Origin of the sequence: Achromobacter aegrifaciens (assembly GCF_902859965.1) — a bacterium.
In the GTDB taxonomy this organism is placed as follows: Bacteria; Pseudomonadota; Gammaproteobacteria; order Burkholderiales; family Burkholderiaceae_B; genus Achromobacter; species Achromobacter aegrifaciens.
In genome coordinates this window covers 114,881-1,019,227 of record NZ_CADIKO010000002.1, presented here as the reverse complement: position 1 = coordinate 1,019,227, position 904,347 = coordinate 114,881, and the positions used below count along the sequence as shown (strand labels likewise).

824 protein-coding genes and 7 pseudogenes (2 of these 831 only partly in view) are annotated in these 904,347 nt (G+C 66.6%); 406 read left to right on the top strand and 425 right to left on the bottom strand.

What is annotated here, in order from left to right; translation table 11 throughout:
• Positions 1–643, bottom strand: partial view of a GntR family transcriptional regulator gene (locus HV793_RS15910; protein WP_175213494.1) — the 5' portion only. Its footprint begins 71 nt before the window's first position; only the first 643 of its 714 coding nucleotides appear in the window; the start codon lies at positions 641–643; the stop codon falls past the left edge of the window.
• Between the two features lie 140 nt (positions 644–783).
• On the opposite strand from HV793_RS15910, the gene HV793_RS15905 reads away from it, so the two are divergent.
• Together HV793_RS15905 and HV793_RS15900 are read left to right on the top strand one after the other, a co-directional pair.
• A complete protein-coding gene (locus HV793_RS15905; RefSeq protein WP_244958653.1) occupies positions 784–1,842 on the top strand; it encodes a Bug family tripartite tricarboxylate transporter substrate binding protein in 1,059 nt (352 codons plus the stop codon).
• A gap of 57 nt (positions 1,843–1,899) precedes the next feature.
• Positions 1,900–3,090 carry a M20 aminoacylase family protein gene (locus HV793_RS15900; protein WP_175213493.1) on the top strand — a complete coding sequence of 397 codons (1,191 nt, stop codon included), beginning with the start codon at positions 1,900–1,902 and terminating at the stop codon, positions 3,088–3,090.
• 63 nt (positions 3,091–3,153) lie between these two features.
• Here HV793_RS15900 and HV793_RS15895 read toward each other — a convergent pair whose 3' ends face one another.
• Both HV793_RS15895 and HV793_RS15890 read right to left on the bottom strand, forming a co-directional pair.
• Positions 3,154–4,593 carry an MFS transporter gene (locus tag HV793_RS15895; protein ID WP_175213492.1) on the bottom strand — a complete coding sequence of 480 codons (1,440 nt, stop codon included), beginning with the start codon at positions 4,591–4,593 and terminating at the stop codon, positions 3,154–3,156.
• Between the two features lie 46 nt (positions 4,594–4,639).
• Positions 4,640–5,068, bottom strand: coding sequence for a VOC family protein (locus tag HV793_RS15890; protein ID WP_054453774.1), 429 nt, complete (start codon positions 5,066–5,068; stop codon positions 4,640–4,642).
• An 89-nt stretch (positions 5,069–5,157) separates the two neighbouring features.
• Here HV793_RS15890 and HV793_RS15885 point away from each other — a divergent pair, with 89 nt between their 5' ends.
• From HV793_RS15885 to HV793_RS15865, 5 genes are all read left to right on the top strand, one after another.
• Entirely contained in the window at positions 5,158–5,502 is a 345-nt protein-coding gene (locus HV793_RS15885; protein WP_175213491.1) for a GFA family protein, read from the top strand.
• A 106-nt stretch (positions 5,503–5,608) separates the two neighbouring features.
• Positions 5,609–6,016: a carboxymuconolactone decarboxylase family protein gene (locus tag HV793_RS15880; protein ID WP_054453779.1), complete on the top strand. Its 408-nt coding sequence runs from the start codon at positions 5,609–5,611 to the stop codon at positions 6,014–6,016.
• 9 nt (positions 6,017–6,025) lie between these two features.
• Positions 6,026–6,637 carry an LON peptidase substrate-binding domain-containing protein gene (locus HV793_RS15875; RefSeq protein ID WP_119451942.1) on the top strand — a complete coding sequence of 204 codons (612 nt, stop codon included), beginning with the start codon at positions 6,026–6,028 and terminating at the stop codon, positions 6,635–6,637.
• Positions 6,638–6,694: 57 nt separating this feature from the next.
• Positions 6,695–7,534: a hypothetical protein gene (locus HV793_RS15870; protein ID WP_054453784.1), complete on the top strand. Its 840-nt coding sequence runs from the start codon at positions 6,695–6,697 to the stop codon at positions 7,532–7,534.
• A gap of 420 nt (positions 7,535–7,954) precedes the next feature.
• A complete protein-coding gene (locus tag HV793_RS15865; protein WP_175213490.1) occupies positions 7,955–8,596 on the top strand; it encodes an MlaC/ttg2D family ABC transporter substrate-binding protein in 642 nt (213 codons plus the stop codon).
• Between the two features lie 33 nt (positions 8,597–8,629).
• Here the strand turns inward: HV793_RS15865 and HV793_RS15860 are convergent, their stop codons facing one another.
• The 5 genes from HV793_RS15860 to HV793_RS15840 all read right to left on the bottom strand — a co-directional run bounded on the left by HV793_RS15860 (position 8,630) and on the right by HV793_RS15840 (position 15,392).
• Complete coding sequence (locus tag HV793_RS15860; protein WP_244958652.1) at positions 8,630–9,859, bottom strand: PepSY-associated TM helix domain-containing protein; 1,230 nt, start codon at positions 9,857–9,859, stop codon at positions 8,630–8,632.
• Positions 9,859–12,390 (bottom strand): TonB-dependent siderophore receptor, encoded by a 2,532-nt coding sequence (locus tag HV793_RS15855; protein WP_175213489.1) that lies wholly within the window; start codon positions 12,388–12,390, stop codon positions 9,859–9,861. The genes HV793_RS15860 and HV793_RS15855 overlap by 1 nt, the downstream gene beginning before the upstream one ends.
• A gap of 101 nt (positions 12,391–12,491) precedes the next feature.
• The gene (locus HV793_RS15850; RefSeq protein ID WP_175213488.1) at positions 12,492–13,502 is read right to left on the bottom strand and encodes a FecR domain-containing protein; all 1,011 of its coding nucleotides are present in this window, start codon (positions 13,500–13,502) and stop codon (positions 12,492–12,494) included.
• Between the two features lie 4 nt (positions 13,503–13,506).
• The gene (locus HV793_RS15845) at positions 13,507–14,019 is read right to left on the bottom strand and encodes a sigma-70 family RNA polymerase sigma factor (protein WP_054453792.1); all 513 of its coding nucleotides are present in this window, start codon (positions 14,017–14,019) and stop codon (positions 13,507–13,509) included.
• Between the two features lie 317 nt (positions 14,020–14,336).
• Positions 14,337–15,392 (bottom strand): RNA methyltransferase, encoded by a 1,056-nt coding sequence (locus tag HV793_RS15840; RefSeq protein ID WP_175213487.1) that lies wholly within the window; start codon positions 15,390–15,392, stop codon positions 14,337–14,339.
• Between the two features lie 770 nt (positions 15,393–16,162).
• Here HV793_RS15840 and HV793_RS15835 point away from each other — a divergent pair.
• On the top strand, positions 16,163–16,909 hold the full coding sequence (locus tag HV793_RS15835; RefSeq protein ID WP_225588739.1) for a lysozyme inhibitor LprI family protein: 747 nt from the start codon (positions 16,163–16,165) through the stop codon (positions 16,907–16,909).
• A gap of 525 nt (positions 16,910–17,434) precedes the next feature.
• On the opposite strand, the gene HV793_RS15830 is transcribed toward HV793_RS15835, so the two are convergent.
• The gene (locus HV793_RS15830) at positions 17,435–17,725 is read right to left on the bottom strand and encodes a hypothetical protein (protein WP_054453796.1); all 291 of its coding nucleotides are present in this window, start codon (positions 17,723–17,725) and stop codon (positions 17,435–17,437) included.
• 61 nt (positions 17,726–17,786) lie between these two features.
• Between HV793_RS15830 and HV793_RS15825 the strand changes: the two genes are divergently transcribed.
• On the top strand, positions 17,787–18,575 hold the full coding sequence (locus tag HV793_RS15825; protein ID WP_244958651.1) for a phytanoyl-CoA dioxygenase family protein: 789 nt from the start codon (positions 17,787–17,789) through the stop codon (positions 18,573–18,575).
• Between the two features lie 63 nt (positions 18,576–18,638).
• Here HV793_RS15825 and HV793_RS15820 read toward each other — a convergent pair whose 3' ends face one another.
• On the bottom strand, positions 18,639–19,022 hold the full coding sequence (locus HV793_RS15820; protein ID WP_054453798.1) for an I78 family peptidase inhibitor: 384 nt from the start codon (positions 19,020–19,022) through the stop codon (positions 18,639–18,641).
• 188 nt (positions 19,023–19,210) lie between these two features.
• On the opposite strand from HV793_RS15820, the gene HV793_RS15815 reads away from it, so the two are divergent.
• The 6 genes from HV793_RS15815 to HV793_RS15790 all read left to right on the top strand — a co-directional run bounded on the left by HV793_RS15815 (position 19,211) and on the right by HV793_RS15790 (position 26,239).
• Positions 19,211–20,059 carry a MurR/RpiR family transcriptional regulator gene (locus HV793_RS15815; protein ID WP_082400960.1) on the top strand — a complete coding sequence of 283 codons (849 nt, stop codon included), beginning with the start codon at positions 19,211–19,213 and terminating at the stop codon, positions 20,057–20,059.
• Positions 20,060–20,078: 19 nt separating this feature from the next.
• Complete coding sequence (locus tag HV793_RS15810; RefSeq protein WP_175213486.1) at positions 20,079–21,326, top strand: diaminopropionate ammonia-lyase; 1,248 nt, start codon at positions 20,079–20,081, stop codon at positions 21,324–21,326.
• Positions 21,323–22,579 (top strand): M20 family metallo-hydrolase, encoded by a 1,257-nt coding sequence (locus tag HV793_RS15805; RefSeq protein WP_175213485.1) that lies wholly within the window; start codon positions 21,323–21,325, stop codon positions 22,577–22,579. The genes HV793_RS15810 and HV793_RS15805 overlap by 4 nt, the downstream gene beginning before the upstream one ends.
• 18 nt (positions 22,580–22,597) lie before the next feature.
• Positions 22,598–23,551 carry an N-carbamoyl-D-amino-acid hydrolase gene (locus HV793_RS15800; protein WP_125473186.1) on the top strand — a complete coding sequence of 318 codons (954 nt, stop codon included), beginning with the start codon at positions 22,598–22,600 and terminating at the stop codon, positions 23,549–23,551.
• 147 nt (positions 23,552–23,698) lie between these two features.
• Positions 23,699–25,030, top strand: a complete 1,332-nt coding sequence (locus tag HV793_RS15795) for an MFS transporter (RefSeq protein WP_054453806.1) — start codon at positions 23,699–23,701, stop codon at positions 25,028–25,030.
• Between the two features lie 66 nt (positions 25,031–25,096).
• Positions 25,097–26,239 (top strand): YgeY family selenium metabolism-linked hydrolase, encoded by a 1,143-nt coding sequence (locus tag HV793_RS15790; RefSeq protein ID WP_175213484.1) that lies wholly within the window; start codon positions 25,097–25,099, stop codon positions 26,237–26,239.
• Here HV793_RS15790 and HV793_RS15785 read toward each other — a convergent pair.
• Positions 26,236–27,141 carry a LysR family transcriptional regulator gene (locus HV793_RS15785; protein ID WP_175213483.1) on the bottom strand — a complete coding sequence of 302 codons (906 nt, stop codon included), beginning with the start codon at positions 27,139–27,141 and terminating at the stop codon, positions 26,236–26,238. The two genes, HV793_RS15790 and HV793_RS15785, sit on opposite strands and share 4 nt — an antisense overlap.
• Before the next feature lie 101 nt (positions 27,142–27,242).
• Here HV793_RS15785 and HV793_RS15780 point away from each other — a divergent pair, with 101 nt between their 5' ends.
• Entirely contained in the window at positions 27,243–28,529 is a 1,287-nt protein-coding gene (locus HV793_RS15780) for an SGNH/GDSL hydrolase family protein (RefSeq protein ID WP_175213482.1), read from the top strand.
• Between the two features lie 16 nt (positions 28,530–28,545).
• On the opposite strand, the gene HV793_RS15775 is transcribed toward HV793_RS15780, so the two are convergent.
• From HV793_RS15775 to HV793_RS15760, 4 genes are all read right to left on the bottom strand, one after another.
• Positions 28,546–31,770, bottom strand: coding sequence for an error-prone DNA polymerase (locus tag HV793_RS15775; RefSeq protein WP_175213481.1), 3,225 nt, complete (start codon positions 31,768–31,770; stop codon positions 28,546–28,548).
• Positions 31,771–31,776: 6 nt separating this feature from the next.
• The gene (locus tag HV793_RS15770) at positions 31,777–33,246 is read right to left on the bottom strand and encodes a Y-family DNA polymerase (RefSeq protein WP_175213480.1); all 1,470 of its coding nucleotides are present in this window, start codon (positions 33,244–33,246) and stop codon (positions 31,777–31,779) included.
• Entirely contained in the window at positions 33,176–33,880 is a 705-nt protein-coding gene (gene imuA, locus HV793_RS15765; protein ID WP_054453813.1) for a translesion DNA synthesis-associated protein ImuA, read from the bottom strand. The genes HV793_RS15770 and imuA overlap by 71 nt, the downstream gene beginning before the upstream one ends.
• Before the next feature lie 193 nt (positions 33,881–34,073).
• A complete protein-coding gene (locus tag HV793_RS15760) occupies positions 34,074–35,609 on the bottom strand; it encodes an amino acid permease (protein WP_119448973.1) in 1,536 nt (511 codons plus the stop codon).
• Between the two features lie 185 nt (positions 35,610–35,794).
• On the opposite strand from HV793_RS15760, the gene ypfH reads away from it, so the two are divergent.
• A complete protein-coding gene (gene ypfH / locus HV793_RS15755) occupies positions 35,795–36,499 on the top strand; it encodes an esterase (protein WP_054453817.1) in 705 nt (234 codons plus the stop codon).
• Here the strand turns inward: ypfH and HV793_RS15750 are convergent, their stop codons facing one another.
• The 7 genes from HV793_RS15750 to queE form a co-directional block, all read right to left on the bottom strand.
• Positions 36,500–37,921 (bottom strand): efflux transporter outer membrane subunit, encoded by a 1,422-nt coding sequence (locus HV793_RS15750; protein ID WP_119448975.1) that lies wholly within the window; start codon positions 37,919–37,921, stop codon positions 36,500–36,502.
• A 51-nt stretch (positions 37,922–37,972) separates the two neighbouring features.
• Positions 37,973–38,887, bottom strand: coding sequence for an efflux RND transporter periplasmic adaptor subunit (locus HV793_RS15745; protein WP_175213479.1), 915 nt, complete (start codon positions 38,885–38,887; stop codon positions 37,973–37,975).
• Between the two features lie 2 nt (positions 38,888–38,889).
• Positions 38,890–39,102, bottom strand: coding sequence for a DUF1656 domain-containing protein (locus HV793_RS15740; RefSeq protein ID WP_013394149.1), 213 nt, complete (start codon positions 39,100–39,102; stop codon positions 38,890–38,892).
• Positions 39,099–41,150, bottom strand: a complete 2,052-nt coding sequence (locus tag HV793_RS15735) for an FUSC family protein (RefSeq protein WP_119448977.1) — start codon at positions 41,148–41,150, stop codon at positions 39,099–39,101. Before HV793_RS15735 ends, HV793_RS15740 begins: the two co-directional genes overlap by 4 nt.
• Positions 41,147–41,623 carry a MarR family winged helix-turn-helix transcriptional regulator gene (locus HV793_RS15730; protein ID WP_054453825.1) on the bottom strand — a complete coding sequence of 159 codons (477 nt, stop codon included), beginning with the start codon at positions 41,621–41,623 and terminating at the stop codon, positions 41,147–41,149. Before HV793_RS15730 ends, HV793_RS15735 begins: the two co-directional genes overlap by 4 nt.
• 174 nt (positions 41,624–41,797) lie before the next feature.
• Positions 41,798–42,241 (bottom strand): 6-carboxytetrahydropterin synthase QueD, encoded by a 444-nt coding sequence (queD, locus tag HV793_RS15725; protein WP_013394146.1) that lies wholly within the window; start codon positions 42,239–42,241, stop codon positions 41,798–41,800.
• 28 nt (positions 42,242–42,269) lie between these two features.
• Entirely contained in the window at positions 42,270–42,902 is a 633-nt protein-coding gene (queE, locus tag HV793_RS15720; RefSeq protein ID WP_054453827.1) for a 7-carboxy-7-deazaguanine synthase, read from the bottom strand.
• 93 nt (positions 42,903–42,995) lie between these two features.
• On the opposite strand from queE, the gene arfB reads away from it, so the two are divergent.
• Together arfB and HV793_RS15710 are read left to right on the top strand one after the other, a co-directional pair.
• Positions 42,996–43,412, top strand: a complete 417-nt coding sequence (arfB, locus tag HV793_RS15715) for an alternative ribosome rescue aminoacyl-tRNA hydrolase ArfB (protein ID WP_054453829.1) — start codon at positions 42,996–42,998, stop codon at positions 43,410–43,412.
• A gap of 2 nt (positions 43,413–43,414) precedes the next feature.
• Positions 43,415–44,098, top strand: coding sequence for a DUF2238 domain-containing protein (locus HV793_RS15710; protein ID WP_175213478.1), 684 nt, complete (start codon positions 43,415–43,417; stop codon positions 44,096–44,098).
• On the opposite strand, the gene HV793_RS15705 is transcribed toward HV793_RS15710, so the two are convergent.
• Positions 44,070–45,011: a LysR substrate-binding domain-containing protein gene (locus tag HV793_RS15705; protein WP_054453832.1), complete on the bottom strand. Its 942-nt coding sequence runs from the start codon at positions 45,009–45,011 to the stop codon at positions 44,070–44,072. The genes HV793_RS15710 and HV793_RS15705 overlap by 29 nt on opposite strands.
• 125 nt (positions 45,012–45,136) lie before the next feature.
• Here HV793_RS15705 and HV793_RS15700 point away from each other — a divergent pair, with 125 nt between their 5' ends.
• The 4 genes from HV793_RS15700 to HV793_RS15685 all read left to right on the top strand — a co-directional run bounded on the left by HV793_RS15700 (position 45,137) and on the right by HV793_RS15685 (position 49,163).
• Positions 45,137–46,123: a Bug family tripartite tricarboxylate transporter substrate binding protein gene (locus tag HV793_RS15700; protein WP_054453834.1), complete on the top strand. Its 987-nt coding sequence runs from the start codon at positions 45,137–45,139 to the stop codon at positions 46,121–46,123.
• A gap of 27 nt (positions 46,124–46,150) precedes the next feature.
• Positions 46,151–47,560: an amidase family protein gene (locus HV793_RS15695; RefSeq protein ID WP_175213477.1), complete on the top strand. Its 1,410-nt coding sequence runs from the start codon at positions 46,151–46,153 to the stop codon at positions 47,558–47,560.
• A gap of 154 nt (positions 47,561–47,714) precedes the next feature.
• Positions 47,715–48,062 carry an ArsR/SmtB family transcription factor gene (locus HV793_RS15690; protein ID WP_054453838.1) on the top strand — a complete coding sequence of 116 codons (348 nt, stop codon included), beginning with the start codon at positions 47,715–47,717 and terminating at the stop codon, positions 48,060–48,062.
• Between the two features lie 48 nt (positions 48,063–48,110).
• Entirely contained in the window at positions 48,111–49,163 is a 1,053-nt protein-coding gene (locus HV793_RS15685) for an alkene reductase (protein ID WP_175213476.1), read from the top strand.
• A 16-nt stretch (positions 49,164–49,179) separates the two neighbouring features.
• On the opposite strand, the gene HV793_RS15680 is transcribed toward HV793_RS15685, so the two are convergent.
• Entirely contained in the window at positions 49,180–50,028 is an 849-nt protein-coding gene (locus HV793_RS15680; RefSeq protein WP_370540087.1) for a CPBP family intramembrane glutamic endopeptidase, read from the bottom strand.
• A gap of 150 nt (positions 50,029–50,178) precedes the next feature.
• Between HV793_RS15680 and HV793_RS15675 the strand changes: the two genes are divergently transcribed.
• Entirely contained in the window at positions 50,179–50,553 is a 375-nt protein-coding gene (locus tag HV793_RS15675) for an MAPEG family protein (protein ID WP_175213475.1), read from the top strand.
• A gap of 11 nt (positions 50,554–50,564) precedes the next feature.
• Complete coding sequence (locus tag HV793_RS15670; RefSeq protein ID WP_175213474.1) at positions 50,565–51,542, top strand: glycerophosphodiester phosphodiesterase family protein; 978 nt, start codon at positions 50,565–50,567, stop codon at positions 51,540–51,542.
• A gap of 6 nt (positions 51,543–51,548) precedes the next feature.
• Here HV793_RS15670 and HV793_RS15665 read toward each other — a convergent pair whose 3' ends face one another.
• From HV793_RS15665 to HV793_RS15620, 10 genes are all read right to left on the bottom strand, one after another.
• Positions 51,549–51,983 carry a carboxypeptidase-like regulatory domain-containing protein gene (locus HV793_RS15665; RefSeq protein WP_054453848.1) on the bottom strand — a complete coding sequence of 145 codons (435 nt, stop codon included), beginning with the start codon at positions 51,981–51,983 and terminating at the stop codon, positions 51,549–51,551.
• A 119-nt stretch (positions 51,984–52,102) separates the two neighbouring features.
• Positions 52,103–52,891 carry an NRDE family protein gene (locus HV793_RS15660; protein ID WP_054453850.1) on the bottom strand — a complete coding sequence of 263 codons (789 nt, stop codon included), beginning with the start codon at positions 52,889–52,891 and terminating at the stop codon, positions 52,103–52,105.
• 3 nt (positions 52,892–52,894) lie between these two features.
• The gene (locus HV793_RS15655; RefSeq protein ID WP_054453852.1) at positions 52,895–54,874 is read right to left on the bottom strand and encodes an FUSC family protein; all 1,980 of its coding nucleotides are present in this window, start codon (positions 54,872–54,874) and stop codon (positions 52,895–52,897) included.
• Between the two features lie 26 nt (positions 54,875–54,900).
• Positions 54,901–55,383 (bottom strand): YbaK/prolyl-tRNA synthetase associated domain-containing protein, encoded by a 483-nt coding sequence (locus HV793_RS15650; protein ID WP_054453853.1) that lies wholly within the window; start codon positions 55,381–55,383, stop codon positions 54,901–54,903.
• A 119-nt stretch (positions 55,384–55,502) separates the two neighbouring features.
• The gene (locus tag HV793_RS15645) at positions 55,503–56,222 is read right to left on the bottom strand and encodes a response regulator transcription factor (RefSeq protein ID WP_054454806.1); all 720 of its coding nucleotides are present in this window, start codon (positions 56,220–56,222) and stop codon (positions 55,503–55,505) included.
• 131 nt (positions 56,223–56,353) lie between these two features.
• Positions 56,354–57,838 carry an efflux transporter outer membrane subunit gene (locus HV793_RS15640; RefSeq protein ID WP_175213473.1) on the bottom strand — a complete coding sequence of 495 codons (1,485 nt, stop codon included), beginning with the start codon at positions 57,836–57,838 and terminating at the stop codon, positions 56,354–56,356.
• 6 nt (positions 57,839–57,844) lie between these two features.
• Positions 57,845–58,990 carry an ABC transporter permease gene (locus HV793_RS15635; RefSeq protein ID WP_175213472.1) on the bottom strand — a complete coding sequence of 382 codons (1,146 nt, stop codon included), beginning with the start codon at positions 58,988–58,990 and terminating at the stop codon, positions 57,845–57,847.
• Entirely contained in the window at positions 58,987–59,952 is a 966-nt protein-coding gene (locus HV793_RS15630) for an ABC transporter ATP-binding protein (RefSeq protein WP_054453859.1), read from the bottom strand. The genes HV793_RS15635 and HV793_RS15630 overlap by 4 nt, the downstream gene beginning before the upstream one ends.
• Entirely contained in the window at positions 59,949–60,917 is a 969-nt protein-coding gene (locus HV793_RS15625; protein ID WP_175213471.1) for an HlyD family secretion protein, read from the bottom strand. Before HV793_RS15625 ends, HV793_RS15630 begins: the two co-directional genes overlap by 4 nt.
• 2 nt (positions 60,918–60,919) lie before the next feature.
• Entirely contained in the window at positions 60,920–61,636 is a 717-nt protein-coding gene (locus HV793_RS15620) for a TetR/AcrR family transcriptional regulator (RefSeq protein ID WP_054453865.1), read from the bottom strand.
• A 165-nt stretch (positions 61,637–61,801) separates the two neighbouring features.
• Between HV793_RS15620 and HV793_RS15615 the strand changes: the two genes are divergently transcribed.
• The 3 genes from HV793_RS15615 to HV793_RS15605 all read left to right on the top strand — a co-directional run bounded on the left by HV793_RS15615 (position 61,802) and on the right by HV793_RS15605 (position 64,293).
• Positions 61,802–62,851 carry an NADPH-dependent curcumin/dihydrocurcumin reductase gene (locus HV793_RS15615; RefSeq protein ID WP_054453869.1) on the top strand — a complete coding sequence of 350 codons (1,050 nt, stop codon included), beginning with the start codon at positions 61,802–61,804 and terminating at the stop codon, positions 62,849–62,851.
• On the top strand, positions 62,848–63,528 hold the full coding sequence (locus HV793_RS15610; RefSeq protein ID WP_119449637.1) for a type 1 glutamine amidotransferase domain-containing protein: 681 nt from the start codon (positions 62,848–62,850) through the stop codon (positions 63,526–63,528). The genes HV793_RS15615 and HV793_RS15610 overlap by 4 nt, the downstream gene beginning before the upstream one ends.
• Before the next feature lie 165 nt (positions 63,529–63,693).
• Positions 63,694–64,293 carry an HD-GYP domain-containing protein gene (locus HV793_RS15605; RefSeq protein WP_175213470.1) on the top strand — a complete coding sequence of 200 codons (600 nt, stop codon included), beginning with the start codon at positions 63,694–63,696 and terminating at the stop codon, positions 64,291–64,293.
• 49 nt (positions 64,294–64,342) lie between these two features.
• On the opposite strand, the gene HV793_RS15600 is transcribed toward HV793_RS15605, so the two are convergent.
• Together HV793_RS15600 and HV793_RS15595 are read right to left on the bottom strand one after the other, a co-directional pair.
• On the bottom strand, positions 64,343–65,941 hold the full coding sequence (locus tag HV793_RS15600; RefSeq protein ID WP_119449638.1) for a glycerol-3-phosphate dehydrogenase/oxidase: 1,599 nt from the start codon (positions 65,939–65,941) through the stop codon (positions 64,343–64,345).
• Positions 65,942–65,946: 5 nt separating this feature from the next.
• Positions 65,947–66,738 carry a DeoR/GlpR family DNA-binding transcription regulator gene (locus HV793_RS15595; RefSeq protein WP_013394120.1) on the bottom strand — a complete coding sequence of 264 codons (792 nt, stop codon included), beginning with the start codon at positions 66,736–66,738 and terminating at the stop codon, positions 65,947–65,949.
• A 210-nt stretch (positions 66,739–66,948) separates the two neighbouring features.
• On the opposite strand from HV793_RS15595, the gene HV793_RS15590 reads away from it, so the two are divergent.
• The 6 genes from HV793_RS15590 (at position 66,949) to HV793_RS15565 (ending at position 72,989) form a co-directional block, all read left to right on the top strand.
• Positions 66,949–68,034, top strand: a complete 1,086-nt coding sequence (locus HV793_RS15590; RefSeq protein WP_175213469.1) for an ABC transporter ATP-binding protein — start codon at positions 66,949–66,951, stop codon at positions 68,032–68,034.
• A complete protein-coding gene (locus HV793_RS15585) occupies positions 68,034–69,122 on the top strand; it encodes an ABC transporter ATP-binding protein (protein ID WP_054453877.1) in 1,089 nt (362 codons plus the stop codon). Before HV793_RS15590 ends, HV793_RS15585 begins: the two co-directional genes overlap by 1 nt.
• A complete protein-coding gene (locus tag HV793_RS15580; protein WP_054453879.1) occupies positions 69,119–70,009 on the top strand; it encodes a carbohydrate ABC transporter permease in 891 nt (296 codons plus the stop codon). Before HV793_RS15585 ends, HV793_RS15580 begins: the two co-directional genes overlap by 4 nt.
• Positions 70,002–70,814 carry a carbohydrate ABC transporter permease gene (locus HV793_RS15575; RefSeq protein ID WP_054453881.1) on the top strand — a complete coding sequence of 271 codons (813 nt, stop codon included), beginning with the start codon at positions 70,002–70,004 and terminating at the stop codon, positions 70,812–70,814. The genes HV793_RS15580 and HV793_RS15575 overlap by 8 nt, the downstream gene beginning before the upstream one ends.
• A 19-nt stretch (positions 70,815–70,833) precedes the next feature.
• Entirely contained in the window at positions 70,834–71,142 is a 309-nt protein-coding gene (locus HV793_RS15570) for a DUF2160 domain-containing protein (RefSeq protein ID WP_054453883.1), read from the top strand.
• A 116-nt stretch (positions 71,143–71,258) separates the two neighbouring features.
• Complete coding sequence (locus HV793_RS15565) at positions 71,259–72,989, top strand: ABC transporter substrate-binding protein (RefSeq protein WP_054453885.1); 1,731 nt, start codon at positions 71,259–71,261, stop codon at positions 72,987–72,989.
• A 60-nt stretch (positions 72,990–73,049) separates the two neighbouring features.
• Here the strand turns inward: HV793_RS15565 and HV793_RS15560 are convergent, their stop codons facing one another.
• Positions 73,050–74,144 carry a sensor domain-containing diguanylate cyclase gene (locus tag HV793_RS15560; protein WP_175213468.1) on the bottom strand — a complete coding sequence of 365 codons (1,095 nt, stop codon included), beginning with the start codon at positions 74,142–74,144 and terminating at the stop codon, positions 73,050–73,052.
• Between the two features lie 161 nt (positions 74,145–74,305).
• Here HV793_RS15560 and HV793_RS15555 point away from each other — a divergent pair, with 161 nt between their 5' ends.
• From HV793_RS15555 to HV793_RS15545, 3 genes are all read left to right on the top strand, one after another.
• Positions 74,306–75,127 (top strand): glucose 1-dehydrogenase, encoded by an 822-nt coding sequence (locus tag HV793_RS15555; RefSeq protein WP_125473590.1) that lies wholly within the window; start codon positions 74,306–74,308, stop codon positions 75,125–75,127.
• A gap of 3 nt (positions 75,128–75,130) precedes the next feature.
• Positions 75,131–76,948: a glycoside hydrolase family 15 protein gene (locus HV793_RS15550; RefSeq protein ID WP_175213467.1), complete on the top strand. Its 1,818-nt coding sequence runs from the start codon at positions 75,131–75,133 to the stop codon at positions 76,946–76,948.
• 132 nt (positions 76,949–77,080) lie between these two features.
• The gene (locus HV793_RS15545; RefSeq protein WP_175213466.1) at positions 77,081–78,208 is read left to right on the top strand and encodes an acyl-CoA dehydrogenase family protein; all 1,128 of its coding nucleotides are present in this window, start codon (positions 77,081–77,083) and stop codon (positions 78,206–78,208) included.
• Positions 78,209–78,216: 8 nt separating this feature from the next.
• Here HV793_RS15545 and HV793_RS15540 read toward each other — a convergent pair whose 3' ends face one another.
• The 5 genes from HV793_RS15540 to HV793_RS15520 form a co-directional block, all read right to left on the bottom strand.
• Complete coding sequence (locus HV793_RS15540; RefSeq protein ID WP_054453896.1) at positions 78,217–78,588, bottom strand: DUF2784 domain-containing protein; 372 nt, start codon at positions 78,586–78,588, stop codon at positions 78,217–78,219.
• A 13-nt stretch (positions 78,589–78,601) separates the two neighbouring features.
• Positions 78,602–79,177 carry a restriction endonuclease gene (locus HV793_RS15535; RefSeq protein WP_054453899.1) on the bottom strand — a complete coding sequence of 192 codons (576 nt, stop codon included), beginning with the start codon at positions 79,175–79,177 and terminating at the stop codon, positions 78,602–78,604.
• A 33-nt stretch (positions 79,178–79,210) separates the two neighbouring features.
• On the bottom strand, positions 79,211–79,456 hold the full coding sequence (locus HV793_RS15530) for an RNA-binding S4 domain-containing protein (protein ID WP_125473305.1): 246 nt from the start codon (positions 79,454–79,456) through the stop codon (positions 79,211–79,213).
• 33 nt (positions 79,457–79,489) lie between these two features.
• Positions 79,490–80,149 (bottom strand): DUF502 domain-containing protein, encoded by a 660-nt coding sequence (locus HV793_RS15525; RefSeq protein WP_119449644.1) that lies wholly within the window; start codon positions 80,147–80,149, stop codon positions 79,490–79,492.
• Positions 80,150–80,276: 127 nt separating this feature from the next.
• The gene (locus HV793_RS15520; RefSeq protein ID WP_013394098.1) at positions 80,277–80,744 is read right to left on the bottom strand and encodes an Lrp/AsnC ligand binding domain-containing protein; all 468 of its coding nucleotides are present in this window, start codon (positions 80,742–80,744) and stop codon (positions 80,277–80,279) included.
• Between the two features lie 135 nt (positions 80,745–80,879).
• On the opposite strand from HV793_RS15520, the gene HV793_RS15515 reads away from it, so the two are divergent.
• The 9 genes from HV793_RS15515 to HV793_RS15475 all read left to right on the top strand — a co-directional run bounded on the left by HV793_RS15515 (position 80,880) and on the right by HV793_RS15475 (position 92,509).
• Entirely contained in the window at positions 80,880–82,181 is a 1,302-nt protein-coding gene (locus HV793_RS15515; RefSeq protein ID WP_054453905.1) for a D-amino acid dehydrogenase, read from the top strand.
• Positions 82,182–82,260: 79 nt separating this feature from the next.
• Entirely contained in the window at positions 82,261–83,388 is a 1,128-nt protein-coding gene (locus HV793_RS15510) for a metallophosphoesterase family protein (protein ID WP_119449677.1), read from the top strand.
• A complete protein-coding gene (locus tag HV793_RS15505) occupies positions 83,385–86,012 on the top strand; it encodes an AAA family ATPase (RefSeq protein WP_175213465.1) in 2,628 nt (875 codons plus the stop codon). Before HV793_RS15510 ends, HV793_RS15505 begins: the two co-directional genes overlap by 4 nt.
• A 373-nt stretch (positions 86,013–86,385) precedes the next feature.
• Positions 86,386–87,267, top strand: coding sequence for a DMT family transporter (locus tag HV793_RS15500; protein ID WP_175213464.1), 882 nt, complete (start codon positions 86,386–86,388; stop codon positions 87,265–87,267).
• 159 nt (positions 87,268–87,426) lie between these two features.
• A complete protein-coding gene (locus tag HV793_RS15495) occupies positions 87,427–88,608 on the top strand; it encodes an acyl-CoA dehydrogenase family protein (protein WP_119449647.1) in 1,182 nt (393 codons plus the stop codon).
• Positions 88,605–89,288 carry a TetR/AcrR family transcriptional regulator gene (locus tag HV793_RS15490; RefSeq protein ID WP_054453914.1) on the top strand — a complete coding sequence of 228 codons (684 nt, stop codon included), beginning with the start codon at positions 88,605–88,607 and terminating at the stop codon, positions 89,286–89,288. Before HV793_RS15495 ends, HV793_RS15490 begins: the two co-directional genes overlap by 4 nt.
• Positions 89,281–90,336 carry a hypothetical protein gene (locus tag HV793_RS15485; RefSeq protein WP_425321804.1) on the top strand — a complete coding sequence of 352 codons (1,056 nt, stop codon included), beginning with the start codon at positions 89,281–89,283 and terminating at the stop codon, positions 90,334–90,336. Before HV793_RS15490 ends, HV793_RS15485 begins: the two co-directional genes overlap by 8 nt.
• Before the next feature lie 24 nt (positions 90,337–90,360).
• Positions 90,361–91,503 carry a CaiB/BaiF CoA transferase family protein gene (locus tag HV793_RS15480; RefSeq protein ID WP_175213462.1) on the top strand — a complete coding sequence of 381 codons (1,143 nt, stop codon included), beginning with the start codon at positions 90,361–90,363 and terminating at the stop codon, positions 91,501–91,503.
• A 40-nt stretch (positions 91,504–91,543) separates the two neighbouring features.
• Positions 91,544–92,509, top strand: a complete 966-nt coding sequence (locus HV793_RS15475) for a Bug family tripartite tricarboxylate transporter substrate binding protein (protein ID WP_054453920.1) — start codon at positions 91,544–91,546, stop codon at positions 92,507–92,509.
• Between the two features lie 34 nt (positions 92,510–92,543).
• Here the strand turns inward: HV793_RS15475 and HV793_RS15470 are convergent, their stop codons facing one another.
• Entirely contained in the window at positions 92,544–93,425 is an 882-nt protein-coding gene (locus tag HV793_RS15470; RefSeq protein WP_119449651.1) for a hypothetical protein, read from the bottom strand.
• 463 nt (positions 93,426–93,888) lie between these two features.
• Positions 93,889–94,869 carry a Bug family tripartite tricarboxylate transporter substrate binding protein gene (locus HV793_RS15465; protein WP_175163865.1) on the bottom strand — a complete coding sequence of 327 codons (981 nt, stop codon included), beginning with the start codon at positions 94,867–94,869 and terminating at the stop codon, positions 93,889–93,891.
• A 560-nt stretch (positions 94,870–95,429) separates the two neighbouring features.
• On the opposite strand from HV793_RS15465, the gene HV793_RS15460 reads away from it, so the two are divergent.
• From HV793_RS15460 to HV793_RS15415, 10 genes are all read left to right on the top strand, one after another.
• Positions 95,430–98,345 (top strand): monovalent cation/H+ antiporter subunit A, encoded by a 2,916-nt coding sequence (locus HV793_RS15460; protein WP_054453925.1) that lies wholly within the window; start codon positions 95,430–95,432, stop codon positions 98,343–98,345.
• Entirely contained in the window at positions 98,345–98,689 is a 345-nt protein-coding gene (locus HV793_RS15455; RefSeq protein WP_054453926.1) for a Na+/H+ antiporter subunit C, read from the top strand. Before HV793_RS15460 ends, HV793_RS15455 begins: the two co-directional genes overlap by 1 nt.
• Positions 98,686–100,317, top strand: a complete 1,632-nt coding sequence (locus HV793_RS15450) for a monovalent cation/H+ antiporter subunit D (RefSeq protein WP_054453928.1) — start codon at positions 98,686–98,688, stop codon at positions 100,315–100,317. Before HV793_RS15455 ends, HV793_RS15450 begins: the two co-directional genes overlap by 4 nt.
• Positions 100,317–100,799, top strand: a complete 483-nt coding sequence (locus HV793_RS15445; RefSeq protein ID WP_054453929.1) for a Na+/H+ antiporter subunit E — start codon at positions 100,317–100,319, stop codon at positions 100,797–100,799. The genes HV793_RS15450 and HV793_RS15445 overlap by 1 nt, the downstream gene beginning before the upstream one ends.
• Positions 100,796–101,077, top strand: a complete 282-nt coding sequence (locus tag HV793_RS15440) for a K+/H+ antiporter subunit F (protein ID WP_013394078.1) — start codon at positions 100,796–100,798, stop codon at positions 101,075–101,077. The genes HV793_RS15445 and HV793_RS15440 overlap by 4 nt, the downstream gene beginning before the upstream one ends.
• On the top strand, positions 101,074–101,415 hold the full coding sequence (gene mnhG, locus HV793_RS15435; protein ID WP_054453932.1) for a monovalent cation/H(+) antiporter subunit G: 342 nt from the start codon (positions 101,074–101,076) through the stop codon (positions 101,413–101,415). Before HV793_RS15440 ends, mnhG begins: the two co-directional genes overlap by 4 nt.
• Positions 101,416–101,545: 130 nt before the next feature.
• Positions 101,546–102,028, top strand: a complete 483-nt coding sequence (locus tag HV793_RS15430; RefSeq protein WP_225590252.1) for a hypothetical protein — start codon at positions 101,546–101,548, stop codon at positions 102,026–102,028.
• A gap of 110 nt (positions 102,029–102,138) precedes the next feature.
• Complete coding sequence (locus HV793_RS15425; protein WP_059380070.1) at positions 102,139–102,987, top strand: HAD family hydrolase; 849 nt, start codon at positions 102,139–102,141, stop codon at positions 102,985–102,987.
• A gap of 10 nt (positions 102,988–102,997) precedes the next feature.
• Positions 102,998–103,489 carry a tRNA adenosine(34) deaminase TadA gene (tadA, locus tag HV793_RS15420; protein ID WP_054453937.1) on the top strand — a complete coding sequence of 164 codons (492 nt, stop codon included), beginning with the start codon at positions 102,998–103,000 and terminating at the stop codon, positions 103,487–103,489.
• Positions 103,486–104,523 (top strand): LD-carboxypeptidase, encoded by a 1,038-nt coding sequence (locus tag HV793_RS15415; RefSeq protein WP_175213461.1) that lies wholly within the window; start codon positions 103,486–103,488, stop codon positions 104,521–104,523. The genes tadA and HV793_RS15415 overlap by 4 nt, the downstream gene beginning before the upstream one ends.
• Before the next feature lie 36 nt (positions 104,524–104,559).
• On the opposite strand, the gene HV793_RS15410 is transcribed toward HV793_RS15415, so the two are convergent.
• Genes HV793_RS15410 through HV793_RS15400 form a run of 3 tightly spaced genes read right to left on the bottom strand, consistent with a single transcriptional unit; the run spans position 104,560 to position 108,076 of the window.
• Entirely contained in the window at positions 104,560–106,128 is a 1,569-nt protein-coding gene (locus tag HV793_RS15410) for a M48 family metalloprotease (protein WP_175181025.1), read from the bottom strand.
• Positions 106,129–106,135: 7 nt separating this feature from the next.
• Complete coding sequence (locus HV793_RS15405; RefSeq protein ID WP_054453943.1) at positions 106,136–106,492, bottom strand: hypothetical protein; 357 nt, start codon at positions 106,490–106,492, stop codon at positions 106,136–106,138.
• A 6-nt stretch (positions 106,493–106,498) separates the two neighbouring features.
• A complete protein-coding gene (locus HV793_RS15400; protein WP_054453945.1) occupies positions 106,499–108,076 on the bottom strand; it encodes a CHASE2 domain-containing protein in 1,578 nt (525 codons plus the stop codon).
• A gap of 235 nt (positions 108,077–108,311) precedes the next feature.
• On the opposite strand from HV793_RS15400, the gene HV793_RS15395 reads away from it, so the two are divergent.
• Positions 108,312–109,916 (top strand): ABC-F family ATPase, encoded by a 1,605-nt coding sequence (locus tag HV793_RS15395; protein WP_119449656.1) that lies wholly within the window; start codon positions 108,312–108,314, stop codon positions 109,914–109,916.
• A 51-nt stretch (positions 109,917–109,967) separates the two neighbouring features.
• On the opposite strand, the gene HV793_RS15390 is transcribed toward HV793_RS15395, so the two are convergent.
• Genes HV793_RS15390 through HV793_RS15360 form a run of 7 tightly spaced genes read right to left on the bottom strand, consistent with a single transcriptional unit; the run spans position 109,968 to position 115,844 of the window.
• Positions 109,968–110,744 carry an SDR family NAD(P)-dependent oxidoreductase gene (locus HV793_RS15390; protein ID WP_119449657.1) on the bottom strand — a complete coding sequence of 259 codons (777 nt, stop codon included), beginning with the start codon at positions 110,742–110,744 and terminating at the stop codon, positions 109,968–109,970.
• A gap of 17 nt (positions 110,745–110,761) precedes the next feature.
• Positions 110,762–111,919, bottom strand: coding sequence for a thiolase family protein (locus HV793_RS15385; protein WP_054453947.1), 1,158 nt, complete (start codon positions 111,917–111,919; stop codon positions 110,762–110,764).
• On the bottom strand, positions 111,916–112,311 hold the full coding sequence (locus HV793_RS15380; protein WP_054454816.1) for a Zn-ribbon domain-containing OB-fold protein: 396 nt from the start codon (positions 112,309–112,311) through the stop codon (positions 111,916–111,918). Before HV793_RS15380 ends, HV793_RS15385 begins: the two co-directional genes overlap by 4 nt.
• A 5-nt stretch (positions 112,312–112,316) precedes the next feature.
• On the bottom strand, positions 112,317–113,099 hold the full coding sequence (locus HV793_RS15375) for an enoyl-CoA hydratase/isomerase family protein (protein ID WP_175213460.1): 783 nt from the start codon (positions 113,097–113,099) through the stop codon (positions 112,317–112,319).
• Positions 113,096–113,575, bottom strand: coding sequence for a MaoC family dehydratase (locus tag HV793_RS15370; RefSeq protein ID WP_054453951.1), 480 nt, complete (start codon positions 113,573–113,575; stop codon positions 113,096–113,098). Before HV793_RS15370 ends, HV793_RS15375 begins: the two co-directional genes overlap by 4 nt.
• Positions 113,576–113,587: 12 nt before the next feature.
• A complete protein-coding gene (locus HV793_RS15365; RefSeq protein ID WP_054453953.1) occupies positions 113,588–114,553 on the bottom strand; it encodes a Bug family tripartite tricarboxylate transporter substrate binding protein in 966 nt (321 codons plus the stop codon).
• Positions 114,554–114,602: 49 nt separating this feature from the next.
• Complete coding sequence (locus HV793_RS15360; protein WP_054453956.1) at positions 114,603–115,844, bottom strand: CaiB/BaiF CoA transferase family protein; 1,242 nt, start codon at positions 115,842–115,844, stop codon at positions 114,603–114,605.
• A 274-nt stretch (positions 115,845–116,118) separates the two neighbouring features.
• Between HV793_RS15360 and HV793_RS15355 the strand changes: the two genes are divergently transcribed.
• The 5 genes from HV793_RS15355 to HV793_RS15335 all read left to right on the top strand — a co-directional run bounded on the left by HV793_RS15355 (position 116,119) and on the right by HV793_RS15335 (position 120,168).
• Positions 116,119–116,889 carry an ABC transporter ATP-binding protein gene (locus HV793_RS15355; RefSeq protein WP_054453958.1) on the top strand — a complete coding sequence of 257 codons (771 nt, stop codon included), beginning with the start codon at positions 116,119–116,121 and terminating at the stop codon, positions 116,887–116,889.
• 70 nt (positions 116,890–116,959) lie between these two features.
• Positions 116,960–117,958 (top strand): ABC transporter substrate-binding protein, encoded by a 999-nt coding sequence (locus HV793_RS15350; protein WP_054453961.1) that lies wholly within the window; start codon positions 116,960–116,962, stop codon positions 117,956–117,958.
• The gene (locus HV793_RS15345; protein WP_054453964.1) at positions 117,955–118,728 is read left to right on the top strand and encodes an ABC transporter permease; all 774 of its coding nucleotides are present in this window, start codon (positions 117,955–117,957) and stop codon (positions 118,726–118,728) included. The genes HV793_RS15350 and HV793_RS15345 overlap by 4 nt, the downstream gene beginning before the upstream one ends.
• Before the next feature lie 18 nt (positions 118,729–118,746).
• Positions 118,747–119,553: a transporter substrate-binding domain-containing protein gene (locus HV793_RS15340; RefSeq protein WP_119449662.1), complete on the top strand. Its 807-nt coding sequence runs from the start codon at positions 118,747–118,749 to the stop codon at positions 119,551–119,553.
• Positions 119,554–119,580: 27 nt separating this feature from the next.
• Complete coding sequence (locus HV793_RS15335; protein ID WP_054454822.1) at positions 119,581–120,168, top strand: IMPACT family protein; 588 nt, start codon at positions 119,581–119,583, stop codon at positions 120,166–120,168.
• Between the two features lie 28 nt (positions 120,169–120,196).
• Here the strand turns inward: HV793_RS15335 and HV793_RS15330 are convergent, their stop codons facing one another.
• The 3 genes from HV793_RS15330 to HV793_RS15320 form a co-directional block, all read right to left on the bottom strand.
• A complete protein-coding gene (locus HV793_RS15330; RefSeq protein ID WP_013394055.1) occupies positions 120,197–120,571 on the bottom strand; it encodes a thioredoxin family protein in 375 nt (124 codons plus the stop codon).
• A 168-nt stretch (positions 120,572–120,739) separates the two neighbouring features.
• The gene (locus HV793_RS15325; protein ID WP_054453967.1) at positions 120,740–121,756 is read right to left on the bottom strand and encodes an LLM class flavin-dependent oxidoreductase; all 1,017 of its coding nucleotides are present in this window, start codon (positions 121,754–121,756) and stop codon (positions 120,740–120,742) included.
• A gap of 208 nt (positions 121,757–121,964) precedes the next feature.
• A complete protein-coding gene (locus tag HV793_RS15320) occupies positions 121,965–123,257 on the bottom strand; it encodes an NCS2 family permease (RefSeq protein WP_119449664.1) in 1,293 nt (430 codons plus the stop codon).
• A 110-nt stretch (positions 123,258–123,367) separates the two neighbouring features.
• Here HV793_RS15320 and tsaD point away from each other — a divergent pair, with 110 nt between their 5' ends.
• Positions 123,368–124,399 (top strand): tRNA (adenosine(37)-N6)-threonylcarbamoyltransferase complex transferase subunit TsaD, encoded by a 1,032-nt coding sequence (gene tsaD, locus HV793_RS15315; protein WP_054453971.1) that lies wholly within the window; start codon positions 123,368–123,370, stop codon positions 124,397–124,399.
• A 51-nt stretch (positions 124,400–124,450) separates the two neighbouring features.
• Here the strand turns inward: tsaD and plsY are convergent, their stop codons facing one another.
• Positions 124,451–125,092, bottom strand: a complete 642-nt coding sequence (plsY, locus tag HV793_RS15310; RefSeq protein WP_054453973.1) for a glycerol-3-phosphate 1-O-acyltransferase PlsY — start codon at positions 125,090–125,092, stop codon at positions 124,451–124,453.
• A gap of 188 nt (positions 125,093–125,280) precedes the next feature.
• Here plsY and surE point away from each other — a divergent pair, with 188 nt between their 5' ends.
• The 7 genes from surE (at position 125,281) to rlmD (ending at position 132,065) form a co-directional block, all read left to right on the top strand.
• On the top strand, positions 125,281–126,039 hold the full coding sequence (gene surE, locus HV793_RS15305; protein ID WP_054453975.1) for a 5'/3'-nucleotidase SurE: 759 nt from the start codon (positions 125,281–125,283) through the stop codon (positions 126,037–126,039).
• The gene (locus HV793_RS15300) at positions 126,024–126,848 is read left to right on the top strand and encodes a protein-L-isoaspartate(D-aspartate) O-methyltransferase (RefSeq protein WP_054453977.1); all 825 of its coding nucleotides are present in this window, start codon (positions 126,024–126,026) and stop codon (positions 126,846–126,848) included. The genes surE and HV793_RS15300 overlap by 16 nt, the downstream gene beginning before the upstream one ends.
• 17 nt (positions 126,849–126,865) lie before the next feature.
• Complete coding sequence (locus HV793_RS15295; protein ID WP_054453979.1) at positions 126,866–127,720, top strand: peptidoglycan DD-metalloendopeptidase family protein; 855 nt, start codon at positions 126,866–126,868, stop codon at positions 127,718–127,720.
• Positions 127,717–128,496 carry a 3'-5' exonuclease gene (locus tag HV793_RS15290; RefSeq protein ID WP_054453981.1) on the top strand — a complete coding sequence of 260 codons (780 nt, stop codon included), beginning with the start codon at positions 127,717–127,719 and terminating at the stop codon, positions 128,494–128,496. Before HV793_RS15295 ends, HV793_RS15290 begins: the two co-directional genes overlap by 4 nt.
• 180 nt (positions 128,497–128,676) lie before the next feature.
• Positions 128,677–129,282: a hypothetical protein gene (locus tag HV793_RS15285; RefSeq protein WP_119449666.1), complete on the top strand. Its 606-nt coding sequence runs from the start codon at positions 128,677–128,679 to the stop codon at positions 129,280–129,282.
• A 357-nt stretch (positions 129,283–129,639) separates the two neighbouring features.
• Entirely contained in the window at positions 129,640–130,392 is a 753-nt protein-coding gene (locus HV793_RS15280; protein ID WP_059375682.1) for a TorF family putative porin, read from the top strand.
• 185 nt (positions 130,393–130,577) lie between these two features.
• The gene (gene rlmD / locus HV793_RS15275; RefSeq protein WP_175213459.1) at positions 130,578–132,065 is read left to right on the top strand and encodes a 23S rRNA (uracil(1939)-C(5))-methyltransferase RlmD; all 1,488 of its coding nucleotides are present in this window, start codon (positions 130,578–130,580) and stop codon (positions 132,063–132,065) included.
• A 25-nt stretch (positions 132,066–132,090) separates the two neighbouring features.
• Here the strand turns inward: rlmD and cueR are convergent, their stop codons facing one another.
• Positions 132,091–132,483 (bottom strand): Cu(I)-responsive transcriptional regulator, encoded by a 393-nt coding sequence (gene cueR, locus HV793_RS15270; RefSeq protein ID WP_054453989.1) that lies wholly within the window; start codon positions 132,481–132,483, stop codon positions 132,091–132,093.
• A 124-nt stretch (positions 132,484–132,607) separates the two neighbouring features.
• On the opposite strand from cueR, the gene HV793_RS15265 reads away from it, so the two are divergent.
• The 3 genes from HV793_RS15265 to HV793_RS15255 all read left to right on the top strand — a co-directional run bounded on the left by HV793_RS15265 (position 132,608) and on the right by HV793_RS15255 (position 135,363).
• Positions 132,608–132,808, top strand: a complete 201-nt coding sequence (locus HV793_RS15265) for a heavy-metal-associated domain-containing protein (protein ID WP_054453991.1) — start codon at positions 132,608–132,610, stop codon at positions 132,806–132,808.
• Between the two features lie 176 nt (positions 132,809–132,984).
• Positions 132,985–133,713 carry a glutathione peroxidase gene (locus tag HV793_RS15260; protein WP_054453993.1) on the top strand — a complete coding sequence of 243 codons (729 nt, stop codon included), beginning with the start codon at positions 132,985–132,987 and terminating at the stop codon, positions 133,711–133,713.
• Between the two features lie 213 nt (positions 133,714–133,926).
• Positions 133,927–135,363, top strand: coding sequence for a dihydrolipoyl dehydrogenase (locus HV793_RS15255; RefSeq protein ID WP_175213458.1), 1,437 nt, complete (start codon positions 133,927–133,929; stop codon positions 135,361–135,363).
• Positions 135,364–135,434: 71 nt separating this feature from the next.
• Here HV793_RS15255 and HV793_RS15250 read toward each other — a convergent pair whose 3' ends face one another.
• The 3 genes from HV793_RS15250 to HV793_RS15240 form a co-directional block, all read right to left on the bottom strand.
• Positions 135,435–136,325: a 23S rRNA (adenine(2030)-N(6))-methyltransferase RlmJ gene (locus HV793_RS15250; RefSeq protein ID WP_054453997.1), complete on the bottom strand. Its 891-nt coding sequence runs from the start codon at positions 136,323–136,325 to the stop codon at positions 135,435–135,437.
• A 12-nt stretch (positions 136,326–136,337) separates the two neighbouring features.
• Positions 136,338–137,087 (bottom strand): glycerophosphodiester phosphodiesterase, encoded by a 750-nt coding sequence (gene ugpQ, locus HV793_RS15245; RefSeq protein ID WP_054453999.1) that lies wholly within the window; start codon positions 137,085–137,087, stop codon positions 136,338–136,340.
• A 109-nt stretch (positions 137,088–137,196) separates the two neighbouring features.
• Positions 137,197–138,489 carry a M20/M25/M40 family metallo-hydrolase gene (locus HV793_RS15240; RefSeq protein WP_054454001.1) on the bottom strand — a complete coding sequence of 431 codons (1,293 nt, stop codon included), beginning with the start codon at positions 138,487–138,489 and terminating at the stop codon, positions 137,197–137,199.
• Positions 138,490–138,832: 343 nt separating this feature from the next.
• Between HV793_RS15240 and HV793_RS15235 the strand changes: the two genes are divergently transcribed.
• Complete coding sequence (locus HV793_RS15235) at positions 138,833–140,794, top strand: SurA N-terminal domain-containing protein (RefSeq protein WP_175213457.1); 1,962 nt, start codon at positions 138,833–138,835, stop codon at positions 140,792–140,794.
• Between the two features lie 11 nt (positions 140,795–140,805).
• Here HV793_RS15235 and HV793_RS15230 read toward each other — a convergent pair whose 3' ends face one another.
• Positions 140,806–141,453 (bottom strand): arylesterase, encoded by a 648-nt coding sequence (locus HV793_RS15230; RefSeq protein WP_054454005.1) that lies wholly within the window; start codon positions 141,451–141,453, stop codon positions 140,806–140,808.
• Between HV793_RS15230 and HV793_RS15225 the strand changes: the two genes are divergently transcribed.
• Positions 141,452–142,129, top strand: a complete 678-nt coding sequence (locus HV793_RS15225) for an ABC transporter ATP-binding protein (RefSeq protein ID WP_054454006.1) — start codon at positions 141,452–141,454, stop codon at positions 142,127–142,129. The genes HV793_RS15230 and HV793_RS15225 overlap by 2 nt on opposite strands.
• 93 nt (positions 142,130–142,222) lie before the next feature.
• Here the strand turns inward: HV793_RS15225 and HV793_RS15220 are convergent, their stop codons facing one another.
• The 3 genes from HV793_RS15220 to HV793_RS15210 are packed head-to-tail and all read right to left on the bottom strand — an operon-like array spanning position 142,223 to position 145,965.
• Positions 142,223–143,206: an ABC transporter substrate-binding protein gene (locus HV793_RS15220; protein WP_054454008.1), complete on the bottom strand. Its 984-nt coding sequence runs from the start codon at positions 143,204–143,206 to the stop codon at positions 142,223–142,225.
• 22 nt (positions 143,207–143,228) lie between these two features.
• The gene (locus HV793_RS15215) at positions 143,229–144,875 is read right to left on the bottom strand and encodes an ABC transporter permease (RefSeq protein WP_054454010.1); all 1,647 of its coding nucleotides are present in this window, start codon (positions 144,873–144,875) and stop codon (positions 143,229–143,231) included.
• Between the two features lie 13 nt (positions 144,876–144,888).
• The gene (locus HV793_RS15210) at positions 144,889–145,965 is read right to left on the bottom strand and encodes an ABC transporter ATP-binding protein (RefSeq protein ID WP_054454012.1); all 1,077 of its coding nucleotides are present in this window, start codon (positions 145,963–145,965) and stop codon (positions 144,889–144,891) included.
• A 243-nt stretch (positions 145,966–146,208) separates the two neighbouring features.
• On the opposite strand from HV793_RS15210, the gene HV793_RS15205 reads away from it, so the two are divergent.
• Both HV793_RS15205 and serB read left to right on the top strand, forming a co-directional pair.
• Positions 146,209–147,117 carry a LysR substrate-binding domain-containing protein gene (locus HV793_RS15205; RefSeq protein WP_054454014.1) on the top strand — a complete coding sequence of 303 codons (909 nt, stop codon included), beginning with the start codon at positions 146,209–146,211 and terminating at the stop codon, positions 147,115–147,117.
• A 14-nt stretch (positions 147,118–147,131) separates the two neighbouring features.
• Positions 147,132–147,845: a phosphoserine phosphatase SerB gene (gene serB / locus HV793_RS15200; protein ID WP_175213456.1), complete on the top strand. Its 714-nt coding sequence runs from the start codon at positions 147,132–147,134 to the stop codon at positions 147,843–147,845.
• A gap of 9 nt (positions 147,846–147,854) precedes the next feature.
• On the opposite strand, the gene fabV is transcribed toward serB, so the two are convergent.
• Positions 147,855–149,045, bottom strand: coding sequence for an enoyl-ACP reductase FabV (fabV, locus tag HV793_RS15195; RefSeq protein WP_119449673.1), 1,191 nt, complete (start codon positions 149,043–149,045; stop codon positions 147,855–147,857).
• A gap of 97 nt (positions 149,046–149,142) precedes the next feature.
• Positions 149,143–150,102, bottom strand: a complete 960-nt coding sequence (locus tag HV793_RS15190; protein ID WP_054454020.1) for a DMT family transporter — start codon at positions 150,100–150,102, stop codon at positions 149,143–149,145.
• Positions 150,103–150,189: 87 nt separating this feature from the next.
• Here HV793_RS15190 and HV793_RS15185 point away from each other — a divergent pair, with 87 nt between their 5' ends.
• The 13 genes from HV793_RS15185 to HV793_RS15125 all read left to right on the top strand — a co-directional run bounded on the left by HV793_RS15185 (position 150,190) and on the right by HV793_RS15125 (position 163,532).
• Positions 150,190–151,095, top strand: a complete 906-nt coding sequence (locus HV793_RS15185) for a LysR family transcriptional regulator (protein ID WP_175213455.1) — start codon at positions 150,190–150,192, stop codon at positions 151,093–151,095.
• A 421-nt stretch (positions 151,096–151,516) separates the two neighbouring features.
• Entirely contained in the window at positions 151,517–152,563 is a 1,047-nt protein-coding gene (locus HV793_RS15180; RefSeq protein ID WP_054454026.1) for a TRAP transporter substrate-binding protein, read from the top strand.
• A gap of 196 nt (positions 152,564–152,759) precedes the next feature.
• Complete coding sequence (locus HV793_RS15175; RefSeq protein ID WP_119449674.1) at positions 152,760–153,380, top strand: TRAP transporter small permease subunit; 621 nt, start codon at positions 152,760–152,762, stop codon at positions 153,378–153,380.
• On the top strand, positions 153,377–154,660 hold the full coding sequence (locus HV793_RS15170) for a TRAP transporter large permease (protein WP_119449675.1): 1,284 nt from the start codon (positions 153,377–153,379) through the stop codon (positions 154,658–154,660). Before HV793_RS15175 ends, HV793_RS15170 begins: the two co-directional genes overlap by 4 nt.
• A gap of 74 nt (positions 154,661–154,734) precedes the next feature.
• Positions 154,735–155,418 (top strand): DUF2848 domain-containing protein, encoded by a 684-nt coding sequence (locus tag HV793_RS15165; RefSeq protein ID WP_054454032.1) that lies wholly within the window; start codon positions 154,735–154,737, stop codon positions 155,416–155,418.
• Between the two features lie 83 nt (positions 155,419–155,501).
• On the top strand, positions 155,502–156,851 hold the full coding sequence (locus HV793_RS15160) for an amidase (RefSeq protein WP_119449676.1): 1,350 nt from the start codon (positions 155,502–155,504) through the stop codon (positions 156,849–156,851).
• A 79-nt stretch (positions 156,852–156,930) separates the two neighbouring features.
• Positions 156,931–157,836: a LysR family transcriptional regulator gene (locus HV793_RS15155; RefSeq protein ID WP_088140712.1), complete on the top strand. Its 906-nt coding sequence runs from the start codon at positions 156,931–156,933 to the stop codon at positions 157,834–157,836.
• A gap of 107 nt (positions 157,837–157,943) precedes the next feature.
• Positions 157,944–158,750 carry a putative hydro-lyase gene (locus tag HV793_RS15150; protein ID WP_054454824.1) on the top strand — a complete coding sequence of 269 codons (807 nt, stop codon included), beginning with the start codon at positions 157,944–157,946 and terminating at the stop codon, positions 158,748–158,750.
• A gap of 228 nt (positions 158,751–158,978) precedes the next feature.
• On the top strand, positions 158,979–160,226 hold the full coding sequence (locus HV793_RS15145) for an ABC transporter substrate-binding protein (protein ID WP_054454039.1): 1,248 nt from the start codon (positions 158,979–158,981) through the stop codon (positions 160,224–160,226).
• A gap of 48 nt (positions 160,227–160,274) precedes the next feature.
• Complete coding sequence (locus HV793_RS15140; protein WP_175213454.1) at positions 160,275–161,126, top strand: branched-chain amino acid ABC transporter permease; 852 nt, start codon at positions 160,275–160,277, stop codon at positions 161,124–161,126.
• A gap of 1 nt (position 161,127) precedes the next feature.
• Entirely contained in the window at positions 161,128–162,117 is a 990-nt protein-coding gene (locus tag HV793_RS15135) for a branched-chain amino acid ABC transporter permease (protein WP_175213453.1), read from the top strand.
• Positions 162,098–162,820 carry an ABC transporter ATP-binding protein gene (locus tag HV793_RS15130; protein WP_054454046.1) on the top strand — a complete coding sequence of 241 codons (723 nt, stop codon included), beginning with the start codon at positions 162,098–162,100 and terminating at the stop codon, positions 162,818–162,820. Before HV793_RS15135 ends, HV793_RS15130 begins: the two co-directional genes overlap by 20 nt.
• A gap of 4 nt (positions 162,821–162,824) precedes the next feature.
• Entirely contained in the window at positions 162,825–163,532 is a 708-nt protein-coding gene (locus HV793_RS15125; RefSeq protein ID WP_119451598.1) for an ABC transporter ATP-binding protein, read from the top strand.
• Positions 163,533–163,589: 57 nt separating this feature from the next.
• On the opposite strand, the gene HV793_RS15120 is transcribed toward HV793_RS15125, so the two are convergent.
• From HV793_RS15120 to HV793_RS15105, 4 genes are all read right to left on the bottom strand, one after another.
• Positions 163,590–164,660 (bottom strand): porin, encoded by a 1,071-nt coding sequence (locus tag HV793_RS15120; RefSeq protein WP_054454050.1) that lies wholly within the window; start codon positions 164,658–164,660, stop codon positions 163,590–163,592.
• A 334-nt stretch (positions 164,661–164,994) separates the two neighbouring features.
• Positions 164,995–166,296: a TRAP transporter large permease gene (locus HV793_RS15115; RefSeq protein ID WP_119451596.1), complete on the bottom strand. Its 1,302-nt coding sequence runs from the start codon at positions 166,294–166,296 to the stop codon at positions 164,995–164,997.
• Positions 166,289–166,789, bottom strand: a complete 501-nt coding sequence (locus HV793_RS15110) for a TRAP transporter small permease (RefSeq protein ID WP_042793698.1) — start codon at positions 166,787–166,789, stop codon at positions 166,289–166,291. The genes HV793_RS15115 and HV793_RS15110 overlap by 8 nt, the downstream gene beginning before the upstream one ends.
• A gap of 7 nt (positions 166,790–166,796) precedes the next feature.
• On the bottom strand, positions 166,797–167,771 hold the full coding sequence (locus tag HV793_RS15105; RefSeq protein ID WP_054454053.1) for a TRAP transporter substrate-binding protein: 975 nt from the start codon (positions 167,769–167,771) through the stop codon (positions 166,797–166,799).
• Positions 167,772–168,042: 271 nt separating this feature from the next.
• On the opposite strand from HV793_RS15105, the gene nudC reads away from it, so the two are divergent.
• The 3 genes from nudC (at position 168,043) to HV793_RS15090 (ending at position 173,146) form a co-directional block, all read left to right on the top strand.
• Entirely contained in the window at positions 168,043–168,813 is a 771-nt protein-coding gene (gene nudC, locus HV793_RS15100) for an NAD(+) diphosphatase (RefSeq protein WP_119451595.1), read from the top strand.
• A gap of 139 nt (positions 168,814–168,952) precedes the next feature.
• Positions 168,953–169,462 (top strand): winged helix DNA-binding protein, encoded by a 510-nt coding sequence (locus tag HV793_RS15095; protein WP_119451594.1) that lies wholly within the window; start codon positions 168,953–168,955, stop codon positions 169,460–169,462.
• A 60-nt stretch (positions 169,463–169,522) separates the two neighbouring features.
• Positions 169,523–173,146, top strand: a complete 3,624-nt coding sequence (locus HV793_RS15090; protein WP_175213452.1) for a hydantoinase B/oxoprolinase family protein — start codon at positions 169,523–169,525, stop codon at positions 173,144–173,146.
• 73 nt (positions 173,147–173,219) lie between these two features.
• Here the strand turns inward: HV793_RS15090 and HV793_RS15085 are convergent, their stop codons facing one another.
• Positions 173,220–174,254, bottom strand: a complete 1,035-nt coding sequence (locus HV793_RS15085; RefSeq protein WP_175213451.1) for a C45 family autoproteolytic acyltransferase/hydrolase — start codon at positions 174,252–174,254, stop codon at positions 173,220–173,222.
• A 167-nt stretch (positions 174,255–174,421) separates the two neighbouring features.
• Here HV793_RS15085 and glnH point away from each other — a divergent pair, with 167 nt between their 5' ends.
• From glnH to glnQ, 3 genes are all read left to right on the top strand, one after another.
• The gene (gene glnH / locus HV793_RS15080) at positions 174,422–175,174 is read left to right on the top strand and encodes a glutamine ABC transporter substrate-binding protein GlnH (protein ID WP_054454063.1); all 753 of its coding nucleotides are present in this window, start codon (positions 174,422–174,424) and stop codon (positions 175,172–175,174) included.
• Positions 175,175–175,317: 143 nt separating this feature from the next.
• The gene (glnP, locus tag HV793_RS15075) at positions 175,318–175,974 is read left to right on the top strand and encodes a glutamine ABC transporter permease GlnP (protein ID WP_054454065.1); all 657 of its coding nucleotides are present in this window, start codon (positions 175,318–175,320) and stop codon (positions 175,972–175,974) included.
• Positions 175,971–176,699, top strand: coding sequence for a glutamine ABC transporter ATP-binding protein GlnQ (glnQ, locus tag HV793_RS15070; RefSeq protein ID WP_054454067.1), 729 nt, complete (start codon positions 175,971–175,973; stop codon positions 176,697–176,699). The genes glnP and glnQ overlap by 4 nt, the downstream gene beginning before the upstream one ends.
• Before the next feature lie 47 nt (positions 176,700–176,746).
• Here glnQ and HV793_RS15065 read toward each other — a convergent pair whose 3' ends face one another.
• From HV793_RS15065 to HV793_RS15045, 5 genes are all read right to left on the bottom strand, one after another.
• Entirely contained in the window at positions 176,747–179,044 is a 2,298-nt protein-coding gene (locus tag HV793_RS15065) for a RelA/SpoT family protein (protein ID WP_054454071.1), read from the bottom strand.
• 21 nt (positions 179,045–179,065) lie between these two features.
• Positions 179,066–179,269: a DNA-directed RNA polymerase subunit omega gene (rpoZ, locus tag HV793_RS15060; protein WP_006219679.1), complete on the bottom strand. Its 204-nt coding sequence runs from the start codon at positions 179,267–179,269 to the stop codon at positions 179,066–179,068.
• Between the two features lie 44 nt (positions 179,270–179,313).
• The gene (gmk, locus tag HV793_RS15055) at positions 179,314–179,946 is read right to left on the bottom strand and encodes a guanylate kinase (RefSeq protein ID WP_175213450.1); all 633 of its coding nucleotides are present in this window, start codon (positions 179,944–179,946) and stop codon (positions 179,314–179,316) included.
• Positions 179,947–180,048: 102 nt separating this feature from the next.
• A complete protein-coding gene (locus HV793_RS15050) occupies positions 180,049–180,966 on the bottom strand; it encodes a c-type cytochrome (RefSeq protein WP_175160442.1) in 918 nt (305 codons plus the stop codon).
• Complete coding sequence (locus HV793_RS15045) at positions 180,963–181,667, bottom strand: c-type cytochrome (protein WP_054454075.1); 705 nt, start codon at positions 181,665–181,667, stop codon at positions 180,963–180,965. The genes HV793_RS15050 and HV793_RS15045 overlap by 4 nt, the downstream gene beginning before the upstream one ends.
• 333 nt (positions 181,668–182,000) lie before the next feature.
• Here HV793_RS15045 and HV793_RS15040 point away from each other — a divergent pair, with 333 nt between their 5' ends.
• Complete coding sequence (locus HV793_RS15040; RefSeq protein WP_054454077.1) at positions 182,001–182,771, top strand: SDR family oxidoreductase; 771 nt, start codon at positions 182,001–182,003, stop codon at positions 182,769–182,771.
• A 101-nt stretch (positions 182,772–182,872) separates the two neighbouring features.
• Here the strand turns inward: HV793_RS15040 and HV793_RS15035 are convergent, their stop codons facing one another.
• Positions 182,873–183,472, bottom strand: a complete 600-nt coding sequence (locus HV793_RS15035; protein ID WP_054454079.1) for a C40 family peptidase — start codon at positions 183,470–183,472, stop codon at positions 182,873–182,875.
• Positions 183,473–183,783: 311 nt separating this feature from the next.
• Here HV793_RS15035 and HV793_RS15030 point away from each other — a divergent pair, with 311 nt between their 5' ends.
• Complete coding sequence (locus tag HV793_RS15030; RefSeq protein WP_425321803.1) at positions 183,784–185,283, top strand: AMP nucleosidase; 1,500 nt, start codon at positions 183,784–183,786, stop codon at positions 185,281–185,283.
• A 134-nt stretch (positions 185,284–185,417) separates the two neighbouring features.
• A complete protein-coding gene (locus HV793_RS15025; protein WP_054454080.1) occupies positions 185,418–186,977 on the top strand; it encodes an amino acid permease in 1,560 nt (519 codons plus the stop codon).
• A 7-nt stretch (positions 186,978–186,984) separates the two neighbouring features.
• Here HV793_RS15025 and HV793_RS15020 read toward each other — a convergent pair whose 3' ends face one another.
• The 3 genes from HV793_RS15020 to HV793_RS15010 all read right to left on the bottom strand — a co-directional run bounded on the left by HV793_RS15020 (position 186,985) and on the right by HV793_RS15010 (position 188,780).
• Positions 186,985–187,269 carry a helix-turn-helix domain-containing protein gene (locus tag HV793_RS15020; RefSeq protein WP_082400972.1) on the bottom strand — a complete coding sequence of 95 codons (285 nt, stop codon included), beginning with the start codon at positions 187,267–187,269 and terminating at the stop codon, positions 186,985–186,987.
• Positions 187,266–187,610, bottom strand: a complete 345-nt coding sequence (locus HV793_RS15015; protein ID WP_119451589.1) for a type II toxin-antitoxin system RelE/ParE family toxin — start codon at positions 187,608–187,610, stop codon at positions 187,266–187,268. The genes HV793_RS15020 and HV793_RS15015 overlap by 4 nt, the downstream gene beginning before the upstream one ends.
• 237 nt (positions 187,611–187,847) lie before the next feature.
• On the bottom strand, positions 187,848–188,780 hold the full coding sequence (locus HV793_RS15010) for a YicC/YloC family endoribonuclease (RefSeq protein ID WP_119451588.1): 933 nt from the start codon (positions 188,778–188,780) through the stop codon (positions 187,848–187,850).
• 181 nt (positions 188,781–188,961) lie between these two features.
• On the opposite strand from HV793_RS15010, the gene rph reads away from it, so the two are divergent.
• Positions 188,962–189,696: a ribonuclease PH gene (gene rph / locus HV793_RS15005; RefSeq protein ID WP_054454085.1), complete on the top strand. Its 735-nt coding sequence runs from the start codon at positions 188,962–188,964 to the stop codon at positions 189,694–189,696.
• A 65-nt stretch (positions 189,697–189,761) separates the two neighbouring features.
• On the opposite strand, the gene HV793_RS15000 is transcribed toward rph, so the two are convergent.
• Together HV793_RS15000 and HV793_RS14995 are read right to left on the bottom strand one after the other, a co-directional pair.
• The gene (locus HV793_RS15000; protein ID WP_175213449.1) at positions 189,762–191,138 is read right to left on the bottom strand and encodes an MmgE/PrpD family protein; all 1,377 of its coding nucleotides are present in this window, start codon (positions 191,136–191,138) and stop codon (positions 189,762–189,764) included.
• Positions 191,139–191,154: 16 nt separating this feature from the next.
• Positions 191,155–192,315 (bottom strand): acyl-CoA dehydrogenase family protein, encoded by a 1,161-nt coding sequence (locus HV793_RS14995; RefSeq protein WP_054454089.1) that lies wholly within the window; start codon positions 192,313–192,315, stop codon positions 191,155–191,157.
• Between the two features lie 170 nt (positions 192,316–192,485).
• Here HV793_RS14995 and HV793_RS14990 point away from each other — a divergent pair.
• Positions 192,486–193,961 (top strand): annotated as a pseudogene (locus tag HV793_RS14990) (methyl-accepting chemotaxis protein); the annotation flags it as partial.
• Positions 193,962–194,111: 150 nt separating this feature from the next.
• On the opposite strand, the gene HV793_RS14985 reads toward HV793_RS14990, so the two are convergent.
• Complete coding sequence (locus HV793_RS14985; RefSeq protein ID WP_054454091.1) at positions 194,112–195,965, bottom strand: EAL domain-containing protein; 1,854 nt, start codon at positions 195,963–195,965, stop codon at positions 194,112–194,114.
• Positions 195,966–196,174: 209 nt separating this feature from the next.
• Between HV793_RS14985 and rdgB the strand changes: the two genes are divergently transcribed.
• The 5 genes from rdgB to ntrC all read left to right on the top strand — a co-directional run bounded on the left by rdgB (position 196,175) and on the right by ntrC (position 202,394).
• Positions 196,175–196,798, top strand: coding sequence for an RdgB/HAM1 family non-canonical purine NTP pyrophosphatase (rdgB, locus tag HV793_RS14980; RefSeq protein WP_054454093.1), 624 nt, complete (start codon positions 196,175–196,177; stop codon positions 196,796–196,798).
• A 37-nt stretch (positions 196,799–196,835) separates the two neighbouring features.
• Positions 196,836–198,056, top strand: a complete 1,221-nt coding sequence (gene hemW, locus HV793_RS14975) for a radical SAM family heme chaperone HemW (RefSeq protein ID WP_175213448.1) — start codon at positions 196,836–196,838, stop codon at positions 198,054–198,056.
• Positions 198,057–198,240: 184 nt separating this feature from the next.
• Positions 198,241–199,653 carry a type I glutamate--ammonia ligase gene (glnA, locus tag HV793_RS14970; protein WP_054454097.1) on the top strand — a complete coding sequence of 471 codons (1,413 nt, stop codon included), beginning with the start codon at positions 198,241–198,243 and terminating at the stop codon, positions 199,651–199,653.
• Positions 199,654–199,836: 183 nt separating this feature from the next.
• Entirely contained in the window at positions 199,837–200,901 is a 1,065-nt protein-coding gene (gene glnL / locus HV793_RS14965) for a nitrogen regulation protein NR(II) (RefSeq protein WP_054454100.1), read from the top strand.
• Positions 200,901–202,394, top strand: coding sequence for a nitrogen regulation protein NR(I) (gene ntrC / locus HV793_RS14960; protein WP_054454102.1), 1,494 nt, complete (start codon positions 200,901–200,903; stop codon positions 202,392–202,394). Before glnL ends, ntrC begins: the two co-directional genes overlap by 1 nt.
• Positions 202,395–202,412: 18 nt before the next feature.
• On the opposite strand, the gene HV793_RS14955 is transcribed toward ntrC, so the two are convergent.
• Positions 202,413–203,327, bottom strand: a complete 915-nt coding sequence (locus HV793_RS14955; protein WP_119451584.1) for a LysR family transcriptional regulator — start codon at positions 203,325–203,327, stop codon at positions 202,413–202,415.
• Between the two features lie 172 nt (positions 203,328–203,499).
• On the opposite strand from HV793_RS14955, the gene HV793_RS14950 reads away from it, so the two are divergent.
• The 3 genes from HV793_RS14950 to HV793_RS14940 all read left to right on the top strand — a co-directional run bounded on the left by HV793_RS14950 (position 203,500) and on the right by HV793_RS14940 (position 206,276).
• The gene (locus HV793_RS14950; RefSeq protein ID WP_175213447.1) at positions 203,500–204,198 is read left to right on the top strand and encodes a pirin family protein; all 699 of its coding nucleotides are present in this window, start codon (positions 203,500–203,502) and stop codon (positions 204,196–204,198) included.
• A 104-nt stretch (positions 204,199–204,302) separates the two neighbouring features.
• Entirely contained in the window at positions 204,303–205,208 is a 906-nt protein-coding gene (locus HV793_RS14945) for a pirin family protein (protein WP_054454108.1), read from the top strand.
• Between the two features lie 90 nt (positions 205,209–205,298).
• Positions 205,299–206,276 (top strand): Bug family tripartite tricarboxylate transporter substrate binding protein, encoded by a 978-nt coding sequence (locus HV793_RS14940; protein ID WP_119451583.1) that lies wholly within the window; start codon positions 205,299–205,301, stop codon positions 206,274–206,276.
• 15 nt (positions 206,277–206,291) lie between these two features.
• On the opposite strand, the gene HV793_RS14935 is transcribed toward HV793_RS14940, so the two are convergent.
• From HV793_RS14935 to HV793_RS14925, 3 genes are all read right to left on the bottom strand, one after another.
• Positions 206,292–207,068: an ABC transporter ATP-binding protein gene (locus HV793_RS14935; protein WP_054454830.1), complete on the bottom strand. Its 777-nt coding sequence runs from the start codon at positions 207,066–207,068 to the stop codon at positions 206,292–206,294.
• 5 nt (positions 207,069–207,073) lie between these two features.
• On the bottom strand, positions 207,074–208,744 hold the full coding sequence (locus tag HV793_RS14930; RefSeq protein WP_054454113.1) for an ABC transporter permease: 1,671 nt from the start codon (positions 208,742–208,744) through the stop codon (positions 207,074–207,076).
• 146 nt (positions 208,745–208,890) lie between these two features.
• Positions 208,891–209,934 (bottom strand): Fe(3+) ABC transporter substrate-binding protein, encoded by a 1,044-nt coding sequence (locus HV793_RS14925; protein ID WP_054454115.1) that lies wholly within the window; start codon positions 209,932–209,934, stop codon positions 208,891–208,893.
• A 337-nt stretch (positions 209,935–210,271) separates the two neighbouring features.
• Here HV793_RS14925 and HV793_RS14920 point away from each other — a divergent pair, with 337 nt between their 5' ends.
• The 6 genes from HV793_RS14920 to HV793_RS14895 all read left to right on the top strand — a co-directional run bounded on the left by HV793_RS14920 (position 210,272) and on the right by HV793_RS14895 (position 215,264).
• Positions 210,272–211,048: a ferredoxin--NADP reductase gene (locus tag HV793_RS14920; protein WP_054454116.1), complete on the top strand. Its 777-nt coding sequence runs from the start codon at positions 210,272–210,274 to the stop codon at positions 211,046–211,048.
• Positions 211,049–211,234: 186 nt separating this feature from the next.
• The gene (locus tag HV793_RS14915; RefSeq protein ID WP_175213446.1) at positions 211,235–211,762 is read left to right on the top strand and encodes a 2,4'-dihydroxyacetophenone dioxygenase family protein; all 528 of its coding nucleotides are present in this window, start codon (positions 211,235–211,237) and stop codon (positions 211,760–211,762) included.
• 49 nt (positions 211,763–211,811) lie between these two features.
• Positions 211,812–212,783, top strand: coding sequence for a tripartite tricarboxylate transporter substrate binding protein (locus HV793_RS14910; RefSeq protein WP_054454119.1), 972 nt, complete (start codon positions 211,812–211,814; stop codon positions 212,781–212,783).
• A 27-nt stretch (positions 212,784–212,810) separates the two neighbouring features.
• A complete protein-coding gene (locus HV793_RS14905) occupies positions 212,811–213,602 on the top strand; it encodes an SDR family oxidoreductase (RefSeq protein ID WP_119451582.1) in 792 nt (263 codons plus the stop codon).
• Positions 213,603–213,612: 10 nt separating this feature from the next.
• A complete protein-coding gene (locus tag HV793_RS14900; protein WP_175213445.1) occupies positions 213,613–214,332 on the top strand; it encodes an SDR family NAD(P)-dependent oxidoreductase in 720 nt (239 codons plus the stop codon).
• Between the two features lie 101 nt (positions 214,333–214,433).
• Positions 214,434–215,264 carry an IclR family transcriptional regulator gene (locus HV793_RS14895; RefSeq protein WP_054454832.1) on the top strand — a complete coding sequence of 277 codons (831 nt, stop codon included), beginning with the start codon at positions 214,434–214,436 and terminating at the stop codon, positions 215,262–215,264.
• A 29-nt stretch (positions 215,265–215,293) separates the two neighbouring features.
• Here the strand turns inward: HV793_RS14895 and HV793_RS14890 are convergent, their stop codons facing one another.
• Genes HV793_RS14890 through HV793_RS14880 form a run of 3 tightly spaced genes read right to left on the bottom strand, consistent with a single transcriptional unit; the run spans position 215,294 to position 218,029 of the window.
• Positions 215,294–216,256 carry a Bug family tripartite tricarboxylate transporter substrate binding protein gene (locus tag HV793_RS14890; protein ID WP_054454126.1) on the bottom strand — a complete coding sequence of 321 codons (963 nt, stop codon included), beginning with the start codon at positions 216,254–216,256 and terminating at the stop codon, positions 215,294–215,296.
• A 34-nt stretch (positions 216,257–216,290) separates the two neighbouring features.
• Complete coding sequence (locus tag HV793_RS14885; protein WP_054454127.1) at positions 216,291–216,674, bottom strand: AtuA-related protein; 384 nt, start codon at positions 216,672–216,674, stop codon at positions 216,291–216,293.
• A complete protein-coding gene (locus HV793_RS14880) occupies positions 216,671–218,029 on the bottom strand; it encodes an acyclic terpene utilization AtuA family protein (RefSeq protein WP_175213444.1) in 1,359 nt (452 codons plus the stop codon). The genes HV793_RS14885 and HV793_RS14880 overlap by 4 nt, the downstream gene beginning before the upstream one ends.
• A 99-nt stretch (positions 218,030–218,128) precedes the next feature.
• Between HV793_RS14880 and HV793_RS14875 the strand changes: the two genes are divergently transcribed.
• The gene (locus HV793_RS14875) at positions 218,129–219,043 is read left to right on the top strand and encodes a LysR family transcriptional regulator (RefSeq protein WP_175213443.1); all 915 of its coding nucleotides are present in this window, start codon (positions 218,129–218,131) and stop codon (positions 219,041–219,043) included.
• Here the strand turns inward: HV793_RS14875 and HV793_RS14870 are convergent.
• Both HV793_RS14870 and HV793_RS14865 read right to left on the bottom strand, forming a co-directional pair.
• A complete protein-coding gene (locus HV793_RS14870) occupies positions 219,040–219,489 on the bottom strand; it encodes a Fic/DOC family protein (protein ID WP_280528343.1) in 450 nt (149 codons plus the stop codon). The two genes, HV793_RS14875 and HV793_RS14870, sit on opposite strands and share 4 nt — an antisense overlap.
• A gap of 149 nt (positions 219,490–219,638) precedes the next feature.
• Complete coding sequence (locus HV793_RS14865) at positions 219,639–219,806, bottom strand: YhfG family protein (protein WP_125471830.1); 168 nt, start codon at positions 219,804–219,806, stop codon at positions 219,639–219,641.
• Between the two features lie 195 nt (positions 219,807–220,001).
• Between HV793_RS14865 and HV793_RS14860 the strand changes: the two genes are divergently transcribed.
• The 4 genes from HV793_RS14860 (at position 220,002) to HV793_RS14845 (ending at position 224,201) form a co-directional block, all read left to right on the top strand.
• Positions 220,002–220,388, top strand: a complete 387-nt coding sequence (locus HV793_RS14860; RefSeq protein WP_013393965.1) for a Rid family detoxifying hydrolase — start codon at positions 220,002–220,004, stop codon at positions 220,386–220,388.
• A 39-nt stretch (positions 220,389–220,427) separates the two neighbouring features.
• Complete coding sequence (gene recG, locus HV793_RS14855) at positions 220,428–222,518, top strand: ATP-dependent DNA helicase RecG (RefSeq protein WP_054454134.1); 2,091 nt, start codon at positions 220,428–220,430, stop codon at positions 222,516–222,518.
• Positions 222,519–222,598: 80 nt separating this feature from the next.
• Positions 222,599–223,549, top strand: coding sequence for a LysR substrate-binding domain-containing protein (locus tag HV793_RS14850; RefSeq protein WP_054454135.1), 951 nt, complete (start codon positions 222,599–222,601; stop codon positions 223,547–223,549).
• Positions 223,550–223,700: 151 nt separating this feature from the next.
• The gene (locus HV793_RS14845) at positions 223,701–224,201 is read left to right on the top strand and encodes a Dps family protein (RefSeq protein WP_054454138.1); all 501 of its coding nucleotides are present in this window, start codon (positions 223,701–223,703) and stop codon (positions 224,199–224,201) included.
• A 65-nt stretch (positions 224,202–224,266) separates the two neighbouring features.
• On the opposite strand, the gene HV793_RS14840 is transcribed toward HV793_RS14845, so the two are convergent.
• Complete coding sequence (locus HV793_RS14840; RefSeq protein WP_054454834.1) at positions 224,267–224,872, bottom strand: RBBP9/YdeN family alpha/beta hydrolase; 606 nt, start codon at positions 224,870–224,872, stop codon at positions 224,267–224,269.
• Between the two features lie 316 nt (positions 224,873–225,188).
• Here HV793_RS14840 and HV793_RS14835 point away from each other — a divergent pair, with 316 nt between their 5' ends.
• From HV793_RS14835 to HV793_RS14815, 5 genes are all read left to right on the top strand, one after another.
• Positions 225,189–226,316 carry a branched-chain amino acid ABC transporter substrate-binding protein gene (locus tag HV793_RS14835; RefSeq protein WP_054454141.1) on the top strand — a complete coding sequence of 376 codons (1,128 nt, stop codon included), beginning with the start codon at positions 225,189–225,191 and terminating at the stop codon, positions 226,314–226,316.
• Between the two features lie 207 nt (positions 226,317–226,523).
• A complete protein-coding gene (locus HV793_RS14830) occupies positions 226,524–227,225 on the top strand; it encodes a response regulator (protein ID WP_082400978.1) in 702 nt (233 codons plus the stop codon).
• Positions 227,218–228,510: an ATP-binding protein gene (locus HV793_RS14825; RefSeq protein ID WP_175213442.1), complete on the top strand. Its 1,293-nt coding sequence runs from the start codon at positions 227,218–227,220 to the stop codon at positions 228,508–228,510. Before HV793_RS14830 ends, HV793_RS14825 begins: the two co-directional genes overlap by 8 nt.
• Positions 228,511–228,659: 149 nt before the next feature.
• Positions 228,660–229,754, top strand: a complete 1,095-nt coding sequence (locus tag HV793_RS14820; RefSeq protein ID WP_175180998.1) for a serine hydrolase domain-containing protein — start codon at positions 228,660–228,662, stop codon at positions 229,752–229,754.
• A gap of 60 nt (positions 229,755–229,814) precedes the next feature.
• Complete coding sequence (locus tag HV793_RS14815; protein WP_175213441.1) at positions 229,815–230,702, top strand: MipA/OmpV family protein; 888 nt, start codon at positions 229,815–229,817, stop codon at positions 230,700–230,702.
• An 82-nt stretch (positions 230,703–230,784) separates the two neighbouring features.
• Here HV793_RS14815 and HV793_RS14810 read toward each other — a convergent pair whose 3' ends face one another.
• From HV793_RS14810 to ugpB, 4 genes are all read right to left on the bottom strand, one after another.
• Complete coding sequence (locus tag HV793_RS14810) at positions 230,785–231,873, bottom strand: sn-glycerol-3-phosphate import ATP-binding protein UgpC (protein ID WP_054454148.1); 1,089 nt, start codon at positions 231,871–231,873, stop codon at positions 230,785–230,787.
• Between the two features lie 50 nt (positions 231,874–231,923).
• Complete coding sequence (ugpE, locus tag HV793_RS14805; RefSeq protein WP_013393954.1) at positions 231,924–232,775, bottom strand: sn-glycerol-3-phosphate ABC transporter permease UgpE; 852 nt, start codon at positions 232,773–232,775, stop codon at positions 231,924–231,926.
• A 21-nt stretch (positions 232,776–232,796) separates the two neighbouring features.
• Positions 232,797–233,678 carry a sn-glycerol-3-phosphate ABC transporter permease UgpA gene (gene ugpA, locus HV793_RS14800; RefSeq protein WP_054454150.1) on the bottom strand — a complete coding sequence of 294 codons (882 nt, stop codon included), beginning with the start codon at positions 233,676–233,678 and terminating at the stop codon, positions 232,797–232,799.
• A 198-nt stretch (positions 233,679–233,876) separates the two neighbouring features.
• On the bottom strand, positions 233,877–235,190 hold the full coding sequence (ugpB, locus tag HV793_RS14795; protein ID WP_054454152.1) for a sn-glycerol-3-phosphate ABC transporter substrate-binding protein UgpB: 1,314 nt from the start codon (positions 235,188–235,190) through the stop codon (positions 233,877–233,879).
• 193 nt (positions 235,191–235,383) lie between these two features.
• On the opposite strand from ugpB, the gene proC reads away from it, so the two are divergent.
• From proC to HV793_RS14760, 7 genes are all read left to right on the top strand, one after another.
• A complete protein-coding gene (gene proC, locus HV793_RS14790; protein WP_054454155.1) occupies positions 235,384–236,217 on the top strand; it encodes a pyrroline-5-carboxylate reductase in 834 nt (277 codons plus the stop codon).
• On the top strand, positions 236,214–236,783 hold the full coding sequence (locus tag HV793_RS14785; RefSeq protein WP_054454157.1) for a queuosine precursor transporter: 570 nt from the start codon (positions 236,214–236,216) through the stop codon (positions 236,781–236,783). Before proC ends, HV793_RS14785 begins: the two co-directional genes overlap by 4 nt.
• Before the next feature lie 431 nt (positions 236,784–237,214).
• A complete protein-coding gene (locus HV793_RS14780) occupies positions 237,215–238,330 on the top strand; it encodes a high-affinity branched-chain amino acid ABC transporter substrate-binding protein (protein ID WP_054454159.1) in 1,116 nt (371 codons plus the stop codon).
• A 189-nt stretch (positions 238,331–238,519) separates the two neighbouring features.
• On the top strand, positions 238,520–239,446 hold the full coding sequence (gene livH, locus HV793_RS14775) for a high-affinity branched-chain amino acid ABC transporter permease LivH (protein WP_054454161.1): 927 nt from the start codon (positions 238,520–238,522) through the stop codon (positions 239,444–239,446).
• Positions 239,446–240,681 (top strand): high-affinity branched-chain amino acid ABC transporter permease LivM, encoded by a 1,236-nt coding sequence (locus tag HV793_RS14770; RefSeq protein ID WP_054454162.1) that lies wholly within the window; start codon positions 239,446–239,448, stop codon positions 240,679–240,681. Before livH ends, HV793_RS14770 begins: the two co-directional genes overlap by 1 nt.
• A complete protein-coding gene (gene livG / locus HV793_RS14765) occupies positions 240,678–241,445 on the top strand; it encodes a high-affinity branched-chain amino acid ABC transporter ATP-binding protein LivG (protein WP_013393946.1) in 768 nt (255 codons plus the stop codon). The genes HV793_RS14770 and livG overlap by 4 nt, the downstream gene beginning before the upstream one ends.
• The gene (locus HV793_RS14760) at positions 241,445–242,146 is read left to right on the top strand and encodes an ABC transporter ATP-binding protein (protein ID WP_054454165.1); all 702 of its coding nucleotides are present in this window, start codon (positions 241,445–241,447) and stop codon (positions 242,144–242,146) included. The genes livG and HV793_RS14760 overlap by 1 nt, the downstream gene beginning before the upstream one ends.
• An 88-nt stretch (positions 242,147–242,234) precedes the next feature.
• Here the strand turns inward: HV793_RS14760 and cuyB are convergent, their stop codons facing one another.
• Genes cuyB through HV793_RS14745 form a run of 3 tightly spaced genes read right to left on the bottom strand, consistent with a single transcriptional unit; the run spans position 242,235 to position 245,414 of the window.
• Complete coding sequence (gene cuyB / locus HV793_RS14755) at positions 242,235–242,969, bottom strand: cysteate racemase (protein WP_119451571.1); 735 nt, start codon at positions 242,967–242,969, stop codon at positions 242,235–242,237.
• Position 242,970: 1 nt separating this feature from the next.
• Positions 242,971–244,437: an N-acyl-D-amino-acid deacylase family protein gene (locus HV793_RS14750; protein ID WP_175213440.1), complete on the bottom strand. Its 1,467-nt coding sequence runs from the start codon at positions 244,435–244,437 to the stop codon at positions 242,971–242,973.
• Positions 244,437–245,414 carry a Bug family tripartite tricarboxylate transporter substrate binding protein gene (locus HV793_RS14745; protein WP_054454171.1) on the bottom strand — a complete coding sequence of 326 codons (978 nt, stop codon included), beginning with the start codon at positions 245,412–245,414 and terminating at the stop codon, positions 244,437–244,439. The genes HV793_RS14750 and HV793_RS14745 overlap by 1 nt, the downstream gene beginning before the upstream one ends.
• Positions 245,415–245,547: 133 nt before the next feature.
• On the opposite strand from HV793_RS14745, the gene HV793_RS14740 reads away from it, so the two are divergent.
• Positions 245,548–246,513 (top strand): LysR family transcriptional regulator, encoded by a 966-nt coding sequence (locus tag HV793_RS14740; RefSeq protein WP_119451568.1) that lies wholly within the window; start codon positions 245,548–245,550, stop codon positions 246,511–246,513.
• A 34-nt stretch (positions 246,514–246,547) separates the two neighbouring features.
• Here the strand turns inward: HV793_RS14740 and HV793_RS14735 are convergent, their stop codons facing one another.
• Entirely contained in the window at positions 246,548–247,159 is a 612-nt protein-coding gene (locus tag HV793_RS14735; RefSeq protein ID WP_054454174.1) for a glutathione S-transferase family protein, read from the bottom strand.
• Positions 247,160–247,239: 80 nt separating this feature from the next.
• Between HV793_RS14735 and HV793_RS14730 the strand changes: the two genes are divergently transcribed.
• Positions 247,240–248,394: a PQQ-dependent sugar dehydrogenase gene (locus HV793_RS14730; RefSeq protein ID WP_175213439.1), complete on the top strand. Its 1,155-nt coding sequence runs from the start codon at positions 247,240–247,242 to the stop codon at positions 248,392–248,394.
• A 5-nt stretch (positions 248,395–248,399) separates the two neighbouring features.
• On the top strand, positions 248,400–249,038 hold the full coding sequence (locus HV793_RS14725; protein WP_054454840.1) for a glutathione S-transferase family protein: 639 nt from the start codon (positions 248,400–248,402) through the stop codon (positions 249,036–249,038).
• A 7-nt stretch (positions 249,039–249,045) separates the two neighbouring features.
• Here the strand turns inward: HV793_RS14725 and HV793_RS14720 are convergent, their stop codons facing one another.
• Together HV793_RS14720 and HV793_RS14715 are read right to left on the bottom strand one after the other, a co-directional pair.
• Positions 249,046–249,960 carry a DMT family transporter gene (locus HV793_RS14720; protein ID WP_119451566.1) on the bottom strand — a complete coding sequence of 305 codons (915 nt, stop codon included), beginning with the start codon at positions 249,958–249,960 and terminating at the stop codon, positions 249,046–249,048.
• A gap of 58 nt (positions 249,961–250,018) precedes the next feature.
• A complete protein-coding gene (locus tag HV793_RS14715; RefSeq protein ID WP_054454180.1) occupies positions 250,019–250,396 on the bottom strand; it encodes a DUF423 domain-containing protein in 378 nt (125 codons plus the stop codon).
• Between the two features lie 194 nt (positions 250,397–250,590).
• Between HV793_RS14715 and parS the strand changes: the two genes are divergently transcribed.
• Positions 250,591–251,058: a type II RES/Xre toxin-antitoxin system antitoxin gene (gene parS, locus HV793_RS14710; protein ID WP_054454182.1), complete on the top strand. Its 468-nt coding sequence runs from the start codon at positions 250,591–250,593 to the stop codon at positions 251,056–251,058.
• Positions 251,055–251,570, top strand: coding sequence for an RES family NAD+ phosphorylase (locus tag HV793_RS14705; RefSeq protein ID WP_054454184.1), 516 nt, complete (start codon positions 251,055–251,057; stop codon positions 251,568–251,570). Before parS ends, HV793_RS14705 begins: the two co-directional genes overlap by 4 nt.
• Position 251,571: 1 nt before the next feature.
• Here HV793_RS14705 and HV793_RS14700 read toward each other — a convergent pair whose 3' ends face one another.
• Together HV793_RS14700 and HV793_RS14695 are read right to left on the bottom strand one after the other, a co-directional pair.
• Positions 251,572–252,630 (bottom strand): alcohol dehydrogenase, encoded by a 1,059-nt coding sequence (locus HV793_RS14700; RefSeq protein ID WP_054454185.1) that lies wholly within the window; start codon positions 252,628–252,630, stop codon positions 251,572–251,574.
• Between the two features lie 61 nt (positions 252,631–252,691).
• On the bottom strand, positions 252,692–253,900 hold the full coding sequence (locus HV793_RS14695) for an ABC transporter substrate-binding protein (RefSeq protein WP_175160468.1): 1,209 nt from the start codon (positions 253,898–253,900) through the stop codon (positions 252,692–252,694).
• A gap of 231 nt (positions 253,901–254,131) precedes the next feature.
• On the opposite strand from HV793_RS14695, the gene HV793_RS14690 reads away from it, so the two are divergent.
• Positions 254,132–254,872, top strand: coding sequence for an IclR family transcriptional regulator (locus HV793_RS14690; protein WP_054454190.1), 741 nt, complete (start codon positions 254,132–254,134; stop codon positions 254,870–254,872).
• Between the two features lie 16 nt (positions 254,873–254,888).
• Here the strand turns inward: HV793_RS14690 and rocF are convergent, their stop codons facing one another.
• Positions 254,889–255,851: an arginase gene (gene rocF, locus HV793_RS14685; RefSeq protein ID WP_054454192.1), complete on the bottom strand. Its 963-nt coding sequence runs from the start codon at positions 255,849–255,851 to the stop codon at positions 254,889–254,891.
• Positions 255,851–257,086, bottom strand: a complete 1,236-nt coding sequence (rocD, locus tag HV793_RS14680; protein ID WP_175213438.1) for an ornithine--oxo-acid transaminase — start codon at positions 257,084–257,086, stop codon at positions 255,851–255,853. The genes rocF and rocD overlap by 1 nt, the downstream gene beginning before the upstream one ends.
• Positions 257,087–257,245: 159 nt before the next feature.
• Between rocD and HV793_RS14675 the strand changes: the two genes are divergently transcribed.
• Positions 257,246–258,067 (top strand): MetQ/NlpA family ABC transporter substrate-binding protein, encoded by an 822-nt coding sequence (locus HV793_RS14675; protein ID WP_119451563.1) that lies wholly within the window; start codon positions 257,246–257,248, stop codon positions 258,065–258,067.
• 148 nt (positions 258,068–258,215) lie between these two features.
• The gene (locus tag HV793_RS31105; RefSeq protein WP_244958650.1) at positions 258,216–259,619 is read left to right on the top strand and encodes a sensor domain-containing diguanylate cyclase; all 1,404 of its coding nucleotides are present in this window, start codon (positions 258,216–258,218) and stop codon (positions 259,617–259,619) included.
• 29 nt (positions 259,620–259,648) lie between these two features.
• On the opposite strand, the gene HV793_RS14665 is transcribed toward HV793_RS31105, so the two are convergent.
• The gene (locus HV793_RS14665) at positions 259,649–260,845 is read right to left on the bottom strand and encodes an MFS transporter (protein ID WP_119451562.1); all 1,197 of its coding nucleotides are present in this window, start codon (positions 260,843–260,845) and stop codon (positions 259,649–259,651) included.
• 91 nt (positions 260,846–260,936) lie between these two features.
• Here HV793_RS14665 and HV793_RS14660 point away from each other — a divergent pair, with 91 nt between their 5' ends.
• On the top strand, positions 260,937–261,392 hold the full coding sequence (locus HV793_RS14660) for an Lrp/AsnC family transcriptional regulator (protein ID WP_054454198.1): 456 nt from the start codon (positions 260,937–260,939) through the stop codon (positions 261,390–261,392).
• A gap of 10 nt (positions 261,393–261,402) precedes the next feature.
• Here the strand turns inward: HV793_RS14660 and HV793_RS14655 are convergent, their stop codons facing one another.
• The 4 genes from HV793_RS14655 to HV793_RS14640 all read right to left on the bottom strand — a co-directional run bounded on the left by HV793_RS14655 (position 261,403) and on the right by HV793_RS14640 (position 267,405).
• Positions 261,403–262,563 carry a metallophosphoesterase gene (locus tag HV793_RS14655; RefSeq protein ID WP_175213437.1) on the bottom strand — a complete coding sequence of 387 codons (1,161 nt, stop codon included), beginning with the start codon at positions 262,561–262,563 and terminating at the stop codon, positions 261,403–261,405.
• Positions 262,564–262,623: 60 nt separating this feature from the next.
• Complete coding sequence (locus HV793_RS14650; protein WP_175213436.1) at positions 262,624–263,850, bottom strand: alpha-hydroxy acid oxidase; 1,227 nt, start codon at positions 263,848–263,850, stop codon at positions 262,624–262,626.
• A gap of 103 nt (positions 263,851–263,953) precedes the next feature.
• Positions 263,954–264,817, bottom strand: a complete 864-nt coding sequence (gene asd, locus HV793_RS14645) for an archaetidylserine decarboxylase (protein WP_175160481.1) — start codon at positions 264,815–264,817, stop codon at positions 263,954–263,956.
• Between the two features lie 233 nt (positions 264,818–265,050).
• Positions 265,051–267,405, bottom strand: a complete 2,355-nt coding sequence (locus tag HV793_RS14640; protein ID WP_175213435.1) for a cytochrome P450/oxidoreductase — start codon at positions 267,403–267,405, stop codon at positions 265,051–265,053.
• Between the two features lie 112 nt (positions 267,406–267,517).
• On the opposite strand from HV793_RS14640, the gene HV793_RS14635 reads away from it, so the two are divergent.
• On the top strand, positions 267,518–268,369 hold the full coding sequence (locus tag HV793_RS14635; RefSeq protein ID WP_175213434.1) for an IclR family transcriptional regulator: 852 nt from the start codon (positions 267,518–267,520) through the stop codon (positions 268,367–268,369).
• Here HV793_RS14635 and HV793_RS14630 read toward each other — a convergent pair.
• Positions 268,342–269,292 (bottom strand): LysR substrate-binding domain-containing protein, encoded by a 951-nt coding sequence (locus tag HV793_RS14630; protein ID WP_175213433.1) that lies wholly within the window; start codon positions 269,290–269,292, stop codon positions 268,342–268,344. The genes HV793_RS14635 and HV793_RS14630 overlap by 28 nt on opposite strands.
• Before the next feature lie 143 nt (positions 269,293–269,435).
• On the opposite strand from HV793_RS14630, the gene HV793_RS14625 reads away from it, so the two are divergent.
• Together HV793_RS14625 and HV793_RS14620 are read left to right on the top strand one after the other, a co-directional pair.
• Complete coding sequence (locus HV793_RS14625; protein WP_175213432.1) at positions 269,436–270,398, top strand: Bug family tripartite tricarboxylate transporter substrate binding protein; 963 nt, start codon at positions 269,436–269,438, stop codon at positions 270,396–270,398.
• Complete coding sequence (locus tag HV793_RS14620) at positions 270,395–271,987, top strand: sulfatase family protein (RefSeq protein ID WP_175213431.1); 1,593 nt, start codon at positions 270,395–270,397, stop codon at positions 271,985–271,987. The genes HV793_RS14625 and HV793_RS14620 overlap by 4 nt, the downstream gene beginning before the upstream one ends.
• Before the next feature lie 31 nt (positions 271,988–272,018).
• On the opposite strand, the gene HV793_RS14615 is transcribed toward HV793_RS14620, so the two are convergent.
• From HV793_RS14615 to HV793_RS14590, 6 genes are all read right to left on the bottom strand, one after another.
• A complete protein-coding gene (locus tag HV793_RS14615; protein WP_119451554.1) occupies positions 272,019–273,650 on the bottom strand; it encodes an ATP-binding cassette domain-containing protein in 1,632 nt (543 codons plus the stop codon).
• 162 nt (positions 273,651–273,812) lie between these two features.
• Positions 273,813–274,808, bottom strand: a complete 996-nt coding sequence (locus HV793_RS14610) for a serine hydrolase (protein WP_082400980.1) — start codon at positions 274,806–274,808, stop codon at positions 273,813–273,815.
• A gap of 91 nt (positions 274,809–274,899) precedes the next feature.
• The gene (locus HV793_RS14605; RefSeq protein WP_175213430.1) at positions 274,900–275,772 is read right to left on the bottom strand and encodes an HpcH/HpaI aldolase/citrate lyase family protein; all 873 of its coding nucleotides are present in this window, start codon (positions 275,770–275,772) and stop codon (positions 274,900–274,902) included.
• A gap of 9 nt (positions 275,773–275,781) precedes the next feature.
• Entirely contained in the window at positions 275,782–276,501 is a 720-nt protein-coding gene (locus HV793_RS14600; RefSeq protein ID WP_054454219.1) for a response regulator transcription factor, read from the bottom strand.
• Between the two features lie 320 nt (positions 276,502–276,821).
• Positions 276,822–277,292, bottom strand: coding sequence for a hypothetical protein (locus HV793_RS14595; RefSeq protein WP_054454221.1), 471 nt, complete (start codon positions 277,290–277,292; stop codon positions 276,822–276,824).
• 69 nt (positions 277,293–277,361) lie between these two features.
• On the bottom strand, positions 277,362–277,961 hold the full coding sequence (locus HV793_RS14590) for a GNAT family N-acetyltransferase (RefSeq protein WP_054454224.1): 600 nt from the start codon (positions 277,959–277,961) through the stop codon (positions 277,362–277,364).
• A 108-nt stretch (positions 277,962–278,069) separates the two neighbouring features.
• On the opposite strand from HV793_RS14590, the gene HV793_RS14585 reads away from it, so the two are divergent.
• Positions 278,070–279,302 carry an NAD(P)/FAD-dependent oxidoreductase gene (locus HV793_RS14585; RefSeq protein ID WP_175213429.1) on the top strand — a complete coding sequence of 411 codons (1,233 nt, stop codon included), beginning with the start codon at positions 278,070–278,072 and terminating at the stop codon, positions 279,300–279,302.
• Positions 279,303–279,338: 36 nt separating this feature from the next.
• Here the strand turns inward: HV793_RS14585 and HV793_RS14580 are convergent, their stop codons facing one another.
• Complete coding sequence (locus tag HV793_RS14580; protein ID WP_054454226.1) at positions 279,339–280,472, bottom strand: 3-deoxy-7-phosphoheptulonate synthase; 1,134 nt, start codon at positions 280,470–280,472, stop codon at positions 279,339–279,341.
• Between the two features lie 242 nt (positions 280,473–280,714).
• Here HV793_RS14580 and HV793_RS14575 point away from each other — a divergent pair, with 242 nt between their 5' ends.
• Both HV793_RS14575 and HV793_RS14570 read left to right on the top strand, forming a co-directional pair.
• Positions 280,715–281,941, top strand: coding sequence for an EAL domain-containing response regulator (locus tag HV793_RS14575; protein ID WP_119451551.1), 1,227 nt, complete (start codon positions 280,715–280,717; stop codon positions 281,939–281,941).
• 189 nt (positions 281,942–282,130) lie between these two features.
• A complete protein-coding gene (locus tag HV793_RS14570; RefSeq protein ID WP_175180984.1) occupies positions 282,131–283,441 on the top strand; it encodes a ferredoxin reductase family protein in 1,311 nt (436 codons plus the stop codon).
• 5 nt (positions 283,442–283,446) lie between these two features.
• On the opposite strand, the gene HV793_RS14565 is transcribed toward HV793_RS14570, so the two are convergent.
• Both HV793_RS14565 and HV793_RS14560 read right to left on the bottom strand, forming a co-directional pair.
• Positions 283,447–285,102 carry a mucoidy inhibitor MuiA family protein gene (locus HV793_RS14565; protein WP_244958649.1) on the bottom strand — a complete coding sequence of 552 codons (1,656 nt, stop codon included), beginning with the start codon at positions 285,100–285,102 and terminating at the stop codon, positions 283,447–283,449.
• Positions 285,103–285,247: 145 nt separating this feature from the next.
• Positions 285,248–286,138 carry a LysR family transcriptional regulator gene (locus tag HV793_RS14560; protein WP_175213428.1) on the bottom strand — a complete coding sequence of 297 codons (891 nt, stop codon included), beginning with the start codon at positions 286,136–286,138 and terminating at the stop codon, positions 285,248–285,250.
• Between the two features lie 103 nt (positions 286,139–286,241).
• On the opposite strand from HV793_RS14560, the gene HV793_RS14555 reads away from it, so the two are divergent.
• From HV793_RS14555 to HV793_RS14545, 3 genes are all read left to right on the top strand, one after another.
• Positions 286,242–287,549: an MFS transporter gene (locus HV793_RS14555; protein WP_054454235.1), complete on the top strand. Its 1,308-nt coding sequence runs from the start codon at positions 286,242–286,244 to the stop codon at positions 287,547–287,549.
• Between the two features lie 82 nt (positions 287,550–287,631).
• On the top strand, positions 287,632–288,342 hold the full coding sequence (locus HV793_RS14550; protein WP_175213427.1) for a DUF2325 domain-containing protein: 711 nt from the start codon (positions 287,632–287,634) through the stop codon (positions 288,340–288,342).
• 96 nt (positions 288,343–288,438) lie between these two features.
• Positions 288,439–291,447 (top strand): GAF domain-containing protein, encoded by a 3,009-nt coding sequence (locus HV793_RS14545; RefSeq protein ID WP_175213426.1) that lies wholly within the window; start codon positions 288,439–288,441, stop codon positions 291,445–291,447.
• Positions 291,448–291,474: 27 nt separating this feature from the next.
• Here the strand turns inward: HV793_RS14545 and HV793_RS14540 are convergent, their stop codons facing one another.
• Both HV793_RS14540 and HV793_RS14535 read right to left on the bottom strand, forming a co-directional pair.
• A complete protein-coding gene (locus HV793_RS14540) occupies positions 291,475–292,911 on the bottom strand; it encodes an RNA polymerase factor sigma-54 (RefSeq protein WP_175213425.1) in 1,437 nt (478 codons plus the stop codon).
• A gap of 187 nt (positions 292,912–293,098) precedes the next feature.
• The gene (locus HV793_RS14535; protein ID WP_175213763.1) at positions 293,099–294,022 is read right to left on the bottom strand and encodes a sigma-54 interaction domain-containing protein; all 924 of its coding nucleotides are present in this window, start codon (positions 294,020–294,022) and stop codon (positions 293,099–293,101) included.
• A gap of 276 nt (positions 294,023–294,298) precedes the next feature.
• Between HV793_RS14535 and HV793_RS14530 the strand changes: the two genes are divergently transcribed.
• Positions 294,299–295,675 carry a sigma-54-dependent transcriptional regulator gene (locus tag HV793_RS14530; protein ID WP_054454244.1) on the top strand — a complete coding sequence of 459 codons (1,377 nt, stop codon included), beginning with the start codon at positions 294,299–294,301 and terminating at the stop codon, positions 295,673–295,675.
• Positions 295,676–295,677: 2 nt separating this feature from the next.
• On the opposite strand, the gene HV793_RS14525 is transcribed toward HV793_RS14530, so the two are convergent.
• Entirely contained in the window at positions 295,678–296,061 is a 384-nt protein-coding gene (locus HV793_RS14525; protein WP_054454246.1) for a hypothetical protein, read from the bottom strand.
• 166 nt (positions 296,062–296,227) lie between these two features.
• Here HV793_RS14525 and HV793_RS14520 point away from each other — a divergent pair, with 166 nt between their 5' ends.
• Positions 296,228–296,461, top strand: a complete 234-nt coding sequence (locus HV793_RS14520; protein WP_054454248.1) for a hypothetical protein — start codon at positions 296,228–296,230, stop codon at positions 296,459–296,461.
• 15 nt (positions 296,462–296,476) lie between these two features.
• Here the strand turns inward: HV793_RS14520 and HV793_RS14515 are convergent, their stop codons facing one another.
• Positions 296,477–296,710, bottom strand: a complete 234-nt coding sequence (locus HV793_RS14515) for a DUF378 domain-containing protein (protein WP_244958648.1) — start codon at positions 296,708–296,710, stop codon at positions 296,477–296,479.
• Between the two features lie 250 nt (positions 296,711–296,960).
• On the opposite strand from HV793_RS14515, the gene HV793_RS14510 reads away from it, so the two are divergent.
• Positions 296,961–297,551 carry a hypothetical protein gene (locus tag HV793_RS14510; protein WP_125472095.1) on the top strand — a complete coding sequence of 197 codons (591 nt, stop codon included), beginning with the start codon at positions 296,961–296,963 and terminating at the stop codon, positions 297,549–297,551.
• An 18-nt stretch (positions 297,552–297,569) separates the two neighbouring features.
• Complete coding sequence (locus HV793_RS14505; RefSeq protein WP_119449614.1) at positions 297,570–298,190, top strand: DUF4142 domain-containing protein; 621 nt, start codon at positions 297,570–297,572, stop codon at positions 298,188–298,190.
• Between the two features lie 15 nt (positions 298,191–298,205).
• Here the strand turns inward: HV793_RS14505 and HV793_RS14500 are convergent, their stop codons facing one another.
• The 3 genes from HV793_RS14500 to HV793_RS14490 all read right to left on the bottom strand — a co-directional run bounded on the left by HV793_RS14500 (position 298,206) and on the right by HV793_RS14490 (position 299,926).
• Positions 298,206–299,093: an SDR family oxidoreductase gene (locus HV793_RS14500; protein ID WP_175213423.1), complete on the bottom strand. Its 888-nt coding sequence runs from the start codon at positions 299,091–299,093 to the stop codon at positions 298,206–298,208.
• Between the two features lie 84 nt (positions 299,094–299,177).
• Positions 299,178–299,519 carry an ElaB/YgaM/YqjD family protein gene (locus tag HV793_RS14495; RefSeq protein WP_054454257.1) on the bottom strand — a complete coding sequence of 114 codons (342 nt, stop codon included), beginning with the start codon at positions 299,517–299,519 and terminating at the stop codon, positions 299,178–299,180.
• 77 nt (positions 299,520–299,596) lie between these two features.
• Positions 299,597–299,926, bottom strand: a complete 330-nt coding sequence (locus HV793_RS14490) for a four-helix bundle copper-binding protein (RefSeq protein WP_175213422.1) — start codon at positions 299,924–299,926, stop codon at positions 299,597–299,599.
• Between the two features lie 161 nt (positions 299,927–300,087).
• On the opposite strand from HV793_RS14490, the gene HV793_RS14485 reads away from it, so the two are divergent.
• Positions 300,088–300,339 (top strand): hypothetical protein, encoded by a 252-nt coding sequence (locus HV793_RS14485; protein ID WP_082401045.1) that lies wholly within the window; start codon positions 300,088–300,090, stop codon positions 300,337–300,339.
• On the opposite strand, the gene HV793_RS14480 is transcribed toward HV793_RS14485, so the two are convergent.
• Entirely contained in the window at positions 300,325–301,395 is a 1,071-nt protein-coding gene (locus HV793_RS14480; protein ID WP_175213421.1) for a DNA topoisomerase IB, read from the bottom strand. The genes HV793_RS14485 and HV793_RS14480 overlap by 15 nt on opposite strands.
• Positions 301,396–301,516: 121 nt before the next feature.
• Between HV793_RS14480 and HV793_RS14475 the strand changes: the two genes are divergently transcribed.
• From HV793_RS14475 to HV793_RS14465, 3 genes are all read left to right on the top strand, one after another.
• On the top strand, positions 301,517–301,684 hold the full coding sequence (locus tag HV793_RS14475; protein ID WP_013393888.1) for a hypothetical protein: 168 nt from the start codon (positions 301,517–301,519) through the stop codon (positions 301,682–301,684).
• Between the two features lie 49 nt (positions 301,685–301,733).
• The gene (locus HV793_RS14470; RefSeq protein WP_082400986.1) at positions 301,734–301,886 is read left to right on the top strand and encodes a DUF3309 family protein; all 153 of its coding nucleotides are present in this window, start codon (positions 301,734–301,736) and stop codon (positions 301,884–301,886) included.
• A 163-nt stretch (positions 301,887–302,049) separates the two neighbouring features.
• Positions 302,050–302,991: a 2-hydroxyacid dehydrogenase gene (locus HV793_RS14465; protein ID WP_175213420.1), complete on the top strand. Its 942-nt coding sequence runs from the start codon at positions 302,050–302,052 to the stop codon at positions 302,989–302,991.
• A 10-nt stretch (positions 302,992–303,001) separates the two neighbouring features.
• Here HV793_RS14465 and HV793_RS14460 read toward each other — a convergent pair whose 3' ends face one another.
• Both HV793_RS14460 and HV793_RS14455 read right to left on the bottom strand, forming a co-directional pair.
• Complete coding sequence (locus HV793_RS14460) at positions 303,002–303,835, bottom strand: universal stress protein (RefSeq protein WP_175213419.1); 834 nt, start codon at positions 303,833–303,835, stop codon at positions 303,002–303,004.
• A 113-nt stretch (positions 303,836–303,948) separates the two neighbouring features.
• A complete protein-coding gene (locus HV793_RS14455) occupies positions 303,949–306,075 on the bottom strand; it encodes an FUSC family protein (protein WP_175213418.1) in 2,127 nt (708 codons plus the stop codon).
• Between the two features lie 307 nt (positions 306,076–306,382).
• Here HV793_RS14455 and HV793_RS14450 point away from each other — a divergent pair, with 307 nt between their 5' ends.
• Together HV793_RS14450 and HV793_RS14445 are read left to right on the top strand one after the other, a co-directional pair.
• Positions 306,383–307,297 (top strand): EAL domain-containing protein, encoded by a 915-nt coding sequence (locus HV793_RS14450; protein ID WP_054454265.1) that lies wholly within the window; start codon positions 306,383–306,385, stop codon positions 307,295–307,297.
• Positions 307,298–307,460: 163 nt separating this feature from the next.
• Positions 307,461–307,637 carry a hypothetical protein gene (locus tag HV793_RS14445; protein ID WP_166738370.1) on the top strand — a complete coding sequence of 59 codons (177 nt, stop codon included), beginning with the start codon at positions 307,461–307,463 and terminating at the stop codon, positions 307,635–307,637.
• 117 nt (positions 307,638–307,754) lie between these two features.
• Here HV793_RS14445 and treY read toward each other — a convergent pair whose 3' ends face one another.
• From treY to glgA, 8 genes are all read right to left on the bottom strand, one after another.
• Positions 307,755–310,427 (bottom strand): malto-oligosyltrehalose synthase, encoded by a 2,673-nt coding sequence (gene treY / locus HV793_RS14440; protein WP_175213762.1) that lies wholly within the window; start codon positions 310,425–310,427, stop codon positions 307,755–307,757.
• A gap of 2 nt (positions 310,428–310,429) precedes the next feature.
• Positions 310,430–312,517: a 4-alpha-glucanotransferase gene (gene malQ, locus HV793_RS14435; protein ID WP_175213417.1), complete on the bottom strand. Its 2,088-nt coding sequence runs from the start codon at positions 312,515–312,517 to the stop codon at positions 310,430–310,432.
• A complete protein-coding gene (treZ, locus tag HV793_RS14430) occupies positions 312,514–314,292 on the bottom strand; it encodes a malto-oligosyltrehalose trehalohydrolase (RefSeq protein ID WP_175213416.1) in 1,779 nt (592 codons plus the stop codon). The genes malQ and treZ overlap by 4 nt, the downstream gene beginning before the upstream one ends.
• Complete coding sequence (gene glgX / locus HV793_RS14425) at positions 314,289–316,397, bottom strand: glycogen debranching protein GlgX (protein WP_175213415.1); 2,109 nt, start codon at positions 316,395–316,397, stop codon at positions 314,289–314,291. The genes treZ and glgX overlap by 4 nt, the downstream gene beginning before the upstream one ends.
• 6 nt (positions 316,398–316,403) lie before the next feature.
• On the bottom strand, positions 316,404–318,602 hold the full coding sequence (gene glgB / locus HV793_RS14420) for a 1,4-alpha-glucan branching protein GlgB (RefSeq protein ID WP_054454272.1): 2,199 nt from the start codon (positions 318,600–318,602) through the stop codon (positions 316,404–316,406).
• On the bottom strand, positions 318,599–321,952 hold the full coding sequence (treS, locus tag HV793_RS14415; RefSeq protein ID WP_175213414.1) for a maltose alpha-D-glucosyltransferase: 3,354 nt from the start codon (positions 321,950–321,952) through the stop codon (positions 318,599–318,601). The genes glgB and treS overlap by 4 nt, the downstream gene beginning before the upstream one ends.
• Before the next feature lie 18 nt (positions 321,953–321,970).
• Positions 321,971–325,003, bottom strand: coding sequence for an alpha-1,4-glucan--maltose-1-phosphate maltosyltransferase (locus HV793_RS14410; RefSeq protein ID WP_244958675.1), 3,033 nt, complete (start codon positions 325,001–325,003; stop codon positions 321,971–321,973).
• A 174-nt stretch (positions 325,004–325,177) separates the two neighbouring features.
• Positions 325,178–326,734 carry a glycogen synthase GlgA gene (glgA, locus tag HV793_RS14405; RefSeq protein ID WP_175213412.1) on the bottom strand — a complete coding sequence of 519 codons (1,557 nt, stop codon included), beginning with the start codon at positions 326,732–326,734 and terminating at the stop codon, positions 325,178–325,180.
• A gap of 161 nt (positions 326,735–326,895) precedes the next feature.
• On the opposite strand from glgA, the gene HV793_RS14400 reads away from it, so the two are divergent.
• From HV793_RS14400 to HV793_RS14385, 4 genes are all read left to right on the top strand, one after another.
• Complete coding sequence (locus tag HV793_RS14400) at positions 326,896–328,668, top strand: thiamine pyrophosphate-requiring protein (protein ID WP_175213411.1); 1,773 nt, start codon at positions 326,896–326,898, stop codon at positions 328,666–328,668.
• A 44-nt stretch (positions 328,669–328,712) separates the two neighbouring features.
• Positions 328,713–328,913, top strand: a complete 201-nt coding sequence (locus tag HV793_RS14395) for a hypothetical protein (protein ID WP_054454284.1) — start codon at positions 328,713–328,715, stop codon at positions 328,911–328,913.
• 45 nt (positions 328,914–328,958) lie between these two features.
• The gene (locus HV793_RS14390; RefSeq protein ID WP_054454286.1) at positions 328,959–329,297 is read left to right on the top strand and encodes an ElaB/YgaM/YqjD family protein; all 339 of its coding nucleotides are present in this window, start codon (positions 328,959–328,961) and stop codon (positions 329,295–329,297) included.
• A gap of 82 nt (positions 329,298–329,379) precedes the next feature.
• Positions 329,380–330,489: a DUF748 domain-containing protein gene (locus HV793_RS14385; protein WP_175213410.1), complete on the top strand. Its 1,110-nt coding sequence runs from the start codon at positions 329,380–329,382 to the stop codon at positions 330,487–330,489.
• Here the strand turns inward: HV793_RS14385 and HV793_RS14380 are convergent.
• From HV793_RS14380 to HV793_RS14370, 3 genes are read right to left on the bottom strand one after another with little or no spacing between them, the layout of a single operon-like run.
• Entirely contained in the window at positions 330,479–331,510 is a 1,032-nt protein-coding gene (locus HV793_RS14380) for a lysylphosphatidylglycerol synthase domain-containing protein (RefSeq protein WP_175213409.1), read from the bottom strand. The genes HV793_RS14385 and HV793_RS14380 overlap by 11 nt on opposite strands.
• Positions 331,507–332,700 carry a cardiolipin synthase ClsB gene (gene clsB, locus HV793_RS14375; RefSeq protein ID WP_119449204.1) on the bottom strand — a complete coding sequence of 398 codons (1,194 nt, stop codon included), beginning with the start codon at positions 332,698–332,700 and terminating at the stop codon, positions 331,507–331,509. Before clsB ends, HV793_RS14380 begins: the two co-directional genes overlap by 4 nt.
• On the bottom strand, positions 332,697–333,464 hold the full coding sequence (locus HV793_RS14370) for an endonuclease/exonuclease/phosphatase family protein (RefSeq protein WP_054454294.1): 768 nt from the start codon (positions 333,462–333,464) through the stop codon (positions 332,697–332,699). Before HV793_RS14370 ends, clsB begins: the two co-directional genes overlap by 4 nt.
• 185 nt (positions 333,465–333,649) lie before the next feature.
• Here HV793_RS14370 and HV793_RS14365 point away from each other — a divergent pair, with 185 nt between their 5' ends.
• Positions 333,650–335,287, top strand: coding sequence for an ABC transporter ATP-binding protein (locus HV793_RS14365; protein ID WP_175213408.1), 1,638 nt, complete (start codon positions 333,650–333,652; stop codon positions 335,285–335,287).
• 11 nt (positions 335,288–335,298) lie between these two features.
• Here HV793_RS14365 and HV793_RS14360 read toward each other — a convergent pair whose 3' ends face one another.
• Positions 335,299–336,012, bottom strand: a complete 714-nt coding sequence (locus tag HV793_RS14360; RefSeq protein ID WP_119449206.1) for an MgtC/SapB family protein — start codon at positions 336,010–336,012, stop codon at positions 335,299–335,301.
• A gap of 181 nt (positions 336,013–336,193) precedes the next feature.
• Positions 336,194–336,556, bottom strand: coding sequence for a hypothetical protein (locus HV793_RS14355; RefSeq protein WP_175213407.1), 363 nt, complete (start codon positions 336,554–336,556; stop codon positions 336,194–336,196).
• Between the two features lie 736 nt (positions 336,557–337,292).
• On the opposite strand from HV793_RS14355, the gene HV793_RS14350 reads away from it, so the two are divergent.
• The 13 genes from HV793_RS14350 to HV793_RS14290 all read left to right on the top strand — a co-directional run bounded on the left by HV793_RS14350 (position 337,293) and on the right by HV793_RS14290 (position 353,982).
• On the top strand, positions 337,293–338,870 hold the full coding sequence (locus HV793_RS14350) for a TerC family protein (RefSeq protein ID WP_175213406.1): 1,578 nt from the start codon (positions 337,293–337,295) through the stop codon (positions 338,868–338,870).
• A 256-nt stretch (positions 338,871–339,126) separates the two neighbouring features.
• Positions 339,127–339,954 (top strand): hypothetical protein, encoded by an 828-nt coding sequence (locus HV793_RS14345; RefSeq protein ID WP_225588733.1) that lies wholly within the window; start codon positions 339,127–339,129, stop codon positions 339,952–339,954.
• Between the two features lie 37 nt (positions 339,955–339,991).
• Positions 339,992–340,957: a SphA family protein gene (locus HV793_RS14340; RefSeq protein ID WP_119449209.1), complete on the top strand. Its 966-nt coding sequence runs from the start codon at positions 339,992–339,994 to the stop codon at positions 340,955–340,957.
• Between the two features lie 80 nt (positions 340,958–341,037).
• Positions 341,038–342,201, top strand: a complete 1,164-nt coding sequence (locus HV793_RS14335) for a formylglycine-generating enzyme family protein (protein WP_175213405.1) — start codon at positions 341,038–341,040, stop codon at positions 342,199–342,201.
• Positions 342,202–342,229: 28 nt separating this feature from the next.
• A complete protein-coding gene (locus tag HV793_RS14330) occupies positions 342,230–343,201 on the top strand; it encodes an AAA family ATPase (protein WP_054454308.1) in 972 nt (323 codons plus the stop codon).
• A gap of 7 nt (positions 343,202–343,208) precedes the next feature.
• Positions 343,209–344,168, top strand: coding sequence for a DUF58 domain-containing protein (locus tag HV793_RS14325; protein WP_175213404.1), 960 nt, complete (start codon positions 343,209–343,211; stop codon positions 344,166–344,168).
• Positions 344,165–344,665, top strand: a complete 501-nt coding sequence (locus HV793_RS14320; protein ID WP_175213403.1) for a DUF4381 domain-containing protein — start codon at positions 344,165–344,167, stop codon at positions 344,663–344,665. Before HV793_RS14325 ends, HV793_RS14320 begins: the two co-directional genes overlap by 4 nt.
• A complete protein-coding gene (locus HV793_RS14315) occupies positions 344,652–345,674 on the top strand; it encodes a VWA domain-containing protein (RefSeq protein ID WP_054454314.1) in 1,023 nt (340 codons plus the stop codon). Before HV793_RS14320 ends, HV793_RS14315 begins: the two co-directional genes overlap by 14 nt.
• The gene (locus HV793_RS14310) at positions 345,659–347,254 is read left to right on the top strand and encodes a VWA domain-containing protein (RefSeq protein WP_175213402.1); all 1,596 of its coding nucleotides are present in this window, start codon (positions 345,659–345,661) and stop codon (positions 347,252–347,254) included. Before HV793_RS14315 ends, HV793_RS14310 begins: the two co-directional genes overlap by 16 nt.
• Entirely contained in the window at positions 347,251–348,672 is a 1,422-nt protein-coding gene (locus HV793_RS14305) for a BatD family protein (RefSeq protein ID WP_175213401.1), read from the top strand. The genes HV793_RS14310 and HV793_RS14305 overlap by 4 nt, the downstream gene beginning before the upstream one ends.
• Entirely contained in the window at positions 348,669–349,667 is a 999-nt protein-coding gene (locus HV793_RS14300) for an HAD family hydrolase (RefSeq protein ID WP_175213400.1), read from the top strand. The genes HV793_RS14305 and HV793_RS14300 overlap by 4 nt, the downstream gene beginning before the upstream one ends.
• Before the next feature lie 46 nt (positions 349,668–349,713).
• Positions 349,714–351,351 (top strand): arylsulfatase, encoded by a 1,638-nt coding sequence (locus HV793_RS14295; protein ID WP_175180961.1) that lies wholly within the window; start codon positions 349,714–349,716, stop codon positions 351,349–351,351.
• A 75-nt stretch (positions 351,352–351,426) separates the two neighbouring features.
• Positions 351,427–353,982, top strand: coding sequence for a fused MFS/spermidine synthase (locus tag HV793_RS14290; protein ID WP_175213761.1), 2,556 nt, complete (start codon positions 351,427–351,429; stop codon positions 353,980–353,982).
• A gap of 2 nt (positions 353,983–353,984) precedes the next feature.
• Here the strand turns inward: HV793_RS14290 and HV793_RS14285 are convergent, their stop codons facing one another.
• The 3 genes from HV793_RS14285 to HV793_RS14275 form a co-directional block, all read right to left on the bottom strand.
• Positions 353,985–354,419 (bottom strand): hypothetical protein, encoded by a 435-nt coding sequence (locus HV793_RS14285; RefSeq protein WP_119449217.1) that lies wholly within the window; start codon positions 354,417–354,419, stop codon positions 353,985–353,987.
• Between the two features lie 219 nt (positions 354,420–354,638).
• Positions 354,639–355,277: an FMN-dependent NADH-azoreductase gene (locus HV793_RS14280; RefSeq protein WP_175213399.1), complete on the bottom strand. Its 639-nt coding sequence runs from the start codon at positions 355,275–355,277 to the stop codon at positions 354,639–354,641.
• On the bottom strand, positions 355,274–355,720 hold the full coding sequence (locus HV793_RS14275) for a GNAT family N-acetyltransferase (protein ID WP_054454331.1): 447 nt from the start codon (positions 355,718–355,720) through the stop codon (positions 355,274–355,276). The genes HV793_RS14280 and HV793_RS14275 overlap by 4 nt, the downstream gene beginning before the upstream one ends.
• Positions 355,721–355,813: 93 nt before the next feature.
• Between HV793_RS14275 and pdxR (HV793_RS14270) the strand changes: the two genes are divergently transcribed.
• Positions 355,814–357,244, top strand: coding sequence for a MocR-like pyridoxine biosynthesis transcription factor PdxR (pdxR, locus tag HV793_RS14270; protein ID WP_175213398.1), 1,431 nt, complete (start codon positions 355,814–355,816; stop codon positions 357,242–357,244).
• Here pdxR (HV793_RS14270) and HV793_RS14265 read toward each other — a convergent pair.
• Positions 357,241–357,720 (bottom strand): carboxymuconolactone decarboxylase family protein, encoded by a 480-nt coding sequence (locus HV793_RS14265; protein WP_119449220.1) that lies wholly within the window; start codon positions 357,718–357,720, stop codon positions 357,241–357,243. The genes pdxR (HV793_RS14270) and HV793_RS14265 overlap by 4 nt on opposite strands.
• A gap of 109 nt (positions 357,721–357,829) precedes the next feature.
• On the bottom strand, positions 357,830–359,125 hold the full coding sequence (locus HV793_RS14260; RefSeq protein WP_119449221.1) for an ATP-binding protein: 1,296 nt from the start codon (positions 359,123–359,125) through the stop codon (positions 357,830–357,832).
• 226 nt (positions 359,126–359,351) lie between these two features.
• Between HV793_RS14260 and chrA the strand changes: the two genes are divergently transcribed.
• A complete protein-coding gene (chrA, locus tag HV793_RS14255; RefSeq protein WP_175213760.1) occupies positions 359,352–360,602 on the top strand; it encodes a chromate efflux transporter in 1,251 nt (416 codons plus the stop codon).
• 35 nt (positions 360,603–360,637) lie between these two features.
• On the opposite strand, the gene HV793_RS14250 is transcribed toward chrA, so the two are convergent.
• Both HV793_RS14250 and HV793_RS14245 read right to left on the bottom strand, forming a co-directional pair.
• Entirely contained in the window at positions 360,638–361,432 is a 795-nt protein-coding gene (locus HV793_RS14250; RefSeq protein ID WP_054454340.1) for an enoyl-CoA hydratase, read from the bottom strand.
• A gap of 53 nt (positions 361,433–361,485) precedes the next feature.
• A complete protein-coding gene (locus tag HV793_RS14245) occupies positions 361,486–362,685 on the bottom strand; it encodes a multidrug effflux MFS transporter (protein WP_054454857.1) in 1,200 nt (399 codons plus the stop codon).
• 73 nt (positions 362,686–362,758) lie between these two features.
• Here HV793_RS14245 and HV793_RS14240 point away from each other — a divergent pair, with 73 nt between their 5' ends.
• Positions 362,759–363,079, top strand: coding sequence for an Rdx family protein (locus HV793_RS14240; protein ID WP_054454343.1), 321 nt, complete (start codon positions 362,759–362,761; stop codon positions 363,077–363,079).
• A gap of 55 nt (positions 363,080–363,134) precedes the next feature.
• Here HV793_RS14240 and HV793_RS14235 read toward each other — a convergent pair whose 3' ends face one another.
• From HV793_RS14235 to HV793_RS14225, 3 genes are all read right to left on the bottom strand, one after another.
• Entirely contained in the window at positions 363,135–364,661 is a 1,527-nt protein-coding gene (locus HV793_RS14235; protein ID WP_054454346.1) for a tripartite tricarboxylate transporter permease, read from the bottom strand.
• Positions 364,662–364,664: 3 nt separating this feature from the next.
• Positions 364,665–365,135 carry a tripartite tricarboxylate transporter TctB family protein gene (locus tag HV793_RS14230; protein WP_054454349.1) on the bottom strand — a complete coding sequence of 157 codons (471 nt, stop codon included), beginning with the start codon at positions 365,133–365,135 and terminating at the stop codon, positions 364,665–364,667.
• Between the two features lie 251 nt (positions 365,136–365,386).
• The gene (locus HV793_RS14225; RefSeq protein WP_054454352.1) at positions 365,387–365,899 is read right to left on the bottom strand and encodes a GFA family protein; all 513 of its coding nucleotides are present in this window, start codon (positions 365,897–365,899) and stop codon (positions 365,387–365,389) included.
• A 403-nt stretch (positions 365,900–366,302) separates the two neighbouring features.
• On the opposite strand from HV793_RS14225, the gene HV793_RS14220 reads away from it, so the two are divergent.
• Entirely contained in the window at positions 366,303–366,440 is a 138-nt protein-coding gene (locus HV793_RS14220) for a hypothetical protein (protein ID WP_166738303.1), read from the top strand.
• Between the two features lie 47 nt (positions 366,441–366,487).
• On the opposite strand, the gene HV793_RS14215 is transcribed toward HV793_RS14220, so the two are convergent.
• Positions 366,488–368,038, bottom strand: a complete 1,551-nt coding sequence (locus tag HV793_RS14215) for a sensor domain-containing diguanylate cyclase (RefSeq protein WP_054454355.1) — start codon at positions 368,036–368,038, stop codon at positions 366,488–366,490.
• A gap of 47 nt (positions 368,039–368,085) precedes the next feature.
• Positions 368,086–369,168, bottom strand: a complete 1,083-nt coding sequence (locus HV793_RS14210) for a site-specific integrase (protein ID WP_054454358.1) — start codon at positions 369,166–369,168, stop codon at positions 368,086–368,088.
• A gap of 147 nt (positions 369,169–369,315) precedes the next feature.
• On the opposite strand from HV793_RS14210, the gene HV793_RS14205 reads away from it, so the two are divergent.
• From HV793_RS14205 to HV793_RS14175, 7 genes are all read left to right on the top strand, one after another.
• Complete coding sequence (locus tag HV793_RS14205) at positions 369,316–370,350, top strand: DNA-binding protein (protein WP_175213397.1); 1,035 nt, start codon at positions 369,316–369,318, stop codon at positions 370,348–370,350.
• 160 nt (positions 370,351–370,510) lie between these two features.
• The gene (locus HV793_RS14200; RefSeq protein WP_054454364.1) at positions 370,511–371,959 is read left to right on the top strand and encodes an MltF family protein; all 1,449 of its coding nucleotides are present in this window, start codon (positions 370,511–370,513) and stop codon (positions 371,957–371,959) included.
• Between the two features lie 156 nt (positions 371,960–372,115).
• Positions 372,116–373,246, top strand: coding sequence for an AI-2E family transporter YdiK (ydiK, locus tag HV793_RS14195; RefSeq protein ID WP_054454367.1), 1,131 nt, complete (start codon positions 372,116–372,118; stop codon positions 373,244–373,246).
• A gap of 267 nt (positions 373,247–373,513) precedes the next feature.
• Positions 373,514–374,239 carry an RNA pseudouridine synthase gene (locus HV793_RS14190; protein ID WP_175213396.1) on the top strand — a complete coding sequence of 242 codons (726 nt, stop codon included), beginning with the start codon at positions 373,514–373,516 and terminating at the stop codon, positions 374,237–374,239.
• Between the two features lie 212 nt (positions 374,240–374,451).
• Entirely contained in the window at positions 374,452–375,393 is a 942-nt protein-coding gene (locus HV793_RS14185) for a S66 peptidase family protein (RefSeq protein ID WP_175213759.1), read from the top strand.
• A gap of 120 nt (positions 375,394–375,513) precedes the next feature.
• Complete coding sequence (locus HV793_RS14180; RefSeq protein ID WP_125470976.1) at positions 375,514–375,858, top strand: helix-turn-helix transcriptional regulator; 345 nt, start codon at positions 375,514–375,516, stop codon at positions 375,856–375,858.
• Between the two features lie 13 nt (positions 375,859–375,871).
• Positions 375,872–377,176, top strand: a complete 1,305-nt coding sequence (locus HV793_RS14175) for a type II toxin-antitoxin system HipA family toxin (RefSeq protein ID WP_244958647.1) — start codon at positions 375,872–375,874, stop codon at positions 377,174–377,176.
• 18 nt (positions 377,177–377,194) lie between these two features.
• Here HV793_RS14175 and HV793_RS14170 read toward each other — a convergent pair whose 3' ends face one another.
• Positions 377,195–378,058 (bottom strand): SAM-dependent methyltransferase, encoded by an 864-nt coding sequence (locus HV793_RS14170; RefSeq protein WP_244958646.1) that lies wholly within the window; start codon positions 378,056–378,058, stop codon positions 377,195–377,197.
• A 60-nt stretch (positions 378,059–378,118) separates the two neighbouring features.
• Complete coding sequence (locus HV793_RS14165) at positions 378,119–379,417, bottom strand: APC family permease (RefSeq protein ID WP_054454863.1); 1,299 nt, start codon at positions 379,415–379,417, stop codon at positions 378,119–378,121.
• 450 nt (positions 379,418–379,867) lie between these two features.
• Here HV793_RS14165 and HV793_RS14160 point away from each other — a divergent pair, with 450 nt between their 5' ends.
• Positions 379,868–380,254, top strand: a complete 387-nt coding sequence (locus tag HV793_RS14160) for a DUF6152 family protein (RefSeq protein ID WP_054454374.1) — start codon at positions 379,868–379,870, stop codon at positions 380,252–380,254.
• An 11-nt stretch (positions 380,255–380,265) separates the two neighbouring features.
• Positions 380,266–380,754: a DUF6644 family protein gene (locus HV793_RS14155; RefSeq protein ID WP_175164377.1), complete on the top strand. Its 489-nt coding sequence runs from the start codon at positions 380,266–380,268 to the stop codon at positions 380,752–380,754.
• A gap of 43 nt (positions 380,755–380,797) precedes the next feature.
• Here the strand turns inward: HV793_RS14155 and HV793_RS14150 are convergent, their stop codons facing one another.
• Together HV793_RS14150 and HV793_RS14145 are read right to left on the bottom strand one after the other, a co-directional pair.
• Positions 380,798–381,388: a YceI family protein gene (locus HV793_RS14150; RefSeq protein WP_175213395.1), complete on the bottom strand. Its 591-nt coding sequence runs from the start codon at positions 381,386–381,388 to the stop codon at positions 380,798–380,800.
• A 226-nt stretch (positions 381,389–381,614) separates the two neighbouring features.
• Entirely contained in the window at positions 381,615–382,241 is a 627-nt protein-coding gene (locus tag HV793_RS14145; RefSeq protein ID WP_054454865.1) for a glutathione S-transferase family protein, read from the bottom strand.
• A gap of 228 nt (positions 382,242–382,469) precedes the next feature.
• Here HV793_RS14145 and HV793_RS14140 point away from each other — a divergent pair, with 228 nt between their 5' ends.
• Together HV793_RS14140 and HV793_RS14135 are read left to right on the top strand one after the other, a co-directional pair.
• Positions 382,470–382,874, top strand: coding sequence for a DUF2946 family protein (locus tag HV793_RS14140; protein ID WP_175213394.1), 405 nt, complete (start codon positions 382,470–382,472; stop codon positions 382,872–382,874).
• A gap of 243 nt (positions 382,875–383,117) precedes the next feature.
• Complete coding sequence (locus HV793_RS14135; RefSeq protein WP_175213393.1) at positions 383,118–385,181, top strand: TonB-dependent copper receptor; 2,064 nt, start codon at positions 383,118–383,120, stop codon at positions 385,179–385,181.
• 29 nt (positions 385,182–385,210) lie between these two features.
• Here the strand turns inward: HV793_RS14135 and HV793_RS14130 are convergent, their stop codons facing one another.
• The 6 genes from HV793_RS14130 to HV793_RS14105 are packed head-to-tail and all read right to left on the bottom strand — an operon-like array spanning position 385,211 to position 391,017.
• The gene (locus HV793_RS14130; RefSeq protein WP_175213392.1) at positions 385,211–386,578 is read right to left on the bottom strand and encodes an MmgE/PrpD family protein; all 1,368 of its coding nucleotides are present in this window, start codon (positions 386,576–386,578) and stop codon (positions 385,211–385,213) included.
• Entirely contained in the window at positions 386,575–387,477 is a 903-nt protein-coding gene (locus tag HV793_RS14125) for a polysaccharide deacetylase family protein (RefSeq protein WP_054454388.1), read from the bottom strand. Before HV793_RS14125 ends, HV793_RS14130 begins: the two co-directional genes overlap by 4 nt.
• A 28-nt stretch (positions 387,478–387,505) precedes the next feature.
• Positions 387,506–388,291 (bottom strand): enoyl-CoA hydratase, encoded by a 786-nt coding sequence (locus HV793_RS14120; protein ID WP_119452026.1) that lies wholly within the window; start codon positions 388,289–388,291, stop codon positions 387,506–387,508.
• Positions 388,288–389,484: a CaiB/BaiF CoA transferase family protein gene (locus tag HV793_RS14115; RefSeq protein ID WP_175213391.1), complete on the bottom strand. Its 1,197-nt coding sequence runs from the start codon at positions 389,482–389,484 to the stop codon at positions 388,288–388,290. The genes HV793_RS14120 and HV793_RS14115 overlap by 4 nt, the downstream gene beginning before the upstream one ends.
• A 14-nt stretch (positions 389,485–389,498) precedes the next feature.
• Positions 389,499–390,854 (bottom strand): amidase, encoded by a 1,356-nt coding sequence (locus HV793_RS14110; protein WP_175213390.1) that lies wholly within the window; start codon positions 390,852–390,854, stop codon positions 389,499–389,501.
• Positions 390,847–391,017, bottom strand: a complete 171-nt coding sequence (locus tag HV793_RS14105) for a hypothetical protein (RefSeq protein ID WP_156337376.1) — start codon at positions 391,015–391,017, stop codon at positions 390,847–390,849. Before HV793_RS14105 ends, HV793_RS14110 begins: the two co-directional genes overlap by 8 nt.
• Before the next feature lie 119 nt (positions 391,018–391,136).
• Here HV793_RS14105 and HV793_RS14100 point away from each other — a divergent pair, with 119 nt between their 5' ends.
• The 9 genes from HV793_RS14100 to HV793_RS14060 all read left to right on the top strand — a co-directional run bounded on the left by HV793_RS14100 (position 391,137) and on the right by HV793_RS14060 (position 407,098).
• Positions 391,137–391,796: a GntR family transcriptional regulator gene (locus HV793_RS14100; protein ID WP_054454398.1), complete on the top strand. Its 660-nt coding sequence runs from the start codon at positions 391,137–391,139 to the stop codon at positions 391,794–391,796.
• A gap of 175 nt (positions 391,797–391,971) precedes the next feature.
• A complete protein-coding gene (locus HV793_RS14095) occupies positions 391,972–393,294 on the top strand; it encodes an MFS transporter (RefSeq protein ID WP_175213389.1) in 1,323 nt (440 codons plus the stop codon).
• Positions 393,295–393,580: 286 nt separating this feature from the next.
• Complete coding sequence (locus HV793_RS14090) at positions 393,581–394,657, top strand: BamA/TamA family outer membrane protein (protein ID WP_119452040.1); 1,077 nt, start codon at positions 393,581–393,583, stop codon at positions 394,655–394,657.
• The gene (locus HV793_RS14085) at positions 394,654–394,941 is read left to right on the top strand and encodes a hypothetical protein (protein WP_225588731.1); all 288 of its coding nucleotides are present in this window, start codon (positions 394,654–394,656) and stop codon (positions 394,939–394,941) included. Before HV793_RS14090 ends, HV793_RS14085 begins: the two co-directional genes overlap by 4 nt.
• 239 nt (positions 394,942–395,180) lie before the next feature.
• Positions 395,181–401,909, top strand: coding sequence for an autotransporter outer membrane beta-barrel domain-containing protein (locus HV793_RS14080; protein WP_175213388.1), 6,729 nt, complete (start codon positions 395,181–395,183; stop codon positions 401,907–401,909).
• Positions 401,910–402,042: 133 nt separating this feature from the next.
• A complete protein-coding gene (locus tag HV793_RS14075; protein WP_119452097.1) occupies positions 402,043–402,543 on the top strand; it encodes a sigma-70 family RNA polymerase sigma factor in 501 nt (166 codons plus the stop codon).
• A 3-nt stretch (positions 402,544–402,546) separates the two neighbouring features.
• The gene (locus HV793_RS14070) at positions 402,547–403,512 is read left to right on the top strand and encodes a FecR domain-containing protein (protein WP_175213387.1); all 966 of its coding nucleotides are present in this window, start codon (positions 402,547–402,549) and stop codon (positions 403,510–403,512) included.
• Between the two features lie 146 nt (positions 403,513–403,658).
• A complete protein-coding gene (locus HV793_RS14065; protein WP_244958645.1) occupies positions 403,659–405,989 on the top strand; it encodes a TonB-dependent siderophore receptor in 2,331 nt (776 codons plus the stop codon).
• The gene (locus HV793_RS14060; RefSeq protein ID WP_175213385.1) at positions 405,989–407,098 is read left to right on the top strand and encodes a PepSY-associated TM helix domain-containing protein; all 1,110 of its coding nucleotides are present in this window, start codon (positions 405,989–405,991) and stop codon (positions 407,096–407,098) included. Before HV793_RS14065 ends, HV793_RS14060 begins: the two co-directional genes overlap by 1 nt.
• Here HV793_RS14060 and arsH read toward each other — a convergent pair.
• The 6 genes from arsH to HV793_RS14030 form a co-directional block, all read right to left on the bottom strand.
• Positions 407,095–407,817 carry an arsenical resistance protein ArsH gene (gene arsH / locus HV793_RS14055; RefSeq protein WP_175213384.1) on the bottom strand — a complete coding sequence of 241 codons (723 nt, stop codon included), beginning with the start codon at positions 407,815–407,817 and terminating at the stop codon, positions 407,095–407,097. The two genes, HV793_RS14060 and arsH, sit on opposite strands and share 4 nt — an antisense overlap.
• A gap of 83 nt (positions 407,818–407,900) precedes the next feature.
• Positions 407,901–409,082, bottom strand: coding sequence for an MFS transporter (locus tag HV793_RS14050; RefSeq protein WP_175213383.1), 1,182 nt, complete (start codon positions 409,080–409,082; stop codon positions 407,901–407,903).
• A gap of 3 nt (positions 409,083–409,085) precedes the next feature.
• On the bottom strand, positions 409,086–409,442 hold the full coding sequence (locus HV793_RS14045) for an ArsR/SmtB family transcription factor (RefSeq protein ID WP_054454415.1): 357 nt from the start codon (positions 409,440–409,442) through the stop codon (positions 409,086–409,088).
• A gap of 71 nt (positions 409,443–409,513) precedes the next feature.
• Positions 409,514–410,164 (bottom strand): imm11 family protein, encoded by a 651-nt coding sequence (locus tag HV793_RS14040; RefSeq protein WP_244958644.1) that lies wholly within the window; start codon positions 410,162–410,164, stop codon positions 409,514–409,516.
• Between the two features lie 30 nt (positions 410,165–410,194).
• Positions 410,195–411,526 (bottom strand): ATP-binding protein, encoded by a 1,332-nt coding sequence (locus HV793_RS14035; RefSeq protein ID WP_175213381.1) that lies wholly within the window; start codon positions 411,524–411,526, stop codon positions 410,195–410,197.
• Positions 411,523–412,191, bottom strand: coding sequence for a response regulator (locus tag HV793_RS14030; RefSeq protein ID WP_175213380.1), 669 nt, complete (start codon positions 412,189–412,191; stop codon positions 411,523–411,525). The genes HV793_RS14035 and HV793_RS14030 overlap by 4 nt, the downstream gene beginning before the upstream one ends.
• A gap of 208 nt (positions 412,192–412,399) precedes the next feature.
• Here HV793_RS14030 and dsbD point away from each other — a divergent pair, with 208 nt between their 5' ends.
• Genes dsbD through dsbG form a run of 3 tightly spaced genes read left to right on the top strand, consistent with a single transcriptional unit; the run spans position 412,400 to position 415,848 of the window.
• The gene (dsbD, locus tag HV793_RS14025; protein ID WP_175213379.1) at positions 412,400–414,232 is read left to right on the top strand and encodes a protein-disulfide reductase DsbD; all 1,833 of its coding nucleotides are present in this window, start codon (positions 412,400–412,402) and stop codon (positions 414,230–414,232) included.
• A complete protein-coding gene (locus tag HV793_RS14020) occupies positions 414,229–415,065 on the top strand; it encodes a TlpA disulfide reductase family protein (RefSeq protein ID WP_175213378.1) in 837 nt (278 codons plus the stop codon). The genes dsbD and HV793_RS14020 overlap by 4 nt, the downstream gene beginning before the upstream one ends.
• Positions 415,066–415,074: 9 nt before the next feature.
• Positions 415,075–415,848 carry a thiol:disulfide interchange protein DsbG gene (gene dsbG, locus HV793_RS14015; protein WP_175213377.1) on the top strand — a complete coding sequence of 258 codons (774 nt, stop codon included), beginning with the start codon at positions 415,075–415,077 and terminating at the stop codon, positions 415,846–415,848.
• Positions 415,849–415,910: 62 nt separating this feature from the next.
• Here the strand turns inward: dsbG and HV793_RS14010 are convergent, their stop codons facing one another.
• The 3 genes from HV793_RS14010 to HV793_RS14000 are packed head-to-tail and all read right to left on the bottom strand — an operon-like array spanning position 415,911 to position 418,895.
• Positions 415,911–417,002: a DMT family transporter gene (locus HV793_RS14010; protein WP_175213376.1), complete on the bottom strand. Its 1,092-nt coding sequence runs from the start codon at positions 417,000–417,002 to the stop codon at positions 415,911–415,913.
• Between the two features lie 50 nt (positions 417,003–417,052).
• Complete coding sequence (locus HV793_RS14005; RefSeq protein ID WP_175213375.1) at positions 417,053–417,667, bottom strand: class I SAM-dependent methyltransferase; 615 nt, start codon at positions 417,665–417,667, stop codon at positions 417,053–417,055.
• Between the two features lie 13 nt (positions 417,668–417,680).
• Entirely contained in the window at positions 417,681–418,895 is a 1,215-nt protein-coding gene (locus HV793_RS14000) for an MFS transporter (protein WP_175180938.1), read from the bottom strand.
• 134 nt (positions 418,896–419,029) lie between these two features.
• On the opposite strand from HV793_RS14000, the gene HV793_RS13995 reads away from it, so the two are divergent.
• The gene (locus tag HV793_RS13995; protein WP_175213374.1) at positions 419,030–419,953 is read left to right on the top strand and encodes a LysR family transcriptional regulator; all 924 of its coding nucleotides are present in this window, start codon (positions 419,030–419,032) and stop codon (positions 419,951–419,953) included.
• A gap of 326 nt (positions 419,954–420,279) precedes the next feature.
• Here HV793_RS13995 and HV793_RS31100 read toward each other — a convergent pair.
• The 3 genes and pseudogenes from HV793_RS31100 to HV793_RS13980 all read right to left on the bottom strand — a co-directional run.
• Positions 420,280–420,579, bottom strand: a pseudogene (locus tag HV793_RS31100) (transposase); the annotation flags it as partial.
• 280 nt (positions 420,580–420,859) lie between these two features.
• On the bottom strand, positions 420,860–422,347 hold the full coding sequence (locus HV793_RS31055) for an HNH endonuclease (RefSeq protein ID WP_217481783.1): 1,488 nt from the start codon (positions 422,345–422,347) through the stop codon (positions 420,860–420,862).
• A 201-nt stretch (positions 422,348–422,548) separates the two neighbouring features.
• Positions 422,549–423,193: a hypothetical protein gene (locus HV793_RS13980; protein WP_217481782.1), complete on the bottom strand. Its 645-nt coding sequence runs from the start codon at positions 423,191–423,193 to the stop codon at positions 422,549–422,551.
• Positions 423,194–423,671: 478 nt separating this feature from the next.
• On the opposite strand from HV793_RS13980, the gene HV793_RS31095 reads away from it, so the two are divergent.
• From HV793_RS31095 to HV793_RS13965, 3 genes are all read left to right on the top strand, one after another.
• Entirely contained in the window at positions 423,672–424,100 is a 429-nt protein-coding gene (locus HV793_RS31095) for a hypothetical protein (protein ID WP_244958643.1), read from the top strand.
• Between the two features lie 162 nt (positions 424,101–424,262).
• Positions 424,263–425,027, top strand: coding sequence for a nucleotidyltransferase domain-containing protein (locus HV793_RS13970; RefSeq protein ID WP_175213373.1), 765 nt, complete (start codon positions 424,263–424,265; stop codon positions 425,025–425,027).
• Positions 425,024–425,752, top strand: a complete 729-nt coding sequence (locus HV793_RS13965; RefSeq protein WP_175213372.1) for a DUF6602 domain-containing protein — start codon at positions 425,024–425,026, stop codon at positions 425,750–425,752. The genes HV793_RS13970 and HV793_RS13965 overlap by 4 nt, the downstream gene beginning before the upstream one ends.
• A gap of 270 nt (positions 425,753–426,022) precedes the next feature.
• Here the strand turns inward: HV793_RS13965 and HV793_RS13960 are convergent, their stop codons facing one another.
• The 6 genes from HV793_RS13960 to HV793_RS13935 form a co-directional block, all read right to left on the bottom strand.
• Positions 426,023–426,769 carry a hypothetical protein gene (locus tag HV793_RS13960; RefSeq protein WP_175213371.1) on the bottom strand — a complete coding sequence of 249 codons (747 nt, stop codon included), beginning with the start codon at positions 426,767–426,769 and terminating at the stop codon, positions 426,023–426,025.
• A gap of 68 nt (positions 426,770–426,837) precedes the next feature.
• A complete protein-coding gene (locus HV793_RS13955) occupies positions 426,838–427,593 on the bottom strand; it encodes a hypothetical protein (protein WP_175213370.1) in 756 nt (251 codons plus the stop codon).
• Positions 427,594–427,810: 217 nt separating this feature from the next.
• Positions 427,811–428,155: a SorU family sulfite dehydrogenase c-type cytochrome subunit gene (gene sorU, locus HV793_RS13950; RefSeq protein ID WP_175213369.1), complete on the bottom strand. Its 345-nt coding sequence runs from the start codon at positions 428,153–428,155 to the stop codon at positions 427,811–427,813.
• Entirely contained in the window at positions 428,152–429,399 is a 1,248-nt protein-coding gene (sorT, locus tag HV793_RS13945) for a SorT family sulfite dehydrogenase catalytic subunit (RefSeq protein WP_175213368.1), read from the bottom strand. The genes sorU and sorT overlap by 4 nt, the downstream gene beginning before the upstream one ends.
• Positions 429,400–429,611: 212 nt before the next feature.
• Positions 429,612–430,244 carry a class I SAM-dependent methyltransferase gene (locus tag HV793_RS13940; protein ID WP_175162756.1) on the bottom strand — a complete coding sequence of 211 codons (633 nt, stop codon included), beginning with the start codon at positions 430,242–430,244 and terminating at the stop codon, positions 429,612–429,614.
• A gap of 251 nt (positions 430,245–430,495) precedes the next feature.
• The gene (locus HV793_RS13935) at positions 430,496–432,958 is read right to left on the bottom strand and encodes a penicillin acylase family protein (RefSeq protein WP_175213367.1); all 2,463 of its coding nucleotides are present in this window, start codon (positions 432,956–432,958) and stop codon (positions 430,496–430,498) included.
• A gap of 320 nt (positions 432,959–433,278) precedes the next feature.
• Between HV793_RS13935 and HV793_RS13930 the strand changes: the two genes are divergently transcribed.
• Together HV793_RS13930 and HV793_RS13925 are read left to right on the top strand one after the other, a co-directional pair.
• On the top strand, positions 433,279–433,686 hold the full coding sequence (locus HV793_RS13930) for a hypothetical protein (RefSeq protein WP_082401051.1): 408 nt from the start codon (positions 433,279–433,281) through the stop codon (positions 433,684–433,686).
• A 9-nt stretch (positions 433,687–433,695) separates the two neighbouring features.
• The gene (locus tag HV793_RS13925; protein ID WP_013393765.1) at positions 433,696–433,917 is read left to right on the top strand and encodes a YMGG-like glycine zipper-containing protein; all 222 of its coding nucleotides are present in this window, start codon (positions 433,696–433,698) and stop codon (positions 433,915–433,917) included.
• A 51-nt stretch (positions 433,918–433,968) separates the two neighbouring features.
• On the opposite strand, the gene HV793_RS13920 is transcribed toward HV793_RS13925, so the two are convergent.
• The 4 genes from HV793_RS13920 to HV793_RS13905 are packed head-to-tail and all read right to left on the bottom strand — an operon-like array spanning position 433,969 to position 437,845.
• Entirely contained in the window at positions 433,969–434,799 is an 831-nt protein-coding gene (locus HV793_RS13920) for an SDR family NAD(P)-dependent oxidoreductase (RefSeq protein WP_225591363.1), read from the bottom strand.
• A complete protein-coding gene (locus tag HV793_RS13915; protein ID WP_225588726.1) occupies positions 434,796–435,536 on the bottom strand; it encodes an SDR family NAD(P)-dependent oxidoreductase in 741 nt (246 codons plus the stop codon). The genes HV793_RS13920 and HV793_RS13915 overlap by 4 nt, the downstream gene beginning before the upstream one ends.
• Positions 435,537–435,558: 22 nt before the next feature.
• Complete coding sequence (locus HV793_RS13910; RefSeq protein ID WP_054454873.1) at positions 435,559–436,890, bottom strand: MFS transporter; 1,332 nt, start codon at positions 436,888–436,890, stop codon at positions 435,559–435,561.
• A gap of 22 nt (positions 436,891–436,912) precedes the next feature.
• Entirely contained in the window at positions 436,913–437,845 is a 933-nt protein-coding gene (locus tag HV793_RS13905) for an alpha/beta hydrolase (protein WP_370539811.1), read from the bottom strand.
• A 173-nt stretch (positions 437,846–438,018) separates the two neighbouring features.
• On the opposite strand from HV793_RS13905, the gene HV793_RS13900 reads away from it, so the two are divergent.
• Positions 438,019–438,921, top strand: coding sequence for a LysR family transcriptional regulator (locus tag HV793_RS13900; protein ID WP_054454448.1), 903 nt, complete (start codon positions 438,019–438,021; stop codon positions 438,919–438,921).
• Between the two features lie 42 nt (positions 438,922–438,963).
• Here the strand turns inward: HV793_RS13900 and HV793_RS13895 are convergent, their stop codons facing one another.
• The gene (locus HV793_RS13895) at positions 438,964–439,641 is read right to left on the bottom strand and encodes a hydrolase (RefSeq protein ID WP_054454449.1); all 678 of its coding nucleotides are present in this window, start codon (positions 439,639–439,641) and stop codon (positions 438,964–438,966) included.
• 143 nt (positions 439,642–439,784) lie between these two features.
• On the opposite strand from HV793_RS13895, the gene HV793_RS13890 reads away from it, so the two are divergent.
• From HV793_RS13890 to HV793_RS13880, 3 genes are all read left to right on the top strand, one after another.
• Positions 439,785–440,690, top strand: a complete 906-nt coding sequence (locus HV793_RS13890; RefSeq protein ID WP_054454875.1) for a LysR family transcriptional regulator — start codon at positions 439,785–439,787, stop codon at positions 440,688–440,690.
• A 133-nt stretch (positions 440,691–440,823) separates the two neighbouring features.
• Entirely contained in the window at positions 440,824–442,215 is a 1,392-nt protein-coding gene (locus HV793_RS13885; protein ID WP_175213366.1) for an alginate export family protein, read from the top strand.
• 26 nt (positions 442,216–442,241) lie between these two features.
• Positions 442,242–443,930: an amidohydrolase gene (locus HV793_RS13880; protein ID WP_175213365.1), complete on the top strand. Its 1,689-nt coding sequence runs from the start codon at positions 442,242–442,244 to the stop codon at positions 443,928–443,930.
• Between the two features lie 43 nt (positions 443,931–443,973).
• Here HV793_RS13880 and HV793_RS13875 read toward each other — a convergent pair whose 3' ends face one another.
• The 6 genes from HV793_RS13875 to HV793_RS13850 form a co-directional block, all read right to left on the bottom strand.
• Positions 443,974–444,996: a porin gene (locus HV793_RS13875; protein WP_175213364.1), complete on the bottom strand. Its 1,023-nt coding sequence runs from the start codon at positions 444,994–444,996 to the stop codon at positions 443,974–443,976.
• A 21-nt stretch (positions 444,997–445,017) separates the two neighbouring features.
• Positions 445,018–446,004, bottom strand: coding sequence for a Bug family tripartite tricarboxylate transporter substrate binding protein (locus HV793_RS13870; protein ID WP_175213363.1), 987 nt, complete (start codon positions 446,002–446,004; stop codon positions 445,018–445,020).
• A gap of 90 nt (positions 446,005–446,094) precedes the next feature.
• Positions 446,095–447,084, bottom strand: a complete 990-nt coding sequence (locus HV793_RS13865; protein WP_175213362.1) for a quinone oxidoreductase family protein — start codon at positions 447,082–447,084, stop codon at positions 446,095–446,097.
• 91 nt (positions 447,085–447,175) lie between these two features.
• Positions 447,176–448,090 (bottom strand): dioxygenase family protein, encoded by a 915-nt coding sequence (locus HV793_RS13860; RefSeq protein ID WP_175213361.1) that lies wholly within the window; start codon positions 448,088–448,090, stop codon positions 447,176–447,178.
• A 47-nt stretch (positions 448,091–448,137) separates the two neighbouring features.
• Positions 448,138–449,166, bottom strand: a complete 1,029-nt coding sequence (locus HV793_RS13855; RefSeq protein ID WP_175213360.1) for a tripartite tricarboxylate transporter substrate-binding protein — start codon at positions 449,164–449,166, stop codon at positions 448,138–448,140.
• Positions 449,167–449,238: 72 nt separating this feature from the next.
• The gene (locus HV793_RS13850; protein ID WP_054454462.1) at positions 449,239–449,769 is read right to left on the bottom strand and encodes a cupin domain-containing protein; all 531 of its coding nucleotides are present in this window, start codon (positions 449,767–449,769) and stop codon (positions 449,239–449,241) included.
• A gap of 162 nt (positions 449,770–449,931) precedes the next feature.
• On the opposite strand from HV793_RS13850, the gene HV793_RS13845 reads away from it, so the two are divergent.
• Both HV793_RS13845 and HV793_RS13840 read left to right on the top strand, forming a co-directional pair.
• Positions 449,932–450,858, top strand: a complete 927-nt coding sequence (locus HV793_RS13845) for a LysR family transcriptional regulator (protein ID WP_175213359.1) — start codon at positions 449,932–449,934, stop codon at positions 450,856–450,858.
• Positions 450,859–451,046: 188 nt separating this feature from the next.
• The gene (locus tag HV793_RS13840) at positions 451,047–452,519 is read left to right on the top strand and encodes a hypothetical protein (protein ID WP_175213358.1); all 1,473 of its coding nucleotides are present in this window, start codon (positions 451,047–451,049) and stop codon (positions 452,517–452,519) included.
• 42 nt (positions 452,520–452,561) lie between these two features.
• On the opposite strand, the gene HV793_RS13835 is transcribed toward HV793_RS13840, so the two are convergent.
• Entirely contained in the window at positions 452,562–453,800 is a 1,239-nt protein-coding gene (locus HV793_RS13835) for an EAL domain-containing response regulator (protein ID WP_175213357.1), read from the bottom strand.
• A gap of 194 nt (positions 453,801–453,994) precedes the next feature.
• On the opposite strand from HV793_RS13835, the gene HV793_RS13830 reads away from it, so the two are divergent.
• Positions 453,995–457,036 carry a hybrid sensor histidine kinase/response regulator gene (locus HV793_RS13830; RefSeq protein WP_244958642.1) on the top strand — a complete coding sequence of 1,014 codons (3,042 nt, stop codon included), beginning with the start codon at positions 453,995–453,997 and terminating at the stop codon, positions 457,034–457,036.
• A 134-nt stretch (positions 457,037–457,170) separates the two neighbouring features.
• Entirely contained in the window at positions 457,171–457,869 is a 699-nt protein-coding gene (locus tag HV793_RS13825; protein ID WP_175213356.1) for a response regulator, read from the top strand.
• 20 nt (positions 457,870–457,889) lie between these two features.
• Here HV793_RS13825 and HV793_RS13820 read toward each other — a convergent pair whose 3' ends face one another.
• Complete coding sequence (locus tag HV793_RS13820) at positions 457,890–458,600, bottom strand: response regulator (RefSeq protein WP_175180924.1); 711 nt, start codon at positions 458,598–458,600, stop codon at positions 457,890–457,892.
• Positions 458,601–458,717: 117 nt separating this feature from the next.
• A complete protein-coding gene (locus HV793_RS13815) occupies positions 458,718–459,074 on the bottom strand; it encodes a hypothetical protein (RefSeq protein ID WP_175213355.1) in 357 nt (118 codons plus the stop codon).
• Between the two features lie 525 nt (positions 459,075–459,599).
• On the opposite strand from HV793_RS13815, the gene HV793_RS13810 reads away from it, so the two are divergent.
• From HV793_RS13810 to HV793_RS13725, 18 genes are all read left to right on the top strand, one after another.
• Positions 459,600–462,626, top strand: a complete 3,027-nt coding sequence (locus tag HV793_RS13810) for a sensor histidine kinase (RefSeq protein WP_175213354.1) — start codon at positions 459,600–459,602, stop codon at positions 462,624–462,626.
• 120 nt (positions 462,627–462,746) lie between these two features.
• Positions 462,747–463,766, top strand: a complete 1,020-nt coding sequence (locus tag HV793_RS13805; RefSeq protein WP_175213353.1) for a histone deacetylase family protein — start codon at positions 462,747–462,749, stop codon at positions 463,764–463,766.
• 261 nt (positions 463,767–464,027) lie between these two features.
• Positions 464,028–464,762, top strand: a complete 735-nt coding sequence (locus HV793_RS13800) for a FadR/GntR family transcriptional regulator (RefSeq protein ID WP_054454472.1) — start codon at positions 464,028–464,030, stop codon at positions 464,760–464,762.
• 178 nt (positions 464,763–464,940) lie between these two features.
• Positions 464,941–466,446 (top strand): ABC transporter substrate-binding protein, encoded by a 1,506-nt coding sequence (locus HV793_RS13795; RefSeq protein WP_054454475.1) that lies wholly within the window; start codon positions 464,941–464,943, stop codon positions 466,444–466,446.
• An 85-nt stretch (positions 466,447–466,531) separates the two neighbouring features.
• Positions 466,532–467,449, top strand: coding sequence for an ABC transporter permease (locus HV793_RS13790; protein WP_175213352.1), 918 nt, complete (start codon positions 466,532–466,534; stop codon positions 467,447–467,449).
• A complete protein-coding gene (locus HV793_RS13785; RefSeq protein WP_054454479.1) occupies positions 467,446–468,315 on the top strand; it encodes an ABC transporter permease in 870 nt (289 codons plus the stop codon). The genes HV793_RS13790 and HV793_RS13785 overlap by 4 nt, the downstream gene beginning before the upstream one ends.
• A gap of 4 nt (positions 468,316–468,319) precedes the next feature.
• Positions 468,320–469,318 carry an ABC transporter ATP-binding protein gene (locus HV793_RS13780; RefSeq protein WP_175180920.1) on the top strand — a complete coding sequence of 333 codons (999 nt, stop codon included), beginning with the start codon at positions 468,320–468,322 and terminating at the stop codon, positions 469,316–469,318.
• Positions 469,315–470,127: an ATP-binding cassette domain-containing protein gene (locus HV793_RS13775; RefSeq protein ID WP_175213351.1), complete on the top strand. Its 813-nt coding sequence runs from the start codon at positions 469,315–469,317 to the stop codon at positions 470,125–470,127. Before HV793_RS13780 ends, HV793_RS13775 begins: the two co-directional genes overlap by 4 nt.
• Positions 470,124–471,260: a YncE family protein gene (locus HV793_RS13770; protein ID WP_175213350.1), complete on the top strand. Its 1,137-nt coding sequence runs from the start codon at positions 470,124–470,126 to the stop codon at positions 471,258–471,260. Before HV793_RS13775 ends, HV793_RS13770 begins: the two co-directional genes overlap by 4 nt.
• Positions 471,261–471,294: 34 nt before the next feature.
• On the top strand, positions 471,295–472,290 hold the full coding sequence (locus tag HV793_RS13765) for a TRAP transporter substrate-binding protein (RefSeq protein ID WP_054454487.1): 996 nt from the start codon (positions 471,295–471,297) through the stop codon (positions 472,288–472,290).
• The gene (locus HV793_RS13760; RefSeq protein WP_054454489.1) at positions 472,290–472,769 is read left to right on the top strand and encodes a TRAP transporter small permease; all 480 of its coding nucleotides are present in this window, start codon (positions 472,290–472,292) and stop codon (positions 472,767–472,769) included. Before HV793_RS13765 ends, HV793_RS13760 begins: the two co-directional genes overlap by 1 nt.
• A gap of 4 nt (positions 472,770–472,773) precedes the next feature.
• Complete coding sequence (locus HV793_RS13755; protein WP_054454491.1) at positions 472,774–474,057, top strand: TRAP transporter large permease; 1,284 nt, start codon at positions 472,774–472,776, stop codon at positions 474,055–474,057.
• Positions 474,054–474,983 (top strand): HpcH/HpaI aldolase/citrate lyase family protein, encoded by a 930-nt coding sequence (locus tag HV793_RS13750; protein WP_054454493.1) that lies wholly within the window; start codon positions 474,054–474,056, stop codon positions 474,981–474,983. Before HV793_RS13755 ends, HV793_RS13750 begins: the two co-directional genes overlap by 4 nt.
• Positions 474,980–476,692 carry a thiamine pyrophosphate-binding protein gene (locus HV793_RS13745; RefSeq protein WP_175213349.1) on the top strand — a complete coding sequence of 571 codons (1,713 nt, stop codon included), beginning with the start codon at positions 474,980–474,982 and terminating at the stop codon, positions 476,690–476,692. Before HV793_RS13750 ends, HV793_RS13745 begins: the two co-directional genes overlap by 4 nt.
• 17 nt (positions 476,693–476,709) lie before the next feature.
• Positions 476,710–477,957 carry a Zn-dependent hydrolase gene (locus HV793_RS13740; RefSeq protein WP_175213348.1) on the top strand — a complete coding sequence of 416 codons (1,248 nt, stop codon included), beginning with the start codon at positions 476,710–476,712 and terminating at the stop codon, positions 477,955–477,957.
• The gene (locus tag HV793_RS13735) at positions 477,954–479,450 is read left to right on the top strand and encodes an aldehyde dehydrogenase (protein ID WP_175213347.1); all 1,497 of its coding nucleotides are present in this window, start codon (positions 477,954–477,956) and stop codon (positions 479,448–479,450) included. The genes HV793_RS13740 and HV793_RS13735 overlap by 4 nt, the downstream gene beginning before the upstream one ends.
• 187 nt (positions 479,451–479,637) lie before the next feature.
• Positions 479,638–480,630 carry a Bug family tripartite tricarboxylate transporter substrate binding protein gene (locus tag HV793_RS13730; protein WP_119451503.1) on the top strand — a complete coding sequence of 331 codons (993 nt, stop codon included), beginning with the start codon at positions 479,638–479,640 and terminating at the stop codon, positions 480,628–480,630.
• Between the two features lie 16 nt (positions 480,631–480,646).
• Entirely contained in the window at positions 480,647–481,390 is a 744-nt protein-coding gene (locus HV793_RS13725) for a class II aldolase/adducin family protein (RefSeq protein ID WP_054454502.1), read from the top strand.
• Here the strand turns inward: HV793_RS13725 and HV793_RS13720 are convergent.
• On the bottom strand, positions 481,378–483,084 hold the full coding sequence (locus tag HV793_RS13720) for a thiamine pyrophosphate-dependent enzyme (protein ID WP_175213346.1): 1,707 nt from the start codon (positions 483,082–483,084) through the stop codon (positions 481,378–481,380). The two genes, HV793_RS13725 and HV793_RS13720, sit on opposite strands and share 13 nt — an antisense overlap.
• A 161-nt stretch (positions 483,085–483,245) precedes the next feature.
• On the opposite strand from HV793_RS13720, the gene HV793_RS13715 reads away from it, so the two are divergent.
• Positions 483,246–484,205 carry a LysR family transcriptional regulator gene (locus HV793_RS13715; protein WP_054454505.1) on the top strand — a complete coding sequence of 320 codons (960 nt, stop codon included), beginning with the start codon at positions 483,246–483,248 and terminating at the stop codon, positions 484,203–484,205.
• A 27-nt stretch (positions 484,206–484,232) separates the two neighbouring features.
• Here HV793_RS13715 and HV793_RS13710 read toward each other — a convergent pair whose 3' ends face one another.
• Both HV793_RS13710 and HV793_RS13705 read right to left on the bottom strand, forming a co-directional pair.
• The gene (locus HV793_RS13710; protein WP_082401004.1) at positions 484,233–484,589 is read right to left on the bottom strand and encodes a hypothetical protein; all 357 of its coding nucleotides are present in this window, start codon (positions 484,587–484,589) and stop codon (positions 484,233–484,235) included.
• 144 nt (positions 484,590–484,733) lie between these two features.
• Positions 484,734–485,711, bottom strand: coding sequence for a Bug family tripartite tricarboxylate transporter substrate binding protein (locus HV793_RS13705; RefSeq protein ID WP_175213345.1), 978 nt, complete (start codon positions 485,709–485,711; stop codon positions 484,734–484,736).
• 303 nt (positions 485,712–486,014) lie between these two features.
• On the opposite strand from HV793_RS13705, the gene kdgD reads away from it, so the two are divergent.
• Both kdgD and HV793_RS13695 read left to right on the top strand, forming a co-directional pair.
• The gene (gene kdgD, locus HV793_RS13700) at positions 486,015–486,929 is read left to right on the top strand and encodes a 5-dehydro-4-deoxyglucarate dehydratase (RefSeq protein WP_054454508.1); all 915 of its coding nucleotides are present in this window, start codon (positions 486,015–486,017) and stop codon (positions 486,927–486,929) included.
• Between the two features lie 59 nt (positions 486,930–486,988).
• The gene (locus tag HV793_RS13695) at positions 486,989–487,924 is read left to right on the top strand and encodes a hypothetical protein (RefSeq protein WP_175180912.1); all 936 of its coding nucleotides are present in this window, start codon (positions 486,989–486,991) and stop codon (positions 487,922–487,924) included.
• A 10-nt stretch (positions 487,925–487,934) separates the two neighbouring features.
• On the opposite strand, the gene ilvA is transcribed toward HV793_RS13695, so the two are convergent.
• A complete protein-coding gene (gene ilvA, locus HV793_RS13690) occupies positions 487,935–489,521 on the bottom strand; it encodes a threonine ammonia-lyase, biosynthetic (RefSeq protein ID WP_119451545.1) in 1,587 nt (528 codons plus the stop codon).
• Positions 489,522–490,037: 516 nt separating this feature from the next.
• On the opposite strand from ilvA, the gene HV793_RS13685 reads away from it, so the two are divergent.
• Complete coding sequence (locus tag HV793_RS13685) at positions 490,038–492,266, top strand: NADP-dependent isocitrate dehydrogenase (RefSeq protein WP_175213344.1); 2,229 nt, start codon at positions 490,038–490,040, stop codon at positions 492,264–492,266.
• Positions 492,267–492,340: 74 nt separating this feature from the next.
• Here the strand turns inward: HV793_RS13685 and HV793_RS13680 are convergent, their stop codons facing one another.
• From HV793_RS13680 to HV793_RS31090, 4 genes are all read right to left on the bottom strand, one after another.
• Positions 492,341–493,951, bottom strand: a complete 1,611-nt coding sequence (locus tag HV793_RS13680) for an ArnT family glycosyltransferase (RefSeq protein WP_175213343.1) — start codon at positions 493,949–493,951, stop codon at positions 492,341–492,343.
• A gap of 189 nt (positions 493,952–494,140) precedes the next feature.
• The gene (locus HV793_RS13675) at positions 494,141–494,938 is read right to left on the bottom strand and encodes an ABC transporter permease (RefSeq protein ID WP_054454515.1); all 798 of its coding nucleotides are present in this window, start codon (positions 494,936–494,938) and stop codon (positions 494,141–494,143) included.
• Positions 494,929–495,555: an ABC transporter ATP-binding protein gene (locus tag HV793_RS13670; protein WP_054454517.1), complete on the bottom strand. Its 627-nt coding sequence runs from the start codon at positions 495,553–495,555 to the stop codon at positions 494,929–494,931. Before HV793_RS13670 ends, HV793_RS13675 begins: the two co-directional genes overlap by 10 nt.
• Positions 495,556–495,649: 94 nt before the next feature.
• Complete coding sequence (locus tag HV793_RS31090) at positions 495,650–495,877, bottom strand: hypothetical protein (RefSeq protein WP_244958641.1); 228 nt, start codon at positions 495,875–495,877, stop codon at positions 495,650–495,652.
• A gap of 394 nt (positions 495,878–496,271) precedes the next feature.
• Here HV793_RS31090 and HV793_RS13660 point away from each other — a divergent pair, with 394 nt between their 5' ends.
• The 13 genes from HV793_RS13660 (at position 496,272) to HV793_RS13600 (ending at position 511,151) form a co-directional block, all read left to right on the top strand.
• The gene (locus HV793_RS13660; protein ID WP_175213342.1) at positions 496,272–497,639 is read left to right on the top strand and encodes a lysine N(6)-hydroxylase/L-ornithine N(5)-oxygenase family protein; all 1,368 of its coding nucleotides are present in this window, start codon (positions 496,272–496,274) and stop codon (positions 497,637–497,639) included.
• A gap of 17 nt (positions 497,640–497,656) precedes the next feature.
• Positions 497,657–498,262: a GNAT family N-acetyltransferase gene (locus tag HV793_RS13655; protein ID WP_054454520.1), complete on the top strand. Its 606-nt coding sequence runs from the start codon at positions 497,657–497,659 to the stop codon at positions 498,260–498,262.
• Positions 498,259–500,115 carry an IucA/IucC family protein gene (locus HV793_RS13650; RefSeq protein ID WP_175213341.1) on the top strand — a complete coding sequence of 619 codons (1,857 nt, stop codon included), beginning with the start codon at positions 498,259–498,261 and terminating at the stop codon, positions 500,113–500,115. The genes HV793_RS13655 and HV793_RS13650 overlap by 4 nt, the downstream gene beginning before the upstream one ends.
• The gene (locus tag HV793_RS13645) at positions 500,073–500,858 is read left to right on the top strand and encodes a siderophore ferric iron reductase (protein ID WP_310535592.1); all 786 of its coding nucleotides are present in this window, start codon (positions 500,073–500,075) and stop codon (positions 500,856–500,858) included. The genes HV793_RS13650 and HV793_RS13645 overlap by 43 nt, the downstream gene beginning before the upstream one ends.
• A gap of 37 nt (positions 500,859–500,895) precedes the next feature.
• Entirely contained in the window at positions 500,896–502,062 is a 1,167-nt protein-coding gene (locus HV793_RS13640) for an aromatic ring-hydroxylating oxygenase subunit alpha (protein WP_175213339.1), read from the top strand.
• A gap of 103 nt (positions 502,063–502,165) precedes the next feature.
• The gene (locus HV793_RS13635) at positions 502,166–503,137 is read left to right on the top strand and encodes a helix-turn-helix transcriptional regulator (protein WP_175213338.1); all 972 of its coding nucleotides are present in this window, start codon (positions 502,166–502,168) and stop codon (positions 503,135–503,137) included.
• Between the two features lie 177 nt (positions 503,138–503,314).
• Complete coding sequence (locus HV793_RS13630) at positions 503,315–504,505, top strand: multidrug effflux MFS transporter (protein ID WP_175213753.1); 1,191 nt, start codon at positions 503,315–503,317, stop codon at positions 504,503–504,505.
• A 104-nt stretch (positions 504,506–504,609) separates the two neighbouring features.
• The gene (fauA, locus tag HV793_RS13625) at positions 504,610–506,826 is read left to right on the top strand and encodes a TonB-dependent alcaligin siderophore receptor FauA (RefSeq protein ID WP_082401008.1); all 2,217 of its coding nucleotides are present in this window, start codon (positions 504,610–504,612) and stop codon (positions 506,824–506,826) included.
• Positions 506,827–506,846: 20 nt separating this feature from the next.
• Positions 506,847–507,917 carry an ABC transporter substrate-binding protein gene (locus HV793_RS13620; RefSeq protein WP_175213337.1) on the top strand — a complete coding sequence of 357 codons (1,071 nt, stop codon included), beginning with the start codon at positions 506,847–506,849 and terminating at the stop codon, positions 507,915–507,917.
• Positions 507,910–508,899, top strand: coding sequence for a FecCD family ABC transporter permease (locus HV793_RS13615; RefSeq protein ID WP_175213336.1), 990 nt, complete (start codon positions 507,910–507,912; stop codon positions 508,897–508,899). Before HV793_RS13620 ends, HV793_RS13615 begins: the two co-directional genes overlap by 8 nt.
• Entirely contained in the window at positions 508,896–509,930 is a 1,035-nt protein-coding gene (locus tag HV793_RS13610) for an iron chelate uptake ABC transporter family permease subunit (protein WP_175213335.1), read from the top strand. The genes HV793_RS13615 and HV793_RS13610 overlap by 4 nt, the downstream gene beginning before the upstream one ends.
• Positions 509,931–509,938: 8 nt before the next feature.
• A complete protein-coding gene (locus HV793_RS13605) occupies positions 509,939–510,724 on the top strand; it encodes an ABC transporter ATP-binding protein (protein ID WP_244958640.1) in 786 nt (261 codons plus the stop codon).
• Positions 510,725–510,740: 16 nt separating this feature from the next.
• On the top strand, positions 510,741–511,151 hold the full coding sequence (locus HV793_RS13600; protein ID WP_175213333.1) for a hypothetical protein: 411 nt from the start codon (positions 510,741–510,743) through the stop codon (positions 511,149–511,151).
• A 61-nt stretch (positions 511,152–511,212) separates the two neighbouring features.
• Here the strand turns inward: HV793_RS13600 and HV793_RS13595 are convergent, their stop codons facing one another.
• The 4 genes from HV793_RS13595 to HV793_RS13580 all read right to left on the bottom strand — a co-directional run bounded on the left by HV793_RS13595 (position 511,213) and on the right by HV793_RS13580 (position 514,565).
• Complete coding sequence (locus HV793_RS13595; RefSeq protein ID WP_054454542.1) at positions 511,213–511,965, bottom strand: amino acid ABC transporter ATP-binding protein; 753 nt, start codon at positions 511,963–511,965, stop codon at positions 511,213–511,215.
• Between the two features lie 22 nt (positions 511,966–511,987).
• Positions 511,988–512,641 carry an amino acid ABC transporter permease gene (locus HV793_RS13590; protein ID WP_054454544.1) on the bottom strand — a complete coding sequence of 218 codons (654 nt, stop codon included), beginning with the start codon at positions 512,639–512,641 and terminating at the stop codon, positions 511,988–511,990.
• 143 nt (positions 512,642–512,784) lie between these two features.
• Positions 512,785–513,576, bottom strand: a complete 792-nt coding sequence (locus HV793_RS13585) for an amino acid ABC transporter substrate-binding protein (protein ID WP_054454547.1) — start codon at positions 513,574–513,576, stop codon at positions 512,785–512,787.
• 116 nt (positions 513,577–513,692) lie between these two features.
• Positions 513,693–514,565, bottom strand: coding sequence for a LysR family transcriptional regulator (locus HV793_RS13580; protein WP_054454549.1), 873 nt, complete (start codon positions 514,563–514,565; stop codon positions 513,693–513,695).
• Positions 514,566–514,750: 185 nt separating this feature from the next.
• Here HV793_RS13580 and HV793_RS13575 point away from each other — a divergent pair, with 185 nt between their 5' ends.
• From HV793_RS13575 to argE, 7 genes are read left to right on the top strand one after another with little or no spacing between them, the layout of a single operon-like run.
• Complete coding sequence (locus tag HV793_RS13575; RefSeq protein WP_119451510.1) at positions 514,751–515,602, top strand: transporter substrate-binding domain-containing protein; 852 nt, start codon at positions 514,751–514,753, stop codon at positions 515,600–515,602.
• Positions 515,603–515,613: 11 nt separating this feature from the next.
• Entirely contained in the window at positions 515,614–516,294 is a 681-nt protein-coding gene (locus HV793_RS13570) for an amino acid ABC transporter permease (protein WP_054454554.1), read from the top strand.
• Positions 516,284–516,946: an amino acid ABC transporter permease gene (locus tag HV793_RS13565; RefSeq protein ID WP_175213332.1), complete on the top strand. Its 663-nt coding sequence runs from the start codon at positions 516,284–516,286 to the stop codon at positions 516,944–516,946. The genes HV793_RS13570 and HV793_RS13565 overlap by 11 nt, the downstream gene beginning before the upstream one ends.
• Before the next feature lie 27 nt (positions 516,947–516,973).
• Positions 516,974–517,933 (top strand): agmatinase, encoded by a 960-nt coding sequence (locus HV793_RS13560; protein WP_054454560.1) that lies wholly within the window; start codon positions 516,974–516,976, stop codon positions 517,931–517,933.
• Between the two features lie 14 nt (positions 517,934–517,947).
• Entirely contained in the window at positions 517,948–518,673 is a 726-nt protein-coding gene (locus HV793_RS13555) for an amino acid ABC transporter ATP-binding protein (protein WP_054454887.1), read from the top strand.
• 45 nt (positions 518,674–518,718) lie between these two features.
• Positions 518,719–519,129 carry a RidA family protein gene (locus HV793_RS13550; RefSeq protein WP_119451512.1) on the top strand — a complete coding sequence of 137 codons (411 nt, stop codon included), beginning with the start codon at positions 518,719–518,721 and terminating at the stop codon, positions 519,127–519,129.
• A gap of 12 nt (positions 519,130–519,141) precedes the next feature.
• Entirely contained in the window at positions 519,142–520,293 is a 1,152-nt protein-coding gene (gene argE, locus HV793_RS13545; protein WP_175213331.1) for an acetylornithine deacetylase, read from the top strand.
• A gap of 60 nt (positions 520,294–520,353) precedes the next feature.
• Here argE and HV793_RS13540 read toward each other — a convergent pair whose 3' ends face one another.
• The 9 genes from HV793_RS13540 to HV793_RS13500 form a co-directional block, all read right to left on the bottom strand.
• Complete coding sequence (locus HV793_RS13540; RefSeq protein ID WP_225590244.1) at positions 520,354–521,316, bottom strand: Bug family tripartite tricarboxylate transporter substrate binding protein; 963 nt, start codon at positions 521,314–521,316, stop codon at positions 520,354–520,356.
• 134 nt (positions 521,317–521,450) lie between these two features.
• Positions 521,451–523,046 carry a sulfatase-like hydrolase/transferase gene (locus HV793_RS13535; RefSeq protein WP_175213329.1) on the bottom strand — a complete coding sequence of 532 codons (1,596 nt, stop codon included), beginning with the start codon at positions 523,044–523,046 and terminating at the stop codon, positions 521,451–521,453.
• Complete coding sequence (locus tag HV793_RS13530) at positions 523,043–524,728, bottom strand: bifunctional 3-(3-hydroxy-phenyl)propionate/3-hydroxycinnamic acid hydroxylase (protein WP_175213328.1); 1,686 nt, start codon at positions 524,726–524,728, stop codon at positions 523,043–523,045. The genes HV793_RS13535 and HV793_RS13530 overlap by 4 nt, the downstream gene beginning before the upstream one ends.
• A gap of 54 nt (positions 524,729–524,782) precedes the next feature.
• Positions 524,783–525,625: an alpha/beta fold hydrolase gene (locus HV793_RS13525; protein WP_175213327.1), complete on the bottom strand. Its 843-nt coding sequence runs from the start codon at positions 525,623–525,625 to the stop codon at positions 524,783–524,785.
• A gap of 12 nt (positions 525,626–525,637) precedes the next feature.
• On the bottom strand, positions 525,638–526,240 hold the full coding sequence (locus HV793_RS13520; RefSeq protein WP_175213326.1) for an amino acid synthesis family protein: 603 nt from the start codon (positions 526,238–526,240) through the stop codon (positions 525,638–525,640).
• Between the two features lie 49 nt (positions 526,241–526,289).
• A complete protein-coding gene (locus HV793_RS13515) occupies positions 526,290–526,775 on the bottom strand; it encodes a VOC family protein (protein WP_054454578.1) in 486 nt (161 codons plus the stop codon).
• Positions 526,776–526,794: 19 nt separating this feature from the next.
• Positions 526,795–527,838 (bottom strand): WD40/YVTN/BNR-like repeat-containing protein, encoded by a 1,044-nt coding sequence (locus tag HV793_RS13510; RefSeq protein WP_054454580.1) that lies wholly within the window; start codon positions 527,836–527,838, stop codon positions 526,795–526,797.
• Between the two features lie 30 nt (positions 527,839–527,868).
• Positions 527,869–528,663, bottom strand: coding sequence for an SDR family NAD(P)-dependent oxidoreductase (locus HV793_RS13505; RefSeq protein ID WP_054454582.1), 795 nt, complete (start codon positions 528,661–528,663; stop codon positions 527,869–527,871).
• Positions 528,664–528,696: 33 nt separating this feature from the next.
• Positions 528,697–530,241 carry an acetolactate synthase large subunit gene (locus HV793_RS13500; protein ID WP_175213325.1) on the bottom strand — a complete coding sequence of 515 codons (1,545 nt, stop codon included), beginning with the start codon at positions 530,239–530,241 and terminating at the stop codon, positions 528,697–528,699.
• 220 nt (positions 530,242–530,461) lie between these two features.
• Here HV793_RS13500 and HV793_RS13495 point away from each other — a divergent pair, with 220 nt between their 5' ends.
• Together HV793_RS13495 and HV793_RS13490 are read left to right on the top strand one after the other, a co-directional pair.
• Entirely contained in the window at positions 530,462–531,226 is a 765-nt protein-coding gene (locus tag HV793_RS13495; RefSeq protein ID WP_054454586.1) for an IclR family transcriptional regulator, read from the top strand.
• A gap of 29 nt (positions 531,227–531,255) precedes the next feature.
• Positions 531,256–532,086, top strand: coding sequence for a TlpA disulfide reductase family protein (locus tag HV793_RS13490; RefSeq protein WP_175213324.1), 831 nt, complete (start codon positions 531,256–531,258; stop codon positions 532,084–532,086).
• Positions 532,087–532,098: 12 nt separating this feature from the next.
• Here the strand turns inward: HV793_RS13490 and HV793_RS13485 are convergent, their stop codons facing one another.
• The 4 genes and pseudogenes from HV793_RS13485 to HV793_RS13470 form a co-directional block, all read right to left on the bottom strand.
• Entirely contained in the window at positions 532,099–532,422 is a 324-nt protein-coding gene (locus tag HV793_RS13485) for a PhlB family protein (RefSeq protein ID WP_175213323.1), read from the bottom strand.
• Positions 532,419–533,567 carry a thiolase family protein gene (locus HV793_RS13480; protein WP_175213322.1) on the bottom strand — a complete coding sequence of 383 codons (1,149 nt, stop codon included), beginning with the start codon at positions 533,565–533,567 and terminating at the stop codon, positions 532,419–532,421. Before HV793_RS13480 ends, HV793_RS13485 begins: the two co-directional genes overlap by 4 nt.
• A complete protein-coding gene (locus HV793_RS13475; RefSeq protein ID WP_054454595.1) occupies positions 533,564–534,877 on the bottom strand; it encodes an MFS transporter in 1,314 nt (437 codons plus the stop codon). Before HV793_RS13475 ends, HV793_RS13480 begins: the two co-directional genes overlap by 4 nt.
• A gap of 36 nt (positions 534,878–534,913) precedes the next feature.
• A pseudogene (locus HV793_RS13470) lies at positions 534,914–536,494 on the bottom strand (ATP-dependent acyl-CoA ligase); the annotation flags it as partial.
• Between the two features lie 122 nt (positions 536,495–536,616).
• On the opposite strand from HV793_RS13470, the gene HV793_RS13465 reads away from it, so the two are divergent.
• The gene (locus tag HV793_RS13465) at positions 536,617–537,516 is read left to right on the top strand and encodes a LysR family transcriptional regulator (protein ID WP_233564613.1); all 900 of its coding nucleotides are present in this window, start codon (positions 536,617–536,619) and stop codon (positions 537,514–537,516) included.
• 19 nt (positions 537,517–537,535) lie between these two features.
• On the opposite strand, the gene argC is transcribed toward HV793_RS13465, so the two are convergent.
• Positions 537,536–538,468, bottom strand: coding sequence for an N-acetyl-gamma-glutamyl-phosphate reductase (argC, locus tag HV793_RS13460; protein WP_175213320.1), 933 nt, complete (start codon positions 538,466–538,468; stop codon positions 537,536–537,538).
• 132 nt (positions 538,469–538,600) lie between these two features.
• Between argC and HV793_RS13455 the strand changes: the two genes are divergently transcribed.
• Complete coding sequence (locus HV793_RS13455; protein WP_119451524.1) at positions 538,601–539,494, top strand: LysR family transcriptional regulator; 894 nt, start codon at positions 538,601–538,603, stop codon at positions 539,492–539,494.
• On the opposite strand, the gene HV793_RS13450 is transcribed toward HV793_RS13455, so the two are convergent.
• Positions 539,480–541,267, bottom strand: coding sequence for a chloride channel protein (locus HV793_RS13450; protein ID WP_175180890.1), 1,788 nt, complete (start codon positions 541,265–541,267; stop codon positions 539,480–539,482). The genes HV793_RS13455 and HV793_RS13450 overlap by 15 nt on opposite strands.
• An 80-nt stretch (positions 541,268–541,347) precedes the next feature.
• Here HV793_RS13450 and HV793_RS13445 point away from each other — a divergent pair, with 80 nt between their 5' ends.
• The 6 genes from HV793_RS13445 to HV793_RS13420 all read left to right on the top strand — a co-directional run bounded on the left by HV793_RS13445 (position 541,348) and on the right by HV793_RS13420 (position 547,261).
• Entirely contained in the window at positions 541,348–541,800 is a 453-nt protein-coding gene (locus tag HV793_RS13445) for a MarR family winged helix-turn-helix transcriptional regulator (RefSeq protein WP_054454602.1), read from the top strand.
• A 92-nt stretch (positions 541,801–541,892) separates the two neighbouring features.
• Positions 541,893–543,053: an HPP family protein gene (locus HV793_RS13440; protein WP_370127593.1), complete on the top strand. Its 1,161-nt coding sequence runs from the start codon at positions 541,893–541,895 to the stop codon at positions 543,051–543,053.
• Positions 543,054–543,117: 64 nt separating this feature from the next.
• A complete protein-coding gene (locus HV793_RS13435) occupies positions 543,118–544,566 on the top strand; it encodes a sensor histidine kinase (RefSeq protein ID WP_175213319.1) in 1,449 nt (482 codons plus the stop codon).
• Positions 544,567–544,583: 17 nt separating this feature from the next.
• Complete coding sequence (locus HV793_RS13430) at positions 544,584–545,192, top strand: response regulator transcription factor (RefSeq protein ID WP_119451527.1); 609 nt, start codon at positions 544,584–544,586, stop codon at positions 545,190–545,192.
• Between the two features lie 141 nt (positions 545,193–545,333).
• The gene (locus tag HV793_RS13425; RefSeq protein ID WP_054454605.1) at positions 545,334–545,819 is read left to right on the top strand and encodes a GlcG/HbpS family heme-binding protein; all 486 of its coding nucleotides are present in this window, start codon (positions 545,334–545,336) and stop codon (positions 545,817–545,819) included.
• Between the two features lie 68 nt (positions 545,820–545,887).
• Positions 545,888–547,261, top strand: a complete 1,374-nt coding sequence (locus HV793_RS13420) for a 3-deoxy-D-arabino-heptulosonate 7-phosphate synthase (RefSeq protein WP_175213318.1) — start codon at positions 545,888–545,890, stop codon at positions 547,259–547,261.
• 25 nt (positions 547,262–547,286) lie between these two features.
• Here the strand turns inward: HV793_RS13420 and HV793_RS13415 are convergent, their stop codons facing one another.
• The 8 genes from HV793_RS13415 to HV793_RS13380 form a co-directional block, all read right to left on the bottom strand.
• Complete coding sequence (locus tag HV793_RS13415; protein ID WP_175213317.1) at positions 547,287–549,491, bottom strand: rhodanese-like domain-containing protein; 2,205 nt, start codon at positions 549,489–549,491, stop codon at positions 547,287–547,289.
• A 118-nt stretch (positions 549,492–549,609) separates the two neighbouring features.
• Complete coding sequence (locus HV793_RS13410; RefSeq protein WP_054454609.1) at positions 549,610–550,539, bottom strand: CysB family HTH-type transcriptional regulator; 930 nt, start codon at positions 550,537–550,539, stop codon at positions 549,610–549,612.
• 8 nt (positions 550,540–550,547) lie between these two features.
• Positions 550,548–550,898 carry a VOC family protein gene (locus HV793_RS13405; protein WP_175213316.1) on the bottom strand — a complete coding sequence of 117 codons (351 nt, stop codon included), beginning with the start codon at positions 550,896–550,898 and terminating at the stop codon, positions 550,548–550,550.
• Between the two features lie 122 nt (positions 550,899–551,020).
• On the bottom strand, positions 551,021–552,235 hold the full coding sequence (gene metC / locus HV793_RS13400) for a cystathionine beta-lyase (RefSeq protein ID WP_175213315.1): 1,215 nt from the start codon (positions 552,233–552,235) through the stop codon (positions 551,021–551,023).
• A gap of 62 nt (positions 552,236–552,297) precedes the next feature.
• Entirely contained in the window at positions 552,298–553,164 is an 867-nt protein-coding gene (locus HV793_RS13395; RefSeq protein WP_175213314.1) for an amino acid ABC transporter ATP-binding protein, read from the bottom strand.
• Positions 553,151–553,960 carry an amino acid ABC transporter permease gene (locus HV793_RS13390; RefSeq protein ID WP_175160722.1) on the bottom strand — a complete coding sequence of 270 codons (810 nt, stop codon included), beginning with the start codon at positions 553,958–553,960 and terminating at the stop codon, positions 553,151–553,153. The genes HV793_RS13395 and HV793_RS13390 overlap by 14 nt, the downstream gene beginning before the upstream one ends.
• Positions 553,950–554,687, bottom strand: coding sequence for an amino acid ABC transporter permease (locus HV793_RS13385; RefSeq protein WP_175213313.1), 738 nt, complete (start codon positions 554,685–554,687; stop codon positions 553,950–553,952). The genes HV793_RS13390 and HV793_RS13385 overlap by 11 nt, the downstream gene beginning before the upstream one ends.
• Positions 554,688–554,700: 13 nt before the next feature.
• The gene (locus HV793_RS13380) at positions 554,701–555,537 is read right to left on the bottom strand and encodes a transporter substrate-binding domain-containing protein (RefSeq protein ID WP_054454619.1); all 837 of its coding nucleotides are present in this window, start codon (positions 555,535–555,537) and stop codon (positions 554,701–554,703) included.
• A 210-nt stretch (positions 555,538–555,747) separates the two neighbouring features.
• Here HV793_RS13380 and HV793_RS13375 point away from each other — a divergent pair, with 210 nt between their 5' ends.
• The 11 genes from HV793_RS13375 to HV793_RS13325 all read left to right on the top strand — a co-directional run bounded on the left by HV793_RS13375 (position 555,748) and on the right by HV793_RS13325 (position 567,430).
• Positions 555,748–556,617 carry a VOC family protein gene (locus HV793_RS13375; RefSeq protein WP_175213312.1) on the top strand — a complete coding sequence of 290 codons (870 nt, stop codon included), beginning with the start codon at positions 555,748–555,750 and terminating at the stop codon, positions 556,615–556,617.
• A complete protein-coding gene (locus HV793_RS13370) occupies positions 556,617–557,726 on the top strand; it encodes a DUF2817 domain-containing protein (protein ID WP_054454623.1) in 1,110 nt (369 codons plus the stop codon). Before HV793_RS13375 ends, HV793_RS13370 begins: the two co-directional genes overlap by 1 nt.
• Before the next feature lie 30 nt (positions 557,727–557,756).
• Positions 557,757–558,770, top strand: coding sequence for a quinone oxidoreductase family protein (locus HV793_RS13365; RefSeq protein WP_119451534.1), 1,014 nt, complete (start codon positions 557,757–557,759; stop codon positions 558,768–558,770).
• On the top strand, positions 558,767–559,216 hold the full coding sequence (locus HV793_RS13360) for a PaaI family thioesterase (RefSeq protein WP_175213311.1): 450 nt from the start codon (positions 558,767–558,769) through the stop codon (positions 559,214–559,216). Before HV793_RS13365 ends, HV793_RS13360 begins: the two co-directional genes overlap by 4 nt.
• Before the next feature lie 28 nt (positions 559,217–559,244).
• The gene (locus HV793_RS13355; RefSeq protein WP_175213310.1) at positions 559,245–560,888 is read left to right on the top strand and encodes an ABC transporter substrate-binding protein; all 1,644 of its coding nucleotides are present in this window, start codon (positions 559,245–559,247) and stop codon (positions 560,886–560,888) included.
• Between the two features lie 9 nt (positions 560,889–560,897).
• On the top strand, positions 560,898–561,869 hold the full coding sequence (locus tag HV793_RS13350) for an ABC transporter permease (RefSeq protein ID WP_175213309.1): 972 nt from the start codon (positions 560,898–560,900) through the stop codon (positions 561,867–561,869).
• A gap of 1 nt (position 561,870) precedes the next feature.
• A complete protein-coding gene (locus HV793_RS13345; RefSeq protein WP_175213308.1) occupies positions 561,871–562,758 on the top strand; it encodes an ABC transporter permease in 888 nt (295 codons plus the stop codon).
• A gap of 24 nt (positions 562,759–562,782) precedes the next feature.
• The gene (locus HV793_RS13340; RefSeq protein ID WP_175213307.1) at positions 562,783–564,327 is read left to right on the top strand and encodes a class I adenylate-forming enzyme family protein; all 1,545 of its coding nucleotides are present in this window, start codon (positions 562,783–562,785) and stop codon (positions 564,325–564,327) included.
• Entirely contained in the window at positions 564,324–565,103 is a 780-nt protein-coding gene (locus HV793_RS13335; protein WP_175160704.1) for an SDR family oxidoreductase, read from the top strand. The genes HV793_RS13340 and HV793_RS13335 overlap by 4 nt, the downstream gene beginning before the upstream one ends.
• A gap of 605 nt (positions 565,104–565,708) precedes the next feature.
• Complete coding sequence (locus tag HV793_RS13330) at positions 565,709–565,963, top strand: hypothetical protein (RefSeq protein ID WP_175213306.1); 255 nt, start codon at positions 565,709–565,711, stop codon at positions 565,961–565,963.
• A gap of 180 nt (positions 565,964–566,143) precedes the next feature.
• Positions 566,144–567,430 (top strand): hypothetical protein, encoded by a 1,287-nt coding sequence (locus tag HV793_RS13325; protein WP_054454632.1) that lies wholly within the window; start codon positions 566,144–566,146, stop codon positions 567,428–567,430.
• A gap of 44 nt (positions 567,431–567,474) precedes the next feature.
• On the opposite strand, the gene HV793_RS13320 is transcribed toward HV793_RS13325, so the two are convergent.
• Positions 567,475–567,993, bottom strand: coding sequence for an O-acetyl-ADP-ribose deacetylase (locus tag HV793_RS13320; RefSeq protein ID WP_054454641.1), 519 nt, complete (start codon positions 567,991–567,993; stop codon positions 567,475–567,477).
• 179 nt (positions 567,994–568,172) lie between these two features.
• On the opposite strand from HV793_RS13320, the gene HV793_RS13315 reads away from it, so the two are divergent.
• Positions 568,173–569,099, top strand: coding sequence for an alpha/beta hydrolase (locus HV793_RS13315; protein ID WP_175213305.1), 927 nt, complete (start codon positions 568,173–568,175; stop codon positions 569,097–569,099).
• Between the two features lie 30 nt (positions 569,100–569,129).
• On the opposite strand, the gene HV793_RS13310 is transcribed toward HV793_RS13315, so the two are convergent.
• Positions 569,130–569,540: a VOC family protein gene (locus HV793_RS13310; RefSeq protein ID WP_175213304.1), complete on the bottom strand. Its 411-nt coding sequence runs from the start codon at positions 569,538–569,540 to the stop codon at positions 569,130–569,132.
• A gap of 110 nt (positions 569,541–569,650) precedes the next feature.
• The gene (locus HV793_RS13305) at positions 569,651–570,544 is read right to left on the bottom strand and encodes a LysR family transcriptional regulator (protein WP_175213303.1); all 894 of its coding nucleotides are present in this window, start codon (positions 570,542–570,544) and stop codon (positions 569,651–569,653) included.
• 109 nt (positions 570,545–570,653) lie between these two features.
• On the opposite strand from HV793_RS13305, the gene HV793_RS13300 reads away from it, so the two are divergent.
• Both HV793_RS13300 and HV793_RS13295 read left to right on the top strand, forming a co-directional pair.
• Positions 570,654–571,550, top strand: a complete 897-nt coding sequence (locus tag HV793_RS13300) for an NmrA/HSCARG family protein (RefSeq protein WP_175213302.1) — start codon at positions 570,654–570,656, stop codon at positions 571,548–571,550.
• Position 571,551: 1 nt separating this feature from the next.
• Complete coding sequence (locus HV793_RS13295; protein WP_054454647.1) at positions 571,552–571,812, top strand: DUF2798 domain-containing protein; 261 nt, start codon at positions 571,552–571,554, stop codon at positions 571,810–571,812.
• 39 nt (positions 571,813–571,851) lie between these two features.
• Here HV793_RS13295 and HV793_RS13290 read toward each other — a convergent pair whose 3' ends face one another.
• From HV793_RS13290 to HV793_RS13255, 8 genes are all read right to left on the bottom strand, one after another.
• Positions 571,852–572,481: a TetR/AcrR family transcriptional regulator gene (locus HV793_RS13290; protein WP_054454649.1), complete on the bottom strand. Its 630-nt coding sequence runs from the start codon at positions 572,479–572,481 to the stop codon at positions 571,852–571,854.
• Positions 572,478–572,795 carry a DMT family transporter gene (locus tag HV793_RS13285; RefSeq protein WP_054454653.1) on the bottom strand — a complete coding sequence of 106 codons (318 nt, stop codon included), beginning with the start codon at positions 572,793–572,795 and terminating at the stop codon, positions 572,478–572,480. The genes HV793_RS13290 and HV793_RS13285 overlap by 4 nt, the downstream gene beginning before the upstream one ends.
• 34 nt (positions 572,796–572,829) lie before the next feature.
• Positions 572,830–573,567, bottom strand: coding sequence for an SDR family oxidoreductase (locus HV793_RS13280; RefSeq protein WP_175213301.1), 738 nt, complete (start codon positions 573,565–573,567; stop codon positions 572,830–572,832).
• Between the two features lie 66 nt (positions 573,568–573,633).
• Positions 573,634–574,839: a 3-sulfinopropanoyl-CoA desulfinase gene (gene acdA / locus HV793_RS13275; RefSeq protein WP_054454655.1), complete on the bottom strand. Its 1,206-nt coding sequence runs from the start codon at positions 574,837–574,839 to the stop codon at positions 573,634–573,636.
• Positions 574,840–574,892: 53 nt separating this feature from the next.
• On the bottom strand, positions 574,893–575,852 hold the full coding sequence (locus tag HV793_RS13270; RefSeq protein ID WP_175180872.1) for a Bug family tripartite tricarboxylate transporter substrate binding protein: 960 nt from the start codon (positions 575,850–575,852) through the stop codon (positions 574,893–574,895).
• 57 nt (positions 575,853–575,909) lie between these two features.
• Positions 575,910–577,097 carry a CaiB/BaiF CoA transferase family protein gene (locus tag HV793_RS13265; protein ID WP_175213300.1) on the bottom strand — a complete coding sequence of 396 codons (1,188 nt, stop codon included), beginning with the start codon at positions 577,095–577,097 and terminating at the stop codon, positions 575,910–575,912.
• A 120-nt stretch (positions 577,098–577,217) separates the two neighbouring features.
• Positions 577,218–578,129 carry a LysR family transcriptional regulator gene (locus HV793_RS13260; RefSeq protein ID WP_175160773.1) on the bottom strand — a complete coding sequence of 304 codons (912 nt, stop codon included), beginning with the start codon at positions 578,127–578,129 and terminating at the stop codon, positions 577,218–577,220.
• 19 nt (positions 578,130–578,148) lie between these two features.
• Positions 578,149–579,030, bottom strand: coding sequence for a LysR family transcriptional regulator (locus tag HV793_RS13255; RefSeq protein WP_175213299.1), 882 nt, complete (start codon positions 579,028–579,030; stop codon positions 578,149–578,151).
• Positions 579,031–579,224: 194 nt separating this feature from the next.
• Here HV793_RS13255 and HV793_RS13250 point away from each other — a divergent pair, with 194 nt between their 5' ends.
• The gene (locus tag HV793_RS13250; protein WP_175213298.1) at positions 579,225–580,211 is read left to right on the top strand and encodes a Bug family tripartite tricarboxylate transporter substrate binding protein; all 987 of its coding nucleotides are present in this window, start codon (positions 579,225–579,227) and stop codon (positions 580,209–580,211) included.
• Positions 580,212–580,226: 15 nt separating this feature from the next.
• On the opposite strand, the gene HV793_RS13245 is transcribed toward HV793_RS13250, so the two are convergent.
• The gene (locus HV793_RS13245) at positions 580,227–581,171 is read right to left on the bottom strand and encodes a LysR family transcriptional regulator (protein WP_225591355.1); all 945 of its coding nucleotides are present in this window, start codon (positions 581,169–581,171) and stop codon (positions 580,227–580,229) included.
• A 107-nt stretch (positions 581,172–581,278) separates the two neighbouring features.
• Here HV793_RS13245 and HV793_RS13240 point away from each other — a divergent pair, with 107 nt between their 5' ends.
• From HV793_RS13240 to HV793_RS13230, 3 genes are read left to right on the top strand one after another with little or no spacing between them, the layout of a single operon-like run.
• Entirely contained in the window at positions 581,279–582,436 is a 1,158-nt protein-coding gene (locus HV793_RS13240) for an ABC transporter substrate-binding protein (RefSeq protein ID WP_244958639.1), read from the top strand.
• Between the two features lie 16 nt (positions 582,437–582,452).
• Positions 582,453–583,517 (top strand): aromatic ring-hydroxylating dioxygenase subunit alpha, encoded by a 1,065-nt coding sequence (locus HV793_RS13235; RefSeq protein WP_125470383.1) that lies wholly within the window; start codon positions 582,453–582,455, stop codon positions 583,515–583,517.
• A gap of 1 nt (position 583,518) precedes the next feature.
• Positions 583,519–584,469 carry a PDR/VanB family oxidoreductase gene (locus HV793_RS13230; protein WP_175213297.1) on the top strand — a complete coding sequence of 317 codons (951 nt, stop codon included), beginning with the start codon at positions 583,519–583,521 and terminating at the stop codon, positions 584,467–584,469.
• Here the strand turns inward: HV793_RS13230 and HV793_RS13225 are convergent.
• Positions 584,466–585,194, bottom strand: coding sequence for a GntR family transcriptional regulator (locus HV793_RS13225; protein WP_244958638.1), 729 nt, complete (start codon positions 585,192–585,194; stop codon positions 584,466–584,468). The genes HV793_RS13230 and HV793_RS13225 overlap by 4 nt on opposite strands.
• Positions 585,195–585,473: 279 nt before the next feature.
• On the opposite strand from HV793_RS13225, the gene HV793_RS13220 reads away from it, so the two are divergent.
• Together HV793_RS13220 and HV793_RS13215 are read left to right on the top strand one after the other, a co-directional pair.
• Positions 585,474–586,376 (top strand): dihydrodipicolinate synthase family protein, encoded by a 903-nt coding sequence (locus HV793_RS13220; protein WP_175213296.1) that lies wholly within the window; start codon positions 585,474–585,476, stop codon positions 586,374–586,376.
• Positions 586,377–586,392: 16 nt separating this feature from the next.
• Entirely contained in the window at positions 586,393–587,358 is a 966-nt protein-coding gene (locus tag HV793_RS13215; RefSeq protein WP_054454686.1) for a Bug family tripartite tricarboxylate transporter substrate binding protein, read from the top strand.
• Positions 587,359–587,421: 63 nt separating this feature from the next.
• Here HV793_RS13215 and HV793_RS13210 read toward each other — a convergent pair whose 3' ends face one another.
• From HV793_RS13210 to araD, 3 genes are read right to left on the bottom strand one after another with little or no spacing between them, the layout of a single operon-like run.
• The gene (locus tag HV793_RS13210) at positions 587,422–588,411 is read right to left on the bottom strand and encodes a Bug family tripartite tricarboxylate transporter substrate binding protein (RefSeq protein ID WP_054454691.1); all 990 of its coding nucleotides are present in this window, start codon (positions 588,409–588,411) and stop codon (positions 587,422–587,424) included.
• A 58-nt stretch (positions 588,412–588,469) separates the two neighbouring features.
• The gene (locus tag HV793_RS13205) at positions 588,470–589,180 is read right to left on the bottom strand and encodes a ribonuclease activity regulator RraA (protein ID WP_054454693.1); all 711 of its coding nucleotides are present in this window, start codon (positions 589,178–589,180) and stop codon (positions 588,470–588,472) included.
• 55 nt (positions 589,181–589,235) lie between these two features.
• Positions 589,236–590,966 (bottom strand): L-arabinonate dehydratase, encoded by a 1,731-nt coding sequence (araD, locus tag HV793_RS13200; RefSeq protein ID WP_175160679.1) that lies wholly within the window; start codon positions 590,964–590,966, stop codon positions 589,236–589,238.
• A 123-nt stretch (positions 590,967–591,089) separates the two neighbouring features.
• Between araD and HV793_RS13195 the strand changes: the two genes are divergently transcribed.
• Positions 591,090–591,779: a GntR family transcriptional regulator gene (locus HV793_RS13195; protein WP_054454703.1), complete on the top strand. Its 690-nt coding sequence runs from the start codon at positions 591,090–591,092 to the stop codon at positions 591,777–591,779.
• A gap of 119 nt (positions 591,780–591,898) precedes the next feature.
• Positions 591,899–592,363: a surface-adhesin E family protein gene (locus HV793_RS13190; protein WP_054454705.1), complete on the top strand. Its 465-nt coding sequence runs from the start codon at positions 591,899–591,901 to the stop codon at positions 592,361–592,363.
• Positions 592,364–592,392: 29 nt separating this feature from the next.
• On the opposite strand, the gene HV793_RS13185 is transcribed toward HV793_RS13190, so the two are convergent.
• The 4 genes from HV793_RS13185 to HV793_RS13170 form a co-directional block, all read right to left on the bottom strand.
• Positions 592,393–593,505 carry an acyl-CoA dehydrogenase family protein gene (locus HV793_RS13185; protein ID WP_175213295.1) on the bottom strand — a complete coding sequence of 371 codons (1,113 nt, stop codon included), beginning with the start codon at positions 593,503–593,505 and terminating at the stop codon, positions 592,393–592,395.
• A gap of 123 nt (positions 593,506–593,628) precedes the next feature.
• Positions 593,629–594,456 (bottom strand): alpha/beta fold hydrolase, encoded by an 828-nt coding sequence (locus HV793_RS13180; protein ID WP_225588721.1) that lies wholly within the window; start codon positions 594,454–594,456, stop codon positions 593,629–593,631.
• 3 nt (positions 594,457–594,459) lie between these two features.
• On the bottom strand, positions 594,460–595,755 hold the full coding sequence (locus HV793_RS13175) for an O-acetylhomoserine aminocarboxypropyltransferase/cysteine synthase family protein (protein ID WP_054454711.1): 1,296 nt from the start codon (positions 595,753–595,755) through the stop codon (positions 594,460–594,462).
• Positions 595,756–595,792: 37 nt separating this feature from the next.
• Positions 595,793–596,932, bottom strand: a complete 1,140-nt coding sequence (locus tag HV793_RS13170; RefSeq protein ID WP_054454713.1) for an aminotransferase class V-fold PLP-dependent enzyme — start codon at positions 596,930–596,932, stop codon at positions 595,793–595,795.
• Between the two features lie 168 nt (positions 596,933–597,100).
• Here HV793_RS13170 and HV793_RS13165 point away from each other — a divergent pair, with 168 nt between their 5' ends.
• Together HV793_RS13165 and HV793_RS13160 are read left to right on the top strand one after the other, a co-directional pair.
• The gene (locus HV793_RS13165; RefSeq protein ID WP_082401032.1) at positions 597,101–598,123 is read left to right on the top strand and encodes an amino acid ABC transporter substrate-binding protein; all 1,023 of its coding nucleotides are present in this window, start codon (positions 597,101–597,103) and stop codon (positions 598,121–598,123) included.
• A gap of 25 nt (positions 598,124–598,148) precedes the next feature.
• Entirely contained in the window at positions 598,149–600,311 is a 2,163-nt protein-coding gene (locus HV793_RS13160) for an ABC transporter permease subunit (RefSeq protein WP_175213294.1), read from the top strand.
• A 35-nt stretch (positions 600,312–600,346) separates the two neighbouring features.
• Here HV793_RS13160 and HV793_RS13155 read toward each other — a convergent pair whose 3' ends face one another.
• The 16 genes from HV793_RS13155 to HV793_RS13080 form a co-directional block, all read right to left on the bottom strand.
• The gene (locus tag HV793_RS13155) at positions 600,347–601,063 is read right to left on the bottom strand and encodes an SDR family oxidoreductase (protein WP_175160673.1); all 717 of its coding nucleotides are present in this window, start codon (positions 601,061–601,063) and stop codon (positions 600,347–600,349) included.
• 122 nt (positions 601,064–601,185) lie between these two features.
• A complete protein-coding gene (gene ubiT, locus HV793_RS13150) occupies positions 601,186–601,608 on the bottom strand; it encodes a ubiquinone anaerobic biosynthesis accessory factor UbiT (protein ID WP_175213293.1) in 423 nt (140 codons plus the stop codon).
• Positions 601,605–602,498 carry a U32 family peptidase gene (locus HV793_RS13145; protein WP_175181062.1) on the bottom strand — a complete coding sequence of 298 codons (894 nt, stop codon included), beginning with the start codon at positions 602,496–602,498 and terminating at the stop codon, positions 601,605–601,607. The genes ubiT and HV793_RS13145 overlap by 4 nt, the downstream gene beginning before the upstream one ends.
• The gene (gene ubiU, locus HV793_RS13140; RefSeq protein WP_175160669.1) at positions 602,495–603,511 is read right to left on the bottom strand and encodes a ubiquinone anaerobic biosynthesis protein UbiU; all 1,017 of its coding nucleotides are present in this window, start codon (positions 603,509–603,511) and stop codon (positions 602,495–602,497) included. The genes HV793_RS13145 and ubiU overlap by 4 nt, the downstream gene beginning before the upstream one ends.
• A 78-nt stretch (positions 603,512–603,589) precedes the next feature.
• On the bottom strand, positions 603,590–604,261 hold the full coding sequence (locus HV793_RS13135; protein WP_054454724.1) for a response regulator: 672 nt from the start codon (positions 604,259–604,261) through the stop codon (positions 603,590–603,592).
• Between the two features lie 11 nt (positions 604,262–604,272).
• Entirely contained in the window at positions 604,273–606,210 is a 1,938-nt protein-coding gene (locus HV793_RS13130) for a type IV pili methyl-accepting chemotaxis transducer N-terminal domain-containing protein (RefSeq protein WP_175213292.1), read from the bottom strand.
• A gap of 79 nt (positions 606,211–606,289) precedes the next feature.
• A complete protein-coding gene (gene mobB / locus HV793_RS13125) occupies positions 606,290–606,787 on the bottom strand; it encodes a molybdopterin-guanine dinucleotide biosynthesis protein B (RefSeq protein WP_082401034.1) in 498 nt (165 codons plus the stop codon).
• Complete coding sequence (locus tag HV793_RS13120) at positions 606,784–607,443, bottom strand: carbonic anhydrase (RefSeq protein WP_054454736.1); 660 nt, start codon at positions 607,441–607,443, stop codon at positions 606,784–606,786. Before HV793_RS13120 ends, mobB begins: the two co-directional genes overlap by 4 nt.
• Before the next feature lies 1 nt (position 607,444).
• Positions 607,445–608,443, bottom strand: coding sequence for a GTP 3',8-cyclase MoaA (moaA, locus tag HV793_RS13115; RefSeq protein WP_175213291.1), 999 nt, complete (start codon positions 608,441–608,443; stop codon positions 607,445–607,447).
• Positions 608,440–609,201 carry a peptidylprolyl isomerase gene (locus HV793_RS13110; protein WP_054454740.1) on the bottom strand — a complete coding sequence of 254 codons (762 nt, stop codon included), beginning with the start codon at positions 609,199–609,201 and terminating at the stop codon, positions 608,440–608,442. The genes moaA and HV793_RS13110 overlap by 4 nt, the downstream gene beginning before the upstream one ends.
• 22 nt (positions 609,202–609,223) lie before the next feature.
• Entirely contained in the window at positions 609,224–609,907 is a 684-nt protein-coding gene (gene narI / locus HV793_RS13105) for a respiratory nitrate reductase subunit gamma (protein ID WP_054454742.1), read from the bottom strand.
• A gap of 19 nt (positions 609,908–609,926) precedes the next feature.
• Positions 609,927–610,574, bottom strand: a complete 648-nt coding sequence (narJ, locus tag HV793_RS13100) for a nitrate reductase molybdenum cofactor assembly chaperone (RefSeq protein WP_175213290.1) — start codon at positions 610,572–610,574, stop codon at positions 609,927–609,929.
• A gap of 14 nt (positions 610,575–610,588) precedes the next feature.
• A complete protein-coding gene (gene narH, locus HV793_RS13095) occupies positions 610,589–612,154 on the bottom strand; it encodes a nitrate reductase subunit beta (RefSeq protein ID WP_175160663.1) in 1,566 nt (521 codons plus the stop codon).
• Positions 612,151–615,891 (bottom strand): nitrate reductase subunit alpha, encoded by a 3,741-nt coding sequence (locus HV793_RS13090; protein WP_175213289.1) that lies wholly within the window; start codon positions 615,889–615,891, stop codon positions 612,151–612,153. The genes narH and HV793_RS13090 overlap by 4 nt, the downstream gene beginning before the upstream one ends.
• A gap of 154 nt (positions 615,892–616,045) precedes the next feature.
• Positions 616,046–617,434, bottom strand: a complete 1,389-nt coding sequence (locus HV793_RS13085; RefSeq protein ID WP_054454746.1) for a NarK family nitrate/nitrite MFS transporter — start codon at positions 617,432–617,434, stop codon at positions 616,046–616,048.
• 10 nt (positions 617,435–617,444) lie between these two features.
• Positions 617,445–618,722, bottom strand: a complete 1,278-nt coding sequence (locus HV793_RS13080) for an MFS transporter (RefSeq protein ID WP_054454748.1) — start codon at positions 618,720–618,722, stop codon at positions 617,445–617,447.
• A 234-nt stretch (positions 618,723–618,956) separates the two neighbouring features.
• Here HV793_RS13080 and HV793_RS13075 point away from each other — a divergent pair, with 234 nt between their 5' ends.
• Positions 618,957–620,207: an NnrS family protein gene (locus tag HV793_RS13075; protein WP_175213288.1), complete on the top strand. Its 1,251-nt coding sequence runs from the start codon at positions 618,957–618,959 to the stop codon at positions 620,205–620,207.
• A 3-nt stretch (positions 620,208–620,210) separates the two neighbouring features.
• Here the strand turns inward: HV793_RS13075 and HV793_RS13070 are convergent, their stop codons facing one another.
• The 5 genes from HV793_RS13070 to HV793_RS13050 all read right to left on the bottom strand — a co-directional run bounded on the left by HV793_RS13070 (position 620,211) and on the right by HV793_RS13050 (position 623,250).
• Positions 620,211–620,972: a hypothetical protein gene (locus HV793_RS13070; RefSeq protein WP_244958637.1), complete on the bottom strand. Its 762-nt coding sequence runs from the start codon at positions 620,970–620,972 to the stop codon at positions 620,211–620,213.
• A 130-nt stretch (positions 620,973–621,102) separates the two neighbouring features.
• Positions 621,103–621,309, bottom strand: a complete 207-nt coding sequence (locus HV793_RS13065; protein ID WP_125470364.1) for a hypothetical protein — start codon at positions 621,307–621,309, stop codon at positions 621,103–621,105.
• Between the two features lie 84 nt (positions 621,310–621,393).
• On the bottom strand, positions 621,394–621,660 hold the full coding sequence (locus HV793_RS13060) for a hypothetical protein (protein WP_119451151.1): 267 nt from the start codon (positions 621,658–621,660) through the stop codon (positions 621,394–621,396).
• 40 nt (positions 621,661–621,700) lie between these two features.
• Positions 621,701–622,783 carry a flavodoxin family protein gene (locus HV793_RS13055; protein WP_054454755.1) on the bottom strand — a complete coding sequence of 361 codons (1,083 nt, stop codon included), beginning with the start codon at positions 622,781–622,783 and terminating at the stop codon, positions 621,701–621,703.
• Positions 622,780–623,250: a low affinity iron permease family protein gene (locus tag HV793_RS13050; RefSeq protein ID WP_175213286.1), complete on the bottom strand. Its 471-nt coding sequence runs from the start codon at positions 623,248–623,250 to the stop codon at positions 622,780–622,782. The genes HV793_RS13055 and HV793_RS13050 overlap by 4 nt, the downstream gene beginning before the upstream one ends.
• Positions 623,251–623,366: 116 nt before the next feature.
• Between HV793_RS13050 and HV793_RS13045 the strand changes: the two genes are divergently transcribed.
• Entirely contained in the window at positions 623,367–624,452 is a 1,086-nt protein-coding gene (locus HV793_RS13045; RefSeq protein ID WP_054454757.1) for a calcium:cation antiporter, read from the top strand.
• 22 nt (positions 624,453–624,474) lie between these two features.
• Here the strand turns inward: HV793_RS13045 and HV793_RS13040 are convergent.
• The 6 genes and pseudogenes from HV793_RS13040 to HV793_RS13015 form a co-directional block, all read right to left on the bottom strand.
• A pseudogene (locus HV793_RS13040) lies at positions 624,475–625,248 on the bottom strand (FAD-dependent monooxygenase); the annotation flags it as partial.
• Between the two features lie 106 nt (positions 625,249–625,354).
• The gene (locus tag HV793_RS13035) at positions 625,355–627,226 is read right to left on the bottom strand and encodes a PepSY-associated TM helix domain-containing protein (RefSeq protein ID WP_175213285.1); all 1,872 of its coding nucleotides are present in this window, start codon (positions 627,224–627,226) and stop codon (positions 625,355–625,357) included.
• A gap of 70 nt (positions 627,227–627,296) precedes the next feature.
• On the bottom strand, positions 627,297–629,771 hold the full coding sequence (locus tag HV793_RS13030) for a TonB-dependent siderophore receptor (RefSeq protein WP_175213284.1): 2,475 nt from the start codon (positions 629,769–629,771) through the stop codon (positions 627,297–627,299).
• Positions 629,772–629,891: 120 nt separating this feature from the next.
• Positions 629,892–630,944, bottom strand: coding sequence for a FecR family protein (locus tag HV793_RS13025; protein ID WP_054454763.1), 1,053 nt, complete (start codon positions 630,942–630,944; stop codon positions 629,892–629,894).
• Positions 630,941–631,609, bottom strand: a complete 669-nt coding sequence (locus HV793_RS13020) for an RNA polymerase sigma factor (RefSeq protein ID WP_054454765.1) — start codon at positions 631,607–631,609, stop codon at positions 630,941–630,943. Before HV793_RS13020 ends, HV793_RS13025 begins: the two co-directional genes overlap by 4 nt.
• Positions 631,610–631,708: 99 nt before the next feature.
• Positions 631,709–632,176 carry a YMGG-like glycine zipper-containing protein gene (locus HV793_RS13015; protein ID WP_054454766.1) on the bottom strand — a complete coding sequence of 156 codons (468 nt, stop codon included), beginning with the start codon at positions 632,174–632,176 and terminating at the stop codon, positions 631,709–631,711.
• 301 nt (positions 632,177–632,477) lie between these two features.
• Between HV793_RS13015 and HV793_RS13010 the strand changes: the two genes are divergently transcribed.
• Positions 632,478–633,143 carry a hypothetical protein gene (locus tag HV793_RS13010; protein ID WP_175213283.1) on the top strand — a complete coding sequence of 222 codons (666 nt, stop codon included), beginning with the start codon at positions 632,478–632,480 and terminating at the stop codon, positions 633,141–633,143.
• Positions 633,144–633,200: 57 nt separating this feature from the next.
• Here HV793_RS13010 and HV793_RS13005 read toward each other — a convergent pair whose 3' ends face one another.
• A complete protein-coding gene (locus tag HV793_RS13005; protein WP_175213282.1) occupies positions 633,201–634,046 on the bottom strand; it encodes a DUF4189 domain-containing protein in 846 nt (281 codons plus the stop codon).
• 369 nt (positions 634,047–634,415) lie between these two features.
• On the opposite strand from HV793_RS13005, the gene HV793_RS13000 reads away from it, so the two are divergent.
• The 6 genes from HV793_RS13000 (at position 634,416) to HV793_RS12975 (ending at position 644,100) form a co-directional block, all read left to right on the top strand.
• Positions 634,416–634,979 carry a hypothetical protein gene (locus tag HV793_RS13000; RefSeq protein ID WP_054454773.1) on the top strand — a complete coding sequence of 188 codons (564 nt, stop codon included), beginning with the start codon at positions 634,416–634,418 and terminating at the stop codon, positions 634,977–634,979.
• 14 nt (positions 634,980–634,993) lie between these two features.
• Positions 634,994–635,767, top strand: a complete 774-nt coding sequence (locus HV793_RS12995) for a hypothetical protein (protein WP_175213281.1) — start codon at positions 634,994–634,996, stop codon at positions 635,765–635,767.
• A 221-nt stretch (positions 635,768–635,988) separates the two neighbouring features.
• Positions 635,989–636,666, top strand: coding sequence for an N-acetylmuramoyl-L-alanine amidase (locus tag HV793_RS12990; RefSeq protein ID WP_054454776.1), 678 nt, complete (start codon positions 635,989–635,991; stop codon positions 636,664–636,666).
• Positions 636,667–636,770: 104 nt separating this feature from the next.
• Positions 636,771–637,937 carry an efflux RND transporter periplasmic adaptor subunit gene (locus HV793_RS12985; RefSeq protein WP_175213280.1) on the top strand — a complete coding sequence of 389 codons (1,167 nt, stop codon included), beginning with the start codon at positions 636,771–636,773 and terminating at the stop codon, positions 637,935–637,937.
• Positions 637,934–641,014, top strand: a complete 3,081-nt coding sequence (locus HV793_RS12980; protein WP_175213279.1) for a multidrug efflux RND transporter permease subunit — start codon at positions 637,934–637,936, stop codon at positions 641,012–641,014. Before HV793_RS12985 ends, HV793_RS12980 begins: the two co-directional genes overlap by 4 nt.
• Positions 641,011–644,100, top strand: coding sequence for an efflux RND transporter permease subunit (locus HV793_RS12975; RefSeq protein WP_175213278.1), 3,090 nt, complete (start codon positions 641,011–641,013; stop codon positions 644,098–644,100). The genes HV793_RS12980 and HV793_RS12975 overlap by 4 nt, the downstream gene beginning before the upstream one ends.
• 21 nt (positions 644,101–644,121) lie before the next feature.
• Here the strand turns inward: HV793_RS12975 and HV793_RS12970 are convergent, their stop codons facing one another.
• The 4 genes from HV793_RS12970 to HV793_RS12955 all read right to left on the bottom strand — a co-directional run bounded on the left by HV793_RS12970 (position 644,122) and on the right by HV793_RS12955 (position 648,349).
• Positions 644,122–645,102 (bottom strand): Bug family tripartite tricarboxylate transporter substrate binding protein, encoded by a 981-nt coding sequence (locus HV793_RS12970; protein WP_233564587.1) that lies wholly within the window; start codon positions 645,100–645,102, stop codon positions 644,122–644,124.
• Positions 645,103–645,135: 33 nt separating this feature from the next.
• Positions 645,136–646,122, bottom strand: a complete 987-nt coding sequence (locus tag HV793_RS12965; RefSeq protein WP_054454785.1) for a Bug family tripartite tricarboxylate transporter substrate binding protein — start codon at positions 646,120–646,122, stop codon at positions 645,136–645,138.
• Between the two features lie 2 nt (positions 646,123–646,124).
• On the bottom strand, positions 646,125–647,321 hold the full coding sequence (locus tag HV793_RS12960) for a CaiB/BaiF CoA transferase family protein (protein WP_175213277.1): 1,197 nt from the start codon (positions 647,319–647,321) through the stop codon (positions 646,125–646,127).
• Between the two features lie 89 nt (positions 647,322–647,410).
• On the bottom strand, positions 647,411–648,349 hold the full coding sequence (locus HV793_RS12955) for a hydroxymethylglutaryl-CoA lyase (RefSeq protein ID WP_175213276.1): 939 nt from the start codon (positions 648,347–648,349) through the stop codon (positions 647,411–647,413).
• Positions 648,350–648,548: 199 nt separating this feature from the next.
• Here HV793_RS12955 and HV793_RS12950 point away from each other — a divergent pair, with 199 nt between their 5' ends.
• Positions 648,549–649,277, top strand: coding sequence for an IclR family transcriptional regulator (locus HV793_RS12950; protein ID WP_119451136.1), 729 nt, complete (start codon positions 648,549–648,551; stop codon positions 649,275–649,277).
• Positions 649,278–650,155: 878 nt separating this feature from the next.
• Here HV793_RS12950 and HV793_RS12945 read toward each other — a convergent pair.
• A complete protein-coding gene (locus tag HV793_RS12945) occupies positions 650,156–650,866 on the bottom strand; it encodes a TetR/AcrR family transcriptional regulator (protein WP_175180844.1) in 711 nt (236 codons plus the stop codon).
• A gap of 219 nt (positions 650,867–651,085) precedes the next feature.
• On the opposite strand from HV793_RS12945, the gene HV793_RS12940 reads away from it, so the two are divergent.
• The 6 genes from HV793_RS12940 to HV793_RS12915 all read left to right on the top strand — a co-directional run bounded on the left by HV793_RS12940 (position 651,086) and on the right by HV793_RS12915 (position 657,678).
• A complete protein-coding gene (locus tag HV793_RS12940) occupies positions 651,086–652,345 on the top strand; it encodes an alpha/beta fold hydrolase (RefSeq protein WP_175213275.1) in 1,260 nt (419 codons plus the stop codon).
• 23 nt (positions 652,346–652,368) lie between these two features.
• Positions 652,369–653,268: a VOC family protein gene (locus HV793_RS12935; protein ID WP_125470346.1), complete on the top strand. Its 900-nt coding sequence runs from the start codon at positions 652,369–652,371 to the stop codon at positions 653,266–653,268.
• Positions 653,269–653,292: 24 nt separating this feature from the next.
• Positions 653,293–654,981 carry an AMP-binding protein gene (locus HV793_RS12930; protein WP_054456831.1) on the top strand — a complete coding sequence of 563 codons (1,689 nt, stop codon included), beginning with the start codon at positions 653,293–653,295 and terminating at the stop codon, positions 654,979–654,981.
• On the top strand, positions 654,968–655,444 hold the full coding sequence (locus HV793_RS12925; RefSeq protein WP_054456830.1) for an acyl-CoA thioesterase: 477 nt from the start codon (positions 654,968–654,970) through the stop codon (positions 655,442–655,444). Before HV793_RS12930 ends, HV793_RS12925 begins: the two co-directional genes overlap by 14 nt.
• Positions 655,441–656,589: an FAD-dependent monooxygenase gene (locus HV793_RS12920; protein ID WP_175160630.1), complete on the top strand. Its 1,149-nt coding sequence runs from the start codon at positions 655,441–655,443 to the stop codon at positions 656,587–656,589. Before HV793_RS12925 ends, HV793_RS12920 begins: the two co-directional genes overlap by 4 nt.
• A gap of 114 nt (positions 656,590–656,703) precedes the next feature.
• Positions 656,704–657,678: a Bug family tripartite tricarboxylate transporter substrate binding protein gene (locus tag HV793_RS12915; protein ID WP_054456828.1), complete on the top strand. Its 975-nt coding sequence runs from the start codon at positions 656,704–656,706 to the stop codon at positions 657,676–657,678.
• A 33-nt stretch (positions 657,679–657,711) separates the two neighbouring features.
• On the opposite strand, the gene HV793_RS12910 is transcribed toward HV793_RS12915, so the two are convergent.
• Entirely contained in the window at positions 657,712–658,623 is a 912-nt protein-coding gene (locus HV793_RS12910; protein ID WP_054456827.1) for a LysR family transcriptional regulator, read from the bottom strand.
• Positions 658,624–658,741: 118 nt separating this feature from the next.
• Here HV793_RS12910 and HV793_RS12905 point away from each other — a divergent pair, with 118 nt between their 5' ends.
• Complete coding sequence (locus tag HV793_RS12905; RefSeq protein ID WP_175213274.1) at positions 658,742–660,163, top strand: M20 family metallopeptidase; 1,422 nt, start codon at positions 658,742–658,744, stop codon at positions 660,161–660,163.
• A 14-nt stretch (positions 660,164–660,177) separates the two neighbouring features.
• Positions 660,178–661,158 (top strand): Bug family tripartite tricarboxylate transporter substrate binding protein, encoded by a 981-nt coding sequence (locus tag HV793_RS12900; RefSeq protein ID WP_175213273.1) that lies wholly within the window; start codon positions 660,178–660,180, stop codon positions 661,156–661,158.
• Between the two features lie 23 nt (positions 661,159–661,181).
• Here the strand turns inward: HV793_RS12900 and HV793_RS12895 are convergent, their stop codons facing one another.
• The 3 genes from HV793_RS12895 to HV793_RS12885 all read right to left on the bottom strand — a co-directional run bounded on the left by HV793_RS12895 (position 661,182) and on the right by HV793_RS12885 (position 664,906).
• Entirely contained in the window at positions 661,182–661,736 is a 555-nt protein-coding gene (locus HV793_RS12895) for a lipid-binding SYLF domain-containing protein (RefSeq protein ID WP_225588717.1), read from the bottom strand.
• Positions 661,737–661,888: 152 nt separating this feature from the next.
• Entirely contained in the window at positions 661,889–664,282 is a 2,394-nt protein-coding gene (locus tag HV793_RS12890; RefSeq protein ID WP_175213272.1) for a catalase, read from the bottom strand.
• Between the two features lie 9 nt (positions 664,283–664,291).
• A complete protein-coding gene (locus tag HV793_RS12885) occupies positions 664,292–664,906 on the bottom strand; it encodes a hypothetical protein (protein WP_054456822.1) in 615 nt (204 codons plus the stop codon).
• 288 nt (positions 664,907–665,194) lie between these two features.
• Between HV793_RS12885 and HV793_RS12880 the strand changes: the two genes are divergently transcribed.
• The 5 genes from HV793_RS12880 (at position 665,195) to HV793_RS12860 (ending at position 670,287) form a co-directional block, all read left to right on the top strand.
• Positions 665,195–666,802, top strand: a complete 1,608-nt coding sequence (locus HV793_RS12880) for a PepSY-associated TM helix domain-containing protein (RefSeq protein ID WP_175213271.1) — start codon at positions 665,195–665,197, stop codon at positions 666,800–666,802.
• Complete coding sequence (locus HV793_RS12875) at positions 666,799–667,149, top strand: DUF3325 domain-containing protein (RefSeq protein ID WP_042793406.1); 351 nt, start codon at positions 666,799–666,801, stop codon at positions 667,147–667,149. Before HV793_RS12880 ends, HV793_RS12875 begins: the two co-directional genes overlap by 4 nt.
• A gap of 111 nt (positions 667,150–667,260) precedes the next feature.
• Positions 667,261–669,255, top strand: a complete 1,995-nt coding sequence (locus HV793_RS12870; RefSeq protein WP_054456883.1) for a ribonucleoside triphosphate reductase — start codon at positions 667,261–667,263, stop codon at positions 669,253–669,255.
• A gap of 71 nt (positions 669,256–669,326) precedes the next feature.
• On the top strand, positions 669,327–669,509 hold the full coding sequence (gene nrdD, locus HV793_RS12865) for an anaerobic ribonucleoside-triphosphate reductase (protein ID WP_054456820.1): 183 nt from the start codon (positions 669,327–669,329) through the stop codon (positions 669,507–669,509).
• Entirely contained in the window at positions 669,475–670,287 is an 813-nt protein-coding gene (locus HV793_RS12860; RefSeq protein ID WP_175160615.1) for an anaerobic ribonucleoside-triphosphate reductase activating protein, read from the top strand. Before nrdD ends, HV793_RS12860 begins: the two co-directional genes overlap by 35 nt.
• Here HV793_RS12860 and HV793_RS12855 read toward each other — a convergent pair.
• Positions 670,278–671,696: an aminotransferase-like domain-containing protein gene (locus HV793_RS12855; protein WP_054456819.1), complete on the bottom strand. Its 1,419-nt coding sequence runs from the start codon at positions 671,694–671,696 to the stop codon at positions 670,278–670,280. The two genes, HV793_RS12860 and HV793_RS12855, sit on opposite strands and share 10 nt — an antisense overlap.
• A 131-nt stretch (positions 671,697–671,827) precedes the next feature.
• Here HV793_RS12855 and HV793_RS12850 point away from each other — a divergent pair, with 131 nt between their 5' ends.
• From HV793_RS12850 to HV793_RS12825, 6 genes are all read left to right on the top strand, one after another.
• Positions 671,828–673,117 (top strand): hydroxymethylglutaryl-CoA reductase, degradative, encoded by a 1,290-nt coding sequence (locus HV793_RS12850; RefSeq protein ID WP_175213748.1) that lies wholly within the window; start codon positions 671,828–671,830, stop codon positions 673,115–673,117.
• A gap of 121 nt (positions 673,118–673,238) precedes the next feature.
• Positions 673,239–673,724 (top strand): hypothetical protein, encoded by a 486-nt coding sequence (locus HV793_RS12845; protein WP_054456818.1) that lies wholly within the window; start codon positions 673,239–673,241, stop codon positions 673,722–673,724.
• On the top strand, positions 673,721–675,109 hold the full coding sequence (locus HV793_RS12840) for a tripartite tricarboxylate transporter permease (RefSeq protein WP_119451124.1): 1,389 nt from the start codon (positions 673,721–673,723) through the stop codon (positions 675,107–675,109). The genes HV793_RS12845 and HV793_RS12840 overlap by 4 nt, the downstream gene beginning before the upstream one ends.
• Before the next feature lie 276 nt (positions 675,110–675,385).
• Entirely contained in the window at positions 675,386–676,543 is a 1,158-nt protein-coding gene (locus HV793_RS12835) for an NAD(P)H-dependent flavin oxidoreductase (protein ID WP_054456816.1), read from the top strand.
• 81 nt (positions 676,544–676,624) lie between these two features.
• A complete protein-coding gene (locus HV793_RS12830) occupies positions 676,625–677,290 on the top strand; it encodes a TetR/AcrR family transcriptional regulator (protein ID WP_119451123.1) in 666 nt (221 codons plus the stop codon).
• Positions 677,287–679,860 carry a PEP/pyruvate-binding domain-containing protein gene (locus HV793_RS12825; RefSeq protein WP_175213270.1) on the top strand — a complete coding sequence of 858 codons (2,574 nt, stop codon included), beginning with the start codon at positions 677,287–677,289 and terminating at the stop codon, positions 679,858–679,860. Before HV793_RS12830 ends, HV793_RS12825 begins: the two co-directional genes overlap by 4 nt.
• A 7-nt stretch (positions 679,861–679,867) precedes the next feature.
• Here the strand turns inward: HV793_RS12825 and HV793_RS12820 are convergent, their stop codons facing one another.
• Positions 679,868–681,340 carry a sensor histidine kinase gene (locus HV793_RS12820; RefSeq protein ID WP_119451121.1) on the bottom strand — a complete coding sequence of 491 codons (1,473 nt, stop codon included), beginning with the start codon at positions 681,338–681,340 and terminating at the stop codon, positions 679,868–679,870.
• Entirely contained in the window at positions 681,337–682,065 is a 729-nt protein-coding gene (locus HV793_RS12815) for a response regulator transcription factor (RefSeq protein WP_054456812.1), read from the bottom strand. Before HV793_RS12815 ends, HV793_RS12820 begins: the two co-directional genes overlap by 4 nt.
• A gap of 150 nt (positions 682,066–682,215) precedes the next feature.
• Here HV793_RS12815 and HV793_RS12810 point away from each other — a divergent pair, with 150 nt between their 5' ends.
• From HV793_RS12810 to msrA, 5 genes are read left to right on the top strand one after another with little or no spacing between them, the layout of a single operon-like run.
• The gene (locus tag HV793_RS12810; protein ID WP_175213269.1) at positions 682,216–682,845 is read left to right on the top strand and encodes a cytochrome b/b6 domain-containing protein; all 630 of its coding nucleotides are present in this window, start codon (positions 682,216–682,218) and stop codon (positions 682,843–682,845) included.
• A gap of 10 nt (positions 682,846–682,855) precedes the next feature.
• Complete coding sequence (locus tag HV793_RS12805) at positions 682,856–683,647, top strand: molybdopterin-binding protein (RefSeq protein ID WP_119451119.1); 792 nt, start codon at positions 682,856–682,858, stop codon at positions 683,645–683,647.
• Between the two features lie 42 nt (positions 683,648–683,689).
• The gene (locus tag HV793_RS12800) at positions 683,690–684,019 is read left to right on the top strand and encodes a pentapeptide MXKDX repeat protein (RefSeq protein WP_119451118.1); all 330 of its coding nucleotides are present in this window, start codon (positions 683,690–683,692) and stop codon (positions 684,017–684,019) included.
• A gap of 35 nt (positions 684,020–684,054) precedes the next feature.
• On the top strand, positions 684,055–684,555 hold the full coding sequence (gene msrB, locus HV793_RS12795) for a peptide-methionine (R)-S-oxide reductase MsrB (RefSeq protein ID WP_119451117.1): 501 nt from the start codon (positions 684,055–684,057) through the stop codon (positions 684,553–684,555).
• A 31-nt stretch (positions 684,556–684,586) separates the two neighbouring features.
• Positions 684,587–685,279 (top strand): peptide-methionine (S)-S-oxide reductase MsrA, encoded by a 693-nt coding sequence (gene msrA, locus HV793_RS12790; RefSeq protein WP_175163738.1) that lies wholly within the window; start codon positions 684,587–684,589, stop codon positions 685,277–685,279.
• Positions 685,280–685,354: 75 nt separating this feature from the next.
• On the opposite strand, the gene HV793_RS12785 is transcribed toward msrA, so the two are convergent.
• Together HV793_RS12785 and HV793_RS12780 are read right to left on the bottom strand one after the other, a co-directional pair.
• The gene (locus HV793_RS12785; RefSeq protein WP_166738482.1) at positions 685,355–685,525 is read right to left on the bottom strand and encodes a hypothetical protein; all 171 of its coding nucleotides are present in this window, start codon (positions 685,523–685,525) and stop codon (positions 685,355–685,357) included.
• Between the two features lie 274 nt (positions 685,526–685,799).
• A pseudogene (locus HV793_RS12780) lies at positions 685,800–685,955 on the bottom strand (nitrilase-related carbon-nitrogen hydrolase); the annotation flags it as partial.
• A gap of 184 nt (positions 685,956–686,139) precedes the next feature.
• Here HV793_RS12780 and HV793_RS12775 point away from each other — a divergent pair.
• Positions 686,140–687,147 carry a LysR family transcriptional regulator gene (locus HV793_RS12775; protein WP_175213268.1) on the top strand — a complete coding sequence of 336 codons (1,008 nt, stop codon included), beginning with the start codon at positions 686,140–686,142 and terminating at the stop codon, positions 687,145–687,147.
• Here the strand turns inward: HV793_RS12775 and HV793_RS12770 are convergent.
• The gene (locus tag HV793_RS12770) at positions 687,028–687,762 is read right to left on the bottom strand and encodes an SDR family oxidoreductase (protein ID WP_175213267.1); all 735 of its coding nucleotides are present in this window, start codon (positions 687,760–687,762) and stop codon (positions 687,028–687,030) included. The genes HV793_RS12775 and HV793_RS12770 overlap by 120 nt on opposite strands.
• Positions 687,763–687,962: 200 nt before the next feature.
• Between HV793_RS12770 and HV793_RS12765 the strand changes: the two genes are divergently transcribed.
• Both HV793_RS12765 and HV793_RS12760 read left to right on the top strand, forming a co-directional pair.
• Entirely contained in the window at positions 687,963–688,130 is a 168-nt protein-coding gene (locus HV793_RS12765; protein ID WP_156337416.1) for a hypothetical protein, read from the top strand.
• Entirely contained in the window at positions 688,127–688,627 is a 501-nt protein-coding gene (locus HV793_RS12760; RefSeq protein ID WP_054456804.1) for a hypothetical protein, read from the top strand. The genes HV793_RS12765 and HV793_RS12760 overlap by 4 nt, the downstream gene beginning before the upstream one ends.
• Before the next feature lie 120 nt (positions 688,628–688,747).
• Here the strand turns inward: HV793_RS12760 and HV793_RS12755 are convergent, their stop codons facing one another.
• The gene (locus HV793_RS12755) at positions 688,748–689,299 is read right to left on the bottom strand and encodes a Dps family protein (protein ID WP_013393536.1); all 552 of its coding nucleotides are present in this window, start codon (positions 689,297–689,299) and stop codon (positions 688,748–688,750) included.
• Positions 689,300–689,491: 192 nt separating this feature from the next.
• Between HV793_RS12755 and HV793_RS12750 the strand changes: the two genes are divergently transcribed.
• On the top strand, positions 689,492–690,667 hold the full coding sequence (locus HV793_RS12750; RefSeq protein ID WP_175213266.1) for an MFS transporter: 1,176 nt from the start codon (positions 689,492–689,494) through the stop codon (positions 690,665–690,667).
• 55 nt (positions 690,668–690,722) lie between these two features.
• Here HV793_RS12750 and HV793_RS12745 read toward each other — a convergent pair whose 3' ends face one another.
• The gene (locus HV793_RS12745) at positions 690,723–690,935 is read right to left on the bottom strand and encodes a YbdD/YjiX family protein (protein ID WP_013393534.1); all 213 of its coding nucleotides are present in this window, start codon (positions 690,933–690,935) and stop codon (positions 690,723–690,725) included.
• 20 nt (positions 690,936–690,955) lie between these two features.
• Positions 690,956–693,037 carry a carbon starvation CstA family protein gene (locus HV793_RS12740; RefSeq protein WP_054456802.1) on the bottom strand — a complete coding sequence of 694 codons (2,082 nt, stop codon included), beginning with the start codon at positions 693,035–693,037 and terminating at the stop codon, positions 690,956–690,958.
• Positions 693,038–693,352: 315 nt separating this feature from the next.
• Here HV793_RS12740 and HV793_RS12735 point away from each other — a divergent pair, with 315 nt between their 5' ends.
• From HV793_RS12735 to pdxR (HV793_RS12705), 7 genes are all read left to right on the top strand, one after another.
• A complete protein-coding gene (locus HV793_RS12735; protein ID WP_054456801.1) occupies positions 693,353–694,771 on the top strand; it encodes a cache domain-containing protein in 1,419 nt (472 codons plus the stop codon).
• Complete coding sequence (locus tag HV793_RS12730) at positions 694,768–695,424, top strand: response regulator (protein ID WP_054456800.1); 657 nt, start codon at positions 694,768–694,770, stop codon at positions 695,422–695,424. The genes HV793_RS12735 and HV793_RS12730 overlap by 4 nt, the downstream gene beginning before the upstream one ends.
• Before the next feature lie 111 nt (positions 695,425–695,535).
• The gene (folE, locus tag HV793_RS12725) at positions 695,536–696,081 is read left to right on the top strand and encodes a GTP cyclohydrolase I FolE (protein WP_119451110.1); all 546 of its coding nucleotides are present in this window, start codon (positions 695,536–695,538) and stop codon (positions 696,079–696,081) included.
• A gap of 229 nt (positions 696,082–696,310) precedes the next feature.
• Complete coding sequence (gene tauA, locus HV793_RS12720) at positions 696,311–697,339, top strand: taurine ABC transporter substrate-binding protein (RefSeq protein ID WP_119451109.1); 1,029 nt, start codon at positions 696,311–696,313, stop codon at positions 697,337–697,339.
• 91 nt (positions 697,340–697,430) lie between these two features.
• The gene (locus tag HV793_RS12715; protein ID WP_054456797.1) at positions 697,431–698,264 is read left to right on the top strand and encodes a taurine ABC transporter ATP-binding protein; all 834 of its coding nucleotides are present in this window, start codon (positions 697,431–697,433) and stop codon (positions 698,262–698,264) included.
• Positions 698,257–699,084 carry an ABC transporter permease subunit gene (locus HV793_RS12710; protein WP_054456796.1) on the top strand — a complete coding sequence of 276 codons (828 nt, stop codon included), beginning with the start codon at positions 698,257–698,259 and terminating at the stop codon, positions 699,082–699,084. Before HV793_RS12715 ends, HV793_RS12710 begins: the two co-directional genes overlap by 8 nt.
• A 107-nt stretch (positions 699,085–699,191) precedes the next feature.
• Positions 699,192–700,769, top strand: a complete 1,578-nt coding sequence (gene pdxR / locus HV793_RS12705; protein ID WP_054456795.1) for a MocR-like pyridoxine biosynthesis transcription factor PdxR — start codon at positions 699,192–699,194, stop codon at positions 700,767–700,769.
• Here the strand turns inward: pdxR (HV793_RS12705) and HV793_RS12700 are convergent.
• From HV793_RS12700 to xsc, 12 genes are all read right to left on the bottom strand, one after another.
• Positions 700,749–702,152 (bottom strand): NAD(P)/FAD-dependent oxidoreductase, encoded by a 1,404-nt coding sequence (locus tag HV793_RS12700; protein ID WP_217481781.1) that lies wholly within the window; start codon positions 702,150–702,152, stop codon positions 700,749–700,751. The genes pdxR (HV793_RS12705) and HV793_RS12700 overlap by 21 nt on opposite strands.
• A 45-nt stretch (positions 702,153–702,197) precedes the next feature.
• Complete coding sequence (locus HV793_RS12695; protein WP_119451107.1) at positions 702,198–702,590, bottom strand: nuclear transport factor 2 family protein; 393 nt, start codon at positions 702,588–702,590, stop codon at positions 702,198–702,200.
• A gap of 189 nt (positions 702,591–702,779) precedes the next feature.
• A complete protein-coding gene (locus HV793_RS12690; RefSeq protein ID WP_175213264.1) occupies positions 702,780–703,520 on the bottom strand; it encodes an SDR family oxidoreductase in 741 nt (246 codons plus the stop codon).
• A gap of 150 nt (positions 703,521–703,670) precedes the next feature.
• The gene (locus tag HV793_RS12685) at positions 703,671–704,642 is read right to left on the bottom strand and encodes a CobW family GTP-binding protein (protein ID WP_175213263.1); all 972 of its coding nucleotides are present in this window, start codon (positions 704,640–704,642) and stop codon (positions 703,671–703,673) included.
• Between the two features lies 1 nt (position 704,643).
• Entirely contained in the window at positions 704,644–706,299 is a 1,656-nt protein-coding gene (locus HV793_RS12680) for an amidohydrolase (RefSeq protein WP_054456791.1), read from the bottom strand.
• A gap of 28 nt (positions 706,300–706,327) precedes the next feature.
• Positions 706,328–707,350 carry an ABC transporter ATP-binding protein gene (locus tag HV793_RS12675; RefSeq protein ID WP_054456790.1) on the bottom strand — a complete coding sequence of 341 codons (1,023 nt, stop codon included), beginning with the start codon at positions 707,348–707,350 and terminating at the stop codon, positions 706,328–706,330.
• The gene (locus HV793_RS12670; protein WP_175213262.1) at positions 707,347–708,348 is read right to left on the bottom strand and encodes an ABC transporter ATP-binding protein; all 1,002 of its coding nucleotides are present in this window, start codon (positions 708,346–708,348) and stop codon (positions 707,347–707,349) included. The genes HV793_RS12675 and HV793_RS12670 overlap by 4 nt, the downstream gene beginning before the upstream one ends.
• Positions 708,345–709,247, bottom strand: a complete 903-nt coding sequence (locus tag HV793_RS12665; protein ID WP_119451104.1) for an ABC transporter permease — start codon at positions 709,245–709,247, stop codon at positions 708,345–708,347. The genes HV793_RS12670 and HV793_RS12665 overlap by 4 nt, the downstream gene beginning before the upstream one ends.
• Positions 709,244–710,212, bottom strand: coding sequence for an ABC transporter permease (locus HV793_RS12660; RefSeq protein WP_054456787.1), 969 nt, complete (start codon positions 710,210–710,212; stop codon positions 709,244–709,246). The genes HV793_RS12665 and HV793_RS12660 overlap by 4 nt, the downstream gene beginning before the upstream one ends.
• Positions 710,213–710,224: 12 nt before the next feature.
• Positions 710,225–711,802 carry an ABC transporter substrate-binding protein gene (locus HV793_RS12655; RefSeq protein ID WP_054456786.1) on the bottom strand — a complete coding sequence of 526 codons (1,578 nt, stop codon included), beginning with the start codon at positions 711,800–711,802 and terminating at the stop codon, positions 710,225–710,227.
• Between the two features lie 133 nt (positions 711,803–711,935).
• On the bottom strand, positions 711,936–712,856 hold the full coding sequence (locus HV793_RS12650) for a bifunctional enoyl-CoA hydratase/phosphate acetyltransferase (RefSeq protein WP_175213261.1): 921 nt from the start codon (positions 712,854–712,856) through the stop codon (positions 711,936–711,938).
• Positions 712,857–712,943: 87 nt separating this feature from the next.
• Positions 712,944–714,755: a sulfoacetaldehyde acetyltransferase gene (gene xsc / locus HV793_RS12645; RefSeq protein ID WP_054456784.1), complete on the bottom strand. Its 1,812-nt coding sequence runs from the start codon at positions 714,753–714,755 to the stop codon at positions 712,944–712,946.
• Positions 714,756–714,915: 160 nt separating this feature from the next.
• On the opposite strand from xsc, the gene HV793_RS12640 reads away from it, so the two are divergent.
• From HV793_RS12640 to HV793_RS12615, 6 genes are all read left to right on the top strand, one after another.
• The gene (locus tag HV793_RS12640) at positions 714,916–715,674 is read left to right on the top strand and encodes an IclR family transcriptional regulator (protein ID WP_054456783.1); all 759 of its coding nucleotides are present in this window, start codon (positions 714,916–714,918) and stop codon (positions 715,672–715,674) included.
• 179 nt (positions 715,675–715,853) lie between these two features.
• On the top strand, positions 715,854–717,242 hold the full coding sequence (gene dbpA, locus HV793_RS12635) for an ATP-dependent RNA helicase DbpA (protein ID WP_175213260.1): 1,389 nt from the start codon (positions 715,854–715,856) through the stop codon (positions 717,240–717,242).
• A gap of 167 nt (positions 717,243–717,409) precedes the next feature.
• The gene (locus tag HV793_RS12630; RefSeq protein WP_054456781.1) at positions 717,410–717,817 is read left to right on the top strand and encodes a DoxX family protein; all 408 of its coding nucleotides are present in this window, start codon (positions 717,410–717,412) and stop codon (positions 717,815–717,817) included.
• Positions 717,818–718,048: 231 nt separating this feature from the next.
• The gene (locus HV793_RS12625; protein WP_175180823.1) at positions 718,049–718,213 is read left to right on the top strand and encodes a hypothetical protein; all 165 of its coding nucleotides are present in this window, start codon (positions 718,049–718,051) and stop codon (positions 718,211–718,213) included.
• A gap of 30 nt (positions 718,214–718,243) precedes the next feature.
• Positions 718,244–719,725 (top strand): adenylate cyclase, encoded by a 1,482-nt coding sequence (locus tag HV793_RS12620; protein ID WP_175213259.1) that lies wholly within the window; start codon positions 718,244–718,246, stop codon positions 719,723–719,725.
• A gap of 98 nt (positions 719,726–719,823) precedes the next feature.
• The gene (locus HV793_RS12615) at positions 719,824–720,360 is read left to right on the top strand and encodes a peroxiredoxin (RefSeq protein WP_119451100.1); all 537 of its coding nucleotides are present in this window, start codon (positions 719,824–719,826) and stop codon (positions 720,358–720,360) included.
• A gap of 86 nt (positions 720,361–720,446) precedes the next feature.
• On the opposite strand, the gene HV793_RS12610 is transcribed toward HV793_RS12615, so the two are convergent.
• Positions 720,447–725,168 (bottom strand): Ig-like domain-containing protein, encoded by a 4,722-nt coding sequence (locus HV793_RS12610; RefSeq protein ID WP_175213258.1) that lies wholly within the window; start codon positions 725,166–725,168, stop codon positions 720,447–720,449.
• Between the two features lie 548 nt (positions 725,169–725,716).
• Complete coding sequence (locus HV793_RS12605; protein WP_175163773.1) at positions 725,717–727,165, bottom strand: CoA transferase; 1,449 nt, start codon at positions 727,163–727,165, stop codon at positions 725,717–725,719.
• Positions 727,166–727,446: 281 nt separating this feature from the next.
• On the opposite strand from HV793_RS12605, the gene phrB reads away from it, so the two are divergent.
• Both phrB and HV793_RS12595 read left to right on the top strand, forming a co-directional pair.
• Positions 727,447–728,865, top strand: coding sequence for a deoxyribodipyrimidine photo-lyase (phrB, locus tag HV793_RS12600; protein ID WP_054456777.1), 1,419 nt, complete (start codon positions 727,447–727,449; stop codon positions 728,863–728,865).
• Between the two features lie 123 nt (positions 728,866–728,988).
• Positions 728,989–729,948, top strand: coding sequence for a methyl-accepting chemotaxis protein (locus HV793_RS12595; protein WP_119451096.1), 960 nt, complete (start codon positions 728,989–728,991; stop codon positions 729,946–729,948).
• Here the strand turns inward: HV793_RS12595 and HV793_RS12590 are convergent.
• The gene (locus tag HV793_RS12590; protein ID WP_082401201.1) at positions 729,908–730,243 is read right to left on the bottom strand and encodes a tetratricopeptide repeat protein; all 336 of its coding nucleotides are present in this window, start codon (positions 730,241–730,243) and stop codon (positions 729,908–729,910) included. The two genes, HV793_RS12595 and HV793_RS12590, sit on opposite strands and share 41 nt — an antisense overlap.
• Positions 730,244–730,507: 264 nt before the next feature.
• On the opposite strand from HV793_RS12590, the gene HV793_RS12585 reads away from it, so the two are divergent.
• Entirely contained in the window at positions 730,508–731,713 is a 1,206-nt protein-coding gene (locus HV793_RS12585; protein WP_054456775.1) for an MFS transporter, read from the top strand.
• A 9-nt stretch (positions 731,714–731,722) separates the two neighbouring features.
• The gene (locus HV793_RS12580; protein WP_059380299.1) at positions 731,723–732,214 is read left to right on the top strand and encodes a glutathione peroxidase; all 492 of its coding nucleotides are present in this window, start codon (positions 731,723–731,725) and stop codon (positions 732,212–732,214) included.
• 8 nt (positions 732,215–732,222) lie between these two features.
• Here the strand turns inward: HV793_RS12580 and HV793_RS12575 are convergent, their stop codons facing one another.
• Positions 732,223–732,690, bottom strand: a complete 468-nt coding sequence (locus tag HV793_RS12575; RefSeq protein WP_054456773.1) for an Lrp/AsnC family transcriptional regulator — start codon at positions 732,688–732,690, stop codon at positions 732,223–732,225.
• 122 nt (positions 732,691–732,812) lie between these two features.
• Between HV793_RS12575 and HV793_RS12570 the strand changes: the two genes are divergently transcribed.
• From HV793_RS12570 to HV793_RS12545, 6 genes are all read left to right on the top strand, one after another.
• Positions 732,813–733,718, top strand: coding sequence for a DMT family transporter (locus tag HV793_RS12570; RefSeq protein ID WP_175213257.1), 906 nt, complete (start codon positions 732,813–732,815; stop codon positions 733,716–733,718).
• Positions 733,719–733,856: 138 nt separating this feature from the next.
• Positions 733,857–734,558 (top strand): glutathione S-transferase N-terminal domain-containing protein, encoded by a 702-nt coding sequence (locus HV793_RS12565; RefSeq protein ID WP_119451095.1) that lies wholly within the window; start codon positions 733,857–733,859, stop codon positions 734,556–734,558.
• 10 nt (positions 734,559–734,568) lie between these two features.
• Entirely contained in the window at positions 734,569–735,033 is a 465-nt protein-coding gene (locus HV793_RS12560; protein ID WP_175213256.1) for a GNAT family N-acetyltransferase, read from the top strand.
• Between the two features lie 30 nt (positions 735,034–735,063).
• Positions 735,064–735,339, top strand: coding sequence for a lipoate-protein ligase small subunit (gene lplB, locus HV793_RS12555; RefSeq protein WP_013393496.1), 276 nt, complete (start codon positions 735,064–735,066; stop codon positions 735,337–735,339).
• Positions 735,336–736,112 carry a lipoate--protein ligase family protein gene (locus tag HV793_RS12550; RefSeq protein WP_054456769.1) on the top strand — a complete coding sequence of 259 codons (777 nt, stop codon included), beginning with the start codon at positions 735,336–735,338 and terminating at the stop codon, positions 736,110–736,112. Before lplB ends, HV793_RS12550 begins: the two co-directional genes overlap by 4 nt.
• Positions 736,113–736,146: 34 nt before the next feature.
• A complete protein-coding gene (locus tag HV793_RS12545) occupies positions 736,147–736,965 on the top strand; it encodes an RsiV family protein (RefSeq protein WP_054456768.1) in 819 nt (272 codons plus the stop codon).
• Between the two features lie 197 nt (positions 736,966–737,162).
• Here HV793_RS12545 and HV793_RS12540 read toward each other — a convergent pair whose 3' ends face one another.
• The 17 genes from HV793_RS12540 to gabT form a co-directional block, all read right to left on the bottom strand.
• Positions 737,163–738,272, bottom strand: a complete 1,110-nt coding sequence (locus HV793_RS12540; RefSeq protein WP_054456767.1) for a porin — start codon at positions 738,270–738,272, stop codon at positions 737,163–737,165.
• Positions 738,273–738,623: 351 nt separating this feature from the next.
• Positions 738,624–739,913: a Glu/Leu/Phe/Val family dehydrogenase gene (locus tag HV793_RS12535; protein ID WP_054456766.1), complete on the bottom strand. Its 1,290-nt coding sequence runs from the start codon at positions 739,911–739,913 to the stop codon at positions 738,624–738,626.
• Positions 739,914–740,210: 297 nt separating this feature from the next.
• Positions 740,211–741,158 (bottom strand): formimidoylglutamase, encoded by a 948-nt coding sequence (hutG, locus tag HV793_RS12530; RefSeq protein ID WP_054456765.1) that lies wholly within the window; start codon positions 741,156–741,158, stop codon positions 740,211–740,213.
• Positions 741,155–741,913: an amino acid ABC transporter ATP-binding protein gene (locus HV793_RS12525; protein WP_175162966.1), complete on the bottom strand. Its 759-nt coding sequence runs from the start codon at positions 741,911–741,913 to the stop codon at positions 741,155–741,157. The genes hutG and HV793_RS12525 overlap by 4 nt, the downstream gene beginning before the upstream one ends.
• 47 nt (positions 741,914–741,960) lie before the next feature.
• Entirely contained in the window at positions 741,961–742,629 is a 669-nt protein-coding gene (locus HV793_RS12520) for an amino acid ABC transporter permease (RefSeq protein ID WP_013393489.1), read from the bottom strand.
• Positions 742,626–743,369 (bottom strand): transporter substrate-binding domain-containing protein, encoded by a 744-nt coding sequence (locus HV793_RS12515; RefSeq protein ID WP_119451092.1) that lies wholly within the window; start codon positions 743,367–743,369, stop codon positions 742,626–742,628. The genes HV793_RS12520 and HV793_RS12515 overlap by 4 nt, the downstream gene beginning before the upstream one ends.
• 74 nt (positions 743,370–743,443) lie before the next feature.
• Positions 743,444–744,190, bottom strand: coding sequence for an IclR family transcriptional regulator (locus HV793_RS12510; protein ID WP_054456762.1), 747 nt, complete (start codon positions 744,188–744,190; stop codon positions 743,444–743,446).
• Positions 744,191–744,374: 184 nt separating this feature from the next.
• Positions 744,375–745,727, bottom strand: coding sequence for an amidase (locus tag HV793_RS12505; protein WP_175213255.1), 1,353 nt, complete (start codon positions 745,725–745,727; stop codon positions 744,375–744,377).
• A gap of 81 nt (positions 745,728–745,808) precedes the next feature.
• The gene (locus tag HV793_RS12500) at positions 745,809–746,555 is read right to left on the bottom strand and encodes an ABC transporter ATP-binding protein (protein ID WP_175213254.1); all 747 of its coding nucleotides are present in this window, start codon (positions 746,553–746,555) and stop codon (positions 745,809–745,811) included.
• Complete coding sequence (locus HV793_RS12495; RefSeq protein ID WP_054456759.1) at positions 746,552–747,313, bottom strand: ABC transporter ATP-binding protein; 762 nt, start codon at positions 747,311–747,313, stop codon at positions 746,552–746,554. Before HV793_RS12495 ends, HV793_RS12500 begins: the two co-directional genes overlap by 4 nt.
• Positions 747,310–748,212 carry a branched-chain amino acid ABC transporter permease gene (locus HV793_RS12490; RefSeq protein ID WP_088140207.1) on the bottom strand — a complete coding sequence of 301 codons (903 nt, stop codon included), beginning with the start codon at positions 748,210–748,212 and terminating at the stop codon, positions 747,310–747,312. Before HV793_RS12490 ends, HV793_RS12495 begins: the two co-directional genes overlap by 4 nt.
• A gap of 4 nt (positions 748,213–748,216) precedes the next feature.
• The gene (locus HV793_RS12485; protein WP_054456757.1) at positions 748,217–749,092 is read right to left on the bottom strand and encodes a branched-chain amino acid ABC transporter permease; all 876 of its coding nucleotides are present in this window, start codon (positions 749,090–749,092) and stop codon (positions 748,217–748,219) included.
• 27 nt (positions 749,093–749,119) lie between these two features.
• Positions 749,120–750,355: an ABC transporter substrate-binding protein gene (locus HV793_RS12480; RefSeq protein ID WP_225588714.1), complete on the bottom strand. Its 1,236-nt coding sequence runs from the start codon at positions 750,353–750,355 to the stop codon at positions 749,120–749,122.
• Positions 750,356–750,474: 119 nt separating this feature from the next.
• A complete protein-coding gene (locus HV793_RS12475) occupies positions 750,475–751,674 on the bottom strand; it encodes a CaiB/BaiF CoA transferase family protein (RefSeq protein WP_175162942.1) in 1,200 nt (399 codons plus the stop codon).
• Positions 751,675–751,703: 29 nt separating this feature from the next.
• Complete coding sequence (locus tag HV793_RS12470) at positions 751,704–752,477, bottom strand: enoyl-CoA hydratase/isomerase family protein (RefSeq protein ID WP_175213253.1); 774 nt, start codon at positions 752,475–752,477, stop codon at positions 751,704–751,706.
• Positions 752,474–753,454 (bottom strand): aminopeptidase, encoded by a 981-nt coding sequence (locus HV793_RS12465; RefSeq protein WP_175180816.1) that lies wholly within the window; start codon positions 753,452–753,454, stop codon positions 752,474–752,476. Before HV793_RS12465 ends, HV793_RS12470 begins: the two co-directional genes overlap by 4 nt.
• 10 nt (positions 753,455–753,464) lie before the next feature.
• Positions 753,465–754,823 (bottom strand): 4-aminobutyrate--2-oxoglutarate transaminase, encoded by a 1,359-nt coding sequence (gabT, locus tag HV793_RS12460; RefSeq protein ID WP_175213252.1) that lies wholly within the window; start codon positions 754,821–754,823, stop codon positions 753,465–753,467.
• 164 nt (positions 754,824–754,987) lie between these two features.
• Here gabT and HV793_RS12455 point away from each other — a divergent pair, with 164 nt between their 5' ends.
• On the top strand, positions 754,988–755,686 hold the full coding sequence (locus HV793_RS12455) for a GntR family transcriptional regulator (RefSeq protein ID WP_054456751.1): 699 nt from the start codon (positions 754,988–754,990) through the stop codon (positions 755,684–755,686).
• A gap of 44 nt (positions 755,687–755,730) precedes the next feature.
• Here the strand turns inward: HV793_RS12455 and HV793_RS12450 are convergent, their stop codons facing one another.
• The 5 genes from HV793_RS12450 to mltG form a co-directional block, all read right to left on the bottom strand.
• On the bottom strand, positions 755,731–756,633 hold the full coding sequence (locus tag HV793_RS12450; RefSeq protein ID WP_175213251.1) for an ankyrin repeat domain-containing protein: 903 nt from the start codon (positions 756,631–756,633) through the stop codon (positions 755,731–755,733).
• A 38-nt stretch (positions 756,634–756,671) separates the two neighbouring features.
• The gene (locus HV793_RS12445; protein ID WP_054456749.1) at positions 756,672–757,442 is read right to left on the bottom strand and encodes a TatD family hydrolase; all 771 of its coding nucleotides are present in this window, start codon (positions 757,440–757,442) and stop codon (positions 756,672–756,674) included.
• 68 nt (positions 757,443–757,510) lie between these two features.
• Positions 757,511–758,602 (bottom strand): DNA polymerase III subunit delta', encoded by a 1,092-nt coding sequence (gene holB / locus HV793_RS12440; protein ID WP_175213250.1) that lies wholly within the window; start codon positions 758,600–758,602, stop codon positions 757,511–757,513.
• On the bottom strand, positions 758,599–759,222 hold the full coding sequence (tmk, locus tag HV793_RS12435) for a dTMP kinase (protein WP_054456747.1): 624 nt from the start codon (positions 759,220–759,222) through the stop codon (positions 758,599–758,601). The genes holB and tmk overlap by 4 nt, the downstream gene beginning before the upstream one ends.
• On the bottom strand, positions 759,219–760,388 hold the full coding sequence (gene mltG, locus HV793_RS12430; protein ID WP_054456746.1) for an endolytic transglycosylase MltG: 1,170 nt from the start codon (positions 760,386–760,388) through the stop codon (positions 759,219–759,221). Before mltG ends, tmk begins: the two co-directional genes overlap by 4 nt.
• Positions 760,389–760,540: 152 nt before the next feature.
• On the opposite strand from mltG, the gene ygfZ reads away from it, so the two are divergent.
• Positions 760,541–761,539: a CAF17-like 4Fe-4S cluster assembly/insertion protein YgfZ gene (gene ygfZ, locus HV793_RS12425; RefSeq protein ID WP_175213249.1), complete on the top strand. Its 999-nt coding sequence runs from the start codon at positions 760,541–760,543 to the stop codon at positions 761,537–761,539.
• A 63-nt stretch (positions 761,540–761,602) separates the two neighbouring features.
• Here ygfZ and HV793_RS12420 read toward each other — a convergent pair whose 3' ends face one another.
• The 7 genes from HV793_RS12420 to HV793_RS12390 form a co-directional block, all read right to left on the bottom strand.
• Complete coding sequence (locus tag HV793_RS12420) at positions 761,603–762,292, bottom strand: VIT1/CCC1 transporter family protein (protein WP_175213248.1); 690 nt, start codon at positions 762,290–762,292, stop codon at positions 761,603–761,605.
• Between the two features lie 73 nt (positions 762,293–762,365).
• On the bottom strand, positions 762,366–762,803 hold the full coding sequence (locus HV793_RS12415) for a PaaI family thioesterase (RefSeq protein ID WP_175213247.1): 438 nt from the start codon (positions 762,801–762,803) through the stop codon (positions 762,366–762,368).
• 1 nt (position 762,804) lies between these two features.
• Complete coding sequence (gene mmsB / locus HV793_RS12410; RefSeq protein ID WP_054456742.1) at positions 762,805–763,695, bottom strand: 3-hydroxyisobutyrate dehydrogenase; 891 nt, start codon at positions 763,693–763,695, stop codon at positions 762,805–762,807.
• Positions 763,696–763,795: 100 nt separating this feature from the next.
• On the bottom strand, positions 763,796–764,971 hold the full coding sequence (locus HV793_RS12405; RefSeq protein ID WP_054456741.1) for an enoyl-CoA hydratase/isomerase family protein: 1,176 nt from the start codon (positions 764,969–764,971) through the stop codon (positions 763,796–763,798).
• Positions 764,968–766,122, bottom strand: coding sequence for an acyl-CoA dehydrogenase family protein (locus HV793_RS12400; RefSeq protein ID WP_054456740.1), 1,155 nt, complete (start codon positions 766,120–766,122; stop codon positions 764,968–764,970). The genes HV793_RS12405 and HV793_RS12400 overlap by 4 nt, the downstream gene beginning before the upstream one ends.
• Positions 766,123–766,317: 195 nt before the next feature.
• Complete coding sequence (locus HV793_RS12395; RefSeq protein WP_175213246.1) at positions 766,318–766,662, bottom strand: RnfH family protein; 345 nt, start codon at positions 766,660–766,662, stop codon at positions 766,318–766,320.
• Complete coding sequence (locus tag HV793_RS12390) at positions 766,652–767,086, bottom strand: type II toxin-antitoxin system RatA family toxin (protein ID WP_042793335.1); 435 nt, start codon at positions 767,084–767,086, stop codon at positions 766,652–766,654. The genes HV793_RS12395 and HV793_RS12390 overlap by 11 nt, the downstream gene beginning before the upstream one ends.
• A gap of 104 nt (positions 767,087–767,190) precedes the next feature.
• Here HV793_RS12390 and smpB point away from each other — a divergent pair, with 104 nt between their 5' ends.
• A complete protein-coding gene (gene smpB, locus HV793_RS12385) occupies positions 767,191–767,664 on the top strand; it encodes an SsrA-binding protein SmpB (RefSeq protein ID WP_054456738.1) in 474 nt (157 codons plus the stop codon).
• Here the strand turns inward: smpB and HV793_RS12380 are convergent, their stop codons facing one another.
• The 3 genes from HV793_RS12380 to HV793_RS12370 form a co-directional block, all read right to left on the bottom strand.
• The gene (locus HV793_RS12380; protein ID WP_054456737.1) at positions 767,665–768,852 is read right to left on the bottom strand and encodes a GGDEF domain-containing protein; all 1,188 of its coding nucleotides are present in this window, start codon (positions 768,850–768,852) and stop codon (positions 767,665–767,667) included.
• Between the two features lie 25 nt (positions 768,853–768,877).
• A complete protein-coding gene (locus HV793_RS12375) occupies positions 768,878–769,804 on the bottom strand; it encodes an SPFH domain-containing protein (protein ID WP_054456873.1) in 927 nt (308 codons plus the stop codon).
• A gap of 100 nt (positions 769,805–769,904) precedes the next feature.
• Positions 769,905–770,339: an NfeD family protein gene (locus tag HV793_RS12370; RefSeq protein ID WP_054456736.1), complete on the bottom strand. Its 435-nt coding sequence runs from the start codon at positions 770,337–770,339 to the stop codon at positions 769,905–769,907.
• A gap of 169 nt (positions 770,340–770,508) precedes the next feature.
• Between HV793_RS12370 and HV793_RS12365 the strand changes: the two genes are divergently transcribed.
• Both HV793_RS12365 and HV793_RS12360 read left to right on the top strand, forming a co-directional pair.
• Positions 770,509–771,246 (top strand): glutamine amidotransferase, encoded by a 738-nt coding sequence (locus HV793_RS12365; protein WP_054456735.1) that lies wholly within the window; start codon positions 770,509–770,511, stop codon positions 771,244–771,246.
• 101 nt (positions 771,247–771,347) lie between these two features.
• Positions 771,348–772,190 carry a bifunctional transcriptional activator/DNA repair enzyme AdaA gene (locus tag HV793_RS12360; protein WP_054456734.1) on the top strand — a complete coding sequence of 281 codons (843 nt, stop codon included), beginning with the start codon at positions 771,348–771,350 and terminating at the stop codon, positions 772,188–772,190.
• Between the two features lie 72 nt (positions 772,191–772,262).
• Here the strand turns inward: HV793_RS12360 and ppsA are convergent, their stop codons facing one another.
• Entirely contained in the window at positions 772,263–774,629 is a 2,367-nt protein-coding gene (ppsA, locus tag HV793_RS12355) for a phosphoenolpyruvate synthase (protein ID WP_054456733.1), read from the bottom strand.
• Between the two features lie 181 nt (positions 774,630–774,810).
• On the opposite strand from ppsA, the gene ppsR reads away from it, so the two are divergent.
• Entirely contained in the window at positions 774,811–775,638 is an 828-nt protein-coding gene (gene ppsR / locus HV793_RS12350) for a posphoenolpyruvate synthetase regulatory kinase/phosphorylase PpsR (RefSeq protein WP_042793329.1), read from the top strand.
• Positions 775,639–775,689: 51 nt separating this feature from the next.
• Here ppsR and HV793_RS12345 read toward each other — a convergent pair whose 3' ends face one another.
• The 18 genes from HV793_RS12345 to rpsB form a co-directional block, all read right to left on the bottom strand.
• Positions 775,690–776,169 (bottom strand): DUF2846 domain-containing protein, encoded by a 480-nt coding sequence (locus tag HV793_RS12345; protein WP_054456732.1) that lies wholly within the window; start codon positions 776,167–776,169, stop codon positions 775,690–775,692.
• A gap of 97 nt (positions 776,170–776,266) precedes the next feature.
• A complete protein-coding gene (locus HV793_RS12340) occupies positions 776,267–776,737 on the bottom strand; it encodes a DUF2846 domain-containing protein (RefSeq protein ID WP_054456731.1) in 471 nt (156 codons plus the stop codon).
• A gap of 134 nt (positions 776,738–776,871) precedes the next feature.
• On the bottom strand, positions 776,872–777,660 hold the full coding sequence (locus HV793_RS12335; RefSeq protein ID WP_175213245.1) for a TrmH family RNA methyltransferase: 789 nt from the start codon (positions 777,658–777,660) through the stop codon (positions 776,872–776,874).
• Positions 777,657–778,265 (bottom strand): ribonuclease HII, encoded by a 609-nt coding sequence (gene rnhB / locus HV793_RS12330; RefSeq protein WP_370127902.1) that lies wholly within the window; start codon positions 778,263–778,265, stop codon positions 777,657–777,659. The genes HV793_RS12335 and rnhB overlap by 4 nt, the downstream gene beginning before the upstream one ends.
• Positions 778,252–779,448: a lipid-A-disaccharide synthase gene (lpxB, locus tag HV793_RS12325; protein WP_175213244.1), complete on the bottom strand. Its 1,197-nt coding sequence runs from the start codon at positions 779,446–779,448 to the stop codon at positions 778,252–778,254. The genes rnhB and lpxB overlap by 14 nt, the downstream gene beginning before the upstream one ends.
• Entirely contained in the window at positions 779,445–780,239 is a 795-nt protein-coding gene (gene lpxA / locus HV793_RS12320) for an acyl-ACP--UDP-N-acetylglucosamine O-acyltransferase (protein ID WP_125470835.1), read from the bottom strand. The genes lpxB and lpxA overlap by 4 nt, the downstream gene beginning before the upstream one ends.
• Entirely contained in the window at positions 780,240–780,695 is a 456-nt protein-coding gene (fabZ, locus tag HV793_RS12315; protein ID WP_008167730.1) for a 3-hydroxyacyl-ACP dehydratase FabZ, read from the bottom strand. It abuts the gene before it with no gap.
• 70 nt (positions 780,696–780,765) lie between these two features.
• Positions 780,766–781,863: a UDP-3-O-(3-hydroxymyristoyl)glucosamine N-acyltransferase gene (gene lpxD, locus HV793_RS12310; RefSeq protein ID WP_118933669.1), complete on the bottom strand. Its 1,098-nt coding sequence runs from the start codon at positions 781,861–781,863 to the stop codon at positions 780,766–780,768.
• A gap of 17 nt (positions 781,864–781,880) precedes the next feature.
• Positions 781,881–782,441 carry an OmpH/Skp family outer membrane protein gene (locus HV793_RS12305; protein ID WP_054456725.1) on the bottom strand — a complete coding sequence of 187 codons (561 nt, stop codon included), beginning with the start codon at positions 782,439–782,441 and terminating at the stop codon, positions 781,881–781,883.
• 109 nt (positions 782,442–782,550) lie between these two features.
• The gene (bamA, locus tag HV793_RS12300) at positions 782,551–784,884 is read right to left on the bottom strand and encodes an outer membrane protein assembly factor BamA (protein ID WP_175213243.1); all 2,334 of its coding nucleotides are present in this window, start codon (positions 784,882–784,884) and stop codon (positions 782,551–782,553) included.
• 53 nt (positions 784,885–784,937) lie between these two features.
• Entirely contained in the window at positions 784,938–786,269 is a 1,332-nt protein-coding gene (rseP, locus tag HV793_RS12295) for an RIP metalloprotease RseP (RefSeq protein WP_175213242.1), read from the bottom strand.
• A gap of 56 nt (positions 786,270–786,325) precedes the next feature.
• Complete coding sequence (locus HV793_RS12290; RefSeq protein ID WP_175162960.1) at positions 786,326–787,525, bottom strand: 1-deoxy-D-xylulose-5-phosphate reductoisomerase; 1,200 nt, start codon at positions 787,523–787,525, stop codon at positions 786,326–786,328.
• Positions 787,522–788,379 carry a phosphatidate cytidylyltransferase gene (locus tag HV793_RS12285; protein WP_175213241.1) on the bottom strand — a complete coding sequence of 286 codons (858 nt, stop codon included), beginning with the start codon at positions 788,377–788,379 and terminating at the stop codon, positions 787,522–787,524. Before HV793_RS12285 ends, HV793_RS12290 begins: the two co-directional genes overlap by 4 nt.
• Positions 788,380–788,432: 53 nt before the next feature.
• Positions 788,433–789,197: a polyprenyl diphosphate synthase gene (gene uppS / locus HV793_RS12280; RefSeq protein ID WP_054456720.1), complete on the bottom strand. Its 765-nt coding sequence runs from the start codon at positions 789,195–789,197 to the stop codon at positions 788,433–788,435.
• A 179-nt stretch (positions 789,198–789,376) separates the two neighbouring features.
• Positions 789,377–789,937 (bottom strand): ribosome recycling factor, encoded by a 561-nt coding sequence (frr, locus tag HV793_RS12275; RefSeq protein ID WP_054456719.1) that lies wholly within the window; start codon positions 789,935–789,937, stop codon positions 789,377–789,379.
• A gap of 15 nt (positions 789,938–789,952) precedes the next feature.
• The gene (gene pyrH / locus HV793_RS12270; protein ID WP_013393440.1) at positions 789,953–790,669 is read right to left on the bottom strand and encodes a UMP kinase; all 717 of its coding nucleotides are present in this window, start codon (positions 790,667–790,669) and stop codon (positions 789,953–789,955) included.
• Positions 790,670–790,766: 97 nt separating this feature from the next.
• Entirely contained in the window at positions 790,767–791,645 is an 879-nt protein-coding gene (tsf, locus tag HV793_RS12265) for a translation elongation factor Ts (protein WP_119451963.1), read from the bottom strand.
• A 178-nt stretch (positions 791,646–791,823) separates the two neighbouring features.
• On the bottom strand, positions 791,824–792,573 hold the full coding sequence (gene rpsB, locus HV793_RS12260; RefSeq protein WP_054456717.1) for a 30S ribosomal protein S2: 750 nt from the start codon (positions 792,571–792,573) through the stop codon (positions 791,824–791,826).
• An 846-nt stretch (positions 792,574–793,419) separates the two neighbouring features.
• On the opposite strand from rpsB, the gene map reads away from it, so the two are divergent.
• From map to HV793_RS12235, 5 genes are all read left to right on the top strand, one after another.
• A complete protein-coding gene (map, locus tag HV793_RS12255; protein ID WP_119451964.1) occupies positions 793,420–794,241 on the top strand; it encodes a type I methionyl aminopeptidase in 822 nt (273 codons plus the stop codon).
• A gap of 18 nt (positions 794,242–794,259) precedes the next feature.
• The gene (locus HV793_RS12250; RefSeq protein ID WP_054456715.1) at positions 794,260–796,866 is read left to right on the top strand and encodes a [protein-PII] uridylyltransferase; all 2,607 of its coding nucleotides are present in this window, start codon (positions 794,260–794,262) and stop codon (positions 796,864–796,866) included.
• Between the two features lie 75 nt (positions 796,867–796,941).
• Positions 796,942–797,655, top strand: a complete 714-nt coding sequence (locus HV793_RS12245) for a MarC family protein (protein WP_013393435.1) — start codon at positions 796,942–796,944, stop codon at positions 797,653–797,655.
• Between the two features lie 51 nt (positions 797,656–797,706).
• Positions 797,707–798,192 carry a disulfide bond formation protein B gene (locus HV793_RS12240; RefSeq protein ID WP_054456714.1) on the top strand — a complete coding sequence of 162 codons (486 nt, stop codon included), beginning with the start codon at positions 797,707–797,709 and terminating at the stop codon, positions 798,190–798,192.
• Between the two features lie 90 nt (positions 798,193–798,282).
• Positions 798,283–798,804: a M48 metallopeptidase family protein gene (locus HV793_RS12235; protein ID WP_119451976.1), complete on the top strand. Its 522-nt coding sequence runs from the start codon at positions 798,283–798,285 to the stop codon at positions 798,802–798,804.
• A gap of 82 nt (positions 798,805–798,886) precedes the next feature.
• On the opposite strand, the gene purF is transcribed toward HV793_RS12235, so the two are convergent.
• The 4 genes from purF to folC form a co-directional block, all read right to left on the bottom strand.
• Positions 798,887–800,407 carry an amidophosphoribosyltransferase gene (gene purF / locus HV793_RS12230; protein ID WP_054456711.1) on the bottom strand — a complete coding sequence of 507 codons (1,521 nt, stop codon included), beginning with the start codon at positions 800,405–800,407 and terminating at the stop codon, positions 798,887–798,889.
• Between the two features lie 30 nt (positions 800,408–800,437).
• Entirely contained in the window at positions 800,438–800,926 is a 489-nt protein-coding gene (locus HV793_RS12225; protein ID WP_054456710.1) for a CvpA family protein, read from the bottom strand.
• On the bottom strand, positions 800,926–801,741 hold the full coding sequence (locus HV793_RS12220; protein WP_175213240.1) for an SPOR domain-containing protein: 816 nt from the start codon (positions 801,739–801,741) through the stop codon (positions 800,926–800,928). The genes HV793_RS12225 and HV793_RS12220 overlap by 1 nt, the downstream gene beginning before the upstream one ends.
• Before the next feature lie 63 nt (positions 801,742–801,804).
• Complete coding sequence (gene folC, locus HV793_RS12215; RefSeq protein WP_054456708.1) at positions 801,805–803,115, bottom strand: bifunctional tetrahydrofolate synthase/dihydrofolate synthase; 1,311 nt, start codon at positions 803,113–803,115, stop codon at positions 801,805–801,807.
• 164 nt (positions 803,116–803,279) lie between these two features.
• On the opposite strand from folC, the gene HV793_RS12210 reads away from it, so the two are divergent.
• From HV793_RS12210 to HV793_RS12195, 4 genes are all read left to right on the top strand, one after another.
• On the top strand, positions 803,280–803,696 hold the full coding sequence (locus HV793_RS12210; protein WP_054456707.1) for a cupin domain-containing protein: 417 nt from the start codon (positions 803,280–803,282) through the stop codon (positions 803,694–803,696).
• A gap of 67 nt (positions 803,697–803,763) precedes the next feature.
• The gene (locus HV793_RS12205; protein WP_175164531.1) at positions 803,764–804,735 is read left to right on the top strand and encodes a Bug family tripartite tricarboxylate transporter substrate binding protein; all 972 of its coding nucleotides are present in this window, start codon (positions 803,764–803,766) and stop codon (positions 804,733–804,735) included.
• A complete protein-coding gene (locus HV793_RS12200) occupies positions 804,732–805,961 on the top strand; it encodes a CaiB/BaiF CoA transferase family protein (RefSeq protein WP_175213239.1) in 1,230 nt (409 codons plus the stop codon). Before HV793_RS12205 ends, HV793_RS12200 begins: the two co-directional genes overlap by 4 nt.
• Positions 805,961–807,127, top strand: a complete 1,167-nt coding sequence (locus HV793_RS12195; protein ID WP_054456705.1) for an acyl-CoA dehydrogenase family protein — start codon at positions 805,961–805,963, stop codon at positions 807,125–807,127. Before HV793_RS12200 ends, HV793_RS12195 begins: the two co-directional genes overlap by 1 nt.
• Before the next feature lie 34 nt (positions 807,128–807,161).
• On the opposite strand, the gene HV793_RS12190 is transcribed toward HV793_RS12195, so the two are convergent.
• Positions 807,162–807,899 carry an IclR family transcriptional regulator gene (locus HV793_RS12190; RefSeq protein WP_054456704.1) on the bottom strand — a complete coding sequence of 246 codons (738 nt, stop codon included), beginning with the start codon at positions 807,897–807,899 and terminating at the stop codon, positions 807,162–807,164.
• A 142-nt stretch (positions 807,900–808,041) separates the two neighbouring features.
• Here HV793_RS12190 and HV793_RS12185 point away from each other — a divergent pair, with 142 nt between their 5' ends.
• The 7 genes from HV793_RS12185 (at position 808,042) to HV793_RS12155 (ending at position 813,310) form a co-directional block, all read left to right on the top strand.
• Positions 808,042–808,419: a flagellar protein FlaG gene (locus HV793_RS12185; protein ID WP_125470849.1), complete on the top strand. Its 378-nt coding sequence runs from the start codon at positions 808,042–808,044 to the stop codon at positions 808,417–808,419.
• 143 nt (positions 808,420–808,562) lie between these two features.
• Positions 808,563–809,936, top strand: a complete 1,374-nt coding sequence (gene fliD, locus HV793_RS12180; protein WP_175164527.1) for a flagellar filament capping protein FliD — start codon at positions 808,563–808,565, stop codon at positions 809,934–809,936.
• Between the two features lie 18 nt (positions 809,937–809,954).
• The gene (gene fliS, locus HV793_RS12175) at positions 809,955–810,383 is read left to right on the top strand and encodes a flagellar export chaperone FliS (RefSeq protein WP_175164525.1); all 429 of its coding nucleotides are present in this window, start codon (positions 809,955–809,957) and stop codon (positions 810,381–810,383) included.
• A 46-nt stretch (positions 810,384–810,429) separates the two neighbouring features.
• A complete protein-coding gene (locus HV793_RS12170) occupies positions 810,430–810,786 on the top strand; it encodes a flagellar protein FliT (protein ID WP_054456700.1) in 357 nt (118 codons plus the stop codon).
• Positions 810,783–812,165 (top strand): flagellar hook-length control protein FliK, encoded by a 1,383-nt coding sequence (gene fliK / locus HV793_RS12165; RefSeq protein ID WP_175213238.1) that lies wholly within the window; start codon positions 810,783–810,785, stop codon positions 812,163–812,165. The genes HV793_RS12170 and fliK overlap by 4 nt, the downstream gene beginning before the upstream one ends.
• Positions 812,165–812,482, top strand: a complete 318-nt coding sequence (locus tag HV793_RS12160; protein WP_054456698.1) for an EscU/YscU/HrcU family type III secretion system export apparatus switch protein — start codon at positions 812,165–812,167, stop codon at positions 812,480–812,482. Before fliK ends, HV793_RS12160 begins: the two co-directional genes overlap by 1 nt.
• Before the next feature lie 24 nt (positions 812,483–812,506).
• Positions 812,507–813,310 carry a flagellar brake protein gene (locus HV793_RS12155; RefSeq protein WP_054456697.1) on the top strand — a complete coding sequence of 268 codons (804 nt, stop codon included), beginning with the start codon at positions 812,507–812,509 and terminating at the stop codon, positions 813,308–813,310.
• Between the two features lie 91 nt (positions 813,311–813,401).
• Here the strand turns inward: HV793_RS12155 and fliE are convergent, their stop codons facing one another.
• A complete protein-coding gene (gene fliE, locus HV793_RS12150) occupies positions 813,402–813,734 on the bottom strand; it encodes a flagellar hook-basal body complex protein FliE (RefSeq protein ID WP_054456696.1) in 333 nt (110 codons plus the stop codon).
• A 331-nt stretch (positions 813,735–814,065) separates the two neighbouring features.
• Here fliE and fliF point away from each other — a divergent pair, with 331 nt between their 5' ends.
• The 13 genes from fliF to fliR all read left to right on the top strand — a co-directional run bounded on the left by fliF (position 814,066) and on the right by fliR (position 825,417).
• On the top strand, positions 814,066–815,727 hold the full coding sequence (gene fliF / locus HV793_RS12145) for a flagellar basal-body MS-ring/collar protein FliF (RefSeq protein WP_054456695.1): 1,662 nt from the start codon (positions 814,066–814,068) through the stop codon (positions 815,725–815,727).
• Entirely contained in the window at positions 815,717–816,727 is a 1,011-nt protein-coding gene (gene fliG / locus HV793_RS12140) for a flagellar motor switch protein FliG (protein ID WP_054456694.1), read from the top strand. The genes fliF and fliG overlap by 11 nt, the downstream gene beginning before the upstream one ends.
• The gene (gene fliH, locus HV793_RS12135; protein ID WP_054456693.1) at positions 816,720–817,463 is read left to right on the top strand and encodes a flagellar assembly protein FliH; all 744 of its coding nucleotides are present in this window, start codon (positions 816,720–816,722) and stop codon (positions 817,461–817,463) included. The genes fliG and fliH overlap by 8 nt, the downstream gene beginning before the upstream one ends.
• Positions 817,460–818,950: a flagellar protein export ATPase FliI gene (gene fliI / locus HV793_RS12130; protein ID WP_175180796.1), complete on the top strand. Its 1,491-nt coding sequence runs from the start codon at positions 817,460–817,462 to the stop codon at positions 818,948–818,950. Before fliH ends, fliI begins: the two co-directional genes overlap by 4 nt.
• Positions 818,943–819,392 (top strand): flagellar export protein FliJ, encoded by a 450-nt coding sequence (fliJ, locus tag HV793_RS12125; protein WP_054456691.1) that lies wholly within the window; start codon positions 818,943–818,945, stop codon positions 819,390–819,392. The genes fliI and fliJ overlap by 8 nt, the downstream gene beginning before the upstream one ends.
• Before the next feature lie 24 nt (positions 819,393–819,416).
• Complete coding sequence (locus tag HV793_RS12120; protein WP_175213237.1) at positions 819,417–820,811, top strand: flagellar hook-length control protein FliK; 1,395 nt, start codon at positions 819,417–819,419, stop codon at positions 820,809–820,811.
• Between the two features lie 170 nt (positions 820,812–820,981).
• A complete protein-coding gene (fliL, locus tag HV793_RS12115) occupies positions 820,982–821,608 on the top strand; it encodes a flagellar basal body-associated protein FliL (RefSeq protein ID WP_054456689.1) in 627 nt (208 codons plus the stop codon).
• A 2-nt stretch (positions 821,609–821,610) separates the two neighbouring features.
• Positions 821,611–822,618: a flagellar motor switch protein FliM gene (gene fliM, locus HV793_RS12110; RefSeq protein WP_119452079.1), complete on the top strand. Its 1,008-nt coding sequence runs from the start codon at positions 821,611–821,613 to the stop codon at positions 822,616–822,618.
• Complete coding sequence (gene fliN, locus HV793_RS12105; protein WP_175180793.1) at positions 822,611–823,153, top strand: flagellar motor switch protein FliN; 543 nt, start codon at positions 822,611–822,613, stop codon at positions 823,151–823,153. Before fliM ends, fliN begins: the two co-directional genes overlap by 8 nt.
• Positions 823,154–823,163: 10 nt before the next feature.
• Positions 823,164–823,487: a flagellar biosynthetic protein FliO gene (gene fliO, locus HV793_RS12100; protein WP_054456686.1), complete on the top strand. Its 324-nt coding sequence runs from the start codon at positions 823,164–823,166 to the stop codon at positions 823,485–823,487.
• A gap of 27 nt (positions 823,488–823,514) precedes the next feature.
• Positions 823,515–824,306, top strand: a complete 792-nt coding sequence (gene fliP, locus HV793_RS12095; RefSeq protein WP_166738293.1) for a flagellar type III secretion system pore protein FliP — start codon at positions 823,515–823,517, stop codon at positions 824,304–824,306.
• A gap of 19 nt (positions 824,307–824,325) precedes the next feature.
• The gene (gene fliQ / locus HV793_RS12090) at positions 824,326–824,595 is read left to right on the top strand and encodes a flagellar biosynthesis protein FliQ (RefSeq protein WP_008163193.1); all 270 of its coding nucleotides are present in this window, start codon (positions 824,326–824,328) and stop codon (positions 824,593–824,595) included.
• A 33-nt stretch (positions 824,596–824,628) separates the two neighbouring features.
• Entirely contained in the window at positions 824,629–825,417 is a 789-nt protein-coding gene (gene fliR / locus HV793_RS12085) for a flagellar biosynthetic protein FliR (RefSeq protein WP_054456684.1), read from the top strand.
• 54 nt (positions 825,418–825,471) lie between these two features.
• Here the strand turns inward: fliR and HV793_RS12080 are convergent, their stop codons facing one another.
• The 16 genes from HV793_RS12080 to flgB all read right to left on the bottom strand — a co-directional run bounded on the left by HV793_RS12080 (position 825,472) and on the right by flgB (position 844,349).
• Positions 825,472–827,067, bottom strand: coding sequence for a methyl-accepting chemotaxis protein (locus HV793_RS12080; protein WP_054456683.1), 1,596 nt, complete (start codon positions 827,065–827,067; stop codon positions 825,472–825,474).
• Between the two features lie 293 nt (positions 827,068–827,360).
• Entirely contained in the window at positions 827,361–829,094 is a 1,734-nt protein-coding gene (locus HV793_RS12075) for a methyl-accepting chemotaxis protein (protein ID WP_054456682.1), read from the bottom strand.
• Between the two features lie 139 nt (positions 829,095–829,233).
• Complete coding sequence (locus HV793_RS12070) at positions 829,234–829,701, bottom strand: hypothetical protein (RefSeq protein WP_054456681.1); 468 nt, start codon at positions 829,699–829,701, stop codon at positions 829,234–829,236.
• A gap of 29 nt (positions 829,702–829,730) precedes the next feature.
• Positions 829,731–831,581, bottom strand: a complete 1,851-nt coding sequence (locus HV793_RS12065; protein WP_175213236.1) for a methyl-accepting chemotaxis protein — start codon at positions 831,579–831,581, stop codon at positions 829,731–829,733.
• Between the two features lie 99 nt (positions 831,582–831,680).
• Positions 831,681–833,570: a methyl-accepting chemotaxis protein gene (locus HV793_RS12060; RefSeq protein WP_175213235.1), complete on the bottom strand. Its 1,890-nt coding sequence runs from the start codon at positions 833,568–833,570 to the stop codon at positions 831,681–831,683.
• A gap of 141 nt (positions 833,571–833,711) precedes the next feature.
• Entirely contained in the window at positions 833,712–834,959 is a 1,248-nt protein-coding gene (gene flgL / locus HV793_RS12055) for a flagellar hook-associated protein FlgL (protein WP_175163434.1), read from the bottom strand.
• 47 nt (positions 834,960–835,006) lie between these two features.
• Positions 835,007–836,674: a flagellar hook-associated protein FlgK gene (gene flgK / locus HV793_RS12050; protein ID WP_054456677.1), complete on the bottom strand. Its 1,668-nt coding sequence runs from the start codon at positions 836,672–836,674 to the stop codon at positions 835,007–835,009.
• Positions 836,675–836,744: 70 nt separating this feature from the next.
• Positions 836,745–837,722, bottom strand: a complete 978-nt coding sequence (gene flgJ / locus HV793_RS12045) for a flagellar assembly peptidoglycan hydrolase FlgJ (protein ID WP_054456676.1) — start codon at positions 837,720–837,722, stop codon at positions 836,745–836,747.
• 5 nt (positions 837,723–837,727) lie between these two features.
• Complete coding sequence (locus tag HV793_RS12040; RefSeq protein ID WP_119452088.1) at positions 837,728–838,864, bottom strand: flagellar basal body P-ring protein FlgI; 1,137 nt, start codon at positions 838,862–838,864, stop codon at positions 837,728–837,730.
• A gap of 2 nt (positions 838,865–838,866) precedes the next feature.
• Complete coding sequence (locus HV793_RS12035; protein WP_119452089.1) at positions 838,867–839,556, bottom strand: flagellar basal body L-ring protein FlgH; 690 nt, start codon at positions 839,554–839,556, stop codon at positions 838,867–838,869.
• Entirely contained in the window at positions 839,556–840,341 is a 786-nt protein-coding gene (flgG, locus tag HV793_RS12030; protein WP_054456673.1) for a flagellar basal-body rod protein FlgG, read from the bottom strand. Before flgG ends, HV793_RS12035 begins: the two co-directional genes overlap by 1 nt.
• Before the next feature lie 65 nt (positions 840,342–840,406).
• A complete protein-coding gene (locus tag HV793_RS12025) occupies positions 840,407–841,171 on the bottom strand; it encodes a flagellar basal body rod protein FlgF (RefSeq protein ID WP_054456672.1) in 765 nt (254 codons plus the stop codon).
• Positions 841,172–841,208: 37 nt separating this feature from the next.
• A complete protein-coding gene (locus HV793_RS12020) occupies positions 841,209–842,708 on the bottom strand; it encodes a flagellar hook-basal body complex protein (protein WP_054456671.1) in 1,500 nt (499 codons plus the stop codon).
• Between the two features lie 71 nt (positions 842,709–842,779).
• On the bottom strand, positions 842,780–843,478 hold the full coding sequence (locus HV793_RS12015) for a flagellar hook capping FlgD N-terminal domain-containing protein (RefSeq protein ID WP_054456670.1): 699 nt from the start codon (positions 843,476–843,478) through the stop codon (positions 842,780–842,782).
• A gap of 20 nt (positions 843,479–843,498) precedes the next feature.
• Positions 843,499–843,918, bottom strand: a complete 420-nt coding sequence (flgC, locus tag HV793_RS12010) for a flagellar basal body rod protein FlgC (protein ID WP_054456669.1) — start codon at positions 843,916–843,918, stop codon at positions 843,499–843,501.
• A 23-nt stretch (positions 843,919–843,941) separates the two neighbouring features.
• Complete coding sequence (flgB, locus tag HV793_RS12005) at positions 843,942–844,349, bottom strand: flagellar basal body rod protein FlgB (RefSeq protein WP_054456668.1); 408 nt, start codon at positions 844,347–844,349, stop codon at positions 843,942–843,944.
• A 177-nt stretch (positions 844,350–844,526) separates the two neighbouring features.
• On the opposite strand from flgB, the gene flgA reads away from it, so the two are divergent.
• From flgA to HV793_RS11990, 3 genes are all read left to right on the top strand, one after another.
• Complete coding sequence (flgA, locus tag HV793_RS12000; protein ID WP_175213747.1) at positions 844,527–845,240, top strand: flagellar basal body P-ring formation chaperone FlgA; 714 nt, start codon at positions 844,527–844,529, stop codon at positions 845,238–845,240.
• Positions 845,241–845,369: 129 nt separating this feature from the next.
• Positions 845,370–845,663, top strand: coding sequence for a flagellar biosynthesis anti-sigma factor FlgM (flgM, locus tag HV793_RS11995; RefSeq protein ID WP_054456667.1), 294 nt, complete (start codon positions 845,370–845,372; stop codon positions 845,661–845,663).
• A 31-nt stretch (positions 845,664–845,694) separates the two neighbouring features.
• Positions 845,695–846,174, top strand: coding sequence for a flagella synthesis protein FlgN (locus HV793_RS11990; RefSeq protein WP_054456868.1), 480 nt, complete (start codon positions 845,695–845,697; stop codon positions 846,172–846,174).
• Between the two features lie 107 nt (positions 846,175–846,281).
• Here HV793_RS11990 and flhF read toward each other — a convergent pair whose 3' ends face one another.
• The 16 genes from flhF to flhD all read right to left on the bottom strand — a co-directional run bounded on the left by flhF (position 846,282) and on the right by flhD (position 865,119).
• On the bottom strand, positions 846,282–849,089 hold the full coding sequence (gene flhF / locus HV793_RS11985) for a flagellar biosynthesis GTPase FlhF (protein ID WP_175213234.1): 2,808 nt from the start codon (positions 849,087–849,089) through the stop codon (positions 846,282–846,284).
• Positions 849,086–851,206, bottom strand: coding sequence for a flagellar biosynthesis protein FlhA (gene flhA, locus HV793_RS11980; protein WP_119452092.1), 2,121 nt, complete (start codon positions 851,204–851,206; stop codon positions 849,086–849,088). Before flhA ends, flhF begins: the two co-directional genes overlap by 4 nt.
• A 3-nt stretch (positions 851,207–851,209) precedes the next feature.
• Positions 851,210–852,364, bottom strand: coding sequence for a flagellar biosynthesis protein FlhB (flhB, locus tag HV793_RS11975; RefSeq protein WP_054456664.1), 1,155 nt, complete (start codon positions 852,362–852,364; stop codon positions 851,210–851,212).
• Between the two features lie 185 nt (positions 852,365–852,549).
• On the bottom strand, positions 852,550–854,097 hold the full coding sequence (locus HV793_RS11970) for a methyl-accepting chemotaxis protein (RefSeq protein WP_244958636.1): 1,548 nt from the start codon (positions 854,095–854,097) through the stop codon (positions 852,550–852,552).
• Between the two features lie 220 nt (positions 854,098–854,317).
• On the bottom strand, positions 854,318–854,950 hold the full coding sequence (gene cheZ / locus HV793_RS11965; protein ID WP_054456663.1) for a protein phosphatase CheZ: 633 nt from the start codon (positions 854,948–854,950) through the stop codon (positions 854,318–854,320).
• A gap of 8 nt (positions 854,951–854,958) precedes the next feature.
• On the bottom strand, positions 854,959–855,348 hold the full coding sequence (gene cheY / locus HV793_RS11960; protein ID WP_175213233.1) for a chemotaxis response regulator CheY: 390 nt from the start codon (positions 855,346–855,348) through the stop codon (positions 854,959–854,961).
• Between the two features lie 50 nt (positions 855,349–855,398).
• Positions 855,399–856,457 carry a protein-glutamate methylesterase/protein-glutamine glutaminase gene (locus tag HV793_RS11955; RefSeq protein WP_013393378.1) on the bottom strand — a complete coding sequence of 353 codons (1,059 nt, stop codon included), beginning with the start codon at positions 856,455–856,457 and terminating at the stop codon, positions 855,399–855,401.
• 19 nt (positions 856,458–856,476) lie between these two features.
• Entirely contained in the window at positions 856,477–857,334 is an 858-nt protein-coding gene (locus HV793_RS11950; protein WP_054456662.1) for a CheR family methyltransferase, read from the bottom strand.
• 8 nt (positions 857,335–857,342) lie between these two features.
• Positions 857,343–859,046 carry a methyl-accepting chemotaxis protein gene (locus HV793_RS11945; protein WP_119451937.1) on the bottom strand — a complete coding sequence of 568 codons (1,704 nt, stop codon included), beginning with the start codon at positions 859,044–859,046 and terminating at the stop codon, positions 857,343–857,345.
• A gap of 90 nt (positions 859,047–859,136) precedes the next feature.
• Positions 859,137–859,637 (bottom strand): chemotaxis protein CheW, encoded by a 501-nt coding sequence (gene cheW, locus HV793_RS11940; RefSeq protein WP_054456661.1) that lies wholly within the window; start codon positions 859,635–859,637, stop codon positions 859,137–859,139.
• 16 nt (positions 859,638–859,653) lie between these two features.
• The gene (gene cheA, locus HV793_RS11935) at positions 859,654–861,774 is read right to left on the bottom strand and encodes a chemotaxis protein CheA (protein ID WP_119451935.1); all 2,121 of its coding nucleotides are present in this window, start codon (positions 861,772–861,774) and stop codon (positions 859,654–859,656) included.
• A 29-nt stretch (positions 861,775–861,803) separates the two neighbouring features.
• Complete coding sequence (locus HV793_RS11930; RefSeq protein WP_054456659.1) at positions 861,804–862,184, bottom strand: response regulator; 381 nt, start codon at positions 862,182–862,184, stop codon at positions 861,804–861,806.
• Positions 862,185–862,186: 2 nt separating this feature from the next.
• A complete protein-coding gene (gene motB / locus HV793_RS11925; protein WP_054456658.1) occupies positions 862,187–863,176 on the bottom strand; it encodes a flagellar motor protein MotB in 990 nt (329 codons plus the stop codon).
• Between the two features lie 11 nt (positions 863,177–863,187).
• On the bottom strand, positions 863,188–864,063 hold the full coding sequence (motA, locus tag HV793_RS11920) for a flagellar motor stator protein MotA (protein WP_054456657.1): 876 nt from the start codon (positions 864,061–864,063) through the stop codon (positions 863,188–863,190).
• A gap of 118 nt (positions 864,064–864,181) precedes the next feature.
• On the bottom strand, positions 864,182–864,763 hold the full coding sequence (flhC, locus tag HV793_RS11915) for a flagellar transcriptional regulator FlhC (RefSeq protein WP_118934083.1): 582 nt from the start codon (positions 864,761–864,763) through the stop codon (positions 864,182–864,184).
• 32 nt (positions 864,764–864,795) lie between these two features.
• Positions 864,796–865,119 (bottom strand): flagellar transcriptional regulator FlhD, encoded by a 324-nt coding sequence (flhD, locus tag HV793_RS11910; RefSeq protein WP_013393369.1) that lies wholly within the window; start codon positions 865,117–865,119, stop codon positions 864,796–864,798.
• A 431-nt stretch (positions 865,120–865,550) separates the two neighbouring features.
• Here flhD and HV793_RS11905 point away from each other — a divergent pair, with 431 nt between their 5' ends.
• Positions 865,551–866,306: an RNA polymerase sigma factor FliA gene (locus tag HV793_RS11905; RefSeq protein WP_054456655.1), complete on the top strand. Its 756-nt coding sequence runs from the start codon at positions 865,551–865,553 to the stop codon at positions 866,304–866,306.
• Between the two features lie 411 nt (positions 866,307–866,717).
• Positions 866,718–868,244, top strand: coding sequence for a flagellin N-terminal helical domain-containing protein (locus tag HV793_RS11900; protein ID WP_175213232.1), 1,527 nt, complete (start codon positions 866,718–866,720; stop codon positions 868,242–868,244).
• A 143-nt stretch (positions 868,245–868,387) separates the two neighbouring features.
• On the opposite strand, the pseudogene HV793_RS31085 reads toward HV793_RS11900, so the two are convergent.
• Together HV793_RS31085 and HV793_RS11880 are read right to left on the bottom strand one after the other, a co-directional pair.
• Positions 868,388–869,535, bottom strand: a pseudogene (locus HV793_RS31085) (IS3 family transposase); the annotation flags it as partial.
• A gap of 313 nt (positions 869,536–869,848) precedes the next feature.
• Complete coding sequence (locus tag HV793_RS11880; RefSeq protein ID WP_175213228.1) at positions 869,849–871,468, bottom strand: class I SAM-dependent methyltransferase; 1,620 nt, start codon at positions 871,466–871,468, stop codon at positions 869,849–869,851.
• Positions 871,469–871,838: 370 nt separating this feature from the next.
• Here HV793_RS11880 and HV793_RS11875 point away from each other — a divergent pair, with 370 nt between their 5' ends.
• The 3 genes and pseudogenes from HV793_RS11875 to HV793_RS11865 all read left to right on the top strand — a co-directional run bounded on the left by HV793_RS11875 (position 871,839) and on the right by HV793_RS11865 (position 873,329).
• On the top strand, positions 871,839–872,636 hold the full coding sequence (locus HV793_RS11875) for a hypothetical protein (protein ID WP_244958635.1): 798 nt from the start codon (positions 871,839–871,841) through the stop codon (positions 872,634–872,636).
• Positions 872,637–872,710: 74 nt separating this feature from the next.
• Positions 872,711–873,031, top strand: a pseudogene (locus tag HV793_RS11870) (helix-turn-helix domain-containing protein).
• A gap of 103 nt (positions 873,032–873,134) precedes the next feature.
• A complete protein-coding gene (locus HV793_RS11865; protein ID WP_175213226.1) occupies positions 873,135–873,329 on the top strand; it encodes a YjfB family protein in 195 nt (64 codons plus the stop codon).
• A 187-nt stretch (positions 873,330–873,516) separates the two neighbouring features.
• Here HV793_RS11865 and lpdA read toward each other — a convergent pair whose 3' ends face one another.
• Genes lpdA through aceE form a run of 3 tightly spaced genes read right to left on the bottom strand, consistent with a single transcriptional unit; the run spans position 873,517 to position 879,690 of the window.
• On the bottom strand, positions 873,517–875,298 hold the full coding sequence (lpdA, locus tag HV793_RS11860) for a dihydrolipoyl dehydrogenase (protein ID WP_175213225.1): 1,782 nt from the start codon (positions 875,296–875,298) through the stop codon (positions 873,517–873,519).
• Between the two features lie 12 nt (positions 875,299–875,310).
• Complete coding sequence (gene aceF, locus HV793_RS11855; RefSeq protein WP_175213224.1) at positions 875,311–876,969, bottom strand: dihydrolipoyllysine-residue acetyltransferase; 1,659 nt, start codon at positions 876,967–876,969, stop codon at positions 875,311–875,313.
• A gap of 12 nt (positions 876,970–876,981) precedes the next feature.
• Positions 876,982–879,690, bottom strand: coding sequence for a pyruvate dehydrogenase (acetyl-transferring), homodimeric type (gene aceE, locus HV793_RS11850; protein WP_059374398.1), 2,709 nt, complete (start codon positions 879,688–879,690; stop codon positions 876,982–876,984).
• Between the two features lie 352 nt (positions 879,691–880,042).
• Here aceE and HV793_RS11845 point away from each other — a divergent pair, with 352 nt between their 5' ends.
• From HV793_RS11845 to HV793_RS11830, 4 genes are all read left to right on the top strand, one after another.
• A complete protein-coding gene (locus tag HV793_RS11845) occupies positions 880,043–881,797 on the top strand; it encodes a PAS domain-containing sensor histidine kinase (RefSeq protein WP_013393358.1) in 1,755 nt (584 codons plus the stop codon).
• The gene (locus HV793_RS11840) at positions 881,794–882,420 is read left to right on the top strand and encodes a response regulator transcription factor (protein WP_054456641.1); all 627 of its coding nucleotides are present in this window, start codon (positions 881,794–881,796) and stop codon (positions 882,418–882,420) included. The genes HV793_RS11845 and HV793_RS11840 overlap by 4 nt, the downstream gene beginning before the upstream one ends.
• Complete coding sequence (gene folD, locus HV793_RS11835) at positions 882,417–883,268, top strand: bifunctional methylenetetrahydrofolate dehydrogenase/methenyltetrahydrofolate cyclohydrolase FolD (protein WP_175213223.1); 852 nt, start codon at positions 882,417–882,419, stop codon at positions 883,266–883,268. Before HV793_RS11840 ends, folD begins: the two co-directional genes overlap by 4 nt.
• A gap of 142 nt (positions 883,269–883,410) precedes the next feature.
• Positions 883,411–885,477 carry a M3 family metallopeptidase gene (locus HV793_RS11830; RefSeq protein ID WP_175213222.1) on the top strand — a complete coding sequence of 689 codons (2,067 nt, stop codon included), beginning with the start codon at positions 883,411–883,413 and terminating at the stop codon, positions 885,475–885,477.
• A 50-nt stretch (positions 885,478–885,527) separates the two neighbouring features.
• On the opposite strand, the gene HV793_RS11825 is transcribed toward HV793_RS11830, so the two are convergent.
• Entirely contained in the window at positions 885,528–886,280 is a 753-nt protein-coding gene (locus HV793_RS11825) for a class I SAM-dependent methyltransferase (protein ID WP_175213221.1), read from the bottom strand.
• Positions 886,281–886,527: 247 nt separating this feature from the next.
• Between HV793_RS11825 and HV793_RS11820 the strand changes: the two genes are divergently transcribed.
• Together HV793_RS11820 and HV793_RS11815 are read left to right on the top strand one after the other, a co-directional pair.
• Entirely contained in the window at positions 886,528–887,142 is a 615-nt protein-coding gene (locus HV793_RS11820; RefSeq protein ID WP_054456639.1) for an SCO family protein, read from the top strand.
• A gap of 121 nt (positions 887,143–887,263) precedes the next feature.
• On the top strand, positions 887,264–887,515 hold the full coding sequence (locus HV793_RS11815) for a GlsB/YeaQ/YmgE family stress response membrane protein (RefSeq protein ID WP_013393352.1): 252 nt from the start codon (positions 887,264–887,266) through the stop codon (positions 887,513–887,515).
• Positions 887,516–887,582: 67 nt separating this feature from the next.
• Here HV793_RS11815 and adeC read toward each other — a convergent pair whose 3' ends face one another.
• The 3 genes from adeC to HV793_RS11800 are packed head-to-tail and all read right to left on the bottom strand — an operon-like array spanning position 887,583 to position 893,444.
• Positions 887,583–889,052, bottom strand: a complete 1,470-nt coding sequence (adeC, locus tag HV793_RS11810) for an AdeC/AdeK/OprM family multidrug efflux complex outer membrane factor (RefSeq protein WP_054456638.1) — start codon at positions 889,050–889,052, stop codon at positions 887,583–887,585.
• Positions 889,049–892,231: an efflux RND transporter permease subunit gene (locus tag HV793_RS11805; protein ID WP_054456637.1), complete on the bottom strand. Its 3,183-nt coding sequence runs from the start codon at positions 892,229–892,231 to the stop codon at positions 889,049–889,051. The genes adeC and HV793_RS11805 overlap by 4 nt, the downstream gene beginning before the upstream one ends.
• 16 nt (positions 892,232–892,247) lie before the next feature.
• Positions 892,248–893,444: an efflux RND transporter periplasmic adaptor subunit gene (locus tag HV793_RS11800; RefSeq protein WP_054456636.1), complete on the bottom strand. Its 1,197-nt coding sequence runs from the start codon at positions 893,442–893,444 to the stop codon at positions 892,248–892,250.
• A gap of 255 nt (positions 893,445–893,699) precedes the next feature.
• Between HV793_RS11800 and HV793_RS11795 the strand changes: the two genes are divergently transcribed.
• The gene (locus HV793_RS11795) at positions 893,700–894,605 is read left to right on the top strand and encodes a LysR family transcriptional regulator (RefSeq protein WP_054456859.1); all 906 of its coding nucleotides are present in this window, start codon (positions 893,700–893,702) and stop codon (positions 894,603–894,605) included.
• A 67-nt stretch (positions 894,606–894,672) separates the two neighbouring features.
• Here the strand turns inward: HV793_RS11795 and HV793_RS11790 are convergent, their stop codons facing one another.
• The 9 genes from HV793_RS11790 to HV793_RS11750 all read right to left on the bottom strand — a co-directional run.
• Positions 894,673–895,404, bottom strand: a complete 732-nt coding sequence (locus HV793_RS11790; RefSeq protein WP_054456635.1) for a pseudouridine synthase — start codon at positions 895,402–895,404, stop codon at positions 894,673–894,675.
• Between the two features lie 37 nt (positions 895,405–895,441).
• Positions 895,442–896,941: a M81 family metallopeptidase gene (locus HV793_RS11785; RefSeq protein WP_175213220.1), complete on the bottom strand. Its 1,500-nt coding sequence runs from the start codon at positions 896,939–896,941 to the stop codon at positions 895,442–895,444.
• Between the two features lie 33 nt (positions 896,942–896,974).
• Positions 896,975–897,610 carry an ANTAR domain-containing response regulator gene (locus HV793_RS11780; protein WP_054456633.1) on the bottom strand — a complete coding sequence of 212 codons (636 nt, stop codon included), beginning with the start codon at positions 897,608–897,610 and terminating at the stop codon, positions 896,975–896,977.
• Between the two features lie 2 nt (positions 897,611–897,612).
• Positions 897,613–898,776, bottom strand: coding sequence for a transporter substrate-binding domain-containing protein (locus HV793_RS11775; RefSeq protein ID WP_054456632.1), 1,164 nt, complete (start codon positions 898,774–898,776; stop codon positions 897,613–897,615).
• Positions 898,777–898,837: 61 nt separating this feature from the next.
• Positions 898,838–899,554: an ABC transporter ATP-binding protein gene (locus HV793_RS11770; RefSeq protein ID WP_175213219.1), complete on the bottom strand. Its 717-nt coding sequence runs from the start codon at positions 899,552–899,554 to the stop codon at positions 898,838–898,840.
• The gene (locus HV793_RS11765) at positions 899,551–901,380 is read right to left on the bottom strand and encodes a branched-chain amino acid ABC transporter ATP-binding protein/permease (protein ID WP_175213218.1); all 1,830 of its coding nucleotides are present in this window, start codon (positions 901,378–901,380) and stop codon (positions 899,551–899,553) included. The genes HV793_RS11770 and HV793_RS11765 overlap by 4 nt, the downstream gene beginning before the upstream one ends.
• Entirely contained in the window at positions 901,373–902,206 is an 834-nt protein-coding gene (locus HV793_RS11760) for a branched-chain amino acid ABC transporter permease (protein WP_054456630.1), read from the bottom strand. Before HV793_RS11760 ends, HV793_RS11765 begins: the two co-directional genes overlap by 8 nt.
• 53 nt (positions 902,207–902,259) lie before the next feature.
• A complete protein-coding gene (locus HV793_RS11755; protein WP_054456629.1) occupies positions 902,260–903,426 on the bottom strand; it encodes a substrate-binding protein in 1,167 nt (388 codons plus the stop codon).
• 39 nt (positions 903,427–903,465) lie between these two features.
• On the bottom strand, positions 903,466–904,347 hold the 3' portion of the coding sequence (locus tag HV793_RS11750; protein ID WP_054456628.1) for a nitrilase family protein. Its footprint extends 9 nt past the window's final position; 882 of the gene's 891 nt are visible here — the last part of the coding sequence; its start codon lies beyond the right edge, outside the window; the stop codon is at positions 903,466–903,468.

The window sequence follows — 904,347 nt, the reverse complement described above, 5'->3', positions numbered from 1 at the left end:
GCAGTTCACAGGCGCGGTCCGCATCGCGCGCCAGCGTGGCGTCCAGGATGCCTTTGTGTTCGTCGTCCAGGTCGCGCGCGATGGGCTTGCGCGTGACGGTCAGGCGGCGGTAGCGCTCGGCCTGCTGGTACAGGATGCCCAGGAAATGATGCAGCCAGCGCGACGGACAGGCGCGGATCAGTTCGCGGTGGAACTCGCGATTGCGCTGTTCCCACTCTTCAAAGCGGGTATCGGGGTCGGCTGCAAGGCGCTGTTCGGCCTTGCTCAGACGGTGGAAGGCGGCCAGCACGGCGCTTTCCCAGTCGTCGTCGCCCAGGGCGATGGACTGGCGCAGGGCCTGGGTTTCCAGCAGCACGCGGTTCTCGGTGATGTCGCGGAAGTCTTCCAGCGAAATCGGCGTGACGTGAAAGCCGCGCTGTCCTTGCGCGATGACCAGCGCGTCGGACACCAGCAGCGCCAGCGCTTCGCGCAACGTGCCCGCGCCCACGCCGTAATCGTCCTTCAGGTGTTCGACCCGCAGGCGCGAGCCCGGCGGATGCACGCCCTGGATGATGTCGCGGCGCAGGTTGACATAGGCCGCGCCGACCAGGGTGTTGGCCGAGGCGGAATGGGCAAGCGGGGGGAGGGTGGCGCCGTCTGACATGGGAGCTACTTTATCACTGGCCTTAAAAAATCTCGATAAAAATTATTGACGCCGAGATTTATGCTGCTTATCGTAGAAAAAAGCGTCGAGACCACGACCGGTAATCAGCCGGCGGCTGGCGCGCCCAGGAGACAAGCACAGTGATACGGCTACACGACGTCCGGCGCACCGGCCCGCGCACCCGCAACCTGCCCGAAACATCCGCCCGGCGGCCCTTGTTGCGCCCGGTTCTGCGTCATGTTGCGGCCTGCGTGGCGGCGGTGGCCGCACTGGTTGCCGGCCCTGCAGCCAGCGCGGAAACCTGGCCGTCGCGGCCGGTGACCCTGCTGGTCAATGGCGGTCCTGGCAGCCTGCCGGACCTGTTCGCGCGGCCCTTGGCCGAACGCCTGCACCGCGCCCTGGGCCAGCCCGTCGTGGTCGAAAACAAACCCGGCGCCGGCGGCATGCTGGCCATGCAGCAGCTCAAGTCCGCGCCGGCCGACGGCCACACGCTGGCCCTGGTCACCAACGCGCACCTGGTGTGGAACCCCTACATTTTTCCGGCCCTGACCTACGATCCGGCGCGCGACCTGCAGCCGGTCAGCCCGCTGGCGGTCATCCCCATGGCATTGACCGTCAACGACAAATTGGAGGCCAAATCCCTGGATCAACTGCTGGCGCTGGCGCGCCAGAAGCCTGGCCGCCTGAACTACGCGTCCTCGGGCAACGGCAGCCCGCCCCACGTGCTGTTCGAAATGCTGCGTGAACAGGCAGGCGTGGACATCCTGCACGTCCCATTCAAAACCGGCACTGCCGCGCTGAATTCGGTGCTGGCGGGCGATACCGAAATCTATTTCGCCGGCACCGCGCTGGTCGAGCCCATGGTCAAGGACGGCCGCCTGCGCGCGCTGGCAATGAGCGAGACCGTGCCCGACGCTGCCTTCGGCAAGACGCCCACGCTGGCCGCCAGCAACTTCCGCGGCTTCGAGGGCGCGGTGTGGCTGGGCGTGGCCGCGCGCGCCGGCACGCCGGACGCCATCGTGCAGCGGCTCAACGAAGAAATCGGCCGCGCGCAGCAGGACGGCGCGCTCAAGCAGATGTACGCCAGCCACGGCTCCTTGCCGTACCATCTGGCGGCGGCGGCCTTCGCCCAGCGCGTTGCAACCGAGCGGGACACTTCCGGTCCCGTGCTGCGCAAGCTGGGCATCAAGCCCGATTGAACTTCCTACTTCCAACCCTGGTATTCGGGGCTCCGCTTGCGGGGCCCGCAGCAGCTTATGAACCTGATCGAAGAGATTGTTGAAAACTCCCCGTCCATCCGCGACATCCGCAGGGACATCCATGCGCATCCGGAACTGGCGTTCGAAGAGAACCGCACCTCCGACCTGGTGGCCCAGCTGCTGGAAAGCTGGGGCATCTCGGTGCATCGCGGCTTCGGCAAGACCGGCCTGGTGGGCGTGATCCGCAATGGCGACTCCGGGCGTACGCTGGGCCTGCGCGCCGACATGGACGCGTTGCCCATGCACGAGGTCAACCAGTTCAGCCACGCCAGCAAGCATCCCGGCGTGATGCACGCCTGCGGCCATGACGGCCATACCGCCATGCTGCTGGGCGCGGCCCAGCATCTGGCGCGTCATCGCAACTTCGACGGCACCGTGTACCTGATCTTCCAGCCCGCCGAAGAGCGCGGCGGCGGCGCGCGCGAGATGATGCGCGACGGCCTGTTCGAGAAATTCCCCATGGAAGCGGTCTTCGGCATGCACAACATGCCCGGCATTCCGGTGGGCTGCTTCGCCTCGTCCGCGGGGCCGGTGCTGGCGTCCAACAGCGAATTCCACGTGACCGTGCGCGGCAAGGGCGGCCACGCGGCCATGCCGCACCTGTCCATCGATCCCATACCCGCGGCAGCGCAGATGATCGAGGCCTTCCAGACCATCATCAGCCGCAACAAGAAGCCACTGGAGACAGCGGTCATCTCGGTGACGACGGTGCAGGCGGGCGGCGTAGTCAACGTCATCCCCGACACCTGCGAACTGCGCGGCACGGTGCGCGCCTATACCCGCGAAACCCTGGACCTGATCGAGCGCCGCATGGGCGAGATCGCGCAGCACGTGGCCGGCATGTTCGGCGCGCAATGCGAATTCGTCTTCACGCGGCACTATCCGTCGACCATCAACCACGAGGCCGAGACCGCCTTCATGCGCAACGCGCTGACCCAGGTGGTAGGGCAGGAGCGCGTGCTGGTGCAGGCGCCCATCATGGCGGCCGAGGACTTTTCCTTCATGCTGGAAGAGGTGCCCGGCAGCTATTGCTTCATCGGCAACGGCGAAGGCGACCACCGTGAACCCGGCCACGGCGAAGGCCCGTGCCTGGTCCACAACACCAGCTATGACTTCAACGACGCATTGCTGCCGATCGGCGCGAGCGCCTTCGTGAAGCTGGCTGAGAACTGGATGCCGCGCAAGTAGCGGCAATGGCGGCGCGGGCGGACAGGACAGCGCCTGCCGCCCGCGCGCCGCGACTATCCCGTGTCAGTGCGACGAACCGGCCTGGACCGACAGTTCGTGGTTACGTGTGCGCACCAGCAGCGCGCTGAGCGCAGCGGCCAGCCCTGCAATCAGGGCGCCCGCCAGGAAGGTCAGCTGATAGCCGCCATTCAGCGCCAGGGTCGGCGCCGCGCCAGCCGCTGCCAACCCCGCGGTACGCGCTGCGGCCAGGCTGGCCAGCACCGCCAGACCTAGCGCGCCGCCCATCATGAAAGCCGTGTTCACCACCCCAGAAGCCAGGCCGGACTGGCTGGGCTCCACATCGCTCATCGCGGCCAGCAGCATCGGGTTGAAGGCCACGCCCGCGCCCAGGCCCAGCAGCAGCATGGCTGGCAGGACATCGACGGCGAAGCTGCCGTCCGCCGGCGCGCGCGCGAACAAGGCCAGCCCCAGCGCGGCAATGAACAAACCCGTGGCCAACGGCCCGCGGATACCAAAGCGCATCACCAGCTTGGCCGACAGCCCCAGCGAGAACGCCGCCATGATGAGATTGGCCGGCAGAAAGGCCAGGCCGACCTCCATGGGGCTGTAGCCCAGCACCAGCTGCATGTACAGCGCCGACACGAAGAACCACGCGAACATGGCCGCGGCCCACAGCACGCCGACGACGTTGGCCGTGGCCACGTTGCGCAGGCGGAACAGCCCCAGCGGCATCAGCGGGGATTCCACCCGCGCTTCGATCGTCAGGAACAGCGCCATCAGCGCGGCTGCCGCGCCCAACAGGGTCAACGACTGCGTCGAGGTCCAGCCGGCCTCGTTGCCGTTGACCACCGCATACACCGCCAGCATCAGCGAGGCGGTGACGCTCAGCGCGCCGGCCACGTCCAGCCGGGCGCCGGCGGCGGCAGGCGGTGCGGCCGGAATCAGCCGCAGGCACAGCGCATAGACCACCACGCCGATGGGCAGGTTCACCAGGAAGATCCAGTGCCAGGACAGCGCGCTGGTCAGCAGCCCGCCCAGCAGCACTCCGATGCTGCCTCCGCCCGCGCAGACAAAGCCATACACGCCCATGGCGCGCGCCCGTTCCCCGGTTTCGGTGAACAGATTCATGATGAGCGACAGCGACACCGCCGACACCACCGCGCCGCCCAGCCCCTGCGCCGCGCGCGCGCCGATCAGCAGGGCCTGGTTCTGCGCCAGGCCACAGGCCAGCGAGGCAATCGTGAAGACCACCAGGCCCACCAGGAACATGCGGCGGTGCCCCAGCAGGTCGCCCAACCGCCCGCCCAGCAGCAGGAAGCCGCCGAAGGTCAGCATGTAGGCGTTCACCACCCACACCAGCGAGGTCTCGGTGAAATGCAGGTCTTCGCGGATGGAGGGCAGGGCGACGTTCACGATGGTGGTGTCCAGAACGATCATCAACACGCCCAGGCAAAGCACCATCAGCGCCCACCAGCGTTGCTTGCCATGTATTCCATGCGTCATCAGTTGTTGCTCCGTGGATGGCGGTTCGATCCGCCGCGTTGCTTTTCTAGTGGGAAACGCGCCCGCCACTGACCATCCAGCGCGTGCCGTAACGGTCTATCAGCGAGCCATGGGCCTCGGCCCAGAAGGTCTTCTGCAAGGGCATGGTGATGCTGCCGCCGTCGGCCAGCAGGTCGAAGACGCGTTGCGCGTCCGAAACCGTGGGATAGGCCAGCGCCAGCGCCACGCCTTGCTTGCCGGGATAGGGATGCCCGGCGGTCGCGTCGCTGCCCATCAGGGTCTGCTCGTCCAGGCCCAGGCGGGCGTGCATGATACGGCCGGCGTCTTCGTCCGACAAGACCGGCATGGCGGCGTCGGGCGGGGCGTCCGCATAGCGGATCATGGCCTCCATCCGCCCGCCCAGCACGCGCTCGTAGAAGTGCATGGCCTCGGCGCAATTGCCGTCAAAGCTGAGGTAGGCGGATAGTTGGGGCATGATGTCTCCAGGGTGACGAACGGACGGTGCCAGGAGGGCGGCGCCGCTCTATGATGGAAGCCTGACCCCACGTACAAAGGAGCCCGGCCATGCTGAAAGGAAGCTGCCATTGCGGACAGATCGCGTTCGAAGTCGATGGCGAACCGTCCCAGGTACTGGAATGCAATTGCTCGCACTGCAGCCGCAAAGGCTATCTGCTGTGGTTCGTGCCCCGCGCCAGCGTGCGCCTTGCCACGCCCGCCAGCGCCATGTCGACCTACCGGTTCCACAAGCACGTGATTTCACACCACTTCTGCGCCAATTGCGGCTGCGCGCCATTCGGCTTCGGCGTGGGTGCCAAGGGCGAAGAGACAGCAGCGATAAACGTGCGCTGCCTGGAAAACGTGGATCTGAACGCCTGGCCCCGCATCCCGTACGACGGCCGCAGCGTCTGAGCGCCGCGAACCGCGCTACATCATAGGGCAAGCGCGCGCCGCGCGATATGGCGAGCGCGTGACATGTCTTTTCATCGAATTGAACGAGTTTTCAGGGAAGCGCCGCATGAGCACCGTAAAACTGCTGTCCGACGACGACGTCCGCAAAAACCCGCAGGCCTGGGCCGTGTTCGAAGACATCCGCGCCACGCGCAAGTCGGATTTCGTCAACAACTTCTGGCGCGCCCTGGCCAACGATCCGCCGCAGCTGGAGCGGGTCTGGGGCCAGCTCAAGCAAGTCATGATGGCGGACGGCGAACTCTCTCCCCTGATGCGCGAAATGATCTACATCGCCGTGTCCACCGCCAACGGCTGCACCTACTGCATCCATTCCCACACCGCCGCCGCCCGCGCCAAGGGCATGACCGACGGCCAGCATGCCGAACTGCTGGGCGTAATAGGCATGGCCGCGCAGACCAATGCCCTGGTCACCGCCATGCAGGTGCCCGTCGACGAGGCATTCATCGTGAAATAGGAGGCCGCCATGTCTCTGATCCCGCTGTTTCCGCTATCCAACGCGCTGTTCCCCGCAGGCGTGCTGCACCTGCGCATCTTCGAGGTGCGCTACCTGGACATGATCCGCCGCTGCATCGCGGACGGCAGCGAATTCGGCGTGGTCGGCCTCTTGTCGGGCCAGGAGGTCCGCACGCCGGAAGGCACGGAGACCCTGGCCCCCGTCGGCACCATGGCGCGCATCGACGCCTGGGACGCGCCCATGCCGGCCCTGCTGGAACTGCGCTGCGTCGGCACCAGCCGCTTCCGGCTGCTTTCCAGCGAGGTGGCAAAATACGGCCTTTGGATGGGCCAGGCCGAGCCCATCCCCGATGACCCGCCCGCACCGGTGCCGGCAGCCATGCAGCCCAGCGCCGACGCGCTAGGACGCCTGGTGGCCCAATGGCAGCAAGATGGCGTGTCCCCCGAAAGAATGCCCCTGGGCCCGCCGTTCCGGCTGGATGACAGCGGCTGGGTCGCCGACCGTTGGTGCGAACTGCTGCCCCTGCCGCCCGACGACAAGGCCGCCTTGCTCGCCATGACCGACCCGGTGGCGCGCCTGGCGGCGATCCAGGACGTGCTGCGGGGGCAGGGGCTGGCTTAGGAAAGATGCCAGGGCCTCGTATAGATACCAGGCTGGGCGTAACCGTATTTGGACACCATGGAAATCAGGATAGACGAGGGCCTGCGCGCCTACATAGACCCCTTGACCGACGACGAGCGCGAGGCGCTGGAACGCAGCCTGCTCGCCGAAGGCTGCCGCGACGCCCTGGTGCTATGGGGCGACCTGCTGGTCGACGGCCACAACCGCCATGCCCTGTGCATGAAGCACGGCATCCCCTTCGAAACCCGCCAGAACACCTCCTTCAAATCCATCGAGGACGTGCACCTCTGGATGATCGAAAACCACCTGGGCCGGCGTAGCGTGTCGGATTTCCAGCGTGGGGTGCTGGCGCTGCGCAAGAAGGAAATCCTGCAGGCGCGCACCGCGGCTGCGCCCGCGCCCGACGATCCGCCCTGGGACGAAGACTCCGGCGAACCGCCGCCGTTGCCTGCCGCAGTCGTGTCGCAGGCGCTGAGCCGGCAGGCTTTGGCTCGGGCTGCGCGGATCAGCAGCAATACCCTGGGGCAGATCGAGAAGATACAGAAGGCCGCGGCGCCGGAACTGGTGCGGGCGGTGAAGGATGGGGCTATCTCCATCAATGCCGCGGCGGCTGTGGCGACGTTGCCGCCTGAGCGGCAGGCTGCTGCTGTGGCTGGCGGCAGGAAGGAATTGCAGCAGGCGGCTCGTGAGGTCCGCCAGGCTAAAGCGCCGCCACCGCGTGAGGCTGTGCCGGATATTCCTATTGAGAACATTGCGGATTTGCCGGCGGAGGTGGCGCGGTTACGGGAGTTGCTGACTCGGCTGACGGATGAAAGGGATCAGTTGAAGAAGAAGGTGATGCATTTGACGGTGGCGTTGGCGGAGGCGAGGAATGCGTCGGGGGGAGGGGATGACTAAAGGCCTGGTTGGGAAAGGCTGAACGGCTTGCCAAGCGTGGGCTTTGCGTTGCTCAGCCTAAAGCCAGCTTCCGTCGTCGCTGTGATTAGTCGCGCCAGCCGCTAAGTCGGTTCGGCTTACGGTTGCGCCGCTGTATCGCCCGGAAGGATTGGATTGCTCCTTCCGGGCTAGTTACTTGCACAGCGATCACGAATAACCTATTCGTTAAAAAATGAATGAAGGGCGATCACGAGAAAGTGACGCTGGCACTTGACTACATCGCGGAGCGCGCGAAGTTGAAGGCTGACAGCGACGCTGCAAAACCCTGCCGGGATGCCGCAAACGCCAAACAGTCGCGTCCCACGACCCGCAGTTTTTTCATCGAGTACGGGCGTCTCGCGTAGGACGCTTGCATTCTCCACGGCTGATGGATGAAAAAAGATGCAAAACATGCTTCCGAAACTTCTGCTGCTGAGCTTTCTCTTGATGGGATTCTCTGGAAGTGCAACCGCGCAGCCCTCTCAGAAAACGGATGCCGATGCCAAGAAGGTTGCAGCGGCACTTCTAGCTACAGCGAGCCCGCAGAAGGAGACCAGGCAAGCGTTCGCTCAGCGTGCTGGCCCTACCTTCAAGCGCCTGGTAGCAACCGAGACCATGACGCGAGTTGTATTGGGACCAGCGTGGGGATCAATGTCAGCGTCAAGGCAGGCAGAAGCCGTCGATCTTTATAGCCGGTTCCTGATGAGGACCCTCCAAGGCGCCTTCGAAAACCCGTTGCCCTCGCAGTTTGAGTTGGAGGATGGGGAGAGGTTCCGAAGTAAGCCCGGCTCGGCTACTGTGTATCAGATCACCTGCCTCACGCTGAAAACAGCAGACTGCATTTACTATTCGGCGAAATCGAAGGCCAACGAGTTCACCATGGCGTTTCAACTTCTTTATATTGATGGTAGGTGGCAGGTGGTCGACATGCATGTGAGCGGGATGTCCGTTCAGCAGGTCTATCATTCGAATTTCAGTTCCATTATCAAGTCTGATTCGATCGAAAAGTTGCTGGAAGAGCTTCGCGCGCGAGTCGATAGCTGATCTGGCTGGTATTTCGCCGCTGACCATGGGCGCTCATGGTGAGGGGAGGGAATTTCCTTTGCGGAATTGCAGTCTGGCACCTTTTCCCCGCCGTTTGCGCACCCAGATCACCAATCCAGTCACGCTCAGCGTCGCAACAAAAATCCCCATGAACGAAATCAACACGCGCCCCGGCATGCCCAGTAGCCGGCCGGAGTGCAGCGGCAATTGCGCCTGCATGAACACATCGCCCCAGGTGCCTTGGCCCGGCACTCTTTCGCCGACGATCGTACCGGTGTCGCCGTCCAGATAAAGCACGTTGTTCCCCATGCCGTTCTCATCCCGGTCGTCTTCCGGCGTGTAGAACGTCACGCCATAAATGCCGAAGCGCTGCGCATAGAAAAGAGACCCGGCGGGGGCAGTCCAGCCTCGACGGCTGCCTTCGGCCTCGGCTACGGCGATAGCCTGCTCTCGACGCAGCAGCGGGTCGGTCAGTTCCCGCTCGCGACTGCCCTGGCGTGACTGAAATGGCGAGGGCGTGATCGGCGAGAAAACCGACACGAGCGGCTGCATCACTTGCGTTCCCAGGTTCAGCGACACCGAGGTCACGGCCAGCATCAGCAGCAGACCCCATACCCATACGCCACCCGAGCGATGCACGTCGAAATTGAGTTTGACGCCGCCCTGGCGCAGCCGGAAGCTCAGCGACTTGCGCCAACTGCGCACATTGGGAAATGAGATACAGAGTGCCAGGAAACTGTCGATGATCCAGACCGCCGACACCACCCCCATCAGCCACACCCCGAATTCGATTCCCCAGCCTTTGGGGATGTGCAGGGTGTAGTGCAGCTTGTAAAGAAAGGGCAGCAAGTTCTCGCGCGACAGCGATATCTGGCCCCACTGCCGCTGCCCCTGGACCTGGCCGGTGGCAGGATCCACGGCCAGTTGATTGAAGCCGAGGACGTAGGGCGCTGCGGTAGCGGGATCGATGCGCGCGGCGACACCCAGCATCGCAGTGTGGCCAGGCTCCAGCGTCAGCGGGACAAAGCTGACTCGCAGGCGCGGGTCAGCCGCCTCGACCCGGCGCGCCAACTCCAAGGGAGCTAGTGCGTTAGCTGTCGCACCGGAGGCGGCCACGTACAGTTTGGGGTTAGCCCACTCGTCGAGTTCGTGATTCCATGCGATCAGCGCGCCGGTCAAGCCGGCGACGAACAGGAAACCCGCGATGAACAGGCCGCACCAGCGATGCAGCACCACCATCGCGCCACGCATGCCGCCGCGCATCAGAATTGGTAGCGTGCCGACAGCGTCACACTGCGCGGCTCGCCATAGACATTGCTCGGAAAGCCCACATTGCCGGACAGCGCGTTGTAGTACTTCTTGTCAAAGACATTATTGATGTTGAGCTGTACATCCAGTTTCGGCGTCGCCTGCCAGCCCAATACCAGGTCGGCCAGGGTGTAGGCGTCCTGGCTGATACGGAAGGGAACGCCGCTCGTGGTGCCCTGGTTGTAAATGGAGCCCTGGCGGTAGACCGAGCCGCCGATGCGCCAGCCTTGCAAAGCGCCAGACAGCCGGTACATCGTCGACAGCTTGAACAGGTGTCGCGGCGTGTCGGTGTCGAACAGCTCGCCCACATTGTCGGGGTTCGCATCCTTGCGATAACGCGCAATGGCTACCGTGTAGCCCAGACTCACTTGCCAGTTGGGGGTGATGGCGCCCTGCAATTCGAATTCCACGCCCTGGCTGCGTACTTCGCCGGCGGCCGAATAGCAGGCGACAGTCGGGTAACCGGCGCATTGGGTCTGATCGGTGCTGCGGAAGGCGCGGTTTTTCTGGTCCATGCGGAACAATGCTGCCGAGGCATTCAGCGCGCCATTGAAGTATTCGCCTTTGATACCGATTTCATAGTTTTGACCGATCACCGGATCCAGCAGATTGTTGCTGGCGTCCATGTAATTCTGAGGCTTGAAGATGTCCGTGTAGCTGGCGTAGACGGAGTGCTGGTCGTTCAAGTCGTAGACGATGCCGGCGTACTTTGTCAGTTGGTTATTGATGCGGTATCGGTTATGCGCGCTGACGGATGGCGTATTGGCGGTAAAGCTGGGATACGTGTTGACGGTGTCGTTGTAGTCGAACCAGTCCAACCGTCCGCCCAGTATCAGTTTCAGCCGATCGGCCAGGTTCAGGCGGGTCGTGGCGTATAAGCTTTGCTGGGTGATGTCGGCGTCCATCCAGTCGCGCAGCGGGATGTTGGGATTGGCGACGGCACTCGGATCGAAGTCGTAGAGATCGAGGTTGTCGTAGAGAACCACGCCTTGACGGCTGTTGCCGTCGAAATCGATGTTGCGGTAGCTGGCGCCCAGTACCAGTTCATGCGTGCGGCCAAGCAATTGAAAGGGACCGTTGGCATACAGGTCCACGCTGCTCTGCTTTTCCGTATGGGCGTTGCGCGCGCCTAGTTGGCGGTATTTTGCGGTGGTGAAGTTGTAATTGAGGTAATGGCCCAGCATGTCGACCTCGGCCTGCGCGTAGTAGGCCGAGAGATGCGTACGCCAGCCATTTTCGAATCGGTGGTCGAGTCCCACGAATGCCGAAGTGGTGTTCTTGTTCCAATGTTCCCAGTCATTGGCATATGAGGTGGATCGAGGCAGATCCAGATCGCTACCGTCGCGGGCCACGGGCAAGCCGGTAAAGCCATTGCCATGCAACCTGTTCTCTTGGTGCAACGCGCTGAGCGTGAGCGTGGTGGACGCAGTCAAGTCCTTTTCCAGGATCCCGTAAAACGTCTGGCCGCTGCTGTTTTCGCCACGCTTGTAGCTTCCGTAGTCCTGAGTGGCGATCACGGCGCGGCCGCGTAGACTGCCGTCCTCCGATAGCGGACCAGAGGCGTCCAGCTGGGCTCTATAGTGGTCCCAACTGCCGGCGCTCACGTCGGCGGATACCTGCGGCACATCGGTCGGCCGCTTGCGCACCAGATTGATCGCAGCCGACGGATTCCCTGCACCCTGCACCAGCCCGGTGGCGCCACGCACGATCTCCACGCGGTCATAAATAGCCATGTCGGTGGACAGCAGGTCCTGCGACAGGTTGGAGCTGTCCAGGCTCACGGGCAGACCGTCGAACATGATGTTGTCCACATACATGCCGCGCGCATAAAAGGAGGCGCGCTCCGGGCCGAAGCGCCGGTACGTCAGACCGGGGGCAGCCTGCACCACATCGTTGATCGTCTGCAGGTTCTGATCCTTGATGCGTTCGTTGGTAATGACGGTGACCGACTGCGGTGTCTCGCGCATGGACAGGTTGAGCCGGGTGGCCGTGGCCATGCTGCTGGTGGTGTACGAGTCCGTGCCCTCGGTAGTGCCGTCCGCTACCGATGTTCCGGTTACTGTAACCATGGGCAGCGTGGCGGCGTCGGACGCAGCGGACGAGAGCGTCTCGTCGACTTGCAGCACGTACGCGCCATTGTCCAGTTGCACGGCCCGCAGGCCGCTGCCGGCAAGCAGAAGGCTCAGCGCGCCCGCGGCGGGATGGCGGCCGCTCACGCCGGCCGTGCGCTTGCCCTGGGTTTGCTCGGCGGTAAAGGTCAACATGATGTTGGCCGTGCTGGCCAACTGACGCAAAGCGGGCGCCAGCGGCCCGGCGGCAATCCTGAATTCGACCGCGGCGGTCCCTGCCGCGGGAGGCGCGGCGCCTTGCGCCAGCACGGCGGCCGGAACGCCGGCCGCGAGGGCGGCGGTCAGCGTCAGGGCGGCAAGCGCAGTAGACGATGGGTAAGGGCGCTCCGAATCGTGGGCGCGGTGCAGGTTCGGCATGTTCTTCCTCTGGATTGGACCTCCGAAAATCCCGGTCCTTCCTAGGTAGGTGCCGCGAACATGCCAATCGGGCAGTCAATTCGAAAAATTTTTTTCGGGCCTCAATCGGCCGGTACGATCGTCGCCCAGTAACGGGTGCGCCATTGCACGCGTACCGGCAGCACGCTGGGCAGCGTAGCCAGGATCCTGTCCGTGTCCGCCAATGGAAAGACACCCGAAAGCCGCAGATTCGCGATTTGCGGATCGACGCGCAGTACGCCCCGCCGATAGCGATCCAGTTCGGCAGCGAAGTCGCCCAGCCGCTGCTCGTCAGCCACCAACTGACCCCGCGCCCATGCATCCGTCTGCTCATTGATCGCGCGCGGCGCCCCAACAGCATCGCGGCTGAACTGTGTCTGCTGGCCGGCGTGCAGCACACTCGCGCCGGAGCCGGCGCGGGGAGAGACTTCCACAGCGCTTTCCAGAACCGCCACACTGGTCTGTCCAGCGCGCTGCCGTACAGTGAATCGTGTGCCCAGCGAACGGATGCTGCCCTCGGCGGTCACTACCGAAAGTGGCCGCGGATCGGCCATCCCCGGCCCGTGGCGAGTTGCAACCATGATCTCGCCCGCCATCAGCAAGATTCGGCGCTGGTCCGCATCAAAGCGCACATTTGCCGCGCTATCCGTGTTCAGCGTCAGCCGGGTGCCGTCGTCCAGCGTGACTTCGCGTTGCTCACCCGTGTTGCTGCGGTAGTCGGCCGTGCGGGCCTGCCAGGTGTCAGTGCGCGAAGCGAGCAACCCGGCGCTGGTGGCCATTCCCCCCCACAGGAGCATTCGGGTGACCCGCCGGCGGGCGGCGGAGGAGGGCTGATCGGTGGTGGCGTACGACGACAGGGCGGCGTAAGCCGGAGCACGCTCCAGTGATTTCATCCGGCCCGTGACAGATTCGACATGTTGCCAAGCGGCCTCATGATCGACATGTGCCTGGCGCCATTGGCGCCATTGGCGTTGCTGTTCATCGCCAGCCTCCCCGGACATCAGCAGCGTGAGCCAGTCCGCCGCAGCGTTCGCAGTGGCCCGGCTGATGACGCGGCCGCCAGGCAGGGTTAGCGTGTCTCTATGAGAGGCCATGAATTCAGGTCGCCAGCGCGAACATGCATTCGCGGTTGGCCCTGGTCAGATACTGCTTGACTGAACTGGTCGAAGTCCCCAACCGTTCGGCGATTTCGGCGTAGCTCAGTTCGACCAGGTGCGCCAACAGAAAGGCTTCTCGAACCTTGGGAGGCAGGCCATCGAGCACGCGGTCGATCTGCTGCAGGCTCTCGACGGCCATCAACTGTGCTTCCGGCGAGGGAGCGACTTCTTCCGGCAGGCAGGCGAGAGCCTCGAGATAAGCGGTTTCAAGCAACTGCCGGCGGTGGCGGTGTGCGAGGAGCCGCCGGGCAACCGTCGCCAGAAACGGACGCGGCTCCCGGATCTCGATAGCCGCGGTCTTGCGGTCCAGCAGGCTTAGAAAAGTGTCCTGCGCCAGGTCGGCTGCCGCGAAAGTGTCGCCGACGCGCTTGCGCAGCCATCCCTGAAGCCACTTGCCGTGCTCGACATACAGTCCCGCCAAATCATCGGTTATAGGTAGATCCTGGGCTGGCATGAGGACGGAATGTGGAAGCAAACGAATCAAATGAGAATTGATCGCATTATACATAGACAGCTAATCAATTCGGCAACCCGGCCATCGGACGGGTGCGGGGGCTCGTTCCAAGCCGGCGGCTTCGCCACCCGGGGCTCGCGCGCGAACGCACGCAAATGGAGCGTCGCAAGGACCACGTTCTCTATTTTTTTGTCGCTATGGGGGGCCTGGCTGCACATTGCCGCTTTCGCGGCAAACGCGACAACGTAGAAGTCCGAGGCGGGCCGAGATCAACTTTCTCGAAAAGGTTGCCCACGCCAGCGGCGGATAGTCCTGAGCTAGGCTATTTCTGCCTTTGCACTGCGCTTTCTGCGCAATTCGACCACCTGCGCCGCGCCAACGGCCCGAGCGCGCAACTGCCCACAGCCCCCATCCACATCCTGCCCGGCGCTATTCCTGACCTTGGTCAGCACGCCACGGCTTTGCAGATTACGGACGATCTCGCGGATGCGCTCGGTATCGGGGCGCTGGTAATCATCCCCTTCGAGACTATTGAAGGGAATGACGTTGAGCACCCCATACTTGCCCTTCAGCAGACGCACGACCGCATCGAGTTCGTCGTCGCCGTCGTTGATGCCCTTGAGCAGCGTCCACTGATACTGGATTGGATAATCGGTGTCGCGAGCGTATTTCTCGCCCAGTTCGATCAGTTCTTCAGGCGCAATTTTCGGTGCGCGTGGCAGCAGGTGCACGCGCAGATCGGCCTTGGTCGTGTGCAGCGACAGCGCCAGCGCGGGCTTGACGCGTTGCTGCGGCAGGGCCTCGAATACGCGCAAGTCGCCCACGGTGGAGAACACCAGATTCTTGTGGCCGATATTGCCTTCGGTGCCGAGCAGGTCGATGGCTTCGAGCACGTTGTCGAGGTTATGCGCCGGTTCACCCATGCCCATGAAGACGACTTTCTTCACCGCGCGCTGACGCCGCGCCAGCACGACCTGGGCGAGGATTTCCATGCTCGTGACCTGGCGGATCAGGCCGCTCTTGCCGGTCATACAGAAGCGGCAGCCGACCGCGCAGCCGACCTGGGTGGAGACGCAGAGCCCGTCGCGCGGCAGCAGTACGCTTTCCACCATTTGCCCGTCGGCGAGTTCGACCAGCAAGCGCGAGCCGTCGTTACCTGCGTGTTCGGAGCGAACGCGGGCGAGCGCGTCCAGTTCCGCCGTCAAGGCGGGGACGGCGTTGCGTAGCGCGAGAGGCAGGAAGTGTTCGGCGCTCCGACGTCGCGTGCCGGTGTCGAGCGCTTGCCCTTGCAGCCAGACGCGCAGGAGCCGGCCGCGATGGACGGGCAGGGCGCCGAGAGCGGCGAGGCGTTGGTCGAAGTCGGAATAGCGCATGGGGGGGGCGGATTTTACCTTGCGCCCGGAAAATGGAGAAAGGGCGCTTACCTTGAGCTTGGACAGTTATGGCTGTGTCTCACCCTAGGCGATAAAAGAGCTGAAGCAGTGCCGTGAGTATCCCTATGCTGGCATGGAGATATTTGACTGACAGCAATGGGCCGAGAAAGGTCATTCGGATCCGGCGGCTCTCGGCCAGAAGCCCACAGTCATCAGGGTCTCCGAGCAGCACCGTGCCGCAACGCGAGATGAGCGCGGGGCAAGCCTATACACATTTGTTACCTTTCAAGTCCATTGAGCAAACTTGCATCTTCAATGAACTCCTACAGCCCGGGTTCTTTAGCCGCCGAGGCTGCCCTGCGTCATTCCGATGCTCGCCCCGGCGGGGCTGCGCTTCGGATGACTCCGGGGTCCTCGGCTGGCAGTCGCCTAATGCATTGGCTTTGGATACCGTTCATGGGCAGATGCCGTGAGCCGGTGTCCGGGCGGAGGGATCCGAAGCGCAGCCCCACCGGGGCGAGCATCGGAATCCCGCAGTCCGGGCGCCGGCGACTCAAGAACCCTACCTTGAATAAAGGAATAAAGGTGTCAGACTACAAATACGCTAGCCAGATGCTGCAAAATTGTAGTCTGACACCTTTTTTTCAGCGACAAGATTGCAAGACCAGAGATGTGCATTAGCTCGGTTAAGCTGATTTGGCGTGTCACGAGGGAGATGTGTTGTGCTGTACGCAAGACATCATCGACATACAACTTGAGAAGAAAGGATCATGACCCAGCCGCATTCAACACGCCCACCCGCTTACGCACTGAAGATGCTGTATGCACCTGCGATAAAGCTTCTCTTTACGTTGGGCCTTGCAACTTTATGGACTGGCTCCCAAGCTGCAAGTTTTGATTGCAACAAGGCCGTGAGCGCTACGGAAAGGTTGATCTGTAGCGATGCCGAGACATCCGCGCTGGATGGAAAATTGCATGGGGCCTATGAAACAGCACTAGCCGCAACCGATGCCTATGGCAAGAAAGAGTTGGCGAAAGAACAGCGCAACTGGATTAAATACGCTCGTGATATTTGTCAAGACAGCGCGTGCCTGCAGCAAACATACATAACCCGCATCGCCATGCTGGCTCGTAATGAGGAACATATTGCCAATGGCGAGGTGTACTCGGACTGCAAGCTGCCGGGCAACCAAACCGTTAGTGGCGAGTGCGTTAATGTAGTGTCGATTCGTGATCCCAACTCCCGTGTTGAATCGTTCAACCAATCGTTGTCGTATCAGAAGCAAAACGGCCGAATCATCGGTTGTAGCCGGCTGATTGACCTACCGGTTGGCGTCGCCGGGAGTAATCACAGTTTTGGCGGCTCCTGCGTATTGCAGGAAGGTACGCAGCGCAAGAACGTGAGGATCTGCAACGACGATATGTTCGGGCATTTCCAAGTAGAGCCGTCCACGCCACAGGATGCGTCAGACAAGCGCCTGGTCGACTTTACATACGCGCAATGCTATGGCGGTTGATGGTAAGCGCCCGGGCCTATCCGTGATTTAGTGTGCGAGGCATATCATGAGGACTAAAGATCATGGATATGCCGATGAAGAAGAGGCGCACAGCGGCGGATCCGGCGGCTCTCGGCCAGAAGCCTCCTACAGCCAGGGTTCTTTAGCCGCCGAGGCTGCCCTGCGTCATTCCGATGCTCGCCCCGGCGGGGCTGCGCTTCGGATGACTCCGGGGTCCTCGGCTGGCAGTCGCCTAATGCATTGGCTTTGGATACCGTTCATGGGCAGATGCCGTGAGCCGGTGTCCGGGCGGAGGGATCCGAAGCGCAGCCCCACCGGGGCGAGCATCGGAATCCCGCAGGCCGGGCGCCGGCGACTCAAGAACCCTACCTCACAAAACTGAAGCGTTAGGGCTTCGAGAAAAGGTGTCAGCCTACAGTTCGCTACCTAAGAGCTGATCAAGAAAGACCACGGGAACGCAAGAGGTCGCGGGGGCGATCATCCGATAATCGGAGTGGAATCCGATCACCCCCCCGTCGCAAGTGTTCAGGCGCTCAGAAAGCGCAAGACTTCGGCCCAATCGTTGGTCGACAGGGCGACGTCCTCGTAGTCGCCAGCTTCCTCGTCGTAGCGCGAAACGCAGAAGCGCTGGCTTCTGCCGGATTCGCGGTCGGCGTAGTTGGCGTAGTCGACATACACTTTCAGGCTGCGCTCCTCGTTCTCGAATGAGGGAGCGGCATCGATGTAGCTCGACGTATCGAAATACCCTTCGGGCAGGGGCGGCAGGGTGGCTATGTCGAAGTCGGGAAATTCGCGGCGTAGTCGTTCAAGGTTCATAAGGAAAGCAAGTAGAGGCTGGAGACCTGACATTTTACGTTGCTCAGTGTCAGTCGCCACGATGGCTCCCGAAATCGAGTTTGGAAATGACGTTTACGACCGTCTGGACAGAAGCCGTTCCACGAAAGTCTCGAACATGACAGGCAGAACTCTCAATCAATCAGAGCTCGACTTCTTCCATAGCGAAGGGTACTTGCGATTGAGCGGCGCACATTCCAAGCGCTGTCTTACGCCGCTTCGGGAGCGCATTCTGCGAGAGCTATCGCGGCTCAAGGTCTGGGCCGGCGGAAAAAGTCTGGGCAGTTCGCTGAACAATTTGGCGCCGTTTCAGCAGATCGCAAAGCTATCCTCGATGGTGAAGATTGCGGATCTGGATGAAACGCTGAACACGGCGGAAATTCGCAACGCAATCGCTGGCCTGACCGGCAGAGCCCCGCAACCCGGCCAAGGCACGCAGCCCTTGCTGTCTTTGCCTCATCAGGGGCCATGGTCTCTGCGCAGCCTGAGCTGGCACGTTGACCTGGCTGCGAAGTCCGGCGCCGAGGTCCCCGGCATCCAGGTGTTCTATCTGATCGACGACGTTATTGAGCACGGGGGCGCGACTTTGGCGCTGGCCCGTTCTCATCGCGTGGCGGGTGTAGCGGCTGGGAGGCTTCGTGGATCGTTGAAAACGCCGGGTGATCTCGAAGCTGTTCTCTGCGCATCCGACACCAAGATCATCGAGATGTCGGGACGGGCTGGCGATGTGTTTTTGATGGATATGCGTGTGCTGCACACCCCATCCGTCAATTCGTCCAGCCGTATCAGGATGATGGCCACGACTCGTTTCAGTCTGCGCGCAAGCGGATAGGAGCGGGGTCTGCCGGGGCTTGCGGACTCCACCGCTAGTCTTTCGCGCCAGCCAGACTTGCGATCAACCGCAGCGAATCGCAGTCATGACGTCCTTGTCATCCACGATCAAATTCAAGCGCGTGGCGTTGTACTCCATCGTGACCAGTTGGCCCGGGCGCAGCATGCGTGCGGTGGCGCTTCCGCTGCGGGTACGCAGGTCTTCCATGACGGAAGCAGTCGCTTTCTGGCCGATCTGGGATTGCAGGGCTGCGGCGTCGCAGGTCTTGCCGCCGCCCATGGACGACCCGCCGTATGAAGACCCGCCATAGCTGGTCCCCGCATCAGCGGAAGACGAGGTGCCGGAGGAGCTGGAGGCCGCCGGCGAGCTGGATGAGCGCGGGGCGCCGGTGTTGGCGCACGCGGTCAGGCTGGCGACCAGCAGGAAAGGGATCAGCTTTCGGATCATGTAACGCTCCTTACAACAACACGTCTGAAAAAAGCCATGATAGACCAGCGCGGGCGCGCTGTGACCTGGGCCGGGCAGGGCCGCTAGCGGCATTCGTGAGCGCGGCTTCGATGATCCAAATTTTGCATTGACACTATAGTTTCATGAGAATATATTTCTGAAACTATAGTTTCATAGGCGGGATCATCATGACTTCGGTGTTGCAGGAGCGCATCCTCGCGCTGCAGGACAGCTTCACGGACAGCGAGCAGCGGTTGGCTAGCGTGACCCTGGAGTGCCTGGGCAATATCGCGGCCTATTCGGGCGCCGAGCTGGCGCAGAAGGCGGGCGTGTCCAAGGCGACGGCGGGGCGGTTTTTCCGGCGTCTGGGGTACGAGAACTTCAACGAAGTGCGGGCGCAGGCGCGCGATGAGGCCGACCGTGGGTCGCCGCTGTACGAGATGGCGGGCGTGCGTCCGCCGGACGCGACGGGGGATGCGCTGGCGGAGCATCTGGCCACCGATTTGCAGAACCTGGCGCAGACCTTCGAGCGCCTGGACAGCCGCGATGTGGAGCGGGCCATCGAACTGTTTGCCGGCGCTCGCCGTATCTGCATTGCGGGCTTTCGCAATGGACGGGTGCTGGCGCAGTACGCCTGGGCCTTGCTGACGCAGCTGCGCGACGGCGTTGCGCTGGTGCCGGGCGCGGGTTTGAACCTGGCCGAGGATCTGGCTGACCTGGGGCCTGACGACGTGTTGCTGGTGATGGATTTCCGGCGTCGCGTCACGCTGCTCAAGCCGATTGTCGAACATGCGAACCGGGTGGGCGCGAAGGTCGTGGTGCTGACCGATCCCACCGCCACCGAATTGCCCGCGCGCTCGGACCTGGTGTTGCGATGCGTGAACAGCGGCGCGGCCGTGTTCGATTCCTACGTCGCGGCCACCAGCGTCATCAATCATTTGTGCTCGGCCCTGGCCCGCAAGCTTGGGGCGGCCGCGCGCGAACGTCTGCAGAACATAGAACGCCTGCACGAACACTACGGCGACTTGCATCGCTGATTTCCAAGAGGAGACTGACTTGAACCATCCCATTCCGAACGTTCGGCTGCAGTACGCGCCCAATCCGGCCTTCGAACCCGCCGCGCCTTACGGCCAACGGCAGCTGGACGTGCTGGGCGGCCAGGCCTATGCGCAGGCCGAGGCGCAGATCCGGCGCTGGCCCGGCTATCAGCCTACGCCGTTGCGCGATCTGTCGGGTCTGGCCCATGCCGTAGGCGTGGCGGGCATCCGGTACAAGGACGAGGGCGGCCGCTTTGGGCTGGGCAGCTTCAAGGCCCTGGGCGGCGCCTATGCCGTCAGCCGCCAATTGCTGCGGGAATTGGCGGTCAAGCTGGGGCGCGACGATCTGTCGGTGGACGACTTGCTGTCCGGCCGCTACCGGGAGCTGACGCAGGCCATGACGGTGACCTGCGCGACGGACGGTAACCACGGCCGGTCGGTGGCCTGGGGCGCGCAACGCTTCGGTTGCCAGTGCGTGATCTACATCCACGCGACGGTCAGCGAAGGGCGCAAGCGGGCGATCGAGCAATATGGCGCGCAGGTGGTGCGCACGCCGGGGAACTACGACGACTCGGTGCGCCAGGCGGCGCAAGACGCGGCGCGGCTTGGGCGCTATGTGGTCTCGGATACTTCTTATCCCGGCTATATGGAGGTGCCCAAGGACGTGATGCAGGGATACGCCGTGATGGCCGACGAGGCACTGCGCCAGCTGCGCGAGGCGGGCGATGGCGAGTTGCCGACGCACGTGTTCCTGCAAGGCGGTGTGGGCGGGCTGGCGGCCGCGGTGTGCGCGCATTTCTGGGAGCAGCTGGGCGAGCGCCGTCCGCGTTTCATCGTGGTGGAGCCGGACAAGGCGGCCTGCCTGTACGAGAGCGCCCGCGCCGGCAAGCCGGTGGCGGTGCACGGCGATCTGGATACCGTGATGGCCGGGCTGGCCTGCGGTGAAGTATCGCTGCTGGCGTGGGAGGTGCTGCATCCCGGCGCGCAGGCTTTCCTGACGGTTGACGACGAGGCGGCGCTGGAGACGGTGCGTCTGTTGGCGAGCGGCAAGTATGGCGATGCGCCCATCGTCGCCGGCGAGTCGGCGGTGGCGGGACTGACCGGCTGCCTGGCGGCGCTGGCCGATCCGGCGGTACGCGATGCGCTGGGCCTGGACGCTGGCAGCCGTGTGCTGGTGTTCGGCAGCGAAGGGGCGACCGACCCGGAACTGTATCAACGCATCGTCGGCAAGAGCGCTGCCGAGGTCGAAGCCGAGGCCGTGGCATGACTGGCGCCGCGCTTGAGGCAGGCCGGCAGGCCGTGCGGGTCGACGGCGCCCGGCTGTTGCGCCGCATTGCGGACCTGGCGCAGGTCGGCGCCATCGAGGGCGGCGGCGTTTGCCGCCTGGCGCTGACGGACGCTGACCGGCAGGGACGCGATCTGGTGGTGCGGTGGATGCGCGAACTGGGCCTGGCCGTGACGGTGGACGGCATCGGCAATGTGGTTGGCCTGCGGGCCGGGCGCAAGGCCGGTCCGCCCGTGATGACGGGGTCGCACATCGACACGGTGCGCACCGGCGGCCGCTATGACGGCAACCTGGGGGTGCTGGCCGGGCTGGAAGTGGTCGCGGCCTTGAACGACGCAGGCGTGGTCACTGAAAGACCGATAGCGGTGGCGTTCTTCACCAACGAGGAAGGCGCGCGCTTTGCGCCCGACATGATGGGCAGCCTGGTGTTCCAGGGTGACCTGGCGCTGGAGGACGCGCTGGCCACGGTCGGCATAGACGGCACCACGGTGGGCGAGAACCTGGCCCGCATCGGCTATGCCGGGACGGCCCCGGTAGGCAATAACCAGGTGCACGCCTTTGTCGAACTGCACGTGGAACAGGGACCGGTGCTGGAGCACGAGGGCTACACCATCGGTGCGGTGACGGGCGTGCAGGGCATCCACTGGATCGAGTTCACCGTGCGCGGCGTGTCCAACCATGCCGGCACCACGCCGATGGAGTTGCGCCATGACGCCGGCATCGTGGCGGCGCGCATCGCGTGCTTTGCCCGGGATCTGACCGTCGAGTTGGGGGCGGGCCAGTTGGCGACCGTGGGGCAGGTGAATCTGTTTCCCAACCTGATCAATGTCATTCCCAACCGCGCGACCTTCACGCTGGACCTGCGCAACACCGACGGTGCGGCCTTGCAGGAGGCGATTGCGCGCTGCATGACGTACGCGGCGCAGGCTGCGGCGGCTGAGGGGGTTGAACTGAGCCATCGGGTGCTGGCCGATTTCGCGCCGGTGGCGTTCGACGAGGCCATCGTCGGCCGGGTCGAGGACATCGCGCGCAGCCGCGGGCACCGCGTGCGGCGGCTGCCCAGCGGCGCCGGACACGATGCCCAGATGCTGGCGCGCATGTGCCCCACGGGCATGGTGTTCGTTCCCAGCGTGGGCGGGCTGTCGCACAACGTCGCTGAATTCACGCAGGACCAGGATATCGAGGCGGGCGCCGGCGTGTTGCTGGAACTGATGCTCGAACTCGCAGAACAATGAAACCGTAGGAGACTGAACATGTCACGCATCATCAATGTCGCGGCCGCGCAGCTGGGGCCGATCCAGCGCAGCGACTCGCGTCGCGACGTCGTCGAGCGCCTGCTCGCGCATCTGCGCCAGGCCCATGCCATGGGTTGCCAACTGGTGGTTTTTCCGGAGCTGGCGCTGACGACTTTCTTCCCGCGCTGGTACATGGAAGATCCGGCCGAGATCGACGCGTTCTATGAAAGCGAGATGCCGGGTCCGCAGACCCGGGTACTGTTCGAGACCGCGCGCAAGCTGGGCATAGGCTTTTACCTGGGCTATGCGGAGCTGGCGGTGGAGCAGGGCGTCAAGCGCCGCTTCAACACGTCGATCCTGGTGAACCAGAACGGCGAAATCATCGGCAAGTACCGCAAGGTGCATTTGCCCGGGCATGCCGAACACGAGCCATGGCGCGCTTTCCAGCATCTGGAGAAGCACTATTTCGAGCCGGGTGCATCGTTCGATGTCTGGCGCGGCTTTGGCGGCGTGATGGGCATGGCCTTGTGCAACGACCGTCGCTGGTCCGAGACCTATCGGGTCATGGGCTTGCAAGGCGCGGAAATGATCCTGCTCGGCTACAACACGCCGGTGCACAACCCGCCGGCGCCCGAGCATGACGACCTGTCCATGTTCCACAACCATCTGGTGATGCAGGCGGGCGCCTATCAGAACGGCACCTGGGTGGTGGGCGTGGCCAAGGCCGGCAAGGAAGAGGGCTGCGAGATGATCGGCGGCAGCTGCATCATCGCGCCGTCGGGCGAGATCGTTGCCGCCTGCTCGACCAAGGGCGATGAGCTGGCGATCGCGCGCTGCGACCTGGACCTGTGCCTGTCCTACAAGAGCACGACTTTCAATTTCGACCGCCACCGGCGTCCCGAGGCTTACGGCCTGATCACGGAACGCAGAGGCGCGGTGGAACCTGCGCCGGAGGTGGCGGTAACCGCCTGACCTGCGGCGCGGCTAGCGCGGACTGTCGATAGACCGTCCGCATAACCGGCCCGGACGTTCCCTTCCCATAAAAAACAGCATGCGGGCGCCCCGAGCGCCTGCAGGGGAGCGTTCGGCCTAAAAAAATACAGACCCCAAGGTGAAAATATGGACCAGTCAGTCGAGAGCATTGCGGCGCCTCCGGTTGCCGCAGACAAGGATCCCCTGGCGGCGCGGGATGATGCGCTGTATCGGAAGGTGGCGTGGCGGCTGCTGCCGTTCTTGATGGTGTGCTACATCGCGGCGTTCCTGGACCGGGTGAACGTCGGCTTTGCCAAGTTGCAGATGCTGGATGACCTGAAGTTCAGCGAAACGGTGTATGGCCTGGGCGCGGGCATTTTCTTCATCGGCTATTTCCTGTTCGAGGTGCCGAGCAATGTGCTGATGCACCGCATCGGCGCGAAGAAGACCCTGGCGCGCATCATGATCCTGTGGGGCATCATCTCGGCCGCCATGGCCCTGACGCAGACGCCGACGCAGTTCTACATCCTGCGCTTCCTGCTGGGGGCGGCCGAGGCCGGGTTCTATCCCGGGATCATCCTGTACCTGACCTATTGGTTTCCGTCGAACCGGCGCGGCCAGATCGTGGCGGTGTTCATGACGGCGGTGCCGTTCGCGGGCATCCTGGGCGGGCCGCTGTCGGGCTGGGTGATGGAGGCTTTCCATGACACGCACGGCATGGCCGGCTGGCAGTGGATGTTCATCATCGAGGCCATCCCTTCGGTGCTGCTGGGCCTGGCGGTGTTCTGGTACCTGGATGACCGCATCGACGACGCGCGCTGGCTGTCGCCTTCGGAGAAGTCGCGGCTGGGCCATAACCTGCAGAGCGAGAAGACCGCCAAGACCGAACACGTATCGATGCTGACCTTGCTCAAGGACCGGCGCGTCGTGCATATGGCGCTGATCTGCTATTGCACGGTATCCAGCCTGTCGGGCCTGGCGTTCTGGATTCCGTCGGTGATCCGTTCGACCGGCGTGGTGTCGCTGCTGGACATCGGCCTGCTGACGGCGGTGCCGAACGTCTGCGCGGTGATCTCGATGGTGCTGGTGTGCCGCCATTCGGACGCTGTGCGGGAGCGCCGCTGGCACATGATCGTGCCGTTTCTGGTGGGCGGGACGGGCTTGGCGCTGAGCACGCTGTTCAGCCATAACCCGATGCTGGCCGTGGCCATGCTGTCGGTGGCGGCCGCCGGCTGCATGGTGTGCTCGCCCTTGTTTTGGAGCCTGCCGACGGCGTTCCTGGAAGGCAAGAGCGCCGCGGCGGGCATCGCCGGGATCAATTCCTTCGCCGGCTTGGCGGCCTTTGTCAGCCCCTATGCGATCGGCTGGATCAAGGATCTGACCGGTTCGACGGATTGGGGCATGTACTTCCTGGCCAGCTTCACGCTGATCGGGGCGGTGCTGGTGTACCGCGTGCCGAAGAGCCTGGTCAACCGGTAGGCCCGGTAGGCGGCTTCTCTACATCGGCGGGCGCGCCGCGCCCGCCACTTTCAGACAGGAATGATGATGACTCTGGACGTAGTTGCGTTGACCCAGGCGATGGTGCGCATTCCCAGCCTTTCCGGCAAGGAAGGCGAGATGGCGGCGCTGATGGCCGCGACGATGCGCGAGGCGGGGTTCAGTTCGGTGACGACCGATGGCAATGGCTCGGTGCTGGGGCTGATCGGCCCCGAGGATGCGGACGTGGCCTTGTTGTTCGACGGGCACATGGACGTGGTGCCGGTGGCGGGCGACTGGCGCTTCGATCCGTTCGGCGCCGAAATCCGGGATGGGCGGCTGTATGGGCGCGGCAGCACCGACATGAAGGGCGGCATTGCTGCGGCGATTTGCGGCGTGGCGGAGGCGGCGCGGGATGGCTTGAAGCACCGCGTGGCGGTGTCGGCCAGCGTGCTGGAGGAAGTCATCGAAGGGCATGCGCTGGCTTCGGTGCTGGACCTCTGCACGCCGCAGGCGGTGGTCATCTGCGAGCCGTCAAAATTGCAGATCAAGGCAGGCCAGAAGGGGCGGGTGGAACTGCTGCTGACCTTCCACGGCAAGCCGGCGCACGCTGCGACGCCGCATATCGGTGTCAATCCCCTGCATGCGGCGGCCCGGGCGCTGGCCGCGCTGGAGAGCCTGCCGCTGCCGCACGACGAGGTGCTGGGCCAGGCGCTGCTGGTGCCGACGGACATCGTGTCGCATCCCTATCCGTCGATCTCCATGATTCCGATCTCGACGACGATACGCTTTGACCGGCGCACCGTCTCGGGCGAACGCCTGGAGGACGTGCTGGCGCAGATCCGCGGGCATCTGGCGGCCCACGGCCTGTCCGACTTCACCCTGCAGGTCAGCGAGGATCAAGTAGCGACCTATACCGGCCAGCACGCCACGCCGCCGCGGTGGTTGCCAGGTTGGCGCTGCGATGCGCAAGCCGGCTTGTTGCAGGCTGCGCGCGCGGCGGTCAGCGCCAGCGGCCGGGATCCGGTAGTGGGCAGTTGGGCGTTCTGCACCAACGGCTCGGAATCGGCCGGACGTCGCGGCATTCCGACGATAGGGCTGGGGCCGGGCAACGAAGAGGACGCCCACACGATCGACGAATCCATCGCGCTGGAGCAGCTGGAAGGCGCGCGCGATATCTACCGGAATCTGGTGCGCGCCGTCTGCGGCTAAGGCGTTTGCATGCCGGGCAGGCGGGCCAGCCGGTCATTCAGGAAGTCGATCAGCAGCCGCGCCCGCAACGACTGGTAGCGGCGCGACGGATAGATGAGGAAGGCCTCTTGCGGCGTGGCGCTCCATTTGGGCAGCACGCGCAGCAGTTCGCCGCTGGCGATCAGGTCCTGCACCAGCCACGCGGGGCATAGTCCGATGCCGGCGCCCATGGCCAGGCTCTCGCGGATGGCCAGGGCGTTGTTGACGCGAAAGCGCCCCTGGGTCTGGACGGTGGCTAGGGTCGCGCCCTGGTGCAGTTCCAGGGTGTCGCCGGCAGCCAGCCAGGCAAAGCGCACGTATTCGTGCGCGGCCAGATCGCGGGGCGCGCGGGGCTTGCCGCGCTGCGCCAGGTAGGAGGGGGCGGCCACCAGGTAGCGCGGCGATAAGGCTGTCTTGCGGGCGATGGCGTTGGGCGGCAGATTGCCGCCCAGCCGCAGCGCCACGTCCACGCCTTCTTCCACCAGGTCCACGAACCGGTCGTTCAGGATCAGTTCGACCTGGATGTCGGGGTATTCGTCCAGGAATTCGCGCACCAGCGCGTTCAGGCGGAACTGGCCCAGCGCCACGGGCGCGTTGATGCGCAGGAAGCCGGCGGGCTTTTCGGTCTGGCCGCGGGCGTCGGCGACGGCTTCGGAGTATTCCTCCAGCACCCGCGTGGCGCGTTCGTAGAAGCGCTTGCCTTGTTCGGTGGGCACGACGCGGGTGGTGCTGCGTTCCAGCAGCCGCACGTTCAGGTCCTTTTCCAGCGCGGCGACGATCTTGCTCAGGGCGGGCTGGCTTAGGGCCTGTTCGCGGGCGACGGCGGACAAGGTGCCCAGCTCCACGGCGCGGACGAAGGCCCGCATTGCGCGCAGGGTGTCCAAGGTCATTCCTTTTTGGAAGAAGAGGTATGCAGTTTAGGGTTCTACCGGTGGAATTGGGAAGAACCTATCGTGACGTCACTTTCTCTTTTTCTGGAGTCGTCATGAACCGCTTCAATCCTTTTTCCCTGGTTTCTGCCGCTACCCTGGCCGCGGGCCTTGCGGTCCTGGGACCGTCCGTGGCCGCCGCCGCGCAGCCGCCTGTTCAGTCGGATGTCGCGCGTTCCAGCTGGGTCAGCTCCTGGTTCGCCAGTCCGCAACCGCTGTGGGAGGATTCCTTCGTGCTGCCCACGGAAATGCCGGCCGAATTGCGCGGCCAGACTCTGCGCCAGACCCTGATGCTCAGCGTGGGCGGACCGCGCTTGCGGGTGGTGTTGTCCAACCGCTATGGGACTCAGCCCCTGGAGATTGGGGCGGCCAGCGTGGCGCTGGCCTCGGGCCAGTCCAGGATCCGTCCGGCGTCCAGTCGCGGGCTGGCCTTTGGCGGTCGGCCAAGCGTGACGGTGGCGCCGGGGGCGCAGGTGGTCAGCGATCCGGTGGACCTGCCGGTATCCGCGCTGGCCGAACTGGCCGTCAGCCTTTACTTCCCGCAGGCAACGCCGGTGACGACCTTCCATTGGGGCGCGCAGCAGACCGGCGCCCTGGTCCGGGGCAATGCCACGGCGGCGGCGGAGCTGCCTGAGGCGCAGGCGCTGCAAGGCCGGGCGTTCCTGGCGGGGATCTGGGTGGAAAGCCCGAAGCGCGTGCCGGTGGTGGTGGCCTTTGGGGATTCCCTGACCGATGGCAATGGCTCGACGCCAGGCGCCAACCGCCGCTGGCCGGACTTCCTGGCGCGCCGCCTGGCGCCGCAGGGCGTGGGCGTGGCGAACGCGGGCATTTCGGGCGCGCGGGTCTGGGGCGACAAGATGGGGGTGAACGCGATGGCCCGGTTTGACGCCGACGTGCTGTCGCAGCCGGGCGTGCGCACGGTGGTGATGATGCTGGGCATCAATGACATCGGCTGGCCGGACAGCGGCTTCGCGCCGGACGACGCGCCCATGACGGCGGCCAGATTGACCGAGGGCTACCGGCAATTGGCGGAGGCGGCCCGCCTGCGCGGCGTGCGCATCGTCGGCGGCACCATTGCGCCGTATGAAGGCTCTTTGCACGGCACGCCGCTGTCGGGCCACTACAACCCGGCCAAGGACGCGGTGCGGCGGGAGGTGAACCGCTGGATCCGCGAAAGCGGCGTGTTCGACGCGGTGGTGGATTTTGACGCGGTGCTGCGCGATCCGGCGCATCCGGCGCGGCTGCTGCCCGCGTATGACTCGGGCGATAGCTTGCATCCCAACGATGCCGGCTACCAGGCCATGGCGCAGGCATTGGACATGGCCACGCTGTTCGGCGATTGAACGGCGGCCGCAGCGGTCAGTGGAAATTCCGGCTCTGGGTGTTCAACCCGCCCAGCAGGTCGGACAGATCCACCAGCCGCTGCGCGATCAGGTGGCGCACGCCGTCCACGCTTTGCCAGGATCCGTAGACGCCCAGCAACGAGGACCCCAGCAATTCGCGGCGTTGGCGTTCTATGAGTTCCGGGCGCACGACCACGTTGACGGGGCCGGTCTCGTCTTCCAGCGTGACGAAGATCACGCCCTTGGAGGTTTGGGGACGTTGGCGCACGGTGACGATGCCGCAGGCGCGGGCCACGCGCTTGTCGGGGTAGCTGTTCAGCACCGAGGCGGGCTGGAAGTTGCGCGCCGCGAGCTGGGGGCGCAGCAAGGCCACCGGGTGGCTGCGCAGCGTCAGGCCCACGCTGCGGTAGTCGGCCGCCACGGCCTGGCCCTCGGACGGGGCGGCCAGCTGTGGCGCCTGGGTTTCCTGGATGGCGGCGTCGCGCAGCAGGTCGCGGCTCTGCACGCTGGCGGCGGCTTCCCAGCTGGCCTGGCGGCGATGGCCGGCCAGCGTGCGCAGGGCGTCGCCAGCGGCCAGCGCGTTGAGGTCATGGCGGGTGAGCGCGGCGCGGCGGGCCAGGTCGCCGGTGTCGGCAAAGGGCGCGACGGCGCGCGCGTCCTCGATGCGCCGGGCGGCGTCTTCGCGCATGCCCTGGATCAGGCTCAGTCCCAGCCTGACGGCGGGACGGGTGCCGTCGGCGGCGGGCGCGTGCGGATGGGGGGGCCGGCGGGCGCCAGGATGACCGTCGGGCAGGGTCTCCAGGGCCGAATCCCAGCCGCTGACCGTGACGTCCGCCGGCAGCACGCAGACGCCGTGGCGGCGGGCGTCCTGCACCAGTTGCGCGGGGGCGTAGAAGCCCATGGGCTGGGAGTTGAGCAGGGCGGCCAGGAAGGCTTCGGGCTCGTGCCGCTTGAGCCAAGAACTGGCATAGGCCAGCAGGGCGAAGCTGGCGGCGTGGCTTTCGGGGAAGCCGTATTCGCCGAAGCCTTCGATCTGGCGGAACAAGGCCTCGGCGAAATCCAGTTTGTAGCCATGGGCCAGCAGGCCGCCGACCAGTTTGCTGCGGTACTTGTCCACGCCGCCCTTGCGCTTCCAGGCCGCCATGGAGCGGCGCAACTGGTCGGATTCGCCCGGCGTGAAGCCGGCGGCCACCACGGCGATCTGCATGACCTGTTCCTGGAAGATGGGCACGCCCATGGTGCGGCTGAGCACGCCGCGCACTTTTTCGCTGGGATAGGTTTCGGGTTCCTTGCCCTGGCGGCGGCGCAGGTAGGGATGGACCATGCCGCCCTGGATCGGGCCTGGGCGCACGATGGCCACCTGCACCACCAGGTCGTAGTATTCGCGCGGACGCAGCCGCGGCAACATGGTCATCTGGGCGCGGGATTCGATCTGGAACACGCCTATGGTGTCGGCGTCGCAGATCATGTCGTAGGTGGGCGTGTCGCTGGCGGGTATGTCCTGCAGCCGCAAGGGTTGGCCGCGGCGCTGGCCGGCCAGCTCCAGCGTGCGGCGCAGGGCCGACAGCATGCCCAGCGCCAGCACGTCCACTTTCAGCAGGCCCAGCGCATCCAGGTCGTCCTTGTCCCATTGCACGACGCTGCGGTCTGCCATGGCGGCGTTTTCGATGGGCACCAGGCGCGACAGCTTGCCGCGTGAAATCACGAAGCCGCCGGGGTGCTGCGACAGGTGACGCGGAAAGCCCATCAGGGTCTGCGCCAGCGCCGCCCACTGGCGCGCCACCTGCGATTCCGGGTCCAGGCCGCAGGCGCCCAGGGTGCGCAGCATTTCCTTCTTGCCGTCCCACCATTGGTGGGCGCGCGCCACGGCGTCGATGACGCCTGCGTCCACGCCCAGCGCGCAACCGGTATCGCGCAGCACGCTGCGCGGCCGGTAGGAAATGACCACGGCGGTGAGCGCGGCGCGTTCGCGGCCGTACTTGCGGTAGATGTACTGGATGACCTCTTCGCGGCGCTGGTGCTCGAAGTCCACGTCGATGTCGGGCGGCTCGTTGCGTTCCTTGCTGATGAAGCGTTCGAACAGGTTGTTGCCGCGCACCGGATCCACTTCGGTGATGCCCAGGCAGTAGCAGACCGCGGAGTTGGCGGCGGACCCGCGGCCCTGGCACAGGATGCCCTCGCCGCGGGCGTACTGGACGATGTCGTAGACCGTGAGGAAATAGGCTTCGTAGTGCAGGTCCGTGATCAGGGCCAGCTCTTTTTCGATCTGCGCGGTGACGCTGTCCGGCGTGCCTGAAGGAAAGCGGCGGGCGGCCCCGGCCAGGGTTTCCTGGCGCAGATAGGTGGCCGGCGTGTGGCCGCGCGGAATGATTTCGTCCGGGTATTCGTAGCGCAGCTCGTCCAATGAGAAGGCGCAGCGGCGGGCCACGGCCAGCGTCTGGGCCAGCGCTTGCGGCGGGTACAGGTTGGCCAGGCGCATGCGAGTACGCAGGTGCTGTTCGGCGTTGCCGGACAGTTCATAGCCGCATTGCGATACCGGTTGGCGAGTGCGGATGCCGGTCAGCGTGTCGTGCAGCGGCTTGCGCGAACGCAGATGCATCTGCACCTGGCCCAGCGCCACGATGGGCAGGTCCGCGGCCTGCCCGGCGTGCTCGACCGCGGCGCGGTGCAGGTCGTCGCGCGAGCGGTGCAGCAAGGTCAGCCCCACCCAGGCGCGGTGGGGGAAGACGCGTGCCAGCCAGCGCGCCTGCTCGGCCATGCGGTCGGCGTCGGTGCCGTAGGCGGGGCTCAGGATGGCCAGGCATTCGGGCAGGTGGCGCAGGTGGGCGTGGCCGCTGGGAGGATGGGTAAGGTCTTCGGGCGCCAGCTGGTATTCGCCCTTGGGCGCGCGGGTGCGGGCCAGGGTGATCAGTTCGGACAGGTTGCCGTAGCCCTCGCGCGTCTGCGCCAGCAGGGTCAGGCCCAGTGGCGCGGCGTCGGGCGCGGCGCGCAGCTGGAAGGTGGCGCCGATGATGAGCGGCAGCTTGCGGGCCTTGGCCTCCACGTGGGCGCGGACCACGCCCGCCAGCGAACATTCATCGGTGATGGCGAGCGCGGCGTAGCCCAGTTCGGCGGCGCGTTCGACCAGTTCCTCGGGGTGCGAAGCGCCCTGCAGGAAAGAGAAGTTGGACTGGCATTGCAGCTCGGCGTAGCCGGGCAACTGCGCCAGGATGCCGGGGGTGTCGTCGTCGTCCATGCGCATGGCGTTTCAGGCGTAGAGCCCATGCAGGAACCAGCGGGCGTGCTCGTCGTCGCGCTCGCGGTAGATCCAGTAGCGCGCGGCGGCGGCGTCCTCGGCGACGAAGTAGTCGCGCACGGTCAAGGCCGGATCCCACCAGCCGCTTTCGATGCGTTCGGGGCCGCGCATCAGGCGCAGCGCCTGGCCGCCGTATTGCGGCCGGTGGCCGGACAGCTTCAAGGGCAGCGGCGGGTCCAGCAGCCAGAAGGGGCGGTCCAGCAGGGCGGGCAGGGGCGCGGGGCGTTGGGGCGGTGACAGCGCGTCGCCCCAGGCGTTGGCGGCCTCGGGGCGGTGGTCGGGTACCGGGTGGGCGTGGCGCACCTGGTCGCGGCCCAGCCGCGCCACCAGCAGGTCCAGCAGCCGGGCATGGTCGGCAGGCGTGCCGCCGGGCTCGGGGAACAGGGTGGTGCTGGCGGCGGGCTGCTCGACCGTGTCGGGCGCCAGCAGCGCCACGGCGATGACGGGCGCTTCCAGCGTGAAGCGCGCCAGCTTTTCCCGCAGCAGGTGGAGGATCTGCGGCGCCTGCCAGACCGGCTGGGCCAGGGCCAGTTCCAGTTCGGTGGGCGGCCGGGCGTGGCGGCCGCGTTCGTGTTCCATGCTGAGCACCACGCGGCGTACCGCCAGTTGCCGGGCGCTGAGCCAGCCGCCCAGCTGTTCGGCCAGGCGGCGCGCCACCGCGAGCACCGCGTCGGTGTGCTCGACGTAGTCGGTGAGTTCGATGCGGCGCGAGAACTGGTGTGGCGGTTCGACCCAGCGGTGGAGCTCGGGCGCCAGGCCGTAGGCGGCGTCCAGGGCCTGCAGCAGTTCGGGGGCGCTGCGCCGCTGCAGCCCCGCGCGCGGCAGGGCGCGCAGGTCCGCCAGGGTATGGCAGCCGATGTCGTCGAGCCAGTCGCGGCGGGCCTGCGCCTGCGGCAGCAGGGCTAGCGGCAGGGCGTCCAGCCGCCGGGTCAGCGTGGGCAGCGTGAGGGTACGGCGGGGCGCGCGCCGGCCGGGGCTGCGCGCCAGCAGCCAGGCGCCGGCGGCGGTCGGCGCCATGCCTAGCGACACGCGCAGGTCCAGGGCGCGCAAGGTGGCGGCGACCCGCCGGTGCAGCGCCTTGGGGCCGCGGAAGAGCATCAGGCTGGCGCTCACGTTCAGGAGCAGCGTGTCGCCGTCGGCCAGGGCGATTTCGGGCGTGTATTGCAGCAGCGCCAGCGCCGCGCCCTGCAAGGCTTCGGACTCGGCCTGGGCATCGCGGGGCAGCAGCTCGACCTCGGGAGCGATGGCGGCCGCGCCCGCGCGGCGCATGCCCGGCTTGACGCCAGCGCGGCGGGCGGCGGGCGTCAGGGCGGCGACGCGTTCCTGTTCCAGGACCGCGAACGCCTGCCCCTCAAGCGGCCAGTGCGGGCGCAGTGCGTCCAGCGGCAGGCAGCGCAGGAAGGCGGCGATCCAGAGGCGCATGGCGGGGAGAAACAGGAATGGTGGCGCCGGTGTCCAGGCCCACGTACAGCGGCGTGTCGCAGGCGGGTCCGCGGCGCTTCAGGATATGGACGGACAGGCCGCCCGCGGCCGGCGCCAGGGCCAGCCGCAAGGGCGCGGGCGTGGCGTTCTGCGCCGCGCTGCTGGGGCGCACCGCGATGAACAGCAGGTCGCTGGCCTGGGCGGCCAGGTGCAGGCGGCGCAGGGATTCGGGGCGCACATGAGGCAGCCAGCAGATCAGGGCGCCGCAACTGCCGTTCTTCAGGATCTGTTCGGCGGCCCAGAGCGCGTCCACGGGTTTTTCCGGCGCCACCCAGAGCAATTGACGGGGATCCAGCCGCCAGCTCATCCAGCTGGCGATGTGGGGCGCGTGCGGCGGCTGCACCAGCGCAATGGCGCGGCGCGTTTCCAGTTGGGCCAGCGCCGGACGCAGCAGGCGGATTTCGCCGATGCCGGGGTGCGGGACCAGCAATTCGTTCAGGGAACCCAGCGGCCAGCCGCCGTCTGGCAGCTCGGCCGAAAGCGCGGCATGCCCGGTGGGCAGGGTGCGGGCGGCGCCTTGAGCCAACTGGGTGGCGCGCCACAACGCGGGATGGATACGTTCTGGGGACTGCATGGCAAATCGGTTGCCGGGAGATAGGAACCCGGTGGAAGTGGCCGATGAGCCATTATAACTGTATATATGTACAGTATTTAAAGGGGGCGGAGCATGCCGCGAACTAAAAGAAAACCCACCCGTACACCTTTCGATGCAGAGGGGTGGGCCGTGTTGGATACGATTTTAGTTGCTTCAGGCAGGCGGATCGCAACTAAGCGCGGGCGTTCTCACTAGTAGCTGCCGAGGCCGCCACACCCGCCGCGCGATCCAGGTCCAAGCCATAAAACCGCATATCCTCGTACCGGATCCAGTGCGATTTGCGCACCAGCCGGTGGCCGATCCACAAGGCCAGGAACAGCGGGATCGCCAGGTAGGTGGAGATCACGCCGATCCAGTCGATGCGGTCTTGCAGGAAGGCCTGGTAGTTCTGGCCCAGCGTGACCACCAGGCACAGGACGAAGGCCAGTAGCGGACCGAAGGGGAACAGGCCGGCCTTGTAGGGCAGGTCAGCGGTGTCGTAGCCATGCTTCACATAGCCCTGGCGGAAGCGGTAATGGCTGACGGCGATGCTCAGCCAGACGATGAATTCGGTCATGCCGGCGAAGTTCAGCAGCCAGATGTAGACGGCCTTGGGGCTGTACACCAGGCTGAACAGGCACAGGCAGGCCAGCAGCGCGGTGGCCATCAGCGCATACAGCGGCACGCCGCTGCGCGTCACGCGCCGGAACAGGGCGGGCGCCTGGCCTTCCACCGCCATGTTGAACAGCATCCGCGTCGCCGCGTACATGCCGGAATTGCCGGCCGACAGCACCGAGGTCAGGATCACGGCGTTCATCACGGTGGCCGCCGACAGCAGCCCGGCGTGCTGGAACACCAGCGTGAAGGGGCTGACCGCGATGTCTTCCACTTCGTTGCGCAGCAGTTGCGGGTCGGTATAGGGCAGCAGCAGGCCGATGATCAGGATGGCCAGCACGTAGAACAGCAGGATGCGCCAGAACACATGGTTGATCGCGCGCGGCACGTTGCGGCGGGGATTTTCGGATTCGCCGGCGGCCACGGCCACCAGTTCGGTGCCCTGGAACGAATAGGCCACCACCATCGCCACGCCGACCCAGGTGGCCACATTGCCCACGAAGGGCGCGTCGCCGACCGACCAGTTGGCCAGTCCCACGGGCGTGCCGCTGTGGATGATGCCCACCAGCATCGCCAGCCCGACGCCGATGAAGCACAGCACGGCCACGACCTTGATGATGGCGAACCAGTATTCGGCTTCGCCGAAGCTGCGCGCCGAAAAGGCGTTCAGGCCGAAGGTCAGGGCCAGGAAGGCCACGCTCCATATCCAGCCGGGCGTATCGGGGAACCAGTAGGCCATGACCAGCTGCGCGGCCACCACGTCCACCGCCACCACCGTGGCCCAGCTGATCCAGAAGTTCCAGCCCAGCGCGAAACCGAAGCCGCCGTCCACGTAGCGCGAGGCATAGGTGCAGAAGGAACCCGATACCGGCATGAAGGTGGCCAGTTCGCCCAGGCTGGTCATGATGAAGTAGACCATCAGGCCGATGGCCAGGTAGACCAGCAGCGCGCCGCCCGGGCCGGCCTGGGCGATGGCGGCGCCGGAAGCCACGAACAGGCCGGTGCCGATGGCTCCGCCCAACGCTATCATCGTGAGGTGGCGCGCCTTGAGCACGCGATGCAGCTGGTTCTGGCCGGCAGGCGTGGCGCCGGATTCTGTCGTCGGAGTTTGCATTACTGGGGTAGGAGGTTGCTGCGGCGGCGGACCATCAGGCACGGGCGCGCGGGCCTGCCCGCCAGGCAATGCCGCGCAAGCCAGCCGGTCCGTGGCGGTGCGGCAAAGGTTGCTTCAAGGCGCGCATTTTACAATGCGGCTATTCCGGGGCCGTTCGGCGGCCCCAGCCAGCACGGAGCAGTTTCATGGCGTCTTCCACTTCTATCGAATTTCTTCCCAACGCCGGCGTCGACGTGCGCCAGCTGTTCATCTTGCTGCACGGCGTGGGCGGCAGCCCCGACGACATGGAACCGCTGGCAAAAGCCGTGCGCGCGGCGTTCCCGAGCGCGGCGGTGCTGGCGCCCCAGGGGTTCGAGCCCTACGACGGCGGCGGCGACGGCCGGCAGTGGTTCTCGGTACGCGGCGTGACCGAGGAAAACCGCCCGGAACGCGTGGCGCAGGCCTTGCCGCCCCTGGAGACCTATGTGCGCGAGGCGCAGGCCCGTTTCGGCCTGCTGCAGTCGGACACGGCGCTGGCGGGCTTTTCGCAGGGCGCGATCATGGCGCTGGAACTGGTGCAGGCGCACGACGGCATCGCCGGTCGCGTCATCGCGTTCTCGGGCCGCTATGCCCAGATGCCCAAGATCGCGCCGCAGTTCACCACGTTGCACCTGCTGCACGGCGCCGCCGATCCGATCATGAACGTGGAGCTCATCCAGGCCGCCCAGGCGCGCCTGACCGAGCTGCACGGCGACTCGACCATCGACATCGCCACCCAGGTGGGGCACGCGTTGCATCCGGCGCTGATCGAGCGCGCCATCGTGCGCTTGAAGACCTGCGTGCCGCTGCGCAGCTGGGAGGCCGCGCTGGGTCTTAACCAGACGCCGCCCGACGGCACCCCGGTGCATTGATCATTTTTCCCAGCCGCCGCCCAGCGCCAGGAACAGCGCGATCTGGTCGCTGCTGAGGTCGGCCTGCGAGGCGGCCAGCGCGCTTTCATTGCTGGCCAGCGTGCGCTCGGCGTCCAGCACGGTCAGGTAGTCGGTCTTGCCGTACTGGAACAGGCGGCTGGCCTGCGAGGCGGCCTCGGCGCTCTGGTCGCGCGCGGCGCGCAGGGCGGCGTCGCGGTCCAGCTGACGCGCGTAGACCACCAGCGCGCTTTCCGTTTCCCGCAGGGCGTTCAGCACGGTGGCGTCAAAGCGCGCCGCCGCGGCCTTGGTGCTGGCCTGGGCCTCGGCGATGCGGGCCTGCGCGGCGCCAGTGTTGGGGATGGTCCAGGAGATCAGCGGACCGACGCTCCAGCTGAAGGTGCCGCGGTCGCCGAACATGGCGGCCGGACCGCCCGAGGCCGCCGACAAGCCCAGAGAGATCTTCGGATACAGGTCCGCGGTAGCCACGCCGATGCGCGCGGTGGCCGCGGCCAGCGTGCGTTCGGCCTGGCGGATGTCCGGACGGCGGCGCAGCAGTTCGGCGCCGTCGCCCACGGGGATGGTCTCGGTCAGGCGCGGGGCCTGGGCGCATTGCAGCAGCGCGGGCGGGATCTGGCCCGGCGTCTGGCCGGTCAGCGCCGCCAGGCGGTACAGCGCGGTGCGCTGCTGGGCCTGGAATGGCGGCAGGTTGGCCTGCAGCTGTTCAAGCTGGCTGCGGGCGCGGGTCACGTCCAGCGTGGTGCCGCGGCCGGCGCGTTGCAGCCGGTCCACCGCGTCCAGCGATTGCTTCTGCACCTGTACCGAATGCTGGGCGGAGGCCAGCTGCATGCCGGCCGCGCACATATTGGCGTAGGCCCGGGCGGTCTCGGCGGCGACGGTGACGCGGGTGGCGTCATAGGCGGCCTGCGCGGCCTGCTCGTCGCCGCTGGCCGCTTCCACGGCGCGGCGGATCTGGCCGAACAGGTCCAGCTGGTACGACACGCTGGCGCCCATGGAATAGGACCAGCGGTTGGGCGGATCGATGCCGGGCTGCAGTTCCTGCAGGCCGGACACGTGGCCGAAAGTGGGCGAGGCATTGACACCGATGGACGGCTGCTGCTGCGCCTGCGCTTCACGCACGGCGGCCTGGGCCCGTTCCAGGTTGGCGCTGGCCACGCGCAGGTCGGTGTTGGCGGCCAGGGCTTTCTCCACCAGGCCATCCAGCACGGGGTCGTCGTACAGGCGCCACCAGTGGCCAGGCACCGCATCCTGCCGGAACGCCGCCTCGCGCGCCTGCGTGAAGGGCGCCTGCGCGCTCTGCCGCTCGGCCACCGATCCGGGGGGCACCTGGTAGTCCGGGCCCACGGCGGCGCATCCGGCCAGCGCAAGGGCCAGCGTAAGAGGCAGGAGGTATCTGGTGTTCATGGCGGTTACGGCTGTGCGTCGATTAGGGGTAAGGGGTTGAAAAAGTGGTGATCAGGACGGCTGGTGCGCCTCGGTCTGCGAATGGGCAGGGCCGGAATCCACCGATACGGTGGCGGTCTGGCCGGCCACCAGGCGCACGCCTTCAGGCACGTCGTCGATCTTCACGCGCACCGGGATGCGCTGCGCCAGGCGGACCCAGTTGAACGTGGGATTGACGTTGGGCAGCAGGTTGGCGCCGGTGCTGCGGTCGCGGTCGGCAATGCCCATGGCAATGCTTTCGACGTGGCCGCGGATATGGTGCGGGTCGCCCATCAGCGTCACGGTGACGGGATCGCCTTCATGGATGCCGGGCAGCTTGGTTTCCTCGAAGTAGCCTTCGACGTAGAACGAGCCGGAATCCACCAGCGCCATCACGCCGCGGCCCGCGGTGGCGTAGGAGCCGGCGCGCAGGTCCAGGTTGGTGATGCGGCCGTCGTTCACCGCCAGCACCCGGCTGCGTTCCAGGTTCAGGCGCGCGGTGTTGAGCTGCACTTCCGCCTGGGCCAGCGCGGCTTCGGTCTGCTGCAGCTTGGTCTGGCTTTGTTCCAGCGCCTCGGCGGCCACCAGTTGGCCCAGCGAGCGGTTGCGCTTGGCGTCTCGCACCGCCTGGTCGCGCGCCACTTGCGCGGAACGCACCGAGGCCTGGGCCTGGTCGTAGGCCAGCTGGAAGCGTGCGCGGTCGATCTCGAACAGCACGTCGCCGGCCTTCACGTCCTGGTTGTCGTGCACCGGCACGCTGGTCACCAGGCCGGAGACATCCGGCGCGACCTGCACCACGTAGGCCTTGACGCGGCCGTCGCGGGTCCAGGGTTCGACTTCATAGTGCACCCAGAGCTGCCAGCCGGCGTAGGCGGCCGCGGCGACGACGACGGCGGTCACCGCGAACTTGCCGATGGCTGCGGGGCGCAGGGCATTGGGGAGTTTCATGCTTATCTCTGGAGTAAATAGGGGGAAATGAGGGATACGCCGTACAGCAGCACCACGAACAGCGCCAGGTCGAACAGCGCGGGGTGCCACACCAGGCGGTACAGCCCGGCGCGGGCCAGCACGCGGCGCACCGCCCAGGCAACGCCCAGGGTCACCACGCCCAGCACCAGCAGCCAGGGAAAATAGACGCCATAAAGATTGAATTCGCCGATCATGATGCTTGGCCCTCCAGGGTGGGATGGGCGGGTTGGTAGTCGGGCGCGTCGGGGAAGAAGGCGCGGCGCAGGCCCACCAGCGCGACGACTGCCCGGTCGCGGGCCGCGGCGCCCGGGGGCGTGGCCGTCACGCTGGCCAACGCGCGATCGATCTGCGCCAGGAATTCGGGCGTTTTCTCGCCGACCTGCCAGGCCGAGCGCGCGTGGAAGAACTTCGCCAGCCCGTCCAGCACCGGCTGGATGGCCGGTTCGGCCATGGGCAGGTGACGCCGGGCGCGCTGCAGTTCGGTGATGTCGCGGCCCACGCGCAGATCCTTCAGCGCATCGGCGGCGACCAGGTCGTCCGGACGCTGGGCCAGCGCCAGGCGCGGCTGCAGGAGGCCGATGCGGTCCAGCATGCGGGCGGCGTAGGTGTGGCGCGAAGGCGCGCGCGGCGAGCTTGCCAGGGTTTCCAGTTCCTTCCAGTTGGCGGCCTGGATGCGGCGCGCGCTCCAGTCGGCGCTGACGGTGCGGAAGATGGCGGCGATGATGGCCGCGGTGGCCACGCCCATGCACTGCGCGACCTGCGTGTCGATGAAGGACACGATGTCGGCGGTGTTGGTATCCTGCAGCGCCATCGTGCCCAGGAAGCCGAACAGCATCGCCATGGCCTTGCCCGCGGTGGCGGGCCGGGCAATGAAGATGCCCAGCACGAAGGCCGTGGGCAGCATGGCCAGGGCCAGCATCTCGAACGAATGGATGGCGGGCATGATGCCCAGCAGGTACAGCGCCGATAGCGGAATCGAATACACCGTGTAGGTCAGGAACTGCATGATGCCGGGCACTGGATTGTCCTGCGACGCGAAGAAGCAGCTGAAGATGGCGGCCATGAGCGCGGCGGTGGCGCCGTTGCTCCAGGCGGTGCCGATCCAGAAGGCGCAGCAGACCGAAATGGCCACGCCCGCGGCCAGGGCCGACAGCAGCGCCATGCCGCGGTCGCGGTGCAGCGCGGCGTTGGGCGCGGGTTTGGAGCGCGGGGCGCGCAGCGGCGCGCCGGCCAGGCCCGCGCGGATCTCGCGGCGCAGCGCCAGGCATTCGTCATAGGTGTCGACCAGCTCGCGCAGCCGCGTCATCAGGCTGGCCAGCAGCACGTCGCGCCAGTTGGAGCGGCTGTCGATTTCAGGCGTGAGGCGTGTGGCGGCGGCGCGCAGCTGCACCGCGGTCTCGTGGGTGGCCTGCGCGCCGGCGTTGATCCATTCGGAGATGTCGGCGAGCAGGGCCGTGACGGGCTCCGGCAGCGGCTGGCCGCCGGCCTGCAGGGCGCGCATGCGGTCTTCCACGGCGGACACGGTGGGCGTCAGTGCTGCGATCTGGTCCTGCATGGCGCGCACCGCGCCCGAGGTCCAGCGCAGGTTGCTGGTGTCGAACGGCACGTGGGTGGACATCAGGCGCAGCTGCGTGATGTCGTTGGCCAGTACGCGGCGGTCGCGGTCCTTCTGCTCGGTGGCCTGGCCGCTGAGCGTGTCGTGCATCCAGTTGCGGGCGTCGCGCACGGCCTTGTCCAGCATCAGCGTCAGGGCAGGGGCCAGGCCGCGCGGCAGCACGATGCTGTGGATCAGCGTGGCGCAGACGATGCCCAGGCTGATTTCCTCGACGCGGGCGAGCGCGGTGTCGAACACCTGGGCGGGGGCCGTCACGCTGGGAAAGCCGATCATCGCGGCGGTATAGCCCGCCAGCATGAAGAGGTACGAACGCGGGGTGCGGTCCAGCACCGACAGGTACAGGCAGGCGCCCACCCACAGCACCATGGCGGCAGTCATGACCACCGGGGAATTCGACAGCCGCGGCACCAGGTAGACGGTGGCCGCCGAACCGAAGAAGGTGCCGGCCAGGCGGTACAGCGCCTTGGAGCGCACCGCGCCCGACCAGGGTTGGGCCACGACATAGGCCGTGGTCATGGCCCAGAACGGACGCGGCAATCCCATGCTGTAGGCCAGGTAGAGCGCCATGATGGCGCTCAGGTAGCTCTTGAGCGAGAAGATGGCTTCGCGGACGTTGGGGAGTTTCACGCTTGTTCGTCCTGTGGCTGGGTGCCGGCGCCGCCGCGGCCCAGGGTGACTTTCAGGCTGTCGAAGACCCGCAGGCAGGCTTGCAGGTCGGCTTCGCTTACGTCCCGGAACAGGTGGCGGCGCAGGTCGACCAGGACGTCCTCGACCTTGGCGCGCAGCGCCTGCCCGGCGTCGGTCAGGTGCAGGGTCCTGGCGCGGCGGTCGTGCGGGTCTTCGCGGCGTTCCATCAGGCCGGCGGCGACCAGGTGATCCAGCACGCGCACCAGCGAGGGGCCTTCCACGCCCAGCGCCTCGGCCAGCGCGCCCTGGCGTACGCCGTCTCCCAGGCGGCCGGCCAGGATCACGGGCCAGGCGGTGGCCTGGGAGAGGCCGTAATCGGCCAGGGCCTTGTCGGCGGCGCCGCGATAGGCGCGCGACAGGACCATCAGGGCGGAGGTGGTGGCCATGAGCTGGGAGTCGGTGGGCGTGTTCATGGAATAGATTGTATCCTATCTATTAGCTTACTAATAATTGAAAATGGCGATTATCTCCATGGATTTTCTCAATCGGGAAAATAGGGGGCGGGTTTTCCGTCTATCGAAAACCGGCAGCCAGGGGGACGTGTCGCGGCAAGGACGGGCGCGGCAGCGGCGGCCGCGCCCCGGCGTTCAGCCGTTGCAGTCCGCCCAGCAGTTGGGCGTTTCGTACAGGCGCACGCGGGTCAGGCGCAGTTCGGCGCCATAGTGGCCGTGATAGTGCGGCGCCAGGGTCTGGAAGACGATGGCGGCCAGGTTTTCGGCCGTGGGGATGCGGTCCAGCACCACGGTCTTGTGGCCGGGCAGGCTGTCCAGGAAGCCGCGCACGGCGGCGTCGCCTTCATAGACCAGAAAGGCATGGTCCCAGACGTCCACGATGTGGGTCTTGGCGATGTGCTTGATCTCGGAGAAATCCATCAGCATGCCGTTGTCGGACTCGCCGGGCGCCTGCACCACGTCGCCGGTCAGGGTGATTTCCAGCACATAGCGGTGGCCATGCAGGTTGCGGCACTGGCTGCGGTGGTCGGGAATGCGGTGGCCGGCGTCGAATTCCAGCCTGCGGGTCACGGAAATCATGGCGCGCTCCGCAGGGGGCTAGGGTGAATCATGGAATGCCTATGTATTTGTGGGTCTGCAGGCTGAGCCGCCATTGCGGATGCTGCATACAGTACTGGACGGCCTGTTCGGTATTGGCCGCGCGCGCGGGGCCGTCCATGGGTTGCAGGAAGAAGTGCTCGAAGTCCAGGTGCGCGAAGGCTTCGGGCTGCGCATTGGCCTGCGGATAGACCAGCTTGAGCTCGTCGCCGCGTTCCAGCACCACGGGCGCCGTGCCCTTGGGGCTGACGCAGATCCAGTCGATGCCGGCGGGCGGCTTGATGGTGCCGTTGGTTTCGATGGCCACCGTGAAGCCGCGCGCGTGCACCGCGGTCAAGAGCGGCGCGTCCAGCTGCAGCAGCGGTTCGCCGCCAGTGAAGACCACGTAGCGGTCATTGGCGCCCGGGCCCCAGGCCGCGGCGATGGCGTCGGCCAGCAGTTCGGGCGTGGCGAACTTGCCGCCGCCGTCGCCGTCGGTGCCGATGAAGTCGGTGTCGCAGAAGGTGCAGGCGGCGCTGGCGCGGTCGCTTTCGCGGCCGGTCCAGAGGTTGCAGCCGGCAAAGCGGCAGAAGACCGCCGCGCGGCCTGCGTGGGCGCCTTCGCCCTGCAGCGTCTTGAAGATTTCTTTGGCGGAGTAAGTCATGGTGGTGCCGGCGGCCGGATAAGGCCGGACCCCGGATAAATCAGGCAAAAGCGCATTATTTTACTTTGCGCGGCGCATCTATACTTGCGGGCTATGTTTCACGTCCAAGATTCCATCTATCTGGATGAACGCGACCTGGCGTTCACCATGATCCGCGCCCAGGGCGCGGGCGGCCAGAACGTCAACAAGGTGTCCAGCGCCGTGCACCTGCGTTTCGACGTGCGCGCCTCCAGCCTGCCCGAAGAAATCAAGGAAGCGCTGTGCGCGCTGAGCGACCACCGCGTCTCCAAGGACGGGGTCATCGTCATCAAGTCGCAGGCGTTCCGCAGCCAGGAAAAGAACCGCGCCGAAGCCATCGAACGCCTGATCGCCATGGTGCGCGCAGCGGCGCGCACCGACAAACCGCGCCGTCCGACCAAGCCCACCCGCGCCTCGCAACGCCGCCGTGTGCAACGCAAGGTGCTGCATGGCGAAGTCAAACGCCTGCGCGGCCGGGTCCAGGGAGACTGACCATGGCCGACGCGCGCCGGCGCTACCTGTACACGCTGGGCGCGCTGTTCGCCGTGATATGGACGGCGCTGGCAATTGCGCCGCATGACCGCGCCGACTGGGCGCTGGAGAACGCGCTGGTGCTGGCCTTCGGCGCGGCGCTGCTCTTTACGCGGCGCTGGTTCGTGTTTTCGCGCACCTCGTACACGCTGATCTTTCTTTACCTGTGCCTGCATGCCGTCGGCGCGCACTACACCTATTCGCTGGTGCCTTACGACGACTGGTGGCGGGCGCTGACGGGACACAGTTTCAACAGCATGGTCGGCTGGGAGCGCAACAATTTCGACCGCATGGTGCATTTTTCCTACGGCCTGCTGCTGGCGTATCCCATCCGCGAGATCTTCCTGCGCGTGGTCGAGGTGCGCGGCTTCTGGGCGTACTTCCTGCCCATGGACGTCACGCTGTCGACCTCGGCGCTCTACGAACTGCTGGAGTGGGGCGCTGCCGCCACCGTGGGCGGCGACCTGGGCGCGGCCTATCTGGGCACGCAGGGCGATATCTGGGACGCACAGAAGGACATGGCGCTGGCGGCCGGGGGCGCCGTCATCGCGATGGCCATCACCGCCCTGGTCAACCGCCGCGCCCGCCGCGACCTGGCGCGCGACTGGGCCGACAGCCTCAAGCCGCGCCGCCAGCCTGGCGTGTAGCCACGGCACCCGCCTGGGCTAGCCGCTGGATGCGTCGGCGGAACAGGTCCGCCATGGTGGACGCCGCCAGCGACAGGGGCGTTCCCCGCAGCGTCATGATGCCTATGCTGGCGACCGGCATGGGCGCTTCGGTGCGGATCTGGCTGGCTTCGGCGCCGTAAGGCGGGATCTCTAGCATGCCCGCCGGGCAGACGATCAACGCGTCGCTGCGGACCATCAGGTTCCACATCACGCCGAACGTATCGCAGTCGATGACGCGTTCGGGCGGCTGCAGGCCGTTTGCGCGCAGGCCTTGCAGAAAGGCGTCGGTGTGGCTGCCACCCGAGGTGTTGAGCAGCCATTCGCAGCCCGCGATGTCTTGCCACCGCGTGGCGCCCGCCAGCGGATGTCCGCGGCGGCAGGCGACCATGAATTCCAGCGGCCGCAGTTCCTCGAAATCGAACTCCTGCCCGCCATGGTTGTCCGCCATGCCGGACGCCAACGCGAAATCCAGCGAGCCGTTGCGCAAAGCCGGCAGGACGGCGGCCAGCAGGCCTTCCGAAACCTTGAGCTTGGCCGCGGGCATGCTCTGCCTGAAATCGTTCAGCACGTCAGGCAGCACGCTCAGCATCACCATGGGCGTCACGCCCACTGCCACCCGCGCCTGCGCACCGCTGAGCAGTTGGCGGATGTCCTGGCGCGCCAGGGACAACTGGGCCTGGGCAAGCTGCGCCCGCACCGTCAGGTGTTCGCCGCATTCGGTGACCTCTATGCCCTGGGGGCTGCGCGTGAGCAGCGGCGCTTCGAGCTCCGTTTCCAGTTCCTTGATGGCCTTGGTCACCGCCGCCTGGCTCAAGTGCAGGCTGCGCGCCGCGGCGCGGATGCTGCGTAACTCGGCGACCTTCAGCCAGGCCCGGAGATGGTGGTCTTTCATGTGCCTCTCGATAGCGACAACCTGTAGTTGTCACCTTAACAAAGAAATAGCCTTATGCGCAGCGCGGGCGATCTCTAAGCTTCACGACGACAAGACCATGCAGTCCCGTACTTCAGGAGCAAGCCATGCAGATCTTTCCCCGTCGTGTAGGTCAGGCCATTTCATTGTGTTTTGCCTTGCTGGGAGCGGCAGGCGCCGGCGCGGCGCAGGCTGATTGGCCCCAACGGCCAGTCAAGCTCATCGTGCCGTATGTGGCGGGGTCCGGTCCCGACGTGGTGCTACGCCCGATCGCGGACGCCCTGGGGCGCGAACTCGGCCAACCGGTGATCGTCGACAACCGGGGAGGGGCGGGCGGTATTGTCGGCACGCAGGCGCTGGCCGCGGCGGCGCCGGACGGCTACACGATAGGCTTCGGCAACCTGGTCACGCTGGCAATCAACAAGAGCATGTACTCGAAGCTGCCTTACGACCCGCAACGCAGCCTTGCGCCCATCAGCCTGGCCATCAGCAATGCCCTGGTGCTGATCGCCCGCAACGACTTCCCGGCAAGCGATGTGCAGGGCCTGGTCAGCTATGCCAGGCAGCATCCGGGCAAGGTCAGCGTCGGCTCGTTGGGGGTGGGATCGAGCGCCCATCTGGCCGGGGAAATGCTCAAGAGCGAGACGGGCACGACCATGCTGCACGTCCCATACAAGAGCGGCCAGCAGGCGGTGGGCGACATCGTGGGCGGGCAGCTCGACGTGATGATCGACAACGTCGCGGGCGTGCTGCCCTTCATCCGCTCCGGACAGGTAAAGGTGCTGGGGGCGACCAGCCTCACGCGCGTGCCTGTCCTCTCGGACGTGCCCACCCTCGACGAATCCGGCTTGAAGGGATTTGAGGTGGTGTCCTGGGGCGGCATCGTCGCGCCCGCCGGTACGCCCAAGCCCATCATCGACAAGCTCAATCGCGCCATCGCCAAGGCGCTGCAGGACCCCGCGGTGCTCAAGCTCAACGAAACGCTGTCCGTCGATGCGACGCCGTCCACGCCCGAACAGTTCGCCAGCCTCATCGCCAGCGAGATCCCGCGGTGGGGCGAGATGGTCAAGCGCTCCGGCGCGTCGGCCGACTGACTGCGTTCAACCCCACAGGGAGCCATCATGACGAACGAACTCTGGCGCTGGAGCGCCGTCGATCTGGCCCAGGCCATCCGCCAGCGGGAAGTTTCCAGCCGGGAGGCCGTGCAGAGCTGCCTGCAGCGGGCGGAACAGCTAAATCCGGTCTTCAATCCGCTTACCGAGATCTGCGCCGACCAGGCACTGAAGGCGGCCGATGCCGCCGACGCCGCGGTGCGCGGGGGCGCGCCGCTGGGCCTCCTGCACGGCGTGCCGGTCACCATCAAGGCCAACGCCGATCTGGCAGGGTCGGCCACGACCAATGGCGTCGTCGCGTACCGGGACCTCATTGCCAGCGAGAACAATCCCGCCGTCGACAACTGGCTCAAGGCCGGCGCGGTCGTGATCGGCCGCAGCAACGTTCCGGCATTCTCCTGGCGCTGGTTTTCGGACAACGACCTGCATGGCCGCACCGTCAACCCGTTCGACGCCGCGCGCACGCCGGGCGGCTCCAGCGGCGGCGCGTCCGTCGCCGCCGCCCTGGGCATGGGGCCGCTGGCGCACGGCAGCGACCAGGGTGGATCGATCCGGTATCCGGCCTATGCCTGCGGCGTGGCGGGGCTGCGGCCCTCGCAAGGCCGGGTGCCGGCCTACAACGCCAGCCAGAAATCGGAGCGTCCGGTGGCTTCCCAACTGGCCGCGACCCAGGGCCCCTTGGCGCGGAACATTGCCGACCTGAGACTGGGGCTGGAGGCCATGTCGGCGGGCGATTCCCGCGATCCGTGGTGGGTGCCCGCGCCGCTGGACCTGCGCCGGCCTGGAGATAGCCGGCGGGTGGCGCTGTTCTGCGGCACCTCGGCCCTGAAATCCGATCCCGCTGTGCTGGATGCCTTGCTGCGCGCCGCAAAGTACCTGGAAGACGCGGGCTACATCGTCGAAACAGCAACGCCGCCCAGGTTCGAGGAAGCGGCCGAGCTATGGCGCAGCGTGCTGATGAACGAAGCGTCCGGCTCCATGGGCCGCGAAATCGAGCGTGCAGGCGACGCGGCGATACAGCGCGCCTACCGCAGCATGCTTGCGCACACCTCGCCGCTGGACAAGGACGGCTTTATCCAGGCGCTGGCGCTGCGCACCACGATACTGCGGGAGTGGGGCGCATTCTTCGACCGCTATCCCGTCCTGCTCATGCCGGTGTCGTTCGAGCGTCCATTCCCGATCGACCAGGACCAGCAAGGCGACGCGGCCATGGGCGACATACTGCGCGCGCAGAGCCCGCTGGTCTCGACCGCGATACTGGGCTTGCCTGGCCTGTCGGTCCCTGTCGGCCTGGCGGACGGTGTGCCGATGGGTGTCCATCTGGTGGCGGGGCGGTTCCGCGAAGACCTGTGCCTGGCCGCGGGCGAAGCCATCGAGGCGCGGGCGGGGTGGTCGGTGCTGGATAGGCTCGTGGCCTGAGCGGCGCGGAAGGAAGGGGAAGGGCGGCTATGGAGGCATCCGTGGCGGATGGCCGGGCGCGGATGCCGGGGCCATAAAGCCCTGTCCGCCGCAGGGGCATGACTATATATCGAATACTTCCGATATAAGATTCGATAAATTGCGATACTTCAATATGACGGTCTCCACTTCCAGCTCCGACCCAGCCGCCTCGTTACCGGCCATTGACGCCGACGCCATCCTCAAGGCGTTGGCCAATCCGGTGCGGCGCGACATCCTTGCCTGGCTGAAGACGCCGCACGCGTACTTCGAGGAACGCCCGGGCCATACTTTCGAGCATGGCGTATGCGCGGGCCACATCGACGAACGCTGCGGACTGTCCCAGTCCACCGTGTCCTCGCACCTGGCCGTTCTGCAGCGCGCGGGCCTGATCTCGGCGACCAAGGTGGGGCAGTGGATTTTCTACCGTCGCAACGAAGCCGCCATTGCCGCGTTCCTGCGGCAATTGAACCAGGATATGTAGCCCTGCTACGCCGCCAGCGGCCCCTGATCCGGGGCCAAGGATTTACGCATGAGCCAACTTTTCGAACCCCTGCGCGCAGGCGATCTGACGCTGCGCAACCGTATCGTCATGGCGCCTTTGACGCGCATGCACGCCAGTCCGGGCCGCGTGCCCAACGACCTGATGGTCGAGTACTACACCCAGCGCGCCGGCGCCGGCATGATCCTGACAGAAGCCACGGCCGTCACCCCGCAAGGCGTGGGCTATGCCGATACGCCGGGCCTGTGGACCCCAGAACAGGTCCAGGGCTGGCACAAGGTCACGTCCGCGGTGCACCGGGCCGGCGGCCTGATCGTGGCGCAGCTCTGGCACGTGGGCCGGATCTCCGACCCCATGTTCCTGGATGGCGAACTGCCGGTGGCGCCCAGCGCCATTGCCGCCCGCGGCCACGTCAGCCACGTGCGTCCGGAGCGCGCCTACGTCACGCCACGCGCGCTGGAAACGGCCGAGATTCCGGGCGTGGTCGAGGCCTACCGCCACGGCGCGAAGATGGCCATGGAGGCCGGTTTCGACGGCGTGGAAGTGCATGCCGCCAACGGCTATCTGCTGGACCAGTTCCTGCAGGACAGCACCAACCATCGCACTGACGCCTATGGCGGCTCGCTGGAGAACCGCGCGCGGCTGCTGCTGGAAGCTGTGGATGCCTGTATATCGGTGTGGGGCGCGGGCCGCGTGGGCGTGCATCTGTCGCCGCGCGGGGAAATCCACACCATGGGCGATTCCAACCCGGCCGCCACCTTCGGCTATGTGGCGCGTGAACTGGGCAAGCGCGGCATCGCCTTCCTGTGCGTGCGCGAATACGAAGCCGCCGACAGCCTGGGCCCGATGCTCAAGGCCGAATTCGGCGGCACGTACATCGCCAACGAAGGATTCGGCCGCGAGTCCGCCGAGGCCGCCATTGCCGCGGGCCGCGCCGATGCCGTGGCTTTTGGCGTGCAGTACATCGCCAATCCGGACCTGGCGCGCCGCTTCGAACTCAAGGCGCCGCTGAACCGGCCCAACCCGGCCACGTTCTATGCGCCGGGCCCGGGCGGCTACACCGACTATCCGGCCCTGGCCTGACCGGCGGGTCCGGCATTCAGAACACGGCGCGCATCGGATAGGTGAACAAGCCGAAGTGCGCCGCGTTCAGGCCCAGGTGCGCCAGCACCGCAGCGGCCAAGCCGCCGTATTTGTAGGCCAGCCCGTAGGCCGCGCCCGCCAGGCTGGCCAGCAGCATCCATTGCCAGCCGCCTGCGTAATGCGCCAGGCCGAACAGCACGGCCGCGATGATCAACGCCGCCCACGACCCCCAGGCGCGGCCGCGCCACAAGTCCGTCAGCCGCTGTTGCAGATAACCGCGGAACAGCGCCTCCTCGGCCAAGGTCACCAGCAAGGCGTTGTTGATCAGCCAGATCCAGCCCGATTGCGGCCACTTGGGCGCCCAGCCGACCACGCCCAGCGCCAGCGCGCAGCCCAGGCAGATGGCGACGGCGCCCGCGCAAGCCAGGAACGCGGACGACAGCGTGGCGCGCGGAGTCAGTCCCGCCATCGGCGGCGTCAGCGCCAGCACGACCCAGAACGCCACCAGCGGCTTGTCCAGGTTCAGGTACATGCCGAAAGGCACGGCGTCCGGACTCAGTGGCGCTGGCGCGATGACCTGCGGGTTGTGAAAGCCCGGCAGCAGGTGCAGGAACAGCAGCGCGGCCAGCGCGATGAAGAGCGCATGGCCGGCGGTGCGCGCCAGCGCGCCCGATGCGGGCCGGACCAGCACGGCGGCCAGGATCAGCAACGCAGGCGAGGCCAGCGCCACGGCGTCTATCGTGCCATCGCTCCAGGCCCAGGCGTAGGCGGCGGCGAGCGGCGCCAGCGCCCAGCGGCGGGTGGCGGGTGGCCACAACATGGCGGCGGCGATGAACAGTGCGGACCAGGGGCTTAGCGCGGACACGGGCGTGGACGGGCGTTGAAAGGGCTGAGTGTAAACGCGCGGCTCTTTGCGGGCCGCACGGCATGCGCGCCGGACCGCTGAGCGCGTGTGCTGACGCCGCGCCGCGAACCCAGGTATCCTGGCGCCTGCCGGATACCTGGGAGCCAGACTATGAAGATGATCGCGTGGTTGATGTTGGCGGCGGCAGTGCTGCCTTTCGTGTCGGCCATCGTCGCCAAGGCGGGCGGAAAGAAGTTCGACAACAATGATCCGCGCGCCTGGCTGGCACGCCAGGAAGGTTGGCGCGCGCGTGCCAATTCGGCGCAGACCAATACCTTTGAATCGCTGCCGTTCTTCTACGCGGCGGTGCTGTTCGCGCTGTATACCCAGGCGCCGCCCGCGCACGTGGCCACGCTGATGGCCTGCTGGCTGGGCGTGCGGCTGGGCTATCTGGCCATGTACCTGGCGGGCTGGGGCGCGCTGCGTTCGCTGGTGTGGGCCATCAGCGTGGGCTTCATCATCGCGATCCTGTTCGCGGGTGTCTGACGGACGGCGCCATGCGCAAGCGGCGTGTCGCGGCACTGGCGGCCATCGCGCTGCTAGGCTTCATCTACATCAACAACGCTGACTGGGCGGCGCCCGATCCCGGTGCGCGGGTGACGCTGCTCGCGCATCGCGGCATCGCGCAACGCTACGACGCGGCGGGCCTGGAGCGGGACACCTGCACCGCGACCCGCATCGTCGAACCCACCCACGGCTATCTGGAAAACACCATCGCGTCCATGCGCGCGAGCTTCGAGGCCGGCGCGGACATCGTCGAGATCGACGTCCATCCCACTACCGATGGCCAGTTCGCCGTGTTCCACGACTGGACGGTCGATTGCCGCACCGAGGGCCGCGGCGCGACGCGCGAACACACGATGGCCGAACTCAAGGCGCTGGACATCGGCTACGGCTATACCGCCGATGGCGGCAAGACCTTTCCGTTCCGCGGGCGCGGCGTGGGCCTGATGCCGACGCTGTCCGAAGTGCTGGGGGCGTTTCCGCGCCAGCGCTTTCTCATCAACGTCAAGAGCCGCGATGCGGAGGAGGGCGCGGCGTTGGCGGCGGTGCTCAACGGCATGCCGCCGGCCAGGCGGGCAGACTTCATGGTGTATGGGGGCGAGGAGCCGGTAGGCCGGTTGCGCCAGTTGGCGCCGGGCGTGCGCACGCTGACGCGCTCGGACCTGAAGTCCTGCCTGTTGCGCTATGCGGCCGCGGGCTGGACCGGCCACGTTCCGCAGGTCTGCCGCGGCATGGCGCTGACGGTGCCGGTGAACGTCGCGCCCTGGTTGTGGGGCTGGCCCGGCCGCTTCCTGGACCGCATGGAGACGGCGGGCAGCAGCGTGTTCCTGCTCGGTCCTTACGCCGGCGAGGGCCATTCCACGGGCATCGACACCCCCGAGGACATACGCCGCGTGCCGGCGGGATACGCGGGCGGGATCTGGACCAACGAAATCGAAGCCGTGGCGCGCGCTTTCAAGCGCGGGCCATGAAAGCCGCTACTTCCATTCGAACACGGCGCGCGCGGTGCCAGAGTTCTGCACCGAGACTTCGCGCTGTTGGGCCTGGCCGTTGTAGGTCGCTGAAATCCTGTAGTTGCCGGCCGGCAGCTTGACCAGCATGTACGGGCCTTCGGCAGTGGTTTGCAGCACGGACTTGCCCTGCGCATCGCTGATGGTGACGGCGACATTGGCGACGTAGTCTGCCTGGCCGCCGCGTTGCGCCGCGAACGTCAGTGCCAGCGGATAGTCCTTGGCTGCGGCCTTCATGGCTTCGGATTCGTCCAGGCCGATGCCGCCGCTGACGTATTGCACCGAACCCTGCTGCTGCACTGCCGGCATGCCTGCCTGGGCGGTGGACAGGACGCCGGCAAAGGCCATGCTGCCCAGCGCCATCGCGGCGGCCATGGTGCAGCGTTCTAAACGCTTGTTCATGAGACTCTCCTGGATAGGACGATCTGCGCGGTGTCGTGCGCGCATGAACATTTCGACCCGCATGCCGGCGCGGAGTTCGCACCCGCGGGTCTCCGATATCAACCGATTGTTTCCGCAGTCTAGGTAAGCGTACCGCGTGCCGCGCTCCAGGAAAATGTCAGCCGGCTTTCGCCGCTGACCGAGCCGTCCGGGGCGAAGCGCCTTTCATCCAGCTGTCCGGCGCCATCATCGCGCAGCGTCAGTACGCTGGAACTGCGCGTGCCATAGTTCGGACTGACGATGAACGGGCTGCTCAATAGCCTTTCGCGATCCAGCGGCAGGCCGGTGGCGGGCAGGTCGGCGTCGTCGGCGGGCTGGCGATCGGCCAGGGCGGCCATCAGCGCGGGCAGGTCGGGCTGCGGCCCGCTGCGCAGCACGGCCTCGAAAGCCGCCTTGGTGCGCGCCAGCTTGGGCCAGGGCGTGTCCAGCAGATGGTTGGACAGGGCATAGACGCCCGGAGCCAGGCGCCGCGGGCCGCCGTCGCGATTGCTGAGATACCAGGCTTCGCGCGCATCGCCCACGATCAGGTTGAAGCCGTTGTAGGCCTGGCCGGCGGCATGCACTTGCGCCAGGTAGTCGGCCGGGGAGACCGTGCCGCGCAGATAGTCTTCGACCAGCGCGCCGCGCGAAGGCGCGTTCTCGATCATCCTGCCCGGCTCGCGAAAGTTGGTCACTAGCGCATGGCGTCCGCCGGTCGTCGCGCCCATCCAGCTGCCGCCGGCCAGGCCGTCGCGGCCGGCGTAGACCTCGGGGGCGTCAGGCCATTGCGCGGCGGGCAAGGTGGGGCGTTGGTGGAATTCGTCGCGGTTGGCGGCGATCAGGACGGGGATGCCCGGCAGGGCATGCAGGGCCAGTACGGCAAGACACATGGTTCAGACCTGGTTGGCGGGTTTGTCGGGGATGGCTTTGCCTGGCGCGGCCGCGAAATCCGGGCCGGCCAGCGCGGCGCGCAAGGCTTCGATCTGGGCGGCCACGTCGCGCAGCGCGGGGGCGGGCGAGGCGATGGCGGCGGCCGGCATGGCCGCGCCTTGCGCAACGGCGGCGCTCATCTGGTGCAGGCTGGCCGCCAGTTGCGCCAGCTCCGTGGCGCTAGGCGCGGCCTGGTCGGCGGGCAGCGACCAGGCCGTGTCGGAAATGGCGTTGGCCACGCGTTCCAGCGCGACCTCCACCGGCCACCAGGCCAGTGCGCGGCGGCTGACCAGGCGCGGCTCGGACAGCCCGCGCTGCAAGGCGATGCGCAGATCGGACAGGCGTGCGTAGGCGCTGGCGCGCAGGTCGTGGCGGCTGGTGGGATCGGCCTGGAACACCGTGTTCAGGTAGGCGGCCAGCGTGTCCATGGCGGCGGCGACCGCGTTGTCCAGGTTGCCGCGTTCTATCCGTATCCATGGCAGGTAGCCCACCAGCAGCACGATGCCGGCGGCCACGGCCACATCGATCAGGCGCGCCAGCGCGATGGGCCAGCTGCCTGGTTGCAGCGCGCCGATCAGCAGCATCAGGATGGGCAGCAGGATGGCGGAAAACAAGCCGTAGTTGCGCCGCACCGACCAAGGCAGCAGGGACGCCAGCCCCGCCACCGTGAGCAGGCTGACGATGCCGTTGCGGTCCAGCGCCAGCACGGTCGCGCTGATCGCCACGCCCACCACGCTGCCCGCGCAGCTTTGCAGCGCCCGCGCGAACACCGAGCCGAAGTTGGGCTTGAACACCACCACCACGATCAGCGGCACCCAGTAGGAACGCGGCAGCGAGGCCGCCAGCGCCACGGCCTCGGCGGCGATCAGGCACAGGCCCAGCCGCACCAGGTAGCGCAAGGTGGTCGGCCCCGGCCGGTAAGTGCGCGCCAGCACGCGCCAGGGCGTGCGCGGCCGCGCCGGCGGCAGGCCGGCAAAGGCGTCGGCTTCGGAAAGCGCGCCGCCGTCCAGCAGAGGCTGCACTTGGGCCAGCGCGTCGGCCAAGGGGGCCATGTCCACGTGGCGCAAGGCCGCGATGTCCTCGCGCGGGTCCGGCGTTGCGTCGTTTTCCACGCGGTCTGCGAGCCGGTTCATGACCCGCGCGCAGTCGCGCGGCAGCACGCGTCCGGCGCGGGCCAGCTCCAGGGCGGTGTTGGTGAGAGGCGTACAGGCTTGCAACTGGGCCGCCAGCCGGGCCAGTCGCGGGGAGGGGCCGGCCGCGCTGCGGCGCGCGGCCAGCACGGTGTCGTAGGCGGTCGTCATGGCCGCTTCCATGTCGCGCCGCGCGCTCATGGTGTGCGAGGTGCCGATGGCGGCGAACATGGCCGCCAGCTTGCGGTAGGCCATGGCGACGGCGGCGCGCTCGGGCGCCGTCGGATGGACCACCCAGCCCGTCAGGGTCAGCGCCAGGCCGAACAGGCCGCCGGCTCCCACCAGCACCGAAGGCAGCCAGGGCGGCAGGGTGGACGTCAGGCTGGCGCCGACGATGACATAGGCGGCGAATTGCAGCGTGGAGACGGCGGCGATGTTGTTGAAGGTGCCGACCAGGCTGGCTGCCAGCACCAGCAGCGTCATGGCGGCGGACGTCCACAGTCCGTGCCCTGCAATCAGGGTGCCGAGGAAATATCCCAGCGCGCCGCCGAACACGGTGGCGCCGATGGACAGGGCGCGGTTGCGGTATGGGCCGCCGTTGTCGCCGGTGATGGCGGGCAGCGCGCCTAGCGCAACCAGGGCCGCCGCCGCGCTTTGGTCCAGCGCGAGTCCGACCGCCGAAGGCAGGCCGATGGCCAGCGCGGCGCGCAGCGCCACCCAGCGGCTGACGGGCGAAGGCTCCATGTGCGCCAGGCTCATCAGCCAACGCATGTTGGCGTTGCGCGCGGCATGTTTCAGCGAGGAACGGAACACGGCGGCCTCGTGGCGCGGCCTGGGGATCAGGCCTTGATCAGCGGCGCCTCGTCGGGCGCGGCCAGCCGGAAGTAGTCTTCCGTATTCAGGAGGATGGAGGCGTCCAGGCGGCCGGCGTTGAATACGATTTCACCGTGGCGCTCGCGCAGGCTTGGGTCCACCAGCAGGTGCAGGTCCGGATTGAAAGTGAAGGGCGGAATGGCGCCGATCTCGCAGCCGGTGAGTTCTCGCGCCAGGTCCTGCGACGCCAGCGAGGCCTTCTTGCCGCCGGCCGCGCGGGCGATGGCGTCCAGGTCGGCCTGCTTGTCGGCCGGGAACACCGCCAGCACGTTGCGGCGCTGGTTGGAGGATATCTTGACGCGGCAGACCAGCGCCTTGGCGCCCTGGCTGACCTCGGTGCCGCGGATCGCGGCGACTTCGACGGAGCGGCCGGCCGCGGCGTGTTCAATCAGGCGGTAGCGGGCCTGGTTCTGGGCAAGCAAGGCTTGCAGGCGTTCGTAGACTTCCATGTCGGGGCGCGTAGATCGGGATGTGGCGGGGCGCAGGCCGGGAGTCGGCCTCGTACGCCGCATGATACGCCCGCCGCGCGGCGCCGCGGCGGCGCGTACGCTGATCCGGGCCAGCCTCCTCAGATTTCTCCGGTAAAGGCGTAACCCCAGCCCCAGACGGTGCGGATCGGCAATTCCAGGTTCAGGTCCTGGGCCTTGCGGCGCAGGCGGCTGACCAGCACGTCGGTGCGGCGCATCGATTCGTGGCCGCCATGCGAATCGGTGATGGCTGCGTCGGCGCGCGGCAGGCGCTTGTCGGCGGAAGCCGTCAGCTTGAGCAGAAACTCGCGCTCGGCCAGCGTCAGGGCCAGGCGCTTGCCTTGCGGGCTGACCAGCGTCCAGGCCGCATCATGGAATTGCCATTTGCCTGCCGCGTCGCCTGGCGCCGGCTGCGCCGGACGCGGCTCGGCGTCGACGGCGCGCCGGCCAGGCGCGGGGATGCGCCGCACCAGCGCCTGCAACGCGGCCGCGATTTCCGTTGCGCCCGCGTCAGAGGGCAGGCAGACGTCTGCGCCGCAGTGCAGGCCGAGTATGCGATTTTCGGGCGAGTCGAAGGTGGAGATGGCGACGATGCCCGCAGTGGTGTCCAGGGCGCGCAGGCCAGCCACGGCCATGCAGAGATCGGACAGCTCGGCTTCCATCACCAGCAATGGGGTGCGGCGGGCCTGAAACAGGCGGAACAAGTTATTGGAGTCTTCGCACAACCGGGGCGAGAAGCCCATTTCCGCCAGCGCCGCGCCGCGGTGCGCGCGCACTCCGGGATCGGGAGAGAAGACGATCAGGTCTAGTAGGTCATTCATGAATCGTAGTGATCTGTGCAGCATGAGCGCATGCATGATGCATCGGATACAGCGATTTCCTAAACCCCGCACAACGCCACTTTATTACCCGAATTCTCGGGCAAGGTTACGCAAGGCGCGTCGCGGCACCGTTATGGTGCGTCGGCGGACGTTTCATTCCACCAACCGCCGCCCAACGCCTGCAGCAGGGCGGCGGTGTCGGCGTGGCGCGCCGCGTCCGCGGCGGTGCGCGCAATGCGTGTCTGAAGCAGTTGGCGCTGGCTGTCCAGCAGGCTCAGGTGGCTGATGCCGCCGGCCTGGTAGCGCCCTTGCGCGATGCGCTCGGCCTGGTCGGCGCGGCGCCAGGCCTCGTCGCTGGCCAGGTAGGCGTCGCCGTCGGTCTGCACCGCGCGCAAGGCGTCGGCGACCTGCCGGAAGCCCTCTAACACTGTTTGACGGTAACCGGCCGCGGCCGCGTCGTAGGCGGCCTCGGCCGAGCGCGTGCGCGCGCGCAGCTCGCCACCATGGAACAGCGGCTGGACCAGGCCCAGGCCCAGGCTCCAGACGTTCAGGCCATCGGACAGGTCGCCCGCGCGGGTGCGTTGCGAGCCGAAGTTGGCTGTCAGGGTGAATTGCGGATACTGGTTGGCGACGGCCACGCCGACATTGGCCGAGGCCTGATGCCAGAGCGCTTCGGCGGCCAGGATGTCGGGCCGCTGGCGCGTCAGGGCCGAGGGCACGCCGGTGGGCACGTCGGCGGGCAGCGTCAGGTCGGCCAGCCGCAAGGGCGCGGACCGCAGCTCGGCCGGCGCCAGCCCCAGGTAGGCGGCCAGCTGGTGCGTGGCCTGCGCCAACTGGTATTCCAGCGGCGGCAGCGTGGCCCGGGTCTGCGCGACCAGCAGCTCCTGGTTGCGCAGATCGGCCTCGGACACGCCGCCCGCCTGCTGGCGCTGGCGCATGATGTCCTGCTGCCGCTCCTGCGCCGCAAGCAATGCCCGCGTGTCGGCCAGGCGTTCGTTCAGGTCGGCCTGGCGGATGGCGGCAGTGACCACGTTGGCGGCCAGCGACATGCGCGCAGCCTGCAGCTCATGCGCCTGGTAGTTCACCTGCGCGCCCAGGCCTTCCAGCGCGCGGCGATTGCCGCCGAACACGTCCAGCGTGTAGGACACGTCGATGGACGCGTTGTAGAGCGTGAAGGGCGGGGGCTGCTCGGCCACCGGCACGCCGAAGGCTGCAGGGTCCACCTTCTGCCGCGTCACCGACAGGTTGCCGTCGACCTGGGGCAGCATGCGGCCGCCGGTTTCGGCGTTCAGGTCTTCATTGGCCTGGCGCAAGCGGGCGCGCGCCTGCTCCAGCGTGGGGCTGGCCTGCAAGGCCTGCCGGACCAGCTGGTCGAGCGCTTCGGAGCGGAACAGCTGCCACCATTGCGCGGGGATGTCGACGCCCTCCTGCAGGCGTTGCGCGCCGCTGGCGGCTGAGGCATCGCGAGGCGCGGTGTAGGCGTCGACCCGCGGCGGCGCCGGGCGCTCGAAGTCCGGCCCCACGGCGCAGCCCGCGAGCAGCGCGCACAGGACCGGCGCAGCCAGGCGCAAGGGCGCGGCGGCGGACGGGAAGGGCAAGGGCGTGGAGCGGGACATGGCGGTTCAATCCAGGGTGCGGCGGTAGAACTTCACGGCGGCGGTCATGACGACCACGGTAAACACCAGCAGCGGCCAGATGCTGGGCCACAAGTCCCACCAGCCGTTGCCTTTGAGCAGAATGCCGCGGATCAGGCGGTTGAAGTGGGTCAGCGGCAGCAGGTTGCCAAGGTATTGCGCCCACATCGGCATGCCCTGGAACGGGAACATGAAGCCGGACAGCAGCATGTTGGGCAGGAAATAGAACATGGTCAGCTGCATGGCCTGCAACTGGTTCTGCGCCAGCGACGACAGGGTGATGCCCACGGTCAGGTTGGCGGCCACGAACACCAGCGCAGACAGGTACACGGCCAACAGCGAACCCTGGAACGGCACGTGGAAGACGAAGTGCGCGGCCAGCAGGATGATGCTGGACTGGATCAGGCCTATCGCGATGTACGGCACGATCTTGCCCGTCATCACTTCGATGGGCAGCACCGGCATCGCCAGCAGGTTTTCCATCGTGCCGCGTTCGCGCTCGCGCGTCATGGCCAGGCCGGTCATCATCACCAGCGTCATGGTCAGGATCACGCCCATCAGGCCCGGCACGGTGTTGTATTGCGAGATCTGCTCTTCGTTGTAGAGCTGGTGCACCAGCACGTCGAAGGGCGGCTGGTCGCCGGCCAGGCTGGCCAGCGGTCCGGTCAGGTCCTTGGTCGCCACGGCCTGCGACAACTGCGTGGCCGCGCCGATGGCCAGTCCGGTCGCCATGGGGTCGGTGGCGTCGGCCTCGATCAGCAGCGCGGGGCGCTCGCCGCGCAGCAGCTTGCGGCTGAAGTCCGGCGGAATGGTCAGGACGAACAGGACGCGCCCTTGCGCCAAGGCCGCGCGGCCCGCTTCTTCATTGTCCAGTTCTTCGATGATGTGGAAGTAGTCGGACGATTTCATCGCCGCGACGAAGCTGCGCGTGAACGGGCTGTGGTCGGCGGCGATGACCGCTGTAGGCATCTGCTTGGGATCCGTGTTGATGGCGTAGCCGAACAGCGCCAGCTGCATGATGGGCAGGCCCACGATCATGCCGAAGGTGATACGGTCGCGGCGCAGCTGCAGGAACTCCTTGAGCACCATGCTCCACCAGCGCGACCAGGAAAAGCCTTGCAGATGGCGCATCATGGCGGGCTCGCGAAGTTGTCGGTGGAGCGTTTCATCAGGTAGATGAAGACATCCTCCAGGCTGGTGGCTATGGGTTCCAGGGTCAGGTCCTGGCCGGCGATGGCGTCCCTGAGCGTGCGTTCCAGCAGGGCGGCGTCGCGGCCGCTGATGTGCAGCGCCGAACCGAAGGCCACGGTCTGGTCCACGCCCGGCGCGTTGCGCAGGCGCTGCGCCAGAGGCACCAGGTTGTGGCCGTGGATGGCCCAGGTGGTCAGGCCTTGCTCGGCGATGACGTCCTCGGCCGTGCCTTGCGTCAGCAGCCGGCCATAGGAGATATAGGCCAGCTTGTGACAGCGTTCGGCCTCGTCCATGTAGTGCGTGCTGACCAGCACCGAGATGCCGCGCGCCGCCAGTTCATGCAGCTGCTCCCAGAAGTCGCGCCGCGCGGTCGGGTCCACGCCCGCGGTGGGTTCGTCCAGCAGCAGCAGCTTCGGCTGATGCAGCAGGCAGGCCGCCAGCGCCAGGCGCTGCTTCCAGCCGCCGGACAAGGAACCCGTCAACTGGCCGGCGCGGCTTTGCAGGCCCAGGTCTTCCAGCGCGCGGTCCACCGCCGCGCGCCGTTCGGGCATGCCGTACATGCGCGCCACGAAATCCAGGTTCTCGCGGATGGTCAGGTCGTCCCAGTAGGAGAACTTCTGCGTCATGTAGCCGACGTGCCGCTTGATCTGCGCGCTGTCGCGCAGAATGTCGTAGCCCAAGCAGGTCCCGCTGCCCGAATCCGGCGTCAACAAACCGCACATCAGCCGGATGCTGGTCGTCTTGCCGCTGCCGTTGGGGCCCAGGAAGCCGAAGATCTCGCCTTCCCGCACTTGGAGCGACACGTCGTTGACGACGTGCTTGCTGCCGAAGCGCTTGTTCAGGCCGTGCACGTCGATGACGTATTGCCCGGCGGACGCTTCCTGCGTGGCGGCGGGTGCGCTCATTGCAGCACCGCTTCCACCGGCTGGCCCGGATGCAGCCGCGTGGCGGCTTCGGGCGCTGGCCGCGCCTGCACCATGTAGACCAGCTTGCTGCGGCTTTCGCGGCTGTAGATCACGGGCGGCGTGTACTCGGCCTGGGTCGATATGTAGTCGATGCGCACGGGGATGGGATCGCCGCAGCCATCGCAGCGCACCGTCGCCTGTTGCCCCACCTTCAGCGCGCCCAACGCCGTTTCCGGAACGAAGAAGCGCACCTTGATGTTGCCCGGCGGCAGCAGGCTGACGACCGGACTGCCGGCAGGCACCCATTCGCCCACGCGGTAGAGCGTGTCGAATACAAGCCCCGCGGCCGGCGCCGCCAGGCGCTTTTGCGCCAGCGTCCACTCCGCCTGGGCCAGCGCGGCGCGGGCCGCATCGACTTGGGCGGCCTGGGCGCGGCGCTGGTCGTCGCGGCCGGGCAGGCGGGCCACTTCCAGCTGGGCCTGCAACTCGCGCACGCGCGCCGCGTCCGATTGCGCCTGTTCGCGGCTGTCGTCCAGCTGCGCGCGCGCGATGCCGCCGATGCGGAACTGGTCGGTATCGCGCCGCAGTTGCGCCGCCGAGCGGCGGCTGGCCGCCTCGGCCTGCGCCAGCTGGGCGCGGCTGACGTCCACTTCGGGCGGACGCTTGCCGGTGGCGATGTCTTCTTCCTGGGCCACGGCGGCGGCCAATTGCGCGCTGGCCTGGTCGCGCGCCGCGGTTTCGCGCGTGGCTTCCAGCGCGAAGAGCGGCGCGTCGGCTTGCACCTGCTGGCCGCGCCGCACCGGCAGCTCGGCCAGCCGGCCGGCCTCGGACGACGCCACGTAGACATATTCGCCTTCGGCGTAGCCCTGGAAAAAGGCGCCGTTGTCCTTGCCGCAACCGCCCAGGGCAAGCAAGGCCAGCGCAGAGGCGGGCAGGGGGCGGCGCAAGGCGGGAGGGATGCGCATGGTCAGCGTCCTGGAGTGGCGGGAGTCGGGGCGGACGGCGAGAACAGGCCGCCGGTGAGCATGGCGATGGCGTGGGCCGCGATCGCGCGGGTGTCTATGGCCTGCGGTTGCGCAGCGTCCAGCAGGACGCGCCGCCACAGGCCGGAGGTGGCCAGCGGGAGCAGGGTCAGGCCCAGGACGGACAGAAAGACCAGCCGCGGTTCCACGTCCGGGGTGATGGCGCCCGCGCGCTGGCATTCGGCGATGAGGCCGATGAAGGCCTGCAGGCGCTCGACGGGCAGATGGCGCAGCACGCGTTCGCGCAGCTGGCCGCCTTCATTCACGACCTCGTGCAGCCACAGGGCCGGCAGCCAGGGCCGTTCGACCGCGCTTTGCACCAGCCGGCCCACGACCTCGGCGATGAAGGCGCGCGCGGCAGCGGCGGGGTCCGCTGCGGGAATCTGAGGTTGTGGCAACGGCGACCAGACGTATCCGATGACCGGCACGATCCGCTCCTGCACGACCGCGTCGATCAACTGGTCGCGGCTCTTGAAGTAGTAATGCACCATCGCCGTGGTGACGCCGGCGCGTTGCGCAATGTGCGTGAGCGTGGTGGCCGCCACGCCCTGGGCCGCGAACAGGCCGGTGGCGGTGTCCAGCAGGTTGGCGCGGGCGGCGGCATTGTCGGGTCGCGGCGGGCGGCCCGGCCGGCGGGAGGGGGTAGAGGGAGCGGAACGCATGCCGCGTATGTTAATTAAGTTATTAATTAATTAAAAGAGGGGCGCGCTTCAGGGTTACACACCGGATGCGCGGGCTTAGATGGTGTAATGGGCCGGTACCCCATCCCGCCATCCGGGTTGTGTGCGCCAGGCCCGGGCGGCTTTCTTGCAGGAGGCTGGACCGTCATGCCCCAATCGTCTTCCATCAACCGCCGCATCGTGCTTGCCGCGCGCCCGCAAGGCGAGCCGGCGGACCGCGATTTCCGCCTGGAAACCGGCGAGGTGCCGCAGCCCGGCCCCGGCCAGGTGCTGCTGCGCACCGTGTACCTGTCGCTCGATCCCTATATGCGCGGCCGCATGAGCGACGCGCCGTCCTATGCCGAACCGGTGCAGGTCGGCGGCGTCATGGTCGGCGGCACGGTGACGCGGGTCGAAGCCTCCAACCATCCCGACTACCGCCCAGGGGAGTGGGTGCTGGCGCAATCCGGCTGGCAGGACTACGCCCTGTCCGATGGCGCCGGCCTGCTGCGGCTGGGTCCCAATCCTGAACACCCGTCCTATTCGCTGGGCGTGCTGGGCATGCCCGGCTTCACCGGCTACATGGGCTTGCTGGACATCGGCCAGCCCAAGGCGGGCGAGACCGTGGTGGTGGCCGCGGCCAGCGGCGCGGTGGGGGCGGTGGTCGGCCAGATCGCCAAGATCCATGGCTGCAAGGTGGTTGGCATCGCGGGCGGCGCGGACAAGTGCCGCTACGCAGTCCAGGAGCTGGGCTTTGACGACTGCCTGGACCACAAGGCGCCCGACCTGCCGGGCCGCCTGGCGCGCGCCGTGCCGCAGGGCATCGACGTGTATTTCGAGAACGTCGGCGGCGCGGTCTTCGACGCGGTGCTGCCGCTCTTGAACCCGCGCGCGCGGATACCGGTCTGCGGCCTGATTTCGGCCTACAACGCCACCAGCCAGCCGCAAGGGCCGGACCGCCTGGGCCTGCTGATGCGCACCATCCTCACCAAGCGCCTCAAGATGCAGGGCTTCATCATCTTCAACGAATACGCGCACCGCTACGGCGAATTCCGCGAGGCGATGGAAGGCTTGATCAAGCAAGGCCGCATCAAGTATCGCGAGGACGTGGTCGATGGGCTGGAGAACGCGCCGCGCGGCCTGATCGGGCTGCTCAGGGGTGAAAACGCCGGCAAGCGCATTGTGCGCGTCGGCCCGGACGAAAGGAGCGCCACATGAACATCCTGATCGTGCTGACTTCCCACGACACGCTGGGCAACACCGGCCGCAAGACCGGATTCTGGCTGGAAGAATTCGCTGCGCCGTACTACGCCTTCGTCGACGCGGGCGCCAAGGTCACGCTGGCTTCGCCCGCAGGCGGCCAGCCGCCGCTGGACCCCAAGAGCGACGACCCCGACGCCCAGACCGACGACACGCGGCGCTTTCGCCAGGACAAGGACGCGCAGCGGCAACTGGCCGCCACCTTGCGGCTGGCGCAGGTGCAGGCGGCCGACTACGACGCCGTGTTCTACCCGGGCGGCCACGGCCCCTTGTGGGATCTGGCGGAAGATCCCAATTCGGTCTCGCTGATCGAGACCATGCTGGCGGCGGGCAAGCCCGTTGCGGCCGTATGCCATGCGCCCGGCGTGCTGCGCCACGCCAAGACGGCCGACGGCAAGCCGCTGGTGCAGGGCAGGCAGGTCACCGGCTTTTCCAATGCCGAAGAGGCGGCCGTGCAGTTGAGCGACGTGGTGCCTTTCCTGGTCGAGGACGAGCTGAAGCAGTTGGGCGGGCAGTACAGCAGCGGCCCGGACTGGCAGCCGCACGTGGTCGGCGATGGCTTGCTGGTCACGGGCCAGAATCCTGCATCTTCCGTCGGCGTGGCGCAGGCGCTGCTGGACAGGTTGAAGGATTGAGCGCTGGCGGGCCGGACCCGGTTCCCGCGGGATGCGGGGGCGGGTCCGGCTCTGCTTTGCCCTGGCGCGCGGCATCTGATCGGCAAGGATTGCTGCGCAATGTGTCAGAATCGCGACCTTTTGCTACAGCGCAAAGCGGCAAGAGCCCATTGCGCGCGATGACCGATGCCTCCAGACGTACCCGAATATCCCGCTGGCTCCTGCGTGGCGGCCTTGTTTGCCGCCATGCGGGCGCGCGACCCGGCCACCGGCCGCCATTCCGAAAGAGTTGTTGCGCTGAGCGTGGCGCTGGCCCGGGCCTGCGGCCTGCCGGAATCCGAACAGGAGGCGGTCGCGGTCGCTGCCCGCCTGCATGACATCGGCAAGATCGGCACGCCGGATCGTGTGCTGTATTCGCCGAAGCGGCTGGACAAGGACGATTGGGAAATCATGAAGGCGCACGCCGCAGTGGGCGCCGACATCATCATGCACAGCGACATTCCGCAACGCGAGCTGATCGCGCGGGCGGTGCGCCATCATCACGAACACTTCGACGGTTCGGGCTATCCCGCAGGACTGGCGGGCGAGGACATTCCGCCGCATTCGCGCATCATTTCGCTGGCAGATTCCTACGACGCCCTGGGCGATGCGCGTCCCTACCATCCTGCGCGCACGCATGCGGAGATCATGCGCATCCTGAACCAGGAAGCCGGCGCCAAATGCGACCCGGCCCTCTTGCGCACGTTCGAAGCGATGATCGCGAAGAGCCCCCTAAGGGTTCCGTAGCGCAGATCCCGTCAGCATCGCCGACGGGTCGGGCACTCCGGATGGGCGGTCACTTCAAGCGGTAATTCGCTGCCACCACCGCCAATTCCTGCAGCGTGCGCTGCTGCCACGCGGCATCATGCCCCAGCTCTTCGGCCAGGATGCGAGCCACTTCGGGCGCCGCCAGCATCGCGGCCTCGCTGTCCAGGAACAAGGCGCGGTTGCGCCGCGCCAGCACGTCCTCGGCGCTGCGCGCGAGTTCGTACCGTGCGGCGAAACGCACGTGCGCCTCCGACAAGCCGCTGCTCCTGACCAGCATGCGGTCCGCGCCGGGCAGCGCCTTCAGGGCCGGCAGGTCGCTGCCGTAGTAGCTGTCCGGCGTGCCGGCATGCTCCTGCGACGGCGCCAGGCCCGCCGCGCCATGCAGCGGCAGCGATTCCGTGCGGCAGGTGGCCTGCGTCAGCAGCTGGTGCTGGATGGCCGTGTCGACCACGTCCTGCGCCATGCGGCGGTAGGTGGTCCACTTGCCGCCGGTGACGGTCACCAGCCCGGCCTTGGACACCAGGATGGTGTGCTCGCGCGACAAGGACTTGGTGGAGGCTTCGCCCGTGGCCTTGACCAGCGGACGCAGCCCGGCCCAGACGCTGGTGACGTCGTCGCGCGTGGGCTTGCGGCTGAGATAGCGCGCCGCGGTGCTGAGGATGAAATCCACATCCTGCGCGCCCGCCTGCGGATCCAGCGGCAGATCGTCGCGCGGCGTATCGGTGGTGCCGACGATGGTGTGGCCGTTCCATGGCACCACGAACAGCACGCGGCCGTCGTCGGTCTTGGGGATCAGGATGGCGCGCTTGCCCGGCAGGAAATCCTGCGGCAAGGTCAGGTGCACACCCTGGCTGGGCGCCACCATGGTCTGCGCGTTCTTGTCTTCCATGCGCCGTACCGCGTCCACCCACACGCCGGTGGCATTGACCACGCAGCGCGCGCGCAACGTGAAGCTGGCGCCGCCGATCGCGTCCTGCACCGTTACGCCGTCGACCTTGCCGCCCGTCATGGTCAGGCCGGTGGCGCGCATGTAGTTCACCGCGGTGCCGCCCAGGTCGAACAGCGTGCGCATCAGGCTTACGGCCAGGCGGGCGTCGTCGAACTGGCCGTCGTAGTACAGCACGCCGCCCTTGAGATTCTTGCCCTGCACGTTCTCGGCCAGCGTCGGCGCATTGGCCAGCGTGTCGCGGCGCGACAGCCAGCGGCTGGGCGACAGGTTCAGCTTGCCGGCCAGCATGTCGTACATCTTCAGGCCGATGCCGTAGAAGGGCTGGTCGAACAGGTTGTAGGCTGGCACCACGAAGCCCAGCGGCCACACCAGGTGCGGCGCGTTGCGGTTGAGCAGGCCGCGTTCATGCAGCGCTTCGCGCACCAGGCTGACGTTGCCCTGCGCCAGATAGCGCACGCCGCCGTGCACCAGCTTGGTGGCCTTGCTGGACGTGCCCTTGGCGAAGTCCGCGCCTTCGATCAGCAGGGTGCGATAGCCGCGCGAAGCGGCATCGACCGCCGTGCCCAGGCCGGTGGCGCCGCCGCCGATGACGATCACGTCCCAGGAGTGCGTGTTGTCCAGCGTGTTCAGGAGGCGGTTGCGGTCGGGCGGGGCGACGGAGGCTAGGGGTTGGTTCATGGGATTCAAGGTGTTTGCTTCAAGGTATTCGGGGCGGCCGCCACGTCGCAGCGCACGCCGGCGTCCAGCAGGACTTGCGCCAGCGGCTCTTGCGGATGCGCGTCGGTGAAGAAGCGGTCGATTTGCGAGATGTGCGCCAGTTCCACCATGGCCTGGCGCTTGAATTTGCTGCTGTCGGCGGCGAGCCAGACTTCGCGCGACTGTTCGATGATGGTCCGCGCCACGCGCACTTCGCGGAAGTCGTAATCGCGCAGCGTGCCGTCGGCCTCGATGCCGGAGATGCCGATCAGGCCGATGTCGACCTTGAACTGGCGGATGAAGTCCATGGTGGCTTCGCCGACGATGCCGCGGTCGCGCGAACGCACCACGCCGCCGGCCACGATGACTTCGCAGTCCGGGTTGTCCGAGAGAATGTCGGCCACGTGCAGGTTGTTGGTGATGACGCGCAGGCCGCGATGGCGCAGCAGGGCGCGCGCAATGGCTTCGGTGGTGGTGCCGATGTTCAGGATCAGCGAACAGCCGTCGGGCACGGCGCGGGCCACGGCCTCGGCGATGCGCTGCTTGCCGGCGGCGTGCAGGCCCTGGCGCTTGCGGTAGGCGATGTTCTCGATGGTGGACGCTTCGATGCGCACGCCGCCATGGAAGCGCGACAGCAGGCCCGCTTCGGAAAGAATATTGACGTCGCGCCGCACGGTCTGCAGCGTGACGTCAAAGCGTTTGGCGAGTTCCTCGATCGAGGCCGAGCCTTGGGCCCGCACCATTTCGATCAGGGCGCTCTGTCTGGGATTCAGTGTCATGTTCGTATAGTAAAACAACAAAAGCGAAAAATAATGACGCGCCGCAAGATTGTTTTTTGTTCGCTTCTTGAGTAAAACGCACAATAAACGAAAGCTATCTGAAAGAGTATGCTCATCCTGTTGTTCGCTTGAATGCAGGCCGAGACCGCTGTACCGAATACCGAAGTCCGCCGTAAAAATAGGGACGTATAAGTAGGTAGAGGAGACCAGATGCAGCTGAACTTGGACAGGGTAGGTTTGCGGGCCGGCTCGCAGACGCACCTGTATCCCATGAGCCTGGCCCCCGTCGAGGGCGCCATGACGGTATTGCTGGGGGCCACCCTGGCGGGCAAGACCTCGCTGATGCGCATCATGGCCGGGCTGGACCGGCCCACCGAGGGCCGCGTACTGGTCGACGGCGCCGACGTGACCGGCGTGCCGGTGCGCCAGCGCAACGTCGCCATGGTCTACCAGCAGTTCATCAATTACCCGTCCATGTCGGTCTACGACAACATCGCTTCGCCGCTCAAGCTGCGCGGGGCGGCGGACATCAGCGAAAAAGTCCGCGCCATGGCGGCGCGGCTGCACATCGACCACCTGCTGGAGCGCTACCCCTCGGAGCTGTCCGGCGGGCAGCAGCAGCGAGTGGCGCTGGCCCGGGCGCTGGCCAAGGACGCGCCGCTGATCCTGCTGGACGAGCCCCTGGTCAACCTGGACTACAAGCTGCGCGAGGAACTGCGCGACGAACTTTCCGAATTGTTCGCCGAAGGGCGCTCCACGGTGGTCTATGCCACGACCGAGCCGGGCGAGGCCCTGTTGCTGGGTGGCCACACCGCGGTGCTGGATGCGGGCGAATTGCTGCAATACGGCCCCACGGCCGAGGTCTTCCATCGCCCCAATTCCATCCGCGTGGCCCGCGCCTTCAGCGACCCGCCCATGAATCTGTTCTCCGCGCGCCGTACGGGGTCGGGCTTCGTGCTGCAGGGAGACCTGGCGGTGGAGCGGGCGCTGCCGCAAGGCGCCGATGCGGAGATCACCGCCGGCCTGCGCGCCGGCGCTCTCGATGTCGAGCCGCGACCCGGCCACATCGCGCTGCCCGGGGTGGTGAAGCTGGCCGAGATCTCCGGATCCGACACCTTCGTGCATGCGCAGACGGCGGCGGGCGACGTGGTGGCGCAACTGCCCGGGGTCCACCGCTACACGCTGGACCACCGCGTACAGTTCTATTTCGACCCGGCGCAGACCTATGCCTTCGGCGCGGGCGGCGCGCTGCTGGCGGCGCCGCGGCAGCCGGCGGGCGCTGGGGAGACGGCCTGATGGCGCAGATCGAGCTGGACCTGTCCCATTCCTACGTGGCGGACCCCAAGACCGACGAGGACTACGCACTGCTGCCGCTTTCGTTCACCTTCAAGGACGGCGGGGCCTACGCCTTGCTGGGTCCGTCCGGCTGCGGCAAGACCACGCTGCTCAATTGCGTGTCGGGCCTGCTGCGGCCGTCGCACGGGCGCATCCTGTTCGATGGCCAGGACGTCACGGACAAGACGCCGCAGGCGCGCAACATCGCCCAGGTGTTCCAGTTCCCGGTGGTGTACGACACCATGACCGTGGCCGAGAACCTGGCGTTTCCGCTGCGCAACCGCGGCATGGCGCCCAAGCTCATCGGCGAGCGGGTCGGGCGCATCGCCGAGATGCTGGAGATGTCGCATGTGCTGGACCGGCGCGCCAGCGGCCTGACCGCCGACGCCAAGCAGAAGATCTCGCTGGGGCGCGGACTGGTGCGCAGCGACGTGTCGGCCATCCTGTTCGACGAGCCGCTGACCGTGATTGATCCGCAGCTCAAATGGGAGCTGCGCCGCAAGCTCAAGGAAATCCACCACGAGTTCAAGCTGACGCTGATCTACGTGACGCACGACCAGACCGAGGCGCTGACCTTTGCCGACGAGGTCATGGTGATGGCGCGCGGCAGGGCGGTGCAGGTCGGGACCGCGGATGACCTGTTCCAGCGGCCGGCACATACCTTCGTGGGCCATTTCATCGGCTCGCCGGGCATGAACTTCCTGCCGGCGCAATGGCGCGACGGCGGCCTGGAGGTGGGCAAGAGCCGCGTCGCCGGGGTGCCGGCGGAGATGGCGGCAAAGCTGGACGGCGCGGGCCCCGTGAAGCTGGGCGTGCGTCCGGAGTACTTGCGCATTACCGAGCCGGGCGCGCCCGGCGCCCTGGCCATGCGCGTGGAGCGGGTGCAGGACGTGGGCACCTACACGCTGCTGGTGGCGGACTTCGAAGGCACGCCGGTGCGCGCCCGGCTGGCCAGCAACATCGTCCCGGCCGCGGCTGGCGGCACGGTCTGGTTGTCGGCGCTGAATCCGCACACCTGCTTTTACCGCGACGAGGAGCTGATCCGATGAAACCCATAGATCACCGGGCCTGGTTCCTGGTCCTGCCCGTGGTGCTGTGCGTGGCGTTCTCGGCCATCCTGCCGCTGATGACCATCGTCAACTATTCGGTGCAGGACATCATCTCGCCCGAGCGCCGCGTCTTCGTCGGCACCGAGTGGTACGCCGCCGTGCTGCAGGATGAAGAACTGCATGGCGCGCTGTTCCGCCAGATCGGCTTTTCGCTGGCCGTGCTGGCCATCGAGATCCCGCTGGGCATCCTGCTGGCACTGTCCATGCCGGCCAGCGGCTGGCGCGCTTCCGCGGTGCTGGTCATCATCGCGCTGTCGCTGCTGATTCCCTGGAACGTGGTGGGCACCATCTGGCAGGTGTTCGGGCGCACCGACATCGGCCTGCTGGGCGCCACGCTGTCCTGGCTGGGCGTGGACTACAACTACACCGGCAACGACGTCGACGCCTGGGTCACGGTGCTGGTCATGGACGTGTGGCACTGGACGCCGCTGGTGGCGCTGCTGTGCTACGCGGGCTTGCGCGCGATACCCGACGCCTACTACCAGGCCGCCCGCATCGACGGCGCGTCGCGCCTGGCGGTGTTCCGCTACATCCAGCTGCCCAAGATGCGGGGCGTGCTCATGATCGCAGTGCTGCTGCGCTTCATGGACAGCTTCATGATCTACACCGAGCCGTTCGTGCTGACGGGCGGCGGGCCGGGCAACGCCACGACCTTCCTGTCGCAGTACCTGACGCAGAAGGCGGTGGGCCAGTTCGACCTGGGGCCGGCGGCCGCGTTCTCCATCATCTATTTCCTCATCATCCTGCTCTTGTGCTTCATCCTCTACAACTGGATGCAACGCGCCGGCACCACCGGCGGCTTTGACGAGGAGCGCTCAAATGCGTGAGAAAAATTCCCGCTGGCGCGGCGTCTTCCTGACCCTGTACCTGGTCTTCGCCATCCTGCCGCTGTATTGGATGCTGAACATGTCGTTCAAGACCAATACCGAAATCGTCAGCACCCTGACGCTGTGGCCGCGCGACTTCACCTTCGAGCACTACCGCACCATCTTCACCGACCCGGCCTGGTACTCGGGCTACATCAACTCGCTGATCTACGTGGTCATCAACACGGTGATCTCGCTGGCCGTGGCGCTGCCGGCCGCCTACGCCTTTTCGCGCTACCGCTTCATTGGCGACAAGCATGTGTTCTTCTGGCTGCTGACCAATCGCATGACGCCGCCCGCGGTGTTCCTGCTGCCGTTCTTCCAGCTCTATAGCTCCTTCGGCCTGATGGACACGCACCTGGCCGTGGCGCTTGCGCACCTGGTGTTCAACGTGCCGCTGGCGGTCTGGATCCTGGAGGGCTTCATGTCCGGCGTGCCGCGAGAGATCGACGAGACCGCCTACGTCGACGGTTATTCCTTCCCGCGCTTTTTTCTGACGATCTTCCTGCCGTTGATCAAATCGGGCGTGGGCGTGGCGGCGTTCTTCTGCTTCATGTTCAGCTGGGTGGAGCTGCTGCTGGCGCGCACGCTGACCTCGGTCAACGCCAAGCCCATCGTCGCCACCATGACCCGTACCGTATCGGCCTCCGGAATGGACTGGGGCGTGCTTGCTGCGGCGGGGGTGCTGACCATCGTGCCGGGCGGCATCGTCATCTGGTTCGTGCGGCATTACATCGCGAAGGGCTTCGCGATGGGCCGGGTGTAGAGGCAAGGAGGGCGCGCTCATGTTCAGCTGGATGGTATGGACCACTCCCGTCGCCGTGTTCTTTTCCTGCATCGTGCTGATGCTGGTAGGCATGACGGTATGGGAACTGAAATCGCCCACGGCCGAGCGCAAGGGCTTCCTGCCCCTGCGCACCACGCGCGGCGACCGCCTCTTCATCGGCCTGATGGCTGCGGCCTGGCTCAACCTGGCGTTCCTGGGGTTCGGCCAGAAGGCAGCGGAATGGTTTTCGCTGGACGAACCGCCATCGGTGTGGATCAGCTTCATCGCGTCCATGCTGCTGCTGGCTTTCGTCATGAGGAAAGGTTGAAGAGGGGCGCCAGACCCCTCGCGTATTCAAGCGGTTGGTAAGGACTATCGGCCAGCGTCTTCCCCGGCCAGCGGTCCGCAGCAAACGATGGGGAAGACTTATCGAGGAGACAGGTCATGAAATTGCGCATGCACGCCATGGCAGCCGCCATCGCCCTGATCGGGACGTCGGCGGCCTGGGCTGGCGAACCGGAAGCGAAGAAGTGGGTCGATTCGGAGTTCCAGCCTTCATCGCTGTCCAAGGACCAGCAAATGGCCGAGATGAAGTGGTTCATCGAGGCCGCCGCCAAGCTCAAGGCTAAGGGAGTGAATGAAATCAGCGTGGTGTCCGAAACCATCACCACGCACGAATACGAGTCCAAGACGCTGGCCAAGGCTTTTTCCGAGATCACCGGCATCAAGGTCAACCACGACCTGATCCAGGAAGGCGACGTGGTCGAGAAGCTTCAGACCTCGATGCAGTCGGGCAAGTCCATCTACGACGGCTGGATCTCCGATTCCGACCTGATCGGCACGCACTACCGCTACGGCGCCATCCTGCCGCTGTCCGACTACATGGCGGGCGCGGGCAAGGAATGGACCAACCCCAACCTGGACCTGAAGGACTTCATCGGCACCAAGTTCACCACCGCTCCGGACGGTAAGCTCTATCAGCTGCCCGACCAGCAGTTCGCCAACGTCTACTGGTTCCGGGCCGACTGGTTCGCGCGCCAGGACCTGAAGGACAAGTTCAAGGCCAAGTATGGCTACGAGCTGGGCGTGCCCACCAACTGGTCCGCCTATGAGGACATCGCCGACTTCTTCTCCAACGACGTCAAGGAACTGGACGGCAAGAAGGTCTATGGCCACATGGACTACGGCAAGAAGGACCCGTCGCTGGGCTGGCGCTTCACCGACGCTTGGCTCTCCATGGCCGGCGCTGCGGACAAGGGCCTGCCCAACGGCATGCCGGTGGACGAGTGGGGCATCCGCGTGGCGGACGACAAGTGCACCCCGGTCGGCGCGTCGGTCGCGCGCGGCGGCGCCACCAACAGTCCGGCTGCGGTCTATGCCCTGACCAAGTACGTGGACTGGATGAAGAAGTACGCGCCCCAGCAGGCCATGGGCATGACCTTCTCGGAATCCGGCCCGGTGCCGGCCCAGGGCCAGATCGCCCAGCAGATCTTCTGGTACACGGCGTTCACCGCCGACATGACCAAGAAGGGCCTGCCGGTGGTCAACGACGACGGCACGCCGAAGTGGCGCATGGCCCCGTCGCCCTACGGCCCGTACTGGAAGGACGGCATGCAGAACGGCTACCAGGACGTGGGCTCGTGGACCTTCTTCAAGTCCACCAACCCCGACAAGATGGCCGCGGCCTGGCTGTATGCGCAGTTCGTCACGTCCAAGTCGGTGTCGCTGAAGAAGTCCATCACCGGCCTGACCTTCATCCGCGACAGCGACATCAACAGCGAGTTCTTCACCAAGAACGCGGCGAACTACGGCGGCCTGATCGAGTTCTACCGCAGCCCGGCGCGCGTGGCGTGGACGCCCACCGGCAACAACGTGCCTGACTATCCCAAGCTGGCGCAGCTGTGGTGGAAGAACGTCGCCACCGCGGTCACGGGCGAAAAGACTCCGCAGGCCGCCATGGACAACCTGGCCAATGAAATGGATCAGGTCATGGCGCGTCTGGAGCGCGCCGGCATGGCGCAGTGCGCGCCCAAGCTCAACCCCAAGAGCGACCCCAGCAAGTGGCTGTCGGACCAGCACGCGCCGTGGAAGAAGCTGGCCAACGAAAAGCCCAAGGGCGAGACGATCGCCTATGAGAAGCTGCTGGATGCGTGGAAGCAGGGCAAGGTGAGGTAAGCCGGCCGAACGCTGCGCACGGCCTGGACCCGGCATCGCGCCGGGTCCTTTTTTTGCCCGTCAGTGTATGACGCGCGCCGCCTTGCGCGCGCGCTTGACTTCATACATGCGGGCATCGGCCAGGCGTACCGCCGCTTCAGCGTCCAGGCCGCGCGGATCCAGCGCCACCACGCCGACGCTGGCGCCTTCGTACGGGACGGTCGCCTCGCCGAGCTGGTAGCGGCCCACGGTGGCGGCGGTGGCGCGCTCTTCCAGGGAGCGGGCGGCTTCTTCGGCATCGCCGCGCGGCGCGTGCACGCCATGGGGGCCGTCCCCCGCTACCAAAGCAGGGCCGGGGCCGATCAGCACGAATTCGTCGCCGCCTATGCGGCCCAGCATGTCAGAGCCGCGCAGGGCCGCGGAGATCCGGCGCGATACCTCCTGCAGGAACACGTCGCCTTGCTGGTGGCCGTAGACGTCGTTGATGCCCTTGAAACCGTCCAGGTCGATCACGCCGACCAGCACGCTGCCGCCTTCGCGGATGGCGCGCGCCTGAAAGCGGTCCAGCGCCTCGTAAAGCGCGCGGCGGTTGGGCAGGCCGGTCAGGGTGTCGGTCAGCGCATATGACATGAGCTGGACGTTGGCCGCGTGCAGCTGCTCCATCAGCATTTCGCGTTCCAGGAAGCGGGCGATCACGCTGGAGAACAGTTTCAGCACCGATTCGGCCTGCGGTTCGATCTGGTGTCGCGTGGCGCTCGCGGCGCACAGGGTGCCGAACAGCACGCCGTCATCGGTGCGCACCGGGGCGCTCAGATAGGTTTGTATGCCCAGTTGCCGGGCCGCGTCGGAATCCGGCCAGCAGCTGGAGACATCGCTGGTGCACATGCGGCCTTCGTCCAGCGCGCGTTTGCACAGGGTGTCGTCCCAGGGCACGGACAGGCCTTCGGGGATTTGCAGTGTGCCGGCGTTGCGCGCGTAGCGGATGCTCTGGAGATCCGCCTTCAGGTCGATGGACGTGAGATAGGTGGATTCCAGCCCGGTCACCGCGCCCAGCATGTCCAGCAGCGGGCGCGTCAGCTGTTCGACCGACTTGGCCTCGGGCAGGGTGGTCGACAGTTCTGCAAGTATTGGATCCAGCACGGCGTCTCCAGGAAGCATGGGCATACGGGTGGGCATATGAACCTGCGGCCCGACGCTCCGTGAGGAGCGCGGGCCGCGCATGTCCGCCATTATGCACGCTGTGCCGCGGGTTGCATGTAACCCGCTCGCGGGACTACGCTGGACGTTCTACACGCGGCGGCCGGGCTCGATGCGTAGCGGCCGCCAGGGAGGCAGGCATGCATCACGCGAGCGAACTGCGCGGCCGGGTGGCCGTGGTGACAGGCGCATCTTCCGGCATAGGCCGGGCCATCGCGATCGGGCTGGCGGCCGCTGGCGCGCAGGTGGTGGTGAATCATCGCGCGGGCGGCGATTCTCAGGGGCGGGCCGCCGCCGTCGCCGAAGCGATCCAGCGGCAGGGCGGTTCGGCCGTCACCGCGGCCGCCGACATCAGCAAGGAGCCCGAGGTGGAGCACCTGTTTGCGCAGGCGCTGCAGCATTACGGGCGCCTGGACATCCTGGTCAACAACGCGGGCATAGAGCATCCCGCGCCGATTGCGGACATGACGCTGGCCGACTGGCAGCGCGTCATCGACGTGAACCTGACGGGGCAGTTCCTGTGCGCGCGCGCCGCTGCGCAGCAGTTCCAGTCACAGCCGGTCGACCCGGCGCGGCAGGGATTGGCGGCGGGCAACATCCTCTTCATCAGTTCCGTGCACGAGGTCATACCCTGGGCCTTCCAGGTGAATTACGCGGCGTCCAAGGGCGGCGTATCGATGCTGATGAAATCCCTGGCGCAGGAGCTGGCGCCGGCCCGGATACGCGTCAATTCGATTGCGCCGGGCGCCATACGCACGGCTATCAACCAGCCGGCCTGGGATACGCCGGAAAGCCTGGCCAGGCTGTTGCAGCTGATTCCCTACGGCCGCATCGGCGAACCCGAAGACGTGGCGCGGGCCGCCGTCTGGCTCGCCAGCGACGCCTCGGATTACGTCACCGGCACGACCTTGTTCGTCGACGGCGGCATGACGCTGTATCCCGAATTCCGGGGCGCGGGCTAGGCCATGTCCAAGCCCCTGGAAGACTATGGCTTGATCGGCAACATGCTGTCGGCTGCGCTGGTGGCGCGCGACGGCTCCATCGACTGGCTGTGCCTGCCGCACTTCGATTCCCCCGCCTGCTTCGCGGCGTTGCTGGGCGATGAACGGCACGGGCGCTGGCGCATTGCGCCGCACGCGCAGCGCTGCACGGTGTCGCGCCGTTATGTGCCGGATACCGCGGTGCTGGAAACGCGCTACGAAACCAGCTCGGGGACGGCGCTGCTGTACGACTTCATGCCTTTGAGCGACGACGACGAGCGCGCCGACGTGGTGCGCATCGTGCGCGGCGAATCCGGACACGTGCAGATGGACATGGAGATGGCGCTGCGCTTCAACTATGGGCAGGCCGTTCCCTGGGTGCGCCGGCGCGACTATGGCCTGAGCGCCATCGCGGGCCCCGACGCGGTCGAACTGCACACGCCGGTGGACCTGGCGGGGCACGAACTCACCACCACGGCGCGCTTCACCGTGCATCCGGGCCGGGTGGTGCCGTTTACGCTGTCCTACCACCGTTCGCACCGCACGCCGCACTTCGTGCCGGATCGCGTGGAAAGCATGGACCGCACCATTTCCTGGTGGCAGGAATGGGCCAAGCGCTGCCGCTGGGAGGGCAGCGAAGAAGGGCGCGAGGCCGTTGTGCGCTCGCTGATTACCTTGAAGCTGCTGACCTTCCAGCCCACCGGCGGCATCATTGCCGCGCCTACCACCTCGCTGCCGGAGGCCCTGGGCGGCAGCCGCAACTGGGACTACCGGCATTGCTGGCTGCGCGATTCGGCGCTGACCCTCTACGCCTTGCTCAATGCCGGCTACCGCGAGGAGGCCGAGGCCTGGCGCCAATGGCTGTTGCGCGCGGTGGCCGGGCATCCCGACCAGTTGCAGATCATGTACGGCATCGCGGGCGAACGCTGGCTGCCCGAACTGGAAATCCCCTGGCTGCCGGGCTATGAGGGCAGCCTGCCGGTGCGCCGGGGCAACGGCGCCGCCGGCCAGAGCCAGCTGGACGTCTATGGCGAACTCATCGAAACCCTGTATGCGGCGCGCGCCGCGGATCTGGCGCCGCTGGCCGAGGCCTGGCGCCTGCAGAACGTGCTGCTGGAGCCATTGAAGCGCCGTTGGCAGGACCTGGACCACGGCATCTGGGAAGTTCGCGGCGAGCGCCGCGCCTTCACCCATTCGCGCCTGATGTGCTGGGTGGCCTTCGACCGCGCGGTGCAATCCTGTGATCGCTTCGGCCTGCGCGGGCCGCGCGATGAATGGCAGCGGCTTGCCGACCGCATCCGGGCGGACATCTGCAAGCACGGCTACAACCAGGCGCGCGGCAGCTTCGTGCAGAGCTATGGATCTGATGAGCTGGATGCCAGCCTGCTGCTCATCCCCCAGGTGGGTTTCCTGCCCGCGGACGATCCGCGGGTGGCGGGGACGGTGCGCGCCATCGAGCGCGAACTGCTGCGCGATGGCTTGCTGCTGCGCTACTCCAATCAGCATGCCAGCGACGGCCTGCCGGGCGACGAAGGCGTGTTCCTGGCCTGCAGCTTCTGGCTGGCCGACGCCTACGTCATGCAGGGGCGCATCGATGACGCCGAACGCCTGTTCGAGCGGCTGCTGGCGCTGCGCAACGACCTGGGCCTGCTGGCCGAGGAATACGACGTAGGCCGGCGCCGCCTGGTGGGCAATTTCCCGCAGGGGTTCTCGCATATCGGGCTGGTCAATACCGCCTACAACCTGAGCCGGGCGAGCGGCCCGGCGCGTCAGCGCAGCGAGCAGGACGCGCCGCGGGAATAGGCCGCGCGGCGGCGTCCAGCGCCTGCCGGCGCGGTGTATTCTGGCGATCTGACGGCCGCCCCAAGTCGGGCGCCGAACCGCAGAACAGAGCAGGCCGCGCATCGGCCGCCACCGCATCCAGGAGAGACAAGCATGCTTTTGACCGACGAACAGCTCAGCGTCCAGGAAATGGCGCGCCGCTTCGCGCAGGAGCGCCTGGCGCCCAACTCGGAACGCTGGGACCGCGACCATCACTATCCCGCCGACGCCATCGCCGAAATGGCGCAACTGGGCTTTTTCGGCATGCTGGTGCCCGAAGCCTGGGACGGCAATGACAGCGGCTATATCTCGTATGCGGTCGCGCTGGAGGAAATCGCGGCCGGCAATGGCGCCTGCTCCACCATCATGAGCGTGCACAATTCGGTGGCCTGCATGCCCATCCTGAAGTTCGGTACCGACGCGCAGAAAGAACAGTTCCTGCGTCCGCTGGCAACGGGCGAGCATATCGGCGCCTTCGCGCTGACCGAGCCGCAGGCGGGGTCGGACGCCAGCAGCCTGCACACCCGGGCGCGCCGCGATGGCGACGACTACATCCTGAATGGCGCCAAGCAGTTCATCACGTCGGGGCGCAGCGGCCAGGTGGTGATCGTATTCGCCGTGACCGACCCGGATGCCGGCAAGCGCGGCATCTCGGCCTTCATCGTGCCTACCGATACCCCGGGCTACAAGGTGTTGCGGGTGGAAGAAAAGCTCGGCCAGCATGCGTCCGACACCTGCCAGATCGCGTTCGAGGACATGCGCATTCCGGCGGCTTACCGGCTGGGCGCGGAGGGCGAAGGCTACAAGATCGCCCTGTCCAACCTGGAGGGCGGGCGCATCGGCATCGCGTCCCAGTCGGTGGGCATGGCGCGCGCGGCCTACGAGTGCGCGCGCGACTACGCGCGCGACCGGCAGGCCTTCGGCAAACCCATCATGGAGCATCAGGCGGTCGCGTTCCGGCTGGCCGACATGGCCACGCAGATCCATGCGGCGCGCCAGATGGTGCTGCATGCGGCAGCCTTGCGCGAGGCCGGCAGGCCGGCGTTGACGGAAGCGTCCATGGCCAAGCTGTTCGCCTCCGAGATGGCCGAGAAGGTCTGCTCCGCCGCCATCCAGACCCTGGGCGGCTACGGCTATCTGAAGGACTTTCCGGTGGAACGCATCTATCGCGACGTGCGCGTCTGCCAGATCTATGAAGGCACCAGCGACATCCAGCGCCTGGTGATCGCCCGGGCCCTGTGAACGAAAGGCTAGGCCGGCAGGCGCCGGCCGCGCCGCGCCCACAGCGTGTAGACGACGATGTTGCCCACGATCAGCAAGGCCGCCAGTACGATCTGCGTGCCGCGGGTGATGCCTTCGGGGTAGATCAGCGCCAGTATGTAGTGTTCGATGAAGCCGCCGCCATAGCCTTGCTGGCCGGCCTGCTGGCGCAGCGAAATCTCCAGCGGCGTCAGCGGGCAGATCCAGCCCATGCCTATCACCAGCGCGCCCCAGGCCAGCGCGGGCAGGTGCAGGTAGGCGATCCAGCGCTTCCACAACGCCAGCAGGCCGCCGAATACGACGAAGGCAACGAAGAGGCCGTGCACGATGAGCACCAGGTCGGCGAGCAGTCGATAGCTCATGGCCGTGTCCGCCTCAGGGCTTGAGGTCCCGCAGCAGCTTGGCCAGTTCAGGCGCGGTCATCAGCGACACGCCTTGCGACTTGGCGTATTGCAGGGCGTTGTCCGAGACCTCGCCCAGCGCAATGTAGATGGCTTCGCGCGCGCCGCGCTTCTCGCGCGCTGCCTGCAGTTCGCGCAAGGGTTCGACGCCGACGCGGGCGGCCTTCCAGCGCTTGGCGCTGACCATGGCGACATGGCCGTCCTTGCTCAGCGCGAAATCGGCGCCGGGCAATTGCAGGCGCTGCACTTCACAGCCGTCGCGGCGAAAGCCCGCTTCGACGGTTTTGGAAAATTCCGCCCAGGACATGCCGGCGGCGGCTTCGGCCACGGCCTGCACCCGCGCGCCCGAGGGCGCGCGCAATTGCTTGTAGGCCGCCATGATGGCGATGACCGCGAACGGTACCGCGGCGAACACGCCCATCGCGGCGTACTCCAGCGGCAGCGCGGCAAAGCCGGCGGCCGACAGCAGCACGGCCACGCCGGCGCTCATCCACCAGGGCGAGCGCAGCAGCACCGCAAAAATGGAGTTCTGGGACATCTTGAGTTTCATGGCGGCTCGCGGTGATGCGTGGTGTGGAGGGCTTCAGGCGTCTGCGTCGCCGGCGTCGGGGCCGCGCACGACGATGCGCACGTCGCCGCAGGTCACGATCTGGCCGGCGCGGATCTTGGCCGTCTTGCGGCTTTCGACCACGCCGCCCACGCTGACGTGGCCTTCGGCCACCAGCATCTTGCCCGCGCCGCCGCTGTCGCACACGCCGGTGGCCTTGAGCAGCTGGTTCACTTCAATATAGGGGCTGCCTTCGGCCAGCGTGAATTCGATGATGGGCATAGCGAGAGTCTGGTAGAGGTGGGGGCGGGGCGCTCAGGCTTGGCCGCCGCCGTTGGCGCCGTCCTGGGCAGGGGCGGGGGGCTCCTGCGCGGCGGGACGGTTGTTGCTGGTTTCGGCGCGAGCCATCCAGGCGATCAGGGACGAACGCATGGCTTCCTCGACCGACATCTGGATGGGCTGGACCCATTCCTGCGGCACGAACACGGTATAGCCGCCGATCATGTAGCCCATCGGCAGGTATACGGCCACGCGCTCGCCCTGGGTGAACCCTTCGGGCAAGCCTTCCATGTTGCGGCGTGTGACCAGGCCGACCAGTTCCAGCTGCTGGCCCGGCACTCGCAGGATCACGACCTGCTGGGCGGTGTTCTTGGAACTGGGCGAAAAATAGTCCGCGAAGCTCTTCAGCGACGAATAGATGCTCTTGACCACCGGCAGGTTGGTGAACGGCATTTCCAGCAGCACCAGCACGCGCTGCACGCGTTCCTTGGACACCAGGTAGCCGATGGCCAGGATGCCGAGGATGCCCAGCGCCAGGCCCATGCCCGGCACATAGAACCCGCCGATGAAGGGGCGCAGGAAGGTCAGCGCCACGGCTTCGGTCCACGCCAGGAAGATATAGAGCAGGTAGATCGTCAGGGCCAGCGGCAGGACGGTGATCAGGCCGCGGAAGAAGTATTTATAGAGGCGAGTCATAGACATAGGCAAATAAATCAGGGTCGGATTACGCGGCAAAGGCACGCGCCGAAGGGCCGCCAGCATAGCAGCCGGCGCGGGCCCGACAGGTAACAATCGGCATGCGATCAGCGGAAGCGGCGCGCGCCTAGCGGTCCACGGGCAGGTACAGGGTCTCCTTGATCTCCTCCATGACCACGTAGCTGCGCGATTCAGCGGACGCGGGCAGGCGCTTGAGGATTTCGCCGAGGAGACGGCGGTATTCGTTCATTTCGGTCAGGCGGGCCTTGACCAGGTAGTCGAAGTCGCCGGACACCAGATGGCATTCCATGACTTCGGGCACGTACAGCAGCTCTTTCTTGACCTTGTCGAACACGTCGCCGGATTTGGCCGACAGCTTGATCTCCAGGAAGACGAGCAGGTTCTTGCCCAGCGCCGCCGGATTGACGCGCGCATGGTAACCCGTGATGACGCCTTCGCGCTCCATGCGCTTGACGCGGTCGGAGCAGGGGGTGGCGGACAGGCTGATCCGGTCGGCCAGTTCGGTCACGGAAATGCGGCCTTCCCGCTGCAGGATATCCAGGATTTTCAGGTCGATACGGTCTAGCTCGCGCATTTCACTTTTGGCGATCGAAAAACAGGAGGCGGCCGGGAAAAAGCACTGGCAAAGCAAAATCTTCAGTGCTTTTCACTGCTGAGAGGCCCATAGACTACCGAAATTCCTGAACAAAACCAATCACCGGAAAGAATCATGCACGTCATCGTCCTCGGCAGCGGCGTCATCGGCACCACCACCGCCTACTATCTGGCCCGCCAAGGCGCCAAAGTCACGGTGCTGGACCGCCAGCCTTCGGCGGCGCAAGAGACCAGCTACGCCAACGCCGGACAGGTTTCGCCGGGCTATTCCACGCCGTGGGCCGCGCCCGGCATTCCGCTGAAGGCCATCAAGTGGCTGTTCCAGAAACACGCTCCGCTGGCCATACGCCTGGACGGCAGCCTGTTCCAGCTGAAATGGATGGCGTCCATGCTGGCCAACTGTTCGGCCGAACGGTACTCGGTGAACAAGGAGCGCATGCTGCGCCTGTCCGAGTACAGCCGCGATTGCCTGCGCGAACTGCGCCAGTCCACCGGCATCCACTACGAAGAACGCACCCGCGGCACCTTGCAGCTGTTCCGCACCGAGGCCCAGCTGGAAGCCGCGCGCCGCGACATCGCGGTGCTGGAAGAAGTGGGCGTACCCTACGAACTGCTGGACCGCAACCGCCTGGTGACGGCCGAGCCCGCCCTGGCGCGCTCGCTGCACAAGCTGAGCGGCGGCCTGCGCCTGCCCAACGACGAAACCGGCGACTGCCAACTGTTCACGACGCGTCTGGCCGAAATGGCCAAGGGCCTGGGCGTGGAATTCCGTTACGGCCAGACGGTGTCGGGCCTGAACACGGCCGGCGGCCAGATCACCGGCGTGCGCGTGGGCAATGAAGTCCTGACCGCCGATCGCTATGTCGCCGCCTTCGGCAGCTACACGCGCGACTTCCTCAAGCCGCTGGATCTGGACCTGCCGGTGTATCCGCTCAAGGGCTACTCGCTGACCATCCCCATGGCGGACGAATCGGCCGCGCCGGTTTCGACCATCCTGGACGAAACCTACAAGATCGCCGTCACGCGTTTCGACCAGCGCATCCGCGTGGGCGGCATGGCCGAGATCGCGGGCTTCGACCTGCGCCTGAAGGAGGCCCGCCGCAAGACGCTGGAACTGGTCGTCAACGACCTGTTCCCGGGCAGCGGCCACGTGGCCCAGGCCGAGTTCTGGACCGGCCTGCGTCCCATGACGCCGGACGGCACGCCGGTGGTCGGCGCGACCCGCTACGGCAACCTGTACCTGAACACCGGCCACGGCACGCTGGGCTGGACCATGGCCTGCGGCTCGGGCAAGCTGGTGGCCGACCTGGTCATGGGCCAGCGTCCCGCCATCCGCACCGACGGCCTGGGCCTGTCGCGCTATGACCGCAAGGCGGCGTCCAGCCAGTCGCTGGTGCTGGACGGCAAGAGCGCCTGATTCCGCTTGCGGCAAGCCGGCGGCGATTCTTCCGGATATCGCCGCCGGGACTGCGCATGGGCCATCTACAATGGCCCGCATGATCCATTTCCTGCACACCGCCGACTGGCAGATCGGCCGACAATACGGCCAGTTTGAAACCGACGATGCCGCCATGCTGGCCGAGGCCCGCTTCGACGTCGTCGCCCGCATCGCTGCGCTGGCCGCGGAGCGCGGCGTGGACGCCGTGCTGGTGGCGGGCGATGTGTTCGACACGCAGGGCGTGTCGGACCGCACGATACGCCGCCTGTTCGCGGCCATGGCCGCTTACACCGGCCCCTGGGTCATGATCGCCGGCAACCACGACGCCGCGCTGGCCGACAGCGTCTGGAGCCGGGCGATGCAGTTGGGCTGCATCCCTTCCAACGTGCATGTTCCGCTGCGCACCGGCGTGGTCGATCTGGCGGCGATCAATCTCGCCGTGCTGGCCGCGCCCCTGACGCAACGCCATACCTACGACGACGTGACCCAGGCCTTCGACGCGCTGGAAACCGAAGCCGGCCGCATCCGCGTGGGCCTGGCGCACGGCAGCGTGGCGGGCCGCCTGCCGGACACCATCGATGCCACCAATCCCATCGCCCCGGACCGCGCGGTTCGCGCGCGGCTGGACTATCTGGCGCTGGGCGACTGGCACGGCTGTCTGTCCATCGACGAGCGCACCTGGTACGCCGGCACGCCGGAGCAGGACCGCTTCCGCGGCAACGAACCGGGGTACGCGCTGCATGTGCGCATCGAGGCGCCGGGCGCCACGCCCGCCGTCGAGCGGCTGGCTACGGGCAAGTACCGCTGGTCGGCCTGGTCGGAAACGCTGAGCCTGCCCTCGGACGCGCAGGCGCTGGCCGCGCGCATGGCCGAGCTGCGCGCCGAGGATGTGCTGCGGCTGGACCTGCAAGGGCACGTCAACATGGAAACCTGGGAAGCGCTGCAACGCGCCGTGGACCAGGCCGCGGCGCAGGTGCGTGCGCTGCTGCCGGACCTGTCCGGCCTCATGCTGGAACCGGACGAAGCCGACCTGGCCGAACTGCGCGCCAGCGGCTACGTGGGCGAAGTTGCGGCGCAATTGCAGGCATTGCAGGCCGACCCGGAACAATCTGCGGTTGCGGGCGAGGCATTGCGGCTGCTGCTGCGGTTCCAGCGCGAAAGCGCCGCGCCGGGAGCCGCCAAATGAAGCTCTCGCGCATCGCCCTGGAAGAATTCCGCAAGTTCCGCCAGCCCATGGCGCTGGAAGGGCTGCAGGACGGCCTGAACCTGTTCGTGGGCCCGAACGAAGCCGGCAAGAGCACCGTGGCCGCGGCCATCCGTTCCGCCTTTCTTGAACGCTACAGCACCAGCAAGGTCGCTGACCTGGCGCCGCACGGCGAGTCCGGCGCGCGACCCAGCGTGGAACTGGAATTCACGCATGCCGGACACAGCTATGTGCTGAAGAAGCAATTCCTGTCGCGCGCCCGCTGCGAACTGTTGATCGATGGCGGCGCGCAACGGCTGGACGGCGAAGAGGCCGAGAACGCGCTGGCCGCATTGCTGGGCTTTGAACTGCCGGGACGCGGCCAGAGCAAGCCGGACCTGGCGGGCATACCGGGCCTGTTGTGGATCCAGCAGGGCGACGGCCAGAATCTGCAGGAAGCGGCCGGCCATGCGGGCGCGCATCTGCGTGAGGCCTTGACGCAGCTGTCCGGCGAGCTGGCTTCGGGCGATGGCGACCGCCTGTACGAGCGCGTGGCCGCCGAACGCGGCGCGCTGCTGGACGCACGCAATGGCCGCCCCAAGGGCGTCTACAAGGAAGCCGAAGATGCGCTGACGCGCGCCGCGGCCGAACGCGACGAGTGCGCGCAGGCCATGGCGCAGCTGAACGCCGACGTGGACCGCCTGGCCGAATTGCGCCGCGACCACGAGCGCGCCCAGGCCGGCGAGCCCTGGAAGGACTTCGAAGCCAAGGCGGCCGAGGCGCGTGCGCGCCTGGCGGCCCTGGCCAAGGAGCGCGAAGCCTTCGAAGGGCTGCGCCGCGAACAGGCGCAAGCCGCGCAAACGCTGGCGCTGTTGCAGGACCAGGTCCGGCGCGACCAGCAGGACGAGGCCGAACTCCAGTCGCTGGCCAGCGAGGCCCGCGCCGCGCGCGCCCGGGTCGAAGCCGCGCGCGAACCGCTGGCGCGCGCCCAACAGCAGCGCCAGGCGCATGCGGCCGCGGTGGACGCGGCGCGCCAGCGCGTTACTTCGGTGCAGGCCGTGGCCGACCGGCGCGACCTGGAGCATCAACTGCTCCAGTTGGGCGTGGAGATCGAACGCCTGGACGGCGCATTGAAGGAAGTCACCGCATTGATCGAGCAGGGCTCCGCGCTCAAGGCCGAGACCATGCGGATCGAAATCGCCGACGCCGACATCGAAGCCCTGCGCAAGAGCGAACGCGAACTGGCCAACCTGCAATTGCAGCAGCAGGCCAGCGCCACGCGCCTGTCCTATCAGCTGGAAGCGGGCGGCCGGGCGGTGCTGGACGGCCGGATGCTGAGCGGCGCGGACGAGGTCCTGTTGACGGCGGCCGCCGAACTGGAACTGCCGGGCGTGGGGCGCTTGCGCATCGAGCCGGGCGGCAAGGACTTGCCCGCGCTCAAGCGCGAAATCGACGCGGCTCGGGCGGCCAGCGCGGCCTTGCTGCAGCGCCTGGACGTCGAGAGCCTGGCGCAGGCCGAGCAACGCTACGCCCGCCATGGCGCCTTGCTGCGCGAGCTGGACGGCATGCGCAAGACGCTGGGCATCCATGCGCCCAAGGGCGTGGACGTTCTGCGTGGCCAGCGCGACGACGCGTTGGCGCGTCGCGTGCAATTGCAGGAACGTTTGGACAAGCTGCCAGCTGCGCCGCAGGCGGACGGCGGCGGCGATCTGCCCGGGGCGCTCCAGGCCCTGCGGGAGGCCGAGGCGGTTTCGGCGCAGGCCGAGACCGCGCTGGCCGCCGCACAGCGCACCATGGACACCGACGGCGCGCGCGCCCAATTGCTGGAAAACCAGACGGCGGCGCGCAGCGCCGAGCTCCAATCGCCCGAGCGCGCGACGCAGCGGCAGGCCCGCGCAGGCAGGCTCGCCGAGGTCCGCAGCAGCCACGACGAACTGGAGCGCCGCGTGCGCGAGGCGCAGGCGGCATTGGCTGGCCACCGTCCCGAGCTGGTCGAACAGGATGTGCAGCGCTACGAGAAGTCCGCCGCGATCGAGCGCGAGGCGCAGCACAAGCGCCACGGCGAAATCCTGCAGTTGCAAGGCAAGCTGGACCAGGCGGGCGCCCAAGGGCTGGGCGAACGCCTGTCTGAAGCAGAGGCCGCCTGCGAACGCCTGGAACGGCGGCGCGACGACTTCGCCCGCCGCGCCGCTGCGCTGGAACTCCTGCAAAAGCTGCTGGCAGACAAGCGCGCGGCGGCGACGCAACGCCTGCAAGCGCCGCTGGCGCGCCGGCTGAACCACTACCTGGCACTGCTGTTTCCGGAAGCCGACCTGCGACTGGACGATGCCTTGCTGCCCGCCGCGCTGCGCCGCGCGGGCGGCGAGGACCAGCTGTCCGCGCTCAGCTTCGGCACGCGCGAACAACTGGGCATCCTGGCCCGCTTCGCCTACGCCGATCTGCTGCGCGAAGCAGGGCGGCCGACGCTGCTGCTGCTCGACGACGCGCTGGTCCACACGGACGACGCGCGGCGCGACTTCATGAAGCGCGCGCTGTTCGACGCGGCCACGCGGCATCAGATCCTCATGTTCACCTGCCATGGCGAAGCGTGGCGCGACATGGGCGTGGAGCAGCGGCGCATCGCTTGACCGCGCCGCGCGCAGCCGGTAGGCTACGCCCCATGCCTGACCACACGCTCCTCGCCGATTCCGCATCCGCTGCCCGCGCAGCGGATACGCGTGCGCGTGTGCTGTCCCGGCGCTCCGCAGTTTCCCCCGGTTTTTCTCCTGTCGTGTCCACGGTGGTATCGCCGCCGGTCGCGCCGCCTTGCGGCGTGGTCTCGGGTGCTTACCCGCCTAGCGCGGTCGTCGTCGGCTGACGCCGTCCGCAACGCGACTCCAGCCTTTTTTCAAAAAGCTTCGTCAGACGTCCTGATGCATATTGCATCCGTCTAGCGCATGCTTATGCCCGCTTGCGCGGGCGGGGCTGGAGCCTGTTCATACCCCGACAGGTAGAAACCTCATGTCTTTCGATAGATCTGCGTGGACCTCCTATGGCTCCACTTCCTTGTTCGTGCTGCTGTGGAGCGGCGGCGCGATTTTCGCCAAGTGGGGGCTGTCCCACGCCTCCGCCTTCGGCTTCCTGCTGTTGCGCTTCATCCTGGCGCTGGCCGCGCTGATGCTGTTGTGCGCGTGGCGGCGGCGCTGGCTGCCAGAGCCTGGCACGCGTCTGACGGTCGCGGCCACTGGCCTGCTGCTCATCGGCGGCTACTCCATCTGCTACCTGCTGGCGCTGGACCACGGCATCACGCCGGGTGTGCTGGCCACGCTGCTGGGCGCGCAGCCCATTCTGACGTTGGCGGTGATGGAAAGGCGTTACTCATTGCCGCGCGTGGCGGGCCTCGGCCTTGCCTTGTGCGGGCTGGTGATGGTGGTCTACCAGAGCATAGGCATGGCGCGTTTTTCCGCGGCCGGCATGGCCTACGCGCTGGCCGCGCTGCTTTGCATGACCAGCGGCGCGATGCTGCAGAAACGCGTGCGCCAGGCGCCCATGGATGTCATGCCGTTGCAGTACTTCGTCAGTCTGGCGTTGTGCCTGCTGTTCGTGCCATTCCAACCGATCCGCGTGGAGTGGGTGATCGGTTTCATCCTGCCGCTGATCTGGATGGGCCTGGTGATCTCGGTGGGCGCGACCCTGCTGTTCTACCGCATGATCCAGGCTGGCAACCTGGTCAATGTCACCAGCCTGTTCTATCTGGTCCCGGCCGGCACGGCGGCCCTGGATTACCTCATCCTGGGCAACCGGTTGTCGGCGTTGAGTCTGGGCGGGATGGCGGCGATCCTGCTGGGCCTGATGCTGGTGTTGCGCAGTCCGGCGCCAGCGGCGAAAGCGGTGCAGAGCTGACCATTGCCTGTTGAGGCATGACCCCGCGAGCGGATTTGAGTGCGCCCGCGGGGCAACTCATTGAGTCGCGGGTTTTCCCCAGGTATCGAAGAAAAATACCAAGTAGTATGTTCTCATCCAGCCAATTAAATACTCGTTAGTATGTTGCTGGAGACAACGATGTCCGTGATCTGGAATCCCCCGCTCGACCCGCAGGCAAGCGCCTGGCGCGACAAGGCCGCCGACCTGACCGCGCGGGCGTTCGCGCCGGCGGCCGCCGCCATAGACCGGGAACAACGCTATCCCGTGGAGCACCTGGCGCCGTTGCGGGAAAGCGGGATCTCGGGACTCTTCATTCCGGCCGAGTACGGTGGCGCGGGCGCATCGCTGACCTCGCTGGTGGCTGTGGTGGAAACCGTGGCCCAGGGCTGCGCCTCCACGGCCGCCATCCTGGCGGCGCTGTCGCTGGGCGCGTTTCCGGTCATCCTGGGAGGTACCGCCGAACAGAAGATGGTGCTGCTGGGCGGCCTGGCGCGCGACGGCCACGCGGTCAACTTCGCCCTGAGCGAGCGCGGCGCCGGTTCGGATGCGGCGGCCCTGTTGACCACGGCCGTGCCCGAGGGCGACGGGTGGCGCATCCGGGGCGAAAAATGCTGGCTGGGCAACGGCGGGCATTCGCGCCATTTCATCGTGTTCGCCCGCACGGGCGAGCCGGGCGCGCGCAACAACATCAGCGCATTCGTGGTCGACCGCGACGCAAGCGGCGTGGTGGTGGACCACTACGAAGACAAGATGGGCATACGCGGCACCACCACCACGAACCTGAAACTGGACACCTGGGTCGGCGCTGAAAGCGTGGTCGGGACGCTGGGAGAAGGGCTGAAGCTCGCCTTGGCGACTTTGAGCATCGGCCGCGTGGTGGTGGCGGCCCAGGCCAACGGTATCGCCTTGTGCAGCTATGCCGAGGCGCGAGACTTCGCGGTGCAGCGCCAGACCTTCGGGCGCAGCATCATCGACCACCAGGGCGTGGGCTTCAAGCTGGCCGACGCCGCCACCGCGCTGTCGTCCTCGCGGATGATGACCTACGAAGCCGCGCGCGCCTACGACGCCGGGCAGGACATCGGCACGCTGGGCGCGATGGCCAAGCTGCTGGCCAGCGAAACCTCGCACAGCGTGGTGGACGACGCGATGCAGATTCTCGCCGGACGCGGCTATGTGAAGCCCAGCGCGGTGGAACGCTGCTACCGGGACCAGCGCATCACCGAAATCTACGAAGGCACCTCCGAAATCCAGCGCGTGGTCCTGGCCCGCGCCATCAAGAAAAGCGCAGGCGCTGCGGCGCAGCGCGGGGAGTTCGCATGAAAGCCAAGACTGCCATTCCTTATGACGAGATGCCCCTGCGGCAAGTGGAGCTGCTGGACGCGGCCGCGCATGCCTTCACCGAAATGGGATTCGCGGCGACCACGATCGATTCGGTCGCCGACCTGATAGGCGTCACGAAAGGGAGCGTCTATTACTACTACCGCAGCAAGACCGACCTGTTCTTCGCCGTGCACCGGCGCGCCATGCAGTTGAACCTGGACACGGTGACGCCGCTGGCGGAGGACGCGGGCGCGTCGCCGCCTCAGCGGCTCTGGAACATGGCCCACGCCCACACGCATCTGATGATGGCGCACCTGCCGTACCAGCGCGTCACCGTGCAGGGCGTCGAACTGCACCTGGCCGGACGCACCACGGCGAACCAGCGTGCCGAGCTGGAAGAACTGGTGCGGCAGCGCGACCGCTACGAGTCGCTGTTCCGCAGCGTGGTCGAGGCGGGCATGGCGACCGGAGACTTCCGGCGCGGTCCGCCGGCCTTGCAGGTCAAGCCGCTATTGGGCGCCTTGAACTGGACCACCATGTGGTATCGCCCCAGGGCCGGCGAATCCGAAGCGGATCGCGAAGCCATCGCGCGCGACATCGCGGATTTCGCTGTCGCGTCCATGCAATCCCTGCTGCCCGGTTCCGTGGCGGTCCCCACTGGAGTGAATGGCCATGCATGACATGCAATCCGAGGAACGCGGCTGGCGCGCGGTTTCCGAGTGGTATCACGCATTCTTCACCGGCATCGTCCTGTCGGCCGTGACGCGCCGCGGCACGGCGCGCGCGGCCGAACTGGTCTACGAGATCTTCTGCCGCCAGCGCAACGAGCGCTTCCTGCCGGGCCTGAAGAAGCTGGGCATCGCGCATCTGCCGCCCGCGGTGGCGGCGGCGCAGTACCACTACCTCTCCAACCATATCGGCGGCGTGGCGGTGCAGTACATGTACGAGTCCGACCGCAAGGCCTGGATACGCTATTCCGCGCCGCGCTGGATCTGGTCGGGCACCGCGCTGTGCGCGATACCGTCGGAGGTGTCGCGCGCCATGCTGGCGGGCTGGCATGCGCAGAACGGCGTGTCGCTCAACAATCCACGGCTGGGTTTCGTATGCACCAAGCAGGCTGTCGACGGCCAGTCTGGGCTGGAGGGCTACTACTACGAGTACGACCGCGACCTGCAGCCGCATGAACGCCTGCGCTTCAGCCGCAATGAGGACGCGCCCGATTTCGACGCCGCTGCCGCACCGACGCTGCCCACCGTGGATTGGCCCGCGACGCGCCTGGCCAAGGCCAGCCGCAACTACGCCATGGAGTACGTGCGCAGCGCCTTGCCCGTAGCGGTGAACCTGTGGGGGCCGGAGGACGCGGCCGCGCTGCTGCACCTGACTGGAAGAATGATAGGCATGCAGTTCTATCACGAGACGGCGCGGGCGCTGGGCGTGGGGCAGGATAGTTCCGCGCTGCAGTTCGGGCGCTTCATGGTGGCGCTGGCGCAAGCACAGGGCGACACGTGCGAGTTGAGCGAAACGGCGGAAGGCGTGCGCGTGACGCAACACGGCTGGAACCTGATGGACGCTGTGGCCGATGCGCACCCCTGCGTGGCGCAAGCCTGGAACGGCCTGCTGGAAGGCGCGCTGGATGCGCACAATCACCGGCTTGCGCTGCGCATGAACACGCAGGCGGGCGCGCAGGACAGGGAATTCAGCTGGCTGATCGCCGGCGCTTCGGCCTGAGCCTGAAATCGAAGGAGACAGACTATGCATAGCAGCGATCCCGGCGGCGCGCTCTCCGGCCTGCGCGTCATCGACGCGTCACGCGTCCTGGCAGGGCCATTCTGCGGCCAGATGCTGGGCGACCATGGCGCCGACGTAATCAAGATCGAATCGCCGGAAGGCGATGAATGCCGCGGTTTCGGTCCCCCGTTCGTGGACGGCAGTTCGGCCTATTTCCGCGCCGTGAACCGCAACAAGCGCAGCATGGTGCTGGACCTGAACAGCGAAGCCGGCCGCGAGACGTTCTGGCAATTGCTGGAAACGGCCGACGTGCTGATCGAGAACTTCAAGGCCAGCACGCTGCGCGCTTGGGGCGTGGCCGAACCGTCCGCCATCACCGAGCGCTTTCCGCGACTGGTCCATTGCCGCATCACGGGCTTCGGCGACGATGGCCCGCTGGGCGAATTGCCCGGCTACGACGCCGCGGTGCAATCCATGGCCGGCCTGCTCAGCATCAACGGCGAGGAGGGTGGCGAACCCTTGCGGCTGGGCGTGCCGGTGGTTGACCTCACCACCGGCATGAACGCCGCGATCGCCGTGCTGCTGGCCCTGCAGGCCCGGCACCGCACGGGGCGCGGCCAGATGGCGGACGTGTGCCTCTACGATTCCGCCGTGTCGGTGGCGCATCCGTTCCTGGCCAATTACCTGGCGTCGGGCAATACGCCGCGCCCCAGCGGCAACGGGCATCCCAACATCGTGCCCTACAACGTCTACCAGACCCGGACCTGCCCCTTGTTCATCGCGGTCGCCAACGATCGCCTCTTCACCAAGCTGTGCACGCAACTGGGCATTGCCGACATGGCGCAGGACGAACGCTACAAGTCCAACGGGCAAAGAGTGGTCAACCGCGAAGCCGTGGATGCGGCGCTGGCCCAGGCGTTCGCGCAGGTCGATGGCGAGGCGTTCGGCAAGCAGTTGCTGGCGCAGAACGTGCCGGCCGCGCCGATCCTGGACATGGCATCGGTGGCCGCAGCCGCCCATACCGAGCATCGCCAGATGGTGGTCCGGCGCGACGACTACCACGGCCCGGGCATACCGATAAAACTGTCCGGCACGCCGGCGGCCATACGCCGGGGCCCGCCGCGCTTGGGCGAAATGAATGCCGCAACACCGCCGTCAGAGCGGTAAGGCGAACCAGGCAGTACCCATAAAACCAGGAGACTAGACCATGAAAACGATTCGATTCGCGCTGTTGGCATGCGCGCTGCTGAACCTGTCCGCGCAAGGCGCGGCGCAGGCCGAGACCTATCCGGGCGACAAGCCCATCAAGATCGTCGCGGCTTTTTCGCCAGGAAGCGCTACCGATACCAGCGCCCGCATCATCGCGGAAGAACTGCGTAAGGACCTGAACGCCAACGTGATCGTCGAGAACAAGCCCGGCGCCCAAGGCCTGATAGGCACCGAGTATGCGGTGCGTTCGCCGGGCGACGGCTACACGCTGACGATCTCCAGCAGTTCGCTGAACTCCATCAATCCGGGGCTGTTCAAGAAGCTTCCCTACGATGCGCAGAAGGACTTCAGCCACGTGTCGCGCCTGACCACCATGCCCATGCTGCTGCTGGTGCGCGCGGACGGTCCGTACAAGGACTTGGCCACGTTCGTGAAGAAGGCGGCCTCGGGTTCCTTGAACTACGGCTACGGCTCGCCGGGCGGGCAGGTCGGCGCGGCGGCGTTCAACCGCATTGCCGGCGTGCGCGCGGAAGGCGTGCCGTACAAGAGCCAGCCTCCGGCGCTGACGGACCTGGCAGGCGGGCAGGTCGATTACGTGATGGCGGACCTGTCGGTCGCCACGCCGCTGCTGCGCGGCGGCAAGCTGCGGGCGCTTGCCATCAGCACCGAGCGCCGCTTGCCGGACCTGCCGGATGTGCCAACCTTTGCCGAAACGGAATATAAGGACTTCGACCTGGTGGTATGGGTAGGCCTGGCCGGTCCCGCCGGCATCCCCCAGCCTATCCTGGAGCGCTTGAACAAGGCGGTGAACGACGCGCTGGCGCGTCCCGAGGTGCAGCAGAAGTTCGCCGCCCTGGGCATGACGGCCGCGCCGAACACGCAGGCGCAACAGCAGGCTTTCGTGGAGGCGCAACTGGGCACCTGGGGCCGCCGCATGCAGGAAGCGAACATCAAGCCGGAGTAGGCGGCTTTGCGCCCCGGCTGCGCCGGGGCTGCGGTTATGCGTAGGCGGCGCTGTCCTGGCCGTCCCAGTGCCCGCTGACCAATTGCTCGGGCCGGCTCTGCGCCACCACCCGCGCGCAGGCGGCCCAGGCGTCCAGGCGGACGCTCAGGCCGGCGTAGATGCCGTGGCCCGCGCCGGCCTCGATCACGCCTTCGGCCTGCACGCCTTCGCCTGCCCGGATCGCGCCTTCGGCGCGGATGTCCTCGCCGGCGATCAGGCCCCAGCCGGAAGCGAGGTGCTCGCCGCACTGGATGGAGCCCCCGGCCTGGATGCCGCAGGCGGCGTCGATTTCCTTTTCGGCGCGCACGTCGCCGCCGGCCTTGATGCCCTGGCCGCATTTGATGGCGCCTTGCGTCTGGATGTCCTGCCCGGCATGCAGGTGGCCGGTCACGGCCAGGTCCTGGCCGGCGCAGATGTCCCACTTGGCGCGCACATTGCCGCCGCAGTCCAGGCGTGTGGCGGTTTCGATGCCCCAATCGGCGCTGATGTCACCGCCTGCGCGCAGGTTGCCGCCGCTGGCGATGTTGGCGTTGGCGGTGATGTTCTCGCCCGCCTGGATGGTTTCGCCGGCGCGGATGCCGCCGCCCGTGACGATGCTGCGCCCGGCGCGCACCACGCTGTCCACATTGATGCCCATGCGCACTTCCAGCGTGCCGGCGAACACGATGGCATTGGCGTCGACCGAATCCAGCCGCAGCACCGCGTCGGTGGGGCCGAACTGGTCCAGCAGCCAGCAGGCGTCGCTGACGCGGCCGTCAGCGACCAAGGCGTCAAGCACGGCCTGGTAGTCTCCCTGGCCGTTGTGGTCGCGGATGAACCATTTGTAGCCGCCCGCGCAGGGGTTCTTGGCTTTGACGAAGTTCTTGGTGAGTTGCATGGCGCTTGAATAGGTCGGTGCGTGGCCTGGCCGCAAGCCTGCGTTGGCGTTGCGGATCGAGGGACGAGACGCGGATCCCGGCCACGCGGCAGGGCGTCCGCCGGCCGGCAGCAAGGCTGCCGGATGCGCGAATGTGCGCAGGCAGCCGGCGGCGGGCCGGTGCAGGAATCAGAAAGGGGAAAAGCGGGCGATTAGCCGGGCTTGGAGCGCGCGTAGGCGGAGCGCGCGGCGACTTCCTGCGAGCTCAACAGGGTCGAGCGCAGGGCGCAAAGCGCGCAGGCGGCGCAGGGAGGGGGAGAAAGATGGGATCGCACGGTCGCACATGCTACCACCGGGGCGATTGCAGTCAAGCGCAGCCCTTGGAACGTTGGGGGCGCAAGGCGGGCGCGAAAAAAAACCGGCCTGGGAAACAGGCCGGCCTTGGGGCGGCGCCGGACCGGGCCGGCGCGCTGTCCGCTGACGATCAGTTGGTCGACTGGATGTTGCGTTCCTTGGCGATGCGTTGGCGCAGTTCCAGCTCGCGCTTGATCTGGGCGGCGTATTCGGCGGGCGTGTTGCCGTCCACCAGCGAGCCGCCGTCGGCCAGGCGCTGCACGATCTTCGGATCCTTGAGCGCCTTGACGGTGGCGTCATGGATGCGGTCGACCACCGCCTGCGGGGTGCCGGCGGGCGCTACCAGGCCGTACCAGGCCATGTTGTCCATTTCCGGCAGGCCGCCTTCGGAGAAGGTCGGCACGTCCGGCAGCGCGGGCAGGCGCTTGGGCGCGGCCACGGCCAGGGCGCGCAGCTTGCCGGCCTGGATGTGGGGCATGGACGAGGGCAGGTTGTCGAACTGGGCGTTGACCTGGCCGGCGATCACGTCATTGAGGGCCGGACCCGAACCGCGGTACGGCACGTGCACCATGTCGGTCTTGGTCAGCGACTTGAAGAGCTCGCCGTCCAGGTGGCCGATGCCGCCCGCGCCCGAGGACGCGTAGGCGTACTTGCCGGGGTTGGCCTTCAGCAGGGCAATGAACTCGGCCAGGGTCTTGGCCGGCACGGCAGGGTTCACCGTCAGCACGTTGGGAACGTTCACCATATTGGTGATGGGGACGAAGTCCTTCAACGGGTTGTACGGGTTCTTGGGGTTGGTGGCCGGGTTGGTGGCCATGGTGCTGACGGTGGCCACGCCCAGGGTGTAGCCGTCGGGCGTGGACCGCGCCACGGCATCGGCGCCGATCGAGCCGCCGCCGCCGCCTCGGTTCTCGACCACCACGGCCTGGCCGAGCTCGCGGGTCAGGCCTTCGGCGACGATGCGCGCGACGATGTCGGTGGTGCCGCCCGCGGCGAACGGGACGATCAGGCGGATGGGTTTGTTGGGGTAGGGGTCGGCTGCCTGCGCGGCGGTGGTGAGGCAGAGGCCGGCGATGGCGGCGGCCAGGACGGCCTTGGCTTGGGACAGCATGGTCAAGAGTCTTCTCCAGATTATTTGAATTTCCGACCCGGCCGGCTTCTTGGGCCGGCGTCGGTGAAGCCTGCCGCGCCCGGATGCTGGCGCGGTGGATGCTTCGTGGGCGCCATTCCACACAGTAAATATCCGTCGGTCAACCCGGATAGACCCTGGCTTGTCCAGGGTTATTTTTTTACGGCGCCGTTGCCCGGAGAAGACGGCAATAGACGAAAAAATCCAATGCTGACAAAGACATGAACAGCTTCCGGAATATTTCAATTGCGCAAGGATTGCGCATCGATCTTGCTGTCATCCGCATCGTAAACACATAAATCTCTGCATAACTTACAAGAATCTGATATTTTTCGTATGAGATTCTTGGCCGGTCTTGCAAGAAAGCTATTGCGTTTGTTTCTGTCTGCGCCGTTCAATGGCGTTGGTTGATGCCCCCCGCGGGGCAACGTGTAGTGCAGCGACGCACCGGGCCAGGGTTCCGTCCGTTTTTCAATCCCCGGTCTGTTCGTCTTTCGCTGCCTTGCGCTGGCGGGAGGGGGCCCGGACACTCTCGGAACGCCATGTCGCTGATCCTGATCCTCGCTCTGCCGTTTGCCGGCAGCCTGTGCGCCGCGCTTCTGCCATCCAACGCCCGCAATGCCGAGGCCTGGCTGGCGGGCCTCATCGCACTGGTCTGTGTGGTGCTGGTCATCAGCCTCTATCCCGAGGTCGCCAACGGCGGCGTGGTCCGCTTCGACATGCCCTGGGCGCCCGCCCTGGGCCTGCAGTTCACCCTGCGCATGGACGGCTACGCCTGGCTGTTCGCGCTGATCGTCTCCGGCATGGGGGCGCTGGTGGTGCTGTATGCGCGCTACTACATGTCGCCGGAAGATCCGGTGCCGCGCTTTTTCTCCTTCTTCCAGGCCTTCATGGCCGCCATGTTGGGCGTGGTGCTGTCGGGCAACCTGATCCAGCTGGTCATGTTCTGGGAAATGACCAGCCTGGCGTCCTTCATGCTGATCGCCTACTGGCATCACCGCCTGGACGCCCGCCGCGGCGCGCGCATGGCGCTGACGGTCACGGGCGGCGGCGGGCTGTGCCTCTTGGCCGGCGTCCTCATCCTGGGCCATATCGTCGGCAGCTATGACCTGGACCGCGTGCTGGCCGCGGGCGATCTGGTGCGGGCCGACCCCTGGTATCCGGCCGTCCTGATCCTGGTGGCGCTGGGCGCGCTGACCAAGAGCGCGCAGTTCCCGTTCCATTTCTGGCTGCCCAACGCCATGGCGGCGCCCACGCCGGTATCCGCCTACCTGCATTCGGCCACCATGGTGAAGGCCGGGGTGTTCCTGCTGGCGCGCTTCTGGCCGGTGCTGTCGGGCACCGACGAATGGTTCTGGATCATCGGCGGGGCGGGGCTGATCACGCTGGTGCTGGGCGCTTACGCCGCCATCTTCCAGCAGGACATGAAAGGGGTGCTGGCGTACTCCACCATCAGCCACCTGGGGCTGATCACGCTGCTGCTGGGCCTGAACAGCACGCTGGCGCTGGTGGCCGCCATCTTCCACATGATCAACCACGCCACTTTCAAGGCCTCGCTGTTCATGGCGGCGGGCATCGTGGACCACGAGACCGGCACGCGCGACCTGAGCCGATTGTCCGGCCTGTACAAGGCCATGCCGATCACCGCCACGCTGGCCATGGTGGCGGCTGCGTCGATGGCGGGGGTGCCGCTGCTCAACGGCTTCCTGTCCAAGGAAATGTTCTTCGCCGAGACCACCTTCGTCAGCGGCGACCGCATCACCGAGATCGGCCTGCCCCTGGTGGCCACCATTGCGGGCGCGTTCAGCGTGGCCTATTCGCTGCGCTTCATCCTGCAGGTGTTCTTCGGCCCCCCGGCCACCGACCTGCCGCGCGCCCCGCACGAGCCGCCGCGCTGGATGCTGTTCCCCAGCGCGCTGCTGGTGGCGATCTGCCTGCTGGTGGGCGTGGTGCCGGGCCTGACGGTCGGCCCGTTCCTGGCGACCGCGGCCCAGAGCATCCTGGGTCAGGACATGCCGGAGTACAGCCTGGCCGTCTGGCACGGCTTGAACCTGCCTTTGGTCATGAGCCTGGTTGCGACCACGGCCGGCATTCTGCTTTATCTCGCCCTGCGCGCCCATCAGCGCGCCAATCCGGGCCGGGTGCCGTTCATCTACCGCCTGGACGGCCGCCGCAGCTTCGAGGCGCTGCTGGACGGCTCCAGCGTGGCCGCGGCCTGGCTGCTGCGCTGGCTGGCGTCCTCGCGCCTGCAGGTGCAGATGCTGCTGATCGTGCTGGGTACGCTGTTCGTGGCCTGGCTGCCGCTGCGCGCGGGCGGCTGGCTGGATGGCTCGGGCCGCATGACGCCGATCGATCCGGCCTTCGCGCTGCTGTGGCTGGTGGGCGCGGGCTGCGCGCTGGCCGCCGCCTTCCAGGCCAAGTACCACCGCCTGGCGTCGCTGGCGCTGGCGGGCGGCGCCGGCCTGATCACCTGCCTGACCTTCGTCTGGTTCTCGGCGCCCGACCTGGCGCTGACCCAGCTGTCGGTCGAGGTCGTGACCCTGGTGCTGTTGCTGCTGGGCCTGCGCTGGCTGCCGCGGCGCATTGCACAGGATGAAGACGAAAGCCTGAAGGCCACGCTGCGGGCTCGCGGGCGGCGTCTGCGCGACCTGTTGCTGGCAGGCGCCGCGGGCACCGGCATGGCCGCACTGGCCTATGCGGTGCTGGTGCGGCCGCAAGGCGACACCATCTCCTCGTATTTCGTCGACCGCGCGCTGCCCGATGGCGGCGGCACCAATGTGGTGAACGTGATCCTCGTGGACTTCCGCGGTTTCGATACCTTCGGCGAAATCACGGTGCTGGGCATCGTGGCGCTGACCGTCTACGCGCTGCTGCGCCGCTTCCGTCCGGCCGCCGAAAGCGCGGACCTGCCGCGCCAGCAGATCGACCAGGACGGCGGCGTGCCGGCCGCGCCGGACATCAAGTCGCTGGTGCCCACGGGTTCGATGATGGTGCCGACCGTGCTGGTGCGCCTCTTGCTGCCCACCGCCGCGCTGATTTCCGTGTACTTCCTGCTGCGCGGCCACAACGAGCCGGGCGGCGGTTTCGTGGGCGGATTGATCTTCGCCACCGCCGTCATCCTGCAATACATGGTCGGCGGCGTGTACTGGGTGGAGTCTCGCAGCCGCCTCAACCCGCAGAACTGGATCGGCATCGGCCTGTTGTTCGCCGGCACCGCGGCGGTGAGCGCGTGGCTCGCCTACAAGCCTTTCCTGGCGGCGCTGGCCTGGGATGTCGCGCTGCCGCTGATCGGCCACGTGCATCTGTCCAGCGTGCTGCTGTTCGACCTGGGCGTCTACATGCTGGTCGTGGGATCCACCGTGCTGGTGCTGGTGGCGCTGGCCCACCAATCGCTGCGCGCGCAACGCAAGGCTGCCGTCGAAATCCAGGCGGCGGCCGCACAAACAGGGGAAGCCTGATGGAATTGATATACGCCATCGCTATTGGTGTCTTGGCGGGCTCGGGCGTCTGGCTGCTGCTGCGGCCGCGGACCTTCCAGTTCATCATGGGCCTGTCGCTGGTTTCCTACGCGGTGAACCTGTTCATCTTCGGCATGGGCCGGCTGACCTCGGGCCGTCCGCCCGTGGTCGATCCGGCAATGGCCCATGATCCTTCCTGGTATGCGGATCCGCTGCCGCAGGCGCTGGTGCTCACGGCCATCGTGATCGGCTTTGCCACCACCGCGCTGTTCCTGGTTGTGCTGCTGGCCTCGCGTGGCCTCACGGGTACCGACCACGTTGATGGACGGGAGTCCCAATCTTGAATTTTTGGCTGCAACACCTGCCCGTATTGCCCATCGTCACGCCGCTGGCGGCTGGCGCGGCGATGCTCCTGCTGGCGGACACCCGCCGCTACACCCGTGGCGCCATTGCGCTGGTTTCGACGCTGGGCCAACTGGCCGCCGCCATCGCGCTGCTGGTGGTGGCGGGCGGCGGCGTGCCTGGCGTCTGGCCGGACGGGGTGGGGGTCTATCTGGTGGGCGACTGGCCCGCGCCCTTCGGCATCGTGCTGGTGGTCGACCGCCTGGCTGCGGTGATGCTGGCCCTGACCGCGGTGCTGGGGCTGGCGACGCTGGTCTATGCGCTGGCGCGCTGGGACCGCGCCGGAGTGCATTTCCATTCGCTGTTCCAGTTCCTGCTGATGGGCCTGAACGGCGCCTTCCTCACGGGCGACCTGTTCAATCTCTTCGTATTCTTCGAGGTGCTGCTGGCGGCGTCCTATGGCCTGTTGCTGCACGGCTCGGGCGTGGCGCGCGTGAGCGCCGGCCTGCAGTACATTGCGGTCAACCTGGTGGCCTCGTTCCTGCTGCTGATCAGCATCGCGCTGATCTACGGCGTCACCGGCACGCTGAACATGGCGGACCTGGCGGTGCGCGCCGGCAACCTGGCGGGCGCGGACCGCATGCTGTTCGAGGCGGGCGCGGCCATCCTGGGCGTGGCCTTCCTGGTCAAGGCGGGCGCCTGGCCGCTGAACTTCTGGCTGGTCAAGGGCTACGGCTCGGCTGGCGCCCCCGTCGCGGCCATGTTTTCCATCATGACCAAGGTCGGCATCTACGCGCTGCTGCGCATCGGTTCCTTGCTGCTGCCCACCGGCGCGCCGGCGGCCTTCAGCCTGGATTGGATGTTCGCGGCGGGGTTGGCCACGCTGCTGTTCGGCGGCCTGGGCCTCCTGGCGACCCAGCAACTGGAAAAGATGGTGGGTTACTGCGTGATCGTGTCGGCCGGCACGCTGTTGACCGCACTGGGCATGCCCGGCGTGACGCTGACGGGGCCGGCGCTGTTCTACCTGCTCAGCTCCGTGCTGACCACGGGCGCGTTCTTCCTGCTGGCTGAGTTGATCGAGCGCACCCGCAGCTTCGGCGCCAACGTGCTGGCGGTCACCCTGGACGCATTCGACCTGGACGACCCGGCCTCGGTCAACCGTTCCGACGACGTGGTGGGCGTGGCCATTCCCGCCGCCATGGCCTTCCTGGGCCTGGCCTTCATTTCCTGCGCCTTGCTGGTAACCGGCCTGCCGCCGCTGTCGGGCTTCGTCGCCAAGCTGTCGCTGCTGTCGGCGGCGGTGTCGGCCGCCAACGAATCGGTCGTGCCCATGGACGCCTGGATACTGGTGGCCGCGGTGTTGCTGTCGGGGCTGGCGGGCCTTATCGGCCTGGGCCGCACCGGCATCCGCGTGTTCTGGGCCAGCGATGACCGCAGCACGCCGCGCCTGCGCTTGATCGAAGCCGGGCCGGTGGCCGTGCTGTTGCTGCTGTGCGTGGGCCTGGCGGCCGGCGCCGGCCCCGTGTCGGCCTATCTGGACGACGCGGCACGGTCGCTGGACCAGCCCAAGTCCTATATCGACGCCGTCATGTCCGCGCAGACCGTGCGCGGCCTCAAGGGAGGAAGCTGATGCGCCGCCTCTACTTCCTGTTCCTGCCCGTCTACCTGTTCGTCCTGTGGCTGGTGCTCAACCAGAGCGCGTCCGCGGGCCAGATCGCGCTGGGCATCGCGCTGGCGCTCTGGTTCACCTGGGCGGCGTCGCGCCTGCGGCCGCTGAGGGCCAAGCCGCGCCGCCTGTGGAAGGCGGTGCCGCTGTTCCTGCACGTGACCGCGGACATCATCAAATCCAATATCGCCGTGGCGCGGCTGATCCTGAATCCGCGCCGCAATGACTTTTCGCCCGGGTTCATCATGATCCCGCTGACCATGCGCGACCCGCACGGCCTGGCGATGCTGGCTTGCATCGTCACATACACGCCGGGCACCGTCTGGGTGGACCTGACCGACGACCACAGCCTGAAGCTGCACGTGCTGGACCTGCAGAACGAAGGCGACTGGATCAAGCTGGTGCAGGAACGCTACGAGCGCCCGCTGATGGAGATTTTCGAATGAACAACATACTTTATTGGGCGGCGTCCTTCGCCTTGCTCTGCTTCGCGCTGGGCATGGTCTTCGCCGCCATCCGGCTGCTGCGCGGTCCCACCGCGCAGGACCGCGTGCTGGCCCTGGACACGCTCTACATCAACGGCATGCTGACCATGCTGGTGTTCGGCATCCGCTCCGGCACTTCCGTGTATTTCGACATTGCGCTGCTGATCGCCTTGTTCGGCTTTGTCGGTTCCACCGCCATGGCGCGCTTCCTGCTGCGCGGCGAGGTGATCGAGCCATGATCGACGCCCAGATCCCGCTGTGGGCCGCCATACCCGCGAGCATCCTGCTGGTGCTCGGCGGCCTGCTTGCGCTGACCGGTTCGGCCGGCCTGCTGCGCTTCCGTACCTTTTATGCCCGCATCCATGCGCCCACCTTGGGCAACACCATGGGTTGCGGCTGCGTGCTCGCGGCGTCCATCCTGGTGTTTTCGGCACTGTCCTCGCGGCCTGTGTTTCATGAAGTCATCATCACGCTGCTGCTGATCGTGTCTTCGCCCGTGACCGCCATGCTGCTCATGCGTGCGGCAACCTACCGTAATCGCCTGAGCAAGACCGACGCCGAGCGCGACGCAAGTTAAGGGGAAAGGCAGGGTTTGTTGCGTCGCGTCAATTGAAACGTAGTCTTACGATTTCACGTCGCTGGACATGTAGCCGAAGCGTCATCGTGGGATAGTGGGTAACGGTTCAATCAACTTCAAGGAGCTGACCATGACTACACGACCCATGCATACCAAACGCCTCGCGGCGACGCTTTGTGCCGCTGGCCTGATGTTGGCCGCGGGAGCGGTCCACGCGGCTGATGCGACCGGCCGCGGCTCAGCTCAGTCCCAGTACCAGCAGGACGTGGCGGCATGCAAGAGCGGCGCCACCGGCCAGGACCAGGCCGCCTGCATGCGCGAAGCCGGCGCGGCGCGCCAGGAAAGCGGCCGCAACAACCTCAAGGACGGCAATAACGACCAACTGCAGCAGAACATGCTGGACCGCTGCAACCGCCTGCCGGCCGCCTCGCGCCAGGACTGCGTCACGCAGATGACCTCGCCGACCAATGTGCGCGGCAGCGTGCAGGGCGGGGGCGTGCTGCGTGAAACCGTGATCCAGGTGCCGGCCGACACCGTGCCGCCCGCGGCCGGCGCGCCGGGCATGGCGCCCGCGCCGGCGGCAGCGCCCATGACCGCGCCGGTGCGCCAGTAAGCGACAGTCGGGGCCGGGGCGGCAGGGCCGCCCGCCTTGGGCCTCCAGGGGCGCAGCCGCCGCCACATTCAGGCAAAATGGCGGCTGTCGCCCCTTTTTCACGCATATACATGTCCGACGTCATCGCCCTGATATTCGACTTCGACGACACGCTGGCCTCGGACAGCACGTCCGGCTTCCTGGAAAGCATGGGCGTGGACACGGCATCCTTCTGGAAGGATGAGGTCGATCCCTTGCTCTCGCAGCAGGATTGGGATCCCGTGCCCGCCTATCTGTACCAGATGATCCAGCTGTCGCAATCGGGCAAGCACGGCCTCATCACGCAGCAGCGCCTGAAGGACTGGGGCGCCCGGCTGGAATTGCACGACGGCGTGCCCACGCTGTTCCAGCGGCTGCGCGCCGCCGTGCGGGCCGAACAGCCGCAGGTGCAGTTGGAGTTCTACCTGATTTCCAGCGGCATCGGCGACGTGGTCAGGTCTACGCCCATCGCGCATGAGTTCACCGAGATCTGGGCGTCCGAATTCATCTACGGCGCGGACGGCGGCATCGCGTTTCCGCGACGCATCGTCAGCTTTACCGACAAGACCCGCTACCTGTTCCACATCCAGAAGGGCATCATCGGCCGCGACTTCCGCAACAAGCCTTTCGAGGTCAACCGCAAGGTGCCCGAGGACCGCTTGCGCGTGCCGTTCGACCAGATGGTGTTCGTCGGCGACGGCTACACCGACATCCCGTGCTTTTCGCTGATCCGCCGCGCCGGCGGCTTCGCCTTCGGTGTCTGGGACCCCAAGCATCGCGACAAGCGCAGCCGGGCCTGGGGCTTCATCGAAGAGGGCCGGGTATCGAACCTGAACCAGGCCCGCTACGACGAGCACGCCGAGCTCTACCAATGGCTGGAAGAGGCCGTGACCAGCCTGGCCGGCCGCATCGCGCTGAAGTCCCGGGTGTACCGTGGTTGAAGCAGTCCCGATGGCGGCGGTCCCGGCCTGGACCGCGCAGGATGCCAGCTTCATGGAACTGGCGCTGGAACAGGCGCAAGCAGCCTACGACATCGGCGAGGTGCCGGTAGGCGCGCTGGTGGTGTCGGCCCAGGGCGACATCCTGGGGCGCGGCTACAACCGCACCATCATCGACCACGACCCCACCGCCCACGCCGAGATCGTCGCCTTGCGCGGCGCCGCGCGCGCGCTGGAAAATTACCGGCTGCCGGGCATCACCGTATACGTCACGCTGGAGCCCTGCGTCATGTGCATCGGCGCCATGCTGCATGCGCGGCTCGCGCGCGTCGTGTTCGGCGCCTACGATCCCAAGACCGGCGCCTGCGGCAGCGTGCTGGACGTGGGCTCGGTCCCCAAACTCAATCATCACACCTCAGTCACCGGCGGCGTGCTGGCGGAACCTTGCGGCGAGCTGCTGCGCCGGTTCTTCCGCGAGCGCCGCAGCAAGGAATCCGCAGCATGAGCAAATCCCAAGGCGCCAAGGCGCGCGGCGCGAAAGCCGCCGCCGCCCACGACCATGACCACAACCACGATCATGGCCACGCAGGCCACGAATGTGATGAAGACTGCGGGCATGACCACACCCACGCCCACGTGCTGCCCGACGCCCACGGCATCTACCTGATCTCGCCGTCGTCTGCCGTGCGCGATCCGGCCGCCGTCGAACTGGCGCGCGAACGGCTGCAGCAACAGGGCTTCAAGACCGCCGTGGACCGCACTGCGTACGCGCAGCACCAGCGCTTTGCCGGCACCGACGCGCAGCGCCTGGCCAGCCTGACGCGCGCCGCCAAGCAGAAGCTGCCCATCGTCATGGTGACGCGCGGCGGTTACGGCATGGGCCGGCTGCTGCCTGCCATCGACTGGAAGGCCATGGCCGACAGCGGCAAGCGATTCGTGGGCATGAGCGACTTCACTGCCTTCAACCTGGGCCTGCTGGCACAGACCGGCGCGGTCAGCTATACCGGCGCCTCGGCCGTCTATGACTTCGGCGGCAAGAAGGTCGATGACCTGACCGAAGCGCTGTTCGGCGAGATCATGCGCGGCGAACTGGAAATCCTCAGCTTCGAAACCCAGGACGCCGATGCGGTGGACTGCCGCGGCATCCTGTGGGGCGGCAACCTGGCCATGCTGACGTCCTTGCTGGGCACGCCCTACATGCCCAAGGTGCGGGGCGGCATCCTGTTCCTGGAAGACGTGGCCGAGCATCCCTACCGCATCGAACGCATGCTGATCCAGCTGGCGCAGGCCGGCATCCTGGGCAAGCAGAAGGCCATCGTGCTGGGCCGCTTCTCGGACTACAAGCTGGCGCCGCACGACAACGGCTACGACCTGCACGAAGTCGTGGCCTGGCTGCGCAAGACGGTCAAGGTGCCGGTGGTGACGGGGCTGCCGTACGGCCATGTCGCCACCAAGGCGACGCTGCCGATCGGGCAGAAGGTAGGCCTGGCCACCGAGAAAGGCATGGCGCACCTAGTGCTGGACGAACACACGCACTAAAAAAGGAAAGGGGCGCCGAGCGCCCCTTTCTCATTGCTACTTGAATAGCCTGTCGACCAGCGATTGCGCCTTCTGCTCGCTGCGTCGCTTGGCCTCGGCCTGCTCGGCGGGCGACTGTGCCGCCTTGCTGCACTCCCCGGCATAGCTCGCGAAGCGCGACGCGCATTCCTGCGCCAGCTTGCGCGCCTGATCCCAGCCCTGGGTCTGACCATAGAAGCGGATGGCTTCGGGCCATGCCAGCGCCGAACCACGGAAGTACTCGAAGCCCTGGCCCATGATCTTGGAGGCCGGCCCGGACTGGCCCGCGCCCAGCAGATTATTGGCGCGCAGCACGTACACCTGCCACGCGCGGTCGGGCTCGGACGCGAGGTTGCGGTCCAGCAAGGCGGACCCGCGCGCGCCGGACTCCGCCTGCGCCATGCTCAAGGTCAGCAAGGGCAGGGCGTGCGCGGCGCTGGGCCCCGAAGCGGCCTGGGCCGCGAGCTTGCGGGCGCGCGGATAGTCCTGAGCTTGCAGCGCCTGCTGCGCCTCGGCTGCGGTCTTGTAGTTTTTCAGCAGCGCGGCCGTGCGGCGTTGCGCGCGGGCCTTGTTCCAGGGCGCGGTCGCCGCCGCAGGTCGCGGCTTGCCCGCCATCAGGGGCATGACCTGTTCGGTCAGCGCGGCCAGGCGCGCGCCGGTGTCGGGATGGCTGACGGTCAGCTTGTTCCAGATGTCTTCCAGGCCGGTGCGCAAACCTTCGCTGGCGCCGGCCACGCCGGAATTCAACGAGGCCTGCATTTCGGTCAGGGGTGCGATGCTGTTGCCCTTGGCCGCCTCCCGCTTGCGGGTGTTGTCGGCCGCCGCCTGTTTGATCTGCTCGAGCATGCGCTGGCGCGCTTCGGCCTGTACCTGGGCGTTCTCGGCTTCCCAGGTGGCCTGGCGTTCCAGGAACGCCTTGAAGCCTTGCGTATACGAGTAGCCCAGTTCCAGGCTGACAGTGGCGCCGAAACGGTCGGCGTTTTCTTCCTGCTGCCGGCCCCAGGCCGGCACCAGCATGTTCTTGCCCAGCGTATACGAGGCGATCACGCTGTCCACGGGGCTCCAACCGGTGGCGCTGCCGGCCTTGCGGGCCAGCGCCACGCCCACGGCCGCCAACGATGCGACCTGGTCGCCCGCGGCATTGACCGATTCCATCTGGTGGTAGTCGAGGTAGACGTGGCCGAACTCATGGGACAGGATGGCGACGATCTCGTCCTCGGATTCCGCCGAGGCCAGCCAGCCCATGGACAGGTAGATGTTGCCCGCGCCGGTGCTGTAGGCTTCCAGCGCCGATGATGAGGTCACGTGAACCGCGCCAGGCCAGCCCGGCACGCCCGCGGCGTTCTTGATCCGGGCAAGCAGGCCGTTCAGATAGGTTTCCATCTCCGGCATGGCGACCAGGCCCATGCCCTGGGCGCGCTGGTTGCGCGCGTCCAGGTTGGCGTCGGGCCATTGCCGGTCGGCGGGAGGCGGAGGCAATTGGCCGGCCGTGACCGAAAAACCCTTGCCTCCGGGAAGCGTGGAGCAGGCGCTCAGCAGCAGCGCGCCGGATACGGCGGCCATGCGCAGGATGTGGGCGGATCGCATGGGCGGCTCAGCGGCAGACGTTCTCGCCCGCGCCTGCGGTCGAGCCGGTGGGCGGCGGCACGCCCTTGATCACAGGCCCGCATTGCGCGGCGGAGCCTCGCGCGATGCGCACGTGCATGCTGTCCACCCAATAGTCCTTGCCGTCGACCTTGACGTGGTAGAACTCATTGGCCTCTTCGAGCACGGGCCAGGGCATGCCCTGGCCATCGGACTTGGCCGCGGGCGCGCCGCCGTCCGACTTGGCATACAGCGGCACGGGCTTGATGTTCAGGCCGACGATGGCGTCCGCCGCCGAGGCGCTCGCGCCAGCCAGCGCAAGAGCGGCCGCGGCCAGCGCGGTAATCAGGGAGGAGGGCTTGGGCATGCGTTTCTACTCCTGTTGTGGGCGGGTAGCGGATGGCTCCCGCGAGGGTGTCGTGGACGCCGGCGCGGAAGCGCGGTCCGGTTTGCCAAAAAGAAAGGCGGTGGCGCGATTGGTCCAGCCGAGCCAGTGGGCGGCCAGGGCCATGATTGCCAGGTCGACGATGGGCAGGGTGCCCACGTTCAGCCAGCGCTGCGCAAGCAGCACGATGTACAGCACGATGAGCGAGGACAGGACGATGGCGGCCGCCTTGCGCAGCAGCAGCAACGCCGCGACGCAGAGCTTGGACGTCAACCAGCGCGCCAGCCACAGGCGCGCGGCGCGGTCGCGCAGCAGGGCTGACAGGCGCCCGGCCTTGGCCTTCCAGCCGTCGCCGGCTTGCGCGGCCGGCGGCAGCGGCAGGGCGGGCGCATCGGCAAAAAGCCGCCATTCGGCGGGCGGGGCCAGCAGCCGGCCGCCCAAGCGCGTATTACCGCGCAGCCATTGCGCCAGCCAATGCAGGAAATGGGCCAGCATGACGACCGGGATGCCCAGCAGCCACAGAACATTGGGCGGCCAGATTTCCCATTCGAGGGCGCGCTTGTAGTCGTCCTGGTAGGTCAGCAGATTGTCCAGCGCCATGGCGTGCATGAACACGCCGGGGATGGCGTCATGCACGGGCGACAGCACGGTGTCGTTGAAGCCGCTGAGCGCGGCGCCGATCATGACGTAGCGCCCCGTGAGCATGTCGGCCAGGCGGGCGCCGTCGGCTTCTGGCGCGCGCAGTTCGGACAGGGTCAGCGCGCGCGTGTACGGGCAGATGGGCTGGGCGGCGTCCGGGTCGCCCAGCAGGCTGCGGACGTAGGACGGCAGCATTTCCATGTAGCCGCCGCGGGCCTGCCGGCATTCCATGCTGAAGCGGCGCTGGTCCAGGTTGTCGACGCCCCAGGTCAAGGCCATGGCTTCGTGCGTGCGCGTGATGGCCACCCCCGCCGCGTCCTGGGCGATGGCCAGCGCCGCGCTGCGCGCGTGCTCGCCCGACCAGAGGGGATAGCTCCATACCAGCCGGTCCACCTTGCTGGGGGTGTAGCGCACGTCGACCATGGTGAAGCATGGCTTCTCGCCCGCGGGCGCTTCCAGGCCCGAACGCAGGCTCAGGTTGCCCTGCGCATCGGGCAGCGCGGCCAGGAACACCGGGATGTTGGCGTCGCGCAGCTCGCACAGGGCGGCGGCCAGCTCGGGCAGGGTCGGATCGTCGCGCTCGCGCCCGAAGGTGATGTCCAGGAAGATGGCCTTGGGCTTGTGGATCAGGCCGATGTTGCGCAGCCAGCGCGCATGCGTCCTGTAAGGCACCGGCCAGGCGCCTTTCTGCTGGTCCAGGGAGTCGTCGTCGATCAGGACGACCGTGGTGTCGTTGCGGTGCGCGATGTCGTAGTGGCCGCCGACCAGCCGGGCCTGGAGCCGCGCCGCCGCATAGGTGAGCAGGTCGGAACTGGGGGTGAGCCGGGGCGTCGCCCACAACATCACGATCGCGACGATGGCCGCCACGATCAGCGACCGGCCATAGGAAAGCTCGACTTTCTCGGAGGAGTGGTTGGCGTCTGCCACGTAGCGGGGGAGGTGGGTTGCAACCGCCTGACCGGCCTGGCGGCCATAGGCGCTGAGTTGCCCGCAATAGTACCCCAATTAATACAAATGTTTACGTTGTGACATCAAATGCCATGCAGCATTTCCAGATGCTTCAGCAGGTAGCTTGCCCGGCCTGGATGCGATTCACGGATGCTTGGTACACTATCGGGTTTCTCCGCATGCGTCCCCGGACGCCCAAAGACTCAAACATACCGTGATCTCCACCGCCAATCTCACCATCCAGTTCGGTCCCAAACCCCTTTTCGAGAACGTCAGCGTCAAGTTCGGGGAAGGCAACCGCTACGGGCTGATCGGGGCCAATGGTTCCGGCAAGTCGACCTTCATGAAGATCATCGGCGGCGACCTGGAACCCTCGGCGGGCAACGTGTCGCTGGAGCCGGGCGTGCGCCTGGGCAAGCTGCGCCAGGATCAGTTCGCGTTTGAAGACCTGCGCGTGCTGGACGTCGTCATGATGGGCCACACCGAGATGTGGGCCGCCATGTCCGAGCGCGACGCCATCTACGCCAATCCGGAAGCGACCGAAGACGACTACATGCGCGCGGCCGACCTGGAAGCCAAGTTCGCCGAGTACGACGGCTACACCGCCGAAGCCCGCGCCGGCGAACTGCTGCTGGGCCTGGAAATCGCCGTCGACCAGCACAACCTGCCGATGCGCGAAGTGGCGCCGGGCTGGAAGCTGCGCGTGCTGCTGGCGCAGGCCCTGTTCTCGAATCCGGACGTGCTGCTGCTGGACGAACCGACCAACAACCTGGACATCAACACCATCCGTTGGCTGGAAAACGTGCTCAACAGCTACCAGAGCACGATGATCATCATCAGCCACGACCGCCACTTCCTGAACCAGGTGTGCACGCACATGGCCGACGTGGATTACGGCGAGATCCGCATTTATCCGGGCAACTACGACGACTACATGCTGGCCTCGACCCAGGCCCGCGAGCGCCTGGTGGCCAACAACGCCAAGGCCAAGGAACGCGTGGCCGAACTGCAGGACTTCGTGCGCCGCTTCGCCGCCAACAAGTCCAAGTCGCGCCAAGCCACCTCGCGCCTGAAGCAGATCGACCGCATCAAGGCCGACCAGGTCGTGGTCAAGCCCTCGTCGCGCCAGAACCCGTACATCCGCTTCGAGCAGAACAAGGTCATGCACCGCCTGGCGGTCACCGTCGAAAACCTGTCCAAGGCCTACGACGCGCCCGTCATCCGCAAGTTCTCGGCCATGGTCGACGCAGGCGAAAAGATCGCCATCATCGGCGCCAACGGCGTCGGCAAGACGACCCTGCTGCGCCTGCTGGCCACCGACCTGCAGCCCGATTCGGGCGAAGTGAAGTGGTCCGAAAACGCCGACTTGGGCTACATGGCCCAGGACGTGTCCGACCAGTTTCTGCAGACCGACATCAACCTGCTGGACTGGATGGGCGACCATCGCCAACCGGGCGACGACGACCAGTCGATCCGTTCGGTGCTGGGCCGCCTGCTGTTCTCGGCGGACGACCTGCCCAAGGCGCCCAAGGTGCTGTCCGGCGGCGAAAAGAACCGCATGACCTTCGGCCGCCTGATGCTGGGCCGGCACAACGTCATGCTGCTCGACGAGCCCACCAACCACCTGGACATGGAATCGATCGAATCGCTGCAGTTCGCGCTGGAAAAGTACGAAGGCACGCTGGTGTTCGTGTCGCACGACCGCGAGTTCGTGTCCGGCCTGGCCACGCGCGTGATCGAGATCCTGCCCACGGGCGAGATCGTCGACTACCGCGGCGGCTACGACGACTACCTGACCTCGCGCGGCATCGACGGCTGAGGCCGCCGCGGGCCGCCGCCAGAAGCATCTGGCCGCGGCCCTGGATTTTCCCTACATGCCTATGGTCATGCCGCCATTGGCATAGAGGTGCTGCCCCGTCATGTACGAGGCGGCATCCGACAGCAGGAAGCACACCGGCCACGCCACCTCCCCAGGCTGGCCGAAGCGGCCCAGCGGGATCTGCGACAGATAGGTGTCGCGGAACTTGTCCCCCCGTATGGTCTCCGTCATGGGCGTTTCCACCACGCCGAAGCCGATGGTGTTGACGCGTATCCCGTATTTGCCCCATTCGCGCGCCGCGCTCATGGTCAGGCCCAGCACGCCGGACTTGGCCGCGGCGTAGTTGATCTGGCCTATGGTGCCGCGGCGACCCGCGTCCGAGGTGATGTTGACGATGGAGCCGCCGGGCTTGCCAGTCTCGCGCGCCCCAGCCAGCATGTGGCGGCCGACGGCCTGCAGGAACTGGAAGGATCCGGTCAGGTGCACGTCGATCACCTTTTGCCAGGCTTCCTGGGTCATTTTTTCTATCATGGCGGTGCGGGTGATGCCCGCGTTGTTCACCAGGCCGTCCACCGCGCCGTAGCGCTGCGCCGCGCGCTCGACGGCCGCGGCCGCGAATGCCGGGTCCGACACGTCGCCGGCCAGGGTCAGCAACTGATCCTTGGGCGCCTCGCGCTCGAATGCGGCGAGAGCGTCGGCGTTCATGTCGACGGCGGTCACGCGCGCGCCTAATTGCATGGCCAGTTCGCTGATGGCGCGGCCTATGCCCTGGGCGGCGCCCGTCACGATGATGCTGCGCTGGTCTAGCAGAAAAGCTGTGCGGTTCATGGTTTTCCTTGTCGGGTTCAGAGGGTTTCGGCCGTGCCGAGGATCAGGGTGGCCTGGCTGGACAGCTCGCCGCCGTTGCCGTGAGCCAGCGCCAGGCTGGCGCCGGGCACCTGGCGCGCGCCGCCCAGGCCGGCCAGCTGCACGTAGGCTTCAACCATGGTGAACAGGCCGTACATGCCGGGATGCACGCAGGACAGGCCGCCGCCGTTGGTGTTGACGGGCAGCTCGCCGCCGGGCGCGATGCGGCCGTTTTCCACGAACGCCGCGCCTTCGCCCTTGGCGCAGAAGCCCAGGTCCTCCAGGAACAGGATCGGGTTGATGGTGAAGGCGTCGTACAGCTCCAGCACGTCGATGTCCCGCGGCCGCACGCCGGCCTGGGCAAAGGCGCGCGCGCCGCTGCGCGCGGCCGCCGTGACGGTCAGGTCCGGCATATTGGTGATTTCGCGGTGGTCCGTGGCGGCGGCCGCGCCCAACAGATAGGCGGGCCGGGCGCAGTGGTCGCGGGCCCGGTCGGCGCGGGTCATCACCACGGCGGCGGCGCCGTCGGTGACCAGGCAGCAGTCGCGCACGCTCAGGGGCTCGGCCACCATGCGGGCCGACAGGTACTGCGCCATGTCCAGAGGTTCGCGCATGTAGGCTTCAGGATTGAGCATGGCCCATTGGCGGGCGGCGATGGCCACCGCGCCCAGCTGTTCGCGCTTCAGGCCGTACTGGTGGGCGTAGCGCGAAGCCGCCAGCGCATAGGCGCCCACCGGACGCGCCAGGCGGTAGGGCGCTTCGTTGGGGGCGGGGCGCATGGAGCTCACCAGTTTGCCCGCGCCGCTGCGCTGATTGCTGCCGTAGGCGATCAGCGCCACGTCGCATTGCCCCGCTTCCAAGGCCAGCGCGGCCCACATGGCGTGCGTCAGAAAGGAGGACCCGCCGGTGCGGTTGTTCTCCGTCAGGCGAGGCGAGATGCCCAGGTATTCGGCAAAGCCCAGGCCGGACATGAAGTCATCGGGCAGACCGATGAAAAGGCCGTCGACCTGATCCGGGCGCAGCCCTGCCTGGTCCAGGGCCGCAAGACTGGCCTGGACGGCGAGGTCCATCGAGCTCAGCCCCGGGGTCTGGCCGATACCGTAGGTGGCTGCGGCGACGATGGCGGCCTTGCCGCGCGGGAAACGGTCTTGGGTCATGCTTGCTCCGCCACAGGTTCAAACACCAGCACGCCGCATCCGGCCTCCTGGACGACGCGGGCGCGCACCCGGGCGCCGATGCGCACGTCCTGCGCGGGGATGCCGTCCACCCGTGACATCAGCCGCGGCCCTTCGTCCAGATCGACCAGCACCACGCCGTAGGGCGTTTCGGGCGGCCGGGGGTGGATGACGGTGGCGGCGTAGATCCGCCCCAGTCCGCTGGGTGCGGCCCATTCCACGTCGCGCGAACCGCTGCGCGGCGCGGCTACGCGCGGATAGAAAAAGAATTCGCCGCTGGCGCGGTCGCGCTGCAGCATGAAACGGCCTTCGTTCAGATAGGCCTCGTAGCGGGCCTGCGGACCCGGTTCGGCGGTTTGGGTTTGCGTAGGCATGTCGTTCAATCCCATTTGTAGGCGGGGGGCAGCTTTTCCACGAAGCGCCGGGCGGCTTCGCGGTGGAAGGCGCTGTCGCGGCAGATGGCCTGGGCCATGGCTTCCTGCGCGTAGATGTCTTCGCGGCTGGATTCGAAGGTCCGGTTCATGATGGTCTTGGCCAGCCCCAGCGCCTGCGTCGGGGCGTTGTGAAAACGTTCGGCCATGGCCAGCGCCTGTTCCAGCGGATCGCCGTCGCAGAGCGCCTGCACCAGCCCAAGATCCAGCGCTTCCTCGGCGTCGCAGACCCGGGCCGTGAACACCAGTTCCTTGGCGCGCGCCAGCCCGACGGCGCGCGGCAGCAGATACATGCCCAGCATGTCGGGCACGTAGCCGATGCGGGCGAACACCGCGCAGAAGGTGGCGCCGCGCCGCGCGATGGCGTAGTCCGCGCACAGCGCCAGCGACAGGCCGGCGCCGAAAGCCACGCCTTCCACCGCGCTGATGACGGGTTTCTCCAGATCCACCAGCGCGTCGTACCACTGGTGGATCTTGCGGATGCGCGCGCGCCCCTCGAAGGCGTCCAGGCCCTGGGCATGCGCCTGTGCGATGGACTTGATGTCGCCGCCGGCGCAGAAATGCCCGCCCGAACCCGTCAGGACGACGGCCTTGATGCCGTCATCCTCGCGCAGTTCCGGGAGGGCGCGCGCGAACGCCTCGCGCATCTCCAGGCTGAGCGCATTGCGCTGGTCGGGGCGGTCCATGGCCAGCACGGCGGTGGCGCCGTGGCGGGTGATCTTCAGTGTCATGCCTGCTCCTTGCCTGCGTGATAGGCGATCTGCGTGAGCCAGCGCGCAACCAGCGCCGGTCTTTCCTCGCCGTCGATATCGATGCGAACGTCCCACGCCAGGCGCGCCTGGCCATCCGGCAGCTCGTCCACGCCAGTCAGCGCAAACGCGCCGCGGATGCGCGCGCCGGCCTTGACCGCCTGGGTGAAGCGCACGCGGTCAAAGCCGTAGTTCACCGCCAGCCTGCGGTTCGGAAAGCGCATCGCCGACGCATAGAGGCTGGGCAGCAGCGAGAGCGTCAGCAAGCCGTGGGCGATGGCCGCGCCGTAGGGCGATTCGGCCTGCGCGCGCTGCGGGTCCATGTGGATCCACTGCGTGTCGCCAGTGGCCAGGCCGAAGCGGTTGATGGTGTCCTGGTCGACCGTCTGCCAGGGAGTCAGCGCGGGAGGCTGTCCGGAAAAGGCGCGCAGCGCCTCGATGGAGTCCAAGGTGATCATGGGGGGCTCTTTTCACTGGGCCTTCAGGCCCAGGTCGCGGGCGACCGGCAGCCAGCGGTCGCGCTCGGCCTGCACGAAGGCGGCGAACACCTGGGCGTCGCCCGGCATGGCCACCGCGCCGATACTGGTGAGCTTGCGCTGCAGTTCCGGCTGCGCGAGCGCCTGGTTGACGCCGCGGTTCATCTGATCGACGACGGCGGTCTGCGTGCCGGCGGGCGCCACCAGGCCGAACCAGGCGCTGGCGTCGATGCCGGGATAGCCGAGCTCGGCGGCGGTGGGTACGTCGGGCAGGCCGGCGAAGCGCTTGTCGTCGAGCACGGCGAAGGGGCGGATCTTGCCGGACTGCGCCTGCGTCATGCTGGAGGGCAGGGCGTCGAACATCATGTCGGTGCTGCTGCCCATCAGGCCGACGATGGCGGGGGCGCTGCCCTGGTAGGGTACGTGCGTGACCTGGAAGCCCAGCTTGCTGACGGCGTATTCGCCGGCAAGATAGGTGATGTTCCCGGTGCCGGCCGAGCCCATGGTCAGCTTGCCGGGAGATTGCTTGCCCAGGGCGATCAAGGCCTTGACGTCGCGCGCCGGCAGGTCATGGCGCACCACAAGCAAGAGCGGCGACTTGGCCATGCCCGAGACCGGGACGAAGTCCTTGGACGGGTCGTAGGTCATCTTTGCGTAGAGCGCCTGGTTCACCACGAGCGGGGCGTTGGAGCCGACGAAGAAAGTCTTGCCGTCGGGCTTGGCGCGGGCGACGTAGTCGGCGGCGATCATGCCGGCGGCGCCGGGCTTGTTCTCGACGATGATGGTCGCGCCGCCGCCCTTGCTCATTTCCTGCGCCACCAGGCGCGCGATCTGGTCGGCGGCGCCGCCGGGCGGGTAGGGCACGATGAAGCGGACGGGCGCGTCCTGAGCCGACGCGGGGGCGGCCGCTAGGGCCGCCAGGGTCAGGGCGCTGCAGACTGCGGCGGTGATGATGCGCATGGTGGTGTCTCCTGGGTTGTTGTCATGGCCGCCTGCCCGGCGGTTGGGGTCAGATGATTCCGCGGCCTTTCAGCTGCGCGATGCGGGCTTCGTCCAGGCCCAGCCGCTCGCGCAGCACGGCGTCGGTGTGCTGGCCCAGCGCCGGCGCGGCGCGGTCGTAGCGCATGGGGGTGTCGCGCATGCGGATGGGGTTGGCCACGGCCGGCGTGTCCACGCCCGAGACATGGGGCAGCGACAACTGCATGCCGCGATGGCGCACGTGCGGGTCCTGGAATACCTGTTCGATGTCGTAGATGGGCCCGCAGGGCACGTTGACCGCTTGCAGTATCTGCACCCATTCCTGCATGGTGCGCGCCAGCATCGCCTCGGCGATCGGCGGTATCAGCGTGTCGCGGTTCCGATTGCGCCCGCCGGCCGTGGCGTAGCGTTCGTCGGCGGCCAGGTCGGCGCGGCCGATGGCGCCGCAGAAGGCGCGGTATTGGCCGTCATTGCCGACGGCGACGATGACCGAGCCTTCCTTGCAGGCGAATACCTGGTACGGAACCATGTTGGAATGGGCATTGCCCATGCGCTGCGGCACCCGCCCGGACAGGAAGTAGTTGATGGCCTGGTAGGACGAGATCGTGATCACGCAGTCCAGCAGCGACATGTCGATGTACTGCCCCACGCCGCTGACGCGGCGGTGTTCGACTGCGGCCAATATGGCCGTGCTGGCGTAGACGCCGGTCAGCAGGTCCGTGATCGCGATACCGGATTTCATCGGCTCGCCGGCGGGGTCGCCGGTGATGCTCATCAGTCCGCCCATACCCTGGAACACGAAGTCGTAGCCCGGCAGCGGCGCGTAGGGTCCGTCCTGGCCGAAGCCGGTGATCGAGCAATAGACCAGGCGCGGATTGATGGCGCGCAGGCTGTCGTAGTCCAGTCCATAACGCGCCAGCGTGCCGACTTTGTAGTTCTCGACCAGCACGTCGGAGTCCTTCGCCAGTTCCGCAATCAGAGCCTGGCCTTCCGTCGTGGCGATGTCCACGGTAATTGACCGCTTGCCGCGGTTGGCGCTCAGGAAGTAGGACGAGTCCCGGGTCTCAGCGCCGTCGGCGCCGGTCAGGAAAGGCGGCCCCCAGCCGCGCGTGTCGTCGCCGTGTCCAGGGCGCTCTACCTTGATGACGTCAGCGCCCATGTCGGCCAGCGTCTGCGTCGCCCATGGGCCGGCCAGCACGCGCGTCAGGTCCAGGATCTTGAGGTGGGATAGCGCGCCGCGCGGCTGCGCGGCGGCGGTGTTGTCTCGCTCCATGTCGCTCCGATCGGGGTGGGCCCCGTTATGTCTGGGGTCCACCTTAATGACGGAGGTAGCGAGGGTCCAATATCGTTTTACGCGTTATCGATTCGAATTGAGTATTGCCGGCGGGATGGGGCCGCCGTTCGATGTCCGTAACCAGTCCGGGCAGAACGCTGTTGATGCGTTCTTTATTACGAAAAGAAGTTAAGACATTCAATATTGATAGTTTGGATTCATATAACGAATTGTTAGATTGGAGGCTCATTTTTGGCCCGCCACGATACGTTCCATGAATCTCACCTTCGATCACGTCCACAAGCACTTCGGCGAACTGCCGGTGGTGGACGGCTTTACCAGCGAAATCAAGACCGGTGAACTGGTTGCCCTGGTGGGCCCCTCGGGTTGCGGCAAGTCCACCTTGCTGCATCTGGCGGCCGGCCTGGAAAAGCCCACCGAAGGCAGCGTGCTGGCCGACGGCAAGGCGGTTGCCGGCCCCCATCCCAGCCGTACCCTGGTGTTCCAGGAACACGCGCTGTACCCTTGGCTGACGCTGGAGGACAACGTGGCGCTGGCGCTGGAATTCCAGAACACGCCCAAGCCCCGCGCCCGTGAAGCCGCGCGCCAGTGGCTGGCGCGCGTCAGCCTGGCCGGCTTCGAACACTATTACCCCCATCAGGTGTCCGGCGGCATGCGCCAGCGCGCCGCGCTGGCGCGCGCCTTCATCGCCCAGCCGCAGACCATGCTGATGGACGAGCCTTTCGGCGCGCTGGACGCGCTGACCCGGCTGAGCCTGCAGGACGTCCTGCGCCAGCTCATCGCCCAGGAAAAGCCCACCGTGCTGCTGGTGACGCACGACGTGGACGAGGCCTTGTTCCTGGCCGACCGCATCATCGTCTTCAGCCCGCGCCCGGCGCGCGTGCTGCGCGAGTTCAACCTCGCGCACCGCGAAAAGACCCATGACCTGTCCGGCCTGGCGGCCGAGAAGCGCGAGATCCTGCGCCTGCTCGGCATCGCGGTGGACGGTTCGGGCGAGCACGCGGACCTGGCCCTGGCAGCCTGACCCCCGGATCTGGATTCTTGCTGGCGGCGCGTGCGCGTCGGCCGGCCCTGCATACCTTGGAGCACTTCCCATGAAACTGAAGCAATGGCTGTCCCTGCCGCTGGCCGCGGCGCTGCTGGCGGCAGCCCCCGCGATGGCGGCCGAGAAATTCCGTGTGGGCTATCTGCGCGTGATGGACGATGCGCAGGCCATCGTCGCGCAAGAGGGCGGCTACTACAAAAAGGCCGGCCTGGATTCCGAACTGATCGAGTTCAAGTCGGGCACCGACCTGATCAAGGCCATCGTCGGCGGCCAGCTGGACATCGGCGTGCTGGGCTTCACCAACGCGGTGGCCTGGGCCTCCAAGGGCGCGGACCTGAAGGTGGTGGGCGGTGCGCAGCAGGGCTACCACTCGCTGATCGTGCGCGAAGACTCCGGCATCAAGGACATCGCCGGGCTGAAGGGCAAGACCCTGGCCTCCCAGGCCGAAGGCAGCACTGCCGACGTGGTGCTGAAGGGCGTGGTGCTCAAGCAGGGCAACCTGGCTGCGGACGACGTCAACGTCATGGGCGTAAGCCCGGCCGTGGCGGTCCAGTCGCTGGTGGGCAAGCGCGTGGACGCGGCCTTCCTGTTCGAACCCTACGATCGCATCGCGCAACTGGTGGCGCCGGTCAAGCAGATCTATGAAGTGGGCCAGGCCTGGCCGTTCCCGTGCATGGTGGTGATCACCTCCGGCGAAACGCTGGCCAAGCGCAAGGACGACGTCTGGAAGGCGCTGGATGCGCAGAACCAGGCCATCCAGCTGCTGCAGAAGGAACCCGCGCAGGCTTCCAAGCTGATCGCGTCCTACTTCATCGCCGAACCCACGCTCAAGACCCTGACCCGTGGCGAACTGCCGCGCGAGACCGTCATCGCCGAAGCCATCGGCACGCAGGTCTTCACGCCCAAGCTGACCGACAAGGACACCCGCCGCATGCAGGAAATCGCCGACATCCTGCAAGCCCAGGGTTCGCTGAAGACGCGCGACGGCAAGCCGTATGACGTCTCCAGCATCGTCGACCTGTCCTGGCAAGAGGCTCGCAAGCTTTGAGCGCATCTACCCGAGTCACCGGCGCCCGCAAGCATTTCGCGGGCGTTCTGGGCGTGTTGTTCATCCTGGCCTTGTGGCAACTGGCGGCGTTCGCGCTGCCGGACTTCCTGATGCCGGGCGTGCCGGCCGTGGTCGAGCGCCTGGTCGAAGACCTGGGCAAGCAGTCCTTCCACCAGAGCCTCCTGGGCACGCTGGGGCGGCTGGGCGCGGGCTACGGCCTGGCGCTGGCGGCCGGCATCGGCTTCGGCCTGGTGGCGGCTGTGCTGTTCTTCTTCCGCGAAGTGCTGCGCAGCGCCATCGTCATCCTGCAGTCGATTCCGTCGATCGCCTGGGTGCCGCTGTTCCTCATCGTGATGGGCTTCGGCAATACGCCCATCATCGTCGTTGTGGCATTGTCGGCTTTCTTCCCGGCCGCGCTCAGCGTCATGAACGCGACTGAGTCCGTGCAGCGCGTGCATGTATCGGCGGCGCGCGTCATGGGCGCCACGCGCTGGGGACTGGTCAAGCGGGTCTACCTGCCGGCCGTGATGCCCGAGCTCATCACCGGCGCGCAGCTCGCCTTCGGCAATGCCTGGCGCGCGCTGATCTCGGCGGAAATGCTGATCGGCTTCGGCAAGGGGCTGGGCCGTTCGCTGGCCTATTCGGGCGAAATCGCCGACATGACCGGCGTCATGACCAACATCCTGGTCATTGCCGTGCTGGCCGCGCTGATCGACCAGTTCGTGCTTGAAAACCTCAAGCACCGCCTGCTGCGCTACCAGTACGTCTGAGGGCGACAGGAGTCCTGCATGATTGGCCGCATCCGTCTGTTTGTCCTCGGCGCCTGCCTGGTTGCATCGGGCTTCGCGCAGGCGCAGCCCGACGCCTTCGCGGCGGCGCGGGCGCGCGGCGAGCTGGTGGTGGGCGTGCCTTACCTGGCGCCACCGCCCGCGGCCGGCGCCAAGATCCGCACGCCGGACGGCCTGGACGCCGCAATGACCGATAGATTGGCGCAAAGCCTGGGACTGCCGGTGCGCCTGGTGCAATTGCCGCAGGAACAGGCCGCTGCCGCGCTGGCGGCGGGGCGGGTCGACCTGGTCCTGGCCGACGGCGCGTCGGCCCAGCCGGACGCGGTCGCGACGCAAGCCACAGGCTATGCCGCCCGACCCAAGGCCGTGATCCGCAGCGACACCAGCCTGCGCCGACCCGCCGACGTGCGCGGCCGCAGCGTCTGCATGGCGGAGGCCGCAAGCGCTTCCCGCGCCCTGGCCGAAAGCTGGGGCGCGGTGGTGCGCACCTACCGCGTGCCGTCCGATGCGCTGGTCGCCGTGCGCGAGGGCAGCTGCGATATCGGCCTGGTCGACGACGCGGTCTGGGAGCCGCTGGTGCGCTTCCCGGAATGGAAGAAGTTCTCCTCGACGCTGGCGGCCGATGGCGCGCGGCGTGAACGCGTGTGGCTGCTGCCGGCCTCCGACTCCGCCAGCCGCAACTGGCTGAGCCAGGAAATGCGCTCCTGGGACCGAGCGGGCGCCTGGAAGGCCATGACCGCGAAGTGGGCCCGCGACGTGGCCTTCGATGTCTATCTCGACCAGGAAGTGCCCGACTGCCACGGCTAGGGACTGGCGGCACATACAATGCCGGTCATGACGCACACGCTGACCGCCCCTTGCACCTACCAGGAAGACATCAAGAAAAGCCGCTTTGTCGCGTATGCGGCGCCCGTGTCCGGCGTGGACGAAGCCATGCGCTTCTTTGCCGAACATAGCGACGCCGAAGCGACCCACAACTGCTGGGCCTACCGCATCGGCCAGGAATACCGCTTCAATGACGACGGCGAGCCGGGAGGCACGGCCGGCCGTCCCATCCTGCAAGCCATCGAAGGCCAGGACATGGATCGCGTGGCGGTGCTGGTAGTGCGCTGGTACGGGGGCATTAAGCTCGGCGCAGGCGGACTGGTGCGCGCCTACGGAGGCTGCGCGGCCAACTGCCTGCGGCTGGGGGAGCGGACCGAGATCGTGGATCTTGCAACCGTCGCCTGCGCTTGCGGTTTTGGCGAACTGGCGTTGCTGAAGTCGCGCCTGGCTCAGGCAGGCGCGGCCATCCTGCAGGAAGACTTCAACGAGGAAGGGGTGGCGCTACGGTTCACGGTGCCGCGCGCAGCGGTGGCGGACCTGGAAGTGACCGCCGCCAACATCACGCGCGGGCGTGCGGCCTGGGAAGTCGAGTCCTGATCCCAGGGGCGCACGGCCCGCGCAGCGTTCAGGCGTCCTGCCCGTTCTGGGCAGCTGCGATTTCCTGATGGACCTTTTCCATGTCCACTTCCTTGATCTTGGCGAGCAGCTCATTGAGCTGGCCGCCCGACAAGGCGCCCGGTTGCGAGAACAGCAGGACCTTTTCGCGGAAGACCATCAGGGTCGGGATGGAACGGATGCCCAGCGCGCCGGCCAGTTCCTGTTCCACGTCGGTATTGACCTTGGCGAAGGTGACGTCGGGATGCTCGGTGGCGGCCTGTTCGAATACCGGCGCGAAACCGCGGCAGGGGCCGCACCAGGGCGCCCAGAAATCAACGATCAGCGTACCGTCGGGGGTAATGGCTTCCTGGAAGCTGTCTTTGGTGAGTTCAACAATACTCATTTTGAATCCTTGCCGGCGAGCGGCGTAAAAAGCGGTGTCAGAGGCCCGGGGTATGCCCGTCCCGGACCCGATGGGGCGTTGCGGCGGCGTTCGGTGCTTTAAGAACGATAGTAGAGCGGGTAATGGCCGCGTCGCAATGGTTGGCGCCTGAGGCGCGGGCTGCGGCCCTCAGGCCGCGGTGCTTGCCGGGGCGCCGTTTTTCAACGACGCGACGATCTCGAAGGAACGCAGGCGGTCGGCGATATCGTAGAAATCCGAGACGATCATGACTTCGTCGGCCTCGGTTTCGGCCACCAGCGCTTCCAGTTCGCGCCGGACGGTATCCGGGCCGCCCACGATGGCCGCGCCCAGTCTTTGATGGACCGCCTCGCGCTCCCATTCGTTCCACAGGCCGTCCATGCTGTCCACGGGCGGTTGCAGCTGCAGGCGGTTGCCGCGCACCAGCGACAGGAATTTCAGCTGCTGGGTGGTGGCCTGGCGCCTGGCGGCTTCATCGGTTTCGGCGGCCACGACCGGCACGCCTATCATGGCGTAGGGCCGCGCCAGCGTTGCCGACGGCTTGAACAAATGGCGGTACAGGCGCATGGCCGCCATGCCTTCGGGCGAAAAATGTCCCGCGAAGGAGAAGGGCAGGCCCAGCTCCGCGGCAAGCCGCGCGCTGAAATCGCTGGACCCCAGCAGCCAGATCGGAATGTCCAGGCCTTCGCCGGGAATGGCGCGCACGGGCTGGCCAGGGCGCGAAGGCGCGAGGAAACCGCGCAATTCTTCCACCAGCGCCGGGAACTCCAATCCGCTGCGCGGACCGCGGCGCAATGCGTGTTGCGTGGCGCCGTCGCTACCGGGCGCGCGGCCCAGGCCCAGGTCGATACGGCCAGGGTAAAGCGTTTCCAGCGTGCCGAACTGCTCGGCGATGATCAGCGGCGCGTGGTTGGGCAGCATGACGCCGCCCGAGCCCACGCGCAGGGTGCTGGTGTGCGAGGCGACGTGGCCGATCAGTACGGCGGTGGCGCTGCTGGCCACGCCGTTGATGTTGTGGTGTTCCGCCAGCCAGAAGCGCTTGTAGCCCAGGCGTTCCACGTGCTGCGCCACCGCAACCGTGTTGCGGAAGGCGTCAGCCGCGTCGCGGCCTTGCACTATCGGGGCCAGGTCCAGTACGGAGAAAGGGATGCGGGCCAGGCTGCTCATGCGGAAACCTCCGTGTACACGGTGGGACAGGACAGCGGGGCGGAAACAAAGCGGGTAAGGCGCAAGGCGGACTCCATATGCCGTTATACATGGGGAGTGTATCGGTGAAATCAAGCGGACCCGCCAGCAACCATATGGCGCGGCGGGTTGATTGATTTCCGCTATTGCCGCGATTGGCCCGCCTTGCGAGCGGCCTTGGGGCTTGCGCCTAGCCGGGGAAGAATGCGTAGCGGATCACGAACAGCGCCGCGACCAGCCAGGTGGCGGGATGCACGTCGCGGACCTTGCCGGTGGCCGTCTTCAGCACGACGTAGCTGATGAAGCCGAAGGCGATGCCATTGGCGATCGAGTACGTGAACGGCATGACCAGGGCGGTCAGCGCGGCCGGCGTGGCCTCGCAGACGTCGTTCCAGTCGATGTCGATCAGTTCGCGCATCATCAGGCCGGCCACGTAGAGCAGGGCGGGCGCGGTGGCGTAGGCCGGCACGGCGCCGGCCAGCGGCGAAATGAACAGCGCGGCCAGGAACAGCACCGCGACGACCAGGGCCGTCATGCCGGTACGGCCGCCAGCCTGCACGCCGGAGGCGCTTTCCACATAGGCGGTGGTGCTGCTGGTGCCCAGCATCGAGCCGGCCACGATGGCGCTGCTGTCGGCGAAGAGCGCGCGGCCCAGGCGGTTGGGGCGGTTCTCGGGCATCAGGCCCGCGCGCTTGGCCACGCCCACCAGCGTGCCGGTGGCGTCGAACACTTCAACCAGCACGAACACCAGGATCACGTGCACGAAGCCGCTGTGCAGCGCGCCCAGGATGTCCAGCTTCATCAGCGTGGGGGCCAGGCTGGGCGGGGCGGCGAAGATGCCCTTGAATTCGTTGTAGCCCAGCGCCATCGACAGCACCGTGACCACCAGGATGCCGATCAGGATCGCGCCGCGCACGCGCAGCGCATCCAGCGCGGCGATGATGAAAAAGCCCAGGATGGCGAACAGCGGACCGGGCTGGGTCAGGTCGCCCAGGGTGACCTTGGTGGCGGGATGCGCAACCACGATGTTGGCGCTGGATAGCGCGATAATGGCAAGGAACAGCCCGATGCCGGCGGCGATGGCGCTGCGCAGCGAATGCGGAATGCCCTTGACCAGCCAGACCCGGATGCCCGAGAACGTCAGGAACAGGAAGATCACGCCCGAGATGAACACGGCGCCCAGCGCCTGCTCCCAGGTGTAGCCCATGGTCTTGACCACGGTGAATGCGAAGAAGGCGTTCAGGCCCATGCCCGGCGCCATGCCGATCGGCCAGTTGGCGATCAGCGCCATCACCAGCGAGCCCAGCGCGGCGGCCAGGCAGGTGGCGACGAACACGGCATCGCGGTCCATGCCCGTCGACGACAGGATGTCCGGATTGACGAAGATGATGTACGACATCGTCAGGAATGTCGTCAGGCCGGCGACCAGTTCCGTACGCGCTGTCGTGCCGTGTTCACGCAGCTTGAATAGCTTCTCGAGCATTCGAGTCCCCAATGTGTTTGCAGGATTGCGGGTTGTTGTGGGCGGGCTGGGTTGCCCGCCGGTTTTTCATGAAAGGGCGTATTTTCGCATCAGTTGTAAACTCTGCCGCCATGATTATTCTCGGCTTTGAAAGCTCCTGCGACGAAACCGGCGTCGCTGCCGTCTGTACGGAACGGGGCCTGCTAGCGCACGCGCTGCATACCCAGATCGCCATGCACCAGGAATACGGGGGCGTGGTGCCGGAACTCGCCTCGCGCGACCATATCCGCCGCGTCGTGCCGCTGACCCGGCAGGTCCTCGAAGAAGCGGGCCTGCAAATGTCGGATGTCGGCGCCGTGGCCTATACGGCCGGCCCCGGCCTGGCCGGCGCCTTGCTGGTGGGCGCCAGCGTCGCGCAGTCGTTCGCCTGGTCGCGTCATTTGCCCGCCATCGGCATCCATCACCTGGAAGGCCATCTGCTATCGCCGATGCTGGCGGATCCGCGGCCTGAATTCCCCTTCGTGGCGCTGCTGGTGTCCGGCGGACACACGCAGCTGATGCGCGTGGACGGGGTGGGACGCTACGAATTGCTGGGCGAAACGCTGGACGACGCGGCGGGCGAGGCCTTCGACAAGTCGGCCAAGCTCATGGGCCTGGGCTATCCCGGCGGACCGGCGCTGTCCCGGCTGGCCGCCAGCGGCGATGCCGCGCGTTTCGATCTGCCGCGCCCCATGCTGCACAGCGGCGACCTGGATTTCAGTTTCAGCGGCCTGAAGACGGCCGTGCTGACCCGGGTCAAGGCTGCCGAAGCCGCGGGCGGACTGGACGAACAGACCCGCGCCGACCTGGCCGCGGCCACGCAGGCCGCCATCGTGGAAGTGCTGGCGGCCAAGGCCATCAAGGCCCTGAAGCAGACCGGCCTGAAGCGCCTGGTGGTGGCCGGGGGAGTGGGGGCCAACCAGCTGCTGCGCGCCAAGCTGGACGCGGCGCTCAAGCCGCTCAAGGCGCGCGCCTATTTCCCGCCCCTGGAACTGTGCACCGACAACGGCGCCATGATTGCCTTTGCCGCCGCCGAGCGGGTCAAGGCTGGCCTGGCGACGCTGGATCCGGATGCGCACAGCTTCACTGTGAAGCCGCGCTGGGACCTGGCCGACATCGCCTGAAAATGAAAAGGGCGGCCATGCAGGCCGCCCCGAAGCGCATTCCTTGCGCGTTTATTTCTTCTTGCCGCCGCCGATGCGGCTTTCCGTGCCCTGGACCAGGCGCGTGATGTTGGCGCGGTGGCGGTAGAACAACAGCACGCCGATGACTGCAAGCGCCACGCCCATGGACGGCTGCGCATACCAGGCCAGGCCGGAACCGAACACGTAGTAGACGGGGGCGAAGAAGGCCGCCACCAGTGAAGCCAGGGACGAATAGCGGAAGAACACCGCGACGATCAGCCAGGTGGCCGCCGTGGCGACCGCCAGCCAGGGCTGGATTGCCACCAGCACGCCCAAGGCGGTGGCCACGCCCTTGCCGCCCTTGAAGCGCAGGAATATCGGGTACAGATGGCCCAGGAAGGCGGCCAGCGCCACCAGCGCCAGCGCGACGGGGGAGATCCCGGGAGCCAGTTTTTCGGCCAGCCAGATCGCGAACCATCCCTTGGCGGCGTCGCCCAGCAGCGTCAGCGCGGCGGCCGTCTTGTTCCCGGTGCGCAGCACATTGGTGGCGCCGGGATTCTTGGAGCCGTAGCTGCGGGGGTCTTGCAGGCCCATGAGCTTGCTGACGACCACTGCGAAGGGCACGGAGCCGATCAGGTAGGCCAGCAGGATGAGCGCAGCGCTGAAGACCAGGGAGGGGTCGTTTATCGCCATGGATAGGATCCGTTGTTGTTGTGTTGTTGCGGTAATGGGTGCGGATTCTACCGCGCCCGGGGCCGGGTCCGGCTACGGGTTATCGAGCGGGGCTGCGGCCCCCGTCCGCCAGTCGATCGCACGGATACCGGCCGCGGACGGTACAATCCGACGCGTTCACCCGCGTTTTATTTTCTTTCGGATGCACAATGCGAATTCTGGTTTCGAACGATGATGGTTATTCGGCCCCTGGGCTCGAGGCGCTGGTTGACGCGCTGCAGGGCCTGGGCGATCTCACTGTCGTCGCGCCTGAAACCAACCATAGCGGCGCGTCCAACTCCCTGACGCTGAACCGGCCGCTGTCGGTACGCACCGCCTCCAACGGCTTCATTGCCGTCAACGGCACCCCGTCCGACTGCGTGCACGTGGCGCTCACCGGCCTTATGGATACCCGGCCGGACCTGGTCGTGTCCGGCATCAACAACGGCGCCAACATGGGCGACGACACCCTGTATTCGGGCACCGTGGCCGCTGCCAGCGAAGGCTATCTGTTCGGCATCCCGGCCATCGCGTTCTCGCTGGCCGAGAAGGGCTGGGAGCACATCGATTCCGCCGCGCGCGCCGCGCGCCTCGTGGTGGAACGCCATCTGGCCCAGCCGCTGGCCGCGCCGGTGCTCCTGAACGTCAATATCCCCAGCCGCCGCTTCGAAGACATGCACGGCTTCGCGGTCACGCGCCTGGGAAAGCGCCATCCCTCGCAGCCGGTGGTGCGCACCACCACGCCGTATGGCGATACCGTCTATTGGATCGGACCCGTGGGTTTGGCGGCCGACGCCACGCCAGGCACGGACTTTCATGCCGTCGAGCAGGGTACGGTGTCGGTCACGCCGCTGCGCCTGGACCTGACCCAGCACAGCCAGCTCGACGAGATCCGGACCTGGGCGGAGCCGCTATGCGTAAACGTGTAAGCCAGCCGGACGTGACCCAGCCGGTGCCCGGGCGTACCGGTCCGGTGCGCTACGACTCGGGTCGGCTCAGTCCGGGCGTCACGCCCGCCAACAGCAACACCCGCATTTCCGCAGCCACGCTGCAACGCCAGACCCAGGCGCCGACGCCTGCATCGGGCAGCAATCTGGGGCTGAATTCGGATCGCCTGCGCCAGGCCATGGTCGAGCGCCTGCGGGCGCAGGGCATTACCGACGAGCGCGTGCTCAACGCCATGGGCGCGGTGCCGCGCCATCTGTTCGTCGACGAGGCGCTGGCCAGCCGCGCTTACGAAGACGCCGCGCTGCCCATCGGTCATTCGCAAACCATCTCCCAACCCTGGGTGGTGGCGCGCATGATCGCCGCCGCCTGCGACGACCGCACGCCCACCCGCGTGCTGGAAGTCGGCGCGGGTTGCGGCTACCAGGCGGCGGTGCTCGCGCAATTCGTGCGCGAGGTTCACACCATCGAACGCATCCGCGGATTGTATGAACTTGCGCGCGAGCATCTGCGCGCCCTGCGGCTCACCACCAGGATCCGCTTGATCTACGGCGACGGCATGCTGGGCCTGCCCGGCGTGGCGCCGTTCGATGCTATCGTTGTGGCTGCCGCTGGCCTTGCCATCCCGCAGGCGCTGCTCTCGCAGCTCGCACCGGGTGGCCGCCTGATCGCTCCTGAAGGGGGCGCCAACCAGCGCCTGGTTCTCATCGAACGCACAGGCGCGGCCAGCTGGAAACGCACAGAATTAGAGGCCGTGCGCTTTGTGCCGCTACGGGCCGGAATACAATCTTGAGCAAACAGGAGAAACGTATGCTCAACGGGCAGTTGCAACTGACCGATATCACCCTGGGCGCGTCCATGACGCGCCTGCGCCGCCCGCTCTTCATCGCGGGGGCTCTCAGCCTGTCCATCCTGGCTGGCTGCGCTTCCAAAGGCACTCGCGCCCCGGTGGTCGACATGACCGGCGGGCAACCCGCGCCGGCCACCCAGACCGGCGGCACCTATGTGGTGAAACCGGGCGACACGCTCTACAAGATCGCCCGCGCCAACAATGTGGATGTCGAAAACGTCAAGCGTTGGAACAACCTCAGCGACCCCAACCAGATCTCGGTCGGCCAGGTCCTGAAGATGTCCGGCAGCGCCAGCGGCGGGGCGCAGACCGCGCCGGTCGCGGGCTCCAAGACGCAGCCGCGTCCGCTGGACCAGCCGGAAACCCTGCCGCCGCCGACCACTGAAACCACCACGCCGCCGCCCACCGCGCCGGTCGAGACCAAGCCCGCCACGCGCGCGGCCGACGCGGCCGTCATCAATTGGGCCTGGCCTGCCAACGGCCAGATCGTGCAAGGCTTCAACAACAGCAGCAAGGGCATCGACATCGCCGGCGCGCTGGGCGATCCGGTCACCGCCGCCGCCGACGGCCTGGTCAAGTACAGCGGCAACGGTGTGCGCGGCCTGGGCAACCTGATCATCGTCGAACACCAGAACGGCTTCATTACCGCTTACGCGCATAACCGCGCGGTGCTGGTGAAGACGGGCCAGAACGTCAAGCGCGGCGCCAAGATCGCCGAACTCGGCCAAAGCGATACCACGTCGCCGCGCCTGCACTTCGAGATCCGCCGCCAAGGCCAGCCGGTGGACCCCATGCAGTATCTGCCTGCCCGATGACGCCCACTCTCGTCTTCGACCTGGAAACCATCCCCGACGCCGAGGGGCTGCGCAAGCTCAACGGCTGGGGGGCTGATGTTTCCGACCAGGAGGTGGTCGAGCGCGCGCTGACCGCGCGCCGCGAGGCCGTGGGCCATGATTTCCTGCCGCTGCATCTGCACAAGGTGGCGGTGGTGGGCTGCGTGTTCCGCGACGACCAGGGCTTTCGGGTCAAGACCCTGGGCCAGCCCGACGATCCCGAAGCCGCCTTGCTGGCGGGCTTCTTCAAGACCATCGAGCGCTACACGCCCAAGCTCGTGAGCTGGAACGGTTCCGGCTTCGACCTGCCGGTGCTGCATTACCGCAGCCTGATCCAGGGCGTGCCCGCGCCGCGCTACTGGGACATGGGCGAGGAAGATCGCGACTTCAAGTTCAACAACTACATTTCGCGCTACCACTCGCGTCACCTGGACCTGATGGACCTGCTGGCCAAGTACAACGGCCGCGCCAACGCGCCGCTGGACGAACTGGCCAAGCTTTGCGGCTTTCCCGGCAAGCTGGGCATGGACGGCAGCAAGGTGTGGGAAGCCTGGAGCCAGGGCCGCGCCGACGAGGTGCGGGCCTATTGCGAAACGGACGTGGTCAACACCTGGCTGGTGTATTGCCGTTTCCGTTTCCTGCGCGGCGAACTCGACCGCACTTCCTACGAAGCGGAAATCGCGCTGGTGCGCGACACCCTCAGCGCCAGCGATGCGCCGCACTGGAAGGAGTACATGGCGGCCTGGGACGCCAACTGAGCGGCGTCTCGGCCGGAGGATCCGTCTTCCGGTGGACAGGATCAAACGGGGCCCGCGAGGCCCCGTTCTTGCGTCTGGATCATGCGCAATCGACTGAAACATTGCTTGCGCCAGCGAAACCTGGATGAAACCGGGCCAATCGCACAATGGCCTCGCTTTCTTCACTTTCAGGAGACCTACATGTCCCGATTCGCTATCCGCTCCAATTTGGCCGCTCTTGCATTTGTCGCCGCGACGGGCGGCCTGGTGGCCGGCTCCGTCATGGCTGCGCCTCCTCCTCCCGCTGACGGCGGCCCCGCCGCCATGCACGATGGCCAGCGCGGCGGCTTCCACAAAGGCATGCGCGACGGCCTCTTCATTCCCGGCCTGGGTCCGGTGACCAAGGCGCAGGTCGCCGAGCTGAAGCTGGACGACAAGCAGCAGGCCTTGTTCAAGACCGCGCAGGACGGCCAGCGCAGCCTGCACGAAGCCATGCGTGCCTCGGGCGGCAAGCGCCACGACTTGCTCAAGGCGCAGCTGGACAGCGGCAAGCTGGATCCCCGCGCGCTGGTCGAACAGTCCGAAAAGTCGCGTGATGCCTTCGGTCCCCAGGCCAAGCAGGTGCGCGACCAATGGCTCGCGGTCTGGGACAGCCTGAACGACACCCAGCGCGGCCAGGTGACCAAGTTCGTCAAGGAACGCCAGGACCGCATGCAGGAGCGCCACGCCCGCATGGAAGGGCGCCACGGCAAGGGCAAGGCGGATGCGCCCGCTGCCGCCGCGCCGGCCAAGCCTGCCGCCAACTAAGCAGTGCGGCCGGCCGTCCCGGCCGGTGCGCGCCATCAACCCCGGACACGCGACCGCGTGCCGGGGTTTTTCATTTGGCGTCCGGGATGGCGGCTGGCGGCGGCTCGCCATGCGTACCGATAGGGAGCGGGTTCCCCGTTTTGACGCATAAGCGCGTGCGCCGGCACACGCGTCCGCACTGTTCTGGTGCGGCGCGGGCGCCGTCAGCGGGCGATGCGCCTGCGTATCGGCTTGCCGCAGACCTGGCACGGACATTGCTTTGTGGAGTAGGAACCGGTTTCAAACGCTGCACCGCCGGTCCTAGTGATGCGCCTCGGCCATCTACCTACTCGACAAATCCGATCAGGACTCCGCACCATGAAGAAGACGTTGCTAGCCGTGCCCTTTGCGCTCGCCGCTTGTTTCGCCGCGACGGCGCAGGCCGAACCCACCGACCTGGGCGGCGGATTTTCGCTCAGCGGCAACGCCGCCATCGTCAGCGACTACCGTTTCCGCGGCTACTCGCAGACCGACTTCCGGCCCGCCGTGCAGTTGGGCTTCGACCTGACCCACAGTTCCGGCTTCTATCTGGGCAACTGGAACTCCAACGTTTCCGATTTCGTGTTCACCGACGGCAACCTGGAAATGGATTTCTACGGCGGCTGGAAGGGCGACGTGGGCGGCGGCTTCACGCTGGATGCGGGCGTCCTGCATTACTACTACCCGGGATCCAGCTCGCCGAAGGGCGGCAACTACAACAACACCGACCTCTATCTGGGCGCGTCCTACGGCAACTACAGCCTCAAGTACTCCTATACGCCCAGCGACTTCTTCAGCACGCCGGACAGCAAGGGCACCTGGTACCTGGACGGCACGGCCAACTTCGACCTGGGCGACGGCTGGGGCCTGGTCGGCCACCTGGGCTACCAGAAGCTCAAGAACCAGACCAATATGGACGGCGACTCCATCGGCCATTACGTCGACTACAAGCTCGGCGTGACCAAGGACCTGAAGGGCTGGATCCTGGGCCTGGCCGCCGTGGGGGCGACCAAGGACAACTGGTTGCCGACCAAGTACGGCCATCCTTCGGGCCGCCTGGGCGCCGTCTTCTCGGTGGCGCGTTCCTTCTGACCGATATCCGTGGCGGCGCCTGGCAGCGCCGGCTTTCGGGCTTGCCGACGATTGGCGGTGACCGCCGTCCGGGGCAAGCCCTTTTTTCATCGGGAGACCGTTCCGGCCCCACATCGCCATTTCCAGGATTGGCCGCAGTCCTTCTACAATAGAAGGTTGCGTGTAATTCTTCTGGACTGCGTGAGATGTCTGACGTTTTGAGTATTGAATCCCTGGACCTGGAAGCCAGGGGTATCGCCCGCCGCGACGGGAAGGTCGTCTTCGTGGAAGGCGCCTTACCGGGCGAACGGGTCACCACGGTTACGCTGCGCCGCAAGCCGTCCTACGAGATTGCGCGCGTGGACGAGGTGCTGCGGCCCTCGTCGCAGCGCGTGGCGCCGCGCTGCCCGCATTTCGGCGTCTGTGGCGGCTGTGCCATGCAGCACCTGGAACCCAGCACGCAGGTCGCCATCAAGCAACGTTCGCTGGAAGACACCTTCTGGCATGTCGGCAAGCTGCGTCCCGCGCGCATCCTGGCGCCGCTGCAAGGCCCGACCTGGGGCTACCGCTACCGCGCCCGCCTGTCGGTGCGCGTGGTGCCCAAGAAGGGCGGCGTGCTGGTCGGTTTCCATGAGCGCAAGAGCAGCTATGTGGCCGACATGCGCGAATGCCATGTGCTGCCGCGCCACGTCAGCGACCTGCTTATCCCTTTGCGCGAAATGATCGGTTCCATGTCCGCGCCGGACCGCATGCCGCAGATCGAAGTGTCGCTGGGCGAGGGCGTGACCGCCCTGGTGCTGCGCCATCTGCTGCCGCTGACCGATGGCGACATCGCCATCCTGCGCGCCTTCGCCGCCAAGCACAACGTGCAATGGTGGCTGCAGTCCAAGGGTCCGGAAACCGTGCACCCGCTGGAGCGCGAGCACGGCGACACGCTGGCCTACACCATGCCGGAATTCGGCCTGCGCATGCCGTATCGACCCACCGATTTCACGCAGGTCAATCACGCCATCAACCGTGCGATGGTGTCGCGCGCGCTGAAACTACTGGAGGTGCAGCCTGCCGACCGCGTGGCGGATCTGTTCTGCGGGCTGGGCAACTTCACGCTGCCGCTGGCGACGCAGGGCAGGGAAGCCGTGGGCGTGGAAGGCAGCAAGGCGCTGACCGACCGCGCTTTCGACGCGGCATCGCGCCACGGCCTGGGCGATCGCACCAGCTTCGCCACCCTGAACCTGTTCGAGGTGGACGTGGAATGGCTGCGCGGCCTGGGCTACTTCGACCGCATGCTGATCGATCCGCCGCGCGAAGGCGCGCATGCCGTGGCGCAGGCCCTGTCGCTGTTGGAGGCGCACGAGCGCCCCGTGCGCATCGTCTACGTGTCCTGTAATCCGGCCACGCTGGCGCGCGATGCGGCCATCATGGTGCATGAAGGCGGCTATGTGTTGAAGAGCGCGGGCGTGATCAACATGTTCCCGCACACGGGCCATGTGGAGTCCATTGCGGTGTTCGAATCGCTGGACGCCGAAGGTATCCAGGCCGTGCGGGAACGCGCCCGCCAGCGCGCCATTCAGGCGGCGGCCGAAGCGGCAGCCGCGGAAGAAGCCAAGGCCGCGGCCGCCGCCGAGAAGGCGGCCGCCAAGCAGGCCGCCACCGACGCCTATCACGCCAAGGTCGCGGCCGAAGCGCAGGACTGACGCCGCGGGAAGGGCCTGGGCCGTTTCAGTGCTTGCAGCCCAGGCCTTCCAGTATCGGGCAGTCCGGCCTGTCATTGCCCTGGCAGTGTTCGGCCAGATGCTTCAAGGTGGCCGCCATGTCGCGCAGCGCCTCGGCCTTGCGCTCCAGTTCCTGCACGTGTTCCAGCGCGATGCGCTTGACGTCGGCGCTGGCGCGGCTGCGGTCCTTCCACAGCGCCAGCAACTCATTCATCTGTTCCACCGAAAAACCCAGGTCGCGCGCGCGGCGCACGAAGTGCAGCGTATGCAGATCGTGTTCGCTGTACACGCGGTAGCCGGAATCCGTGCGTCCGGCGGGGCTGATGAGGCCGATGCTTTCGTAGTAGCGGATCATCTTGGCGGAAATGCCGGAACTCCTGGATGCCTCGCCGATATTCATTGCTGTGCTCCTGTGTAGCCTGAGTGCGATTCTACGCTTGACCTTTCCATCATGGGAAGGTTTAAGCTGCTTTCCATGGTGGACGAAACGTAGTCCATCGCCCTTGAATCCTATGGAGATAACTATGAGCATCGAGTTCCAAGTGGCTGACATGACCTGCGGTCATTGCGCCAAGACCATTACGGCCGCGGTGGCCCAGGCGGCTCCGGGCGCGACTGTCACGATCGATCTGCCCACGCACCGCGTGACCGTGACCGGGGCCGATGACGCCGACAAGATCGAAGACGCGATCCGCGACGCCGGCTACCAGCCGCAGCCGGTGTAATTCCTCCTGGCGCGAGGCCGGGCTATGATAGATCCGGTCTCGCGTTGGTTATTTATTCATTGCCAAAATCTATCGATTCATTGAATTTATTAAATTTGAATAATTGATAGTAAGGATTTATCATTCTTTCCATGGTGGTTAATCAAACAACCCCGCTACCCCAAGGAGAGATTTGAATGCTGCAAAACCGCGAAGGCCAACGTGTTCCGAACGTAACGTTCCCGGTCCGTGAGGACAACACCTGGAAGAAGGTGACGTCCGACGACCTGTTCAAGAACAAGACCGTCGTGGTCTTTTCCCTGCCCGGCGCCTTCACGCCGACCTGCTCGTCGACCCACCTGCCGCGTTACAACGAACTGGCTCCCGCCTTCTTCGCCGCCGGCGTGGACAGCATCGTCTGCGTGTCGGTCAATGACACCTTCGTCATGAACGAATGGGCCAAGGACCAGGAATCGGCCAACATCACGCTGCTGCCCGACGGCAACGGCGAGTTCACCGAAGGCATGGGCATGCTGGTCGACAAGAGCGACCTGGGCTTCGGCAAGCGCAGCTGGCGCTATTCCATGCTGGTCAAGGACGGCGTGGTCCAGAAGATGTTCATCGAGCCGGAAAAGGAAGGCGACCCGTTTGAAGTGTCGGACGCCGACACCATGCTGGCGCACTTCGCCCCGTCGGCCAAGAAGCCCGACCAGGTGGTCGTGTTCTCCAAGCCGGGCTGCCCGTTCTGCGTGGAAGCCAAGGCGCTGCTGGATGCCAAGGGCTACGCCCCGATCGAGATCCCGCTGGAAAACAAGGTCCGTGGCCGCGTGATCGGCGCTGTCTCGGGCAAGGGCACCGCCCCGCAGGTGTTCATCAATGGCGCGCTGATCGGCGGCCTGGAAGACCTGAAGGCGCACTTCGCCTAAGCGTCTGCAACGCTACCGGTCCCGGGTTCGCCCCGGGGCCGGGCAGCAGGGCGGTTCGCCGCCTGCTGCACCCTTCACGAGTTTCCCTTTTTACGCATCTTCGTGCGCGGCCCCCGGCGGGCGCTGCGGGACTGTCCACGTCCATAGGGTGCGAAAAAAGGCGGAATCCGCCTTTGAATTCCTGCTCCACGCCACATCGGGGGATACCCAGTCATGAAAACTCTGCATACCGATATCGCTGTCATCGGCGCCGGCACGGCCGGCCTGGCCGCCTACCGCGCCGCCCGCGCCGCGGGCCTGCGCGCGCTGCTGATCGAAGGCGGTCCCTACGGCACGACCTGCGCCCGCGTCGGCTGCATGCCGTCAAAGCTGCTGATCGCCGCCGCCGAAGCGGCCCACAGCGCGGCCCACACCGAGCCGTTCGGCGTGCATGTGGGCGGCGAGATCACGGTCGATGGCGCCGAAGTGATGGACCGCGTCAAACGCGAGCGCGACCGCTTCGTCGGTTTCGTGCTGGAAGGCGTGGAAAGCATCCCGGCAGAGGACAAGCTGCGCGGCTATGCGCGCTTCGTGTCGGACACGGTGCTGCAGGTGGACGAGCACACCGAAGTGCATGCGTCCCGGGTGGTGATCGCCACCGGTTCTCGGCCGTCTGTGCCGCCGCCGTTCCGTGCGCTGGGCGACCGTCTGGTGCTGAACGATGACGTGTTCGCCTGGGATGATCTGCCTGGCCGTGTGGCCGTGTTCGGTCCTGGCGTGATCGGGCTGGAACTGGGCCAGGCGCTGGCGCGCCTGGGCGTGGAAGTGCGCGTGTTCGGCGTCAGCGGCAGCCTGGGCGGCATCAGCGATCCGCAAGTACGCAATACGGCCCGCAAGATCTTCCAGCGCGAGTTCTATCTGGACCCGGACGCCCGCGTGCTTGAAACCACCCGCGTAGGCGATGAAGTGGAAGTGCGCTACGTGACGCTGGACAACACCGAGCGCACCGAACGCTTCGACTACGCGCTGGTGGCCACGGGCCGCCGCGCCAACGTGGATGGGCTGGCGCTGGAAAACACCTCGCTGCAATTGGACAAACACGGCGTGCCGTTGTTCGACCGCGAAACCATGCAGGCGGGCGATGCGCCCATCTTCATCGCGGGCGATGCGAACGCCGACGCGCCGCTGCTGCACGAAGCCGCCGACGAAGGCCGCATCGCGGGCGAGAACGCGGCGCGCTATCCCGAAGTGCGCAAGGGCCTGCGCCGCGCGCCGTTGGCCGTGGTGTTCTCGGACCCGCAGATCGCCATGGCCGGGCAGGGCCACGCACGGCTGGTGCCGGGCACCTTCGTGACGGGCGAGGTGGACTTCAGCGACCAGGGCCGTTCGCGGGTCATGCTGAAGAACCGCGGCATGCTGCATGTCTATGCGGACATCGAAACGGGCCGTTTCCTGGGCGCCGAGATGGTCGGCCCCAGCGCCGAGCACATCGGCCACCTGCTGGCCTGGGCCGTGCAGCAGGAGCTGACCGTGGCGCGCATGCTGGAAATGCCGTTCTATCACCCCGTGATCGAGGAAGGCCTGCGCACTGCCTTGCGCGACGCGGCGGCCAAGCTGGCCCGGGCGCAGGAGGCGCTGCGGCGGGAAGCGCCGGAGAATGAACTGGCTTGAACGCCAGCGCGATCCGCGACACCAGCAAAAAGGCCACGAAACATCGTGGCCTTTTTGCTTTTCGTATCGGATCAATCGTCCGACTGCTTCTTTGGCACCGGGAACGGATTCTCGCGGAACTGCAGCGTGAAGCCGGCGCGCTCGTCCTGTCCCAGCGTGCGGGCCAGATACGGCATGGCTTGCTTCAAGGCGTCGTGCAACGTCCAGGGCGGATTGATCAGGAACATGCCGCTGCCGTGCAGGCCGTAGCCGTCGATGGCTGCTTTCTTGACCGTCAAGGTCGCGTGCAGCCAGCTCTTGACCTTCAGGTTCTCCAGGTGGCGCGCCATTTCATTGGCTTCGCGGCGCTGGACCAGCGGGTACCAGACGGCGTAGGTGCCGGTGGCGAAGCGCTTGACGCATTCCTTGACCGCGTTGAGCGTGCGGCGATAGTCGTTCTTGTCTTCGTACGAGGGGTCGATCAGCACCATGCCGCGGCGCGTGGGCGGCGGCAGCAGCGCCTTGACGCCTTCAAAACCGTCGTCGCCGTAGATCGTGGTCTGGCGTTGCGCGGCGCGGCCCTGGTGTTCCAGGTTGCCGACCAGCGTGTCGATCTCGGTAGGGTGCATTTCGAACAGGCGCAGCCGGTCGGACGGACGCAGCGCGTCCAGCGCCAGCCATGGCGAGCCCGGATAGCGCCTGAGGCGGCCGTTGGTGTTGTAGCCGCGGATCCGGGCGACGTAGTCGGCCAGGATGGGCGGCAGGTCCTCGGCTTCCCACAGGCGGCCGATGCCGTCGGCGAACTCGGAGGTCTTGGCGGCCCAATCGCTATCCAGGCTATAGAGCCCGGCGCCGGCGTGGGTATCGACGACCCAGTAGGGCGCGTCTTTCTTGTTGAAGTAATCCAGGGTGTGGATCAGGATGGCGTGCTTGAGTACGTCGGCGTGGTTGCCGGCGTGAAAGGCGTGGCGGTAACTGAACACGGGCGTTCTGCCTCAGGCGGCGGGCCGGATCGCGGCCAGCTCGTCGGTGAAAATGCCGTCGATGCCCCAGTCGAGCAGCAGGCGGGCGCGCTCCGGGTCGTTGACGGTCCAGGCGGCGATACGGTAGCCGGCGGCATGCACGGCATCGATCAGCTCACGGGTGGCGTCCTTCTGATTGATGTTCAGGGCCACGCACTCGTACTTGGCCAGGCGTTCGCGCCAGTCGGCGGGTACCTTCTCCACCAGCAGCGCGCGCGGCAATTCGGGGGCCGTTTCCAGCGCGGCCTGCAGCGCTGCTTCCGCGAACGAGGACAGGAGCGGCGCTTCGGCCGCGCCTTGCCACAGCTGGCGCGCGGCCAGCGCCACGGCGCGGCCGGTCTCGGCCTCGCGGCCCGGGCAGGGCTTGATCTCGACGTTGCTGGCGATGCCGTTGGCCACCGTGTAGCGGGCGACGGCAGCGAAGGTGGGCAGCGGCTCGCCCGCGTAGGCGGCGGAATGCCAACTGCCGAAATCCAGCTGGGCAAGCTCGGCGTAGGTCTTGGCAGCGGCGGGTCCGCGGCCGTTGGAGGTGCGGTCCACGTCGTCGTCGTGCATCAGCACCAGCACGTTGTCGCTGCTCAGCTTGACGTCGTATTCGAACATCGTGAAGCCGTGCTCGGCGCCCACGCGCATGGCGGCCAGGGTGTTCTCCGGGGCCAGACGGCCGCCGCCGCGATGCGCGATGTAACGGGAGTAGGGCCAGGAGGGGAGTTTTGCGCTCATTTGGGGTGTTGCTTCGGGTTCTTTTGGTCAGGGTTGCAAGGATACTCCTTCTGCACGCCCGTTCTGCGGCTGCCGCGGCGCGCGGGAACGCCGCGGCAGGTCTCCAGGCCTATTTCATGGGCGCCTTGTCCTGCGACACGTCCATGATCATCCGCGCGGCAAGGTACAGGCGCGGCACGATGCTGTTGATCTGGATGTACTCGGCGTCGTTGGAATGCGCGCCAAAGCCGCTCAGGCCCATGCCTTCGATTACCGGGCCGCGCGCCTTCAAGGCGGCAAAAGCGGCGTCGGTGCCGCCGCCGCTGGCGCGGTCCACGACCGTCATCGGCAAGTCCAGCTCTTTGTAGATCTGCACGCCGTGTTGGGCCAGGGCGCGCGAGGCCGGCGTGGCTTCCAAGGGCGGGCGGCGCACTTCGAACTTCACGCTGACCTTGGATTCGGGCAGCAGCTTCTTCTGTATGCGTTCTTCCAGCGTGCGCGACAGCGCATCGAAATCGGAGACGCGCAGGGCGCGCGCGTCCGCCTGGGCGGTGGCCTGGCCCGGAATGACGTTGCGATTGGTGCCGGCCTGGGCCACGGTCCAGTTCAGCTTCAAGCCTTCCTCGGGCTTGGACAGCTTGTCCAGCTGCAGCACCTGGTGGGCCAACTCATACAGCGCGTTGACGCCGCCTTCGGGCCGCGCGCCCGCATGCGAGGTCTTGCCCTGCACGGTCAGGTAGGCCGCGCCGATGCCGCTGGTGGCCAGCGTCAGGCGCGCTTGCGCGCCGCCGCCTTCGAACGAGAACACCGCATCCTGGTCGGCGCCCAGGCGGGTAATGGTGCTGCGCGCGCCGGGCGAGCTGATTTCCTCGTCGCCGTTGATCAGCACGGTAATGGTGCCGTAGTCCTCGAAGCCCAGTTTTTGCAGCAGGGTCAGGGTGTGGATGATGGCGGCCACGCCATGCTTGTCGTCGGCGATGCCCAGGCCGTAGGCCTTGTCGCCGTCGATGCGGAAAGGCTGGTCCTTGAGCATGCCGTTGCGGTAGACGGTGTCCATGTGGGCGATCAGCATGATCTTCTTCTGGCCTTTACCCTTGAATTCGGCATGGACCATGGGGCCGACCTTCTCTGGCGTGTCGTCCAGGCGGAACACGTCGGTTGGCTGGATGATCTCTACCGTTCCGCCCAGCGCCTTGAGCCGGTCGCGGATCAGGACGGCGATGCGCTCCACGCCCTCGACGTCCTTGCTGCCCGACTCGATGCCGACCAGGTCGCGCATGGTGTCCAGCATGCCTTGCTGCTGGGCTTGCGCGGCTTCGTGGACGGCGGCGACGGGCGCGGCCAGCGCGGCGGGGGCGCCGCCGACGAAGGCCAGGGCGATGCAGGTGCGCAGGAGTTGCAGGCGGGGAGATGTGTACGGCATCAGTGTGTACCTCTGAGCGTGCGTGGAAGGGGCCGCATCCTTCGGGAGCGGCGTCGGGGTAATGCGGGCTTACCCTGACAGGCCACGATACGAGGGCCGCAAGGGGCTGGAAATGGTGGTTCCCCGGGTTGACTCGGTCCCCGGTTTCGTGCCGTTTGAGCCCGGGGGCAGGCCCGGATGACATTCGAAAGATTCCTGGGCTGCGCGGCGAATGAGAAATGGTAAAATCCGCCCGCTGATCCGGTATTGACCGGTATGGGAACAGGGCGAATCTGGTTCGCCTTTTTTTATGCGTTTTCTTGCGGCTTTGGGCTTGCGCCCGGGGTGCGGCAACAGGGATTCCATGTTCGAATTTATTCGCAGCCATCGGCGCTGGATGCAGTTCATCCTGCTGCTTCTGATTGTGCCGTCCTTCTTCCTGGTCGGTATTCAAGGCTATGACAGCTTCATGCGCGCCGAGCCTGAATTGGCCACGGTCAATGGCCAACCCGTGTCGCGGGCCGAGTTCGATCAGGCGCACCGCAACCAGCTGGAGCAGTTCCGCCAGCGCCTGGGCGCCCAGTTCGATCCGGCCGTCATCGACACGCCGGCGCTGCGCGAAGGCTTGCTCAATCAGTTGATCAACCAGCGTCTGCTGGCCAACGTTGCCGTCGACAACCGTTTCTCGGTGTCCGACGAAACGCTGCGCAACACCATCGCCGCGATTCCGGAAGTCCAGGACAATGGCCGCTTCTCGCCCGAGCGCTATCGCCAGGTGCTGGCTGCGCAAGGCATGTCGCCGACCTCGTTCGAAGCCGGCCTGCGCCGCGATCTGGCGGTCGCGCGCGTGCTGGAGCCCGTGGGCCAGTCGGCCCGCGCACCCGGCGAGGTCGTGGCCGCGCTGGAAACGGCGTTGACGCAGCAGCGCACGGTGCAACTGCGCCGCTTCGCCGCTGCCGACTACCGCTCGCAGGTCAGCGTCAACCCGGCCGACATCCAGGCCTGGTACGACGCCAACAAGCAGCAACTGCAGATTCCCGAACAGGTCCAGGTCCAGTACCTGGTGCTGGACGAGGCCGCCGCCACGCAAGGCGTGCAGGTCAAGGACGAGGACCTCGCGTCCTACTACGAGCAGAACAAGAACCGCTTCGGCCAGCCCGAACGCCGCCGCGCCAGCCACATCATGATCAACCTGGCGCCTGGCGCGTCGGAAGACGCCCGCAAGGCCGCCCGTGCCAAGGCCGAGGACCTCGCCAAGCAGGCCGCCGCCGATCCGGCGCAATTCGCCGAACTGGCCCGCAAGAACTCGCAGGACGCGGGTTCGGCGACCAATGGCGGCGATCTGGGCTGGCTCGCGCCCGGCATGTTGACCGGTCCGCTGGAAAAGGCGATTTTCGGCCAGGCCAAGGACCAGGTGTCCGGCGTGATCGAAACCCCGTCCGGCCTGCACGTGGTCAAGGTCACCGAAATCCAGCCCGCAGCCATCAAGCCGCTGGCCGAGGTCAAGGACCAGATCACCGCCGAAGTCCGCAAGCAGCTCGCCGCCGTGCGCTTCTCGGAAATGGCCAGCCAGTTGAACAAGCAGGTCTATGACCAGCGCGACAGCCTGCAGCCCGCCGCCGACGCCGTCGGCCTGAAGCTGCGTACCGCTTCCGGCGTGTCCCGCGAAGGTTTGCTGCCCGCCGACAAGGCGGGTCCGGGCTCGGCTGCCGCCGGCCCCGATGCCGCGCTGCTGGACAACCCGCGCGTGCGCCAGGTGCTGTTCTCGCCCGACGTGCTGCGTGAAAAGCAGAACTCCGGTGTGATCGAACTCTCGCCCGACACCATGCTGGCCCTGCGCGTGGCCGCTGTCGAGCCGTCCCACGTGCCGCCGCTGGACAAGGTCTCGGACACCATCCGCGCCAAGCTGCTGGACGAGCGTTCGGCCGAAGCCGCCAAGAAGGCTGGTGAAGCCGCGCTGGCTGCCGACAAGGCTAACCCCGCCGCAACGCCGGAAGGCTTTGGCGCGCCGGTGATCGTGTCGCGCCAGGATCCCAAGGATCTGCCGCGTCCGGTGCTGGACGCCGTCATGCGCCTGCCCGCCGCCACGCTGCCGGCCTACGCCGGCGTGCAATCGGGTTCGGACTACACGCTGGCGCGCCTGGAGAAGGTCGAGGCCGGCACGGTCGATCCGGCCGACAAGGAGCGCCTGGCGCAGCAGTTGTCCGGCGCCTGGGGCCAGGCCGAAAACGAAGCCATGCTGCGCATGCTGCGCGAAGAGTACAAGGTGCAGGTGCTGCCCGCCGCCGCCGCGGTCATCCGCGGCGATCAGCCGGCAGCCGGCTGATCAGCCCAGGATCAGTTCAACAGTGGCCGCAGCGTCGGCCACACGTTGTCCAGTAGCAAAGGCTGGGCATCCTCGTTCGGATGGATGCCGTCAGCCTGGAACATCGCCCGGTTCGTTGCGATACCTTCCATCAGGAAGGGCACGAGCCGGGCGTTTTCGTCTTTGGCGACCGTGGGGAACACCTGCGCGAAGCGCTGGGTGTAATCCCGGCCGTAATTCGGCGGAATCTGCATGCCGACGATCAGGACCTGCGCCTCGGCCTTGCGGGCGGCCTGGGCCATGGTGCGCAGGTTCTGCTCGGTCATGGTCAGCGGCAGGCCGCGCAACGCGTCGTTCGAGCCCAGCTCCAGCACCACCACGGCCGGCGCATGCTGGCGCAGCAGCGCGGGCAGGCGGGCCACGCCGCCGCTGGTCGTGTCGCCGCTGATGCTGGCATTGACGACCTGGTACTTGGGGTATTGTTCCGCTACGCGGGCCGAAAGTAGCGGCACCCAACCGGTGCCGCGCTTGATGCCGTATTCGGCCGACAGGCTGTCGCCCAGGACCAACACCGTGCGGGGCGCGGAACCCTGGGCCGCGGCGGCGGTCTGAGCGTGGGCGGGCGCCACGACGGCGGTCGCCATGGCGGTCATGAGTAGCAGACGGGAAAATAGGCGCATGGATAACAAGAATTCGATCGAGGTGAAAGGGCTGGGCAAGCAGGTGGCCGATGCCGGCGGCACGCTCTCCATCCTGGAAGGTATAGATTTTACGGTCGAGGCGGGCAGCGCCGTGGCCATCACCGGCAGTTCGGGGTCGGGCAAGTCCACCTTGTTGGGACTGCTGGCCGGCCTGGATGTTCCCAGCGCGGGCAGCGTGCGCCTGGCCGGGCAGGACCTGTTCTCGCTGGACGAGGACGGCCGCGCGCGTTTGCGGGCCAATCATGTGGGTTTCGTATTCCAGTCATTCCAGCTGCTGCCCAACCTGACGGCGCTGGAAAACGTGATGCTGCCGTTGGAGCTGGCCGGGCAATCGGCGCGGGACGCGGCGCAGGCCATGTTGGAGCGGGTGGGGCTGGGCAAGCGCCTGCATCACTACCCGCGCACCCTGTCGGGCGGCGAGCAGCAACGCGTGTCGCTGGCGCGCGCCTTCGTGGTGCAGCCGGACCTGCTGTTCGCGGACGAGCCCACCGGCAGCCTGGACGCCGCCACAGGGGTGACGGTCATCGACCTGATGTTCGACCTGCACCGCGAGCACGGCACCACGCTGGTGCTGGTTACCCACGATCCGCAGCTGGCCGCCCGTTGCGGGCGTCAGCTGGTGCTGGCGGCGGGGCGGATGGTCAACGGCGCCTGATGCCGCCGGCCCCACCGCCGGGCTTCCAAGTTGGACCAGCCCCTCGGGGGGGCTGCGAGCCCCGGAGGGGCGCGGCGTGAGGGCCTTACCCTCTTACTTGGACTTCGCGACCGCCTGGTTCCAGGCGGCGACCACCGCCTCATACTCCTTCGCCGCGGCATCCTGGCTGACCGGGAAGATCTTGATGGTCTTCAGGTCGGGCAGGGTGGTCAGGCTGGCCACGGCCACGTCCGTGCGCGTCGGGCGGCGGAAGTTTTTCACCAGCTGCGCTTCCTGCGACTCCTTGCTCAAGAGGCCGTCATACAAGGCCTTGGCCGCGTCCATGTTCTTCGCGCCCTTGATGATGAACATGCCTTCCGGCGCCAGGTAGCTGCCCTCGGTCGGGTAGACCAGCTTGATTTCCTTCTGGCCGCCGGCCACGTATTCCTGCGCGGCGTATTCCAGCGTCATGCCCACGGCATACTCTCCCGCGGCCACGCCCTTGTAGGTGGTGCCGGACGATGCCGTGACCACCGCGTTGGCGGCGATCTTGTCCAGGCCTTCCTGGCCGAATTGCTTGAAGAGGCCATACACCAGCATGTAGGCCGTGCCGCTCTTGGACGGGTCGGTGATGGCGAACTTGTTCTTCCACTGCGGCTGCATCAGGTCGGACCAGGTGGCCGGCGCGGGCAGGCCCTTGAGCTGGCGCTCGTTGACCATCATCACCATGACGTGCACGTTGGTGCCCACCCACAGATCGTCCGGACCGCGGAACTCGGCGGGGATCTTGTCCAGGTCGGCCGGGCGGTAGGGCTGCAGATGCTGGCGGTAGGCGCCCAGCGTGCCGAAGCCGCCGCTCCAGAACAGGTCGCCGCGCGGATTCTGCGCCTCGGCCTCGATGCGCTTCATCATCGTCCCGGTGCCGCCGGTGACGGGCTGCACGTTCAATTTCGGCGACTTCTGCTTCACCGCGTCCAGCGCGGTTTCGATCGTCTCCGTGTTGTTGGACGAATAGAGCACGACGTTCTGGGCCTGGGCGGCGCCAGTAGCCAGGGCGGCGGCCAGGACGCTGTACTGAAGTAGGTGCTTGAATTGCATGGTTAGCCTCTGTGCAAGTGGGTTATTTACCGGAGAACAGCTTGATGCGGAATGCCTTGACCGACACGATGATGGGCAGCACGATGACCGTGACCAGCGCCGCGCCATAGGCCGACGCCATGCCCAGCCTGCCGCCGTCGACCTGGCGGAAGATGGCGATGGGCATGGTCTCCAGGCCGCCGCTGTAGGCGACGATGGAGGCCGACAGCTCGGAAATGGTGGTGAGCCACATCAGGATGGCTGCCGAGATGATGGATGCCTTCATGGCGGGCAGGATCACCTTGAAGAAGGTCATGAGCGGCGACACGCCCAGGCTGATCGACGCTTCCTCGATCGACTCGGGGATGTTGAACAGCACCGACGACGCGTTGCGCACCGCGAAGGGCAGGCGCCGCACCGTGTAGCACAGCACCATGATTCCCGACGTGCCCGCCAGCACCAGCCAGCCGGTGTTGAAGGTCTGGACCAGTGCGATGCCCAGCACCGTGCCGGAAATGGTCAGGGGCAGCACCACGATGTAGTCCAGCACCTGGGTCGAGGCGCTGCGCTTCTTGATCGTCAGATAGCTGACCAGCACCGCGAAGGCCACGCCCAGCACCGTGGCCAGCGAGGCGAACTTGAGCGAGTTCAGGATGGGTTCCGGCGCGCCATGCAGCGCGCGCTGCATGCTGGCCAGCGACCATTGTCCCCATTGCATGACCGGGCCGCTGGTCTTGGTGAAGGCAGCGATGAAGACCACGATCAGCGGCAGCAGCGAAATGAAGATGATCAGGCCCACACCGCTGGTGTAGAGCAGGGCGGTCCAGGAGCGCACGCGGGTAGCGGCCGGCGCGCGCCCCTGCGTCATGGTGTAGACCTTGCGTTCGACCACGCGTTTCTGGAAGAACAGCACGATGGCGACGATGGCGATGGACACCACCGACATCGCGCTCTGCAGAGTCGGGCTGCCGCCCATTTCGCTGACGAAGGTGTTGTACGTCATGACCGACAGCAGCGGCACGCGGCTGCCCAGCAGCATGGCCAGCGCGAAGTTGCCCACCACCAGCGTGAACACCACCAGCGCGTTGACCAGCACCGCCGGCAGCAACACCGGCACCAGGACGCGCAGCTTGGTCAGCAACGGCGGCGTGCCCAGGCTCAGGCCCGCTTCTTCCAGCTGGCCGTCGAAGCCGCGCAGCGCCGCCAGCACGCCCAGGTAGATGTAGGTGTAGTAGACCAGCGTCATGGAGAACACCATGCCGGTCCAGCCGTAGAACGAGGGCAGCGAAATGCCGGCGTCGCCCAGCAGGTTGGTCAGGATGCCGTTATTGCCCAGGATCAGCAGCCAGGACTGGCCCACGATGATCTCGGGGATCACGATGGTCAGCACCGGCAGGATCGCCACCAGGTTCTTCAGCGGAAAGTCGAAGCGCGCCACCATGTAGGCGAAGGGCACGCCCACCAGCACCGTGCAGGCCGTGACCGCCAGGCCCAGGATCAGGGTATTGCCGAAGGCCTCGACGTATTGGGAGTCGGCCAGCAGGGCCTTGAAGCCCTCCAGCGTGAAACCGCCATCCTGCCCGGTGACGCTGTTGCTGAATAGCACGGCCAGCGGGTAGAGCACGAAGAACAGTAGCAGGGCCAGGCTGATTGCCGTCAGGACGCCCCAGGGCCACCATTTGATTTTCATGGTCGGCGCGTCCTCAGGCGTTGACGACGCGGCTGTCGGCGGGAATCAGCACCTGCACGGCTTCGCCGGGCTGGAACTGCGCCACCATGTTGCCGGCATGCAGCTCGACGCGGATCTCGGAGCCGTTGTCCAGCGCAATGCGGTATGCGGTCTTGAAGCCCAGGTATTGGCGTCGCAGCACCTTGCCCGGCAAGGTATTGGGCACGTAGGGAGCGGGCGCCATCAGGGCCAGCTCTTCCGGGCGCGCGATCAGCACACCCTTGCCGTCCAGCTGGTCGCTGCCTTGCACGCCGTCAAAGCCCAGGCCGCAGATCTCGTAGCGCACATGGCCGGCGGGGGCGCCGGCCTGGCCGTTGCGGGCGGGCACCGGGATCACGTTGGCCGAACCGATGAAGTCCGCGACGTAGGCGTTTACCGGCGTGCCGTAGAGTTCTTCCGGCGTGCCCAGCTGGGCGATGTCGCCGCGGTCCATGATGGCGATGCGGTCGGACATCGCCAGCGCTTCTTCCTGGTCGTGCGTGACGAACACGGTCGTGATGCCGGCCTCGCGCACCAGGTCCAGGATCACGTCGCGCATCTGCAGGCGCATCTTGGCGTCCAGGTTGGACAGCGGCTCATCCATCAACAGCACGCGCGGCCGGATCACCAGCGCGCGCGCCAGCGCCACGCGCTGGCGCTGCCCGCCGCTCATCTGCGCCGGATAGCGTTCGGCCAGCGTCAGCAGCCCGACCTTGTCCAGCGCCTCGTTCACGCGCCGCGTGATCTCGGCGCGCGCCACGCCGCGGGCGCGCAGGCCGTAGGCCACGTTGTCGAAGGCGGTCTTGTCGGGGAACAGCGCATAGTCCTGGAACACCATGCCGATATCGCGGCGGTGCGCGGACACGTGGGTCACGTCGTCCTGGTCGAACAGCAGGCGTCCGCCGTCGGGAGCATAGAAGCCCGCAATGCAGCGCAGCAGCGTGGTCTTGCCGCAGCCGCTGGGGCCCAGCAGCGTGTAGAACGCGCCGTCGGGGATGTGCAGCGACAGATTGCGCAGCACTTGCTGCCCGCCGAAAGTCTTGACGATGCCGTCTACGGTGATTGATGCCATGTTTCGCTTCCTGCCTGAGGTTGCGGGCATCATAGAAACGCGGTGGGCGCCCGACCAGCGGTGTTTTTTAAGGGTAGTCGTTAGTTTTTCTAAGAGGTCGGCGCGCGGGCTATCACCTAGAATGCGGCTGGATAGGACAGGCGCGCGCAAGCAGCGCCGACAAAAAATAGACGACAAGGGAAAACGTGGGAAAGAGCAGCACAGCGCGGCGCCGGGCCGGCGCGCGGGCGGGCCGCAACTGAGATGGCGGGGCAGAGCCTGCCGCCGCTGAAGGCCTTGCGCGTGTTCGAAGCCGCGGCGCGTCTGCGCAGCTTCACCGCGGCCGCCGACGAACTGAGCATCACGCATAGCGCGGTCAGCCAGCAGATCCGCATACTCGAAGAGTACGTGGGGCAGCCTCTGTTCGCGCGGGAGGCGCGCGGCGTGGCGCTGCTGCCTTGCGCCCAGGCCTACTTTCCGGAAATCCAGGCCAGCCTGGAACGCATCGCGGCCGCGACCGCCAAGCTGAAATCGCCCGCCTACGGCGGCGTGCTGCGCGTCTGTGCCACGCCGTCGCTGACCATGAAGTGGCTGATCCCGCGCCTGTCGGCGTTCCAGGCCCGGCATCCGGGCGTGGACGTGCAGCTCACCACGCAAGGGCGGTCGTTCCTGGACCGCGGCGGCGACACGGGCAGCGACGTGCTGATCCGCCACGGCTACATGGCGCATTCGGACCTGGCCTGCGTGCACTGCCTGGACGACTTCCACGTGCCGGTGGCATCGCCGCGCTTCATCGAGCGCAACCGCCTGGCCGCGCCCGCGGATTGCCTGGGGCATCCGCTGCTGAAGATCGCGGGCGGCATGGACCACTGGCCGCGCTGGTTCGCGCTGGCCAAGGTGGACGTGCCTGCGCAATTGCCAGGGCCGGTGTTCGACCACCAGTTCCTGTGCATGCAGGCCGCCATGAACGACCTGGGCATCGCCTTGGCGCCCTGGTGCCTGCTGGAAGACGACATCCGCGCCGATCGCCTGCGCCCGCTGTTCGACGGCCCGCAGCTGCCGAACGCCGGCATCCACGCGCTGTACCGCCAGGACGGCCCGGCCGCCGCGTCGGCGCTATTGTTCATCGAGTGGTTGCGCGAGCAAGGGCGCGACCCCTCACATACTGCATAGACCAAGGATTCCCCATGCATTCCGCCTCTACGAAACCCGGCCTTTCCTGGCGCGGCATTACGCCTCCGCTTGCGCTCACGGACTACAAACTCATCGCCTTCGACATGGACTCCACGCTGATCTCGATCGAGACGCTGGACGAGATGGCGGACCTGATGGGGAAGAAGGCCGAGGTGGCGGCGCTGACGGAAGCGGCCATGCGCGGCGAGATCAAGGACTACAAGCAGAGCCTGCGCGAGCGCGTGGCGCTGCTGGCAGGCATGCCGGAAGCGGCGCTGGACGAGGTCTATGAGCAGCGTGTGCGCATCAATCCGGGCGCCGAAACGCTGATCGCGGCGTGCAAGGCCGCGGGCCTGACCTGCCTGCTGGTGACTGGCGGCTTTACCTGCTTCACCGACCGGCTGCGGGTGCGACTGGGGCTGGACGACGTGCGCGCCAATGTGCTGGAAATCGTGGACGGACGCCTGACCGGCCGGCTGCTGCCGCAAGCCTGGGGCGACATCTGCGATGGCGAGGAAAAGCGCCGCAAGCTGCTGGAAGTGTGCGCGGCGCTGGGCGTGGGGCCGGAGCGCGCCATCGCCGTGGGCGACGGCGCCAACGACCTGCCGATGATGCGCGCGGCGGGCCTGTCGGTGGGCTACCGCGCCAAACCGGCCGTGCGCGAGGAGGTCAATGTCGCAATCGACGAAGGCGGCCTGGACCGCCTGCTGGAGCTGATGGCGCGCTAGCGCCGGGGCTCAAGCCAGCCCGCGGATTTCCACGGCCGGATCGGTGTCGGCTTCATAGTCGACGCCTTCGATTTCGAAGCCGAACAGGCGCAGGAAGTCCTGCTTGTAGCCCGCGAAGTCCGTCAGCTGGTAGATGTTGTCGTTGGTGACCTGGCCCCACAGCGCCTGCACGCGGGCCTGCACCTCGGGATCCAGTTCCTTGTAGTCGGCGCGCAGGCGGCCGTCCTGGTCCAGGATCGGCGTCTTGCCGCACAGGCTGTCGCGGTACAGGCCATAGACCTGTTCGATGCAGCCTTCGTGGGTGCCGGCTTCCTTCATGGTCTTGAACAGCAGCGACAGGTAGAGCGGCATCATGGGGATCGCCGAGCTGGCCTGCGTCACCACCGCCTTGAGCACCGACACGCGGGCGTCGCCGCCGCGCGCGGCCAGCTTGGCGCGGATCTCCAGCACCTTCTGGTCCAGATCCTTCTTGGCGGCGCCGATCGAGCCATTCCAGTAGATGTCGTGGGTGATCTTCTCGCCCAGGTAGGTGAAGGCCGTGGTGGTGGCGCCTTCGGCCAGCACGCCGGCTTCCAGCAGCGCGTCTATCCACATCTGCCAGTCTTCGCCGCCCATGACGGCGACAGTCGCGTCGATCTCGGCCTGGGTGGCGGGTTCCAGCACGGATTCCTTGACCACTTCGCGGTCGGTGTCCAGGCCGCGCAGGTTGACCGCCTGGCCGATGGGCTTGAGGGTCGAATTGAAGACTTCGCCGGTTTTCGGGTGCGTGCGGCGCGGCGCGGCCAGGCTGTAGATCACCTGATCGACCTGGCCCAGATCCTGTTTGATGAGGTCTATGGTCTTGCGCTTGATTTCGTCGGAGAAGGCGTCGCCGTTGACGCTCTTGGCATAGAGTCCGGCGGCGTGGGCCTGCTCGTGGAACTCCGCCGTGTTGTACCAGCCCGGCGTGCCGGCCTTGGCGGCGTCGCCCGGCCGCTCGAAGAACACGCCCAGCGTCTGCGCGCCACAGCCAAAGGCCGCGCTGATCCGCGCCGCCAGGCCATAGCCGGTCGATGCGCCCAGCACCAATACGCGTTTCGGCCCGCCAGCTATCGGCCCCTGGGCGCGGACGTAGTCGATCTGGTTGCGGACGTTGGCGGCGCAGCCGGCCGGATGGGTGGTGACGCAGATGAAACCGCGCACGCGGGGCTTGATGATCATGGGAGCCTCGATTCGGGGAAATGCCTGGATCGCCCATGCGCGAAAGCGCAAAAAGCGACCCGCATTGTACGGGAGGCGGCGCCTGCGCGCTGCCGGCTCAGCGTGCGTCGGCTCCGGCCAGCGGCGCGGCCTGGGCGCGGCTGCGGCGCCATTCGATCAGGCCGATGCCGATGCCGCTGGCACAGATGATGGCGATGCCCAGCCAGGTCAGCGGGTCCGGGAAGTGGCCCCAGACCAGCCAGCCGACCGAGGTGGCGCTGATGATCTGCAGGTAGACGAAGGGCGCCAGGGTGGAAGCGGGCGCGCGGCGGTAGGCGGCGATCTGGAACAGATGGCCCAGGCCGCCGGTGATGCCGGTGGAGATCAGCACGACCCAGTCCAGCGGCGCCAGCGCCTTGAGCACGGGCAGGGCAGGCGGCAGGATGAAGGGCAGGGACAGGGTCAGGCAAAGCGTGCCGACGGCGCCGCTCCAGATCAGCGAGGTAAACGGGTCGTCGCCCGCCACGCGCCGCGTGGCGATGAACTGCACGGCGAAGCAACAGGCCGTGAGCAGGCCGAACACCGTGCCCACCGGATCCAGGCCGCCGCCCGGGCGGATCACGATGATCACGCCGATGAAGGCGATGCCGGCGGCCACGAAGCGCGACAGCCGGGCGGGTTCCTTGAGGACCCAGGGCGCGGCGGACAGCACCAGCAGCGGCGCCAGGAAGTTGATGGCGGTGGCCTCGGCCTGCGGGATGTAGCTCAGCGTGGTGAAGAACATCAGCGTGGCCAGGAACATCGAGCCGCCGCGCAGGATCTGTTCGCGCGGCTTCTTGCTGCGAAAAACGCCCAGGCCGCGCGCGGGCAGCACCAGGGCCAGCACCAGCGCCAGGTGCACGGCATAGCGGAACCACGACAGCACCAGCAGCGGCACGCCCGCATTCATGACCCACTTGCCGCTGGCATCCAGGCACGACAGCGTCCACATCGACAGCACCAGCAACAGCACCCCCATCATCGGGCCGCTGGAAGCGGGCGCTGCGCGGCGCGTGCGACCGTCATCGGCCGGGGTCATCGACAAACTCCTTTGTTGGCTGAAACGCCGGTTTGCAGGTACCGGGCGGCTGCCATGATACGCTCATCGCGCCGGGGGAACAGGCTCATGATAGAACTACGCAACATCGAAACTTTTTTTTGGGTGGCCACGCTGGGCAGTTTTCGCGCCGCGTCGGAGAAACTCAACACCACCCAGCCTGCGGTATCGCAGCGCATCGCCTCGCTGGAGGCCGACCTGGGCGTGCTCCTGTTCGAGCGCGAGGCGCGCGGCGTGAAGCTGACCGCCAAGGGGCATGAACTGCTGTCGCATGCCGAACGCATGCTGCAGGTGCGGCGCGATATGTTCGAAGCCGCGCGCGAGCAAAACGTCATGAGCGGCACCGTGCGCATCGGCGTGGCCGAGACCATCGTGCAGACCTGGCTGCCCACGCTGATCGAGCTGATCCATGCGAACTATCCGGCGCTGGTGCTGGAAATAGAGGTGGACACGACGCATGTGCTGCGCTCGCACCTGATGTCGCGCCAGATCGATCTGGCCTTCCTGATGGGGCCGGTGCTCGAGGCGCGTGTGGAAAACCTGCCCCTATGCACCTATCCGCTGGCTTGGGTCGCCAGCCCCCTGTTGGATCTGGGGCCGGAGCCGCTGACATTGGAGCGGATAGGCAAGCTGCCCATCATCACCTATCCCTCCAACAGCGCGCCTTACCGCGTGGTGCGCGACATGCTGACTCGCGCCGGCGTGACGTCGCCGCGCATGTACGGCAGTGCGTCGATGTCGATGGTGGTGCGGATGACGCAGGACGCCATCGGCACCAGCGTCATCGCGCCGGTGTTCCTGGGCAAGGAGCTGGCGCGCGGCGAATTGCGCATCCTGCGCGTGGAGGCGGATCCTTTGCCGGAACTGAGCTTCACGGCTACCTGGGTGCAGGGGCCGGATAGTCACGCGGTACGGGTCATCGCGCAGATGGCGCAGAAGGTGGCCGAGCAGGCTGCGGACGGGATTCCGCTCTAGGTGTTTACCCCAGCAGGGGCTGCGCCGCCGGCCGTAGCGGCCGTGCGCCGCGGCCACGTTGCGACGCGCCCAACTGCCCGCCAAGCCGCGCCACCGCGTCGTTTGCGCGAAACGCGGGGCGCTTGCCGCACGAGACCAAAGAAAAATTTATACCCCCGTATCGCAACATACGATTGGACGCTCCGCGCCCCTGACGCTGCAATGGCGCCACATCAATAACGATCGCCTGGATGCATAGAGCGGGGGAAAGCATGAACCAGCGTATGTCCCATTCCCGGAACCGGGCGGCAAGCCATGCCGCGCAGGCGCGACGCGCGCCGCTGCGCGGCTGATCTCCAGACTCTTCGATTGCCACCGCGCGCCGCCAGGATAACGGGATCCGGCGCGCGGCATACCATCCCGCCAGCCAGGAGTTTTGTCCATGAAGAAGTCGCTAGTTTTCGCCGCCGTCGCCGCCAGCCTGTTGGCCGGCGCCGTCCAGGCCCAGGACCTCCCCAAGACCCAGTTGAAAGTCGTGGGCGGCCTGAGCAACCTGACCGCCTACAACGATTACGAAAAGCCGTTCTGGACCAAGACCATCCCCGAGCTGTCCAAGGGCCAGGTCACGGCCGACATCAAGGGCTTCAACGAAATGGGCTTGAAGGGCCCCGAATTGCTGCGCCTGATGTCGCAGGGCGTGGTCGAATTCGGCACCGCCACCCTGGCGTACTTCGCCAGTGACAATCCCATCAACGAAGCGATCGACCTGGCCGGCCTGGCGCCCGACGTCAAGACCGCGCGCGCCGTCACCGACGCGTTCGAACCGGTCTACGCCAAGCTGTATGGCGAGGGCAGCAACGTCAAGCTGCTGGGCATTTCCACCTATCCCGCGCAGGTGCTGTTCTGCAACGCCGAAATCAAGGGCCTGGCCGACATCAAGGGCAAGAAGGTCCGCACCAGCAGCCGTACCACCGCCGAGTTCGTCGAAGCGCTGGGCGGCTCCAGCGTGACCATGGCCTTCGGCGAAGTGGTGCCGGCGCTGCAGAACAAGGTGGTGGATTGCGCCATCACGGGTTCGCTGTCCGGCTATTCGGCCAAGTGGTACGAAGTGTCGACCCACCTGGTCGCGCTGCCGATCAACTGGAACCAGCAGATCCACGCCGTGAACCAGAAGGCCTGGGACAAGCTGGACCCCAACGTGCGCACCTTCCTGCAGACCAATGTGAAGACGCTGGTCGACAACATCTGGGACGCCGCCGCGCGCCAGACGCAGGAAGGCTATGACTGCAACACGGGCGCTGCCGCTTGCCCGTTCCCGGTCAAGGGCAAGATGGTCCTGGTCCAGCCCTCGGATGCTGACCGCGCGCTGCTGAAGAAGGTCACCGAAGAAGCCGTGCTGCCGAAGTGGGCCGCGCGCTGCTCGGCCCAGTGCGTGAAGGACTTCAACGCCACCATCGGCAAGACGCTGGGCGTGGTGGCGAAGAAGTAGTCTCCCCCCCGAAGCGCTACCGCGCTTCCCCCCCAGGGGGGCATGCCTGCGGACCGGCGGAGCCGGATCCGCGGCATCCCGATTTGGGGAGGGGGGCGATGGATCGGGAGAGCTGGCTCCGTGGGGCGTCCCGATAGGGCGGTTCTCGACATAGCTGGGGCGGCGATGTGTGCCTGGCCCTGCAAAGGTTTTACTCATGACTCAATCTGAACACTTCCGCCTGCTGGGCGGGCTATTGCGGCGCGCCGAGAGCTTTTCGCGCTTGGCCGTGTGGGCCGGCGGCGCGCTGACGGTGGCCAGCGTGCTGCTGATCTCGTTCGATGTGCTGGCCCGCAAGTTCCTGGGCTTCACGACCGGCGGCGCGGACGAGCTGTCCAGCTACGCCTTCGCCATCAGCACGTCGTGGGCGCTGGCGTTCGCCACGTTGCAGCGCGCCAATGTGCGCGTGGACGTGGTCTACCAATACATGCCGGTGCGCATCGCCGCCGTGCTGGACTGGATTTCCATGGTGGCCCTGGCGGTCTTCATGGTGTACCTGACTTACTACGCGTCGGAGGTGGTGCAGACCTCCTGGGCGCAGAAATCCGCGGCCAATACGCCGCTGGCCACGCCGTTGTGGATTCCGCAGGGCCTGTGGCTGCTCGGCCTGGGCTGGATGTGCATCACCGTCGCGCTGATGCTGGCGCGCGCTTCCGCCGCGCTGGTCACGGGCGACATTGAACTGGTCAGGAGCATTTGCGGCGTGCGTTCGGCGCAGGAAGAAGCCGACGAGGAAGCCGCCGCCGGCGAGCGCATGGTGAAGGGAGAGGCCGCATGATTTCCACCGCATTGATACTGCTTCTGGTGCTGATCGGCCTGTCCATTCCGGTGGGCGCGGCGCTGGGCGTGCTGGGCCTGATCCTGGACCCGCTGTTCTCCATGCTGCCGCTTACGCGCGCCATCGGCGAAGTTTCCTGGAGCACCAACAACGAATTCCTGCTGGTGGCGATCCCGCTGTTCATCATGCTGGGCGAGGTGCTGCTGCGCGCAGGCTTCGCCGAACGCATGTATGGCGCGATGAGCCTTTGGCTGTCGTGGCTGCCGGGCGGACTGATGCACGCCAACATCGGCGCCTCGACGCTGTTCTCGGCCACCTCGGGCTCCAGCGTGGCGACCGCCGCGACGGTGGGCACGGTGGCCATTCCGCAGATCCGCAAGTACGGCTACAACGAGCCGCTGTTCCTGGGCAGCCTGGCCGCCGGCGGCACGCTGGGCATCCTGATCCCGCCTTCGATCAATCTGGTCATCTATGGCGTGCTGACGAACTCCTCGGTGCCCAAGCTCTACCTGGCCGGCATCATTCCGGGTTTCGCGATGGCCGCGCTGTTCATGCTGACGGTGGTCATCGCCTGCGTCGCCAAGCCGTCCTGGGGCGGCAAGAAGATCCAGGCGAGCTGGGGCCAGCGCTTTGCCAGCCTGGTGCATCTGGCGCCGCCCATGGGGATCTTCTTCCTGGTGGTGGGTTCCATCTACGCCGGCCTGGCCACGCCGACCGAGGCGGCCGCGCTGGGCGTGCTGGGCGCGTTCATCCTGGCGGCCTGGTTCCGCCGTCTGTCGTGGTCGATGCTGCGCGAGGTCATGGAAGGCACCATGCGCTCCACGGCCATGATCATGCTGATCGTGGTGGCGGCCAGCTTTCTGAACTTCGTCATGTCCGCGACCGGGCTGACCGATGCGCTGACCAAGTCGATCACGGGCCTGGGCCTGTCGCCCGGCTGGATGCTGCTGATCGTGGTGATTTTCTACCTGGTGCTGGGCTGCTTCATGGAAACGCTGTCCATGATGATCACGACCATCCCCATCGTGGCGCCCATCATGATCGGCCTGGGGTTCGATCCCATCTGGCTGGGCATCGTCATCATCATCCTGGTCGAAGCCGCCTTGATCACGCCGCCCGTGGGCCTGAACCTGTTCGTGGTGCAGAGCCTGCGCAAGAGCGGTTCCATGAGCGCGGTCATCATGGGCAGCCTGCCGTTCGTGGCCGCTATGTTCGTGATGCTGGCGTTGCTGGCCTTCTGGCCGGACGTGGCGCTGTGGCTGCCGCGCGTGTTCGGCTGACCTTCGTTCCCTAGACATTCCGGGGCGCGGCGAACCGCCGCGTCCTTCATCCCCTTATTCTCAGCAGGACAGATATGAAAGCCGTATTCCAGATCGAAGACTCGCAACCCCGCCAGGTGGAAGTGGAGTTCAACACCCTGATCGTCGCCGGCTGGGCCGGACGCGACATGGCCGCGATCGAGCACCACATCGAAGAACTCGCCGCCATCGGCGTGCCGCGCCCCAGCAGCGTGCCGCTGTACTACCGCATCGCCGACAACCAGCTGACCCAGAAGGAAACCGTGCAGGCGCTGGGCGAAGATTCGTCGGGAGAAGTCGAGACCTTCGTGTTCTCCGTGGACGGCGAAATGTACGTCAGCATCGCGTCCGACCATACCGACCGCAAGCTGGAAACCTATAGCGTGGCGATGTCCAAGCAGGTCTGCGTCAAGCCCGTGGCCACGAGCGCCTGGCGTCTGGCCGACGTGGCGGACTACTGGGACGAGCTCATCATCCGTTCCTACATCGTCGAGAACGGCGTGGAAGTGCTGTACCAGGAAGGCCCGCTGGCGTCGCTGCGCACGCCGCAGGACCTGATCGCAGGCTATACCGGCGGCGCCACGGTGCTGCCGGCCGGCGCGGGCATGACCTGCGGCACGGTGGGCGCGATCGGCGGCATCCGCGCCGCGGCCGACTTCACCATGGAGTTGCACGATCCGCGGCGCCAGCGCAGCCTGCGCCACCGCTATCATGTCGAGACGCTCCCCGTGGTGGCCTGATTCAGGCCCCAGGCGCTGATCGCGAGGCGCGCCCGCTGGCGCGCCCGTTTGCACTCAAGCCGCAAGACGGCACTAGGATGACTATGGTTCCGACTTTGAATGATCTGACCCAGGCCCTGCAAGAGGGCCGCAGCACCTCCGTGGAACTGACGCAGGCGGCGCTGGCCCGCGCGCAGGACGAAGCGGGCGAGGGCGCCCGCGCGTTCACCCGCCTGTACGCCGAATCGGCATTGGCGCAGGCGCAAGCCTCCGACACGCTGCGCGCCGCCGGCATCGTCCGCTCCGCGATCGAGGGCCTGCCCATCAGCATCAAGGATCTCTTCGACGTGGAAGGCGAGACCACGATGGCGGGCTCGGTGGCCCGCGAGGGCGAACCGGCGGCCGACGCCGACGCCGAAGTCGTGCGCCGCCTGATCGCCGCAGGCGCGGTCATCATCGGCCGCACCAACATGACCGAATTTGCCTATTCGGGCCTGGGCATCAATCCCCATTACGGCACGCCCCTGAACCCCTACGACCGCGCCACCGGCCGCATCCCGGGCGGCTCGTCCTCGGGCGCCGCGGTGTCGGTTGCCGACGGCATGTCGGCCGCGGCCATCGGCTCGGACACCGGCGGTTCCGTGCGCATTCCGGCCGCGCTGTGCGGCCTGACGGGCTTCAAGCCCAGCGCCTGGCGCGTCTCCATGGAAGGCGTGCTGCCGCTGTCGGCCAACCTGGACTCCATCGGCCCGATCGCCGCCAGCGTGCGTTGCTGCGCCGAGCTGGACGCCATCCTGTCCGGGGACGGCGGCCCGGTGCCGGAAGCGGCCGTGCTGCACGGCCTGCGCCTGGCCATCCCGACCACGCTGGCGCTGGACGCCATGGACAAGCATGTCGCCGACAGCTTTGCAGTCGCCGTCAGCCGCCTGAAGGCCGCCGGCGCCCTGGTCGAAGAGATTGCGATTCCGGAATTCGCCGAACTGGCCGCCATCAACGCCAAGGGCGGCTTCACCGCCGCCGAGGCCTGGGCCTGGCACCGCGACTTGATCGCCCGCGCCGGCAAGCGCTATGACCCGCGCGTGGTGTCGCGCATCATGCGTGGCAAGGACATGAGCGCGGCCGACTACCTGGACCTGCTGGATGCGCGGGAAGCCTGGGTCGCGGCAGTGGACCGGCGCATCGCCGGCTACGACGCCCTGATCATGCCGACCACGCCCATCGTGGCGCCGGCGGTGGCCGACCTGCAGGCCTCGGACGAGGCCTACTACGCCGCCAATGGCCTGATCCTGCGCAATCCGACGCTGATCAATTTCCTGGATGGCTGCGCGCTGTCGCTGCCTTGCCATGCCGCAGGCACGGCGCCGGTGGGCCTGATGATCGCGGGCAGCAACGGCGCCGACCGCCGCATCCTGAGCATCGGCCTGGCGGTGGAAGCGCTCTACGCCGGCCAGTGACGCGCAGCGGGGGCGGGCGGCAGCCGCCGGGCCCGCCCCGGGCGCTAAGATGGCGGCTGCATAGCCGGATGCCGCCGCCATGATCGATCTGCGCAATATCGAAACGTTCTTCTGGGTCGCCACACTGGGCGGTTTCCGGGCGGCCGCCGAAAAGCTGAACGCCACCCAGCCCGCCATTTCCCAGCGCATCGCGTCGCTGGAATCCGATCTGGGCGTGCGCCTGTTCGACCGCGATGCGCGCGGTATCAAGCTGACGGGCAAGGGACGCGAACTGCTGTCGCACGCCGAGCGCATGCTGCAGATGCGGCGCGATATGCAGGAGGCCGCGCGCGCCAAGAGCGTCATGAGCGGCATGTTGCGGCTGGGGGTGTCGGAAACCATCGTCCATACCTGGCTGCCGACCCTGATGGAGTATCTGCACGACGTCTATCCGGCGCTGATGGTCGAGATCCAGGTGGATACGACCACCGTGCTGAAGACGCAGCTCGCCTCGCGCCAGATCGACCTGGCGTTCCTGCTCGGGCCGATGGAAGAGCCGCGCATCGAAAACCTGTATCTCTGCAACTACCCGCTGAGCTGGGTGGCCAGTCCCAAGCTCAAGGTGGGGCGCCAGCCCATCCCCTTGAAGCGGCTGGCCGAATGGCCCGTCATCACGTATCCGTCCACCACCGACCCGCACCGCGCCGTGCGCCAGCTGTTGCAGCAGGCCGGCGTGGAGGCGCCGCGCATGTACGGCAGTTCGGCGCTCAGCGTCATCGTGCGGATGGCGCAGGACGGCATCGGCACCGCGGTCATCGCGCCCGTCATCCTGCACAAGGAGCTGGCGCAAGGCGAATTGCGCATCCTGGACGTGAAGGCGCCGGCCTTGCCGCCGCTGCACTACACCGCCTGCTGGATGCAGGGGCCGGACAGCCAGATTCCGCGCGCGGTGGCCGAAGCAGCGCAGCAGATTGCGCGCGAAGAGGCGCTGCGCCATCCGGCATAACCCTGATAAGTAATTTTGATCGGGGTCTATCGCAACTTGTGATTGGACGCTGCTGCGCGGTTCCTGTGCAATGTCCCCATACTTGAATCGTCATTGAAGGGATGGACATGCATACGAACCCTGCCGCGCGCACTAGCGTGGAATTGGCCCGCCAGGCGCGCCTGGATGCGCGCAGCGGCAAGCTCACCGGCCCCACCGCCAACCTGGCGCCCGGCCATGTACAGGCCAACCTGGCGATCCTGCCGCGCGCGCTGGCGGCGGATTTCCTGCATTTCTGTCAACGCAATCCCAAGCCCTGTCCCTTGCTCGCCATGTCCGAACCGGGCGATCCCGCTGTGCCGGAACTGGGCCAGGACATCGACATCCGCAGCGACATCCCGCGTTATCGCGTCTGGCAGAACGGCGAGCTGGTGGCCGAGCCCACCGACGTGCGCGACCTGTGGCGCGACGATCTGGTGTCGTTCCTGATCGGCTGCTCGTTCTCCTTCGAGGAAGCGATGCTGGACAACGGCCTGCCCGTGCGCCACATCGAGCAGGGCTGCAACGTGCCCATGTACCGCACCAGCATCCCGACCCATGCCGCGGGCGTGTTCGGCGGCCCCTTGGTCGTATCCATGCGTCCTCTGAAGGCCGCGGACGCCATCCGCGCCATCCAGGTCACTTCGCGTTTTCCCTCGGTCCACGGCGCGCCGGTGCATATCGGCGACCCCGCGTTGATCGGGATTGCCGACGTCAACCGCCCGGACTATGGTGATCCGGTGGAGATACGCGAAGGCGAGATGCCTGTGTTCTGGGCCTGCGGCGTGACGCCGCAGTCGGTGGTCGCAGCCGTGCGGCCGGAGTTCTGCATTACCCACGCGCCGGGCCACATGCTGGTCACGGACCTCATCAATAGCCGGATGGCGGTGTTCTGACCGCCTGCGATCCGCTTTCTCAGCAGCGCGTAAGCGGGTAGCGGTTAGAAGTCGTACTCGCGCTGCAATACCAGTTGTGCCACCAAAACGATCCATTAAAGGACAAGGGGAAATGGCGACAACCGCTTTGAATCTGGGGCCTTCCGGCTTGCCGGACGGTCTCGTGCCGCCGCGAACGCGGCCATGCATTGCTTTCATACCCAGCCGGTCCAATCCAGGAGTCCAGTTATGAAGATGAAGCTCATCGCGGGTGTCGCCGCGAGCCTGGCGCTGATGTGCGCCGTTCCCGCGCAGGCGCAACAGGCCGTGCGCATCGGCGCGATCTATCCGCTATCGGGCGCCTTGGCGTCGACGGGGTCTGAAATCAAGGCGGCCGTCGAACTGGCGGTCGAAATCATCAACAATCCGCATCCCGAACTGGAAGGCATACCGCTGGCCGCGGGCAGCGGGCTGCCGGCGCTGGGAGGCGCCAAGATCGAAGTGGTGTTCGGCGATTCCCAGGGCAAGCCCGAAGTGGGCCTGGCTGATGCCCAACGCCTGATCGACCAGGAAAAGGTCGTGGCCCTGACCGGCGCCTACCAGTCCGCCGTGACCAAGACCGCCAGCCGCATCGCCGAGCAGCGCGGCATTCCCTATGTAAACGGCGAATCCAGCAGCCCGGACCTGACCGAGCGCGGCTACAAGTGGTTCTTCCGCACCTCGCCCAATGACGATACCTTCGTCGAGAACATGATGCAGTTCCTGGACGGCGTGAAGGCCGTGCCGACCGCCAAGATCGCCGTGGTGTACGAGAACACCGACTTCGGCGTGAACACCTACAAGGCGGTCGAAAAGTTCGCCAAGCAGTACAAGCGCCAACTGGTCGCCAACATCGCCTATAGCGCGGGCTCGGCCTCGGTGACGGCGGAAGTGCAGAAACTCGCCGCCGCCAAGCCGGACGTGGCGATCTTCGCCAGCTATACGTCGGACGCCATGCTGTTCGTGCGCACCATGCGCGAAAGCAAGTACGCGCCGCCGGTGCTGCTGGCCAACGACGCCGGCTTCATCGATTCGCGCTTCGTGCAGGAAGTGGGGCCGCAGGTCCAGGGCGTGCTGACGCGCGACGTCTGGGGCAATGACGTGGCCGCATCCAAGGCCGGGCTGAAGAAGATCAACGACATGTACAAGGCCAAGACGGGCAAGGATCTGAACGGCAACAACGCGCGTTCGATGCAAGGGGTGCTGGTGCTGGCCGACGCGATCAACCGGGCCGGCTCGACGGACCCCGAGGCGATCCGCAAGGCGCTGGCCGCCACCGATCTGGGCGAGGCGCAGGTCGCGATGCCCTGGGCCGGCGTGCAGTTCGACGCCAAGGGCCAGAACACCAAGGGTTCGGGCCTGATCCTGGAGCTCAAGGGCGCCGCCTACCAGACCGTATGGCCGGAAAAATACCGTACGGACAAGAACCTGCCCACGCTGCCGTTCACCTGGAAGTAAACATAGTCTGACGCGGCGGGCCGCGGGGCCTGCCGCGAGGAGCACTCCATGTTCGAAGCTCTCTCGGCAGGCCTGTTCAACGGCCTGATCTATGCCGCGGTGGCGGTGGGGCTGGCGCTGATATGGGGCATCACCGACGTCATCAACTTCGCCCATGGCGAGTTCCTGATGCTGGGCATGTATGCCGCCTATTGGCTCTACACGCTGGGCCACATCGATCCCACGCTGTCGGCGCCGCTGGTGGCGGTCCTGCTCGCCTTCGTCGGCTTCCTGACCTATGCGCTCATCATCCGCCGCCTGCAAAAGGGGCCGGCGATGGCGGTCATCCTGGCCACCTTCGGTCTCGGGCTGGTGCTGCGTCAGATCGCCTTCATCGCCTTCAGTCCCGACTACCGCAGCCTGCCGGACACGCTGGTGTCGGGCAGCGTCACGGTTGCCGGCATCTCGCTGGGCAGGCCCCAGGTGGTCACGGGCCTGGTCGCGCTGGTGGTGGTGGTGGCGCTGTTCATCCTGGTGTATCGCACGCGCTGGGGCCATGCCTTGCAGGCCGTGGCGGAAGACCGCCAGGTGGCGGCGCTGGTGGGCATTTCGCCGGACCGGGTAAACGCCCAGGTCTGGATGCTGGGCAGCGCGGCGGTGGGGCTGGCTGGCGCCTTGCTGACCACCTTCTTCTACGTGTTTCCCTCGGTGGGCACCGTGTTCGGCCTGCTGGCCTTCGTGGCCGTGTGCATGGGCGGCTTCGGCTCGCTGCCGGGCGCCTTCATCGCGGGCATCCTGATCGGGATCATCGAAGCCATGACGGGTTACTTCGTCGCGCCGGCCTTGAAGACGGTGAGCGTCTTCATCCTGTTCATCCTGGTTCTCTGGTATCGGCCGCGCGGCCTGTTCGGGCGGTGGTGAGATGAACAAGACAGACAATATCGATCCCGCGTCCGCCGGCGTGCCCAAATGGCCGGTCCTGGCCGCGGCCGTGGCCGCCATCCTGATGGCCCTGGTGCCGCTGGCGGTAAAGGACGCCTTCACCCTGCAGGTGCTGCTGCTGGCCATCATGTTCGGCGCGCTGGGCGCGTGCTGGAACCTCGTGGGCGGCTTCCTTGGGCGGATCTCCTTCGGGCACAGTGTGTTCGTGGGGGTAGGGGGCTACACCACCTTGCTGCTCCTGCACCATCTGAAGCTCACGCCGCTCTTGGGCATCCCGCTCGGCGGGGTGATCAGCGCCGCGCTGGCCTGGCTGGTGGGCGGACCTACGCTGCGGCTGTCCGGCCACTACTTCGCCATGGCCACCATCGCGCTGCTGCAGATCGGCCTGCTGCTGATGATCAACTGGGAATGGGCGGGCGGCGCGGTCGGCCTGGAGGCGCCCATCGGCGACGCCGCCTGGATGTTGCTGTTCCGCAGCAAGGTGCCGTACTACTGGATCGCGGTGGGCCTGGCCTTCCTGACCTTCTGCGCCACGTTCTTCCTGGTGCATTCCAAGACCGGCTTCTATTGGCGCGCCATCAACGGCGACGAGGCGGCCTCGCGCAGCCTGGGCGTGCCTGCGGACCGCTACAAGATGCTGGCTTTCGTGATGTCGGCGGGCATGACGGGCGTATGGGGCGGCTTCTTCGCCATGTACGTGGGCTTCATCGATCCGGAATCCATGTTCAACCTGACGATGTCGGTGCAGGTCGTGCTGGTGACCATCCTGGGCGGGGTCGGCACGCTGATCGGCCCGTGGCTGGGCGCGGCCGTGCTGCTGCCGCTATCCGAGGGCACGCGCGTGCTGTGGGGCAGTTCGGGCATGGGCCTGGACCTGCTGGTTTTCGGCCTGGCTATTTTGTTGGTCACCATGTTCCTGCCGGGCGGGCTGGTCACACTGAGGAGGCGCCGTGGCTCTGCTGGACGTTAAGAACCTGACCAAGCAATTCGGCGGCCTGGTCGCGAACAAGGACATCTCGCTGTCGGTCGAGGCGGGCGAGATCGTCGCCATCATCGGCCCGAACGGGGCGGGCAAGAGCACCTTGTTCAACGGCCTGGTGGGGCACCACGAGCCCACCTCAGGCTCGGTGACCTTCGATGGCCAGTCGATGATAGGCCGGCGGCCCGAACAGGTGGCTGCCATGGGCCTGGTGCGCACTTATCAGATCCCGCGCAGCTTCGGACAGATGACGGTGTTGGAAAACGCCATGGTCGGCGCGCTGTTGCGCCATCCGCGCCTGCAGGACGCACGCCGCGAATCGGCCCGTGTGCTGGAACTGGTGGGCCTGGCCGAGCGCGCCGACGTGAGGGCGTCCGAACTCAATGTGGCGGGACAGAAGCGGGTCGAACTGGCCCGGGCGCTGGCCACCGAGCCGCGCATGCTGCTGCTGGACGAAGTGGCGGGCGGCCTGAATCCGGCCGAGGCCATCGCCCTGTCCGAGATCCTGCGCGGCATCCACGCGTCGGGCGTCACGCTCATCATCGTGGAGCATGTGCTGGAGGTGGTCATGCGGCTGGCGCAGAGGGTGCTGGTGCTGAACTTCGGCCAGATGATCGCCGAGGGCGCGCCGCAGGAAATCGTGCGCGACCCGGCTGTGATCGAAGCCTATCTGGGGAGAAAGCACCGTGCCTGATGCGATGCTGAAAGTGGAAGACCTGAGCGTGGCCTACGGCGGCGTGCAGGCGGTGCGCGGCTTGTCGCTGGAGGTCAGGCCGGGCGAAATCGCTGCGCTGCTGGGCGCCAACGGCGCGGGCAAATCCAGCACCCTGATGGCGATCGTCGGGTCGGTCAAGCCCAAGAGCGGCCGGGTAATTTTCGAAGGCCGGGACATCACTGGCACCCCGCCGGACAGGCTGGTGACCCAGGGCATTTCCATGATCCCCGAAGGCGCCCGCGTCTTTGCGCGCCAACCCGTGGAACAGAACCTGCGCCTGGGCGCCTATACGGTGCGCGATGAGCGCGTGTACGGGGAACGCCTGGAGCGGGTCTATGCCTTGTTCCCGCGCCTGAAGGAGCGTCGCACGCAACTGGCCGGAACCATGTCGGGCGGCGAGCGGCAGATGCTGGCTATCGGCCGCGCGCTGATGAGCGGGCCGCGCCTGCTCCTGATCGACGAGCCCAGCCTGGGCCTGTCGCCCCTGCTGGTGGAACAGGTATTCGACGCGTTGGCCGCCTTGAACCGCGACGACGGCCTGTCGGTCTTGCTGGTGGAGCAGAACATGGCCCAGGCGCTGGAAGTCGCGGCGCGCGCCTACGTGATGCAGAGCGGCAGGGTGGCGCTGTCGGGCGAAGCGGCGGAACTGGCAGCCTCGGATGAGGTGCGAAAGGCGTATCTGGGGATGTGAGGACGGGGGTGTGACGAAACCGCGCCGGACGCGCAAGGCGTCCGGCGCGGACTGCCATCAGAAGATGTGGCGGAAACCCACTGCGGCGCCGAGCTGGCTGGTCTTGCCGGCGATTTCGCCGCTGGCGGCATCGTTGACCTTGTTCCAGTCGACAGTGCCGTAGATCTGCGAGCGCTTGGACAGCGAGTACTCGGCCACGGCGACCAGCGCGTAGCGCTTGCCCTTGTCGCCATCTTCGACCACGTTCTTGCTCTGGTCGTAGTAGGCGGCGCCGGTGATGGCCCAGCGCGGCGTGGCCTGCCAGGTGACGCCGGCGAAGTAGCCGTTGTCCTTGCGATTCAGGCCGGGCGCCTGTTCGCCGCCCATGACGGCGTTGACCCAGCCGGTTTCGTCGCGGCCGTTGTAGTAGCCGGCGAAGACCTTGGCGGCTTCGAACTGGTAGGAGGCGTTCAGGTTCCAGACGCGCTGGCGCAGATCGGAATCCGTGCCGTCGTAGGTCTGCTGATAGGCAGCGCCCAGGCCCAGCTTGCCGACCGTGTAGCGCAGGCTGGCGCCATACTGCTGGCCGGCCTTATGGTCGTTGTAGTCGTCGCCGTTGGCCCAGGACAACACGAAAGCCAGGTCTCCGATGGTGTTGGAGTACTTGGTCATGTTGTTGGTGCGCACGCGCGACATGGCGGCGGGCAGCCAGGCGTTCTGGTCGTAGTTGCCCACGGTCAGCGGGTCGAAGTAGTCAGCCAGCAGGTCGAACATCGGGGTGTTCTGCAGACCCAGGGTCAGCGCGCCGATGTTGCCGCCGTCCAGCCCGATGTAGGCCAGGCGGCTGAACGTCTTGGACGGATCCGAGCCGCGGCCGTTCTGCATGTTGAAGCCGTTTTCCAGGCGGAAGAAGGCGCGGTTGCCGTCGCCCAGGTCTTCGGAGCCGCGCAGGCCCCAACGGCTGTTGGAGATGGCGCCGTTCTCCATCGACACGCGGCTGCCGTCTTGGCCGACGCTGCCGGCGCTGGTGCTCAGGTAGCGGATGCTGACGTCGGCGATGCCGTACAGGGTGACGCTGGTTTCGGCTTGGGCCGCGCCGGCGGCCAGGCCCAGGCTTGCAAGGGCGAGGGATAGGGTAATGCGTTTCATGCTGGGGGCTCCTCCTGGGTAGCGCTATTTTTTAGTGGCGCCGGGCTTTTGGCCCGGCTGTTTGCGCCTGGCGGATCGTCAGGCGCTGGGCCGTCGCACCGACGCTTACGGTAAGCGCGGGTCCGGGCGATGGCCGCATATGCACATATACGCTGTAATGTTGCAACGTAGCAGCGCCTGGGAATTCTAGAAAAACTGGGGCACGAACAACACCTGTTGTTTTTTGGAGTTTTCCCTGGTTTACAGGACGGCAAAACAGGGGGAGCGGGTAGGGCGCCAGCCCTGGCGAAAAAAAACCCCGTTTCAGAAACGGGGTTTTCCGGGTGACGTCGTCCTACAGCGTCATGTGCAGCGGCAGCCACGTCGCTATGCCAGGCACGGCATAGAGCAGCAGCACGGCCAGGATCATCAGGAAGAACATAGGCAGCGAGGCGCGCGCGATGTAGGGCAGCTCTTTGCCGCTCATGCCGGAAAGCACGAACAGGTTGAACCCGACCGGCGGCGTGATCTGTGCCATTTCTACAACGAACACGATGAAGATGCCGAACCAGATCAGGTCGATGCCGGCGGCCTGCACCGTGGGCAGCAGCACGCCCATGGTCAGCACGACGATGGAGATGCCGTCCAGGAAGCAGCCCAGGACGATGAAGAACACCATCAAGGCCATGATCAGCCCGAACTGCGACAGGCCCAGGCCTCCGATCCATTCGGCCAGCGCGCGCGGCAGGCCGATATAGCCCATGGCCAGCGTCAGGAACTGCGCGCCCGCCAGGATCAGCGCAATCATGCAGTACAGCCGGGTGGCGCCCAGCAGCGACTGCATGAAGGTGGAGCGGTTCAGCGATCCCTGCAGCGCCGAGAGGATCAGCGCACCCACCACGCCGACGGCCGCCGCTTCCGTGGCGGTGGCGATGCCGGTATAGATGGAACCCAGCACCGCGCCGATCAGGAGCATCACGGGGATCAGATGGCGCGAGCGCGACAGCTTCTCCAGCAACGTCAGGCCGGGGTCGGCCGCCGGAACCTGGCCGGGATTGCGGATCGCCCACCAGGCGATGTAGCCCATGAACAGCAAGGCCAGCAAGATTCCCGGCACGATGCCCGCGATGAACAGCTTTGCGATGGACACGTCCGCCGCCACGCCGTACACGATCATGATGATGGAAGGCGGGATCAGCAGGCCCAGCGTGCCGGCGCCCGACAGCGTGCCCAGGATCTTGTCCTCGGGGTAGCCGCGGCGCGTCAGTTCCGGGATGGTCATCTTGCCGACCGTGGCGCAGGTCGCCGCGGACGAGCCCGAGACCGCCGCGAAGATGGCGCAGCCGATCACATTGGTGTGCAGCAGCCGCCCGGGCAGGCGGTTGAGCCAGGGGGCGAGGCCCTTGAACAGGTCTTCCGACAGCCGAGTGCGGAACAGGATTTCGCCCATCCACAGGAAAAGCGGCAGGGCGGTCAGGGTCCAGCTGGACGACGCGCCCCAGATGGTGACGGCCATGGCATCGCCCGCGGGCCGGCTGGAGAAGATCTCCATGCCGATCCAGGCGGTGCCCGCCAGGGTCAGGCCGACCCAGACCCCGCAGCCCAGCAGCGCGAAGATCGAGACGACCAATAGGGTTATGACGAGTAGTTCATTCATGGGTTTGCTGCGAAGTGGCGGCGGCCAGGCCGCGTGAGCGTCGGATCAGCTCGTCGATCAGGGCGACCAGGAACAGCACCGTGCCCACGGCCATGCTGAGCTGGGGGATCCAGAGCGGCGTGGCGTCGTTGGACGTGGAGATGTCGTTGAACTGCCAGGAGTCGTAGGTCAGCTTGATGCTGAAGAACGCGAAGGCGGACGCCAGCAGGCAGCCGACCGCCAGGGCGAAGATATCCAGCTTGCGACCCGCGGCGGGCTTGAGCGAATTGAGCAGCAGCGTCACGCGGATGTGTTCGCCGTGCTTGAACGTACTGGCAAGGGCGAGAAACCCGGCGGCGGCCATGAAATACCCGGCATAGGCGTCCGTGCCGGGTATGTTCATGCTGAGCTGGCGCGCGATGATCGCGGCCAGCACCGACACCAGGACGCCGATCGTGCACAGGCCGGCCAGCAGGCCGGCCGCGCCGTAAAGACCATCTAGAAAGCGGCGCATGGAAATATCACTGCTTCTTGTAGGCGTCGATCATGGCCTGGCCGTCGGCGCCAGCCTTCTTCAGCCAGTCGTCCAGCATGCGCTTGCCGATCACGGACAGGCCTTCCTTCAGCTCAACCGTGGGCTGGATGGTTTCCATGCCGTTCTTGGCCAGTTCCGCCTGATACCACTTGTTCTTTTCCTGCGACAGCTTCCAGCCGCGTTCCTCGGCTTGCGCGCCAGCCTTCTTCAAGGCGGCTTGGGCCGCGGGGTCGAGCGCGTCGAACGCCTTCTTGTTGACGATGATGGCGTTCTTCGGCAGCCAGGCCTGGGTGTCGTAGAACTTCTTGATGTACTCGTAGGTCTTGGTGTCGTAGCCGGTCGACGCCGAGGACATGTAAGAATCGATCACCCCGGTGGCCATGGCCTGGGCCAATTCAGCCTGCTGCACCGTGACAGGCTGCGCGCCGACCAGTTCGGCGATCTTGGCCGTCACCGGGCTGTAGGCGCGCCACTTCAGGCCTTTCATGTCGCTGATCTGCTTGATGTCCTTGTTGGCGAAGATGCCCTGGGGCGGCCAGGCCACCGCGTACAGCAGCGTCATGCCGTGCGCGTTCAGCTTCTTTTCGAGGAAGGGCTTCTGCGCCTGGTAGAGCTTGAACGACGCGTCATAGCCGGTGGCCAGGAAGGGCAGGCCGTCCAGTTCGTAGATCGGGTCTTCGTTCGCAAAGTTGGTCAGCAGGATCTCGCCGATCTGCGCCTGGTTGCCTTGCACGGCGCGCTTGATCTCGGGCGCCTTGTACAGCGAGGCGTTGTTGTGCAGCGTGATCTTCAGCTTGCCCTCGGACAGCGTGTCCACGTCCTTGACGAAGGTGGTCAGGTTCTCGACGTGAAAGTTGCTGGCCGGGTAGGCCGTGGGCAGATCCCATTTGGTTTGGGCCTGTGCGCCTGCGCTGAACGCCAGGACGATGCTGCCGGCGAGCAGGGAGATTTTCTTGTGCATGGGTGGGTCCTTCTTTGCGAATGGTGAAGCCGGGTTGTGCCCGATAGGCATTGCGAAAAAGAGAGCGCCGCGGCGATGACGCGCAGCTGAAAAGCCGTGCCATTCTATGTTGCTATGCGGCGGCGGGGCGCGCGAAATCGCGTCTTTACGGGTTATTCCTAACAGGCGTGCGCACTGCCAATCATTGAGGGTTCAATCTTTGCGCAAACGCATTGCGGCAGCCGTTTTTCTTCTAACATTGCGCTATCGAAAGCGTGATGCCGAGGCATGTGTGAACTTCGTTTTTCGTCGTGATGAGTTGTTGGTGGAAGAGACTTCGGCCGTCCTGCCGGACACTGCATTGTGTGTACGGATAGGCGTGGCGGCCACGGCCCTGCAGCCGATCTGGACGCTGCCCGGTTCGCCGTACCGCACCGTGCACGTGGATCCGGGCGTGGAGCCGCCGCAAGGCTATGCGTTCAGGAAGCTGCGTTCGCTCTTTGGCGTACTGGATGACGAGCGCATGGCGCTGGCCGGACGCGCCTACCAGATCGCCGAATGGGCGCGCACGCACCGGTTCTGCGGCGTCTGCGGTACGCCGGCGGAGCGGGTGCCCACCGAATTCTGTCTGCGTTGCCCGTCCTGCGGTTTTTCGGCCTATCCGCGCATTTCGCCCGCCATGATGGTGCTGATCCGCAAGGGCGACAGCATCCTGCTGGCACGCCATACCACCACCGCGACCTCGCGCTATACCGCGCTGGCCGGCTTCGTCGAACCCGGCGAAAGCATCGAGCAGACCATCCACCGCGAGGTCCACGAGGAAGTCGGCCTGAAGGTCGGCAACCTGCAGTATTTCGGCAGCCAGTCCTGGCCGTTCCCGCATTCGCTCATGGTCGCGTTCACAGCGGACTACGTGTCCGGCGACATACGCGTGCAGGAAGACGAGATCGCCGATGCGCGCTGGTTCGGTCCCGGCGACCCCATGCCCGATATCGCGCCGCGGATTTCCATCGCGGGGTGGTTGATCCGGGCGAACCTGCCCATGGGCTGGTCGGCGCCTTAAGACGGCCTGTTTCGGCTGTAGTCCTGTAGGGGTATTCCCTTGAAAGAGGGGATTTCCGGCGTCTTGTTCGTATTTTTTATTGATGAAATATAGATAAATTATTAGTATTTCGTTCAGATAAACTCGGCTTGCGTCTTCCATGACCCCCACTTTGATTGCATCGTCGGCCCATTTGGCCGGCGGCAGCGCGCCCGACCTTTCCGAAGTGGAATTCGGTCTGATGATCGCCAGCCACGCCTTCGACCGCTGGACCGTGCGCTGCATGGCGGCGGCCGGGCTGCCCGACCTGACGCCCACCGACGTGATGGTCTTTCATCATGTCTATCACCGCGAGCGCCCCAAGAAACTGGCCGACATCTGCTTCACGCTGAATGTCGAGGACACGCACATCGTCAGCTACGCGCTGAAGAAACTCGACCGCCTGGGCGTGGTCAAGGGCGAGCGCAGCAGCAAGGAAGTGTTCTACAGCGTGACCCCGGAAGGCGCGGCCATACTCAAGCGCTATGCCGAGGTCCGCGAGCAATGCCTGACCGCCGGCCTGGACGCGCCGGGCGGGGGCGGGCTGGACTTCAGCCGCCAGCTGGCGCATACGCTGCGCGCGTTGTCCGGCCTGTACGACCAGGCGGCCCGCGCGGCGACCTCTCTCTGATTCCGTTTACCCGTGCGCGGCCGCAGGCGCCGCGGCGACCCTTTGTTTGCAAGGACAGCTATGAAGTGGCAATTCTGGATTGACCGTGGGGGTACCTTTACCGACATCGTGGCGCGTCGCCCCGACGGCACGACCACCACGGCCAAGATGCTCTCGGAAAACCCCGAGCAGTACCGCGACGCAGCCGTGGCCGGCATCCGCAAGTTGCTGGGTATCGCGCCCGGCCAGCCCGTGCCCGCCGACCAGGTCGAGTGCGTGAAGATGGGCACCACGGTGGCCACCAACGCCTTGCTGGAACGCAAGGGCGAGCGCACCTTGCTGGTCACGACGAAGGGGTTCCGCGACGGTCTGCGCATTGCCTACCAGAACCGTCCGCGCCTGTTCGACCGAAATGTCGTCCTGCCCGAGATGCTCTACGAGTCCGTGGTGGAAGCGGATGAGCGCGTGGCCGCCGACGGCGAGGTGATCCGCGAACTGGATCAGGAAGCGCTGCGCACAGCCATGCAGGCCGCCTACGACAGCGGCATCCGCGCCGTGGCCATCGTCTTCATGCACGCCTGGCATGCGCCCGAGCACGAACGCATCGCGGCCCGCATCGCGCGTGAAGTGGGCTTCCCGCAGGTGTCGGCCTCGCACGAGGTCAGCCCGCTGATCAAGTTCGTGTCGCGCGGCGACACCACGGTGGTGGACGCGTATCTGTCGCCCATCCTGAAGCGCTATGTGGACCAGGTGGCCGGCGAACTGCCGGGCATCCGCCTCATGTTCATGCAATCGAGCGGCGGCCTGACGGACGCGCATCGCTTCCGCGGCAAGGACGCCATTCTGTCGGGTCCCGCCGGCGGCATCGTCGGCATGGTGCGCACCAGCGAGATCGCGGGCTTTCCCAAGGTCATCGGCTTCGACATGGGCGGCACTTCCACCGACGTGTCGCATTACGCCGGCGAATTCGAACGCGAATTCGAGACCCAGGTGGCCGGCGTGCGCATGCGCGCGCCCATGATGAGCATCCACACCGTGGCGGCGGGCGGCGGCTCGATCCTGCATTTCGACGGCGCGCGTCTGCGCGTGGGTCCGGATTCAGCCGGCGCCAACCCGGGTCCCGCCTGCTACCGCCGCGGCGGCCCGCTGGCGGTGACGGACTGCAACGTCCTCCTGGGCAAGATCCAGCCCGACTTTTTCCCCAAGGTCTTCGGCCCCGAGGCCAATGAACCTCTGGACCGCGATGCGGTCGTGGCGCGCTTTACGGCCATGTCCGACGAAGTGCGCGCCGCCACTGGCCGCGAAATGAGTCCCGAACAGCTGGCCGAAGGCTTCCTGGAAATCGCCGTGGGCAACATGGCCGAGGCCATCAAGCGCATCTCGGTCCAGCGCGGCCACGACGTGACCGAGTACGCGCTGACGGTGTTCGGCGGCGCGGGCGGCCAGCATGCCTGCCTGGTCGCCGACGCGCTGGGCATGACCACGGTGTTCGCGCACCCGCTGGGCGGCGTGCTGTCGGCCTACGGCATGGGCCTGGCCGACCAGACCGACATGCGCCAGAAGACGGTCGAGAAGGTTCTCGATGCCGAACTGATGCTGGCATTGAAGGGCGAATTCGACGAGCTGGCCGGCCAGGCGGTCGGCGAACTGCGCCGCCAGCACGTGGCGGAAAGCGACATCAGCGTGCAGCGCCGCCTGCATCTGAAGTACCGCGGCACGGACACCTCGCTGGAAGTGGCGTACACGGACCTGGAACAGGCGCGCAAGGAATTCGAAGCGGCCTACCGCCTGCGCTATTCCTTCCTGATGCCCAACCGCGAACTGGTGGTGGAAACCATCTCGGTCGAAGCCACGGGCGGCGGCGAGCGCGTCGGCGACGCGTCCGCGGCGCGCGTGCGCGACGGCGCGCTGGCTCCCAGCCGCGTCGTCAGCATGTACAGCGGCGGCGCCTGGCGCGACACGCCCTTGTACGTGCGCGAGGACATGGCGGGCGGCGACGTGGTGGCGGGACCCGCCATCATTTCCGAACCCAACCAGACCACGGTGGTCGAGGCCGGCTGGCAGGCGGAACTCACGGCGCAGGACCACTTCGTGATCCGCCGCGTGGAAGCGCGTCCGGAGCGCCGCGCCATCGGCACGCAGGCCGATCCGGTCATGCTGGAGGTCTTCAACAACCTCTTCATGTCGATCGCAGAGCAGATGGGCTACCGCCTGCAGAACACGGCGTACTCGGTCAACATCAAGGAACGCCTGGACTTCTCTTGCGCGATCTTCGATGCGCAGGCCCGCCTGATCGCCAATGCCCCGCACATGCCGGTGCACCTTGGGTCCATGGGCGAGTCCGTGCGCACGGTCATGAACGCCAACGTCGGCAACATGCAGCCTGGCGACGCCTACGTGGTGAACGATCCGTACCACGGCGGCACGCACTTGCCCGATGTCACGGTCATCACCCCGGTGTTCGACCGCGATGGGCGGGAGATCCTGTTCTACGTCGGTTCGCGCGGCCACCATGCCGACATTGGCGGCACCACGCCGGGTTCCATGCCGCCGGATTCCAAGACGGTGGAAGACGAGGGCGTGCTCTTCACCAACTTCCAGCTGGTGAAGAACGGCGAGTTTCGCGAAGCCGCGGCGCGCGGCATCCTGGGCTCGGGCCGCTGGCCGGCCCGCAATCCGGACCAGAACATCGCCGACATGCACGCGCAGATCGCCGCCAATGAAAAGGGCGTGCAGGAGCTGCTGCGCATGTGCGACCACTTCGGCCTGGACGTGGTCCGGGCCTACATGGGGCACGTGCAGGACAACGCCGAGGAAGCGGTGCGCCGCGTGATCTCGGTGCTGAAGGACGGCAGCTACGAGTACCCGCTGGACAACGGCGCGGTGATCCGCGTGGCCGTTAAGGTGGACACCGAGGCGCGCAGCGCCGTGGTGGACTTCACCGGCACGTCCAACCAGCTGGACAACAACTTCAACGCTCCGGGCGCCATCGCCGTTGCGGCGGTGCTGTACGTGTTCCGCACCTTGGTCAATGACGATATTCCGCTGAACGACGGCTGCCTCGTGCCGCTGTCCATCATCCTGCCGGAAGGCTCGATGCTGCGTCCGAATCCGCCGGCCTCGGTGGTGGCGGGCAACGTGGAAACGTCCATGTGCATCGTCAACGCGTTGTATGGCGCGCTGGGCGTGCTGGCCGCAAGCCAGGGCACGATGAACAACTTCACGTTCGGCAACGCGCGTCATCAGTACTACGAGACCATCTCGGGCGGCACGGGCGCGGGCCCTGTGCGCATCGACGCGGCGGGTCCTCGCGATGAAGGTTTCGCCGGGACCTCGCTGGTGCAGGCGCACATGACCAACTCGCGGCTGACGGACCCCGAAGTGCTGGAGTTCCGTTTCCCGGTGCGTCTGGAATCCTACGAAATCCGCAAGGGCTCGGGCGGCGCCGGCCGCTACCCGGGCGGTGACGGCGGCGTGCGCCGCATCCGTTTCCTGGAGGACATGACGGCCGCCATCCTGTCGAACAACCGTCTGTATGCGCCGTTCGGCCTGGCGGGCGGGCAACCCGGCGCCATGGGACGCAACTCGGTCGAACGCGCCGACGGTTCGGTCCAGGAACTGGGTCCGCAAGACAGCGCACAGCTGCGTCCGGGCGATATCTTCGTCGTCGAAACCCCGGGAGGCGGCGGGTACGGGGCGGTGTAATCCGTCTGCACCGAAAGACAACGGCCGCGTCAGTGATGACGCGGCCGTTGTGTCGATGGGTCAGGCGGCAATCTCACTCCGTATCTGACATCACATCCAGCACGATCTCCGCTTTCGCCTTCCGGTCATACACCCGCAAGGTCACTTCGCTTTCCCCAATTTCAAAGACCGCCGTCGCCAGCGTGTTCTCGTCATCGGGATCATCCGGCGAGGTCCGCAGGATAGGCAGTTCGCCTTCGGTGTCGTGCAGCGCGGCGAGCAGATCCGCGCTGGCGGTCGCGCTGGACCAGCCGTCCACGATGCCCTCGATGCGGTTCTGTCGCGCCCGCGACGAGTCGGTGACGATCTGCGCGATGCCGCCCATGTCGGCATGCACCATGTGATTGGCATGGCCGTAGCGCGTGCCGATCTCCAGGATGGAAACCTCGCCCGGCGCCACTTCCGCGCTGAGCAGGCGGGCGTCGCCGGCCGCGCCCAGGGTGTGGTGAAAGCCGCCGGAGTGCGGTAGGTGCCGCAACAGGCCGAGCGCCTCGTCCAGCGTCGTGCAATCCAGCACCGCGCGCGCCATCAGCATGCGCGGCACGCCGGGATGCCGCTGCCGGATGCGCAGGTTGTTGATGGTCTGCACCAGTCCGGCGCGGTTGGCGCCGAAGGTATGGCCGGGCAGCGAGCCCGGATAGTAGAAGCTGAGGTAGCCGGGCGCGTCTTCCAGCGCCACGTCGACCAGATGGCAGCGCCCGCGCAGATAGGGATCGCCGTCCTCGTTGTGTGCGATCCAGCGCGTGCCGTCGGCCGCTTTCAGCGCGACGGACGTGCAGCCGTCGGTGGTGCTGTGCAGCAGGTCGCCGCGGCAGTTCCACAGCAGCACGTCCTCGATCGGCATGTGCAGGCCCTCGGCCATGCCTTCCAGTTCTTCCCAGATTGCTGGCAGCGCAGCTTGCGCCTGTTGCGCCAGCTCGTCGAGGAAGGCGTGGCCGCGCCATGGCCGCAGCGCGTCCCAGGTGCGGCTTTGGTCCAGGTAGGTCGCCATCAGGGGCCGCGCCAGCTTGCCCAGCGCGAGGCCCGTCTGACGCCGGTTTCCGGCAATGCGTACATGTTTGTAGGCCATGGGAATCCTCCGGGTGTCATGCGGATTGTAAATTTTCCGGCCGCTGCCGGGTGGGGACGTATGCGTTAAGATCGGCGGTAAGCCGTGCCGGAGACCCCGGCGCAGCCCAGGAATCATGCCCCTACAACAACCCCGGGGTGCCGACTGGTCCCCAAGAGGAGAGTTTCATGATCAAACGCAAAGTCGCCGCCGCACTGGTCGGCCTGTCCGTGGCCATGTTCGGTGCCGTCTCAGGCGCGCATGCCCAAGGCAAGGAATTGGTGGTGGCCACCGATACCGCTTTCGTGCCGTTCGAGTTCAAGCAGGGTAATACCTACGTGGGCTTCGACGTGGATCTGTGGGCGGCCATCGCCAAGGAACTCAACCTCAAGTACAAGCTGCAGCCCATGGACTTCGCGGGCATCATCCCGGGCCTGCAAACCAAGAACATCGACGCGGCGCTGGCCGGCATCACGATCCGCGACGACCGCAAGAAGGTCATCGACTTCTCCGATCCCTACTACGAAAGCGGCCTGGCCATCCTGGTCGGCGAAAAGAACACGGACATCAAGGACGCCAAGTCCCTGGCCGGCAAGACCGTCGCGGTCAAGACCGGCACCGCCACCGTGGACTTCCTGAAGGCGCAGGTGCCGGATGCGAAGCTCAAGCTGTTCCCGAACATCGACAACGCCTATCTGGAACTGGCTACCGGCCGCGTCGACGCCGCGGTGCACGACACGCCCAATGTCCAGTACTACGCCAACACCGCCGGCAAAGGCCGCGTGAAGGTGGTCGGCTCGGTCAAGAGCGGCGACTTCTACGGCATCGCCTTCCCCAAGGGCAGCGATCTGGTGCCGCAGGTGAACAAGGCGCTGGCCACGCTGAAGGCCAACGGCCAGTACGACGCCATCTATACCAAGTGGTTCGGCAAGAAGCCCTGAGCATCCGGGTCCGCATTGCATTCCGGGACCGCCCGGCATCGGCCTGCGCCGGCTGATGCCGGCAGCTACGCCGCAGTCGGGCGTATGGTCCCGCGCCGCTCCCGCCGCGCTACGGCGCGGCGCCGCGCCATAGGGGGAATATCGTGGAGTTTGACTGGACTGTAATCAGGGACGCGCTACCCAATCTGCTCGAGGGTACGCTGATGACCATCAAGATCACGTTCTGGGGCTTGTTCGGCGGTTTTTTGCTGGGCGCGCTGTCCGGCGTGACAAGGGCTTACGGGCATCCCATCCTGTCGGCCATCGCACAGGTCTACGTCGCGGTCATCCGCGGCACGCCGATCGTGGTGCAGGTGATGTTCATCTACTTCGCCTTGCCTTTGCTGGCGAACATCCGGGTGGACGCGGAGTGGGCGGCCATCGTCACGCTCATCATCAATTCCGGGGCCTACATTTCCGAGATCGTGCGCGGCGCGCTGCTATCGGTGCACAAGGGCCTGAAGGAAGCCGGACAGGCCATGGGGCTGCCGTTCCACAAGATCCTCTTCCACATCATCGGGCCGGTGGCGTTCCGCCGCATGATTCCGCCGCTGGGCAACCAGTGCATCATCAGCCTGAAGGATTCTTCGCTCTTCATCGTGATCGGCGTGGCCGAACTGACCCGGCAGGGCCAGGAAATCATGGCCAGCAACTTTCGCGCCGTCGAGATCTGGTCGGCGGTGGCAATCGTCTACCTGATCCTGACCGGCCTGATGGCGTTGGGCCTGCATCTGATTGAAAGAAGGATGCGCATACTATGAGCATGGTTGAATTCCACAACGTCACCAAGACTTTCGGCGAGTCCGTGGTGCTCAACGGGATCTCGCTGAACATCGACGCGGGCGAGGTCGTGGTGGTGGTTGGGCCCTCGGGTTCGGGCAAGTCCACCTTCCTGCGTTGCATCAACGTGCTTGAAACCATCAACGATGGCGATCTGCTGGTCGATGGCCTGAGCGTGAACGGCGGGGCCGCGCAAGTGCGCGAAATCCGGCGCGAGGCGGGCATGGTGTTTCAGCAGTTCAATCTGTTCCCGCAGATGACGGCGCTGGAAAACGTCATGTTCGGCCCGATCCATACCCGTGGGCAAAGCCGCGCCGAGGCGCGTGAGCTGGCCGAAAGCCTGCTGGCCAAGGTCGGCCTGGCCGAGCGCATGGACCACTATCCGTCCGAGCTTTCGGGCGGCCAGCAGCAGCGCGTGGCGATTGCGCGGGCGCTGGCCATCAAGCCCAAGCTGATGCTGTTCGACGAGCCCACGTCGGCGCTGGATCCGGAGCTGCGCCACGAGGTGCTCAAAGTCATGCGCGACCTGGCCGAGGAGGGCATGACCATGGTCGTGGTCACGCATGAGATGGAGTTCGCGCGCAAGGTGGGCAGCCGCCTGATCTTCATCGACGCGGGCAAGATCGCGCATGACGGGCCGCCTGGCGAATTGCTGAGCAATCCGCCCAGTCAGCGGCTCAAGGATTTTCTGCAGCACGTGACCTGAGCAGGGCAGTGCAGGGCTGGCGATTCAGCCCTGCACTGAAGAACTGCTCAACCCTTCACGCGCACGATCTTCTGCACTTGCGGCACGTGCCGGATGGCGCGGATCACCTGCGCCAGGTGCTTGCGGCTGTCGACCTGGATCGTCAGATGCAGCGACACCGTGGCGACCGCGTCGTCGTGCATGGTGACGTGCACGATGTTGGCGTCGGCCGCCGTGACTTCCGCCGCCAGCCGGCCCAGCACGCCGCGTTCGTTGCGCGTGACGATGTCCAGGCGCGTGGCCAGGTGCTTGGCGGTGTTGTTGGGGTCCCAGGCGACGTTGATCCAGCGTTCTGGTTCGCGCAGGCGCTGGCGCATGGCCACCGGGCAATCGGCGGTGTGCACCACCAGTCCGTGTCCCATGCGCATGCCGGCGATGATGGGGTCGCCCGGCAGCGGGCCGCAGCAAGGCGCCAATTGCACCGCCTGGCCCTCATTGCCCTGGATCAGGATGGGGGCGCTGCGCGCCGAGGTCAGCTCGTCCACGGCAGCGGCCGTGGTTGCGACCAACTGGTGTTCGGGCGCGAAGCGGCGCGCCACCACGGCGGCCAGGCGCTTGCCCAGGCCGATGTCGGCCAGGATTTCCTCGCGCGAGCTGGCGCCGGTGCTGCGCGCCAGCTTCTGCCAGGCCGGGTCGTCGGTGGCGGGCAGGGGCATGTGCAGCTCTTGCAGCGCCTGGCCCAGCAGGCGTTCGCCAAAGGCCACCGATTCTTCGTACTTGACTGTGCGCAGGTAGTGGCGGATTTCAGAGCGCGCGCGGCCGGTGCGCACGTAGTTCAGCCATTGCGCGTTCGGACGGGAGGCGGGGGAGGTGACGATTTCCACCGTGTCGCCGCTGTTGAGTTCGGTGCGCAACGGCACGAACTCGCCGTTGACCTTGGCGGCCACCGCCTGGTTGCCGATGTCGGTGTGGATCGCGTAGGCGAAGTCCACCGGCGTCGCGCCGCGGGGCAGCGAAATGATCTTGCCGCGCGGCGTGAACACGTAGACCGCGTCGGGGAATAGATCGACCTTGACGTGCTCCAGGAATTCGCCGGAATCGCCGGTCTGGCTCTGGATGTCCAGCAGCGATTGCAGCCACTGGTGGGTGCGCTTCTGCAGGTCGTTGAGGGTCAGGTCCGCGCCCTTGTAGAGCCAGTGCGAGGCCACGCCTTCTTCCGCAACGTGATGCATGTCGCGGGTGCGGAACTGGAACTCTACCGGTGTGCCGTAGGGGCCGACGAGCGTCGTGTGCAGGGACTGGTAGCCGTTCACCTTGGGGATGGCGATGTAGTCCTTGAACTTGCCGGGCACGGGCCGGTAAAGCTGATGCAGCGTGCCCAGCGCCAGGTAGCACTCGGGCAGGGTGTGCACGATGACGCGGAAACCGTAGATGTCCAGGACGTCGGAGAACGACTTCTTCTGGTCGACCATCTTGCGGTAGATGCCGTAGAGCGTCTTCTCGCGGCCGGTGACCTCGGCTTCGATGCCGGCGGCGGGCAGCGAAGCCCGCACCGAATCGGCGATCTTGGTGATGACCTCGCGGCGGTTGCCGCGCGCGGCCAGCACGGCCTTGTACAGCACCTGATAGCGGTTCGGGTACATGGCCGCAAAGCACAGGTCCTGCAGTTCGCGGAACAGCAGGTTCAGGCCCAGGCGATGCGCGATAGGCGCGTAGATGTCCAGTGTTTCGCGCGCGATGCGGCGGCGCTTTTCCGGATTGACCGCGTCCAGCGTGCGCATATTGTGCAGGCGGTCGGCCAGCTTGATGAGGATGACGCGCACGTCGCGCGCCATCGCCAGCAGCATCTTGCGGAAGCTCTCGGCCTGTTGTTCGGCCTTGGTGGCGAAGTCCAGGCGGTCCAGCTTGGACAGGCCGTCGACCAGTTCTGCGACTTCAGGGCCGAATTTCTCGGCCAGCTCATGCTTGGCGATGCCCTGGTCTTCCATCACGTCGTGCAGCAGGGCGGCGGACAACGCGTTGACGTCGAGCTTCCAGCCTGCGCAGATTTCGGTGACGGCGATGGGGTGAGAGATGTAGGGCGAACCGCTGGCGCGGAACTGGCCCAGATGCGCCTGGTCCGCGAAGCGATAGGCTTCGCGCACGCGCTCTACGTCTTTCTTGTCGAGATAGCTGCCGATGATTTCGGTCAGCGGCGCCAGCGAAGCGACCGGCGAGGCGGTCGCGTCCGCCGCTTCTTGCGCGGCGACGGACGGTGGCGTGGGGGGAGTCTTGTCTTTCTTGCCGGTGCGGCGCCCGAGACGGGAGCCGGCACGCAGTGCGGCAAGCAGACCTGATGAAGCGTACTTCAGCCCGGGAAAAGCCATGCTTGCCGCCCCCGGAGATTATCAGGTGGGTACTTTACGCAGCATTTCCACGCCGGTGAGGCCGCCCGCGATTTCGCGCAGGGCAGTGACCGTGGGCTTGTCTTTGCTGTCCAGGCGCGGGGCATGGCCTTGCGCCAACTCGCGGGCGCGGTAGGTCGCGGCCAGCGTGAGCTTGAAACGATTGGGGATTTGATTCAGACAGTCTTCGACGGTAATGCGAGCCATTAGGACACCTGGTGCTGATGGAGGATAGGGAGAATGCGTTCGGCTCAGTGCTCGGCCGGGATGCCCAGCTGCGAGAACAACTGGCTGTGGCGGGCGGCCTGAGACGAAAAGCGCAGCCGTGCGGCGCTGACTATTTGAGTCAATTCCGACAAGGCCACGCTAAATTCTTGATTAATAATAACATATTCGCATTCAGGCGCGTGGGCGATTTCGCCGCCCGCGGCCATCAGGCGGCGCGCGATCACCTGGGGCGCGTCCTGGCCGCGCGCCTTGAGCCGGCTTTCGAGTTCATCGATGGACGGCGGCAGCACGAATACGCCGATCGCGCCGGGGAAGCGCTGCTTCACCTGGCGCGCGCCTTGCCAGTCGATCTCCAGCAGCACGTCGCGGCCGGCGCGCGTGGCTTCGTCGATGCGGTCTCGCGGCGTGCCGTAAAAGTTGCCATGCACTTCCGCCCATTCCAGCAGGTTGTTGCCCTCGCGCAGGAGCTTGAATTCCTCCGTGGACACGAAGCGGTATTCGCGGCCGTCTTCCTCGCCGGGGCGGGGCGCGCGGGTGGTGCAGGAAATGGAGAGCAGGATGGAGGGGTCTTGCTGGAGCAAGGCCTTGACCAGGCTGGACTTGCCGGCGCCGCTGGGCGCGACGACCATGAAGACGTTTCCGGAATTGGCGGACATGAATGTGGCAGGCGTGTGATGCTAAGACACGAAGAATAACAAATCACGCGGCCGGGCAGGGGGGAACCCGCAAGCCGGCCGCGTGATCTGCGCCTGCCGGACTCAGCCGCCCGCCTTGGCGGCGGCCTGGGTCAGCTTGCCACCGGCTGGCGGCGAGTCGCTGCCCAGCAAATGGCCGTTGACCTCGATACCGTAAAGCGAGTCGTCGGAGTCGTGGTACTTGGCCCGGGTTGCGGCGACAGACTCTGTATAGCGCGGATCCTGCGGACGCTCGTGCGCATTCATGAAGTAGGCGACGTCCCAGGCTTCCTGGTCGCTCAGCATGCCGGCCTGTCCGAGCGGCATGTTGGCCTTGATGAAGCCGGCGGCATTGCCGATCTGGTGCATGCCCGCGCCCCAGTTGAAGGAGTCCGCGCCCCACAGGGCGGGGAACACCCAATGCTTGCCGTTCTTCTGGCCTTGGCCCTCGGCCCCGTGGCAGACCGCGCAGTATTGCGCATAGACCTCGCTGCCGCGCACGTAGTCGGCCTTCTTGGAGGGCGCGGGCAGCTTGCGGTAGCCCTGGCCCTCCAGCACCACGCCGGTGGGCGCCTTGCTGGCCAGCCAGAACATATAGGTCTGCAGCGCGGTCAGGGTGGGATCGTCCGCGGCGGGCGCCTTGCCATTCATGCTGAAGCGGAAACACCCTTGCAGGCGTTCGGCCAGGGTGTTGACGTGGCCGTTCTTGGCGCGATAGGCGGGGTAGAGCACGTAGGCAGCCCACATAGGCGCGGAGTCCGGCCGGCGGCCGGCGTCCAGGTGGCAGCTGACGCAGTTCAGGTTGTTGCCGACAAACTTGGCGGCGTTCTGCGGGGTGTGCAGGAAGATCTGTTCGCCTTCGCGCACGGCTTTGCCGAAATCGTTGTCGGGGATGGACGCGGCCGACGGCGGCGTGAAGGACGGGCGGGGTTCGGCCGCAAACGTGGCGGCGGACGCGAACAGACAGGCGGCGGACAGCAGGCGCAGGCTGGTGGCGGTCATTGCTGGGCTCCCGCGGCGGTGTTGGCTTGCGCGGCAAGCTGGTCGGCGGCCTTGGGCAGGCCTGCATAGTAGGCGGAGACGGCGTCGATCTCGGCGCTGGACAGGCGCGTGGCTACGGCCGGCATCAGGCCCAGCGGACCCGGAGGGCGCTGGCCTTGCTGCCAGGCGCGCAGTTGGCCCGCGATGTAGGCAGCGGGCTGGCCCGCCAAGGCGGGGAAATTCGCGCCGACGCCGATGCCGCCCGGCCCGTGGCACTGGTTGCAGGCGGGCACGTTCTTGTCCCAGGCGCCGCGGGTGGCCAGCCAGGCGCCGGTGTCGGCCGGCTTGGCCGGATGCATGGCGGTGGCGGCCAGTTTGTCGATGTCCAGCGCGGAAGGCAGCGAGGCGTAGTACTGCGCTACAGCCTTGCGCTGCGCCGGGTCCAGCGCCTTGGCGGTGGCGGCCATGACCGGGCTGACGCGCGAGCCATTGGCCATGGCTTCGAGCTGTTCGTCCAGGTACGCACTGCCCATGCCGGCCAGTTGCGGAAAGCCGGCGGCGGGATTGCCCTCGCCACGGGCGCCGTGGCAGGTGATACAGGCGGGCGCGCCGTTGGCGCCCTGGGTGCTGATCTGCTTGCCGTCGGGCGCGCTTTGCGCACCGGCCGAGGCGGCGTACAACGCGCTCAGGACCAGTGCGGCGGGTAGGGACCTTGGGGTCATAGAACCTGCTCCGTGGGTGTTATTGGATTTTTGGTAATAAGCTAATTTCCAGGAATTATATAAAGACTTGTGACGGATCAACACGGGATTGTCGGCCCTGTGGCATGCGTTGCGCGGATTTTTTCTGCGCGGAATAGCTGAGCGGGTGCGGATCCGCCGGTCGCGATCGCTGCAGGAAAAACGGGTCTTCCGGCGCATTTGGCAGCTTGTCCATGCCGGGTAATTTTTGCTTGCGTGTGACGCGTTCGAATGTGTCACGGCTGGAACCTTCGCTTGCAGCATGGCCAGAATGATTGGGGTAGCATTCCGCCGATCGATAACAAGGAGAATCCGATGCAAGCGAACGAGATCGAACACCCGCGCGTGGCGCTGGTCACCGGCGCCGGTACCGGCATAGGCCGCGCGGTGGCGCTGGAATTCCTGGCGCAAGGCTATCGGGTCGTGTTGGCCGGCCGTCGCCGCGAACCGCTGGAAGCCACCCGCACCGCGGCGGGCGAGGACGGCGTGAGGGCGCTGGTGGTGCCCACGGATGTATCCGACGAGCAGGCCGTGCGCGAACTATTCGATGCGGCGCAGCGCGAATATGGCCGGCTGGACGTGCTGTTCAACAATGCCGGCCGCGGCGCGCCCGCGATGCCGATCGAGGAGTTGCCCGTATCGCTGTGGCGCGAGGTGGTGGACACCAACCTGACCGGCATGTTCCTGTGCGCGCAAGCCGCCATTCGCGTGATGAAGGCGCAGAATCCGCGTGGCGGGCGCATCATCAACAACGGTTCGATCTCGGCGCATGCGCCGCGTCCGTTCTCCATCGCCTACACCGCCACCAAGCACGCGGTGACCGGGCTGACCAAGTCCATTTCGCTGGATTGCCGGCCCTACAACATCGCTTGCGGCCAGATCGACATCGGCAATGCCGCCACCGACATGACCGAACGCATGGCCGCAGGCATCCTGCAGGCGGACGGCAGCACCAAGGTGGAGCCGCGCATGGATGTGGCGCACGTGGCGCAGGCGGTGGCCGCCATGGCGCGCCTGCCGCTGGAGGCCAACGTGCAGTTCATGACCATCATGGCGACCAACATGCCCTTCGTGGGCCGGGGCTGAAACGCGGCAAGCCTGCGGCGGCGCGTCCTTGCTGGACTGGCCGCGGCAGGCTGTGGTGCCTCCCCCAAAGGGCGTCGGCAGCGACGCCCCGATTTTTTCCGTCAGCGGGCGGAAGCCTGGGCCAGCATCTGGCCCGGTTGCATATCCAGATAGCGCCGGGCGCCGACGTAGCGCTTGGTCCAGTACGAATTCTTCATTTCGTCCACACGCACCTTGGTGCCGCGGCGCGGAGCGTGGACAAACTTGTTCTGGCCGATGTAGATGCCGACGTGCGAGGTCACGCCGCGGCCGCGCGTGGCGAAGAACACCAGGTCGCCGGGGCGCAGATCCTGCTTGTTGGCGACGGATTCGCCAGCGGTGCGTTGAGCGCGCGCCGTGCGAGGCAGCTCCAAGCCGGCGATTTCACGGAAGACGTGCAGGACCAGTCCGCTGCAATCGAAACCGTCGGCATCGTCGCCGCCCCAGCTATAGGGGGTGCCGATGGCATCCAGGCCGGCTTGCACGACACGGTCGCGCAGGGTGGGGACGGTGGGTTCCTGGGCCAGGCGCAGGCCGGTAAGCGAGGGGCGGGCCTGCTCGGAGCGGACGGACGCCTGGGCGGCGTCGGGAATCCAGGAAAGGGTCAGGGCGATGATGGGCGCTGACAGGAATACGGGAATGCGTAGTTGGGCAATTCGGGCTTTTCGCGTGGGCGGCGTCATTACGTCACTTCAAGAATCGGAGTGGGCGGCATGGCTTTGCCTGGACAGGCAAGCCGGCGGAAAGGGGGGCAACACCGGGACGTAAAACCCCGGACTGCCATGTGATTGTAATGGAATAATGTTTCATTACATTTGTAGTGCAATGCAGCATTCTTGTCGGTGGAAGTTACGGCGCGCGCAGCTTCCCGGGCCGTCGAATATGACATTTCATCTGGCGCGGGCTCGGGCATAATCGTCGCAATCGGCCCTGCGGCCCGGCAAGCCGGCAGCGGCCGCGGTTACAGATAAGATGAGAAGCGGAGTAAAGCTCGATGATGAACGCAGTGCACCCTTTGTCTTCCATGAGCCGGCCAGAAGCCTTGCCCTTCGAGCCGTTCCAGGATGCGGTGGCGGCAGTGGAGCGCCTGATCGAAATCTATGCGCGCAATACCGCATTCCTGCGCGCCGCCTTCCGTGAAGTGCTGAAAGGCTCGACCAACGGCCGCGAGCGCGCCCGAGCCTACTACCCGGCCATCCGCATCGTGGTGGAAACCTACGATCCGATCGATACCCGGCTGTCCTACGGCCACGTCGCCGAACCGGGCATTTACCAAACCACCATCACCCAGCCCGCGCTGTTTCGCGACTACCTGATCGAGCAGGTCAGCCAGCTGCTGCAGAACCACCGCGTGGCGGTCGAAGTCGGCGAGTCCGATTCGCCCATTCCGCTGCATTTCGCCTTCCCCGAGGGCGCCTACGTCGAGGGCGAGCACCTGGAGGCACTCAAGCGGCCCCTGCGCGACCTGTTCGACGTGCCCGACCTGGCGGTGACGGACGATGCCATCGTCAACGGTTCCTGGCGCGGCAAGGAGGGCGAGCCCAAGCCGCTGGCGCCTTTTACGGCCCAGCGCGTGGACTATTCGCTGCACCGCTTGCAGCACTACACCTCGACCGCGCCCGCGCATTTCCAGAATTTCGTGCTGTTCACCAACTACCAGTTCTACGTGGACGAGTTCTGCGCCCGCGCCCGCGCGCTCATGGCCGGCGGCAACGAAGACTACGAAATGCTGGTGGAGCCGGGCAACCGCATCACGCGCCGGGGCGAAAGCGGCCCGGGCGACGAGGACCAGGCGGTCCGCCTGCCGCAGATGCCGGCCTACCACCTGGTGCGCGGCGACCATTCGGGCATCACGCTGGTGAACATCGGCGTGGGACCGTCCAACGCCAAGACCATTACCGACCACATCGCCGTACTGCGCCCGCACGCCTGGCTGATGCTGGGCCACTGCGCGGGCCTGCGCGATTCGCAGCGCCTGGGCGACTACGTCTTGGCTCATGGCTATGTGCGCGAGGACCACGTGCTGGACGCCGACCTGCCAACCTGGGTGCCGGTGCCGGCGCTGGCCGAGGTGCAGGTGGCGCTGGAGCAGGCGGTCGAAGAAGTGGCCGGGCTGTCGGGCTGGGATCTGAAGCGCATCATGCGCACGGGCACGGTCGCCACCATCGACAATCGCAATTGGGAACTGCGCGATCATCTGGAACTGGTGGAGCGTTTTGCACAGTCCCGCGCGATTGCGCTGGACATGGAATCCGCCACCATCGCGGCCAACGGCTTCCGCTTCCGCGTGCCGTACGGCACCTTGCTGTGCGTGTCGGACAAGCCTTTGCATGGCGAACTGAAGCTGCCCGGCATGGCCAGCGCCTTCTACCGCCGCCAGGTGAATCAACATCTGGAAATCGGCATCCGCGCCCTGGAGCGGCTGCGCGACATGCCGCCGGAACGCCTGCATTCGCGCAAGCTGCGCACCTTCATGGAAACGGCGTTTCAATAGGTTCGTCGATCCGTCCCCGAGGCCGTCCGATTTCACCGGATGGGGCCTCTTGCGCTATTCTCGCCGGTTGCTTGGAAATTCCCAGGCACCTGGCGTTGCGCACAGGTGCCTTCATGACCTGAAGGAAATGCATTTTGGCACCATCGGAACACGATGAACGTCGCTCAGGCGGCACGCGCGAGGCGAAGGCGAACCCGCCTTCCGAACTGCGCCGCACGCTGTCCGCGCGCCACCTGACCATGATTGCGGTGGGCGGGTCCATCGGCACCGGCCTGTTCGTGGCCTCCGGCGCGACCATCGCCAAGGCCGGCCCCGGCGGGGCGCTGCTGGGCTACGTGCTGATCGGCATCATGGTCTATTTCCTGATGACCAGCCTGGGCGAACTGGCCGCCGCGATGCCGGTTTCCGGTTCCTTTTCCACCTACGGCGCGCGCTATGTCGAGGACGGCTTCGGCTTCGCCCTGGGCTGGAACTATTGGTACAACTGGGCGGTGACCGTGGCGGTGGACCTGGTGGCGGCGCAACTGGTCATGGCCTACTGGTTTCCCGACGTGCCGGGTTTCTATTGGAGCGCCCTGTTCCTGGCGATCACCTTCGGCCTGAACGCCATGTCGGCGCGCGGCTTCGGCGAGGCAGAGTTCTGGTTCGCGCTGATCAAGGTGATCGCGGTGCTGGCGTTCGTGGCCATGGGCGTGATGATGCTGCTGGGCATCATCCGGGGCGGAGAAACGGGCGGCCTGGCCAACTGGACCGTGGGCGATGCGCCGTTCTCAGGCGGCTTCGCGGCGCTGATCGGCGTGGCCATGGTGGTGGGCTTTTCGTTCCAGGGTACCGAGCTCATCGGCATCGCCGCCGGCGAATCCAAGGACCCGGCGCGCAACCTGCCGCGCGCGGTGCGCCAGGTCTTCTGGCGCATCCTGCTGTTCTACGTGGCGGCCATCCTGGTCATCGGCCTCTTGATTCCCTATACCGACCCGCACCTGCTGCGCAACGAGGTCGAGGACATCAGCGTCAGTCCCTTCGCGCTGATCTTCGAGCGGGCCGGCCTCCTGGGGGCGGCTTCGGTCATGAACGCGGTGGTGCTGACGTCGGTATTGTCGGCGGGCAATTCCGGCATGTACGCGGCTACACGCATGCTTTACAGCCTGGCCCGCGAAGGCAAGGCGCCGCGCATCTTCGGCCGCATCTCGCGCAGCGGCGTGCCGCTGTGGGCGCTGCTGGCGACGACGGTCGTGGCGGCGCTGTGTTTTTTCACCTTCATTTTCAGCCCCAACGCCGTCTACATCTGGCTGCTGAACACCTCCGGGATGACGGGCTTCATCGCCTGGCTGGGCATCGCCATCAGCCACTACCGGTTCCGCCGCGGCTACGTGAAGCAGGGCCATAACCTGGCCGATCTGCCGTATGTGTCGCCGTTCTTCCCGTTCGGGCCGATCTTCGCTTTCGTGCTCTGCCTGATCATCACCCTGGGGCAGAACTACCAGGCGTTCCTGCAGGACAAGATCGATTGGGGCGGCGTGGTCGCGACCTACATCGGGATTCCGCTGTTCCTGCTGATCTGGGCCGGCTACCGGCTGGCGCGCGGCTCGCGCTTCGTGAACTACCGGGACATGCATTTCCCGGATGCGCGGGCGCGTAGTGCTTATCTGGATTCAGCGCTGCGGGGGGAGCCTGCGGCGGGCGAGGCGAGGTGAGGGCTGGTCAAGCCAACGCTTCGATGACGGCCTCAGGGTTCCGTTCGATGACGTTAAGTAGTACCAGGGCAGGGCCGCGCGGTGAGCGATCACCGCGTTCCCAATGTCGCAGCGTGGCAGTCGAAAAGCCGAATCGGGCTGCGAATTGTTCCTGGGTCATTCCGACTTTGGCGCGTACGGCTTTGACGTCAACCTCGCGGGGGCGATGCAGGCGAACGCCGCGTGTATCTCCCTGCGCGTGGGCAATCGCTTCTTGCAAGCCTTGCTTGATGCCGTCGAATGCAGTGCTCATGATCTTGTTTGTCCTTTCCAGATATTCACCAGCAAAGTCACCATGCCGGCTAGCTCGTTGCGTTGGGCCTTAGTCAGATTGGCTTTATCGTTTTTCGCAAAAAGCGTCAGCAAATATAGCGGCATAAGATCATCGTGGTAGTAATAGATGATGCGCGCGCCGCCGCTCTTGCCTTGCCCGCTACGACGCCAGCGCAATTTGCGGACTCCACCGGTGCCCTCCATGATGTCTCCCGCCTTCGGATGCCCGGCCAGGTAGTCAACCAGGTCTTGACGCTCGTTTGGCAGCAATAGTCTGTCGGCAAGACGAATGTAATAGGGCAGTTCCGCAATGCCATGCATGGGTTGTCGCAAAGTTAATTCTAATCCATTGGATTAGTTCGGCAAGGTCAGACTTCCGGCATCGAGGCCAGGACGCAAGCACGTATATCAACAGCTACAGGCCAATGCGGGGCGGGCGAGCCCTTAAAACCAGACGAAAAGCAGCCCTTACGTACTGGATCATCCATCCAGCAGGTAAGGGCTGCTTTTTTTACGCCAGGATCCGGCGCCCATTCAGAGGCGCCATCGCGTATCCCGCTATTCGATGTTCTGTGCCTGTTCCCGCATCTGCTCGATCAGCAGCTTCAGGTCCATGGCGGCGCGGGTGACTTCCATGCTGCCGGCCTTGGAGCCCAGGGTGTTGGCTTCGCGGTTCATTTCCTGGAACAGGAAGTCCAGGCGCTTGCCCGCGCTGCCGGCGTTCTTTTTGCCGGAGGCGGGTTTGCCGCCGCCGTCGCCCAGCAGGTGGCGCAGTTCTTCCAGGTGCGAGCGCAGGCGGGAGAGTTCTTCGGCCACGTCGATGCGCAGGGCGAACAGGTTGGCTTCCTGGGACAGGCGTTCGGACAGTTCCGCGCCGGAAATGTGGGTGAAGCCGCCGGGGAAGGCGGATTCCACGCTTTCGCGCAGCTTGGAAGCCAGCTTGTCGCGGTGGTCCGCCAGCAGTTGGGGCAGGTGCGCCTGCACCAGCTCGACGATGCGCGCGACGCCGTCGGCGCATTCGCGCATCATGCCGGCCAGGCGTTCTCCTTCGCGTGCGCGGCCTTCCTGCAGCTGGGTCAGGGCCTGCTGGGCGGCCTGCATGCAGGCGGCGCCCCAGACTTGCGGGTCGAGCGCGTCGTTGGCGCGCTGGCCGGGCCAATTGAACAGTTCCACCAGGCGGGGGGCGGCGATGTCGGGGAGGATGCGGCGCGCGGCCTGCAGCTGTTCGGCCAGGCTTTCGAGCCAGGCCGGTTCCAGCTTGGACAGGTCGGTGCTGGCGTTGCGCGTGTAGGAGACGCGGATTTCGACCTTGCCGCGCGCCAGATTGGCGGTCAGCAATTCGCGCAGCGGCGTTTCCACGTGGCGCAATTCGTCGGGCAGGCGGAAGTAGAGGTCAAGGAAGCGGCTGTTGACGCTGCGGAATTCGAGCGCAAGCGTGCCTTGCTCGAGATCAGCGCGGGCGTTGCCGAAGGCGGTCATGCTGCGAATCATGATGTGCGTGTCCTGGTAATGCTTTTTATTGGGAACCGGCGGGTGTGCGCGCCAGCCGGTTTTTCGGCGCGGACCCTTTCATTTGTACCGGTTATATCGCGGCAGGATACTCCAAGCGGCGTTTTCCTGCGGCGCCACCCCGTACAATGCGGCGGATCTAAGCCACGTCTGGAGTTTGCCTGTGACCACTACCCCCGCCATCGCCCGTCCTTCGGGCCGCGCCGTCGACGAACTGCGGCCGTTCAGCCTGGAGCGCGGGTTCACGCGCTACGCCGAAGGTTCGGTGCTGGTGAAGGCCGGCAACACCCATGTGCTGTGCACGGCCAGCGTACTTGAGAAGGTACCGCCTTTTCTGAAGGGCAAGGGGGAAGGCTGGGTAACGGCTGAATACGGCATGTTGCCGCGCGCCACCCATACGCGCGGCGACCGCGAGGCCGCGCGCGGCAAGCAGAGCGGCCGCACCCAGGAAATCCAGCGCCTGATCGGCCGCAGCCTGCGGGCCGTGTTCGACATGAAGGCGCTGGGCGAACGCACGCTGCACCTGGACTGCGACGTGCTGCAGGCCGACGGTGGCACGCGCTGCGCCAGCATTACCGGCGCCTGGGTGGCCGCGGCCGACGCCGTCGCATTGCTGATGCAGCGCGGCGACCTCGCCGCGAACCCGATCCGCGATGCGGTGGCAGCGGTGTCGGTCGGCTTGGTACAAGGTCGCGCGGTGCTGGACCTGGATTACGAGGAAGACTCGGCCTGCGACGCCGACGTAAACGTGATCATGACCGGCAGCGGCGCATTCGTGGAAGTGCAGGGCACGGGCGAGGGCGCCACCTTCACCCGCGCGGAACTGGACACGATGCTGGTGTTGGCCGAAAGCGGCATCGCCGGCCTGGTGCGGGCGCAGCGCGCGGCGCTGGCCTGATCGGCGCCAAAAGAAACGGGTTGGACGCGCACCCCGCGGCCAACCCGTAGATTCGTCTGCAGGCTTTACTTCGACGCCAGCAGCATTCCCATTTTTTCCGCCTTTTCCAGATTCCAGATCGCGGCGATCAGCCCGCGCAGCTCTTGCTCGGTAGCGGCGTCCGCGTAGCGGCCCAGGCTTAGCGTCTTGTCCTCGATTTCCGCCCGGCTCAGGGTATTGCCCGGATCGCCCTTGGGTTCATCCACGCGGCCATGCAGCTTGCGGCCGTCGCGGGTGTAGACCGTGACCTTGCCGATCCAGCGCTGAGGGTAGGCGCCGTCGACCTCCGGGTCGAGTTCCATTTCGACCTTGCCGCGGAACGTGGCCACGCCCGGATCGTCCAGGCCGGCATCGAATTCCGCCAGGCCTGCGCGGCCCTGGCGGGCGATCAGGGCCAGGACGGTGCCCATCGAGAACTTGGACTGGTGCACGGTCTGCGGATTGACTACCGGCCCCAGCACGTCGATGGCGCCCTGGTGCACGTGGGCCACGACGCGCTCGATGTCGGCTTCGGTCAGCTTGTTGTCGCGCAGCGCTTGCTGTAGTGCGTCGGCAGCGGGGTGGGTGTGGCGGCAGGAAGCGTGGAACTTGAACGAGGTCTCGGCCAGCGCCCAGCGTTCGCCCAAGCGGTCGCACAGGCGGCTCGGGTCGGCGTCGGTGGACATGCCGGCCGCCATGCCCTGCGGACCTTCCAGGATGTGGCGCGCGCCGGTGAAACCTTCGCGCGCCAGATAGGCGGCGGTGATGCCGTCGGCCGCGGCCTTGGCGGTGTGCAGTTGCTTGGAGTCGGCGGCGTCGCGCAGGAACTCCCAGAGGCCCGCAGCCTGCGTGCCGGCCGAGCCCAGCGCGTGCAGCATTTCCTCGGGGGACAGGTTCAGCAGCCGGCCGGTGGTGACGGCGGCGGCCAGCGTGCCTGCGGTGCCGGTGGTGTGGAAGATCTTGTAGTGCGAACGGCCCAGGAATTCGCCGACGCGGATTCCCACTTCGTAGCCCGCAACAGAGGCGACCAGCAGGTCGCGGCCCGAGCGGCCCAGCGCTTGCGCCACGGCCAGCGCAGGCGGGAACACCACGGCGGCGGGGTGGAACACGGAACCGTTGTGCACGTCGTCCTGCTCGACCACGTGGGCGGCCGCCGCGTTGACCATGGCGGCGAACAGCGGCGTGGTGCGGCGGCGGGTGATCAGGACTTCGCTGGGGCCGTCGGCCGGACCCATGGCGGCGGCGTAGCGGTCGATGGCCTGCACCGCGCGCGCCGAAGCGCCCGCCAGAATGGACGCCAGGCAGTCCAGCAACAGGTCCTCGGCGCGGCGCAGCACCGGCGCCGGGATGTCTTCATAGCGCAGGTTGGCGGCGAAGGCCGCGAGTTCGGCGCTCAGGTGCGGGATATCTTTGGCAGCGGTCATTGATGTCGGGGTCCGGTCAGAAGGAGCGGGGCAGGCCCAGGATGTGTTCGGCCACGTAGGACAGGATCAGGTTGGTCGAGATCGGCGCGACCTGATACAGGCGGGTTTCGCGGAACTTGCGCTCCACATCGTATTCCGTGGCGAAGCCGAAGCCGCCGTGGAATTGCAGGCAGGCATTGGCGGCTTCCCAGGACGCGTCGGCAGCCAGCAGCTTGGCCATGTTGGCTTGTGCGCCGCAGGGCTCGTGGGCGTCGAACAGGCGGCAGGCCTCGTAGCGCATCAGGCTGGCCGCTTCGACGTTGATGTGGGCGCGGGCGATGGGGAACTGCACGCCCTGGTTCTGGCCGATGGGGCGGCCGAACACCATGCGCTCCTTGGCGTAGGCGGTGACCTTGTCCACGAACCAGTAGCCGTCGCCAATGCATTCGGCGGCGATCAGGGTGCGTTCGGCGTTCAGGCCGTCCAGGATGTACTTGAAGCCCTTTCCTTCCTCGCCGATCAGGTTCTCCTCGGGGATTTCGAGGTTGTCGAAGAACAGCTCGTTGGTCTCGTGGTTGACCATGTTGGGGATCGGCCGGATCGACATGCCGTGCTTCACCGCATGATGCAGGTCCACCAGGAAGATGGACATGCCTTCCGACTTGCGCGTGACCTGGTCCAGCGGCGTGGTGCGCGCCAGCAGGATCATCAGGTCCGAGTGCTGCACGCGCGAGATCCAGACCTTCTGGCCGTTGATGACGTAGCGGTCGCCGCGCTTGACCGCGGTGGTCTTGATCTTGGTCGTGTCGGTGCCGGTGGTGGGTTCGGTGACGCCCATGGACTGCAGGCGCAGTTCGCCGGCGGCGATGCGCGGCAGGTACTCGCGCTTCTGGGCTTCGGAGCCGTGGCGCAGCAGCGTGCCCATGTTGTACATCTGGCCGTGGCAGGCGCCGGAATTGCCGCCGCTGCGGTTGATTTCTTCCATGATGACAGACGCTTCGGTCAGGCCCAGGCCGGAGCCGCCGTATTCCTGCGGGATCAGCGCGGCCAGCCAGCCGGCTTCGGTCAGCGCGCGGACGAAGGCTTCGGGATAGCCGCGTTCTTCATCGACCTTGCGGAAGTATTCGGAGGGGAACTGGGCGCAGAGATCGCGCACGGCTTCGCGGATGTCCTGATAGGCGTGGGAGGCGTTGGTCATGATGCTGTTTTCTGTATGGGTAATGGATCGGTACACCGTGGAATGTGCCGCATGCCGCCGCCCCTGCCAATTCACAATTGCTTAATACGGGGTTCGGTTTCATGACGGGAGTTTGTCATCCCGGCGCCGGGGTTGTGTCAAGAAATTGCCAAACTGGGTGTCCATAATCCATGCGAACGCCGCCGCTGGCGGCAGGTTTTGTATGGACTGATATGCGGAAAAACATCAGGGTCACGACGGCGTTGTCGGCCATTCTTGCGTTGTTCGTGGTGCTGTTCGCGCTGGCGGCAGCGGCAGGAATCTCGGTGCTGCGGGAAAACCGGACGGACATAGAAGCGCTGGGCCGGGGCAGCATCGAACGGGCAGGCGATCTGGCCGACATGACCAGCCGGCTGTTCCAGGCGCGGGCCGCGCTGACGGATGCCAAGACGGCGATGGAAGGCGGGCTGGAAGAGGCGCGCAACGAGTCGCTGGCGCACGCCGAGGCGCTGCTCAAGCAGGCCGGGGAAAGCCTGGGACGCTTGCGCGCCAATCCCGACATCAGCGCCGAGGGCGCGCCGTTGTTCGATGGCGTATTGGCGGCCTACGCCGCCTTCGCGGACAAGACGCTGGCGCCCATGCATGCGGCGATCAAGGGCTGGAACGGGATCGAGGTGAACCGCCTGGTGGACAAGGCGCTGCCGGCCAGCGGCGCTGCCTACGTCAAGCAGGCCGACGCCTACCAGACCTACGCCCGCGATCAGGGGCAGGCGGCCGTGGCCAGCGCCAGCCTCACGCTGCAGCGGGTGATCGCGGTGGCGGCCGGGGTGCTGGCGCTGGTGCTGCTGTTGGCTGTGCTGATCCGCCTGGCGTTCCGCCGCAGCATCCTGCGGCCGCTGAATGAAGCAGGGGCGCATTTCGACCGCATCGCCGACGGCGACCTCACGGGCGCGATCGCCATGCGCGGCGACAACGAGATCGGTGTCCTGTACAGCGCCATGCGGCGCATGCAGAAAGGGCTGTCGGCGGCAGTGGCCTCGGTGCGCCATGGCGTCGAGGAAATCCATACCGGTTCCGGCGAGATCGCCGCGGGCGGGGCGGACATGTCGGACCGTACCGCGCGTCAGGCGGGCTCGCTGCAGGAAGCGTCGGCCAACATGATGCAGCTGGCGCAAACGGTGCAGCTGACCGCCGGCAACGCCGACCTGGCCAGCCGCCAGGCGCTGGGCGCGACCCAGCTGGCGCAGCGCGGTGGCGCGGCGGTGGAGGAAGTGGTGCAGAGCATGCAGGGCATCGCCGAAAGCGCCCGCCGCATCGGCGAGATCGTGGGCGTGGTCGACAGCATCGCGTTCCAGACCAACATCCTGGCGCTCAATGCCGCGGTGGAAGCGGCGCGCGCGGGAGAGCAGGGAAAGGGCTTTGCCGTGGTGGCGGGCGAGGTGCGCTCGCTCGCCCAGCGCAGCGCGCAGGCCGCCAAGGAAATCAAGGGCCTGATCGAGGACTCCGCGGCGCGCGTGGAGGCGGGCGTGCGTCAGGTCAGCGTGGCCGGCGACACCATGCGCGACATGATGCAATCGGTGGACCGGGTCACGCAGATCGTGGCCGAGATTTCCAGCGCGACGGCCGAGCAGGCGGCGGGCATCGCCTCGGTGAACCATGCGGTGGCGGACATCGAACGCTCGACGCAGGAGAATGCCGCCATGGTGGAGCAGACCGCGGCCGCTGCCGCCGCGCTGGAAGCCCAGGCGCAGGGTCTGCGCCGGGCCGTGGCGGTGTTCCAGATCGCCCAGCCGGCCGATGGCGCGGCCGGGCAGGGTTCAGCTATCCAGCTGCGGCAGGATGCCGCCGGTGTAGCGCTCGGCCACCAGCGACAGGTTCCCGTGCTTGACCTTGTGCTTGACGTGAGCGGCGGCCGACGCGATGTCCTCAGGGCGGATGCGCTCGCATAGCGATGGCGTGACGGTGAGGGCGCCCACGCCCAGCGTCACGAAGGGAAAGAAGCGCGGCACGCCGTAGCGGTCCTCGGCCTCGATCCCGCCGTTGCGGCGGCCCTCGTCGTCGTACAGGTCCATGGCGCGGTCGTTGAATTCCGCGATGATGCGCTGGGCGCGCGCCATCCAGTCGGGGCTGCGCAACAGCACCACGAAGTCATCGCCGCCCACATGGCCGACGAAGTCGCGCTGCGGATCGCAGTGGCGCTTGATGACTTCGGCGGTCAACATGATCATGTCGTCGCCGCGCCAATAGCCATAGACGTCGTTGAAGGGCTTGAAGTTGTTCAGGTCGCCATAGCAGATGGTGAAGTCGTCGGCGTCTTCGAGCAGCGTGGCGATGTGGCGGCTGATGGGGATGTTGCCAGGCAGCGAGGTCAGCGGATTGGCGTAGCGCGCCGCCTCGATGCGCATCTCGGTGACCGAGCGCACCAAGGTTTCGCCGGTGGCCAGGCCGTCGTAGCGGCCTTCGCGCGTGATGATCAAGCCGTCCATCAGATAGCGCTGGTCTTCCGAGATCAGCACGTGGCTCAACTGGTCGATGGATACGTTCAGGTCCACCAGCACCGGTTCGGCATTCATGAAGGTGGAGCAGGCGTCCCGCCCGAACAGCTCGCGCGTGTAGCGCTGGGCGTAATGTTCCGAGAAATCGCGCCGGTTGATGATGCCGACCGGCCGGTTGTCGTCGTCGATCACCGCCACCGCGTGCATTTCCTTGTGTTCGATGAACAGCCGGTGCACGTCGTCATTGGTGTGTCCGGTCAGCCGTACCGCCGGCGCTTCGACGCGCAGGCTGGCCGCCGTGCCGCCGACGCCGCGGGCGGGCGTTGCGGCCGGCGCGCGTTGGCGCAGCGAATCGCGCAGCGGCGGCGCCAGCTCGGTCAGCAGCATTTCCTCCGGCCGGCCCAGCAGCCAGCCTTGCGCGTAGCGGATGTCCAGCTCGCGCACCACGGCCAGGTCCTCGGCGGTCTCGATGCCTTCGGCAACGATGGTGGTGCCCAGGTGCTGCGCCACTTTCAGGATGGCGCGCACCATGTTCTGCTTGCGCTCGTCCTGGCCGATGCCGTCGAAGAAATAGCGGTCGATCTTGACCAGGTCCGGCTGCATCTCGGCCCAGAGCTGCAGATTGGAGTTGCCCACGCCGTAGTCGTCCAGCGCAACACGCATGCCATGCGCCCGCAGGCAGGCAAATGCGCTGGACAGCTCCGCCATGTGCTCGGACAGCGGATCCTGCTCGGTGAGTTCGACGATGATGCTGGAAGGCGCGAGCGAGCAATTCTTAAGCAGGCGCTCGGGCATTTCCTCGCCCCACAGGGTCCAGTAGTGCAGCAGCGCCGAACCGGACAGGTTCAGGAACAGCATGCCGGAGGCGTCGTGCTGGTGAAAGCCCTGCGCGCCGGCGCGGAAGCTCGCCAGCTCCAGCTGCGGATGCAGGCCCTGGCGGCGGGCCTCGGCGAACAAGGCGTCGGGAAAGTGCAGGGCGGTGTCGACGGGGCCGCGGATCAGGCTTTCATGGCCGTAGATGCGGCTGTGCGAAAGATCGACCACGGGCTGGAAGCGTGGGCGCAGCAGCCGTTCCCGCAGGATGCCGGCCAGGCTCACGTGCGCTGACGCGCTGTCCAGGGGGGATGAGGGCGCGCGGGCCGCTACCGGCCGGGGCAAAGCGTGAATGGGGTCCATCGCCGGTGCGTTCAGATACTATCAGTGACAAGTTTGATCATGTTGACAACAAAATATGTCCGCGTTGTTTCGTCGATGGCAGGCGCGCCATATTCAATTAGGGTCAGTATCACTGTCAACCCTGGCGCAAGGTATATCCTTTCGCCTCGCGGGGGCATGCCGCCCGCGGGCGGCGGCGGATGGGGCCCGCGCCCTATACAATTTGCCCCATGACTGCTCCCAAGATTCCCGATTCCCTGCGCCGCGTGGTGCTCGCCTCCAACAATGCCGGCAAGCTGCGCGAGTTTTCCGCCCTGTTCGCGCCCCTGGGCATCGAGCTTGTGCCCCAGGGCGAACTGGGCGTGCCCGAGGCCGAAGAGCCGCACGTGACGTTCGTCGAGAACGCGCTGGCCAAGGCCCGCCATGCCAGCCGCCTGACGGGACTGCCGGCCCTGGCCGACGATTCCGGCCTGTGCGTCGCGGCGCTGGATGGCGCGCCTGGCGTGTATTCGGCGCGCTATGCCAAGATGCTGGGCGGCGAAAAATCCGATCAGGCCAATAACGAACTGCTGGTGCGCAATCTGGCCGGCGTGGCCGACCGCAGCGCCTGGTACGTGGCGGTGCTGGCGCTGGTGCGTTCCGAGAACGATCCGCGGCCCCTGATAGGCGAAGGCCTGTGGCATGGCGAGATCATCGATCAGCCCGAAGGCGCCAACGGCTTTGGCTACGATCCGCATTTCTACCTGCCCGACCAGGCCCTGACCGCCGCCGCCCTGGAGCCCGAGGAAAAGAACCGGCTGAGCCATCGCGCCCGCGCCCTGCGCGAACTGTTGAGCAAGCTGAGCCAGGCTTGACTAGGGCGCCGCGTGGCGCCCGGTTCAGGAATTACGCATGTCCATCATCATTCCCATCCGCAACGACATGGGCGCGCAACCGTCGCGCCTGAAGCTGCCGGCCGGCGCCACGCTGACCAGCCTGCCGCCGCTGTCCGTCTATGTGCACGTGCCGTGGTGCGTGCGCAAATGTCCCTATTGCGACTTCAATTCCCACGCGGCGCCGGGCGAAATCCCGGAACGCGCCTATCTGGATGCCCTGCGCAGCGATCTGGAGCAGGCGCTGCCTTCGATCTGGGGGCGGCAGGTGGTATCCGTCTTCATCGGCGGAGGCACGCCCAGCCTGCTGTCGTCCGAAGGACTGGACGAACTGCTGGCGATGCTGCGCGCCTGTCTGAACCTGTGGCCCGACGCCGAAATCACCATGGAAGCCAATCCCGGCACGGCCGAGGCCGGGCGTTTCCGCGACTATGCCGCCAGCGGCGTAACGCGGTTTTCGCTGGGGATCCAGAGTTTCGACGATGCGCAGCTGAAGAAGCTGGGCCGCATCCATGACAGCGCGCAGGCGAGGGCGGCGATCGAGATGGCGCAGCGTGCGGTCTCGCGCGTCAACCTGGACATGATGTTCGCCTTGCCCGGCCAGACCCTGGAGGCCTGTGCGGCCGATCTGCGGCAGGCCGTGGCTTTTGGCACCGAGCACCTGTCGCTCTATCACCTGACGATGGAGCCCAATACCGTCTTCGCCAAGTTCCCCCCGCAGGACCTGCCCGACGACGACACCAGCGCCGCCATGCAGGACGCGGTGGAGGCCGAGCTGGCGGCGGCCGGCCTTGCCCGCTATGAGGTTTCCGCCTACGCGAAGCCCGGCGCGCGCTGCCGCCACAATCTGAATTACTGGGAATTTGGCGATTACCTGGGCCTGGGCCCGGGGGCGCACGGCAAGCTGTCCTTCCATGACCGCATCGTGCGCGAAGCGCGGCTGCGCGGGCCCGACTCGTGGATGCAGGCCGCCATGGCCCGCGACGGCAGCCACATCGCCGAAAGCCGCCAGGTCGGGCCGGACGAACTGCCGTTCGAGTTCATGCTGAACGCCCTGCGCCTGAAGGAGGGCGTAGCCGCCACCGCGTTCAACGAGCGCACCGGCCTGTCGCTGGCCGCCATTGCGCACCAATTGGAGGCGGCCTCCAAGCGCGGGCTGTTGGACGCCGATCCGACCCGGCTGCGCGCGACTCCATTGGGCTGGAGATTCCTTAACGACCTGCAGGAAATGTTCCTGTAGCGTTCATGCACCATAGTGGGGCAATCATGCTCCACTATTTGCACCATGATGGTGCTACATTTTCCCATGATCGAGCCGATTTCCCCGGGGAATCCCGGAGAGGAAACCTGGCACGCTTATTGCTTCCCTCTTTTATGCCAGTCGACGGGCAAAGCCCTCGACCTTTTTATCTAATGGAGATGACATGGCAAGCCCGAAAGATGTCCTGAAACAGATCGCCGACAACGAAGTCAAATTCGTGGATTTCCGCTTTACCGATACGATTGGCCGTGAGCACCACATTTCGGTGCCGATCAGCCAGATCGACGAAGACAAGCTGGAAAGCGGGCAGGCCTTCGACGGTTCGTCGATCCCGGGCTGGAAGGGCATCGAAGCCTCCGACATGCTGCTCATCCCCGACCTGTCCACCGCCAACCTGGATCCGTTCCGCGAAGAGCCGACCATGATCCTGTCGTGCGACGTGGTCGAACCTTCCGACCTGAAGGGCTACGACCGCGACCCGCGCTCGCTGGCCAAGCGCGCCGAAGCCTACCTCAAGTCCTCCGGCCTGGGCGACACCGCCTACTTTGGTCCGGAACCCGAATTCTTCGTCTTCGACGGCGTGACCTGGAACAGCGACATGTCCGGCACGTTCGTCAAGATCAAGTCCGAAGAAGCCCCCTGGTCCTCGGGCCTGGAATTCGAAGGCGGCAACACCGGCCACCGTCCCACCGTCAAGGGCGGCTACTTCCCCGTGCCCCCGGTCGACTCGTTCCAGGACATGCGTTCGGAAATGTGCCTGCTGATGGAACAGATGGGCGTGCCGGTCGAAGTGCACCACCATGAAGTGGCCGGCGCCGGCCAGCTCGAAATCGGCACCAAGTTCAGCACGCTGGTGCAGCGCGCCGACTGGACGCAGATCGTCAAGTACGTGATCCACAACGTGGCCCACGCCTACGGCAAGACCGCCACGTTCATGCCCAAGCCCATCGTCGGCGACAACGGCTCCGGCATGCACGTCCACCAGTCCATCTGGAAGGACGGCCAGAACCTGTTCGCGGGCAACGGCTACGCCGGCCTGTCGGAATTCGCGCTGTACTACATCGGCGGCATCATCAAGCACGCCCGCGCGCTGAACGCCATCACCAACCCCGGTACCAACTCGTACAAGCGCCTGGTTCCGCACTACGAAGCGCCCGTGAAGCTGGCTTACTCGGCCCGCAACCGTTCGGCCTCGATCCGTATTCCGTACGTCGGCAACCCGAAGGGCCGCCGCGTCGAAGCGCGCTTCCCGGACCCCCTGGCCAACCCGTACCTGGCTTTCTCGGCGCTGATGATGGCCGGCCTGGACGGCGTGCAGAACAAGATTCACCCCGGCGATCCCGCCGACAAGAACCTGTACGACCTGCCGCCGGAAGAAGACGCCAAGATCCCGACGGTCTGCGCCTCGCTGGAACAGGCTCTGGAAGCGCTGGACAACGACCGCGAGTTCCTGACCCGCGGCGGCGTGTTCAGCAACGACATGCTCACGGCCTACATCGACCTGAAGATGGCCGATGTGAACCGTCTGCGCATGACGCCGCACCCGGTCGAGTTCGACATGTACTACAGCCTCTAATGTCCTGAGGCAGTAGCTGGAGGTGGCGCGATGATGCAGGCAGAAACCAGGGCCGGCAGCACGCGCACCGCCAGATCGCGGTTCGACGTGCTGTCCGCCAGGCCTTACGCCTGGTGGACAGGGCGCCGGCTTCCGGCGCGGCCGTCGCGTTCCGCCGTCCCCTCACATTCGGGTATGTAGAAAATGAATGTAGAAGCTCTCGATTTGCTAGCCACGTCCGTTTTCCTGGTCAACGAGCGCGGTCATATCGAATACGCCAATGCGGCCGCTGAAGATCTGTTCGGCCGCTCGCGCAAGCAACTGGGCGGGCAATCCGCCGCCACGCTGTTCGACAGTCCGGAAAACATCCAATCCTCCATCGACCGCGCAGCCGCAGGGCGCTATGCCGACGTCAGGCAACTGGCCTCGTTGCGCCGCGCCGCGGAATCCGTGGAAGTTTCCGTGACGACGGTCGGACTGACGGGCCAGCGCTGGCCCGTGCTGATAGAAACCCGCGAGATCGAGCAGCGCGTGCTGGCCGACCGCAACCACCGCCTGGTTGACGAGATCGAAGCCCACCGCGAACTGCTGCGCAATCTGGCGCATGAAGTCAAGAATCCCCTGGGCGGCCTGCGCGGCGCCGCGCAATTGCTCGAAGCCGAACTGCCCAGCGCGGCACTGGCCGAGTACACCCAGGTCATCATTTCCGAAGCCGACCGCCTGCAGGCGCTGGTGGACCGCCTGAGCGGCCCGCAACGTGTGCCGCTGAACGCGCGGCCGGTGAACATCCATGAGATCTGCGAACGCGTCTGCGCGCTGATCCAGGCCGAATTCCGCAATGACGTCACGCTGCTGCGCGACTACGACGCCTCGGTGCCGGACCTGAAGGGCGATGCCGCCCGTCTGATGCAGGCCGTCCTGAATGTGGCGCGCAACGCCGCGCAGGAACTGGTGGCGCGGCCCCAGGGACCGCAGACCGAACCCGGCGTGGTCACGCTGCGCACGCGCGTCGCGCGGCAGGTGATGCTGGCCCACCGCCAGCATCGTCTGGCGCTGGTGCTGTCCATCACTGACAACGGTCCCGGCGTGCCGGATCAGATCCGCGACCGCATCTTCCATCCGCTGGTCACGGCGCGGGCGGGAGGCACCGGCCTGGGCTTGAGCCTGGCACAGGACTTCGTGCAGCAGCACGGCGGCATCATCGAATTTGAATCCCGGCCCGGCCGCACCGAATTCCGCCTGGTCCTACCGATGGAGCCTGCACACTGATGAAACCCGTATGGATCGTCGATGATGACCAGGCCATCCGCTGGGTCCTGGAAAAAGCCCTGGCGCGTGCCGGTGTGCCCACCCGCAGTTTTTCGCAATCAGCCGACGTGCTGGAAGCGCTGTCGCACGAAGCGCCCGCCGCGCTGGTGTCCGACATCCGCATGCCAGGCGGCAACGGCCTGGAGCTGCTGCGCCAGCTGAAGGAACGCAACCCCGGCCTGCCGGTCATCGTCATGACCGCGTTCGCCGACCTGGACAGCACCGTTTCCGCCTTTCAGGGCGGGGCGTTCGATTACCTGGCCAAGCCGTTCGACGTGAACGAGGCGGTGGCGCTGATCCAGCGCGCCATGCAGGAATCCGCCGAGCCTGAAAGTCCCGAAGGGCAGGGCGAATCGGCGCAGAACAACGAGCGGTGGATGATGACGCAGTCCTCGTCTACCGCAATGCAGGAAGTGTTCCGCGCGATCGGCCGGCTGGCGCAGTCCAAGGTCACCGTGCTGATCACCGGCGAATCCGGCACCGGCAAGGAGCTCGTGGCGCGCGCCTTGCACGGCCATGGCGTGCGCGCCGGCGGACCCTTCGTGGCGCTGAACGCGGCGGCCATTCCGCGCGATCTGCTGGAGGCCGAGCTGTTCGGCCACGAACGTGGCGCGTTCACGGGCGCCAACAACCTGCGTCGCGGCCGCTTCGAGGAAGCGCATGGCGGCACGCTGTTCCTGGACGAAATCGGCGACATGCCGATCGAGTTGCAGACGCGCCTGTTGCGCGTGCTGGCAGAAGGCAGCTTCTACCGCGTCGGCGGCGCGCAGCCGGTGCGCGTCGACGTACGCATCGTCGCCGCCACCCATCAACCGCTGGAACAGCGCGTGGAGCAGGGCCTGTTCCGCGAGGACTTGTTCCACCGCCTGAACGTGATCCGTCTGCGCCTGCCGCCATTGCGCGAACGGGTGGAGGACATTCCGGCGCTGGCCGGCCACTTCCTGACCGCCAGCGCCCGTGCGCTGGGAGTGCCGGTCAAGCGCCTGACGCCGGAGGCGCTTGCCGTGCTGTCCAAGTTCGATTTTCCGGGCAACGTGCGCCAGCTGGAGAACTTCTGCCATTGGCTGACCGTGATGGCGCCCGGCCAGACGGTCGAGCCGGCGGACCTGCCGCCGGAAATCCGCGCCATGGAGCACCAGCCGCAGCCGAGTCCCGCGCCGTTGCGTCCGGCCGTGTCCATGGCCGGCGTGGGCACCGTGGTTCCGACCTCGGCGCCCATGGAAGCGGGCTCTCCACGCAACTGGCAGGACTCCCTGCTGCGCGACGCGCAGTACCGGCTGGAACGTGGCGAACCGGCGGTCATGGCCACGCTCACGCGCCAGTTCGAGAAGATCCTGCTGCAAAGCGCGCTGGACGCGAGCCGCGGCCGCCGGGTCGAGGCCGCCAGCCGCCTGGGCATTGGCCGCAACACCATCACGCGCAAGCTGCGCGAGTTGGGCATCGAGGACGAATAAGGCGCGCGGCCGCGCGCCTTATCCCATCCCCAACAGGCTCTCGCAGAGGCGCGGCGATTTCAGCTTCTGCAGCCACCATTTCAGGGCTTCGCCCGGCGGCTCCGAGCGCCAGGCGTACGTCAGGTGTTCCGTCAGGGACATGCCTTCGTCCGTTTCGCACACCACCAGCAAGCCTTGCGCCAGATACGGCGCGGCCAGGGTCAGCGGCAAGTAGCCGCAGCCCAGGCCGCGCACCTGGGCGTCTATCTTGGCCTGCATGGTAGGCATGACCAGGGTGGGCTGTTCGGCCAGGATGCCGCGCGTCTGCGGCGCCAGGTTACGCGACGTGTCCGCCACCACCACCGCGCAATAACGCGTGATGTCGGCGCGGCTCAAGGGCTGCGGCAGCGAAGCAAGCGGATGGTGCGAGGCCACGCAGAAGCCGAATTGGGATTGGCCCATGGCTTGCGAGCGATAGGGGCCGGTCGGCTCGCCCGCCGAGCCAGCGCCGATGACCAGGTCGGCCCGTCCTGAGGTCAGGGCGTCCCAGTTGCCGCTCAATACCTCGCTGGAAAAGCGCAGCGTGGTGGCGCTACCCAGCGCCTGGAACTCCTCGATCAGGTCGTACAGCGGCCGCCACGGCAGCACCGCGCTGACCGCGATGCGCAACTCCACCTCCCAGCCCGTGGCAATGCGCTTGACGCGGCAGGCCAGGTCGTCCAGCGATTGCAAGACGTGGCGGCCTTCCTTCAGCAGCGTTTCGCCCGCTGGCGTCAGCAGCGCGCGGTGTCCGGATCGGTCGAACAACAGCACGTCCAGGCCGTCTTCCAGCTTGCGGATGGAGTAGGTGACGGCCGAAGGCACCTTGCCCAGTTCGCGGGCGGCCTTGGCAAAGCTGCCGTGGCGGGCGATGGCGTCCACCAGGATCAGAAGTTCGGGGGTGATGGCTTGCATGGTCGGGGCTTGGCACCAATGTTCAAAAAATTTGAATGGTTTCGTCAAAATATAGCGCCAAACAGGCCGGGCTGCACGCGCACAATATCACTCATGCCGGTGGTGCAGCGGCTTCTCGGGAAATGAAGGCCAGGCTGCACAACCATTCACATTATTGAAACAGGAGTCCGCAATGCTTACCACTCGCCGCGCTGCTGAACGGGGTCACGCCAACCACGGATGGCTGGACTCGTTCCACACGTTTTCCTTCGCCAACTACTACGACCCGGCCCACATGGGCTTTGGCGCCCTGCGCGTGATCAATGACGACCGCATCGCGGCCGGCCGCGGCTTCGGCACGCATGGCCATCGCGACATGGAAATCATCACCTACGTGCTGGATGGCGCGATCGCCCACAAGGACAGCATGGGCAGCGGCTCGACCATCCAGCCCGGCAACGTGCAGCGCATGAGCGCCGGCCGCGGGGTCATGCACTCGGAGTTCAACCCGCTGGCGGACCGCGAAACGCACATGCTGCAGATCTGGATCGAGCCCGACGTCACTGGCATTGCGCCCGAGTACGAAGAGCGCAACTTCAGCGACGAGCAGAAGCGCGGCCGGCTGCAAGCGCTGGTGTCGCCGGATGGCGCTGACGGTTCGATGAAGATCCATCAGGATGCGCGCCTGTATGGCGGGCTGTTCGACGGCGACGAGTCCGCCGCGCTGGAACTGGCCGCCGGCCGCCGCGCCTGGGTGCACGTGGCCCGCGGCAGCCTGACAGTCAACGGCGTTGAGCTGTCGGCTGGCGACGCGCTCGCCATCACCGGCGAGCCGCGCGTCGAGCTGTCGGGCGGCAAGCAGGCCGAAGTCCTGGTGTTCGACCTGGCGTGATGCGTCAAGGCGGGCGGGCTGGATCAGTCCGCCCGCCGCTGTTTTTTCCATGCAGGCGGCAGGCCTTAAGATGGTCCTAGTCCCCACAACCCGGAGAGTCCGATATGTCCACCTTGTCCGAAGCCGGCGAAAGCCAGATTGAAGCCGTCGTCGTGCCGCGCACCAGCGACCTGGGCGGCTTTTCCGTGCGCCGCGCCATCCCGTCCGCACAGCGCCGCACTGTCGGGCCGTTCGTGTTCCTGGACCACATGGGTCCGGTCGAGTTTGCCGCCGGTACGGGCATAGACGTGCGCCCGCATCCGCATATCGGCCTGTCCACGGTGACCTATCTGTACGAAGGCTCCATGGTGCATCGCGATGGCGCGGGCCACACCCAGACCATTTTGCCGGGCGAGGTCAACTGGATGACGGCGGGCCGCGGCATCGTGCATTCGGAACGCTCCTCGCCCGAAAGCCGCCAGGCCGCGCAGCGTCTCTGTGGCCTGCAGATCTGGGTGGGGCTGCCCAAGGAACATGAGGAAACCGATCCGGGCTTCACCCACTACGGCCTGGACGCGCAACCGGTCATCGAAGGCGAGGGCGTGCGCGCCCAGGTGGTGGCGGGTTCGTTGTTCGGCAAGACGTCCTCGGTGAAGACGCTGTCGCCGCTGTTCTATGGCGATCTGCAATTGCAGGCGGGCGCGACCACGGTGCTGCCGGCCGAGCATGAAGAGCGCGCCGCCTATCTGGCGCAGGGCACGGTCGAGATCGACGGGCAGGAGTTCGAAAGCGGCCGCCTGGTCGTGTTTGCGCCGGGCCGCCCCGTGCAGATCCGCGCCAAGACTGCGGCGCGCTTTGCGGTGATCGGCGGAGAGCCACTGGACGGGCCGCGCTTCGTGTGGTGGAACTTCGTCTCCAGCAGCAAGGACCGCATCGAACAGGCCAAGCAGGATTGGCAGCGCAGCCGCTTCGACCAGATCGTGCCGGGCGACGAGACCGAGTACATCCCGCTGCCCGAGCCGCGCGCCTGAGTCAGCGCTCGAACCGGCCGCACGCAATCGCCGCGCGGCCGGCGGTATGATGCGCCTCCGACCCTCACAACAAAACGGGATGGAGACATCATGCATCGCTACACATTCAACGCGCTGCGCGGCCTGGCCGCGCTGGCGCTGATCCAGGGCGCTTCGGCGGCGCTCGCTGCCGGGTATCCGGCCAAGCCCATCACCTTCATCGTGCCTTACACCGCAGGCGGCACCACCGACCTGGTGGCGCGCACCGCGGGCCAGAAGGTCGCGGAAAAATTGGGCCAGCCCGTCATAGTCGAAAACCGTCCCGGCGCGGGCGGCAATATCGGCATGGACGCCGTGGCCAAGGCCGCGCCCGACGGCTACACCATCGGCTTCGGCGCTATCTCCACCAACGCGCTGAATCCTTTCGTCTACCCCTCCATGCCTTTCGATCCCACCAAGGATTTCACGGGCGTCAGCATGCTGGGCGCTTCCACCGTGGTGCTGGAAGTCGGTCCTGCGCTGAAGGTCGACAGCGTCAAGGACCTGGTCGCTTATGCCAAGCAGCATCCGGGCACCTCGTTCGGCACGCCGGGCACTGGCACGTCCATGCATCTGGCTGGCGTGATGTTCGACCAGCTGACCGGCGCCGGCATGCAGCACATTCCTTACAAGGGCAGCGCGCAGGGGCTGAACGACCTGCTGGGAGGGCACTTGCCGGTGATGTTCGACAATCTGCCGGCGTCGCTGCCGCACATCAAGGCGGGCAAAGTGCATGCGCTGGCCGTGACGGGCAGCAAGCGGGCGCCCGCCTTGCCGGACGTGCCGACGCTGGCCGAGCTGGGCTATGAAGCAGCCGTGGTCGATCCGTGGTTCGCGGTCTATGGGCCTGCGAAGATGTCGCCTGAAGCGACCAAGGCGCTGAGCGAAGCCTTCCAATGGGCGCTGGCCTTGCCGGAAGTGAAAGGCAAGCTGGAGCAGGCCGGTTTCATGCCCTACGGCTCCACGCCGCAGGAAGTGGAACGCCTGACCCAGAGCCAGCACGAGGCCTTCAAGGCCTTGTCGCAGAAAGTGAAGCTGTCGGCCGACTGAGCGGCCGGGACGACTTCAGCGGCCGCGGGCGTAGGCTTGCTCGCGCCGCTCTTCCAGCGCTTCGCGGCGGATGAAGTCGCGCACGAAGTCGCTGGCGGGATGATGGTGCAGGTTGTAGGGCGTGTCCCACTGCGCGATGCTGCCCTTGGACATGACGCCGATGCGGTCGGCGATGGCGAAGGCTTCGGCCTGGTTGTGCGTGACCAGGATGGCCGTGTGGCCGGTGGTCTTGAGGATGTCGCGCACTTCAAAGGCCAGGCGTTCGCGCGTGTCCACGTCCAGGTTCGAGAACGGCTCGTCCAGCAGCAGCAGGTCGGGCGAGGGCGCCAGCGCGCGAGCCAGCGCCACGCGCTGCTGCTGGCCGCCGGAGATCTCGTGCGGATAGCTGTTGGCGGCATGCGCCAGGCCCACCAGTTCCAGCATCTCTTCGACGCGGCGCGCGCGTTCCGGGCGCGCCATCTTGCGCAGGCCGAAGGCCACGTTCAGCGCCACCGTCAGGTGCGGGAACAGCGCGTAGTCCTGGAACATCATGCCCACCCGGCGATGTTCGGGCGCCACCTGCACGGTGGGCGAGGAAATGACGGCGCCATCCAGCAGGATGCGTCCGGCCCGCACTGGCTCAAAACCGGCGATGGCCCGGAGCACCGTGGTCTTGCCGCAGCCGGATTCGCCCAGCAGGCAACCGATATGGCCCACGGGCAGGCCCAGCGTCAGGTCCTGCACCACGGGCTTGAGTCCCGCCGGGGTCTCGTAGGCGAGGGAAAGGTGATCGAGTTCTAACAGATCGGGCACGATGATCAATGTCCCATTTTCAGATTGGTGCGCGCCAGCAGGATGACGGGGAACAGGCCGGCCAGCACGATGGCCAGCGCGGCGACGGCGCCTTCTTCATAGGTGCCGCGGGCCGCTTCGGCGTATAGCCAGGTTGCCAGCGTGTCGAAATTCATGGGCCGCAGCAGCAGTGTCGCGGGCAGTTCCTTCATGGCGTCCACGAACACCAGCAGGGCGCTGGCGGCCAGCGCCGGGCGCAAGAGCGGCAGGTGTACGCGGCGCAGGGTGCCGGCCGAGCTTTCGCCCAGCAGGCGCGAGGCTTGCTCCAGCGACGGCGGAATGCGGGCCAGGCCGGCTTCCAGTGCGCCAGTGGAAATCGCCAGGAAACGGATCGCATAGGCGCAGACCAGCGCGCCCATCGAGCCCATCAGGAACAGGCCCGTGCCGCCGAAGACCTTGGCGACCGCGGTATCTATCCAGACGAAGGGCGTCAGCAGGCCGATGGCCAGCACCGTGCCGGGCACGGCATAGCCCAGGCTGGCGATGCGCGCGCAGGCGCGGCCCGGGTTGAAGCCCGAGCTTTCGCGCAGCGTGCGTCCGGCCCAGGCCACGATCAGCCCGCAAAGCAGGGTGACGATGGTGGCGCTGAAGGCGACGATCAGGGTGTTGCTCAAGCCGTTCAACAGCTGGTGGGAAACGCCGCCAACCAGATGCAGGCGCTTGTAGGTCTCCACGACCAGATAGAGCGCCGGCGCGACAAACCCGATCAGTACCGGTATCCAGCCCAGCGCCGCGGCAACGGCCGCCGCCGGACCGCGCAGGCGGCGCGGCTGCATCGGGCGCATGCGCTGCGTGTTGGCGTAGCGCTGGCGCTTGCGGCCATGGCGTTCCAGCAGGATCAGCCCGATCACGATGGCCAGCATGGTCAGCGCGATCTGCGCCGCGCCCGCCAGGTCCGAACGCGTGACCCAGGTGGTGTAGACCGACACGGTCAGCGTCTGCACGCCCAGGAATTCGGAGGCGCCGATATCGTTCAGCGTTTCCAGCAACGCCAGGCTCACGCCCACCACGATGGCGGGCCGGGCCAGGGGCAGGGCGACCCGGAAGAACACGGCGATGCGGCCGGCGCCGAGCGTGCGGGCCGCTTCCAGCAGGCTGGCTGCCTGCGTCATGAACATGACCCGGGTGCTCAGGTACACATAGGGATAGAGCACAAAGCCCAGCACGAAGATGGCGCCGTAGATCGAGCGCAGATCCGGCAGGCGGAACTGGCGCGGACTGTCATAGCCCAGCAGCGCGCGGATCGCCGACTGTATCGGACCGATGGGATGCAGCAGGTCCAGATAGGCGAAGGCGATGATGTAGGTCGGCACCGCCAGCGGCAGCAGCAGCGCCCAGGTCAGCACGCGGCGCGTAGGGAAGTCGTAAGCGGTCACCAGCCATGCCGCGCCGGTACCCAGCAGCGTCACCAGCACGCCCACGCCGGCCAGCAGCATGGCGGTATTGGCCAGCGCCTGGGGCAATACGTAATTGGCCAGATGCTGCCAATGCGAGAGTTCGCCGCCCAGCGCCCACCAGCCCAGCGTCAGGACGGGCGCCAATACGGCCAGCGCGATCAGGGCGGCGCCGGCCAGCCAGCCGGCCCCGCGTTCAGTCCAGCGCAGACGCAGCGGCCGGGGCAAAGAATCTGTGTGCATGCTTCAAAGTCGATTGCATCAATGGCAAGGCCTGCTCCCCCGAAAAGAAGGGAGCAGGCCCTACGCGTGAGCTTATGCGCAGCCCGCGCGTTTGTCACTGCCGCATGGTTTCGCCAAGCCGGCGGGCGTGGCGGTCCACAGGCCTATCAGTTGTCGAAACCGACTTTGTCCACCAGTTCGCTGGCTTGCTTGCGATGCTTGGCGATCTCGGTCAGCGGCAGCGGGTCCACCTTCAGTTCGCCAAAGCTGGCGATCACGGGGTCCAGCTTCACGCCCTTGCGGACGGGGTATTCATAGTTGGCCTGGGCGTACAGGGCCTGGGCGGGCTCGGACACCAGGAAGTCCAGCAGCTTGACCGCGTTGGCCTTGTTCGGCGCATGGGCGGCAACGGCGGCGCCGCTGACGTTCACGTGCGTGCCGCCGCTCTTGGCGTTGGCGAAGGTCGGGCGGATCACCTTGATGGCGTCGCCCCACTTGCGGGCGTCGGTGCCGGGTTCGGCGTTCTTCATGTGGCCGACGTAATAAGCATTGGCCAGGCCGATGTCGCAGATGCCGCCCAGGATGTCGCGGGCCACGTCGCGGTCGCCGCCGGCAGCCTTGCGGGCCAGGTTGGCCTTGACGCCGCGCAGCCATTTTTCGGTGGCTTCGGCGCCGTCATGCGCGATCATGGAGGCGACCAGCGCGGTGTTGTAGGGGTGTTGGCCCGAACGGATGCAGACCTTGCCCTTCCACTTCGGATCGGCCAGGTCTTCGTAGCGGAAGGCTTCCAGCTTCAGGTCCTTTTCCACGTACAGCACGCGGTCGCGCAGCGACAGGGCGTACCACTTGCCGTCGGCGCCGCGCAGGTTGGCGGGAATGACGGATTCCAGGGTTTGCGACTTGATCGACTGGGTCACGCCGCCGTCGACCAGATCCAGCAGGTTGCCGATGTCCACGGTCATCAGCACGTCGGCGGGCGACTTGGCGCCTTCGGCCTTGACGCGCTCCAGCAGGCCGTCCTTGACGAAGACCGTATTGACCTTGATGCCGCTTTCCTTGGTGAAGGCGTCCAGCAGCGGCTGGATCAGCTTGGGTTCCCGGGTGGTGTAGAGGCTGACTTCCTCGGCGGCGTTGGCCGACACGGTGAAGGCGGCGGCGCCGGCCAGCGCCAGGGCGCGCAGCAGCGAATTCAATTGGGGACGCTTGGTCATGACGAGGTGCTCCGGCTAGGGCTGCAGAGGAATTCCCGAGGCTTCAGGCCTTTCCGCTGCTCAAAACAGTCTGCTAACGAAAATGATTATCAAATGAGAACGCGACGATAACAGGAAGCAAAGCGGCGTTCAACTAGTCGTAAGTCAGGCAGGCTTCAGGCTTGATCCCCATCAATACGGCATAAGGGTATTACGGAATAATGAGAGCAGTTATCATCAAGACCCTGTAGAATAGGGTCAACCCTAATGCCGGCCGCGTCTTTTGTGCGGCACGGAATGACCCAGCGGCACAAGCCGGGCTCATGGCCCGGGGCGGTCGCCCCTAATTTGATACGACATGGCTGCTTTCAACACTGAGCGCGTACTAAGCGTGCACCACTGGAACGACACCCTGTTTTCCTTTACCACGACGCGTGACTCGGCCTTGCGGTTCCACAATGGCCACTTCGTGATGATCGGACTGGAAGTTGAAGGCAAGCCTCTGTTGCGAGCCTACAGCATCGCCAGCGCCAACTATGAAGAGAACCTCGAGTTCCTCAGCATCAAGGTGCAGAACGGCCCGCTCACGTCGCGCCTGCAGCATCTGAAAGAAGGCGACACCATCCTGGTCAGCCGCAAGCCCGTGGGCACCCTGGTCGTGGACGACCTGAAGCCGGGCAAGCACCTGTTCCTGTTCGGCACGGGCACGGGCCTGGCGCCGTTCATGAGCATCATCAAGGATCCGGACGTCTACGAACGCTTCGACAAGGTCATCCTGGTGCATGGCGTGCGTTGGGTCAGCGAACTGGCCTACGCCGACTTCATCGAAAAGGAACTGCCGAACAACGAATTCTTCGGCGACGTCGTGCGCGACAAACTCGTGTACTACCCGACGGTCACGCGCGAACCGTTCCGCAACCAAGGCCGCATCACCGAGCTGATGGAAAACGGCAAGCTGTGCGCCGACATCGGCATTCCGCAGATCAATCCGGAAACCGACCGCGCCATGATCTGCGGCAGCCCGCATATGCTGGCCGATATCAGCGCCATGCTGGACAAGCGCGGCTTCACGGTGTCGCCGGGCGTGGGCCAGCCGGGCGACTACGTGGTCGAGCGGGCATTCGTGGACAAATAAGTCCCGGCGCCGGCGCCAAGCCAAAAACCCATCGCAGCGATGCGATGGGTTTTTTGTTTTTTGGCGCGCCGCGGCCTGATGCTGCGGCGCCCCTAAGGGTTAGCCCGCTGTAGCCGCGGGCAGGGCAGTTCTTATAATTCGTCCATAAAGTAAACATATTGTCCATAATATGGAAGGATTAAAGAAATGCCATTGGAACAGAGTGACACCGAGCCCCTGACCCCATACCAGTACCCGAATCCGCCCGAGGCCCTGCCAGAGATCGTGATTCCGCATGCGATCCCGACCGACGAGAGGCTGTGGGTACCGCAGGCCGAGAACGTCTGGTTCCGCCCGCTCTGTCTGAACGCCAGCCAGGGCTACTGGATGAACCTGCTGCGCGTGCGCAAGTCAGGCGTGCTCAGCCGCCATCGCCATCCGCAGGCCGTGCATGGCTTCGTCCTGAAGGGCCGCTGGCGCTATCTGGAACACGACTGGGAGGCGACTGAAGGCAGCTACGTGTTCGAGCCGCCAGGGGAGACGCACACGCTCTACGTGCCGCCCGACGTCGAGGAAATGATCACGTACTTCCAGGTCAACGGCGTCATGTACTACACCGACCCCTGGGGCAAGCGCATGGGTTACGAAGACGTGTTCACCAAGATCGACATGTGCCGCAAGCACTTCGCGGACGTCGGCCTGGGCGAAGACTACGTAAAGCAGTTCATACGCTGAAATTCCGCATTCCCACCCGCAGCACATAAATATAATCCGGAGACACACCATGAAACGTCGTGCGTTCAATCGCTGCATTCTTTCCGCGCTGCTGGGCAGCGCCGCGCTGGCCGCGGGGCCAGTGGCGCTGGCGCAGAATTTCCCCAACCGGGCCATCGAGATCGTGGTGCCGTTTGCCGCGGGAGGCGGCACGGACGCCATGGCGCGGGCCATGGGCGACGCCTCGCGCACCCATCTGACGCAGCCCATCGTGGTGCTGAACAAGCCGGGCGCGGCGGGCGGGATCGGCCTGACGGAAGTGGCCAACGCCAAGCCCGACGGCTACAAGCTGGCGCTGGTGACGGCCGACATGGTGATCATTCCCCACCTGGGCCTGACCAAGACCACCTACGAGAAGTTCACGCCCATCATCCAGCTCAATGCCGATCCTTCGGCCATCACGGTGGCCGCCGATTCGCCGTACAACACCATCGAAGCGTTCCTGGAGGCGGCCCGCGCCAAGCCTGAGAGCATGCAGGTGGGGAACGCGGGCATCGGCTCGATCTGGCATCTGGCAGCCGCCGCGCTGGAGGACAAGACGGGCGCCAAGTTCAACCACATCCCCTTCAATGGCGGCAATCCGGCAGTGCTGGCCTTGCTGGGCGGACACATCGATGCGGTGGCGGTGAGCCCGGCAGAGGTCATGCAGTACGTCAAGGCCGGCAAGCTCAAGCCGCTGGCGGTCATGGCCGACGCGCGCGTGCCCGGTTTCGAGAACGTGCCCACGCTGAAGGAGCGCAACATCGATCTGTCGATCGGCACCTGGCGCGGCATCGCCGCGCCCAAGGGCACGCCGCAGCCGGTACTGGACGTGCTGGGCGCCGCGTTCCGGCAGGCAGCCGCCGAAAACAGCCTGAAGCGCTTCATGGCGGAGCAGAACCTGGGCTATGCGGTCGCGGATCAACAGACGTTCACGGCGCTGATGGAGCGCGACAATACGACGTTCAAGGCGCTGATCGAAAAGTTCGGCATGCGCCAATAGACTGCAGGCAACGACAAGGAGCAGGACATGGATCTGGGCATTACCGGCAGGACCGCGCTGGTGGGCGGCGCAAGCAAAGGCCTGGGCTACGGCTGCGCGCTGGCCCTGGTGCGCGAAGGCGTCAACGTGGTGATCGTGGCGCGCGGGGCAGAGGCTCTCGAGACCGCGCGGCAGCAACTGCTGCAGGCGCGGACGGACGACAAGTCTTTCGTCAAGGCCGTGGCGGCCGACATTACGACCGCGCAGGGCCGCGAGGCCGTGTTCGCCGCGCATCGCGACTACGACATCGTGGTCACGAACGCGGGCGGGCCGCCGCCCGGGGATTTCCGCGATTGGGGCAGGGAACAGTGGTTGAATGCAGTCGACGCCAACATGCTCACGCCGATCGAGTTGATCAAGGCCACGGTGGACGGCATGGCTGAACGCGGCTTCGGGCGCATCGTCAACATCACGTCCAGCGCGGTCAAGGCGCCGATCGACATCCTAGGTCTGTCCAACGGCGCGCGCAGCGGCCTGACCGGTTTCGTGGCGGGCGTGGCGCGCAGCGACATCGCGGCGCGCGGCGTCACGATCAACAACCTGCTGCCCGGCGCGTTCGCCACGGACCGGCTGAGCTCGGCGCTGGCGGCTTCCGCGGCCAAGACCGGCCAGGACGCGCAAGCCGTGCGCGCCCAACGCCAGGCGGCGATACCGGCAGGACGCTTCGGCAACGCCGAGGAGTTCGGCGCCATCTGCGCTTTCCTGTGCAGCGTCCATGCGGGCTACGTCACCGGCCAGAACGTGCTGGCTGACGGCGGCGCCTATCCCGGCACTTTCTGAGCGGACGGCAATGACGTATCAAGCGGATCTGTTTGCAGGCAAGACGGCGCTGGTGACTGGCGCCACGCAAGGCATCGGGGCGGCGGTTGCCAACCGGCTGGCGTCGCTGGGCGCGCGGACCATAGCCGCCGGGTTGCAATCCGACGCCGGCGAACTGGCGCCGGGTATCGAGGTGCGCCTGGGCGACGTCAGCGCCGCGGGCGACGTCGAACGCCTGCTGCAAGGGTTGGACGAGCTGGACATCGTGGTCAACTGCGCCGGCATCATCCGCCGCGGCGCGGAGCATGATCCCGCCGTGTTCGAGCAGGTGCTGGCGATCAACCTGACCGGCACCATGCGCGTATGCGGCGCCGCGCGCGAGAAGCTTGCGCGGCGCGGCGGCTGCATCGTGAACACCGCGTCCATGCTCAGTTTCTTCGGCGGGGCGCTGGTGCCGGCGTATGCGGCGAGCAAGGGCGGGGTGGCGCAGCTGACGAAGTCGCTGGCGCTGGCCTACGCGGCGGACGGCATCCGCGTCAACGCCGTCGCGCCGGGCTGGATCGCCACGCCGCTGACCCGCGCCTTGCAGGACGACCCCGAGCGTTCGGGGCCGATTCTGCAGCGTACCCCGCTGGGGCGCTGGGGCAAGCCGGAAGACGTGGCCGAGGGCGTGACGTTTCTTTGCACGCCGGCGGCCTCGTTCATGACGGGCGTGATCCTGCCCGTGGACGGCGGCTACCTCGTGGCTTGAGCGTTGGCCGCCACCGTGTACGCGCGCAGGCGTTTGCAGGGATAATGGCGGGGCCGCGCCGCAGGGGCGGCCTCGTTACCGCCAACGCCACGTTTTCCGCCATGCCAGAACTGCCGCAAGTCGCCAACCCTCCCGCCGCACAGGTGGCGGGCACAGCCGCCTTCTCGAAGTTCATGCATGTGCTGCAAGTCGTGGCCGATACGCCGGAATCCATGACGGTGGCCGAACTCAGCAAGCGCAGCGGCTATCCGCGGCCGACCGTGTACCGTACGGTGGCCGCGCTGGTGGCCGAACGCCTGCTGGCCGAACATCCGGTCACCGGCAAGCTGAGCCTGGGGCCGCGCCTGATCCAGCTGGCCAGCCGCAGCTGGGGCCGCTCGGAAATGCGGCTGGCGGCCGTCGAGAACCTGAAGCAGTTGCGTGACGTCACCGGCGAGACCGTGCACCTGGCCGTGCCCAACGGCCAGCACATGGTCTACATCGAGAAGCTGGAAAGCCCCAGCGTGGTGCAGATGAATTCGCGCATCGGCACCAACGTCTCCATGTACTCGACGGCGGTGGGCAAGGCGTATCTGGCGATGTTGGACGAGGCGGCTCTGCAGGCCGCGCTGGACATGCTGCCGCAGCCGTTCGCCTGCCATACGCCCAATACCGTCAAGGATACGGCCGCGCTGCGGCGGCAGCTCGAACAGGTGCGCCAGCGCGGCTGGGCCGTGGATGATGAAGAGAACGAGGCCGGCATTTATTGCTTCGGCGCGCCGATTTTCGGGCAGAACGGCGTGCCTGTGGCGGCCATCAGCGTGAGCACGCTGCGATTCCGCCAGAAACCAGATCCGGAAGCGGCCTATGTGGCGCCGCTGCTGGAGGCCTGCCGTGCGATCAGCCAGCGCATTGCAGGCACGCCGATGCTGGCGAGCAGCGATCTGCTCTGACGGGCGGCGCGCCACCGCCCCGGGGCGGTCTACTCGGGCTGGATGCCGGCCTTCTTGATGATCTCGCCCCACTTCTTCGACTCGGCTTGCTGGAACTGCGCCAGTTCTGCCGGCGTGGAGCTTGCCGCGTCCGTGCCCGTTTGCGCATAGAACTGCTTGGCAGGCGCGCTTGAAGTGGCCTTGACCAGCAATTCGTTCAAGCGCTTGACCACATCCGGCGGCGTGCCGGCGGGCGCATACGCGGCAAACCAGTAGCCCATTTCATAGCCTGGCACGCCAGCCTCGGCGATGGTGGGTACGTCCGGCGCCAGCGGCGAGCGCGCCTGGCCGGTCACGCCCAACGCGCGCAGCTTGCCCGACTTGACTTGCGGCAGGCCGGTGGCGGTGTCGGTGATCATCATGTCGATCTGGCCGCCCAGCAGGTCCGTGACCGCCAGCGGATTGCTCTTATATGGCACGTGCAGCAGTTGCACGCCCGCCATCTGTTGCAGCAGTTCGCCGGCGATGCGGCTGCTGGAGCTGCCGCTGCCGAAGCTCAGCTTGCCGGGCGCTTGCTTGGCCTGGGCCAGGAAGTCGCCAACCGTCTTGGCCGGCGAATTGGGATTGACCACCATGATCTGGCCGCCTTTGCCCAGCAGGGTCAGCGGCGCGTAGTCCTTGACCGGATCGTAGGTCAGCGTCTTGTAGAGGTGCTCGTTGGCGGCATGCGTGGTGTTTGTGGTGATCAGCACGGTGTAGCCGTCGGGGGCCGCGCGGGCGCCGGCCGCGGCGCCTATCATCGCGCTGGCGCCGGGCTTGTTCTCGATCACCACGGCCTGGCCGGTCTGTTCGGTGACGCCCTGGCCGATGGCGCGGCCGATCTGGTCGGTGGCGCTGCCGGCCGCGAACGGCACGATGAAGGTGATGGGCTTGGCGGGGAACTGGGCCATGGCGCTCAAGGGCAGGGCGGCGGCCAGCAGCAAGGCCAGCCGGCCTTTGGAAGCAATGCGCATGTGTGTCTCCTGTGGATTTTTATAGGAATCGAAATCAGGCGTCCGCGGGACGGTCGCCGGGTATGTCGGGCAGGCGGCTGGCCAGCGCGGGGCTGACCTCGACCGTCATGTCCAGCAATCTGAAAGAGAGGCTCTTGCCGTGCGTGTCCAGGTTGAGGGCATCGTTGACGCCGCCGTCCAGTACGCCTTCAAGCACAAAGTTCATCGCATGCAGCGTGGGCAGCGCGTAGCGGGTGACGCGGCTGGGGCGGCGGTACGCGAACCAGTCGGCGACGCGGGCTTCGGTGACCTGTGCATCCAGCACGTCGTAGCATTCCGGATCCCAGGCGATCAGGCTCAGGTTGGAGATGTCGCCCTTGTCGCCGGAACGGCTGTGCGCCAGGCGGTACAGGGGGACCGAGATCAGCGGCGGATTCATTGCGGGGCTTCCTCCAGGAAGGTCCAGCCGCTGGGCACGGCGTCGCGCGGCAGGGTGCAGGACAGCATGTTCAGGCGCGGGCGCAACGCGGTGCGCACGCCGCCGCCGCCGGCGGGGCCGCAGGTATACAGGGCAGTCACTTCGCGCAGCACGCTTTCGGCAAGCTTGCGGTCCATGTGTTCGGCCGCGACGCGCAGGCGCACGTCGCGCGCATGGCCGTCGGGCAGGGCGGACAGCATGTTGCCGGCGTCATCGCCCAGGATGCTGATGGCGCCGATGAGGTCGGCGCGCAGGCGCAGAGCCGGGTCCAGGCGCTTGCGCACGATATCGGCGGCCAGACGGGCGCGTGCTTCGGCCTGCACCCCGGCATAGGAGATCTCGGCTTCGGCCAGCCAGCCGCCGCGGTAGCAGACGTTGACCTTGAGTTCGGCGGGACGCGCGTGGCCGGTGATGCCGCGCACCGCCACCCGATCGCCGCCCAGTTCCGCCACCTCGGCACGGCTCAGGTCGGCGACGACGTCCGGCGTCAGGTAGCGCGCGGGATCGTGCACTTCGTACAGCAGTTGTTCCTTGACGGTGCGCGCATCGACCATGCCGCCGGTACCGTCGGCCTTGCCGATCACGAATTCGCCATCCGCATCGATCTCGGCGATGGGAAAGCCGGCGGCGTGCACGTCTGGCACATCCTTCAAGCCGGGCACGCAGAAGTAGCCGCCGGTGACCTGCAGGCCGCACTCCAGCATATGGCCGGCCATGGTGGCACGGCCCAGGCGCTGCCAATCGTCCATGGCCCAGCCGAAATGGGCCAGCGCCGGGCCCAGCGTGAGCGATGGGTCCGACACGCGGCCCGCGACCACGATCTGCGCGCCGGCCCGCAGCGCCTCTGCGATCTCGGCGGCGCCGAGGTAGGCGGTGGCGCTGACCACGTCCCGCCCATCCAGCGCGCCGCCAAGGCGCTGGCGCAGCAGTTCGCGTTGCGCGTCGCTGGAGAGCGCGTCGCCCTGTACCACTGCGATGCGCGGCGCGGGCAGGCCTTGCTGCCGGGCCAGCGCGGCAATGCGCCGGGCCGCGGCGGCAGGGTTGGCCGCGCCGAAGTTGCCGACGATGCGGATCCCGTGGCGCAGACAGTCGGCCAGCACCGGGCCGACCAGTTCGTCCAGCAAGGGCTCGTAGCCGCGCTCCGGGTCTTCGTTGCGGGCCAACTGGGCCAACGCCAGCGTGCGCTCGGCCAGCGTTTCGTAAATCAGCACGCCGCCGCCGCGGGCGATCAGCGTGCGCACCACGGCGGCGGCGCCGTCGCTGCGGTCGCCGGAGAACCCGGAGGCGCAGCCTATGTGGAGGGGGGCTAGGGACATACGGAATCAGGGCAGGGGTCTAGGTGTCTGAGGCCCACTATAGGCACGCTCGGCTGATCAGTAAAATAGAAAGATCGGATCAATTCATAGAGAAAAGCCATGAATCTGTCTGCCCGGCAATTGCGCGCGTTCGTGGCGCTGGCCGACGAAAAACACTTCACCCGGGCGGCCCAACGCTGCCACCTGACGCAGCCGGCCTTCAGCGCCCTGATCCGCCAACTGGAGGACACCGCGGGCATGCGCCTGTTCGACCGCAACACGCGCCATGTGGAGCTGACGGTCGAGGGGCAAGTGCTGGACGCGACGGCGCGCAGGCTGCTGGCCGACATGGACCTGGTCATGGAGGATCTGCGCGACCACGCCGCCAGGCGTCGCGGACGGGTGGCGCTCGCGGCTTTGCCCTCGCTTGCCGCGGGCTGGCTGCCGGGGCTGCTGGCGCGCTTTCGCGAGTCCTACCCAGGCATCACGGTGGACCTGCGCGATGCCCTGCTGGATCCCTGCCTGGACCTGGTGCAGGCAGGGCAGGTGGATTTCGCGGTGGCCTCGCGACGGCCGGACATGAACGACCTGGACAGCGAGTTCCTGCATGCGGACCGTTATTTTCTGGTTTGTCGCGCCGATCATCCGCTGGCAGGGGCGGGCCGCGCCCGGCTGCGCGACATCCTGCGCTATCCCATGATCCAGCTTGCGCGCGGCAGCAGCGTGCGCAAGCATCTGGACGCGGCCTTGGGGGCCGACGCACCGGCGCCGGTGTTCGAGGTCGAGCACCTGGCCACGGCAACGGGGTTGGTGCGCGCGGGGCTGGGCATCTCGGTGGTGCCGGCGATGACGCTGTTCCATTTCGGCGGCGCCGACCTGCGCATCGTGCCGCTTGCCGGCAAGGCCCTGACCCGTCCGCTCTACCTGGTGCGGCGCAAGGGCCGCACGCTATCGGTCGCAGCGCAGGCGTTGTATGACCTGCTGCGGGAGCATCGGGGGGATATCGATAGCCCGGGATTGCCTGGTTTGGATTAGCCGGCTATCGGCTGGCCGACGCAGCGTTGGAACACCGCCTCCAGCGGCGCGTAGTCGCAGATCACGGCGGCGACGTTGGCGTCGACCCATTCCCGTTGCTCCACTGACCACCAACTGATCTCGTAGCCGGCATTGATGATGAGGTGTTCGAACAGGAGACGTTGAGCGCGCCCGTTGCCTTCACGGAAGGGGTGGATCATGTTCAAGTCGCCGTAGGCGACGGCTGCCTCGGCGATCAGCGCGGAGCGCGGCAGCTCCTTGAACCAGTTGGCCCGCGCCAGGGCCGCGAAAATCTTGTCGGCCTCGGGTTCGATCCTGCTTGTATTGCAGAAGCGCGTGCCGCCTTTTGAGATATCGACGGTGCGCACCTCGCCCGCCCAGTCGTCGAGATCCTGAAAGAGCGTGCGATGGAGTCGCTTCAGGTACGCGAGGTCGTAGGGAGGCAGGGAAAAGTCGATCTGGCTGGCGGCGATCTCGGAAAGCTCTTGCTCAGCCTGCGCGAGCAGCGCATCGTCCCAGATGTTCAGTCAGTTGCGCAGCGTGAGACTGCCTGGGTAGCAGTACGGATCCTGTCCAGCGCCATACTTGTCCAATGTCAGGCAGGCTTGCGATAGGCGCGCAACACGGCTTCGCGGGAGGGCAGTTCGCGCTGCGCGTGGGCGGGCGTGGCTGGGTAACCTTCGAGGCGCAGGCTAGCTGCGTAGTTGGAGCGGCGCACCTTTGCCCAATAATCCAACTTGGCTTGGAGGCTGGTGTTTTTCAAGGGAAACGCCTCATTTGAGAAGCTGCGGAGGTATACACCGAAGCGCACATAGGACTTGGCCGGCTCAGCATTGCGGGAAGCCCTTATATTCCGTCGTGCGCCCATCCTACGGCATCCAGCCACTTTCGCAAATGTCTATTGCTGGATAAACTTCGATAGTTGTAGTTTCTATCCGACTTTCGAAGGATTCCGCCCATGAGCAAGCAAATCATCCATACCGACACCGCGCCCGCCGCGGTAGGCCCTTACTCGCAAGCGGTTGCCGTAAGCGGCACCAAGACTGTCTACCTCTCGGGCCAGATCGGCCTGGAGCCGGGCACTGGCGATCTGGTCTCCGAGAACTTCGATGCGCAGGTGCGTCAGGCTTTCGCCAACATGCAGGAAGTCATCAAGGCTGCCGGCGGCACGTTGGACAATGTGGTCAAGCTGACACTGTTCCTGACCGACCTGGGCAAGTTCACGGCCGCCAACGCCATCATGGCCGAGATCATTCCCCAGCCGTTCCCGGCGCGCTCGACCATCGGCGTGGCCAGCCTGCCCAAGGGCGCGCAGTTCGAGGTCGAAGCCATCCTGGTCCTGTAAGGCCCGTCCGGACTTTTCAATCCAGGGGTTCGTTTCTTCATGCCGGCCGCAGCCGCGGCTTCCAAGCGACCCGGCGCCGACAACAAAGGCGCCGGCCGTGCAATGACGGATACGGAGCGCAAGCTCCGTAACCTGGGTCTGGTGCTGCCCGAGGACTTCGTGCTGCACCTGCCGCTGCGCTACGAGGACGAAACCCGCATCATGCCGATCAGCGCCCTGCGGCCCGGTTTTGCCGGGCAGGTCGAGGGCGAGATCACCAAATCCGAGGTCCTCTACCGGCCCCGGCGCCAGCTGACCGCCACGCTGGCGGACGACAGCGGCGAACTGCAATTGCGCTGGCTGAACTTCTACCCCAGCCAGCAGAAGCAAGTCACCGTGGGCAAGCGCCTGCGTGCGCGCGGCGAGGTCCGCGGCGGCCTGTTCGGGCGCGAGATGGTGCATCCGCGCATGACCAATGCCGATGCGCCGCTGCCCACGGCGCTCACGCCGGTCTATCCCAGCACCGAAGGGCTGCCGCAACTGACGTTGCGCCGCGCCATCGCGCAGGCGCTGGACCGCGCCGACCTGTCCGACACCTTGCCCGACGAGGCGCGGGCGCGCTATGACCTGCCGCCGTTCGAGCCAGCCATCCGCGCGCTGCATACGCCTGCGCAGGGCGAGTCCGAGCAGGCCTTGCTGGACCGCGTGCATCCCGCCTGGCGGCGCATCAAGTTCGATGAACTGCTCGCGCAGCAATTGTCGCTGGCGGCCGCGCGGGCCGCGCGCCGGATAAAGGAAGCCGAGTCGCTGCCCGTGCGCAACGAGGCCGGCGGCCTGGTCGCCAGGCTGTACGAAACCTTGCCGTTCAAACTGACTGGCGCGCAGGAGCGCGTGGTTCAGGAAATCTCCGCCGATCTGGCCAAGCCGTATCCCATGCATCGCTTGTTGCAGGGCGATGTGGGCAGCGGCAAGACGGTCGTGGCGGCCATCGCCGCCGCCCAGGCCATCGCCAGCGGCGCGCAGGTGGCGCTGATGGCGCCCACCGAAATTCTGGCCGAGCAACACTTCCGCAAACTGGTGTCGTGGCTGCAGCCATTGGGCGTGAATGTGGCCTGGCTGAGCGGCAGCCTGTCCGCCAAGGCGCGCCGTGAAGCGGCGGCCGCCGCCGCTGACGGCAGCGTGCAGTTGGTCGTGGGCACGCAGGCGCTGATCCAGGATCACGTCGAATTCCACCGCCTGGGCTTGTCCATCGTGGACGAGCAGCACCGCTTCGGCGTCGGACAGCGCCTGGCGCTTACGCGCAAGGGCGAAACCGTGCGCGGGCGCAACGTGCCGCACCAGCTCAACATGAGCGCGACGCCGATCCCGCGCACGCTGGCCATGACCTTCTTCGCCGATCTGGACGTGTCCGTCATCGACGAGCTGCCGCCGGGGCGCAGTCCCGTGCTGACCAAGCTGGTGTCGGACGCAAGGCGCGAGGAAGTCATCGCCCACATTGCCCAGGCCGCGCGCGGCGGGCAGCAGGCCTACTGGGTCTGTCCGCTGGTCGAGGAAAGCGAGGCCCTGGAACTCCAGACCGCCGTGGACACCTACGAAGGCATGCGGGTCGACCTGCCGGACCTGCGCATCGGGCTGGTGCACGGCCGGCTGCCGCAAGCGGAAAAGGCCGCCGTGATGCAGGCCTTCCGCGATGGCGAAGTCGACCTGTTGGTTGCCACCACCGTGATCGAAGTGGGCGTGGACGTGCCGAACGCCTCGCTCATGGTGATCGAACACGCCGAGCGTTTCGGCCTGGCGCAGCTGCATCAGCTGCGCGGCCGGGTAGGGCGCGGCACCGCCGAATCGGTCTGCGTGCTGCTCTATCAGACGCCGCTGTCGCAAGTGGCGCGCGAACGGCTGCGGGCCATGTTCGAGACCTCGGACGGTTTTGAAATCGCCCGCCGTGACCTGGAACAGCGCGGTCCGGGAGAGTTCCTGGGTACGCGCCAGTCCGGCATGGCGCTGCTGCGCTTCGCCGACCTGGAAACGGACGCGGCCATTGCCGAAGACGCGCGCGATGCCGCGGTCTGGCTGCGCGCCGAACATCCGGCCGCGGTCGAGGCGCACCTGGCGCGCTGGATGCGCGGGCGCGAGGATTTCCTGCGCACCTGACCATGCAGCCAGTCGCCAACCTTAATCTAGCAAGCGCCAGCCGCAAGGCTGGGGCATAACCCCCGGGGGCGTAGTCCACCATGACTCTCACCGAACTCAAGTACATCGTCGCCGTTGCGCGCGAACGGCATTTCGGCCGGGCGGCCGAGGCCTGTTTCGTCAGCCAGCCCACGCTCTCGGTAGCGATACGCAAGCTCGAGGACGAATTGGGCGTGACGCTGTTCGAGCGTGGCGGCGCCGAGGTCGGCGTCACCCCCATCGGCCAGCGCATCGTGGCGCAGGCGCAGAAGGTGCTGGAAGAAAGCGCCAGCATCAAGGAGATCGCGCGTCAGGGGCACGACCCGTTGGCCGGCCCCTTGCGCGTCGGGGTCATCCACACCATAGGTCCGTACCTGTTGCCGCGGCTGGTGCCGGAGCAGATCCGCCGCACCCCGCAGATGCCGCTGCTGCTGCAGGAGAATTTCACGGTGCGCCTGGTCGAGCTGCTGCGCCAGGGCGAGATCGATTGCGCCATCATGGCTTTGCCGCTGCCGGAGGCCGGCCTGGTCATGCAACCCTTGTACGACGAGCCCTTTGTGGTGGCCGTGCCCAATGACCACGAGCTCGCCCGGCGCCAGGCGATCGACGCGCAGGACCTGAAGCAGCAGACCATGCTGCTGCTGGGCAGCGGCCACTGCTTCCGCGATCAGGTGCTCGAAGTCTGTCCCGAGCTGTCGCGCTTTTCGGCGGCCAGCGACGGCATCCAGCGCACCTTCGAAGGCTCCTCGCTCGAGACCATCCGCCACATGGTCGCGGCCGGCATCGGCGTGACCGTGCTGCCCGTGACCGCGGTGCCGGAGCAGCCGCCTTCCAACAGCCTGCTGCGCTATCTGCCATTTGACGGCCACGTGCCGGAGCGCCGCGTGGTGTTGGCCTGGCGCCGCAGTTTCCCGCGGCTGGCCGCCATCGAGGCGCTGGCGCAAGCGGTCTATGCCTGCGAGCTGCCCGGCGTGAAGATGCTGACCGACGAGGTCGCGGCAGTGCAGGATTGATTCCCGGGCCGCTTTCAGGCGGCTTCGCGCGCGCGGTTTGCGCCGCGTCAAAAGGTCGCAGGACTGATTGATAAAAGCGGCGGATATTGCGGCATTTCGCCGTATTTGCAGTGTTATCCTTGTTTCGCACATTCATCCCTAGGAGCTAGCAATGGCCAAGTCCCCCAAGAAGACCTCCAGCGTTCCGCGCATCAACATCGGTATCTCGGACAAGGACCGCGCCGCAGTCGCCGGCGAACTGTCCAAGCTGCTGGCCGACTCGTACACGCTGTACCTGATGACGCACAATTTCCACTGGAACGTCACGGGGCCGATGTTCAACACGCTGCACCTGATGTTCATGACCCAGTACACGGAAGAGTGGAACGCGCTGGACAGCATCGCCGAGCGCATCCGCGCGCTGGGCCACTACGCGCCGGGCACCTACCGCGAATTCAGCAAGCTGTCCTCCATCGCCGAGCCGGACTCGGTGCCGGAAGCCCTGGAAATGGTGCGCCTGCTGGTGACCGCCAACGAATCCGTCGCCAAGACGGCGCGCGCCGCTTTCGAGAAGGCCGATGCCGCCAACGACCAGCCCACGGCCGACCTGCTGACGCAGCGCCTGGACGTGCACGAAAAGAATGCCTGGATGCTGCGCAGCCTGCTGCAGTGATAGCGGCCGACGCCACATGAAAAACGGAGCCTCGCGGCTCCGTTTTTTTCAGCATCGGAAATGAGTCAGGCCTGATGCGACAGCGGCCGTGCCGGTATGGGCGCGATCCGCTCGGGCGGCGGCGTCACCCGCCACACCGCGCGCCGGCGCAGCGCGCCCAGGAGCTTCAGGCCCTGCGGCCAGTCGTCCAGGCCGCTCTCGGCGTTGATGTGGCCAGCGCCCGGCACGACCACCAGCCGGCTGCCCCAATCGCGCGCAAACGCGCGGGCGCGTTCCAGCTGGCAATAGGGATCGTCGTCGCTCGCCACCACCACGCTTTGGAAGGGCAGGGAATGCCGTGGCACAGGTCCGAAGCTTCTCAAACAGGCGGGAGCGTTTTCGCGTTCCACGTCGGCAGGCGCCACCAGCAGCGCGCCCGCGACCTTGGCGCGCAGCGGCACCGGCAGGGCGGCGCTGATCAGGCAACCCAGGCTGTGCGCGATCAGGAGCACGGGGCTGCGGGCCTCGTTCACCTCGGTCGCCAGCGCCGCGATCCATTCGCCGGGAGCCGGATGTTCCCAGTCGCGTTGCTCGACGCGGCGCGCATGCGGCAGCAGGGCCATCCAGCGCGATTGCCAGTGTTGCGGTCCGGAGTTTTTCCATCCGGGGACGATGATCGGTTGGAGTCTCATGGCGGCCATGATGCCGCGCGGCCTTAGTAACGCAAACGAATAAATCGTCTTTTGCATATACGCCAGCGGGCATAAGGGCGCACCCCGAACAATGCCGCAGCGCAATAATCGGACGGGTATCAAAGTGGTCGAAAACTGGCCTGAGAAGGGCAATTTTTCAGTGTATGCTTGCCGTGCAATCGCAATGCAACCGGGCGTGACCAGGGCCGAAACCCCTGCAAAGGGCAGTCCAGCAGGCATGCTTGGCCTGGAGATGATCCGGCGTCCGACCCGGTGCAAAAAACTAACGATTACAAATCATTAGAGGAGTCCACACATGAAGCCAGTATTTCGTCTGACCCCGGTCATTGCAGCGCTGGGCGTCGCAGCCGGTCTGGCGTTTGCCTCGGGAGCGCAAGCGCAAACCATCAAGATCGGCGTTGTCGGCCCCACCACCGGCGCGGTCACGCAGTATGGCGATATGGTCCGTGAAGGGGTCGATACCGCAGTCGAGCGCATCAACGCCGCCGGCGGCATCAACGGCAAGAAGCTGGAAACCGTCGTGATCGACGACGGCTGCGAACCCAAGCAAGGCCCGGTCGCCGCCAACCGCGTGGTCAACAGCAAGATCGGTTTCGTCGTGGGCCACGTCTGCTCGGGCGCCACCATCGCCGCCGCCGACGTCTACAACAATGAAGGCGTGGTCATGGTCACGCCGTCCGCCACGTCGCCGGCCCTGACCGACGGCAAGAACTACGAGTTCATCTTCCGCACCATCGGCCGCGACGACCAGCAAGGTCCTGCCGCCGCCAAGTTCATCCTGGACAAGATCAAGCCCAAGAAGGTCGCCGTGCTGCATGACAAGCAGTCCTACGGCCAGGGCATCGCCACCGCGGTCAAGAACGACCTGGAGAAGGGCGGCGTGGCCGTCGCCGTGTTCGAAGGCATCAACGCCGGCGACAGCGACTACTCGGCCGTCATCACCAAGCTGAAGAGCCAGGGCGTGGACTTCGTCTATTACGGCGGCTACCACCCTGAAATGGGCCTGCTGCTGCGCCAGGCGGCCGAACAGGGCGTGAAGGCCAAGTGGATGGGCCCGGAAGGCACGGGCAACCCCGACATCAACGCCATCGCCGGCGACGCCGTCGAAGGCATGCTGTTGACGCTGCCGGCCGACTTCACCCAGAACGCCGCCAACGCCGACATCGTCAAGGCCTTCGAAGCCAAGAAGCGCAACGCCAGCGGCGCCTTCCAGATGACCGCCTACACGGCCACCCAGGTCATCGCGGACGGCATCAAGGGCGCTGGCAGCGACGACCCGACCAAGGTCGCCAAGTACCTGCACGCCAATTCCTTCGATACGCCGATCGGCAAGGTGTCCTGGAACAAGCAGGGTGACCTGACGAACTTCCAGTTCGACGTGTTCACCTGGCACAAGGACGGTTCCAAGACCGTCTACAAGTAAGTCCAGGCGCGGGCCGCCGGCCCGCGAGACCGGCGGACCCCCTGGCGGTTCCGCAGGAAACCGGGCCGGAAGCGACAGTCTTCCGGCCCGGTTTTTTTGTTCTTCCGACGGCCCGGGAACCGGCTCGGCGCGTTCCGGTCGAACGCGCGCCCGCCGCATTTGCGTAGAATGCGGCGCCATCGACCTCACTTTTTCTGTCTGGACACCATGACCAAGGCCTTGTTAGTCGAAGACGATCCGAAACTATCGCGCCTGATCGCGCAGTTCCTGGAGCAGCACGGTTTCCATGTTGCCCAGGCCTACCGCGGCGATCACGCGGTGGAGGCATTCCGCAGGCATGACCCGGCCATTACCATCCTGGACCTGATGCTGCCCGGCCGTGACGGCCTGCAGGTCTGCCGTGATCTGCGCGCGTTTTCATCAGCCCCCATCCTTATGCTGACGGCCCGCGAGGACGACCTGGACCAGATCCTGGGCCTGGAGTCGGGCGCGGACGACTACGTCATCAAGCCTGTGGAGCCGCGCGTGCTGCTGGCGCGGGTGCGGGCGCTGCTGCGCCGGCACAGCCAGCTGGACGAGCCGCCGGAGCGCCTGGAGTTCGGTCCGCTGGTCATAGACCGGCGTACGCGCGCCGTGGTGCATGCCGGTTCCGAAGTGGACCTGACCACAATGGAGTTCGAGATGCTCTGGGCGCTGGCCAGCCAGGCCGGCCAGGTGCTGACCCGCGACGACTTGCTCAATGCGGTGCGCGGCATCGAATTCAACGGACTGGACCGCAGCGTCGACGTCTGCGTCAGCAAGCTGCGGCGCAAGCTGGATGACGACCCGCGCGATCCGGCGCGCATCAAGACCGTGTGGGGCAAGGGCTATCTGTTCTCGCCCAAGGCGCACGAGGGCGGTGATGCTTAAGTTTGTCCTGCGGCTGTTCGTGGTGCTGGCGGTGGGCTTCGTCATTTCCAACGAAGTCGTGGACCGATCCGCCAACTACTTCTTCGAACCCGTCAGCGACGCCTACGCGCGCGAAGCGGTGCGGGGCCAGATCCACAGCCTGGTGCAGGAACTGAGCCGCGTGCCGCCATCCGAGCGCGAGGCGCACGTGCGCGACGCGCTGGCGCCGTACTACGGCCTGGCGCTCAAGGTGGTCGACGCCGAAAGCTACGGCGCCACCAAGGACGAGCGCGCCATGGTGGAGTCCGGCAGCTTCTTCGTGCGCGACAAGCAGCAGACCTTTGTGGCGGCGATTCCCGGTCCGGGCAGGCAATGGCTGGAGGTCAAGCTGCCGCCCGAGCCGGACATCGGCCCCTGGCTGATGGCTGCCGTGTATTCCGCCCTGGGCCTGTTGCTGTGCGCCTTCATGCTGGTGTGGGCGCTGCCCATCTGGCGCGACCTGGAGGCCCTGAAGACCGCCGCCCTGCGCATGGGCCAGGGCGACCTGCAAGCCCGGGCGCGCCTGTCGCGCCATTCCAGCATCCGCAACCTGGGCGACACCTTCAACCAGATGTCAGACCGCATCAGCGCGCTGGTGGGCAACCAGCGCGACCTGACCAATGCCGTGTCGCACGAGCTGCGCACGCCGATCGCGCGCCTGTCGTTCGAACTGGACATGATGGACCGCGAGGACGACCCGGCCGCACGCAAGCGCCTGGTCGAGGAAATGAAGAGCGACGTGGCCGAACTGGACGCCATGGCCTCGGAATTGCTGATGTACGCGCGCCTGGAACACAAGGGCGACGGCGTGGCGCTGCAGCCGCAGGACGCGCGCGGCTGGCTGGATTCGGTGGTGCAGCATGCCGGCTTCGAGGCCGGCGTGTCGGGCGTGCGCTGCGAAGTGGCACTGTGCCAGGTGCCCGAGGTGCACTTGCACCAGCGCTACATGACGCGCGCCTTGCTCAACCTGCTGCAGAACGCCATCCGGCATGCCGGCCGGCAGGTCCAGGTCAGCTTGATCAGCCCGGGCGCGCGCGAGTACGTGCTGATCGTGGACGACGACGGCCCCGGCATCCCGCCTGCCGACCGCGAGCGGATCTTCGAACCTTTCATCCGCCTGGACGAAAGCCGCGACCGCGGGACGGGTGGGGTGGGGTTGGGCCTGGCCATCGTGAGCCGGGTGGCTCGCTGGCACAACGGGACCGTGCAGGCAAGCGACAGCCCCTTGGGCGGCGCGCGTTTCGTGGTTGCCTGGAAGACCGCCTGAAGCCTGGCGGGGTGCGGCGCGGCACAACGTAAACAAACTTCACAATCCGCCGCCGCAATCTTCACAAACTCCATACAAAGCGGGAAAGATCGCGGGCAGGCGCCTGGATAGCATGACGGCAGTTCTCTTCAGAGGTCTTGCCGCTAGCCATGTTTTCCCTCAGCCGCCTGGTTGCCGTAGGTATGTTGCTGGTCGCCGCGGGCGGTTGCCAGGGCGTTCCTCCCGACGCGCCGCCGCCGATCGCCCAGGGCGACTACAAGGCGGTGGTGGGCTACCTGGCCCAGCGCATCCCCTATGACATGGACGCTTCCGACGTGCCGGGCCTGTCGATCGCAATCGTCGACGACCAGCGCCTGGTGTGGAGCACGGGCTTCGGTTACGCGGACCCGCTGCGCCACCGCAGCGCCACCAGCGACACGCTGTACCGCGTAGGGACCATCACCAAGATCGTCACGGCCGCGGGCGTGCTGCGCGCCGCCGACGACGGGCGTCTGGCGCTGGACCAGCCGGCCTCGCAGGCGCTGCCCGATTGGGACATCCAGCCGCGCCGCGGCGCCATGCAATGGCTGGGCACGCATCCCTTCACCGCCCGCAATCTGCTGGCCGTGCACCCCGGATCGTTGGAAGACACCATGGGACGCGCGCGCGCTGACATGGCCTACGCCCTGCTGGGAGACATGGTTGCGCATGTGGCGAGCGAACCGTTCGACACCTACGTGCGCCGCACCATCCTGCAGCCGCTGAACATGCCGCGCGCCGGGTTCCATCCCGATCCGCGCATGCTCGAACTGCGCGCCTCGGGCTACCGTCGCGGCGCTCCCTGGACCGAAGCGCCTCAGCCCAACGAAGCGGCCGACGGCCTTTGGCTCAGCACTTCGGAGATGGCGCGCTTCTCCAGCATGCTTTTTGCCGACGGTCTTTACCAAGGCCGACGCGTGCTGAATGCCGACTCGGCCCGCGCCGTGCTCGACATGGAAACGGTGGAAGGCGGGTTGGCGCTGGAATGCCGCCTGGCCTTGTCCTGGCTGGCTGCGCCCTGTGGCGACGATATCGCCGGCACGCCATTGCGCCTGCATAGCGGCGCCACTGAAGCCTTCCATTCGCGTCTGGTGCTGGCGCCGCGCGACAAGCTGGCGGTGCTGGTCATGAGCAATTCCGACACCAGCGAGTCCTTGGTGGCCTCGGTGTCGACGATGGCGATGGCGCTGATGCGCCAGGCCAAGCAGGGCGCAATCACCCAATAGATGGGACCGTTCCCGGCTCCACGGTTTTACCCCCCTCAACCTCGTTTCTTGGAAGCTGTTATGAAGCGAAAAATCCGTTCCACCCTGCTTACGCGCGGCGCCGGCGCTGCTTGCCTGCTGGCTTTAGTCCCGGGACTGTCCCTGGCCGATGACGCTGCGAACAGTTCCGTCTACGGCCAGCGCGGGGCCAGCTCGCGCGGGTTGACGGTGGCGACGGGGGAGGGGCCGGCCGACGAATGGCTGTTCTACGGCACGCTGGGCGCGGGCTACGCGCCGCGCTACAGCGGCAGCGACGAGTATTCCGCCGTGCCGATCATCGGCCTGGGCGTGCGCAGCCCCGGTGGCTTCTTCCTCAGCACCGACCACGGCCTGGGCTGGGAAACCCAGGCCCTGGACAGCACGTTCCGCTTTTATCTTGCGCCCAGCGCTTCGCGCAAGGACCACAAGAAGGGGTTCCAGGGCTCGGACAAGCTGCGCGGCATGGGCGACATCGAAAGCCGCGCGCAGATCGGTATGGACGCTGAAACGACGATAGGCCCAGTGACCCTGTCGGCAACGGTGGCGCATGCATTCAAGAAGGGCGACAACCGCGACGTAGGCAGCGCTTACACCATGTTCAACCTGGGAGCCAGCACCACCGTGTACGAGGGTAGCGCCGGGGCGATTTCGCTGGCGCTGTCCGGCACTTTCGGCGACGGCAATTACATGCGCACCTGGTATGGCGTCAGCGGCAACCAGTCGGCAAAGTCCGGCTATCGCAAGTACACGCCCAAGGGCGGTCTGGAAAGCGTGGGTCTGGGCGCGACCTGGGCCGTGCCGCTCTCCAAGTCCTGGTCGTGGACCACGTCGGCGGAAGCGCGGCGCCTGTACGGCGACGCGGCGGACAGTCCCATCGTGCGGGATCGTGCGCAGTACACCATCGGCACCATGATGACGTACACGTATTGATCGGGGGGAAGCCCGTTCCCGGCCGGGAGCGGGTGAGACGGAAGCGGGCGGGCGCAGCCGCCGCTTCCGTCCAGCGATGGCTTTACAGGCCTTGCACGCGGCGGCCGCTGTCGGCCTCGAACCAGTGCAGCGGATGGCGGCCGTCCGGGCCCAGGCTGACGCGGTCGCCGACCTTGGCCGACGACTCGGACAGCTGGCGCGTGGTGCAACGCACGACCAGCATGTTCTTGCCGCAGCGGCTGTGGACCAGCTGTTCGGAACCCAGCGTTTCGACCATTTCGACTTCGGCCGGCACGCCCTGGGTGTTCAGCAGCATGTGCTCGGGACGCATGCCCATGATGATCTTGCGGCCGCGCACTTGCGAGGGCACCTGCAGCGGCGAGATGTCCAGCGCGATGCCGTCCAGCGTCTGCACCGTGCCGTCGCCCGCGACGTTGACTTCCATCAGGTTCATCGGCGGCGAACCGATGAAGCCGGCGACGAAGGTCGAGGCGGGCTTTTCGAACACTTCCATCGGCGTGCCGATCTGCTCGGGCACGCCCTGGTACATGACGATCATGCGGTGGGCCAGCGTCATGGCCTCGACCTGGTCGTGGGTCACGTACAGGCTGGTGGTGCCCAGGCGGCGATGCAGCTTCATGATTTCCAGGCGCATCGCCACGCGCAGCTTGGCGTCCAGGTTCGACAGCGGTTCGTCGAACAGGAACACCTTGGGTTCGCGCACGATGGCGCGGCCCATGGCCACGCGCTGGCGCTGGCCGCCGGACAGGGCGCGCGGGCGGCGGTCCAGCAGGTGACCGAGTTCCAGGATCTGCGCGGCCGCGTCCACGCGCTTCTTGATCTCGTCCTTGGAGAACTTGCGGATCTTCAAGCCGTAGGCCATGTTCTCGAACACGGTCATGTGCGGGTAGAGCGCGTAGTTCTGGAACACCATCGCAATGTCGCGCTCGGCGGGTTCCAGGTTGTTTACGACCTTGTCGTCGATGACGATTTCGCCGCCGGTGACGGTTTCCAGGCCGGCGACCATGCGCATCAGCGTGGATTTGCCGCAGCCCGAGGGGCCGACGATGACGATGAATTCACCGTCCTTGACGTCCATGTCGATGCCATGGATGACCGGCACATTGCCGGCATAGGTTTTCTTGACGTTGCGAAAGCTGAGAGTAGCCATGAGTTATTCGTGTTCGGAGTCGTGTTCGGGTGGGCGAGGGCGGGTGACCGTCACTTTTCAGTGTCGACCAGACCCTTGACGAACCATTTCTGCATCAGGATGACGACCAGCGCGGGCGGGATCATCGCAAGCATGGCGGTGGCCATGGTGATGTTCCATTCGGTCACGCTGTCGCCGCCGCTGATCATCCGCTTGATGCCGATGACGACGGGGTACATGTCTTCCTGCGTGGTCACGAGCAGCGGCCACAGGTATTGGTTCCAGCCGTAGATGAACTGGATCACGAACAGCGCGGCGATGCTGGTCTTGGACAAGGGCAGCAGCACGTCGCGGAAGAAGCGCACCGGACCCGCGCCGTCGATGCGCGCGGCCTCGATCAGCTCGTCCGGCACCGTCAGGAAGAACTGGCGGAACAGGAAGGTGGCGGTTGCCGAGGCGATCAGCGGCAAGGTCAACCCGGCGTAGCTGTTGAGCAGGCCGAGGTCGGCCACCACCTTGTAGGTGGGCGCGATACGGACTTCGACCGGCAACATCAGGGTGACGAAGATCATCCAGAAGAAGAACATGCGGCCGGGGAAGCGGAAATACACCACCGCGAAAGCCGACAGCAGCGAGATGGCGATCTTGCCGATGGAAATCGCCAGCGCCATGATCAGGCTGACGTACATCATGCGGCCCACGGGCGCGCCCGACGAACCGCCGGAAGAGCCGCCGAACAGCGCCTGCATGTAGTTGTCGACGAAATGCTTGCCGGGGATGAGGGACATCGGCGCGGACGCCACTTCCTGCGCGGTCTGGGTGGACGCGACGAAAGTGACGTAGAGCGGAAATGCCACCATCGCCACGCCGCAGAGCAGAATGACGTGGGCCAGAATATCCAGCCAGGGACGGCGTTCAACCATTGTTTATAGCCTCGGACAAAATCAATACTGCACTTTGCGGTCGACGTAGCGGAACTGCACGACCGTCAAGGCAATCACAATGAACATCAGCACCACCGACTGCGCCGCGGACGAACCGAGGTCCAGGCCGCGGAAGCCGTCGCTGTACACCTTGTAGACCAGGATGGAGGTCGACGTGCCCGGACCGCCCTGCGTGGTCGTGTCCACCACGGCAAAGGTGTCGAAGAAGGCGTAGATGATGTTGACCACCAGCAGGAAGAACGTGGTGGGCGAGAGCAACGGGAACACGATGCTCCAGAAGCGGCGCGACGGGCTTGCGCCGTCGATCGCGGCGGCTTCGATGAGCGAGCGCGGAATCGATTGCAGGCCGGCCAGGAAGAACAGGAAGTTGTACGACACCTGCTTCCACACGGCGGCGATCAGCACCAGGGTCATGGCCTGGTTGCCGTCCAGGCGCGGGTTCCAGTCGACGCCGGCATGGCGCAGGGCCACGGCCAGGATGCCGACGGAAGGCGAAAACAGGAACAGCCACAGCACGCCGACCACGGCGGGCGCCACGGCGTAGGGCCAGATCAGCAGCGTCTTGTAGAGGCCGGCGCCGCGGATGACGCGATCTGCCATGACGGCCAGCAGCAAGGACACGCCCAAACCGACCACTGCCACGAGGATCGAGAATACGGCGGTGACGCGGAAGGAATCCAGGTAGGCCTGTTGCGAAAACAGGTCCATGAAGTTGTCCAGTCCGACGAACTCGGAGGACAGTCCGAATGCATCTTCCAGCCGCAGCGATTGCCACATGGCCTGGCCGGCCGGCAGGAAGAAGAAGACCACGGTAATGATGATCTGCGGCAGGAGCAGCAGATAGGGCAAGGTCTTGTGCCCGAATACAACGCGTTTTTCCATAGGGGGAACCCAAGGTACAGAAAAGCGGCGGTTGGAGTAACCGCCGCCTGAAACCGCCTTCGTAAAATACGAGAGGCTTAAAGCCCTAAAAACCGCAGGGCCTTAAGCCTTGTACTGCCTGGCGCAAAACAGCCCAAGTCCTTGTCACGGCATGGAAAATACCGATTGACAGGACCGGGCCGGTATCGCGGAAGGGCGTTACTTTACACTCTTCTCGAACTTTTCCAGCAGCTCGTTGCCGCGCTTGACGATGTTGTCGGCGCCGTCCTTGGCGCTGACCTTGCCCGAAACGACGCGTTCGATTTCGGCGTCTTCGATTTCACGGATCTGCGGCAGGAAGCCCAGGCGCAGGCCGCGCGATTGCGCGGTGGTTTCGACGTTCAGCTGCTTGACGCCGACTTCGGTGCCCGGGTTCTTGTCGTAGAAGCCGTCCTTCTTGGTCAGCTCGTAGGCAGCCTTGGTGACGGGCACGTAGCCGGTCTGCTGGTGCCAGCGGGCGGCGATTTCCGGGCTGGCCAGGAACTTGAAGAACGCGGTCACGCCCTTGTAGGTTTCCGGCTTCTTGTTGGCGAAGACCCACAGCGAAGCGCCGCCGATGATAGTGTTCTGCGGCGCGCCTTGCACGTCGGCGTAGTAGGGCAGGGTCGAGGTGCCGAATTCGAACTTGGCGTTCTTGGCGATGTTGGCGCGCAGGCCGGACGAACCGGTGATCATGGCGCACTTGCCGCTGATGAACAGCGAGTTCGGCTCGTCGCCGCGGCCGCCGTACATGAAGATGCCTTCCTTGCCCAGCTTGGCCAGGTTTTCCAGGTGGCGCACGTGCAGCGGGGTGTTGATGGCGATGCGGGCGTCCAGGCCGCCGAAACCGTTGTCCTTGGTGGCGTACGGCACGTTATGCCAGGCCGAGAACGTTTCCAGCTGGACCCACGACGGCCAGGAGGTGGTGTAGCCGCATTCCTGACCTGCGGCCTTCAGCTTCTGGCCGGCGGCGGCCAGCTCTTCCCAGGTCTTGGGCGGCTTGTCGGCGTCCAGGCCGGCCTTCTTGAAGGCGTCCTTGTTGTAGTAGAACACCACGGTCGAGCTGTTGAAGGGCATCGACACCAGCTTGCCGTCGGCCGACGAGTAGTAGCCGGCCACGGCGCCGATGAATTCCTTCGGATCGATCGGGTTGCCGACTTCTTCCGACATCTGCTGCACCGGCTTGATGGCGCCCTTGGCGTACATCATGGTGGCGGTGCCGACTTCGAACACCTGGAGGATGTCCGGGGCGTTGCCGGCGCGGAACGCGGCGATGCCGGCGTTCATGGATTCACCGTAGTTGCCCTTGTAGACTGCCTTGACTTGGTAGTCGGGGTTCTTTTTGTTGAATTCGTCGACCAGGCCGTTCACGCGATCGCCCAGCGCGCCTTCCATCGAGTGCCAGAATTGGATCTCGGTGGCGGCATGCGCGGAGGCGCCTGCAAAAGCCGTCATGATGGCGGCAAAGGTTAAGGCAATACGGTGGGATCGCATAGAGAGGTTCCTCCAGTTGGGCGTGACGCGACCGGGTTGTCCGGGCGCAGAAAACACGACACCTTATGAATTGTTTGTGACAAAACCGTGACTTTCACATCACTCCAAACGCCTGTCAAATTGCGCGTTTTAGGCGCGAACGAACATTTTTCTTTTTTTTCCCAACGAGAACTCCCGTTTACAATCGGCTCCTATGAAAAACGAACTTTCGATTGCGTTCATCGGCGGCGGCAATATGGCCGCTGCCCTGGCCTCGGGCCTGGCCGGCAAAGTATGCGCCGCCGGCAACATACATGTCATTGACATAAACCAGGATTCGCATGCCGCCTGGCAGGCCCGCGGCATGACCACCGCGACGGCTCCGGGCGAGGCCCTGGCGCGGTGCCGCGTCTGGGTGTTCGCTGTCAAGCCACAGAACATGAAGGACGTTGTGGCTTCCACGCGTCAATGGTTGCGCGAAGACACTTTGGTGGTAAGCGTGGCGGCCGGTATCCGCGCCGATACGCTGGCGGCCTGGCTCGGTACGCCCGAGGCGCCGTTCAAGCGCCTGGTGCGCTGCATGCCGAATACGCCGGCCCTGGTGGGCGCCGGCATTACCGGCCTGGCGGCGCTGGACGGGGTGGACGCTGCCGACCGCGACCTGGCGGCGCGATTGCTGTCCAGCGTGGGTGAAGTGGTGTGGGTCGCCGATGACGCCGCGCTTGATGGCGTGACGGCCTTGTCGGGCAGCGGCCCGGCTTATGTATTCCTGTTTCTGGAAGCGCTGGTGGCGGGCGGCCAGAAGGTCGGCCTGACGGCAGAACAGGCCAAGCAACTGGCATTGGGCACGCTGGCCGGGGCGACGCGCCTTGCCGCCGAGTCCTCTGAACCGCTGGCCACCCTGCGTGAACGTGTCACCTCCAAGGGCGGCACCACGGCGGCGGCGCTCAATGCGTTCGGCGCGGCCGGGTTTGCCGCCATCGTCGAAGACGCCATGGCGGCCGCCGCCCGACGCTCGCGCGAGCTGGCGGAGGAGTTCGGCAAATGACAGCCACGGACGGGGGCACAGGCTCCCGGCGCTTTGCGCTCATGAGCCGGCCGCAGTTCGCCATTGCCGTGCTGTGCATGCTGGTGGTGGTGGTCGGCTCGAACATCCTGGTGCAGGTGCCGCTGAACGATTGGTTGACCTGGGGCGGGTTGTCCTATCCGGTCGCCTTCCTGGTCACGGACGTGCTGAACCGCCGTTTCGGCCCGGCGGCCGCGCGCAGGGTGGTCTGGTTCGGCTTTGCCGCCGCCCTGGTGGTGTCGGTATGGGTGGCCTCGCCGCGCATCGCGCTGGCTTCGGGTCTGGCCTATATCTGCGCGCAACTGGTGGACATTCAGGTGTTCGACCGATTGCGCGACCAGCGCTGGTGGCGCGCGCCCCTGGTGTCGGGCGTGCTCGGCGCCATCCTGGATACGGCCGTGTTCTTCAGCGTTGCATTCGCGGCGACCGGCGCGCCCTGGATGACATGGATGATGGGCGACCTGGCGATCAAGCTCGCGGTCAATATCAGCATGCTGGCGCCGTTCCGCGCGCTGATGTGGAATCTGGCCAAGCCGGCCAGTGCCTGACCAGGCGGCGGGGCGCCTGCGGTTTTCGGGCCGCCCCGCGCTTGAATTCAATGAATAACTACGCACGTTAATTATTATTCGTAAGTCCTGCGTAAGCACTGTATTTAAATGCGTCTTTAAACGGCGTATTAATCGCCCGCGATATATATCTCGATGCACAATTTCGCGTGGCGCGCCAGATGATAAATACGATTTTCTTGCGGATTCTCCAACGATTTCAGAGGTTTGCCCCGGCTATCCGTCACGATTAAAGGCGCGCGCCTAAATATTGGGGATTACACGCAGTGACAGTATGACGGCTTGCTTTCAGAATACCGGCCACACCGTGTTTTTGCCCAAGAAGCCGGCGACGGGCGACGAGGATTAACGGATTACCCAACCGATAAACCGCGTCGGACAGAGCCGCTCAAAACCTCGCTGGAGAACTCCGCATGAAGTTTCTGAATCGCCTTACCCCGGTAGCCATGGCGCTTGGGGCACTTGCCTTGGCTGGCGCCGCGCACGCCGCCGACACGATCAAGATCGGCATTCCCCAGCCCATGACCGGCCCCAATACGCAATACGGCGACCAGATCCAGGCCGGCGCATTGACCGCGATCGAGACCATCAACGCCAAGGGCGGCGTCAAGGGCAAGAAGCTCGAACCCATCCTCATCGACGACGGCTGCGAACCCAAGCAGGCCGTGCCGGCCGCCAACCGCGTGGTCAATTCCGGCGCCAAGTTCGCCGTGGCCCATGCGTGCTCGGGCGTGACCGTGGCCGCCGTGAAGGTCTACGAGGAAGAGGGTATCGTCGGCATCACCCCGGGCGCGACCTCGCCGCTGGTCACCGACACGATCAAGCCGCATTTCTTCTTCCGCACCATCGGCCGCGACGACCAGCAAGGCCCGTACGCCGCCAACTACATCGCCAAGACCCTGAAGCCCAAGAAGGTCGCCGTGCTGCATGACAAGCAGACCTACGGTTCGGGCGTGGCCACCCAGGTCCGCGATTCGCTGGGCAAGGAAGGCGTGAACGTCGCCATGTTCGAAGGCATCAACGTCGGCGACAGCGACTACTCGGCCATCATCACCAAGCTCAAGTCGGCTGGCGTGGATCTGGTCTATTTCGGCGGCTACCACCCCGAACTGGGTCTGTTGCTGCGCCAGTCGCGTGAACAGGGCCTGAAGGTCCAGTTCATGGGTCCGGAAGGCACCGCCAACCAGGATCTGGTGGCGATCGCCGGCCCGGCCATCGACGGCCTGCTGGTCACGCTGCCGGCCGACTTCACCAAGCTGCCCGGCAACGAGAGCATCGTGAAGGCCTTCAAGGACGCCAAGCGCGATCCGGACGGCGCCTTCCAGATGCCGGCGTACGCCGCCGTGCAGATCCTGGCCGACAGCATCAACGCGGTGGGCGAAGACCCCGCCAAGGTGGCTGACTACATGCACAAGACCAAGTTCTCCACCGGCATCGGCCCGGTCGAGTACGACGCCAAGGGCGACCTGAAGAACTTCGAGTTCGCCGTCTACAAATGGGATAAGGACGGCAAGAAGACCCAGCTGTAAACTCGCGATCCCGCCGGCGTCGCCGGCGTGTAGGGCCTGTCGTCCTCGTTCTGCCGTAATCCGCGTAGCGAAGCGCCAAAAGCGCTGTGCGGCCGGCGGGCGCAGATGCCAGGCCCTTATAAAATACGCCCAGGTTTCCGGCTCCGGGTCTCTCCACCGGGGCCGGAACCATTTGGAGCAAGAGAAATAATGTCTGACCTCATACCCCAACTTACCCAGCAATTCTTCAACGGATTGTCTCTGGGCGCGATCTATGCGTTGATTGCCATCGGCTACACAATGGTCTACGGCATCATCGGTATGATCAACTTCGCTCACGGCGAAATCTACATGATCGGCGCCTATGTCGGCCTGGTCACCCTGACGGCCATCGGCACCAATAGCGGCTTGCCGATACCGTTCATCATCGCGGCCATGCTGGTCGTGGCCATCGTGGTCACGGGCATCTACGGTTTCAGCGTCGAGCGCGTCGCCTACCGGCCCGTGCGCGGCAGCCCCCGTCTGGTGGCGCTGATCTCGGCCATCGGCATGTCGATCTTCCTGCAGAACTGGGTGGCCCTGGGCCAGGGCGCGCGCGACATGGCCGTGCCATCGCTGGTGTCCGGCGCCGTGCAGTTCCACATGGGCTCCGACTTCGACGTCACCGTGCCGTATTCGCGCATCATGATCATCGTGGTCACTGTGGTGCTGATGATCGGGCTGACGCTGTTCATCAAGTATTCCCGCATGGGCCGCGCCTCGCGCGCCTGCTCGCAGGACATGCACATGGCGAACCTGCTGGGCATCGACACCAACCGCGTGATCTCGTTCACCTTCGTGATGGGCGCGATCCTGGCAGCGGTGGGCGGCGTGCTGATCGCCATCACCATCGGCAAGCTCAACCCATTCATCGGCTTTCTTGCCGGCATCAAGGCCTTTACCGCGGCGGTGCTGGGCGGCATCGGCAGCATCCCCGGCGCCATGCTGGGCGGCGTGCTGCTCGGGCTGGCCGAGACCTTCGCGGCTGCCTACATCTCCTCACAGTACAAGGACATCGTGGCGTTCTCGCTGCTGATCCTGATCCTGCTGTTCCGTCCCACCGGGCTGTTGGGCAAACCTGAGGTGGAAAAAGTCTGATGTCGAACAACAATCTGAAAAACGCCACGATGGCGGCCGTGCTGACGGCTGTCATCGTCACCCCCGTCTTCGGCCTGCAGCTGATCCGGCAGGGCGCCCGCACCACGATGGAATCGAACTGGTCGCTGGTGGCGATTGCCGCCGCGATCGTGTTCGTGTTCCAGTTGCTGCGCCCCTGGATCGCCAAGCCGTTCCAGAAGCTGAAGACGGGCCTGCCGACCTTGCCGGCCGCGCCGGCCAAGAGCCACAAGCCGCTCGCCATTCTGCTGTTGGCCATCGCGGTCATCTGGCCGTTCTTCGCCGGGCGCAGCTCGGTGGACATCGCCACGCTGGTGCTGATCTACGTGATGCTGGGCCTGGGCCTGAACATCGTGGTGGGTTTTGCCGGCCTGCTGGACCTGGGCTTCGTGGGCTTTTACGCCGTCGGCGCCTATACCTACGCCTTGCTGTACCACTGGGGCGGCTGGAGCTTCTGGGAAGCGCTGCCGTTCTCGGGCGCCATGGCCGCGCTGTTCGGTTTCATCCTGGGCTTTCCGGTATTGCGGTTGCGCGGCGACTACCTCGCCATCGTGACGCTGGGCTTTGGTGAAATGATCCGCCTCTTGCTGATCAACCTGAACACGCTGACCGGCGGTCCGGACGGCATCTCGGGCATTCCCAAGCCGACGGTGTTCGGCCTGGAAATGACGCGTCGCGCCAGCACCGAAGGCGGCACCACTTTCCATGAATTCATGGGCTGGAATTTCCAGAACCAGGACATGGTGGTGTACCTGTACCTCATGGCGCTGCTGCTGGCGCTGGTGACGCTGTTCGTCTCCACCCGGCTGATCCGCATGCCGGTTGGACGCGCATGGGAAGCGCTGCGCGAGGACGAGATCGCCTGCCGTTCGCTGGGGCTGAATCCCACGCGGATCAAGCTGTCGGCGTTCACGCTGGGCGCCATGTTCGCCGGCTTTGGCGGCGCGTTCTTCGCGGCGCGCCAGGGCATGGTGAATCCGGAGTCCTTCACCTTCATCGAATCGGCGCTGATCCTGGCCATCGTGGTGCTGGGCGGCATGGGCTCGCAGGTGGGCGTTATCCTGGCGGCCGTGCTGCTGACGGTGCTGCCGGAAGTGGCGCGCGAATTCGCCGAATACCGGATGCTGATGTTCGGCCTGGTGATGGTATTGATGATGATGTGGCGTCCGCAGGGGTTGTTGCCCATGAAGCGTCCCCATGTGGAGTTGGCTAAATGAGCGAGGCATTGCTGAAAGTATCCGGGCTCACCATGCGGTTCGGCGGCCTGTTGGCCGTGGACAGCGTGGCGTTCGAAGTCAAATCCGACGAGGTGTTCGCCATCATCGGCCCCAACGGGGCAGGCAAGACCACGGTGTTCAACTGCGTGGGCGGTTTCTATGCGCCGACGGCGGGCGACATCACCATGGACGGCAAGGCCATCACCGGTCTGCCCAGCCACAAGGTGGCGCGCCATGGGCTGGTGCGCACGTTCCAGAACGTGCGCCTGTTCAAGCAGCTGACCGTGCTGGAGAACCTGCTGGTGGCGCAGCACACCCAGGTGGAGTCGCGGCTTTTGCCGGGCCTGCTCAAGCTCAAGTCCTATCGCCAGTCCGAGACCGACGCGCTGGCGCGCGCCGCGCAATGGCTGGATTTCATGGGCTTGCGCGAGTTCGCCAACCGCGAGGCGGGCAACCTGGCCTACGGCCACCAGCGCCGCCTGGAGATCGCGCGCTGCATGATCACCAAGCCGCGTCTGCTGATGCTGGACGAACCGGCGGCGGGCCTGAACCCTCAGGAAAAGCGCGATCTGCAGTCGCTGATCGACCAGTTGCGGCGCGAATTCGGCGTCGCGGTGCTGCTGATCGAGCACGACATGAGCCTGATCATGGGCATTTCCGACCGCATCCTGGTCATGGAGCACGGCAAGCCCATCACTACCGGCACCCCCGAGCAGGTGCGCAACGACGAGCGCGTCATCAAGGCGTACCTGGGGGAAGAGTAATGCTTAAGCTGGATAACATTCATACCTACTACGGCGCCATCCAGGCGTTGAACGGGGTGTCGGTGGAGGTCAACAAGGGCGAGATCGTCACGCTGATCGGCGCCAACGGCGCGGGCAAGACGACGCTGCTGATGACCGTCTGCGGCAACCCGCGGGCACGCGAAGGCACGATCACGTTCGAGGGCGAGGACATCACCCACAAGGACACGCACCACATCATGCGCAATGGCATCGCCATTTCGCCGGAAGGGCGGCGGGTCTTCAAGGACCTGACCGTTGCCGAGAACCTGATGATGGGCGGCTTCTTCGCCAAGCGCGATGAGATCCAGGCGGGCATCGACCACGTGTACGGGCTATTTCCGCGCTTGAAAGAACGCGCCAGCCAACGCGCGGGCCTGATGTCGGGCGGCGAGCAGCAGATGCTGGCCATCGGCCGCGCGCTGATGACGCGTCCGCGCCTGTTGCTGCTGGACGAACCGACGCTGGGCCTGGCCCCGCTGGTGATCGCCCAGATTTTCGACATCATCCGCGAGATCCGCGAACAGGGCGTGACGGTGTTCCTGGTCGAACAGAACGCCAACAAGGCGCTGGGCGTGGCCGACCGCGGCTATGTGCTGGAAAACGGACGCGTGGTGTTGCAGGACACTGGCGCCAACCTGCTGGTCAACGACCAGGTGCGCAAGGCGTATCTGGGAGGTTGATTGCTGTTCCCCGCGAAGGGAAATTGGGGCGCATTGGAAAATGCGCCTTTTTTTTTCGCCTGTTTGGCGCGGGGAAGGGGCCGCGGGCTCAGGCCGCCAGCAGCTGTTCGGCCTGGTAATGCGCGATTGCGGCTCGCGCCAGCGCGTCGATGGAGTCGGTCAGCGTCACGCCCAGGCTGGGGCGCAGCGCGTGCGGCACTGCGAGGGGCAGTTCGGTGCAGCCCAGCACCACGGCGTCCGCGCCGCGCGCCTTGAGGCGGGCGATGCATTCGGCGGCTGGCGCGTAGGCGTCTTCCAGGCGATTGGCCTTGACCGCGCGGATCGAGCCCATGCAATAGCGTTCGACTTCGTCGTCGTCGGGCACGATGCACTCATAGCCTTGCGCTTCCAGATGCTGCTGATAGAGGCCCAGCTTGAGCGTGGCGGCGGTGCCCATCAGGCCGATGCGGCCGGTGGGCAAGCCCAGACGCCGCAGGTCGTCGATGACGGCCTGGATGATGTGCAGCACGGGCAGGTCGGTGGACGCAGCGATCTGGTCGTACCAGAGGTGGGCCGTGTTGCACGGGATGGCGATGAGCTGCGCGCCGGCGTTCTGCAGAAAGCGCACGCCTTCCTGCATGTAGGGCAGAGGATTTTCGCCGCCCGCCATGTAGGCGCTGGACCGGTCGGGAATGCGGGGGTCGTTGCGCAGCAGCGTAGGGATGTGCTGCTGGTCGATCGCGGCGGGCGTCAATGCCGCCAGGCGCAGGGCAAAGGCGGCGCCCGCCATGGGGCCCATGCCGCCCAATACACCCAGGTAACAACCCTGGGAATAGCTGTTCACGTTATTTACTCCGAGCTAATGCCGTCCCGGGCGTCAAGACCTGGCCCGGGCGTTCGGCGCTGGTCCGTTCCCCGTCCCAGACCTGCCTGCCGTTGACCCAAACCGCTTGGATGCCCTGGCTTGCCTGAATGGGAGCTGAAAAAGTGGCCACATCTGTCACGGTGGCGGGATCGAACAGCACCAGATCAGCATGATACCCCTCCCGCAACAGGCCGCGCTCGGCGATGCCGTATTGGTCCGCGGCGAGGCCGGTCATTTTGTGGATGGCGGTTTCCAGCGTCAGCAGGCGCTGTTCACGCACCATGGCGCGCAGCACGTTGGTGAAGGTGCCCCATTGGCGGGGGTGCGGATGCGGATCGAAGGGCAGGCCGTCCGAGCCCACCATGGTCAGTGGATGCGAGAAGATGCGGCCGACATCGGCCGGATCCATCAGGAAATAGATGGCGCCGGCGGGCGCGAGCCGTGCGATGGCGGCTTCGTCGTCCAGGCCCAGTTCGGCCATGACTTCGCTGAAGTCGCGGCCGGTGGCTTCGGGGTAGCCCTTGGACCAGGTGATCATGGTGCGGCTGGCCAGGCGCGCGCGGTCCAGCCGCAACATGGTGGAGGTGGCGGGGTAGGGATGGCAATCCAGGCACACCGCCTGGGTGGCGGCGGCGCGGTTGATCAGGTCCAGGGTTTCGCGGCTGCGGCCGTGGTTGCGCTCGCCGGCCAGCTTGTGGTGCGAGAACACCACGCGGCAGTCGAGTTCGCGGCCGATCAGCAGCGCTTCTTCCATGGCCGCAACGATGTGGTCGGCCTCGTCGCGCAGATGCGTGGCGTAGACGCCGGGACGGCCGCGCAACGGCGCGCAGACCTCGATGATCTCGTCGGTGGGTGCCGCGCTGGCCGGCGGATAGAAGGTGCCGGTGGAAACGCCGAAGGCGCCCGCGTCCAGTGCTTCTTGCAGCAGCGCGCACATGGCGGCGCGTTCGTCCGCGTCGGCGGCGCGCGAGGTGTCGTCCATGACCGCCACGCGCAGCGTGGTGTGGCCGACCAGCGGCGCCACGTTGACGGCGGCGGGCGTGGCGCGCAGTGCGTCCATCCAGGCGCGGAAGGTGCTGAAACGGAACAGTTCGGCCGGACCCAGCAGGTCCAGCGGCTGCGGGATGGCAGTGCCATCCAACGGGGCCAGGCTGATGCCGCAATTGCCGGTGACCACGGTGGTGATGCCCTGCGAGACCTTGGGCAGCATGTCCGGGTGCGCCAGCAGGTAGCCGTCGTCGTGGGTATGGGAGTCGATGAAGCCGGGCGCCAGTGTCAGGCCGCTGGCGTCGATGACGGGCACGCCGGCCGGGCGGGCGAATTCGCCCACCGCGGCGATGCGGCCGTCATGCACGGCCAGGTCGCCCTGGCGGGCAGGGCCGCCGGTGCCGTCGACGAGCGTGGCGCCTGCCACGATGAAGTCTGCTTGCAGCATGCGCGCGCTCATCAGTCGAGTTTCTCGATGCCGGCGCCGTCGATGATCTGTTGCCATTTGGCGGTTTCGCGGTCGATCAGCTGCTTGAAGTCGGCGGGCGAGCCGCTGGCCGGTTCGGCGCCCAGCGTGGCCAGGCCGGTGCGGACTTCAGGCGCCTGCAGCGCCTTCTGGATGGCGGCGTTCAACGTGGCGACCACTTCCGGCGGGGTGCCCTTGGGCGCGACCACACCGCCCCAGGCCACGGTTTCGTAGCCCTTCAGGCCGGCTTCGTCCAGCGTGGGCACGTCGGGCATCAGCGCCAGGCGCTTCAGGCTGCTTACGCCGATGGCGCGGACCTTGCCGCTCTTGACCAGCGGGGTCGCTTCCGAGGTGTTGACGAACAGGTAGTCCAGGCGGCCGCCCAGCAGGTCCTGGATGGCGGCGGGACCGCCGTTGTAGGGGATGAACATGACGTTGATCTTGGCCATGCTCTTGAAGAGTTCTCCGCCCATGTGGCCGGTCGTGCCCACGCCCGAGGCGCCATAGGACAGGCGGCCGGGTTCCTTGCGGGCGCGGTCGATCAGGTCCTGCACGCTCTTGACGGGGGAGTCGGCCGGCACGATAAGCGCGTTGTACAGGTCGAACAGATGGGCTACGGGCGTCAGGTCCGCGTCCACGTCGTAGGGCAGGCGCTTGAACAGCGAACGGTTCACGGCCAGCGTGTTGATGTTGCCGTAGCCGACCGTGTAGCCGTCGGGCGCGGCGCGCTTGACCAGGGCGATGCCGATGTTGCCGGCGGCGCCGGGGCGGTTCTCGACCACCACCGTGGCGCCGGTGTCGCGCGCCAGCTGGGTCGTGATCAGGCGCGACAGCACGTCGGGCGAACCGCCGGCGGCCGACGGCACCACGAAGGTGATGGGCTTGTCGGGATACGCGCCGGCGGTGGCGGCGGCCGACATGGCGGCGCCGAGCGCCAACGCGGACAGGCCGCGGAAGAGTTTGCTACGCATGGTGGATTCCCCTTGGTTTTGTGGTGTTGAGGCGGGCAGGTTACACCCCGCGTCTCTGCGCGCCCTCATCGAAAAATGTCGAAAACCTATAATCGGGCGTTATCGGTTTGGCGCTGATTTGCCAGGGGAAAAAATGGATGAGCATGCCTATGCGGACGAGGTCGGACCCACTGCCGGACGGCCTTTGAACCTGCGCCAGATCGAGGTGTTCCGCGCCATCATGATGGCCGGATCGATCAGCGGCGCGGGCCGCATGCTGCACGTATCGCAACCCGCGGTCAGCCGCGTGCTGGCGCTGACCGAGAGCCGGTTGGGCTACAAGCTGTTCGAGCGCGTGAAGAGCCGGCTCTCGCCGACGGCCGAGGCGCGGCGGCTGTACGCGGAAGTGGAGCAGGTCTATGGCGGCATCCAGCGCGTGAACGACCTGGCTGCCAGCCTGGGCCAGTCGGGCGCGGGCATGCTGAAGATCGTCGCGAGCGCCAGTTTCGGGCAGCGCCTCATTCCGATGGCGCTGGATCGCTTCCGCGGCCGCAATGCGGACGCGCGCGTCGATTACCGCAGCGTGACCTTCGATGAGCTGGCTGCGTATTTTCTATCGGGCCAGGCGGACATAGGCGTTTCCATGCAGCCCCCTGATCATCCCAATTTGCGGTCCGTGCGCCTGGCGCGGGTGCCCATCGTCTGCGCGCTGCCTGCCGGGCATCCGCTGGCGGCGCGCGAGGTGATGCGGCCGGAGGATTTCTCCACGGCGGCCTGGATCGGCTATCCGCGCGATACGCCGCTGGCGCGCGCGCTCAAGCCCTTCTTCGGCGAAGGGCCCGCTTGCGCGGCGGCGGTGGAAGTGCATTCGCCCGTGACCGCCTGTTCTTTCGTGCAGCAGGGATTGGGGCCGGCGCTTGTCGATGCCTGGTGCGTGACGCCGGACCAGGCCGCGCACATGGTCTTGCGCCCGATATCGCCGGCGGCCAGCGTGGATATCTGGGCCACGCATTCGAATCTGAGCGCGCCGCCCTTGCTGGCGCGGCGCTTTCTGGCGGCGGTGAAGAAAACGCTGGAAGAGGGGGAGCCGTGCGAACTGGCGCCCGGCGCTTCCAGCTGAGGGCTTGCGCCGGAGGGGCAAGCCCGGCCGGACCTTACAGGCCTTCGGCCTTGAGCGCGGCCTGCACGCCCTTGTCGGCTTCCATGCGCTTGAAGAACGCGGCCAGATTGTCCAGGCCCGACAGGTTCACTTCCTTGGCGTGCGCCCAGCGCAGCACCACGTACAGGTAGGCGTCGGCGATGGAGGGCTTGTCGCCCGTCAGGTAGGACTTGCCGGCGAGCTGTGCGTTCAGCTGCGCGAAGAGCTTGGTCAGCAGCGCGGAAGCCGAGCCGGCCAGCTCCTTCTGTGCGCCTTCGTCGCCGACGAAACGCGACGCACCGAAGATCATCGAGAAAGTCTTGTGGATGTCCGAGTTGATGAAGCCGAGCCAGCGGCGCACTTCGGCGCGCGAGCGCGGCGAACCGTCGCCCAGCAACTGCAGTTCAGGCGCGTGTTCAGCCAGGTACTCGAGGATCGCCGCGTTCTGCGTGACGGTCCAGCCGTCGTGCGCCAGGGCGGGCACGGCGCCCAGCGGGTTGACCTTCAGGAACTCCGGGCCCTTGAGTTCGTCGCGGCTCAGCTTGTGCGTTTCGTAGGGTTTGCCGATCCATTCCAGAACGATATGGGAAGCGAGCGAGCACGCGCCGGGCATGTAGTACAGTTTCATCAGATGGGGTCTCCTGAGAGCAAGGACGGGGATCTCCGTTCCTGGCCGATATGGTACGCCACCCGTTGCCGGAGATGCCCATGCCGTCACGTCCCGCCGCGATCACGCGCGCGCTGTTCCTGTCGTTCTCTTTGTGGCTGGCGCTGCCCGCGTCCGCGCAGCCGGGGCCCGAACCCGCATCGGTCCCGACCCGCGTCACGGCCGTGGTGGGCGGACTCAATCATCCCTGGGCCATGGCCTTTCTGCCCGAGGGCGGCGTGCTCATTACCGAGCGTCCCGGCAACCTCAGGCTGCTGCGCATCCCGGGCGGCTTGTCCAAGCCGCTGGCCGGCGTGCCCAAGGTCGCGGCGCAGGGCCAGGGCGGCCTGCTGGACGTGGCGCTGTCGCCCGACTTCGCGCAGGACCGGTATGTCTATCTGTCCTATGCCGAGGCCGATGGTTCGAAGAGCGGCACCGCCGTGGGCCGCGGCAAGCTGTCCGCCGATGGTTCGGCGCTGGAGGATTTCCGCGTGCTGTTCCGGCAGCAACCGAAGCTGTCGTCGGGCCTGCACTACGGATCGCGCCTGGTGTTCGACGGCAAGGGCTATCTGTACATCTCGCTGGGCGAGAACAACCAGCGGCCCACCGCGCAGGATCTGGACAAGCTGCAGGGCAAGGTGGTGCGGCTGAAGGCCGACGGGTCGGTGCCGACCGACAATCCCTTCGTCGGCCAGGCCGGCGCGCGGCCCGAGATCTGGTCCTACGGGCATCGCAATCCCCAGGGCATGGCGCTCAACCCCTGGAGCGGCCAGCTCTGGGAAAACGAGCACGGACCGCGCGGCGGCGACGAAATCAACCTGGTCCAGCGCGGCAAGAACTACGGCTGGCCGCTGGCCACCCACGGCATCAACTACTCGGGCCAGCCCATCCCCGAAGCCAAGGGAGCGGAGCTGCCCGGCATGGAGCCGCCGCTCTACTGGTGGCCGAAGTCGCCGGCCATCAGCGGCATGGCTTTCTACAACGCGGACCGGTTCCCCGCCTGGCGCAATTCCGTGTTCATCGGCGCACTGGCGAACCAGAATCTCATCCGCCTTACCTTGGACGGCGACCGCGTGGTGGCCCAGGAGTGGCTGCTGACGGACCGCAAGCAGCGGATACGCGATGTGCGGCAAGGGCCGGACGGTTATGTGTACGTGTTGACGGACGCCTCGCCAGGCGAGTTGCTGCGCCTGGCGCCGGCCGAACAGGGAGAGTGAATGCCATGAAACCGTATGAGCTGATCGGGTCCGCCGGCTGCGGGTCCGCCATCGTCGAGATGGCGCTGGTACTGGCCAACGTGCCGCACACCTTGACGGACCTGCCGTACCTCAAGCCCGGCGCTGAGCGCGACAGGCTGCTGCAACTGAACCCGTTGGGGCAGGTGCCTACCCTGGTCCTGCCGGACGGCGAGATCATGACCGAGAGCGCGGCCATGATCCTGCATCTGAATGATGTGGCGCCCCAGGCCGGCCTGGCGCCCGCGCCCGACAAGCCTGAGCGGGCCCGGTTTCTGAATCTGCTGATCCGGCTGGTGGCGGCTATCTATCCCACGTTCACCTATGGCGACGACCCGCCGCAATGGACCACCGCAGGCCCCGCGGCCGAGCTGCTGAGGCAGCGCGTGCATACGCGGCGGACGGATATCTGGCAGGAGCTGGAACGCCAGGCTGGCGCCCCGCACATGTTGGGCCGGCGCTTTTCTGCGCTGGATCTGTACGTCACGGTGATGACGCATTGGCGTCCCGGGCCGGCGTGGTTCGCGTCCGAGTGCCCGGCGCTGACCGCTGTGGCGCGCGAGGCGGCGCAGGAGCCCAATGTGGCGCGCGTGCTGCAACGGCATTTTCCGCCGCCTACGGAGTAGCCGGGCGTCAAGCCTTGGTTGGTTTGCGGGTCCTGGACTTGGCCCGTGCTTCACGCAGGGCGATGTAGACGCCGCTGCCGGCGATGAAGAGCGCGCCCAGATAGGCATAGGCGTCCGGGGTCTCATGCCAGAAGACCCAGCCCAGGATGGTGGCCCAGATCAGCCCGGTATAGTCGAAGGGCGCAACCACCGAGGCGGGACCGATGCGGAATCCCTGGGTGATCAGCGCCAGGCCCAGGGTGCTGAACAGGGCGACGGCGCCGAAGTACGGCAGATCCTCCATCGCGGGCTGCTCCCAGACCAAGGGCAGGGCGACCGCGCTACAGACCAGCTGGCCCAGCACGATGTAGAGCGTGGTCGTCAGCATGCCTTCGTTGCGGTTGATGCCGCGCGCCGTGATCATCATCACCCCATAAAGCAAGGCGGTGACCAGCGGAAGCAGGGTGGCCGCCTGGAACGTTGCGGCCCCGGGCCGCACCACGATCAGCACGCCGGCGAACCCGGCCAGCACGGCCAGCCAGCGCTTGCCGTCCACGCGTTCTTTCAGGACCAGCACCGATAGCGCCGTCACGAACAGCGGCGCGGCGAAGGCGATGGCGGTGGCTTCGGCCAGCGGCAGCGTGCGCAGGCCCAGATAAAAGCAATAGGCCGACACGACGTTGATGGCGCCGCGCGTCAGGTGCAGGCCAGGGTGCGCGGTGCGCAATACTCGCCGTCCGCCCAGCCACAGCGCCAGCGTGGCGACGAAAGGCAGGGCGATGAGCGCCCGCAGGAACAGGATCTGCAGCGGGTTGTAGTTGGCACCAAGCCATTTGGCGTTGGCGTCGCTCAAGGTCAGGAAGAAAATGCCGCCCACCACGCAGGCGATGCCTGCTGCGGCGGATTGGGCCTGGGCGGCGGGAAGTACGGAAGAGGTGGACATCTACAGCCTGGGAGGGCGGCGGTTCGGGCCGCCCGAAAGGAAAGGAAGGGGGGAGGATTCAGCCTTGGGCGCGATAGGCCGCCAGGGCGACCATGCCCCAAGACGCCAGGAAGGCGACGCCGCCGAAGGGGGTAACGGCGCCCAGCCAATGCGTGCCCGTCAGGGACAGCACATACAGGCTGCCGCTGAACAGCACGATGCCGACGAACATCACGACGCCGGCCGCGGAAAGCAGGGACGAACCGTAGCGGGCGCCCAGCAGCGCGACGACGAACAGGCCCAGCGCGTGGATCAGGTGGTACAGCACGCCGGTCTGCCAGACGGACAGCAGTTCCGGCGTCAGCATGCGCTTGAGGCCGTGGGCGCCAAAGGCCCCCGCGCCCACCGCCACCATGAGATTCAACGCCGCAAGTATCGTCAGCTGCCGGTCCGTCATCGCCAGTCCTTATAAGTGTCTGATCAATCGTGTTACAGCCGCCTATGATATGCCCAAATCCCGCGCCTATCCGGAGGCATGGCATTGTTGGGGACGGATCTTGTGATGGTCTTTCCAAATGGGATATCATGAATTCAATTTGGAATTTCTGGTGCGTCCGCAGTCGTGGCGCCCAGACTTGCAGGAGTCAGGCCATGAGCGTAGCCGCCCTCGAAAAAAGCCCCGCCAAGCGTCCGTCCCGCCATGCGGCGGCGCGCGCCAAGCAGTTGTTCCGCAGCCTGGTCGACAGCCCCCTGGTCGACATGGCGCGCGACGTGCGCCGCGGCCTGCCTGCGCAGATGGTCGACGACGCGGCCGACTACCTGCAAGTGCCCAAGTCGGAAATCATGGCCATCACCGAGGTCAAGGCGGCCTCGCTGTCGCGCTGGAGCCGCGAAGGCCTGATGCTGCCGCTGGGCGAATCCGACCGCCTGGCCCGCGTCGCGCGGGTGGCGCGGGTGGCGCGCCAGGTTCTGGGCAGCGACGAAGAAGCCGTCGCCTGGCTGAACACGCCAGTGCCCGCCCTGGGCAACGTCAAGCCGCTGTCGCTGCTGACCTCCGACGCCAGCAGCCGCATTGTCGAGGACACGCTGGCGCGCGCCGCGGCGGGCGTCTACGCATGACGGACGACAGCGTTTCGATCTGGCGCATCGGGACTACCGCAGGCAAATACCGCGCCGACGACCTGAGCGGGGCGGGCGCCGCGGCCGTGGGCGGGCGCTACAACAGCCCGGGCACGGCGGTGGTCTATGCCTCGGCCAGCGTGGCGCTGGCGGCGCTGGAAACGGTGGTGCATTTTGCGGCCCGCGCGTCCGAACAGGCCAACCGCTATCTGATCGAACTGGCGGTGCCGCGCGCCGTACACGAAGCCCGCCAGGCGCTGAGCCTGACGCAGTTGCACGAGGACTACCCGTTCTGGGATGCCGTGCCCTTCGCGGAAGCGTCGCAGGCGGTGGGCGACAACTGGGTGCAGTCCGGCGTGTCGGCGCTGCTTGAACTGCCCAGCGCCATCGTGCCTTACCGGGGCGTGCCGGACTGCAATTTCCTGATCAATCCGGCGCACCCCGACGCCGAGCACATCGTAGTGGTGCGGCGCGAACGCTTCATCTACGATCCGCGCCTGCGCCCCGTCTAGTTCAGTCCGTCAGTACCGCGCGGCCCACGACCTTGCCGGCCCGCAGCGATGCCAGCACGCTGTCGGCCTCGGCCAACGCATGGCGGTGCACGGGCATGGGCGGCACCTTGCCGGCCCGCACCAGCTCCATCAGTTCCTGCAGTTCGGTCAGGTTGCCGACGTAGCTGCCGATGATGGACAGGGCTTTCATGGGAATCAGCGCGATGGGCCACGACGATGCGCCGCCGAACAGGCCCACGATGATCAGCTTGCCGCCCTTGGTCAGGAAGTCAAAGGCAAGCGAGGTAGTCGCGGGCGCGCCGACCAGGTCGATGGCGGCCTGCGCGGGTTTGCCGCCGGCCGCCTTGATGATCTGCTGCGCGGCGTCCGGCGCGGCGCCGTCGATGGCGGCGAGCGCGCCGGCTTCCAGCGCGGCCTGGCGCTTGGCGGGGTCGATGTCGACGACGATGGCGCCGGCGCCGCCCAGGGCCTTGATCAGCGTCAGGCTCATGAGGCCCAGGCCGCCCGCGCCGAAGATGACAACGGGGTGCGAACGGTAGATGTCCGGGCCAATTTTCTTCAGCGCGGAGTAGGTGGTGAGCCCCGAGCAGGCATAGGGCGCGATCTGCGCGGGATCGAGGTCGCCGATGTCGATCAGGTAGCGCGGGTGCGGCACCAGGATGTGGTCGGCGTAACCGCCGGCGCGGTGCACGCCCAGGCAGGCGGGCGCGGAGCAGTGGTTTTCCATGCCGGCCAGGCAAGGCGGGCAGTTGCCGCAGCCGATCCAGGGGTACACCAGGTAGTTGCGGTCGGCCGACAGTCCCTGGGCATCGGGACCGGCGGAGACGACGGCGCCCACGGTTTCATGGCCCATGGTGAGCGGTAGCGAGACGCCACGGTCCTTCAACGACAGCGTGCGGCCCTGGCCCAGGTCGTAGCCGCCTTCCCACAAGTGGATATCGCTGTGGCAAACGCCAGCCGCGCGCACCTTCAGCAGCACCTGCGACCCTTGCGGCGTGGGCGTGGGCTGGTTCATTTCCTGCAAGGGCTCGCGGAAGTTCACGACGCAATAGCACTTCATGGGATGTCTCCTCCTGGGTGGTTTTACGGCCGGCCCGCGAGGCAGGCGCGGCGTGGCAAGGCTATTTCTTCACGGTCGGGCATTCACTGTCCGCCAGGGACACGAAGACCTTTTCGCCCGGCACCGTGGACAGGATGCGGTAGAAGTCGCCGGGGTACTTGGATTCGGCGGGCTTCTTCACTTCGACCAGATACAGATCCATGATGACGCGGCCGTCTTCGGGGCGCACCCGGGCATTCTTGATCAGTTTGGTGGTGATGGGCAACTCGCGCATCTTCTGGTTGACTGTCGCGCCGTCGAAGGTGCCGGCGGCCTGGGCGGCTTGCAGGTAATGGGTGGTGGCGACGTAGCTCAGGGCCTGCACGATGGAAGGCGCGCGCGTCACGCCCATCTTTTTCTGCCAGCGCTGGGTCCAGGCCCGGGTGTCTTCGTCCGCGTCCCAATAGAAACCGGTGGGGAAGGTCAGCCCTTGGGCCACGGGCAGGCCCATCGCCTGCACGTCGTTGATGAAGGTCAGGAAGGTCAGCATGCGCTGCTTGCCCCCGGTCAACCCGAACTCCTGGGCCTGCTTGATCAGGTTGACCAGGTCGCCGCCGGCGCTGGCCAGGCCCACCACGTCGGCCTTGGACGATTGCGCCTGCACCAGGAACGAAGCGAAATCCAGCGCGCCCAGGGGATGGCGCGTGCTGCCCAGCACCTTGCCGCCGGCCTTGTCCACGAAGCGCGAGGCGTTGGCTTCCAGCGATTTGCCGAAGACATAATCGGTGGTGATGAAGTACCAGGACTTGCCGCCGCTTTCGACCACGCTCTTGACCACGGCATTGGCCAGGGCATAGGTGTCGGGCGCCCATTGCGTGCTGAGATTGCTGCACTGCTTGCCGCTGAAGTCGCCGGCGAAGCCGCCGCTGATGAGGGCGGTTCCGCCTTTTTCGCGCGCCACGCCCTGGGCGGCCAGGCCCGCGGAGCTGGCGCCGCCGTCCACCACGGCCACCAGGCCTTGCGTGTCGAACCAGCGGCGGACCAGGGCCGAGGCCACGTCCGCCTTGTTCTGGTTGTCCGCGCCTATGACTTCGACGGTCTTGCCGGCGACCTTGCCGCCGAAGTCCTCGACCGCCATGCGCACGGCCATCTCGGAGCCCAGCCCGCCCAGGTCGGAATAGATGCCGGAGCGGTCGTTGGATACGCCCAGGCGAACCACGTCGGTTTGGGCTTGGGCCGCGCAGGCGGCCAGCGAGGCGGCCAGCGCCGCCAACAGGGGTTTGATACGCATCTGCTTGCCTCCCGGCCCGATGAGGGCCGAATTATTGGTGTCTCGTTGGGATGCTGTGTATCTGCTTGCGGGGCGCCAGTTCTCCATCTGGCCGAAAATTATTTCACATTGGTGAAAGAAAATTCTTGTGCAAGAATTTAGATTCGCACATATGAAAAGTCAACATGGTGGATTTCCCAAGTCGAAGCGCGCTTGCGCCGGCTGGAGGAATGCCGCGCGAGGGGTAGACGCATGGAAGTGAAGCTCGTCGCAAGAACGCTGGAACTGATCGAACTGTTCGCCCAGGAGCGGCGGCCGATGCCGCTGACCGAACTGGCGCAAGGCCTGGGCGCGCCCATGTCCAGCTGCCTGGCGCTGGTGCGTACGCTGGTGGCGCGGGGCTATCTGTACGAGGTCCGGCGGCGCGCCGGTTACTACCCCACGCCCAAGCTGCACGCCTTGTGCGGGCTGATCCAATCGGGCGACCCCTGGATGGAACGGGTGCGTCCGCAGCTTGCCGCGCTGCGCGATGCGGCCAATGAAACGGTGATGCTGGGCAAGATCCAGGACGGCGCGGTGCTATTTCTGGACATGGCGGAATCCACGCACCCGGTGCACTACGCGACCCGACCCGGGGTGCGGCGGCCTTTGCATACCAGCGCCGTGGCCAAGGCGATTCTTGCGCGGCTGGGGTCGGCCGAGCGCGAGAGCATCCTGGAGGATGTCGGGTACGAACGCTATACGGATCGCACGCTGCTCACACGCCAGGCGCTGCTGGATGAAATCGAGCGGACGGCGGCCAGGGGCTGGGCCGAGAACGCCGGCGAAAGCGTGGCGGACCTGACCGGGCTGGCGGTGGCGCTGGATCTGGGCGGCGAATGGTACGCGCTGTGCATGGCGGGACCCACGTCGCGCGTTGCCGAGAGGCGCGCAGAGAACCTGCGCTTGTTGAGCGAGACGGCGGAAGCGATCCGTCTCGGCCGGGAAGCTTAGGGGCCGCGCAAGCGGCTCAGGAACCGCGGCGCATCAGGGTCGACTTGCCGAACAGGCTTTCAATGAGGTCCACCGCCAGTTCCGCGGTCTTGTTGCGCACATCGAAGGCCGGGTTCAGTTCCACCACGTCCAGCGAGCGCATGAGGCCGGTATCGGCGATCATTTCCATGCATAGCTGGGCCTCGCGGTAGGTGGGGCCGCCGGGGACGGTGGTGCCCACGCCGGGCGCGATCTCCGGGTCCAGGAAGTCCACGTCGAAGCTCACGTGCAGGTGCGTGTCGGCGTCCAGCCCGGCCAAGGCCGCTTCCATGGTGGCGCGCATGCCCATTTCGTCGAGGTAGCGCATGTCGAAGACTTCCAGGCCGGCCTCATGCACCAGGCGTTTTTCGCCCTGGTCCACGCTACGGATGCCGATCTGCCGTACCCAGCCCGGCTCGATGTCGGGAGTCTGGCCGGACAGGCCCGTGATCTGCGCCGGGCCGTAACCGCACAGGCAGGCCACCGGCATGCCGTGGATGTTGCCCGTGGGGGTGAGCGCGTTGGTATTGAAGTCGGCATGGGCGTCCAGCCACAGCACGCGCAGCTTCTTGCCCGCTGCGCGGCAGTGGCGCGCGACCGCGCTGATCGAGCCTATGCCCAGGCAGTGGTCGCCGCCCAGCAGGATGGGCAAGCGGCCCTGGCTCAATTCCTCGTAGACGGCATCGTGCACTGCACGGTTCCATGCCGCGACTTCGTCCAGGTGGCGGTAGCCGTCCGTAGGCGGCAGCCAGGGATTGGCGGGGCCGTAGAGGTTGCCGCGGTCGGTCACCTGGAAGCCCTGGGCCTCGATGACCGGGCCCAGGTCCGCCACGCGCAGGGCTTCTGGCCCCATGGACGCGCCGCGCGCGCCGGCGCCGATGTCGGTGGGCGCGCCGATCAGGGTGATGTGGTGGGGCAGGTTGGCGGTGTTCTGCAAGTCGCGGACTCCGGTAGGGTGCATCAAGTGGCGGATAGTACCGCGCTCAATTGATCGCAGGCCCAGTCGATCTGCTCGCGCGTCACGATCAGGGGCGGCGACAGGCGCAGCGTGTGGCCGTGCGTGTCCTTGACCAGCATCCCGCGTGCCTGCAGGCGTTCGCACCACAGGCGCGCGCCGCCGGCATCGGCCTCCAGCTCCACGGCCAGCATCAGGCCGCGACCGCGCACTTCGCGCACGGGGCCGGGCAGGGTGCGCAGGCGGTCCAGGAAGTAGGCGCCCATGGCGGCCGCGTTTTCGATCATGCCTTCCTCGGTCAGCACGCGCAGCGCGGCGCGCGCGATGGCGCAGGCCAACGGGTTGCCGCCGAAGGTGCTGCCGTGCTGGCCGGGCTGGAACACGCCCAGCACGTCGGCGTTGGACAGCACCGCCGACACGGGGTAGAAGCCGCCCGACAGCGCCTTGCCGATCAGGGTGACGTCGGCTTCGATGCCTTCGTGTTCTTCGGCCAGCAGCTTGCCGGTGCGGCCCAGGCCGGTCTGGATCTCGTCCAGGATCAGCGTGATGCCGCGTTCGGTGCAGCGCTGGCGGACCCGAGCGAAATAGCCCGCGGGCGGCAGGACCACGCCGGCTTCGCCCTGTATCGGTTCCACCAGGAATGCCACGGTGTTGGGCGTGATGGCGGCGTCGAAGGCGTCGTAATCGCCGAAGGGAACGATCTTGAACCCCGGCGCGAACGGCCCATAGTGGCCGTAGGCGTCGGGATCGGTAGAGAAGCCCACGATGCCCAGCGTGCGGCCATGGAAGTTGTTGGCGCAGACGATGATCTCGGCCTGGTTTTCCGGCACGCCGCGCACTTCGTAGCCCCATTTGCGCACGGCCTTGATGGCGGTTTCCACGGCTTCCGCGCCGCTGTTCATGGGCAGGATCTTGTGCGCTCCGGTCAGGCGCGCCAGGTCTTCATAGAACGGCGCCATCTGGTCGTGGCGGAAGGCGCGCGAGGTCAGCGTGAGCTTCTGCGCCTGCTCGGCCATCGCGGCCAGGATGGCGGGATGGCAGTGCCCCTGGTTGACGGCGGAATAGGCCGACAGGCAATCCAGGTACTTGCGGCCGTCCACGTCGTAAAGCCAGACGCCGCTGCCGCGCGCGATGACCACATCCAGTGGGTGGTAGTTGTGCGCGCCGAGCTGGTCTTCGACGCGGTCGCGGTGGCTGGCGGCGGACGGTGCGCCGGGCTGATTGTTCAATACCGCGCTCATGAGCGTCTCCCGAGGAGGTATTGCAGCCATCTTAGCGCCGCAATCCGGTCCGCGGCATTGCCATTGCGTGACAAAGGCCATTGCCGGGCGACGCCGCGGGCTGCTGCACAATAGCGGCTGCGCAGGGCGATGCCCTGTTTTCCTACCTGGATGGTTCTCATGTTGTTGCACAAACTGCTACTGAAATTCACCCGCTGCGCGGCCGCGGCCGGGTTGGCGCTGGCCTGCGCCTCCGCCGCCATGGCGCAGGACAAGCCGCTGCGCATCGGCGTGATCCCCAGCGTGGCCAATGCCGCCACCGAGATCGCCATCGCCCAGGCCAGGAAAGAGGGCCTGGAGGTCAAGCTGGTGGAGTTCAACGATTGGGTGCTGCCCAACATCGCGGTCGCCGATGGCTCGGTGGACGCGAACTTCTTCCAGCATGAACCCTTCCTGGAACTCTTCAACCAGCGCCGCGGCGCGGACTTGAAGCCCATCGCCTACGGCTATTCCACCACCATCGGCCTGTTTTCCAAAAAGCTGAAGAAGGGCGACGCCGTGCCTGACGGCGCGACCATCGCGGTGCCGAACGACCCGGTCAACACGGGCCGGGCGCTGTTGCTGCTGGAATCCATCGGCCTGATCAAACTCAAGCCCGGCGTGGCGCACCAGGCCGCGCTGGAAGACGTGGTGTCCAATCCCAGGAAACTGAAGTTCGTGCAGATCGAAGGCTCGCAGTCGGCGCGCACGTTCGACGACGTGACCGCGTCCGTCACGTACACCACCTTCGCCAAGCAGGCCGGCTTGAACGAGAAGGACGGCCTGGCCTTTGACAACACCGATCCGGCCAATGTGCGGCGCTATGCCATCCGCTGGGTGGCCACGCCGGCCGGCGCGCAGGACCCGCGCCTGTTGAAGTTCATCTCGATCTACCAGAACTCGGCCGAAGTGAAGGCCAAGCTGCGCAGCCTTTATGGCGATCTGATCGACTTTCCCTGGTAACGGGGCGCGGGGGCGTGGGCATTGACGATTCTTGGCAGTTCGGCTCAGGGATAGCTCGTATACTGGCCCCAATTTTCCTCCCGCCCGGAGATGAGGCGCCGTCTTGGCTGCGCCGCAGGGCGCGCCCTCTACTCTCGAGCCCCACGCCATGCGTATTCCATCGTCCGACGATGCCGCCCATGCCCAGGTCCTGCCCGTCGATGACGGCCGCATCCTGGCCGCGGCGAGCGCGATTCTGGCGGCGGGGCCGCAGGCCGGCTTTTTCGAAACGCTGGTCAGCCGCGCGGCCGCGGACATGGGCGTGGACTACGCCTGGGTGCGGCTGCAGGACGCCAGCGGCGGGACGGAACTGATCGCCAGCGCCAGTTGCGGCGCTGGCCTGGCGGCTGGTCCCGCGGGCGCGGGTGACGCCTTGCACGCACGGCTGGCGGATCAGACCTCGCATGTCTGCCTGCATCACACGCCGCAAGACAATCCCTGGCTGGCCGAAGCCCGCGTGCGGGCCTGGGTGGCGCGTACGCTTTTCGACGCGAACGGGGTCGCCTGTGGTCACATCGCTTTCCTCTTCAGGCGCGAACTGGCCGATGCGTCAGCCTACGTCAGCGCGCAAGCCATACTCGCCAGTTTCGCGCAGCACGCTGTGCTGGACGCCGCCGCCCGCGAGCGCGAGCTGGCGCGGCTGAACGAAGTCATCGCGCAGTTCGGGGCGCTGTTCCGGTCGGCGCCGGTGCTGATCAACGCCTTCGACCAGGACGGCCGCTGCACCTTGTGGAACGACGCCTGTGTGCGGCGCTTCGGCTGGTCCGAAGCCGAGATCAAGCTGAGCCTGAACCCTTTTGCGCTGTTCTACCCCGATCCGGCCGTGCGGGATCGTGCGATGGACAGCGTCGTCGCGCGGCCCGACCGCTCGTTCCGCGAATGGCAGCCGCGCACGCGCGACGGCGAGCAATTGTCGGTGCTTTGGTCCAACGTCAAGCTGCCCGACGGCAAGGTTGTGAACCTGGGCATGGACGTCACCGAAAGCCGGCGTGCGGAAGCCGCCCTGGAGCGCATGGCCCGGGTGGATAGCCTGACCGACTGCTGGAATCGCGCCGAAATCCTCAAGCGGATGGAAGAGCGCCTGGCCGACGTCCGCCGTGGCGCGGGCGGTCCGACCACCGCGCTGATGCTGGACCTGGACTACTTCAAGCAGGTCAACGACCGCTATGGACATCTGGGGGGCGACATCGCCTTGCGGCATTTCTGCGATCAACTGCGCGCCTGTCTGCGCGAGGGCGATTCCGTGGGTCGGCTGGGCGGCGAGGAGTTCCTGGTGCTGCTGGCGGACGCCGATGCGGCGGTGGCGCGCGCGATCTGCGAGCGCCTGCGCACCAGCCTGCGGCAGCATCCGGCGGATATCGATGGGGCGGTGGTGACGCTGTCGGTGAGCGGCGGCATTGCGGGCTTTCTGCCCGGCGATGCCACCGCCTCGGACGTGCTGCGCCGTGCGGATTTCGCGCTTTATCAAGCCAAGCGGTCGGGCAGGGATTGCGCGGTGGAGTATCGCAACTGATCGATGTTGCTGCCGCCAGCCTATGGCATTCAGGCAGCCGCCTGGCCGCGCGCCGAGCGCCGGCCATTGAGCCGCCAATGCAGGCCCACCGCCGCGGCAGCCAGGGCGCAGGCCGCGGCCAGGCCCAGCGCTTCGAATCCCGCGTGGGTGTAGATGGTGCCGGCGATCGCGGTACCGACGCTTGCGCCCAGGTAGGTGGTGCAGGTGTTCAGCCCCAGCACCGCGCCGCGCTCTTCGGGCCGGGCGCGCGACAGCAGCAGCACCAGCAGGTTCAGGCTCAGCTGCGAGGCCGCGCCCCATAGCGTGGCGATGGCCAGCACCGCGCTCAACGCATGCGCGGCCGGCAGCAGCCCCAGATACACCAGCGCGATCACGCCCAGCGCCAACGGCAAGGCGCGGCGCGGCCCCAGCCGCTCGATCAGCGGCGCGCCAGCCACCCCCGCCAGCAGGAACCCCGCTCCGTAGGCGAAAGCGATGAAGCCCACCTGTCCCGCAGACAGCGCGAGCAGGCCGCGCACGTGGTCCGCCAGGAAGGCGTAGACGCCATAGAAGGCCGACGAGAACGCCAGGCAGCCCAACAGCAGGGCGGGCACGTCGCGGTAGGACAGCGGCGCCAGCAGGCGCGACAGGCGCAGCGGCGCGGGATTCCCGGCGCGGCGTTCCGGCAGCTTGCGTAGCCCAAGCACGGCTATGGCGGCGCAGAGCGCCAGCGTGGCGTAGGTGGCGCGCCAGCCCACCGCGTCGGAGATGAGCGCGGACAGCGGTACGCCCGCCACCAGCGACACCGACCAGCCCGCGATGACGCGTCCCAGGGTGCGCGCCTCCTGGCCAGGCGGCGCGATCAGCGCGGCAGATCCATAGGCGGCGGGCAGGATGACCCCCGCAGCGGCGCCCGCCAAGGCTTGCGCCAGCGTCAGCACAACCCAGTGCGGCGCGCAGGCGGACAGGATCAACGCGGCGATCAGGACCGCCATCGCGCCCAGCAGCGAGCGGCGTACGCCGATGCGGTCGATGCGTGCGGCCAGGAAGAAAGCGCTGGCGGCCGTGGCCGCGCCATAGGCGGAAATGGCGGTGCTGATGGTCAGCGGCGAGGTGGAAAAGGAGCGCGCCACGTCGCTCAGGATGGGACTGAGCGCCAGGCCGTTGGAGCCTACGACGCTGACGGCGAACATCAGGGCGGGGACGGAAGAGGCGGGGCGGGCGCTGCGGGTGCTACGGTTCTGCATCGCGAAATTTTATTGGAATAAAATAAGGGTTAACGCTTATATTTCCTTATTCCGTAAAAGTTCGAATGCCGTTCGGCAGAACCTGATTCCAATGCCTGATCTTGATGACCGCGACCGAAAGCTGTTAACGCTGCTGGCCGACGATGCCTCCCCCAGCTACGCCGAATTGGGCAAAATGCTGAACCTCTCCGCCCCGGCCGTGCATGAACGGGTCAAGCGCCTCAAGCGCGATGGTCTGATCAAGGGCATTGCCGCCAAGCTGGACGGCGCGCGCATCGGCCGGCCGCTGCTGGCCTTCGTGCACGTGGACACCAACAACTGGACCATTACGCAGCAGGTGCTGGGGCTGGCCGAGCTGACCGAGGTGGAAGAGATCCACACCATCACCGGCAAGAGCGCCATGCTGCTGAAAGTGCGCGTGCGTGATACGCAGGCGCTGGAGGCGCTGCTGGCCCGCATCCATCAGATCGACGGCATCACCAACACCACCAGCGACATCGCCCTGACCAGCTATCTGGAACGCGGGCCCTTGCCGGACAACGGCTGAGCCGCGCCGTTCAGGCCGCGCGCAGCCGCAGCCGCGTGATCTCGGAGGGCGCGCCCAGGCGCTTGGGCGGTCCCCAGTAGCCCGTGCCGCGGCTGATGTAGATCCACATCTTGCCCAGGCGATGCAGGCCGGCCGTATAGGGCTGCTGGAAGCGCACGAAGAAACCCCATGGGAAGAACTGTCCGCCATGCGTATGGCCGGACAGTTGCAGGGTATAGCCGAGTGGCTCGGCCGCCGCCGCGCTGCGCGGTTGGTGCGCCAGCAGTATCCGGGGCATGGCGTCGGCAGGCGCGCCCGCCAGCGCCGCCTTGGGATTGCTGCGATGCTGCGGATCGAACGAGCCGGCGCTGTAGTCGGTGATGCCCGCCACCACCACGGGCAGGGCGGCGGGGTGGATGACCACGTGCTCGTTCATCAGCACGCGCAGCCCCATGCGGCGGAACTCGGCGATCCAGGGCGTGGCGCCCGAATAGTATTCATGGTTGCCGGTCACCAGATAGACCCCATGGGGCGCGCGCAGCTGGCCCAGCGGGCTGGCCTGTACGGAAAGCTGCTCGACGCTGCCGTCGACCACGTCGCCGGTGATCGCAATCATGTCCGGCAGCTGCTCATTGACGGCGTCGACGATGGCCTGCACGTAGCGTTTCTTGATGGTCGGGCCGACGTGGATGTCGCTGATCTGCACGATGGTGAAGCCGTCCAGGTCGGGCGCGAGGCCGGCGATGGGCACGTCCACATCGACCACGCGCGCCCGCTTGCGGGCGTTGTACAGGCCGACCAATGTTCCGGCGAGGGCCAATATGGGCACGGCCCAGGCGCTGACCCGGCGCAGCGTGGTCCAAGGCAGATCGGCGCCGATCAGTAGATTCGCCAGCCACGTCACCAGCAGCAAAGCGTCGCGCAGCACCGTCAGCACGAACAGCGACGAGAACAGGCCCATCGCGAACAGCCCGACCCAGGCAATGCGGTCGCCCCAGGGCGGGTGCACGGACGAACGCCCCAGCATCCCCAGCGGGATCAGGATGCAGGACAGCAGCAAGGCAAGAATGGCGGCGGCGGAACCCGCTCCGCCCAATTGGGCGTCGGGGATCAGGCGGGCGCCCACGTAGACGTGAGCCAGGGCGCCCAGGGTCAGGAAGCGCAGGAAGAATGAGGATTGGCGTAGGGACACGGCGGCTCTGGGGCGCGCCAGGCCGGGAGCAGCCGCGCGCGGGGCAAGGGAACCGCCATTCTATGCCGGGTGCGGATACTCCCGCACGAGCAAATCCGGTCCCATCTCCCGTACATGGTTGATGCCCAGCATCGCCATGTTGCGGTCGACCTCGGCGCGCAGCAGGCCGATGGCGTGCGATACGCCGGCCTCGCCGCCGACTGCGGCCGCATAGTTGAAGGGCCGGCCGACGAAGACGAAGCTCGCGCCCAGCGCCAGGGCTTTGAGCACGTCGCTGCCGCGGCGCACGCCGCTGTCCATCATCACGGTCATGTTGCCGGCGGCCTCGGCGACGGCGGGCAGGGCGCGCAGCGGCGAGACCGCGCCGTCCAATTGCCGGCCCCCATGGTTGGACACGATGATGCCGTCTGCGCCGTGCTGGCGCGCCAGCGCCGCGTCCTGCGGATGCAGGATGCCCTTGATGATCAGCGTGCCTGGCCATTGGCGGCGGATGCGCGCCACATGTTCCCAGCTGAGGTGATCGCGCGCGCTGAAGTCGCGCAGCACCGACGACGACACGATCGGCGCGCCGCGCGTGGCAAAGGAGTTCTCGAAATGCGGCATGCCATGGGCCAACAGCGTGCGCATGAACGTGCCGGCCAGCCAGCGCGGCCGCGTCAAGCCATCCCAGGCCAGGCGCAGGCTGGGCTTGAGCGGGGTGGAGAAGCCGGTGCGCACGTTGTTCTCGCGGTTGGCCGACACGGGAATGTCCACCGTCAGCACCAGGGTTTCGTAGCCGGCGCGGCGGGCGCGTTCGACCAGCGCGTCGATGCGCTGCGGATCGCCAGGCAGATAGGCCTGGAACCAGGTGCCGGGCGCCGCGCGGATGACGTCTTCCAGCGGGATCAGCGACGTACCGCTTAGGATGGCGGGTATGCCTTGCTCACGCGCGGCGTGGGCTAGCACGATGTCGCCGCGGTAGGCCGACAGCGCGCTGATGCCCATCGGAGCAATGCCGAAGGGCGAGGCATAGCGGCGGCCGAAGAGTTCGGTTTGCTGCGTGCGGCGCGACACGTCCACCAGCACGCGCGGCGAAAATGCGTACTGCGTAAAGGCGTTGCGGTTGCCGCGCAGGGACTGGTTGTCTTCGGCCGCGCCCGCGACATAGCCGAAGATCGGGCGCGGCAGGCGGCGTTTCGCCGCCGCCTCGAAGTCGTCCAGCGATAGCATGCGCGCCAGCGCGCGCGGCAAGGGGCGGTCGGCCGAGGCGGCGCGGGGACTGGCGGCGGACGAGAGCAGGGATGTCATGGCGGGCCGGTAAAAGCCCGTAATCTAGCAACGCCGATTCATCGCATAAAGCGAATAAAACTAGACATCCAATTTCGAATAAATCGAATATTTGCGGAGAAATCTACGCAGGCAGCGCCATCAGTTCGCCCATGCGCACCGGACCCAGCACGGAAGGCGTGTCGGCCCAGCGGATCTGGTTGGGACCGAACAGCACGATGGCGGTGGAGCCCAGCTTGAAGCGGCCCATTTCCGCGCCCTTGGCCAGATGGATCGGGGCGCGCGCCGCGTCGTCGTAGCGGGTGGCTTTCACGCGGCGCTTGTGCGGCGTGACCAGGCCGGCCCACACCGTCTCGATGGACGCGACGATCATGGCGCCCACCAGCACCAGGGCCATCGGTCCGTGCTCGGTGTCGAAGATGCAGACCACGCGTTCGTTCCGCGCGAACAGGCGCGGCACGTTGCGGGCGGTCAGCGGGTTGACCGAGAACAGGCGGCCGGGTACGTGGATCATTTCGCGCAGGGTGCCGGCGACCGGCATGTGCACGCGGTGGTAATCCTTGGGCGACAGATAGACGGTGGCGAATTCGCCGCCCTGGAACGGGGCCGCGCGTTCGGCGTCGCCGCCCAGCAGGTCGGCCAGGCCGTAGCTATGGCCCTTGGCCTGGAAGATGCGGCCATGTTCGATAGCGCCCATCTGGCTGATGGCGCCGTCGGCCGGACACACCACCGAGCCCGGCTCGTCGTCCAGGGGCCGCGCGTCTTCTTTCAATGCCCGCGTGAAGAAGTCGTTGAAGCAGTCATAGGCCAGCGGGTCTTCCTGCAGCGCCTCGCGCATGTCCACGCCATAGCGGCGGACGAAGCGCGAAATCATCCAGTTCTTGACCGCGGGTTCCCGGCAGTCGGATGCGTACCCGAAGAGCCGCGACACCAGGTGGTGAGGGGCAAGATACTGGCTGGCGAGGAATAGTTGGTCTTTGATCGGCATCTAGGAGCGCTGAGAAATTACCCCGCGGCCGGCCGCGGCACGGGCCGGCCCGCAAGGGGCCCGCCTTCAGGCCCGGGACTGGCCGCGTCAAAAAACGTCGTCCCGCGTTGCAGCGGGACGATGTGGTGATGAGCAGAGGGGTGAATTCTACCGCTTTCAGGCGCACTTCAGGCATATGAATGCGCGCATGCGCCGCCGGGCGCAAGGGCGCGACATTGCAGGCACGCCAGCCGCTACAGCTCCAGCACGATGCGCTTGCCCTGGGCGCGGGAGCAGCAAGCCATCATGCGGGTGCCGGCCTCGCGTTCGGCGCGGGTCAGCACCACGTCGCGGTGATCGACCGCGCCGCCCAGCACGCGCACCTCGCAGGAGCCGCAGAGACCTTCCTCGCAATCGCTCTGCACGTCGATGTTGGCGCTGCGCAGCGCGCTCAGCAGCGTCTGGTCGGCAGGCACTTGCACGACGATGCCGGAGTCCTTCAGCTCGGCCTCGAAGGCGTGTTCCTTGGACGGGTCCAGGGTGGCGAGCGTGGAATGGAAGTGCTCCACGCGCAGGCTGTCCTCGGGCCAGGCGGCGCAGGCGGCTTGCAGGGCATCCAGCATGCGCTCGGGGCCGCAGGCGTAGATCTGGACGCCGGCCTCGGGACGGGACAGCAGGGCGGCGAAGTCGTTGCGGCTGCCTTCCTCGCTGATATGCAGATGCAGGCGCGCGCCATGCAGCTGCAGCAGTTCGTCCAGCATGGCCATGCAGGCGCGCGAGCGTCCGCTGTAGTGCAGTTCGTAATCCAGGCCCAGCTCGCGCGCGCGGCGCGCCATGGCGCTGATGGGCGTGATGCCGATGCCGCCGGCGATGAGGATCAGACGTTTGGCGCTTTCGTCCATGCGGAAATGGTTGCGCGGGCCGCGTGCGCGCACGATGCTGCCCGCGCGCAGGTGCTGGTGGATCCAGGCGGAACCGCCGCGCCCTGCCGCTTCCTTGAGCACGGCGATCTCCAATGCATTCGCGGCGGCCGGATCGCCGCAGAGCGAGTACTGGCGCGAAAGGCCCGTGTCGCCGCATTCGACGTCGATGTGCGACCCGGGCGTCCAGCGCGGCAGCGGCTTGCCGTCAGGCGATTCGAGCCGGATGCGCGCAATGCCGTCGGCCGCGGCCGTGACCTGCGTCACCACCAGCTTGCGGCTGATCGCGTGGGTCGAGGGTTCGCCGATGCGCACCGGCTGCACCTGATCCAGCAGGGCGGCGTCGCGGCGCTCGGGGTTGTCGGCCGGGTTCCATTCCACCCACAGATGCTCGGGGCCGCGGAACGAGGTGTTCGGCACGTAGGTGAACTGCTGTTCGGCCAGGCGCATATGCGGCAGGCGGCGGGTCAGCTCTTCCAGGAAGATCTGCATCTCCATGCGCGCCAGGTTCTTGCCCATGCACTGGTGCGCGCCATAGCCGAAGGTCAGCTGGTCGCTGGCGTTGTCGCGGCGGATGTCGAAGAAGTCGGCGTCGGCGAAATGGCGTTCGTCGTGGTTGGCCGACGAGGACACGATCAGCAGCTTGGCGCCCGCGGGAATCGCCACGCCGGCGATCTCGGTGTCGCGCGTGGCCAGGCGGCGCCAGGCCGCGACCGAGCCGTTGTGGCGCAGGCATTCCTCGACCGCGTTGGGCAGCAGGCCGGGGTCCTCGCACAGTTCGCGCCAGGCGTCGGGATGCTGCAGCAGCAGCTTGATGGCGTTGGCCGAGGCGTTGGCGGTGGTCTCATGCGCCGCGACGATGCCGGCCATCATCATCGAATGCAGGTACGAGTCGGTGACGACCTCGGGATGGTCCTTCTGCTTGCGGATGCCGTACTGCATCCAGCCCGGGGCATCGGGATCCTGGCGCATCTTGTCCAGGATCTTGCCCGCCAGTTGCCAGAAATTACCTACCGCATGCGCCACCGCCACCTGTTCTTCCGGCTTGGGCCGGCCCCAGGTATTGACGGTGTGGGCGATGGAGTACTGGCGCAGCAGATCCATGTCCTCCTCGGGCACGCCCAGAAAGTGCAGGGCGACTGTCAAGGGCACTTCCCACAGCATCTGGTCGACCAGGTCGGCGCGGCCGTCGTTGATGAAACGGTCCACGTATTCGCGCGTCAGGCGCCGCACCATGGGTTCGTGGTGCTTGAGTTCGTCCGGCGTGAACGGATCCATCAGCACGCGGCGGCGCGGCATGTGGGCCGGTTCGTCCTCGTTGACCAGGGTGCGGTTCATCGCGTAGCCGTAGCTGGCCAGCACTGCGTTGGCCTCGGGGCCGGTCGGCGTGATCTTTTCCAGCGCGATGGAGGGGCTGTAGGTGTGGTTGTCGCGGAACACGGCCTTGATGTCGTCATAGCGCGTGACCACCCAATAGCCCAGCTTGGGGCTGTAGAACACGGGTTCCTGTTCGCGCGCCCAGCGCACGTACTCGGGCGGGTCCTGCTGGTAGCCGTCGCCGAACGGATCGAATTCCGCGGCGCGTGGGCTGACCGGACAGCCTTGGGCACGCGCCAGCGCGGCATGGTCGATGGGACAGCCGCCGGTACTGGCGGGCGCGGGGGTTGCAGGGGTGGTTGGGTGGCCCATGTCGTCGCTCCGGATTACAATTGCGTAAATCATATACGCATTGCGTAATTATTCAATTGGGGTAATCTCCGGGCTGCATCCGCAGCCGCCTGGCAGCTCCCAACCCGCGTCCATGACCCAGACTCCCGCACCTTCGTCCGTCCCCGCCCAGACTACCGACGCGCCCCGGCCGCGCGAACGGCGCCAGCGCGTGCAGGCCGCTGAAACCGGCATGGCGGTGCTGAAGGGGTTGGGCCGGCTGGGCGGCCGTGCCAGCCTCACGCTGCTGGCCGCGCAGGTGGACGAAAGCCCCGCCAAAGTGCACCGCTACCTGGTCAGCCTGATGGAAGAGGGCCTGGTGGCGCAGGATGCCGCCACTCAACAGTACTACCTGGGACTGGAAGCGATGCTGCTGGGCCTGGCCGCGCTGCGCCAGGCCGATCCCATCCGCCTGGCCGAGCCCAGCCTGGTGCGCCTGCGCGAAGGCCTGGAAGTGACCTGCTTCATCGCGGTCATGGGCAACAAGGGGCCGACCATCGTGCGCTTTGAAGAACCGGGCCTGCCGGTGACGGTCAACGTGCGCATGGGCTCGGTGCTGTCCATGCTGTGGTCCGCCACCGGGCGGGTGTTCCTGGCCTTGCAGGACGATGCGCGGGTGCGGGCACTGGCCGAGGCCGAACTGGCTCGTGCGCCCGCCGACATGCGGGCGTTGCTGGACGCCTCCGACCCCATCGGCCGCCTGCGCCGCCAGGTGCTGGCCGACGGCTGCGCCACGGTGCGCGACACCAATCTGAAGGGCATCAGCGCGGTGTCGGCGCCGCTCCTGGACCACAACGGCCGCCCCTGCGCCGCGCTGACTGCGCTGGGCGCGACGGGCGGATTCGACGCCTCGGCGGACGGCCCGATCGCGCAGGCGGTACGGCGCGAGGCCGAAGCCGCCAGCGTGCTGCTGGGATATCAGGCGCCTGGGTCCGGCGCGGTCTGATTCGCGCCTGCCGACAAGCCGCGCAGCCACGCCATCGCCGCCTGCACCACCGGCATGCCGGCCGTGTTGCGGTTGACCACGGCGCCGATGGCGCCGAAGTTGGCGTCCAGCCGTAGCGGCAGCACGGTCACGCTGCCTTGGCGCTCGCAGTAGCGCGCAATCGCCTGGGGCAAGGCAGCCAGGCGATCGTCCTGGGCTAGCAGGGCCAGGGTGGCCAGCAGCGAATTGGACTGGATACTCGAAACCGGTGCGTGCGCGCCGGCATGCACGAAAGCCTCGTCCAGACGCTCGCGCATCATGGTGGCTTCCAGCGGCAGCACCCAGGGCCAGCGCGCCAGTTCGGCGGCCGCGAGCGCCTCGCTTGCCGCCAGCGGATGGCCGGGGCGCGCCACCACCAGGATAGGTTCTTCGTGCAGACGGATCACCTCGCAGTCCGCGGGCAGCAGGCGGCTGCCCAGGCGGCCCAGCACGATGTCCAGCTCGTCGCGCGCCAGCTTGTCCATGAGTTCGCCGAGCGCGCCTTCCACCAGTTTCACTTCCAGCCGCGGCGCCAGGCCCAGCAGATGGGCGATCAGTTGCGGCGCCAGATGGGGCGCGGCCGAGGGCAGGGTGCCCAGGCGCAGCAGGCTGGCGCCGCGTTCTTCGGCGGCCCGCAGTTCGGCCGCCACGCGCTGGGCTGCGCCCAGGCTGTGCCGGGCGTGGCGGATCATAACCATTCCGGCATTTGTCGGCAGGGTGCCCCGGGTCCCGCGCTCGAATAGCGCGTAGCCCACCTGTTCCTCCAGCTGCGCCAGCGCCTTGGAGGCGGCGGGCTGGGACATATGCAGGCCTTCGGCCGCGCGCCCCAGGTGGCGTTCGTCGTCCAGTGCGACCAGCAGTTCGGCATGACGTCGCTTGAGGTGGGTGCCGGCGCGGTCAGGCATGGGCGATACATATTCAAATGGTTATGAATCGTTCAGTTTATTTCATTTCACGCCGACACCGGGCGCTAGGCATACTTGCCGCTCTACGAAAGACAGGCGTTGCCCAGGCTGGGCCGGGAAGGACGCCGGGATGGAGACGATTCATGAAGAAGTTCTGGATGGCCCTGGCCGCGAGCTGGGCCTGTGGCATTGCGAGTGCGGCGGCGGCTGCGGATACCTACCCGGCGCGGCCGGTGCAGATCGTGGCGCCGTTCTCGCCCGGCGGTGCGGTGGACGTGCTGGCGCGCCAACTGGCGCAGCGCCTGGAGCCGCGCGGCTACACGCTGGTAGTGGAGAACAAGCCGGGCGCGGGCGGCAACATCGCCGCGGCCATGGTGGCGCGCGCCGCGCCCGACGGCTATACGCTGCTGATGGGCACCACCAACACGCACGGCATTAACAGCGCGCTGTATTCCAGCCTGCCGTACGACCCGGTGCGCGATTTCGCGCCGGTCGGCCTGGTGGCGGACAACGTGGTGGTGCTGCTGGCCAATGCCGAGTTTCCAGCGTCGACGCTGGCGGATGCCGTCAAACTGATCAAGGCCAATCCCGGCAAGTACACCTATGGCTCGCCCGGCCTGGGCACGGTGCACCAGCTGGCAATGGAGCAGTTGAAGCACGCCGCCGGCCTGGACGTGGTGCACGCGCCTTATAAGGGCGCCGCGCCAGCGATGGCCGATCTGGTCGCGGGCCACGTGCCGCTGATGATAGGCGGCATCGCGCCGGCCATTCCGTTCCTCGCATCCGGCAAGGTCAAGGTGCTGGGCGTGGCCAATACTGAAAAGTATGCAGCGCTGCCCGATGTGCCGCTGTTCTCGGACGTGGCCGCCGGAGTCGCCGTGCGGTCGTGGATCGGCCTGTTCGCTCCCGCCGGCACGCCGCCCGCAGTGGTGAAGAAACTGAACGCGGACCTGGAGGCGGTACTGACCGACAGCGCATTCGCGCAGGCCTTGCAGCCGCTGGGCATGGTGCCGATCTACATGACGCCCGATGCCTTCGGCGACATGGTCAAGCGCGACATGCCGGCCTGGCGTTCCGCCGTGGAGATGTCGGGAGCGAAGCAATGACGTCCGCTGCGAAGCCCGTCAACTTCCTGCTGTTCATTACCGACCAGCACCGCGCCGACCATTTGGGGTCCTATGGCAACCGCGTGGTTCACACGCCCAACCTGGACCGTCTGGCCGAGTCGGGTTGGCGCGCCGACAACATGCACGTGGCCACGCCCATTTGCATGCCGAACCGCGCCAGTTTGATGACCGGCCGCTATCCGTCCGCGCATGGCGCGCGCCACAACGGCATCGCGCTGTCGCTGCGCAGCCGCACCTTCGTCGAGGCCATGCGCGAAGCCGGCTACGGCACGTCGCTGGTCGGCAAGGTGCACCTGCAGAACATGACGGACATACCTCCATCGTGGCCGGTGCGCGCCGAAGACAGATTGCCGCGCGAGGCGGTCGAGCCCGACCCCGGCCGCTACGACCAGGAGCAGCGCAAGCTGTGGCTCGAACGCCCCGACCACGATCTGAGCTATCCGTACTACGGCTTCGAGCAGGTGGACCTGGTCGACGATCATAGCGACGACGTGCACGGTCACTACCGACATTGGCTGCGGCGCGAGCATCCCGAGGTCGAGGCGCTGATCGGCCCGGCTCATGCCATCCCCGCGCCGGAATACGAGCTGACGCGCATCCGCCAGGCCTGGCGCACGCGCGTGCCAGAAGAACTCTATCCCACTGCCTACATCGCCGACCGCGGCATCGAGGCGTTGCGCGGCTATGCGGCTTCCGGGCAGCCATTCTTCCTGCAATGCTCGTTTCCGGATCCGCACCATCCTTTCACGCCGCCGGGGCGGTTCTGGGACCTGCACAAGCCAGAGGACATGGAGCTGCCCGCGTCGTTCCACGGCCAGGGTACGCCGCCGCCGCACGTGGCCTGGCTGCGCGCGCAGCGCGACGCGGGCACGGCCGTCAAGCACACGCCCGCGATCTTTTCCTGCAACGAGCGCGAGGCTCGCGAAGCGCTGGCGCTGAACTATGGGTCGATCGCCAACATCGACAACCAGATCGGCCGCGTGCTGGCCGAACTCGACGCGCTGGGGCTGGCCGACAATACGGTGGTGATCTTCACCAGCGACCATGGGGATTACCTGGGCGACCATCAGTTGATGCTGAAGGGGCCCATCCATTACCGCGGCCTGACCCGCGTGCCGTTCATCTGGCGCGACCCCGCCGCGGCGCGAACGGCGGGCGCGGCCAGCGACGCCTTGCTCAGCACCATCGACGTCGCGCCCACGGTGCTGGCGCGCGCTGGCGTGCAGCCCTATAACGGCATCCAGGGGCGCGACATGGCAGGCCTCATCGGAGGAAGCGAGGCTGCCGTGCGCGACGCGCTGATGATCGAGGAAGAAGGGCAGCGCGTGATACTGGGCTTCAACAGCCGCATCCGCTGCCGGACGCTGCTGGCCGACGGATTTCGCGTCACGGTCTACGACGGCGCGCGCTGGGGCGAGCTCTATGACCTGAATCAGGACCCGCACGAGCTGCGCAACCTGTGGGAAGACCCCGCGCATGCCGCCGACCGCGCGCGGCTGCTGGAACGGCTGGCCTACGGCATGCTGGAACACATCGACACCAGCCCCTATCCCAGCGCGCTGGCGTGAGGTGGCGCGGGCAGGCCGCCCGCGCCCGGCTTCAAGCGGCCTTGGCGGCCAGCTTGGTCTTGTAGAGCCAGTCCTTGTAGTCGTCCAGGTCGCCGTCAAACGGGCTGACTTCGCCGTCGGCCACGATGATGAATTCATCGGTGGTGGCGCGCAGCAGATGGCGGTCGTGCGACACCAGCATCAGCGTGCCTTCGAACTGCGCCAGCGCGGTGGTCAGCGCTTCGCGGGTTTCCAGGTCCAGGTGGTTGGTGGGCTCGTCCAGCAGCAGCAGATTGGGACGCTGCCACACGATCAGGGCCAGCGCCAGCCGCGCCTTTTCGCCGCCGGAGAACGGCGCGATGGAGCTGGTGGCCATGTTGCCGTTGAAGTTGAAGCTGCCCAGGAAGTTGCGCAGCTCCTGCTCGCGCACGGTCGGCGCGATCTTCGTCATGTGCCATAGCGGCGATTCGTCATGGCGCAGCATCTCCACCTGGTGCTGGGCGAAGTAGCCGATGGACAGCCCCTTGTTGAACTGCGCTTCGCCGGCCAGCGTTGCAAGTTCGCCCGCGATGGTCTTGATGAAGGTGGACTTGCCCGCGCCGTTGATGCCCAACAGGCCGATGCGCTGTCCCGCCTGCAGCGAAAAATTGATGCCCGACACGATGATCTTGTCGGACTCGACTTCCGTTTCCTCGTCCGCGACGCGATACCCGGCGCTGACCGCGTCCATGGTCAGGAGCGGGTTGGGCGCGCGCAAGGGCTCGCGGAATTCGAACGAGAACTCGGCGGCCGCGCGCAGCGGCGCCACTTCCTCCATGCGGGCCAGCGCCTTGATACGGCTCTGCGCCTGGCGCGCCTTGCTGGCCTGGGCCTTGAAGCGGTCGATGAAGGATTGCAGGTGCGAGCGTTGGCGCATCTGCTTTTCCAGCATGCCTTGCGCCAGCTCCAGCTGCGCGGCGCGCTGGCGCTCGAAGGACGAATAGTTGCCCGAATAGCGCTTGAGCTTGCGCTCGTCGATATGGACGATGACGTTGACCACGCCGTCCAGGAAGTCGCGGTCATGCGAGATGACGATGAGCGTGCCCGGATAGCGCTTGAGCCAGTCTTCCAGCCAGATGATGGCGTCCAGATCCAGGTGGTTGGTGGGCTCGTCCAGCAGCAGCAGGTCGGACGGGCACATCAGCGCCTGCGCCAGGTTCAGGCGCATGCGCCAGCCGCCGGAAAAGCTCGTCAACGGCAGGTGCATCTGCGCCTGCGTGAAGCCCAGGCCAGTCAGCAGCTGTTCGGCGCGCGAATGCACGGTGTACGCGTCGGCGTCGGCCAGCGCGGCGTAGATGTCGGCCATGCGCAGGCCGTTCTCCGTGCTTTCCGGTTCGGCTTCCAGCTGCGCCAGTTCCGCCTCCAGCTTGCGCAGCGTCACGTCGCCGTCGATGGCGTATTCGATGGCCGGGCGGTCGAGCGCGGGCGTTTCCTGCGCCACATAGGCCATGCGCCAGCTGGCCGGATAGTCCAGGTCGCCCTGGTCCGCGTGCAGCGTGCCGCGCAAGAGACCGAACAGGCTGGACTTGCCGGCGCCGTTGGCGCCGATCAGGCCGATCTTGTCGCCGGGGTTGAGCAGCAGGTCGACCTTGTCGAGCAAGGGCTTGACGCCGCGCATGAGTGAAACTTGTTGGAAGCGGATCATGGATGGAGCAACAGGGGACGCGGCAGGATTCCCGCCGGCCAGGCGCAATGAAAAATAATCGGGGAAGTAGGGCGCTCAGGCGGCGCGGCGGGCGGACGGAACGGGCGTTCGTTCCGCGTCAAAGGCCGGTATTGTACCGGGCTTGGCGCGCGATGCCGTCAGTCAGCGTGAGGCGTACCGGCTGTCGAGCACCCGGCGCAGGCGAACCGCGTCGCCGAAGCGCGAGCCGTTGATGCCCTGCGCGTTGAGCAGCACCATGGCCAGGTTGCGCTTGCCGACCTTGACCGCCATCACCAGGCAATCGCCGGCTTCGCGGGTGGTGCCGGTCTTGGACACGAGGATGTCCCATTGCGGGCGGCCCACCAGGATGTTGGTGTTGCGGAAGGTCTGGCCGGCGGCCTGGTAGCTGGTCTCGCCGGTGTATTGCCGCAAGAGCGGCTGCGCGGAAATCGCCTGCAGCAACTTGACCAGATCCTTGGCCGAAGACTGGTTTTCGTTGGACAGGCCGCTGGGTTCGGCGAAGCTGGAGTCGGTCATGCCCAGCGCGCGGGCTTCGGCGTTCATTGCCGCGACGAAGGCGGCGGTGCCGCCGGTATAGGTGCGGCCCAGGGCCTGCGCGGCGCTGTTCTCGGACGGGACCAGCGCCAGGCGCAGCAGATCGGCGCGGCTCAGCTTGGTGCCGGCGGTCAGGCGCGAAGGCAGCTCGCTGGTGGAGCGGGTGTCGCTGGCGTCGATGGTGATGAGTTCGTCCATGGGCAGGCCGGCCTTGACCAGCGTCAGCGCCGCCATGAGCTTGGTGATGGAGGCGATGGGCCGCACGGCGTCCTCGTTGCGCGCGAACAGGACTTCGGAGGTGTCCATGTCCTGCACCAGGATCGTGCTGGATTTGAGCTTGCCGATTTCCTTGGCCGGGTCGCGCGTGACCAGCGAGGCGTTGACGGCCGCGTCCGGGTCCAGCGGGTCGGGCTGCGCGCCCCAGCGCTGCACTGCTATGCGCTTGCCATAGCCATGCAGGCACATCGGCAGGGAAGGCTGGGAATTGCAGGGATGGAAATTGGCGGCCTGGGCCCGCGCCGGCGCCGGCAAGCCCGCCGCCGTGGCGGCCCACAACGCCGCCACGCAGAATGAGATCGACATTTGCCGCAAGATCAACGTCACGACCGCTCCCCGATACGCCGATCACGCGCCTGGCCCGGCGTTACCGACAATATGCATTTGAAAGCCGATATTACTGCTGCCGCCGCTGTTGTCACCAGGCTTGTGCGATGGCCTCGGCCAGCGCCAGCACGCGTTTCGCTTCGCGCGCATGCAGGTTTTCCACCAGCGCGCCGTCAACCACGGCCACGCCCAGGCCGGCGGCCTGCGCGGCGCGCCAGGCGTCCAGGCGCTTGCGCGCGGCGGCAAGTTCTTCCGCCGAGGGCGCGAAGGCGGCGTTGGCTGCCGCTATCTGCCTGGGATGGATGAGCGTCTTGCCATCGAAGCCCTGGTCGCGTCCCTGTTTGCAGGCGGCCTCCAGGCCCGTGTCGTCGTGCAGGTCCAGGTGCACGCCGTCCAGCGCCGCCAGGCCGTGGGCCCGCGCCGCCATCACCGCCATCGAGCGCGCCAGCAAGGTTTCTTCGCGTGACGGCGTGTGGCGCGCATGCAGATCCTTTACCAGGTCCGAGGTGCCCACGACGATGGCCGCCAGCCGCGCGTGGCCGGAAGCGATGGCGTCCAGACGCAGAAATCCCAAAGGCGTTTCGGCCATGGCCCACAAGGGCAGGCTGGCTGGCGCGCCCGCCGCGTCCAGCGCCCGCGCGAGCGCGTCGAGCTCGGCGGCGGACTGCACCTTGGGCAGCAGCACGGCGTCCGCGCCCGCCTGGGCGATGGCCCTGACGTCGTCCAGGCCCCAGGCCGTGTCCAGCGCATTGATACGTACCACGCATTCGCGGCGCCCATAGCCGCCGGCGCGCAAGGCCGCGGCGACTTGCTCGCGGGCTTGTGCCTTGGCGTCCGGCGCGACGGCATCCTCCAGGTCCAGGATCAGGACGTCGGCGTCCAGGCTGCGCGCCTTGTCCAGTGCGCGCGGGTTGGCGCCAGGCATATAGAGTACGGAACGGCGAGGGCGGATAGGTAGCGTCATGAGGCGGTTTCAGTTCTTGGTATTGCCGACGATCTGCACAGGCGTGGTGCACACATAGCCCACGCCGTACACCGTGCGTATGCCCATGTCGCCGCCGGCCTGCGCGCGCAGCTTGCGGCGCAGGCGGTGCATGTGGGCGTCCAGCCGGTGCGTGTCGTAGGCCTCCACGCTGGCGCCCAGCGCCTCGATCAGGCGTGCGCGCGACAGGGGTAGCGGCGCGGCCTGGATCAGCGCGCCGATCAGCCGGCTTTCGGTATCGGTGATGTCCACGCAGACCTGCTTGGGCGATACCAGCATGCGCCGCGACGGATCGAAACGCCAGGCATCCGATTCCGCGGCGTCGGCTTCGCCCGCCGGCACCACCCGCAGTCGGCGCGACAGCGACACCAGCGTGGCGCCAAGCTCGGCCAGATTGACGGGCTTGGTCAGGTAGTGGTCCGCGCCCAGGCTCAGGCCCGAGACCTTGTCTTCGCTCAAGAGGCGGCCGGTGAGCATGATGATGCCCATCGACGGGAAGGAGGTCCGCAGGTGCGAGACGCGTGTCAGCGCATCGCCGTCGGGCAGCATGGCGTCCAGCACCAGGATGCCGGGCGTCACGGTGAGCAGCAGTTGGTCCAGCTCCGCGAGGGAACCGGCGGTGAGGATGCTGCGGCCCAGGCCCAGATCCTCGATGTATTCAGCGATGGTGTCGCGCCAGTCTCCGTGGTCGTCGACGATGATGATGGTCACGGCGAATCCGGCGTCAGCGGTTGCGCGCAGGGACCTTCGAATGCAAACACGCTATCCGCTCCTTGTATGTGGGTCTTCTTGTATAGGGGGAGTCCGCGAGCGCGATATTTTTCGTATCGCGCGCTTGCGGAGAATATCATCATCGCCCCTGCGGCGCCGCGTCAAGAATCAAGGATGGCAGCCGCGCGCCGCCCATTCTTTTAGTGGTCAAAAAATGAGCAGCCCGTTGCGCATCGGTCGAACGGCCATCAGCCGTGGGTTCGAGGCTTTTTTATCCACAGAAATTGTGGATAAGGCCGGCCCTGTGGATACTGTGCTTTTTATGTAGGCAGGTGTTCGACGGCAACGCCCGGCGGTACCTTGCGCATGCGGTCGCGCTCGATGCGGGGCGGGGCGAAGCGGGTCTTGCGGGCAGCGGCGTTCTGCAGCAGCACGGACAGCACCGCGCCCTTGTCCTGTATCCACTGGTTTTTGCCACGCAGCAATTTCATCGCGTTCTCGGCCGTGCCGAGGCGATAGGTCATCGAGTTGATCTGGACCGAGGTCTTGCCATTGAAAAGGGACGCGTCCTGTTCGGTGATTGCCGCGGCGTCCAGATTGCTGCTGTCATGATCGATGCGATAGACGAACTTCAGGCTGCTGTGCGGATCCTGCACCACCACGAGTTTGTCGGACCCCGATATGTCGGAGAGCATGCCGAGCACCAGCGACTCGACCAGCTGGTTGCCGCGCTGTTCCTCGGTGTAGATGTATATCGTGTGGCGCGCGGGCGCGGCGTAGGTCTGTTGCATAACTGGCTTCAATAGTGCGGGGCAGGCCTCGCGGCCCGGACAAGCTGCGAAATGAGCGGGAGGCGCGCGCTAACCGGCGCGGCGCATGCGCATCAGCAAGCGCGCTTTGACGGCCGGCCAGTCCTCGTCGAGGATCGCGAAGTAGACCATGTCGCGCGCGCGCCCCGATTGCGCGATCAGGTGCTTGCGGAACACGCCTTCCTCCACGCCGCCGATCCGCAGGATGGCCTGGCGCGATTGCATATTGCTCAGTTCAGTCTTGAATACAACCCGCATGATACCAATTGTTTCAAAGGCGTGCTGCAACAACAAGAACTTGGCCTCGGTATTGGCGCCGGAACGCTGGCTTGCTGGCGTGAGCCATGTGCCGCCGATCTCCAGGCGTTTGTGCGCCAGCGCGATGTCCATGTAGCGGGTCGCGCCGATGATCTGATCGTTGTCCTGCCGCACGATGACGAATGGCAGGCAGTTGCCGTCGCGTTGGCCAGCCAGCGCACGGTCGACATAGCGCTGCATATCGTCCAGCGTCTGCACGGGCTCGGGTTGCAGACGCCACAGTTCGGGGTGCAGGCCCACCTGCGCAAGCGGCGCGGCATGGCTGGCGGTCAGCGGTTCCAGGCGTACGACCTCGCCGGCGAGCGTGACGGGTTGCAGGCGGGGGCTGGTCATGACGTATTCCTCGATTGGAGCGTGGGCGCGGAGGGCAGGGCGTGCAGCCGGGGATTCTACGCGCGCGCGCCCTTGCCGAACACCGCACGCAAGCGCAGAATGCGCCGCATGAAAACAGACGCCTTGGTCCTGGGTGCGGGCATCGTCGGGGTGAGCACCGCCCTGCATCTGGCGGCGCGCGGCCGTACAGTGGTGCTGCTGGACCGGCGCGGCCCTGGCGAGGAAACCAGCTACGGCAACGCGGGCCTGATCGAACGGGCCAGCGTGATTCCCTATGCCTTCCCGCGCGACTGGCGCAGCCTGTGGCGCTATGCCAGGAACAACACGCCTGACGTGAGCTATCACCCGCGCTTTTTGCCGCGCATCGCGCCATGGCTGCTGCGCTACTGGTGGCATTCGGCGCCGTCGCGGCTGGCGCGCGCGGCCGAGGCCATGCTGCCGCTGATCGAGCGCTGCGTCGCCGAACATGACGCGCTCAAGGACGAGGCCGGCATCTCCCACCTGTTCCGGCGCAGCGGCTGGATCGATGGCATGCGCAGCGAGGCCGGCCTGGCCCGGGCCGTGGCCGAGGCCCAAGCGCTCGCGCCTTACGGGCTGAACCACCGCGTGCTGGACCGCAAGGCGCTGGCGGCGCTGGAACCTTCGCTGTCGCGCATGGCCGGCGCGGTGCACTGGCTGGATCCGGTCAATGTTTCGGACCCGGGCGCGGTGACGCGCGCCTACGCGGCCTTGTTCGAGCGGCGCGGCGGCGTGCTGGCGCGCGGCGACGCGCGCAGCCTCAAGCCGTCAGGCAAGGGTTGGCAGGTGCAGGGAGAACAGGGGCCGATCGAGGCCCGCGACGTGGTGGTGGCGCTGGGCCCGTGGTCGCCGGACGTCCTGCGCCCGCTGGGCTATCGCATCCCCATGGCGGTCAAGCGCGGCTATCACCAGCATTACGCGTTGGAAGAGGGGGCGACCTTGTCGCACCCGGTGGCGGATATCGAAAGCGGTTTCGTCGTGACGCCCATGACCCTGGGCGTGCGCCTGACCACGGGCGCGGAATTCGCGGCGCGCGATGCGCCGCCTTCACCGATCCAGATCGAGCGCACGCGGACGCTGGCGCGGCAACTGCTGCCGCTGGGCGAGGCCGTGGAGCGCGAACCGTGGATGGGTTGCCGGCCTTGCATGCCGGACATGCGGCCGGTCATCGGACCGGCGCCGCGCCATCCCGGCTTGTGGCTGGCGTTCGGCCATGCGCATCATGGCTTCACGCTGGGTCCGGTGACGGGCAAGCTGCTGGCAAGCATGATCACCGGCCAGGCGCCGGACATGGATCCGGCGCCTTACCGCGTCGGCCGCTGAGGCCGTACGCGGCAAGAGACCCGAGAGCCGCGGTTCTCAGGCCGGTTTTGCGGCCTTTTCGCGGCGCTGGCGCACGGCCAGGGCCAGCGTTTCCAGCACCGGCGCGGTCTGCGACCAGCCCAGGCAGGCGTCCGTGATGGACACGCCGCGGCGCAGCGGCAGGCCGGGCTTCAGGTCCTGGCGGCCTTCTTCGAGATGGCTTTCGATCATCACGCCGGTGATGCGGCCGTCGCCCTGGGCGATCTGGGCGGCGATATCGTTGGCCACGTCGACCTGGCGCAGATGCGACTTGTTGGAGTTGGCGTGCGAGCAGTCGATCATGACCTGTTCGCGCTGGCCGGCGGCGCGCAGGGCGGCGCAGCAGGCGTCGACGCTGGCCGCGTCGTAGTTCGGGCCTTGCTTGCCGCCGCGCAGGATGACGTGGGTGTCCTGGTTGCCGCGGGTCTCGAAGATGGCGGCCATGCCCATCTTGGTCATGCCCATGAAAGCGTGCTTGGCGCTGGCCGCGACCATGGCGTCGGCGGCGATCTGCACGCCGCCGTCGGTGCCGTTCTTGAAGCCCAGCGGACAGCTCAGGCCGGAACTCAGCTGTCGGTGGCTGGGGCTTTCGGTGGTGCGCGCGCCAATGGCGCCCCAGGCGATCAGGTCGGCAATGTATTGCGGGCTGAGCAGGTCCAGGAATTCGGTGGCGATCGGCAGGCCCAGGCCGCTGATGTCCAGCAGCAGTTCGCGCGCGCGGCGCAGGCCTTCATTGATGCGGAAGCTGCCGTCCAGGCGCGGGTCGTTGATATAGCCCTTCCAGCCCACGGTGGTGCGCGGCTTCTCGAAGTAAACGCGCATGACGATGAGCAAGTCTTTCTGGTGCTGTTCGGCGGCGGTGCGCAGCAGGCGCGCGTATTCCATGGCCTGGCCATGGTCGTGGATGGAACAGGGGCCCACCACCAGCACCAGGCGGTCGTCGCGGCCGTGCAGCACGTCGGCGATCTGGACGCGGCTTTGCTCGACCAGCGTCTGGATCTCGGCCGACACCGGCAGTTCATCCTGCAGCAGGGCGGGCGAGATCAAGGGGCGCACCGCGCTGATGCGGGTGTCGTCGGTGCGCGTGTTGTCCTGGGTGGAGTCGGCCGCGCCGACCTCGCGGTCGTGCAGGGGGTCGTCAATGCGGGTCAAGGGTAGCTCCGTGCCGTAGATGCGGAAAGAAAGACATCTATTATGGCACCGGCCGCGCCGTGGGGGCGACGGAAGGCTGCCTCCGTCTGGCTGATGCCGCGAATACTACGACTATCGGCGATGGGGCTGCATTAACCCGTTAGCGATAACGACAGGGCGCGCGCAGATGCCTTAGCATGGTGTACACAGTTTTCCAGCGGCCGCCTGCGGGGGCCCGCCCTATATGAGTAGGACGGTAGACCATGCCTAAAACGGAACCCGGCGGGACCCGACGGATACTTCTCGTCGAAGACCATCCGGTTGAACGCGCCTATCTGCAGAACGTGTTGCTGGCGCTGGGTTTCCGCCGGGTCGCCGGCCTGGGCAGCAGCATAGAAGCGGTCAGCGCGCTGGCGCGCCAGTTCTACGACGTGGTCATCAGCGATATCGTCACGGGCGAGGGCGACGGCACGCGGCTGCCGAACGAACTGCGGCGCCTGGTGGACGCCGGGCGGCTCAAGAGCATGCCGCCCATCATCTGGATCAGCAGCCTCAGCGATGAACTGTTGCAGTCGCATGTGCGGCTGGCCTTGCAGGCCGGCTGTCCGTCCGCGCAGGCGCTGTCCAAGCCGGTGTCCCGCACGGCGATGCAGCAGGCCATCAAGACGGCGCTGCGCAGCATCGATGAGGACGATGCCGCCTCGCCCCGGCCGCGCTCGCTGCGGCGCGACGTCATCGAGGCGGCGCTGGGCCATGCGCTGATCACGGGGCAGGGCATGAGCGTGGTGCTGCAGCCGCAGATGAGCTTGTCGACAGGGCGCGTGCTGGCCGCCGAGGCGCTGTCGCGCTGGGACCACCCCGAACTGGGCGCGATTCCGGCGGCGGACTTCGTGCCTGCGGCGCATCGGCTGGGACTGGACCGGACCTTGTTCTGCCGGGTGACCGACACGGTGCTGGAGCTGCAGCAGCGCATGCATGCCGAGGACATCGCCGTGCCCATCGCGATCAACGCCTCGGCCTCCACATTGTGTTCGCGCGACCTGCCGGGCCTGCTGGAGCAGCGCGTGGCGCAGGCCGGCCTGCCGGCCCGGCTGATCAAGGTCGAGCTGACCGAGGACGAGCCAGTGACCGATTGGCTGGCCTTGTCGTCGGCCCTGAACCTGCTGCGCGTGCGAGGCTTTGAATTGGCGATGGATGACTTCGGCGCGGGCATCGCTTCCATGCGCCTGTTCTCGGCCATGCCCTTCACCGAACTGAAGATAGACCGCGACTTCATCGTCCATATGCATCGCGAGCCCGCGTCGCGCGCGGTGGTCGCCGCCGCCATCGAGATGGGCCGCGTGCTGGGCCGGCGCGTGATCGCCGAAGGGGTGGAGCACGAGCGCGACGTGGAGCTGCTGCGCGAACTGGGCTGCGACGTGGCGCAAGGCTACGGCATTTCCGTGCCGCTGGAACCCGACGCCTTCTTCGAATTCTGCCGCAGCCATTGAGTCATCCGCGCGGCGCAATGGGGTATCCTGGCGCAGGCCGGGCTCCTGCGGGCCCTCCCGATTGTCGGCGGACTTGACCCCGATCAAGACTGCGCCCGCGCATGGAAAATTGCCCCCACGGGCGGATTTACCATGGCTTCATGCGGGCTGCGCACGGTGGCGCGGTCCCCAAGATGGAGCGATGAACCGATGCGACGCATACTGGCCGCTGTTCTGCTGATTTCCCTGCTGGCCTGGGCCGGCGCCTATTGGGCGCAACCGCCGGCCGAACTCAACGTCTGGACCGCGCGCGATCAGCTCATCCTGCTGACGGGCCTGGGCGCCTACGCGGTCATGGCCCTGATCATGCTGCTGGCGGTGCGCCCCATGTGGCTGGAAACGCGGATGGGCGGGCTGGACAAGATGTACCGGCTGCACAAATGGAGCGGCATCATGGCTGCCGCGCTGGCGGCGGCGCATTACCTGATCAAGCTGGGCAAGCCGCTGCTGCTGGCGTTGTTCGACCCCGTGCCCAAGACGCCGCGCGCGGCCGCTTTGCTGGACGTGTTCCGCGGATCCGCCAAGGACATCGGCGAATGGGCCGTGTGGATCCTGGCCGCGATGGTGTTGCTCACCTTGTGGCGGCGCTTTCCGTATCACATCTGGCGCCAGGTCCACCGCATCGCCGCGGTGATCTTCCTGGTGGTCGCCTTCCATGGCGTGGTCCTGACGCCGGCCGCCTGGTGGTGGCAGCCCGCCGGCTGGCTGGTGGCGCTGTGCACGGCGGTGGGGACGGTTTGCGCCGTCATGGCGCTGACCGGCAATATCGGACGCGGGCGCCGCTACAGGGGGCAGGTGCTGGCCATCGACCATCTTTCGGACGACATCCTGGCGCTGACCTGTAGGGTGGAGGGCAACTGGCACCATCGCGCCGGGCAGTTCGCTTTCCTGACCGCGGACCGGCGCGAGGGCGCGCATCCCTTTACGGTGTCCGGCGCGGACGACGGCACCGGCCGGGTGCAGTTCTCGATCAAGGCGCTGGGCGATTACACGCGGCGTCTGCAGCGCAGCCTGCAAGTGGGGCAGGACGTCATCATCGAAGGCCCTTACGGCTGCTTCGACTTCCAGCGCGACGATGGGCGGCCGCAGATCTGGGTGGCCGCGGGCATCGGCGTCACGCCGTTCATTTCATGGATGGAATCCTTGCAGACGGACCCGGATACCGCACCGGTCGCGACCCTGTACTACTGCGCCCGCAACGCCGACGACGCGCCGTTCGCGGATCACCTGAAAGCGCTATGCGCGCGCGTGCCGAACGTGACCCTGCATGTGCGCTACAGCGATACCCAGCGGCCGCTGACGGCCGCCGAGCTGGCCGCGGACCACAAGCCGGGCGCGGCATGGCCCAGCGTGTGGTTCTGCGGCCCGGCGGGATTCGCCGATGCCTTGAAGGACGGGCTGCACCGGCGCGGCATGCCGGTGAGCGAGCTGTTTCACCAAGAGGCGTTCCAGATGCGCTGAGCGCGTCAGATGCCGGACACCTCGATGTCGCCCGGATAGTCGACCGAGAACTTCAGCACCGTCTCGCGCGACTTGCCGGGCTCCATTTCCCAGTCCCATACCAGCTTGCCGTCTTCCTCGCGCTTGATCTCGCGGTCTGCCGGCGACAACAGCTTGACCACGATCTTCTCGTTGCGCGAGATGGGCAGGCGGTCCTTGAACGACACTTGCTCCTTGGTGGCCTTGTTGTTCTTGACCGTGATCTTGTACTCGTAGGTCACGCGCTTGCCGCTGCCCGAAAAGCCGGTGCTTTCGGTATAGCGGTTGACCAGCTGGCGCTTGATCGAAATGCCTTCGTCGGCGCCCAGCGCCAATTCGAGCTTCTCGCCGGGCATCACCGCCTTCATGGAGCTGGCCGCGACGAAGGCGTCGTCCAGGAAGGTGTTCAGCGAACCGGCCAGGAAGGGGAACTCCGTGTTGTTGCTGGCGTGCGCGGTCAGGAACATGGCTTCGCGCAGCGCCGGCGTGGACTGGTATTGCAGCGTGGCGGGCAGCTTGGCCGTGGCGATGGCCACGCGCTGCGAGGAATTGTCGGACGGCAGGGTGGCCGGACTCTTGATCTGGAACGATGCGCTGGTCGCTTCGGCCTGCACCTGGGCGGTCGCCTGCTCCAGCGGCTCGGGAATCATCTCGGCGACCGGCGCGCCGGCGTCCTCGAAGGACTGGACGCGCTGGCGCAACATCTTGGCTTCGGCCTCTTGCCTGGCTGCCGCGACCGGCGCGGGGCTGGGGCGCGGGCGGGGCGGAGGCGGCGGGGCGGCCACGTCGACGATCCACGGCTGCAGCGCGGGCGCGCCGCCGCCCAGGGAGGGCCTTGCGGTGGACAGCGTGAGCTTGACGTTGTTCCAGTCTTCACCGGTGTCCTGGCGGATGACGCCGAAATAGCCCAGGTCCACGCTGCGATCGGCCGGGCGGAGGCGCGCATCGTATGCGGGCGTCCAGCGGGCGCCGGCCACGGCGTAGGAAACGTTCAGGTCCAGCTTGCCCGCGCGGGCCAGGTTGACGCGCAGGGTGACGGTCTTGGTGCGGCGGTTGAGCGAGCTTTGCAGCTGATCCAGCTGGTTCTGCAAGGCGGTCAGCTCGCGCTCCAGCACCTCTTTCTGTTCGGCCACCCGGCGCAGTCCGGCCAGCGACTTGGCCAGGGAGTCCGCGCTCAGCGATTGGATCGCCTTCAGTTCGTCCAGCGTCAGGCGCGCGCCGTCCTTCGACGGTTCGGTGGCGCCCCGCTGCATCATCAGCACCAGCTCGCGCTGGTTGTCCAGCACCGCGGCCTCGTCGTCCAGCAGCGCCTGCTGGCCTTGCAGCTTGCGTACCTGTTCCTCCAGCTGCTTGACGCGTTCGTTGACGGTGTCTGCCTGATAGGCGTCGCGCACCTTCACGTCCAGCAATGTCGCCTGGCCGGTGCTCTTGGCCGAGACTTGCAGCGAATTTTCCTGCAGGCTGGCCGGCAGCTTCTCCAGCACCAGCTCGTGTTCGCCAGCGGCCAGCTCGCTGCTGGCGGCGCGCGTCACGACGGCGCGGTCCTGGTAGACGGTCACGGAACCGATGGAGGAAGGCAGTCCGGCGGCTGCGGCCAGGCCGGGGATCGTCGCGATGGCCAAGGCCAGAAGGGTACGTCGCACTATTTCACCTTTGTACAGGTTGGAATCGCGCGACGCCGTGTCCTTGGACAGGGACGGACCGCCGCGCGCGCCAAATTTACATTGCGGCCCGGACGCTGATCTTACAGAAAATGACAAACGCGACAGGGCGATACCGTAGCGCGGCCTAGGGGTGGGCCAGCGCGCGCAGCATGTCCACGGCGTTGCCCGCCGCGGTCGAGCGGTCGTGGCGGCGGTAGGCCATGTCCAGCAGGGCGTGCGGCGCGTCGCCCTTGATGGGCCGGTACTCGATGCCTTGCGCGCCCATGTGCCGCATCGCCGCAGGCACGACCGAAATGCCCACGCCGGCAGCCACCAGACTCACGATGGAGGCCATCTGCGGCGCTTCCTGGATGACCCGCGGCACGAAGCCGGCGCGCTGGCACGCCGACATGATGGCGTCGTACAGGCCCGCGCCGATGGGGCGCGGATACAGCACGAAGTCCTCGTCCGCCAACGCGGCGATGGGCACGCTGCGCTTGCGGCTCAGCGCATGGTCTGGCGGCAGGGCCACCAGCATGGGTTCGTCCAGCACGCGCTCGGACTCGAACTCCGGGTCCAGCACATAGGGAGGCCGCACGAAGGCCACGTCGACGTCGCCCGCGCGCAGGCCGCGCAGCAGCGTGACCGTATTGCTCTCGGTGAGCGTGACGCGCACGTCGGGATACTGGTCCCGGTACGCCCGGATGGCGCGGGGCAGGTAGGGGTGGAACACCGCGGACGCCGTGAATCCCACGGTGATTGCTCCGCGTTCCCCGCGGCCCAGCCGGCGGGCCGTGTCGATGGCGCGGTCGGCGCTGGCGAGGATGGCGCGGGCGTCTTCCAGGAACTGGGCGCCGGCCTCGGTCAGCGCGATGCCTCGCGGCAGGCGCAGGAACAGCGGGGTGCCGATTTCGCGTTCCAGCTGCTGGATCTGCTGGCTCAACGGCGGCTGGCCTATGCCCAGCCTGGCGGCGGCGCGCGTGAAGTGCAGCTCTTCGGCGACGGCGGTGAAATACCGCAGGTGGCGCAATTCCATCGTTATTAAATATGGTCGGGACGACTTTCATATATTGGACATATGCAGGGGAAAAGTCTACCTTGGTGGCGTGGGCTGCATGCCCGCTGTTCTCGAGATCCCGATGTCTGCCCCATTAGCCAGTCCCTCATCCCCAACCGCCGCGTCCGCGCCGGCGGAGCCTGTCTCTGCTTCCACCGATCATCTCGCCCGCGGCACGCCCGGTTTGCGGCGCGCTCAGTGGGCCTTGTTCGCGGCCGGTTTCTCCACTTTTTCCCTGCTGTATTGCGTGCAGCCGCTGATGCCGCTGTTCACCCATGCGTTCGGCGTGTCGCCCGCGCAGAGCAGCCTGGTGCTGTCCCTATGCACCGCTTTCCTGGCCGTCGCCATCTTCTTCGTGGGCTTGTTTTCACAAGCCGTGCCGCGCAAACGCGCCATGGCGCTGTCGCTGTTCGCGTCCGCCGTGCTCGGCACCATCGCCGCCGCCGCGCCCGACTGGCACAGCCTGCTGGCGCTGCGCGCGCTGCAAGGGCTGGCCATGGGCGGCGTGCCGGCGCTGGCCATGGCCTACCTGGCCGAAGAGGTCGAGCCAGGAACCCTGGGTTTCGCCATGGGCCTGTACATCGGCGGCAGCGCGTTCGGCGGCTTGTCCGGCCGCGTCATCACCGGCCTGGTGTCGGATCATTTCGGCTGGCGCGCCGCGCTGGGCACGCTGGGCCTCCTGGGTATCGTGGCGGCGGTGCTGTTCGTCTGGCTGCTGCCTGCGTCGCGCAGGTTCGCGCCCCAGCGAGGCCGGGGCTGGGCTGGCGTGTGGGGCGATGTGCGCGCAGGCGCCGCCTCGCACCTGAAAAATGGCCCCCTGTGCGGGCTGTTCGCGCTGGGCGGCCTGCTGATGGGCGCGTTCGTCACGGTCTACAACTACGTGGGTTTTCGCCTGCTGCTGCCGCCGTTTTCGCTGAGCCAGACCTTCATTGGCTTCATCTTCGTGGTCTATCTGGTCGGCATCTTCGCCTCGACCTGGTTCGGCCGCCTGGCCGACCGCCATGGACGCGGCGCGATGCTGTCGGCCGCCACCGGCTTGGCGCTGGCGGGGTTGCTGCTGACGCTGTCCAACTGGCTGCCTCTGCTGATCGCCGGGATCGTGGTGTTCACCTTCGGCTTTTTCGCGGCCCACGCCGTCGCCAGCGGCTGGGTCGGACAGATGGCGCGCGGCTACAAGGCGCTGGCGGCGTCGCTCTATCTGCTGGTGTACTACGTGGGATCGAGCGTGCTCGGATCGCTGGGCGGACACTTCTGGACCACGGGCCAGTGGCCCGGCGTGGCCGCGATGGCCGGCGGGCTGCTCGCGTTGGCGCTGGCGATCAGCGCCGGCCTGTACAAGCGCACGGGCCGCGTGCCGGCATCCGCCGCGGTGGGGCGGGGCATATCCTAGGATAGCCTAAAAGCTAGTAATTCTCATTTATAATTTGCGGCACGCTCGGTGAGCGCCATCCCATCCAGTTCCGAGGGCCGCGATGAATCCTACCTCTCCCGACAGCCAGAACCTGCAACGCGAACATGCCGCGCTGCTCGCCGCCTACGGGCAGGCGCAAGCGCATTGCAGCCGGCTCCTGGCAGCGCAGGCCGCGCGCATCCTGTATCTGGAGAGCGAGGCCATGTGCCTGCGCGCAGCCGTCATCGTGCGCGACACGGCGCTGGCTTGGGCGCGTGAAGACCGCAAGACGCTGGAGACTTCCATTCCAGGCCTGCCCAAGCGCGTGGCGCTGGCGCGCAGCGTCGCCCAGCTGATGGAGCGCGTGCAGACGCTCATGCGTGAACGCCTGGCCTGGCAAGGGCGGACCGGCGCTGCCGCACGTGAACTCGAAACGCTCTCGGAACCGCCCGCCTGGCGTCCCGCGCCGTCAGCCGTGGTGCTGCGCGAGAAGGCGGTGCTGTGCGTGGGCGAGGACGCGGTGGCCCTGGCGCTGACGCGCAAGGTGGTCGAACTGGCCGGCGGGCGCTATCTCGGCCATGATGGCGGCGCGGATGCCGATGGCGACACGCTGGAAGCCAGCCTGGTGGCTGCGGACCTGGTGATCTGCCAGACCGGTTGCGTCAGCCACGGCGCCTACTGGCGCGTGAAGGACCATTGCACCCGCACCGGTAAACAATGCGTGCTGGTCGACAAGCCCGAAGCCTTGCAGGCGCTGCGGCTGGAGCGTGCACCGCTGAAGACGGACGCTTGATTCGTCCGTCTCCCGCGCTAACCGTAGCGTCGCGTTACCTAGCGTTTCGGCTGCGCGGCCATTGCCGCAATACAGTCTAGGGGCAAGGGGGCCGACATGCTGACCAAGCGGGACCGAGTGGCGCTACCCTGGACGGACACGCTTGCCCGCCTGGAAGACGAGCGCATCATGTTGCAGCGCATAGCCGCCGGCATGCCGCTGGCCGAGGTGCTGGAGCACGTGCTGCATGCCATCGAGGCGCAGTCCAGCGTGGAACTGCGCACTTCCATCGCGCTGGTGGATGAAAGCGGCGGCTTTCTGGTGCATGGCGCCGCGCCCAGCCTGCCGGCCGCCTACAACAGCGCGGTGCACAAGGCCGTTATCGGCCCGGACAGCGCGTCCTGGGGCGAGGCCGCATACACCGGCAGCCCGGTCTACGTCGAAGATATCGCCTTGAACCCCGGTTGGGCGCGCTGGCGCGACCTGGCCTTGTCCCACGGCCTGCGGGCCTGCTGGTCCACCCCGATCAAGGCGCCCGACGGCCGTCTGCTGGGCGTCTTCTCCAATTACTACGGCGTGGTGCGTTCGCCCTCCGCCCACGATATCGACGCGATCGCGCTGGTCACGCGTAGCGCCGCCCTGGCAATAGAACGCCATCTGACGGAGTTGGCGCTGCGCCAGAGCGGCGAACGCTGGCGCGCCATGTTTGCCGGCATGCAGGAAGCGTTTTTTCTCAGTGAGGCATTGCGCGACGACGCCGGCCGCATCGTCGATTTCCGCTTCCTGGAGGTGAACCCCGCCTTCGAGCGCCAGACAGGCATGAAGGAAGGCGATACCCTGGGCCATACACTGCGCGAGATGATTCCCGGCGTGCCCGGCCAGATCATGGATACGTTCGCCCAGGTCATCGAGACCGGCGAGCCGGCCCAGTTCGAGTTCATGGTGCCCGCGCCCACGGAGGCCTGGTACGAGGCCCGCGCGCGCAAGGACGGAACCGACAGGATGATGGCGTTGTTCCTGGACGTGACGGCGCGCAAGAGGGCCGAGGCCGAGCTGTGGGAAGGGCAGCACCGCAAGAATTACCTCGGCGCGCTGGGCGACCGCATGCGCGAGCTGCATCGCCAGGAGGACATAGAGCAGGCCGCGTGCGAAGGGCTGTGCCTGCATCTGGCGCTTGGCCAGATGGCGGTGCTGGATACGCAGGGCGAAGACCAGGCTCCCGCCATATCTTCGGTCTGGCCCCCGGGGTCCACGCTGCTTGGCCAGCCGCCGCACACGCTCGATGCCTTGGGCGACGACTATCACGCGGCCTTGCGGCTGGGGCGCACCACATACCTGGCGCCGCTGCTGGGAGAAGCCGGCGGCGAGATCCGACCGTGGGCCATCGTCGTGCCGCTGCGGCGCTGGGGCCGGCATACCGGCGCGATGTTGGCGTGTCCCGCATCGGGCAGCAGGCTCAAGAACAGCGATATCGCCTTCCTCGAGGAAGTGGCCGAGCGCATGTGCGGCGCGGTCGAGCGTTCGCAGTATTCGCGCATGCTGGAACAGCGCGTGGAAGACGCGATCGCGGAGCGCGACCGGATCTGGCGCCTTTCGCCGGAACTGCTTGCGGTGGTCGACCGCCAAGGGCGCTTCGTCAGCGTCAACCCTGCGGTGCGGCCCATTCTAGGCTGGACCCCTGAGCAGTTCATGTCGTTGGCGCTGGCCGACCTGATCCATCCGGACGATCTGGCGGCGACGCTGGCGGCCTGGGGCTGGTCTTCGGGCGACGCGGGTCCGCGTCCCGGCGCAAGGCATCTGGAAAACCGCCTGCTCAAGCGCGACGGCGGCTATTGCTGGATTACATGGAGCATGTCCTGGACCCAGGACAGCCTGTACATGACGGGGCGGGACGACACCGACCTGAAGCAGCAGGCCGAGGCCTTGCGCGACACCGAGAACGCGCTGCGGCAGTCGCAGAAGATGGAAGCGGTGGGACGCCTGACCGGCGGCATCGCCCACGATTTCAACAATATGCTGCAGGGGATCTCGGGCGCGCTCTACCTGGTGCAACGCAAGATCACGGCCGGCGCGCCGGAACAGGCGCTGCGTTTCGTGGACGTCGCCATGGATTCGGCGAACCGGGCGGCGCACCTGACCCAGCGGCTACTGACTTTTTCGCGCCGCCAGCCCATTGACCCCAAACCGTTCTGCGTGGCCTCCGCGCTGCAGTCCATGGTGGCGCTGTTCCACCGCTACACCGGCGAACGCGTGGCCCTGCGGCTGGATCTGCCGCAGGAATTGTGGGCGGTCTGCTGCGACAAGAACCAGTTCGAGAATGCCATGCTGAACCTGGTGATCAACGCCTGCGACGCCATGCCGAACGGCGGCGCGCTGACGGTTGCCGCGCGCAATGTGGAGCCGCACGATCCGCTCCTGTCGCTCTGCGCCGGAGAGCATGCGGGACGCTACGTGGAAGTATCGGTGACGGACGTGGGTTGCGGCATGCCGCCAGACGTGCTGGCGCACGCCTTCGACCCGTTCTTCACCACCAAGCCCTTGGGCCAGGGCACCGGGCTGGGCTTGTCCATGATTTACGGCTTCGCCAGGCAGGCTGGCGGCGCGGCCAGCCTGGAGAGCACGGTGGACGTGGGCACCACGGTCAGGTTGTTCCTGCCGCGCTACGACGGCGCGCCCGAAAGCGTGCAGGATGGCGAACGCCCGGCGGCCGCTACGCCCGGCGCAGCGCGCAAGGAAGTCGTGCTGGTGGTGGAAGACGATGCGAACGTGCGGGAAATGGTGCGCGAATGCCTGGCCGAACTCGGCCTGGAGGTGCTGACGGCGGTGGACGGCGAGGCCGGCCTGGACCTGCTGCAATCCGCGCGCGGCATCGACCTGCTGATAACCGATGTGGGACTGCCGGGGCTCAATGGCCGGCAACTGGCCGACGCCGCCCGCGTGGCGCGTCCCGGCCTGCGCGTGCTGCTGATGACGGGATATGCCGAAAGCGCGGCGCGCGGCCAGGGCTTTCTTGAACAGGGGCTGGAGCTGATCGTCAAACCCTTCCAGCTGGACAAGCTGACCGAGCGCGTGCAGGGCATGCTGGACAGCGCGCCCGGCAGGCCGGGGCAGGAGTCCCGCCACTAGTCCGCGCAAGCCCTGGCCGGCGCCGGCCTAGTGACGGCGGCGCAGTTCCGCGGGAGGCATGCGCAATTGCCCGCGGTACTTGGACACCGTGCGCCGCGCCAGCAGTATGCCGCTGGCCGCCAGTTGCTGGGTCAAGGCCACGTCCGAGAGCGGCATGGCCGGATCCTCGGCCTCGACCATCTCCTTGATCAGGGCCCGCACCGCCGTGGCGGAGCAGGACCCGCCGGTGTCGGTGGCCAGTTCGCGCGAAAAGAAGTGGCGGAACTCGAACACCCCGCGCGGCGTCACCATGTACTTGCCGACGGTGGCGCGCGACACCGTGGATTCGTGCATGTCCAGGTCATCCGCGACCTCGCGCAGCATCAGCGGCCGCAAGGCCACGTCGCCATATTCGAAGAAGGTCTGCTGGCGCTTGACGATGGCTTCGGCCACGCGCTGGATCGTGATGTAGCGCTGTTCGACGTTGCGCACCAGCCAGCGGGCTTCCTGCAGCTCCTGGGCCATGGGGCTGCGGTCGTCCAGGCGAGCGCGCCGGAACAATTCGGCATAGGTCTGGTGCAGCCGCGCCTGGGGCATGGCGTTGCGGTTGGGCAGCACGCGCCAGCGCGATTGCCATTTGTCGACGAATACGTCGGGCACGACGTAGACAGGCGCTTCGGCGCTATAGCGGCCGCCGGGCTTCGGGTCCAGGCTGCGGATCAGCGCGCAGGCCTCGCGCAAGGCGTCCTCGGAGCAGCCCAGCTGCTGGCGCAAGCCGACGCAGTCGTTGCGGGCCAGCCGCTCGAGTTGCTCGTGCACGATGCGCAGGGCGAGCGTCCGCAACTCGTCGCTGATGCCGGTTGCCGCCGCCAGCTGCAGCGTCAGGCACTCAGCCAAATCGCGCGCGGCCAGGCCCGGAGCATCCAATTGCTGGACCAGGCGCAGCGCAGTCATCCATTCGCATTCATCCGGGACGGGCTCGGCGCCGCGCGGCGCGTCTTCCCACAGATTGGACAGGGGCGTGCGCAGATAGCCGTCGTCATCCAGCGCGTCGATGACGTACTCGGCAAGCAGGCGGTCGCGCGCCTGCAATTGATAGTTGCCCAGTTCCTGGGACAAGCGCTGGCTCATCGATATGGGTGCGCTGACCCACAATCCCTGGTCCCGGTCCGGGCCGTCGCCCTGCGCGCGCGTGGGGTAGTCGCCGGAATAGGCGGGAGCATCAGGCGGGGGCAGATCATCCTGGGGCGCAGGCTCCAGCGGCGCGGGCTGGGGCGGGTCAGCAGGAGGAAAGCCCTCCGCGGCGGCCGGCAGGTCGTCTTCCAGCTCGTCGGGATCCTCCAGGAATGGATTGCTGGCCAAGGCCTGTTCCACTGCCGTGGTGAATTCCAGCGCGGTCATCTGCAGCAGCTTGACGGATTGCTGCAGGCGAGGCGCCAGCGCCATCTGCTGGCGCAGGCGCAGTTCTTGCGTGGGGTAGACCAATCGAGCCTCCTGGGGACTGGCTGCCGGCGGCAGTCCATCCTTGTACTGAAGCAAAGACCATGCCAGGCGTCTCGGCGGGCGAGGCGGGTTGATTGCGCGCGCGGCGCAGCCCCAGTATTACAAGCCAGTGGTAAGAAATGCCTCTCGCGCCTCTCGCGCGCGGTGGCCGCAAGATCGGCCCTGGCGCTCAAGCCCCGGCGTCGTCCTGCCCGTTCTGGTCGTAGTCTTCGAGGCGGTTATAGAGCGTCTTCAGGCTCAGGCCCAGCGTCTCCGCGGCGATGCGCTTGTCGCCCGCATGGTGCGTCAGCGTCGCAAGAATGAATGCGCGCTGCGCCTCGCCCAACGACATGCCGATGGGCAGGGTCAGCGCGCCGTTACGCAGCATCGGCCGCTGCGCCTCGCGCGACCGGGGCAATAGCTCGGTTTCGAGTTCACCGTCTGCCAGAATGAACGCCCGCTGCACCGCGTTGCGCAGTTCACGGACATTGCCCGGCCAATCATGCAGGGAGATCGCTTCCAGCATGCGGGGGGAGAACGACTTCCGCGTGCCGTTTGCAGCATTCAAGGTGTCGAGGAACCAGTGCGCCAGCACCAGGGCGTCTTCGCCCCGCTCACGCAGCGGCGGCACGCGTAACGGAATCACCAGGAGCCGGTGCAGGAAGTCCTGGCGCAGGCGGCCTTCAGCGACCGAGGCGAAGGGATCGCGGTTGCTGGCGCAGATGATGCGGACATTGGCGCGCAACAAATCCGAGCCGCCTACGCGCTGATACGTGCCGGCCTCGAGCACGCGCAGGAAATTCACCTGAAGGTCAGGCGGCATTTCGGTGACTTCATCCAGGAACAGCGTGCCGCCGCTGGCGTATTCGAAGTAGCCGGCGTTCTGGGCGACCGCGCCGGTAAAGCTGCCTTTTTCATGCCCGAACAATTCGGCATGCGCCAGGCTGCCGCTGATGGCGCCGCAATTGACCGCCACGAAAGGCTGTTCGCGGCGTTCGCTGGCGTCATGGATGGCGCGCGCGACGATTTCCTTGCCGGTCCCGCTTTCTCCCACGATGAAGACGCTGGCGTCGGTGGCTGCGGCCAATTGCAGCTGCGCGCCGAGTTTCTGCATCACGGGGGACAAGGCTGATGGGTCCAGCAGCGCGTCGGACTTCGCGGACGCCGCTGCACGCGGGGCAGTAGTAGTGCTGCGATTGGGCATGCTGATTCCTGAGGGCCCGCGCGGGCCGTGAGTCTGTTTCCATGCTAGAGAATCGACGCAGTACGGTATGCGACGATTTGCAAGCATTCGAAAATGTTGATGGAAAGTGTCGAACATTTGCCACCGGGCCGGCGGTTATCGCTATGCTGAATCACTGACCCTCAACATCCGCGACACGGAGCAAGCATGCCTCATCTGTTGATCGTTGATGACGACCCGGCGATACGCGAAACCCTGGCCGAAATCGGGCGCGAAAGCGGCTTTTCAGTAGCCCTGGCCGCCAGCGTCAAGGATGCGCTGATCCAGCTGGAGCGGCACGCGCCCGATCTGGTGCTGACCGACATCCGCTTGCCTGAGGGCAGCGGGATGGAAATTTTCAAGAGCGACGCCGCCGCCAGCGCAGAGGTGGTGGTGATGACCGGCCACGGCACCGTCGACAACGCCGTGCAGGCCCTGCGCCTCGGGGCCACCGATTACCTGGTCAAGCCGATCTGCATGGAACGCCTGAACGGAATCTTCGCGCGCGTGAATGCGAATTCGAGCGGCGATCTGCGGGGGGCTCCGTTCGAAGAACCGGGGCGCTACGGAAAGATGTACGGCGCGTCGGCCTGCATGCAGGAACTCTACCGTCAGATCGGCCGCGTGGCCACCACCAATGTGACGACCTTGCTGATCGGCGAAAGCGGCACCGGCAAGGAACTGGCCGCGCATGCCATCCATGAACTCAGCGCGCGGCGCCAGCGTCCCCTGATCGCGGTGAATTGCGGCGCGATCTCGCCCAACCTGATCGAAAGCGAAATGTTCGGGCACGAGCGCGGCAGCTTCACCGGCGCGGACCGCCAGCACAAGGGCTATTTCGAGCGCGCTGACGGCGGAACCCTGTTCCTGGACGAAGTCACCGAAATGCCGCTGGACCTGCAAGTCAAGCTCTTGCGGGTCCTGGAGACCGGGCAGTTCATGCGCGTGGGCACCAATCGGGAGATCGCCTGCGATATCCGGATCGTCGCCGCGACCAACCGCGATCCCGAGCAGGCGGTGAAGGATGGCAAGCTGCGCGAGGACCTCTATTACCGGCTGAGCGTCTTCCCCATCAAGCTGCCGGCGCTGCGTGAACGCGGCGACGACATCCTGTTCCTTGCGAATCGCTTCCTGCAAGGCTTGAACCAGGAATCCGGCAAGAACAAGGAATTCTCGCCGCGCGCGCTGGCCGCGCTGCAGCAATACGCATGGCCGGGCAATGTGCGGGAGCTCAAGAACTACGTGCGCCGCGCCTTCATCATGGCGGATGGCGATACGCTGGAAGTGGATATGCTGACGCCCCGGGTGTCGCCGGCGGGCGAGGGCGCGGGCGGCCAGGTCAGCGTGCCCGTGGGAGAAACCTTGGCGGAAGCGGACCGGCGCCTGATCCTGGCGACGCTGGAGCGTTGCAACGGCGTGAAAAAGCAGGCCGCGGCAGTGCTCGGCATCAGCCCCAAGACGTTGTACAACCGGCTTGAGGAATACGCCGCTGCGGACGCGGAAGGCGCCGCAGCGGCGCCTGGCCGGAAACAGGACCGGTCCTGACCTCATTTGCCGTACCGCGTTTTCAGGTCCGCCATGCAGGCGTCCTTGGCATTGCCGGACATGGCGTCGCATTTTTCCTTGCCGACCTTGTAGTCGGCATCGTTGCGCACCTTGGCCGCGTCATGCGAGGCCTCGGCCTTTTCCTTGCCTGCCTTGGCGTCGGCCCGGGCCTTGTCGCGCGTGGCTTCGGCCTGCTGCTGGCAGACGTCCTTCTGGTTGCCTTTCATGCCGTCGCAACGTTTCTTGTCCAGCTTGTACTGGTCATCGATCTGCGCGTTGCTGCGCACGGCGCCGCCGCTGGTCTGCGCGGTTTGGGCTTGCGCCTGAAAAGCCAGGGCGGAAAGGCTCAGGGCGACGGCGGGGAGAACGACTCGGGACAGATTCATGGCTGACTCCTAGGATGGGGACCCGGCATCGCCCGGGCCTGGCCGCATGTGCAAGCAAGCGGCGTTCCCGGGCCGGCCGGGCACGCCGCTTGCTCCGGCACCTTGCCGCAGGCGGTGCCCATGCGCACACTGCAAGCATCCATTGAACGAGCCCGGGGATACGAACATGCAAACCAAGCGCGCAGACCATGAAAAGGCGGACACCGAGCAAGGCAAGGCCAATGCGCCGCGCACGCAAACTGAGGCGGCGCATCGCAGCGGCCAGTTCGGAACCGACAAGCCGGGCTTCGGCAAGCCGGCCGCGGCGCCCAAACGCGAGTCGGACAAGAAGCCCAACGACAAGGGCGCGGAGTACGAGGAAGGCGGCCAGTATCCGGGCAAACGGCCCGGCTCAAAATAGCCGCTGGCGGCGGGTTCAATCCGCCGCTTGTTCCGTCTTTTCGGCGGGGGTTGCGTCCGCCTCTTGCTCGCCCAGCCGGAACAGCAGCACCACGCTGTATAGCGCGGCCAGTCCGATCAGGCCGTAGACGCTGCGCGTCGCGGCGGCCGACGGCAGCACCTTCGCGAAGACATCCAGGCCTACCGCCGCGATCAGGCCGCAGTTCAGGCCGCCCGCAACCACCGCGATCAAGGCGGACCAGTCAAGCAAGGAAAGGCCGCGGGCCTCGGGAGGGACCGGGGGAGGAGCAGAATCCTCTTCCAATTCTGAAAGATCTTCTTGGTTGCCGGGCATGTCCATGTGGAAGTCCTTTGCGCAGAATGCGGGTGGGCGGGACTGCGGGCGGACTGCCTCTGAACCTGCCGGTCCAGGCCGCTCGCCAGCGCTACAGCAATTCCCATGCCTGGAACGGGCACGGCAGTTGCTGACCACAAGGGAATGATTCCCGATGGAGAGCACAATGTCCCTGATCGTTGCCGCCCGATTCGACACTTTCGACCACGCCGCCGAGGCGGCGCGCAAGCTGTGCGCCGAAGGATTCACCGAAGACGATATCCATACCTTCTACATCAACACGGCGGGCGAACACGCGCGCTTTCCGATAGGCGGCGACCGCGTGGCCGATCCCGATGCCCGGGGCGGCCATTTCGGCGCGGTGGCGGGCGCCTCCGCGCTGGGCCTGGTGTTTGCGCTGCTGGGCGGGCTGATCGCCGCCCGGGTGGGGGCTTCGGTCTTGATCGTCATTGCCGCTGCGGGCGTAGGCGCCTATCTGGGCGCGCTGGCCGGGGCGCTATGGGTGATCGGGCGCGGACGCCGCAGGCATCCGGCGGCCACCGTCGCCCGTGACGCGCATCCTGCCGTACGCCAGGCGGGCGTGATGCTGGCGCTGCACGTGTCGCCGGACCGCGATGCGCTGGCAAGAACCGTGCTGACGCAGGCCGGCGGCACGGACGTCGAGCGCGCGCAAGGCCGCTGGTTGAATGGCAAATGGGAAGACTTCGACCCCTTGACGCCGCCGCGGCATGTGGACGCGTCGACGATGGCGAACTAGGCCGAGGGAGACACGGAGATGAAAAAGACCTTATGGCTCTGCGGTGTCGTCGCGCTATGCCTGCTGGCCGCGCCCGGTGTGCTGGGCGGCGTGCAGGCGCAGGAACTGGCGGAGCCGGAAGCGCGCTTCCTGCAGGCGGCGGCCGGCTCCGGCATGTTCGAGGTAGAGGCGGCGGAGCTGGCGAAGAAGCGAGCAGGGGACCGCGACGTGAAGGCATACGCCGCACGGATGCAGGAGCAGCATGGCGCCATGAACGCCGAATTGAAGACCCTGGCCGGGCGCAAGCAGGTGAAGCTGCCAGCTGAACCGTCCGAACCCGACCGGGGCACCCTGCAACAGCTGGGCAACAGGACCGGGCCGGACTTCGACGCGCTCTACATCGAAAAGGCAGCCGTGGACGCGCACGTCACCGCCAACCGCCTGTTCGAGACGGCGGCACGCGAGTCCAAGGATCCGCAGGTGCGCGATTTCGCGGTGCGTGCGCTGCCCATGGTGGCCGAACATCTGGCAATGGGCCGCAAGCTGCAAAGCACGCCGCCCGCCGACCCGGACAAGATCCAGCCGGCGACGAAGGGCGAAGCGCCGGCCGTGTCGCCAGCGTCGCGTGAGGCGCCGGCCTCGATCGCGCCGGCCAAGTAGCGGGACGCGCGGGCCTCAGTCGCCAGCGCTGCCGGTAATGGGCAGCACGATGCCGGTGATGTAGCTGGCGCACACGGGCGAGGCCAGGAAGACGTAGGCCGGAGAGATTTCCTCGGGCTGCGCCGGACGCCCCAAGTCCGTGTGCTTGCCGAATTCCTTGATCTTCTCCGGACTTTGGTCCGCAGGATTCAGCGGCGTCCATACGGGGCCCGGCGCCACTGCGTTCACACGCACGCCCTTGCCCGCGAGATTGGCGGCCAGCGAACGTGTGAAAGCATGGATCGCGCCCTTGGTGGTGGAGTAGTCCAACAGTTTGGCGCTGCCGCGCAGGCCCGTGACCGACCCGGTATTGATAATGGAAGCGCCAGCGTGCAGATGCGGCAGCGCCGCGCGCGCCATCTGGAAGTAGGCGGTGATGTTGGTGCGCAGCGTCTTGTCCCATTTCTCGTCGCTGATCTCGGGCAGCGTGTCGGTGTGCTGCTGATAGGCAGCGTTGTTCACCAGCACATCGAACTTGCCGTATTCCCGGATCGTCTGTTCCACCGCCTGTTCGCAGAACGCGGGTTCCTGTACGTCGCCTGCGATCAGCAGGCAACGGCGGCCTTCGCTTTCCACGGCGCGCCGGGTGTCTTCGGCATCCTCTTGCTCGTTGAGATAGACGACCGCCACGTCGGCGCCTTCGCGCGCATACAGCACGCAGACCGCGCGGCCTATGCCGGAATCGCCGCCTGTCACCAGCGCAACCATGCCCTCGAGCTTGCCGCTGCCCTTGTACTGGGGCGCCTGGTACTGTGGCTTGAGAACCATGTCGGCTTCCTGCCCCGGCTTTTCCAGGTGCTGGGCCGGCATGGGCGGTGTGGGATGCGGGCGGGCGCCGGTGTCGGCTTGATCGGGCTTGCTCATGAGGGTCTCCTGGTGGGCAGGCGCGACAGGCGCCTCGCCCATTGCCGAGCAAATGCCATGCCCGGCCCGCCGCGCGCGCCGGAGCTACTGCCGTCCCACCACCACGCCGAAAAGGAAAGCAGCGCCGGCCACCAGGCCGATGGCCTGCCATGGCCGGGCGTGGATGTACTCCTCGGTGCAGTCTATGGTCTCCCGCATCAGGTCGCCGGCATGGTCTGAAGCGTCGCGCAGGCTGCGCCGCGTGGCGTGCAGCTGTTCGGACAGGCGCGCCTTGAGCGCCTCCAGATCGGTCGCCGAGGCGTCGCTGAGCGTGGCTTCCAGGTCGTCGATCCAGGCCTCCGGGTGCCGTGCACGCCTGTGCGCGCCGCGGTTGTCCGGGCCGTTTTCCGGAAAGTCGGAGGGCAGGGGGGTGTTGGTAGAGGCCATCGGTAGCTCCTGGCTGTCGGGCGGGAAATACGCCTGCGCGGACCGGCCCGGGCGGCCGCGCTGCGGATCCGAAGGCTTCAGGCCTCCAGCATGTCGCGGCAGGCCAGGGTGCAGCTCAGGCAAGCGCCTGCGCAGACCTGGCAATGCTCTGCCTCGTGCGATGAACATTCGCGCGCGCAGGCATCGCAGATCAGCGCGCACAGCGTGCAAAGCGCATTGGCGAACTCGCCGTCGCGCGCCAGCATGGCCGCGCACAGCCGGCAAACCGCGGCGCAATCGGTGCAGAGTGCAATGCATCGCTGCATGTGGGACGGATTTTCCCGCAGGCACGCGGATGCGCCAATATCGCAGGCGACGGCGCATTCATAGCAGGCTTGCACACATTGCTCGAAATTTTGGTCTCGCATTGCATCTCCTTGTGTGTGCCGGGTACGCGCGGCAACCGGCGTGCCCGGAGACCGGGCCACATCCGCTTGCAATTTGATGCCGCACGGCGATGACCCGGGCGGCCTGGAGCCGTAGCATGGAAGTTCGAATCCCCGTCGGGGAGTCACTGCAGGAGCCACGCATGAAGCCAGCATCCGTACCCGGATCCGCGAAACCGGCGCAAGCCGGCAAGCGGGCGGAAGACAACGCTAAGATACTGCCGCCGCGCTCTCCCGTCGATGTTCCGCGCAGACCGGATAAACCAGACGCCTCTACCCCGAACGAGGCCGCGCGCGACAAGCGCATCGTGGCCGATACGCGCACCGAGTCGAACTGGGCGGACGGTTCCGCGCCGCAACCTCGGGCCAAGAACGCGCGCTCATCGATCCTTTGACGCCTGCCTGGCGTTCGCTGCCGCAGCGGCCTCTCCGCCCAGGAAGGCAAGCAGGCGCCGTTCGTCCGCATTCAGTCCGCGGGGACCCCGTGGCGCTGCCGAGCGCGCGGGCAGCGTGCCGTCCAGATAGGCGGACAGAATAGCCGGATGCACATAGCAGGCGCGGCACACGGCTGGCGTATTGGCCAGCCGCCGCGAGACCTGCTTGATCACTTCCACCACCGTCTTCTGCGCCTGGCTGGCGCTCTCGCTGGGGCATGCCTGCAGCGCGGCATAGGCCATGACGGAGCCTGCCCAGGTCCGGTAGTGCTTCGCCGTGAAATCGCCGGCGCCGGCTACACGCAGATAGGCGTTGACCGCGCCCGAATCGACCGGATGGCTGCCGCCGTCCTCGTCGAGATACTGGAACAGCTGCTGGCCGGGTATGTCCAGGCAGCGCTTGATGATGCGCGCCACGCGCCGGTCCGCAGCGCTGACGTCATGGGTCACGCCGCTCTTGCCCTGGAAGCGGAAACGGAACTTGTCGCCCGTCACGCTGGCGTGCCGCCGCTTGAGTGTGGTCAGGCCATAGGACTTGTTGGTTCTGGCGTACTCGCGAGCGCCGATGCGCACCAGCGTCGTCTCCAGCAAACGTACCAGTACGGCTATCACCTTGTTCTGGGACAACCCGGCGGTACGCAGATCGCGCTCGACCTGCCGCCGTATGCGCGGCAGCGTCTGGCCGAAGGCTGCAAGGCTCTGGTACTTGCTCGCGTCGCGCACCGCGGTCCAGTCCGGGTGATAACGGTATTGCTTGCGTCCCCGGGCATCGCGCCCGGTGGCTTGCAGATGCCCGAGCGGGGAAGGGCAGATCCACACATCTTCGTAAGCCGGCGGTATCGCCAGGGCGTCGATCCGTTCGATTTCGCGCGCGCTGCGTATGCGCCTGCCTTGCGCGTCCAGGTAGTGGAAGGCGCTGCCGTTGACGCGGATCCGGGTATAGCCTGCCAGGCTGTCGTCGTAGTAGACCAGCGCTGCGCCGCCGCGGGCGGGCGCCGTTCGGGGACTTGGGTTCATGTCGTCTGCGGCTAACAGGGGCAGGGGCGCTGTCCTCAGCATGCGGCGTGCCCGCCACCCCTTGTGCGTAGCCAGGCACGCGGCTTGCTGATGCAGGAATGGACTTTCTCCGGAGACAGCCATGCACATCGCGTACTCGTACTACCTGCACGTTCCGCCCAAGCCAGATCCGATACCGCCAGGTTCGCCGCCCGGCGACCTGCCTGTGGATCCGGATACCGATGAACCGGACGTGGACCTGCCGCCCTTGTCGCCGCCCGGCAAGGAAATCACGCCGCCCAGCCCCTGACGCGGGCTTGTGGTTTTTCCCTGATCCCAACAAGAACTGAGGAGTCGCCATGTCGACCATCCTGCTGATTATTCTCATCCTGCTCCTGATCGGCGCCGTGCCCGCCTGGCCCCACAGCCGCGGCTGGGGCTATTACCCCAGCGGCATACTGGGCATATTGCTGATTGTGCTGATCGTGATGCTGTTGACCGGCCGGCTCTAGCAGGTCCCATGCGGTCATGGACGCGCGGGCCGTGTCGGACGGCTCGCGCGCCACCGGTCCGCCAGGCGGCCGTCTGCCGGACCGGCGGGTGGCGCGGGTTTGCGCCCAGGCGTAAGATCGCCGGGTTTTTGTGCAGCCCTCCGCCATCCGCGGCATTCCCGACATGACCATCCCCTTGCTTGTCTTGATAGAAAGCGTGCAGGACTACCTGCCCGAAATCGAAGCGCGCGGCTTTCGCGCGATTTTTGCGCCCACCGCCGAAGCGCGCGCGCAGGCGATCCGCGACCACGGGCCCGAGATCCGCATCGTGCTCACGCGCGGCGCCACCGGCCTGTACGCGCAGGAAATGGCGGCAATGCCCAAGCTGGAAATTGCCTGCTCGCTGGGGGTGGGGTACGAAAACATCGACCTGGCCGCCGCGGCGGAACGCGGGATCGTCGTGACCCACGGTCCGGGTGCGAACGCGGTGTCGGTGGCGGACCACGCCATGGCGCTGCTGCTGGGCGCGGCGCGGCGCCTGCCGCAAGCCGATGCGTCGGTGCGCCAGGGCCATTGGGGCGGCTTCATGGGACCGCAGGTCACCGGCAAGCGGCTGGGCATCCTGGGCCTGGGCACCATCGGACTGGAAATCGCGCGGCGCGGCGCCAACGGCTTCGGCATGAGCGTGGGCTATTACAGCCGCAGCGTCCGCCCGGAATCGGGCTATGCCTATTTCGACAGCCCGCGCGCGCTGGCCGCGGCATCGGATTTCCTGGTGGTGGCGACGCCGGGCGGAGCGGACACGCGCCACCTGGTGGACGCGCAGGTACTGGAAGCGCTGGGGCCGGAAGGCTATCTGGTGAACATAGCGCGCGGCAGCGTGGTCGACACGCAGGCGCTGATCGCGGCGCTGGCCGAACGCCGCATTGCGGGCGCGGGCCTGGACGTGGTGGATGGCGAACCCGACGTGCCCAATGCCCTCATTGAGCTCGACAACGTGGTGTTGACCCCGCATAGCGCGGGGCGCTCGCCGGAAGCGGTGCATGCCACCGTGGCGCTGTTCCTGGACAACGCCACGGCGCACTTCGGCGGCAAGCCGGTGCTGACCCCCGTGCGCCGGGGCTAGCAGGCCAAGGCTAGTGCGAGAACATGACCGGCACGGTCATGCTCTTCAGGATGGATGCCGTCGCCCCGCCCAGCGCCCACTGGCGCAGCTTGCTGTGGCCGTAGGCGCCCATGACGATCAAGTCCGCGCTGTGGTCGGCGGCGGCATTCAGGATGGTGCTGCCCACGCCTACGCCCTTGATGTCGCGGCGCACGTGCTCCGGCGCCGGCATGCCCTGCGCCACGCAGTAGGTGGTCAGGTCTTCGAACGGCGCTTCATGCTTGGGGCTGGCGGCGCCTTCGTTCATGCTCAGCACGGTCATGTGCGAAGCCAGGCGCAATATCGGCGCGGCATCGGCCAACGCGCGGGCGGCCTCGCGGCTGCCGTCCCAGCAGCACAGCACGCGGTCGCCGATCACCGGAAACTCGCCGCTGGACGGAATCGCCAGCACCGGCCGGCCCGCCGTCAGCAGGGTCTGCTCGACGAACTCGATCTCGTGGGCGGCTTCGACGTCCTCGCGGTTTTCCTGGCTGACCACGATCAGGTCGGTGGTGCGGCCCAGCAGCGCCACGGTCTCGCTGGGCGAGGATGTGCCCGCGCGCATGAAGGCGGGCACGTCGGCTTCGGCCGCGGCTTCCAGAAACGCGGTTTCCACCGCGTCGCGGCTTTGCGCCTGCAATTCCTTGATGATGCCCAGCGAACGCGACATGAGCACGGACTCGCCGTAGTAATACTGCGGCGGCGCGGCGTTGGCGTAGATGCCGACCAGCTCGGCCTTGTGGCGCTTGGCCAGGGCCAGGGCAGCTTCAATGCGGCGTTTGCAGTCGAATCCGTGGTCCAGGTGGACGGAAATGCGGCGGTACATGAAGGCCTCCTTGTTTAAGCGTGCCATGTGCATATGGTTACGCTTTCCGGCCTTTTCGCCCTTGATGCGCGTCAAGCCCGCGGCACTTCGCCGGTGTGCGCGCAAACCGCAGGCTATGGCGCGGCGGGAGCCCGTTCCACGCGTTCGCGCAATTGGCGCAATTGGCGCGCCTGTTGCGCGATGCGGTCCAGCGGACCGGCCAGTTCCGGATAGCCCGCGGCCACCGCTGGCGGCACGGCCAACTGGCGGTCGTTGGCGCCTGGCGCGGGTTGCTGCGGATGCAGCGCATGCGCCAGCGCCGGACCGTACTCGGAGAGCGCCTGGGCGGCAGGCGTTCCGGCTGGCAGGGCCGGCTGCATTTCCAGCACCGTGCCCGCCGCCGTCACGCGCCGCATGGCGTTGAGCAGGTTTTCGGCGGTACCGACATTGCGGTCGCGATGCACCGGATTCTGCTGCAGCCGTTGCAAGGACGCCTGCGCATTGTCGGCGGAAAGGCAGGCCATGCGGCGCAACGCCACCAGGTCCTGTCCGTCGCCGGCTTCGCCGCTCTTGGCCCGCAACAGGGCGCGCGCATAGGCGGCATGGCGCTCCAGCGCCAGGCTGAGGGCCCCGGCCAATTGCCGCGGCTCCTTTTCGGGCCAGACCAGAAAGCCGACCAGCAGCGCCAGGACGCCGCCCAGCACGCTATTGAACGCGCGCAGGGCCGCGAGCATCGGCTCCTGGATCTCGGGCTGCTGGATGTGGGTGACCAGCACGAATTGCGAAGTCAGGAAGAACGTGAACAGCGCGTAATGAATCGTGCGCGCGGCGAACGTGCCCAGCGCGATGGGCAGCACCGCCAGGGCCACGGACAAGGGGGTGCTCAGGAACAGGCCCAGCAGCGAGGCGCCGATGGCGCCAGCCACGCTGCCGGCCACGCGTTCCAGCGTGCGCTGCCAGGTGGTCGCGAAGTAAGGTTGCAGGATGAAGACCAGCGTCAGCGACATCCAGTAGCCATGGTTGACGGCGAAGGTCTTGGACAGCGCCACCGCGATGGTGGCGCCCACGCCCACCCGCAGCGCGTGGCGGAACGCGTCGGATTCGAAGCTCAGGTTCTGCCGCAACGCGCGCCACGCGTCTTGCGCAGGGTTGGCTGCGCGGCGATCGCGCGTGGGCGCCGCCGGGGTCCGTCCCTGGTCGAACAGGGACTGGATGACGGCCTGCGCCGTGTGCAGCAGGCGGTCCAGCACCGGCGCCATGGTGGCCAGTTCGGGCGCGTGGGCCAGGGCGCTGCCGCGCAGTTCATGCAGGCCGGCGCTGTAATGGGCCAGGCGTTCGCGCAGGCACTGCGCCTGCTTGGCGTCGTTGACGTCGGAGGTGCTGGCGATGGCATTGCACAGGCTGGCGTAGCGGTGCAGCGCGTGCGACAGATGGGCGCCGGCGCCGCGTCCGAGCCAGCGCGGCGCATTCGATTCCATCAGGTCGGCTGCGGCCACCAGCGCAATGAAGCTGTCCTCGGCATTGTCCAGCAGGTACAGCAGTTGATGCGCGCGGGCGCGGCGCGATGGGCGCGCGTCCTGCACTTCGCGGATGCGCGTGCGGGCGGCTTCGAGCGCGGCGCGCTGGGCGCTGCGCTGCGGTCGCGTGACGGCGCTCCAGGCCTGGGGGCTGGCCGCGGGCGTCAACCCGGAATACATGCGGGCCAGCGCGTCGGCGAAATCCGCCAGGCCGCGGTAGCAGTGCGCCACCGCGTGAGTGGCGTCCTTCCAGGGACGTCGGCGCCATACCAGCGCCGTCATCAGGATGGCCCAGGCCGCGCCGGCCAGGAAAAACAAGGTGTAGGACAGGCTTTCCGTCCAGGTCGGGGCGGGCAGTTCCGCTGCCACCACGAAGCCTGCGGACAGCAGGGTGCCGACGATTGCCGCGGCCGGCCCCAACACGCGCAACAGGCCGCCGAATGTGCAGCACACGAAGGTCAGGGGCAGCAGCAGCCACAGATGAGCCGCGCTGACGCTGGCCAGAAAGCAGAACAGCGCGCCTATCAGCCCCAGCGCGAGCATTGCCCCCGCGCGCTGGCGCAGGGGACCGCCCGGATCGCCGAAGCAGGCCCAGAAAGCCGCGATGGCGCTCCAGCCCAAACGCGGCTCGTGCGCCAGCACGGCCAGGATGACAGGCGCGGCGCTGATGGCCGCGGCTTGGAGGGCGTCCAGCCACAGAACGTTGCGCAGGGAGGCGCGCCAACGGGAATAAAGATTCTTCACGCTAGGAATACAGCAGCGGCGGTGGGCCCGGCAGGGCGAAAGACGCAAACCCTACCATGTCGACAAGGCATTTCGGCGGGGGTGACGGCCAGGGCCGGAAAGCCGGTTTCATTCATGAATCCGAGCAGCTTAATACGTATGGATACATATATGTGACTTTGCCGCCGCAGCGGCGCAAAATTGCCTGGAAGAAAGTCTGGAAATCGCATACAAAAAGCGCTGTAGCTGGGAATACTCAGTCCAATGTGCCTCTTTCTGCGCCCGGACAGCGCAGGTTTTCACCCAGGGGCGCGCAAGGAGTATCGACATGATGTCGAATCACGAGGCTTCCACAGACTCGGTGGCGAGCGACGACGAGATCGCCGCCATGATCACCGGCAAGGATGGCCTGCGCATGCTGTTGCAGCCGCAGGTGGATTTGCTGACAGGCCGGATCGTGTCGGCCGAAGCGCTGGCTCGCTGGCGGCATCGCCGCCTGGGCATCATCATGCCTTCCGACTTCATCCCCGCCGTCAACCGCCTGGGCCTGGACAAGGTGCTGTTCGAGCGCGTCTGCCTGCGTGTCATAGACATGCTGTTGACGATGCGGCGCGCCGGCATCGCCATTCCGGTGGCCATCAATGCGCCTGCCTCCACCTTGTCGGACGAGGCCGCGGTCGATTTCCTGCTGGACCGCATCTACGCGGCGGAGCTGCCCGCGTCGCTGGTGCGCGTGGAACTGACGGAAGACCAGCCCATCCGCGAACTCGACGTGCTGCGCGCCACGCTGCTCAAGCTCGAGAATGCCGGCTGCGAGGTCAGCCTGGACGATTTCGGCACCGGCCATGCTTCGTTGAAGTTGCTATCGGCGTTGCCGCTGTCCGAGGTCAAGATCGACCAATATTTCGTGACGCGCATGCGCCGCAGCGCAGTCGCCTTCGAAGTGTTGCGCACCGCCGCGGAACTGGCGAACCGGCTGGGCCGCCGGGTGGTGGCCGAGGGCGTCGAAAACGTGGCGGACATTCCTGCCCTGCGCGCGGCCGGCTGCCGCTACGGCCAGGGCTTCGCGCTGGGCCGCCCCATGCCGCTGGACGAATTGACGGTGCGCCTGCGCACGCAACGCGACCAGGGCGAACCGCTGGCCGCGCCTGCCGCCTACGCGTCGTCCTGGCTCGATGCCTACGACGCGTCCGCCCAGGAGCCGCAGTCAACGCGCGGCAAGCGCCACGCCACCACGCAATAAGGCTGGTCGCGCAGCGTATTTTTTACCAAGCAGGCCGGACTTTACCCGCAGTCCTTGCGTCCCCGTGTCCGCGGGCTGCGCGGGCTGACTGCGGCGCGATTTGGGCACGCGGGTTGCTGTATGGAAGATGGCGGAGCTTTTTCCGTCTTCCAGGAGACTTGCAATGCCCAATCAGAACCAGCCCGACCAGCAAAAGCAGCAACAGAAGCAACAGGCCCAGGAAAACCCCAGGGACCGCAATCAGCCCGGGCAGCAGCCCGGCCAATCCGGCCAGCATGCCGATAAGGATCGGCAGCAACCTGGCCAGAATCAGGGCCAGCAAGGCAAGATGCCGCGCTGACTCGTAGACCGCGTGTTCCGGGCCCTCTAGTCGGGCGGGTATCGCGGTAAGAACGGCCTTGTCCCGCTGTGGGCGGACAAGGCCGTTTGTGCTTCATCATGGCTTCGGATTTCGGCATCAAGCCGCCGCTGGCAGCCACAGCGCAACCGGCAGTTCATGCAACAGTTCCGACAAGGGCAGCGCGCCACCGGAGCCGGATCTCGCTTTTTCGCCGCCCATTGCATCGCGCCAAGCCAGACCCTTGATGGCATCGGGCAGGCACAGCGCGGTGTCGGCCCAGAAGTCCCGCGCCGCCCGCGGCTCGCCGCGAGCGTAGCCAGACAGACGCAGCGCGCACAGCCGCGGCGCGACGATCAGGGCGTGCTCCTCTTCATGACGCCGCAGCCAGGCTACGACGTGCTGTGCATGCGTCCCGGTTACAGCCAGCGGGACGCACTCGCCCTGGCCGAACAATGCCGGGTGGCGCCGCCGCGCCGCCAGCAGGCGCTGGATCAGGGCCTGCTTCACCGCGCCGCTGCGCCAGTCCGTTGCGCTGGGTCGCACGGCGGCGCTGGCGCGCGTGCGGGCCAGCATGGCGATCCGCGGCGGGTAGTCCACCGCGCGCCGGTTGTCGGGGTCGACCAGGCTGTAGTCCCATAGCTCCGTGCCTTGGTACAGGTCCGGCACGCCGGGCAGCGTGTTGCGCAACAGCGTCTGGGCCAGGCTGTTGATCATGCCGGCAGGGGCCAGTTCCAGGGCGTATGCGGCGATTTCGGCCAGCAGGCGGCGCCCGGGCGCCGCGTCCCGCAGAAATTCCAGCGCGCCAAGCCCGGCGGCTTCGTAAGCGGGGTCAGGATCCGTCCAACTGGTATGCAGCTTGGCTTCGCGCAACGCCTTGAGCTGCCATTGCGCCACGCGCTCGATCCATGCGGCCACGCTTTCTGGCCGCTGTTCGATGATGTCGGCATCCCAGTCGGCGGGCCACGCCCCGATCAGCGTCTGCACGAGCAGGTAGCGGTCCGCCAAGGTAAGCAGCCCGGCGTCGGGCAGGGCGTGGGTCCAGCGATACGCGGTCTTGCGCCAGGCTTGCGGCATTTCCGAAACCACCGCCAGCCGCGCGCGCGCGTCCTCGCCGCGCTTGTGGTCATGCGTGGCCGTCGCCAGCATGGCGTGCGGGAAGTTGCGCGCCCGCGCCTCGACCTGGGCATGAAATGCCTCGGGCGACAACGCAAATCGCTGCGGCGATGCGCCGACTTCATTGCGCGACAGCAGCGGACCGTAGCGGTAGAACAGCGTATCTTCCAGCGCCTTGGCTGCCAAAGGCGGCGTCAGCTGCTGGAACCGCCGCAGGGCGTGGGCAGCGTTTGGCTCAGATTGCGGGAGCGGCGCGGTTGCCGGATCGGCGGGGCCGCCGCCCAGCCACCGGTCCATCTGCGCCAACAAGGCAGCGTCCGCTGTGCCGGGCAACGCGTGCAGCAGGGCGGCGGCGCGTTGCGCTGCCGCCTCGCAGTGATGGCGGTCCGCATCGCTGCGGCCGCCGTCCTCCGCGTAGGTCCGGTACACCGGAAAGGCCGCCAGCCACGCGGACAACACGCGGTCCATGGCCGGCGCGGACCAGTCGCGGGTCCGGCGGTCCTGCCGCGCCAAACGTTCCAGGCAGCGGACCAGCGCCAGGCGTTCCGCGGGAAAGTGCCGCTGCAGCATGCGGGTGCGCGCCGCTTCCAGCTGCCGCGGCGGCGTGCGCAGATCGCCCGTGAGCATCTGCCAGAACGCCCGCAGCGGCGCCTCGGCCTGCGGGTCGTGCAGCAATGCGCCGACCTGATCCATGAAGTCATAGCCGGTGGTGCCATGCAGCTGCCAGCGCGCATCGGGCGCTTCGTCCGGTGCCAGGATCTTCTCCGCCACCAGGTAGGCTTGCGATTGGGCGCAAGAAGGTGGACGGCGGGCCCCGGCTTCGGCCAGGCATCGATTCAGCCTGCGCAGATAGGCGCCGGGCGCGGCCAGCCCGTCGATGTGGTCGATGCGCAGTCCGTCGAGCAAGCCTTCCGCATACAGGCGCAGCGGCAGCGCATGCACGGCATTGAAAACGGCTTCGTCCTCGACCCGTACGCCCACGAGCTCGCTGATCTCGAAAAAGCGCCGCCAGTTGATCTGATCGGCAGCGCAACGCCACCAGGCCAGCCGGTAATGCTGGCTCTCCAGCAGCCGGTGCAGGCGCTCGCGGCCGGCTGCGCGCGCCGGGTCGCAGCGGCGCAGCAGGGCCTGCGGATCCTGCCCGTGCGCAAGCGACTCCGGCGCCAGGGGATAGCGCTGCCCGGAGACCTCCAGTTCGATGCGTCCGGCATCGGCGTCATAGCGCAGCGCCATTGCGCCTTGAGCCAGCGACACACCGTAGGAGTCGGGCAGGATGGGCAGCAGGACTTTGCCGCGCAGGGCGGGATCAGGCGCGTCCCAGTCGATGTCGAAGCAGCGCGCATGCGCGCTTGCGGCGCCGTGTTCGAGCACATCGCGCCACCAGGCATTGGCGGGGTGGGCCGCCATGTGATTGGGCACGATGTCCGCGATGAGACCCAGCCCGCGCCGACGGGCCGCCCGGGCCAGATCCCTCAGTGCGGATTCCCCGCCCAGCTCCGGATTGACCGCGCCATGGTCGATGACGTCATAGCCATGCGTGGACCCGGGGCGGGCGCAGGTGATGGGCGACAGGTAGAGGTGGCTGACCCCCAGGTCCGCGTAGTAGTCCACGCAGGCTCGGGCGTCCTCAAATGTGTAGCCGGCATGCAATTGCAGGCGGGCCGTGGCGCGCGGCATGGTCATGGCCGGCCCCGTCCGGTGCGCAGGGCTTGCAGCCGGGCCTGCACGGCAGGGTCGGCGAAGCACGTCGCGCTGCTTGCGGCCAGGCGTTGACGCCAGTTGGGATGCTGGTCCACGGTGCCGGGCAGGTTGGGCTGTTCCAGTTCGCCCGCCAGGTCTTCCATGGGCACCAACAGCAGGGGACAAGGGCTGGAAGACACGAAGCGCAGCATGTCCTCCAGGGGCGCGCGCGCGGGCTCGGCGGCGCAGCCCAGGGCTTGCGCGAGCAAGCTGCGGTCCATGCGGCGGTTGCGCCGCAGCGTGGCTTCATCGTCGCCGCCGCCCAGCAAGTCCAGTTCGGCGCGCAGGTCGATGTCGCGCTCGGCCCACCAGCCGCGCAAGGTCGGCAGGTCGTGGGTCGAGGTCATGGCCACGGCCTGGCCGGGCCAGTCGCCGGCTGCAAGAAAGGGCGCCGGCGTGGACGGCGCAGATGGCGGCGCGTCAGGTTCCTGCCGCATGAACCACAGCACATTCATGCCCAGGATGCCGTGATCCGCCAGCTCGCGGTTGAAACCTTCAGGCACCGTGCCCAGGTTTTCGCCGATGGCAAGCGCGCGATGGCGCCAGGCTTCCAGCGCCGTGAGCGCCAGCAGTTCGCGCAGTGGATAGCGCAGATAGGCGCCCGCATCGGCCGTCAGTCCATCGGGCACCAGCCACAGCCGCGCCATGCCCAGGATGTGATCGATGCGCAGGCCGCCGGCGTGAGCCAGCGCGGCGCGCAACATGTCGATGTAGGCCGCGTAGCCCTGGGCATGCATTGCGCGCGGCGAGAACGCGGCCAGGTTCCAGTTCTGTCCTTGCGGATTGTGGATGTCGGGCGGCGCGCCTATGGACAGGCCGGGCATCAGGTCGGTCTGGCGGCTCCAGGCGTGGCTGCCGTCCGGACTGTCGCCCACGGCCAGGTCTGCGATCAGCCCCACGCGCATGCCGGCGCGTCGCGCCGCCTTCTGCGCGTGGTCCAGGCTTTCGGCGGCCAGCCATTGGGCGTAGCGATGGAAGTCGACCTCGACCGGATGCTGCCGCGCATACCGTTCGACTTCCGGCGAGTCCGGATCGCGCAGGCCGGCGGCCCATTGCGCCCAGGGCTGGTGGTCTGCGCCATGCGCTGCCTGGGCGGCATGCAGGGCTTCAAATACGGCGTGGTCGCGCAGCGCCTTGCCGCGCCGGGCGCAGTACGCCTCGTAGCGCTGGCGGGCATCCGCCGGTCCGCTTGTGCGGAACTGGCGGTGCAGCGCGCGCAGCAGGCGCTGCCGCCATATCCCGGCCGATGGCCAATCTATCAACGCCGTTGGGCGCGGCTGGGCGGCCAATTCGGCCAGCGCCCGGCGCAAGACATCGTCACCGACGATGGCGGCGGGATCTGCATACAGGGTGTTCAGGAACAAGCGGCTGGATGGGGCGTAAGGACTGCAACGCTGCGGTTGCGCGGCGAACATGGCGTGCACCGGGCTGATGGCGAGCGCGTCCGCGCCCTGGGCCGCGGCGGCGACAGCCAGTTCGCGCACGGCGCCAAAGTCGCCGTAGCCGCCGTCGCCAGGTTGGTAGGCATCGCGCCTGAGACTGTAGACCTGCGCGCATAGTCCCCAGGCGCGCGGCCGCACGCCGTCGGTCAGATCATCCAGGCCAGGCGCTTGGCGGGGCGCCACCGCAAGCACGGTCTGGCCGCATGCCAGGTGCAGCGTGTGGTATCCGGGCTCCTGCGGTGCGATCAGGCTGCCGTCGTCCGCGACCTCGCCGTCGCTGGTCTGGCCTGACTCGCACACGATGCGGTAGCGGCCGCGCGCGCAAGCGGGCAGAAACGCGGCCATGCCGCTGCGCGCGACCAGCAGGGGCGGCAGCCGGGCCCCAAGCTCCACGCCCAGGCGATGGTCGCTGTCGCGGATGTCATGGGCGTTGCCCGCCGGCAAGCCCATGCCCTCCAGCAGCAGCCGTAAAGTATCCGGCGACACTTGCTGCGGACGCTGGCGCGCGTCGGTCCAGTGTTCGGCGATGCCGGCTTTGGCGGCCAGCGCGGACAAGGCCGGATCGCCGGCGGACGTTGCGGTCATGCCGGTTCCTCCAGCAGCCACACGGTGCTGTCGCCGCACACCTCGCCGTGGACCAGGGCGTCGCGGGCGCCGGCCACGGATTCAAAGAGCAGCGTGGCATAGGCCTCGGCGCCCGCCTGCAAGGCCTCGGGCAGCGCCACGCGATCGGGGCCGAAGTTCGCATAGACCGTCAGGCGCGCGCCGCCTGCCAGTTCCCAGCGCGCGAACACGCCGCGTTCGCCGATCGCGGCCGCACCCAGGCTGACCGCGCCGGCCAGCCGGGGCGCGATCAGGCGGGCGCGCAGATGCAGCAGGACCGCGTAGTCCCGCATCCAGGCATGCGCGTCGGCGGCGCTGGCCCGTGGTTTGCTGGCCACGTAGGTTGCGGGATCGTTCGGGTCGGACAACGCGCCCGCGCCCTGGAATTCGGGAAAGCGCGAGAACTCGCGCCGCCGGCCGTCGCGCACCGCTTGCGCCAAAGCCGGGTCGGCATGGCTGGTGAAGTAGTGGAACGGCGTGCGCGCGCCGCGTTCCTCGCCCATGAAGATCAGCGGGATCTGCGGCGCCAGCAGCTGCAACGCGACCGCGGCGCGCAGCCGGGCGGGACTGTCCACCAAGCTGGCCAGGCGTTCGCCGCCCGCACGGTTGCCGGTCTGGTCATGGTTCTGCAGGAACAGCACGAAGGCGCTTGGCGGCAGTTCCGCGCTGGGTTCGCCCCGCGGTTGTCCGCCACGGTAGGGCGAACGCTGCCCCTGATACAGCCAGCCTTCGGCCAGGCAGCGCGCCAGCGCCAGGGCCGGCTGAGCGCTGTAATCGGCGTAGTAGCCGTGGCTCTCGCCGGTCAGAAGGCAATGCAAGGCATGATGCGCGTCGTCATTCCATTGCGCATCGAAGTCACCTTGCAGCAGGCTGGCGCGGTTGTCGTCGTTCTCCAGCACCAGATGCACATGGCGTTCGGCAGGAATATGCTGCCGCAGGTACTGGGCCAATTCATGCAGCCATTCATGGCCCGCAATCGCGTGCACGGCGTCCAGACGCAGCCCGTCGAAGCGGTACTCGGTCAGCCAGTACAGCGCGTTGTCCTTGAAGAACTGGCTGACCGCCGGCTGGCGGAAGTCGATGGCGTCGCCCCAAGGCGTGGCGACGTCTTTCCTGAAGAACGGCGCGGCATAGCGCGGCAGGTAATTGCCGTCGGGGCCGAAATGGTTGTAGACCACGTCCAGCATCACGCCCATTTCCAGCCCATGGGCCTCGTCGATCAGGCGCTTGAGCTCATCGGGCGTGCCGTAGGCCGTGTCGGGCGCGTAGGGCAGCACGCCGTCATAGCCCCAGTTGCGTGGCCCGGGGAAGTCGGCAATGGGCATCAGCTCCAGCAAGGTCACGCCCAGCGCCGCCAGCTCCGGCAGCCGCGCCAGCAGGCCCGCATAGCCGCCCTCCAGGCCGGCATGGGTTTCGTACAGCACGGCGTCTTCCCAAGGCCGTCCGCGCCAGGTGCCGTAGCGCCAGGGGTAGGAGTCCGGCGCGACCACGACGCTATCGTCGTGCACGTCTCCGTGCTGCAGGCGCGAGGCGGGATCGGGCGCGACCGTGTCCGCGTCCAGGCGGTAGCGATAGCGGGCGCCGATGGGGCAGTCCACGTCGGCCTGCACGTAGCCGTCCGGGCCGGGGCTCAGGGCGATGGGAGGATGGCCTTCGACCTCGAGGGCGAAGCCCGCCGGCGCGGTCGGCGCCCACAGGCGAAAGCGCGTGACGCCGCTCTCCAGCGGGATTGCGCCTGAAGCATAGTCATGTGTCATGGCGGATCTCCCGGCACGTAGGTCGCCGCCAGCAGCGCCACGCTACGCGCCGCCACTGTGATGGCGGCATCCGCCAGTGGCGCGGCAGGCGCCTGCGTGGCGGAATCCAGCTCGCGAATCCACGCCAGCGCGGGCGACGGCATCTGGAAAACCGTGTCCTCCGCGCCGGGATTCAATAGCAGCAGCGTCACATCGACGCTGCCGTCTTCGCGGCAGGCGGCGCGGCGCAGGACCATGGCATTGGCCTCCGACTCCCAGGCCGCCGCGTCCAGTTCAGCGCCCGCCGGATCGAACCAGGAGATGGGTTGTACGCCAGGCGCGAGCTCCTGCCCCGCATCGCCGTAGCGCGCGGCGCGCGTGCTGGGGTGGGCGCGGCGCAGTGCGATCAGGCGCGCCGCGTAGCGGGATAGCTCACGGCCGTCATCGGACTGCGCCTGCGTCCAGTCCAGCCACGACAGGGCGTTGTCCTGGCAATAGGCATTGTTATTGCCTTCCTGGCTATTGCCGAATTCGTCTCCGGCCAGCAGCATCGGCGTGCCATCCGCCAGGAACACGCAGGCGAGCTGGGCCCGTTGCACCCGTTTCCGGGTGTCCAGGATGGCGGCGTCCTCGGTCGGGCCTTCGGCGCCCCAGTTGTGGCTGTAGTTCTCGCCGTGGCCGTCGTTGCCGCCTTCGCCGTTGGCCTCGTTGTGGCTGGCGTCGTAGCTGACGATGTCGGCCAGCGTGAAACCGTCGTGCGAGGCCACGTAGTTGACGCTGCTCCAGGGCCGACGGTGGCGGCGGTCGAACAGGTCGCGCGATCCGCACAAGCGCGCCGCCATCTCGCCGCGCATGGCGGGATCCCCGCGCCAATAGCGGCGCGTCGCGTCGCGGAATTTGTCGTTCCACTCGGCGAAGCCCGGTGGATGGTTGCCCAGCTGATAGCCATCCGGCCCCACGTCCCAGGGTTCGGAAATCAGTTTCAGGCGGGCAAGGGCAGGGTCCTGCAGCACGGCGTCGAAAAAGCCCGAACCCGGGTCATAGCCGGTGCCTTCGCGTCCCAGGGTCACGCCCAGGTCGAAGCGGAAGCCGTCGACGCCATAGGATTGCGCCCAATAGCGCAGCGAATCCGTGACCATTTGCAGGACGCGCGGATGTGACAGGTTGACCGTGTTGCCGCAGCCGGTGTCGTTGATGTAATAGCGTTCGTCGCCCGGCACCAGGCGGTAGTAGCTGGCGTTGTCCAGTCCGCGCCAGGACAGCGTGGGTCCCAATTCGCTGCCCTCGCAAGTGTGGTTGTAGACCACGTCCAGAATCACTTCGATGCCGGCGGCATGCAGCCGGCGTATGGCCTGGCGCAGTTCGTTCGGATTGTGCTGCAGGTAGGAGGGCTCCGGCGCAAAGTACGACAACGTGCTGTAGCCCCAGTAGTTGCGCAGGCCGCGTTCGGTCAGGAAGCGGTCCTGCAGGAACGCATGCACCGGCAGCAACTCCACGGCGGTGACGCCCAGCCGCTGCAGGTGTTCGATGAAGCGCGGGTCGGCCAGCGCGGAGCAGGTGCCGCGCAGGGGCTGGCGCAGGTCTTCGCGCAGCATGGAGGCGCCGCGCACGTGCACCTCGTAGATCACCGTATCGTTCCACGCCGTGGCCGGCGGCCGGCTGTTGCCCCAGGTGAAAGGCGCTTCTTCGGCCACGATGGCCTTGGGCATGGCGGGCGCGCTGTCGCGCCGGTCGATGCTGAGGTCGGCGCGCGCATGCTTCATGCGATAGCCGAACAGCGCGTCGCTCCAATGCAGCGGTCCGGTCAACTGCCGCGCGTAGGGATCGAGCAACAGCTTATGGGGATTGAAACGGTGCCCATTGCGCGGATCGTGCGGGCCGTGGGCGCGATAGCCGTACACCAGTCCGGGATGCGCGTCCGGCAGGTAGCCGTGCCAGATCTCGTCGGTGCATTCGGGCAGGTCGAAGCGGCGCAGTTCCTTGCGGCCCTTGGGATCGAACAGGCACAGCTCGATGCGCGTGGCGTTGGCCGAGAACACGGCGAAGTTCACGCCCAGGCCATCGCTGACCGCGCCCAGCGGATGGGGCTGGCCCCCGGCGATGCGCGTGAATTGGGAGGGATCCATATGGGTTCAGCCTTCGTAGAGCAGGAAGAGGGTGGACAGCGGCGGCAAAGTCAGGGACAAGGCCTGGGGCTGGCCATGGGACGCGCTGACGCCGGTGCTGGCGCCGCCCTGGTTGCCCTGGCCGGATCCGCCATAGTGCGTGGCGTCGGTATTCAGCTTTTCCGCCCAGCGGCCAGCCCGCGGCACGCCGATGCGGTAGTCGTGCCGCGCCACCGGCGTGAAGTTGGCGACCGCGAGCACGTGATGGACGCCGTCGCTGCGGATGAATGCGACCACGCTGTTGTCGCGGTCGTCCAGGATCGTCCAGGCGAAGCCCGCCGGGTCGGCGTCCAGCGCATGCAGCGCCGGCACCCCGCGGTACAGGCCATTCAAGTCTGCAACCAGCCGCTGTATGCCCAGATGGCCGGGACGGTCCAGCAGGTCCCAATCCAGAGGTACGTCGTGGTTCCATTCCCGTGGCTGGGCCATTTCCCCGCCCATGAAGAGCAGCTTCTTGCCCGGATGAGCCCACATGAAGCCGAGGTAGGCGCGCAGGTTGGCGAGCCTGGCGGCCGCGTCGCCCGGCATCTTGGCCAGCAGCGATCCTTTGCCGTGCACCACTTCGTCGTGCGATAGAGGCAGGATGAAGCGCTCGCTGTACGCATACACCATGCTGAAGGTGATGTCGTGGTGGTGATGCTTGCGGTGCACGGGGTCCTCGGACAGGTAGCGCAAGGTGTCGTGCATCCAGCCCATGTTCCATTTGTAGTGAAAGCCCAGCCCGCCGTCGGCGATCGGCGCGGTGACGCCGGGCCAGGCCGTCGATTCCTCGGCGACCATGATGGCGTCCGGCACTTCGTGGCGCACAGTGCCGTTGAGCGCCTGCAGGAACTGCACCGCCTCCAGGTTTTCCCGGCCGCCGTAGCGGTTGGGGATCCATTGGCCGGGCTGGCGGCTGTAGTCGCGATAGAGCATGGACGCGACCGCGTCCACCCTCAGGCCGTCGACATGGAAGCGCTGCAGCCAATGCAGCGCGCTGGCGATCATGAAGGCCTGCACCTCCGTGCGGCCCAGGTTGTAGACCATGGTGTGCCAGTCCGGGTGATAGCCTTCGCGCGGATCCTCGTACTCGTAGAGCGCCGTGCCGTCAAAGCGGGCCAGGCCGTGCGCATCGTCCGGGAAGTGCGCAGGCACCCAGTCCAGGATGACGCCGATGCCTGCGTGGTGGCAGCGGTCGACGAAACGGGCGAATGCGGCGGGCGGACCATAGCGGGCCGCGGGCGCGAACATGCCCAGCGGCTGATAACCCCAGGACCCGCCGAAAGGATGCTCCATGACGGGCAGCAGCTCCACATGGCTGAACCCCATGGCGCGGGCATAGGCCGGCAACTTGTCGGCCAGCCGGTCCCAGATGCAGGCGTGCGATTCCGGTTCGTCAGGCAGCCAGGACCCGGCGTGCACTTCGTAGATGGACAGCGGCGCGTCCGTGGACTGGCGCGTGCGCCGCTGCGCCATCCAGGCCTGGTCTTGCCACGGATAGTCGGCGCCGTCTTCCACCACCGAGGCGGTGGCAGGCGGCGCTTCGCTGCGTCGCGCCAGCGGATCGGCCTTGAGCCGTAGGTTGCCGGCGCGGTCGGTGATTGCGAACTTGTAGCGTTCGCCGGCCTGCACGTCCGGGATGAAGATCTCCCAGACGCCGGCGCGGTGCCGCAGCCGCATGCCGTGCCGGCGGCTGTCCCAGGCGTTGAAATCGCCCACCACCGCCACGCGTTGCGCGTTCGGCGCCCATACCGCGCAGCGCAGGCCGGCCACGCCGTCGACTTCCATCAGGCGCGCGCCCAGGGCCGTGCCCACGCTGCGCCATGCGCCTTGCGCCAGCTCCTCCAGCGTGCCGTCTTCCAGCAGGGTGCCGAAGGCATAGGGGTCGGCGGTGATCTGTTCGGCGTCGGGCCATTGGATCGCCAGACGGTACGAGGCGCCGTCGCCGGGGCGGGCGTAAGGAACGCGTCCAAGAAACAGTCCCTGGCCCTGTTCGCGCAAGGGGATGCGCGCGCCGTCGCCGTCCAGCGCCGCCACGGCCCGCGCGCCCGGGGCATACACCCGCACTTCGCCGTCGTGCGGCCCCAGGAAGGCATAGGGGTCGCTGTGCAGGCCGCTGGCCAAGGCGGCCAGTTCGACGGGCGCTATGGGGCTGATGCTGCCGCCTGCGGGCATGTCCTGGCTCATGATCGTGCATCCTCTTCGTCCACCGCGGCCGACAGCAGCAGGCTGCGCGCCAGTTCCGCCAGGGCGCACAGCGGTATCGAAATCCAGTCTGGGCGATGCGCGGCTTCATAGCTCACTTCATAGGCGGCCTTCTCCAGTTGGGCCAGGGCCAGCAGCGCGTCTTCATCCGCAGGCGGGATAAGCGCCGACGCGCGCGCATCGCGGTAGCCTTGCAGGAAGGCCTGGCTGGCGGTCTGGCGAAAGCGCGCCAATAGCAGGTCGCGCAGTTCTGCTGGCGCGACAGGCGCGCCCGGCGTTTCGCCCGCGCCGGCATTGGCGTCGGTCGGCGCGCCGCCGATGATGTCGGTGCGGGCGATCGAGGCGGCGGCATAGTCGAACGAACGCAGCATGCCCGCCACATCCTTGTAGGGCGAGGCGAGGGCGCGGCGCGCGTCCACGCTGCTGACCGGTTCGCCTTCGAAGTCGATCAGATAGGCGTCCGCCTGCGCCACCAGCACCTGCCCAAGATGGAAGTCGCCGTGCACGCGCAGGCAAAGGACGCCGGTCTCGGCCTGCGCCATCGCCGCCACGCGCGCCGCCAGCCGGGCGCGGTGCTCGAAATACCATTCCGCGCAGGCGCGCGAAGGGGCTTCCAGTTCACCGAGCTGCGCGCGCAAGTCCTTTTCCGCGCGTTCGAGCAGGTCCTGGACGCGGCGCGTGCGCGCATCGGCGTCCGCCTGGCTGGCGGCGCGCGGCTGGAACGCGGGGTCGTCGGAGGCCTGCGACAGCAGGTTGTGCATCTGCGCCAGACGTTCGCCCATGGTGGCGGCCATTGCGGCGTAGCCCCGCAGGTCCTGGGCGAATTCGTCCGGGCTCTGGTTCACCAGCAGCGCGTTGTCCAGCGTGCGCTTGAGCAGATCCAGCGTCCAGTTCCAGGCGTCGCCCTCGTTGGCGACGTAGCGGTGCGCCACCGCCAGCGTGTGGACCACGCCGTCGGCATCCTCACGTTGGACCTCGCCCAGCAGCGCCGGCATGTTGGCGTAGCCGGCGCGCGTCAGATAGCGGGTCATTTCCAACTCGGGCGATCCGCCGGGCTGGACGGCGCGGATCAGCTTCAGTATCAGCTTGCCATCGACGACGACCGAGCTGTTGGATTGCTCGCCCGTCAGCCACTGCAGTTCGCCGTCCCCGGCGACCTCCAGGGCGGCCAGGCCAGCTTCGGGCAGGAAGCGGATCACGCCCGGCTTGTCGCCAGGCTTGCCGCCGCTGCGGCCGTCGAGCTCGCGGCCCTCTTGCATGGCCTGGACGATGCCGCGCACGAAGCCGGGCTGCAGAAAGGCGTCCGCCAGAATGCCGACCTCGGCCCCGCGCCGCACCCGCGCGATCGCATAATGCACCGCTGCCGTCTCGTCCCACACCAGCACGAAGGGCGCTTGCGCGCGCAGGCCCGTGACGCCGTCCTCGGGCTCGACCTCGGCCCAGTAATATTCGCCATCGGCCGCCGTGAACGGCGTGGCGTACGCCAGGCGTGCGCGGGCGGGCGGCTGTTTGGCCGGATACCAGCGCTGGCGCGCCAGGTACTGGGGCAGGACCTCGCGCTCCAGCGTAGCGCGGGAGACGTCGGTCAGCGCGGCGCCGCCGTGGGCGCGCAGCACCAGCGTGGTGAGTTCCGGCATCTGCGCGGGAGCGCTCGCATGCCAGTCTGGCGGCGCGGCTTCGTTGCTCAGGTCCAGCCAGTAAAACGCGTAGGGCGGCAGGGTCAGCAGATACGGCAGTTCACCCACGGCCGGGAAGGGCGTACCGCCCAGCATTTCGACTGGCACGCGGCCATTGAATTCCTGCAGCTGCAGTTCCACGGGCTGGGCGGCGTTGGACAGGTTGGCCACGCACAGGATGGTGGTGTCCTGCCATTGGCGCAGATAAGCCAGGATCTTCCGGTTGCCTGCGAAGATGAAGCGCAGCGTGCCGCGCCCGAATGCATGGCTTTGCCGGCGCTGCGCCAACAGGCGTCGGGTCCAGTTCAGGAGGGAATGCGGATCGCGCTGCTGCGCCTCCACGTTCACCGCTTCATAGCCGTACAAGGGGCCCATGAGCACCGGCAGCGGCAGCTGTTCGGGGTCGGCGCGCGAAAAGCCGCCATTGCGGTCGGGCGACCACTGCATCGGCGTGCGCACGCCGTCGCGGTCGCCCAGGTGCACGTTGTCGCCCATGCCGAGCTCGTCGCCGTAGTACAGGACGGGCGTGCCCGGCATGGACAGGAGCAGGCTGTTCATCAGCTCGACCCTGCGCCGGTCGCGCTCCAGCAGCGGCGCCAGACGGCGCCGGATGCCCAGGTTGATGCGGGCGCGCGGGTCCGCCGCGTACACGTTCCAGAGATAGTCGCGTTCGCGGCTGGTGACCATTTCCAGCGTCAGTTCATCATGGTTGCGCAGGAAGATCGCCCATTGGCAGGACGCGGGAATGTCCGGCGTCTGGCGCATGATGTCGATAATCGGGAAACGGTCCTCCTGCGCGATCGCCATGTACATGCGCGGCATCAGCGGGAAATGGAAGGACATATGGCATTCGTCGCCCGCGCCGAAGTATTCCTGCGCGTCCTCCGGCCACTGGTTGGCCTCGGCCAGCAGCAAGCGGTTGGGATACTCGGCGTCGATCACGGCCCGGATGCGCTTGAGCACCTCGTGCGTCTCGGGCAGGTTTTCGTTGTTGGTGCCTTCGCGCTCGACCAGGTACGGCACCGCGTCCAGGCGCAGGCCGTCCACGCCCATGTCCAGCCAATAGCGCATCACGGCCAGCACTTCCTTGAGCACCTGCGGATTGTCGTAGTTCAGGTCGGGCTGGTGCGAATAGAAGCGGTGCCAGAAGTAGGCGCCGGCCTCGGGGTCCCAGGTCCAATTGGATTTCTCGGTATCGCAGAAGATGACGCGCGTGCCGGCGTAGGCCTTGTCGTTGTCCGACCAGACGTAGAAGTTGCGCGCGGCCGATCCGGGTTTGGCCGCGCGCGCGCGGCGGAACCAGGGATGCTGGTCCGAGGTATGGTTGACCACCAGCTCGGTGATGACGCGCAGGCCGCGGGCGTGGGCCGCGCGGATCAGCTTCCTCACGTCGGCCACGGTGCCGTAGTCCGCGTGCACCCCGCGGTAGTCGGCGATGTCATAGCCGTCGTCGCGGCGCGGCGAGGGATAGAAGGGCAGCAGCCAGATCGTGTTGACCCCCAGGCTGGAGATGTAATCCAGCTTGGAGATCAGGCCTGGCAGATCGCCCACGCCGTCGCCATTCGAGTCGAAGAATGACTTGACGTGCAGCTGATAGACGACCGCATCCTTGTACCAAAGGCCATCGTCCTGGAGAGGTTGGGTTTCACTGATCATGGCAATGGGCGTGCGGGGTCATCCATGCAGCGACAAGCGCCACACGCGATAGGGTTGATCGGGATGCAGGGTCAGTTCGCGGATCTGCCCCTGCCATGGCTCGCTGCGCTCGGCCAGCAGGTCCTCGGCAATCAGCCGGCCCGTGTCGGCCTCGCCGAACAGCCAGAAGGGCGCCTCGATGCGCGCCGCCTGCTGCTGGAAAGGATCCAGGCTGATGGCCGCGAGGATGAAATTGCCGCGGCCAGGCGTGGACTTGCAGAACGCCAGCACGCGGTCGTTGCCGCTATGCACCAAGGTCAGGCCCCGATGGCTCTGCAGCGCCGGGTTGGTCCGCCGGATCTGGTTCAGGCGGGTGATCTCCGCGCGGATGTTGCCCGGCGCAAACCAGTCGCGCTGGCGCAATTCGTACTTTTCGGAGTCCAGGTATTCCTCCTTGCCCGGCAAGGCCGCCGACTCGCACAGCTCGAAGCCGCTGTACATGCCCCACAGGCCGGATCCCAGCGCCGCCAGCGCGGCGCGTATCAGAAAGCCCGGGCGGCCCGAGGACTGCAGGAAGTAGGGATTGATGTCCGGCGTGTTGACGAAGAAGTGCGGGCGGAAGAAATCGGCGGCGGGCGGCGTGGAGACTTCCTCCAGGTAGGATTCCAGTTCCGCCTTGTCATTGCGCCAGGTGAAGTAGGTGTAGGACTGGGTAAAGCCGATCTTCGCCAGCCGGTACATCATCTTGGGCCGTGTGAAGGCTTCGGACAGGAAAATCACGTCGGGATGCTGGGCATGGACCTCGGCGATCAGCCACTGCCAGAATGGCAGCGGCTTGGTATGCGGGTTGTCGACCCGGAAGGTGCGCACGCCATGCTGTACCCAGAACAGCACCACGTCGCGCAGCGCACGCCACAGGGTCAGCTTGCGCGCGCGGCGCGCGGCGGCGCCGTAGAAGGCGACATTGACGATGTCCTGGTACTTCTTCGGCGGATTTTCCGCATAGCGCAGCGAACCGTCCGGACGCCAGGAGAACCAGTCCGTGTGCCGCGCCAGCCACGGGTGGTCCGGCGAGCACTGGATTGCGAAGTCCAGCGCCACTTCCATGCCGTGGGCGCGGGCGGCATCCACCAGCCTAAGGAACCCGTCCAGTCCGCCCAGCAGCGGTTCAACCGCGTCGTGCCCGCCGTCGGCCGAACCGATGGCATAGGGACTGCCCACGTCGCCGGGTTCGGCGCGCAGGCTGTTGTTGCGCCCCTTGCGGTTGCGTTGCCCGATGGGGTGTATGGGCGGGAGATACAGCACGTCGAATCCCATCTCGCGCACATCTGGCAGCCGTGCGATCACATCGTCGAAGGTGCCGTGCTGGCCGGGCTGCATGGATTGCGAGCGCGGAAACAGCTCATACCAGCTGGCGTGGCAGGCCTGGCTGCGATCCACCCAGACCGGATAGGGCGCGGGGCTGACGTATTCGAAAGGGCGGTCGTCCAGTTCGCGCATGGTGCCGGCCAGGTCTTCGTCCAGCAGTGCATCGATCTGTTGCGGTGTGGGCGCAGCCAGCTCGCCTTCGGTGGCCTTGGCGAACCTTTGCAGGGTCTCGCGCAACCTCATGGCGCCGGGGTGCGACGCGTTGCGGGCGCGCGCGAGCGCTGCGCGCAGCATCAGCAGGCCTTCCTCCACTTCCAGGCGCAGGTCCACGCCGGCCTGGTGTTTCACCTCCAGGTCATGGCGGAAAGTCTGCCAGGCGTCGAGCCAGGCGTGCACCACGAACTCGTGCGGCCCGATGCGGCGCGGACGGAACGAGGCTTCCCAGCGGTCGTTCAAGCCGCGCGTGAAGGGCGCGGCGCGCCAAGAACTTTCATCCGCCGCCCGCCAGCGCAGTTCTGCGGCCAGCAGTTCATGGCCGTCCATGTAGATGTCGGCGCTGACGGGAATCCGCTCATGCGGGATGCTCTTGATGGGGAAGGCGCCACTATCCACGGTCGGACTGACCTGCTCGACCACGATGCGCTGGCTGATGGCGCCATCCATGCGGCGCGCCACGTGGCGCGAGGCTTCGCGCACCGGATGCGTGGGTTCGAGCAGATACATGGCGCAACCGGCGGGCGCAATGGCATTGCCTTGCAGCGCCAGGCCGTCCGGCACGCCTTCGGACAGGAAATCGGCCGGCGGCAGCAGCGGCGCCAACGCGTCCCAATCCACGCTTGCCTCCTCCGTATCCGAAGGATTGAGCGCCAGTACGGCGGTGCCGGCCGCGCAGTCGCGCAGCAGCAGGGTGCAGTGGCCGTCGCGCCCGCCGGCCAGACGCAGCGGGCCGCGCAATCCGGCTTGTCCAAACCAGCGATTGGCCTCGGCTACGTCGGGCAACCGGGCATCGTCCTCGTCGTCGAACATGAGGACATCCGCGGATAGCGCCGCGGCCCAGGCGCCGCGCTTGTCCGGGGCCACGCGCGGCGGCGAAGCGATGACGGGTGCGATGGCGCGCAGCCTGCCGTCTTCCTCCGCCAGCCAGCCGGACTTGTAGTCCCACCAGGGCAAGGACGAGCACAGGCCATCCAGACCCGCGCCGCGCAGGGCCGCCAGCGACTCGGGCGTCAGTCCCTGCGCCCAGGCAAACAATTGCGCGGTGCGATCCGGGCCGCCCACTGCCGCTGCCAATGCCGCCCAATCCTGGGCCGGCAGGCATTGCGGCGCGTGAAAGACGTAGCCTGCGGCGCCCCGTTCGGTCCAGCGCTTCAGCCGCGCGCTCCAGGCCTGCACAAAGCCGGGCGGTGGCGGCCCCGGGCGCAAGTGCAGCGCCTCGCGCACGTCGATGCTCATGCGCGGATCGCGCGCGGGGTTTTCGGCGGGCGGTTGGTACCAGCCGGGGCCCGCCGTGTCGGCTACGGCGCCAATGGCGCAGCGGTCCATGACGATATCGAGATACAGGGCCAGGCCATGTTCAGCAAGCGGCCCGGCTGCGTGCGCGATCCAGTCGGCCATGGCCACGCGCTTGCCTGCCAAAAGCGCGCTGTCGGCATCCAGCGGGGCGGGCGAAGCGCCTTCCGGCCCCGACAGCCAGGGCGCCGGCATCAGCAAGGCATTGAATCCGCGTTGCCGCAGGCGTGAATAAACGGCCGGCCCCAGCTCGCCGCCACGGGCGCGGACGTCCCCGGTTGCGCCGCCACGGGCGTGGTAGAGGCGCAGGGGAGCGTGGGGATGGATAGGCGGGGCTGTGGGCACCTGCGGTTCCTCCTGTGGGCGGGCCTAGACTGCGGGCGCGGGCAACGGCCCGCCAGAACGCTGGCCAGCGCGCAGGGCGGCCACCTCGGCCACGGTTGGCACGCGGGGCCTCCTGCCGGTATCGGCCAGCGCGCGATAGAGCTCGGCGTAGGGCGCCACGGCGGCGCGCCAGCTGAAATCCGCGCTCATGGCGTTGCGCTGCATGGTGCGCCAGAGCATGGCGTCCTCGCGCAAGCTCAGGGCGCGGGCGATGGCCGCGGCCATGGCCGCAGGGTCGTCGCCGTCGAACAGCAAGCCGTTGGAACCGGCCATTGCCGAGAGCGGCGCGCGCGGCCCGGGATCGTCGATCGTGTCGGCCATGCCGCCCACCCGCGAGCCTATCGGGATGGAGCCGTAGCGCATCGCGTACAGAGGCGTCAGGCCGAACGGCTCGAAGCGGCTGCCGTGCAGCAGCATGTCGGAGCCCGCGTGCAGCCGGTGCGCCACTGCCTCGTCATAGCCGATGCGGGTGGCGCAGCGCCCGGGAAAGCGCGCGCACAGCAGTTTCAGGGCCTCTTCCAGGCGACGGTCGCCCTGGCCAAGAATCGCGACCTGCAGGCGCGGGTGGCGCTCCAGCGCCTGCGGCAAGGCCTGCGCGGCGACATCCGCCATCTTCTGTTCCGTCAAGCGGCTGCCCATCGCCAGGAGCACGGCTTCGGCGTCCTCATGCAACTCGAACTCGCGCTGCAGGGCCGCCTTGCAGCGAGCCTTGCGGCCCAGGTCGCGCGCCGAGAACCGCAATGAGCCCAGATGCGGATCGCGCACCGGATTCCACACCATGTTGTCGATGCCGTTGGGGATGGCCACCAGATCGGCGGCGCGCCGCCGCAGCAGCCCCTCCAGCCCGCAGCCGAAGGCGGGCGTCAGGATTTCCCGGGCGTAGGTATGGCTGACGGTGGTGACGCGGTCGGCGTAGCGGATGCCGGTCTTGAGAAAATTCAAGCGGCCCCAGGCGCCGGCGGCTTCGTCGTTACGGTAGCGTTCAGGGATGCCCAGGGCGGCGGCGCACTCCATCGGGAACTGTCCCTGGAACGCCAGGTTGTGGATGGTCATGATGCTTTTGACGTCGCCCGGGCCGTATTCCCGCAGCAACAGCGGCACGAGTCCGGCGTGCCAGTCGTGCGCATGCAGCAGTTGCGGCCGCGCGATGCCGGGCAGGCCGCCCGCCACGCGCACCGCCGCATGGGCCAGCGCCGCGTAGCGCAGCGCATTGTCGGCGTGCTCGCGGTTGTCTTCGTTCAGATAGATGCCAGGCCGGTCATAAAGCGCGTCGTTTTCCAGCAGCAGGAAGTCCAACCCCGACTGCGGGCAATGCCCCGCCAGGAGCTGCGCTTCGCCGCCCGGCAGGTTGTGCAGCGGCGCCACTACCCGCAAGCGCTCCAGCCGCTGGCGCACGCCGCGGTAGGCCGGAAGCAGCACCGTCACGGGCACGCCGGCTTCGCACAGCCCGCGCGCCATGCCCGTTATGGCGTCCCCCAGGCCGCCCGTCTTCGCCAGGGGAAACGCTTCACCCGCCACTACCAGGGTTCGAATCTTTGTCATGCCAACTCCCTTTTAGGCGGATCGTCGAGCGCGTCCGCCGCAGGGATTTCATCCGCAAGCGCCGTGCCCGCGCCGGCACCGTCGCAGGCGTTAGAACGCCGGGAACGGCAATTGCTGATTCAGGCGTTCTGTCGGAATGCAGGCAAACGCGGGAGCATCGAATGAAGACTGTGGCGGACTTTGTGCTGGAACGGCTGTCGCAATGGGGGGTCAGGAGGATCTACGGCTACCCAGGGGACGGCATCAATGGCCTGATCGGCGCATTCGGCCGCACCCAGGAGCCGTTGGAGTTCGTCCAGGCCCGCCACGAAGAGGCCGCCGCGTTCATGGCCTGCGCCCACGCCAAGTTCACCGGCCAGGCCGGGGTCTGCCTGGCGACCTCCGGTCCAGGCGCCATTCACTTATTGAACGGCCTGTACGACGCCAAGCTGGACCATCAGCCTGTCGTGGCCCTGGTCGGCCAGCAAGCCCGCAGCGCCCTGGGCGGCGACTACCAGCAGGAGGTCGACCTGATCAGCCTGTTCAAGGACGTGGCGCACGATTACGTGCAGATGGCCGCGACCGCCGAACAGGCGCGCCACATGATCGACCGCGCCATGCGCATCGCCCTGGAGCGGCGCAGCGTGACCTGCGTCATTTTTCCAAACGATGTGCAGGATTTGCCGGCGGTGGAAAAGCCCGCCCGCGAACATGGCACCGTGCCGACGGGCATAGGCTTGACCTCGCATGCCGGCGTACCCGGCGAGGCTGCGTTGCGCAATGCCGCCGACATCCTCAACCGCGGCGAACGGGTCGCCATGCTGGTCGGGGCGGGCGCGCTGCAGGCCGGCGCGCAAGTGCGCCAGACCGCTGAACTGCTGGGCGCTGGCGTGGCCAAGGCGCTGCTGGGCAAGGCGGCGGTGCCCGACAGCCTGCCGTACGTCACGGGCTGCATCGGATTGCTGGGCACGCAGCCCAGCTGGGACATGATGAACGAGTGCGACACCTTGCTGATGGTGGGCACGTCGTTCCCGTATTCGGAATTCCTGCCGCCGCCGGGACAGGCGAGGGCGGTGCAGATCGATCTGGACGGCCGCAAGCTCAGCCTGCGCTATCCCGTGGAACTTGGCCTGGTCGGCGACAGCCGGCTGACCCTGCAGGCGCTGATTCCCTTATTGCAGCCCAAGACCGCGCGCCGCTGGCGCGAACGCATCGAGGCCAAGGTCGCGCGCTGGCACGAAACCGTGGAGGCCCGCGCAATGGTGCAGGCCAAGCCGCTGAATCCGCAACGACCCTTCCTGGAACTGTCGAAACGGCTGCCGCCGCGCAGCATTCTGACCTGCGACTCGGGCTCGGCGGCGAACTGGTACGCGCGCGACATCGCGCTGCGCGAAGGGATGATGGGCTCGGTATCGGGCGGCCTGGCCACCATGGGCTGCGGCGTGCCGTATGCGCTTGCCGCCAAGCTGGCGCATCCGGATCGGCCCGTCATTGCGCTGGTCGGAGATGGCGCCATGCAGATGCTGGGCATGAACGAGCTGATCACCATCGCCCACCGCTGGAAGGACTGGGCCAACCCGACCTTGATCGTCATGGTCCTGAACAACGGCGACCTGAATCTGGTCACCTGGGAGCAGCGCGTCATGGGCGGCGACCCCAGGTTCGCGGATTCGCAATGGCTGCCCCAGCTTTCCTATGCGGAGTACGGCCGCCTGTTAGGCCTGGAGGGCATACGGGTGGACAGCCCGGACGCCGTGGGAGACGCCTGGGATCAAGCCTTGGCGGCAACCCGTCCGGTCGTGCTGGAAATGGTGACCGACCCCGAGATGCCGCCCTTGCCGCCGCACATCCCGGCCAGGCAGGTGGCCGCGTACTTCCAGGCGCTGCGCAAGGAAGAGGGCGGCGCGGCGGGCGCGGCCTTGCGCGCGACCATCAAGCAATGGTGGGCCGGTTGAGGCCGCGGCCGCATCGATCGCATTTCGTCGTTCAGGAGCATGCCATGACCAAGTCCAAACCTTCCGGGCCCGCCCGGCCCGCGGACCCCAAGCAACCGGGTCCGGAGCAGCATCCCGCCGAACAGTCCAACCCCGACCCTGGCGGGCATGAGACCGACCGGCACGGCCGTTGGCCGCCCGACAGCCTGCCCAACCCCATGCCGGGACTGGATCCCCAGCAGACGCCGGGAATCGACAGGCTTTGACGGACCGCGGCCTTCCGCGGCACATTTTTTTCACGAGGAGCACGTATGAACAAGCACCATGGATTGCGGGACATGTTTCAACCGGCCGACAACGCCACGCGCACGATGCGCGAGCTGATCTCCGGCACCGAGGCGCTCTTGCGCAGCACGGCGAGCTACGGCGGATCCGAGATCGAATCGGCGCGCGACAGCCTCAAGCACCAACTGGAGGCTGCCCGCGAACACGCCAAGGGCTGGGAACGGGCGGCCTGGGACCGCGCCAGGCATGCCTCCCATGCCGCCGACGAGTACGTCCACGAAAACGCCTGGAAGAGCCTGGCGGGCGCGGCGCTGATCGGAGTACTGGCGGGGGTGTGCCTCATGTCCGACCATAAGCGCCGCTGAGCGCCTAATCCTTTTTGCCCATTGATGGGGCGGGGCGTTTCCAGGACCATGCTCGGATTGCGCCGCAACACCGGAATCCACGATGAACCTCGACCCAGCCGCGCCACGCCGCAGATCGCTATGGGGGAAAGCCTTCGCGGTCGTAACCCTGATCGCGGCCGTGGCCGTCGTGCTGGCGTTCGCCGCCCTGCGCATCGCCGAGCAGCGCATCGCCAACATGCTGGGGCCGCGCGGCGAGGTGGGACAGGTGGATATCGGCTACCGGCAGGTGATCCTGAAGGACGTGACGATATCTGGCGGCACGGGGCAGGCCGGCGCCCGCGCGCGGCACGTGATCCTGGAGCCGGAGTGGTCTGCCTTTCTGCGGCACGAGGCCGTCTTCAAGACCGTCATCATCGAAGGCTTCGACTTCACCGTGGTGCGCAGGGCGAATGGCGACATGGACATCGCGCCCGCCTTGCAGTCTTCCTTGCGGGCCGGCGCAGGCAATGACGGCCAATCCCGGCGCAATACTCCGATCCGCATCGCGCAACTGATCCTGCGCGACGGCCGGCTGGATTTCGAGGACGCGGCGGTCTCCCGGCCCGCGCATCAGATCCCGTTTTCTGGCGTCCAGGCGAGCCTGCGTCCGCTGACCCTCCCCGGCGACGGCGCGCGCAGCGAGATGGAATTCTCCGGCAATGTCGAAGGCAACCGCAACGGCGCGGCCACGGTACGGGCGCAAGGTTGGCTGGTGCTGGGCAGCACGGATGCCGACATCAAGGTGGCGGTGCGCAACATGGACATCCAGCATGCCGCGCCGTACCTGGCGGACAACGGCGCCACGTCCTTGGCTGCGGGCGCCATGGACCTGGACATGCGTACCGCCATCGCCAAGCGGCAGCTGCAGGCCACGGGTACCGTGGCCCTGCGCGGCTTGCGCTTTGGCGGCAACGGCGACCTGTTTTCCTTGCCGCGCAAGGCGGTGCTGGCGGCGCTGAAGGACCAAAGCGGCACGCTGCGCTTCGACTTTGCCCTGGCGGGCGACCTGGACAATCCCAAGTTTTCCGTCACGCGCGGCTTTGCCGCCCAGGTGGCTCAGGGCTTCAGCCATGCGATCGGGGTGGGCGCCGAGGGCGCGGCCGAAGGCGTCACCGGCGCGGTGAAGGAATTGGGCAATGCCTTGTCGGACCTGCTCACGCCTAAACCTTGAACGACTGGCCCGTGTTGTTGCCGCGGCCGCCGTCCGCGGCGGGCTGAGCGTGGCCACCCGCGTGCGCGCGCCGGCGCCTGAGCTTCACCTCCATCACGCCAAAGGCTGCCAGCGCCAGGAACAAAGGCGCGAACGCATATAGCGCGCGGTAGGCCAATACCGCGCCCAGCACCTCGGGGGCCGGGATTCCTGGCGCGAGCGTGGCCACGAAGATGGCTTCTGTCGTGCCCAGCCCGCCCGGCACGCGGATGATCAAGGCCGCGAAGCTGGCGCACAGCAGGATGCCGAGCACCGCGGGATAACTGGCCTTGCCCTGCAGCAGCAGGTGGATGATGGCGCCCATGATCACCCACGACAATGCCGCAACCGCGCTCTGCGCCGCCGCCATGCCGGCGCGGGGCAACACGGCGTGCTGTCCCATCAAGGTCCAGGACCGCCGCGTGGCCCGCGCACATACTGCCACGTAGCCGGCCGCCAGCAACAACAGCGCCGCACCCAGCACGCGCAGCAGATTCGAACCGATGGCCCACCCCTGCGGCACGGGCACGGCGCCCGCGACGAACAGCGCGCCAGCAACCCACGCGTAACCTACCCAGTTGGAGACCGCGGAAAACAGGGCCACCCGGGTCGCCACCGACTTGCGGCAGCCCAGCCGGGCGTACAGCCTGAGGCGCGCGCCCAGGCCTCCGAGCAGGACGCCCAGGCTCAGGTTCAGGGCGTAGCTCATCATGGCCACCCCCAGGGCCTTGGCCCAGGGCAGGGTATGGCGGGTGTAGCGCTTGCCCAGCAGATCCAGGGCGCCATACGCCAGGTAGCCCGCCACGACCAGCGCGGCGGCGATGGCTATCGTCCCCGGCGGTATCCTGCGCATGGCGACCCAGACCTGGGCCCAGTCGATCGAACGGCCAAAGTAGTACAGCAGCGCCGCCACCAACGTCAATACGATCACAGGCAAGGCACGCTTGACTCGCGGCCAGCGGTGGCGCCAGGCGCGCGTCAGCGTGGAGCGGAACACTCTCATGCCGACTCCTCTTGCGCCGCGATGGGCAGCGACTTCAGGCGGGGCTTGTGCGCGGGCAGGCTGCCGGCCCAGGCGGGAAAGCGCCGCAGGAAATGGAATACCACCACGCCGATCCACAGCCGCCGCAAGCGCCGCCTGGATCCCTCGGGCAGCTCGATGCGCCGGCAATCCTGTTCGATGAGCCGGTCCAGGCTGCGGCGCAGCGCGGCGTTCAAACCGGCGTCGCGCGCCACCACGTTGGCCTCCAGGTTCAGCGCCAGGCTGAGCGGGTCCAGGTTGCTGGATCCGATGGTGCTCCAGTCGCGGTCCACGCAGGCCACCTTGCCGTGCAGCGGACGCTTGCAGTACTCATAGATCTCCACGCCTGCATCGATCAGATAGTCATACAGCATGGACGCCGCCAGCCGCGCGACCAGCACGTCGGGTTCGCCTTGCAGCAGCAACCGTACGCGCACGCCGCGGCGAGCGGCGTTGGCCAGATCGTGCAGCAACTGATAACCAGGGAAAAAGTAGGCGTTGGCGATCAGCACGTCTTCGCGCGCGGCGCGCACGCCGGCACGGTAATAACGTTCGATGTCCGTCTGGTGCTCGATGTTGTCGCGCACCACCAGACGGCCGCCGCCGTCGCCCTCCGGCATGGGATCCAGACGCGCCGGCCGCCGCCGCTTGCGGGTCCACGCATCCACCGCGAGCGCCTCGCGCGCGTAGTCCGCGATGTCCGCGGCCAGCGGTCCCTCCACCAGCACCGCATAGTCCTGCTTGGCTTGCGGCCCGTAGTCCGGCAGGTGGTCAGCGGAAAAATTGATGCCGCCGACAAAGGCCATCTGGCGATCCACCGCCACGATCTTGCGGTGCATGCGCCTGAACACATTGGTGCGCACGCCGAGAAAGCGCGGGCGGGGATCGAATACGTGGACGCGGATGCCGCTTTCGGTCATGGCGCCGACAAAGGCGCCGTCCAGCTCGTCCGAGCCATAGCCGTCCACCGTCAGGTCCACGCTGACGCCGCGGCGGGCCGCGGCGATCAGGGCGCGCTGGAATTCCTGCCCCACGGCGTCGTCGAACAGGATGAAGGTTTCCACCAGCACTTCGCCGCGCGCCGCGGCGATCGCATCGAGCACGGCCGGAAAGTAGCCCGTGCCATTCTCCAGCAGCGTGTAGCGGTTGTTCTCGCGCCAGCGCAGGTTCATAGCGAGATCTCCGCGCAGATCGGCACATGGTCGGACAGGCGCGACCAGACCCGCGAGGCCAGCGGCACTGGTTGCCAATCCCGGACGTTGCGCACGTAGATGCGGTCCAGCCGCAACAGGGGCCAGCGCGCCGGAAACGTGCGGGCGGGGCGGCCCAGGCGCGACGTGAAGACCTCGCGTGTGCCGCAATCCCGCATCAGCGCGTCGGCGCGCAGGCGCCAGTCGTTGAAGTCGCCCGCGATCAGCAGCGGTTCGCCGGCGGGCACGCCTTGCGCCACCAGCTCGCACAGGCGGCGCAGCTGCTTGCCCCGGTGGCCTTCCAGCAGGCCCAGGTGCACGCATATGGCATGGACGGGCATATCCAGCGAGGGCACCCGCAGCACGCAGTGCAATAGTCCGCGGCCTTCGTGTCCATGCACCGTCACGTCATGGTTCTCGTGCTGTTCAATGGGATACCTCGACAGCAGCGCATTGCCATGATGTCCCGCCGGGTAGACCGCGTTGCGGCCGTAGGCAAAATCCGTCCACAGCGAGTCAGCCAGGAATTCGTACTGGGACAAGGCGGGCCAGCCCTGGTGCCGTTCCGCGTGCCCCTGGTGTTCTCCCAGCACTTCCTGCAGGAAAACGATGTCGGGGCTCGCCATCCTCAGCGCCTCGCGCAGTTCGTGCAGCATGAAGCGGCGGTTGAAGCTGGTGAAGCCCTTGTGCGTGTTCACGGTCAACACGGTCAGCGTGGTGGCATCGATGTAGCGGGAGGAGGGCATGGATGCTCCGGATGGGTCGATCCGCACAGCGGAGCAATCCGCGTTCCCAAAACGTAAAGAGGCGTAACCGACGGGGTGACGCCAGGCTTGTTGCGTCACAAACCGAATGAGCAAATGCGAAATGCGCAGTTCTCATCCGTGCAGGCCAGGCCTACGATCCGAAGCTTCTTCCTGGTGGACGACCCATGACCGAACTGCTGCGCATCCAGAACCTGACCGTGGACCTGCCGCCCGGCGCCGACCGGCCGCATGCGCTGCAGGACTTGTCGCTGAACATCAGCGCGGGCGAAATCGTCTGTGTGGTGGGTGAAAGCGGCTCCGGCAAATCGCTGACGGCCGGCGCGGTCCTGGGGCTGCTGCCCCAGGACGTGCGCGCCAGCGCCGGCCAGGTGCTGTGGGAAGGGCAGGATCTGCTGCGGCTGGCGCCCGAGGCCTTGCGCCGGCTGCGCGGCCAGCGCATCGGCATGATCTTCCAGGAACCGATGACGGCGCTCAATCCGCTGCGCACCATCGGCGACCAGATCGCGGAAGTGTTCCGCACCCATACCCGCCTGGGACGTGCCGATATCCGGCGCCGCACGCTGGACCTGCTGGAGTCCGTGCGGCTGCCGGACCCGCAACGGGCGCTGGGCGCCTATCCGCATGAATTGTCAGGCGGCCAGCGCCAACGCGCCATGATCGCCATGGCGCTGGCCCTGGAACCCGCCTTGCTGATCGCCGATGAACCGACCACCGCGCTGGACGTCACCACGCAGGCGCAGATCCTGCATCTGATCCACGACTTGCAGCGCCGCAAGGGCACGGCCGTGCTGTTCATTACGCACGACTTCGGCGTGGTCGCCGAGATTGCCGACCGCGTCGCGGTGATGCAGCGCGGCGTGCTGGTGGAAAGCGGCGCGGCGCGGCAGGTGCTGGAGCATCCGCGGCATCCCTACACGCGCGCCTTGATCGCAGCGGTGCCGCCGCTGGCGCCGGCCGCGGTCCGGCCGGAACTGCAGGGCGATGCGCCCATCATCCTGAGCGCGCAAGCCGTCTCCAAGACCTACCGCAAGCGCGGCTGGTTCGGCCGCCCGGGGCGCGAAACGCGGGCGCTGGACGACGTGACGCTGGCACTGAAGGAGGGCGGCACGCTGGGCATCGTGGGCGAAAGCGGGTCGGGCAAATCCACGCTGGCGCGCGCCTTGCTGGGCCTGGCGCCGCCGGACGCAGGCCGCATCACGCTGGCCGGCGCGCCCCTGGCGCTCCATGGCGGCGCAGCACGGCGCGAGCATGCGCGGCGGGTGCAGATGGTGTTCCAGGATCCCTATGGTTCATTGAATCCGCGCCAGCGCGTCGGCGAAATCGTGGCGCGCGGCCCGATCGTGCACGGCACGCCCAGGCGGGAAGCGCTGGCGCGCGCACAGGAACTGTTTGAACTGGTGGGCTTGTCGCCGGACGCCGTGCGGCGCTATCCGCATGAGTTCTCGGGCGGGCAGCGTCAGCGCATCGGACTGGCGCGCGCGCTGGCCATGCGGCCGCGCGTGCTGATTGCGGACGAGCCCGTATCGGCGCTGGACGTGTCGGTGCAGGCGCAGGTGCTGGCGCTGCTGGCGCGGCTGCGCGAGCAATTGGGCCTGTCCGTCCTCTTCATCACGCACGATCTGCGCGTAGCCGCGCAAATCTGCGACGATATCGCGGTGATGCAGAATGGACGGGTGGTGGAAGCGGGGGCCTGCGCCCAGGTCTTCGGCCAGCCCGCGCATCCCTACACGCAGGCGCTGCTTGCCGCCGTGCCGGGTCGGCGCTGGGATCCAGCCTCGGCCGCGTTGCGTCAGGCGGCCTGAGCCGCGCAACGCTATACCGTGCGGGCGGCCCAGAAGGCGGTGCGCACGGCGGGCGAGGCCGCGATGCTGGCGGTCACGCGGTCCAGGTCCAGCTCGTCGACCGAGGCTTCGCTCAATGCCGCTTCGATTTCGACTTCGTTCTCGCCGAACTGGTCTATCTTCAGTTCGGACAGGGGCAGCTGTTCGGTTTCGAGCACGTCCTCCAGCACTGTCATGGCCGCCTGCCGCTGCTCCACGTTCGCAATTACATGTATCACGGTCGTGACTTCCGTGGTCTGCGAGTCGACCGGCTGGCGGTTGACGTAGCTGACGACCGGGCGCAGCAAGGTGTTCGCCGCCAGCACGAAGGCTGTGGCGGCGACCGCTTCCAGGATCAACGATGCCCCCGCGCAGGCGCCGATGGCGGCGGAGCCCCACAGCGTGGCGGCGGTGTTCAGGCCGCGGATGCTGCCGCCTTCGCGCATGATGGCGCCGGCGCCCAGGAACCCCACGCCCGAGACCACGTAGGAAATGACGCGCGAGCCGCCATCGGCGCCGCCCACGCGAAACGCCAGGTCCACGAAGATGGCGGCGCCCACCGCCACCAGCACATTGGTGCGCAGGCCGGCCGTGCGCTGGCGGAACTGGCGCTCAAAGCCCACCACGGAGCCCAGCACGAACGCGGTCAACAGGCTGACCAGGGTATTGGCCAGCGTGATGAATTGGATGTTTTCGAAGTTCTTCATCTTCTTCTCTTCTTCTTCTACAGCATGTTATGGATGGCCGCGGACGGGCTCAGGGCAGGCGCCAGACCGACGCCAGGACCAGCAGCAGTCCGGCCAGCCAGATCAGCGCCAGCAGGACGACGCGCGCAATCATCAGGGTTTTGTACGGATCTTTCATGACAGCCTCCCGGCCGCGTTGGCGTCAGGCGGGCAGCACGGCGATGGCCGCGCCGGACTCGCATTCCCAGTGCACCCGGCGCACGTCCGGGCTCTGGCCCAGCCGCAAGGCGACCGCGCCCAGCAGATTGCGCAGATGCGGCGGGCATTGCAGCGTGACGACGGTGGACGCCAACTGACCCGATTCGGCGCGCGAGATCCGCACCGCCTGCACGCGCAGGTCCAGGTCGCGCAGTTCGTAATAGAGCTGCTTGCGCAGCGCGTTGAGCGTGTTGCCCAGGCTCACGATGGTGAATTGGTAAGTGGAAGAGGCCGTCTTGGGCGCTGCCGCCATGGGCGCGGCCGCGCCGGTACGGTCCGGGAAGGGCAGGAATTGCTTGATACGCATGATCGTCTCCTTAGCGGGGAGTACGGTGGAAGGTCCACATGCATGCGCCGCGTGGCCGATGCGCAGGCGCGCGCAACAAGGCGCAACGCATCGCGTCGGCAAGCAGTAGGGGAGAGGGCTGGCGGTCCCGCGTCGGGGACCGAAGAGCCGGTCCTGGCTTTCAGGCAGGACCGGCGCGGACTATTTCCGCGGATCCTGCGTCAAGCGGCGCTTGCAGTCGTGTTCCGACTACATCCGTCGTTGTCCACATTGATCTCTGGTGAGTTGAAGGTGCCCGCAGTATATCGTCGACCTAGGGTAAACACCAGTAAAAATGCCGCAAAGAAGCGAGTCCGCAGCATGGCATTGCCTGGGGATCCTCGGATGCGGGAGAGACCGGATTCATGTAGTATTCAGTTTCCCGTAAGAAAGAGAGCAAGGCGGGCGCTCTATCCGTTTGCTGCCCCGGCAGCCTGAGCCGTCCGCCATCTATGACTGAAGACCCACCCTCTAGCAGGGCGCCGCAAGCAAGCCGGCGCCCGGTGCCCAATCTTCCCGCCACGGCCCGGGCGCGCAGCCCGCAAGCCGATTCCATGTTCGCCGCCGCGGCCACGCCGCGCCTGGGCGGCCGCGCTCCGCCGGCCGTCCCTGGGGCCGTTCGCGCCCGCACTGAGTCTCGTGTCCGCATCCGCGGCGCATTCCCCTTGATCCTGTCCGGCGCCGCGTGGCGCACGGTCCCGATTTGCATGGAATCTCGATGATTTTCGATTGGATGTCCGACCCCACCGCCTGGCTGGGCCTGGCGACCCTGGTCGTGCTTGAAATTGTGCTGGGTATCGACAACCTGGTGTTCATCGCCATCCTGGCCGACAAGCTGCCGCCCGAACAGCGCAACCGCGCGCGGCTGATCGGCCTGACGCTGGCGATGGTGATGCGCCTGGGCCTGTTGGCGAGCATCGCATGGGTGGTCACGCTGACCGAACCCATGTTCACGCTGCTGGGCGCTGAGATCTCCGGACGCGACCTGATCCTGATACTGGGCGGCCTGTTCCTGCTCTTCAAGGGCACCATGGAGCTGCATGAACGCGTGGAAGGCAGCGCCAGCCACGAGCAAGGCCAGAAGCCGCAGCATGCCGTGTTCTGGCAGGTGATCCTGCAGATCGTGGTGCTGGATGCGGTGTTCTCGCTGGACTCGGTGATTACCGCCGTGGGCATGGTGCAGGACCTCAGCATCATGATGATCGCGGTGATCGTGGCCATGGCCGTGATGATGCTGGCCAGCCGCCCGCTGATGGCTTTCGTGGGCCGCCACCCGACCGTGGTGATCCTGTGCCTGGGCCTCTTGCTGATGATCGGCTTCAGCCTGGTGGCCGAAGGCCTGGGCTTCCACGTGCCCAAGGGCTATCTGTATGCCGCGATCGGCTTCTCGATCCTGATCGAGCTGTGCAATCAGCTGGCGCGCCGCAATCGCGTGAAAGGCACGCACGTCCTGGGCCGCCGCCAGCGCACCGCGCAGGCCGTGTTGCGCCTGCTGCGCGCCGGCCGCGCCGGGCAGTCCGCCGGCCAGGCCGACGAGGTGGCCGCGCTGGTCGACGGCGCGGACGGCGAACCGGCCTTCGCGCCCGAGGAAAGCACCATGATCGAACGCGTGCTGTCCATCGGCGGGCGGGACGTGCGCTCCATCATGGTGGCGCGCGGCGACATGGTCTGGCTGGACGTGGCCGATACGCCGGAGGCCATCGTGCGAAAGTTCGGCAGCGGCCACTCCCGCCTGCCGCTGTGCGCGGGCGATCCGTCCAATGTGCTGGGCGTGCTGCACTTCAAGGACCTGCTGCCGCTGCTGCAGAACCCTGGCCCGATCGACCTGGTGGAGCTGGCGCGCGAGCCGCGCTACGTGATGGAAACCATGCCGGTGCTGAAGGTGCTGGACGAGTTGCGCGGTTCGCGCGAGCACATGCTGATCGTGGTCGACGAGCACGGCGTGTGCGAGGGCCTGATCACGCCCATGGACGTGCTGACCGCCGTTGCGGGCGACCTGCCCGAGCATCAGGAAGACCAGCCCGAAGCCTTGCAACTGGCGGACGGAACCTGGCTGCTGGAAGGCCGCCTGGCCGTCGCGGAAGCCGCGCGCCTGCTGGACGCGCCGGACCTGGCCGAGGAGTACCCGGACGCCACGCTGGCCGGCTGCCTGTTGCGCGCCGGCGGCCGGATCCCTGAAGCCGGGGATGCGATCGAGTGGCGCGATTGGCGCTTCGAGGTCACCCGCCGCGACGGCCTGCGCATCGACCAGGTGCGCGCCAGCCTGATGCGCGCAGAGGCGCCGCAAGCCGGCTGATATCGCTCGACCGGCGCCTGCACCACGATGGGGATGCCTGAAGGCATCCCCATTTTTTTGCCTGTGTGTTGCGCCTTATCCGTTCTTCGCCTTGAAAGCAATAGATCACAGCCTATGGCCAGTATTGGTGAAAGTAAAACTCTGTGCGAAGATTGCGACAGATTTCACGACTTTGGATCTCGGCGCGGTTTGCCGAAATCGGCATTTCCGTACGGCGCGTCTTTGCATTTTGTTATCTCTTTCCGGGGTACATCGCATGGGCAGTACGCAGTCTGCATTCAAGGAAATCGGTGGAAGAGGAATCGCGGCGTGGCTGATGGTGGCTGCGCCGCTGTGCTTTGCGCAGCCTGCGCATGCCCAGTCCCAGTCGGCGGATGACGCCAACAAAAGCAACAACCCGCTGAACCTGGCGGCGTCGTTGAATTTCCAGAATTACTACACGCCGAAGTTGTTCGGCAGCAACGCCCACACCAACGACTTCCTGATCCGGCCGACGATCCCTGTCGCGCCGGGCGAGCTCGTCGGCGTGCCGCAGATATTTCGCATCACGGCCCCAGTCAGTACGCGCCCCGAGGCCGACGGCAGCTACAAGACCGGCCTGGGCGACATCAATGTGTTCGACATTTTCCTGTTGCAGCAGGGCGCGGTGGACCTGGGCGTTGGGCCGATGCTGACCATGCCCAGCGCGACCAGCAGCGAGCTGGGAGCGGGCAAATGGTCCGCCGGGCTGGCCGGCGTGGCGGTGCATGCCAGCAAGGAAGGGCTGCTGGGCGCGCTGGTGCAATGGCAGCATTCATTCGCCGGCCAGAATGCGCGCGACACGGTGCACACCGCCACCTTCCAGCCGTTCCTGATACGCAATCTGCCGCAAGGCTGGTATTTGAGGTCCACCGCAACCTGGACCTTCGACCTGCAGAAGAACGACTACTACATTCCCTTGGGGCTGGGCGCGGGCAAGGCCTGGCGCGTCGGGAAGAACATCTTCAACGTGTTCGCGGAACCGCAATGGACGGTTGCGCACAAGGGGGAGGGCCTGCCTCAGTTCACGCTGTTCGCCGGCTTGAACATCACCTTCGGGAATTGATCCCGTCAGCGTTTTTCTGGTCTTTCGGAGTGTAGGGATGCGGAGCGCGATTGCGGCAGTTGCAGGGTTGTTGGCGGTTCTGGCCGGATTGGTCCTGCCGTCTGCCGCCTGGGCCACTGAAGGGGCGCTGGGCCGCCAGATCACCGGCACCAACGTGCAGCCCAACGCCGGCATCGTGTCTCCCGAGCCTATCTGGGCCGTCAACCTGTCGCAGATCTACCTGGACGGCACCGTGGGCGGCAGCCGCGAAGTGCCGGTAGGAGGCCGTACCTCGCTGGGCCTGGACGCGAAAGTCGCGTTCACCCTGGCTACGGTCCTCAAGACCTGGGACACCGGGCCAGGGCGCTGGAACTTCGCGTCCAGCTTCACCTTGCCCTACGTCTGGACCAAGGTGAATTCCACCGTGACGGGACCAGGCGGGCGCAGCATAGACCAAAGCGATACCGCCTCGAACCTGTTCGACCTGTACTTCTCGCCCATCATCGCGGGCTATCACTTTTCCGAAACCTCGCACATGGCGCTCAGCCTGAACATCTGGGCGCCCACCGGCAAGTACAACGCCGACGACATGGCCAACCCCAGCCTGAACAACTGGACCTTCATTCCTCAGGTGGCCTACACCAAGATATTTCCGGAATCCGGTTTTCAACTGGACACCGTGGCCGGCGTCCAGTTCTACACCCGCAACAACGCCACGGACTATCGCAACGCGCCGCTGTTCAGCATGGACGTGATGGGCCGCAAGATCTTCAGCAACGGGGTGAGCGCGGGCTTGATCCTGGGCACCATCCAGCAACTGGGCAGCGATTCGGGACCGACGGCCGACCGGCTCAACGGCTTCAAGGGGCGCGACTGGGCGCTGGGCCCGATCCTGACCTATGACACGAAGCTGGCGGACAAGCGCTCCTTGTCCCTCAGCCTGCGCTGGGTACCCACGATCAGCAGCACGAAGCGTCTGGACAGCAACGATACGGTCATGGCGACCGCGACGCTGGTGTTCTGAACGTCAGCACGATTTCAAGGGGCTGCCAGCCCCGGGCGCGGCACCGCCACGCCTGAACCATCAGCTTTCGGGTGATTGAAATGGCAAAGCAGACAACAGGAAAGACACGCTACGCCAGCGCATTGCTGCTGGCCGGCGTGGTGCTGGGCGCGGGCGCCAGCACCGCCTATGTGGTCATGGGCAAGGACGGGCCGCCCGAAGCGGTGAAGGTGGTGCTGGGCGACGGCAAGAGCGGCCCGGCGGGCATGGCCTGGGTACCCGGGCGCGAGTTCCTGATGGGCAGCAGCCACAAACTGGCCCAGCCCAATGAAATGCCGGCGCACAAGGTATCCGTCAGCGGCTTCTGGATGGACGTGAACGACGTGACCAACGCGCAGTTCCGCCGCTTCGTCGAGGCCACCGGCTACGTCACGACGGCCGAGCAGAAGCCGCGGTGGGAAGACTTGAAGGTGCAGTTGCCGCCTGGCACGCCGCGCCCGGACGACAGCCTGCTGGTGCCCGGCGCCATGGTGTTCGTCGGCACCGAAAGCGAGGTCTCGCTGCGCGACTATTCGCGCTGGTGGCGCTATGTGCCCGGCGCGAACTGGCGCCATCCGCAAGGACCGGGCAGCTCCATCGCCGGCAAGGACGACCACCCGGTGGTGCAGGTGTCGTACCAGGACGCCATGGCCTATGCCAAATGGGCGGGCAAGCGCCTGCCGACGGAATCCGAATGGGAAATGGCCGCGCGCGGCGGGCTGGAGCAGGCCACCTATGCCTGGGGCGAGGAGCTGCTGCCGCAGGGCAAGGCCATGGCCAATATCTGGGACACGCAGCAACAGCAGCCGTTTCCGGTGGTGAAGGATGAAAAGGTACAGGTCGGCACCCTGCCGGTGGGCAGCTTCTCGCCCAATGGCTATGGGCTGTACGACATGGCCGGCAACGTCTGGCAATGGACCGCCGACTGGTACCGCGCCGACGCCTTCAAGATCCAGGCGCAGTACCGCCAGCCGCCCGCGGATCCGGCGGGGCCGGCCGACAGCTACGACCCCGACGACGGCATCGTGCCGCCGGCCGCGCCCAAGCGCGTGACGCGCGGCGGCTCGTTCCTGTGCAGCGACACCTATTGCATCAGCTACCGCACCAGCGCCCGGCGCGGCACGGATCCGATGAACGGCATGTCGCACCTGGGATTCCGCACCGTCATGACGCCCGCGCAATGGAAACTGGCCCAGACCGCCAGGAACGGCATCGCCAGCCGCTAGCCCGCATCACGCAGGAGAGGAAATGCCGATGAGCAAGCGCGACAGCATTCTGGAACTGGAGCGCGCCATGGCGCGCGCGGTGCTGGGACAGGCCGCCGTCATCCGCGAGGTGCTGCTGGGCCTGTTGGCCGACGGCCACCTGCTGCTGGAAAGCCTGCCGGGGCTGGCCAAGACGCGCACCGTCAAGACGCTGGCGCAGCATCTGGCCGCGGCAATGAGCCGCATCCAGTTCACGCCCGACCTGCTGCCTTCGGACATCACGGGCGCAGAGGTGCTGCAGCAGGACGCGCAGGGCGCCAGCCGCATCCAGTTCCAGCAGGGGCCGCTGTTCGGCAACCTGATCCTGGCCGACGAGATCAACCGCGCGCCCGCCAAGGTGCAGGCCGCGCTGCTGGAAGCCATGGAGGAACGCCAGATCACCGTGGCTGGCACGACCCACCGCATGCCGCAATTGTTCATGGTGCTGGCCACCCAGAACCCGATAGAACAGGAGGGCACCTATCCCTTGCCCGAAGCGCAGATGGACCGCTTCATCATGAAGATCGTGCTGGACTACCCCGACCCCGCCAGCGAAAGGCAGATGCTGGCCATGCTGCGCGGCGAGTCGCGCCAGGACGCGGAACCCGCCGGCGCGCCGCTGAGCCAGGAGGACCTGTTCGCCTGCCGCGCCGAGGTCGACCGGGTGCACGTGTCCGAAGCGCTGGACCAGTACCTGGTGGACCTGGTCAACGCCACCCGCCACCCGGGCGGGCATGACGCCGACCTGGCGCGCTGGATCCAGGTCGGCGCCAGCCCGCGCGGCGCGATCGCGTTGGACAAGGTGGCGCGCGCCCACGCCTGGCTGGCGGGGCAGGACTATGTCTCGCCCGATGATGTGCGCAGCGTGGCCCGGCCGGTGCTGCGGCATCGCCTGCACCTGTCGTATGACGCGGTCGCCGACGGCGTCTCGGCGGACCAGGTGATAGACAAGCTGCTGGACACGGTCGCCGTGCCGGTCTGAGCCCGCCATGCCTTCCGCCGCTCCTTCCCCGGAAGTCCAGGTCCACATCAAGGACCTGATGGCGCTGGAACCTGCCGCGCGCGGCCTGGGGTTCTTCAGCCGCCAGCCGGTGCGCAGCATTCTGGCCGGCCAGCATGGCTCGCGCCTGCGCGGGCGCGGCCTGGACTTCGAGGAGCTGCGCCGCTATCTACCCGGAGACGATCTGCGCCAGCTGGACTGGCGCGCCTCGCAGCGGTTGGGCAAGCCCTATGTGCGCACCTACAGCGAGGAGCGCGACCGTCCGGCGCTGGTGGTGGTGGATCAGCGCATGGGCATGTATTTCGGTTCGGTGCGCAGCTTCAAGTCTGTCGTGGCCGCGCGCATCGCGGCGCTGTCGGCCTGGATGGCCTATCTGGCGGGGGACCGCGTGGGCGGCCTGGTGTTCAGCGATGCGGGCATCGACAACGTGCGTCCGCTGCGCAGCCGCGAACGCATCCAGGCCCTGTTCGCCGCCATTGCGCGGCGCAGCCAGTCCATGGGCGCGGACCAACCCGATGTGGACGCGTCCGGACGGCTGAACGAAGCGCTGCAAGGGGCGCTGGCGCACGCGCCGCACGATTGCCTGGTCTGCCTGATCAGCGATTTTGCCGGCGCCGATGACGCTACCTTGCGCCTCTTGCGCACGCTGGCCGCGCATAACGATGTGGTCGCAGCGCTGGTGTATGACCCGCTGGCGTTGCGCATTCCCCTGAGCGGCCGGCTGGTGGTGACGCAGGGCGAGCTGCAGGTCGAAGTCGCCGCGGATCGCAAGCAGGTACGCGAGCCGCTGTCGGACTTCTTTTCAGGACGCCTGCACGACGTGGCCGAGCTGCTGCGCCGCAGCCGCGTGCCGCTCTTGTCCATCGATACGGCGGACGACACCGTGGCGCAGTTGCGCCGCGAGCTCGGCCGCCAGGCCAGTCGTGCTCAAGCCAGGGGCCGGGCATGAACGCCGACGCCACCCCGTCCATCGAACAGCTGCGTCAGCTGCCGCTGCCCGAGCCGGTCAGCTACTGGCCGCAGACCTGGGGCTGGCTGGTCGTGCTGGCCGTGGTGCTGGCGCTGGCCACATGGGCCGCGTGGCGGATGGCGCGCCGCCACCGACGCAATGGCTACCGCCGCGCAGGGCTGCGCATGCTGGAAGCGCTGCGGCGCGAAACACAGGCGGATCCCCTGGCCGCACGCGCCTTGCCGGATCTGCTCAAGCGCGTCGGCCTGTCGTCGGTGGCGGCAGCGGACCGCGACCGGGTCGGCGCGCTGCAAGGCGCGGAGTGGGTCGCCTTCATGGATGCCGGCGTGGCCGTGTTTCCGCCCGACGCAGCCGTGCTGCTGCGCGCGCTGGCGTATGCGCCGCCCGAGACCTTGCGGGCCATCGACCCCGCGCGCGTGCGGACCTTGTTCGCCGCCAGCCGGCAATGGATGGAGCGTCACCATGTGGCGGCTTGAATATCCCTGGCTGCTGGCGCTGCTGCCGCTGGGCTGGCTGGCGTACCGCTATCTGCCGCCGTATGTGCAGCGGCGTAGCGCCGTACGCATTCCATTCTTCGAATCGGTGGCGCGCAGCACCGGCCAGACGCCGCAGCGCCCCGGCGTGCGCGGCGACCGCTGGCAACTGGCCTTGAACGCGCTGGTGTGGCTGCTGCTGGTCCTGGCGCTGGCGCGGCCCGAACGGGTCGAGCCGCCGCTGGAGCATCGCCAGCCGGTGCGCGACCTGCTGCTGGCCATCGATATCTCGCAATCCATGGAGACCGAGGACTTCGTGGCGCCGGACGGCCGCCGCGAGGACCGCTTGAGCGGCGTCAAGGCCGTGGTGGCCGATTTCATCGACCGCCGCAAGGACGACCGGCTTGGACTGATCGTGTTCGGCACCGCCGCCTATCCCCAGGCGCCGCTGACCCAGGACCATGCCACGCTCAAGCTGCTGCTCGGCCAGGTAAGCACGCGCATGGCCGGGCCCAATACCGCCATCGGCGATGCCATCGGGGTGGCGATCAAGCAGTTCGAGCATGCCGGCGAACACGACCAGGTCCTGATCCTGCTGACGGACGGCAACGATACCGGCAGCGCCGTGCCGCCGGACCGCGCCGCGGCCATGGCGGCCGCGCGCCATATCGTCGTGCATACCGTGGGCATAGGCGATCCGCAGGCGCAGGGCGAGGAGAAGGTCGATTTCGACGCCTTGCGCGCGATCGCAGCCAAGACCGGGGGCCGCTTTTTCCCGGCGCAGGACCAGGCGTCCTTGCGGCAGGTCTATGCCGAACTGGATCGCATCACGCCGCACGAAGTGCGCGAGTTGCGCCACCAGCCCAAGCAGGATTTCTTCTGGGTGCCGCTGGGCCTTGCGCTGTTGCTGCTGGCTGGCTGGCACTTGGCCGCGGCGCTGCGCGGCCGGCGGCGCGACGCCCGGCCGCAAGGGGATGCGCGCGTGGAGGAGGGCGGATGGAAATCGACCTGAGCGCCTTCCATTTCCTGCGCCCCTGGTGGCTGCTGGCGGTCGCGGCCGCGGCCTTTGTGCTTTGGCGGCGGCGCGACGAGGACGGCCGGCTCGGCTGGCGCAGCAACATCGCGCCGGCGCTGCTGCCATACCTGACGGTGCGCACGCAGGGCAGCCGCGGGCCGCGGCCCGCGCAACTGTTGGCCGCCTTGCTGGCGCTGGGCGGCATCGCCGCTGCCGGGCCGACGTGGCAGCAGGACCGCCCGGCCTTCCTGGACAATCTTGCGCCCCTGATCGCGGCGGTCGACCTGTCGCCCTCGATGGACGCGGCGGATCTTCCGCCCAGCAGGCTGGAAGCCGCCAAACGCAAGCTGCGCGATCTGCTGAAACGGCGTGCAGGCGCCAAGACGGGCCTGATCGCCTACGCCGGCTCGGCGCATCTGGTGTTGCCGCCGACCGACGATCCGGCTTTGCCCGACATGTTCGTGCAGGCCCTGTCCACCGGTCTCATCGCCGCGCCCGGCAAGGATGCAGCGGGCGCGATCTCGCTGGCCGCGAGCCTGCTGCAATCGGGCGAGGCGGGCGGCACCCTGCTGCTGGTGACGGACGGTGCGGACACCGGCCAGCTGGCCGAAGTCGAGCGCCTGGCGCGGGCCAATTCCTTCCAGATCCTGATATGGGCGGCGGGCACGCGCGATGGCGGCGTGGTGCGCGACGCCCGCGGCCAGCCGCGCCTCGACGCGCAGGGCCGGCCCTTGCTGGGCAGTTTCGACGAGGATGCGCTGAAACAGCTGGCGCAAGCCGCCCGCGCGCCGCTGGGCAGCCTGACCCTGAACGACGACGACCTGGACTGGGTAACGCTGCATGCCGAACGGCACTTCCAGGAGGTGCAGGACGCGGACAAGCCGCTGCACTGGAAGGACGCCGGCTATTGGTTGTGCTGGCCGCTGGCGCTGCTGGCATTGCTGGCGCTGCGGCGCGGCTGGAACATCAACTGGACGGCCTGCCTGCTGCTCGCCGCCACGGCTACGCTGCATACCCCGCGCGCGGAAGCAGGCGCGCTGGCCGACGCCTTTTTCACGCCCGACCAGCAGGGCCGCTGGGCCTATGAACACAAGCGCTATGCCGAGGCTGCCGCCTTGTATGCCGATCCTTACTGGAAGGGTCGCGCCGCCTATGACGCCGGCGACTATCAGGCGGCGCTGGCCGCATTCGCCAAACTGGAAACGCCCGAAGGCGACTTCTATCTGGGCAATACCCAGGTCCGTCTGCGCAGCTACGACGCCGCGCTGGCGGCGTACGACCAGGCGCTGCGCCTGCGGCCGGATTTTCCCGAGGCGCGCGAAAACCGCGAACTGGTCGCCAGATTGATCGCCGCCGCCGAAAGCGAGCAACAGGACGACGACTCGGAGAAACCGGACGAGACCCGCGTGGACAGCGACAAGGGCGCGGGCAAGATGATCCGCACGCAGGCGCCGCAAGCCGCGTCCGACGAGGTCTGGCTGCGCAACCTGAGCCTGTCGCCGGCCGGCTTTCTGAAGCAGAAATTCGCGATCGAAGACGCACGCAAGGCCGCGCCGGCGCAGGGGAGGCAGCCATGATGCACCGCCATGCCGCGCTGCTGCGTTGCCTGGGCCTGCTGCTGATGCTGCAACTGGGCCTGTGCGTCGGCGTGGCGCGAGCCCAGCAGGCGGATGGCGGGCCGCAGTTGCACGCCGAGGCGCGCATAGCGGCATCGGGCGACCTGATGGCTGGCGCCACCGCCATCCTGCAGGTGGACGTGTTGACGTCGACCTGGTTCACCCAGCCCCCGCAGATGCCGGCCCTGGACATCCCTGGCGCGCTGGTGTCGGGGCCGTCAGGGCAGGCCACCATCATCCGCGCCACCATCGGCGGCGTGGCCTACAGCGGATTGCGCTACGCCTATCTGGTCAGTCCCGAGGCGGCGGGCGACCTGCGCGTGCCGGCCATCCGGGTCAGCGCGCAGGTGGGACAGGCGACTGCGCCCCTGGTTGCGCAGACGCGCCCGTTCGAGGCGCGCGCCGCCGGACCGCCAGGCGGGGTAGCCGGTCATGTCCTGGCGGCAAACTCGGTCCAGGCGACCCAGCAGATCCGCTATTCGGCCGAGCCTCCCGCCGTCGGCGACCACGTCAGCCGCGTCATCACCGTGCAGGCCCAGGGCGCCCAGGCCATGCTGATCCCGCCGCCTGCCGCGGCCGCCGTGCAGGGCCTCAAGCTGTACCCGTCCGAACCCGAATTGACGCAGATGTCCGACAGCCGCGGCGGTTTCCTCGGCGGACAGCGCATCGACCGCCTGGACTATGTGATCGAAAGCGGCGGCGCCCATGAACTGCCGGCGGTGGAAATCCGCTGGTGGAACGTCGCGGCCAACAAGGAAGAGCGCGTCACGCTGCCCGCGCAACGCTTCGAAGCGCGGGCGGGCGCCGCCTACCAGGCGCCATTCTCGGTCGAACAGGACCTGCGCGACATGGGCCGGCAAGTGCAGGTGCGCGTTCCGGGAGGATGGCTGGCGCTGGCCGCGGGCGCGGCGCTGGCGGCGTTGGCCTGGTGGCTGGGTGCGCCCTGGTTGCGGCGGACATTGGCCCGCCTGCGGGCCGGACTGCGGGCGCGGCGCGAACAATGGCACGCCTCCGAACCCTATGCGGCAATGACCTTGCGACGCTTGTTGGCGCAGCCCCAGCCGCGCATGGACGCGCTATACGCATGGCTGCGCCGAGCTTGCGGCGCAGCCACGATCGCGCAGGGGACGGCCGGCCTGGACCCGGCGCTGCGCCAATCCGCAGACGATGCGCTGCGAGCCTGCTATGGCCGGGAGCCAAACGCGGCGCGCGGCTGGCGCGGATTGCGCGGGATGTTCCCGCGTTGGCGCCGTGCCTTGCGCTCACCGGTACGAGAGGGCGGCGCACAAGACCTGCCTACGCTGAATCCCCGTTCGGCCGCAACATCGCGCGGACTTGCGGGCATGCCGCCCGCCGATACTCCAGGAGATCTCCCATGACGACGCCTTTGCTTGCCCGCCGCTGGTTCGCGCTGCTGCTCCTGTTGCTCCTGGCCGGGCTGGCGCGCGCGCAGACGCCGCTGCCTTCCTGGAACGAAGGACCTTCGCGCCAGGCCATTCTTGGATTCGTGCAAACCGTCACGACGGAGGGCAGCCCGGACTATGTGGCGCCGGCCGACCGCATCGCGGTGTTCGACAACGACGGCACGCTATGGAGCGAGCAACCTTTGTACTTCCAGCTGATCTTCGCGCTGGACCAGGTCAAGGCCATGGCGCCGCAGCATCCCGAATGGTCGACCGAGCAACCCTACAAGGCTGCGATCGAGGGCGACCGCCAGGCGCTTGCCGCCTCGGGCACCGAAGGACTGCTGAAGATCGTGGGCGCCACCCATACCAACATGACGACGCAGGCCTTCGGCGCGGAGGTCCGGCAATGGATCAAGACCGCCCGCCATCCGCGCTTCAAGCAGCCGTACACCAGCATGATCTATGCGCCGATGCTGGAGCTGCTGGACTATCTGCGCGGCAACGGCTTCAAGACTTACATCGTGTCGGGCGGCGAAGTGGAATTCATGCGGGCCTGGGCGCAGGACGTCTACGGCATTCCGCCCGAACAGGTGATAGGCACCACGTTCGTCACCGAGTTCCAGATGCAGGACGGCAAGCCCGTGCTGATGCGCACGCCCAAGCTCGACTTCAACGACGACGGCCCGGGCAAGCCCGTGGCCATCAACAAGTTCATCGGCCGCCAGCCCATATTCGCCTTCGGCAATTCCGACGGCGACCTGCAGATGCTGCAGTGGACGGCGGCCGGCAGCGGCAAGCGCTTCGCGGGCCTGGTGCATCACACCGACGCCCGGCGCGAATGGGCCTATGACCGGGATTCCAAGATCGGCAGGCTGGACCGCGCGCTGGATGAAGCGCAGCAAAAGGGTTGGGTAATCGTAGACATGGCAAAGGAGTGGAGAAGGGTATACGCATTTGAAACACAGTGATTCGTTTACGTGACTGGGAACCGCCCGCGAGGGTCAGGAGAAAGCGATGAACGCAAGAAAACTGTTGAGCGCGGCGCTCTTCGCCGCAACAGGCCTCATGGCACTGGCAAGCGCGCAGGCGCAGACCCAGGCGCCTGCGGCCAATCAGGGCCAGGCGGCGCCATCGGGCAAGAAGCCGAACATCCTGGTGATCTTCGGCGACGACATCGGGCAGGCGAATATCAGCGCCTATGCGCACGGCGTGGTCGGCTATCAGACGCCCAATATCGACCGCATCGCCAAGGAAGGCGCGATGTTCACGGATTACTACGCCGAGAACAGCTGCACGGCAGGCCGCTCGTCCTTCATCACGGGTCAATCGCCACTGCGTACCGGCTTGTCCAAGGTCGGCGCACCCGGCGCGACGGTCGGGTTGCAGAAGGGCGACATCACCATAGCCGAGGCCTTGAAGTCGCAGGGCTACAACACGGCGCAGTTTGGTAAGAACCATCTTGGCGACCGCGACGAATACTTGCCGACGCGCCATGGCTTCGACGAGTTCTTTGGCAACCTGTATCACTTGAATGCCGAAGAAGAGCCCGAGCGTCCGTACTGGCCCAAGGACCCCAACGATCCCTACGTGAAGAACTTTTCTCCGCGCGGCGTGATCAAGGCCACGGCCGACGGCAAGGTGCAGGACACGGGCGCCTTGACCACCAAGCGCATGGAGACCATCGACGACGAAACCGTTGGCGCCGCTATCGAGTACATCGACAAGCACGGCAAGGAAGACAAGCCGTTCTTCGTGTGGATGAACACCACGCGCATGCACATCTACACGCATATCCGGCCCGAACACAAGGGCAAGAGCGGCATGCCCGGCAATGACTACGCCGATGGCATGTGGGAGCATGACCAGGACGTGGGCAAGCTCTTGAAGAAGCTGGACGACATGGGCATCGCCGACAACACCATCGTCGTCTACACCACCGACAACGGACCCAACGCCTTCACCTGGCCGGATGCCGCCACTACGCCATTCCGCAGCGAAAAGGACTCCAACTGGGAAGGCGCGTTCCGCGTGCCAGCCATGGTCCGTTGGCCTGGCAAGATTCCCGCCGGGGAAGTCAAGCGCGGCATGGTATCCGGCATGGACTGGTTCCCGACTCTGCTGGCCGCCACCGGCGACGCCAACGTGAAGGAACGGCTGCTGGACGGCTGGGCGCCGCAGGCCGGCGGCACCAAGTTCAAAGTGCATCTGGACGGCTACAACCAGCTGGGCTATTTGACTGGCAAGCAGGACAAGAGTGCGCGCGACGAGTTCTTCTACTTCAACGACGACGGCCTGCTGGTAGGCATGCGTTGGGGCGATTGGAAGGCCGTGTTTTGCGAACAGCGCGCGCCGGGGAACTTCAACGTCTGGCAGGATCCCTTCGTCTGCCTGCGCGTGCCGAAAATCTTCAACCTGCGCATGGATCCGTATGAGCGTGCCGACATCACCTCGGATCAGTACAACGACTGGCTGGCCAAAAACTCCTACCTGACGGCCATCGCCACCATGAAGGCGTCAGCGTTCCTGGAGACCTTCATTACCTATCCGCCCAGCCAGCGGCCGGCCAGCTTCAGTGTGGACCAGGTGCAGGAGCGGGTGAACAAGGCTATGGAGAAACACTTCGAAGATATGGAGAAACAGAAGTCGAAGTAGCCGGTTCCGGCGCAAGCCGGGACAGTACCGGGCGGCGCCTGTCGCGCCGCCCGGCAACGCAGCAGGAGCAGCATGATGGGCATGGGGGCAAGCGAGGCAGCGATGCAGGGACATGATGTGGACGACAAGGCGGCGCAAGGGCGCGCCCTGACGGCGGTCCGGCCGGCCGCGCTGCTGTTCCTGTCCGGAACGGCGGCCCTGGTGTTCCAGGTGCTGTGGATCAAGCAGTTGTCGCTGGTGGTGGGCGTGGAGGTCAGCGCCATCGCCGGCGCTGTCAGCGCATTCTTCCTGGGCCTGGCGCTGGGCGGCTGGCTGTTGGGCCGCAAGGCGGACCAGTTGCGGCGCCCGGTACGCTTCTACGCCATGCTGGAAGCGGGCGTGGCGCTGTCCTGTGTCGCCGTCACATGGCTGCTGGCGCGCAGCGCCGCCGCCTTTGTCGCGGTCGAGGCCCATAGCAGCCTGGCGGCCTGGCTGGCGGTAGGGCTGATGCTGGCCGTCCCCGCATTCTTGATGGGCGGTACCTTGCCGGTGCTGCTGCGCGCCGTGAGCCGGCATCAGGGCACGGACGTGAGCCGCTCTGGCGGGGCGATGTACGCCGCGAATACCTGCGGCGCGATCCTGGGCGCATTGCTGCCCGCGTTTTTCCTGATTCCGCGCTTCGGCGTGCAAGGTGCGGCGCTGGCCGCGGCCTCGCTCAACGTGCTGGCGGCGCTGGGCGCCTGGATGCTGGACCGCAGGGCAGGCGGCAGCGCGGCGCCCGCCGACAATCCGCAGGCCGCTGCGGCGCCCTTGTCGGGCGAGGCGCGCCTGGCCGTGGCGCTGTACGCGGTGGCTGGCGCGGTGGCGCTGGGCTACGAAGTGATCTGGTCGCAGATGATCGTGCCCTTCATGAGCACGCGTGCGTTCGCCTTCGCCATCGTGCTGGCCACCTATCTGGCCGGGCTGGCCATCGGCGCGGCGCTCTATGCGCGCTGGGCCCATCGCGTGCGCAATCCCTGGCCGGTGTTCGGCTTCCTGATCGCTGGCGCAGGCCTGATCGCGGTGCTGGAGGTGGCCTTGCTGGGCAAATGGCTGATCGTGGCCCAGACGCAGGCGGAAGCGGCGGTCTTTCAATGGACGGGCAGCGGCTTTGCCGGCATGTGCGCGCGCTTCGCGGTGGCGGCGGCCAGCCTGGTGCTGGCCCCCACGCTGCTGCTGGGCGCGGCGTTTCCCGCGGTGCTGCGCATCGCGGTGGGCGACCGGCAGGTGGGGCGGGAAGCCGGGGCCGTGCTCGCCTGCAACACGCTGGGCGGCATCGCGGGCACCTTGTTGACGGGATTCCTGCTGTTGCCCGCCCTGGGGCTGGTACGCACGCTGAGCGTGCTGGCGGCCATCGCCGCGGCGGTGGGCGCCGTTGCCGCCTGGCGCGGGCGTGCGGACGGCCGCGCCGCTACCGGATGGGCCACCGGCATCGCGGGTCTCGCCACGCTGGCGCTGATCGCCACGCTGCCGGCAGACCAGTTTGCGCGGCTACTGCCTGGGGCGAGCGGCGCGGGCCTGGTGTTCTACGAGGAAAGCCATGGCGGCACCGTGGCCGTGGTCGAGCGCGCCGGCAACGGCAACCGCTTCCACCGGCTCTATATCCAGGGCGTATCGAATTCGGGCGACGCCATGCCTTCGCTGCGCTACATGCGGCTGCAGGCGCTGCTCCCCTTGATCGTGCATGCGGGCGAACCCAAGTCCGCGCTGGTCGTGGGCTATGGCACCGGCATCACGGCGGGCGCCTTGTCGCAATACCGCGGGCTCGAAAAGCGGGCGGTCGCCGAGCTGCTGCCAGCCGTGCTGCGCGCCGCGCCGCACTTCCAGGGTACGTTCCAGGCCGCCACCGATCCTGGCCTGGACAAGCGGCTGCGCGACGGACGCCGCGAGCTGCAGGCCAGCGCCGAACGCTGGGACCTGATCACGCTGGAGCCGCCGCCGCCTTCCGCCGCGGGCGTGGTGAATCTGTATTCCCGCGACTTCTACCAACTGGCCGCAAGCCGGCTGGCGCCGCAAGGCATCGTGGCGCAATGGCTGCCGCTGCCCACGCAGAACGAAGACGACACCCGCGCGCTCATCGCCAGCTTCATCGAGGTGTTTCCGCATGCCCAGCTCTGGACCAGCGAACTGCATGAAATGCTGCTGCTAGGTTCCATGCAGCCGCTGACGCTGGACGCGGCCCGCATCCAGGCGCGCTACGGCCAGCCCGATACCGCTGCCGCGTTGCAGGCTGTGGGCGTGCCATCCGCCGCCGCCTTGTTGTCCACCTGGGTCACGGACCGGGAAGGCCTGGCGCGCTTTGCCGGCGATACCCCGGCCGTGACCGACGACCGCCCGGGCATCGAGTACACGACCTGGGTCCGCCCGCGCGAAGTGGCGCGCGTCCTGCCCGCGCTGCTGGCCCTGCGCAGCGAACCGCCGCTGACCGGCGCGTCCGACGCGCTGCGCGCCGACATGGAACTGGAGCGGGCGCGGCTCGACACGTTCTACCGAGCGTCGCTGGCGGCCTATGTGGGGGATCGTGAAACCTGGGGCAGGGAAATGAACAAGCTGGCGCGCGATGATGGCGACAACGCCTACTACCGCTGGTTCATGCCCAGCGCCAGGCAGTAGGGCTAACTACATATGCGCCGCCATGGCGCGACCCCGTGGGGCGAGCAATAGCCCGCGCAGGGCGTCGCCATCGACATGCCGCTCTGGCAGCGCAGGTCCGGCGCCCGTTCGCCATAGGGCACCATGCCCTGGCAATCGCATGAGGCAAGGCCGGCGCCGGACGGCAGTTTCTTGGGCAGCTCCGGCACAGCGGCGCGTTCGGCCTTGGCCTTGGGCGCGGGCGGCGGCGCTTCGTCGTTCGCATCGGCGCGCTCGATCACGCCCCGGACCTTGGCCGTCGGCATGCTGCAGGCTTTGGCAATGGCGTTGACCGTGCGGCCGTCGTTGGCCATCGCCACGATCTTCTTGTCGCTGCAGGCCGCCTCGGCGCGCGGCGCGGCGAGGACCCACAGCGCAAGCGCGGCCGCCAGGAAAATACCAGGACTGGTCAGTGTCATTGCACGCCTCCTGCACCCATGCCCGAATGAGGAAGTACGGCGTAGTCTGGTCAGGCGAGAGGGTTCTGGCCAAGAGCGTAGTGCCGGCTATTTGGGGGTGTCAACGCAGCCCGATTGCCTAATACTTCTTGCTTAAGCGGGCTCGGCGCCGGCGCTATTCCTAAGAATGAGGCGGCTTGGTGCGCGCGCCATGATGCGCGGGCACCAGCCCCGGCGCGATCAAGCTGCCGCGAACTCCGGATGCAGACCCGCCGCGAACGGATGCGCGACGATCTCCGATTGCGCCTGCGCGCGGGCCGCCTGCAACGCCTCCGCGCCCCGCGCCGTGCCCTGCACCGAAAAGAACGTCACGTTCTTCAGGCCCATCGTGCCCAGCACGTGCCTAAGATAAGGCGTGAGAAAGTCCGGCTGGCTTTGCCCGTCGCAGCCGAAGTCGCCGCCGGACGAGATCGCCACGTATACCGGACGGTCCTCCAGGCTGCCTTCCTTGCCGCGCGCCGTGATCTGGAAGGTGCTGCGCACCCGCACCACGTGGTCGATCCAGGTTTTCAACGATGCCGGCACGGTGAAGTTGTGCATCGGAGTCGCGATGACGACGTGGGTCGCGGCCTGCAGGGACTGGATCAGTTCGGTTGAGCGGCCCAGCGCGCCCCGATTCTCGCGTCCGTCCGTGGGATCCTGGCGCGCGCTCAGCGTGGCGGCGTAGTCGGAGTCGACCAGGGACAGGGCGGTCGCGTCGACGTCGACCACGGCCGCGTCGGGCGCGGCGGCGGTGAGTTGGTCGACGATGGCTTGCGACAGGCGATAGCTTTCGGAGGCGCGGCCACGCGGGCTGCAGATGATGCGCAGGATATTCATGAGGCGGAGGTTTCCAGGGATTTGCTGAATCGGATGGCGCTGGTCAACAGACCGGCGCGGAAGTAGAAGCGTTGGGCCAGGGCGTTGCCCAGGCCGGTGTCGAGCACCAGGCGGGCGCAGCCGTGGCCGCGCGCGGCGGCGTCCAGGGCTTGCAGGAGCCGGGCGCCCCAGCGTTCGCCGCGGCGGCCGTCCGCCACCACCAGGTCGTCCACGTACAGAAAGCGGCCGTAGATCAGGTTTTCCTGCACGCGGTAGCCGGCCAGCGCGACGGCTTGGCCATGGTCCATGGCGGCCAGCAGCCGGTAGCCGTCGGCGCGCATGCGACTCACGCGTTCGACGAAATCGGCTTCGTTTTTCAGATGGGGCCTGAGCTCGCGCATGAGCGGCAGGCAGGCCCTCAGGTCCTGCGGGCTTTCGAGGTGTTGCATAGTGGCGTCGGTCATGGATGCACTGGCGGTGTCAGGGTTCAAGTGCAGTCATCTTAGGAGCCGCATGCCATAATTAGAAGGGCCATAAATTGAATTCTGGACTATGCCATGATCAGCCCGCAGCCCCAGGACCAGCCCATGCCGCCGGACGGCGCCGAGCCTCTGTACCGCCAGGTCTACGAGCGCTTTCGCGGCGCCATCGCGCAGGGCACGCTCAAGCCAGGCGACCGCATTCCATCGGCGCGGGCGCTGGCCAAGGAGCTGGGCGTGGCGCGCGGCACGGTGGAGGTCGCGTATTCACTGCTGGCATCGGAAGGCTATATCCAGGCGCGCGGTCAGGCCGGTACGGTGGTAGCGCCCGACCTGCAGCCCCAGCACGCGCCGCCCCCCGCCGTGGCCATTCCTGCCGAGACGCCCGGCGACGGCCCGGGCTGGCGCGAACCCTCGGGCCTGCGGCCGTTCCAGATGGGCTTGCCGGCGCTGGATGAATTTCCCCGCAAGCTCTGGGCCCGCCTGGGCGCGCGGCAACTGCGCGGCCTGCAGGCCGGGGACCTGGCCTATCCGCCCAGCGGCGGCCTGCCAGCCCTGCGCAGCGCGACCGCCGCCTATCTGCAGGTGGCGCGCGGCATCCATTGCCAGCCCTCGCAGGTGTTCATCACCGCCGGCTACAACAGCACGATGGCGCTGATCCTGCAGACGCTGTTCGAAGCCGGCGACCAGGTCTGGATGGAAGATCCAGGCTATCCGCCAACCCGCGCGCTGCTGGAGCAGGCGCGCTTGAAGCCCGTGCCCGTGCCGGTGGACCAGGACGGCATCATGGTCGGCGCCGGCATCGAGCGGGCGGGGCGGGCGCGCGGCGCGGTGGTGACGCCTGCCCATCAAAGCCCCTTGAGCATGTCCTTGTCATTGCCGCGCCGGCAGGCCTTGCTGGACTGGGCCGAACGCTGCGGGGCCTGGATCGTGGAAGACGATTACGACGGCGAATACCGCTACGTCGGCCGTCCGTTGCCGGCCTTGAAGAGCCTGGATACGCAGGGGCGGGTGTTGTATGCGGGCACCTTCAGCAAGGTGCTGTTTCCCGGCCTGCGGCTGGCCTATCTGGTGGTGCCACAAGCGCAGGCCGGACGCTTCGCGCAGTCCGCGCGCTTGCAGGCGGGCGCTGCGCCGGGCCTGACCCAGGCGATATTGAGCGCCTTCATGGCTGAAGGCCATTTCGGCCGCCACATCCAGCGCATGCGCAAGCTGTACGCGGAGCGGCGCGCCGCGACGGTGGCGGGCCTGAATGATGCGCTGGGGCAGCGCCTGCGGATCGAGCCGCAGCCCGGCGGCATGCATCTGGTGGCGCGCCTGGAAGACGGCCAGAGCGACGTGGCGTTGGCCGGGCGGATGGAAGAGCAGGGCATGTATGCGGGCGTATTGTCGCGCTGGCACGCCGCCCCGCAGGGGCAATCGGCGCTGCTGCTCAGCTTCACCAATATCGCCACGCAGGCGCAGGCCCGTGAACTGGGTCTGCGCATACTGCAGCTGATGCAGTCCTAGTTCAGCCCGGCCTTGTCCAGGCCGTAGGCCGCGTCGGCCGAACCCGGCACGGTGCGCAATGCCACGTTCAGCCGGTTCCAGCCGTTGATCCCGACCACCAGCAGGGTCAGGTCGGAAATTTCCTTTTCGGACAGCTGCGCGCGCACGTCCTCATAGACCGCATCCGATACGCCCTGCGCCGACAGGGTGGTGACCGCCTCGGTCCAGGCCAGCGCGGCGCGCTCGCGCGGCGAGAACAGTGTGGACTCGCGCCAGATGGCGATGTGATGCAGGCGCAGTTCGCGCTCGCCGGCGATGCGGGCCTGCTTGACGTGCATGTCCAGGCAAAAGCCGCAGCCGTTGATTTGCGACGCGCGGATATCCACCAGTTCGCCGACCTCCTGCACGATGGGGGTCTTCTTCAGCGACATGCTGAATTCCAGGTACTTCCTGGACTGTTCCTCGGATACCTGGAAATAATTCAAACGCTGGGTCATGTTCCTACCTTTTCGATGCGTGTTGCCGAGCGGAATCTCGTGCCGTCAGGATGCCGCGGCTTGGACCAGGAAGGTAGTGCCATAAATGGAGTTTTCGCCTGGGCCATGCTCAGGCCGGCCAGCGCAACACGAAGCGTGCGCCGCCCAGGGGGCTGTCGTGGATTTCGATACCGCCGCCGTGGCTGGCGGCCACTCGCCAGACGATGGCCAGGCCCAGGCCGGCGCCGCCGGTGCCGCGGTCGCGGCTTTCATCCAGGCGGATGAAGGGTTCGAACACGCGTGTCCGGTCGGCGGGCGCGATGCCGCCGCCGTCGTCGTCCACGATCAGCTCGAAGCCGCCCGACGGGCACTGGGTGAGCTTGACCTCCACGTGGCGGCTGGCGTAGCGCACCGCGTTCTGCACCAGGTTCAGCAAGGCCCGGCTCATGTAGCGCGGATGCAGCCGCACGCGCGGCGGGTAGTCGCGATGCACATGGCACTGGATCGCACGCGCCTCGGCCTGGTGCGCCACCTGCGCCAGCGCTTCGCCCAGCCAGTCGCAGGTGTCCACGGTTTCCAGCCGGACGGTGTCGTCGGTGGGGCGTTCCAGCCGCGCATAGACCAGCAATTCGGCCACCAGCGTTTCCAGTTCGCAGATGTCGGCCTGCATGTCGCGCAGTATCTGGTGCCGCTTGGGCAGGTGCTGGTCCTGGCCCAGCATGGCGACCTCGAAGGACAGTCGCGCCAGCGGCGTGCGCAATTCGTGGGAGACCGCGTTGGTCAGGCTGCGCTGGTTTTCGACCAGCGCCGAAATGCGCTCGGCCATCTGGTTGAAGCTTTCGCCCACGTGCCGCATGCCGGCCAGGCGCGACAGCCGCACCCGCGCGCCCAGGTCTCCCTGGCCCATGCGCAGCGTGGCGTTGCGCAGCCGGTCCAGGTCGCGCCACAGGGGCAGGGCCCACAGCAGCAGCAGGATGATGCCCACGATCAGGCTCAGCGCGGTCCAGACGCCGACGGTGACCCATCGCTCCAGCACCGGCGCGCGCGGCAGGCGGACTTCCAGCCACTGCCGGGGCTGGCCCGCCAAGGGCGCGAGATAGACGTTGTAATCGTCGCGCATGATGATGCCCAGCGTGGCCAATTGCCGCTGTTCCTCTGTGCTGGGCGTGACGTCGGCATCGGCCAGCAGACCCAGGCCCAGGCCGTAAAGCGGCTGGATGTCGTCGCGCAGGCGCTCGGCGCGAGCGGCCGGCGCAATGCTGTCGAGTTCCGTGCGCAGCACATGCATCTGTCCCCGGACAGCCTGGTACGACAGATCCGCGCTGACCGAATCCAGCAGATACATCAAGCTGCGTTCCACCAGCTGCGACCCCGCGACATAACCGATGGCGGCGACGACGAAGATGCGGATCGCGAACTTGAACATGGGGGATACGGCCGGATGAGGACTCGCGATGCTAGGCGCATGCCGCCGGGCAGTCCGCCGATATTTGTAGGGTATTTGTAAAGTTGTTTGTAGCGGCTACGCGGGCGAGGTAAACCCGCCATATGGCCCGGCCCGTTCAGGCGGTTGAATCCGCCGCGGCGCCCGGCTATAAGCATGGGGCGGGGGCAGGACCCTCATGCCCCGCCTGCCGATGAAGCCGAATCCCATGCCGCCGCTGCCTCCCCACCAAGACGAACACGTCGCCAGCAAGCCCGCCACTGCCACGCGCGAGCAGCCCGGCCGGGGGTCCTGTCTGGAAGTCTTCCTGGTATTCCTGCGCCTCGGGCTGACGTCCTTCGGCGGGCCGGTGGCGCACCTGGCGTATTTCCGCACGGAATTCGTGGAGCGCAGGCGCTGGCTGGACGACTATGCGTATTCCGACCTGGTGGCGCTGTGCCAGTTCCTGCCGGGGCCGGCCAGCAGCCAGGTCGGCATGGCGATAGGCCTGAAACGCGCCGGATGGGCCGGCATGCTGGCGGCCTGGGTGGCGTTCACGCTGCCCACGGCCGTGGCGCTGATCCTCTTCGCGCTGGGGCTGGCGCAGTTCGGCTGGCTGTCCGCGTCGGGCGCCATCCATGGACTGAAGATCGCGGCGGTGGCCATCATTGCGCAAGCGGTCTGGGGCATGGGCCGCTCGCTCTGTCCTGACCGCGAACGGGCGGGACTGGCGGTGGCGGCGGCGCTCATCACCATCCTCATGCCGACGACCCTGGGGCAATTGAGCGCGATCCTGCTGGGCGCCATCGCCGGCCTGGCCGCGCTGCAGGTGCCGCCGCGACCTGCGCTGGCGGTGCCGCCGTTGAATGTGTCGCGCCGCGCGGGATACATGGCCCTGGCGCTGTTCGTGCTGCTGCTGGCGGTCTTGCCGGCCTGGGCGGCGATCAGCGGCATGCCGCTGGCGCAGCAGCTCTCAGGCTTCTACCGCGCGGGCGCGCTGGTGTTCGGCGGCGGCCACGTGGTGCTGCCCTTGCTGGAATCCGCCTCGGTGGCGGGAGGCATGGTTTCCAACGCCGATTTCCTGGCAGGCTATGGCGCGGCGCAGGCCATGCCGGGGCCGCTGTTCGCCTTTGCCGCCTTCCTGGGCGCAATGTCGTCGGGCCCCTTGTCGGGCTGGGCCGGCGGACTGGTGTTGCTGGCGGCGATCTTCCTGCCGGGCGCCTTGCTGGTTGCGGCGGCGCTGCCGTTCTGGGAAAGCCTGCGGCGGCGGCCCGGCGTGCGCAACCTGATCGCGGGCGTGAACGCGAGCGTCGTGGGCATCCTGCTGTCGGCCCTGTACGACCCGGTCTGGACCAGCGCCATCCGCGATCGGGTGGATTTCGGCCTGGCCTTGCTGCTGTTCGGCCTGCTGGTCTATGCGCGCTGGTCGCCCGTCTGGGTGGTGCTGCTGGCCGCGGCCGGCGGCTGGGCCTTGGCCTAGCGGAGCCGCGGGCGGCGCGGCCCCGCAGCGTCGAATCAGGACTGCCAGCGCGGCGGACGTTTTTGCAGGAAGGCGTCTATGCCTTCGCAGGCGTCGGCTTCCATCATGTTGCGCGCCATCACGTCGCCCGCATAGTCGTAGGCATCCGCCAGCGCCATCTGCCGCTGCTTGTAGAACATGCGCTTGCCGTAGCGGATGGCCGTGGGGCTCTTGGCCAGGATGTCATCCACCAGTGCGCGCACGCGCTGATCCAGTTGCGCCTCGGGCACGGCGTCGTTGATGAGGCCCCAATCCCTGGCCTGGCCGGCATCGATGAAGCGCGCCGTCACCAGCATTTCGAAGGCGCGCTTGGCCGATACGTTACGACTGAGGGCGACGGCGGGCGTGGAGCAGAACAGGCCGACGTTGATGCCCGACACCGCGAACTTCGCCGTGTCGGCCGCCACGGCCAGGTCGCAGCTGGCCACCAGTTGGCAGCCCGCCGCGGTGGCGATGCCGTGCACCTTGGCGATCACCGGCACCGGCAATGCCTGCAAACCTTGCATCACGGCGCTGCATTTCCTGAAAAGGTCGCGGTAATAATCCAGCGAGGGCTGGCTGCGCATTTCGCGCAGGTCGTGGCCGGCGCAGAACGCCCGGCCGCTGGATTCAAGCACCACGCAGCGCACGCCGGCATCGCGCGACAAAGCGTCGATCTCCGCCTGCAGCGCGGCCAGCATGCCTTCGGACAGCGCGTTGAACTGGCCCGGGCGGTTCAGGCGCAGCGTCACCACGCCGCCTTCGGCGTGGCGCGCCAGGATCGGCTCTTGCGCCGCTTGTTCGTTATTCATGTCGTCTCCAGGGTGGGCTATCCCTGGATAGTAGAGGCTTACGCGGCTCGGCGTCAGCCCGCAGCCAGGCGCCGCGCCATGCCCGGCGACAGGCACAGCAGCGGCCCGACGATGACCGCGCCGATCAGCGCCATCGCCGCTTGGGGGGCCATGCCGCTGTCCAGCAAAAGGGTGGCGATGACGGCCGATCCGCTCATCTGGAACAAGCCATACACCGCGGCCGCGGTGCCGGCGCGCTCGGCGAAGGGCTCCAGCGCCAGGCTCAGCCCGGATCCCAGCGCGAGCGAAAAGCCCACGGTCAACACCGCCACCGGCAACATGAAGATCCAGGCCGACAAGGGCAGCCACAGCCAAGCGGCCAGGTGCATGGCGGCGGCCGCGAGCAGGGCGGCCATGCCTACGCGCACCATGGTGTGGCGGCCATAGCGCGCGATGAAGGCGGGAGCCAGGAAGAAGGCGCCGATGTTGATCGCCGCGTTGCCGCCGAACCAGGCGGAGAAGCCCAGTTCGGAATAGCCCAGCTGCTGCACCAGCACCACGGGCGCGGCGGATACGAACACCAGGATCATCGCCATGCCGGCCATGCCGAACGCCGCGAAGTACAGAAAGCGTCCGCTGGCCGCGATCGGCGCATAGCGGCGCAGGCTGTAGAGCGGGCCTTGCTGTCTGGGAGGCGCGGCGCGCGTTTCCTCGAAGCGGATCGCCAGAAAACCTGCCAGCGTCAGGGCGAACAGCACCATGAAGACGAAGGTGCTGCGCCAGCCCGCATGCACGGCCAGCGCGCCGCCCACCATGGGCGCCAGCGCGGGCACGGTGCACAAGGCGCCGTTCAAATAGCTGTAGACGCGCGCGCCCACCGCGGGACTGAAGCAGTCGCGCACCGCGGCAAAGGCCACCAGCGAGGCCGAGCACGCGCCCAGCCCCTGGATCACGCGCGCGGCATAGAACACGTCCAGCGACGTGGCCGCGGCGCCCAGCGCCGAGCCCAGCAGATACGCCAGCGCGCCGCCCAGCGCAACTGGCCGCCGGCCATAGCGGTCGGCCAGCGGGCCGATCAGGATCTGGCCCACGCCGACGGCGAAGATGAAGAGGGTGATGCTGGCTTGCAGCGCGGTGACAGGCTGGCCGTAATCCTGCGCCATGACGGGCAGGGAGGGCAGATAGATGTCGATGCCCATGGGCGTGAGCGTGACCAGCCCCATCAGGAGGCCGATCAGCCAGCGTTGGCCGCGGGGGGATAATGCAGACTTCATGGCAGGCTCGGGGTCCATCGCAGACCCGGGAAAACCCGATATTATCCATGAACCGGCGTAGAATCTTCCAGCTATGAACACACCCGCCCTGCGCCCCCGCATCGTCATCCATTACTGCACGCAGTGCCAGTGGCTGCTGCGCGCCGGCTGGATGGCCCAGGAACTCTTGTCCACCTTTTCCATCGATCTGGGCGAGGTCGTGCTGCAGCCCGGCACCGGCGGGATCTTCCAGGTCACCTACAACGGCGACCTGATCTGGGACCGCAAGAGCGATGGCGGCTTCCCCTCGGCCAAGGAACTGAAGCAGCGCGTGCGCGATCGTCTGGATCCCGGGCGCACGCTGGGCCATATCGACGGCCACACCGCCGGCCCGCTGGCCGCGCCCGACGCCTGAAGCGCATACGGACCGGCCCCGCAGGAGCCGGTCCGTCGCCACGCAGCGGCAGTCGTCAGGCGGAAGACTCCGCTTGCGCCAGGCCCACACGCTGCTTGCGTTGGCGCATGGCCGACACCACCAGCAGCGCAATCAACCCCACGCACGCCACCACGAAGCCCAGGCTGATGGGCCGCGAGACGAAGATCGTCAGGTCGCCGCGCGACAGCAGCAGGGCGCGGCGGAAGTTCTCTTCCACCATGGGGCCAAGCACGAAGCCCAGCAACAGCGGCGCGGGTTCGAAGCGCATGCGGATCAGCGCGTAGCCCGCCGCGCCGAACAAGGTCACCATGGCCACGTCGAACAGGTTGTTGTTGGTGCTGTAGACGCCCACGCAAACAAAGAACAGCGCCGCCGGGAACAGGTAGCGGAACGGCACCGTCAGCAGCCGCACCCACATGCCGATCAGCGGCAGGTTCAACAGCAGCAACAGCACGTTGCCGACCCAGAAGCTGGCAATCAGCCCCCAGAACATGTCGGCGTGTTCCACCATCATCTGCGGTCCCGGCTGGATGCCGTGGATGATCAGCGCGCCCAGCATCAACGCCATCACCGGATCGCCAGGGATGCCCAGGCTCATGGTGGGAATGAAGCTGGTCTGGGTCGAGGCGCTGGTGGCCGCTTCCGGTCCGGCGATGCCCTCGATGGCGCCGCGGCCGAAGCGGCGCGGCTCGCGCGCCACCTTCTTTTCCGTCGCATACGAAATGAACGAGGCGATAGTAGGGCCGGTGCCGGGCAGGATGCCGAAGGCCGCGCCGATTGCCGTGCCGCGCACCAGCGCGCCGCGCGACTGCTTGATGTCGCCGGCTTCGGGCCGCATCGACTTCATGCTGATCTTGGCGGTGGTCACCTTGGCGTCGCCGCCGATGCGGTTGATGTTCTTCAGGAAGTCCGCCACGCCGAAGAGACCCATGGCCAGCGCCACGATCTGCAGACCGTCGGACAGTTCCAGGATGCCGAAGTGAAAACGCATCGTGCCGGTGTTGACGTCGGTGCCCACCACGCCCAGCAGCAGGCCCACCACCACCATCGCCACGCCCTTGATCGCCGACCCCTTGGCCAAGGTGGCGCCGGCCAGCAGGCCCAGCATCATCATGGAGAAGTACTCGGCGGGGCCGAACTTGAAGGCCACGTCAACCAGCATGGGCGAGAACAGAATCATCGCCAGGATGCCGACCGACGCGCCGCAGAACGACGAGAACATCAACATGAACAGCGCCGAGCCAGCCTTGCCGTTGCGCGCCAGCGGATTGCCGTCCAGGCAGGCCACCGCGTGTGATGCGGTGCCAGGCAGGTTCAGCATGATGGAGGTAATGCCGCCGCCGTACTGCGAACCGTAGTAGATGCCTGACAGCATCACCAGTGCCGCCGTGGGCGTCATGGTGTAGGTCAGCGGCAGCAGGATGGAGATCGCGGCCAGCACGCCCATGCCCGGCAGCACGCCGATAAGGTTGCCCATGAACACGCCGAACACGGCCCACATGAGGTTGTCCAGCGCGAAGGCGACGGAGAACCCGTGCATCAGGTTGTTGAAGATTTCCATCGATCAGCCCCAGCGGAACAGCGGAAACTGCAGTTGCAGCGCCCAGGAGAAAACGGCCACGCCCAGCACGGTCACACCGGCGGCCAGCAGCGCCGCGCTGCGCGGCGTGTGCTGGCGGTCGCCCATCGCGGAAATGAAGACCAGCGCGAAGGTCGCGGGCACCAGGCCGCCGTATTTGCCCACCAGGATGAAGGCCATGAGTCCGCCGATGATGCAGCCCCAGCCGCGCCAGTCGGGCGGAGGCTCGTCCTCGGCGTCGTCATCGGCTGCCGCGGGCGCCGCGGCCATGCGCGCGATGATCAGGCCCAACAGCACCAGCAGCACGCCCAGGATCGCCGGGAACATCCCTGGCCCCATGCGCGCCAGGCTGCCGATGTTGTAGGTGGATGCCTGCGCGATGGCGCCCAGGCCCAGCACGATCATCGTGCCGGCGGCCCAGACTTCGCGCCGCGCGGCGCTGCGTTTGGATTGCATCTGTAGTCCTCCCGTTGTTGTGCTTTTGCCTGACTACGTTCTGAACAAAAGCTGACTTTTGAATGAACGCGGAAGTCTAGGAATTCAAACTTCCGTTCACCTTTCAGGGACACGGGATATGCGCCAAACAGGCATTTTTTTCCGCAAAAACGGGGGAAATCCCTAAGCGCGCGAGGATTGCGGGCAGGGTCGATGCGCGGCGCTCAGACGGGTGTTGCGGCGTTGCGCCGCGCGTTGTTGCGGCGGGGTATTCAGCCCTTGGGCGTCCAGGGCTTGCGCGGGCTGCCGGCCAGCGCGGCGTCAAGGCGCTGCCTGGCGGCCTGGGGCCAGCAGGCGTCCATGTCGTAGAACGCTTCGGCCGCCGGCACGTCGTCCGGTATGCCCACCCACGGGTGCTTGGAGCGCACGAAGCAATGCGCGCCTGGCGGGAAGTCGGCGGCGCGGTCCAGCGTGCCCGCATAGATCAGCGCCACCGTTTCGCCGAACCCCGGGTGATGGCTCCACAACAGGCCCAGGCAGGCCGCGCAGCGCACGACCACGACCGTCTCGCCATCATTGGCGTTCTTGTCTGCGGGATGGCGGCGCAGCTCGCCCCGCAACTGGTGCACGCGGTCGGATTCGATCACCGCGTTCATCGCAAAGGCGGTGCCGGCGTGCCGTTGGCACACGGTGCAATGGCAGCAATGCACGAACATGGGCGGGCTGGCGAGGCGGTAGCGGACCGCGCCGCAATCGCAGCCGCCCTCGATGGGAGCGTGGGTCACGATCAGTCTCCGGACAATGGGCGCATCCAGTGTATGGAGGGCCGTCCGGCAGCGGGAGTGGCGATCGCGTCATGTTGCGGGGGCATTTGCGTCATTGGCCATTGCCGGCGTCGACGCGTCAGGGGCAGGGCGCGGCCTTTGTGGTCCACGCCAGAATCGCTTGCTATTTCAGGCAATTTAATGCTAAAATTCAGCATCTTTCGGCAAAATCATAACAAAACCAAGTGCCAGAAGATTTGTAAGTCGCTGGCGGCCGCGGCCGCCATTTTCGTTTGCGTTGCCTGCGCGCATGCCCCCCGCGCTCCGATGGCATCCATTGGAAACAGCATCCATGGCACGCACGAATCTCATGCATTGCGCTTTGCGCGGGGGAAAGCCATGCGTCCTGAACAGGAGAACGTTCATGTCTCATCAACTCGTTGGCAAGAAGTGGCAATTCGAGATTCCTCCCCTGGACTGGAAGGCGCCCGAGACCAATAAGGAAGCGGACATCAAGACCGTTGCCGCGGACGCCGATGCCGCCGAAGACCAGGACGCCTGACCCGGCGTTGCCACAGCCCTGAAATAGCCGCCGGGCGGGCAGGGGCGTCAGCCCGCGTGCGTCACCACGCGATTTCGCCCCTGCTGCTTGGCCGCGTACAGCGCGGCATCCGCGGCCTGGAAGACCAGATCCACGTCCGCGCTGCCGGCCGTCCAGTGCGCCACGCCGGCTGACACCGTGATTTCCGGAGAGCCGCTCGCACGGCGCATCTCCGTGGTCTTGCGCAGGCGCTCAGCCATGCCCGTTGCTTCCCTGGGGCCCGCGCCGGGCAGCAGGATCAGGAATTCCTCGCCGCCGTTGCGGCAGAGTATGTCTGTCGGGCGCGAACAGTCGCGCATCAACTGCGCCATTCCCTGTATCGCCTCGTCGCCCACCGTGTGGCCGTAGGTGTCATTGACTCGCTTGAAATGGTCGATGTCCAGCGCGATCACCGCAAAGGGGGTGTCGGCCGCCTGCAGCGCATCCACCGCCTGACGCGTGCCGCGACGGTTGCGCAGCCCGGTCAGCGGATCGGTAATGCTGGCCTGGTTGAGCTTGCCGATCTTGTCCTGCAGGCTCGAGTAGCTGCGGATCACCGCGCGCTTGAGGCGCTGCGCCTCGAAGTACCAGGCTTTCACCGAGCGCACCCGCTGCATGGCCACCGCCATGTCGTGGTGCTCGACATTGGTGGCCAGTTGCGACAGCGGCTGCGAAATCTTGCGCGCACACCACCAGATCGCCAACAGGAACAGCAGGGCGAAGGGCGCCGCGTAGCGGATCAGCGCCCAGATGAGATCGTGCAAGGGTTCCAGCGTGGCCAACGCCGGGCGCTGCGCGATTACTCCCCAGCCGCTGCGCGAGACGTGGGCATAGCCGGCCAGCATGTCCACCCCGCGCGTGTTGATCAGGCGCTGCGCGCCATCCTCCCCGCGCATCACCGCCGCCACGGCGGGATTGCTGGTGACGTCCTCGCCGACGCGGTCGTTCTCGGCGTGATAGATCAGCCGCCCCTCGTTATCCACCACGTACAGATAAGACCCGTCCTGATAGGGATGCTTGCCCAGCAGGTTGTGCAGCGCGCCTTCGTTGCGCAGGTAGATCGTGCCCGACACGTAGCCCAGGTAGATGCCGCCCTCGGAATGAATGGGATACGAGACGTTGATCAGCAGGTTGCCGGCAACGGACACATAGGGCTTGCTGATCAGGGGCTTGCGCGTCTGCAGCGCCATGCGGCTGGCGGCGTTGTCGACCCGCGTTCCCTGGAAGCTGCGGATGGCCTGGCTGGCCGCCACCATGACGCCGTCGGCGCGGATGATGGCGACCGTGTTGAAGCTGTCCGTCTGCTCCCGCAGGCGCGCGACTTCCGCGTTCAAGACCTCCGGCGCATCGAAGCGCCAGGCGACATGGCGGGCGCTGTACTCCAGTTGCTGCAGGGCCGAGTCCAGGAAGGTGCCCGCGCTCTCCGCCAGCTTGGCGGCGTACACCCGGTTGGATTCCAGCGTATTGGCGATGAGCTGTTCACGCTGCACCCGGTAACTGGCGTACAGGGCGTTGGCGGTAGCGGCGAGGGCGCTGCATACGGTAAGCGCAAGCACCAGCCCGCGTAGGTTGATTCGCATGAAGATCGTGTCGGGCAGGATTCGGGTTGCGGCGAGTGCGCGGGATTTTACCCGCGCGGGGCGTCCGGCTCGTCCAGCAGCCGGGCCGCGGGCGATTCGGCCGCCGCCCCGGCGCGGAAGTAGCCCATGACGGTGGCCACGCTGGCATGTCCGGTCATGGCCATGGTGTCGCCCAGCGGCACGTTGCGCCGTCCCGCCTCGGTCACGAATCCCGAGCGCAGGCTGTGCGCCGAAAACTCGCCTTCCAGGCCGGCCAGCTTGCAGCGTTCCTGCACGATGTCCCGTACCGCGGCCGCGGCCAGCGGCTCGCCCAGCACGTCGCCGCGCCGCACGCGCCGGAACAGCGGACCTTGCGTGATGCCGCTGGCGCGCAGCCAGGCGTCAAGCGCCTGGGCAGCCACGCCGACGATGGGCTTCTGGTCATTGGCGCGGACGGCGCCCGCCTGGTTGGTCTTGGAATACGCCAGCGCGTACAGAAACCCCTCGGCCGTGCGCCGCGTGTTTTCCATCGTGGCATGAACGACTTCGGAGCGCCTGCGCCCGCCGCTGGCCCAGGCGAACAGCAGCAGGGCGCGGTCACGCATGCCACGCAGGGAATCGTCACAGGTGGCCAGCATGGCCTCCAGCGGTTCGCGCGTCAGTGCCACTTTCTTGGCCGGCGCCACGCCGCGCCGGGCATAGGCGCGCCGCGTCCTGGCAAGCAGCTCGCGCACCGCGGCCGCGCGGCAGGGGTTGGGGTGGCCTTGAAGTTCGTGCGCCTTGGACAGCACGGAAATGCGCTGCAGCAGCGTGTTGAGGCTGGGCGCGCCCAGCCTGCCTTTGGCTTTGAGCCGGACCAGTTCCTGATCCAACGCCAGCGGCAATTCCCATTTCAGGCCTTGCTCGGTGGAGCGCTGGGCATGGTCCACCACGAACTGGATCACGGCGGCTTCCGGCAAGGGCAGGGCAAAGGGGCGCGCATAGCGCAGCTCGAACCAGGCGCTCCAGTAGCGGATGGCGGCGCGGTAGCTGGCGACCGTATTGGCCGAACTGCCTTCGCGCAACAGCGCGCTGGCGGCGGCATCAGCCTGGGCGTCCAGGGTGAGCGGGTCCAGAACGGGCAGCGGCGCCTGCGTTTTCAGCTGTGTCATGGTTGAAGAGGGTGGGAAAATCGCATTTCATACATATTATTATGTATGCTGTATGATATCTAACATAAATATCAAATTACTCTCGATAAGGTTCCATTATCGTGGGTAATTATCCCGCAAATGCCGAATTCGGCACGGAGCAAGCGCATGGCCACCGGAATTACCGAAACTGACGTCTGGACCGCCGCCGACGCCTTGCTGCTGGAGGGCGCGCGGCCCACTATCGAACGGGTGCGACAGAAGATCGGCCGGGGCTCGCCGAATACCGTCAGCCCCTATCTGGAAACCTGGTTCCGGGCCTTGGGCGCGCGCATCAAGGACCCGGGCGCATTTGCAGCGCCGGCTGCCGTCCCGGATCCCGTGGCGCAGGCCGCCTCGCACTTCTGGGAAGCCGCCTTGTCCGAGGCCCGCGCCCAACAGGAACAGGCCTATCGCGGGCGCTGGGAAGAACTGGCGCGGGAAGGGGAGCAATTGGCCTCGGACGCCGAACAGCTGCAGCAACGCGAAGCCCAGCTAGCGCACCGCGAACAGGATCTGCAGGAAGCTCTCAGGGTGGCGACCTCCCAATTGGCGGCCGCCGAAGACCGGCTGCAGTCGGCCGAACAGCAGCTGCGCCAACGCGACGAACTGCTCAGGCGCAACCAGCTGCAGCTGGAAGACGCCCGCAGCGCCACGCAGGCGGCGCTGGCGGAGAACGAGAAGACCCGCGCCCAGCATGCGCAAGCGCTCGATGCGCTGGAAACCCGTCATACCGCCCACGAACGCCGCTGGCTCAATGAGCTGGACAGCGAACGCGGCACGGTCAAGCGCTTGCAGGCGCGGCTGGACGATGCGCAGGCGGCCAGCCAACAGCAGGCGGCGCAGGCGCGCAAGGGGCTGGAACAGGAACAGCATCAGCGCCGCCAGGCGGAACAAGAGGCGCAAGCCCTGCGCACCGAAGTCCAGGCTATGCAAGTGCGCCAGCAAGCCGATCAGGCCGCGGCCGATACGGCCTTGACGGCGGCGCGCGATCGCGAAAGGACGCTGGAATCCCGGCTGGCGGCCGCCGAGCAGCGCTCATCCGACTGCCTCGCGCAGTTGAAAGGGAAGGACGAACAACTGGGCGAGCTGACCCGGCATCTGATGGCGCAGGCCCAGCGGCAGGACGCCGGTCATGCGCCGCCGAAACCCGCGCAGCCCTAGAGGTCCGTTGGATGCCGTCCGCATTGCACGCCGCAGCGGAAAGAATCCGTTGCATGAACCCCGGCCGCCCGATATTGTTGTAGCCACGGCCCGGCGCGCAACGCGCCTTGCCGCGCGGCATACCTGACTTGCCGCAGTAACCGGGCCGGCCGGAGGAACTATGTCATTTCGCGTGATTGCCTCGATGCTTTGCGCGCTGTTGCTGTGGTTGCCTCCATCGCCTGGATACGCCCAGACGGCGAAGGCCAAAGGCGACCCGCTGGCGCTGGCCTACAACATGAAGCCCTGGACCGGGGACTTCGACGGCATGGTCAAGCGCCGGCAAGTCCGGGTGCTGGTGCCCTACAACAAGACCCTGTACTTCCTGGACAAAGGCGGCACGCAGCGCGGCATCATCGCGGACATGATGACCGAGTTCGAGAACGACCTGAACCGGCAGCTCAAGACCAAGAACATCCGCGTGTACGTGGTGTTCCTGCCGACCTCGCGCGAACGCCTGATTCCCGATCTGCTGGCGGGCAAGGGCGACATCATCGCCGCCAATCTGACGGTCACTGAAGAACGCCAGAAGCTGGTGGACTTTTCCACCCCGCTGGCGTCGGGCGTGCGGGAGCTGGTCGTGGCCGCGCCAGGCGCGCCCGAACTCAAGTCGCTGGACGACCTTTCCGGGCAGGAGCTCTTCATCAGCCCCGTCAGCAGCTACTACGGCAGCGTCAAGAAGCTGAACGCGGATCTGGCGGCCAGGGGCCTGAAGCCCGCCATCATCCGTGACGCGCCGGGCACTTTCGAGACCGACGACATCCTGGAGATGGCCAGCGCGGACCTGGTCAAGTACACGGTCGCCGACCGCTACCTGGCGAATTTCTGGAAACAGATCTTCCCGCAGATCCGGGTCTACGAAAATCTGGAGGTCGACAGCGGCAGCGATATTGCCTTCGCCTTCCGCAAGAACTCGCCCAAGCTCGCGGCGGCGCTCAACCCCTTCATGGAGAAGAACCGCGTCGGCACCTCTTTCGGCAACCAGCAGCTGACCAAGTACCTGAAATCCGTGAAGTGGGTAAAGGCCGCCACCGATCCGGAGGAAATCGAAAAATTCCACCGCCTCGCTGACTTCTTCCGCAAGTACGGCGACCAATACAACATAGACTGGCTGCTGATGATGGCGCAGGGCTACCAGGAGTCCCGGCTGGACCAGGGCGCCAAAAGCTCGGTCGGGGCGATAGGCGTCATGCAGATCATGCCGGCCACCGGCAAGGAACTGAAAGTAGGTGACATCCGGCGCGAGGAATACAACATCCATGGCGGCGTCAAATACATCCGTTTCATGATCGACCAGTACTACGCGAAAGAGCCCATGACGGACCTGAACAAGGGGCTGTTCGCCTTCGCGGCCTACAACGCCGGCCCCGGCCGGATCAACCAATTGCGCAAGGACGCCGCCGCCCGCGGACTGGACCCGAACGTCTGGTTCGACAATGTGGAACGGGTGGCAGCCGAGCGCATCGGGCGTGAAACGGTGCAGTACGTGAGCAACATCTACAAGTACTACATCGCCTACACGCTGATCCGCGCGCAGGGCGCGGGCGACGGCGCGGGCGCCCCGCGTTAGCCGCAGGCGGCGCCGCTTGCGGGCGGCCGGTATATATACGCGCCGGATTTTCGGATAAATTCGCCAAAGACGCATTCAGGTGTACCAACCGGGCATATGCCCAACCGGCATCGATGCGCCACAAACCAGGGCTGCCGGCCCTGTCAGGAGCAGCGGTTGAATCCTCTTCCACGCCAGACGGTCGATCTCGCCCGCATCATCCTCGTCATCGTGATCCTGGCCGGCCTGATGGCAGGCAGCCTCTACATCCTGCGCCCGTTCCTGCCCGGCCTGGTCTGGGCAACCACGATCGTCGTGGCGACGTGGCCGGTCATGCTGGCGATCCAGCGCTATTGCGGCGGGCGGCGCTGGATGGGCACCCTGACGATGCTGGTCATCCTGCTGTTCGTCATCGTGCTGCCGCTTTACGAGGTGATCTCGACGCTGGCCTTGCACAGCAGCTCGATCATGGCGGCGGTCAAGAGCCTGCCCGACTACGCGCTGCTGGCGCCGCCCGCCTGGGTCCACGGCATTCCGCTGGTCGGCCCCAAGATTGCGCAGGAATGGCAGACCCTGTCGGACGCCGGCGCCGGCGGCCTGCTGGCCAAACTGGAACCGTACCTGACCAGCGCCGCGGCCTGGCTGCTCGGGCATGCCGCCATCGTCGGCGCCTTCATGATGCACATGCTGATCACGGTGGTCGTGGCCGGCATCCTCTACACCAAGGGCGAAGTGGCGGTCGATTTCGTGCGGCGCTTCTTCAACCGGCTGGCGGGCCAGCGCGGCCTGGCGGCCGTCAAGCTTGCCGGGCAGGCGATACGCGCCGTGGCCCTGGGCATCGTCGTGACCGCCGTGGTGCAGTCCGGGCTGGGCGGGATCGGCTTGTGGATCGCGGGCGTGCCGGCTGCCGGCATCCTCACCGCGCTGATGGTGATGCTGTGCCTGGCGCAGTTGGGGCCTTTCCTGCCCATGCTGGCCGGCGTGGTCTGGCTGTTTCAGAACGACATGAAGCTGGCGGCCGCGGTGCTGCTGGTCTGGTCGGTGCTGGTGGCGATGCTGGACAACCTGCTGCGGCCGCTGCTCATCAAGCGCGGGGTCAACCTGTCCTTGCTGCTGATCCTGGTGGGCGTGCTGGGCGGCTTGTTTGCCTTCGGCATCGTGGGCCTGTTCATCGGCCCGGTGATCCTGGCGGTGACCCATACGCTGCTCAAGGCCTGGATCGACGAAGTGCCGCCGCCCGCCGCGCTGGACGCGGAAACGCAACCGGCGGCAACGCCCGCGGGACACGCCGAATTCCCGCCGGTCTGAACGCCGCCCGCATCGGCTGCCAGCCAGGCCGCGGCCGGCAGCCTGCCGGGGAAGGGCGTAACATCTGCCTCACGTCGCGGGCGCAAGGCCCGCTTTTCTGGCAACACCCCGGCAATACCTCATGACGATGCACCCACTGGCGCCGCTGCAAGGCGGCTATTCTTTCCGGTCCGAACTGCGGTCCGAATCACGGTCCGAACTGCGGCTCGATTCATGGCCTGACTCCACGCCCGGCCCCGCGGCTTCCCAGCACAAGGCGGTGGCGCGATGAGCGAAAGCGTACGCCTGGCCAAGCGCTTGGCCACCGAACTGTCCTGCTCGCGCGGCGACGCAGAACGCTACATAGAAGGCGGCTGGGTCGCCGTGGATGGCAAGCAGGTCGAGGAGCCGGGCTATCGGGTGGCGCCCGGCCAGTCCGTGGGCCTGCTGTCAGGCGCGCGCCTGGAAGACGCGCGTCCCGTGACCATCCTGCTGCATAAGCCCGCCGGCCTCTACGCCAATGACGAGCCCGGCTCTGCGCGCGACCTGATCCTGCCCGAAAACCTGATGCCCGGCGACCGTTCCGGGCAGCGCTACCTGAAGCGCATGCTCAACGGCCTGAAGCTGGTCACGCCGCTGGAACGCGCAGCCAGCGGCCTGGTCGTCTACACGCAGGAATACCCGATCGCGCGCAAGCTGGTGGAAGAAGGGCGCTACGTGGAGCAGGAGTACGTGGCCCAGGTGTCCGGCCAGCTCAGCGCCGCCGACCTGGCGCGCCTGCAGCGCGGCATGGCTTATGACGGCCGCGCCGCCACGCCCATGAAGGTCAGCTGGCAGAACGAAACCCATCTGCGCTTCGCCCTGAAGACGCCTGCGCCCGGCTTCATCGAATACGTGTGCGACGCGGCGGGATTGCGCCTGCAGGCCCTGCGCCGCATCCGCATCGGCCGCCTGCCGATGGCGGGCCTGGCCCTCGGCCAGTGGCGCTACCGCCTGGACTACGAACGTTTCTGACGGCAGCAGGGATGACCATGGAACAAGCGCCGCAAGGCCAGCGACCGCAGCGAAATACCGGACGCAGGAGTTTTCTGATCAACACCGGGGCCCTGTGCCTGTCCGCGGCCTTGGCCGGCTGCGCGGCGCCCAAGCCGCCGCCGCGCCGCGCGCCGCAATCGGCCAAGCCCGGTTCCGCGGCGCCCCCGGTTGCCAGCGGCGCAGCAACGCCAGTGCCCGCGCTCAAGCCCGGTGCGCGCGTCGCCATCGTGGCGCCCGCGTCCGCCGCGCTGGATGCCGCGGATGACGCAGCCGAATGGTTGCTGGCGCGTGGCTACGTGCCGCAGGTCATGCCGGCCTCGCGTTCGCGGCTGGACGCCCCCTATGACTATCTGGCGGGTTCGGACGCCGACCGCTTGGCCGACCTGCATGCGGCCTTCGCCGCGCCGGATATCGGCGCCGTCTGGTGCCTGCAGGGCGGCTTCGGTTCGTGGCGCCTGCTGGATCAGCTGGACTTCGATCTGCTGCGCCGCCACCCCAAGCCGTTCATCGGCTATAGCGACATCACGGCGCTGCACCTGGCCATGCAGCGCCGCGCCGGCTTCGTCACGTTCCACGGGCCGATGCTGGCGCAGGACCTGCTGGCCGGCAAGCGTGAACCCACCGAATCGCATTTGCTGTCCATGGTCAGCGGCCAGGTGGGGCAGGGAGCGTGGATCACGCCGCCGCCCTATGCCACCGCCACGGAACTGATACGGGGCACGGCGACCGGGCGGCTGATCGGGGGCAATCTGGCGCTGATCGGCGCACTGATCGGGTCCGATAGCGAAATCGACACCAGCGGCGGAATTCTTTTCATCGAGGACGTCAACGAAGCCTTGCCCCGCATCGACCGCTTGTTGAGCCAGCTGGCCGCCGCTGGCAAGTTCGACGGCCTCAAAGGCGTGCTGGTTGGCAACTTCACCCGCATCCTCGGCGTGCCGGGCGACGATGCCCAGGCGCAGGGGCTGCTGTATCCGCTGATACTCGACCAGTTCCGCTCGCGCGGCATTCCGGTGCTGGCCGGATGGCCCAGCGGCCATGGCGATCCGAACCTGACCTTGCCGCTGGGCGCACAGGTCACGCTGGACACGGCGCGTGGCGGATTGCGGCTGGAGCAGGCGGTTGTAGTTTGACCTGTTTTGCTCATTTAATGAGTCATAAACCACACTAATGCCTCATTAATAGAGCATTCTTAATTCCTAATATGCCTCATTAATAGTGCAAACCAAGAAACAAAGCACTATTATTGACTCATGAAAAAGAAGATCGAACCCAGCTTCGATGCCGCCATTGCGCTTGCGCGCCTTGGCGCCAACATCCGCACCGCCCGGCTGCGCCGCGCCGAAACCGAATCCACGCTGGCCGCCCGCATGGGCGTGTCGCGCGCCACCATCACGCGCCTGGAACGCGGCGACGGCGGCGTGTCCCTGGCGCTGGCCATTGAAGCCTTGCTGCAGTACGGCTATGCGGACCAGGTCTACGCCCTGGGCGATCCCGACCTGGACGGCGTAGGCAAACGCCTGGACGCGGTGCGCCGGCCCAGCCGGGGCAGCGGCAAGACGCCCAACACGCACCGCGCCGATCCTACCCAGCTGTAGCGCCACGCAAATCGTGAAAGCAAGAAAGCACAAATCGGTGGAAAGCGAGCTGTATGTCTACGTCGACATCCGCGGCGAGGCCGTGCTCGCCGGCCTGCTGACGCTGGACGATTCGGATGAAAGCCGCTTCTACGCCGAGTTCACCTATGTGCAGTCCTATGTGAACGATCAGCGCGCCTTTGCGCTGGATCCGCTGAACCTGCCGCTGGTGGACGCGCGCACCACCTTCCGCACCGAAAGCCGCTACGAAACGCTGGGCGCGATCTTTGACGCCGCCCCCGACGCATGGGGCCGCAACGTCATGCGCGTGGACAACGCCGGCGCCCGCGTGACCGAGGACGAAGTCCTGCTCAAGGGACGCGGGATGGGCGTGGGGGCGTTGTTCTTCAGCGCCCGCCGGCTTACGCCGAACATGCGCAAGACCTATCGCCTGCCGGAACTCAGCCAGGTGGAATCGCTTGCGGACCTGCTCACCGATATCGATCAGGGCGTCAAGCCCAAGGGCCTGTACCGCGACATCCTGGGCAGCTCCTGGGACATCGGCGGCGCGCGCCCCAAGACCATCGTGCGCGACGAGCGCGGCGAAATGTGGATCGCCAAGTTTCCGCGCAAGGGGGATTCCTACGACCGCCAGCGCGTCGAATACGCCAATCTGCAGATGGCGCGCGCCATCGGCCTGACGGTGCCCGAGATCCGCCTGGCTGAAACGCATCTGGGCGCGGTGCTGCTGACGCACCGCTTCGACCGCGAGTTGCTGCCGGCCGGGCAGGGCGCGACTCCCATCGTCGCGCGCCGCCATTTCCTCAGCGGCGCCTCCCTGATCAGCCCCTCGGCGCAGATCGGCAAACGCGAACTCGACGAGGCGCGCGGCAAGGCCACGTATTCCTACGCGCGGCTGGCGGACGTCACGCGCCGGATTTCGTCCAACCCGGTGCGGGACTTGAAGGAGCTGTACGCGCGCATGATCCTGAACGTCGCCGTCCACAACACCGACGACCACTTGAAGAACGTCGGCTTCCTGAAGGACGAGGGCGCGCAGACCTACCGGCTGTCGCCCCTGTTCGACGTGGTCACGCAGGAAGGCTCCGCCAGGCACTACCTGCACATCGGCGCGGCGGGCCGGGAAAGCTCATTCCAGAACTGCCTGAGCGAATACCGGCGCTTCGGCCTGCGGTCTGAAGCCGTCGCTCGCGGCATCCTTGAGCACGTGCGCGAGGTGGTGGAGCAACGCCAGCGCTACTACGCCATGGCCGGGATGACGGCGCAGGAAATCGGGCATGTGGAAGCATCCTTGACGGCCTGGCGCCACGCGGCATAACCCGTCCGCGTCGCGGCCCTACACCCGCTTGGCCGACCAGTTCCCCCGGCCGGCGGCGCTGCCGCTCATCTGCTTGCCATTCACCGTCCCGGTATAGCGCACGCCGTTGGCGACAAAGGAGATCTCGGCGCCATTCAGCCGCGCCTCCGAAATCGGCGCGCCGCCCAGCTTGCCCGACAGGCGCTGGTAGCGCTGCTCCAGCTGCAGGGGCTGGCCGTCCACCTCCCAGTTGCCCGCCACCTTGGCGGGCACGATCCACAAGAGCGCCGTGCAGTAGGTGTTGCAGTCCTGCCGGATGGTTTCCTCGGCGTCCGGCTCCCAATCGCCCATGCGGAAGGAGTTCGACACGATGCGGGTGCCGGGCGCCAATTCCAGCAGCTTGGGCCGCAGTTTTTCGTTGATGGTAGACAGCAGGAACATGGTGATCACGTCCGCCTGCGACAGATCGGTGGCGAACAGGTCCGCCGTCACGAAGGTGGCGCGGTCGGCAACGCCGGCGCGCTGCGCGTTGCGGCGCGACAGTTCGACCAGGTCCGGGTTGTACTCGATGCCCTGGGCCGTCAGGCCGCGCTGGGCCGCGGTGATAACGGTGCGCCCGTCGCCCGAGCCCAGGTCCATCAATCTGTCCTTGGGCGTGACCTTGGCCATGTCCAGCATGGTATCGACCAGGGCCTGCGGCGTAGGCACCCAGATGACGTCCTTGCCGTCCTGGCCCACGTCCGGCACGTACTCTTTCTGTTCCGAGGGCTGCGCGGCCGCGGCCAGCGAGGGCAGCGGGACGCATGCCAGGGCCAGCGCGGCCGCCGACGCGAGCACGGCGCCGCGCAGGGGCGGCATGGCGCTACGGGCGGCGGATCTGAAGGACTGAATCGCGATGTGCATGATGTGGACTCCTTGCAGGTAAGGCATGCGGACGGGATCGCCGCCCCGGGGAAACCTTGGTCAGGCCCGCGGCGGCGCGGGCCCCAGCAGGCGCAGCAGCGGCAGGCCCGCCGCCAGCACCGCCAGCCCGATCAGCGCGCCGGCGCCGGCGTACATGGCGCTGGAAACCACCAGGCCGGCGCAGGTCAGCGCCAGCAGCAGCGGGGGCAAGGGATAGAGCGGCACGCGGAACGGGCGCGGGCGGTCCGGATCGATGCGCCGCAGGCGCCACACCGAGGCCGCAACCAGCAGCATGAAGATCCAGAACACCGGTGCGGTATAGGCCACCAGGGTCTGCACGCTGTTCTGGCTGAAGGCGCCCAGCGCGATCAGCGCAAGCGTGATCGCGCCCTGGACCAGCAGTGCGGATGCGGGCGTCTCGCCTTGCGCGTTCCACGCCGCCAGCGCGCGCAGCCGCGGCACGTCGCGGCCCAGGGCGCAATACACCCGCGCGCCGGTGATGATGGTGCCGTTGATGGTGCTGAGCGCCGTGGCGCAGATCGTCAGGCTGAGCAGGGCTGCAGCGTAGGGGCCGGCCGCCAGCTGCATCACGTCCGCCCCCAGCGCCGGCGTATCGCGCAGCCCCTGCAGGCCGAAGATCTCCAGCAGCGCCAGGTTGGTCAGCACGTACGCGCCCGTCACCAGCAGCGTGCCGATCAGCAGCACCCGGCTCATGTTGCGGCCCGGGTCGCGCAGCTCGCCGCTGAGATAGGCGGCTTCGTTCCAGCCGCCATAAGTCAGCAGCACGAACACCATGCCCATGCCCAGCAGGCCCGCGGTATTGCCGGTCAAAGGCCCCGGTTCGGCAGCGCTGCGCAGCGGGCTGTCTCCCGCGGCGGCCAGGCTGGCGATCAGCACCGCCGCCAAGGCCGCCACCGTCAGCGCGGTGAACACCCATTGCAACCGCTTGGAATAGCGCGTGCCCGCAACGTTCAAGGCGGTCAGCGCCACTACCGATATCGCCGCGTGCAGGGCGGGGCCGTACGGACCAAGGGGCGCGAGCCGTTGCGCGTAATCGCCATAGATATAGGCGACCACGGCGATGGCGCCCGTCTGGATGACAGAGCAACGCGCCCAGGCGAACATCAGTCCCACCTGCCGGCCCCAGGCCCGTGTCAGGTACAGGTATTCGCCGCCCGCGCCGGGATAGGCCGAGCCCAGCTCGCCGTAGCAAAGCGCGCCGACCAGCATCACCAGGCCGCCCGCGCACCACAAGGCGATGTACATCGCCTCGGAACTCGCGTGCTGCGCCACCAGCGGCGGAAAGCCGAATATGCCGATCCCGATCACCACGCCCACCAGCACCATGGTGGCATCCATCACCGACAAGCCGGCCGGCGCGCGCGGCTGGAGCAACAGGGCCGGATTCGCGGGCGAACGCAGGGTGGGCTGTGTCATCGGATGCTCTCGGTTGGGCGCGGCGGGCGCGTGGAGACGGCGCCATTTGGGGACGGTGCCTGACAATCACCTGAACAATTTGCGACCGTATTCCGTGCGGGAAAGTTTCTCCGGGTTTTCCCGTGAGAATCGATGATTTCTCGAATTCAGCATAGATTCAGCATCATCCAAGTTCTTAGAATAGTTTTCTAATTCATTGATTAATATGACTTTAATTTCATATTTAAGGTTCTTTATTTAAAGTAATTTCTCATCATTGAATCAAGCTCGATATGCAACGTCTCCCGCGCTATGCTGATTGCGCCGGACGCGCGCCACACGAGCGGCCGCCGCAAAGGAAGGGGAGCCAAACCGCAATTCAGGAGCAGCGACATGAAGCTATCCATACGCGTGGCCACGGCAGCGCTGGCGCTTTCCGGACTGATGGGCCTGGCGCCCGCCGCGATGGCCCACCACGGCTGGTCGTGGGCCGAATCCGAACAGATGACGTTGCAAGGCACGGTCCAGCAAGTGCAGATCGCGCCCCCGCATCCCTGGCTGGACGTACGCGCCGACGACGGCGTCTGGCGCGTGGAGCTGGGCAATCCCACCCAGACCAAGGACGCCGGATTCGTCGAAGGTTCGGCCAAACCGGGCGATGCCATCGTCGCCGTCGGCAACCGCGACCGCGAGTCGGACGCCAAGCGCATGAAAGCCGTCCAGATCAAGGTAGGCGGCAAGACCTACGACATCTATCCCAGCCGCATCAAGAAGCCCTGACCGGCCGGGCCATGCCTGAGCTGCTGCGTCTTGCGCTGGAACAGCTTCAGACCCTGCCGCCGTCGATCTGGCTGCGGCGGTGGAGCACGCTGTATCTGCTGGTGAACGCCGCCCATATCGGCGCCATCGGCCTGCTCATAGGCTCCATCGTTCCGCTGGACCTGCGCCTCCTGGGGTGGCTCAAGCCCGGACCGCTGGCTGTGCTGGCGCCGGCGTTGGCGCGGACTGCGGCAGCGGGCCTGGCGCTGGCGGCGTTGACCGGCGCCATGCTTTTCAGCGTCCAGCCGCTGGAGTACCTGGCGAATCCCGCGTTCGGGATCAAGATGGGTCTGTTGGCCGCGGGTGCGATCAATGCCGTGCTTGCACGGCGCAGCCTGGCCTGGCAGACGGTGCGGGATCAGGGCAGTGCGACGGGCGCCATGCGCGTGCGCGCAGGCGCTTCGCTGTTTTTATGGCTGGCTTGCCTGGTGGCGGGGCGCTGGATCGGGTTCCTGTCTTAGGAGCCAGGGCCTTGCGCGTGCGGCGATCGCAGCGCCCGGAAAATCAACGTGCGGCGTCAGCCACGGCCTCGACCGTGATGCGCAGTTGCACTTCGTCGCTCACGCCGGGCGCAAACGCGTCCACGCCGAAATCGCTGCGCTTGACCACCGTCATGGCGTCAAAGCCGATGGCCGGACGCTGCGCCATGGGATGGATGCCTTGCTTGTTCTGGCGCGCCTGCAGCACCACCGGTTTTTCGATGTTCTTGATGCGCAGGACGCCACTGATGCTGAGATTGCCGTTGCCGTGGTCGGTGACCGAGGTGCTCTTGAACTGGATGTCCGGGTACTTGGCCGCCTGGAAGAACTCGGCGCCTTGCAGCATGTCGTCCAGCTTGGGTACGTGCGACGTCAGGCGCGCCACCGGCACGCGCAGGTCGACGGCCGACTTTGCAGGCTGCGCGGCGTCGTAGCGGATCACACCCGTCACGGCCCCGGCATGCGCGGTGGGCTTGGAGAAACCCAGGTGGTCCCAGGTCACCACGACTTCCGTGTGTTCCGGGTCGATCTGGTAATCCACGGGCGCGGCGTGCGCCGGCAGGCTGCCCAAGGCCAGCAGCGAGGCGGCCAGAAATGCTGCGTAGGTGTGCTTCATTCGATTCTCGGTATGTTCGGCGTCCGGAGGAGCCGGGACGCGCATTCCGTCAGCCCGTCAGCTTAAAACGCACTGACAGCAACGGCACGGAAGAAGGATAGGAAAGGATGCAATACCGCGCTAGTCCGCCGGAACTGACTGCAGCGTTCCAGTTTTGATGCCAATCAAACCGATACGATCGGCGGCATTGCTGGCCGGGCGCCGCGCGCCGGCCAGCCCGCCGCCGTCAGGAAGCCTGCGCTTCGGCGAGTGCGCGCTGCACGGCAGGTCTTGCCGCAACCCGGGCCAGATAGGCCGCAAGCTTGGGGAACTGCGCGAGGTCGACGCCGTCGCCCTCCAGCCAGCTGCCGATGGTGTAGAGATAACCGTCGACCACGCTGTAGCGCTCGCCCGCCGCCCAGGGACCGGCGATCTGCGATTCCAGGTAGGCGGCGCAGGCGGTCATGGTCTGCGGTACCTTGGCCTGCATGGCGGCATGCGCGGCCGGATCGTCGGCCCAGCGCGCGCCGCGGCGCTTGTGCGCGTGCGCCACGTGCGCGGTGGACGCCAGATAGCTGGCCAGCTCCTGCATGCGCGCGAAGGCGAAAGGATCGTCGACCGGCGCCAGCTGCGCGGCCGGAAAGCTTTGCGCCACGAAGGCGAGCAGGGCGGGCGTCTCGGTCAGCACGCCGTGCTCGGTCGCCAGCGCCGGCACGCGGCCCTTGGGGTTGACGCGCAGGTACTCGGGGCTCTGTTGCTGCGCAGCGCCCATGTCCAGCTTGACCAGGTCGAAGTCGGCGCCCGCTTCATGGAGCGCGATATGCGTCGCCAGCGCACAGGTGCCAGGGGCTGTGTAAAAAGTCCAACGGGACATCCGCATCCTCTACTTTCTATGGTTGAAAAGCCAAGTCGCCACTACGGGCTGCCGGCTACAGGGTAGCCCGATCACCTGCCTGCGCCAAGCTTGGCGGCGACGCGCACGAAGCGGCGGCATTGTCTGATCTACATCAGACGGCAATCCGAATTGGCTGCGCGTTGCCATCCATGCGCGGGATCTGCTCCGCCTTGCGTGATAGCATCTGCGCCGATAAGGAACCGCCGAATGCATGCATCTGCCTATGCCCGTAGACGTTGGGTCGCGCTGGTCGCGATGGCCCTGTTCGTCTTCCAGGCGCTGATCGCGTCTTCGGCGCTGGCGGCCTCGGCCATCGGAACGGGCAAGCCCGGTGTCACCACCATCGTCTGCACGGCCAGCGGCCCACGCGTGGTGACGCTAGATGCCGATGGGCAAAAGCAGGGCGCGCAGCAGCACAGCGGCGCCTTGCCGCACTGCTGCAGCGCAGGCTGCGCCATGCTGAGCGACGCGCTGCCGCCCGAAATCGTGCTGCTGGCCTGGCTCCTGCCAGCCGCAGCCCCCGCAGTCCATCCCCCCGCCGCCGAACCCCACGTTGCAAGCGCCTTGACCCGGCTGCCGCAACGGTCGCGCGCGCCGCCGCCATCCGCCTGACCCTCTCCCCAGACTTCCACGACACGCCATCCGCGCAGCCCGCCAACCCGCGGGCCTGAGCGGTTGCGCCAGCGTCGTCCGCACGCAGCGGGCCAAGGTCCTTTTGCGCCGCGCGGGGAGGACCCCCACTGCGTCACGCCCATGCGCAGACAGCGCGCTCCTGCCACGCCTTTCTTAAAGGCAGGCGGCCGCGCCGCCCGTCCGCGCCTGCCACCGCACGTTCCCGATCGACAGACACCAGACATGACCACAAACCAAGAATTCCTGCGCGCGAGTTGCCTGGCCGCCGCAGTGGCCGCCTCATTTCCCGCCTGGCCCCAAGCCGCCGACACGCCCGACGTCTACACCACCGATCCCGTGGTCATCACGGGCGTGGAACCCAGCGCGCCCTTGACCTTCACCACGGATCCCAAGATCCCGCGCCAGCCGCTGCCGGCCAGCGACGGGACCGACTATCTGAAGACGATTCCCGGCTTCTCGGCCATCCGCAATGGCGGCACCAACGGCGATCCCGTGCTGCGCGGCATGTTCGGCTCGCGCTTGAATCTGCTGACCAATGGCACCTCCATGCCGGGCGCGTGCCCTGCGCGCATGGACGCGCCCAGTTCCTATATCTCGCCCGAGAACTTCGACCAGCTCACGGTCATCAAGGGACCGCAGACCGTGCTGTGGGGACCCGGCGCGTCGGCCGGGACGGTCAAGTTCGACCGCGACACGCCCCGTTTCACGGCAGCCGGCGTGCGATTCGACGGCAGCCTGACGGGCGGCTCGTTCGGCCGCAACGACCAGGCCGCCGACCTGACCGTGGGCAACGACAAGGTCTACACGCGCATCACCGCCAACCATTCCCACTCCCAGGACTACAAGGACGGCGACGGCAACACCGTGCCTTCGCGCTGGGACAAGTGGAACGCCGACCTGACCCTGGGTTTCACGCCCGACGCCGACACGCTGTACGAACTGACCGCGGGCACGGGCGATGGCGAAGCGCGCTATGCCGGCCGCGGCATGGACGGCTCCCAGTTCAAGCGCGAGAGCTTCGGCCTGCGCTTCGAGAAGCGCAACCTGGGACCCGTGCTGAGCAAGGTCGAGGCGCAGCTGTACTACAACTACGCCGACCACGTGATGGATAACTACACGCTGCGCGCGCCGGACCCCATGAGCGCCATGCCCATGGCCATGGCGGCCGACGTGGACCGCGCGACCTGGGGCGGCCGCTACGCCGGCACCTGGGAACTGACGCCGGATATCAGTCTGGTCACCGGCCTGGATTTCCAGCAGAGCCGCCATCGCTCCCGCAGTGGCACCGACACCATGCCGTACAGCAGCCAGAGCTGGGTCAAGGACGCCGACTTTTCCAACACCGGACTGTTCGGCGAACTGACCTGGCGCGTCGCGCCGGACAGCCGCGTCATCGGCGGCGCACGGGTCGACTGGGCTTCGGCCAAGGACTTCCGCCAGGACACGGGCTCGATGATGATGCCCATGCCCAATCCCACCGCGGATGAGCGCCGCAAGGACACGCTGCCCAGCGGCTTCCTGCGCTATGAGCAGGATCTGGCCTCGCTGCCGGCCACGGTCTATGTGGGCCTGGGCCACGTCGAGCGCTTCCCCGATTACTGGGAGCTGTTCTCTCCGGACCAGGGGCCTGCCGGGTCCGTCAACGCCTTCCAGGGCGTGAAACCCGAGAAAACCACCCAGCTGGATTTCGGCGCCCAGTACAAAACCGAAGCGCTGGACGCCTGGTTCTCAGGCTACGCCGGTTACGTCAATGACTTCATCCTGTTCAGCTACACCTCGGGCGGCATGATGGGTCCGGCGTCGCAGGCCAGCAATGTCGACGCACGCATTGCAGGCGGCGAACTCGGCGTCTCATACAAGCCCGCGTCCGCGTGGAAACTGGGCGCGACGCTCGCGTATGCCTGGGGCGAGAACCGCAGCGACGGCAGGGCGCTGCCGCAAATGCCGCCGCTGGAGGCCAGGCTCAGCGCCGCCTACGATGACGGCACCTGGTCGGCCGGGGCGCTGTGGCGCATCGTGGCCGCGCAAAAACGCTACGCCTTGAATGAGGGCAACGTAGTCGGCAAGGACTTCGGCCCGAGCGCGGGCTTCGGCGTTTTCTCCGTCAACGGCGGCTATGCGGTCAACAAGCAGGTCCGCCTGTCGCTGGGCGTGGACAATCTGTTCAACAAAACCTACAGCGAACACTTGAACCTGGCGGGGAATGCGGGTTTCGGCTATGCCGCCAACACCGCAGTCAATGAGCCGGGCCGCACGGTCTGGGCGCGCGTGAGCTTCAAGTACTGACGCGCCCAGTCCGGAACACTCGGTCAGGACTAACGCCCGGTTGTCAGCAGACGAATGATGCCGCGCAGGTCCTGTTCGGCCTCCAGTCCGCGCAGCCGTCGCGCCAGCTCCCGTGTCTGGCCGGCGGGCAGCGGCGGCTGCACGGACGCGCAGCAGGCTTCGAACTTGGCGTCCTGTTCCGCCACGCCCAAGGGGCGTTCCGGACTGCCGGGAAAGGCCGGCATGTCGACCGCGAATTCGCGGCCGTCCTTCAGCCGCAATTCCACGCGCTGGGGGCTCATGGCGTTGGGGTCCGGATTGCCGTCATCCAGCACCTGGACACGGGCGGCCAGTTCGAAAGTCCTGGCCTCGGCCAGCGCGTCGGGATCGAAGTCGGGTATGCCGACCCGGCCGCGCAGCAGGGCAGTAGCGATGGCATAGCCCATGCAGAGCCGGGCCGTGGCGGAATCCATGCCCGGATGGGCCGGCCGTCCCACCAGGCGCACGATCAGCGACGACGCGCGGACCGTGATCCGGTCCACGTCCCCGGGCTGCAACGAATGGGCCCGCATGAGGTCCAGCGCGGCGCCGATGCCGCTATGGGTGGCCCGGCCGGTCGGGTAGGGCTTGTGGCTCATGCGGGTGATCTGGAACACCCGGCCCACGTCCGCGCGAACCGCGTCCCAGTCGGCCTGGCCGGCGTCATACAGCGCGAAGTAGCCATAAGGGCCTTCCAGGATGTCGCGCGGACCGGGAAAGCCCGCGCGCGCCAGCTCGAAGGCCGTAACCGCCGCCCTGGCGTTCAGGCCGACCTGCAGGCCGACCGCGGGCGAGCCTTCGATATGCGCCTGCATGGTGCCGGAGAGATGACTGTACGCCAGCCCCAGCGCATCGCGCGTGGCGCTCTCATCCAACCCGCCAAGCTTGCACAGCGTAGCCGTGGCGCCCAGGCCGCCGCACATGGCCGGCCGGAAAAAACGCATGGGCGCGCGCTGGGCCAGCGCGACATAGATGGCGAAGTCCAATCCGGCGGCGACCGCGGTGATCAATCGGGGACCATCGACGCCGCCTTCGCGTTCGGCATAGCCCAGCGCCGCCGGCACGATGCAGGCAAACGCGTGCACCACGGCCCGGTCGTGGATCGCGTCGAACTCCTGGTTGAACACTTGATATGCGTTCAGCATGACCGCGCTGGCCAGCGGCAGCCGCTCGCCGCTGCCCCAGACGGTCGCTTCCGCGCCCTGGCCCAGGGCCTGGGCCGCCTGGCGCAGCGAGGGCATGCGGGGATGGCGCGAGCCGGATAGCCCGACGCCAACCGCATCCAGGATGAAGGTCTTGGCCGCTTCCACCGCCGCTGCGGGCAGGTGCTCGTATTGGGTGCGCAGCAAATGCGCGACCAGGGTATCGATGGCGTTCATGCGGCGGCTCCATCGGGCTGGACGGGAACCTGGGCGGCGTACCAGTCATACATCGCGGCGCCGGTGACGAAGGCGGTCATCGGGTGCTTTTGCAGCAGGTCCAGCATGGTGAGCAGGTCGGCGTAGCGGTGCGGCACGCCCATCAGATGGGGATGCAGTCCCAGCGTGAGGACGCGCGGACGGCCCGCGGTCCGGGCCTCGTCGGCATACAGGTCCAGCGTCCGCTCCAGGCGCCGGCTGAATTCCCCGGTGGCATGCTTTTCCACGGCGTGGATGACCGAGTCGTTCAGTTCCAGCGCGTACGGCAAGGCCAGCAAGGGCCTGCCGGCGGTCCGCATCCAGTTGGGCAGATCGTCCAGGCACCAGTCGAACAGGTAGTCGATGCCGGCCTGGGCCAGGAGATCCGGCGTGTCCAGCGTTTCGCGCAGGCCCGGCGAGAGCCAGCCGCGCGGCCGGCGGCCGCTGAAGCGCTCGATCCGGTCCAGCGCCGCGGCGATGGTGCGGGCCTGGCCGTCGCCGTCCTCTTGCGACAAAGCGCGCTGGTGGATGCCGTGGCCGATGAACTCCCAGCCGGCCTCCAGCAGCGCCTGGGCCGCCTCGGGGTAGGCATCGATGACGGAGGCGTTCAGGCTGGCCGAGGCAGGCAGGCCGCGGCCGCGGATGGCGTCGATGATCCGCGGCAGCCCGCAGCGCAGGCCATATTCGGCCCAGCTGTAGTTGGGCACGTCCGGCACCGTCTCGCGCCCGTGCGGCGCGGTCAGCAGGGTGCGGGGCATGGGCTGGTCGAACGGCCAGTGCTCCACATTGACGACCAAGTGCACCAGGATGGCCCGGCCGTCCAGCGCCGCCAGGGGCGGGCGCTGGCTGGAAAGCATGAAAGGAATGCGTGGATTGTTCATGGCATCTTGCTCATGGTTCAAAGACGGCTCAGCGGCCAAGGAAGACCGGGTCGCGTTTTTCGGCGAACGCCCGCCGGCCTTCGGCGTAGTCCTCGCTGGCGAAGCACCGGGCCACCAGGGCGTCGATCGCATCGAGCTGCGCGGGCGCGGGCGGATTCATGGTCGCCAGTATGGCTGCCTTTGCCGCGCGCAGGGAGAGGGGCGCATTGGCGGCGATGGCGCGCACCCGGGCCTGCGACTGGCGGACGAAATCGTCGTCGGCGTACCGTTCGTGGACCAGGCCGCGGCGTTCGGCCTGCTCGGCGTCAAGGATGCGGGCGGTATAGAACAGGTCGAAGGCGGACGCCGCGCCCACCACGCCCGCCAGCCTGCGCATGTCGGCATAGGAGTAGCCCAGCCCCAATCTTGCGGCCGGCATGCGGAAGCGGGCGCTGGCGCTGGCATAGCGCAGGTCGCAGGCCAGCGCCAGGCCGATGCCGCCGCCCATGCAGGCGCCTTGTATCAGCGCAACGGTAGGCGCGGCGAAGTCCGCCAGCAATTGCTGCGCATCCGCCACCGCCTGGTTGTACCGGGCGACCGCGGCCGCGCCGTCGCGGGCCTGGTCGAACTCGCTGATGTCGGCCCCGGACACGAAGGCCCGGGTACCCGCGCCGGTCAGCGCCAGCACCCGGACTGCGGCGCCGTCGAGTTCACGCAGCGCTGCAGCCAACTGCAGCCACATGTCCAGCGTCATTGCGTTGCGCCGTTCGGGATGGCAGACCGTCAGGGTTGCAATGCCGTCCTGGAAATCCACCTGGATCTGGCCGCCGCTCATACCACGCCCTCTTCATACAGGCGCTCAATGTCGTCCGCGGCATAGCCCATCTCCGCGAGCATTTCGCGGGTGTGCTCGCCCCAGCCTGGCGCGGGCCGCTTGATCTGGGCGGGCGTGCGCGTCAAGGCCACGGGCTGCGAGATCAGCCGGTACTGGTGTCCGGCATCGTCGGCAACCGGCTGCGCCACGCCCAGGTGGCGCACCTGTTCGTCCTCGAACACCTGCGGAATGCTGTAGACCGGGCCTGCAGGCACCCCGGCGCGGTTCAGCAGGCCAACCCAGTGCGCGACGCTCTGTTGGCTAAAGCGCTGCGCCAGGGATTCATTGAGCGCACCGCGGTTCGCCACGCGCAACTTCTCGGTCGCGTAGCGCGGGTCTTCCAGCCATTGCGGCGCATCCAGGCACTCGCACAGGCGGCGCCAGTTGCCTTCGCCGGACGCGCCCAGGTTGAACGCGCCGTCGCTGGCCTCGAACAGCCCCATCGGGCTGCTGGTCGGATGGTCATTGCCTGCCTGCACCGGCGTGTCGCCGTCGTTCAGATAGCGCGCAGCCTGGAAGTCCATCAGCGCGATCTGCGTGTGCAGCAGGGAACTGTGGACCCATTGGCCCACGCCGGAGTGTTCCCGCTCCAGCAGGGCCAGCAGGACGCCGACCGCGGCATAGATGCCGGTGCCGCAATCTGCGACCGCGAGTCCCGCGCGCAGCGGACCGCCGCCGGCAAAGCCCGTGACCGACATGAGCCCGCCCATGCCCTGGATGATCTGGTCAAAGCCCGGCCGGTCCGCATAGGGACCGTCCTGGCCAAAGCCGGAGATGCTGGCCAGGATGATGCGGGGATTGATGGCGCGCAGGGCGTCGTAGTCCACCCCAAGGCGCGCCTTGACGTCGGGCCGCCAGTTTTCCACCACCACGTCGGCAGTGGCCACCAACTGCTTGAAGACGGCCAGGCCTTCGGGCTTCTTCAGGTTCAGCGTCATCGACCGCTTGTTGCGGTTCAGGTTCTGGAAGTCGCCGCCAGTACGGTCCGCGGCGAACATGGCTTCATTGGGATCGATCCCGACCGGCGGTTCGATGCGGATCACGTCCGCGCCGAAGTCGGCCAGGATGCGCACGCAGGTCGGGCCTGCGCGCACGCGCGAGAGGTCCAGCACGCGAAAGCGCGCCAGGGTGGGGGAGGCATTGATTCTGGCCATGATGAGTCCGTGGATTAGCGTTGCAGAATGGCGGAAAAGGGCAGGGCGTACTGATGCGCGAAGGCCAGCAGCAGGGCTTCGCTGCCGGGCGCGCCGACCGCTTGCACGCAGACAGGGCGGCCTTGCGCATCGATGCCGACGGGCAGGACCAGCGCCGGCAGCCCCAGGTAGTTGAGGTAGGCGTGATGGCGGTGCAGCGCGCCAAGGGCGCGGGGATCGAAATCGGGGCTGCTGGTGGTGACCGCGGCGCGGTCCGGCACGCCTTGCGGCAGGCAGGGCATCAGCAATAGATCGGCGTCGGCCAGACAGGTGGCAAGGAAGGCCGCGCGCAGTGGCGCGATCTGCGACAAGGCATGGCGATACCAGACCGCCGGCATGGCCCAGCCCGGCAGCGCGATGGCCTGGGTGGCCGGCGCCAGCGAGGCCAGATCACGGCGCACGCTGCCCGCGAGCGTGGCGGCGGCTTCGGCATGAAGCACGATCTGCGCCAGACGGTTCAAGCGGTCCAGATCGGGCGCGGGGCGCAAGCCGATGCGTTGCGGATCGGGCAGGCCGCGTTCGAATCGCGCCATCGTCTCTGCCACGTCGGCGCGCGCTCCGGCAGTCGCCAGCGTCGAGGCCAGCCTCCAACGCCGCGGCCTGGATAGTTCCCGTTCGATCAGCGCCATGTCCGCGGGCAACGCGGACGCGGTTGGCGGCGTTGGCAGCAACGCGGCGTAGACGCAGGCCGCATCCAGCGCGCTGCGGCCCATCACGCCCACCGTGTCCAAGGTAGGCGCCAAGGCCGCCACGCCGTCGGCCGGGATCGCCCCCGGAGTCGGCTTGAGTCCCACCAGGCCGCAGGTCGCGGCCGGCATGCGCACAGAGCCGGCCGTATCTGTGCCCAGCGTCGCGGGGACCAGGCCTGCGGCAACCGCGACCGCACAACCGCTGGACGATCCGCCCACCGCGGCGGCGGCGTCCAGCGGATTGGGCAGCGGCGCGCCGTGGGGGTTCTCGGCCGTCGCACCGCAGGCATGCTCGGCCATCGCCAGCGCGCCCAGGTTCAGCGCGCCGTGTTCCTGCAAGCGGCGCAGCGCCGTGGCCATCGGCCCTGGGGCTTCGTCGCGCAACGGCCGCCCGCGCCCCGGGGCGTGCATGCCGGTCTGGAAGGCATCCTTGTGCGCCAAGGCCACGCCTTCAAGCAGGCCGCCAGGACGCACGGTCTGCCCAGAGGGTTGATAGGTGCGCGTGGCGCAGTGCAGGTCGGCCGCCCGGCGCTGGAACGCCGCAGCCTGGGTCGAGACCAATGCCACGCGTGCGCCGGGCGCGGCCTGGGCATAGTTTCGACGCATGTCGGCCACGGAAAGATGCAGCAGAGAATCAGGCATCGTCGTCCCCGCAGCCGTCGATCTCGGCCTGCACGGCGGCAAGGCGCAAAAGCGTGCGTGCGACCGCCGCTTGCGTCTCCACTGGTACCGCCAGGCCATGCGTCTTGCAGGCCAGGGCGACCCAGGCCTGCCATTCCTGCTTGGGCGAGTCTTCCATGCTCATTACCTCCTGCCGCGTTTTGCTCGTTAAAATAAAAGTCTAGTCTCATAAATATATTTATAGAAGTCAAGAAAATACTATGCCTAGCGTGAATTTTCTTACCCCCTACACCGGAGTCCGCCATGAAAGCCGCTGAGCGCATCCGCCTGTCAGTCGAAGAGTCCATCCGCGATGGCAGCCTGCTGCCGGGAGATCCGGTCGATGAACAGATGCTGATGCAGACCTACGACGTCTCCCGCACGCCGGTGCGCGAGGCGCTGCTGCAGTTGCAGGCGCAAGGGCTGGTGGCCAGCCTGCCGCGCGGCGGCATGGTGGTGGCGAAGATGGACGTGGCCCAGTTGCTGGCGATGTGGGAGCTGCTGGCGGAGCTGGAAGGCATAGGCGCGCGCCTGGCCTGCGAACGCATGACGCCCGCCGAACGCGACGAGCTGGCAGCCATCCATGAACGCGCCGCGGCCGTGGTGCGGCGCGAGGACACCGACGCCTGGCAGGAACACAACCGGCGCTTCCACGATGCCCTGTACCTGGGCGCCCGCAATCCCTATCTGCGCCAGGAGATCCTGCGCATGCGGTCGCGCACCGGCGCCTACCGGCTGCACGCCTTTTCCGCTTTCGGCCGCCTGGCCTCGTCATGGGAACAGCATGGCCAACTGCTCGAAGCCATCCAGGCGCAGGACCCGGCGCGCGCGGCCGCGGTCATGACGCAGCACATGAGCCCCGGGCAGGGCGCCACCAGCTTCGCGTCCTTCATCGCCGCGCTGCCCAAGAACCTGTTGGCCTGAAGACGCGGCGGCGGACCTCGCCCCGCGGCGGCCACCGCGGGTTAATCCTGATTATTGTATTTTTTCATAATGGCAAAATATATTTATAGCAGACAAAAACATCTGCTCGCGTAACCTTGCCCCGGTATCGGCGGGCTAGGGCGCTCCCCTGATCCGCTCCACCGAGGAACCCGCTATGGATGCTGTTTCACCGCAACCCCTGTCCGCGCCCCCACACGACGCCGCGCCGGCCGCCGATCCTGGCCAGATGCACCGCAAGGTCGCCTGGCGCCTCATTCCCTTCCTGATCTTCCTGTTCCTGCTGGCGTGGATCGACCGCGTCAACGTGGGCTTCGCCAAGCTGCAGATGCTGCAGGACCTGCGCTTCAGCGAAGCGGTGTACGGCCTGGGGGCGGGCATCTTCTTCATCGGCTACTTCATCTTCGAAGTGCCCAGCAACCTGCTGCTGCAACGCATCGGCGCGCGCAAGACGCTGGCCCGCATCACGATCCTGTGGGGCCTGACCTCGATGGCGATGGCGTTCGTGACCACGCCCACCTCCTTCTATGTCCTGCGCTTTCTGCTGGGCGCCTTCGAAGCGGGCTTCTTCCCCGGCGTCATGCTTTATTTGACGTACTGGATACCGGCAGGCAGGCGAGGGCGCATCAATGGCTGGTTCATGACGTCGTTCGGCATCGCCGGCATCGTCGGCGGGCCGATAGCCGGACTCATCATGAGCGGCATGGACGGGGTGGCGCCGCTGCGCAACTGGCAATGGCTGTTCGTGCTGGAAGGCATTCCTTCGGTGATCGCCGGACTGGTGGTGCTGGCCTATCTGCCGGACCGCCCCCAGCAGGCGCGCTGGCTCAGCGCGGCGGAAAAGGCCGCGCTGACGGCCGAGCTGGACAGTGAACGCCTGGACCCCGGCAAACACGCCAGCTTCGCCCAGGCCCTGCGCCTGCCTGCCTTGTGGCTGTGCACCGCGGCGTACTTCTGCATCGTCGGCGGCAATGCGACGCTGGCGTTCTGGATGCCTTCCATCGTGCGCGAGCTGGGCGTGCAAGGCGCGCTGAACATAGGCCTGTTGTCGGCCATCCCGTTCATCCTGGGCACGGCCGCGATGGTGATCAACGGCGCCCATTCCGACTCCACCCGCGAACGCCGCTTGCATTGCGCCGGCGCCACCCTGGTCGGCGCGGTCGGCCTGTCCTTGACCGGCGCCTACATCGGCAGCCCCGTGCTGGCGATGGGCGCCTTGAGCATCGCCGCCATCGGCGTGCTGGGGGCGTTCCCCGTCTTCTGGGCCATCCCGGCGGCATTCCTGACCGGCACCGCCGCGGCGGGCGGCATCGCCTTCATCAATTCGGTCGGCAACCTGGCCGGCTTCGCCACGCCGTTCATGATGGGCTGGCTCAAGGAATGGACGGGCGGCGTGGCCGCCGGCCTGTACGTCGTGGCCGGCATGCAGCTAGTCGCCACGGCGGTCGTCGCGCTGACGATGCGCAGGCTCGCGGTCTAGGCAGCGGTGGCGGAAGTAGTGCGCAAGATCCGGCGCCGTGTCATCATCGGCGGTGCACGACTGAACGCGCGGCTCCAGTCTCATTCTTGCGAGCCGCCCGACATCGCCGGACTGCGGCACTACAACGGGAAAGGACTCCGTGCGCCAGGAATGCAGACACGCCCGAGACAGCGCCTCCAGCGGGGCCTTGCCCGCCAAGGGCGGCGCGGCACCCCGGGGCCATCCGGTCACCTGGCCGCGACTGGCCAGGCAGATCCTGATCCTGCTGTGCACGGGCCCGGCTTTCATGGGCGCGGCGTTGGCGCAAGCGGACGCCGACGCGGACGCGAACGGCGGCGGCCTGGACATGGGCGACTTCCTGTTGCGCCAGAACGGCGCGCTGCCGGTACCCGTGATCATCACCGAGCCCGCAGTTGGCTATGGCGGCGGCGTGATGCTGCTGTACTTCTCCGAACCGGCGGGTGAGGCCGCCTCCCAGGGCCAGCCGGAAGGCAAAAGCAAGGCGCCGCCCAATGTCACCGGCATTGGCGCCATGGCCACCGAAAACGGCACGCGCGGCGGCGCGCTGTTCCATTTCCGCAGTTGGGACGCCGACCGCTACCGCTACCTGGGCGCGCTGGCCCAGGGACGCGCAAACCTGGAGTACTACGGCGCCTCCAGCCACGGACGCAGCTACGAGGTGAAGGGCACCTTCCTGATGCAGCAGGTCCTGGCCCGGGTGGGCGACACGCCCTGGTACGTCGGTCCGCGCTATACCTATTTCCGCTCGAACACCCGGTTCACCGGCAGCCAGGCTGGCGAACTGTCCAAGGCCGAATTGGCGGGCCGCATCGGCAAGGCCGGCGTGGTGGTGGACTATGACACGCGCGACAATATGTTCTATCCCAACCGGGGCAGCTATGCCGAGTTGGAGGCCCAGTTTTCGCGCAGCTGGCTGGGCAGCGACCAGGCCTTCGAAAGCTACCGCACGCGCGGCTACACCTGGCTGCCGCTGGCCCCGCGCTGGACCCTGGGCCTGCGCGGCGACGGCCAGTTCACGCGCGGCACGGTGCCGTTCTACGCCCAGCCTTACGTCGACCTGCGCGGCGTGGCGCGGGGCCGCTACCAGGACCGCGACGCGCTGACCTTCGAAACAGAATTGCGCTGGGACGCCACCCCGCGCTGGTCCATACTGGGGTTCAGCGGCGTGGGCAAGGCCTACGGAAACTGGAAATCCTTTGCCGATTCCACCAATGTCGTCAGCATCGGCACAGGCTTCCGGTATCTGATAGCCGCCAAGCTGGGATTGGCGGTGGGGATAGACATCGCCCACAGCAAGGACCAGAACGCCTTTTACATCCAGGTTGGGAGTGCATGGCGATGAAGACAGATGACGATAGTTCCATGTTGCAGGCCGGCACGTCCCAGCTCGGCAACCTGCTGCAATTCCTGGCCTGGATCGCCGAACGGCCGCGCACCTATGCGCAGACCATGGACGCCTGGCGCAGTTCGTGTCCGCGCCTGTCCGCCTGGGAAGACGCGACCGCCAACGGGCTGGTGGACGTTCCCCGCCGCGCGGATGTCGAACCGGTGGTTGTCCTGACACCCAAAGGGCAGATGCTGCTGGCATCTTCGGACGGCGCCAGGCGGACGCCAGCGCGCCCCTGACACGGCCGGCCGGCGGCTCTACGCCGCATTCAATCTTTACTTACATTTGTGGCCGCGCAAGCGGTAACAGTGTGGTTTTCTTTGCGGATTTCGTCGAAAAAAAGCACTGATTCGTCGAAAAAAAGTTGCGCGAGGTGCGCTGCCTGCGGATTCTAGTGGCGAAACTTTGCCAGTTACTACTGAGCGCGCGCCCGCCGACCCGGGTAAACCGCGCTCGGGTCACAAGAATCCGCTCATCCATGAAGCCCACATCACGCCCGGCGCACAGCCCCAGTCTGCCTTTTCCCCTGCTGCGGCAGAACACGTTGCGGCTGGCCATCGCGTCCGCGCTGGGCGCCTGCGCCTGGAGCGTAGCGGGCGGCGCACAGGCCGGCTATGCATGCGCAGGCGGCCCCACCCTGAACGTGCCGTCCGGCAACTACCCAAGCGCCCAGGCCATCTGCGAGGGCGACAGCGGCGTAGACCATGACAACGAAAAGAACGGCCAGAACGGACCGGACGTGTCGGTCACGTCCTCGGGCAACTACAACGCCGACGAGAACCAGACCCGGCTGAACCCGGTGGGCGTGGTCACGGCCATATCGCGCGGCGGCGACGGCGTGGACGAAGGCACGGCAGGAGACGGCGGCCACATTACCGTATCCAGCACGGGCGACATCGCGCTCAACGGCACGGCGCTCAGCAATTTCAACAGCCTGATCATGGCAGTCTCGTCCGGCGGCATCGGCGACCCCGCCAACGACAACAACGACTCGAACGGCGGACACGGCGGACTGGGCCAGAACGTCACCGTGACCAATTCCGGCAACCTGACGATGTCCGGTTCCCTGCCCACGCCGCGCCAAGGCCTGTACGGCATCAACGCGCGGGCCCTGGGCGGGGCCGGCGGCGACCAGAACGATCCGACGCTGGAATACGGCGACCAGGTGGGCGGCAATGGCGGCAACGCCAGCACGGTCACGGTCAGCAACACCGGCGCCATCAACCTGGGCAGCAGCGCCACGCGGCTGCGCACCTATGCCAACGGAGCTGCCATCTACGCGAATTCCGTGGGCGGCATGGGCGGCTACAACAACGGTAATGCGGGCACCGGCGGCACCGTGCAAGTGACGCACCAGGGCCAGGCCAACAGCTACTGGCAGGTCTTCGACAGCGCCACGGTCTTTGGCATCTACGCGCAAAGCATAGGCGGCGACGGCACCGCGTCGACCGACAACAGCGATAACGGCGGCAATGGCGGCGGCACCTCGGACAGCTGGACCCAGAAGGTGACCGTGGACGTGAATGGCTCCGTGCTGCTGGACGTGGCCGGTTCGGCGGCCGGCGCGACCGTGCAGGGCGCCGGCGTTGCCGCCCGCGCCATTGGCGGCAAGGGCGGCAAAGGCCCGGACAAGGACCATTCCGGCGGCAATGGCGGCGCGGGCGGCGCCGTGGCGATCAATCTCTATCAGGGCGGCAGCGTCGCGACCCGCGGCGACAACCTGCCCGGCCTGGCGGCGCAAAGCCTGGGCGGGCAGGGCGGCGACGGCACCGACAGCACCAAGCTGGCCGGGCAGGGCGGGGGCGGCGGGTTTGGCGGCAACGCCAGCGCCGTCAACATTTCCACCGCCAGCGGCAGCGCCATCAGCACGACGGGCAATTTTTCCACCGGCATCGTGGCGCAGTCGGTCGGCGGCGGCGGCGGCACGGGCAGCGACTTCGTGTCGGTGTTGGGTGGCCAGGGCGGCAATGGCGGCAATGGCGGCAACGCTGGCGCGGTCAATGTGGCGACAGGCGCCACGGTCACCACTGTCGGCGACCACGCCTACGGCGTGCTGGCCCAGTCCATTGCCGGCAGCGGCGGGGCGGGCGGCGCGGACACGGCCGAACTGGTTTCCTTGGGCGGGGACGGCGCGGGCGGCGGGGCGGCCGGCCAGGTCACCCTGAGCAACAGCGGGTCCATCGCCACCTCGGGCTACAACTCGCACGGCATGATAGGCCAGTCCATCGGCGGCGGCGGCGGGGCCTCGGGCAGCGCCACTGGCCTGCTCAGCGTAGGCGGCAGCTCGGCCGGGGCCACCGGCTCGTCGGGCAGCACGGTGGTGATCGGCAATACCGGCTCCATCACGACGGCCGGCAACGCCGCCATCGGCATGGTGGCCCAGTCCATCGGCGGCGGCGGCGGCAGCGGCGGCGACAGCATCGGCGTGCTGGGCGTGGGCGGCGGCGGCGCCGGGGGCGGTGCGGGCGGCAACGTCATCATCCAGGACCTGGGCTCGATCCAGACCGCGGGCCAATTCGGCGCGGGCGTGCTAGCCCAGTCCGTGGGCGGCGGCGGCGGCAACGGCGGCGATACCTTCACCGCATCGGTGGGCGTATCGGTGGCGATCGGCGGCAGCGCCAGCGGCGGCGGCAACGGCGGCACGGTCTGCATGAGCAACCAGGGCGGCTGCGACGGCACATTGACGTACTCGACCGCGAACCTCACCACCCACGGCAACTACGCACCCGGCATCATCGCGCAAAGCATCGGCGGCGGCGGCGGCACGGGCGGCAGCGTCAAGAACGCCAGCGTGGCATCCTTCGCGGCGCTGCAATTGGGCGGTAGCGGCGGCGCCGGCGGCAATGCCGCCGAGGTCAAGGTGGGCTACAGCAACCTCAACATCAGCACCGGCGGCGCCCACTCGGCCGGCATCCTGGCCCAATCCATAGGCGGAGGCGGCGGCAACGGCGGCGACGCCAGCTATTACGACGTCACGGTGGGCTTCAATGCCGCGGTGGTGTTGGGCGGCAGCGGCGGCTCGGGCGGCACCGGCTATTCCTCCATCGTGAACCTGAGCGGTTCCCACGTCGCCACCGGCATGGATTACGCCAGCCCGAACATCGATCCCTCGACCTACGCGCCCAACGATTCCTTCGGCATCCTGGCGCAGACCATAGGCGGGGGCGGCGGCAATGGCGGCAGCTCCAGCGCCAGCGACCTGGTGGTGGCGGTACCCACCGGCGAGGGTGCGTCCCTGGCGTTCAATTTCGAAGCCGCGGTGGGCGGCAGCGGCGGGGCGGGCGGCAGCGCCTGCCCGCCGGGGGATGGCGCGTGCGTCACCCAGGTCAACCTCAGCAACGGTTCCACGGTCGCCACCTTGGGCGACGGCTCCCACGCCGTGATGGCGCAGTCCATCGGCGGCGGGGGCGGCAATGGCGGCGATTCGTCCGTGCCGTCCACCGTGCTCGGCGATGCGACCACGATCTCGCTGTCGGCCGGCATGACGCTGGGCGGTTCCGGCTCGGCAGGCGGCAACGGCGGCGCGGTGGCCGTGAGCCTGGGCGATGCCAACGGCGCCTATGTCGGCATGCCGCCGTCGTTGCTGACCCCGCCTGGCGTGCGCGTCCCCCCGGCATCCACCATCGTGACCTATGGCGACTACGCCAATGGCGTGCTGGCGCAATCCATAGGCGGAGGCGGCGGCAACGGCGGGGTCGGCAGCAGCAACGCCTACACCCACGGCGGGCCCACCAACGTCAAGCTGACCCTGGCCCTGGGCGGTACCGGCGGCTCGGGCGGCACCGGCGGCAATGTGGACGTGACGCTGAATCCCAACTTCGCCATCCGCACGCTGGGCTCGGGTTCGCGCGGCATCGTGGCGCAGTCCATCGGCGGCGGCGGCGGGGCCTCGCAGGGCGGCACGCTGAATGTGGCTGGCAGCGCCGAAGAGCGTCCGTCAGCCCGTCTGCAGGTGGGCCTGGGCGCGACCGGCGGTTCCGGCGCCACTGGCGGCAGCATCAATGCGACATTGCAAGGCGCCATCCGCACCGAAGGCGGCGACGCCGATGGCGTGCTGCTGCAATCGATCGGCGGCGGCGGCGGGCTGGGCGGATCGCTGGGCGCCGACGCCTCGTCCTATCCCATCCTGGACCGCATCGGCAATCACAGCGACAACAAGGAACGGCTCGACGACGAAAACAGCACGTATCAATTCGGCGTGGACGTGGGCGGCACAGGCGGCACGGGCGGCCATGGCGGCAACGTCACCGTGAACTACGCCGGCAAGATCGCCACCGCCGGCGACTGGGCCGACGGCCTGGTCGCCCAATCCATAGGCGGGGGCGGCGGCGTGGGCGGATCGTCCAGCGCCTCGGGCAGCAAGATCAAGGCCAACGCGATCATCGGCGTGGGCGGCAGCGGCGGCGCCGGCGGCAATGGCGGTGTCCTGAGCTTCCTCTTCGACGACGACCATGGCAACAGCATCGCCACCACCGGCTACAACGCCTACGGCGTGCTGCTGCAATCGATCGGCGGGGGCGGCGGGCAGGGCGGCGATGGCTCGGACCAGGCCCAAGGCACCATCACCGTCGGCGCCTCGTTTGGCGGCACAGGCGGCGTGGCCGGCAACGGCGGCAACATCCTGACCTCCGGCGGCGGAAGCTGGCTGAATGTCCAGACCGCGGGCGACGACTCCCCGGCGCTGGCGATGCAATCTATCGGCGGAGGCGGCGGCACGGCCGGCGCGGGCAACAGCAGCTCCAAGCTGCAGCAGGACAGCCATTCCATGAGCGTCGCAGTGGGCGGCAACGGCGGCTTGTCCGGCTCGGGCGGCGCCATCGACGTCGCCACCGGCATCGCCGCCACCACGCAAGGCGCGCGCGCCTATGGCGTGCTGGCCCAATCGATCGGCGGCGGCGGCGGGCTGGGCGGCGCGGGCGACGCCAGCAACCTGTCTGGCGTGTCGCTGGGCGGGCGCGGCGGCGCGGCCGGCGACGGCGGCGCCGTGACCCTGACCTTGAATGCCGGCAGCCACATCAGCACCAGCGGCGCGGGCTCCCATGGCCTGATCGCCCAGTCCATCGGCGGCGGCGGAGGCATCGCGGGCGACACCAGCAAGGGCTTGCAGCTGGACTCGGGCGGCTGGACCCCAGGCAGCGGCCAGACGGGTGGCAACGGTAACGGCGGCGCGCTTAACCTCAATGTCGCCAGCAACATCACGACCCAGGGCGCCTACGCCTTCGGCGTGATCGCCCAATCCATCGGCGGCGGGGGCGGGCTGGGCGGCAATGCCGCCGGCGGCTTCGCCGGCAGCACGGCAGGCGCCGGCAGCACGGGATCCGGCGGGAACGTCACGCTGACGCAGAGCGGCAGCATCGCCGCCACCGGCGCCGGCGCCACCGGCATCTTTGCGCAAAGCGCCGGTCCGCAAGGTTCGGGCCAGGTCGCGGTCACCGTCGACGGCTCGGTCAGCGGCGGCACCGGCGCGGGCGCATATGGCGTCTGGATCGTCGGCGACAAGCAGAACACGCTGACCGTGGGCTCGGCGGGCATGATCATCGCCGGCGCAGGCGGCAGCGCCGTACGCTACGACGGCGCCGCCCTGCAGCAGGCCAAGACCGTGAGCTTCCTGGCCAGCGCCCCCGGCGCCAGCCTGTCCGTCAACAATGCGGGGACCGTGCTGGGCAACATCGAATGCGGCGGCGGCGCGGGCGGCATCGCCTGCAACGTCTGGAACGCCGCCAGCGGCACCCTGAGCGACGCCACGCTTTATCAGGCCAACATCGACAACGCGGGGCTGGTCGCCATAGGCAGGTCCGGCGCATTCGACACGCTCATGGTTACGGGGAATTTCAACCTGCAGGCCGGCGGCCTGCTGCAGGCGGACGTGGACTTCGCCAACCTCAAATCGCCGAGCATGGTGGTGCAGGGCGATACCCGCCTGAACGGCCAGGTCAATGTCCAGCCCATCACCTTGCTGCCCGATCACGAAGTCACCGTGGCGACGCTGCAAGGCGATGTGCAAGGCAGCCCCGTTGCCAAGGACAGCCCGGTGATCGACTACGACGCCAGGCTGGACGGCAAGAACGTGCGCGTGCGCGCAACGCAGGCCGACTTCGCCGCGCCGTCCATGCAATTGGCCGCCAATCAGCGCTCGGTTGCGAATCATCTGCAAGGCGCCTGGAACCTGGGTGGCAACGCCGCCATGGCGTCCTTGTTCGCGGCGCTGGACATGGCCTCCCGCGAAAGCGCCGACACCTATTCGAACCGGCTGTCCGACCTGTCGGCCGGCGTCACCGTGGCGCCTGCCGCGCAGATGCAGGCCAGCATGGCGCGCTTTACCGGCGCCATGATGTCGTGCCCGGCATTCCAGGGCGGCGACGCGCTGACCGGCGAGCAGGATTGCCTGTGGGGCCAGGTGTCCGGCATCAATACCAACCAGGACGGCGACGGCGGGGTCTCCGGATTTTCGTTCGATGGCGTCACCTACCAGTTCGGCGGCCAGCGCCAGGTCAGTCCGGGCTGGTTCCTGGGCGGGTCCGTTGCCTACCAAAACAGCCATCTGAGCGGCGACGACGGACGGGTCAGCGGCAAGGGCGACAGCGGCTATGCCGGCGTGGTGGTCAAGCGCGAAACCGGACCCTGGACCCTGTCCGCGGCCCTGGGCGGCGGCTACGGCCAGTACGACATCAACCGCAGCATCCGCATCCCCGGCATGCAAAGCACGGCCGACTCGGACCTGGACGTCTACGGCGCGGCCTTGCGCCTGCGCATCGCGCGCACCTACGCCGGGGAACACGTTTACCTGAAACCCTATGTGGACGTGGACGCGTCCTACACCCACATGCCCGGCTACAGCGAATCCCGCGACGCCCTGCATCTGGACGTGGAAAGCAGCAACGAATTCGTCATGGCCCTGTCGCCGACGCTGGAACTGGGCGGCAAGGTGGCGCTGAAGAACGGCGCAACCATGCGCCCCTACATGTATGGCGGCGTGTCGTTCCTGTCCAAGGACGAGTACACGGTCAAGTCGCGCTTGCAGGGCGCGCCGGCAGGCTCGGGCGCCTTCGAGACCTCGGTGCCCATGGACGAGGTCATCGGCCGCATCGGCGCGGGCCTGCAGGTATCCAACGCGGGCGGCCTGGACTTCCGGTTGCAGTACGACGGGGATTTTTCGTCCCACATACAAAGCCATCGCGGCACGTTGAAGGTGATGGTGCCGTTCTGAACGCCCCGCAGGGCTCCGCGCGATTCGATACTGCGAACGGTTCTTGGTATCATTTAGCCCCGCTGGCCGCCGGGCTGAATCCGGCCAGGCCGCCATTCCGTGTCATCGCGCTGCCTATCGGGGGCGTTCGAGCATGTCCAAGCCCCTACAGCCGCTCCAGCTACTCTGCGAAAACCACTACGACTGGCTCTGCCAATGGTGGCGGCATCGCCTCGGCCATGGCGATGAGGCCGCGGACTTCGCGCACGACACCTTTCTGCGCGTGCTGCGCCATCCCGAGGAAGTCCGCACGCTGCGCCAGCCCAGGGCCTATCTGACCACCATCGCGCGGGGGCTGCTCAACGATCACTGGCGCCGCCGCTCGCTGGAACGCGCCTGGCTCGAGGCCATGGCCGCGCTGCCGCCCGAATTGGAAGCCTCGCCCGAGATGCTGCTGGGCGTGCAGCAAGCGCTGCAACAGTTGGACCGCATGCTCGGCAATCTGGCGCCGCAGGCGCGCGAGGTGTTCGTCCTGTCGCAACTGGAAGGGCTCACCTACGTCGAAATCGCCGCCCGCACCGGCTTGAGCGACCGCACGGTGAAACGCTACATGGCCCAGGGCTTCGAAATCTGCCTGACCATGCTGGATTCCTGACCCATGGCCGCCGCCGAATCCAAACCGCTAGACGCCTCCGTCATACGGGAAGCCGCCCGCTGGCTCGTGCGCCTGCATTCCGGCGAGGCCGGACCGGCGGATCACGCCGCCTTCGAACGCTGGCGCCATGGCCATCCCGAACGCGAGCTTGCCTGGCAACGCGCCCAGCGCCTGATGCAGCAGTTCGACACGGTGCCGGCCTCGGTGGGCGTGCCGCTCTTGACGCGCCCGTCGCAGGTCAGCCGGCGCGCCGTGCTGCGTACGCTGGCGGTCCTGGGGGTTGCCGCGCCCGCCGCCTTGCTGACCTACCGCCTGTATGCGGAGCCGGCAGGCGCCTATCGCACGGCGGTGGGCGAAAACCAGGACCTGCGGCTGGCCGACGGCAGCCAGGTCCATCTGAATACCGATACGGCCATGGAGGTGGGCTACTCCGACGAAATGCGCCTGCTGCACCTGCGCGGCGGCGAAATCTATGTGCGCACGGCCGCCGACCCGGCGGGCAGGGCGCGGCCCTTTATCGTGGAGACTCCCCAGGGCCGCTTGCGCGCCTTGGGCACCCGTTTTGTCGTCCGGCAACTGGACGATGGCGACGTCCAGACCGAGCTGACCGTGCTGGAACATCGCGTCGCCGTCACCCTCGGGAATGGCAGTCCGGAGCGGATCTTCAATGCCGGCGAGTCGGTGCGCTTCACCGCCAATGCCTTTCTGCCGAACGCACCGGCCAGGTCAGACGCGCCCGGATGGACGCGCGGCGTCCTCGAAGCCGACAACATGCGCCTGGACGCCTTGCTGGCCGAGGTCTCGCGCTACCGGCGCGGCGTATTGCGCTGCGACCCGGCGGTGGGCGGCCTGCGGGTATCTGGCGTATTCCGCCTGCAAGACACCGACGCGCTACTTGCCGTCGTGGCCAAGACCCTGGATCTGCGCGTCGTCACGCGTACCGCCTACTGGGTCACCCTGACGCGCTGAAAGCCGCCTCGTTTCACTCGCTTACAACTTTGCCGCTACGCCCTTGTCCCTTTTCGCCGCGCTCATCCGGCATACCGCGCATTGATGACCTGTAGGGATGTGACCAAGTGGCAGTCGTAGACAAAACCCAACCCCGCGTCCTGCGCTTGGCCGGATTGACACTGAGCCTGGCCGCCGCCTTCGCCGCCGCGCCGCCCGCCGCGGCCCAAAGCTCGGCCCCGGCCGCGACGCACGACTATCGCATTCCGGCAGGTCCCCTGGACCAGGCGCTTTCCGCCTTCGCCAAGGCGGGCGGCATCACCGTTTCCTTCCGGCCCGAGGACACGCGCGGACTGAGGACGCAGGGCCTGGACGGCAGCTATGGCGTGGAATCGGGGCTGGCCAGGCTGCTGGCCGGCACCGGCCTCGCCGCGGAGGAGCAGGGCGGCCAGGGATACGTGGTGCGCGCGCCAGCCCCTGCGGCCAAGGCCGTGCCTGCCGGCAACGCCAACACGCTGGAATCGATCCAGGTCAGCGGCGACTGGCTGGGCACCGGCCTGGAAAACAGCGTGCAGACCTTTGGCGGCGCCCGCACGCTGGTCAAGCGCGACGAGATCCAGAACAGCGGCGCCACCAGCGTGGCCGACGTGCTGCGGCGCGTGCCAGGTGTGCAGATCAGCGGCAGCACCAGCGCCAGCGGCAGCTCGGTCGGCCTGCACGTCGGCATCCGCGGCCTGAACCCGCGCAATTCATTTCGCACCACCATGCTGCTGGACGGCATCCCCATGGCCATGGCCCCTTATGGCCAGCCGAACCTGGTGATGTCGCCGACCAGCCTGGGCAACATCGAAGCCATCGACGTGGTGCGGGGCGGCGGGGCGGTGCGCTATGGCCCGCAGAACGTGGGCGGCGTAATCAACTTCAAGACCCGCTCGATTCCGACTGGCAGCGGACTCACCGCCGAGGCCTCCGCCCGCTACAACATCTTCAGCCAGGGCGGCACCAATACCCAATACACCGGCTTCCTGGGCACGCAGTTCGAAAACGGGCTGGGCGTGGCGCTGATGTACTCCGGCATGGACGGCGAACAATGGCGCGATGCCAGCCATGACCGCTACAACGACGTGGCGCTGAAATGGCGCTTCGAGCTGACCCCGACGTCGGAAATCTACGGCAAGTTCGCCCATTACGACGTCAAATCGATGACGCCGGGCGGCCTGACGGTGGCGCAGTACCGCGACGATCCATTCCAGAACACCCATCCCACCGATTACTGGAAAGGGCAGCGCGATCAGGTCGACATCGGATACCTCAATTCGATCTCGGACACCCAGGAATTCGAGGCCCGGGTCTATCACTACGACAGCTCGCGCCAGAGTTCGCTCATCAATACCGCGACGGGCCGCAACGATTATCAGCCGCGCAACAACCAGGTACTGGGCATAGAGCCGCGTTACACGCAGCGCCTGGAATGGGGGCCGACCACGCACGACGTGACCATCGGCTACCGCTACATCCACGAAACCGGCCAGGACCGGCGCTATTCGGAATCCCTGGCCACGGGCCAACGCATCGGCGCCGCACAGGTCTTCGACAACAAGACCGAAGCGCACTCCATCTATCTGGACGACCGCATCGCCTACGGCAAATGGCGCGTCACGCCCGGCGTGCGCTATGAACACATCCGCACCAACCGCCAGCCCAGCGGCACCGCCAACGACACGCCGTTCGACCTGCGCAACAGCCGCGGCCTGCCTTCGCTGAACATCGCCTATCTGGTCGACGATGCGTTGACGCTCTATACCAACTACAACACGTCGTTCGGCGCGGTGCAGTACACACAGCTGAACTCGATGTCGGCCTCCAATCCGCTCAGCCCGGAAGTCGCCAAGACCCTGGAAGCCGGCCTGCGCTACTCGGGCGAACAGACCCACACCGAGTTCACGGTCTTCAACCTGAAGTTCGACAACCAGATCCTGTCGATACCCGGCACCAACCCGGCCGTCTTCCGCAACCTGGGCGCCACTACCCACAACGGCGTCGAATTCGCCATCGACTACGACTTCGACAGGTCCGGGCCGCTCGCCGGCCTGAATCTCTATGCCAACTACACCTACGTGCGCGCCATCCAGAAATCCGGCGAATTCGAAGGCCGGGACGTGCCGTTCTATTCGCGCCAGACCGGCACGCTGGGCGGACGCTACATGCGCAACAACTGGACTTTCAACCTCTACACGACGGCACAGAGCGGCCAGTACTCGGACACCGCCAACACCGAAGAGGAGAACGCCGCCGCGACCAACGGCCGCGTGCCGGGTTTCAGCGTCTGGAACACGCAGCTCAGCTACAAATTGCCCCAATGGAAGGGCAGCGAGCTGGCGGTGGGCGTGAACAACCTGTTTGACCGGCGCTACTACACCCGCAACGTCGACACCAACGGCGGCCGCATGGTGGGCGCGCCGCGCATGGTCTACCTGCAGGCGCGCCTGGCCTACTGATGCCCCGGCGTATCTGGCTGCTCTGCCACCGCTGGGTGGCGCTGGGCCTGGGCGGGATCCTGATCCTGTCCGGCCTGACCGGCGCCTTCCTCGTGGCCGCGCGGCCGCTGGACAAGCTGCTGCATCCGGAGCTCTTCCGGGCCGGCAACGCAGGCGGCGGCCAGCCCGCATCGTTCGAATCCATGCGCCGCAACCTGGCCGCCGAGTTCGGCCCGCAAGCCTCCTACACCTTCCGCCCGCCGCGCGAATCCGGCGAAACCATGCAGGTCAGGGTGAGGGCGCCCGACGCCTGGGACGGCACGGTCTATCTCGATCCGGCCAGCGGCCGGGAGCAGGGCAGAAGGGGAGAAGACGAGGGCCTGGTCGCCATCGTCTACAAGCTGCACAGCGCCCTGATGCTGGATCGCACCGGCAAGGCCGTGCTGGCCTGGACCGCGCTGGCCTATCTGGTCCTGACGGTGTCAGGCCTGATCGCATGGTGGCCGCGCAAATGGCCGCCGTCCTTGCGCATGGTGTTCAACAAGGGCGCGCTGCGCGCCTTGTTCGACGTGCACCGCAACGGCGGCGCCATCCTCGCGCTGCTGCTGGCGGTGTGCATGGCCAGCGGCGCCTATCTGGCATGGCGTCCGATAGGCGGCTGGATCACGCTGGCCAGCGGCCAGCCCCCGGTCGTGGCGCCCAAGCTGCCGGCGCGGCCAGCGGGCGCCATCCCGCCGCGCTCCCTGGACGAATTGGCCGCAACCGCACAAGCGGCATTTCCGGACGGCGCGATCGGCTACCTGCTGTACACGCCGCGCATCGACCGCCCCTTGGCCATACGCATGCGCGTGCCCGACGATCCGCATCCAAACGGCAGATCCACCGTCTGGCTCGACCCGCGCGACGGCCACGTATTGGCGGCACAGCGCTGGAACGAACTCGATCCCGGCGCGCGGATCAACTCCGTGCTGTATCCGCTGCATACGGGAGAACTGGGCGGAATTGCGGGAGTAGCCATGGTCGCGCTGCTGGGCCTGGGCTTGGGCGCGTTGGGCATCAGCGGGATCTGGCTGTGGTGGCGCAGGCGCGGATTAAAAGCCCAGGCCCGCGCCCGACTTGAATCCCCCTAGATGGACGCCTGCTTCATCCGGCGCGACAGATCGGCGGCCGCCTCCTTGCGCTCGCTATAGCGGTCCACCAAATAGGGCGAGGCATCCCGCGTAAGCAGGGTGAACTTCATCAGTTCCTCGACGACGTCGACCACGCGATCGTAGTAGGGCGATGGCTTCATGCGTCCCGCCTCGTCGAATTCCTGGTAGGCCTTGGCCACCGACGATTGATTGGGAATGGTCAACATGCGCATCCAGCGCCCCAGCACCCGCATCTGGTTCACGGCGTTGAAGGACTGCGATCCGCCCGACACCTGCATCACCGCCAGCGTCTTGCCCTGGGTCGGGCGCACCGCGCCCACCGACAGCGGAATCCAGTCGATCTGCGTCTTCATCAATCCCGTCATTGCGCCGTGACGTTCGGGCGAACTCCAGACCATGCCTTCGGCCCATTGGACCAGCTCATGCAGCTCGCGCACCTTGGGATGGTCATCGCTGGCGTCATCGACCAGCGGCAGTCCCGAAGGATTGAACAGCCGGGTCTCGCCGCCCAGCGCCTGCAACAGGCGCGCGGCTTCCTCGGCCACCAGGCGGCTATAGGAGCGTTCGCGCAACGAACCGTACAGCAGCAGGAACCGCGGCGCGTGCGCGGCCCGCACGGCAGGAAACAGCCCGGCCGCGCCGGGTCGATGGAACAACGACGAATCAATGTTGGGCAAATCGGCCAGGGTTTCAGACACGGACCACCTCCGCGCCGATGCGGGTCTCAACGGTTTTCTGGATCAACTTCATGCAACACCTCTATACATACGACACTCAGATTTCAATCGGCCGACGCCCGCGCACGCAGCAGCAATAGCGCGGCAAAGGCGCCAAGCCCTATGCCCCCGGACAGCCACAGCGCGTTGACCCCCCAGCGGTCCAGCGCCACCCCGAAAAGAAATGGCGCTAGCGCCTGCGCCACCCGCGCCGGCATCATCAGCCAGCCCTGGCGCGCGCCATAGCCCTGGGGGCCGAACAGCACCAGCGGCAAGGTCCCCTTGGCAATGGTCAGGATGCCGTTGCCCGCCCCATGCAGGACGGCGAACACCGGCGCCATTACCGGACCGCCTCCCAGCAGCAGGGCAACCCCCGCCGGATGCGCCAGCGCAGCCAGGCGCGCGGACAACAAGGGATGAACCCGCCGCAAGAAACCGAATTCCAGCAGGCGGCCCGCCACCTGCGCCGGACCGATGAGCGCACCCACGGCCACGGCGGCTGCGAGCGTGGCGCCCGTGGCTTCCAGCATGCGCGGCAAATGCGTGGCCATCGCGGTGCTGATGAACCAGGTCGCCGCAAACACGAAGGCGAGGAGGGCAGTGGCATACCTCTGCTGCCGCGGCTGGGGGGCAGAGGAGGGGACATCCTGCGAATTGTCCGCAGGCTCTTGCGTTCGTCCCGCGCCCGGCGCTTTCGGAAACCATGCGTTCAACGGCAGGCCGACCAGCAGGTGCAATCCTGCCCACCCCAGGCACGCGCCGCGCCAACCGAATTGGGTTTCCATCCAGGCCGAAAGCGGCCATCCCACCGTGCTCGCAAAACCGGCAATCAGCGTGATCCCCGTGATGGCGCCGCGGGCGTGATGGCCATACAGCCGCACCAGGCTGGAGAAGGCTGCCTCGTAGAGTCCGGCCCCCATCGCCACGCCGATAACCAGCCAGGCGGCGACCATCGTCCAGAGGCCCTGGGCGGCGCCCAGCAAGCCCAGCCCCAGCGCAAACAGCAGGCTCGTGCCGGCCAATACGACGCGCCCGCCATGGCGGTCGATCGCTAGTCCCGCCCAGGGACCGACCACGGCCGAAGCCACCATCGCAGCGGAAAACGCCGCATACACCGCCGGCGCCGACACCCCCAGGTCGCGGGCCATCGGATCCGCCAGCATCGCCGGCAGGTAATAGGAGGACGCCCAGGCGAGCGTCTGAGCCGTGCCCAGGGAGCCAACGACGCGTACGGAAGCGTCGAGCATGTATCAATGCCGCTGGAGGAGGCGGGATGGCGGGCTGCATGCCGCGCTGGCGCCGGTCTCGGCTCCCTCACCAGCCGCGCCCGCGCAGCAATGCTCGGTAAGGTATCCGAGCAAGCCATTCATCTGGGAGAAATCCGCGCGGTAGATCAGATTCCGGCCTTGCTGCTCGACGCTGACCAGGGCTGCGTGCGCAAGCTCCTTCAAGTGGAAAGACAACGCGTTGCGGGCAACGCCAAGCCCTTCGGCCATGACACTTGGTGTAAGGCCGTCGGGCCCCGCGACGACAAGCGCACGAAACACGCGCAGGCGTTGGGCATGGGCCAGGGCATTCAGGGCAGTAACGGCTTGATCTTCATTCATCAATCAATAATACAACAATTATTGAACTATTTATGCATGCACGCCCGCCGCGGGCCTAACCAAACGTGCCTCTAGATATCGGCTACATCGCGCAGCCGTACGCCGGAGAAGTTGGCCGCACTCAATGCATCAAACATCGCGCGGTCGCAGATGGGAGGCGCTCCCATGCGATCCTGGCGGAAGATATGGGCATCTCCCACCACATCCTGTTTGAACACCAGGCTGGCTCCGCCGACGAGGCTGTAAAGTTTCTCGTCCTCGCCGGTCTGATAGTTGCGGTCGAACTTGATCCTCACGCGGGAAGAGGCTTCATCCAGGGCGTCGAGTCTGCGCAGCACATTGCCTAGGTAGTACTGAGGGGCGGGGCTGCAGTCAGCCAGGCTGAAGTCGCACGCCACAAATGCAAACGCCTCGGCGTCCAACTGCTCAAACAGTTGCTTCAATGGCTCCGACACAATCCATATGCCAGCAAGCACCTCCAGATCGCGTGGCATTCCGCCTTTCTCCGGTACATGAATCAGGCGGGGACGCTCCGGATACTGATCTGGCATTCCATTAGGACGCGAGACGACATTCATTCCCGGATCGATCAGCTTCTCTTCGTTGGCGATTTCGATGCCGGGAATCCTGCCGTTTCCCAAGAAGCTGGCGTCGATCAGGAAAAATTCGCCCTTATGAGATGCGGCTTCGGCTGAAACTTCAATGGCGGTCGGTTCGGTCACGGTCGCTCCAAAGTTCATAACACGCTCCAATTACGGACAGCACGGAAACACAAGTTCCGCGACCAAACCGCCACCCTCCCGGGGCTTGAGATGCAATGCTCCCCCGAACCGCTTGGCAATGGCATGCACGATCGAGATGCCAAGACCCGCGCCGTCGTTGCGGCTTCGGCCTTGGTCCCCGCGCCAGAAGCGTTGGCCAATCTTGGCTGCTTGATCCGCACTGAGCCCCGGCCCCCGGTCCGCCACGACGATGCGGCATTGTCGGGTTGGAGAATCGAAGCGGGCAACGACTTCGACAGGCATGTCATAGGGGGAGTAGCGAATCGCATTGTCCACCAGGTTGCGGATGGCAGCCTCCAGCATTTCGCGTGGAATGGCGCAGCAAGCATCAGCGCCGTCGACGGATACCGCCAGGCGCAGCCGCGCTTCGACAGTTGTCGCATCGATGACGCTGGCGATGACCTCCTGGATGGACGTACACCCGTTTTCCGAATTGGGCGATGCTTCGGCACGCGCCAGAATCATCATCTGGTCGAGCGTACCCCGCAGGCGCTTCACGCCTTCCTCGGCACTGCAGAGTGACGATTCGGCTTCTTCCCCTTCGGTCAGCCTGGCCACTTGCAGGTGGGTATCGATCACGGTCAGCGGTGTCCGCAACTCGTGTGCCGCGGCGTCGGTAAACGCCCGCTGGCTGGAGAGTGCCAGGGATAAGCGTCCCAACAATCCGTTCATGGCATCCAGCACAGGACGAAGCTCGGTGGGCGGCTTTGCGACAGCGATAGGGGTGGTATCGTCCGTTTGCTTGGCCCGCAACTGCATGCGCAGGGCTTGCAGCGGCGCAAGGCCTTGCCCGATACCGATCCACAGGGCAGCTAGCCCGCCAAGAAGCGCGATCAGGAAGGGCACGCCAGCCGCAAACAGCAGTTCATTGATCAGCGTGTTCCTTTGCTCGACGCGATCCGCTGTCGTTATTTGATAACTGTCATCGCGAAGCACATAAATCCGCCACTCGTGTCCGGCGACCATGCGCGTGCTGTAACCGGCAGGCAGGCTGTCGAAATCCGAGGCCGGACTGCCGCTGGTGCGCGCCAGGACCTCGCCGCGCAGCGCGCGAATCTCGCAAGCGATTCCTTCGCTGCCGTTGACGCGGATGGCTTGCGTGAAATCCATAGTCTTGGCGTTGGGATCTATGACAGACCCGGCAAGCAAGCCCGAGACCATGCGAGCCGACATGGCCAGGCGGCCATCAAGTGTGCGGGCCAGGTCGGCGCGCACGCCCAGCATCATCCAGGCAGCCGCCGCCGCCCACAAGACCATGAGAGCAATCCCTGCGATCAGGACGGCACGAAGACGCAAACTCATGCGCTGAGCCTCCAGCCCAGCCGGTATCCCAAACCACGCGAGGTCTCAATCACTTCAGCTCCAAGCTTGCGGCGCAGGTTGTGGATATGAACGTTGAGCGCGTTGCTGCTCACTTCCTCGCCCAGCCCGTACAGGCGTTCATTGAGTAGATCAGGAGGGATCCACCTCGCATTGGCCGCGGCCAGATGCGCCAGCAGATCCACCTCGCGACGCGATAGCGAAATGGCTTGGCCTCCCAACCAAGCCAGGCCGCTTTCGGGTTCCAGGCGCAAAGGTCCCGCCGTAATGGTCTGGGCTGCGCGCCCCTGTGTGCGCCTCACCAGCGCATGCAATCGCGCTGCCAGTTCGCGCAGATCAAACGGCTTGGTCATGTAGTCGTCCGCGCCCTGGTGCAGGCCCGCGAGCCTGTGGTCCATGGCATCCCGGGCGGACAGTATCAGCACGGGCAAACAGGGTTCAATGGCTCGCACGGCGGAAAGCAATTCCATTCCGTCACGGTCTGGAAGCCCCAGGTCGAGCACCAAGGCACTGAAGGAGTTTTCCGTTTGGGCGGTTTCAGCGTCAACGGCCGTGCAAACGTGGTGCACCGTGATGCCGTGCGCGCGTAAGCCAGCCACGATTCCTTTGCCGATCAGTTCGTCGTCTTCTACCAGCAATACCCGCATTTGAATCCCGATTCGTTGCAACCCAGGGCCCATATGTTAGGCCAGAACTTTTCAGCCAAGAATGGCCGGCGCCTTGATGTCCGTTCGTTCCGCGCCTGCTTTCCCTTCTTTAGTTTCGGTTAATCGATCTCCTCCATCATGGCTGGATAAGCTCCCCTGCGCCTCAACATGAGGGCGGTTGGGGAAGGCCGACTATTGCCCCGGAGGAATGAGGTTGTTTGTATATCGACGAGTACTGGCCGTTGTCTTTCTGTTTTTTTTCGCCATCGGCAGTGCATGGGGGAGTGCAGGCCTGTTTTCCTGGCAAGAGGAGGCTGAATTTCTGGATCCTGTCGATGTATTCAAACTGGCGCAGGTGCAGCAGCAGGGGACGGAACTGGCGGCGCAAGGACACATTGCCGAGAACTACTATGTCTATCGCCACTCATTGAAGCTGGTTTCGGGGCAGGGCGAGGAAGTCCGCCTGGATCTTCCCCCTGGTACGCCCAAGAATGACGAGTTCTTTGGCGATACGGAAATCTATCTTGGAGATGCGCTGAAACTGCGCTTTCCCGCCTCCGTCACAGGTCCGTTGACACTACATTGGCAAGGCTGTGCGGAAGGGGGCATCTGCTACCCCCCGCAGACCATGGCATTGAACTTGCCCGCGACGGCGGCGGGGGCAGGTAGCGCTGCCGAGCCTCCCGCCACCACCAGTCAGCCGGAGGCGGGCGCCGGCGACGCAGCCAACGTCGCCGAGGACCAGGCTGCTGCCCAACGCCTGGCGACGCTGGGGCCGATCGCAGGCACATTGCTGTTCTTCGGCTTCGGCCTGCTCCTGGCCTTCACGCCTTGCACCTTGCCGATGATCCCCATCATCTCCAGCATGGTCGTGGGCGCTCAGGCCAGTCCGCGGCGCGCTTTCGTCACGTCCCTGTCCTATGTGCTGGCAATGGCCGCCACCTATGCCGCCGTGGGCGTAGCCGCCGGCTTGGCAGGCGCGAATCTCCAGGCGACCCTGCAATCCCCCTGGCTGCTGGGAGCGTTCGCGGCCTTGTTCCTGATTCTCGCCAGTTCCTTGTTCGGAATGTTCGAACTGCGCCTGCCGTCCGCCTTGTTAAACCGGGTCGGCTCCGCCAACCAGGGGCGCGCGGGCGGAAACGTGGTCGGCGCTGCGGCGCTGGGCTTCTTGTCGGCATTGCTGGTCGGACCATGCATGACCGCGCCCTTGGCGGGAGCGCTGCTCTACATCAGCCAGACCGGCAGCGCGCTGTATGGCAGCCTGGCATTGTTTGCCCTGGGCCTGGGCATGGGCCTGCCGCTGCTGGTGATCGCCATATTCGGCGCCCGCGTACTGCCCAAGCCCGGCGCGTGGATGGATCGCGTGCGCATCGCGTTCGGCTACGTGATGGTCGGGATGGCGGTGATGATGCTCGACCGCTTCCTGCCAGCCACCTTGAGCCTGGTGCTCTGGGGGGCCTGGATACTGTCCATCGCCATCGGCCTGCTGGCCTGGGCGCAAGCGGTCGCGCAAAAGCTGCGCCTGATGTGGGCCTTGCGCACACTGGGAGCCATCGCAGGCCTGTGGTCCATTCTCATGCTGGTGGGCGCCGCGTCGGGCGGCGATTCTCTGTCACAGCCGCTGGCGCACCTGCGCGCTGCCTCGTCGGCCGCCGTGCCAGCCGCCGCCAACAAGCCAGCCTACGTCGAGGCCAAGTCGGTCGAGGACGTGGACAGGCGCCTGGCGGACGCGGCCGCGCGCGGCCAATGGACCTTGCTCGACTTCTACGCCGACTGGTGCATCAGTTGCCACGTGATCGAACGCAATGTGTTCGGCGACCCCGCTGTGGCGCAGCGGCTGGCGCGCATGCAGGTGCTGCGGCCGGACGTGACGCGCAACGACGCAACGGATCAGGCCCTGCTCAAGCGCTGGGGCGTCATGGGGCCGCCCACGCTCATCCTGGTGGGACCCGACGGCACGGAGCGCCGAGACCTCCGCGTGGTGGGGGAGGTCAGCGCCGCTGATTTCCTGGGGCGACTGAACAAGGCGGGAACGCCATGATAGGCATCGGTCCCTTCTCCATTCAAAGCATGGGCGTCTTCGCGGCTGTACTGTTTTCCTGGCTGGTGACGCGCTCGCTGGCCAAACGCCTGCCGGACGCTTCTCATCGGCTTGCCGGCGCCGTGCTGCTCGACGGCGTGTTTTGGGGCATTGTGGCGGCCCGCCTGGGATACATCGCCTTCTGGTGGGAAGACTACTTCGCGACTCCCATGTCGCTGATCGCAATCGGCGATGGCGGATACTACTGGTGGGTTGGGGTGCCGGCCACGCTGGCCTTCGTCTGGTGGCGGACCCGTACCATGCCGGCGCCGCGCCGTCCCATATACGCGGGCATATTGGCCGGGGTCGTGGCCTGGTTCGCAGGCGGCGCGCTGTTGCCGCTGCTGCTCGAGCCGCCGCGTCTGCCGGACTTGCAGTTGCAAACGCTGGATGGGAAGCCCATCGCGCTGCGGTCATACGAGGGCAAACCGCTAGTCGTCAACCTCTGGGCGAGCTGGTGCCCGCCTTGCCGCCGTGAGATGCCCGCCCTGGAACAGGCGCAGTCCGAGTTCCCGGGCGTCAGCATCGTCCTGGTCAATCAGGGGGAGGGCGCGCAACAGGCGCATGACTTCATCCAGAGCGAAGGCCTGGCATTGCGCAACGTCTTGCTCGACCCTGCGTCCGCGTCCATGCGGGCGGTGAATTCACGCGGCCTGCCCACGACCTTGTTCTATGACGCGCAGGGACGCCTGGTGGACACGCATCTGGGCGAGATCACCATGGCAGCCCTAAAGGACAAGATGTCGCGGCGTTTCGATATGCCCCGAGACGGCATCCAAGATTTACCCAAGTAAGGAATGACCATGTTTGCATTGCGTATGCGTATTTCATCCATCGCAGCCATCCCGCTCGTGCTGGCAGCCGGCTACAGCCAGGCCCAGACCGGAGCTCGACCGCCGGCCATCCAGGCACTGGAAGCGCAAGGCCTCACCATCGTGGGAGAGTTCGATGTGGAAGGCGGCCTGCGCGCTTTCGCCGGCACGGCAGAAGACCGCCCCATCGCCGTCTACCTCACCAGCGATGGCAACGCCATCGTGGGCACGCGCCTGGACGCCAATGGCAAGCCCATCGACCGGATGAAGCTGCGGGACCTGGTTGAAAAGCCGATGGGCGAAAAGACGTGGAGTCAATTGGAATCCGCGACCTGGGTACAGGACGGCAAACCCGACGCGCCCCGCATTATCTACACTTTCTCCGATGCAAACTGTCCCTACTGCCACCAGTTCTGGGAAGCAGCGCGCCCCTGGGTGGACGCCGGAAAGGTGCAGCTTCGCCATCTGCTCGTGGGCGTGATCCGGGCAGACAGTCCGGCAAAGGCCGCGGCTATCCTTGGCGCTCCCGACCCAACGGCCGCACTGATCGAAAACGAACACAAGTTTGATCAGGGCGGCATCAAGCCTGCCGACAGCGTCCCCGACGCTGTGCTCCAGACCCTCGAAGACAACCACATGCTGATGCTGTCGAGCGGGTTCCGAGGCACGCCCGGCATCGTGGTGCGGGAGAGCGACGGCTCCGTCAAGAAATTCAGAGGCATGCCCCAGGGTGCGCAATTGGCCGAGGTGTTGGGGCCGCGCTGAATCCAAGACGGGATCCGCCTTGAACGCCAAGGCACGCAGGCGAGGAGGGCGGTAGCGAAAACCTATGCCTTCCGCGCGCGGATTCCATGCCCTGGCCCATGACGATGCCGGTGATGAATATCCGGATAGTGGGGATGCGTGTGCGTCAGCGCTTCATGACGGTGCGGATGCGTATGCGGCTCCGCGCCATCCCAGGCAAAGGGATGCGCGTGCTGGTGGTGCTCGTCGTGCACGTGACGGTGGCTATGTTCCATGGCTTCGTGGGTATGTTCGTGCGCATGCCGTTCGCGCAGGTGCAACCACACGCCCAGCGCCATCAGGGCGGCCGCCGGCCAGAATAGAAGGCCCGGATTCTCGGGCCACAAGATGAAGGAAATGATCACCCCGACTAGCGGCGCCACTGAAAAGTAGGCCCCAGTCCTGGCGGTTCCCAGCGTTCTTAGCGCCAGGACGAATAGCGTCAGGCTCAGGCCGTACCCCAGAAATCCCACGACAAGACTGGCCCCCACCATGGTAACGGGCGGAAGTTCGGCGCCACCAAGCAGCGCCAGGATCGTACTGACCGCTCCGGCAGACAAGCCTTTCAGACCGGCGATCAGCATGGCGTCATTGGTGGCGACCCGACGCGTCAGGTTGTTGTCTATGGCCCAGCAGAGACAGGCCCCAACTATGAGCAGCGCCCCGGGTGACGGCGCCGTGCCGCCCGGCTCCCAAGACAGCAGTACGCCGCCGAGCACGATCGCGACCATGCCGAGCACGATCTGGCGGTCGGCGTTTTCCTTGAACACGCACCACGCGATGATGGCCGTGAGCACCCCTTCGATATTCAGCAAAAGCGAGGCCGAGGCGCCGCTCGTCTGGGTCAGCCCGAGCATCAGCAGCGCCGGGCCGAGCACGCCGCCTGTCGCAATCGCACCCGCCAGCCAGGGCAGGTCTGCGCGCGGAATCCGCAAGCCAGGCGCATCCCCCGGGCTGTGGCCGCGGTCGATGTGACGTAGCGCCAGCAGGATGCCGAGACCCAGCCCGCTGCCCAGATAGAGAAGTCCAGCCAGCAGCAACGGTGCGACGCCTTCGACCAAGGTTTTGGCGAATGGCGTGCTCGCGCCGAACAGGAGCGCCGCGGCCAGCGCGGGGGATGCTGAGCGGATCGACATGTGGACGTGTAGACGGCGGGAATGGCTTGGAGGACAAGCGTACGCCCCATTTACTTCCGATTAAACAGACAATAAACGAACTGCTGGCTGGTACCGAAGGGCGTCTGGTGAGATTCTACCGTGCTGTCCATAAGCGCGAAGCCAGCTCCAAACTCCGCCTGAAGCGCCGCGGCATCGTAGCGGACGGTATCCAATCCGCTGCACTTGAGCGGGCCATCGGGTCCGAACGTTGCAACAATGAGGAAACCATCCGCTTTCACCGACTGCGTCGCCTGCGCAATGTACGCTTGGCGGTCGGCTGGATCCGTCAGGAAATGGAAAACAGCGCGATCATGCCAAACGTCGTAGCGAGCGGAGGGCAGGGTAGCGGTAGTCACGTCAGTGACCAGCCATTCCACACTCGCGGACTTCGTCCCCAGTCGTTCCCGCATCGCCTGAATGGCCGTTTCCGAAATATCCAGCACGGTCAGATCCCGGTAGCCGAGAGCCAGCAAATCATCTGCCAGTGTGGCTTCGCCGCCGCCGACATCGATGATTGCGGCCTCGGGCATCGGGGCCACGTGCTGGATCATGCGCAAAGACGTATCGAGATGAGCGGCGTACCAACTCACCGCATCCTCGGATTTGGTGCGGTAGACATCGTTCCAGTGATTCTTGTTGCTCACGCTGCATTCCTCTTCATTGTCGACCCAAATGTAGTACGTGTTTGGCGGGTGTTCTGCGCGCGCTGCTGATGCCATGCCATGTCAACACAACGGCAGCCGCGGCCAGCCACGGCAACAACAGCCCATTGAGTGTCTGCCAGCCAAATTTCTCCAGTAATCCTGCAGCGCCAAACGAACATGCAAGGCCAACCGCAAAAATGGTCATGTCATTGGTGGCCTGGGCCCGACTCTTCTCCGCCGGCGTGTACGTCGTCGTCAGGAGCGTGGTCCCGCCGATGTATAGAAAATTCCAACCCACACCCAGCAACACCAGGGCCGCTGCAAACGAATGGAAAGAGGTGCCCGTCCAGGTCATGAAAACGTGGCTTGCCAACAGCGCAACGCCAACGAACATGATCCGGGTTACGCCGAAACGGGCTATCAACGCTCCCGTGAAGAATGAAGGAAGGAACATACCCAGGACATGCAACTGGATCACGGTGGACGCCGCCGACAGTTCGTGGCGATGATTGAGCATGGCGAGCGGGGTCGCCGTCATCGCCAGGATCATGATCCCGTACCCGGTGACCGCGCCGAACAGCGCAACCAGGTAGGCGGGCTGGCTCACAATGGCGAACCAGCTTCGCCCCGTGGCCGTATCCGCATGGTCGATATGAGAGTCAGGCATGCGCAACCCCGTCAGTGCGCAGGTCGCCACCAGGGAGACTACGGCCAAGATGAGGAACGAACCGGTGTAGACCGGTTGCAGGAGCGGACCGCCATATCGGGCCAAGGAGGGCCCGAGCAAGGCGGCTACTATCCCGCCAGCCAGGACTAGCGAGATAGCGCGTGAGCGGAATCTCTCGTCCGCGACCTCGCTGGCCGCGAACCGGTAGAACTGGGCAAATGCCTGGTACGCGCCCACGAGGAAAGTGCCTGCGCATAGTATGGGCAGCGATGCCAGCCAGACGCCCAGGGCGGCGATCAGCCCGCCCAGGACTCCAAGAGAGGATCCGGCGAGAAAGCCTGCCCGGCGGCCAATTTTCGCCATCCAGGAGGATGCTGGAAATGTGCTTAGCGCTGTCCCGAGGAACATGGCAGCGATCGGGGTCGTAGCCAATTCTGGACGGCTCGCTACAAGGCCGCCAGCCAATCCGCCTACGGTCATTACCAAGACGGAAGCGGTTTGAAACAGGGCTTGCGCCGTCGCCAGGATGAACACCTGGCGGTGCATGGTGTAGCCGCTCATCGACTTGAATTCCTCACTGCAACTGGTCAAGGTCTGCTCGCGGCTGCTGGGCCGTGAGTATGCGGTTGGCAGTGTGATCGCTTCAGATTTATTATTCAAACGAATAATCTAGAGAACTAACCTCAAGAAAATTAATGGAAAGAATACCGATCGACGTCCGTCATCTTCAAACCCTGATTGCATTGCGGGATAGCGGCAGTGTCTCCAAGGCGGCGAGCTGGCTACGCTTGACGCAAGGAGCGCTCTCGCACCACATCAAGGCGCTTGAAGACTTCTACGGATTGCCGCTGTTCGTGCGCAAATCCACACCCGTGGTTTTCACGCCGGCGGGCAGGCGGCTACTGGAAACTGCCGATGCGGTCGTGCCGCTCCTGCACCAGACCACGCGGGACTTGACGCGGCTGGCAAAGGGCGCAAAAGGTACGCTGCGCATCGCGCTCGAATGCCACACCTGTTTCGACTGGCTGATGCCAGCGGTCGACGCCTTTCGCGCCCGCTGGCCAGAGGTGGAGGTTGACCTCGTATCGGGCTATCAAGCCGACCCCGTGGCCTTGCTGCATAAGGAAAGGGCGGACGTAGCCCTTGTATCGTGCCAGGAACCCGAGAATGGCGTCGATTTCCACCACCTGTTCAAGTATCGCCTGATGGCCGTGGTGGCCAATGATCACCCGCTTGCGCAGAAGAAGATCCTGCAGGCGGAAGACTTCGCTGGCGAGACACTCATCACCTATCCGGTCCCGGATGAGTCGCTGGATATCATTCGCCAACTCCTGGCGCCGGCAGGGATCAATCCCAAACGCCGGACCACCGAGCTGACCGTCGCCATCCTGATGCTCGTCGCGACAAGCAGGGGGATTGCCGTCTTGCCTCGGTGGGCGATCCAAAGCTATTTGCAGCGGCAGTATGTCAGCGCCAGGCCGATCACGGATGCCGGCCTGACGGCCGAAGTCTGGGCCGCCATGCGTGCATCCGAGAGCACCAAGCCTTACCTGGTTGAATTTGTGTCGCTGATCAGGGATACCAGCGCGGCAACGCTAACGGACGTCGTTCTTTCGTAGCGTGTCGGGATACCGCCCATTGTCGGCAGGTGTAGCGGGGGGATCACTACGCCTATCCATTACTTTACATAATACACATTATGCGTAGGACTGGTATGTTAACGGCTGTTGCGCTCAAGAAGCTGCGTTGCATAGAGGCCTTGTACCGTCACGCCGACAACGTGTACGGCGAATCCTCGTTAGATAGCGTCGCTTGAGCGCTGCCATCTCCTTCATGCGCTCGGTCAATGCCACGTCGCCCGTACGCTTACTTTCATAAGCGAACAGCGACCGGGAAATGCCTACCAGCCCGCAGGCCCGGGTGATACCCATGCCGCGCTCGGTCATCAACGTTCTGACCGCTTCGCGTTTGGCCTGCGGGCTTGCTACTTTCGGCTCAAAAGGTCCTGAAGCGCAGCCTTGTCCAGCATCGATTCAGCCAACAGCTTCTTGAGCTTGTTGTTCTCTTGCTCCAGCTCCTTCAGTCGCTGGGCGTCCGAGACGGTCATACCGCCGAACTTCGCCTTCCAGTTGTAGTAAGTGGCCTCCGAAATCCCGTGCTTGCGGCACAGTTCGGCCACCTTGGCCCCTGCCTCGGCCTCCTTCAGCACCCCGATGATCTGCTCTTCCGTAAATCGTTTCTTCATTGCCGTTCCTTTGTGAACGGACTCTACATCGATTTCGTACTAACCACGGGGAGCAGGTCAGCTCGACAGGAAGGCGAAAAATCGACGGATTCTAGAACAGACATCCTATTTCCTTTCCCGGCGCTTTAATGGAAAAACTCGTAATCGTGCAGGCGAACAGCATCCCTCCGGCGCCAACTTTGCGCACCGAGGGTATGTTTGGTGGTGTTGCGCAGACAATGGCTCAACAATATGAATTACCGCAACTGCAAATTCACAGCAAGGTGGACTCGCTTCAGCCTTAGGCGCTTACTTCCCCGCCTTTGTGGTGCTGGAGGAAGCCGCGCAATTCCTCGATGCTCAATACCGGCTCCCTACGATGCAACATCGCATGGCAATTTGGGCAAACTGGTCGCAAATCCTCTTCGGGATCCAGTTCATAGGCCTCTGCGATCGTGCTCAATGGCCGAAGATGGTGAACATGAATGAAGCCCTCGCCCAGTTGGCCATACGCCGCACCAAAACTGAAACCGCACACCACGCATGAGGTCCCCCAGCGCTTCAAGCACCGCGGCTTCGCCGCGGGATCTCGCTCATAAGCATTGACGATAATCTGGTGTTTCGCTCCCTCGATGAGCGTGGCCGACGCGGGCACCTCCTCGGGCAGAGTGATCGGCGCGCGCAGTTCCGCAATGAGATCTTGCATGCAACGTAGTAGGATCGGACGCATGCGGGCGCCGATGTTGGCTTGGGGCTTCAAACCCTGCAACCAAGGTAACCCCAGTTCATCGAGTATGGCGGAAAAATTCTGCATCCGTCGTTCGTAGGCACCGTCTTCCCTGTCGAACTGCTGCGACAGTTGTTCGTAGTAACGCGATTTGACGAACGGCACGTTGGCTTGCAGCTTCGCGTACATATCGCGATAAGCCCGAGCCGTCGCGGCCAATTCCTCCTCAGACCACTCCTGACCGTTGCGCGCTTGTCGACCGCCGCTTTCGCGCGACCAATAGGCATAGACCCGTCGACGCTCCTCGTCCTCGTCGACGCCGAACTCTCGCTGTAACCCGTCTGAACAACGTCTTGTTTCCTGCAAAACCACCAATGCAGTCAAAATCGGCTCGTCGTTTTCTTGACATCGATGGCCGACAAAAGCCAGCACGGGTGGAATCGTCATCCGGTTGAGCTCGAATGCGTCGAACAGTTGTCCGTAGGTCACCGTTGCCGGCGCGCCGCGCGCGGCGACCTCGATCAGGTATTCCCGCATCGCCTCAGCCTTATAGGCAACCCGTTGCCTCGGATCATCGGGCTCGCGAGGGCGCGCGTCGACCAGGATGTCGGGCAACGGCTCCTCGTTGGACTGGACCCGATGCGTCTTGCGATGCTCGTCCAACTGCCGCACCGGCACGCCGGCCTTGTTGATGATGGCGTAGATCAAATCGCCCTCCTGCACGACTTTCTCGATAGGGAAAACCACATCGTCGCGAAAGTCCTGAATCTGACGCACGCCGTTCTTTTCTTTTTCACCGGGCTGGACAATCACCGTATAGGCGGCGCAGTTGCCCTGCCAAAGCTGACGCAAATGGGCCTGGCGCTCGTTCCTGCCCGTGGAGGATGTACCCGCCAGCCCGCCAAGCCTCCCGAACACCTGCACACGGCTTGCGCGGGCAACATACTGGTCTGACCATGTCCGCAATAGCACGGCATCGTCGCTCACCGCTCCCCATGAGGTGCGCTCGTTACGCAAGGGAAAACCCAAGCGCGTGAAAAAAACACTGATGCTCTCTGCCATACATTCCCTCCATGTAACTCGATCCTACCAAACCAACGTCCATGTTGACCACACTGAGAGACAAAGATGGACGATCCGCGCGAACATGCTCCTAATCGGTAAATTCGGTCAGGAGGACAGAAAAACCGGCAAGCACTCGGCAAACTGTACCGACAGCGGCGTGTCCATTTTTATAAGTCGCTATTTAAACCTAGTCACTCATTATGGGCTAACGGCTAGTCCTTGATTGATCGCACGTCCGCGTCGGCGAATCTGTTCGTGCAGCTCGTCCACCAGGCGCCCTATCGTCGCGCCAGCACTGAGGACCTCTCCAAGATTGCTTTGCCATCCCACGGAATTTTCTTTGATATCGATCTGGAGAAGGGCTTCCTGATGGCCCCAAAATATGTTCGATTGCCCATAGATTTTTCGTATTGCAGCACTCATGTTCGGATAATATAGATCGGAAATCGCCAGAGCCTCGTGGAGCCGGGAACAGTTTTCCAAATACCGCCCGCGATAACTTGCCAGATCTTTGCCAGCATTCTGTATGTAACTCATAGTCTGAGAGTTCTCGAACGACAAGCGCGACAGCATTTTGTGTAATAGTTCGAGTTTTTCTCGTTCAAGCGCCGCTTCGATGCGCTGTCGCTCATCCAACAACCTGCATTGCTGCAGTTCGATGTCCTTCTTGGATATATCCCTGGCAATCTTCAACTGGACGGCGCTGGTGACGCGCGCTGCCATAAATGCAATCAGCGCGGAACCAAGGGCACTGATAATTACATAGCCTTCGTTTGGCATAATTCCTCTTCGTGAATCATTTAAAAATTGCAGTCCGTGCAACAAGGACGGGATGATGGTCACGTTCGTCCACGCAGACCGGCTTAACTACGTAAGGACTATTGCCAAGACAGTGGAATCGAAAAGCGACCGCTCGTCCAGCGGCGGCAAGGGCCTGGCGGGCATGCTGGAGAAGTCATAGCTGATTTTTTGGACCCTACGAATTCTCATATTGCCCCTGTTCATTGATGTAGCCCTCGTATTAACCGACCAAAAGAGCATGCATGCTACAGAGAGGTTGGACGACAGCATCGCTCGCGAAGCCCGGGAACGTCTTGCTTGCCGTATGTACGTTCGGAGCCTATGTGTGCTCGCGCCAACGACACAGGAGCTCTTCAAGCGCATTTTCCGACCGTATTTGCCCGATACAATCCCGTATCGGGCGCCCGAGCACTCGCGAGGAGTACATCCGTACCCATCGGGCCCGGGAACGCGTAATGATGACCGAAAACGCGTTCTGGCTGTCAGAGTACGAAAAACATGCGATTTTTCAGCCTATCTGGTGAGCTGGAATCTGGCGCTGGCGCTTCTGAGCCTGCTTTCTGTTCTTGGAGCGATCATCGCTATCCGGAAACTTCTTTCGGCGGCGCGTGGCCTTTCGCGACCGTGTCGTCATCGGGTTCACGTGCCGATTCGCCATCCGAGCCAGGCGCTGATCGGCCAATCTAGTGGGCATTTCGCAACTTGGCCCGATATCACGTCATTCCGCATTCCCGCAGCTACAGCAAGTCTCCTTTCTCAGCGCGAAATGGCGAGGACGACCGATGAAGCGCGCACGACATTGGCCCGAATGGAAAACAACCGCGGTGACATGAGCGTTCTCGTCCTTCCGATGCTCCTACAAGGCGTAGAATACAATCTCAAGGTCGTGAAGACTGGGCATACTCGTACGCTGGAATACATGCAGGCAAAAAAGGAGGAGGCTTCCTAAGCTCCGATGCTTCGTGCCTTTTATCCAGAAAACGTAAGGGCGGACATTGCCTCAAGCATTTTTTAAAAGTAGCTAGACCCGAAAGCTCCAGTTGAGTACGTCGCGTTTTCTACGTACGATCTCCGACAGCTTAAATACCGCGCACAAGCCTACCCAGAATCTATGAGCTTCGACGCAGACGCCTATCTAACGGCTATCCTCAACCGAGAAGCCGTCGACACGAGCCTTTTTTCGCCCTTGTGGCGTATCCAAGCGACGATTCGACCATTCCTAAATGAGTGGGCAAATGGATATCTTCTCGATGTCCGACCTAGCGGCTCGTTTGCGAAGGGTACGGCCAACGCATCTGGAACCGACATTGATCTTTTTATATCGTTATCGGAACAGACGCCAGAGACACTGAAGGAGGTCTACGAAAAACTCTTTACGCGTCTCAAAGAACTGGGCTACGCGCCAAGACGGCAGAACGTGTCTATCAATATAAAGATCAATGGTTTTGACGTTGACTTGGTGCCCGCAAAACGGCAAACCTACTTGACAAACGATCACAGCCTCTATGTCCGTCGCAAGGACACATGGAAAAAAACTAATATCGACACGCACATTGCTCATGTCATTGCGGCAGAGAGGCAGCGGGAAACCCGCATTCTCAAACTATGGCGCAACCAGAAGGGCCTGGATTTTCCCTCATTTTACGTAGAGCTCGCCGTCATAAAAGCGCTGCAGCTTGATTTTTTAACAACGCTATCTGAGCGCGTGGTCAAGTGTTTGGAGTATTTTCGTGACTATCTGCCGAGGACTCAGATTCTGGATCCAGCCAACACAAATAACAGTATTTCGGATGATCTAACCGCAGCTGAAAAGCAAGCAATTAGCACAGCAGCGTCCACATCTCTGCTCGGGTCTTGGGAGAAATTTGTGCGATGAGCGAATGGTCCCTTCAAACACTCCTTTCAGGCCTGCACGATAAGGTCCAGCAAAGCCTGGCCGTTTCTCGGCAATCTTTCGGTCACCCAGGAACAAAGGGTGACGCGAGCGAGAAAGCATGGCTGGACCTACTCGAAACGTATCTGCCGCTCCGATATCAGGCAGCAACGGCGCATGTCGTCGACAGCAGAAACGGATTCAGCCAGCAAATGGATATCGTCATTTTCGACAGGCAATATAGCCCCTTGATCTTTGAGCACAATGATCAACTGGTCATCCCTGCCGAAAGCGTATATGCCGTCTTCGAAGCAAAGCAATCAATCAACGCCGGGCAGGTGAAATATGCTCAGGAAAAAATAGAGAGCGTTCGGCGCCTACAGCGCACGAGCATACCCATCCCCTGGCTTCAAGGCCTTGCAGCCGCTAAACCACTCCACCACATTATCGGTGGACTGTTGACGTTTGAAAGTGATTGGAAGCCGCCATTAGGTCAACCACTGGTCGACACGCTCCAGGTCCAACCCGAGAATGACAGCAATCGGTTGGATATTGGTTGTGTGGCATCTCACGGCTTGTTCAAGTGCGACGATAAGGGGAAAGTGACCATTTTGCCGCAGAGCAAACCTGCGACGGCGTTCTTGCTAGAACTCATCGCGAAACTGCAAGAGATTGGCACTGTGCCGATGATCGACGTCAGGGCTTACGCCCATTGGCTTGCCGACTAGCTCCTTCTCCTTCCAACGCTTCCCGCACGCAACACCCCCCACGTCGTCAACTGCTCCACGAGCTGGCGACGTGTTGCGCGATCGCTCGACGACCAGCGCAACGTAATGCTTAGGGGCGATCTGCAACACGATTCCCTTTTGCGCTGATCATTCTAGTGATCAAGTGCTGCCCGCGGCCTCTAACAATGGTGCATTGCCTGCCAATGCGCACACGCAACAGCGTTCCGTACATACCAAGATTGCGTATTAAGTCCGTAGCGCAACTGAACCTTACTTCTGCACAATGGCTTCCGATGCCAGGCGGCCGGTTTCGATGCACGAAACAAGGTTGGCCCTTACCAACGTGTCCACAGCGGCGTCTTCACGCTGACTCGCTATTTTCGCGAGCGCACCGCGAGCACTATCGAAGGCCTGCGCCAGATCACTTGCGCTGGGCCATTTGGGCTGCAACGCCGACAAGCTCGACTGGACATTGCCCAAGATGCGATTACTGGCATTTTTCAGCTCTGGGACCAGTCGGCTGGAACCCAGAACCGGACTTGCCGCAGCCACGACACAAGTCAATTGAGCCGCTGCCGCCGAAAAAATGGCGTCCTGCGCCGTCAGGGAATACTGCGCCATTAACAATGCGGAGCCCGTCGCGATGCCCGCTCCCACTGCGGTCGTAGCAACATTGCCGATAATCGCGCCTACGGCTCCCGTCACAGCGCCGCCAATCGCGCCCGTACGCAGCTCAAGCCCCCCGGTCCGCGCCCTTTCCGAACGGTAGCGGTAGTATTCGGTCTGCACTTGCAGCTTCGCAACGACGTCGTCAACGGTGGTTTCGGACGACAGGTCGAATGCCTTTTGCGCATTGGTTTTTTCTCCTGTGTTCGTCTTGCTGGGATCGCTCCAGACGTCCAGAACCGGATAGGCATTTGGCGGTGTCCAGGCGCATCCGGATATACCACCCGCGAAGCTCACCAACGCCAATCTGACGGCTGTTCGGACGATGCAACGAGATGTTGGGTATGACACGCGCCCTCCTCTGTCGAACTCGATGGTCGCGACACCGCCGAGACAACTGAATTACTGATACGCCTTGTTCATTTTCCGAGTTGACCGATGCCTTGTTCGATGACACTGGTACGCACTCGGACGCCCTGCTCCTGCAATGCCAGATTCCGAAGCACAATTGTCAGATTGGGCAGAGGCATACCGGCGGCATCGAACAATTTCAAGTCCGCATTGATATCGAGGTTCAAGTCGCGCACCAACACGCTCGCGATTTCAGGCGGGCAATTGCAGCCCGCAGCGCAATCGGCCGTCCCGGGCGCCGCTTTCTTTGGCGCTTCGCACCACGGGCCCGCGAAGGTCGCAGCCGGCTTTGCCCGTCCATCCTTGCAGGTCCTGCCATGCCCGTTGACGACAGCTTTTGACCCCAGCGTGTCGCACCATGGCGAATGCGCTGCGGCAATATCCACGGCAGACACCAGGCCCCGCCGGTACTTGGACCGAAGGTCCATCGCAATCGCGCGGGCCGACCAGGCCGGCGAATCGAAGATCGCATGCCCGTCCACGTCGCGGTTGCCGTCGTTGCCCTGCGCGTCGGTCGTTCCCCGCCAATAGCTGGCCCCATGTTTCTGGCACCAGTAGTTATTCATTTTGATGCAGCGCTTCGCAACCGCGGCGCACTCGACCGCGTTGCCATTGGCATCTGTCAGCGCTTTCCTGGCTTCTTCGCACCAATTCGAGGCCTCGGCCTGGGGGGGTGGCATCGACTGTGCGCCCACGGAAAAGGACAACGCTGCCGCCGTCGTGGCAGGCGCAACGAGCAGTGACCAGGATACGAGTTGCCGCATGGCAGGCACCTGAAGAGACGGCATACCCGGCAGCCAGACTTCAGCACCGCTGCGCTTCAGAGAGCGCGGAAAGCTGCTGGGAGCATGGATCGTGGGAGCGTTGCTCTCGAATTTTTACCACGCGTGGATTCGTTCAAACACCACCACAACATCCTCCAAATTGAGTATGACGCAGCCCGGTTTTTTCCGGAGGAACGTCACCGCAACTGGAGTCCGCTCAGGGCTGCCCCCCAGACGCCTTGGCAACATATGCCGCCAATACCTCGATTTCCTGATCCGACAAGCTCGTATAAGCCGGCATCTGGCCGATGCCATTGCGGATGGCCGTCGCCACGCGCGCCGCATCGGGCTTGATTTCGTCGAGCTTGGGACCGATGGCGCCGCTGGATTGCGCGTCGTTCAGGGTATGGCAGATCGCGCAGGCTGGCGTTGCGCCAACGAACAAGGCGCGGCCAGCCTCCATGTCGGGTTCGGCTGCCGACACGCCGGCATGGAGGCTGGCGATCAGCAATCCGGCGCCTAATGCGCGCTTCCTGGGTAACGCCAGTGCAGCTTCCCTCATGCCTTGGCCACCACCGTCACGGCGTGATCGTGCCAACTGCTATTGATGTAGCCGCCGGAATTCTGCGGACGCTCTTCTTCCTGCACGCGGCCCTCGGTATCTGTGGCCCGGCTGACCAGCACGTGTTCGCCCGCCGCCAATTCCACCGGCAACGCGAACTGGCGCCAGGCATAGCGCCCGAGGTCCGGGCCGACCAGCTCCGCCTTCTGCCAGTTCTTGCCGCCGTCTATCGAGACCTCGACCTGCTTGATGCCGTTGGTGCCGCCAAACGCCACGCCCTGCACCACCACGCGCCCGGCCTTCAGGGTGGACGCAGCCGGATTGGGCGTATTGATCCACGACTTCACGCCCATGGCCCAGACAGAGGGCTGGCTCGGATTCCCTTTCTGGCCAGGTGGCGCGAGGCGATAGCCGGTCTGCTGGATCGCGGCCGGGCTTTCCTTTTCAGTGAAGGCCAGCCGCTTGATGTATTTGACGCTGTTCACGCCCGTGTAGCCCGGGACGATCAGGCGCAAGGGGCCGCCATGAGCCAGCGGGATCGGTTCGCCGTTGAGCTCCCAGGCCAGGAGCGCATCCCGCATCGCTTCCTTGGGCACCGAACGCTCGACCATGACCATGTTCGGATCCAGGCCGTCAGGCAGTTTTTCGCCGCCGGTGCCGGTCATGTACACGGCGGCCGCCTCCAGTCCGCCGCAATGCTCGACCAGGACGCTGACCGGCAAGCCGCTCCAGATCACGCAACCGGCCGCGCCGACCTGCCAAGGCGTGCCGCTGGGTTTGTTGGGGAAATAGCCGCGGCCATTGCCCGAGCACTGCAAGACCATCGCCAGCGTCTGCAGGCCCATGCTCTTCAGCTGCCCCACACTCAGCGACATGGGTTTTGCCACGCCGGCGATTTCAAGGACCCATGCGTCGCGGTCGGCCACGATGGACTCGTCGGGCGGCGGCAGATTGTTGCGCACGTAGAGTTGGCGCAGCGGCGTGACCACCCCGCTGCCGAATGCCTCGCGCCGCGTTTCTATGGTGTTGGCGCTGTGCACGATCATCGCATCGGGCTGCTTCCAGGCCGCGTAGGCCGGCAGCGGCTTGGCGGCGGATGCCGGGGCCGGTGGCGCAGCCGCGGCTGGCGCGGCTTTCTGTTCCGCGGCCAAGGCCGCGCGTCCCAGGCCCGCTGCGGCCAGCGCGCTGGCGCCGCCAGCCAACAGGCGCCGCCGCGCCGCGCTCTCGATCAGGGATGAACGCATTGCAGTCTCCTCGTTGGGGTCCGGAATCGTTGGTGTTCCAGAACCCTGCCGGCCTGCTACGACGTGGCTGTCTACCCCGCACGCACGTGTCCCAGGCCGCCAACAGTTATGACTGCGATGTTGGTTGAGCGATCTTTTCGTGTCAATTAGTTATTTGCAATACCCTGCCCTAGCCCATTTGGATAGGACGAGCCCATGCCAGCCAGCGCGGCCTAGGCCCGCCGGGCCAGGCTGTACACCGACGCCGGCGGCAGGTTCAGCGGCACGAACCCGACCTTGCTGGCCTGCAAGCCGCAAGCCTCCAGCACACTGGCGGATATCGGACAACGCACGCCATAGGTGAATAGCGCCATCGAGCCCTCTGCCGGCAGCGCGTCGAACACGGCGGCCAGCAGTTGCTGGTGATGCGCATGGCTCATGTTGCGCAACGGCAGGCCGCAGATGGCGGCGCCGATGCCATCCATCTCGGGATGGCGCTTGCGGCAGAGTTCCTGCGCCGGCACCTGCAGGACCGCCGCTTGCGGAAACTGCGCCCGCAAGCTGGAACTCATGGCCTGGTCCTGCTCGACCAGCACCAAACTGGACGGATCTACTCCGCGGCGCAGCATTTCGCGCGTGAACACGCCCGTGCCGCAGCCCAGTTCCAGGACTTTGCCCGCGCCGGGCGGTATGCAGGCGGTGATGGCCGCTGCCAGTGCCGGGCCGGACGGCGCCACAGCGCCTATGGCCGCGGGATTGGACAGCAGCGCCCGGACGAACTGCGTACGCTCCTGCAGCCAGCCCAACGGCGAGCGGCTCGCGGACTGGCGCGGGATAACGGTCTTGTAGGATTGCGTGGAATGCATGGGGGCCTCAGTCTCCTGGATCGGGAATGCCGTGCGACCCCAAAACCTTAACTGCGCAAGGCCCGCCGCACCCGCAACCGTCGGTAAGCACCCTTGTCAATTCGGTCTTGAAAGGCACGCCCGCCGCGCCCATGCGCGGCCGCACGCGGAGAGTTTAAGTTGCATAACTCTATCCTGCCCTGCGTTATTGCGCCGTTCGATCAGCGAGGCCACGCTGATCGAACGGCGCTCCGCCGGCAGCCTGGCCTGAATCAGCGCTGTACCGGACGCAGATTCAAGGTACCCGCCTTCTCGCTATCCACCTTGGCGCGGCTGAACGCCATGGGGAAATACTCGCCCGTTGCCCAGTCCTTGAGCAGGTTCTGGTAATACGGGCTGCGCGGGTCGGCGGATTGTCCCGGCACGTTCTGCATGCGCGAGTTGTCCCAGTCGGCCACGTCGATCACCTGGCGGTATGACGCGCCGCTGGTCTGGCGGAAGTCGCTGGCGCGGAAGGTGGCGCGGTGCACGGTGTCGTTGTCGCCGCTGACAGGGTAGCGCGGCGTGCCGTAGGCATTGGCGGTGGCCTCGGGCAACAGGCTGGCCAGGCTGTGCTCGAACTGGATGTGGTGCAGCTTGCCCCACTGCCATTGCGAGGAATCCGGTCCCAGCTTGGCGCGCAGCTTCTGCAAGCCGTCGTTCAGCGCCTGCTGCAGCAGCGCGTCACGGCCCTGCTGCGGCTGCGCACCGAAAGCGCTGTCCGGCGTGGCCAGCTTTTCCAGCGTTTTGGCGGTGGACAGATTGCCGAAGGCGGCCCGGCCGTTGGCAGGCACGTAGAGTTCAGTCACGCGCTTGACGACCTCGGGCAGCCAGAACTCGTACACCGTGGCCGCGCGCGATTCCGTTCCCACTCGGGCGTCCCAGTCCTTCAGCATGCTCAAGGCCTGCGACGTCGCGGGATCGGCCGAATTCAGCGACTTCGCGTAGCCCGTCAGCGTGCGCGCCGGAATGGACAGGTTGTCGTACTGCAGCGCCTGCGAACTCTGGACCGTCTGCCCCTTGCTGTCGGCCAGCACCTCGCGTATGCGCTGCACGCGGTAGGGTTCGGCCCAGGTGCGGGCGGACATGTCCTTGTAGCGGTAGTCGGCCGGCAGGTTGTATTCGTTGGCGGTGGCGACATAGCCCTCGGGAGGGTTGTAGGCGCGGGGCAGCGCGCTGCCCGGCAGGACGCCGCGCCATTCGAACTCGCCATTGCCGGGCACGGGGAGCATGCCGGACCAATCCGCGCGCGGGCGTATCGGCGCGATGCTGCCGCCGAACCAGCCGATGTTGCCGTCCACGTCGGCATACACCATGTTCTCGCTGGGCGTGTAGTGCTTTTCCATGCCGGCGACGAACTCGTTCCAGTTCTGCGCCTGGTTCAGCCGCAGGCTGGCCAGATAGGCCGCGGTTCCGGGAAATTCCAGATAGGCCGCGCGCAAGGCGTAGGCCTTGCGCTTCACCGGATCCACGTAGATCACCGGGCCGTGGCGGGTGAACTTCAGCTGGCGCGTTGCCGCTGCCTGCCCGCGCACGGGGATCGACTCATCCACCTGGCGCATCTTTTCCCAGCGGCCGTTGTAGCGGTATTCGTCCGGCCTGGCTGGATTGGTGTCGTAGACGTACAGGTCTTCCTCGTCGCCAAAGGCGAAGATCGTCAGCCCGAAAGCGATGCGGTCGTTGTGGCCCATGGACACGCCGGGCAGCGCCGGCTCGCCCGCGCCGATCACGTTCCAGCCCGGCGCGTTCAGGTGCACCATGTAGCGCAGCGACGGCATGGTGATGGACCGGTGCGGATCGCCCGCGAGGATGGGCTTGCCGCTGGCCGTATGCTGGCCGGCTATGGTCCAGTTGTTGCTCTCGTAGCGGGTCGCCATGGGGTCGAACGCCGGATCCAGCGACGCCAGCAGATTCGCGGACAATTCCTGCGCAAGTTTTTCGCGCTCGGCGGCCGCGAGCGGGCTGCGCGGGAAGTCGGCGGCGACGAATTTCTGGCCGTTGCGCGCCAGGTTGTAGTCGCCCAGGACCTTGCTGTCGACGTCGCGCACGTCCAGTCCGGCAGGCACCTGCAGCGCCAAGGGCGGCTCGAAGGTGCTGAGTCCCTGCACGGCGTTCAGGCCCAGCGCCGCGACGCGTTGCGCCATCCGCACCTCTTCGTTGAGATTGCGGGTCAGGCCATAGATGCGGATGAGCGAGGTCTCGGGGCTCCAATAGCCGGGCTCGGTGCCGGTCAGCTTGAATTCCGGCGGCATCTGATCGGGATTCGCCTTGACCCAATCGATGTAGGCATTGATGCCCGCCGCGAAGGACGTGAGGATCGCCTTGCCCTGCGGGTGGTAGCTGGCGAATTCGGCCTGCATGTCGCCGCGGTACAGGAACAGGCGAGCCGCGCGGTCCTGCTCGACAAAGCGCGGACCGAACTGTTCGGCCATCTTGCCCTCGCCCTGGCGGCGCCAGAGGTCCAGTTGCCAGAGGCGGTCGCGCGCCGCGTTGAAGCCTTGGGCGAAGAACAGGTCATCCTGGTTCTGCGCGTAGATGTGGGACACGCCGTGGCGGTCGCGCACGATCTCCACTGGCTGGGACAGCCCCTTCATATCGACGGTTTCTTTCTTGCCTCCGGGCGACGCGCAGCCTGCCAGCACTGCAATCAGCCCGCTCGCCAGGAATGCCGCGGCCCTTCGATTGAACGTACGCATTGACTCCTCCTCGGGTTTATTTGTCTTCTATGTGCCTGCCGGCATCGAGGGGGCCATGCCGCCCGACGCGACAGCTAGCCATATGTACAGCGAAATTCCAAAGGCGGCGAACGCTGTTTCATTTGAACAGGCTTGCCAGAATCGGTAACGTCTGCGCCAGGTCCGTGTTGAAGCCCGATGGCAGAGCGGCACGCCTCTTGCGCAAGCATGCTTTCAAGCCTAAATTGATCTGGTCGCCTGGCGCTTGGCCATTGCAAGCGAACTGCGCGCATGGCGTTCTGGTTGTTTTTCTGTCTTTTGTTCCACCAAGGAGCGATATGATGAAAGTGAAACACCTGTTAGGCCCGGCAGCCCTTGCGCTGTCACTGCTGGTCGCCGCGCCGGTGGTAGCGGCGCCTACCGACCCGGCGCCCATCATCACCGGCAAGCAATGGTCGGAGTCCGACGCGAATCTGAAGAAGGCCTACCTGCTGGGCATGGCGAACCTCATCCAGGTGGAGCAGGCCTATCAGCAGCGCCGCGCGCCGGCGGACAACCAGACGCTGATCCCGCGTTTCGCCAAGGGTTTGCAGAGCCATACGCTCGATTCGGTGCGCGAACGGCTGGATAGCTGGTACGCGGCCAATCCGACCCGGATGGACCGCCCCGTGGTCGAAACGCTCTGGTTCGAAATCGTCGCGCCCGCGGCGCCGGCCACGCCGGCCGCTCCCGCCAAGCGCGCCCGCTAGGAGTCAACCATGAAAGTCATCCGATCGATCGCCATAGGCCTCATGATGGGGTCTCTGGTAGCCTGCACCAACATGAGTTCCAAGCAGCAAGGCACCCTGTCGGGCGCGGCCATCGGCGCCGCTGCCGGCGCGGGCATTGCCGCCATCGCGGGCGGCAGTGGCTGGACTGGGGCCGCCATCGGCGCCGCCGCCGGCGGCATTGCCGGCAATATCTACGGCGACAAGCACTAAGCCTCTGCCCTTGCGCAATGGCCAGTCCCGGGCCGCGGCCCGGGACTGCGGCTACAGATTGCCGGTGGATTTGCCGATCCGCCAGTACACGCCTCCTCCCGTCATGCCGCCGTCGACCGGCAGGTCCGCGCCGGTGATGAACGAAGCCTCGGGCCCCAACAGGAACATTACCGCCGCCGCGATCTCGTCGGCATCCGCGCCGCGCGACAGCGGCGTGGCGTCGCGGTTGCCTTCATAGAACAGGCGCGCCCGGCCGGCGTCATGCACGGCATTGGGCTGCATGATCATCGGAGTTTCCACCAGGCCGGGGCATACGGTGTTGACGCGTATGCCCCGCCCCGCCAGTTCCAGCGATGCCGCCCGCGTCAGGCCGCGCAGGGCCCACTTGCTGGCGGTGTAGGCTGCGCTGAAGTAGCCGGTAAGCCCCGCCGTCGACGACGTATTGACGATGGCCGCGCCCTGCGGCATCAGTGCGGCCAGGTTGCGGATGGCGAGGAATGGCCCGTCCAGATTGATGTCCAGCAGGCGCCGCCATTCCGCGTGCGTGGTCTCGGTCACGGTTTTGCGCAGGGTCACGCCGGCGTTGTTGACCAGGCCGTAGAGCGGCACGCCCGCAGCCGAAATCTCGTCGGCCAACGCCAGCCAATCGGATTCGCGGGCCACGTCCGCGACCCGGATGCGCAGCCGTTCGGCATCCGCGCCCGCCGCCGCGCGCAACTCCGCCCAGGTCGCATCGCTTTCGGGCAAGACGTCCAGCGCGTAGACGGTTGCGCCGGCCTGCAACAGGCGCAGCGCCTCGGCCGCGCCCTGCCCTCTGGCCGCGCCCGTCACGACGGCCGCCTTGCCGTTCCACCACGATGCCACGTCCTTGTCGTCGCTCATGTCTTGGACACTCCGCCGTCGACCATCAGCACGTGACCAGTGACATAGCCGGATGCCTGCGAAGCCAGATACAGCGCCGCGTCGGCGATCTCGGACGGCTGGCCCACGCGGCGCGCCGGCAGGCGTTCCACGTATTCGGCAAAGGTGGCGGCGTCGGCGTGCATCCAGCTGCTCATCGGCGTTTCGATGAAGCCGGGCGCAATGGCGTTGACGCGCAGCCCCTTGGGGCTCCACTCCAGCGCCAGGCATTGGGTCAGATGGGCCACGCCGGCCTTGGCAGCCGCATAGTCGGCGCAGTTCGGGCGCGGCTTGACGCCGGCATAGCTGGACAGGTTGATGATGGCGCCGCTGCCTTGCGCGATCATGTGGCGCGCAGCCGCCTGCGCGCCGAAGAACGTGCCTTTCAGGTTGATGTCCATGGTGCGTTGCCATGCGGCTTCGTCCAGGTCCAGGGCGGGCATGCGGGCCATGAAGCCGGCGTTGTTGACCCACACGTCCAGCGCGCCGTACTGGGCAGCCACCGCGTCAGCCAGTGCGCGTACCGCCTGCGCTTGCGTGACGTCCAGTTGGCGGCAATCCGCGTCCACGCCGGACAGCGCCTCAAGGTCCAGGTCGGTGGCGACCACGGTCGCGCCCTGCTGGCGGAACGCCGCCGCCATGGCGCGTCCAATACCGCCCCCGGCCCCCGTGACAACCGCGATTTTCCCTGCCAGATCCGGATAGTTCATTTTGCTCATGTGATGATGAAAAAATTGGAGTTCAGTTGAATGCCGCGCGCTTGGCGGCCTTGTTGACTGCGGTGTTGCCGGCTTCCTCGCCCGGCAGGCGGATGTCGTTCAGGTCCATGCCCGCCGTCTCCTTGATGAGGAAGGCGCCGGCAAACGCCATCAGCCCCAGCGCCCCCACGTAGGCCGTGTAGACCCAATCCAGCCCTTGGGCGCCCAGCCAGGCATTGATGTAGGGCGCGGTGCCGCCAAAGATCGCGACCGACAGCGAAGAGATGAAGCCCACGCCCATGGCGCGCGCGCCGGTCGGCACCTGTTCGGCCACCACGGCGGGGAAGATCGCCGCCAGCAGCGCCCAAACCAGGAGGCCTATCAGCTGCCCCACGAACAGCGTCCAGGGCTGGTCGGTCACGATGTGCGATACCGGGAACACCGCCAGCGCCACGCCCAGGCCGAAGGCCATCACCATCGGCTTGCGGCCGTAGCGGTCCGCCAGCCAGCCGCAGACCGGCAGCCACAACAGGCACACCAACTGCGCGATCAGGCTGGCCGTGTAGGCGCCCGCCGGATCCATGCCCTTGGTCGCGATGGCCGTGGCCGGCGCGAAGGTGACCCAGGTGTAATACGTGGCGTTGGACGCCGCGGCGATCATCACGATGTTGCGGGCGATCTTCAAGGCCTGCCGCGCCGACACCTTCTGCGTGCCGCCCTGCTCCGCGCTGTGTTCGAAGACCTCGCTTTCGCTTGCGCTGCGGCGCAGGAACAGCGCGTAGACACCCAGCAGCGCCCCCACGCCAAAACCCACGCGCCAGCCCCAGGCTTCCATCGCGGGCTTGCCCAGCCAGGACGTCAGCAACGCCGCCAGCGCGGTCGCGGCCATGACGCCGATGGTCACGCTGACGAACACCGAACTCGACCACAGCCCGCGCCGCGCGGGCGGCGCGATTTCGGCAACATAGGTATAGGCCACGCCGGACTCGCCGCCATGCGCCAATCCCTGCATCAGGCGGCAAATGAAGAGCAATACCGAAGCCAGCACCCCGGCCTGCTCATAGGTGGGCAGCAGCGCGATTGCCAGGCTGGTCAGGGCCAGCAGGCACATGGTCAGAACCAGCGTGAACTTGCGGCCGTAGCGGTCGCCGATGCGGCCAAACAGCCAGCCGCCGATCGGCCGCGCCAGGAATCCGCCCGCGAACACGGCCAGCGTGGCCAGCAGCGCCGAACCGCGGTCGGACGGGTCGAACAGGTTCATGGCCAGATAGGCCGAGAACGTGCCGTACAAGGTCCAGTCGAACCATTCCAGGGCATTGCCCACGGCCGCCGCGCGCAGCGAAGCGTGGCGGCGTTGGCGGTCCTGTGTCTCCATCATTATTGTCGTCGTCATTTTTTTATCCGTGCTGGTCTTGGCCGAGGTGCCGCGCGAACCAATTGGCCGCGGCGCTGCTGGTGCGTTCGAAATGTTCCGTGTAGACCGAGTAATGGCCGCCGGGCAGCAGCAGCAACTCCTTGGGCTGATGCGCCGCGTTGAAAGCGTCCTGCTGCAGATCGGCAGGCGTCAGGCCGTCGCCGGTGGCGACGATCATAAGGAGCGGCGTAGGCGCGATGCGGCGCACGTACATGCCGGGCTCATAGGCGCGGGCCAATTCCAGCGACCGCAACGTGACCTCATTGACCCAGCTTGGGCAGCGGCGCGCTTCGCCCGTCATATAGTTGTAGGAGTCCGGGCCCGGATAGGCGACTGGCGCGTCGGGATCGGCATCGACCATGCGCAGCATCGCAGGCGGCTGGCCCGCGTCGCGTGCCTCGCGGTCGGCTTCGAACGCGGCCTGCAGCGCCTGCGCCTTGTCGTAGCGCACGCGCCGTTGGGCCGCGGAGAAACCGCTGGTGGTCGGAACCTGGCTGACCACGCACTTGACGCGGCGGTCGATGGCGGCCACCGTCAGCGCGTGGCCGCCGCTGTAGCTGCTGCCCCAGATGCCGATGCGCTCGCGGTCGACTTCCGGACGTTGGCGCAGATAGGAAATTGCCGAACGGAAATCCTGGATCTGCCGCTGCGGATCGATCTCCTGGCGCGGCATGCCCTCGCTGCGGCCGAGATTGCGGAAGTCGAAGGTCAGCGCGGCCAGGCCCCGGGCCACCACAGCGGCCGCGTACTCTTCCAGGTCGCCGCCGGCGACCATGGACCAGCCGTGCGCGAGCGCGACCGCGCCGACCGGGCCGCTGGCCTGCTCGGGCCGGTAGAAGGTACCGCGCACCAGATCCCCTTCGACCAGGAATTCAATCGGTTCTGCCGATCCTTTTGGGCCTGATCGTTCTGGCATAGATGAACTCATGCCTGTCTCCTTATCGCTCATCAATGAGCTAAGCTTGTGTGAACAGGTCGAATTCTGCCCATCGGGCCTGGCGCGAACAAGCGCTATTATTCACGCCATCAATCGTTAATCCCGATTGATATAAGAATGACTACTACGCGCACGGAAGGTGCCCCGGAGCCATGGATCTACGCCAATTCGATTGTTTTCTGGCCGTTGCGGACAAGCTGCATTTCGGCCGCGCGGCGGAAGCGCTGCACATGAGCCAGTCATCCGTATCGGAAGCGGTCAAGGCGTTGGAAAAGACGCTGGGCGCCCCCTTGTTCGAGCGCAGCAGCCGCCGCGTCGCGCTTACGCCGTTGGGCGAAACCCTGAAGCTGGGCGCGGGACCGGCCGTGGTCATGCTGAAAGCCGCGCTGGACGACTGCAAGCGCCAGGCCGCGGGCAAGCCGCGCCATCTGCGCATCGGCTTCCTGGGCGGCGGTTTCTACGAGCTATACCGCCCGCTGGTCTCGGAATTCAAGGCCGCGCATCCCAACGTGGAGCTGGAGTTCGTGGAACTGACCTACGTCACCCACTACGCGGCGGTGGCCGACGGCTCGGTCGACATTGCGTTCTGCCGTTTGCCGCTGGGCGCGGACGGCCTGTGCCATGGGCCCATCGTGTTGCGGGACCAGCGCATGCTGTGCGTCCCGCTTGATCACCCGTTTGCCGCGGCGACCCTGCTGGACCCTGAGCTGCTGGCCGAGGAACGGCTGGTGCGCATGGTGCCGGGATCGGTCAACCAGGAATGGCAGGACTACCACTTTCCGCGCCACACGCCCAAGGGCAAGCCCATCGGCGACGGCCCGGTGGTGCGCACGATCCGCGAGGGCATCGCGGCCGTGAACACGCGCGAAGGCCTGCTGATGCTGACCAAGCGCGCCGCCAGTTATTACGCGACGCCCGAGATCGCATTCGTCGAGATCGACCTGCCCGCCATGCCCTCTGCCCTGGTCAGGCGGGTGGACGACCACCGGCCCATCCTCCAGGAACTGGAAGCCTTGCTGCTGCGCATCGCCGAGCGGCATGGCGTGGCGGCTTGATCCGGGCCGCGAGGCCCGGGCCTCCGCTTATATCGAAGCGGATCAGCGCTGCGAATCCAGGACTTCGTTGTTCTTCACCACTTCCTGCGCCTTGGAGTAGCTTTCGATCAGCAGTTGGTAGGCCGGGAACACCTTGGTGTAGACCTCGGCCCACTGCATGGCGTCTTCGCGGTTCCAGGTCTTCTGCAGTTCCGAGGCCACGGCGGCAGTGTCCATCGGCACCACGCCGGCCTGCACCACGCGCGCCAGCGTGATTTCCTGGGCCATCTTGGTGTACGTGCCAGAGGCGTCGATCACCGCGAACACCTTGTAGCCGTCGGCGACGGCGCTGATGGCCGGGAACGCCATGCACACGCTGGTGATGGTGCCGGCGATGATGAGCGTCTTGCGCCCGGTGGCCTTCACGGCGGCAACGAATTCGGGGTTGTCCCAGGCGTTGATCTCGCCCTTGCGCGCAATGTATTGCGCATGCGGGGCGTTGGCGTGGATCTCGGGAATCAGCGGACCATTCGGGCCTTGCGGCACGGAAGCCGTGGTGATGACGGGCATCTTGGCCAGCGTGGCCATCGACGCCAAGGCGCCAGCGCGGGCACGCAGCTCCGGCATGGGCATATCGCCCACGGTCTGGAACAGGCCGCTCTGATGATCGATCAGCAGCATGACGGCGTCGTCGGCGTCGATAACAGGACGTTGGCCGTTGAAGTTGGCGGGTGCGGACATGGTGTACTCCTAATTTGAAAGGTCGACGGCTTGTGGCCGAATCAGAAGCCTTATGGCTGCACAAATATTAAAAATAGAACAAAATTGTCGGAAGACCGATTTTTTGCTTTCAGCGTTCTATTTTTTGAACCAAAGGGATGCCCATGCAGGATCTCAACGACCTTTTCTATTTCGTGCAGACCGTCGAGCACCAGGGCTTTGCCCCCGCGGGACGTGCGCTGGGCATGCCCAAGTCCCGCCTCAGCCGCAGGCTGGCCCTGCTGGAAGAGCGCCTCGGCGTGCGCCTCATCCAGCGCTCGACCCGGCATTTCATGGTCACGGACATAGGCCAGACCTACTACGAGCGCTGCAAGGCCATGCTGGCCGAAGCGGAAGCCGCGCAGGAAGTGATCGACGCGGCCCAGGTCGAGCCGCGCGGCGTGGTCAAGCTGACCTGCCCGATCGCCCTGCTGCATACCCATGTGGGCGGCATGCTCGCCGACTTCATGATCAAGTACCCGCGCGTGGTCATACAGTTGGAGGCCACCAACCGCCGGGTCGACGTGCTGGGTGAAGCCGTGGACGTGGCGATCCGCGTGCGCCCGCCTCCGCTGGAAGACAGCGAACTGGTCATGCGCGTGCTGTCGGACCGCGGCCAGAGCCTGGTCGCCAGCCCGGGCCTGACGGCCCAATGCGGCCAGCCCGCAACCCCGGACGACCTGGGCGCCTGGCCCAGCCTGGCGCTGGGCTCGCCCAACCAGGCCTATCGCCTGGAGCTGTACAAGCAGGACGGCCAGCAGGCCACCGTCTCGCTTGCCCCCAGGATGATCACCACCGACATGATCGCCTTGCGCAACGCGGCGGTGGCCGGCGTGGGCGTCGTGCAACTGCCCACCATGATGGTGCGCGAACAGCTGCAGGCGGGACAGCTGGTCCGGCTGCTGCCTGACTGGGCCCCGCGCCGCGAGTTGATACACGCGGTGTTCCCGTCGCGGCGCGGCCTGCTGTCGTCGGTCAGGGCCTTGGTGGATTATCTGGCGGAGCGCTTCGGGAAGTTGCAGGAAGACTAGCCCAGCGTTCCGTTTTCAGGACAGCCAGGGCTAAAAATGGCGACTACCGACGCCATTGTCCTTAATCTATCTTGCCGCCTGGTCACTTCTACCGCTGTCGACGCTTGCATGCGTCGGCTGCAGCCCAGGCAACTTGAACTTCCACAGACTCGCAATCCTCCCGCTGGCCGCGCTGGCAATCGGCGCCGCGCAGGCCGCCGGGTCCGCGCTGCCGCCCATCGATCCCTGGCGTTATACCGAGGACTACAGCTACCTGGACGACCCGGCCAAGCGCACGGGCGCCTGGGGCGAAGCCGGCAAGTGGATCCGGCTGGGCGATTCCTCCGCGCTGACCCTGGGCGCCGAGCTGCGCGCCCGCTATGAGCGCTACCGCAACAACGAATTCGGCGACGCGGCCGTACCCGACGAGGGTTACCAGCTGTACCGTTTCCTGCCCTATGCCGACCTGCGGCTGGGCCGGCAGGTGCGCGCCTTCGGCCAGTTGAACCTGACCCATGCCGAACGCGACACCGGCTCTATCGGACCGCCCGACGACACCGGCAGCGACGTGCTGCAGGCTTTCGTCGACGTCTCCCTTGCCGGCGCTGCGGGCACCTGGACCGCGCGCGCGGGCCGCCAGGTCATGGCCTATGGCAGCGAACGGCTGATCTCGGCGCGCTACGGTCCCAACGTGCTGCGCTCGTTCGACGGCGGCGCGCTCAGTTGGCAGAGCCAGGAACTGCGCGTGGACGGTTTCCTGGTGCGCCCGGTGCGCAACGATCCGGACGATTTCAGCGACCGCGCCGACTCCCAGCGCCGGCTCGGCGGCCTCTACGGCACCTGGTCCGCGCCCGGCGGCCTGGGCGACACCGGCCTGGATGCCTACCTGCTGTCGCTGTCCAGCGACTCGGCCACCTACAACCAGGGCAGCGGCCCCGAAACCCGCAACGCGCTGGGCGCGCGCTACTTCGGCCAGCACGCCTCCTGGCGCTGGGACCTGGAAGCGGTCTACCAATACGGCAGCTTCGCCGGCGCGCCGGCGCGGGCCTGGTCGCTCGCCAGCGACGTGAGCTACACCTTCCGCGGCGCGCCGCTGCAGCCACGCCTGGGGCTGAAGGCCAACATCATCAGCGGCGACCGCAATCCCGACGATCCCAAGCTCCAGACCTTCGCCGTCTTCTTTCCCAAGGGCAAGTACTTCGGCGAAGCGGGCCTGATCGGCCCTTCCAACCTCATCAATCTGCATCCCTCGCTCACGCTGGACCTGGGTTCCGGCTGGACGCTGGGAACCGCGGCGGTCTTCTACTGGCGCCAGAGCCTGCAGGACGGCGTGTACGGCGTGGCCGGCAATCTGCTGCGCCCGGCCGGCGCCAGCCGCGCGCGCTACATCGGCACGCAGGCCGACGTGGTGCTGGGCTGGGAAGTGTCGCGCCACCTGAGTTTCGAAGCCGCCTACTCGGTGTTCCGGCCCGGAAGCTTCATCCGCGATACGGGGCGCGCCGAAACCGTCCATTTTTTTGGCCTGGAAGCGCTATGGCGCTACTGACCCCCCTCGATGACCGGAGACTACACATGAGAAGAACCACGGCGCTCGTCCTCGCATTGGCAGCCGCGCTGCCCTGCGCCGCCCACAGCCGCGACGCCGACCTGGTGCTGCGCAACGGCCAGATCATCACCATGGATCCCGCCGCGCCGCGCGCCACTGCACTCGCGATCCAGGGCGAACGCATCGTGGCGGTGGGTGGGGACGGCGATGTCGAGCAACACGTCGGACCGGCCACGCGCCAGTTGGACCTGCAGGGCCGCACGGTGATACCCGGCCTCATCGACACGCACATCCACGCCATCCGCGGCGGCCAGACCTATGCGTTCGAAACCTACTGGTACGACGCGCCCAGCCTGGCAGACGCGCTCGGCCGGCTGACCCGCGACGCCGCGCAACGCCCGCGCGACCATTGGGTCGCGGTGGTCGGATCCTGGCATCCGCGGCAATTCCGCGAGCGCCGTGCGCCCACGCGCGCCGATCTGGACCAGGCGGTCCCCGCGCATCCCGCCTATGTCCAATACCTGTACGACTACGCCCTGCTCAACAGCCGCGGCATCGAAGCCCTGGGCCTGGACGGCCCGCAGCCGCCGGAACTGCACGGCATCACGGTCGAGCGCGACGCGCAGGGCCGCGCCACCGGCAGGCTGCTGGGCGGCATCGGCCCATTCAACGCGCTGTTCGCCCGCCTGAGCCATACCGCCGACCGCCCCGCCGGGCTGCAAGCCTTTCTGCGCGCCATGAACGCGCGCGGGCTGACGGGCTTCATCGATCCGTCGGCCGGCGGCGCTGAAGCCTACGAGCCGCTCTACGCGCTGCGCGACCGTGGCGAACTCACCGTGCGCGCGGGTTACCGGATCTCGGCCATGCGCGCGGGCGGCGAGGCGCAATGGTTCCGCGACATCATGGCCTTCCGCCCGCCGCGCCACGACGACGGCAAACTCGCGTTCCTGGGATTGGGTGAAAACCTGGTATCCGCCATGAACGACGGCGTGCGCATGGGCCCGGGATTCAACCCGCCGGCCGAAGCGCGCCAGGAACTCGCCCGCATCGCCCGCTACGCGGCCGAACGCCGCATCCCGCTGGAGATCCACGCCTACACCGACGATGCCGCCAGCGCCATCCTCGACGTGTTCGAGGAAGTCGGCCGCGACCACGACCTGCGCCCGCTGCGCTGGTCCATCGCCCACCTGAACACCGGCTCGCGCCGCACGCTGGAACGCATGGCGCGTTTGGGGCTGGCCTATACGGTGCAGATGGGTCCGTACTTCGAGGGCGAAGCGATACGCGAGGCCAATCCCAAGGGGGCGGAGCAGGATTCGCCGCCGGTGCGCACGGCGCTGGACCTGGGTCTGCCGGTCGCGGGCGGCACCGATTCGACCCGCATCGGCGTGGCTGGCGTCTGGCAGGCCGTGGAGTACCACGTGCAGGGACGCGCCATCGGCGCCACCGTGCTGCGCGAGCCCGGCGCCTTGCTCACGCGGGAGGAAGCGCTGGCGCTCTACACGCGCCAGGCAGCCTGGCTGGCATTCGACGAAGACGACCGCGGGCAACTGAACGCCGGCAAGCTGGCCGACCTGGCGGTGCTGGACCAGCCCTACCTGACGATGCCGGCGGACCAGATCCACGCCATCAATTCGGTGCTCACGCTGCTGGGCGGCAAGCCGGTGCATGATGCCGGGGTGTTGCCGGCGGCGCCTGCCAAGGCGGTCCAATAAAAAATTGCGGCCCCGCACTGGGCGGGGCCGCAGCGCATCACGCTCAGAACGAGTGGCTGATCCCGACCTGGAAGCCCTTCGAGTTCGCGCCCGGCACGCCTTCCGGCGCGACGTCCCCGGTCACGAAGGCGGCATTGCCCTCGTTCTTGATGAAGGACGCCGCCGTGTACAGCACCGTGCGCTTGCTGAGCGCGTAGGTGTAGCCCAGCGCAAACTGCTGGGCGTCGTCGCCTTCGTACTGTCCGCTCTGGGTGGAACGGGAGTACGACAGCTTCACGTGGCCGCCACCCACAGGCACCGACGCGCCCGCCAGGGCCACGTGCTGCTTGTCCGACCCGATCTTCTGCTGCAGGTAGTTGGCAAACAGCTTCACCACGCGGAAGTCATAGCTGGCGCCCAGGGTCGCGGTTTCGTAGTGCTCGCCGCTGCCCATCGACGTCCTGCCGTATGCGGCGGCGACATTGAGCGGACCGGACTGGTAGCCCAGCCGACCGCCGGCATAGTCGGCGCCGCGCAGGTCTTCTTCGCGCGCATAGTTCAGGTGTCCGTATATCCCGCCGAGTTTCTTCGGCAGGAAGTACGCCACCATGTTGCTGGCGCGCGAGAGCGTGGTGGCGCCCTCCATCCCCAAGGGCCAGCCCTTGATGATGTTGCTGCTGCCGCCCACGCCCACGGTGCCGAAGGGCGAGAACGAGGACACGTTCCAGAACGCCGCGGTGTAGTCCCGCCCCAGCCGCAGTTCGCCGTAGCGCTCGTTGCTCAAGCTGATGGTCGAACGCCGTGTCCAGTTCAGGCCTTGCGGCCCGCCACTATTCGGCAGGATGGGCGCCTCCAGCCAGAACCCCACCGAGTTGCCGTTGCCCAGATTCTCGGTGCCGCGCATGCCGATGCGGCTGGGCAGCATGTAGCCGCCCTGGTCCATGCCGATCTTGGAAGTGCTGCCCGCGGTGGCGCTGGTCACGTTCAGGTCGATGTGGCCGAACAGGGTCAGCGACGACGATTGCGCAAACGCCGGTCCCGCCAGCGCACAGGCTCCCAACAGCCCGATTCTTCTGATTATTGACATATTCCCCCCAGTTTCCCCGACTCAATTGCCGACGCGTATGCCGGCGCCGCGGATCAGGCTGCCGGTGCTTTCCATTTCGCGGCCGATCAGCTCGGCGAATTGCTGCTGCGGCATGGGCGCGGGCTCGGCCCCCAGGTTGTCGAAGCGCTCGCGCGTGGCGTCCGAGCGCAGCGCCTGTTCGGTGCCGGCATGCAGCTTGGCCAGGACCGCCGGCGGCGTCGCTGCCGGCACGAACATGGCCACCCAGAACTGCTGGTCCACGTCGCGGTAGCCAGCCTCTGCTGTCGTGGGCACGTCCGGCAACGCGGGCGAGCGGTGGTCGGCGCTGATCGCCAGCGCGGTCAGCTTGCCAGCCTTGACCATGGGCAGCGCCAGCGGCAATGGCAGGAAGAACCAGTCGACCCGGCCGGCGATCACGTCGTTGACCGCCTCCGGCGTGCCGCGGTACGGCACGTGGATAGCCTGGATGCCAGTCGCGGCCCTGAACTTTTCGCCCGCGATGTGCGCGCCGCTGCCGCTGCCGGACGAGCCGTAGGTATATTGGTCGGGTTCGGCGCGGGCGCGCTCCACCAGGTCCTTCAGCGACTTGAAGTTGCGCGCGTTCGACGCCACGATCACGTTCGGCATCGAGGCCAGCATGGTCACGGGCGTGAAGTCCTTGAGGGTGTCGTATTTGAGGTTGGCGTAGAGCGACTGGTTGGCCACGTGGGCGGCGGAGTGCACCAGCACCGTGTAGCCATCGGCCGCGGCGCCCGCCACCATGGTGGCGCCCAGCACGCCGCCTGCGCCCGGCCGGTTCTCCACCACCACCGGCTGGCCGAGTTTCTTCTCCAGCTGTTCCGCCACCGTCCTGCCGATGACATCGGTGGTCGACCCCGCCGTGAACGGCACTACCATCCTGATGGGGCGCGCCGGATAGTCCGGCTGGGCCTGCAGCGTGGCGCTAAGCCCCACGACGCCGGCCAGGGCCGTCGCGTATTGAAGAAAATGTCTGCGGTGCAGTGTCATGGTTTGTCTCCTTTTATGCTTCTGCTGCGCGAAAAAAAAGCCGATCGCCCATGACGGACAGGCGATCGGCCGGATAAAGCGGGTCGCGGATCAGGGGGCGAGGACGGGCCGGTCCTGCGCGCCTTCCAGCACCTTGATGTAGGCCTCGCGGGCTTGCGCCAGCGGCACCACGGCGGCCGGACTGACCGGAAAGGACTGCAGGCTGCCGTCCTCGAAGCCGGGCAGCAGCTCGCGGAACACCGCGGCGCAGCGGACCGAGTCCAGCTTCAGGCTGTCCACGCCGATCAATTGGAGGTCGCGGCGGTAGAAGGCCTGGATGTCGAAGGGCACGTTGCGGTCAGGGGTGGAAATGACGATCTGCCGCCCGCCCACCTTCAACGATTCCAGCGCTGCGGCGAAGTACGGCGAGCCCACCGTGTTGTAGGCAATGTCCGCGCCCGTCTGGCTGGTCAGCTCCATGACACGCTGGGCGATCCCGTCGCGGCTGCCATCGATGACCGACACGCCTGAAACCGCATGGCCGACGTAGCCTTCGCCGCCGCGCTCCACCCCGATCACCCGGGCGCCGGCGCGGCTGGCCAGCTGGATGGCGGCCTGCCCGACCTTGCCGTTCGAGCCGAACACCACCACCGTCTGGCCCGGGCCAGACAGGCCGGCGCGGCGCAGCCCTTCATAGGCGGTGACAAACGGCACGCCCGCCATGGCGGCGCTGGCCGCTGCGATGTGGGCAGGCCTGCGCACCAAGGCGGCCACGGGCAGCACCAGGTAGCGCGCGTGGGTCCCGTCGCGCGTAATGCCCAGGTCGCCGCCCGTGCCCCACACCTCCTGCCCCATCCATTCCGCGGGGCCGGCTATCACCTTGCCCGCGTAGTCGCGTCCGGGCGTGCGTGGCCAGATCGCGTAAGGCATCATGCCCATCGCCGCCTTGACGTCGCTGGGATTGATCCCGGCCGCGCTGACTTCGACCACGGCATGGCCTTCCGGCGCTTGCGGCACGGAGATGTCGACCAGGGCCGGCCGCAGCTCGGCGACGGTGGAAACGCGTTCGATCACGCGCAGGGCTTGGGTTTTCTTGCTCATGTCTGTCTCTGGTTCTGGTTGTTGCGGGCAAAGGCTGCCCAAGGCGCGGCAGGCCGCGCCGGGATTGAGGTCGAAAGCGGGGAAAGCCGGATCAGGAAAGCGGCGGCTTGGGCATGCGCGTTTCGCCCGGCTCGAGCTTGAGTTCCACGTCCAGGCGGTAGGTGCCGTCGCCCGTCGCTTCGAACTTCCGCAGCAGCGACCCCACCGCGCCGAATGCCGCATCGCTATACGCGTAGGCGTCGTTGGCGTCGAAGATCTGGGTGGTCAACACCTTGTGGCCGGGCGCCGAGGCGATGAAGTGCAGGTGCGCGGGCCGCATGTGGTTGCGCTGCTGCAGCGCCAGCAGGTCGCCGCAGGGGCCGTCGATGGGCACGCCGTAGCCGGCGGGCTTGACGCTGTCAAACCAGAAGCGGCCGTCCGCGTCAGTCATGAACACGGCCCGCAGGTTCATGTCTTCCTGCTCGGGATCCTGGTTTTCGTACAGGCCGCTGGGCGCGGCCTGCCAGGTTTCCAGGCGCGCGCCGGCCAGCGGCTGGCCATCCAGCGTGCAGATGCGCCCCGTCACCAGCAGCCGATCGCCAGTCGTATCCTCGGTGGCGATCTTGGAACCGTTTTCGAGTACGGGCTGGTTGGCGCGCCAGAACGGCCCGATCAGCGCGGGCTCCGTGCCGCCGGCCTCCAGCACGCCCTCGGCGTCCATCAACAGGACCAGCGTGGCCACGCCCAGGATGTCGGCCAGCAGGATGCCTTCGTGCCGCAGCGGATTGGTGGCCTGGCCCACTCGCACCATGAAGTCCAGGCCCTGGTGCAGTTCCTCGTAGCTCAGTTTCACGTCCGCCGCAAACGCGTGCAGGTGGCGGATCAGGGAATCAAGAACCTCGCGGGTGCGCGGATCCGTGGCCTGGTTGGCCGCAAGAACGGCTTGCAGCAATGCTTGCGGCGTGGCGGGTATGGCGCACTGTTCGCCGGCGGCGCGCGTGTCCGCGCAGGAATTGGCATGACTCATAAACATTCAACCCTGTAGTCTGACTAATGAAATTTGCGTGCCGCGCTTCAGTCGGCGCTTATTCCCGCCTGGGCCGCCACGGCAGCCCATTGCGGGACCTCCTGCGTTACCCTGGCCTTCAGCGCCGCTGAAGAACTGGCGATGACGCGAAATCCGAGCCCGTCGAGCTGCCTGCGCACCGGCTCCTTGCCCAGCGCTTCGGCCACCGCCTTGTTGATGCGTTCGACCGTGGCGGCCGGCGTGCCCGCCGGGGCGAACAGCGCCTGCATGGTTTCCGAGCGGAAATCGGCGAAGCCGGCTTGCGCGATCGTCGGCACGCCGGAAAGCGCCGGCCAGCGCTCTTCCCCGCCCACGGCCAAGGCCCTGAGCCGGCCGTCGGCGAGAAACGCCTGCGCCGCGGGCAGCGCGGCAAAGGCGCAGTCGACCTGGCCTCCCAGCGCCGCCAGCACTGCGGGCGCCGCGCCCGAGTACGGGACGTGCAAAGCCTTGACACCCGCGCGCCGCCACAGCAGTTCGGCAGCCAGATGCACGCTGTTGCCGTTGCCCGGCGTGGCGTACGTGAGCGTGCCGGGATCCCGGGCGGCAGCGTCCAGCAGATCCTTGAGCGTGGCCATGCGGCTTTCGGCGCGGACCACGATGACGTCCGGGGAACTCACCGCCAGGCTCACCGGCGCGAAGTCGCGCACCGGATCGTAGGCGGGCCGTTCTGCGGCGATGGCAGGATTCGTGACGAACGAGGACGACACCAGCAGCAGCGTGCCGCCGTCCGCCTGCGCCCGGGCGACCGAGGCCACGCCGATATTGCCGCCTGCGCCTGGGCGGTTCTCCACGATCACGCTCTGCCCCAGATAGGCCGGCAGCTGCGCGGCCAGCAGGCGCGCGACGATGTCCGTGGAGCCTCCGGGGGCGAACGGCACCACCAGGCGCATTGGCGTGCGCGAACTCCTGCCGAAGAACGGAACGAGCTGCTTGGCCTGGCCCATCGCAGGCGCCGCGCAAAGCGCGCCCGTACAGGCGACGGCCCGCAACACGCGTCTTCTTGCAATCAGCCGGGATACGCCATAGTCATCGCTCATTCCATGTCTCCTCTGTTGTTCTCTTTGTTATCGATGGCGCCGCACCTGGCCGGCGCAGGCCATCGTCCGGCATCAGCTTTCCGCTTTCTCTTTCAGGAAGCCGTCGGTGCCGTAGACCAGGCCGGTGTTCTCGGCGGCGCGCACCACGTCGGGATGCCAGGCAATGCGCCCGCATTCCTCGTCAGTGCCGCCGACGACGGAATAGACGACCAGGGCATGCGGGTTGGGATTGCGGAATCCGCGCATCACGCCGATGGGGCAGGAAATCACGTCCCACTGGTTCAGCATCACCGAGTGCTCGCCCTTCTCGCCCCAGATCACTTCCATCTGGCCGTTCAGAGGGCAGAAGACTTCCTCGGTCTTGTGCGCATGCAGGCTGGCGCCCTGCCCCACGGGAATTTCGATGAAGGTCACGCCAAAGCGGTGGTTGCCGGGGATGGCTGGCTCCACGCCTTTGTTCTCCAGCACGCCGCGGTTCATGATCTTGTAGATGTTCTTCTTCATGCCGGGCAGGCGGCTTTCGATGAAGGTCTCGCGGTAGGGCTCGACCTTGCCCCAGCGCGCGATGCGGGTGGCTTCCATTTCCTGAGCATTGATATCCATGTCATTCCTTTTTCTGATGAGCTTTAAAGAGAGAGGTGCTGCGGCTTTTCTCGCGGCTGATGCAAGTTAAAGCTCACCCCGATGCAGCGTCCACTACCATTTTCTTACCGCTCCCATATAATTTTGTTATGACTCAATCCGCCACATAGGGCTGCTACGGAAATGGATCTGCGGCAACTTCGCTACTTTGTCGTTCTGGCCAACCAGGGGCATTTCGGCCGCGCCGCAAGCGTCCTGCATGTGGCGCAGCCCGCGCTTACGCGCCAGATCCAGCTGCTGGAAGAAGAGCTCGGCGTCCAGCTCTTCGTGCGCCATTCGCGCGGCGCGTCGCCCACCGAAGAAGCCGCCTTCCTGCTGGAACGCGCTTCTTTCCTGCTGCGCTACGCCGAACAGCTCAAGCAGGACATGTCTGCCCTGCAACGCCATCCCAGCGGCCCCGTCGTCATCGGTCTTTCTCCCGGACTCGCAATGACGCTGGCCGTGCCCCTGACTCGCGCCGTGCAGGAACAGCTCCCCGAAGTCCGGCTGCGCTTCGTTCAAGCCTTCTCTCCCACGCTGCACGAAATGCTGCTCAAGGGCCAGGTAGACCTGGCCATGCTCAACGGTCCGGTTCCCGTCGCCAACCTGCTCACCTATCCCTTCCTGACCGAAGGCATGTGCCTCATCGGACCGCCCTCGCATCGCAAGGCCCGGCCCGCGCGGATCGGCGTGCGCGACCTGGCCGAGCTGCCGCTGGTGATGACCGGCCTGGCCAAGTCCGGCGTGCGGCTCGAGCTCGAGGCCCAGGCGGCGCACGCCGGGGTGCATCTGAATCCGGTGGTGGAAGTCGAAACCATGGAAGTCGCCAAGCGCCTCATAAAGGAAAAGGTCGGCGTGACCGTGCACTTCGCCGCAACCGTGCTGGAAGACATCGAGGCAGGCCGCCTGTCCGCTCAGCCCATCGACGGCCTCAGCCTGCGTCGCATCCTGGCCCACCCTTCGGATCGGCCGGCCTCGCGCGCCACCAAGGCGGCGGTCGAGATCCTGCGCCAGGTAGCGCGCGAGCTGGTGGCGACGAAGCACTGGCCCCACGCCACGCTGGACTTCTGAACCCGCCCCCGCAGGTTGCGGCATTTTTATCATCGTCCCGCGTTCCAGACGCGGGACGCAGCGTACGGTTGCCGCGCCTTCCAAAAGACCCCGCGATCGGGCAGGCATGAACCGCCGCGGCGCGGCTCTCGGCATACACTGCTACGCGCCAAGCCTGTCCCGGACCCCGCCATGCACACGCTCAATCCATGATGTACCTACTGTGGTCGCTACCCGCCCTGGCCGTCATCGGCGCCATCGCCAGCGGACGCCTGAACACCACGGCCGCCGCCTTGCTGGGCCTGCTGGCCGCCGTGCCCATCGCCCTGTATGCGGCGCCCGCCTCCTTCACCACCGGCCAGCTCGGGGTGGCGCTGGAACGCGGCCTCTGGATAGGCGGGATCATCACGCCGTACATCCTGGGCGGGCTGCTGTTCTGGAACATGGCGGCACAAGGACGCGCGCCGCACGCGGCGGCGGACGGCGCAAACACCGCACTGGCCCATCCGCTGGCGCGCCGCCGGCTGCTGTTCTTTGCCTGTTTCCTGGTCGGCCCTTTCGCCGAAGCGGCCACTGGCTTCGGCGTGGGCATGCTGGGAACGGTGCTGCTGATCCGGCCTTTGAATTTGAAGCCGCGCGAAACCATGGTGTTTGCGCTGCTGAGCCAGACCCTGATCCCTTGGGGCGCCATGGGCAGCGGCACGCTGCTGGCGTCGGCCTATGCGCGCGTCCCGGCCACGGAGCTGGCGCTGTACGGCATGGCGCCGGTCGCCTTGCTGACGGTATTGTGGATGCTGCTGTACTGGCGCACCGCCAGGCGCGCAGGCTTGCGCGCTGAATCCGCGGAGCATGTGCGCGAAGCCGTCTGGATGATCGCGAGCCTGGCCGCCCTGAGCGCCGCGACAGCGCTATTGGGACCGGAAACCGCGCTGCTGTCGGCCTACGGCCCGCTCATCGTGCTGCGCTTCCTGCTGGACCGCCGGCCCGACCGGCTCCGGATGATGGCGGCGGCGCGCAAGGCGCTGCCCTATATCCTGATGATTGCTTGGCTGGTGGCCACGCGCTTGCTGCCAGGCTTGAACGGCGGCCTGGCCGGACTGGCTGCGTTCAAGCCGTTCCCGGACCTGCCCGGCTGGATGCCGCTGCTGCATGCCGGCAGTTGGCTGATCGTGGGCGCCGTGCTCATGGCCGCCATTTGCCGCCAGCGCGACCTGCTCGCGACGCAGGCGCGCGCGGCCTGGACCACGGGACGGCACGCGGTGTACTCCGTGTTCCTGTTCGCCATGATGGCCGAAGTCCTGGCCGGCGCCGGCATCTCGCAAGCGTATGCCGACGGCCTGTTCGCCAGCCTGAAGGACTGGACCATATTGATCACGCCGCTGCTGGCCGGCGTATTCGGCATCCTGGCCAACAGCGGCAACGCGCCCAACAGCCTCTTCATGCCTGCGCAACTGTCGCTGGCCTTGAATGCGGGCCTGAGCGTGCCGGCTGCGGCCGCGCTGCTGCATGTGTCGGGCACGTCGATGGGAATTTTTTCACCGGTGCGGATGTCGATCGCGGCAGGCCTGGCGCATGGCCGCGGCGAAGAGCGCGGCGTGTATGTGCAGTTGCTGCCCTACGCGCTGGCGGCGTTCGGACTGCTGCTGTGCCTGGCGGTGCTGGTGGTGCTGGCGGGGGCCTGATCGCTATCTGCGACCAGCCTGCGATACGGTACACGGCCCGCTTCAGGCGTTCGCGTACATCCGCAGGATCCCATGCCCGATGACTCCCTGGCTGAGCGCGTACTGGCTGAATGCCCCTAGCGGCATCGGCCTGCCATGGAAGTACCCTTGCGTGACCTGCGCGCCCAAGGCGCGCACCATGTCGTAGTCCTCCTGGCTCTCGATGCCTTCGGCCACCACCGTCATGTCCAGCGACCGCGCCATCTCGACGGTGCAGGCCAGGACATCCTGGGCATGGCGATGGCGGCGCGCCCGGGCGATCATGTCGCGATCGATCTTCAATTCGTCGAAAGGCGCGCACAGCAACCGGTCGAGCGAGGAGTCGCCGGTGCCGAAGTCGTCGATCGCGCAGCTGAAGCCGCGCAAGCGCAGTTGCGTGATGGCGCCCGCCAGCGCCCCGTTGGAGCGCGCGCCACCGTCCTCGGTGATCTCGATGACGATGCGGCTCGGATCCACGCCGGCGAATTCGGCCCGGTCGGCCACGTCCTGGGCCCAGCAGATGGAACTTGCGACGGCCGCGGGCACGTTGATGCTGATGACGCAATCGGGCCGGCCGCCCAGTTCGCGCTGCGCCTCGAAGGCGCGCGCCAACATGTAGTCGGTCAGCGATCCCAGCAAGCCCGCCGCCTCGAAAGCCGGCAGGAAAGCGGCCGGAGGAATCATCACGCCGTCATCCGCGACCCAGCGCGCCAGCATTTCAGCGCCGCGCAGTTCGCCCGTCGACACGCAATGCTGTGGCTGGAAGTACGCAGCAATCTCGCGCTGCGCCAGGGCGCGGCGCAGACGTTCGGCGTCCAGGCCAGCCAGCGCGACGCCGCTGCTCTGCGCCGCGGCGCGCAACGTCGCCTCGCCATCGGCCAGCGCGGTCCGGGCCAGGGATTCGATCATCGAAATCAGGCAGGCCGCCTCCAGCGGCTTGCCCAGCGCGGCGATGATGGGCAGGCCGCGATTCCGGGCGTAGGTCGCCGCCGCCTGCAGGATCCGGGTCGGATGGCTGCTGGCGATCGCGATGCCGCCGCAACCGCCGGCATCGGCCAGCGCATCGATCATCTGCAGCCCGGTGCGGTCCGCCATGTCCAGATCGACAATGACCAGATCCCATTGCTGCTGCTGGATCGCCGCCACGGCCGACGCGCCGTCGTGCGCCGTCGCCACTTCGGGCACGCCGATCTTGCCCAGCATCCGCGCCAGCGCGGCACGTTGGAATTCGTCTTGGTCGACAACTAGGGCGGATTTGAGCATGATGGTCCCGGGGAACGAAGCGCCCATGGCGCGGCGGCGAGGCGCCTGCGGGCGGAAGGCCAGGCAGCGAACTGCCGACGAATTCATTGTTCCACCCGCCGCCGGGAACGGAAATCAGCCGAGTCCTATATTGCCGGTTCCGGCCTGTTTGGCTCTATCATGGCGTCACCCATTCCGGCGGAGCCGAACCCAGCATGGCCGCGCAGATCCAAGACGCCCCTGAGCCCGAGACCGCCGGCCGGCCATCGCGCAGCGCCATCAGCATCCTGAACCGCTATCAACGGGCGCTGCTATATGTGGGCGGCGCCGTCACAACCTTGGTCCTGCTGACAGTCGCTGGCGTCATGCTGTTCGCGCAAGCCAAGGATTACGTCGCGGAACGCTATGCCGGCTTCGTGGTGCGCAAAGCGCTGTTGCAGACGGCGCTGGGCGTGCGCGAGGGCGCATTCCGCATCGGTCTTTCGCACGAGGAGTACGCCTGGCCCGCACGCGTGTCGTCCGCGGCCCCCGACCTGGTGCAGACTTTCGCGCGCCTGCAAGGGCGCATGGAATTCCAGCGCAACCCCAACTTTCCTCCGGTGGTGGCCCTGGCCGACATCGAACCCGGCCGGCCCGCCGCCGCCTACCTGCCCTATCTGCATCTGACCGACGAGATCAGCTATTCCGCTGCGGCCTACGCCAAGGCGCTTTCGGTCAGCGGCTTCTTCTACAGCCCCGACCGCAGCTTCCTCGGCGTGGGTCCCATGTCCGACACCGTGGATCCGCTGGCGCTGGTGGGCGCGAAAGACGTCGCGGAACTGATCCGGACGATCGCCCCCGACCTGGGCGACCTGGAATCGCCCGAGATCCAGCAGCGCCTGATGGCGGCAGGCGGACCGCGCTGGCTGCCGCCCGCCGTCGATCCCTTGACGCGCAAGCTGTCCCTGCGGCTGTACCAGGCCGCAAGCAGCCAGGGCCGCATATTCGCCATCTTTGTTGCCATCTATCCTGCCGATACGCTGAACGCCTATCTGACGACAACGCGCTACGAAGAGGCAGCCCTGATCGTCGACCAGGACGGGCGCCAGCTCCTGCCTGTGGCCATGGAAGAGCAAGACGCGAAGATCGCTGCCAGGATGCTGGACGCAACGCGATCGGATCCGGTCGCGCCGTCGGAGGTGCGTTACCGCGACGGCCTGTTCATCCTCGGCGACCAGGTTTCCGAATCCGGCTGGCGCCTGACCTACGCCTTTTCCTGGCGCACCATAGTCGCCGACCTATGGCCCAGGCTGGCCGGCTACGCGCTCGCGACGCTGCTGATGGTGACGTTCGTCTGGGCGGTACTGCTGCTGCTCGACCGCAAGGTCTTCAAGCCCGGCTATGCCCGCTCACAGCGCATATTCGAAAGCGAGAACCTGAACCGCACCATGGTCGCCACCGCGCCCTCGGGCCTTGCGCTGCTGTCGCTGAACACGGGCGAAGTGCTGTTGCAGAACGAGGTCATGCAGGATTATGCCGCCAGCGCAGCGCCCGGCAGCCCGCCCTTGCATGCGCGTCTGCTCGCCCTGTATGGCGGCGCTTCGGACGCCGCCGGCTGGCACGCCGAGCTGGAACTGGCCCATCCACGCATCGGCGGCAGCCACAGCGATCTGCTGGTGAACGCGGTGCGGACCAAGTACCAGGGCGTGGACGTGCTGCTGTGCAACTTCACCGACATCACGGCCCGCAAGCAACTTGAACAGAAACTGGACGAAGCCCGCGTCGCCGCCGACACGGCGAATCAGGCCAAATCCGCCTTCCTGGCCACCATGAGCCACGAAATCCGCACGCCGCTGAACGCCATCCTGGGCAATCTCGAACTGCTCGAGCGCTCTGGCCTGCAGCCTGCCCAGAGCGAGCGCCTGCGGGCGGTGACGTCCTCCTCGGCCACGCTGCTGGAGATCATCAACGACATTCTGGATTTCTCCAAGGTCGAATCCGGCCAGATGAGCGTCGAGTCGATTCCTTTCGACCTCGCGGAAGCCGCCCGGCAAGTCGTCGCCGTTTTCACGCCGGCCGCTCAAGCCAAGGGCCTGGAGCTGGATTGCAGCATAGACGACGGCTTGGCGCCCCGCTATCTGGGCGACCCCACGCGCATCCGCCAGATCATGTTCAACCTGGTCGGCAACGCCATCAAATTCACATCCCACGGCGATGTGCTTCTTGAGGTCTACCGCCAGGACGACGATGCGCCCGACACCCCTATCGTGATCGGCGTCAGCGACACGGGCATCGGCATGACCCCGGCGCAGCAAGCCGTGCTGTTCCGGCCGTTCACCCAGGCGGATTCCTCCATCGCCCGGCGCTACGGCGGCACGGGGCTGGGCCTGGCGCTATGCGGCCGGCTGGCCACGCTCATGCACGGCAGCATAGCCGTCACCAGCAAGCCGCAGGAAGGCAGCACCTTCCTCGTCACGCTCCCCTTGCCCCCCGCACCCGCCGAGGCCCCGGATGCCGCAGTTCCGGCGAGCACGGCGCCGCTGGAACCGGAGCAGCCGCTTGCCGCCCGCATCCTGGTGATCGATGACAACCCCGCCAACCGCGAGCTCATGAAAATACAGCTGGAGACCCTGGGCTATCAGGCGGACCTGGCGGCGGATGGCAGCGCGGCCTTGGCGCGCTTCATGGAACAGGCCTACGGCCTGGTCATCACCGACGTGAACATGCCCGGCATGGACGGCTATGCCTTGGCCCGCTGCCTGCGCGCGCAAGGCGCGCAAGTGCCCATCATCGCCTACACCGCCCACGTCGGCGCGCAGGAGCACCAGCAATGCCGCGACGCCGGCATCGACACGGTGCTGGTCAAACCCCTGCTGCTGGACAAGCTGGATGCCGCCATCCGGCGCCTGCTGCGCGGCGCCCCGGCGCCTGCCCCGCGCCCGCGCGCCCGGGACGAGATCGCACAAGGCCCGCTGCCTGCGCGAGTCCATGAGGCACTGACGCGGTCGCTGCACCAGTCGCTCGCAGCCATCCGCAAGGAACTCGCGGCGATCCGAACCGGCAATGCGCCCGCCGAGCCCGAGGCGGGAGCGCATCTGCACTCGCTGCGCGGGGCCTACGCCATGATTCACGAAACGGCGCTGGCAGACCGGTGCGCACAGATGGAAGACCTGGCGCGCAACCGGCGCACCGATGCCTTGGCTGAGGCCTTGGACGTGTTCGAACCCATGGCGCTGGCAGCCCTCGCAGGGCGCCACCCCCGCGACGCCGAAAAATAGGCTTAGTCCTATCCGAACCGGGCCTGCAATCGGACTCGGCTGCTTATCCGCCAGACCACGCGCCTCTACAGTCTGTCCTGCGCCGCCTCGCCGCGCCTGGCCGCCTCGCCAGCCTGGTCCCACCCTGTTCCATCATGAAGCCTCTGAATCTACGCGTCGTGGTCGCCGACGACCATCCCGCCGTGCGCGCCGGCGTGCAACACACGCTCGCATCCAGCAGCACCGTATCCGTGATCGGCGCGGCCCGCGACTCCACCGAGCTGATGGAGATGCTGAGCCGGCATCCGTGCGAGGTGCTGATCTCCGACTATTCCATGCCGGGCGGCCATTTCGGCGACGGCATCACCCTGTTCGGCCTGATCCGCCAGCGCTACCCCGGCCTGAAGATCGTCGTGCTGACCATGCTGGAAAGCCCCGGCATCGTGCATTCGCTATTGAACCTGGGCATTCCCGCCGTCCTCAGCAAGTCCGATTCGTTGAATCACCTGTTGCCCGCGATACATGGCGCCCACGCCAACGGCCGCTATCTTTCGCCGCGCATCGCCGATCTGGCCAATGCGCTGGACCGCGGCGACTATGGGATCCACATGCTGACCCGGCGCGAGCTGGAAGTGGTGCGCCTGTTCGTGTCCGGCCTGACAATCAACGAAATCGCCGAGCGCCTGCATCGCAGCAAGAAGACCATCAGTACGCAGAAAGGCACCGCCATGCTAAAGCTGGGGTTGGAGCGCGACATTGAACTGCTGCGCTACGGCATCGAATCGGGACTGATCAGCGCCAATCCGTCGGGAAGCCCCGCAGGCGCAATGGACCAAGCGCCTGCATCGTCATAAGCCGGGGCAAGCGACTGGGCTCAACCCTGCGCGCCTTCCGCCGGCTCCTGCACTGGGGACGCGGAGTCCGCGGCCAGCGTGGCTGTCAGGCCGTTCTCCATCGCATACCGGAACAGGTCGACCTCACGTTCGATGCCGAGCTTTTCCATGGCCTTGGCCTTCTGGGTGCTGATGGTCTTCTTGCTGCGATGCAGGCGCTCGGCGATTTCATTGATCGTCAGGCCCGAGGCATACAGCCGCACGACCTCGGATTCGCGCTGGCTCAACACGCTTTCTGGATTGCGTCCCCGCCGGTTCCAGTCTATGCCCTGGATTACCTTGTTGGCGCTGGGCGAATAGTACTTGCCGCCGGTATGCGCGGCGTGGATGGCGGGTATCAGGTGCGCCAGCGCGTCAGACTTGCTGACGATGCCGCCTATGCCCAGCGTGACCAGCGTGTGCAGGACCGCCGCGTTGTCCAGCATGGTCAGGACCACCAGCTTCAGTTGCGGATAGCGCCGTTGCAACAAGCCGAACAGCGATGCTCCATCGCCGAAATCGCCCGCGGGCATGGAGTAGTCGGATACCACCACGTCGCAGGGCGTACGGTCCAGCAATGCGACCAGCTCGGTGGAGTTGGCGGCCGCGCCCACCAGCGCAATCGTGGGCACTTCGGCCAGCGCGTGCTGTACGCCCGCGACCATGCCGGGATGGTCATCCGCCAGCATCACCTTGATCTTGAATTCGTCCATGTCCGACCCTCTGGTCCGGCGCGCTGCCGGGGCGCTGCATTGTATTCGCCCTAATGGCGTCAGCGAATATTGAAAGGCGGAGCCCGCCCGACCACGGCGGGCTCTGCCAGCCGCCGGCTAGTCGTAGGCCAGCATGACGACCGCCTTGGCGGGCCCGGCCGGCGGATGCGTCCGGCTTGCGGTCAAGGCCAGCGCGCCGCCGCCCGCGGGCAGATGGCAGGTCTCGGCCTGCTGCTTGCCCATGCCTGCGCAAGCCAGGGCATATGACGATGCGTCCAGATTGACGAGGCTGACGGTCGCGCTGCTGCGCTCGACGCGCGCGCCCTGGAACTGCATGGCGGCACCTGCCGCCGTCGGCGCCAGCGTGCGCGTATATGAAGCTGCGGAAATGCCGCCGGTGAACGAGACCGTCCCTCCGGCGGCATGCGCCGCCCAGGGCATCACGCCCGCCGCCAACACGCTTGCCATGACCATACGAACAGAAATCCTCGCAGGATGCCTCATGTCAACTCCTCAACAAATGCGGCAAGGGCGCCGCATATTCTTCATTCATGACCGGATAACGACTGCCAGGTCTCGGAATTGAGAGCGCGGAGCCGCCGCCCCGGACGTGGCACAACAGTCTCTTGCGCGGCGGCAAGTCTGGAAGCGCGAAGCGTGGCCTGCACGCCGCCTCGAAGCCGGCCTTGACGCCGGGCAAACAGGCGGTGCGGGCTTGAGCGGAACAGGCGGTTCGCTGCGGTGCGATGGAGTTGCGTTGCGAGCTCCGAGCCTGAGCCAGCGTAGCCGTCCGTGCCCTGCCCGCAGTCCTGTCCAGGGGCGAATTCATCAGCCGTGTCCTAGTTCGTAAGCCATTGATATAGGACGAATCCGAATACTGGAAAACAAATGCAAATATAGCCCTGAAAATGGATAGCAAGCGGGAATTTCATGGGATTCTTCGCTTCTGCATCGCGCGCGCCACACATCCGCGCGCGCAGTCCCAACCGATACACCGATATGCCGAATACCACCGCCACGGCCAGCCTTGGCGATCCTCAAAACCTGCTCAGCGCTGGTGCGCGACATGCCAGGGAACTCAGCCTCCTCGCCCGCTATCACTCCGTGATGCTGTTCGGAGGCGGCATCGTGCTGTCCGTCCTGATCGTGGTCGCGGCGTGCCTGGTGCTTTATCACTCCGCGCATGCCGCCATCTCCAGGCTGCACACGGAACTCGTCGCGCACCAGTCCCAGGTGGCGCTGGACCTCGAAGGCAAGCAGACGGCCATGCGGCGCGGCGTCATCCATGCGGAGCTGCTCTGGCAGGCGCGCCCCGCGCCCACGCCCGAAACCGAGGCGGCTTTCCGCGCTGGCGGCGGCCACGCGCGGCTGCAGGTCGGCGCGGGCCTGCCATCCATTCTGGCGGCCGGCAGCGTCACGGCCGCCTCGCCCCCGACCAGCTACGCCCGCTACCTGGGCATGACGGAACTGCAGGCGTTCACCGCGACGGCCAGCGAGCGCGAAAGAAAGCTGCCGCTGACGGCTTACGGCTACAGTCCGGACCTGAGTTTCCTGGCCCTGATGCCCGCGCCCTCCACGCCCTATGCGCAGTTGCTCGAGCACCTGGGCGCGGCGGACACCGCCGGTCTCATCGGCCAACTGTCCTATGACCTCGGCATGCTGTCCGATCCCGCCGTGGCCAAACAATGGGAGACCAGCCGGCGCATCCTCTGGCAGCCGCCCGCAATCAATCCGCTGACGGGCCAAAACGTGATCAAGCTGGTCGAACCCGCGTTCGACGGGCCCCAGCCGTTCATGATCTTCGTCAGCGACTACCCCGTCAGCGCCCTGGCAGCCCGCCTGGATGACATCCCCGCGGGCACCGCCGTGGCGCTGGTCGACGGCAATGGCGGCATCCTGCTCGAGTCCGACCGCGCGCAATCCGCCGCAGGCCTGGATACGCCCAGCCGGATCGCGCTGGCGTCGCATCCGTGGAAGCAAGCGGCGCAAGAACCCCTGACGCGCTATCAGGACGGCGTGTTCAGCGTCGGCGCGCGGTTGCTCGATACCGGTTGGACCCTGGTGTATGCCTATTCCTGGCGCACCGTCGCCGCCGCGCTTCTGCCCAGCCTCACGCTATACCTGACCGTAACCGTGCTGCTGCTCGGGACGCTCTGGGCGCTCTTGCTGTGGTTCAGCCGCAAGGCCCTGGCCCCCGTGTACCGCCGTTCGCAGCATGTGTTTGAAAGCGAGCACATGAACCGCTCCATCATCGCATCGGCGCAGTTCGGCGTGGGACTGGTGTCCTGCGCAAGCGGCGAGGCGCTGCTGCAAAACGCGATGATGCAGCGTTACGCTGCCCGCGCCGCGCCAGGCGTGTCGCTGCATGCCTTGCTGCGTGACTGCCACGCCCGCGGCGACCGCGAGGCCTGGCTGCAGCGCGACCGCGAACTTACCCTGACGCTGGACGATGGCCGCGAATGCGAACTGCTGGTCAACATCGTCAAGACCCGCTATCACGGCGATGACGTGCTGCTGTGCAGCTTCTCGGACGCCACGGCCCGCAAGGACATCGAAAAGAAGCGCGAGGACGCGCGCATCGCCGCGATCGATGCCGCGCGGGCAAAGTCCGTCTTCCTGGCCAGCATGAGCCACGAGATCCGCACTCCCCTGAGCCTGGTCCTGGGCCACCTGGAACTGCTGGACCGGGATCCGGCCCCCGCCGGCCAGGGCGGGCGTCTGCGCACCGTCCGCAACGCTTCGCGCGCACTGGTTGATCTCATCAACGACATTCTGGACGTGTCGCGCATGGAGTCGGGGCAGATGACGGTCGAGCGCATACCGTTCGACCTGCCGCAGCTTGTCGCCCAGGTCGTCGCGATGTTCAAGCCCGCCGCGCTCGCCAAGGGAGTGCAACTGTCCGCCACTGTGGGCAGCGAGGTGGCCCAGATCTATGCCGGCGACCCGACGCGGATACGTCAGGTTCTGGTCAATCTGGTCGGCAATGCCCTCAAGTTCACCGACGCGGGCGCAGTGGAAATCACGGTCGAGCCTGCGCGCGACCCTGCGCTGGCGGATACCATGCTCATGCGCGTGCGCGACACAGGCATCGGGATGACGCCCGAACAGGCGGATCGCGTGTTCACGCTGTACGCGCAGACCGACAGCTCGATAAACCGCCGCTACGGCGGCTCCGGGCTGGGCCTGCCGATCAGCAAGAAGCTGGTGGAAATGATGGACGGCACGATCGCCGTCGCCTGCCCCGCCGACGGGGGCGCCATATTCACGGTGACGCTGCCCTTGCATCCCTGCGCGCAAACGCTGAACGCTGCGCCGTCCGCGTACGACCCCGCAACGCCTGCGCCCGACGCCCTGCCTCAGGACATCCGCGTGCTGGTGGTCGACGACCATCCGGCCAACCGCGAACTGATCCTGGACCAGCTGGCCGCTCTGGGCGTCGCGGCAGACGCGGCGGAAGGAGCGGCGGCGGCGATGCGCTGCGTGAAGATGCGCCGCTACGACATGGTGCTGACGGACATCTCCATGCCCGAGATCAACGGTTATGCGCTGGCGCAGTTCCTGCGCGAACGCGGCCCCAGGCTGCCGGTCGTCGCGGTCACGGCGCACGTGGAGCCGGACGAACTGCACAACAGTCAGGCGGACTTCGACGCGGTGCTGCTCAAGCCCATGTCGCTGCGTACGCTACGGCGCATCATAAGCGAGCACATTCCGCGGGCGCGGCTGAATGAAGAGCCCGCGGCGCTTGCCGAACCGGCGGCGTTGCCGCCGGATCCCGCCGTCCTGGCGGCGCTGGACTCCAGCCTGGGCTTCTCGCTGGCGGCCATCCGCGACGCGCTGGCGCGAGCGGACTTTCAAGGCGTGCGCGAACAATGCCATTCGATCCGCGGCGCGTTCGCCATGATAGGAAAGACCGCCGTGGCCGACCTCTGCATGCAGATGGGGCAGTATGCGGCAGCCCAGGACCGCGGCAAGCTCCATGAACGCCTGGTAAGTCTGGAGACCGCCGCGCGCGCCGCCTTGCGCTGAATCCTGGGTGTTGCCAATTGTCCTTCGCAGCGCGGCCACGTATAACGTCGTCTTGGCCGCCTGCCCGGGACGACAGACCCGGCCGGCGTCGCGTCAACCCGCAACCAGGTGTCACCCCGCATGAAGGCATACTTCCACGACGACCAGAAACTGCACCATCCGCAGACCTATTTCTCGCGCGGCAAGATGCGCACGCCCCAGGAAGTGCCATCGCGCCTGGACGCGTTGGCCGAGGCCGCGCGCAAGCTGGGCTTTGACGTGCAGGCGCCGCCCGACCAGGGCGCGGGCGCGATCTCGGCGGTCCACACGCTGGACTACCTGCGTTTCCTGCAAGGGGCGCACTCCGCCTGGAAGCAATTGCCCGACGATTGGGGCGACGAGGTCGTCTCCAACGTCTTCGTGCGCCAACCCAACGCCTTGCGCGGCGTGCTGGCCCAGGCCGCGCGTTACCTGGCCGACGGCAGCTGCCCGGTCGGCCAGCACACCTGGCACTCTGCCTACTGGTCGGCGCAATGCGCCATCGCCGGCGCCGATGCGCTGTTGGCGGGCGAGCGCCACGCCTACGCCATCTGCCGTCCGCCCGGACATCACGCGCGGCGCGACGCGGCCGGCGGCTTCTGCTACCTGAACAACGCCGCGATCGCCGCGCAGCGCCTGACCTCGCGCTTTCCGCGCGTGGCGATCCTGGACACCGACATGCACCACGGCCAGGGGATCCAGGAGATCTTCTACGAACGCAACGACGTCCTGTACGTGTCCATCCACGGCGATCCCGAGAACTTCTATCCCGTCGTCGCGGGCTACGAGGACGAGCGCGGCGCCGGCCCGGGCTACGGCTACAACATCAACCTGCCCATGCCCCATGGCTCGCCGGAATCGGTGTTCTTCGACAAGCTGGGAGAGGCGCGCCGCGCCATCGAACTGTTCCAACCCGACGCCCTGGTGCTGTCGCTGGGCTTCGACATCTTCGAGAAGGACCCGCAGGCCATGGTCGCCGTCAGCGAAAACGGCTTCGAACGCCTGGGCCGGGAAGTCGGCGGCCTGGCGCTGCCCACCCTGATCGTGCAAGAGGGCGGCTATTACATCGAAGGCCTGGAATCGAACGCCTCGCGCTTCTTCGGCGGACTGGCTTCGGGCTGACCCCGCGCGCCGCCGGCGTCCCGCCGCGGACGCCGGCCGCAAGTCCGCTGCCGTGGCGCAAAAGCCGCGCTAGTGGTTTTCCCTAGAAATGGAAAAGCCCGGTTCACAAGCCGGGGCGCCTCCGGTACATTTCGTCCAGTGGCCTGACCACTGGGCCACTAGATATCCAGGCACCCTCGGTGATCGCCCGGGGGGCATGCAAGACAAAGCCCGGGCAGACCCATTACCCTCTACATCCCGACCATTCATCCAAACGCAACAATGACCTCTCTCCAGGCCGTCGCCTCCACCCGCCTCTACCGCATGATTGCCGACCAGATCGCCGCGCGCATCAAGGCGGGCGACTTCCCCGCGGGCGGGCGGCTGCCGGCAGAGCGCGAACTGGCTGAACAGTTGCAGGTCAGCCGCGCCTCGGTGCGCGAGGCGCTGATCGCGCTGGAAATCGAAGGCTATGTAGAAGTGCGCGTAGGCACGGGCGTGTTCGTGAACCCGGCGCGCGAAGACGGCCAGTACCTGTCGCCGCAGCAGGCGCCGGTTGCCGCCAACGGCGTCGAAGCCACCGACATCGGCCCCTTCGACCTGCTGGAAACCCGTTTGCTGCTGGAACCCGAGTGCGCGGCCCTGGCGGCGCAGAAGGCATCGCCCGCCCAGATCGCGGCGATCCGCGCCGCGCACGAAGGCATGTCCCTGACCGAATCGCCCAGCGTGCACGACCGCGCCTTCCACAGCGCGATCGGCGCGGCCTGCGGCAACGCCGCCCTGGCGGCGGCAATTTCCCATATCTGGCACCTCAGCACGCTGAGTCCCGTATTCAACCGTCTTGAAGAGCACTTCGTGACCACCAAGGTGTGGAGCGAAGCCCAGCAGGAACACGAACGCATCCTCGCGGCCATTTCCGACCGCGATCCCATCCGCGCGCGCCACGCCATGCACGACCACCTGGTCGGCATCCTGGCCCGCCTGCGGGAAGACTTCGGCAGCGCTGGGATCCGATGATTTGATGAACGCCTGAACCCCGGCCTGAACGCCAGGCCCCTCCCCTTACCGACAGAACAAGCACCGCCGGCGCAGAACGCGCCGCCTGCGGCAAGGGGAGCGGCTTGCCCGCCGATACGCAAACAGCAGTTCCGCAGTACCCGTAAGTCCCATACCTAAAACACATCAAGGTGAAAACATGCAGCTGACCCGTACCGTGAAGCTTTTGAGCGCGGCGCTATTGGCGCTTGGCGCCCATGCCGCCCAGGCCAACAAGGCTGACAACTCCCTCAACATCGCGTTCGACGCGGCGCCCGCCACGCTGGACGCCTACAAGGAATCGGACCGTCCCGGCCTGGCGCTGGCGCGCATGGTGTTCTCGGGACTGCTGCAGAAGAACCAGGACACGGGCGAATTCGGTCCGGCCATCGCCACCGGCTACAAGTTCGTGGACGACACCACGATCGAACTGCCCATCCGCAAGGACGTGAAGTTCCATGACGGCTCGTTGCTCACCATCGACGACGTGCTGTACACCCTGAACCTGGTGTCATCCGAAGGCTACAAGGCGCGCTTCCAGAACCAGGTGGCCTGGATCGCCAAGGCCGAAAAGGCCTCCGACGATACCGTCCGCATCAAGATGAAGACGCCGTACCCGCTGGCGCTGGAAATGCTGTCGGAAAACCTGCCGATCTATCCGCGCAAGTACTACGAGGCCAACCAGTCCGACATGGGCGCCAAGCCCATCGGCACCGGCCCCTACCGCCTGGTGGAAAGCCAGCCCGGCAGCCGCTACGTGTACGAGCGCTTCGAGGACTACTTCGGCCCCAAGCCCGCCGTGCAGAAGCTCGTGGTGCGCGTGCTGCCGGACGCCAATACCCAATACGCCGAGATGTTGTCCGGCGGCCTGGACTGGATCTGGCGCGTGCCGCCGGACGTGGCCAAGCGCATGGAAAAGCAGCCGGCCGTCACGGTCAAGAGCAGCAGCATCATGCGCATCAGCTACATCTCGCTGAACCCGCGCGCTGACGACGGCAAGTCGCCGCTGGCCAAGCAGGAAGTGCGCCAGGCCATCAACTACGCCATCGACCGCGAAGCCATCCGCAAGGCCCTGGTAGGCGGCGCCTCCAAGGTGATCAACGCGGCCTGCAACCCCGCCCAGTTCGGCTGCGCCGCCGACGTGCAGTCCTACAAGTTCGATCCGGCCCGCGCCAAGCAGCTGCTGGCCCAGGCCGGCTACCCCAACGGCGTGACGCTGGACCTGGTGATCTCTGCCCCGCCGCGCGCCATCCTGGACGCCGCCGCCGCGCAGATGGCGCAGGCCGGCATCAAGCTGAACCTGGTCGAACAGCAGTACGGCACCGCCATGACCAACTGGCGCGAAGGCAAGATCGCCATGCTGTCGTCCAACTGGGGCTCCTACGGCATCGCCGACGCGGCGCTGTCGACCAGCAACTTCTTCCGCGGCGGTCCGGACGACCAGGCGCGCAACCCGGAAGTCATCAAGTACCTGGAAACCGCCGACACCTCCGTGGACCGCGAGCTGCGCGCCAAGAACTACGCCGCCGCCCAGAAGATCGTGGCCGAACAGGCCTACTGGGTGCCGCTGTGGAACCACTCGCTCAACGCCGTGCAGTCCAAGGACCTGAACTTCTCGGTCGACGGCGACGAGTTCCCGCGTTTCTACAAGGCCCGCTGGAACTGACCGGCGCCGCCGGCGCGGCCCAGTTCCCACGCCCGGCCGGGCGGGAGCGGCGGCCTCTCCGGCGCATTCCGTCATAGGTAGCCCCATGATTGCATTCCTGTTCCGCCGCCTGATTGTGTCCGCGCTGCTGGTGGTGTTCGTCTCGCTGATCAGCTTCTCGCTGGTGTTCGCTTCCGGCAACCCGGCGGCGCGCCTGGCCGGTGAAGGCAGCGCCGCCGACGCGGCCCGCCTGGCGCAGCTGCACGGCTTCAACGACCCCATCCTGGTGCAGTACGGCCGCTGGCTGGCCGGCGTCGCCCGCGGCGACTTCGGCGACAGCCTGTACTTCAGCCGCCCGGTGGCCGAACTGCTGACCCAGCATTTCCCCGCCACCGCCAAGCTGGGCCTGGCCGCCATGCTGTTCGCGCTGCTGCTGGCAATTCCGCTGGGCGTGATCGCCGGACTGCGCCGCGGCTCGCTGATCGACCGCGCCACCATGCTGCTGTCGGCCTGCGCCCAGGCCATGCCGCCGTTCTGCCTGGCCTTCCTGCTCATCATCCTTTTCAGCGTGCGCAACCAATGGCTGCCGGCCTCGGGCTTTGACAGCTGGAAGCACTACGTGATGCCGGTGACCGCGCTGGGGCTGTTCGCCATGCCGGCAATGCTGCGGCTGATGAAATCCGAAATGGAAACCGTGCTGGCCACCGACTACATCCGGACTGCGCGGGCCATGGGCCTGGGCGGCCCGAGCGTGGTGCTCAAGTACGCGCTGCGCAACGCCTTGCGGCCGCTGGTGTCGCTGGCCGCGGCCCAGATGGGCACGCTGCTGGCCGGTTCCGTCGTCATCGAGACCGTGTTCGCCATCAACGGCGCGGGCCTCCTGGCCTGGACCTCGATCCTGCGCGGCGACTTTCCCACGATGCAGGCGCTGATCCTGATCTTCGCCCTGATCTACATCGTCCTGACCCTGGTCGCCGACCTGATCAACGGTTGGCTCGACCCCCGCGTGCGAGTTTCCTCATGAGCAGCGTCATCGCCTCCTCCTTTCCCGTCCGCTCGCGCGGCGCACGCGCGGCCCGCCTGGGCCGCAACCTGGGCCTGGCCGTGCTGGCGCTGCTGGTGCTGGCCGGCCTGCTGGGCCCCTACCTCGTCCCGCACGACCCGTACACGCAGGACCTGCTGGCGCGGCTGCAAGAGCCCGTCTGGGGCGAAGACGGCAGCTGGAACCATATCCTCGGCACCGACCAGCTGGGCCGCGACGTGCTGGCGCGCGCGCTGTACGGCGTGCGCGTGTCGGCGCTGATCGGCCTGTCGGTCGCGCTGATGGGCGGGCTGATCGGCACCACGCTGGGCGTGGCCGCCGGCTACTTCGGCGGCGCGGTGGATCGCGCCGTGTCCTTCCTGATCACCGCGCGCCTGGCGCTGCCCATCATCCTGGTGGCGCTGGCGGTGGTGTCGGTGGTGGGCGCCTCGCTCACCGTGGTGGTGCTGGTGCTGGGCCTGTTGCTGTGGGAACGCTATGCGCTGGTGGCCCGCACCATGGCGGCCGGCCTGCGCAACGCCGAGTTCGTCACGGCCTCGCGCCTGCAGGGCTGCACCCATCTGCAGATCATCTGGCGCGACATCCTGCCCAACCTGGTGGGCAACCTGCTCATCATCGGCACCGTGGACGCCGCCATGGCGATCACGCTGGAAGCGTCGCTGTCGTTCCTGGGCCTGGGCGTGCCGGCGCCGATGCCGTCGCTGGGCCTGATGATCGCCGAAGGCAAGGAGAACATGCTGTTCCAGCCCTCGCTGGTGGTGATCCCCAGCGTGGTGCTGTTCGTGCTGGTGCTGTGCGTGAACCGCGCGGGCGAATCGCTGCGCGCCGTGCAAATGAAGAAGGGCTGACCCCATGACCGATACCAGCCATCCCCTGCTGCGGGTCCAGGATCTGCACATCGACATCCAGACGCCCACCCACGTCAAGCACGTGGTGCGCGCGGTGGACTTCAGCCTGGAGCGCGGCAAGACACTGTGCATCGTGGGCGAATCGGGTTGCGGCAAATCGTTGACCGCGCTGGCGCTGCTGGACCTGCTGCCGGCGGCCGCGCGCCGCCGCGTGGCGAAGCTGGAGTTCGCCGGCCAGGACTTGGCGGCGCTCACGCCCGCCGAACTGGCGCAGCTGCGCGGCGCGCGCATCGCCATGATCTTCCAGGATCCGATGACCTCGCTGAACCCGGTGTTCCCCATCGGCACCCAGCTGGTCGACGTGCTGCGCCGGCACAAGCGTGTCAGCCGGCGCGCGGCTGAAGAACGCGCGGAGTACCTGCTGCGCCGCGTCGGCATCGCCAATCCCCGCGACCGCATGCGGCAGTATCCCTTTGAACTTTCGGGCGGACTGCGCCAGCGCGTCATGATCGCAATGGCGCTCATGTGCGGTCCCGAGCTGCTGATCGCCGACGAGCCCACCACCGCGCTGGACGTCACCGTGCAGGCCGAGCTGCTGGACCTGCTGCGCGACATCCAGGCCGAATTCGGTCTGGGCATGGTGTTCATCTCCCATGACATGGGCCTGGTGGCGCGCATCGCCGACCATGTCATCGTCATGTACGCGGGCGACATCGTCGAAGGCGGCAGCGTGCGCGAAGTGCTGGAGCAACCCAGCCATCCCTATACCGCGATGCTGCTGAACTGCATCCCCCAGCCCGGACGCACCGCGCCACGCGCCGACCTGCCCACCATCGCCGGCGCCGTCCCCTCGCTGGACACCGCCATCCGCGGCTGCGCCTTCCGCGAGCGCTGCCCGGCGGCCGAAGCCCGCTGTGCCCAGCCCTTCCCCGCGCGCGTGCAGGGCGGACACCGCTGCCTGTGCATCAAACCCGGCGCCTTGCGCCTAGGAGCCACGGCATGAGCAGCCCGACCGTCACTTCCGCCAGCATCAGCCTGAACGCGCTGTGCTTCCAGTATGGCCGCGCCGGCCTGTTCTCGCGCCGGCCCGCGCCGCGCATCCTGCATGACATCGACTTGCACGTGCCCGCCGGCCAGACCATCGGCCTGGTGGGCGAATCCGGCAGCGGCAAGTCCACCATCGCCAAGCTGATGCTGGGCCTGTTGGCGCCGACCCAGGGCCAGGCGCTGCTGGACGGCAAGCCGCTGGCCGCGATGCCGGCCCGCGCCCGCGCCCGCCGCATCCAGATGGTGTTTCAGGATCCTTATTCCTCGCTCAACCCGCGCCGCACCATCAGCGAGATCCTGACCGCGCCGCTGCGCACGCATGGCATCGGCAATGCGGCCTCCCAGGCCGCGTCGGTGCGCCGCATGATGGACGCCGTGGGCCTGGTGCCGGCCTTCGCCGCGCGCTATCCGCGCGAGCTGTCCGGCGGCCAGCGCCAGCGCGTGGCCATCGCGCGCGCCCTGATGCTGGAGCCGCAGTTGCTGATCTGCGACGAACCCACTTCGGCGCTGGACGTATCGGTGCAGGCGCAGATCCTGAACCTTTTGATGGAGCTGCAGCGCGAACGCGGCCTGGGCTATCTGTTCATCAGCCACAACCTGGCCGTGGTGCAGCACATTGCCGACGAGATCGTGGTGCTGCAAGGCGGCCGCGTGGTCGAACGCGGTCCTGCCAGCCAGGTTTACTTCGAGCCGGTCCACCCGTACACGCGGCAGCTCATCGGCGCCACCCTGGCGGTACCGCAGGCGCAGGAGCTCGCGGCATGACCACACCCGCCACCCGCCACCTGCTGCTGGTCGGCAACGACCAGAAAGTCACCTGGGACGACGGCCAGATCCGTTTCCTGGCCCCGGGCAATGACAGCCTGTGCGTCTACGACGCCGGCGCGAATCCCGCCGCGCCGGAATTGGTCGCCACCTTGTCCCTGCCCAACTCCCTGTTCGGCCCGCCAGTCAACCTGGCCGTCACGCCCGACCAGCGCCTGGGCCTGATCGCGGATTCGATGGATTGGCCCGCGCGCGCCGACGGCGCCGGCTGGCAGCCCAAGCCGGGCCGCGGCCTGTACGTGATCGACCTGCAAGCCTGCCCGCCCGCCATTGTGCAGCGGCTGGAGGTCGGGTTGCAGCCCTCGGGCCTGTCCATCAACCGCGCCGGCACGCTGGCGCTGGTGGCCAACAAGGCCGGCCGCTCGGTGTCGGTGCTGCGCATCGCGGGCAAGCGCGCCGAGGTCTGCGGCGAAGTGGACGTAGGCACCCCTGTGGTGGCCGTTTCATTTTCCGCGGACGGCCGCCGCGCCTTCGTGGTCAAGACCGACACCCATCGCCTGGGCGTGCTGCGCATCGACGAGAGCGGCGCGGCCCCCATCGTGACCCACGATCCGGCCGAGGATCTGACCACCGGCCTGGTGCCGTTCAACCTGGTGGTGTCGCCCGACGGCGCGCTGGCGCTGGTGGTGGACATGGGCAGCCCGACCGCGTCGGACGGCCACGCGGATTCGGTCAGCGTGGTGGACCTGCGCGCCGATCCGCCGCGCGTGATCGACCGCGTCATGGTCGAGGACGGCCCCGAAGGCATCGCCATCAGTCCCGACGGCCGCCATGCCGCGGTCGCCATCGTGCAAGGTTCCAACAACCCGTCCAGCGTCTGGTTCCACCACCCGCGCGGACAGATCGTATTGCTGCGCATCGACGGGCAGTCCGTGACCCGCGCCGGCGCCATCGAAGTCGGCGCGCTGCCCGAGGGCCTGGCCTTCAGCCCCGACAGCCGCTACCTCTATGTCGGCAATTTCCTCGATGCCGAAATGCAGATTCTGGCCGTGGGCGACCACGGCCTGAGCGACACCGGCACCCGCATCGCCCTGCCCGGACGGCCCGCTTCGATGCGCGCCCAATCCTACTGACCCTACCCATCCCCCCTGCTCCCGGAGTTCCGCCATGACCACCGCTCCTCAAAAGAAACCGGCCCTGCTGGCCGCCGCCCTGCTCGCCCTCGCCGGCCTCGCGCCGTTGTCGGCCCACGCCCTGGATATCAAGCTCGGCCACGTGCTGGCGCCCAGCCACAGCTGGAACAAGGCCGCCGAAGGCTTTGCCGCCGAGGTCAAGGAAAAGACCGCCGGCCGCGTCAATTTCGTGCTGTTCCCCAGCGGCCAGCTGGGCAATGAAAAGACCATGCTCGAAGGCCTGCAGATCGGCAGCCAGGGCGCGGCCATCATCGGCTCGGGCTCGCTGCAGCCCATCGAACCCAAGTTCGGCGTGGTCGAGCTGCCCTATACCTGGTCGACCTCGCAACAGGCCTACAAGGCCTTCGACGGCGAACTGGGCGAGGCGCTGGCCAAGCTGGCCGACAAGAAGAACCTGACCATCATCTCGTGGTGGGAAAACGGCTTTCGCCACGTCACCAACAACCGCGGCGCGGTGGCCAAACCCGCCGACCTGGCCGGCCTGAAGACCCGCGTCACGCCCGACAAGATGCGCCTGGACACCTTTACCGCGCTGGGCGCCAACCCCGCGCCGCTGGCCTTCGGCGAACTGTATTCGGCCCTGCAGCAGAAGGTGTTCGACGCCCAGGAGAACCCGCTGTCCATCATCTACACCTCTTCCTTCTTCGAGGTGCAGAAATACCTGTCGCTGACCGGCCACGTCTGGGGTCCGGCCAACCTGATCATCTCCAAGCCGGTGTGGAACCGCCTCTCGGCCGAGGACAAGAAGATCGTGCAGGCCGCCGCCGACAAGTGGCGCGACGCCCAGCGCCAGATGATCACCGACGGCGACCAGCAATACATCGCCCAGCTGAAGGACAAGGGCATGCAGGTCAACGAAGTCGACAAGGCCGCCTTCGCCGCCGCGGTGGAGCCGGTGTGGAAAACCTACTCGGTCACCTACGGCCCCGAGCTGATGGCGCTGGTGCAGAAGTACCGCGAGGCCAAGTAATGCTCAACCGACTGTCCGCGATCCTGTCGGGCATCAGCAAGGCCTTCGCCGCCCTGGCGGTGGCCTTGCTGGCGATCCTGATCTCCTACGTGGTGTTCGCCCGCTTCGTCACCCACACCACGCCGCACTGGGCCGAGGAACTGCCGCGGCTGGTGCTGGTGTGGTCGGCCTTCATCGGCGGCGTCGTCTGCAGCCATGAGCGTTCGCACCTGATGGCCGGGCTGCTGCCGTTCGTGGTGCGCAATCCCCGGATCCTCAACGCCTTTGAACGCATCAACCAGGCGCTCATCATCGTCGGCCTGGCGGCGCTGGGTTATGCCGGCTGGCAGCTGGCCGAGCTGACCATGGACCAGACCCTGCCCGCGCTGGACGTGTCCGCCGGCACCGTCTACCTGGCGCTGCCTTTCGCCTGCGCCATCACCATCGTGGTGCACCTGGCGCAGCTGTTCTCTTCCGCTCCCGCCGCTGCAAAGGATTAACAAGATGTCTACGGGTGCTCTCTTCCTGATGGGCGTGTTCACGATCACGGTGCTGATCGACATGCCCATCGCTTTCGGCCTGGTGCTGTCCTGCCTGGCCTATCTGGCGGTCTTCGACTCCGCGCCCATGATGGTGGCGGCGCAACAGTATGTGGTGGGGCTGGACAGCTTCACGCTGCTGGCGATTCCGCTGTTCATCCTGGCCGCGCAGCTGATGAACGGCGCCGGCCTGACCCAGCGCATCGTGCGCCTGTGCGCCGCCATCGTCGGCGACATCAAGGGTGGCCTGGCGGTGGTGGCCGTGCTGGCCTGCCTGATGTTCGGCGCGCTGTCCGGTTCCGGCGTGGCCGACGTGGTCGCCATCGGCAGCCTGCTGCTGCCCGCCATGGCCCGCAGCGGCTACGACAAGGGCTTTTCCTGCGCCCTGGTCGGCAGCGCCGGCGCCACTTCCACCATCATCCCGCCCAGCATCGTGCTGATCGTCTACGGCACCATCACCGACACCTCGGTGGGCAAGCTGTTCGTGGCCGGGATCATTCCGGGCATCCTGCTGGGGCTGTCGCTGATCGGCGTGGCCGTCTGGCAGTCGCGCAAGCACAACTGGGCCGGCGGCCAGCCATTCAGCTGGCCGGAACTGCGCGCCGCCGCCATCGACGCGCTGCCTGCCCTGATGGTGCCGGTGCTGATCATCGGCGGCATCCGCTTCGGGATCTTCACCGCTACCGAGGCCGCCTCCAGCGCCATCATCTACGCCTTGCTGATCGGCTTCTTCTGGTACCGCACGCTGAGCCTGAAGTCGCTATGGGACAACCTGAAGTCCACCGGCGAAAGCAGCGCGTCCATCCTGCTCATCATCGGCGCGTCGGGCCTGTTCGCCTGGGTGCTGGTGGCCGAGCAGGTGCCGCAGGCGCTGTCCACGCTGCTGGTCGAATGGACCGACAGCAAGACTGCCGTGCTGCTGGTGCTGACGGTGGTGCTGCTGCTTCTGGGCACCTTCATGGAAGCGATCCCGGTCATCATCATCGTGGCCCCGGTCGTGATGCCGGTGCTGGCGCACTACAACATCGATCCGGTGCACTTCGGCATCCTGCTGTCGATCAACATGGCCATTGGCGCCAACACGCCGCCCGTCGGGGTCGACCTGATGGCCGCGTGCAAGATCGGCGGCATCAACATGATGCAGACCCTGCGTCCTCTGTCCTGGATGATGCTGGCCATGACCGCGGTCATGCTGCTGCTGACTTTCGTACCTGAACTGGTGCTGTTCCTGCCGAGGCACGTGCAATGACCCCTATTACCCCCTCCCGCCGTCCCCCCTTCCTGCGCCGCAGCTGGATGTTCGTGCCCGGATTCGACCCCAACGCCCAGGCCGACGGCCTGGCCAGCGGCGCCGATGCGCTGGTCGCGGACCTGGAAGAGTTCACCGCCCCGGCGGACCGGCCAGCCGCGCGCCCCATCATCGCCGAACTGTTCGGCCGCTGCCGCGCCCTGGGCGTGGTGGCCGCGGTGCGCATCAACAAGCTCGAAGACGACGGCCTGGCGGACCTGCGCGGCGTGATGCCGGGCGCGCCGGACGCGGTGTTCCTGCCCCACGCCGAAAGCGCGGCGCAGATCGCCGCGCTGGACCAGGCGATCACCGCGCTGGAAGCCGAACTGGGCCTGCCCGCGGGCAGCACCGAGATCGTGCCCACGCTGGAGTCCGCGCTGGGCGTGCACCGCGCCTATGACATCCTGACCGCCAGCCCGCGCGTGTCCGCCTGCCTGCTGGCCGCCGAGGACCTGACCGCCAGCCTGGGCGCCGAACGCGGCAAGGACGGCATCGAACTGCATCACCTGCGCGCCCGCTTCCTGCTGGATTGCACGGCGGCCGGCTGCCTGCCCATCGACTGCCCCTTCAACTACCGCGACATGCCGGCGCTGGAAGCCGATGTGCGCTGGGCCCGCCGCATGGGCCTGAAGTCCAAGTGCGCCACCGTGGCCGACCAGGTCAAGCTGATCCACGCGGTGTTCACGCCCGCCCCGGACGAAGTCATGGCGGCCCATGATTGCGTCGCCCGCTATGAAGCCCAGCGCGCTGGCCGCCACGACGCCGAGCGCATCGATCCGCCTGTCTACAACACCGCGCGCCGCCTGTTGGCGCGCCATCACCAATTCGAACGATGGGCCGCCGAGCGCCGCGCGCAGGCCGTCCCGCAACAAGGAGACTCCGCATGACGTCAGCAGCAATTCCCGAACGCAATGGCGGTCAGATCCTGATGCAGCAGCTGCGCATCCATGGCGCGCGCCGCGTGTTCATGATCCCCGGCGAAAGCTATCTGCCCTGCATCGACGCGCTGAACGACCACACCGATGCCATCGAGGCCATCGTCTGCCGCCAGGAAAGCGGCGCGGCCTACATGGCCGAAGCCTATGGCAAGCTGACCGGCGAACCCGGCATCTGCTTCGTCACGCGGGGCCCGGGCGCCACCAACGCCAGCATCGGCGTGCATACCGCCTTCCAGGACTCCACCCCGATGATCCTGTTCGTGGGCCAGGTGGGCAATGACTTCATGGAACGCGAAGCCTTCCAGGAAATCGACTACCGCCGCATGTTCGGCCAGATGGCCAAATGGGTGGCGCAGATCGACCGCACCGACCGCATCCCCGAGTACATCTCGCGCGCCTTCGCAATTGCCACCAGCGGCCGTCCCGGCCCCGTGGTGCTGGCGCTGCCCGAGGACACGCTGTGGGGCCGCGCCCGCGTGGCCGACCTGCCGCGCTACCCGCGCGTGCACAGCCACCCCGGCGCCACCGACCTGGCCCGCATGACCCAATTGCTGGACGCTGCCGAACGTCCCTTCCTGCTGCTGGGCGGCAATGGCTGGCACCAGACCGCCATCGACCAGATCGCCGGCTTCGCTGAACGCTTCGAGCTGCCGGTAGGCACGGCCTGGCGCCGCCTGGAGTGCTTCGACCAGCGCCACCCCAACGCCGCCGGCCACGTCGGCTGGGCCATGACGCCCGAGCTGCGCCAGCGCCTGCACGACGCCGACCTGGTGCTGGCCGTGGGCACGCGCATGGGCGAGGCCACGACCGAAGGCTATACCGTCATCGAAAGCCCGTTGCCGCGCCAGCAACTGATCCACGTGTATCCGGACGCCGCCGAACTGGGCCGCGTGTTCTCGCCCACCCAGGCCATCGTGGCGGACGTGGCCAGCTTCGCCGCCAGCGTGGCGGGCCTGGTCCCCGGCCACAAGACGGCGCGCGGCGAGGCGGTGCGCGCCGCGCACCAGGAACTGGTTGACAGCCTCAAGCCGCTGCCTTCGCCCGGGCCGATGAGCCTGGACCAGGCCGCCGCCTACGTCGACGCGCACGTGCCGGCCGACGCCTGCATCACCGTGGGCGCGGGCAACTATGCGCTGTACCCCCACCGCTACCGCCGCTATGCCGGCCCCGGCACCAGCCTCACGCCCACCGTGGGCTCCATGGGCTACGGCCTGCCGGCGGCGATCTCGGCGAAGCTGGAAGACCGCAAACGCACGGTGGTCTGCTATGCCGGCGACGGCTGCTTCCAGATGAACATGCAGGAACTGGGCGTGGCGCTGCAATACCGCCTGGGCGTGGTGGTGCTGGTGTTCAACAACGGCATCTGGGGCACCATCCGCGCGCACCAGGAACGCGAGTTCCCGGCGCGCACCATCGCCCTGTCCTTCGAGAACCCGGATTTCACGCAGATCATCCGCGGCTACGGCGGCTACGGCGAAGCCGTGGAAGACACCGCCAGCTTCGGTCCCGCATTCGAACGCGCGCTGGCCTTTGCCGAACGCGAAAACATGCCGGCCCTTCTGGAAATCCGCTACGACGCCAATGGCATTTCGCCGGGCGAAACCCTGATGGGCATCCGCGAAGCCGCACTGGCCCGCAATGCCGCCGCCAGCCACTGACACAGAGGAACTCCAACATGACGACGATATCGATCAACGGACAGCGGCTGTGGCAGTCGCTGATGGACCTGGCGCAGATCGGCGCCACGGCCAAGGGCGGCAACTGCCGCCTGGCGCTGACCGCGCTGGACGGCCAGGGCCGCGACCTGGTCACCGGCTGGATGCGCGATGCCGGCATGACGCTGCGCGTGGACCAGGTGGGCAACATCTTCGCCCGCCGCGCCGGCCGCAACAATGACCTGCCGCCGGTCATGACCGGCAGCCATATCGACACCCAGCCCACCGGCGGCAAGTTCGACGGCTGCTATGGCGTGCTGGCGGGCCTGGAGGTCATGCGCAGCCTGAACGACCACGGCGTGGTCACGGAGGCGCCGCTGGAAGTCGCCATCTGGACCAACGAGGAAGGCTCGCGCTTCGTGCCCGTGATGATGGGTTCGGGCGTATTCGCCGGCAAATTCCCGCTGGAAGTGGCGCTGACCGCGACCGACCGCGACGGCAAGTCGGTGGCCGAAGAGCTGGCAGCCATCGGCTATGCCGGCACGGACCCCGTGGGCGGCCGCCCGGTGGGCGCCTATTTCGAGGCCCACATCGAACAAGGCCCGATCCTGGAGCATGAAGAAAAAGTGGTTGGCGTGGTGACCGGGTCGCTCGGCCTGCGCTGGTACGACGTGACCGTGACCGGCATGGAAATGCATGCCGGCCCCACCCCCATGCCGATCCGGCGCGACGCGCTGTACGCCTCCAGCTTCCTGCTGCAGGCGGTGGTCGACATTGCCAACGATAACCAGCCGCATGGCCGCGGCACCGTGGGTGAAATCCATGCGCACCCCGGTTCGCGCAACGTCATCCCGGGCCAGGTGCGTTTCACGGTGGACCTGCGCCACGAGGACGAGGCCACGCTCACCCGCATGGACCAGCGCTGGCACGAAATCTGCGCCGAAATCGCCCAGCGCCACAACGTGGAAGTGGACGTGAAGCACGTGCAGTACTTCCCGCCCACCCCGTTCGACCCGGACCTGGTCGGCAAGGTGCGCGACGGCGCCGCGCGCCGCGGCCTGGCCGCCATGGACATCGTCACCGGCGCGGGCCACGACGCGGTCTACATGGCCGCCGTCACCCCTACCGCCATGATCTTCGTGCCATGCAAGGACGGCGTCAGCCACAACGAGATCGAGGACGCCAAGCCCGCTGACCTGGAAGCCGGGTGCAACGTGCTGCTCGACGCCATGGTGGCGCGCGCCAACGCCCAGGAGGTCCGCTCATGACCCAGGACGCCGCCTACTGGCGCGCCCGCGCCGCCGCGCTCGCCTTCAATGGCCAGGCCTACATCGACGGCGCCTATTGCGGCGCGGCCGATGGCGCCACCTTCCCCGCCACCAGCCCGATAGACGGGCGCAAGCTGGCCGACGTGGCGTCTTGCGGCGCGGCCGACGTGGACCGCGCCGTGCAGGCCGCCCGCCGCGCCTTCGAAGCCGGCGTCTGGAGCGCCTTGGCGCCGCGCCAGCGCAAGCAGCATCTGCTGCGCCTGGCCGCGCTGATCGACGAGCACCGCGAGGAACTCGCGCTGCTGGAAACGCTGGACATGGGCAAGCCCATCCGCGACGCGCTGGCCTTCGACGTACCCGAGACGGCGCGCTGCTACGCCTGGTACGCCGAGGCCATCGACAAGATCTACGACGAGATCGCCCCCACCGGCCCGGACGCGCTGGCCACCATCACGCGCGAAGCGCTGGGCGTGGTCGCGGCGGTGGTGCCGTGGAACTACCCGCTGATGATGGCCGCCTGGAAAGTCGCGCCAGCCTTGGCCGCCGGCAACAGCGTCATCCTCAAACCGGCCGAACAGGCCTCGCTGTCGGCCATCCGGCTGGCGGCGCTGGCCGAGGAAGCAGGCATCCCCGCCGGCGTCTTCAGCGTGGTGCCCGGCCTGGGCGCGCAGGCCGGCCAGGCGCTGGGCCTGCATCCCGATGTGGACTGCATCGCCTTCACCGGGTCGACCGCCACCGGCAAGCGCTTCATGGAGTATTCGGGACAATCGAACCTGAAGCGCGTGTGGCTGGAGTGCGGCGGCAAGTCGCCGCACATCGTGTTCGAGGACTGCCCCGACCTGGACCGCGCCGCTCAGGCTGCGGCCCTGGCCATCTTTTCCAACCAGGGCGAAGTCTGCATCGCGGGCTCGCGCCTGTATGTGCAGGACGGCATCTACGACGCCTTCATGTCCAAGGTCGCGGACTACGCCGCCGCCCTGCAACCGGGCGATCCGCTGGATCCCGCCACCGCCATGGGCGCCATGGTCGACGAACGCCAGATGCGCGGCGTGCTGGCCCGCATCGAAGCGGGCTCGGCCGAAGGCGCGCAGTTGCGCATGGGTGGGCGCCAGGCCCTGGGCGCCACCGGGGGCTACTACATCGAACCGACGATTTTCGATTGCGCCAGCCAGGACAGCAGCCTGGTGCGCGAGGAGATCTTCGGCCCGGTGCTGGCCGCGCAGCGCTTCGCCACCGAGGACGACGCGGTGCGGCTGGCCAACGATTCGATCTACGGCCTGGGCGCTGGGCTCTGGACTGCCAACCTGTCGCGCGCGCACCGTCTCTCGCGCCGCCTGCGCGCGGGCCTGGTGTGGGTCAACTGCTACGCCGACGGCGACATCACCGTGCCTTTCGGCGGGGTCAAACAGTCGGGCTTCGGCCGCGACAAGTCGCTGCACGCGCTGGACAAGTACAGCGACCTGAAGACGACCTGGATCAGCCTGACGGCTTGATCCCCTGGGCGGACGCCCGCGCGGCGTCCGCCATCCTTGCCATTTCGCGTTATCTGCTTGGCCGCCAGCGCCATTGAAGGCGGTGGGCCCTTGTGCGACCTTGAACGGCGACGGGCTGCCCACCGCGGTTCCGTTGCGGGCAGGCGCAGGCGCTCTCCCGCCATCAGAACAATGACTGGAGACTACGATGCGCAATGCGACAAGGCGAGCCGCGCTGGCCGCCATGCTGGCCGCCACAGCCTGGGCCGCAGCCGGGCCGGCTTGGGCGCAAGCCCCCTATCCCTCCAAGCCCGTCACGATCCTGGTCGGATTCCCGCCCGGCACGGCCACCGACACCGTCGCCCGCATGGTCGGCGACCGCCTGGCGCAGCGTCTGGGCCAGCAGTTCATCGTCGAGAACAAGCCTGGCGCGGGCGGCTCCATCGCCGCCGGCCTGGGCGCGCGCGCCAAGCCCGACGGCTATACGCTCATGATCGGCGCGTCCGCGCCGCAAGCCATCAACCCGCATGTCTATCCCAACCTGAACTACGACGCGCGCAAGGATTTCGCGCCCATCGGCCTGCTGACCTGGCTGCCCTACCTGTTCGTCGTCAGCCCCGACAATCCGGCCAACAACCTGCAGGACTTCCTCGCTGCCGTGAAGGCCAAACCGAACCAGTACACCTACGCCACCACCGGCGTCGGCACCACCAGCCATCTGGTGACCTCGGTGCTGCTGGCCAAGGCCGGCGCCAGCATGATCCACGTGCCCTACAAAGGCAGCAGCCAGGCGCAGACCGATATCGTGGGCGGGCGGACCTACGCCACCTTCGACACCATGGTGTCCTCGCTGGCCCTGGTTAAAGCCGGACGCCTGAAGGCGATCGCCGTCAGCACCCCTGAGCGGGTCGCGAGCCTGCCGGAGGTGCCCACCGTCGCCGAACAGGGCTACCCCGGTTTCGACATGGGCGCCTGGCTGGGCCTGATCGCGCCCGCCGGCATCCCGCCCGAGATCCAGCAGAAGCTGGCCGTCGAGGTCAACGCCGTGCTGGCAGACCCCGCCGTGCGCGACAAGCTGGCGGACCTGGGCGCCCAGGTCCGCACCACCGCCACGCCCGCCGAGTTCGGCGCGCTGATGAAATCCGAATACGAATCGTGGGGCAAGGTGGTCCGCGATTTCAACGTCAAGGCCAGCGACTGAACCGGAGACCCGAACCATGCAAAAAGCCATGAGCCCCGCGGAACGCGACACCCGCATTCAACTGGCCGCCTGCTACCGGCTGGTGTCCCACTTTGGCATGAGCGATCTCATCTACAACCACATCACCGCGCGCATACCCGGGCCCGAGGGCCATCTGCTGATCAATCCCTACGGCATGATGTACGACGAAATCACCGCTTCCAGCCTGATCAGGATAGACCTGGACGGGAACGTGCTGGACAATCCCGGCGAGTACGGCATCAACGCTGCGGGCTACGTGATCCACAGCGCCGTGCACGGCGCGCGCCACGACGTGCAATGCGTCATCCATACCCACACGCGGGCCGGCATGGCGGTATCGGCGCTGCAATGCGGCCTGCTGCCGCTGACCCAGACCGCCATGCGCTTCGCCAAGATTCCCTACCACGACTATGAGAGCGTGGCCATCGACCTGGACGAGCGCGCGCGCCTGGTGGCGGACCTGGGCCAGTCCGAGGCGATGATCCTGCGCAACCACGGCCTGCTAGCCGCCGGCCCGAGCATCGCGCAGGCATTCAACACACTGTATTGGCTGGAGATGGCCTGCAAGGCGCAGGTCGACGCCCTGGCCGCCAACCGCGAACTATGCGTGCCGCCGCCAGAGGTCGTCGAGAAGACCTGGCACCTGTATCAGCCGACAACGCGCCGCCCCTTCGGCGAACTGGAATGGCCGGCCATGGTGCGTCTGATGGACAGGAAGGATCCTGGCTACCGCGATTGAGCCCCTGCCTGGTCTCGCCCCAGAAGGTCGATGCCGGCCGCGCTGTCCGCGCCGTCCGGCAGGATCGCGGCGAGGCTGGTCTTGACCTCCACGAAGTACGGCGCGGCCGAGGCCAGCCCGCGGGCGATGGCCGCGGCCACCTGGTCCGGATGGGTGACATACTCGGTCTGCATGCCGAAGGCGCGCGCCATCATCGCGAAATCGGGACTTGCCAGATTGGTGCCCGAGTAGCGCCCGGGATAGGTGCGCGCCTGATGCAGGCGAATGGAGCCATAGCAATTGTTGTTGGAGACGATGAAGAACACCGGCAGTCCGCGCTCGGCCGCGGCCATCATCTCGTTGCCCGTCATCATGAAGCCGCCATCGCCAACCAGGCACACCACCTTGCCATGCGGATTGCGCAGCTGCGAGGCAATCGCCGCCGGCGTGCCGTAGCCCATGGCGCCCGATTGCGAGGCCATCAGCCGTTGCGGGTAGACGAAGGGAAAGTGGCGATACACCGGCGCCGCGAAGGTGCCCGCGTCCAGACAAACCATGAGGTCCGGCGGCGCCTGTTCGGCCAGCGCTCGCACCACCGACACGAAGGGCACGCCATCGTCGGCCTTTGGATCGGGCCAGGCGGCGGAGCGCTCGCGGATCGCGCGCAAGGATTCCGCCCAGTCCTCGCGCCCGCCACGGTCCGCCGCCGGCAGCGCGGCCAGCGCCTGCGCCGTAGCCACCGGATCCGCGATGATGCCCACGTCCGCCGCAAAGTGCTGGTTCACGAAATGCGCGTCGGCATGGCAATGCACCAGCGTCTGCGACGGCCTGGGATAGGCCGGAAACGTGTAGCCCTGGGTGGTGATGTCGCCCAGGCGCGTGCCCAAGGCCAGGATCAGATCGCTGGAATCGAACGCCTCCACCTGCGCGGGCTGCGTCGCCAGGTCCAGGTCGCCGGCGTACAGCGGATGCGTGTTGGGGAACAAGTCATGCTGGCGGAACGATACTGCCACCGGTATGCCGTGCCGCTCCGCCAGCTGCCGCAGCGCCTCGCGGCCGCCCGGCGCGTTGAAGGCGCCCCCGGCAATGATCAGCGGCTTGCAGGCGGCGTCCAGCAAGGCTTGCAGTCGCGCCAGCGCGGCGGGCGCCGGCTGCGCGGGACTGGCCGGCTCGGCCACCCAGTCCGGTTGCGGCACGCAGGCCTGCTGGACGTCTTCCGGCACCACCAGCACCACTGGCCCTGGCGTACCCGAAGTGGCCACGCGCAAAGCCTTGAAAGCGGCCCAGGCCACGTCCTCGGGCGCCGCCACCTCATGCACCCATTTGGCGATCGAACCGAACATCTTCTGGTAATCGATCTCCTGGAAGGCCTCCTTGCGCAGGTCCTTGCGCGGCACTTGCCCGATCAGCAGGATCAGCGGCACGCCGTCCTGCTGCGCGGCATGCACGCCGATGGCCGCATTCGCCGCGCCCGGTCCCCTGGACACCATGACCACCCCCGGGCGGCCCGTCAACCGGCCATCGGCGCACGCCATGAATGCCGCGCCCCCTTCGTGCCTGCAGGTCACCACGTCGATGCCGGCGAAATCGTGCAAGGCATCGAGCACGCCCAGATAGCTTTCGCCAGGGACCAGGAAGACCCGGTCGATGCCGTTGCGGGCGAAGACCCCGAGCAAGGCGTGGGAAGACGTGTTCAGTTCGGCAGCAGGTGTCATGGATGGCAGGAAACCAAGGGCAAGCGCGCAGGCGCGGGTCTGATACGCAGGAATTCTAGGGTGGCTGGCGGCAGGCCATGTAGGCATACTGTGCCTATCAGATATACAAAAAACGCACACATGGAGGAGCCGCCCGCAAGCGCTGGCGGCGAGACATCGCGATGGACCTGCGCAAGATCGAAAACCTGATCCACGTGGCCGACTCGGGCAGCTTCTCCAAGGCCGCCTCGGTGCTGGGCATCGCGCAATCGGCGCTGGGCCGCCAGGTCAGAAAGCTGGAAGACGAATGCGGCTGCGCCCTGCTCTATCGCAACGGCCGCGGCGTGTCCTTGACCCCGGAAGGCGAGAAACTGCTGGATAGCCTGCGCCCCTTGCTGGCGCAAATGGCGCGGGTGGTGACCGAATTCCATGACGAGCAGAAATCGCCCTCCGGCCAGGTCACGCTGGGCCTGACGCCCACGCTGTCCCACATGGTCGGCATGCCGCTGGTGGCGGCAGTCTGGAAGCGCCATCCGCGCATCCAGCTCAACGTCATCACCGGCTACAGCGGCTATGTGCACGAATGGCTGGCCAACGCCCGCGTCGACATCGCGGTGCTGCACGATGCGCGGCGTTCCCAGCACGTGGTGGTCGATCCCCTGGCCGAGCTGGACCTGGCGCTGGTATCGCCCGCACAGAACCTGTCCCCCGCCGCGCGGGCCTTGCCCTCCATCGACTTCGCTCAGCTGGGCGATCTGCCCCTGGCGCTGCCCACGCGCAGCCATGGCCTGCGCCGCACGCTGGAACAGGCGGCAGCGCAGGCCGATGCGCCCCTGAATGTCGTGTTCGAAATGGACGCGCTGGAACTGATGAAGGAAATCGTCTTGAACGGACTGGCCCACACGGTGCTGGCCCTGCCTGCGGTGGTAGGCGAATTGAACAGCGGCCAGCTCGTCGCCCGCAGGATCGTCAATCCCGCCCTGTCCACCCGCCTGATGCTGGCTACCGCATCGAACCGGCCGCTGACGCAGGCGGTGAAGATAGTGCAGGACATCCTGCGTGAATTGCTGCGGGACATGGTTGAGGCGGAGCCTTATCGGTCGTACATGCGGATGGCGGATGCGCGGTCGGCACCGCCATGAGGTTTTGCCGCCTTCCATCCCCCCGCATCACCTCGGCACCGGCAACGGCGGCGCAGGCGTCAGCGGCCCCGTCGGCACGCCGCGCTGCGCCGGCATCGGCGGCAGGCGGGATGGCGCGGGGCTCATCCAGCCGGGCTGCCGGCTCGGTCCGCTGGAGGGCGGCGCGGGCGGGCCAGGCGGCCTGCCGGCGGTGGCGCAACCGGTGCCCAGGCAGGGTTCCTGGGTAGCGCCCGGATTGACCAGCCGGGGACATGATGCGCCGACGCAGGCATCGGGTATGACGCGGGCCGAAGGCGGGGGTTGGGGAACCGCGGGTCCGGCGCCTTGCGCGACGGCTGGCCCGCAGGCCGCCGCCAGCAGCGCGGCGGCGCAAAGAATTTTCATGGCTGCAGCCCCTCTGCCCCTGGTCTGCGGCCGCGCGCGATGTTGCCTGCGCAGCCCGGGCCCGCGTCGCGCCGGGGCCTGGACGGACGCGGGATGATTCCAGTGTGCTCCCGCGCCTGAATGCCTGTCCAGGCAGCCCCGCCGTCAATCCAGCCGGATATCCGCGCTTTTCACCACCGACGCCCAGCGCGCGCGTTCGCTGTTGAAGAACTGCGCCAGTTCGGCGGGATTGCGGGTGACGATTTCAGCGCCCTGTTCGTTCAACTGCGCCTTCACGTCCGGCTGGTTGACGATCTGCGCCATCAGTTCCGACAAGCGGACGGCGACGGGATCGGTCGTGGTCACGGGCGCCATCACCCCTTGCCAGGTGCCGGACTCGAAGCCCGCCACGCCCTGTTCGGAAATGGTGGGGATGTCAGGCACCAGTTGCATGCGTTCGCGCTTGGAGATCGCGATCGGCCGCAGCTTGCCGGCCTTGATGTGGGGCAACGTGGCCAGCAACCCATTCATGATGACCTGGGTCTGCCCGCCTATGGTGTCCGTCACCGCCTGCGAACCGCCCTTGTAGGGCACATACTCCCATTGCGCGCCCGTCGCCTGCTGCACAGCGACCGCGGCCAGATGCGGCGCGCTGCCGATCGCCGTGACCGCGAAGTTCAGGCGCTGCTTCTTCGACAGGGCCACCAGTTCGGGCACCGTCTTGGCCGGCACGTCGGGATGCACGGCCAGCACGTGCGGCGAATAGGCCAGCATGCCGACCGCGCGCAAGTCCTTGGACGGATCGAAAGACAGCTTGGTGTACACGGACGGGCTGATCGCCAGCGCCCCCACGTCGCACAAGAGCACGGTATGGCCCTCTTGCGCCGCCTGCACCACCAGGCCGGCGCCCAGGTTGCCATTGGCTCCAGGCTTGTTCTCGACCACCACGGTCTGCTTCAGGGCGTCGGCCAGGCGCGGCGCCAGGATGCGCGCGATGATGTCCGACGAGCCGCCGGGCGGGTAAGGCACGATGATGCGGACCGCGCGCGTCGGCCAGTCGCCCGGCTGCGCCCATGCCGGCAACCACGGCGACAGGCATAGCGCCGCAGCGCCGCCCAGGAATTGTCTCTTGCTCGGGTTCATGCAGTCTCCTCTGGAATTATCTTGTGCGCGGACGCCGTCCCCGGCGCACTGCCGCAGCCTTTTGGGAACGGCCGCCGCGCGCACCTGCGCCAGCTTCGTCCGGCTAGACCATAGTCATCGTACAACTACGAAATTATTATTGGAAAGCAAAATATATCCTTATCGGGTATGCACCTATCCCGGCTCCTACGGCAATGAATTTGCCTTGAATGGAGATATTTCATGTTGTACGATGACTTACCACTTAACCAGGCTGCCGGCAGACTTTGCCGTTCGATGGCGCCCCATACGGATCAACGCAACATGACCACCCCGCAGGAACTCAAGCACATCGTTTCGGAAGGCTTGCTGTCTTTCCCCGTCACCGATTTCGACCAGAACGGCGACTTCAACGCCAGGAACTATGCGCAGCGCCTGGAATGGCTGGCGCCCTACGGCGCGACGGCCCTGTTCGCCGCCGGCGGCACGGGCGAGTTCTTTTCGCTGGCGCCAGAGGAATACGCCGACGTCATCCGCACCGCGGTGCAGACCTGCGCGGGCAAGGTTCCCATCCTGGCCGGCGCGGGCGGTCCGACCCGCACTGCCATCGCCTACGCGCAAGAAGCCGAGCGCCTGGGCGCCAAGGGCATACTGCTGCTGCCCCACTACCTGACCGAGGCTTCGCAACAGGGCATCGCGGCGCACGTCGAGCAGGTCTGCAAATCCGTGAACATCGGCGTCATCGTCTACAACCGCGCACAGTCGCGCCTGTCGGCCGACAGCCTGGCGCAACTGGCCGAACGCTGCCCCAACCTGGTGGGTTTCAAGGACGGCGTGGGCGATATCGAAGCCATGGTGCGCATCCGCCGCAAGCTGGGCGACCGCTTTTCCTACCTGGGCGGCCTGCCCACGGCCGAGGTCTATGCCGCCGCCTACCGCGCGCTGGGCGTGCCGGTCTATTCGTCGGCCGTGTTCAATTTCGTGCCGCGTATGGCCATGGACTTCTACCGCGCGATCGCCGCGGGCGACCATGACACCACCAACCGCCTGCTGGACGATTTTTTCCTGCCGTACCTCGACATCCGCAACCGCGTGCCGGGATATGCCGTCAGCATCGTCAAGGCCGGCGCCAAATTGGTCGGTCACGATGCGGGTCCCGTACGCGCGCCTCTGACGGACTTGCGGACTGAAGAACTGGAGATGCTGGACGCCTTGATCCGCAAGCTCGGCCCGCAGTAAGAGACGCTCCCTGGCGGTGGTATATATAGACCCGTCCAGCCACACCAGGGAGTCCGACCATGGCGCGTCGACGCAGCCTCGCGTTTCTGCTCAGCATGCTTGCCGCGCCCGCGGGCGCAGACGTGGTCTACGACAACCATGGACTGGTGGTCGAAGCCGCCACCGGCAGCCGCAGCGACTGGAACACCGGCCAGCGGCAGACCACCCGCGCCACCACCATCACCTACCGGGGCCAGCCGCTTTGCGGCAAGGACGTCGGCGCCCTGCTCTATCCCGATGGCCAGCGCATCGAGGCCCGCGCCTTCTTCTGCGCGTCCACCGCCAAGGCCTTGGAAACGGACGCCGTGCTGGCCTACTTCACCAGTTCCAGCGCCAATACCGTGCTGGCGCAACTGCGCGTGGCCAACGGCGCGCTGCGGGTCGAGCGCCTGGCCTTGTCCGCCAAGCCCGAGCGCGACCGCATCTCCACGACCCGCTTCGAAGACGCGCGCCTGCCCGGCTGGACACGCGTCCAGACTTCCTGGAACGAAACCGTGATGATCCGCCACGCGCCGCTTGCCGCCCTGAACCTGGGCCCGGGCAAGTTGCTGGACGTGGCCGACGGCGTGGCCTACCTGGCCGTGCCGCCAGGCAGGGACGTGATCGAGATCGAGCCCACCAAGCGGGTCAAGGATGCCGATGGCTATCTGCAGATCGTGCCGGCCATCACCAAGTTCGTGGACACTCCGGTGGCGTTCCGCGCGGTGCGCATGAGCGACGGGCGCGAACTGGCCCGCCTGGATTTCAAGGACCCTTGCCTGCGCCTGCCCGCGATCCAGTTCGACCGGCCGGACGCGCTATCCAAGACGTCGGCCGCGCCCGACGTGGCCTTCGACGACGTGCCGGCCTGGCGCGCCGCCACCCTGCAGCTGACGCAGGCGGCGCAGGGGCGCGCCGCGCTGCGCCTGCAGCCGGGCGTGGCCCTGCCGCGCAAGCCTGGCTGCGCGCCGGGTTGATCTCGCCCGCTCAGATCAGGAACTGGCGATAGGCCTCGTTGGCGGTTTCTTCGGTATGGGCGTAGCCCAACTGCCGCAGGAATGCGTCCAGCGCGGCGCTGTCCGCCAAGGGAGCCTGGATGCCGACCAGCGCTGAGCTGAACTCCGTGCCCTGGTTGCGGTAGTGGAACAGGCTGATGTTCCAGTTGGGCGCCATCTCGGACAGGAACTTCATCAGGGCGCCGGGACGCTCAGGAAACTCGAAGCGGAACAGGCGCTCGCCGGCTGCCAGCGGCGAGCGGCCGCCCACCATGTAGCGGATGTGCTGCTTGGATACTTCGTTGTTGCTCAGGTCGCCGACGGAGAAACCCTGCTCCTGCAGCGCCGTCATGATTTCCGCGGCGTCGCCGCGCCGCGAGATCTGCATGCTGACGAAGATGTGAGCGGTACGCGCATCGGCGATGCGGTAGTTGAATTCCGTCACGCTGCGCTGGCCGATCACGCTGCAAAAGCGGCGGAAGCTGCCGCGCTCTTCCGGCACCGTCACGGCAAAGACCGCCTCGCGGGCTTCGCCGACCTCGGCGCGGTCCGCCACGAAGCGCAGGCGGTCGAAGTTCATGTTCGCACCCGAGGTCACCGCCACCATGGGCAGGCCTTGCACGCCTTCGCGTTCCACGTACTTCTTCAGCCCGGCCACTGCCAGCGCGCCGGCCGGCTCCAACACGCTGCGCGTGTCCAGGAATACGTCCTTGATCGCCGCGCAGACCGCATCCGTATCCACCAGGATGATCTCGTCCAGGTGTTCACGGCACAGGCGGAAGGTCTCCTCGCCCACCAGCTTGACCGCCGTGCCGTCCGAGAACAGGCCCACCTCGGGCAGGTTGACCCGCTCGCCCACCTGCATGGACAGCGACATGGCGCAGGAATCCTCGGTCTGCACGCCGATGACCTTGACGCCCGGATCCACCGCCTTGATGTAGGTCGCCACGCCCGCGGCCAGCCCGCCGCCGCCGATCGGCACGAAGACAGCATGCAAGGGGCCCGCGTGCTGGCGCAGGATTTCCATGCCCACCGTGCCCTGGCCGGCGATCACATAGGGATCGTCAAAGGCCGGGATGAAGGTCAGGTCCTGCGCGCTGGCCAGCTTCTGGGCGTGGCCGTAGGCATCGCTATACGAATCGCCCGCCTGCACCACCGTCACCGTGGGGCCGCCATGCGCCTTGACCGCATCCACCTTCACCTGCGGCGTGGTCTGCGGCACCACGATGATGGCGCGCACACCCATCCTGGCCGCCGAGATCGCCACGCCCTGCGCATGGTTGCCGGCGGACGCCGTGATCACGCCGCGATCCAGCGCGGCCTGCGGCGTATTGCGCATCTTGTTGTAGGCGCCGCGCACCTTGAAGGAGAAGACCGGTTGATTGTCCTCGCGTTTGAAGTAGACCGGATTGCCCAGCCGGGCCGACAGGCCGCGGGCGCGGTCCAGCTCGGTTTCGCGGGCGATGTCGTAAATGCGGGCGGTCAGGATCTGCCTCAGGTATTCCATCGGCGTGGCCCGGCCGTCCTGGAATGCGGTCGGCGTGGCGGTTTGCTGGCTGGCTTGCGGGGTGTGGTGCATCTGGCTCTCTGCTTCGGTGTGCTTGCCCGGCAGAGGCGGCCACAAAAAACCCGCCTCGTGGGGCGGGTGGCTGTGACTGTTGCGGTCGCGCGCTAACCCACCATTCCAGGAATGATGGTAATAATCAGCGAAATGCGGACGGCGCGGAAATTCATGGGGACGTAGCTTCCTCCTTGTGCGGCGCTTTGTCAAACGGGCAATCGGCCATGGCGCGCCTGATTTGATATGTCCCCGTTTAATTTGGCGCCATTATGGCCACATCCCGGCCGAATCCGCGGGTTTTTGCTGCGCAGCAGGCGTAGCGCGGTATTACAATGGAAGGTTCGTGGCAGTCGCACTTCCCCAAATCAAAAAAGGGCAGGCGCCAGCCATGTTGGGTATACGCCTTCCGACCAGGTCCTGGACGCGTCCGCGTGCTTGCCCATACGAACCCACTCTCCGACAACATCTACCGGCTTCTGGCCGCATAGCATGTTCGGGTTTGCGCCTAGCGCCTGCCGAACAGATTCAAGGATCATGTCTCTTACTCCGAAGATTATCTATACCCTCACCGATGAAGCTCCGGCGCTTGCAACCCGTTCGCTGCTGCCCATCGTCCAGGCTTTCGCAAAGCCCGCAGGCATCACGGTCGAGACCCGCGACATCTCGCTGGCCGGCCGCATCATCTCGGTCTTCCCCGACTACCTCGAAGACAGCCAGAAACTGGGCGATGCCCTGTCGGAACTCGGCGCCCTCGCCGTGCAGCCCGAAGCCAACATCATCAAGCTGCCCAACATCAGCGCGTCCATGCCGCAGCTGAAGGCCGCCATCAAGGAACTCCAGGACCAGGGCTACAAGCTGCCCGACTACCCGGACGCCCCCGCCAACGACACCGAGCGCGACGTCAAGGCCCGCTACGACAAGGTCAAGGGCAGCGCCGTGAACCCGGTCCTGCGCGAAGGCAACTCCGACCGCCGCGCCCCGCTGTCCGTCAAGAACTACGCCCGCAAGCACCCGCACAAGATGGGCGCCTGGTCGGCTGACTCCAAGTCGCACGTCGCCCACATGAGCGAAGGCGACTTCTACGGCACCGAAAAGTCGGCGCTGATTTCGGAAGCCGGCGACGTCAAGATCGAACTGACCGCCGCCGACGGCGCGAAGACCGTCCTGAAGGAAAAGACCCCGGTCAAGGCCGGCGAGATCATCGACGCCGCCGTGCTGTCCACGGCCAAGCTGAAGTCCTTCCTGCAAGCCCAGATCGACGATGCCCGCGCCACCGGCGTGCTGTTCTCGGTGCACCTGAAAGCCACGATGATGAAGGTCTCCGACCCGGTCATCTTCGGCCACGTCGTGTCCGTGTTCTACAAGGACGTGCTGGCCAAGCACGCCGACGCGCTCAAGCAAGCGGGCTTCGATCCCAACAACGGCATCGGCGACCTGTACGCCAAGATCCAGTCCCTGCCCGCTGACAAGCAGGCCGAGATCACCGCTGACATCGACGCCGGCTACAAGACGCTGCCGCAGCTGGCCATGGTGAACTCCGACCGCGGCATCACCAACCTGCACGTGCCCAGCGACGTCATCGTCGACGCGTCCATGCCCGCCATGATCCGCGACTCGGGCAAGATGTGGAACGCCGAAGGCAACCTGCAGGACGCCAAGGCCGTGATCCCCGACCGCAGCTACGCCGGCGTCTACCAGGCCGTCATCGAAGACTGCAAGCGCAATGGCGCCTACAACCCGGTCACGATGGGCAGCGTGCCCAACGTCGGCCTGATGGCCCAGGCCGCCGAGGAATACGGCTCGCACAACAAGACCTTCGTCATCCCGGCTGCCGGCACCGTGCGCGTCACGGACGCCGCGGGCAAGGTGCTGCTGGAACAGGCCGTCGAAGCCGGCGACCTCTGGCGCATGTGCCAGACCAAGGACGCCGCCGTGCAGGACTGGGTCAAGCTGGCCGTCACCCGCGCCCGCGCCACCAAGACGCCCGCCGTGTTCTGGCTGGACGAAAACCGCGCCCACGACGCGCAGATCATCGCCAAGGTCAAGCACTACCTGAAGGACCACGACACCAGCGGTCTGGATCTGCGCATCCTGAGCCCGGTGGAAGCCACCAAGTTCTCGGTCAAGCGCATCCGCGAAGGCCTGGACACCATCTCGGTGACCGGCAACGTGCTGCGCGACTACCTGACCGACCTGTTCCCCATCATGGAACTGGGCACCAGCGCCAAGATGCTGTCGATCGTGCCGCTGGTCGCCGGCGGCGGCCTGTTTGAAACGGGCGCGGGCGGTTCCGCCCCCAAGCACGTGCAACAGTTCCTGGAAGAAGGCTTCCTGCGCTGGGATTCGCTGGGCGAGTTCATGGCCCTGGCAGAATCGCTGGACCACCTGGGCCGCAGCTACGGCAACGCCCGCGCACAGGTCCTGGCCAAGACCCTGGACCTGGCGACCGCCAAGTTCCTGGACGAGAACAAGTCGCCCGAGCGCAAGGTCGGCGGCCTGGACAACCGCGGCAGCCACTACTACCTGGCCATGTACTGGGCCCAGGCCGTGGCCGCGCAGACTGACGACCGCGAACTGGCTGCCCTGTTCGCGGCGCCGGCCCGCGCGCTGGCCGACGGCGAGGACAAGATCCTGGCCGAACTGAAGGCTGCCCAGGGCAAGCCCGTCGACATCGGCGGCTACTACCAGCCCAACGAAGCCCTCGCCAGCCAGGCCATGCGCCCCAGCGCCACGCTGAACCAGGCCCTGGCCTCGATCGGCTAAGCGCCTGCCGCGCATAGCGGCAAGTAAAAGGCCGGCAGCCCTCGGGCAGCCGGCCTTTTTTCATGCGCTCGGGTTCAGGGCCCGGGCTGCGGCATTGGGGTCGGATTGGCGGACGGCAGACCGGCGCACGCACGCTGGCGCAACGCCGCGTCCACGTCGATGCGCCAAATACTCCGCTTCTCGCTTGCAAGCCGCGCGGCCACGCCGTTGAGTACGGGATATCGTCCGCCGTCCTCCTTCTGGCCCCAGATCCAGAAACGCGCCCCGTCGGCGGCCTCGCACATGCGCAGACGCAAGTCCTGGTCGCCGATCAGCACGCGCTTGCCCGTGGCCGGATCGAATTGCGCCGCGTCGTACAGCTCCTTGCGCCAGTTGTCCCGCTTGGGGATATCGGGGTTCCGCCAGTCGTCAACGATCCAGGCGGGCTCGCGGGCCTGGGTATAGAAACCCAGGTCGAAGGGCAAGGCATGCAGCGCGACCTGTATGTCTTGCGGCTGCATTTCGCCGCGCAGTTCCCGCGCCTGCGGCCCCGCGCTGCCGCGCGGATTCGATGCCCCGACGATGACCGCGGCCAGGCAGATCACGGCCGACACCCCGGCGGCGATCCAGACGCCCCTGCGCTTGCCCGCCGCCCAGGCAGGCGCGATACGCTCGCTGACCAGGAACGCCAGCGGCGGAAACACCGGCAGCACATAGCCGATCAGCTTGGAATGCGGGATGGAAAAGAACACGATCACGACCGCCATCCAGATCGCCGCCAGGCGGCGCAGGCCCTGCGGATCGGTCTCGCGCCAGTAAGACGGCCTGAAGACCGACGCGCCCCAAATCGACCACGGCAGCGCCAACCCCGCCACGATGGGCAGGTAGAACCAGAACGGCTGCGCGTTGTTGAAGCCTCCCTGCGAAAAACGCTCGAACTGCTGGTAGACGAAGAAGTACTGGTAGAAGCCGGGATAGCGCAGCTCCATCAGCCAGAACCACGGCACCGCCACTGCCGCGAACGCCAGCAAGGCTGGCACCCACAGCAAGGCGCGCACGCCGGGCCAGTCGCGGCGCAGCAGCAGCCAGGCCAGCACGATGGCGCCGGGCAGCGCCACTCCGATCAGCCCCTTGGCCAGCACCGCCAGCGCAGCCAGCACGCCCGTGGCCACCGACATCGCGCGGAACGGCCGCCCTGCGGCGCGGCGCAAGACGGTGTCGGCGGCTGCCAGCACGCACAGCGTGATCATGCTGGCCACCAGCATGTCCATATTGGCGAACTGGGCGGCGCCGAAGAACAGCGGCATCATGCCCAGGATCACCACGGCCCAGCGCGCTTGCGCGGCATTGCGGTAGCGCGCCACGAAGGCATAGAGCCCGGCGCCCGCGCTCCAGGCGCCCAGCAGCGACGGCAGCCGCGCACTGAATTCGTGCACGCCGAACAGCACATAGCTGATCTGGGCCAGCCAGTAATACAGCGGCGGCTTGTGGAAGTACGGCATGCCGTCAAGCAGCGGCACCATGGGCGAGCCGCTGCGCAGCATCTCCCAGGCCACTCCGGCGTAACGGCCTTCGTCGGGCAAGGTCAGCCAGCGGGCCCAGGCCAGCGCGCCCAGCCAGAGAGCCAGGCACGCCAGCACCAGCCAGCCTGGAAAGGCAGCGCGGCGCGCCGCAGGCGCCATCGATGCGGTCATGGAAACGCTCATGCCCGGCGCTCCGGCAAGGCGCGCTCAGAGAGGCGGCGCTGAGCGGAAGCAAGCTGCTGCGGGGGCACCGCGGAATGGGAAGCAAAAGGCATGGGGATCCGGGAAAGGTTCAGGAAAATGCAAGATTTCGCGCAGTATCGCCAAGCGCGCGTCAAGCTTTCATGAAATTTCCGGAAAAGCCGCCGCTTCCTAGGACGGATGCAGCCGGTCCAGCCTGAGCCGCCCGCGCTCGTCGGTCAGGCGGCGCATGGCGCCGTAGGCTGCGGCGATCGCCGCCATGCCGCTGGCGCCGCACAGCAGGAACATCAGCAGGATCTGGTACTTGGCGGCCTCGATCGGATCCATGCCGGCGATGATCTGCCCGGTCATGATGCCCGGCAGCGTGATGATGCCGGCGGCCGACATCTGGTTGATGCTGGGCACGATGCCGCGCCGCACGGATTCGCGCAGCAAGGACGAAAATGCCTCGTGCACGGTCGCGCCCAGCGCCAGCCTCGCCTCGATCGCCAGCTTTTCCCGGCGAGCGCCGGACAGCACCCCGTCCAGCGCCAGGCTGGCGGCGTTGAGCACGCTGCCCAACACGATGCCGATCAGCGCGATGGTGTAGCGCGGGTCGTACCAGGGGTCCGGACGCAGCGCCGTGTTCAGGATGAACAGCACCGTGATGACCGTGGTCCCCGCCACCGCCATCGCGCCGACCCAGCCGTTTCCGCGTTGCGTCAGCCTGGCCTTCGGGCGCGCGGCGACCTCCCTGGCCGCCAGCGCCATCATCACCGCCACCACCAGCGCCGTCAGCCACGGGGCGGCGTGCGCGAACACGATGCGCAGAATGTGGCCGACCAGCAGCAGCTGCACCACGGTGCGCAGCGCGGCCCACAGTACCTGTCGCTGCAGGTTCAAGCGCAAGGCGAAGGAAATGCCGGCGCTGAGCAGCACCAGCAGCGAGGCAATGGCCAGGTCCGAGGCCTGCAGCTTGATCACGTCCATAGCGGCTCCAACCTGCCTTGTTCCATGCGCCAGGAACGCCGCGCAAGCCGTTCGGCCTGGGCTGGACTATGGGTCACCATCAGGATCCCCGCCCCGCCCTCCAGGTAGCGCCGCAGCTCCGCTTCGACCTGATCCGTGGCCGCCTGGTCCAGCGCCGCGGTCGGCTCGTCCAGCAGCAGCACGCGCGGCGCCAGCGCCAATGCGCGCACCAGGCCCAGGCGCTGGCGTTCGCCCGTGGACAGTTCATGCACCAAGGCGTCCAGCTTGTCCGCGGACAGCCCCAGGCGTTGCATGATGGCCAAGGCCCGGGCGCGGTCCGTGAAATGCCGCGCGACCAGGTCGTCCCACCAGCCGGCCTCGGCCTGGCAGTACATGACCTGCCGGCGCCATTCGTAGCCCCGCATGCCCGAGCGCGGCCGGCCATCCAGCAAGGCCTCGCCATGCCCGGGGTCCAGGTCGGCGGCCTGGCGCAGCAACAGGGATTTGCCTGAGCCCGAAGGACCCATGATGGCTGCGCACTCGCCCGCGGCGAGATCCAGGCTGACGGGAGAGAGGCGTTCGCTGTAGATGCCGCGCAGCGTGAACAGCGGCCCTGGTTCAGACGTAATGGTCGGCATGGGTATCGATCTTAGACCGTAAATGCGCGAGGCTGGTCCAAGGCAATGGCCAGCCGGCCCGATTCGATGTCCTCGCGCGCATGTGTGTCTTGCATCAGCGCGATGCCCTGCCCCGCGGCGGCAGCAGCAGCAGCAGCAGCAGCAGCAGCAGCAGCAGCAGCAGCAGCAGCAGCAGCAGCAGCAGCAGCAGATCGTCCTCGTAGCTCGGGCCGCGCTGCGCTTCCTTCCTGGCGTCCACGCCGTGCGCCTGCAGCCACAAGGGCCAGTCCACGCGGTCGGAATCCTGCAGCAGCGGGTACTTCAGGCAGTCTTCGGGCCGCACGATGGGGGGCCTTGCGCCAGCATGGCGGGGCTGGCCACGGGCAGTAGCAGCAGCACCGGCGGCATCAGCCGGAAGGCCGACAGCCCGGGTAAAGCCCCAGGCCATGCCGCAACGCCACGTCGATGCGGTCGCGCTTGAAATTGACCAATTTTGACGATGCAGCCACGCGAACCTCGCTGTCCGGATGCAAATAGCTGCGCTTATCTGAAAAATCCAAATCCGATGAGGCTCCCTATGCGATACGCCACGCTGCATATGGGTGCCGCCTGCAACACACAGGCAAGACACCGCAATAAATCGGCATTTGCTAGAGTGATCATATTGAAAATGATAATCATCCCCAGAAGAGAATCATGTTCACGCAATGCCGGCTCCGGCAAAAGGCAGATCCCATATGAACCGTGAAATCCATGACTTCGCCGCCATCGGTCTTGGCCCGTTCAACCTCAGTCTCGCCTGCCTGGCCGCGCCCTTGTCCGGCGTGCGCGCGGTTTTCCTGGACAAGAAGCCAGGCTTCGATTGGCACCCCGGAATGCTGATCGAGGACTCCACCTTGCAGAACCCCTTTCTGGCGGACCTCGTGAGCCTGGCGGACCCGCGTAGCGAATACAGCTATCTGAATTACTGCAAACAGACCGGGCGCATCTATTCCTATTACATGCGCGAAAACCACTACCTGAACCGGGCCGAGTACAACCGCTACTGCAAATGGGTCGCGGCCCGCCTGCCGAACCTGCGCTTCAATCACGACGTGCAGAGCGTGCTGCACGATCCAGACAGCCGCGCCTACCTGGTGACCGGCCAGCATGCCGTCAGTGGCGAACGCTTCATGGTCCGCTGCCGCAAGCTGGTGTTGGGACTGGGCACGCACCCCCAGCTGCCTGAATGCTGCGATCCGCGCACCGCGCCCTACATCCACAGCGCGGACTACTTGCGCCACAAGCCCCAGCTGCAGCGCAGGCAGGGCATCACCATCGTCGGCAGCGGACAGAGCGCGGCCGAAGTGTTCCACGACCTGCTGCGCGACAGCGCCAAGCACGCCTACAGCCTGACCTGGATCACCCGCTCGCCCCGCTTCTTCCAGATGGAGAACACCAAGCTCACGCTGGAGCTGATCTCTCCCGACTACACCGACTATTTCCACGACCTGCCCGAAGCCCGGCGGCGCGAGATGCTGCGCCAGCAAAGCAGCCTGTACAAGGGCATCAACGCCTCGCTGATCAATCAGATATACGACCTCCTGGACGAGAAGATCCGCGCAGGCGACCGCCGCTACACGCTGCTCACCAGCGCGGAACTGCGCGCCAGCCGGCATGAGCGCGCCACGGGCCGCTACCATCTGGACTTCATGCACGTTGACACCGGCCAACCGTTCAAGCACGTGACGGACGGCCTGGTGCTGGCCACCGGCTACGCCCCGCGCATCCCCGCCTGCGTCAACCCCATCAGCGACCGGATCGCCTGGGATGAAAACGGCGGCTACCGCATCGCCCACAACTACGCCGTGGACCGCGCCGGCACGGAGATCTTCGTGCAGAACACCGGGCTGCTCAGCCATGGCGTCACGAATCCCGACCTGGGATTCTGCTGCTACCGCAATTCGCAGATACTGCGCGACCTGACCGGCGTGGAGCACTACGCCATCGAGCCTCGCACCGCACTGCAGGACTTCCGCCCGCCGGCGAACGGCGTACTGGCGCACCGCCTCGGCATGCCGGAGCCGATGCCCATGATGGACGGCCATCGGGCCGCCACCATCTGATCTTGCGGGGAGCCAGCATGCTCACGATGACAGCCACCTTTCTGGGCGAGGTCGTGCGCCAGTCGCGCGACCATTACGACGAGGGCCGGGGACTCGCCTTGCGCCCCCTGGTTCCGGATGCGGACGCCGCGCTGCTGCGGCAATGGTTTTCCATGGACTACGCGCGCTTCTGGTCCATGCAGCGGCACAGCGAGGACCAGGTGCGCGACTTCTATGACGCCCTATGCGGCAGCGGACACGCCAGCGCCTGGCTCGGCAGCCATGAGGGACAGCCAGCCTTTCTGGTGGAGTGCTACGACCCCGCCCGCGACGAAGTCGGCGAACACTACGCGGTGCGGCCAGGCGACCTCGGCATGCATCTTTTCATCGGCCCGCCGCGCTTGCGGATTCCCGGCTTCAGCCGGCAGGTGTTCGCCTTCGTGATGCGCTTCATGTTCGACCGGCTGGATGCCGCGCGCATCGTGGTCGAGCCCGACGCGAACAACGCCAAGATCCACGCGCTCAATCTGGCCATGGGATTCACCTATGCAGGCCAGGCCCGATTCCGCGACAAGACCGCCAGTCTGGCGTTCTGCACACGTACACAGTTCGAACAGGTCCAATACCAGGAGTCGACCCCATGAATCCGCATGCCACCACTCATCCCGCGCAGGTCGCCAGCCATCTGGAGCCGGAAGTCTGGGCCAAGGTCAACCGCCTGCTCGTGCGCAAGGCCATCTCCGAGTACACCCATGAAGGCCTGCTGCAACCCGAACGCCTGGGCCCGGCGGACACGCCGGGGTTCGACCGCTATCGCCTGGCGCTCGCGGACGGCCGCGTCGAGTACCGCTACGACGCGCAACTGATGGCCATGCGCCACTGGCGCATCCGCGCGGAATCGATCGCCAGGACCACGGCCGGCGCGCCCGCGCCCCTGGACGCCCTGCAGTTCGTGATCGAGATCCGCGACAAGCTGCGCATTCCGGAAGACCGGCTGCCGATCTATCTGGACGAAATCGCCAGCACGCTGCACGGCGCCGCCTACAAGCACACGCGCGCTTGCCTGCCCGCCCCCGAACTCGCGCTGGCCGACTATCAGACCATCGAAACCTCGATGATCGAAGGACACCCCAGCTTCGTCGCCAACAACGGCCGCCTGGGTTTCGACGCCGAGGACTACCACGCCTATGCGCCGGAGGCCGCTGCCCCGATCCGCGTGATGTGGCTGGCGGTGCACAAGGACAACGCGCATTTCGCCTGCCTGTCCACCATGGACTACGCCAGCCTGTTGCGCGGCGAACTCGGCGAGGACGCCGTGGCGCGCCACGCCGCCACGCTGCAAGGCCAGGGACTGGCCCCCGCCGACTACTACTTGATGCCGGCGCACCCCTGGCAGTGGTTCAACAAGCTGTCGCTGGCGTTCGCACCCTATGTGGCCGAACGCAAGATCGTATGCCTGGGTTACGGCGAAGACGACTACCTGGCACAGCAGTCGATACGCACCTTCTTCAACATCAGCCAGCCGGGCAAGCATTATGTGAAGACCTCGCTGTCGATCCTGAACATGGGTTTCATGCGCGGGTTGTCGCCCTATTACATGTCGGGCACGCCCGCCATCAACGAATACATCCACGGCCTGATCGCGTCCGACCCCTGGCTGCGCGCCAATGGCTTCACCATCCTGCGCGAGGCCGCCAGCCTGGGATTCCGCAACTACTACTATGAAGCTGCGATTTCCGTCGACACGCCCTACAAGAAGATGTTCTCGGCGCTATGGCGCGAGAATCCGCAGGCGCTGATCGGTCCCGGCGAACGGCTGATGACCATGGCCGCGCTTCTGCACGTGGATCCGCAGGGCCTAGCCCTGCTGCCCGCGCTGATCCGGGCCTCGGGGTTGAGCGCCGCCGCGTGGCTGGAACGCTATGTGGATGCCTACCTGACGCCGCTGGTGCATTGCTTCTACACCCATGACCTGGTGTTCATGCCGCATGGCGAGAACGTGATCCTGGTGATCCGGGACCATGTGCCGGTGCGCGCCTTCATGAAGGACATCGCCGAGGAATCCTCCATCCTCGACCCGCAGGCCGACCTGCCCGAGAACGCGCGGCGGCTGGCGGCGGACGTGCCCGAGGAATACAAGCTCCTGACGATCTTCGTCGACGTGTTCGAGGGCTACTTCCGCCATCTGTCCCAGATCCTGGCCGACACCGGCCTCATGCAGGAGGACGATTTCTGGGAGCTGGTCGCGGGCCGTATCGCCGCCTACCAGCAGGCACATCCGCAGCGGCTCGAAAAATACCGCCGCTACGACCTGTACGCGCCGGACATGATCCACTCGTGCCTGAACCGCCTGCAGCTCGCCAACAACCTGCAGATGGTCAATCTGGCCGATCCCATCGGCAGCTTCCAGATGGCGCCCAGGCTGCCCAACCCCGTGGCGCCTTACCGGCCGCAATGGCTGGACCGGACTGCCGACGCCGCGCAGGCCCTTGCGTGACCCGCGAACTGGACGATCTGCTCGCGCTGGCGGGCCGCCTCGCGCCTGGCCTTGACGGGCGCGTGGGCCCGCCAGCCGCGCCCGGCATCCGTCCGGGCGCGAGCAACGCCGACGCCATCGCGCGGTTGCGCGACTGGTGGCGCGAACGCCATCCAGAAGCCGGCCAGCACTACCTGGCGCTGCGCTGCTGGGGCCTGTTGATCTGGCAGCCCGTGTACCTCTGCGTAATCGCCGCGCATCGCAGCGCCATCGTCCCGGACCTGACCCGGCTCAGCCAGCCGGTCGCCAACGGCTTCATCGCCGGCTACACCATGGAACGCCATGAACCCCTGCGCGGCGGCCTGGAGGCGCGGCTGGACGCGGCCGCCACGCAGCTGCGCGAGATCGGCGCCCTGTTCCAGCGCGAGCTGGGCGCGGCGCTGCGCCTCAATTCGCGGGCCACCGCCTGCATGCAGGCCGACTGCGTCCTGTCCGCCCTGTTGGCGGCTCGAACGGGCGTGAGCGCCGCCGACAATGCCTGGGCCACCGCAGCCGCGGCCGATTGGCTTGCGCGCCTGGGCATCGCGGGCAGCAGCGGCTACCTGAACTATCAGCGGCGGTCGCTACCGGCCATCACCGTGGACCGGCAGGTCTGCTGTCACCACTTCCGCAGAAGCGACGGCGACTACTGCAGCACCTGCCCCAAACTGGATATTGCCGAACGCATCGCCCGGATCGACGCCGAGAGCGTCGAGCCCGCCTGACGGGCGGCCGCCTTGCGCAAGGCACAAGGAGTCGGACATGACGGACATAGGCCGCCTTGCACACGTCGAGCAGGCGCTCAGCCCGCTGCACGTGCGGGCATATTTCGACGAAGACCTGTACGCCCGGGAACAGGAGGTGATATTCAAGCGCTCGCCGCTGTATGTCGGGCACGAAAAAGCCGTGCCCGAATCCGGCGACTGGCGCAGGCTGCCGCACGAGGAAGGCGGGCGCGTCCTCGTGCGCGGCGCCGGCGGCGTGGAACTGATATCCAACGTATGCCGCCACCGCCAGTCGCTGATCCTGGGCGGCGAGACCGGCGCCGTCGCCGGGCCGGGCAAGCCGGCGGGCAATCTGTCGGCCACGGGCGGCAACATCGTCTGCCCGCTGCATCGCTGGACCTATGACAATCGCGGCCAGATCCTGGGCGCGCCGCAATTCCCCAGCACGCCCTGCCTGAACCTGCCGCGGTTTCCCCTGAAGCGCTGCCACGGCCTGCTATTCGAGGGGCCGGGCGACCCGCTAGCGGACCTGGGCGACCTGTTCGCCCGGCCCGAGTTCGACTTCTCGGACTATGTGCTGGACCACGTCGAAGTGCACCAATGCAACTACAACTGGAAGACCTTCATCGAGGTCTATCTGGAGGACTACCACGTCGGGCCGTTCCACCCCGGGCTGGGGCGCTTCGTCACCTGCGAGGATCTGAGCTGGGAGTTCGGCAAGCGCCGCAGCCTGCAGCGCGTGGGAGTGCACGACGCCCTGGAGAAGCCCGGTTCCGACGTATACCGCGACTGGCACGGCACCCTGATGCGCTACCGCGACGGCGCGCCTCCGGATTTCGGCGCGATCTGGGTGACCTACTTTCCCACCCACATGATCGAGCTCTACCCGCACGTGCTGGTGCTGTCCACGCTCTACCCCAAAAGCCCGCAGGAGACGGTCAACATCGCCGAGTTCTACTATCCCGAGGAAATCGCCCTGTTCGAACGCGAATTCGTCGAAGCGCAACGCGCGGCCTACATGGAAACGGCGGTCGAGGACGACGAAATCGGCGAGCGCATGGATGCCGGCAGACGCGCGCTGCTGCGGCGCGGCGTCAGCGAGAGCGGCCCGTACCAGTCTCCCATGGAGGACGGCATGCTGCACTTCCACGAGTGGTATCGCAACATCATGGGCGAGCATTTGGGCGATTGCGCCGCGCCCTGAGCGCCGCTGCCAGACCGTTGAATAAATGCGAATATATGCTATTCTCATTTAGACCCCGCCACTTCCCCTGGCCGACGTCCGGGGGGCTCAACCCGCCGTGCGAGTGACGCCATTGAATCCCTCCTTCCCCGCAGTCCGATTCACCGTCGCCGACTTCAACCGCCTGGGCGGCCATAACGGTTTCCGCTACCAGTTGCCCGGATTCCAGGCCGCTAGCGCCGACCCGGACACCGTCTGCATCGCCGAAGGCCGCGTCGAGGAACATGCCATCCGCCCCGGCCTGACGCTGGTCATGTCCGACGTGCTGGTTCATCACCACTACGAATCGACCTCGGTCATGACGCCGCGCTTTTCGGCCATCGTCATGCTCCAGGGCCAGGCTCAGGCGCGCGTCGGCAACCACGACGACCTGCCGCTGGTCGCCCAAAGCGGTATCAGCGCCGCCTACGGCGATACGGTCGCTATGACCGGCATCCACCGTGCCGGCCAACGGCTGCGCAGCGTCAACCTGTCGCTGTCCGAGCCGGACGCCGCGGACGACGACCCGATCAGCGATCGGATCCGCAAAGTCCTGCGCACGCCCGCCTTCCGGCTGCGCCGCTGGCAGGTGCAGGCGCATCTGATGCAGTCCATCGAACATCTGCTGGAATGCCGTTGGGACGACCCGCTGTGCGCCATGCTGCGCGAAGGCGTCGGCGCGCAGCTTCTGGCCCATGCGTTGGCTGCGCTGGACCAGCAGGAGCCCGAACCCGGCACGCTGTCGCAGCGCGACCGCCAGTTGCTTGAGCGCGTGCGGGAACGGCTGCACAGCGCGCCTGGCGAAGAGCACACCCTGGATGATCTGGCGAAACTGGCCTGCATGAGCCCCAGCACCCTGCGCGCCAAGTTCCGCGCCGCCTATCAATGCTCCGTGTTCAGCTGGCTGCGCGAGCGCCGGCTGGAGGTCGCCCGCGAGCAATTGGCTCGCGGCTGCAGCGTGCAGCAGGCCGCGCACTGCGTGGGCTATCGGCATGCCACCAATTTCGCCACGGCGTTCCGCGAGCGCTATGGCGTCGCGCCCAGCGAACTGAACTGAACGGGGCTGCCGTGAGCGCCCCGGCCCGCGGCTTTCGGCAGCATCCATTGTTCTTGCGGCATTGCCCATTCATCCGACCGCGGCTGGCGGGCGACCATGAGGCCACGCTTCCCGCCCCGGGAAGCTCCTGCCCCGGACGCTCCCGTGCCCAGCCCCGACAAACCGACTTCCTTTCCCATGATGGTGCTGATGCTGGGCCTGCTGGCCTGCGTGGCGCCCGCCACCATCGACGCCTATCTGCCCGCCTTCGCCGCGCTGGAGCGGGAGTTCGGCGTGCCGCAAGAAACCGTGCAGCTGACCCTGGGCGTCTACATGTTCTGCTACGCGGCGATGCTGCTGCTGCATGGAACGCTGTCGGATTCGCTGGGCCGGCGCCGCGTCATCCTGGCGACGCTGGTTTGCTACATCGGCGGCAGCGCGCTGGCCGCCGCCGCGCCGAGCTTCGGCTGGCTGTTGGCCGCGCGGGCGTTGCAAGGCCTGTCCGCAGGCGCCGGCATCGTGGTGGGCCAGGCCATCGTGCGCGACTGCTACGAAGGGCCGGCGGCGCAACGCGTCATGTCCTATCTCATCCTGGTGTTCAATCTGTCGCCGGCGTTGGCGCCCATCATCGGCGGCCAGTTGGCGGCGCAGTTGGGCTGGCGCGCCGTCTTTGTGATGCTTGTCGCCCTGGCCGCGACGGCCTGGGCGCTATGCGCCTGGCGGCTGCCCGAAACCCTGCCCGCCAGCCGGCGCCGGCCGCTGTCCGGGCGTGCACTGGCTGGCGGCTACGGCGCGCTGCTTGCGGACCGGCGATACGTCGCGCTCGCCGGCGCCTTCAGCCTGATCTTCGCGGCCCAGGGCTTGCTCATCGGCGCCGCACCAGACTTCATTGCCAACGTCCTGGGCCTGCCCGTAACGGATTTCGCATATCTGTTCGTGCCGCTCGTGATCGGCGCCATGGCGGGCGCGCTGTTCGCGGCGCGCAAGGCCGGACGCTGGACGGATCAACGCATCACCTGGCTGGCGTACCTGCTGATGGGCGGCAGTTGCCTGGCAAGCGTCATGTATGCCGCTGGCGCCGGGCGACCCGCCCTGCCCTGGGCGGTCATCCTGCCCGCCATCTATACCTGCGGCCTGGCCATGTGCGTCCCGGCCATGACCCTGCACATCCTGGCCCGTGCGCCAGGGCTGTCCGGCACCGCCGCTTCGGTGCTCGGCTTCGCCCAGATGCTGGCCTTTTCGGTCGCCAGCGGCTGGGGCGTGCCCATGGTCTATGGCAAGCCCCTCGGCCTGGCGCTTGCGATGCTGGCCTGCGTCGCCGCAAGCGCGGCAGGCTGGGCCTGGCTGCAACGGCAGTCCGCGCCTTTGGCGAACGCCCGCTCGGGTTGATGCGGCGGCGTTCGGCATACGCATCGCATCTTCCGGCATACGTTCAAGTCTCCAGCAAAAACAATAATTCTCATTACCAAATTTTTCAGCCGGAGCTTGTGTTCATGTCCCCCGCACTGTCCCCGCCGCGCGCGCTTCCGCGCCGGGCGAATCTGCTTGCCCTGGCCGTCCGCGCGGCCTTGCTGTGCTCAGCCTTGCCCTACCACGCCGCCAACGCGCAATCCAGCGTCTCATCCGGCGCCGACCAGCCCGCCGAACTCCCGGCCGTCACGGTTCGGGGCGCCGGCATACCCGGCACCACCGAAGGCACCCATGCCTACAACACCGAGGCCATGAGCACCGCGACCGGCCTGACGCTGTCGCCGCGGGAGACCCCGCAATCGGTCAGCGTGGTGACCCGCCAGCAGATCGAGGACCAGGGACTGCAGGACACCGGTTCCATCCTGGCCAGCGCGCCCGGCATCTCGGTCACGCGCAGCGACAGCAACCGCCTGTCGTTCTCGGCACGCGGCTTCGCGATAGACAACTTCCAGTTCGACGGCCTGAACGCCCCGATCCTGAGCCAATGGAACTATGGCTCCACCGACATGGACGCCGCCATCTACGACCGCGTGGAAATCGTGCGCGGCGCCACCGGCCTGATGACCGGCTCGGGCAATCCGTCCGCCGCGGTGAACTTCATCCGCAAGAAGCCGCTGCGCGAGTTCGCGCTGTCCGGCAGCGCCAGCGCCGGCAGCTGGGACTACGTGCGCGGCGACGCCGACCTGTCGGTGCCGCTGACGGAGAACGGACGCGTCCGCTCGCGCTTCGTCGCCGCCTACAGCCAGGGCGACAGCTACGTCACCTTCCTGGATTCGCGCAAGCGCACGCTGTACGGCGTCATCAGCGCCGACCTCACGCCCGACACGCTGCTCACCGTCGGCTTGGAGTATCAGCGCAACCAGGGCAACGGCTTCGGCAGCGGTTTCCCGCTGTTCTATTCGGATGGCTCGCGCACCGACTTCAACCGGTCCGTGGCCAACAATACGCGCTGGGCGCGCATCGATACCGAATCGACCACCACCTTCGTAGACCTGAGCCACCGCTTCGCCAATGACTGGAAGGCGCGCGCCGCCTATAGCCACAATGAGGGCGAGTACCGCATGAAGCAGCTTTACCGCGGCGGCTATCCGGACCGGACCAGCGGCACGGGCATGAGCAGCAGCTTCAACAACTACGATGGCGACCGCTCGCGCGACGATATCAACCTGACGCTGTCGGGCCCGTTCCAGCTGTTCGGCCGCAAGCACGAACTGGCCCTGGGCTGGATGAGCGTGAACGACCACAGCGACATCGGCCAGTACCTCATGGTCGGCGCCAAGCCCGCCATCGGCAGCTTCTTCGACTGGCGCCAGGACCATATCGCCGAACCGGCCTGGTCCAGCCGCAAGACGCCAGCGGACGACATGCGGGTCAAGCAGACCGGAACCTACGCCGTGGGCCGGTTTTCGCTGGCCGATCCGCTGCACCTGATCGTGGGCGGACGCTGGAGCAATTGGGAGACGAACCAGACCTACTTCGGCAGCAAGCGGCAATACAAGATCAACGACCAGTTCACGCCCTACGCCGGCCTGATCTACGACATCAACAAGACCTACACGGCCTACGCCAGCTACACCGAGATCTTCCAGCCGCAGAACGCACGCTCGCCCAGCGGTTCCATCCTGCCGCCGATCGACGGCAAGAGCTACGAGATCGGCCTGAAGGCTTCCTACCTGGACGGCCTGCTCGACGCGGCCGTATCGCTGTACCAGACTCGCCAGAACAACCTGGCCCAGGCCATTCCCGGCGAGTCGGTCATAGGCATGCCCGGCACGCAGGCCTACCGCGCCGTATCCGGCGCCAAAGTCGAGGGCTTCGAACTCGAAACCACCGGGCAGATCATGCCCAACTGGAACATCGCGGCCAGCTACACGCACTTCACCGCCAAGGCCGCCGACGGCAAGCCCATCAACACCAGCCATCCGCGTAGCCTGTTCAAGCTCTACACCACCTATCGCCTGCCCGGCGACCTGAACCGGCTGACGGTCGGCGGCGGCGTGGACTGGCAAAGCCGCATGTACCAGTCCGCCGCCAGCCCGCGCGGCAACGTGGAAGTGGAACAAGGCAGCTACATGCTGGCGAACTTGATGGCGCGCTACGAGTTCAGCAAACAGGTCTCGGCCACTCTCAACGTCAACAACCTGTTCGACAAGAAGTATTACGACCAGATCGGCTTCTTCAGCCAGGGCTGGTGGGGCGCGCCCCGCAACGTGATGCTGACGCTCAGGGCCCAATATTGATCGGAGAAACTGCCGGCACGATGCGTCTTAGTCTTCCTCGTTTCAAGCATGCAATTCTGCGGGCCGGGGCAGCCTGCCTGGCCGCGCTCGCCCTGGCGGCCTGCGACCGCGCCGCCGACGCGCCGGCCGCGCCAACGCCGCCGGTCGCCCAGGCCGATGGTTTTCCGGTCACGATAGACGGCGCCCTGGGACGGGCCGTCATCGCGGCGCCGCCCAAGCGCGTGGTCACGCTGGGCCTGGGCGCCGACGATCTGGCGCTGTCGCTGGGTGTGGTGCCGGTGGGCGTGGGCCGCGCCGACTGGGGCGGCGACGCCGACCACTACTGGCCCTGGGTGCGCGCCGCGATCGAGGCCCGCGGCGCACCGCTGCCGCAGGCCATCGCCATGTTTCCGGAGCTGGACGTCGAAGCCATCGTCGCGCTGCGGCCGGACGTCGTGCTGGCGCCTTTTTCCGGCGTCAGCGCCGAAGCGTATGCGCAGCTGTCGCGGCTGGTGCCGGTGCTGGCCTATCCGGAGCAGCCATTCCTGACTCCGGTGGATACCCAGATCGACCTGATCGCCGCCGCGCTGGGCCGGCGCGAACAGGCTGCGGCGCTCAAGGCGCAGATCCGCGGCACACTGGCGCAGGCCGCACAAGACCACCCCGTGCTGGCCGGCAAGACCTTCGCCTATGTGCGGGCCGACCTGGGTTCGGGCAATTTCGCGGCCTATGTGGCGGGGGATCCGCGCGTGGACACGATTGCCGCCATGGGCCTGAAACTGGCCCCGTCCATGCAGGGCCTGCACGCCAGCGCCGGCCATTTCGCCCACTACCTGGGTTTCGAGCATGCCGATGCGCTGGGCGACGTCGACGTGCTCGTGTCCTGGTTCTATACCCCCCAGGAACGCGACCGGACCGCGGCGCTGCCGCTGTACGCCTCCATCCCCGCCGTGAGGCGCGGCGCCTACGTGGCGCTGAGCGACCCGGCGCTGATCATGGCCTCGTCCTCGGGCACGCCGCTGGCCGTGGCCTGGATGCTGGGCAGGCTGGCGCCGGCATTGGCCGCGGCAGCCGAGCGGGCCAAAGCCGGACCCGGCGCCCAAAATGAATAAGCCGTCCCGTGACGCCGGCCTGGGCGCGGCCTGTCTGTTGCTCGCCGCCGCCATCCTGGGCAGCCTCTGGCTCGGTTCACGCAACCTGTCGCCCGGCTCGGTCTGGCAAGCCCTGCTCCGGCCCGATGACAGTTACGCCGCCCTGGTGGTCGCCTCGCGCGTGCCGCGCACCTTGCTGGCCGTGCTGACCGGGGCGGCGCTGGCCGTGGCCGGCGCGCTGATCCAGGCCCTGACCCGCAATCCGCTGGCAGAGCCCGGGCTATTGGGTGTCAACGCCGGCGCCGCCGCCTCCATCGTGACTGCCGCCCTCGCGCTCGGCGGCCTGCCGGCGCATCCGTTCTGGGCGGCCCTGCCCGGCGCACTGGCCGCGGCAGTGGCCGTATACCTGATCGGCGCGGGCGGCCGGGGCCTGCAGCCGGTGCGTTTGATCCTGGCCGGCGCGGCGGTCAACGCGGTGCTGTTCGCCTACGTGCAGGCCGTGGCCCTGCTGCGCGAGGACATTTTCGACGCCTATCGATTCTGGGCCGTGGGCTCGCTGGCGGGACGCTCCATGGCCGAAGCGGCCCGCGCCGCCCCCTACATCGGCGCCGGCCTGCTGCTGGCGCTGGCGCTGGCCCGGCCCCTGAACGTCCTGGCGCTGGGGCAGGCGCTTGCCCGGGCGCTCGGCGTGCGTGCCGGGTGGTACCGCGCGCTGGGCCTGCTCGGCGTGGCCGTCCTGGCCGCCGCCGCCACCGCTGCCGCGGGTCCCATCGCCTTCGTCGGCCTGGCCGTTCCGCATATCGCCCGCCGTATCGGCGGTCCCGACCTGCGCTGGCAACTCGTCTACTGCCTGCTGCTGGGCCCCATCCTGATGCTAGCGGCCGACATCCTGGCGCGCCTGCTGCGCGCGCCGGCAGAGTTGCTGACCGGCGTGGTGGCCGCGTTCCTCGGCGCGCCGTTCCTGCTGGCGGCCTTGCGCCGCCAGCCCGGGAGCCGCCCATGAGCGGCCAGCGGCGCACGTTGCGCGTGGGCGCCTGGCTGTCGCTGCCCTACTCGCCACGCGCGCTGGCCTACGCCTTGTTGCTGACGGCGCTGGCCGTTGCGTCGATTGCCGGCGCCCTGTTGGCGGGAGAGCAAGGACCCGCCTGGTCCCGGATGGGGCGCATCCTGGCGGGCGGCGGCACGGCGGTCGAGCACTGGCTGGTCTATACCGTCAGGCTTCCCCGCGCCGTGGCCGCGCTTGGCGCCGGCGCCGCGCTGGCCCTGTCGGGCGCACTGTTCCAAAGCATTACCCGCAACCCGCTGGGCAGCCCCGACATCATCGGCCTCACCGCGGGCGCCTCCGCAGGCGCGGTGGCGGTGACGATGGTCTGGCCGGGGGCGATGCCGCTAGCCTGGGGCGCCGCGGGCGGCGCGCTGCTGGCGACGGCGGGCGTCTGGTTCGGATCCGGCGCCGGGTTCTCCGCGCCCCATCGCATGGTGGTCGCCGGCATTGCGGTGGCCGCCATCGCCTTCGCCTTCGTGCAATACGGCCTTTCCAACCTGCGCCGCGAACAGGCGCATCTGGCCGCAACCTGGCTCAACGGCAATCTGGCCGGCAAAACCTGGAACGATGTCGCTCTGATCGGCGCCGCCTGCGCGGTGTTGCTGCCCTTGGCGCTCGGCCTGGGCGCGCGCCTTCGGCTGCTGGAAATGGGCGACGATGTGGCGCACGCCTTGGGCATCGCACCCGGACCCAGCCGGCTGGCGGCGACGCTGCTGGCCGTGCTGGCCACCGCCGCGGCCGTCAGCGTGGCCGGTCCCATCGCCTTCATCGCGCTGGCGGCCCCGCAGATCGCGCGCCGCTGCGTCCCGGCTAGCGGCCCGCAACCGCTGTTGGCCGCATTGACCGGCGCCGTGCTGTTGGCGGGTGCCGATCTGCTGTCGCGTTCCGCTGGGGCCAACGGCTTGCCGGTAGGCGTTCTTACCGCCGGGATCGGCGGCCTCTATCTCGCATTTCTGCTGCTGCTCGAATGGCACAAGGTCTCGACGTGACTTCCGCAATGCCCACGCCCGTCCTCCAGCTCCGGGACGTCAGCCTGTCCTACGGCGCCCGCCGCGTGCTGGACGGCTTGACGCTCGACATTGCGCCGGCCTCGTTCACCGTGATCCTGGGCCCCAACGGCTGCGGCAAATCCACGCTCTTGCGCGTGTTGGGCGGCGCCCTGCGTCCCAGCCATGGCCATGCCCTGCTCGACGGCGCCGACCTCGCCAGCTTGCGCCGAAAAGCGGTGGCGCGCCGCTTGGCCTACTTGCCGCAGAACCCGGTTGCGCCCGAGATGGTCACCGTGCGCGACCTGGTCGCCCGCGGCCGCTATCCGCATCAGTCCCTGTTGCGGCAATGGTCGACGGCGGACGCCAGCGCCGTCGACGCCGCCCTGGCGGCGACCGATCTGGACGGCCTTGCGGCAGAGCCTGTGCACACGCTTTCCGGCGGCCAGCGCCAACGCGTCTGGCTGGCGTTGGTGCTAGCCCAGGAACCCGACATCATGCTGCTAGACGAACCCACCACGTTCCTCGACATCCGCCATCAGCTGGACCTGCTGGAGCTGTGCGGCCGGCTGCACCGCACCGGGCGCACCTTGGTGGCGGTGCTGCACGACCTCAACCTGGCCTTGCGCTACGCCGAAAGGATCGTGATGATGCGCGATGGGCGCATCGCGGCGCACGGCGATGCCGCTTCGGTCGTGACCGAGGACATGATGCGCCTAGTCTACGATCTGGATTGCCGCGTCATGCCAGACCCCGAGACTGGCAGCCCCATGGTCGTACCCCGGCGCGCGCGCTAGCTTTTCAGGAGTGTCAATGGAAGTTTCCTTGAGTGGAAAAATGGGCGGCCCCGAGGCCGGCGTGGCCTGGCTCGCGGGAATCGTCCTGCTGCGGCCCAGGCTGAAGTCCGCGCTGGCCGACCTGGAGGTCGCCGGCCTGCGGACCATCGACATCGAGTTGTGGATCGGCGGCAGCATCACCGACTACGGACCAGAAGGCTTTTCCTCCACCGCCAGGTACTACGCGAAAAAGGAGTCCTTGTTGCTTGCCATCTCCGTACCCAAGACGGTGGCGGCGGCCTCCCCGCAAGAGCGGCCGGAACATACCGTGGAGGACTGGCTGGCCGACGGCTTCCGTTCCGCCCAGCTCCCGCGCAGCGCCCAGAAGCTGCCCTTTGCGCTCATCGCAGAGACGGTCTGCTCTTCCCTGGGAATCTCCCGGCGGTGACAAGCACCGCTGAGAAATGAAAAAGCCCGCCTGAGCGGGCCTTGTCCTGCAACGCAGAGCCTCAGAGCATATGCGCCAGGAACTCGCGGCTGCGCGCCTCTTGCGGGGCGCGGAAGAAATCCGCCGAAGGCGCTTCCTCGATGATGCGGCCTTCGTCCATGAAGATGACCCGGTGCGCGACTTCGCGCGCAAAGCCCATTTCATGAGTGACGACCAGCATGGTCATGCGTTCGTCGGCCAGCTGCTTCATGGTGCGCAGCACTTCGCCGGTCAGTTCCGGGTCCAGCGCCGAGGTGGGCTCGTCGAACAACATGATGTCCGGCTCCATGGCCAGCGCGCGGGCGATCGCCACGCGCTGCTTCTGGCCGCCGGACAGGCGCGTCGGATAGTTGTCGCGCTTGTTCAGCAGGCCGACCTTACGCAGCAGCTCTTCCGCCTTGGGAACGATCTGGGCGCGGCTCATCCCCTTGACGGTAATGGGCGCCTCGATGATGTTCTGCAGCACGGTCATGTGCGGGAACAGGTTGAACGACTGGAACACCATGCCCATCTTGCGGCAGATACGGCGCACGTCGGCGTCGCTGGCGTACTGGCTGCGTCCGCCCGGCACGGCCCGGGCCATGGCCTCGCCTTCGACCTCGATGCTGCCCTCGTCGATGGTTTCCAGGTGGTTCAGGCAGCGCAGGAAGGTGCTCTTGCCGGAGCCGGACGGTCCGATCACCGCCACAACTTCGCCCTGGCCCAGGGTCAGCGACACCCGGTCCAGCACGCGGTTGGAGCCGAACGACTTGATGATTTCGCGGGCCTCGATCATGACGGGACGCGCGGACGGAGAATTACTGGTCATATTTGGCATAGCGCTTTTCCATGTGCTGGAAGAACCACGTCAGGATCAGCGTCATGATGAGATAGAAGGCGGCGGCAACCAGGAACGGCGTGGTCGTGAAGTCGCGCTGCACGATGCCGCGCGCCGTGCGCAGGATGTCGTTGAGCGCCAGCACGTAGATGAGCGAGGTGTCCTTGACCAGCGTGATGGTCTCGTTGCTCATGGGCGGCAGCACCCGTTGCACCATCTGCGGCAGCACGATGCGGCGCAGGGTCTGCAGATAAGTCATGCCCAGGACCTTGCTGCCCTCGTACTGGCCGCGGTCCACCGACTGGATGCCGGCGCGGAAGATCTCGGCGAAATAGGCCGCGTAGTTCAGCGCGAAGGCCACCACGGCGGCGGGAAAGTCCGGCAGACGGATGCCGATCACGGGCACGAACGGCAGCGCGAAGTAGATGAACAGCATCTGCAGCATCAGCGGCGTGCCGCGCATGAGCCAGATGTAGCCGTTAACCAGGCTGCTGGCCAGCCGCCATTTGGAAATCCGCACCAGCGCCAGCACCAGGCCCAGCGGGACGGCCAGCGCCAGCGTGATGAAAAACAGCGTCAAGGTGACTTTCGCGCCTTGCGCCAGTGGCCCCAATAGGGAGAGTACGTAGTCCATGCTTGGGTTCGCGCCGTCAGCGTCCGCGGACGCCAGGGCAAGATCGTTTCATGAGTAAGCCCGCCTGGCGCATGGCGCCGCGGCGGGCTGCGAAATACAGGCCGGGACGCCCGGGCCCAATGGCCGCGGACGCCGCCCGCCCCTTACTTGATGATGTTGGCGCCGAACCACTGGGTGGCGATGCGGCCGGCGGTGCCGTCCTGCTTCATCGAGTCCAGGGTCTTGTCCAGCTTGCCCAGCAGCTCGGTGTCGTCCTTGCGCACGCCGACGCCGTAGTCTTCGGTGCCGAAGTTCTCGTCCAGGACGCGGTATTCGCCGGCGCGCTTGCTGATCAGGTAGCGGCCCACCACTTCGTCCACCACGATGGCGTCCAGGCGGCCGGCGGCCAGGTCCATCAGCGCGGTGACGTTGTCGCCGAACTTCTTGACTTCCTTGATCTGGGCGGCGACCGGGTCCTTGGCGATGGCGTCGGTGGCGCTGCTGCCGTCCTGGGCGCCCACGACCTTGCCTGCCAGGTCAGCCTTGAGCTTCACGGGCGAGGCGTTGCCGACGATGATGATCTGGTGGTTGGCCATGTAGGGCGCGGTGAAGCTGATGTTCTTCTTGCGCTCTTCGGTGATGGTCAGGCCGTTCCACAGCACGTCGACGCGCTTGCCGTTGAGTTCGGCTTCCTTGGCGCTCCAGTCGATGGGCTTGAACTCCACTTCCAGGCCCAGGCGCTTGCTGGCTTCCTTGGCCATGTCGATGTCAAAACCGACGATCTGGTTGTTCGAATCGCGGAAACCCATCGGCGGGAAGTTGTCATCCAGGCCAACCACGACCTTCTTGGCGGCGGCAGGCGCCTGCGCGCTGGCGGCGGGCGCATTGTCGCTGGGACCGCAAGCGGTCAGCAGCGCGGTTGCGGAAGCGAGGAGTACAGCTGTCAGTTTTTTCATCGTTATGGATGCGCCGGGCGCAAGAATGAAGAATGCCGGAATGGCCAGTCAAAAAGCCGCGAGCCGGTATTTTAGCCTCCCCCGCGACCGCGGGCGCGGACCCGGGCTGGCGTGCGCTATTGCGCCGGGTGGAAACGCTCCAGCAGGCGCAGGAACAGTTCCACGGCGCGCGAGCCCGGGCGCGACACCTCGGTGATTGCGCAGAGGGTGTTTTCGTAGGTGGGTCCGCCCGGCAGGCGGGTCAGGGCGTGGCGGCGCGAGACCGAATCTGCGTAGTGGGCGGGCAGCAGGCCCACGCAGTGACCGGACGACACCAGCATGGCGATGGCCTCCAGCCCGGTGGCCTCCGGCCCGCGGGCAAAGCCGTAAACGCCCAGCGCGTCGTGCACGAATGGGTGCGAACGGTAGACCAGCGGCAGGTCGCGGGCCTGGCGCACGCTGCCGCGCGCCACGAAGATCTGGTGGCGCTCGATGAACAGCCGCTGATAGTTGAAGCCGCTTTCCCGCCGGTACATGCCGCGGATGGCGACCTGCACCCGCCGCTCGCGCAGCGCCTGGTCCAGTTCGTTGAAGGTCATGACGGTGAGTTCGACCTTGACGTCGGGCGCCTCGACGCGCATGGCCGCCAGGGCTTCCGGGATATGGCAGTCGGCGTCGGTGATGACGTGCTCGACCATGCCGATGGACAGGGTGCCCGACAGCACGCCGCGCACCGCGTCGATTTCGGGACGGATCCGCTCCAGCGATTTCAGGGCATCGCGGGCCAGCTCCAGGGCGACCTTGCCGGCTTGCGTGAGTTCAAAGCCCGAGGGGCCGCGGTCGCACAGCCGCACGCCCAGGGTTTCCTCGACCTCGCGCACGTGCCGGCTGATGGACGCCTTGGACATGTGCAGCTGTTTTTCCGCCGCCGCGAAGCCGTTGGCCTGGGCCACGGCGCAGAAGATCCGCAGGGAACGCAGGTCGCGTTCGGTGAACTCGGGACGGGACAAGGCGGCGGCTCTGAAAAGGTATCGGTTTTCGAAACCATACCACTAAAAAAATCATTTTTCACAACCCAACCCGGCAGATACAGTGGGTCCAGCACTGGCGTCCAGGGGCGCAGACCCCGGCACATTCCGCAAGGGATATCCGCCGGCCCAGTGCCGGAACCATGACGACATACAAGGGAAAAATCATGCAGAACCTGTCCAGAAGGCGTTTTGTCGCGACCACGCTCGCAGCTGGGGCCGCGCTGGCCCTGCCCTCGCTGTCCTACGCCGAGGGCGGATCGCTGGCCGACATCAAGAAGCGCGGCAAGCTGACCGTGGGCACAGAAGCCGCCTACGAACCGTTCGAATTCGTCGAGAACGGCAAGGTCGTGGGCTATGGGCACGACGTGCTCCAGCTGATGGCGGCCAAGCTCGGCGTGCAGCTGGAACAGATGAACCTGCCGTTCCAGGGTCTGTTGCCGGGCCTGATGTCGCGCAAGTTCGATTTTGTCGCGACCAGCGTGGGCATCACCCCCGAACGCGCCCGCCGCTTCGCCTTCACCCAGCCCGTGGGCGTGGTGCGTTCGGTGCTGATGGTGCGGGTGGACGATGCGTCCATCAAGCAGGACATGGATATCGCCGGCAAGATCATCGGGACCCAGATGGGCTCGTCTTCCCAGCCGGTGGCCGAAGAATTCGAAAAGCGGCTGAAGGAAAAGAACGGCAAGGGCTATGCCGACACCAAGCTGTTCCAGGCCTACCCGGACGTCTCCAACGCCTTGGCCAACAAGACCGTGGACGTGGCGCTGATGCCCTCGAACATCGCGGCCGTGCAGATGCGCAAGCAGCCGGGAGCGTTCCGCATCGCCGGCGAGATCGGCCAGGCCAAGCTGCTGGCATGGGTCGCCAACCCCAAGGACCTGGAGATCCGCCAGTTCATCAACGACACCTTCGACGAACTACGCGCCAGCAACCAACTGCTGGAGCTGCAGAAGAAGTGGTTCGGCGCCCCCATGGACACGCCGCGCGCCAACTACCTGCCTGACGGCGCGATCTAGGCGGACCTCCCATGCTGGATTGGTTGAATCAGAACGGCGCCCTGGCGCCGTTCCTGCACGGCGTCGTCTCGGGCACGGCGATCACCCTGGCGGCATCGGTGGCGGCGTTCGCCATCGGCATCTGCCTGGGGGTCGCGCTGCTGCTGGCGCGCCTGTCCCCCTACGCGCCCTTGCGCGGGCTGGTCATGTTCTGGGTCAGCGCCATACGCGGCACGCCCGCGCTCATCCATATGCTGATCGCCTACTACGTGGTGCCGCCCCTGCTGGGCATCTCCGTGTCGCCGCTGGCGGCCGGGATCGGCGCGCTGGCCTGTAACACCAGCGCCTACATCGTCGAGATCCTGCGCGGGGCGCTGGGCACGCTGTCGCCCGGCCAGGTGGCGGCCGCGCGCGCGCTGGGCATGCGCAGCCGGCAGATCTGGCGCCACGTGCTGCTGCCGCAGGTGTTCTACCGCGCCATCCCGCCCCTGACCAGCGAACTCACCATACTGCTGAAGGCCTCGTCGCTGATGTCCATCATCGCCGTTCCGGAGCTGGCCACCGTGGCGCGCAACGCCACGCTGCAAAGCGACCTGCCGCTGCAGGTGTTCACCGTGACGGCCGCGGTGTACTTCATCATTCTTTTCTGCCTGTCGGCCGCCTCGCGCCTGTGCGAGCGCCGCGTGTCCAGGATGCTGCCCAATGCCCATTGATCTCTCCATCGTCGGGCAGTCCATCCCGGTCCTGCTCAAGGGCCTGCGGATCACCGCCCTGGTCAGCCTCATCGGGATTCCGCTGGGCATCCTGATCGGCACGATCGCGGCCTATGCCGCGCAGTCGCGCAGCCTGCTGCGGCCAGTGGCCCTGGCCTACGTCGAACTGGTGCGCAACATCCCGTACCTGATCCTCGTGTACCTGTCGTTCTTTGGCCTGCCCAAGCTGGGGGTGCCGGCCTCGGCGATGTCGGTCGCCATCGGCTGCACCGCCTTCTACACCGGCGGCTACTTCTGCGAGGTGCTGCGCGCCGCGTTGAAGAGCGTGCCGCGCGGCCAGACCAGCGCCGCCCTGTCGCTGGGCATGACCTACTGGCAGACGCAGCGCCACATCGTCGTGCCCCAGCTGTTCGGCTTTCTCATCCCGCCCACCACCAGCCTGGTCATCATGATGTTCAAGGACTCGGCGATCTTCTCGGTGATGAGCCTGCCGGAAATGACTTACCAGAGCAATCTGCTCACGGCCAACACCTTCGCCTACCTGGAAGTGCTGGGCACCACCGCCCTCATCTACTGGGTGTGCAGCGTGCTGATGGCCGGCACGGGCCGCCGCCTGGAAACCCTGGTCCGCCGCAAGACGCGCCAGGCCTGATCCTCCCACCATCAAGGAAACGAGAACATGAGCACCTATACGGTCCCTCCCCGCACCGGCCACCCCACCCTGCTGTACTCCACGCTGGCGCTGGACCTGGAAAACCTGCAGGCCGATGTCGCCGTGCTGGGCATGCCCTACGGCTCGCCCTATTCGGCCGCGGACTTCAGCAACGACCAGACCAATGCGCCCACGGCGATCCGCCAGGCGACCGACCGCGTGGTGCGCCGCCCCGGCCACTACGATTTCGACATCGACGGGCCGCTGCTGCAAGGCCGCGACGACATCCGCTTCGTGGATTGCGGCGACATCATCCCCGACCTGTCCAAGCCCCGCGGCGAACACTATGAACGCGCCGAGGCCGCGGTGCGGCGCATCGCCGCCGCGGGCGCCGTGCCCATCGTGCTGGGCGGCGACCACGGCATCACCACGCCCGTCCTGCGCGGCCTGGACCAGCAGGGTCCGATCACGCTGGTGCACATCGACGCCCACCTGGACTGGCGCGACGACGTCAACGGCGTGCGCGACGGGTTGTCCAGCCCTATCCGGCGCGCCTCCGAAATGGCGCACGTGGACCGCATCATCCAGATCGGCCTGCGCGCCCAGGGCAGCGGCCGCCCCGAAGAGCTGGAAGCGGCGCGCGCCTATGGCGCCGAACTGGTCACCGCGTACGAACTGCATGACATCGGCATGGACGCGGTGCTCGAGCGCATTCCGGACGGCGGCAATTACTACCTGACCATCGACGCCGACGGCATGGATCCCGCCACCATGCCGGCGGTCGCCGGCCCGGCCCCGGGCGGCGTCACCTTCGTCCAGGCCCGCAAGCTGATCCACGGCCTGGTGCGCAAGGGCCGCGTGGTGGGCATGGACATCGTCGAAATCCAGCCCGAAAAGGACCTGAACCAGATTTCCTGCATCACGGCCGGCCGGCTGATCCTCAATCTCATCGGCGCGTCCATCCGCGCAGGGCATTACGACAAATGAACGCGCCCGCCCCCATCATCGAAATCCGCGGCGTGGACAAGTTCTACGGCAGCCACCAGGTGCTCAAGCAATGCTCGACGCGCGTGAACCGGGGCGAGATCGTGGTGGTCTGCGGGCCGTCCGGCTCCGGCAAATCCACCCTCATCAAGACCGTCAACGCGCTCGAACCGATCCAGGCAGGCGACATCCTGATCGACGGCGCCTCGGTGACGGGCGCCACCGACCTGCCCAAGCTGCGCACCAAGGTCGGCATGGTGTTCCAGCACTTCGAGCTGTTTCCGCACCTGGACATCATGCGCAACCTGACCCTGGCGCAGCAGATCGTGCTGGGGCGGGATATCGGCTCGGCCCGCGCCAAGGCCGGCGCGCTGCTGGAACGCGTGGGCCTGTCCGCCCATGCCGGCAAGCATCCGGGCCAGCTGTCCGGCGGCCAGCAGCAGCGCGTAGCCATCGCCCGCGCGCTCTCGATGGATCCGATGGCCATGCTGTTTGACGAACCGACCTCCGCGCTGGACCCCGAGATGGTCAATGAAGTGCTGGACGTGATGGTGGAGCTGGCCGAGGAAGGCATGACCATGATGGTCGTCACCCATGAGATGGGCTTTGCGCGCCGCGTGGCCAATCGTGTGGTCTTCATGGAAGACGGCGCCATCATCGAGGACTGCCCCACGGACAGCTTCTTCCGCGACGCGGCCAGCCCCCAGGCGCGCCGTTTTCTTTCCAAGATCCTTCCCCACTGACGGCCGGATAGCCGCCAGATCCATCCGCCCGCATCAGGACTCAATATGGCCCACACCCGCATCCGCAAATTCAATACTCGCCAAACCTATCCCGAACAACGCCTGGACAACGACCTGTGCCAAGCCGTGATCGCCGGCAACACCGTGTTCCTGCGCGGCCAGATCGGCCAGGACCTGGACACCCGGGAATCGGTGGGCGTCGGCGACGTGGCCGCCCAGGCCGAAAAAGCCATGGCCAACGTCGCCATGCTGCTGCAGGAATGCGGCAGCGAACTCTCGCACATATGCAAGCTCACCGTCTATCTGGTCGACGTGCGCTACCGCGAAGAGGTCTACAACGTGGTTGGCCGCTGGCTCAAGGGCGTGTTCCCCGTCTCCACCGGTATCGTGGTCTCGGCCCTGGCCCGGCCCGAATGGCTGGTGGAAATCGACGTGACCGCGGTCATTCCGGGCTGAGGCGGCAACGCCATGCCTACCGCTTCCGAGGCGCTGCTGGCGCGCCTGATCGCCTTCGACACGGTGACCCTCACGCCCAACCTGGCGCTGATCGAGGCCGTGCGCGAGCTGCTGGCGGCGCACGGCATTGCCTGCACGCTGGTGCGCAGCGACGACGGCACCCGCGCCAACCTGCACGCGTCCGTCGGCCCCGCCGATGTTCCGGGCGTGCTGCTGTCGGGACATACCGACGTGGTGCCCGCCGCCGGACAGGCCTGGACCGTGCCGCCCTTCGCGCTGACCGAGCGCGACGGGCTGTTGTATGGCCGCGGCGCAGCGGACATGAAGGGCTTCGTGGCCTGTGCCGTCAACGCGATGCTGCTGGCCAGCAAGCGTCCGTTGCGGCGGCCGCTGCAACTGGCGCTGTCCTACGACGAGGAGATCGGCTGCGTCGGCGTGCGCCGGCTGCTGGACGTCATGGAAATGGCGCCCACCCGGCCCGCGCTGTGCATCGTGGGCGAACCGACCTCCATGCAGATCGCCACCGGCCATAAGGGCAAGATGGCCTTGCGCGCCGTCTGCCAGGGACTCGAAGGCCATTCCGCGCTGGCGCCGCGGGCGCTGAACGCCATCCATCTGGCGTGCGACATGGTCGGCGCCATGCGCGCCCTGCAGGACGAGCTGCAAGCCCATGGCGCGCGCGACCCGGCGTATGAGGTGCCCTATGCAACCGTCCACGCGGGCTGCATCCACGGCGGACGCGCCTTGAACATCGTGCCCAACGAATGCGCGGTCGACTTCGAGATCCGGCATCTGGCCCAGGACGATCCCGACGCGCTGCTTGCGCCCTTGCGCCAGGCGGCCGAGGACATCCGCGATCAGGCGCGCCTGCGTGCGCCCGCCGCGGATATCCGGATAGAGCAGATCAACGCCTATCCGGGGCTGGACACGCATCCGGCCAGCGAGGCCGTGCGTTTCGTGGAATCCCTGCTGCCCGCCGGGACCGGCAAGACCAAGGTGGCTTTCGGCACCGAGGGCGGGCTGTTCACCCGGCACCTGGACGTCCCCGTGGTGGTGTGCGGTCCGGGATCCATCACGCAAGCCCACAAGCCCGACGAATTCATCTCGCGCGCGCAACTCGCCGAGTGCGATGCATTCCTGGAACGGCTGTTGGCGGCGCTATAGCGCCGGCCCCGGCGTTTCCACGTCCCCGGACGCCACCCGCGGCGGCGCCGGGACGCGTGCTCAATCCGGCTTGATGCCAGCGGACTTGATCAGGGTTTCATAGCGGCCGGCCTCTTCCTTCATGGCAGCCAGCGTGGCCTGGGGCGTGGAGCCGCGCACCAGCAGGCCACGCGCTTCGTAGGTCTGGCGAAACGCCGGATCCGCCGTGACCGCCGTCACCGCCTGGTTGATCCGCGCCACCAGCTCGTCCGGCGTCTTGCCGGGAGCGAACAGGGTAAAGACCGTGGACGGGATGCTGCCGGCCTTGCCGCCCGCTTCCTGCAGCGTCGGCACGTCGGGCATCATCGCCGCCCGCTGCGAAGCGCCGGCGACCAGCACGCGGATCTTGCCGGCCTTGTACTGTTCCGACACCGCCAGGCCGCCAGCCATGACGCTGTCCACGTCGCCAGCCATGGTCGCGGTCATGGCCGGCGCCACGCCCTTGAACGGCACATAGGTGAACTGCACGCCTTCGGCGCTGGCCAGCATGGCCATGCCCAGATGGTTCACGTGGCCCTGGCCGCCGGTGCCGACGTTGATGCGTTGCGGATTGGCCCGGGCGTAGTCGATGAACTCCTTGTAGGTCTTGGCCGGAAAGGCATTGCTGACCGCCACGTACAGCTGCACCTGGCCCAGGTCGGTGACGGGCTTGAAATCCTCCTGCCACCGGTACGGCACCTTGGCGTACAGGAAGGGATTGGTCTCGAGCGCCAGGCGGTCGACCATCAGCAAGGTATTGCCGTCACCCGCCGCCTTGGCGACGTAATCGCTGCCGATGATGGCGTTGGCGCCGGGGCGGTTTTCCACCACCACGGTCTTGCCGCTCTCTTTGAAGAGGCGGTTGCCCAGGTCGCGCGCCAGCACGTCGGGTTCGGTGCCGGGCGGATACGGCACCACGATCTTCACGGTGTCCGACGGCCAGGACTGGGCCGCGGCCTGGCCGGCCGGCACTAGCGCCAGCGCGGCCCACAAGACGGGTTGCAAACAACAACGGTACGGCGATCCCATGGTACTTCCCCTTGTATATGTCGTTTCCCGGAATAGTCCGGCGACTGAGTTGCCGCTCCGGGCCAGGACGGACCCGGGCGGCTGGAAATCCAGATCAGGACCGGTCCGCTTCACCAGCGGCCGATCAGAATGCCCATCATCCGTTCGTGCGCATGCGTGCGCTCGCGTACTTCCTCGTCGGTCTCGGTAGCGCGGCGCTTGAGGCCTTCATGCCAGTCCAGCAGCGCCGAGCGCATCCGTGCCGCCACCGGCGCCATGCCCGGATCGGCGCCCAGGTCATGCAGCTCGCCCGGGTCGTCGCGCAGGTCGAACAATTGCGCGGGATAGCCCTGCCAATGCAGGTACTTGTAGCGCTCGTCGCGCACCATCAGGCCGGTGCACTCGCGCTCGCCGCGTCCCAGGAACAGGCGCGCCTCGCGGTAGGCGTAGTCCAGGCTGCCCACCACGTACTCGCGCGCGGACGGCGCGGACTCCGACACGCCGCGGATCCCCGGCAGCAGCGAGCGGCCCTCGATGCGGTGTTCTTGCCCCGGCAGCGCCAGCGCCTCCAGTACCGTGGGGACGACGTCTATGCATTCGACGAATGCGTCGCTGCGGCTGCCGCGGGTCGCGTCGGCGGCCGGCGCCGGGTCATAGACCAGGCAAGGCACGCGCATCGCGCTGTCGTAGAAGTATTCCTTTTCGCCCAGCCAGTGGTCGCCCAGGTGGTCGCCGTGGTCCGAGGTGAAGAGGATCAGCGTGTCCTTGAGCCGGCCGCTGCGCTCCAGGAAGTCCAGCACCCGACCGATCTGGTCGTCGATCTGCTTGACCAGCCCCATGTAGACCGGCCGTACGCTGCGCCAGACTTCGTCGCGGGCGAAGGACTGCGACTCTTCCAGCCGCTGGTAGGCGCCATGCACAGGATGGGGGCGTTCCCGCTCCGCCTGCGAGCGCACGGGCGCCGCGCAGTCTTCCGCGCCGTACATGGCGTGGTATGGCGCCGGCGCCTTGTACGGCCAGTGCGGCTTGATGTAGGAAAGATGCAGCGCCCAGGGCTTGTCGCCCTGCCCCTGCATGAAGTCCAGTGCGCGGTCCGTGAGATAGGCCGTCTCGGAATCCGCCGCGTCCACGCGGGCGGGCAGCGGCGCGTTGCGCATCAGCCAGCCGCTGGCGATGCTGCCGTCGGCCGCCTGGCTGCCCACCACGTAGTCTTCCCAGGGGCGTTCGCTGTCGTAGCCGCGTTCGCGCAGGTAGCGGCGGTATGGGCTGTCCTTGGCCAGTTCGAAATGGCCGTCGTAACGCTCGATCGGCACGAAGCCGCCTTGCAGGAAACGTTGCTCGTCCTCGGCCGCATAGCCTTTGCCCCGCAATCCGGCGCGGTCGGGCACGAAGTGCGTCTTGCCCAGCAGATGCAGCGGCAGTCCGGCCTGGGCCAGGTATTCGCCCAGGCACCATTCGTCCACCGGATGCGGCACCCGGTTCCAGGTGACGCGGTGCGACAGCGGATAGCGGCCGGTGTAGTAGGACGCGCGCGACGGGCCGCAGACCGCGGACGTCACGTAGGCGCGGTCGTACTGAACGCCCATGCGTGCCAGCCGGTCGATGTGGGGCGTGCGCAAGGCGCCGGCTCCGCCATAACAGGAAAGGTGATCCGCGCGCAGTTGGTCGCACATGATGAACAGCACGTTGCGGACCGGGTTGCCCGCGGGCTGGACCGGTGCGTTCATGGCTGCGCTCCGTTCAGGATCGCCCCGGGCGCGTGCGACGGCTTGCCTGTCGGCTGCGCGGCCATCTGGGTTGCCCCGGGTACGAAGCGGGCGGCGAAGCGACCCAGGGCGTCGGCGGCGTCCGCGCTGCGGCCCAGCGCCGCGACGTAGCGGTCCGGCCGCACCAGCACCCAGTCCGCGCGGGTGCGCTGGAACCAGAAATGCAGCGCGTTCTCCGTATCCTGCAACACGGGCAAGGCGCCGGCTTGCAGTTCGTCGGGATCACAGCCGCTGCGCGCGCGCTGCGCCGCCACGTAGCGGCAGCCCAGCTTGTCCAGCTGCGCCCGCAGGGCCGGCGGCAGCCCTGCGCGCGGATCGCGGCGCCAGCCTATCAGCGCGAAGCCCGCGCCCAGCGCTTCGTCCAGGCGCAGCGTGGCGCCGTTCTCGCATTCCACCAGCGGCTGGATGAACATGCGGCCGATGCACTCGCGCTGCGTCTTGTCGGCGCTGTCGCCCACCACGCCGCGGCTATAGCGCGGCATGGGCTTGAACTTCATTTGCAGCACATAGTCGCGGATCTTCGGAATATTCCGGATCGACAGGAAGAACGTGTCGCGCAGCGCCGCCAGTACCGGGTTGGTCTGCGACAGCATGGCGCCGAACATGTCGGCCAGCGAAATCATGGCGCGGGCATGGCTGTGGCGTTCGTCGTGGTAGCTCTGCAAGGCGGCCGGGTCCAGGCGGCCCTGCACGATCCAGGCCACCTTCCAGGCCAGGTTGAAAGCGTCGCGCAGACCGGCGTTCAGGCCCTGGCCGATCCAGGGCGGGGTCAGGTGCGCGGCGTCGCCCGCCAGACAGACGCGGCCCGAGACGAAAGTACGCGCCACGCGGGAATTGTGGGTATAGACGCGGGCGCGGATGACGTTCAACCTGGCCGGGTCGGCCACGTGATGGCGCAGCAGTTCCTGCACCTTTTCCGGCTGCAGCATCTGCTCGCCGTCCTCGCCCGGAAACAGCATGAACTCCCAGCGCCGCAGGCCGTAAGGCAGGCGCAGGCAGACATAGGGGCGGCGCGGCTCGCAATGCAGCGCGGTATAAGGGGCGTCCAGCGGGTCCTGGTCGCATTCGATGACCACCCATTTGCGCGGATGCGTATTGCCGTCGAAGGGCAATTGCAGAAGGCGTTCGCGCACTGTGCTGCGCCCGCCGTCGGCGGCCAGCAGGTATTGCGTGCGGATCTCGCGCTCGGCGCCCTCGGCATCGCGCACCCGCACCGTGACGCCGCGCTCGTCCTGCGCCAGCGACAGCAGCTCGCTGCCCAGTTCCAGCGTCACATGGGGAAAGCGCCGCAGACCGGCGCGCAGGGTGCGTTCGCCCAGCGGCTGCGAAAACAGGTTGCGGCGATACCAGCCGAACTCGCGCGTGGCCGGCAGGATCTCGGCAAAGCAGCGCTTGGTCCGCGTGTACATGCGCATGGGCACGTTCTGGATCATGTCGCGCAGCATTTCATCGGCCAGGCCCGCGCTCTGAAAGGTACGCATGGCTTCGTCGTCCAGGCCCACCGCGCGCGGATAGTCCAGCACGTCCCGGTTGCGTTCCAGCACCAGCGTTTCCACGCCATAACTGCCCAGCAGATTGGCCAGCGTCACGCCGACCGGCCCGGCGCCCACCACCAGCACCGGCACTTCTACGATATGCGCCATCTCGGCTCTCCCTTGGATTCTTGTCTTTTGCCTGGCGGGTTGCGCTCAGACGCCTCAGGCGCGCCGCAGGAACCCGCCGACGGCCTGCTCGAAGGCGGCCGGCTGATCGTCATGGATGTAATGGCCGGCGCCTTCTATCTCGACCCATTCCACGTTCGGATTGCGCGCCGCCATGTCGCGGGCGGTCTGGGCCTGCAGGTAGTCCGAACGCCCGCCGCGCACGACCAGGGTCGGACAGCCCAGCGCCTGGACCTGCGGCCACAGGTCCACCACGCGCGCCGGATCGGGGTCCAGCCGGGTCGCGGCGATGCCCGCATGGTCGTGGCGCCAGATCCAGCCGCCTGCTCCGTCTTCCTTCAGCATGTGGCGCAGCCGTTCCTCGCGGGCGGCTTCGGTCACGCTGGGCCGCAGCGCGCGCAGGTACTCGCGGGCCGCGGCGATGTCGGGAAAGAACTCGGGCGTTTCGCGCAATTCGCGCTGGATGCGCGCCGCGCCCGCGCTGCCTTCGAAAGCGGCGGGTCCGGCATCCTCGACGATCAGGCGCCGCACGCGCTGCGGATGGCGGGCGGCAAAGACGATGGCGGCGATGCCGCCCATCGAATGGCCGAGCAGATCGAAGCGGTCCAGGCCCAGCGCGCCGGCCACGCCCGCCAGGTCATCCACGTAGGCGTCAGTGTAGTAATTGCGCTGCGGATCCCAACTGCTGGCGCCGCGGCCGCGCTGGTCATAGGCCAGGACGCGGAAATCCGGCTGCAACGCCTGCGCGATGCCGGCGAAGGTCTCGGCATAGCCGCGGATGCCGTGCAGCATGAATAGCGGACGCCCCGCCTGGGGGCCCCACTCGGTCAGGTGCAAAGTCATGCCGTTGACGGCGATAGCGGTGTCGCGGCGTTGCATATCGGCTTCCTTTCAGCAGAGTCCGTCTTTGCCCTCGATTTCGCTGGCGGGGATGCCGCCCAGGCGCGCATGCAGGCGCCCGCGCGTGGCAAACGCGAAGGCGATCAGCACTTCGTCGCGGTTGGGCGCGTCGCCGAACAGCGCGGTCACGCTGTCGTAGTGCGAACGGACATAGAGCGCGTCCTTATGCGCCAGCGGAATGTCGATGACGGTGCCGGGACCGCCGCGCTTGCCGGTGGAAGGCACCCAGGCCTTGCCGCCGCCGAGCGCTGCGCGCACGGGTTCGGCGAAGATGGTGGTCAACAACGCGTTGCCGTGCTCGTACTCGCCGTCCGTGCCCACCACGCAGGCCTTGCCGTAGCTTTCCAGCGGCTGGCCGCCGGCCGCGGCGATGATGCGCCGGCCGAACTCCTCGCCCAGCATGCCCGAGGGTTCGACATAGCCCGACAGGTCGCGTTCGAAGCGCCCGGCATAGGGGTTGTGCAGCGCGGCCGCGATGACGATCTTGCGCAACGGCTCGCCGTCGGCCGGTTCGCCGGTTTCAGTAGTGAGGGTGTCGTCGATCTGCAAATACCACTTGCGGATGCGGTAGGGACCGAAGTTGGTGCTGCTCATGGATGCTCCAGAAAATGTGGGATCAGGAAGGAGTGCGCCGTGCGGGCGGTCAAAGCGGGTCCAGCGTCATGGGGACGCTGGGCGCGTTGTGGTCGTGCAGGACCTGCTTGCCCTCTTCGTCGCCGTGCACGGTTTCGCAGAAGAACTCGAAGCGGTGGCCGTCGGGGTCGGTGAAGTACAGCCCGTAGCCGACTTTGTGATCGGTGATTTTCACGACGTCCACGCCCTTGGCCAGCAACATGCCGTAGAGGCGGCGCAGCTCGTCCACGTCGCCCTCGATCTCCAGCCCGTAGTGCTGCATGTTGACGGGGCCGCGGGCGGGCTCGCCTTCGGCCGCGCGGATCAGGGCGATGTCGTGGTGCTTGCGCCCAAAGGACAGGAACACCCATTGCTCGCCGCGCGCGGTCTCCTGCATGCCGAGCACGGATTCGTACCAGGGCGCCGACGCGAACGGGTCGCGCACGAACAGGGCCAGGTGGGTGCGCGCGATGCGCGGCCGGCGGTCTGCCGGCGCAAGCGTGGTGTTGGTGGACATGGCGGTCTCGGGCGGGTTGTCAGTTGATGGACTGGGGGTGCGCGGTCACGGGCGCGGCGTACGGCGTCCAGGCCACGGCGGTGATTTCGCTGAAATCGCGCCATTCCTTGAACCAGCTGCGGCCGCCGTCGGTGGAGCGGAACAGATGGCCGTACTTGGTGCCGGCGAACGCCAGCCGCGGGTCGGCTGCGTGCACGCCGAAGGCCCAGAAGGTGGAATTTGGCGGCGTGTGCAGCAGCGCCGGCTGCCAGTTGCGGCCGCGGTCGGACGAACGGTAGATCCTGCTGCGCGTGCCTGGCGTGCCGTCGCCGATGGCCAGCAGCAGCGTGTCGGGATCGTCCGGCAGCGCCTGCACCGTGCGGGTGTAGTACATGCCGTCAAAGCGCGACTTGGAAGCCACGCCATTCCAGCGCCGGGCGTCGTCCTCGCTGAGATAGACGGAGTTCACCGTCAGCACCATGGCGGTCTTGGGCGCGGCGGCCGTGGCCGGCAGGACAGCTACGCAATGGATGTCGGGGTTGGCGATGGCATCGGCATTGCCTTCATCGTCCTCGCGCGACCAGGTATCGCCGCCGTCGCGGCTGCGCCACAAGCCCCCTTCTTCGACGCCGAACCAGACCTCGCGGCCGTCATCCGGATCCACGCAGACCGACAGGATGCGCGGGCGGTTCACGCCGCGGCAGAACTCCGGCAGTTCGGGCGACAGGCGCTGCCAGCTGGCGCCGCCGTCCACCGAACGGAACATCGCTGCGCGCGACGGCGCGCCGGTGCCCGCGTACATGCGCCGCGGATCCGTGGGATCGATGGCCATGGCCCAGACGGTCATGCCGTTCATGGGGCTGTCCACCCGCGTGAAATGCGCGCCGCCGTCGGTGCTGACACACATGCCGGCGTCGGCCCCGGCAAAGACGCGGCGCGGGTCGGCCGGGTCCACGGCCAGGCTGCGCACCGTGCCGTCGAACTCGATGGCTTCCTTCAGCCCCAGGCGGTGCCAGGTGGCGCCATCGTCCACGCTGCGCAGTATTCCTTGGCCGGCGGTGCCGACCAGTATCGTGCCTTGCATATCCAGACTCCCCGAATGAGGTTCAGCGGTTCAAAGAAAGATGCCGCGCGTGATGCCGCCATCCACCCCCAGCGATTCGCCGGTGATGGCCCCTGCCCGCGGCGATGCCAGGAACAGCACCGCGTCGGCGATCTCGGCCGGCTGCAGCACCCGGCGTATGGGCGTGGCCTTGGCATAGTTGGCCTCGACCTGGGCGGGGGTCAGCCCCTGCTTGGCGGCTTCCTTTTCGTACAGTTCATGGATGTGGGGCGTCTCTACCACGCCCGGATGGATCACGTTGACCGTGATGCCATGCGGACCCAGCTGGTCCGACAGGGTCTTGGTCATGTGGCAGATGGCCACGTTGCGCATGCCCGAAAGCTGCTTGCTGCCGCGCCCGGTCAGGCCGCCGATGTTGACGATGCGGCCAAAGCCGCCCTGGCGCATGTGCGGCGCCGCAGCCTTGGCGCAGCGCATGTAGCCCACGACCTTGATGTTGATGTCTTCCAGCAAGCCTTCGGGATCGGCCTCGTCGATCTCGCTGCGCACCAGGCCGCCGGGGTGGGCCGCACCATTGACCAGGATGTCGATGCGGCCAAAGTGTTCGGCCACGCGCTGCATCATCGCGTTGACCTGGGCGGTGTCCGACACGTCGGCCGCCACGCCCAGCACTTCCACGCCCGTGGCCCGGGTGATTTCAGCCGCCACTTCGTCCAGCTGCGCCTGGCGGCGCGCCACGATGGCCACACGCACGCCCTCGGCGGCCAGCGCTTCGGTCACCGCGCGCCCGATGCCCAGGCTGCCGCCCGTGACCACCGCGACTTTCCCCTTGAGTTGCAAGTCCATGCTTTGATGCTCCTTATACATATATGGCGGCGCCTACAGCGCCATCTCGATCAGGACCGGGCCCGGCTGGCGCAGCGCCGATTCCAGCTGCGTGGCCAATTCTTCCGAGGTCGCGGCGCGGCTGGCCTGCACCCCGTAGCTGGAGGCCAGCCCCACCCAGTCGATGCGCGGGCGGTCCAGCGCGGTCAGTTCGGCCGCGCGTTCGCCCAGCACGGCGTTGCCGCGGCGCAGCTCGTTGCGCAGGATGGCGTACTGGTGGTTGGCGGCGATCAGCACCGTGACCGGCAGGTTTTCATGCGCCAGCGACCACAATGCCTGGATCGTGTATTGGGTGCTGCCGTCGGACAGCACGGCCACCACTCGGCGCTGCGGGCAGGCGATGGCGGCGCCCATCGCGACCGGCAAGCCCTGGCCGATGGCGCCGCCGGTATTGGTCAGCACCGTGTGCGGCGCGGCGCCGGCGGACGCGGCATACAGCGGATAGCCGCAGGTGCCGCCTTCGACCGAGACGATGGCGTCTGCGGGCAAGGCCCGCGCCACCGCTGCGGCAATCGATTGCGGCGTCAAGGCGCCCGGCGCAGGCTCGGGCAGTAGCGCGGCGGCGGGTTCGAAAGCCGGCGCGCCCGCCAATTCGGCCAGCGCCTCCAGGCGCGAGGCCGCATCCTGGCCGGGAGCCGCCAGTTCCAGCAGGCGTTCCGCCGGCACCAACCGGCTGGGGTGACCGGCATAGCCGAAATAGGTCACGGGCGGCAGCGCCCCCACCAGCACCACCAGGTCGGCAGCGTCCAGGGCAGCGCGAGCGGGTTCCGGGAAATACGGCAGGCGGTCGAAGTCCGGCAAGTCCCGGCCGCGTTCCGATCTGGCGGGAAAGGTCTCGGCGTAAGCCTTGCCGCCCAGGGCTGCGCACAGGCGCGCGGCCGCAATCTGCGCGCGGCGTCCCAGGCCGCTGGCGGGACCGCCCCCGCCCAGCAGGAACAGCGGCTTTTGCGCGCGGCTCAGGCGCTGCCATGCGGCGGCGGCGTCGAAGGTCTCGGGCTGCGCAGCGGCCTCGGCGGCAGCATCCGCGGAATCCGGCGTCACGCTTTCCGCCTGGAAGTCGGCGGGAAAGATCAGCGTCGCGCCCTGGCCGCCATCGGCCAGGCTGGCCTGCACGGCGGCGCGGGCGGCGCCAGCGGCGTCCTGGGCGGACGCGATGCGCTCCACCCAGCCGGAGACTGGGCGCGCCAGCGACTCGATGTCCGAAGTCAGGGGCGCGTCGCATTCCAGGTGCCAGCTGGCGTGGTCGCCGATGATGTTGACGATGGGGGTGCGGGCGCGCCGCGCATTGTGCAGATTGGCGATGCCATTGGCGAAGCCCGGCCCCAGATGCAGCAGGGTCGCGGCCGGCTTTCCAGCCAGCCGGCCATAACCGTCGGCCGCGCCGGTGCAGACGTTCTCCTGCAGGCCGACCACGCAGCGCATGCCGCGCACCTCCTCCATCGCACGCACCAGGTCCAGCTCGGTCGTGCCGGGATTGGCGAAACAGACTTCCACGCCCTGCTTGCGCAGAGCCTCCAGCAAGGCACTAGCTCCGGTCATGATTACCGCCTCCTTTTTTCGCTACTTTATCGTAATTTGATAAATGTGCAATTTTTTTTTGGCGGATTGATGCTGGATAATTTATTAGAATTATCTATTTGATAGTTCTGCGCGGATCTCCTATACGCGCGTGCACGCTGCGCGCGCGGCAGGACGATTTGCCAATACGCGCCCCTTGGTGCACCCTCGCAGCACGTCAGCCTTACAACACCTCACGCACATGAACAGTCTTCGCCGCATGCTCGATGTCCTGGACCTCTTTCAGCCCGACCGGCCGGTCCTGGACGTCGATGCCATCTGCCAGCTGCGCGGCTACGCGCCCGCCACCGCCTACCGCTACGTGCGCGAACTGTGCGCCTGCGGCCTGCTGGTGCGCCTGCCAGCCGGCTACGCGCTGGGTCCGCGCATCATCGCGCTGGATCTGCAGATGCGGGAGTACGACCCCATGCTGACGGTCAGCCGCGACCTGATCGAGGAACTATCCAGCCAGACCGGCCTGGACGTGCTGCTCAGCGCGCGCTACGACGACAAGGTCATCAACGTGCACCAGCAGGCCGGGCGCAATACCCAGGCCCTGAACTTCGGCCGCGGCCGGCACATGCCGCTTTTGCGCAGCGCGACCGCCCGCGTGATCCTGGCCAATCTGGGGCCGCGCCAGTTGCGCCGCGTCTACGACGAACACGCCGATGCCCCCGACATGCAGCGGCTGGGCCAGGACTGGAAGTCCTTTTCCCGGGCCATGCTGCAAGTGCGCAAGGCCGGCTATTGCATCTCGTCGGGCGAACTGGATTCCGGCAAGACCGGCATCGCCGCGCCGATCTTCGATGAAGAGAACCATGTGCTGGGCAGCATCACGCTCATCGGCATGCAGGACGCCTTCGCGGCCTTCCGCGAGGACTACCTCGCCGGCCTGACCTGCCGCGCCGCCACCGAAATCACCCGCCGCATCGCGCAGGCGCCGGCCAAGCTGCAGCAGGCAGCCTGATCCCCGCCGCGCCAGTTCCAGATTCACGCATGACGCCCGCCATCCGTATCGGTCCCCTCGTCTTTCCCTCGGACCTGCTGGTTTTCATCGTTGCCGCCGCTATCGGACTGCTGGCCGCCAGGCTGCTGACCCGCGGGCAGGAGTCCCGGCCCGACACCAGTACGGTGTTGTGGCGCGCGCTCATCATCGGCCTGGTCGTCGCCCGGCTCGGCTTTGTCTGGCAGTTCCAGGCCCACTTCATCGAGAATCCGCTCCGGATCCTGGACCTGCGCGATGGCGGCTGGGCCGGTATGGCCGGGCTTGCCGCGGCATGGCTCTACACGCTGTACGCGGCCTTGCGCCGCCAGGCGTCGCGGCCCGCGCTGCTGGGCGCGCTGGCGCTGGCCAGCGCGGTCTGGATAGGCGGCGGGCGGTGGCTGGCGCCCGCGCCGCAGGCCCTGCCCGAACTGTCCGCGCTCGCCTTGCGTCAGCTGGACGGCACGCCCGCAGCGCTCGCGGCCTACCAGGGCAAACCTACCGTCATCAATCTATGGGCAAGCTGGTGCCCGCCTTGCCGCCGCGAAATGCCCGCATTCACCGCGGCGCAAGCGGCGCATCCCGATGTGAATTTCGTCTTCCTGAACCAGGCCGAAGCGCCGCCGGACGTGACGGCGTTCCTGGCGCAGCACGCGCCGTCGCTGCGCAACGTGCTGCTCGATCCCGCAGGCGCGGCCTCGCGCCAGATGAGCAATCGCGGCCTGCCCGCCACGCTGTTCCTGGACGCCCAGGGACGGCTGGTGGACCTGCGCGTGGGCGAGTTGTCCGCGGCTTCGCTGGCCCAGCGCCTGGAGGCGATCCAGGCGCCGGCCAGCGGCGATTGACGCGTTGGCGCTTCAGATCTGCGGTTCGGCCGCGACGCGGGCCCAAGGCAAAGGCTGCCCGTCCGTATCGCGTTCGAATAGCCACAGGCGCTGGCCCGCATGGGCGGGCGGTTCTTCCAGCCGCACGACCAGGACCGGTCCCGCGGGCAGCGCCCGGACCGTGGCGATGACTGCGGCAGGCGCACCGTTCCGCGACGGCAATTCGGTCCAGGCCTGCAACTCGGCCTGTTCCACCCCCGCCGCGCGCGCCTGTCCATGGCCGCAAGCCGGGCACCACAGCCGCATGGGATAGACCAGATGGCCGCAGCTGCAACATTGGCTGACGTCGACGCTCATGCTTCCTCCCGCGCCAGCACGGCCGCATTGGCGCACATCCCGTAACGCAGCTGCACCATGCCGTAGCCGGTAGCCACGCCGTGACGCGCGCCGCGCACCTGCCGTTCCCCTGCCTGCCCCAGCAATTGGCGCGCCACTTCGACCAGGCCATGCATGCCGCCGGCGGTGCCCGCCTGCCCGGCGGACAGTTGGCCGCCTGCGGTGTTGACCGGCAAGTCCCGGGTGGCCAGGCGGCGCGCGATGAAGCCAGGCAGGTCATCGATGCTGGCGAAGCCCAGATCGCACAGCTGCGCCAGCGCCATGGCGGGATAGTCGTCGTACACGCTGAGCACATCCATGTCTTCCGGTCCCAGGCCAGCGCGCTGCCAGAGCGCTGGCGCGAACGCCGCGATGCCGGTCTGCAATCCGTCGCCTTCCTGCTGGTCATCGTTGTAGCGCGCATCGCTGGCCAGCAGCCGCACGCTGATTCCCGCCGGACGCGCGTTCAGCACCAGCGCGCAAGCGCCGCTGACCACCGGCACGCAATCCAGGCGTCCCAGCGGCGGCGCGACCATGGGCGCGGCCAGGTATTGCGCCAGGCTCAATGGATCGCGATACGCGGCGTTGGGGTTGCCTGCTGCCCATAGCCGCTGCGCGACGCATAGCGCGCCATAGTCCTCGCGGGCAAGACCGGCGCGCGCCATCTGCCTTTGCGTGAGCATGGCGAACAGGGGATTCGGCCCCTCGCAGCCCAGGGGACTGAGATAGTCCTGCGCGCTGCGGTTGTAGCCGCGTACCAGCCCTGCGAAATCGGCGCCCGTGAAATGGTCTCCCGCGACCAGCACGATCGTCTCGGCCTGCCCGGCCTGCAACGCGAGCCAGGCCTGGCGCAACAGGTTGATGGCGCTGGCGCCGCCCATTTCGTCCTGCATGCACCAGTTCAGCCGCAGTCCCAGGCGCCACGCCAGATCGATCGCGCGGTCGGGGCGCAGCGTGAATGAAGCCACGCCCAGGCCGTCCACATCGCCGGGCTTCAACCCTGCGCCGCGCAGCGCCTGCGCGATCGCCTCGGCCATCAGGCCGGCCGTGCTGGTTCCCGGGCCGGGATGGCGCAGCGAAGGCGTTTCGCCCACGCCGACGATGCCCGGGCCGCGCGCCGCGCTCACGCCGACTCCTGCCGTGGGGGTTCGCGCGTCAGCAGCAAGGTGATCACGGTGACCGCGGCCATGCCCACCAGGAACCACGCTACCGGGGTCGCCGATTCATACTTGCGCAGCAGCGCCATGGCGATCAGCGGCGACAGGCCGCCGGCGAATACAGAAGCCAGTTCATGCCCCAGCGCCAATCCGGTGTAGCGGACCTCTGCGGGAAACAGTTCGGCGAAATACGCCGGCTGGGTGCCGATCATCGCGGCATGGCAGACCGTGTTGCCCAGGAAGAAGGCCAGGAATATCCACACCGGCTCCTTGGTCTGCACCAGCCAGAAGAACGGGAATGCCACCAGCACCAGGCCGGCCGAACCAATCAGGTACACCGTCCGCCGGCCGATGCGATCGGACAGGTGGCCGAACCAGACCAGCGTGCCGAGCTCGATGAACATCGACACCAGCACGCCGCCCAGCATGACGTCGTTGGGTATGCCAAGGAATTTGCCGTAGGCCAGCGCAAACGCCAGGAAGATGTACGACCCGCCGTTCTCGGCCACGCGCAATCCCATCGCGGTAAAGACCTGGCGCGGATAGCGGCGGAACACTTCGACTGCCGGCATGCCGCGCTTGGCGGTCTTGGCGGCCTGCACGAATTCATCGCTTTCGGGGATGTGCTTGCGGATGTAGAGGCCCACGCCGAAGATCAGCACGCTCAAGAGGAACGGCAGGCGCCAGCCCCAGCTCATGAAGGCTTCCTGCGGCAGCTGCTGCGCCAGCATGAAGACGCCCGACGACAGCACGAAGCCGCCCGCCACTCCCAATTGGCTGAAGGACGAGAAGTAGCCGCGGCGCTTGCCCCCGACCGCCTCGCTGATCAGCAGCACGCCCCCGCCCCACTCGCCGCCCGCGGCCGCGCCTTGCAGGATGCGCAACACCACCATGGCAACCGGCGCCCAGAAGCCGACCTGATCATAGGTAGGCAACAGCCCGATCAGGAAGGTGGCGGCGCCCATCAAGCCCAGGGTCCATTCCAGCGCCAGCTTGCGGCCGTAGCGGTCGCCGATATGGCCGAAGATCACGCCGCCCAGAGGCCGCGCCAGGAAGCCGACCGCAAAGCCGGCAAACGCCCCCATGGTGCCCAGCAGCGGGTCGGTGCCCTTGGGAAAGAACAGTTCGCCGAACACCAGCGCCGCCGCCGTGCCGTAGATGAAGAAGTCATACCATTCCATCGCGTTGCCCGCGACGGACGCCATCACCACACGCCGCGTGCGTTTTCTGCGCGCATCGTCGCCAGCGGCCGCGGCCGCCCCTTTGTATGCCATCGTCATTGCCGCCCCTAGTCTGTTTGAATGGATTGATGACGCTCAGCGCGCCACGCGATAGCCGGCGGCGTCGCGGTCCCAGGCGTCGCCGGTAATGCCCTCATCCCGCAAGCGGAACTTGCGGATCTTGCCGTTCTCGGTGCGCGGCAAATCGTCCAGTACGCGCAGATAGCGCGGCACGGCGAAATACGGCATACGGGGCTGGCAGAAGTCCAACAGCGTCTCGGGCGCGATGGCCTGCCCGGTCTTGTAGACCAGCGCCGCCATGACCTCGTCTTCCGCCAGATCGGAACGCACCGCATAGACCGCCACGGCGGCAACCGCCGGATGCGCCAGCAGCACCTGCTCCACCTCGTACGAGGAAATGTTCTCGCCGCGTCGGCGGATGGCGTCCTTCGTGCGGTCCAGGAAGCGGAAATAGCCGTCCGCATCGCGCACCACCCGGTCGCCCGTGTGGAACCAGAGATTGCGCCAGGCTTCCACCGTCTTGTCGTCCATGCCGAAATAACCGGTGGCGATGGCGTATGGGATATGCGAGCGCAACAGCAATTCGCCCGGCGTGCCGTCTGGCACCGCCGCGTCGTGCTCGTCAGCCGCCATCGCATCGAATTCGGGCGCGACGCGCCCCATCGTGCCCGGCCGCTGCTCGTCCAGCGTGCCGCCCAGCGCGAAGTTGGTTTCGGTCGAGCCGTAGCCTTCCAGCAGCGCGATGCCCGTGCGTTCGGCGAACGCCGCATGGAAGCGTTCGGGCACCCCGGGCGCCAGCGCAATCCGCGCGCGCTGACGCCGTTCGGCTGCGGCAGGCGGCTGCGCCAGCAGCATGGGCACCATGGCGCCCAGCAGATAGGTCACCGTGGCGCCCGTGGCCTCCAGCCGGTCGAAATAGCGGCTGGCCGAGAAGCGCTCGTCGCAGATGATGGTCGCGCCCGTGACCAGCGCCTGGAAGCAGGCGTTCAGGGCATTGGTATGGAACAGCGGCAGGCTCGTGTAGAGCACGTCGCTCTCGGCGATTTCCAGGTTGCGCGCGGCGATCCTGCCCCACCAATAGAACTGCGCGTGCGGACAGCACACGCCTTTGGACAGGCCTGACGTGCCCGAGGTGTACAGGATGGCCAGCGTATCTCCCGGCCCGAGGTCGGCTGCCGGCGGCAGCGGCGTGTCCGGTGCGGGAGGAGGCGGACACGCTTGCACCGGCAGCGCGTCGGCGTAGCCGTCCAGCAGCCAGATGCGGTTCAAGGCCTGGGGCTGCATGTCCAGTGCAGCCAGCGCCGGACAGGACGCGGCGTCGGCCACCAGCAAGCGGCAACCGCTGTTGGCCAGGATGTGCTGCAACTGCATGCCGCGCGACGCCGTGTTGATGGGCACCACCACCGCCCCCAGCCAGCCGCAGCCCAGCACGATGGACAGGAATTCATGCCGGTTGCCGGCCATCAGCCCGACCCGGTCGCCCCGGGCGACGCCGGCCGAAGCCAGGCGCGCGGCCCAGTCCGCTGCATGCCCGGGAGCATCGCCGTAGCGCAGTGCGCCGCCTGGCGCCTGCACCCATGTGCGCTCGCCCCATCGGGCGCCCTGCTCCAGCAACAACGACGGCAGTGTCAACGCATGCATGGCGGTGCTTCCCCTGTGTTGCGGCCATCGGCAAGCGTTGCCCCAGCCTTATGAAATTAGTCTAGGAATCAACTATTTATATGTCAAATTTATGGATATTATTTATCTTATAAATCAAGCTGATATGAGAGGCATGCGTGGACTTCGATCTGAACCTCATGCGGGTTTTCCTGACCGTGCTGCAGGAACGCAGCGTCACGCGCGCGGCGCAGCGCCTGAACCTGACGCAGCCCGCCGTGAGCTACGCGCTGGCGCGCTTGCGCGAAAAATTCGACGACCCCCTGTTCGCGCGCACGGCGTCCGGCATGCAGCCCACGCCGGTCGCGTTTGCCCTGGCCGACCCCATAGAGCGCGGCATGAACAGCTTTGCGGAAGCGGTCAACCTGCGGCAGCGCTTCGAGCCCGCAAGCAGCACCCGGCGCTTTCGCCTGTCCATGTCCGATATCGGTGAAATGGTGTTCCTGCCGTCATTGATGGAACGCGTGCACGCCCTGGCGCCGCGTCTGCAGGTGGAAGTATTGGAGATCCCGCTGGAACGGCTGCCGCAGGCGCTGAAAGACGGCGAGGTCGATCTCGCCATCGGCAACCTGGCCGGGCTGGGCAGCGAGACCTGCCACGCGGAACTGTTCAGCGAACGCTACACCTGCATGGGCAGGCGCGGCCATCCGGTGTTGTCGGCGGGCCTCACCCGTAGCCAATACAAGCGCCTGGACCACATCCTGGTGGCCTCGCGCGCCAGCGCCCACCGCTTGCTGGACGACGTGCTGAGCGAGGCCGGCCTGCCGCGCAGGCCATATCTGACCTTGCCGCATTTCTCGGCGGCCGCCGAGATCGTGCGGCGCACCGATCTCACCATGACCCTGCCGCTGCGAGCCGCGATCTGGTTCAACCACGACGACGCGTTCCAGATACGCCCGCTGCCCATCGCGCTGCCGCCGCTGTCCGTGACGGTGCATTGGCACGCGCGCTTCGAAAGCGATCCGGGCACCGTCTGGCTGCGCCGCCTGGTGGTGGAGACGCTGGCGGACCCGGCCTGAACCCGCGCAGGCGCGGCGCTTATCGCAACGCGGCCAGCATCAGGTCCAGGTTCTGCACCGCCGCGCCCGACGCGCCCTTGCCCAGGTTGTCGAAGACCGCCGTCAGCAACACCTGGCCGTGCTGCGCATTGCCGTACACGGCCAGGCGCAGATCGTTGGTGCCATTGAGCGCCTGCGGATCCAGGTGCGTATGGGCGGCCGCGTCCTGCGGCGCCACGACCTGCACGTGGCGCGCGCCCTCGTAATGCTGCTGCAGGCAGGCGTGCAGGCGTTCCATGTCGACGCCCGCCGGCAGCAGGCGCAGCTGCAGCGGCACGGTCAGGACGATGCCCTGGCGATACGCGCCGTAGGCCGGCACGAACACCGGCCGCTGCGTCAGGCCCGCATGCCGCTCGATCTCGGGCGTGTGCTTGTGCGCCAGGCCCAGGCCGTAGAGCTGGAACGCCGGTCCCGGCGCGCCGTCCGCGGCTTCGTAGGCGTCCACCGCCGCGCGCCCGCCGCCCGAATAGCCTGATACCGCGTGCACCACCACCGGATAGTCGGCCGGCACCAGCCCGGCCCGCACCAGCGGACCCAGCAACGCGACCGCGCCCGTGGGATAACAACCCGGGTTGCTGACCCGCAGCGCCTGGGCGATCAGTCCGGCCTGCTCCGCGTTCATTTCCGGAAAGCCATAGACCCAGCCGGGCGTCGTGCGGTGGGCGGAACTGGCGTCTATCACCCGTACCGCGGGATTGACGATGGACGCGGCAGCCTGACGCGCCGGTTCGTCCGGCAGGCAGAGAATGGCGATGTCGCAGCCGTTGATCGCCTGCGCACGGCGTTGCGGGTCCTTGCGTTCCGCCTCGGGCAGCGTCAGCAGCCGCAGGTCCGTGCGCCCATGCAGGCGTTCATGGATCTGCAGGCCGGTGGTGCCCTGGTCGCCGTCGATGAAAACTAGAGGTTGGGTCATGGCGCTTGCGTCCTGGATCAAAGGCGCGCCGGAAGGGGTTCCGGGCGCAGGACTCCATCATCGGCTGGACTGGCAGATAACAAAAGTCGAATATCATGACTATCCAATTCAGCTTTCCTGAACGACACCGCCATGCGTGAAATCAGCCTGGACCGCCTGCGCACCCTGGTTGCCATTGCCGACCTGGGCTCGTTCGCCGACGCGGCGCGCGCGCTGCATCTGGCCCCGCCCACCGTCAGCCTGCATGTGGCCGACCTGGAGGAACGCATTGGCGCGCCGCTGCTCACGCGCAAGCGCGGCCAGGTCCGCCCCACCGCCATCGGCGAAACCCTGCTGGAACGCGCGCGCCGCCTGCTGGCCGATGCCGACCAGGCGCTGGACGACGTGCAGCGGCAGGTGCAGGGCTTGTCCGGGCGCGTGCGGCTGGGCGCTTCCACCGGCGCCATAGCCCACTTGCTGCCGCAGGCCCTGGAAACGCTGGGGCGCAACCATCCCGGCATTGACGTGCAAGTGGCTGTGCTGACTTCGCAGGAAACGCTCCTGCGCCTGGCCGACGGTTCGCTGGACGTGGGCCTGGTGGCCCTGCCCCAGCCGCCGCTGGAAGGCCTGGTGTTGCGCCCCTGGCGGCGCGACCCGGTCATGGCCTTCCTGCCCGCCAGCTGGAAAGCGCCCGCGCGCCTGACGCCGGCCTGGCTGGCCGAACGGCCGCTGATCCTGAACGACGCCAGCACGCGGCTGTCGCGCCTGACGGGCGAATGGTTCGCCGCCGCCGGCCTGAACCCGCGCGCCCGCATCCAGCTGAATTACAACGACGCCATCAAGAGCCTGGTGGCCGCGGGCTACGGCGCCACGCTGCTGCCGCACGAGGCCACCGCGCCGCAGCCGGATCCGCGCATCGAGATGCGCGCGCTGCGGCCGGCCCTTTGGCGCCCGCTGGGCATCGCGCACCGCGCCGGGCAGGTGGAGCAAGCCACCCGGCACGTGCTGGACGTGTTGTGGGAGCTGCGCGCCTCACCCGCCCGCTGAAGGCGTGCGGCGGAAGTACGCGGTGCGCTGGCTTTCCTCGCGCAGCCGCCGCGCGCGCGAGCGGAACAGGTCCTTGCGCCCCACGATGCCCACCAGCCGGCCGTTGGCCCGGTCCAGGATGGGTATGCGGCCGGCGCCGGTCAGCGCCATGCGGTCGGCGATCTGGCTTGCCAGTTCCTCGGGATGGCCGTACACCAGGTCGCGGCCTTGCAGGGCCTCGGCCAACGTGCGCCCGGTCTGCTCGTCGTCGATGGCCCAGGCCAGCGTATCGGCGCGCGTGACTTCGCCTACCACCACGCCTTCGGCATCCAGCACCGGATAGCTGGTATGCACCGGCTGCGCCGTCGTGAAATGCGCGATGGCCTGCGCCACCGTCCAGTCGGCCGGCAGGGTCTGGACCGGCGTGGTCATCACCTGGCTGACCCGGAGCAGGTCGAAGGGATCCACGCGGTATTCGCGGCTGATATGGTGGCCGCGCCGCGCGATCTTCTCGGTCAGGATGGAACGCTTGAGCAGCAGCACCGTCATTCCATACGCGAACACGCAGGCGGCCAATACTGGCAGCAGCGCGCCCATGTCGCCGGTCAGTTCCACCGCGAACAGGGTCGCGGTCAGCGGTGCGCGCATGGTGCCGCCCATCATTGCGGCCATGCCCAGCAGCGCCCAGAAGCCCGGATCGGCCTGCGGCAGCAACGGCGTGGCCAATGCCCCCAACGCGCCGCCGAATATCAGCAGCGGCGCCAGCACCCCGCCCGAGGTCCCCGACCCCAGCGCGACGGACCAGATGATGACCTTGACCGCCAGAAGCAGCAACACGGCCTGGAATGCCAGGTCGCCCGCCAACAGATGGCGGATGTTGTCGTAGCCCACGCCCAGCGCCGCCGGCTCGATCAAGCCGCCCAGGCCGATCACCAGGCCGCCGAAGGCCGGCCACCACATCCAGTGCAGCGGCAGTTTCTCGAACAGGTCCTCGGCCGCATAGACCATGGAGGTCAGCACGCCCGATCCCAGCCCGGCCAGCACGCCCACGGCGGCGCAGGCCAGCAGATGCGCGGGCGTGAACCCCAGCGAACCCGAATACGCGAATATCGGTCCGCCATCCAGCACGAAGGCGCGCGTGGCCGCCGCCACCAGCGCCGCCATCGCCACCGGCAGGAAGCTGCGCGGCTTCCATTCGAACAGCAGCAGCTCAACCGCCAACAGCACCGCCGCCAAGGGCGTGGCAAAGATGGCCGTCATGCCCGCGGCCGCGCCGGCCACCAGCAGGGTCTTGCGTTCGCCGTCGTCCAGGTGGATGGTCTGCGCCAGCAGCGAGCCGATGGCGCCGCCCGTCATGATGATCGGGCCTTCGGCCCCGAACGGACCGCCCGTGCCGATGGAGATGGCGGAAGACACGGGCTTCAACACCGCCACCTTGGGCTGGATGCGACTCTTGCCGATCAGGATGGCTTCCATCGCCTCCGGAATCCCGTGGCCGCGGATCTTTTCCGAACCGTAGCGCGCCATGAAGCCGATGATGAGGCAGCCCACCACCGGAATGGCGACCGAAGCCAGGCCCAGGTGGCCTGTCGTGATGGGCTGGTCCTTGAAGGAGAACTGCTGGTGGTACGCCAGATTGGTGCACAGCGCGATCAGCCGCAGCAGGGCCCAGGCCGCGGCTACGCTGGCCAGGCCGACCGGGATGGCCAGGCCCATGAGCAGGACCACGCGTTTGTCCGTGGTGAAGTCGCCCAGGCGCAGCGCGGCCCGGGCGGAGGAAGAAGTGGGAGGCATGTTCGAAGACGGGAAGAATTGCGCAGGGATTTGCGAAATGTCATATATATCGTATCACGACATATATTAGAATCGCCCAGGTGAAACCGCCCTCGCCCCCACCCCAGCTGACCGCCACGGACTACGAGCTCCTGGCCGACTTCCGCTATGCGCTGCGCCGCTTTGCCGCCTTCAGCGAAAACGCCGCCGCCGGACTGGACCTGATGCCGCAGCAGCACCAGGCCCTGCTCGCCATCAAGGGCACGCGCAAGAACGTCCCTGGCCGCCGCGGCCTGTACGTGGGCGAAATCGCCGAACGCCTCCTGATCCGGCCCCACACCGCCGCCGAACTGGTGGGCCGGCTGGCGCGCCTGGATCTGGTCAGCCGCGAGGCGGACCCCGAGGACGGCCGCCGCGTAGAGGTCGTGCTGACCGCGAAGGCCGAGCGCATGCTCGAAGACCTCTCGGCCTCGCACCTGGAAGAACTACGCGCCATGCGCCCGCTGCTGACGCGCCTGCTGACCCGCATCGGCGACGACTCCGGCAACGCCTGATCCACGCCCTGCTGCATAAGCTTATGCAGCGCAGCTTTGCCTCGCGTGATAAATTGTCGCCCCGCGACATATCGATGCGCGAGGAGATCGTTTTGGGTGTAGCAATCAAGCGCTGGCTGGGCTCGTTCGCGCCAGCGCCGGTGGGCGTCAACGGACGCGAGAAGCTCTACGGCGTGCTGGGCGCGCTGCTTGGCCTGTTCTGCACGGAATGGGTGGGCCGCCACGCGCTGGGCGACGCCAGCCCCTGGTTCATCGCCCCCATGGGCGCGTCCGCCGTGCTGCTGTTCGCCGCCCCAGCCAGTCCGCTCGCCCAACCCTGGTCCATCATGGCCGGCAATCTGGTATCGGCCCTGATCGGCGTCTTCTGCGCCCAGTTCATCCCTGTGCCCGGCGTGGCTGCCGCCGTGGCGGTGGCGCTGGCCATCGGCGCCATGTTCTCTTTGCGCTGCCTGCATCCGCCCAGCGGCGCAGTGGCGCTGACCGCCGTGCTGGGCGGCCCCGCGGTCGCCAGCCTGGGCTACGGCTTTGCGCTCTGGCCCGTGGCGCTGAACTCCGCCATCCTGCTGTGCATCGCCGTGGTCTTCAATGGCGCGCTCAAGCGCAATTATCCGCGCCGCCACGCCGACCCGGCCGCTGGCCACAACACCCGCGACCTCGCGCCCAGCGCTCGCCTGGGCTTCAGCCTGGCCGACCTGGACGATGCGCTCACGCAGCGCGGCGAGCTGCTGGACATCAGCAAGGAAGACCTGGAAGAAATCGTCCTGGCCGCGGAAATGCGCGCCAGCGTGCGCCGCTTCGGCGACGTGCATTGCGCCGACATCATGTCGCGCGACGTAGTCACGGTACAGGCCCAGGACCCGCTGGACTACACCGTGCGCCTGTTCGACAAGCATCGCCTGCAGGCATTGCCGGTGCTGGATTCGGCCGGCCGCTACGCCGGCATGGTCAGCCAGGGCGACGTGCTGGCGCGCCGGACCCGGCTGGCTGCCGTCGCTGCCGATGCGGATGCCGCGCCCGACCTGCTGGTGGCCGATTGCATGCGCAGCGAAGTGCCCTTCGCCACCCCCGGCCTGCCCGTCATCGAGCTGGCCCGCCCCATGTCGGACAGCCTGCATTGCGTGCCGGTGCTGGATGAAGCGCGCAACCTGGTCGGACTGGTGACGCAATCGGACCTGGTGGCGGCGCTGTACCAGATCGCGCTCGCGGCCAGTTCGCAGGCGCCGGACCCGGACGCCCAGCGGCTGGCGGCCTGAGCGCCCACCCCTCCGTAGCCCTACGGATTCCTGCCCGTGTTGGCCGCAAGGCATAATTTCAGGCGTGAATCCCCTATCGCGCGCTCGCGCCTTCTTCTGCTGGCTGGTCCTGTTCTCCTTCGGCGCCCTCTGGATCGGGCGGCAGGACTATGTGGACCAGTACGAACGCTTCACCCAGAGCACCAGCGTGGCGCAGCGCATGCTGAGCCAAAAAACGGTGCAGCATGAAGCCGTGCTGGCGACGCTGGCCGCCCTTTCCCATCCCCCTGCTCCGGAACGCCTTTATCCCAGCCTGCGGCCGGCCATGCCCCAACTGCTGGGGCTGGGCTACCTGCCCGGCGGCGCCTGGAGCGGCAGCGTGGCGGAACCTCCGGGCCTTGCGGCCGCCGTCGACCGCGCGCGCGGCCTGGGCCGGCCGGTGACGCTGCCAGTGGACAGCGCCCGCTACTGGCTGGTGGCGCCCTCGGGCTGGAGCCTGCTGCTGGACGCCAGCCAGCTGATACCCGCGGCCGACTTTCCTCCCGGCCTCGCCAACCTCACCCTGACGGTGGACCAGACCCCGCTGCGGCTGCTGGACAAGCAGCCCGACGCTGGCAGCCCCGGCTGGCCGCTGGCCCTGCAAAAGCCGCTGGGCGCGGCCAGCCAACCCTTCCAGATGCGCAGCACGCGCACGCTGACGCCCGGCGCCTGGCCCTGGGCCACCTGGCTCGCCTGGGGCCTGGCCAGCGCGCTGCTGGTGGCCGGCGCCGCGGCGTGGCAGCGCTCGCGCGCCCAGGCCCGCCGCCACCAGGAACAACTGCGCCTGGGCGCCATGGCGCGCCTGAGCACGCTGGGCGAAATGGCCGCCGGCATCGCCCATGAATTGAACCAGCCGCTGACCGCCATCCTGGCCCAGACCCGCGCCGCCGAGCGGCTGCTGGACGACGAAGAGGAACGCCCCGCCGTGCGCCACGCGCTATTGGCCAGCGCCGAACAGGCCAAGCGCGCGGCCGAAATCATCAGCCGCATGCGCGCCCTGGTGCAGCCCAGCTCGCCCGCCCGGCGCGAGGCGCTGGACCCCGACGCCTTGGTGGCGTCGCTGCGCTTTCTGCGCGAAGCGGAACTGGCCCGGCTGGGCATACGGCTGAGCTGGCACAACGCCAGCCCAGGCGTGCGGCCGCTGGGCGACCGCGTGGCCCTGGAGCAGATCCTGCACAATCTGGTGCAGAACGCCGCCGATGCGCTGGCCGACGTTCCCGGACCGCGCCAGATCTTGCTGGAAGGCCGCGCCGATGGCGACGCCTACCTGTTCAGCGTCAGCGACACCGGCCCCGGCATCGCCGCCGACGCGCTGCCGCGCCTGTTCGCTCCCTTCTACACCACGCGGCCACAAGGCATGGGCCTGGGCCTGGCGCTGTGCGACACGCTGGCCGGCTCCATGGACGGCCGCATCGCCGCGCGCAATCTCAGCCCGGCAGGCGCCTGCTTCACGGTCAGCCTGCCGCGCGCCGCCGCCGCCGCCGCCGCCGCATGATGACGCAGGAATCTTCCATGTTCGAACAATCCCCGCTGGTCTATCTGGTCGATGACGACGACGCCGTGCGCGACGGCCTGGCGCTGCTGCTGCGCAGCGTCGGCCTGCGCAGCGAGGGCCATGGCGACCCGCAGGCCTTCCTGGCCCGGTTGCACCCGCAGGCCATCGGCTGCGTGGTCCTGGACATCCGCATGCCCGGCATCAGCGGCCTGGACGTGCTGAGCCGGCTGGCCGAGCAATCGGACCTGCCCGTGGTCATGCTGACCGGCCACGCCAACGTGGACCTGTGCCGCCGCGCATTCAAGGGTGGCGCCATGGAATTCCTGCAAAAGCCCGTGGACGACGACGTCTTCCTGGACGCCGTGCAGGCGGCCGTGCGCACCCACATCGCCAGCCGCGAAAAACTCGCCGTGACGCAGGCCGCGCAGGAACGGCTGGACAAGCTTTCCGGCCGCGAACGCGATGTGCTGGAACGCGTCGTGCAAGGCCTGAGCAATAAGGAGATCGCGCGCGAATTCGACCTGTCGCCGCGCACGGTGGAGACCTACCGCGCCAACGTCTTCGCCAAGCTGGAAGCGGACAACCTGGCCGGACTGATCCGCGAATACGCAGGGCTGCTGGCCTGAAGGCTGTCGACGCTGCGGGCAGCCTTGCGCAGCCTCCCTCCGTAGCCCTACGGAGGCCCCAGCGTAGCCGACCGAATACCGCCGATCGGCCGTCATCTTTAATCTGTCTGTTCCTGTCACCGACCCACTAAGGACACAGACATGTCGCCCAAATTCATCGCTTTCGCCGCCCTGTTCGCCTGCGCCGGCGCCGCCAACGCCGCCGTGCTCAACGAGAGCAACCTGTCCATGGCCGACGCGCAGAAGCTGGCGACGGCCACCGTCGCCGCCTGCCAGGCCAAGGGCTACAACGTGAGCGCCTCGGTCGTGGACCGCGCCGGCCTGCTCAAGGCCTTCGCCCGCGCCGACAATGCCGGCCCGCACACCATCGAAGCCAGCCGTGCGAAAGCGTTTACCGCCGCGTCCGCCAAGACCCCGACGCTGACGATGCTGGAAAACGTCCAGAAGAATCCCGCCGCAGCCACCCTGACCGACATTCCGGGCTTCCTGGTGCTGGGCGGCGGCGTGCCCGTAAAGGCCGGCTCGGCCGTGATCGGCGCCATCGGCGTGGCGGGCGCACCCGGCGGCAACCTGGACGCGCAATGCGCCGACACCGCCTTGCAGGAAAACGCCGCGCTGTTCAAGTAAGAAGCCGCTGCCGGCCAGGGCGCGGTGCGTTTGCCGCGCCGGCGGCATCGCGGTAGGCTGGGGGCGCCATGCCCCAGCCGCCCTCCCTATCCCTGCTCGACGCCATCCTGCGCCGCACCGCCCGGCGCTATCGCGTGCCGGCCATTTCCCGCATCCCCACGGAAGACGCCCCGCCCGCGACCGCTCTGGCCGTCGCCATCGAACAGGCGCGCCAGTCGGTCGAAGATGGCGCCGCGCCGCCGGCCGCGGTCAAGCGAGCCTTTCTCGACGCCCTGGCGCGCCTGATCCGCGACGCCATGCGCGAGTCCGACGGCGATCCGGCATTCCAGGCGATGCTGCTGCGGCACCGCCTGCCGCTCGTGCGCGAGTATGCCTCCCTGGCCGCGCGCGCAGCCCAGGACCGCCGCGAGATCATTGCCGCCGCCAACGCAGTCGCCCATCCCGCCAAGCTTGAACGCATGCCGGCAGGCCCCGCGCGCGACGCCATGGCCGCCTTGCAGGCTGCGGCGGCATCCGACTCCTGGACGGCGCTGCCCGATGCCGCGCGCCGGCTTCTTGGTTTGTCCGCCGAAGCCCAGCCGGCCTCTGCCGCTCTCGACCGTCTGCTCGCCAGCCCCGCGCTGGATCATCTGCAACGCCTGGACGTCCTGACGGCCGACAGCGATGTGCGCCGCTACCGCGCCTTGTGGGAACAGCAAGGCCCGCGCCCGGGCAGCGCCAGCGCCCTGGCCGAAGGCAACGCCTCGCGGTTGCGCGGCGACGCCGTCGAGGCGCAGGCGCTGCAAGCACTCCAGGCCCTGGCACGCCGCCTCAACGACGCCGATGGCAGCCCAGCCTACCAGGCCGTGTCATCCATGCGCGTACCGCCTTCGATGCCCGCCAACGCCGACCGCGCCAAGACCGAATGGGATGCCGCGCTGCTGCGCCAGGCGGAAGGCGATGGCGGGCCGCCGGCCTGGGACCTGTGCCTGCTTCTCGAAGCCAAGGCCTCGGCCGACGCCGCCGCCACCGACTTCCCGCGCCTGTTGCGCGGGCTGCGCCTGCTGGCGCAAGCCGATCCGCGGACCGACTACGCCTTCAATACGCGCCAGGGCCGCTTCCCCCTGCGCGGCGCGGCGCTGCGGGCGTTGCCGGCCGAAGGCCCGCGGCTCGATACCACCGTGCTCTATGTCTGCGATGGCCCGGCAGACGCGATCCCGCGCCTGCTCAGCGCCGCTAGCCGCATGCAGCTGCTGTCCGCGCCGCCCAGCCTGGAATATGCCGGTCTGCTGGCGCAGGGCCTGGACGCAGCCCCCGATACCTTGGAGCCGGTCTGGCAACAGCTGCTGCAATCGGCGCAATGGACCGGCGTGCTGCAGCAGCACCCGACGCTATGCCAGGCGCGCGAACTGATGGCGCACCCGGATGACCTGATGGCCGCGATCAAAGGCACTGCACGCTGAAGCCTGCGCCCGCTGGCCGCTCCGGTCACTCCCGCGCGATCAACCGAAACTCCTGGCTGCCTTCGCGCTCCAGCTGCGCCACCAGTCCCAGCTCCCAGTCCAGATAGTCGCGGAAGCCCTGATCCCGCGCGGCCAGGTCGTCCAACAGATAAGGGCTGACGCTCTGGTCGTCGTCCCCCGTCAGCACGCCTTGCCCGCCACGGGCCAGTTCAAGGCCCTGTTCCTTCCAGGCGCGGGTGCCTCCCAGCAGGTAGCGCACCGGCCGCTGGCTGCGCCACGCCAGCTCGGCCGCCACGACGCTTGCCAGCACGCCGTCGGCGGAAGTCAGCACGATGGTCCGGTCCCGGTCTTCGGGGAGGAACTCGGCCAGGCGGTCGGGCGCCGAGTATCGGGAGCCCGGCACGTGGCCGCGTTCGTACGCAACCCGTGCATCGACGTCGAACAGCACGGCCTGGCCGCTTTCCAACGCGGCCCGCAAGGCTTGCGGCCGCAAACCGCCGGCGTCAGGCCGGTGGCGCAGCACCCGCCGCGGCTCCGGCCCGCTCTGCAACGCGGCCGATGCCGGCGGTCGGTACAGATAGACCTCCACCGAGCCCAGCTGGGCCAGCCAGGCGCCGGTGGTCAAGGCGCGCACGCCGTCCCAATCCGCCAGCACCACGCGGGCGCGGCGCGTGGCCAGGTACTCGTCCGTGGCCTGCACCAGTTGGCCGCCGGGCGCCCAGCGCCAGCCCTCCAGATGGCCGGTCTCGTACTCCTCGCGGGTGCGCACATCGAACTTGTAAAGCGTGCGCACGTCCTGCTCCGCCTCGAATGCCAGCAAGGCGGCGGTATCGATGTGCGCGACGCCTGCTAGGCGCGCGACGCCGACCGCCTGTTGGCGGGCCGCAGTCAAGGTCTGGCCGTCCGGCTCAGGCAGCGCCGCATGCCTGCCATGGGCCAGCTCGCGGCCCGACAGCAGCCACTCCATGGTGCCGTTGCGCAACGACGCGACACGGTTGGGTATGCCGGCGTCGATCAACGTTTGCGCGCCGACGATGCTGCGCGTGCGTCCCGCACAGTTCACCACCACAAAGGTAGCCGGGTCCGGCGCCAGCTCGCGGATTCGATAGACCAGTTCCGCCCCAGGCAGACTGTGCGCGAAGGGCAGCGTGAAGTTATGGAATTCCTCCGGGGTGCGGCTGTCGACCACCACGATGTCGTCACCGCGCGCCACGCGCGCATCGAGTTCGTCGACGTCGATCCAGGGTGTGCGCTTCTCATGCTCGATGACTTCGCCGAACGCCTTGCTGGGCACGTTGGTGCCGGAGAACAACTCCCGCCCCTCCCGCTCCCAGGCGTCCGTCCCGCCCGCCAGCACCGAAATATCGCTCCAGCCCAGGCGCGTCAGCTTGGCCGCGGCCTGGTGTGCCAGCGTCTCGTCATCATCCACCAGCACGATGCGCGCATCGCGGCGCGGCGCCAGCCTGTCGATTAGCAGTTCCAGGCGCCACAAGGGCGCTGGCACGGCGTGCAGCAGATGGCGGCGCGCATGACGGCCCGCCTCGCGCACGTCCAGCAGGGCGATCTCGCCCGCGCCGCGCAGTTCGTCCTGCAGCGCCTGCGTGGAAATACGCGCATGATAGATCGCCGCAGGCGGCGAGAATGTGCGGTAGGTGCCGCCCGCCGTGCTTTCAAACACCACACGGCCATGAAGGCGGTCCAGCGCCAGGCCATAGAAATGCAGGTGCGCGCCAGGCTCGTCACCTACCAGTTCGATGGTGTGTACGTCCGCCGGCCCCAGCACGATGGAGCTGCCCGGCTGCACATCCACGCGCTGGACGTGGGTCAGCACATCGCGCAGCGGATCGGCGCTGCGCTCGCGCGCATAGACCTCATTGCGCTCATTGCCCTGCACGCCGGCGATGATGGCCCAGGTGGTGTGGTCGTGCGGCGGCTGGGCCTTGCCCGGCGCGCCCAGCGACAGGTAAAGGGCATGGCCGCCGTCCAGGTCCTCCGCCAGCCGGTAGATGGCGTTCGGCCTGCCCGGGACCAAGGCGAACTCTTCGGCCGGGAACAGCTCGCGGCGGCGGCCCAGCGCTTCCAGCAGCGTTGCCACTTCGGCCAGTTGTTCGCGCGTGACGCTGGCGGCATCGGGCGCCAGCCGCCGTGCATGGGCGATGAACTCGCGCACGGCCCGTGCGCGTTGGTTGTGGATGCTCGCGGTTGCGGACAGCGGTGCAGATGTACTCATGGGATGGCCCTGAATTCCGTGTGGAAGAAAAGGTCAGCCTACGTGCGCGGCGCCGCGGCGGGAACGAAGCGATGCAACTATGGATATGCGCGGGACGACTGTCCCTGCGCCGCTTGCCTCAGCCTTCGCCCTTGAGCTCGCGTTCGACGATCTCGCGCGTCAAAGTCGGCACGAACATCTCGATAAAGTGAAAAGCGTAACCGCGCAGCCATGCGCCGCGCCGTATCGCCAGCCGCGTCAGGTTAATCTCGAACAGGTGGCGGGCGTCGATGGCGCACAGGCGCGTGTCGCGCTCGGCGTCCCAGGCCACCGAGGCCACGATGCCCAAGCCCAGCCCCAGCTCCACATAGGTCTTGATCACATCCGCGTCCATCGCCGTCATGACGATGTCGGGCGTGATGCCGGCTCGCGCGAAGGCCTCGTCGATATGCGCCCGGCCCGTGTAGCCCCGCCCATAGGTGATGAGGGGATGGCGCGACAGCTGCGACAGCGTCACCCCGTCCTGCTGCCGTTCCAGAGGATGGCCGCGAGGCACGATGATGCTGTGGCTCCAACGGTAGCAAGGCAGGTTGACGAGCCCCGGATAATCGGCCACCGCTTCCGTCGCCACGCCGATGTCGGCCTCGCCCTCCAGCAGCATCTCCGACACCTGCTTGGGCGAACCTTGATGCAGATGCAGCACCACTTCGGGATAGCGTTCGCGGAACTCCTTGATGACGGGCGGCAAGGCATAGCGCGCCTGCGAATGGGTGGCCGCTATGGACAGCACGCCCGTCCGGCTGTCGGCGTACTCCGCGCCGGCATGGCGGATGTTATCGGCGCATTGCAGGATCTGCTCGACCAAGGGCAGGATAAGCTCGCCGGGCGGGGTCAGGCCGATCAGCCGCTTGCCCGAGCGCACGAAGATGTCGACGCCCACCTCTTCCTCGAGTTCGCGGATCTGACGGCTGACGCCGGGCTGCGAGGTGTGCAGGCTTTCGGACACGTCGGTCAGGTTGAAGTCCTGGCGTACGGCCTCGCGCACGGAACGCAATTGCTGGAAGTTCATCGCGCGCCTCAGCCCAGGAATGCCAGCTGATTGCCGGACGGATCTTTCACGTACATCACGCGCGGCCCGGCGTCTGGCAAGGAGCAGACCGGATGGTGTCCAGCCCGGCGCAGGCGCGCCAGGATGACGTCATAGTCGCCGGTCCTGAGCGCGAGGTAATCGGGCTTCACTTCCCTGCTGATTTCGTCCACGGGAGACAGCGACAAGGTCGCTTCGCCCAGCGCGAACAGCAGCCGCTGGCCGCCGGCCCCGGCCATTTCGTCCAGGCCGATGATGTGACCATAGAACTCGCGTACCGCCGCCTGCCGCTGGACAAGAAACGGAAGCTGCACCGAACCGATGGAAAGAATAGTAGACATGCCCTGCCGCCAATCATGGAACAGGGCAAATTCTAGTGGTCGCGGGTACTGACGGACAAAGAGGTAAACGTTGCTTCTACATAGCCGGAAACCCTAAAGAAAACCGCTCATTTGCATATGCCTCAGGCGCTGCGCCGCAGGGCCTGGCGTGTTGCCGCGAATGCGCGCTCCAGGTCGTCCACCAGGTCCAGCGGGCTTTCCAGCCCGATGTGCAGGCGCACCACGGGTTGGGTCTGCGGACCATCCCGCCACTGGCTGTGCTCGGCCAGGCGCTCGGGCGCCGCCTCCAGCGCCAGGCTTTCGTAGCCGCCCCAGGATGCGCCGATGGAGAAATAGCGCAAGGCATCGATGAAGCGCGCGCCGGCCGCGGCATCGGAATGGCGGAACGCGAACGACACCAGGCCGCTGGCGCCGCTGAAATCCCGCCGCCACAACGCATGGCCCGGGTCCTGCGCCAACGCTGGGTAATAGACTCTGGCGACGTCCTCGTGCCGCGCCAGATATTCGGCCACGACCAACGCGTTTTCATGATGCCGCGCCAGCCGCACATCCAACGTGCGCAGGCCGCGCAAGGTCAGATAGGCATCGTCCGCGCCCACCGACAGGCCCAGGGCGTCGTAGGTCGCGCCCAGTTGCCTGGCCAGTTCCGGACTATCGACCGTGACCACGCCCATCATCACGTCGGAGTGTCCCGCCAGGTACTTTGTGGCCGCCTGAATCGAAATGTGCGCGCCCAACGCCAGCGGCTGATAATACAGGCCGCCGCTCCAGGTATTGTCCGCCGCCACCAGCACGCCATGCCGCCGCGCCGTCGCGGCCAGCGCAGGCAGGTCCTGCACTTCGTACAGGAGCGAGCTGGGCGACTCCAGGTATAGCAGGCGGGTGTTCGGACGGATCAGCGCTGCGAGGTCGTCGCGTGCTGCGGAAAAATACTCCACCTCGATCCCATAGCGCTGCAACAGCGCGCGGTCCACCTTGCGCACCGGCGAATAGACACTGTCGGCCACCAAGGCGTGCTCGCCCGGTGCCAGGGTCGCCAGTAGCACCAGCACGATGGCTGACAGCCCGGAGGGTGCCAGCAGCGTGCGGTAGCCGCCTTCCAGCGACGTCACAGCCTCTTCCAGCGCCTGATGGGTGTCCAGACCATGGCGTCCATAGGTCGCCACGCGTTCCCCGGCCGCGCGTTGCCGGCCCAGGGCCGCCTGCGCGGCCGTGTCGGCAAAGCGCACGGTGCTGGTGCGTACCACCGGCACGTTCACCGGGCCGCCGCCCTGCTTCAGGTCGGGCGCGCCGGCATGCACCAGCCGGGTCTGGACGCGAGCGTCTGCAAGGCTCATGCGGTCACCTCGCCACAAATGGGAATCAGGGATATGAAAATCATACGCAACTCCATCAGGGTTCACACCGCCAGGCGCAGCGGATCGAAATGCAGGTAGCTCTGTATGGGATCGGGAGTCCGCTCGCGCACGGGCGCCGCGCCGACCGCCCGTTGCAGAAAGGCGCGCGTGCGCTCGCTGGCAGGCGCCCCGAACAGGCGCGCCGGCGGCCCGGACTCGACGATCCGGCCGGCCTCGGTGAAATACACAATGTCGCTGATCTCTTCGGCAAAGCGCATCTCATGGGTCACCAGCACGCAAGTCAGGCCGTCCTCCACCAGTTCGCGAATCACGGCCAACACTTCGCCGACCATCTCCGGGTCCAGCGCGGAAGTGACTTCATCGAACAGGATCAGCTCGGGCCGCAATGCCAGCGCGCGCGCGATCGCCACGCGTTGCTGCTGGCCGCCGGACAGTTCGCCGGGATAGGCGTCCTGCTTGTGCTCCATCCGCACCTGGGCCAGTAGCTCGCGCGCGCGCTTCTCGGCCTGCGCGCGCGGTACGCCGCCCACCTTGATGGGAGAGATCGTCAGGTTCTCCAGCACGCTCAGGTGCGGGAACAGGTTGTATTGCTGGAACACGAAGCCCACGCGCTTGCGCAGGCCAATCAGCTCGGCTTCCGTCTTCAAGGCGTCCACGCGCACGCCGCCAACCTCGATGCGGCCGCGCTGCGGGCGCAGCAGTCCGGTAATGCAGCGCAGGATGGTGGACTTGCCCGATCCCGACGGTCCGATGATGGACACCGCCTGCCCCTGCCGCACCTCGACGTCCATGCCCTTGAGCACCTCCGTCTGGCCAAAGGCCAGATGCACGTCCTGCAGGCTGACCAGCGGCGGCGTAGCCGCGCCCCTTGAGGCGGCTGTGCGCGCCTCGAATTCAATAATGCTCATGGCGTTTTTCCAGATACCGCGTCCAGCGCGCGATGGGGTAGCAATAGGCGAAGAAAAGCGCCAATAGCGTGAAGTAGACCAATATCGTGAAGTCGGTGCGCGACACCGTATTGCTGGCCACCGTGGCCGCGTCCACCAGATCGTGCACGCCCACCAGCGAGGCCAGCGACGTGCTCATGGTGATGCTGGCGTACAGGTTCATCCACGACGGCAGCATCCGCCGCAGGCACTGCGGCAATACGATCATGCGGAAGATCTGCGCGCGGCGGAACGCCAGCGATTGCGCGGCCTCCCATTGCGCGCTGGGGATGGACTGGATCGCGCCGCGGAAGATCTCGGCCACGTTGGCGCTGGCCGGCAGGCCCAGGCCGATGACCACCTTGATCCAGTCCGGAAACGGCAGATTCCATCCGCCCAGCCTCAGCTCGAAGGGAAATACGTAGGTGGTGAAGTACACCAACACCAGGATGGGCGCATTGCGGAACAACAGCACGTAGGCGCGTGTCAGGCGGCGCATCAGCCGCGACGGCGACAACGACAGCGCACCCACCACCAGCCCGGCCAGCGTACCCAGCGCCATGGCCAGCACGCTGATCTGGACGTTCATCGCCAAACCGCGTAGCAAGGCTGGCGACCAATACCACAGCGTCCGCACGGCGGCGGGCGCCGAGTTGGTGGCCGCCCACGCCAGGTTCAGCGCCGCCAACGCCAGCAATACGACAAGCCAGGGATCGCGCAAGGCCGGCGGCAGCCGTCGCCCCGCGGCCTGTGCGTTCAGGACCAGGTCATTGGCCATAGCCAGGCATCCTCAAACGTTCTTCCAGCCATCTCCCGCCCAGACCGACCTGCCAGGTCAGCAGGCCGAAGTACAGCAGGATGAGCAGCAAGAGTTCCAACACGTTGTCGCGGTACGACCAGATCATGATGGACTCATAGGTCACGTCGCCCACCGCGATGGCCGACGCAATCGCTGTCATCTTCACCAAGTCCACCAGGTTGTTGACCAGTGCCGGCAAGGCAAAGCGCAACGCCAGCGGCAGTTGCACCTGGGTCAGGATCTGGCGCCGTGAGAACGCCAGCGAACGAGCCGCCTCCATGGTTACGGCGGGCACCGCTTCGATACCCGCGCGCAGGGCCTCGGCATGGAACACCCCCTTGTGCAGCGCCACCACGATCACCACCCAGGCGAACGGCGCTATCGGACTGCCGCCGCCCAGCTTTTGCGTGATCAGCATGTTCAGCACCAGGAAGGCGCAATACAGCTGCACCAGCGTGGGCGTGTTGCGCGTGACTTCCACAAAAGCCTGCAATGGCCTTGCCAGCCAGCCGCGGCCGCTGGTCAGGCCCGCCGCGATCAGGACGCCGAACGCCAGGCTCACTGGTATGGTCCACGCGCATAGTTGCAGCGTGACCAGCAGCCCGCGGCCGAACGCGGACAGTTCACCCGCGTCCAACACGAAGCTGTAGTTCAGGCCTAGCGGCTTGAAAAGGCCGACCCAGGCTTGCAGTGCCGATTCGAACATGCGCCGATCCGCCTCAACTTCCCTGCTTGTACTTGGCATGCAGTTCCTGCAATAGCGGCTGCGGCGGTGCGATGCCCAGGCGAGTTTCCGTGGCGATCAGCCAGCCCGTGCGATGCCAGTCCTGCACCACCTTGTCAACGGCGGCGATGGTGTCGGCCTCGCCCTTGCGGGTCCAGACCACCGAATTTGCCGGCAGCACCTCGGTGGCGATGGGCGCGTGGTAGTCCTTCCATTCCGGATTGCTGCGCAGCAGCGGCTGGATCAAGGTCGAATCGTGCACGGCCGCGACGCACTGGCCGCCGCGCAGCGCCAGGAGCGAATCCGACGAACTCTTGTAGCCCTTGACCACCGCGCCGTAGTCGGCTGACAAGGGCCGCGCGAAGCTGCTGCCCTGGGACACGCACACCGGCTTGCCGCGCAGGTCCTCCCACTTGGCGATGCCGCTGGTCTTCAGCGTGGCGGCCGTGCCGCCCACGCGGAAGAACGGCGTCGGCGCATAGCCCAGGATCTCGGCGCGCTCCGGGTTCAGCTCCATGGACGCGATCAGCAGGTCGACCTTGCCGGAGATCAGGAACTGCGTACGCGTGGCGGTCTGCACCTGCACCAATTCCGCTTTCACGCCCAGGCCCTTGGCCAGCTCGCGCGCCAGCTCCGGGTTCCAGCCCACCAGCTGCTGCGTCGCGGGGTCCAGCGAACCAAACACGCCGCCATTGGCCAGCACGCCTATGGTGATGGTGCCGCGTTCCTTGATCTTTTCCAGCGTGGCGTCGGCCTGCGCCGCGCCGGCGGCCAGGGCCAGCGCCAGGGAGAATGCGATGCGGGCGCCGCCCGGAGTCTTGCGAGTCGTCATGTCGTTGTAGAGGGATGTGCTTTGAACGGACCACCATGCTGCTTGCGGGTTGGCCCAGGAGCAAAGAAGACTTTCAGATATGAATATGCGGATGCCTCCTGTCCCCTGGCGCGAACAGAAAGCAAATATCCACATGCGAATTCAATCGTTCTGGCCCGCCTGCGCTTCGGCCAGACTGCCCGCTTCCGTCAAGCAAATTCAGGAAACGCGATGTCCATACCCTCAGTCACCGGACTGGACCACTACATCATCCGGGTGCATGACCTGCAGGCCGCAACCGCCCAATACCAGAAGCTGGGCTTTGCCCTGGCGCCGCAAGGCCGCCACCATCGCGGCACGCGTAACCAGACCCTGATCCTGGACGCCAATTACCTGGAGCTGCTGGCATTCCCGCCGGAGCTGCGCGAGCAGTCGCGCTTTGCGGGCTTTGACGACGCCTATGAAGGCCCGGTCTCCGTCGCGCTGCAGACCACCGACAGCAGCGCCGTGCACGCCGAGCTTGCCCGCCTGGGCATAGACGCCGAAGCGCCGCAGCGCGGCGGCCGTCCGGTGCACCTGCCCGCCGGCAGCGAGGACGCGGCCTGGAACAACACCCAGTTTCCCGCGGGCCTCTTCGCGGTGCCGGACTTCTTCACCTGCGGCCATCTCACGCGCCATCTGGTCTACCGGCCCGAATGGCAGGGCCATGCCAACGGCGCCCGCCGCATCGAGTCGCTGATCGCCGTGCATCCCGAGCCACGCGCCCTGCGCGCCGCGTATGAACGCGTGCTGGGCCCCATTGCCATCAGCGAGCTTCCTGACCAGGGCCTGCAAGTGCGGCGCGGCAGCCTGCGCATCGACTTCCTCGCGCCCGCCGCCTTCGAGCAGCGTTTCCCCCATGTGCGCGTGCCAGCTGGCCTGCCCGCCAGCAGCCAGGGCGGCTGGTTCGCGGGATCGGTCATCGGCGTGCGCGATATCGGGCAGACGCGCGCGTGGCTCGACGCCAACGAGGTCCCGTACCGCGCCAACGCGCAGGGCGAACTGGCGGTGGCGCCCGAGCATGCTGCCGGCGCGCTGCAAGTCTTCGTGCAGGAGGCATGATGGGCCAGCCCCTGCCCGACTACTGGACCTGCTTTTCCGCCGACTACGCAACAGCGCGCGAGGCCTTCGTGGCCGCCGCCGCGGCGCGGGGCGCCGCGCTCTCGCGCCACGAACATCCCACGGCGCGCGACCCGCAGGGCCGGCCGTTGACCGTAGACGTGGCGGTGCTGGGCCGCCCCGGCGCCGCCCGCACCCATCTGGCCATCAGCGGCACCCACGGCCTCGAAGGCGCGGCCGGCTCGGCGGTGCAGCTCGCGTGGCTGCAGGCGGACGGCGGCCTACCCTTGCCGGACGACGTCAACGTGGTGCTGGTACATGCGTTGAATCCCTACGGCTATGCGCACGACACGCGCACCACCGAAAACAATGTCGACCTGAACCGCAATTTCATCGACCACACCCGGGCCGCACCGCCCAACCCGCACTATGCCAGCCTGCATCCGCACCTGATCCCGCAGCACTGGACCGAGGCCGCGCTGGACGCCGGCGCCGAGGCGCTGGACCGCTTCCGCCAGGAGCACGGCGCGGACGCGCTCTTCAACGTCACGGCCAGCGGCCAGTACACGCACCCGGACGGCCTGGTCTATGGCGGCAACGGCCCCGAATGGTCCAACCGCACGCTGCGCCGCATCGTCGACGAGCACCTGGGCGCGAGCGAACGGGTGGCCTTCATCGACTGGCACACCGGCATCGGCGAATACGGCGAGCCCTTCTTCCTGTGCTTCAACCCCGACGGCAGCGCCGAGCAGGCGCAAGCCGCGGCCTGGTGGGGCGCGGATCGCGTACTGGGGCAGCGCCCGCACGGCCTGGCCCGTCCCGACTACCAGGGACTGGTGTTCCGTGGCGTACAGCAAGCGTTGGGCCAGCGGCCGCTGGCCGGCGCAGTCGTCGAATTCGGCACGCGCGGCCTGCAGATGCGGCCGGCCCTGAGGCTGGACCAATGGCTGCGCTTCAAGTCCCCGGCCGCGCCCGACGCCGCGCGCGATGCGCAGTTGCGGGCGGATCTGGTCGATGCCTTCGTACCCGTGTCCAGCGTCTGGCGCCGCAATGTCGTGGCCCACGGCCTGCAGATCACGCGCCAGGCCATCGCCGGCCTGGCCGCGTGGTGATTCTTTCCCTACCCATACATCTAGAGACTCATGAAAGCCATTGTTTTGCGTGAACACGGCGGCACCGACAAGCTGCGCCTGGAAACCGAATTCCCCGATCCCGTTGCCGGTCCCGACGACGTGGTCATCCGCGTCGGGGCCTCGTCCCTGAACTACCACGACGTGTTCACTCGCCGCGGCATGCCCGGTATCAAATTGCCCTTTCCCGTCATCATCGGCCTGGACGTGGCCGGCGTGGTGGTTGAGACCGGCGCCAACGTGCGCGACTGGAAGGCGGGCGACCGCGTGCTGGTGGACCCGATAGACCGGGTCGATGGCGGCCTGGTGGGCGAGACGATTCATGGCGGCCTGGCCGAACTGTGCCGCGTACCGGCGCACCAGCTGCTGCGTCTGCCCGACGAGGTCAGCTTCGATCAGGCGGCGGCGCTGCCCGTGGCCTACGGCACCGCCCTGCGCATGATGAACCGCATCGGCCAGGTGCAGCCAGGCGAAAAGGTGCTGATCCTAGGCGCCAGCGGCGGCGTGGGCGTGTGCGCCGTGCAATTGGCCAAGCTGGCTGGCGCCGAAGTCATCGCCTGCGCCGGCAGCCCCGAAAAGGCCGAGGCGCTGCGCGCCCTGGGCGCCGACCACATCATTCTGTACACCGAGGAAGACTTCCTCAAGGCGGTCCAGGAGCGCTTCGGCAAGCCGTCGCGCCGCCGCAGCGGCAAGCCGGGCGGCGTGGATGTGGTGGTCAACTTCACGGGCGGCGACACCTGGGTCAAATCGTTGCGCTGCCTGCGCCTGGGCGGCCGCCTGCTGACCTGCGGTGCCACCGCGGGCTTCGATCCCAAGGAAGACCTGCGCTATATCTGGACCTTCGAGCTGCAGATCCGCGGCTCCAACGGCTGGGAACGCGAGGACCTGCACGAGCTGCTGGCGCTGGTGCGCGACGGCCGGCTGCGCGTCCACGTGGACCGCAAGTGGCCTCTGGAACAAGGCGCCCAGGCGCTGGCCTCGCTGGAAGATCGCAAGATCGTCGGCAAAGTGCTGGTGTCGGCATGAGCGCGAACACGAAGGCGCTGGCTCCGGCTGCCACCCTCGACGCCGCGGCCATCCAGGCCAGGTTCGACGATTCGCCGTTCATCGCCTGGCTCGGCCTGTCGGTGCGCGACGTCGATCACGAGCAAGGCGAACTGACCGTGCTGGCCCCCATGCGCCCGGAATTCGAGCGCGGCGCGGCCAGCGGCCAATGGCATGGCGGCCCGCTGGCCGCGGTGATCGACACCGTCGGCGATTTCGCCGTCGGCATGCTGCTGGGCCGCGGCCTGCCGACCATCAACTTCCGCGTCGACTACCTGCGTCCCGCCGTCAACACCGCGCTGACCGCCGTGGCCCGCGTGCGCCGCAACGGCCGCAGCGTGGGCGTGGCCGACGTGGACCTCTACAACGACCAGGGTGCGCTGGTGGCCATCGGCCGCGCCACCTACGCCACGCTCGCCCAGGGCTGAGCGGGCTCTCATCTTCAAGGACACCATCATGACCACCGCGCAGCGCCCCGGACGGCGCGCCTTCCTTACCCGTACCGCCGCGGGCGGCCTGGCCGCCGGCCTGGGCATCGCGCCCCAGGCGTTGCTGGCCGCGACTGCCCAGCCCGGCGCCGACGCCGGCCCCGCCCGCAAAGGCGGCACCCTGGTCGCCAGCTGGGGCGGCCTGGAGCCCCAGGCCCTGTTCGTGCCCGGCGGCGGCGGGTCCAGCCCGTTCCAGACCGCGACCAAGATCCTCGAACGCCTGCTCAAGCTGGATGCCGACCTGAAGTTCCAGCCCGCGTTGGCCCTGTCCGTGACGCCCGCCGCAGACTTCCGCAGCTACACCATCAAGCTGCGCGAAGGCGTCACCTGGCACGACGGCGCGCCGTTCACGTCCGCCGACGTGGTCTACAACGTGCTGCAGCACTGGAAGCCGATTTCCGCCGGCATCGCGCTGAAGTCGCTGACCGGCGCGACCGCGACCGATCCGCTGACCGTGGTGCTGAACTTCGACGCGCCGGTTCCGGAGTTCTTCCTGAAATCCACGCTGGCCGGTCAGTTCCAGCTCTTGATACCGAAACACCTGTACGACGGGCGCGACATCATCACCAACCCGCTGAACAACACGCCGGTCGGCACCGGCCCTTGGAAGTACGGCAAGTGGGTGCGCGGCAGCCACGTCGAATACCTGCGCAACGACAGCTACTGGAATGCCGGCCAGCCCAATCTGGACCGCCTCATCATCCGCTGGTGGGGCGACCCCGCCACGCGCGGCGCCGCGCTGGAGACCGGCGAGCTGGGCCTGGCCTATTCAAACCCGGTGCCTGCCCGCGACATCGACCGCCTGCTCAAGACCGGCAAGGTGGTGGTGGACACGCGCGGCTACCAGAACTCGGCATGGACCGTGACCGCCGAATTCAACCAGCGCCGCGACATCGTCAACCGCCGCGAGGTGCGCCAGGCCATCCTGCACGCCATCGACCGCCAGTTCATCGTCGACACCATCTACTATGGCCGCGGCAAGCCCGCCATCGCGCCGGTCTTCAGCAGCAACCCGCTGTTCTACACCGAGGACGTGCCGCGCTATCCGTTCGACCCCAAGAAGGCCGCCGCGCTGCTGGACGCCGCGGGCCTGCCGGTGAAGGACGGCAAGCGCTTCACCGTGAATCTGGTCGCCGCCGCCTGGTTCGAAGAGAACGCCAAGCTCGGCCAGTACCTGAAGCAGGCGCTGCAGGACGTGGGCATCGAGGTCAAGCTGGATTCCGTGGACCGCGCCACGGCGCTCAAGCGCATCTATGGCGACTACGACTACGACATCGCCGTCTCCAACTTCACCTCGCCGCTGGAACTGGTGCCCACTGTCACCCAGTTCTACACCACCGACGGCATCGTCAAAGGCGCCGCCTTCCGCAACGCCACCGGCTACTCCAACCCGGAAATGGACGCGCTGGTCGCCAAGCTGACCCAGGAGACCGCCCCGGACGCGCGCCGAACGCTTGCGCACCAGTTCGCCCGCCTGGCCTCGACCGACGTGCCGCACGTGCCGCTGGTGGAGATCCAGTCGTTCACGCTGGCCGGCAAGAACGTGCGCAACTTCACCACCGGCGCCAACGTCCAGGGCGAAACCCTGGCCGACGTCTGGCTGCAGGCCTGAGGCGCACGCATGCCGATCCGACTGATCTTGCGCCGGCTGGCCCAGGCCGTCCCGCTGCTGCTGGGCGTGGTGGTGCTGAACTTCGCGCTCATCCAATCCGTGCCCGGCACCTTCCTGGACGTGATGACGGCCGAGCAGCAGGTCACCGACCCGGCGCTCATCGAGCGCCTGCGCGTGACCTACGGCATGGACCAGCCGCCCGCCGTGCAGTTGCTGAAGTACATAGGCTCCGTGGCGCGCGGCGATCTGGGCTATTCCTACCGCCACAACCTGTCCGTGCTGGACGTGATCCTGGCGCACCTGCCAGCCACGCTGCTGCTGATGGGCGCAAGCCTCGCCATCGCGGTGCTGGTGGGCATGGCGGCCGGCATCGTGTCGGCCGTCAAGGTCAACACCTGGTGGGACAGCGCGGTGTCGGTGTTCGCCGTGCTGTGCTTTGCCGCGCCCAGCTTCTGGCTGGGCATCATGCTGATCGTGCTGTTCTCGGTCAAGCTAGGCTGGTTTCCGGTGGGCGGCATGGTGACCATCGGCCTGTCCGGCGGCGCCTGGCGCCAGGCGCTGGATGTGCTGCACCACCTGGCATTGCCGGCGCTGGCCCTGGGGCTGTTCTATTCCGCCGCCTATGCCCGCGTGATGCGCGCCTCGATGCTGGAAGTCAGCCGCATGGAGTTCGTGCGCACCGCGTACGCCAAGGGCCTGACGCGCAGCGCCGTGGTCCTGCGCCACGTGCTGCGCAATGCCTTCCTGCCCATCGTGACGCTGCTGGGCCTGCAACTGGGCGCGGTGCTGGGCGGCAGCATCGTGGTCGAGGCGGTGTTCAGCTGGCCCGGCATCGGCGCCGTGCTGTTCGACAGCGTCATGAGCCGCAACTATCCCGTCGTCCTGGGCATCCTGGTGCTCAGCTCTTTCGTGGTGATCATCGCCAACATCGCCGTCGACCTGATCTACACGCGGCTGGACCCGCGCATCAAGGCTGCCTGACATGTCCGCATCCCCCACTCTTGCCCCTGCCCTGCCCGCGGCATCGCGCCGCCGCCACGCCTCGTTCGCGGCGCGCTTTGCGCGCAACCGGGGCGCCGTCGCGGGCGCCGCGCTGCTCGTCCTGGTCGCCTTCCTGGCGGTGGGCGCAGGCTGGCTATATCCCACAGACCCGCTGCGCATCGTCGCCGCGCCGGAGGTCTGGCCGTTCGAATCCTGGCGTCATCCGCTGGGCACCGACTCCATGGGGCGCGACATCGCCGCCATGATCGCCCACGGCGCGCGCGCCACCCTGCTGACCGGCCTGGTGGCCGCGGCCACCGCCACGCTGATCGGCGTGAGCGTGGGCGCGGCCGCGGCCTGGGCCGGCGGCTGGGTCGACGAGGGCCTGATGCGCGTGGCCGAGCTGTTCCAGATCATTCCCAACGTCGTGTTCGTGCTGACGGTGGTGTCCATTCTGGGGCCGCGCATCGAACACATCACACTGGCCGTAGGGTTGGTGTCCTGGCCGCCCATCGCGCGCCTGACCCGGGCCGAGTTCCTGTCCTTCAAGGAACGCGAGTTCGTGCAGGCCTGCCGCGCGCTGGGCATGAGTCCGTTGCGCATCGTCGCCGCGGAAATCCTGCCCAACGCCCTGCCTCCCGTCATCGTGATGTCCTCGCTGGTCGTGGCCGGCGCCATCCTCTACGAATCGGTGGTGTCCTTCCTGGGCCTGGGCGACCCCAACATCGCCAGCTGGGGCCGGCTGGTCGGCGAAGGCCGCAGCCTGATCCGCTCTTCCTGGTACATCTGCGCCGTGCCGGGCGTGGCCATCATGCTGGCCGTGCTCTCGTTGAACCTGGTCGGCGACGGCCTGAACGACGCGCTCAACCCCAAGCTGCAAAAGCGCTGAGCCGCATTCTTTCCGGAAAATTCCATGACGCATTCCCTGCTCAATCTGGGCCATCTGGCCGACCCGGAACTGTCTTCCGATCTGCCCGCCATCATCGACCTGCGCCAGTCCGACACGCCGCGGCATTACACCCACGCCCAGGTCCGCCTGCTGGCGGGCGGCGTGGCCGCCTGGCTGTCCGCGCGCGGCCTGGCGCCGGGCAGCCGCGTCGCCATCGCCGCGCTGAACCGGGCCGAGTACCTGATCGCCTATTTCGGCATCATGCGGGCGGGCTACGTGGCCGTTCCCGTCAACATCAAGCAGTCGCAAGAGAACATCGACTATGTACTGCGCGACGCCGGCATCGCGCTCGCACTGGTGGACGGCCCGCGCCGCGCCGCCTTCGAAGCCAAGGTTCCGGTGCTGGACTTCGACGACGCCGGTCCGCAAGGCTTTGCCGCGCAGATCGCGCCCACGGACTTCGGCTTCGTCACGCCGCAGGCCGACGACATCGCGCAGATGCTGTACACCTCGGGCTCCACCGGCAAGCCCAAGGGCGTGCCGCTCACGCATCGCGGCCAATTGTGGGCGCTGGCTGCCACCTCCGCCGCCGTCGTCGCCCGCGCCGGCGTGCAGGAACGATACCTGCTGGCCCAGCCGCTATTCCACATGAACGGCCTGTTCATGGCCAAGCGCGCCTTCGCCAGCAACAGCCTGCTGGTGATCCAGCCATCATTCGACGTCCCCGCCTATGCCGACGCGCTGGAGCGTTACCGCATCTCCGTCCTGACCGCCGTGCCCACCATGTTCGCGCGACTGGTCAAGGACCCCGCGCTGCTGCAAGGACGCGACCTGTCGGCGCTGAGCCGCGTCATGCTGGGCTCGGCCCCCATGACCGTGGCGCTGCTGGAACGCATCCAGCGCGCCCTGCCCGGCGTGCGCGTGACCCACGGCTACGGCACCACCGAGGCCGGCCCCGCCGTGTTTGGCCCGCATCCCGACGGGCTGCCCACGCCCGCGCTGGCGCTGGGCTACCCGCTCGATCCCGCCCAGGTGCGGCTCGCTGACGGTCCTGGCCCGGACCAGGGCGTGCTGCTGATGAAGAACCCCGCAGTGCTCGCCGGCTATCACAACCTCCCGGAAAAGAGCGCACAGGTGCTCAAGGACGGCTGGTACTACAGCGGCGACGTGCTGCGGCGCGACGCCGACGGCTTCTATTACTTCGTGGGCCGCGCCGACGACATGTTTGTCTGCTCGGGCGAGAACATCTATCCCGTCGAGGTCGAGAAACTGCTGGAATCGCACCCCGACGTGCGCCAGAGCTGCGTGGTGCCCTTGGCCGACGAGGAACGCGGCCATATCCCCGTCGCCTTCGTCGTGCGCCGCGACGGCAGCCGACTGCATGCCGATGCGCTCAAGCGCCACGCGCTCGAGTACGGCCCCGCCTACCAGCATCCGCGGCGCATCCGCTTCGTGGATGAACTGCCCTGGGCCGGCACCAACAAGATCGACCGCAACTCGCTGCTGCTTGCCGCGCGCGAACTGGAAGCGCAGCATGCGTGGACCCAACCCGAAACGGAAACGGCATGAGCCAGACTGAATTCCCCGACAGCCTCGTGGGCAAAACCGCGCTCGTGACCGGCGCCAGCCGCGGCATCGGCCGCGCCATCGCGCTGGCCCTGGGCCGGCGCGGCGCGCGCGTCGCCGTGCACTACAACAGCGCTGGCGATGCCGCCGACGAGGTCGTGCGCCAGATCCAGGCAGCTGGCGGCCAAGCCTGGGCCTTGCAGGCCGACCTGGCGCTGGCGGACGCCGCCGCAGCATTGGCGCGGGACTTGCGCGCCTCGCTCAAGGAACGCTACGCCGACGACGGCCTGGACATCCTGGTCAACAACGCCGGCGTGGGCCTGCGCGCCCGCCTGCCGGAAGTCACTCCTGACGCGTTCGACCGGGTGCTGCAGGTCAACCTGAAGACCCCCTTCTTCCTGATCCAGCAGACCCTGCCTTTCCTGCGCGACCATGGCCGCATCGTCAACGTGTCCTCCATGGGCACGCGCGCCGCCTATCCGGAAATGAGCGTCTACGCGCCGGCCAAGGCCGGCCTGGAAGCGCTGACCCTGCTGCTGGCGAGCGAATTGGGCGCACGCGGCATTACCGTGAACGCCGTCCTGCCCGGCGCCACGGCCACGGACCTCAATGCCCGCGCACGCGATCCGGAGCAGAGCAAGGTCATCGCCCAGACGATTGCATTGGGGCGCGTGGGGCAGCCTGAGGACATTGCGGACATCGTCGCCTTTCTGGCGTCGCATGAGGGGCGCTGGATCACGGGGCAGCGTATTGATGCGACGGGCGGGCAGCGGCTGTAGGATTGGCTGGCCGCATCATCGTTGATCGGCAGCGCATGTTCCGCTCGAAGCAAGCCCAAGCATTCCCAAGTCAAATACCGACCCAAAAACGGTCGTAGACATGCTCAGGGATATCCCTGAAAATCGCCAATTCTCCGGGAGTCAGAGTAAGGGAATGAGGTGGAAATTCCAGAGCTTGAGCAAATCGACGCCGTATTATCGGGCCGCGTGTGGAACTTGGTCCATCGCTACTGTGGTGGCGCCTGGAGCCGTCTGCCACCGAGTTGGACTGTTTCGTTTTCGGAAATTTCTGCGGAAGCTCGGCGGCGCGGCTTGGGCTGCTTTATCACTACGAAGCCAAACGATGATGGCAATTGGCTAGTGGAAACTGCGTCAGGCTACGCAATCTTGTACCTGGAACGAGGCCTCCGAAGGACGATCCACGGAGAATTCAGCCACCTTGAACAGGCATTTGAAGCCTGGCTGGAACTTGAAATGAGGTTTCATCTACTTCCGATATTCCGATAGGTGCCCGTGGATGTACGACGCCTGTCGAAGTATCGCCGTTATGCGTCGACCCGTTTTTCCCCCAAAGAAACGCCGAGGCGTTATCCCAGCGCCCGGACATGCTGATCAACAATGCAAGCGTAGGCCTGCGCGGCCACCTGCCGGTGGACGCGTTCGATTGGGCACTCCAAGTCAACCTGAAGATCCCCTTTCTTGATCCAGCAAGCCCTGCCCGTCCTGCGCGATCATGGGCGCATTGTCAACGTGTCCTCCATGAGCACCTGCAGCGCATATCCGGAAATACGCGAATACCCGCCGGCCCGGCCACCAAGGTGCCGGCCATGTGGACAATCGCCATACTGAATACCGGCTAGTGCACGTCCCGAGATAGGCGACTGCCTTGCCAGCTTCCAAAGCTCGACGAACTCGAACGTTCAGCGCTAAAGTCAACGTCATCGCCACGACGTTCAGGCCGGCGATCCGCGTCACACTTGCTGTTCCGAAAACCGTTGGCGAGCGGTGCAACGCACCCGAACGAGTACGGAAAAATACGCATGAAGCGCAAAAAGAAGTCGGCGCCAACCGCCGCTGTGGTGCCCGCGAGCCTTCCGGCAGAGCTGCTTAGCCAGCTCCGCGGCATGCAATTCGGCTTGATCATGCTCTCGATCGCGATCTTCGTCGGCGTTGTAAATAGCCAATTCCATAAGCTGAACACCGCGCTGACACAAGCCCTTCAGATCCGGGAGGTCATGAGCCGCTGGCCTGTCCTACGACAGCAGATTTACCTGGACTCGATCATTCCAGTGGCAGGCGACTTTGCATCGCTTAGTGCAATCGGAGTGATGCAGATGAACAATCCTCCCCCAATTGAGCTGTGGTTTCAGGGGTACGCGGAACTGCAGCCCGAGCAGCTGTGGGCATACGCAGCTTGGCAATTTGACGCCGACTTGTCTTTGTCCAACCGCTCGCTTGCAAGCTTCGAGGATCTTTGGGATGCACTACGACGCGGCGTGGTCGTCTCGGGCCCCAACATAAAGTTCCCAAGCAACATCCAGGAAAGGAACTGTAAGGTGCGGGTTCGCCGCTCGTTCTCTGGTGTTGAAGCCGATTCCTACATCCACAGCATGTGCTTCAAGGCACGATCGGAACCACCCGACGATGACTATCCGCCGGCATCGACACGCTTGAGCAAGCCTCATGCACCTTCCGGGGTTGACAAGAATCAGGTAATCGACCTGATCCTGGAACTCGGGCCTACACGTTATGAGCCCAGGCGCGACGTGCAAATCACCATTCCGTTCGAGCTTGTGCAGGCGCCCATCGACCCATCCGCACTCCAAAAAATGTATCCGGCATGGCGCAGCGGCACATACGCCGCCGCGTTTCATGAGTTGGCGGAAGTCTCTGACGGCTTTCAGGATTTTGATATTGACGAGGCAATTCAGCGCGTGAAGGCTCTTCACTCCGCAAGCGACCAGGCAGTAGATCTATTTGGCCTCAAGCTGCCCCGTGAGGGTGCGATTTTTGGGGCTATGGTCATTTTGGCTTGCGTGCAAGCGTACTTCCTGATTCTTCTCCATGACTTGCTCAGGCGTATTCAAAAGTCAAACCAAAAACCGGATCACGCAGCATGGTTCGGACTACATCCTTCGGCCAGCATGCTGGCGGCGACTCTGATTTCTGCCGCCGCCCTGCCATTGTCCGCAGCAGCGGCTCTCGCCTGGACACTAGAAAAAGTCAATCCGGCCGCGCTCGCGGCAGCCTTCATCTCGGCCTGCCTGAGCCTCTTCGTTGGACTGGCGCTTTGGCGGCTGCACCGGTTCATTCGAACGCTGAACTAGGTCAGCGGACCATGTTGCGCCTTGGCGACCGCGCCTTTGCAGAGTCATGCATGTGGCCCATTCAAGATGCGCTCATATTGAATGAGATCTTCCGCTGAGAAACAGCAGAAGATCACCTCCCGTATGGATGAGTCCTCAGCCAGGCTTTCGCGGACGCTTGCGACGGCCACCTCTGTCGCCCGCTCAATAGGATACCCATATATCCCCGTGCTGATGCTGGGGAACGCAATCGACTTGACCGCTCTTTCTTGCGCCAGCTCGATGCATCGGCGATAACAGCTGGCCAGCAGCGCCGGTTCTCCGCCATCCCCGCCCCGCCACACCGGCCCCACCGTATGAATGATGTATTGAGCGGACAGGCGATAGGCCTTGGTCACCTTCGCGTCCCCCGTCTTGCAACCGCCCAGCAATCTGCATTCATGCACTAGATCCGGGCCCGCCGCGCGATGGATGGCGCCATCGACGCCGCCGCCGCCCAGCAATGAGGAGTTCGCGGCATTCACGATGGCGTCCACCTCGAGCTTCGTGATGTCTGAACGGATTGCGCGCAGGGTTGTGGCCATGATTTTGCTCCTTGAGGTACGAACGCCGTCGCCGCGGCGCATTTGCAGGGCGATCTTCCTGGCAGCAAGTTTGAGGAACTCGTCACGTCTGCTGGCGGCAACGGACCGGGATTATGGTGCCAGTCTACAATTCCGCCCACTTCATGTGCTCAAACTTGCAGGCTGCCGAGCCTTCCCCCATGCAACGACGCCTTCTGAATGCCCTGTTGATTGCCCTCCTCGTCAGCTTCGGCCTACATGGCGGCCCGACGCAAGCCCAGGCCAAATCGACGCCCAAGATGCAATCTGGCGAGGGTCGCCCATACGAAATCGCCGATAGCGAAGTCTGGGACGTGCCCGATCCCGTGTCGGGCCGCGGCTATCAGGTCTACGTCGCCTTGCCGCCGTCCTATGCGAAGCAGCCGCAACGGCGCTACCCCGTGCTTTATGTTACCGATGCCGACTATGCCTTCCCTATCATCCGGCAGTTGGCGCGCCGCCTGAACGTGGAAGGACCGCGGATCGAGGAGTTCATTCTTGTCGGCCTGTCATATGGCAAAGGCGAGGATGGCGGAGTCAGCCGCCAGCGCGACTACACGCCTACACCGAACGGCCCAAGCACCGCGCCGGCCAATGCGGTCCATGGCCAGGCGCGGGCCTATCAAGCGTATCTGCGCGATCAGGTAAAGCCTTACATCACCGCCCGCTACCGGACCGACCCGGCCAGAGCCCTCTTTCTCGGCCACTCCTATGGGGCGCTGCTGGGGACGCAGATCCTGTTCACCGAGCCCGGCATGTTCAACGGCTATGTCCTCGGCAGCCCGTCCCTCTGGTACGACAAAAGGCATGCCTTGAAGCTGGAAGCGGGCTATGCCCAGCAGCATCGGGACCTGACGGCGAATGTCTTTCTTTATGTTGGCGCCTACGAAGCCCTGCGCAAAGGCGACCGGCGCTACAACCAGACGGTGGACATGGTCGCCGACAACCGGGCGCTGGAGGCGGCGCTGCAAAGCCGGAAATATCCAGGTTTGAAACTGAAGTCCGTGGTCCTGAATGACGAGGACCATCTCACCGTGGCGCCGCGTGGCTTTATGCAGGCCTTGAGATATCTGCTGCCGGTGCGTTGACCTAATACAGAGATCCAACCTGCGCCAGCCCTAGATCGCAGGCCCCTTCAGTTCGATCTGATTGCCGTCGGGATCAAAGCAGTAGATCGAAAGTCCCTCGCCTTCCGCGCCATACCGCAACACGGCCTTGTCCGCAGCAATGCCGAAAGCTCGCAGATGCTCGAGGATGGCCGTTTCATCGAATGGATCGACCCGCAGGCAAAAGTGGTCCAGGTTGTGCCGGTCTTTCCCTGGCGCTGCCCCGCCCGCGGCGCCCAGAGGCCCCTGCACATCGACCAGATCGATCATGGAACCGCCGGCGCTCAGATGGATCAATGCGTACTCATCGTTCTTCTTCTTGATCTCGCAGCCCAGTACTTTCGTATAGAAGTCCACGCTACGCGTCAGGTCCTGAACCCTGAGCACGACATGGTCCAAGTGCTTGATCTGAAATACCGGCATGATGATCCTCCTTGGAGCGAAAGTGCGCATCAGGATACGGGGATTCTTAGTCTACCGTGCCGCGCTTGGGATAGTAGCGGCGCCCTCGCCCGCAGACTCCCGCGGCGCCCCTAGAACCGATCGAGCTTCAGCCCAGCCGCCAGATAATCAATAAAAGCCCGCACTTTGGCAGGCGGAAGCCTGTGCTCCTGCCAAAGCACGTGTATGGGCACAGGCTTGGACTCGAACGCTTCGAGTATGACTTCCACCTGCCCCGCATCCAGCAGGTGCCTGATCTGCCATAGCGGCGAATAGCCGATGCCGAGTCCGGCGCTGACCGCGGAATAGATCGCCGCCATCGTGTTGGTCCGGAACGGACCCCGCACCCCGACGCTGCGCCGCTTGCCGTCTATCTCAAAGGCCCACTGCCCCGAGCGTTGATCGAGAGTCCTGACAATGCAGGCGTGCTGCCGCAGGTCCGAAGGATGCGCGGGACGGCCATACTGTTCGAAATAGGAAGGCGCTCCGAATACGACTCTGCGCAAGGCTCCCAATCGTCTTCCCTGCAAGCCGGAATTCGGCAGGTCTGCGATGCGCACGACCAGATCGAGGCCTGCGGCGGACAGGTCGACAAAGGTATCCGTCAATTGCAGATCGACTTCCATCTGCGGGTATGCGCGCATGTACTGCGCGATGATCGGAACCAGGAAGTCCGGCCCGAACAGTACCGGCGCGCCGACACGCAATATGCCCGACGGCGCGGCTCGGCGGTCTGCAACCTCCAGCCGGGCCTCGCCTATTTCCTCCATCGCCGGTTTGACCCGCCGGAAGAACGCCTCGCCCGCTTCGCTGAGAGAGCAATGCCGCGTAGTGCGATGGACCAGTTGCACGCCGACGTCTTCTTCCAGCGCGGCAAGAGAACGGCTGACGGCCTGTAGCGAGCGGCTGAGATGGCGCGCGGCTTTCGTCAGACTTCCCGTTTCAGCGATGTGGATGAACGCTTCCAGGTCTTCGAGGCGGCTCATTATTTATCTCGTATGACGTGATTCACATTCATATTTCACAAGTATTGTTCCACTAATCGGTAGAAAATACACTGCCTTCGTACCCACATGCATACGAAGGAGAAACCCTGTGAACGGCACTCAGCCCACGGTTTTGGTCGTAGGAGCCACCGGCAAATTCGCCGGCCTGGTCGTTCCTGAATTGCAGCGGCGCAAGGTCGCGGTCCGGGCGCTCGTCCGCGACGAAACACGCGCCGCTCAGGCCCGCTCGCTGGGAGCGACCGAGACCGCCATCGGTGACCTCCGCGACGTCGACAGCCTCGCAGCCGCAACGCAAGGCGTGGACGGCGTCTTTCATATCGGCCCCGCGTTCACCGCAGACGAAGCGCCCATGGGCGTTGCCCTGGTCGACGCGGCCAAGCGCAGCGGCGTGAGGAGGTTCGTCTTTTCATCGGTCATCCAGCCAACGAACGTGCGACTGGCCAATCACGCCAGCAAGATCCCGGTGGAGGACGCGCTCTACTCGTCGGGACTGGAATACACAATCCTGCATCCCGCGAACTTCATGCAGAACATCGGTTTGGCCTGGCCGTCGATCCGCGACCATTCCCGCTTCAGCGAACCCTTTCCCAAAGACACGAGAATCGCCCGCGTGGACTATCGCGATGTGGCCGAGGTTGCCGCGATCGCCCTGACCGAGGACAGGCTGGCCTACGCGACCTTGGAGCTATGCGCCGGCATGTACAGCCGCATGGACATCGTGATGGCCCTGGCCGAGGAGCTGGGATCTCCGGTCACTGCATTGGAGCCCGGTTTCAGCGCGTGGGCGCAAGACGCGCGCCTGCCATATGGCGAACAGCAGTTGCTTCTTCTGTCCAAAGTCTTCGATCACTACCGGGCCTGCGGGCTTGGAGGAAACAGTCTTGTGCTGAAGGCTGCACTCGGACGGGATCCGCGTTCACTGCGCGAGTACGTCAAGGACCTGGTGGCCGAGAAACAAGCGGCGCGCGGCGGCAAGGAGTATTGAGATGGCTGACCATTCATCAAGCCCCACCCTGAAAAAGCTCCCGCGGCACTATGCCCCCGTTCTGATGCCGCTGGTTCTTTCCGTGTTCATGTCGGCCATCGTTTCAGCGGTGGCGACCGCCGCGAGCGTGGGCGTGGGTCCCGACTTTGTCCTCAACTGGCCCAGCGCCTGGGGAGCCTCGTGGATAGTGGCTTTTCCCAGCCTCTTGCTGCTGCTGCCTGTCGTGCGGCGGATCGTCGCCTGGATGGTGGTCCCGCCCTAAGCTGGCCCGCAAGCGCTGCGACGAGCTGCGCCGGCAATGTCAACCGGCCGGCCACGCAAGCATCGCGGCATCAATGATCATGTTGAGCTTTTTCGCGCCCGCGCCATCGCGGGCCTGGATCGACAGGCCTTCAAGCACGGTCGTGTAGAAGGCGGCAAGCTGCCGGACATCGGCGGACGGCGCAAGGTCGCCCTCCGCAATGCCTTGCGCAAGCCGTTCCCTCAGCGTCGATTCTCCTTCCTCCCGATTTGCGGCAAGAAACGCACGCACGCTCTCGTTCTCAGGCGCGCCCAGCAGCGATGACAACACGATCATGCACCCACGCGGGCCCTCGTTGACGGCATAGGCGCGCGCGTTCGATCGCAGCATGGTTTCGACGGCCTCGCGGGCCGTCCGCGCTGCGCTGAGGCTCTGCGACGTCGCTCGGCCTTCGACGCGGTCGTAAAGTTCGACGGCCTGCCGGAAGATTTCCTCCTTGCAGCCAAAGGTCGCATAGAGGCTGGGCTTGTTGACGCCCGTGGCGCTGACCAGATCCTGGATCGAGGTGCCTTCATAACCTTGCGCCCAGAAGGTACGCATGGCCGCCAGCAAGGCCCGGTCCTTGTCGAACGCCTTCGGACGCCCGATTTTCGGCGCGGTGGCCGGTTTAGCTTGATTGCCAGAATTCACGTTTCAATTATCCGCAGGCCCGCCACGCCTATGCCTATCAAGCCCAGGAACAACAGCTTGGCCGATGACATGTGCTCGCCGAGCACCAATGTGCCGAAAACCGCCACGCCGAAAGCGCCTATGCCCACCCAGATGGCGTAAGCGGTGCCCACCGGCAGATGCTTCAGGGCCAAGGCCAGCAGGACAAGACTCAGCATGGCGACGCTTATGCCGATCAGGCTTGGCCAAAACCTCGTCAATCCGTCGGCCTGCTTCAGTGCCAATGCCCAGACGATTTCAAGCATGCCGGCCAGAACCAGGAAACCCCATGCCATCTGAATCCCCATTCCTGTTCGCCTTCCCCGGCCCCTAGGCCGTGAAGCCACCGTCGATGGCGAGCGACGCGCCGGTGATGAATTGGCTCTCGGCCCCCGCAAGATAAGCCACGGCAGCGGCAATTTCCTGGGGTTCGGCATAGCGTTTGACCGCCATGAGTTCCAGCTCGGCGGCTACCGCCGGGCCATCGGCGGGATTCATGTCGGTGTCGGTCGATCCCGGATCGACGATATTGACCGTGATGCCGCGGCCGCCGACCTCCCGAGCCAGGCCCTTGGTGAATCCGATGAGCGCCGACTTGCTCATCGCGTAGAGCGTCACGCCCCCATAAGGCACGCGTTGCGCGAAGCAGGAGCCGATGGAAATGATGCGTCCGCCGGTCCCCATATGAGCCAGCGCGGCCTGCGAGGCCACGAATACCGCCTTGGCGTGGATCGCCAGGGTGTCGTCGATTTCCTCGAGCGTGGCGTCCTCGACAGGCCCGAAGGGGAACACGCCGGCGCTATTGACCAGTATGTCCAGCCTGCCCAGTTTCCCGGCAGTCTGCTCCACCGCCGTCCGGACGGCGGCCGGATCGCGGCTGTCCGCCCTGATGGCCAGGACCCTGGCGCCGATTGCGCCAAGTTCCTGGGCGTAGTCTTTCGCGGTCTGATCCGACCTGGCATAGGTGAAGGCGACATCGGCGCCCCGTTCCGCGAACCTGCGAACGATAGCGGCGCCGATGCCACGCGTGCCCCCGGTGACCAGCGCAACCTTGCCTTGGAATTCCATCGCCGAGCTCCTTTTATACCGATCGGTTCAAAAGATGCTACGCGCAGCGGAATTCGTCGTCAAGCATCACTTCCCGCGGATATACCCATCCCGCGTCTGCGGCAGCTTCATCCCAAGCACGGCGGAAGCGACCTGGGTGCGCAGGATCTGCGCGGTGCCGCCCGCGATGGTGAACATGCGCGCATCGCGCACATGGCGTTCCATCGGCAGGTCGCGTCCATAGCCGGACGATCCATGCAGCTGCAAGGCGTCGTTGGTTACGCGCTGCGCCGTTTCGGCCGCGTAGATCTTGGCCTGCGCGGCCAGCGACAGGTCCGGAAAGCCAAAGGTCCGCGCCGTGCCGCTGCTTGCGGCCGCATGCAGCATGTGCCGCGCCGCATTCAACTGGATGGCCATGTCGGCGACCATCCACTGCAAGCCCTGGAACTCCGCTATCGGCCGGCCGAACTGCTGGCGCTGCTTGACGTAGTCGACGGCTTCTTCAAAGGCGCCCTGCGCGATGCCCAACGCCACGGTGCCCGCGCCCACGCGCTGGGCGTTGTAGGCTTGCATCAGCCCGGCAAAGCCGCGCTTCAAGCCCTCTGGCGGAACCACCAGCATGGACTTGTGCACCTTGAGATCCCGGAACGCGATGTAGGTCTCGGGTATACCCCGCACGCCCATGGCGTAGGAACGCTTGGCGATCTCCAGGCCATCGTCCTCGGCGTCCGGTTCGCGCACGTGGATGAAGGCGCCTATGCCCAGATCCGCGCCGTCGTCGAACACGCGCGCAAAGATCAGGTGCAGGCGAGACACCCCGCCCCCGGTGATCCAGTATTTCTCGCCGTTGATGAGGTAGTCATCGCCCTGACGGACTGCGCAAGTGCCCATTTCGCTGGCCGCGCTGCCGGCCTGGGGTTCCGAGATGCAGATGGCGGGCTTGTCGCCAGCCAATACACACTCGGCGGCCAGCGCCTTCTGTTCATGGGTGCCGTACTGCATGATGGCGCCGATCGCGCCCATGTTGGCTTCGACGGTGATGCGCCCCATGGTGGCGCAAGCCTTGGCCATTTCCTCCACGACCAGGACTGTATCCAGATAGCTTAGGCCCCGCCCACCGTACTCGCGCGGGATCGTCATGCCCATGAAGCCGTTTTCGCGCAGTTGACGGACGTTGTCCCAGGGATACTGCTCGGATTGGTCGGTGGCTGCGGCTGTCGGTTTGAATACGGTCTGCGCCAGTTCGCGCGCGCGCTGCTGCAGCGCCAATTGCTCTTGGGAAAGTTCAGTCATGGTTCATCCTTGCTACGTGCAAAACTCCGGCCGGGCCATTTGGCCCGCCGGCATCAACCCACCTTGATATCCGCGCGCCGCGCCACCTCGGCCCAGCGTTCGACTTCGCTGCGCGTGAGCGCGGCCAGTTCCTGCGGCGTGCCGCCGCCCGCATCCGCGCCCAGTGCGATCCACCGCTGCACGAAAGCCGGGTCGGCGAATGCCGCGTTGACCGCCGCATTGAGCACGCGCACCACGTCTGCGGGCGTGGACGGCGGCGCATAGATGCCGTACCAGCTGGTCGCGTCGTAATTGGCCGCGCCGCTCTCCGCCGCCGTGGGCACATCGGGCAAGCTGGGTGAACGGACCTTCGACGTCACCGCGATGGCGCGCACGCTGCCCGCCCGGATGTGCTGGATGGCCGAAGGCATGGTTTCGAACATCATGTGGACGTTCCCGGCAATGATGTCCACGATCGCCGGCGCGGAACCGCGATATGGCACGTGCATCATCTGGGTGCCCGTGACGTTCTTGAAGTATTCGGCCATCAGGTGCTGCATGGTGCCCGCGCCCGGCGTGGCATAGCTGTACTTGTCCGGCTTGGCCTTCAGCAGCGCCACCAGCTCCTGCACATTCTGCGCGGGCAGATCCTTGTTGACGATCAGCGCATGGTTGACGCGCCCCAGAAAGCCCACCGCCGTCATCTCGCGGATGTCGTATCCCAGCTTCGGATACACGGACTGGGCGATCGCGTGATGCACCGCCCCGAACAGGATTGCGTAGCCGTCGGGTCGGGCCTTGGCCACGGCGTCAGCGCCCAGCGTGCCGCCGGCGCCGCCGCGGTTTTCCACGATGACCGACTGGGCCAGGCTGGCGCGCATCGGCTCGGCCAGCTGCCGCGACAGGATGTCCACGGTTCCGCCCGGTGCATAGGGCGCGACCAGCCTGATGCTCTGCGACGGGTACTTGCCCTGCGCGAATGCGCGGCTCAAGGGTGTCAATGCGGCCAGCGCCAACAGCTGTCTCCTATCCATGCCTCTCTCCTCTTGTATCCGCCGTCGTCGCAGCGGTGTTGTCTAAGGTGTGTGATGTCAGCCCGCCGTCCAATCGCGCAGGATCTGCTGCGCATGCTCGTTCAGGCGCGGCGGCGGCCTGCGATATGACACCGGCGTGGCGGAAAGCTTGAGCGGGTTCGCCAACAGGTTGAGCTCGCCGCCTTGCGCCCACGCGCAGGGCATGCGCAACTGCGCGCCGCGGGCCTGGACGTGCGGGTCGTTGAACACATCGCGCAAATCGTTGACGGGGCCGCAAGGCACGCCCACGGCTTCCAGCTGTTCCAGCCAGGTTTTCCTGGAGCGCAGGGCCAGCGCGTCCTGTACCCGTTGGCAAAGTTCGGCGCGGTGGGCGACGCGGGCCGCGTTGGAGGCGTAGCGCTCGTCGTCCGCCAGCCCGGCCAGGCCTGCAACTTCGCAGAAACGCCGGAACTGCGCATCGTTGCCGACAGCAAGAATCATGGGACCGTCCACCGCGTCGAATACCTGGTAAGGCACGATGTTCGGGTGGCCGTTGCCCAGGCGCGCGGGCAGCTCCTGCTGTGCCAGGTAGTTGGTTCCAGCGTTCACCAGCCAGGCGATCTGGCTGTCCAGCAGCGAGATGTCGATGTGCTGCCCCTGGCCGGTCAGGTCGCGGTGGCGCAGCGCAGCCAGGATGCCGACGGCGGCATACATGCCGGTCATGACGTCGGCGATGCCCACGCCCACCTTCATGGGCGTGCCCTGCGGCTCGCCGGTAAGGCTCATGATGCCGCCCATGCCCTGGATCAAAAAGTCGTAGCCCGCGCGCTTGGCGTACGGACCCGTCTGCCCGAATCCGGTGATGGAGCAATAGACCAGGCGCGGGTATCTGCTCTTGAGCTGTTCATAATCCAGCCCATGCTTGGCCAGGCCGCCGACCTTATAGTTCTCGACCAGCACGTCGGCATGGTCCAGCAACTGATGCAGCGCGTCCCGGCCGGCCTCGGTGGCGATATCCAGCGCGATCGACCGCTTGTTGCGGTTGGCGCTCAGGTAATAGGCGCTTTCGGCGGTCGCGCGGCCGTCCTGGTCGTTGATGTAGGGCGGCCCCCATTTCCGGGTGTCATCGCCTTCCTCCGGCTTTTCCACCTTGACCACGTCCGCGCCCAGGTCGCCCAGCAGCTGAGTCGCGCTCGGGCCCGCCAGGATGCGAGAGAGGTCCACGACACGCACGCCGCTGAGCGCGGAAGCTTCCACTGACTGCATACGCCTTCTCCATCAGAGTCGATCGATGCAGTCTAAAATTCGCAATCCTCACCTTCAATTGAGTTTTTTTTCAATATGAAGGGCAGCCTTCGAGCCAAGCAAGACGGCTGACGCGCGGCTTTACTTGACCGGAAACTTCAGCTTGGGCGCGGCTTCCCTGACCATGGCCCAGAAGGCGTGCGCAGCAGGCGACAGCTTGCGTTCATTGAGGCAGGCCAAGCCGATCCTGCGCTTGGAGGCGGGACTGATCTTGCGGTAGACCAGCCCGTCGTAAGCCTGCGGCAGCACCAGCGACGCCAGCACGGAGATGCCCTGCCCGCGCCTGACGAACTCCAGGATGGACATGATCTGCGAGAGGTCGTGCGCGATGTGCGGCTTGGCGCCGGCTCGCTCGAACATGCGCGTAATCACAGGCTGCGAACCGGCGCGCGTCATGATCAGCGGATAGTCGATCAGGTCCTTCACCGCGATGGTCTTGCGCTCGGCCAGCGGGTGGCCAGCGGGAAGCACCACCATCAGCTCATCGGTAACGAGCGGCAGCGTGTCGAAATCCGGCTTGGGCAAGGCCACCACGCCGATCTCGATGCGGCGTTCGACCAGCGCGCGCTCCAATTCCGGGTCCGGCTTCTCGGTAACGAACACGTCGACGCCCGGATAGCGGGCTTTGAACATCTCAAGCAGCTGCGGCAGGATGTTCAAGGAGGAGCTCGCTCCCAGCGAACCCAGATTCAGCAGGCCCGAGCGCAGGCCCGCGCTGGCGTTCGCCGTCGCGCGCACGATCTGCAGGGACGCGAACACGTCCCTGACATGCGGCAGAATCTGCTGTCCCGCATAGGTGAGATGCACCCCCGATGCATTGCGGTCGAGCAAGGGCGCTCCCAGCGTGGCCTCCAGCGTGCGCAGGGCGTGGCTGGTGGCCGAGGGCGTCATCCCCAGCCGGGCGCCGGCGCCCGCGATGCTGTCGGCGGAGGCCAGCGCCAGCAGCAGTTCCAATTGCCTGAGGGAGAGGGATTTTGCGGCCTGATCCGGCATGGTCATGTTTCCTCAGGTGCTAACCGGCCAGCGCCTGCGCCAGCCCCAATGCCCGCGCCAGGAACGCCGACGTGTCGTCCTTGCGATAGCTGACGATCACGGGCGACACAAAAGTATTGGCGTCTATCGCCACATGCGCCACGTCCTGCCGCTGCAAGCGCTGCACCGACGCCGGTACCACCGTCACGCCCAGCCCCGCCGCCACCAGGCCAATGGCGGTCTGCAGTTCGTTGGCTTCCTGCACCACCTGCGGCGCGTGCCCCGCCGCGCGGAACAGGCCCAGCACATGGTCGGAGAAATTCGGCCTTGGCCGCGCCGGATACAGCACGAAGGGTTCGCGCGCCAGGCGTTCGACGGATACCCGCCGCAGCCGCGCAATGGGATGGCCCAGCGGCACCGCAGCCATCAGCGCTTCGGTCATCAGCACCCGTCGCTCGATGGCGGGATCGTCGAACAGGATGCGGCCGATGCCCAGATCGATGCGGCCGGCCTTGAGCGCCTCCAGCTGCGGCAAGGTGGTCATTTCCGTGAGCCCCACTTCGACCTGCGGGTCCGCGTTGCGCAGTTGCCGGATCAGCTCCGGCACGAAACCGTAAAGAGAGGACGGCACGAAGCCTATGCCGAACCAGCGCCGCTGGGTCTGCCCCAGCCGCCGCGTGCCTTCCAGCACTTCTTCCAGGCGCGCAGTCAGCAGGCGCGATTGTTCCAGCAGGAAGCGGCCCGCTTCCGTCAGGCGCAGCGCGCGCGTGGTGCGCTCGAACAGCTGCACGCCGAGTTCTTCCTCGAACAGACGGATCTGGCGGCTGAGCGGGGGCTGGGCCATGTGCAGCCGCGCTGCCGCGCGGGTGAAGCTGCCTTCCTCTGCCACGGCCTGGAAATAACGCAGTTGCCTCAATTGCATCGCGTGGTCTTATACATACCATAAAGGTATTAATCGGAACCCATATAGTCTTGGACTCGCAGGGAAAACGCAAGCCATACTGAGCTATCGCACGAACCTGATCATGGAAAGTATGAATCGCGGGAACATCTTCCCGTGATCTGCGGACCGCCGGCGCGCAGCGACACAATAATTCCAGCAATACGGAGACCATCATGCGCTTGCGCTCTGCATTCCAACGACTCGCCCGGGCCTGTGTGGGCCTGGCGCTGCTGGGGGGCTCGTCCGCCGCCCTGGCGCAAACCTACCCGGATCACCCGGTCAAATGGATCGTGCCCTTCCCGCCCGGCGGCGCGATGGACAGCATCGCGCGCACCCTGGGCGAATCCATGGGCAAGCAGCTCAACACCACCTTCATCGTGGAAAACCGCGCAGGCGCGGGCGGCAACATCGGCGCGGCCAGCGTGGCCCGCGCCAAGCCGGACGGCTACACCATCCTGATCGTCGCCAACGGCATGGCCGTCAACCCGGCGCTGTACACGGACCTGAACTACGACCCGGTCAAGGACTTCGCCCCGATCTCGCTGCTGGCCGTGGTGCCCAACGTGCTGGTCACCAATCCCGCACGCACCGGCGCCACCAGCGTGCAGGACGTGATCGCCAAGGCCAAGGCGCAACCCAACCATTACACATACGCCTCGGCCGGCGTGGGCACGTCCATCCATCTGGCGGGCGAGCTGTTCCTGTCCATGGCCCAGGTGGACATGCTGCACGTGCCCTACAAGGGCAGCGGCCCTGCCGTCGCCGACCTGCTGGGCGGACAGGTGGATTACATGTTCGACAGCATCACCTCCGCCAAGCCGCACATCGAAGCCGGCAAGCTGCGCGCGCTGGCGGTAACGACCAGCAAGCGTTCGGCCGCCCTGCCCGACGTGCCTACCGTGGCCGAAAGCGGCCTGCCCGGCTATGAACTGATGCCCTGGTTCGCGGCCTTCGCCCCCGCCGGCACGCCGCCCGACGTAGTCGCGAAACTGAACGCCGCCATGCGCGCCGCATTGAACGACGCCAAGGTGCGCGCCACGCTGGACTCCATCGGCGCCGAGCCCATTGGTGGCACGCCGGACGAACTGCGCGACCACCTGGCGCGTGAGACCGCGCAGTGGAAGGCGCTTGTGAAGGAACGCAATATCAAGATCAATTGAGGGCGGCGCGGCGGCTCATGCCTTCCGGGCTGCGGCAGGCATGGCCTCCCACGGATACCCATCGAACGTATCCTTCACCAGTTCCCGCAGCCAGATGATCGCCGGATCCTGGTGAAAGCGCGGATGCCAATGCTGGCGCAGCGCGAAGGACGGCAGCGGCAGCGGCGGCTCCAGCACCTTGACCACGCCGTAGCCGCCGAACACATTGCCCAACTCCTGCGGCACCGTGGCGATGAGATCCGGGTGCTGGTCCAGCAATAGCGGCACCACCAGGAAGTGCGGCGTGGACAGGAAAATGTTGCGCTTGACGCCCTGCTCCTCCAGTGCGCTGTCATAGGCTTCAGACGAGCGTCCGGCCAAGGTCACCACGATCTGCGGCATGCGCTGGAATTGTTCCAGGGTCAGCTCGTCGCCCACCTCCTGGTTCTTCACGCTCACCAGCGTCACGAAGCGGTGCATGAAGAGCTGCTGCTGAAACAGGCCCTGGGGCGCAGCCCGCAGCGATCCCAGCACCAGATCCACCTCGCCGGACGCCAGCAGCGGCTCGACCTGCTGCAGCGGCACCTGGCGCGTGCGCAGGGTGCAATGCGGCGCCAGTTCGCGCAAGCGCTTGATCAGCGGCGGCAGGAACACCAGTTCGCCCATGTCCGTCATGCACAGGGTGAACACGCGCATCGCCGAGGCCGGATCGAACTGCGCTTGCGACAGCACCTGGCCGCGTATGGTCGCCATCAGCGCCAGGATGGTGGGCGCCAGGCTCTCGGACTTGGGCGTGGGCTGCATGCCCTGGCCGGTCTTCACGAACAGCGGATCGTCGAAGAACGCGCGCAAGCGGTTCACGGCGTGGCTCATGGCGCTTTGCGACAGGCCGAGCTGCTCGCCGGCGCGGGTCACGCTGCGCTCGCGCAGCAGGCTGTCGAAGACGGCGAGCAGGTTGAGGTCCAGTTTCTCGTTATGCATAGCGTGCATTTCCAGAATCATGCTCATGACATTGACGCATATTCCGCCGCTATCTATCGTCTTGTCAAACGCCGCGCAGACCGGCGTTTCCACAAGGAGACAACATCTTGAAGCCCCTTCTACACCCCGTGCGCGCGGTGCTGGTTTCGTGCGCCCTGCTGTCCTGTAACGCCGCCTCGGCCGATGTCGGCGTCGGCGTCATCCTGTCGCTCACCGGCCCGGCCGCATCGCTGGGTGGCCCGGCCAAGAACGCGATAGACCTGCTGCCGCGCGAGATCGCGGGCGAGGCGGTGCGCTACATCGTGCTGGACGATGCCTCGGACGCCACCGGCGCCGCCCGCGCCTTCCGCAGGCTGGTCGACGAGCATAACGTGGACGTGGTGCTGGGTACGTCCGTCACCCCCGCCACCCTGACCCTGCTGCCTATCGCCCAGGAGAAGAAAGTGCCGCTGATGAGCCTGGCGGCCGGGGCCAAGCTGGTCGAGCCGATGGACGCGCAGCGCCGCTGGGTGTTCAAGGTGGTGCAGAACGAAAACCTGATGGTCGCCAGCACCGTCGCGCACATGCAGGCCGCCGGCGTGAAGACGCTGGGCTACATCGGCTTTGCGGACGCCTACGGCGACAGCTGGTTGGCCGAAGTTTCCGCGCAGGCGCAGCGCGCCGGCATCAAGCTGGTTGCCACCGAGCGCTACGTGAAAACGGACACCAGCGTCACGGCGCAGACCCTGAAGCTGCTGGCCGCCAGGCCGGACGCGGTCATCGTGGCGGCGTCCGGCACGCCCGGGGCGCTGCCGCAGAAGTCCCTGCGCGAGCGCGGCTATGCCGGCCGCATCTACCAGACCTACGGCATCGCCAACCGCGAGTTCCTGCGCATCGCCGGCAAGGACGCCGAGGGCGCCTTGTTCGCCGTGGGCCCGGTCGTGGTCGCCAGCCAGCTGGACCAGGCCAACCCGATACGCGCGGTCGCCATGGACCTGACGCAGCGCTACGAAGCCGCCCACGGCAAGGATTCCATGTCGGTGTTCGCGGCCAACGCCTGGGATGCCGGGATCGTGCTGCAACAGGCGCTGAAGACCACCTTGCCCAAGGCCAGGCCGGGCACGCCGGAATTCAGGGCGGGCCTGCGCGACGCGCTGGAAGCCACCCGCGACGCCGTGACTTCGCAAGGCGTGTCCACCATGTCGCCCTCCGACCACGTGGGCTATGACGAACGCGCCGCTGTCATGGTGCAGATCAAGGACGGCGCCTGGCGCTACGTCAAGTAAACCAAGGAGCTCATCCATGTTCATCAAAAACACCTGGTACGTCGCCGCCTGGGACCAGGAAGTCAGCGCCGACGGCCTGTTCTCTCGTACCATCACCGGCGTGCCCGTGCTGATGTACCGCGACGGCGCCGGCCGGCTGGTGGCGCTGGAAGACCGCTGCTGCCATCGCGGCGCGCCCTTGTCGGTGGGACGGCGCGAAGGCGACTGCGTGCGCTGCATGTACCACGGCCTGAAGTTCGATCCCAGCGGCGCCTGTGTCGAGGCCCCGGCGCAGGCGCGCATTCCGCCTCAGGCCCGGGTGCGGACCTTTCCCGTGGTGGAGCGGCACCGCTGGATCTGGATCTGGATGGGCGATCCGGAACGCGCGGATCCGGCCCTCATCCCCGACACCCAATGGCTGGATCATCCCGATTGGCGCAGCCTGGACGGCTATATCCACTATGACGTCAACTATCTGCTGATCGCAGACAACCTGCTGGACTTCTCCCACCTGCCCTTCGTACACCCGACCACGCTGGGCGGCAGCGAGGACTATGCCTCGGTCTCGCCCAAGGTCGACCGGCTGCCCGACGGCGTGCGCATCACGCGCTGGACGCTCAATACCGAAGCGCCGGCCTTTGCCAAGAAAGTCCGCGAATGGCCAGGCCTGGTGGACCGCTGGAACATCTACAACTTCACCCTGCCCGGCATCCTGCTGATGGACTCGGGCATGGCCCCGGCCGGAGACGGCGCACAAGAAGGAAACCGCGCCGGCGCGATCGAATTCCGCGGCTGCCAGGCCCTGACGCCCGAAACCGAAACCTCGACGCACTACTTCTTCGCGCATCCACACAACTTCTCGATCGACCGGCCCGAGGTCACTGCCTCCATCCACCAGAGTGTGGTGGATGCCTTCGACGAAGACCGCGACATCATCACCGCGCAGCAGCGCTCGCTGTCCCTGGCGCCCGACTTCAAGATGGTGCCGCTGTCCATCGACGCCGCGCTGTCCCAGTTCCGCTGGGTGGTGGCGCGCCGCATCGAAGAAGAGCAGCAGGCAGCCGGCGCGTCCGGCGTGCGCCCGGCGCAGGCGGTGGCCTGAAATGCGCCGGCTAGTCATCAGCCGCATCGTGCGCGAGGCGCGCGGCGTGCTCGGCCTGACGCTGTGCAGTCCTGACGGCGCCATGCTGCCGGCCTTCGAGGCCGGCGCGCATGTGGATGTGGCGTTGGGCAATGGCCTGGTCAGGCAGTATTCCCTTTGCGGCGACCCGGCGGAACTGGGCGTGTACCGGCTGGGCATCGGCCTGGCGGCCGAGACGCGCGGCGGTTCGCGCTACATCCATGAACAGCTGCGCGAGGGCGACCTGGTGGATATCGGCGAGCCCAGGCAATTGTTCGGGCTGCATGCGCAGGCCGCCGGCCATGTCTTCATCGCGGGCGGCATAGGCATCACGCCCATCCTCAGCATGATCCATGCAAGCGTCAGGCGCAGCGAGCCCTGGCGGCTGCTGTACTGCGTGCGCGACCGCGACGCGGCAGCCTACCTGTCTGAACTGGCCTTGCACGGCGAGCGCGTGACGCTGCATGTCGACAGCGAACAAGGCGGCGCGCGCTGCGACCTCGACGCCTATCTGGGCGCGCTGGGGGAACCAGGCTTGCATGTCTATTGCTGCGGCCCCGGGCCGTTGATGGATGCCGTGGCCACGGCCTGCGAACGCGGCGGAATCGCCGCGGCGCGCGTGCATTTCGAGCGCTTTTCCGCCAGCGCGCCTGCTGCGGCCGAGCCCGGTTCAAGCTTTGCCGTGCGGCTCGCGCGCAGCGGCGGCTGCCACGAAGTGCCCGCGGACAAGTCGGTGCTGGATGTGCTGGAAGCGGCCGGCGTCGCCTGGCCGTACTCCTGCCGGGAAGGCCTGTGCCGCAGCTGCGAAGCCGGCGTGCTGTCCGGCAAGGTCGACCACCGCGACTACGTGCTCAGCGACGAGGAACGCGCCGCCAACCGCAGCATGATGGTCTGCGTGTCGCGCGGCTGTGGCACGCTGGAGCTGGACGTCTAGGCAGGTTCCTGCTGCGCCGACGCATCCAGCAGATGGTCGACGATGGCGAGTATCTGCTCGGCGGCTTCGCCGATGTGCCGCTCCAGCGCGGCCTCGGCGTCTTCGGCCCGCCCCTGCCGGGCGAGCGCGATCAGTTCGCTGTGCTCGTCGTGGGCTTGCTGGCGGATCGGCGCGTTGACGATCTGGAAGCGGAAATAGCGTTCGGATTTTTCATGCAGCGCGCGCACCATGGCCAGCGCGGCGGGACGTTGCGCCGAGCGGTACAGCAGTTCATGCAGCTGCCAGTTCAGGCGGCCCCATTGCTCAGGCTCGGCCGTGTCCATCTGCGCCACCACCTGGCTCGCCAGATCCAGATCCTGCGTCTGATGCTGCTGCACGGCCAGGCGCAACAGCCACGGCTCCAGCCGCAGGCGGATGTCGAAGAACTCCTGCACCTCGGCGCGCGACAGCATGGAAACGTAGGCGCCGCGATGCGGGATCATGTCGATCAGTCCTTCGGCGCTGAGCTGGCGGATGGCCTCGCGCACAGGCAGGCGGCTCACCCCCAGTTCCTCGGCGAACAGTTCCTGGCGCAGCGCGGAACCGGGGGGAATCGCGCCGGACAGGATGCGGTCGCGCAGTTCGTCGACCACCAGTTCGACGGCGGTCTTGCGCACGAGGCGGCCGGGGCTGGCGGCCTGGGAACGGGACGGATTGGAAGCGGAAAGCGGCGAATTCTGGGACATGAAACCTGCCTGGTTGCACCGTGCGGCGGGGGCGGCACGGCAGGACTGGGTGGAAAACAGGGCCGCCATGCCCAGGAAAACCCCGAGAGACAGCCGCTACCCGCAGCCCTTTTAATGTGAGTATATTGGATCCATGATCCAGTTCAAGCCGGCGCCCCCAAGGGCGACGGACCGAGGCCCGAGCCTCGTTTTTTTAAGCCCCATATTTTTGGATCCAATATCCAATAACCACTATCCAACCGGATTGCACCGGATGGATCACGCATCAGGAGCCGCAGCATGAGCATTCAATGGCAAGGCGTATTTCCCGCCGTCACCACCAAGCTGAAACCCGATTTTTCGCTGGATCTGGAGGCCATCCGCCAAGGACTGGAACGGCTGATCGAGAACGGCGTGGGCGGCGTCGTGATGATGGGCATGGTGGGCGAAAACGCCCAGCTCTCGCCCGAAGAAAAACTGCAGGTGCTGCGCACCGCCGTCGACACCGTGCGCGGCCGTGTGCCGGTGATTTCCGGCGTGGCGGAAACCGGCACCGCCCGCGCCGCGGCCTTCGCGCAGGAAGCCGAGCGCATCGGCGTGAATGGCCTGATGGTGTTCCCCGGCCTGACCTACAAGTCCGACGGCCGCGAGACCGTGGCCTTCTATCGCGAGGTGGCGCGCGCCAGCGCCCTGCCCATCCTGCTCTACAACAATCCGCGCGGCTACGGCGTGGACCTGACCCCGGACCTGGTGGCCGAATTGCTGGAAGAGCCGACCATCGTCGCCATCAAGGAAGAGTCCTACGACACCACCCGCGTGACCGACCTGATCACGCGCTTCGGCGACCGTCTTGCCGTGGTCTGCGGCGTGGATGACCTGATCCTGGAAAGCGCCGCGCTGGGCGTGACGGCCTGGGTGTCGGGTATGGCCAACGCCGTGCCCCGCGCCTCGGTCGACCTGCTGAAGCTGGCCGTCGAGGGCGATTTCGTGCGGGCCCGCAAGCTTTACGCCGCGTTGACGCCGCTGTTCCACCTGGACACCGTGGTCAAGCTGGTGCAGCACATCAAGCTGGCCGAGCACCTGATCACCGGCAGCGCCGAAACCGTCAAGCCGCCGCGCCTGGACCTGGTCGGGGCCGAACGCGAACGCACCATCGCCATCACCAAACAGACGCTCGCGGATCTTTCCGCCCTGGGCTACTGATACCGGAGCCGCCACCATGCGCCCATACCGCCTGTCCGCGCTGGCCTTCAGCGCCCTGTCCGCAGTTTCCGTCCTGTCCGCCGCGCACGCCGCGGACTACCCCGCCCGCTCGATGGAACTGGTGGTCGCCTACCAGCCCGGCGGTGGCAGCGACAACACCGCGCGCGCCATCGCCGAGGCGGTGCGCCCGCCCATGCTGGCGCAGCCCACGGTGGTGATCAACAAGCCGGGCGCCAGCGGCTCCATCGGCTGGGCCTACGTGGCCAACGCGCAGCCCGACGGCTACCGGCTGGTGCTGATGACGCCTGAAATGCTGGTGGTGCCCCTGATGGGCATAGGCAAGACCACGGTCGGCGACTTCCAGCCCATCGCCCGCTTCACCGACGATCCCTCGTCGGTCACGGTACGCGCCGATGCGCCCTGGAAGACGGTGGAGGAATTCCTGGCGGACGCCAAGAAGAATCCCGAACGCGTCGCCGTGTCCAACGCCGGAATCGGCACGGTGCCGCACATGGCGGCGGCGGCGCTGGGCGAACAGGCTGGCGTGAAGTTCGTGCACGTGCCCTACCAGGGCTCGGCCCCGGCCATCATGGGTCTCCTGGCGGGCGACGTGCAGGCCACCACGGTTGCCTACGCCGAACTGCAGCAGCACGTGGAAACCGGCAAGCTGCGCACCCTGGCGGTCATGGCGCCCAAGCGCCTGGACAACCTGCCCTCCGTCCCGACCATGAAGGAAAAAGGCGCGGACCTGCAATTCAGCGTCTGGCGCGGCATCGGCCTGCCCAAGGCCACGCCCGCGGACGCGGTTGAAAAATGGCGCGCCGCGGCCCGCCAAGTCGCGCAATCGCAGGACTTCCAGGCGCTGATGCGCAAGCAGAACCTGACGCCCTCCTATGCCGACCAGCCGCAATTCACGGCCGACGTGGCGCGCCAGGAAGAGGCGTTCAAGGCGCTGGTGCCGAAGCTGAACTTGAAGCCCTGATGGTGACATCCTGAGCGGCGGCGGGGACGGCGCCGATATGCCGTCCCCCCTTGCCCGATCCGCTTACTCGACCGTCGCGCCCGACTTCTTCACCACTTCCGCCCAGCGCGGGATCTCCGTCGCCATCAGGTCGCGCAGCTGTTCGGGCGTGCTGCCGACCAGTTCCATGCCCATGGTCTTGCCCAGCTTCTCCTGCACGTCCGGCTCTTTCAGGATCACCGCGATTTCCTGCGACAGCTTGTCGAGAATGGGCTTGGGCGTGCCCTTGGGCGCGTACACCGCCTGCCAGGACGCCATCTGGAAGCCCGGCACGCCGGCCTCCTGCATGGTCGGCACCTCCGGCGCCAAGGCGATGCGGTCCTTGGTGGTCACGGCCAGGAGCTTGAGCTTGCCGGTCTGCAGCAGGGGCAACGCCGCCGTCATCTGGTCGAACATGAAGGTCACCGCGCCCGAGGACACGTCGACCATGGCGGGCGGCGTGCCCTTGTACGGCACGTGCGTGAGCGGCACCCCTATCATGCTGGAGAACAGTTCACCCGCCAGGTGCGTGGAGGTGCCGGCGCCCGAGGACGCGAAGGTGCGCTTGGAAGGATCGCGTTTCAAGAGCGCGATCAGGTCGGCCACGGAATTAACGCCCAGGTTCGGATCCACCAGCAATACGTTGGGCAGGTAGGCGATCAGCGAAACCGGCTCGAAATCCTTGACCGGGTCGTACTTCAGGTTTTTGTACAGGCTGGCATTGATGGCGTGCGTACTGATGGTGCCGCCGAACAGGGTGTAGCCATCCGGCGGCGCCTTGGCCACATAGGTCGCGCCGATGCCGCCCGCGGCGCCGGGCTTGTTCTCGACGATGACGTTCTGATGCAGGCGGTCGCCCAGCTTCTGGGCCAGCACCCGGCCCACCACGTCGGTCGAACCGCCCACGGTGAACGGCACCACATAGGAAATCGGCTTCTGCGCGGGCCAGTCGGCGGCCTGCGCGGGCGCCGCCAACGTGCCCAGCATGGCGGCGGCCAGCAGCGCGGCCAGCGCGCCGCGTCGTTGCGTGTTCATGGTTGTCTCCTGCCTCTTGTTTGGCTTATGGGGTTGCCGGCTGAGCCGGCGGCAAGGCTCAGCGGCCCTGTTGCTTGCGCCATGCGGCGAACTTGTCCTTGGTGCCGGGATCCGTGGGCGGATACAACCCCAGGATGGATGCGCCCAGCTGCACCTCGCTGGTCACGAAGTCCTCGAAGGCCGTCATCTCCACGGCCTCGATGGCGATCTCGTCGGCCAGGTGGGCGGGGATCACCACCACGCCCTCGCGGTCGCCCACGACGATGTCGCCCGGCCACACCGCCACGTCGCCGCAGCCGATGGGTGCGTTGATATCCAAGGCCTGGTGCAGGGTCAGGTTGGTGGGCGCCGAAGGCCGCTGGTGATAGGCGGCAAAGCCCAGTTCGGCAATCTCGGGCGAATCGCGAAAACCGCCGTCCGTCACCACGCCAGCCACGCCGCGCTTCATCAGCCGCGTCACCAGGATGGAACCGGCGGAAGCCGCGCGCGCGTCCTTGCGGCTGTCCATGACCAGCACCGCGCCTTCAGGGCAGGTCTCGACTGCAACGCGCTGCGGATGGGCGCGGTCCTCGAACACCTTGATGGTGTTCAGGTCCTCGCGCGCGGGGATGTAGCGCAGGGTGAACGCCGGGCCGACCATATTGGGCAGCGTGGCGTTCAGTGGACGCACGTCCTGGATGAACTGGTTTCGCAGGCCGCGCTTGAACAAGGCCGTGCACAGGGTGGCGGTGCTGACGCCGGCCAGGCGGGCGCGGGTTTCGGGATTCATTTGGGACACGATGGCTCCGTATTCTGAAGACGGTGGGATGGGCGCGGATGACGCTCTAAAAGATCTCGGGTTCGGGCACGGGCGCGCCGAAAGCGGTTTCCAGGAAATCGAAATCGCAGCCGTCGTTGGCTTGCAGGATGTGCTTCGAGTACATCCAGCCGTAGCCGCGCTCGTAGCGCCGGGGCGGCGGCGTCCAGGCGGCGCGGCGCGCGGCCAGTTCTTCGTCGCTGACGTTCAGGTGGATGCTGCGCGCGGGCACGTCGACGGTGATCAGGTCGCCCGTCTTCACCAGGGCCAGCGGGCCCCCGATATAGCTTTCCGGCGCCACGTGCAGGATGCAGGCGCCGTAGCTGGTGCCGCTCATGCGGGCGTCGGACAGGCGCAGCATGTCGCGCACGCCCTGCTTCACCAGCTTGGTCGGGATGGGCAGCATGCCCCACTCCGGCATGCCGGGACCGCCCTGCGGTCCGGCATTGCGCAGGATCATGATGTGGTCGGCCGTGACGTCCAGGTTCTCGTCGTCCACCGCGGCTTTCATGCTGGGGTAGTCGTCGAACACCAGGGCCGGGCCGGTGTGGCGCAGGTACTGCGGCGCGCAGGCGCTGGGCTTGATGACGCAGCCGTCCGGCGCGATATTGCCGCGCAGCACGGCCAGCGCGCCTTCGTCGTAGATGGCCTGGTCCAGCGGGCGGATCACGTCGTCGTTGTAGACCTCGGCGCCGGCGATGTTCTCGCCCAGGGTCTTGCCGGTGACTGTCATGGCGGACGGATCCAGATGATCCTGCAGCCGCGACATCAGCGCCGGCAGCCCGCCCGCGTAGAAGAAGTCTTCCATCAGATAGGTGTCACCGCTGGGCCGGATGTTGGCGATCACCGGGACCTTGCGGCTGGCGGCGTCGAAGTCGTCCAGGCCCACGGCGCAACCGGCGCGGCGCGACATGGCGACCAGGTGCACGATGGCATTGGTGGAGCAGCCCATGGCCATCGCCACGTTGATGGCGTTCTTGAAGGAGGCCAGGCTCAGGATGCGCTGCGGCGTCAGGTCCTCCCAGACCATCTCCACCACGCGCCGGCCGCATTCGGCCGACATGCGCATATGGTTGACGTCCGCCGCCGGGATCGAGGAGGCGCCCGGAAGCGTCATGCCTATGGCTTCGGCGATGGCGGTCATGGTGCTGGCCGTGCCCATGGTCATGCAGGTGCCGTAGCTGCGGGCGATGCCACCCTCGACCTCGGTCCATTGCTCCTGCGTGATCTTGCCGGCGCGGCGCTCGTCCCAGAGCTTCCAGGCATCCGACCCGGACCCGAGGATCTTGCCCTTCCAGTTGCCGCGCAGCATGGGGCCGGCGGGCACGTAGACGCAAGGCAGCCCGGCGCTGACCGCGCCCATGATGAGACCCGGCGTGGTCTTGTCGCAGCCGCCCATGAGCACCGCGCCGTCGACCGGATGGCTGCGCAGCAGCTCTTCGGTCTCCATGGCCAGGAAGTTGCGGTACAGCATGGTGGTCGGCTTGACGAAGGATTCCGATACCGAAATCGCGGGCAGCTCCACCGGAAACCCGCCCGCCTGGAACACGCCGCGCTTGACGTCCTCGACGCGCTGCTTGAAGTGGCTGTGGCAGGGATTAAGGTCCGACCAGGTGTTGATGATGGCGATGACCGGGCGGCCCGCCCAGTCGTCGGGGCCATAGCCCATCTGCATCATGCGGGAGCGGTGGCCGAAGGAACGCAGGTCGTCCCGGGCCATCCAGGCGGCGCTGCGCAGGCTTTCGTAGGAGCGTTTCATAGGGGTGAGGCGGTCTTTCGTAATGTTGACCGGGTCATTTAAACACTAATACATTAGTGCGTCAGCTAGGTAAAAACCCGCTAAACTCCGTTACTCTTCAGGCCCAACTCCGCACGCGACCCGATGCAAAGCACCAAGCTCAGACTGGACCGTTCGCGCCACGCCGCGCCCCAGGTCTTCGAACATCTACGCGAACAGATCGTGTCCCTGGAACTGGCTCCGGGCACGCCCCTGTCGCGCATCACGCTGGCGGAAACCTACGGCCTGAGCCAGACCCCGATCCGCGACGCGCTGATGCGGCTGGCCGAGGAAGCGCTGGTCGAGATCTATCCGCAGCACACCACGGTGGTCAGCCGCATCGATGTGGACGCCGCCCGCGAGGCGCATTTCCTGCGCCGCTCGCTGGAGCTCGAGATCGTGCAGATGCTGGCGCAGCGCCCGGATCCGCAGCTCTTCCAGCGCCTGCAGGCCAGCATCGACCTGCAGCGCGCCAGCCACGCCAGCAGCCAGTACCAGCGCTTCATCGACGCCGACCAGGCCTTCCACCGCGACATGCACGAAGCCGCCGGCGTGACCCGGCTGTGGGAACTGGCGCAACGCTACAGCGGCCACCTGGACCGCTTGCGCCGCCTGCACCTGCCCGAGGCCGGCAAGGCCGAGCGCATCCTGGACGACCACCAGCGCCTGCTGGACGCCATCGTCGCGCAGAACCCGCAGCGCGCCCAGCAGGTGCTGCGGGAACACCTTTCGGGCACCCTCAGCCAAGTAGCCGAGATCTGCAGGCGCTATCCGGAATATGTGTTGACGGCTTAGGCCCCGCCGCCCCTCGGACGTATTCGCTCCGCGCGCACGCGCCCTGCCCGGTATGATCAGGTACACGCCATGGCCACAAGCCTGGCGCCGGCGCGCCGCGCCACCACCGGAAAACACCAATGACCGCAAGGCACGCATTCCTGATCGCCCTGGCCGTGACCGCCTGGGTCCACCCCGCGCAGGCCGCGCCGCCCGGCGACATGCCGTCCGCCGCAGCAGCCTGGCTGCCGTTGGACCCCCAAGCCATGCCTGGCGTGTTCTACGACAGCGCGTCGATCAAGGTGGTATCGGAGCGCCCGGCCGTGATGGCCGTGAACGTAGCCTGGTTCTACGCCCAACCCAAGATTTCCGCCGCCAACGGGCAACCCTACCGCTCCGTGATCCAGCCGGTCACCATGAACTGCACCGCCGGCACCTATACCGTCAGCCAGGTCGTGCACCATGCGGGCGAGAACGCCACCGGCCCCATCGTCGAGTCCCTGCCTCCGCCCGGCATCCGCAACGCGCCAATCGCGCAAGACCCCGTGCAGCGCAAGCTGCGCGAGATTGTCTGCCCGGTCAATGGCAAAGGCATACGGCGATAACACCCGGCCGTCGCGGCCCCGCCGCGCCGCTATCCACCCGCTTCGGCCGCCAGCCGCGCCTGGCGCTTGGCCAGCTCCGTCTTCAATTGCACCAGGCTGGGCGTGACGATGGGCAGGAATGCCGCTTCCCGCCAGCGCCGCGCAAAGCCTGCGCCAGCCGGCCGCAGATAGGCCGCGCCGCCGCTGGTCTGCAGTTCCAGCTGCACCGCCTGCTGGGCCGCTTCGGCCAAGGCGATGCGGAGCTCGAACAGCCGCCAGGGCTGCGAGACGAAGCTCCCGCTGCGCACCCCATCGATCAAACCCGCCGTCAGCGCGTGCAACTGCGTCTCCAGCGCTTGCAGCGGCTGGCCCAGGATGCCGCGCGAGTCCTGGCCCTGCCCTGCCTGTTGCGCGGCGCGCAAAGCGCCCCGCGCCAGGCCGATGGACAGGCCGCATTGCATGCCCGCAAAGGCCGGCCTGGCCTGGGGCAGATACTCGCGCGCATCAGGATGGATGATCCATTCGGGACCCATGCGCACGCCGCGCAGGTCCAGCGCCGCGGTGTGGGTCGATTGCAGCGCCAACAAAGGCAGGTCCGGGCTGCGGGCAAGTCCCGCGATGCCATGCGGCAGCGCGACCACCGCCGGCGTTCCATCGGGCGCGGCAACAGCGGCGGCCACCAGGAAGCCCTGGGGCCGCAGATTGGTGACCCAGGGCATCCGGCCGTCCAGCACCCACGCGCCGTCCGCCTCGCGCGCGGCGATCTGCAGCGACTCGATGCCGCTCAGGAACTTCATGGCGTTCGACAGCGCGGTCGCACCGGCCTGCTCACCCTTCAGCAGCGGCGCCAGCCAGGCTTCCGCAAGAGCCTTGTTGGGGCTGCGCAGCAGATACTCGATGAAGACTCGCTGGCTCCAGGCCACGAAGGCCCCGGCAACGGAAAGCTCCGCCAATTGCGCGATCATTTCGATCGCGTCGCCGATATCCGTGTCTGGCAAGCCGCCCTGCCCCACGGGCACGCCATGGCGCAACACGTCGGCGGCAGCCAGTTGCGGCAACACTACCGCCGCATCCATGCTGCCGTCGTCCAGCGCATCGGCATGCTGTCGCAGCCAGGCTTGCAGATCCGCGGGCAGCGCGGCGTGGACGGTCGGACGGGCCATGGAGGTCTCCTGCGGGTCGGCATCGGACGCGCGGGCACTGGCGGCCCGGCGCAATCCCGCATGATGCCCGCAAACTGCGATGCCCGGGCGACCGTATCAGCCGCCCATCCTGGCCGTGCCGGCTCAGGCCAGGCCCAGCAGCAGATCCGCCAGCAAGGCCGGATGCGTGATGTGGGCTTCGTGCGGCGCGGCGATGTCGACCCAGTTCCAGCCCGCTTGGGACTGCACCAGCTTGCGCGATTCATCCAGCACGGCCAGCTCGGGCTGGGTGCAATGGATGTAGGTGCGGGCCACGCCATTGCCGATGGGGTGCTTCAGGTTCAGCGGCGTGGTGTAGCTGGCCAGCGGATGGGCGGTCAGGCGGCGCTTGACCCAATCATGGTCCGCGCTGCCCGGCGTGAATCCCCAGGCCGCCGGCAGCGGATCGGGAATCGGCACGGCCAGTCCATCGGTGGCCTTCGAGGCTGCGGCGATGCGCGCGTCGGCATCCGCCTTCGGATACACCGAGAATGCATTCTGGCCGCTTTGCAGCACGATGGCGTCGAAGTACACCAGATGCGCCAGCCGCTGCGGAATCCGGTCGGCCACGCCCGTGATCGGGATGCCGCCGAAGCTATGGCCCACCAGGATCACGTCCTTCAGTTCCTGGGTATCGATGACCTGGACCAGGTCCTCGACAAAGGTGTCGATGGTGATGTTCTTGCTCAGCAGATGGGCGCGGTCGCCCATGCCGGTGTAGCTGGGCGCGTACACGCGGTGGCCGGCCGCCAGCAGGCGGTCCGCCACCGGACGCCAGCACCAGCCGCCATGCCAGGAGCCGTGGGCCAGGACGTAGTTGCGGGCCTTTGCGGTCGGGGCAGCCGGGGCTGCCGCCCCGGCCGCTCCCGCGGCTGCCAGCGCGGGCAAGCCCGCGGCCAGCTTCAACAAGGTTCTGCGGGGAAGCATCGTCATGGCTTACACCTGCGCCAGCGCCTGATCCAGATCCGCCAGCAGGTCGTCGATATGCTCGATGCCGATCGACAGGCGCACGGTTTCCTCGCGCACGCCGGCTTTCTGCAGCTCTTCGGGATTGAGCTGGCGGTGCGTGGTGGATGCGGGGTGCGTGGCCAGCGACTTGGAGTCGCCGATATTGACCAGGCGGGTGAACAGCTGCAGTGCGTCCTGGAAGCGCGCGCCGGCCTCGCGGCCGCCCCTCACGCCGAAGGTGAAGAGCCCGGGCGCCTTGCCGCCCAGGTACTTCTGCGCCAGCGCGTGGTCGGGATGGTCCGGCAGGCCGGCGTAGTTTACCCACTCGACCTTCGGATGTTCGCGCAGGTACTTGGCGATCTTGACGGTGTTCTCGACGATGCGGTCCACGCGCAGCGCCAGGGTCTCGATGCCTTGCAGGATCTGGAACGAGTTGAAGGGCGAGATCGCCGCGCCGGTATTGCGCAGCGGCACCACGCGGGCGCGGCCGATGTAGGCGGCCGGACCGAAGGCTTCGGTGTAGACCACGCCGTGGTAGCTGACGTCCGGCGTATTCAGGCGCTTGAAGCGCTCTTTGTGCTCGGCCCACGGGAACTTGCCCGAGTCGATGATCGCGCCGCCCAGGCTGGTGCCGTGGCCGCCCAGGTACTTGGTCAGCGACTGCACCACGATGTCGGCGCCGTGCTCGATGGGACGCAGCAGGTAAGGCGACGGCACGGTGTTGTCGACGATCAGCGGCAGGCCGTGGCGATGCGCAAGCTCGGCCAGCGCAGCGATGTCGGTGATGTTGCCCAGCGGATTGCCCACGGATTCCGCGAAGATGGCCTTGGTGCGGTCGTCGATCTGGGCCTCGAAGGCGGCCAGGTCGGAAGGATTGGCGAAACGCGTAGTGATGCCGTATTGCGGCAGCGTGTGCGCGAACAGGTTGTAGGTGCCGCCGTACAGTGTGCTGGACGAGACGATGTTGTCGCCGGCTTCGGCGATGGTCAGGATGGCGTAGGTCACCGCGGCCTGGCCCGAGGCCAGCGCCAGCGCGGCGATGCCGCCCTCCAGGGCCGCCACGCGCTGCTCCAGCACGTCGGTGGTCGGGTTCATGATGCGGGTGTAGATATTGCCCGGCACCTTGAGGTCGAACAGGTCGGCGCCGTGCTGCGTGTCGTCGAACGCGTAGGCCACGGTCTGGTAGATGGGCACGGCCACGGCGCGCGTGGTCGGATCGGGGCGGTAGCCGCCATGCACGGCCACGGTTTCAAGCCGCCACTGGGGCTTCTTCGCTTCGGTCATCAGTATCTCCTGAAGTGTTGCTTATCAATGATTCTTCTCAGACGGGAAGCGTCCGCGCTGCGCGCAGTATGCGTTCCACGTCCGCATGATTGTTATAGGCGCCGACGGACAAGCGCACGTAACCATACTCCACTATGCTGGCCACGATCCCGGATTGTGTCAGATGCGCCAGCGCGGCCGCGGGATCCGGCACGCGCAGCGCCGTCGTCGTGCTGCGGAATTCCGGACCGGCCGGTGACACGACCTGCAGGCCCACTCCGCGCAAGCCCGTGCTCAGCGCTTCGGAAAGCTCCAGCACCCAGGGCTCGATACGTTCGGGCCGCGCGCCTTCGATCAGGTCCAGCGCGCCGGCCCAGCCCGCGATGCCCGGATAGTTCAGGTTGCCCGATTCGAGCCTGCGGGCGTCAGTAGCATCGGCGATGCCCACCTGCCATTGCAGTCCGGATTTATCCAGCGTGTTGACGCCGGAAGGTCCGATATACAGCGGATCCAGGGCTTCGAGCAGCCGGGGCGATACATGCAGCAGGCCCACGCCCAGCGGTCCAAGCATGCCCTTATGCGCGCCGCAAGCAAAGGCATCCACGCCCCATTCATCCACGTTGACGCGCAACAGCCCCGCGCCCTGAATCCCGTCGACGACCAGAAAGATGCCGCGTTCGGCGCAGCGCCGGCCCAGTTCGGCGATATCGGTGCGCAGGCCGGTGCCGTACTGCACCCAGGACACTGCAATCAGCCGCGTGCGCGCATCCACATGCTGCCAAAGGTCATCCACCGTGTAGCGATGCGAATTCGCCTGCGCCACGCGCACCTGGACGCCACGGCGCCGCAGGTTCAACCAGGGCAAGGCATTGGTGGGATGCTCCTGGTCGTCCACCACCAGGTTGTCGCCTTCCTGCCAGGCCAGCCCCTGCGCAACGATGTTCAACCCTTCGGTGGTGTTCTTGGTGAAAGCCAGGCGCTTGGCGTCGCCGCCGATCAGGCGGGCCAGCCGCAAGCGCAACGCATCTGCGTCCCGCAGCCACTGGGGCTTGTCGCTGCGTGCGTAGGTTATGCCTTGGAAAAATGCGCCGACCGCCTCGGCCACCTTGGGCGCCAGCGGGCTGGTGTAGGCAATGTTGGCGTAAGCCTGGTCTTGCGTGATCGGAAACAACTGCCTGAATTCGTCCTGCCAGCTCATGCGCCACCGCTCCGTCATTTCAACTTGGTATGCAGCGATTCTAGGTATATGACGCGGATTTGAGTAAGGCTTAGTTTTTATATCCATATGACCATATAGTCGCTCGCCGAACGTCATAGCACCCATAGAATTCCTGCCTTTCCGGACTGCATCAAACAAAGGAATGGCATGCGTTTGACTCAACAACTGAAGATCGCGGGCGTGGCGGCGATGCTGGCGCTGGCCGGCGCGGCTCATGCGGGCACGGTCGAGACCATCAAGAAACGCGGCGAACTGGTCTGCGGCGTGAGCCAGGGATCTGCCGGCTTGTCCATCGCCGACAAGCAAGGCCGTTGGACCGGCCTGGATGCGGACCTCTGCCGCGCGCTGGCCGCCGCCGTGCTCGGCGATCCGGAGAAGACGCGCTTCGTGCCGTTGAGTTCGCAGCAACGTTTTCCTGCGCTCCAGTCGGGCGAGATCGATGTGCTGAACCGCAACACCACGATTACCTCCAGCCGCGACGCCGGCTTGGGCATCGCGTCCGCCGGCATCGTGTTCTATGACGGCCAGGGCTTTCTGGTGCCGCGCAAGCTGGGTGTCAAGAGCGCGACGGAGCTCGAAGGCGCGCAGGTCTGCGTGCAGCCCGGTACGGTCAACGAGCAGAACCTGGTCGACTACTTCAAGAAGCACAAGCTGAGCTATCGTCCGGTCGTCATCGAGAATCTGGTCGAGCTCGAACAAGCCTTTTACGCAGGACGCTGCGACGTCTACCTGTCGGATGCGTCCACCCTGGCCGCCAGCCGCGCGGCGCGAGCCGGCCAGCCGGACGACTTCGTCATCCTGCCTGAACGCATCAACAAATCGCCGCTAGGCCCCTTCGTGCGGCAAGACGACGCCAACTGGGCCGCCATCGTCCGGTGGACCATCAACGCGCTGGTGGCGGCCGAGGAACTCGGCATCACCGCGCAGAACGCCGACAACCAGGCGCAAAGCAGCGATGCCCAGGTACGCCGCCTGCTGGGCGTGGACCCCGGCATAGGCAAGAGCTTCGGGCTGGACGAAGGCTGGGCCCGCAACGCCATCAAGGCCGTGGGCAACTATGGCGAAGTCTGGAACCGCAATCTGGGCGCCGCAACGCCGCTGAGGCTGGAGCGCGGCCTGAACGCGCAATGGAACCAGGGCGGGCTGCTGTACTCGCCGCCGTTCCAGTGATCCTGGCCCCGACTCTTTCTCGACCATGGCAGCGACCGCTCTCCGTTTTCCCTCCACCGGCCCGTGGCGACGCTGGCTGCCAGCGTTGGCGTGGACGCTCGCGCTGGGCGGCATGGCCGCGGTCCTGCTCTGGCACATCGAATCGGTGCAGACTGCACGCGGCATCCAAGGCGGCTTCGGATTCCTGTTCCAGCCCGCAGGCTTCCGCATTTCCGAAAGCCTGCTCGATATCACGCCGGAGGATCCCTACTGGATGTCGATAGCGGCCGGCCTGGTCAACACCTTGACCGTCGCCGCCGTGGCAATCCCGCTGGCGACGGCGCTGGGCCTGGGACTGGGCTTGTTGCGCATGTCGCGCAACCCGTTGGCCGCGCGTTGCGCCGCCGCCATCATCGCGCCCTTGCGCAATACGCCGGTCCTGCTGCAACTCTTCGTCTGGTACGGGCTGCTGCTGCGCCTGCCCGATCTGCGCCAGGCGTGGTCGCCGTTGCCGCACATGCTGCTGTCCAATCGCGGATTGGCTCTGCCAGCCGTGCACGGTTGGCTGCCCTACGCGGCCGTAACGGTGACCGCGCTGGCGCTGGGCGGCCTGGTCCGACGCCGCTGGGGCAATCCTGCGCTGTATGCCGCGCTGGCCGGCGCGCTGCTGGCGTGGGTCCTGTTGCCGCCCATGCGCATCGATATGCCGGTCAGGCGCGGCCTGGGACTGCAGGGCGGCTGGCAGCCCAGCATGGAATTCGCGGCGCTGACGATAGGCTTGGTGGTGTTCCATGCGGCCTACATCGCCGACATCGCACGCGCGGCCGTGCGCGCCGTGCCGGTTGGACTTGTGGAGGCCGGGCAGGCGCTAGGCTTGAAGCCCCGCAGCGTGCTGCGGCTGGTGATAGCACCCTATGCCGCCCGCGTGGCGCTGCCGCCGTATGCCAACCAGTGCCTGGCGCTGGTGAAGAACAGCACCCTGGCCATTGCCATCGGCTATCAGGAATTGATGGCGGTGATCAACACCGCCATCACGCAGACCGGCCTGGCGCTTGAAGGCATCGCGCTGGCCGTCACGGTCTATCTGGGCCTGGCGCTGGCGCTGGGCGGCGGATTGTCGGCATGGAACGCGCGCAATACCCGCCACGGCCCCGGCGACACGCATGGCGCGCGCCTGGGCGAGCGGCCTTCGTGGAACGCTACGGGCGAACGCCGCAGTTGGCGTGGCGGGCTGTTATCGACCGCGTTGGCCGCTGTCCTGGGCTTGATCCTATGGCGGCTGCTGGAATGGGCCTTGCTCGGCGCGGTGTGGCGCGGCGACCCCGTAGCATGCGCGAACGCGGCGGGCGCATGCTGGGCCGCCGTGAGCGAGAACCTGCCAGTGCTGTTCTTCGGCACCATGGCCCAGGCCGACCGGGCGCCCGCGCTGGCCGCCTGCGCAGCCCTGCTCGCCGGAGTTGCGCTGGCGTTGACTGCTCCGCGTGTCCGTCCCGCGACGCGTGCGGCCCTGCTCGCCGTCCTGCTGGGCGCGGCCATCAGCGCGCTGTCCGGCTGGCCCTGGGGCGGCGCCGCCATCGGTCCGCAACGCTGGGGCGGGTTGCTCGTCACATTGATTCTGGCCATCTCCGCCCTGCTGGCGGCCGTGCCGCTGGCTTTCGCGCTTGCGTTATTGCGCCGTAGCCACAACCGCGCCGCCTCGCTGGCTGCCGCCGGCCTGATCGAGGCCGTCCGCGGCGTGCCGCTGGTGACACAGCTGTTGTTCGCGTCCTTCGTGCTGCCCATGCTGCTGGGCGGCGGCGTGTCCAAGTTCGCCATGGCGCTGGCCGCCCTGACGCTGCACACCGCCTGCCTGCTGGCCGAGGTGCTGCGCGGCGCGCTGCAAGCCATACCGCCCGGCCAGATGATGGCGGCGCGCGCCCTGGGCATGCCTGCGGCCATGGCCTACGGTTCGGTGATCTGGCCGCAGGCCCGCCGCATTGCCGCGCCTGCAGCCCTGGGCGTATTCGTGGGCGCGGTCAAGGACACTTCGCTGGTCAGCATCATCGGCGTGTTCGACGTGCTGGGCGCAGCAAAGGCGGTGGTGGCCGGCACCGATTGGCGGCCCTACCACGTCGAAGTCTACCTGGCCGTGGCCGCCTTGTACTTCGCCGCCAGCCTGGCCCTATCGCGCGTGGCCCGCGCCATGGAAGGCAAGCCCGGCCGCAGTTGAGGCCGGCATGACGCCGTTGGCGCGGTGGACCCGCTTCAGAAGCGCTCGTCCATCAGCGCCGGCATGACGATTTCCCGCACGAACGACGCATCGGACAGATTCAGCAGCGCGCGTGTCATCGTCACCACGTCGTGCACGGGTATCAGGCCGCCCTCTCCCCGCAGGCTGGCCGCGTCGCGCGGCACGCCCAAGCCGTCTTCCGTGTTCAAGTAGCCCAATTGCAGGCAGGTCACCGCCAGCCTTCGCGCTCTGAAGCTTTCGCGCAGGGCGTCCGCGATACCCCGTAGCGCGTGCTTGGACGCGCCGAACGTCACCTCGGGACGGCCGCTGCCGGCCAACGCGGAGGTCGAACCAGTGAGAATGACTTGCGGTTTGCGCGCACCGAGGACGCGCGGGATCAAGCGCTGGAGCAACAGGATGGTCGCGGTGACGTTGATGTCCACCATGCGCGCGATCTCCGCGGGCGAGTCCGCCAGGAAGTCGTAGTGTTCGCTGAATGCGTGCTCTTCCCACACGCCCAGGTTGTAGAGGATGGCATCGAGACCGTCCGGGGCCTGCGCCGCGATCTGCTCGACGGCGGCCACTGGCTGCGACAGATCGGCCTCGATCCAGCGCAGTTCGCAGCCGGGCGCAACGGCGATATCCTGCGGCGCGCGGCGCGCCACGCCCACGATCAGCGTGGCATCCTGGCCCAGTCCTTCCACGAACGCCCTGCCCAGCCCCTTGCTGGCGCCCACCACCATGATCCGCATTGCTGCCTCCATCCAATCACGCCCGGGAAAGCGCCAAGCCCCCCCGCGGCAACGACGCCCGGTATAGCACGATCCCTTGCGGATTCAAGCAATGCCCGCAAGCGACGGCGGGCATTGCGCCGTCAACGCGCCGCGCCCTGCAGCCACGCCGGCCGTGGCGCCGCGTCCAGCCAGTTCTTGACGATCAGCCCCAGCTCCGTATCGCCGGAGATCCGCAGCCGGCGTTGGAAGAACAAGGTATCGGCGTCCGTTTCCGAACGCATCAGGGCCAGCAGATCGGCCAGCTTCGCGCCCAGTTCCAGTTCGGCGGCAGCGCCGTTCCATACCGGGCGAAAAGCGCCTTGTCGCACGGCGAAACTGCTGCGCAGGCCCAGGTCCTCGACCGTGATGCCGAAGCTGCGGCCCTCCAGTTCGGCCGGCGGTGTGAGCCATCTCAGCCGCCGCGCCAGTTCCAGTCCGGCGGTGAAGTGCAGCGAGACGAACGGCGCAGGCAGACGCCGCCCCAGCCTGGCGAGCACTCCCGGTACCTGAATCGCCGCGCTCATGCCACGGCCTCCAGCAGGTCGATGCCCGGCTTGCCATGGAAGTAGCCGTTGCAGCGGGCCATGCCGGCAGGCGGCCGCGCCTCCATCGGCGCCAGGCCGCGCCGCATCGCATCCAGCGCGGCGATCGCTTCCAGCGTGCCGGCCGATTGAGGACTCACCCGCAGCACCTCCACGCCCAGGGCGGCCAGCGCCGGCGCCTGCGACAGCAGGTCCAGGCAGGCTCCGGACTGCACCTGGATGCCGTTGATCGCCAGGAAATCGCTCGACTCCCGTGTGCGCATGTCCAGTCCGTCCGGATGTTCGATGCAGCGAAAGCCGCAGTCGTCCTTCTTCAAACGGAAATGACGCGCCGTGAAACAGCGTGCGGAGAACGCCAGCGCCATGCGGCCCCAGACCATGACTTCCGTCTCCAGACCGGCGGGTTTTTCCGCCATCAGAAGAGCCAGCGTCTTGCTGTCCATTTCCAGCGGTGCGACAAAACGCGCGGCGCCGCGTGCGGCCAGCCATTCCAGGGTGCCGCCGTGATAGGCGTTGACATGGGGCCCCGCCACGAAGGCGCGGCCGTTCAGGTGACGCACCGCGCCCAGCTCGCCGGCTTCGACCATGAAGTCGTCCTGCCCGCAGAGCTTCTTCAGCGCGCTGGCCTCGGCCCCGGTCTCGATCAGCGTGCGGCCCGACAGCACCACCGCCTTGCCCGCGGCGCGCAGGTCGCGCGCCAGCTCCATCCAGTCCTCTGCGCGCAGCTCGTGCCTGCGGCTACAGACGGTTTCGCCCACGTAGATGATGTCGGCGGGGCTGTCGGCCAGCGACGCGTAGAAATCCAGCGTGTGCTGGCGCGGCCAGTAATACTGCAACGGTGCGACCGATATCCGGTACGCGCTAGGTTTCATTTCCATGGACGTTCGAATGCGCCTTGCGTGACTTGGGAACCTTCGGAATGGCGCGCCAGCATGGCGTTCCATTCGGGACGGGGCGAAAAGCGGGAAGCGTCCGCATGCGCGCTGTCCAGCGCGGCGCGCAAGGTCGACACCACCTGGGTGACATAGGCCGGGCTGCGCTGCCGCCCTTCTATCTTGATGGCGGACACGCCCATCTCCGCCAGGCGCGGCAACAGCCCGATGGCGTTCAGGCTGGTGGGTTCCTCCAGCGCATGGTCGGCCTGGCCGTCGACGTCGAAGCGGCCCTTGCACAGGGTGGGATAGGCGGCGGGCTCACCCGGCTCGTAGCGGTCGATCAGGATGCCGTTCAGGCGCGCGTCCATGCGGCCGTTCTCTTCCGACCAGCGCACCGCATGCGCGGGCGAACAGACGCCCTTGTTATTGGGAGAATCGCCGGTGGCGTAGGACGACAACAGGCAGCGGCCTTCGGCCATGACGCACAGGCTGCCAAAGCCGAACACCTCGACCTCGACGCTGACGTTGGTGCAGATGCGCGCGATCTCCGCCAGCGTCAGCACGCGCGGCAGCACCACGCGGCGGATGCCGAACTGTTCCTTCATCAGTTCGATGGCGTCCGTATGGGTGGCGGAACCCTGCACCGACAGGTGCAGGCGCAAGTCCGGATAGCGGTCACTGGCATAGGCCAGCAGCCCCGCATCGGCCATGATGACCGCATCGGCGCCCAGCCCGTAGGCGGCGTCGACGGCGGCGCGCCATTCGGGCGCCCGTCCGGCCTGCACAAAGGTATTGATGGCGAACAGCACCTGTCGTCCGCGGCTGTGGGCCAGTTCCACGCCCGCACGGATATCGCTTTCGGTGAAATTGAGCCCGGCGAAGTTGCGGGCATTGGTGGCGTTCTTGAGCCCGAGGTAGACGGTGTCGGCGCCGGCATCGATGGCGGCCTTCAGCGCGGCCAGACTGCCGGCGGGGGCCACGAGCTCCAGGGGAGAGGTTCGAGTTTCCATGCCGGCCAGTCTATGGGGCCGTCACGCCCCTGGCCTTGTCGCAGATCAAACGGCCTATGCCGAACGCCGCATGCCGCCCTATTCTTCCGTGTACAGGCCGTGTTCGACCGCGTACACCGCGACCTGCACCCGGCTGGTGAGATTGAGTTTCTTCAACACGTTCTGCACGTGGATCTTGACCGTGCTTTCGCTGACGTCCAGTTCGCGCGCAATGACCTTGTTGCTGGCGCCGCGCGCCAGCCATTGCACGATCTGGGTCTCGCGCGCGGTGAGGCGATGGCGCTCGGCGCTGCCCCCCGGCTGCGGCGCTTGCGCGGCCAGGCTGGCCTGTCCGCGGAACTGTTCGACCAGCTTGGCGGTCATGCTCTCGGCGATGACCGGCTCGCCGCCCGCCGCGCGGCGGATCGCGGCGGTCAGCGCCTCGGCATCGATGTTCTTGACCAGATAGCCGCGCGCGCCGTCGCGCAACGCCTGCCCCAGTTCGTCTGCCTCTTCCGACACCGTCAGGATGATGACCGCACAAGACGGCAACTCCTGCGTCAGCAGCTGCAGCGTTTCCAGCCCGGACAAGCCGGGCAGGTTGAGGTCCAGCAGCACCACGTCGGGCTTGAGTTCCTTGGCGCGTTTCAGGCCTTCGACGCCGTCGCCGGCCTCGGCCACGACCTCGAAGTCGGGTTGGCGTTGCAGCAGCAGGCGCACGCCCGAGCGGAACAGGGTGTGGTCGTCGACGAGGAGGATACGGATGGGCATGGTGGGAATATTCAAGCGGCCTGGCGTTCGCTGCCGGGCAAGGTCAGCGCGACGCGCGTGCCGGCGCCGGGCTGCGATTCAAGTTTTATCACGGCGCGCATGCGCGCGGCGCGTTCGCGCATGATGTGCAGGCCCACATGCGATTCGCCGCGCTCGGCCACCTCCGCGGGGTCATAGCCCTGGCCATCGTCGGCGATGACCAGGCTGAAGTCGCGGTCATTGGAGACGTCGATGCGCACGTGGCTGGCTTCCGAGTGCTTGCGCACGTTGGACAGCGCTTCCTGCAGGATGAAGAGCACCTGCAACTGCTCGTCAGGCGGCAGCGGCGCGCCCTCGCCCCGGCCGAAGCGCAGTTCGGTCTCGATGCCGGTCTGGCGGCGGAAGCGCGCCACCGTGTCTTCGATGCCGGCCTGCAGGTCGCCCTGTGACAGCTTGGTGCGGAAGTTGGTCAGCAGTTCGCGCACGTCCTGGTAGCTTTCGTCGACGCCAGTACGCAAGAGCGGCAGGATCTCGTCGATCTCCGCCTGGTCGCCGCGCTTGACGGCAGCGTCCAGCATCTGCAATTGCAGGTTCAGGAAGTTCAAGCCCTGCGCCAGGCTGTCGTGCAGCCCCTGCGCCACCAGCCCGCGTTCGCGCACCACCGCCAGTTGGCGCGCCTGCGCGCTCAGGCGGCGGTTGTCCAGGGCCACGCCCAGATGCTGGCCCAGCGTTTCCAGCAGCTGCGATTCTGCGGGCGACAGGCGGCGTTGCTGGCGGAAATGCAAGGAATACGAGCCCAGCACCTCGTCGCGCGTGACGATGCGGAACACGGCCACGCTGGCAAAGCCGTCGCGCTGGCAGTTCAGTTCCATGGCTGGCGGCGACTCGCGGAAATCCTGGATGACGATGACCCCGGCCTGGCGCGTGGCGACGCCGCAATAGCAGTCGTTAACGCGCATGCAATGCTCGGACTCGACCAGTTCGTCGGACAAGCCCACCGACACCATCAGGTTGAGCTTTTCGTTGTTGGGATCCAGCGCCCGGATGCTGCCGCCCTCGGCGTCGAACTGCAGCATCACGCGCCGCAGGAAGCCGTCGCACAGCGCTTCGATCTCGTTGGGCTGGTTCAGGAAGGCAGCCATGTCGTAAAGCGCGCCGATGTCGCGGTTCTGCGCGGCTAGTTGCGCGGTCTTTTCTTCGACGCGCCGCTCCAGGCCGGTGTACAGGTCCTGCAATTCATCGGCCATGCGGTTGTAGCCGCGCGCCAGCACGCCGAACTCGTCCTGGCTTTCCACCGGCAGCCGGGTGCTGAATTCCCTGGCCGCCATGCGCTGCAGGCCGTCGCGCAGGCGCAGCACCGGCGAGATGATCCAGAGATACAGCAGATAGATCATCGCCAGCGTGCCGGCGCTGGCAATGGCCGCCAGCACGCCCTGCGACAGGCGCAGCGAGGTGGTCTTGCCGGCGTTGTCCTGTTCGATCATGCGCACCAGCGTGTCGGCCCGGGCCACGAATTCCGGCAGGGTCTCCAGATAGGTGGCGGCATCCGGCTGCGCCAGGGCGCGCGTGGCGGCCGGCTTCATGACGTCGTACCAGTAGGCGGCCACGTCATGCCATTGCTTGCGGATGGCTTCGTCGTTGGGAATGAACAGCGGGCGCGCAGGATTGCCGCGCGCCAGGCGGGCGATGGTGTCATCCATGAGCTGCACCTGCTCGCTGGTGCGGAACTCGCGCCCGGCCTGCGGCCGCATCAGCTCCACCGCCACCCGGTTGGCCCGCATGCGCAGGCTGCCCGTATCGTTGATGGCCGCGCCCGCGCCTTCCAGCTGCCAGGACAGCCACAGCGTCCAGCTGACCATGGACAGCACCACCACGAGCGCCACCAGGGAGCTGATGACGATGCGCGTGGACAGGCGATGCCAGGGCGAAGGCAGGCCGTCGGCTGGGGCGGCGGTATCGGTGGGCTTCATGGCTTTCAACGCGGTCTTGCTGTAGGAATGCTGCGGCTTCCAGTGTAGCCGCTGCGCCTCCCGTTCCCGAGCCAGGCCCTCAAGCGAGCCCCAGGGTACGGCAAATGAAATCCGCGACTTGCGCCGGCTCGTTGAGCGGCAGGCAGGGCAAACCGGTATCCAGCGGCGCGTCGGTGGCCACCGCCACGAAACTGCTGTCTTCCGCATGCAGCGGCGGCTTGCCCACGGCGGGCCGGTACACCTCGATGCGCGGGATCGCGGCCTGCTTGAAGCCTTCGACCAGCACCAGGTCGGCCGGCGACAGGCGCGCCAGCTGCTCGTCCAGCGTGGGTTCGGGCGCGTCGCGCAGCTCGTGGACGATGGCGTAGCGGAACGGAGAGGCTACCATCACCTCCAGGGCCCCCGCCTGGCGGAAGCGCGCGCTGTCCTTGCCAGGCGGCTCCATCTGGAAATCGTGGTGGCTGTGCTTGATGACGCTGACCCGCAGGCCGCGCGCGGCCAGCAGCGGCAGCATCGCCTCGATCAGGGTGGTCTTGCCGCTGCCGGAACGGCCGGCGATGCCGAAAACTGGGGTCATGCAAGCTCCGTGAACAATGGGCATACGATGGGCAGGAATGCGTCCGCCCGCGCCGAGTATGCCAGCAAAGCGCCTGCCACCAGGTCGAAATACCAGCCGTGCAGCGTCAGGCTGCCCGCCTCCACCGCACGCCGCACAAAGGGCAGGTCCTCCAGGTTGCGGAGCGAAATCAGGATGGAGGCCTGTTCGCAGGCGCGCCGGCGCTCGGCCGCGGTTGCCTGCGGCATCTGTTGCAGCACCTGCCTGCGGGCCGGTTCGGCGATGTCCATCCAGCGTTCCAGGTAGTCGGTCTCGCCGTCGCCCCGGGTGCGTCGGTCCATCAGCGCCCGTATGCCGCCGCAGTGGGCGTGGCCCAGCACGATGATGCGGCTGACCTGCAACTGCTCCACCGCGAACTGTATCGCGGCCAGCACGCCTTGCAGGCCGCGGTCGGTGCTGGCCGGGGGCACCAGATTGGCGACGTTGCGCACCGTGAAGATGTCGCCAGGGTCGCAGCCCAGCAGCATGGCCGGATCCACCCGCGAATCGCAGCAGCCGACCAGCAAGGTGCTGGGGTGCTGGCCTTCGCGCAGATTGCGGTAAAGCGATGGCGCGTCCTCGTAGTACTGCTGCTGAAAGCGCTGGAAGCCGTCGACCAGCCGTTCGATATCGCGCATGTCAGCCTCCTGTCTGCGCCATGAAGCGCACGATGCGTTCCGGACGGGCCACGAAATCATGGCGCTCCGGCTTGGCGGCGATACCGGCCCGGATCGCCGCTACCAGTTCGGCGTCGCTGGCGCCCGCGCGCAGCAGGCGACCCAACGGCACCTGGTCTTCCTGGCCCAGGCAGAGGTACAGGGTGCCGTCCACGCCCAGCCGGACGCGGTTGCAGCTTGCGCAGAAGTGGCGCGATATGGGGGTGATCACACCCAGCACCGGCGTGCCATGGCCCGTGGTCCAGTAGCGCGCCGGTCCCGCGCCCGCCCCGTTCAGCGCGGGAACCAGGCCGGTTTCGGCGGCCAGCCGCGCGCCCATGGCGTTCAGGTCGGTGTGGGCGTAGCCCTGGCCGCAGCTGCCCATGGGCATGGGCTCGATCAGGCGCAGCACGAAGCCCTGTGCCATCGCGTAGTCCAGCAGCCTGCGCACTTCGGCCTCCGGCGTGGCCGCGTGCACCACGCTGTTGAGCTTGATCGGCGCAAAGCCCGCGTCCTTGGCTGCAGCGAGCCCCGCCAGCACCGATTCCAGGCAATCCCGGCCCGTAATCTGGCTGAAGGCGGCAGCATCCAGCGTGTCCAGGCTGATGTTCAGCCGGTCCACGCCGGCGGCGCGCAGTTCCTGGGCATGGCGGACCAATTGGGTGCCGTTGGTGGACACGGACAAGTCCTGCAATCCCGGCATGGCGGCGATGACGCCGGCCAGTCCGGCCACGCCCCGGCGCAGCAGGGGCTCGCCGCCGGTCAGCCGGACCTTCTGCACGCCCAGCCCGACAAACAGCCCCACCAGCCGCGCCATTTCCTCGTGGCGCAGCCAGTTTGCGGGAGTTTCAAAACCTTTGAAATCCTTGGGTAGGCAGTAGCTGCAACGCAGGTCGCAGCGGTCCGTGACAGAGACGCGTAGATAGTCGATGCGGCGTCCGTAGCCATCCGTTAGAGGTCCCGCAGCCGGCTCGTCCATCATGCGGCGCTCCCGCCGTAGACGCGCTCGGGCTCCTCGCCCTGCAAATCTATGCCCTGGATATCGGCGCGCTCCACCAGCAGCTTGGCATACTGGCGCCAGGCAGTATCGCGGCTCATGGACGACAGCGCGGCAGCGATCTGCTTGTCCACATGCTCGTAGGGTTGCATGCGGCCCTCGATACGGCGCGTCACCCGCACGATATGCAGGCCGTGGCGGGTTTCCAGCAGCTGCGGCAGCAGGCCGCCGGCGGGCAGCGCGAATACCGCCCGCTCGAACTCCGGCACCGTATCGCCCCGGCCCAGTTGTCCCAGGCTGCCGCCCAGCGCGGCGGACGGACAGTTCGATTGCTCGCGCGCTACCTCCGCAAAGCGCGAGGGATCTTCCAGCAGCTCAGCCAACACCACGTTGGCGTGGGCCCGCAGCATGTCCAGATTCACGCCCGGCGTGACCTGGAACAGGATGTGATCCGCCTCGATCAGCTCGCCCACCATGAAGCGCTGCGGATGCATCTGATAGAAGCGGCGGCAGGCGGCCTCGTCGGCTACGGGCGCGGGCGCCTCGCGGGCCAGCAAGGCGCCGATGGCGCCCTCCTCGTCCGCGGCGTCCAGGCCCAGGCGGCCAGCCTCGTCCAGCAGCACGCGGCGCAGCACCAGGGCAGTGATCGCCTCGCGCATGGGGTTGCCGGCCTCTGCATGCAGCGGCAGTTCGCGTTCCAGATCCGCGTCGTTCAGTTCGACGCCATTGACGATGACAGGCATGTTCGGCTCCTGGGACAGGGAATCAGCGCGGGCGGACCAGCTGCCAGGCGCGGCCCAGGTAGCCCACCGACGCGAAGCCGCTCCAGACGTGGACCAGGCGCGTGAACGGAAAGATCACGAACAGCGTGAGGCCCATGAAGAGGTGCGCCTTGAACAGCAGCGGCACGTCGGCAACATGGCTGGCCGCGTCGCCCTGGAAGGTGACGATGTGCTGCGCCCAGGTCATCAGGCGCACCATCATTTCGCCGTCCATGTGGCCTGCAGACAGCGCGATGGTGGACAGGCCCAGCAACAGCGTGACCAGGATCCACAGCAGCAACAGCTTGTCGCCGGGCCGCGTGGTGGCGCGGATGCGCGGGTCGCTCAGGCGGCGATGGATCAGGATCAGAAGGCCGATCAGGCACAGGCCGCCCATGACGCCGCCGGCCACCATGGCCACGGTCTGCTTGAGCGTGTGCGATACGCCCAGCGTGTCCCACACCACCACCGGCGTCAGCAAGCCAGCCAAGTGGCCGAAGAACAGACCCAGGATACCGATGTGGAACAGGATGTTGCCCAACCGCAATTGCCCACGATGCAGCAACTGCGAACTGTCCGTCTTCCAGGTGTATTGCTCGCGCTCGAAGCGCACGAGGCTGCCCAAGAGGAAGATCGTCAGCGCGATGTAGGGATAGATGCCGAAGAAGAACTGATTCAGGGAGTTCATGATGCGTCGTCCTGAAGATTTAATGAGCCGCGGGCGCGCGGGGATAGAAGCGCACGGTCTGCGCGCCATCGCCCGAGAACGGCCGCAGTAGCGGTTCCACGCCGTCCGCGCCTATGCCGAACGTTTCCATCGCCTCGTCCATGTCGCGCACGGGCGCCTCGGTCTGCTCGCGCGGAATCACGCGGGATTGCGCGCGCAACACCGCGAAAATGCAGGCGTAGGGGCTTTCGCCCTTGGCCAGGCGCGCGCCGATGGCGGCCAGCACGTGGATGGCGTCGTCCAGCAGATCCTGCGCCTGGGCCGGGTCGATGACGCCCAGGAACTCCAGGAACAGCGGCACATGGTCCGGCAATTCGGACACCACCGGCTCGAAACCGTGCTCGCGGTAGGTATCCAGCAGGTCCACCATGGCCTGGCCGCGGTCGCGGCTTTCGCCGTGTACGTGCTCGAACAGATGCAGCGAATGCGAGCGGCTGCGGTCGAACGTGGCGACGTAGTTCTCCTGCAGCGCGATCAGGTCGTTGGTGGCCAGGTAGCCGACCAGCGGCTGCAGGGTTTCCTCCGCGTCGGGATAGTCGGCCAAGGCGGTCTCGACTTCGCCCAGCGCGTCCAGCAGCTCGGGTTCCGGGTAGCACAGCAAGGCGGAAAGCAGACGGTACAGACTCATGTTTTTCTCCTTTCCTAGACCGAGGCGGCCTTCTTGCGGGATTTCGGCATCTCGATGAAGATCTCGCTGCCCTGGGGCTTGCGTCCGAACAAGGTGCCTTCCGACACCCCGCCCGAGCAGCCGTTGCCAAAGGTGAAGCCGCAGCTGCCCTTCTCGTTGAAGCTGTCCTCGACCACTTCCTTGTGGCTGCTGGGCACCACGAAGCGGTCTTCGTAGTCGGCGATGGCCATGATCTTGTACATGTCCTGCACGGTGGCCTCCGTCAACCCGACCTGGTCCAGCAAGGCCGTGTCGCGTTCGCCGTGCACGGTCTCGGAGCGCTTGTAGGCGCGCATGGCCAGCATGCGTTCCAGCGCCTGCACCACCGGCGCTTCCTTGCCCGCGGTCAGCAGATTGGCCAGGTAGCGCACCGGGATGCGCAGGCTGGAGACGTCGGGGATCATGCCGCTCTTGCCCACCGTGCGGCGCGGCATCTGGCCGGACTCGGCAGCCGTCTGGATGGGCGACAGCGGCGGGATGTACCAGACCATGGGCAAGGTGCGGTATTCCGGATGCAGCGGGAAGGCGACGCGCCACTCCACCGCCATCTTGTAGACCGGCGACTTGCGGGCGGCTTCGAGCCACGATTCCGGGATGCCCTGTTCGCGCGCGGCGGCAATCACCTCGGGCGAATGCGGGTCCAGGAACAGGTCCAGTTGCGACTGGTACAGGTCTTGCTCGCTGGCGGTGGACGCGGCGTGCTCGATCTGGTCGGCGTCGTACAGCATCACGCCCAGGTAGCGGATGCGGCCCACGCAGGTTTCCGAGCACACCGTGGGCTGGCCGGCCTCGATGCGCGGATAGCAGAAGGTGCACTTCTCGGCCTTGCCGCTGCTCCAGTTGTAATAGATTTTCTTGTACGGGCAGCCGGAGATGCACATGCGCCAGCCGCGGCACTTGTCCTGGTCGACCAGCACGATGCCGTCGTCTTCACGCTTGTAGATGGAACCGGACGGGCAGCTGGCGACACAGGCCGGGTTCAGGCAGTGTTCGCACAGGCGCGGCAGGTACATCATGAAGGTGTTCTCGAAGGTCGAGTACATCTCCTTCTGCACGCCCTCGAACAGCGCGTCGCGGCTGCGCGCGCTGAATTCGCCGCCCAGGTCGTCTTCCCAGTTCGGGCCCCAATGGATCTTGTCCATCTTCTTGCCGGTCAGCACCGACACCGGACGCGCGGTGGGCGGCGTCTGCGACAGCGGCGCCTTCTGCAGGTGCTCGTAGTCGAAGGTGAACGGCTCGTAGTAGTCGTCGATCTGCGGCAGGTTCGGGTTGGCGAAGAGATTGGCCAGGATGCGCAGCTTGCCGCCCTGGCGCGGTTCCAGCTTGCCGGCGGCGGTGCGCTTCCAGCCGCCCTTCCACTTTTCCTGGTTCTCCCATTCCTTGGGATAGCCGATGCCGGGCTTGGTTTCCACGTTGTTGAACCAGGCGTACTCGACGCCGTCGCGGCTGGTCCAGACGTTCTTGCAGGTGACCGAGCAAGTGTGGCAGCCGATGCACTTGTCCAGGTTCAGCACCATGCCGATTTGGGCGCGTATCCTCATGATTGCTTCTCTTCTTGTTGCGTTTCAACCAGCGGACCTTCCAGCCAGTCCACCTTCTTCATCTTGCGCAGCACCACGAATTCGTCGCGGTTGGCGCCCACGGTGCCGTAGTAGTTGAAGCCGTAGGCCTGCTGGGCGTAGCCGCCGATCATGTGCGTGGGCTTGAGCACCGTGCGCGTGACCGAGTTATGGATGCCGCCGCGCTTGCCGCTGGTTTCGGCGCCAGGCACGTTCACGATCTTTTCCTGCGCGTGGTACATCAGGCACATGCCGACCGGCACGCGCTGGCTCACCACCACCCGCGCCGTCAGGGTGCCGTTCACGTTGAAGACTTCGACCCAGTCGTTGTCGACCAGTCCGGCCTGCTTGGCCTCGGCTTCCGAAATCCACACGTGAGGACCGCCGCGGCTCAGCGTCAGCATGCGCAGGTTGTCCGAGTACGTGCTGTGGATGCCCCACTTCTGGTGCGGCGTCAGCCAGTTCAGGACCAGTTCCTTCTCGCCATTCGGGTAGCGGCCCAGCATGGGCGCGACCGTCTTGGTGTCGATAGCCGGCTTGTACACGCAGGAGCCTTCGCCAAAGTCCAGCATCCAGCGATGGTCCTGGTAGAACTGCTGGCGGCCGGTCAGCGTGCGCCATGGGATCAGCTCGTGCACGTTGGTATAGCCGGCGTTGTAGCTGACCTCTTCGCTTTCCAGGCCCGACCAGGTGGGTGCGGAGATGATCTTGCGCGGTTGCGCCTGGATGTCGCGGAAGCGGATCTTGTCGTGCTCGCGGCCGATGGCCAGGTGTGCGTGGTCACGCCCGGTGATCTTGCCCAGGGCTTCCCAGGCCTTGACCGACACGTGGCCGTTGGTCTCGGGCGCGAAGGTCAGGATCATCTCGGCCGCATCGATGGCGGTGTCGAGCTTGGGCCGGCCCTGGCTCACGCCCGGCTCGGTCACGGCCTCGTTGATGCCGGCCAGCTCATGCACTTCGTGCTCGGTGTTCCAGTTGATGCCCTTGCCGCCGTTGCCCAGCTTGTCCAGCAACGGCCCCACCGACGTGAACTTGCGGTAGATGTCGTTGTAGTCGCGCTCGACCACGGTCATGTTGGGCGCGGTCTTGCCGGGAACCAGGTCGCATTCGCCCAGCTTCCAGTCCTTGGGTTCGAAGGCCTGGCCCAGTTCTCCCGGGGTGTCGTGCATCAGAGGAGTCAGCACTACGTCGCGGCGCTTGCCCAGGTAGGGGCCGCCGATTTCGCTGAACTTCTTGGCCAGCAGCTTGTAGATCTCCCAGTCGGTCTTGCTTTCCCACAAGGGCTGCACGGCTTCGCTCAGCGGATGGATGAACGGGTGCATGTCCGAGGTATTGAGGTCGTCCTTTTCGTACCAGGTGGCCGTGGGCAGCACGATGTCGCCGTACAGGCAGGTGGTGCTCATGCGGAAGTCCAGCACCGTCAGCAGGTCCAGCTTGCCTTCGGCCGCGTCTTCCTGGTAGGTCACCTCGGTGGGCTTGATCGCCTCGGCTTCGTCGCCGAACACCGCGTTCTGCGTGCCCAGCAGGTACTTCAGGAAATACTCATGGCCCTTGCCGCTGGAGCCCAGGATGTTGGAGCGCCACACGAACATGTTGCGCGGGAAGTTGGCCGGATCGTCCGGGTTCTCGCACGACATGCGCAATTCGCCCGACTTGAGCTGCTCTGCGACGAATGCCACCGGATCCTTGCCCTGGCTTTCGGCCTGCGCCACCACGTCCAGCGGATTGGTGCGCAATTGCGGCGCCGACGGCAGCCAGCCCATGCGCTCGGCGCGGGCGTTCAGGTCGATCATGCTGAGGTCGCCGTAGCGGCCCCGGTCTGCCGTCGGACCCAGGATCTCCTGGACGTTCAGCTTTTCATGGCGCCACTGGCTGGTATGCGCATAGAAGAACGAGGTGCCGTTCATCTGGCGCGGCGGACGGACCCAGTCCGCGGCGAAGGCCAGCGGGGCCCAGCCGAACTGCGGACGCAGCTTTTCCTGGCCCACGTAGTGCGCCCAGCCGCCGCCGCTCTTGCCCACGCAGCCGCACATCATCAGCATGTTGATGATGCCGCGGTAGATCATGTCCATGTGGTACCAGTGGTTCAGGCCGGCGCCGACGATCACCATGGACTTGCCTTCGGTGTCGTGGGCATTCTGCGCGAATTCGCGCGCCACCTGGATGACCTGCGCGCGCGGCACGCCGGTATGCTTTTCCTGCCAGGCGGGCGTGTAAGGCACGTCATCGTCATAGGAACTGGCGACGTTGCCGCCGCCCAGGCCGCGGTCCAGGCCGTAGTTGGCCATCTGCAGGTCGTACACCGTGGCCACCAGGGCTTCGCTGCCGTCGGCCAGGCGGATGCGGCGCGCCGGCACATTGCGCACCTGCAGCTCGCCATGCTCGCTGCCGAAATACGGGAAGCCCACGCCGACCACGGCGTCGGATTGGTCCAGCAGGCTCAGCGTGGGTTCGATCTCGCGGCCGCTGCCGCCGTCCTTGGACTCCAGGTTCCAGCGGCCGACCTTTTCGCCGCCGTTGACCGCGCCCTCGCCCCAGCGAAAGCCGATGCTGCCGTTGGGCGCGACCAGGTCGCCGCTCTTGGCGTCCAGCACCAGCGTCTTCCAATCGGGGTTGTTCTGTTCGCCCAGCGCGCCGTCCAGGTGCGAGGCGCGCAGGAAGTGGTCCGGCGCGTAGAAGCCGTCGCGCTCCTTCAGCTGCACCAGCATGGGCATGTCGGTGTAGCGGCGCACGTAGTCGCGGAAGTAGTCCGACGCGCCGGAGAGGTGGAATTCCTTCAGGATCACATGGCCCATGGCCATCGCCAGCGCGGCGTCGGTGCCCTGCTTGGGCGCCAGCCAGATATCGCCGAATTTGACCATTTCACCGAAGTCGCTGGACACGGCCACCGTCTTGGTGCCCTTGTAGCGGACTTCGGTGTAGAAGTGCGCGTCCGGCGTGCGGGTCTGGGGCACGTTGGAACCCCACACCATCAGGTAGGTCGAGTTGTACCAATCGGCCGATTCCGGCACGTCGGTCTGTTCGCCCCAGATCTGCGGGCTGGCGGGCGGCAGGTCGCAGTACCAGTCGTAAAAGCTCAGGCAGGCGCCGCCCAGCAGGCTGAGGTAACGCGCGCCAGCGGCGTAGCTGACCATGGACATGGCCGGGATCGGCGAAAAGCCGATCACGCGGTCAGGGCCGAACTTCTTGATCGTCAGCGCGTTGGCGGCGGCCACGATTTCCATCGCCGTATCCCAGTCGGCGCGCACAAAGCCGCCCAGTCCGCGCACGGCCTTGTAGCGCTTGGCGCGCTTGGGATCCTGGCTGATCCACTCCCAGGCCGCGATCGGGTCCATGGTCTTGCGGGCCTCGCGCCACATTTCCATGAGGCGACCGCGGATCATCGGGTACTTCACGCGCTGCGCCGAATACACGTACCAGCTGTACGAAGCGCCTCGCGGACAGCCGCGGGGCTCATGGTTGGGCAGGTCCGGCCGCGTGCGCGGGTAGTCGGTCTGCTGGGTTTCCCAGGTGATCAGGCCGTTCTTGACGTAGACCTTCCAGGAGCAGGAGCCCGTGCAGTTCACGCCGTGCGTCGAACGCACCACCTTGTCATGCTGCCAGCGCGCGCGGTAGGCGTTTTCCCACTTGCGGTCCTCGTTGACCGTTTCGCCGTGACCGTCCGCGAAGGTGGACTTCACCCGCGACATGAACTTCAAGCGGTCCAGAAAATGGCTCATTCTCTATTCTCCAAGAGCGCCGGTCCGGCCGGCGCGTACTGCGATCAATGCTGTTGAATCCATTGTGGGCGCGGCCCGCCTGCCGGACCATTCGCCGGTGGCACAGGCCGGGCGCGGCAGAATGACTAGTCACTCCGGCCGCGTCCGTTTCGCTCTAGCAAGGCACCGGCGCATTGCGGCGGGCGTAGTACCACCAGGTGATGACCATGCAGGTGGCGTAGAAGCCGATGAAGCAATACAGGGCCGCCTGCACGCTGCCGGTCATCTCGAGCGAGGTGCCGAAGCTGCGCGGGATGAAGAAGCCGCCGTATGCGCCGATCGCGCCCGAGAAGCCCAGCACCGCGGCCGACTCCTTGGCGGCGTCCGCCTGGGCCTGCTTCTGCGCCGCGGCGCCCTTGCCTTCGGCCGCCTGCGTGCGTTCACGCAGGAAGATCACGGGAATCATGCGGAAGGTCGAACCGTTGCCCACGCCGGTCAGCGCGAACAGCACGATGAACATGGCCAGGAAGCCGTTGAAGTTGCCGGGCTGTCCGGCGACCGGCAGGAACATCACCACGCCCAGCACCGCGACGATCATCGCCGCGAAGGTGAACAGCGTGACCCGCGCGCCGCCCAGCTTGTCCGACACCCAGCCGCCGAACGGCCGCGTCAGCGAACCCACCAGCGGGCCGAGGAAGGCATAGGCCATGGGGTCGACCTGCGGGAACAGCGTCTTGGTCAGCATGGCGAAGCCGGCCGAAAAGCCGATGAAGGAACCGAAGGTGCCCACGTACAGCCAGCACATCAGCCAGTTGTGCTTGCGCTTGAAGATGACGGCCTGGTCCGCGAACGAGGCGCGGGCGTCCGCGATGTCGTTCATGCCGAACCACGCGGCGATCGAGGCCAGCGCAATGGGGATCACCCAGATGAAGCCGGCGTTCTGCAGCCACAGGTTCTGCTGCGCGCCATTGGCGTTGATGACCTGGGGCTCGCCGCCCGCCACGCCGAACACGCCGATGGAGATCACCACCGGCACCACGAACTGCACCAGGGACACGCCCAGGTTGCCGATACCGGCATTCAGCCCGGTGGCCAGGCCCTTCTTCTCCTTCGGAAAGAAGAAGCTGATGTTGGCCATGCTGGAACTGAAGTTGCCGCCGCCCAATCCGCACAGCAGCGCCAGGATCAGCAGCGTCGGGAACGAAGTCGTCGGGTCGCGCAGGGCGAACCCCATGCCCAGCGCGGGAATCAGCAGCGAAGCCGTGGAAATGGCCGTCCACTTGCGCCCGCCGAAGACAGGCACCAGGAAGGAATAGAAGATGCGCAGGGTCGCGCCCGACAGCGCGGGCAGCGCCGTCAGCCAGAACATCTGGTTCTTGGACAGCATGAAGCCGGCGCGGTCCAGATTGACCACCACCACGCTCCACAGCATCCAGATGCTGAACGCCAGCATCAGCGCCGGAATGGAGATCCAGAGATTGCGGTTGGCGACGCGGGCGCCGGTCTGCTTCCAGAAACCGGGATTATCCGGCTCCCAGCGCGCAAGGACTTGAGTGGAAGACATAGGGATACTCTCAGGAGGTGGTGGAGGGAGAGGCGGCGTGTTGCCGGGCAATGGCCGCGCTTTCCGGCCGGAAACTGAAGTGCATGAAGATGAGGGAGACGCAGACGGTGCCGTACAGCAGCATGAAGGCGCTGGAGCGGACGCCCGTCAGGTCGAGCAGGATCCCGAACATGATCGGCAGCACAAAGCCGCCCAGCCCGCCGGCCAGGCCGACGATGCCGGAAACGGCGCCGATGTTTTCGCCGAACTCGTCCGAGATGAACTTGAAGACCGAGGCCTTGCCGATGGCCATGGCGATGCCGACCACGAACAGCAGCACGGTGAAGGTGACCGGCCCCAGCGCGATGCCGAAGCTGCGCGGACCGTTGGCCGTCACGATGGTGAATTCCGTCTGCGGATAGCTCAGCAGGAAGAACGCCACCCAGCACACCCACATCACCCACCAGGTGGTCTTGTAGGCGCCGTAGCGGTCCGAGATCCAGCCGCCGACGGCGCGCAGCACGCCCCCGGGCAGGGAGAAGCAGGCTGCCAGCAGCGCCGCCAGCTTCATGTCGAAGCCGTATTCGCCGATGTAGTACTTGGTCATCCACAGCGCCAGCGCCACGTAGCCGCCGAACACCACCGAGTAGTACTGGCAATAGCGCCAGACGCGCGGGTCCTTCAGCATGGCCATCTGGGCCGACAGGCTGGCTCCGCTCTTGACGCGGTGCGCGGGGTCGGAAGAAGAGAACAGCCAGAACAGGATGGCCGTGACCAGGAGCGCCACGGCATAGACCTGGGGCACGATGACCCAGGCGCCGCCCGCCGCCGCGATCAGGGCGGGGGCCACGAACTTGGTGATGGCCGAACCCGAGTTGCCGGCGCCGAACACGCCCATCGCCAGGCCCTGCTTGTTGCGCGGGAACCAGCGCGCCACGTAGGGCGTGCCGACCGAGAACGAGCCGCCAGTCAGGCCGACGAACAGCGCCAGCACCAGGAACTGCCAGTACTCGGTGGCATAGGACAGCAGCCAGATCGGCACCACCGCCAGCAGCATCAGGATGAAGAACACCGGCCGGCCGCCGTAGCGGTCCGTCCAGATGCCCAGCGGCACCCGCACCAGCGAACCGGTCAGCACCGGCATGGCGGCCAGCAGGCCGAACTCGGTTTCGGACAGGCCCAGTTGCTGCTTGATGGGAATGCCCAGCACCGCAAAGATCATCCACACCGCGAAACAGATGGTGAAGGCGAATGTGCTTGAAATCAGGACCCGCATCGGCGCGCCGGCGGAAGGTTGACTTGCTGCCATGGTTACTCTCGCTTTACTCACGAAGACATGTGGCTAGCCTAGGCATGGCGGGCCTTGCGGACCATTCGCCAGCCGACCAGAAGCCCCTTGCCGATGTGACTAGTCACCCCTTTCCTGGCGGCCCGGCTTGCGCTGGATCAAGCGGCCGCGCTGGCGGCAACGCGCGGGAGGCATTAATATGCATTTCAAATACACCTTTAAACGCGAAGCCGAAACGGCGCCGCGACTGCCCTCATGAGCACGCTGCTTAGCATCGAAGAACCCGCCGCTGCCCCTCCCCGTCCGCGGCCCCAATGGCGCGCCTTCACGGAAATGGGCTTCCGGCCGCTCTACCTGGCCGGCTGCTTCTGGGCGCTGGCGTCCGTGCTGCTATGGGTGCATGCGCCGGCACGCCTCACGGGCGTGTTGAACGGCATGTTCTGGCACGCGCACGAGATGCTGTGGGGCTTCGTCGCCACCATCGCGGTGGGCTTCCTGCTGACGGCGGGCGCCAATTGGACCGGCAAGAACCCCTTGCGCGGCACGCCCCTGGCCATTTTGTGCGCGGTGTGGATCGTGGCGCGCGCGGGCTATCTCGTACCCGGACGTCCGGCCTTCGTGGTGGCTGCGGCGGCGGACCTGCTGTTCTTCCTGTGGGCCGCGGGCGCGCTGGGCCGCGCCGTCGCCGTCACGCGCAACCAGCGCAACTACGGCATACCCTTCCTGCTGCTGGGCCTGGCCGCCACCAACGCGCTCTACCTCTGGGCCTCGGTCCAGGGCGACTACTTTGCGCTGATGCGCTACTTCAATGCCGGATTGCTGTGCATGGCGGTGCTGACGCTGCTGATCGCGCGCCGGGTCATCCCCTTCTTCGCCAAGCGCGCCGTGGCGGGACTGGACATCCCGCCGCACACCCGCAGCGGCCACTGGCAGCTGGGTACGGGCATCGTCGCCATCGCCTGCCTGCTTGCCGGCCAGCCGCAAGCTGCGGCGCTGGCGCTGGCCGCGACCGGCTTGATCGCCCTGGCGCAATGGATATCCTGGAAGCCCTGGGCGGTGCGCAAGGTGCCGCTGTTGTGGATCCTGTATGCGGGGTATTGCGGCCTGGGCATCGGCCTGCTGGCAGGCGCGGCGCAATTGGCCGGCTATGTGCTGCGGCCCGCCTGGCCCGCCCACGTGATCGGCGTGGCCGGATTCTCGGTGCTGATCCTGGGCATGGTCACGCGCACCGCGCTCGGCCACCTGGGCCGGCCGCTGCAGACCGACCGCAGCATGGTGTTGAGCTATGCGCTGATGATTCTGGCGGCCCTGCTGCGCCTGGCCGCCCTGCTCCCGACCGCCGCCACCATCGGCTTCCTGCATGCCTCGGCGACCGCCTGGGCGCTGGCCTTCGCGCTATACCTTTGGCGCTTCTTCCCGATGATGATCCGGCCGCGGGCCGATGCGGGCAAGACGGCCGCGCCGGTGATGAAGGTGGTGCCGGTCGCTCGGCGTCCGGCCGCCTGAGCCTCAGCCGCGCCCCTCGCGCCGGCGGGTGGCCGCCAGCTGCTGCTTCATGGCCTTGAGCCAGGCCTTGACCTGCTGCATGTCGACGAACTGCGACAGCTCGAATTCGAGTTCGCCTATGTATTCCTCGGCATCGGCGATCTCCGCGTCCAGGTCTTCCATCAGTTCGGAAGGGTCTATGGATTGCGCGGGATCGAAATGGTATTTGGCCTTGAAGCCGTCTTCCGCGGCTGCGATTTCGCCGGCCAGCTTGGCGAGCTGCGCGTCCAGCGCCTGGATGTACTGCGCGTAGCGTTCCTCATCGACGCCAGCCAGACGATCAGGACCGGCAGCGGCCAAGGCTTCGATTTCCGCCAGCGTTTCGGGCGCAGGTGCGGGACTATCGCCCGCCGCCTGGGTCAGCAGCCCTGCGGCATCGTCCTCGTCCTGTCCGTCTTCCGCGCCGGCGTCGTAGTCCGAGCCGGCATGCTTGAGATACAAGGCCTTCAGCCTGTCCGTGTCGCACTCGGCCGGCGTGCCATCCAGCACGATGGCGTCCAGCGTTTCCTGTGCCAGCTGCGCAGCGATCTCGGACGCCAGGGCGCGTTCCGCCTTGGTCAGTTCCTTCTGCTTGCAGGCATGGTCGAAGCAGGCCACCAGCTTGGCCTTCAGTTCGACCTCGACCGTCTCCAGCGGCGCCAGCACGTCTTCGTATTTCTTCTGGTATTCCGGCAGCACGGCCTGCCAGCCGCGCAGGCGGGCGCGCTGCGCTTCGAGCGTGCGCACGAGCGACTCGAATCTCTGACGTTGCGGCGTTCCGGATGCCGGCTGCGCGGCGGACGTGTTTTCTTGCATGGAGGGAACCTGGGCAGGCGGCGCCATAGGCGCCTTGAAATGATCGGAGCGCCATTTTAGGTTACCTGTCCGCCGAACCCTCGGCGGCGTTGTCCTTGGACGTCGTGTCGGCGGGCTCGATGTCCTCGTCGGGCACCTCATCGCCTTGAGCGCTGTCGTTGGCGTCATCCGGATTCTGCGCCGGCGGCCGATGGGCTGGGGTCCCGGGCGGCGGCACGGACGCCATCGTTATCGGATGCAAAGCCAACTCGAATTGGATCTGGGGCATCGCAGCACCTATCAGGAAGTGCGGCGAAATCCGCCGCAGCCCGGTATCAGCAAGCGCCATGCCACAACGCCCGCGCAAGAGGCGTCAGAACCGTGGATTCTTGCCGAACGGCACTTCCGTGTCTGTCGGCTTCTCGAACGACGCGGTATCCCCGTTCAAGTCCGCGACGTGGATCTGGGCCAGCCGCGTCGCCTCGTCTATCGCAACCTGGGCCGAGGCGAAGCGCTCCTCGACGGCTATCCGCTCCTGCGGCGCTCCCGCCGCCGGCGGCACCAGCACATAAGCGATGCTCCAGCTGCCCTGATGCTCAACCGGACGCTCGAGCTCGAAATCCCAACTGGCGTGTTCCATAGGGGCCTCCTGTCGAATCCTGCCTTCATGCTACTGCGGTTTACTTCGGCCTGGGATCGCGGATGCCCTGATCCAGTCCCTCGAATTCGCCGCGCCGCAGGCGCGGCAGGAAATTGGCCATGGCCTGCGCCACGTTGCGCACTTCCTGCTGCACCGCCTGGTCCTGGTCCAGGTCGTCGTGGCTGGTGGCATACGGGCGGTAATAGCTGATGTAGCGGTCCAGCCGCGACGCCGCGCCCGCGTCCATCAGCCCCATCCAGTCCAGCCAATCGGCCAACCCGCGCCGCTGCGCCTCGACGCCGGCCACGTCTCCATGCACCACCAGGCCGTAGGCGCGGCCGGCCAGATGCTTGGGGTATGGCCAACCGGCAAGCTCGACCTGTTTGGCTTTGAGCGGATCCTTGCCGCCAGTCAGCGTGGGATCGGGATTGCCGCCGTCGGCGCACACCAGCCTGTCTATCATCAGCTTCAAGGGGCTGGGCGATTGGTACCAGTACGTGGGCGCCACCAGGATCACGCCATGGGCCGCGACCCATTGCTCGTAGATGCCGGCCATGGCGTCGTTGGACTGCCCCAGCGAGTGGTTCGGATAGCAGCTGCATGGCCAATGGCACAGGGGCATCGCGGTCGACACGCAGCCCTTGCAGGGATGGATGCGGTACTCATATTCGGAAACCAGGCGGCTGAGATCCAACAGATCCGTCTGCACGCCGGCCGTCTGCAGCTCATCCAGGACAAGGCGCGCCAGCCGCCAGCTTTTGGAGACCTCCCCGGGACAGGTGCCGTCATTGCGCGCGGCGCCGACGATCACCAGGACGCGAGACGGGGTGTCCGGATCGCGCTGAACTGCCTCCGCGCGCTCCAGGCGGTCGCGCGTTTCCTTCCACTCCTGGGAAAGATCGTAATCGGGATCGGCGTAGCCCTGGCCGGCTTTCACCGTGACAGGCGCCTTGCGCCCTGCTTCGTAGCCTTCCCAGGCAATCGCTTCCAGGCGCTCCAGCGCGTCGCGCTCGGCCTCGAACGCTGGATCGTAAAAGCGCCGCATGAAGCGCAGGCGGAATTCTTCCCGCGCTAGCGGGCCGTCGTATTGGCCCTTGCGGACCGTGGGCTTGATTCCGATCATGGCTGCCTCCTTTTGCGGGCGCGGCGGCGGCGTTCCTGCCTGGCGCGAGCGGTACAGGCCGCGGCCAGGGCGAGCAGCTTGTCTTCGTCCAGGCGCTCCGCGTCGACCAGCCCTTCGTCCGCGCCCTCCAGCGCAATAAGCAATTCATCGAGTTTGAGGTGCAACGCCTCGCTGTCCTTGTTCTGGCTTTGTTGAATCAGGAACACCATCAGGAATGTGACTATGGTCGTGCCGGTATTGATCACCAATTGCCACACTTCGGAATAGCCGAACGCAGGACCGGAGGCCCCCCACAGCACAACAGTGATGACCGCCAATCCGAAGGCGATGGGCGACCCCACCCACTTGGTCACATGCGCGGCAAAATGATCAAAGAAGCGCGCTACCGGATGGTCAGCACCGCCCGCGTCGGGTGCAGCCGAACGCTTCGGCGCCGCACGCCGCCTGGGTACGCGAGTGTTGTGCATGCTGGCCCCCTTGCTCCACGGGACATCCTGTTCAGCAAGTTCCGTGCCCGCCCCCGGCCAGGGAAAGAAGACATGCGGCGTGCTAGGCTGACAGGATTGCGGCCGGCGGAGCCCAGATGAAATCCATTCTGCAGTCCGAAAAGCTCCTGTTGCTGGCCTGCGCGCTGGCCGCCGCCGGCTACCTGGCCGATTCCGGCGCAAGCGGTTACGGCCGCCTTGCCAGCCTGGTCGAGACTGCCGTTTTGATCACCGCCATCCTGGCCGCTTCGCTGAGCGTCGCCCGCCACGCCGAGCGTGTCGCGCAGAAGCTTGGCGACCCTTACGGCAGCATGATCCTGACGCTATCCGCCGTGCTGGTCGAAGTCATCGTGCTGGCAATCGTGTCCACCAAGGCCCACTCACCCACCCTGGTGCGCGACAGTATCTATTCGGCCGTCATGCTGGACATCAACGGCATCCTGGGCGTAGCCGCCCTGATCGGCGGTTTCAAGCACGGCGAGCAGGCATACAACGACGATTCCGCCCGAACTTACAGCGTGATGATCCTGACCGCGGTTACGGTCTCGATGATCATTCCCGAGTTCATTCCGCAGTCGCGCTGGCGCGCGTATAGCAGTTTCACGATTGCGGCCATGCTGCTCCTGTACGGCGTGTTCCTGCGCATGCAGACTGGCCCGCACAGCTACTTCTTCAGCTACAGCTATCCGGACAAGAAAACCCGCAGGCCCCTGCCAACCTCAGGCTACCCAACCCGAGGCCAATCGGCGGCGGTCATGGCGATCGGCATCATTGCCGTGGGCGCGCTTGCCGAACTGATGTCCCATTCCCTCGATCGCAGCCTGGAAGGCATCGAAGTGCCTCCTGGCTTGGTGGCACTGATCGTGGCCGGCATTTCCGCCGCGCCGGAAATGCTGACCGCATTGCGCGCGGCGCTCGCGAACCGGATGCAATCGGTGGTCAATATCGCGCTTGGCGCTTCGTTGTCCACGGTGATACTGACCGTGCCGGCGATGGAGGCCCTGGCCTTGATCACAGGTCAGCGCATCGTCATGGCCATGACGCCGGCGCAGACATTGATGATGCTCGTCACCCTGCTGGTGGCGGCAATCAACCTCAATGACGGCCAGACCAACGCGATCGAGGGCATGACCCATTTCATCCTGTTTGGCACCTTCCTCATGCTGCTGGGACTGGGCTTGTAGCGTTCTGACCCGGCTCAGGCGTTCAGATGCGGGCCAGGCGGCCGAATCCGGCGCCGTGAACAGGCGCGCCGCTCCCGAGTCCGGGCATAGGCAATTCTTGGGCCCAACCCGCCGCCAGGGCTTGCGCGACATGCACGGGATCTGCCGTCCTGGCGTGCTCGTTGCGGATGCGGCAGGTCTGCGGGTCCATGGCGAACAGGCCGCGCGCAGATACCCGCGCCTGTTCGATCAACTGCGTGGTCTTGGGAATGCGTATCTGCGCAAATTCACTCAGAGCCGCCGCCAGGCCCGCGTCCGGGCCGTTCAGGCATCGGGCCAGGTGCCAGGCATCCTCCAGCGCCTGGCACGCGCCCTGCCCCGAGGTCGGCAGGGGCGCGTGCGCGGCGTCGCCCACCAACAGCACGTTGCCCCGGCTCCAGCTTGTCAGGGGATCGAGGTCGTGCACGGCGATCAGGCGGATGGCGTGCGCCGGCGTCGCGCGGATGATGCGGGCGACAGGGTCGGGCCATATCCCGAACAACGCCTCGACCTCCTGGCGCAGGTCCGCCGCAGGCCCGGCCGCGGACAAGGGCCGCGCCTGCGCGCCCGCCCAGTAGACCAGGCCCGGCCGCACCGCCACGGCGCCAAAGCGCTCGCCCGCGCCCCAATAGTCCTGGATGGCGATTTCGTCGACCAGCACACCGTCCGCCTGCGCCACGCCTATCCAATTCACGAAGCCCTGATAAACCGGCGCGTTGTCTCCCGCGACGAATCGGCGCGCCACCGAATCCATGCGGCCATCGGCGCCGATGATCACGGCGCGGGTTCGGGCGCTGCTGGAATTGATGCAGGCGCGGCTGGGTGCGATGGGCCGCCGTTCCTGACGTTTCCCATCGGTAGCCATCGGATAGCGCAACCCGCCCTTATGGGCGCAGACCGAGTACCAACGCGCCAGACGCCAGGCTGGCCACCGCGATCAGCGCCCAAGCACGTTGCGCGCTGCGGGCGCCGAACACGCCTACGCCGATCGCCGTGTATACGACAAAGCTCAAAAGCGTTCCGCCGAGCACGCCGGCAGCCGGCGAGACGCCGGCCCTGGCAGGCCACGCCAGCGCCAGGACCGACATCGCCAGGGCGGATAACAGGTAGCCGCCCGCTGCCGCAGCCATCACGCGGCTCGCGATTCCCCAGCGATAAACTGCATCATCGTGGCTGGCAGGAGGCGCTTTGCGCGACGGCGGCGCGGCGACCGCTGGCACGGCCTTCCAGCGCCGCCCCAGCGCATGAGCCATGCAGGCAAGCAGCAGGCCAAACCCGAGCGCAGTGATCTCCACTGCCGCCTGCGGCCATTCTCCCCGGGCTGCATAGGTCCATGCATGCCGGCCCGTCGTCACCCAGTTCAATAGCGGCAGCCCCAGGCAGAGCACGGCAGCCGCAGCCAGTTGCTCGATCCATGCGCTGCGCGGCGCGCGCAACAGCGCATGGACCAGGGTCGCGGCCCACACGGCGAAGAAAATGCGAATCTCCCAGACGCTGCGTTCCGGCCAGGCGGCGGGGATCAGGCGGTTGCCGTAAAAGTAGGCGATGCTTGCCACGGCGACGCCCGCCAGCGCCGCCACGTTCAATGCCTCCACGCAACGGTAGACCCGCGCCGTGCCCCTCCCGAATTCATGCTCGCTCTTCTTGCGCCGCTTGATGGAGTACAGCAGCGTGCCGATGGCGATCATGGCGGTTCCCATCAGGCCGCTGAAGAAATACAGCCACTTGATGGTCCATCCGCCAAAGTCTGCCTTGTGCAGGGTTTCGATCGTCTCATGGACCTGCTTTGCTTCAAACCCCTCGTGATGAGCGGGCACGACCTGCAAGACCGCTCCGCTCGCGCCATCGAACACGACGCGGCTGGCATCTGTGAGCAGGCGCGGGGCGGCGCCGGCCAGGGGCTTGCGCCCGGACACCAGGACGATGCCGCGCGCATCGCCCGCACGCGCTATCGTGATGCGCGCGGCTTCCTGCCCGGTCAGCTCGCGCGCGCGCGACAGCATGGGATACAGATCCGGAGCCCCGTCAAAACCGGGCCCTGCGAGGCGAGGCTCAGGCAGCGCAGGCGCGAGCTCGGCCTGGTAGCGGCGATAGGCGCCGGCGTCTCCGCCATACGCCGCATGCAGCGGCCAGGGCATGTAACTGGTGTAGAAGAACGCCAGGCCCGTGTAGCCGATCATGAAGAGGAACGGCAGCGTCAGCACTGCCGTGGCGTTGTGCGCGTCCAGCCAGCTGCGCAGTTCCTTGCCCGGACGAAAAGTGAAAAAGTCCTTGAAGATGCGCTTGTGCACCACCACGCCGGAGACCAGCGCGACCAGCATGCACATGGATATCCAGCCCACCAGCCAGTAGCCCGGCAAGCCGCCGTGCAAGGTGTAGTGGAAGGACATGAAATGCCGGCCGCCCTCGGTCTCGCGGATCTGGGGCGGCGGCTGCACTGCGCCCGTGCGCGAGTCCAGCCAGATCTCTTGGCGTGCGCCGTCGTCGGTGCGCCAGGAAAGTTGCGCCGGCCAGCCGGGCCGGACCGGCAGGGAGATGTCCCAGGCGGAAGCCGCCGCCGCGCGGGACGACAGCTCCTGCGTGGCGCGCGGCAGCCACTGCCGGGCGTCCACGGCCGCGGCAGCGGGATCGGCCGGCGGCCCTGCTTCCATCCAGCGCGTGATGGGTTCCCGGAACACGCTGAGCGTGCCGGTCAGGAAGATCGCGCACAGTAGCCAGCCGCAGGTCAGGCCGCACCAGGTGTGCAGCCATGACATGCTTTGGCGAAATCCCCCTTTCACAACCGGGTCCGCAGGCCGCCGTGATCATCGGCCGACACGCGGCCGGTCACAGCGTACCCCGCAAGGTCAGCATCACGTTGCGAGGCTCGCCGTAGTGGTTGCCGCGCCGGATCTGGCTGACCATGCCGTAGTAGTCCTTGTCGAACACGTTCGCCACGTTCAGGCTGGCGGACCAGTGCTTGTTGATGCGATAGCCCGCGCGCAGGTCCCACACCGCGCGGCCGGGCGCGCCCATCCGCACCGACATGTCGTCATAGGCCTTGTACGAGTAGCCGCTTTGCGCCGACACGCCGCCGCCGACGCTGAAGGCGTTCCAGCGCCCCGGCAGCTGGTACGTGGTGGACAGGCGGAACAGATGGCGCGGGGTTTCCGCGCTGATCGTCTCGCCTTCGTCGTCGCGGCTGGTGACGTAGGTGTAGCCGGCCATCACTTGCCAACCCGGCGACAGTTCCCCGCTGGCTTCCAGTTCAAAGCCCTTGCTGCGCAGCGTCCCGCCGTTGCGATAGCAATTGGGCGAGGCCAGCGAACCCGGGCAGTTTCCGGGGGCAGACAAGTCCTCCACTGCGATGCCGGACTTCTTCACGGTGAATACCGCTGCGGATAGGTTCAAGCGTCCGTCGTAGAGTTCGCCCTTCACCCCCGCCTCGTAGTTGGCGCCGATGGACGGGTCCAGCGGCTTGCCCGAAGACGTTACGTAGGTGCTCTGCGGCTGGTAGGTGTCCGCATAACTGGTGTAGACCGACCATTGCTGGTCCAGGTCGTAGACCAGTCCGGCATAGGGCGTGAATTCGTGCTTCTGCTCATAGTCCCGGGTTCTCGCGCCCGTCAGACCATCGTCGGACCGGTACTTCAGCCAGCTGAACTTGCCTCCCAGCAGCAAATGCAACGGGTCCGCCAATTGCAGGCGCATGCTGCCGTACAGGCTGGTCTGCTCCAAACGCGACGTTTCCTTGCTGCCCCACGCTGGACGCGTGGGCTCAGGAATGGAGGAATGGTCCGGGTCGTACACGTTGATGGGCGAGTCGCTGTCCAGATTCGCCGACTTCTGGTTGACGCGCTGGCGCGACCAGCTGGTGCCAAGCAGAATCTGGTGCGTGCCGCCCAGCGCCTGGAAACTGCCCGTGGTGTTCAGATCGATGCCATCGCTTTTCACGCTCGCATTGTTGAAATAGATGGTATAGAAGCTGGAACCCACGCCGGTCGCCCGATCCACGCCGCCGACCGGAATGGCCACGCGCTGGTCCAGGTCGACCTCGGTGTGATTGAGCGACAGGCGCACTTTCCAGTCCTTGTCGAGCCGGTGCTCGGCTTCGGCGAACACTTCGTTCACCTGGCCCTTCTGCCGGTTCCAATCCTGGATCAGCGAGGTCGAGCGCGAAACGTCCAGCGCGCCGCCGTCGGTATAGCGCGGCAGGCCGAACAACCAATAGCCGTCCGTATCGGTGGCCTGGTGACGCGCCCCGAACGTCAGCGTCGTGTCGCGCCCGAGATCGGCGTCGATCACGCCGTAGACCAGGGGCGATTTCGACTTCGTGCCATCGTAGAAGTAATGGCGGTCCTGATAGGCGGTCACCAGGCGGCCGCGCACCGTGCCGGACTCGTTGAGCGGGCCGCCGCCATCGAGTTCCATGCGGTAGTTGTCCCAGGATCCCACCGTGGTGGAGCCCTCGAAATGCCCTTCGCCGCGCGGACGCTTGCGCACCATGTTGATCGCGCCGCTGGGATCCGCCGAGCCCAGCATCAAGCCGGCCGCGCCGCGCAGCACTTCCACACGATCGAAGACAGCGGTGTCGATGGGCAACCAGCCCACCGGGGCATAGACCACGCCGGCCACGCCGTCGACCAGGTAATTGCTGTCGTCCACCGTGAAGCCGCGGATCGAGAACTTGTGGTTGCCGAAGTTTCTTGCCGTCTTGGTCACGCCGGTGGTCTGCGCCAGCGCCTCGTCCAGCGTGGTCAGGTTCTTGTCGTCCAGCAGCTGGCGCGTGAGCACGCTGACCGATTGCGGCGTCTCCTTGACCGACTGTGTCATCTTGCTGATCGTGATGGCATCGCTCGTGTATGAGCCGGTTCCTTCGGTGGTGGGATTGCCCACGCCGCTGCCGGTGACTGTCACCGACTGCAGCGTGACAGCATCGCCCGAGGCTTGCCCGACCACCGTCAAGGTGTACGCATTCGGCCTGGCGCTGTTCACACGCACGTTGCTACCGGACAGCAACTGGTCCAGCGCTTCCCGCGGCGTGTAACGGCCGTTGACCGCTGGCGAGCGTTTGCCCGCCACCACGGCCTCGTCGAACAGCACCTGATGCCGGGACTGCTCCGAAAACATCCTCAAGGCATGCTCCAGCGGCTGAGCCGGAATGCTGAAATCCACCTGCGACGCTTGCGGCTGCGCATGCACCGCAGCGGGCCATGCCAGCGCAGCCAGCGCGCCCGCCACCATTGCCGGCATCGCCCTGAGCTGCATGCCCGTCGTCAACGCGCCGCCAACAAGCGCGCCCTTCAACAATCCCCGTCCCATTCCCGCTCCATCGTTGTTGGCCGCTACCGGCCTTGCGGGAGTAAACGGATTCCGGGGCGGGATTGGGAACCCGCACACCACATGCGAATAAAAATAATTTTCAGGCAGGCACCTGGACGCTCAGCGATCCAGGATCAGGTAGCCGCCGTCGGGCGCGCGCTTGACCTGCACCGGGAGCAGATCCGGCAAGGCTTCCAGGAATGCGGCGGGCGCATTGGTCGCGGCAAAGCCCGAGACCGGCAGGGACTTCAGGCCCGGGCTGGCCAGCGCCACCGGCTTGCCCAGGTACTGCGCGACTTCCTGGACCACTTCGCCCAGCGGCGTGCGCCGGTACACCAGACGGCCATTGCGCCACCCGCCCACGCCGTCCGGCACCGCTGCCACTGCCTGATAGGTGGCGTTTCGCGCATCCACGGTCACGCCTTGCTCGGCGTTCAGCGACAATTCCGGCGTGGCCTTGTCGCGATCGGGCTGCACACGCACACGGCCGTGCGACACCTTGACGACGACCTGATCCGGGGTGTTGCGCACATTGAAGGCCGTGCCCACCACGGTGATCCGGCTTTGCCGTGCATCGACGGTGAACGGACGGCTGGTATCCGGCGCCACGTCGAAGAACCCTTCGCCCTGGTTCAACACCAGCTCGCGGCGCCGCGGGTAGTACCGGACCTCCAGCGTACTGCCGAAATTCAGCGCGACATGGGAGCCGTCGGGCAGGTCCAGCTGACGCACCTCTCCCGCCGCCGTGCTCACGCTCAACACATAACCGGGCGTGTTGTCCCAGCGATACCAACCGTAGCCGCCGCCCACGACCAGCGCCGCACAGGCGGCGGCGAAGGTCTTCGAAAAGACGGGTTGCCCCAGCAGCGCGCCCCAGAAACGCGGCTGGGTGGAGGCCTTCCGCGAGGCGCGTCGCGGCAAGCGCGGGGATGGACGGCTGGCCGCCTGCGCGTCGCGGGCCAAGACGGGGCGAGGCGCCTGCGACAGGTCATCCCACGTTCGCGATACCCGCGAATAGGCCTGCCGATGCGCGGGCTGGGCGGCCAGCCAGGCATGCAATTCCTGCTCATCAGCGTCCGACCAGCTGGCGTCCTGGCGACGCACCAGCCATTCAGCCGCCGCTTCGTGCAAGGCGAGCGTGTCCGGCGAGGCAGAGGAAGACGGTTCGGTCATGACGAGGCGGAGTCGCTATTGTTGTTCTTGTCCAGGCCGGCGTCATCGCCAGCGGGCCGATGCAATTGCTGCATCTGGGCAACCGTAGCATAGTGCACGCGGACCTCGCAGTAAGCGATTGCCCGCGCCAGATGCTTGACCACCATGCGCCGCGATATCTGCATGCGGGCGGCGACTTCGTCCTGTGTCAATCCATCGAAACGGCTCAGCACAAAGGCTTCGCGCTGGCGTTCGGGGAGTTCCTGCAAGGCCTCGCCCAGGCGCGCCAACCGTTGCTGATGCGCGGCAGCGCGCATGGGGCATGAAGCATCGCCCGCCGCCAGGGCCCGCACGCCCTCTTCCGCTTCATCGAGCGACACGGTCTGCAGGCGCCGCCCCGCCTTGCGCTCGCGGAATTCGTCCGCCACGCCGTTCAATACCGTCCTGCGCAGGTATGCGCCCTGCTCATCGGAAGAATCCAGCGCGGGATTGGCCGCCACCCATTTGACGACGCCATCGTGCAGCGCGTCCTCGGCGCTGCCGATGCTGCCCTTGAAGCGGGCCAGGCCGCGCATGAGCGGCAAGCGCCAGCGCGCATAGGCTTTGGCGATCGCGCTGGAATTTCCGTTCTGGTCGTCGGCGGATGCGGGCGTCGTGTCGGACGCCAGCAAAGGGTTGCGGCTCATGCGGCGCGGGTCGGTTGAAAGTGGCCGGATTGTACTGAGATTTATTCTCAGTCGCAATGCAGCGCACCCCCAGCCCGTTCACCGGTCAACCCTCGCGCCTCACGGCGCCACTTGATACCCGCGCTGCTGCATGCAATTGCTATATGTAGAGGCCGCTGCCGCATTCTGTTGCGACGCTTCGGCGCGATCCTGGCGGCGGTCCTGGCGTTGCCGCGAACCGCCCACGACCATCCCTGCCGCCGCCGCGTCTTTCGCCTGGTTCTGCCGGTATTGCTGCTTGGCATCGTCGCTCATCCGGTCGTAGACCTCCTCGTGCTGATTGCCGCGCACGCTGGCTGCCGCCGCACCCGCAGCCGCGCCCGCAGCGGCGCCACGGACCCGTCCGCCGGATTTAGGATCGTTCGTGCTGGTGCTGGCGCCGCTGCCTGCCAGAGCCTGGCATGCGCTGATGTCCTGCTGGGTGGTTTGGGGCGATTGCCCTTTGAGCGGGGTTACCGTCTGTGCGGTGGCGCACAGGCAGAACAAGGAAAGAAGCGTCGCGGTACAGGGGTGTATGGACTTTTTCATGAAAAACTCCATTGAAGGCAAGAAACCCACCACCTTTGAGTTTAGCGCCGCACATCGAAGCGAGCCCAGGAACTGCGCAGCGAAATCCTATGCCAAATGCCTGATTAACGCTGAAACCGCTTGATTGATGAACGGATTTGGCATTCCGGCAAGCTGGAACAATGCGGGGCGCGACCTGGAGCGGGTTGGAATATTGAAGCAGGCAGCCTTGCTGCACGTAAGCACTTCAGTAGTGTGAGCAATAGATCAAGCGCAGCTTCGCCGCTCCTTTTGGCCATCCATTTCCAGGCACCCACGGACCGTGACAAGCAACAATCTACGAGAGATTATTCATTCGCTACGCGAACGGCTGACCACCGGCAGGCTCGGCGCCGGCATCGTCACTTCGATGACTGGCATGCTTGCCGCTGCCGGATACGAATACGACGTGGCCCGGTTTCCCGCGCTTCCTTCCAACCACGCCTGGCCCACCGATTTGCAGGACGCTCCGCAATCCCTGGCTGAGGCCCTGCTGTGGAAAATGGGCAAGTGGGAAGTCTATAGATCGTTCGTCGGATATGTCGCCGATGCCAACAGCGCGCCAAAGACCACCGACGTTGTTTTCTACGCGTTCGCAAAGCATCTTGCGAATTCATCCCGGCCCATCTACGACCAGCACGCCCTGCGCGCGCTCTGGGCCATCGACAGCGGCATGACCCATGGCCAGATCGGACTATGCCGCAGCCTCCTGGCCACTAGGGATGGAAAATGGAAAGCCTCGGCCAGCGGCGCAAGCACGTCCGAGGGATATCAACTCTATCTTGATCGCGTGGAGCGGATCCGCGATGAGAGCCTGACTCTGGATGCGCTCGACAGATTGCTGATGCCGCTGGGGCAGGCCCTGAAGCAACACACCGCAGACCGGGCCGACAAAGAGCGCACCACGCACATCACCGAGTTCAACCGGCTCGCCGGTCTTGCAGAGTGACGCCACGCGCCGCCGCATGACATGCCTGGACGCCCCACGGCCTCCAGGCCCCGGGGCTTAATTCGCCTTCTCGTCCTCGCCCTTGTAACCGCTGATATAAGCCCGCCCCGAGCAGCGCACGAAGGCCACGCAGGTCAGGCCGCCGCTCTTGGCGTCGCAGGTGGCGCGCGCTTCGTTGCGCGCGGCCACCGGATCGGGATTCTTCGCGGTAAAGCTGGTGCCGCGGCCCTTGCTGCCCTTGCCCCAGGCCATGCCGACGCAGGTGTCGGTATAGGTGAGCACCGTGCGGCAGCCCACGCAGTCTTCCCACTTGAGCAAGGCGTCGACCGCTTCCTTCTCGCTCGGATAGCCATCGGCATAGGTCAGCTGGCCCGAGTCCTTTTCAGCCACGGAGCCCCAATAGCCGCGCGAATCCAGCTTGGCCGACAGGGCTTCGAGCTGGGCGGGCGTGGCGGTGTCGGGCGCCTTCAGGTCGGCTTCGCTGTAGCCCGGGCCGACGCACAAGGGCATGACGGCAAGCTTGCACTTGCCGTCGGCGCTGTCGTTGGTGCAGGTGCGGATGGCCTTCTTCGCGGCGACCTCGGGCGACACGCTGGCGCCCCAGAACAGGTCGCCGCGCGAATTGCGCGAGAACGCCACGCAGCTGTCAGAGAATGAGGTGACGCTCTTGCAGCCCTTGCCCCCGGCCTTGTTGCACTTGGCCAGCGCGGCGTCCTGCGCTTCCTTGGTGGAGGTTTCGGGCATGACCCAATACAGCTTGGCGTGCGCTTCGTCGGTGGCCACGGCGCCGTACAGCGTGTCGGCGTGCGCCGCTGGGGCAGCCAAGCCCAGCGCCAGCGCGCCTGCGCCGGCCAATGCGGCCACGGTGGAACGGAACTGAACGAGCAATCGCGCGAGCATCATGGGTGTGCAATATCCAGTGGTTGTGGCGCCGTGCGCCTCGCGATCTGCCATCGCCAAGGCGCCCCCGGGGCGCAGAACGCGCGGATCGTAGCACGTTACAGTTTGTCTTCCTCTCCCCGCTTTCTCACGTTTCCAGGTATTACGTAACCAATTTTTCAGCGGGAGAAAGCCGATGCGCCACTATTTTTTCGTTAACATTCTGCCCTCGCAGCGCAGCGTCAGACGACCGCCTGCAGGTGTACGCCGCACTGCCAGTGCTCGGGCGCCGCGATACGACTAGTCACGAAACGAAACTAAAACAAGACAAAATCTTGCGGCCGCTGAATTATGTTCCGGCACGCCGGATCTTTGAGGGAGCTAGGGCTCAGCATGAATAAATCGCGACTCCGTTCGACCTGGTTGCTGGGCCGCGCCCTGCCGGCGGCCCTGGTCCTTGCCGCCTTGGCCGGCTGCGCGCCGATGCCCACGGGCGGCAGTTCCACGCTGCCCTCGCTGACCAACATTTTTTCGTCCGGGCTGTCGTTCTCGCCCAGCGTGAACGTGGCCAAGAACATGAAGGGCCGTCCGGTCGGCGACGCCATCACGGCGCTGGGCGAACCGTCGAAGAAGCGCGGCGTGGGCAACACGATGGAGCTCATCTGGTCGGACTACCAGACCGCGCCCTATACGGAATGGGTCTCGACCGGCACCTCCCAGCAGGTGGTGGGCATGATTCCGGCCACCTCGACCAGCGCCGCGACCCCCGTCTTCCAGAACACCAACCACGGCTATTACAACAACCGCACCAAGGTCTACGAATGCACCGTGGTGATGCGCATGCAGAACAGCGTCATCATCGACAGCCAGGTGGACGGCAATGTCTGCCCCGAATTCATCGCCGCGCTGCGCAAGTGGGCGGGCGAGCGTGAAGCCAACAACTACCGCAGCAATTAAGGCAGCGCCCCCTCTTGTCGAACAAACTCGGAGCCCGCCATTTCCTCGCGGCGACGGCTGACGCCATGCGCCAGCAGGGCCGCGCCATACTGGCCGCGGCCCCCTGGTCGCTGGCGCTATTCATCCTGTCGCTGCCTTTCGCCTTGCTGATCACCAACCTGTTTCCGTACGGGAATGGGCTGTTCATGGCGCTGGCGCTGATCAACCTGATTGCGTTGGCGCGCATGACCTGCGCCTGGCATCGCGTCGTCCAGCCGGCGGACTTGACGGACGTCGGCGCCACCCGCGGCAGCGCGGCGCAGGCCCGTCATCTGGCGTTGCTCTGCGCGCTCGTTATTGCAGGCACTGCGATGGCCCGCGCCACCGGGGACCTGCCCTATGTGATCTACATGGTGCTGGCGGGATCGAATGACGCCGTGTTCTGGAGCGTCTTGTGCGCCGCGCTGGCGCTGATCTGGGTGCCCACGCTGTACGCGCTGGCAATGTATGGACTGAGCCTGCCGCGCGCGGCGGTAGCCGGCGAGTACCGTTTCCACGCCGCGCGCGCCGCCATGCCGTACAAGCCCTGGCCGCTGATGCTGGCGCTGCTCATGTTGATCGCGGCGGCCGGCCATGCCGGCTACATCCTGGGCATGCTCGCGTACGGCTACCCGGACGTTGGACTGGCGCGGGCAGCGATGAGCGCACTGCTCTGCGTCCCGCTCGTGTTTGTGGTGGCAACGATGTATGCGGTTGCCTATCGCGATTCCTGCGAACCGGCTGCGCGGACACTCTCCAGCCGTTCTTGAGCCCGAGCGCAGGCCGTCCAACGAGGCGTGAAGCACGTCTTTTGCTCCCATGCCCTAGTCCAGATCCGACGATCGCGGATACTCGATTTGGAGTATTGCCCGGCCACGCCAGAACTGCAAAAGTCGCTGACAGCGGTTCCCGGGCCACCGCGACGTCGATCATGATGCCGCAGGCCCCTCCCCCAAGTACTTATGAGCACGAGGAATCAGGAGGTGTCGCCATGGACCCCAAGAGTTTTCATTTCCTGCTTCCAGCGGACAAGCGCCCGTCATTCAGCCCGCTGAACGAGGAGGTACACCCCGACTTCCCCTGGCTGACCGCGAATCGCGCTCGGTCGCGCGGAGCGGACGTCTTCGCGGTCATCGACACGATCGTGATCCACGCCACGGCGGGTTATGCCACGCAGCACGCCATTGACAACTGGAAAGTCAGAAAGGCGAGCGCCCACTGGATCGTCCCGGATGAAGACGAGCCGCAGCATGGCCACTTCGTCTGGTCCGTGGTCGCCGAAGCCAAGGCGGCATTCCATGTCGGGGACGTCAACTACGCGCCGCATCTGGGCCAGGGTCCGAACGTCAACAACCGCAGCCTGGGGATCGAGATCGTCAACACCCAGGATGTCCAGAATTACAAGGACCCCTATTCGGCTTGGCAAATCGAAGCGACGGCCCGGATCATTACCTATGCCTGGAGCAAGTATCCGAACCTGAAGCATGTCATTTCGCATGCCAAGCTGGACCCGAATCGCCGGTCGGATCCCGGAATCAACTTTCCCTGGTCCAAGCTGGAGAATCTGGTGTTGTCCCATACTGCGGTAGCGCAACGGAACCCGCTTGTGTTTGCCGCCTATGCCGGCGCGCCGCGAGCCGATTATCCGGGGAACTGCTGCGGGCCCTGATCGCGAAGCCGCTCGAAGCTGACATTTCACTGACTTAAAAACGCGAATAGTTTTTATTCATATAGAATCCGGACTGTCCGTAACCCCATAGCCTGGCAGTCCCGATGTCCCTGCCCCTTTCCACGGGCCCTCATTTCCCACGCAAACGCCTGGTCCTGATCGCCGCCGCGCTGGTCATATTGGCTGCCCTGGCGCTCTGGTACGTCGGATCCAAGGGCACACCCGCCGCGCGTCCGCCCGAGTATGGCCAGATCCCTGTCGCCGTCGCGGTCGAGGCTGCCAGCGCCGGTCCGCTGCAGCGCGACCTGCATGCGCTTGGCACCATCACGCCCCTGGCGCAGGTGACCCTGCGCAGCCAGGTCGATGGCGAACTGCTGAAGCTGCATTTCACTGAAGGCCAGGCCGTGACGCGCGGGCAACTGCTGGCCGAGATCGATGCGCGTCCCTACCTTGCGGCGCTGGCCGCGGCCGAAGGCGAACTGGCGCGCACCCAGGCGCTGCTGGAGAACGCCGAGGCCGATCTGCAGCGCTACCGCAAGCTGGCGCGCCAGGAAGCGGTGTCGGGTCAACAATTGGATACCGCCGAAGCCCAGGTGCGCGCCCATGCGGCCCAGCGGCTACGCAACCAGGCCCAGGTGGCCGACGCCCGGCGCCTGCTGGACCACACCCGTATCGTTGCGCCCCACGACGGCCGCATCGGGCTGCGCCGCATCGACGCCGGCAACCATGTGCGCGCAGCTGACGCCGAGGGCCTGACCACGCTGGTCCAGACCCGGCCGATCTCGGCGCTCTTCAGCATTTCCGAAACGCGCCTGGACATCCTGCGCCAGGCCCAGGCGCGCGACGCCGCGCTGCGGGTCCAGGCCTGGGACGCGGACGACCGCCGTCTGCTGGCCGAAGGCACTTTGGAGGCGCTGGACAACCGCATCCAGGCCGCCAGCGGCACCGTCCGGCTACGCGCGCGCTTCGCCAACGCCGACGAATCGCTGTTTCCGAACCAGTTCGTGAACATCCGGCTGGCGGTGGTACAGCAGGACAACGTCATTTCCATTCCCACGGCCGCGGTGCAGTACGGCTCCGAGGGCGCCTTCGTGTTCGTGATCGGCGAGGACACGCGCGCCACGCGCCGCGTGCTGGAGCTGGGCCCGGCCAACGCTGGCCGCATCGTGGTGCAGGCCGGCCTGGCCGAAGGCGAACGCGTGGTGGTCGAAGGCGTGGACCGCCTGCACGACGGCCGCGACGTGCAAATTGTCGAATCGCAGAAATCATGAGCCTGTCGCGCCCCTTCATCCTGCGCCCCGTCGCCACGTCCTTCCTGATGATCGCCCTGCTGCTGTCGGGCATCCTGGCGTGGCGCATGTTGCCCGTGGCGGCGCTGCCGCAGGTGGATTACCCCATCATCCAGGTGACCACGCAGTACCCCGGCGCCAGTCCGAACGTGACGGCGCGCACCGTCACCGCGCCGCTGGAACGGCGCTTCGGGCAGATACCGGGCCTGAAGCAGATGTCCTCCACCAGCGGCAGCGGCATCTCTGTGATCACGCTGCAATTCGCGTTGGACGTGTCGCTGGGCGTGGCCGAGCAGGAAGTCCAGGCGGCCATCAGCGCCAGCGGCGCGCTGCTGCCCAATGACCTGCCGACGCCGCCCGTGTACCGCAAGGTCAACCCCGCCGACGTGCCTATCCTGACGCTGGCGGTCACGTCGGATTCCCTGCCCTTGCCCCAGGTCTACGACCTGGTCGACACCCGCATGACGCAGCGCCTGTCGCAGTTGTCCGGCGTGGGCATGGTCAGCCTGGCGGGCGGCCAGCGGCCGGCGGTGCGGGTGCAGGTCAATCCCATGGCGCTGGCCGCGCGCGGCCTGCAGCTGGCCGACGTGCAGGAAGCCATCAGCAAGGCCAATTCGAACCAGCCCAAGGGCAGCTTCGACGGGCCGGTGCGCTCGGTCATCATGGACGCCAACGACCAGCTGCAAAGCGCCGAGGAATACCGCGAACTGATCGTGGCCTGGCGCAACGGCGCGCCGGTGCGGCTGGGCCAGGTCGCCACGGTCGAAGACGGGGCGGAAGACCGCTATCTGGCCGCCTGGGTCGACAAGCAGCCGGCCGTGTTGGTCAACATCCAGCGCCAGCCGGGCGCCAACGTCATCGCCGTGGCCGACCAGGTCAAGGCGCTGCTGCCGCAACTGACGGCCAGCCTGCCCGCCGCCGCGCAGGTCCGCGTGCTGACGGACCGCACCGAGAGCATCCGCGCATCGGTGCGCGGCGTGCAATGGGAACTGGCCTTCGCCGTGGGCCTGGTGGTGCTGGTGACGTTCCTGTTCCTGCGCAACCTGCCCGCCACGCTGATCCCCAGCCTGGCGGTCCCCTTGTCGCTGATCGGCACCTTCGGCTTCATGCATCTGGCGGGCTTCTCCACCAACAACCTGACGCTGATGGCCCTGACGATAGGCGCGGGCTTCGTGGTGGACGACGCCATCGTGATGCTGGAAAACATTGCGCGCTACCGCGAGCAAGGCCACAGCCCCATGTCGGCCGCGCTCAAGGGCGCCGGCCAGATCGGCTTCACGCTGGTGTCCCTGACGCTGTCGCTGATCGCCGTGCTGATTCCGCTGCTGTTCATGGAAGACGTGGTGGGCCGTCTGTTCCGCGAGTTCGCTGTGACGCTGGCGGTCGCCATCCTGATATCGCTGGCGGTGTCGCTGACGCTGACGCCGATGATGTGCGCGCGGCTGCTGCCCGCGCACGAAGCGACGCGCCCGGGGCTGCTGGACCGCATCCAGGCCGGCTACGCCCGTTGGCTGGACCTGACCTTGCGCCATCAACGGCTGACGCTGGCCGTGATGCTGGCGACGGTGGCGCTGACCGGGCTGCTGTACCTGGCCGTGCCGAAGGGCTTCTTCCCGACCCAGGACGGCGGCACGCTGCAAGGGGTCACGCAATCGTCCCAGAGCACCTCGTTCGACGCCATGTCGCGGCGCCAGCAGGCGGTGGCCGAGACACTGCTGGCCGACCCCGACGTGGCCAGCCTGTCGTCCTTCATCGGCATCGACGGCATGAACACCACCTTGAATACCGGCCGCTTGCTGATCAACCTGAAACCCTGGTCGGACCGCAGCGCGCCGCTGGCGGACATCATGGCGCGGCTGGATGCGCGCGCCCGCGAGGTCCAGGGCATCTCGCTCTATCTGCAGCCGGTGCAGGAACTCAATATCGAGGACCGCGTGAGCCGCGGCCAGTACCAGTTCACGCTGACCTCCCCCGACAGCGCGCTGTTGGCGCGCTGGACCCATGCCCTGGCCGAACGCCTGGCGCAGTCGCCCGCGCTGGCCGACGTTTCCACCGACCTGCAAGGCGACGGCCGCCAGGCCTACCTGCAGGTCTCTCGCGACGCCGCCGCCCGCCTGGGCGTGACGATGGACGACGTGGCGCAGACCCTCTACAACGCCTTTGGGCAGCGCCAGGTGGCCACCCTGTTCACGCAGTCCAACCAGTACCGGGTCGTGCTGGAAGTGGACCGCAAGCTGGCGCTGAACCCGGACGCGCTGGAACGCATCCATCTGCAGACCGAGGACGGCCAGGCGATCCCGCTGTCGGCGCTGGCCACCGTCAGCGAACGCGCGGCGCCGCTGGCCGTGAACCACTTGTCGCAGTTCCCCGCGGTCAATCTGTCCTTCAACCTGCCCGCCGGCGGCTCCCTGGGAGAGGCCATCGCAGCCATCGAATCGGCGCGGCAGGAGATCGGCATGCCGGTCAGCGTGGAGCTGCGCTTGCAGGGGGCTGCCGCGGCCTTCCAGGCCTCGCTGTCGAACACGCTGTGGCTGATGCTGGCCGCGGTGGTCACCATGTACCTGGTGCTGGGCATGCTGTATGAAAGCGCCATCCACCCGGTGACCATCCTGTCCACCCTGCCCTCGGCCGCGGTGGGCGCCTTCCTGGCGCTGCTGCTTACCGGGCGTCCGCTGGACCTGATCGCCGTCATCGGCATCATCCTGCTGATCGGGCTGGTGAAGAAGAACGGCATCATGATGGTGGACTTTGCCCTGGAGGCAGAACGCTCGCGCGGCCTGGCGCCGCAGGCCGCCATCCGCGAAGCCGCGCTGCTGCGCCTGCGTCCCATTCTGATGACGACGCTGGCCGCGCTGTTCGGCGCGCTGCCGCTGATGCTGGCTACGGGCTCGGGCGCGGAACTGCGCCAGCCGCTGGGCTGGGTCATGGTGGGCGGGCTGCTGGTCAGCCAGGTGCTGACCCTGTTCACCACGCCCGCCGTGTACCTGTTCTTCCACCGCCTGGGCCAGCGCCGCGGCGCCGCAGCCGCCAAACCCGGGGTTGAAGGCCCCGCGCCATGATCCGCGCCTTGCTGCACCGCCCGACCGCCTGCATCTTCCTGGCGATCGCGCTGACCCTGCTGGGTGCGGTCGCATGGCGGCTGCTGCCGGTCGCGCCCTTGCCCCAGGTCGACTTTCCCACCATCGAGGTGCGCGCCGAACTGCCGGGCGCCAGTCCCGAAAGCATGGCCAGCACCGTGGCCGCGCCGCTGGAGCGCGCGCTGGGCAGCATCGCCGGCGTCAGCGCCATGACTTCGTCCAGCAACCAGGGCGCGACCCGCGTACAGCTGCAGTTCGATCTGGATCGCGACATCAACGAGGCCGCGCGCGACGTGCAGGCGGCCATCAACGCGGCCCGCGCCGAGTTGCCCGCCGGCATGCCCGGCAATCCCAGCTATCGCAAGGTCAACCCGTCCCAGGCACCGATCATGGCACTGGCGCTCAGTTCGCCCACCCGTCCCGCGGGCGAACTCTACGACCTGGGCTCGACCGTGCTGGCGCAGAAGATATCGCAGATCAACGGCGTGGGCGAAGTAACCATGGGCGGCAGCTCCCTGCCCGCGGTGCGCGTACAGGTCAATTCCAACGCCCTGGCCCACTATGGCGTGGCGCTGGATGAAGTGCGCCAGGCCATCGCCGACGCCGCGCCCATGCGGCCGCAAGGCCAGTTGGATTCCGCCAGCCGGCGCTGGGAAGTCGGTACGCCCGAACAACCCCGCGCCGCGGGGGACTACGAAAGCCTGATCGTGCGCCACCAGGACGGCGCCGTGATCCGGCTGTCGCAGATCGCACGCGTCAGCGATTCCGTCGAAAACCGCTACAGCAGCGGCTTTCACAACCGCAACCCGGCCGTGGTCCTGACAATCAGCCGCCAGCCCGGTTCGAACATCATCGAAACCATAGGCGCCATCAACCAGGCCCTGCCCGGCCTGCGCGCGCTGATGCCGGCCGACGTGGACCTGACCGTGGCGCTGGACCGCTCGCCTGGCATCAACGCCACCTTGCGCGAAGCGCACATCACGCTGGGGCTGGCCACCGCGCTGGTGATCCTGGTGGTGTGGGCGTTCCTGGGCAATGCACGGGCCGCGGCCATTCCCAGCGTGGCGATTCCGGTGTGCCTGATCGCCACCTTCGCCGTCATGTACCTGTGGGGCTTTTCGCTGAACAATCTGTCGCTGATGGCGCTGATCGTCGCGGCCGGCCTGGTGGTGGACGATGCCATCGTGGTGCTGGAGAACATCTCGCGCCATATCGAGCGCGGCCTCTCGCCGCGCAAGGCCGCGCTGCGCGGCGTGCGCGAAGTAGGCTTCACGCTGGTGGCCATGACCGTGGCGCTGAGCGTGGTTTTCGTCTCCATCCTGTTCATGGGCGGCCTGGTCGAGCGGCTGTTCCGCGAGTTCTCCATCACCCTGGTCGCCGCCACCGTCATCTCGCTGGTGGTCTCGGTCGCCATCATCCCCAGCCTGTGCGCCCGCTGGCTCAGGCCCGCCGTTCCCGCCGCGCACATGGCGAACGCGCGTCCATCGCGCATGCAGGCGATCTTCGAACGCCTGCATGCCTGGTACGGCAACACCCTGTGGCGGGTGCTGGGCCATGCCCGCCTGACGCTATTGCTGCTGGCCGGCGTGGTGGGGCTGAATGTCTACCTGTACGTGCAGGCGCCCAAGGGCTTCCTGCCGGTGCAGGACACCGGCCAGTTGGTGGGCTTCGTGCGCGGCGACGACGGCTTCTCGTTCCAGGTCATGCAGCCCAAGATCGACCAGTACCGCCAACTGGTGCTCAAGCATCCGGCGGTGCAGGACGTCATCGGCTACAACGGCGGCAGCCTGGGCATCAGCAATTCCCTGTTCCTGATCCGCCTGAAGCCCGCCGCCGAACGCCAGGAATCGTCGACCGAGGTCATCAACTGGCTGCGCACCAATGCGCCGGCAGTGCCGGGCGGCATGTTCTTCCTGAACGTGGACCAGGACCTGCGCATGCCCGGCGGGTTCGGTAATTCGGGCGACCATGAACTGGCCATCATGGCCAGCGACGTGCCGGCGCTGCGGCAATGGTCGCGCAAGATCTCCAAGGCCATGCAGGAGATCCCCGAACTGCGCGACGTCGACGCGGAAGGCGACGGCGCCACCCAGCAGGTCGTGATCGACATAGACCGCGCCGCCGCGCAGCGCCTGGGCGTGGACATGGGCACCATCAGCAGCGTGCTCAGCAACTCGTTCAGCCAGCGCCAGGTCGCCACGCTGTACGACGCCATGAACCAGTACCGCGTGGTGCTGGAGCTGGACCCGCGCTACACCGAGGACCCCGAGGTGCTGGAGCAGGTGCAGGTGGTCGCCGCCGACGGCACGCGCGTGCCGCTGACGGCCTTCGCCACTTATGACTACGGCCTGGTGAACGACCGCGTGTTCCATGACGGCCTGTTCGCCGCCGTGGGCGTGGGCTTTTCACTGGCCGAGGGCGTATCGCTGCAACAGGCCCTGGCCGCCATCGACAAGACCATGGCCGAGCTGATGGTGCCCTCGTACATCCAGACCCGCCTGGGCGGCGATGCGCGCAACTTCCAGCAAAGCCTTCAGGACCAGCCCTGGCTGATCCTGGCGGTGCTGGTAGCGATCTACCTGGTGCTGGGCATCCTGTACGAAAGCCCGCTGCATCCGCTCACCATCCTGTCGACCCTGCCGTCCGCCGGCGTGGGCGCGCTGCTGGCGCTGCGCCTGGCCGGCATCGAATTCACGCTGATCGCGCTCTTGGGACTGTTCCTGCTGGTGGGCATCGTCATGAAGAACGCCATCCTGATGATCGACTTCGCGCTCAGCCTGGAACGGCGCGAAGGGCTCACGCCGGAACAGGCCATCCACCGCGCCGCCATGCTGCGGCTGCGGCCCATCGTCATGACCAACCTGGCGGGGCTGCTGGGCGCCCTGCCCCTGGTGCTGGGTATGGGCGAAGGCTCCGAGCTGCGCCGCCCGCTGGGCATCGCCATCGTCGGCGGGCTGATGATCAGCCAGTTCTTGACGCTGTACACCACGCCGATCGTGTATCTGGCGCTGGAGAGGCTGCGGTTGAAGTGGAAGGCTGGCCGGCTGCGTCCTGGCCCCGAGGCCTGAAGCAGGGGCCAGCCTGCAGGGTCAGTCCGGGAGTATTCCCGCCGCCTTGATGACCTGCGCCCATTTGCGCTGCTCAGCCCGCTGGAAGTCCGCCAGTTCGCCCGGCGTGCCGCCTGCCGGAATCGCGCCCAGTTCAGCCAGGCGCTGCTTCACCGCCGCGTCGCCCAGGGCCTGGTTGATGGCCAGGGACAACTTTTGCTGCACCGCCTGCGGCGTGCCTGCCGGCGCATACATCGCAAACCAGGACGAGGCTTCGAAATCCGGCGCGCCCAAGGCCTCGGCCATGGTTGGCACTTCTGGATAGTCCGGCAGCCGCTGCGCTGTCGTGACAGCCAGCATGCGCAGTTTGCCGGCCTTCACGAAAGGCGTGCTGGTCAGCAGCGTATCGAACATGACCTGGACCTGACCCGCCACCAGATCGGTCACTGCCGGGCTTGAGCCCTTGTAGGGAATGTGGGTCATGGAGGTGCCGGTCTTGTACTTGAAATACTCCGGCACCAGGTGGGAAGAGCCGCCATTCCCCGCCGAACCGTAGTTCACGCGATCTGGGTGGGCTTTCAGGTAGTCCACGAGCTCGCCCACGGTCTGCGCCGGCATCTGTTGCGGGTTGATCACGACTGCGATGGGCACCGTAAGGACCAGCGCCAGGGGCGTGAAGTCCTTGTTCGCATCGTAGGGAATGTCGGGATAGAGCCCCGGATTGATCGCCATGGTGCCGATGCTGGCCATCATCAGCGTGTATCCGTCCGGCTTGCTGCGGGCGACGTCGCCTGCGCCGATGAAGCCATGCGCGCCGGCCTTGTTCTCGATGACGAAAGGCGTGCCCAAGCGGTCGGAGAGCGCCTTGCCGACCACGCGCGCGGCGATATCGGTCGGACCGCCTGCGGGAAACGGTACGACCAGACGGATGGAACGTTCGGGCCATTGCGACCCGGTACTGCCCAGCGCGGGCTGTGCCACGACAGCGCAGGCAAGCGCGGCAATTCCTAAAAGATGCTTCACGGATTTGTCTCCTGGTATGGTCTGCGGCGCGCGTCAGGCGGCGGTCTGGATGCCGGCTTCGCGTATCAGGCGCGCCCACTTCTTCTGTTCTTCCTGGATGTAGCGCTGCGCGGCCTCCGGAGATCCGCCCATGGCCGTACTGCCCTCAGCGGTGAACATGGCAACTGTGGCCGGATCCGCCAGCACCTTCTCCACTACCGCGTTGACGGCCCGGACCACCTCGGGCGGGGTGCCGGCCGGCGCGACCAGCGCCTTCCAGTCCAGCGCCTCGAAGCCCTCGTAGCCGGACTCGGCCACGGTGGGCACATCGGGCAGGATCTCCAGCCGCGCGCGCGAGCTGACGGCCAACGGCCGCAGCACCTTGCCCTTGAGCATTTCCTGCGCGGCCTGCGGCGTGGCGAACATGTAGTCGGTATTGCCGCCCAACAAGTCGTTGAGCGCAGGCGCCGCGCCGCGATAAGGCACGTTAAGCACTTGGAACTTGCCCTGATAGGCGAGCAGTTCGCCCGCCAGATGGCCCACCGTGCCGGAACCCGCCAGCGCCTGCTTGATGGCGCCAGGCTCGGCCCGCGCATCCTTGATCAAGTCGGCCAAGGTCTGCCAGCGTGCGTTGGCCTTGACCACCAGCACGACCGGCAGCGATGCGATCAGGGAGACCGCCGCGAAGTCCTTTTCCGCGTCGAAGGGAATCTGCGGCATCAGGGCGGGATTGATGGCCAGGTTGGCGGTCTGGCCCAGGCCCAGCATGTAGCCGTCCGGCTTGGCCTTGGCCACGAAATCCATGCCGATGTTTCCGCCCGCGCCGGGTCGGTTCTCCACCACCACCGACCAGCCGGCCAGCGCCGTGACCTTGGCCGCGATGGCGCGCGCCACTGAGTCCGTGCCGCCGCCCGGCGTATAGGGAACGATAAGGCGCACAGGCCGCCCGTTCGGATAGGCGGCTGCGGTCTGGGCGCGCAGCGGCAAGGCCGCAGCGCACATCGCCGCGCCCAGGAAAGCGCGGCGGGATAGCGTGATCATGATTAGTCTCCTTGTGTGATTTGCCTTGCTTTCAAGGCTGCGATTTCGTCGTCGCGATAGCCGACGCCGCGCAGCAGCGCGTCGGTGTGTTCGCCCACCGCAGGCGGCTGCAGGCGTATTCCGGGCTGGGCGCCGCCCAGCGTGAAGGGCGCGAGCGGCGCCAGGGACTCGCGCCCGTCCTCCAGGGTGATGGGCGCGAGGCCGCCGGTAGCCGCCAGATGCGGATCGTCGAACAGTTGCTCAGGCCGCGTGATCGGCGCGAAGGGCAACCCTTCATGCTCGAACACCGCCGCCAACTCGGCCGCGCTGCGGTCCGCCAAGTGCGAGCGCAGCTGCGGCATCAGCCAGTCGCGCGCCTGCACGCGGTCGTTGTTGCTGGCCAGGCGCGGATCGGCCAGCAGCTCGGCCAAGCCGAAGGCGCGACAGAAGGTGCCCCATTGCTTGTCGCTGACCACGGCCAGGAAGATCTGTTCGCCGCCCTTGACGGTGAACACGTCATAGATGGCCCAGGCCGAGATGCGGCCGGGCATGGGCGCGGCAGCGCGTCCGGTGACGGCGTACTGCATCATGTGCTGCCCCACCAGGAAGACGTTGTTCTCGAACAGCGAGGCCTGCACTTCCGTGCCCTCTCCCGTCTGCTCGCGCTGCGCCAGGGCCGCCATGGCGCCGATGGCGCCGAACATGCCGCCCATGATGTCGTTGACGCTGGCGCCCGCACGCAGCGGATCGCCGGGACGCCCCGTCATATAGGCCAGACCGCCCATCATCTGCACGACTTCATCCAGCGCCGTCCGGTGTTCGTAGGGTCCGGGCAGGAAGCCCTTGTGGCTCACGTAGATCAGGCGGGGATTGCGTTGCTTGAGCGTGGCGTAGTCCAGGCCCAGCTTCTGCATGACGCCGGCCTTGAAGTTCTCGCTCACGATGTCGGCGGAATCAATCAGGCGCAACGCGGCCTCTATGCCCTCGGGCTGCTTCAGGTCCAGGGCGATGCTCTTCTTGTTGCGGTTGAACATGGGGAAGAAGCCCGCGCCCGACCCGAGCAGGCGGCGCGTGCTGTCGCCGCCTATCGGCTCAACCTTGATGACTTCGGCGCCAAGGTCCGCCAGCAGCATGCCGCAGGTCGGGCCCATGACCATGTGAGTGAATTCGACGACGCGGATGTTTTCGTACGGAAGGCGCGGATGGGCGTGGCTGGACATGGGTGTGGATCTTCTGCAAGTAAGGGCCATTACGGCAAAGGCCGGCCTGGCCGCGTGTATCTAGGTCGTAGGCCTGCGGGAATGGCCGATCAGGCCCGCTGGACGAATCCCTTGGGCAAGCCGGCGTCGGGGGTCATGCCATACAACGGCTCGCCGGGCAGGCCGGCCGCCAGCGGCGCGCGTGCGGCAAGGATTCCATCCAGGTCAATGCCGGTGCGCACGCCCATGGCCTCGAACATGAAGACCAGGTCTTCGGTGACGACGTTGCCGGACGCGCCCGGCGCATAGGGGCATCCGCCCAGGCCGCCCAGCGAACTGTCGAAGGTGCGCACGCCTTCCTCCCAGGCAGCCAGGCAGTTGGCCAGGCCCAGACCACGCGTGTTGTGCATGTGGGCGGCGCCCGCCTTCTCGCCGATTTCCGCGCGCAGACGGCGGAACAGCCGCCGCACTTGCGCGGGATTGGCATAGCCGACGGTGTCCGACAGCCCCGATTCGTCGGCGCCCGCAGCCACGCATAGCGCCGCCAGGCGGATGACCTCGTCTTCGGGCACCACGCCCTGCAAGGTGCAGCCGAAGGCCGTTGAAATGCCGGCCTCCAGCTTCACCGCGGGAGCCAGCTCGTCGCGCAGCCGCGCGATCGCCCGGACCTCCTCCACCATTTCCTCGGGCGTCTTGCGCACATTGGCCAGCGAATGCTCGCGGCTGGCGGAGACCGGCATCGTCAGCTTGTGGACGCCGGCCCGCAGCGCCGCCTCGGCGCCGCGCAGGTTGGGCACCAGCGCCATGACGGTAAGCGCCGGATGGCGCGCCGCATGCCGCACCACCTCGGCAGCATCCGCCATCTGCGGCAGCAGGCGCGCCGGCACGAAGGAAGCCACTTCGATTTCGCGCACGCCAGCCGCGACCAGCGCATCGATCCAGCGCAGCTTGTCGGCGGTGGGCATGGTCGCCTTGACGGACTGCAAGCCATCGCGCGGACCGACCTCGCTGATCAGGACGTCGGGTTTGCGGTCGTTGGGCTGGGCCATGTTTGAAATCTCCAATAATTCTATCTAATAGAACGATGTTTCTTTAGATAGAATTATTGAATTCACCGACCGTAGCTGTCAAGCGCCGTGGCGTACAGGAAAACCACGAGCGGGGCATTAGGCAGCGCCTACAATGCCGTCATTCGTTCTAAAGGATGGAATATGGTCCCGCCCCGGAATCAACCCCACGGAGCCGCGCATGCCGCGTAAAGCCGCCACGGAATCACTGGCCGATACCGATGCCGCCCAAGGCGGCGTGGCTGCGGTAGACCGCGCGCTCAGCCTGATGTCGGTTTATGCGGCCGGCGACAAAGCTCTGTCACTGGGCGAACTGGCCGAGCGCACGCGTCTGTACAAGAGCACGGTCCTGCGACTGCTGGCGTCGCTGGAGCATGCCGGATGGATCCAGCGCCTGGACGATGGCCGCTATGCCCTGGGCGGAGAAATCGCCCGTCTGCACGGCATCTACGCAGCCTCGTTTTCATTGGAAGAGGTGGTCATGCCGGTATTGCGCGACCTGGTCGCGGCAACCGGCGAAAGCGCGGCCTATCACGTCCGCCAGGGCGATGCGCGTCTGTGCCTTTACCGCGTGGATTCGCCGCATCCGGTAAGAGACCACATCCGCGCGGGCGATCTGCTGCCGCTGGACCGCGGCAGCGGCGGACGCGTCCTGACGGCCTACGATCCCCTACTGGGGCGGGCGCCGGGACCGGACCAGGAACTGCATGCGCGCATCCGCGCCGACGGTTATTTCGCAGCCATGGGCGATCGCCTGGCGGAAGTGGCGGGTATTTCCGCGCCCGTCTTTCTGCTCAATGGCGAAATCGCGGCGGCAGTGACGCTGACCGCGCCCGTCCATCGTTACGTTGCCGCCCATCTGGCAGCGGTACAGGAGGCGGCGCGGCGCCTGACGGGGAAAGTCGGTTAGCGGACCCGGAGCCGGGGCCCCACTGAGGAAGGGTTCTTGAGTCGCCGGCGTCCGGACTGCGGGATTCCGATGCTCGCCCCGGTGGGGCTGCGCTTCGGATCCCTCCGCCCGGCCACCGGCTCACAGTATCTGCCCATGAACGGGGTTCGAAACCACCGCATTAGACGACTACCAGCCGAGGTGGCCCGGAGCCATCCGAAGCGCAGCCCCATTGGGGCGAGCATCGGAATGGCGCAGGGCTGCCTCGGCGGCGAAAGAACCCTGACACCCGCAAGCTCGAAGCCCTGTCGCTTCGACTTTGTGAGGCTGGGTTCTTGAGTCGCCGGCGTCCGGGCTGCGGGATTCCGATGCTCACCCCGGTGGGGCTGCGCTTCGGATCCCTCCGCCCGGCCACCGGCTCACAGTATCTGCCCATGAACGGGGTTCGAAACCACCGCATTAGGCGACTACCAGCCGAGGTGGCCCGGAGCCATCCGAAGCGCAGCCCCATTGGGGCGAGCATCGGAATGGCGCAGGGCTGCCTCGGCGGCTAGAGAACCCTGATATCCGCAAGCTCGAAGCGGTGAAGTGGAGTTCTTGAGTCGCCGGCGTCCGGGCTGCGGGATTCCGATGCTCGCCCCGGTGGGGCTGCGCTTCGGATCCCTCCGCCCGGCCACCGGCTTACGGCATCTGCCCATGAACGGGATCCAAACCCAACGCATTAGGCGACTGTCAGCCGAGGCGGCCCGGAGCCATCCGAAGCGCAGCCCCACCGGGGCGAGCATCGGAATGGCGCAGGGCTGCCTCGGCGGCTTAAGAACCCCGACATCCGCAAGCTCGAAGCCCTGTCGCTTCGACTCTGTGACACATGGTTCTTGAGTCGCCGCGGTCCACGACAATCAAGGCTGCTGCCCGCCGGGCAACACCAGCTTCTCCAGATAATCCAGATCCTCGCGCACCAACCGCAAGGACTCGCTCACGTCCGGCGAGCGCGGCCGACGGGCAGCGTCGCGCAACAGCGATTGCACCGCCATGTCGGCCATGATGGCCGCGACTTCGGCACGGCTCAGGCGGCCGTCGGGCTTGTACCACCACGCCGACCAGTTGCACATACCGATGAGGCTGAAGGCGGCGACGTGCGGATCGACCATGCGGAACTGGCCGTCGCGGATGCCGTTTTCGATGACGCGGCTGAAGTTCTCCAGCACGTTGCGGCGCGACGCCTGCACGGCGGCGCGCTGCTTGGGCGTCATGTCGGCCTCGGTACGGTCGGCCACGCGGAACTCGGCGGTGCGCGACAGGATCAGGTCGGCATGCCGCGTGACCAGCGCGCGCAGCGCCTCGACCGGATCCAGGTCCTCGCGGGTGGCGGTCTCGCCGGCCATTTTCTTGGCCGCGCTCAGCACGTCCTCGGTCAGCGAACGCAGGATCTCGTCCTTGCTCTTGAAGTAATAGTAGACGGCGGTGCGGCTCAGTCCCAGGGATTCGGCAATGTCCTGGATGCTGGTGCCGCCGCTGCCGCGCTTGATGAATAGCGTCGCCGCGGCGTCGAGTATGGCGGTGCGCAGCGCTTCGCCCTTCAGCGCTCCCTTGGTGCTTGCGTCGTTCACGTTGCGATGTTCCTCGAATGGACCGTCCGGGACGGCCCCGTCCCGAAATTATGGCATGCGCGTTTACGTCTCCAAGCCGCGCCGGCCGGCGTTTTCCCGCGACTGAGTCCCCAATTTTTGACGCTACTGTCAGTTTTTTAAATTTAATTGACACTAAAGTCAAATATTCGTCTAATACGTCAAACCGAGGTCCCAGGACCATCGCCACAGGAGACGAATGTGACTACCGCCGCCCCCTCCAGCCAGATCACCGCAGGCTTTCTCAACACCGATTGGAATCCGCGCGACCTGCCCGCCGGCGCCTCGACCCGCAACGTCGTGCTGCGCACCGCCGACGGCGCCGCCACTTCCGGATCGCTGTACCAGCCGGCCGGCCCCCGTCCCGACACCGTGGTCTGCGTGATGCATCCACGCGAGTTCATGGCCTGCCACTACCTGATCCCCGACATCGTCGGCGCCGGTCTTGCGGCGTGGTCGCAAGGGGCGCGCTCCGTCGGCAACGATCTCAGGCTGGAACACGAACAGGCGCTGCAGGACGTGGCCGCCGGCCTGCGCTTCCTGCGCGAACAGGGCTTCAAGAAAATCGTGCTGCTGGGCAATTCCGGCGGCGCCGGCCTGTACGCGTTCTATGCGCAGCAGGCCGGCCTGCCCGCTGGCGAGCGCGTCACCCGCACACCGGGCGGCAAGTCCAGCGGGCTGGATGAACTGGACATGCCCGAAGTGCACGGCCTGGTGCTGGTGGGCCCGCACCCGGGCCAGGGCTCGCTGCTGCTGAACTGCATCGATCCGTCCGTCGCCGACGAGAACGACGCGCTGTCGGTAACGCCGGACCTGGATCCGCTGGCGCCCGAGAACGGTTATCGGCCCAAGGGCCAGGCGCGCTATGCGCCGGAGTTCGTCGCCCGCTACCGCCAGGCGCAGCGCGACCGCGTGGCGCGCCTGGACGCGCAGGCGCGGCAGATGATCGCCGACCGCCTCGCGGCCCGCGCCGACGTCAAGAGCGGCGCCGACGCCTCGGCCGAACGCCGGCGCCAGGCCGCGCACACGCCGGTGCTGGTGGTCTGGCGCACCGACGCCGACCTGCGTTGCCTGGACCTCAGCCTGGATCCTTCGGACCGCCACCCGGGCTCGCTCTGGGGCAAGGATCCGTACGCGTCGAACTACGGCGCCGTCGGCTTCGCCCGCTTCTGCACGCCCGAGAGCTGGCTGTCGACCTGGTCCGGCCTGTCTTCCAACGCCAGCATGGCGCGCACCGCCGGCGGCATCAGTCAGCCCACCCTGATCGTCGAATACACGGGCGACCAGGCCTGTTTCCCTTCCGACGTGCGCGCCATCCACGACGCCATCCCCGCGCCGGACAAGACCCACCTGCGCATCCGCGGCGATCACCACGGCCGCGCGCTGGTTGAAGGCGAAGAGCCCGGGCGCTACGCGGCCGGCCGCGAACTGGCCGCCTGGCTGCGCCAACGTTTCCTGTAATCCGAATGCCGACGGAGCAAGTCATGACTGCAACTCCCAAGACCCCCGCCCCCCTGCGCCTGCACGGCGTGGACCATACGGCGCGGCCCACCTGGCGCCTGCGCGAAACCGTCGCCTTCTATCGCGACATCCTCGGCCTGCCGCTGGTGCATGTGATCTCGGCGCGCGGCTGGGGTCCCGCCACGCACCCGGACTTCCTGCATTTCTTCTTCGACAGCGGCCAGGGCAGCACCATCGCCTTCTTCTACTACCTGGGTTCCGACGAACCCGAGGCGCTGCGCGGACGCAGCCGCATGCGGCCGCTGCCGGAAGACCACGTGTTCGACGCCACGCATACCGCCTGGCTGGTGGAAAGCGAGGACGAGCTCAAGGCCTGGAAGCAGAAGTTGCAGGATGCCGGGCTGGAAGTCTCGGTCGAAACCCGCCATGAAGTGATCGAATCCATCTACGTGCGCGATCCGAACGGCTATTTCATCGAATTCACGCGCAAGCTGCGGCCGCTGGGCGAAGTCGACTCGATCGACGCCGCCCTGACGCTGCAGGCGGCCATGCAGGCCGAGGCCGATGCGGAATCAGCCGGCGGGCGCATCCAGCACATCGACGACGTCTGGGCGCGCAAGGCGGCGCTGCTGGAAGACCGGCTGGAGCTGGCGGATGGCGGCGTCGAACCGTCCGTGCGGATCTTCGTGCCGCGCGTCGAAGAGTTTTCATCCCTGGTCGAGGACGCCTCGGGTCGCGAAAACTGCACCGTGGTGCCGGGCGAGCATTTCGACTGCATCGTCTCCGACGGCCCGGTGGAATTCCAGCGCAAGGCCCTGGGACTCAAGCCCGCCGTCTGGTATGGCTTGTTCACCGGCGGCGTCAGCGGCACGATCGACGTACTGGACCGGGACCGCGTGCGGATCTCGGCCGCGCGGCACTGAGACACGGGCCTGGAGGAGACCATCATGCGAGATATACGCCACCCCATAGAGGGCGTGATCTACCACCACCCCGAGCGGGCGCGCCAGTACTTCGCCAGCGGCGCCTGGGAACCTTCGACCGTCGGCGCGGCGCTGCACGCCACCGCCCAGCGCTGCCCCGAGCGCACCGCGCTGATCATCGACGAAGGCAGCCTGAGCTTTCGCGAGCTGGACGAACAGACCGACCGGCTGGCCGCCGCGCTGCTGAAGCTGGGCCTCGCGCCCGCGGACCGCGCCATCTTCCAGATGGGCACCACGCTGGAAACGGCGCTGGCCCTGCTTGCCTGCTACAAGGCGGGGATCGTCCCCGTCTGTTCCCTGCCGCAGCACCGCGAACTGGAGATCGGCCAGTTGTCGCGCCAGACCCGCGCCCGCGGCTATTTCGTGCAGGCCGACTTCGGCAAGTTCGATCTGCCCGCCTTCGCCGCCGGCATGCTGGCCGCCAGCGACACGCTGGAGCACCTGGTCGTGGCGCGCGGCGACTCGCCGCATGGCGTGTCCCTGCACGCGCTGCTGGATGCGATGCCGCTGGCCGAGGCCCGCCTCATCCTCGCCGAGCAAGGCCCCGGCTGCGAGGACGTGCTGAGCTTCCAGCTGTCGGGCGGCACGACCGGCATGCCCAAGATCATCCCGCGCTTCCATGCCGAGTACCTGGGCCATTCACTGGCCTGCGCCCGGCGCTACAAGATGCAGGACGACGACCGCATCATCTGGGCCCTGCCCTTGCTGCACAACGCGGCCCAGGTCTATGTGCTGATTCCCGTCATCGCCATGGGCGTTTCCGCGGTGCTGATGCCGCGGGTCGACGTGCCACGCATGCTGGAACTGATCGAGCGCCACCGCGTCACCCGCGCCATGTCCATCGGGCCGATAGCGCCGCAGATCATGGCCTTCGCCGACCTGGCGAACTACGACCTGTCGTCCCTGCGCCTGTTCATCACCATGAGCGCCGCGGACCGGCTTGAAGCGCACCTGAACGTGCCCTGCTCCAACCTGTTCGGCATCACGGAAGGATTGCTGCTGGGCTCGCCCGCCGACGCGTCCGAGTACGAACGGCACCATACGCAAGGCCGCTCGGGCTGTCCCGAGGACGACATCCGCCTGCTCGCGCCCGGCACCGAGGAACCAGTGGCCGAAGGCCAGATGGGCGAACTCTGCTTCCGCGGCCCCGCCACGCTGCCCGGGTTCTTCGACGCTCCCGCGGCCAACGCCTCCGCGTACACCTCGGACGGCTATTACCGTACCGGCGACATGATGACGGCGCGCGTGGTCGATGGCGCAACCTGCTACGCCTTCGAAGGCCGCCTGCGCGACAACATCAACCGCGGCGGCGAGAAGATCGGCTGCGAGGAAGTCGAGGCGCTGGTGGGCGCGCATCCCGCCATTTCCGAAGCGCGCCTAGTGGCCATGCCCGACCCCTTCTATGGCGAAAAAGGCTGCATCTTCATCATCGTCCGGCCCGGCCACACGGCGCCCGGCCTGACGGAGCTGGCGGACTTCCTCACCGGCCAGGGGCTCGCAAAATACAAGTGTCCGGAACGCATCGAGCAGATCGAAGCCTTCCCCGTCACCAAGGTCGGCAAGCTCGACAAGGCGGCCCTGCGCCATAGCGTCGCGGAAATGCTCAACCAGGAAGCCGCCAAGGCCCGGGAGAACGGCAATGACCAGCACTGAATACGTCCTGAGCGAAACGCCTTTCATCGTGCGCCGCCGCGTCAAATGGGGCGACTGCGATCCCGCGGGCGTGGTCTACACCGTCACGTTCGGCGAATACGTGCTGTCGGCCGCCGAACTGTTCTACGGCCACCTGTTCAATGGCACGCCGCAGCGCATCAAGGATGAACACGGCTTCGGCACGCCGACGCGCGCGCTGTCGTTCGACTTCCAGGCCTCGCTGTGGCCGGACGAGGAATTCGACATGTGCGTCAGGGTCGAGGAAATCCGCACCCGCACCTACACCCTGCACGTCGCCGGCAGCGTGCGGGGCCAGCCCGCGTTCGACGCCAGGCTGACCCCGATCTGCGTGGCGCGCGGCGAACGGCGCGCCATCGAAGTACCCGCCGCGCTGCGCGGCGCGCTGCAGTCATATCGGCAAGCCTGCGCGCAGGCCGAAGCAAACAGGAGTGAAGCCAAATGAAGATCGCTGTCATCGGAGCGGGCCCCGCCGGCCTGTACTTTTCGCTGCTTGCCAAGAAGCATGCGCCGCAGCATGAAATCACCGTTTACGAACGGAACCCGCGCGGCGCCACCTACGGCTGGGGCGTGGTGTTCTCGGACATCGGCCTGGCCTTCCTGCGCGAAGCCGACCCGGAATTCTTCAAGGCCTTCGTCGCGCACCACGAACGCTGCGACTACATGGAGATCATCCACCAAGGCGCCCGCGTCCAGGTCCAGGGCAACCATTTCTCGCGCACGGCCCGCATCGACATGCTGGAAGTCCTGGAAAAAGCCTGCCTGGAGGCCGGCGTCCAGATCCTGCACGAACAGCAGATCGACGACGTGGAGCGGCTGGCCGCGGAAGTGGACATGGTCGTGGCCGCGGACGGCAGCAACAGCGCCGTGCGCAAGCAGTACGCCGAACACTTCCGGCCCAGCTTCGAACGCCGCCGCAACAAGTTCGCCTGGTACGGCACACGCCAGCGCTTTCATCCGGTATCGCTGATCTTCCGCGAAACGGACCACGGTATCTTCATCGCGCACAGCTACCAGTACAGCAAGGACCTCAGCACCTTCCTGGTGGAAGTGGACCCGGACACCTGGCAGCGCGCCGGCCTGGACACGGCCAGCGAGGACGCAAGCCGCCAATATTGCGCCGAGGTGTTCCGCGCCGACCTGGGCGCCAACGAACTGCTGGGCAACCGTTCCCTCTGGTTCGAGGCCAACATCGTGCGCAACGAACGCTGGTCGCATCGCAACATCGTCCTGCTGGGCGATGCGCTGCGCACCGTGCATTTCTCGCTCGGCTCCGGCACCCGCATGGCGATGCAGGATGCGATCGCGCTGCACCAGGGCCTCACCCAGCATCCGGAAGACACGCAGGCCGCGTTCGCGCACTTCGAGGCGCAGCGCCGTCCGGCATCGGCCAATTTCCAGACCGCCGCCGCGCGCAGCCTGGACTGGTACGAGAACGTGGCCGACAAGATGCACCTGGACCCGGTGTCCTTCGCCTACGACTACATGCGCCGCACGGGCCAGGTCAGCCACGACGACCTGCGCCAGCGCGACCCCGGCTTCGCCGCCGCCTACGAGGCGCTGCACCCGGAGGCGGCAGCGGTGTCCTAAGCCACGCACCCTTTTGCTGTAAGTACCCGGCCGCGGCGCATCCGCGCATGCGGCCCCGACGATAAGCGGCGCGGGGAAGCGCCGCAAAAACCATCCATGGAAAGTGGAGGAGACATGAAAAATACTCTCTGGTGCATGGCGCTGACCGGCGCCCTGGCCTGCGCCTCGGCACAGGCCCAATCCGACAAGTACCCCGAACGGCCGGTGCGCATCGTGCTGCCGTATTCGGTGGGCAGCGGCCCCGACGCCGTCGCCCGCATGCTGGGCGAACAGCTCACGGCGGCCTGGAAGCAGCCGCTTATCGTGGAGAACAAGCCCGGCGCCAACGGCTGGCTGGCGATCGGCGAGGTCAAGCGCGCCACGCCCGACGGCTACTCGCTGGCCGTGGTGGACAACACCCACATGACGCTGCAGCCGCAGCTCTACCGCAATCTGCCCTTCGATCCGGTCAAGGATTTCGTCCCTGTGGCGCCGATCTACACCACGCATTTCTTCATGGTGGTGTCGGCCTCGTCCCCCTGGAACAACGTCACCGACCTGATCGCCGCGGCCAAGGCCCAGCCCGGCAAGCTGACCTACGGCACCTGGGGCATGGGCAGCGTGGCGCATGTGGGCACCTCCATGTTCCAGACCGCCACGCAGACCAGCATGACGCACGTCCCTTTCAAGGACCTGGCCCAGCTCTACACGGCGGTGGCCAATGGCGAGGTCGACTGGGCTTTCGGCACGGCCGCCACCGTGCAGAACCTGTACCAGGCCAAGCGGGTCAAGCTGCTGGCGCTGGCGGCGCCGTCCCGCCTCGGTTCCTACGCCGACGTGCCCACGGTCACCGAGGCCGGCGGCCCCAAGGACTTCGAGTTGAAGACCTGGGTCGCGGCCTTCGCGCCCAAAGGCACGCCGGATGCCGTGGTCAAGCGCATCAACGCCGCCATTGCCCAGGCCGTGGTCACGCCCGCGGTGCGCAAGCGCTTCGAGACCTATGGCTTCGACGCCTGGCCGCAGGATGCCGCCGCGCTGGCCCAGGCCCGCGACGCGGATTCGGCGCGCTTCGCGGCCGTGGTCAAAGAGGCCAATATCTCGCTGGACTGAAGCGCAGTCCCGGGGCCGCCCGCGGCGGCCCCGCTACCCTTCCGGCGCCTTGGGCGTGGCCGTCAGCCGCTGCGCCATGAACTCCAGGAACTCGCGCGCCAGCGCCGGCAAGGTCCGGCCCTGCAAGGTCAGGACCTGGATGCTCCGCTGCCGCATTTCGGGATTGCTGAACGGCACCGCGACCAGGCCTTCGCCGTCGCGCTGTCCGAGCACCGTCAGGTAGCCCGACAGCGCCACGATGTCGCTGCCCGGCAGCATGGGCAGGAAGGCCGCGGAATGATTGGACACGTAGGCCGGCTCGATGTGCAGCCCGGCGTTGGCGCAGGCCGCGTCAAACAGCTGCCGCACCGTAGTGCCATGGTCGCCCAGCGACAGCGGCACCTTGGTCAGGTCGCGCACGCCAAGGCTGCGGCGGCTGGCCAGCGGATGGTTGCGGCACATGACCGCATAGACCGGCGCGCGCACCAGCAGTTCGGTCTTGAGCCGGTCGTCCTGCGCGGTGGTGTAGCGCAGCGCCAGCTGCGACAGGCCCTCCAGGATCTGGCGGCTGACCTCCTCGGGGCGCTCCACGTGCAAATGGAAACGGGCCTCGGGCCTGACCCGCTTGAACTCGGCCATGCACATGGGCAGGAAGCGGTGGGCGAAACCCTCGGTGCAGGCCAGGCGTATGGTCACGTCGCCCAGGTGGCCGCGCTGGCGGATCTCGGTGGTGACGCGCTCGGCTTCCAGGGCGGCGGCATTGGCGTAGGCCGCCAATTGGCGGCCGGCTTCGCTCAGTTCCATGCCGCGCGCCTGCCGCTCGAACAGCGCGATGCCCAGCCCGTCCTCCAGCTTGGCGATCTGCCGGCTTACGGCAGAAGCCGCCACGTGCTGTGCCGCCGCGGCGCCCGCGATGGAACCGCAGCGCGCGACCTCCAGAAAATACCTCAAGCCCAGCGAAATCATGGCGGCCCCTCTTATCCATGCCTTTATGGCAATGAAAGAATGCTAATTATCTAATTGTGGCATGTAGTGAAGCGTAATAACTTTGTGCCTCCCTCTGCATCCCATCCCAGGCACCGAAGTGACACGCGAACAAGCCCTGCTCCAAGCCGTTCAAGCCTACGACAACGGCGACCTGCATGCCGCGCTGACCCGCCGCGTCGCCTACGCGACGGAAAGCGAAGTGCCCGACCAGGCGCCGGCCCAGCATGCCTACCTGAACGAAGAACTGGTTCCGCTGCTCCAGCAACTGGGCTTCGCCTGTGAGGTGCACCCCAACCCCTCGGGCGCCGACCTGCCCATCCTGGTGGCGCGCCGCATCGAGCAGGCCGGTCTGCCCACGGTGCTGATGTACGGCCACGGCGACGTGGTGCGCGGCAACGCCGCCAAGTGGGAAGCCGGCCGCGATCCCTGGCGCCTGCAGGTCGAAGGCGACCGCTGGTACGGACGCGGCACCGCCGACAACAAGGGCCAGCACAGCATCAATCTGGAAGCCTTGCGCCAGGTCATCGCCGCGCGCGGCGGCAGGCTCGGTTTCAACACGATCTGGCTGATCGAGACCGGCGAGGAAGCGGGCTCCCCCGGACTGGCCGCCTTCTGCGAGGCACAGCGCGAGGCGCTGGCGGCGGATGTCTTCATCGCCAGCGACGGCCCGCGGCTGAGCGCGCAGCGTCCCACCCTGTTCATGGGCTCGCGCGGCGCGGTGAACTTCGAACTGAAACTGCGCGCGCGCGAACGCGGCTACCACTCGGGCAACTGGGGCGGCCTGCTGGCCAACCCCGCCATCGTGCTGGCGCACGCCATCGCCACGCTGGTCGATGCGCGCGGCCGAATCACGGTGCCCGGCCTGCGCCCGCCCCCCATCCCGGAGGCGGTGGCCGGGGCGCTGGCCGACCTGGAAGTCGGCGGCGGCGAAGACGACCCCGACATCAACGCGTGGTGGGGCGAACCCGGGCTGAGCGCGCCCGAAAAAGTGTTCGGCTGGAACAGCCTGGACGTCCTGACCTTTGGCGCCGGCGATCCGGCCAAGCCGGTCAACGCCATACCGCCCGAGGCCGTGGCCTGGTGCCAGCTGCGTTTCGTGGTCGGCACGGACTGGCGCGCGCTGGAAACGCACGTGCGGGAACACCTGAGCGCGGCGGGCTTCGAGGACGTGCAGGTGCGCATCGGCATGCAGGCCGGCGCCACCCGTCTGTCGCCCGACAATCCCTGGGTGCGCTGGGCCGCGGCCTCGCTGGAACGCAGCACCGGCAAGCGGCCGGCGCTGCTGCCCAACCTGGGCGGCTCGCTGCCCAACGACATCTTCGCCGACCAATTGGGACTGCCCACATTGTGGGTGCCGCATTCCTATCCCGCTTGCGCCCAGCACGCGCCCAACGAACACCTGCTGGGCAGCGTCGCCCGCGAGGGGCTGGCCATCATGGCTGGCCTGTACTGGGACCTGGGCGATCAGGGCAGCGCCCTGCGCCAGGCGGCTGCGCGCCCGTCTTCCAACGCCAACTGACCGGAATCTCCGACATGAACGTCAAACTCCGCGCCGCCCTGGCCGCCGCAAGCCTTGCCGCCGCCGCGCATGCGGGCGGCGTCCAAGCCGCCTATCCAGAACAGGCAATCAAGATCGTCGTACCCTTCACGCCGGGCGGAGCGACCGACGCCGTGGCGCGTCTGCTGGCCAACAAGCTGTCCGGCAAGTTCGGCCAGCCGGTCATCGTGGAGAACCGCCCCGGCGCATCCACCGTGATCGGCGCGGAAGCGGCGGCGCGCGCGCAGCCTGACGGCTACACCCTGATGCTGTCGGGCAGCACCACCTATACCGTGCTGCCGGCGCTCAAGCCCGGGCTGCCCTACGACCCGCAAAAGAGCTATGAACACATCGCCATCGTCGCCATGGCGCCCGTGGTGCTGCTGGCCAAGAACGGCCTTGCGGCCAGCACTGCGCAGGAAGCGGCGGCGCTGGCCCGGCAGCAAAGCGCCAAGGGCGGCCTGATGTACGGCACCTTCGGTCCCGGATCCGCGCCACACCTGGCGGGCGAGATGTACGCCGAGGCCGCGGGCGCCAAGATGTTGCCGGTGCCCTACAAGGGCAGCGCGCAGCTGGTCACGGCCATGATAGGCGGCGAGGTCGACCTGGGCGTGGACACCGTGTCTTCCGCCGCGCCGCAGGTCCGCGCCGGCAAGATCCGCGCGCTGGCCGTGACGGGCGAACGCCGCATGCCGCAACTGCCCGACGTGCCGACCTTCGCGGAAGCCGGCATGGCGGACGTTTCTTTCGTGGGCTGGTACGCGCTGGTGGCGCCGGCGCGCACGCCGGCCCCTGTGGTGGATACCCTGAGCCGCGCCGTGGCGGAAATCATGGAGGATCCGCAGGTCCGCAAATCGGTGGCGGACCTGGCGCTGGATCCGGTCTATCTGCCCGGGCCGGCATTCAAGGCGCAGATCACGAAGGAACTGCGCACCTTTTCCGAAGTAGCGGCCCGCGCGGGCATCACGCTGGACTAACCGCGGCAGCTTGAAGCCTGGCCTCAGTCCGGTTGGGTGCGGGTGATCTTGGACCCTTCCAGGCCCATGCCCGCCATCAGCCCCTGTCCGCCGAATGGCACGGCATAGACATCCTGGCTCAGGGTGGTGGTGGTAATGCTGGCGGCATAGCTGTCATCCACCACGACCAGGCTGGGGCCGGCGCCAAGCGACCAGCCGTCGCTCTGGTCCAGGTACCGCATCGCCGGCTCGTTCATGAAGAACAGCGCATAGCTGAACTCCTGCGCGCCGGCCTGAAGACCGAACGATACGGCCGATATGTTGTAGTAAGCCTGGACCTTGCCGCGACGGATGAGCGCGCCGTCGCCGGTTTCCGCGCCGACCAGCAGGCCGCCCTTCAGAATGCGGGGAAACACCAGCACGCCCACCGCCTTGTTGCCCAGTACACGCGTCTTGGGTTCCTGCTGGTACAGGCGATCCAGCGCACTCTGCGCTTCACGGCTGAGCTCGGCCGCCGACTCCGCCCTGGCCTGCGGCGCCAGGAAGATACAGGCGACCCACAAAAAAAGGCTGGCCCAAAGCCAGCCGCGGATACTCATAGGCAAAACGGACGCGCGACGCATACAGCCCCCTGATCTCGAAAGGAAAAGGACGGCAAGCGCCCGACGCGCTCGCCCCGACTTGCCGGATCAGTATTGGCAGGCGCCGATGCCTTGTCAAGATACACATGCACCTGGCCGCAGCGGCGGCATCAAACCCTGGGCGGCGTGGTCTCCCTTTCCGGGTGGCGATGCCGGCCCAGGGCTTCGATGAAGGCGGTCACGCTCTTGGCGGCGGCCGCCGCGTCCATCCTTAGCAGTCCGCCATCCGCCGTATCGGCGGACAGGCCCGCCGCGGCAAGCAGCTGCACGCCCTCGCCCATGCCCATCAAAGTCTTCCCGTGGCGATAGGCGTCGCGCAGGAACTCCAGCGCGCGTCCGTCCGATTCCAGGCGGGCCACCGCAGCCTCGCCGCCCGCCGCAACCACGCCATCGAACAGCGCCGAAGGATGGTTGTCCAGGGAAGCATCGGCATCCAGCGTGCCGCCCCCGGCAGCCGGGACGGGCCCGATGCGCTGCCCGACGAGCCGCACGATGGCGCCCGTCGCGATCAGCGCCTGGGCTACGGCGGACACGCTCTTGCCATCCGCGCCCTCCGCCACCAGGATTGCGACCTTGCGCGTGGCGATGCCGCCATCCCCAGGGCGCGCAGCCAATGACAATGCCGGCGACACCTCGACTTCCGGCTTGGGCGGACGCTCGATCGCCCGCGGCAAGGGCGCGGGCAAGGCCATGCCCAGCTGGTCGGCCACGCCCTGCGCCAGTTCTTCGGACACGTTGCGCAGCGACGCGACCATGCGCTGGCGCACCGCCGGCACCGTGACCTTGCCTAATTCAAAGGCATAGGCGTCGGCGATGTGGCGTTTTTCCCAGTCTGCCTGACTGTCGTAGAACAGCGTCGCCTGGTTGTAATGCTCGGCGAATTTTTCAGGATGCCCTCGCAGTTCGTCGCCCGTCTCCGGCTCCGGAAACGACACGAAGCCATCCATGCCGGCCTGGAACGGACAGCCGCCGGCAAGCGAGTTGGGCTCGTAGGCCACGCGGCCGCGATGGATGGCCTGGCGATGCATGCCGTCGCGCTGGTTGTTATGCACGGGCGCAAGCGGCGCATTGATCGGGATTTCATGGAAGTTGGGGCCACCCAGCCGCGAAATCTGCGTGTCCACGTAGGAATGGATGCGCCCGGCCAATAGCGGGTCATTGGTGAAGTCCAGGCCCGGCACGATGTGGGCAGCGCAAAAAGCGACCTGCTCGGTCTCGGCGAAGAAGTTGTCGGGATTGCGGTCCAGCACCATCCGCCCCACCGGCACCACGGGCACCAGTTCCTCCGGCACGATCTTGGTGGCGTCCAGCACGTCGAAGCTGAAGCCTTCGGCCTGCTCCTCGGTGAATACCTGCACGCCCAGCTCCCACTGCGGGCCATTGCCGGCGTCGATCGCCTCCCAAAGATCGCGGCGGTGGAAGTCAGGGTCCGCGCCGGATACCTTCACGGCTTCATTCCAGACCTGCGAATGCGTGCCAAGTAGCGGATTCCAATGGAATTTCACCAGCCGCGACTCGCCCGCGGCGTTGACGAAGCGGAAGGTGTGCACGCCAAAGCCCTGCATCATCCGGTAGCTGCGCGGGATGGCACGGTCCGACATCAGCCACATCAGCATGTGGGTGGATTCCGGCATCAGCGACACGAAGTCCCAGAAGGTGTCGTGCGCGGACGCGGCCTGGGGCATGCCATGATGCGGCTCGGGCTTCACGGCGTGCACCAGGTCCGGGAACTTCATCGCGTCCTGGATGAAGAAGACCGGCATGTTGTTGCCGACCAGATCCCAGTTGCCCTCGTCGGTATAGAACTTCACGGCGAAACCGCGCACGTCCCGCGCCGTGTCCTTGGAGCCGCGCTCACCTGCCACCGTCGAAAAACGCACGAACACCGGCGTGCGCTTGCCGGCTTCGGCGAACAAAGAGGCCGCGGTCAGGTCGGTCAGCGGCTTGTAGCATTCGAAGTAGCCGTGAGCCGCCGAACCGCGCGCATGCACGATGCGCTCGGGAATCCGCTCGTGGTCGAAATGCGTGATCTTCTCGCGCAGGATGAAGTCCTTGAGCAGCGCCGGCCCGCGCAAACCCGCCTTCAGCGAGTGCTGGTTGTCGCTGACGCGCACGCCCTGGTTGGTGGTCAGCATCTGTCCGCTTGAATCCGCACGCACGCGTTCCAGCCGGCCGTCGGCCGCGTTGATGCCGGCCGCGGCCGCGCCCCCGGTCTTGGCCGAGGTCTCGGCTTCGGACAGCGAACTGGCCGTCGCGGAAGGATCCGCTGCCGCGACGTGCGCGCCGGCGTAGGGGCACCGCGCCCCTGCTTCACCGTACTCCGCCGCCTTGCCGGCATTGTGGGGAATCGCGGCGGCCGTATCACCCACGGCCGCCGCGCGCTTGAGCGCCGGATGGCTGGGCTTGCCCGCGGGTCCGGACGCGGGGCCGCTGTCCGTATTCAGGTAGGCCGTGTCCACGGCCGCGCCTGCGCCGCCCTTGCCTGCTGCTTTCTTGGCTGGCATCGCAATCTCCTAGTGGCTCAACATCTTGCCGCGCGCCTGCTCGGCCCGCGATGCGCCGATGGCGGTCTCCACCTGCTTGACCTCTTCGGGAGGCGGCAGCACCGCCGGCAATCCCAGCGACTGGATCCACAGTTCGCGCGACCAGCCCTGCGTGTGATAAAGGTGGTGGTCCTCGTCGGTGGCCACGGCGTCATACGCCTGCTTCAATACCTTGGCCTCGTCGCCGCTGTGCTGCTCGGCAATCACGCCGATCAGGGACCAGTTCGCGTGGTCCTTGGTCTCGGCCAGCACCACGCATTCGGTGGCGACCAGTTGGGCCGCGTCCGGATCGCCCGCGCTGATCGCCATCTTCATGGCCTTGACCAATGCCTCGCCGATATGGCGCACGACCTGGCGGCCCGGCGGCTGCGCCTGCGGATCCAGCCGCAGTTGCTCGAATACGGTCAATAGCACCCGGCGATGCGTGCGGGTTTCTTCCAGGTAGCCGAGCCATTCCTTTTTCAGGTCCTCGTTCACCGCGCAGGACACGGCGGTTTCGTACACGGCCAGGCCGCCTATTTCGGTTTCCAAGGCCTGGTACAGCAGTTCCTCGATCTGCGAGGCGTTTGCAGCTTTGCGTTTCATGTGGCGCTCCTCTTTCATGTCTTGCGGGCATCCGCGCATGCCCGCGGCGGATATGCGGATGGAGCGCCTACCCAGCAATCGCCGTGCCCGGCCCGCGCGATGGCAGTTGCCTGCGGCAGCTCGGAGCGGATGCCGCTTGCGCGGCAAAAAATACAAGGCCGACGGCAGGGACAACCTCGTCCCCATTTAGACTAGAATTGGAACCATTCTCAATAAAATCAGACCGCCCGGCTCGCGGCGGCGCCAACAAGAAAGAGGCTCGTCCTGAAATCCGGTTTCCGCCTATCCATGGCCTGGCTCCATACCTGGGTCGGCCTGTGGTTTTCCTGGCTGCTGTTCGCCATCTTCCTGACGGGATCGCTGGCCGTCTTCTCCGAACCCATCACGCACTGGATGACGCCCGAGCACCAGGAGGCGGAAGCGCAGGCTGCGCAAAAGGAAAGCGTTCCGGTGGACCGCGCGCGCCGGCTGGAACTGGCGGTGGACTATATGGCGCGCAACCATGCGGGCGCCGGCATGTGGGAAATCTGGCCGGTGGACCGCTTTCACGACAACGGCCTGACGGCCTATTGGTTCGACCAGAACGGCCAGTACGCGGATGCCGAACTCGACCCCGACACGGGCGCCGAACTGGCGGACCACCACGACGCCGAAGGCCGCGCGACGATGGGCGGCACGCATTTCGTGAACTTCCACTACACGCTGCACGACGCCGGCCTGGGGCTGTGGATCGTTGCCTTCGCCAGCATGGCGATGCTGGTCGCGCTGATTTCCGGCGTGGTCACGCACAAGCGCATCTTCAAGGACTTCTTCACCTTCCGCGCCAGGAAGGGCCAACGGTCCTGGCTGGATGCGCACAACGCCGTGGCGGTGCTGACCCTGCCTTTCCAATTCATGATCGCCTACACGGGCATCGTGATTTCGAGCGCGATACTGATGCCCGCCCCCGTCACGGCCACCTACGGCCCGGGTCCCCAGGCCAGCCGCCTTTATCTGGCCGAACTGTCCGGCGAGGAGCGTCCCTCGCGCACGGGTGTGGCGCTGGCCATGCCGGCGCTCGAACCCATCGTGGCCCGAGGCGAACAGTTGATCGGACAGACGGCGCGCGCCATCGTCATCAACAATCCCGAAGACAGCTCCATGCGGATCGGCGTCTACGGCTGGAACGAAGACGCCGACACCTTCCACAACATCAGCGCCACCACGGGCATGGCGGAGTTCTCCGCCAGCGGCGAACTGCTGCGCCTGCGCCCCGCGGGCGGCGTGCACGGCGGCGCGCCGGCGCTGGCGTTCCAGGTGATGAGCGACCTGCACATGTCCAGGTTCGGCGGGCTGGCCGTCAGCTGGCTGTACTTCGTCTGCGGCCTGGCGGGCGCGGCCATGATGGGTACCGGCGCGCTGCTGTTCATGGTCAAGCGCCGCGCCAAGCATGGCGGAGAATTCGGCAGCGCGACGGCGCGCATGTACCGGCTGATAGAAGGCCTGAACGTGGCCGCGCTGGCCGGGCTGGCGATCGCCTGCATCAGCTACCTCTGGGCCAACCGCCTGCTGCCCGTGGCGCTGGAAAACCGCGCGCTATGGGAGTTGCGCTGCTTCTTCCTGGTGTGGGCGCTGACCCTGGCGCATGCCTGGCTGTGCAGCCCGCGCCGCGCCTGGATCTCGCAACTGGTCCTGCTGTCCGCGCTGTGCCTGCTGCTGCCGGCGCTATCGTTCGTCACATTGGGCGACCATCCGGCAGCGCAGATCGCACGCGGCGATTGGGAGAGCGCGGGCGTCGAACTGACGTCCGCCGCATTCGGCGTACTATCGGGCTGGGCGGCCCTGCTGTTGTGGCGACGGCCCGCATCCGCGCCCATCCGGCGCAATCCCCGCAGTGACGCAGAGGCGGCCGCATGAACACCAACGACCTGTACGCGATTTCCATGGCGCTGCTGCTGACCTATTCAGGCATGGCCTGCCTGAGCCTGGCCATGCCGCGCCATTACGACCAGGTCTGGGGACGCGATCCCTCCGCCGGCCATACCCGCGTGCTGCGCGGCGCCGGCGTGCTGCTGCTGGCGCTGGCGCTACTGCCCTGCGTGGGACTCTGGGGCAACACCGTAGGCGTGGTGGCCTGGCTGGGCTGGCTGTCGGCCGGCGCGCTGCTCTGGGTCGGCATGCTGTCGTGGGCGCCGCGTCCGGCAGCCCGCACCGCGGCGCTGGCCGTGGCGATATCCCTGGCCGGGGTCGGCATCGGCTTCTGAAGCGCAGGTTTGACGCGCATCAAGCAAGCCTGATATCCAGGCGGTGCCGGGCGGCGCCCGCACCATATGTGGTGGTAGAGTTTTCACACCCTACTACATATGGTGTCAGTCATGCATATCCAGCACATCCTCAAGCGCGACGGCCGGGTCGCGGAGTTCGACCGCGACAAGATCGCCCAAGCCATGGCGGCGGCCGGCAACAGCACGGGAGAACTGGACCTGGCAGGCGCGCAGGCCTTGACCGACACCGTCATCGCCGCACTGGAAGGCAACCCCTGCCCGGGCGTCGAGACCATCCAGAACCGCGTGGAAGAAGCCCTGGTGCAGGCCGGCCATTGGCGCACAGCGCGCGCCTACATCGTGCACCGCGAACAGCACGCCCGGCTGCGCGCGCTGCGCCACACGCTGGTGGACGTGGAAAGCGCGATGGAGGAATACCTGGACCAGCGCGACTGGCGCGTCAACGCCAACGCCAACCAGGGCTACAGCCTGGGCGGCCTGATCCTGAACGTGGCCGGCAAGGTCACCGCCAACTACTGGCTGTCCAACGTATTCGCGCCCGAGGCGGGCCGCGCCCATCGCGAAGGCGACATCCACATCCATGACCTGGACATGCTGAGCGGCTATTGCGCCGGCTGGTCGCTGCGCCAGCTGTTGACCGAAGGCTTCAACGGCATCCCCGGCAAGGTCGAAGCCACGCCGCCACGCCACATGTCCGCGGCCATCGGCCAGATCGTCAACTTCCTGGGTACGTTGCAAAACGAATGGGCCGGCGCGCAGGCCTTCAGCTCCTTCGACACCTACATGGCGCCCTTCATCCGCCGCGACGCCATGACGTACGCGGACGTGAAGCAGTCCATGCAGGAACTCATCTACAACCTGAACGTGCCCAGCCGCTGGGGCACGCAGACGCCCTTCACCAACCTCACGTTCGACTGGACCTGCCCGCCGGACCTGAAGGACCAGATCCCGTATATCGGCGGCGAGGAAATGCCCTTCTCCTACGGCGACCTGCAGACCGAGATGGACATGATCAACCGCGCCTACATCGAAGTCATGATGGCTGGCGACGCCAAGGGCCGCGTGTTCACTTTCCCCATCCCGACCTACAACATCACGCCCGACTTCGACTGGGACCACCCCAACACCGAGCGCCTGTTCGAGATGACAGCGCGCTACGGCCTGCCCTATTTCCAGAACTTCCTGAACTCGGACCTGGAGCCGCACATGGTGCGCTCGATGTGCTGCCGCCTCCAGCTGGACCTGCGCGAACTGCTCAAGCGCGGCAACGGCCTGTTCGGATCGGCCGAGCAGACGGGGTCGGTCGGCGTGGTGACGGTCAATTGCGCGCGCCTGGGCTACACCTGCCGCGGCGACGAAGCACGGCTGATGCAGCGGCTGGACCACCTGCTGGAACTGGGCCGCGACGTGTTGGAAACCAAGCGCAAGGTGGTGCAGCGCTATATCGATCAAGGCCTCTACCCCTATACCCGCCGCTACCTGGGCACCTTGCGCAATCACTTCAGCACGCTGGGCGTGAACGGCATCAACGAGATGGTCCGCAACTTCACGGCCGACGCCGAGGACATCACCACCGCCGCGGGCCATGCCCTGGCCGTGCGCTTGCTGGACCGCGTGCGCGACCGCATGACCGAGTTCCAGGAAGAGACCGGCCACCTGTACAACCTGGAAGCCACGCCCGCCGAAGGCACCACCTACCGCTTCGCCCGCGAAGACAGGAAGCGCTATCCCGCCATCCTGCAGGCGGGCAGCGAGACGCAGCCCTACTACACCAATTCCAGCCAGCTGCCGGTCGGCCACACCGACGATCCTTTCCATGCGCTGGAACTGCAGGAAACGCTGCAGGGCAAGTACACCGGCGGCACCGTGCTGCATCTGTACATGAACGAAGCGGTTTCTTCTTCCGCCGCGTGCAAGCAGCTGGTGCGCCGCGCACTGTCGAACTTCCGGCTGCCCTACATCACGGTCACGCCGACCTTCTCCATCTGCCCCAACCATGGCTATCTGGCGGGGCACCATGAGTTCTGCCCGAAATGCGATGCCGAACTGCTGGCCAAGCAAGCGGCATGCTGCACCCCGGCCTAGGACCTGTAAACGACAGGCCCCGGACCGGACCGCCGGGCAACCGCCCGGCATCCACTCCATAAGGAACCGCCATGCAAACCTTGATCGCTCCCGAAGTCACCACCGCTCCCGCCGCGCAATTGGACGACAGCCAGCGCGTGCGCTGCGAGATCTGGACCCGCGTCATGGGCTACCACCGCCCCGTCACTTCCTTCAACACCGGCAAACAGGGCGAATTCAATGAACGCCGCTTCTTCGTCGAACGCCGCGCCTGAGGGCGCCACGCGAGCCGCCGCGTCAGCCACGGGCTGCGGCCCGGGCACGCGGCGGCTGACGGCGCGCCCGGCCTACCCGGCCGCGCCGCAACCGGTGGCCCAGCCCTTGCCCCGGCATTCGCATGCCGTCGGCGGGCTGGTGCCGTTTTCCACCGTGGACTGGCCCGGGCAACTGGCGGCGGTCGTATTCATTTCGGGCTGCCCCTGGCGCTGCCACTATTGCCATAACGTCGAGCTCCAGACCCGCGCCGCCCGCTACGACTGGCGCGAGGTCCGCGCCTTCCTGGAGACGCGCAAGGGCCTGCTCGACGCCATTGTTTTCTCCGGCGGCGAGCCCTTGAGCGAACCGCGCCTGCCGCAGATGATCCGCGACGTCAGGCGCATGGGCTACCGCGTCGGCATGCATACCGCCGGCATCTATCCGCTACGCCTGGCCGACGTGCTGCGCCATCTGGACTGGATCGGCCTGGACATCAAGGCCGATGCCCAGGGCTATGACGACATCACCGGCCGCCGCGATTCACAGCGCCCCGCGCTGGCCTGCCTGACGCAACTGCTGGCGGCCGACATCGACTTCGAGTGCCGCATCACCTGGCACCCGGACTGGCTGGACGAGACCCGGCTGCTGACCCTGGCCCGCGAGCTGGCGCGTCGCGGCGTGCGCCGCTTTGCCGTGCAAGGCGCGCGCCGCTCGCCCGATGCGCCGCCGGTACGCGCGCTAAGCTCGCCGGCCCTGGCGCTGCTGATGCAATGGTTCGAGGAGTTCTCCTATCGCTGAGCCAGGTGCTGCCGCATGGTGGCCAGAAAACGAGGCGATCCCACCGCGCCCACGTTGCAGCGGGACCACGGCGACACCGCCGTGGGATCCACGCTGAACACGCGTCCCGGCGCCATGGTGACCTTCTCGGGTATCAAATCGGCCGCCAGCTTGAGGGAGTCCTCTACACCCGGAAAGGTCGACCACAGGTACAGCGAACTGGTCGGCCGGGTGTATACCCCGGCGCCGAGCGCGTCCAGCACCTGCAAGGCATGGCCGGTCGCCGCCTCCAGCCGCTGGCGCAGCCTGACCAGATGCCGTTCGTAGTGCCCTTCGCGCAGCATCACGTCCACCATGCGTTCGCAATACTCTGAGCTGCTGACATGCACCAGCGCCTTCAGGTCGGCCAGATCGCTGGCCAGGGCCGCGTTGCATGCGATAAAGCCCACCCGCAGCGCAGCCGAAAAGGACTTTGAAAAACTGCCTATGTAGATCGTGCGTTCCAGCTGATCCAGCGCCGACAGGCGCACGGCCGAGGTGGGCTTGAAATCAGCCAGCGGATCGTTCTCTACCACCGTCAGGTTGTAGCGTTCGGATAGTTGCAGGACCTTGTAGGCCTTGGCGAGCGAGATGTCCGAGCCAGTGGGGTTGTGCGCCAGCGACTGGGTGAAGAACAGGCGCGGCTTTTCGCGTTGCAGCAGCGCTTCCAGTGCAGCCACGTCGGGGCCGTCCGCCAGGCGCGGCACGCCCAGCATGCGCGCGCCGGCCAGCTTCAGTTTGCCGAACAGAGGGTAGTAGCCGGGGTTGTCCACCAGCACGGCGGCGCCCGGCGGCACGAAATAGCGGATCACCAGATCCATGGCTTCGTTCGCCCCTTGTGTCAGCACCAATTGCGGCGGCGCCGCGTTGATGCCCACGTCGCCCAGTTTGCGCACCAGGCTCTCGCGTAGCGGCGCATAGCCGAAGCGGCTGCCGTATCGGAACAAGGCGCCCAACCCGGTGCGCACCACCTTCTGGTGATAGCGGTCCATGCGCATGTCCGCCAGCCATTCCACGGGCGGAAAGCCGTCCCCCACGGCCACGGCGTCGGGCTGGGTCTTGAGCTGTTCGCGCATCAGCCACACGATGTCCATGGCGCGGCTCAACTGCCCTGGCTCTTCTTCCGCAGCCTGGCGCGCGAACTTCGTCTCCAGCACGAAAAAGCCCGAGCCCCGCCGCGGTTCCACCAAGCCTTGCGCCACCAGCATTTCAAACGCCACCACCACCGTGTTCTTCGCATAGCGATGCAACTGCGCCAGTTCGCGCAGGGACGGCAGCTTGTCGCCCGGCCGGTAGAGGCCATCGGCAATCTGCTGGCCGATCAACTTGGCCAGGCTTTCGGCGATGGGCGCGGCGCGCTGGGGCCTGCCGCCGGTGTGTGCTGCTTCCACGCGCGTCTTCCTGTTGGCTGGACTATCAGAATTGGTGCAGTGCAATGGTACTGTTTGCCAAAACTGTACCTCTCAATAGCGGTACAGTTTACCTAGAATCAGGCCACTTGATTCTTATACGGAGACACCTCATCGTGGCCGATTCACGCCTGCCCAACTTCCGCGCCCTGACCCCCGCGCAACGCCTGACAGCCATCGCCGACGCCGCCGCGCTCACGCCCGCGGAGCGCGCGCTGCTTGCCCAACCGGGCGCGCTTGGTCTGGACCGCGCCGACGGCATGATCGAGAACGTCATCGGTTCGTTCGAGCTGCCGCTGGGCGTAGCCGGCAATTTCCAGGTCAATGGCCGCGACGTGCTGGTGCCCATGGCGGTCGAAGAGCCCTCGGTGGTGGCGGCCGCATCCTACATGGCCAAGCTGGCGCGCGAATGCGGCGGCTTCGAAACCTCCAGTACCCGCCCGCTGATGCGCGCGCAGGTGCAGTTGCTGGGACTGGGCGACCCGCAAGGGGCGCGCCTGGCGTTGCTGCGCGAGCGCGAACGCATCGTCACGCTGGCCAACAGCCGCGACAAGGTGCTGATCGAGCTGGGCGGCGGCTGCCAGGACATCGAGGTCCATGTATTCCCCGACACGCCGCGCGGTCCCATGATCGTGATGCATCTGATCGTGGATGTGCGCGACGCCATGGGCGCCAATACGGTCAATACCATGGCCGAGGCCGTGGCGCCGCTGGTCGAACAAATCACCGGCGGCTCGGTGCGGCTGCGCATCCTGTCCAACCTGGCGGACCTGCGCCTGGCCCGCGCCCGCGTGCGTCTCACGCCGCAAGTCCTGGACACCAAAGAGCGCAGCGGCGCCGAGATCATCGAGGGCGTGCTGGACGCCTACACCTTCGCCGCCGTCGATCCCTACCGCGCCGCCACGCACAACAAGGGCATCATGAACGGCATCGACCCCGTCATCGTTGCCACCGGCAACGATTGGCGCGCGGTCGAAGCCGGCGCCCACGCCTATGCCAGCCGCTCGGGACGCTACACCTCGCTGACGCAATGGGAGAAAGACAATTCGGGCGCGCTGGTCGGCACGATAGAAATGCCGATGCCGGTGGGCCTGGTGGGCGGCGCGACCAAGACGCATCCGCTGGCGCAGGTGGCGCTGAAGATCATGGACCTGCGCTCCGCCCAGGAATTGGGCGAAATCGCCGTGGCTGTGGGCCTGGCGCAGAACCTGGGCGCGCTGCGCGCACTGGCCACCGAAGGCATACAGCGCGGCCATATGGCCTTGCACGCCCGCAACATCGCGCTGGTGGCCGGCGCGACGGGCGCGGAGATCGACGCGGTCGCCAAGCGCATGGCTGCGGAAAAAGACGTCCGCACCGACCGCGCGCTGGCCTTGCTGGAGGAACTGCGCAACCCGCGATGAGTTTGTCCCGCAAGGTCAGGCGGCTTTGCATGCAGCGACAGGCGCCCCTCGCGGGCCCTGGACAACGACAGAGGCGGCGCACGGACTCCCCGGATGCCGCCCGACCACAGAGGAGAGAGACATGAAACCAAGCACCCCGGCGCCCTCCTGGCGCCTGGCGGAAGTCTGGAGCGACACGGTGGATCTGCGCCAGTTGGCCTGGGCCATCGGCCTCGGCATCGTCATCAGCGTGGCGGGCTTCTACGCCGCCAGCCGCTGGCTGCGCGGCATCGTGGCATCACCCGAACTTGCGCACGCCTACGCCATGCTGGCCGGCCTGGCCGGCTGCGTGCTGGCGGGCGTGATCTGCGCCCGGCTGTTTCCGCCCAAGCGCGAAGTCATCGAACACAGCGCCGCCCATGATCCTGCCTGGCGCGCCGAAGTCCTGGCTGAACTGGCCGAGCAACCGGGCGGCCTGGGCTCCCTGGCGGACCTGCCTGAACCCACCAAGCGCGAACTGAAGGAACTGGGTCTGTACGAACTGTTCGCCGAAGCCGCCGCCCAACCCGCGCAACCGCAACCCGCCGCGGCAGCGCAGGCCGGACCAAGCAAGGAGGCGCTGGCATGAGCGACCCCATCCTGCTTGAACAAATCATGGTGGCCGCCGCGATGGGGCTTTTGGGCGCGGTGGTGTTCGCGGCCATCGGCCTGGTGTCCGGCACCGACGAAACCACCACGCTGGCGCCGCTGACCCTGCTGGTGGTGCTGCTGGGCGTGCCGCCCGCTGGCGTATTCACTTTCTTCCTGGCCGGCGCGGTCGCCAAACACATGACGCACGCAGTGCCCACGGCCCTGCTCGGCATCCCGGGCGACACGCTGGCCACGCCGCTGCTGCAGGACGCGAACATGCTGCGCAAGCTGGGCGTGCCGCACATCGCTCTGCGCAAGATGGTGTCCGGCGCCATCGTCGCGGCCTTCGTGGCCGTGCCCCTGGCCGTGCTGTTCGCGGTGCTGCTGGCTCCGTTCGGCGCCGCCATCACCAAGTCCGCGCCCTGGATCTTCCTGGCCGCCGCGGTGCTGATCGCCTATTTCTCGGCCGGACGCTGGGCCGCCGTGGCGCTGCTGGTGCCCTTCGTGGTGGTCATCATCGCGCTGCAAAGCCTCACGGCCAAGTACGGCGTCAAGCTGAGCATCAGTTACTTCCTGGGCATCGCCATCGGCCCGTTGATCGCGGATCTGTTCACGGTGATCTCGCCCCAGGGCCGCTCGCGCATGATGCGCGACAAGGTGCGCACGTTCTCGCTGGCGCCCGACGTCAAGGGCTGGTCGGGCTATTTTCCCAACCCGCTGAAGGTCATGGACCGCACGCAGACGCGCTGGACCCTGGCCACGGCCGCGATCTCCAGCGCCACTTTCGTGTTCAGTCCCGTGGCCATGACCGTGGTGCTGGGGGAACTGGTCGGCTCGCGCATCAAGCATGCCTACCACCGCCTGACGACGGTGCTGAGCGCGCGCAACGGCGTGACCGAGGCCACCTACATCGCCGAGGCGCTGATCCCGCTGATCGCCTTCGGCCTGCCGCTAAGCCCGGTTGCCGCCGGCCCGGCCGCGCCGCTCTTCAACGCGCCGCCGCGCTTCACGGTGGATGCCGCATCGGGCCAGACCCACAACCTGCACAATCTGCTCAACCACTGGGAATTCCTGGGTTACGGCATGCTGGCGGTGCTGCTGGCCGCGGTCGTCTCCTATCCGTTCGCGATGAATTTCGCACGCCGCGCCGCGCTCTTCGTGTCGCGCAAGGTCAGCCATGAAGCCATCATCGCCACCTTCGTCGGCCTGATCATCGTCATCAGCATCTGGGAAGGGCAGTTCCTCGGCCTGCTGGTGATCCTGACCATGGGCTTGATCGGCGGCCTGCTGTCGCGCCTGTTCGGCTTCAATACGGGCGTGCAGTTCATGGGCTATTACACCGCCGTGCTGTCGGTGCCGGCAATCGTCAAGCTGCTAGGCTAATGGCCCCCACGCCGCGCCCCTGCGGGGCTAGCTGCCCCCCGAGGGGGCTGGCCCACCTTGGGGCGGCCCGGCGGTGGGCCTGCGCCTGGGAGGACCCCCACGCCGCGCCCCTGCGGGGCTAGCTGCCCCCCGAGGGGGCTGGCCCACCTTGGGGCGGCCCAGCGGTGGGCCTGCGCCTAAGCCGGGCCCTCCATTGTTCGCCGCTTGATCCTGCGCAAGGCGACGCGAACTCCCTTGCTCTAGCCTCTTTCCACTTGAAAAGAGGAAAGACTCATCATGACGTGGTTCAAATCACTCACCCTCGCCGGACGCGAATTGCTGCCCATTGTCCAGGGCGGCATGGGCGTCGGCGTATCCGCCCATCGCCTGGCCGGCGCGGTCGCCAGCCAGAACGCCATGGGCACCATCGCCAGTGTCGATTTGCGCCACCACCATCCCGACCTGCTGGAAAAAACCGAACGCTGCCATGATCGCGACGTCATCGACAGCGCCAACCAGGTCGCGCTGGACCGCGAGGTACGCGCCGCGCTGGACACCGCGCAAGGCCGCGGCCTGGTGGCCGTGAACGTCATGAAGGCGGTGCGCGACCATCCCGCCCTGGTGCGCCAGGCCTGCGAAAGCGGCGCCCACGCCATCGTGATGGGCGCGGGCCTGCCGCTGGACCTGCCCGAGATGACGGCCGACTATCCGAAGGTAGCGCTGGTGCCCATTCTGTCCGAGGCGCGCGGCGTGGCGGTGGTGCTGAAGAAATGGATGAAAAAGGGCCGCATGGCCGATGCCGTGGTGATCGAACACCCCGGCTACGCCGGCGGCCATCTGGGCGCGGCCCGGCTGGATGACGTGCACAGCGAGCGCTTCGACTTCCAGCATGTGCTGGCCGATTGCCACAAGCTGTTCCAGGAACTGGCGCTGGGTTCGGATGCGCCCCGCCTGATCGTGGCGGGCGGCGTGGGCAGCCACGAGCAGGTGCGCCATTGGCTGGCCAACGGCGCCGACGGCGTGCAGGTCGGCACGGCCTTTGCCGTCACCAGCGAAGGCGACGCGCATGAGAACTTCAAGCGGGTGCTGATTGACGCCGATCCGGACAAGCTGGCCGAATTCACCAGCGTGGCCGGCCTGCCCGCCCGCGCCGTGGAAACGCCCTGGCTGACGCGCTATCTGCGGCAGGAAAAGACCCTGCAAGCCAACACCCGCTGCGATGCGCGCCGCTGCAGCCAGCGCATGGACTGCCTGACGCAATGCGGATTGCGCGACGGCCTGGCGCGCTTCGGACAATTCTGCATCGACCTGAAGCTGGCGGCCGCCATGCGCGGCGAGGTCAGCCGCGGCCTGTTCTTCCGCGGCGCGTCCAAGCTGCCGTTCGGCAGCGCCATGCGCTCGGTGCGTGAATTGATGGACTACCTGCTGCACGGCGAGATGCCCGCCTCCGCCTGAAACAGGTCGGCCCAAACGCGGGGGCTTCCTAAAATAATTGAACGACGTACAATATTATTCGTCGTTCAATTATTTCCGCCCATGGATACCTCCGCCCTATCTCCATCCGAATCCGCCGCACCCGAAGCCGCCGCACCCGAAGCCGGACGCCGCGAACGCAAGCGCTTGCAGACCCTGGACCACCTGGCGCAGACCGCCTGGCGGCTGTTCGAGACCCTGGGTTATGACGTGGTCACCATGGAACAGATCGCCGCGCAGGCGGATGTTTCCAAGGGCACGCTGTACAACCATTTTCCCGTCAAGGAAGCCCTGCTTGCGCATCGCTTCCATGGCGAACTGGCGGCAAGCCAGCGGGAACTGCAGCCCGCGCTGCGCGCCCTGCCCACCCTCGCACAGCGCCTGACGCGGATACTGCATGCTTCGGCACATTGGTCCGAATCGCATCGGACCTATCTGGGGCCGTACCTGCGCTACCGGCTATCCACGCTGCAGCCCGGCGCGCGCGACGACGGCCGCTACCCACGCAGCGGCATGCAGGCGCTGTACACCGCGCTGATCGAAGAGGCGCAGGCGGCAGGCCAGGCGCGGACCGATCTGGATGCCGGACAACTGGCCCATCAGCTGCAATTCCTGTACCTGGGCGCGATGCTGCGCTGGCTGGACCAGCCCCGCAGCAGCCTGAAGGCAGAGTTCGATGCCGCCATCAGCCTCTTCGTGCGCGGCGTGACGCCCGAGGCGGCGGCATGAGCGCCGCCGCGCTGGACTGGGCCGCCGCCGCCCTGGCCGGCCCGCAGGCGGCCGGCGGCAAGGGCTGGCAGCTGGGCCGCATGTCGCAACTGGGCGTGCCGGTGCCCGACGGCTTCGTGCTGCCGGCAGCGTTGAGCCTGGCTCGCGAACCGGGCCAGGCATTGCCGCACGCTGTCGCCCAGGCGCTGCGCGATGAACTGGCCGCGCGCGGCTGGCTCGAACGGCCGCTGGCCTTGCGCTCGTCCGCGCCACAGGAAGATTCCGCGGGCGCCTCGTTCGCGGGGATCCATCTTTCCTGCCTGAACGTGCGCGGCGCGGATGCGGCGATCGACGCGGTCCGGCAGGTCTGGGATTCGCAATGGACGCCGCAGGCCTGCGCCTACCGGCAGAAGCTCGGCTTGAACCCGGCCGGAATGGCCGTGGTCGTCATGCCGCTGATCGACGCGGTCGCCTCGGGCATCGCTTTCACCCTCGATCCCGTGTCGGGGCGGCATGACGAGATGGTCATCCACGCCAACTGGGGCTTGGGCGAGTCGCTGGTCGACGGCGCGGCGCAAGGCGACGAATACCGCCTGCGCGAAGACTATCTGCGCCAGGCTTGGCCGCTGGTCGGCCGGCGCATCGGCGCCAAGCGCCACGCCAGCCAGGCCGCGGAAGGCGCCGGCACCTTGCTTGCTCCGACGCCGGCCGCGCGCGCTGCCCAGGCCGTGCTGAGCGACGCGCAGGCCGAAACCCTGGGCGATATCGTGCGCGACGCGGCGCGCGCGCTGGACTATGCCGGCGGCGGCTACGACATCGAATGGGTCTGGGATGGGCGGCGCTTCTGGATCGTGCAGGCCCGTCCCATCACCGCGGCGGCGCGCCACACCTATCCGGCGCTGCGCGCGCAGCCAGCCTATTGGTCGCGCGGCAACACCCGCGAAGTGCTGCCGCTGGCCATGTCGGCGCTGGAATGGGATACGGGGCGCGTCATGGCGCAGCGCATGCTGACCACGGGCTTTGAACTGAGCGGCTATTCCACCCTGCCGGGCGTGCGGCTGGCGGCGCTGTTCCAGGGCCGGGTCTATCTGGACGCCTCGGTCATCCAATGGCTGGGTTACGACGCGCTGGGCGTGCCGCCGAAAGCCATGAACGCGCTGCTGGGCGGTCCCCAGCCCGAAATCGCAGTGACGCCCCTGACGCTGGCGCAACGCCTGCGGCATGGCGCGCGCATCCTGCGCTACCTGCGCCGCGCAGCCCCCTTGCGCAAGCAGGCGGAACAGGATCTGCCGCGCCTGTTCGCCCGCGCCCAGGCCTGGCTGGACGAGCCCGCGCCCGCGTCCAACGCCGCGCTGGGCGCGCGCCTGCGGGAACAGTTCCACACGGTGCTGGCGGCGGATCAATTGTTCTTCCTGCAGGGCTCGGGCGGCGGCGCGCTGCACAAGCTGCTGGAACTGGTGGAGAAAGCCTGCCCGGGCGAAGGCCATGCGCTCACGGCCGCGTTGATGGCTGGCGGCGAACCCAGCGTGACCGCGGCGCAAAGCTATGCCCTCATGGCGTTGGCCAAGCTGGCCGCCGGCGACGCAAGCGTGATGGAGTGGCTGCGCGATCCCCAGCGCGACAGCGCCGGCTGGCAGCGCGCCTTGCCGGATGGAGCTCCCTTCAAGCAAGCCTTCGCGGACTTCCTGCGCCAATACGGCCATCGCGCCGTTTATGAAACCTATCTGCGCAACCCGCGCTGGCGCGAGGACCCCGGCTATCTGCTGGACAGCGTGCTGCAGTTGACCGACGCCGACCCTGCCGCGTTGCGCGCCCGGCAGGACAGCGCCGCAAGCCAGGCCCGGTTGCGCCTGCGCGCGGCGCTACCTTTCTGGCAGCGCCCGCTGATCGCCCGTCTGCTGGCCGCTGCCCGCATCGAGGGCAGGCAGCGCGAGGCCGCGCGCAGCGTACTGGTGGCCTATCTTGCCGCCGCGCGCCAGAACGCCTTGGCGCTGGGGCGCCGCTACGTCCACGCCGACGGCCTGGCCGCCGCGGACGACATCTTCCACCTGAATGCGGCCGAACTCTTCGCCCTGGCCGACGCCAGGCTGACGCCCGCCGCCGCGGGCCGCCGCGCCGCCCTGCGCCGCGCTCAATTGGAGTCCTGGGCCGCGACCCCCGATCAGGACGTCATCGCCGAAGATGCCGCAGGCGCCGCCACGGACATGCCGCCCCCCGCGCCTGCCGATGCCGGCGCCGCCGGATCCTGGCGCGGCACGCCTGCCGCGGGCGGCCGTGCGCGGGCCGGCGCTTTCGTCGCCCGCTCGCCCTCCGAAGGACTGGCCATGCCGGCCGGCGGCATCCTGGTCGCCGCGTCCACCGACCCGGCCTGGACGCCGCTGTTCCTGCGGGCCGGGGCCCTGGTCATGGAGGCGGGCGGCTACCTGTCGCACGGCGCCATCGTGGCGCGCGAGTTCGGCATACCGGCTATCGTCAATGTGCAAGGCATCATGCGGCAGGTCGTCACAGGCGACGTCCTGGAAGTGGACGCGTCGCGCGGCACGGTGCGGCGGCTGGCAGCCGCTTCCAGCCTGGGCGCATCCGACTCGTAGAAGCCCGCTAGCGCGCCGCGGCCAGGTCGAACTGGAACACCGCGCCCGATCCGGCGCGGTCCACAAGCCTGATCTCGCTGTGGTGCAGCTGCAGGATGCGCTGCACGATCACCAGCCCCAGCCCGCCGCCGTCGCCAGGGCCTCGATTCAAGGCGCTGGCCCGCGTGAAAAGTCCCGCGCGCAGCGCCTGCGGAATGCCCTCGCCCGTGTCGCTGACCTGCACCTGCACCAGGTCATGCGCGCTGCCCAGCCGCAGTTCGATCAGGCCGCCGGGCGGGCTGTGGCGGATGGCGTTGTCCAGCAGGTTGGTCAGCACACGTTCGATCAGCCCAAGGTCCGCGCGCACCGGCGGCAGTTCGCGCGGGATGTCGGTGGTCAGGCGTTGCTGGCGCGCCTCGGCCGCCAGCTCGAACTTCTGGATCACGTCCTGCACCAATTCCGGCAACGAAAAGGTCTCGGGTTCCAGCCGCACCAGCCCGGACTCCAGCCGCGCCAGTTCGAAGAGTTCCTGCGCCAGGCGGCCGACCTTGCGGCTCTGGGCCAGCGCAATGTCCAGGTAGCGGCGGCGCTCGTCCGGGTCCAGCGTCTGGTCCTTCAACCTCAGGGTTTCCAGATAGCCGTGCAGCGAGGTCAGCGGCGTGCGCAGATCGTGCGAGATGTTGGCGACCAGATCACGCCGCTGCTGATCCTGCCGGGTCAGTTCGCGCCATTGGTCGGATATGCGCTTGCCCATCTGCACGAAGCTGCGCCGCAGCACCGCGATCTCGTCGCCATTGCGCTCCGAGGCGTCACCCGGGCGCTCCAGCGCGGCCAGGGCCTGCCCGTCGTCGCCGTCGAAGGCGCGCACCGCGCGCGTCAGCCCGCGCAGCGGCCGCGTGATCAAGGCGAACGCCGCCAGGCCAGCCACCAGGCCCAGCAACGCGACCAGCGCGATCGACCACAAGGTCGTGCGCAGCACGGAGCTGCGCGACACGGCCATCGCCAGCGCGTCGTGCGCCTGCCCCTGCAACACCACGTAGACGTAGCCCTTGTCCTGCCCGCCCACGCGCACCGGCGCGGCGCTGAAGACTTTCTGCGCGTCCAGGCTGCGCGGGTCGTCGCCGGTGATGGGCAGCATCTCGCCGGCCAACAGGCGCTTGACCGGCCCCAGGTCGACACGCTCGCGCTTGATCTGGCCGGCGGGCGCGGCATCGCCCACGATGTGGCCGTCGTTGGACAGCAAGTAGACCTCGACCGCCGGATTCACCGCCATCAGCATGTCGAACAGCGAGCGCACCGCAGCGGGCTTCCAGCCGTTGGTGTCCATCAATTCGTTGGCGCCGGCGATATGCTGCGCCAGTCCGCTGGACAGGCGCTGGACCACCTCCTGCTCGTAGCGGGAATTGGCCGCGATCTGCAGCCAGGCCGAGGCGCCGCAACTGGCGAGCAACAGCAACGCAAACACGGCGGACAGCCGTTGGGTAAGCGTGAACCGCTTCATGATGCGCCTCCCGCGCCGCCCGGCCCCGCGGCGAATTTATAGCCCTTGCCCCAGACCGTCAGAATGCGCTGCGGATCCGACGGGTCCGCTTCGATCTTCACCCGCAGCCGGTTGATGTGGGTATTGACCGTGTGTTCATAGCCTTCGTGCTGGTAGCCCCATACCTGGTTCAGCAGATCCATGCGCGAAAAAACCTTGTCCGGGTGCCGCGCGAAGAAATGCAGCAGATCGAATTCACGCGGGGTCAGGTCCAGCCGGCGGCCGTCGACCTCGGCCGTGCGCGCCACCGGGTCGATGGCCACGCCGTGCAGGGCCAGGCTGCCGGCGTCGATGCGCGCGTTGCGCTCAAGCGCGTCGCTGCGGCGCAGGAGCGCCCGCACCCGCGCCACCAGTTCCAGCATCGAGAACGGCTTGGCCAGGTAGTCGTCCGCGCCCAGTTCCAGGCCCAGGATGCGGTGCACTTCGCTGGAGCGCGCGCTGGTGATGATGATGGGCGTATAGCGCGCCATGGCGCGGGCGCGCTTGCAGATTTCAAGGCCATCGATGCCGGGCAACATCAGGTCCAGCACCAGGGCGTCCCAGCCGCCTTCCTCCAGCCTGCGCATGCCTTCGTTGCCGTCGGCGGCATGCTCGACCGCGTAGCCTTCGTCCCGCAGATGCAGGCGCAGCAGTTCGGCGATGTGGGCGTCGTCTTCGACGATGAGTACGCGTCGGGGCGTGTCCATGGGCAGGAAACTCTAAAGGGGTTATGCGCCTATTGTCGCCAATCCGCGCCGCCGAGTTATCACAATTAATTTAAGTTTGCGTGAGGACTTCGGTATCGGCCCCGGGGAAGAATGGCTCCAACGACAACAAGCCCCCCCCGGAGTCCCGCCATGCTGGCCCCTCCCGCAAGCCACGACGTTCCGGCCCCGCCGGCCAATGTACCCATCCATCCCGGCTGGCTGCGCGCCATGCACTGGCTCAACGCCCTGGCCGTGGTGGTCATGGTAATGAGCGGCTGGCGCATCTACAACGCCTCGCCCTTGTTCGACTTCGTGTTTCCACGGGAGATCACGCTGGGCGGCTGGCTGGGCGGCGCCCTGCAATGGCATTTCGCCGGCATGTGGCTGCTGTTCTTCAACGGCATCCTGTACCTGGCCATGAATCTGGCCACCGGCCGCCTCTGGCGCAAGTTCTTCCCCTTGAGCATCCGCGGCATTGCCGCCGACCTGGGCGCGGCGCTGCGCGGCAAGCTCGCCCACGCCGATCCGCGCCGCTACAACCAGGTGCAGCGGCTGGCTTATCTGTTCGTGATGCTCGACATCGTGGTGCTGGTGCTTTCCGGACTGGTGCTGTGGAAGTCGGTGCAGTTCGAACTGCTGCGCGAACTGATGGGCGGTTACGAGACCGCGCGCCGCGTGCACTTCATTGCCATGGCCTTGCTGACGGCGTTCGTGGCGGTCCACCTGGTGATGGTTGCATTGGTGCCGCGCAGCCTGATCGCCATGATCCGCGGCAAATAAGGAGCCATCCGTGAACAAGCACAAGCGCCCCTCCCTGCCCGGCCTGGACGGCCCGGCCATCCTCAAGGAAGCCGGCAGGATCCTGGAAAAGCGGGTCGAACAGCCCTCGCGCCGCGCCTTCCTGCGCAGCAGCCTGACCCTGGGCGGACTGGCCATGCTGTCGGGCTGCTCGCTGTCGGACGACGAAAGTGTAGAGAAAGCGCTGACCGCGGTTTCGCGCTTCAACGACCGGGTGCAGGGCTGGATCTTCGACCCCGACCAGTTGGCGCCGACCTATCCCGAATCGATGATCACGCGGCCCTTCCCCTTCAATGCCTACTACGGCATTGACGAGGTGCGGCATGTGGACGAGGAATCGTTCCGCCTGGAAGTCAGCGGACTGGTCGCAGACAAGCGCCGCTGGCGGCTGGAGGAACTGCGCGCCATGGCGCAGATCGACCAGGTGACGCGGCACATCTGCGTCGAGGGCTGGAGCGCCATCGGCAAATGGGGCGGCGTGCCGTTCTCCGCCTTCCTCAAGCGCGTGGGCGCGGACCTGAGCGCCAGGTACGTGGGCTTCAAGTGCGCCGACGACTACTACACCAGCATCGATATGCCCACCGCATTGCACCCCCAGACCATCCTGGCGCTGACCTATGACGGCCAGACGCTGCCACCAGAGTACGGCTTCCCCATGAAGCTGCGCATGCCTACCAAGCTTGGCTACAAGAACCCCAAGCACATACAGGCAATTTTCGTCACCAACACCTACCCGGGCGGTTACTGGGAGGACCAGGGCTACAACTGGTTCGGCGGCAGCTAGGTGGAATCTTTCACGCTTTCACTCTCCATAAAGGAACGCATCATGAAGAAAATCGCTACCACCGCCGCGCTGTCCCTGTGCCTGGCTTTCGGCGCCGCGGCGGTCCATGCCGCGGACAGCATGAGCAAGGACGCCATGGGCGGCGGCTCGATGGCCAAGGACGGAATGGCCAAGAGCGGGATGTCCAAGGATTCCATGTCCAAGGACGGCATGTCGAAGGAAGGCATGTCCAAGGATTCGATGTCCAAGAACAGCATGTCGAAGGACTCGATGTCCAAGGATGGCATGTCAAAGGATGGCATGTCCAAGGATTCGATGTCCAAGGACGGCATGTCGAAAGGCGGCATGTCCAAGGATGGCATGAAGCAATAGCGCCCACCCGGCCCGCCCCTGATCCGGAGCATGTCATGAAACTAGACCGCAGGCATTTCCTGGGCCTGGGCAGCGCGGCGGCCATCGCCGCCGGCCTGGCCCCGGTCCTGGCGGCGCGCGGCGGCCCGGCCGCCGCCGCCCAGGCCTTCCCCTACACGCTAAGCGACGCGCAATGGCGCGAACGGCTCACGCGCGAACAATACGAAGTGCTGCGCCGCGAAGGCACCGAGCGTCCCTACTCCAGCCCGCTGGACAAGGAGTATCGCAAGGGCGCCTACGCCTGCGCCGGCTGCGCCCATCCGCTGTTCTCTTCTTCCACCAAGTTCGACAGCGGCACCGGCTGGCCCAGCTTCTGGCAGCCGCTGGACGGCGCCGTGGGCGAAACCAAGGACCGCAGCTTCGGCATGACGCGCGTCGCCGTGCATTGCGCCAATTGCGGCGGCCATCTGGGTCACGTCTTCGACGACGGCCCGCGTCCGACCGGGCTACGCTACTGCATGAATGGCGTGGCCCTGGCGTTCACCCCGCAGGCCTGAACTCCGGCCGCCCCATCCATCAGGAGACACCATGTCCGCCATCCACCTGCCCCGCAAACTTTGCGCCGCGCTGGCCGTCGCCTGCGGCCTGCTGGGCGCCGCCTCGGCCAGCGCCGCGGAAACCGCCTTCATCATTCCGCCCCCGGCCATGGACCAGCCCGCGGCCGCCGCACCGCAAAAAGCCGTCATCGCCGGCGGCTGCTTCTGGGGCGTGCAAGCCGTGTTCCAGCACGTCAAGGGGGTCAGCTCCGCCGTCTCCGGCTACGCCGGCGGCCAGGCGTCCACCGCCAATTACGATACCGTCAGCGGCGGACGCAGCGGCCACGCCGAAGCGGTCGAGATCACCTACGACCCCGCTCAGGTCAGCTACGGCCAGCTGCTGCAGATCTATTTCTCGGTGGCCCACGATCCCACCCAGCTCAACCGCCAGGGTCCGGACAGCGGCACCCAGTACCGTTCAACGGTCTTTCCTGCGGACGACGGCCAGCGCAAAGTGGCCGAAGCCTACATCGCGCAGCTGAACAAGACAGGTGTGTACCCCAAGGCGCTTGCCACGACGATAGAACCGCTGAAAGCCTTCTATCCTGCCGAGGACTACCACCAAGACTATCTCGTGCGCCATCCGTACAGCATGTACATCATGGTCAACGACGTGCCCAAGGTCGAAAACCTGGCCAAGACGTTTCCGCAGCAGTATCGGGACAAGCCTGTGCTGGTGAACTGAAGACGATAAATGGAGCCGGCCGCGCCGAATAAAGTCGGCCGCGCTCTAAACCCTTGCGTAGCAACGAAGGCTCGCTTACGGAGCCTTTATCTCCTTCTTTTCCTCTTTCTCCTTTTTTTCTCCATCGTAATGGGACTTGATGGCGAGAAACATGCCCGTGCCCAACACCAGAAGCTTGAACGTACCGAAGACTACAGGGACCCAAAAATTCATCATTTCCTCAAAACGCTGCTTCAGCAGCTTCATTTACGACTCGCGGGCCAGGCAACGACAAACGAACTCAGCGCCGCCGAGCGCTATCAGCAGGTACCGCAAATAGGAACCGGAGATTTTTCCCCATGCCTTCCTCTGACGGTTGCTTAAAAATGGCAACGCAAAAAGAGGTTGGAAATGGGCAGAGCGAGCGCCATACGCCCTGCAAACAATCGGAGTTTACCGTCGAACTTCTCGCAACTTGCTGCACCGGAAACTGCTACGTATCCGCGACCGTATCAGTTCGGCCACGGCGGCTCATGCCTGTCCCGTACATCGCCATGCGCAGTAGCGGCATGTAGTTTTCCCAGCAGATCACGGCACCCAGTTTTCCGCGGGGTGTATCGAACACGGGCATGGTGGAGCCGTCGCCATAGCCCCAGATCAACCGTTCCACGACGGTCGGCATCAATTTGCGTTGCTTGCTGCGCCAGCCGAGCCCAGCACCGGCGCATGCGGTTCGATGCCTTCGGGGTGTCATGCCTGCCCGCGGCCTGAGCTGGCCAAGGGCGCCCGCTATGCCTGAACCGCCCGTCTTGGACCGGAAGTACACTCGGCAGCAGACAGCCACCTGCACACAGGCCCACCCAGCACAACCGCGTACCCACATGTTCCAACTACGACAGCTGAAGATCTTCGTCGCGGCGATGGAAACGTTGAGCTTCACGAAAGCCGCCAAACAGGTGCATCTGTCGCAACCCAGCGTTACGGAACAGATACGGGCGCTGGAAGAGAGCGTCGGCCAGGCGCTCTTCATCCGCCAGAACAATCGCCTGCAACCCACCCCGGCCGCAGAGAGACTGGCCATTCGAGCACGCGAATTGCTTGCCCGGGCCGATGACGCCTTCCAAGAAGTTCGCGACAACGTCGACGATTCAGGAGGCACGATCCGGGTCGCCGCGCCGCAGACCTTGTGCACCAGTGTGCTGGTTCCGCAACTGTTGCGCTTTGCCGGCATGCACCCCGGAACGCAGGTTGCAGTTCAAGAAAGAAACTCCCTGGCGACGGCTCAGGCGGTGCTCGATGGGACGGCCGACCTCGGTCTGGTGCACGGATGGCCGGCAAGCGACGCCAAGCTCCGGGCGCAAGCCATTGCGCGGGACATGCCGGTGGTCGTAATGCCCCCTGGGCATCCGCTATCCGAGGCTGTAGACATCAAGGCCGACGCGCTTGCCGCATTCCCGCTGGTCGTCACGATGGACGGCTGCCGATACCGGGAATACCTGGAGGCCGTGTTGCAGGAAGCCCCGGTGCAGCCGCGTATCCGCGGTGTCGCCGACAGCGTACCGGCCCTGATACAGATGGTGTCCGCGGGCCTTGGGGTATCGATCCTGCCGCGGATGGCCATGGATCCCGCAGCGACAACCGCTTGCGTCCGGTGGCGGCCGTTGTCGACCGCGGGAGCAGGTCTTCCCATCTGCCTGCTCACCTTGCACCGGACGCCTACGCGCCAGGTGGCCGCCTTCATCGAGATGATCCGCCTCGCGGTGACTGGCTCAGACCAGCCGATGGCCGCCATCGACATGAAGCACGGTGCCGGTGGTGTAGCCATTGCCGATCAGGAAGCCGATGGCATCGGCGATATCGCTGCCGGCGCCGACCCGGCCCACCGGTAGCCGCTCGGCCATCGATGCCAAAAGCGGTCCGCTGTCGGCGCCGGCTACGTCATTCCAGATGGGCGTATCCACCCAGCCCGGCGATACGGCATTGATCCGCAGCGGCGCAAGCTCGACCGCCATGGCGCGCACGACACCCTCCAACGCGGCATTGATCGCCGCCACGGCGATGCCCTTCGGCCGGGGCCGGTAGGCGGCAATGCCCGACGTCAGGGTGATGGAACCGTGCGCCGACATGTGCGGGGCGCCATGTTTGGCCAGCAGGATGGGCGCGACGACCTTGGAGCGGATGGCTCGGTCCAGCGCGTCCAGCGAGAGTTGCGGCAGTAGCTCGTAGGCGCCGCGTATGTCGGCAGCCGTGCAGACCAGATGATCCACCGGGCCTGATTCTTCAAACAGCCGCTGCACTTGCGCTTCACTCGTCACATCCGCCTGGTGCAGGCGAGGCGCGCCAAACGCGCGCAACTGCTCGCGCGCCGCGTCGAGCTTGTCGCGGGACCTGCCCACGATCAGTACCTCGCAGTGCATGCCCAGCAATCGCTCGCTGACGGCCAACCCCATGCCCGAGCTACCGCCGACCACCACCACCCGTTGTCCTGCAAGACCATTGTCCATGCTCATTTCCTTGAAACACGTGTTTGGAGCAGGCGATGGTGGCGCTACGAAGTGCCGGGCGCCAGCAGGAATGTCCGATCGGGGTATCGGCTTGCCCGATGCGGGCGTGTCCAGGTTCCGGCGCTTTGCGTGAATGACGAAAACGGAAAAGCAATGCTGCATCCTGCGCCATCGGCCGCGGCGCGACGCTGGGCGGTATCATGCTGGCCAAGACCGGCGTTGCCGGCACCCAATTGTCGGCAGGCGGAATTGCCGCCATCGCGATGGCGTTCGCGCTGCGGCAACGGTTTCCGGCAACAGCCGGAAGCTGCGATGCCCGCCAATCGCGGGCCTGCCGGCAAACGAGTCCAGGAGAAGTACAGCAGTGAACGATACCCACATACCGGAAACGGAAACCCCCGAAGACCGCAAAGAACAGCTGCCCACGCTGTGGCGCGACGATGGCTGGACCGCCAGGATCATCAAGAACGAGGAAGACGACGGCTGGGCCGTGGAAATGACCATGGACGGCGAGGCCGAGCCGGCCCTGGTCGGTCCATGGACCATGGGCCGCGACAAGAAAAACCCCAAGCCGCTCGACTCCCCGGCCTTCATCACCCTGGTCAAGACCGCCCGGGAAGTCCTGCGCCGCCACGAGCAGCAATTGCACGCGACGCTACACAAAAGCGTGAAGATCGACGCCGCCGCCGGCCGCCTGACCGTCAAGCTGGATATCGTTCCCGACGAAGACGAGCCGTATGCCGTATTGAGCGCCTACGACGAATCCGGCGAACAACTGGCCCAGACCCATGTCGCGCCGACCTACAAGCTGAGCGTGCAGCGCGCCTCGGAGTGGGCCAGCGGCGGCTTCGGCAAGCACGGCTGATACGCCAAGCTGACGAGCATCGGCGGCGAGCCGCTGCCCGCTGCGGCGTCTACGGGAAAAACAAAGCTGGCCACGTCAACGCGGCCAGCTTTGCCCCACAATCAAGCCATCACGGCCGGCTCAATGGCCGGTCGAATCCCCTTCCCGGCTGGCTTCGAAAAGGAACCAGGTGCGCCGTTCGGTCTCGTCGATCCAGTTCTCGATCAGGCTGGAGCTGGCGATGTCGCGGTGCTCGTCGGTGATGTTGTGCGCTTCGCGCAGCGCCGCGGCCAGGACCTTGTTGTCCTCGCGCAGCTCGGCCAGCATATCCAGCGGCTGCACGTAGTCCGCGTCGTTATCCGAGATGCGCTGCGAACGCGCAATGTGGCCAATGGAACGCAGCGTCGTGCCGCCGATCTTGCGGATGCGTTCGGCGATGGGATCCGTCATGGCGAACAGCTGGTCGCCCTGCTCGTCCAGCAGCAGGTGGTAGTCGCGGAAATGGGGGCCGCTGACGTGCCAATGAAAGTTCTTGGTCTTGAGATACAGCGCGAACACGTCGGCGAGTATCTGGTTCAGCGCGGCGGAAATATCCCTGGTGGCCGCCGACGCCAGGTCGGTCGGCGTCGCCAGCGGGCGCTTGCGCCGCTCTTTCAGGGCTTTGGTGGTCTTCTCATCCAGTTTCTTGGCCATGGGTCGCAACTCCTAGGAATGATGGTGAAAACACACGCGCGGCGCGAGGCTTGCTTGCGCCGCGACTTCGCTAGCGTAAATCCGCACGCGTTCTTTTGCCAATGTCCGGGATCAAGGCGCCCTCCCTTCTGAAATCCGGTCCGGCTAGGAGTATGCTACGGCGCGTCAATTCAGCCGGATCCCTCCATCGCTATGCGCGGCAACCCCGACCCCAGGCAAGGCGCCATCGCCCTGCACGGGTTTTACTTCCTGTATTACGGCCTGCAGGGAGTCAGCATCCCCTTTCTGCCCCTGTGGTTCGCCAGCCGCGGACTGGATCCCGCCGTCATCGGCCTGATCGTCGCCACGTCCTTCCTGCCCAAGATCCTGTCCACGCCCGTGGTCGCCCACGTCGCCGACCAGACCGGCCGCGCCCATGCGCTGATTGCGGCGGCGCTGGCGGCATCGCTGGCGCTGTTCGTCTGCTATCCGTTCAGCAGCGCGCCCGGCTTGCTGTTGGCCATCACGCTGCTGCTCAATGCCGTGTTCCCGGCGGTGCTGCCGCTGATGGACCGCATGGCCATCGCCAGCGGTCGGGGCCAGGGGAGTTCCTACACCGTCATGCGCGCCTGCGGCTCGCTGGGTTTTGCCGTGGTCACCCTGGCGGGCGGCTACCTGATCAAGACGTTCGACGCCGACTGGGTGATGTGGCTGTCCATCGTCCTCATCATCGCCTGCCTGGCCTGCGTGCGGCTGCTGCCTCGGGCGGCGCGCCCCGCTGCGGGCGAAGCGCCCGCGCCGGCGGTCCGCCTGCCCATGCTCGAAGTCCTGGGCGACCGCCCGCTGCTGATGTGCATCGCTGCGGCCTCGCTGGTCCAGGCCAGCAACGGCTTCCTCTATTCCTATTCCACGCTGTACTGGACCGCCAGCGGCCTGTCGACCGCGTTGATTTCCATGCTGTGGGTGGTAGGCGTTGCCAGCGAGGTCCTGTTCTTTTTCCTGGCGCCCCGCATCCTGGCCCGCACGGGCGCGCAATGGCTGATCCTGGCGTCCGCCGTCATGACCGCGATCCGCTGGGCCGGTCTGTCCGCCACCACCGATCCGGCGCTGATCGCGGGCCTGCAACTGCTGCAGTGCTTCACGCTGGCGGGCAATAACGCAGCGATCATGTGGTACATCACGCGCCACGTGCCCGCCGCCATCAAGACGTCGGCCATCGCGCTCTACGCGCTGCTGTCGGGAGGGGTCTTCATGTTCGCCAGCATCCAGTTGGGCGGCGCGTTGTACCGCAGCTATGCGCCGGGGGGATTTCTGGTGATGTCGCTGTGCGCGATCGGGGCGGTGCCTTTGGTGGTCTACGCCGAAAGGGTACGCAGAAAGTCGGTATAACCCGTCGCCGCCTGCGCCCAACGAAAAAAAGGCCTCGCAAGCGAGGCCTTTCCTGTCAGCAGCAACCGATCCGCTTCTTCCCGCCATAACGCGCGTCCTGGCGCTCGCGGAAGAATGCTTCGTAAGTCATCGGCTCCTGGTCAGGGTGCGTGCGCCGCATGTGCGCCACATACGTCTCGTAGTCCGGCACGCCGACCATCAGCCGGAGCGTCTGCCCCAGATAGCGGCCGGCGGCGCCGGCCGCGGAACTCATGTTGGTGAACAGCATGCGTCGTCTCCCTGTTGCGCTCAGTCCGCGCCGGCGGCGGCCGGCAGCGTTTCGTACGGCATTTCGCGGGCGGTGGGCTTGTTCTCGTTACGCGCGCGCTGCACCGAACGCAGGCCGAACACCACGATGCTCACCACCACGAAGATGAAGATCGCGCACAGGCCGGCGTTGATGTAGTCGTTGAAGACCACGCGCGACATTTCGCCCAGGGACTTGGCCGGAGCCAGGACCTTGCCTTCGGCGATGGCCGCGTTGTACTTGTCGGCATGGGCCAGGAAGCTCACGCGCGGGTCGGCGTGGAACAGCTTCTGCCAGCCGGCGGTCAGCGTGCATGCCAGCAGCCACAGGGTCGGCAGCACCGTGACCCAGGCGTAGCGGTCACGCTTCATCTTGAACAGCACCACGGTGCCCAGCGTCAGCGCAATCGCGGCCAGCATCTGGTTGGCGATGCCGAACAGCGGCCACAGTGTGTTGATGCCGCCCAGCGGATCGACCACGCCCTGATAGAGGAAGTAGCCCCAGGCCGCCACGCACAGGCCGGTGGCAATCAGGTTGGCAGGCAGCGAGTCGGTGCGCTTGAGCGACGGGGCGAAGGTGCCCAGCAGGTCTTGCAGCATGAAACGGCCCGCACGGGTGCCGGCGTCGACAGCGGTCAGGATGAAGAGCGCTTCGAACAGGATGGCGAAGTGGTACCAGAAGGCCATCATGCCCGGGCCGCCGATGGCCTGGTGCAGGATGTGCGCCATGCCCACGGCCAGCGTCGGAGCGCCGCCGGCGCGCGAGATGATGGTGCTTTCGCCCACGTCCTTGGCGGTCTGGATCAGGTCCGCGGGCGTCACCACGAAGCCCCAGCTGGAGACCACCTGGGCCACCTGGTCGGGCGTGGTGCCGATCACGGCCGCCGGGCTGTTCATGGCGTAGTAAATGCCCGGCTCGATCACGCAAGCCGCCACCAGCGCCATGATGGCCACGAAGGATTCCATCAGCATGCCGCCGTAACCGATGTAGCGGGCCTGGGTTTCGTTCTCGATCAGCTTGGGCGTGGTGCCCGAGGAGATCAGGGCGTGGAAGCCCGACACCGCGCCGCAGGCGATGGTGATGAAGAGGAACGGGAACAGGTTGCCCGACCACACCGGACCGGTGCCGTCGACGAACTGGGTCAGCGCGGGCATCTTCAGCTCGGGCGCGACCACGACGATGCCGATGGCCAGGCCGACGATGGTGCCGATCTTCAGGAAGGTCGACAGGTAGTCGCGCGGGGCCAGCAGCAGCCACACCGGCAGCACCGAAGCGATGAAGCCGTAGATGATCAGGATCCAGGTCAGGCCCTTGCCGTCGAAGTCGAACATGGGGCCGATCACCGGGTGCGCGGCCACGTCCTGGCCGAAGGTGATGGCGGCCATCAGGCCGACGAAGCCGATGATGGACACTTCGCCGATCTTGCCCGGGCGGATGTAGCGCAGGTACACGCCCATGAACAGCGCAATGGGAATGGTCGCGGCCACCGTGAAGGTGCCCCAGGGCGAATGCGTCAGCGCCTTGACCACGATCAGCGCCAGCACGGCCAGGATGATGACCATGATCATGAAGGCGCCGAACAGCGCGATCACGCCCGGGATCTTGCCCAGCTCGGACTTGACCAGGTCACCCAGCGAACGGCCGTCGCGGCGGGTCGAGATGAAGAGGATCGTGAAGTCCTGCACGGCGCCGGCGAACACCACGCCGGCCAGGATCCACAGCATGCCCGGCAGATAGCCCATCTGCGCGGCCAGCACCGGGCCCACCAGGGGGCCAGCGCCAGCGATGGCGGCGAAGTGGTGGCCGAACAGCACGTGCTTGTTGGTGGGCACGTAGTCCAGGCCGTCGTTGTGCTTCCAGGCCGGCGTCATGCGCGTCGGATCCAGCTGGAACACGTTCTTGGCGATGAAGCGGCTGTAATAACGGTATGCGATCAAATACACGCATACGGCGGCGATCACCACCCATAGCGCATTGATGGTCTCCCCTCTGGCCAGCGCCACGGTGCCCAGCGCGAACGCGCCCAGTACCGCAACCGCCAGCCAGACCAGGTGCTGACCCAGTCCCTTACTGCTGGTTTGCATAAGTGCTCCTCTAGCCTCCCGCCATGCTTTTGGCGTGAAACGCTTTTATCGTCCCGCGGAAGGCAGACTCATTGTTGTGGGGTGGCGGACGCGCGCGCGTCCACGCAGCGCCGTGTCGACGCGGACGCTAGTATTTCGTTTTGACTACGCAGCAACAAGCGCGAAACTACGCAATTCCGCTACGTGTTACTACGCAATGCGCCGCAGCATGATTTGGCGAAAACCGTAAAATCACGACTGAAATTTCCCGATCCTGACTGCGGCAAGCAAAATGCTGCGCCGCAATATTTGCGTTCGCGCTGATACAAATCCTTCATGAAGCTGCGCCTGAAAATCCTGCTGCTCGCCGCGGTGCCCTTGCTGGTGGCCGTCGCCGCCATCACGGTGGCCGTCTACGTGCAGGGCCTGCAGCTGGCGCAGCGCGAAAAGCAGGTCGTGGAAAACGCCTGGCTGGCCAGCAAGGAAGGCGAGCTGCGCCACTACGTCAACCTGGCCTACAGCGCCATCGCCCCCCTGCAGGCGGCGGCCGACGATGACGCCACCCGCCAGCGCGCGCTGGACCTGCTGGCGCAGATGGAATTCGGCCACGACGGCTACTTTTTCGTCTACGACCTGAAGGGCAGGAACCTGATGCACCCGCGCCAGCCGGAGCTGGTTGGGCAGGACCTTTGGGAACTGCGCGACACCAAGGGCCAGCCCGTCATCCAGAATCTGCTGACCGCCGCCCGGCGCGGCGGCCAGGACGGCGAAGCGGTGCACTACCTTTGGGAAAAGCCGTCCACCCACCAGACCGAGGAAAAGCTGGGCTACGTGGTGGTGCTGGAGCGCTGGGGCTGGATGCTGGGCACCGGCATCTACCTGGACGACGTGCAGCAGGCGCTGGAGCGCATCGACGCCGCCGCCCAGGCCAATATCCGCAGCATGTTCGCCTGGGTGGCCGGGATTGCCGCCGTGTCCATCCTGGGCGTGGCGGCCTGCGGCCTGGCCTTGAACATCAGCGACCACCGCCAGTCCGACGCCAAGCTGCGGCTGATGGCGCGCCAGCTGGTGCGTTCGCAGGAAGACGAGCGCGCACGGCTCTCGCGCGAGCTGCATGACGGCATCAGCCAGGTGCTGGTGTCGATCAAGCTGTCGCTGGAAGCGGCGCGGGAACGGCTGCGGCAGACGCTGCCGGACGAGCCACGCGTCCTCGCTCATATCGACACCCCCTTGGGCGGCGCGCTGGACCGATTGAATACCGCCGTGGGCGAAGTCCGCCGCATTTCGCACAACCTGCGGCCGACGCTGCTGGACGACCTGGGCCTGCCGGCCGCACTCGAACATCTGGGCCGGGAATTCGCCATTCCCAGCCAGGATGGCGCCCCGCCTCTGGCCGTGCGCCTGCACACCGCCGGGCAGCCGGTGAAGCTGCCCGAGGCCTATGCCACCGCCCTGTTCCGGGTCACCCAGGAAGCCCTGACCAACGTCATCCGCCATGCCGGCGCCACCCGCGCCGACATGACGCTGGCTTATTCGCCGCGCGACCTGCGCCTGACCATCGCCGACGACGGCCGCGGCTTCGACTATGCCGAGGTGCAACAGGATCCGCGCCGCGGCATCGGCCTGCGCAATATGCGCGAACGCATGAACGCGCTGTCCGGCACGCTGACTTTCCGCTCCACTTCCCACGGCACGGTGCTGCAGGCCTGGCTGCCGCTGCCCGCCGCCCCTCTCCCCGCGAGTTCCGACGCATGAACCACAAGCCCGACGCCATCCGGCTGCTGCTGATCGACGACCACCCGCTGGTGCGGGACGGGCTGCGGCTGCGCCTGGAAACCGTGCCGCAACTGCGGGTCGTGGGCGAAGCCGGCAACGCCGCCGCCGCCCAGGCCTTCCTGGCCGCCTGCCTGGCCGAGGACCCGCAAGGAGGCACCTTGCCGCACCTGGCGCTGATGGACCTGAACATGCCCGGCGTGGGCGGGCTGGAATTGACCGCCCTGCTGCACGAGCGCTACCCGCAGATCGCGGTGCTGGTGCTGTCCATGCACGACAACCCCGAATACATGGTGCAGGCGGTCAAGGCCGGCGCGCGCGGCTATCTGCTGAAGGACGAACCGGCGCATGAGATCGTCACCGCCATCGACGCGGTCATGGCAGGCCGCAGCTATTTCAGCGCTGCGGTCGCGGTGCGCCTGTCGCAGGCCACGGCGCCAGCCACCATGCTGACGCAGCGCGAACGCGACGTGCTGCGCCACATCGCCAGCGGCGAGGCCAACAAGCAGATCGCGCAGGCGCTGGGATTGTCGGTGCGCACGGTGGAGACCCATCGCCTGAACATCAAGCGCAAGCTGGGCATAGACGGCCAGGCGGAACTGATCAAGTACGCCGTCGAGAACCGCGGGGTCTGACCCGGGCCTGGACCTGAGCCCGGCCTGATCGTTTTCCCGCGCTGCGGTAGACTTGCAGCACTACGCTACACAGTAAAGCGCCGCAACCAGCGCCGCCCCCAGGAGTCCCCGATGTCATTGGAAAAGAACTACACCGCCATTCTTCAAGAACTAGGGGAAGATCCGTCCCGCGAAGGGCTGGCCGATACGCCCGCCCGCGCCGCCAAGGCCATGCGCCACCTGTGCCGCGGCTACGGCCAGAACCTGGACGAAATCGTCAATGGCGCGCTGTTCACCTCCGACACGCGCGAGATCGTGCTGGTCAAGAACATCGAGCTGTACTCGCTCTGTGAACACCACATGCTGCCCTTCATCGGCAAGGCGCACGTGGCCTACCTGCCCAACGGCAAGGTGCTGGGTCTGTCCAAGGTCGCCCGCATCGTCGAAATGTACGCGCGCCGCCTGCAGATCCAGGAAAACCTCAGCCGCCAGGTGGCCGAGGCCGTGCAGTCGGTGACCGGCGCGGCCGGCGTGGCCGTGGTGATCGAGGCCCAGCACATGTGCATGATGATGCGCGGCGTGGAAAAGCAGAACTCGTCCATGGTCACCTCGGTCATGCTGGGTGAATTCCACGACAATCCGTCGACCCGGGCCGAGTTCCTGAGCCTCATCCGCTAGGCCGATCCCCCTCTCCCCCTTTTGGCGCATATCGCGGGCCGCCTCGCCGGCCGCACCCCGCCGCGCCGGCCGCGCCAGGACTGGCGTTGCCGGCGCGGCGGGCGGGCCCGGGCCTTTTTGGCTCCTACTGATTAGGGCATCTGGCCCTAGCGTTCTGGCTCCATCCGGGCAAACTGGCTCCAGCATGCCGGTCGCGCCGGAGCGCGGCCGTTCCCTCCCGGAGATCTCCATGAACGCGATATTCCGCCTCATCCGCCGCTGCACCCTGGCCGGCCTGGCCGCCGCGCTGTTGGCCGCTCCCGCCTATGCCCAGACCAAGCTGGTGGTCGGCTACCAGTTGATCGTGGGACCATTCCTGACGGCCATCGCCGACGGCAGTTTCGACAAGGCCTTGAAGGACGCCGGCTACCAGGTGGACTGGCGCCAGTTCACCTCCGGCGGCGACATTTCCACCGCGCTGGCTTCCGGCAACGTGCCGGTCGGTGTGCTGGGCTCCACCGGCATCACCGCGGCCGCCACCCGCGGCGTCGACATGGAACTGTTCTGGATCCTGGACAACATCGGCAAATCCGAGGCGCTGGTGGCGCGCAACGGTTCCGGCATCAACAGCACGGCGGACCTGAAGGGCAAGCGCGTCGCCACGCCCTTCGTGTCCACCTCGCACTTCCATCTGCTGGTCGGGCTGGAACAGGTCTGGAAGATCAATCCGCGCGACGTGCGCATCCTGAACATGCAGCCGCCGCAGATCGTGGCCGCCTGGCAGCGCGGCGACATCGACGCGGCCTACGTCTGGCCGCCCGCCCTGACCGAGATCGCCAAGAGCGGCAAGATCATTGCAGACTCGGAACAGATCGGCAAAGCCAGCGTGCCAACCTTCGACGGCATCGTGGTCGATCGCGCCTGGGCCGCCAAGAATCCGAAGTTCATGGCCGCCTTCACCAGCGTTTTGGCCAAGTCCTATGCGGACTACCGCGCCAACAGCGCCAAGTGGACCGCCGATTCCCCGCAGGTCAAGAGCATCGTCAAGCTGATCGGCGGCAAGCCCGAGGACATGGTCGAAGCGCTCCAGCTGCTGGTCTTCCCGACCGTGCAGGAACAGGCCTCCAATGTCTGGCTGGGCGGCGGCAAGGAATCGGGCGCCGCGCGCGCCTTCGCGGCCAGCGCCCAATTCCTGAAGGACCAGAAGCAGATCGACCGCGCCCTGGCCGACTACAGCCCGCACGTCACCGACAAGTACGCCAAGGCGGCCGAGAAGTAAGGAGCGCTTGCGGCCAAGGCGGCCCGTCCGGCGCCGCCTGCCCAGCGCCACGCAGGGCTGCGCGCAGCCCGTCGCAACCAGGGGAGCCGGCATGACCATGCAGTCCTCGTCCGCCACGCATAGCCTGTGCGCGGAAAAAGTAAGCGTCACCTACCCCGGCCTGCACGAAAGCGGTCCGGTCATCGCGTTGCAGAACGTCAACCTGACCATCCAGCCTGGCGAGTTCGTCGTGGCGCTGGGCGCCTCGGGCTGCGGCAAGACCACCTTGCTCAGCCTGCTGGCCGGCTTCCTGTCGCCCACCGAGGGCGAGATCACGCTGGGCGGCCGGCCTATCGTGGGTCCCGGCGCCGACCGCGGCGTGGTGTTCCAGAAGCATGCCCTGCTGCCCTGGCTGAACGTGCTGGAGAACACCGAGTTCGGCCTGAAGCTGCAAGGCGTGGACAAGGAAACCCGCCGCGCCCGCGCGCGCCGCAATCTGGAGCTGGTGGGCCTGCAGGACTTCCACCGCCACATGATCTACCAGCTGTCCGGCGGCATGCAGCAGCGCGTGGGCATCGCGCGCGCGCTGACCTGCAACCCCGCCATGCTGCTGATGGACGAACCCATGGCGGCGCTGGACGCGCTGACGCGCGAGACCATCCAGGAGCTGCTGCTGGACATCTGGCGGCAGACCAACAAGATGTTCTTCTTCATCACGCACAGCGTCGAAGAAGCGCTGTTTCTGGGTTCGCGGCTGATCGTCATGTCGCCCCGCCCGGGCCGCATCACGCACACCTTCACCCCGGACTTCAACCGGCGCTACCTGGAGACCCGCGATGGCCGCAGCATCAAATCCAGCCCCGACTTCATCGCCATGCGCGAACAAGTCCTTGGCATCATCTATGGCGACGAGCGAGCCTCCTCCCCCCAAGGCTTCCATGGCTAGCAGCCGCCCGGGACACAAGCCCGCTGCGCCGGGCAAGGTCTACGGCGCGCCGGGCGCGGGCTACAGCGGCCACATCAGCCTGATCACCAGCCTGGCGCTCATCGGCCTATGGTTCCTGGTGACCAGCGCCGGCTGGGTGCGGCCGCTGTTCCTGCCTTCGCCCCTGGCCGTGTACGACAAGTTCGTCTCGGCCATGACCGATGGCGTGGCCAACTCCACGCTTACCGAACATGCGCTGGCCAGCCTGTCGCGGGTGTTCGGGGCCTTTTTCCTGGCTTGCGTGACCGCCATTCCCGTCGGCATCCTGATGGGCGTGAACCGCTACGCGCGCGGCATCTTCGATCCGCCCATCGAGTTCTACCGCCCGCTGCCGCCGCTGGCCTACCTGCCGCTCATCATCATCTGGTTCGGCATCGGCGAATTCCCCAAGGTCCTGCTGATCTACCTGGCGATCTTCGCGCCCATGGCGATCGCGGCGCGCGCCGGCGTGCGCTCGGTGTCGATCGAACAGATCCACGCGGCCTACGCCATGGGCGGCACGCCTGCGCAGGTGGTCTGGCACGTGATCCTGAAGGCCGCCATGCCGGAGATCTTCACGGGCATGCGCATCGGCATCGGCGTGGGCTGGACCACGCTGGTGGCCGCCGAAATGGTGGCCGCCGACCGCGGCCTGGGCTTCATGGTGCTGAACGCCGCCCAGTTCCTGGCCAGCGACACCGTAATCATGGGCATCATCGTGATCGGCGTGTTCGCCTTCGCCTTCGACCTGCTGGTCCGTTATCTGGAGAAGTTCGCCATTCCATGGAAGGGACGGGTCTGAAACGCGCCCGGGCAATCCCTCATTTCGTCCCCCATCCGGCTCCTCTATCCTCAAGAGCGGCGCCTGCGCAGCGGCTACCGGCTGCGCGGCCTAGACAAGGAGCCGTCATGTCCAGCCAGGCCTCGATGCTCAAGCCTGTGTTGTGGGAGCGCCTGTTCGAACGCGAAAGCGCGCCCAACCTCAGCCTGCAGGGCTGCGTGCGCCAGATGCTGGTGTCCGCCATCCTCAGCGGCCACCTGCCGCCCGGCACGCCGGTGCCGTCCAGCCGGCATCTGGCCGACCAGCTGCGCATCGCGCGCAACACTGTCGTGTTCGCCTACCAGCAACTGGTGAGCGAGGGTTATCTGGTGTCGCGCGAACGCAGCGGCCACTTCGTCAGCGACACGGTCATGCGCGGCCATTCCGGGCCCGCTTCCGACGCCCCGCCCGCCGACGGCGGCGAGCCGGACGTGCGCTGGGACGAAAGGCTGCGCTTCCGCCCGTCCCGGCAACGCAACATCACCAAGCCGCGCGACTGGCAGAAGCAGCCCTATCCCTTTGTCTACGCCCAGTTCGACCAGGACCTGTTCCCCACCGCGGAATGGCGCGAATGCTGCATCAAGGCGCTGTCGGTGCTGGACATCCGCAGCTGGGCGCCGGACCTGATCACCCACGACGACCCCGCGCTGATCGAGCAGATCCGCACCCAGGTGCTGCCCCGGCGCGGCGTCTGGGCCGACGCCGAGGAAATCGTCATCACCGTGGGTGCGCAGCATGCGCTTTACCTGCTGGCCGACCTGCTGGTCAACGAGGACACGGTGGTCGGCATGGAAGACCCCGGCTACCCTGACGCCCGCAACATCTTCGCCAGCCACACGCGCAATCTGCTGCCCCTGCCGGTGGACGAACAAGGGCTGTGCACCGGCACCCATCTGCTGGGCTGCGACTACCTCTTCGTCACGCCGGGCCACCAGTGCCCCACCACGGTCACGCTATCTCCGGAGCGCCGCCAGAACCTGCTGACGCTGGCGCGCCAGGCCGACAGCCTGATCATCGAGGACGACTTCGAAAGCGAAAGCCGCTGGGGCGAAGGCGCGATTCCCGCCTTGAAGAGCCTGGACCGCGACGGCCGCGTGATCTACGTGGGCAGCCTGGCCAAGTCCTTCGCGCCCGGCCTGCGCATCGGCTACATCGTGGCGCCGCGCGAACTCACCGCGGAACTGCGCGCCCTGCGCCGCCTGATGCTGCGCCACCCTTCGGCCTACATCCAGCGGGCGTTTTCGCTGTTCATTTCGCTGGGGCACCACCATTCGCTGCTGCGCAGGCAATCGCAGGCCTACCAGGAGCGCGGCACCGAACTGGCCCGCGCGCTGGCGCGGCACCTGCCCGATTTCAAGGTCATACCCATTACCGGATCCTCGTCCTGCTGGCTGCAAGGCCCGCCCTGGCTCAATGCCTGCGAGCTATCCGAGGCCGCGCTGGCCGAGGGCGTGGTGGTGGAGCCCGGCGACGTCTTCTTCATGAACGGAGCCGACGCGCCGCGCAACTTCCTGCGGGTCGGCTTCACATCGATCCGACCCGAACACATCGAGCCGGGGATTGCCCGGCTGGCCAAGGTGGTCGACCGCTACCGCGGCCGCGCCGCGGACGGCAAGCAGGCCCCGCAGGGCCCGGACTTGCACGCGCTAGAGCACTTCGTCTCTTAGGTAGTACCAGCGGTACAGCAGGCCCTGGCCCAGCCTGCGGAACGGCGCGAACATATGCCCCGGCAAGGGCGAGTCGTAGATCGGCAGGTCCCAGGCCACGCCGTCCTTGCCCATCATGCGTTGCGCCAGGCGCTTGCCCGCGTGGGCCGAGAACGCCACGCCATTGCCCCCGTAGCCGAAGGCGTAATAGACCGGCTGCGCCGGGTCGGGCTGGGTCACGCGCGGCATCATGTCGTGGCTCACGTCCACCCAGCCCCACCAGGAATAGTCCACGTCCACGCCCGCCAGCGTGGGGAACTTGCGCGCCAGCCCTTCGCGCAGCAGAGCCAGATGGCGCGGATGCTGCGCGTCGGCGCCGCGCAGCGCGCTGCGGCTGCCGATCTGCATGCGGCCGTCGGGCAGCAGGCGGTAATAGAAGCGCAGGGTTCGCGTGTCGGTGATGAACACCGTGCTTTTGAGGCCCGCTGCATCGCGTTCCGCCGGCGTCAGCACCCGCGTCACCAGCGAGTTCGACAGCACCGGCATGATGCGGTTGTCCAGCAAACGGTTGACGCCCTGCGCGGTATAGCCGCCAGTGGCGAACGCCACGCGCCGCGCGCGCACGTAGCCGTTGGGAGTCTGCAGCCGCACGCCGCCATTCTCGGCGCGCCAGCCCAGCACCGGGCTGCCCGGATGGATGCGCACGCCCAGGGCCCGCGCCTGCCGCATATAGCCATAGGCGAGCTTCAACGGATGCACGCCCACGCCATCCGGCTCGTGCATCGCGCCCACCGCCTCGCGGTCGTACACGTAGCGTTCGCGCAATTCCTCCCGGCTCAACATCCGGGCGTCATAGCCGAACACCTCGCGCATCACGCGGGCTTCGTTTTCCAGGAACGCCATCTTCTTCTGGCGGTGCGCCGTGTACAGATGGCCGCCAGGTTGCGCGTCGCAATCCACCTGGGCCACCAGGCTCTTCCAATATTCGAATCCTTCGCGGATCTCGGCGTCCAGGCGCTTGGCGGTCGCCAGGCCCCAGCGCGCTATCCATTGCGAACGGTACAGGCGTCCGGACGCATTCTGTCCCTGTCCGCCGTTGCGGCTGGTGCAGCCCCACACCGCGCGATTGGCCTCGAGCACCACGGCCTTCACGCCGAAGTCGCGCGCCAGCGTCAACGCCGCCGACAGCCCGGTAAAGCCCGAGCCCACGATCACCACGTCGGCGTCGATATCGCCGTTGACGGGGCCGTCATCCTCGGGCGGTTCGCCGGCGGTCGCGACCCAGTAGGTGGGCGCGTAGTCCTGCCCGCGGCCGAGCGGGGACACCAGCGGATCGTAGGCCGGGTTGTAGGCGCTGATCGCCATCCGGCCAGCGGGGGCCGGACCTACAGGTTGGAAGGACATTTGAGTATCCATGCTGCGTTCCGGTTGCTGGATGCGGGTGCGTGTTCAACCGCGGGCCGGCAATACCGGGCGCTGCTTGCGGTAGGCGTTCTTCACGCGGATCTTGCCGTCCCGGAAGGTGAAGACGTCCACCATGTCCGCCTCCACGCGGGAGCCGTCGGCGGCGGTGCCGGTAAAGGTCGATTGGGACACGCCGCGGTCGCCTGCGACCCAATGCGTGCCGTTCTGCCACTGCGCATCGGGGAAATTCGCCCAGGCCGCCGCGAAGGCCGCCCGCACCGCCTCGCGGCCTTCGTGCCGCGCGCCCCATCGCTCGGGGCCGGCCACGGTCTCGAACACGCAGTCGTCGCTCATGAAGGACATCAAGGCGTCGATATCGTGGCGGTTCCAGGCCGCCGCGAATTCGGCCAGCATGTCCGCGGTGACGGTCTTCTGCATTGCATACCTCCGGTAGACGCGGGCGCAACACGCGCCAGCATTCAGGACCAAAGGTAAGTGAGCCCCCAGGCAGGGTCTAGAACCAGAAACGGGAAATCGCTTGCACCAGAAGCGACATCGGGTGGCAGGCCGCGCAATGCGCAACCGGCCACCCGGTTGGGCGTCCCGCCGTGTTGCGGACGGCGCCGGCTACAGCGTCATCCCGCCATCGGCAGTCAAACTGGCCCCCGTCATGTATCCCGATTCGGGGCCGGCAAGCCATGCCACCAGCGACGCGATTTCATCGGCGCTGCCGGCGCGCTGCAACGGGATCAGCGGAACGACCGCATCAAGATGGTTGACCGTCATATCGGTCTGGATCGGCCCGGGCTGCACGTTGTTGATGGTGATGCCGCGGGGTGCAAGGTCGATCGCGATGCCTTTGACCATCGTCGCCACCGCCGCCTTCGTCATCGCATAGACGCTCACGGTCGGCCCGCCGATGCGCGCGGCCAAATTGCTGCCGATGGTAACGATGCGGCCGCCGCGCGCAAGGTGCGCAGCGCCGGCCTGGATCGCCAGGAACACGCCGCGCACATTGACGGCCAGCATCTGGTCGAGATCCGCCACGCTCACATCGGCCACCCCGCCCAACTTCAGGATGCCGGCGTTGACCACCACGATGTCGAGCCGTCCGAAATGCTCGGCCGCGCGCGCGGCGGCCAGGCGAATCGCCTCCGAGTTCGCGCTGTCGGCATGAATGGCCAGCGCCCTCGCCCCGCCCGCTTCGATCGCGGCCGCGGTCTCGCGCGCGCGCTCGGGCGCGGAAACATAGGTGAACGCCACGTCCGCGCCGTCGGCCGCCAGCCGCCGGACAATGGCGGCGCCGATGCCGCGCGAGCCGCCGAATACGATTGCGGCCTTGCGCAAGCCCCCGGAAATGTCTGTCATGATTCGCTCCTTGTAAGCCGATAGGTCAGTAAGCAGCCGGGAGAAGGGCCGGCTATCGAACCGGCGAATTCTCCCGTTTGCCTCGAATCGGTCAACAAGGAAAAAATTGACAAGCAATCCAATAAATCTATACCTATCTACGCCCGCCCCTCACGCCGCCGCCGGCGCCAGCCAGGCGTCGACGTCCGCGGGATCAACGGCGCCGCGCATGCCGATCAGCACCAGCGACGGCTCGTCCAGATCCTCGGGCGGCCTGGCCTGCGTGTCGTAGCGCACGCGCCGGCCCGCCAGTTGCACCAGCACCAGGCCGTGGCGATCGGTGCGCACCCAGCCCTTTGCCCGCAGCAGCTGCCTGGGCGCGTCGCGCAACCGGCTGGCGAGCCGGTCGGCGTCCAGCAACGCGGGCGCGTGCCACAGCCAGCTCTGGAATGGATGGTCGGGGTCGTCGGGCATCGCGGCGTGGACGTGTCCCGCATGGCCGCAAGCGCCGCTTGCGCATTCATGCGCAACGCTGCAAGACCCGCCTTCGCCCAGCAGATGGCGCAGGTCCACGCGCCCTTCGCGCGTCTCGACCATCGCGGCCCCGCGTGTCGCCGCTTGCAGCCATGAACGCAACGACGCCAGTTCGGCGGCGGACGCCAGATCGGTCTTGTTCAACACCAGCAGATCCGCAGCCTTGAGCTGGCGTTCCACGGTATCGGCCAGCAAGGGATCCGCCGCCAGCGTGCGCACGTTCGCGGCATCTGCCAGCACCACCACGCCCTCAAGCTGCAGCATGGGATCCGACATGCCGACCTGCGCGATGCGGCCCGGATCCGACACGCCGCTGGCCTCGATCACGATCCATTCCGGCAAGGGGTCCAGCGCCAGCACGCGCGCCAGGGCATCGTCCAGGCCGCCCGCCATGGAACAGCAGACGCAGCCGTTGGCCAGCCTGATCACCTGGTCGCTGCGCTGCGCGATCAGCCCGGCATCGATATCGACCGGGCCGAAGTCATTGACCAGGACCGCCGCGCGGCGCTGGCTGCGGGACAACACATGATTGAGCAAGCTGGTCTTGCCCGCGCCCAGGAATCCGCCCACCACGGTCAGCGCAATTCGCGGTGCGCCATGGGCCGCCATCTCAGGCTTCCCGCAGTGGCAAGGGCCTGCCGCCGATCACGGTGCCCAGTACGCGCACGTCCTTCAGTTTCTCGGGCGCCACCTCCAGCGGATCGTCCTGCAGCACGCAGAAGTCCGCATGCTTGCCGACCTCGATGGAGCCGACGAGATGGTCCAGGTGCAAGGTGTAGGCCGCGCCCAGCGTGACCGCATGCAAGGCCTGCTCCACACCGATGCGTTCAGACTCCCCCAGCACCTTGCCCGACGAAGTCTGGCGGTTCACGGCGCACCAGGCCGTGAACAGCGGTCCCAGCGGCGTGATGGGCGCATCCGAATGGATGGAGAACGGCACGCCGGCGCGCGCCGCCGAGGCGCAGGCGTCCATGCGCCTGGCGCGATCCGGCCCCATGGTCAGGGCGTGATGGGCGTCGCCCCAGTAGAAGATGTGGTTGGCAAAGAGATTGGCGCACATGCCCAGGCTGGCCATGCGCCGGAACTGGGCCGCGTCGGCCATCTGGCAATGCTGCAAGGTATGGCGGTGATCGCGCCGCGGGCTGCGGCGCAAGGCGCGATCCACCGCGTCGATCGCAAGCTCGGTGGCTTCGTCGCCATTGGTGTGTATGTGCAGTTGCACGCCGGCGTCGTGGTAGGTCTGGACCATTGCGTCCAGCTCGGCCGGCGCGATCACCCAGATGCCGTTGGGCGCGCCGTTGTAGTAGCCGGGCCAGCGCAACCGGGCGGTAAAGCCCTGGATCGAACCGTCCACCACCAGCTTGACCATGCCCAGATGCAGCTTGTCGTTGTTCAGGCGCCGGGCCTCGGCCAGCTTGGCCAGGCAGCGCTGCGGATCGCCCGCGTAGGTCAGCGCGGACGCGGCCGGCACGATGCGCACGGGATAGTCCGGTTCGGCGGTGATGCGGGCCAGCGTCGCCAGGCCCTCGTCGCCCAGTTCATTGACCAGGTCCGTGGCCGTGGTGACGCCCGCCCACTGCGCCACCTTGCCGAACATGCGCAGGCCCTCTTCCGATACGCCCACGGTGCGGAATGGACTGCCGATCAGGCGCATGACGGGGAACATCGCGGCGAATTCGCAGAGTTCGCCGCTGGGCCGTCCGTCTTCCATGCGCGTCACGCCCTCGATGTCGGTATCGCGGTCTATGCCGGCGCGCGCCAGCATGGGCGTGTTCACGTTCATCAGGTGCATGCTGGCATGCATGACCACCACGGGCCGCTCGGCGGACACCGCGTCCAGGTCCTGCACGCGCATGCGCGCGCCTTCGAAGAAGATCGGGTCGAAGCCCCAGCCTATCAGCGTCTCGCCGGCCGCCAGGACGCGTTCGGCCTCGCGCAGCCGCGCGGCCACCGCATCGAAACTCTTCAAGCCTTCCCACAGCCTGCCATCGGGTCCGCGCCGGTCGTAGAAGCCCACGTACACGAACTTCCACATGCCGCCTTCCGGCAGATGGCAATGCCCTTCGACCAGGCCTGGCATGAGCACTCTGTCCGCATAGCGCTCGTCGAGGTCGGCCGGACCCCAGCCCGCCAGTTCCTCGCGGCTGCCCACGCCCAGGACGCGGCCCTCGCGCACCGCCACGTGCGTGGCGCGGGGCTGCATCGGGTTCATGGTCAGGATGCTGCGCGCGGCATAGATCGTGGTTCGGGCGCGGGAGTCGGTCATCTGTCTGTCCTTCTATCGGAGGGTGGGCTCATCCCTGCAGCGGCGACGCCAGGACGCCATCGCGGGATTCGACGAAATGGCAGGCCACGCGGTGGCCCGGCGCGACTTCGCGCAAGCCGGGTTCGCGCGTGGTACAGAGCGGCTGCGCGGCCGGGCAGCGTCCGGCAAAACGGCAGCCCGGCGGCGGATCGACCGGACTGGGCGGATCGCCCGCCAGCCGCACGCGGCGCGCGGCCAGCTCGCGCCCGCCCTTCACGGTCGGCACCGCCGACATCAGCGCGACGCTGTAGGGATGCAGCGGACGCGTGAAAAAGGCGTTGCGGGTGGCCTGCTCGATGATCTTGCCCAGGTACATGACGGCGATGTCGTCGCAGATGTGCTCCACCACCGCCATATCGTGCGAGATGAACAGGAACGACTGGCCCTGCTCGCGTTGAATGCGCCGCAGCAGGTTCAGGATCTGCGCGCGGATGGCGATATCCAGCGCGGACACCGGTTCGTCGCAGACGATCAGGTCCGGCGCACTGGCCAGCGCCCGCGCCACGTTCAGCCGCTGCCGCTGGCCGCCGGAAAACTGGTGCGGAAACAGTTGCCGCTGCTCCGGGCGCAGGCCCACCAGTTCGAACATGCGGGCCACGCGCGCCTCGCGTCCGCCGGGCGGATCGATGCCCATCAGGTCCAGCGGCGCACGCACGATGTCGCCCGCCCGCTGGCGCGGATTGAGCGAGGAATACGGATCCTGGAACACCAGCTGCACGCGGCGGCGCATGCGGCGCAGGGCGGAGCCGTTCAGCGCCGTCATGTCCGTACCGTCGAAGTGGATGGAGCCCGCGGTCGGGTCCGCCAGCCGCAGCACGGACAAGGCCGTGGTGGTCTTGCCCGAACCGGACTCGCCCACGATCGCCAGCGTGCGGCCGCGCTGCAGCTCGAAGGACACGCCGTCCACGGCCTTCACGACCACCGGCTTGCCGTCGCGGCCACGCCCGCCGATGGGAAAATGCACGGCAAGATCGCGCACGGACAGCAAGGCGGAAGATTGCGGTGACGTCATTGCGCGGTCTCCGGATACAGCCAACAGGCGACTTCCTGCCCCTCGCCTACACGGGTCAGGGGCGGAAACGCGTCGCGGCAGCGCGCCATGGCCTGCCCGCAACGTTCCATGAAGGGGCAGCCCGCGCCGCGCTCCCAGATCGAAGGCACCACGCCGGGAATCTCCGGCAGGTCCGGGCGCACGTCGTCGGGCTCGCGGTCCAGCTCCGGCAGACAGGCGATCAGCCCCTGGGTGTAGGGATGGCGGGGCTGCGCCAGGATCTCGCGCACGCCGCCCTGCTCCACCACCCGTCCGCCGTACATGACCACGACCCGGTCGGCCATCTCCGACACCGCGCCCATGTCATGCGTGATCAGCAGCACCGCGGTGCCGCGCCGCCCCTGCTGTTCGCGCAGCAGGTCGAAGATCTGCGCCTGAACCGTCACGTCCAGCGCCGTGGTCGGCTCGTCGGCGATCAGCACATCCGGATCGCAGGCCAGCGCGATGGCGATCATCACGCGCTGCCGCATGCCGCCGGACATCTGGTGCGGATAATCGTCCACGCGCCGCTCCGGCAAGGGGATGCCCACCGACTTCAGCATTTCGATGGCGCGCTCGCGCGCCTGGCTCTTGCTCAGGCCCTGATGCAGCCGCAGGGGCTCCGCGATCTGGTCGCCGACCGTATACACGGGATTCAGCGCCGTCATGGGCTCCTGGAAGATCATGGAGATCTTGTTGCCGCGCACCTGGCGCATGGCCTCCTCGTCGCGGCCGGCCAGGTCGTCGCCGCGCAGGCGCACGCAGCCCCCGCCGATGCGCCCCGGCGCTGGTATCAGCCGCATGATGGCCAGCGCCGTCATGCTCTTGCCGCAGCCGGACTCGCCCACCAGGCACAGGGTTTCGCCGGGGTTCAAGTCGAAGCTCACCGCGCTCAGCACCTCGGCGACACGGCCGCGCGACTGGAACTCGAGGCTCAGGCTGTCGACCTCCAGCACGGGCGCCTGCAGCGCGGCGTTCATGCCCGCCCCCGCGAGTTCGGGTTGAGCGCGTCGTTCAACCCGTCGCCGATCAGGCTGACGGCCAGCACGGTCACGAAGATGGCGGCGCCCGGCAGGGTCACCGCCCACCACGCGGTCAGGATGTAGGGGCGATTGCTGCCTATCATCAAGCCCCAGCTCATGATGTTGGGGTCGCCCAGCCCCAGGAACGACAGGCCGGCCTCGAACAGGATCGCCGTGCCTATCGCCAGCGTCGCCGACACGATCAACGGCGCCAGCGCGTTGGGCAGGATCACGCGCCAGATGATGCGCGCGTCGCCCGCGCCTATCACCCTCTCGGCCAGCACGTACTCGCGGCGCTTGAGGCGCAGGAACTCGCCGCGCGCCAGCCGCGCCGTGCCCGGCCAGCTGACCACGCCGATGGCGATGGCGATGGTCGCCAGCGACGGCGAAAACAGCGTCACCAGCACCATGGCGAACAGCAGGGTCGGCAGCACCTGGAAGAATTCAGTGATGCGCATCAGGGTTTCGTCGATCCACCCGCCGTAATAGCCCGCCAGCGCGCCGACCGTCAGCCCGATGGCCATGGACAGCACGGCCGCCACCACGCCGACCAGCAAGGTGGCTCGGCCTCCATAGACCATGCCGGTCAATACGTCCCGTCCAAGGTAGTCGGTGCCCAGCAGCGCGTCCGCGCCCGGCGGCGTCATGGGAGCGCCGGCGATCTCGAAGGGATCCGCCTCCATGATCATGGGCCCAAAGAGCGTCACGGCCAGAATGGCGGCCAGCAGCAGCACGCCTGCCAGCGCCGCGGGATTGCGCGCGAATACCCGCAAGGCCTCGTACGACGGACGGGCTGGCGGCCGCGCCGCCTGGCCTTGCATGGCGGCGATGGATACGGCGGGAGGAGTCTGGCTCATGAGGTCTTGATCCTGGGATCGATCAGGCGATAGGCCAGATCGGTAAGCTGATTCATCACGACCACCAGCAGCGAGGCGAACAGCAGGATGCCCAGCAGCGTGGGATAGTCGCGCCTGAGCACGGAGTCGAACGCCAGCCGGCCCAGCCCGGGCCAGTTGAAGACCGTCTCGACCAGGATCGCGCCGGCCAGCACGTTGCCGAACTGCAGGCCCAGCATGGTCACCACCGGCAGCACGCCGTTGCGCAGCGCGTGCTTGTAGAGCACGGAGCGTTCCGGCAAGCCCTTGGCGCGCGCGGTGCGGATGTAGTCGGCCGACAGCGCCTCCATGACGCTGGCGCGCGCCAGCCGGCTGTACTGCGCGAGGTAGACGAAGGCCAGGGTGAAGGCCGGCAGCACCAGGTGATGCAGCACGTCCAGCACACCCGCCCAGCCGTCCTGCGGCCCGCCGGCGGAACGCATGTCCGACACCGGGAAGATCGGCAGCGCCGAGGCGAACAGGATGATAAGGATGATGCCCGTCCAGAACACCGGCGCGGAGTAGCCCACCACCGACAACAGCGTGATGCCTTGCGACAGCGGCCCATTGGGCTTGCGCGCGGCCAGCGTGCCCAGCAGCGTGCCGGCCAGGAACGCGCTCAGCACCGAGGTCACCACCAGCAGCAGCGTGGCAGGCACGCGGTCCCAGATCAGCTGCGCCACCGGCACGTTGAAGAAATAGGAATAGCCCAGGTCGCCCCGCAGCACCTGCATCAGGTAGATGCCCAGTTGCGTCAGGAAGGGTTTATCCAGCCCGTACTGCGCGCGCAGCTGCGCACGCAGTTCTTCGCTGATGCCGCCCATGGAGCCCGCGATGGTCTCGACCGGATCGCCCGGCGAGATGTGGATCAGCAGGAAATTCAGCGTCACCACGGCCAGCAGCAGCACCAGCGCATAGGCAAGGCGGCGCAAGAGATAGCGCGTCATGGCGGCTCCACCCTACTGCAGGTAGGTGTCGTCCATGGGCGATATGACGCCCCAGATGCCGTCCGGCAGGCCGTGCACCTTCTTCAGCGACAGGGTGTGGTACGGAATGACCGTGAGGAAGTCGATGGGCACGTCGGCCGTGACCAGGCGCTGGAATTCGGCGTACAGCGCGCGGCGCTTGTCCGCGTCGGTTTCGGTGCCGGCCTGTTCCAGCAGTTCGTCCACCTTGGGGTTGGAATAGGACTGCGTGTTGGTCCAGATGATGTCGCGGATATTGCTGGACAGGTAGGTGCGGTGCACGCCGATCACCGGATCGCCCCAGTTGAAGACGATGTCCGTGGTCATGTCGAAATCCTTGCCGGCGATGCGCTTGGCCCAGGTCGGGAAATCAGGCGAGGCGCGAACCTGCACCGCGATGCCGACCTTCTTCAACTGGCTGCGCAGGTATTCCGCCACGTTCTTGCCCTGCACGTCGGAACCCGGCATGTAGTCCACCGTCAGCGACAGGCGTTCGCCCTTGGCGTCCTTCTTGTAGCCTGCCTCTTCCAGCAGTTGCTCGGATTTCTTCAGGTCCAGCGGATACTTCGCCACGTCCTGCGTGGCAAACGGGCTGGTGCCGATGATAGGCCCGTCGGCGGGCTTGGCGAAGCCCGCGTTCAGCGCCTTGGTGATGAAGCCCTTGTCGGTGGCATAGGCGATGGCCTGCCGCACCCGCACGTCGTTCAAGGGCTTGCGCGCCGTATTGAAAGCCAGCCAGCTCAGGGCGCCTATGCCCTCATAGCCCTTGCTGGTCATGACGATGGCGGAATTTTCCTTGGCGCGCCGCAGGATGGTGGGCTCGGTCATGAAGGGCAACACGCCGATGTCGCCGCGCTCCAACCCGATCAGCAGATTGGTGGCGTCGGGATTGATCTTCACCACGATCCGGTCCAGGTAGGGCTTGCCGGGCAGGAAGAACTTGTCGAACTTCTCCAGCACGATTTCCTGGCCCGGCTTGAATTCCTTGAACTTGAACGGACCCGATCCGACCACGTCGGCCGAGTTGCGCGGATGGCTCTTGAGGTCCTGTCCATCGTCGTAGATGTGCTTGGGCAGCACCGGCATCAGGGCCGGCGACAGCGCCAGCAGGATGGCCGGATGGGGCTTGCTCATGCGCAGCACCACGGTGTAGGGATCCGGCGTGTCCACGGCCTCGACAGGCGCGAACATGGTCTGGAACGGATGGTTCTTCTTGACCGCCATGACCGAGAACGCCACGTCGGCCGAAGTCACTGGCTTGCCGTCATGGAATACCGCATCTTTGCGCAGATGCAGGGTCAGCGACTTGCCGTCCGGCGCCAGTTCCCAGGACTGCGCCAGATAGGGATGCGGCTTCCATTCGGCGTCGTAGCGCAGCAGGCTGGCGAACAGCTGCGTGCTGGGCAAGGCGGTTGCGATGCCCGACTGCACCGCGCCGTTCAGGTGCCGCGGCACCTGCGTCGACCCTATCACCAACGTACCGCCGGACTTGGGCGCGTCCGCAGCCATGGCCCCGCCCGCAAGGGCCAACGCCGTCAGTATCGTGGTCAGGCATTTTTTTGCGCTGCGCATGTTCTACCCCTTGATGTCCAGTGTCACGAGCCATTCATCGGATGGCCTTGGGGCTAGCGTATCCAGCCTGCTGGTCCAGGCTTAGTACCAAACCGCCGGACTTTTTGGAGCCAGCCCCGCGGACGGTCTGGATTCAGGCTGCCAGCGCCCGCGCGTACAGCGAAGCGACTGCGCAACTGTTGACGCGGGCCTGCATGGAATCGGAGCGGCTGGTCAGCAGCACAGGCACGCGCGTACCCAGCACCAGTCCGGCGGTACCTGCGCCGGCCAGCCAGGTCAGCTCTTTGTAGAGCATGTTGCCAGCCTCGATATCGGGCACCAGCAGGATGTCGGCATCGCCCGCCACGCGCGAGACGATGCCCTTCTGATCGGCTGCCTCGCGCGAGATGGCGTTGTCGAAGGCCAAGGGGCCGTCGATCTCGCCGCCGCGGATCTGCTGGCGGTCCGCCATCTTCGACAGGGCCGCCGCGTCCAGCGTGGCGGGCATGGAAGGATTGACGGACTCCGTGGCGCACAGCACCGCGAGCTTGGGGCGGTCCACGCCCAGCGCGCGCGCCAGGTCGATGGCGTTCTGCGCGATGTCGGCTTTCTCCTGCAATGTGGGCGCAATGTTGACGGCCGCGTCGGTCAGGATGAAAAGCTTGGGGTACGCCGCCACCGCCATCACGAAGGCGTGGCTGATGCGCCGATCGGTGCGCAGGCCGGCGTCGCGCGCCACCACGGCCGACATGAAGTGGTCCGTGTGCAGGCTGCCCTTCATCAGCATGCGCACCGCGCCGTCCCGGGCCAGCGCCGCCGCCGCGCGCGCGGCCTGGCACTCGTCATCCGGCGTGTCGACCACTTCCACTTCGTTGTCGCGCAGCCCCAGTTCCGCCATCAGGACGCGCAGCCCGGCGGCCGGGCCGACCAGCACCGGTTCGATGTAGCCGGCGTCGCGCGCCTGCACGGCCGCGCCCAGGCTGGTCGGGCACAGCGGATACGCTACCGCAGTGCGCAAGCGGCCGGCCGACAGCGCGGCATTGCGCAGCGGCTCGAACAAGCGATCGCTTTCCATTTCTGTCTGCTCCTGCCGCGGAGATCCGCGGCGCCTGGCGGAAGAAATCCGGCGCGGCCGCCGCCACGCCGGACGCACGCTGCGCGATCAGCGCTTGGCCGGATCGATCGACAGCGGCACCTCGCCCGGATGGAAAGGCTGGTTCACGTACTGCTTGTACTTGTCCAGGAAGCGTACCGGCTGCTTGAGCGCGTCGCGGCGGAACGGGTCGCCCAGTTCCTGGCTGACCATCATCTCCAGCACGGTGGTCTTGCCTTCGGACTGCGCCTTGCATGCGGCCTGCAGGGCGGCGCCCACCTGGTCGGCATGCTCCACCCTGATGCCTTCCGCGCCCATGGCCCGCGCCAACTCCGAAAAGTTCGGGTTCTTCAGGTTGCTGCCGACGAAGCGGCGGCCGTAGAAGTCCACCTGGTTCTTCTTTTCCGCACCCCATTGGCCGTTGTGGAACACCACGGCCGTCACCGGTATCTTCTCGCGCACGCAGGTCAGCAATTCCTGGAAGCTCATGCACCAGGCGCCGTCGCCCACGTAGGCCACGGCCGGACGGTCGGGCCGGCCGAGCTTCGCGCCGATCAGCGCCGGCAAGGCGTAGCCGCAATTGCCGAAGCTCATGGCGGCCAGCATGGAGTTCGGCTCGTCGAAGCGCAGATAGCTGTTGGACACCGAGCAGATGTTGCCGATGTCGGTGGACACCATGACATGCTTGGGCATGGCGCGTTCCAGCTCGCGCAGCATGCGGCGCGGATGCATGCGGCCGCCGCCGTGCTCGATGATGTCCAGGCTCCAGTCGTCTCGTTCGTGCGACCAGCTGTCCAGTTCCTTTTCCCATTCGGCCTTCTGCGCCGCGATCTGTTCGGCGCGGCCACCTTTAGTGGCGGCGCAAGCGATCTCGCGTCCCCGCAATTTGCCCGCCAGCGCCGCAGCCGCCGGCTTGGCATCGCCGCAGATGCCCACCGACACCGGACGCACCAGGCCCAGCATGCGGTGGTCGGCGTCCACCTGGATGATGCGCGCGCCCTGCGGCCAGTAGTCCAGCCCGTGCTGCGGCAAGGTGCCGAAGGGTCCCAGGCGCGTGCCCAGCGCCAGCACCACGTCGGCCTGCGACAGCAGCTTCATGCCGGCCTTGGCGCCCTGGTAGCCCAAGGGGCCGCACCACAGCGGGTGGCTGGCCGGGAATGCGTCGTTGTGCAGGTAGCTGGTGACCACCGGCGCGCCCAGCAGTTCGGCCAGAGCCACGCATTCCGCCTGCCCTTCCGAGAACAGCACGCCGCCACCCGCCACGATGACGGGGAACTTGGCCTGCGCCAGCATTTGCGCAGCCGCCTCCAGGTCCTCTTCCGAGCCCGGACCGCGGCGGATGCGGCGCGGTTCCGGAATGGCCACGTCGATCTCGCCGTAGAAATAGTCGCGCGGGATGTTCAACTGCGTCGGACCGCGCTCGGCCAGCGCATTGTCGAAGGCCTTGGCGGTGAATTCCGCCATGCGGTCGGGCCGGTTCACATGGGCCTGGTACTTGGTGATGCGCGAGAAGATCGGCAACTGCTCGGTTTCCTGGAAGCCGCCCAGCCCCATGCCCGCGGTGCCGGTCTCGGGCGTGATGGCCACGACCGGGCTATGCGCCCAGTACGCCGCTGCCACGCCGGTCACGAAATTGGTGATGCCGGGGCCGTTTTGCGCGATGCAGACGCCGTGGCGGCCGGTCACGCGCGAGTAGCCGTCGGCCATGTGCGCGGCGCCCTGCTCGTGCACCGTCGGCACGAAGCGGATGCCGGCCGCCGGGAACAGGTCCAGCGCGTCCATGAAGGCCGAGCCGACGATGCCGAATACGTCCTTGACGCCCTGCGCGACCAGCGTTTCCACAAACGCTTCGCTGGGGGTCATGTGTTGCTTGCTGCTCATGGTCTCTCTCCTGGCAGGCCGGCGGTGTCGGATTGCATCTGGGCCGGCATGATCCGATACTGCAGCAGAAACCTGCCCGTTCCCAGCCCACGGCGTTTCATTTTCTGCAAAATCCGTGCGACGATGCGCAGCAAGCCGCCGAATCTTCAATTATTGAAAGATGAAAGACGAATCCTCCGCAGCGCTGCGCGCGCTGACCCTGCTGGAACAGGTCGCCCGCTCGGGGCAGCCGGTATCGCTGGCCGCGCTGACGGACGCCACCGGCCTGCCCAAGCCCTCCGTGCTGCGCATCCTGTCGCGGCTGGTCGACGCCGGCATGCTGCTGCGCGAGCCCGCCGGCAAAAGTTACGTCAGCGGCCCGCGCCTGAGCGCGCTGGCACGTGAAACCCTGCTGAATTCGCCCTTGCGCGGCGAACGCCACCGCATCCTGGACAGCCTGGTCGACGAAATCGGCGAAACCTGCAACTGCACCATGCTGGACGGCGACGAGGTCATCTACCTGGACCGCGTCGAAACCGCCTGGCCGCTGCGGGTGAACCTGCAATCGGGCTCGCGCGTGCCGCTGCATTGCTCGGCCAGCGGCAAACTGTTCCTGGCCCACATGCGGCGCGAGGCGCGCCAGCGGCTGCTGGCCGCGGCGCCCTTGCCGCGCTACACGCCCAACACGTTGTGCGACGTGGCCGCGCTGGAACAGGAACTGCGCACCATCAAGAAGGAAGGCGCGAGCTTCGACCGCGAGGAATTCCTGCTGGGCATCGTCTGCATGGCGGTGCCCATTCTGCATGGCACGCGCGCCATCGCCGCGGTCGCCTTGCACGCACCGGTGGCCCGACTGTCCATCGAAGGCGCGCGCGCCTGGTTGCCGCGCATGCAAGAGGCCGCCCGGGCGCTGGCCGGCACCTACGGGCCTGACGCCTAGCGGCCGGCGGCTCCCGCCCGCCCAGGGGCGCGTCTGGAACGCTATGTTCCGCCTTTGTTGCAAGGGTCATCGGCCGCAGGCATTACACTCTTGGGCGTACGCGCGCCTGCCTCATGACGCAGCCGCCCCTTCCTTTTGCCGCCAGGCCGATGCCGGGCAGAAAGCGACACTCTTCTATCGTGACCGACACTTCCTTTACCTCCCTGCCCCTGCTGCCCGCCCTGCTCGACAACCTGAAGAGCCTGGGCTTCGAGCAGATGACACCCATCCAGGCCCAGAGCCTGCCGCTGATCCTGGAAGGCCGCGACCTCATTGCGCAAGCCAAGACCGGCAGCGGCAAGACCGCGGCCTTCGGCCTGGGCGTGCTGCAGAAGCTCGATCCCGCGCGCTTGACGCCCCAAGCGCTGCTGGTCTGCCCCACGCGCGAACTGGCGGACCAGGTCGCACAGGAGTTGCGCCGGCTGGCCCGCCAGATCGCCAACGTCAAGATCCTGACCCTGTGCGGCGGCGCCGCCGCCCGTCCCCAAGCCGAATCGCTGGCGCGCGGCGCGCACCTGGTGGTGGGTACGCCCGGCCGGATCCAGGATCACCTGGAGCGCGGCAGCCTGGACCTGTCGGGCCTGAACACCCTGGTGCTGGACGAGGCCGACCGCATGGTCGACATGGGCTTTTATGACGATATCGTGGCCATCGCCTCGCATTGCCCGACCAAGCGCCAGACGCTGCTGTTCTCGGCAACATATCCCGACAACATCCGCAAGCTCAGCGCCCGCTTCCTGCGCAATCCCGCCGAGGTCAAGGTCGAGGCGCAGCATGACGCCAGCCGCATCGAGCAGATCTTCTACGAAATCGACGAAAAGGACCGGCTCGACGCAGTGACGCGCCTGCTGGCGCACTTCCGCCCCGAATCCACGCTGGCCTTCTGCAACACCAAGATCCGCAGCCACGACCTGGTGGAACGGCTGCAGGCCGAGGGCATCAGCGCCCGGGCCCTGAACGGCGACCTGGAACAGCGCGAGCGCGATGAAATCCTGATCCAGTTCGCCAACCGCAGCTGCGCCGTGCTGGTGGCCACCGACGTGGCGGCGCGCGGCCTGGACATCCAGAACCTGGGCGCCGTGATCAACGTCGACGTGACCAAGGACACCGAGGTCCACGTGCACCGCATCGGCCGCAGCGGCCGCGGCGAACAAAAGGGCCTGGCGCTGAGCTTGTGCTCGCCCGAGGAGATGCGCTGGGCCAACCTGATCGAGCAGTATCAGGGCGCGCCGCTGGTGTGGGGCGACATCAAGGCCTTGCGGCCCAAGGCGGATCGTCCCTTGCGCGCGCCCATGATCACGCTGTGCATCCAGGGCGGCAAGAAGGACAAGCTGCGCCCCGGCGACCTGCTGGGCGCGCTGACCGGCGACGGTGGCCTGACGTTCGAGCAGGTTGGCAAGATCAACATCACCGAATTCAACTCCTACGTGGCGCTGGACCGGCAGATCGCCAAGCAGGCGTTCTCGCGTCTGTCCAACAGCAATATCAAGGGCCGGCGCTTCCGCATGCGCTATCTGGAAGAGTTCTGAGTGTCGGCGGGCGACAAAAACTTGATGGTTTTGCTCGGGTTTTGCAATAATGGCGCGGCCTGCCCCGGCGGCCGCCCTGCCCGCGATCACCGGGGCGCGGAACCAAAGGCTCGCGCCCTGTTCCAACGGCCGCGGTCCCCTTTCAACCAATAGATGAGAAACTCACCATGATCAAATCCGACGACACCGGCAAGCTGATCCTGCGCCTGACCCTCGGTATTCTGATTCTGCTGCATGGCCTGTTCAAACTGACCGGCGGCGGCGTCGGCGGCATCAGCGGCATGCTGTCCTCGCACGGCCTGCCCGGCTTCCTCGCCTATGGCGCCTACGTCGGCGAAATCCTCGCCCCCGTGCTGCTCATCGTCGGCATCTACACCCGCCTGGGCGGTTTGCTGATCGCCATCAACATGGTCGTCGCCATCCTGCTGGCCCACTCCGGCCAGATCAGCAGCATGACCAACAACGGTGGCTGGGCGCTGGAACTGCAAGGCATGTTCCTGTTCACCGGCCTGGCCATCGCCTTCATGGGCGCGGGCCGCTTCAGCCTCGCCGGTAACGGCGGCCGCTGGAACTGACAGCCGTAACACGGCGCTACGCGCTATGAGGGGGTCGCCGAGGCGGCCCCTTTTCTTTTGCGCGGACATTGATACGAACGACATCGACGGTCACGCAGGCGCAAATATCCGTCACCGGAAAGCTGTTTCGGAACGATTACAGTGCAGAACCGTGGAGACCGGCCTGTGGCCTAATCCTGACGAGCGCAAAAAAGGCGTGAACCACGCCAGGCGCTCGGCAGGAGTCGCAAAATGAAGAAAAGTCTATTGCTGATGCTGGCCGTGACCAGCGCCTTGACCGGTTGCGTGGTCGTACCCGCCAGGCCCGCGCACTATCGTCCCGCGCCGGTCTACTACACGCCGCATTATTACTACCCGGCGTATCCAGCCCCCCATTACTACTATCGTGGCTATTGATCCGCGCGCCCGTTGCGCCAAGGAAAAACCATGAATACCTGTTCCCGGATCCTGCGCCCGCGCCCTTTGGCCGCGGCTGTCCTGATGGCTGCCTGTGCCAGCGTGGCGGCGCAGACCTATGAGCCGCCGCCGGCGCCCGCCGCGCCCGTCTATGACGACGGCGATCCCGCCAACGCCAACCTGGCGCTGGTGGACCGCAGCCCCCAGCCGCCGCCGCCCTTACCCGTCTATGTCCAGCCGCCAGCGCCCGCCGACGGCTATATGTGGGTGCCGGGCTACTGGAGCCTGAACCGCTACGGGTTTTTCTGGGTACCCGGCGCATGGGTGCTCGCGCCCTATGCCGGCGCGCTCTGGACACCCGGTTATTGGGGCTTCAGCAATGGCATCTACCTCTGGACCCCCGGCTATTGGGGTCCACACGTGGGCTTCTATGGCGGAATCAACTACGGCTTTGGCTACAACGGCCTGGGCTATGTGGGCGGTTACTGGAAGCGCGACCGCTTCTACTACAACCGTTCCGTCACGAACGTGAACGTCACGCGCGTGACCAATGTCTATAACCACACCGTGGTCGTGAACAACGTGGACAACCGCCGCGTCAGCTACCACGGCGGCCCATCCGGCATCCGGCGCAACGCGGACCCGCGCGAACTTGCCGCGCGCAAGGACCGCCATTCTCCGCAGACCGACATACAGCGCGGCTACGCGCGCGACGCCGGCAATAACCGGGCTCAGTTCTACGACCACAACAAGGGCCGGCCGCCCCAGGCCTACGTGGACCATCAATCCAATGGCCGGCCGCATGAAGGCCAGCGTCCGGACAATGGACGCGACGGACGCGACCGCGGCCAGGACAACAACGGGCGCGATAACCGCGGCGGCGCTGACCGGAACAACGCGGACCACGGCGACATGCAACGCGGACGCGATATGTCTGCCGGGCAGACAGGCCGCCCCCAGCAGCCGCAGGGGCAACAGGCGCGAGAGCAACAGCAGCGCGATCAGCAGGCGCGTCAGCAACAGCAACGTGACCAACAGGCCCAGCAGCAGGAACGCCAGCAACAGCAACGCGACCAGCAGGCCCAGCAACAGGCGCGTCAGCAACAGCAACGTGACCAACAGGCCCAGCAACAGGAACGCCAGCAGCAGCAACGCGACCAGCAGGCCCAGCAACAGGCGCGTCAGCAACAGCAGCGCGACCAGCAGGCTCAGCAGCAGGCGCGTCAACAACAGCAGCGCGACCAGCAGGCCCAGCAGCAGGCGCGTCAACAGCAGCAGCGCGACCAGCAGGCCCAGCAGCAGGCGCGTCAACAACAGCAGCGCGACCAGCAGGCCCAGCGGCAGGCGCGTCAACAACAGCAGCGCGACCAGCAGGCCCAGCAGCAGGCGCGTCAACAACAGCAACGCGACCAACAGGCCCAGCAGCAGGCGCGTCAACAACAGCAGCGCGACCAACCGCGCGGAGACGGCAATGGCAACGGGAATGGCCGCGGCGGCTCCGGACGCGACTAGGACGGGCGACGCCGCCGCGCCGCTTACTGGACCCTCGCCTCCTGCACGGCTACAGTAGACCCGTTGCCGCGCGGCCCCTGAAATTCCTGGAGATTCCGATGAAGCGCATTGCCCCCTGGTTACTCCTCTGCGGCCTGCTGGCCGGTCCCTCGGCCCAGGCCGCGCTGGACGTGGGCGCGCCCGCCCCGGACTTCAGCACCCAGGCATCGCTGGGCGGCAAGGTCTACACGTTCTCGCTGAGCGAGGCGCTCAAGCAAGGTCCGGTGGTCTTGTATTTCTTCCCCGCCGCGTTCACCCAGGGCTGCACGATAGAGGCGCACAACTTCGCCGAAGCCACCGATGATTACAAGTCCCTGGGCGCTACCGTCATCGGTGTGTCGACCGACAATATCGACACCTTGAACAAGTTCTCGGTCAGCGAATGCCGCGGCAAGTTCGCGGTAGCGGCCGACGGCGATGGCAAGATCATGAAGGCCTACGACGCGGTCCACGACAAGCGTCCCGAGTACGCGCAGCGCATCTCCTACGTGATCTCGCCGCAAGGCAAGATCCTGTATGAATACACCGACATGAATCCGGACTCCCACGTGGCCAACACCATGCGCGCACTGCGCGACTGGAAGGCCAAGCAGTAGGCGGCGCTGGCGGGCATGCGCCGCTACTGTTCGGCCGCAAGTCCGTTCATGACGGCAGTCCCGCATGTATCCGCGCACATGCCTGCTCATTGCCATGGCCGCGGCGGGATCGTACTCGACGATATGAACTCCACGCGCACGGTCTTGCCCCCGTCCGCCGCGATTGCCCTCGCGGTAAGCACGGCGATACCTGGAGCGCCTGGCGCGCGCAGTTCCATCGTGGCAACGCCATTGCTATCCGTACTGCTGGTTGCCGAGGCCAGCGTGCCGAGGTTGGTCCGCCAGTTGACCGTGACGCCCGCGACCTCCAGATTGCCGTTGGCATCCTTCACCGTCGCCTTAAGGATCAGCTTTTCCTGACCGTCAGCCCGGGCAGAGGTCTTGCTGCTGGCCAGGGAAGCGACGCGGGCGGTTATCGGATCAGCGGTCAATGCCACGCGGAAGGCACGGCCCGAATCGTCTGCGCCCGTCTTGGCAGTCACCGTGGCCTGCCCCGCGAGCTTTCCCGCCGTCAGCACAACCGTGGCCTCGCCCTTGGCGTTGGTCCTGGTGGATGACGCCTCCAGCGTGCCGAGATCGGTGCTCCAGTTGACCACGTGGCCTGCGCCTCCTGAATTGCCGTTGCCGTCCAGCACTACCGCCGTGAAGATCACGGTATCGCGGGCATTGGCCACGATGCTGGCCTTGCTGGCCGAAGCGCTGCCGACGCGGGTGCTGGGCGTGGCGGCCGCAAAGGTCACGCTGGCTGTCCGGCCCGCATCCCGCCCAGGGGCCATGGCGGTGACATTCACGCTGCCGGCAACCTTCGGCGCGGTCAATACCATTGTGGCCTTGCCGGTCTCATCGGTGCTGCTGGCAGTTGCGGCCAGCCTGCCGCCGGAAGTGGTCCAATTGACGGGAATGTCGAGCGGCCTCGGCGTGCCGTTGACGTCCCACCTCATCATCGCATTGCCGTGTGCGTCCTGTACCGTGGCCGTAAATCTCACCGTATCTGCGCCATCGGCGACGCCATTGGTCTTGTTTTGCGTAAGCACGACCACGCGGGCGGTGGCGGGATCGGCCACGAAGGGACCCACGCGCAAGATCTTGCCCGGATCCGCCGCCCCTGCCTTGGCCGTGGCGACAACTTCACCGGCGGTGGTGGACACCAGCTTGACAAGAGCCTCGCCAGTGACATCGCTAACGCTTGTCGCGCTAGCAAGGCTGCCCAGGCTGGTGGTCCAGTCGACCGTCGCCCCGGCCACGCGATTGCCCATGGCGTCTTTCACGTGGGCCCTGAGGATAATGGCGTCTACGCCATTGGCCCGTACCGGCGAGCTATTGCTACTGAACGCCCAACTAACCACTCGGGCGCTGGAAGCGTCGGCCGTAAAGGCTATCGTGGCAGTCTGGCCCGCGTCGCCGCCCGCGGCCCGGGCGTTGACGGTCGACGTGCCCACCGCAGTCGGCGCGGTCAATACAGCCGAGGCCTGGCTGTTGGCGTCGGTCTTGCTGACCGTTGCAGCCAGCGTGCCCAGACTGGCGCCCCAGTTGACCGGGACGCCCGCGCCCACCGGATTGCCCTTGGCGTCCGCAACCGTGGCCGTGAAGGTCACGGTATCCGTGCCATCGGCCAAGCCGCTCGTCTTGCTCGCCGCGACTGTCGCCACACGGGCGGTCGACGCGTCGGCCATGAAGGTGATAGACACCACCTGCCCCGCATCGCCGCCCGCAGCCTTGGCGGTAACCGTCGCGACGCCCGTGGAAGTCGGCGCGATCAGGACGGCCGAGGTTTCGCTCTTGCTATCGGTCGTGGTGGCCGCCGGGAGCTGGCCCAGACTTGTACTCCAGTTGACGGTAACACCTGCGCCCACCCGATTGCCTTGCTTGTCGACGACGACGGCCCGGAGGGTCACGGTATCGGCGCCGTTAGCCACCGCGTCGGTCTTGCTCGCGGCCAGCTCCATGACGTGGGCGCTGGAGGCGTCAGCGATGAAATCGACGGCGGCGGTCTTGCCGGGATCTCCGCCGGCGCTCTTCGCCTGGCGGGCCGGCGCGCACTTGGCGGTAACAGTCGCCGCTCCGGTCGCGGTAGGCGCGGTCAGGACGACGGTGGCCTGGCTGCTGGCATTGGTGATACTGGAAGCGCCTATCGAGCCCCGATCGGCGCTCCAGTTGACGACGATGCCCGCCCCCAACGGATTGCCTCTGCCATCATCGATCGTGGCCGTGAGTGTGACGGTGTCAGTGCCGTTGGCCAGGCCGGTGGTCTTGCTTGGGCTTAGCGCGGCCACGCGGGCCCTCAGTTCGTCTGCCGCGAAGACGGCTGACGCGGTCTTGCCGGCATCGCCATCCGCCGCCCGGGCCGTGACGGTTGCCGTGCCGGGAACGATCGGCGCGATCAGCAAGGCGGAAGCCTGGCCGCTGGCGTTGGTGACGCTGGTAGCGGCGAGCGTCCCAAGACTGGCGCTCCAGTTGACGGTGACGCCCGCCCCCACCGGATTGCCGCGGCCGTCTTCAACCATGGCGGTGAAAACCACGGCATCCGCGCCATTGGCCGTGCCCCTGGCCTGGCTGGGCGTGAGCTGGACGACGCGCGCGTTAGCGACATCCGCGACGAACGCGACCGCGGCGGTCTTGCCCGGGTCGCCGCTTGCGGCCCTGGCGGTGACGGTCGCCGCGCCAGCCGCGGTCGGCGCGGTCAGTACGACCGTGGCCTGGCTGCTCGCGTCCGTGTTGCTGGAAGCGGCGCCCAGCGTGCCCAGGCTGGCGCCCCAGTTGACGGCGACGCCCGCTCCCACCGGATTGCCTCGGCCATCCGCGACGGTGGCGGTGAAGGTCACCGTGTCCAGGCCATCGGCCAGGGCGGTGGTCTTGCTTGGCGTGAGCCGCAGCACCTGGGCATCGGATGCATCGAGCAGGAATGCGACGGATCCCGTCTTGCCCGGATCCTCGGCTCCGGCCCTGGCGGTGATGGCCGCAAGACCTGGAACAGTGGCGGACAGCAGTTCCGCCACGGCAATGCCGCTCGCGTCGGTATTGCTGCTGTTGCTGGAAAGCCGCCCGCCGGTGGCGGTCCAGTTCACCGCAACGCCCGCGCCCACTGCGTTGCCCTTGCCGTCCTTGACTGTCGCCTTCAATACGGTCTTGTCCCTGCCGTTTGCAAGAATGGACGCGGGCTGCGCAACGAGCAGCGCCACGCTGGCCGTGCCCGGCGCTTCGAGGAACTCTGCCTCGCTCCTGCCCTTGAACCCTTGCGCCTCCATTGCCTCGACCCCGATCGTGCCCGAGACAGTGCTGCTGACCAGGGCGTACGCCACGCCGTCGGCATCGGTGCGGTCCGAAGACTCCCGGATCGTGCCGGCCCCCTGCAGGACCCATGTGACGGTGCGCCCCCCCATGGGTTCGGCCTGGACGCCGCGAACCTGGGCCGTGAATCTGACGTTGTCCACGCCGTCCGCCATGGCGGCGGCCTTGGAACGCGCGACGCTGACGCTGAGCGGGTTGACGCTCACGGTCATGACGTTGGACCTGATCTTGCGGCCGTGCACATCCATAGCGGACGCCATCAGCTGATAGCTGTTGATGCCGCCGCTGCGGTAGTCGGGCAGCATCAGCGATGCGGACGCGCCGCCGCTGTATGGCATCGCAAACGGCGCCGCGGAACCGGACCATTCGATCCGAGGCGCGGCATCCGCGCCCGTCAGCGTTACCGGAAAGCTGAGGGCCGTCCGAGGATATCCGGAAGCAGCCGCCGGCAGCTGTATCGTCATGGGATCGTTCTTCTTGTATTCCAGGACGATTTCGTTGTTGCGTTCGACCAGATCCATGCGCATGCCGGCCAGCTTGCGGCTGCGCGCGACTTCACCCGGCTGCAACTGCTTGGCCAAAGGCACGCCAAGCGCGTACTTCAGGCCCAGCTTGAAGCTGGTGTCGGACTGCCCGCCCTGCCCCATGCGATGGTCCAGGCCCAGCGTGACCAGCGGCGCCGGCGTATAGGAAACACCCAGGGTCCAGGCGCTGGGATTTCTTTGCCGGTTGCTGGCGCCGAACAGCCCGACCTCGTCGCCGTAGTACTTCTCGAACATCAGCTTGCCGCCCAACTGCGGATACTGCGGCAGATAGCCTTCGGTCCGGATGTCCCAGCCGCTGGCCGGGCGTTCCTGATAGTCCCGCGCATCGGGCGAACGCTTCCAGTCGCTCAGCCGGAAATAGCCGTTCACGCTGAGCTTCAGATAATCCGCCCACCATTCGCCGCCCAGACCCAGGCGCCGATGGCCGCGCGACACGTCCTGGTCCAGGAATGTGTTGACGCCAGCCATGTAGCCATCGCCGAAATGGCGGTAGCCCAGCCCGAGGTTGACCGTGGTCCGATATGACTCTTGCAGCAGATTGGTCCGGCGCGCGCCGAATTGGGAAAAAATCAGACTCGTCCCGGAATCGCGCAGCGGGAACAACATATCCAGAGCGCCGCCATGGAAGCTGCCCAGCAGGTCCAGCCTGGCCGTGCCGAACTGGCGCAGCCAACTTTCCGCCGCTTGCTGGGCTGCACCGATGGCCTTGCCGCTGGCCGTCGACCTGGCGTCCGCGCTCGCCATTTGGTTGGGATTGGCGGGCAAGGGGCGTCCCTCCAGATCGGGCGCGGGATCCATGCCGCCGGGGATAGGCGCGCTGGCCGCGGCCGCGCTTGGATCCATCGCCCGCGCCCGGTCCTGAACGGCAATGCTGGCGGATGCGGCTCGGCCTTCGGCGTCGGGGAGCGGCTTGCGGTGTTCGCCGGCTAGCGGCGCGGCGCAGCCCTGGAACAGGAGCAAACTGGAAAGCGCCACGCACAGCGCCTTTCTGACTTGGCGCGCAGCCGCTATGCACCAAGCGTGTGCCTTGGATGGCTTCAGCATCGTCATGACCTTGTCTGAAAGGAATCCCGCGGGCGGGAGATGCGCCGACCAGGCAAAGTCGCCAAGCTACTGAACTGCGGCGTCGGCGGATCCGTTCTGAGCCACATCCAGGACGAAGTCCTGCGCGCACTCCCAGCGACTACACCCGGGGATTCTGGTTGTTACTTAATAATGACAAAATATGACGACATGCTATTTATATGACTGTTAATATCAATATGTAATTTATTGATTCCATAACAGAAAACCCGATAGCTGCGCATGGCAGTATCGGGCGGACTTGCGTGGGAAGAGATGGAAGCGCCTCAGCCATGGCTGGACGCAAGAAGTGCAGGCAGAGCGCCGGCCACAGGCTCCGGGGCCGTGCTGAGGCGCTTACATGAAAATCAGACAGAACCGCAGATGAAACCGCGGCCCTTGCTTGGAGACGCGCTGCTTCCAGCCAGACGCCGGCGGCGCGCAGGCTTGAGCGGGTGTTTCTAGTTGAATGGCCAGACCGGCGGATGCGTGCCGGGCGGGCTGGACGGACGCGTCCAGCGGGCCGGCGTATCGGAGAACTGAGCGGCGTGGCGCAGAGCCACCAGTTCGCCAAAGCCGGAGGGCTCGGTTTCCAGCAGGCCGTCGAAACCCGGCATCGGACAGGCCAGGCCGCCCTCGACACGGCCCAGGCCGCGCAGCCAATGCGCGGTCTGCGCCAGCGACACGCGCACATGCCAGCTGCCGCCTTCGGTCATTTGGCGCGCCAGCGCGGCTTGCGCGCCAAACGCCATCAGGTAGCCCGAGGCATGGTCCAGGATCTGCATGGGCATGGGCTTGGGCGTGTCCTGGCCCGCGGCCTGCGCCTCGGCGTGGTTGAAGCCCGTAGCGGTCTGCACCAGGGAATCGAAGCCGCGGCGGCCGGCCCAGGGACCTTTGTCGCCATAGGCGGTCAAGGACACGTAGACAATGCCCGGACGGATGCGCGCCGCGTCCTGCGGGCCGAAGCCCAGCGCGGCCAGGCCGCCGGGGCGGTAGCCCTGCACGAACACGTGCGCGCTGCGCAGCAGGTTGCCCAGCGCGATGCGGCCGTCGGCCGTATCCAGATCGGCCAGCACCGACAGCTTGCCGCGGCTGGTATCGATGATGTTGTCGATGTTGGGCAGATGCGGGGAATTGAGCAGCATCACATCGGCGCCGTACGCCGCCAGCGCCCGTCCGCAGACCGGGCCGGCGATGATGCGGGTCAGGTCCAGCACGCGGATGTCCTTGAGCGGCCGGGCGCCATTGCCGTACTTGGGCAAGGGACGCGGATCGGCTTCGCCGATGCGCTCGATGGTCAGCAGGGGCTGCGCGGCCACCGCCAGGGCTTGGGGGTGGCGGTCCCATTCGTCGAAGCTGCGCATGGCGGCCACGGGCAGGCCCGCGTCGGCGGCCACCTGTTCGAAGTCCAGGGCCTTCCAGCGGCTCAAGGCGCGCTCGACCATCGCGCGGGTAGTGTCTTCGCCGGCCGGACAGCCCAGCAGCGCCAGCGCGCCATCACGGTGATGAGCGAAATTGGCATGGATTCGGACCCAGCCGCCGTCGCCGCAGCGGTACAGCCCGGTGATGGGGTCCCAGGGATTGGGCGTGATGCCGTTGATGGTGTAGTGGCTGCGGCATTCCTGCGCGGCGTGCAGCATGTCGACGCCGACCTGCTGCCTGGCGCCGCCGCGCAGATTCCAGATCTCCGCGGCGGCCAGCGCGGCCGCGGCCATGCTGGTCTGCGCCGCCATGCCGACAGCGAAGGACGATGGGAGTACCGGATCGGCGCCAGTCAACACCACATGGTCCAGCGATTCGCCGGGCAGATCCACCGAGCGCCAGAGTTTTTGCAAGACGTCGCGGGACGCGTTGCCTGCGGGTGTGCGGCCCCTCAGAAAAGACGGGCGTAGGTCCATCAGATTTCCCATAGCGTTCATCTTGCTCTAGTCGTTTATTTGAATTACAGGGCGGGGACCAGGCGGCGTCAATATCCGCGGCGCGCCAGCGTGTTTCATGGTTTGACCGCAAAGCGGCGCAATCCGGCCGCGCCGGCCGCTTTCCCCCGCGAGGCCCGCGGCGCCAGCCGGCGCAAGCCAGGACACATCTACTCGTAGTTTTTACATCGTCTTCCAAGGCCGGTCTGCCGGCGCGTCCGCGCGGCGGGCGCAATATAGAATGCCAGCCTCGCCGCCCCTGCCCTGGACCACCCATGAACACGCTGCTTTGGCTGCGCACCGACCTGCGCGCGCATGACAACCCTGCCCTGGCCGCGGCCGCCGAAGCCGGCACGGTCACCGCCCTGTTCCTGGCCGCGCCCGGCCAATGGCGGCAGCACGGCGACGCGCCGGCCAAGGTGGATTTCTGGCTGCGCAATCTGCGCGAACTGTCTCGCGAACTCGGCCGCCTGGGCATTCCGTTGCGGCTGCTGACGGTGCATGACTGGAGCGAGGCGCCGGACGCGCTGGCCGCTTTCTGCCGCGACCACGCCATCGGCCAGGTCCACGCCAACGCCGAATGGGCCGTCAACGAACGCCGCCGCGATGCCGCGGTCGCCGCCAGCCTGCGAGCCCTGGGCGTGGACTGGACCCTGCATCATGGCGCTTCGCTGCTGCGGCCCGGCACGGTGCTGACCGGCAAGGGCGAGTGCTACCGCGTCTATACCCCATACGCGCGGGCCTGCCGCGAACGGCTGCGCACGGCGCCGCTGCGCGCCCTGCCCGCCCCGCGCGCGCAGACCCCGCCGCCCTGGCCGGCGGATCCGCTGCCCGCGGCCTTCGAGGGTTTCGATGCGCCCGCCGAGCCTGTGCGCGCGCTCTGGCCCGCTGGCGAGGACGCGGCCAGCGAACGCCTCGAAGCCTTTGCCGACGGCGTCATCGACGCCTACCAGGAAGAACGCGATTTTCCCTCGCTGCCCGCCACCAGCTGCCTGTCGCCCTATCTGGCGGCGGGGGTGCTGTCGCCGGGCCAGGCCTTGCGCGCGGCGCAGGCCGCAAACCACGGGGAAATAGAGGGCGGCAAGCGCGGCGCCGCCACCTGGATCAACGAATTGCTGTGGCGCGAGTTCTATCAGCATCTATTGGCCGCCTACCCGGCGCTGTCCATGCACCAGCCCATGAAGCCGGAGACCGCCGCGGTGCCGTGGCGCGACGCGCCTGAGGACCTGCATGCCTGGCAGCAGGGCCAGACCGGCATTCCCATCGTCGACGCGGCCATGCGGCAGTTGCTGGCGCTGGGCTGGATGCACAACCGCCTGCGCATGGTGACGGCCATGTTCCTGTCCAAGAACCTGCTGATCGATTGGCGGCTGGGCGAAGCCTGGTTCATGGCGCAGCTGGTGGACGGCGATCTCGCCGCCAACAACGGCGGCTGGCAATGGAGCGCGTCCACGGGCGCGGACGCCGTGCCCTACTTCCGCATCTTCAATCCGCTGTCGCAGTCGCGCAAGTTCGATCCGGACGGCGTGTTCCTGCGCGAATGGCTGCCGGAACTGGCGCATCTGGACGGCCGCGCCATCCATGATCCCAGCCCGATGGAGCGCGCCGCCGCCGGCTATCCGCTGCCCATTGTCGACCTGGCCCAGAGCCGGTTGCGCGCGCTGGAGGCGTTCAGCGGGCTGCCGCCGGCCTGAGACGCTGGCCGCGGGCGGGAACGACGTCGGCCCCGCTTGACCTAGGTCAACGCCGCTTCCGTCCGCGTCCCGGATGATCGGTCTACGACATTCCGCCAACGCCGATCGCAGGACGACACAGCCATGCGCGACCATCCGCAGGTCCACGACCAGGAATACACGCTGCACGACGAGCAGTGCCTCATCACCCGCACCGACGCGCGCGGCCGCATCATCTACGCCAATCCGGCGTTCCTGGAGGTCAGCGGCTACACGCAGGCGGATCTGATGGGCAAGGGCCATGACACCATGCGGCATCCCGACATGCCGCTGGCCGCCTACGACGACTTGTGGCGCACGATACAGCGGGGCCAGTCATGGACGGGCGTGATCAAGAACCGGCGCAAGCATGGCGGCCACTATTGGTCGCTGGCCAGCATCACCCCGGTGGTGGAGCGCGGCGTCACCGTCTGCTATGCCTGCGTGCGCGTCAAACCAACGCGCGCCCAGATCGACACCGCGGACAGCGCCTACCGGCGCCTGCGCACCGGCATTACCGGCGGCTTGCGGTTGCGCGCGGGGCGGATCCTGCCCGGAGGCCCGCTGGCGCGTCTGCGCGACTGGCGGGCGTCGGGCATACGCGCGCGCATGCTGGCCTGGGCGGGACTTTCGTCCGCGCTGTTCCTGGCCGCCGGCGGCTTCGCGCTGCATGGCATGGCCGCCAATCTGAATATCGAGCAACTGGCCTTGGCCACGGCAGTGCTGGCCGCTGGCGTCTGCCTGATCTTCGCATCGGGTTGGGCCTATGGCCGCTCCCTGTCCGGCCTGTTGGCCACGGCCACCGACTTCACGCGGCAGATCGCGGCCGGCAATCTGGGCACGCCGCTGGCGCCGGGCAATCCGGACGATGAGATCGGCGCATTAAGATTTTCGCTGGAGGCCACGCGCAGGAATCTGGTCGGCCTGGCCCGCGACGTGCACACCGGCATCGCGGATGCGCCTGGGACGGTTGCGCAGCGGGCCGAAACCGAGGAGCTGCGCCACGCCATCGAGGTATTCCGGCTCACGCGTGCCCAGCCGCAGCCTCCTTGTCCAAGCGCTTGATGAACACCTGCAACTCCTTCACCACCTGCTGATCGCCGCGCGCCTGCGCGGCCTGCAGGCCCGATTCCCAGGCGGCGCGCGCGCCGCTCTTGTCGCCCTGTCCCAGGCAAGCCTTGCCCAGCCATTTCCAGGCCACCGAATAGGCGGGATCGAACGCCAGCGCCGCGCGCAGATGGGGCTCGGCATCGGCGAAGCAATCCTGCTCCGCGTAGGCCTTTCCCAGCGAAAAACGCAGCAGCATGTTGTCCGTGCCCTTGGCCAGCATCGCCTCCAGGCGTTCAATCATTCCTTCCATTGCCGATTTCTCCTACAGCGCGCGCATTTGGATCTGATGGACATGATAGGACGGCTGTGGCGAAACCCGCCCAATGGCCCCGCGCCGCGCAAGCCCTTGGCGGCGCCGCGGCCGGTCCGGAACAAAGGCCCGCGCCGCGTCAATTTAAGGGTATACCCTTATTCAGAATAGGGCTTTCCCCCGACGCTTGCGCGGCGCTGCCCTAGAATTCCGCCCTTGCCTTCTCTTTGCGCCGGGGCCTTCCTTTCGTCCCGGCCCTGTCCCATGCCCCTGCACCTTATCGCGCTGGCCGCCGCCGCTTTCGGCATCGGCACCAGCGAGTTCGTCATCATGGGCCTGCTGCCCAACGTCGCCGCCGATCTGCAAGTCAGCATTGACGTCGCAGGCCTGCTGATCACCGGTTACGCCATGGGCGTGGTGATCGGCGCGCCCATCATGGCCATCCTCACCGCCAGGCTGCCGCGCAAGGCCACGCTGATCGGCCTGGCCAGCACCTTCGTGGTGGGCAACCTGCTGTGCGCGCTGGCGCCGAACTACGCGCTGCTGATGGCGGCGCGCGTGTTCACCGCCTTCTGCCATGGCGCTTTCTTCGGCCTGGGCGCCGTGGTGGCCGCGGACCTGGTGCCGCGCAACCAACGCGCCAGCGCCATTGCGCTGATGTTCACCGGCCTGACGCTGGCCAACGTGCTGGGCGTGCCGTTGGGCACGGCGCTGGGCCAGGTGGCCGGATGGCGCTCGACTTTCTGGGTGGTCAGCGGCATCGGTTTGCTGGCCGTGGCCGCGCTGGCCGCCTGGCTGCCGGCCCGCATCCCCATGCAGCCCGGCAACATCCTGCGCGAATTCAAGGTGCTGCGCGACGTGCGCGTGGTCTGGCCGCTGGCCGCCAGCGTGCTGGCCTCCGCGGCGCTGTTCTGTGTGCTGACGTACATCGCGCCGCTCTTGCGCGAAGTGACCGGCGTGTCCGAACGCGGCGTCACCGGCGTGCTGCTGCTCTTCGGCGTGGCGCTGACCGTGGGCAGCACCCTGGGCGGCAAGCTGGGCGACCGCAACCTGGAAGTGTCGCTGCGCCGCATTTTCATCGGCCTGCTGCTGGTCTTCCTGGCGCTCAGCCAGGCCATCCACGCGCTGGCGCCCATGCTGGTCATGACCTTCATCTGGGGCGTGCTGGGCTTTGCCGTCGTGCCTTTGCTGCAGACGCTGATCGTGGACCAGGCGGCCGACGCGCCCAACCTGGCGTCGACCCTCAATCAGGGCGCCTTCAACCTGGGCAATGCGGGCGGCGCCTGGCTGGGCAGCGTGGCGCTGGGCCACGGCCTGCCGCTGACAGACCTGCCCTGGATGTCGGCCGGCATCACCGCCGCCGTCCTGCTGCTGACCTTGTGGGGTACGCGCTACTACGGCCGCGATGCCGGGGCTACACTCGCTGGACAACAAGCCGGCGCGCTGACGCCCTCGCGTTCGGACGCCTAAGGAGCCCGCATGAGCACCCTCTACGATTTTTCCGCCCGCGCCATCGACGGCACGGAACAGTCCCTGGACACGTACCGCGGCCGCGTGCTGCTGGTGGTGAACGTGGCCTCCAAATGCGGCTTCACGCCGCAGTACGCCGGCCTGGAAGAACTCTACCGCTCGTTCCACGACGATGGTTTCGCGGTGCTGGGTTTTCCTTGCGACCAGTTCGGCCACCAGGAACCCGGCGACGAAGCCGAAATCCGCAATTTCTGCAGCACGCAGTACGACATCACCTTTCCGCTCTACGCCAAGATCAACGTCAACGGCGAGGACGCCCACCCGCTCTACCGCTGGCTCAAGGGCGAGAAGCCCGGCGTCTTCGGCACCGAGGGCATCAAGTGGAACTTCACCAAGTTCCTGGTGGGCCGCGACGGCCAGGTCATCAAGCGCTACGCGCCCACCGACACCCCGGCCGGCATCAAGGACGACATCGAAAAGGCGCTGTCCGCGCCGGTCTGAGCCGCGCGTCAGCGCAGCGGCGGCAGCCGGCGGCGCACCGTGTGGGACTTGACGATGGCGGTATTGGTTTCCGCAAATTCGGTCACGCGCTCCAGGATGCCGTCCAGATGCGAGATCGAGCGCAGCACCACGCGGGCGATGAAGCAATCGTCGCCCGTCACCTTGTCGCATTCCACGAATTCCGGAATCTGCTGGATCAGGCCTTCCACGTGGCGCAGTTGCCCGGGCAAGGGGCGGATGCGGACGATGGCCTCCAGCGCGTAGCCCAACGCGACCGGGTCCACGTCCAGGGTGTAGGCCCGGATCACGCCCGATTCTTCCAGCCGCCGCAAGCGGTCCGCGACGCTGGGCGCGGACATCCCGACCTGGCGCGCCAGGTCGGCCGTGGTGGTGCGCGCATTGGTGGTCAGCATCTCCACCAGGCGGCGGTCGATACCGTCCAGGACCGGGTTTTCACTTTTTAGGTCGTTTTGCATAAATTCCACCTAAACAAAGGTTTCGGAATCGATTCGCCACATCAACATCATATAACCAGCTTGATCCGCCTGGGATAATTTCTCCATCGAATATCGTGGCCGCAAGGCCCTGGAGAACCCTCATGAATCCCTCATCAGAACGCGTGGGCCTGGCCCAGATGGCCGCGGCGATGACCCTGTCCGGCACCCTGGGCGTGTTTGTGCTGGAGTCGGGGCAAGGCGCCTGGAACGTGGTCTTCTTCCGCTGCGTGTTCGGCGCCCTCTCCCTGTTTGTGTATTGCTGGGCGCGCGGCCTGCTCAAGCCGGGCCTGTTCACCGCCCGCACGCTGATGCTGGCCCTGGCCGCGGGCGCTGCGCTGGTGCTGAACTGGGTGCTGCTGTTTTCCGCCTATCGGCTGGCGTCCATTTCGCTGGCCACCGCGGTCTACAACGTGCAGCCCTTCTTCCTGATCGGCCTGGGCGTGCTGTTCCTGGGCGAGCGGCCCACGCGCGGCAAGCTGGCCTGGTCGGTGCTGGCCTTCGCCGGCCTGATGCTGGTGCTGCGCCTGTCCGAAGCTGGCGGCGCGGACGGCCGCGCCTATCTGTCGGGGCTGATGCTGGGGCTGGGCGCGGCGGCGCTCTATGGCGTCACCGCCATCATCGTCAAGCGGCTCAAGCACATTCCGCCGCAGGTGCTGGCGCTGGTGCAGGTGACGCTGGGCGCGGTGATGCTGCTGCCCATGGCGGACTTCAACGCCCTGCCCGCCGCGCCCCTGCAATGGGGCTACCTGGTGGCCCTGGGGCTGATCCACACCTGCCTGATGTACATCCTGATGTATTCGGCCATCCAGAAGCTGCCTACCACGTCCACCGCCGCATTGAGCTTCATCTATCCTGCCGTCGCGATCCTGCTGGACTTCATGGTCTACGGCCACCGCATGGACGCCACGCAGATCGCGGGCGTGGCCATGATCTTCCTGGCGGCGGCGGGCGTGAGCCTGAACTGGAGCTGGCGCCTGCCGGGGCGGCCGCGCGCGGGCACGGCCTGAACGCGGGCCGCTGCCAGGGCAAGCCCCCGGGGCAAACCCGTACCCGCCCCCCGGTTATTGGGGCCGGCGCGAAGCCGGCCCCGCTATCATGGCCTTTCCCTGCGCCGGCCGCCGCCGGCGCGACGCACAGGACATCCCATGATCGATCTCTACTACTGGACCACCCCCAACGGCCACAAGATCACGCTGTTCCTCGAAGAAACCGGCCTGCCCTACAAGATCCATCCGGTGAACATCAGCCGCGGCGATCAGTTCAAGCCCGAGTTCCTGGCCATTGCCCCGAACAACCGCATTCCCGCCATCGTCGACCAGGCCCCGGCCGGCGGCGGCGCGCCGATCTCGCTGTTCGAGTCGGGCGCCATCCTGCTGTATCTGGCCGAGAAAACCGGCCGATTCCTGCCCGCCGACGTGCGCGGCCGCGCTGAAGTGTCGCAATGGCTCTTCTGGCAGATGGGCGGCCTGGGTCCCATGGCCGGCCAGAACCACCACTTTTCCGGCTACGCGCAAGAGCGCATCCCTTACGCCATCGACCGCTACGTCAAGGAAACGAACCGCCTCTACGGCGTGCTGAACAAGCGCCTGGCGGACCGCGAGTTCGTCGCCGGCGACTATTCCATCGCCGACATGGCGGCCTATCCCTGGATCGTGCCGCACGCCAAGCAGGGGCAGGACCTGAACGAGTTCCCGCACCTCAAGCGCTGGTTCGACGCCATCGCGGCCCGCCCCGCCACGCAGCGCGCCTATGCCCTGGCCGACACCATCAACACGGCGCCGTCCATCAGCGACGAGGAATCGCGCCGCATCCTGTTCGGCCAGACCGCCCAGAACACCACCCGCTGAAGGAGCCGCCATGCCCGACCCGCAACTGGCTTTCCGCCGCGCGCGCCTGGGGGATCTGCCGGCCATCGTCGCCCTGCTGGCCGACGATGAACTCGGCGCCACGCGCGAGAATCCCGCGCTGCCGCTGGACCCGCGCTATGCTGCCGCCTTTGCCGCAATCGGCCAGGACCCCAATCAATTCCTGGCCGTGGTCGAGCAGGACTCGAACTTGGTCGGCTGTTTGCAGTTATCGTTCATACCCGGCCTGTCGCGGCTGGGCCAATGGCGCGGACAGATCGAGAGCGTGCGCATCGCCTCGTCGTCGCGCGGCGCGGGCCTCGGACGCAAGATGTTCGAATGGGCGATCGAGCAATGCCGCATCCAGGGCTGCAGCCTGGTGCAGCTGACCACGGACCGCGCCCGGCCCGACGCGCGCAGGTTCTATGAAAGCCTGGGCTTCAAAGCCAGCCATGACGGCATGAAGCTCAGCCTGTAGTTTTTGGTACTGATACAGCAAGGAGCGCCCATGCATGGCGAATACAAAGTCCCCGGCGGCAAACTGGTCGTCGCGGATCTGGAAGTGCGCGACGGCCGCCTGGCCGACGTGCGCATCAGCGGCGACTTTTTTCTTGAGCCGCCCGAGGCGCTGGACGCCATCAATAGCGGCCTGAACGGCCTGCCGGCCGACGCCGGCGAACTGGAACTGGCGCTGGCCGTGCAATCGGCCCTGCCCGCCGATGCCGAAATGTTCGGCTTCTCGGCCGAGGCCGTTGCCGTGGTGCTGCGGAGGGCGCTGGCATGACGCGCACCGACTGGAACGACTACGACTGGCAGCTGATCCATGAAGGGCCGCAGGACCCGGTGCTGCACATGGCGCTGGACGCCGTCATCACCGACGAGGTCGGCGCCGGCCTGCGTCCGCCCACGCTGCGCATCTGGGAATGGGCCGCACCCGCGGTCGTGATCGGCCGCTTCCAATCCTTGAAGAACGAAGTCGACCCCGAAGGCGCGCGCCGCCACGGCATCCAGGTCGTGCGGCGCGTGAGCGGCGGCGGCGCGATGTTCATGGAACCCGGCAACTCCATCACCTATTCGCTCAGCGCCCCCCAGGCGCTGGTGCATGGCATGAGCTTCCAGGAGTCCTACGCCTTCCTGGACGCCTGGGTGCTGACCGCCCTGCAGGGCCTGGGCATCAAGGCCTGGTACCAGCCGCTCAACGACATCGCTTCGGACATCGGCAAGATCGGCGGCGCGGCGCAGGCCCGCCGCGGCGGCGCAGTGCTGCACCACGTCACCATGTCCTACGACATCGACGCGGATAAAATGGTCGAGGTCCTGCGCATCGGCCGCGAAAAACTGTCCGACAAAGGCACCACCAGCGCCAAGAAGCGCGTCGATCCCCTGCGCACCCAGACCGGGCTGGCGCGGGAAGTGATCATCGACCGCATGGTGGAAACTTTTGCCGGCCTGCACCGTCTCACCCCCGGGCAGATAGGCAGCGACACGCTGGCGCGTGCGCAGGCGCAGGCGGCCGAGAAGTTCGCCACGCCCGAGTGGACCGGCGTGGTGCCCTGAACGGCCGCGCCCCGATTTTCTGGAGGTAGTTTCAATGCGTCGCACATTCACGCCGCAAGGCGCGATAAGCGGTCTCATCCTGGGCGCGGCCCTGCTGGCTTTGGCGGGCTGCGGCAGTACGCCGCCCGCGGACATCACCCTGGCCACGCAGGCTCCGGCCTCGGCGTCCACGCCGGAAAAAGTCGGCGACCTGTCCACCGAGCGCATCAAGTGGGCGTCCAGCAAGCCAGGCTGCGAGGGCGATTGCCCCCGCATCGAAATCGACAGCGTCGCGTTTCCCGGCATCCCCAAGCTGACCGCGCTGGTAGACCACGTGCTGGCCTACATGACCGGCACCGATGCCAACCGCCGCGGGCCCTATGACACGCTGTCCGAATACACGCAGTATTTCTGGTCGGTGGCTCGCGCGCGCGACGCCACCTATTTCAAGGCCAGCGTGAAGGACACGGTAGGCGACATCGTGGCCGTCGAACTGCACACCGAGCAATTCCTTACTGGCGCGGCGCACGGCATTCCGGCCACCCAGTACCTGAACTGGGAGCGCAGCCACGGCCGCGTGATGAGCCTGGAAGAAGCCTTGATACCGGGCCGCCATCCGCAGTACGTGGCGGCGCTGCGCCAGGCGCATGCCAAGTGGCTGGCCGGCAATCCGGATGCGCGCCGCGATCCGACGGCTTACAACAAGATGTGGCCGTTCCAGGAAAGCGATAACTATGCGCTGACGCGCGAGGGCATCGTGGTCAAGTACGACGCCTATTCCATCGCGCCGTACTCGCATGGCGAACCCGAGCTGAACATTCCGTATTCGGAACTGCGCGGGATCCTGAAGCCTGAGCTGCTGCCGGCTTCATAAGCCGCCCCTGGAAACGCCCGCGGCCTGCGCGGGCGCTCCCTGCGGCAGCAAGCCGGGGTTCGGTTGAGCGGACTGAGGATGGAGCTAGGGAGGTGGCCGCTTTTTTCGCGTCTGTGGCCGGGTAAGACGCCCAGTCCGCTCAGTGCAACCGCGGCGGCAGGGCGGCGCCCAAGCGCCGCCCATGCGCGCCTCTCGTCTTAGAAGCGGTGACGCACGCCCACCATGGCCACGGTGCTCTTCACGCCGTCGGTGAACGCGAAGTTGGTGGCATACGAACCCAAGGCGTACAGGTTGGTGCGCTTGGACAGGTTGTAGGTGTAGCCCAGGCTGTAGATGTTCATGGTGGCGTCGTCGCCGGTCAGCTTGGTGCTGTCGGTGTCGGCGCGCTGCCACGAAGCCAGGATGTTGCTGGCGCCGCCGATCGGCACGCTCAGGCCCACCAGGTAGGAATTGGCCTTGAAGCCCGACACCGCAACGTTGGTGCCAAAGCCCTTGGCCGTGGGGCTGCCGCTGCCGAAGGCATTGGCGCCCTGGCCGGTGAACCAGCCGTCACGCGTCTGGCCGTAGGCCAGCGCCAGCTTCAGCACTTCGAAGTCGTACGAACCGCCGATCATCCACGACTTGGGCGTGGCGTCGGTGTTCAACTGGTTCGCGGGGTTCAGCTGGTCATACGTCAGCGCCACGTTCACCGGGCCGCTGACATAGCGCAGGCCGGTCGTGATGGCGCGGGTGTTGTCGGCGGTCTTGAAGCCGGTCTGCGCGGTGGTCGTGTCGGAGGCATTGAACGAGTAGCCGATGCCGAACTGCAGGCCGCTGAACGACGGCGTCGAGTACTGCACCATGTTGTCGTAGCGGACCGTGTTGGCGGCGCTGAAGGCCACGCCGACGTTGGCCTGGCCGTAGCTGCCGCCGAACGGATCGATCGCGGCGAAGTACTTCGAGGCGATGTTGGTCTGACGACCCAGTTCCAGAAGGCCCCACGAGGTGCTCTTCAGGCCGATGGTGGCTTGGCGGCCGAACAGGCGGCTGTTCTGGCCCGACGTGCCGTTGGCCGAGTTGAAGCCGCTTTCCAGCGTGAACACGGCGCTCAGGCCGTCGCCCAGGTCCTCGGCGCCGCGCAGGCCCCAACGCGAACCGCTGGACACGCCATTGACCATGCCAACCTTGGACTCATGGTAACCATCGCCCTTGATGCGCTGGTAGCCGATACCCGTATCGATCAGGCCATAGAGCGTCACCGAGGTTTCCGCTTGCGCCGTTGCGCCGAACGCGGCCAGCATGGCGGTGACGAACAAAGTCTTTTTCATTGCAAATTCCCATTGATTGAACAGACATGCGCATCCGGGCTGGCACGCATCGCGTGCGGCGCGCTCGGCGCATGGCAGGAACGAATTCTAGGGACGCAATGTGTCAGTTCTTGTAACGCAAGCTGGGAAATTCCCTAGGCCGCAAAAAAGTGAGGGGGATGTGGCGTCCTGCCGACAGCCCCCACGTAGGGCGCGGCGCCCGCAGGCCTGCAATGTCGGTGTGCTATCCATGCGCGCAACGTGATGCGCTTGCAGCCACGCAAATGGAAATCGCCCCTTGCGGGGCGATTTCCGTTTTTGTCTCCTGCCCTCCTCGGCGTGACGTCCGGAGACGCCCCGCCGTATCGGGTATCAGGGGTACAGGCCGCGCACCTGACGCGCTTGCAGGATGCGCGTGCAAGCGACGATGAACGCCGCCGTGCGCAGGGTGACCTTGTGTTCCTTGGCCACTTGCGACACCGACGCGTAGGCTTCGCGCATCAGGCGCTCCAGGCGCTGGTTGATCTCGTCCTCGCTCCAGAAGAAGCTGGAGAAGTCCTGCACCCATTCGAAGTAGCTGACCGTCACGCCGCCGGCATTGGCCAGCACGTCCGGCACCACGTAGACGCCATGTTCGGCCAGGATGTCGTCGGCTTCCGGCGTGGTCGGGCCGTTGGCGCCTTCCACGACGATCTTCGCGCGCACCTTGGCGGCGTTGTCGACGGTGATCTGGCTTTCCAGGGCGGCCGGGATCAGGAATTCGGTTTCCAGCGTCCAGAACTCGTTCTTGTCCATCGCCTGGCCGCCGGAGAAGCCGCCCACGCCGCCATGTTGCGACACGTAGGACAGCAGCTTGTGCACGTCCAGGCCCGCGGGATTGTGGACGGTGCCGGTGTGGTCCTGCGCGGCGATGACCTTGGCGCCGGCTTCATGGAACAGGCGGGCGGCGGTGCCGCCCACGTTGCCGAAGCCCTGCACCACCACGCGCGCCTTGGACACGTCGATGTTGAGATCGCGCGCGGCTTCGCAGCCCACCACGAACACGCCGCGGCCGGTGGCTTCCACGCGGCCCAGGCTGCCGCCCAGCGCGATCGGCTTGCCGGTGACCACGCCGGTGGCGGTGGCGCCTTCGTTCATGGAGTACGTGTCCATCATCCAGGCCATGGTCTGGGCGTTGGTGTTCACGTCAGGCGCCGGGATGTCCTTGGACGGTCCGATGATGACGCCGATTTCCGAGGTGTAGCGGCGCGTCATGCGCTCGAGTTCGGAGGCCGACAGCTTGCGCGGATCGACGCGCACGCCGCCCTTGGCGCCGCCGTAAGGCAGGTTCACCGCAGCGTTCTTGATCGACATCCAGGCTGCCAGCGCCATCACTTCGGAGAGCGTGACGTCCTGGTGGAAACGCACGCCGCCCTTGCCGGGGCCGCGCGAGGTGTTGTGCTGGACGCGGTAGCCCTCGAAGTGGGCAATGCTGCCGTTGTCGAGTTCGATCGGCACATCGACGATCAGGGAACGCTTCGGGCGCTTCAGGGTCTCGACCCAACGCGCCAGCGAACCAAGATACGGGGTGACCCGGTCGACTTGTTGCAGATAGTTGCCCCAGGGGCCGAGGTCCTCGGCGTTCAGATAAGACGGCAATGCGTGGGTGGGAGTTTGAGACATGAGCTGGCTCTCCTGACAAAGTTGCGCCATTTTATCCACGAAAGTTATAGCGTCCCCATTTAAAACGAAAATATTTTAATTGGGGGCATATAACTGTTGCGGCGGTTGAACGGGCCGCAAACCCAAGCCTGATGCTGCCCTTATCCTAAGCCGCCAAATCGGCAGCGTCCAGCCTGCCAGCCATAAGCTGCAAGCCCTGCCGCCCGCCATAAGGGGGATGAAAAACGGGACGGTTTCCTCCCAGGAAACCGCCCCGTATGGTCCTGCCCCCATCCGAAGGATGAGACGCCGGTCCGCTCAATCGTTCAACAACTGCCAGGCCAGGCGGGCAGCCGCCCGCGCGCCGTGGCCGTCCACGTCAAACCGCGGGTTGAACTCCGCCATGTCGGCCAGGCGCAGCTTGCCGCTGGCCTTGACCCGCAGCACGATTTCCTCGATCACCGCCAGCGGCACCCCATAGGGCGCCGGCGCCGACACCCCGGGCATGACCGCCGCGGGCAGCACGTCCAGGTCTATGGTCAGGTAGACGTGGCGCGCCCGGGCCAGCAAGGCGTCGACGTTGGCCAGGCGCGCGGCCAGATGGCGCTCCTGCATGTCGCGGTCCTCGACCCAGACCGCGCCGACTTCGGCGGCGCGCGCGTACAGCGCCGGCGTATTGGCCAGCCGCGATACGCCCAGGCAGGCGTATTGCAGGGCCCGGCCGCGTTCCTCGCAATAGCGCGAGATCTGGTCGAAGGGCGTGCCGGAACTGCCGGGCCGCCCGGTACGCAGGTCGAAGTGCGCGTCCAGGTTCAGCACCAGCACGGGTTCCGTGTCGCCGCGGGCGTCCAGCCAGCGCGCCAGGCCCTGGAAGCTGCCCCAGGCGATCTCATGGCCGCCGCCCAGCACCAGCGGGCGTGCGCCCTGCTCCATCAGTTCCGCCACGCGCAAGCCCAGTTGCTCCTGCGCGTCCTCCAGCCGGTCGCCCTCGCAGGCCACGTCGCCCGCGTCCAGCAAACGCGTGAGGCCGTGCGCCGGCAGGCCCGCCAGGAACTTGCGGATGGCCGACGGGCCTTCGGCCGCGCCGATGCGGCCCTGGTTGCGGGCCACGCCGGCGTCGCAGGCAAAGCCCAGCAGCACCGCCTCGCCCTTGCGGGCTTGGCCACTGGCCGCTTCGACGATATGCGCCAGGCGGCGCGTGTCGCCTTGTTCGGCGCTGTCGTCGCGGGCCTTCCAGAGACTTGGGTCGAATTGCGCCACGCTCATGCCGCCCCCTGCCCCGCGTTCAGCACCGCCTGCAGGAACTCGCGGGTGCGCGGCTCGCGCGGCTGCGTGAAGATCACGTCGGGCGAACCGGATTCCAGGATTACGCCGCCGTCCATCACCGCCACCACGTCGGCCACGTCACGGGCGAAGCCCATTTCGTGCGTGACCACCATCATGGTCATGCCTTCCTTGGCCAGCAGCTTCATGACCTGCAGCACTTCGCCCACCAGCTCCGGATCCAGCGCCGAGGTCGGCTCGTCGAACAGCATGACCTTGGGCTGCATGGCCAGCGCGCGGGCGATGGCCACGCGCTGCTTCTGCCCGCCGGACAGGCTGGCCGGCATGGCCGACATCTTCTGGCCCAGGCCGACCTTGTCCAGCAGGTCCGCCGCCAGCGCATGCGCTTCTTCGCGGCCCATGCCGCGCAGCTTGCGCGGACCGACCGTCACGTTGTCCAGCACCGACAGGTGCGGGAACAGGTTGAAGCCCTGGAACACCATGCCCACCTGCATGCGCAGCTGGTTCAGCTCGGCCTCGGGCAACAGCTCGCCGTGGTCCAGCAGGGTCTGGCCGCAGATGTCGATGGTGCCGGTCTGCGCCACTTCCAGGCCGTTGCAGCAGCGCAGCAAGGTGCTCTTGCCCGAGCCGCTGGGCCCGATCACCACCACCACCTGGGACGGCAGCACGTCGAAGTCGATGCCGCGCAAGACCTCGTGGTCGCCGTAGGACTTGCGCAGGCCGCGGATGCGGATCATTTCTTGCGGGTCCGCGGCCCGGGTCGTAGCGGAGTTCATTGCGGAGTTCATTGCACCATCCCTCCCGCGCGCAGGCGGTGTTCAACCTTGCGCAGCACCAGCATGGTGGCCGTGGTCAGGATCAGATAAATCAGCGCCACCACCAGATAGGTTTCCAGCGAGCGATAGGACACGCTGATGATCTTCTGGCCTTCATGCATCAGGTCATGGATCGTCAAGAGCGACACCAGGGCCGAGTTCTTGATCAGCGCGATGAATTCATTGCCCAGCGGCGGGATCATGCGCACCACGGCCTGCGGCAGCACGATGATGCGCATGGCCTGGCCGGACGACATGCCCAGCGAGCGCGCCGCTTCGGTCTGGCCGCGGTCCACCGACTGGATCGCGCCGCGCACGATTTCGGACACGTAGGCGCCCGAGTACATGCCCAGGCCCAGCACGCCGCAGGCGAACGCCGGCAGGGTGATGCCGAAATGCGGCAGGCCGAAGAACCAGATGAACAGCTGCACCAGCAAGGGCGTGCCGCGGAACAGCAGCAAATAAACGCTGCACAGGTTGTAGATGACGTAGCGCTTGGGGTTCAGGCGTCCCACGCCCACCAGCAGGCCGATGACGCAGGCCAGCAGCAAGGCGCCCGCGGTCACCTCGACGGTGACCACGGCGCCATTGATCAGCGCGCCGAAGTCGGCAAAGACGGGAGAAAAATCCAGGTTCATTTCGCGGGGGCCTCGAACCACTTGTTGACGATGGCCTGGTAGCTGCCGTCGGCCTTGAGCTTCTGCAGCGCGGCGTTCAGCTCACGGGTCAGCTCCGGCTTGTTCTTGGGCACGGCGATGCCGTAGTCCTCGGTGGTGATCTGGTCGTTCAGCACCGTCAGGTCCGGCGTGCTCTGGGCGAACAGCTTGGCGGCGGGCTTGCCGGTCACGGCGGCTTCGGCGCGGCCGATCTGCACCAGGTTGAACATCTCCTGGTTCTTCTCGACTTCCACGCGCTGCACCGCCGGGTAGTGTTCCTTCAGGTAGTTGACCGACTTGGTGCCCACCTGCACCGACACCTTGCGGCCGTCCAGGTCCTTCAGGGTCTTGACCGGGCCGTCCTTCTTGGTCATCACGACCAGGCCGCCCGCGTAGTACGGATCGGTGAAGTCCACCACCTTGGCGCGTTCGGGCGTGATGTAGATGGCGGACACGGCAATGTCGGCGCGGCCGGCCTGCAGCGCGGGAATCAGGCCCTTGAAGTCGATGTCGATCCATTCGACCTTCTTGCCCATGGCGCCGGCCAGGGCTTCCACCAGTTCGATGTCGAAGCCGGTGCGCTTGCCGTCCTTGACGAACTCCATCGGCGGGAAGGTCGCGTCGGTGACGGCGCGGATGGTGTCCTGGGCAAACGCCGGGGCGGCGCTCCAGGCGAGGCCCAGCGTCAGGGCGGCGGTCAGCAGTGTGCGGCGAGTGGTCATGGTGGGTCCTCTATGGAATATGGATACGGCAGTCGGGTGTCTACGGGTACGGCGTGGAATGGAAGAAGGCGGTCTTAATGAGCTTGCAGCTTCGCCGAGATGCGCCGGGCCGCGGCCACGGTCATTTCGGTCAATGCCTCGGGCCGCTGGGCGGCCCGGGTCGACGGCGCCATCAGCGTGATCGAGGCCACGGCCTGGTTGGCGCGTTGAAAAATGGGGACGCTGACGCCCCAGACGCCGGCATCGACTTCGCTGTCGGTGACGGCATAGCCCTGGGTGCGGATGGCTTCCAGTTCGTGGCCCAGCCGGCCGGCGTCCACGTCGGCCTCGGCCGCCAGATACGCCAACGCGGCCTGCTGTCGGGCAAGCGGCATGAAAGCCAGCAGCGACTTGGCCGAGGCGCCGCGCGCCAGCGGCAGGCCGCGCCCCTTGGTGAAGGAACAGCGCAGCGGATGCTGGCTCTCGATCATGTCCAGGCACACGGCCTGATCCTTGACCGCCACCAGCAAGCCTATGGTTTCGCCAGAAGCGGCGGCCAGCGCGGCCATGTCGGGCTGCGCTTCATGGATCAGGAACGAGGATTGGTCAAAGCCCCAGGCCAGTTGCACGCACAGCGGGCCGGGACCGTACTCGCCATCGTGCTCGGCGACGAAGCCCCAGCGCTTGAGCAGCGCCACCTGGCGGTAGAGGGTGCTTTGCGCCAGGCCGGTCTGCTCGGCCAGCGCGGCGATGCTGAGGGGGCCGTCGTGCCTGGCCAGGGTGGCCAGCACATACAGCACGCGATCCGCGCCTGCCCCGACTGATAGATCCGCTTTCAACATTTGGCTCCAAGCTAACGGAGCGCAGATTATCAATTTATGGCTCTTACCCTGCTTTTTATTCCCGAATACTGAGAATTAATAGGGAAAACCCCAGAGCCCAGACGCAAAAAAAGCGCCCGAAGGCGCCAAAGCATCCGCCGCGCCCCGGCGGCGCACGGCGGCGCAAGCCGCGGCCAGAGGCCGGTCAGGGCTGGTGCGCGGTCGACCCCAGGATGCGCTCGGCGCAACGCGCCCAGTACAGCAGCCGCGCGTCCTCCTTCACGAAGCCGACCATCTGGAAGCCCAGCGGCAGGCCATTGGGGCCGCGCGCCACCGGCAAGGTGATGGACGGGTTGTGCAGCAGCGACCAGATGCGGATGAAGGCGGAGCTGCCGGTGGAGCTGGCCGGCGGCGCCTCGCCCAGCGTGGACGGCATGGCCACTGCGTCGACTTCGCGCGCAACGTCGTAGAACGCCCGGCGGCATGCGTCGGCGGCATCCAGCGCCCCCGCGTACTCGGCCGCGGACAGGCCCTCGCCCATCGTCAGGTACTCGATCAGCCCGGGATCGCACAGCGCCGCATGATCGCGCTTGATGGCGGCATACTCGCGCGCCAGGTCGTAGGCCATGATCACGTCCTGCGCCTCGCCCATGGTGTCGAAGGCCGCGGGCATGGCCAATTCCGTGACCTTGACGCCTGCGGCCGACAAGGCGCGCAGATTGGCCTCGAAGCTTTCGCGCATGCAGGGCTCGGTGTCGGCCCAGTCCTTCGGCCGCCAAACGCCCAGGCGGAAATCGCTGCGCAATGCGGAGGCCGGATCGAACCGGGGATCGCCGGTAAACGCCCGCATGAACAAGGCCGCGTCGTCGACCGAACGCGAGATCGGTCCGATCACGTCCAGCACCCGCGAATAGCGCCGGATCGCCACGTAGGGAATGGCGTCCAGCGTGGGCTTGAAGCCCACCGCGCCGCAGAACGCCGAGGGCCGCAGAATCGAACCCGCCGTCTGCGTGCCGATGGACAGCGGCGCCATGAAATCGGCAACGGCCGCCGCCGAACCGGCCGAGGACGCGGCCGGTGTGCGGGTCAGGTCATGCGGATTACGCGCAGGCCCCGGCAGCATGATGGCGTGGCGCGACACGGTGTTCTTGCCCAGCACGTTGAACCCCAGCTCATGCGCCTGCGTCACCACGGGCGCGTCGGCCTCGGGCTGGCGGCCGGGGAAGATCTCGGGGTCGCCCAATTCGGTGGGCATGGCCGCCGTGTCGATGGTGTCCTTGATGCCCAGCGGCACGCCGTCCAGCGCGCGCCGCCGGCCGTGGCGGTCCCATTCACGGGCGCGGGCCAGCGCGCCCTCGGCGTCCACCCGGACCCAGGCCTTGACGCCGCCGTTGCGCTCTTCGATGCGGTCCAGGCAGGCGCGCGCCCAGGCTTCGCAGGTCAGCGTGCCCTGCTCCAGCGCGGCCAGGCCCTGGGTGGCGGTCAAGGCGGCGATGGCGTCGGGCGCCGGGCGGCGCGCAACGGACGCCGGGGAAACCATGGTTTCGGAAGTAGGCAAGATACGGCTCCTGCAAAGGGATATGGAAATATGGATTTGCCATCCGCGACGGCGGCTGCCGGCGGGATGGCTCTGGCGGTTTCAAGCGGGGATGCTGCCGCCGGGCGGACGGTCCGCGCCCGCGTGGCCGCCCCGTCCTATGTACAGATCGCTCATATGCTGGTTGGCCAGCAGCGCCTGCCCCGTGTCGGTCAGCACGATGCGGCCGGAATCCAGGATGTAGCCGCGATCGCTGAACGCCAGCGCCTGGCGCGCGCGCTGCTCCACCATCAGCACGCCCACGCCGATCTGCGGCAACCGCCGCACTTCGGCGAACACCTGCTCGGTCAGCGCCGGCGACAAGGCGGCGGACGGTTCGTCCAGCACCATCAGGCGCGGCGAGGACATCAGCGCCCGGGCGAAGGCCAGTTGCTGGCGTTCGCCGCCGGACAGGTTCTCGGCGTGGGTCTTGCGCCGCCCGGCCAGCGCCGGGAACAGCTCGAACATGTCGCGAATGCGCTTTTCACGCGCCTGCACGTGTTCCACCACCTGCAGGTTCTCCAGCACGGTCAGCGCGCCGAACACATTGCGCACCTGCGGCACATAGGAGATACCGATGCGCACGCGCTCCTCGACCGGCAGCGTGAGCAGGTCGCGGCCGTCAAAGGCCATGGTGCCGGCGATGCGCGGCAACAGGCCCATCACCGCCTTGACCAGCGTGGACTTGCCTGCGCCGTTGGTGCCGGCGATGGTAACGATCTCGCGCGGCGCCACGTGCATGTCGATGCCGGACACGATATCGACCTCGCCGTAGCCGCCGGACAGGCTTTGCATGACGAGCTGGCTCATATCACTCCCCCCATGTACGCTTCGCGCACCTGTTCATTGGCCAGGACGCTGTCGGGCGTGCCTTCGGCGATGACGCGGCCGCGGTCCATGACGTACATGCGCGGCACGATGCGCGACAGCTCTTCCAGGTTGTGTTCGATGATGGCGACGGTCAGGCCGCGCTGGTTGAGTTCCACGATGCGCGCCGACAGCTCCTCGATCAGCACCGGGTTGACGCCGGCGAACGGCTCGTCCAGCAGGATGCAGCGCGGCTCCAGCATCAAGAGCCGTCCCAGCTCCAGCAGCTTCTTCTGGCCGCCCGACAGTTTCCCGGCGGGCTCGTCCGCGACCCGCGACAGGTTCAGGAAGGCCAGCAGTTCATGCACGCGCTCGGCGTTGCGCGCCTCTTCGCGGGCCACCTCACGGCGGGCGAACACCAGCGCCGCCAGCTTTTCGCCGCGCTGGTCCGGCGCCGCCGCCATCATGTTGTCGAAGACCGTCAGCTGGCTGAACTCGCGCGGCACCTGGAAGGTGCGGGCCAGGCCCCGGCGCACGCGCTGGTGCACGGCCACGCCCGTGATGTCCTCGTCCGCGAAGCGCACGGACCCGGAACTGGGCGGGATGTAGCCCGTGACCACCGAGAACAGCGTGCTCTTGCCCGCGCCGTTGGTGCCTATCACCCCCACCATTTCACCCTTGCGCACTTCCAGCGACACGTCGTCCAGCGCCTTGAAGCCGCCGAAGCTGGCGCTCAGCCCTTTGATGCAAAGCAGCGTCATGCCTTTCTCCTGCGGGTAGCGGCAGCATTGCCGAAAATGCCCTGGGGCCGGTAAAGCACCACGCAGATGAGCGCCAGGCCGATGACGCCGATGCGCACGCTGGCCATCTGCACCTCCGAGATGCCGCCGACGAAGTCCCGCACGAAGCGCGAACCTTCCAGGAATCCGACCAGCAGCACCGTGCCGGCCACCACGCCGCTCAAGCGCCCCACTCCGCCCAGGATGATGGCGATCCAGATGTAGAAGGTGATCAGCGGCACGAACTGCTCGGGGCTGATGAAAGTCAGGTAGTGCGCCTGGAAGGCGCCCGCCAGGCCGGCCAGGCCCGCGCCCAGCATCAGCGAACGGGTCTTGAAGCGGGCCGGGTCCTTGCCCAGCGCCCGCACCGCGACTTCGTTGTCCCGCACCGCCTCGATCACGCGGCCAAACGGGCTGCGTATCACCAGATGGATGAGGAACAACGCGCCGGCGTTGACCGCCAGAAGCAGCAGCATGATCCACAGGTCCACCGTCTGCGGCGAGGCCCAGCCCGCGAACAGCCGCGGGATGCCTGGCAGGCCGTGCATCCCGCGCGTCAGCCATTCCTCGGTCTGCAGCATCATGCGCACCGACTCCGAGAAGCCCAGCGTCACGATGGCAAGGTAGTCGCTGCCCAGCCGCAAGGCGATCATGCCCAGCGGCCACGCGGCCAGCGCCGCGAAGGCCGCGGCCGCCGCCATGGAGATGGGGATGGGCACGCCCTTGAGCGACAGCAGGGCCGAGGTATAGGCGCCGATGGCGAAGAAGCCGACGTGGCCGAAGTTGATCAGTCCGGTGAACCCGTAATGCAGCGACAGGCCGAAGGCCAGCAGCATGTAGATCAGGATCCCGATGGCGATAGCAATCAGATAGGCTTCCATGATTTCACCTCGCCGCCATCGGACGGCCGAAGATGCCCTGGGGACGCAGCAGCAGCACGCACAGCAGCACCGCGAAGGCGAACACGATCTTGTAGGCAGGTCCCACCACGAGGCTGGCGATTTCCTGCGCAATGCTGAACACCATGATCCCGACGATGGCGCCCACCGGATTGCCGATGCCGCCCAGGATCACGGCCGCGAACATGGGCATCAACAGTTCCCAGCCCAGTTCGGGGATCACCACTGCCTTGATGCCCAGCAGCACGCCGCCCAGCCCGCAATAGGCGCCCGCGATGCTCCACAGCGTGATCATCACGCGCCGTCCGCGTATGCCGCTGGCCGCGGCCAGCTCCGGGTTGTCGGCCACCGCCCGCATGCGCCGCCCGGTGGGCGTCATGTGCATCAGCGCGAACACCAGCGCCAGCGCCGCCACCGCCGTGCCGACGATGTAGAGATCGGTAGGCAAAATGCGCACGCCGCCGAAATTCCAGGCGCGCGTAAGCGGCAGGTCAAAGGTGTACTGGTCCTGCCCGGCGAAGAAGGTGATCGTGCTGCGCAGCGCGAACGCCACGCCGATGGACGCGATCAGGCGCGACACGTTGGAGCGCGACTCCAGCGGCCGGAACACCCAGGCATAGAAGAACAGGCTGACCAGGGTGGTGCCGGCGACGGCGGCCAGGCCGCCCGCCAGCATCGAGCCGCCGGCCAGCGCCTGCGTGAAGACGGCGGCGTAGGCGCCCAACGTCATGTAGTCGCCGCTGGCGGCATTGGGAAAGCGGGCGATGCCGAACACCAGCGTGATCGCCAGTGCCGGCAAGGCCAGCAGCATCCCGATCACAACGCCGTTGATCCCGGCGTTGATGACGGTGATTGCATCCATACTTGTGTTCCCCTAGTGTTTTTATCGTCAGACTTTGCCGGCGATGACTTCATTGAGCACCAGCTTGCCGTCGCGGATGTCGAAGACGCCAAAGTCCGGCACGGTCTCGCCCTGCTTGCCGAAGTCCAGGCGCGAGGATGCGCCGTCGTAGTCCACCGGCTTGCCTGCGCGCAGCAGCGCTTGGCCTTGCGCAAAGCCGCTGACCTTTTCACCGCCGCCCTGCGCGGTCACGGCGCGGATCTTGCCGTTGATGGCGGCCACGTCCGCGGTGGCCCCCGCCGCCTCGATCGCCAGCGCCAGCGTGATCACCATGTCGTAGGACTGCGAAGCAAAGATGTCCGGCTCGCGCTTGGTGCGCTTGCGGAATTCGGCGGCGAAGGTCTTGTACGCCTGGTGCTCGTGGGCCGCGACGTTGGAGATCGAGATGATGCCCTCGGTGGCTTCCTTGCCCAGCGCCTTCACCAGGTCTTCGTTGGCGGTCCAGCCGGGCATGATGAACTTGCAGTCCTGGCCGGTCTGGAACCACTCCTTCAGGATGATGGTGGCGTCGGGCCGGTAAGCGCTCAGCGAGATCACGTCGGGCTTGGAGGCCAGCACCTTGGTCAGCTCGGTGCGGTAGGTGGTCTGGTTGGGTTCGTAGATGGTGAAGGCGCTGACCTTGCCGCCCTTCTCCTGCCAGGCATCACGAAAGTAGTTGGCCTGCCCCACGAAGGTGGAGTTATTGAAAGCCATGACCGCCGGCCGCTTGAAGCCGCGCTGGCGCGCCACTTCCGCAAAGGCGCGGCCGAACACGGCGTTGGACGCCTGGAACATCCAGGCCAGCCCCTGCTTGTTCTCGGTCAGCATTTCCGGCGCTCCGCAGGTGTTCATGGTGATGAGGCCCGCGGCATTGGTGATGGGCATGGCGGCCAGGCCCACCGACGACGGCCAGATGCCGACCACCGCCTCGACCTTGTTGATCTCGATCAGCTTCTTCACGGCCAGCACGGCGGCGTCGGGCTTGGTCTGGTCGTCTTCGGCGTAGAGCTGGATCTTGCGGCCGGCGGCGCCGCCGGCGGCGTTGACCTCGTCGATGGCGATCTTGATGGCTTCCAGCATGGCCGGCCCGTAGGGGCCGCCGACGCCGGTGATGGAATTGAGCGCCCCCAGGCGGAACGGCTGGGCCGACTGCGCCCGGACCAGGGAGGGCGCGGCGGCGCAGGCGGCCAGCGCGGCGCTGGCCGCGATAAAGCCGCGGCGGGAGAGATGGATGGGCTGTGTCATGAAGGTTCCTTGCGGCGTGAACATCTTTGTTCAACTTCGAATAGCCGCCGGCGTCGAAAACGCCGGCGTCCCCTTGTAGCTTGGATGCGACTTCGATACTGCCTGCTGCGGTTTGCCTGCTACGCGATGACTCCTCGGGCGCGCATGCCTGCAATGCTGTCTTCCGCCACGCCAAAGCGGCGCAGCACCTCGTCGGTGTGCTGGCCCATCAGCGGCGCCGCCGTGCGCAAGGCGCCTGGCGTTTTGGAAAACTTGGTCGGAATGCCGATGGTCTTCATCTTGCCCAGCGCGGGATGGTCCAGTTCCTGCACCATGCCGCGCGCCAGGTAATGCGGGTCCTGCATGGCCTGGCCGAAATCGTTGATCGGGCCGCAGGGCACGGACGCCCGTTCGCAGCGCTCGATCCATTCGGCCGCGTCGGCGCGCGCAAACTCCGCTTCCAATATGGGTTCCAGCTCGGCAATGTGGGTCAGCCGGTCGGAGTTGGTAATGAAGCGCGGATCGGTGATCAGTTCAGGCCGTTCCAGCACATCCGCGCACAGGCGTTCCCAGGTGCGCTGGTTGGCCGCGCCTATCATGATGTAGCCCTGGCGCGTGTTGAACGCCTGATATGGCGCCGACACGCGGTGCCGGCTGCCGGTGCCTTCCGGCACCGTGCCGTCGGCAAAATAGGCGGCGGCTTCCCAGACGAACCAGGGCAGTCCGCACTCGGCCAGCGCGATGTCGATGTGCTGGCCCTCGCCCGTCTTCATCTGGTGGATGCAGGCGGCCAGGATGGCGTAGACCGCGGTCAGGCCCGCCCCCACGTCATAAATGGCGATGCCCGATTTCAAGGGCCGCCCGCCGGGTTCGCCCGTCATGCTCATGATGCCGCTCATGCCCTGGGCCACCAGGTCGAAGCCGCCCTTGCCCGCGTAGGGTCCGGAATGGCCGTAGCCGGAGATGGAGCAATACACCAGGCGCGGATTGATGCGCGACAGCGTTTCGTAGTCCACGCCCAGCGACTTGGTCACGCCCACGCGGTAGTTCTCCACCACCACGTCGGCCCAGCGCGCCAGCTCGTACAGCACCTCGCGGGCCTCGGGGTCCTTCAGGTTCAGCGCCACGCCCTGCTTGTTGCGGTTGATCTGGGCGAAACAGGTGGATTCGCCGTTCACATAGGGGCCCATTTCACGGGAGTCGTCGCCGGCGCCGGTCTTCTCGACCTTGATGACCTCGGCGCCCAGGTCGGCCAGCACCATGGTGCAGTACGGCCCGGCCATGATCTGCGAAAGATCCAGGATCTTGATGCCGGCAAGGGGGGATGCAGCTTGAGTCATATGCGGTCCGTCTTGGGTCGGTGGCCGGATCAGCGGCCGATGAATTCAGGAATGCGCTTGGCGGCGAAGGCTTCGCGGCCGCGCCGGTAGTCCTCGGTGCCGAAGCATTCGTAGGCTTCGCTGCGTTCGTCCGGAGTCAATGCGCGTCCTTCGCGCAGCTGGCTCACGAAGCGCTTGTGCCAGCGGTTGACCAGCGGCGCCGCCGCGGCGATGCGGCGGGCGGTCGCGTAGGTCTGTTCCGCCACGCGTTCGTCATCCACCACGCGGGTCAGCAGCCCCTTGGACATGGCCTCTTCGGCGCCGAAGATGTTTCCTTCCAGCAGGATTTCCAGCACGCGCGCAGCGCCCACCACGCGGATCAGGTCGGTCAGTTCCTGATGGTCCACGGTCAGCCCGATGCGATTCACCGGGATGCCGTAGCGGCTGTTGCGCCCGCCGATGCGGATGTCGCACAGGGCGGCCAGCTCCAGCCCGCCGCCCACGCACACGCCTTCGATGCAGGCCACGGTCGGATGGCGCAGGTGCTTGAGCGTGTCGGTCATGGACAGGGTGAAGAGCGCGTATTCGGCCGCTTGCGCGGCGCCGTCGCGGTCTTCCTCGAAGCCGCCGATGTCGCTGCCGGCACAGAAGGCCCCGCCCGCGCCGCGCAGCACCACGCAGCGCACGTCGTCGTCGGCGTCGAGTTCGCGCATGACCCGGCCGAATTCCCGGTACATGTCCAGCGTGAACGCGTTGCGCTTTTCCGGGCGGTTCATCAGCACGGTGGCCACGCCGTCGGCGTCGCGGCTCAGGTCTATGCTCATGCCGCGCCCTCCAGGCGCAGTTCGGTGCCCTTGAGCACCACCCTGCCGTCCAGTTCCAGCGTGGCGTCGGTGACGATGGTGTCGTAGTGCGCCGCCGCCTTGACGGTGCCGCCAATGTAGGCGCTGGTGCCCAGCGCCAGCTGGATCGAGCCGTAGACCGATTCGTCGGACAGCATGGTGCCGTCCAGCTGGCAGCGCGGGTTCATGCCTACGCCCAGCTCGCCCAGGTTGTAGACCAGCGGATCGTTGAAGCTGGCCAGCAGATCGCGGAACTGGCGCGCCACCGCGCCGCCCTCGATCGCCACCGCCATGCCCTTTTCCATATGGATGCGCACGGGTTCGTCGCGGATCAGCGAGACGCCGGGGATGCTGGCGTTGACCACGATCACGCCTTCGGCCGTGCCTTCCACGGGCGCCAGGCTGGACTCCAGGCAATAGCCCGCCGAAATGTCGGTGGTGTTGGCAAAGCCGTGCAGCGCGCGGCCGCGGCGGCCGGCGATGCTCATGGTCACGTCGGTGCCGAGTTCGCTGGTGACGCGGGCGGTGTCGGCGCGGGTCAGCGCGTCGGCCAGCCCCTGGATCTGCGGGCGCAACGCATCGAAATCGCAGTCCCAGCCTTCGGCCAGAAAGAAATCGGGCAGGTGTGATTCGGGCAGCACGATCACGCCGACCCCGGCGCGCGTGGCCTGCTGGCGCGCATCGGTGTGCGCGGCATTGGCGCGGGTCAGCGCGATGACCAGGTCGGCCGCCTGCATGGCCTGGGCCACCACCGGCGACAACTGCCGGCCGTGGCGCGCGGAGCCGGCGATCTGCAGCAGATGCAGGCCGGCGCCCGCCTCGTCCACCGCAATGGCCAGGGGCTCCACGTTATGGTGGGTATGCAGGTCATACAGCACCAGCACTTCCATGCCCGGCTTGGCCGCGCCCAGCTGGCTGACCACCTTGCGCGCGTTCTTCAGTTTCAACAATGTATGCATGGCGCGCTCCTCAAGCCGCTTGCGACGCGCGGGCGTCGGCGATACGCTGGGCGTCGGCCACCGCGCGTCCGAGGATGTCCAGGCCGCGGGCCAGTTCCTCGTCGGTAATGGAAAGCGGCGCCAGGAAGCGGATCACGTTGCCGTAAAAGCCCGCCTTCACCAGCACCAGCCCGCCCTGGTAGGCGGCCTGCACGATGTGGGCCGCCAGGTCGCCAGCGGGACTGTCGTCGCCCGCGCCGCGCACGACTTCGAACGCCACCATGGCGCCCAGGCCACGCACGTCGCCGACGATGCCGTACTGGCCGGCCCAGTCCGCAAAGCGTGTGCGCACCCGGCTGCCCAGGTCGCTGGCTCGCGCCGCGTAGTCTTCGCGCCGCATGACGGCAATGGTGGCGAGCGCCGCGGCGCACGCCAGCGGGTTGCCGCCATAGGTGCCGCCCAGGCCTCCCACGGCGGGCGCGTCCATCAGGTCGGCGCGCCCCACCAGCGCCGCTATCGGCAGCCCCCCGCCCATGGACTTGGCCAGGGTGTAAAGGTCGGCCTCGATGCCGGCATGCTGGGTGGCGAACCATTCACCGGTGCGGCAGAAACCAGACTGGATCTCGTCGGCGATCAGCACGATGCCGTGTTGGGTGCAGTAGGCGCGCAGCGCCTGCAGGAAGGCGGGCGGCGCGGCATGGAAACCGCCCTCGCCCTGCACCGGCTCGATGATCACCGCGGCGACCTGCTCCGGCGTGACCTCGGTTTCGACCAGGCGGCGGAATTCATTGAAGGCGGCCTCGGCGCATTCGGCTTCGGTCAGCCCCGAGCGGTAGCGCACCGGGAACGGCGCGCGATAGACCTCGGATGCGAAGGGACCGAAGCCGGTCTTGTAGGCGGGCGCCTTGGCGGTCAGGGACAGCGCCATGTAGGTGCGGCCATGGAAGGCGTTCTCGAAGGCCACCACCGCCTGCCGGCCGGTGGCGCGGCGCGCCACCTTGATGGCGTTTTCGACGGCCTCGGCGCCAGTCGTCTGCAGCATGGCCTTCTTGGGCCAGGATCCCGGGACCAGGCCGACCAGCGTCTCGGCCAGCTCGATGTATTCCGGATACATGACGATGTTGAAGCAGGTGTGCAGGTAGCGCGCCGCCTGCGCCTGGACGGCGGCCACCACCTCGGGGTGCGCATGTCCCACGTTCAGGGTGCCGATGCCGCCGGCGAAATCGATGTACGCGTTGCCGTCCAGGTCGGTCAGCGTGGCGCCGCGGGCAGCGGCCGCGAACACCGGAGGGCCATTGGCCACGCCCAGCGCGACCGCGGCATTGCGCCGGGCCAGATACGCCTGGCACTGCGGGCCGGGAAGTTGAGGGGACTGCGCGGCGTCTTTCATTGCCCAGGGCTCCTTGGATGAGTGGGTACGGCGACGAAGTGAAGCCACTATATTCTTGTGCGTTTTATTGTGTCAATGCTGATTTACAACTACGCATTCTAAATTGTGCACAATCTTGCGTTCAAATTGTGATATGCTTTGCCCCACTCAACCCAGGTGCCTACATGCCCACTAAACGCGCGACTGCCTCTGCTGACGCCGCCGCCCCCGAAACACGCAAGGCGGCCTCCACCCACGAAGTCATACTGGATATGCGGGAACGCATTGCGTCGCAGGCCTTGCTGCCCGGCACCCGCGTGCCGGAAGAAGACCTGGCGCAGGCCTATGACATCCCGCGCGCCAAGGCGCGCGAAGTGCTGGCGACGCTGGAAGACCGCGCGCTGGTGGAACGGGTGCCCAACAAGGGCGCCGTGGTGGCCCTGGTCGACATGGAAACCACTTATCGCCTGTATCAGGTGCGCGAAGCCCTGGACGGACTGGCGGTGCGGCTGGCCATGGCCAACGCCACGCCCGCCGACTGGGAAGCGATGCAGGCCCTGCTGGGCGAGCCCTTCGAACAAAGCCTGAAAAGCGGCGACATCGAGGCGCACGTGGCCACGATCGAGCAGTTCCGCAACCACATCAAGGAACTGGCGCGCAATCCGGTGCTGAGCGACATGATCGAGCGCATCTACGACCGCACCCGCGTGTCGATGCGCCGCGTGGCCCTGCTGCCGGGCCGCTCAGAGATGGGGATCAAGCAATACCGCGCCCTGCTGGACGCCATGGTGCGCGGCGACGGCGACGAGGCCGAGCGCTGCGTGCGCGAATTGAACGGCAGCGCCCGCGACTACATCGAGCGCTACAAGAACTACGTGATCTGAATCGGGCCGGCCCCTTGCGGGCCGGCCTTGGGCAAGCCCGCGCCTCAGGGCGCGGCGGGCTCGTCGTAGTTATTGAGCTTCACGCCCGAAACGCCCTGGACCGCGGAAGACGCGGCCGGGGCTTTCTTTTCTGCGGCGGGAGCCTGCGCGGCTGCCGCGCCCTGCTCCGCACTGGCCGGCGCGCCCGCTGCCGCGCCCGTTGTCGTCCCCGCCGCCTCGGCGCCTTCTTCGGCCGGCCGCGCCGCCCGCAGCTTGCGGCGGGTTTCTTCTTGTTGCGCGATCAGCTTGTCCAGTTCCGCCGCCACTGCCGTGGACTTGCCCGTCCTGGCCCAATCGGCCGGGGTCTGGCCCTTGGTATCGCGCGACCCCACGTCCGCCCCCGCCTTGAGCAGCAGGTCCACCATGGGCTTGCGGCCCGACAGCGCCGCCATCATCAGCGGCGTTTCGCCATTGGGCGCGGGCGCGTTGACCATGGCCTTGTGCGCCAGCAGCAGGCGCGCCATTTCCAGCTGGCCCTTCGAGGCCGCGTAATGCAGCGGCGTCCAGCCCAGGCGGTTGACCTGGGCGCCGCGCGCGATCAGCTTCTTGGCGCGTTCGGTCTGGCCGGCGATGGCCAGGTACATCAGCGGCGTCTCGCCCGCCGGGTTCTCGGCGTTGACGTCGGTGCGCTTGTCGGCGGCGATTACGTCGAACACCTTCCAGGCGCCGTCCACCACCGCGCGCATCAGCGCGGGCTGGCCATTCTTGTAGCGCACGTTGGGATCTTCGCCGCGCGCCAGCAGTTCCTTGATGTCGTCCGGGTAGTCATTGGCGACGTAGACCCACCAATCGCCGGGATTGGCGGCCTGCGCCGCAGCGGGAACCGCCATGCCCACGGCCAGCGCCAGCAGCGCTCCACGGCAACACGACAAGAAGGCGTTCTGGACGGAAGCGTTGCGGGCAGCCATGGATTTCCTATAAATCACTTTAAATAAATTAGATTAGATTATTTCTTTATCTTATTGAAAAGACGGAAGAAATTTTCGGTTGATGCACGCGCCACTTCGGCCACGGGTATGCCCCTGAGATCCGCGATCTTCTCCGCCACGTGGATCACCTTGGACGGATCGTTCAGCTTGCCGCGGTACGGCACCGGCGCCAGATACGGCGAATCGGTTTCGATCAGCAAGCGGTCCAGCGGCACCTTGGCGGCCACTTCATGCACGATCTGCGCATTCTTGAAGGTCACGATGCCGGACAGGGAAATATAGAAGTTCTGGTCCAGCGCAGCCTGTGCCACTTCCCAATTTTCGGTAAAGCAATGCATCACGCCGCCGACCTCGGCCGCGCGCTCTTCCCGCAGCATGCGCACGGTGTCCTCGGCGGACGAGCGCGTGTGCACGATCAGGGGCAGGCCCGTGTCGCGGGCGGCGCGGATGTGGCGGCGAAAACGCTCGCGCTGCCAGTCCAGCGGTTCGGACAGGCGGTAGTAGTCCAGCCCGGTCTCGCCGATGGCCACGACCTTGGGATGCTCGGACAGGCGCGCCAGCTCTTCGGGCGTGGGATCCGGAGTGTCTTCGTAATCGGGATGCACGCCGACCGAGGCCCACAGATTGGCCTGCGGTTCGACCAGCGACATCAGGCCCGGCCATTCCGGCATGTTGACGCTGACGACCAGCGCGTGCGTGACCTGGTTGGCGGCCATCCGGTCAAGTATGGCCGGCAGGTCGGCGGCCAGCTCCGGGAAGTTCAAATGGCAGTGGGAATCGACGTACATGATGAGTCTGGATACAAGTGCCGCGGCGAAGCGTCCTTTGCCGGACGAAACGCCGCCGGATCAAAGGCTTACGCCAGGCAGGATAGCACCACGCGCTGCAAGGTCGAGTGGGCGAAGAGCTTGGCGTTCAAGGGATGGGTGGCCAGCGCGCGCTGGCGCGTCAGCCAGCGCGCGGCCTCGGCCACCTTGGCCGGATTCATGCGCTCGGCAACCTGCGCGACCGCGCTGCCCAGGGCCGGGAAGTAGCGCGACGGCGCCCCCGCGCTGGCCAGCATCAGGTCGGTGTACAGGCGCTGCAAGGCGTCGATCCACTCAGTGGCCGCCACCTTTTCCAGGGCCTCGGCCAGCGTGCCCACGTCGGGCGACTGGCCCTTGGACAGCGGCCCGACCAGCTGGGTCAGCCAGGGCGGGCAAGCGGATTCGTTCGACTGGGCCAGCCTCAATGCCGCCAGCGGCGCGCCGCCGGCCGCAGCCAGCCATTCGCGGGCGGGTTCCACGTTCTGCTCGCGCAGCCATTGCAGCGCGGTGTCCGGGTCGGGTGCCGGCAGCGGCAGGCGGCGGCAACGCGACACCAGCGTGGGCAAAAGGCGGTCCGGCGCGTCCGCGACCAGCAGGAACACCGTGTGCGGCGGCGGTTCTTCCAGCACCTTGAGCAAGGCGTTGGACGACACCACGTTCAGCGCATGGGCCGGGTACAGCAGCGCCACGCGCCAGCCGCCGCGGTGCGTGGCGGTGTTGAACCAGGACTCCAGGGAGCGGATCTGGTCTATGCGTATTTCCTTGGACGGCGCGCGCTTGGCTGCGCCCGTGGCAGGTTCGGCGTCTTCCGAGGGTTCGGCGGCGTCCGCCCCCTCTTCCACCGCCACGGCTTCGGGCCGGATGCGGCGCAAGTCGGGATGATTGCCGCTGGCGAACCAGGCACAGGCGGCGCAACGGCCGCAGGCCAGGCCGTTGTCCGGGGTTTCGCACAGCAGGCTGGCCGCCGCGGCGACCGCGAAGTCCAGCTTGCCGATGCCGGCCAACCCATGGATCAGCCAGGCGTGGGCGAAGCGGTCGCGGTTGCCCAGCCAGTTGCGCGCCGTCTCGGCCTGCCAGGGCAGGAACTGCGGCGCGTTGGAAGCCGTGGCGTCCTCATCTTTGGCGGCGCGGGTCGCGTTCATGCCGCCTGCCCCAGCAATTCACGCAGTCCCGCCTCCAGGCCGGTGCGGATCTGGGCAATGGATTGGGTGGAATCGACAATGCGGATGCGCTTCGGATCAGCCTCGGCGCGGGCGTGGTAGGCCTCGCGGGTGCGTTCGAAAAAGGCCGCGCCCTCGCGCTCGAAGCGGTCCGGCTCGCGCGCGTCGGCCAACCGGGCGCGCGCCACTTCCAGCGGCACGTCGAAGAGCCAGGTGCGGTCGGGCTGGCCCGCCTGCATCCAGGCTTCCAGCGCGGCCACGCGCGCCGCGCCCAGGCCGCGCCCGCCGCCCTGGTAGGCATAGGTGGCATCGGTGTAGCGGTCGCAGACCACCCAGGCGCCGCGCGCCAGCGCGGGTTCGATGACCTGGTGCAGATGTTCGCAGCGTGCGGCGAACATCAGGAGCGTCTCGGTGTCCAGCCCCATGGGGTCGGTCAGCAGCAAGGCGCGCAACTTCTCGCCCAAGGGCGTGCCGCCGGGTTCGCGGGTGGATACCACGTCCAGCCCCTGCGCGCGCAGGAAATCGGCGATCCAGACGGTGTGCGTGCTCTTGCCCGCGCCGTCCACGCCTTCCAGCGTGATAAAGCGTCCGCGCGTGGTCATTGGTCTTGTCCTTGTACTTGTGCCTGTCCCTGATCCGGCTCGGGCGCGGCGTCCGGCGCCGGGCTGGCGCTGGGCGCGGCTGCGGGCGTGCCGTTGGCCTGGTTGCCAGTCGCTGCGCCGCGGCTCGAAGCCGGGCCGGGCGCGGCATTCTGGCTTTGGCCCTGGCCCAGGATATAGCGGGAAACGTTGCGGTTGTGCTCGTTCAGGTTGACCGAGAACTCGCTGGTGCCGTTGCCGCGGGAAACGAAAAAGAGGAACTTGTGCTGCTCCGGCTGCACCGCGGCCAACAGCGCCGCGCGGCCAGGCGCCGCGATCGGCGTGGGCGGCAGGCCCGGACGCGTATAGGTGTTCCAGGGCGTGTCGGTCTGCAGGTCGCGCTTGCGGATGCGACCCTGGTAGGCGTCGCCCATGCCGTAGATCACGGTGGGATCGGTCTGCAGCAGCATGCCGATCTTGAGCCGGTTGGTGAATACGCCGGCCACGCGGCGGCGATCCGGCCCATGGCCGGTTTCCTTTTCAACGATCGATGCGAGCACCAGGGCCTCGTAGGGCGTGGTCACCGGCAGGTCCGGCTGGCGCTTGGCCCAGGTGTCCTGCAGGATGCGCTGGCCTTCCTGGTAGGCGCGGCGCAGCAGGTCGTAATCGGTGCTGCCGGGCGTGAAGATATAGGTGTCCGGGAAGAACAGCCCTTCCGGCTGCTTGATTTCCGAGCCCAGGCGTTCCATCAGTTCTTCATCGGTGGTTTCGCCCAGCGTCTGCTTGACGTCGGGATTCGCGCGCAGCGCCTGGCGGATCTGGCGGTAGGTCCAGCCCTCCAGGAAGGTGATCTGCCGCTGCGTCATGTCGCCGCGCGCCAGGCGTTCCAGCAACTTCCAGGGCGAGTCGCCGTTGATGGCCTGGTAGCCGCCCGCCTTCATCTGCTTGTCGAGCTCGGACAAGCGCGCCATCCAGATGAAGCCAGGCTCCCAGACCGGCACGCCGGCATCGTTGAGCACCCGCGCCACCGTGCGCGGGCTGCTGCCCGGATCCACCACGAAATCTATCCTGTCGGCCTTCAGCTGCATGGGCTTGTGCGCCCAATACCAGGCGCCGCCCACGGCTGCGGCGGCAGCCAGCGCGATCAACAGGAAAAACCACAGGACGAAAAAAAAGAGTCGCTTCTTCATAAGTGTCGGAAGTTTAATTGATCGCGCGGACCTGTTGCGGCTAAAGGGGGGCGGAACGTAGCGCGCGGCCCTGCGCGCCGCGGGGACATGGCCCAGCCCGGAGGGGAACACGGCTATCATCAGCACTTTGATGACGCGATAACACCGCCTCCATGCACGCTTTCCATTCTTCGATTCCCGCCCGCGCGGAAGGTTGCGCGCAAATTGCGCCGCTGGACGACTTCCTGGTCTTTTCCGCATCCGGCGCGGACGCCCTCGGCTTCCTGCACGGCCAGCTCACGCAGGACGTCACCGGCCTGCCCCGGGACGCCGCCCGCCTGGCCGGCTACTGCACCGCCAAGGGCCGCCTGCTGGCCACCCTGGTGATGTGGCGCGCCGCCCCCGGCGCGGACGACGCGCCCCAGCTCTATGGCCTGGTGCGCCAGGATCTGGCGCAGGCGCTGCTCAAGCGCCTGTCGATGTTCGTGCTGCGCGCCAAGGCCAAGCTCGCCGCCACGCCGCTGCATGTGGCGGGCGTGACGGCTTCGGCCACGGACGTGGCCGCGCTGGAAGCCGCCGCCGGCGCGCTGCCGCGCGAACCCTGGCAGCGCGCCGACCTGCCGTCCGGCACCTGGATCGCCGCGCCGTCCGCCGACGCGCGCCTGCGCTGGTGGTGGATCGCGTCCGACGAACAACTGGAACAGTCCGCCGCGCTGGCAGGCGCGCTGGGCCTGGCGCCGGCCGCGCAATGGCACGCCGCCGACCTGGCCGCAGGCATCCCGTGGATCACTGCGGCCACGCAGGACGTCTTCATCCCGCAAACGGTCAATCTGGACCTGATCCAGGGCGTCAGTTTCACCAAAGGTTGTTATCCGGGCCAGGAAGTGGTGGCGCGCAGCCACTACCGCGGCACGGTCAAGCGGCGCATGGCATACGGCACCATTGCCGACGCCGCCGTCCAAGGCCAGGCGCTGGCCGGCATGGATGTCTATGACGCCAGCCAGCCCGGCGAACCTACCGGACGGATCGTGGACGCGGCCGGCGCGCAAGGCGCTGTCTCGGTGCTGTTCGAAACCACGCTGGCAGCCTTGCCGGAAGGCGACCTGCGGCTGGGCGCCGTGGACGGTCCGCGCATTGCGGCCGCTGCGCTGCCCTACTCCATCACGCCGTAAACCAAAGGCCGCCGCGCCTGAGCCGGCGCGGTTGCGCCGGGCCGGACGCTCCCAAGCCGGCCCTTACACCACCACGCCGAACAGCGCGCCCACCCCCGCCGTCACCGCCATCGCCAGGCCGCCCAGGATCGTCACCCGCAACGCGGCCGGCCCCTTGGGCGCGCCGCCTGCGCCCGCAGCCAGAGCGCCCAGGCCGGCCAGACAGGCGACCGATGCGCCGATGACCCACACAATCAATTGCGGCAAAGGCGCTGTCGCCGCCACGGCCAGCGGCAAGGCCGCGCCGCCCGCAAACGAGGCCGCGGACGCCACCGCGGCCTGCACCGGACGGGCGCGGTTATGGATGGAGATACCCAGCTCGTCGCGGGCATGCGCGTCCAGCGCATCGTGGCTGGTCAATTGCCGTGCCACCTGCTCGGCCAGGTCGCGGGTCAGGCCGCGCGCCACGTAGATGTCGATCAGTTCGGCCAGTTCCTCGCCGGAATTGCGCTTGAGCGAGCGCTGCTCCATGCGCAGGTCGGCGGCCTCGGTATCGGCCTGCGACCGCACCGACACGTATTCGCCCGCCGCCATCGACAGCGCCCCCGCCACCAGTCCGGCCACGCCCGAGGTCAGGATGGCGTCATGCGTGACCTGGGCCGCCGCCACGCCGGTAATAAGGCTGGCGGTGGACACGATCCCGTCGTTGGCGCCCAGGACGGCCGCGCGCAGCCAGTTGCTGCGGAAAATCCGATGATGTTCTTTTGAAGGCATTGCCAGAAACCCATGCGCCGCGCGATGAACGCGTGGCGGGTCCGGCTTGCGCAGGACCCGCCACGCGCGGGATTCAGCGCGGCGTCACGCGCACCGCGGTAAGCAAGCCTATCACGCAAAGCGTGGCTTGCTCGCCGTCGTACGCATGCACCTCGACCTGGCAGACGGACAGGCGCTTGCCCGGCTTGACCACGCGGCCGCTGGCCACGTAGCGGCTACCCTTGGCGGGCGCCAGGAAGTTCATCTTGAACTCCGAGGTCAGCACGTCCTCGCCAGGCCCAAACAGCGTGTAGGCGGCATAGCCGCCGGCGCTGTCGGCGATGGTCGTGGAAATGCCGGCGTGCAGAAAGCCGTTCTGCTGGCACAGGTCGGCTCGGTAAGGCAGCACGATGTCCACCCTGCCCGGCTCGACCACGTCCAGTTGCGCACCCAGCAATGTCATGATGCTTTGCCGGGCGAAGCTCTCCTGGACCCTGGCGGCCGGGTCCAGCGGCGTTTGCGATGACGCCATGTCAGTCCTGCTCGCGCTTGACCAGGTTGACGATGCTGGAGAAGTCCAGCTTGCCCGAACCGCCGGAGCTATGCAGCGAATACAGGTTGCGCGCCAGCTCGCCCAGCGGGATCGAGGCGCGCGCCGACAGGGCGGCCTCGGCCGCCAGGCCCAGGTCCTTGAGCATCAGGTCCACGCCGAAGCCGCCGGCGTAACCCTTGGAGGCCGGCGCGTGCTCCATCACGCCGGGCCAGGGGTTGTAGAGTTCCGTGGCCCAGTTGCGCCCGGAGCTCTTGGCGATGATGTCCGACAGCACCTTGGGATCCAGCCCGTTGGCCACGCCCAGGGCCAGGGCTTCGGAGGTGCCCGCCATCAGGATGCCCAACAGCATGTTGTTGCAGATCTTGGCCACCTGGCCGGCGCCGGCCGGGCCTGCGTGGAAAATGTTCTTGCCCATTTTTTCCAGCACCGGACGGGCGCGCTCCAGCGCCGCGGCCTGGCCGCCGACGATGAAGGTCAGCGTGCCGGCGGCCGCGCCACCCGTGCCGCCGGACACCGGCGCGTCGATCATGGCGATGCCGCGCACCTCGGCCGCCTGCGCCACCTTGCGCGCCGAGTCCGGCGCGATGGTGCTGCATTCGATGACCAGCGCGCTGGACGGGATCTTGCCCAGCAGGTCCTCGCCCAGGTACAGCCCTTCGACGTGCTTGCTGGCGGGCAGCATCGAAACCACCACCTCGGCGCCCTTGACGGCTTCCGAAGCGGACGCGGCGGCGCGGGCGCCGGCGTCCGTCAGGGTCTTCACCGCTGCCGGCACCAGATCGAAAACCGTCACGCTATGTCCGGCCTTGACCAGATTCAATGCCATGGGCGCGCCCATATTGCCCAAACCGATAAACGCGATGCTGCTCATGATGTCTTGTCTCCTGTTGCTATTGCTATAGGTGTGAAACCATCGTGGTACTAGCGTTGCCGCGCCGGCGGGCGGCGGCCGGTCCGCCGCCCGCCGGCGCCTAGCGGCCTTCCTGGCCCAGGTCCGCCAACGGGTGGGGCTCGCCCTCGGGCCAGGGTTCGTCAAAGAATTTCTGCACCCAGGCGTCGGTCGCCATGTCGATGACGGCGGGATTCCAGCGCGGCTTCTTGTCCTTGTCGATCAGCAAGGCGCGGATGCCCTCGGCGAAATCGCCATGGGCGGTGCAGGCCAGCGCCGCGATGTACTCGGCACGGAAAACGTCGTCCAGCGAGCGCAGGCGCAGCCGCTGCTGCAGCGCGAACGACAGGCGCACCGATCCAGGCGAGCCGGCCAGCATCGTCTGCGCCGCGCGCGCCAGCCACGGATCCTCGTGGTCCTTCAGCGCGGCCAGTTCTTCGTAGATGTCGTCCAGGCGATTGCCGCTGCACAGGCTGTTGATCAGGAACGAGTGCTGCCGCAAGTTGCCCGGCGCCAGCGGCGTCTTGGGCTCCAGCGCCGTCAGGGCGCGGCGCAGCAGGCCGTCGTTGATCGCGCGCGGAGGAATGGCATCCTCCGCCGCGCCGGCCGCCTGGCCGGCCCAGGGCTGCTCTTCCAGCGAAGCCAGCAGCTTGGGCCAATCCGCGTGATCCAGGCGGAAGTCCGCCAGGCCCGCGAAGAAAGCGTCCGACGTACCCAGCTGCGCGCCGGTCAAGGCCAGGAACAGTCCGATCCTGCCTGACATGCGGTTCAGCAGCCAGCTGCCGCCCACGTCCGGAAACAGGCCGATCGTGACCTCCGGCATCGCCAGGCGCGAGGTCTCGCTGACCACGCGGTGGCTGGCGCCCATCATCAGGCCGATGCCGCCGCCCATGACGATGCCATGGCCCCAGCACAGCACCGGCTTGGGATAGGTGTGGATGCGGTAGTCCAGCCGGTACTCGTGCTCGAAGAAGCGGCGCGCGTAGGCGTTGTTCCAGCCCGGCTTGCCGGCGTTTTCCGTCATGCTGCGGTACAGGCCATGCAGGTCTCCGCCCGCGCAGAAGGCCTTGTCGCCCGCACCCTGCAGGACCACCAGGGCCACGCCGGGATCGCGGGCCCAGGCGTCCAGCCGTTCGGCCAGCAGGTCCACCATTTCCAGCGACAGGCCGTTCAGGGTCTGCGGCGAATTCAGCGTCGCGATCCCGAACCGTACTCCATTGGCAGCGGTTTTTTCTTCGAACAGCACCGGTGCATTCATCTTATGTCGGCTCCTTTTTCCAACAATTGGCGGGCGATGATCACGCGCATGATCTCGTTGGTCCCCTCCAGAATCTGATGAACGCGAGTATCGCGCACCAGACGCTCCAAGGGATAGTCCCGCAGGTATCCGTAGCCGCCGTGGATCTGTTGCGCGTCCAGGCAGATCTGGAAACCCATGTCGGTGGCGAAGCGCTTGGCCATGGCGCAGTAGGTCGCCGCGTCCGGCGCCCCCGCATCCAGCTTGCAGGCCGCCAGGCGCACCATCTGGCGCGCCGCCACCAGGTGCGTCGCCATGTCGGCCAGCTTGAATTGCAGCGCCTGGAACTCGGCCAGGCGGCGGTTGAACTGCCGCCGTTCGTCCATGTAGCGCCGGGCGGCATCGAGCGCGCCTTGCGCCGCGCCGACCGAGCAGGTGCCGATGTTGATGCGTCCGCCGTCCAGGCCCTTCATGGCGATCTTGAAGCCCTCGCCCTCCTGGCCCAGCATGTTGGCCGCCGGCACGCGCACGTTCTCGAAGGTGATGGGGCGCGTGGACTGGCTGTTCCAGCCCATCTTCTCTTCCTTGCGGCCGTAGCCTATGCCCTCGCTGTCGGCCGGAATGGCGAACGCGCTGATGCCGCCCGCGCCCTCGCCGCCGGTGCGCGCCATGACCACCAGCAGGTCTGTGTCGCCACCGCCCGAAATGAAGGCCTTGGCGCCGTTGACGATGTAGTCATCACCCTGGCGCTGCGCCCGGGTCGACAGCGATGCGGCGTCCGAACCGGCGCCCGGCTCGGTCAGGCAATAGGACGCCAACTTCTGGCCGCTGGCCAGCAACGGCCCCCAGGCTTCGCGCAGCGCGGGCTGGCCCCACTTGCCGACCATCCAGGTGGCCATGTTGTGGATCGTGAGAAAGGCCGTGGTCGACGGGTCGACCGCCGCCATTTCCTCGAACACCAGGGTGGCATCCAGGCGCGGCAGGCCCAGCCCGCCGATGTCCTCGCTGGCATAGATGGCGCAAAAACCCATTTCGCCCGCACGGGCGAAGGCCTCGCGCGGGAAGATGCCTTCGGCGTCCCAGCGCGCCGCGTTGGGCGCCAGTTCGCCCTCGGCGTAGTCGCGCGCCGCCTGCGCAAAAGCGCGTTGCTCGTCGGTCAGTTCCAAGTCCACAGCCTGTCTCCTGTTGTACTGAGTATTGTCTGTTGGCGTTGCTGCCGTCTCGTGAACGCCAGCTCGTCGATTTTGACATGACGTTGACGTAAACGTAAATGCGTGACGGTGCCTATGTTACGCCGGAAGCGGCAAAGGAATTTGTCCTATTTGCGACATTGTGCGGGGCGGCGCGCCACCCCTCGGAGCGCTTCCCTACAGCAGCCCGGCCGGGCGCACCCTGCCGTTCTTGGCCGTCTTGGCGCGGCGGTGTTCGGCGCGGCGGCGCCGCGATTCCTTGGGATCGAAACTCAGGCCGCGGTAGATTTCCACCCGGTCGCCATCGGCCAGCCTGGCCTGCGGCTCGGTGGCGCGTCCGAAAATACCCACGCCCCGGCTCCAGGGCTGCACCACCGGAAAAGCCTGGGCAAAGCCGCTGGCCGCGAGCGCGTCGGCCACCGTGGCGCCGTCGGGCAGGCGCAATTCACGCAGCCAGACATGGCCCGGCAGGGCATAACAGACGCTGACGCCGATCTGCGCCGCGAACGGCTCATTCGCCATACTTGGCCTGCGCGCGCTTGGTGAAGGAATCGATGAAGCTGGTGGCGATGCGGTTGAACACCGGGCCCACCACCATTTCCAGCGCGCGGTTGGAAAACGCGTACTCCATGGTGAACAGGACCTTGCAGGCGTCCTCGGCCAGCGGCTGGAACTCCCAGTGCCCGACCAGGCTGGAGAACGGGCCGTCGACCAGTTCCAGGTCGATCCGGTCGGGATAGGCATGGGTGTTGCGGGTGGTGAAGCGCTGCTTCATGCCCGCGAAGCTGATCAGGATGGAGGCCTGCATGCCGTGCTCGTCGCGGGTCTGCACCTCGGCGCCGCCGCACCAGGGCATGAACTCGGGGTACTTCTCCACGTCGGCGACCAGATCGAACATCTGGGCGGCGCTGTAAGGCACCAGGACGGATCGTTGTACTTTGTGCATCGACTATCGCAAATGGCTAGAATGGCACGATTTTACCGGCACAACACGACCTGGGGCCAAAATACGCCTAGCGCGGGCCCGCGGCACCCAGGCACAAGGGCTTTATGAGCATTATCGACAATCGCAAGGCCACGCACGACTATTTCATCGAAGACCGCTACGAGGCCGGCCTGGTGCTGCAAGGCTGGGAAGTCAAGGCGATCCGCGATGGCCGCGTGCAGCTCAAGGAAAGCTACGTCATCGTGCGCGACGGCGAGCTCTACCTGCTGGGCATGCACGTCAGCCCCCTGCCCACGGCCTCCACCCATATCCACCCCGACGCCATGCGCACGCGCAAGCTGCTGCTCAAGGCCGAGGAAATCAGCAAGCTCATCGGCAAGGTCGAGCAACGCGGCTACACGCTGGTGCCGCTCAACCTGCACTACAAGAACGGGCGCATCAAGCTGGACTTCGCGCTGGGCCGCGGCAAGAAGCTGTTCGACAAGCGCGACACCGCGCGCGAGAAAGACTGGCAGCGCGAGAAAGAGCGCATGATGAAGCACGACACCCGCGCCCCGCGCAAGGGCAAGGACGACTGATCAGGCGGCCTCGGGCAGCGTCTGGCGCTCGGCCTCCTGCCCCGGTCCCGTGATGCGGTTGCGCCCGGCCGACTTGGACGCATACAGCTTGCGGTCGGCCCGCTCGAAAAACGCCTGCAGGCTCTCTCCGGGCATCCAGTCCGCGACTCCGGCGCTGAACGTATAGGAAATGGTGCTGCCGCCGTGCGCACAGGGCGTGCGCCGCACCGAATCCAGCAGCCGCTCCGCCACATCCATCACTGCATCGCTGCGCATGTCCGGAAACAGCACCGCGAACTCCTCGCCGCCGACGCGCCCGACGTGGTCGCCAGTGCGCAGCGTGGCGGTCGCCAGCAGGCCGAAATGGCGCAGCACCGCATCCCCGGCCGCGTGGCCATGGGTATCGTTGATGCGCTTGAAATAGTCGATATCCAGCAACAGCAGCGTCAGCGGCCGCCGCGTGCGCAGCGCCTGGGCGCAATAGCGCTCGGCCTGCAGCCACCACGCCTTGCGCGACATCAGGCCCGTCAGGAAGTCGGTGCTGGCCTCCTGTTCGCGGTCGGCCAGCATGCGGTCGTGGATGATCATGATGGTGCCCAGGGTCAGGCATGGCATCGTCAGCACGCCCAGCGTCATGAACGCGACGTTCCATGCCGTGGGCAGCAGCAGGGCCTGCGCGATGGCGATGTCGAACATGTAGACGACGGCCCGCGTTGCGCACACCAGCGCGGAGATCAGGGCCACCACGCGCACGAAATGGTAGCTGTAGCGCGACCGGTTCATCGGCATGCCGCGCTTGACCGTCATGGCAATGGCCACCATGAACCCGAACATCAGCCAGGACATGACCACCATGCGCGGCCCGACCTGGGGATCGATATAGGTGTAGTACGCCAGCGCCAGCAGCGCCGTACAGGAAGCCAGCGCCATGAGACGCTTGGGCACGGTCAGGCCGACCAGCCGGCGCAATCCCGTGTAGTAGGCGCAAAGCGCCAGGGCAACGGCGGTGTTCGCCGCCATCACCGACACCCACAGCGGCGCCTCGGTAACCTGGAAGGCGTAAAGCCCGAAAGCCGCCAGCGTCAGCAGGTTGGCGCGTATCGCCTCCTTGATGCCCGCCATGCCGCTGCGGGCCAGCGACCCCAGCACGCACAGCGCAAGCACTCCCGCCAATGCTGCTATCAAAAGCAAGTTAACGGGAGCGATCATCGTCAGGCGCCGCCAGGCGCGGTTATCAGCTGTTGCGGGTGGACTTCACGATAGTCATGGCGGAAGCGATCATGCCGCCCACGTCCGCCAGGTTCGCCGGCAGGATCAAGGTGTTGCCTTCCTTGGCGACATTGCCGAAGGCCTCGACGTAGCGCTCGGCCACCTTCAGGTTCACCGCTTCCATGCCGCCCGGCTGGCGCACGGAGTCCGCCACCTGGGTGATGGCCTTGGCGGTGGCCTCGGCGATCGCCAGCACCGCGGCGGCCTCGCCCTGGGCCTGGTTGATCTGGGCCTGCTTCTCGCCTTCGGAACGGGCGATGGCGGCTTCGCGCTCGCCGGTGGCGATATTGATCTGTTCCTGGCGGCGGCCTTCCGAGGCCGCGATCAGCGCGCGCTTTTCACGTTCGGCGGTGATCTGCGCCTGCATCGCGCGCAGGATCTCGTTGGGCGGCGTCAAGTCCTTGATCTCGTAGCGCAGCACCTTCACGCCCCAATTCAGCGCCGCCTCGTCCAGCGAAGAGACGATGTTGCTGTTGATGGAGTCGCGCTCTTCGAAGGTGCGGTCCAGTTCCATCTTGCCGATGACCGAACGCAGGGTCGTCTGCGCCAGCTGGGTAATGGCCGAGATGTAGTTCGACGAGCCATACGACGCGCGCATCGGATCGGTCACCTGGAAGTACAGCACGCCGTCGACCTGCAGCTGCGTGTTGTCGCGCGTGATGCAAACCTGGCTGGGCACGTCCAGCGGGATTTCCTTGAGCGAGTGCTTGTACGACACGCGCTCGATGAACGGAATGACGAAGCCCGCGCCGGGCGACAGGACCCGGTCGAACTTGCCCAGGCGCTCGACCACCCAGGCGTGCTGCTGAGGCACGATGGCGATCGCCTTGATGACTATCAGTATCGCCAGCGCGACGATGACGAGCAGGACGATGGTGGATGTATCGATCATCATGATTCGGAGCCTCTCCTTCTGGTAAATACATATGCGGGAAACGTCCGGACCTTGCGGACGCCCGCAGCCGGTCCCGCCCGCGGCGGGATGGCCTTCGTCAGACCGAACCCGGCACGCCCCTGGGGGCCAGCACCAGGATCGAGCCGCGCATTTCGATGATGGTTTGTTCTCCGGCCACGGGCGGCTGGCCCTGGGCCAGCTCCGCCTGCCAGTGCGCGCCGCGGTACCAGACGCGCGCGGTGCCCTGGTCGGACCAGGCTTCTACCGACACCGTCTGGCCGATGTCCAGGTTGACGTCGGCATTGCGGGCGGAATCGACCTCGCGCTTTTTCAGCACGCGGGTCTTGCGCAGCACCAGCAAACCCAGCAGCAGCACGATGCCGCAGCCTACCAGTTGCCATTCCAGGCCTGCGCCGAACCATGCGGCCACGCCCCCGGCCGCCAGCCCCAGGGCCACCAGCAGCAGATAGAAAGTGCCGGTCGCCAATTCCCCGATCAGGGCCAGCGCAGCCAATCCCAGCCAAATCCACATAGTCTTCGTTCGCCCGAAAGGATGAGTCTCTGAGCGGAATTGTACGTATTTCCGGGACGGAACGGAAAAGCGCCTTTCATCACGGATCGGAGGGCTGGATTATGATGTGCGCTGGCGGTGGATCTCCCCCTGGAACCCGGCGCCCGCATCCTTTACGCACAAGCCCCCAATGACCGCTGCAATACCCACCGCTCTCCCCGTCCTGATCCTGCACACCGGCGATCCGGACGACACGCTCAAAAGCCAGTTCGGCGGCTATGCCGAACAACTCGCGCAGGCCGCCGGCCTGACCGCCGAGGCCATGGAAATCGTGCCCGTCCATGAAGGCAAGCGGCCGCAGGCTCCCGCCCGTTATCGCGCCGCGCTGATCACGGGTTCGCCCGCCATGGTGACCGACAAGGAACCCTGGAGCGAGGACACCGCCGCCTGGCTGCGCGAAGCCGCCGCAGCCGGCCTGCCCATGTTCGGCGTCTGCTACGGCCATCAGTTGCTGGCCTACGCGCTGGGCGGCAAGGTCGGCTACAACCCCGCCGGGCGCGAAGTCGGCACCCAGACCGTGGAACTGCTGCCGCCCGCGGCCGGCGACAAGCTGCTGGCCGGACTGCCGTCCACCTTCCCCGCCCAGATGCTGCATGCGCAGACCGTGCTGCAGCCGCCGCCTGGCGCCGCCGTGCTGGCGCGCTCGGACCTGGACGAACACCAGATGATCCGCATCGGCCGCAACGTGTTCTCGACCCAGTTCCATCCCGAATTCGGCCCTGACTTCATCCGCGCCCATCTGGAACGCTTCGGCCGCCGCTATGCGGCTGAAAATCTCGACGTCCCGGGGCTGTCCGCCAATGTCCGCGCCACGCCCGTCGCGGGCGGTCTCCTGCGGCGCTTTCTGGACGCCTACGCACCCGCGTAGCGCCCTGCGCGGCCACCGCGCAATATACGGAGTGCGGCGGCGGAAGGCTTTTGAGACGATGGGTCCAAGCGCGCGAATCCACGCGCAACAGGAGCTTTTTCATGAACCAAGCCGCCGCCCTGAGCAAACAGCACGCCGCCGCCATCGAGCGCGCCTGCCGCGCCCTGGAAGCCGAGCAGCCGCCGGATTTGTCCACCCTGGCCGAACAGGCCGGCATGAGCCGCTTCCATTTCCACCGCGTCTTCAAGGCGGCCACCGGCATCACCCCCAAGGCCTACGCCGACGCCCTGCGCGCCAGCCGCGCCCGCCAGCATCTGAAGCAGAGCGCGAGCGTCACGGACGCCATGTACGACGCCGGCTTCAATTCCAGCGGCCGCTTCTACGAAGCCGCCCCCGCCATCCTGGGCATGACGCCCACCGCCTTTCGCAAGAGTGGCGAGGGCGTGGATATCCGCTTCGCGGTGGCGCAATGCTCCCTGGGAGCGCTGCTGGTGGCGGCGAGCGATACCGGCATCTGTGAAATCGCGCTGCACGAAGACCCGGAACAATTGGTGCGCAACCTGCAGGACCGCTTCAAGGCCGCCCGCCTGATCGGCGCGGACGCGCAATTCGAAGGCTGGGTGGCGGCCGTGGTGGGCTTCGTCGAAGACCCCTCTCGCGGCCTGGACCTGCCCCTGGATGTGCGCGGCACGGCCTTCCAGCGCCAGGTATGGCAAGCCCTGCGCGAGATCCCCGTGGGTGAAACCGCCACCTATACCGACATCGCCGAACGCATCGGCTCCCCACGCGCCGTGCGCGCCGTGGCCCGCGCCTGCGCCACCAACAACATCGCGCTGGCCATTCCCTGCCACCGGGTGGTGCGCACGGATGGCTCGCTGGCTGGCTACCGCTGGGGCATAGACCGCAAGCGCGAACTGATTGCGCGCGAAGCGCTGGCGGCGTAGCCCTTTCCCGCCTGCACGCATAAAAAAACCCCGCGCCCTTGCAGGCGCGGGGTTTTCACATCGGCAAACCGATCAGCTCTTGGCCAGGCGCTGCCAGGTATCGACAACGGTGTCCGGGTTGAGCGACATCGACAGGATGCCCTCTTCCTTCAGCCATTGCGCGAAGTCCGGGTGATCGCTGGGGCCTTGGCCGCAGATGCCCACGTACTTGTTGGCGGCCAGGCAAGCCTTGATCGCGCGGCGCAGCATGAACTTCACGGCCTCGTCGCGTTCGTCGAAGTCGGCGGCCAGCAGCTCCATACCCGAATCGCGATCCAGGCCCAGCGTCAGCTGGGTCATGTCGTTCGAACCGATCGAGAAGCCGTCGAAGTACTGCAGGAATTCGTCGGCCAGGATGGCGTTGGACGGCACTTCGCACATCATGATGAGCTTCAGGCCGTTTTCGCCGCGCGCCAGGCCGTGCTTGGCCAGCAGGTCCACGACCTTGGCCGCCTGGCCCAGGGTGCGGACGAAGGGCACCATGATCTCGACGTTGGTCAGGCCCATTTCATCGCGCACCTTCTTGAGCGCTTCGCATTCCATGCGGAAGCACTCGGCGAAGTCCTCGGCGATGTAGCGCGACGCGCCGCGGAAGCCCAGCATGGGGTTTTCTTCCTCGGGCTCGTAGCGCGAACCGCCGACCAGCTTGCGGTACTCATTGGACTTGAAGTCCGACATGCGCACGATGACGGGCTTGGGGTAGAAGGCGGCGGCGATGGTCGCCACGCCTTCGGCCATCTTCTCGACGAAGAAGGCGCGCGGGCTGGCATGGCCGCGAGCGGCCGATTCCACGGCCTTCTTCAGTTCGCCATCAACGTTCGGGTAGTCCAGCACCGCCTTGGGGTGGATGCCGATGTTGTTGTTGATGATGAATTCCAGGCGGGCCAGGCCCACGCCGCCGTTGGGGATCTGCGCGAAGTCGAAAGCCAGCTGCGGGTTGCCCACGTTCATCATGATCTTCAGATCGATGGGGGGCATGTCGCCGCGACGCACTTCTTCCACTTCGGTTTCGATCAGGCCGTCATAGATGCGGCCTTCGTCGCCCTCGGCGCAAGACACGGTCACGGCCTGGCCTTCCTTGAGCAGGTCGGTCGCGTTGCCGCAGCCCACGACTGCCGGAATGCCCAGCTCGCGCGCGATGATCGCCGCGTGGCAGGTGCGGCCGCCGCGGTTGGTGACGATGGCCGAGGCGCGCTTCATCACGGGCTCCCAGTTGGGATCCGTCATGTCGGTGACCAGAACGTCGCCGGGCTGGACCTTGTCCATGTCGGAGATGTCGCCGACCACGCGCACCGGACCCGCGCCGATCTTCTGGCCGATCGCGCGGCCGGTGATCAGGACCTGGCCGGTGGCCTTCAGGCGGTAGCGCTGCTGCACGTCGTTGGCGCCCTGCTGCGACTTCACCGTTTCCGGACGCGCCTGCAGGATGTAGATCTTGCCGTCGATGCCGTCGCGGCCCCACTCGATGTCCATCGGGCGGCCGTAGTGCTTTTCAATGATGACGGCGTAGCGAGCCAGCTCGTTGACCTCGTCGTCGGTCAGCGAATAGCGGTTGCGCTCGGACACCGGCACGTCGACCGTGCGCACGGCGCGGCCTTCGGGACGCTCGGGATCGAACTCCATCTTGATCAGCTTGGAGCCGATGCGACGACCCACGATCGGGTAGTGGCCCTGGGCCAGCGTCGGCTTGAAGACGTAGAACTCGTCGGGGTTGACCGCGCCCTGCACCACCGTTTCGCCCAGGCCGTAGGACGAGGTGATGAAGACCACGTCCTGGAAGCCCGATTCCGTGTCGATGGTGAACATGACGCCGGCGCTGCCCTTGTCGGAACGCACCATGCGCTGGATGCCGGCCGACAGCGCGACGTCGGCGTGGGCGTAGCCCTTGTGCACGCGATAGGAAATGGCGCGGTCGTTGTACAGCGACGCGAACACGTGGCGGATCTTGTCCAGCACGTCGTCGATGCCGACGACGTTCAGGAAGGTTTCCTGCTGGCCGGCGAACGAAGCGTCGGGCAGGTCTTCGGCGGTGGCGGAGGAGCGCACGGCGAACGAGCCCTTGCCATCAGCGTCGAGCTTGGCAAAGGCGGTACGGATCTGCGATTCGAACTCGGGCGAGAACGGCGCGTCGATGATCCATTGACGGATCTGCGAGCCGGCGTTGGCCAGTTCGCGCACGTCTTCGGGGTTCAGCGTGGTCAGGCGTTCGGCGATGCGCTTGTCCAGGCCGGAGGCCTTGAGGAAGTCGCGGAAAGCATCAGCGGTCGTGGCAAAGCCGCCCGGCACGCGGACACCCGCGCCAGACAGCTGGCTGATCATTTCACCTAGTGATGCGTTCTTGCCTCCTACCGAGTCCACGTCCGTCATGCGGAGCTGCTCGAACAAAACAACGTACGACATTGAAGTCACCTTTTACAATGGAATGAAAGCGAGTTTGGTCAATGCGTCGGAAAGCTGGATCACAGCCCCGATTTACGCGCTGACCAAACTGGCCTTGGACCGCCCTTGGGGTGACTTATAGGGGCCTGATTGTACTCGGTGGAGTGCGTCCGGCCATCTGCCTGGTTGGAATTTTTTACACATGACATCTACCCCGATCGTACGCACGGTATACATCGTTTCCGACAGTACCGGCATCACCGCAGAAACCTTCAGCCAGTCAGTGCTTTCGCAGTTTGAAGAGGTCAATTTCAAGCCTGTCCGCCTGCCCTTTGTCGACACGCTGGAAAAGGCCGCGGAAGTGGCCATGCGCATCGATCGCAGCGCCCAGGAGGCCGGTGTTCCCCCGATCGTGTTCAGCACCCTGGTCAATCCGGATATCCTGGCACGCGTTCGGCAGGCGAACGGCGTTTTCCTGGACCTGTTTGGCACTTTCGTCAGCCACATCGAGCAGGCGCTGGGCCTGAAGTCCAGCCATTCCATCGGCCGCTCGCACATGCAGGCCAATTCGGAAAAATACCGCAACCGCATCGACGCCATCAACTTCAGCCTGGCGCATGACGACGGCCAGTTCGTCAACCAGCTGGACCAGGCGGACGTGATCCTGGTCGGCGTATCGCGCTGCGGCAAGACGCCCACCAGCCTGTACCTGGCCATGCAATACGCCATCAAGGCCGCCAACTTCCCGCTGACGCCGGACGATTTCGAGCGCGGCACCCTGCCTTCGACCATCGCCCCGCACCGCGGCAAGCTGTTCGGCCTGTCGATCCAGCCCGAGCGCCTGGCCGAAGTCCGCAACGAGCGCCGCCCCAACAGCCGCTACGCGCAGCTGGAGCAATGCCGCTACGAAGTGGCCGAGGCCGAACGCATGATGCGCCGCGAGGGCATTTCCTGGCTGTCCAGCACCACCAAATCGATCGAGGAGATCGCCACGACGGTGCTGCAGGAAGTCGGCCTGGACCGGGGCTGAAAACGACAAGGGCGCGCCCATGGCGCGCCCTTTCCTGCAACGTGCTCCGGATCAGGGACGCAGCTTGACGCGTTCGCGCGAGCCCGCGCCCCAGTACTTCAGCGGTCCCATTTCCTGTTGGGCGGTCGCCTCCGAGTCTTCCAGGCGCATGTCCTGGCGACCCATATTGGACGAATTGCCGCTCACGCCTTCGATGCTCAAGCGCACGTAACGGGTCTGGCCCGGGGCCAGCGTGAACGACAGTTGTTCGTCGTCGCGCAAGGTGTCGACCACGTACTGGCCGGCAGGCCGGTTCACGTAAAAGAAGCTGCCCGGCTTGGAACGGCCGACCTTGACGCCGTTCACGCGCAGGTATGGCTGGGCCGACACCACGCCAACCGGCGCCGGCGGCTGGTAGAAGTAGATCCGCCCCGTTTCCGGCACCATCATGGGGATGGTGCTGGCGACGTCCTTGTACCGGGGTCCGCCGCAACCTGCCAACAAGGCCGCGCCCAGCACGGCGGCAGCCACCATCTTGAACCTGCGCTTCATTCCGTCTTCTCCGATTTGCCGATCCCGCTGGCCACCCAACATGATTGGTCCAGGCGCGAAAGTATGTGAATGAATTTAAACACTACATATTGTAATTTTACTCATAGCGCAGCGGCTCGCGCTCGCGGCGTCCCGCACCCCAATAGCGCAGGTCAGACATCGCCTGCACGGCTACGTCAGCGGAGCCCTCCAATCTCAGGACCTGCCTGCCGCCCGCAATATCGACGCGCACGTATTGGGTCTGCCCGGCGGCCAGCGGAACCTTGAGCGCGTCCTTGCGCTCCTTGCGGTCAGTGGCGGTGATCACTTCCACCTCGCCGGGCGCGCGGTCCACGAAGAAGAAACGACCGGATTTGGAGCGACCGACCTTGCGGCCGTCGACCAGGATCGCGGGCTGCGCGACCTTGTCGCCGTTGGACGTCACGGGCTGGTAGAAGTAAATCCGGCCTTCCGCAGCCTCCAGCGCCGGGATGCGGTCCGCCACATCGCCATACCGGGGACCGGCGCACGCAGAAAGCAACACCGCCGCGCCCAGCGCGGCAAGACTCGATTTGATCCAGCTTTTCATGTCCCGTCCTTGATCGGATCCCGGCCGCCAGACGCGGCTCAGGACCGCTCCGGCTCGGGCAAACGGGGCAGTATAAACAGGGGACGGTGCCCGCAATCCGCGGAAAAGCGGCGAAACGAAGGGCAGATCGGCGTTCAGTCCGGCTTGCCGCGCAAAGCCTGGCGCCGCTGCTCGAAAAGGCAGATCGCGGCTGCGGCGCCCACATTGAGCGATTCCACCGCCACCATGTCGTGCGGAATACGCACCTTGAGGCTGGCGGCGGCAATCAGCTCCGCGGCCACGCCCTGGCCTTCGTGGCCGAACACCCAGGCGCAACGTTCCGGCAACAAGCCTTCGTACAGATCGCGCGCGCCGTCCAGCGCGGTCGCCACCATCGGCACCTTCAGCCGCGGCAGCAAGGCAGCCAGATCCACGTGTTCGTGGATGGCCAAGGCGAAATGGGCGCCCTGGCCGCTGCGCAGCACCTTGGGAGACCAGGCCGCGGCCGTGCCCGTGGCCAGGAAGACGCGCTTCACTCCCGCTGCGGCGCAGGTGCGCAGCAACGTGCCGACATTGCCGGGATCCTGGATGCGGTCGAACAGCACGCAGTTCTCGTCCACAGCGTCAGGCAAGTCCAGAACCGGCGGCGTCACCTGAAAGGCCACGCCCTGCCCGCTTTCCACGGCTGCCAGGGACTGCATCAAGCGCGCGTCCAGGGCCAGGCAGTCGCGGTCCGGCACAGCGGCCGCAAGCGCCGCTATGTCGGGCTGGGACAAGCGCTCCACATCGAAGATGGCCTGATCGGGCGCGCCGTGATGCTGCAGCCAGGCCTGGCACAGGTGGACGCCATCCAGCAGCACCGGCGCGCCGCGCTTGCCCGCCGTGCCGGCCAGCTTGGCCAGCGCCTTGACTGCGGGATTGTCGCGAGAACTGATGTGCTTCATGAAGTCAGGCCGAAGGCCTTGATGGGGGCGAAGCTGCGCCGATGTTCGGCGCAGGGGCCGTGCTCGCGCAGCATCTCCAGATGCAGCGGGGTGCCATAACCCTTGTGCTGATCGAAGGCATATTGGGGATACAGGGCATGCAGGCGCAGCAGGTCTGCATCGCGCGCGGTCTTGGCAAGAATGGAAGCCGCGGAAATCGCGGGCACCAGGGCGTCGCCCTTGATGACGGTCTGCACGGTGCAGCCGAGCTTGGGAGCCTGGTTGCCATCCACCAGCGCCAGCTGCGGCAAGGTGGACAAGCCCTGCACCGCGCGCTGCATCGCCAGCATCGTGGCGCGCAGGATGTTCATGCTGTCGATCTCGGCCACGCTGGCGCTGGCGATGCACCAGGCCACGGCAAATTCCTGGATCTCGAGCGCCAGCGCCTCGCGCGTGGCAGCCTTGAGCACCTTGGAATCCGCCAGGCCCGCGATGGGCCGCGCCGGATCCAGAATGACCGCCGCCGCGTACACGGCGCCCGCCAGCGGGCCGCGGCCCGCCTCGTCCACGCCTGCCGTGATCATGACGGGCTGTTCAGGAGCCGCGAACAGGTCAGGCTGCTCCACCGGCCACCTCCAGGATCGCCTGCGCAGCCAGCGCGGGCGTGTCGCGCAGCAGCTCCTGATGCAGGGCGGTAAAGCGGGCTTCGATGCGCGCCCTGCCCGCGTCGTCGGTCAGGGACGTCCAGGCCGCCTCCGCGAGTTTCTCGGGCGTGGCGTCGTCCTGCAGCAGCTCCGGCACGGCAAAATCGCGCAGCAGTACGTTCGGCAACCCCACCCAGGGCAGGTAGGGACGCTGCTGGCCGGACTTCCAGGCCATGATGCGGCGCATCCAGGGCGACAGCACGTAGGAAATCACCATGGGCCGCTTGTACAGCGCCGTTTCCAGGGTGGCGGTGCCGCTGGCCACCAGCACTGCCGTGGCCGCTTCCATGACGGACCAGGCCACGGGCGCCTGGCGCTCTCCGCCCTCGCCGTGCAGATCGTTCGCGGTGACGCAGCGCAGTCCAGGCACGGGGTGTTGGGCCAGGATGGCCTGGAACTCCGCGCGCCGCTGGTCGTTGACCATGGGGACGACGCATTGCAGGGCCGGATCCTTCTTCTGCAGGATCTGCGCGGCTTGCAGGAAGCGCGGCGCCAGCAGACGGATCTCCGACGAGCGGCTACCCGGCAGGATCGCCAGCACGCGCGCATTCTGGTCGATGCCCAGACGCTCGCGCGCCGCGGCGCGGTCGGGCTGCATGGGCACGGCGCCAGCCAGCGGATGGCCCACATAGGTGACCGGAATGCCTTCCTTGCGGTAGATCTCTTCCTCGAACGGGAACAGCACCAGCATGTGCGACACCGACTCGCGGATCTTATGGATCCGCTCATAGCGCCAGGCCCAGATCGACGGTCCGACGAAATGCACGGTGGGCGTGCCCGCCTGGCGCAACTGGTGTTCCAGCCGCAGATTGAAGTCCGGCGCATCGATACCGACGAACACGTCGGGCGGCTGCGCCAACCAGCGCCGCTTGACGTCGCGATAGGTGCCAAGCAGGCTGGGCAGGCGCTTGAGCGCGTCGACATAGCCGAACACGGTCAAGGCATGCATGGGGTGCCAGGTATCGAAGCCGCGGGCCTGCATTTGCGGCCCGCCGATACCCTCGCAGCGCACGCCGGCGTCGCGCGCTTGCAGACCGGCAATGATGCGACCGGCCAGCAGGTCGCCCGAAGGCTCGCCGGCCACCATGCCGATCCGAGCGTTCATGGACGGATGATGCCGCGGCTCGCGACGTCCAGGAAGTCGAGCATGGTCTGCAGGTGCGGGGCGACCTCGGGCTCCGCCTGCTGGCGGGCGCGCAGTTCGGCCCGCGCCGCGTCCAGGGACAGGCCCCGGCGGTAGATGATCTTGTAGGCGTCGCGCAGCGCCGCAATGTCGGCGGCCGTAAAGCCGCGGCGCTTCAGTCCTTCGACGTTGACGCCCACCGGACGGCACGGATTGCCCGCAGCCAGCACGAACGGCGGCGTGTCCTGCATCAGGGAGCTGTTGCCGCCCGTCATGCTGTGCGCGCCGATGCGCGAAAACTGGTGCACGCCGGTCAGGCCGCCCACGATGGCCCAATCGCCAACGTGGACGTGGCCGCCCAGCTGCACCGAATTGGCCAGGATGGTGTTGCTGCCGATGTGGCAATCGTGTGCAACGTGCACGTACGCCATGACCCAGTTGTCGTCGGCAATCGTCGTAACGCCGCCGTCCTGCACGGTGCCCGTGTTGAGCGTGACGAATTCCCGGAACGTATTGCGGTCGCCGATTTCCAGGCGGGTAGGCTCGCCCTGGTACTTCTTGTCCTGCGGCATGCCGCCAATCGAGCAGTACCGGTAGAAACGGTTGTCGCGCCCGATGGTCGTCACCCCGTCCACCATGCAGTACGGGCCGATCTCGGTGCCCGCGCCTATGGTCACGTTGGGACCGATGGTCGCGAACGGACCGACCACGACGGTCGGGTCGAGCTTTGCCGCCGGATCAACGACGGCGGTGGGGTGAATGTTTCCTGCCATTTACTCTTCCAGGCTGCGAATCGCGCACATCAGCTTGGCCGAAGCGACTTCCTGGCCATCCACCGTCGCGCGCGCTTGATACTTACAGATGCTGCGGCTCAGGCGTTCGGCTTCGACCTCGATGCGCAACTGGTCGCCCGGCACCACGGGGCGGCGGAAACGCGCGCCGTCGATGCCGACCAGGTAATACGCGGTCTTGGAACCTTCGCACTTCAGGCCGCCATTCTCGTCGGTGAACGAGAACAGGGCGGAGGCCTGAGCCATGGCTTCCACGATGAGCACGCCCGGCATCACCGGGTGGTGCGGGAAATGGCCGTTGAAAAACGGTTCATTGATCGAGACGTTCTTGATGGCCACGATGGACTTGCCAGGCACCATTTCGACGACGCGGTCAATCAGCAGCATCGGATAACGATGCGGCAGCCTCTCCATGATCCCCTTGATGTCGAGTTCCATTTTTCTATGCTTTCCTGCGAAGTAAAGTAATTGTGCGGCGCGGACGCGCCAGGGGCGGCGATGCGCCGCCCTAATCTTTTTCCAGCGTCCGCACGCGCCGGCGCAATTGCGCCAACTGTTGTATCACGGCGGCGTTGCGCTGCCATTCGCCATGTTCCGCGTACGGGAAGACCCCGGTGTAGCGGCCAGGCTTCGAGATGCTGGACGTCACCGCGGTGCCGCCGGAGACATGCACATCGTCGCCCAGCGTGAGGTGCCCGGACAGCATGGCCGCTCCGCCTATGGTGCAGCGCTCGCCGATGGTGGTCGAGCCAGCCACGCCAACGCAGGCCGCAATCGCGGTATGCGCGCCGATCCGGCAGTTGTGGGCCACCATGATCTGGTTGTCCAGCTTGACGCCATCGGCCAGGACGGTGTCTTCCAGCGCGCCCCGGTCGACGGTGGTGTTGGCGCCGATTTCGACGTCGTCACCGACCGTCACGCCGCCGAGCTGGGGAATCTTGCCCCAGGCGCCCTTGCCCAGCGTGGGATCCGGCGCGAAACCGAAACCATCCGCGCCCAGCACAGCGCCGCTATGAATGATGGCGCGTGCGCCCACCTTGACGCCGTCGTACAGCGTGACGTGGGCGTACAGCCGGCTGCCAGGGCCGACGGACGAGCCTGCGCCAATGACGCAGCCAGGTCCGAGCACGGTATCGCGGCCGATGCGGGCGCCGGATTCGACGACGCAATTCGGGCCGATGCGCACGCCTTCTTCGATGATGGCGTCAGCGGCGACCACCGCGGAAGGATGCGTGGACGCGGGCAACTCGGGCCGTCTCGCGGCATCGAACCATTGCGCCACGCGGGCGTAAAGCAGATAGGGATGCTGACAGACGACCAGCGCGAACGGCGGCCGGGCGTTGCCCTCGGCCTCCAGAGCCTGCGCCACGTCCGGCGAGACGATGACGGCGCCAGCCTGCGTGGCGCCTAGCTGGCTCTGGTAGCGGGGGTTGGCCAGGAAAGCGATTTCCTGCCGTCCCGCCGATGACAGGGTTCCGATGCCGCAGACCCGCATGGGGTCCGCGCCGGGAACCGCGCTGATGCGCCAGTCCATCCCCTGGGTGTTGGCGGCGCTCAACAGTGTTTCCAGCGTTGGCGCGCGGGCAAGATCCAGTAGAACCGGCATAACGTGACGGGTGCTGCTTACTTGCCCAGGCTCTGGATCACCTTGTCGGTGATGTCGATGCGCGGGTTGACGGTCACTGCGTCCTGGATGATCAGGTCGTAGTTTTCCTGCTCGGCGATGCGCTTGATGGCGTCGTTGGCCTTCGTCACGATGCCCGAGAATTCTTCGTTGCGGCGGCGGTTGAAGTCTTCCTGGAACTCGCGGCGCTTGCGCTGCAGGTCGGTATCCAGGTTGGACAGTTCACGCTGGCGCTTGACGCGATCGGACTCCGACAGGACAGGCGCGTCCTTGTCGAACTTCTCGGCTTGCGAACGCAGGCTGTTGTTCAGGCGCTGAAGCTCGTCGTCGCGCTTCTTGAATTCAGCTTCGATCTTGCTTTGCGCTGCCTTGGCCGGACCCGACTCGCGCAGGATCCGCTCGGTATTGACGAAACCGATCTTCGTGCCTTGGGCCTGCGCGGGAATCGCAGCAGCCGAACCGAGAATGAGCGCACCTACCAGGGCAATGGAGCCGCCCAGTTTGCCGCGGCGCGTGGTGCGCAGCGATTTCGAGGTTTTAAGTGCGGAATCAGACATCATGAAAATCTCACCTTCCAGTAAGGCAAAGCCAAAGTGTGTATTGTGCCACTAAACAGCAAGGGAGCCGGCCGTGCGCTCTTCTCCCTTGTTTTCAAGCGTAACGGCGCGCTTAGAAACCAGTCCCGATCTGGAACTGGAAGCTCTGCTTGTCGTCGCCCGACTTCGAATTGAGCGGACGGGCATAGGACAGCTGCAGCGGTCCCATCGGCGACTGCCACGACAGACCGATACCGGCCGAGAAGCGCCAGCCGCACGGATCCTCGACCTCGCTGCCAGGCTTGCCGCCGGTGCAGCTCTGGCCGCTGCCGGCCGAAACCTGGCCCGCGTCCGAGAAAATGAACCAGCGCAGGGTGCGGTCCTTCGACGCGCCCGGGAACGGCAGATAGAGCTGCGCGTTCGCGATGACGCGCCGCGTGCCGCCCAGGTAGTCGCCCGTCTTGGTATCGCGCGGGCCCAGCGACGAGCCCTCGTAGCCGCGTACCGTGCCAATACCGCCGGCATAGACGTTCTTGATGATCGGGTAATCCTTGCTGCCGTAGCCCTGCCCCCAGTCGACCATGCCGTTCAAGGCCAGGGTGTAGGAGCCGCCCAGCGGCACGAAATACTGCTGCTGGGCCGTCAGCATCGTGTACTGCAGATCGATGGTCGACAGGTCGGCCTTCAGGCGGGTGTACCCGCCCTTGGTCGGCGCCAGGCCGCTGTCGCGGGTGTCCTTGGTCCAGCCGGTGGTGAAGATCACCGAGTTGGTCGCGTCGCCATAGTCCTTGACGAACTTCTCGTAGGCCGCCGGCGAGTTGGTGAACAGGTCGATCTGGTTACGTTCGACGTTCGCGCCCAGCATGATCCGGTCGTATTCCGAGATCGGCACGCCGAAGTTCATGCCCAGGCCCATGGCCTTGACGCGGTAGTCGCCGTCGTTGTTGTTCCAGGGCTCGGTCACGCGATAGTAGGCGGACGTGGTGCGGCTGATGCCGTCCTTGGTCCAGTACGGATCGGTATGCGACAGCACGATGGCGCGGTTGGTCTTGCTGGTGTTCAGTTGCAGGGTCAGGTTGGTACCGCTGCCAAAGACGTTGTCTTCGCTGATACCGGCAGACAGAATGGCCTTTTCGGACGAGCCGTAACCCACGCCCAGGTTGATCATGCCGGTGGGCTTTTCCTTGACGTCGACGTTGACGTCGACCTGGTCGGGCGAACCCGGAACCGGATCGGTCTTGACGTTGACGTCGCTGAAATAGCCCAGGCGGTCGACACGGTCGCGCGAGGCCTTGATGTCCTTGGCGTCGTACCAGGCGGCTTCCTGCTGGCGCATTTCGCGGCGCACGACTTCGTCGCGCGTGCGGGTATTGCCGCCGATCTGGATGCGGCGGACGTACACGCGGCGGCTGGGATCGACGTAGAACGTCAGGTCGGCCTCATGCTTGGCGCGGTCCAGCTGCGGGTTCGGGTTGACGTTGGCAAACGCGTAGCCCAGTTCACCCAGGTAGTCGGTGATGGCCTTGGCCGAACCGTTGGCCTTGGCGGCCGAGAACGTTTCGTCCGGCTTGATTTCCACCAGCGCGTTGATTTCCTTGTCCAGGCCCAGCAGGTTGCCGGCCAGCTTCACGCTGCGCACCTTGTAGGGCTCGCCTTCGTGCACGGTAATCGTGATCCGGATGTCCTTGCGGTCGGGCGAAATCGTGACCTGGGGCGGCTCGACCGAGAATTCGAGGTAGCCCTGGTCCAGGTAGAAGGAGCGCAGGCGCTCCAGGTCGCCCTCGAGCTTTTCGCGCGAGTACTTGTCGGTATCGGTATACCAGGTCAACCAGCCCGGCGTGGTCAGCTTGAATTCGTCGAGCAGGTCGCTCTCCGAGAAAGCCTTGTTGCCCACGAAGCGGATTTCCTGGATGCGCGCGACCGAGCCTTCGAACACGTCGAAGCTCACGCCCACGCGGTTGCGCGGCAGCGGGGTCACGGTGGAGGTCACTTCGATGCCGTACTTGCCCTTGGACAGGTACTGCTGCTTCAGTTCGTATTCGGCGCGCTCGAGCATGGAGCGGTCGAAGATGCGGCCTTCGGCGAAGCCCACTTGGGCCAGCGACGTGGTGATGGCCTTGGAGTCGAACTCGCGCATGCCGTTGAAGTTCACCGACGCGATCGTGGGGCGTTCCTGCACGACCACCACGACGACGTTGTTGTCCGTCTGGATCTGTACGTCGGTGAAGAAGCCGGTGCCGTACAAGCGGCGGATGGCTTCAGTGGCTTCTTCTTCGGTGAATTTTTCGCCCACTTTGACGGGGAGATAGCCGAAGACGGTGCCGGCGTCAGTTCTTTGAATACCCTCTACGCGGATATCCCGCACGACAAAAGGGTCGAAGGCGTGGGCGATGGCCGGAACCAGCAGTGCGGCGATCAAACCCGGCAGTACACCCTTTTTGTGATGAAACATCCGGCGAAAAGACATCCTTGAGTATCCTCGGTCGTGCAAATGGCGGGGGATTTTATGCTAAATCGCGTTCAAGTGAACAAACGCGTGAAATCATTGAACAGCGCAAGCCCCATCAGGCTTGCCAATAAACCTATGCCGGCGCGCTGTCCGATATCGATCCACCTTGCTGGCGGCGGGCTACCCCGCACAATTTCGACGAGATAGTACAGCAGATGGCCACCGTCCAGCATGGGAATAGGCAGCAAATTTAGTACGCCCAGGCTGATGCTGATCAAGGCGATATAAGCGATATACGCAACAATTCCGATTCTGGCGGTCTGGCCGGCGTAGTCCGCGATGGTCACGGGACCGCTGACATTGCGCCAGGAAACGTCGCCCGTGATCATGCGCCCCATCATGCGCAGCGAGAACCAGGCGGTATCCCAGGTGCGCACGGCGCCCTTCCACAGGCTTTCGAATACGCCATAGCGCACGGTCACCATGGGAACGTCGCCACCCAGCTGGACGCCCAGGCGGCCGATCACCTGGCCGTTGACGGTCTCGGCGCGGGGCGTGGCGTTCAGGGAAATATTGGCGCCGTCGCGCGCCAGCGTAAGCGCCAGGGTCTTGCCGGCGCTTTCTTGAATCTGCCGCACCAGCGCGCCGGTATCCGGGGTGGGAACGCCGTTCACGGCCAGGATGAGGTCGCCCGTCCGCAGGCCGGCCGCCTGCCCTTCGCCGCCATCATTGACGACACGCACTGCGGGCTTGGGCTGAGCCAGGCGCACGCCGGCCGCGGCCAGCGGGTCGCCGCCGGCCGGATCCATGGTGTTGGACGGCAGGACCAGTTCACGCTGCTGGACGGCGCCCGCAGGGGTCTTGACCTCGATCCTGGCGCTGCCGCCAGTAGCCATGACGTCCATCAGGCGCCAGCGCGCGTCGGACCAGGAGGCGACCTCTTCGCCGTCGATGGCCATGATGCGGTCGCCAGAGAGCAGGCCGGCGCGCGCGGCAGGCGTGTCCGCCGCGGGCTGGGCGATGACGGCCACGGGCTCCTCGGTGCCGGCCATGTTCAGGCCGGCATAGAGGAAGACCGCGAGTATCAGGTTGAAAATGGGGCCGGCGGCAACGATGGCGATACGCTGGCCGACGGGCTTGCTATTGAAGGCCCCTGCCACTTCCGCCGGGCTCGCGCCGGCGGGGGGATCGTCCTGCATCTTGACGTAGCCGCCCAGCGGCAGCGCCGAGACCGCCCATTCCGTGCCGTGGCGGTCGGTGCGGCGCAGGATGACCTTGCCGAACCCCACCGAGAAGCGCAGCACTTTCACGCCACACAGGCGGGCCACCCAATAGTGCCCCAGTTCATGGAAGATGATCAGGGTGCCAAGCGCAACCGCAAAGGCCAGCAGGGTGAAAAGCATCGGAATCGAAGAAATCTAGGAAATCAGAGGCCGGCGGACGGGCGACCGAGCCCGCATCAGGCCAGGCCCAGGTTGCCAGCGAAGACGCGCGCGTCAGAATCCAGCGCGAGCACGTCGTCAAGACTGTTGAGCGTAACAGATGCTTGCCGTGCCTGCCACTCCAGGGAAGCCTCGATTACCCGCGGAATCCAGGTATAGGGCAGCCGGCCGCTCAGGAAGGCCTCCACGGCGATCTCGTTGGCGGCATTCAATGCCACGCAGGCCCCCTGCCCGGCTCGCAGCGCCGCAAACGACAAGGCCAGGCACGGAAAACGCGCCAGATCGGGCTTCTCGAAGTCCAGACGCCCCAGCCGCGTCAGATCCAGCGGGCCGACGCCGCTGTCCAGGCGTTCGGGAAAGCCCAGGCCATAGGCAATGGGCGTGCGCATGTCGGGCTGACCGAGCTGCGCCAGCACGGAGCCGTCGTCGTACTCGACCATGGAGTGCACCACGCTCTGGGGGTGCACCACCACCTCGATGCGATCAGCAGGCATGGCGAACAGCCAATGCGCCTCGATCACCTCGAGCCCCTTGTTGAGCATGGTGGCGGAATCGACCGAAATCTTGCGGCCCATGCTCCAGTTCGGGTGGGCGCAAGCCTGGGCCGGCGTCACGTCGTGCAGGTCTTCCAGGTCGCGCCCGCGGAACGGACCGCCGGAAGCGGTCAACAGCAGCCGGCGCACGCCGGGTGCGGGGCTATCCGGCGCGACGGCTCGTCCGCCGTGAGGCAGACACTGGAAAATGGCGTTATGTTCGCTGTCGATAGGCAGCAGTTCGGCGCCGTTGTCGCGTATGGCCTGCATGAAAAGCGAGCCGGCCGCAACCAGCGCTTCCTTGTTGGCCAGCAAGACGCGCTTGCCGCTGCGGGCAGCCGCCAGGGCGGCGGGCAGGCCCGCGGCCCCCACGATGGCCGCCATGACGGAGTCGCATTGGGGATCGGCGGCGGTATCGGCCAGCGCCTGGGCGCCGACGCGGATTTCCGGCATGGACTGGCCGCCAGCCCATGCGGCAATGAATTTCTCGCGCGCCGCAGAGTCGGGCACCACCACGACCGCGGCGCGGCTGGCCTGTGCCTGCTCCGCCAGGCGCGCCATCTGGCTGTACGCCGACAGCGCATAAACCGCCAGGCGCTCGGGGTGGCGGGCGATCACATCCAGCGTGCTTTCACCGATCGAACCGGTCGATCCCAGCACGACGACGCGTTGAAAAGCCGTCAAAACAACACTCCAGACAAAAGTAGCGCAAACGGCGCGACCGGGAGAATCGCGTCGATGCGGTCATAGACCCCGCCGTGGCCAGGCAGCAGCGTGCTGGAATCCTTGCGTCCGGCGCGCCGCTTGAGCAGCGATTCGAACAGGTCGCCCACGATCGACAGCACGCCAAGCACAGCGGCAATGGGCAGCGCCAGCCAGAAGGTCCAGCGCTCGACCAGCGCGTGGCCGTACGTGCCTTCCCACAGGCTGGAAAGACCGATCCAGACCACCGCCCCCAGGACGCCAGCGACCGCGCCTGCGATCGTTTTGCCCGGGCTGACCCGCGGGGCCAGTTTACGCTTGCCGAAGGCTCTGCCGGCAAAATAAGCGGCGATATCGGCGACCCAGACCAGCGCCAGCAGCGACACTACGAAACCGGCTCCATGCGCCACGAACATCTGCGCCAGCACGGCCCAGGCGGCAAACGCCGCGGGCACGGAGAAAATCGACCAGCCCACACTGGCGGGAGGCGCATCGGAACGCCCGCGCACCACCGCCGTCAGGCCGCCGAACAGCCAGACCGCGGCCACCGCCGGCACTACGTAGCGCAGCACCCAGACGGGATTTGCGATTCCGGCATTCTGTCCCGCGAGCCATGCGGAGGCCAACGCCAGCATGCCCGCGAACAGCAGGACGGCAACGCCGACGGCAATGAGAGGGGAAGGCGGTTGCGGCAAGGTCAGGCGGAGCCACTCCCAATTGGCGCAGGCGGCCGCCAGAGCCAGAAGCGCAACGAACCACCAGGGGTTCGCGCTGATCATCGCGGCAGCCAGAACGGCCAACAGAACGACTGCGGTAACGATACGCTGGCCCAACATATGACGGTCTCCTCGTGTACAGCCCTGGAAAGACGCGCTAGTCGCCGTCCGTTTTATTTCGCGCCGTTTTCGCTGAGTTGCGCGCTGGTACGGCCGAAACGGCGTTCGCGCGTGCGGTACCAGTCAAAGGCGGCCGCGAGCTCGGCGGCGCCGAAATCCGGCCAGTAGCGGTCCGTGAAGTAGAACTCCGCGTAAGCCATCTGCCAGATCAGGAAATTGGAAATGCGCTGTTCGCCGCCGGTGCGGATGAACAGGTCGGGTTCTGGCGCCCAGGCCATGGACAGATGGCGCGCCAGGCGCTCCTCGTCCACCAACTGGGGCTGCGTGGCCAGTGCGGGCTCGGCGGCCAGCATGGCGCGGGTGGCCTGAAGGATGTCCCAGCGTCCGCCATAGTTGGCAGCAACCGTCAGGTGCAGGCGGTCGTTGTGGGCCGTGCGCTCCTGCGCCGCGAAGATCAGCTCTTGCAAACGGGGCTCGAAGGCCGACAGGTCGCCGATGACGTGCAGACGCACGCCCTGCTCTTCCAGCTTGCCGATCTCGCGCTCCAGCGCCTGCACGAACAAGCGCATGAGCAGCGACACTTCCTCGGCCGGGCGGCGCCAGTTCTCGGAACTGAAGGCGAACAGCGTCAGATAGCGCACGCCGGCGCGCCCGCACGCCTCGACCACGCGCCGCACCGCCTGCACGCCCTTGGCATGGCCCGCAGTGCGCGGAAGCAGCCGCCTCGTCGCCCACCGGCCATTGCCATCCATGATGATGGCGACGTGCTCGGGAATGTCGCGGGTAGCGGGAACCGCCTGGGTCGAACTGGTTGCCATTGGTCTGGGGTTGCGCGCGGTGAAACGGCGAAAACGGAACTACGTGAAGAAAAGCCTGCGCCGTCGTTCCACCGCTAAGCAGCAATGCTGCGAACCAATGGACAGGACGGCGCTCAGGCAGGATATCCTGGTCGCCAGGGGGATACGGACTAGCCTATCACCCTGACGGCATCCAGGAATTATACGGTCATGATTTCCGCTTCTTTCTGCGTAACCATCTTGTCGATTTCGGCCACGCTGCGATCGGTCAGTTTCTGGACGTCGTCCTGCGAACGGCGTTCGTCGTCCTCGGAGATTTCCTTGTCCTTGACCAGCTTCTTCAGCGCTTCGTTGGCTTCGCGGCGCAGGTTGCGCACGGCCACCTTGGCGTCCTCGCCTTCGCTGCGGACAACCTTGGTCAGGTCGCGGCGGCGCTCTTCGGTCAGCGCGGGCATCGGCACGCGGATGGTGTCGCCCATCGACATGGGGTTCAGGCCCAGGTCCGATTCGCGGATCGCCTTTTCGATCGCGGAGGCCATGCTCTTCTCGTAGGGCTGCACGCTGATGGTGCGGGCGTCCACGAGGTTCACGTTGCCAACCTGGCTGATCGGCACGGGCGAGCCGTAGTACTCGACCTGCACGTGGTCCAGGATGCCGGTATGGGCGCGGCCCGTGCGGATCTTGGCCAGGTTGGTCTTGAGCGTGTCAAGCGACTTGGCCATCCTGGCTTCGGCGGATTTGCGGATTTCTGCGACGCTCATGGAATTTCCTTTTCTTTAGACGTGTACCAAGGTGCCTTCGTCTTCGCCGCTGACGACCCGCTTGAGGGCGCCGGACTTATTGATCGAAAACACTTTGATCGGCAGCTTCTGGTCACGGCACAGCGCAAAGGCGGTGGCGTCCATGACTTCCAGCCGGCGGACGATCGCTTCGTCGAAGCTGATGCGCGAGTAACGCGTGGCGGTGGGATCCTTGTTGGGATCCGCGCTGTAGATGCCGTCGACCTTGGTGGCCTTCAGCACGATCTCCGCCCCGATCTCGGCGCCGCGCAACGCAGCGGCCGTGTCCGTGGTGAAGAAGGGGTTGCCGGTACCTGCCGCAAAGATGACGACCTTGCCCTCTTCGAGGTAGCGCAGCGCCTTCGGGCGGATGTACGGCTCGACGACCTGATCGATGTTCAAGGCCGATTGCACGCGGGTGTCGACACCCTTGTGCTTGAGCGCGTCTTGCAGCGCAAGCGCGTTCATGATGGTGGCCATCATGCCCATGTAGTCGGCGGTTGCGCGGTCCATGCCCTGCGCGCCCGGGGCGACGCCACGGAAAATATTGCCCCCGCCGATGACGATGGCCAGCTCGACGCCCGTGGCGGCGACTTCAGCGACCTCATCGGTCATGCGGACGATGGTGGAGCGGTTGATGCCAAATGCATCGTCGCCCATCAGCGCCTCGCCGGAAAGTTTGAGAAGAACCCGTTTGTATGCTCTGCTGCTCATAGGTGATATCCCGAAGAACAATCCGACGAAAGTGTAAGACAAGAAATAGGCCGGACTAGAATTTAATCTAGCGCCGGCCCTTAAGCACTACCCTGGGTCAGGCGCGGCCGGCGGCGGCAGCGGCGACCTCAGCGGCGAAATCGCTGGTCTTCTTCTCGATACCTTCGCCGACAACGAACAGCACGAACTTGCTGATCGAAGCGCCCTTTTCCTTGAGCATCTGCTCAACGCTGTGCTTGTCGCTCTTGACGAACGGCTGCGACAGCAGGGTGACTTCCTTCAGGAACTTGGCGACCGAGCCTTCGACCATCTTGGCGACGATGTCAGCCGGCTTGCCCGATTCGGCAGCCTTCTGTTCGGCGACCGAGCGTTCGGCGGCGATGTCGGCGGGGTTCACGCCGTCGGCGTTCAGGGCCTTGGGCTTGGTGGCGGCGATGTGCATCGCCAGGTCCTTGCCCACTTCTTCCGCGCCGGTGTATTCGACCAGCACGCCGATCTTGCCGCCGTGCACGTAGCTGGCCAGCGAGTTCGGGGTCTCGATGCGCTCGAAGCGGCGGATCGAGATGTTTTCGCCGATCTTGCCGATCAGGGCGGTACGGGTGCTTTCGACCGTGCCATCGCCGTAGGGCAGCGCCGACAGGGCTTCCACGGTGGCGGGGTTTTGCGTGGCGACCAGCTCGGCCAGCTTGTTCACGAAGCCGACGAAGTCGTCGTTCTTGGCGACGAAGTCGGTTTCGCAGTTGATTTCGATGACGGCGCCCTTCTTGGCGTCGGCGGAGATGAACAGACCGATCAGGCCTTCAGCGGTGACGCGGGCGGCAGCCTTGCTGGCCTTGTTGCCCAGCTTGACGCGCAGGATTTCCTCGGCGCGGGCCAGGTCGCCCTCGGCTTCCGTCAAGGCCTTCTTGCACTCCATCATGGGCGCGTCGGTCTTTTCGCGCAGTTCCTTGACCAGGGCAGCGGTAATTTCAGCCATGTTTGCTCCAATTTGCTAGAACATGCCCCGGGAAACCGGGACAGTGGTTTGATTCGATGGGACATCCGCGACTAGCGGATCAGGAAGATGGGAGCCCACCTTCGCATTGCCGGCGAGGCGGGAGCGGACCGATTTCGGCACCGCTCCCAGACGCTAACCGCCGGACATGACAACAGGCTTAGGCCTGGTTGTCCTGCACTTCGACGAACTCTTCCTGGCCTTCGCCCAGTTCTTCGACCAGACCGTTCAGGTTCTGTTCGCGGCCTTCCAGCACGGCGTCGGCGATGCCCTTGGCGTACAGCGCGATGGCCTTGGCCGAGTCGTCGTTGCCGGGGATGACGTAGTCGATGCCTTCGGGCGAGTGGTTGGTGTCAACCACGGCGACCACGGGGATACCCAGGGTCTTGGCTTCGGCGATGGCGATCTTGTGGTAGCCGACGTCGATCACGAAAATGGCGTCAGGCAGACCGTTCATGTCCTTGATGCCGCCGATCGACTTGTTCAGCTTTTCCAGTTCGCGCTGGAACAGCAGGCCTTCCTTCTTGATCATGCGCTCGGCGCCGCCTTCGGCGACCACGGCTTCCATGTCCTTCAGGCGCTTGACCGAGGTCTTGACCGTCTTGAAGTTGGTCAGCATGCCGCCGAGCCAGCGGGCGTCGACGAAGGGCATGCCGCAACGGGAGGCTTCAGCGGCGACCAGCTCGCGAGCAGCGCGCTTGGTGCCGACGAACAGGATGTTGCCGCCGCGAGCAGCCAGCTGCTTCACGAACTTGGTGGCTTCCTGGTACTTATCAACCGTCTTTTCCAGGTTGATGATGTGAATCTTGTTGCGATGGCCGAAGATGAAGGGGGCCATCTTGGGGTTCCAGTAGCGGGTCTGGTGACCAAAGTGGACACCCGCTTCCAGCATTTCGCGCATCAAAGACATAACTTTCTCCAAGGGTTGATTTCTTGCGCCGCACCTGCATCAGCCTCTGGCTGACACCCTGGGTGGTGTTGCGCGCGATTTCCCGCAAATGCGGGATGACAAAATTTTAACCGGGCCGACCGATCACTGCCGCAATAACTGCGACGCCCTGGGGCGCCTTCTACTACGCTGCCGCGATAAACCCAGACGGCCGCCACGACCAAGAGCCTTGCACCGCATGCTTGCAGGCGCTTTTCCAGACCCACCAGGAATTTCCTGGAAGTTTCCGGCGGTTTCCCGAAAGCGCACCCGGACCTGTTTTGTTGGCGGCGAAATCCAGCTCTGGAAAATCCAGCTCTTCGCGTTCAAGCGCGGGGTTGTCACACCCTGGCTTCAGTTCGACCGCGCATCAGACCATCGGGGCATTTCTTAAGAAAACGCGAACGTTTTCAAGAACTTAAGCCGACATCCATACCGAGTCCAAACCCTGAGCCTGCATCGCCGCTCTAAAACATGACCGGGCTTACAAGCACGCCGCGTCCCCAGCCTGGCGCCTGCATCGGATTTGCCGCCGCTCCGCCCGCCCGACTGGTTTCCTGCCTGCGTGCCCACCCACGGAACCAACGACCTGCCCGATTTCGCTCCACAACCTTCGCTTGCGGTGAAACTTCAGGGCGCGCCGCCGATCACTATGAAAGGACCTGCTGCCAGACTACCTGCCGGGTTTGCGTGACATCGGTTCCGCTGCCTGCACCCGCCGGGTTCGGCCTTTGCCGTAACCCGATTGCTCCCCAAAATTTTAGGGAAGCCTATAATTCTACTATTCTTTCAAGCAGACATTCAAGCGAGACATCGCTAAGCTATTCCATGGGCACTATCACCAATCAAGCCGACCTGGCCAAGATGCGCGCCGCCTGCCAGGATGCGGCCAAAGTCCTCGATTTCATCACGCCGCACGTCAAGCCAGGGGTCACCACCGGAGAGCTGGACCGCCTCTGCCTGGAGTACCTGACCGATGAGCTGGGCGTGAAATCGGCCACGGTGGGCTATGCGCCCCCGGGGTACCCGCCCTTCCCCGGCGCCATCTGTACCTCGGTCAACCACCAGGTCTGCCATGGCATCCCGGGCGACAAGGTGTTGAAAAACGGCGATTCGCTGAATATCGACGTCACCATCATCAAGGATGGCTGGTTCGGCGACACCAGCCGCATGTACGCAGTGGGCGAACAATCCATATTGTCGCGCCGCCTGACCGAGATCACCTTCGAGTGCATGTGGAAGGGCATCCAGCAGGTGAAAAACGGGGCCACGTTGGGCGACATCGGCAACGCGATCCAGAAGCACGCCGAGGCCAACGGCTTTTCAGTGGTGCGCGAGTTCTGCGGCCACGGCATCGGCCAGCGCTTCCACGAAGACCCGCAGGTGCTGCACTATGGCAAGCCGGGTACGGGCGTGAAGCTGACGACGGGCATGCTGTTCACCATTGAACCGATGATCAATGCGGGCCGCCGCGAGATCCGCCAGCTGTCCGACGGCTGGACGGTCGTCACCCGCGACCACAGCCTGTCGGCCCAATGGGAGCATGCTGTCTGTGTCACCGAGACCGGCTACGAAGTGTTGACCCTGTCGCCGGGGATGCCCAAGCCGCCCGCCTTCGTCACCGAACCCCTGGTCATCCCAGCCGTCTGACACACAACCTTAGCCACCATGACCGCCGCCATTCTCAGCGCCCTGCGCGAACGCATCCAGGAAGCCCGGCGGACCGCGGTGGCGCAATTCCGCACGCACCTGCGGCCAGACACCCTGCTGTCCGAGCTGCGCCGCATCGTCGACGCCGCGCTGCGCGACCTGATCAAGCATTGCCCCCTGCCCGCCGGCGCCACGCTGGCGGCCGTGGGCGGCTATGGCCGGGGCGAGCTTTACCCGCACTCCGACGTGGACCTGCTGATCCTGCTGCCGCACGCTCCCACGCCCGAGGACGAGTCGGCCATCGAAAAGCTGGTGGCCTCGCTGTGGGACCTGGGCCTGGAGCCGGGCCATAGCGTGCGCACCATCGAGGACTGCGAACGCGAGGCGGACGCCGATATCACCGTGGAAACGGCTTTGCTCGAATCCCGCTGGCTGGCGGGCAGCCGCACGCTGATGAAGGCCTTCGAAGCCGCGACCAAGTCGCGCCTGGACCCGCGCGCGTTCTTTCGCGCCAAGCGCGTCGAAATGCAGCAGCGCCACGCGCGCTACCAGGACACGCCCTATGCGCTGGAGCCGAACTGCAAGGAGTCGCCGGGCGGACTGCGCGACCTGCAGGTCATCCTGTGGATGGCCCGGGCAGCTGGCTTTGGCAACAGCTGGCGCTCGGTGGCGCAAGCCGGCCTGCTGACCTCGTCCGAGGCGCGCGACCTGCGCAAAGCAGAACAAGCCTTCAAGCGCCTGCGCATCGAATTGCACCTGCTGGCGAACCGGCGCGAAGACCGCGTGCTGTTCGACCTGCAGCCCGCCCTGGCCGAAGTCTATGGCATCCACGCCACCGCCACCCGCCGCGGCAGCGAGCTGCTGATGCAGCGCTACTACTGGGCGGCGCGGCTGGTGACCCAGCTGAACGGCATCCTGGTGCAAAACATCGAGGAACGGCTGTTCCCGCGTCCGGACAGCGACGCGCGCGACATCGACGACGACTTCCGCAATCTGCGCGACCGCCTGGACATCATTCGCGACGACGGTTTCGAGCGCAATCCCACCCTGCTGCTGCGGGCCTTCCTGGTGATGCAACAGCATCCGGAACTGACCGGCATGTCGGCGCGCACGCTGCGCGCCATCTGGCATTCGCGCCACCGCATCGACGCGCAATTCCGCCGCAACCCGGTCAACCGCAAGCTGTTCCTGCAGATCCTGCAGCAGCCGCGCGGCATCGTGCATGAGCTGCGGCGCATGACCATGCTGAACATCCTGCCGCGCTATCTGCCGGTATTCCGCCGCATCGTCGGCCAGATGCAGCATGACCTGTTCCACGCCTATACGGTGGATCAGCACACGCTGGCGGTGGTGCGCAACCTGCGCCGCTTCACCATGCCGGAACATGCCCAGGAGTATCCGCTGGCCAGCCAGCTGATCGCCGGCCTGGACCGGCACTGGCTGCTGTATGTGGCCGCGCTGTTCCACGACATTGCCAAGGGCCGCGGCGGCGACCATTCCGAACTGGGAGCGCGCGAAGTGCGCAAGTTCGCCCAAGACCACGGCATGGAGCCCGAGGACGCCAAGCTGGTCGAATTCCTGGTCCGCCAGCACCTGCTGATGTCAGCCGTGGCGCAGAAGCGCGACCTGTCCGATCCGGCCGTGGTGCAGGACTTCGCCGCCACCGTGAAGGACGAACGCCACCTGACCGCCCTATACCTGCTGACGGTGGCCGATATCCGCGGCACCAGCCCCAAGGTCTGGAATGCCTGGAAAGGCAAGTTGCTGGAAGACCTGTACAAGCTGACGCTGGCCGCCCTGGGCGGCGCCCACGCCGACGCCCACACCGTCCTGACCGAGCGCAAGGAAGAAGCCGCCCGCCTGACCCGACTGGCGGGCCTGCGCGACGATGCCCGGGAAGCCTTCTGGAACCAGCTCGACGTGGCGTATTTCCTGCGCCACGACGCCTCGGACATCGCCTGGCACACGCGCCATCTTTATCATCAGGTCGCGCCAGCGCAGGCAGTGGTCAAGGCCCGCCCCACCGAACATGGCGAAGGCCTGCAGATCATGGTGTACACCCGCGATGCGCCCGACCTGTTCGTGGCGATCTGCGGCTATTTCGACGCCAAATCGCTTTCCATTCAGGATGCGCGCATCCACACCACGCGCCACGGCTGGGCGCTGGACAGCTTCATCGTGCTGTTGCCGGAAGGCGCCAGCGACCTGCGCGCCCAGGCCACCCTGGTCGAACACGAGTTGGCCGAACGCCTCAAGGACCCGCACGCCGCCGCCTTGCAACAGCCCGCGCGCGGCGGCTACTACGGCCGCGGCCGGCAGTCCCGCGTGTCACGGGTGTTCCCGGTCATGCCGCAGGCCGAACTGCAGCCCGACGAGCGCAGCACCTCCTGGCGCCTGTCGGTAACCGCGACCGACCGCCCCGGCCTGCTGCACGCGCTGGCGCGCGTCTTCGCCGGGCACGAAGTGAACCTGCTGATGGCCAAGATCATGACGCTGGGGGACCGGGTCGAAGACGTCTTCATCGTCGACGGTTCGGCGCTGACGCGCCCGCGCAGCCAGATGCAGTTCGAACGCGACGTCCTGGACGCCCTGGCGGGCGAGGAAGCCCAGCAGCGCGCCGCCTGATCACGGGTGCCTGGCATCGCCAGCGCCGCCGGGACCGCATACAATCCCGGTTTTCGGCCAGGCGATACCCTCCCCATGGAGCTAAACGATTATCTGCGCGTTTTCGGCACCAGCTTCTTTTTCGCGCTGGCCACCCTGCTGCCCTTTCTGAACCCGCCCGCGATCGCGCCGATCTTCCTGTCGCTGACCGAGGGCGCGTCATCATCCACCCGGATGGTGCTGGCCAAGCGCGTGGCCATCAATGTCTGCCTGATGCTGATCGTCGCCATGGTCGCGGGCAACGTGCTGCTTAGTTTCTTCGGCATTTCGCTGTCCATCGTGCGGGTCGGCGGCGGCATGCTCGTGATCGCCAGCGCCTGGCGGCTGGTGAATTCGCCCGACGCCGATACCGAGCGCGTGGCGCGCATGGCCGAGTCGTTCACCCCGGAGATGGCCAAGGCCCGCGCGTTCTATCCGCTGACCTTCCCCATCAGCTGCGGTCCCGGATCCATCGCCGCGGCCATCACCGTGGGGGTGTCGCTGCGCGATCAGAACCACGTGCTGAGCCTGGTGCGGCTGGGCGGATCCATTCCGGGCATCATCGTCGTATCGGTCACGCTCTACATCTGCCTGCGCTTTGCCGCGCAAATGCTGCACCGCCTGGGCGACAATGGCACCGCCGTGTTCATGCGCCTCTCGGCCTTCATCATGCTGTGCCTCGGCGTACAGATCTTCTGGGAAGGCTCGCGCGAACTGCTGCTGGGCGTGTTGCAGCAAGTGATGCAACCAATTCCGATTCCCAAGGCCTAAGCCTGGCTCGGGGCCGCGTCCGGCCCCTTTTCCAACCCTTGCAAAGCAACAATGACCTCTCGCTCAGAACGCCTGCTCCGCCTGATCGCCCTCTTCTGCTTCGGCGCCGTCGGCCTTGCCCTCGTTTCCCAGCACGTCTTCGACATGCCGCCCTGCGCCTGGTGCGTCATGCAGCGCCTGATCTACCTGGTGATCGGCGTGATTGCGCTGGTGGGCGGATTCGGCGGCGGACGCGCCCTGACGCGCCTGTGCGGCGCGCTCACCGCGCTATTGTCCCTGGGCGGTATCGCCGCGGCCTGGTATCAGTACAGCGTAGCGGCCAACATGCTGTCCTGCGACCAGACCTTCGCCGACCGCTTCATGACCGGCATCGGCCTGGAAAGCGCCGTGCCGTGGCTGTTCGGCATCTATGCCACTTGCATGGACGCCAAAGTGCCGGTGCTGGGCATCGAATATGCACTGTGGAGCCTGGCGCTCTTCGTCATCATTTTCTTCATGGCGCTGCCGGTCGTGTTCCGGCGCGGCGGATCGCAGTAACAGCCCTTCCTGACGCCGCCCGCAGCATCGCGGGCGGCGGCCAAACGCGGGGAAGCCTGGTCTCGCTCCGGCGCCGTCCCCGCCTTGATCATGTCCAATCTGAAATACCTGACCGGATACCCGGAATCCCTGCTCGCCCAGGCCCAAAAGCTGCTCGACCAAGGCAAGCTGGGCGCGGCGCTGCTGGCGCGCTACCCTGCCGGCCCCCACGACGTGCGCACCGACCGGGCGCTCTACCAATACGTAACGGACCTGAAGAACAGCTACATGCGCAACGGCGACCAGATCAACAAGGTCGCCTTCGACAGCAAGATCCATGTGATCCAGCACGCGCTGGGACAACACACGTATATCTCGCGCGTGCAGGGCGGCAAGCTGAAGGCCAAGCACGAAATCCGGGTGGCCACATTGTTCAAGACCGTGCCGGCGGAATTCCTGAAGATGATCACGGTGCATGAACTGGCCCACCTGAAGGAAAAGGACCATAACAAGGCCTTCTACAACCTGTGCCTGCGCATGGAGCCGCAGTACCACCAGTATGAGTTCGACTTGCGGCTGTATCTGACGCACCTGGAGGCGACACGCGAAAACTTGTGGAAGGCCGCGGCCTGATATCGCAGTGCAGGCGCCCAGTACCCCGCAATAAAAAATGCCGTCCCGAAGGACGGCATTTTCTTGCTATCAGACAAACGCGTCAGGCGTCGCTGGCGGCGTAGCCCATGTTGAACTGCAGGCCGCTGGCCCCGCCTTCCTCACCGGGTTCGCCACGGGACTGGCCCAGGCGAGCCAAGTATTCAGGGGTGATGTCGCCCGTGACGTACTGGCCGTCAAAGCACGAAGCCTCGAAGCGCGACAGCTTGGGGTTGATGTCCCGCACCGCCTGCTGCATGTCGTGCAGGTCCTGGTAGACCAGCGAGTCGGCGCCGATGGCGCGGGCAATTTCCTCGTCGCTACGGCCGGTGGCGATGAGTTCGCTCTGCGTAGGCATGTCGATGCCGTAGACGTTCGGGAAACGCACCGGGGGAGCAGCCGAGGCGAAGTAGACCTTGTTGGCGCCTGCGGCGCGAGCCATGTCCACGATCTCGCGGCTGGTCGTGCCGCGCACGATGGAGTCGTCCACCAGCAGCACGTTCTTGCCCTTGAATTCCATGCCGATGGCATTGAGTTTCTGGCGCACGGACTTACGGCGCACGGCCTGGCCCGGCATGATGAAGGTGCGGCCCACGTAGCGGTTCTTGATCAGGCCTTCGCGGTAGTCCAGGTTCAGGCGGGCGGCCAACTGCATAGCTGCGGGACGCGAGGAGTCCGGAATCGGCATGACCACGTCGATATCGCCCAGGCGCATGTTGCGCGCGACCTTGTCGGCCAGGTACTCGCCCATGCGCAGACGGGCGTCATACACCGACACGCCGTCGATCAGGGAGTCCGGACGCGCGAAGTACACGTACTCGAAAATGCAGGGCACCAGTTGCGGATTGTCGGCGCACTGGCGGCTGACGAAGCGGCCGTCCAGGTCGATGAACACGGCTTCGCCGGGCTCGACGTCGCGCACGAAGGCAAAGCCGCTGCCTTCCAGCGCCACCGATTCCGATGCGACCATCCACTCCACGCCCTCTTCGGTTTCCTGGCGACCGATGCACAGCGGACGGATGCCGTTGGGATCACGGAAGGCCAGCAGGCCGTAACCAGAAATCTGCGCCACCACGGCATAGGCGCCGCGCACGCGCTTGTGCAGGGCCGATACGGCGCGGAAGATGGCGTCGTCGTCCAGCGACACGCCGCTGGCCGCCGATTGCAGCTCGTGCGCCAGCACGTTCAGCAGGACTTCGGAATCGGAGTTGGTGTTGATGTGGCGGCGGTCAACGCGGTAGAGCGATTCGCGCAGTTCGCGCCAGTTGGTCAGGTTGCCGTTGTGGGACAACATGATGCCGAACGGCGCGTTGACGTAGAACGGCTGGGCCTCTTCCTCGCTGGCGCTGGAGCCCGCGGTGGGATAGCGGACCTGGCCGACGCCCGACGTACCCGGCAGCGCGCGCATGTTGCGCGTGCGGAAGACGTCGCGCACCAGGCCGTGAGCCTTGTACATATTGAATTGGTTACCTTGCGATGTCGCGATGCCCGCGGCGTCCTGCCCGCGATGCTGCAACAGCAGCAAGCTGTCATAGAGCAGCTGGTTGACCGGCCCGCGCCCGATGACCCCTACGATTCCACACATGGTGAGATTTCCTGGTTGATTTAAAGCTAATCAATACGGCAGCCACGTCGCCAGGGACGGCGGCAGCCACGTCTTGATATGTTTGATGGCCTCGATGGCCGAATGCGAAAACATGGCGTCCTTCCACCACGGCTCCTGCGGCAGCGGCGTGTAGCCTGCGGCGGCGACCAGCGCCAGCACGATCAACAGGCCACGGGCCAGCCCGAACATCCCGCCCAGGCCGTGGTCGGCGGGACTCAGTCCGGTGCTGCGGATCAGGGCGGCAAGCGTCATGTTGACCAAGCCCACGCCGAGCAGCACGATGATGAACACCGCGGCGTACGAGACTCCCATGCGCAGCAGCGTCGTTTCAATATAGGGCTCCAGCCAGGCATAGACCGTGGGCCCCCACCATATCGCCGCCACGAAGGCCAGCAGATAGGCGACCAGCGATAGCACCTCTTTGAGCAGGCCGCGCACCAGGCCCAGCACACCCGAAACCACCAGGATGGCCAGCACGACGAAGTCGAAGCCGGTCACTATTGGGCGGCGATGAAACCATTGTCATAGCCCAGGGTGCGCAACCGCGCCTGGGCCGCCTGCGCCGCCTCGCGCGAGGGGAACGGCCCCACCCGCAGACGGTACTGCTGTTTGCCATTGATGGTGGCTTGTTCCACGAATGCGTTGGTGACGCCGGCCTGGTGCAGCTTGCCGCGCCGCGACTGAGCGTCCTCGGAGGTCGTATAGGCGGCGATCTGCAACACGAAATTGCCCTTGGCGGCGGGCTTGGGCGCGGGCGCCGAAGCCGCAGGCGCCGAACGCCCTTCCAGCAAGGCCAGCGCGCGCGCGCCATCATCCGATCGGTTATCGGGCTTGGCCGGCGTCGCGGGCTTGGGGTCCGGCTTGGGCGGCGTAGCCGGCTTGGGCTCGGGCTTGGGCGGCGTGACGGCCGCCGTCGCGGGCGGCGTCGCAGGTTGCGCGGCCGGAGGCGTCGTCGTCGCCGGCGGCTGCACGGACGTCACGGGAGGCGGCGTCGGGATGGCCGAAGGATCCGTCGGCGCAGCACTGCCCGGCGCGGGCGTCTGCGGCGCGGCGACTTGCGGTTCGGTCACTTGCGGCTGGAACGGCGTATTGCGTTCCGGCACCCTGATGGGAATGTTGTCGTCCACAGGCGTGGGCTGCGAATCGAGCACCATGGGAAGGATGATGACGGCTGCCAGCACCAGCGCGACAGCGCCTGCCAGCCTGCGCCGCGCGCGACCGCGCAGCTCCGCAGCCTGCACCTCGCTGGGCACAGCCGCCCGCTTGGAGGACTGCGCCTGGTCGGCAGGATCTTTGCGTTTGAAAAAACCCATGGAGGAGAATTCCTTGCGGCGATATGGCGGCGGGCCGCCTGGACGCGACTGACCCGCTGCTGCCTATGCCTTGCGACCCAGAGCCTGCAAAACCGAGGCTACGGTGAGAAACGAGCCGAACACCACGATTCTATCATTCTCCCCTGCCCGTTCGCGCGCTGCCGCAAAGGCCTGGGCGGGATCCGGGTAAGCGGAGATACCTGGTTTTTCGCCATCCGCCGGCGCAGGCGGCAGCGCGGCGGCGACCTGCTCCGCCAGCGCGTCTCCAGAGGTGCCGCGCGGCCCCGGCAAGCCGGCGCAGTACCAGTTGTCGATGCGCGTGCCGAGCTTGGCGATGACGCCGGCCAGATCCTTGTCGTTGAGCATGCCGAACACCGCGTGGGTGTAGGGATGAAAGCCCATGTTGTCCAGGTTCTGCGCCAGCACCGCCGCGGCATGCGGATTGTGCGCCACGTCCAGGATGACCGCGGGCTGGCCCGGCAGGATCTGGAAACGGCCCGGCAGCGACGCCTGCAGCAAGCCCAGGCGCACGGCCTGTTGCGGCACCGGCAGGCGGTCGCGCACCGATTCCAGCGCGGCCAGCGCGGCCGACGCGTTCAGCAGCTGGTTGGCGCCACGCAGCGCCGGATAGGCCAGCGAGTTGCGCCGCTGTTCGCGGCCGCCATAGGCCCATTGCTGGCGGTCGCCGGAATAGTTGAAGTCGCGTCCGAACAGCCACAGGTCCGCGCCGATTTCCTGGACGTGGTCCAGCAGCGATTGCGGCGGCATGGGATCGCTGCAGATCGCCGGCCGGCCGCTGCGGTAGATGTGGGCTTTCTCGAAGCCGATTTTCTCGCGCGTATCCCCCAGCCAGTCGGTGTGGTCCAGGTCCACGCTGGTGACGACGGAGCAATCCGCATCGACGATATTGACGGCGTCCAGCCGTCCGCCCAGGCCGACTTCCAGCACCACGGCGTCCAGTTTCGACTGCGAGAACAGTCGCAGGATTGCCAGCGTGGTGAACTCGAAGTACGTCAGCGACACGTCGCCGCGCGCGGCTTCGACCGCCTGGAACTGGGCGATCAAGGCCTCGTCCGTGGCGATCTGGCCATTGATGCGGGCGCGTTCGTTGAAATTGATCAGGTGCGGGGACGTGTACAGCCCGACCTTGTAGCCGGCCGCAAGCAGGATTGCCTCCAGCATGGCACAGGTGGAACCCTTGCCGTTGGTGCCGCCGACGACGAACTTCACGCCGGACAGCTCCAGCCCCAGGCGCCCCGCCACCTCGCGCACCCGGTCCAGACCCATGTCGATGGCGGTGGCGTGGATCGATTCCAGGTACTGCAGCCAATCGGACAGGGTGGCGGAAACGTCGGGCGTGCGGGCAGAAGACATGACAAAGCCGGTAGTGAGATCAGCCTTCGATTTTAGCAGTCCGCGCCCGGTGTTTTCCCTAATCCCCCAGGGAGCGGCAAGGTATCCGCAGCGAAAAACTGCTTGCCACTATTTTTCTCATACATAAAAATAATTTCACGTATGAAAATTTAAACGGATCAACCATGACGCAAAGCAAGACTCCCGCCTGGCTGGTGCGCGAGGCCGACGTGCCCGGCTACCACCCCGCCAATCACACCGGCACCCTGAACCGGCGCCTGATCGGCCCGGACACCGTCGGCTCCCGGGGCGTGGAAGTGCTGCTGGGCGTGATCGACAAGGGCAAGGGCGCCCTGCCGCACGCCCACCCCGGCATCGAGCAGGTCTGCTATCTGCTGTCCGGCACGGCGCGCGCGCAGGTGCAGGACGAATGGGCCGACATGGGACCCGGCGACTGCTGCTATTTCCCCCCGGACATTCCGCACGTCTTCACCGTCACCAGCGACGAGCCCGCCCGCCTGCTGGTGATCTATACGCCCCCTTATGAAGAATCCCCAGACCGCGTGATACGCGGCTTTCCGGCGCCATCCCCAGCCGCTTGACGCGGCGCAGCCCCGGGCAGCGGACGCAGAAACCGCGCCTGGACCCGAAGCACACAGGAGACAAACCATGAGACCCCTAAGCCTGCTGGGCGCCGCCCTCATCGGCGGCGCAGCGCTGTTCGCCGGCCCCGCCGCCCACGCCGCCGACTATCCCGCGAAACCCATCACCCTGATCGTCCCCTTTCCCGCCGGATCCGGCACCGACGCCGTGGGCCGCATCTTCGGCGCCGAGCTGGGCAACATCCTCGGCCAACAGGTCGTGGTGGAGAACAAGCCCGGAGCCAACGCCACCATCGCCGCCAACTACGTGGCGCGCGCCAAGCCCGACGGCTACACGCTCTTCGTCACCACCAACACCTCGCATTCGGCCGCGCCCTGGCTGATGAAGAATGTGCCCTACGATCCGGTCAAGGACTTCACCCCCATCGCCCGCGGCGGCAACCTGCCCTTCATCCTGGTCGTGAACCCGAAACGCCCGTGGAAGACCGTGGGCGAACTGGTGGCCGACGCGCGCCAGCGTCCGGGCCGCATCACCTACGCCAGCGGCAACAGCACGGGCATCGTCGCCGGCGCCACGCTGGCCAACCGCGCCAAGATCGACATCCTGCACGTACCTTATAAAGGCACGCCGCAAGGGCTGACCGATGTGGTCGGCGGGCAGGTCGATTTCATGTTCACCGACCTGGCTTCCGGCCTGCCCTTCGTGCAATCGGGCCAGCTGCGCGCGCTGGCCGTGTCGACCGCCGAACGCAGCGCCATCGTCCCGGACCTGCCGTCCATGGCCGAATCCGGCGTGCAGGACTTCGACCTGAACTCCTGGAACGGTTACTTCGGCCCGGCGGGCATGCCCCCGGAGATCGTGGCCAAGCTGAATGCCGCGATCAATCAGGTGGTCGCCAAGCCTGACGTGCAAAAGCGCTTGGCCGGCCTGGGTTTCGACGCCTTTTCCAGCACGCCCGAGGCCTTTTCCCAGTTCGTCGGCTCGCAGCTGGACCTGTGGGGAAAACTGATCCGCGACGCGGGAATCGAGCAGCAATGAGCGACCGGCCGCAATCCGAAACTCCCGGCGGCCCGCTGGCGGGCGTACGCATCCTGGACCTGAGCACCGTCGTGATGGGGCCCTATGCCACCCAGGTCCTCGCCGACCTGGGGGCGGACGTCATCAAGGTCGAGCCGCCGGCAGGCGACAACATGCGGGCCGTCGGCCCCATGCGCAACCCCGGCATGGGCCATATCTATCTGCACCTGAACCGCAACAAGCGATCGGTGGTGCTGGACCTGAAGACGCCGGAGGGGCTTGAGGCCTGCCTGAAACTGGCCGAAAGCTGCGACGCCCTGCTCTACAACATCCGCCCGCAGGCGATGGCCCGGCTGGGCTTGTCCTACGAAACGGTCGCGGCGCGCAATCCGCGCATCGTCTACCTGGGCGCCTACGGCTATGGCGAGGCCGGCCCGTACGCCGGCCGTCCCGCCTATGACGACCTGATCCAGGGCCAGACCGGCATCGCCGCCCTCTCCGCCCACCAGAGTGGAGATGTGCCGCGCTACGCGCCGCTGACCCTGGCCGACCGCGCGGTCGGACTGCACGTCGGCATCGCGCTCGTCTCCGCGGTGCTGCACGCCCGCAGCACGGGACAAGGCCAGCAGGTGGAAATCCCCATGTTCGAGGGCATGGCCCACCTCGTGCTGGGGGACCATCTCGGCGGCGCCACCTTCGATCCCCCGCTCGGCCCCACGGGTTACGCGCGCCTGTTGGCGCCGCATCGCCGCCCTTACGCCACGGCCGACGGCTATATCAGCCTGCTGATCTATAACGACAAACACTGGCGCAACTTCTTCGACCTGATCGGCCGCCCGGAATTGTCGCGGGATTCGCGCTTCAGCACCCACGGCGCGCGCGCCGCCCATATCGGCGAGGTCTACGCCTTTGTCGCCGACGTCATCGCCAGCCGGGGCAGCCAGGACTGGCTGGAAGGCTTGGCGCGGGCGGACATTCCGGCCTCGCCGCTCTATTCCGTGGACGATCTGCTGCAGGACGAGCACCTGGCCGCGACCGGCTTCATCCGGCCCATGGACCACCCCAGCGAAGGCCGGATCCGCACGACCGCGCCGCTGGGCAGATACGAAAACACCCCCACCTCGATACGCCGCCCCGCCCCCAGGCTGGGCCAGCACAGCCGCGAGGTGCTGGCCGAAGCCGGCTATGACCCTGCCCGGATCGACGCCATGACGGCCCGCGGCATCACCCTGGATGGAAACGACTGATGGACTTTGAATTCACCCCCGACCAGTTGGCCCTGCGGGACGCCGTATCCCGCATCTGCGAACGCTATCCGGACGAATATTGGCTGGAACGCGACCGCGAAGGCGGCTTTCCGGAACCCCTGCATGCCGATCTGGCGCGCGACGGCTGGCTGGGCATCGCCATGCCGCAGGAGTATGGCGGCGCGGGTCTGGGCATGACCGAAGCGGCGCTGATGATGCAGACCATCGCGGCTTCCGGCGCGGGCTTCACCGGCGCCTCGGCGGTCCACATGAATATCTTCGGCCTGAACCCGGTAGTGGTATTCGGCAGCGACGAGCAGCGCCAGCGCTGGCTTGCACCCCTGATCGCGGGCCGCGAAAAGGCCTGCTTCGCCGTCACCGAACCCGACGCCGGACTGGACACCACCAAGCTCAGCACCCGCGCGGTGCGCCAGGGCGACGAGTACGTGGTGCATGGCCGCAAGATCTGGATCTCGACCGCCCAGGTCGCCCACAAGATGCTGCTGCTGGCCCGCACCACCCCGCTGTCAGACGTCGAAAAGCCCACGCAGGGCCTGTCGCTCTTCTATACAGACCTGGACCGCAGCAAGATAGAAGTGCGCGAAATCGAGAAAATGGGCCGCAAGGCGGTGGACTCGAACATGCTGTTCATCGACGGCCTGCGCATCCCCGTGGCCGACCGCATCGGCGAGGAAGGCCGGGGTTTCGAGTACATCCTGCACGGCCTGAACCCCGAGCGCATCCTGATCGCGGCCGAGGCGGTGGGCATCGGCCGAGCCGCCCTGGACCGGGCGGTGAAATACGCCGGAGAACGCACCGTATTCGGACGTCCCATCGGCCAGAACCAAGGCATCCAGCACCCCCTGGCCCAGGCCTGGATGCAGCTCGAAGCCGCCGACCTTATGGTATTCAAGGCCGCCAGCCTGTATGACGCGGGCAAGCCCTGCGGCCCCTACGCCAACTCGGCCAAATACTTGGCGGCCGAGGCCGGCTATAACGCCTGCCAGACCGCGGTCATGACCCTGGGCGGCATGGGGTACGCCAAGGAATACCATGTGGAGCGCCTGCTGCGCGAAAGCTTCATTCCGCGCATCGCGCCGGTCAGTCCGCAGCTAATCATGTGCTTCATCGCGGAGAAAGTGCTGGGACTGCCCAAGTCCTACTGAGCGACGGCGTTCGATAGGCGCCCAGGCCTGCCCGTCAGGCCTGCTGCTCCAGCGCGGTGCAAGCCGAGCGCAGGATGCGCGCGTAGGCCTCCTGCTGTGGCTCGATCCGGTAGATCGGCCCGCCCACCGAAATCGCGTAGTGTTCGCCGGACAGCGTAACGGGCCAGGCGATGGCGCCCACGTCCGCAATGGACTCGCCGCTGTTCATGAACCAGCCGCGCTGGCGCGACAGCTCCAGGTCCGCCAGCAGCGCCTCGCGCGTCACCAGGGTGCGCTCGTTGTGGCGGGTCATGGTCATATCCGCGAGCATGGCGTCGCGGGCCGGTGTGTCCAACAGGGACAGCAGCGCCTTTCCGAGCGAATTTGCGTGAACGTCCTTGAACTCACCCGCAACCGGCGCGTATCTGATCGTATGCGGGGAATCCAGCACATCCAGGTAGACCACCCGGCCGTCCTGGCTCAGCTTGGCGAAAACAATCGTTTCGCGGGTGGCGTCCCTTAATTCGGTAAGGCTGGGATAGACCCGGTCCAGCACTGGATCGGCGCGGGCGATGCGCTGCGCCATGGCCAATAGCCTGCCGGTCGGGTAGTAGCCCTGGCGCCGGCCGGTTTCATACAGATAACCCAGGCCGGTCAGGGTGCGGATCAGGGCCAGGCAGCTGGACACCGGCACATCCAGCAGCCGGGCCAGTTCCGATAGCGGCAGCGCGCGCTTTTCGCGGGCATAGGTTTCGATGATTTCGATAACTCGCAGCGCCGTCTTGACACTCATTACCTGGTCCGAACTGTTTAGCACGTGAAACATCTGGCTCGCCGGCGGCTAAAGTTCCCTGCGGGCCTGCCGTAATGGTAGCTGAGAATTCCCTGAAAACAGCGCGTTCCTCCGAGACGCCCACATCGCCGTTGGAGTGATCATGGCCGTAACCCCCCTAGCCCCCGCATCGTTTGCACCAGCGCCGGTCGCGGCCGCGCCGGTTGCGCCGGACCCATCCGTGAGTGTGGCGCCCGCAGCTGCCGCAACGAACAGCGGAGCTTCAGACAGCGCGACATCGGATCAATCCGATTCGCAAAAGCTTCCCCTGGACAAGGCTCTGGATGAAATCAACGACCAGATGAAGGCTTGGTCGACGCAGCTGAAGTTCGAAATAGACCCGAACGTGCATCAGGTCGTTGTGTCTGTCGTGGATGCGGAATCGGGCGACGTCATACGCACGATTCCCAGCGAAACACTGCTGAAAATCGCCAAAATGATAGTGAACATGCAAGGAAACGGCATCAAGACCTCTGCCTGATCCGGCCCCACAATCGGGTCAGATCATCATCCACAGTGAGCAAGGATCCGGAAGCGTCGAATTAGGCCCGCCTTATGCCCTTACCCGGCCAATCGCCGGCACCATATTTTTGACAGAATCGCATTGCTAGAAAGGAATTTCACATGGCTTCTATCACCAACCTCGGCTCGACGACCGGCTTGCCCCTCGAAAAGATCCTGACGGATTTACAGGCGGCCGAGGACAAAAAACTGAGCTTGTACACGAATCGTCAAGCGAGCTATGAGGCTCGCGTCAGTGCGTTCGGGCAGGTACAAAGCGCGGTGGAAGCCTTGCAGAAAGCCGCCGCGACACTGGGCAAATCATCAACGCTGGATGCCGTGAAAGCTGATGTCGTTGGCGATGGCCTGACCGCCACTATCGGTGAAAACGGCGCCACGATGGGCGAATACACCATCAAGGTGAAAAATCTGGCAGCAGCCCAGACCTTGCAGTCTGGCATCGTGTCCGACCGCAAACTCCCCAATGGCGCCACCGGTTCATTCGAAATCGAACTGACGGACGGCAAAAAGCACTCCATCGACCTCAAGGGCGACACCTCGCTAGATGGTATTGCCAAGGCCATCAATAGTGATGACAAGGCCGGCGTGCGCGCCACGATCATCACCAATGAGAACGGTAGTTACCTGATGCTCAGCGCCAAGGATACCGGCGTACAGGCTTCGGTAAAGTCCATCACCGTTACGGGCGACCAAAAACTTAAAGACATCCTGAGTTACAACAGTGGTGCGGGTACGCAGATGACCCAACAGACCGCCGCCGCGGACTCGGTCGTCGAAATCAACGGCATCACGGTCAAGAGCGGTAGCAATAACGTTTCCACCGCCATTGACGGTATCACTCTGAACCTCACCGCCAAAACCGAAACCGACAAAGTGGTGACCCTGAAACTACAGAGTGACACGGGTGTCGCAAGCAAGGCAGTCCAGGATTTCGTTAATGCCTACAACGCATTGCAAAGCACCATCACGAAATTAACTGCATTCGATATCACTGCGGCCACCAATCAGGCGTTGACTGGAGATAGCACGACTCGTGGCATCCAATCTTCGATGTCGAGCGCTTTGCAGGTCATTACGTCGGAAGGTTCGCTTCGGTCTCTGGCTGATCTCGGCATATCCATGGACCCCAAGAGCGGCCAACTGAAGCTCGAGCTGAAAGATCTGGAAAAGGCCTTGACGGCCAACCCGGCCGATGTCAAGCGCATCATGGGATCAAGCGACGGTCTTGCCGCGAAGTTCGACGCCGCGATCAAGAACATACTGGGTGACAAAGGCTCCATCAAGATCAGCCAGGACGGGCTGACTGAATCTATCAAGGATGTGAAGGCCCAATTGGAGCGCGCTAAGGCGTCCAGCGCCGCATCCATGGCTGCCATGCGTGCGCAATTTGTCGCGTTGGACAAGTTCGTATCGCAACAGACGGTCACGGCCAACTACCTGACCCAGCAATTCGCGGCCATGAACAAGTCCAAGTAATTTACAGAAGATGTATTAATGACTTACGCCGCCCGACGCCCCTCCGGATCTAACTCCGTACGCTCCTACGCCGACATCGGCCTGGAAACCCAAGTCCTGGGGGCCAGCCCTGAACGGCTGATTTCCTTGCTGTACATGGGAGCCCGAGCGGCGATTGGGCAAGCGCGCCTGCACCTACAGGAGGGCAGAACCACAGAACGGGGAGCCGCCCTCTCGAAAGCCATCAAGATCGTCGACGAAGGCCTAAAAACCGGACTGAACATGGAGGCCGGCGGCGAAATCGCCGCGAACCTCGCTCGTCTGTACGACTACATCATCCGCACGCTGTTGATGGCAAACCTTAAAGCAGACGCGGAAGCGCTCGAAACGGCAGACCGCCTCTTGGCCGATCTGGCCGAGGCCTGGCAAACATCCATTGATCGCCCTGCCGGGGGCGTGCAGCCTTGACGGCATCGCATAAGCCCCAGCCAGCCATCGAACGCCCGAGATTTCCATGACGTCCACGACCCAGTACACCTCCCCCATCCTGGAACACTACCAGGAGATCGCTCTCATCACGGGAGAAATGCTAGTGGCGGCGCAAGCCGGCGACTGGGACGGCGCCATGGTCCATGGACAGCAATATTGCGAACTGGTGGAACGACTGCGCCAGACCGAACATTCGGCGCCACTGGACGAAGCCGGCCGCGCCATGAAATACGACCTGCTCGTGCGCATCCTGGAAAACGACGCGCTCACCCGGGATCTGGCGCTGCCGCAACTGGCCCGTCTGGGCGACCTTCTGGGACGCATGAAGCGCCAGCAGACCCTGCTGTCCGCCTACGGTTACCAGCAGGCGCCTGAAGAATGAGCGTAGGTCCCGCCGCGCTCGGCAACGTCCTGGTGCAGCGGCTGGACGCCGTGCTGGGCACGACGATGTCCGCCGCCAGCGCCAACCAGGTATCCGGCGCCCGCCCCGACGCGGTCAGCCAGCCCGGCAGCCTGGAAAAGCCCGGCGCCTCGGATGGATCAACACGCGACCCGCGGCAAGGCATACAGCCCGGCGGCGCCCGCGGCGACCGTCCGAATACTGTCGTCGACCCCAAAACCGCTGCAGCGCTGGCGCTGGCCGCCCGCGGCCTGGTGACCAGCAGCGACACCACCGCCTCGGCCCCGACCACGCTGGGCACGACGGCGCGTACGATTCTTGCCTTGCTCGCCCAATTCCCAGAGGCCGCACCTGCGGTCCAGGGCCGTGCGCCCTTATGGACCGCGCATGCGCAGCCGGGCCAATCCGGCGGTGGCGCTAGCGCCGGCCCCATGCCGGCAGCGCAAGCAGGCCAACAAACGCCACAGGCCACTGCGCAGGCATCCCAGCCATTGCCTGGCCAAACGCCGGCGCCGGCCCTTCCCCAGCAAGCCGGCGCGCTCGCGGCTTCGCCCGCGGCGGCGCTTGCCGGCGACACTCCGGCAACCGGCGCAAAACAGGACCGGCCGGCCGGACCGGGCGTCAATCCCAGTGCCGCCAAAGGACCCGACGCTGCCGCGCATGCCGCCCTGGCGGCTGGCGGACCTTCGGCGCGCGCGCTGGGACAGGCTCTGCGTCAGGCGCTTCAAGGCAGCGGCCTGTTTTACGAGTCCCATCTGACGGACATGGTCTTCGGCCGCGCCAACCCCGAGCAATTGCGCAACGAGCCGCAGGCGGTGCTCGGCAAGAATCCGCCCGCGCAGGATGCCGCGCCTTCGCGGCCGCGGGCGGGCGCAGCCCCCAGCGGCCGCACCGGCGTCGACGCCACACCCGGCGGCGCAGGCTCCGCCAGCTCGCCCGCCTCCGGCACGCCTGCTCCCGGCACGCCCATCACCGGCATACACCAGGACCTGACCGTACTCGTTCGCCAACAACTGGACGTGCTGGCCAACCAGACGCTGACCTGGCAAGGTGAAGCCTGGCCCGGCACGCCCATGGAATGGGAGGTCGAGCGCGACCCTTACGGCGGCGATCCGGACTCCGCTGTTTCCACCTGGGCCACGCGCCTGAAGCTGGACCTGCCCCGCCTGGGCCTGGTCGATGCCCGACTGAATCTGGCCGGCGATCAGATCGTCCTGCAACTCATTGCGCCGCACAGCGCGGCCGAGATCAATGACTCCTCGGACACGCTGCGTTCGCGCCTGCTGGCCGCGGGCCTGACCTTGAGCAATCTGACGGTGAGCGTGGTCGAACCGCGCGCCGACATTCCCGCCGATATCTGATGAGCCGCCTGCCCCCCCATCCGGAATCGGATCCGAACGCCGGCCGCAACGCGGCGGTAGCCATTTCGTACGAAGAAAAGGACGGCGCTCCGCGCGTCGTCGCCAAGGGCTACGGCCAGTTGGCGGACACCATCGTCCGGGCCGCGCAGGAAAACGGCCTCTACGTCCACGAGTCGCGTGAACTGGTCGGCCTGCTGATGCAGGTGGACCTGGACGCACATATTCCTCCCCAACTCTATGTAGCGGTGGCAGAATTGCTGGCCTGGCTCTATCGCCTGGAATCGCGCGAGTTCCCCGAACCCGCTACGCCCGCCTGACCCTATTACCTGAGGAAGACCAAAGTGTTGGATGCCAGCGATCCGGAGTTCCTGCTGACCCGGCCTGACGAGATGCGTTCGGCCCTGTTCGAGCTGACGCACCCTGACAGCCACATCCTGGTGCGCGACGCCGCGGACCGGGAGATGGCCGTGCTGATCCTCGGCGTGGACAAGCAGGCGGGCGAGTTCTTCTGGAGGCCGCGCGATTACGCCGGGGCAGACTTCGAGCAGTCCGACTCCATGGGCTTGCTGAGCGGCACCACCTTCCACTTCCATGCCACCGCCTACGGCGGCGTGCAGATCCGCTTTCGTGTGCAGCGCCCCCAGATCATTCATTTCGACGACGGCAGCGCAGCGCTGGTATCGCCGTTCCCGGAACGCCTGGCCCGTATCCAGCGCCGCAAGATGTTCCGCGCGTCCCTGATCGCGGCCGCCAATGTATGCCGCGCCAGTTGGCAAGCCACCCTCAACGACAAGCCCTATTCGTTCACGATACGCGACATCTCGGTGGACGGCGTAGGCCTGCGTGCCGGGCTGGCGGTTCCCGCCCTGCCGGAGCGCGGTACCGTGATGGAAAACGTGCAACTGGATTTTGGCGACCATGGCAAGCTCAACGCCAGCCTGGAAGTGCGCAATGTATATCCCGTCTCGGGGCAACCCATGGTTTCGTCCGCCAATCCGGACGAACCGCCGGCCAAGCACGTTTCGCTGACTGGCGAGCCGCCGGTCAGCCATCTGGGGGCCATCTTCCTGAATCTCGATGCGCGCCAGGAAAACTGGCTGCAGCAGGTGGTCTGGCGCCTGGAAAGAGGCGCCCAGCGCAATTGATGGATAGACGCGGGGCCATGCGCTGCAAGCGCCTCGCCTGATGCCTGCTGCGCTTGCGGCGTGCACGCAAGCGCAGTTCCCGCGATGGGACTCAGACCGCCATCGAAGAAATTTCCTTGTAAGCCGCAACCAGCTTGTTGCGCACCTGCACCGCCGTCTGGAAGCCAATACTGGCCTTCTGCATGTCGATCATGACGTCGTTGAGGGAAATATCGGGAGCCCCCAACTCGAACGCCTTGGCCTGGGCCGTGGCGGCGTTCTGGGCGGAAGTGACGCGACGGATGGAACGTTGCAGTTCCGCGGCGAAGCCATCCGGCTGACCGACCATTTCACCCGCGCTGAGGTTACCGGTCTCCGCCTTGCTCACTACCGCGCGCATCTGCTGGAGCATGCTTTCGATGCCGGACAAGCCTGATACAGCCATTACCTGATTTCCTTGCTGTTTGGGATTACACCAATAGTGCGCCCAGCGTAACGCCAACCCCGCCGGTTCATAGCTGACAAGAACCGCCAAAAAACCCGACATTTCCACGAATGCAGCCGCTTGCAGCCGGGGCGGCGGCGGCTCGGTTCACCTTGTCGGGGACATAGGAGATAAGTAACGCCAAAAACCGGCTGTTTTCAACGATTGGGATGGACGTCTCAGGGGCAATAATCCACGCTCTCCCCAGACCAGAAGCACGTTGCATGTGTAATCTGCCCTACCCAGACATGAAGTCCCAATTCCAGCTCCGCGTGGCCAGCGGGGGCCGCCAATGAACCAGCAGGCCACCCTGAGTTCGTCGCTGTTGACGAAGTTCCCCGTGCTGGAGAAGGTGCGCGCACTGCCCAAGCCTGTCCTGCTGGGCGCGGCGGCGGCTCTCGTCGCGGTCATCGTCGCCGTGGCGATGTGGAGCAGCGAACCCAAATACAAGGTGCTCTTCTCAAACCTGGACGACCGCGACGGCGGCGCCATCGTGGCAGCGCTCGGGACCATGAACGTGCCCTACCGCTATAACGAAACCGGCACCGCCGTGCTGGTTCCGGCCGACCGCGTGTACGACGCGCGTCTGCAATTGGCGTCCCAGGGATTGCCGCGCGGCGGCTCCGTCGGTTTCGAACTGATGGACAACGCCCGCTTCGGCGCCAGCCAGTTCACGGAACAGATCAACTACCAGCGCGGCCTGGAAGGCGAGCTGGCGCGTTCGATCGAAGCCATGCACACCGTGCAGCACGCCCGCGTCCACCTGGCCATGCCGCGCCAGTCTCTCTTCGTGCGCGAACGCCAGGCGCCCACCGCCTCGGTGCTGCTGAACATGCATCCGGGACGCAGCCTGAGCGACGCCCAGGTCTCCGCGATTTCCTGGCTGGTGGCCTCGAGCGTCCCCGAACTCACCGCCGAGAACGTATCCATCGTGGACCAGAACGGCCGCCTGCTGTCGGCGCCGATGGGCGAAGGCCGCGGCATGGACGCCGACCAGATGCGCTTCGTGCGCGAAATGGAACAGCGCACGGTCGAACGCATCCTCACCATCCTCAATCCGCTGGTTGGTCCCGGCAACGTGCACGCCCAGGCCAGCGCCGACGTCGACTTCGCCCGCCGCGAAGAAACGTCCGAGGTCTACCGCCCGAACCAGGAGCCCGGCCAGGCCGCCGTGCGCAGCCAGCAAACCAGCGACTCGACCCAGCGCGGCATCAACCCCGCGCAAGGCGTGCCCGGCGCGCTGTCGAACCAGGCGCCGGCCAACCCCCAGGCCCCCATCGCCAACCCGCCGCAACCCCAGCCGCCCCGCCCCGGCCAGCCGCAGCAACCGGCCAACGCCCAGCAGCAGACCAGCACGCAAGCGGTCACCGGCAACCTCAATGAACGCCGCGACGCCACCACCAACTACGAAGTGGATCGCACGATCAGCCACATCAAGCAGCCGGTAGGCAACCTCAAGCGCCTGTCGGTGGCCGTGGTGGTCAACTACATGCGCGACAAAGACGGCGAACTGCAGCCCCTGCCGGCCGAAGAGCTGAACAAGCTGACCAACCTCGTGCGCGAAGCCATGGGCTACTCCGAGACCCGTGGCGACTCGCTCAACCTGGTCAACAGTCAGTTCAACGATGGCCCGCCGCCGGTGCCGATGTGGCGCGATCCGGAAATGATCTCGCTGTTCAAGACAATCCTGGCCTGGCTGGTCGGTGGCGTGCTGGCACTGTGGCTGTATCGCCTGCTGCGCCGCACGGTGGGCGACTACCTCTACCCGCCGGTCGATCCGGAACAGGCTGAAGCCGAACGCATCGAAGCTGCACGCGAGGCCCAGGACGCGGCCCGCGCCAAGGAAGTGGACCGCTACCAGGACAACCTGGAACGCGCCCGCACGATGGCCAACAAGGATCCGCGCGCCGTCGCGATGGTTCTGCGCACCTGGATGAATAAAGATGAAAAATGATTCCACCCCGCTGGACGGCATGACGCGCAGCGCCGTGCTGATGATGTCGCTGGGCGAAGATGCGGCGGCCGAGGTCTTCAAATACCTCGGCGCCCGTGAAGTCCAGCAGGTCGGCGCCGCCATGGCCAGCCTGAAACAGGTCACGCGCAGCGACGTTGCAGTGGTACTGGAAGAGTTCCGCCAGGAGGCCGACCAATTCATGGCCGTCACGCTGGGCTCGGACGACTACATCCGCACCGTGTTGACCAAGGCACTGGGCAGCGACCGCGCAGCCGGCCTGATCGAAGACATCCTGGAAGCCGGCGAAGGCGGCAGCGGCATCGATGCGCTGAACTGGCTGGATCCGAACACCGTGGCCGAACTTATCGGCGACGAACACCCGCAGATCATCGCGACCATCCTGGTGCACCTGGAGCGCGACCGCGCCGCCGGCGTACTGGCGCTCCTGACGGACCGCCTGCGCAACGACGTGATGCTGCGTATCGCCACGTTCGGCGGCGTGCAGCCCGCAGCGCTGTCCGAGCTCACGGAAGTCCTGAATTCGGTCCTGGCCGGCCAGGGCGCAAAGCGCAGCAAGATGGGCGGCGTGCGCACCGCGGCCGAGATCCTGAACATGATGAACTCGACCCAGGAAGAAACCGTGGTCGCCAGCCTGCGCGAGCGCGACAACGATCTGGCACAGAAGATCATCGACGAGATGTTTGTCTTCGACAACCTGCTCGACGTCGAGGATCGCGCCATCCAGCTCATCCTCAAGGAAATCGACAACGACACACTCATGGTTGCGCTCAAGGGCGCGCCGGAAGAGCTGCGCGCCAAGTTCCTGCGCAATATGTCCAGCCGCGCGGCCGAAATGCTGCGCGAAGACCTGGACGCGCAAGGTCCGATCCGCATGTCCAAGGTCGAGACCGAGCAGAAGAAGATCCTGCAGATCGCGCGTCGCCTGGCCGAAAGCGGCCAGATCGTCCTGGGCAACCAGGGAGACGACACCTATGTCTGAGGTGGACAGCGGCGCCACGACGCTCATCTCGCGCAGCGCCGCCTGGCGGCGCTGGCAGATGCTGTCGTTCGACGAGCCCGCGGTCGTCGAAGCGGAGCCGGAACCCGAACCCGACCCGGGACCGGATCCCGAAGTGGTGATGGCCCAGCTGCGCGCCCAGGCGCTTGTCGAAGGCCGCGAGGAAGGCCACGCGCAGGGCCATGCCGCCGGCCTGGAAGTTGGCCAACAGGCTGGCTACGAAGCCGGCCTGGCCGCCGGCCGCGAACAAGGCTACGCAGAAGGTCTCGTCCAGGCGCGTGAACAGGGCGCCGCGGAAGCACAGCGCCTGCATGCGCTGGTCGAAGCCTGCGCCGCTTCCCTCGGCTCGCTCGAAGAAAAAATGGGCCAGGGCCTGCTGACCCTCGCCCTGGACATCGCCCAGCAGGTAGTGCGCACCACGCTCGCAGACCAGCCGGAAACCGTTATCAACGCGGTGCGGGAAGTGCTGCACATCAACCCCACCGCCGGCGGCCAGATGCGCCTGTGGGCCAACCCCGAAGACATCGAACTGATCCGCCTGCATCTGGCGGATGAGCTCAAGGAAGGCCACTGGCGCGTCCTGGCCGACGAGTCCATCTCGCGCGGAGGCTGCCGCGCCGAAACGCCCTTTGGTGACATCGACGCCACCTTGCAGACGCGCTGGCGCCGGGTCGCGGCCTCCTTGGGCCGCAACGTATCCTGGGAGGAACCGGTGTGAGCGCCAATCCGGCCTCCCTCCAGCCAGGCCAACCGGCTGCGCCCGCTATTACGGTTCCGGTCATCGACCGCTGGCAGACCCAACTGCAAATCGGCTCCATCCGCGCGGGCTCGACCGATCCGTGGCTCGTCAGCGGCAAGATCACGCGCGCCACAGGTCTGGTGCTGCACGCGACCGGCCTGCGTCTACCCGTCGGAGCAGCCGCCCGCATCGAAATCGCTCGCGGCCACGACCACTGGGCGGATGCCGAAGTCGTGGGTTTCGACGGCCACACGCTCTACCTGATGCCGCAGGCTGATATCTCGGGCCTGCCGCCCGGCGCGCGCGTCGTGCCTGGCGAGCCCCCCGTGCAACGCCAGATTCCGTTGCCGCGCAAGGCCGAACTGAACGGCAACGCCAAGCCGCAGCTGGGCCGCCACCTGCCGGTGGGCAACGCCTTGCTGGGCCGGGTACTGGACGGCGCCGGCCGCCCGCTGGACGGACTGGGCCCGCTCACGGGCGCCGAACTGGCCCCCCTGTCCGCCCAACCGATCAACCCCCTATCCCGCGCCCCCATCGATACGGTGCTCGACACCGGCGTGCGTGCCATCAATGGCCTGCTCACCGTCGGCCGCGGACAGCGCATGGGCCTGTTCGCAGGGTCTGGCGTCGGCAAGAGCGTGCTGCTCGGCATGATGGCTCGTTACACCAAGGCCGACGTCATCGTCGTCGGCCTTATCGGCGAACGTGGACGCGAAGTCAAGGAATTCATCGAACACAACCTGGGCCCGGAGGGTCTGGCGCGCTCCGTCGTGGTGGCTGCGCCGGCGGACGTGTCGGCGTTGCTGCGCCTGCAAGGCGCCGCCTACGCCACGCGTCTGGCCGAACACTTCCGCGATCAGGGCCTGGACGTGCTCCTGATCATGGATTCGCTGACCCGCTACGCCATGGCGCAGCGCGAGATTGCGCTGGCCATCGGCGAGCCGCCGGCAACCAAGGGCTATCCGCCCTCGGTCTTCGCCAAGCTGCCGACGCTGGTCGAGCGCGCCGGCATGGGCGCGCCTGGACCATCCGGCAAGGCCGGCTCGATCACCGCCTTCTACACCGTGCTGGCCGAAGGCGACGACCAGCAGGATCCGATCGCCGATTCGGCTCGCGCCATCCTGGATGGCCACGTCGTGCTGTCGCGCCACCTGGCCGAAGCAGGCCATTACCCGGCCATCGACATCGAAGCGTCGATCTCGCGCGCCATGACTTCGCTGATCACGCCCGAGCAGTTCGCCGTGGTGCGCCGCTTCAAGCAAAGCCTGTCGCGCTACCAGCGCAACCGCGATCTGATCGCGGTGGGCGCCTACGCTGCCGGCAACGATCCGCAGCTGGACGAGGCCATCGCCCGCTATCCACGCCTGGAAGCCTTCCTGCAACAAGACATCGGCGAAAACGTCGGCTATGAAGCCGCCGTCAGCCAATTGCGCGCCAGTTTCGAATTGAGGGACGCTTATGCCTAGCCAATTGCCTTTGGACATGCTGATCAACCTGGCCAAAGAGAGCACGGACGAAGCCGCCCGCCTCCTCGGCAGGCTCAGCGCCGAACGCACCAACGCCGAACGCCAGCTGTCCATGCTGCACGACTACCGTCAGGACTACCTGGAACGGTTGCAACAGGCAATGACCAGCGGAATGTCCGCCAGCGACTGCCATAACTACCAGCGCTTCATCAGCACGCTGGACGACGCCATCAGCCAACAACAAGGCGTGTTGCGCCAAGCCGACGACAACCTCGCCAAGGGCCGGCTCTACTGGCAACAGGAAAAGCGCAAGCTCAACTCCTACGACGCCCTGGCGCAGCGCGAACTGCGCGCCCAGGCCGTGGTGGAATCCCGCCGCGAACAGCGCGCCAACGATGAATATTCCGCCCGTCTGGTCCAGCGCCAGACCGGCATGCATTAAGCAATACCTAACAGGAAGCCCCAGATGAACGCTCCCCTGCCCCTGCCCTCCATCGCGCCCGCCGCCCCCTCGTCGATCGCCGACGCGCTCGGCGCCAAGAGCGCGCCTGTAAACAACAAGAAGGGCCCCAGCTTCTCCGACGTGCTGGCCCAGCAGCGTCCCGCGCAACAACGCCCCAACCAGGCCGCCGACTCGCGCCCCGCGAACAACGGCGCCAAGACGCCGGCTGATGGCAAGACATCCAGCGACCCAGCCGCCCGCGCCGAAGGCGCCGCCGCCGGCGCCATCGACGAGGCGGTGCAAGCCGCCGCGCAGGCCGAGGCAGGCGCACTCGCCGTTGCGGCCACGCAACCCGCGGTCATACTCCCGCAGCAAGCCCTCGAAATCGCGGCCCAGGCCGCAGAACAAGTGCAGCTCGCGCGCGGCAACGCCACCGCTGCCGCCGCAGCGATGAGCAGCGGCGCCGCCGTTCTGACCGCCGCATTGAATGCCGCCGACGCGGCACCTGCGACGCAGGCGCAGGCCGCTGCCATCGCAGCCTCTGGCGCTGTCGGCCTGACCGCTCCGCAGGCAGAGGCTGCCGCCGCGCTGGCCGCCCGCGAGGCAGAAATCGCCGTACCGGTCGTCACCGCGGCAGCCAAGCCCGGCACTGACGCCGCGGCCGTCGCGCAAACGCCGGTCCGCACCCCGGCCGCTACCGCGCCCGTCAAGGCCGAAACGCCGCGACTCGCTGCGGAGGTCGCGCTGCCCCGTCCCGCGCGCGACGCACGCCCCGCCGCGGACCATGGCACCATGCCAGAACAGACCGACGAGACCCCTGCCCTGGCCAGCGCGCAACAGCAATTCCAGGCGCCCCAGCATGGCGCCTCGGCCCAGGACCATCTGGCCCAGGCGCTTGCCGCAGCCGCGCAGCGTCCTGCCGCCGCTCCCATTGCAAACCCCGCAGCAGTCGCCGCACCGGTCGTGCCGGTCGTGCTGCAAGTCGCCACTCCCGTCGGCGGCACCCACTGGGGCACGGAGCTCGGCCAACAGGTCGTCATGATGAGCCACAACGCGCGCCAAGGCATGCAAACTGCCGAACTGCGCCTCGATCCGCCCGATCTCGGCCCGCTGCGCGTCAGCCTGAACCTGTCGGACGGCGTCGCCAGCGCTTCGTTCGTGTCGGCCCACGCCTCGGTGCGCCAGGCGATCGAAACCGCCATCCCGCAACTGCAGCACGCGCTGGCCCAGGCCGGCATCTCGCTGGGCCAGACCAGCGTGGGTGAACAAGCCGCCCAACAGGAGTTCGCGCAACAAGGCGGCAACGGCTCGCAACGCCATGCCGGAGGCGCCCAGACTGGCGCCGAAGCCGTGGCTGAAGCACCGGCTGCGGTAACGGCCCCGCGCAACGCCAACGCGCTGGTGGACACCTTCGCCTGACAAAGCAACGCATCGCTCCCGGCCACGGCTGCGGGCGGTGCAGCAATAGCTTGAGATACGCGGCTTTCGCCCTGTTTTTCGCCTCCAAGCGGAAGCGGCATTTGGGGCAGAATGCTTTCATCCACTAAGAACCCGTTTTCATCAGCGGCAAAACACGCATCGACACCGAGATGGCGACTTCCAAACCTTCACCCATGCCTGCGCGCGGCGCGCCTTCTTCCCGCTCCGGCGGCATGGGCCGTATTCTTCGCCCCTTGCTGGCAATCCTGGTCCTGCTCATCGTTGCCGCGGCCAGCGCCGGCGCAACCTGGTTCATCACCCAACGCATGCAGCCGCAGAACAGCGCAACCGTGCAGCTCGGCGTCGGTCAGGTGCCGGCAGGGCAACCTGGCCAACCCGGTCAGCCCGGCCAACCCGAACAAGGCCCGCAAGCAGCCCCGACCACCTTTGTCGCGCCGCCGGCCAACCCGGTCGCCGTGCCCGCGCCGATCTTCGTGCCGATCGAACCCTTCACCGTCACGCTGCAGAATCCTGATACGGAACGCATCATGCACGTGGGCCTGACGTTGCGCGTCAGCGACGAACAAACCCGCACGCGCCTCGAAAAGTACATGCCTGAAGTGCGCAGCCGCATCCTGATGGTGCTGTCGTCGCAATCGCCCACCGGCGTACAGACTCAGCAAGGCAAGACCGACATGGCCAACGCCATCAAGCAGGCCGTGAATCGCCCCTTCTCGCCCCTGCCGGACGGCCAGTACGTCACCGACGTACTGTACACGGCGTTCGTGGTGCAATAAGCATGGCCTACGAGGCATTTCTTTCGCAGGACGAGGTTGATGCGCTGTTGGCGGGCGTCACCGGCGAAAGCGACAGCAAAGCTAGCGCCACGGACCCGAACGCCGGCGCCCGCGCCTACGACCTGAGCTCGCCCGAGCGCGTCGTGCGCCGCCGCATGCAGACGCTGGAGCTCATCAACGAGCGTTTCGCCCGCCAGATGCGCCACGTGCTGCTGAACTTCATGCGCCGCAGCGCCGACATCACCGTAGGTTCGATCAAGATCCAAAAATACGCGGATTTCGAACGCAACCTGCCCGTGCCGAGCAATCTGAACATGATTCAGATGAAGCCCCTGCGCGGCACGGCCCTCTTCACCTATGACCCGAACCTGGTGTTCCTGGTCATCGACAGCCTGTTCGGCGGCGATGGCCGCTACCACACGCGTGTCGAAGGCCGCGACTTCACCACGACTGAACAGCGCATCATCCGGCGCCTGCTCAACCTGACCCTGGAAAGCTACGGCAAGTCCTGGGATCCCGTCTATCCGATCGAATTCGAGTACGTGCGTTCGGAGATGCACACCAAGTTCGCCAGCATCACCGGCAACAATGAAGTGGTGGTCGTCACCTCGTTCCACATCGAATTCGGCGCGACCGGCGGCGACCTGAACATCTGCCTGCCCTATTCCATGATCGAACCGGTGCGCGATCTGCTGACGCGCCCGCTGCAGGAAACCACGCTCGAAGAAGTGGACCAGCGCTGGGCGCAGCAGCTCTCGCGCCAGGTACGTAGCGCCGACATCGACGTGGTAGCGGAATTTGCCCGCATCCCCTCGTCGATCCGCGAACTGATGAGCCTGAAGGTCGGTGACGTCCTCCCCGTGACCGTACCCGAAACCATAGTCGCCAGCGTCGACGGCGTGCCGCTGATGGAATGCGGCTACGGCGTCTTCAACGGCCAGTACGCCCTGCGCGTACAGAACATGTTTACCCACGATACAGAATCCAACGAGGCCTCTGACCATGACTGACAAGAACGAGCCCGGTACCGGCTCGTCCCCGGCCGACGACTGGGCCGACGCGCTCGCCGAACAATCCCGCGCCAATCCGCCCACCCAGGCCGACGGCCTGAAGCCCCAGGACGACTGGGCGGCCGCCATGGCCGAGCAGACCAGTGCGGCGGCACCGGCTGCCGCGCCGGCCCCCGCAGCGGCGGCGCCTGCCGCTCCTGCCGCAGCCGCCCAATCTGCCGCCCAATCCGTATTCAAACCCCTGGCCGGCGCCACCGGCGGCGCGGGCGCGGATATCGACCTGATCATGGACGTACCCGTCCAGCTGACGGTCGAGCTCGGTCGCACCCGCCTGACCATCAAGAACCTGCTCCAGCTGGGTCAGGGCTCCGTGGTCGAGCTGGACGGCCTGGCAGGCGAGCCGATGGACATCTTCGTCAACGGCTACCTGATCGCCCAGGGCGAAGTCGTGGTCGTGGAAGACAAGTACGGCATCCGCCTGACCGACATCATCACGCCGTCCGAGCGGATCAACCGCTTGAACAACCGCCGCTGACCCTGGCGCCATGGACGATACCGCCCTCCTGCGCGTCGTTGCCGGCCTGATCCTGGTCGTGGCCGCCATCCTGGCCTCGGCCTGGCTGGCGCGCCGCGCCGGGCTGACACAACGCGGCGGCGGCAACCTGCTGCGGCAGGTCGCAAGCCTGCCCGTCGGTCCGCGCCAGAGCATCGTGGTGGTGGAAGTCGAGAATACCTGGCTGGTGGTGGGCGTCGGCCCGAACCAGCTCAATACCCTGCATACCCTGCCCGCCGGCCAGTTGCCGGAGGCTTCGACCTTGCCCGCGGCCGCCTTCGCGGCCAAGCTGGGCCAGGCGCTCAAGCGCCGCTAGCGCTGCAGCGCCCTCCAAGCGACACCCATGAGTTTGCCCACAAGCACGACACTCGTCCGCGCCCGGCCCGGCGCACTGCACCTGCTCGGCGCCGCCGCCCTGCTGGGCCTCACCCTGTTTCCCGCGGGTGTCGTCGCGCAGGCCACCTTGCCAGCGCTGACCGCCACGCCGGGTCCGAACGGTTCCGAAACCTATTCGCTCAGCATGCAGACCTTGCTGCTGATGACGTCGCTGTCGTTCCTGCCTGCCGCGCTGCTGATGATGACGGGCTTCACCCGCATCATCATCGTGCTGGGCCTGCTGCGCAGCGCCATGGGCACGGCCATGTCGCCGCCCAACCACGTGCTGATCGGCCTGGCGCTGTTCCTGACCTTCTATACGATGTCGCCGGTGTTCGACAAGATCTACACCGACGCCTACAAGCCGCTGTCCGAAGGCTCGATCCAGTTCGAGGCGGCCGTCGAGCGCGCCGCCGCGCCGCTGCGTACCTTCATGTTGCACCAGACGCGCGAAAACGATCTGTCGCTGTTCGCCAACCTGGCCAAGCAGCCGGCACTGGAAGACCCTACTCAGGTGCCCCTGCGCATCCTGGTGCCGGCGTTCATCACCAGCGAACTCAAGACCGCGTTCCAGATCGGCTTCACCATCTTCATCCCCTTTCTCATCATCGACCTGGTCGTCGCCAGCGTACTGATGGCGCTGGGCATGATGATGGTGCCGCCAGTGACGGTAGCCCTGCCCTTCAAGCTGATGCTTTTCGTGCTGGCCGACGGCTGGAACCTGCTCATGGGCTCCCTGGCCCAAAGCTTCTACCAATAACGCCAGGAGGAAAATCGCCATGACCGCCGAAACCGTCATGACCATGACCTACCAGGCGATGAAGATCGTGCTGGCGATGGCCGGGCCCTTGCTGCTCGTGACGCTGGTGGTCGGCCTGGTCATCAGCATCTTCCAGGCCGCCACGCAGATCAACGAAATGACGCTGTCGTTCATTCCCAAGCTGCTGGCCATGTGCGGCGTGCTGGTGCTGCTGGGCCCCTGGCTTATCGGCGTCATGGTCGACTACATACGGCAGCTGATCGGCCAGATCCCCATGCTGGTGTCCTGAGCGGCACCCGCCGCCGGACACCGGACTTTTCCCATGATCGCCTTCACGCTCGAGCAGCTCAACGGCTGGATCGGCCAGTTTCTCTGGCCGTTCGTGCGCATCCTGGCGCTCGTGGGCACCGCCCCGCTGTTCTCCGAATCGCTGATACCCATCAAGGTAAAGGTCGGGCTGTCCTTCGTCCTGGCCGTCGCCATCAGTCCAGCGCTCGATCCCGTGCCGCCCATTGCGCCCGGTTCGTTTACCGGGCTGTGGATGGTCATGCAGCAAGTGCTGATCGGCATCTCGCTGGGCTTCACGATGCGCCTGGTGTTCGCCGCCGTGCAGACCGCCGGCGAATTCGTCGGCCTGCAGATGGGCCTGTCGTTCGCCTCGTTCTTCGACCCGGCTTCCGGCGCCAACACCGCGGTGCTGTCGCGCCTGTTCAACATCATCGCGATGTTGACTTTTCTGGCCCTGGACGGCCATCTGCTGGTCCTGGCTGCGCTGGTTCGCTCTTTCGACACCTTGCCCGTCGCCATGATCCAGTTGCATCAGAACGGCTTTGGCGTGGTGGTGGAATGGGGCAAGACCATATTCGTATCGGGCCTGTTGCTGGCCCTGCCCCTGATCTGCGCGCTGCTGACCATCAACCTGGCCATGGGCATCCTGAACCGCGCGGCGCAGCAGCTGTCAGTGTTCTCTATCGGCTTTCCCGTAACGCTCATCATCGGCGTCACCATTCTGACGGTCGTGCTGCCGCACGCCGGGCCGTTCCTGGAATCGCTGTTCGAATCTGGGCTCACGGCGATGAGCCGGGTCGCCGACGCTCTGGCGGGCAAATAGGACTGGACTGGTAGTGGTGGATGCCGGGCGGTGCGTGACACCGCCCGTTTCCGTTTACTGCTGCCCGGTAAGGCGGAACACCCGGATCGTCTCGCGCAGCGCGCCGGATTGGTTGCCCAGCTGCATCACGGCGCCACCCAGATCCTGAACCAGCGCGGTGTTCTGCACCGTCATCACGTCCATCTGCGACACCGCCGTATCCACCTGCTCGATGCCGCTGGACTGTTCCTGCGAAGCCTGCGAGATCTCGCCGATGATGTCGGTGACACGATGCACGGCGGCCACGATGTCCTGCATCGTCGCGCCCGCCTGCTCGGCCTGCTGGGAGCCTTCGGTCACGCGCTCCACCGAGTCTTCGATCAGGCCCTTGATCTCTTTGGCTGCCTGCGCGCTCTTCTGCGCCAGGCTGCGGACCTCGCCCGCCACCACCGCGAAGCCCTTGCCGGACTCCCCGGCGCGGGCCGCTTCCACGGCGGCGTTCAGGGCCAGGATGTTGGTCTGGAACGCGATGCCTTCGATGATGCTGACGATATCGGCGATCTTGCGGGAGCTGTCCGAAATGCCGTGCATGGTGCTGACCACCTGCCCGACCGCCACGCCGCCCTTGCGCGCCACTTCCATGCTGCTGGCCGCAAGCTGGTTGGCCTGACGCGCGTTGTCGGCGTTCTGCCGCACCGTGGACGTCAGCTGTTCCATGCTGGCCGCGGTCTGCTGCAAGGACGCCGCCTGGCCTTCGGTACGACCCGCGAGTTCCTGGTTGCCGCGCGCGATATGCGCTGCGGCATGGGTCGTGCCTTCAATGCCGCGATACACGTCCTGTGCAATCCCGATCAGGCTCTTGCGCATCACTTCCAGCGAGAACTTCAAACTTCCGACTTCATCGTCGGAATCCGCCACGATCTGCGTGGTCAGATTGCCCGCGGCCACCTGACGCGCCATATTGGCGGCATCCACCATCGGATCCAGCAGCGAGCGCGACAGGCGCCAGCCCATGCCAAAGATGGCGATGACGCCCAGCGCAATGGCCGCGCAGCCAACGCTCGCGCCCAAGGTGCCCAGTTCCGCCCAATTGGCCCGCAGGCCGTAAATGCCCGCGCCAGCCATGATTGCGGATGACAGCAGCGCGTGGCGCAGCATGCGGCTGCGGACATTGCGCCGGAATGGAAATGCCAGCACGTCCACGCCGCGCCGCCAGCCCGCCCGCACGGGACGCCCGCGCAGGATGCGCACGCCCTTGGCCGTGCCCTCGCGAATTCGGGCATACAAATCCTCAGCCATTTCGATCTGTTCTTCGGAGGGGCGCACCCGTACCGAGGAATACGCCACGACCTCGCCGTTTTCGACGATGGGCGTTGCATTGGCCAGCACCCAGTAGTAACCGCCGTCCTTGCGCCGATTCTTCACCAGGCCCAGCCACGACTCTCCGGCCTGCAGCGTTTCCCACAGGTCTTCGTAGGCTTCGGGCGGCATGTCGGGATGGCGCACGATGTTGTGCGGTTTGCCGATGAGTTCTTCGCGGGAGAAACCGCTGACTTCGACAAAAGCCGGGTTCGCATAGACGATCCGGCCCTTGGTATCAGTACGCGAGATCAGGTATTGATCCTCGCGCAGCTTGGTTTCTACATTGTGGACGGGTAGGTTGACGCGCACAGCTTGCCTCCGGATACATCATGTCGAGCAGCGAATGGATATCGGCGAGCAAACCGGATCTGACGCCCCGCATAGACGTGTTCCCCCGCCAGGTTCGTCAGGCTCCGGGACGGCATGGCCCCGCATTTTCGAACACTGTTCACCGCCCTTTTCAGGCGTTATTGTTGTTAACGACCAAATTTTCGAAAACTTAACGTGCGCATGAATTTGCGCACGCCAAGGCGCAAAGCATATGGACCGCGGCCGCGCATCAGCGCGGCCGCGGTCCTGTTACTGACGTCAGACGACGGGCATCAAGCCTGCGTCAGCGTCGGCGCGGCGTAACCGCCTGACAACTGGTGCGCAGGAACTTCGATCACTTCGCCCGTGTTGATCTTGAACACGGCCACTGCTTCGGCCAGGCGCTGCGCCTGCTCCTGCAGCGAACCCGCGGCCGCGGCCGCCTCTTCCACCAGCGCCGCGTTCTGCTGCGTCACCTCGTCCATCTGCGACACGGCACGGTTCACCTGGTCGATGCCGCTGGACTGCTCTTCGGAAGCGGCCGAGATCTCGCCCATGATGTCCGTCACGCGCTTCACCGAGGCCACGATCTCCTGCATCGTGGCACCCGCACGCTCTACCTGCTGCGAGCCCGCGCCGACCTTGCTCACCGAATCCTCGATCAGGCCCTTGATTTCCTTGGCCGCCTGGGCGCTGCGCTGCGCCAGCGAGCGCACTTCGCCCGCCACCACCGCAAAGCCCTTGCCCTGCTCACCCGCGCGCGCTGCTTCCACCGCCGCATTCAGCGCCAGGATGTTGGTCTGGAAGGCAATGCCGTCGATCACCGACACGATCTCGGAGATCTTGCGCGAGCTGGCCGAAATGCCTTGCATCGTGCTGACCACTTCCGACACCGCCGAACCGCCGCGCTCGGCCACGTCGGACGCGCTGGCCGCCAACTGGTTAGCCTGGCGCGCATTGTCCGCGTTCTGCTTCACGGTCGACGCAAGTTCTTCCATCGACGCCGCGGTTTCCTCCAGCGAAGCCGCCTGCTCTTCCGTGCGGCTGGACAGATCCGTATTGCCGGCCGAGATTTCGCGCGAACCCACGGTGATTTCGTCCACGCCGCTGCGCACGGCAGATACGGTACGGGTCAGGCTTTCCTGCATGCGCTTGAGCGCGGCGAACAACTGGCCGATCTCATTGTGCGAACGCACTTCCACGCGGCTGGTGAGGTCTCCAGCCGCGATCTTGTCGAAGTGCTGGCCGGCTTCCACCAAGGGGCGCACCACCAGGCGGCCGAACACCAGACGCGCCAGAATCATCAGCAGCACAGCCAGGCCGACCGCGACACCCACCGCCACCATGGCGAGGTTGAAATTGGCTTCGGCCTTTTCGATCGTGGCTTGCTGCTGGTCACCGATGTACTTGCCAAACTCGCTGAGCGCCTCGATGAAGGCTGCGCTGCGCGGCGTGCCGTACTCGTTGTTCACCATGTAGAAGGTGGAATAGTCTTCGCTGCGCAGGGCTTCGACCATGGTATCCACGCCGTCGTCGATGTAGGAACGATAACGACGGACCAGGTTCATGGACAGCTGGCGGCCCGTATCGTCCTGCAGCATGTTCTTCTGGAAATCGGCGAAACGGCTGCGCACGCCGGTCAGCAGGTCCGTGGCGCCCTTCAAGGCCGCCGCGGCATCGCGGGCCGAGTTCTCGCCGCTGCCCCAGCCGGATTCCTGCAGGTGGCGCGCGGCGACCATCAAGGCAACCCGCGCGCGCAACATGTCGCTGTTGATCACTTCGACCTGCTTCGAACGTTCGGTCAGTGCATTGACCTCGCGAATCGACTCATAGTTGTTCTGCAGGAAATACGCGGCCAGACCGCCCACCGCCGCGATCAACACGGCGAAGAACGCCATGACCCACAGCAACATGGTGCCGACGCGGGCATCGCGCAACCGCAGCTTGCGCTTCACCTTGGGTGCGCGCGCGGCCTTCTTCTTGCCGACCTTTCCGGACTTCGTACCGGACTCGAGACTCGCTTCCATATTATTTCCCCATCCCTCAGGAACTACTCTGACCAAATAAAAAACCACCCGATGGACATGCCTTGTTACACGAGACATGCACTCCGGGCGACGTACATCGCGGCTCGCGCCGCGATGCTCCCCGCTGGACTACAGGGCGCTATTTGCCCTGAGGCTGCAATCCGGCCGGTTCACCCGGACCCGGTATGTAGATGGTCTGCACCTCGGGGGCCGCGGCGGGCGGCGCCATGTCCTGACGCAAGTCAGGCATAGGCGCGGGTCCCAGCAGCTTCTGGCGTTCCCAGGGTTCCAGCAAGATATTGGTGCTGTCGACGAGGCGCAGCAGTCGGCCGTCCGGACCGAATTGCAGCAGCGCTTCCTTGCGGCTGTACAAGCCGTCCGCGACGAAGGTGATTTTGAAGGCCCAGAGCGCGAGCAGCGTACCGTCGGTCTGCTTGTAGAGTTTGTCGGGCGGGGCGGTCAGTGCACGTGAAGCCTCTTCCAGCGTCGTTTGCCCAGGGGTCAAGGTCGACAGCTTGTCCGGGTCGAAATTGTGCCCGGACGCCGCGCAGCCGACCAGAAGAACCGCCACCACGGCCGTCGCCAGAAGATGTATATAGCCTCGCATACCCTACCCATTTACCGGCAACGCCGGTGTCAGAAAGATTCCCAGTCGTCATCCGCAGGCGCTGATCGGCGGCCAGCCGTCGCGGCGGGCTTGGCCGCCGGTGCAGCAGCCGGACGTACCGTGGGACGGCGCAGCGGCCGCGCCGCTGTCGCCCCTTCAGCCGCAGCCGGCTTGGTCCGGGTGGAATGCGTCAAGCGCACGGCCGGCACTGCCTTGGCCTCCGCCGCGGGTGCGTCCGCCTGCGCTGCGGGCGCGACCGGGGCGGCCACGCGCGCCGCCGGACGTTGAGCCGCCAACTGATGCGCGGGGACTTCGATCACTTCGCCCGCATTGACCTTGAACACAGCCACTGCTTCGGCCAGGCGTTCCGCCTGTTCCTGCAGCGAACCCGCGGCCGCGGCAGCCTCTTCCACCAGCGCCGCGTTCTGCTGCGTCACCTCGTCCATCTGCGACACGGCACGGTTGACCTGGTCGATGCCGCTGGACTGTTCCTCGGAAGCGGCCGAGATCTCGCCCATGATGTCCGTCACGCGCTTCACCGAGGCCACGATCTCCTGCATCGTCGAGCCGGCGCGCTCCACCTGCTCCGAACCCGCGCCGACCTTGGACACGGAATCCTCGATCAGGCCCTTGATTTCCTTGGCCGCCTGGGCGCTGCGCTGCGCCAGCGAGCGCACTTCGCCCGCCACCACGGCAAAACCCTTGCCCTGCTCACCCGCGCGGGCCGCTTCTACCGCCGCATTCAGCGCCAGGATGTTGGTCTGGAAGGCAATGCCATCGATCACCGACACGATCTCGGAGATCTTGCGCGAACTGGCCGAGATTTCCTGCATGGTATTGACCACTTCCGACACCGCCGAACCGCCGCGCTCGGCCACGTCGGACGCGCTGGCCGCCAGCTGGTTGGCCTGGCGCGCGTTGTCCGCATTCTGCTTCACGGTCGATGCCAGTTGCTCCATCGAAGCCGCGGTTTCCTCAAGCGAAGCGGCCTGTTCTTCCGTGCGGCTGGACAGGTCCGTATTGCCGGCGGAAATCTCGCGCGAGCCCACGTTGATCTCGTCCACGCCACGGCGCACCGCAGATACGGTACGAGTCAGGCTTTCCTGCATGCGCTTGACCGCAGCCATCAACGTGCCGATCTCGTTGGTCGAGGTCACGTCTACGCGGACGGTCAGATCACCGCCGGCGATCTTGTCGAAGCTGTCGCTGACAGCGCGCAAAGGCCGCAGAACGACACGATTCATGAACAGGAAGGCGCCCAGCCATACCGCCACGATCAGCACCGCCAACGCGGCGTACACCATGGCCATCGTCGCCGCCTGCGAGCGCGAGGACGACACCATCTCTTCGCTGTAGGAGGTAATGTCTTTGGCGAATTCGCCCAGTTGTTTCGAGAACGCCCCGCTCGCGGCGCCGGCCCTGGTGTTTTTCAAATCCAGGTAAGCCGCCGAATCGCCCTTGTCCAACGCCGACATCATGGCTTGCAATGCGTCTGCAAAGCCGTTGAACGAGGAAAGAAGGTCACCCTCGGCGCTCTTGCCTACCGCCGTGGTCTTCGGGATGGCCTTGAAGGTCTCCATCTTCTTCTTGGCGTCGGCGACCAGCTGTTGCACCGTACGGGTGTTCTCGCTGGCGCCATTGGCGTCGCCCGTGGCCCGCTGCGCGGCAGCGATGTCGGCGCGTATGGTCGCGCGCAGCATCTGCGTGTAAGCGTCCTTGATCAGATTCGCCTGCTGTACGCTCAAGCTATCCAGTGCATTGATCGCCTCGGAGTTGGAACGCATGCTGTTCCAGCCCAGAACGATGGAAACCAGCGCTGCCAGCGCTACGGCCAACTGGGCAAGCATCAAGCCCGTACGCACCTTCAGATTGCTAAACATTTCCGTATATTCCGGTAGTCGTCCCGGCGGCACTCTTGCCGCCAGGCCGTAAATAGGGGGGTAGCTTTACTGCCTGTGCTGCGCTGACGGATCCCTCCGTCAGAAAGACTCCCAATCGTCATCCGCCGCAGGCGTTGGGCGCCGGCTGGAGGCTGGCGCCGCAGGCGCGGCATCCTTGGCGCTCGCCGGGCGACTGGCTGGCCGGCGTAGCGGACGAACGGTGGTGGCCGCTTCCGGCGCTGGCTTGGGCCGGGCGACCTGAGTCAGGCGTGGCGCAGGCGCCGCCTTGGGTGCAGGTTCCGCCGGCTGAGGCGCTTCGGCGTTAGCGGGTTCGGCGGGCACCTTGCCTGCCGCAGCCTGCGGCTGTGTGGGCGGCGCCGGCATGCGGGGCGCGCTGCGTTGCGATGCCAATTGCTGCGCGGGGACTTCGATCACTTCGCCCGCATTGATCTTGAACACGGCCACTGCTTCGGCCAGGCGCTGCGCCTGTTCCTGCAGGGAACCCGCGGCCGCGGCCGCTTCTTCCACCAGCGCCGCGTTCTGCTGCGTCACCTCGTCCATCTGCGATACGGCACGGTTCACCTGGTCGATGCCGCTGGACTGTTCCTCGGACGCCGCCGAGATCTCGCCCATGATGTCGGTCACCCGCTTCACCGAGGCCACGATCTCCTGCATCGTCGACCCTGCGCGCTCCACCTGCTGCGAGCCCGCGCTGACCTTGGTCACGGAATCCTCGATCAGGCCCTTGATTTCCTTGGCCGCCTGGGCGCTGCGCTGCGCCAACGAGCGCACTTCGCCCGCCACCACCGCAAAGCCCTTGCCCTGCTCACCCGCGCGCGCCGCTTCCACCGCCGCATTCAGCGCCAGGATGTTGGTCTGGAAGGCAATGCCGTCGATCACCGACACGATCTCGGAGATCTTGCGCGAGCTGGCCGAAATGCCTTGCATCGTGCTGACCACTTCCGACACCGCAGAACCGCCGCGCTCGGCCACATCGGACGCGCTGGCCGCCAGCTGATTGGCCTGGCGCGCATTGTCCGCGTTCTGCTTCACGGTCGACGCAAGTTCTTCCATCGACGCCGCGGTTTCCTCCAGCGAGGCCGCCTGCTGCTCGGTGCGGCTGGACAGGTCCGTGTTGCCGGCGGAAATCTCGCGCGAGCCCACGTTGATCTCGTCCACGCCACGGCGCACCAGCGCCACGGTGCGGGTCAGGCTTTCCTGCATACGCTTGATAGCGCCAAACAATTGGCCAATCTCGTTGGCGCTGCGCACGTCGATGCGACCGGTGAAATCGCCGCCCGAGATCTTTTCAAAATGGTCGCCCGCTTCCCGCAACGGGCGCAGCACGGTCCGGCTGATGAACAGCCAGCAGCCCAATGCCAAGGCCAGGGAGATCGCCAACATGACTATCGTGACCGTGCGCGAAACGCCGTGGGCCGCTTCGGCCTGCACCACCAGCTCATCGGTGCTGGAGTCGATATGCGCCAGCACGCCGCCGACGGCCTCTCTCAGAGCCGTGTTCGCCGCGCTTCCCGCGTCGTTCAGATCCAGGTAGTCCTGCACGGCCATGGTCGACAACGCGGCCGCCTGACGCCTGACCACGTCGCTGAACTGCTTGTAGGCGCCTTCCAGCTTTTGATTCAAAGCCTCCGAGCCTTCCAGGCGCGGTGCCTTGCGGTATGCGTCCAGCGCCTGAGCGCCTTCCTGCATCAAACCTTCGGCGCGCTTGGCCTGCGAAGTCGCCTGTTCGGTCTTTCCTTGCTGCAGATCCATCAGCGACGTCGCCAACAGCAAGCGGCCGCGCAGGAACAGGATGTAGGCCCGGTTCAGCTGCGAGGCCTGCGTGGAATAGGCGTCGTTGACCCGCTCCAGCTTCTCATTGCTCGAGTTCAGCCCCATCCACGCCACGCCATTTGAGATGAACATGGCGCCCGTGAAGAGCAGCAACACCAGAACGAGACAGGTGCGGACTTTCAAGTTGACAAGCATGGAATATCCGAGCGTTAAGCAATGTGAAACGACTATTTCCTACTCTGCACGCACACACGGACGCCCCGGCCCCTGGCCAGTAGCGTCCGCAAAGGCGCAACCCTACGCACCCGATGGCGCGTTTTTGTACCTACCGCATTGCTACTTGCGGCTGAACAGACTTGATCCCTGGATGGTCATGAATGCTGCCGACGCCGCTTGCAGCGCGACCTGGCGTAGCGCGAGCTGGCTGGCGCCTTGGTAATAGTCCAGTTCTTCCAGATCAGACAGGGACTTCGAGTAAGACAGGCCTTTCTGCGTACCCGTGGAGTTCAGTGCGTCCAGTTCGTTCATCCTGGCGCCGACCGAAGCCTGCACCGTGAGAACGTTGTCGTAGGTGTTCGCCAGCTTCTTGTTGGCCGTCGCTAGTGCATTGTTCAGTTTGGCGGTCGCGACGGGGTCGCCAGCGCTGGGCGCGTCCAGCGCAGCAATCACGTCGTCCAAGGTAGCGAACACGTCCATATCGGAGGACTGGACGCTTTCGACATTTATCACGTCACCAGCCTGCGGGGCGCCTTTAATCGATACGGATACGCCACTGCCCAAATCGACCGTAGCTCCATCAGCGTATGCGGTTGCAGGAGCTCCTGCGGCCGGCACGGTCGCGCTGGAACCGTCTGGATTCGTCGTCGTAACGCGATAGCCGATCGCTCCGGTGACTGCGTCGGTCTCAAACTGCACGGCAAACTTCTTGCCCGCGTTTGCCGAACCCGGCACCACGGATGCCGGACCAAACTCGGCAGTGCCGGTATTGGAATCGGGCGTCGAAGCCACAAAGGCTTGCGAACCTGGGTTTGCGCGCCCAAAGATGTCCTTCCCCAGATCGCTGGAGGACAATTGGCGGCTTTGGTCAACCTGAATGGTCCGCTCACCCACAGAATTGCTATAAGCGATCTTGCCGGTCGCGTCCTTGGAGTACGGCATCACACTGCCATCATTGCCCGAGAACAGATATTGACCATTGCCGTCCGTCGTGTTCGCAAGCCCCAGCAAGGCATCGCGGGTGCTTTTGAGTGCCGTGGACAAGGTTTGGCGGTCGCTATCCGACAGCACGCCGCCGGCCTGGATGATACGCGTGCGCGCCTCCTGCAAGGCATTCGTCACAGCGGTCAGCGTATTGCTTTCCTGCCCCAGATTCGTGCTGGCGGTCTGGCGGTTCATGCCATACGTATTGTTCATGCTCTGCGTCTGAGCCACACTAATGGCCAACGCAGCGGCCAGGGGATCATCCGCCGGAGTCAGGTTCTTGCGTCCGCTACCGACCTGTTCAACCAGGCGGTTCATATCGGATTCCTGAGAGAGAACGCCCTTCAGGCCGTTCGAGTACATCATCGAGGTGCTCAGGCGCATGGTGAAGCTCCGAAATTTTCTTTATTGGTCACGATTCGACGATTCGATCAGCCGCGCAGACCCAGCAGCGTATCGAACATGGTGCTGGCCACGTCAATGATGCGCGCACTGGCTTGATATTGTTCCTGGTACAGCGACAGGCTGACGTATTCTTCGTTCAGGTTGACGCCCGAGACAGCCTGCTGCGCCGCAGTCTTCTGCGTGATCAGGTTTGCCTGCGCGGTCGCCGCGGACTTGAGTTGAGCGGTTTGCACCCCAACCGTATTCACCACCTGGCCGAACATATCGTTCACGCTCATCGTGCCGTTACCAAGCACCTTGCTGTTCTGCAGCTGAGCCAGTTTCAGCGCGTTCTTGCCGTTGGCGTCACCGCCTTCTAAGTCGGCCGCCGCGATCTTGTAAGGATCGGAGATCAGAACGGTAAGATCGCGTGCCGCATCGCGCGTGGGTGCCAGCGACCATTTGTCGCCAGCCTGGGGCGGCGCGCTGATGGTCAGGGTCACACCCATCTCGCTGTCGAGATTCAGCGTGCCCGGCGTCCCGGTGGCCGGACCGTTGTAGACCTGCGAACCTTCCGGCATGCGCAGCACGCGGTAGTTCGTGCCGTCGAAGGAAATCTCGTATTCCTTGGCGTTGATGTTGTTCAGGTTCGTGAACTGACCCGAAAGCGACGCGTTGCTCTTGTTCTGCGCATTCGGTACGCCCTGCGGCGAACCGATGCCAAAGAAGTCCGTGCCGGGATTGCCGTTCTGGTCCAGGCCCTGCTTGTGCTGCTCGTTGAAGGACAGCGCCAGGCCGACGGCCATCTGACCCAACTGGCTTTGCATGACATCCAGCGAAGTCGCGCGAAATTGCAACAGGCCGCCCAGCGAGCCGCCGGTCACTTCCGCATCATCCAGCTCCACGGCGACCGTCTTACCCGAGCCGGCCGGCAGCGTGTAGGCAATGGCGGTGCGTCCCGTATCCTTGGAGGAAGCCACCGCTTGCAGCGGATAGATGGTGTTGCCGGATAGCAGCGCCTGGCCACCGTTGGCCAACGTAATGTTGATCTTGTCGCCTTGTTCGTAGGTGGTGATGCCTACCAGCTGATTCAGTTCCATGACGGCCTGGTCGCGCTGATCCAGGAGATCGTTCGGAGGACTGCCGCCCGCCTTGCCCGTAGCCAGCGAGATTTGCTGGTTCAGATCGTCGATACGCGTCAGATAACTGTTGACCTGCTCGACCGTCGTGGTGATCTGCGTGTTCAGGCCGATGCGCTGGTTTTGCATCTCGGTGTAGGCCGAACGGATTTGGGTGGCCAGGCTATTGGCCTTGCCTAGCAAATCCTGGCGCGCGGCAGGGTCGGCAGGCTTGCTGGCCACCGCATTCATGCTGGTGAAGAAATTGGTCAGGCCCGGCGCGATGCCGACGGTGCGGTCGGCGAACAGGTTGTTGATTGCCGAAACCTGGTTGTATTGCGTCTGCAACTGGGCGCCACTGCCCTGAGCGCCGACCAGTTGCTTGTACAGGAAACTGTCGTAGCTGCGCACGACCGTGTCGACCTGCACGCCTCGGCCTATGTAGCCGTTGCTGGTCGCCTGGGCGCCGGCAGTCGAAACCATGACGCGCTGGCGGTTGTAACCAACCGTGGTGGCATTGTTGATATTGTGGCTGGTGGTGGCCAGCCCTGCCTGAGCGGCGTTCAGCCCGCCCAGCGCCAATTTATACATATTCATGCTGACAATGCCCCGTATTTAACCGCTGATATACCTGGATATCCAATTAACGGCAGGAGGTGATCCGAATTTAGAGTCCTTCCAACATCTGGCGAGAAATTTCCACCTTGGATGCCGCGCCCCGCAGCTGGCTCATCACGCCGATCAACTTTTGCGCATACTGGGGATCCGTCGCATAACCCGCGTCCTGGATCCGGCGCGCCGCCTCGATCTCGTTGCGGGCCTGCGTGACGGCCTCGTAGCGCGGGCTGTTGCCGATCAGACGGGCGTAATCCGCGAACGATTCCTCGTAGGACGCGTAGGCGCGGAAAGGTTGCGTCACCTTTTTCGCCACGCCGTCTTCGTATTCAGTAGTCAGTACGTTGACAACCTGCCCCTTCCAGCTGGATCCCGCCTTGATGCCGAACAGGTTGTAGCTGGTGCTGCCGTCCTGGTGCTTGATCTCGCGCTTGCCCCAGCCCGACTCCAGCGCCGCCTGGCCCATGATGAGGCGGGCCGGCACGCCGCTTTGCTGGGAAGCGAGATTGGCTGCGCGCGACATCTTGGACACGAAGGCGACCACGTGGTCGGGCGCGCCTTCCGCAGCGGCCAGCGCCCGGTTCTGCGCGCTGTTATTGCGCATCACATTCAGCAATGCCGACACTTCGCGCGAGCCAGCGGCGCGGAAATCGAGGTCCGCGCCCTCTCCCAGGCGCTTGACAGCATCCGCGCCCAACTCGCCGGGCTTGCCCTGCTGCATCTGCGCCAGAATGGCGCCGGACAGGCCGATGCCAGGCGACGCCAGATGCAGGGCCAGCTGCTCGTCCGCCATGGACTGCAGCATCTGCGTCTGCTGCGAGTCGAACAGCCCTTCCTTGGGCGTCGCCTCGCGCATGCGCTTGACCATCATCTGCAGGAACAGGGCCTCGAACTGCTTGGCAACCTGTTTCTGCTGCTCGGTCCCCTCAGGATCCTTTTTGACATCGCGCTTCAGGTCAGACAGGCGGCCCATGTCGAAAACCGAATCCTGCCGGCTGGCGCCGCGCGCCGCATCATTGGTGTACGCCATGGCCGTCAGATGATTTCCAGTTCGGCGCGCAAGGCGCCGGCGGTCTTCATGGCCTGCAGAATCGCCAGCAGGTCCTGCGGCGTGGCGCCCAGGGCGTTCAAGCCCTTGACCACATCCGCTAGATTGGCGCTGGTGCTCACGCGTTGCAGGGAACCGTTCTCCTGGCGCACCTCGATCTGCGTATTGGGTACCACCACCGTCTGCCCTTCCGTGAAAGGCGTGTCAGGCTGCGATACCTGGTTCTGGCGATTGATGATGACCGACAGATTGCCGTGGGCCACGGCGGCTTCTTCGATCATGACGGTGCGGTTCATGACGACCGAACCCGTGCGCGCATTGATGATGACCTTGGCCACCGTGGGCGCGCGCGCCACCTGCAAGTCTTCGAGCTGCGATAGGAAGCGCGCCTGCGAAGCCTGATCCATCGGTGTGCGCACCTGCACCACGCGTCCGTCCAGCGCAGTGGCGGTGCCTTGGCCGAACTTGCGGTTCAACGCCATGGCCACATTCTGCGCCGTGCCGAAATCGGTATTGTTCAGTTCCACATAAACGTAGCCGTCACGCGCGAACGTGGTGGGCACGCCGCGCTCTACGATGGCGCCCGCGCTGATGCGCCCGCCATTCAACTGGTTGATCTGCACGCTGGAGCCACCGGCGGAGGCGCCCGCGCCGCCCACCAGGATGTTGCCCTGGGCGATCGCGTAGACCTGGCTATCGGCCCCCTTGAGCGGGGTCATCAGCAATGTGCCTCCGCGCAGGCTCTTGGCGTTGCCCATGGACGAAACCACCACGTCCAACGTCTGGCCCGGACGGGCGAAAGCCGGCAGCGTGGTCGTGACCATGACCGCGGCCACGTTCTTCAATTGCATATTGCTGCCGGGCGGAACGGTGATACCGAGCTGCGACAACATATTGGTCAGACTTTGCTGCGTGAACGGCGTCTGCCGCACCTGGTCGCCGCTGCCATCCAGACCCACGACCAGGCCATAGCCGATCAGCTGGTTGCCCCGCACGCCCTGGATCGACGCCAGGTCCTTGAGCCGTTCGGCGTGCGCCGCACCCGCGCCGGCCATCAGCCCGACCGAAATGCAGACGCGCGCCAACAAGGACACCAAGGCGGATATCGGATTCGGTTGTTTCATGTTCAGAACGGCGAAGCGATCAGGAAGAAGCGTTGCAGCCAGCCCATGGTCTGGACTTCGTCCATGACGCCTTTGCTGCGGTACTCGATGCGGGCGTCGGCCACCTGCGTGGACGACACGGTGTTGGTGCCGGTAATGGAGCGCGGATCGACTACGCCGGAGAAGCGCACAAATTCGCTGCCCCGGTTGATGGCGATCTGCTTTTCGCCCGCGACCTGCAGGTTGCCGTTGGACATCACCCCCACCACCGTGGTCGTGATGGTGCCGGTAAAGGCATTGTTCGCCGTGCTGTCGCCCTTGCCCTGCGACACATTGCCGCCCTTGGCGTCGGTGTTCAGGTTGGCATTGGCCCAACTATCCATGAAGGACGGCGCGGCGGCGATGCCCAGGGAAGCGCTGCCGCTGCGGTTGGTGTTGGTGGCGACGTTCTTGGAAGCGTTGGTCTTTTCGTTCAGGACGATGGTGACGATATCGCCCACGTTGCGCGGCCGGCGGTCCTCGAACAAGGGATAGTTGCCGTAGGTCGTCGGCTGATAGATCGAGCCCGTGGGCTGCGCCATGGGCGTGGGCGGCGGCGGCGGCGCCGCCGTCGTCGGCCCGGTCACGATGGGCTCGGGCGGGATCATGGCGCAACCGGCCACCAGCATAGCCAGGGCCGCACTCGATACCAGGCGCAGGACAGACATGGGCATCACAGTTGGGTCAGGCGGGCCAGCATTTCGTCCGAGGTCTTGACGGCCTTGCTGTTCATTTCGTAGGCGCGCTGGGTGGTGATCATGTTGACCAGCTCTTCAGCGACGTTGACGTTGGAGGTTTCAACGTACTTCTGCATGATCGAACCGGCGCCGTCCACGCCAGGCTGCAACAGGTTGGCGGGTCCCGAAGCGTCGGTCTCCAGGTACAGGTTCTCGCCGACGCTCTGCAAGCCGGTGGGGTTGATGAACGTGGCGATCTGCAGCTGGCCGATCTGCACGTTGATGCCAGCGGCGCCGGGCTGCGTCACCGAAACGATGCCGTCGTTACCAATGGAGATCGACAGCGCATTGTCGGGGATGTTCATCGGCGGCTGGATCACGTAGCCGCTGACGGTCGTCAACTGGCCGTTCTGGTCGCGTTGCAGTGCGCCGTCGCGGGTGTAGGCCTGGGTGCCGTCAGGCAGTTCGACCTGCAGGAAACCACGGCCATTGATGGCGATATCCATCTCGCTGCCTGTGTTGTTCAGATTGCCGGCGGTGTGGATGCGCTCGGTCGCGGCCACGCGCGCACCGGTACCCAGTTGCAGGCCCGACGGCAGCTGGGTAGCGTCGCCGACTTGGGCGCCAGGCTGACGCAGCGTCTGGTACATCAGGTCCTGGAACACGGCGCGACCACGCTTGAAGCCATTGGTCGAAACGTTGGCCAAGTTGTTCGAAATCACGTCCATGGAGGTCTGCTGACCTTCCAGACCCGTCTTGGCGATCCACAACGAACGCATCATGATGAAGTACTCCTGGTGCCGCGGCCCGGCCGCGCGCAAAAAATGTTTCTAGTTCAGTTGCCGTATCACGCGCTTACCGACAGGATGCCGTTGGCGCGCTCGGCGTTGCGGTCCGACTGCTGGATCACCTGCATCTGCTGCTCGAAGCGGCGGGCGTTGGCGATCATGCCGACCATCGCCGCCATCGGATTGGTGTTGCTGCCTTCCAGCACGCCCGACAACAGCCGCAGGCTGGGGTCGGCAGGCACCGGAGGCGCGGGTTGGCCATTGACGGGCGCCATGCGGAAGACGCCATCGTCACCGTGCACCAGCTGCTCGTTCTGCGGGCTGGCCAGTTTGATCCGGCCCAGGTTCAGGATGTTGTTCGGCGCGTCGCCTGCGCCGATGGCGGTAATGGTGCCGTCCGCGGTGATGGTCAGCGCGGCCTGGTCGGGCACGTCGATGGGGCCGCCCTGGTCCGACAACACGGGTTGGCCCAACGAGGTCTGCAACAAGCCATTGATGCCGACCTGCAGGCTGCCGGCGCGGGTGTACGCCTCGCCCTGCGGCGTCTGCACGGCGATCCAGCCACGCTCGCTGGACAGCGCCACGTCCAGGTCCCGGCCCGTGGTCTGCATATTGCCCATCTGGAAGCTGTTGCGCGGCGTGGACGCCACCGTCGAAACACGCGTGGGCAGACTCGTCCCATCCGTGACCGGCACGGAGCGGTACAGCGCGATCTGCTCGCGGAAACCCGCCGTGTTCACGTTGGCCATGTTGTTGGAAAGCGCGGCCTGATGCTCGGTGATGCGCGCCGCGCCATTCATGGCGGTGTAGATGATACGGTCCATTGCCTATTCCGTCGGTGTCGTCTCGTGCCTGCCCGGCTTACTTCAGATTCATCAGGACTTGCATGATTTCGTCCTGGGTCTTGATGGTCTGCGAGTTGGCCTGGTACGTGCGCTGGGCGATGATCATGTTGACCAGTTCCTTGCTCATGTCGACGTTGGACGACTCCGTGGCCTGGCCCACGACCTTGGAGAGGCCGTTGGTGCCGGGCTGGCCCAGGATGGGCTGGCCGGAGGCGGAGGTTTCCGTCCAGGCGTTGTTGCCCACGGGCTGCAGCCCCTGCAGGTTGGAGAAGTCAGCCAGCACGATGGTGCCGACAACCTGGGTCTCGCCGTTTGTGTAGCTCGCCACTATGCTGCCGTCACCACTGATGTTGATGCCGCTGAACTCGCCGGAAGCGTATCCGTCCGGCTTGGCTACCAGCTTATAGGCGCTGCCGAACTGTGTGGTGCCGGCGTAGTTCATCGCAATGTTGATCGGATCTGCGGGCGTGGTGCCGCCGCCCGGGTTGGCGAAGGACAGGTTGACGACAGGTGCGCTGGTCATCACGCCGGCCTTGTTAAAGGTGAACTTCTGCGGGTTGCCCCAGACTCCGCCCGCTTCGGTGGTCGGCGCCATGGCCTGCCCGTCGATCGTGTAGTAAACGTCGTACGTGCTGGTATCCGCAGTAGCTGCGGGGCGCTTCACGAAGTACTGCATGACCTGATGGGAATTGCCCAGCGAGTCGAACACCGTCATCGGCGAGGCGTTGGTATAGGAGTTGGACAGCTTCGGGTCGAACGGCTTGCCAGTTTCGACGACAGCCGCCGTGTACTCAGTAAACGCCCCCATCTTCGACAGATCACCACCCGTAATCACGCCGCCCGCGCCCACGGTTACCGTTTCCGTACCGACGGTGAAGGTGGAGCCCGGGGCCGGCAGCCCGAGACCGGCCGGCACGGTATCCTCCAGCGTTGCCGTTCCCGTAGCATCACGGCTGAAGGTGTACACAGTGGCGGGCGCCGTGCCCAACGTGACCCTTCCAAGGACGGGTGCCTTGGTTTGCGTATCCGTTTCGTAGATGACTTTCGCGTTGGCATCCAGGTTGGCCACGGTGGTGCCAGTGGAAGTCGCCTTCGGTGCCACGTTGGCAGTAGGCAACTGCAATTCCACCGGATTCGCACCCACGGAGCCCGGCGGATAACCCGTCAGACGATAGCCCTGTGCGTTGATGATGAAATTGTTCTTGTCGACCAGGAATTCGCCGTTGCGGGTGTACATCACCGCACCGCTCTGGTCGGTTACGCGGAACATGCCCTTGGCGCCGTCAATGGCGATGTCGTATTCGCCGCCGCCGCCGTTCACCGTACCCACGGTAAAGCGCTGGTTGATGGCCGCAACCTTCACGCCCAGGCCGACGCGCGAACTGGCGTAAACGTCGGCGAACGACGCGGTGGCGGACTTGAAGCCGACCGTGCCGGAGTTGGCGATGTTGTTGCCGATGACGTCCAGGTTCTGCGCTGCGGCGTTCAAGCCGCTCAATCCTTGTCCGAAACCCATGTTTGTTCTCGCTAATCTTTAACTAGGGGAAGCCGCCGCCCTTGCGCCGGCACCGATACATTGCGCCCGCTTCAGGCGCCGATCACCTTGCGCACATCCAGCATGCTGGTCTGGCCTTCCAGGCCCAGATCCAGCCTCAGGCCTTCAGTGGAGTACGCCACGCTCTTGACCTGGCCGTAGCTCAGGACTTCCGCATTCACCTTCTTGCCATCGGCATCCGTAGCCAGGACGGACACGGTGTACGCGCCCGGTTCCAGCACAATGCCGTTATCGTTCTTGCCATCCCAGGACAGCGTGTACACGCCGGGCTTCTGGTCTGTCGTTTCGATCGTGCGCACGACCGCGCCATTGGCGTCGGAAATGCGGATCTGCACTTTCTGGGCATCGCCCTGCAGGTCCAGACCGTAAGGCGTGACGACGCGGGCCTCGGGATTTGCCGCATCCACGCCAGACTTGATCTTGGAGCCGGGAATCAGCACGCCCTTGCCTATCATGGCCACGGCATTCATCGACTGCGACACGTCGATCTGGCCGCTGATGGCGAGCATGGTGTTCTTCAGGTTGGTGATGCCTTCCACCGTGGAGATCTGCGCCAGCTGGGAGGTCAGCTCGGCATTCTGCATCGGGTTCAGGGGATCCTGGTTCTGCAGCTGCGTGACCAGCAGTTTCAGGAACTGGTCCTGCAGGCCTTGCGCCGTGCTGCTGCTATTGGCGCCCGTTTGAGCCAGGCCCAAGCCGGTCTTGCTCGTCGATTGGTCGATAGTGGTCATGGATTAACTGGTTCCGGAAATTAGGACTGGCCGATGGTCAGGGTCTTCTGCATCAGGGCCTTGGCTGTGTTGAGCACTTCCACGTTTGCCTGGTAAGAGCGCGAGGCTGCGATCATGTTCACGGTTTCGGCCACCGGGTCGACATTGGGCATGCTGACGTAACCCTGCGCGTCGGCCATGGGGTGCTGCGGGTCATAGACCTGCTTCAAGGGGGACTGGTCTTCGACCACGCCAGCCACGCGCACGCCGCCGATTTCCTGGCCCAGCGCCTGGCCGGCCGGGGGATTCACCTGGAACACGACCTGACGGGCGCGGTAGGGTTTGCCGTCGGGGCCAACCACGCTGTCGGCGTTGGCCATATTGCTGGCCGCCACGTTCATGCGCTGCGATTGCGCGCTGAGCGCCGAACCGGCGATATCGAAAATGCTCAACAAGGACATTGCCTGCCGCTCCCTTTAAAGAATCATTCCTGAATTGCGGCCATCATGGTCCGGATACGGCCAGACAGCATCTGCATCGTGCTTTGGTAATGCAGGGTGTTATCCGCGAACTGCACGCGTTCGATGTCCATGTCCACCGTGTTGCCATCCATGCTCGGCTGGTACGGCAGGCGGTACAGGAGTTCCGTCGGACCTTGCGATACGGCCTTGGCCGGGATATGGCGAGCGGCAGTCAGCGTGAGCGCGGTGTCGGGCAGGCGTTTCGTGCCTTCCATGGCGTTGGCCATGGCCGTCTTGAAGTCGAAATCGCGCGCCTTGTAGTTGGGCGTATCGGCATTGGCGATGTTCGACGACAGCACTTCCTGGCGTTGCGCGCGCAGTCCCAGGGACTGCTGGAAGAACCGAAAATCTTCATTAAGCCTGTCTAGCATCGGAGCGCCTTGGTGCGTTGCAATTCAGATAAAGCCAGGGACGCCGGACAGACCGTTATCCCATTGGATGACGGCATCATAGGGGCCGGGGGCTCAACACAATCAGCCAAATAACCCGTCATTTCTCATCCAATTCACGTATTGCCGAATGCCGCGGACTTCTACAATTCCTCCATTATGAAAATATCCGCACTCCGACTCCGCGCGCGCGCAGGCTGCCTGGCAGCCCTGCTGCTGCCCCTGGCCGCCGCGCAGGGGCAGGAAGCCGCCGTCCAGGCACCCGAGGCGATCGCTCTTGCCGCGCAAACCTATCTGCTGGATCAACTGGCCGGCCTTCCAGGGCAGCCCTCGATCGCGATAGACCCGCCGCGCGCGGAACGCCTGACGCCTTGCGACGCCATGTCCCCGTTTATGCCCTCGGGCATGAAACTGCGTTCACGCATGACGGTCGGGGTGCGCTGCAACGCGCCCAAGCCCTGGACGGCGTATGTCCAGGCGACGGTGAGCGTGCCGGGCCACTACTACGTCGCCGCCCGCATGATTGCTGCGGGGCAGGCCCTGACGCCGGACGACCTCGCTCCAAGAGACGGCGATTTGGTCTCCCTGCCCCCTGGTGCGATTACAGATCCGCAAACCGTGGTGGGCATGTCGGCCGTGCACCGGATCAACGCCGGGCAAGCGGTGCGGGGTTCCGGATTGCGCAACGCACAATCGGTGGTGCGCGGCGCCAACGTCCGCATCAACGCGCGCGGGAAGGGCTTCGTCGTCAGCAGCGAAGGCCAGGCGCTCGACAACGCCGCACCCGGCGCAACCGTGCAGGTCCGCACCGCAGGCGGCCAAGTGGTCAGCGGCGTGGTGCGCAACGCCGGCCTGGTGGAAATACAACTGTAATTGTTGTTACATGTCGCATTGCACCAACACGCCGCCTGCCCCTAAAGTTCCGTCCGGCCCTGCCGTTACTGAGGCATAAGTAGGCGAAACCGTCGCACAACCGACCCAGGACGCCCTGCGGAGAAAATCTTGAAGATCAATTCGACCACCAACCGCCCCCTATCGGCTGACGCCGTCGCGCCCCGCGCCGACTCGGCGGTTGCCCAGGCCTATGGCGCCAGTAGCGCCAGCGGCTCCAGCAGCTCGCAGGTGGCGCTGAGCTCGGCGTCGCGCAAACTGTTGGCGCTGCAGGACGGCTCCAATGACATCAACGTTGAACGCGTCGCCGCCATCCGTGCGGCAATCGCATCGGGTCAGTTGAAGATCGACACCGGCCGCATCGCGGACAGTCTGATTGCCAGCGCCCGCGATTTGCTGAAGTAACCCCGAATCTCCCGAGTCCAACAGCATGACCATGAGCACCGTCGAATCCCTGCAATCCTGCATGCGCCAGGAAGATGCCCTGATCACCGAGTTCTCCGCCATTCTGGAAGAAGAGACCGAGGTGCTGGTGGGCTTGGGGAGCGTCGGCACGCTGCAGGAAATCACCGAGCGCAAGGGCGACGTCGCCCGCAAGCTTGTGGACCTGAGCCAGGTCCGGGACTCCCTGCTCGCGGAAATTGGTCTGCCCGCCGGGCACACCGGCACCGAGCAGGCGGCTGTTCTGCACCCGCAACTGTCCGGCGTCTGGCAGGCTTTGCTCAGCAAATCGGCATCCGCCAACGAAATCAACCTGCGCAACGGCGCGCTCATCGACGTGCACTTGCGCTACACGCAGCAGTCGCTGGACGCCCTGCGCGGCTTGGGCGCGGCGGGTGGCACCGTGTCCACTTACGACGCCCGCGGGCGTGGCGCACGCAGCGGCCCGGGCCGCAAGCCCATCGTGGCTGGTTGAATCTGGCAGGATGGGTAAAGCGCGCCAGTTCGCGCGCAAGATCCCACCTCCCTATCGCGCGCAACCCATCACATATTTGCGCAAAGCCACTGCAACAACGGCCGTCGTCACCCCGCCGTCATTTCCAGCATCGCATACATCTTCAGCAAAGCCACCGGCAACATGCGCCCGGACAGCTTGCGATCCGTTCCCATGATGCCCGACAGGGGGCCGCGCAGCACTTCCGCTGCCGGCGTATGCGCCAGCTGCCAACATGCCGCGCCCATCTGGCCGGCCATTAGCGATTGGCGCGCCAAGGCATGAGCGCCGTCCACCGCCGGCAAAGCCTGCCACGCATTCGCCATATAGCGGAACCCCGCCTTGGCCTCATCCTGCAGCACCAGCCAGCGCGCCACGGTGGCGGCATCCGCTTGGGACGCGGGCAGATTGGTCATGCCGAACAACTGTCCGGCCACCTCACCACTGACCGTGTCGATCAGCCGGGCGCAGACCAGCCGGACGGGCTCGCCACCGTTGCGGCCCGGCAGGATCACTTCCGTACCTGAGGCCCACAACGCCAGGGGCACGCGCTTGCTGCCCTGGACGCTGTGCAGCCCCGGCATATCGCCAGGTTGGCCGACGGGCAGATAGCCCACGCTCTTGCCCACGGCATTCAGATTGGTCGGGCAGTCATCCTGGATGACGCGCTGCCCGCCAGCGCTGCGCGCAACCCAGGCAACGCCCTGCTCGTTCAAAGCTGGCCACAAGGCGGAAGTACCGGTTTCCAGCATGTGTACGACCGGGACGCGCGCCAGTTTCTCGGCCAGCCAGGCCACTCGCGCCTCTAGCGCCAGGGCCGCGTCCGGCTGGGCCGGCGCCGCTGGCGCAAAGGAGGACAACAGGCCGTGCGGCAGCACCAATTGCTGCGCTGGTGCCGCCAAAGCCGTGCCGCGATCACTCATCAGCAGCGTGCCCAGCAAGGCCCCACCCGGGAGGCCCTCCCCCTTCATGGCGGTCTTGCCATGCATGGCAAGCAGGTGCCGTCCGCAAACCGCGGAAAACTCTCGACGCACCATCGCCAAGGGGTCATCGCCCAGGGCGGCTACGCTCGCGCCCGAACTGTCGCCGACATAGCCGCGCCAGGATGCGCGAGCCTGCACGCAGGCGGGATCGCTTTCCAGCCAGGCGATCGCGTCGTCCAGGTTCTGCGCGGCCTCGATGGACCCCGCACCGCCTTGCGGACGCAGGATGGCGGACGCCAGCAATTGCCGCTTGCGCGCTGGATCCACGCTTTCCGGCTCCCGCGACGCGGACACCAGCGTCGCGAGGTCTGCCTCGCTAGGGGTGTACAGCGCGCGGGCGCGCTCGACCATCGAGAAGGCGCGGTCGATCAGCACGTCGGCGCGGGCCAGCTCCATGTGTTCCGGCACTTTCTGCCCGACCGACATGTAATGGATGGGCAAGCGATGACGGATGGCCGTATCCAGCGCCGCGCCCAGGCGCGTAGCCTCGTCCAGCTTGGTAATGATGCAACCGGCGACATCCTCGCCCACGCCATTGCGATATGCATGCGCCACTTCATCCAGCGTGTCGCCTTGACTGGCCGCGTTGAGCACCAGTAGCCGGCGCACGGGTTTGCCCGCGTTGCACAGCATGGCTGCCTGTTCCGCCACCTGGCGATCGCGCTGGCTGATGCCGGTGGTATCGATCAGCACGATCTTGCGGCTGCCCAGTTCAGCCAGGATGCGGCGCAACTCGCCCGCGTCGCGCACGGAGTGGGCGGGCACGCCCATCAGGCGTCCGTAGATCTGCAGCTGTTCCAGCGCGCCGATCCGGAAATTGTCGGTGGTCAGCATCGCGACCTGCTCGCGGCCCTCGCGCGCCACGCAGCGTGCGGCCAGCTTGGCCAGCGTGGTCGTCTTGCCCACACCGGTCGGACCGACCAGGGCATATACGCCGCCAGCCAGGAACTCATCCTCGGAACGCAGCACGGGCAGGTGGGTCACCAGTTCGTTGCGGGCCCAGCTCAGCGCCGCTTCCGTCGTCATTCCTTCCGGCAGGCGCTCCACCAGCGTGCGCACCAGCTTGGTGCTGAACCCCGCATCCAGCAGGCTGCGGAACAGAGCCGCGCCCGCGGGTTCCCGGCCTGGCCCTTGGCGGCCGCCCCAGAGCAGGCCATCCATGCGGCTTTCCAAAGCGCCGCGCAGCGCGCTGATGGCGTCCTGCAGTCCGGCTGCGGCGTCGGCCGGCATGGCAGCAGAGGGCAAAACTGGCGGCTGGCGCAACGGCGCGTCCGGCATGCGGGCCATGGCAGGCGCGGGTGCCGGTTGGGGCGCGGACGGCGTATAGGCCGCAGGCGCTGGAGCCGCGCTTGCCGGCTGGCCCGCATAGGCTACAGGTACCGCCGGGACCAACCCTGCCGGCGCGGAAGCATATGCGGACGATGCGGCAGGAGCGCCAGGCGCGGCAGCGGATGCGGCGGACTGATCTGCGGGGACCTGGCGCAACGGCGGCAGCGATGGCAATTCAACCCGCACGGGCGCCACCGGCTGGGGCGCTATCGGAGCAACCTGGGGTGTCTCATCTTCAGGCTGCGTCGAAGAGGCGTAGGCGGTCTGGTATGCGGCGATCGAACGCGACGGCGTCGCATATCCGCCCTGCGGCATTACAGGCGTGGACGCGCGCCCTGCCTGCTCAGGCAGATCGAAGCGCATGCCCGCAGGCGGCAGCGCTTCGGGCGGCCGGACGGGCGCGGCGTCCTGGCGCGGCGCGGCCTCATGGCCGGCATCGTCAAAAGCGCCTTCGACGGTGGCCAGCACCTCCACACCGCCATCGACGCTGCGGTTCGACACGATCAGCGCGTCCGGGCCCAGCACCTGCCGGACCTGGCGCATCACATCGCGGCTATTCGCTCCAAAAAATCGGCTTATCTTCATGCCCCATTACCTCCGCCGATCAGCGCGGTCACACGCACCATGCGCTCATCGGGTATTTCCGTATTCGACAACACGCCCAGCTGCGGCAAATGGTGCCGCAGGAAGCGCGACAAAGGCGCACGCAAGACTGGAGACACCAGCAGCACCGGCGCGTTGCCCTGCGATTCCTGGCGTTCGACCGCAGCCTGCGCTTCGCGCAGCAAGGTATCTGCCAGCCCGGGTTCCAGGCCGCCGCTGGTCGTCATCGCCTGCGAAAGCACACGCTCAAGCTTCACGTCCAGGCCAATCACCCGCAGCTCGCCCTCTCCAGGGAACCATTGCTGCGTGATGGCGCGGCCCAGCGAACGGCGCGTCAGCGCGATCAGTTCGTTGATGTCGGGCTGGCTGCCCGTACCCGCGGCCAGCGCCGCCAGGCGCGGACCGTGCTCGGACAAGGTGTCGATGATGGTGCGCATATCGCGGATCGGCACCTCTTCCGACAGCAGGCCCTGCAATACCTTCTGCAATGCCGTGAGCGACAGGGTCTTGGGCACCAGATCTTCGACCAGCTTGGGCGCATCGCGTCCAATGCGGTCCAACAATTGCTGCACTTCCTGGCGGCCCAGCAGATTGGAACCGTGACGATGCATCAGGTGATTCAGATGGGTAGCGACCACGGTACCTGCATCGACCACCGTATAGCCCGCCACCTGCGCCTGATCGCGCAGACTGCCGTCGATCCACAGCGCCGGCAAGCCGAAGGCGGGATCAGTCGTGGGCGTGCCCTTGATCTGCACAGTCACGCCGCCAGGGTCGATGGCCAGCCACTGGCCAGGCATGGCGACGCCGTGACCGACCTCCACGCCGGACAGCAGGATGCGGTAATCGTTGGGCTTGAGCTCCAGGTTGTCGCGGATATGCACGACCGGGGGCAAAAAGCCTACGTCCTGCGCGAATTTCTTGCGCAGGCTGCGGATGCGGTGCAGCAGTTCACCATTCTGGGCGTGGTCCACCAGCGGGATCAGGCGATAGCCGACCTCAAGGCCTAGCTGGTCCACCATGGACACGTCGTCCCAACTGGCCTCGGCCGCCGCGGCCTGTGCCTGAGTAATCGCCTGTGGCGGCACCTCGGCCGCCGCGGCCGCTGCCGCGGTTTGTCGCTTGTACAGCATCCAGCCGCCCCAGGCCAGCGCGCCGGCCAGGGTCAGGAATGCAACGTGCGGCATATTGGGGATCAGGCCCATGATGCCGACGATACCGGCGGTCAGGAACAGCACGCTGGGGTTGGAGAACAGCTGGCTGAGAATCTGCTGGCCGATGTCCTGGTCGGTCGAAACGCGCGACACCACCACGCCCGCCGCGGTCGAGATCACCAGCGCCGGGATCTGGGCCACCAGGCCGTCGCCGATGGTCAGCAGCGTGTAGACGCGCGCCGAATCACCCATCGACATGTCATGCTGGGCGACGCCCACGATCAGGCCGCCGATGATGTTGATCGCCATGATCAGCAGGCCGGCGATGGCGTCGCCGCGCACAAACTTGCTGGCGCCGTCCATCGAGCCGAAGAAGTCGGATTCCTGGGAGACTTCCGCGCGTCGCTTGCGCGCCTCGTCTTCGCCGATCAGGCCCGCGTTCAGGTCCGCGTCGATCGCCATCTGCTTGCCCGGCATCGCGTCCAGGGTGAAGCGCGCGCCCACTTCGGCGATACGGCCCGCGCCCTTGGTGATGACGATGAAGTTGATGATGGTCAGGATCACGAAGACGATGATCCCCACGGCGAAGTTGCCGCCGACCAGGAAGTGGCCGAAGGCCTCGATGACCTTGCCCGCGGCGTCGGGCCCGGTGTGGCCATGGAGCAGCACCACGCGGGTGGAGGCGACGTTCAACGACAGGCGCAGCAGCGTGGCGAACAGCAGCACGGCCGGAAATGCCGCGAAATCCAGCGGCTTGCGCGTAAACATGGCCACCAGCAGGATCATCACGGACAACGCGATGTTGAAGGTGAACAGCAGGTCGAGCAGGAACGTGGGCAGGGGCAAAACCATCATGCCCAGCACCATCACGATCAGGATGGGCCCTGCCAGCAGCCGCGCATGCGTGGCCCCGTTACTTTTCAACATGGTGAGCAAAGCGCTCATTCCTTAAGCTCCTTGTGCTGCGGTTTTGGCTTGCGGGTCCAGCTCGACCGGCACGGGCAACCGGGTCGGGGCCGTCGGCTCGGCGCCCCAACCGGCCCGCCAGGAGCGCAGCTGGAAGACCCACGCCAGCACTTCTGCCACCGCGGTGTAGAGTTCGGACGGGATTTCCTGCCCAAGCTCCACGTGTTGATGCAATGCGCGCGCCAAGGGCGGCGCTTCCAATGTGGGGATGCGGTTCTCGGCGGCAAGCTCGCGGATCTTGGCTGCGATCAGGCCCGTACCCTTGGCCAGCACCCGCGGCGCGCCGCTCTTTTCCTCGTCGTACTTCAGGGCCACGGCGTAGTGCGTGGGGTTGGTGACCACCACGTCCGCCTTCGGCACCTCTGCCATCATGCGGCGGCGCGCCGCCTGGCGCTGCTGCTGCCGAATGCGCGCCTTCACGTGAGGGTCGCCTTCGCTTTCCTTGTGTTCCTGGCGCACGTCTTCCTTGGACATGCGCAGCTTCTTCAGGTGGCTCCAGATCTGCCACGGCACGTCCAGCATGACGATGATCATCAGCGACGCCACGATGAAGGCGCAGCACATCGCTACCAGCGTCAGCGCCTTGATCAGCGCCGCCGACGGCGCCACGTGCATCAGGCTGAGCATGTCGTCGTGGTAGCGCCATATGACCCAGACCGCCACGCCGCCGACCAGCGCGGCCTTGGCCAGCGCCTTGATGAGCTCCACCACCGTCTGTGACGAGAACATCCGCTTCACCCCGGAAATGGGGCTGAGCTTGGAGAAATTGAACTGCAGGGGCTTGCCCGAGATGACGATGCCGCCCAAAAGCACGCTGGACAACACGGCGATGACAGCCAACAGCCCGAAAATCGGCAACAGCACCAGCAGGGCCTGGCCGAAACCCTCCACCGCACGCTCGACCATCACGCCGGGATCGAGAACGATGCGCTGATCGAACGCCAGGCCGTTGCGCAACACGCCACTCAGGGTCCGGTAGAGCGAGCTGCCGCCCACCCAGATGGCGCCCACGCCCGCCGCCAGCATCATGAACGTTCCCAACTCGCGGGAACGCGCAATCTGCCCCTCCTCGCGCGCCTTTTCCAGGCGCCTGGGAGAGGCGGCTTCGGTTTTTTCGAGGTCGCTTTCTTCGGCCATGCTCTGCGGTGTCGTTGCGGCTCGCGGATTCTGGAATTACGAGCTGCCCGCCGAGATTCTAGGAGGCCCCGGGGTCTGGCGATAAGCCAAGAAACGGGGGGAAAGCGGCGCTATTCCCGGATGCGTTTCAGGCGGCGCGCTCCAGGCTCGCTCGGAACGCCCCCAGCCCGGGCAGCCCAGCCACGTCAGTGGCCTGTGGCGACCGCCAGCCGGTCTGCCTCGCCCTCTCCGGCCGCCGCCTGGAAGCGGTTGAAGTCCAGGCCGATCCGCACCGCGCCCCAATGTTCCGACCCCAGATAGACCGGGATGGAAATGTCATTGACGATTTCGCCCGTATCGCGGGAATAGGTCTGCAGCAGCATCCCGCCGGTATTGGTCGCCAGGCGCAAGCCCACCGGATCATCGAAGATGCGCTTGTTGCGCACTCGCAGGATGTCCTGCTTCGGATCCCCGGTAGGCGCTTGCGAAAAGCGGCGATTGTGGGCCGGCGCGTAACCCCGGCCGTCCACCAGGATCGTGTAGATTCCGCCCGGCACGCCATCCAGCACGCTATCAAGCAACTGCGTCACGGTCTCATCGATCTGCCGGTCGTAACTGGTGTGGTAGCGCGCAGGTTCGCTGCCGGGAATGCGCCGGTAGTGGCGGTCGAACACGTCGGCGCCGCGGCTCCTGGCGTCTTCCAGCAGGTTGACAGCGGCGTCGCGGAAGGCTTCGACAGCCTGGGACAGGCCATCGAAGGCGGTATTGCCGGTGCGCATGTCGGCCAGCACCTCCTGCACGCTCTCCGTCTGGCGGCGGATGCGGTCGATCTCGCCGGACATGCTGCCGACGCGTTTCAACACGTCGGCGCTCAACGCGGCGATCCGGCCCACCTCCTCGCTCATGCCGTGGTTGGTCGAGTCCACCTCGCCAATGGCTTGAACGACGTCGCCGACCTGACGGTTCATGCTGTCGAAGTCGCGCACGAAACGCTCAAAGCCGGAGCATGTCCGATCCAGCACTGCGCCGGAAGCGTTTACGTCCTCGCGCAGTGTCCCGGTCTGATGCTGAGTCGTCTCCACCAGCTCCAACATCTCGGCGGTATGCCGGCCGATATCGCTGGTGGCCGAGTTCACGCGTTCGGCCAGCCGCCCGACCTCGCTGGCGACCACGGCGAAACCCCGTCCCGCATCCCCTGCCCGGGCCGCCTCGACCCCGGCGTTCAAGGCCAGGAGCTGAGTCTGCAAGGCGATCTCCTTGATCAGCTTGCTGATGTCGCCAACGGAGTGGGCGCGGTCTGTCAGTTGACCGACCACCTCGGTGAATGAAGCCATCTCCCGCGTCATGCGCTCCACCCGCGCCTTGACGTCGGACAGTTCGGCCAGCGCCTGCTGCGCCGCGTGCAGATTTTGCCCTGACACCTCGGCAATCTCGCGCGCATGGGTGGAGGTTGACGTCGACAACGCGGCGATTTGCGCGCCGCTGGCCGCGAGCGCTTCCGCGGCCCGCGCCTGCTCCTGTGCCAGGATCGAACAATGGCCCGCCTGGAACTGCGTGCGGGCGGCGTTCAGCGCGATTTCGATGCTGGATTGGCGTACGGTCATGATGCGGCTGCGTATGCGCGCCATGAAACCGTACAGCGGCCAAACGGCCGGGCTGATGGATAGCGTACGTTCCGACAGGGTCGCGTCGCCGCGATTGAGCCGCCGCAACAACCGCCACATGCCGCCCAGGCGGAATACGGATCTGGCCATGATCAATCTCCTTGTGCCGGCCCGGATCGCCTTCTATGGGCATCCGTTGCCTGGCGCGCATTGCGCGCCATGATTCACGCTGCACGGCCCCTGATTATTGTTTTGGAGGGGAGTCTATCCACGAGGCGCGCTTTGCGCCCTTAGGGACTACCTTCATGCGCGGGCGGCACCACCCGGAAAATGCACCGCCGGAGTCCCTGTCCGGCGGCGCGGCTCCCGGCTAGAAGCCCAGGCTGGCCAGCAGGTCGTCGACCTGGTCCTGGCTGGTCACTACGTCGGTCTTGCCTTGCGGACTGATCTGCGGCCCGTTGAGCAGGCTGTTGGCTTCGTCGCGGCGTTCTTGCGGGACGTTGTCCAGCAGCACCTGCAGCAGTTCACGCTCGATCGCGCCGACCACGTCCATCATGCGCATGATGACCTGGCCCGTGAGGTCCTGGAAATCCTGCGCCATGATGATTTCCATCAGCTGGGATTGCGTCTGCTGCGCCTGCTTCGGCACATCCTGCAGGTAGGCGCGCGTGTCCTTCACAAGCTCGCGCGCCTCGGGCAATTCCAGGGGCTGGTCGTACCACTGCTGCCAGCGCGCATCCAGCGCCTGCGCCGAGCGCGACAGGCCATCCTGGATGGGGCCGGCCTGCTCGGTGGCGTTCAAGACGCGGTTGGCGGCCTGCTCCGTCATCTGCGCCACGTAGCGCAGACGGTCGCGGGCATCGGGAATGGCGTTGGCTGCGTCCTTGATGGCCTGATCCAGCCCCAGTTCGCGCATGCTGTCGCGCAGCATGCGCGTCAGCGACGCGATGCGGTGGATCAGGTCGGGGGATTCGCCCGGGCTCTCATGTTCCGTCGTGCTCATGGCTCACCTCAACCGGCGATTTTCTCGAAGATCTTGTTGAGCTTCTCTTCCAGCGTCGCCGCCGTGAAAGGCTTGACCACATAACCGTTGGCGCCGGCCTGGGCCGCGGCAACGATGTTTTCCTTCTTGGCCTCGGCCGTCACCATCAGCACGGGCAGCGAGGCCAGCGTCGCGTCGGCGCGGATCTGCTTGAGCATCTCCAGGCCGTCGAGATTGGGCATGTTCCAGTCCGACACCACGAACTGGAAACCGCCGTTGCGCAGCTTTTCCAGGCCGATGGCGCCGTCTTCGGCCTCATCCACGTTCTCGAAACCCAGCTCTTTGAGCAGGTTGCGGATGATCCGCCGCATGGTGGGGAAGTCATCCACCACCAGAATCTTCAGGCCCTTGTCTACCATCTTCTACTCCAGAAAAAATTTAGCTTGGACCGATCGGGGAGCCTTGCGCGTCAGACGCGGTGCCCGCGATCGCCCAGGCGAGTCAGAATGCGTTCGCTTATCGCCGACAACGAAACCACTTCATCCGCGGCGCCCAAGGCGATAGCTTCGCGGGGCATACCGAAGACGACGCAGCTGGCCTCGTCCTGCGCAATCGTGTGGGCGCCCGCGCGGTGCATGGCCAGCATGCCGGCCGCGCCGTCCTTGCCCATGCCGGTCAGGATCACGCCGATGGCGTTCTTGCCCGCGGCGACGGCCGCCGAGTTGAACAGCACGTCCACCGACGGGCGATGGCGGTTGACGGGTTCGCTGGCTTCAAGCTCGATCACGTAGTTGGCACCGCTGCGGCCCAGACGCATGTGCATGTCACCGCCCGGCGCCAGATAAACGTGCCCGGGCAACACGCGGTCGCCGTGCACGGCTTCACGGACCGTCACCGCACACAGGGCATCCAGGCGTTGCGCAAAGGAGCGCGTGAAGCCCGCCGGCATGTGTTGGGTGATCAGGATGGCCGGGCTGTCGGGCGGCAACGGCTGCAGCACCTCGCGGATCGCTTCCGTGCCGCCCGTGGACGCGCCGACGATGACCAGCTTTTCCGAGCTGGACAGCGGACGGCGCAACATGGGCGCGGGTGCGGCGGGCGCGGCGTGCGCTGCTGGCGCGCGCAGCTTGGCGCGCGAGGCGGCGCGTATCTTGTCGGCGATGATCTCGGTGTATTCGAGCAGGCCGTCGCGGATGCCCAGCTTGGGCTTGGTGACGAAGTCGATCGCGCCCAGTTCCAGGGCCCGCAACGTGATTTCGCCGCCGCGCTCGGTCAGCGACGACACCATCACCACCGGCATGGGCCGCAGGCGCATCAGTTTTTCCAGGAAATCCAGCCCGTCCATGCGGGGCATTTCCACGTCCAGCGTCAGCACATCGGGGTTATGGCGCTTGATGAGTTCGCGTGCCACCAGCGGATCGGGCGCGGTTGCGACCACCTCCATGTCCGGCTGGCTGTTGATGATCTCGGTCATCAGGCCACGCACCAACGCCGAATCGTCCACACACAAAACGCTAATTTTCTTCATTTTTGCTGCCTCGGCCCGCTCAGGACCTGCCCGCGCATTCATAGACAGTCTGCCCGCGCAGACGAAAGTCCCGGCTGATATAGGTGAAGTTCTCGGAATGGCCAGCAAACAGCAAGCCACCCGGCTTGAGCAGCGGCACAAACCGTTCCAGGATCCTCGCCTGGGTAGGTTTGTCGAAATAAATCATGACGTTGCGACAGAAGATCACATCAAACTGTTCGTTGATCTGCCACGTCGGCGCCAACAGGTTCAGCGTCTCGTATCGGACCATGTCGGCGATCTCGGGACGCACCCGGACCTGCCCTTCGTTGGCGCCCCGGCCTTTCAAGAAGAAGCGCCGCAGACGCTCGCTATCCATTTTGTCCACGCGCTCGGCCGGGTAGACCCCCGCGCGCGCACGGGTGAGCACATTGGTGTCGATATCGGTGGCCAGCACCGAACTTGCACTGGCCCGAGGGCCCAGCGCTTCCACCAGCGTCATGGCGATGGAATACGGTTCTTCCCCGGTGGAGGCCGCACAGCACCACACCGACACCGGGCCGCCGCGCCGTTTGGCAAAGTCAGCCAAGATGGGGAAGTGATGCGATTCGCGGAAGAAGGCGGTCAGGTTGGTCGTCAATGCGTTGACGAAATCTTCCCACTCGGCCGCATTCGGTTCGTTTTCAAGCTGGTCCAGATAGCTGCCGAAATCCTGCATGCCCAGCGCGCGGAGGCGCCGGGCAAGCCGGCTGTAGACCATTTCGCGCTTGTGCGTGCCCAACGAAATTCCCGCATAGGCGTGAATCATCTTGCGCACGCGCGAAAAGTCCGCGTCGCGAAAATCGAATTGGCGTTCCACCGAAATGGACGGCGCCTGGGTTGCCGCTGCTGTAGCCACTGCGATCCTCAGTGCCCAAGCGCAAGCGCGTCAGGCGCCTGCAAGCGGGTGTCGTCACCGGCGGAACGCGCCGACGACAGGCGCTGGGCCGGAACCTCGATGACCTCACCCACGTTGATTTTGAACACGGACACCGCTTCGGCCAGGCGCTGCGCCTGCTCCTGCAGAGAACCCGCAGCTGCTGCAGCCTCTTCCACCAGCGCCGCGTTCTGCTGCGTCACCTCGTCCATCTGCGACACGGCACGGTTGACCTGCTCGATGCCGCTGGACTGCTCTTCGGACGCCGCCGAGATCTCGCCCATGATGTCCGTCACGCGCTTCACCGAGGCCACGATCTCCTGCATCGTCGAGCCGGCGCGCTCCACCTGCTGCGAGCCCGCGCCTACCTTGGTCACGGAATCCTCGATCAGGCCCTTGATTTCCTTGGCCGCCTGGGCGCTGCGCTGCGCCAACGAGCGCACTTCGCCTGCCACCACGGCAAAGCCTTTGCCCTGCTCGCCCGCTCGGGCTGCTTCCACCGCTGCATTCAGCGCCAGGATGTTGGTCTGGAAGGCAATGCCGTCGATCACGGACACAATCTCGGAAATCTTGCGCGAACTTGCCGAAATTTCCTGCATGGTGTGGACCACTTCCGACACCGCCGAACCGCCGCGCTCTGCCACGTCCGAGGCGCTGGCCGCCAGCTGGTTGGCCTGGCGCGCATTGTCGGCGTTCTGCTTGACGGTAGAGGCCAGCTCTTCCATCGAAGCCGCGGTTTCTTCCAGCGAGGCCGCTTGCTGCTCGGTGCGGCTGGACAGGTCCGTATTACCCGCCGCGATCTCGTGCGAACCGACGTTGATCTCATCCACGCCGCGGCGCACTGACGCCACGGTGCGGGTCAGGCTTTCCTGCATGCGCTTCAAGGCGGCGAACAGCTGGCCGATTTCGTTGGTATTGCGCGCGTCCACGCGGGCGGTGAGGTCGCCACCGGCGATGCGGTCGAAGTGATGACCGGCTTCCTTCAGCGGCAGCAGCACGCGGCGACGCAGGAACACATAGGTGGCGAACACCAGCAGCGCGGCGATCACGCCGCCGGCGGCGACTGCCATCAGGACGAACTGGTAGCGCACCTGTGCCACTTCGTGCGCATCCAGCGTCTTGCTGGCGCGCCAGAAATCAAAGCCTTCGATGGCGCGCGCGTACCGGCCCTCGAGAGCGTCCTGTACTGTCTGGACTTGCTTCTGGTAGGCAGGCATGTCCGCCTTTTCCAAGGCGGCCACCAGCGGCGTCAGCCCTTGCCGGACCAGCGCGTCATAGGATTCGTCGATTTCTTTCAGGGCGTCGGCCGCTTCGGCGGGCCGAGCCAGGCTCTTGTAATACTCGTACTCGGCCTGCCCCTTGTTCATGGAGGCCTTGGCCCGCTCCAGCAGGCCAGCCGCCTCGGAGGACAAGCCCTGGGTCAGCAAGGTGGGCTGCCCCACGCTCTTCACGATGTCCGCATAGTTGGCGGCGGCCGCGCGGCCCAGGCCAGTCATGGTGTCCTTGTAGCTGGAGACCACGCGGCCGACCGCGTCATCCAGCTCTTGCGATTGCTTGATCTGCGCCAGGGTGCCATTGCTGATGCGCAGGGACAGCACGCCCAACGCGGCCCCTATCACCAACATGAATGAGAAAAACGCCAGCACCCACAACAGGCTGCTGCGTATCGTCATGTTTGCGAAGAACTTGCGCATCACAAGAACCACTCCCAGATTGAAGTCGTTAAAGGAAAGCGCCACATTGGGTTCAATATGGCGCTTTTACCTCCCAGCAGGCCGTTCCGATCAGGACGCGACCTTCTCCACCAGCGCCATTTCGTCGCTGGTCATCATTTTTTCAATATCCACCAGGATCAGCATGCGTTCGTCCACCGTGCCCAGGCCCGTCAGGTACTCGGTGGACAAAGTGGCGCCGAATTCCGGCGCCGGGCGGATCTGGCCCGAATTGAGCATCAGCACATCGGACACGCCATCCACCACGATGCCGACGACGCGGCGGTCGAGGTTCAGGATGATGACCACGGTCTGCTCGTTGTAGTCGACGCGGCCCAGATTGAACTTGATGCGCAGGTCGACGATGGGCACGATGATGCCGCGCAGGTTCGTCACGCCCTTGATGAACGGCGGAACATTCGCGATGCGGGTGACCGTGTCGGCGTCGTAGCCGCGGATCTCCTGCACCTTCAGGATGTCGATGCCGTACTCTTCGTCGCCCAGCGTAAAGACCAGGAACTCGCTGCCGACATCTTCATTGCGCGCGGCTTGCGCTTGCGGTTTGGCTGCCATGAGGTTTATTTCTCCATCAATTCAGAATGGCTTCGGGCTGCGACCAACGCTCGCGGTTGGCGCGCGCAAGCGCAAATACGTCGACGATCAGGGCCACGCTGCCATCGCCCAGGATGGTCGCGGCGGAAATGCCCGGCACCTTGCGGTAATTCGATTCCAGATTCTTCACCACCACCTGGTGCTGGCCGATCAGGTGATCCACCAGCAACGCAAACCGGCGGTCCTCGGCTTGCATGATGACCGCGATGGCCTGCGTGGGATCGGTCTGGGCGTCGCTGACCGAGAACACCCGGTGCATTTCGACCAGCGGCAGGTACTCGCCGCGCACGTGCATCACGCGCTCGTTGCCCGCCACCGAGTAGATCTGGTCATTGGTGGGCTGCAGCGATTCGGTTACATGGTTCAGCGGCAGGATGAAGGTTTCCTCGCCAACGCGCACCGACATGCCGTCCAGAATGGCCAGCGTCAGCGGCAGGACGATGCGCGTCGTGGTGCCGTTGCCCGGCTCGCACGACAGCTGCACGTGGCCGCCCATGTCCTGGATGTTCCGGCGCACCACGTCCATGCCCACGCCTCGGCCGGAGATGTCCGTCACCTTTTCGGCGGTGGAAAAGCCCGGCGCAAAGATCAGCTGCCAGATTTCGTCGTCCGGCGAATTCTCGTTGACGGGCAGGCCCTGGGCGATCGCCTTCTTCAGGATCTTGTCGCGGTTCAGCCCGCCGCCGTCGTCGCTGACTTCAATGACGATGTTGCCGCCGTTGTGCTGGGCCGACAGCACCAGCTGTCCGACGGGGTCCTTGCCAGCGGCGACGCGCTTTTCGGGCGTCTCGATGCCGTGGTCCAGGCTGTTGCGCACCAGGTGGGTCAGCGGATCGATGATGCGTTCGATCAGGCTCTTGTCCAGTTCCGTTGCGCGGCCGTGGGTTTGCAGTTCGATCTGCTTGCCCATCTTGCTGGCGATGTCGCGCACCAGGCGTGGGAAGCGGCTGAACACGTAATCCATCGGCATCATGCGGATGGACATGACCGCTTCCTGCAGGTCGCGGGCATTGCGCTCAAGCTGTTCCATGCCATTGAGCAGGCGGTCGTGCAGCACCGGATCCAGCGTGGATGCGGTCTGGGCCAGCATGGCTTGGGTAATGACCAGTTCGCCCACCAAGTTGATGACCTGGTCGACCTTTTCGACGCCGACGCGGATCGAGGTGGATTCCTTGTCCGCGTGCGCCGGAGCTGCCGCAGCGGGCCGGGCCGCGCGGGTGGACTGTGTGATGGCCTCGGCGGCCGCAGCCGACTCGGCGACGGCCGGCGCTTCGGGCGCCGTCTGTGCGGGAGCCGGCGCGGGCGTCGCAGCCGCAATTGGAGCAGCAGCCTGCGTTACGCCCGCCGGAGCAGCTTCGCGGCTGATTTCCAGCTGGTCGCCGTCGACGATGAAGCAGCATACTGCCTCGATATCGTCTGGCGTGCAGGTGCTGTCCATCCAGACGGTCAGGGCGCCGTCGGCGCGTTCGCTGGCCTTGACGTTGCCGAGATTGCCCATTTCCTCGAGGAGGGAGGCGGCGTCCTTGTCCGAAACCTTGGTGATCCGCACACGCAGAGGCAAGCTGCCGGCTTCCGCTGCCGGCGCTTGCGCGGCGGGCTCGGGGGCAGGCGCCGGGGCGATCACGGGAGCCGGGGCCGGAACCGGCGCTGCCACGGGTGCAGGGGCCTCGGCCGGCGCGGCTGCCGCGGCGGGATCCTTATGCTCCAGCGCAAGCTGCCTCAGTACGGCGCAGATACGCTCAAACACGGCTTCATCGGGCTCTTCGGAGGCCCGATAGGCATCCAGTTGGCTTTTGAGCACGTCTTTCGTTTCCAAGAAAATATCGATCATGTCCGTACGCAGCGCCATTTCGCCGCGACGGATCGCATCCAGGAGGTTTTCCAGCAAATGGGTCGTGCCCGCCAGCTGAGTGAAGCAGCCGAAGGTGGCCGCCCCACCCTTGATCGAGTGGGCGGCGCGGAAGATCGCGTTGAGCTGTTCGATGTCGGGCGCGCCCACATCCAGCTCGAGCAGCAGCTGCTCCATCTGCGCGAGCAGCTCGTCCGCCTCGTCGAAAAAGGTCTCGTAAAACTGACTGAGGTCCAAACCAGAACTCATGACCCGTACGCCTTCAAAAATGAACTTGCTTACGCGCCGGCCTGCTCGTCGAGCAGTTCAGACGCCAATTCCACCAGCACATCCGGGTCGACCGGCTTGGAAAGCCAGCCACAGACCCCCAGATCCCGGGCGGCCATCTTGCTGTCCACGTCGTCCTCGGTGGTCAACACCAAGACCGGCACGTCCAGGTACTCGTCCTCTTGGCGCAGTCCCTGGATCAGCTCCAGACCGCCCATGACCGGCATGTTCCAGTCGCTGACCACCAGGTCCACCGGGTGGCTCTTGGCCAATTCCAGCGCTTCCTGGCCATTGCCGGCCGTCAGGACTTTCCATCCCGCGCCCGTCAACGTCGCCTGGACGATCATGCGCATCGTCGCCGAGTCGTCCGCCACAAGAATCGTTGCAGCCATTGCTATCGAACCCCTTCCGCGGGCGGGTTGCTCTCCGCCTCGCCTGGTTTGGTTGCCGTCGTGGCCTGGGCCGCGGCTTGCGCCGCTTCCACCGCCGTTCCTACCTCTCGGGCATCCTTGGCGCTGACGTCCGCAGCCGCGGCGTTCTCGCTTTCGATGCGCCGCTGGGTGCTCTGGTTGAGCACCACAAGGCTGATACGTCTATTAACGGCCGCATACGGGTCATCTTTAACCAGGCTCATGCTGGACGACAGCCCCTGGATGCGCAGGACCTTGCTTTCGTTCATTCCGCCCGCCACCAGCTCCTGGCGCGACGCATTGGCGCGGTCGGCCGACAGCTCCCAATTGCTATAGGCGCGCTCTCCGCGAGCGTATTGCGAGGCGTCGGTGTGGCCGGAGATGCTGACCTTGTTGGGCAATTCATTCAGGACCGGCCCCAGTTCCCTGAGGATGTCGCGCATGTAAGGCTGCACTTCCGCGCGGCCGGTGGCGAACATCGGACGGTTCTGGTTGTCGATGATCTGGATGCGCAGACCCTCCGTAGTCAGGTCGATCAGCAACTGCGGCCTGAAGCTCTTCAGCACCGGACTGGTCTCGATGACGTTTTCGAGCCGCTTTTTCAGATTTTCCAGGCGATGCTGTTCGCGGCGTTCGGCGTCGCCCATGGGCTGGGCCTCGACGCGGTTGCCCTGCGCGCGGCGTACATCGCCCTCGCTGCGCAAGGGATCCCTGCCGCCTCCTGGAACCGCGCTGGTCTCGGCCGAACTGCTGGGCCCACCCGTAATGGCGACGCGCAATGGCATGCGGAAGTACTCCGCAATGCCCTTGAGCTCTTCGCGCGGGACCACGCTGATCAGCCACATCACCAGGAAGAACGCCATCATCGCCGTGATGAAGTCTGCGTACGCGATCTTCCAGCTGCCGCCGTGGTGCCCGCCGCCGTGGACCTTCTTGCGGCGGATCACCACACGGTGGTTGTTTACCGTGCTCATGGCCCGCTCCGTCAGGCCTTGCCGGTGGCGGTGGACTTGGCTTGCCGGACGTGCTCTTCCAGCTCACCAAAGGTCGGACGCACTGCAGAGAACAGCACCTTGCGGCCGAACTCCACGGCCAGCTGGGGCGGATAGCCGTTCATGCTGGCCAGCAGCGTGGTCTTGATGCATTCCAGCACCTTGGTGGCCTCATCGCTGCGGCGCTCGATGCGCGACGCCAGCGGCCCCACGAAGCCGTAGGCCAGCAGAATACCCAGGAACGTGCCCACCATGGCCTTGGAAATCAGGTCGCCCAGGATCGCCGGAGGCTGGTCCACGGCGGCCAGCGCCTTGATCACGCCCAGCACGGCGGCCACGATACCGAAGGCCGGCAGGCCATCGGCCATTTGCTGCAGCGCGCGCACAGGAACTTCGCGCTCATGGCGGTAGGTTTCGATTTCCTCGTCCATGAGCGTCTCGATTTCGAACGAGCTCATGTTGCCGCTGATCATGATGCGCAGGTAGTCCGTGATGAACTCCATCAGCTTGGCGTCTTTGGCGATGCGGGGGTACTCGCTGAAGATCGGACTGGATTCCGGGTCTTCGATATGCGATTCGATAGCCATGAGGCCCTCGCGGCGTGCCTTGTTCAGCAGCACGTACAAGAGCGCCATCAGCTCCATGTACACGTCCTTGCCGTAGCGCGAGCTTTTCAAGGCGTCGGGCAAGGCGGACTTGACCAGCATCAACGACTTCTTGCTGTTGCTGGCGAGGAAGGCACCAAAAGCCGCCCCGAAAATCAGCGTGAGCTCGAACGGCTGGTATAGCGCGCCCAAATGGCCGCCCAGCGCTATGAAGCTGCCGACGACCGACACGGCCACCACGAGAAAACCGATAACAATCAACACATCAGGCCCCTGCCAACGAAGTCTAAAACTGGCGTCAATGATCCCCTGTTCCCCCCGACCCAAAAAGGCGGGTTACGGGGGGTTTTCCAGGGCTTTTGATGTATTTGAATACCGCCGGTCAGAGCCGGGCGGCATTCGCAACGGGTGCGGGGCGGGTGCCGGAGCGCGCCTTGGCCGCAGCGCGCGTCTTGCCGGCGCGGGGTGGCGGCCGGCAGATCGCGCACACGAAATCCGACTGGGGATCATGGGCATGGGCGATGAAATGCCCCCCGCATTGGCGGCAGGCGGACATTTGCAGCATGCCGCTATCAAAAAAGCGCACCAGCATCCAGGCGCGCGTGAAGCTCAGGACGGGCTCTGCACCTTCGGCGGCATCGGTGCCGGCGTTTTCGAGATAGAGGCGATAGGCGTCGATGGTGGCGCGTATGCCCTTGCTGCTGGTGCGCGTATTCAGGAACGAATACACGTTGTAGAAGAGCGAGGAATGGATGTTCGGCAGCCAGGTCATGAACCAGTCAACCGAAAAGGGCAGCATGCCCTTGGGTGGCGAGCAGCCGCGGATTTCGCGGTACAGGCGCGCCAGGCGGTCATGGCTGAGGCTGGTTTCAGCCTCCAGCACCTGCAGCCGGGCTCCCAAAGTGATCATGGAGCTGGCTAGCAGAATGTCATCCGCTTCCTGCGAAACGCTCTTGGTGGCCATTACACGTGCTTCCGGATGGAATGATCAGGCCGTCAGGCCAATTCTTCGACAGGCTGCTTGGCCAGCAGGATGGTTGCGTGCGCTTGCTGCAGCGCACCGCCCAGAACGTCATGGGTCAGCGCGGACAACAGGCTGTAGTCATCGAAGCGGAAGCGGCACAGCAACGAGCTGGAGCTTGCGAGCTTGACCAATTGCGCCGGCGAAAGGCGCATGAGGATGTCAGCAACTTCATTGCTGAATCCCAGGCGGAACATCGACGCCGCGTAGTCGTCGCGCAGCATGCGCTGTGCCAGTAACAAATAGGACAGATTCACTTCGCGAATGTCTGTCAGCAATGAATTTTCGACTTGTTGCACGCCCAACTCCCTATTCCCTATCCCGCCGATGGGGGCTTGTGTAAGCAAAAGCACCGGAATTCCGTTGCCATTACGTTCGATACATCCCGCTTTGATGCGAAATGTATCATTTGTTCGCAATTTAAGTAAAATTTACCACAGCTGATGTCATTTTCTATGACTTATATGACAAAACTTTGTTGATGTTGCGCAACTTACCGTTTCCGATACACCTTGACATATAAATTTCAGACGAATTTACGTCAATTTGGCAAATAAGCATTCAAAACATTGCGTACTTTGAGGAATGAAACGGTGTTGTTTGCCGACAATGGCAGCTTGCAGATCACTAAATCCACCTAGCTTTAGCGCCGCCGCGCGTTTGTCGACAATGTCGCAAATTGACAACAACAGACCACGCGCCACGATGGACACCGCCCGACACTCCCGCAATGCCTCACGCAGATGACAGCCTGGTCGAATATGCCCCGCTAGTGCGGAAGCTGGCCCTGCAATTGCTCGCCCGGCTACCCGCCAGCGTAGAGCTCGACGACCTGATCCAGGCCGGCATGATCGGCCTGCTCGATGCCGTGCGCCGCTACCAGGAAACGGCCGACGCCCAATTCGAGACCTACGCCACCACCCGCATCCGCGGCGCGATGCTGGACGAATTGCGCGGACAGGATTGGCTGCCTCGCAGCGTGCGCGCCAAGGCGCGCAAGATCGAGCAGGCCATCCAGCAACTCGAACAGCGTTTAATGCGCGCGCCAACCGAAGCAGAAATCGCGCAACAGCTCGACATGCCCCTGGGTGACTATCAAACACTGTTGCACGACGCCCAGGGCGTGCAGATCGTGCACTACGAAGACTTCACCACCGAGCCCGACTCGGCTGGCGGTCAATCCGACTGGGCGGCCACCCTGAACCATGGCGCGGCCGGCGGCAATCCGCTGGATTCCCTGCTGGCCGGGGACTTCCGCCAGGCGCTGATCCACGCGATCGACGCCCTGCCCGAGCGTGAAAAGTTGCTGTTGTCACTTTGCTACGAGCAAGGACTGAACCTGAAGGAAATCGGCGCGATCCTGAATGTGACCGAGGCACGGGTGTGCCAACTGAGGTCGCAGGCGACGGCGCGGATACGGGCGAAGCTGAAGGAACAGGCTTGGCAGGAATTGCCCCAGGATGGACAGATTGCGCAGGTGATATAGAAGGACGCCGGGCGGCGAGACACCCTTGCCGTACGCCCCTGGCCACGAAAGCCCCTAGACATGACGGACGCGCCTCGCGTCCGTTTCTTATTGCGCGACGCCTAGAGAGATTACAGATAGGGAACCGAGGGCATGCATGGTCGGCAAGCTTCCAAAGCCCAACGCCTTTATATCTTGTAGGCGCCGCAGCAGCGGTCGTTGCCGCACTTGGGTTGCATGCCCTCCCCCGTCCGACCGATAGAAGAAAAATGTCGACTTTCGCGAAATAGCGCTAAAGATTGATTTAGGCCTGCCGTAATCCTGGCAACGGAGAGATTCCTAGACATCAAAGTCGACGAACTTTCCCGTTAACACCAGTGGGCGGCCTTGCTGCCCAGTTTGAAGAAGCCTTTCTCTCTTGGGAGCCTGAACATGGCTGCAGTCATCAATACCAACTACCTCTCGCTGGTTGCTCAAAACAACCTGAACAAGTCGCAATCGTCGCTGGGCAGCGCCATCGAACGCCTGTCGTCGGGCCTGCGCATCAACAGCGCCAAGGACGACGCCGCTGGCCAGGCCATCGCCAACCGCTTCACCGCCAACGTCAACGGCCTGACGCAAGCTGCCCGCAACGCCAACGACGGCATCTCGATCGCCCAGACGACCGAAGGCGCCCTGAACGAAATCAACAACAACCTGCAGCGTGTGCGCCAGCTGACCAACCAGGCAGTCAACGGCACGAACTCGTCGTCCGACCTGAAGTCCATTCAAGACGAAATCCAGCAACGCCTGGGCGAAATCGACCGCGTCTCGGGTCAGACCCAGTTCAACGGCGTCAAGGTGCTCGCCGGCGACAACACGCTGAAGATTCAAGTCGGCGCAAACGACAACGAAACCATCAGCATTGATCTGCAAAAGATCGACGCCCAAAGCCTGGGCCTGAGCGGCTTCAACGTCAACGGTGCCAAGAAGGCCACCGCTGGCGATCTGGTTGCCAACTTTGGCGCCACTGGCACGAACAACTTCAACATCGCCACGGGCACCAGCGCGGGCAACTATAGCGTCGATATCAAGTCGGGCGCCGTCACCAAGGCCGGCGTTGGCCAATTCGTCGAAGCGGGCACAGGCACGCTGGTCGCCACCTCCACGCGTACCAACGGCGCCGCCGTTTATACGGCTGCGACCAAGGCTGCGACCAACACCACCGCCACCGATATCGCCACCGCAGCAGTCGCTGCGAAGGCTGCAGGTAAGGCAACCGGCGACAAGTTCACGGCCTCTGGCTTCGAATTCACGATCAACGGCGCGATCGACGCTAACGGTAACGGTTCCTACACCGCCAAGGTTGACGGTGGCGACGTGACGTTCACGATCACCGATGCAGCCACTGCTGGCACCACTCTCGCCCAGATCACCACGGACAAGACCCTCTACACTTCGAGCGTGAGCGGCAACCTGACCACGAAGTCCGCCGAAGCCAACAAGACTGCCACGCAGACCGACTTGGATCTGCTGGGCGCTACGGCGACCGGCGGCACGCTGCAAATCAACGGCGCGCAATACGACGTGGATACGTCCGGCGAAGTGACCCTGAACGCCACCGGCAAGGTCATGTACATGTCTCGGACTGCTGCTGGTAACGTCACGCTGATCAACGAAGACCAAGCCAAGCTGGAGCAGTCGACGACTGACCCGCTGAAGACGCTGGATAACGCGTTGTCGAAGGTTGATGCCCTGCGCAGCCAACTCGGTGCAGTGCAAAACCGTTTTGAGTCGACCATTGCCAACCTGAACAACACGGTCAGCAACTTGTCGGCCGCACGCTCGCGCATCGAAGACGCTGACTACGCCACGGAAGTATCGAACATGACCAAGGCGCAGATCCTCCAACAGGCTGGCACGTCGGTTCTGGCGCAAGCCAACCAGGTCCCGCAATCGGTGCTGTCGCTGCTGCGTTAATCGAACGGCAAGACCTGACGGCGGGGTTGAGGAAAGCTACAGCCACTCTCACTCTACCCGCTAAGGCCAAAGTCTCTGGACATTGGCCACTAGGAAAGGATCTTGCTGAACTGACCCCCAGAAGTTAGACGGGTCAGAAGAAGCTAAAGCCCGAAGGCCTGAGCTCGGTACTGCACCGGACTCAGGCCTTTTAGCTTGAGTTTGATGCGTTCGTGATTGTAGTAATGGATGTAGCGACCGATGCCAGCCCGTAGCTGCTCGATGCTATCGAAGCGGTTCAGGACGAAGAACTCGGCCTTCAAGGTGCCGAAGAAGCTCTCCATGGCGGCGTTGTCCAAGCAGCTTCCCTTGCGCGACATGCTTTGGGTGACGGCGCGCGCGGCCAGCAAGCGTCGGTAGACGCGTTGTTGATACTGGCAGCCCTGGTCCGAGTGCAGCAACGGCGTCTCCGAAGGTTTGAGCCTTGCACACGCCTTTTTGAGCATCTTGGTCACCAGTCCCAGTACAGGGCGCTGTTCGGTTTGATAGGTCACGATCTCGCCGTTGTACAGGTCCATCACCGGCGATAGATACAGCTTCTGCCCACGAACATTGAACTCGGTCACATCGGTCGCCCACTTCTGGTTGGGCCGCGATGCCTCGAACTAGCGCTTGAGCAAGTCAGGTGCGATCCGCCCAGCTTCACCCCGATACGAGCGATATTTCTTGGCCCGCACCAGCGACTTCAGGCCCAGAGTCTGCATCAGGCGTTGCACCGTCTTGTGGTTGACCAGTTCGCCCGCCTGGCGCAGCGATGCCGTGATCCGACGGTAGCCGTAACGCCCCTTGTGACGAGCGTAGACGGCACCAATCCGGGCTTTCAGGCCAGCGTACTTATCCGCCACGCCTTGCGCCTTCAGGTGATAGTAGAACGTGCTGCGCGACAGCCAAGCCACGCGCAACAAGAGTGCCAGCGGGTATGCCGACCTTAATCCTTGGACCATTTGCGCTTCTTCACCAGCGCTTCGGTCTTTTCCGCTTGGATCGAGGCCTCTAGTTTTTTTAGGTAACCGAGCTCCGCACGCAGATTGGCATTCTCTTTGCGCAACTCATCCTCGGTCATGTCTTTAGGGATCGGTGCCGGGTGATATTTGTGCGGCATGGGGCGTCTACCTTTAGGTTGTGGCGCCAGTGCGCCCACTCCCCCAACATCATACCGGCCGCGCCAGATTCCGATGGCGCCAGCGTGACGAATGTCATACAGCGTGGCCGCCTGCTGATCTGACAGGCTCTCACGCTCGATCCGCTCGAGCCCTTCGCGCTTGAAGGCCGCACTGTAGTGGCTGAACTTCTTGCAAAAACCCCCGAAGGTTGGATCTATGTCCAACTTTCGGGGGGGCAGTTCAAATGCCGGCTCTTTTCTTCTTGACATCTGCCGGTGCAATTCGTTGAACGGAATTGCACCGTTTGGCCCTCTTATTCAACCTCCGCAACTGAAAGAGTGGCGGCCCACAGTAAAAAGTGCGGCCCCGCGTATTGAGCAGTTGGCTTTCGATCGCAGTGCAGCTCAAGTCACGGCTGCGGAAGGCGAACTCTGCTCCGGATATCCGTGACCTGGCGCGCAGTCAGATGCCGCCGGACAATACCCCGCGTTTTCGCAGCAAATCCAGCAAGACACGCAACGCAATCTGTGCTGCTGTCTCCAGATTGCGCTGCCCGCGTAACGATTTTCCATCGATTGCGCTAACCTTGCCTTGCGTCCATGCTTCGCACAAAAGCGTCCGCAGCTGCCTGAGGCTATGCTGACCGTCAAGAAAGGGCAGGACGAGCATCTCGGCCTCGCGCAGAGTCAAGTTCACGTTTTCATGCCAGAGATTGAATCCGCCCGTCATCGTTCTTCCCTGCAAGCGCATGCTGTGAACTTTCAAGAAAGCCAAATCGACGCTTGGCAATCCTTCTGTGAACGCAGCCTCGTTCGGCAACGGCTCTCGAGCCAGATGAACCATGCCAATTCTGCACAAACTATGCACGGCAGCTAGCGCGTCCGCATGGGCCGTCTCCTCGCTTATCGGCTCGACGCAGCGAGCTTTTACAGCTGCCACAATGTCCGAAAAAGGCACCGACGCCGGCCACGCCGTACTAAGCGCCTCAGTCGTTGCCAACACCAAGGGGTCATTCGTCGTTAACTCACCGCCGGTTTGATTACAAAGTACGGTTTGCCCTGCTGCGGCCGCCTCGGCATTGTTCACGTGGGCATACATTCCGGCAAAGCGTAGCTGGGCCAAACGATTCTGATCGGGCAAATCCAATATGAATGAAGCCAATTCAGCAGGGACCAACAGGCTCTTTCGAAACGACCGACCGACCGCGAAATCCAGAAACTGCTGCCGCATCGCTTTGGGCTGCCCAATTGCCGTTAGGCTTAGATTCAATTGCACGTTTTGGCCATAAAGTGCAGCCACCTCAGACTGGCTCTCAGCATCTCCCACATAAACCAACCCAGCATCTTGTGCGGCACTGAGAAACTCGACTAAGTAGCACGGCGTGTTAAAGGCCTCGAGATACTCATGGGTCAAGTAGTAATCCGAGTAGCGCTCCAAGCCGGCGACCGCCTGGGTAAGCGCTGACGCCATGGGATTGCTAGAGGCTACCCCTTGGGACAGCAACGACAACATCGCCTTGCCCCTGGCGAGTCGCTCACCATCGTCGGAAGCTCCGACGGTGTTCAACATCATCGCATCGCGCAAGACGTCATTCGCCTTCCACCCGGGATAGGTGTTGTAGCTGATGTACACCAAGCCATCCTTGCTAAGGTTCTCTCGGCAAAGCCGCAGCATGGCGGCCTTTATTTCAGGCGGCACCCAACTAAACACACCGTGCGCGATGATGTAGTCGAATTCACCGAAATCCGACGTGATATCGGCCAGACTCATTGCATGAAGTTGTACGTTCTTCAGGTCCAACTCGGCAACAACCCGACGTCCCTCTTCAATCTGTACCGAAGACAGATCGACGCCGACCACCTGCGCATCAGGATATGCCACAGCGAACGGCAACAGATTGCCGCCGGACGCGCAACCCAATTCAAGTACTCGTGCTCGATCCAATGGGACTGTGTCAATGCCATACAGAAATGCGGTCGCACGCAAATGGCGCGGCCCCGCGTAGTGAAATGCATGCGAAGCATATGGGACATTGTCATAGTCAGCAGCTATCTGCTGATCAACCGCTGTGTGAATATTCATGAAGATCCTGTCAAGCGCAATCATCCTGACGTGAGCGTATCAGCAACCAGAATTGGCCAAACTCGCGAATAACGCCGCAATTGACCAGCATCCCTTGATCGTAGAGGGGACACTTCTGCAGGAAACCGCACGCTCGGAGTCCGTCTCTTGTGACTGATTCGACCATTCGACAGCAACGAACACATGAATGGATCAATCCTTTTTCGAATGCCTCTTTTGCGCTTCTATTCGTGGCTTGACCGGGCTGATTCCTGCTCCATAATTGCGGCCGCAGCTTTGTATCTATATTTTTCACGCCATGTCCGCCACGCCCCCCGATCCACTCGCTACGCAGCACGACAGCACCCCGGATCCAGATGTCCTGGCACCGATGGACGAGCAGACCCTGCGTCTGCGCGAAGAGAACCGCGCCTTGCGCGAATTGTTGGTGGCGCAGGCGCAAGCCGCCCCTCCCCCACAGGAACCCGGTCCGGTGCGGCGAACGTTCTGGTGGTTGATTTCCGCACCGGGTGCGGCACTGGTTGGATGGCGCGCCCTGGTGAGACGCGAAGACGCGCGCCCGATCACGGGCAAACGCGTAGGTTATGCCACGTTGACTGTGCTGTATACGCTGGCGATCTACGGTGCGCTGGTGCTATTGGTGGTGTCGTGGAGTTCGCCGAATACGGCGGTTTCAGGCGCCACGGCTGCCGGCCCGGTGCGGGTGCCTCTAACGTCCGCACCGACTTCGCATACAGAACCCGGAATCGCTCAGCCAGAACTAACGCCGGCTACCGCGCCTGCGCCACTGCAGATTCCAGGTTCGGATTCCGATTCGCGTTCGGAGTCGGGCACAGCAGAATCCCGACCTGAGCCCAGCCCCGGGTTCGAACCAACTTCTGCTGGCCATCAAACCGTTCCGCCAACACAGTCCGAGCACGCAGCAATGCCGCGCGAGGCGACGAGCACGGCGGACAGAGCAAGCGCCGCCCCCAGGTCCACCCTGCGCGTGACCGAGATCCCCGCCGAAGATCCCATGGCCTGGGTCGGCGAGCTAAAAAACGAGTTGGCACGTTGCGCAACGCTGGGGTTCTTTGAACGCCCCGATTGCTCCTGGGCCGCGCGCAGGCAATTCTGCGAACCAAACCGGGCATGGGGCAACATCAAGGAATGCCCAAACCGACCGTGAGGGCATGGGTTTTCGCTTGTCGAGAAGCGCTTAAAGGTGGTACTGGCCCTGGACGAATCCGGTGGGAGCACACAATGACACGCAAAGCACATTCCCCAGGCACCGGCAACGTCTTGCGGGATCTTGGTTTCGAGAACGCCGCCGAACTGTCGGCCAAGGGGGCGCTCACGCTCAAGCTCGATGAACTGATCGACCAACGCGGACTCAATTAGAGCGTAGCCGCTGCGCTTACGGACATGATCCAGCCCAAGGTTTCACAGATTCGCCGCTATAAGTTGCAGAACATCTCGCTGGAACGCTTGATAAGGGCCTTGGTGTCGCTGGGTCAGCATATGGAGATCGTAGTGGAACCGGCGCGTCGGGCCCATGCGCCGAGAATTACCGCTGCCGCGTGAATATCCGTTTTCGCAGCCCAAGATTCCCGTGCATCAACCTGCGGACCACGCGATAATCCTGTATCGGTTTGAATTGACTTACAGATACTAGGACACCCCGAGCATGGACGCATCGATCAACAGCACCGTCAATACAGCCCTCGCCCTGCAGGACGCGAACCTCATGCAGGAAGTGCAGGTCCGCGTGCTGAAGAAGGCGCTCAACGCGCAAGCGGATACTGCCTTGACGCTGATGCAGTCGCTGCCGGTGCTGGCCGTGGATGCCACGCTGGGCTCGCGCATCAATACGCACGCCTGAAGCCCTCGCACGGCAAGACTGGCTTTTCCGCTACCTTTCCCAGCTTCCTTTACGCAATTTGCCAGATAGATAGTGAAGGCTGTTGCGCTGGCCGCGAACCAGCAGCAAAAAGCGCCGGCTCCCATACAGGGCCGGCGCTTTTTTTGTTGCGCGAACGAAAAGCCGCCCGCGAGGGGCGGCGCGCGCCTTACTTCTTCTTCATCGGCGGCAAGTCGGTGCAAACACCTTCTGCGACTTCGGCGGCCATGCCCACCGATTCACCCAGGGTCGGGTGCGGGTGGATGGTCTTGGCGATGTCGACGACGTCGGCGCCCATTTCCACGGCCAGGGCCAGTTCGCTGATCAGGTCACCGGCATGGGTGCCGACGATGCTGCCGCCCAGGATGCGATGCGTTTCAGCGTCGAAGATGAGCTTGGTGAAGCCTTCGTCGCGGCCATTGGCGATGGCACGACCGGAGGCGGCCCAGGGGAACACGCCCTTCTCGATCTTGATGCCCTGCTTCTTGGCTTCGTCTTCCGTCAGGCCGACCCAGGCCACTTCCGGATCGGTGTAGGCCACCGACGGAATGACGCGGGCGTCGAAGAAGGACTTCTGGCCTGCGGCGGCTTCGGCGGCGACGTGGCCTTCATGCACGGCCTTGTGCGCCAGCATCGGCTGCCCGACGATATCGCCAATGGCGTAGATGTGCGGCACGTTGGTGCGCATCTGGCGATCGACCTCGATGAAACCGCGGTCGGTCACGGCGATGCCTGCGCGGTCGGCGCCGATCTTCTTGCCGTTGGGGCTGCGGCCCACGGCTTGCAGCACCAGGTCGTAGCGTTGCGGTTCCTTGGGAGCGCCCTCGCCTTCGAAGCTGACGTAGATGCCGTCCTTCTTGGCTTCCGCGCCCACGGTCTTGGTCTTCAACATGATGTTGTCGAAGCGGTAGGCGTTCTTCTTCTGCCATACCTTGACCAGGTCGCGGTCGGCGCCCTGCATCAGGCCGTCCAGCATTTCCACCACGTCCAGGCGCGCGCCCAGGGTGGAGTACACCGTGCCCATTTCCAGGCCGATGATGCCGCCGCCGATGATCAGCATCTTCTTGGGGACTTCACGCAGCAGCAAGGCACCGGTGGAGTCGACGATGCGGTCGTCCTGGGGCAGGAACGGCAGCTTCACCGACTGGCTGCCGGCGGCGATGATGGCTTGCTTGAAGCGCAGGGTCTGGGTCTTGCCGTCGGCGGCCTTGACGGTCAGGTGGTTGGGGTCGGCGAACTCGCCCACGCCATGCACCACGGTGACCTTGCGGGCCTTGGCCATGCCGGCCAGGCCGCCGGTCAGCTTGGCGACCACGCTGTCCTTGTAGCCGCGCAGCTTGTCCAGGTCGATCTTGGGCTCGCCGAAGCTGATGCCGTGGGCGGCCAGCTCGCGGGCTTCGTCGATGACGGCGGCGTTGTGCAGCAGCGCCTTGGACGGAATGCAGCCCACGTTCAGGCAGACGCCGCCCAGGGTGTCATAGCGCTCCACCAGGACCACGGACAGGCCCAGGTCGGCGGCGCGGAAGGCGGCGGAGTAGCCGCCGGGGCCGGCGCCCAGCACCAGCATGTCGTACTCGCCGTCGGCCGCGCCCTTGAAGCTGGCCGCGGCGGGCGCGGCGGCAGGCGCCGCAGCGGGAGCGGCTGCCTGCTTGGGCGCCTCGGCAGCCTTGGGAGCTTCCTTGGCGGCCGGCGCGGCGGCAGCGCCCGAGGCGGCGGCTTCCACTTCCAGCACGACCGTGCCTTCGGCAACCTTGTCGCCGACCTTGACGTTGATGGACTTCACCACGCCGCCTTGCGACGCGGGGATTTCCATCGAGGCCTTGTCGGACTCGACGGTGATCAGGCTTTGTTCAGCCTTGATCGTGTCGCCCACGGCGACCAGGACTTCGATGACTTCCACTTCCTTGAAGTCGCCGATGTCCGGCACTTTGATTTGAACGGTATTGCTCATGGGGCTCCCCGTTTACAGCGCGATGCGGCGGAAGTCGGCCAGCAAGGCGCCCAGATAGGCATTGAAGCGCGCGGCCGCGGCGCCGTCGATGACGCGGTGGTCGTACGACAGCGACAGCGGCACGATCAGGCGCGGCACGAACTGCTTGCCGTCCCACACGGGCTTGTGCGAGGAGCGCGACACGCCCAGGATCGCCACTTCAGGAGCGTTGATGATGGGCGTGAACGAGGTGCCGCCGATGCCGCCCAGGGACGAGATCGAGAAGCACCCGCCCTGCATTTCAGCGGGCGAGATCTTGCCGTCGCGCGCCTTCTTGGACAGGTCGGTCATTTCCTGGGCGATCTGCAGGATGCCCTTCTTGTCGGCATCGCGGATCACCGGCACCACCAGCCCGTTGGGCGTGTCGGCGGCGAAGCCGATGTGGTAGTACTGCTTGAGCACCAGGTTGTCGCCGTCCAGCGAAGCGTTGAACTCGGGGAACTTCTTCAGGGCCGCGACCACGGCCTTGATCAGGAAGGCCAGCATCGTGACCTTGATGCCCGACTTCTCGTTTTCCTTGTTCAGCGTGACGCGCAGCGCTTCCAGGTCGGTGATGTCCGCTTCGTCGTTGTTGGTGACGTGCGGGATCATGACCCAATTGCGATGCAGGTTCGCGCCGGAGATCTTCTTGATGCGCGACAGCGGCTTGGCTTCGATCGGGCCGAACTTGGTGAAGTCGACCTTCGGCCACGGCAACAGGCCCAGCGCGGCGCCATCGGTCGAACCGCCGGCAGCGGCCACCGAACCAGCAGCGAGCGCCTGCTTGACGAAGCCGCGCACGTCGTCGGCGGTGATGCGGTCCTTGGGACCGGAGCCCTTGACCTTGCTCAGGTTGACGCCCAGTTCGCGCGCGAACTTGCGCACCGAGGGGGACGCGTGCGGCAGCTGGCCGGGCTTGAGGTTGGCGTCTTCGAGCGCGGCGGCCGGAGCCGGACGCTGCGCGGCAGGCGCAGGCGCTTCGGCCTTGGCGGCGGGCGCGGCAGCGGCCTCTGCTTTGGCGGCCGGAGCCGGGGCTGCGGCGGCAGCGGCGGCGGGCGCAGCGCCCTCCACCACGACCACGACCGAGCCCTTGGCAACCTTGTCGCCGACCTTGACCTTCACTTCCTTGACCACGCCGCCTTGCGAGGCGGGGATTTCCATCGAGGCCTTGTCGGACTCGACGGTGATCAGGCTTTGCTCGGCCTTGATGGTGTCGCCCACCGCGACCATGACTTCGATGACTTCGACTTCCTTGAAGTCGCCGATGTCCGGCACTTCGATGTTCACCGGACCGCTGGAGGCGGCCGGTGCGGCGGCAGCGGCGGCAGCCGGCTGCGCGGCAGCCTTGGCTTCGGCCTTGGGAGCCTCTTCCTTGGCCGGCGCAGCCGCGGGGGCCGCAGCCTCGCCCGCGCCCGACGCTTCCACTTCCAGCACGACCGTGCCTTCGGCAACCTTGTCGCCCACCTTCACGCTGATCGACTTCACCACGCCGCCTTGCGACGCGGGGATCTCCATCGAGGCCTTGTCGGATTCGACGGTGATCAGGCTTTGTTCAGCCTTGATCGTGTCGCCCACGGCGACCAGCACTTCGATGACTTCCACTTCCTTGAAGTCGCCGATGTCGGGAACCTTGATTTGCACGATGTTGCTCATGTCTCTTTACCCTCAGGCGTATTGCGGGTTGGCTTTGTTCGGATTGATGCCGTACTTCTTGATGGCTTCAGCCACCTTGGCGACCGGCACCTTGCCTTCGTCGGCCAGCGCGCGCAGCGCGGCGACCACGACGAAGTGGCGATCCACTTCGAAGTGCTCGCGCAGCTTCGAGCGGAAATCCGAGCGGCCGAAACCGTCGGTGCCCAGCACCTTGTACTCGCGGCCCTTGGGGACGAACGGACGGATCTGGTCGGCGAAGAGCTTCATGTAGTCGGTCGACGCGATGATCGGGCCTTCCGTCTTGGCCAGCTGTTCCGTGACGTAAGCCACCTGCGGCTTCTTCTCGTCGGGGTGCAGCATGTTGTGGCGCTCGGCGTCCAGGCCGTTGCGGCGCAGTTCCGTGAAGCTGGTGACGCTCCACAGGTCCGAAGCCACGCCCCAGTCGGCTTCCAGCAGTTCTTGCGCGGCCATGACTTCGCGCAGGATGGTGCCCGAGCCCATCAGCTGCACGCGGTTCTTGCCCTTGCCGTGCGATTTGAGCTTGTACATGCCCTTGATGATGCCTTCCTCGTCGCCCTGGGTCAGACCGGGCTGCGGGTAGTTTTCGTTCATCACCGTCAGGTAGTAGTAGACGTTTTCCTGGTCTTCCACCATGCGCTTCAGGCCATGCTGGATGATCACGGCCAGTTCGTGGCCAAAGGTCGGGTCGTACGAGACGCAGTTCGGGATGGTGGAGGCCAGGATGTGGCTGTGGCCGTCTTCGTGCTGCAGGCCTTCGCCGTTGAGCGTGGTGCGCCCGGCGGTGCCGCCCAGGAGGAAGCCGCGCGCCTGCATGTCGCCGGCCGCCCAGGCCAGGTCGCCGATGCGCTGGAACCCGAACATCGAGTAGTAGATGAAGAACGGGATCATGATGCGGTTGTTCGAGGAGTACGACGTGGCCGCCGCAATCCACGAGCTCATCGCGCCCGCTTCGTTGATGCCTTCCTGCAGGAGCTGGCCGTCGGCCGCTTCCTTGTAGTACATGACCTGGTCCTTGTCGACCGGGGTGTACTTCTGGCCTTCCGGCGCGTAGATGCCGATTTGGCGGAACAGGCCTTCCATGCCAAAGGTGCGCGATTCGTCGGCCAGGATCGGCACGACGCGCGGACCCAGTTCCTTGTCGCGCAGCACCTGGTTCAGGATGCGCACGAAGGCTTGGGTGGTCGAGATTTCACGGCCTTCGGCGGTGGGCTCCAGCACGGCCTTGAAGGCGTCCAGCGCCGGGGCCTTGAGATGTTCGTCGGCCTTGGCGCGGCGGCGGGGCAGGTAGCCGCCTAGGGCGGCACGGCGCTCGTGCAGGTACTTCATTTCGGGCGAGTCTTCGGCCGGCTTGAAGTACGGCAGGTCGGCCAGTTGGTCGTCCGGAATCGGGATGCCGAAACGGTCGCGGAATTCGCGGATCGAGTCCAGCTCCAGCTTCTTCTGCTGGTGGGTCGGGTTCTTGGCCTGGCCGACGTGGCCCATGCCGTAGCCCTTGATGGTCTTGGCCAGGATGACGGTGGGCTGGCCCTCGTGGGTGGCGGCGGCGTTGAACGCGGCGTACACCTTGTGCGGGTCATGGCCGCCGCGGTTCAGGCGCCAGATGTCTTCGTCGCTCATGCGCGACACGGCTTCCAGCAGCTTCGGATGCTTGCCGAAGAAGTGTTCGCGCACGAACTTGCCGTCGTTGGCCTTGTACGCCTGGTACTCGCCGTCGACGGTGTCTTCCATGATCTTGCGCAGGATGCCTTCCTTGTCGTGCGCAAGCAGCGGATCCCAGTAGCCACCCCAGATCAGCTTGATCACGTTCCAGCCCGAGCCGCGGAAGTCGCCTTCGAGTTCCTGGATGATCTTGCCGTTGCCGCGCACCGGGCCGTCCAGGCGCTGCAGGTTGCAGTTGATGACGAAGATCAGGTTGTCCAGCTTTTCGCGGGCAGCCAGGGCGATGGCGCCCAGGGATTCGGGTTCGTCCATTTCGCCGTCGCCGCAGAACACCCAGACCTTGCGCTTGCTGGTGTCGGCGATGCCGCGGGCGTGCAGGTACTTCAGGAAGCGGGCCTGGTAGATGGCCATCAGCGGGCCCAGGCCCATCGACACCGTCGGGAACTGCCAGAAGTCCGGCATCAGCTTGGGATGCGGGTACGAGGACAGGCCCTTGCCGTCCACTTCCTGGCGGAAGTGGTTCAGCTGGTCTTCGGTCAGGCGGCCTTCGAGGTAGGCGCGGCCGTACATGCCGGGGGAGGTGTGGCCCTGGAAGTAGACCAGGTCGCCGCCGTGGTTTTCGTCTTCGGCGTGCCAGAAATGGTTCTGGCCGCAGCCGATCATGGTGGCCAGCGAGGCGAAGGAGGCGATGTGGCCGCCCAGGTCGCCGCCGTCCGGCGGATTGTGCTTGTTGGCCTTGACCACCATGGCCATGGCGTTCCAGCGCACGTACGAACGGATGCGCGATTCCAGCTCCAGGTTGCCCGGGTGCGCCGGCTCCAGGCCGGGGGGAATCGTGTTGACGTAGGCGGTGTTGGGCGAGAACGGGATATGCGCGCCGGAACGGCGGGCTTCGTCGATCAGGCGTTCGAGCAGATAGTGGGCGCGCTGCGGTCCTTCACGATCAAGGACAGCCGCCAGGGCTTCGAGCCACTCCTGGGTTTCAAGGGTGTCTTCGTCGTTGGCAGCCTGTACGGCGCCAGCCTGGGCGTAAGAGGACATCGTGTGTCTCCTGTTGGATTGTTCGTGACCGCACCCGCTTACTTATATCTACTCGCGGACATTGCATGGTAGCCGGGATCATCCGGGCTACCATGCAAGGCATGGGGTCGGGTTGTTCTAGAGACCTGCTACTGGGTCGGTTCCCTATCAGCCGGCATTCTAAGAAAGAAGATTAACCGGTCGCAAGAAAAATTTCATGTTGCGGTACGGCATTTCATAATGCGGAAAATTTAAAGCCAGCTGAACGCTTTGGCGTCATACTTTTACTTAGGTACTCCAAAAGGACGAGTCGATTCCCGGCAAATCCCTGCCAACACGCACTAAAATGCGCGGTCTATCCGGCCCGAATTCCATGTCCAGCGCGCCCAAGTCCAATATTCCTACGCCGTTCCACGATCACGCCCGCACTCGCCGACGCGGGGTGTACTGGGTCACGCCAGCAATGGTGCTGATCCTCTATATCTGTGTGATGGCGGTGTTTTTCTGGCTGCAGCGCATCCATGACGACAGTGTCATGTTTGTCACCATCGACCAGGAAATGCGCCAGCAGCGCCTGATCTGGGTAGTGCTGGCCCTGTCCTGTGTGATCGTCATCAGCCTGCTGATGCTGTGGCGCTATACCCGTTTCCGTTCGGCGGCCGAAGCCGCCCTGATCGCCGAAACCGGATTCCGCCGCGCCATGGAGAACTCCATGTCCACCGGCATGCGCGTGCTGGACATGGAAGGCCGCATCGCCTACGTGAACCCGGCCTTCTGCCGCATGATCGGCTGGAACGAGGCCGACCTGATCGGCCGCAGCCCGCCCTTCCCTTATTGGGTGCCGGGCCGCCATGAACAGCATCAGCACACCCTGGACGTGCTGATGTCCGGCAAGACGCCCAGCAGCGGCCTGGAGGTCGAGGCGCAGCGCCGCGACGGATCGCGATTCACGGCGCGCATGTATGTGTCCCCGCTACTGGACCCCAACGGCAACCAGATCGGCTGGATGACCTCCATGACCGACATCACCGAGCCCAAGCGCATCCGCGAGGCCCTGACCGCGGCGCACGAGCGCTTCATGACGGTGCTGGAAGGCCTGGACGACGCCATCTCGGTCACCGCCGACACCCACGACGGCCTGGAACTGCTGTTCGCCAACCGTACCTACCGCCGCGTGTTCGGCGCCCAGACCGGCGGCCACGACGAGCTGCTGGCCGGCCGCCGCGGCCGCTTCACCGACGAATCCGTGGAAGTCTTCGCGCCCTCGGTGCAGCGCTGGTTCGAAGTGCACCACCGCATGCTGGCCTGGACCGACGGCCGCCGCGTGCGCATGCAGGTGGCGCGCGACATCACCGAGCGCCGCGTGCACGAGGAAGCCTCGCGCGTGCAGCAGGAAAAGATCCAGCTCACCAGCCGCCTGACCACCATGGGCGAAATGGCGTCTTCGCTGGCGCATGAACTGAACCAGCCCCTGACCGCCATCGCCAACTACAGCATGGGCGCCGTCGCCCTGGTCAAGGCCGGCCACACCAGCCCCAACATGCTGCTGCCGGCCCTGGAAAAGGCCGCCTCGCAAGCCGAGCGCGCCGGCAAGATCATCAGCCGCATCCGCGAATTCGTGAAGCGCAGCGAGCCCCGCCGCCAGCGCGTGGCCATCAGCCGGATCGTGGACAATGCCATCGGTTTCGCCGAGATCGACGCCCGCAAGCGCCGTATCCGCATCGACCGCTTCGTGCCGTCCAACGCGCCGGACGTGCTGGCCGACCCCATCCTGATCGAGCAGGTGCTGTTGAACCTGCTGAAGAACGGGCTGGAGGCCATGGAAAAAAGCGAATCCGACGAACTCAAGGTCGCCGTGATCCTGCATGAACAGCACATCGAGGTCGCGGTGGTCGATCGCGGCCACGGCCTGGCCGAACCCGAACGCCTGTTCGAACCCTTCTTCAGCACCAAGACCCAGGGCCTGGGCATGGGGCTGAACATCTGCCGTACCATTATTGAATCGCACCACGGCCGCTTGTGGGCGGATCCCAATCCCGCCGGTGGCACCATTTTCCGCTTTACCCTGCCCTGCGCTGCACCCCAGTCGCAGGCCCAGAACGATCAGTCCGAGGAGTTGCACGCATGAACACGCCCCACCTGTCGAGCACGGTTTTCATTGTTGACGACGACGAAGCGGTCCGCGATTCGCTGCGCTGGCTATTGGAGGCCAATGGCTATCGCGTTCGCGCCTACGCCAGCGGCGAGTCCTTCCTGGAAGACTACGACGCCAGCCAGATCGGCGTGCTGATCGCCGACGTGCGCATGCCCGGCATGAGCGGCCTGGAACTGCAGGAGCAGTTGATCGCCCGCAATGCGCCGCTGCCCATCGTGTTCATCACCGGCCACGGCGACGTGCCGATGGCCGTGTCCACCATGAAGAAAGGCGCGGTCGACTTCCTGGAAAAGCCGTTCAATGAATCCGATTTGCGCGAGATCGTGGCGCGCATGCTGGAGCAGGCCACGCAGCGCGTGAGCAAGCACCAGGCCCAGAAAGACCACGAAGCCATGCTGGCGCGCCTGACCGCGCGCGAGCAGCAGGTGCTGGAGCGCATCGTCGCCGGCCGCTTGAACAAGCAGATCGCCGACGACCTGGGCATCAGCATCAAGACCGTAGAGGCGCACCGCGCCAACATCATGGAAAAACTTGAAGTGACCACCGTAGCTGATTTGATGAAAGTGGCCTTGGCCAAACCCGAGGCGACGGCATGACGGCAAGGATTATCGACGGCGCGGCCCTGTCGGCGCGCATTCGCGAAGAAGCTGCCCAACGCGTTGCGGCCCTGGCCGTCAAGGGCACGCGCCCCGGCCTGGCCGTGGTGCTGGTGGGTGAAGACCCCGCTTCCCAGGTGTACGTCCGCAACAAGGTAGCCGCCTGCGAAAAGGCCGGCCTGCATTCCGTCAAGGAGCAGTACCCCGCGGACATGACCGAGGCCGAACTGCTGGCCCGCATCGCCATCCTGAACCAGGACCCGACCATCCACGGCATCCTGGTGCAGTTGCCGCTGCCCAAGCACATGGACTCGCACAAGGTCATCGAGGCCATCGCGGCCGAGAAGGACGTGGACGGCTTCCATATCAGCAACGCCGGCCTGCTCATGACCGGCCAGCCGCTGTTCCGCCCCTGCACGCCCTATGGCGTGATGAAGATGCTGGAATCGGAAGGCGTGACGCTGCGCGGCGCCGAGGCCGTGATCGTGGGCGCCAGCAACATCGTCGGCAAGCCCATGGCGATGCTGCTGCTGCAGGCCGGCGCCACCATCACCATCTGCAATTCCAAGACGCGCGACCTGGCGGCCCAGACCCGCCGCGCCGACGTGCTGGTGGTCGCCACCGGCAAGCCCGGCATGATCGACGGTTCGATGATCAAGCCCGGCGCGGTCGTCATCGACGTGGGCATCAACCGCGGCGCCGACGGCAAGCTGTGCGGCGACGTGGACTTCGCCTCGGCCAAGGAAGTGGCCGGCGCCATCACGCCCGTTCCGGGCGGCGTGGGCCCCATGACCATCGCCATGCTGCTGGTCAACACCATCGAAGCGGCCGAACGCGCCGCAGCCTGACGGCCGGCGTACCCGCGGCCGGCCAGGCCGCGGGACGGGGATTGCGATCTGCCCTTGCGTTCGGGCAGATCGCCCTCACCTGATTCTCATGCCCTTGCCGGCGCCTCGTGGCGCTGCTCACCTCTTCCCAGCCTGTAACACCATGACCCAGAACCCCCTGCTCGCCCCTGTCTCCGACCTCGTCGACTACGCGGCCGTCAAGCCCGGACACATCGTGCCGGCGGTCGAGGAACTGCTGGGCATCGCCCGCCAGGCCGTGGACCGCGCCGCCGATCCCGCGCTGGCGCCCACCTGGGAAGCCGTGGTTGAACCGCTGGACACGGCCTCGGAGCGCCTGTGGCGCGCCTGGTCGGTCGCCGGCCACCTGAACGCCGTGGTCAACACCCCGGAACTGCGCGAAGCCTACAACGCCGCCCTGCCCCTGGTGACCGAATTCTCCACCTGGGTCGGCCTGCACGAAGGCCTGTACAAGCAGTACCAGCGCCTGGCCGCCGCCCCCGATTTCGCGTCCTGGACGCCAGTGCGCCGCCGCATCGTGGAAATGGCCCTGCGCGACTTCCGCCTGAGCGGCGTGGAGCTGCAAGGCGCAGACCGCGAACGCTACGCCGCCATTTCCGACCGCGAGGCCCAGGCCTCGCAGAAATTCTCTGAAAACGTGCTGGACTCGATCGACGCCTGGGCGCTGCTGGTCGAGGACGAAGCCCGCCTGGCCGGCATTCCGGCCGACGTACAGGCCGCGGCCCGCGCCGCGGCCGAGGAAGACGGTAAGCCGGGCTGGAAGCTCACGCTGAAGATGCCGTGCTACCTGCCGGTGATGCAGTACGCCCAGGACCGTACGCTGCGCGAGGCGCTGTACCGCGGCTACGGCACCGTGGCGTCGGAACACGGCGACGGAAAATTCGACAATTCGCCGCTCATCGAAGAGCTGCTGTCCCTGCGCGCCGAGGAAGCCGGCCTGCTCGGCCTGGGCACCTTCGCCGCGCTGCGCCTGCAGACCCGCATGGCCCGCGACGCGCAGGAAGTCACCGTGTTCCTGCGCGACCTGGCCGCGCGCGCCAAGCCCTACGCCCAGCGCGACCTGGCTGAACTGAAAGCCTACGCCACCGGCGAACTGGGCCTGGACGACCTGCAGCCCTGGGACGTGGCCTACGCTTCCGAGCGCCTGCGCGAATCGCGCTACGCCTACTCCGAAGACGAGGTGAAGCAGTATTTCACCGAGCCGCGCGTGCTGTCGGGCCTGTTCGAGGTCATCGAGACCCTGTTCGATGTGCGCCTGGCTGAAACGCCCGTCTCGTCCTGGCATGGCGACGTGCGCGGCGTGCGCGTGGAAAGCCCCAAGGGCGAACTCATCGGTTATCTGTATCTGGACCTGTACGCCCGCGCCGGCAAGCAAAGCGGCGCCTGGGTCGACAGCGAACGCACGCGCCGCGTCGTGGCTGGCAAGGTGCAGACGCCCATCGCCTACCTGACCTGCAATTTCTCGCGCCCCAACGGCGACAAGCCCGCCGTCCTGACGCACGACGACGTCATCACGCTGTTCCATGAAACCGGCCATGCGCTGCATGCCCTGCTGTCCGAAGTGGACGAGCCCGGCGCGGCGGCCTTCGCCAGCGTGGAATGGGACGCCATCGAGCTGCCCTCGCAGTTCATGGAGAACTTCTGCTGGGAATGGGCGGTGGTGCAGAAGCTGTCCGCCCATGTGGACACGGGCGAGCCCCTGCCGCGCGCGCTCTACGACCGCCTGGTCGCCGCCCGCAACTACCAGAGCGGCATGCAGACCGTGCGCCAGATCGAGTTCGCGCTGTTCGACATGCTGATGCATGACCGCGCCCAGGGCGCGTCGATTGCCGAAGTGCTGGCACTGCTGCAGGAAGTGCGCCAGGAAGTGGCCGTGCTGTTCCCGCCCGCCTGGCACCGTCTGCCGCATGCCTTCTCGCACCTGTTCGCGGGCGGCTACGGCGCGGGCTATTACAGCTACAAGTGGGCAGAGGTGCTGTCGGCCGACGCCTATGAGGCCTTCGAAGAGGCGGCGGCCCGCCAGGCCGGCAACGCGCTGGGCACGCTGGATCCCGAAACGGGCGCACGCTTCCGGCGCGAAGTGCTGGCAGTAGGCGGTTCGCGCCCGGCGGCCGAGTCCTTCGCCGCCTTCCGCGGACGTGCGCCTCGCATCGACGCCCTGCTGCGCCATAGCGGCATGACGCCTGCCTGAGCGTCCGCTTCCCGGTCGCTACCCGACGGCCCGCCCTGGCGGGCCGTTTGCTATGTTGCGGCGGCGTCGTCGACTGGCCGGCGCGCCGACATCACCAGCCAGCGTCCATGCACGGACTGGTCGGAGCCGGCCTGCTTCCAATAGCGGCGGCTTTCCTCGTCCTGCGCCTGTTTGAGCCGGCGGCCGTAATACAGGCGCGACGGCACGGCCAGCACATGCTCGACCATGCGCTTGGGCTTGATCTCGTCCACATCGTGCAAGCTGATGTCCCTGAAACCGTAGTGCTGGAACAGCAGGTGCAGCTGCGGAAAGCTCCAGGGGAAGTACGTGACGTAATCCTCGCCGCGCTGCCGTCCCACCATGGGCCGGAACCCCGAATGGAAGCCGCGCAGCAGGAACTGCAGGCGCGAACGGAAATACCAGGTGTTGGGCGTGGTGACGATCAGGGTGCCGCCCGGGCGCAGCGCGCGGTAAAGGCTCTGCATCAGCACGCCGGGGTTGGTCAGCAGATGGATCGCCTCGCAGCAGACCACGGCGTCATAGGGTTCGGCAACCGTCAACGGCGTTTCCAGGTCGTGCTCCGTCACGCGGCGGTAGCCGCCGGCCTGCGGAAACTCCCACAGGCCCACGCCGTCGATATCGACCTGCCGGCCGCTGGCGGCGGGCAGCATGTCGCCCAGCCAGCCCGTGCCGCAGGGCGCGTCCAGCACCGAATCCGCCAGGCGGCTGCGCAGGATGTCGAGCACGACGGGATAGTAGGGATAGTAGGGGTAGCCCAGGGAATTCCTGACCGGCATGTCCATATGTGGCGCCTCTGGATTCTGAAATCTGACACGGTCCTGAATGTAGCGGCAGCCATGGCATCCGGTCTGGCGAATTCGCCACTTCCAAACAATAACCAGACAAAGCTTTACAAGTCGGACGGCCGGTCCCGGCCCCGCGGCTTGCGCCAGGACAAGCCGGCCCCAGGTCCGCCCGCCCCCGCACCCTGCCCTGCCCGCGCCTTGCGGGTAGAATCAAAAGGTTTACCCTCTACCGGCCCTTGGACTCATGCGACACCTCATTTCCGGCCGCGCCCTGCGCAGCCTGCTGCTGACCCTGTGCGTGTTTCTCGCTGCCTGCGGCGACAGGAACGTCGATTGGACCCTGTACAACGTGAAGGGACACCTGCCCGACCTGAAGTTCTCGCTGCCCGGCGCAGGCGGCAAGATGGTCAACAGCGACGACCTGAAGGGCAAGACGGTGCTGCTGTTCTTCGGCTATGCCAGCTGCCCGGACATCTGTCCCACCACCATGGCGCAGTTGACGGCGGTGCTGCAGAACCTGGGCGACAAGGCCCGCGATGTGCGCATCCTGTTCGTCAGCGTGGACCCGCACCGCGACACGCCGGACATCCTGCAGGCCTACGTCAACGCCTTCAACAACAATGCCATCGGCGTGACCGGCGATGAAAAGCAGATCGCCGACCTGGCGCGCCGCTACCGTGTGGCCTACCAGATCGAGAAGCCCCGCCCGGGCGACGACGCGGATATGTACGAAGTCACGCACAGCCGCGGCGTGTATATATTCGACAAGGACGGCAAGGCCCGCTTGCTGGCATCGGACACGGACAGCATCGAGGCCATGACCAAGGACGTGCGCCAGTTGATCGACCTGACTTCCTGAGCGCCGGCGGGGCGCAATGTTGCCCGTGCGCCCCATACACCAGTTGTTACAGCCGCTACGCGCGGGGCGTGAGTATCATCTAGCCACACTGCCCCTTTTACTTCCAGCAAGGAGTACGCGCATGAGCATAATCATCATGATCATCGTCGGGTTCGTCGTGGGCCTGATCGCCCGCGCCATCATGCCCGGAGACCAGAACATGGGGATCATCATGACCACCATCCTGGGTATCGTCGGTTCGGTCGTCGCCGGATTCCTGGGCCAATCGCTGGGCTGGTACGCGCCGGGCGAACCCGCCGGGTGGATCGGATCGGTCGTCGGCGCGATCGTCGTGCTGTTCGTGGTGGGCCTGATCGCCAAGAAACGCGCCTGACGTTCTGCTGGACCTGAAATGAAAACGGGCCGATCTTTCGATCGGCCCGTTTTTTTTCCGTCTGCCCTTATTGCTGCTGGGCCTGCGCGGTCACCGTGCGTTCGGTCCAGCCGCCGCCCAGCACCTTGTACAGCGTGACCAGGTTGGACAGCCTGGCCCGACGCGTGTCCACCAGGGCCTGCTGCGCGCTGTACAGCGAACGCTGCGAATCCAGCACGCTCAGGTAGTCGTCGATGCCTTGGCGGAAACGCTGATCCGAGGCGTCGTAGGCGCGCTGGTTGGCGGCCACCAGGAGCCGCTGCGCCTGGATCTGCTCGTCCAGGGTGCCGCGCCCGGCCAGGGCGTCCGCCACTTCGCGGAAACCCGTCTGGATCGACTTCTCGTACTGCGCGACCTGGATGTTCTTCTGCACCTTGGCCAGATCCAGGCCGGCAAGCAGCGAGCCGCCCGCGAAGATCGGCACGGTGATCTGGGGCACGAAGCTCCAGGCGCCCGAGCCGCCTTCGAACAGCCCGCCCAGGCTGGCGCTGGCGGTACCGGCCGAGCCCGTCAGGCTGATGGTCGGAAAGAAGGCGGCGCGCGCCGCGCCGATATTGGCGTTGGCGCCCTTCAATTGGTGCTCGGCCGCGCGGATGTCCGGGCGACGGGCCAGCAGGTCCGACGGCAGGCCGGCGGGCAAGGTGGTCGGCAGCATGGCATCGTCAAGCTTGACCGCGTTATCCAGCGCCGCCGTCAGCTCGGGCGACAGCGGCTGGCCCACCAGCAGGACCAGCGCATTGCGGTCCTGCGCGGCCTGGCGCGTGTATTGCGACAGGTTGCGCTCGGCGGTGCGCAGCGACACTTCCGCCTGGCTCAGGTCCAGCGCCGTGGACAAGCCCTGGTCGTAGCTCTGCTGCGTGAGCTTGAAGGAATCCTGCTGGCTCTTGAGCGTGTCGCGCGTCAGGCCGACGAGTTCCTGGTCGGCGCGCAGGGTCAGGTAGGCGTTGGCCACTTCGGCGATCAGCGTCAGCTGGGTCGCCGTGCGGGTTTCGTCCAGCGCCAGATAGGATTCCAGCGCTTTGTCGCTCAGGCTGCGGATGCGGCCGAACAGATCCAGCTCCCAGGCCGACATGGCGGCGCCGACCTGGTAGCTGTGGCTGGTGGTGGCGCGGCCGCTGGGCGACAGATCGGCCGGCGAACGCTGGGCCGTTTCCTGGCCGGCGATGCCGATGCTGGGCATCAGGTCGGCGCGCTGGATGCGGTACTGGGCGCGCGCCGCCTCGACGTTCAGGGCCGCCACGCGCAGGTCGCGGTTGTTGGCCAGCGACTGCTCGATCAGCTGTTGCAGCAGCGGGTCCGAGCCGAAGAAATCGCGCCAGCCGATGTCGGCCGTCATCAGGCCGCCCGCGTCGGCCGGCTGGGCCGCCTGGTAGGACGGACCCGTGGGATAGGCCGCGTCGACCGGCGCGTCCGGCCGCTCGTAGGTGGGGGCCAGCGAGCAGCCCGCCAGGGCCGCCGCCAGGGAAACAGACAGCAAGGTTCTCATCGGAAATGTCATTGCGGTTGGCCCTCCGTCGAGACGCCCTGCGTGCCATTGGCGCTGGTGTCGTGCTCGTCGACGTTTTCGCTCATGCGCTTGACCTTGAAGACGCGCAGCATGATCACGAAGAAGGCCGGAACAAAGAAGATGGCCAGGAAGGTGCCGGTCAGCATGCCGCCGATCACGCCCGTGCCGATGGCGTTCTGGCTGCCCGAACCCGCCCCCGACGAGATCGCCAGCGGCGTCACGCCCAGGATGAACGCCAGCGACGTCATCAGGATGGGACGCAGGCGCTGCCGCGCGGCGTGGATGGCCGATTCCGTCAGGCTGGCGCCCTGCTCGTAGTGCTCTTTGGCGAACTCCACGATCAGGATCGCGTTCTTGGCCGCCAGGCCGATGGTTGTGAGCAGGCCCACCTGGAAGTACACGTCGTTGGACAGGCCCCGCAGCATGGTGGCGAGCAAGGCCCCGATGATGCCCAACGGCACCACCAGCATCACCGCCGACGGGATGGTCCAGCTTTCGTACAGCGCCGCCAGGCACAGGAACACCACGATCAACGAAATCGCGTATAGCGCGGGCGCCTGGGCGCCGGACAGGCGTTCTTCGAACGACAGGCCGGTCCATTCAAAGCCCACGCCCACCGGCAGCTTGCCCGCCAGGCGTTCCATTTCTTCCATCGCCGCGCCCGAGCTGTAGCCCGGCGCCGCCTGGCCCTGGATGTTGTACGACGGCACGCCGTTGTAGCGGTTCAGCTTTTGCGGACCGTAGCTCCAGGTGGCCTTGGCGAACGCCGAGAACGGCACCATATCGCCCGCCTTGTTGCGCACGTACCATTTGTCCAGGTCTTCCGGCAGCATGCGCGACGACGCCTCGCCCTGCGCGAACACCTTCTTCACGCGGCCGCGGTCGATGAAGTCGTTGACGTACGACGAACCCCAGGCCGTGGCCAGCGTGCTGTTGATGTCCGAGACCGCCACGCCCAGGGCGCGCGCCTTCTCGCGGTCGATGTCCAGCTGGTACTGCGGCGCGTCTTCGATGCCGTTGGGGCGCACGCCCTGCAGGACCGGACTCTTGGCGGCTTCGCCCAGCAACTGGTTGCGCGCGGCAAGCAGCTTCTCGTGGCCGACGCCTGCGCGGTCCATCAACTGGAAGTCGAAACCGGTGACGTTGCCCAGTTCCATCACGGACGGCGGCGGCACCACGAACAATTGCCCGCGGCGCTCGGTCTTGCGGAAGTGCGCGTTGGCCCGTGCCGCCACGGCGCCGGCCTTCAGGCGGGCGTCGCCGCGTTCTTCCCAGTCGCGCAGCTTGATGAACAGGATGGACGCGTTCTGGCCGCGGCCGCCGAAGTTGAAGCCATTGACCGCGAACACCGAGGTGACGGCGTCCTTTTCCTCGTTCAGCAAGTACTTGGTGGCGTCGTCGATGACGGCCTTGGTGGCTTCCGCCGTGGCGCCAGCAGGCGTCTGGATCTGGGCGAACAGAATGCCCTGGTCCTCATCCGGCAGGAAGGCGGTCGGAATGCGCGTGAACATCCAGCCCATGGCGAGGACCAGCGCCAGGTAGATCACCATCAGACGCTTGCTGCGGTTCAAGCCGCGCGCGACGGTATTGGCGTAGCCGTTGCTGCTGCGCTCGAACGTGCGGTTGAACCAGCCGAAAAAGCCCTTCTTCGAGCCATGATGGCCCTTGGGGATGGGCTTGAGCAAGGTCGCGCACAAGGCCGGCGTGAACACGATGGCCACGATCACCGACAGCACCATGGAGGACACGATGGTGATGGAGAACTGGCGGTAGATCACGCCCGTGGACCCGCCGAAGAAGGCCATGGGAATGAACACGGCCGCCAGCACCATGGCGATGCCGATCAGGGCGCCAGTGATCTGCGACATGGACTTGCGGGTGGCCTGCTTGGGCGACAAGCCCTCTTCGGCCATCACGCGCTCGACGTTTTCCACCACCACGATGGCATCGTCCACCAAGAGGCCGATGGCCAGCACCATGCCGAACATGGTCAGCGTGTTGATGGAGTAGCCGAACGCCGCCAGCACGCCGAACGTGCCCAGCAGCACCACCGGCACTGCCAGCGTCGGGATGATGGTGGCGCGGAAGTTCTGCAGGAACAGGTACATCACCAGGAAGACCAGGATGATGGCCTCGATCAGCGTCTTGAACACCTCATGGATCGACAGGCTGACGAACGGCGTGGTGTCGTACGGATAGACGACGTCCATGCCCGGCGGGAAGTAAGGCTTCAGGTTGTTGATGGTGTCGCGCACCGCCTGTGCCGTGTCCAGCGCGTTGGCGCCCGGCGCCAGCTTGACCGCCAGGCCCGAGGCCGGCTTGCCGTTGTAGAAGCTGTCGATGGCGTAGGTCTGGCCGCCCAGCTCGATGCTGGACACGTCGCCCAGGCGCACTTGCGAACCGTCGGCGTTGACCTTGAGCAGGATGCGGCCGAAGTCTTCCGCCTTTTCCAGGCGCGAAGGCCCGATGATGGTCGCGTTCAGTTGCTGGCCGCGCACGGACGGCAAGCCGCCCAGCTGGCCGGACGACACCTGCACGTTCTGTTCCTTGATCGCCGCCACGACGTCGACCGTGGTCAGGCCGTAGTTGACGAGCTTGGCGGGATCCAGCCAGATGCGCATCGCGTACTGCGAGCCGAACAGCTGGAAGTCGCCCACGCCCTGCGTGCGGCTGATGGGATCCTGGACATACGAGGCGACGTAGTCGGCCAGGTCGTCCTTGGTCATCGAGCCGTCGGTGGACACGAAGCCCGCCACGATCAGGAAGTTCTTGGTGGCCTTGGTGACGCGGATGCCCTGCTGCTGCACTTCCTGCGGCAGGAGCGGCTGCGCCAGCGACAGTTTGTTCTGCACCTGGACCTGCGCGGTATCAGGGTTGGTGCCCTGCGTGAAGGTCAGGGTGATGGACATGCTGCCGTCGGAGTTGCTTTCCGAGGAGATGTACTGCAGGCCGTCCAGGCCGTTCATCTGCTGCTCGATCACCTGCACCACGGTGTCCTGCACGGTCTGCGCGGACGCGCCCGGGTAGGTCACCGCGATGCCGATGGCTGGCGGCGCGATGTTGGGGTATTGGGAAACCGGCAGCTTCAGGATGGACAGCGCGCCGGCCATCATCAGCACGATCGCGATCACCCATGCGAAGACCGGTCTATCGATAAAAAACTTTGCCATGCAAGGCTCCTGACTACTACTGCTTGGCCGCCGCGGCGGCTGCTTGCGGCTGCTGCGCCGGTTGCGCGGCGCTGGCTTCGGTGGCGACGACTTCAGCCCCCGGACGCACCATCTGCAGACCTTCCACGATGACCTTGTCGCCGGCGGCCAGGCCGTCGGTGACCAGCCACTTGTCGCCGATGGCGCGGTCGGTCTTCAGTTCGCGCAATTCGACCTGGTTCTTGGCGTTGACCACCAGCGCCGTCGGGATGCCGCGCTGGTTGCGCGTCACGCCGCGCTGCGGCACCAGCAGGCCGTCGGCGGCAACGCCGTCGGCCAGGCGGGCGCGCACGAACATGCCCGGCAGCAGGCGGCGTTCCGGATTGGGGAACACCGCGCGCAAGGTGACCGAACCGGTGCCCTGGTCCACCGTGACTTCGGAGAACTGCAGCTTGCCCGGCTGGCTGTACTGCGAGCCGTCTTCCAGGGTCAGCGTCACCAGCGCGGCCTGCTCGCCATCGGCCTTTTTCAGCAGGCCGCTGGCCAGCGCGTTCTGCAGGCGCAGCAGCTGGACGCTGGATTGGGTCACGTCGACGTAGATGGGATCGATCTGCTGCACCGCGGCCAGGGCCGTGGTCTGGTTGGCCGTGACCAGCGCGCCTTCGGTCACCGCCGAACGGCCGATGATGCCGTCGATGGGCGACAGCACCTTGGTGTAGACCAGGTTGATGCGGGCCGTGTCCAGCGCCGCCTTGGCCGACAGCACGTCGGCGGCGGCCTGATCGCGCGAGGCGACGGCGTTGTCGTAGGTCTGCTGGCTGACGGCGCGAGTGGCGACCAGCGGCTTGTAACGTTCGGCCAGCAACGCGGCCGTCTTCTGCTGCGCCTGGGCGCGCGCCAAGGCGGCCTTCTGGCTGTCCAGGCTGGCCTGGTAGAGGGCGGGATCGATCTGGTAGAGCTGCTGGCCCGCCTTGACCTCGCCGCCTTCGGTAAAGAGGCGCTTCTGGACGATGCCATTGACCTGGGGACGCACTTCGGCCACGCGGAACGGCGAGGTGCGGCCAGGCAGTTCGGTGGTCAGCGAAACCGGCTGCGTGGCAAGCGTCACGACCGTTACCTGGGGCTTGCCCGCCTGGGGAGCGTCTTGCTTCTTGCCGCAAGCGGCCAGCGTGAGGGCCGATGCCGTCAGCGTGACGACTGCCGCGCTGCGCCACATAGCGCTTTTCTTATCCATAGATTGCATTCCCGATTTCAACAAAAAAAAAGCCCGCCCCGGATCGCGTAATGAGCGTTCCGTGCGCATCGATTGGGTGGATTTGCCTCGAACACGCAGGCTGGGCTTTGTCGCATTGCTGCATTGCAGAACTCGCATTCTGCGTTATCCCGCCCCAGAAACAAAGAGGCATGTTGAGAAAACATCATTCCATTTATGGGACAATGGCTTTACCGTTGAATATGACAAAATTCCGCCATGAAACGCTTGCAAGGCATGGAACTATTCGTCGAAGTCGCCAAAACACGCAGCTTCAGCCGCGCGGCGGCGATGCTCGGCGTGCCGAAATCGACACTGTCCCGCCAGGTGGCCGAGCTGGAGCGCTCCGTCGGCTTGCGGCTGCTCAGCCGCACCACGCGCAAGGTCGAACTGACCGACGCGGGCCGGCTGTACTTCGACCGCTGCCAGCGCATCGTGGCCGAGGCGCAGATCGCCCATGAGGAACTGCAGAAGCTGGTCGATACGCCGGCCGGGCCGCTGCGGGTGAACATGCCCGCGGATTTCGGCACGGACTTCCTGGCTGAATCGTTCATGGAATTTTCCCGCCGCTACCCCGACGTCACGTTTTTCCTGGACCTGGCCAACCCGGACCACGCGCAGCGCGTGTTCCAGACCTGCGATGTTTCGATCGAAATCGGCGAACTGCCCGATTCGTCACAGATTGCGAGGCTCTTGGGCATGCTGCCGGCCCAGTTGTACGCCTCGCGCGAATACCTGGAGAAGCACGGCGAACCGCGGCATCCCAGCGACTTGACCCGCCACGAGTGCATAGAGTTCCGCGCCAAGGGCGCCGGGCAGGTGACCCGCTGGCCCCTGACCGACGGCCAGCAGCACATCGAATTCACGCCCGGCAACCGCTTTTCCGTCAACGGCGTCGCCATGGCCCGGCGCCTGGCCCTGCTGGGCGCGGGCATCGTGGTGCTGTTGGGCGACCAGTTGGCCGAACAGCAGTCCGGCCAATTGCAGCGAGTGCTGCCCGACTGGCAACTGGGTCCGTTCCCGGTCTACGCGGTGACGGAGACACGGCTGCTGCCCGCCAAGACCCGGATCTTCATCGAATTCCTGATGGAGCGCCTGGGCGACGTCGGGCAAGCGAAGAATACTCCCGCTTTCATGAAATAAACGGAAGCCGGAAACAGACTGAAAAATTTAGGACTGGCCGACAACACCTGTCGGTCAATTCGACCAATCAGAAGCGCTCGTCTTCACGCAGGTAGCGCCATTGGCCCAGCGGCAGGTCGCCTAGCGACACGCGTCCGATGCGCACGCGTTTCAGGCCGATTACCTTCAGGCCGACCAGTTCGCACATGCGCCGGATCTGCCGTTTTTTGCCTTCCCGCAGCACGAAACGCAGCTGGTCGCTGTTCTGCCAACGCACCTGTGCCGGCTTGAGCGCCTTGCCGTCCAGGGACAGACCATGGTTCAGCAGCGCCAGCCCGTTGTCGGACAGGTTGCCCTGCACCCGCACCAGGTATTCCTTGTCCACGCTGGAATCTTCGCCGATCAGGTGCTTGGCGATGCGGCCGTCCTGGGTCAGCACCAGCAGGCCTTGGGAATCGATGTCCAGGCGGCCGGCAACGGCCAGCCCGTCCAGGTGCGAACGCTCAAAACGCTGCGGCGCGCGGTCGCCCGCAAAGCGGGAGCGGGAGTCGATCAGGGCCACGGCGGGCGTGTAGCCCTTTTCCGCCTGGCCCGAGACGTAGCCCACGGGTTTGTTGATCAGGATGGTGACGCGCGAGGTCTGACGCGCCTGCGCGGCGCGTTCCAGGGTGATGACCTGGTCAGGGTAGGCCCGCGCGCCCAGTTCGGACACGACGGCGCCGTCCACGCGGACCCAGCCGCGCTCGATATAGGTGTCGGCCTCGCGGCGCGAACACAGCCCACGCTCGGACATGAGCTTGGAGATACGTACTTTTTCCATGGCCGGTATTGTATGCGGACGCCATGCGCCACACTCTTCATGCCGCGGGGTCGTAGTCCGACGGCGCCATCGGATCCAGCGGATGGAGCGGCCGGCTGCGCCGCTGATAGGGAAACAGCGCGAAGTCCGAGCTCGTGACGCCCGCGCTGGCGCATTCCACCAGCGCCTGGGAGATAGGTTCGAACACAGGGCGGCAATACATGCGCGACTTCACCAGCACGAAGCGCGCCCGGCGCGGGTCCAGCCCCATGCTCTCGAACACGCCCAGGTCCCAGGGCTCGTGCGTTCTCTCGGTGATCACCAATTGCGCAGCGCCTATGTCCAGCACCGCGCTGCGGCCCATGCATGCCGTCTGCCCCGTGTACGTCGGACCGGTAATGACATATTCGCCGCCGGTCACGGCGCGGACCACCCCGCGCAGCAACACGGGCGCCGCCGGGCGGCCGATGGCCGGAATCGGCCGTTTGTTGCCCACCGCCAGCTCCACCTGCGCGCCCTCGCCCGCCGCGGCCAGCGCGGCGACGGCCTCGGGGTCACAGTACAGGCCCGCAATGATGCCCGTCAGGCCGGCGTCGACCGCGGCTGTCAGCACCTCCATGGTGTCGCAGGTGCCGCCGGACATGCAGTTGTCGCCATGATCCAGCAGAAGCACGGGCTTGTCCGCGCCGCGGGCCAGTTGCGCCGCGCGGGCCAGCGATTCGCCCAGGGGTTCGCTGTCGTAGAAGTAACCGTCGCGCTCGGCCCAGATGGCCTGCGCCATTTCGCTTGCCACCCGTTCCGCCTGCTCCTGCGGCCCGGAGCCCACCACGACCACGCTCAGGCATGGGTTGGGGATGTCAGCCAGGGCGAAGCCCGCCAGCACGGAGACGCCCAGGATGCCGCCCTTTTCCGCGCCCCGCGCCGCCTGCACCGCGCGGCGCATGGCGCCCTGGGACGTGGCGCTGCGCAGGGTGTGCGTCATCAGCGGCAGGCGGCACCAGGCCATGACCGGGCGCGGACCGCCGTTGAGCCAGTCATACAGGATACGGCCCGCGTGCTCTCCGGTCTCGTACATGTCCACATGCGGGTAGGTCTTGAAGCTGACGACCACGTCGGCGTTGGCCATCATCTTGGGCGTGACATTGCCGTGCAGATCCAGCGCCACGGCGATGGGCACGTCCGGCGTGCGCCGCCGCAGGCGCTCCAACAAGTCGCCCTCGCCATCGTCGGTGGTCTCGGCCACCATCGCGCCATGCAGATCGAGCAGGATGGCGCCACAGCCCTGCGCGCCGGCCACGATCGCGTCGCACAGTCGGCTGTAGGCATCCGCCGACACCGGGCCGCTGGGGTAGGCAGTCGCGGAAACCGGCGTGACCACGGTCGCGCCGTTGGCCTCGGCAATGTCGATGAAGGCCGACATGGCCGTGCGCTTGCCCTTGTTCTCGGCATAAGCCTGGGCGCCGAATGCGGGACCGTCATTGCCGAACGCGGACAGCGGCGTGGGCACCGGCGAGAACGTGTTGGTCTCGTGGTTCAGGCGGGCGATCATGACCTTCATTGTCCGGCTCCTCGGCATGCGCATTCAGTGTGTTCAGTTGTTCTGGGACGGCCCCGGGCGCAAGGCCCCCAGGCCAAGCTTTTCCATGGCCTCGCTGGCCTCGACGATCATCGCGGCCACTTCCGCGACGCTGACGCGCAGGCCCGTCGCCCGGGTCCGCATGTGCTCATAGGCGGCGCGCTCGTCCAGGCGCTGGTGGTCCATCAGCACGCGGATGGCCTTCTCGATGACGCGTCGCGCCTTGATCGTGCTTTCCAGCTTGTTGATCTTGGACTGCTGGCGGCTCTGGAACTGCTTGGCCGAACGCGCCAGCACCAGCGTGCTGAGCACGCCCGCCGAGCGGAACGGCCGCGTCAGCACGCCGTGCGCATTGGTCTTTAGCAATTGCTTCAACGTGGTCGGGGTTTCGTACTCGGACAAGGCGATCAGGGTGGCCTCGACCTCGCTGGCCGTCCAGGCGGCGCTGTTGCGGCCGCATTGCGATACCTGGAAGAAGATGACGTCCACCCCTGCGGGCGGGCCATCCGGAAACGGCCAGTGCAGATGGATGCGGCAACCGATGCGCTTGAGCTGTTCGACCAGCAGGTCGCGATCCTCGCCGGGCGGATACACCACGGCGACGGCCACGCTGCGCAGGTCCTCGTAGAGGCGGCGTAGGCTATGGTCCATGGCTATTTCAACCAGAACTCGTCCAGGCCGAACGCGGTGAGGTACGGGTCCGGCTTCACGGGTTCGTCGCTTTCCCAGACGATGTCGAAGCGACCGTCCTCGCGGCACACGCCTATGCGCGGCGTCAGCACGCTATGGTTGTTTTCCGCCAGCACGGACATCTGCCCGTCCGGCGCGTCGAACTGCACCTGATGCACCGCCTGCACCAGTTTGCGGGTGTCCATGCTGCCCACGCGCTGCAAGGCACGTGCGAACAGGTGCATCTGGCTATAGCAGGTCTCGGCATAGACGCTGGCGGGATGGTCGCCGAAGCGGGCGCGCCAGCGTTCCAGGAAATGCGCGTTGGCGGGCGTATCCACCGTATTGAAATAGGTCGCAGCGGTGATGTGGCCCACGCAGCGCCGCGGTCCGATCTCCGCCACCTCCGACTCCGCCATGGTCAGGCTGGCGATGGGGATGTGCGCGGTGGCTGCGCCCTCGGCCTGGCAAGCCTCGTGGTAGCGCTGGTAGAAGCGCTGCGCATCGGAGCCGATCAAGGTGGAAAACACCACGTCGGGCTGGATGCGGCGGATGTCCGCCACCACGTCGTTGATCTCGCTGTCGTCGCAGCCCAGCGGCAGATAGGTTTCATCCAGGATCTCGCCGCCATGCTCCTCGACCGTCTCGCGCATGATGCGGTTGGTCTCGCGCGGGTAGATATAGTCCGCGCCCACCAGGAAGATGCGCGAACCGCAGTTCTGGATCAGGTATGCAGCCAGCTGCATGCTGCCCTGGTTCGGCGCCGCGCCGGTATAGATGACGTTGGGCGAATACTCGAAGCCTTCGTAGACCGAGCCGTACCACAGCAGGGAATTGCTGCGCTCCACCACCGGCAGCATGGCCTTGCGGCAGTGCGAGGTGCAGCCGCCAAAGATGACGCTGACCTCGTCGTCCAGCAGCAGCCTGGCCGCCAGCCGGCGGTACTCTTCGGCGTCGCTGCGCGGGTCGTACACCACCGGCGCCAGCGGCCGCCCCAGAACGCCGCCCAGTTCGTTGATCTCTTCCACCGCCAGTACCGTGCCGAAGAAGTGCTGCGATTCCGTGGTTCCGGTGACGCCGCTGCGCGAATAAAGCACGCCGATGCGCCAGCCCGGCCGCTCTGCGTGCTTGTCCTGGGGCGTACTCATGAGGGAATCCTTGAACGGGTAGTGCGCGTGTGCGTCATGGCGAATCCGGGCCGCGTGGCCTTCATACTTTCAGATGAGCAATAATATTGCCCGCCGCCTCTGGCGCGCCAGCCTCGCCTTCATCGACGATGCTGCCCTGCTTGAGCACCAGGTAGCGATCGGCCACGTCCAGCGCGAACGCCACGTTCTGCTCCACGATGAACATCGTCGTGCCATGCCGCTCGCGTTCCCAGTTCAGCGCGCGGCCCAGGCGCTCGATCACCGAGGGCTGCAGCCCTTCCGTAATCTCGTCCAACAGCAGCAGCGCGGGCCGCTGCATCAGGCCGCGCGCCACCAGCAGCATTTTCTGCTCTCCGCCCGACAGGGTGCCGGCGTGCTGGCGCAGGCGGCTCGTGAACACCGGAAACAGCTCCGCGATCTCGGCGAAGCGTTCGTCGAAGAGTTGGTCGCGCGGCAGCCCCAGGCGCAGGTTGTCGCGGATGCTCAGGTCGGGAAACAGCGGCTGTTCCTGGGCGGCGTAGGCCACGCCGCAACGCGCCACTTCGTGCGGCCGCAGCCGGGTGGCGTCGACTCCGCCCACGCTGACCCGCCCGCGCTGCTTGGGCAGATAGCCCATGACGGTCTTGAGCAAGGTGCTCTTACCCATGCCATTCTTGCCCAGCAGCGCGACGCAGACGCCGCGCTCGACCGTGAGCGACACGTCATGCAGCACCATGGCCCTCTTGTAGCCGCTGGATACCGCTTCCATGCGCAACGCCGGCGCTGCGATGCTCGTCATTGCCCTGCTCCTTGCGCGGCCGGCGCGCTGCCGGCGTAAATGGTGCGCACCAGTTCGGATTCCACGACCTCGCGGAATCCTCCGTCCATGACGATGCGGCCCTGGTGCAGGACCACGATGCGCGTTGCGATCTCTTTGACGAAATCCAGGTCATGTTCCACCAGCAGGCAGCACAGGCCATAACGGTGCGCCAGGGACGACAGCACGTGGCCGATCTGCAGGCGTTCGGCCTTGCTCAGCCCGGCCGTCGGCTCGTCCAGCAGCACGATGCCCGGTTCCAGCGCCAGCACCATCGCCAGTTCCAGCGCCTGCTGCTGTCCGTGCGACAGGTCGCGCGCCACACGGTCCAGGCACTGGTCCAGGCCGGTCACGCGCAACGTTTCAAGCGCATAGGGCGGCAGATCCAGCGTGGAAGATCGGCGCCACCAAGACGGCCGTTCGCGCAGCGTGGTCGCGATGCGCAGGCTTTCGGCCACCGTCAGCGTGTCGAACACGTTGGCGTTCTGGAACTTGCGGCCCAGTCCGTGGCGCACGCATTGTTCAGGACCATCGCGCCGCAGCACTTCGTGGCCATAGAGTTCCAGCCTGCCCTGGGAACGTTCGGCGCCGTCCGCGATACAGCGCATCAGCGTAGTCTTGCCGGCGCCGTTGGGGCCGATCAGCCCCAGCAGTTCGCCGCCGCGGGCTTGCAGGTCTATGCCTTCCAGCACCTTCAGGCTCCCGAAGTGCTTGGACACGCCCGCCAGGCTCAAGGCCTGGGCCGCGCCGCCGGCCTGCCGCGCAGGGACGACGCGCTCGCCCAGCGCGGGCATGGCCGCGCGCCCTGCCCTTGCGCGCCAGGGCGCGGTCAGCAGGGGAAGCAGCCCGCGCGGCAGCAGCAGGATCACCAGCACAAAGGTCACGCCCAGCAGTAGTTGCCAGACGAACGGCATGTTGCCGCTGAGATAGGAGCCCGCGACGTTGATGAGGATGGCTCCCAGCACCGGCCCCCAGATGGTGCCGCGCCCACCCAGCGCGACCCAGATGATCAGTTCCGTGCCGAAGACGAAGCCCGTCAGCTCCGGCGCCACCACGCCGCTGAACGCGCCATAGCCGAAGCCCGCCAGGCCTGCCACCGCGCCGCAGGCCACCAGCAACGCGATGCGCCAATGGGCGGTGTTCAACCCGAGGTAGCTGCACCGCGCCTCGTTGTCGCGCAGCGCCACCAGGACGCGGCCGCCGTCGCTGCGCACCACCACCCAGGCCAGCAGCGCCACCGCCGACAGGCCGCCTGCCGCGATCACGTACCAGGCCTCCAGCGACAGGTCGAAGGTTTCGTAGCCCGTCAGGCCGGATGAAGAGCCAGTGTAGGTGCCGCCGGACAGCACCAGCTGCATCAGCACGATGGGCAGCACCAGCGAAATCACCGTGGCGAAGAATGGCGAGGCCCCACGGTAGAACGACAGCCAGCCCGTCACCAGCGCCAGCAGCGCCGCGGCGCCCACCGCGGCCAAGGCAGCCAGCGCGGCGATCGCGGGCGAGAATCCGTAGTGCGTGAAGGCCAGGCCCGCGGCGTACGCGCCCACCCCGAAAAAGGCGGACTGGCCGAAAGTCAGGTAGCCGGTGTAGCCCCACAGCACGTCCACGGTAACCGCCGCCACGGCGAAGAACAGCGCCTTGATCAGCACGTTCAGCAAATAGGTGTCGAACAGCCAGGGACCCGCCGCGGTCAGGACCAGGCAAAGCCCGGCCAGGCCCAGCAGGCTGCGGCTGCGCGCGGTCTTTTGCGCCGAGGCGTCGTCAGCGGCGCCAGCCAGCGTTTGAGGGATGAATGCGCGGTCAGTCATGGGCGAATCCTTGAGGACGCAGACGCAGCGTCAGCGCGGCCAGGACGGCGATGGTGACGCCGCCCAGGATCGGGCTGACGTAGACGCTCACCAGCACCTGGCAGGCGCCATAGAGCAGGCAGGTCAGCAGCAGCGCGGTGATCGAATGGCCCGACACCATGACCAGCATGAAGGCGCTGACCAGCCACGGCAGCCCCATGTTCGGGTCGACGCTGGACAGGGGCGTGATCAGCGCGCCCGCCAGCGCGCCCAGCCCCGCGCCCAGGCCGAATGTGGTGAAGCGGATGCGCTCGGCGTTGATGCCCAGGCCGCGCGCCAGATCCTCGTTCATGATGACCGCCCGGGTCCGCACGCCAAAGCGCGTGCCGCTGAGCAGCAGGGTCATCGCGGCATACATCAGCAATGCCGCCGGCACCAGGAACAGGCGGTATGCCGAATACTCCGTCCCAAGAAAGGACACGGCGCCGTGGATGGGCGAATCGGCGAACTTCACTTCGCGCCCGAAGGCCATGGTGATGAGCTGGCCGATCACGATGCCCAGTCCCCAGGTGGCCAGGATGGCGTCCAGCGGCCGCTTGTACAGCGGCTGCACGATCAGCCGTTCCACGCCCATGCCCACCAGCACGCCGACCGCCAACGCGAACGGCAGCGCCAGCCAGGGATTCAGCCCCAGTTGCGTCACCACCAGGCTGGCGTAGCTGCCCAGCGTAAGAATCGCGCCGTGCGCGAAGTTGACGATCTTCATCACGCCGAAGATGATCATCAGCCCGGCCGTCACGATGAACAGCATGGCGGCCGTGCTCAGGATGTCCAGCAGCAAACCCATATCGCTCTCCGGCGCCGCCGGCAGGACCGGCGGCGCTTGTCATGGCATGGCCGTCACTTCAGGTCCGGACACTGCGCGCCCGGGTCGACCTTGTCGAAGGTTTGCAGGATCTTGATGGAACCGTCCTGCTGCACCTGCCCCAGGCGCATGGTCAGCGCCGCGTGGCGCTGGCGGTCCATGGTCACCGGGCCGCGCGGGCCATCGAACGTGACCGCGCTCAACGCCTGCACCACCTTGGGCGCATCGGTGCCGCCAGCCTTTTCGACGGCCGCCTTGTACAGGTAGAAGGCTTCATACTGCGGCGCGGAGAATTCGTTGGCGGTCTTGGCGTCGTTGCCGAACTTCGCCTTCAGGGCGTCCAGAAATTTGCGGTTCTGCGGCGTGTCGATGCTGGTCAGGTACGAGGCCGACATGTACATGCCCACTGCCGTGTCGCCCATGGTCTTGGCCGTGCCTTCGTCGATCGCCAGATTGCCGTAGGGCATGGCCAGGCCAGCAGCCTTGACCTGCTTGGCCAGGCTGACGTTGGGCCCGCCGCCCGCCGTCGAGCTGATCAGCGCGTCCGGGTTGGCCGAGCGTATCTTGGAGACCACCGGCGTCCAGTCGGAACCGTCGATCGGCAGGTACTCTTCTCCCACCACGCGTCCGCCCTGCTTTTCGATGTATTCCCGCGTGAACTTGAGCATGCCGCGGCCGAAGGCGTAGTCGCTGCCCACCAGGAAGAAGGTCTTGGCCTTGCGGTCCTGCATGAAGTGGTCCACCACCGGCGCGACCTGCTGTTCCGGCACCCAGCCGTTCACGTGCAGCCAGCGGTTGCACGACCGCCCTTCATAGAATGACGTGTAGATATAGGGCACCTTGCCGCGCGACACGATGGGCAGCGCGGCGTTGCGCGCCGCGCTGGTTTCCATGGCGATGATGGCATCGACCTTCTTCTGGAACACCAGGGTGTCGTAGGCCTTCTGCGCCCCGACCGCGCCCGAGGCATCGTCGGCGATCTCCAGCACGATCTGGCGGCCGAGGATGCCGCCGGCCGCATTGATCTCGTCGGCCGCCAGTTGCGAGGCCTGCACCACGCCCGGCGCGACCACGCTGTTGGCGCCGGACAGGCCGACGGGCACGCCGATGCGCAGCGGTTCGGCCGCGTGCGCGCTGGCGGCGCCAGCCAGCAGTGCGACAAACGACAGTCGGATCCGGCAGCTATTCAATAGGCTCTTCATGGGTTTTCTCCTTGGGGGGGTACGGCCGTGGACCGTCGTTCAGCGTTGCCGCGGGCCTGCGGCGGCGCCCAACTGCTCGTCATAGATGTCGCGGCGCCTGTCGCGCAGCACATGGTTGAAATCGTTCAACTGGCGCGCACGGCGCGACGCCTTCAGGTCTATGGGCGCCAGCAGCACCTCCTCCTGGTCGATGCTGGCGGGTCCCGCCGCCGTCCAGCCCTGGGACCCCACGATCAGGCTGCGGCCCACGAAGGGCTGGCCGCGCTCGGTGCCGACGCGGTCCGCGCACACCACTGTCAAGCCGTTGCTGTGGGCGCCGCTCATGGTCAGCGCATGGGCCATGACCGGTCCGTCGCGGGTCTGCCCCGGCATCGGCACCCAATTGGTCGGCACCGCCACGATGTCCGCGCCGCGCACCGCCAGCAGCCGGTAGACTTCGGGAAACCAGCCGTCGTAGCAGATGGCCACGCCGATGCGGCCCAGCTCGGTATCGAACACCGGCAATCCCAGGTCGCCCGCCTCGAAATACAGGTTCTCGTCGCCCCACAGATGCAGCTTGCGATAGGTCCCCAGATAGCCATCCGGACCCGCGACCAGTGCGGAGTTGTAGAGACGCCCTCCGGCGCGCTCCGCGATGCCCGCCACCAGATAGATGCCCAGGCGCTGCGCCAACGCGATCCACGCCTGCGAGCTCGGGCCTTCCGGCACTGGTTCAGCCAGGGCGTAGGCCTCCTCGCGGCTCTCGAACATATATCCCGTGTTGGCCAGTTCAGGCAGCACCACCAGCCGCGCGCCCTGGGCCGCGGCCTGCTCCACCAGTTCGATGGAACGCGCGATGTTGGCGGCGGTTTCGCCGATCGCGGGCTCCATCTGCACGCTGGCCACCCAGGTCACGGCGGCGGGAGAACGTTGCGGTTCCGA

What these genes read in the sequence shown, in the direction of transcription:
- HV793_RS13675 (WP_054454515.1), bottom strand. Translation starts at nt 494,938, where the DNA reads ATGGACGTGATCAAGCTGCAGGCCTCGGACCTGGCCATTGCCTCGCTG.
- HV793_RS13045 (WP_054454757.1), top strand. Translation starts at nt 623,367, where the DNA reads ATGAAATCCATTCTGCAGTCCGAAAAGCTCCTGTTGCTGGCCTGCGCG.
- HV793_RS15685 (WP_175213476.1), top strand. Translation starts at nt 48,111, where the DNA reads ATGAGCCAACTTTTCGAACCCCTGCGCGCAGGCGATCTGACGCTGCGC.
- HV793_RS13560 (WP_054454560.1), top strand. Translation starts at nt 516,974, where the DNA reads ATGAGCACCTATACGGTCCCTCCCCGCACCGGCCACCCCACCCTGCTG.
- lplB (WP_013393496.1), top strand. Translation starts at nt 735,064, where the DNA reads ATGCATGGCGAATACAAAGTCCCCGGCGGCAAACTGGTCGTCGCGGAT.
- HV793_RS15750 (WP_119448975.1), bottom strand. Translation starts at nt 37,921, where the DNA reads ATGAACACCAGATACCTCCTGCCTCTTACGCTGGCCCTTGCGCTGGCC.
- ubiT (WP_175213293.1), bottom strand. Translation starts at nt 601,608, where the DNA reads ATGAGCGCGGCGATTCAGGTACCGGGAGTGCTCGCCAGGCTGGGGCGG.
- HV793_RS12960 (WP_175213277.1), bottom strand. Translation starts at nt 647,321, where the DNA reads ATGTCCAGCCACGCCCATCCGCGCCTTCCGTACGAAAACATCCGCGTC.
- HV793_RS31055 (WP_217481783.1), bottom strand. Translation starts at nt 422,347, where the DNA reads ATGGCAGAGAGCATCAGTGTTTTTTTCACGCGCTTGGGTTTTCCCTTG.
- HV793_RS14365 (WP_175213408.1), top strand. Translation starts at nt 333,650, where the DNA reads ATGACCGAACTGCTGCGCATCCAGAACCTGACCGTGGACCTGCCGCCC.
- HV793_RS15590 (WP_175213469.1), top strand. Translation starts at nt 66,949, where the DNA reads ATGCAGCTGAACTTGGACAGGGTAGGTTTGCGGGCCGGCTCGCAGACG.
- HV793_RS13270 (WP_175180872.1), bottom strand. Translation starts at nt 575,852, where the DNA reads ATGGATAGGAGACAGCTGTTGGCGCTGGCCGCATTGACACCCTTGAGC.
- HV793_RS15140 (WP_175213454.1), top strand. Translation starts at nt 160,275, where the DNA reads ATGTTCGAAGCTCTCTCGGCAGGCCTGTTCAACGGCCTGATCTATGCC.
- HV793_RS15825 (WP_244958651.1), top strand. Translation starts at nt 17,787, where the DNA reads ATGGCTCCCGAAATCGAGTTTGGAAATGACGTTTACGACCGTCTGGAC.
- HV793_RS13255 (WP_175213299.1), bottom strand. Translation starts at nt 579,030, where the DNA reads ATGCAATTGAGGCAACTGCGTTATTTCCAGGCCGTGGCAGAGGAAGGC.
- HV793_RS12405 (WP_054456741.1), bottom strand. Translation starts at nt 764,971, where the DNA reads ATGAATGCACCGGTGCTGTTCGAAGAAAAAACCGCTGCCAATGGAGTA.
- ugpQ (WP_054453999.1), bottom strand. Translation starts at nt 137,087, where the DNA reads ATGAGCGCAAAACTCCCCTCCTGGCCCTACTCCCGTTACATCGCGCAT.
- HV793_RS14305 (WP_175213401.1), top strand. Translation starts at nt 347,251, where the DNA reads ATGATGCACCGCCATGCCGCGCTGCTGCGTTGCCTGGGCCTGCTGCTG.
- HV793_RS12470 (WP_175213253.1), bottom strand. Translation starts at nt 752,477, where the DNA reads ATGAGCATAGACCTGAGCCGCGACGCCGACGGCGTGGCCACCGTGCTG.
- HV793_RS13940 (WP_175162756.1), bottom strand. Translation starts at nt 430,244, where the DNA reads ATGCATTCCACGCAATCCTACAAGACCGTTATCCCGCGCCAGTCCGCG.
- tsaD (WP_054453971.1), top strand. Translation starts at nt 123,368, where the DNA reads ATGATTATTCTCGGCTTTGAAAGCTCCTGCGACGAAACCGGCGTCGCT.
- pdxR (WP_054456795.1), top strand. Translation starts at nt 699,192, where the DNA reads ATGTCCAGCCAGGCCTCGATGCTCAAGCCTGTGTTGTGGGAGCGCCTG.
- HV793_RS13585 (WP_054454547.1), bottom strand. Translation starts at nt 513,576, where the DNA reads ATGAAAAAACTGACAGCTGTACTCCTCGCTTCCGCAACCGCGCTGCTG.
- HV793_RS14720 (WP_119451566.1), bottom strand. Translation starts at nt 249,960, where the DNA reads ATGTCCACCTCTTCCGTACTTCCCGCCGCCCAGGCCCAATCCGCCGCA.
- HV793_RS12920 (WP_175160630.1), top strand. Translation starts at nt 655,441, where the DNA reads ATGAAGATCGCTGTCATCGGAGCGGGCCCCGCCGGCCTGTACTTTTCG.
- HV793_RS13730 (WP_119451503.1), top strand. Translation starts at nt 479,638, where the DNA reads ATGCGCAATGCGACAAGGCGAGCCGCGCTGGCCGCCATGCTGGCCGCC.
- purF (WP_054456711.1), bottom strand. Translation starts at nt 800,407, where the DNA reads ATGTGTGGAATCGTAGGGGTCATCGGGCGCGGGCCGGTCAACCAGCTG.
- HV793_RS13195 (WP_054454703.1), top strand. Translation starts at nt 591,090, where the DNA reads ATGCAAAGCACCAAGCTCAGACTGGACCGTTCGCGCCACGCCGCGCCC.
- HV793_RS12510 (WP_054456762.1), bottom strand. Translation starts at nt 744,190, where the DNA reads ATGTTGAAAGCGGATCTATCAGTCGGGGCAGGCGCGGATCGCGTGCTG.
- HV793_RS13895 (WP_054454449.1), bottom strand. Translation starts at nt 439,641, where the DNA reads ATGTCCGCACCCGCCAACTTCAACGGCCAACGTCCTGTTATCGACGCC.
- HV793_RS13855 (WP_175213360.1), bottom strand. Translation starts at nt 449,166, where the DNA reads ATGAGCGATGACTATGGCGTATCCCGGCTGATTGCAAGAAGACGCGTG.
- HV793_RS12540 (WP_054456767.1), bottom strand. Translation starts at nt 738,272, where the DNA reads ATGAAAAAGACTTTGTTCGTCACCGCCATGCTGGCCGCGTTCGGCGCA.
- HV793_RS15775 (WP_175213481.1), bottom strand. Translation starts at nt 31,770, where the DNA reads ATGCGCATGGACGACGACGACACCCCCGGCATCCTGGCGCAGTTGCCC.
- HV793_RS15585 (WP_054453877.1), top strand. Translation starts at nt 68,034, where the DNA reads ATGGCGCAGATCGAGCTGGACCTGTCCCATTCCTACGTGGCGGACCCC.
- xsc (WP_054456784.1), bottom strand. Translation starts at nt 714,755, where the DNA reads ATGAGCAGCAAGCAACACATGACCCCCAGCGAAGCGTTTGTGGAAACG.
- HV793_RS13925 (WP_013393765.1), top strand. Translation starts at nt 433,696, where the DNA reads ATGAAAGTCATCCGATCGATCGCCATAGGCCTCATGATGGGGTCTCTG.
- HV793_RS15355 (WP_054453958.1), top strand. Translation starts at nt 116,119, where the DNA reads ATGAATCTCACCTTCGATCACGTCCACAAGCACTTCGGCGAACTGCCG.
- HV793_RS12360 (WP_054456734.1), top strand. Translation starts at nt 771,348, where the DNA reads ATGAACCAAGCCGCCGCCCTGAGCAAACAGCACGCCGCCGCCATCGAG.
- HV793_RS11815 (WP_013393352.1), top strand. Translation starts at nt 887,264, where the DNA reads ATGAGCATAATCATCATGATCATCGTCGGGTTCGTCGTGGGCCTGATC.
- HV793_RS15505 (WP_175213465.1), top strand. Translation starts at nt 83,385, where the DNA reads ATGAAGCTCTCGCGCATCGCCCTGGAAGAATTCCGCAAGTTCCGCCAG.
- HV793_RS12895 (WP_225588717.1), bottom strand. Translation starts at nt 661,736, where the DNA reads ATGAGTATCCGCGGCTGGCTTTGGGCCAGCCTTTTTTTGTGGGTCGCC.
- narH (WP_175160663.1), bottom strand. Translation starts at nt 612,154, where the DNA reads ATGAGGATACGCGCCCAAATCGGCATGGTGCTGAACCTGGACAAGTGC.
- HV793_RS14740 (WP_119451568.1), top strand. Translation starts at nt 245,548, where the DNA reads ATGGATGAGCATGCCTATGCGGACGAGGTCGGACCCACTGCCGGACGG.
- HV793_RS15875 (WP_119451942.1), top strand. Translation starts at nt 6,026, where the DNA reads ATGTCTCTGATCCCGCTGTTTCCGCTATCCAACGCGCTGTTCCCCGCA.
- HV793_RS14400 (WP_175213411.1), top strand. Translation starts at nt 326,896, where the DNA reads ATGAAGACTGTGGCGGACTTTGTGCTGGAACGGCTGTCGCAATGGGGG.
- flhB (WP_054456664.1), bottom strand. Translation starts at nt 852,364, where the DNA reads ATGGCCGAAGAAAGCGACCTCGAAAAAACCGAAGCCGCCTCTCCCAGG.
- HV793_RS13090 (WP_175213289.1), bottom strand. Translation starts at nt 615,891, where the DNA reads ATGAGCCATTTTCTGGACCGCTTGAAGTTCATGTCGCGGGTGAAGTCC.
- HV793_RS15445 (WP_054453929.1), top strand. Translation starts at nt 100,317, where the DNA reads ATGCGCCGCCTCTACTTCCTGTTCCTGCCCGTCTACCTGTTCGTCCTG.
- fliP (WP_166738293.1), top strand. Translation starts at nt 823,515, where the DNA reads ATGAGTTTGCCCACAAGCACGACACTCGTCCGCGCCCGGCCCGGCGCA.
- HV793_RS13190 (WP_054454705.1), top strand. Translation starts at nt 591,899, where the DNA reads ATGACCGCAAGGCACGCATTCCTGATCGCCCTGGCCGTGACCGCCTGG.
- HV793_RS13795 (WP_054454475.1), top strand. Translation starts at nt 464,941, where the DNA reads ATGCAGCTGACCCGTACCGTGAAGCTTTTGAGCGCGGCGCTATTGGCG.
- HV793_RS12810 (WP_175213269.1), top strand. Translation starts at nt 682,216, where the DNA reads ATGCTGGCCCCTCCCGCAAGCCACGACGTTCCGGCCCCGCCGGCCAAT.
- fliR (WP_054456684.1), top strand. Translation starts at nt 824,629, where the DNA reads ATGATCGCCTTCACGCTCGAGCAGCTCAACGGCTGGATCGGCCAGTTT.
- arfB (WP_054453829.1), top strand. Translation starts at nt 42,996, where the DNA reads ATGTTTCACGTCCAAGATTCCATCTATCTGGATGAACGCGACCTGGCG.
- HV793_RS12545 (WP_054456768.1), top strand. Translation starts at nt 736,147, where the DNA reads ATGCGTCGCACATTCACGCCGCAAGGCGCGATAAGCGGTCTCATCCTG.
- araD (WP_175160679.1), bottom strand. Translation starts at nt 590,966, where the DNA reads ATGAAACGCTCCTACGAAAGCCTGCGCAGCGCCGCCTGGATGGCCCGG.
- HV793_RS12815 (WP_054456812.1), bottom strand. Translation starts at nt 682,065, where the DNA reads ATGGACACGCCCCGACGCGTACTCATCGTCGAAGACGACGCCCACATC.
- flhA (WP_119452092.1), bottom strand. Translation starts at nt 851,206, where the DNA reads ATGAGCGCTTTGCTCACCATGTTGAAAAGTAACGGGGCCACGCATGCG.
- HV793_RS12585 (WP_054456775.1), top strand. Translation starts at nt 730,508, where the DNA reads ATGCCCCTGCACCTTATCGCGCTGGCCGCCGCCGCTTTCGGCATCGGC.
- HV793_RS14245 (WP_054454857.1), bottom strand. Translation starts at nt 362,685, where the DNA reads ATGAAGTCTGCATTATCCCCCCGCGGCCAACGCTGGCTGATCGGCCTC.
- fliJ (WP_054456691.1), top strand. Translation starts at nt 818,943, where the DNA reads ATGCCTAGCCAATTGCCTTTGGACATGCTGATCAACCTGGCCAAAGAG.
- HV793_RS14875 (WP_175213443.1), top strand. Translation starts at nt 218,129, where the DNA reads ATGAATCTGTCTGCCCGGCAATTGCGCGCGTTCGTGGCGCTGGCCGAC.
- HV793_RS11805 (WP_054456637.1), bottom strand. Translation starts at nt 892,231, where the DNA reads ATGGCAAAGTTTTTTATCGATAGACCGGTCTTCGCATGGGTGATCGCG.
- HV793_RS15240 (WP_054454001.1), bottom strand. Translation starts at nt 138,489, where the DNA reads ATGCCGTACACATCTCCCCGCCTGCAACTCCTGCGCACCTGCATCGCC.
- metC (WP_175213315.1), bottom strand. Translation starts at nt 552,235, where the DNA reads ATGAGCCTTGCAGACGCTCGCGTCCAGACCCGGCTGGTGCATGCCGGC.
- HV793_RS13475 (WP_054454595.1), bottom strand. Translation starts at nt 534,877, where the DNA reads ATGACGATGGCATACAAAGGGGCGGCCGCGGCCGCTGGCGACGATGCG.
- HV793_RS13740 (WP_175213348.1), top strand. Translation starts at nt 476,710, where the DNA reads ATGACGACGATATCGATCAACGGACAGCGGCTGTGGCAGTCGCTGATG.
- HV793_RS13340 (WP_175213307.1), top strand. Translation starts at nt 562,783, where the DNA reads ATGACGCATTCCCTGCTCAATCTGGGCCATCTGGCCGACCCGGAACTG.
- HV793_RS15380 (WP_054454816.1), bottom strand. Translation starts at nt 112,311, where the DNA reads ATGCCTACGCAAACCCAAACCGCCGAACCGGGTCCGCAGGCCCGCTAC.
- HV793_RS15705 (WP_054453832.1), bottom strand. Translation starts at nt 45,011, where the DNA reads ATGAAAGACCACCATCTCCGGGCCTGGCTGAAGGTCGCCGAGTTACGC.
- HV793_RS12950 (WP_119451136.1), top strand. Translation starts at nt 648,549, where the DNA reads ATGCCGCGTAAAGCCGCCACGGAATCACTGGCCGATACCGATGCCGCC.
- HV793_RS15625 (WP_175213471.1), bottom strand. Translation starts at nt 60,917, where the DNA reads ATGCGCATCCCTCCCGCCTTGCGCCGCCCCCTGCCCGCCTCTGCGCTG.
- HV793_RS15340 (WP_119449662.1), top strand. Translation starts at nt 118,747, where the DNA reads ATGATTGGCCGCATCCGTCTGTTTGTCCTCGGCGCCTGCCTGGTTGCA.
- HV793_RS12955 (WP_175213276.1), bottom strand. Translation starts at nt 648,349, where the DNA reads ATGGCCCAGCCCAACGACCGCAAACCCGACGTCCTGATCAGCGAGGTC.
- fliQ (WP_008163193.1), top strand. Translation starts at nt 824,326, where the DNA reads ATGACCGCCGAAACCGTCATGACCATGACCTACCAGGCGATGAAGATC.
- HV793_RS15780 (WP_175213482.1), top strand. Translation starts at nt 27,243, where the DNA reads ATGAACCGCTTCAATCCTTTTTCCCTGGTTTCTGCCGCTACCCTGGCC.
- HV793_RS15535 (WP_054453899.1), bottom strand. Translation starts at nt 79,177, where the DNA reads ATGAAACTCAAGATGTCCCAGAACTCCATTTTTGCGGTGCTGCTGCGC.
- HV793_RS13660 (WP_175213342.1), top strand. Translation starts at nt 496,272, where the DNA reads ATGAACCGTGAAATCCATGACTTCGCCGCCATCGGTCTTGGCCCGTTC.
- HV793_RS14820 (WP_175180998.1), top strand. Translation starts at nt 228,660, where the DNA reads ATGTTTTCCCTCAGCCGCCTGGTTGCCGTAGGTATGTTGCTGGTCGCC.
- HV793_RS14495 (WP_054454257.1), bottom strand. Translation starts at nt 299,519, where the DNA reads ATGGCCTCTACCAACACCCCCCTGCCCTCCGACTTTCCGGAAAACGGC.
- HV793_RS12190 (WP_054456704.1), bottom strand. Translation starts at nt 807,899, where the DNA reads ATGAGTGTCAAGACGGCGCTGCGAGTTATCGAAATCATCGAAACCTAT.
- HV793_RS15880 (WP_054453779.1), top strand. Translation starts at nt 5,609, where the DNA reads ATGAGCACCGTAAAACTGCTGTCCGACGACGACGTCCGCAAAAACCCG.
- HV793_RS14145 (WP_054454865.1), bottom strand. Translation starts at nt 382,241, where the DNA reads ATGTCCCGTTGGACTTTTTACACAGCCCCTGGCACCTGTGCGCTGGCG.
- flhF (WP_175213234.1), bottom strand. Translation starts at nt 849,089, where the DNA reads ATGAAGATAAGCCGATTTTTTGGAGCGAATAGCCGCGATGTGATGCGC.
- HV793_RS14020 (WP_175213378.1), top strand. Translation starts at nt 414,229, where the DNA reads ATGATAGGCATCGGTCCCTTCTCCATTCAAAGCATGGGCGTCTTCGCG.
- tadA (WP_054453937.1), top strand. Translation starts at nt 102,998, where the DNA reads ATGGCGGCGGTCCCGGCCTGGACCGCGCAGGATGCCAGCTTCATGGAA.
- HV793_RS12640 (WP_054456783.1), top strand. Translation starts at nt 714,916, where the DNA reads ATGAAAGACGAATCCTCCGCAGCGCTGCGCGCGCTGACCCTGCTGGAA.
- gmk (WP_175213450.1), bottom strand. Translation starts at nt 179,946, where the DNA reads ATGTCCGCCAATTCCGGAAACGTCTTCATGGTCGTCGCGCCCAGCGGC.
- fliN (WP_175180793.1), top strand. Translation starts at nt 822,611, where the DNA reads ATGACTGACAAGAACGAGCCCGGTACCGGCTCGTCCCCGGCCGACGAC.
- HV793_RS13135 (WP_054454724.1), bottom strand. Translation starts at nt 604,261, where the DNA reads ATGCCCATCCGTATCCTCCTCGTCGACGACCACACCCTGTTCCGCTCG.
- HV793_RS15125 (WP_119451598.1), top strand. Translation starts at nt 162,825, where the DNA reads ATGCTGAAAGTGGAAGACCTGAGCGTGGCCTACGGCGGCGTGCAGGCG.
- livG (WP_013393946.1), top strand. Translation starts at nt 240,678, where the DNA reads ATGAGCGAGGCATTGCTGAAAGTATCCGGGCTCACCATGCGGTTCGGC.
- rpsB (WP_054456717.1), bottom strand. Translation starts at nt 792,573, where the DNA reads ATGTCTTTGATGCGCGAAATGCTGGAAGCGGGTGTCCACTTTGGTCAC.
- HV793_RS14955 (WP_119451584.1), bottom strand. Translation starts at nt 203,327, where the DNA reads ATGCAAGCCATCACCCCCGAACTTCTGATCCTGGTGGACGCCATCGCC.
- HV793_RS13875 (WP_175213364.1), bottom strand. Translation starts at nt 444,996, where the DNA reads ATGTCAATAATCAGAAGAATCGGGCTGTTGGGAGCCTGTGCGCTGGCG.
- gabT (WP_175213252.1), bottom strand. Translation starts at nt 754,823, where the DNA reads ATGAAAGACGCCGCGCAGTCCCCTCAACTTCCCGGCCCGCAGTGCCAG.
- HV793_RS15865 (WP_175213490.1), top strand. Translation starts at nt 7,955, where the DNA reads ATGCAAAACATGCTTCCGAAACTTCTGCTGCTGAGCTTTCTCTTGATG.
- HV793_RS13735 (WP_175213347.1), top strand. Translation starts at nt 477,954, where the DNA reads ATGACCCAGGACGCCGCCTACTGGCGCGCCCGCGCCGCCGCGCTCGCC.
- lpxD (WP_118933669.1), bottom strand. Translation starts at nt 781,863, where the DNA reads ATGCCGGTTCTACTGGATCTTGCCCGCGCGCCAACGCTGGAAACACTG.
- HV793_RS14630 (WP_175213433.1), bottom strand. Translation starts at nt 269,292, where the DNA reads ATGCCTGACCGCGCCGGCACCCACCTCAAGCGACGTCATGCCGAACTG.
- HV793_RS12365 (WP_054456735.1), top strand. Translation starts at nt 770,509, where the DNA reads ATGACCGCTGCAATACCCACCGCTCTCCCCGTCCTGATCCTGCACACC.
- HV793_RS14640 (WP_175213435.1), bottom strand. Translation starts at nt 267,405, where the DNA reads ATGGGCCACCCAACCACCCCTGCAACCCCCGCGCCCGCCAGTACCGGC.
- HV793_RS15330 (WP_013394055.1), bottom strand. Translation starts at nt 120,571, where the DNA reads ATGAGTATTGTTGAACTCACCAAAGACAGCTTCCAGGAAGCCATTACC.
- ugpE (WP_013393954.1), bottom strand. Translation starts at nt 232,775, where the DNA reads ATGGTTGAACGCCGTCCCTGGCTGGATATTCTGGCCCACGTCATTCTG.
- glgB (WP_054454272.1), bottom strand. Translation starts at nt 318,602, where the DNA reads ATGAGCCAGGACATGCCCGCAGGCGGCAGCATCAGCCCCATAGCGCCC.
- HV793_RS13250 (WP_175213298.1), top strand. Translation starts at nt 579,225, where the DNA reads ATGCGCTTGCGCTCTGCATTCCAACGACTCGCCCGGGCCTGTGTGGGC.
- mnhG (WP_054453932.1), top strand. Translation starts at nt 101,074, where the DNA reads ATGATCGACGCCCAGATCCCGCTGTGGGCCGCCATACCCGCGAGCATC.
- HV793_RS12910 (WP_054456827.1), bottom strand. Translation starts at nt 658,623, where the DNA reads ATGATTTCGCTGGGCTTGAGGTATTTTCTGGAGGTCGCGCGCTGCGGT.
- HV793_RS15290 (WP_054453981.1), top strand. Translation starts at nt 127,717, where the DNA reads ATGACGCCCACTCTCGTCTTCGACCTGGAAACCATCCCCGACGCCGAG.
- treZ (WP_175213416.1), bottom strand. Translation starts at nt 314,292, where the DNA reads ATGACACATGACTATGCTTCAGGCGCAATCCCGCTGGAGAGCGGCGTC.
- rpoZ (WP_006219679.1), bottom strand. Translation starts at nt 179,269, where the DNA reads ATGGCTCGCATTACCGTCGAAGACTGTCTGAATCAAATCCCCAATCGT.
- HV793_RS14215 (WP_054454355.1), bottom strand. Translation starts at nt 368,038, where the DNA reads ATGCGAATCAACCTACGCGGGCTGGTGCTTGCGCTTACCGTATGCAGC.
- HV793_RS11775 (WP_054456632.1), bottom strand. Translation starts at nt 898,776, where the DNA reads ATGAGTACGCCCCAGGACAAGCACGCAGAGCGGCCGGGCTGGCGCATC.
- HV793_RS14815 (WP_175213441.1), top strand. Translation starts at nt 229,815, where the DNA reads ATGAAGCGAAAAATCCGTTCCACCCTGCTTACGCGCGGCGCCGGCGCT.
- HV793_RS13385 (WP_175213313.1), bottom strand. Translation starts at nt 554,687, where the DNA reads ATGTTCGAATCGGCACTGCAAGCCTGGGTCGGCCTTTTCAAGCCGCTA.
- HV793_RS13055 (WP_054454755.1), bottom strand. Translation starts at nt 622,783, where the DNA reads ATGATCGGAATCAAGCCCACGGTCCGCAAGGGCCAATACGACGGCCCG.
- HV793_RS15540 (WP_054453896.1), bottom strand. Translation starts at nt 78,588, where the DNA reads ATGAGCTATCGACTGCTCGCCGACCTGGTGCTCATCGTGCACGGCCTC.
- HV793_RS13320 (WP_054454641.1), bottom strand. Translation starts at nt 567,993, where the DNA reads ATGGCCACAACCCTGCGCGCAATCCGTTCAGACATCACGAAGCTCGAG.
- HV793_RS13345 (WP_175213308.1), top strand. Translation starts at nt 561,871, where the DNA reads ATGTCCGCATCCCCCACTCTTGCCCCTGCCCTGCCCGCGGCATCGCGC.
- motB (WP_054456658.1), bottom strand. Translation starts at nt 863,176, where the DNA reads ATGAGCACGGTAAACAACCACCGTGTGGTGATCCGCCGCAAGAAGGTC.
- HV793_RS12415 (WP_175213247.1), bottom strand. Translation starts at nt 762,803, where the DNA reads ATGGCGTCATCGCAAACGCCGCTGGACCCGGCCGCCAGGGTCCAGGAG.
- HV793_RS12820 (WP_119451121.1), bottom strand. Translation starts at nt 681,340, where the DNA reads ATGAAGCGGTTCACGCTTACCCAACGGCTGTCCGCCGTGTTTGCGTTG.
- HV793_RS14105 (WP_156337376.1), bottom strand. Translation starts at nt 391,017, where the DNA reads ATGAGCATGGAAGACTCGCCCAAGCAGGAATGGCAGGCCTGGGTCGCC.
- asd (WP_175160481.1), bottom strand. Translation starts at nt 264,817, where the DNA reads ATGCCGATCAAAGACCAACTATTCCTCGCCAGCCAGTATCTTGCCCCT.
- HV793_RS12830 (WP_119451123.1), top strand. Translation starts at nt 676,625, where the DNA reads ATGGATACCTCCGCCCTATCTCCATCCGAATCCGCCGCACCCGAAGCC.
- HV793_RS14030 (WP_175213380.1), bottom strand. Translation starts at nt 412,191, where the DNA reads ATGCGGGTATTGCTGGTAGAAGACGACGAACTGATCGGCAAAGGAATC.
- msrB (WP_119451117.1), top strand. Translation starts at nt 684,055, where the DNA reads ATGAAACTAGACCGCAGGCATTTCCTGGGCCTGGGCAGCGCGGCGGCC.
- HV793_RS13165 (WP_082401032.1), top strand. Translation starts at nt 597,101, where the DNA reads ATGCGTTTGACTCAACAACTGAAGATCGCGGGCGTGGCGGCGATGCTG.
- HV793_RS12975 (WP_175213278.1), top strand. Translation starts at nt 641,011, where the DNA reads ATGATCCGCGCCTTGCTGCACCGCCCGACCGCCTGCATCTTCCTGGCG.
- HV793_RS11820 (WP_054456639.1), top strand. Translation starts at nt 886,528, where the DNA reads ATGCGACACCTCATTTCCGGCCGCGCCCTGCGCAGCCTGCTGCTGACC.
- HV793_RS12395 (WP_175213246.1), bottom strand. Translation starts at nt 766,662, where the DNA reads ATGGCGAATGAGCCGTTCGCGGCGCAGATCGGCGTCAGCGTCTGTTAT.
- HV793_RS13370 (WP_054454623.1), top strand. Translation starts at nt 556,617, where the DNA reads ATGGGCCAGCCCCTGCCCGACTACTGGACCTGCTTTTCCGCCGACTAC.
- fliD (WP_175164527.1), top strand. Translation starts at nt 808,563, where the DNA reads ATGGCTTCTATCACCAACCTCGGCTCGACGACCGGCTTGCCCCTCGAA.
- HV793_RS12495 (WP_054456759.1), bottom strand. Translation starts at nt 747,313, where the DNA reads ATGACGCTGCTTTGCATCAAAGGGCTGAGCGCCAGCTTCGGCGGCTTC.
- HV793_RS15555 (WP_125473590.1), top strand. Translation starts at nt 74,306, where the DNA reads ATGCATCACGCGAGCGAACTGCGCGGCCGGGTGGCCGTGGTGACAGGC.
- HV793_RS15175 (WP_119449674.1), top strand. Translation starts at nt 152,760, where the DNA reads ATGACTCAATCTGAACACTTCCGCCTGCTGGGCGGGCTATTGCGGCGC.
- HV793_RS14090 (WP_119452040.1), top strand. Translation starts at nt 393,581, where the DNA reads ATGGGCGCGGCGTTGGCGCAAGCGGACGCCGACGCGGACGCGAACGGC.
- HV793_RS15115 (WP_119451596.1), bottom strand. Translation starts at nt 166,296, where the DNA reads ATGAATGAACTACTCGTCATAACCCTATTGGTCGTCTCGATCTTCGCG.
- HV793_RS14895 (WP_054454832.1), top strand. Translation starts at nt 214,434, where the DNA reads ATGCCAGAACTGCCGCAAGTCGCCAACCCTCCCGCCGCACAGGTGGCG.
- HV793_RS13770 (WP_175213350.1), top strand. Translation starts at nt 470,124, where the DNA reads ATGACCACACCCGCCACCCGCCACCTGCTGCTGGTCGGCAACGACCAG.
- HV793_RS12570 (WP_175213257.1), top strand. Translation starts at nt 732,813, where the DNA reads ATGAATCCCTCATCAGAACGCGTGGGCCTGGCCCAGATGGCCGCGGCG.
- HV793_RS14155 (WP_175164377.1), top strand. Translation starts at nt 380,266, where the DNA reads ATGCCTGAGCTGCTGCGTCTTGCGCTGGAACAGCTTCAGACCCTGCCG.
- HV793_RS14615 (WP_119451554.1), bottom strand. Translation starts at nt 273,650, where the DNA reads ATGATCCGCTTCCAACAAGTTTCACTCATGCGCGGCGTCAAGCCCTTG.
- HV793_RS13915 (WP_225588726.1), bottom strand. Translation starts at nt 435,536, where the DNA reads ATGAGCAAAATGAACTATCCGGATCTGGCAGGGAAAATCGCGGTTGTC.
- HV793_RS12020 (WP_054456671.1), bottom strand. Translation starts at nt 842,708, where the DNA reads ATGGGTTTCGGACAAGGATTGAGCGGCTTGAACGCCGCAGCGCAGAAC.
- flgG (WP_054456673.1), bottom strand. Translation starts at nt 840,341, where the DNA reads ATGATGCGTTCGTTGTGGATCGCCAAGACGGGTCTGGAAGGTCAGCAG.
- HV793_RS11905 (WP_054456655.1), top strand. Translation starts at nt 865,551, where the DNA reads ATGCCTCACGCAGATGACAGCCTGGTCGAATATGCCCCGCTAGTGCGG.
- HV793_RS15000 (WP_175213449.1), bottom strand. Translation starts at nt 191,138, where the DNA reads ATGACCGCTGCCAAAGATATCCCGCACCTGAGCGCCGAACTCGCGGCC.
- HV793_RS12390 (WP_042793335.1), bottom strand. Translation starts at nt 767,086, where the DNA reads ATGCACAAAGTACAACGATCCGTCCTGGTGCCTTACAGCGCCGCCCAG.
- HV793_RS15580 (WP_054453879.1), top strand. Translation starts at nt 69,119, where the DNA reads ATGAAACCCATAGATCACCGGGCCTGGTTCCTGGTCCTGCCCGTGGTG.
- HV793_RS15815 (WP_082400960.1), top strand. Translation starts at nt 19,211, where the DNA reads ATGACTTCGGTGTTGCAGGAGCGCATCCTCGCGCTGCAGGACAGCTTC.
- lpxB (WP_175213244.1), bottom strand. Translation starts at nt 779,448, where the DNA reads ATGAACGCTCGGATCGGCATGGTGGCCGGCGAGCCTTCGGGCGACCTG.
- HV793_RS13455 (WP_119451524.1), top strand. Translation starts at nt 538,601, where the DNA reads ATGCGTGAAATCAGCCTGGACCGCCTGCGCACCCTGGTTGCCATTGCC.
- ppsR (WP_042793329.1), top strand. Translation starts at nt 774,811, where the DNA reads ATGACATCTACCCCGATCGTACGCACGGTATACATCGTTTCCGACAGT.
- HV793_RS14080 (WP_175213388.1), top strand. Translation starts at nt 395,181, where the DNA reads ATGAAGCCCACATCACGCCCGGCGCACAGCCCCAGTCTGCCTTTTCCC.
- HV793_RS15430 (WP_225590252.1), top strand. Translation starts at nt 101,546, where the DNA reads ATGACTACACGACCCATGCATACCAAACGCCTCGCGGCGACGCTTTGT.
- HV793_RS15500 (WP_175213464.1), top strand. Translation starts at nt 86,386, where the DNA reads ATGTCTTTCGATAGATCTGCGTGGACCTCCTATGGCTCCACTTCCTTG.
- HV793_RS15095 (WP_119451594.1), top strand. Translation starts at nt 168,953, where the DNA reads ATGACCCCCACTTTGATTGCATCGTCGGCCCATTTGGCCGGCGGCAGC.
- HV793_RS15285 (WP_119449666.1), top strand. Translation starts at nt 128,677, where the DNA reads ATGTCCCGATTCGCTATCCGCTCCAATTTGGCCGCTCTTGCATTTGTC.
- HV793_RS11785 (WP_175213220.1), bottom strand. Translation starts at nt 896,941, where the DNA reads ATGAAGGTCATGATCGCCCGCCTGAACCACGAGACCAACACGTTCTCG.
- HV793_RS14220 (WP_166738303.1), top strand. Translation starts at nt 366,303, where the DNA reads ATGTCTCATCAACTCGTTGGCAAGAAGTGGCAATTCGAGATTCCTCCC.
- HV793_RS14575 (WP_119451551.1), top strand. Translation starts at nt 280,715, where the DNA reads ATGCCTAAAACGGAACCCGGCGGGACCCGACGGATACTTCTCGTCGAA.
- rseP (WP_175213242.1), bottom strand. Translation starts at nt 786,269, where the DNA reads ATGCTTTTCACCCTGCTGGCCTTTGCGGTTGCGCTTGGCACCCTGATC.
- HV793_RS13485 (WP_175213323.1), bottom strand. Translation starts at nt 532,422, where the DNA reads ATGAGCGTCGACGTCAGCCAATGTTGCAGCTGCGGCCATCTGGTCTAT.
- HV793_RS15335 (WP_054454822.1), top strand. Translation starts at nt 119,581, where the DNA reads ATGACGCACACGCTGACCGCCCCTTGCACCTACCAGGAAGACATCAAG.
- HV793_RS13500 (WP_175213325.1), bottom strand. Translation starts at nt 530,241, where the DNA reads ATGACCGGAGCTAGTGCCTTGCTGGAGGCTCTGCGCAAGCAGGGCGTG.
- HV793_RS12915 (WP_054456828.1), top strand. Translation starts at nt 656,704, where the DNA reads ATGAAAAATACTCTCTGGTGCATGGCGCTGACCGGCGCCCTGGCCTGC.
- HV793_RS14695 (WP_175160468.1), bottom strand. Translation starts at nt 253,900, where the DNA reads ATGCGTATCAAACCCCTGTTGGCGGCGCTGGCCGCCTCGCTGGCCGCC.
- glnQ (WP_054454067.1), top strand. Translation starts at nt 175,971, where the DNA reads ATGAGCATGGTTGAATTCCACAACGTCACCAAGACTTTCGGCGAGTCC.
- HV793_RS12630 (WP_054456781.1), top strand. Translation starts at nt 717,410, where the DNA reads ATGATCAAATCCGACGACACCGGCAAGCTGATCCTGCGCCTGACCCTC.
- HV793_RS12060 (WP_175213235.1), bottom strand. Translation starts at nt 833,570, where the DNA reads ATGCTTGTCAACTTGAAAGTCCGCACCTGTCTCGTTCTGGTGTTGCTG.
- HV793_RS13235 (WP_125470383.1), top strand. Translation starts at nt 582,453, where the DNA reads ATGTTCATCAAAAACACCTGGTACGTCGCCGCCTGGGACCAGGAAGTC.
- HV793_RS14035 (WP_175213381.1), bottom strand. Translation starts at nt 411,526, where the DNA reads ATGAGTTTGCGTCTTCGTGCCGTCCTGATCGCAGGGATTGCTCTCATG.
- HV793_RS15855 (WP_175213489.1), bottom strand. Translation starts at nt 12,390, where the DNA reads ATGCCGAACCTGCACCGCGCCCACGATTCGGAGCGCCCTTACCCATCG.
- HV793_RS14240 (WP_054454343.1), top strand. Translation starts at nt 362,759, where the DNA reads ATGAACACACCCGCCCTGCGCCCCCGCATCGTCATCCATTACTGCACG.
- tmk (WP_054456747.1), bottom strand. Translation starts at nt 759,222, where the DNA reads ATGACCACGCGCGGACGCTTTATCACGCTGGAAGGCGTGGACGGCGCG.
- fliO (WP_054456686.1), top strand. Translation starts at nt 823,164, where the DNA reads ATGGACGATACCGCCCTCCTGCGCGTCGTTGCCGGCCTGATCCTGGTC.
- HV793_RS12450 (WP_175213251.1), bottom strand. Translation starts at nt 756,633, where the DNA reads ATGGCTGCCCGCAACGCTTCCGTCCAGAACGCCTTCTTGTCGTGTTGC.
- folC (WP_054456708.1), bottom strand. Translation starts at nt 803,115, where the DNA reads ATGTCTTCTGCCCGCACGCCCGACGTTTCCGCCACCCTGTCCGATTGG.
- HV793_RS15280 (WP_059375682.1), top strand. Translation starts at nt 129,640, where the DNA reads ATGAAGAAGACGTTGCTAGCCGTGCCCTTTGCGCTCGCCGCTTGTTTC.
- HV793_RS14585 (WP_175213429.1), top strand. Translation starts at nt 278,070, where the DNA reads ATGAAAACAGACGCCTTGGTCCTGGGTGCGGGCATCGTCGGGGTGAGC.
- HV793_RS12195 (WP_054456705.1), top strand. Translation starts at nt 805,961, where the DNA reads ATGGACTTTGAATTCACCCCCGACCAGTTGGCCCTGCGGGACGCCGTA.
- HV793_RS14115 (WP_175213391.1), bottom strand. Translation starts at nt 389,484, where the DNA reads ATGGCCAGAATCAATGCCTCCCCCACCCTGGCGCGCTTTCGCGTGCTG.
- HV793_RS12730 (WP_054456800.1), top strand. Translation starts at nt 694,768, where the DNA reads ATGAACCACAAGCCCGACGCCATCCGGCTGCTGCTGATCGACGACCAC.
- HV793_RS14545 (WP_175213426.1), top strand. Translation starts at nt 288,439, where the DNA reads ATGCTGACCAAGCGGGACCGAGTGGCGCTACCCTGGACGGACACGCTT.
- HV793_RS13130 (WP_175213292.1), bottom strand. Translation starts at nt 606,210, where the DNA reads ATGAAGCCCACCGATACCGCCGCCCCAGCCGACGGCCTGCCTTCGCCC.
- HV793_RS15700 (WP_054453834.1), top strand. Translation starts at nt 45,137, where the DNA reads ATGCAGATCTTTCCCCGTCGTGTAGGTCAGGCCATTTCATTGTGTTTT.
- HV793_RS12420 (WP_175213248.1), bottom strand. Translation starts at nt 762,292, where the DNA reads ATGCCTTCAAAAGAACATCATCGGATTTTCCGCAGCAACTGGCTGCGC.
- HV793_RS15460 (WP_054453925.1), top strand. Translation starts at nt 95,430, where the DNA reads ATGTCGCTGATCCTGATCCTCGCTCTGCCGTTTGCCGGCAGCCTGTGC.
- HV793_RS13280 (WP_175213301.1), bottom strand. Translation starts at nt 573,567, where the DNA reads ATGGAATTCCAAGGCAAGGTTGCGCTGGTCACCGGGGGCACGCGTGGC.
- HV793_RS13810 (WP_175213354.1), top strand. Translation starts at nt 459,600, where the DNA reads ATGCCGAATACCACCGCCACGGCCAGCCTTGGCGATCCTCAAAACCTG.
- fliF (WP_054456695.1), top strand. Translation starts at nt 814,066, where the DNA reads ATGAACCAGCAGGCCACCCTGAGTTCGTCGCTGTTGACGAAGTTCCCC.
- HV793_RS15465 (WP_175163865.1), bottom strand. Translation starts at nt 94,869, where the DNA reads ATGCTGTCCCAAGCCAAGGCCGTCCTGGCCGCCGCCATCGCCGGCCTC.
- HV793_RS11770 (WP_175213219.1), bottom strand. Translation starts at nt 899,554, where the DNA reads ATGACGAGCATCGCAGCGCCGGCGTTGCGCATGGAAGCGGTATCCAGC.
- HV793_RS14845 (WP_054454138.1), top strand. Translation starts at nt 223,701, where the DNA reads ATGGCCAAGTCCCCCAAGAAGACCTCCAGCGTTCCGCGCATCAACATC.
- frr (WP_054456719.1), bottom strand. Translation starts at nt 789,937, where the DNA reads ATGAGCGTCGCAGAAATCCGCAAATCCGCCGAAGCCAGGATGGCCAAG.
- HV793_RS14135 (WP_175213393.1), top strand. Translation starts at nt 383,118, where the DNA reads ATGACCACAAACCAAGAATTCCTGCGCGCGAGTTGCCTGGCCGCCGCA.
- cheY (WP_175213233.1), bottom strand. Translation starts at nt 855,348, where the DNA reads ATGGTAGACAAGGGCCTGAAGATTCTGGTGGTGGATGACTTCCCCACC.
- cheA (WP_119451935.1), bottom strand. Translation starts at nt 861,774, where the DNA reads ATGAGTTCTGGTTTGGACCTCAGTCAGTTTTACGAGACCTTTTTCGAC.
- HV793_RS14730 (WP_175213439.1), top strand. Translation starts at nt 247,240, where the DNA reads ATGCCGTCACGTCCCGCCGCGATCACGCGCGCGCTGTTCCTGTCGTTC.
- HV793_RS14285 (WP_119449217.1), bottom strand. Translation starts at nt 354,419, where the DNA reads ATGACACTGACCAGTCCTGGTATTTTCCTGGCGGCCGCGCTTGCGCTG.
- aceE (WP_059374398.1), bottom strand. Translation starts at nt 879,690, where the DNA reads ATGTCCTCTTACGCCCAGGCTGGCGCCGTACAGGCTGCCAACGACGAA.
- HV793_RS14480 (WP_175213421.1), bottom strand. Translation starts at nt 301,395, where the DNA reads ATGAACCCAAGTCCCCGAACGGCGCCCGCCCGCGGCGGCGCAGCGCTG.
- HV793_RS11795 (WP_054456859.1), top strand. Translation starts at nt 893,700, where the DNA reads ATGGAACTATTCGTCGAAGTCGCCAAAACACGCAGCTTCAGCCGCGCG.
- HV793_RS13120 (WP_054454736.1), bottom strand. Translation starts at nt 607,443, where the DNA reads ATGCGCGATATCGAACGGCTGGTCGACGGCTTCCAGCGCTTTCAGCAG.
- HV793_RS12305 (WP_054456725.1), bottom strand. Translation starts at nt 782,441, where the DNA reads ATGATGTCTGATTCCGCACTTAAAACCTCGAAATCGCTGCGCACCACG.
- HV793_RS14070 (WP_175213387.1), top strand. Translation starts at nt 402,547, where the DNA reads ATGGCCGCCGCCGAATCCAAACCGCTAGACGCCTCCGTCATACGGGAA.
- HV793_RS13790 (WP_175213352.1), top strand. Translation starts at nt 466,532, where the DNA reads ATGATTGCATTCCTGTTCCGCCGCCTGATTGTGTCCGCGCTGCTGGTG.
- HV793_RS14925 (WP_054454115.1), bottom strand. Translation starts at nt 209,934, where the DNA reads ATGACCAAGCGTCCCCAATTGAATTCGCTGCTGCGCGCCCTGGCGCTG.
- HV793_RS15375 (WP_175213460.1), bottom strand. Translation starts at nt 113,099, where the DNA reads ATGACACTGAAGATCACCCGCCACGGCGCCACCGCCGTGCTGGCCATG.
- HV793_RS14675 (WP_119451563.1), top strand. Translation starts at nt 257,246, where the DNA reads ATGTTGTTGCACAAACTGCTACTGAAATTCACCCGCTGCGCGGCCGCG.
- HV793_RS15845 (WP_054453792.1), bottom strand. Translation starts at nt 14,019, where the DNA reads ATGCCAGCCCAGGATCTACCTATAACCGATGATTTGGCGGGACTGTAT.
- bamA (WP_175213243.1), bottom strand. Translation starts at nt 784,884, where the DNA reads ATGTCTTTTCGCCGGATGTTTCATCACAAAAAGGGTGTACTGCCGGGT.
- HV793_RS15410 (WP_175181025.1), bottom strand. Translation starts at nt 106,128, where the DNA reads ATGCGATCCGCCCACATCCTGCGCATGGCCGCCGTATCCGGCGCGCTG.
- HV793_RS15455 (WP_054453926.1), top strand. Translation starts at nt 98,345, where the DNA reads ATGGAATTGATATACGCCATCGCTATTGGTGTCTTGGCGGGCTCGGGC.
- HV793_RS12485 (WP_054456757.1), bottom strand. Translation starts at nt 749,092, where the DNA reads ATGGATGCAATCACCGTCATCAACGCCGGGATCAACGGCGTTGTGATC.
- HV793_RS12885 (WP_054456822.1), bottom strand. Translation starts at nt 664,906, where the DNA reads ATGAAACGCAAAGCTGCAAACGCCTCGCAGATCGAGGAACTGCTGTAC.
- HV793_RS14110 (WP_175213390.1), bottom strand. Translation starts at nt 390,854, where the DNA reads ATGCCTGATTCTCTGCTGCATCTTTCCGTGGCCGACATGCGTCGAAAC.
- HV793_RS14470 (WP_082400986.1), top strand. Translation starts at nt 301,734, where the DNA reads ATGTCGACCATCCTGCTGATTATTCTCATCCTGCTCCTGATCGGCGCC.
- HV793_RS13405 (WP_175213316.1), bottom strand. Translation starts at nt 550,898, where the DNA reads ATGTCTACTATTCTTTCCATCGGTTCGGTGCAGCTTCCGTTTCTTGTC.
- HV793_RS12825 (WP_175213270.1), top strand. Translation starts at nt 677,287, where the DNA reads ATGAGCGCCGCCGCGCTGGACTGGGCCGCCGCCGCCCTGGCCGGCCCG.
- HV793_RS11970 (WP_244958636.1), bottom strand. Translation starts at nt 854,097, where the DNA reads ATGGCCAGATCCGTATTCCGCCTGGGCGGCATGTGGCGGTTGTTGCGG.
- HV793_RS13160 (WP_175213294.1), top strand. Translation starts at nt 598,149, where the DNA reads ATGGCAGCGACCGCTCTCCGTTTTCCCTCCACCGGCCCGTGGCGACGC.
- HV793_RS14150 (WP_175213395.1), bottom strand. Translation starts at nt 381,388, where the DNA reads ATGAAGCACACCTACGCAGCATTTCTGGCCGCCTCGCTGCTGGCCTTG.
- HV793_RS14045 (WP_054454415.1), bottom strand. Translation starts at nt 409,442, where the DNA reads ATGAATGAAGATCAAGCCGTTACTGCCCTGAATGCCCTGGCCCATGCC.
- HV793_RS31105 (WP_244958650.1), top strand. Translation starts at nt 258,216, where the DNA reads ATGCGTATTCCATCGTCCGACGATGCCGCCCATGCCCAGGTCCTGCCC.
- HV793_RS14485 (WP_082401045.1), top strand. Translation starts at nt 300,088, where the DNA reads ATGAAGCCAGCATCCGTACCCGGATCCGCGAAACCGGCGCAAGCCGGC.
- HV793_RS15090 (WP_175213452.1), top strand. Translation starts at nt 169,523, where the DNA reads ATGAAGTGGCAATTCTGGATTGACCGTGGGGGTACCTTTACCGACATC.
- HV793_RS14850 (WP_054454135.1), top strand. Translation starts at nt 222,599, where the DNA reads ATGACTCTCACCGAACTCAAGTACATCGTCGCCGTTGCGCGCGAACGG.
- HV793_RS12655 (WP_054456786.1), bottom strand. Translation starts at nt 711,802, where the DNA reads ATGCGCAGCGCAAAAAAATGCCTGACCACGATACTGACGGCGTTGGCC.
- ugpA (WP_054454150.1), bottom strand. Translation starts at nt 233,678, where the DNA reads ATGGAAAAACGCGTTGTATTCGGGCACAAGACCTTGCCCTATCTGCTG.
- HV793_RS15635 (WP_175213472.1), bottom strand. Translation starts at nt 58,990, where the DNA reads ATGATGCGCCATCTGCAAGGCTTTTCCTGGTCGCGCTGGTGGAGCATG.
- HV793_RS14060 (WP_175213385.1), top strand. Translation starts at nt 405,989, where the DNA reads ATGCCCCGGCGTATCTGGCTGCTCTGCCACCGCTGGGTGGCGCTGGGC.
- HV793_RS11845 (WP_013393358.1), top strand. Translation starts at nt 880,043, where the DNA reads ATGTCCAGCGCGCCCAAGTCCAATATTCCTACGCCGTTCCACGATCAC.
- fabV (WP_119449673.1), bottom strand. Translation starts at nt 149,045, where the DNA reads ATGATCATCAAGCCCCGCGTGCGCGGTTTCATCTGCGTCACCACCCAT.
- HV793_RS13890 (WP_054454875.1), top strand. Translation starts at nt 439,785, where the DNA reads ATGCAGGATCTCAACGACCTTTTCTATTTCGTGCAGACCGTCGAGCAC.
- HV793_RS14385 (WP_175213410.1), top strand. Translation starts at nt 329,380, where the DNA reads ATGAACCTCGACCCAGCCGCGCCACGCCGCAGATCGCTATGGGGGAAA.
- folD (WP_175213223.1), top strand. Translation starts at nt 882,417, where the DNA reads ATGACGGCAAGGATTATCGACGGCGCGGCCCTGTCGGCGCGCATTCGC.
- HV793_RS14360 (WP_119449206.1), bottom strand. Translation starts at nt 336,012, where the DNA reads ATGAAGAACTTCGAAAACATCCAATTCATCACGCTGGCCAATACCCTG.
- HV793_RS14760 (WP_054454165.1), top strand. Translation starts at nt 241,445, where the DNA reads ATGCTTAAGCTGGATAACATTCATACCTACTACGGCGCCATCCAGGCG.
- HV793_RS12335 (WP_175213245.1), bottom strand. Translation starts at nt 777,660, where the DNA reads ATGAAGCACATCAGTTCTCGCGACAATCCCGCAGTCAAGGCGCTGGCC.
- HV793_RS12985 (WP_175213280.1), top strand. Translation starts at nt 636,771, where the DNA reads ATGTCCCTGCCCCTTTCCACGGGCCCTCATTTCCCACGCAAACGCCTG.
- HV793_RS14690 (WP_054454190.1), top strand. Translation starts at nt 254,132, where the DNA reads ATGGAAGTGAAGCTCGTCGCAAGAACGCTGGAACTGATCGAACTGTTC.
- HV793_RS12615 (WP_119451100.1), top strand. Translation starts at nt 719,824, where the DNA reads ATGAAGCGCATTGCCCCCTGGTTACTCCTCTGCGGCCTGCTGGCCGGT.
- HV793_RS13655 (WP_054454520.1), top strand. Translation starts at nt 497,657, where the DNA reads ATGCTCACGATGACAGCCACCTTTCTGGGCGAGGTCGTGCGCCAGTCG.
- HV793_RS13285 (WP_054454653.1), bottom strand. Translation starts at nt 572,795, where the DNA reads ATGGCATGGGGTTTCCTGGTTCTGGCCGGCATGCTTGAAATCGTCTGG.
- HV793_RS15220 (WP_054454008.1), bottom strand. Translation starts at nt 143,206, where the DNA reads ATGCAATTCAAGCACCTACTTCAGTACAGCGTCCTGGCCGCCGCCCTG.
- HV793_RS14450 (WP_054454265.1), top strand. Translation starts at nt 306,383, where the DNA reads ATGATGTCGAATCACGAGGCTTCCACAGACTCGGTGGCGAGCGACGAC.
- HV793_RS13185 (WP_175213295.1), bottom strand. Translation starts at nt 593,505, where the DNA reads ATGGCCCGTCCGACCGTCCACGCCGCGCTGCCCGCGGATCTGCAAGCC.
- HV793_RS14120 (WP_119452026.1), bottom strand. Translation starts at nt 388,291, where the DNA reads ATGAGCGGCGGCCAGATCCAGGTGGATTTCCAGGACGGCATTGCAACC.
- HV793_RS12565 (WP_119451095.1), top strand. Translation starts at nt 733,857, where the DNA reads ATGATCGATCTCTACTACTGGACCACCCCCAACGGCCACAAGATCACG.
- HV793_RS13605 (WP_244958640.1), top strand. Translation starts at nt 509,939, where the DNA reads ATGCCCACGCCCGTCCTCCAGCTCCGGGACGTCAGCCTGTCCTACGGC.
- HV793_RS12930 (WP_054456831.1), top strand. Translation starts at nt 653,293, where the DNA reads ATGCGAGATATACGCCACCCCATAGAGGGCGTGATCTACCACCACCCC.
- HV793_RS15120 (WP_054454050.1), bottom strand. Translation starts at nt 164,660, where the DNA reads ATGAAACGCATTACCCTATCCCTCGCCCTTGCAAGCCTGGGCCTGGCC.
- rlmD (WP_175213459.1), top strand. Translation starts at nt 130,578, where the DNA reads ATGTCTGACGTTTTGAGTATTGAATCCCTGGACCTGGAAGCCAGGGGT.
- HV793_RS14920 (WP_054454116.1), top strand. Translation starts at nt 210,272, where the DNA reads ATGGCTGCTTTCAACACTGAGCGCGTACTAAGCGTGCACCACTGGAAC.
- HV793_RS13935 (WP_175213367.1), bottom strand. Translation starts at nt 432,958, where the DNA reads ATGCGTACGTTCAATCGAAGGGCCGCGGCATTCCTGGCGAGCGGGCTG.
- HV793_RS15840 (WP_175213487.1), bottom strand. Translation starts at nt 15,392, where the DNA reads ATGCGCTATTCCGACTTCGACCAACGCCTCGCCGCTCTCGGCGCCCTG.
- sorT (WP_175213368.1), bottom strand. Translation starts at nt 429,399, where the DNA reads ATGCGTTCATCCCTGATCGAGAGCGCGGCGCGGCGGCGCCTGTTGGCT.
- fliL (WP_054456689.1), top strand. Translation starts at nt 820,982, where the DNA reads ATGGCGACTTCCAAACCTTCACCCATGCCTGCGCGCGGCGCGCCTTCT.
- dsbG (WP_175213377.1), top strand. Translation starts at nt 415,075, where the DNA reads ATGTTTGCATTGCGTATGCGTATTTCATCCATCGCAGCCATCCCGCTC.
- HV793_RS13495 (WP_054454586.1), top strand. Translation starts at nt 530,462, where the DNA reads ATGAACAGTCTTCGCCGCATGCTCGATGTCCTGGACCTCTTTCAGCCC.
- flgA (WP_175213747.1), top strand. Translation starts at nt 844,527, where the DNA reads ATGAAAATATCCGCACTCCGACTCCGCGCGCGCGCAGGCTGCCTGGCA.
- HV793_RS15085 (WP_175213451.1), bottom strand. Translation starts at nt 174,254, where the DNA reads ATGGCCTACAAACATGTACGCATTGCCGGAAACCGGCGTCAGACGGGC.
- proC (WP_054454155.1), top strand. Translation starts at nt 235,384, where the DNA reads ATGAAAAACGAACTTTCGATTGCGTTCATCGGCGGCGGCAATATGGCC.
- HV793_RS15860 (WP_244958652.1), bottom strand. Translation starts at nt 9,859, where the DNA reads ATGCGCGGCGGCATGCGTGGCGCGATGGTGGTGCTGCATCGCTGGTGC.
- HV793_RS13680 (WP_175213343.1), bottom strand. Translation starts at nt 493,951, where the DNA reads ATGAGCGTTTCCATGACCGCATCGATGGCGCCTGCGGCGCGCCGCGCT.
- HV793_RS13645 (WP_310535592.1), top strand. Translation starts at nt 500,073, where the DNA reads ATGGCTGGACCGGACTGCCGACGCCGCGCAGGCCCTTGCGTGACCCGC.
- HV793_RS13760 (WP_054454489.1), top strand. Translation starts at nt 472,290, where the DNA reads ATGCTCAACCGACTGTCCGCGATCCTGTCGGGCATCAGCAAGGCCTTC.
- hemW (WP_175213448.1), top strand. Translation starts at nt 196,836, where the DNA reads ATGTCCATCATCATTCCCATCCGCAACGACATGGGCGCGCAACCGTCG.
- HV793_RS12675 (WP_054456790.1), bottom strand. Translation starts at nt 707,350, where the DNA reads ATGACGTCACCGCAATCTTCCGCCTTGCTGTCCGTGCGCGATCTTGCC.
- HV793_RS12210 (WP_054456707.1), top strand. Translation starts at nt 803,280, where the DNA reads ATGACGCAAAGCAAGACTCCCGCCTGGCTGGTGCGCGAGGCCGACGTG.
- HV793_RS13695 (WP_175180912.1), top strand. Translation starts at nt 486,989, where the DNA reads ATGGCGCGTCGACGCAGCCTCGCGTTTCTGCTCAGCATGCTTGCCGCG.
- ypfH (WP_054453817.1), top strand. Translation starts at nt 35,795, where the DNA reads ATGGCGTCTTCCACTTCTATCGAATTTCTTCCCAACGCCGGCGTCGAC.
- HV793_RS11780 (WP_054456633.1), bottom strand. Translation starts at nt 897,610, where the DNA reads ATGGACCATAGCCTACGCCGCCTCTACGAGGACCTGCGCAGCGTGGCC.
- HV793_RS14750 (WP_175213440.1), bottom strand. Translation starts at nt 244,437, where the DNA reads ATGAGCGCGCGCATGCTGCAAGCAGACTTCATCGTGGCAGGCGCCACG.
- HV793_RS13615 (WP_175213336.1), top strand. Translation starts at nt 507,910, where the DNA reads ATGAATAAGCCGTCCCGTGACGCCGGCCTGGGCGCGGCCTGTCTGTTG.
- HV793_RS13550 (WP_119451512.1), top strand. Translation starts at nt 518,719, where the DNA reads ATGGCCCACACCCGCATCCGCAAATTCAATACTCGCCAAACCTATCCC.
- HV793_RS13610 (WP_175213335.1), top strand. Translation starts at nt 508,896, where the DNA reads ATGAGCGGCCAGCGGCGCACGTTGCGCGTGGGCGCCTGGCTGTCGCTG.
- HV793_RS13215 (WP_054454686.1), top strand. Translation starts at nt 586,393, where the DNA reads ATGCGCCCATACCGCCTGTCCGCGCTGGCCTTCAGCGCCCTGTCCGCA.
- HV793_RS13535 (WP_175213329.1), bottom strand. Translation starts at nt 523,046, where the DNA reads ATGAACGCACCGGTCCAGCCCGCGGGCAACCCGGTCCGCAACGTGCTG.
- HV793_RS14000 (WP_175180938.1), bottom strand. Translation starts at nt 418,895, where the DNA reads ATGAGCGGCTACACCATGCACCGCCAGGTGTTCATCCTGGCGACGGCG.
- HV793_RS15265 (WP_054453991.1), top strand. Translation starts at nt 132,608, where the DNA reads ATGAGCATCGAGTTCCAAGTGGCTGACATGACCTGCGGTCATTGCGCC.
- HV793_RS15645 (WP_054454806.1), bottom strand. Translation starts at nt 56,222, where the DNA reads ATGAATGACCTACTAGACCTGATCGTCTTCTCTCCCGATCCCGGAGTG.
- HV793_RS14325 (WP_175213404.1), top strand. Translation starts at nt 343,209, where the DNA reads ATGCCTTCCGCCGCTCCTTCCCCGGAAGTCCAGGTCCACATCAAGGAC.
- HV793_RS13600 (WP_175213333.1), top strand. Translation starts at nt 510,741, where the DNA reads ATGGAAGTTTCCTTGAGTGGAAAAATGGGCGGCCCCGAGGCCGGCGTG.
- flgK (WP_054456677.1), bottom strand. Translation starts at nt 836,674, where the DNA reads ATGAATATGTATAAATTGGCGCTGGGCGGGCTGAACGCCGCTCAGGCA.
- ugpB (WP_054454152.1), bottom strand. Translation starts at nt 235,190, where the DNA reads ATGCGATCCCACCGTATTGCCTTAACCTTTGCCGCCATCATGACGGCT.
- HV793_RS12200 (WP_175213239.1), top strand. Translation starts at nt 804,732, where the DNA reads ATGAGCGACCGGCCGCAATCCGAAACTCCCGGCGGCCCGCTGGCGGGC.
- HV793_RS15360 (WP_054453956.1), bottom strand. Translation starts at nt 115,844, where the DNA reads ATGGAGCGAGACAACACCGCCGCCGCGCAGCCGCGCGGCGCGCTATCC.
- mmsB (WP_054456742.1), bottom strand. Translation starts at nt 763,695, where the DNA reads ATGAGCAGCATCGCGTTTATCGGTTTGGGCAATATGGGCGCGCCCATG.
- HV793_RS11880 (WP_175213228.1), bottom strand. Translation starts at nt 871,468, where the DNA reads ATGAATATTCACACAGCGGTTGATCAGCAGATAGCTGCTGACTATGAC.
- HV793_RS15405 (WP_054453943.1), bottom strand. Translation starts at nt 106,492, where the DNA reads ATGCCCAAGCCCTCCTCCCTGATTACCGCGCTGGCCGCGGCCGCTCTT.
- HV793_RS13030 (WP_175213284.1), bottom strand. Translation starts at nt 629,771, where the DNA reads ATGGGACGGGGATTGTTGAAGGGCGCGCTTGTTGGCGGCGCGTTGACG.
- HV793_RS13715 (WP_054454505.1), top strand. Translation starts at nt 483,246, where the DNA reads ATGGACCTGCGCAAGATCGAAAACCTGATCCACGTGGCCGACTCGGGC.
- HV793_RS13085 (WP_054454746.1), bottom strand. Translation starts at nt 617,434, where the DNA reads ATGTCTTCCACTCAAGTCCTTGCGCGCTGGGAGCCGGATAATCCCGGT.
- HV793_RS15110 (WP_042793698.1), bottom strand. Translation starts at nt 166,789, where the DNA reads ATGCGCCGCTTTCTAGATGGTCTTTACGGCGCGGCCGGCCTGCTGGCC.
- HV793_RS15480 (WP_175213462.1), top strand. Translation starts at nt 90,361, where the DNA reads ATGCATAGCAGCGATCCCGGCGGCGCGCTCTCCGGCCTGCGCGTCATC.
- HV793_RS15620 (WP_054453865.1), bottom strand. Translation starts at nt 61,636, where the DNA reads ATGCGTTCCGCTCCCTCTACCCCCTCCCGCCGGCCGGGCCGCCCGCCG.
- HV793_RS12710 (WP_054456796.1), top strand. Translation starts at nt 698,257, where the DNA reads ATGGCTAGCAGCCGCCCGGGACACAAGCCCGCTGCGCCGGGCAAGGTC.
- HV793_RS13005 (WP_175213282.1), bottom strand. Translation starts at nt 634,046, where the DNA reads ATGATGCTCGCGCGATTGCTCGTTCAGTTCCGTTCCACCGTGGCCGCA.
- HV793_RS13075 (WP_175213288.1), top strand. Translation starts at nt 618,957, where the DNA reads ATGAGCACGCTGCTTAGCATCGAAGAACCCGCCGCTGCCCCTCCCCGT.
- HV793_RS15370 (WP_054453951.1), bottom strand. Translation starts at nt 113,575, where the DNA reads ATGATCACCTTGGACTCCATCGAGGCGCTGCGCGCCTTTTCCGGACAG.
- HV793_RS13515 (WP_054454578.1), bottom strand. Translation starts at nt 526,775, where the DNA reads ATGTCCACCAACACCACGCTTGCGCCGGCAGACCGCCGGCCGCGCATC.
- HV793_RS15415 (WP_175213461.1), top strand. Translation starts at nt 103,486, where the DNA reads ATGAGCAAATCCCAAGGCGCCAAGGCGCGCGGCGCGAAAGCCGCCGCC.
- ppsA (WP_054456733.1), bottom strand. Translation starts at nt 774,629, where the DNA reads ATGTCGTACGTTGTTTTGTTCGAGCAGCTCCGCATGACGGACGTGGAC.
- HV793_RS14505 (WP_119449614.1), top strand. Translation starts at nt 297,570, where the DNA reads ATGAAAAAGACCTTATGGCTCTGCGGTGTCGTCGCGCTATGCCTGCTG.
- chrA (WP_175213760.1), top strand. Translation starts at nt 359,352, where the DNA reads ATGCCGCCGCTGCCTCCCCACCAAGACGAACACGTCGCCAGCAAGCCC.
- plsY (WP_054453973.1), bottom strand. Translation starts at nt 125,092, where the DNA reads ATGGCGATAAACGACCCCTCCCTGGTCTTCAGCGCTGCGCTCATCCTG.
- lpdA (WP_175213225.1), bottom strand. Translation starts at nt 875,298, where the DNA reads ATGAGCAATACCGTTCAAATCAAAGTGCCGGACATCGGCGACTTCAAG.
- HV793_RS15660 (WP_054453850.1), bottom strand. Translation starts at nt 52,891, where the DNA reads ATGTGTCTTGCCGTACTGGCCCTGCATGCCCTGCCGGGCATCCCCGTC.
- HV793_RS13765 (WP_054454487.1), top strand. Translation starts at nt 471,295, where the DNA reads ATGACCACCGCTCCTCAAAAGAAACCGGCCCTGCTGGCCGCCGCCCTG.
- HV793_RS15690 (WP_054453838.1), top strand. Translation starts at nt 47,715, where the DNA reads ATGACGGTCTCCACTTCCAGCTCCGACCCAGCCGCCTCGTTACCGGCC.
- HV793_RS13620 (WP_175213337.1), top strand. Translation starts at nt 506,847, where the DNA reads ATGCGTCTTAGTCTTCCTCGTTTCAAGCATGCAATTCTGCGGGCCGGG.
- HV793_RS13865 (WP_175213362.1), bottom strand. Translation starts at nt 447,084, where the DNA reads ATGAGCAAGAAAACCCAAGCCCTGCGCGTGATCGAACGCGTTTCCACC.
- HV793_RS12935 (WP_125470346.1), top strand. Translation starts at nt 652,369, where the DNA reads ATGACTGCAACTCCCAAGACCCCCGCCCCCCTGCGCCTGCACGGCGTG.
- cueR (WP_054453989.1), bottom strand. Translation starts at nt 132,483, where the DNA reads ATGAATATCGGCGAGGCATCCAGGAGTTCCGGCATTTCCGCCAAGATG.
- narJ (WP_175213290.1), bottom strand. Translation starts at nt 610,574, where the DNA reads ATGAGTCTGTACCGTCTGCTTTCCGCCTTGCTGTGCTACCCGGAACCC.
- HV793_RS13835 (WP_175213357.1), bottom strand. Translation starts at nt 453,800, where the DNA reads ATGCTCAAATCCGCCCTAGTTGTCGACCAAGACGAATTCCAACGTGCC.
- HV793_RS12535 (WP_054456766.1), bottom strand. Translation starts at nt 739,913, where the DNA reads ATGTCTCAAACTCCCACCCACGCATTGCCGTCTTATCTGAACGCCGAG.
- HV793_RS13820 (WP_175180924.1), bottom strand. Translation starts at nt 458,600, where the DNA reads ATGGACGAATTCAAGATCAAGGTGATGCTGGCGGATGACCATCCCGGC.
- HV793_RS13110 (WP_054454740.1), bottom strand. Translation starts at nt 609,201, where the DNA reads ATGCCTGTCATCGTCAATGGCGTCGAACTGAACGACGCGGATCTGGAA.
- HV793_RS13745 (WP_175213349.1), top strand. Translation starts at nt 474,980, where the DNA reads ATGACGTCAGCAGCAATTCCCGAACGCAATGGCGGTCAGATCCTGATG.
- HV793_RS13450 (WP_175180890.1), bottom strand. Translation starts at nt 541,267, where the DNA reads ATGCCTCCCACTTCTTCCTCCGCCCGGGCCGCGCTGCGCCTGGGCGAC.
- HV793_RS12025 (WP_054456672.1), bottom strand. Translation starts at nt 841,171, where the DNA reads ATGGACCGTATCATCTACACCGCCATGAATGGCGCGGCGCGCATCACC.
- ntrC (WP_054454102.1), top strand. Translation starts at nt 200,901, where the DNA reads ATGAAACCCGTATGGATCGTCGATGATGACCAGGCCATCCGCTGGGTC.
- HV793_RS14380 (WP_175213409.1), bottom strand. Translation starts at nt 331,510, where the DNA reads ATGAGAGTGTTCCGCTCCACGCTGACGCGCGCCTGGCGCCACCGCTGG.
- HV793_RS13880 (WP_175213365.1), top strand. Translation starts at nt 442,242, where the DNA reads ATGAGAAGAACCACGGCGCTCGTCCTCGCATTGGCAGCCGCGCTGCCC.
- HV793_RS13510 (WP_054454580.1), bottom strand. Translation starts at nt 527,838, where the DNA reads ATGCAAGGCACGATACTGGTCGGCACCGCCGGCCAAGGAATACTGCGC.
- HV793_RS14635 (WP_175213434.1), top strand. Translation starts at nt 267,518, where the DNA reads ATGACCCAGACTCCCGCACCTTCGTCCGTCCCCGCCCAGACTACCGAC.
- HV793_RS13965 (WP_175213372.1), top strand. Translation starts at nt 425,024, where the DNA reads ATGAGCGAATGGTCCCTTCAAACACTCCTTTCAGGCCTGCACGATAAG.
- HV793_RS14625 (WP_175213432.1), top strand. Translation starts at nt 269,436, where the DNA reads ATGAAGAAGTTCTGGATGGCCCTGGCCGCGAGCTGGGCCTGTGGCATT.
- HV793_RS12205 (WP_175164531.1), top strand. Translation starts at nt 803,764, where the DNA reads ATGAGACCCCTAAGCCTGCTGGGCGCCGCCCTCATCGGCGGCGCAGCG.
- HV793_RS14050 (WP_175213383.1), bottom strand. Translation starts at nt 409,082, where the DNA reads ATGCTCGACGCTTCCGTACGCGTCGTTGGCTCCCTGGGCACGGCTCAG.
- HV793_RS15770 (WP_175213480.1), bottom strand. Translation starts at nt 33,246, where the DNA reads ATGCGCCTCTGGATCGCCGCCTTCCTGCGCTGCCTGCCGCTGGACGCA.
- HV793_RS13210 (WP_054454691.1), bottom strand. Translation starts at nt 588,411, where the DNA reads ATGAACACGCAACGACGCGGCGCGCTGGCCGCGCTGCTGGCCGCCGCC.
- glgA (WP_175213412.1), bottom strand. Translation starts at nt 326,734, where the DNA reads ATGACAAAGATTCGAACCCTGGTAGTGGCGGGTGAAGCGTTTCCCCTG.
- HV793_RS15210 (WP_054454012.1), bottom strand. Translation starts at nt 145,965, where the DNA reads ATGGCATCAATCACCGTAGACGGCATCGTCAAGACTTTCGGCGGGCAG.
- moaA (WP_175213291.1), bottom strand. Translation starts at nt 608,443, where the DNA reads ATGATGGACGAGCCGGCTGCGGGACCTCTAACGGATGGCTACGGACGC.
- HV793_RS15795 (WP_054453806.1), top strand. Translation starts at nt 23,699, where the DNA reads ATGGACCAGTCAGTCGAGAGCATTGCGGCGCCTCCGGTTGCCGCAGAC.
- HV793_RS14075 (WP_119452097.1), top strand. Translation starts at nt 402,043, where the DNA reads ATGTCCAAGCCCCTACAGCCGCTCCAGCTACTCTGCGAAAACCACTAC.
- HV793_RS15605 (WP_175213470.1), top strand. Translation starts at nt 63,694, where the DNA reads ATGCCTCCAGACGTACCCGAATATCCCGCTGGCTCCTGCGTGGCGGCC.
- HV793_RS13220 (WP_175213296.1), top strand. Translation starts at nt 585,474, where the DNA reads ATGAGCATTCAATGGCAAGGCGTATTTCCCGCCGTCACCACCAAGCTG.
- HV793_RS14395 (WP_054454284.1), top strand. Translation starts at nt 328,713, where the DNA reads ATGACCAAGTCCAAACCTTCCGGGCCCGCCCGGCCCGCGGACCCCAAG.
- HV793_RS12605 (WP_175163773.1), bottom strand. Translation starts at nt 727,165, where the DNA reads ATGGGAAATCTGATGGACCTACGCCCGTCTTTTCTGAGGGGCCGCACA.
- HV793_RS15485 (WP_425321804.1), top strand. Translation starts at nt 89,281, where the DNA reads ATGCATGACATGCAATCCGAGGAACGCGGCTGGCGCGCGGTTTCCGAG.
- HV793_RS12835 (WP_054456816.1), top strand. Translation starts at nt 675,386, where the DNA reads ATGACGTGGTTCAAATCACTCACCCTCGCCGGACGCGAATTGCTGCCC.
- HV793_RS13815 (WP_175213355.1), bottom strand. Translation starts at nt 459,074, where the DNA reads ATGGTCATGGCAAGCGTGTTGGCGGCGGGCGTGATGCCCTGGGCGGCG.
- HV793_RS13050 (WP_175213286.1), bottom strand. Translation starts at nt 623,250, where the DNA reads ATGCACAACACTCGCGTACCCAGGCGGCGTGCGGCGCCGAAGCGTTCG.
- HV793_RS12520 (WP_013393489.1), bottom strand. Translation starts at nt 742,629, where the DNA reads ATGAACCTGGATTTTTCTCCCGTCTTTGCCGACTTCGGCGCGCTGATC.
- HV793_RS14840 (WP_054454834.1), bottom strand. Translation starts at nt 224,872, where the DNA reads ATGAGACTCCAACCGATCATCGTCCCCGGATGGAAAAACTCCGGACCG.
- HV793_RS12580 (WP_059380299.1), top strand. Translation starts at nt 731,723, where the DNA reads ATGAGCACCCTCTACGATTTTTCCGCCCGCGCCATCGACGGCACGGAA.
- HV793_RS11760 (WP_054456630.1), bottom strand. Translation starts at nt 902,206, where the DNA reads ATGGGTTTGCTGCTGGACATCCTGAGCACGGCCGCCATGCTGTTCATC.
- HV793_RS15425 (WP_059380070.1), top strand. Translation starts at nt 102,139, where the DNA reads ATGTCCGACGTCATCGCCCTGATATTCGACTTCGACGACACGCTGGCC.
- HV793_RS14475 (WP_013393888.1), top strand. Translation starts at nt 301,517, where the DNA reads ATGCACATCGCGTACTCGTACTACCTGCACGTTCCGCCCAAGCCAGAT.
- HV793_RS12990 (WP_054454776.1), top strand. Translation starts at nt 635,989, where the DNA reads ATGGACCCCAAGAGTTTTCATTTCCTGCTTCCAGCGGACAAGCGCCCG.
- HV793_RS13420 (WP_175213318.1), top strand. Translation starts at nt 545,888, where the DNA reads ATGCCCCAGCCGCCCTCCCTATCCCTGCTCGACGCCATCCTGCGCCGC.
- acdA (WP_054454655.1), bottom strand. Translation starts at nt 574,839, where the DNA reads ATGACTGAACTTTCCCAAGAGCAATTGGCGCTGCAGCAGCGCGCGCGC.
- queD (WP_013394146.1), bottom strand. Translation starts at nt 42,241, where the DNA reads ATGATTTCCGTGACCCGCAGGCTGGAATTCGACGCCGGCCACCGCATT.
- cheW (WP_054456661.1), bottom strand. Translation starts at nt 859,637, where the DNA reads ATGGCAGCCAAACCGCAAGCGCAAGCCGCGCGCAATGAAGATGTCGGC.
- HV793_RS14345 (WP_225588733.1), top strand. Translation starts at nt 339,127, where the DNA reads ATGGGCAGTACGCAGTCTGCATTCAAGGAAATCGGTGGAAGAGGAATC.
- HV793_RS14315 (WP_054454314.1), top strand. Translation starts at nt 344,652, where the DNA reads ATGTGGCGGCTTGAATATCCCTGGCTGCTGGCGCTGCTGCCGCTGGGC.
- HV793_RS13775 (WP_175213351.1), top strand. Translation starts at nt 469,315, where the DNA reads ATGAGCAGCCCGACCGTCACTTCCGCCAGCATCAGCCTGAACGCGCTG.
- HV793_RS12980 (WP_175213279.1), top strand. Translation starts at nt 637,934, where the DNA reads ATGAGCCTGTCGCGCCCCTTCATCCTGCGCCCCGTCGCCACGTCCTTC.
- HV793_RS15830 (WP_054453796.1), bottom strand. Translation starts at nt 17,725, where the DNA reads ATGAACCTTGAACGACTACGCCGCGAATTTCCCGACTTCGACATAGCC.
- fliG (WP_054456694.1), top strand. Translation starts at nt 815,717, where the DNA reads ATGAAAAATGATTCCACCCCGCTGGACGGCATGACGCGCAGCGCCGTG.
- parS (WP_054454182.1), top strand. Translation starts at nt 250,591, where the DNA reads ATGAGCGTAGCCGCCCTCGAAAAAAGCCCCGCCAAGCGTCCGTCCCGC.
- cheZ (WP_054456663.1), bottom strand. Translation starts at nt 854,950, where the DNA reads ATGAGCACGACGGAACATGAGAGCCCGGGCGAATCCCCCGACCTGATC.
- HV793_RS15020 (WP_082400972.1), bottom strand. Translation starts at nt 187,269, where the DNA reads ATGAGCACTGCATTCGACGGCATCAAGCAAGGCTTGCAAGAAGCGATT.
- HV793_RS13145 (WP_175181062.1), bottom strand. Translation starts at nt 602,498, where the DNA reads ATGAAACCTAGCGCGTACCGGATATCGGTCGCACCGTTGCAGTATTAC.
- HV793_RS13410 (WP_054454609.1), bottom strand. Translation starts at nt 550,539, where the DNA reads ATGAACTTCCAGCAATTGCGTTCCGTGCGCGAGGCCGTACGCCAGGAC.
- HV793_RS13845 (WP_175213359.1), top strand. Translation starts at nt 449,932, where the DNA reads ATGGATCTGCGGCAACTTCGCTACTTTGTCGTTCTGGCCAACCAGGGG.
- ilvA (WP_119451545.1), bottom strand. Translation starts at nt 489,521, where the DNA reads ATGCACCACACCCCGCAAGCCAGCCAGCAAACCGCCACGCCGACCGCA.
- HV793_RS13380 (WP_054454619.1), bottom strand. Translation starts at nt 555,537, where the DNA reads ATGACGACTCGCAAGACTCCGGGCGGCGCCCGCATCGCATTCTCCCTG.
- HV793_RS15215 (WP_054454010.1), bottom strand. Translation starts at nt 144,875, where the DNA reads ATGAAAATCAAATGGTGGCCCTGGGGCGTCCTGACGGCAATCAGCCTG.
- HV793_RS14715 (WP_054454180.1), bottom strand. Translation starts at nt 250,396, where the DNA reads ATGACGGACCGGCAGCTGACGATACTTGCGGCGTTGAATCTCATGGTG.
- HV793_RS15560 (WP_175213468.1), bottom strand. Translation starts at nt 74,144, where the DNA reads ATGCCCACCCGTATGCCCATGCTTCCTGGAGACGCCGTGCTGGATCCA.
- HV793_RS12800 (WP_119451118.1), top strand. Translation starts at nt 683,690, where the DNA reads ATGAAGAAAATCGCTACCACCGCCGCGCTGTCCCTGTGCCTGGCTTTC.
- smpB (WP_054456738.1), top strand. Translation starts at nt 767,191, where the DNA reads ATGAGCATTATCGACAATCGCAAGGCCACGCACGACTATTTCATCGAA.
- HV793_RS14210 (WP_054454358.1), bottom strand. Translation starts at nt 369,168, where the DNA reads ATGACACAGCTGAAAACGCAGGCGCCGCTGCCCGTTCTGGACCCGCTC.
- HV793_RS15640 (WP_175213473.1), bottom strand. Translation starts at nt 57,838, where the DNA reads ATGTCCCGCTCCACGCCCTTGCCCTTCCCGTCCGCCGCCGCGCCCTTG.
- HV793_RS14700 (WP_054454185.1), bottom strand. Translation starts at nt 252,630, where the DNA reads ATGAAGTGCTATTGCGTCGTGAACTTCCGCGAGCCCTTGCAGGAAATG.
- HV793_RS14465 (WP_175213420.1), top strand. Translation starts at nt 302,050, where the DNA reads ATGACCATCCCCTTGCTTGTCTTGATAGAAAGCGTGCAGGACTACCTG.
- HV793_RS15850 (WP_175213488.1), bottom strand. Translation starts at nt 13,502, where the DNA reads ATGGCCTCTCATAGAGACACGCTAACCCTGCCTGGCGGCCGCGTCATC.
- HV793_RS12465 (WP_175180816.1), bottom strand. Translation starts at nt 753,454, where the DNA reads ATGCATACATTGTTGAAACTGAAGAACGCGCGCAAGGTGGTCAGCCAG.
- HV793_RS15595 (WP_013394120.1), bottom strand. Translation starts at nt 66,738, where the DNA reads ATGACACTGAATCCCAGACAGAGCGCCCTGATCGAAATGGTGCGGGCC.
- HV793_RS15300 (WP_054453977.1), top strand. Translation starts at nt 126,024, where the DNA reads ATGCGTAAACGTGTAAGCCAGCCGGACGTGACCCAGCCGGTGCCCGGG.
- HV793_RS15490 (WP_054453914.1), top strand. Translation starts at nt 88,605, where the DNA reads ATGAAAGCCAAGACTGCCATTCCTTATGACGAGATGCCCCTGCGGCAA.
- HV793_RS13375 (WP_175213312.1), top strand. Translation starts at nt 555,748, where the DNA reads ATGTCCATACCCTCAGTCACCGGACTGGACCACTACATCATCCGGGTG.
- HV793_RS14355 (WP_175213407.1), bottom strand. Translation starts at nt 336,556, where the DNA reads ATGCGTATCAAGCAATTCCTGCCCTTCCCGGACCGTACCGGCGCGGCC.
- HV793_RS14250 (WP_054454340.1), bottom strand. Translation starts at nt 361,432, where the DNA reads ATGAATAACGAACAAGCGGCGCAAGAGCCGATCCTGGCGCGCCACGCC.
- HV793_RS14100 (WP_054454398.1), top strand. Translation starts at nt 391,137, where the DNA reads ATGAAAGCCGCTGAGCGCATCCGCCTGTCAGTCGAAGAGTCCATCCGC.
- HV793_RS15835 (WP_225588739.1), top strand. Translation starts at nt 16,163, where the DNA reads ATGACCCAGCCGCATTCAACACGCCCACCCGCTTACGCACTGAAGATG.
- HV793_RS12775 (WP_175213268.1), top strand. Translation starts at nt 686,140, where the DNA reads ATGTTCCAACTACGACAGCTGAAGATCTTCGTCGCGGCGATGGAAACG.
- HV793_RS13710 (WP_082401004.1), bottom strand. Translation starts at nt 484,589, where the DNA reads ATGAAAATTCTTTGCGCCGCCGCGCTGCTGGCGGCGGCCTGCGGGCCA.
- HV793_RS12900 (WP_175213273.1), top strand. Translation starts at nt 660,178, where the DNA reads ATGAACGTCAAACTCCGCGCCGCCCTGGCCGCCGCAAGCCTTGCCGCC.
- HV793_RS14525 (WP_054454246.1), bottom strand. Translation starts at nt 296,061, where the DNA reads ATGAATCTGTCCCGAGTCGTTCTCCCCGCCGTCGCCCTGAGCCTTTCC.
- HV793_RS15800 (WP_125473186.1), top strand. Translation starts at nt 22,598, where the DNA reads ATGTCACGCATCATCAATGTCGCGGCCGCGCAGCTGGGGCCGATCCAG.
- nrdD (WP_054456820.1), top strand. Translation starts at nt 669,327, where the DNA reads ATGCAAACCTTGATCGCTCCCGAAGTCACCACCGCTCCCGCCGCGCAA.
- HV793_RS14445 (WP_166738370.1), top strand. Translation starts at nt 307,461, where the DNA reads ATGCCCAATCAGAACCAGCCCGACCAGCAAAAGCAGCAACAGAAGCAA.
- HV793_RS12285 (WP_175213241.1), bottom strand. Translation starts at nt 788,379, where the DNA reads ATGTTGGGCCAGCGTATCGTTACCGCAGTCGTTCTGTTGGCCGTTCTG.
- HV793_RS14555 (WP_054454235.1), top strand. Translation starts at nt 286,242, where the DNA reads ATGTCTGCCCCATTAGCCAGTCCCTCATCCCCAACCGCCGCGTCCGCG.
- HV793_RS14330 (WP_054454308.1), top strand. Translation starts at nt 342,230, where the DNA reads ATGAGCAAGCGCGACAGCATTCTGGAACTGGAGCGCGCCATGGCGCGC.
- HV793_RS14280 (WP_175213399.1), bottom strand. Translation starts at nt 355,277, where the DNA reads ATGAATATCCTGCGCATCATCTGCAGCCCGCGTGGCCGCGCCTCCGAA.
- HV793_RS15565 (WP_054453885.1), top strand. Translation starts at nt 71,259, where the DNA reads ATGAAATTGCGCATGCACGCCATGGCAGCCGCCATCGCCCTGATCGGG.
- HV793_RS15790 (WP_175213484.1), top strand. Translation starts at nt 25,097, where the DNA reads ATGACTCTGGACGTAGTTGCGTTGACCCAGGCGATGGTGCGCATTCCC.
- HV793_RS14660 (WP_054454198.1), top strand. Translation starts at nt 260,937, where the DNA reads ATGCCTGATCTTGATGACCGCGACCGAAAGCTGTTAACGCTGCTGGCC.
- HV793_RS15325 (WP_054453967.1), bottom strand. Translation starts at nt 121,756, where the DNA reads ATGAGCAGCCTGGCCCGCATCCCTTTCTCCGTACTGGACCTGGCCCCG.
- HV793_RS15495 (WP_119449647.1), top strand. Translation starts at nt 87,427, where the DNA reads ATGTCCGTGATCTGGAATCCCCCGCTCGACCCGCAGGCAAGCGCCTGG.
- HV793_RS15740 (WP_013394149.1), bottom strand. Translation starts at nt 39,102, where the DNA reads ATGATCGGCGAATTCAATCTTTATGGCGTCTATTTTCCCTGGCTGCTG.
- HV793_RS15185 (WP_175213455.1), top strand. Translation starts at nt 150,190, where the DNA reads ATGATAGAACTACGCAACATCGAAACTTTTTTTTGGGTGGCCACGCTG.
- HV793_RS13920 (WP_225591363.1), bottom strand. Translation starts at nt 434,799, where the DNA reads ATGAGCGACGACAAGGACGTGGCATCGTGGTGGAACGGCAAGGCGGCC.
- HV793_RS13245 (WP_225591355.1), bottom strand. Translation starts at nt 581,171, where the DNA reads ATGCATAACGAGAAACTGGACCTCAACCTGCTCGCCGTCTTCGACAGC.
- HV793_RS15225 (WP_054454006.1), top strand. Translation starts at nt 141,452, where the DNA reads ATGGATAACAAGAATTCGATCGAGGTGAAAGGGCTGGGCAAGCAGGTG.
- pdxR (WP_175213398.1), top strand. Translation starts at nt 355,814, where the DNA reads ATGATCAGCCCGCAGCCCCAGGACCAGCCCATGCCGCCGGACGGCGCC.
- HV793_RS15650 (WP_054453853.1), bottom strand. Translation starts at nt 55,383, where the DNA reads ATGGAAGTCTACGAACGCCTGCAAGCCTTGCTTGCCCAGAACCAGGCC.
- map (WP_119451964.1), top strand. Translation starts at nt 793,420, where the DNA reads ATGGGCACTATCACCAATCAAGCCGACCTGGCCAAGATGCGCGCCGCC.
- HV793_RS15235 (WP_175213457.1), top strand. Translation starts at nt 138,833, where the DNA reads ATGTTCGAATTTATTCGCAGCCATCGGCGCTGGATGCAGTTCATCCTG.
- glnL (WP_054454100.1), top strand. Translation starts at nt 199,837, where the DNA reads ATGAATGTAGAAGCTCTCGATTTGCTAGCCACGTCCGTTTTCCTGGTC.
- HV793_RS11765 (WP_175213218.1), bottom strand. Translation starts at nt 901,380, where the DNA reads ATGACTGACCGCGCATTCATCCCTCAAACGCTGGCTGGCGCCGCTGAC.
- HV793_RS11900 (WP_175213232.1), top strand. Translation starts at nt 866,718, where the DNA reads ATGGCTGCAGTCATCAATACCAACTACCTCTCGCTGGTTGCTCAAAAC.
- HV793_RS12765 (WP_156337416.1), top strand. Translation starts at nt 687,963, where the DNA reads ATGCTGGCCAAGACCGGCGTTGCCGGCACCCAATTGTCGGCAGGCGGA.
- HV793_RS12490 (WP_088140207.1), bottom strand. Translation starts at nt 748,212, where the DNA reads ATGGAAGCCTATCTGATTGCTATCGCCATCGGGATCCTGATCTACATG.
- phrB (WP_054456777.1), top strand. Translation starts at nt 727,447, where the DNA reads ATGAACACGCTGCTTTGGCTGCGCACCGACCTGCGCGCGCATGACAAC.
- HV793_RS15890 (WP_054453774.1), bottom strand. Translation starts at nt 5,068, where the DNA reads ATGCCCCAACTATCCGCCTACCTCAGCTTTGACGGCAATTGCGCCGAG.
- HV793_RS11825 (WP_175213221.1), bottom strand. Translation starts at nt 886,280, where the DNA reads ATGGACATGCCGGTCAGGAATTCCCTGGGCTACCCCTACTATCCCTAC.
- HV793_RS12075 (WP_054456682.1), bottom strand. Translation starts at nt 829,094, where the DNA reads ATGGAAGCGAGTCTCGAGTCCGGTACGAAGTCCGGAAAGGTCGGCAAG.
- HV793_RS13335 (WP_175160704.1), top strand. Translation starts at nt 564,324, where the DNA reads ATGAGCCAGACTGAATTCCCCGACAGCCTCGTGGGCAAAACCGCGCTC.
- HV793_RS15675 (WP_175213475.1), top strand. Translation starts at nt 50,179, where the DNA reads ATGAAGATGATCGCGTGGTTGATGTTGGCGGCGGCAGTGCTGCCTTTC.
- tsf (WP_119451963.1), bottom strand. Translation starts at nt 791,645, where the DNA reads ATGGCTGAAATTACCGCTGCCCTGGTCAAGGAACTGCGCGAAAAGACC.
- uppS (WP_054456720.1), bottom strand. Translation starts at nt 789,197, where the DNA reads ATGGCAACCAGTTCGACCCAGGCGGTTCCCGCTACCCGCGACATTCCC.
- HV793_RS14085 (WP_225588731.1), top strand. Translation starts at nt 394,654, where the DNA reads ATGAAGACAGATGACGATAGTTCCATGTTGCAGGCCGGCACGTCCCAG.
- HV793_RS14335 (WP_175213405.1), top strand. Translation starts at nt 341,038, where the DNA reads ATGGCAAAGCAGACAACAGGAAAGACACGCTACGCCAGCGCATTGCTG.
- HV793_RS12235 (WP_119451976.1), top strand. Translation starts at nt 798,283, where the DNA reads ATGTCCAATCTGAAATACCTGACCGGATACCCGGAATCCCTGCTCGCC.
- fabZ (WP_008167730.1), bottom strand. Translation starts at nt 780,695, where the DNA reads ATGGAACTCGACATCAAGGGGATCATGGAGAGGCTGCCGCATCGTTAT.
- HV793_RS12070 (WP_054456681.1), bottom strand. Translation starts at nt 829,701, where the DNA reads ATGCGAGGCTATATACATCTTCTGGCGACGGCCGTGGTGGCGGTTCTT.
- HV793_RS13670 (WP_054454517.1), bottom strand. Translation starts at nt 495,555, where the DNA reads ATGCCGACCATTACGTCTGAACCAGGGCCGCTGTTCACGCTGCGCGGC.
- HV793_RS13170 (WP_054454713.1), bottom strand. Translation starts at nt 596,932, where the DNA reads ATGAGCTGGCAGGACGAATTCAGGCAGTTGTTTCCGATCACGCAAGAC.
- HV793_RS15900 (WP_175213493.1), top strand. Translation starts at nt 1,900, where the DNA reads ATGAACCTGATCGAAGAGATTGTTGAAAACTCCCCGTCCATCCGCGAC.
- HV793_RS13825 (WP_175213356.1), top strand. Translation starts at nt 457,171, where the DNA reads ATGAAGCCTCTGAATCTACGCGTCGTGGTCGCCGACGACCATCCCGCC.
- HV793_RS15530 (WP_125473305.1), bottom strand. Translation starts at nt 79,456, where the DNA reads ATGCCCATCATCGAATTCACGCTGGCCGAAGGCAGCCCCTATATTGAA.
- HV793_RS13860 (WP_175213361.1), bottom strand. Translation starts at nt 448,090, where the DNA reads ATGAGTCATGCCAATTCCTGCGCGGACACGCGCGCCGCCGGCGAACAG.
- HV793_RS14500 (WP_175213423.1), bottom strand. Translation starts at nt 299,093, where the DNA reads ATGAGCAAGCCCGATCAAGCCGACACCGGCGCCCGCCCGCATCCCACA.
- HV793_RS12740 (WP_054456802.1), bottom strand. Translation starts at nt 693,037, where the DNA reads ATGCAAACCAGCAGTAAGGGACTGGGTCAGCACCTGGTCTGGCTGGCG.
- tauA (WP_119451109.1), top strand. Translation starts at nt 696,311, where the DNA reads ATGAACGCGATATTCCGCCTCATCCGCCGCTGCACCCTGGCCGGCCTG.
- ygfZ (WP_175213249.1), top strand. Translation starts at nt 760,541, where the DNA reads ATGCACGCTTTCCATTCTTCGATTCCCGCCCGCGCGGAAGGTTGCGCG.
- fliE (WP_054456696.1), bottom strand. Translation starts at nt 813,734, where the DNA reads ATGGCTGTATCAGGCTTGTCCGGCATCGAAAGCATGCTCCAGCAGATG.
- serB (WP_175213456.1), top strand. Translation starts at nt 147,132, where the DNA reads ATGCATTCCGCCTCTACGAAACCCGGCCTTTCCTGGCGCGGCATTACG.
- HV793_RS15295 (WP_054453979.1), top strand. Translation starts at nt 126,866, where the DNA reads ATGCTCAACGGGCAGTTGCAACTGACCGATATCACCCTGGGCGCGTCC.
- HV793_RS14130 (WP_175213392.1), bottom strand. Translation starts at nt 386,578, where the DNA reads ATGAACGCCATCGATACCCTGGTCGCGCATTTGCTGCGCACCCAATAC.
- HV793_RS15515 (WP_054453905.1), top strand. Translation starts at nt 80,880, where the DNA reads ATGCACGTCATCGTCCTCGGCAGCGGCGTCATCGGCACCACCACCGCC.
- HV793_RS12375 (WP_054456873.1), bottom strand. Translation starts at nt 769,804, where the DNA reads ATGATCGATACATCCACCATCGTCCTGCTCGTCATCGTCGCGCTGGCG.
- HV793_RS13430 (WP_119451527.1), top strand. Translation starts at nt 544,584, where the DNA reads ATGTTCGAACAATCCCCGCTGGTCTATCTGGTCGATGACGACGACGCC.
- HV793_RS12525 (WP_175162966.1), bottom strand. Translation starts at nt 741,913, where the DNA reads ATGATCCGCATCCGCGGCCTGCGCAAGTCCTACGGCGACCACGAGGTC.
- HV793_RS14460 (WP_175213419.1), bottom strand. Translation starts at nt 303,835, where the DNA reads ATGTACCGCCGCATTTCCGTCCACCTGGACCACGGATTCGACTGCAAA.
- HV793_RS13365 (WP_119451534.1), top strand. Translation starts at nt 557,757, where the DNA reads ATGAAAGCCATTGTTTTGCGTGAACACGGCGGCACCGACAAGCTGCGC.
- HV793_RS13425 (WP_054454605.1), top strand. Translation starts at nt 545,334, where the DNA reads ATGTCGCCCAAATTCATCGCTTTCGCCGCCCTGTTCGCCTGCGCCGGC.
- HV793_RS14260 (WP_119449221.1), bottom strand. Translation starts at nt 359,125, where the DNA reads ATGTTCAAGTTCGCGATCCGCATCTTCGTCGTCGCCGCCATCGGTTAT.
- HV793_RS15135 (WP_175213453.1), top strand. Translation starts at nt 161,128, where the DNA reads ATGAACAAGACAGACAATATCGATCCCGCGTCCGCCGGCGTGCCCAAA.
- HV793_RS15475 (WP_054453920.1), top strand. Translation starts at nt 91,544, where the DNA reads ATGAAAACGATTCGATTCGCGCTGTTGGCATGCGCGCTGCTGAACCTG.
- HV793_RS12445 (WP_054456749.1), bottom strand. Translation starts at nt 757,442, where the DNA reads ATGTACGTCGATTCCCACTGCCATTTGAACTTCCCGGAGCTGGCCGCC.
- flgC (WP_054456669.1), bottom strand. Translation starts at nt 843,918, where the DNA reads ATGTCCTTGTTGAGCATTTTCGATATCGCCGGTTCGGCGCTCAGCGCG.
- HV793_RS14735 (WP_054454174.1), bottom strand. Translation starts at nt 247,159, where the DNA reads ATGAAACTGTACTACATGCCCGGCGCGTGCTCGCTCGCTTCCCATATC.
- HV793_RS14235 (WP_054454346.1), bottom strand. Translation starts at nt 364,661, where the DNA reads ATGGAAATCTTCAACAACCTGATGCACGGGTTCTCCGTCGCCTTCGCG.
- HV793_RS14705 (WP_054454184.1), top strand. Translation starts at nt 251,055, where the DNA reads ATGACGGACGACAGCGTTTCGATCTGGCGCATCGGGACTACCGCAGGC.
- HV793_RS14860 (WP_013393965.1), top strand. Translation starts at nt 220,002, where the DNA reads ATGAGCAAGCAAATCATCCATACCGACACCGCGCCCGCCGCGGTAGGC.
- HV793_RS11930 (WP_054456659.1), bottom strand. Translation starts at nt 862,184, where the DNA reads ATGGCTGCAACGATTCTTGTGGCGGACGACTCGGCGACGATGCGCATG.
- HV793_RS14310 (WP_175213402.1), top strand. Translation starts at nt 345,659, where the DNA reads ATGGAAATCGACCTGAGCGCCTTCCATTTCCTGCGCCCCTGGTGGCTG.
- HV793_RS11945 (WP_119451937.1), bottom strand. Translation starts at nt 859,046, where the DNA reads ATGCGCAAGTTCTTCGCAAACATGACGATACGCAGCAGCCTGTTGTGG.
- HV793_RS12120 (WP_175213237.1), top strand. Translation starts at nt 819,417, where the DNA reads ATGAACGCTCCCCTGCCCCTGCCCTCCATCGCGCCCGCCGCCCCCTCG.
- HV793_RS12500 (WP_175213254.1), bottom strand. Translation starts at nt 746,555, where the DNA reads ATGAGCCAGCTCGTCATGCAAAGCCTGTCCGGCGGCTACGGCGAGGTC.
- HV793_RS12620 (WP_175213259.1), top strand. Translation starts at nt 718,244, where the DNA reads ATGAATACCTGTTCCCGGATCCTGCGCCCGCGCCCTTTGGCCGCGGCT.
- HV793_RS15440 (WP_013394078.1), top strand. Translation starts at nt 100,796, where the DNA reads ATGAACAACATACTTTATTGGGCGGCGTCCTTCGCCTTGCTCTGCTTC.
- HV793_RS13060 (WP_119451151.1), bottom strand. Translation starts at nt 621,660, where the DNA reads ATGGAACACGCCAGTTGGGATTTCGAGCTCGAGCGTCCGGTTGAGCAT.
- HV793_RS12550 (WP_054456769.1), top strand. Translation starts at nt 735,336, where the DNA reads ATGACGCGCACCGACTGGAACGACTACGACTGGCAGCTGATCCATGAA.
- HV793_RS15895 (WP_175213492.1), bottom strand. Translation starts at nt 4,593, where the DNA reads ATGACGCATGGAATACATGGCAAGCAACGCTGGTGGGCGCTGATGGTG.
- HV793_RS12240 (WP_054456714.1), top strand. Translation starts at nt 797,707, where the DNA reads ATGACCTCTCGCTCAGAACGCCTGCTCCGCCTGATCGCCCTCTTCTGC.
- HV793_RS12245 (WP_013393435.1), top strand. Translation starts at nt 796,942, where the DNA reads ATGGAGCTAAACGATTATCTGCGCGTTTTCGGCACCAGCTTCTTTTTC.
- HV793_RS13780 (WP_175180920.1), top strand. Translation starts at nt 468,320, where the DNA reads ATGACCGATACCAGCCATCCCCTGCTGCGGGTCCAGGATCTGCACATC.
- glnA (WP_054454097.1), top strand. Translation starts at nt 198,241, where the DNA reads ATGGCAAGCCCGAAAGATGTCCTGAAACAGATCGCCGACAACGAAGTC.
- HV793_RS15065 (WP_054454071.1), bottom strand. Translation starts at nt 179,044, where the DNA reads ATGGCTTTTCCCGGGCTGAAGTACGCTTCATCAGGTCTGCTTGCCGCA.
- HV793_RS11800 (WP_054456636.1), bottom strand. Translation starts at nt 893,444, where the DNA reads ATGGATAAGAAAAGCGCTATGTGGCGCAGCGCGGCAGTCGTCACGCTG.
- HV793_RS13520 (WP_175213326.1), bottom strand. Translation starts at nt 526,240, where the DNA reads ATGAGCAGCACCAACTTCGGTCCCTACCGCATCCGCAAGTGGTATTTG.
- HV793_RS13265 (WP_175213300.1), bottom strand. Translation starts at nt 577,097, where the DNA reads ATGCAGTCAGTGGAAGCTTCCGCGCTCAGCGGCGTGCGTGTCGTGGAC.
- HV793_RS14880 (WP_175213444.1), bottom strand. Translation starts at nt 218,029, where the DNA reads ATGTCCCTAGCCCCCCTCCACATAGGCTGCGCCTCCGGGTTCTCCGGC.
- HV793_RS13590 (WP_054454544.1), bottom strand. Translation starts at nt 512,641, where the DNA reads ATGGACTACGTACTCTCCCTATTGGGGCCACTGGCGCAAGGCGCGAAA.
- HV793_RS15510 (WP_119449677.1), top strand. Translation starts at nt 82,261, where the DNA reads ATGATCCATTTCCTGCACACCGCCGACTGGCAGATCGGCCGACAATAC.
- HV793_RS12690 (WP_175213264.1), bottom strand. Translation starts at nt 703,520, where the DNA reads ATGACAGACATTTCCGGGGGCTTGCGCAAGGCCGCAATCGTATTCGGC.
- HV793_RS14550 (WP_175213427.1), top strand. Translation starts at nt 287,632, where the DNA reads ATGAATCCTACCTCTCCCGACAGCCAGAACCTGCAACGCGAACATGCC.
- HV793_RS12770 (WP_175213267.1), bottom strand. Translation starts at nt 687,762, where the DNA reads ATGGACAATGGTCTTGCAGGACAACGGGTGGTGGTGGTCGGCGGTAGC.
- HV793_RS15255 (WP_175213458.1), top strand. Translation starts at nt 133,927, where the DNA reads ATGAAAACTCTGCATACCGATATCGCTGTCATCGGCGCCGGCACGGCC.
- folE (WP_119451110.1), top strand. Translation starts at nt 695,536, where the DNA reads ATGTCATTGGAAAAGAACTACACCGCCATTCTTCAAGAACTAGGGGAA.
- HV793_RS15015 (WP_119451589.1), bottom strand. Translation starts at nt 187,610, where the DNA reads ATGCATGGCATTGCGGAACTGCCCTATTACATTCGTCTTGCCGACAGA.
- HV793_RS14180 (WP_125470976.1), top strand. Translation starts at nt 375,514, where the DNA reads ATGAAAAAGAAGATCGAACCCAGCTTCGATGCCGCCATTGCGCTTGCG.
- HV793_RS13905 (WP_370539811.1), bottom strand. Translation starts at nt 437,845, where the DNA reads ATGCCAGAACGATCAGGCCCAAAAGGATCGGCAGAACCGATTGAATTC.
- HV793_RS15670 (WP_175213474.1), top strand. Translation starts at nt 50,565, where the DNA reads ATGCGCAAGCGGCGTGTCGCGGCACTGGCGGCCATCGCGCTGCTAGGC.
- HV793_RS14230 (WP_054454349.1), bottom strand. Translation starts at nt 365,135, where the DNA reads ATGCAATCCAAACGCAGCGCCGCGCGGCGCGAAGTCTGGGCCGCCGGC.
- HV793_RS12860 (WP_175160615.1), top strand. Translation starts at nt 669,475, where the DNA reads ATGAACGCCGCTTCTTCGTCGAACGCCGCGCCTGAGGGCGCCACGCGA.
- HV793_RS13525 (WP_175213327.1), bottom strand. Translation starts at nt 525,625, where the DNA reads ATGCAACGCCGCGACACCGCTATCGCCGTCAACGGCATGACTTTGCAC.
- HV793_RS13325 (WP_054454632.1), top strand. Translation starts at nt 566,144, where the DNA reads ATGAAGCGCAAAAAGAAGTCGGCGCCAACCGCCGCTGTGGTGCCCGCG.
- HV793_RS13930 (WP_082401051.1), top strand. Translation starts at nt 433,279, where the DNA reads ATGAAAGTGAAACACCTGTTAGGCCCGGCAGCCCTTGCGCTGTCACTG.
- HV793_RS13315 (WP_175213305.1), top strand. Translation starts at nt 568,173, where the DNA reads ATGCAACGACGCCTTCTGAATGCCCTGTTGATTGCCCTCCTCGTCAGC.
- HV793_RS12345 (WP_054456732.1), bottom strand. Translation starts at nt 776,169, where the DNA reads ATGAAGCGCAGGTTCAAGATGGTGGCTGCCGCCGTGCTGGGCGCGGCC.
- queE (WP_054453827.1), bottom strand. Translation starts at nt 42,902, where the DNA reads ATGACTTACTCCGCCAAAGAAATCTTCAAGACGCTGCAGGGCGAAGGC.
- rocF (WP_054454192.1), bottom strand. Translation starts at nt 255,851, where the DNA reads ATGCACCCTACCGGAGTCCGCGACTTGCAGAACACCGCCAACCTGCCC.
- HV793_RS13530 (WP_175213328.1), bottom strand. Translation starts at nt 524,728, where the DNA reads ATGGCGCATATCGTAGAAGTGCCGGTGCTGGTGGTGGGCGCCGGGCCG.
- HV793_RS14320 (WP_175213403.1), top strand. Translation starts at nt 344,165, where the DNA reads ATGAACGCCGACGCCACCCCGTCCATCGAACAGCTGCGTCAGCTGCCG.
- HV793_RS13840 (WP_175213358.1), top strand. Translation starts at nt 451,047, where the DNA reads ATGATGTACCTACTGTGGTCGCTACCCGCCCTGGCCGTCATCGGCGCC.
- aceF (WP_175213224.1), bottom strand. Translation starts at nt 876,969, where the DNA reads ATGAGCAACATCGTGCAAATCAAGGTTCCCGACATCGGCGACTTCAAG.
- HV793_RS15745 (WP_175213479.1), bottom strand. Translation starts at nt 38,887, where the DNA reads ATGAAACTCCCCAATGCCCTGCGCCCCGCAGCCATCGGCAAGTTCGCG.
- HV793_RS14205 (WP_175213397.1), top strand. Translation starts at nt 369,316, where the DNA reads ATGGCCACCGGAATTACCGAAACTGACGTCTGGACCGCCGCCGACGCC.
- HV793_RS13310 (WP_175213304.1), bottom strand. Translation starts at nt 569,540, where the DNA reads ATGCCGGTATTTCAGATCAAGCACTTGGACCATGTCGTGCTCAGGGTT.
- HV793_RS13830 (WP_244958642.1), top strand. Translation starts at nt 453,995, where the DNA reads ATGGCCGCGCAGATCCAAGACGCCCCTGAGCCCGAGACCGCCGGCCGG.
- HV793_RS15575 (WP_054453881.1), top strand. Translation starts at nt 70,002, where the DNA reads ATGCGTGAGAAAAATTCCCGCTGGCGCGGCGTCTTCCTGACCCTGTAC.
- HV793_RS12380 (WP_054456737.1), bottom strand. Translation starts at nt 768,852, where the DNA reads ATGATCGCTCCCGTTAACTTGCTTTTGATAGCAGCATTGGCGGGAGTG.
- HV793_RS13080 (WP_054454748.1), bottom strand. Translation starts at nt 618,722, where the DNA reads ATGGCAGCAAGTCAACCTTCCGCCGGCGCGCCGATGCGGGTCCTGATT.
- flhC (WP_118934083.1), bottom strand. Translation starts at nt 864,763, where the DNA reads ATGGCCACCAAGAGCGTTTCGCAGGAAGCGGATGACATTCTGCTAGCC.
- HV793_RS15870 (WP_054453784.1), top strand. Translation starts at nt 6,695, where the DNA reads ATGGAAATCAGGATAGACGAGGGCCTGCGCGCCTACATAGACCCCTTG.
- treS (WP_175213414.1), bottom strand. Translation starts at nt 321,952, where the DNA reads ATGATCAGTGAAACCCAACCTCTCCAGGACGATGGCCTTTGGTACAAG.
- HV793_RS13850 (WP_054454462.1), bottom strand. Translation starts at nt 449,769, where the DNA reads ATGGATATCAATGCTCAGGAAATGGAAGCCACCCGCATCGCGCGCTGG.
- HV793_RS12755 (WP_013393536.1), bottom strand. Translation starts at nt 689,299, where the DNA reads ATGGCCAAGAAACTGGATGAGAAGACCACCAAAGCCCTGAAAGAGCGG.
- HV793_RS14165 (WP_054454863.1), bottom strand. Translation starts at nt 379,417, where the DNA reads ATGGATGCCACCATGGTGCTGGTGGGCGTGGTGATCGGGATCGGCATA.
- HV793_RS13025 (WP_054454763.1), bottom strand. Translation starts at nt 630,944, where the DNA reads ATGACCGAACCGTCTTCCTCTGCCTCGCCGGACACGCTCGCCTTGCAC.
- HV793_RS15570 (WP_054453883.1), top strand. Translation starts at nt 70,834, where the DNA reads ATGTTCAGCTGGATGGTATGGACCACTCCCGTCGCCGTGTTCTTTTCC.
- HV793_RS15520 (WP_013394098.1), bottom strand. Translation starts at nt 80,744, where the DNA reads ATGCGCGAGCTAGACCGTATCGACCTGAAAATCCTGGATATCCTGCAG.
- mltG (WP_054456746.1), bottom strand. Translation starts at nt 760,388, where the DNA reads ATGAAGAAGCGACTCTTTTTTTTCGTCCTGTGGTTTTTCCTGTTGATC.
- HV793_RS15105 (WP_054454053.1), bottom strand. Translation starts at nt 167,771, where the DNA reads ATGCACAAGAAAATCTCCCTGCTCGCCGGCAGCATCGTCCTGGCGTTC.
- HV793_RS14125 (WP_054454388.1), bottom strand. Translation starts at nt 387,477, where the DNA reads ATGAACAATCCACGCATTCCTTTCATGCTTTCCAGCCAGCGCCCGCCC.
- HV793_RS13955 (WP_175213370.1), bottom strand. Translation starts at nt 427,593, where the DNA reads ATGCGGCAACTCGTATCCTGGTCACTGCTCGTTGCGCCTGCCACGACG.
- HV793_RS13750 (WP_054454493.1), top strand. Translation starts at nt 474,054, where the DNA reads ATGACCCCTATTACCCCCTCCCGCCGTCCCCCCTTCCTGCGCCGCAGC.
- HV793_RS12595 (WP_119451096.1), top strand. Translation starts at nt 728,989, where the DNA reads ATGCGCGACCATCCGCAGGTCCACGACCAGGAATACACGCTGCACGAC.
- HV793_RS12015 (WP_054456670.1), bottom strand. Translation starts at nt 843,478, where the DNA reads ATGACCACTATCGACCAATCGACGAGCAAGACCGGCTTGGGCCTGGCT.
- HV793_RS14530 (WP_054454244.1), top strand. Translation starts at nt 294,299, where the DNA reads ATGCCTCATCTGTTGATCGTTGATGACGACCCGGCGATACGCGAAACC.
- HV793_RS14410 (WP_244958675.1), bottom strand. Translation starts at nt 325,003, where the DNA reads ATGCCGGCGCCCTGGCTGTCGGGGCCGGAAGGCGCTTCGCCCGCCCCG.
- HV793_RS14905 (WP_119451582.1), top strand. Translation starts at nt 212,811, where the DNA reads ATGGATCTGGGCATTACCGGCAGGACCGCGCTGGTGGGCGGCGCAAGC.
- argC (WP_175213320.1), bottom strand. Translation starts at nt 538,468, where the DNA reads ATGACCCAACCTCTAGTTTTCATCGACGGCGACCAGGGCACCACCGGC.
- HV793_RS13870 (WP_175213363.1), bottom strand. Translation starts at nt 446,004, where the DNA reads ATGACACTGCACCGCAGACATTTTCTTCAATACGCGACGGCCCTGGCC.
- HV793_RS13910 (WP_054454873.1), bottom strand. Translation starts at nt 436,890, where the DNA reads ATGGAGACACAGGACCGCCAACGCCGCCACGCTTCGCTGCGCGCGGCG.
- lpxA (WP_125470835.1), bottom strand. Translation starts at nt 780,239, where the DNA reads ATGGCAGGAAACATTCACCCCACCGCCGTCGTTGATCCGGCGGCAAAG.
- HV793_RS12875 (WP_042793406.1), top strand. Translation starts at nt 666,799, where the DNA reads ATGAACACCAACGACCTGTACGCGATTTCCATGGCGCTGCTGCTGACC.
- fliM (WP_119452079.1), top strand. Translation starts at nt 821,611, where the DNA reads ATGGCCTACGAGGCATTTCTTTCGCAGGACGAGGTTGATGCGCTGTTG.
- HV793_RS13805 (WP_175213353.1), top strand. Translation starts at nt 462,747, where the DNA reads ATGAAGGCATACTTCCACGACGACCAGAAACTGCACCATCCGCAGACC.
- HV793_RS15630 (WP_054453859.1), bottom strand. Translation starts at nt 59,952, where the DNA reads ATGAGCGCACCCGCCGCCACGCAGGAAGCGTCCGCCGGGCAATACGTC.
- HV793_RS15160 (WP_119449676.1), top strand. Translation starts at nt 155,502, where the DNA reads ATGGTTCCGACTTTGAATGATCTGACCCAGGCCCTGCAAGAGGGCCGC.
- fliH (WP_054456693.1), top strand. Translation starts at nt 816,720, where the DNA reads ATGTCTGAGGTGGACAGCGGCGCCACGACGCTCATCTCGCGCAGCGCC.
- HV793_RS12695 (WP_119451107.1), bottom strand. Translation starts at nt 702,590, where the DNA reads ATGCAGAAGACCGTCACCGCGGACATGCTGGCCGAATTCGCGGCGGCC.
- HV793_RS12880 (WP_175213271.1), top strand. Translation starts at nt 665,195, where the DNA reads ATGGCCTGGCTCCATACCTGGGTCGGCCTGTGGTTTTCCTGGCTGCTG.
- HV793_RS14295 (WP_175180961.1), top strand. Translation starts at nt 349,714, where the DNA reads ATGAACGCAAGAAAACTGTTGAGCGCGGCGCTCTTCGCCGCAACAGGC.
- HV793_RS15180 (WP_054454026.1), top strand. Translation starts at nt 151,517, where the DNA reads ATGAAGAAGTCGCTAGTTTTCGCCGCCGTCGCCGCCAGCCTGTTGGCC.
- HV793_RS14350 (WP_175213406.1), top strand. Translation starts at nt 337,293, where the DNA reads ATGATTTTCGATTGGATGTCCGACCCCACCGCCTGGCTGGGCCTGGCG.
- HV793_RS13360 (WP_175213311.1), top strand. Translation starts at nt 558,767, where the DNA reads ATGAGCGCGAACACGAAGGCGCTGGCTCCGGCTGCCACCCTCGACGCC.
- HV793_RS14770 (WP_054454162.1), top strand. Translation starts at nt 239,446, where the DNA reads ATGTCGAACAACAATCTGAAAAACGCCACGATGGCGGCCGTGCTGACG.
- argE (WP_175213331.1), top strand. Translation starts at nt 519,142, where the DNA reads ATGCCTACCGCTTCCGAGGCGCTGCTGGCGCGCCTGATCGCCTTCGAC.
- HV793_RS14290 (WP_175213761.1), top strand. Translation starts at nt 351,427, where the DNA reads ATGGGCATGGGGGCAAGCGAGGCAGCGATGCAGGGACATGATGTGGAC.
- HV793_RS11875 (WP_244958635.1), top strand. Translation starts at nt 871,839, where the DNA reads ATGGACGAGCAGACCCTGCGTCTGCGCGAAGAGAACCGCGCCTTGCGC.
- HV793_RS15550 (WP_175213467.1), top strand. Translation starts at nt 75,131, where the DNA reads ATGTCCAAGCCCCTGGAAGACTATGGCTTGATCGGCAACATGCTGTCG.
- rdgB (WP_054454093.1), top strand. Translation starts at nt 196,175, where the DNA reads ATGACTGCTCCCAAGATTCCCGATTCCCTGCGCCGCGTGGTGCTCGCC.
- adeC (WP_054456638.1), bottom strand. Translation starts at nt 889,052, where the DNA reads ATGACATTTCCGATGAGAACCTTGCTGTCTGTTTCCCTGGCGGCGGCC.
- HV793_RS12965 (WP_054454785.1), bottom strand. Translation starts at nt 646,122, where the DNA reads ATGATCACGCTATCCCGCCGCGCTTTCCTGGGCGCGGCGATGTGCGCT.
- HV793_RS15150 (WP_054454824.1), top strand. Translation starts at nt 157,944, where the DNA reads ATGCATACGAACCCTGCCGCGCGCACTAGCGTGGAATTGGCCCGCCAG.
- HV793_RS14945 (WP_054454108.1), top strand. Translation starts at nt 204,303, where the DNA reads ATGTCCACCTTGTCCGAAGCCGGCGAAAGCCAGATTGAAGCCGTCGTC.
- HV793_RS12785 (WP_166738482.1), bottom strand. Translation starts at nt 685,525, where the DNA reads ATGAAGCTGCTGAAGCAGCGTTTTGAGGAAATGATGAATTTTTGGGTC.
- HV793_RS14170 (WP_244958646.1), bottom strand. Translation starts at nt 378,058, where the DNA reads ATGCACATCGCGATTCAGTCCTTCAGATCCGCCGCCCGTAGCGCCATG.
- HV793_RS15545 (WP_175213466.1), top strand. Translation starts at nt 77,081, where the DNA reads ATGCTTTTGACCGACGAACAGCTCAGCGTCCAGGAAATGGCGCGCCGC.
- HV793_RS14950 (WP_175213447.1), top strand. Translation starts at nt 203,500, where the DNA reads ATGCTTACCACTCGCCGCGCTGCTGAACGGGGTCACGCCAACCACGGA.
- HV793_RS14930 (WP_054454113.1), bottom strand. Translation starts at nt 208,744, where the DNA reads ATGCACACAGATTCTTTGCCCCGGCCGCTGCGTCTGCGCTGGACTGAA.
- HV793_RS14900 (WP_175213445.1), top strand. Translation starts at nt 213,613, where the DNA reads ATGACGTATCAAGCGGATCTGTTTGCAGGCAAGACGGCGCTGGTGACT.
- HV793_RS14370 (WP_054454294.1), bottom strand. Translation starts at nt 333,464, where the DNA reads ATGCCCTCCTCCCGCTACATCGATGCCACCACGCTGACCGTGTTGACC.
- HV793_RS15695 (WP_175213477.1), top strand. Translation starts at nt 46,151, where the DNA reads ATGACGAACGAACTCTGGCGCTGGAGCGCCGTCGATCTGGCCCAGGCC.
- HV793_RS14985 (WP_054454091.1), bottom strand. Translation starts at nt 195,965, where the DNA reads ATGGACCCCATTCACGCTTTGCCCCGGCCGGTAGCGGCCCGCGCGCCC.
- HV793_RS14650 (WP_175213436.1), bottom strand. Translation starts at nt 263,850, where the DNA reads ATGACATCCCTGCTCTCGTCCGCCGCCAGTCCCCGCGCCGCCTCGGCC.
- HV793_RS13650 (WP_175213341.1), top strand. Translation starts at nt 498,259, where the DNA reads ATGAATCCGCATGCCACCACTCATCCCGCGCAGGTCGCCAGCCATCTG.
- HV793_RS13565 (WP_175213332.1), top strand. Translation starts at nt 516,284, where the DNA reads ATGCCCATTGATCTCTCCATCGTCGGGCAGTCCATCCCGGTCCTGCTC.
- HV793_RS14140 (WP_175213394.1), top strand. Translation starts at nt 382,470, where the DNA reads ATGCATGCATCTGCCTATGCCCGTAGACGTTGGGTCGCGCTGGTCGCG.
- HV793_RS12870 (WP_054456883.1), top strand. Translation starts at nt 667,261, where the DNA reads ATGCATATCCAGCACATCCTCAAGCGCGACGGCCGGGTCGCGGAGTTC.
- HV793_RS14725 (WP_054454840.1), top strand. Translation starts at nt 248,400, where the DNA reads ATGAAACCGTATGAGCTGATCGGGTCCGCCGGCTGCGGGTCCGCCATC.
- HV793_RS11865 (WP_175213226.1), top strand. Translation starts at nt 873,135, where the DNA reads ATGGACGCATCGATCAACAGCACCGTCAATACAGCCCTCGCCCTGCAG.
- HV793_RS14665 (WP_119451562.1), bottom strand. Translation starts at nt 260,845, where the DNA reads ATGCAGAACCGTAGCACCCGCAGCGCCCGCCCCGCCTCTTCCGTCCCC.
- HV793_RS14160 (WP_054454374.1), top strand. Translation starts at nt 379,868, where the DNA reads ATGAAGCTATCCATACGCGTGGCCACGGCAGCGCTGGCGCTTTCCGGA.
- flgL (WP_175163434.1), bottom strand. Translation starts at nt 834,959, where the DNA reads ATGCGCCTGAGCACCTCGATGATGTACTCGAACGGCCTGAAGGGCGTT.
- HV793_RS12735 (WP_054456801.1), top strand. Translation starts at nt 693,353, where the DNA reads ATGAAGCTGCGCCTGAAAATCCTGCTGCTCGCCGCGGTGCCCTTGCTG.
- HV793_RS15385 (WP_054453947.1), bottom strand. Translation starts at nt 111,919, where the DNA reads ATGACCCAAGACCGTTTCCCGCGCGGCAAGGCCGCCATCGTCGCCGCA.
- HV793_RS12575 (WP_054456773.1), bottom strand. Translation starts at nt 732,690, where the DNA reads ATGCAAAACGACCTAAAAAGTGAAAACCCGGTCCTGGACGGTATCGAC.
- livH (WP_054454161.1), top strand. Translation starts at nt 238,520, where the DNA reads ATGTCTGACCTCATACCCCAACTTACCCAGCAATTCTTCAACGGATTG.
- HV793_RS15760 (WP_119448973.1), bottom strand. Translation starts at nt 35,609, where the DNA reads ATGCAAACTCCGACGACAGAATCCGGCGCCACGCCTGCCGGCCAGAAC.
- HV793_RS14940 (WP_119451583.1), top strand. Translation starts at nt 205,299, where the DNA reads ATGCATCGCTACACATTCAACGCGCTGCGCGGCCTGGCCGCGCTGGCG.
- HV793_RS12515 (WP_119451092.1), bottom strand. Translation starts at nt 743,369, where the DNA reads ATGACCACTCGCCGCACACTGCTGACCGCCGCCCTGACGCTGGGCCTC.
- HV793_RS12370 (WP_054456736.1), bottom strand. Translation starts at nt 770,339, where the DNA reads ATGTGGATTTGGCTGGGATTGGCTGCGCTGGCCCTGATCGGGGAATTG.
- HV793_RS13595 (WP_054454542.1), bottom strand. Translation starts at nt 511,965, where the DNA reads ATGATCGAGGCCCGCGAAATCATCAAGTCGTTCGGCTCCAACCGCGTG.
- ubiU (WP_175160669.1), bottom strand. Translation starts at nt 603,511, where the DNA reads ATGGAAACTCGAACCTCTCCCCTGGAGCTCGTGGCCCCCGCCGGCAGT.
- HV793_RS15390 (WP_119449657.1), bottom strand. Translation starts at nt 110,744, where the DNA reads ATGAACCGCACAGCTTTTCTGCTAGACCAGCGCAGCATCATCGTGACG.
- fliK (WP_175213238.1), top strand. Translation starts at nt 810,783, where the DNA reads ATGAGCGTAGGTCCCGCCGCGCTCGGCAACGTCCTGGTGCAGCGGCTG.
- HV793_RS12925 (WP_054456830.1), top strand. Translation starts at nt 654,968, where the DNA reads ATGACCAGCACTGAATACGTCCTGAGCGAAACGCCTTTCATCGTGCGC.
- HV793_RS14275 (WP_054454331.1), bottom strand. Translation starts at nt 355,720, where the DNA reads ATGACCGACGCCACTATGCAACACCTCGAAAGCCCGCAGGACCTGAGG.
- msrA (WP_175163738.1), top strand. Translation starts at nt 684,587, where the DNA reads ATGTCCGCCATCCACCTGCCCCGCAAACTTTGCGCCGCGCTGGCCGTC.
- HV793_RS12715 (WP_054456797.1), top strand. Translation starts at nt 697,431, where the DNA reads ATGACCATGCAGTCCTCGTCCGCCACGCATAGCCTGTGCGCGGAAAAA.
- HV793_RS13065 (WP_125470364.1), bottom strand. Translation starts at nt 621,309, where the DNA reads ATGCCCCAGATCCAATTCGAGTTGGCTTTGCATCCGATAACGATGGCG.
- HV793_RS15730 (WP_054453825.1), bottom strand. Translation starts at nt 41,623, where the DNA reads ATGAACACGCCCACCGACTCCCAGCTCATGGCCACCACCTCCGCCCTG.
- HV793_RS13570 (WP_054454554.1), top strand. Translation starts at nt 515,614, where the DNA reads ATGCTGGATTGGTTGAATCAGAACGGCGCCCTGGCGCCGTTCCTGCAC.
- HV793_RS14340 (WP_119449209.1), top strand. Translation starts at nt 339,992, where the DNA reads ATGCGGAGCGCGATTGCGGCAGTTGCAGGGTTGTTGGCGGTTCTGGCC.
- HV793_RS14190 (WP_175213396.1), top strand. Translation starts at nt 373,514, where the DNA reads ATGAGCGAAAGCGTACGCCTGGCCAAGCGCTTGGCCACCGAACTGTCC.
- HV793_RS11790 (WP_054456635.1), bottom strand. Translation starts at nt 895,404, where the DNA reads ATGGAAAAAGTACGTATCTCCAAGCTCATGTCCGAGCGTGGGCTGTGT.
- HV793_RS13705 (WP_175213345.1), bottom strand. Translation starts at nt 485,711, where the DNA reads ATGAACCCGAGCAAGAGACAATTCCTGGGCGGCGCTGCGGCGCTATGC.
- HV793_RS13755 (WP_054454491.1), top strand. Translation starts at nt 472,774, where the DNA reads ATGTCTACGGGTGCTCTCTTCCTGATGGGCGTGTTCACGATCACGGTG.
- HV793_RS15600 (WP_119449638.1), bottom strand. Translation starts at nt 65,941, where the DNA reads ATGAACCAACCCCTAGCCTCCGTCGCCCCGCCCGACCGCAACCGCCTC.
- clsB (WP_119449204.1), bottom strand. Translation starts at nt 332,700, where the DNA reads ATGAACCTGCGCTGGCGCGAGAACAACCGCTACACGCTGCTGGAGAAT.
- HV793_RS15320 (WP_119449664.1), bottom strand. Translation starts at nt 123,257, where the DNA reads ATGCTCGAGAAGCTATTCAAGCTGCGTGAACACGGCACGACAGCGCGT.
- HV793_RS15260 (WP_054453993.1), top strand. Translation starts at nt 132,985, where the DNA reads ATGCTGCAAAACCGCGAAGGCCAACGTGTTCCGAACGTAACGTTCCCG.
- sorU (WP_175213369.1), bottom strand. Translation starts at nt 428,155, where the DNA reads ATGAGGGAAGCTGCACTGGCGTTACCCAGGAAGCGCGCATTAGGCGCC.
- flgJ (WP_054456676.1), bottom strand. Translation starts at nt 837,722, where the DNA reads ATGGCGTACACCAATGATGCGGCGCGCGGCGCCAGCCGGCAGGATTCG.
- HV793_RS11830 (WP_175213222.1), top strand. Translation starts at nt 883,411, where the DNA reads ATGACCCAGAACCCCCTGCTCGCCCCTGTCTCCGACCTCGTCGACTAC.
- HV793_RS14010 (WP_175213376.1), bottom strand. Translation starts at nt 417,002, where the DNA reads ATGTCGATCCGCTCAGCATCCCCCGCGCTGGCCGCGGCGCTCCTGTTC.
- HV793_RS12220 (WP_175213240.1), bottom strand. Translation starts at nt 801,741, where the DNA reads ATGGGTTTTTTCAAACGCAAAGATCCTGCCGACCAGGCGCAGTCCTCC.
- HV793_RS12625 (WP_175180823.1), top strand. Translation starts at nt 718,049, where the DNA reads ATGAAGAAAAGTCTATTGCTGATGCTGGCCGTGACCAGCGCCTTGACC.
- HV793_RS15170 (WP_119449675.1), top strand. Translation starts at nt 153,377, where the DNA reads ATGATTTCCACCGCATTGATACTGCTTCTGGTGCTGATCGGCCTGTCC.
- recG (WP_054454134.1), top strand. Translation starts at nt 220,428, where the DNA reads ATGCCGGCCGCAGCCGCGGCTTCCAAGCGACCCGGCGCCGACAACAAA.
- HV793_RS13020 (WP_054454765.1), bottom strand. Translation starts at nt 631,609, where the DNA reads ATGAGCCGCAACCCTTTGCTGGCGTCCGACACGACGCCCGCATCCGCC.
- HV793_RS13225 (WP_244958638.1), bottom strand. Translation starts at nt 585,194, where the DNA reads ATGTCCCAGAATTCGCCGCTTTCCGCTTCCAATCCGTCCCGTTCCCAG.
- HV793_RS13390 (WP_175160722.1), bottom strand. Translation starts at nt 553,960, where the DNA reads ATGGCCAATGACCTGGTCCTGAACGCACAGGCCGCGGGGCGACGGCTG.
- HV793_RS13415 (WP_175213317.1), bottom strand. Translation starts at nt 549,491, where the DNA reads ATGAGTACATCTGCACCGCTGTCCGCAACCGCGAGCATCCACAACCAA.
- HV793_RS15230 (WP_054454005.1), bottom strand. Translation starts at nt 141,453, where the DNA reads ATGCGCCTATTTTCCCGTCTGCTACTCATGACCGCCATGGCGACCGCC.
- HV793_RS13355 (WP_175213310.1), top strand. Translation starts at nt 559,245, where the DNA reads ATGACCACCGCGCAGCGCCCCGGACGGCGCGCCTTCCTTACCCGTACC.
- HV793_RS13330 (WP_175213306.1), top strand. Translation starts at nt 565,709, where the DNA reads ATGCTGATCAACAATGCAAGCGTAGGCCTGCGCGGCCACCTGCCGGTG.
- HV793_RS12170 (WP_054456700.1), top strand. Translation starts at nt 810,430, where the DNA reads ATGACGTCCACGACCCAGTACACCTCCCCCATCCTGGAACACTACCAG.
- HV793_RS15805 (WP_175213485.1), top strand. Translation starts at nt 21,323, where the DNA reads ATGACTGGCGCCGCGCTTGAGGCAGGCCGGCAGGCCGTGCGGGTCGAC.
- HV793_RS12660 (WP_054456787.1), bottom strand. Translation starts at nt 710,212, where the DNA reads ATGACGCGCTATCTCTTGCGCCGCCTTGCCTATGCGCTGGTGCTGCTG.
- HV793_RS14605 (WP_175213430.1), bottom strand. Translation starts at nt 275,772, where the DNA reads ATGACGCTACCTATCCGCCCTCGCCGTTCCGTACTCTATATGCCTGGC.
- HV793_RS14390 (WP_054454286.1), top strand. Translation starts at nt 328,959, where the DNA reads ATGAACAAGCACCATGGATTGCGGGACATGTTTCAACCGGCCGACAAC.
- HV793_RS14780 (WP_054454159.1), top strand. Translation starts at nt 237,215, where the DNA reads ATGAAGTTTCTGAATCGCCTTACCCCGGTAGCCATGGCGCTTGGGGCA.
- HV793_RS15050 (WP_175160442.1), bottom strand. Translation starts at nt 180,966, where the DNA reads ATGACCGCCACCAGCCTGCGCCTGCTGTCCGCCGCCTGTCTGTTCGCG.
- kdgD (WP_054454508.1), top strand. Translation starts at nt 486,015, where the DNA reads ATGACCACCCCGCAGGAACTCAAGCACATCGTTTCGGAAGGCTTGCTG.
- HV793_RS13180 (WP_225588721.1), bottom strand. Translation starts at nt 594,456, where the DNA reads ATGACGATGCTTCCCCGCAGAACCTTGTTGAAGCTGGCCGCGGGCTTG.
- HV793_RS13035 (WP_175213285.1), bottom strand. Translation starts at nt 627,226, where the DNA reads ATGTCATGGCTGCACACCTGGTGCGGCCTGACCTGCGGCTGGCTACTG.
- holB (WP_175213250.1), bottom strand. Translation starts at nt 758,602, where the DNA reads ATGAACGCGACCCGCGCCGCCAAAGATGAGGACGCCACGGCTTCCAAC.
- HV793_RS12680 (WP_054456791.1), bottom strand. Translation starts at nt 706,299, where the DNA reads ATGACCGACTCCCGCGCCCGAACCACGATCTATGCCGCGCGCAGCATC.
- malQ (WP_175213417.1), bottom strand. Translation starts at nt 312,517, where the DNA reads ATGACCGCAACGTCCGCCGGCGATCCGGCCTTGTCCGCGCTGGCCGCC.
- HV793_RS13305 (WP_175213303.1), bottom strand. Translation starts at nt 570,544, where the DNA reads ATGAGCCGCCTCGAAGACCTGGAAGCGTTCATCCACATCGCTGAAACG.
- HV793_RS13640 (WP_175213339.1), top strand. Translation starts at nt 500,896, where the DNA reads ATGACGGACATAGGCCGCCTTGCACACGTCGAGCAGGCGCTCAGCCCG.
- HV793_RS14620 (WP_175213431.1), top strand. Translation starts at nt 270,395, where the DNA reads ATGACGTCCGCTGCGAAGCCCGTCAACTTCCTGCTGTTCATTACCGAC.
- HV793_RS15350 (WP_054453961.1), top strand. Translation starts at nt 116,960, where the DNA reads ATGAAACTGAAGCAATGGCTGTCCCTGCCGCTGGCCGCGGCGCTGCTG.
- HV793_RS13260 (WP_175160773.1), bottom strand. Translation starts at nt 578,129, where the DNA reads ATGCCGGATCAGGCCGCAAAATCCCTCTCCCTCAGGCAATTGGAACTG.
- HV793_RS13720 (WP_175213346.1), bottom strand. Translation starts at nt 483,084, where the DNA reads ATGACACCTGCTGCCGAACTGAACACGTCTTCCCACGCCTTGCTCGGG.
- HV793_RS13900 (WP_054454448.1), top strand. Translation starts at nt 438,019, where the DNA reads ATGGATCTACGCCAATTCGATTGTTTTCTGGCCGTTGCGGACAAGCTG.
- fauA (WP_082401008.1), top strand. Translation starts at nt 504,610, where the DNA reads ATGTCCCCCGCACTGTCCCCGCCGCGCGCGCTTCCGCGCCGGGCGAAT.
- HV793_RS14265 (WP_119449220.1), bottom strand. Translation starts at nt 357,720, where the DNA reads ATGACCCAGCGTTTGAATTATTTCCAGGTATCCGAGGAACAGTCCAGG.
- HV793_RS12185 (WP_125470849.1), top strand. Translation starts at nt 808,042, where the DNA reads ATGGCCGTAACCCCCCTAGCCCCCGCATCGTTTGCACCAGCGCCGGTC.
- narI (WP_054454742.1), bottom strand. Translation starts at nt 609,907, where the DNA reads ATGAACTCCCTGAATCAGTTCTTCTTCGGCATCTATCCCTACATCGCG.
- HV793_RS13505 (WP_054454582.1), bottom strand. Translation starts at nt 528,663, where the DNA reads ATGGACTTGCAACTCAAGGGGAAAGTCGCGGTGGTCACGGGCGGCAGC.
- HV793_RS12745 (WP_013393534.1), bottom strand. Translation starts at nt 690,935, where the DNA reads ATGCTGTTCACCAACATGAGTTCCGCGGCCGGCGCCGCCGGCCGCTAT.
- HV793_RS15190 (WP_054454020.1), bottom strand. Translation starts at nt 150,102, where the DNA reads ATGACCCCGGCCGATGACGGTCGCACGCGCCGCGCAGCGCCCGCTTCC.
- HV793_RS12560 (WP_175213256.1), top strand. Translation starts at nt 734,569, where the DNA reads ATGCCCGACCCGCAACTGGCTTTCCGCCGCGCGCGCCTGGGGGATCTG.
- HV793_RS14910 (WP_054454119.1), top strand. Translation starts at nt 211,812, where the DNA reads ATGAAACGTCGTGCGTTCAATCGCTGCATTCTTTCCGCGCTGCTGGGC.
- mobB (WP_082401034.1), bottom strand. Translation starts at nt 606,787, where the DNA reads ATGACCCCAGTTTTCGGCATCGCCGGCCGTTCCGGCAGCGGCAAGACC.
- HV793_RS14890 (WP_054454126.1), bottom strand. Translation starts at nt 216,256, where the DNA reads ATGCGCATTGCTTCCAAAGGCCGGCTGGCCTTGCTGCTGGCCGCCGCC.
- HV793_RS13630 (WP_175213753.1), top strand. Translation starts at nt 503,315, where the DNA reads ATGATGGTGCTGATGCTGGGCCTGCTGGCCTGCGTGGCGCCCGCCACC.
- rocD (WP_175213438.1), bottom strand. Translation starts at nt 257,086, where the DNA reads ATGAGCGCGGTATTGAACAATCAGCCCGGCGCACCGTCCGCCGCCAGC.
- HV793_RS12685 (WP_175213263.1), bottom strand. Translation starts at nt 704,642, where the DNA reads ATGGCGGCCCATGGCGCACCGCGAATTGCGCTGACCGTGGTGGGCGGA.
- surE (WP_054453975.1), top strand. Translation starts at nt 125,281, where the DNA reads ATGCGAATTCTGGTTTCGAACGATGATGGTTATTCGGCCCCTGGGCTC.
- HV793_RS12475 (WP_175162942.1), bottom strand. Translation starts at nt 751,674, where the DNA reads ATGACTCAAGCTGCATCCCCCCTTGCCGGCATCAAGATCCTGGATCTT.
- HV793_RS15205 (WP_054454014.1), top strand. Translation starts at nt 146,209, where the DNA reads ATGGCGGGGCAGAGCCTGCCGCCGCTGAAGGCCTTGCGCGTGTTCGAA.
- fliS (WP_175164525.1), top strand. Translation starts at nt 809,955, where the DNA reads ATGACTTACGCCGCCCGACGCCCCTCCGGATCTAACTCCGTACGCTCC.
- HV793_RS12845 (WP_054456818.1), top strand. Translation starts at nt 673,239, where the DNA reads ATGAAACCAAGCACCCCGGCGCCCTCCTGGCGCCTGGCGGAAGTCTGG.
- HV793_RS12890 (WP_175213272.1), bottom strand. Translation starts at nt 664,282, where the DNA reads ATGCCAGCCAAGAAAGCAGCAGGCAAGGGCGGCGCAGGCGCGGCCGTG.
- HV793_RS15665 (WP_054453848.1), bottom strand. Translation starts at nt 51,983, where the DNA reads ATGAACAAGCGTTTAGAACGCTGCACCATGGCCGCCGCGATGGCGCTG.
- HV793_RS12670 (WP_175213262.1), bottom strand. Translation starts at nt 708,348, where the DNA reads ATGAACGCCGCGCTGCAGGCGCCCGTGCTGGAGGTCGACAGCCTGAGC.
- HV793_RS15030 (WP_425321803.1), top strand. Translation starts at nt 183,784, where the DNA reads ATGATGAACGCAGTGCACCCTTTGTCTTCCATGAGCCGGCCAGAAGCC.
- HV793_RS15365 (WP_054453953.1), bottom strand. Translation starts at nt 114,553, where the DNA reads ATGCGCATCATCACCGCCGCAGTCTGCAGCGCCCTGACCCTGGCGGCC.
- HV793_RS14560 (WP_175213428.1), bottom strand. Translation starts at nt 286,138, where the DNA reads ATGGAATTGCGCCACCTGCGGTATTTCACCGCCGTCGCCGAAGAGCTG.
- HV793_RS15010 (WP_119451588.1), bottom strand. Translation starts at nt 188,780, where the DNA reads ATGATTCGCAGCATGACCGCCTTCGGCAACGCCCGCGCTGATCTCGAG.
- HV793_RS13685 (WP_175213344.1), top strand. Translation starts at nt 490,038, where the DNA reads ATGTCTCTTACTCCGAAGATTATCTATACCCTCACCGATGAAGCTCCG.
- HV793_RS15885 (WP_175213491.1), top strand. Translation starts at nt 5,158, where the DNA reads ATGCTGAAAGGAAGCTGCCATTGCGGACAGATCGCGTTCGAAGTCGAT.
- HV793_RS14520 (WP_054454248.1), top strand. Translation starts at nt 296,228, where the DNA reads ATGCAAACCAAGCGCGCAGACCATGAAAAGGCGGACACCGAGCAAGGC.
- glgX (WP_175213415.1), bottom strand. Translation starts at nt 316,397, where the DNA reads ATGGATCCCTCCCAATTCACGCGCATCGCCGGGGGCCAGCCCCATCCG.
- HV793_RS15470 (WP_119449651.1), bottom strand. Translation starts at nt 93,425, where the DNA reads ATGCAACTCACCAAGAACTTCGTCAAAGCCAAGAACCCCTGCGCGGGC.
- HV793_RS12750 (WP_175213266.1), top strand. Translation starts at nt 689,492, where the DNA reads ATGCGCGGCAACCCCGACCCCAGGCAAGGCGCCATCGCCCTGCACGGG.
- HV793_RS14490 (WP_175213422.1), bottom strand. Translation starts at nt 299,926, where the DNA reads ATGCGAGACCAAAATTTCGAGCAATGTGTGCAAGCCTGCTATGAATGC.
- HV793_RS13155 (WP_175160673.1), bottom strand. Translation starts at nt 601,063, where the DNA reads ATGCGGATCATGGTGGTGGGCGCCAGCAAGGGGCTGGGCAGGGCGTTC.
- HV793_RS12065 (WP_175213236.1), bottom strand. Translation starts at nt 831,581, where the DNA reads ATGTTTAGCAATCTGAAGGTGCGTACGGGCTTGATGCTTGCCCAGTTG.
- HV793_RS12650 (WP_175213261.1), bottom strand. Translation starts at nt 712,856, where the DNA reads ATGGAAAGCGATCGCTTGTTCGAGCCGCTGCGCAATGCCGCGCTGTCG.
- HV793_RS14830 (WP_082400978.1), top strand. Translation starts at nt 226,524, where the DNA reads ATGACCAAGGCCTTGTTAGTCGAAGACGATCCGAAACTATCGCGCCTG.
- HV793_RS11755 (WP_054456629.1), bottom strand. Translation starts at nt 903,426, where the DNA reads ATGAAGAGCCTATTGAATAGCTGCCGGATCCGACTGTCGTTTGTCGCA.
- HV793_RS14745 (WP_054454171.1), bottom strand. Translation starts at nt 245,414, where the DNA reads ATGCGTAGCAAACTCTTCCGCGGCCTGTCCGCGTTGGCGCTCGGCGCC.
- HV793_RS14200 (WP_054454364.1), top strand. Translation starts at nt 370,511, where the DNA reads ATGTCATTTCGCGTGATTGCCTCGATGCTTTGCGCGCTGTTGCTGTGG.
- HV793_RS12160 (WP_054456698.1), top strand. Translation starts at nt 812,165, where the DNA reads ATGAGCCGCCTGCCCCCCCATCCGGAATCGGATCCGAACGCCGGCCGC.
- HV793_RS14885 (WP_054454127.1), bottom strand. Translation starts at nt 216,674, where the DNA reads ATGAATCCGCCGCTGATCTCGGTCCCCCTGTACCGCCTGGCGCACAGC.
- HV793_RS12700 (WP_217481781.1), bottom strand. Translation starts at nt 702,152, where the DNA reads ATGTCCTTCCAACCTGTAGGTCCGGCCCCCGCTGGCCGGATGGCGATC.
- HV793_RS11840 (WP_054456641.1), top strand. Translation starts at nt 881,794, where the DNA reads ATGAACACGCCCCACCTGTCGAGCACGGTTTTCATTGTTGACGACGAC.
- HV793_RS14570 (WP_175180984.1), top strand. Translation starts at nt 282,131, where the DNA reads ATGCGACGCATACTGGCCGCTGTTCTGCTGATTTCCCTGCTGGCCTGG.
- imuA (WP_054453813.1), bottom strand. Translation starts at nt 33,880, where the DNA reads ATGCAGTCCCCAGAACGTATCCATCCCGCGTTGTGGCGCGCCACCCAG.
- HV793_RS14590 (WP_054454224.1), bottom strand. Translation starts at nt 277,961, where the DNA reads ATGACCAGCCCCCGCCTGCAACCCGTCACGCTCGCCGGCGAGGTCGTA.
- HV793_RS13785 (WP_054454479.1), top strand. Translation starts at nt 467,446, where the DNA reads ATGAGCAGCGTCATCGCCTCCTCCTTTCCCGTCCGCTCGCGCGGCGCA.
- HV793_RS15165 (WP_054454032.1), top strand. Translation starts at nt 154,735, where the DNA reads ATGAAAGCCGTATTCCAGATCGAAGACTCGCAACCCCGCCAGGTGGAA.
- HV793_RS14785 (WP_054454157.1), top strand. Translation starts at nt 236,214, where the DNA reads ATGACAGCCACGGACGGGGGCACAGGCTCCCGGCGCTTTGCGCTCATG.
- HV793_RS15035 (WP_054454079.1), bottom strand. Translation starts at nt 183,472, where the DNA reads ATGACGCCGCCCACGCGAAAAGCCCGAATTGCCCAACTACGCATTCCC.
- HV793_RS13575 (WP_119451510.1), top strand. Translation starts at nt 514,751, where the DNA reads ATGCAGAACCTGTCCAGAAGGCGTTTTGTCGCGACCACGCTCGCAGCT.
- HV793_RS14300 (WP_175213400.1), top strand. Translation starts at nt 348,669, where the DNA reads ATGACGACGCCTTTGCTTGCCCGCCGCTGGTTCGCGCTGCTGCTCCTG.
- HV793_RS14810 (WP_054454148.1), bottom strand. Translation starts at nt 231,873, where the DNA reads ATGGCTACTCTCAGCTTTCGCAACGTCAAGAAAACCTATGCCGGCAAT.
- glnH (WP_054454063.1), top strand. Translation starts at nt 174,422, where the DNA reads ATGATCAAACGCAAAGTCGCCGCCGCACTGGTCGGCCTGTCCGTGGCC.
- HV793_RS12455 (WP_054456751.1), top strand. Translation starts at nt 754,988, where the DNA reads ATGCCCACTAAACGCGCGACTGCCTCTGCTGACGCCGCCGCCCCCGAA.
- HV793_RS12040 (WP_119452088.1), bottom strand. Translation starts at nt 838,864, where the DNA reads ATGAAACAACCGAATCCGATATCCGCCTTGGTGTCCTTGTTGGCGCGC.
- flgB (WP_054456668.1), bottom strand. Translation starts at nt 844,349, where the DNA reads ATGCTAGACAGGCTTAATGAAGATTTTCGGTTCTTCCAGCAGTCCCTG.
- HV793_RS13350 (WP_175213309.1), top strand. Translation starts at nt 560,898, where the DNA reads ATGCCGATCCGACTGATCTTGCGCCGGCTGGCCCAGGCCGTCCCGCTG.
- HV793_RS13000 (WP_054454773.1), top strand. Translation starts at nt 634,416, where the DNA reads ATGAATAAATCGCGACTCCGTTCGACCTGGTTGCTGGGCCGCGCCCTG.
- hutG (WP_054456765.1), bottom strand. Translation starts at nt 741,158, where the DNA reads ATGAGCGTGGCGCAATTCGACCCAAGTCTCTGGAAGGCCCGCGACGAC.
- HV793_RS13725 (WP_054454502.1), top strand. Translation starts at nt 480,647, where the DNA reads ATGCAAAAAGCCATGAGCCCCGCGGAACGCGACACCCGCATTCAACTG.
- HV793_RS13175 (WP_054454711.1), bottom strand. Translation starts at nt 595,755, where the DNA reads ATGACCGAAGCGAAGAAGCCCCAGTGGCGGCTTGAAACCGTGGCCGTG.
- HV793_RS13995 (WP_175213374.1), top strand. Translation starts at nt 419,030, where the DNA reads ATGGAAAGAATACCGATCGACGTCCGTCATCTTCAAACCCTGATTGCA.
- HV793_RS15040 (WP_054454077.1), top strand. Translation starts at nt 182,001, where the DNA reads ATGCAAGCGAACGAGATCGAACACCCGCGCGTGGCGCTGGTCACCGGC.
- HV793_RS13800 (WP_054454472.1), top strand. Translation starts at nt 464,028, where the DNA reads ATGACCTCTCTCCAGGCCGTCGCCTCCACCCGCCTCTACCGCATGATT.
- HV793_RS13295 (WP_054454647.1), top strand. Translation starts at nt 571,552, where the DNA reads ATGGCTGACCATTCATCAAGCCCCACCCTGAAAAAGCTCCCGCGGCAC.
- HV793_RS12665 (WP_119451104.1), bottom strand. Translation starts at nt 709,247, where the DNA reads ATGAGCCAGACTCCTCCCGCCGTATCCATCGCCGCCATGCAAGGCCAG.
- HV793_RS14535 (WP_175213763.1), bottom strand. Translation starts at nt 294,022, where the DNA reads ATGCAGAAACTCGGCGCGCAGCTGCAATTGGCCGCAGCCACCGACGCC.
- HV793_RS14510 (WP_125472095.1), top strand. Translation starts at nt 296,961, where the DNA reads ATGTCCCTGATCGTTGCCGCCCGATTCGACACTTTCGACCACGCCGCC.
- HV793_RS14825 (WP_175213442.1), top strand. Translation starts at nt 227,218, where the DNA reads ATGCTTAAGTTTGTCCTGCGGCTGTTCGTGGTGCTGGCGGTGGGCTTC.
- HV793_RS15615 (WP_054453869.1), top strand. Translation starts at nt 61,802, where the DNA reads ATGCCCCAATCGTCTTCCATCAACCGCCGCATCGTGCTTGCCGCGCGC.
- treY (WP_175213762.1), bottom strand. Translation starts at nt 310,427, where the DNA reads ATGCCGCGCGCCACGGCCCGCCTGCAATTGCATGCCGGCTACACATTT.
- HV793_RS12840 (WP_119451124.1), top strand. Translation starts at nt 673,721, where the DNA reads ATGAGCGACCCCATCCTGCTTGAACAAATCATGGTGGCCGCCGCGATG.
- HV793_RS14595 (WP_054454221.1), bottom strand. Translation starts at nt 277,292, where the DNA reads ATGCAACAGACCTACGCCGCGCCCGCGCGCCACACGATATACATCTAC.
- HV793_RS15525 (WP_119449644.1), bottom strand. Translation starts at nt 80,149, where the DNA reads ATGACTCGCCTCTATAAATACTTCTTCCGCGGCCTGATCACCGTCCTG.
- HV793_RS15155 (WP_088140712.1), top strand. Translation starts at nt 156,931, where the DNA reads ATGATCGATCTGCGCAATATCGAAACGTTCTTCTGGGTCGCCACACTG.
- HV793_RS12590 (WP_082401201.1), bottom strand. Translation starts at nt 730,243, where the DNA reads ATGGAAGGAATGATTGAACGCCTGGAGGCGATGCTGGCCAAGGGCACG.
- HV793_RS15045 (WP_054454075.1), bottom strand. Translation starts at nt 181,667, where the DNA reads ATGACCCCAAGGTCCCTACCCGCCGCACTGGTCCTGAGCGCGTTGTAC.
- HV793_RS12340 (WP_054456731.1), bottom strand. Translation starts at nt 776,737, where the DNA reads ATGAAAAGCTGGATCAAATCGAGTCTTGCCGCGCTGGGCGCGGCGGTG.
- HV793_RS14835 (WP_054454141.1), top strand. Translation starts at nt 225,189, where the DNA reads ATGAAGCCAGTATTTCGTCTGACCCCGGTCATTGCAGCGCTGGGCGTC.
- HV793_RS14095 (WP_175213389.1), top strand. Translation starts at nt 391,972, where the DNA reads ATGGATGCTGTTTCACCGCAACCCCTGTCCGCGCCCCCACACGACGCC.
- HV793_RS12250 (WP_054456715.1), top strand. Translation starts at nt 794,260, where the DNA reads ATGACCGCCGCCATTCTCAGCGCCCTGCGCGAACGCATCCAGGAAGCC.
- HV793_RS13970 (WP_175213373.1), top strand. Translation starts at nt 424,263, where the DNA reads ATGAGCTTCGACGCAGACGCCTATCTAACGGCTATCCTCAACCGAGAA.
- HV793_RS15710 (WP_175213478.1), top strand. Translation starts at nt 43,415, where the DNA reads ATGGCCGACGCGCGCCGGCGCTACCTGTACACGCTGGGCGCGCTGTTC.
- HV793_RS11955 (WP_013393378.1), bottom strand. Translation starts at nt 856,457, where the DNA reads ATGAAGAAAATTAGCGTTTTGTGTGTGGACGATTCGGCGTTGGTGCGT.
- HV793_RS13395 (WP_175213314.1), bottom strand. Translation starts at nt 553,164, where the DNA reads ATGAGCATTATTGAATTCGAGGCGCGCACAGCCGCCTCAAGGGGCGCG.
- HV793_RS15145 (WP_054454039.1), top strand. Translation starts at nt 158,979, where the DNA reads ATGAAGATGAAGCTCATCGCGGGTGTCGCCGCGAGCCTGGCGCTGATG.
- HV793_RS12480 (WP_225588714.1), bottom strand. Translation starts at nt 750,355, where the DNA reads ATGACACAGCCCATCCATCTCTCCCGCCGCGGCTTTATCGCGGCCAGC.
- HV793_RS13205 (WP_054454693.1), bottom strand. Translation starts at nt 589,180, where the DNA reads ATGAATCCCGAAACCCGCGCCCGCCTGGCCGGCGTCAGCACCGCCACC.
- HV793_RS13015 (WP_054454766.1), bottom strand. Translation starts at nt 632,176, where the DNA reads ATGAAAAAGTCCATACACCCCTGTACCGCGACGCTTCTTTCCTTGTTC.
- dsbD (WP_175213379.1), top strand. Translation starts at nt 412,400, where the DNA reads ATGAGGTTGTTTGTATATCGACGAGTACTGGCCGTTGTCTTTCTGTTT.
- HV793_RS15610 (WP_119449637.1), top strand. Translation starts at nt 62,848, where the DNA reads ATGAACATCCTGATCGTGCTGACTTCCCACGACACGCTGGGCAACACC.
- HV793_RS14995 (WP_054454089.1), bottom strand. Translation starts at nt 192,315, where the DNA reads ATGACCAACGCCTCCCACGCCTATCAGGACATCCGCGAAGCCGTGCGC.
- HV793_RS14915 (WP_175213446.1), top strand. Translation starts at nt 211,235, where the DNA reads ATGCCATTGGAACAGAGTGACACCGAGCCCCTGACCCCATACCAGTAC.
- pyrH (WP_013393440.1), bottom strand. Translation starts at nt 790,669, where the DNA reads ATGAGCAGCAGAGCATACAAACGGGTTCTTCTCAAACTTTCCGGCGAG.
- HV793_RS15820 (WP_054453798.1), bottom strand. Translation starts at nt 19,022, where the DNA reads ATGATCCGAAAGCTGATCCCTTTCCTGCTGGTCGCCAGCCTGACCGCG.
- HV793_RS12035 (WP_119452089.1), bottom strand. Translation starts at nt 839,556, where the DNA reads ATGCCCATGTCTGTCCTGCGCCTGGTATCGAGTGCGGCCCTGGCTATG.
- HV793_RS13230 (WP_175213297.1), top strand. Translation starts at nt 583,519, where the DNA reads ATGCGCCGGCTAGTCATCAGCCGCATCGTGCGCGAGGCGCGCGGCGTG.
- HV793_RS11990 (WP_054456868.1), top strand. Translation starts at nt 845,695, where the DNA reads ATGAGCACCGTCGAATCCCTGCAATCCTGCATGCGCCAGGAAGATGCC.
- HV793_RS13490 (WP_175213324.1), top strand. Translation starts at nt 531,256, where the DNA reads ATGACGCCCGCCATCCGTATCGGTCCCCTCGTCTTTCCCTCGGACCTG.